The organism is Agromyces sp. SYSU T00194 (genome assembly GCF_040496035.1).
In the GTDB taxonomy this organism is placed as follows: Bacteria; Actinomycetota; Actinomycetes; order Actinomycetales; family Microbacteriaceae; genus Agromyces; species Agromyces chitinivorans.
In genome coordinates, this window is the sequence record NZ_JBEPJZ010000001.1 from 904,772 (window position 1) to 1,817,190 (window position 912,419).

Genomic DNA, 912,419 nt, shown 5'->3' on the forward strand with positions numbered 1-912,419 from the left:
AGTACACCCCGGGCTGCTCCTCCTCGTAGATCGGGAGCACCATCACCATGCCGAGCTCGGCCGCGAGCGCCGCGAAGCGCTGCACGATGGGGCCGTCGGCCGGCTCGGCGAAGTCGTAGTACTTCACGTCCTCGGTGATGCCGAAGTAGGGGCCGTAGAACAGCTCCTGGAAGCAGATCACCTGGGCGCCCTGCTCCTTGGCGTCCCGCGCGAACTGCTCGTGCTTGTCGAGCATCGAGTCCTTGTCGCCGGTCCACGTCGTCTGCGTGATCGCCGCTCGAACGATCGTCATGCTGCCTCCTGAGTCGGTCGGCGTCGTTGCCGCCGCTCGGTGGGCTCTGGTGGGCCTACCGGGCGCTGGGGGAACGCCGAGCTGTGGTGCCGATGGAACGTGTCTGCCCGGGCTCCGCGCCCGTTCTGTTATTCTTCGGCGTGAACATTTCTCTTGTGTTTCACCCTGTGACGTTGTGGTTAATCATCCTGTCCCTCTCTTCGTCAGGAGGCAATGGTCGTGTCGAGTATTCGTGTGGGCGGTGAGGCGGTGCGAGGGGCGACGGATGCCGGTTCTGCGGCGCCTGCCCTCGACACGGCGACGGGCGGGGCGGATGCCGCTTCGCTCGCGGCGCCCGCATCCGGTACGTCGGCGGCCGGATCGTCGGCGGCCGTCTCTGGGCCCGCGTCCGACCTCGGCGCGCTGTTCCCCGGGCTGTCCGTCGCGCCCGAGTTCCCCGACCGCACGCCCCGCGCCATCGCCGGCGTGCTCGCGCGCCTGATCAACGACGGCGACCTCGCAGCGGGCATCCGCCTGCCCACCGTGCGCGAGCTCGGCACCGCGCTCGGCGTGAGCCCGGCGACCATCAGCCAGTCGTGGCAGGCGCTCGCGCGCGCCGGCCTCATCGAGTCGCGGGGCCGCGCGGGCTCGTTCGTGCGCGACACGGCCCCCACCTGGCTCGCCCCCCGCATGCGCGGCATGGCCGCTCCCGACGACCCCGTGCGCCTCGACCTCTCGCGCGGCACGCCCGACCCGCTGCTGCTGCCGCCCCTCGGGCCCGCGCTGTCGCGCGTCTCCGCGCGCGCCGAGACCGGCAGCTACCAGCAGGAGCCGGTGATCCCCGAGCTCGCCGCGGTGCTCGCCGACTCGTGGCCCGCGCAGGCCGAGACGATCATGGTGGTCGACGGCGCGCTCGACGCGATCAGCCGCACCCTCGAGCAGGTGGTGCGCCTGGGCGACCGCGTCGTGGTGGAGCATCCGGGCTTCCCGCCCTTCCTCGACCTGATCGAACTGCTCGGCGCCGAGCCCGTGCCGGTGCGCATGGACGGCTCCGGCATGGTGCCCGAGTCGCTCGCCGCCGCGCTGTTGCGCCGCCCCGCCGCCGTGCTGCTGCAGCCGCGGGCGCAGAACCCGACCGGCGCGTCGATGACGCCTGCTCGGGCCGGGGCGCTGGCGGGGGTCATCCGCTCCGCTCACGACGTGGACGACCTGCTCGTCGTCGAAGACGACCACTCGGGCCTCATCTCGACCGAGGGCGATGTGACGCTGGGCACCTGGCTGCCCGAGCGCGTCGTGCACGTGCGCAGCTTCTCGAAGTCGCACGGGCCCGACCTGCGCATCGCCGCCCTCGGCGGGCCGCGCCACCTCGTCGACCGGGTCATCGCGCGCCGCATGATCGGCCCCGGCTGGACCTCGCGCATGCTCCAGGGGATCCTGCTCGACCTGCTCACCGACGGCGCCTCGATCGACGCCGTCGCCGAGGCCCGCCGCCAGTACTACACGCGCCAGCGCGCGCTGGGCGATGCGCTCCGTTCGCGGGGGGTCGAGGTCGCGCACGCCGACGGCATCAACCTGTGGGTGCCCGTGGTGAGCGAGCGGTCGGCCCTGGTGCAGCTGGCGGCCGGGGGCATCCGCGTGGCGGCGGGCACGCCCTTCCTGGCGGCGGGGGCGGATGCCTCGGGGCCGGGCGGGGCGCTTGCGGGGTCACCCGGGCGGTCGGGCGGGTCTGCATCGCGGACCGGGGGGTCGCCGTCGCGGCGCCCGCGCGACTTCGTGCGCGTCACCGTCGGCGTCGTGCGCGAGGGCATCGACGACGTGGCCGACGCGCTCGCGACCGCGGCCCACCACCACGCGGCCGGCGGCTACTGACGGCGTTCGTGCACCTCGGCTGCGGCGCCCGCGGGCTTCGGCCACGAGGGCTCGCGTTTCAGCCAGGGCTCGCGCTTCAGCCAGGGCTCGCGCTTCGGCCGTGAGGCTCGCGGGCTTCGGCCGTGAGGCTCGCGCGCTTCGGCCGTGAGGCTCGCGCGCTTCGGCCGTGGGGCGCGAACGGTTCGAGCGCGGCGTCCGTCGGCTCCTCCACAGGAGGGTTCCCCCGGGCCACCTGTGGAGAACGAAACCGCTGGTCATGGGCAGGATTCGAATGTCAGTGGCCCCTGTCACCATGAAGACATGGAAGCCCCCGTCGCAGCGCTGTCGAGAGACCTCGATGCGCTTCGCGACGCCTGGAGCGGCGGAGTGTCGGCGTTCGGCGGTGCCACGGCATCCGACGCGGGCGCTGCCACCGCACGCGGCGGAGCCGCCGCAAGCAGCGGAGCCGCAGCCGACCACGGGAGCGATGCGTTCGGCGAGACCGACCCCTCCGCGGGTTTCGATGCGCTGAGCGACGACGGGCTCGTGCGCGTGACGGACGCGCTGTCGCAGGCCCGGCGCGACATCGAGGCGTTGCTCGCGCAGGCGTCGGCGGAGGTCGCCCGGCGATCACGGCGCGAGCTCGGCGCCGAGGGGCTCGCGAAGCAGCGCGGCTTCCACAACCCGGCCCGGCTCATCGCCTCGGCGACGGGCGGCAGCACCGGCGACGCGTCGAAGCTCATCGCCGTCGGCACGGCCACCGCCGACCGCACCTCGTTCGTGGGCGAGCGGCTGCCGGCGCGGCATCCGCATGTCGCAGTGGCCCTGCGGGCAGGCACCATCAGTGTCGATGCCGCCGCGGCGATCACGGGCATGCTGGAGCGCGTGCGGTTGCGGTCCGACCGGGCGCAGGCCGAACAGGCCGAGTCGGTGCTCGCCGTCAACGCCTCGACGCTCACCCTCGAGCAGCTGCACCGCGCCGTGAAGCACGCCGAGGCCTGGCTCGACCCCGACGGCGTCGCGCCGCGAAACGAGGAGCTGCGCGAGGAGCGGTCGCTCACGATCCGCGAGGAGCGCGGCGGCATGGTCGTGCTGCGGGCGCGGCTCGACCCCGTCACCGCCGCACCGGTGAAGGCCGCGATCGACGCGTTCACGACCGACGCGCTGCGCTCGGGCGAACCCGACGGTTCGCGAGGCGCGACGGCGGGAGCGGATGCCACCGAGCGCCGGGCACCCGGCGCACCTCGCTCGCCCGGAGCGACCGTCGGCGGCATCGATCCCCTGAGCGGCACGGTCACGAGCGGGGTCGCCGCGGCGCAGCGCACCATCCCGCAACTCCAGGCCGACGCGCTCGCGGCGCTGGCACGACACGTGATCGGATGCTCCGAGGCATCCGCCCCACTCGCCCGCACCACCGTCGTGGTGCGCGTCGACCTCGCCGACCTGCAGGCGGGCACCGGTGTCGCGACGATCGACGGCATCGACCAGCCGATCCCGGCCGGTGCCGTGCGGCGCATGGCCGCCGATGCGGAGGTGATCCCGGCCGTGATGGGCGGCGACAGCGTGCCGCTCGACCTCGGACGCGCGGCGCGACTGTTCACGCGCGAGCAGCGCCTCGCACTCGCCGAGCGCGACTGCGGCTGCGCCTCGTGCGGCCAGAACGTCACCTGGGCGGAGGCCCACCACATCCGCTGGTGGGAACGCGACGCCGGCCCGACCGACCTCGACAACGGCGTGATGCTGTGCAGCTTCTGCCACCACTCGGTGCACCGGGAAGGGTGGGGCGTCTCGGTGCGCGACGGCACGGTGTGGTTCGTGCCGCCGCCGCACGTCGACGCGGCGCGACGACCGCGGCTCGGCGGCCGCGCGCGATTCGAGGTGCCCGCGCGCGTCGCGTGACGTGCCGCGCCCGCAGCGCCCACGACGCCGACGTGTGCACACCGCGCGGGGCGGGTCGCCGTGCCGACGTATGCACACCGCGCGGGGCGGGTCGCCGCGCCCGTGCTAGGTTCGCCGCGCACGCCGACCGGAGGGAAGCCGATGCCCACGCCAGCCCGCTCCACCCGCACGCCCGTCTCGCACCTGCTCGCGCACGCGGCCGGCGCCGCACTGCTCGTCAACGCCGTGCCGCACGGGGTGCACGGACTCTCGGGCAGGCGCTTCCAGAGTCCGTTCGGGCAGCCGCCCGGCGTGGGCGAGTCGTCCCCCGAGACGAACGTCGTGTGGAGCGGGGCCAACGCGGTCGCCGGCGCAGCACTCCTGTTCGGGGTCGGACGCTTCCGCTTCGGCGCGAACGCCGACACCGTCGTCGCGATCTCGAGCGCGTGGGCGGCGGGCATCGCCATCGCCCGCTACTTCGCCGGCGTGCACGCGGGCGAGCGCGGGCCCGTCACCGCCGACGCCTGAGCCGCCGCGTCACGCAGCGCCCCGCAGCGTCGCGCAGCGCCCCGCAGCGTCGCGCAGCGCCCCGCAGCGTCGCGCAGCGCCGCGCAGCGCCGCGTCGCCCAGCGCCGCGCCACACACCACCGACCCACCGCGCCACGCCCCGGAGCCAGCGCGTCGCACCCCGACCCGCCCCGTCGCACCCGCATGCACCGGGCGGACGTAGGCTGGTCGAATGCGGATCACGGTGCTCGCCGGAGGAGTCGGGGGCGCGAGGTTCACGCGCGGGCTGCGCGAGGAATGCATCCGCCGCTGGCCCGACGGGGAGGGCGGCACGACCGCCGAGATCGACGTCGTCGTGAACACGGGCGACGACCTCTGGCTCGCGGGCCTGCGGCTCATGCCCGACTTCGACTCGCTGCTCTACGCGCTCGCGGGCGTGAACGACGAGATCCGCGGCTGGGGCCGCGCGGGCGAGACCGAGCGCGTGAGCGACGAACTCGCCGCGTGGGGCGCCGGATGGCCGTGGTTCACGCTCGGCGACCTCGACCTGGGCACCCACATCGCGCGCACCTCCTGGCTCCGCGACGGACAGACCCCCACGCAGGTCGCCGAACGCCTGCAGCGGCGGTGGCGCCTCGGCGCGCGCCTGCACCCGGTCACCGACCAGGAGATCGACACGCAGGTGCTGGTCGACGACCCCGAGGCGCCCGCGGGCACCCGCGAGATGCACTTCCAGGAGTGGTGGACGCGTCACCGCGCCACCATGCGCGCGCGCTCGTTCCGGCAGCTCGACATCGAGGTCGCGAGCCCGGCGCCCGGCGTGCTCGAGCGCATCGCCGACGCCGATCTGGTGATGTTCGCGCCGTCGAACCCCGTCGTCTCGATCGGCCCGATCCTCGGCGTGCCGGGCGTGCGCGACGCGGTCGTCGCGGCATCCGCCCCCGTCGTCGGCGTCTCGCCGATCATCGCGGGCTCCGTCGTGCGCGGCATGGCCGACGCGTGCCTCACCGCCATCGGGGTGGCGACGGATGCCGCAGCCGTGGCCCGGCACTACGGCGCGCGGTCGCACGGCGGCGTGCTCGATGCGTGGCTGGTCGACGAGACGGATGCCTCGAGCACGCCGTCGCTCGTCTCGGCCGGCATCCGCACCGCCGCGGTGCCGCTCTGGATGCGCGACCCCGACACGTCGGCGAAGCTCGCCGGCGATGCCATCGACCTCGCCCTGGGCTGACGCTCGACTCGCGGGCGGCGTCCGCCCCGGGCCGATCCGCACCCCGCGGGCGGCGTCGCCACGCGCGCCACGGGCGTCGACGCGGGCACGCACCGGAGGCCGGGCGCGCATCGACGCGGGCAGCATCCGCTCGCCTCCGTCGGACGCGCCGCTAGACTGGCGACGACCGCCGGTCCTGCTCTGACCGGTGCGAAGGCCCGGGCTTGGGCCCCGTCGCCGACGTTCGTCGGATCCGTACACCTGTTGTCTCCAACCGCTGTGCCGACCCGGAAGGCCCCATGCCCGCTGCACGCCCCCGTTCCCGCCGCGCCCTGCGCGCGGCATCCGCCGCCCTGCCCCTCGCCGCGCTGCTCGCCGGCTGCGCGGGCGCCGACGCCCCCGCCGAGACCGCGGCGCCCGACGCCGCCTCCGGCTACCCGCTCACCGTCGACAACTGCGGCACCGAGGTGACCTTCGAGTCCGCGCCCGAGCACGTGGTGACGATCAAGTCGTCGACCTACGAACTGATGCTCGCGCTCGGCCTCGGCGACCGCATCGCCGGCGTCGCGTTCACCGACGGACCCGTGCCCGAGGCGTACTCGGGGCTGGCCGACCAGATCCCGGTGCTCTCCGACAAGGTGCCCTCCCAGGAGGTGACGCTGGCCGCCGAGCCCGACCTCGTCTTCGCCGGCTGGGAGTCGAACTTCTCCGCCGACGGCGCCGGCGAGCGCGACACGCTCGAGCAGCTCGGCGTGCACACCTACGTGGCCCCGGCGGCGTGCAAGGAGGAGGGTTACATGCCCGACCCGCTCACGTTCGACGAGGTGTTCGCCGAGTTCGCCGAGGCCGGCGCGATCTTCGGCGTGCCGGCGGCGGCGGAGGGCCTGATCGCGGGCCAGCAGGCCGCGCTCGACGCGATCGTGCCGAACGACGAGGGCCTCACGGCGCTCTGGTACAGCTCGGGCAGCGACACCCCCTACGTCGGTGCGGGCATCGGCGCGCCGCAGATGATCATGGACGCCGCGGGGCTGACGAACATCGCGGCCGACGTGCACGACACCTGGACCTCGATGGGCTGGGAGGCGATCGTCGACGCCGAGCCCGACGTGATCGTGCTGGTCGACGCCGCCTGGAACACCGCGGCGTCGAAGATCGAGCTGCTCGAGCAGAACCCGGCCACGGCCGCGCTGCCCGCGGTGCAGGAGCAGCGGTACGTCGTCGTCGACTTCCCCGCGACCGAGGCCGGGGTGCGCAACGTCAGCGCGGTCGAGTCGATCGTCGCGCAGCTGGAGGAGCTCGGGTCCAGATGACGCAGCGAACGGATGCCTCGGAGCGCGCGGGCGCGCGCGCCGAGCCGTCCGCGCGCGCGACGGCGGGCGCCGCGCCCGTGCACGGCGATGCTGCGGGGCCCGGGAGGCGCGACGGCGAGGGCCGGGCCGCGAGCGCAGCTCCGGCGAGCACTGCCCCGTCGGGCGCCGCTCGAACGACCGCTGCTCCGGCGACGCCGCGCACCCGTGGCATCCGCACGGCCGGCTGGGCCCTGCTGCTCGGCGTCGCGCTCGTGGCATCCGTCGTCGTGGCCGTCACCATCGGACCGGCCGACCTCAGCCCCGCCGACGTCGGCGCGAGCATCCTCGCCCACCTCGGCATCGGCGACCCGACCCTGTCGCCGTTGCGCGACGGCATCGTCTGGGAGCTGCGCATGCCCCGGGTGCTCACCGCCGCCGCGGTCGGCGCGGGCCTCGCCCTGTGCGGCGCGGTGATGCAGGCGCTCACGCGCAACCCGCTCGCCGACCCGTACCTGCTCGGCCTCTCGTCGGGCGCATCGGTCGGCGCGGTGATCGTGATCGTGCTGGGCGTCGGCCTGCTGCTGCCGGTGGCCGCGTTCGCAGGCGCGCTGCTCGCGCTCGTCGCGACCCTCGGGCTGGCGAGCGCCGCGGGCACCCTGACCCCGACCCGCACGGTGCTCGCCGGGCTCGCGGTGTCGAGCGTGTTCGGCGCGATCACGAGCCTCGTCATCTTCTGGAGCGCGACCGGCGACAGCTACCGCGAGATCCTCAACTGGCTGCTCGGCTCGCTCGCCGGCACCGACTGGACCTCGGTCGCGATCGCCGGCATCGCGGTCGTCGTGATCGGCCTGCCGCTCATCGCCAGCGCGCGCACGCTCGACGCGTTCGCGTTCGGCGACACCGCCGCCGCGGCGCTGGGCGTGCACGTCGGACGCAGCCGGGCGCTGCTGCTGGCCGGCACCGCGCTGCTCACGGGCGCGCTCGTCGCGGTGTCGGGGTCGATCGGGTTCGTCGGACTGATCCTGCCGCACGCGGTGCGCCTGCTCGTCGGCTCGCGGCACCGCGCCCTGCTGCCGCTCTCCGCGCTGGCCGGCGCCCTGTTCCTGGTCTGGGCCGACACCGGCGCGCGCACGCTCTTCGACCCGCGCGAGCTGCCCGTCGGCATCCTCACCGCGCTCATCGGCGGACCGGTGTTCGCGCTCATCATGCTCCGCAACCGGAGGATCTCATGACCACCGAGACCCGCACCGACCTCACCCCTCCCCTCGGGTCGTCACGAGACGTCGCCGCCCGGGTGCCGGAAGCAGCCCTCCATGACGCCTCGGCGACCGACGGGGCGACGCACGGGCGCGGGCTCGCGGCCGAGCGGGTGCGGTTCGCCCGCGGCGAGCGCCTCATCGTCGACGGGGTCGACATCACGGTGCCGGCCGGATCGGTCGGCGCGCTCGTCGGACCCAACGGCGCCGGCAAGTCGACGCTGCTGCACCTGATCGCGGGACTCGAGCGGGCGGATGCGGGTGCCGTGCGCTTCGACGACCGCGACCTGCGGGCCCTGCGGCGTCGCGAGCGCGCGCGGGTCATCGCCCTCGCGGAGCAGGAGGTGCGCGACGAGCCCGGCCTGCGCGTGCACGAGGTCGTGGCACTCGGACGCACGCCGCACCTCGGGGCGTTCCAGGGGCTCGGCGAGTTCGACCGCGCGCTCGTGCAGCGCTGCATCGACGACGCCGGGCTCACCCACCTCGCCGACCGCGAGTACGGCACGCTCTCGGGCGGCGAGCGCCAGCGCGTCAACCTCGCCCGCGCCCTCGCGCAGGAGCCCGCGCTACTGCTGCTCGACGAGCCGACGAACCACCTCGACATCCGGGCGCAGCTCACGACCCTCTCGCTGCTCGGCGAGCTCGCCCGCGGCGGCCTCACGGTGCTGGCCGCCCTGCACGACCTCGGGCTCGCCGCGGCGTACGCCGACCACGTCGTCGTGCTGCACGAGGGCCGCGTCGTCGCCGCCGGCCCCGCGGCCGAGACCCTCACGCCCGCGCTCATCCACGACGTGTGGGGCGTGCGCGCCGACGTGCTGGCGCACCCGCGCACGGGCCGCCCCCTCATCGCCTACCTCGACGACCGCGACTGACGTCTGCGCCCGCACGCGACCCACGAGACCCACGAGACGCACGAGACCCGTCAATCTCCTGCGCTCTCAGCCCCCGGAACGCAGTGAATCGACGGGTCTCGGGTGCACGAGCACGCGCGGGCACCCGGGCAGGGCGTCAGCGGGCGTGCGGCAGCGGCTTCGGGAAGACGAAGCGCACCACGACCAGCGCGATCGCACCGCCGACGAGTTGCGCGCCGATGAAGGGCAGCACGGATGCCGGGGCGATGCCCGCGAAGGTGTCCGAGATCATGCGCCCGACCGTGATCGCCGGGTTCGCGAAGCTCGTCGACGACGTGAAGAAGTACGCCGCCCCGATGTAGGCGCCCACTGCGGGCCCGGCGAGCGCCGCCCGCCCGGTGCGCGCGAGCGCGAAGATCAGCCCGACGAGCCCGGCGGTCGCCACGACCTCGGCGAGCAGGTGCGCGGGCGTCGCGCGGTCGGTCGTGCTCCACGTGGCGGCCGGCAGCGCGAACATGAGGTTCGCGAGCACGGCGCCGGTGAGGCATCCGATCACCTGCGCCGGGAGGTAGCGGGCCACGTCGCCCCAGCCGCGGTACCCGAGCGCGGCGTCGGCGAGCGAGACGACCGGGTTGAAGTGCGCGCCGCTCACGGTCTGGAACGCGAGGATCAGCACGGCGAGGCCGAACGCGGTCGCGATGGCGTTGATGAGCAGCGCCACCCCGGTGTCGGCGGTCAGCGAGGCGCCCATGATGCCCGAGCCGATCACGACGACCGCGAGCCCGGCGCTGCCGACGAACTCCGCGGCGAGACGGCGGGCGGATGCCGCGTTCACGCGTCGCCCAGCACCGAGGCGAGCCCCGCGAGGGCGCCCGGCACGAGCGAGAAGTAGGCCCACGTGCCCCGCTGGGTGCGGGTGAGGAACCCGGCGTCGGTGAGCACCTTGAGGTGGTGCGACACGGTGGACTGGCTGAGGCCGACCGGTTCGGTGAGGTCGCACGCGCAGGCCTCGCCGCCCTCGGCGGCCGCGACGATCGACATGAGCCGGAGGCGGGTCGGGTCGGCGAGCGCCTTGAGGGCGTGCGCGAGGTCCTGCGCCTGGTCGAGGTCGAGGGGCTCGGCGGCGATCGGCGCGCAGCAGGCGGCGGCGGCTGCCGGAGCGGCGACGACCGGGGCGCCGTCGGGGGCGTCGAGGATCGCGATCGGTTGGCGGGTCACCCGGCCATGCTAGCGGATATCGACATTCATCGATATAGTCGCAGTGCACTACATCGATGAACTTCGATATATGACCCGGATGCCTCCCCGCAGGCCCGAAGACAGGAGCAGCCATGACCCTCGTCGACCTCGCACGCCCCGCACCGGCGACGCGCGCGACCGACACCCTGCCGGTCGCGATCATCGGCGCCGGTCCGATCGGACTCGCCGCGGCGGCGCGGCTGCACGCCCGGGGCATCCCCTTCACCGTGCTCGAGGCGGGGCCGGGCGTCGGCGCCGGCATCCGCTCGTGGGGGCATGTGCGGTTCTTCTCGTCGTGGTCGCTGCTCATCGACGCCGCTTCGCGGGCGCTGCTCGACGCCTCGGGGTGGACCGCACCCGACCCCGACCGACTCCCGACCGGTGACGAGTTCCTGGACGGCTATCTCGAGCCGCTCGCCGCAACCGACGCCATCGCGCCGCACGTGCGCACCGGAGTCGAGGTCGTCGCGGTGAGCCGCGAGGGCATGGACCGCACCCGCACCGCCGGTCGTGCGCAGGCGGCGTTCGTGCTGCGCACGCGCGACGCCTCGGGCGCTGTGGAGGAACTGAGCGCCCGCGCGGTCATCGACGCCTCCGGCACCGTCCGCACGCCGAACCGGCTCGGGTCGAACGGGCTCGACCCGCTCGGCGCCGACGAGGTGGCCGACCGCGTCACCCCGCCGATGCCCGACGTGCTGGGCCGCGAGCGCGCCCGCTTCGCCGGCCGGCGCACGCTGGTCGTCGGCTCGGGCCACTCGGCCGCGCACACCCTGCTGCACCTGCTCGAGCTCGCGCGCTCGGCGCCGGGCACCTCGGTCGCCTGGGCGATCCGCGGCGAGCGCGCCGCCCGGCTGACCGCATCCGACGACGACGGCCTGCCCGCACGGGCGACGATCGGCGCGCGCGTCGCCGAGGCCGTGGCGGCCGGCTCGATCGAGCTGCTCGACCGCTTCGAGATCGTGCGCCTCGGGGCATCCGACGGCTCGGTCCGCGTCACCGGCAGCCGTGGCGGCGAGCTCGAGTCGCACGAGTTCGACCTGGTCGTGAACGCGACCGGGTTCCGTCCCGACCTCGAGATGCTCCGCGAGATCCGCCTCGACCTCGACGAGGTCGTCGAGGCGCCCCGCCGGCTCGCCCCGATGATCGACCCGAACGTGCACAGCTGCGGCACGGTCGAACCGCACGGCGTCGCCGAGCTCGAGCACCCCGAGCCCGGCTTCTTCCTCGCCGGCATGAAGAGCTACGGCCGCGCGCCGACCTTCCTCGCCGCGACCGGCTACGAGCAGGTGCGCTCGATCACCGCGTGGCTCGCGGGCGATGCCGCCGGGGCCGCATCGGTCGACCTCGTGCTGCCGGCGACGGGCGCGTGCTCGACCGACGGCACGGCGGGCGGATGCTGCTGAGCACGAGGCATCCGTTGCCCTCACCACACCCGCGTGGGCGTAGCCTGAACCGGTGACCGAGCTCTCCGCGCAGCGCCGGCGGGTGCTCGACGCCCTCGCCGACGAGTTCCTCCTGCTCACGCCCACGGGCCGACGCATGATCGGCGTCGACGGCGCCGACGGCGCGGGCAAGTCGCACTTCGCGCACGACCTCGCGGAGGTGCTGCGCGAACGCGGCGTCGAGGTGGTCGAGGCGTCGCACGACGACTTCGCCCGCCCGCGCGACGAGCGCTGGGCGCGCGGGCGGCACTCCGCCTGGGGCTGCTACCACGACACCTACGACGACGGGGCGTTCCGGCGCGAGCTGATCGAGCCGTTCCGGGTGCGGGCGACGGATGCCTCGCCGCAGCCGCCGTTCCGCACCCGCGTGTTCGACGTGGCGACCGACCTGCCCGTGGACGAGCCCGCGCGCACGGCCGGCCCCGAGGCGGTGCTCGTCGTGGACGGCGTGTTCCTGCACCGCCCCGAGCTGCGGGGCCTCTGGCACTTCTCGGTGTGGCTCGACGTCGACCCCGACGAGCGCACCCGGCGGCTCGCCGCGCGCGACGGGCTCTCGACCGACCCGGCCGATCCCCTCGCCGAGCGCTACGCCGGCGCGCAGCAGCTCTACGCCGACGACGCGCACCCCAACATCGCTGCGACCGCGATCGTCGACAACACCGACCCGGATGCCCCGGCGCGTCGCTTCGCCGACTACTGCGTCGCCCCGCCCCGCGCCCGCTGACCCTGCGCCCTGTTCCAGACCCGTCAATTTGCTGCGCTCTGGCCCGCGAGAGCGCAGTTACTTGACGGGTCTCGAGTTCCCCGCGTTCCAGACCCGTCGATTTCCTGCGGTATCGCGCGCCAGAGCGCAGTTACTTGACGGGTCTCGAGTTCCCCGCGTTCCAGACCCGTCGATTTCCTGCGGTATCGCGCGCCAGAGCGCAGTTTCTTGACGGGTCTCGGGTCAGGAGAGGATGTCGGCGGTGCGGATGCGACCCAGGGCGAACGCGCCGAAGACGGCGATGTAGCCGGCCTGCAGCAGCGCGTTCGCGGCGAAGGTGTCCCAGAACGGCGGCTGCCGCATGAGGTCGGCGAAGTCGAGCCAGTAGTGCGTGAACAGCCACGGGTGCAGCCACTCGAGCTGCGGCAGCGCGTCGAGGATCTGCGCGGTCACCGCGAGGATCGCGGCCGTCGCCATCGCGCCGACCGGCACCCGGGTCATGGTCGACAGGAACAGCCCGATCGCCGACAGGCCCAGCATCGACACGGTCACGTAGCCCGCGATCGCGAGGAAGCGCAGCAGCCCGTCGCCGAGGCTCACGGTGTCGCCCGACAGCAGGGTCACGGGCCCGATCGGGAACAGCACCCCCCCGATGCCGACGCCCGCGACCACCACCGTCAGCGCCGCCGCGAGGCAGAACACCGCAGCGCCCGCGTACTTCACGACGAGCAGGCGCACCCGCCCCGCCGGGGCGAGCAGCAGGTAGCGCAGCGTGCCGTGGCTCGCCTCGCCCGCGATCGTGTCGCCCGAGACCACGGCGATGGTGAGCGGCAGGAACAGCGGGGTCGCCACGACCAGCGCGGTCACGCCGACGAACACGCCGTTCTGCGTGACCTGGTCGAGGAACGGCGGCCCGCCGCCCTCGCCCGAGGTCAACCGCACGGCCACCGCGATCAGGATCGGGATGAGCGCGAGCGCCCCGAGCATCGCCCAGGTGCGCCAGCGCCGGAACATCGTGCGCAGCTCCGAGCCGAACAGCGCGACCCCCGGGCCGCGGGCCGGCCGCGCGGCGCCCGCGTGCACGATCGCATCGCCGACGACGGACGCCCCGGCGACGAACGACTTCCCGACGCGTTCCTCGCGACGCTCCGGCTCATCCGGGCCGGTGAACCGCACGGATGCCTCGCGGCCGGGCTCGTCCTCAGCGCGCAACCTCGAACCCCTCCCCGGTCAGTGCGACGAACCGCTCCTCGAGGCTCGCGTGCCGCACCGCGAAGCCGCGCACGCGCACCCCGTCGGCGACGAGCGCCGCGACGACTTCCTCCGCGCGCACCGCGGCCGGCAGCGTCGCCACGACCTCGGTGCCGTCGGCGTGCACCGCGGGCTCAGCGGCATCCGTCACCGGCTCGAGCCCCAGCCGGTCGAGCACCCGCATCGCCGCACCGGCGTCGGGCGTGCGCAGGTGCACCGTCACCGCACCCCCGTCGCGGAACGCGTCGAGCGACCCCTGCGCGACCAGGCGCCCGGCGCTCATCACGCCGACGTGCGTGCACAGCTGCTCGACCTCGGCGAGCAGGTGGCTCGACACGAACACGGTCGTGCCGTCCTCCGCGAACGAGCGGATCAGCGCGCGCACCTCGCGCGTGCCCTGCGGGTCGAGTCCGTTGGTCGGCTCGTCGAGCACGAGCAGCTCGCGCGGCATGAGCAGGGCGCCGGCCAGGCCGAGGCGCTGCTTCATGCCGAGCGAGTAGGCGTGCGCCTTCTTGCGTGCGGCGTGCGCGAGTCCGACGCGATCGAGGGCGGATGCCACGCGGGCGCGACGCGTCGCACCCGGCGCAGAGCGATCGGCCGCGTCGAGGCGCTCGAGGTTCGCCGCACCCGACAGGAACGGCGCGAACGCCGGCCCCTCCACGAGCGCCCCCACGCGCGGCAGCACGCTCGCGGTCGCGCTCGGCATGTCCTCGCCGAGTACGCGCATGCCGCCGGCGGTCGCGGAGGCGAGGCCCAGCAGCATCCGGATCGTCGTGGTCTTGCCCGACCCGTTCGGCCCGAGGAAGCCGTACACGGCGCCGCGCGGCACGGCGAGGTCGATCCCGTCGACGGCGACCTGGCGGCGGAAGCGCTTCGTGAGACCGCCCGTCTCGATCGCGAGGTCGTCCACGCGTCAGCGGGTTCCGGCTGCGGCGTCGAGCAGGACCTGCGGGGTGACCGCGCCCGCGTAGACGAGCCCGTCGTCGGCGAACAGCACGTTCACGAGCGTCGCCTGGAACAGCAGCCCGCCGTCGACCGGGGTGGCGAGCAGCTCGAGTTGCGACCCGAGCGACCCCGTGCCGTCGGGCGCCTCCGCGTCCGGGACGTCGCCGTCGGGGGCATCCGCTTCGGGGGCATCCACCGCCAGCTCCGCCGGGTCGATCACGACGACCGACGACCAGCCCTCGCCGATGACGGTGGGTCCGTCGCCGGTGCGCTCGCCGGGCACCGACGCCGCGTCGTGACCGTCGGCCATCGCCTGGAGCTCCTCGTCGCTCGGCACCTCGATCGGATGCTCCGTGACGGTCGTGCCGGCCGGCGGCGTGAACTCGAACAGGGACGCGTCGGGGGCGTCGAACGAGATCGCACTGAACGCGACGCGGAACGCGGGGTCGGATGCCCCGCGGGCGACGACCTCGACGGCCAACGGCATGCCGTGCTCGGCGTCGACGGCGATCGCGATGCGGCCGATCGTGGTGTCGGCGTCGGCCGGGGTCACGACGAGCTCGTACGCGTCGCGGCCGGCCACGCGGCCGTCGTCGCCCACCGACACCTCGTCGGAGGCATCGAGCTCGGCGAGCACCTCGTCCGCGAGCTCGTCGGGGGTGGGCAGGTCGGCGGATGCCTCGAACCCGTCGGCGTGCTCGGCCGCCCACGCCTCGGACTGCGCGTCCTTCCACGCCTCGAGGCGCGCCGTTTCCTCCTCGGACGGCGGGGTGACATGCGTCGCCGCCTCGGCCCGGGAGTCGTAGAACCACACCTCGTCGGGCCCGGCGATCACGTCGCGCTCGCCGAACCCGTCGAGCACCTGCAGGCGCGCCAGGTCGCCGTCGGCGAAGACGCGCATCGTGTGCGATCCGCTCGCGAACTCGAGCAGGTCGTCGAGGCCCGGGCCGGTGCCGTCGGTCCCGGGCGGGTCGCCCTCGTCGCTGCCGCGCATGCCGCCGGTCAGGCCCGAGAGGTCGGGGAGCCCGAGGTCGGCGGCCTGCTCCACGGTGCCGGAGAACGCGCGCACGTTACTCGACCGCACCAGCTCGAGGAGCTCCGACGGCTCGAGGTCGGGCAGGTCGATCGCCGCGTTCGCGGAGACCGGCGCGAGCAGCACGCCCGCGGCGATCACCGCGGGCACGGCGACCGCGGGAGTCCACGCGATCAGCCGACGCTTCCGGCGCGAACCGGCGTCGTTCGGGCGCATGCCACAAGGCTACGCCCGGTTCCTGAGAACGGTGCCGCCGTCGCGGCATCCGCTCACTCGCGACCCGGCACGAGGAGCACGACGCCGATGAACACGGTGGCGACGTAGAACAGGAACGGCGGCAGGTCGGCGATGGCGAGCACGAGCACGATCAGGGCGCCCACCCAGCCGAGCACGACCCACCCCGCCCAGGCCGGATACGAGCCGACGAGCAGCACGATGCCCAGCAGGACGATCCCGGCAAGGGTCAGCACGGCGTAGGCCGGGAACGTCCATCGCGGCAGCAGGCCGTCGGCGAACCCGGCCGGGTCGCTCGCGCGCTGCACCAGCTCGATCGCCCAGGGCACGATCCCCGCGAGGAGCACCAGCGCCGCCGCCCACGCCAGCCCGCCGGCGAGCCCGCCGCCCGCGTCCAGCGCGAGCAGCACGACGCCGAGGGCCGTGACCAGGGCACCCGCGCCGAACAGCACGAGCGAAGTCGTCCACGCGACCGGCGCCGCGGTGATCGCCTCGAGCCGTTCGGCGGGCGGCCTCGGATACACCCGCGCCGAGATCGGCAGGAACGCCGCGACGAGGAAGAGCACGGAACCGGCGATCATCACGAGCGCTGCCGACTGCGTCAGGCCGAACCGCATCGGACCCACCTCCACGTGGGGCGCGGCACGCACCGCGTCCGTCGGCGTCACCGTACGCCCGCGCCCGTGCCCCTCCCGGGCCACAAGACCCGTCGATTTCCTGCGTTCCCAGCACGCAGAGCGCAGTTTTCTGACGGGTCTCGCATCACGCGGTGCCGGCACCGCTGAGACCCGTCGATGGGCTGCGGAATGGACGCCCAGAACGCAGGAAATCGACGGGTCTCGGCAACCAGCAGGGTCAGGCGGCGCGGGCGCGCAGGCGCGGGGCGAGGTCGCGCTCGAAGAGCTGCATGAAGCGCGCCTGGTCGTGGCCGGGGGCGTGGAAGACGAGGTGGTTCATGCCCCAGTCGACGTACTGCCAGATCTGGTCGACGACCCGGTCGGGGTCGGTGCCGACGATCCAGCGCTTCGCGATCTGCTCGATCGGCAGCGCGTCGGCGGCGCGCTCCATCTCGACCGGATCGGTGATGTCGTGCTTCTGCTCGGGCGACAGCGACAGCGGCGACCAGAACCGCGTGTTCTCGAGCGCGGCCTCCTCGGTCTCCTCGTACGAGAGCTTGATCTCGATCATGCGGTCGATGTCGTCGAACGACCGGCCACCGGCATCCGCCCCCTCCTTCACCGCGGGGATGAGCTTCTCGGTGTAGAGCTCCTCGCCCTTGCCGGAGGTGCAGATGAAGCCGTCGCCCGCGCGACCGGCGTACTTCGCGACGGTCGGCCCGCCGGCGGCGATGTAGACGGGGATGCCGCCCTCGGGCACGTCGTAGATCGACGCGTCGTGGGTCGAGTAGTACTCGCCCTCGAACGAGACGCGGTCGCCCTTCCAGAGCGCGCGCATGAGCCGCACCGACTCGCGGAGGCGCGCGAACCGCTCGCGGAACTCGGGCCAGTCCTGCTCGCCCGCGCCGCGGAACCCGGTGGCGACCTCGTTCAGCGCCTCGCCGGTGCCGACGCCGAGGAAGATGCGCCCGGGTGCGAGGCAGCCCATGGTCGCGAACGCCTGGGCGATCACGGCGGGGTTGTAGCGGAAGGTCGGCGTCATCACGCTCGTGCCGATGCGGATCGTCGACGTGCGTTCGGCGACGGCGGCCATCCACGCGAGCGAGAACGGCGCGTGCCCGCCCGTGTGGCGCCACGGCTGGAAGTGGTCGCTCACGGCGACCGACTCGAAGCCGTGGCCCTCCGCGGCGACGGCGATCTCGACGAGCTCGCGCGGGCCGAACTGCTCGGCGGAGGCCTTGTATCCGAGGGTGAGTGTCACGTTCTGGTTCCCTTTCCGGTGGTGGTCCTGCGGTGCGGCAGCGCGCCGTCGGTGAACGCGGCGACCGCCTCCGCGGTGTTCGGGCCGACGCCGAGGCGCAGTGCGACCTCGAGCGCCTCGGCCGTGTCGACGTCGCGGCGCAACCCGGCCGCCGGGTCGACCTCGAGCGGCACGAACCCGCGCTCGAGGTGCGCCTCGGCCGACGCGCCGCCGAACGCCGGCGCGAACGGCTCCTCGATGCCCGCCGTCGCGAGCACCGTGCCGTGCGCCTCGGCGTCGGGCACGAAGGCGAGCGGATGCCTCGCGGCGGCGTTCAGCGCACCGTCGAGCTCCTCGGGGCGGAGCGCCGGCAGGTCGCCGAGCAGCACCGCCGTCCAGCCCGCTCCGGTGGCGCGCGCGTGCGCGATGCCGAGGTCGATCGCGGCGGGCAGCCCGTGCGCGCGCCCGTCGTCGACGAGCTGGATGCGCGCCGGCCCCGGCTCGATCGGCAGTTGCGCGTGCGTCACGACGACGACCCGGTCGACCGCGGGCGTGGCCGCGGCCGCGGCGATCGTGTCGAGCGCGAACGCGCGCGCCAGCGCGGCCCGCGCCTCGGGCGGCACGTCGGCCCCCATGCGTGACTTCGCCTTCCCCGGTTCCTTCACCGGGATGACGACCGTCCAGTGCGTCATGCTTCGGCCCTCCCCTCGTCGAAGCCGGCGGCGTACCCATCGTCGTAGGCTCCCCCGTCGCCGTTCGCGGCCGCGGCGACCCCCGCCGCGTACCCCTCGCGCCTGCCCCGCTCGAGCGCCTCCTCGGTGCCGAGGCGGAACATGTCGCGTTCGCTCGGGCGCACGATCGAGCGCGCGCCCGGAAGATCGATCGGGCCGACCAGGCGGCCCATGCCGCGGACGACCGCCACGGGGCATCCGCTCGCCTTGCCCTTGACCAGGTCGCCGGCCGCCGCCAGCTCGTCGGCGACGCACGGCAGGGTGACCATGAGCGGCTTGCCCGCCGCGTCCGTCTGCCCGCGTAGGTCGTCGACCACGTGCACGCCGGCGGCGCCGATGGCGACGTCGGTCTGCCCCTCGCGCCACGGCCGGCCGAGCGTGTCGCTGACGATCACGCCCACCTCGGCACCGAGCCGTTCGCGCAGGCCCGCGGCGAGCGCGCGCGCCGACGCGTCGGGGTCGACGGGCAGCAGCAGCACGGTGCCGTCGTCGGTGTTGCTCGCGTCGACGCCGGCCGCCGCGGCGACCATGCCGAGTCGGTTCTCGACGATGCGCGTGATGCCGCCCGGGTACGCGCGGGTCGCGACGACCCGCACGGTCTCGGCCGTGATGGCGTCCTCCCGATCGGCGGCGGCCACGATGCGCCCCTCGGCCTTCGAGACGATCTTCGACGTCACCACGAGGATGTCGCCGTCCCGGAGCGTGTCGCCCGCGGCATCCGCCACCAGTGCGACCAGGTCGTCGCCCGGCCGCACCTCGGGCACGCCGCCCAGCGCCCAGACCTGCATCGCCGCGCTCATCGGGTCACCTTCGGCAGCACGTCGCGGCCGAACACCTCGAGCCACTCGGCCTGGTTGCGACCGACGTTGTGCAGGTAGATGCGGTCGAAGCCGAGGTCGACCGCGCGCTGGATGGCGGCGCGGTGCACGTCGGGGTCGCTCGAGACGGTCAGGCGGTCGGCGAGGTCCTCGGGGCGCACGCCGCGCGCGAGCTGGTCGAACTCGAACGGCGAGCGGATGTCGCCCTTGCCGAACCGCATGCCGGCGATCGGCCACTCGCGCATCGCGTTGGCGAGGGCCTCCTCGTCGGTCGGCGCCCAGGACAGGTGCAGCTGGAGCACCTTCGGCATGCGCGACGGGTCGCGGCCCGCCTCGCGGGCGCCCTCGGCGAAGCGGGCGAGCAGCAGGGCGAGGCGCTCGGGCGGCGCGTCCATGGTGATGAGCCCGTCGACGGTGCGGCCGGCGCGCTTGGCCGTGACCGGGCCGCCCGCGGCGACGAGGATCTCGGGCGGCGTCTCGGGCATGGTCCAGAGCCGGGTCGACTCGAGCGTGAAGTTCGGGCCGGAGTGGCGCACGTCGCGACCGGCCGCGGAGGCGGCGAACAGCTTCCTGATCACGTCGACCGCCTCGAACATGCGGTTGATGCGCTCGGGCGCCTCGGGCCAGTACTGCCCGACCACGTGCTCGTTGAGCGCCTCGCCCGAGCCGATGCCCAGCCAGTGGCGGCCCGGGTACATCGCGGCGACCGTCGCGCTGGCCTGCGCGACCATCGCCGGGTGCCAGCGGTAGGTCGGCGTCGTGACGCCCGGGCCGATGTCGCCCGTGGTGCGCTCGGCGATGGCCGGCAGCACGCTCCAGGCGAACGCCGCCTGCCCGTGGCGCGGCAGCCACGGCTGGAAGTGATCGGCGGCCATGACGCCGCGGAACCCGTGCGATTCGGCGAGGGCCGACAGCTCGACCGCCTCCGACGGGGCGAATCGCTCGAGCATCGCGGCGTAGCCGATGTGCACTGACACCCCTCCATCCTTCCACCCGCGCCGGTCGGGGGCCCCGGTCGCCGTCGAATCGGCCGGCACGGGGCTTGCCCCGGGCCGGCGTCCGGGCCGCCGGGGACGGTCGTCGCACCTAGGCTGGACGCCATGCGTATCGCCACCTGGAACGTCAACTCGATCCGTGCGCGCTCGGGACGCGTCGTCGACTGGCTGGTCCGGGAGGACGTCGACGTGCTCGCGATGCAGGAGATCAAGTGCAAGCCCGAGCAGTTCCCGATCGAGGCGTTCGAGGCGGCGGGCTACGAGCTGGCGATCCACGGCCTGAACCAGTGGAACGGCGTGGCGATCGCGAGCCGCCTCGGGCTCGACGACATCGAGACCGAGTTCCCCGGCATGCCCGGGTTCCTGAAGGGCCACGAGGGCCCCGACCTCCCGCGCGAGGCGCGCGCGATCGCGGCGACCGTCGACGGCGTGCGCGCCTGGAGCCTGTACGTGCCGAACGGCCGTGGTCTCGCCGACCCGCACTACGCCTACAAGCTCGACTGGCTCGCCTCGCTCACCGCGCACACGCGCGCCGAGACGAGCGCGCACCCCGAGCGGCCGTACGCGCTCATGGGCGACTTCAACATCGCCCCGTTCGACGAGGACAACGGCGACCCCGCCGTGATCGAGGGGGCGACCACCCACGTGTCACCGGCCGAGCGCGCCGCGTTCGCCGCGCTCACCCAGGCCGGCGTGACCGACGTCGTGCGCCCGCTCGTGCCCGAGGGCTACACCTACTGGGACTACAAGCAGCTGAAGTTCCCCCGAAACGAGGGCCTGCGCATCGACTTCGTGCTCGGCTCGCAGGCGTTCGCCGACGCCGTCGCGGGCGCGTCCATCCACCGCAACGAGCGCAAGGGCGACGCCCCGAGCGACCACGTGCCGGTGCTCGTGGAGCTCGACCTCGACTCCGGGGGCGACGACGACGTCCCGATGATCTTCGGCTAGGGGCGGATCGCATGTCGGGGGGCAGGACGATCCGGATCGGCGGGGCGGCGGCGGCCGCCGCGCTGGCGCTGGCGCTGGGCGGATGCACGTGGCCGGTCGGGGAGCCGGATGCCTCGGAGGCGACGCTGCCTCCGGTCGAGGCCGCGACCCCTGCCGACGTCGCCGTCGTCGACGCGGCGGACCCGGCCGCGGCCGCGGCCGCGGCGAGCGCGGCGTTCTTCGCGTCGTCGCCCGTGGTCGTGCTCGCGGGCCCGGACCCGGACGATCGGCTGGCCGCGGCCTCGATCGCGGTCGCGCTGGGGGTGCCGATGCTGCTCGGCGACGCCGCGGGCGGCGGCTCGGCCGGCGGCGGCTCGGCCGGCGGCGGCTCGGCCGGCGGCGGCGCTGCGAGCGACGACGACGGGGCGGATGCCGCGACCGCGAGCAGCGACCCGACCGCCACGGCGCCCGCCTCGCCCACCGCCACGGGGGTGCCCGGCGAGACCGACGCCCCCGCACCCGCGGAGCCGGTGACGACCGCCGACGAACTGGCGCGCCTCGGCGCGACCCACGTCGTGAACGTCGGCGCGGCCGCACCCGCCGATGTCGTCGCCGTCATCGACATCGACCCGTCCGACCCCGCCGGCGCTGCGGCCGCCCTCGGCATCGCGCTCGAGGCGGTCGCCGTCGATGCGGACCCGCTCGACGCCGTGACCGACCTCGAGCCCGGCGACGGCGTACTGCTCGCCGATCCGGCGCCGCCCGAGGCATCCGCTTCGCCCGTACCCACCGCGGGCGACGGCGCGCAGGCCTCGCCCACGCTCCCCGAGGTGACCCGCGCACCGCCGCTCGACACGACCACGCTCGTCGCGGTCCACGACCCGGCGCAGCTCGCGGCGGTCGCGAACGCGCGCGCTGCCGGGGCATCCGTCTCGTTCCTCCCCGCCGACGACCCGCGGCTGCTCGCCGCCCCCGACGTGATCGAGCAGCTCGCCGTCTCCGACGGCCCGGTCGTTCTCGCCGGCGCCGCCTTCGCCGCGCAGCGCTCGCTCGACTGGCAGGTGCGCTCGGCCCGCACCGGCGCGCAGCTGCCCGGCGGCGGCCAGCTGCTCTTCCCGGAGCACATGATCGTGCTCGAGTACGGCCTGCCCGGCGAGCCGATCCTGGGCATCCTCGGCGAGCAGGGCATCGACGAGTCGATCGCGCGCGCCGAGGGCCTCGCCGCAGCCTACGAGCCCCTCACCGACCGCACGGTGCTGCCCGGGTTCGAGATCATCACGACCGTCGCGTCGGGGTCGCCGACCGACGACGGCGACTTCTCCAGCGAGCCCGACGTCGAGACGCTGCGCCCATGGGTCGAGGCCGCGGCGGATGCGGGCCTGTACGTGGTGCTCGACCTGCAGCCCGGGCGCGACTCGTTCCCGACCCAGCTGGCGCAGTACGCCGAGCTGCTCGAGTACCCGTGGGTGGGACTCGCGCTCGACCCCGAGTGGCGCCTCGAGCCCGACCAGCGGCACCTGCGCGACATCGGGCAGGTCGAGGCCGCCGAGGTGAACGAGGTCATCGACGACCTGGCCGCGATCTGCGACGAGCTCGACCTGCCGCCGAAACTGCTCGTGCTGCACCAGTTCCGCACCGACATGCTCCTGCACCGGGGCGACGTCGACGTGGACCGCCCGGAGGTCACCGTGCTGCTGCACGCCGACGGCCAGGGGTCGCAGCCCGCGAAGCAGGCGACCTGGCGCACGCTGCACCGCGACGCCCCCGAGGGGGTCGCGTGGGGCTGGAAGAACTTCATCGACGAGGACGCCCCGATGCTCACGCCCGAGCAGACGATGCAGCAGGTCGACCCGGTGCCCGACCTCGTCTCGTACCAGTAGCGCCCGCTCCCGCGCCGGCAGCGCCGAGACCCGCGGCGACGGTAGTCGGGCGACGGGACGGATGTCCAGCCCCCTGCCCATTCTCGGGAACCGGCGGTAGCGTCGGCTTCGTGACCTCCCCCAGACCCGTGGACACGGCGCCCGACGCCGCCGGTGAGCCACTCCTCGATGATCGCTACCGCGTCGGTGCCCTCATCGGGCGCGGCGGCATGGCCGCGGTGCACCGCGCCGACGACGTCGTGCTCGGCCGGCAGATCGCCGTGAAGCTCTTCGACGCCAGCGCCTCGGGCATCGACGGCGCGCAGCGCCGCGAGTCCGAGATCGCCCTCCTCGCGAGCGTGACGCACGCGAACCTCGTCACCCTGTTCGACGCGGGCACCGACGCGGCGACGGGGCGCGACTACATCGCCATGGAGCTCGTCGACGGGGTCGACCTCGCCGCGGAGCTCCGCGACGGGCCGCTCGCCGCGGAGGACGCCGCCCGCCTCCTCGCCGACCTGGGCGAGGCGCTGCACGTCATCCACGGCCGCGGCATCGTGCACCGCGACATCAAGCCCGCGAACGTGCTGCTCGACCCCACCGCGCTCCCACCCCGGCGCTGGCGCGCGAAGCTCGCCGACTTCGGCATCGCGCGGCTCGCCGACTCGGCCCGGGTCACGAACACCGGCGCGCTCGTCGGCACGGCCGCGTTCCTCAGCCCTGAGCAGGTTCGGGGAGAGGTGCCAGGGCCGTCGAGCGACGTCTACGCGCTCGGACTGGTCGCGCTCGAGGCGCTGACCGGCGTGCGCGCGTACCCCGGCGACGCGCTCGAGTCCGCCGCGGCCCGGCTGAAGGCCGACCCGGTCGTCCCCGACGAGCTCGGCGCGGAGTGGGTCGCGCTGCTGCGCGCGATGACGGCCCGCGACCCCGGCGCCCGGCCCACGGCGGCGGACGTCGCCCGGGCGGGGTCCGACCTCTCGTCGTCGGTCGAACCGAGGGCGGATGCCGCGGGAGACGGCCCCACGGAGACCGTCGTCCTCGCGACGGCGACCCTCGCCGCCGACACCGGGATGCTCGACCCGACGGAGGCGGGCCTGCCCGCGACCGAGGCGACCACGCCCGCCACGCCCGCCGCGACGACGACGGCCGGCGCCCCGGGTGGCGACCCGACCGCGACCCGCCTCCTGCCGCAGCCCGCGCACGACGCGCCTCCGACCGACCCGCCGCGACGCAGGGGCGAACCGCGACGCGCACCGCGACGCGCACCGCTCGTGCTCTGGGGGTCCGTCGCCGCCGCGGTGGTCCTGGTCGGCGTGATCGCGGCGCTCGCCCTCTCGACGCTGCGGGCCGAGACCGCGCCCACCGCGCCCGAGCTCCCGGCCGTCGAAGGCGACCTCGGCGTGCACCTGGAGCACCTGATGGACACGGTGACCCCATGACGACGCCCCACATGCACCGCGCCCCCCGCATCCTCGCGTTGCTCGCCGCCGCCGGGCTGGTCTGGGCGCTCGCGGGCTGCGCGCCCCAGCCGGCGCTCGACGACGCGACCGGCGAGACCCTTCAGGCGGGGGTCGTCGAGATCGCGCAGCGCGTCGACGGGGGAGACGCGTCGGGCGCGCTCGCGCAGCTCGACCTCTTCGAGGAGGAACTCCAGGCCGCGGTCGACGACGGACGCATCAGCGCCGAGCGCGAGGCGGAGGTGCGTGAGGCCATCAGCCTGGTGCGCGCCGACCTCGAGGCGACGATCGCCGCCGAGGAGGAGGCCGCCGCGACGCCGGAGGCCACCACGGAACCCGCTCCGGCCACCGAGGCCGACACGGGCTCCGAGGACTCCAACAGCGGCCCCGGGAACAACAACGGCAACGGCAACGGCAACGGCAACAGCGGCCGAGGCAACAACAACGGCAACGGGGGCGGCAACGACTGAGTGCGGATGCGTGCCGGATGCGCCCGCGCGTGACCCGGTCGTGCGCCTGCGTGCGAACTCGCTGCTGCGGCATCCGCTCGCCCGGGTTAGCCTCGAACGGTGACATCCGAGACCGACGAGCCCGTGGAGCCCGAGGGCGCACCGGACCCGGCGACGATGCCACTCCCCGCGCCGGACGCCGCTGCCGCAACCGCTGCGGCTGACACTGCCGCGGCCGCTGCCGTTGACACGGCCGCTGCCGCTGACGCTGCGAGCGCGGACCCGTTCGACGCCGCGGAGTCCGCCGCGGACGCCCCGACGGCGCTGCTGCCCGGGTTCTGGACCGAGGGCATGGACCTGCCGCACGAGCCCGCGACGGTGCCGATCGCCGCCGCGAGCGACGTGCCCGCCGCGACCCGCCGCGAGGCCCGGGAGGGCGAGCGCCGTCGACGCGCGCTCGTGCTCTGGGGATCGGCCGCGGGCGTGGTGTTGCTGGTCGCGATCGGCTCGATCCTCATGGTGCCGGCCCTGATCGGCTCCGTCGGCACGTCGGAGGCCGAGGGCGTACCGGGCGGCGGCCGCACCGCCCCGGTGACGCCGACGTCGACGCCGATCCCGGCGGGCGACGACGAGACCGCCGCGACCGACGAGGCCCCCGAAGACGCCGCGGCCGAACCGACGCCCTCCCCCGCCGAGGACGCGGCCGACTCCGGCTCGGACGGCACCGGTGGCGACACCGGCACCGGCGACACCGGCACCGAGCCCGACCCGGGCACCGACCCCGGCACCGGCGACGAGGAACCGGTCGAGGACGAGCCCGGCAACAACGGCAACGGCAACGGCTGGGGTCCGGGCGGCAACCCGGACAAAGGCAGCGGCGGCGGCTGACGCCCGCCCCGACGGCGATCGGACGCGTCAGCGACCGGTGAAGCGCTCCATCGACCGGTAGACGCCGAACCAGCCGCCGACGATGCGGTCGAACGCACGCACCGGCAGCACCGCGCGCAGCACGCGCGAGAGGCCCACGCTCCACGGCAGCTGCACGAGCGGCCGGCCCGCGAGCATCGCCCGCCACACCCGGTCGACCACGACGTCGGGCGCCAGGATGGGCGCGAGCACCGGCCCGCGCGCGCCCGCGAACATGCCCGTGGACACGTAGCTCGGCGTGACCGTCGTGACGCGCACGTGCGCGTGACCCGCCTGCTCGAGCTCGACGCGCAGCGAGTCGCTCCAGCCGATGACCGCGGCCTTCGATGCGGCGTAGACGGCCATCCGCGGGTTCGCGAGCGTGCCGGCGGCCGAGGCGACGTTCACGATGCGCGCCGGCCGCGACGACGCGATCATCCCCGGGAGGAACTCGCGCGCGATGTACATCGGCGCCAGCGCGTTCACGCGCATGGTCGCACGGGTGTCGTCGCCGGAGTCGGTCTCCCAGAAGTAGCGGTTGCCGCGCACGATGCCGGCGTTGTTCACGATCACGTCGGGGGTGCCGGTCTCGCGACGCACCTGCTGGGCGGCCTTGGCGATCGCCCCGAGGTCGGAGACGTCGACGACGTACGAGCGCACCTGCGTGCGGCCGCGCGCCACGGCGCCGAGCTCGCGGGCCGCCTGCGCCAGCGCGTTCGCGTCGCGGTCCCACAGGGTGACGGTCGCCGCGCGCTCGGCGATCGCGCGCGCGGCGTACATGCGCCCCATGCCACCGGCCGCTCCGGTGATCAGGACGTGGGCTCCGCGCGCGGTTCTCGACATCCCACCATTCTGCCGCCGGGCGGCACGGGCCGGAGCCGCGGCCGCACGAGGCATCCGCCCCGCCCGCATACCCCCGGCGTGTGTTACGTCGTGTTCCGGCCCGGTCTGACACGAACGCGCGCCGCGTCTACGGTCGAAGACGTCCCCACCGCACACGACCCACGGAGCACGCCATGACCACCTCGACCGTCGCACCCATCGCCGGTCTCGGCGAGGTGCCCAACCACGCGTACGGCGTGTACTTCGACGACCTGGGCCGCGCGTTCACCGGCGCGGGCGGCGAGTCGCGCCAGGTGCTCCGCGACGTCGAGCTCGAGGTCGAGCCGGGCGAGATCCTCGCGATCCTCGGGCCGAGCGGATGCGGCAAGTCGACCCTGCTCCGCATCGCCGGCGGGCTCGACGCGCCGACGTCGGGTGCGGTCACGATCGACGGCGCCCCCGTCGCCCGCTACGACGCGCGCTGCGCGGTCGGCTTCCAGGAGCCCCGCCTGCTGCCCTGGCGCAGCGTCGCCGCGAACATCGCGCTGGGCCTGCCCCGCGGCACCGCGAAGGCCGAGGGCCGCGCGGTCGTCGAGCGCCTCATCGAGCTCGTCGGCCTCGCCGAGTTCGCCGACCACCGCCCCCGCGAGATCTCGGGCGGCATGGCGCAGCGCACGTCGCTGGCCCGCGCCCTCGCGCGCAACCCCGGCGTGCTGCTGCTCGACGAGCCGTTCGGCGCGCTCGACGCGCTCACCCGCCTCAAGATGCAGGACCTCCTGCTCGACGTGCACGCCGCGGCGCCGACCACGGTGCTGCTCGTCACCCACGACGTCGACGAGGCACTCCAGCTGGCCGACCGCATCATCCTGCTCGGCAACGACGGCGGCGCCCCCGGCGCCGACATCCGCCAGACGGTCGTCGTGCCGGGCCAGCGGCCGCGCGACCGCGGATCGGCCGAGCTGGCCGAGCTCCGCGGGCGCCTGCTCGACGGGCTCGGCATCGACCGCCACGGGTCCGCCCGCGGCGTCGAGGTCACGAAGACCATCCCGCACTACCCCTACTGACCCGCACCACCCCACCCCACAGACCGGCGCAGGTGCCGCGGGCGATCCCCGCGGCATCCGGCCGAGACGACCACCACAGCACACCGGCACCCAGAGAAGGAACCACCCCCATGGCACGCACGAGACTCCTGACCATCGCGGCCGCCGCCGCGGCATCCGCCCTGCTCCTCACCGGCTGCGTGGCCGGCGAGAACAGCGGCTCCTCCAGCGAGGGCACCGGCGACGGCTTCGAGGGCCAGAGCCTGAACATCGACTTCGCGACCTACAACCCGCTGAGCCTGATCATCAAGGACCAGGGCTGGCTCGAGGCCGAGGGCCTCGACGTCACCTGGATCCAGTCGGCCGGCTCGAACAAGGCCAACGAGGCGCTGCGCGCCGGGGCCATCGACGTCGGCTCGACCGCGGGCTCGGCCGCGCTGCTGGCCCGCGCGAACGGCTCGACCATCAAGCTCGTCGACATCTACTCGCAGCCCGAGTGGTCGGCCCTCGTGACCCTCCCCGACAACGGCATCTCGAGCGTCGAGGACCTCGTCGGCAAGAAGGTCGCCGCGACCAAGGGCACCGACCCGTACTTCTTCCTGCTCCAGTCGCTCGAGGCCGAGGGCGTCTCGATCGACGACATCACGGTCGAGAACGTGCAGCACGCCGACGGCTGGGCCGCGCTGCAGAACGGCTCCGTCGACGCCTGGGCGGGCCTGGACCCGATCATGGCCGGTGCCGAGGTCGACGGCGCGGAGCTGTTCTACCGCAACGTCGACTTCAACTCCTACGGCGCCCTGAACGCCACCGAGGACTTCATCGAGAACCGTCCCGAGGTGCTGCAGCTCGTGATCGACGCCTACGAGTCGGCACGCGTCTGGGCCGCGGCGAACCCCGAGGAGACCGCCGAGATCCTCGCCGAGGTCGCGAGCCTCGACGTCTCGATCGCGCAGAAGGTCATCGACGAGCGCTCGAACCTCGACGTCTCCGGCATCCCCGGCGACGCGCAGCTCGACCTGTTCGCCAAGATCGGCCCGGTGTTCGTCGAGCTCGGCGACGTCGCCTCGCAGGACCAGGTCGACGAGGCCCTCGCGACGCTGATCGACCCGTCGTTCGCGGAGGCGGCCGACTCCAGCCGCTTCGGCAACTAGCCGAGACGGAACGCGCCGAGCGATGACGACCACGACGACGACCGACCGGGCACGGCCCGGCGACCGCGACGAGGAGCGTCATCGCTCGGCGCATCCGCGCACCACCCCCACGAACGAGACCACGAGGAGCGACGCGATGAGCGAGCAGACGACGGACACCGCAGCGAAGCCGGCGACGGCCACGCGCCCGGGCACCGCCGGCCGCTCCACCGCGCCCGCGCGCACGTCCGCCAGCGCGTCCGGCACGCGCCGCACCGCACCGGCGGGGCCGCGAGGTCGGCTCGTCGACCGCAAGTGGTTCGTGATCGTCGGCGGGGCGATCATCCCCGTCGCGGTGCTGCTCGCCTGGCACCTCGTGTCGGAGAACGGCATCGTCCCGACCTCCCAGCTGCCGAGCCCGACCATGGTCTGGCTCGCGCTCATCGACCTCATCGAGCGCGGCCTGTTCTGGCAGTACGTCGCGATCTCGACCCAGCGCGTGCTGATCGGCTTCGCCGTCGGCGCGACGCTGGGCCTGCTCATCGGCGCGATCGTCGGGCTCTCCAAGCTCGGCGACATCCTGCTCACCCCGACCCTCGGCGCCCTCCGGGCCGTGCCCAGCCTCGCCTGGCTGCCGCTGCTGATCCTCTGGCTGAAGCTCGGCGAGGAGTCGAAGATCACCCTGATCATCATCGGGTCGTTCTTCCCCGTCTACACCGTCGTCGCGAGCGCGCTGCGCCACGTCGACCGCCAGCTCATCGAGGCCGCCCGCGCGTTCGGCCTGCACGGCACGCGCCTCTTCGGCACCGTGCAGCTGCCCGCCGTCATCCCCGAGACCATCGCGGGCCTGCGCCTCGCGCTCGCCCAGGCCTGGCTGTTCCTCGTCGCCGCCGAGCTCCTCGGCGCCTCCATGGGCCTCGGCTTCCTGCTCACCGACTCGACCAACACGGGCCGGCTCGACCGCACGTTCCTCGCCATCATCCTGCTCGCCGTGATCGGCAAGCTGTCCGACTCGGTCATCGGCCTCTTCGAGCGCTGGGCCGTGCGGCGCTGGACCTGATCGGAGCCCCATGACCTTGGACGCCCTGCTCCACGAGGAGCGTCGCTTCGCACCTCCCGCCACGTTCGCCGACGCGGCGAACGTCACCGCCGCGCAGGCCGACGCGCTGCACGCCGCCGCAGCGGCCGACCACGAGGCGTACTGGGCCGAGCAGGCCGCGCGCCTCGACTGGGCGGAGCCCTGGCACACGACGCACACGTGGCATCCGGCCGCCCCGACCGCCGACGGCGGGCTGACCGTGCCGCGCGCCGAATGGTTCGCGGGCGGGCGCCTGAACGTCGCCGTCAACTGCGTCGACCGCCACGTGGCCGCGGGTCGCGGCGAGAAGGTCGCCTTCCACTTCGAGGGTGAGCGCGGCGACCGCCGCACCCTCACCTACGCCGACCTCGAGCGCGAGGTGAAGCGCGCCGCGAACGCGCTCACGGCGCTGGGCGTCGAGCGCGGCGACCGGGTCGTGCTCTACCTGCCCGTCATTCCCGAGACCGTGGTCATCACGCTCGCGATCGCGCGCATCGGCGCGGTGCACTCCCTCGTGTTCGGCGGCTTCTCGGCCGAGGCGCTGCGCTTCCGCGTCGAGGACACGGGCGCGAAGCTCGTCGTCACGACCGACGGGCAGTTCCGCCGCGGGCAGGCCGTTCCCGTGAAGCACGCGGCCGACGAGGCGGTCGCCGGCGTGGCATCCGTCGAGCACCTGCTGGTCGTGCGCCGCACCGGCGACGAGACGCCCGACGTGCCGTGGACCGCAGGTCGCGACGTCTGGTGGCACGACGTGGTCGACACCGCGTCGGCCGAGCACGAGGCCGAGGCGTTCGACGCCGAGACCCCGCTGTTCGTCATCTACACCTCGGGCACGACCGGCAAGCCGAAGGGCCTGGTGCACACCTCGGGCGGGTATCTCACGCACGCGTCGGCGACGCACTGGGCGGTGTTCGACGCCAAGCCCGACGACGTCTACTGGTGCACGGCCGACCTGGCGTGGGTGACCGCGCACTCGTACGTGCTCTACGGCCCGCTGTCGAACGGCATCACGAGCGTCATCTACGAGGGCACGCCGAACACGCCGCATCCGGCCCGCCACTTCGAGATCATCGAGCGCTACGGCGTCACGACGTACTACACGGCCCCCACCCTGGTGCGCTCGCTCATGACCTGGTTCCCCGACGGCGTGCCGGCCGAGCACGACCTGTCGAGCATCCGCCTGCTCGGCTCGGTCGGCGAGGCGATCAACCCCGAGGCGTGGGTGTGGTTCCGCGAGCAGATCGGGGCCGGCACCGCGCCGATCGTCGACACCTGGTGGCAGTCGGAGACCGGCGCGGCCGTGATGGCGCCGCTGCCCGGCGTCTCGACGCTGAAGCCCGGGTCGTCGCTCGGCGCCCTTCCCGGGCTGCGCACCCGCGTCGTCGACGACCGCGGCGACGACGTGCCCCGCGGCTCGGGCGGCTACCTCGTCATCGACGGCACCTGGCCGGGCATGGCCCGCACCGTGTGGGGCGACCCCGAGCGCTACCGCGACTCGTACTGGGCGCGCTTCGCCGACCGCGGCTACTTCTTCTCGGGCGACGGCGCCAAGGTCGACGCCGACGGCGATATCTGGCTGCTCGGCCGGGTCGACGACGTGATCAACGTCTCGGGCCACCGGCTGTCGACCATCGAGATCGAGTCGGCGCTCGTCGCGCACCCGTCGGTCGGCGAGGCCGGCGTGGTCGGGGTGTCCGACGCGACCACCGGCGAGGCGGTCGCCGCCTTCGTCGTGGCCTCCGACGGGCTGGTCGGGGCAGCGGATGCCTCGCCCGAGGCATCCGCTCGCATCACCGCCCTGCGCGCCCACGTGGCCGCCGCGATCGGACCGATCGCCAAGCCCCGCGACGTCGTGCTCGTGCCCGACCTGCCGAAGACGCGCTCGGGCAAGATCATGCGCCGCCTGCTGGTCGACCTCGCGGAGGGCCGCCCGCTCGGCGACACCACGTCCCTGCAGGACGAGGCGGCGCCGGCCCGCATCGCGGAGCTGCTCCGCAGCTGACGCCTGCCGTTCCCGCACAGCGGCCGCAGACCGATCACGGCTCGACGGCGCGGGCGGCGCGGGCGCGCAGCAGCTCCGCCTCCCGGGCGTTCGTCGCGAGGTTCGCCGCGCGCAGGTAGGCGATCGCGGCGTCCGCCGTGCGTCCGGAGCGCTCCAGCAGGTCCCCCTGCACGCTCGGGAGCAGGTGGTACGCGGCGAGTGCCGGATGCTCCGCCAGTTGCTCGACCAGCGCGAGCCCGGCGTCCGGACCGTACGCGCGTCCCACGGCGACGGCGCGGTTCAGTTCCACGACCGGGGAGCCGGTGCGACGCGCGAGCTCGGCGTACAGCTCGACGATGCGCGCCCAGTCGGTCGACGAGGGCGTCGCCCGGGAGTGACACGCCGCGATCGCCGCCTGCAGGTGGTACGGCCCCCGCGCCCCGCCCTGGATCGCGACCAGGCGGTCGGCGCGCGCCAGCGCATCGAGGCCGTGCCGTATCCGCCCGCCGTCCCAGCGCGAGCGGTCCTGGTCGTCCAGCAGCACGGGACGCCCCGCCGCGTCGAGCCGGGCCGCGAGGCGCGACGACTGGAGCTCGAGCAGCGCGGACAGCGCATGCGCCTCGGGGTCGTCGGGAGCCAGCGCGGTGAGGATCCGCGCGAGCCGGGTCGCCTCCTCGCAGAGGGCCGGCCGCATCCAGTCCGTCCCCTCGGTCGCGGTGTAGCCCTCGTTGAACATCAGGTAGACGATGCCGAGCACGGTGGCGAGCCGCGCCGATCGCTCGTCGGCGGGAACCTCCTCGAGCGCCGCCCCGGATCGCGCGAGGGTGCGCTTGGCCCTGCTGATCCGCTGCGCGACGGTCGGCTCGCTCGTGAGGTACGCGCGCGCGATCTCCCGGGCCGACAGGCCCGCGACGAGCCGGAGCGTGAGCGTCGCCTGGGCCTCCGGAGTGAGCGACGGATGGCAGCAGATGAACATCAGCCGCAGCATGTCGTCCTCGACGTGGTCGACACCGGCCGCCGGATCCGCCGCGGTCTCCTCCGCGAGCTCATGGGCGAGCTGCTGCAGCGCCCGGTCGCGGCGGGCGTGCCGACGGTACGTGTCGACCGCCCGCCGCTTCGCCGTGGTCGTGAGCCACGCCGCGGGATTCGCTGGGATCCCGCTCTCGGGCCACTGGGCGAGCGCGGCGACGATCGCGTCCTGCGCGAGGTCCTCGGCGAACCCGACGTCGTGCACCATGCGCACGAGGGCGGCCACGACCTTGGCGGACTCGATCCGCCAGACGCCCTCGATCGCGCGCCTGGTCGCGGCGGCGTCGCCCACGCCGTCCGGCCCCGATGCCGTCGCCTCGGACACGATGGCGGCTACTCCTGCAGGGCCCGCAGCTCGACGGCGCCCTCCCACCCCGGCACGGTGTCGAGGTGGATCTGCATGAGGCGGCGCCCGAGCTCGACCGCCTCGACGCGCGACCGCACGTCGAAGATCGCGTAGCCGCCGACGAGCTCCTTGGCCTCGGTGAACGGCCCGTCGACCGCGGTGATCCGCCCGCCGGCGAGCGAGACGAGGGCACCCTCCGCACTCGGCTGCAGGCCGCCGAGCTCGACCAGCGTGCCGTTCAGGCGCCCCTCCTGCGCGAACTCCGCCATGCGCGCGTAGGTCGCCGGCGTCACCTCCGCACCCTCGTCGTGTCGCAGCATCCCGATGAACCTCACGGTCTCGTCCCCTTCCCGCCGGGCGATCCGCCCGCTCACCAGTACGTCGCCCGCGCGACGCGATTCTCGACACGCGCGTGCGGAACGGACGCCCCCTGCGGATTCTTCCGCGCGATGTCGAGAACCGCCAGTGCCGGGCGACGAAGACGTGACGGGACCGCTCCGGGTTCCGCTCCCGGACACCGGGATGTCAGGAAGGACCTCACCATGGAACCCCGAACCGCATCCGCGAACGATGCCGTCGCGGCTCGCCTCGCGACCCGACGCACCCGATCGCTCCTGCGCTGCGGCGCGCTCGCCGGCCCGATCTTCATCGCGGTCGTCGTGATCCAGATGGCGACGCGGGAGGGATTCGACCTCTCGAGGCATCCGATCAGCCTGCTCGCCGCCGGCCACGGCGGCTGGGTGCAGGCGGCGAACTTCGTGCTCGCGGGCGTGCTGGCCTTCACGAGCGCGTTCGGGGTCGCTCGCGCGATCCCGACTGGACCGGGACGGCGCTGGGCGCCGATCCTGGTCGGCGTCTTCGGCGTGGGGCTCGTGATCGGCGGGGTGTTCCCGGCCGGCGCCGCGCTCGGCTTCCCGCCCGGGACGCCTGACGGCATCCCGACGGAGGTCGAGTTCCCGGCCGTGCTGCACGCCGTCGCACCGCCGATCGCGTTCACCGCCATCGTCATCGCCGCGCTGGTGGTGGCGCGCCGCCTCGCGACGGAGGACCGCAGGATCGCGGCGGGCGTGACGGTCGCGATCGCCGTGATCGGCTACGCGCTGTCGCTGCCGTTCGGCCCCGGCGCCAGCATCCGCCTGTTCATCGGGATCGCACTCGTGTTCGGCTGGCTGACCTGGTGGACGAGCTCGCTCGCCCGGTCGGCAGGGGAGGCCGATCTCTCGCGCTAGCGAGCGGGCACGAACTCCTCGGCGGCATCCGCCTCGGTCGCGTCGGCGTAGGCGGGTGCCGCCGCGTGCTGCCCGTCCGCGGGCCCGGCGGCGTCGTTCGAGCCCGCGGGCTCCTCGTCGTCGTCCCAGACGTAGTCGTCGGCGGGGTCGACCTCGTCCTCGACGGGCTCGGGCTCGACGGCCGCGCGGCGCAGCCCGCCGAAGCCGACCAGCACGGCGAGCGCCGAGGTCGCGACGACGGTGCCGATGATGCCGGCGCCGAGCACGGCCGCCCAGACGACGACCCACGACTGGCCGCCGTACACGTCGGCGGCGGTCGCCGCACCCGAGTCGAGTGCGGTGGTGAGGGCACCCATGGTGCCGGCCGTCTTCGCTGCGCCGAACGCCAGCACGGCGACCGAGCCGACGAGGCCGACCAGGGGCAGCGCGAGCTTCGCGGGCGACACGGGGCGGGCGGGGTGTGCGGACATGTGGAGACCTCGTTCTCTCGTGGGGATGTCCCGGTCACGGTATGGGCGATTCCCATGGGCGGGCTATGTCTCGCATCAGCGGTCGCTGTGAGCCGTTCGCGCCCGAGTTCGGGCTCGACTGCGCAACGCTGCGTGCGGCCGCGATCTGCACCGCCGCCTCCCGAGCACGCGCACGATACTTGCGCCGAGACTCAACCAATCGCCGCGATCTTGCGCCTAGCCTTGCTGCAAGCGGCGAATCGGCGCCGCATGCACCAGGCCGACGACGGCCGCGAGATCGGAGGCTCCCGTGTCGCAGACCCAGCTCGACCCCCGCATCGACGTCGCCGAGGTCCCCGACCCGGCCGCTTCCATCGCCCTCGCGCGCGGCGTGGAGCACGACCCGGCCTGGCTCGATCTGAAGGCCGCCGCCACCGCACTGCAGGCGCTGCAGGCGAAGGACGGCTCGGTGCCCGAGGAGGCCGACCGCCCCGAGGCATCCGCCCTCGTCGACCGCGTGGCGACCGCCGTCGACGCCCTCGCCCCGCGCTTCCCGCACGACGCCGACTACCTCGCGCAGCTGCCCCGCGACCTGCGCCGCTGGCGCGACGAGGGGCTCGGCGTGCCCGACTTCCTCGACGCGCTCGTCGCGTTCCAGCCGCAGCGGCACCGCATCGACGGGCTGCGCCACCTCGTGGTCTTCCCGATGCTCACGCAGAACGGCTCGGCCGACCGGCACCTCGAGGCGCTCGTCGTCGAGACGATCTGGCCCGAGTCGATCGCGCACCTCGAGGCATCCGACTACGGCAACGCCCTGTTCGTGAGCCTGCGCCTGGTCGACTTCACGCCCGGCTACGACACGAACTCGGCCGTGCTGTTCCCCGAGACGGTGGCGATGCGCGAGATCCCGCCGTTCACGTGGGGCGCGATCTTCCAGGACCGCGAGGCCGCCCGCTACCGCCGCGTCGTGCGCGCCGCTGCCGCCATCACGAAGCTCGACCTGCCGGCCGACGCCGAGCGCATGCTCGACGACCAGGCCCTCACCGAGCGCGTGTTCGTCATGTGGGACCTCATCCACGACCGCACCCACATGCGCGGCGACCTGCCGTTCGACCCGTTCATGATCAAGCAGCGCATGCCGTTCTTCCTCTACTCGCTCGAGGAGCTGCGCTGCGACATGACCGCGTTCCGCGAGGCGGTGCGCATCCAGCGCCGGCTCGAGGCGAGGGCGGCGGATGCCTCCGGCGACCCGCTCACCGACGTCGAGGCGTACGTGCTCGACCTCGCCCGCCTCGTGCAGTACGCGGTGATCTTCGACCGCATCTTCCGCTTCGCGATCACGGGCACGCGCGTGCGCAACTACGACGGGCTCGGCGGGCAGCTGCTGTTCGCGTGGCTGCACCAGCGCGGCGTGCTGCACTGGACCGACACGAAGCTCGCGTTCGACTGGGAGGGCGTGCCCGACGCGGTCGTCGCCCTCGGCGACGCGATCGACGAGCTGTACTGGCGCTCGATCGACCGGCCGAAGACCGCACACTGGCTCGCGGCGTACGAGCTCGTCTCGGGCGTGCTCGAGCCGAACCCGGCATCCGCCTGGGCGCGCGGGCTGCCCGACGAGGTGCTCGCGGGCGCGCCGCGCGGCTACACCGACCTCGTCATGGACGACGAGTTCCCCCTGTCGATGTTCTACGAGGCGCTCGAGAAGAAGATGCGCGACGTGATCGCCTCGACCGTGGGCATCACGGGCACGACCCCCGACGCCTGATCAGGGGCTGGCACGATCGGCCCACGATCGGGCAGGCTCGAAGGGCCAGGCCACGCGAGGGGAGACGCACGTGAGCACGGACGGACGCACGGTACTGATCGCGGGGGCGACGAGCGCGTCGGGGCGCGCGGTCGCGCAGGCGCTGCTCGCCGACGGGGCGCGGGTCATCGCGGTCGGCTCGAACCGGGGGCGACTCGACGAGCTCGAGGCATCCGTGCCCGGGGTCATCACCGAACTCGCCGACCTGACCGTCAAATACGACGTGCTCGAACTGTCGATGCGCGTGCACGCCCGCATCGGCGACATCGACGGCGTCGTGCACCTGGTCGGCGGCTGGCGCGGCGGGGGCGGCATCCCGGGGCAGAGCGACGACGACTATCGCGCGCTCGAGGCGGGCTTCACGGCGCTGCGGTTCGTGAGCCGCACGTTCTGGGACGACCTCGTGGCATCGGATGCCGGGCGCATCGCGATCGTCTCCTCCACGACGGTCGAGCAGCCCACGGCCGGCAGCGCGAACTACAGCGCGGTCAAGGCCGCGAGCGAGTCGTGGATGCACTCGCTCGCCGACGGCTTCGCCAAGGCCGGCGACACGGGCGCGGCGACGATCTTCCGCGTGCGCTCGCTCTCGGGGCTCGAGGACGCGCTCGCCGACGCCGTCGTCGGGCTCTGGGCAACGGAGCCAGGCGAGCTGAACGGCCGCACCACCACGCTCGCCTGACCGGGCCGGCGCGCCCACGTCTCCTGCGCGACGATCACGCCTGAGGGCGGAATCTCGCACGGAGGGCCGAAGTTTCAGCCCTCAGGCGAAGAACCAGCCCTCAGGCGGGTCCGGCGGTCTCCTTCGCCGCAGCTGCCTTCCGCTCGCCGGCGCTCCGCGCGCGTCCGTAGCCCCAGATCGACACCACGAGCAGCACCACCCCGGGCGTGACCAGCCACCCCGGACCACCCGCCATGCCGGCGACCACGGCCGCGAAGCCCGCCGAGAACACGACGCCGACCCACCACCACGACGCACCCGCGAGCGTGACGGCGCCGGCGATGGCCGCACCGACGATCGCACCGGCGATGGGCACGAGCCCGCCGATCGAGAGCACCGCCAGCACGATGCCGACGCGATCGGGTCCGTCGGCGAGCACGAGGAACGGCACGGCGCCGATCAGCACGAGCAGCACCCCGAAGCCGAGCGATGCGATGAGCCCCATCTGTGCGAGGTCCCTCGTGCGCATCCGGCCGAGCACGTCGGCCTCGGCGCGCTCGAGGATCCCGGAACAGCTCCCCCAGACCGGCCAGCACGCCGCGACGAGCGCGAGGCCGCCGACCACGATCGCGTACCCGACCACGGGATCGCCGGAGCCGAGCTCGCCGATACCGGCGACGCCCAGGCCGACGACGGAGGCCCCGAGTCCCACCAAGGCCGCGACCCCGATTCCCCGGTTCACGCGACGCAGGAGCGTGATCCTCCGAAGCGATCGCATGCGGTGGATGAATCGGGCGCGGCTCACCCGCACACGCTACCCGCCGGGTCGGCGCGGCGAGCCCGCCTCCACAGCGATCGCGGCGAGCGGATGCGACCGGGGTACGATTTCCCGTCCCCGGCGCGCCGACCCGAAACGACCGCGGCGGGGCATCCGCTCCACCGAACCGAAGGCACCACCCCATGCGCAAGCGCACCGTCGCGCTCATCACCGTCTCCGCCGTCGTCGTCGCCGCCCTGGGCGCCGCGTACTGGGCCGGCCGCGACCTGTTCCACATGCCCACCGCCACCGGCGTCGACTCGGTGATCGGCGAGGTCGGCGGCGAGCGCGTGCTCGGCGTGTTCGCCCACCCCGACGACGAGCAGACCGTGAACGGCCTGTTCTGGCGGGCGAAGGCCGAGGACGGCGCCGAGACCGCGCTGATCACCGCGACCCGCGGCGAGGCCGGCCACCAGGTGCCGACCGTCGCCCGGCAGGACGACCTCGGCATCGTGCGCGAGGCCGAGGCGCTGAAGAACAGCTTTAACCTGGGCATCGACGCGCACGAGGTGTGGCACTACCCCGACGGCGGCGTGCCCGAGGTCGACGAGGACGAACTGGTCGAGCGCATCGCCGACGCCATGGCCGAGTTCCGTCCCGATGTCGTGGTCACGTTCTGGCCCGAGTCGGGCGCGACGGGCCACGCCGACCACATGGAGATCGGGCGGGCGACCGAGCTCGCGATCGGGCGGCTCGAGGCATCCGCCGGCCCCTACACCGGGCCCGACACCATCGTGTACACGATCAGCCCGACGAAGGCGCTGACGATGTTCGGCGGCGAGACCGGCGCGTTCGTCGCCGCGAACCAGCCCGACCCCGACTACGCGATGCCCGCCGAGGTGGGCAAGAAGTTCGAGGGCTGGCAGATCCACGCCTCGCAGCGCGACTTCATGCCGGCGTCGTACATCCTGCCGACGTGGGTCATCTACGCGCTGTGGGACCACGAGTTCTACACGGTGCGCGACCTCGCGGCCGACCCGCTGGGCTGAGTCGGGCGGGCTGAGCCGGGCGGATGCCGGCGCGGGCGGAAACCTCCGTCGCACGGCGGATCCGCCGCCGTGCCGACGCGGCTAGCGTGGACCCGATGAGCACGCCCGCCACCACGACCGCAGCGCCCGCGAGCCAGACCGACGGCGACGACTGGGTGCGCCCGTGGCCGGGGCCGCGCTCGCTGCGCGCCGACGCACTCGGCGCGGCCGTACTCGCCGCCGGCACCGCCGTGAGCCTCGTGCTCTCCTCGGCGAGCGGGGTGTACGAGGACGCGGCCCCGGTCTGGGCGTCCGTGCTCTGGCTCGTGGCCATGACCGCGCCGCTGGTCGTGCGCCGGCTCGTGCCCGAGGTCGCGGCCGTGGTGGTCTCGGCCGCGTACATGGTGGGCATCATCACGCAGGTCGCCGAGCTGCTGTTCAGCCAGATCATCGTGTTCGTCGCGATCTACACGGTGGGCGCGTGGGGGCGTCGGCGCGCCCTGGCGAACCTCACCCGGGGCGTGATCGTCGCGGCGATGTTCGTCTGGCTGTTCTGGAACCTCATCGTCTACTCGAACGTCGCGGACTACCTGCCCGCCCTCTCGCGCGAGTTCGACGGCCTGCTCTCGCCCTACGTCGCGTTCGGGCTCATCCAGATCATCACCAACCTGCTCTACTTCGGCGGCGCATGGTACTTCGGCGACTCGGCCCATCGCGCGGCCCGGGAGCGCGCGGCGCTCGCCCAGCGCACGGAGGAGCTCGCCGCCGAGCGGCAGCGCACGGCGCGGCAGGCGGTCGCGCTCGAGCGCGTGCGCATCGCGCGCGAGCTGCACGACGTGGTCGCGCACCACGTGTCGGTGATGGGCGTGCAGGCGGGGGCGGCGCGACGCGTGCTCGAGCGCGATCCGGCGCTCGCCACGGCGAACCTGCAGTCGGTCGAGGCGAGTGCGCGCGAGGCCGTCGACGAGCTGCACCGGCTGCTCGGCACGCTGCGGGCCGACGAGGTCGACGAGGCATCCGCCGCCGCACCTCCGGCGGAGGGCACCAGCACCCTCGGAGCGGCCCAGCTGCCGCAACTCGCCGCCGAGTCTGCGCGCGCCGGGCTGCCCACCGAGTTCCGCGCCGTCGGCGAGGAGCGGCCGCTGCCGGCCGTGGTCGACCTCACGGTCTACCGCATCGCCCAGGAGGCGCTCACGAACGCCCGCAAGCACGGCGGCGGCGCGGCGCGCGCCGACGTGCGCCTGCGCTACCTCGACGACGCGGTCGAGCTCGAGGTGGTCAACTCCGGGCTCGCGCGCGCGGCCGCCGCGACTCCGGGACGCGGGCTCGGCCAGGTCGGCATGCGCGAGCGCGCGGCGTCGGTCGGCGGCGAGGTCGAGTTCGGGCCGCGCGCCCGCGGGGGCTACCTCGTGCGGGCGCGGCTGCCGTTGCATCCGCCCGCCGTCCCGGCTGCTGCGGAGGACGGCCGATGAGCGGCGTGCGCGTGGTGGTCGTCGACGACCAGGACCTCGTGCGCGCAGGCTTCCGCACGATCCTCGACTCCGAGGACGGCATCGCCGTGGTCGGCGAGGCAGCCGACGGCGCCGCCGCCGTCGAGGTCGCGGCGCGCCTCGCCCCCGACGTGGTGTGCATGGACGTGCAGATGCCCGGCATGGACGGCCTCGAGGCGACCCGGCGCATCACCGCGGCCACGGGCGCGACGGCGGTGCTCATGCTCACGACCTTCAACCGCGAGGACTACCTGTTCGAGGCCCTGCGCGCCGGTGCGAGCGGGTTCCTGCTGAAGAACTCGAGCCCCGAGCAGCTCATCGAGGCGGTGCAGGTGCTCGCCCGCGGCGACGCCCTCCTGTCGCCCGACGTGACGCGCGCGGTGATCGCGGCGTTCGGCGCGCAGCCGGGGGTGCCGGCGGATGCCCCGGAGCCGGCCGAGCCCGCCCCGGCACCGCGTCCCGGTGCGGCCGGCCCGACGCCCGACCCGGGCGACCCGGCGCCCGACCCGCTGCTCGCAGCGCTCACCGATCGCGAGGGCGAGGTGCTCGCGCTCGTCGCGGAGGGCCTGTCGAACGCGGAGATCGCCGCCCGGCTGTTCCTCGGCGAGGCGACCGTGAAGACGCACGTGTCGAAGGTGCTCCAGAAGCTCGGCGTGCGCGACCGCATCCACGCGGTGGTGTACGCCTACGAGCACGGCGTGGTGCGGCCGGCAGCCGACCCGCGGTCCTGACCGGGCCCCCCTCCGCCGCTCGGGGGAACCGGCACGTTCCGCCCCGCGGCGGATGCGCCGCCCGGGTGCGCGTCCGTAGCGTGATGCACATGCTCGCACTCGACCACGTGTCCAAGTCGTACGGGGAGCGCCTCGCCCTCGACGACGTCTCGTTCACCGTCGCTCCCGGTCGCATGACCGGATTCGTCGGCGGCAACGGCGCCGGCAAGACGACCGCCATGCGCATCGTGCTCGGCGTGCTCGAGGCCGACGCCGGCACGGTGTCGCTCGATGGCCGCACGCTCACGCGCGCCGACCGCCAGCGATTCGGCTACATGCCCGAGGAACGCGGACTGTACCCGAAGATGCACGTGCTCGAGCAGCTCGTCCACTTCGCCAGGCTGCACGGCTGGTCGCCGGCACCCGCCCGGCGCAACGCCCTCGACCTGCTGGACCGGCTGTCGCTCGCCGAGCGGCGCGACGACAAGGTCGAGACGCTCTCGCTCGGCAACCAGCAGCGCGCGCAGATCGCCGCGGCGCTCGTGCACCGGCCCGAGGTGCTCATCCTCGACGAGCCCTTCTCGGGCCTCGACCCGATCGCGGTCGAGCAGGTGCAGCAGGTGCTGACCGACTTCGCGGCCGGCGGCGCCCCAGTGCTCTTCTCCTCGCACCAGCTCGACATCGTCGAGCGGCTCTGCGACGACCTCGTCATCATCGCCGGCGGCCGCATCGCCGCCGCCGGTGAGCGCGACGCGCTGCGCGACGAGCACGGTTCGCATCGGTACGAGCTGCTGCTGAACGGCGACGCGGGCTGGCTGCGGGACGTTCCCGGTGTCGACGTCGTCGAGTTCGACGGCGGCTGGGCGCTGTTCGAGGTCGACTCGGATGCCACCCGCCAGGCCGTGCTCTGCCGAGCGGTGGACCACGGCGACGTCGTCAGCTTCACCCGCGAGCAGACCACGCTGGCCCAGATCTTCACGGAGGTCGTCCGATGAGCGCAGGCACCGCTCGCGCAGCCACCGCCGCCCGCCCGGCGGCGCCCGGCTTCGCCACGAGCGCCTGGCTCGTCGCGGCGCGCGAGATCATGGTGCGGCTCCGCAGCGTCGCCTTCGTCGTCTCGACCGGCATCATCCTGCTCGCCGCGCTGGCCGCGGTCGTGATCGGCAGCGTCGTGGGCTCGAACGAGGAGCCGCCCGCCGTCGCCGCCCTGGGTGACGCGCAGGCGGTGGTCGCCGGCACCGACGCGCTGCAGGTCGTCGACGCCGCCGACGTCGGCGAGGCCGAGCAGCTGCTCCGCGACGGCGAGGTCGAGGCGATCGTCGCGCCGGACGCGTTGGTGCCGGAGCTGGCCCCGGAGGGCGCGGCCTCCGGCGAGCCATCCGGCCTCGGCATCACCGTGGTCGGCATGACCGAGGCGCCCTCCTCCGTCATCCGGGCGCTCTCGGTGTCTCCGAACGTGGCGCTGCTCGAGCCGACGAGCCAGGACCCCGCGCTGGTCTACTTCGTCGCACTCGGCTTCGGGCTGGTGTTCTTCATGTCGGCGTTGTCGTTCGGCCAGATCATCGCCCAGAGCGTGGTCGAGGAGAAGCAGACCCGCGTCGTGGAGATCCTGCTGTCGGCGATCCCCGTACGTGCGCTGCTCACCGGCAAGGTGGTGGGCAACAGCCTGCTCGCCTTCGCCCAGATCGTGGTGATCGCGGTGCTGGCGATGCTGGGGCTCATGCTCACGGGCCAGCGCGTGCTGCTCGGGGGCCTCGGCCCGAGCGTCGCGTGGTTCGTCCTGTTCTTCCTCTTCGGGTTCGTGATGCTGGCCGCGCTGTTCGCCGCGGCAGCAGCGCTGGTCTCGCGCTCGGAGGACGTCGGCACGACGACCACGCCGGTGACGATGCTCGTGATGATCCCGTACTTCCTCGTGATCTTCTTCAACAGCGACGAGACGGTGCTCGCGATCATGAGCTACGTGCCGTTCTCGGCGCCGATCGGCATGCCCATGCGCGTGTTCCTCGGCACGGCGGAGTGGTGGGAGCCTCCGCTGTCGCTCGTGATCCTCGTCGCGACCACCGCGCTGGCCATCCTCGTGGGCAGCCGCATCTACGGCAACGCGCTGCTGCGGATGGGCGCCCGGGTGAAGCTGCGCGACGCGCTCGGCGCCTGATCCGGGCCGCGACGGACGGCACCCGGCGGGGCCCGGCTGACGGGCCCCGCCGGGGCGTTCCGGCGCTCGATCAGGCGGAGCTCGCCGAGGCCCCGCGCATCTGGCGGATGACCTCGTCGGTCGGCTGCATCAACGCGATGATGTTGCCCTCGCTGTCGTCGAACCACGCGCCGCGCGAGCCCTCGAAGTCGGCGACGCCGTCGACCGTCGTGAGCCCCTCGGGGAAGTCGTAGTCGTGGAAGACGACCCCGTGCGAGCGGAACTCCGCCATGTCGGCGTCGAGGTTCTCGGTCATGATCGAGAGCACGGTGTTCTTCGCGGTGCCCGAGAAGCTCGTCTCGTACACCAGCACGCTCGTGCCGCCGATCGTGTAGTAGTCGCCCGTGACGTCGGACACCGTCGGCTCGAGGCCGAACACGTCGTGCCAGAACCGGCGGGCGCGCTCGAGGTCGGATGCCGCCAGGACGGCCGTCATGGAGGTGAGATGTGCCATGAGAATTCCTCGCTTTCCTCGGATGTCCGGAGTCTACTCTCGTGCCTGCGGCAGCTGCACCCCTCTTCCGGTCGCGTGGCTCGCGAGGGGCGAGCACCCCGGACGACCGTCCGTCCGAGCCGGTCGGGAAGCGTAGCGGCACCCGCGTCGTTACACCCGATCGGCACCTGCGTCAGGCACATCGCCCAGGCGCCCGACCCCAGGAAGGCACCACATGACCCACCCCGTGATCCCCGACCACCTGACCGACCTGCTCGAGCGCCCGCTGATCGCCTCGCTCGGCACCACCCGTCCCGACGGCAGGGTGCAGGTGCAGCCGATGTGGTTCGAGTTCGACGGCACCGACATCCGCTTCACCCACACCACCACGCGCATCAAGTACCGCAACCTCATGCGCGACCCGGCCATGACGGTCCTGGTCATCGACCCCGACGACACGGGCCGCTACCTCGAGGTGCGCGGGCGCCTGACCGAGGCCATCCCCGACCCGACGGGCTCGTACCTGGTGCACCTGGCCGCGCGGTACGGGCAGCCGGGTGCGCAGCCGCCCGCCGACAAGGCGGATCGGGTGATCCTGCGGATGACCCCGGAGCACGTCACGCATCACTGATGCGCCAGTCGGGTGCGGTGCGCAACGGATGCCCCGCGGGGACGTCCCGATGCATCCGCCGCCGCCCGCCGATGCGAGGATGGACGGGTGACCGCACGACTGCACGACCCCGCCCTGCGCGGCTTCGCCTCCGACAACTACTCCGGCGTGCACCCCGAGGTGCTCCAGGCCATCGCGAACGCGAACGACGGCCACCAGATCGCCTACGGCGAGGACGTCTACACGACGCGCCTGCAGGAGGTCTTCGCGCAGCACTTCGGCGAGGGCGTGCACGCGTTCCCGGTGTTCAACGGCACCGGTGCGAACGTGACCGGACTGCAGGCGATGCTGCCGCGTTGGGGCGCCGTCGTGTGCACGAGCACCGCGCACATCCACACCGACGAGGGCGGTGCGCCCGAGCGCGTGGCCGGCCTCAAGCTGCTGCCCGTTCCGACGCCCGACGGCAAGCTGACCCCCGAGCTCATCGATCGCGAGGCCTGGGGCTGGGGCGACGAGCACCGCGCGCAGCCGCTCGTGGTCTCGATCACGCAGACCACCGAGCTCGGCACCGCCTACACCGTCGACGAGGTGCGCGCGATCGCCGAGCACGTGCACGCGCGCGGCATGAAGCTGCACATGGACGGCGCCCGCATCGCCAACGCCGCGGCGACGCTCGACGTGCCGCTGCGCGCGTTCACGTCCGACGCGGGCGTCGACGTGCTGAGCTTCGGCGGCACCAAGAACGGGCTGCTCTACGGCGAGGCCGTCGTCGTGCTCTCCGATGACGCACTGGAGCTCGCCGGCACCACCGGGCCCGACTCCATCCGCTACCTGCGCAAGCTGAACATGCAGCTGACCTCGAAGATGCGCTTCGTCTCGGCGCAGCTGATCGCCCTGCTCGAGGGCGACCTCTGGCTGCGCAACGCGCGTCACTCGAACACCATGGCCGCGCGACTGCGGAGCCGGCTCGAGGAGGGTGTCGCCGCCGGCGAGCTGCCGGGCCTCGGCTTCAGCCAGGAGACGCAGTCGAACGCGGTCTTCGCGACGTTGCCCGCCGGTGTCGCCGACCGACTCCGCGACGTGTTCCGCTTCTACGACTGGGACGCCGCACGCGGCGAGGTGCGCTGGATGTGCGCATTCGACACGCTCGCCGACGACGTCGACGCCTTCGTCGCTGCCATCCGGTCGGAGCTCGCCCGCGCCTGACCCCCCCCCCCGCCCCCCCCGCCGCCCGCGAGATCGGGATCCGCGGCGGCCGAACGTCCCGGTCCGGACCGGGCAACCGGACCGTACGTCCGGTGCGCTCCTGCGAGCTTCCTGAGAACGCACGCCCACTCGGTGCTGGCACTGGAGCGTCCGGATCGGTGCCGCGCCGATGATAAGACCGTCTGCCGGGGGAGTCTCCGCGGCGGGGGCGCTCGGTGGAACCACCGTGCGGCTGGAGGGGAGCGACGGATGACGACGGGAATCGCACTGGTGAACGCACGCGAAGGAGATCGCGATCCGTTCGACGCGAACCCGTCACCGGAGTCCGCACCCGCGGCAGGACCGGAGGGACGCGAACTGGTCGTCGTCGGCGGCCTGCTGTCGACGTTCGTCACCATCCTGCTCGTGCTCCTCGCCGCGCTCCAACCGGCCGTCGCGACGATCGCCATCATCGGCGTGGTCGCGGTGTTCGCCACCATGCTGGTGGTGCGGTCGACGGTCGAGCGCCCGTACACCCGGGTGCGCGCCCTGGCGACGCTGCTCGTGCTCCTCGGCACGGGCTCCGCCGCCGCGATCATCTGGATCGTCGCCTCCGGCTGGCTCCCCGCCTGACCGCGGAGCCGACCACGACGCGGGGCCGAGGCCGCCGCGTCGCACTCCCATGCGTCGACATGGAATAGCAGCGCCACCCGGTCCGTTGGTCCTCCTCGTGCGCTCCGATGTCGCAGTGCGCGACCCGCACCACGCACCCGGAGGACGCACCATGACGATCGACGACACCGACTTCACCGACGGCTTCACCCGCGCGGCCGAGACCCGCGTGCCCCTGCTCGGCGTACTCGCCGAGCGCTGGAGCCCGCGGTCGTTCGACCCGGACGCCACGATCGACGACCACGCCCTCGACGGCGCGCTCGAGGCCGCCCGCTGGGCGCCGTCCGCCAGCAACTCGCAGCCCTGGCGGTTCATCGTCGGGCGTCGCGGCACCCGCACCTTCGAGCAGATCCACGGCACGCTCGCCGGCGGCAACCAGGGCTGGGCCGACAAGGCCGCCGCGCTCATCGTGAACGTCGCCGAGACCACCGACGTCGACGGCACGCCGCGGCCGTGGGGACACTACGACCTCGGGCAGTCCGTCGCCTACCTCGCCGCCCAGGCGCACCACGACGGCCTGCACGCGCACCAGATGGGCGGATTCGACCGCGACGCCATCCGCAGGGCGTTCGGACTCGACGACCGGCTCGAGCCGGTCTCGGTCATCGCGATCGGCGTGCTCGCGAGCCCCGACGCGCTGCCCGACCGGCTCCGCGAGCGGGAGGTCGCACCGCGCCGTCGCATGCCGCTCGACGAGCTCGTGCTGCAGCGCGACTGACGCGCGGCGTGCGAACGGGCACGCGGGCCTCGCGGCGCGCGTGCCCGTGGCATCCGTCGATCAGGCCGTGGCGGTCTTCCGCGACGGGGCGATCAGCAGCAACGCGATGCCGAACAGCACGAACATGATGCCGACGCCGGCCGCGAAGACGGCGATGCCGAACGAGACGACCGACGTGAACAGCGACGCCCGCAGGAACGACGCGTTCATGACGACCGCGCGCACCGGGTCGTCCTGGTCGAGCTCGGCGTAGGTCGAGCCGCCGCTCGCCTCGAGCGCGTGGTGGTTGATGATGTCGGCCTGCACGAAGGCGGTGAACGGCCCGGTCACCTGTGCGCCCTGGAACGCGATCGCGTCGTCGGGCACGGTGATGTTCTCGGCGCGGAGCTGGCTCGACACCGCCACCCACGCGACGATGCCGACGATGATGAGCAGCGCGCCGCCCACGATGCCGAGCCATCCGAAGACCTTGACCGCGGTGCTCTGCCCCCCGGTAAGTGCGATCGTGCGCATTTCTGTGTCGGCCATGGCGAATCCCCTCGTTCGATGCCGCTGACAGGGCCGACGATAGCGAACCTGAACGTCGCTTGGGAAGGGGCCGGATGCCGCGAAGCGGACTCCGGCCCCCGGTCGCCCTAGGCCGCGGGCGCCGCCGAATCGGCCCGCGCCACCACGAGCCCCTCGCCGTCATCGGCGAGCTCGACCCGCACCGCGTCGCCGTCGCGCACCTCGCCCGAGAGCAGCGCCCGCGCGAGGCGGTCGTCGATCTCGTGCTGCATGAGGCGCCGCAGCGGCCGTGCGCCGTAGATCGGGTCGTACCCGCGCTCGGCCAGCCAGGCGCGCGCGTCGGGCGTGACGCCGAGCTCCAGGCGCCGCTCGTGCAGGCGCCGCTCGAGCCGGTCGACCGACAGGTTCACGATCTCGCCGAGCTCGGCCTCCGACAGCGCCGAGAACACGACGATGTCGTCGAGCCGGTTCACGAACTCGGGCTTGAACGCCTGCCGCACCGCCTCGCGCACCGCGCGCTCCTTGTCGTCCCACGACAGCGCGGGGTCGACCAGGAACTGCGAGCCGAGGTTCGAGGTAAGGATCAGGATCGTGTTGCGGAAGTCGACCGTGCGCCCCTGCCCGTCGGTCAGGCGGCCGTCGTCGAGCACCTGGAGCAGCACGTCGAAGACCTCGGGATGCGCCTTCTCGACCTCGTCGAGCAGGATCACCGAGTACGGCCGGCGCCGGACGGCCTCGGTGAGCTGGCCGCCCTGCTCGTAGCCGACGTACCCGGGGGGCGCGCCGACGAGCCGCGAGACGGAGAACTTCTCGCCGTACTCGGACATGTCGATGCGCACCATGGCGTGCTCGTCGTCGAAGAGGAACTCGGCGAGCGCCTTGGCGAGCTCGGTCTTGCCGACGCCGGTCGGCCCGAGGAACAGGAACGAGCCGGTCGGGCGGTTCGGGTCGCTGATGCCGGCGCGCGAGCGGCGCACCGCGTCGGCGACCGCGGCGACCGCGGTCTTCTGCCCGATCAGGCGCCTGCCGAGCTCGGTCTCGAGCCCGAGCAGCTTCTCGGTCTCGCCCTGCAGCAGTCGGCCGACCGGGATGCCGGTCCAGGCGGCGATGACGGCGGCGATGTCCTCGTCGGTGACCTGCTCGTTGACCATGCGCGGCTCGTCGGGCGCCTCCTCGGCGCGTTCGGCCTCGACCAGGTCGCGCTCGAGCCGTGCGATCGTCTCGTACTCGAGCTTCGACGCCTTCGCGTAGTCGGCCGCGCGCATGGCGAGGTCGCGCTCGGTGCGCGCCTCGTCGAGCGCCTTCTTCAGGTCGCCGACGCGGTTGAGGCTCATGCGCTCGCGATCCCACCGCTCGCGCAGCGTCGCCAGCTCGCGCTCCTGTGCGATCAGGGTCTCGCGCAGCGATGCGAGGCGCTCCTTCGAGGCGTCGTCCTTCTCCTTCTTGAGCGCGAGCTCCTCGAGCTTCATGCGGTCGACCTGGCGCTGCAGCTCGTCGATCTCGACGGGCGACGACTCGATCTCCATCTTCAGCCGGCTCATCGCCTCGTCGACGAGGTCGATGGCCTTGTCGGGCAGCTGGCGTGCCGAGATGTAGCGGTTCGAGAGGGAGGCGGCCGCGACCAGCGCGGCATCCGTGATGGTCACGCCGTGGTGCGCCTCGTACCGGCCCTTCAGCCCGCGCAGGATCGCCACGGTGTCCTCGACGCTGGGCTCGCCGACGTACACCTGCTGGAAGCGGCGCTCGAGGGCGGCGTCCTTCTCGATGTACTCGCGGTACTCGTCGAGGGTCGTCGCGCCGATGAGGCGCAGCTCGCCGCGCGCGAGCATGGGCTTCAGCATGTTCGAGGCCGCGACCGAACCCTCGCCGCCGCCGGCGCCCATCAGCAGGTGCAGCTCGTCGACGAACGTGATGATGCGGCCCTCGGCCTCGTTGATCTCCTTGAGCACGCTCTTCAGGCGCTCCTCGAACTGCCCGCGGTACATCGCGCCGGCGACGAGCGCCGAGATGTCGAGCGAGACGAGCTCCTTGTCCTTGAGGGAGTCGGCGACGTCGCCCGCGACGATGCGCTGGGCGAGGCCCTCGACGACCGCGGTCTTGCCGACGCCGGGCTCGCCGATGAGCACCGGGTTGTTCTTGGTGCGCCGCGTCAGCACCTGGCTGACCCGGCGGATCTCGGCGTCGCGGCCGATCACCGGGTCGAGCTTGCCGCTCTTGGCGATGGCGGTGAGGTTCACGCCGAACTGTTCGAGCGCCGACTGCTGCTCCTCCTGCGAGCTCGGCGCGCCCTGCATGTTCGCCACGGGAGTCCTTTCACTGGTTCCAAACTTGAGTCAAGTGTACTCAACTTTGAATCGGGTTGCACGTCCCGCAGCTGGGAACCCACTGACGGTGAGCGGATGCCTCCGAGCCCCGCGACACGGCCCCGTAACCTCCGGCGTCGTATCGTCGTGCCATGACCGACACCGCAACCGGTGCTGCACCGCAGGCGTTCCTCGCCGACGACCTCCGGCGCCACCTCGTCCGCTTCGGCGGCAGCTTCACCCCCGAGCTCATCGCACGCGCCGAGGGCAGCTTCCTCTACACCGAGTCGGGCCGCCGGGTGCTCGACTTCACGTCCGGCCAGATGAGCGCGATCCTCGGCCATTCCCACCCCGACATCGTCGCCACCGTGCAGCACCAGGTCGCCACGCTCGACCACCTCTTCAGCGGCATGCTCTCGCGCCCCGTGATCGAGCTCTCGGAGCGGATCGCCGCGTCCCTCCCCGACCCGCTCGAGCGCGTGATGCTGCTCACCACCGGTGCCGAGTCGAACGAGGCCGCGGTGCGCATGGCGAAGCTCGTGACCGGCAAGCACGAGATCGTCTCCTTCGCGCGCTCCTGGCACGGCATGACCGGCGCGGCCGCGGCGGCGACCTACAGCTCGGGCCGCAAGGGGTACGGCCCCGTCGCCCCCGGCAACATCGCGATCCCCACGCCCGACTCGTACCGCCCCGACCTGGTCGGCCCCGACGGGCGGCTCGACTGGCGGCGTCAGCTCGACCTCGCCTTCGACCTCGTCGACGCCCAGTCCACCGGCGCGCTCGCGGCCTGCCTCGTCGAGCCCATCCTGAGCTCGGGCGGCGTGATCGAGCCGCCGCCCGGCTACCTCGCGGCGCTGGCGCAGAAGTGCCGCGAGCGCGGCATGCTGGTCATCCTCGACGAGGCGCAGACCGGCCTCTGCCGCACGGGCACCTGGTACGCGTTCGAGCGCGACGGCGTCGTGCCCGACATCATCACCCTGTCGAAGACGCTCGGCGCGGGCCTGCCGCTCGCGGCGATCGTCACGAGCGACGAGATCGAGGCCGCCGCGCACGAGCGCGGCTACCTGTTCTTCACCACGCACGTCAACGACCCGCTCGTCGCAGCGGTCGGCAACACCGTGTTCGACGTGCTCGAGCGCGAGCGCATGGACGAGCGCGCCGCGCACCTCGGCGAGGTGCTGCGCGCGGGCCTGGTCGAGCTGCAGGGCCGGCACGAGGTGATCGGCGACCTCCGCGGACGCGGCCTGCTGCAGGGCCTCGAGCTGGTGGTCGACCGCGAGACGAAGCAGGGCGCCGACGCGCTCGGCGCAGCCGTCACCCGCCGCTGCTTCGAGCTCGGCCTGCACATGAACGTCGTGCAACTGCCGGGCATGGGCGGCACGTTCCGCATCGCGCCCGCGCTCACGAGCAGCGAGGAGGAGCTGGCGCTCGGCCTCGAGATCCTCGACCGTGCGCTCGGCGAGGTCGCCGTGGCAGACTGACCCGCGACGGGCGCGGGTGCCGTGCCCTCCGTGCGAGCGCAGGGAGCAGGCCATGCCGTTGAAGGGCGAGTATGCCGCCGGGACCGTCGACTGGGCCCGCAACCAGGCCGAGCGGTACGAGGCGACCGACGGACGCGAGGCGAACCGCATCCGCGGGGTGCCGGTCGTGGTCGTCACCTCGGTCGGCGCGCGGAGCGGGAAGCTCCGCAAGACCGCGCTCATGCGCGTCGAGCACGACGGCGAGTACGCGGCGGTCGCGTCGTACCTCGGCGCCGAGCGGCATCCGTTCTGGTACGGCAACCTCCGGGCGCATCCGCTCGTCGAGCTGCAGGACGGCGCCGCTCGGGGCGACTACGTCGCCCGCGAGGTGGAGGGCGGGGAACGCGACCGCTGGTGGGCGCGCGCGGCCGCCGTCTGGCCCGCGTACGACGACTACCAGCGGAAGACCCGGCGACGCATCCCGGTCTTCGTGCTCTCGCCCGTGCACGCGTAGCTCCGGCCCGGGCGGGAATGCGGACCGGGTGCGCCGGGTTGGACCCCGTGAACCGACCTCAGGAGGACCGTCGATGCCGTTGACCGGAGAGTACGCACCCAGCACCGCCGACTGGGCCCGCACGCAGGCCGAGACCTACGAGGCGACCGAGGGCCAGGAGGCGAGCACCCTCCGCGGAGTGCCCGTGATCGTCCTCACCTCGAAGGGCGCGAAGACGGGCAAGCTCCGCAAGACCGCGCTCATGCGCGTCGAGCACAACGGCGAGTACGCGGTCGTCGCCTCGAAGGGCGGCGACCCGAAGCACCCCGTCTGGTACTGGAACCTCAAGGCGCACCCGCTCGTCGAGCTGCAGGACGGCGCGACGCGCAAGGACTACACGGCCCGCGAGGTCACCGACGACGAGCGCGAGACCTGGTGGGAGCGCGCGGCCGAGGTGTGGCCCGACTACGACGCGTACCAGACGCGCACCGACCGGCAGATCCCGGTCTTCGTGCTGACGCCCGTCCAGTCGTAGGAGGCCGGCGGCGCGACCGGGCCGCGGCGCGCCTCATCGCGGGGACGCGCGGCGTCAGCCCCCGTGCGCGAGCGTCTGCACGAGGATCACGAGCCCGCCGAACACGACGAACACCGAGAGCGCGACCAGCTTGCCCCAGACCTTCAGCCGCGACCGCCGCACCGCCAGGTAGGCGATCAGGCCGAGGGTGCCGAGGTAGATGAACGAGTCGATCCGCAGCGCGTCGTGCAGCTCGAGCAGGTCGAGCCAGGCGGCGCCGATCAGGAGCAGGGGGAGCACCGCGGTGCCGAGCGCGCCCACGGCGATGCGCACCAGGAGCAGGGACTCGAGCCGGCTCGGCAGCTCGCCGTGCACGGACACGTGCGCGACCATGTCGGCGAGGAAGCCGGCGATCGTGATGCCCAGCACGCCGAGCGCCAACGTGCCGAAGGCGCGGCCCGGGTCGATGTGGTCGGCCTCGCCGAGCAGCACGAGGGTGATCGCGAGGCCGGTGAACGTCGCGTAGACCCGCTCCTTCAGGTACGCGGTGACGGCGCGCTGCTCGTCGGCGTCGAGCTCCTCGATCGCCCGGCGGTTCGGACGCCCGCGACGCGGGCCGCGGGGCAGGTTCCCGCGGGCAGGGCGCTCGGGTTCGCTCCGCGGCTCGGGCTCGCTCCGCGGCTCGGGCTCGCTCATGGCCGGTCCTCCTCGTCGCCCTCCTGCGGCGCTGCGGCCACCACCCCGGCGGGCGAGGACGCCTCGTCCGGCCCGGGCGCGGGGTGCGGCGGGTCCTCGCGGTCCGGATCGCCCGTGGCATCCGCTCGCTCCACCACGTCGCGGTCGCCCGACAACCACCGGGCCCAGGCGTACCGCGGGTCGCCCTCGAACAGCAGCGCCCGCGCCAGTAGCGTCAGCGGGATCGCCAGGATCGCGCCCAGCGGGCCGATGACGAAGGTCCAGAACACGACCGAGAAGAAGCTCAGCGTGAGCGAGAGGCTCACCGCGTCGCTGACGAACTTCGGCTGCACGAGCACCTGCAGCACCACGTTGACCACGCAGTAGATCGCGATCACGACGAGCATGAGGGGCCAGCCGCCCACCACGAGCGCGAGGATCGCCGGCGGCACGAGCCCCAGCACGAAGCCGATGTTCGGGATGAAATTGGTCACGAACGCGAGGATCGCCCAGACCATCGGTGCGGGGACGCCGACCGCCCACAGCGCGAGCCCGTCGATGATCGCCACGACCGCGCCGAAGCTCGCGTTGACCACGAAGTAGCGGCGCACGTTCGAGTTGTAGCGCTCGAACCGGGCGAGCGTCGCGTCGCGGCGACCGCCGAACGCCGCACGGGCGTCGCCGTAGTGGGCGGCGTCGGCGGCCATGAAGATCACGTACGCGAGCACGAAGAAGAACGCGGTGAGGATGCCGAGCACCCAGCCCGACACGGTCTCGGCGACGCCGAACAGGAAGGACGGGTCGAGCACGGATGCCACCGCGTCGGCCGCCTGCGCCTCGAGCCCGAGCCCGGAGAGCCAGTCGATGACCTCCCCCGCGGTGTCGCTGAGCTGGGAGAAGTAGTCGGCGACGAGGGCGCCGAAGCGGATGCCCGCGAAGGCCAGCATCGCGGCGAGCGCGGCGAGGATGAGGTACCCCACCACGATGACCGCGGTCGTCGCGGCCCACCGCGGCCACCCGCGGCGCTCCAGGGGGTGACGCACCGGGTGCACGATGATCACGATCACCGCGGCGAGCGCGAGCGGCGCGACGATCTCCCTGGCGAACGACACGCCGGCCAGCACGACCACCGCCGCAGCGGCGGCCAGGATCGGGCTCGTCGACCGCGTCCGGCCCTGCTCGGCACGGGGCCTGCGCGCTGCGTCATCCATGGGTCGACGATAGCGAACCGGCCGCGGCTGCAGCGGCGCCTCGCGGCGGCTAGAAGCTGGCGATGCCCTTGCCGAGCAGCACGACCGCGAGCACGAGCAGCAGCACCGCCATGATCGACGCGTTGTGCTGCACGAGCCACTCCCGCAGCCGGCCCAGCGGCGCCGCCATGGCATCGGATGCGACGAGGTACGCCACGACCGGGATCGCGACCGAGCACGCGGCCAATGCCGTGAACACGACGACGCAGACCACGACGGCGCCCACGTCGAGCCCGGCCCCGCCGATCTCGAGGCCGCCGCCCGCGGCGAGCAGCAGGTTCTTCGGGTTGACGGCCGACAGCAGCACGCCGAGCACGAACCCGCGCCCCGCGGTCATCGTGTCGATCGCACCCATCCACTTCGGCAGCTCGGGCTCCTCGCCCGGCGCCGGCCGCCCCCGCCACTGACGCAGTGCGAGGAACAGCAGCGCCGCGGCGAGCACGATCTGCACCACGCCGGTGACCGGCCGCGAGGCATCCGGATCACCCTCCGGCAGCACCGACGAGAGCAGCGTGAACACCGTCGTGGCGAGCGCGATGCCCACGATCCAGCCGGCCAGGAAGCCGACGCCCGTGCCCTTCGCCTTCGGCGACAGCAGCATGAGGATCGCCGCGATGATGGGGATCGGGCTGATCGCGATGCCGACCGCCAGCGGAAGGATGGATCCGATCACGGAGCCCATGGCGCGTCCCCTCTCGAGCCGTCACGCCCGTCGCGGCACGTGCACGACCATCGTGTCGTGCACGGCGTGTTCCTGTCGAGGGTCCTTGGTCCGGGGGTCCCGTGACGGGTCGTGGACACCGCCCGTGGTCACCCGCCGCCGAGCCTCAGGGCAGCACGATCTCGAACCCGGGATCGCCCGGGTCGAGCACGCCGAACAGCGATGCGAAGACGGATGCGTCGCCCGCGATGTCGAGCCCCGGCGACTCGCGGTCGCCGCCGAGCATGGTGATCATGCGCGCCTTCGTGGTCGCCAGGTGCGCCTGCGCGTCCTCCGCGGCGTCCCGCTCCACGTACACGAGCACGCCGTTGCGGAGGGTCACGCGGAAGGACCTGGCGAGATCGGTGAAGGTCACGTCGAATGCGAGGTCGAGGTGCCAGGCCCGCGGGCCGTCCACGGTGATCGCGATCGCGTCGAAGAGCTGCTCCGGGGTGAGTTGGGCGATGATCGACGGCGCGGCCGTGGTCGTCGGGGTGCCGAAGTTGCCCTCGCGCAGCTCGGTCGCTCCCGACAGGAAGAAGTTGCGCCAGGTGCCGTTCTCCGACCCGTAGCCGAGCTGCTCGAGCGTGTCCGCGTAGAGGGCGCGCGCGGGCCCGTGCGTCGCATCCGCGAACACCGCGTGGTCGAGCAGCGTCGCGGCCCATCGGTAGTCGCCCCCGTCGAACGCCGCCTGCGCGAGCTCGACCACGCGGTCGAGCCCGCCGAGGGCGTCGACGTAGCGCGTCGCGAGCTCGGCCGGCGGATGCGGCCAGAGTCGCCCCGGGCTCCCGTCGAACCATCCCATGTAGCGCTGGTAGATCGCCTTCACGTCGTGGCTCACGCTGCCGTAGTAGCCCCGCGCGTTCCACGCCCGCTCGAGCGCCGGCGGCAGCTGGATGACCTCGGCGATCTCGGTGCCGGTGAGGCCCTGGTTGAGCATGCGCAGCGTCTGGTCGTGCAGGTACGCGTACAGGTCGCGCTGCGTCGTGAGGAACGCGCGGATCTCGTCTCGGCCCCAGGTCGGCCAGTGGTGGGAGGCGAACGCGACCTCTGCCCGAGCGCCGAACCGCTCGATGGCCTCGGTCAGGTACCGCGACCACACGTGCGGGTCGCGCACGACGGCGCCGCGGAGCGTGAGCAGGTTGTGCAGCGTGTGCGTGGCGTTCTCGGCCATGCACAGGGCCCGGTAGCGCGGGAAGTAGAAGTGCATCTCCGCGGGCGCCTCCGTGCCGGGCGCCATCTGGAACTCGATCGCGAGGCCGTCGACCAGGTGCGTCTCGCCGGTCTCGCGGATCTCGAGCGTCGGCACGATGAGTCCCGCCTCGCCGACCGAGGTCGTCTGGCCGAGGCCGGCGCCGACCTGGCCGCGCGGGCCCTTCGCGAGTGCGGCGCCGTACATGTAGCCGGCCCGCCGCGCCATGGCCGTCCCGGCGTAGACGTTCTCGGCGACGGCGTGGGCGACGAATCCCTCGGGGGCGATCACCTGCACCTCGCCCGCGTCGACCGCGGCCTGGCTCGTGACGCCGAACACGCCGCCGAAGTGGTCGATGTGGCTGTGCGTGTGGATCACGGCGACCACCCGCCGGTCGCCGCGGTGCGCCCGGTAGAGCGCCAGCGCCGCCGCGGCCGGTGCGGGCATGATGAGCGGGTCGATGACGATGACCCCGGAGTCCGCCTCGACGAACGTGATGTTCGAGAGGTCGAATCCGCGCACCTGGTACACGCCCTCGACGACCTCGAAGAGGCCGTGCCTGGCCACGAGGGTGGACTGGCGCCAGAGGCTCGGATGCACCGAGGTCGGCGCCTCGCCGCCGAGGAAGTCGTAGTCGCCGACGTTCCACGACACGTCGCCGCGCTCGTCGCGGATCACGGGGTCGTCGATCGTCCCCAGGAACCCGCGGTCGGCGAGCGTGACGTCCGCGTCGTCGTCGAACGGCAGTTCGGCCAGGTGCGCGGCGTGCGCCGCCTCGATCGCCGCGCTCGGCGGGTGCTGCTCCATCGTCGATCCCCTCCCCCGGGGGCGGATCGGGCCCGCCGACTCCGACGCTGCCCGACCGGACCACCGCGGTCAAGGGCCGTTGGGCACCCGACGACCGCCGTGCCCTTCCCACGCGCGCACCGCGGCGATAGTTTGAGGGCACTCGGCCGCCGACGAAGGGATCGACACATGGACGCGTACGGGTTCTGGGGGTTCGTCAGCTTCCTGCTGGCGGCCTTCGTGTTCGTGGCCTACCTCTTCGTCCTGGTGGCGATCCTGGGCGACCTGTTCACCGACCACTCGCTGAACGGCTGGTGGAAGGCCGTCTGGATGGTGTTCCTGGTGTTCGTGCCGTTCCTCACCGGGCTCGTCTACGTCATCGTGCGGGGGCACGGCATGGCCCAGCGACGCATGGCGGCACGGCGTGCGACCGACCCCCCGGTGGCGGAGTACTCGCCGCACGTGGCGGCGCCGCCGTCGCCCTCCGACGAGATCGCGAAGGCGAAGTCGATGCTCGACGCGGGCACGATCACGCCCGAGGAGTACGAGGCGCTCAAGGTCCGCACGCTCGGCGAGGGCTGATCGCCCGCCCGCGGGAGCTGATCCCCCGCCCGCCGGAGCCGATCCCCCGCCCGCGGGGTATCGGTTTTCAGGAGCGCGTCGCGCACGCGCGACGCATCCAGGCGCCGGCTGGCACCGCAGGGTGGGTTTCGTGCGCGGGGGGACGATTCGACGCAGCATCCCGCCACCGCCCGTCTTCAGTTCCTGAAAAGCGACCACGAACGCCGGGGCGAGGTCGCGCCGAATACCCTCCTGGGGTATATTCGAACGCGTCCGCACCGCGATCCGGAAGGCAGCCATGACCGACACCACCCGCACCGAACTCCCCCTCGTCCAGTCCTCGGGTTCCGGCGGCTGCGGCGACGGCTGCGGATGCGGCCACGGCGCCGGCGCCGCGACGACGACCGCGACCGCCTCGGCGACGACCGCCGAATTCCTCGTCGAGGGCATGACCTGCTCGCACTGCGTCGCCAGCGTCACCGAGGAGCTCTCCGAGATCTCCGGCGTCGAGCAGGTCGCCGTCGACCTCCACCCCGACGGCGCGTCGCGCGTGATCGTGTCGTCCGCGCAGCCACTGGCCGCCCAGGACGTGCGCGCCGCCGTCGAGGACGCCGGCTACCGGCTCGCGACCGTCTCCTGATCGCGGCGCACCGCCGCGACCCGGGTCGCCACGCATGAGCACCACCGCACCCACCCCGGGCTCCGGCCCGACCCTCGTCGACGTCGAGCTCGACATCACCGGCATGACCTGCGCGTCGTGCGCGATGCGAATCGAGCGCAAGCTCGGGAAGCTGCCCGGCGTCGAGGCATCCGTCAACTACGCCACCGAGAAGGCGCACGTGCGCGCGCCGGAGGACGTCGCCACCGACCGGCTCCTCGAGGTCGTGGCCGCGGCGGGCTACGGCGCCACCGTGCCGGCCCCCGAGCCCGAGCCCGTCGACCCCGACGCCGAGCTCGGCCCGCTGCGCCGCCGCCTCATCGCGAGCACCGTGCTGGCCGTGCCGGTCGCGGTGCTGTCGATGGTGCCCGCGCTGCAGTTCCCGTACTGGCAGTGGGTCGCCCTGGCGCTCACGATCCCCGTCGCCACGTGGGGCGCCTGGCCGTTCCACCGCGCCGCCGCGGTGAACGCCCGGCACCGCGCCGTCACGATGGACACGCTCATCAGCATGGGCGTGCTCGCCGCGTTCGGCTGGTCGCTGTACGCGCTGTTCCTCGGTGACGCGGGCCGACCCGGCATGCACATGACCTTCCGCCTGCTCGGCCCGGCGCCCGGCGGCCACGACGAGCTGTACCTCGAGGTCGCCGCCGCGGTCACGGTGTTCCTGCTGGCGGGCCGCTCCATCGAGGCCCGCGCGAAGCGCGCATCGGGTGCCGCCCTGCGGGCGCTGCTCGAGCTGGGGGCGACGGATGCCACGCTGCTGGCCGACGGCGTCGAGCGACGGGTCGCCGTGCGCGACCTCGTGCCGGGCGACCGGGTGCTCGTGCGGCCCGGCGAGCAGGTCGCCTCCGACGGGCTGGTGGTCGAGGGCGCCTCCGCGGTCGATCGCAGCATGCTCACGGGCGAGTCGGTGCCGGTCGAGGTCGGCCCCGGCGATCGCGTCACGGGCGCCACGCTCAACGTCGGCGGGGTGCTCGTCGTCGAGATCACGCGCGTGGGCGCCGACACCGAACTCGCACGACTGGGTCGGCTCGTCGAGGAGGCGCAGACCGGCAAGGCCGCCGTGCAGCGGCTCGCCGACCGCGTCTCGACCGTGTTCGTGCCCGTCGTCATCGGGCTCGCGCTCGTCGCGCTGGCCGGCTGGCTGCTGGTCGGCGGCACGCCCGAGCAGGCGTTCGGCGCCGCCGTCGCGACCCTCATCATCGCCTGCCCCTGCGCGCTCGGGCTCGCGACGCCCACCGCGCTGCTCGTCGGCACCGGCCGCGGCGCGCAGCTCGGCATCCTCATCCGCGGCCCGCAGGTGCTCGAGCAGACCCGCACGGTCGACACCATCGTGCTCGACAAGACCGGAACCGTCACCACGGGCCGGATGCGCGTGGCGCACGTCGTCGCGGCCGACGGCGAGGCGGGCGACGAGGTGCTCGCGGTCGCCGCCGCGGCGGAGGCCGGCTCGGAGCATCCGATCGCCCGCGCCGTCGTCGAGGCCGGCGGCGCGCACGGCACCGCGCCGACCGCCGGCGAGTTCCTCGCCCACGCCGGGCTCGGCGTGCAGGCCGTGATCGACGGCCGCCTCGCGACGGTCGGCCGCGCCGCCTGGCTCGCCGACGCCTGGTCGATCGCGCTCCCGGAGGCGCTCGCCGACGCCGTGCGCGCCGCGGAGGCCGAGGGCGCGACCGCGGTGGTCGTCGCGTGGGACGGCCGTGCGCGCGGCATGGTCGCCGTGACCGACACCGTGAAGCCGCACGCGGACGAGGCGGTGCGCCGGTTCCGGGGCCTCGGGCTGGAGCCGATCCTGCTCACCGGCGACAACGCCGGGGCCGCGGCGTCGGTCGCCCGCACCGTGGGCATCGACGAGGTGCACGCCGGCGTCACCCCGGCCGGCAAGCTCGAGGTCGTGCGCGACCTGCAGGCAGCGGGACGCACCGTCGCCATGGTCGGCGACGGCGTCAACGACCAGGCGGCGCTCGCGGCATCCGACCTCGGCATCGCCATGGGGCAGGGCACGGATGCGGCGATGGCAGCCTCCGACCTCACCGTCGTCACCGGCGACCTGCGGGTCGTCGCCGACGCCGTGCGGCTGTCGCGCCGCACGCTCGGCATCATCCGCGGCAACCTGTTCTGGGCCTTCGCCTACAACGTCGCGGCGATCCCGATCGCGATGCTCGGGCTGCTGAACCCGCTCGTCGCAGGTGCGGCGATGGCGTGCTCCTCGGTCTTCGTGGTGGGCAACAGCCTGCGGCTGCGACGGTTCCGGCCGCTGGGCTGAGCAGGGCGAGCGGATGCCCCGGGGCATCCGACCCCTGCCCGCCGGTGCGGCCGGCCCGCGCTCAGCGCTCGTTCGTCGGGTCGAGCACCTCGAGCATCGACCCCTGCACGAACCCGACCCACTCGTACGCGGCGCGCATGTAGCCGTCGCGCTCGGTGATCGGCTCGGTCACGGGCTCGGCGTCGCCGCGCTCGTCGGCGATGATGCCGGTGCGCTCGGCGAGGATCAGCCGCAGGTCGGTCAGGAACGTCAGCCAGCCCCACGACGCCGCCTGGTCGAGCTCGATGTCGACGATGCCGCGGTCCTCCTCGGTGCGCGTGGCGTCGCGCACCGCGACCGCGGCCGCACGCTTGGACTGCGCCAGGTCGTCGCGGGTGTACCGACGGAACTCGGCCGACGCCCGGTCGTCGTCGACGTACGCGTCGGGGAACAGGCGGTCGAGCGCCGGGTCGGTGTGGGCCTCCTGCTCGAGCACGGTCACGACCTGCCCGGCGAACTCGGCGAGCAGCATCGCCTCCTCGCTCTCGAGCACGATGCGCACCCCGCCCAGCTCCTGCGCCGCCGAGACGATCACTCGTCGGCCCTCCGCAGCGTGGCCTGCAGTCCGTAGCCGTGCATGGCGGCGACGTGGCGCTCCATGGTCTCGCGGTCGCCCGTCGCGACGACGGCGCGACCCTCGGTGTGGACGCGGAGCATGAGCCGCTCCGCCTGCTGCCGCGGGAAGCCGAAGTAGCTGCGGAAGACGTACGAGACGTAGGTCATGAGGTTGACCGGGTCGTCCCAGACGATCGTGACCCACGGCGGTTCGGTGACGGATGCCTCGTCCGTCGCCTCCCGCACGTCGGGTCGCTCGATCGTCTGCGCCATGCCTCCAGCGTCGCACGAATCGGGGGCGCCGGTCACGGCCGGTTGCACACGCAACGGAATTCCGCGTGCGTCGCGCCCGCAGATCACGAGACCCGTCGAAGCACTGCGCTCCGGCGTCTCAGCACGCAGGTTTCTGACGGGTCTTGCATGCGCCCGACACGAGACCCGTCGAAGAACTGCGCTCCGGCGTCTCAGCACGCAGGTTCTCGACGGGTCTGGCGGGGTCGGAGGTCACAGGCCCTGCATCGTGAACGCGCGGGCGAGGCGACGGCGGAACGGACCGAGGGCGAGCAGGCGCACGGCCGCGTTGCGGGCCGCGAGCCGGGCGCCGCGGGCGGGCCCGCCCATCGCCATGTTGAAGCCGGCCCGGCGGATCGCGCGGGACGCCGCCCGCCGCCGCTCGCGGTCGTACGCGGCGAGCGCCCGCCCGGTGGCACCCGGCGCCCGGCCGCCGGCGAACCCGGCCGCGAGTGCCCGGTCGAGGGCCAGCGCGTCGAGCCAGCCGAGGTTCATGCCCTGCCCGCCGATGGGGCTGACCTCGTGGGCGGCGTCGCCGACGAGCACGACACGGCCGGCGACGAAGCGCGCGGCGAGGTGCTGGCGCGCCCCGAACGCCCGCGCGTCCGGGAGCGGGTCGTCGATGCGGGCGCCCGTGCGGGCCGCCACGATGCGGGCGAGCTCGGCGTCGGCCGCCTCCCCCGGGGTCGCGGGCGCCCCGCCGCGGGTGTCCGGCGCGTCGCCCCGCGCCTCATCGGGGCGCCTGCGCCGTCGCATGCGCCCGTCGACCATCGCCACCCACCGGCGCATCCCGCCCGGCAGCGGGAACGACTCGACCACGCCGCCGGGCTCGAAGTGCAGCAGCGCCGATCCGGGGGCATCCGTGCGGTCGGGCACGTCGCCCATGACGTAGTCGGCGCGTCCGGGGCGGCGGCGCCAGCGGATGCCTCCGGCCGACCGCACGGTGCTGCGCACGCCGTCGGCGCCGACCAGGATGCGCGCGGCGCGCGTGACGCTCGCGGGCGGCAGGCCCACGGCGTCGCGCCCCGCCTTCCCGACGTCGAACTCGACGAACCCGTCGCGCTGGCGCACGGCCGTCACCGGGGTCCCGCGGTGCAGCGCGCCCGGTCGCTCGGCGGCGAACCGCTCCGCGAGCAGCCGCTCGGTCACCGCCTGCGGCAGCGCGAGCACGTACGGCAGGTCGGGGTCGGCCTCGGCGAAGTCGAGCGCGCCGAGGACGCGGCCCCGGCACGACACCCGCCCGTCGCGGATCGGCACGCCGGCCGCGCGAGCCGCCGCGCCGACGCCCACGGCGTCGAGCGCCCGCAGCCCGGGCGGGTGCACGCCGATCGCCCGCGACCGCGCGGTCGGCGTCGCGCGGGCCTCGTACACCTCGACGCGCAGTCCCCGCCGGGCGAGCAGGCACGCGAGGAGCAGGCCGACCGGCCCGCCGCCCACCACGGCGACGTCGAGCATGCGCGCGGCGGCCGACGGCGTCAGGGCCGTTCCCACCAGGCCTCCAGGCGCGACGGGAAGCCGGCGCGCACGCGCCAGCCTGCGGGCAGGGCCGGCGCCAGCTCGGCGACCGTGTGGCTGCGGCGGATCGAGGTGAGGCCGTCCTCGCGGATGTACGATCCGGCGAGCAGGTTCGGCTGGAACGGCAGGGTGCAGATGCCGAACCCCGCATATCCCCAGCGCGAACGCGCGATGTCGGCGTGCAGTGCGAGCCCGCCGGGGCGCAGCAGTCGCTCCGAGTCGGCCAGCAGCCCGCCCAGCTCGGCGCCGTCGAGGTGGTGCAGCACGTGGTTCGAGACGACGAGGTCGTACCGCTCGCCGATGCGCACCAGGTCGGAGCTGTGCGCGCGCCGCAGCGCGAGCCCGGGCACGGCGGGCTGCCGGAGGCCCCAGCGGATCGCCCGCACGTCGGGGTCGATCGCCGTGACCGCGAGCGCCAGCCCGTCGCGCCGCGCCCAGGCGAGCAGCGCGCGCGGCAGGTCGCCGCCCCCGGTGCCGACGTCGAGCAGCGTCGTCACGCGGTCGGCGCGCAGGCGCGGCCGCAGGCGCGTCCGGTAGATCGCGCGCCATCCCGAGACGATCGCGTTGACGATCCCGAACCGGCGGTAGGTGCGCTCGAGCGCGACCGGGTCGCCGTCGGGATCCTCCATGCGCTCCGAGGCATCCGTCGCCCGCCATCGGAGGTCGGGCAGCACGCTCACCCCTCGCGCACCGTCATCAGGGCCGTCTCGACCGTGAGGCCTGGCCCGAACGCCATGGCCGCGACCCGGTCGCCGTCGACGGCGGATGCCGCGTCGAGGATGTTCCGCAGCACGAACAGCACGGTCGCGCTCGACATGTTGCCGAAGTCGCGCAGCGTCTCGCGCGCGGGCACGAGCTGCGCCTCGTCGAGCGCGAGCTTCGCCTCCACCTTGTCGAGGATCGCGCGTCCGCCCGGGTGGATCGCCCAGTGCGTGATCGCCTCGCCCGCCGTCTCGGAGGCGAGGGCCGCCGCGAGCGCCTCGTCGTGCGCGAAGAGGGGCTCGAGCGCCCCGACGATGTGGTCGTCGATGATGTTCGGCACGTAGGTGGAGAGCACCATCTCGAAGCCGTGGTCGCCGATCTTCCACGCCATGTCGCCCTCGCCGACCGGCGTGATCACGGTCTCGAAGCGGTCGAGCTCGAACGCCCGCTCGCCCGCGGCGAGCGGACGCTGCGTGACGATGCCGGCCCCCGCGCCGTCGGCGAACAGCGAGCACGCCACGATCGTGTCGGGGTCGGTCGACGACCGCAGGTGCAGCGTGCACAGCTCGACGCTCACGACCAGCACGACCGCGTCGGGGTCGGCCTGGCAGAACTGCCGCGCGGTGCGCAGCGCGGGCATCGACGCGTAGCACCCCATGAACCCGAGGTGCACGCGCTGCACCGAGGTCGGCAGGCCGAGCTCGCGCACGATCATGTAGTCGGGGCCGGGCTGGTAGAAGCCGGTGCACGAGACCGTGACGATGTGGGTGACGTCGGATGCCTCGATGCCCGGCGTCGCCTCGAGCGCGCGCCGCGCGGCCTCGACGTAGAGCAACGTCGCCTGCTCGGCGTACAGCTCGTTGCGGGTCTTGGTGCCCGGCAGCAGCAGCTCGCCGGAGACGTTGTCGAAGAACTCCGGCGTCTCCGGTCGGGAGTCGTTCGTGAGCTCGGCGATGGCGGTGTGCCGGGTCTCGATGCCCGACACGTCGAACGAGGTGCCGACGATGCGCTGGGCGAGCCGGTTGAGTCCGGGCTGCGCGGCGAACACGTCGCGCACCTGGTCCTGGATGAGCACTGTGGGCGGGACCGCCGTCTGCAACCCCCGGAGCGTCACGGTCATGCCCCACTGTAGGCATGCCCGGCGCCTCCCCGATAGGGGGTGCTCAGCGGCGGGTCGACGCCGTGACGGTGAACTTCGGGGTGCGCGCGAGCTGCCGGGTCGGGCCGACCAGGCGCTCGAGGGCGGGACGGTAGCGCAGGTGCGAGTTCCAGACCGCGACGAGGGTGCCGCCGGGGGCGAGCGCGCGCCCGGCGTCGGCGAAGAGCCGCTCGGCGAGCGCCGTCGTGACGGCGGCGCCCGAGTGGAACGGCGGGTTCAGCACGACCAGGCGCGCGCTCGCGTCGGGAACCGCCTCGAGGCCGTCGGCCCGCGCGACGTCGACGCGGTCGGCGACGCCGTTGGCTTGGGCGGTCGCGCGTGTCGACGCCACCGCGGCGGCGGACTGGTCGAATGCGCGCACGCGGGCACCGGGCATCCGCCGTGCCAGCCAGGCCGCGATCACGCCGCTGCCGCACGCGAGGTCGATCGCCTCGTCGGGCGCCGCGGCATCGACGACCGGGGCGAGGTGCTCGAGCAGCGCCCGGGTACCGATGTCGACGGTGCTGCCCGCGAACACCCCGCCGTGGGCGGCGACGTCGAGGTCGAGCGCATCGTCGTGCGCGCGCGCCGGCCACGGCGAGGGCGCGTCGGGGCGGATCGGTTCGCGCGCGAGCAGCACGCGCGACTTCTGCCGGGCGTGCGAGACGTCGAGGCGGGCGACGTGGCGGCGCAGCACGTCGTTCATCGCGACGGACATGTGCTTGATGCGGCCGCCGGCGACGACCACCGCGTCCTCGCGCGCGGAGGCGGCGACGAGCCCGGCGATCTCGTCGAGCTGGTCGAGCGCGCGGGGCAGCCGCAGCAGCACGAGGCGAGCGGATGCCACGAGCCCGGCGTCGAGCGGCAGGCAGCGCACCGCGTCGGCGACGCCCAGCCGCTCGGCGTTGCGCACGATCGCCCGCTCCCCGAGCAGGGCGTCCTGGTGCACCCGGATGCCGCGGAGCCCCCGTTCGGCCACCGCGAGCGCGAGCGCGCCGTGCGTGTCGCCGATCACGACGACCTCGCCGTCGCCCGCCGCGGCCAGCTCGCCCTCCGCCTCGTCGAGGATCAGCCGGTCGGCCGCGTCCCAGGCCCGCAGCCCGTCGGCCTCGGTGTCGGGCGCGCGCCGCAGCGCATCGAAGTCCACGCTGGCAGGCTACCGGCGCGCGGCCGGCGTCAGCTGCGCGGGTCGAGCGGACGCCACACCACGACCTGGTTCTGCCGGCGCACGCGCGTGCCGGTCTTCAGCGAGATGACCTCGCCCTCGGAGCTCGACGCGAACACGCGCGATCCGGGCCGGTTCAGCATCTCGTCGGCCAGCGCGCCCTCGAGCTCGCGCACCCGCTCCTCCAGGTGCGCGACCCGGTTCTCGAGCTGCAGCACGCGCCGGATGCCCTCGAGGCTCACGCCCTCGGCCGACAGCGCGGCGATCTCGCGCAGCTGCACGACGTCGCGCATCGAATAGCGGCGCGACTTGCCCGGCGTGCGCGACGGCGACACGAGGCCGAGCCGGTCGTACTGGCGCAGGGTCTGCGGGTGCATGCCGGCGAGCTCGGCCGCGACGGAGATCACGAACATCGGGCTTCTCTCGTCCATGCCGTCTCCTCTCGTCGAGCGCTCGGATGCAGGTTACTGGCGTGCGCGCTGCAGCAGCTCGGCACGGGGGTTGTCGTCGGGCACCAGGTCGACGAACTGCTTGAGCGCCGCCTCCGCGTCGCCGGACAGGTGCGAGGGCACCGCCACCTGGACCACGGCGAGCAGGTCGCCGGTGCCCTTCCTGGTCTCGACGCCGCGGCCCTTGACCCGCAGCACGCGCCCGCCGGGCGTGCCGGGCGCGACGCGCAGCTTGACCGGGTCGCCGCCGAGGGTGGGCACCTCGATGGTCGCGCCGAGCGCGGCCTCGGCGAACGTGACCGGCACGGTGACCCGCAGGTTGAGCCCGTCCCGCTCGAAGACGGGGTGCTTGCGCACGTGCACGGTGAGCACGATGTCGCCGGCCTCGCCGCCGTCGGGCGACGGCCGGCCCCTGCCGCGGACCTTGATCTTCTGCCCGTCGGCGACTCCCGCGGGGATGCGCACCGTGATCGGCCTGCCGCCGTCGGCCTGCAGGGTGATCTGGTCGCCGCGGGTCGCCGTGACGAAGTCGAGCGTCGTGCTCGCGGTGATGTCCTGCCCGCGGCTCGGGCCGCCGTACCCGCGGTAGCCGCCGGAGGTCTGGCCGAACCGACCCGAGCCGAACATGCCGCCGAGGATGTCCTCGAACCCGCCGCCGGGCCCGCCCTGCGTGTAGGTGTACTGCTGGCCGCGCGCACCGCCGCCGAACATGCCGCCGAAGACGTCCTCGAACCCGCCGGTGCCGCCCGACGCCCCGGGCGCGGTGAAGCGCGCGCCGGACCCCATCGCGCGGATGGCGTCGTACTCCTTGCGCTGCTCCGGGTCGGAGAGCACCGAGTGCGCCTCGCTGATCTCCTTGAACCTCGCCTCGGACGCCGCGTCGCCGGGGTTGGAGTCGGGGTGGTACGTGCGGGCGAGCTTGCGGTAGGCCTTCTTCAGCTCCGCCTCGGAGACGTTCTTGGAGACGCCCAGCACCTTGTAGAAGTCCTTGTCGAACCAGTCCTGGCTTGCCAACGGCGCCTCCCTTCGACGTGTCCGGAGGCCGTCGGCGCTCCGCAAGAAACCTGAGTCAACTGCGCTCAAGTTTATCATGCGCGAACGGTTCGTCCGCACCCGGATCCCGAGCGCCCGCCGGCATCGGCGGAGCCGCGTGCCGGCCGCGCCCACGCGGGCGCCGCGCGCCCCGGCGTCGCGCCACGAGGAGCGTCACCGAGACACCGAGGGCGACGACGGCGGATGCCACGAGCCCGACGATGCCGAGCGCTCCCGCCGCACCGGCGTCGCCACCGCCGACCGCGCCCGTCACGGCGCAGCGCGGCTCGGCCGCGCCCTCCGCGGCGACGTCGAACTCGGGGCGCTCGTAGGTGAAGTCGACCGTGCCGCGGATCACGTGGCCCTCGATCGTCACCGACCGCCAGGAGGCGGTGTACGCGCCCGATTCGCCCAGCGCGACGGGCACGGTGATCCGCGCACCCGTCGTGGTCGCGCACGCGGTCTCGTAGTGCAGGCCGGCCGCGTCGGTCACGAGCACCGACGACGGGTCGACGTCCGGGCCGAAGTCGATCAGGTCCTCGTCGAAGTCGAGCGCGACCTGCGGCACCCGGTCGACCGTCGCGCCGTCGGCGGGCGTGGTGCCGATGAGGAACGCGTGCGCCCACGCGGGCGTCGACGGGACGAGGGCGGCGATGCCGGTGGCGACGAGCAGTCCCACGGCGGCGGCGAGCGGCGGCAGCACCCGCCGCGCGGCGGACATGCGGAAGCGGGAGCCGCGCGCGTCGCGCGGCTCCCGCCGTTCCGTCTGCTCCCCGCCCACGGGCTCCGGGGCTACTGCGGGGTCTTGACGACCACCTTGGCCGCACGCAGCAGCGTGGAGCCGAGGTAGTAGCCGGTCTCGACCACGTCGGCCACCGTGTCGACCTCGACCTCGTCGCTCGGCTGCTGGAAGATCGCCTCGTGCCGCTGCGGGTCGAACGCCTCGCCCGCCTCGCCGAACGGCGAGAGGCCGAGCTTCTCGACGGCGCCGCGCAGCTTCGCGGCGATCGTGGCGAAGGGCGCGTCGCCCTCCAGGTCGCCGTGCTTCTCGGCCCGGTCGAGGTCGTCGAGCACCGGCAGCAGCACGGCCACGGCCTTGCCGACGGCGCGCTCGCGCTCGACCTCGCGGTTCGCCTCGGTGCGCTTGCGGTAGTTCGCGTACTCGGCGGTGACGCGCTTGAGGTCGGCGAGGTGCTCGCTGGTCGGCTCGTCCACCTCCGCCTGCGCGGCGTTCAGGATGTCGTCGACGGTCAGCGGCTCGTCGTCGGCCGGCGTCTCCGCACCGTCGTCGCCCGAGGCATCGGTCGCGTCGGCATCCGCGTCGTCGGCCGGGGGCATCGAGGTCTCGACGTCCGGACCCTCGAGGGGCTCGAAGAAGGCACCGCCCGAGTCGGCCCCGTCCTCCGGGGCCGACTCGGCGGCGGGCTGCCGAACCTCGCCCGTCTCGGGGTCGATCCGCCGCTTGTCGCGGATGATCGGCTCTTCGCGTTCGTGGTTCTCGTCAGCCATGTCCTACTTCTTCTCGTCCTCGTCGTCGATGACCTCGGCGTCGACGACGTCCTCGTCGGACTCGTCGGCCTGGGCACCGCTCGCGTTGGCGTCCTCACCGGGCTCGCCGGCGGCGCCGGCCGCGGCGTCCGCCTGGGCTCCAGCGTAGATCGCCTCGCCGAGCTTCTGCTGCGACTGCGACAGCTTGTCGAACGCGGTCTTCACGGCCTCGTCGTCGTCGCCCGCCAGCGCGGTCTTCAGCGCGTCGACGTCGCCCTGCACCTCGTCCTTGACGTCGGAGGGCAGCTTGTCCTCGTTGTCCGTGATGAGCTTGTCGGTCGAGTAGGCGAGCTGCTCGGCCGAGTTGCGGGTCTCGGCCGACTCGCGGCGCTGCTTGTCCTCGGCCGCGTGCTCCTCGGCCTCGCGCACCATGCGGTCGATGTCCTCCTTGGGGAGGCTCGAGCCGCCGGTGATCGTCATCGACTGCTCCTTGCCGGTGCCCTTGTCCTTGGCGGACACGTGCACGATGCCGTTGGCGTCGATGTCGAAGGTGACCTCGACCTGCGGGATGCCGCGCGGCGCCGGGGCGATACCGGTGAGCTCGAACGTGCCGAGCGGCTTGTTGTCGCGGGTGAACTCGCGCTCGCCCTGGAACACCTGGATCGCGACCGACGGCTGGTTGTCGTCGGCGGTCGTGAACGTCTCGCTCCGCTTGGTCGGGATGGCCGTGTTGCGCTCGATGAGCTTGGTCATGATGCCGCCCTTGGTCTCGATGCCGAGGCTCAGGGGGGTGACGTCGATCAACAGCACGTCCTTGCGCTCGCCCTTGAGGACGCCCGCCTGGAGCGCGGCGCCCACGGCGACGACCTCGTCGGGGTTCACGCCCTTGTTGGGCTCCTTGCCGCCGGTCTCCTGCTTCACGAGCTCCGAGACGGCGGGCATGCGGGTCGAGCCGCCGACCAGCACGACGTGCGCGATGTCGGAGACCTTGATGCCGGCCTCCTTGATGACGTCGTCGAACGGCTTCTTGGTGCGGTCGAGCAGGTCGGAGGTCATGTTCTCGAACTGGGCGCGGGTGAGCGTCTCGTCGAGGTTGGCCGGGCCGTTCTCGGTGAGCGAGAGGTAGGGGAGCTGGATGCTCGTCGACATGCTCGACGAGAGTTCCTTCTTCGCCTGCTCCGCGGCCTCCTTGAGGCGCTGCAGCGCGATCTTGTCCTTCGAGACGTCGACGCCGGTCGACGACTTGAACTGCTTGATCAGGTGCTCGACGACGCGCTGGTCCCAGTCGTCGCCGCCGAGGCGGTTGTCACCGGCGGTCGAGCGCACCTGGATGGTCGAGAAGTCGTCGTCCTTGCCCACCTCGAGGAGGGACACGTCGAACGTGCCGCCGCCGAGGTCGAAGACCAGGATGAGCTCGTCCTCCTTGCCCTTGTCGAGGCCGTAGGCGAGCGCGGCCGCGGTCGGCTCGTTGATGATGCGCAGCACGTTCAGGCCCGCGATCTCGCCGGCCTCCTTGGTCGCCTGGCGCTCGGCGTCGTTGAAGTACGCCGGGACGGTGATGACCGCGTCGGTGACGGTGTCGCCCAGGTACTGCTCGGCGTCGCGCTTGAGCTTCTGCAGGATGCGTGCCGAGATCTCCTGCGGCGTGTACTTCTTGCCGTCGATCTCGGTGGTCCAGTCGGTGCCCATGTGGCGCTTGACCGACGAGATGGTGCGATCGACGTTGGTGACGGCCTGGCGCTTCGCGGTCTCGCCGACGAGCACCTCCCCGTCCTTGGTGAACGCGACCACCGACGGGGTGGTGCGCAGGCCCTCGGCGTTCGCGATGACGGTGGGCTCGCCACCCTCGAGGACGCTGACCACGGAGTTGGTCGTTCCGAGGTCGATTCCGACTGCACGTGACATGTGTTGCATCTCCTTACGTGTCCGATGCGACGGCGCGGATGCCCCGCGACGCGACGCGTCCGGACGTGATCCGGGCGTGGGCCCGGGTCGAAGTCGTGGCGTCGAGGAAGACTTGAGCCTCGACGAATCAAGTTTCACACCGCCCGAATCGGGTGTCAAATCTCGCGGGCCAAAGTTGAGTCGAATCGACTCAACTCACGGCGCGCACTCAGGATTCGCAGCCCACGGCGTGTGGACGGGCGCGCGCGGTCGCTCAGGCGCCGGGGCGGGCCCCGGGCGCCGGCTCCTCCACGACGGGCTCCGCCGCCGGCACCGACCCGGTCGCGTCGTCGAACTGCGCCGACAGCAGTCGGTACGAGCGCGTGGTGAACGCGACCAGCGCGACGGCGACGAGGACGAGCCCGGCGAAGAGGAACACGAGCGCGATGCCGCGCGCGTCGCCCTCGCCGAGGAGCCAGCCCCACGTCGCCCGCCCGGCCGACCCCTCCATGTAGGGGATCACCCAGAACTCGGCGATCGGCGCGACCAGGAATGCGGTCACCGGCGCCGCAGCCGACTCGAGCGCCTGCGCGAACCCGAACACGCGACCCTGCCGCCGGAAGGTGACGACCTTCTGGATGACGGTCTGCTCCGCCGCCTCGACCACCGGGACGATCGCCATGTACACCCAGATGCCGGCCGCGTAGAGCCACCACCACTCGCGCAGCGTGAAGGCCGCGCCGAGCACCCCCATGCCGACCACGACCAGGAGCATGGTGCGGATGGGGTTGCGCCCCAGCCCGAACTTCGCGACCGCCGCCCCGCCGATGATGAAGCCGGTGGAGGTCACGCCCAGCACCACGCCCCAGACCTCGACCGGGAACAGGGTCAGGCCGTACGGGTCCATGAGGGCGATGTACGCGCCGCCGATGAGGTTGTTGAACGTCGTGAAGACGATGAGGGCGAACAGGCCCGGCACGCCGCGGATCGCGGCGATGCTGCCGCGGACGTCGATCGCCGGTGCGCGGCCGTCCTCGGCGACGGGCTGCTCCTCGGGGATCTTCAGGAACAGCAGGTGCACGAGGGCGGCGCCCGTCGCGACGATCGCGACCAGCAGGGTCCACCCCATGCCGAGCAGGCCGACCGAGAGCCCCGAGAACACGCTCGTGACCATGAACGCGATGCCCTGCACCGTGCCGACCATGCCGTTCGCGTTGGCGTGCCGCTCGACCGGCACGAGCAGCGTCACCGTGGTCGAGAGGGCGATGTTGCGCATGTTCTCGATCACCGAGCCGAAGAGGATGATGCCCGCGAACAGCCAGAACCACGGCCCGCCGAGGTCGACGAGCGCCGCCTCGGGCTGCAGCAGGTAGCACACGCCCGCGACGCAGAACGCGACGAGCGTCACGATGCTCGAGAAGACCATGACCGCGTGCTTGCGGTGCCGGTCGACGATCGTGCCGAACACCATCGAGAACACGGCGACGAGCAGCATGTAGACGCCGCCGATGATGCCGGTCGCGAGCACCGACCGCGTCTCGAGGTAGACCCAGAACGTCAGCGCGAACCAGAGGAAGCTCGTCGTGACGTTGGCGACGAGCGTGTTCGCGAGCACCTGCACGAACACGCGCATGCCGCCGGGCGGCGGTTCCGGATGCTCCGCGGGCGCGCCCTGCACGCCCGCGTCGGTCGTCGCGTCGCCCGTCGGCCCGGTCGCATCCGAGCCTGCTCGATCCCCCTGCACCCGGGCATGCTAACCCCCGCCCCCGACACCGCACACCCCGCGCCGCCCCGCCCTGCCCTGCACCGCACGTACGCGACCGGGACTTCCGCTCGCCGAGCGGGAACCGTAGAGTTCGGGAACGCGCGATGCGCGGGGGCAGCACAGCGAGGGGAGCGCACGATGGGGTCGAGCACGAGGCTGGTGGGCGGCATCGCCGTCGCATCGCTGGCACTGGCGGGGTTCGGCGCGGCGGGCGCGGTGGCGGCACCCGGCACGCCGGGGCAGCCGAAGTACACCGCCGGCGACGAGGGCGGCGGCGATCCGTACTTCCCGTACGCGGGCAACGGCGGCTACGACGTGCAGCACTACGACCTGGACCTCACGTACACGCCGCCCGCGGCGAGCCCGGCACCGGTCGAGGGCGACCTGGACGCCGTCGCGACGATCGACCTGGTCGCGACGCAGGACCTCGACCGCTTCAACCTCGACCTGCGCGGACTCGACGTCACGGCCGTCACCGTCGACGGCAGGCCGGCGGCCTCGATCGCCCCGCCGGCAGCCGGGCAGACGGTCGACGGAGCCGCGTTCTGGCAGGTGCAGGACGGCGCCGCGCGTGCCTGGGAGCTGACGATCCAGCCGCGCCCGAAGCTCAAGGCCGGGCAGGAGGTCGAGGTCGTCGTCGAGTACGGCGGCACCACGACCCGTCCGCAGGACATCGAGGGCGCCCTGTACGGCTGGGTCACCACTCGCGACGGCGCGATGGTCGTCAACGAGCCCGAGGGCGCGATGACCTGGTATCCCGTGAGCGACCTCCCGACCGACAAGGCGACCTACGCGTTCGAGATCACCGTCCCCGAGGGCAAGGTCGCCGTCGCGAACGGCATCCAGCCCAAGCCGGCGGAGACCGCCGACGGCTGGACGACGTGGTTCTGGGACGCCCCCGACGCGCAGGCCAGCTACCTGACGACCGCCTCGGTCGGCGACTACGAACTGCGCGAGAGCGAGACCGCGAGCGGCCTGCCGATCATCGACGCGGTCGACGACGGGCTGACGTCGTCCAACCTCGCGACGACGAATGCGAGCCTCGCACTGCAGCCCGCCATGATCGCGTTCTTCGAGTCGCTGTTCGGCGACTACCCCTTCGTCGCCTACGGCTCGATCGTCGAGGACGACTCCGTCGGCTACGCGCTCGAGACCCAGACGCGGCCCGTGTACTCGAGCGTCGCACGCGAGAGCACCGTCGCGCACGAGCTCGCCCACCAGTGGTTCGGCAACGCCGTGAGCCCCGAGGCGTGGCAGTACATCTGGCTGAACGAGGGGTGGGCGACCTACGCCACCTGGCTGTGGGACGAGGAGCAGGGCGGCCCGACCGCGCAGGACGAGTTCGAGAACGTGCTGGCGCTCGCTCCCGGGAACCCCGCCTGGAGCGACGTGATCGGAGACCCGGGGCCGACCGGGCTCTTCGCGGGTGCCGTGTACTTCCGCGGCGCCGCGACCCTGCATGCGCTCCGCCTCGAGGTCGGCGACGACGACTTCTTCGCCGCGACCCGGCTCTGGCTGGAGCGCTACGACGACGGGTCGGCCACGACCGACGACTTCCAGGCGGTGTACGAGGAGGTCTCCGGCCTCGACCTCGACGACCTCTTCGAGACCTGGCTGTACACCCCGGAGAAGCCCGTCCTCTGACCCGAGGGCCCACGACCCCCCGCACGCGCCGAGTCCGGCCGGGTGCGGGCGCTCAGCCCCCGGCGAGCGCCCGCACCGATGCGGGCACCGGCACGCCCGGCGGCGTGCCCTCGGCGGCGACCGGCTCGCCCCACCGTGCGGCCAGCGGCACGACGCCGGTCCACTGCGGCGGCTCGTCCGGTTGCTCCGGCTCGTCGCCCGGCCCGCCCGCTCGCACCTTCATGACCACGTCGTCGAGCGCGAGCCGCAGCACGCGGGTCGCGGCGCGCTCCTTTCGGGTGTTGCCGCGCACCTCGGCGGTGCGACCCGGCAGCAGCCGCTCCGACAGCGCGAGGAGCGCGGCCTCGTCGTCGTCGACCGGCTCGAGGCATCCGTAGACCACCGCGCTGCGGTAGTTCATCGAGTGGTCGAACAGCGTGCGCGCGACGACCATGCCGTCGAGGGCCGTGACCGCGAACGCCACCGGAGACCCGGATGCCGCGGCGCGCAGCGCGAACCCGCCGCCGGTGGAGCCGTGCACGAGCAGCGCCTCGCCGTCGCGGGCGTAGGCCATCGGGATCACCACCGGGGCGCCGTCGACGACCGCCGACAGGTGGCCGACCAGCTGCTCGTCGAGCAGGCGGTGCAGGGCGGGGCGGTCGACGACCTGGCGGTCGCCCAGGCGGCGGATGCGGCGGGGCGGGGCGGTGGCGGGCATGCGACCATCGTGCGGGGCATACTGGTCGCGTCGGCAGTCCAGTCGATGACGATTCGATCAGACCAGTGGGGTGCCATGGACGGACCGCTCCTCACCCTCGTGCCGGACGACGCCCGCCCCATCGGCGTGCAGCTCGTCGCGGGCCTGCGCGCGGGCATCCTGGGCGGCGCGCTGCACGCCGGCGACCCGCTGCCGTCGACGAGGCGGCTCGCGACCGAGCTCGGCGTCTCGCGCAGCTCGGTCGTCGCCGCGTACGAGCAGCTGGCGGGCGAGGGCTACCTCGAGACCCGGCAGGGCGCACCGACGCGGGTGGCCGCCCTCGACGCGCACGCCGCGGCGGACGCGACCGCGCGCCGGCCGCACCACGACGGCGTCGCATGGGCGACCGAGCCCGGCGCACTCCCGGCAGGCACGGTCGAACCCGGTGCCATCGAACCCGGTGCCATCGAACCCGGTGCGATCGACCTCCGGCCCGGGCGCCCGTCGACGGCGCGCGTCGACGCGCGTGCCTGGCGCGCCGCCTGGCGCGCGGCCGCCGCGGCCGGGATCCCCGCCGACCCGTCGCCGCCGTTCGGCGAGCCCGCACTGCGCGCCCAGCTGGCCGACCACCTGCGCCACGCACGGGGCGTCGCGTGCGCGGCCCCGGACGTCGTCGTCACCGCGGGCACCTCCGAGGCCCTCGCGCTGCTCGCGACCGCGCTGCGACGAGCGGGCGGCCCCGGCACGCCGCGCATCGCCGTCGAGGACCCCGGCTACCCCGACGGGGCGGCCGTGCTGCGCGCCCACGGAGCGGACACCGTGCCCGTCGCGACCGGCCCGGACGGCATCGACCTGGTCGCACTCGATGGGCTCGGCGCGGTCGACGCGGTCATGGTCACGCCGAGCCACCAGTACCCGCTCGGCGGGCGGCTGCCCGTGGGCGACCGGCTCGCGCTGCTCGACCTGGCGCGCGAACGCGACGCCGTGGTGATCGAGGACGACTACGACTCCGAGTACCGCCACACCGGCGCCCCGCTGCCGGCCCTCACGTCGCTCGACGCCGACGGCCGGACCGTGCTCGTCGGCAGCCTGTCCAAGGTGCTCACGCCGTGGCTGCGCGTCGGGTACCTGGTGCTGCCGAGCGCCGCATCGAGCTCCCGGGCCGGCGCCGCACTGCGCACCGCCGTCGACGAGGTGCGGGGCGTGACCGAGGGCCCGGTGGCCGGCCCGGTGCAGCTCGCGCTCGCCCACCTGCTCGCAACCGGCGCGCTGCGCCGCCACATCGCCGCCACGCGCCGCGAGTACGGGCACCGACGACGCCTCGTGCTCGCGGCGCTCGGCGACCTCCCCGGTGCGCGGCTGCACGGCCTGGACGGGGGACTCCACGCGGTGCTCGAGGTGGACTCCGCGGCATCCGCCCGCGATCTCGTCGCGCGCCTCGCCCGCGACGGCGTGGTCGTCGCACCGCTCGCCGACTACGCGGCGAGCCGCCCGGCGCGACGGCACGGCATCGTCGTCGGCTACGCCGGCGTGACCGACACCGCGCTCGCGACGGCGCTGGGCCGCATCCGCGAGCACCTCGGCGCCGCGTAGCGCGCAGCGGCCGGCGGGGGCGCCGCTCCGGCGGGAGACCGGGCCTCCCCTGCTGCGACCGGCGGGCGTAGGATGCGAGCATCCCACAGGGATGCCGCGGGCGGGGCGACGCGGCGGGAGGTCGGCGCGGGGCGCCGGCCCGGGTCCGAGGGGGCCACGATGACCATTCCCACGACACCGTCGGCGGCGGCCGCCGCGGCGGCGCAGTACGGGCGCGGCGCACGGCGCGCCGCCGGGCGTTCGGTGCGTGCCGACGTGCCGATCACGGAGCACGCGCGGCTCGCGGCATCCGACCGCGACCCGGTCGCGATCCTCGAGCGCCAGGCGGCCTCGCGCGTCGCCTCGCTCATCGCGATCCGACACGGGCGCATGGCGGCCTCGCCGTTCGCGTTCTACCGCGGGGCTGCGGCGATGATGGCGCACGACCTCCGGCGCGAGCCGGACTCGGGCATCGTCACCTGGCTCTGCGGTGACGCCCACCTGTCGAACGTCGGGCTCTACGCCTCCCCCGAGCGCGCGCTGGTGGTCGACGTGAACGACTTCGACGAGACCGCGCCCGGCCCGTTCGAGTGGGACCTGAAGCGCATGGCGGCGAGCTTCGAGCTCGCGGCACGCGCGCGCGAGTTCGACGACGCGGTGCGCGGAGAGATCGTGGGCGAGGTCGTGCGCGCCTACGCCGACGCGATGGACGGCCTCGCGGGGGCGCCCCGGCTGCACCTGGCGACCGCCACCGTGAGCGCGTCGACGCTGCTGGACACCGCCGGGCGCACCCTCGACGCCGGCAGGACCGATCGGGTCGCGGCGGCGATCGCGAAGGCCCACCGGCGCGACAGCCGCCAGGCGGCGCGCAAGCTCACCGAGGAGGTCGACGGCGAGACGCGCTTCCGGTCGCAGCCGCCCCTGCTCGTCCCGCTGCGCGAGGTCGCCGACCACGCCGCCACCACCGAGCAGGAGGCCCGCGAGCGGGTGGAGGCGCTCCTGGAGCGGTACCGCGACTCGCTCCCGGCGGACCGGCGGCAGGTGATCGACGGGTACGCGTTCGTCGATGCGGCCATGAAGGTCGTGGGCGTCGGCAGCGTCGGCACCCGGGCGTGGGTCGTGCTGCTGCGCGGCAACGGCCGCCGCGACCTCCTGATGCTGCAGGCGAAGGAGGCGCAGCGTTCGGTGCTGGAGTCGACGGCCGGCCCGCACGCGTTCGCGCACGAGGGCGAGCGCGTCGTGCGCGGCCAGCGCATCATGCAGGCGCTGAGCGACCTGCTGCTCGGATGGCTGACCGCGGAGGGCTTCGACGACGTGCCGCGCGCCTTCTACGTGCGCCAGTTCCGCGACTGGAAGGGCTCGGCGGACCCGTCCGTCATGGAGCCGGACACCATGCGCGTCTACGCCCAGTACTGCGGCGTGCTGCTCGCCCGGGCGCACGCACGCGGGGGCGACGCGGCGACGATCGCCGGGTACGTCGGCCGGGGGGAGGCGCTCGCCCGGGCGCTCGTCGCGTTCTCCGGCGCCTACGCCGACCGCACCGACGAGGACCACCGCGCGCTGCTCGACGCGATCGCGAGCGGACGCGTCGAGGCCGCCGAGGGGTGAGGCGGATACCGCGGCGCGACCGCGCCCGGGTCGATCGCGCACCCGCACCCCGCGAGCGGGCCCTGTACACGCCGCCGCGCCGGGCGTAGGATCTGGCGCGGACGCCCGCTTCGGGCATCCGCCACCGGAACGGAAGGAGAGGACTCATGCAGACCGTCGACGTCGCGCGCCTCGCCGACCCCCTTCCCTCGGAGGCCTCCCGCTAGACACCGGCGGCCTCCACGTCCTGGAGACCCCATTGTCAGCAGATGACCTCGCGCCCTCCGGCGCACCCTGGCCCGTGCTCCGGTTCGACACCGTCGAACCGGGCGCCGGGCAACGCTGGTCCACGTGGCCGGCGACCACCCCGTCCGAACGCGGCCCCGAGCCGCGGCCCGACTGGATCGTGACCTCGGCCTCGGCCGTCGACACCGAGCTCGGCATCGTGAAGTCGGGCAAGGAGGCCGACGTGTTCCTGGTCGAGCGCGCCGTGCCCGGCGACGCGCGGCAGCGCTCCGTGCTCGCCGCCAAGCGGTACAAGGCCGCCGACCGCTCCGACTTCCGCCGCTCGGAGGTCTACACGGCCGGCCGCCGTGAGAAGAAGACGCGAGACACCCGCGCACTCGCCCGCGGGTCGACCTACGGGCGCGCCCTGGCCGCAGGCCGCTGGGCGGGCGCGGAGTTCGCCGCGCTGTCCGAGCTCTGGTCGGCCGGCCTGCCCGTGCCGTACCCCGTGCAGGTCGCGGGCACCGAGCTGCTCATGGAGTTCGTCGGCACCGACGGCGCCGCCGCACCCCGGCTCGCCCAGGCACGCGGCGAGCCGGCGGAGCTCGACGACTGGTTCGAGCAGGTGCGCGCGCTGGTGCTCGGCTTCGCGCGCACGGGCTACGCGCACGGCGACCTCTCGCCCTACAACCTGCTCGTGCACGACGGGCGCGTCGTCGCGATCGACCTGCCGCAGATCGTCGACCTCGTCGGCAACCCGAACGGCATCGACCTGCTGCACCGCGACTGCGTGAACGCCTGCGGCTGGTTCGTGCGCCGTGGCGTCGAGGCGGCGGACCCCGAGTTGCTCTTCGCGGACGCGCTCGCCGTCGCGCTGCCCTGACGGGTGCGGGCGCGACGGCGGCCGCCCGGCGCGTGGATGTCGCGGGCCGGGCGGGCCGGGCAGGCGCTACAGTGCAGTCGACACGGTCGATGCCGACTGCGCGGATGCCCCGTCCGTCAGCCCACGGCCACGCGCTGTTCACCCGACGGAACGAGGCTTACGCACATGACGCACCCGACCGAGACCACCACCGGGCCCGCGACCACTCGCGTCGGGCTCTGGCCCGTGACCGCCTGGGCACTCTGGGACTGGGGATCCGCGGCGTTCAACGCCGTCGTCACGACGTTCGTCTTCACCGTCTACATCACCAGCGCCGGGTTCGGCGAGCCCGGCACGGTGGAGGCGCAGCTCGGCTGGGCGCTCGCGGCGGCGGGCCTGCTCATCGCCGTGCTCGCGCCCGTCACGGGCCAGCGCTCGGACACCAGCGGGCGCCGCAAGCTCTGGCTCGCGGTGAACACCTACATCGTCGTCGCGCTCACCGCGGCGATGTTCCTCGTGCAGCCCGCCCCCGAGTACCTGCTGCTCGGGCTGGTGCTGCTCGCGGCCGGCAACGTCTTCTTCGAGTTCGCGGGCGTCAACTACAACGCCATGCTCGCGCAGGTGTCGACGCCCCGGACGATCGGGCGCGTCAGCGGATTCGGCTGGGGCATGGGCTACGTGGGCGGCATCGTGCTGCTGCTCATCGTGTACTTCGGCTTCATCGCGCCCGAGGTCGGGCTGTTCGGCGTGACCGGCGAGCACGGGCTCGACGTGCGCGTCACGGTGCTCGTCTCGGCGATCTGGTTCGCCCTGTTCGCGCTGCCGGTGCTGCTCACGGTGCCCGAGTACCGGCCGCCGGCCGGTGCGGGGCGCGAGCGGATCGGCCTCCTCGCCTCCTACGTGCGCCTCGGCCGCGACATCGCCCGCCTCTGGCGCGAGCGGCGCAACGTGGTGTGGTTCCTGCTCGCCAGCGCGGTGTTCCGCGACGGCCTGGCCGGCGTCTTCACGTTCGGCGGCGTGCTCGCCGCATCCGTCTTCGGCTTCTCCGCGGGCGAGGTCATCGTCTTCGCGATCGCCGCGAACGTCACCGCGGGCGCCTCGACCATCGCGGTCGGCGCGCTCGACGACCGCCTCGGGGCGAAGCCGGTCATCATCACGGCCCTCGCCGGACTCGTCGTCTCGGGCCTCATCGTGTTCTTCCTGCACGACGGCGGGCAACTGGTCTTCTGGACCGCGGGACTCGCGCTCACGCTGTTCGTCGGTCCCGCCCAGTCGGCCAGCCGGAGCTTCCTCGCCCGCATCATCCCCGCCGGCCGCGCGGGCGAGGTGTTCGGACTGTACGCCACGACCGGCCGCGCCGTGAGCTTCCTCGCCCCGACCATGTTCGCGCTCTTCGTCACGATCGGCGGCGAACCGTACTTCGGCATCCTCGGCATCGTGCTGGTGCTCGCCGTCGGGCTGGCGCTGCTGATCCCGGTGCGCGCGGAGGCCCGCTCGCTCGACTGAACGGAACGGCCCCGGGCCCCCGAGGAGGCGGCGGGCGTCATCACAGGTGGAGCGAACAGGGCCCACGGCTTCGGTACTGTGATGTTCCACGCACCTCGCGGCCCCGCCGCACCGACCGAGAGGCCGACGGTCAACTCGTGACGACGACACTCCATGCACGGCGACTCCACCTCCGCCGCATGCGCACGGTCGCCTACCTCGGCGTCATCGCGGCCTGGTCGTTCTCCGTCGGCATGGGCGTGCTGCTCGAGCCGCCGGAGTGGATCCGCCTGCCCGCGCTGTTCATCCACCTCGCCTCGCTGATCGTCGGCCTCGGCGCCGTGGTGATGGTCGAGTGGCACGGCCTCCTGTGGGCGACGGGGTGGAGCACCGTGCGCGAGGTCGTGCAGGCCGACAAGACGCTGATCCTCCCGATCTGGGCGGGACTGATCGGACTGCTCGCGACCGGAGCGGTGCTCGAGCCGAACCTCGAGTCGCCGCTGACGGTCCTGAAGCTCTGCTGCGTGCTCGTGCTCTCGCTGAACGGCGTCGCGCTGACCCGCTGGACGTGGGAACTCGGTCGGCTGCCCGCGAAGGCGCGGTTCCGCTCGCTCCCCGGGCGGCTCCAGGTGTGGTTCATCAGCAGCGGCATCTTCTCGCAGCTCGCCTGGTGGACCGCAGTGGCCATCGGGATGTGGAATTCCGCGGGCTGACGCCGCTCGCGCGCACCCACGCACCTTTTGGGCAGCCGAACTCCTCGATATATGCTCGCTTCCAGCCCCCACCACCGACGTGAGGACGACCCGATGCCCGCAGTCGACGCCCCCTGCGCCCCGACCGCCGCCCGATGGCTGCCGGAGGCGCGGTCGTGAGCGGGCAGATCCCCACCCGCCGCGGCTCGCGGCGCGAGCTGCGCGAGCAGGCGCGCCGACGGCGACGGCGCACGACGTGGATCGTCGTGGCGGCCGTCGCCGTGCTCCTGCTGGTCGGCGGCGGCGTGGTCACCGCGCTCGTGCTGACGGGCGGAGCGGGCGGCAGCGGCCAGGAGCAGGTGCGCGCCGACCCGATCACCTTCCCGCAGGACGAGCCGGCCGCGGCCGACGGCGCCGGCCCCTGCACCACCGTGAACGTGCTCTCGTCGTTCGAGAACGCCGAGATGGTGCAGCAGCTGGCCGACGGCTACAACGCGCAGCCGCGCGACGTCGGCGGTGCGTGCGTCGAGATCGTGGCGACCAAGGACAAGTCGGGCATCTCGGCGGAGGATGCCGCAGAGGGCTTCCCCGACCTCGCAGAGGACGCCCGGCCGACGATGTGGATCCCGGATGCGGCCTCGTGGCTGTCGGTCGCGCGCGACGCCGGCGCGGAGGACATCATCCCCGCGTCGGGCACGACCATCGGCGCATCCGACATCGTGCTCGCCATGCCGGAGCCGCTCGCCGCGGCGATCGGCTGGGACGAGGACGCCCCGACCTGGGACGAGGTGTTCACGGCCTCCGAGGACGTGGAGCTCTGGAGCGACCTCGGGCACCCGGAGTGGGGCGGGTTCCAGCTGGGCAAGACGAGTCCCGTCATCGCCAGCTCGGGCGAGGCCGCGATGCTCGTGTCGTACGGCAGTGCCGCCGGGTCGGTGTCCGACCTGACGGCCGCGGAGGTCGAGGACTCCGGGATCACCGACACGGTGCGCCAGCACGAGCTCGCCACGAGCCACTACATGGCGACCCCCGAGCACTTCCTGTGGCACGCCCGCAAGGCCGAGACCGAGGGCGGATCCGCGGCGGAGTTCCTGTCCGCCGTGATCGTCGACGAGAAGTCGGTCTGGGACTACAACCGCGGCATCGTCAGCCGCGACGGCGTGACGCGCGTCGAGGACGAGCCGCCCGCCGAGAAGCTCGTGGCCATCTACCCGACCGACGGCTTCTACGTCGCGGACAACCCGGCCGTCGTGCTCACCGCGGGTTGGGTCTCCGACGCCCAGGTCGCGGCCGCCGACGACTTCCTCCGCTACGCCGGCACGGAGCAGGGCCAGCAGATCGTGCGGGACTTCGGGTACCGCGACCTCAACGGCGTGCTGAGCGACGAGGTCGCCGAGGTGGGCAACCTCGAGCCCGCCCCCGTCGGCGTGCTGCCCTTCCCCGACCAGGACGTCGTGGTCGCCGTGCACGCGGCCTTCCCCGACGTGCGCAAGCGGGCGAACATCCTCTTCCTGCTCGACGTCTCGGGCTCGATGGGCCGGGAGATCGCGCCCGGGCTGACGAAGCTGCAGGGCGCGAAGGACGCGATCACGAAGGCGCTCGACCACTTCGCGGCGGGGGACAACCTCGGCCTCGCGGCGTTCTCGGCACGCGACAGCACCGAGATCATCCCGGGCACGGTGAGCCCGGTGGCCGACATCGGCGACTCCGAGGAGCAGTTCCTCGCCGCACTGGACGCACTCTCGACCATCGACGACACCCCGCTGTACGCGGCCGTCGACACGTTCGCGCGCCAGCAGGCGGAGCAGTACAGCGCCGACCGGATCAACGCGGTGGTGCTGCTCAGCGATGGCCAGGACGACATGGACGTCCCGTCGACGAGCCGCGACCAGATGCTGGCGACGCTCGAGGAGGTGTCGCACACGCTGCTGGTGTTCACGCTCGCATACGGTGCGGACGCCGACGTCGAGACGCTGCAGGCGATCTCGGGCGCGACCGGAGCGCACTACTACGACGCGACGGACCCGCTCGAGGTGGAGGACGTGCTCGGCGACCTGGTCACCAGCTTCTGAGGCCGGGGGCGCGACCCTCGCCGTGGTGGCCGCCGTGACCGTGGTGGCCAGCGTGTTGGGGCGGCACCCGGTCGTGAGCGCGACCGCCGACCGCACCGCGCTCCTCGTCGCCGCGACCCCGGCGCGGGCCGCCCCGCCCGTGGTGCGCCCGACCGCCGCGCGGTCCGCGGCTCCTCGGCGCCTGCTCGCCCGGCTCCCAGCCGAGTTCGCGCGCGAGCGCCTCGAGGGTCGCGACGGTGCTGCCGAACGCGTCTGCGCCGACGGCGTCGACGAGGCGGGTGCGCACCCCGGTCACGCGCTCGAGCAGTCGGTCGTGGGCCCGCCGTCCGGCATCGGTGAGCGCCGGGACGCCGTCCTCGCCGTCGATGACCCAGCCCCGGGCGCGCAGGGCGCCGGGCGTGCGGGGCGCGTCGCCGCCGCGGGCGATGCCGTGCAGCGCTCGCCACTCGCGGTGGTCGACGCCCTCCTCGGCGAGGGCGGCGTCGACCGCGGCGCGCAGCCGGTGGTCGAGCTCGGTGAGCCAGTACCCGAGCGGCCGACGGTCTTCGGGTCCGGGCGTCGCGGCGCCCTCGAGGTCGCCGGTTGCGGATGCGTCGTGTGATTCGTGGAACTGCATGATGGGACTCCTGTCCGTTCTCGGGGCGCCCGGTGACGGCGCCGGGCCGCGGCGAGCGGAGCTCGTGCATCGCGGCGTGGGTTCCTGCCGGCGGATCGCCGGCTCGGAATTGCATGTCACGTGACATGTGTATGTATAGTGACATACATCATGCGCGGCAGTCAAGGCGAGCCTCCCGAGGCCGGTTCGGAACCGGTCCGCGGCATCGAGGGCGCCCTCGAGGAGATCGGCCTGTTCGGGCGGCGACGCGGGCGGCACGGACCCCACGGCGAGCACCACGCACGGGGCCCCCACGACGACCCGGGCCCCCACGGCGGCGCAGGCCCCCGCGGCGGCGCGGGCCCCCGCGGCTTCGGTCCCATCGGCGGCGGCACCGACGACGCGGCTCGCGGACGCGGACCGCGCGGTCGCCTCGCCGGCATCGCGCGCGGTCGCGTGCTCGACGTGCTGGCCGCGGCCGACGGCTCGCTCTCCATCAGCGAGATCGGCGAGCGCATCGGCGTGGACCAGCCGCGCGCGAGCCGCCTCGTGCAGGCGCTCGTGGACGCCGGCTTCGTGCGCCGGGCGGTGGACCCGGGTGACGCGCGCCGCAGCGCGATCCTGATCACGGATGCCGGCAGGGCAGCGCTCGAGCGCTCGCGCGCCACGCGCCGCGACGCGATCGAGCAGGCGCTCGAGGGGTTCAGCGATGCCGATCGCGCGCAGTTCGCCGAGCTCCTGTGCCGCTTCGCGGCCGCCTGGCCGCGCGACTGACCGCACCGAGCGGGCCCCTCAGTCCTCCACGACGAGCGCGAGCGTGGTGTCGCCGCAGGCGACCACCCGCCCCACGCCCGGGAGGACCACGGCGGCGTCGCGCCCGAGCCCGTCGAGTGCCGCGCGCAGCCCGTCGAGGCGCAGCACGGCGCCCACCGCCCGCTGCGCGTCGGTGGAGGCGACCACGCGCCCGCGGGCGTTGACGACGGTGCACGCGTCCCCGGTCGCCTCGATCACGGGCAGCAGCGTCGACTCCAGCTCGCTCGCGTACAGGTCGGCGCCGACGACGCCGATCATCTCGCCGTCCACGTGCACCGGCTCCGTGATCGTCACGGTGTAGGCGTCGGTGCAGAGGTAGTCGACGTACGGGCCGGTCAGGTGGCGCTGCCCGGTCGCGCGCGGCACGCGCCACCACTCGAGCGTGGTGTAGTCGCGGAAGCTCTCCGCCTCCGGGTCGACGACGGCCTCGAGCCGCCGCAGGTGCGCGGGTCCGCCGTCGAGGCCGAACGTGTTCGCGTCCCCGAGCCACCATGCGAGGTGCCAGGGCGCGTCGGCGAGCAGGCCGGGGGCCGCGACGAAGCCGGCCCCGGTCACGAGCGAGTCGGGGTCGGAGAGGGCCGCCGTCGCGAAGCGCTCGACGACCGCGTCGACGTCACCGGCGAGCGGCGTGACCCGGTCGGCGACGTGCGCGGCGACGGCGTCGCGCCACGACCCGATCAGGGCGAAGAGGTCGTCGACGGTCGCTGCGATGCGCGCCGCGGCGGCATCGGTCGGCAGTGCCGTTCCCGTGCTCATGCGTCGCCTCCGTTCCGCTCCCGGCGCGTCTTCTCGTCGATCAGCCAGGCGATGGCCTGGCCGATCCAGCCGCTCGTCACGTGCCGCGCGCGCTCCGGGTCGAGCGACTCGATCGCGTCGATCGTCTCCTCGCGCACGACGCGGCTGCGCTCACGATAGTCCTCATCGCGCAGGCACATCCACAGCAGGGGCCCGAACTCGGCCTGCAACCGGAGCTCCTCGTGCACGAGCCGCGCCGACTGGCTGAGCGCCGCGACGTCGAGCCGGAACCGGCCGTGGCCGCGACGTGCCCCGCCCGCGGTCGCCCCGTCGACGGATGCGGCCAGTGCGCGCAGGCTCGCCACGTCGTCGTCGGTCGCACGGTCGGCGGCGAGCTCCGCCGCAGTGCCGGCGATCGCCGTGTAGTGCGCGGCGAGGTCGCGGATGTCGATGCGGCTGATCGCGGCGAGCCGCTCGTCGACGACGCGATCGGATGCCGCGGGGTCGAAGGTCACGAAGCTGCCGCCCTCGCGGCCACGGCGGGTCTGCACCAGCCCCCGCGCACGGAGTGCCTCGAGCGCCTCACGCGCGGTCACCACCGCGACGCCGAGGCGCCTGGCGAGCTCGGCCTCGCTCGGCAGCTTCTCGCCGTCGCGCAGCACGCCGAGCACGATGGCGTCGCCGAGCCGCTGCTCCACGCGATCGGCGCGTCCCACGGCGTCGAGCGGCGCGAACACGACCGCGCGCGTCACGTCGGGAAGCCTCGTCAGCTGCGGCATCGGACCCCCGTCCGGGAAGTTGTGACACGACCGTAACACGCAGGCCTCGCGGGTTTACATATGGATCCATAGGATTTCTTCCATCACACCAGAGGAGGCCACGTGGACTCGACCACGCCTGCAATCCGGCTCCGCGCACTCACCAAGGAGTTCGGCGCGCTGACCGCCGTCGACGGCGTCGATCTCGAGATCCAGCCCGGCGAGTTCTTCTCGATGCTGGGGCCGTCCGGTTCGGGCAAGACCACCGTGCTGCGGCTCATCGCCGGCTTCGACCAGCCGACCGACGGCACCATCGAGCTCTTCGGCACGGATGTCACCGACCGCGCCCCGTTCGACCGCGACGTGAACACCGTCTTCCAGGACTACGCGCTCTTCCCGCACATGAGCGTGCTCGAGAACGTCGCCTACGGGCTCCGCGTGCGGGGCGTCGGGCGTCGCGATCGGCTCGCCCGCGCCCGCGACGCGCTCGCCTCGGTGCGCCTCGCCGACTTCGCCGACCGCCGGCCCGCGCAGCTCTCGGGCGGCCAGCGCCAGCGCGTCGCGCTCGCGCGCGCCACGGTCGTGCAGCCGAAGGCGCTGCTGCTCGACGAGCCGCTCGGCGCGCTCGACCTGAAGCTCCGCGAGCAGATGCAGGTCGAGCTCAAGCAGATCCAGCGCGAGCTCGGCATCACCTTCATCTTCGTCACGCACGACCAGGACGAGGCGCTCACGCTCAGCGACCGCATCGCCGTCTTCAACGCCGGGCGCATCGAGCAGCTCGGCACGCCCGCCGAGCTCTACGAGCGGCCCGCATCGCGCTTCGTCGCCGACTTCGTCGGCACCTCGAACCTGTTCGACGCGGAGCTCTCCCGAGCGCTGCTCGGGCGCGACGGCGAGCACTCGGTGCGCCCCGAGAAGGTGCAGATCGCCCGCGGCGACGCCGAGCCGAGCGGCGAGCACCACGCCTGGGGCACCATCACCGAGCTGATCTACACCGGCAGCGCCACCCGCATCGTGGTCGACCTCGACGCGGGCGCGCGCATCACCGTGCTCGAGCAGAACGACCAGCACCGCGGCGACGCCGACGCCCGCGGCGATCGCGTCCTCGCCGCCTGGCGGGACGCCGACGTCGTCACGCTCGCGGGCGCACCGCAGCCCGAGGCATCCGCCCGCCACTGACCCATCGGCCCCCGCAGTACGCACCATCCACCGCATCACACCAAGGAGATTGCAATGACACGCATCACCCGCCGCGCCGCGCGCGTCGGCACCACCGCACTGGCGATCGCCTCGGTCGCCGTGCTCACCGCCTGCGGCACGACCTCCGGGTCGACCGATGGCGGCGAGGCGGCCACCGAGCTGGGCGACTTCGAGGGCCAGGTCTCGCTGCTCGCGTGGCCGGGCTACGTCGAGGACGGCTCGAACGACCCGGCCGTCGACTGGGTGACCCCGTTCGAGGAGGCGACCGGCTGCACGGTCACCTCGAAGACCTACGGCACCTCCGACGAGGCGTTCAACCTCATGAAGACGGGCGAGTACGACGTCGTCGCCGCCTCCGGCGACGCGACGCTGCGCCTCATCGCCGCGGGCGACGTGGCGCCGGTCAACACCGACCTCATCCCGAACTACGCCGGCATCTACGACTTCCTCAAGGAGAAGGAGTGGAACTCGGTCGACGGCGTCGCCTACGGCGTGCCCCACGGCTACGGCGCCAACCTGCTCATGTACAACACGGAGGAGGTGACGCCGGCCCCGACCTCGTGGGACGTCGTCTTCGACGCCGCCGGCGACTACGACGGCAAGGTCACCGCGTACGACTCGCCGATCTACATCGCCGACGCCGCGGTCTACCTCATGGCGCACCAGCCGGAACTCGGCATCGAGAACCCGTACGCGCTCGACGAGGAGCAGTTCGCCGCAGCGGTCGACCTGCTCAAGGAGCAGCGCCAGTACGTCGGCGAGTACTGGAGCGACTACCTGAAGGAGATCCAGGCGTTCGAGACCGGCGACTCGGTCGTCGGCACGACCTGGCAGGTCATCCAGAACGTGCTCGCGGGCTCGGGTGCGACGACCGACGTCGTGCTGCCCGACGAGGGCGCGACCGGCTGGTCGGACACCTGGATGATCGCGTCCGAGGCCGCGAACCCGAACTGCGCCTACGCGTGGCTCGACTACATCGCCAGCCCCGAGGCCAACGCCGCCGCGACCGAGTACTTCGGCGAGGCGCCGTCGAACGAGGCCGCCTGCGAGTTCCGCTCGGAGGGCTCGTGCGAGGCGTACCACGCCGGTGACGAGGAGTACGCCGCGCAGATCTGGTACTGGACCACGCCGATCGCCGAGTGCGTCGACGGCCGCACCGACGTCGAGTGCGTCGACTACGCGGGCTGGACGACGGCCTGGCAGGAGATCAAGGGCTGACGGATGCCCCGGGCGGCCCGTCCCACCGACGGGCCGCCCACCCCGGGGCATCCGCCCCACCACCCCACCGACCCGCTCGAGGACGCCATGACCACGACCGACGCCCCCGCCCCGGCCCCCGGAGCCCCCGGACGCGCACCCGTGCCGACGCCGCGCGACACGCTCGCCCGTCGCGGCTCCGTGTTCCTCAGCGCCCACCCGCGCGCGCGGCTCGCACTGCTGCTCTCGGCCCCGCTGTTCTGGCTCGGCCTCGTCTACATCGTGGCGCTCGCGGCGCTGCTGGTCACCGCGTTCTGGACGGTCGACAGCTTCACCGGGCAGATCTCCACCGAGTTCACGCTCGACAACATCATCACGGTGATCACGGGCTCGCTGTACCAGACGGTCACCCTCCGCACCCTCGGCGTGGCCCTCGCGGTCACGGTGATCGACGTGGCGCTCGCGCTGCCGATCGCCTTCTTCATGGCGAAGGTCGCGTCGCCCCGCCTCCAGCGCGCCCTCGTGGTCGCGGTGCTCACCCCGCTCTGGGCGAGTTACCTCGTGAAGGCCTACGCCTGGCGGTCGGTGCTCTCGCAGGACGGCATCCTCGAGTGGCTCATCTCGCCGCTCGGGCTGCACACGCCGGGCTACGGCCTGCCGGCCACGATCATCACGCTGTCCTACCTCTGGCTGCCGTACGTGATCCTCCCGATCTACGCTGGGCTCGAGCGCGTGCCCGACTCGCTCCTCGAGGCATCCGGCGACCTGGGCGGGAAGACCTGGCAGACCATGCGCCTGGTGGTGCTGCCGATGGCGATGCCCGCCATCATCGCGGGCACCATCTTCAGCTTCTCGCTGTCGCTCGGCGACTACATCACGGTGAACATCGTCGGCGGCGCGAGCCAGATGCTCGGCAACCTCGTCTACACGAACGTCGGCGCGGCGAACAACCTGCCGCTGGCGTCCGCGATCGCGCTCATCCCGATCGTGATCATCTTCGGCTACCTCTTCCTCGTGCGCCGCACCGGCGCGCTCGACAACCTCTAGGAGCGAAACGGATGCGACTCTCCCGCGCCGCCCGCATCACCCTGGGGTCCGTGACGGCCCTGATCCTGGTGATCGTGTACGTGCCGCTGTTCGTCGTGCTCGTGAACTCGTTCTCGACGAGCACGAGCCTCAGCTGGCCGCCGCCCGGCTTCACGCTCGAGTGGTGGGGCCGCGCGTTCCGCAGCGCGGGCGCCCTCGAGGCGGTGCTCACGAGCGTGCAGGTCGCGGTGATCGCCACGATCGTCTCGCTCGTGCTCGGCACGCTGATCTCGCTCGCGCTGCAGCGGTTCTCGTTCTTCGGGCGCGACGCGGTGAGCCTGCTCGTGATCCTGCCCATCGCGCTGCCCGGCATCATCACGGGCATCGCGCTGAACAACTTCTTCCGCACCATCATGGGGGTGCCGCTGTCGATCTGGACGGTCGTCATCGCGCACGCGACGTTCTGCATCGTCACGGTGTTCAACAACGTCATCGCCAGGCTCCGCCGGCAGGGCACGAACCTCGAGGACGCGTCGGCCGACCTCGGCGCGGGCGTGTGGACGACGTTCCGGCTGGTCACGTTCCCGCAGCTGCGCTCGGCGCTGCTCGCGGGCGGCCTGCTCGCGTTCGCGCTCTCGTTCGACGAGATCATCGTCACGACGTTCACCGCGGGGTCGGGCGTGACGACGCTGCCCATCTTCATCCTGAACAACATGTTCCGGCCGAACCAGGCGCCCATCGTGGCGGTCATCGCGGTCGTGCTCGTGCTCGTCTCGATCATCCCGATCGCCATCGCGCAGCGGTTGTCGGGGTCGGAGCAGCAGCGACGCTGAGGGGCGGATGCCACGGGCCTCCGCCCCTCGCGCCCGGCGGCACCCGTCTCCGTCTCGCGCTGCTCAGATGAGCACGGATGTCGCCAGGACTGCGCATCCGCGTGATTCACACAGTGGTAACCCGGAGGGCCTTCCGGACGATATCGACCGCGGCCTAGTCTCTCCCACGTTCGGGGGACACGTGCGCCCACGGACTCGTGAAGCCGTGAGGAGCACTGATGAGACATCCCGTTCGTCGAACCGCACTCGCCGCCGCGGCCGCAGCCTCGCTGCTGGCCGTCGGCGTCGTCGCCCCCGCCCAGGCGGAGGAGGTGGGGCCGAGCGAGCTGATCATCAGCGAGTACGTCGAGGGATCGTCGAACAACAAGGCGGTCGAGCTGTACAACCCGACGTCGGGCACGATCGACCTGACCGAGTACACGTTGGAGGTGTACTCGAACGGCAATACGACCAGAAGCGTGAACGCGACGCTCGAGGGGAGCCTCGCCGCCGGCGACGCGTACGTGTTCGCGGATGACGGAGCCGTACTGCCCGAGCCTGCCGACCAGATCACCAGCTCCGGCCTCTGGAACGGCAACGACGCCATCGTGCTGAAGCATTCAGGAACGGTCGTCGACTCCATCGGCCAGGTCGGCGACGACAGTTCCTGGGGTACGGACGTCACGCTGCGCCGCATGGCATCGGTCTGCATCGGCGACACGATCGTCGACGACGCGTTCGACCCGGCCACCGAGTGGGTGGGGTTCGCGCAGAACACGTTCGACGGGCTCGGCTCGCACACCGTGGACTGCGACGGCACGACCGGCCCGTCCGGGCCCGTGATCAACGAGTTCTCCGCGGACACCACCGGCACCGACCTCGCCGAGTACGTCGAGGTGTACGGCGACCCCGACACCGACCTGTCGGCCTACTCCGTGCTCTCGATCGAGGGCGATGGATCGTCGGCCACGGGCACCGTCGACCGGGTCATCCCCCTCGGCACCACCGACGCCGACGGCCTGTACCTCGCCGACCTTGCGTCGAACTCCCTCGAGAACGGCACGATGTCCCTCCTGCTCGTGGAGGGGTTCACCGGCGCGGCCGGTGACGACCTCGACGCCGACGACGACGGCGAGCTCGACGCCCCGATGCCATGGACGGCCCTCGTCGACGCGGTCGCCGTGCACGACGGCGGCAGCGGCGACCTCGCCTACGGCGGCACCGTGCTCGGCCCGAACTACGACGGGCTCAGCAGCTTCGACCCGGGCGGCGCCTCGCGCATCCCGGACGGCTTCGACACCGACGCCCCCTCCGACTGGGTCCGCAACGCGTTCAACGGCGCCGGCACCGATGCCTACCCCGGCGCGATGCCGGTGGTCGGCGAGGCCTGGAACACCCCGGGCGCACCCAACGAGGTGTACGTCGCCCCGCCGCTCAGCTGCACCGACGAGCCGGTGACCATCGGCTCGGTGCAGGGCACCGAGGACGCGTCCGCCGGCGAGGGCGAGTTCGTCATCGTGCGCGGCGTGGTCGTGGGCGACTTCCAGGACGGCGGCTTCGCCGGCTACTACATCCAGGACGCCGGCGACGGCGACTCCGCCACGAGCGACGGCATCTTCGTCTACGCGCCGGGCGGTGCACCCGTCGACGTGGGCGACGAGGTGATCGTCGCGGGCGCCGTGAGCGAGTACTTCGGCCTCACCGAGATCACGCCCGCCGAGGTCGTCGTCTGCGACACCGGGGTCGAACTGCCCGCCGCGACCGAGCTCACGCTGCCGGCCACCGAGGCCGACCGCGAGGCCGTCGAGGGGATGCTCGTCACGCTCCCGCAGGAGCTCGCGATCCTCGAGTTCTACAACTACGGCCGCTACGGCCTGATCTCGATCGGCACCGAGCGGCAGTACACGCCGACCGCCGTGGTCGAGCCGGGCCAGCCCGCGATCGACCTCGCCGAGCAGAATGCGCTCAACCGCATCGGCATCGACGACGGCCGCAGCACGGAGAATCCCGACCCGGCCATCCACCCGAACGGCGAGGAGTTCACGCTCGACAACACGTTCCGCGGCGGCGACCTGCTGACGAACGTCACCGGCGTGCTCGACTACCGCTTCAGCACGTGGTCGGTGCAGCAGACGCAGGGCGCCGACTACGAGTCGGTCAACCCGCGGCCCGAAGTGCCCGAGGTGGGCGGCACCACGACCGTGTCGAGCTTCAACGTGCTGAACTACTTCACCACCCTGAACTCGCGCGGTGCGAACACGCTCGAGGAGCTCGCACGCCAGGAGGCCAAGATCGTGGCGGCCCTCGCTGAGATCGACGCCGACGTGTTCGGCCTCATCGAGATCGAGAACAACGGCGACGAGGGCGCTGACAGCGCGGTCGCGACGTTGGTCGACGCCCTGAACGACGCGGTCGGTGCAGGAACGTACGCGTACGTCGACACGGGCGTGATCGGCACCGACGAGATCGCCACGGCGTTCATCTTCAAGCCGGCGACGGTCACCCCCGTGGGCGCCTTCGCGCTGCTCGACAGCTCGGTCGACCCGCGGTTCATCGACACCGAGAACCGCCCGGCGCTCGCGCAGACGTTCGCCGACCCGGCGGGCGAGGAGTTCACCGTCGTGGTCAACCACCTGAAGTCGAAGGGCTCCTCGTGCGAGGAGATCGGGGACGCCGACCTCGGGGACGGCGCGGGCAACTGCAACCTGACCCGCACCGCGGCGGCGGCGGCCATGACCGACTGGATCGCCACCGATCCGACCGGCACGGGCACCGCCGACCGGGCGCTCATCATCGGCGACCTCAACTCGTACGACCACGAGGACCCGATCGACGTGTTCACGGGTGCGGGCTACACCGACCTGCTCCTCCAGCAGCAGGGCGAGTACGCGTACTCCTACGTGTTCGACGGCCAGCTCGGCTATCTCGACTACGCGCTGGCGGGTACGGGCCTGGTGGGCGACGTGACGGGCGCGGCGCCGTGGAACATCAACGCCGACGAGCCGAGCCTCATCGATTACGACATGTCGTTCAAGAAGCCCGCCCAGGACGCCCTGTACGCGCCCGACCCGTACCGGTCGAGCGACCACGACCCGGTCATCGTCGGCCTCCAGTTCGACACCACGCCGCCCGAGATCAGCGTCGAGGCCGACCCCGCGACGGTCTTCCCGCCGACCGGAGCCTGGACCACGGTCGACCTCGTGATCGACGCGACCGACGACTCGGGGCTCGCCCCGACCGTCGAGATCGTCGACGCCACGGCCGACGGCAAGAAGTCGGGCATCGAGGTCCTCTCCGACGACCAGGTGCAGGTCATCGCCCGCATCGGCGCGACCTACACGGTGACCGTCGAGGCGACCGACTACGCCGGCAACACGGCATCCGACTCCGTGGTGATCTCGGTCACCGCCCCCCGGGGCCGCTGGATGCAGTGACCTGACCGCGCCCACGACGATGGCCGTCCCCGACCGGGGGCGGCCATCGTCGTGTCCGGGCCATCTGCGCCATCGGGGGATGCTCCGGTCCGGTGACCGTTGCGCGTTCGGGTCAGAAATGGTTACTGTCCTGTAAGTAAGTAGGCGGAGCCGCTTGCTTCACCACCACCACCTCAAGGAAGAGGACACCGGATGAGCACCAACGCACCACCCCGTCGCGGTCGCGCCGCGACCGTACTCCTCGGAGCCGCAGTCCTGGCCGGCACGCTGACGGCCTCCCCGGCACTCGCCGCAGCACCGCAGCAGGTCGATCCGCAGGCGCCCGACTTCGGCCCGAACGTCACGATCTTCGACCCGTCGATGCCGCTGTCGGAGATCTCCGCGGAACTCGACGCGCTCGCCGACCAGCAGCGCGACGCCGAGATGAGCACGGAACGCCGGGCCGTGTACTTCCTCCCCGGCGAGTACGGCACAGCCGAGCAGCCGCTCCAGTTCGAGGTCGGCTACTACACGGAGGTCGCAGGGCTCGGGGCATCCCCCACCGACGTCACCGTGAACGGCGCGGTCGAGGTCTACAACCGATGCCTCGAGGACGACGGCACCTCCAACTGCATCGCGCTGGTGAACTTCTGGCGCACGCTGTCGAACCTGTCCATCGAGGTGAACGGTGCCGGGCAGGACGGATGCCGCGCGAGCGCGAACTTCTGGGCGGTCTCGCAGGCGGTGTCGATGCGCCGCCTCGACATCTCGGGTGCGAACCTGAGCCTCATGGACTACTGCACGGCCGGGCCGCACTTCGCGTCCGGCGGCTTCATCGCCGACTCGCGCCTGCCGTACACGATCAACGGCTCGCAGCAGCAGTGGCTCGTGCGCAACAGCGACGTCACCGCCGGCTGGAGCAACGCGGTCTGGAACCAGGTCTTCGCCGGCACCGAGGGCGCTCCCGACGAATCGACGTTCCCCGAGCAGCCCTACACGACGCTCGACGAGACGCCGGTCAGCCGCGAGAAGCCGTACCTGTTCGTCGACGACGCCGGCGACTACGCCGTGCGCGTGCCGTCTGCACAGCGCGACACCCGCGGCATCACGTGGGGCGAGGGCGAGACCCCCGGCCGCACGGTGCCGATCACGGAGTTCTTCATCGCGACGCCCGACGACTCGGTGCAGGACATCAACGCCGCCCTCGCGCGCGGCAGCAACCTGCTGCTGACACCCGGCGTGTACGACATCGGCAGCACCATCCGGGTCACGCGGCCCGACACGGTGGTGCTCGGCATGGGCCACGCCACGCTCACCGCCACCGGCGGCGCCGTCGCGATGCAGGTCGCCGACGTCCCCGGCGTCGTCATCGCCGGAGTCACCTTCGACGCCGGCACCGAGCTCTCACCGGCGCTCCTGCGCGTCGGCAAGGCGGGCGGCGAGCACGGCGAGGGCAGCGCGGCACGCGCGGCCGAGGCGAACCCGACCACGCTGAGCGACGTGTACGTGCGCGTCGGCGGCCCCCACATCGGCCGGGTCGACACGGCGATCGAGGTGCACAGCGACCACGTGCTCATCGACCACGCGTGGGTCTGGCGCGCCGACCACGGCATCGAGGGCTTCACCGAGGGCGTGAACGGCGACACCGATCGCTGGAACACCAACACGGGGCGCAACGGCATCGTCGTCGAGGGCGACGACGTCACGGCCACCGGGCTCTTCGTCGAGCACTTCCAGCAGTACAACGCGCTCTGGAACGGCGACGGCGGCACGGTCGTGCTGTACCAGAACGAGCTGCCGTACGACCCGCCGACCCAGGCGGACTGGACGCAGCCCGACGGCACGCTCGGCTACGCCGGCTACACCGTGGGCGACGACGTGACGACCCACGAGCTGTTCGGCGCGGGCGTGTACGTCTTCAACCAGAACACCCCGTCGATCGTCACCGAGAACGGCTTCTCGGTGCCCGAGGTCGACGGGGTGCGGTTGCACCACGTCATGACCGTCAACCTCAGCGCCGGGACGATCCGCCACGTCGTGAACGGCGTGGGCGGCCAGGTCGACGACACGAACACCGGCGCGCCGGCCTTCATCGTCGACTACCCGGCGCCGTAGGCCCGCGCACCGTGCGCCCGGCCCGCGGTTGGGGTCGGGCGCACGGCCACGTCCGCATCCACGGGCTGGTCCACGTGCTGGGGTGGTCGCTTTTCAGGAGTGACGGCCCGGTTCCGGGCCGAAATCCGGCGAGTCGCCTCCGTGATGTCAGTTCCGGCCCGCGATCTCCTGAAGAGCGAGCCCCCCACCGCGGGAGGGGTCAGGGGCGGCGGAGCCGGGCCGCCACCGCGGGGTCGGCGCCGAGCGCGACCAGGCGGTCGGCCACCGCGACGGCCGCGCGCCGGTAGGGCTCGTCGGTCTCGCGCAGCAGCGAGCGCGTGTTGGCGGCGTCGAGCAGCGCGGTGATCTCGAACGCGAGTTGGCGGGCGTCGTCGAGCCGGGGCAGTTCGCCGCGTTCCATCGCGTACCCGATCGACACCGCCAGGTAGTCCTCCCAGGTGTCGAGGGCGCCCATCACGCGGTCGCGCACGGCGCCCGGCTTCGAGTCGAACTCGACGGATGCGGCGGCGAAGAAGCATCCCCCGGCGAAGACGCGTCGCGACGAGTAGTCGATCCACCCGCCCACCAGGGCGACCACGCGGGCGAGGCCCCGCTCGGCGGCGTCGCGCGCGGGCTGGATGACCTCCGCGGTGAACTTCACCTGCGCGGCGTCGACGGCGGCGAGCTGGAGCCGCTCCTTCGAGCCGAACAGTGCGGCGACGCCGCTCTTGCTCTGCCCGGCGGCCTCGGCGAGGCGCGCGATCGACAGCCCCTCGAGGCCGTCGACGGACGCGAGGTCGATCGCCTGCGCGAGCACCGCGCGGCGCGACTCGTCGCCGCGCGCGCGACGTCCGTCGATCACCCCTTGCGTCATGCCCTCAGTTTACCGTACGATCGTGCGTATAGTTAGTTGTACGATCGTTCGTATTGTTTGGAGTCACCATGAACGCCCTGCTCGCCACCGTCGCGACCGGCACCCGCACCCTCAGCGCCGTGGCGCCGGCCGCGGGCGCAGCCCTGGCCCTCCGGCTCTTCCTCCACGTCGGGCGCCCCATGCCGCTCGACCCGCGCGACGCCCCGGTCATGGAACAGGCGCGCCGCGCGAGCGTGCGCATCCCCGGCATCGACCACGCCGGCGTCGACGTCGCCACCTACGAGTGGGGCACCGGCGACGACGTGGTGCTCCTCGTGCACGGCTGGCAGGGCCGGGCGAGCCAGTTCGCACCACTCGTGCGCGAACTCCGCTCCGCGGGCTACCGCGTGGTCGCCTTCGATGCTCCGGCGCACGGCGAGTCGGGCGGCCGCCACGCCTACGTGGTCGACTGGGTGGACGCGATCCACGCGCTGCAGCACCGGTACGGGCGGTTCGACGCCGTCGTCGCGCACTCCTTCGGGGCGCTGGGTACGTTCACCGCGATCGCCGAGGGCGTCACGACCCGCAGGGTCATGACGATCGCTGCACCGGCGGACGCCGACGCGGTGTTCGCCGAGTTCGGGGGAGCGCTCGGGCTCGACGCCCGCACCCTCGACGCGATGCGCCGGCGCTTCGTCGCCCGACTCTTCCCGGGCGAGCCCGACCCGTTCGCGCGGGTCTCGGCGCTGCGCCACCCGCTCCCCGACACGGTCGACCTGCTCGTCGTGCACGACGTCGCCGACCGCCGCGTGTCGCCGAAGGAGGCCGACCGGTACCTCGGCGCGCACCCGCAGGCGCACCGGCTCGACACCACGGGCGCCGGGCACACGCGCATCCTGCGCGACGACGCCGTGCTCGACGCCGCGCTCGAGCTGCTCGCAGACGAGCTCACCGGTCAGCCGGAGACGGCGGCGCGCACCTCCGCGTAGAAGCGGGCGTGCGCCGCGGCGACCGCCGCGTCGTCGAGCAGCCCCGGCGTCGCCGCCGCCGCCGTCGCGAGCCGCTCGCGCAAGGCGGCGTCGGCCGCCAGCCGCCCCAGCGCCTCCGCCAGTGCGGGGACGTCGCGCGGCTCCACCACGAGCCCGTTGACGCCGTCCGCGACCCACTCGGCCGGGCCGCCCTCGCCGGCGACGACGACGGCCCTGCCGGCGGCGAGGTACTGCAGCACGTTCTGTCCGAGCGGCTCCGCCCGCACGGACGCCTGCACCGCGACGTCCCACCGCGCGAGCGTGCCGGGCACGTCCTCGACGTGCCCCGGGAACTCCACCCGGTCGGCGACGCCGAGCTCGACGGCGAGCGCCTGCAGCCTCGCCGCGTGCGCCTCGTGGCCGAACGGCGCGTCGCCGGGCAGTTCGAGGCGGGCGTCCGAGTCGGGCAGCGCCGCCGCGAAGGCGCGCAGCAGCAGGTCCTGGCCCTTCCACGGGTCGATGCGTGCGAGCATGCCGATGCGCAGCGGGCCCTCGAGGCGCGGAGCACCCGATGCGGGGCGCAGGCCCGCCGCGCTCGGGATGACCGCCGAACGCGCCCCCGCCCGCAGGTACGGGCGCGCGGACTCGAGCGTCGCGTGCGAGTTCGCGATCACGCCGTCGGCGCGGGGCAGCACGAGCCTCGTCATGAGCGCGTGCCCCGCCGCGCCGATCGCGTCGGGCGCGGTCATGTCGCGCAGGTGCACCACGAACGGCACGCGCGACGTGCGGGCGGCGAGCGCCCCGTACGCCGCAGCGCGCGCGGTGTTCGCGTGCACGACGTCCGCGGAGCGGAACGCGCGGTGCACCCGGGTCGCCACGGCCTGCGCGCCGAGACGCAGCAGCGCGTCGACCTGCCGCAACCGGCCGCCCGCGCTCACCCCGGCGGGCTGGTGCACGCCCGCGACGCGCACCGGCACGTGTGCCGGCAGGTCGCGGTAGACCCCGTGGTCCGGGGCATCCGTCGGCGCCAGCAGCACGACCGGCGACCAGGCCGGATCCGCCCGCAGCATCCGGAGCAGCGCGTACTCCGCGCCGCCGCGCGCCGTCGTGTGGTCGAGGTGGAGCACCCGGAGCGGGCGGCCGGCGTGCGGCCCGCTCATCCGCGGTGCCTGCCCGACCCCGCCGCCTCCCCGCCGTCGCGGCCCGCCAGCAGCTCGGGTCCGTACGACGCGTCGCGGTAGGCCGCGACCTCGGCGGCCGGCATCCCGAACAGCAGCCCCGCCAGCGCGGCGAGCGGCGGGACCTCCTCGGCGGCCATCTCGAGGTAGGCGTCGTCGGCCTTGCCCTGGGGGTCGACGATGTCGTCCCCTCCCGCGCCGAGGGCCCGGTTCGCGGCGAGCGCGGCCACGACGCGGCGCAGTTCGGCCACCGACGCCGGTGCCGCCGGGAGCCGGAAGTTGCCCGCGATGCGGCCGGCCTCGCGAATGGTGAAGGCCGTGCGCAGGGCACCCGGCACCAACTCGATGATGCGCTCCCGGTGCCGGCCGGAGGCGGCGAGCACGAGGTCGGCGGAGCGGATGTCGGCTTCCGTGATCTGGCGCGCACGATGCGGCCGGCCGTCGCCGCCGAGCGCCTCGGCGATGGCACGCGCGCGACGCCCCATCGACGCACCCTCGGGCGCGCGCACGCCGGCGCTGCCGACGCGCACCGAGCCGCGCACCGATGGCGGGAGGTACCAGCCCGCCCAGGTGCCGAGCAGCATCGCGCCGAGGGGCGATCGGTGCACGTTCCCCGTGCAGACGACGAGCACGTCGAACGTGTCTCCGGCCATGCCACCCCCGTCGATCCGGACCGTGCACGGGGACGGTCGTTCCCCCGCGGCCGCGGATATGGTTACGTGCACAGGAGTCTACGAGGAGATGCGGTGCGCGTACTGAGGGTTTCTCACAGCGCCGTCGTCGACGAGTGGCGGGGGCGCGAACGGGCCCTCGTCGAGCTCGGCGTCGACGTCTCGCTGCTCAGCGCCCGCCGCTGGCACGCCGGCGGCACCGAGGTCGCGCTCCGGCCGCGCCCGGGCGAGTCCGCCGGCGGCGTCGCCACGCTCGGACGCCACCCCGCACTCTTCGTCTACGACCCGCGGCCGATCTGGCGCGCGCTCGGCGAACGGTGGGACGTCATCGACCTGCACGAGGAGCCGTTCGCCCTCGCGACCGCCGAGATCCTCCTGCTCCGGATGCTCCGCGGGCAGCGCGCGCCCGTCGTGCTGTACACCGCGCAGAACCTGCGCAAGCGCTACCCGGTGCCGTTCCGCTGGTTCGAGCGGTGGGCGCTCCGTTCGGCCGCCGGCGTCTCGGCGTGCAACGCGGAGGCGGCGCGCATCGTCGAGGAGAAGGGCTTCGCCGGCCACGCCCGGGTCATCCCCCTGGGCGTCGACCTCGACCGCTTCCGGCCCGGGGCGGGAGCGGATGCCTCCGGGCCGGCCGACGCCCCCGAAGTGAACCGTGCCCCCGACGCAGGCGATGCGGACGAGCCGATCACCGTCGGCTTCCTCGGCCGCCTCGTGGCGGAGAAGGGCATCCGCGTGCTCCTCGACGCCGCCGTCGCAGAGCCGCGCCTCCGGCTGCGCATCGGCGGGTCGGGCCCCCTGGCCGACGAGCTCGCCGACCGCGCCGCCGCGGGCACGCTCGCCGGCCGCGTGGAGCTGGCCGGCCCGATCGACCCCGACGCGGTCGTCGACTTCTACACGGGGCTCGACGTCGTCGCGATGCCGTCGCTGCCGACCCCCTCGTGGACCGAGCAGTTCGGGCGCGTGGCCGTCGAGGCGATGGCGTGCGGGGTTCCGGTGGTCTCGAGCGACGCCGGCGCCCTGCCCGACGTGGTCGGCGGTGCGGGCGTCGTCGTGCCGGCGGGCGACGCCCACGCCCTGGCGGATGCGCTCGTCGCGGCCGCGACGACGCGGGCCGCCGAGCTGCGCACGCTCGGGGCCGCCCGCGCCGCCGAGTGCGGCTGGGACGCGGTCGGCCGCGACTACCTCGACCTCTACCGCTCGGTGCGGCACGAGGCATCCGCCCCCGCCCCGCCAGTGGAGGTCGTCGTCGTCGCCTACGGGGCGCCCGACCTGCTGCGCCGCGCGCTCGCGCCGGTGGCGGGGCTGCCGGTCACGGTCGTCGACAACTCCTCGCTGCCGGAGATCGCCGCGCTCTGCGACGAGCTGGGCGTGCGGTACGTCGACCCCGGACGCAACGGCGGGTTCGCCGCGGGCGTGAACGCCGCCCTCGCCGACCGCCTCGTGCCCGGCGCCGACGTGCTGCTGCTGAACCCCGACGCGGTCGTGTCGGCCGACGAGGTCTCGGCGCTCCAGGGTGCGCTGCGTGCGAGCGAGGACCTCGCCAGCGTCGGGCCCGCACAGGTCGACGAGCACGGGCGGCCCGCCCGCATCGAGTGGCCGTATCCGTCGCCCGGCCGCACCTGGCTCGAGGCGCTCGGTCTGGGGAGCCTCGCCGTCGGGCCGACGTTCGTGATCGGGTCGGTGCTGCTGCTGCGCGCGGAGGCGCTCGCCCAGGTCGGCGGCCTCGACGAGCGCTTCTTCCTCTACGCGGAGGAGACCGACTGGGCGTACCGCGCACACCGGCTGGGCTGGCGCCACGCGGCCGTGCCCGACGTGCGGGCCGTCCACGCCGGTGCCGGCACGAGCAGCGACTCGATGCGCCGCGAGGCGCACTTCCACGCCTCCCAGGAGCGCTACCTGCGCAAGCACTTCGGCGCCCTCGGGTGGCAGTGGGCGCGCGCGGGGCAGTGGCTGGGCTCGATGGCCCGTGCGGTCGCGCTCCCCGGCGAGCGCGGACGCGACGCGAGGCGCCGCGCCGCACTGTACCGGCTCGGACCCGTGCGGGTCGAGGCGCGGTACCGGGCGGGCGAGGCCGCAGGCGGCGCCCCGAGCGCAGGGGCTCCCGCGCCCGCACTGGGCGACGGGCGCGCGGCGTGACGCACATCGTCCAGGTGGTGCCCCGCATCGGGCCGGGCGCCGGCATCCCCGGGGTCGCCTGGCACCTCGAACGCGAGCTGCGGGCGCTCGGGGCGGAGGTCGAGCGCTTCACCTACGACGACGCGCGACGCGGTCGGGGGAGGCCCTGGCCGACCTCGACGCTGGCCCGGCGCTTCGCCCACGGCTGGCGCATCGTCTTGTTCAGCACGGTGGGAACGCGCCGTGCGCGCGCCTTCCTCGCCGAGCGTCCCGACGCCGTCGCGATCTGCCACAACAACGCGATGGTCGGCGACGTGTACGTCAACCACGGGCTCGTGCTGACGAACATGCGGGCGCGGGGTCGGTCCGCATGGCGAGTCTTCCGCAACCCGTTCCAGGTCTTCAGCTACGCACGCGACGCGATCCGCTACCGCGGCCGCACGCACCGGGCGGTCGTGGCGCTGTCGGCCGCCGCCGCCGCGGAACTGCGGGCGGTCTACCGTCGCGTCCGGCCCCGGATCGTCGTCATCCCGAACGGCGTCGACCTCGAGCGCTTCCGCCCGCCGACGGCGGAGGAACGTCGCGCGGCCCGCAGCGCGCTCGGGCTGGGCGAGCACGAGCGGGTCGCGGTGTTCGTCGGCCACGAGTTCGCGCGCAAGGGGCTCTCGTTCGCGATCCGCGCCCTCCGGCACGCCCCCGACGTGCTGCTGCTCGTGGTGGGCGGGAATCGCGAACTTATCGCCCACGCCCGGCGCGAAGCGGCTTCCGCCGGGCTCGCCGACCGCGTGCACTTCACCGGTCCGCACCCCGACCCGCTCCGGTTCCTCGCGGCATCCGATATCTTCGTGCTACCGAGCGCATACGAGGCCAACGCCCTGGTCGTGCTCGAGGCGCTCGCCTGCGGCCTCCCGGTGATCGCCACCCGCGTCGGATACGCACCGGAGATCATCATGGACGGCAGCAACGGATTCCTCGTCGCGCGCGACGCGGAGGAGATCGGCGCGCGCCTCGACCAGCTCGCCGCGGTCGACCTCGCACCATGGCGAGTTCGCGCGCGGGCGAGCGTGTCCGAGCACTCGTGGCGTTCCATCGCCGCTCGGTACCTCGCGCTCGCCGACGAGCTGCACGCGCAGCGCGAGGCGGCCCGATGACGCACATCGTGCAGATCGCTCCGTCGATCGAGCCCGGCAGCGGCGTGGCCGGCGTCGCGTACAACCTCGAGCGCGAGTTCCGAGCCGCAGGCGCCCAGGTCGAACGCTTCACCTCCGCCGACGCCGGGCGCCCGCTGCGTGGGGCCGGAGGCGGACCGCAGCTCGTGACGCACCTCGAGCGGGCACGGAACGTGATCTGGTTCAGCACCGTGGGAACACGTCGGGCTCGCAGGTTCCTGGACTCCAGGCCGGACGCGGTCTCGATCTGCCACAACGACGTGATGGCCGGGGACGTCTACGTGAACCACGGGCTGCTGCAGGCCGCGATGCGCGCACGCGGCGACTTCGCCTGGCGGATGCTCCGCAACCCGGTCCACCTCTACACGGCGATGCGCGACCGCATCCGGTACCGCGGACGCACCCACCGGGCGGTGGTCGCGCTCACCACGCACGAGGCCGAGTTGCTGGTCGAGGAGTACGGACGCGTCCGCGCACCGATCCACGTGATCCCCAACGGCGTCGATACGAAACGGTTCCGCCCCCCGACCGAAACCGAGCGTCACGGCGCCCGGCGCGACGCCGGGATCGACGACGACCGGACTGTCGCGGTGTTCATCGGACACGAGTTCGAACGGAAGGGCCTGCCCATCGCGATCGACGCACTCGGCGGTGCCCCCGATGCGACGCTGCTGGTCGTCGGCGGTACGGGGGACATGATCCGCCGTGCGCGTGCACGGACCCGGCGGAACGGCGTCGACGGACGCGTGCGCTTCGTCGGCACCCAGCCGGATCCGGTCCCCTACCTCTGGGCCGCCGACCTGCTGGTGCTGCCGAGCGCCTACGAAGCGAACGCCCTGGTCGTGCTCGAGGCCCTCGCCTGCGGGCTCCCCGTCGTGTCCACCCGGGTCGGATTCGCCCCCGACATCATCGTCGACGGCGAGAACGGCTTCCTGGTCGACCGCGATCCCGCATCGGTCGCGCAACGCCTCGACGAGCTGGATCGGCTCGGTCCACGCATCACCGCGGAGTGGCGGGCCCGCGCTCGCGCCACGTCCGAGCGCTACACGTGGCCGGAGATCGCCCGGCGCTACCTCGCCCTCATCGACGACCTCCGTTCGGGGGGCGCATGACGCCGCCGCTCCGCATCGTGCACGCGATCCGCTCCGACGGCTTCTCAGGGGTCGAGCAGTTCGTCCTGCGGCTGGCCGGCACCCAGGCGGCCGACGGCCACGACGTGCTCGTGATCGGCGGAGCGACCGACCGTATGCGTCCCGTGCTCGACGCCGCAGGCGTTCCGCACCTGCCCGCCGTCCGTACGATCGACGTCACGCGCGCGGTGCGACGGCATGCCCGTCGGGCGGACGTCGTGAACACCCACATGACCGCCGCCGACGTCGGGACGGTCGCCGCGTTCGCGCTGACCCCTCGGTCGCGGCGTCCCGCGATCGTCGCGACCAGGCACTTCGCGAAGGCACGCGGGCGCGTCGGCCCGGTGCCGATCGCCGCCCTCGTCGGCCGGCGCATCGACGCGCAGCTCTCCATCAGCGACGCCGTCGCCGAGGCGGTGGACGGCGCCAGCGTCGTCGTGCACCCGGGCCTCGACCCGCGACCCGACGTCGACCCGGGCACCCGCGGGCGCATCGTGCTCATGGCGCAGCGGCTCCAGCCGGAGAAGCACACTGCCGTCGGCATCCGGGCGTTCGCCGCGTCGGGCGTCGCCGATGCGGGGTGGCGGATGCGGGTGGCCGGCACCGGCCCCGAACGACCGGCGCTCCAGGAGCTCGCCACCGAGCTCGGCGTCGCCGACGCGGTCGACTTCCTCGGCTTCCGCACCGACCTGCCCGACCTGATGGACGGTGCGGGCGTGCTCGTCGCGTCGTGCCCGTTCGAGCACTTCGGCCTCACGGTGCTCGAGGCGATGGCCAGTGGGCTCCCGGTCGTCGGCGCGGGCGCCGCCGGGCACCTCGACATGCTCGACGGGCTCGACGCCCGCGCGCTCTTCCCGCCGGACGACGTCGACGCGGCGGCATCCGCCCTGCACTCCCTGGCGGACGACGCCGACGGCCGCGCGGCGCTCGGCGCGACGGAGCGCGAACGACAGCGGCGCGACTTCTCGCTCCGGGCGCAGGCCGCTGCCACCGAGGCCGTCTACCGGAGCGTGCGATGACCGACCTCGTGGTCATGTCCCTGGAGCGATGGGACGACGTCTGGCGCCGCAACCAGCACCTCGTCGCGGGCCTGCTGCGCGCCGACCCCGACCTGCGGGTGCTCTTCGTCGAACCGCCCGGCGACCCGACGCACGACCTCCGCTCGGGCCGCCGCCCGGACCTGGGGCATGGACCCGTCGCGATGGACGTCCCGGCACCGAGCCGACTCTGGACGTATCGCCCCGTGAAGTGGCTGCCCCGGAAGCTCGATCGCCGGGCCGACGAGCGGATGGCCCGCGCGGTCCGGCGCACCGCACGCCGGCTGGGGATGGAGGCGCCCGTGCTGTGGATCAACGACCCGGGTGCGGTCGCGGTCTCCGACGCATCGGGCTGGCCGACGGTCTACGACATCACGGACGACTGGCTGTCGGCGGACCGCCCGGCGGCAGAACGCGCACGGTCGGCCGCGAACGAGGCCCGCCTGCTCGCCACGGCGGGCGAGGTGGTCGTCTGCTCGGCCGAGCTCGCCCGTCGCAAGGGGCGCGACCGCGACGTCACGCTCATCCCCAACGCGGTCGATGTGGCCGCGTACCGCCGGCCCCGCCCGCGTCCGACGGACCTGCCCGGCGGGCCGACCGCGCTGTACCTGGGCACCGTGCATCCGCACCGCATCGACGTGGACCTGTGCGCCGCCACCGCCGACGCACTGGGCGACCGCGGCACGCTCGTGCTCGTCGGCCCGAACCTCCTGGAGCCCGACGACGCCGAGCGCCTGCGGCGTGCGGGCGCGCTGCTCGTCGGCCCCCGCTCGAGGGACGACGTCGTGGGCTATCTCCAGCACGCGGACGTGCTCGTCGTGCCGCACGTGGTGACCGAGTTCACCGACAGCCTCGACCCGATCAAGCTCTACGAGTACCAGGCGGTCGGCCGGCCGGTGGTCTCGACCCCGGTCGCCGGGTTCCGCGATGCCGACGACCCGCGTGTCGTGCTCGCCGCGGGCGCGGCATTCGCCGACGCCGTGGTCTCGGCCGTCGCATCCGCCCACCCGTTCCCCGACGGCGCGACCGGCGCCGTGGCCGACTGGTCCGACCGGGTCGCCGCGATGGCCGGGGTGCTCGGCCGGCTGTCCGCCGTGAGCTAACCCGCCGCGTGGTCGCGGCGGACGCGCCCCGCGCGGTTCCGGAGCCGCGACGCGATCGTCGACGACCAGCCCGCGACGACGCCGCGCGGGGAGAGCCGGAGCGAGTCGCGGACGTCGAGCATCGCCTGCCGTCGGCGGCCGGCCCTCAGCAGGCCGATCACGCGACCCGCGGACCACGACGCGTACGCGCGATCGAGGAGGCGGGCGTTGCGGCGCAGCGCGTCGACGTGCGCGTCCTCGCCGCGCGACGCGGCGTCCTCGAGGTTGGTCCGCACGGCGCGCGATCCCGCCGCGTGCAGGCGCCGCCAGTCGGCGGCGGTCGCGTTGCGGTCGTGCCGGCGGTACTCGACGACCGGCGCCCCGCAGCCGACGAGCCGCCCATGCCGGAGGAGCCGCAGCGTGAACTCGGTGTCCTGGGAGAGGCCGAAGTCCTCGTCGAAGGTCCCGGCGAGTGCGAACGCATGACGCCGCACCACGAGCGTGGTGATGCGCGGGATCGGCGTCTCGCCGCGGAGGTAGGCGTCGGAGGTGGCACGGGGCGTGTGCCATGCGTCGAACGCGACCCCGTCTCCGTCCACGTCGATGCCGTCGCCGAAGGCGCCGATCGCCTCCGGGTCCGCGCCGAGCGCCGCCACCAGCCGCTCGAGTCGATCGGCCGGCCACCGGTCGTCGTCATCGAGGAAGGCGACGACATCGCCCGACCCGGCGGCGATCGCGGTGTTGCGCGCGGCCGCCGCCCCGCCGTTCTCGCGGTGGATGAGCCGCGCGCCGTCGACGCTGCCGACGATCCGCTCGAGCTCGTCGCCGCGCCCCGAGCCGTCGTCCACGACGATCAGCGACCACCTGCGATAGGTCTGCGCTGCGACCGACGCGAGGGCCGTCTCGAGGTACGGGCTCACCCGGTTCGTGGGGACGACGACGTCGACGAGCGGCCGCGCGCCCGGGGCATCCGTCGTCACGGCTCGATCCCCGCGAACTCGGGCAGTCGGGTGACGCGGAAGCGCCCGAACGGGTTCCGCGCGAAGGGGGCGGCGAGCATCGTGCGCCGGGGATGGGCCGCCCGACGGCGCCAGCGCCGCAGGTCGCGGTCCCAGTCGCGCTCGCCCGCGTAGCCGGAGGTGATGCGCTTCTCCGCCATCTGCCGCTCCGTGCGCACCCAGCTCATGTGGATGATCGCGTCCCGCGGCGGAATCACGGCGTGCACAGGCGTGCCGAACGGGTGCGCCGGGTCGGTGTTGCGGGGGGACATGTCCACCCGGTGCACCGGCGTGTCGGCCGCCTGCCGCGCGAGGGTGAGGCGCGTCCCGGCACGGACCGCCACCGGTCCGGGGAACCCCGCCTGGGCGGTCCAGAACCGGCCGCAGTGCTCGAGGAAGGCCCCGTCGGCCGTCCGGGCGTGGAAGTTGCGCATGGGGAAGGCGAGCGCTTCGGCGGCACGGCGATCCGCCTCGGCCAGGTGATCCAGCAGCACCCCGACGGAGGGGACGATCTCGTCGGTGTCGAGCTGCAGCACCCAGTCGGCACCCTCGGAGGCGGCGTCGAGCGCGGCCTGCCGGTGCTCGGTCTCGACCGCCATGACCTCCCGCGACGCGTCCGAGTGGTCGCCCGGCCTGAAGACCAGCTTGCCGTCGGGGTCGGCAGCGCGCATGCGCCCGAGCGCCTCCTCGACCGAGAGCGGCGCCCCGCCCCAGGCACGGCCGTCGGCGTCGTACGAGACCACGATGCGCTCGACCACGTCGTAGTACGAGCCGATGCTCTGCGCGACCCAGGCCGGATCGCCCGCGAGCACGTAGGCGTGGAGCCTCATCCGGCCGTTCCCTCCGCGGGCTTCGCACGCACGCCCGGCGCAGCGCTCGCTGCGAGGCCCGCCACCGTGCCGACCACGTCGACCGCCGCGCGCCAGCCGCCGCCGACCACGCCCCGCAGCTTCTCGCGCGCGCCGCTCCGCTTCGGGTCGCGCACCGAGCGGAGTCCCGTGACCACCTGGTGGCCGGCCTCCGCCGCGGCGGTGCGCAGGTAGCTGCGGAAGTGCGGGTCGCGGTACCCGAGGGTGCTCGCGAGCAGCACGACGTGGTTGCGGGCGCCGTAGTAGCGGTACCGGGCGTCGAACCGGCGCCCGCGCGCGTAGGTGCCGGCGACGTGAAGCACGACCGCGGTCGGCGTGTAGACGATGCGCCAGCCCGCACGCCGCATGCGCAGCGCGATGTCCGTCTCCTCACGGAGGCACGTGCCGGGATAGAGATCGCGGATGCCCCCGAGCTCGCGCACCACGCTCATGCGCACCGACATGTTGGCGCCCAGCATGTGGTCGACGTCGACGTCGCGCCCGGGGTCGGCCGCGAAGAACCCGGTGAGCCGCCCGTCGGGCAGCAGCAGGCCGATCTCGCCGATGCCCTCCTGCTCCTCCCCCGGCTGCTCGTTGCGCGCCCGGCCGCCGACCGCCGCGACGGCGGGGTCGGCGTAGGGCTTCAGCAGCTCCTCGAGCCACTCGGGCTCGGCGAACGCGTCGTCGTCGATGAAGGCGACCACGTCCTGGCGCACGCCCTCGACGCCGATCGCGCGCGAGGTCGCAGTGGAGCCGATGCCCTTCTCGTTGCGCCGGTATTCCACCTCCGGATGCTCCTGCACGACCGCCCACGTCGCCTCATCGGGCGACGCGTCGACGACCACGGTGCGCTCGGGGCGCACCGTCTGGGCCGCCAGGTGCTCGAGGCACGTGCGCACGTAGTCGGGGCGGTTGTACGTGGCGATCACGACCGCGACGCTGGGGGTGGTCACGTGGTCTGCTCCTTCGTGGGGCGGGCGTGCTGCTCGGCCCGGTACACCTGCTCGTAGTGGTCGGCGACGGCGTGCAGGTCGAACTCGACGGCGCGCGCGAGCGACGCCTCGGCGAGCTCGGCCCGCCGGCCGGCATCCGTCAGCACCCCGACGAGCGCGTCGCCGAGCCCGTCGAGCTCGGCGAGCACGCCGTAGCGGCCCTCGTCGGTCACGTAGCGGGAGCCGACGTTCGGCGTGGCGATCACCGGGAGTCCCGCGGTCATGGCCTCGGCGTAGGGGATGCCGAACCCCTCGTACGTCGAGGGCAGGCTGAAGGCCCAGGCGCTCCGGTACTCCTCCGCGAGCTCCGCGTCGGTCAGGCGCCCGAGCGCGACGACGCCGTCGGGCAGCTCGTCGGGTGCATCCTGGGTGACCATGCGCAGCTCGGCATCGGGCACCCGGGGTCGCACCTCGTCCGCGAAGATCCGGGCGAGCTCGGCGCCTCGCTTGCGGCCGCGCCAGGTGCCGACGAACAGCACGGTCGGCGCCGTGCGCTTCGCGCCTCCGGGCGCGAACGCCGACGCGTCCACCCCGTTCGGGATCACTGTGTCCACCCACGGTGTCCACTTCCGCGTCGCCGGCGAGATGAGCACCGTGCGGTCGGCGACGACGCTCGCGAGCACCTCGGTGCAGCCGAGCAGCACCATGCGCGCGCGCTCCTTCGCGCCCCGGATGCGCAGCGCCTCCTCGAAGCACGACCCGTGCAGGGTGCGCACGTGGGCGGGCACGCGCCGTCGCCACATCCAGTAGTCCTCGCCGTGCGCGTGCAGCACGTCGTACGACGAGAGGTCCATGCGCCGCATCGCGAACGCGAAGCGGAAGGTGCGCATCGATCCTTCGAGGGGCACGTGGACGTGGCCGTACCGCGCCCCCTCGACGGGTGCGCACGGGCTGAAGACGTCGACGTGATGCCCACGGTCGGCCAGCTCGTTGGCCAGCGCGTGCACCTGGTACCCCACGCCGATCTTGCTCTCGCTCGGCAGGTAGTACGAGATCATCGCGATGCGCAGCGGTCGGTCCGTCGAGTCGAGCGGATGCCGCGGGGGAACGGTCACGACAACCCGGCCCGCAGCGCCTCGAGCCAGGCGTGCCCCTCGCGCAGGTCGGGCTCCAGGTGGTTGCCCTCCGCCCACTCGTTCCACGACTTCACCCAGAGCAGCCGCTCCTCGGCGGGTCGGTCGGCGAGGAGCTCCACGGCGTCCGCGACGTTGCGCCGGAAGCGCTCCGGGGTCGCGTCGCGCACGACGAGCCCGCGCCGCCCCGCACGCGGGGTGTTGTCCCAGTTGGGGTACACGCAGGGCTGCACCCGCGGGTCGCGCGGATAGTCGGCGACGATGCGGTCGGAGTACGGCCAGATCTCCGGCCCGCCCATGAGCTTGCGGCCGGCGCGCATGCGGAACCGGGTCGCGGGCGTCACCTCGGCGGGCAGGCGCATGTAGACGCTCGCGTCGAAGCCGTCGGCCTCGGCGTTCGCGTAGCGGGCGCCCGCACCGAGGAGGTCGCTCGCCTCCGCGACGAGGTAGAGCCCCTCGAGGCCCGCCTCCCGGGCCATGGCCTGCCACCGGTCGACGAACTCCGCCGCATCCGGCAGCTCCTCGGGGCGGAACACGTAGAAGAGCGGTCGCCCGTGCACCCGGATGTACCGCTCGTCGCGGAACGCCGGGAGGATCGTTTCGAAGTGGCGCCGGTCGTCCTCGGCGCCGAGGTACCGCTGCTGCTTGAGGATCGTGTCGGCGGCCGCGTGCCAGATGCCGGTCCACGACTGGTTCGCCCATGCGAGCGCGAACCCGACCTCGGGCTCGCCGCGCTCGAGCACCTCCGCGAACGGGCGCTCCAGGATGCGATCCCCGCCGCCGAACCAGTAGTGCCAGTAGACGAACCCCTCCACGCCGTACGCGCGGGCGAGGTCGCTCTGCGCCTGGCGCGTCTCGGGGACGCGGAGGTCGTAGAAGCCGAGGTCGGCCGGCAGCGTCGGCTGCAGGTGACCGGGGTACAGGCGCCGGGCACGCGCGGTATTGGTCCACTCGGTGAATCCCGGGCCCCACCAGCGGTCGTTCTCGGGGATGGGGAAGAACTGCGGCAGGTAGAACGCGAGGGCGCGCGCGCGCAGTCCGGTCGCGGGGGCGCCCTCGGGCCCCCGCTGATCGGTCGCCTCGGGTGGCGTCTCGGTCACGCGTACCGCCAGTCGTCGTCGTTCGGGTTCGAGCACGCAGCATCCTACTGGCTCCCCGTTTCCAGTAGGTTCGACGCATGAAGCCGCCGCCCGCCGGCCGGTTCCTCGCGCTCGACGGCCTGCGAGGAGTCGCCGCACTCGCCGTACTCGTGTTCCACATGTTCTGGAACTCGGCGAGCGCCGACACGCTCGCCGAGTGGATGCCGGCGCCCGTGATCGACGCGACCGGCCTCATGCGCAGCGGCGTGGCGATCTTCTTCGTCATCTCGGGCTTCGTGATCGCCTACACGACGGCGAACATGCGCACGCTGCGCCAGGGCGGCCGCTTCGCCCTGCGCCGCCAGGTGCGCCTCGACCCGCCGTACTACGCCGTGATCGCGGTCGTGCTCGTCATCGAGTTCGCGCAGACCCTCGTGCCCGGACTCGTGGGCCGCGAATTCACCGCCCTCGACGTCCTGCTCAACCTGGTCTACCTCCAGGACATCCTCGGGGTGCCGTCGGTCCTCGCCGTGGCATGGACCCTCTGCCTCGAGGTGCAGTTCTACCTCGTCGTGGTGCTCCTCGCCGTGCTCGCGACACGTGCCACGCGGTCGGAGGCGTGGCGGCGGCGGGTCGTCGTCTGGAGCGCCGGCGCGATCGCGCTGGCGTCGCTGGCGCTCCCGCTGCTGGGCATCGGCAGCGGCCCGTGGGTGCTCGGGGTGTGGTGGATGTTCGCGATCGGCATGGTGCTCGCCTGGCACACGACCGCGACCGTGCGCACCTGGCACGTCGCCGCCGCGTTCGCGGTCCTCGTCGCGTGGGCGGCGCTGCGGCAGTTCGTGCTCGGCCAGGCCGACCCGTGGGGCGGCGAGTGGTTCGCGATCGGCACCGGCCTGCTCATCTGGGCGCTGATCGAGCGCGACCGGCTCGCGCGGTCGCCCGGTCGTGTGCTGCTGTACTTCGGACGGATCTCGTACCCGCTCTACCTCGTGCACCTGCCGGTCATCGCCGTCGTGGCGGGCGCCGGGTTCAAGGCGTTCCCGGATGCCCCGTGGGCCCAGTTGCTCATCGTGCTGGTCTCGGGCGCGCTCGCCATCGGGGCGGCCGACCTCCTGCACCGGTGGGTCGAGCAGCCCGCGATCGGCTGGTCGAAGCGCCTTCGGCGCACCCGGACGGACGCCGGCGCGCCCGTGGCCGAGCGCACCGGGTCGGCCTGACCGTCGCCCGCGGGGCCGGTCAGCGCCGGGCGACCCGCCGCCGCAGGGAGCGCACCGCGTCGCGCAGCCACGGGAGACGCGCCGCGACGGTGGCCCGGCGCAGCTCGCCCCGACGCCCGTGCGGCGGCCAGAGGAGCCCGGCGAGGTGCGCGATCGCCGCGCGGGTGCGCGGGTCGCGGTACTCGGGCGCGCCCAGCAGTTCGCGCAGGAGGTGCCGGTGCAGCGAGCCGTCGAGCCGGCCGGACAGTCCCGTGCCGATGTCGACGAGGCCCCCGCCGAGTCGCAGCGCCACGGCCGATGAGAGGAACGGGAGCCCGAGCTTGGTCGTGCGGGACGTGGCCCCGAGGTGCACGCGGTAGAAGACGGTCGGCTGGTCCACCTGCGGGATCGGCTGGAGGCGGGCGACGTTCACGAGCAGCCAGTAGTCGTCCATCGCCAGCGCGTGGGGCGCGAATCCGCCGGCGAGTCGCAGCAGCAGCGGATCGGCGAGGAAGCTCGTGGTCGTCGAGACCGGCCCGCGGAGCATCGCCTCGAGGTCGTGCACCTCGACGTCGTCCGAGCCCGCATCCGCCGAGCGGTCCAGGAGCTCGGCGAGCGTGTCGTCGCTGCCGACGAGCAGCCCCGCCCATCCGCCGACGCCCTCGTCGAGCCGGCGGAGCCGCTCCTGCTCGTCGGCAGCCGCGAACGTCTGCTCGCGGAGGAAGACGATGCGCTCTCCCGGGTGCGCGTCGAGCCAGCCGAGCGCGCGCGCCAGGTGCTCCGGGTGCCAGAGGTCATCCTGGTCGAGGAACGCGATCCAGTCGCCGCGGGCCTCGGCGAGGCCACGATTGCGGGCCACCGCGACACCGAGGTGCGACTGCTCGAGCACCCGCGGCGAGACCGGATGGGAGCGCGCCCGTTCGCGCCCGTCGTCGTCCGAACCGTCGTCGACGACGATGACCTCGAGGTCGCCAACCGTCTGGCGCGCGATGGAGGTCAGCGTCTCCTCGATCCACGCGGCGCCGTTGTACAGCGGCACGACGATGGAGACGCGCGGCATCGCAGGCGACGGGGCGCCGGCGTCGCGGTCCGCTGGGGCCATCAGGCGGACGACGCGCCGCGCCGACCGCGCCGCGGCGTGGTCTCCGGCTCGCCGAGGTCGCTCAGGTCGGCGGGGACCGGGACCTCCGTCATCGTGGGCTCCGGCGCTGCCGACTCCTGCGAGTGCGCGACGTACTCACGGCGGTACTCGTACGAGTACGGTGTCGCGTCGACGCCGCGCAGCGGCGCCTTGTTGAGCACGACGCCGAGCGCCCGTCCGCGCGCCTTGCGGAGGGTGTCGAGCGCCTTCTCCAGCAGGTCGTACGTCGTCTTGCCGAGGCTGGTCACCACGAGTGCACCATCGGCCTGATGCGTGAGCACCGCACCGTCGGTGACAGGCAGCAGCGGCGGCGCGTCGATGATGACCGTCGCGTGCTTCGCCAGCTCGGCGATGAGCGTGCGCATGCGCTCCGAGCCGAGCACCTCGCTCGGGTTCGGCGGCACGCTGCCGGCCGCGAGCACGATCAGGTTGACCGACTTCGGGGTGCGCTGGAGGACGTCGGTCAGTTCCGCGCGACCCGCGAGTACGTCGCTGAGGCCGGCACCACCAGGAAGGCCCATGGTCTTCGCGACCATGGAGCGCCGCATGTCGCCGTCCACCAGCACCACCGCGGTACCGGCAGCAGCGAGCGTGAGCGCCAGGTTGCAGGCGATGGTCGACTTGCCGTCGCCGGGGAGCGGACTGGTGACGACGATGGTCCGCGGCGGGTGGTCGACGTCCATGAACTGGAGGTTGGTGCGCAGCGAGCGCAGCGCCTCCGCCACGGCGAAGTTGTCGCCCTTGCCCCCGTTCCGCTCGTTGAGCGAGACGAGGCGCTGATCGTCGGTCAGCCCGGGCACCAGTGGGATGGTGCCGACGACCGCGATGCCGGTGCGCTGCTCCACGTCCTCGGCTGCACGGATGCGACGGTCGGAGACCGTACGGATGAGCGCGAACGCGATACCGAACCCGAAGCCGAGAATGGCGCCGACGAGGATCGCCATGCGGACGTCGGGGAACGAGGGCGACGACGGCAGTGAGGCGATGTCTGCGGGGATGACCGTGACCGGCGCCGAACCCTCCGATCCGTCGCCCTCGATGTCGTCGATCTCGATGATCATCGCGTCGATCCACGCCTCGGCCAGCGCCCGCGCCTCCTCGGGCGACGGCCCGGTGGCGCTGATGCGCATGATGACCGTCTCGGCCGGGTTCGTCACCTCCACGCGGTTGACGACGGCCTCGGGCGTCGTCTGGAGGCCGAGCGCATCGATGGCGTTCTGCGCCACGGATCGCCATCCGGCGATCTCGAGGTAGGAGCTGACCTTGCCGCGCGCGAGGTTGTCGCCGATGGTCGAGATGCCGACGTCGCTGTTCTGCGCGGACGCGATGTATCCGCTCGCGTATGCGGTGTACACGGGGGTCTGCAGCTGCGACCAGCCGTACCCGGTCCCCGCGCCGACCAGCGTCATGAGCAGGATGGCCAGCCAGTGCCTGCGCAGGCCTCGGATGTAGTCGCGGAGCTCCATGGCACCTCCGGTCGCGTTCGTGTCACCATCCGCGGCGCGGCGGTACCCGGGACGAGTAGGCTCCATGCTATGCCATCCGAATTCACCGTGCGTGCGCTCGATTCCACGGTGCGGATCGCCGGCGATGCGAGCCTCGCTCCGGAGCAGTTCGCCGAACTCGAGGCACAGTGGCGCGACCTCGTCGCCCCCCACGTCGACTCGGCCGACCGCACGATCCGGGTGGGGCTCGGTGCGGGAATCGGAGCGGCACCTGCCGACGGTGAGGACCGCGTGTTCGTGGACTCCTTCGAGGAGCTCTGCGATCGTCTCGCGACGGAGGTCACGCTCGCAGGCATCCGGGGCCTGCAGGGCCGTGCCCTGATGCTCCACGCGGCAGCGGTCGACGCGGGCGACGGGCGCGTGGTCGGCTTCGTCGGGCCCTCCGGACGAGGCAAGACGACCGTCGCCCAGGCGCTGGGGCACGACTTCGGCTACGTGACGGACGAGACGCTCGCCGTACGGCCGGATGGCACCGTGCTGAGCTACCGCAAGCCGCTCTCGATCGGCTCCCGCCCGGGTCGCAAGCGCACGGCACCGGCGTCGGATCTCGGCCTGCGCTCAGTGGATGCGGATGGACTGGAACTCGCAGCAGTGGTGCTGCTCGACCGTCGTGCGGAGGTCGCGACCCCGTGGGTGGAGTCCGTCCCGCTCGCCGAGGGGCTCCCCGAGCTGGTCAGCCAGTCGAGCTACCTCGCCGTCATGCCGCGTCCGCTGCGCATGCTCGCCGAGGTGGTGCTCGCCGCCGGGGGCATCCGACGAGTGGTCTACGGAGAGGCGACGACGCTCCCCCCGCTGATCGAGGAACTGATCGCCACTCGCGAGGCGGAGCCGCCCATGCTGGTCGACGTCGCGGACTCGACCGAACAGGGCTGCGGGTGCGCCCAGGCCCCGTCCGTCGATGCGGATGCCGCTTCGGTACCGCGCAGCGGCTCCTACCGCCGCGAGGCGCACCGCGATTCGCTCATGCTCGACGAGCGCCTGTACGTGCTCCGCGCGTCGGAGGTGTTCGTGCTGGAGGGCCTGGGTCCCGTGGTCTGGCTCGGCGCAGACGACTCCACCGAGGAGGACCTGCGCGAGGAGGCTCTCCGCCAGCTGCCGGAGCCGCCCGAGGGTGTGGATCCCGGCCTCCTCGTGTCCGCGGCGATCCGCGACCTGCTCGACGCCGGGCTGCTGACGCAGCAGGCGTAGTAGGCGGGCTTCCTCAGCGTCGACCGGCTTGTGCGGGTTCCGCGTCGTCGATCCGCGCGTCCCCGGACCCGGCGGAATCGGCTGCCGCCTCGATATCGTGCGTGCGCTGCATGACGCCCAGGCAGATACCGGCGACCACGAAAGGGATCGAGACGGCCGCGGCAACCCAGAACAGGTCGAACTGGGCCTGCACGATGCGCGAGAACACGATCGCGAAGGCGAGGGTTCCGAACCTCGGGTCGACGCGCCAGAGCACGATGAGGATGCCCAACCACATCACCGCGAACCCGAGCAGGCCGAAGAGCCCGGTACTGGCGACGATCTCCAGCTCCGCCTGGGGCGGCTGGAATGCGCCGGGAATCTGATACCAGTAGCGGAGCCCATGACCGAATGCGGGGGACTCCGCCCAGAGGTGATAGACGTCCCTGAACCAGTTGAGCCGCTGGTAGACCGAATTGAACTGGTTCTGCGATTCCACCTGCTCGACCACCATGGAGATGACCAGCCACGTCGCCGGGATGACAAGAAGGAACACGATGGCCCGCGACCGACCGGTGGTCCGGCGGCGGATGACGCCGACGATGACCGCGGCGATGAGGCCGATCATCGCCTGGCGCGACTGGCTCAGCAGCACCGCGACCGTGAGCAGCAGGAACGTGGAGGTGGCCAGTCGACGCGACCACCCGAGCCAGTCGGGATTGATGTACGCCACGACCGCGACCAGCGCGAGGGTCGTCCCCACGAAGTTCTTGTGCATCGGGAACGGCCACGTCAGGTAGATCGCCCCGAAGTTGCCGGAGGAGTACTGGATAGCCGCGTGCACGATCGTCACGACGGCGATGAATACGGCGACCGCCGCCATCAGCCCGAGCGCGAGCCTCGCATAGCCGGCGTGGCCCACCGCCCAACCGACGATGAGTGCACCGGAGATCAATAGCCACGCGTGGAACCACTCGACGGCGTTGGCGGTGTACGGATTCACGACGACCGTGATCAGCGTCGTGAACTGGTAGAGGAAATTGAGCCAGAGCAGGGCGCGCAGGGGCGGACTGTAGGGGCGGTGGCCGAGGAGCAGTGCGGTGCCGAACGCGGCTGCGAGCGCGACGTCGGAGACGGAGAGGTCGGTGCCGCCGAGGCCGACACGCTGGATGATCAGGAGGCCCGGCATTGCCACGAGCGCGATCGCGAGGGGCACCGCGTTCGTGACGGCGGCCGCGATGACCAGCGCCGCGAGCGCGAATGCCATCATCTCGGGGTTCTGCGCGCGCTGGTCGAGCAGGATGTACACCGCGGTGGCCGCGCCTACAGCCAGCAGTACCCAGCGCCATGCGCCCGCCCACCACTCGACCAGGCGTTCGCGCAGGATGCGCGATGTCGTGCTCGTCGGGCTCATGGCGGATGCTCCTCGGAAGATGCGCTCAAGTATCGCAGGTGCGTTGCACGCCTCACACGGATGCCTCGATCAGAAGTCCACGCTGGAGCAGCTCGCTGAGAAACGTATCGACCTGCTCACGGATCTCATCGAGGTCGGCGCCGGTCACCTCGGCGACGAGCCGCGGCACCTCCGCGCGCGCGCTTCCCTGCGCGAGCGCCCAGATGATCGCCGCGACACCTTCGAGCACCACGATCGGTCCCCAGGGGATCGCTGCGACGTAGGTCGTTGTCTCGTCGTCGTCGACGCCGACCCCCGGAGATTTCGTGAGCATTCCCATCACCGCCTCCTTCGGCGCAGCGTCTCGCCCACTCCGCGCCGTATCCGGCGGACGAACTCGGCCGCCACTTCCGGACGTGTCGGCCTCCTTCCCAACCGGTGGGTGAGCCGGTCGACGTTCACGAGCGGGGCTCGGGCCGTCAGACGTACCGCGGCGCCGAAGCTCGGCGCCGCACGAACCCGCGCGCGCCATTCGGCCGTACGCGACCCACCCTCGGAAGCGATCTTCCAGATCTGGTACTCCCGGCGATCCCGGTACTGCTCGAGCCCGCCGGTGGCCGCGGCGAAGGCGACCTCGGCATCCAATTCCTTCACCAGCTTCATGATCTCGTTCCGGCGCATCGCGTTGGCGTTCTTCCATGACACTGCGGTGTCACTGCGACTTCCACCCGCCGCCCGCGCGTCGTTCAGGACGAGTATCAGCGCTTGGCCAGTGAGATCCGGGACGGCGCAACTCCAGCCACCGAGTTCGATGAACTCGCGGTCGCTCCAGAGTCGCTCGAACGAGCGCGCAGGTGACGCCTCCAGCCCGGGGAAGAATCGGTGCAGGTCGATGTACCCCCACGACTCGTGGCTGTACGTCTGGGCATGGCCGAACGGCGAACCGGACCGGAACGTGCTGTACAGCACCCACCCCGACGCGCGCATTGCGCGGTCCAGCCGCTCGACGTGCGACGGACGCACGATGATGTCGACGTCGCTACCGCGCGTGCCGGAGGGGCGCAGCTCCCGAGCGACGGTCAGCCCCTTGATGTGAAGGACGTCCACCCCCACGCCGTCGGCGACGCGCTGGATGGCTGCATGGCCGAGGCGCAAGCGCACCGGCCACGGAACCTCGCGCACGTCCACGCCCCCTGGGCGCTCGGGCATGCCTGCTGCCTCGTTCACCCTGCGACAGCCGAGTCAGTTGTCGATGCACCCTCGCGGTCTCGACCTCCCACGACACTGGGTAGACCGACGGGGAACGAAGCGACCGACCCCAGCACGCTCGGCAGCCGCATGCGGCGCGCGACGAGGAGCCCGGGATCTCCCAGCGGTACATCATCTGCAGCGCCGATCAGCCGTGCCGTGAGACGTCCCCGAACGGCCAAGACCTTCGCGTCGGGAAGCGGGTGCGGGGTGTCTTCGATCAGCCCGCTTCCCCAGATCGCGCCTCCGTACGTTTCAGGAAGTACTTGCAGATTGCTGCCGATCCCGACCAGACGGGACTCCGCCATCAATCGATGCACCGGAACCACCCCGTACCTCGGAAGAAGCCACGGCATCAACTCGTCACCGAAGTTGGGCGCGCCGACCCACCCGTGCGCGCCGACGACGATTCCATGCCTCCAGACAGCGCCGTGCGTCGCAGCGCCTGCCAAGTGGCGCACCGCGCGCACACGACGGCGGTATGGGTTCATATGGCTCACGCGACAATCCTCCCGCGCATCGCACACGAGCGCATCCCCCGCTTGGATCAGCTCAGGTCGCCGAGCTCGACGAGTCTGGCGAAGTCTGCGCTGGCGGTCCTGAGCTGGTCGAAGGTGCCGGATGCCTCGATGCCGCCCTGCTTCAAGAAGACCAGCCTGTCGGCACGACGCACTGTCGAGAGCCGGTGGGCGACGATGAGGATCGTCATGCTGCCCTGCAGCCGGCCGAGCGTCGACGAGATCTCGTACTCGGTGACGTTGTCGAGCGCGGACGTCGCCTCGTCGAGCACGAGCACCCGGGGCCGGCGGTACAGCGCGCGAGCGAGCCCGATCCGCTGCCGCTGGCCGCCCGAGAGTCGCACGCCGCGCTCGCCCACGACGGTGTCCAGACCCTCCGGCAGGTCGGCGACGAGCGCTCCGAGCTGCGCCATCGCCAGCACCTCGTCGATGCGCGTGCGGTCGATGTCGGCCGCGGGCACGCCGAACGCGATGTTCGCGGCGAGGGTGTCGTTCAGCAGGAAGACGTCCTGCGGCACGACCCCGAGCTCGTCGTACCAGGCGGCCGGGTCGTCGGCGATGGAGCGACCACCGCATTCGATCGACCCCTCGGTCGGCCGCAGCAGGCCGAGCACGAGGTCGACGAGCGTGCTCTTGCCCGCACCGCTCGAACCGACGAAGGCCGTGGTGCGGTTCTCCTCGATGCGGAGGTCGAGGCCCGTCACCACCCGCTGGTCGGAGTCGGGGTAGTGGAAGCCCACGTCGCGCAGGACGATGTCGCCGGCGTATCGGTGCGTGGTGAGGCGCCGCTCGTCGTGGCTCTGCTGCCGGTCGAGGTCGGCCACGGCCTCGTTGAGGATGCGCAGGCCCGCCCGGCCGATCCGCACCGTCGAGATGCTCGCGGAGATGCGGGTCATCGTGGGGATCGCGCGCAGCGAGGCGGCGGCGAACACGCCCAGCACGGTGATGGCGTGCTCGGGCGTACCGGTGGCGAACAGGATCGCCGAGATGCCGAGGATGGCGAGCACGAAGCCGATCTCGAGCAGGTACCTGGGCGCGTCGGACACGATGCCCACGAGACGCGCGGCGCGGGCCTGACGCAGCTTCGCGTCGCGGAAGCCCTCGACGAACGAGCCGGAGCTCGACGTCAGGCGTGCCTCGCGGAAGCCGTCGAGCCCGGGGAGCAGGTACTGCCAGCCCTGCAGGCTCGCCTCGGCGAACTCCTCGCCGAGGCGGTGCTGGGTGCGCTTGAGCAGCACCTGCGAACCGTAGACGAGCGCACCGAACAGCACGACCGCGAATACGGTCACGATCGGCGACGCCACCGCGAGCACGGCCGTGATCGCGACGAGGACGAGGAGGTCGGTGCCGATCGTCACGAGGGCGAGCAGCACGCTCGCCGCCTGCGTGCTCGCCTCGCCGATGCTGCGGTAGATCTCGCTCATCTTGCGGGAGCGGTGCGCGGAGTAGGGCGACAGCATGTACCGACGGGCGAGCTCGGCCGAGGTGAGCGCGGCGACGCGCGTGGTGCGTCCGAGCAGCCACCAGCGGAAGAAGATGGCCCCGACGCTCTTGGCGATGAAGACCAGGGCGACGAACGCGGCGACGATCGGGATGAGCTGCGCGGGATCGCTCGTGCCGAGGAACGAGGAGATCGCTCCGAGCGTGCCGCTGTCGGTGCTGCCGCCGGTGGCCAGCTGGGTGAGCGGCACCATCGCGGCGACGCCCAGCGTGTCCAGGCCCGCGAGCACGATCGAGACGCCGATGGTGCCGAGGAGCCACCGGCTGCCACTGGCGCCGGCCAGCGAGAGCAGCACCCGGATCTGCCCGCTCAGGCCGGGAGCACCTTCCGAACGCGGCATCGTCCTCCTCCGCTTCACGCCCCTCGGGTTCTCCGCACGGCTGCGCGCAATACTAACGGTCGAGCGAACCGCTCGCGGCCCGCTCGAGCAGGGCGGCAAGTCGTTCGGCGTGGCGGTCGAGGGTGAAACGCGCCGCCCAGCGCCGACAGGCGCCGGACTCCGCGTCCCGCGCGTCCCGGATCGCCCGCGCCAGATCCTCGACGGACGCGGATGCCGCGTGCGCGCCGCTGACCCCCGGCGACACCGTCTCGAGGTACCCGCCCTCGGCGATCGTGGCTGCGGGCGTCCCCTCGAGCGCCGCCTCCAGCACGGTCAGCCCGAAGTCCTCGCGGGCCGCGCCGACGACGACCTGCGCGTTGCGGTACGTCCAGCAGAGCTCGGCGTCGCTCACGCGCCCCAGGCCGTGCACGCCCTCCTCCGGGGCATCCAGTTCCGCAGACCCGGCGCCGACCACCACGATCTCGAGTCCCGCCGCACGGGCCGCCTCCACGGCCAGCCGCACGTTCTTGTAGCCGCGGTCGCGTGCGACGACGACGGCGAACTCCTCCGGCAGGCTCCGGGACGGCGCGACCGCCTCGGCGGCGACGGGCGAGACGGGCGGATGCACCACCTCGGCGTCCACCCCGTAGGCGACGCGGATGCGGTCGCGCGTCACGGCCGAGTTCGCGACGATCGCATCGGCCCGGCGCATCGCGTCCACGTCGCCTCGCCGCAGGATCGGCGTGCTCACCGTGAGCCCCGCGCGACGCACGCGGCTCAGGCGCATCCGGTAGTCCTCTGCCGCGTACAGCCAGCGGGCGGGACTGTGCACGTACACGACGTGCGGCAGGTCGTACGCGAAGCGGTGCGCCCAGCCGCTGCTCGAGGCGAGTGCGACGTCGCCGCCCGAGACCCGCGTGCGCGCGGCGATCGCCGGCAGCGCCGGGAGCATCCGCTCGACCTGCCCGGCGAGGGAGCGCGGGATGGAGGCGCGCACGTCGAACGCATCGAACGCATCGAACGTCGTCTCGGGCCGGTACGCGAGCGTGACGAGCCGCTCCGGACGGAACGCCTGGGCCCACCCGGCGACGACCCGCTCGGCCCCGCCCGACTGCACGAGGTAGTCGTGTGCGAGCACGACCCGCGGCCGCGACGCGGACGCGCCGGCCGCCGCCGGATCGGTCATCCCCCGACCGATCCCGCCTCGGTCACGGTGACGTCCGTGCGGTGGAAGTGCTGGAAGGAGCGCGACGCGGTCGGCCCTCGCTGCCCCTGGTAGCGGTTGGCGTACTCGGCCGAGCCGTAGGGCCGCTCGCTCGGCGACGAGAGGCGGAAGAAGCAGAGCTGGCCGATCTTCATGCCGGGCCAGAGCTTGATCGGCAGCGTCGCGACGTTCGACAGCTCGAGCGTCACGTGCCCGCCGAAGCCCGGGTCGATGAAGCCGGCGGTCGAGTGCGTGAGCAGGCCGAGGCGGCCGAGCGAGCTCTTGCCCTCGAGGCGGGCGGCGACGTCGTCGGGAAGGCGCACGGCCTCGAACGTCGAACCGAGCACGAACTCCCCCGGGTGCAGAATGAACGGCTCGTCGGCGTCGACCTCGACGAGGTGGGTGAGGTCGGGCTGGTCCGCAGCCGGGTCGATGAAGGGGTACTTGTGGTTGTCGAACAGCCGGAAGTAGCGGTCGAGGCGCACGTCGATCGACGACGGCTGGATCATGGCCGGCTCGTACGGGTCGAGGCCGATGCGGCCGGCGTCGAGCTCGGCCCGGATGTCGCGATCGGAGAGCAGCACGGTGTCAGCCTAGTGTCGGATGCCCCGGGCCGGACCGCTCGCGCGGGGCCCGATGACGTCACGGGTCCAACCCGTTGCTAGGATGACTGCGTCGCATCCGCGAGCCGCTCCACCGGCCTGCGGATGCCACGTGCCGATGTAGTTCAATGGTAGAACTTCTGCTTCCCAAGCAGACAGCGCGGGTTCGATTCCCGTCATCGGCTCCAACCGGTGCGGTCGGTCAGTAGGATCGCATCGTGCCGACCACCCTCAGCGCCATCCCCGCCCTGATCCTCGCCGCGGTGCTGGTGGCCAGCGCCGTCGGGAAGCTGCGCCACCCGGACGATCTCGCCGGATGGGCCGAGCTGGGCGTCCCCGCCGCACTTCGTCGCTCCTGGCTCCTCCGGGCGCATCCGTGGGGCGAGCTCGTCCTCGGGGTCGCCCTGGCACTGCTCGGCGGTGCGCTCGGGCTCCTGGCGGCACTCGTCGCTGCGGCGCTGATGGCCGTCTACACGTTCCTCGTGGCATCCACATGGAAGCGCGCCCGAGACGCCGGGACCGATCCCTCATGCGCCTGCTTCGGCGCACCAGCGCCCGTCAGCGGCGCGACCGTGGTGCGCAACGTGTGGCTCCTCGTGCTCTCCACCGCGGCGACGGCAACGATCTGGACGACGCCGACGCTCGGCGGCGCACTGGCGACCGGGGTCGCGGACTGGGCCTGGCTCATGGCACTCGCGGCGGCCGCGTTCACCGCAGCGATCATCGCCTGGCGACCGGCGGCGACGAGCGAGACGGACACGACCGTCCCGGCCGCGCCGGCATCCGGCACCGACGACCTCGACTACCTCCGCGCCCGGACGCCGTCGATCCCCGTCACGCTCGGCAACGGACGAGCGGCGAACCTGCGCAGGCTCTCGATGCAGCGGCCGATCCTGCTGCTCGCGGTGTCCGAGACGTGCGGCGGCTGCACGCCCGTGCTGGAGCACGTGCTCGAATGGCGCGAACTGCTGCCCGAGCTCGAGATCCGGCTCCTCGTGACCCAGGAGCCCGAGTCGAGCGGACTGACCGAGGCCGAGCATCCGCAGTCGCTGCACGACCCGGGCGGCAACGTGCGCGCCTCCATCGCCGACTGGGGCGTGCCGACCGCCGTCCTGTTCGGTGCGGACGGGCTGCTCGCCGGGGGGCCGGAGTCCGGGTTCGCCAGCATCCGGCGCTTCATCGGCGACGTCTACGAGAGCCTGCACGACGAGCGTCCGGCGTTCGAGCGCTCGACCGACTGATCCCAGCGACGGGAGCGGCGTGGCCCCTCGCATCGTCGGCCGGGTCCCGCGTCACGAGAACGCCGCAGCGCCGGGGCCCGAAGGCCCCGGCGCTGCGGACTGGTCACGCGTGACGGCCATCAGGCCGCCGGCATGATCAGTTGAGCTCGTAGCACTCGTACTGCGGGTAGGTCGTGTTGCACTGCTGCGCGTTGTCGATCGGAGGCAGGTTGTTCAGGTCGTCGGGGTCGATCGCGCTGATGCTGTTGATCACGGGCTGCGTGACGCCATTGACCGAGTAGGTCAGGTACGCGGTGCCGTTGCCGCTGTCGGGGAACTCGCCCGACAGGATCGTCACGATGCACTCCGTGTACGGGTCCACGTTCGCAATGTTCGGAGTGAAGACAGTGCCCACAACTCCGTTGACCTCCAGGCTGAGCGCTGCAACCACCTTCGCTGTCGGCTCGTTGTTGGTGATCTTGAACTCGAAGTAGTAGAACTTGGTCGTGCCGCCGCCGGGCTCCTTGCAGGCGTTGCCGGTGAAGCTGACGAAGTCGGTGCTGGCGCCCGCGTGGGCGGGGACTGCGGTTGCGACGGCGACCGCGGGCACTGCCCACGCCATCGACTTGGCGACGGTGCGTCGGGTGATGCCGGTCGGCTGGTCGGGCTCGAGCTCGCTCATGGTGCTCTCTTTCTGACGCTGTGGGTTCGGGTAGGTATGCGGGCTAAGTGAGCGCCCCTCGCCTCTCCCACGAGTAGCACATCACAGCGTCATGCTAGCGGAAAACACCCTGTGCGTCGCGGGGTTTTGCCCCCAGTTCGGGTGGCGCTGTGATAGAGATGTTACCCCGTCGTTCCTCGGAGTTCACAGGAGCCCGCCTGCGCAGGTTCGTCCACGTCAGCTGGCTATGCTCGGACGATGGCAGCCTACTTCGACGTGGAGGCGTTCGGCGTCCCGGTCCGCGTCGATGTCGACGACAGTGTTCCCGATGCATCGACCCGAGAGTTGCGGAGCCAATGGCGGCACGCACTCGTGTCGGGACGCGACCCGGAGGTTCGGCTCTACTACGGGGTGAGGCCCGGCACCGGCGACGCGGTGCAGACGGTCGTCACCCGACCCGCACGCTGGCTGGTCGGAGCGACGACGGAACTGGCCGCGCGGGTTGCCACTGACGTGACGCTCGGCGCGCTCGAGGCACGGGCAGGCGACCGACTCCTGTTCCATTCGAGTGCGGTTGCGCTCGACGACGGCGGCGTCATCGGCTTCATCGGCAGGTCGGGCATGGGCAAGACCACCCTCGTTTCGACGCTTGCGCGACGCTACGGGTACGTCACCGACGAGACGCTCTGCGTCGACCGCGACGGTGCAGTCGCTCCGTACCAGAAGCCGCTCTCGATCGGCCGGGCACCGCAGATCAAGACCCAACGGGCCGCCGCCGACCTCGGGATGCGCATCGCACCGAACGCTGGGCTGGCACTTGCGGCCTTGGTGCTGCTCGACCGGCGCGACGACGCGCCCGCCGCTGAGGTGCACGTGGTCCCACTCGCCGAGGCAGTGCCCGCCGTCGCCGCGCACATGAGCTACTTCGGGCGGATGCCACGACCCCTGCGCTCGATCTGCGAGCTCGTCGTCCGCACCGGCGGCGTGCGCAGGGTGTCGTATCGCGAGTCGGAGAGCGTCCTCGATCGGATCGCCGAGATCCTCGCGATCGCACCGCCCCCGACGCCGACGCTGGAGGACGTCGAGCCGTACCCGGGTACGCCCACGCGCGAGGGATACCACCGGGCACCCTATTCCGATGCCCTCCGCATCGGCGACGAGGTGCTCATCCTCCACGGCTCGAGGATCACCCGCCTCAACGACCTCGCCGCGATCCTGTGGAATTCGGCCGCCGGCCTGGACCTCGACGCGCTCGTCGAGCGCGTGTCCGACGGCCTCGGCGAAGCTCCGGAGGGCATCGACGCGCGCGCGGTGGTCGGTCGCAACATCGGTGAGCTCATCGGCGCGGGCCTACTGGTGCACCAGGGCGCCTGAAGCGACCGCCGTGCGGCCGCGCGACTCGCTGTTCACGTCCGTCGCAGGACCATGCGACCATCGATGCAGTACCGCCACGAAGGAGCACCATGGCCGAGCACCGTATCTTCCGGATGAGCTTCGCGAGCATCTACCCGCTCTACGTGCAGAAGGTCGAGCGCAAGGCGCACACGAAGGCCGAGGTCGACCAGGTGATCACCTGGCTGACCGGCTACGACGAGGCGGGCCTCGAGCGCGCCATCGACGACGAGGTCGACCTGCGCACGTTCTTCGCCGACGCGCCGCGCATGCACCCGAACGTCGACCAGATCACGGGCGTGATCTGCGGCATGCGCGTCGAGGAGATCGACGACCCGCTCATGCAGCAGATCCGCTACATGGACAAGCTCGTCGACGAGGTCGCCCGCGGCAAGAAGATGACGTCGATCCTGCGCGGGTCGGCGGTCGACGCGTAGCCCGAGGCGTCACTCCCCGCGCGCGCCGACGGGGCGCCAGACGGGCGGATGCGGCATCCGGTCCTCCCGGTACAGTCGCTCCGCGAACGGCGCCCACACGACGAGGGCGACCCCCGCGCCGACGAGCGCGCCGCCGATCGTGTCGCTCAGCCAGTGCGCGCCGAGGTACATGCGGCTGAGCATCATCAGCACCGTCCAGGTGACGCCGGCGACCCACACCCAGGTGCGCAGGAACACCAGCCCGAGCGCGGTCGCGATGATCGCGGCGGCCGAGCTGTGCCCGGAGGGGAAGGAGCCGAAGTCGGGCTGGACGAGGATGTCCTCGGGGCGGACCCGGCCGACGAGCACCTTCACGAGCCGGGTCACGCCGGAGCTCGCGAGCACCGCGATCCCGAAGTAGAGCGCGGCCCACGGGCGGCGCCAGACGAGCAGCGCCACGCCGATGAGGATCGGGAACACCACGTTCGACAGCAGTCCGCTGCCGAGGACGTCGAGCACCAGCGCGACCTGCGTGATGGCGGGCGTGCGCGCCCCGGCGAGCGCGGACATGAGGCCGACCTCGAACCCGAACGGCTCGCGCGCCTCGGCGAGCACGATGACGATGCCGAGGAGCGCCACGGCGGCCAACGCGAGGAGGCCGGTGATCAGCCACGGGTGGCGGCCGACGCGGACCGGTGCCGGCGCGTGCGATCCGCTCCCACCGTCACCCGTCGCCATCGCGCCCCCAGGCCTCGGGGCGACGGTCGGCCTCGGCGACCTGCTCGGGGGAGCCGATGCGCACCGTGCGGAACGTGTCGACCGCGATCACGATGCCGAGCACGACGAGCGACAGCAGGATCGACGCGAGGGCGTCGGTCGCCCAGTGGTAGCCGAGGTAGATGCGGCACGCCGCGGTGAGGAGCACCACGAAGGTCGCGGCCGCGAACGCCAGCGCCGTGATGAGCGGCCGACGGTGGCGCGAGAACACGAGGTAGGTGCCGATGAAGAGGAAGTCGGCGACGCCCATCACGTGCCCCGAGGGGAACGACGACGTCGGGTCGAACTCGAGCACCATGTCCTCCGCGGGCGGCCGGTCGCGGCCGATGATCGGCGCGAGCACCTGCACGATGATCACGCCGAGGATCATGCCGCCCGCGAGGAGCAGCGGCCGCCAGGCGTGCTTCGCGAGCAGGCCCCACGCCACCGTCGTGACGAGGATCACGATCGGCATCGCGACGGGTCCGAAGACGTATGCCAGCACGATCATGAACGTCGTCAGCCACTGGTCGCGACCGGAGTCGAGCCAGGCCTCCACGGGGGCGTCGATCGCCGAGAGGTCGTCGGACTCGCGCACCGAGTCGAGCACCGCGAGGAACCCTGCGACGCCGACGACGACGAGCACCGCCGCGGTGACGAGCAGACCCAGTCGCCCTCCCGCCGGCAGGTACCGCACCTCGACGATGAACCGCTCGTGGAACCTCGCCCAGCGCCCCGACCCCGATCCGCCCACCGCACGCCCCTTCCCTCGCGCCCCAGCCGGCGAGAACTCTCACCCTACGACGCGCCGCGGCGTCGCCGCCGGGGGTTGCCTTCCCGCCCGAGATGGTGCAGTGCAGGTCCGTGGGCCGTTCGTCCCCCGGCGCCCGGAACGCGCCGGAGACACTGGTGGCAACGCCATGAGAGGAGCCGCCATGCGCACCCGTCGCATCGTCGCGATCGTCCTGGCCGTGATCGCGACCCCGGCGCTCGCGGTCGGCCTGATCGACCCGCTCGAGGGCGGGCTCGCACTGCTCGGCGGCCTCGCGATGTTCGGCGTCGTGTGGGCGCTCGCCCGCGTGTCGCCGCCCCGGCTCTTCTGGATCTCCCTCGTCGCCACCGTGGCGCTCGGCATCGTGACGCTCGCGCTGGTGCTCGGCCTGCGCGTCGAAGACGTCGGCACCGGCACCGGCACCGCGGGGGGCGTGCTCGTGTCCGTGCTGCTCTGGATCTGGCGGGCCGGAGCACTGGTCGTGCTCGCGGGCGGCGTCGTCTACGTCGTCCGCCTGTTCCGGTCGCTCCGGGAACTCCCGACGGAGGTCGGCACCGCATCGTAGTCTGGCGGCATGGTCGCCGCCGACACGGATGCTCCCGCCGACACCGCCGTGCTGATCGTCGGCGCCGGCCCCACGGGCCTCGCCGCCGCACTCGCGCTGCACGCCGCGGGCGTGCCGTTCCGCATCGTCGACCGCGCACCCGACCACGTGCACGAGTCGCGCGCCCTCGCCGTGCAGGCGCGCACGCTCGAGGTGCTCGACGCGTTCGGCGCGGCCGACGCGCTCGTCGGCGCGGGGAACCCGAACGTCATGTTCGAGCTGCACTCCCCCGCGGGCGGCGGCCCGATCGGCATCTTCGAGGCGGGCCCGTCGCTCACCCGGTACCCGTTCATCCTGTTCCTCGCGCAGGGCGACACCGAGCGCCTGCTGCTCGAGCGTCTCGACGCGCTCGGCGTCGCGATCGAACGCGAGACCACCCTCACCGGCCTGCGCGAGACGGGCGACGTGGTCGCGGCGACCCTCCGCACCCCGGGCGGCGACGAGACCGTGCGGGCGAGCTGGGTGATCGGATGCGACGGGTCGCGCAGCGCCGTCCGCCAGGCGACGGGCATCCCGTTCACCGGCAGCCCCTTCCCGCAGGCGTTCGCCCTGGCCGACCTCGAGGTCGACGGGCTCGCGCGAGGCCGCGCCCACCTGTTCCTCGCCGAGGACGGGCTCGCGTTCTTCTTCCCGCTCGAGCACCCCGCGACCTGGCGCATGCTCACCCTGATCCCCGGCGGCGTCGACGCGGGCGGGGTCACGCTCGACACCCTGCAGCGCGTGATCGCCACCTACTCGGACGAACCGCTGGTGCTGCGCGACCCGGTCTGGTTGACCGACTTCTCGATCGCCAACCGCGAGGCGGAGTCGTTCCGCTCGGGGCGCGTGTTCCTCGCCGGCGACGCCGCGCACATCCACACGCCGGCGGGCGGCCAGGGCATGAACACGGGCATCCAGGACGCCGTGAACCTCGCCTGGAAGCTCGGGCTCGTGCACCACGGGGCATCCGGCACCGCCCTGCTCGACTCCTATGCGGCCGAGCGGATGCCGGTGGCCCGCGCCGTGCTCGAGGCCACCGGCCGCGCGTTCGGTGCGGCCACGTCGCAGGCTCCCGTGGCGGGGTTCCTCCGCTCGCGCGTCGTGGGCCGTGTCGGCCCGGTCGTGACCCGCCTGCGGCCGCTCCGCCGCCTGGCGTTCCGCGCGGTGTCGGAGCTCCTGATCGGCTACCCCGACGGTCCCCTCGGCGGAACGGCCGGCGCGCCCATCACCGGCGGGCCCCGGCCTGGTGAGCGCGTCCCCGACCTGCCCGTCGTGGTGGGCGGCGAACCGGTCTCGCTGCACCGGCTGCTCGACCCTGCCCGGTTCCGCCTGCTGCTCGTCGGCGACGCCCCGGCGAGCGCACGCGCCGCGGCGAGCGCGGTCGCCCGGAGGCATCCGCTCGCCCTGCACCCCGACCCGGTCGTCGTGCACCGGGTGGTCGACGGCGTGCGCCGGCCGGGCAGCAGCGGCGCGTTCGGCCGCTCGCGCGGCGGCGCGGTCTACCTGCTGCGCCCCGACGGGTACGTGGCGTTCCGCGCGGGCGGGCACGACGTCGAGTCCGCCGGCCGATACCTCGACCGCGTACTCGCCTGACGCGCAGCGACCCGCCTCAGCCGCCGGCGCCCACCGACTCCAGGTACTCGTCGGCGAAGTCGGTGTCGATGCGGATCCAGAGCGGGCTGTGGTCGGAGAGCTGCCAGGTGCGCCACTGCTGGTAGCGCGACCGTACCTCGTCGGGGTCGTCCGAGTCCCCGTCGCGGCGGGTGACGTCGGCGCCCCACACCGGCTGGTCGTCGTCGCCGAAGACGTCGGCGAACATGTCGACCACGCCGCCCTCGAGCACCCGGAAGCGCTCGTCCTTCGTGCGCACCGCGATCTGGTCGTAGAAGTGGTCGCGGTCGGTGATCGCGTCGCCGCGGATCTGCTCGGGCACCACGAAGCCCCGGCGCTCGAGCGCGTCCATGGTGCGGTGCTCGGGCGAGACGACGTTGAAGTCGCCGAGCAGGATGTAGTTCTCGACATCGAGCCGGGTGTCGTGCCCGGCGGCGCCCGCCGCTTCCGCGCGGCGCTTCCGCTCGCGCGCCTCGTCGTCCTGGCGGTCGGCGAAGAAGTCGACGAGGCCCGCGATCTCGTTCACGCGGTGCTGCAGCTGCGCGCCGGACTCGTCGCCGTAGTAGATGTGCACCGTGCACAGGCTGAACTTGAACCACCCGGCCTGGAACGCCACGAGGAACGGGCTGCGTGCGAACTGCTGGCGCCGCTCGGGCTCCGGCGGCTCGGCCGCCTGCTCCCCGGCCGCAGCTGCTGCCGCGGCGGCCTCGGCCGCCTGCTCCGCCGCCTCGATCTGCTTCGCCCCGACGATCAGCTGCCCGTCGGGCAGCACGATCTCCCCGGCGATGTGCCGGAACGTCACGCGCGACCGCCGGTACAGGAAGGCCATGCGCTCGCCGTTGCCCGCACGACCCTCGGTCACGTCGGTGACGAGCCAGTCCCATTCGCCCGGCCCGAGGATCGCGACGAGCCGTTCGAGCGGTGCGAGGTCGTCGTTCACCTCCTGCACGGCGATGAGGTCGAAGCACGAGCACAGCTCGGCGAGGTAGTAGAAGGTCTCGGGCAGGCGCGGTCCCCATCCGAAGCGGTTGCCGTCGAAGTCGCGGATGTTCCAGGTCGCGAGCATCAGCGAGCCCTCGGTGCGCTTGTCGTGCAGGTCGCGCAGCCGCCGTCGCATGCGGAGCAGCCGCTCGCTCGTGCGCACCGGGTCCGTCGTCGCCGCGACGCCGCTGTAGTCGATGGTCATGTCGCCCGTTCCCCTCGTTCGGACGACTCAGTTCTACACCCGTCGGTCAAGCGGACGCCTCGGTGCCAGCCCCAACCCGGGCCGCGCCGAGCGGCTCGGATCCGCGGGCAGGGGCTCAGCCCTCGTCGGCCGACTCCTCCGCGGCGGCGGGCTCGCAGACGCCGCGCTCGCTCATGGCGGCCTGCATCTGCTCGGCCGACCACGGCAGCTCGACCAGCGGCATCTCGCGGCCATCGGCGGCGTCGGCCTTCGACCCGATCGACGCGAGCATCAGCGCCGCGGAGCGCACGAACTCGGTGCCCGAGGTGGAGTTGTTCAGCGCGATCACGACCGTGAGCCCGGTGTCGGGATCGGCGTACGCGGCGGTCAGCGAGCCGGGGATCTCGGATGCGACGCCGCGCATCGGCCCGTACTCGTCGGCACCGAGGCCGTACGAGACCCACGACTCGGCGTCGGACCCGCGCGGCACCGTCGCCCACTGCGCCGAGGCCGACTGCTCGGAGAGCAGGGACGACGTGGCGAGCGCCCGCGACCACACGCGCAGGTCCTCCAGGTCGGAGATCACGCCGAACGACGCGAATCCCGCCGACGACGACAGGTTGCTCACGTCGACCGCTTCGGTGCACTTCGACTCGGCGCCGCGCGGTGCCACGAGCCCGGCCGCGTGCGCGCCGGGCAGGTCGAGGTCGGAGGCCGCGGGCAGCGCGGTGCCGCCGAGCTCGAGCGGGCCGCTGACGTACCGGGCCACGAGGTCGGCGAAGTCGGTGTGCGTGAGCTCCTCGAGCGCGATGCCGAGCAGCACGGTCGCCGTGCGGGAGTACGCCCACTTCTCGCCCGGCTCGCCGGCCCGGTCGCGGGCGAGCCCGCTCGCGAGCAGCTCCATCGCCGGCCACTCCCGCCCGGGATTCTCGATGAGGTACCGGCGCAGCGGTTCGTAGTAGTCGCCCAGGCCGGAGGTCTGCTGGCACAGCTGTGCGAACGTGATGCCCTCGAGGCCCGGCACCTTCACGACCGGGCCCACCTGCTGGTTGAGCTGGACCTTCCCCTCGTCGACGAGCCGGAGCAGCACCGTGCAGGCCATGCCGGTCGTGATCAGGCCGGCGCGGAACGACATGTCGGTCGTCACGGGCGTGTCGCCGTCGCGCGTGGTGGTGCCGATCGCCGCGGTCCATCCCCCGGCCCACGGCGCCCAGACCCCCGCGATCGCCCCGCTCGAGCCGGATCGCTCCATCGCCTCGGTCAGCGCGGCCTCGAGCTCCTCGGCGACCGGACCCCCGATGGCCGCATCCACCTGGTCGAACGGCGACTCCGCCGCACCCCGCGCACCCGTGCACCCTGCGGTGAGCAGCACCGCGACCGTCGCGACAGATGCCGCGACGGTACGCATCCACTTCGAACGAACAGCCACCAAGCCCCCTCAGACCCGCTCTTGCGGGATTCTAACCCGGGACGCGTGGCCACCACCTGAGAGCCGGCCGTGCGGGAGGGAACCCGGTCGATGGCACGCCCGTCCATCCGATCACATCCGCGATCGGAACCCCAGCCGGGAGGGACGATGCGGTCCGTTTCTCGGTGTGCACCCGGAGGGCCGCGCAGCCCGGCGGCCCCCGCCTGCGCACGACGGCGCGCAGACGTGCGCGCCACCGTGTTCGACGCGAACCGATCCAATCCACCGGGGCCCGCGCGCCGAATCCCCGACGCACCCGGGCACGCCGGGATGCGGAAGAAGGAGGCACTGCTCATGCGTACGTCACCCAACCGACTCGTCGGCACCGTCTTCGGCGCCGTCTACGTGCTCGTCGGACTGCTCGGGTTCGCCGTCACCGGCGGCGTCGGGCTCTTCGCCACCGAGGGCGGGCTGCTGCTCGGCATCTTCGAGGTGAACCCGCTCCACAACATCGCCCACGTGCTGATCGGGGCGGCCCTGCTCATCGCCGGCCTCGCGAACGTGCCGGCCGCGAAGGCGACCAACACCACGGTCGGCGCCGCGTACCTGCTGCTCGGCATCGTCGGGTTCTTCCTCGCCGGCACCGCCGCCAACGTGCTCGCGCTGAACACCGCGGACCACTTCCTCCACCTCGCCAGCGCGATCGTGCTCATCGGCGTGGGGGTCGGCGCAGACCGCACCGCGCGGGTGGCGACCGCGTGACGACCACGACCACATCGACTCCGGGCGCGCCCTCGCGCGCCCGGACGGCCGCCGCGGCGCTGCGCAGCTGGCCCGCCCTCGCCGCGATCGGCGCGGGGCTGGTGCTGCTGGCGCTCGCGGCCGGCGCAGGGGGCGGCACGGGGATCGCCCTGGCCGGGCTCGGCATCGCCGCGCTCGGCCAGGGCGTGGCCGCCCTTCGCGCGGGGCACGTGGTGCTGCCGCGCACGACCCTGATCGTGGTCGTGCTCGCGCTGGTGTCCGCCGCGGCCGTCGCATCGGCCGGCCTGCTGCCGCCGCTCGGGCTCGCCGGCGGACCGCTGCTGGCTGCGTCCACCTTCCTCGTCGTGCCCGCCGTGGCGGCGGCGCTCCGGCTGCGCGCCCCGCTGCGCGTGTCCGAGGCGCCGACCGATGCGCGCGGCGCGATCGACCGCTGGCCGTCGGTGGTGGGCATGCTCGTGGGCGCGCTCCTCACCGCCGCGCTCGCCACGCCCGCACTCGCGAGCACCGCGCCGGGGGAACTCGCGGTGCCGCACGGGCAGCTCCACTCGGAGCACGCGGGCCACTAGGCACGGATGCCGCGGGTCGCCTCCATGGGGATCGACGGCGGCTCGCGGCATCCGTCCACCCGCCCGCCGTCGACGCCGTGGACGACGCGCGTCAGCCCGCGAGCTGCCGGATCGCGCCCGACATGAACCGTTCGACGTGCTCGTCGACCATCACGTCGCCGGGGCGCAGCGGTCGCTGGAGGTAGAGCCCGTCGAGCGCCGTCAGCCGGCTGAGCGCCACGTACGTCTGGCCCGGGCTGAACGCCCGCTGGCCGAGGTCGACGATGGCGGTGTCGTAGCTCGCACCCTGCGACTTGTGGATCGTCACCGCCCAGGCCAGCCGCAGCGGGAACTGGGTGAACTCGGCGACGATCTCCTTCTCGAGGCGCTTGCGCACCGGGTCCCAGCTGTACTTGAACTTCTCCCACGTGGCGGGCTCGACCTCGACCTCGTCGCCGTCGACCTCGACCCGCAGCTCGCGCTTCAGGTTCGTCACGGTGCCGATCGTGCCGTTCACCCAGCGCGGCGGCTCGCCGGCCATCGAGACGTCGTTGCGCAGGAACATGACCTGCGCGCCCACCTTCAGCTCGAGCAGTTCGTCGGCCGGGTACGCGCGCCCGCCGAAGTCGCCGTTCACCTCGGCCGGGTTGCCCTTCGAGGTGCCCGGCAGGCGATGCAGCCTGGCCGCGTTGATGCGGTTGACGGTGTCGTTGCGGGTGGCGAGCGTGATGGCGCCCTCCTCGGGCAGCGGCCTGCGGGCGCCCACGTCGTTCAGCACCCCGGCGATCTCGGCGGTCACCATGCCGTGCCGCACCGCGTTCAGCATGTGCTTGAACTCGTCGTCGTGCTGCCGGTGGATCTCGCCGAGCTCGACGATGCGCAGGTCGGCCTCGTTCCACACCTTCGCGTCGAAGAACCAGATCGAGCGGTAGGTGTCGGCGAAATACGACCGCTCGTCGCGGTCTCCGCCCGGCACCGGCGCGAGCTGGTACGGGTCGCCGAACAGCACGACCTGCACGCCGCCGAACGCCTCGTGCGGGCGCTGGCGCGCCTGCCGCAGCGAACGGTCCATCGCGTCCATCAGGTCGGCGTTGACCATCGACACCTCGTCGATCACGAGCGTGTCCATCGCGTTCAGGAGCTTGCGCACCGTGTCGTTCTGCTCGATCTCGTGGTCGGCGATGACCCCGATCGGCAGGCGGAACAGCGAGTGGATCGTCTGCCCGCCGACGTTCAGCGCCGCCACGCCCGTGGGCGCGCAGATCACGATCTGCTTCGAGGTGTGCCAGTTCAGGTGGTTCAGCAGGGTCGACTTGCCCGTGCCCGCGCGGCCCGTGACGAACACGTGGTCGCGTGTGCCCTCGATGAGCGCGAACACGGCCTGCTGCTCGCGGGTGAGGGTGACGGATGACACGTGCGGCGACTCCGGACGACGGGTGACGGACGCCCCCACTGTAGCCGCGCCGGGCGCCCGCGACGCCGATGCGCCGCCCCGCGGCATCCGCCCGCCTTCTCCACAGGCCGGGCCGTGCGCGGTCGAGGTGCGCCAGCTGCGGCGCGAGCTGGCCCACGCGGGCTCTCAGGAGCGCGTGACCGCCCGACCGTAGACTTGGGGAATGGCGACCGAGACCGACCGACCCCCCGGCGTGTCGGTCTGGGCGGCCGTCGGCTGGTCGCTGCTCGCCGTGCTCCTCGTGGTCGCGTTCGTGTCATCGGTGGGGGCGCTCAATCGCACCGTCTACGGCTCGTCCACGTTCGTCGAGCGCTACCTGCAGGCGATCGCCGACGACGACATCGCGCAGGTCATGGCGACGCCCGGCGTCGAGCTCACGGCCGCCGAGCTCGAGGAGCGCGGCCTCGACGCCGACGTCTCGACCGCGATGCTGCGTTCGGGCGTGCTCGACCACGGCCCCGAGGACGTGCGCATCATCAGCGACGTCGAGGGCGACGAGGACGGCGAGCGCGTCGTGACCGCCAGCTACCGCATCGGCACGACCATCAACGAGTCGACCTACGTGCTGCGCCCGCTCGAGCCGCTCTACGGCGTGCTCGCGCGGTGGGAGTTCGCGGAGAGCCCGCTCGCGGTCACCGACGTCACCGTCGAGAACGGTGCGCTGTTCCAGGTCGGTTCCCTCACCCTCGACACGCGCGTCGGCAAGACGGGCGACGACCTCGCCGCGTTCTCGCAGGAGGCGCCGTACCTGACGATCGCGCCCGCCGCGTACTCGTTCGCCTACGACTCGCAGCTGCTCGCCGCACCCGCCGTGGAGCTGCCCGTGGTGCGCGGGGGCGAGAACGAGGTCGTGCTGGTCACCGCCCCGACCGACGTGTTCGTGCAGCGCGTGCAGGAGGAGGTCGACGGGTACCTGTCCGAGACCTGCGCGACCCAGCAGGTGCTGCAGCCGAGCGGATGCCCCTTCGGCATCGTGATCGACGACCGCGTGCTCTCCACGCCCGAGTGGTCCATCGTCGAGTTCCCGGTCGTGACCCTCACCGCGGGCGACGACGCGTTCGAGATGCCCCGCACCGAGGGCACCGCGCACATCTCCGTCGAGGTGCAGTCGCTGTTCGACGGGAGCGTCTCCCAGCTGGAGGAGGACCGGCCCATCGTGCTGGCGCTGACCACCTGGATCAAGCCCGACGGGTCGCTCGCGATCGAACTGCGCTGAGCCGCGCCGAGCGCGTGCGGCGGCCACGGGCGCTCGGGGTCAGCGGCGCGCGTCGCGCTCCGCGATCGCCGCGAGGCGGGCGTTGTACTCGGCGAGCTCCGCGTCGCCCGTGCGGTCGGCGTGCCGGTCGCGCCGGCGCGACTCGCGCTCGTCGCTGCGCGACCACTGCACCGCGACGGTGATCGCAAGCGCGAGCGTCGGCACCTCGCCGATCGACCAGGCGATGCCGCCGCCGAGGCGCTGGTCGACGAGCGCGTCGGTGCCCCAGCCCATCGCGCCGTACCAGTCGGCGGCGAGCAGTCCGGTGCCCATCATGAGGGCGACGCCGAAGAACGCGTGGAACGCCATGGTCGCCAGCAGCAGCAGGAGGCGGAACGGGTACGGCAGGCGGTACGGCACCGGGTCGATGCCGATGAGCGACTGCACGAACAGGTACCCGGTGATGAGGAAGTGGACGATCATCCACTCGTGACCGATGTGGTCCTCCATCGCCCAGCGCAGCAGGCCCGAGTAGTAGAACACCCAGAGCGAGCCCGCGAACAGCACCGCGGCGACGATCGGGTTCGCGATGATGCCCGCGAACCGCGAGTGCACCGCGAGCAGGATCCACTCGCGGCCGCCGCGGCTGCCGTCCTTCCGGGCGTGGATCGCGCGCGCGGCGAGGGTGACCGGCGCCCCGGGCACCAGCAGCACGGGCACCGCCATCGTGAGGGTCATGTGCGCGAGCATGTGCGCCGAGAAGAGGGTCTCCTGGTAGGCGTTCACGCCGCCGTTCGTGATCCAGAACAGCAGCAGCATGCCCGCCACCCAGAGCACGGCGCGGTAGATGGGCCAGCGGTCGCCGCGGCGGCGCAGGCGCACGACGCCGGCGAGGTAGAAGAACACGCCGAACGCGCAGCCGAGCATCCACAGCGGGTCCCAGTTCCACAGCGTCAGGTAGTGCTCGACCGACGGGGGCGGCGGCAGCAGCTCGCCCGTGAGCAGTTCGGCCGGGGTCGGCTGCGCGAGCTCGGTCGCCGGCACCTGCTCGACCGGCGTCGCGGTGCGCGCGAGCGCCGCGGCGACCCCCGAGGCGATGCCCATGAAGACGAGCTCGCCGACCACGAGGCCCCAGAACGCGCCGGGGGTGCGGGTCGTGCCGCCGGCGGGTGCACCGGCCCGCTGCATCCGCCCGATCAGCCAGCGTCGCTGCAGGGCGCCGAAGCCGCCCAGTGCGAGCAGCGCGACGAGCTTGGCGACGACCAGCGCGCCGTACGGGGTCGCGAGCTCGTCGAGGCTGCCGACCCGCAGCGCGGCGCTGACGTAGCCCGAGAACGCCACGACGATGAACGAGATCAGCGCGACGGTCGAGTACCGGGCGACGATCACCGGCAGGCGCCCGGGCTCGAACGCCCCGCGGAGGAGCACGATCGTGACCAGTCCGCCGATCCAGACGCCCGCGAACACCAGGTGCAGGCCGAGCGCGGTGATCGCCTGGTCGTGGCCCGAGGTGCCTGCGGCGTGCCCCTGCTCCGCCATCGGCACCAGCGCGACCAGCGCGAGCACGGCGACGAAGACGAGGGCGGTGTGGTTGCGCACCGCGAAGCACAGCACCGTCACGGCGGCGGCGACCAGGGTCGTGGCGAGCCACGCCTGCCCCAGCTCGATGCTGGTGAGGAACTGGCCGAGTGCCGCGCCGAACCGGTCGTCGAAGGTGAGCGCGGCACCGCTCACGCTGAGGAACGTGAAGAGCGTGGTCGCGGCGGACGCGACGGTGAAGACGGCTGCGGATGCGGCGGCGACGTCGAGCGCCGCGCCGAACTCCTTCTTCTCGGGCGCGAGGGCCCAGAGGGCCATGACGAGACCGCCGAGGGTGCCCGCCACGCCGAGGTTGACGAACAGCTTCGCGATCGGCAGGCCCCAGCGCACGGTCGGGCCCGCGTCCTGCAGCGGGAGGGGGTCGGCGCCGCCACCGACGACGAGGCCCGCGAGGGTCGCCACGACGGCGGCGAGGAGCAGCACGGCGGGGCCGAACACGCGGGCGGAGCGGGGCACCAGACCAGCCTAAGCGCTGGACAGGGCCGGGTTTCGCGCGGGCGGGTGCCCGGGCACGTGCCCGCCCCCGCGCGCGACGGCCGCGAGGCATCCGCTCGCCCCCGACCCGCAGACACGAGGAGGGCGCCGGCCGGAGCCGACGCCCTCCTCGTGAGGTACGTGTGTCGCTACTTGGCGGCAGCCTTGAGCTTCGAGCCCGCGCTGACCTTGACCGAGTAGCCGGCCGGGATCGTGATCTCGGCGCCCGTCTGCGGGTTGCGGCCGGTGCGCGCAGCGCGGTGCGTGCGCTCGACGGCGAGCCACCCGGGGATCGAGACCTTGGTGTCGGCCGCGACCGACTCCGCGATCACGTCGAAGAGGCTGCCGAGCACCTTGTCGACGGCGGCCTGGCTCAAGTCCGTGTCCGCCGCGATCTTCGCGACGAGGTCGGTCTTGTTCAGCGACTTGTCAGCCATTGGATGTCCTCCTCGGACCTTCACTGTTTCGGTACAGCTGTTTCAGTTGTGTCGGAGGCGCCCTGAAGGGGATCCCCCGTGGCCGATCGGCCGCCTCGAATGTAACAGAGATCCCCGGAAACACGCGGATTTCCGGGGGTTCACAGGATTTTCCCCCGGCGTGTCCCGGGCGTGGAGGGCCCGTGGCCGCCGCACCTCCGGGGCACCCCGGAGACGACGAAGGGCCGCCCCGAGATCGGGACGGCCCTTCGTGGATGCGTGGAGTGGTTACCAGCTCGACTTGGTGATGCCGGGCAGCTCGCCACGGTGCGCCATGTCGCGGAAGCGCACGCGCGAGATGCCGAACTTCGTCAGCACGCCGCGGGGGCGGCCGTCGATGGCGTCACGCGAACGCACGCGCACCGGCGAGGCGTTGCGGGGGAGCTTCTGCAGGCCGACGCGGGCGGCCTCGCGGGCCTCGTCGGTCGCGTTCGGGTCGACGAGCGTCTTCTTCAGCTCGGCGCGCTTCTCGGCGTACCGGTCGACGATCACCTTGCGCTGCTCGTTGCGCGCGATCTTGCTCTTCTTGGCCATTGTCTAGCGCTCCTCTCGGAAGTCGACGTGCTTGCGCACCACGGGGTCGTACTTCTTGAGCACGAGGCGGTCGGGGTTGTTGCGACGGTTCTTGCGGGTCACGTAGGTGTAGCCGGTGCCCGCGGTCGAACGAAGCTTGATGATGGGACGGATGTCCTGCTGCTTGGCCATTAGAGCTTCACCCCACGAGCCTGGATGTCCTTGACGACGGCCTCGATGCCACGAGCGTCGATCACCTTGATGCCCTTGGCGGACACGTTCAGGGTGACGTTACGACGCAGCGACGGCACGTAGTACGTCTTCTTCTGCACGTTCGGGTCGAAGCGGCGCTTCGTCCGGCGGTGCGAGTGCGAGATGTTGTGGCCGAAGCCGGGAACGGCTCCGGTCACCTGGCACACTGCTGCCATTGGTCTTTCCTCCAATACCGAGGGGCGGATGCCCCTCCCAAGGTCTCTTGTCTGCTGACGCACCCCGCCGAACGCACACGACGGATCGCATGGATTCGAGGGGGAGTGTCGCGGTCTGGGCAGTGGAAGTACCCAGCCAACGAGCCAGAATACCAGACCGGCCGGTCACGGCCGAATCGTGGTCCGTCGTCGGGCGACCGAGGGGCTCAGTGGTGGAACGCCGAGCGGTTGCCGGTGTCGGGCATCGGCGTCTGCAGCTGCTCGAGGTACTCGGTCGCCGTGCGGATGTCGTCGAGAAGCTCGTCGGCGAGGTCCATCGTGAGTCCGTTGCGCACGACGATGCGCTGCACCGTGACATCCGCGAGGTCGTCGGGCATCGGGTACGCCGGCACCAACCAGCCCTTCATGCGCAGGCGGTCCTGCAGGTCGTAGAGGGTCCAGTTGTGGCTGGCCTCGTCCTTCAGGCGCCAGGCGAAGACCGGGATGTCGCTGCCGTCGTTCCACAGCGCGAACGGGCCGAGCGCCGCGATGCCCGCCGAGAGGTACTTCGCCACGTTCTGCGAGTCCTGCTGCACGGCGCGGTACCCCTCGCGGCCGAGCCGCAGGAACATGAAGTACTGGAGCAGGATCGGCGCGCCCGGCCGCGAGAAGTTGAGTGCGAGCGTGGGCATCGACCCGCCGAGGTAGCTCACCTCGAAGATGAGCTCCTCGGGCAGCAGGTCGCGGGTGCGCCAGACGACCCAGCCGACTCCGGGGTAGACGAGCCCGTACTTGTGGCCGGACGTGTTGATGGAGTGCACCCGCTCGAGCCGGAAGTCCCACACGATGTCGGGCTGGATGAACGGCGCGACCATGCCGCCCGAGGCCCCGTCGACGTGGATCGGCACGTCGAGGCCGGTCTCGGCCTCCAGCGCGTCGAGCGCCGCCGCGATCTCCTGCACGGGCTCGTACGCACCCGTGTAGGTCACGCCCATGATGGCGACCACGCCGATCGTGTGCTCGTCCACGTAGTCGGCCACCTGGCTGCCGTCGAGGCACGGATGCTCCTCGCTGATCGGCACCAGCCGCATCTCGACCTCGAAGTAGTTGCAGAACTTCTCCCAGCACACCTGCACGGCGCTCGACATGACGAGGTTCGGCCGCTCGGTCGACTTCCCGGCGGCGCGGCGGGCCTGCTGCCAGCGGCGCTTCATCGCCAGCCCGCCGAGCATCGCCCCCTCCGACGACCCGATCGTCGACGTGCCGATCGTGTGCTTCGGGTCGGGCGCGTTCCAGAGCCCGGCGAGCATCTTCCAGCAGTGCTCCTCGATGGCCGCGGTGCGCGGGTACTCGTCCTTGTCGACCATGTTCTTGTCGGCGGCGTCGACGTAGAGCTTGCGCGACTCGTCGTTCATCCAGGTGCCGACGAAGGTCGCGAGGTTCAGCCGCGCGTTGCCGTCGAGCATGATCTCGTCGTGCACGATCTGGTACGCCGTCTGCGGCAGCTCCTCGTGCTGCGGGAAGACGTCGTGGTCGGAGATCGTCGACTCCCCCGGCCGGAGGAACCGCGGCTCCAGCAGTCCGGACGTCTGCTCGGCGGAGCGAGTGGTGCGCTGGTCGGTCATCGGAGTCCCCCCTCCGGCCGTGGGCCCCCGCCCCGGCTCCCGCCGCCGACCCTACTCCCGCCGCCGCCGCGCCCGCACCCCCCGGTCCGGCTGATCGGGTGCCGCCCCGGACGCACGGATGCCGCGGGCAGCACTCGCGGCCCGCGGCATCCGATCAGGTGGTGAACCGGTGCGGCGCATCACGCGCCGTCCGGGTCAGCCGATCCTCACTGGGTGAGGGAGTCGACCCACTCCTGGTTCTCCGACATCCAGTCGGCCACGATGGGGCCGTAGTCGTCGGTGTCGTTCTCGTTGAACATGACGTTCTCGAGGGAGTAGAGCAGCTCGCTGTCCATCGAGAAGTTCGAGAGCCAGCCGGCGACCTCGGGGAACTCGTCCTCGAAGTCGGCCTTGGCGTAGGCGTGGATGCCCTCGGCGGTGCCCAGGGTGCCCTCGGGGTCCTCGAGGTCCTTGATCGGGAACGCGTCGTAGGCCCAGTGCGGACGCCACAGGGTCACGGCGATGTTCTCGCCCGCGTCGGTGGCCGCGGTCAGCTCGGCGAGCATGGCCGGGGTCGACGAGGTCAGGAACTCCATGTCCTCGAGGCCGTAGGTCGGGATGACCGAGTCCTCGGTGGCGGCGGTGAGGCCGGCGCCGGGCTCGATGCCGACGATGCGGTTGCCGAACGCGTCCGCGTTCTCGGCGAGCTCGGCGAGCGAGTCGATCGGGGCGTCCTCGTTCACCGCGATGGTGAGGGCCGCCTCCTCGTTCCAGGCGCCGAGGTCGGCGATGTCGTCGCCGTACTCCTCGATGTACGAGGCGTGCGTCTGCGGCAGCCAGACGTCGAAGGTGGCGTCGTAGTCGCCGGTCGAGAGGCCCGAGAAGACCGGGGCGACGTCGGCGTACTCGAGGGTGACGTCGTAGCCCTGCTCGGTGAGGATCGCGTTCCAGAGCTCGCTGGCCGCGATGCCCTCGTCCCAGCCGTTGAAGACGGCGATGGTGATCTCCTGCGATGCGGCGTCGTCGCTGCCGCTGTCCGCGCTGTCGCCGTCGGAGGCGCAGCCGGCGAGCACGAGGCTCGCGGCGGCACCGAGGGCGAGTGCGCCGGTGAGGTGTCGCTTGTTCATGGTGTTCCTTTCCTCCCGCGTGCTGTGGGTACGCGGGTGTTGGGGATCCGGGCGGGTACGCACGGATGGTGGACGGGCGGCCTCGACGCTCGTGGCGTCGCGGGCCGCCGTCCGGTCCGATCCGGCCGGACGGGTCCGGCCGGTGGTCTCTGTGGGGATGTGAGTGGGGTCAGGCGGGGGCGCCGGCGGTGGCCGGTGCGGGCTCCTCGGATGCTGCGGCGGGCGCCTCGCCGGAGGCATCCGCCTTCGGCTTCGACCGCTTGCGGCGACGCAGGCCGCCGCCGAACGCACCGGTGATGCGGTCGAGGATGACCGCGAGGATCACGACCGACAGGCCCGCCTCGAAGCCGAGCGCCACGTCGATGCGGTTCAGGCTCGCCACGACGTCGCCGCCGAGGCCGCCCGCGCCGACCATGCCCGCGATGACGACCATCGAGAGCGAGAGCATGATGACCTGGTTGACGCCCGCCATGATCGACGGCATCGCCAGCGGCAGCTGGATCTGGCGCAGGATGCGGCCGGGCGACGAGCCGAACGCCTGGCCGGCCTCGACCACCTCGGAGTCGACCCCGCGGATGCCGAGCTCGGTGAGCCGCACGCCGGGCGCCATCGCGAACACGATCGTCGCGACGATGCCGGGCACGACGCCGACGCGGAACAGGATGAGCGCGGGGATCAGGTAGACGAAGGCGGGCATCGTCTGCATGAAGTCGAGGATCGGCTTGATGACCTTCGAGGCGAGGTCGCTGCGCGCCGCGAGGATGCCGACGGGGATCGCGATCACGACGGCGATCGCCGACGCGACGAGCACGAGCGCCAGGGTGTCCATGGCGTTCTCCCACTGGTCGACGCCCAGGATCACGAGGAGGCCGACCGCGGAGCCGACCGCGAGCTTCCAGCCGCGGGCCCACCAGGCGAGCGCCGCGACGAGCACGATGATCGCCCAGAACGGCGGGGTGGAGAGCACCCAGTCGACGCCGTCGTAGAAGCCGAGGAAGACGGCGCGCACGACCGCGAAGAAGCCGGAGAGGGCCTCGGTCAGGACGTCGATGAAGTCCTCGACCCACTGGCCGAGGGGGAGGCGGAACTCGTTCACGCGGGGCTCCTCTCGCTCGCGGCATCCGATTCGTCGATGTCGTCGACGGCGGGGGCGGATGCCTCGTGCGCGCCGCCGTCGCCGTTGCCGTCGGCCGTGCCGTGCAGCGTCTCGGTGAAGACGTCGATCGGGATGGTCGTGTGGGGCAGCTCGATGACCGGCTGGGCACCGGTGTCGCTCGAGACGTTGCCGAGCGCGGCGAGCAGCGTGACCCGGGGCACGACGCCGACCAGGCGCTGCTGGTCGTCGACGACGGCGATCGGCAGGTCGGACTCGACCGACGTGCCGAGCAGCTCGGAGAGCAGCTCGTCGGGGCCGACCACGGGGTAGTCGTCGCTGATGGCCGAGTCGAGGCTGGTGACGCCGTCGCGCACGAGCTTCAGCACCTCGCGGTCGCGGACGATGCCGAGCAGGCGCCGCCCGCCCCCCACGACGTAGACGACCGAGGTCTGCAGGTCGCGCATGATGCGCAGGGCGTGGCGCGGGCCGGCCGACGCGCTCATGACGGCGCGTGCCTGCTCCATGACGTTGGACGCGGTCAGCACGCGGGCCCGGTCGACGTCCTGCACGAACTGCGCGACGTAGTCGTCGGCGGGGTCGGTGAGGATCTCCTCGGCGGTGCCGAGCTGCACGATGCGACCGTCGCGCATGACGGCGATGCGGTCGCCGAGGAACATCGCCTCGTTGAGGTCGTGGGTGATGAAGACGATCGTCTTGCCGAGCTCCTGCTGCAGCTCGATGAGCTGCTCCTGCATCTCGCGGCGGATCAGCGGGTCGAGCGCCGAGAAGGCCTCGTCCATGAGCAGGATGTCGGTGTCGGCGGCGAGGGCGCGGGCGAGGCCGACGCGCTGCTTCATGCCGCCGGAGAGCTCGCCGGGGAGCTTGTCCTCCCAGCCGCCGAGGCCCACGCGCTCGAGCACGGTGCGCGCCCGCTCGGTGCGCTCGGCGAGCGACACGCCCTGCACTTCGAGGGCGTAGGCGGCGTTGTCGAGCACCGTGCGGTGCGGCAGCAGGGCGAAGTGCTGGAAGACCATGGAGATGCGGCGCCGGCGCACGTCGCGGAGGCGCTTCGGCGAGATGCCCGTGATCTCCTCCCCCGACACCGTGATGGTGCCGGCGGTGGGCTCGAGCAGGCCGTTGAGCGTGCGGATCAGGGTGGACTTGCCGGAGCCCGAGAGCCCCATGACCACGAAGATCTCGCCGCGGCGCACGGCGAAGTCGGCGTCGATGACCGCGGCGGTGCCGAGGCCCGCGAGCTCGTCGCGGGTGGCGCCGTCGCGGAGGCGCTGCACGGCCTCGCCGGCGCGGCGGCCGAAGAACTTGTAGAGCCCGCGCACCTCGAGGGCGGGCGCGTCGGGCTCGCCGGGAGGGGTCGCGATCGGGGCAGGGGGTTGCGTCACGTTGCGTCTCCGTGCGCGCCCCTGGCGGCCGGTGATGCTCGTCGGCTTGAGGGCACGCGTCATTGCTTGCGCCCGGGTCGACGACGTGCGCGACGGCGACTCGAGCGAGTGGAACGCAGACCTGTGCTCCGGGAAGGAATCTCGCGAATCTGACGACGTCGCGGACCGCGACCATCTGGGGCGCGGAACGCTGATCGACCGTACGTTCCCGCCGTTCGGTACGGCGGGCCCGCGGGCTGGGCGGGTGGCCGGGGTGGGCCGCCCCAACCTTAGCGATCCTCAGGCTCAGGGCAAGTCCCGGCGGGCCTCAGGGCGCCCGTCACGCGTGGATCGCGATCCCTGAGCCCCGTCCGATCACCACCAGCATGCGGATCGTGGAGCGTTACGGTTTCGTTACCTGATGCTCGCGCCCCTGCGCCCGCCGGGTGCATTCGGCGCACAGGCCGAAGACGTCGACGACGTGCGCGGCCTGGGTGAATCCGTGCTGCGCCGCGACGGACTTCGCCCACTGCTCGACCTCGTCGGCGGCGATCTCCACGGTGCGGCCGCACGAGCGGCAGATGAGGTGGTGGTGGTGCCCGGTGGTGCTGCACGCGCGGTAGAGCGCTTCGCCCTCCGGCGACTGCAGCGAGTCCGCCTCCCCCGTGGTCGCCAGGTCGGCCAGCGCCCGGTACACGGTCGCGAGGCCGATCGGCGAGCCTGCCTCGTGCAGGGCGGTGTGCAGCGCCTGCGCGCTGATGAAGCCGTCGGTGCGGTCGAGCGCCTCGCGCACGGCCTCGCGTTGCCAGGTCTGCCGCTTCATCGCGCGACCACCTCCTCGGCCGTCTCGACCGGCAGGTGCAGCGATCGCGGGTGCAGGCGGCGCGCACCGCGGGCGACCAGGGCGAGCAGGAAGAATGCGCACGCGGCGAGCGCGATCGCCGGCCCCGCTGCGACGCCCCACTCGCGTGACACGAGCAGGCCGATCACCCCCGACGCAGCGCCGATCAGCGGTGCCGTCACCACGATGAGCCCGACCGTCGGCATGAGCAGCCGTGCGGCCGCGGCGGGCGCCGCGATCAGCGCGATCGCGAGGATCGCCCCCACCGCGGGCAGCGACGAGACGACGGTGGCGGCGACGAGGGCGAGCACCAGGAGTTCCATGGGCCAGCCACGGTACCCCGCCGCCCGGTACCCGACGGGGTCGAACGTGGAGAAGACGAGCTCCTTGCCGAACGCGGCGAACGCGGCGACGGCGATCACGAGCACGGTCGCCGACAGCACGAGGTCCGCCTCGCTCACCGTCAGGACCGACCCGATCAGGAACGCCTCCGCGCGCACGGGCAGGTCGGGGAGCACCGCCTGCAGGATCGCGCCGAGCGCGAATCCGGCGGTGAGGACGATGCCCGCGGCGACCTGCGCGCCCTGCGAGCGCATCCGGGAGACGAGCAGCATCACGCCGACGAGGGCGACCGACGCCACGGCCGCGCCGAGCGGTACCGCCACGCCGAGCGCCGCCGCGGCGACGGCCCCCGGGAACGTGCCGTGGGTGAGGGCCTGTGCGAAGAAGACGCGGCGGCGGAGCACGACGACCGACCCGACGAGGCCCGAGACCGCGCCGATGACGACGACGGCGACGAGGGCGCGCTCGAAGTAGCTCATGCCGTCACTCCCCCGGTGCGCTCCCGCCCCGGCGCCGCGACGTCCCGCGTCCGCCGGGCGCGGACGCCGTCGACGGCGAGCCGTCCCACGAGGGCGATCGCGTAGCCCAGTACGAAGACCGCCACCACGGTCGCGCCGCCCGGCAGGTCGACACCGGTGCCGACCGAGATGCCGAAGCCCGCGGAGAGGCCGAGCCACGACGCCAGCGCCGCGAAGGCCCCGGCGATCGGGAAGAGCGCGAGCAGGCTCGTCGTCGCGAGTCGCGCCACCGCGCCGGGGACGATGAGCACGGCCAGCACGAGCAGGCTGCCGACGGTGCTCGACGCGGCGACGACCACGAGTGCGATGGCGACGTTGAGCACGAGGTCGGTGGCCAGCGGACGCACGCCCGCGGCCTCGCTGCCGGCCGGATCGAACGCCCGGAACAGCTGGCGCGACCTGGTGCCCCAGGCCAGCGCGAGCGCGACGGCGCAGATCACGAGCAGCAGCGGCAGCGTCGCCGCGTCGATGGTGAGCAGCCGACCGAACAGCAGCGTCTCGAGCTGGCCGGCGAAGTCGGAGCCGCCCGAGACGACGATGACGCCCACGCTGAACGCGCCCGTGAGCACGATGGCGATCGCCGAGTCGGATGCCACGCCGGCCCGTGCGACGAGGGTGAGCGCGATCGCCGCGACGACCGCGGCGATCGTCGCACCGACGACGAGCCCGGGCTCGCCGCCGGCGACGAAGCCGATCGCGAGCCCCGGGAAGACCGCGTGGGTGAGGCCGTCGCTGATGAATTCCAGCCCCCGCAGGTTCACGAGCACGCCGATGAGGCTCGCCACGAGGGCCAGCGCGAGCATCGCGACCAGTGCCCGCGACATGAACGGGAGCGTATATGCCCCGAACAGCATCTGGTCGATCGTCATGGTGCGCTCCCCCGGGCCCGACGGCCGTCCGAGGTCACTCCCGGCCCTCGTGATCGGGCACCACGAGGGTGTGCTCGTCCACCTCGACGCCGACGTCGCCGAAGCAGCGCTGCACGGTCTTGAGCGTGAGCGTCGCGTCCACCGGCCCGCAGGCCAGCTGCGTGCGGTTCAGGAACAGGGCCGTGTCGCAGGTCTCGCGCGCGAGGTCGAGGTCGTGCGTCGACACGAGCACCGCGATTCCGCGGGACTTCAGGTCGTGGAGGGTCTGCAGCAGGGCATCGCGGTTCGGCTGGTCGAGGCCGTTGAACGGCTCGTCGAGCAGCAGCAGTCCGGGCTCGCTCGCGAGCGCGCGGGCGAGCAGACCGCGTTGCCGCTGGCCGCCGGACAGGTCGCCGAAGCGCGCCTTCGACCGGTCGGCCAGGCCGACCGCGTCGAGGGCGTCGGCGACGGCGGCGCGATCGTGTCGTCCGGGCATCCGCAAGAAGCCCATCGAACGGTACCGGCCCTGCATGACGACCTGTCGCAGGGTGATCGGGAACTCGGGATCGAGGTCCGCCGTCTGGGGCAGCGAGGCGACGGATGCCTCCAGGCGCATGCGTCCGCCGACGAGCGGGATGAGGCCGAGGACGCCCTTGAGGACCGTCGACTTCCCCGCGCCGTTCGGCCCGATCAGCGCGACCGCCTCGCCGGGAGCGACGTCGAGCGTGACGTCGCGCACACCCACGGTGCCGCCGTACGCGAAGGCGGCGTGGTCGAGGTGCAGCACCGGCGAGCTGGTCATGCGCTCATCCTCCCAGCACGGCGGGCGGCTCGGTGACCTCCACGCCCCACGACCCGGCGATCAGCTGCACGTTGTGCACCTGGCTGCCGAGGTACGTCTCGCCGTCGCTGCCCGCCACGCCGAGCGAGTCGCCGTACAGCGCGTCGTCGCCGTCGTACACCTCGACCCCCGCCTCCCGGGCGATGGTGCGCGCGGCGTCCGGGGGGATCGACTGCTCCGAGAACACGGCGCGCGCGCCGGTCGCCCGGATCGCGGCGATGAGCGCGTCGAGCTCCGCGGCGCTGGGCTCCGCGTTGTCGTCGAACCCGGGGATGATGCTGCCGACGTACGTGATCTCGTATGCGTCGACGAAGTACGTGAAGGCGTCGTGGTTGGTGACGAGCAGTCGGTCCGCCACGGGAACGGGGTCCACGTTCTCGTGGATCCAGGCGTCGAGCGCGTCGAGCTGGCCGAGGTACGCGTCCTCGGCGGACTCGAGCGTGGCCGCGTCGATGCCGTCGACCTGCTCCAGGCCCGCTGCGATGTTCTCGACCATGAGGGCCGCGCGTGCGGGGTCGGTCCAGATGTGCGGGTTGCCCGACTCCCCCGCGTCGGCGTCGTCGGCGTGGTCGTCCGTCTCCTCGTCGTGGGCCTCGTCGTCGTGAGCCTCGTCGGCGTGGTCGTGATCGCCGCCGGCCAGCAGCGGCACGCCCGTGCTCGCGTCGATGAGCGTGCCGTCGAACCCCGAGGCGTCGATCACGTCGTCGAGCCACGTCTCGAGGCCCGCACCGTTGACCACCAGGGCGTCGGCGTTCGCGAGGGCGAGCAGCTGCGCCGCCGACGGGTCGAAGTCGTGCGCGCTCCGGTTCGGGCCCACGAGCTGCGTCACCTCGACCTGCTCCCCCACCAGCTCGCGCGTGAAGTCGGCGACCTGGGTGGTCGTGGCGACCACGCTCGGGCCGGAGCCGCCGTCGGCGGTCACGGCCGTGGCGCAGCCGGAGAGCACGAGGGCGCCGGTCGCGAGGAGGGCGAGGGCAGCGGGCACGGTGGATCGCATGCGACGAACCTATCCCTTATTGATAATGATTGTCAACATCGATAGGACCGCGGGGCGTTCGAGCGGCGTGCCGAGCGACGGCCGCACCCCGCGGCGACCGACCTTCCGGTGCACGCGGGGTGACACGTTGTGGAACACTCTGGCGTGTCGACGCCGACCCGTGCGAAGGTGGATGACGTGGATCCGACGACGACCAGCTCCCTGACGTTGCATCCGTTCACCGTTCCCGAAGCCCGTCGCATCCTGGCCGGCGATCGCGCGCCCGGCGAGGGCTGGGAGGGCGGCTACGCCTTCGCCGACGAGATGGAACTCGTCCGCGCGTTCCTCGACATCGTCGAGGAGGAGGGCGATCCGGCACCCTTCGGTCCGTACCTCATCCGTCGCGGCGACGGCGGTCCCGCCGTCGGTGCCGTCACCTTCTACGGCCCGCCCGACGCGACCGGAACGGTCGAGTTCGCGTTCGCACTCGTGCCGGCCGTGCGCGGCCAGGGCCTCGCGCGCGAGGTGGTGCGGCTCGCGCTCGGCGTCGCCGCGGCGAACGGCGCCGCGCGAGCGCGCGCCGACGCGGAGGCGTCGAACGTCGCGGCGGTCCGCGCCATGCGCGCCGCGGGCATGCACGAGATCGCCCGCGACGCGACGATGCGGCGCTACGAACGCCACCTGCCGACGACCGGCCAGCTCGAGGCCATCGTGCTGCGCGACCCGGCGTCCGAGCACCCCGAGGTCGAACGCCCCGAAGGCGAGGGCACTGAAGCCGAGGGCGCTGAAGCCGAGGGCACCTCGGGGGCGCGACCGGCCGCGGAGGACGCGGGGGCCTGACCCCGCCCCGCGCCGGGCGGAACGCCTACGGGCGACTCACTCCAGCAGGAGCGCCGGCTCCTCGATGATCGACGCGACGTCGGCGAGGAATCGCGACGCCACGTCGCCGTCGACCACGCGGTGGTCGAACGACGCCCCGATCGTCGTCACGAAGCGCGGACGCACCTCCCCGTCGACGACCCACGGCTTCTGCTTGATCGTGCCGAGCGCGACGATGGCCACCTCGCCGGGGTTCAGGATCGGGGTGCCGGTGTCCATGCCGAACACGCCGATGTTCGTCACCGTGATGGTGCCGCCCTGCATCTCGGGAGGCTGCGTCTTGCCCTCGCGGGCCGTGAGGGTCAGCTGCTCGAGCGCCGTGGCGAGCTCCACCATGCTCATCGCCTGCGCCTCCTTGACGTTCGGCACGATGAGCCCGCGGGGCGTCGCGGCCGCCACGCCGAGGTTGACGTAGTGCTTGACCACGATCTCCCGGTCGGTCCACTGCGCGTTCACCGTCGGGTTGCGCCGCACGGCCCAGATCATCGCCTTGGCCATGATGAGCAGTGGCGACACCTTGACGCCCGCGAAGTCGGGGGAGGCCTTCAGACGCTTCACGTACTCCATCGTGCGGGTCGCGTCGACGTCGACGAACACGCTCACATGCGGCGCGGAGTATGCACTCTCGACCATCGCCGAGGCGATGGCCTTGCGCACGCCCTTGACGGGCACGCGGTGCTCGCGGTCGGAGGGCGTCTCGGGCGTCTGGATGTTGCGGAAGACGCTCGCCTGGCTCGCCTCGCGGATCACGTCGTCGCGCGTGATCTCGCCGATCGGGCCCGTCGCGGTCACCCGGTTCAGGTCGACCCCGAGGTCCTTGGCGAGCTTGCGGATCGGCGGCTTCGCGATGACCGGCACGTCGGAGTCTGGACGCGGGCCGGCGAGCTTCGTCGGCGCACCCGCCGCGGGTGCGGGGGCGGGCTCGGCGAAGTGCTCGTGCGCCACGGGGGGAGCGGGGTGCCGCTTGCGGCGGCTCGACGCGGGCCCCGAGCTCCCGTGACCGACGAGCACGGCGCCGGATGCCTCGGGCTCGGGCTCCGACGCGACGGTCGACGCGGTGTCCGCGGCGACCTGGGCGGCCTCCGACGGCGCGGGCGCGCTCGCGTCGGACTGCATGCCGCTCGCGGCATCCGTCTGCACCGTCACGATCGGGGTGCCCACGTCGACGGTCTGGCCGACCTCCACGAGCAGCGCGCTGACCACGCCCTCGGTCGGGCTCGGCAACTCGACGAGCGACTTGGCGGTCTCGATCTCGACGAACACCTGGTCGAGCTCGATGCGGTCGCCCGGCGCGACGCGCCACGACACGATCTCGGCCTCGGTGAGCCCCTCGCCGACGTCGGGGAGGGGGAACTGCATCTCGGTCATGGTGCTCCTCGGGCGCTCAGTAGGCGAGTGCGCGGTCGACGGCCTCGAGCACGCGATCGGGGCTCGGCAGGAAGTCCGCCTCCAGGGCGGCGGGCGGGAACGGGGTGTCGAAGCCGGAGACCCGCAGCACGGGCGCCTCGAGCGAGTAGAAGCAGCGCTCGGCGATCGTCGCCGCGACCTCGGAGCCGAGGCTGGTGAACCCGGCGGCCTCCTGTGCGACGACGAGCCGGCCCGTGCGTTGCACGGAGTCGACCAGGGGGCCGTAGTCGATGGGGGAGAGCGAGCGGAGGTCGACGACCTCCAGGCTGCGTCCCTCCTGCTCGGCGATGTCGGCCGCCTGCAGCAGCGTCGCGATCATGGCGCCGTGTCCCACCACCGTGACGTCGGTGCCGCGACGCATGACCCGACTGGCATGCAGCTCGATGCCCGCGTGGTCGAGGTCGACCGGGCCCTTCGGCCAGTACCGGCTCTTCGGCTCGAAGAAGACGACCGGGTCGTTCGAGGCGATCGCCTCCTGGATCATCCAGTAGGCGTCGTGCGGCGACGACGGGCTCACCACGCGCAGGCCCGGCGTGTGCGTGAAGTACGCCTCCGGGCTCTCCTGGTGGTGCTCGATCGAGCCGATGTGGCCGCCGTAGGGGATGCGGATCACGATCGGCATCGGCATCCGGCCGTCGTGGCGCAGGTTCTGGCGGGCGAGCTGGGTGGTGATCTGGTCGAACGCCGGGAAGACGAAGCCGTCGAACTGGATCTCGAGCACCGGCCGGTAGCCGCGCATGGCCAGTCCGATCGCGGTGCCCACGATGCCCGACTCGGCGAGGGGCGAGTCGATGACCCGGTCGGAGCCGAACTCGGCGTGCAGGCCCTCGGTCACGCGGAAGACGCCGCCGAGCGGGCCGATGTCCTCGCCCATGAGCAGCACCTTGGGGTCGCCGGCGAGCGCCTCGCGCAGCCCGGCGTTGATGGCCTTGCCCATCGGCATCGACTGGACGCCGCGGCGGGCGGGCGCCTCGTCGGCGACGGGGGCGGATGCCCCGGGGTCGGGCGCCGAGCCGGACGGCTCCGCTCGCTGCCCACCGGGAGCCGGGGGAGCGGGTGCCACCGGGGGCACCTCGTCGACCGCGTCGCGTTCACGGACCTCGCGGGTCATACCGCACCTCCCTCGAAGCCGGACTCGTAGCGCTCGAGCCACTCCGCCTGCTGCGCCATGAGCGGATGCGGCTCCGCGTACACGTGCGCGAAGATCTGGTCGCGCGACGGTGCGGTCAGCTCGAGCGCGCGGCGCCGCACGTCCGCGGCGTAGTCGTCGGCCTCGGCGGCGACGTCGTCGAAGAACTGCGCGGACGCGCCGCGACCCTCGAGCCACGTGCGGTACCGCGTGATCGGGTCGCGCGCGATCCACGACTCGAGCTCGCCCTCCGGGCGGTACTTGGTGGGGTCGTCGGCGGTCGTGTGCGCGCCCATGCGGTAGGTGAGCGCCTCGATCAGGCTCGGCCCCGAGCCGGATCGCGCCTGCTCCATCGCGGTGCGCGTGACCGCGTAGCTCGCGAGCACGTCGTTGCCGTCGATGCGGATGCCCGGCATGCCGAAGCCGTACCCGCGCCGCGCGAGCGGCACCCGCGACTGGCGCTCGACCGGCACCGAGATGGCCCAGTGGTTGTTCTGGATGAAGAAGACCTCGGGGGTCTGGAAGCTCGACCCGAAGACGAGCGCCTCGTTCGCGTCGCCCTGCGAGGTCGACCCGTCGCCGAAGTAGACGAGCACCGCGGTGTCGACGTCGGGGTCGCCCGTGCCGACGAGCCCGTCGAAGCGCAGGCCCATGGCGTACCCGGTGGCGTGCAGCGTCTGCGACGCCAGCACCAGCGTGTAGAGGTGGAAGTTGCCGTTCTCGGCCGGGTCCCAGCCGCCGAGCGTGGCGCCGCGCAGGAGCGCCATGATGCGCACCGGGTCGAGGCCGCGGATCATGCCGACGGCGTGCTCGCGGTACGCGGGGAAGATGTGGTCCTGCCGACGCGCGGCGTGCGCCGAGCCGACCTGCGCGGCCTCCTGCCCGTTGCTCGGAACCCAGAGCGCGAGCTGGCCCTGGCGCTGCAGGTTGGCGCCCACCACGTCGACGCGGCGCGAGCGCACCATGTCGCGATAGAACTGCTCGAGCATCGCGTCGTCGAGGCCCTCGACGAGCTCCAGGTAGGGCTCGGCGTCGGCGCTCGGGGCGATCACGCCCTCGGGCGTGAGGATCTGCACCATGGGCGCATCGGGGTCGGTGTCGCTCGCTGCCACCGTTCCACGCTACCCGCTAGGTGGAGGGGCCTTCTTGTGGCATGTCGACAAGCTCGTCCAGAACGGCTAGGAGCTTGTCGACACTCTCCTCCTCGCCGACGGAGATGCGGATGCCCTCCGGCGGGAACGCCCGGGTGACGAGACCGGCATCGAACAGGCGCTCGGCGACCGCCGCCGTGGCCTCGCCCGCGGGCAGCCAGACGAAGTTCCCCTGTGCGACGGGCACGTCCCAGCCCTGGGCCCGCAGCGCGGCCCGCAGCGCGTCACGACGCATCGCGATGTGGCGCACCCGCTCGAGCAGCGCGTCCTCCGCGTCGAGCGACGCGAGCGCACCGGCGACCGACTGGGCGGTCACCGACAGGGGGATCGCGGTCGAGCGGGCGGCGTCGAGCACGGCCGCCCCGCCGAGGGCGTAGCCGACCCGGAGCGCGGCGAGGCCGTACGCCTTCGAGAACGTGCGCAGCACGACCAGGTTCGGGTGGCGGTCCAGCAGCGGGATGCCGTCGACGGCGTCGGGGTCGGTCACGAACTCCGCGTACGCCTCGTCGAGCACGACGAGCAGGTCGGACGGCACGGCGGCCATCAGCCGATCGAACTCGTCCGCGGTCACGATCGTGCCGGTGGGGTTGTTGGGGGAGCAGACGATCAGCAGTCGCGTGGCATCCGTCACCGCCGCGATCAGCGCATCGATGTCGTGCCCCGCGTCCGGGCGGTTGGGCACGGCACGGCTCGTCGCACCCGCGACGGTCACGAGGCCCGGGTAGGCCTCGAACGAGCGCCACGAGTAGACGACCTCGTCGCCCGGCCCCGACGTGGCGAGGATGAGCTGGCTGAGGAGCGCGACCGAGCCCGCACCGATGTGCACCTCGTCGACGCTGCGTCCGTACCGGGCGGCGAGCGCCTCGCGCAGCGCCAGGGCCGTGGCGTCGGGGTACCGGTTGTACTCGGCCGCCGCGGCGACGGCGCCGATCACGCCGGGCAGCGGATCGAACGGGTTCTCGTTGCTCGAGAGCTTGTGCCCCGCCGCGGGCGCCGGTCGACCCTGGCGATAGGCGGGGAGCGCGGCGATCTCCGGCCGCAGTCGGACGGGCGCGGCGGGGTCTGGGGCGTCGCTCACGCCCACCACCGTACCCCGCGCGCGTGGCGCGGAACGGACGCGCCTGTCAACACCCCTGCCGCGCGCGGGAGGTCGGTGCCATAGTGGGGGCATGCGCTTCCTGCTGAAGATCATCGTCAACGCGGTCGCCCTCTGGCTCACCACCCTGATCGTCTCGGGCGTGAGCGTCGAGCCGTACGAGGACACGACGCTGGCCTGGGTGCTGACGTACCTGCTCGTCGCCCTCATCTTCGGTCTCGTCAACGGCGTCATCGGCACGGTGCTGCACATCATCGCGTTCCCGCTGTACGTGCTCACCCTCGGGTTGCTCGCCCTGATCGTCAACGGCCTGCTGTTCCTGCTCGTCGGCTGGATCAGCAGCCTGATGGGCTTCGGGCTCGTGGTGGACGGGTTCTGGTGGGGCGTGCTCGGGGCGATCGTCGTCGCGATCATCTCCTGGATCCTCGGGCTGATCCTCCGCCCGGTCACGCGCGACTGATCGCGGCGCCCGGGGCGCCTCAGCCCCGCGTCGCCCGCCAGAGCCCGGTGTCGGCGGGCGGGTCGTCGCCGACGTACGCGCCGAGCCAGGTGCGGAACGCGGCGAGCCGGGGATCACGGTCGGCGTCTGCGAGCGCGGCGGTCTCCCGGTAGCCGTCGAGTGCGTGCGCGGGAAGCGCATCGCTCGTCTCCCGGCCGTCGTACGCCGTGCGCGACACCGTGACCCGATCCGGCTCGTCGCGCGCCGGCCCGCCGAGCGCGGGCACCAGGTCGTCGTCGTGCTCGAGCGCCAGCACGCGCACGCCGTCGGGCAGGTCGACCTGCCCGATCGGCCCGCCCAGGCTCACGACCGCGGGCACCTGCAGGTCGCCCGCCGCCGCGAGGCGGGCCGCCACGATGCCGCCCTGCGAGTAGCCGACGGGCAGCACCGGGTCGTCCGCACCGACCCCCGCATCGGCGAGCGCGGCGCGTACCGCACGCTCGCTCGCCGACTCCCGCGCGGCGACCGCGTGGAGGTTCGACGTCATGTCGAACGGCTCTCCGTCGGGCACGAGTCCGCCGTCGACGGTACCGCCGATGTAGACGACCCATCGCGGCGCCGCCTCGGTGCCGTAGCGCTCGACCCGGATGCGTGCGCCGTCGGCGTCCGCGGGGATGCGCTCGGCCAGCCCCGCGACGCCGGTCGGCACCGTGGCGGGCGCCGGACCCCGCAGCGCCTCGCCGCGGCGCGGATCGGGGGCGCGTCCCTCGGCCGTGAGCCCGCCGGGCGGCGGCGGGAGCCGGTCGACCCGCACCGCGGTCTCGACGAAGGCCCCGGTGCCGAAGCCGCGAGTGAGGGCGAACGCGGTGAGGAGCGCGGCGGCCGTGGGCGCGACGCCGAGGTCGATCGGCGGCACCGTGCCGGCCACCCCCGCCGCCAGTTCGTCGACCGAGCCCACGGCGGCGCGCACGAGCTCCACGAAGCGCGGGTCGGCCAGCCACTCCGGATGCGCGGCGACCGAGGCGGCCAGGCGGTCGAGGGGCGCGGTCGGGTCGAGGCCGAACATCGCGGCCAGCCCCGCCGCCACCCCGACCGTGGGCGCATGCAGCAACGCGAGCCCCGTCGCTGCCGGAAGCGCCCGACCGATGGCGAACGCGGCGAGACGCCCTCCGGCCTCCCAGCTCGCCGCGATCGCCCGCTCGGCGATGCCGTAGCGCTCCGCCGCCTCCACGAGGGCGGCGCGCAGCTCGGCGACGTCGCCGGCGACCGCGCCGAGGCGGCGCTCCGCCTCGACCAGCGCCCAGCCCGCGCCCGCGTCCGCATGCGGTGCCGCCCACGCGTCGTCGAGGGCGCGCAACCGCGCCGACTCGGCCGCCCAGTCCGAGAGGACGCGCTCGGCATGCCCCAGCAGTGCCGCGTCCGCGAGCAGGTCGTCCGTCGACACCGCGATCGTGCCGCCGCCCCCGACGGCGATCCCGCTCATCGGCCGGTGCCCACGCCGAGCGCCGCGAGCACGTCCGCCGCGGCGTCGTCGGCCGCCGCGCGGTCGAGCTCGAGCTCCAGCCGGGCGGCGAGGCGCCCCGCGGCATCCGCCCCGTCCTCCAGCAGCGCACGCACCGCGTGCAGCCGCTGCAGCACGTCCCGCAGCCGCGCGTCGTACCGGTTCCGCGACGCCGAGGCCCAGCACGTGCCGCCCGCGCCGGGCAGCATCGACGGGGCAGTCGCCACCCACCCGGCGAGGTCGGAGATCGCCCGGGACTGCGCATGCAGGGTGGAGATGCGCCGCTCGAGGGCATCCGTTCGCATCGACATGCGACGACGATCCCCGCCCCGCACCCGCCCGCGGGGCCGACGCCGCGTGCCGGCGCACCGCGTCCCCCGAACGGGCGATGTGGAGGAGGCGTTTCCGCGCCAGAATGGGAGTCATGCTGCGTTCGGAGCCGAGCACCCCACCACGGTTCCGTGTCTGCTTCGTCTGCACCGGCAACATCTGCCGCTCGCCCATGGCCGAGGTCGTGCTGCGGAGCCTCGCGGATCGCGCCGGGCTCGGCGACCGCCTCGAGATCGACTCGGCCGCCACCGGCGACTGGCACGTGGGCGAGCAGGCCGACCTGCGCACGATCGCGGCGCTCGAGCGGCACGGCTACGACGGCTCCCAGCACCGGGCCCAGCAGTTCGACGCCACCCGCTTCGCCGAGCTCGACCTGGTCGTGGCGTTCGACCGCTCGCAGGCCCGCATCCTGCGCAACTGGGCGCCCACCGAGCGCGACCACGCGAAGGTGCGCATGATGCTGAGCTTCGACCCCGAGCTGGCCCAGCTGCAGGACGTCCCCGACCCCTACTACTCCGACGATGCGATGTTCGACCGGGTTCTTGGGATGATAGAGCGGTCGTCGCTGGCGCTCTTCCGCCAGCTCGCACCCGCACTCAGACAGGGAACCAGATGAGCAACCTCCCCCCGCAGCCACTCAGCCCGCTCGACGGGCGCTACCGTCCGGCGGTCGTCGAACTGGGGGAGCACCTCTCCGAGGCTGGGCTCAACCGGGCGCGCGTGCACGTCGAGGTCGAGTGGCTGATCGCGCAGACCGACCACGGCTTCTTCGGGGCATCCGCCCTGACCGATTCGCAGAAGGCCGCGCTGCGTGCGGTCGTCGCCGACTTCGGCCAGGCCGACATCGACGAGCTCGCCGAGCTCGAGGCCACCACCCGCCACGACGTGAAGGCCGTCGAGTACTACGTGCGCCGCCGCCTCGCCTCGCTCGGGCTCGACTCGATCGCCGAGCTCACGCACTTCGCCTGCACCAGCGAGGACATCAACAACCTCTCCTACGCGGTCACCGTGCGCGATGCGGTGGCGGATGCCTGGCTGCCGAAGTTCGACGCCGTCATCGACGCACTGGCCGACCTGGCCCGCGCCCACCGCGACGACGCGATGCTCTCGCGCACGCACGGCCAGCCGGCGACCCCGTCGACCATGGGCAAGGAACTCGCGGTGTTCGTGCACCGGCTCCGCCGCATCCGCTCGCAGGTCATCGACACCGAGTACCTGGGCAAGTTCTCGGGCGCGACCGGCACGTTCGCCGCGCACCTGGTTGCGGCACCGGATGCCTCGTGGCCCGAGATCTCGCGCGAGTTCGTCGAGTCGCTCGGGCTGACCTGGAACCCGCTCACCACCCAGATCGAGTCGCACGACTGGCAGGCCGAGCTCTATGCCCGCATCTCGCACGCGAACCGCGTGCTGCACAACCTCGCGACCGACATCTGGACCTACATCTCGCTCGGGTACTTCCGGCAGATCCCCCAAGCGGGCGCGACCGGGTCGTCGACCATGCCGCACAAGATCAACCCGATCCGGTTCGAGAACGCCGAGGCGAACCTCGAGCTGTCGTCGGCCGTGCTCGACTCGCTCGCCGCCACGCTCGTGACCTCGCGCCTGCAGCGCGACCTCACCGACTCGTCGGCGCAGCGCAACATCGGCCTCGGGCTCGGGCACTCGATGCTCGCGCTCGACAACATCCGCCGCGGGCTCGGCGAGATCGACCTCGACCGCGACGCCCTCGCGGCCGACCTCGACGCGAACTGGGAGATCCTCGGCGAGGCGATCCAGACCGTCGTGCGCGCCGAGGTCGTCGCCGGGCGCTCGTCGATCAGCGACCCGTACGCGATGCTCAAGGAGCTCACCCGCGGGCGGCGCGTCGGCGCGGCCGAGCTGGCCGAGTTCGTGTCGGGCCTCGACATCGGCGACGAGGCGAAGCAGCGCCTGCTCGCGCTCACGCCGGGCGGCTACACGGGCCTCGCGGGCGAGCTGGTCGACTTCATCTGACGCTCCCGGCTCCGCGCGCTCAGTGGCCGGGGGGCTCCTCGCCGGGGTCGGGCGATTCGTCGCGCGGGTCGATCGCCTCGTCGTCCTTGAACGTGAGGGCGAACATCGCCAGCACCACGAGCACCACGATGAAGACGATGCCCGCCGAGATGGCGGTCAGCTGCCACTCGCGCGTCGTCATCAGCACGATGACGCCGACGAACACCGCGGCGAGCGCCGAGCCGCCGACCAGCTCGACCGGGCGCAGCACGTCGCGCCGGCTCGGGCCGGGGTGCTGCTGGTCGTCGTCGGATGGGGTGGAGCTCATCAGTCGTCCTTCGTGGCGGCGCCGGGGGACGCGTCCGCCTGGTCGGGGGAGGCGCCGCGGTCGTTCGCGGCCCAGCGCATCGAGAACGCCCCGATCGCGAGGAACACGCCGATCATGGCGAGGTAGGCGCCGAACAGGCCGACGGCGACGACGGAGTTGTCGGGCGGCAGCAGCAGGAAGACGATCGCGAGGATCGCGGTGAACGCGCCGACGGCGACGCGGTCGCGCGCGGCGGCGTGCCACCCGCGGGTGCGCAGGCCGGCGAACAGCTCGAGGAAGCCGGTCACGGCGGCCCAGACGCTGATCACGTAGGAGAGCATCGGCAGCACGGCCGGCACGGTGAGCGCGAGGAGGCCCGAGACGACCGTGGCGACGGATGCGACGGTCAGCAGCGTGCGCGTCGGGCGATCGGCCTCGAGGCGCAGCTGCAGCGCGCCGACCACGAGCCCGGTCGCGATCGCCCAGGCGCCGAAGACGAGCAGCCCGAACGTCGTCGAGTGGTCGGCGGAGAAGGTGATCACCACGGCGCCGACGAGGGCGAGGCCCGCCCGCACGAGGGGTGCGATCCACGAGCGGTCCGCGCCGCGCGCGGCCCCGGCGGCATCCGTCACTCGTGTGCTCCGTCTCTCGTGCTTCCCGACCCTCCGAGTCTACCGGCGCGCCGGGCACGGGCCTGACGATCGGCTGGATGCCGGTCGTCGGCAGGCGCCGATCCCATCGGACCGCGCAGGAACACGGGCCGACGTCACCGGTGCGTGCCGGTGCGCCTTCGGGTACGGCGAGCGGCGGGCGAGCGGATGCCCCGGGTCAGCGTCCGCGGTTGCGGCGGCGCGCCGCACGCGGCGCGCGCCCGCCGACGAACGACGCCCCGGGGTCGACGAGGAACCCCTGGCGGAGCGCCTCGCGGCCCACGAGCATCCGGAAGCCCATCTGGTCGCGGTTGGTGAGCGTGACCTCGGCGGTCATGGTGCGGCCGAGGAGCACGAGGTCCATGAGCACGACGATGCGCTCGTCAACGTGGCCGGAGGAACTGCGCACCGAGCGCCGGTCGTGCACCGGCGACTCGACGACGACGGCGTCGGCGTCGGTCTCCTGCCAGGGGTGCACGCCGAAGCGCACGTGGTCGACGCCGTTCCGCGTGAACTCCTCGACCTCGAACGCGTGCAGGGCGGACGTGCGCGCGCCGGTGTCGAGCTTCGCCTTGATCCATGGCACGCCGATGCCCGGGAGCGCAACCCATTCGCGCCATCCTGCGATGGTGCTTGAATTGGGGGGTTCGTCCATCGCCCCATCCTCGCAGGTGCCTCCCCATGAAACTCGCGATCCTGTCGCGCGCCCCGCACGCGTACTCGACCCAGCGCCTCCGCGCCGCCGCCCAGCAGCGCGGTCACACGGTCAAGGTGCTGAACACGCTCCGCTTCGCCATCGACCTCTCGGGCGACGAACCCGACCTGCAGTTCCGCGGCAAGCGCCTGAGCGACTACGACGCGATCCTGCCCCGCATCGGCAACTCGATCACGTACTTCGGCACGGCCGTGGTGCGCCAGTTCGAGCAGATGGACGTGTACACGCCGAACACCGCGAACGGCATCACGAACTCGCGCGACAAGCTGCGCGCCAGTCAGATCCTCTCGCGGCACGGCATCAGCATGCCGGCCACGACGTTCGTGCGGAACCGCGCCGACGTGCGCCCCGCGATCGAGCGGGTCGGCGGCGCCCCGGTCGTCATCAAGCTGCTCGAGGGCACGCAGGGCATCGGCGTGATCCTCGCGCCCGAGGTGAAGGTCGCCGAGGCGATCATCGAGACGCTGCACTCGACGAAGCAGAACGTGCTGATCCAGCGGTTCGCGGCGGAGAGCCGCGGGCGCGACATCCGCGCGCTCGTCGTGGGCGACCGCGTGGTCGCGGCCATGCGCCGCGTCGCCTCGGGCGACGAGTTCCGCTCCAACGTGCACCGCGGCGGCACGGTCGAGCCGGTCGAGCTGACGCCGGCCTACGAGCAGGCTGCCGTGCGGTCGGCGCAGATCATGGGCCTGCGGGTCGCGGGCGTCGACATGCTCGAGGGCAACGAGGGCCCGCTGGTGATGGAGGTCAACTCGTCGCCCGGGCTCGAGGGCGTCGAGACCGCGACGAAGCTCGACGTCGCGGGAGCGATCATCGACTACATGGCCAACCAGGTCGCCTTCCCCGAGATCGACGTGCGCCAGCGCCTCACCGTCTCGACGGGCTACGGCGTGGCCGAGCTCGTCGTGCACACCGGCGCCGACATCGTCGGGTCGAAGCTCGGCGAGTCGGGCCTGCCGGAGCGCGACATCACGGTGCTGACCCTGCACCGCGGCTCGAACGTGGTGCCGAACCCGAAGCGGAGCACCGTGCTCGAGGCGGGCGACCGGCTGCTCTGCTTCGGCAAGCTCGAGGAGATGCGCTCGATGATCCCCGAGCGACGCCGCCGTCGCACGAAGGTGCGCAAGCTCCCGAAGGAGCCCATCCCCGAGTCGTGAGCAGCGAGCGGATGCCCCGGGCCGGCGCGTCGGCCGGAGGCATCCGCTCGGTTCAGAGCGCCTTGACCGCGGCCAGCAGCTCGGTGAGCGACGCCTTCGCGTCGCCGAACAGCAGCGTGGTCTTCGGGTCGTGGAGCAGCTCGTTCTCGATGCCGGCGAACCCGGGGCGCATCGAGCGCTTGAGGAACACGACCTGCTTGGCGTCGCCGACCTCGAGGATCGGCATGCCGTGGATCGGCGAACCGGGCGTGGTCTTCGCGGCCGGGTTGACCACGTCGTTCGCGCCGACGACGAGGGCCACGTCGGTGGTGCGGAACCCGGGGTTCGCGCGGTCCATCTCGACGAGCGACTCGTAGGGCACGTCGGCCTCGGCGAGCAGCACGTTCATGTGCCCGGGCATGCGGCCGGCGACCGGGTGGATCGCGTAGCTCACCTCGATGCCGCGTGCCTCGAGCGCCGACTGCAGCTCGGCGATCGTGTGCTGGCCCTGCGCGACCGCGAGCCCGTAGCCGGGCACGATCACGACCTTCTGCGCGTATCCGAGGAGCACGGCGATGTCGGCCGCGGTGGAGGAGCGCACCGGGCGGTCGGAGACCGCCGTCGACCCGGCGGTCGAGCCGCCGCGGAAGGCGCCGAAGAGGATGCCCGCGACGGAGCGCCCCATGGCCGCGGCCATCGCCCGGGTGAGGATCGTTCCCGACGCGCCGACCAGGGTGCCCGCGACGACGAGCAGCACGTTGCCGAGCACGAGCCCCGACGCGGCGACCGCGAGGCCCGTGAACGCGTTGAGCAGCGAGATGACGATGGGCACGTCGGCGCCGCCGACCGGCAGCACGAGCAGGATGCCCGAGACCAGGCCGATCACGGCGAGCGCGATCGCCGCCCACGCGGGGCCGGCCGCGACGAGCACCGCGCCGGTGGCGAGCGCGGCCGCCGCGGCGAGGACGGTGAGCACCGCGAGCCCGGGGAACACGATCGGCCGGGTGGTCATGAGCTCCTGCAGCTTCGCGAACGTCACCATGGAGCCCGCGAACGACACCGCTCCGATGAAGAGCGTGAAGGCGATCGCGAGGCGCACCCATGGGCCGTCGGCGTGCGGGAGCTCGAGCAGTGCAACCAGCGCGGCCGCGCCGCCGCCGACGCCGTTGAACAGGGCGACCAGCTGCGGCATCTGGGTCATCTGCACGCGCCGCGCGACCGGCGCGGCGATCGCGGAGCCGACGGCGATCGCAGCGAGGATCCACGGCAGGTTGTCGACGCGCGACGACAGGAACACGGTGACGACGGCGAGCAGTGCGCCCGCCGCGCCGATCAGGTTGCCGCGACGGGCGTGACGGGGGGAGCTCAGGCCCTTCAGGGCGAGGATGAAGCAGACGGCGGCGACCAGGTAGAGCACCGCGGTCCAGGTCGGGTCGAGGAGGATCATCGCTCGGCCCCCGATCGGTCGGAGGACCCGGCCTTGCGGCCGCGGAACATCTCGAGCATGCGGTCGGTCACGACGAACCCGCCGACGAGGTTCGCCGTGGCGAGCACGACCGCGATGAGGGCGACGACGAGCGTCGCGGTGTCGTCGGCCTGGCCGGCGACGATGATCGCGCCGATGAGGATGATGCCGTGGATCGCGTTCGCGCCCGACATGAGCGGGGTGTGCAGGGTGCTCGTCACCTTCGAGACCACCTCGAACCCGACGAACACCGCGAGCACGGTGATGGTGAGCAGGGCGACGCCGTCCATCAGCGGCCTCCTTCCGGTCGCGGCCGTTCGGCCGATGCGGCGAGCGCCTCCGCCGTGGGCGCGTGGCGCACCCGGCCGTCGTGCGTGAGGCAGGCGCCTGCGAGCACCTCGTCGCCGAGGTCGGGGGCGACCGCACCGTCGGCGGTCATGAGTGCCAGCAGGTTGGCGACGTTCGCGGCGTACAGGCGCGACGCGTCGTACGGCATCGTCGATGCGGCATCCGTCAGCCCCACGATCGTGACCGTGCCGTCGCCGGCACTGGTGGGCACCGCGGTGTCGGCGCCGGGCACGGTGCCCTCGACGTTGCCGCCGCTCTCCGCGGCCAGGTCGATGACCACCGAACCCGCGCGCATCGCGGCGACCATCTCGGCGGTCACGAGCCGGGGCGCGCGACGACCCGGCACGGCGGCGGTCGTGATGAGCACGTCGGACTCCGCGACGTGGGGGGCGAGCAGGCGGCGCTGCAGCTCGGCGCGGTCCTCGCCGAGCTCGCGCGCGTAGCCGCCGGCCGCGGCGCCGTCGACGTCGAGCGAGATGAAGGTGCCGCCCATCGAGGCGACCTCGTCGGCGGAGGCCGGGCGGATGTCGTTCGCCGAGACGCGTGCGCCCAGGCGCTTCGCCGTGCCGATCGCCTGGAGGCCGGCGACGCCCGCGCCGAGCACGAGCACCTTCGCCGGCGGCACCGTGCCCGCGGCCGTCATGTACAGGGGGAAGAAGCGGGGGAGCCGGGTCGCGGCCTCGAGCACCGAGCGGTACCCGCTCACGAGCGCCTGGCTGGTCAGCGCGTCCATCGACTGCGCGCGCGAGATTCGGGGGATCAGCTCGAGCGCGAACGCCGTCGCCCCCGCGTCGCGCAGCGCGGCGACGGCCGGGAGGTCGCTGCCGGGAGAGGCGAAGCCGACCGTGACCGTGCCCGGTCGGAGCGCGGCCGCGGCGGCCGCATCGAGCGGCCGCACGTGGGCGAGCACGTCGATCGCCGACGGTTCGACCGTCGGCGCGATCGCGGCGCCGGCCTCCGCGAACGCCGCGTCCGGGTAGCCGGCCTCAGTGCCCGCACCCGCCTCGATCACGACCTCGAGCCCCAGGCCGACCAGCTTGCGCACCGTCTCGGGCGTGGCGGCGACGCGCCGTTCGTGCGGTGCGCGCTCGCGTCGCACCCCGACCCTCACCACGCCGGCCCCCAGGGGCCTCGTGCCGTCGTTCGTCCCACGTCCGTCTCCTTCCGGGGGCGACCGGCGCCTGCGCCGTCGGGGTGCATCGCTGCCGCCCGCACTCAGGCTAGGGGCGGCCGCATCCGGAGGCCGGAATACAGTGCCGGTGGGTGTGGAATGCGTCTCATCCCGACGGCTGCGCGAGGTCGAGGAAGTGCGGGAGCGCGCGCTCGAGCATGTCCATCGTGGCGGTGAGCGAGATGCGGAAGTGGTGCGGCTGGTCGAACTGCGCGCCCGGGAAGACGTAGACGCCGCGCCGGGCCAGGGCGTCGACGAACGCGTCGCCGTCGCCGTCGGGCGCCCTGCCCCAGAGGTAGAACGTGCCCTCGGGCCGGGTGATCGTGTATCCCGCATCGACCAGGGCCCCGTACACGCGGTCGCGGCGTCGGGTCAACTCGGCCAGGTCGATCGAGACGTGCTCGAGCACCGGCACCGCCCGCTGCATGATCGAGTCGGGCCAGCCCCAGCCGATCGCGAGCTGCAGCGCCGCCATCGACTCGCGCAGCTCGACGCGCTCCGGCTCCGGCACGAGCGGCGAGATCGCCAGGTAGCCGAGCCGCTGCCCGGGCGCGAGCAGCACCTTGCCGTAGCTGTAGTCGATGAGGGTCCACGGGTACGACCCCGCGGGACTCGCGAAGCCGATGCCGTCGAAGCGGATGCGACGGTAGGGCTCGTCCGACAGCAGCCAGATGCGGCGCCCGTGCGCGCTCGACGCGGTCTCGAGCACCTCCGCGAGCGCGTCCCACGTCGACTTCGGGTACACCCGCCCGGTCGGGTTCGCGGGGGAGTTCACGACGACGATGCGCGTGCGCGGCGTGATGGCGCGCGCGATCGCGTCGATGTCGAGGTCGAAGGTCTCCGGGTCGAGCGGTGCCTGCACCGGCACGAGGTCGGCCACTCGCAGCATCGGCGCGTAGCAGAACCATCCCGGCATCGGGACGACCACCTCGTCGCCGCCGTCGGCCAGGGCCGCGAAGGCCAGCTCGATCGCCCCGAACGCGCCCTGCGTCATCGCGATGTCGGCCGGCGCGAAGTCGAGACCGAGCTCGGTGCGGAGCCCGGCGGCGACCGCCTCCTGCGCCTCGGGCCGGCTGTTCTGGTAGGCGAACCAGTCGACCGTGCGCGGCTCGAGCTGGTCGCGCATCGCGTCGACGAGGGCCGGCAGCGCCATCTCGTGCGGGTTCCCGAAGGTGAGGTCGATCGCGTCGGGCCGATCGGCGTCGGACATCCGGCCGAAGAACGTGATCATCGCCTCGATGGCGGCACGGGCGTTGTTCGCGCGGTGCGACAGGGCCATGACGATCGCCTCCCCCCGCCGGGGCTCCGGGTGCCCGGCGTCGCTCGCCAGCTTGGCAAGCACGAGGATCCCTCGTCAACGGTTCGTGGTGCGATCGCCCCCGTTCGCGGGGCGCGGCCGGCCCGGGTGGCGGCGAGCGGATGCCCCGTGCGGGCGGGCGCCCCGAGGCATCCGCTCGCTCAGGCCTCGACGTACTCGGCCAGGTGCTCCCCGGTCACGGTGCTGCGGCCCGCGACGAGTTCGGCGGGCGTGCCCTCGAACACGACCGTGCCGCCGTCGTGGCCGGCGCCCGGGCCGAGGTCGATGATCCAGTCGGCGTGCGCCATGACGGCCTGGTGGTGCTCGATCACGATGACCGACTTCCCGCCGTCGACGAGGCGGTCGAGCAGGCCGAGCAGCTGCGCGACATCGGCGAGGTGCAGGCCCGTGGTCGGCTCGTCGAGCACGTAGACATCGCCCGGCTCGCCCATCTGGGTCGCGAGCTTCAGGCGCTGCCGCTCGCCGCCCGAGAGCGTCGTGAGCGGCTGGCCGAGGCTCAGGTAGCCGAGCCCGACGTCGGCGAGCCTGGCGAGGACGGCACGCGCGGCCGGGATGCGCGCCTCGCCCTCGCCGAAGAAGGGGAGCGCCTCGTCGACCGGCATCGCGAGCACCTCGCTGATGTCGCGTCCGCCCAGTCGGTACTCCAGCACCGCGGCCTGGAACCGGCGGCCGTCGCACTCCTCGCACACGGTCTCGACGCCCGCCATCACTCCGAGGTCGGTGTAGATGACTCCCGCGCCCTTGCAGGTCGGGCACGCGCCCTCGGAGTTCGCGCTGAACAGGGCGGGCTTCACGCCGTTGGCCTTCGCGAACGCCTTGCGGATGGGCTCGAGCAGCCCGGTGTAGGTCGCGGGGTTGCTGCGGCGCGACCCGCGGATCGCGGTCTGGTCGATCGAGACCACGCCGTCGCGGCCGCGCACCGAGCCGTGCACGAGCGAGCTCTTGCCCGAACCCGCGACGCCGGTCAGCACGACGAGCACGCCGAGCGGGATGTCGACGTCGACGCCGCGGAGGTTGTGCTCGCTCGCGCCGCGCACCTCCAGCGCGCCGGCGGGGGTGCGCACGGCGTCCTTCACCGAGGCCCGGTCGTCGAGGTGGCGCCCGGTGCGCGTGCCGCTCGTGCGCAGCCCGTCGACCGTGCCCTGGTAGACGACCTCGCCGCCCGCGGCGCCGGCGCCCGGGCCGAGGTCGACCACGTGGTCGGCGATCGCGATCGCCTCGGGCTTGTGCTCGACCACGAGCACGGTGTTGCCCTTGTCGCGCAGGCGCAGGAGCAGCTCGTTCATGCGGCGGATGTCGTGCGGGTGCAGCCCGATCGTCGGCTCGTCGAACACGTAGGTGATGTCGGTGAGCGACGAGCCGAGGTGGCGGATCATCTTGGTGCGCTGCGACTCGCCGCCCGACAGGGTGCCGGTCGGCCGGTCGAGGCTCAGGTACCCGAGCCCGATCTCGACGAAGGAGTCGAGGATGTCGCCGAGCGACGCGAGCAGCGGGCCGGCCGACGGCTCGTCGAGCCCCCGCACCCAGGCCGCGAGGTCGCTGATCTGCATGGCGCACGCGTCGGCGATGCTCACACCGTCGACCTTCGACGACCTGGCCGCCTCGCTGAGCCGGGTACCGCCGCAGTCGGGGCAGGTCGTGAACGTGACCGCGCGGTCGACGAACGCCCGGATGTGCGGTTGCATCGACTCGCGGTCCTTCGACAGGAACGACTTCTGCACGCGGGGGATGAGCCCCTCGTACGTCATGTTGATGTTGGCCAGCTTGACCTTCGTCGGCTCCTTGTGGAGGAAGTCGTGGAGCTCGCGCTCGGTGTAGTCGCGGATCGGCTTGCCGGGGTCGAGGAAGCCCGACTCGGAGTACAGGCGCACGTTCCATCCGTCCGCCTTGTACCCGGGGATCGTGAGCGCGCCGTCGGCGAGCGACTTCGCGTCGTCGTAGAGCTGCGCGAGGTCGATGTCGTTGACCTGCCCCATGCCCTCGCAGCGCGGGCACATCCCGCCCGTGATCGAGAAGCTGCGCCGCTCCTTCGTCGTCTGGCCGCCCTTCTCGAACGTCACGGCGCCGGCTCCGGAGACGGATGCCACGTTGAACGAGAACGCCTGCGGCGACCCGACGTGCGGCTGCCCGAGCCGGCTGAACAGGATGCGGAGCATCGCGTTCGCGTCGGTCGCGGTGCCCACCGTCGAGCGGGCGTTGGCGCCCATGCGCTCCTGGTCGACGATGATCGCGGTCGTGAGCCCCTCGAGCACGTCGACATCGGGCCGGGCGAGCGTCGGCATGAACCCCTGCACGAACGCACTGTAGGTCTCGTTGATCATGCGCTGCGACTCGGCGGCGATGGTGCCGAACACGAGCGAGCTCTTCCCCGATCCGGACACGCCCGTGAAGACGGTGAGCCGACGCTTCGGCAGCGCGACGCTGACGTCCTTCAGGTTGTGCTCGCGCGCGCCCTGCACGCGGATCAGGTCGTGGCTGTCGGCGATGCGCATGCGCCCACGCTAGCCGCACCCTCCGCCTCCAGACCCGTCGATTCCCTGCGTTCCCGGGCGTGGGAGCGCAGGGAATCGACGGGTCTCGGGGGTGCTGGGGCGTGCGGGCCTCGGTATGCTGTGCGCGTCGGCTGGCTCTGGGGGGAGCGATGACCTCGACCGAAGGACGACCCCGGCCTGCGCCCCGCGTCGTGATCGCGGTGGCGCTCGTCGGATTCTGCGGGGCGTGGAACGCGGGCAACGTCGGCCCGGTGGCATCCGTGCTCGCGAAGGACTTCGACGTCTCGCTGGCAGCGGTCGGCGTGCTGTCGGGCTCGCTGTTCCTCGGCTCGATGATCGTCGGGCTGCTGTTCGCCGCGCGGTTCGGCGAGCGGGTGGGCGTGACCCGCGGCCTGCAGATCGGCTGCTGGACGGTCGCGGCCGGCAACCTCATCTTCGCGGTCTCCCCGATCTTCGCCGGGCTCGCGGTCGGCCGCGTGCTCCCCGGGCTCGGGTTCGCGGTCATCAACACGCTCGGCGCGGTCTGGGCGCGCGAGGTCGGCGGCGCGCGCCTCCTCGGGGTCTTCGGCGGCGCGATCCAGGCGGGCATCGCGTGCGCGCTGCTGCTGGGCAGCGGGCTGAACGACCTGGGCGTCGACTGGCGAGTCGGGTTCGTCGTCGCGTCGCTGCTCGCCGTCGCGGGCGCGCTGACGGTGCCCGGCCGCCACGGGGCGCGCGCCGAACGCCCGCCGCACGTCCCCGGGTTCCTCGGTGCGGCGGTGCGGCGCGTCCGGGTCTACCGCCTCGCCATGATGTTCACGGCGCTGTTCGGCGTGCCGCTCATCCTCGGGTCGTGGCTCATCGAGTACCTGACCCGCGACGGCGACGTGCGCAGCGCGATCGCGGGTGCGATCTCGTTCGTGCTGTTCGTGCTCTCGGCGGTCCTGCGGGTCGTGGGCGGGTCGCTCCGGCAGCGCGGCCTGCCGCACGCCTGGCTGACCGGTGCACTGCTGCTCGCCGCCGTCGGCCTCGGCGGCATCGCCTTCGACCCGACGACCGCGGTCGCGTTCGGCGGCGTGGTGCTGCTCGGCACCGGGCTCGGCGTGCCCTACGCCACCGCGCTCTCGGAGGCGGAGGACCTGTTCCCGGATGCCCCGAGCGAACCGCTCGCCCTGCTCACCCTCGTGTCGCTGCTGCTCCCGGTCATCGTGATCCCGTTCATCGGGCAGGCGCTCGAGGCGGGCAGGGGCCAGATCGCGTTCGTGGCCCTCGCGGTCTTCCTGCTGCTCGCGACGCTTGCGAACCTGAAGCGCGCCGGCATTCCGCTGCCGGTGCGTGCCCGCGGCTGACTCCTCGGGACGCACGCCGCTCCGGTCCAGCCCTGATGCCGGCGGACGCCGAGCCGCTAGCGTGTGGGCATGGCCCCTCGCTCGCGAGGTCCACGCCTCGCAGTGATCGCCGCGGCGATCGCCCTGACCGGGATCGCACTCGCCGGATGCGCAGATCCCGTGATCACCGATGTCTTCGAGACCGACACCGCCTCGCCGACCGCGAGCGACCAGCCCACCGAGACGCCGCTCGAGACGGCCGACGCGGGCGTCGTGATCGCCCTGCCCGGGCTGCCGATCGGGTCGAGCGGCATCGCCACCGACGTGGGCGGCGACTGGTGCGTGTCGCTGTTCTGGAACGACCCGCTGCCGGACGGCGTCTCGCTCGCCGTCGACGCGATCGCGATCGACCCCGCGACGCCGGGCGCGGTGGTGCCGGGCGGATGCGAGGGGCAGGACGCCTGCACCGAGACGACGATCACGCGGCCGGGCGACGGCTGCGCCGTCGTGCTCGCCCCCGAGGACCCGGCCGCGGCGCTGCTGCGGTTCCGCCTCGACGGCACGCTCACCTGCCCCGACCAGTCCGCGTGCGACGCCGCTGCGATCGTGCCCGACGAGGAGTGGAACGAGGTCGAACGGCCGGAGGGCACGACCGGGGGCGACGCGTGACCGCGGAGGGCACGTCGTCGACCGCGACGGATGCCGCGCCGACGACGCTGCAGCGCATCTGGAGCGTCGTCGGCAACGTGATCGCCCCGGCCACGCTGATCGGCGCCGTGCTGTTCTACTTCGGGTACGTGTCGTCGCGCGCGCAGTTCCGCTACTTCGGCGTCGACGTCGACGTGCTCGGGTTCAGCACGCAGGAGTTCATCATGCGCAGCCCCCAACCGCTGCTGGTGCCGATGCTCGCCCTGCTGCTGCTCTCGGCGCTGCTGGCGGCGGTGCACGTGCTGCTGCGCCGGCGGTTCGGCGGTCGCGACGACCCCCGGGTGCGCGCGGGCATCCGGGCGCTGCGCATCACCGGCATCGCCTTCCTCGTCGCTGCGGTGCTCCTGCTCGCGGCGTTCCCCCTGATCGGCGCGTGGCCGTACTACCCGCTGGCCACGCCGATCGTGCTGGGCGTCGGCGCGGGACTGCTCGCCTACGCGGTCGCGTGGGGCTCGCGGCATCCGACCACTGCTCCGCCGACGCATGCCTCGGCGACGGATGCCCCGGGGCCTGCCCCGACCGCCCCGCGACCCCGCGGCCGGGCCGTCGTGGTGCTGCTCGGCGCAGTGGTGGTCGTGACGGTGTTCTGGGCGACGGCGACGCTCGCGGAGTGGTCGGGCCGCGGGCAGGCGAAGGCGCTCGCGCGCGACCTGGGGGGCCTGCCCGCCATCGTGCTCGACCTCGGCGAACCCCTCGTTCCGGGCGACCCGGTGGTGCGCGAGGAGGCGCTGCCCGCGGGCGACGGCGACGCCTTCCGTTTCCGCTATCGCGGCCTGCGCCTGCTCGTGGTGGGGGAGGACCGCCTGTTCCTGGTGCCCGCCGAGTGGACGCCGAGCGGGTCGACCTACGTCGTGCCGTTCGACGACTCGGCGCGCGTGCGCTTCCGGTTCGTCAACGACCCGCCCTGACCCGTGCGGCGGTCAGCAGCCGCCCGGCGCCTCCGTGGCGACCACGAGCGTGGCGTCGCCGGCCTCCTGGAGCTCGAATCGCACCGGGCCGACACCGCCGACGCAGCCCAGCACGAGCGACCCGTCTCCCGCCCTCGTGGCGTCCGTTCCGAGTCGGTCGGCCTCGGCCGCGATCAGGTCGGCGACCTCGCCCGCCCCGGACCCGATGGCGAGGCCGGCGCAGCCCTGCCCGGGATCGGCACCGAAGGTCACGCCCGAGAGCGTGAAGTCCGCGGGCATCCATGCCTCGGTGCATCCGCTGCCGACCGTGCCGCCGGAGCCGGTGCCGACCGACGGCCCGGACGCCTCGGAGAGCTCGGGCAGGTCGCTGCGCGCCTCGCCCTGCTCGTCGAGCTCGCTCCAGCCCTCGACCTGCCGCTGGATCGTGCCGTCCTCGAGCACGATCTCGCCGGTGAAGTGCCCGGGCTCGTCGAACACGATCGTGTAGGTCGCCCCCATGAACGACGTCTCGTACGTGCGCTGGTCGGGCGAGGAGTCCGTCAGGGCGAACGTGAGCGCCGCCTCGCCCTCGGCCTCGGGGGTGCCGATGAGCACCGCACCGCCGTCGGCGAGGGTGAAGGTGCCGCGGTCGACCGAGGTGTACCCGGTGCTCGCTCCGCCGACGACCAGGTCGTCGTTGCGGATGCGCCACGGGCCCTCGACGAGGGCGAGGTCCTCCACCGCGGGCGCGGCCGCGACCTGCTCGCCGTCGGTCCTGGGCTGCGCCGAGCCGCCGCCGGCGGCGGCGGTCAGGGAACTCCAGATGAGGTAGCCGATCACCGCGCCGATGATCGCCACGACGAGGCCGACGCCGGCGCAGCCGAGGCACGAGCCCTTCGTGACCGCGACCTGGCCCCACTGGTAGGTGCGATCCGCGGTCGCGCCGACGTCGCCGGGCACGATCGAGTCGGCAGTCACCTCGGCCACGTGGTCGTTGAAGTCGGTCGCGTCGTAGCCCGAGTCGCCCGGCACGCTCCCGTCGACGTCCGCGCCCGCCCACTCCTCTCGGGCGACGAGGTCGTCGACCGCCCCCGGCTCGGCGTTCCACGGCTCCGTCTGCTCGGGCGGCGGCTTGTCGACCCCCGCGTCGCGCAGCTCTTCGAACCGCTCCCGATCCTCACCCATGCGCAGGCCCCATCAGGCGGGACAGTCGACCGTGATGACCGCGTCGATGTCGGGGAGCGACCCGGCGACCAGCGGCACCATGGGCTGCGTGCCGCTGATCACCGCGCCCGACTCGTCGCGGTCGACCGTGAGCGCCATGTCGGGGGTCTCCACGCCGCTGGCGGTCGCGGTGTCCGCGGCGCCGGCGAACCAGTGGCCGTTGCCGTCGACCCGCACCTCGGCGTAGGCCTCGACGACCTCCACGTCGTCCGCGTCGACCGGCACCTCGACGGTGAGCTCGCCCGAGCCCTCGGGCATCTCGACGCCGTTCGCCTCGACGAGCGGCATCGACACCAGCAGCGCGGCGCCCATCAGCACCTCGCAGCGGCCGTCGGCGCCATCGGTGGCGAACCGGTGCTCCACCCCGTCGATCTCGACCACGGCGTCGCCGGTGCCGAGCAGCGCGCCGGTCGATGCCTCGCCGCCGGAGTCCTCCGTCGTGGCGTCCTCGGCCGCGGTGTCGGGCGCCTCGGCGGATGCGTCCTCGGACGCGTCCGCCGAGCAGCCGGCGAGCGCGAGGCCCAGCGCGAGCAGTGCGGCGACCGCTGGCGCGCGGCCCCGGGTGCGGGTGGTGAGCATGCGGACGTCCCCTCGTCTCCGCCCCCGGAACAGGGGCGTCCTCCCCGTGCGATCCGTGCGCCGGGCTCCCGCCCCGTCACGCCCTTCGACGACTGTCGCGGACCTCTGGGCAGGCTAGCGGGACCCTGCGGTCCGCCGGTAGCCGCCCGAACGGGGGGCACGCGCCTATGCTTGCGGGGTGCTCGTCGCGACCGACCTCGACGGCACGCTCGTGCCGAACGGGAGCGACGACGTGCCGGCGTTCACCGCGCGCGTGCTCGGGAGGCTGGATGCCGCCGGCATCCCGGTCGTGTTCGTCACCGGTCGGCCGCTGCGCCGGATGGAGGCGTTCTGGCCGCACGTCGGCGCCCACGGCTTCGCGGTCGTCTCCAACGGCGCGGTGACCTTCGACGTGCCGCGCCGACGCATCGAGACGCTCGCCGGGCTCGAGCCCGAGGCGGGCCTCGCGGTCGCCGACGCCATCGCGGCGGCGGTGCCCGGCGCGCACTTCGCGGTGGAGTGCGACGACGGCATCCGGCTCGACCCCTCGTACCGGCAGACCTACCAGGCCTCCGCGACCGTGCCGCGCGGCCCCCTCCCGGAGGTCTGGGACCGCACGGCGGTGAAGCTGCTGGTGCGCCACCCGGAGGTGCCCTCGGACGAGCTGCGCCGCCGGGTCGTCACCGCGGTCGGCGATCGCGCGACGGTCACCTGGTCGGTGGCCGGGCTCATCGAGGTCAGCGCACCGGGCGTCACCAAGGCGCGTGCCCTCGAGGCGCTGTGCGCCCGGCTCGGGGTGCCCGCCGCCGATGTCGTCGCGTTCGGCGACATGCCGAACGACCTCCCGATGCTCGCCTGGGCGGGCACGGCCTACGCCGTGGAGGACGCGCACGAGAGCGTGCTCGCCCGAGCCGACCGGGTCGCACCCCCGTGCGAGCGGGAGGGCGTCGCCCGGGTGCTCGATGGGCTCCTCGGAAGCGCCTGACCCACCCGCCCGTCAGCCGCTCCGGTCGCCGGCCGCCACCTCCGCCGGAATCGGCGGGGGCTCGCGTGCGAGGTGCGTGCGCGTCGGCCGGCACGGGGGCACGGCGTCACCCGCCGGGAGTATGGTGCCCGCATGACGACGGATGCTGCGCTGCTCGACTGGCTCCTCGACTCCGACCCCGCACTGCGCTGGCAGGTCGAGCGCGACCTCGCGGGCGCGCCGCCGGAGGTCTGGCAGGCGACCCGCGCACGGGTCGCGACCGAGGGCTTCGGGGCGCAGTTGCGGTCGCACCAGGACCCCGACGGCCAGTGGGCGGGCGGTGCGTACTTCCCCGCGGGCTTCTTCGGCAGCCCGGAGGCGGAGGCGCCCGGGCAGCCGTGGCACGCGACGACCTGGTCGCTGAAGGACCTGCGCGAGTTCGGGCTCGAGGCGTCGGAGCTCGACGGCACGGTCGAGCTCCTCGCGGCGAACAGCCGGTGGGAGTACGAGGACCTGCCCTATTGGGACGGCGAGGTCGACGTCTGCATCAACTCGTTCACCCTCGCGAACGGCGCCTGGCTCGGGGCCGACGTGACCGGGCTCGCGCGGTGGTTCGTCGACCACCGGCTCGCCGACGGCGGCTGGAACTGCGAGGCGGAGGAGGGGGACTCGGTGCGCTCGTCGTTCCACTCCACGTTGAATGCCCTGCGCGGCATGCTCGCGTACGAGCGCATCACGGGGGACGATTCGGGGCGCGAGGCGCGGCACGGCGGCGAGGAGTACCTGCTCGAGCGGCGTCTCATGTACCGGGCGACCACGGGGGAGGTCGTCGCGCCGTTCGTGACCGAGTTCCTCTACCCGAATCGGCACCGCTACAGCGCGCTCGCGGCGCTCGACCACTTCCGGGAGGCCGCCGAGCTGGAGGGGCGGACGCCCGACCCGCGCCTGGTGGACGCCGTCGACGCGGTGCGCGCCGCACGGCGGCCCGACGGCACGTGGACCCAGCAGCTGCGCCTGCCCGGTCGCACCTGGTTCGACATGGACGTCCCGGAGGGGCATCCGTCGAAGTGGCTGACGCTAATCGGCACCCGCGTGCTCGCCTGGTGGGACACCGCGGCCGATCGGGCCTGACGAACGATCGGGCGGCCGCGTGGGCGCGCGCGGCATCCGTGCGCGTCCATCCGTGCGCGAACACGGGTGGACGCAGCCTGTAATGACAGCTACACTGCACTTGTCATTACATGTACGTTCGGGATCGTCGAGGAGGACACGTGCCCGAGTTCCACACCCCGCCCATCGCCCCGTTCGCGATCCGGTTCGACGCGGACGCGTGCACCCTCAGCCCCGAGGGCCCCACGCTCACCCGGCGCATGAGCGACCTCGAGGGCCTGTTCCGCGACCACGACGCCTGGGAGTCCGCAGTCGCCGACGACGACCCCGTGGTGTACACCGTCACGAGCTCGCCCGTGCCGGAGGTCGCCCGCGAACTGCCGCAGTCGATCACCACGATCCACCCGGGAACCACCGCCGGCGAGTTCTGGATGACCAAGGGCCACCAGCACCCCGACCACCAGGGTGAGATCTACCTCGCCCTGACCGGAACAGGCGGCCTCCTGATGTTCGACGGCGAGCGGGTCGAGTGGCTCGAGATGCGGCCGGGCACGATCGGCTACATCCCGCCGGGCTGGGCCCACCGCTCGGTCAACGTCGGCGACGAGCCCTACGCCTTCCTCGCGGTCTACCCCGGGGGTGCCGGTCACGACTACGGCTGGGTCCTCGAGCACGGCATGGGCAACCGCGCGTACCGCGCGGCCGACGGATCCCTCGACCTTCGCGCCTACGGCGACTGACCGATGATCATCGCGCACGACCTGGGCACCACCGGCAACAAGGCGTCGCTCCACCACGATGACGGCAGGCTCGTGACCGCCGTAACGGTCGCGTATCCGGCGCACTTCGCCTCCGGCGGCATCGCGGAGCAGGATCCCGAGGACTGGTGGAACGCCGTCGTCGCGGCGACCCGACAGCTCCTCGAGCGTGCGGCCGTCGACCCCGCCGCGATCCGGGGCCTGGTCGTCAGCGGGCAGATGATGGGCGCGGTCCTCCTCGACGGCGACGGCGTGCCGGTGCGTCCCGCGATCATCTGGGCCGACACGCGCGCGGGCGACCAGGAGCGGCGCCTCCGCGACGCGCTCGGCGAGCGGCACGCCTACGAAGTGCTCGGCCACCGGCTCAATCCCACCTACTCGATCGAGAAGGTCATGTGGGTGCGCGACCACGAGCCCGACACCTGGGCCGGCGTGCGCCGCTGGTGCGTGGCGAAGGACTACGTGGTGCTGCGCCTCACCGGCCGGCTCGCGACCGACCGGTCGGATGCGAGCGGCACCAACGCGTACGACCAGGCCACCGGGACCTGGTCCGACGAGGTGCTGTCGGCCGCAGGCCTCGACCGCAGCCTCTTCCCCGAGATCGTCGACTCGGTCACGGTCGTCGGCTCGCTCAGGCCCGACGCGTCCGCCGCGCTCGGCCTGCCGTCGTCGGTGCAGGTCGTGATGGGCGGCGGCGACGGCCCGATGGCCGCGGTCGGATCGGGCATCGTCGCGCCCGAGGACGGCGCCTACGTCTGCCTCGGCACCTCCTCCTGGATCTCGTTCGCGAGCGACGCCCCGCTGCACGACCCCGAGCTGCGCACCTTCACCTTCGACAACGTGGTTCCCGGGTCGTTCGTCCCGACCGCGACGATGCAGGCCGGCGGCGCCTCGGTGCAGTGGATCTCCGAGGCGCTCTCGCCCGACCGCACGCGACCGGACACGTCCCGGCTCGTCGCGGAGGCGGCGGCGGACGCCGACACCGACGACCTCTACTTCCTGCCCTACCTGCTCGGTGAGCGATCCCCCTGGTGGAATCCCGACGCGCGCGGCGCCTTCGTCGGCCTCGCGCGCCACCACGAACGACGTCACCTCGTGCGCGCCGTGCTGGAGGGGGTCGGCTTCAACCTGCTGACCTGCATCCAGGCGTTCCGGGCGGCCGGCGCCCGCATCGACCGCATCGACGCGGTCGGGGGCGGCGCCCAGAGCGATGCGTGGCTCGCGATCCTCGCCGACATCTGGGGCGTCCCGGTGCGCCGGCGCAGCGTCGTCGAGGAGGCCAACAGCCTCGGCGCCGCGGTCACCGCGGCGGTCGGCCTCGGGGTCGCCGACTTCGCCGCGGCGCGCTCGCTGAGCGAGGTCACGGCCGTGTACGAGCCGGATGCGGCGCGGCACGAGGCGTACGCACGCCGCCACGCGCGCTTCACCGCCGCCTACACGGCACTCGAGCCCTGGTTCTCGGGTGCGGGGGAGGCCTGATGGCCGTCATCCTCGCCACCAGCCGCTCGTTCGGCGACGGCGGCTCCGACCTCGTCGGGCGCATCGCCGACGCCGGGCACGAGCTGCTGCGCGGACCGTCGCACCACGACCTGGCCGAACTCGCCGACGTGCTCCCGCGCGTGGACGCCTGGATCGCCGGGACCGGCCCGGTCACCCCGGCGCACCTGGACGCCGCCCCGCACCTGCGCGTGATCGCGCGCTACGGCGTCGGCGTCGAGGCGGTCGACGTCGACGCGGCGACCAGCCGCGGCATCGCCGTCACGAACACCCCCGGCGCCAACGCCGACGCCGTCGCCGACCACGCCGTCGGCCTGATGCTCGCCGCGCTGCGCGGCACCGTCGACGGCGACCGTCGGGTGCGCGACGGCGACTGGGCGGCGCGACGCGGGCGCCAGCTCGGCGACGCCGTGGTCGGCATCGTCGGATTCGGGCGCATCGGCCGAGGGGTCGCGGCACGGCTCGGCGGCTTCGGCTCGCGCGTGCTCGCCGCCGACCCCTACCTGCCGTCGGACGCGATCCGCGCGGCCGGGGCCGAGGCGGCCGGGCTGGACGACCTCTTCGCCGAGGCGGACGTCATCTCCCTGCACGCGCCGGGCGGTCGGCAGGTCGTCGACCCGGTGCGCCTGGGAACGCTTCCCGCCGGCGCCGTGATCGTCAACACCGCCCGCGCGGACCTCGTGGACGAGGCCGCCGTCGCGGACGCGCTGCGCGACGGCGCACTCCGCGCCTACGCGGCCGACATGCTCGCCGGCGACACCGCGGGCGGCGCGAGTCCGCTGCTGGCCCCCGACCTCGCCGACCGCGTGACGATCACGCCGCACCTCGGCGCCCAGACCGCCGAGGCGGTCGACAACATGGGCTCGATGTCCCTCGAGTGCGCGCTGGCCGTGCTCGCGGGCGACCCGCCCCCGTACCCCGTCAACACCCTCGGGAAGCGAGAACGATGACCGACCTCCTCACCCCCGTCCGCGATGCCGGCGTGCTCGCAGTGCTCCGCGCACCCTCGCCGGACTCCGCCCTCGCCGTCGTCGACGCGCTCGTCGCGGGCGGCGTCACCGGCATCGAGGTCACCTTCAGCACGCCGGATGCGCCCGGCGTGATCGCCGCCGTGCGCGAGCGCCACGGCGACGACGTCCTCGTCGGCGCCGGCACCGTCACCACGGTCGAGCACGCCCGCAGCGCGGCAGCGGCGGGAGCGCAGTTCCTGGTCAGCCCGGGCACGCTGCCCGACCTCACCGCGGCGATGCTCGACACGGGACTGGTCACGATGACCGGCGCCCTCACGCCCACCGAGGTGATGGTCGCGCACGGGCTCGGCAGCCACGTCGTCAAGGTGTTCCCCGCCTCGCTCGGCGGCCCCTCGTACCTCTCGGCGCTCCGGGCACCGCTGCCCGACGTGCCGCTGATGCCGACGGGCGGCGTCACGCCCGACAACGTCGCCGCCTGGTACGCGGCGGGAGCGGTCGCCGTCGGCGCCGGGGGCGACCTCGTGCCGGGCTCGGCCCTGGCCGCGGGCGACATGGACGAGATCACGCGGCGGGCGCGGCGCTTCGCCGACGCGCTCCGAGCGGTGCGCGACGAGCAGGGAGCAGCGGCATGAACGCGGACCGGATGGGATTCGTCGGGGTCAGCACCGGCTCGTCCTCGATCAACGCCGTCTTCCCGCTGTGGGCGGGCATCCTCGGGCTCCCGACCGACCGGCTCGTCGGCCACGACCTCCCGATGGACGCCACGCGGGAGGACTACCGCGCCCTGGTCGCCGCCATCCGCGACGACCCGCACCACCGCGGCGCGCTCGTCACGACACACAAGATGAACGTCTTCGCCGCCGCATCCGACATGTTCGACGAACTCGACGACTTCGCCCGCTCCTGCCGCGAGATCTCCAGCATCTCCAAGCGCGGCTCCCGACTGGTCGGTCAGGCCAAGGACCCGATCACGGTCGCGCTCGCGCTGGACGACTTCCTCGGGCGCGACCACTTCTCGCGCACCGGCGGCGAGGTCGTCATCCTCGGCGCGGGCGGATCCGGCACGGCGCTCTCCTGGGCGCTCGCCGAGCGGGAACCGTCGGAGCGGCCGTCGCGCATCACCGTCACGGCCCGCAGCGACGACAAGCTCGCCGAGCTCCGCGGGGTGCACGACCTGCGCGGCACGCCCGAGGGGCTGATCGAGTACCGCCGGGTGGACTCGCTCGCGGAGTCGGCGGCCCTCGTCGCCGCCGCGCCGCGCTCGTCCCTCGTCGTCAACGCCACCGGCCTCGGCAAGGATCGCCCGGGCTCGCCGTTGCCCGACGACGCGGTCTTCCCCGAGGATGCCTGGGTGTGGGAGTTCAACTACCGGGGCACGCTGGAGTTCATGCACCAGGCCGCCGCGCAGGCACCGGAGCGGGGGCTCCACGTCGTCGACGGCTGGCGGTACTTCATCCACGGATGGTCCCAGGTGGTGGCGGACGTCTTCGACCTCGAGCTCACCCCCGAGATCGTGGACGAGCTGGCTGAGGCGGCCGGGACGACGCGATGATCCGCACGGTGCTCGGGGACGTCGCGGCCGACGCGCTCGGCGCGGTGAACACCCACGAGCACCTGTTCCAGGTCTCGCCCCTGCTGCCGGGCGACGAGCTCGACGACGAGGCGGCCTCCGGCGAGGAGGCCGCCTCGCTGCGTGCCAGCGGCTTCGACGCCATGGTCGACGCCACCCCGATGGGGCTGGCCCGCGACGCCGAGGGCCTCGCGCGCATCAGCGCCGCGACCGGCCTGGGCATCGTCGCCACGACCGGCCGGCACCGCGAGGCGCACTACGCCCCGGGGCATCCGCTGCACTCGTGGAGCCGGGAGCAGCTCGCGCGCCGGTTCGCCGCGGACGTGGCCGACGGGATGCTGCGCAGCGACGTGTCGCACGACGGCCCGACCGCCCGGGCGCCCGGCGGCGACGTCGTCCGCGCCGGCATGCTCAAGGGCGGGATCGACTACTGGCGCATCTCGCCCTTCGAGCGGACCACCCTGGACGCCCTCGCCGAGGCGCACCGCGCCACCGGCGCGCCCGTGATGGTGCACCTCGAGTTCTGCACCGCGGCGCACGAGGTGCTCGACCTCCTCGGCGCGGAGGGCGTGCGGGCCGACCGCGTGCTCCTCGCGCATGCCGACCGCGATCCCGATCCGGGACTGCACGCCGATCTCGCGGCACGCGGCGCGTTCCTCGGCTACGACGGCTTCGCCCGCCCCCGGAGCGTCAGCGACGCGGCCCTGCTCGACCTCGCCGAGCGGGTGCTCGACGCCGGTGCGGGCGATCGCGTCGTGCTCGGCGGCGACGTCGCCCGCCGCACCCGGTACCTGGCGTACGGCGGCATGCCGGGCCTGCAGTACCTCGGGCTTCGGTACCTGCCGCGCCTCCGTGCGCGGGTCGGCGATGCCGCGGTCGAGCGGATGCTGGTCGCCAACCCGGCGCGACTGCTCGACCTGTCGCGCTGACCCGGCGCATCCGCCCCGGGTTCGCGCCCGTGCGCGACTCGCGTCGGACACCGCGCGCACGACCCCGGACACGCGAGAGGGCCCCCGCCGACGGCGGGGGCCCTCCACGTGCGAACGACTACTCGTAGAGCACTGCTGCGATCTCGGGGTCGTCGATGTTGTCGGCGTCGTACCAGTACGAGCCGGTGTCGTAGAAGCCCTCGACGCTCTCGCCGTTGGCCACGTCGTAGGCCGCCTGCACGACGGTCTCGCCGATGCCGATCGGGTCCTGCGTGATGGCGCCGGCCATCGTGCCGTCCTTGATCGCGTTGATCTGGGCGGCACCCGAGTCGAAGCCGATGATGGTCAGCTCGCCCTTGGGCAGGCCGAGCTCGTTCACGGCGTTGACCACGCCGATCGCCGAGCCCTCGTTGGTGCCGTAGATGCCCTTGAGGTCGGGGTTGGCCGCGATCATGGCCTTCGCGATGTCGGCCGACTTGAGGTGGTCGCCGTCGCCGTACTGGATGTCGACGATCTCGATGTCGGGGTAGTTCGCCTCGATCTCGTTGACGAAGCCGTCGCGACGCTCGACACCGGTCGAATTGATCTGGCTGTGGCCGACGATCGCGACCTGGCCCTCGCCGCCGATGAGCTCGGCCATGTGCTGTGCGGCCAGCGCGCCGGCGACCAGGCTGTCGGTCGCCGCGAGCGACTGCGAGTACTCGCTGTCGCACGGTGCGTCGAACTCGACGATCGGGATGCCCGCGGCCTCTGCGGACTCGTACAGCGGGATGCAGGCCTCGGGGTCGAGCGCTGCGTAGGCGATCGCCGCCGGGTCCTTGTCGATCGCGGTCTGCAGCATCTGCAGCTGCGCGTCGACCTCGGTCTCCGAGGCGGGGCCGTCGAAGGTGATCTCGACTCCGAGCTCCTCGGCCTTCTGCTCGGCGCCCGTCTTGACGGCCTGCCAGAACTGGTGCTGGAAGCCCTTCGAGACGAGGGCGATGTACATCGTGTCGCCGTCGCCGCCCGAGGAGGCGGTGTCGTCGCCCGAGCTGGAACACCCGGCGACGGCGAGCGCTGCCGCCGCCAGCGTGGCTGCGAAGGCGGTCTTCTTTCCGATCTTCATTGAGACTCCATTGTTCTGTGATGACAAATGACCGGTGGTGCGGACATTCTGGTGTCACGCGCCGATGGGTGCCCCCGGTGCGGGTGGCGGCACCTCGACGGCGGGCGCGCGTCGCCGCCGAGTGCCTAGGTGCCCGAGCGGTTGCGGAGCGAGTCGAAGAACACCGCGATCAGGATCACGATGCCGACGACGACGTTCTGCCACTCGGTCTGGATGGACATGATGCGCAGGCCGTTGATCAGCACGCTCATGATGAGGGCGCCGATCACGGTGCCGAGGATCGAGCCGCGGCCGCCCAGGAGCGACGTGCCGCCGATGATCACCGCGGCGATCGCCTGGAGCTCGTAGCCGACGCCGAGCTGCGGCTGGGCCGAGTCGAGGCGCGAGGCGAGCACCACGCCCGCCACGCCGGTGAAGGCGCCGGCGAACATGTACACGAAGATCTTCCAGCGACGGGTGTTCACGCCCGAGAGGCGCGTGGCCTCCTCGTTCGAGCCGATCGCGAAGGTGAAGCGGCCGAGCAGCGACTTGTTCAGCGCCAGGTAGGCGATGACGGCGAGCACGATCGTGATGAGCACGGCGTTCGGCAGGCCCGGGATCAGGGTGCCGAGGGCGATCTGCTTGAAGTCGGGTGCGGGGCCGGAGAAGTAGATGGGGCGCACGCCGGAGATCACGAGCGCGAGGCCCTGCGCGATCATCATCATCGCGAGCGTCGCGATGAACGGTGGCAGTCGGAAGAACGTGATGTTCACGCCGTTGATCGCCCCCATCAGCACGCCGGTGGCGATGCCGCCGAGCACGCCGACCCAGACCGGCAGGCCCATGTTGGCGATGAAGACGCCGGTCATCACCGCGCTGAGGGTCATGCCGGTGCCGATCGACAGGTCGATGCCGCCGGTGATGATGACGAACGTCGTGCCGAGGGCGAGGATGCCGATGACCGCGGTCGCCAGCAGGATGCCGGAGATGTTGCTCCAGGTGAAGAAGTTGTTCCCGAAGATCGAGAAGAACACCACGAGGACGACGAGGGTGCCGAAGGCGAGCGACTGCTGGAGCTGTCGCTTGAGGAACCCTCCGGCTCCGCCGGAACCCGTGGGTTCGTCCACGGCGGTCTGGATCACCGTCGTCGTCGACGGTCCTGGGGTCTGCTGGGTGCTCATTCTTCCTCCTCCGCGTGCGCGGCGAACTGCATGATCTTTTCCTGGCTGGCTTCCTCGTTCCGGAGCGTCCCCGTGACGCGCCCGTTCGCCATGACGACGATCCGGTTCGCGACCCGCAGGATCTCCGGGAGCTCCGAGGAGATGACGATGATCGACTTCCCGCTCTCGGCGAGCAGTCGCATGACGCGGTAGATCTCCTCCTTGGCGCCGACGTCGATGCCACGCGTCGGCTCGTCGAAGATCAGCACGTCGCAGTCGCGCAGCAGCCACCGCGCGATCACGACCTTCTGCTGGTTGCCGCCGGAGAGCAGCTTGACCATCTGGTTGATCGAGGGCGTCTTCACGCGCAGCGACTGCACGTACTCCTTGGTCTGCGACTTCGCCTTGCCGTCGGACATCCAGCCGATGGAGTTGGCGTAGGTGCCGAGCGAGGCGAGCACGGTGTTGAACGTGACGTCCTGCTCGAGCATGAGGCCGAGGAGCTTGCGGTCCTCGCTGAGGTAGCCCACGCCGAGCTTCACGGCGTCGGCGGGCTGGCGGATGTGCGCCGGCTTGCCGGCGACCTCGATCGTGCCGCTCTCGCGCGGGTCGGCGCCGATGATCGCACGCGCCGTCTCGGTGCGGCCGGCGCCCATCAGCCCGGCGAACCCGAGGATCTCGCCCTTGTGGAGCTGGAACGAGACGTCCTTCAGGAGCGACTTCGTCGAGAGCCCCTTGACGTCGAGCACGATCGGGTCGCCGAGGTGCTCGCGCGCCTCGGGTCGGGTGCCCTCGTCGATGTGGCGGCCGACCATCATCTCGATGATGCGCGGCGCGCTGATCTCGTCCTTGGTGAGGGAGCCGATGTAGGAGCCGTCGCGGAGCACCGTGACGCGGTCGGCGAGGCGGCGCAGCTCGTCCATGCGGTGGGAGATGTAGACGATGCCGGTGCCGTGCGCCTTGAGCTGGTCGATCAGCGTGAAGAGGGTCTCGACCTCGGTGTCGGTCAGGGCCGAGGTCGGCTCGTCCATGATGAGCACCTTGGCGTCGAACGAGAGGGCCTTCGCGATCTCGACCATCTGCTGCTTCGCGACGGTCAGCTCGCCCACCAGCTGCTTCGGGTCGATGGCGATGCCGAGGCGCTCCAGCAGCTCGCTCGCCTTGCGGTTGAGCTGCTTCTCGAGCACGAACGGGCCCGCCATCGGCTCGCGGCCGATGTAGATGTTCTGCGCGACCGTGAGGTCGGGCATCAGGTTCATCTCCTGGTGGATGATCGTGATGCCGAGGTGCTGGGCCTGCAGCGGGCCGGTCAGCTCGACCTCGCGGCCGTCGAAGCGGATGCTCCCGCTGTCCTTCTGGTAGATGCCCGAGAGGATCTTCATGAGCGTCGACTTGCCGGCGCCGTTCTCTCCCACGAGGACCAGGACCTCGCCGGCGTACACGTCGAGGTGCACGTCCTGGAGTGCCTGGACGCCCGGGAATCCCTTGCTGATCCCCTCCACGCTGAGGATGGGTTCGCTCACACTTTCACCTGCTCCATCGGAGGTCGTTCACTGCCGGAGCTCCTCGTCGCCGAGGGGCGGCCGACCGTTTCGGTTCCTGCGCCGCGGGTGCGACGCGCTGGGTTGTATCTAAATGTAACTACATCTGATGACAAAAGGAAGACCTGTAATAACATCTTGGTCACAGCTCCCGCACGACGGCCGTGCGAGAGGGGAAGGAAGCCATGCTCATCGGCGCCCATGCGCTCGTCTTCACCGGCACGTTCGACGCTGCGGGACTGCAGCGCGCCATCGACGGAACGGCCGGTGCCGGCTTCGACCTGCTCGAGATCCCGCTCATGGAACCCGAGTCGTTCGACTCGGGGCTCGCGGCGCGACTGCTCGCCGACAGCGGCCTGCAGGTGACCGCATCGCTCGGACTCACCGAGGCGACCGACCTCAGCAGCGAGGACCCCGCGATCGTCGCCGCCGGCGAGCAGACGCTCGAGCGCTGCCTCGACCACGTCGCCGCGATGGGCGGGGAGGTGCTCTGCGGCGTCATCTACTCCGCGATGCGCAAGTACCCGGCTCCCGCGACCGCACTCGGCGTCGGGCACAGCCAGGAGGCCCTCGCGCGCCTGGCCGAGCGTGCCGCGGAGCGGGGCATCCGCCTGTCGCTCGAGGTCGTCAACCGCTACGAGTCCAACGTGTTCAACACGGCCGGAGAGGGCCTGCGGTTCCTCGGCGGCGTCGGCGCCGGCGATGTCAGCCTGCACCTGGACACGTACCACATGAACATCGAGGAGGCCGACCTCGGCCGCGCCGTCGCGGAGACCGGCGATCACCTGGGGTACGTCCACATCGGCGAGAGCCACCGCGGCTACCTGGGCACCGGCTCCGTCGACTTCCCGGCGTTCTTCCGCGCCCTCGCCGTCTCGGGCTACGACGGCCCGGTGGTCTTCGAGTCGTTCTCGAGCGCGGTCGTGAGCCCGTCGCTGAGCAACACGCTCGCGATCTGGCGCAACCTCTGGGACGACCCGGACCACCTCGCCGCCCACGCGAACGCCTTCATCCGCGAAGGGCTGCAAGCTGCGCACGGTGGCTCCTCGTCGTAGTCCAGGGCCAGAATAGGCTGAAATCGATTTCAATTCCAGCACCGATCGCGGGCGGTCACCGACGCTCATCCGACCACGCCCTTGCGCAGCAGCGCGTTCCCGTAGACGCGGGTCTCGCCCGTGCGCACCACGACGAACGCCGCACGTGCGGCCTCGTAGTAGGCGAAGCGGTCGACGAACCGGGTCGAGCCGACATCGGTGCCGGCAGCCGCCATCAGTTCGCGCTGCACGTCGAGCACGGATCCGTCGGCGGAGGTCATGAGGTCGAGGGCGGGCGCGTCGTCGAGCGGGAGTACCGTCCGCACCGCGGCGAGCACGTCCGGCGTCGTGGTGCCGGGCAGCACGACGAGGCGACCGGCGACCGCCGCGGCGGGGAAGTGGGCGTCCGCGACGACGATCGCGTCGGAGTGGCCCATGTCGTCCAGGTGGTGCAGCAGCTCGCCCGTCAGCAACGGGTGGATTCCCTCGAGCATCGTCGCTCCCATGTCAGGCCGGTGCGCGACCGGCGTCGATCCGTTCGTGGTGGAGTCAGGCCGGTGCGTGGCTGCCCGTCCAGGTGTACGCCGAGACGCTGTCCGCCAGCATCTCCATGCCCGTGCCGGGTGCCAGCGGCGGCCGGTACGCGCCGGCGCGGATGTCGGTGGGGGTGACGAAGTGCTCGTGCAGGTGGTCGACGAACTCGATCATGCGCCCCTCCCGTGAGCCGCTCACGGCGACGAAGTCGAACATCGAGAGGTGCTGGACCGCCTCGCAGAGCCCGACGCCGCCGGCGTGCGGGCAGACCGGCACGCCGAACTTCGCCGCGAGCAGCAGGTTCGCCACGTTCTCGTTGACGCCGGCGACGCGCACGGCGTCGATCTGCATCACCGAGATCGACCCCGCCTGGAGCAGCTGCTTGAAGATCACGCGGTTCTGCGCGTGCTCCCCGGTCGCCACCCGCACGGGCGCGACGCCGCGGGCGATCTCGGCGTGCCCGAGGACGTCGTCGGGGCTCGTCGGCTCCTCGATCCACGCCGGCGAGAACTCCGCGAGGGCGTTCACCCACGCGATGGCCTCCGACACCTCCCAGCGCTGGTTGGCGTCGATCGCGATCGGGAAGTCCGGCCCGCACACCTCGCGCGCGATGCGCATGCGGCGGATGTCGTCGTCGAGGTCGGCGCCGACCTTGAGCTTGATCTGGGGGAATCCGTCGGCGATCGCCTCACGGCAGAGGCGCGCCAGCTTCTCGTCGGAGTAGCCGAGCCAGCCGGGGCTCGTGGTGTATGCCGGGTAGCCCGTGGCGAGCAGCTCGGCCTCCCGGGCCTCGCGGCCGTCGACCGCGGTGCGGACGATCTCGAGGGCTTCGTCGCGCGTGAGCGCATTGGTCAGGTAGCGGAAGTCGACCAGGTCGACGATCTCCTCGGGGGACATCCGTGACAGCAGCTGCCACAGCGGGAGCCCCGCGCGCTTCGCCTTGAGGTCCCAGAGCGCGTTGACCGCCGCCCCGATCGCCATGTGCATGACGCCCTTCTCGGGGCCGAGCCAGCGCAGCTGCGAGTCGCCCACCAGGTCGCGCCAGGTGCCGCCCATGTCGTCCAGCAGCGGCTCGAGCTCGCGTCCGACGAGGTGGCCGGCGAGCGCATCGAGGGCAGCGACCTGCACGTCGTTGCCGCGTCCGATGGTGAAGACGAAGGCGTGGCCGGACTCGCCGCCCGGGGCATCCGTCACCAGACGCAGATAGGCCGCCGAGTAGTCCGGATCGGGATTCATGGCGTCGGACCCGTCGAGGCTCAACGACGTCGGGAAACGCACGTCGGTCGTCTCCAGTGCAACGATGCGGGTCACGGACACACTCCTCTTCGAGCCCGGCGGGCGGAACGAGGGGAAGTCTAAACATCGGATGTCTGTCCTGTCAATCACGCTGATGCGAGCCGGGAACCACGAGACTGCGGCACGACATCGGATGTCACGAGTGGCCGCACCCCGTGACCGCAGGCCCGGAACCACCTACCATGTGGGCATGGCTGTCACGGACGACGCGATCGAGATGATCAAGGCGATGATCGTCAGCGGCGAGCTCGCGCCGGGCGATCGGCTCCCACCCGAGAAGGAGCTCTCCGAACGGCTCGGGCTCTCGCGCAACTCCCTGCGGGAGGCGGTCAAGGCCCTCGAGGTCATCCGCGTGCTCGACGTGCGCCGCGGCGACGGCACCTACGTCACGAGCCTCGAGCCGCGCCTCCTGCTCGAGGCGATCTCGTTCGTGCTCGACGTCCACGACGACCGCTCGCTCCTCGAGGTGTTCGAGGTCCGGCGCATGCTGGAGTCGCAGGCCACGGGCATCGCCGCGCAACGGCGCACCCCCGACGACGTCGAGGCCCTCTCGCGCGAGGTCGACGAGACCGCGCGGAGCGCCGACGTCGAGACCCTGGTCGAGCACGACATCCGCTTCCACCGCGCGATCGTCGACCTCGCCGGCAACCGCACGCTGGCGGGACTCATCGACTCGCTCACGAGCCACACGGTCCGCGCCCGCGTGTGGCGGGGTCTCACCGAGGCCGGCGCCGTGGAGCGGACCCTCGCCGAGCACCGCGCGATCGTCCAGGCGATCGCGGACGGCGACGTGGTGCTCGCCACCGCGCTCGCGACTGCGCACGTCTCGGGCGTGGAGCGATGGCTCCGCCAGGCGGCCCTCGTCGCGGGCTAGGAGATGCGCTCGACCGCCGCGGCGAAGTCCGCGGCGGAACGCTCGCTGATGTCGTCGTGCAGCAGGCCGAGGATGACGTCCGGCGCAGCGGTGAAGAACGGCACGCCGGCCTCGCGGAGCGCGACGATGTCATCGGGCGATCGCAGGCTCGCGGCGAGCACGTCGGTCTGCGAGCCCTCGCACACCGCCTGCATCCGCCGGATCAGCTCCGTGCCGTCGATGCCCGCGTCCCGCAGCCGGCCGTGGTACGGCGCGATGTAGCGTGCGCCGTACGCCGCGCTCGCCAGCGCCTGGGCCACCGAGTAGACCGCGGTGACGAGCACCGTCGCACCGTTGCCGACGAGCGTGCGGGTGGCCGCGAACCCGTCGCGCGTCGCCGGCACCTTCACCGCCACGCGGTCGCCGAGCGCGAGGATCTCGTCGGCGTGCGCGAGCATCTCGGCCGTGCTGTCGCCCCAGGTCTGGAAGAACACCTCGCCGGCGCCCTCCTCGACCCAGCGCGCGTAGAGCTCGGGCAGGTCGCCGATGCGACGGCCGCCGCGCTCGAGGATCGTGGGGTTGGTCGTGACGCCCGCGACGAGGCCGTCGCGCAGGAGCGGACCCACGCGGTCGACGTCGGCGCTGTCGACGTAGAGGACTGGTGCCGCGGGCATCGGGTTCCTTCCGGGGACAACCTGTTGTTACAGGTGAGGACTGGTCTAATGTAATGACAGGCGACATCGAAGTCAATGGACCCCCGGGAGGACGGATGCCGAGGTCGGAACCCACCGCGTCGACGGGGGTGGTCGTGGTCGGAAGCGTCACCGCGGACCTCACGACGTTCTCGCAACGACTGCCCGTGCCGGGGGAGACCATCCTCGGCGACGACTTCACGCTGGTGCTCGGCGGGAAGGGGGCGAACCAGATCGTCGCCGCCGGACGCGCGGGCGCCGATGCGTGCTTCGTCGGCTGCGTCGGCTCCGACCTGTTCCGCGACATGATCGTCGACGGCCTCCGCGACTCGGGCGTGGACATCTCCCACCTGCGCACCGTCCCGGGCCCGACCGGCATCGCGCACATCCGCGTCGATGCATCCGCGCAGAACGACATCGTCATGGTCCCGCTCGCGAACGCGGCCCTCAGCGTGGAGCAGGTCGACGCGGCGCTCGAGGCGCTCGGCACGCGCGCGGGCGTGCTGCTCACCCAGCTGGAGATCCCCGCGGACCTCGCCGCGCACGCCATCCGCACCGGTCACGCCCGCGGCCTCACGGTCGTCCTCGACCCGGCGCCGGCGGCGGCGCTGCCCGAGGAGCTGTGGTCGTCGGTCGACATCGTCACGCCCAACGAGAGCGAGGCGAGCGTCATCACGGGCATCGACGTCGTCGATCCCGCGTCGGCCGTCCGCGCCGCGCACTGGTTCCTCGAGCGCGGGGTCACGGCCGCGGTCGTCACCCTCGCGGGGGCCGGCGCCATGCTCGTCACGGCCGAGGGCGAGCGGCTCATCCCGCCGTTCCCCGTCGAGGCCGTCGACACGACCGCCGCCGGCGACGCCTTCTCGGGCTACCTCGGGGCCGCCCTCGCGGAGGGCCGCTCCCTGGAGGACGCGGTCGTGCGCGCAGCCGCCGCGGGGGCGCTCACCGTCACCGCACGCGGCGCATCGCCCAGCCTGCCGACCCGTGACCGGGTCGAGGAGTTCCTGCGCGAACACGCCCACGCAGCCACGAAGGAGCACTCCGCATGAGGAGGACCGACACCACGATCAATCCCGCGCTCTCGCGCGTGATCAGCGAGACGGGGCACACCGACCTGCTCGTGGTGACCGACGCCGGACTCCCGATCCCCCCAGGCAGCGAGCGCATCGACCTCGCCTACCGTCCCGGCGCGCCCGCATTCCTCGACGTGCTCGACACCGTGCTTGCGGAACTCGTCGTCGAGGGCGCGACGGTGTCCGCCGAGGTCGCGGATCGCAGCCCGGAGGTGCTCGAGGCGATCCGCGAGCGGCTCCCCGGCATCGAGGTCGAACTGGTTCCGCACGTGGAGTTCAAGCGGCGCACGCACGACGCACGCGCCTTCGTGCGGTCGGGCGAGTTCACCCCGTACGCCAACGTGATCCTCCACGCGGGGGTGGCGTACTGAGATGAACCGGCCCACCACCGACGCGGACGCACCGGTCGCCCCCTCGGCGATCGACCGCAAGTCCGCCGCGCCGATGTACGACCAGCTCCGCCGACTCATCATCGACGGGATCGCGGAGCGCAGCCTGCGTCCGGGCGACCTGCTGCCCGGCGAGCTGCGCCTCTGCGAGCAGTACGGCATCTCCCGCACGGTCGTGCGGCAGGCGCTCGCCCAGCTCGAGCACGAGGGCGTGATCGAACGGGTGAAGGGCAAGGGCACCTTCGTCGCGCGGCCGAAGACGAGCGAGACGCTCGTGCACACGCTCATCGGCCTCTACGAGGACGTGGAGCGTCGCGGCGGCCACGTCCACAGCGACGTGCTGCGGCACGAGCGCGAGGCGGCCTCGGCCGAGGTGGCGGAGGCCCTCGAGGTGGAGCCGGGAGACGAGGTCGTCGCCCTCGAGCGGCTCCGCTACGTCGACGGCGAGCCGTGGTCGCTCTCGACCACCTGGATGCCCGGTCGGGTCGGCGAGGTCACCCTCGGACGCGACCTCACCGATGCATCCCTCTACCGCGTGCTCGCCGAGCACGGCATCGAGGCCGTCGAGGGCGTCCGCTCGGCCGAGGCCACGGTCGCCAGCCCCGAGCAGGTGCGCCTGCTCGCCCTCGCGCCCGGCTCCGCCGTGCTGCTGCTGCGGAGCGTGAGCCGGGACGCCGACGGCGTGCCCATCGAGTACTTCATCGCCCACCACCGCGGCGACCGCAGCCGCTTCGAGTTCCAGCTCCGAGCCGACCGGTCGAGCGCCGCGCTGGTCCCGGTCTCGGCGGCGGGCTGAGGCTCGCGGCCGGGCCGACGGACACGACCGGACAGCGGGGGAGCATGGCCACCATCTACGACGTCGCGCGACGTGCAGGGGTCTCGCCGGCGACGGTGTCGCGCGTCTTCAACGGCGTGCCGGTCTCCGAGGCGAAGACCGCGGCGGTGCGCCGTGCCGCCCAGGAGCTGCGCTTCGTGCCGAACCGCACGGCGCGCACGCTGCGCACGCAGAGCGCCCAGGCGATCGCGCTGGTCATCCCCGACATCGAGAACCCGTACTTCACCGAGATGGCGCGCGGCATCGAGGACGCGGCATCCGACGCCGGCTACTCGGTCGTGCTCTGCAACTCCGACGGAGACCCCGTGAAGGAGGCGGCGTACCTCGACATCGCGGCGTCCGCGCACATGGCCGGCCTGATCATCGCGGCTGCGGGGCCGGGCACGGACGTGTCGTCGTTCATCGCAGCGGGCCGCCCCGTGATCGCCGTCGACCGCCGCGGAGGGCTGGACGTCGACTCGGTCGTCATGGCCAATCGTGATGCCGGCGCGCAGGCGACCGCGCACCTGTGGGAGGCCGGCTACCGGCGCATCGCGTGCATCACCGGGCCGGAGGACATCGAGACGGCGCGCGAGCGCGCGCTCGGCTGGGCGGACGCGCTGGAGCAGCGCGGGGCCGCCGCGGACCCCGCGCTGCTGCGGTACTCGACCTTCGGCGTCGACGGCGGGCGCGACGCGCTCGACGGGATCCGGGCCGCCGGCGAGCCGGAGCCCGACGCGTACATCGCGGGCAACAACCTCCTGGGCGTGGGCGTCCTGCAGCGGCTCGCCGAGCGCGACCTGACGCCGCCCCGGGTGGGCGTCGCGGTCATCGGCTCGCTGCCGTATGCGACCCTCCCGCGCGAGACCGCGACCGTGGTGCGCCTGCCCGCGCGCGAGATGGGCACCACCGCGGCGCGGATGCTGCTCGAGCGGCTCGCCGGCGATGTCGAGGCGGCCAGAACCATCACGCTGCGGGGCGAGCTCCTGCCCGGCGCCCGCGCCACCTGACCGCCGGACCTGCGGCCGAGCGACCTCGCGGGCTGGCCTTGAAATCGATTTCAACATAAGCTGTGCGACGACCGACGAGGAGGTACGGATGCTCCGGGCCGGACCTTCGGTGCCGTCGGCCGTCGCACGCGCGCACGCCCGTCGCCGACGAACCACTGAAAGGACACCCGCACTATGAGCACCTACGCCGTACCCGCCCCCGTCACCCGCCCGGCAGCGCCGCCGAAGACGGCCTACCTGATCGCCTCGGGTGATCTCCGGGAGTCGGCGAACGCTGCCGGCTGGCCCACGCAGGCCGCGATGGAGGCGGATGTCACCGCCGCGCTCGAGCAGCTCGGCTGGAGCGTCGTGCGCGCCAACGGGGTCGACCCGGAGACCGGCCACGGCTTCATCTCGAGCCAGCGCATGGGCCTCGAGGTGTTCAAGGGCATTCCCGCGGATGCTCCGCTGATCGTCGCGGAGGCCGTCTGGCAGTACTCGCACCACGTGCTCGCGGGCCTGCGCACGCACCGCGGCCCGATCCTCACCGTCGCGAACTTCGCCGGCGACTGGCCCGGCCTCGTCGGCCTGCTCGGCCTGAACGCCGGGCTCACCAAGATGGGCAAGCCGTACGCGACGATCTGGTCGGTCGACTTCACCGACGACTGGTTCCTCGCGGGCCTCGCCGAGTGGACGGAGACCGGCGCCATCACCCACGACGCCTCGCACGTGCGGCCGCTGCCCGCACTGCCCGACACCCCCGAGGTCGCCCTCGGCCGCGCCCTCGGCGACGAGCTGCTCGCCGACAAGGCCATCATCGGCGTCTTCGACGAGGGCTGCATGGGCATGTACAACGCGATCTTCGACGACGAGCTGCTGAACCGCACCGGCATCTACAAGGAGCGGCTGTCGCAGTCGGCGCTCTACGCCGAGATGCTCGAGGTGACGGATGCGGCCGCCGACGCCGCCCGCGACTGGTTGACCGACCGCGGCATGACCTTCCGCTTCGGCACCGACGAGGCGACCGAGCTGACCGAGGCCCAGGTGCGCTGGCAGATGAAGATGTACATCGCCGCACTGCGCATCGCCGACGACTTCGGACTGGATGCCGTGGGCATCCAGTACCAGCAGGGGCTGAAGGACCTCGTCCCGGCGTCCGACCTCGCCGAGGGCGTGCTGAACTCGACCGAGCGCCCGCCGGTGTTCTCCCGCGACGGGTCCCGCGAGCTGTTCCCGGGTCGCGCCTTCCCGCACTTCAACGAGGCCGACGAGGGCGTCGCGGTCGACGCGCTCATCACCGACCGGGTGTGGCGCGCGATGGGCCTCGTGCCCGACAACACCCTGCACGACGTGCGCTGGGGCGAGGAGTACGACGGCGAGTTCGTCTGGGTCTACGAGATCTCGGGCTCGGTGCCGGCATCGCACCTCGGCGGCTGGGACAAGGCCGAGGGGTGGCGTCAGGGTCCGGTGTTCTTCCCGGCCGGCGGCGCGACCATCAACGGCGTCTCCAAGCCCGGCGAGGTCGTGATCTCCCGCGTGTTCATCGCCGAGGGCATCCTGCAGGCCGACGTCTTCCGCGGCACCGTCGTCTCGCTGCCCGACGAGGAGACCCAGCGCCGCAAGGACGCCACCAACCCGGAGTGGCCGATCGCGCACGTGGTGCTGCACGACGTGACCCGCGACCAGTTCATGGCCCGGCACAAGGCGAACCACGCCCAGCTCGTCTACGCGCCCGACGCCGAGACCGCCGACACGGCGCTCATCGCGAAGGCCGCGCTGTTCGACCGCATCGGCATCCGCGTCAACCTCGTCGGCCGGGTCGCGGGACTCTAGGCGGCAGGGGTCCGGGCGACGGATGCAGCGTCGCCCGGGCCTCACTCGAAGATCGGTCGCCCCTCGGCCATGCGGAGCCTCACGTCGTCGAGGATGTCGGTGAACATCGCGGTGCGTCGCCTCTGGGGCATCCGCCGGACCACCCAGGCGACCGTGCGCGAGAAGCGACGGAACCTGCGCGCGTGCTTCTCGCTCCAGGGAAGCTGCATCTGCTCGCGGAGCTGCGGGGGGAGGCTGCCGGCCGTGGCCAGCTCGCGCAGTCGCACGAGTGCGCGCCGCGGCGGCTTCGGCAGGTACTCGAGGCGCATGACGCTGGTGAGGTAGGCGCGCACCGAGTCGTCGATGTGCGCGCGCTCGAGGCCGTCCTCCCAGTACTCCTGGAAGGCCGCTCGGTCGGCGGGCCACATGTCGGCGGGCATCTGCAGCATGCCGCCGAGCACCACGCCCTCGGCGTACATCGCCTCGCGGGTGCTGTCGTCGAGTTCGCCCCACACGGCCTCATAGGCGTCTTCGAACCCGATGTAGAGGCACGCCGCGACCCAGCGCTGCAATTCGGGGTCGAAGGCGTTGTAGGCCGGCTTCGCGCCCTCGGGCGAACGCACCTGGGCGTGCGAGCGGTTCGTCGCGCGCCGGAACGCGGCGCGCTCCTCGGCGTTGCCGAACACGGCGACCGCGATGAACCCCAGCGTCGTGCGACGGCGGCGCTCGGGGTCGCGGAACAGGGCCGACTCGACGACGCTGTCCTTCACCCCGTAGCCGACCGCGGGCCAGGACAACTGCATGATGATGTTCGCGGCACTGCCGACCGCGATGAACGGCGATGCCGCCTTCTGCAGCGTCGGCGTGGGCAGCGCATCGAGCCGCTCGCGCTCGGCGCGCCGCGTCGGCGCGTTCGTGTCTTCGATCGTCATCAGGTCGCCCTCCGGTGGCGTCGTCGCACGTTCGACGCTAACACCGGATCACCCATAAGTGAATGGGAATTCACGGAGTCTGCGTGCGCAGCGGACTGATCTGGGCGAGGAACTCGAAGTCTCGGTCGCGATGCAGCACGGTCAGCCCTCGCCTGAGCGCGACCGCCGCGATGAGGCAGTCGACGAGACTTCGAATCGGGTGGCCGTTCCGGCGCGATGCGACGGAGAGCTGTGCCGCTGCACGATAGTCGAGCTCGCCGTCCACCGGCACGACGGGCAGTCCGTTCACGAGCGCGCCGATGCTGTGCTCGAGTTGCGGCGAGGTCGCGCCGGCGAGCAACTCCATGATGATCGGCTCGGTGATCGCCACCTCGGTGCCGGACCCGATCGCCTCAGCGAGCTCGGCGACGACGGGGTCGTCGGTATCACGAAGAAACTCGATCCAGGCGGACGTGTCGACGAGGATCACTGCTCGCGCCACGGGTCGTTGTCGTCGCGAATCTCGTCGACGTCCCCGCCCCAACCACTCCCGCGCAGCCCCAGGAGCGCCTCCGTGCTGAGCTGCACCCCGACCAGTCGGCGCAGCGCGAAGTCGACGGCTTCTCGCTTCGTGGACAGATCGAACCGACTCATCGCCTCGGCGATGAGCTCATCATCGATGTCGATGTTTGTGCGCGTCATACACCAACGATACACCTCGGTGCTGAACGCCAGACGTCTCCCGTTCTACCGCGGCGCGCGCGGTGTCAGCACCTCCACGCGGTTGCCGAAGCCGTCCTTCGCGTGGAACCGCTCGTACCCGTCGAACGTCGTGCGTTCTGACCACGAGACCTCGAAGCCCATGCGCGCCACCCGCTCGCCGAGCGCTTCGAGTTCGCGCACCGAGTCGAGCACGAGCGCGGGGTGCGCCTTCTTCGCCGCGATGAACGGGTCGTCGACACCGAGATGGATCTCGGCGACGACGGTCTCTCCGTCGAGCGCGCGGAACCAGCATCCGCCCCGCTTCGCCAGGTCTGCGGGCTTGTCGACCTCGACGAGCCCGAGCGCGTCGGCGTAGAACCGCCGCGCAAGCTCCTCCTCGCCCCGCGGCATCGACACCTGCACGTGATGCAGTCGCATTCCACCCTCCAGGGATATCTCGACGTCGAGATTCTTCCACGAGCCGTCCACGGTCTTCGCGGGCTGGGGAGAGCCGGCCGCGGCGACTGCTATCGTCCCGATCGTGACGTCGACGGATGCCTCCCTGCCACAGGTCGCTCGCGGCGCGGTCCCCTTCTGCACGGTGACCGGCACCTGCTACCGCGCCGTCGACCCCCGCTACCGGTCTGCTGCCCTCGCCGGGTCGCGCGCAGCGGGCCGCTTCTCACCGCCCGGCGCCCCCGCGCTCTACCTCAGTTCGTCTCCCGAGGGCGTCGCCACAGCGATGATCGCGCACCGGTCGGCCCGGTCTGCGGAACTCGACGTGCTCGGGTTCCGCGTGGCGGCGACGCGCATCGTCGACCTGCGCGACCACGCCCTGCTCGCCGGCCTCGACATCGACCCCGCCGACGCGGCGGCACCGTGGCAGGAGATCGTCGCCGACGGCGGCACTCCGCCCTCCTGGCAGGTGCGCGATCGCCTGGTCGAGCTCGGCGCGCACGGGCTGATCGACCCGTCGCGTAAGCGACCCGGACTCTGGCACCTCACGCTGTTCGAGTGGGACGACCGGGTGGTCTCGCCGTTGGCGTAGTGTGCGCTCACCGCACGGGTCAGCCGCGCACCATTCGCAGCAGGTGCTCGTACTCCTCGCGCATGCCCGGGTTGCCGATGCGAGGGTCGTCGGATGCCCCGTGTCGCACCATCTCGTCGAGGTAGCGGCGGTCCGCATCCAGGCGGGCGAGCGCGTCTGCGCCGACGCTCCCGTGCCCGGGCACGACGATGTCGGCGCGGGCCGCGAACGGGGCGAGTCGATCGAGTGCCTCGCGGTACGCCGGCAGGTCGTCCGGGAAGAACGGCAGTGGCAGCTCGACGTCGCTCAGCATGTCTCCGGCCACGAGCACGCGTCGCCGGGGAAGCCACACCGCCGTGTGCCCCGGAGCGTGGCCGTCGTGCACGAGCAGTTCGAGGTCGAGACCGTCGGGCATCGAGGCATCCGGAAGCTGCTCGGCGACGCCCTGCACCCGCCCCATGAGGTCGACGAGCGGCGCCGGGAAGTCGGCGCCGAGGTGCTCGACGAGCACGTTCCGCTCACGAGCGGCGAGGTCCGCGGTCGTGCGCGATGCCCAGCGCGGGGCGTCCCCGAAGCCCGGGTGCCAGAGCAGGTGATCGTGGTGAGCGTGGGTCGCGAACCCGCCGATCACGCGCAGGTCCCGCTGCCGGAGCTCGGCGGCCAGCGCATCGAGCTCGTCGGGCAGCCAGGCGGGGTCGATGAGCAACGACTCGCCTCCACCGGCGAGCACCGTGGAGCTGGTCGCCATCCTGCGGCTCGTGGCGACCAGCACGCCCGGCGCGACCTCGCGAAGCTTCGACACGTGGGAGCTCCTTCGTTTCGACGGGCGAGTGCCCCGACACCATCTTGGTGCGCGCGCGCTCAGTCGGTCACGTCGACGACACGCTCGCCGCCCACGGCAGCCTCGACCGTGCCGCCCGATGCGGAGGCGACTTCATCGCGCACGCGCGTCAGCGACTCGGCGGGCACCCAGAGCTCGAGCGTGGCCTGTGCCGCGTACGTCGTCTCGCCGAGCGTCGCGCCCGTGCGCTGCGCCAGGTCGCGCAGCAGGTGGTCGAACCGACCGGCGTCGGCGTGCGGCACCTCGACGCGCACCTGCGTCAGCGCGAGGCGTCGCACGAGCCGCGCCTCGTCGAGGGCATCCGACACCGCCGTCGAGTAGGCCCGCACCAGCCCGCCGGCCCCGAGCTTCACCCCGCCGAAGTAGCGGGTCACCACGGCGACGAGGTCGGTGAGCTCGCGTCGGCGCAGCACCTCGAGCATCGGGACGCCGGCAGTGCCCGACGGCTCGCCGTCGTCGGACGAGCGCGCCTGGTCGGCGCGCAGGCCGGTGACCATAGCCGTGCAGTTGTGCCCGGCGTCCCAGTACCGCTTGCGCACAGCCGCGATGACGGCAGCGGCCTCGGCGACGGATGCCACGGGCTCGACCCGTGCGATGAAGCGCGATTTCCGCACGACCAGTTCGCGCTCCACGAGGGCCGCGATGGTGGCGGGGTACGCGGTGCTCACCCGTCGACGATACCGACGGCCCGTGCGACGAACACCATGAGGCGGGATGCGTCGGCGAGCGGTTCGCCGATCCATCCGCCGTGCACCGCCTCGACGTCGAAGCCCGCGGCCCCGAGCTGCTGCTCCAGCGTCGCCCTGCTGCGGAAGTGCAGCTCCAGTCGCTCCACCACGGTCTCGCCCATGCGCTCGAACCGATTGTGCGCGCTGATCGCGAGCATGCCCGGGGAGGGCTCGGTCGGGGTTGTCCTCGTCGTAGAGCTCGACGAGCCGCGGGTCGGAGTCGGTCACGGGTCGAGGCTCGCGTCGCCGCTACTGTCGAGGTGCGACGACCGGAGGAGCGAGCGGATGACGGACCCGACCCCTCCCGGTCGCGCGGCGTTCGCCCGGTTCTGGGGCGCGTCGGCGATCAGCTCGTTCGGCACGGCCGTCACCGCGGTCGCCATGCCCGTGCTGGTCGTGCAGGTGCTGGGCGCGACGCCGTTCGAGGTCGGCATCGTGAACGCCGCCCAGTTCGTGCCCTACGCGGTGGTCGGCCTGATCGCGGGCGTGTTCGCCGACCGCTGGCGGCGCCGGCCGCTGCTCGTGTGGGCGAGCATCGGCCGGGCACTCTCGCTGGGCGCGATCGTCGTGCTGTGGCTGCTCGGCGCGCTCGAGATCTGGATGCTGGTCGTCGCGCTGCTCGCGTTCGGCACGTTCGCGGTGTTCGGGTTCGCCGCCACGCAGTCGCTGCTGCCACGGCTCGTGCCGCGCACTCGACTCGTGCACGCCAACGCGAGACTCGACCAGACGGATGCCGCGTCGCAGACGCTCGGCCCCGCGGTCGGCGGTGGCCTCGTCGGCCTCCTCGGCGCGCCCGTGGCGATCGCCGTCGACGCGGTGAGCTACCTCGTCGAGGCTGCGCTGTCCGCGAGCATCCCCGTCGAGGAGCCTCGGCCCGAGCCCCGCCGGCGCCACCTGGGTGCGGAGATCCGCGACGGGCTGCGCTGGACCTACCGGCATCCGACCCTCGGCCCCATGGCGTGGTCGACCCACGTGTGGTTCCTCGCCAACGGCGCCGCGCTGACGCTGCTCTCGCTGATCGCCCTGCGCTCGCTCGGGTTCTCGGCGTTCACGTTCGGCGTGCTGCTCGCGGTGTTCGGCGCCACCAGCCTGCTGGGTGCGACGCTCGCGCCTCGCGCCGGCATCCGACTCGGCACAGGACGCACCGTCGTGCTCGCTCGCGCTGCCTACCCGGCGGCGTGGCTGCTCGTGCTCGCGGCACCCGCCCCGGTCGTCGGCGACGCCCTCGTGTTCGTCGCCCTCGGGCTGCTCGGTCTCGCCGCCGGTGTCGAGAACGCCAACGAGATGGGCATCTGGCAGAGCATCACCCCCGACGAGCTCCTCGGCCGCACCAACGCGACCCGTCGCTCGGTCAACCGCACCGCCGCCGCAGTCGGCGCCGTGCTGGCGGGCCTCGCCGCCGGCCTCGTCGGCGAGTGGCCCGTGCTCGTCGCCGTCATCGTGGTCTTCGCGGCGGCGGCGCTCGTCGCCGGATTCTCGCCGATCTGGACCGAGCGACTCGACGACTGACCCGGCCCCCGAGTACCTCCGCGCAGTGTGGGACTGCGCGGCGAGCGCCCGCACCGGGAGCACGGCGCGGCATACTGGTCGCATGACGTCGAGATGAGCCGCCTCGCTCACTTCACCCACTGCGCTGTCCGCCGCATCCGCCGGCCCCTGCGCGCTCGACGACAAGGATCACTCGCATGACCACGCACTCCGCACCGTTCCGCGTGCGCCCCTACCAACCCTCCGACGAACGCGACTGGGTGCGGTGCCGCGCCCTGGCATTCCTCGACACCCAGTACTACGACGCCGTCAAGCCGCACCGGGTCGTGCTGGCCGAGCCGTCGATCTCGCTCGTGGCGGTCACGCCCGCGGGCGATCTCGTCGGCATCCTCGACATCGAGATCGCGGGTGATGCCGCGACGATCGACACCATCGCCACGCACCCCGATCATCGGGCCCAGGGCATCGCCAGCGCGTTGCTGCACGTCGCCCTGACCGAGCTGCAGCAGACGGATGCCACGTCGCTGGACGCGTGGACGCGGGAGGACGTCGCCGCGAACGGCTGGTACCGACGCAACGGCTTCGTCGAGCAGTATCGCTACCTGCACGTGTACCTGACAGACGGCGAAGACGACACCGGCTTCGCCACGCCCGAGCGCCTGAGCATGCCGGTCTCCGCCTTCGTCCACGGCCGCATCGAGGACGAGGCGGAGCTTCGCACGAGGTACCGGCGCGTGTACCGGTGCACGCAGTACGTGCGACCGGTGCGGCGAACGGCCCGCGACCTCTCGGAGTAGGGTGCCGAATCGCCATACCCGGGCTCGTCAGACGCGAGAGCACAGGTGCCCGACCCGGGGTCGGAGCCGGGCGGCGGCCCGCTGCGCGCCCACTCATCCGAAGCGAGCGCCTCGCCGCTCGACCCGGCAACGCGACGCATCCAATCCCGATCCGTTCGCGCGCCGAACCCCTGTCACGCGCAGATCGCGCAGCCGCCCCGAACCGGGCGGACACGGCCGAGCCCCGCGCTCGACGAATCCCGGAGGACATCATGCCCAGCACCAGGAACACCCTCACCGGCGGCGTCGCCGTCGTCGCGCTCTCCCTGCTCGCGCTCACCGGCTGCTCGGCCGGGTCGAGCACCGACTCGATGGACGACACCGCAGGCGAGAGCGTCGAGTCGTCCGCCCCCGAGATGGAGGAGATGGACCCGGCGGCGAACCTCGTCGGTCCCGGCTGCGCCGCCTACGCCGAGGCGGTGCCCGATGGCGCCGGATCGGTCGCGGGCATGGCCCAGGACCCGGTCGCCACCGCGGCATCCAACAACCCGCTGCTCACGACGCTCGTGGCGGCGGTCAGCGGCCAGCTGAACCCCGACGTGAACCTCGTCGACACGCTCAACGGCGACGAGTTCACCGTCTTCGCGCCCGTCGACGACGCCTTCGCGATGATCGACGAGGACACGATCGCCACCCTGCAGACCGACTCCGAGCTGCTGACGTCGATCCTGACCTACCACGTGGTCGCCGGACAGCTCACCCCCGACGAGGTCGTCGGCACGCAGACGACCGTGCAGGGCTCGGACGTCGAGGTCACCGGCAGCGGCGACGACCTCATGGTCAACGATGCGAGCGTGATCTGCGGCGGCGTGCAGACCGCCAACGCGACCGTGTACCTCATCGACTCGGTGCTCCTGCCGACCTCCTGAGGCACGACGCGCACACCGCGCACGACGCACCACACGGACGACCGCCGGAGCCGGACCACGGCCCGGCGGTCGTTCGCCGAATCGAGGGAGGACGAGATGCGCATGACACCCGCCCGCCGCCGCACGGCATGGGCTGCCACCATCGGCGTGGTGAGCGCGGGGGCGCTGCTGGCTGCCGCCGAGCTCGTCGCGGTGCTCCTCGCACGCAACGCGAGCGTGCTGCTCGCGATCGGCGCGTTCGTGATCGACGTCGTGCCGCGTCCGCTGAAGGAACTCGCGATCACGACGCTCGGCACCGCCGACAAGCCGGTGCTGCTGGTCGGCGTGGCGGTGGCGGCGGGCGTCGCAGCGGCGCTCGCGGGCGTGCTGGAGGTGCGGCGCCCGGGGTGGGGGGCCGCGGCCTTCGTCGTCGGCGCGGCGCTCGCGACGGCCGCCGCCGTCACCCGCGCCGGCACCGGCGCGCTCGCCTGGGTGCCCCCGGTGGTCGGGGGAGCGGTGGGCGTCGGCGTGCTGGTGCTGCTCGCGCGACTGCTGCGCCGAGCGGATGCCCCTGAGCCGGCCGACCCGCCGACGGATGCCTCTCCCGGCATCGCCCGCCGGTCGTTCCTCCGGGCGACGGCGATCGCGTCGGTCTCCGCCGTGCTGGTCGGCGCCGGGGCTGCGGCGGCTCGGCTGGGCAGCAGTGCCGTCGGCGCGGTACGTGAGGCGCTGCGCCTGCCGGCTCCGCGCTCGCGGGTCGCGGTGCCCGGTGCCGCGCAGCTCGACATTCCCGGGCTCAGCCCCCTGATCACCTCGAACGCCGACTTCTACCGCGTCGACACCGCGCTCTCGGTGCCCCGGGTCGATCCGTCGACCTGGCGCCTGACGATCGATGGGCTGGTGGAGCGCCCGGTCGAGCTCGGCTTCGACGAGCTGGTCGCGATGGGCCTCGACGAGTACGCGATCACGCTCACCTGCGTCTCGAACGAGGTCGGCGGCGACCTGGTCGACACGGCGATCTGGCTGGGCGTGCCGGTGCGCGAGGTGCTCCGGCTCGCCGGGCCCCGTGCGGGTGCCGACATGGTGCTCTCGCGCAGCGTCGACGGGTTCACCGCGAGCACGCCGCTGGCATCGCTCACCGACGACGGGCTCGACGCGATCCTCGCGGTCGGCATGAACGGCGAGCCGCTGCCGCTCGAGCACGGCTTCCCGGTGCGCATGGTCGTGCCGGGCCTGTACGGCTACGTGTCGGCGACCAAGTGGCTGACGGAGCTGCGCGTCACGACCTTCGCCGACGACGAGGCGTACTGGACCCCGCGCGGCTACAGCGCCACCGCCCCGATCAAGCTCTCGTCACGGGTCGACACCCCGAAGCTCGGCGCGGCCGTCGCCGCCGGTCGCGTGCCGATCGCCGGCGTCGCGTGGGCGCAGACGGTCGGCATCGCGCGGGTCGAGGTGCGCATCGACGACGGCGACTGGCAGGACGCGACGCTCGCCGAGGCGCTCGCCGACGACACGTGGGTGCAGTGGGTACTGGAGTGGGACGCCGAGCCCGGCACGCACTACCTGACGGTGCGCGCCACCGACCGCGCCGGCACGCTGCAGACCGAGGAGCCGGCGCCGATCGCGCCCGACGGCTCGACGGGCTGGCAGCGCACGCTCGTCACGGTCACCGAGGCCGGCTGAGCAGCGGCATCCGGTGCCACCCGCCCGACGCCGAGCGGCTCACCCGTCCGCGGCCGGTCGCGACCCGCGCAGCTCGCGCGAGACGGCCTCGCCGAGCAACTGGCCTCCGCTCGTGGTGAGCGCTCGTCTCCAGGGGAGCACCCCCTCGATCTCGATCTGGATCGACATCGACAGCACCGTCCGGATGAGCACGATCAGTCCGAGGATCGCCGCGTCCTCGAGCGACGGCTTCGACGTGATCGTGCGGATCAGGTCGGCCGCGACGAGCACCTCGAGGCCCAGCAGGATGGCCGCGCCCAGGGTCGTGCGCAGCACCTGGTACGCCGAGTGCCCACCGGCGCCGCGCCGAAGTGCGCGCATCGCGAGGACCACCGCGATGACCGCGCCCACGATCATCGCGCCCGCACCGGCGGCCTCGAACCCGATGGCGACGGCGGTGAAGACCTCCTCCATGTCCACGGGGTCAGGCTAGCGCCGACTCGGGCTTCTCGACACCGGGATGTCGACGCGACCCGCCTGCATCCGTCAGCGCGCCCGACGACGGCCGACGGGGCGGACCCATCCCGGTCTCCCGGGTGGACCCGCCCCGTTCGGGCGGTGCGGTCGCCTGTCAGCCGAGCAGGTGGTCCAGCGAGCGGGACATCACCTCGTTGCGCTCCGCCTGGGTCGAGATGCCCTCGAAGCCGAAGCCGAACAGCAGCGTGTCGTCCGTGGCGACGATGGCCGCGACCTCGAAGAGCACGCCCACGCGCTTCCAGTCGTTCGCGTTGCCGGCGCTGCCCTCGGGAGCCCCGGGAACCGACCATGCACCCAGGTCGGTCTCGAAGCTCTCGGTCGTCGGGCTGCCGTCGATGTCGACCGTGACGTCGTCGACGAAGATACCGAGGTCGCCCGTCGCCCAGTCGGTCGCGTAGCTGATCGACACCTCGATCTCGCTGCCCGCGTAGGCGGACAGGTCGATCGACCAGGTCTCGACGCCATCGGAGGCGCCGGTCGCCGCGTTCCACTCGCCGGTCGTGCCGACCGGGTTGCAGGCGAGGTCCTGGTAGTGGAACAGGAACGGATGCAGCTCGGTGGCCCAACCCGACGCGCAGGAGTCGCCCGTGCCGGTGCCGGTGTGGCCGTTCGAGTCGGGCAGCGTGGTCCAGTCGTCCTGGCCCACGGTGTGGACCTCGACGAACATGTAGTCCCAGTTCGCCTCGATGCCGTACGAGGTCAGGAACTCGAGGCTCGCCGTGCTCGCTCCCGTGAGATCGATCGTGCGCGAGAGTCGCTTGTACGCGGCATCCGCATGATCGGTCGCCATCTGCCAGTCGCCAGTGACCGGTTCGTACGGGGTGAGGCCCCCGACGTCCCAGCTGGCGAACCGCTCGGAGGCGAACTGCGGGAACTCGCTCTCGGGGAGCACGCTCGACGTGACGATGAACGACGCGGTGCCGGTGGAGACGGCGCCCGGAGCGCCCTGGTTGTCGGCACTGTCGCCGCCGTCGAGCCCGAACGTGTAACCGTCGAAGACGCCTCCGTTGCCGCTGACGTCGAGCGCCGTGCCGTCGGCCGCGAGGCCGCCGCGACGGGCCCGGCTGTTCGCGCCGAACCAGTACTGGTAGACGTCGTCGGTCATCACCAGGCAGTCGCCGCCGTGGCACACCTCGTCGGGTGCCCCGTTGGTGCCGTAGTCCAGCGGGAAGAACTCCTCGAATCCGGCGTTCTTGCCGGTGGCGAGCACCTTGCCGCCCTCGTTGAGGTAGTCGCGCATGACCATGTTCATCTCGTGCGCGAGGAGGGTGGTGTCGAGCCCGCCCTGGTAGTCGGTCACGAGCTTGTCGCCCTCGTACCAGATCACGGCGTCGTAGTGGTTGAGGATGCCCGTGGCGCTCGGCGCCGGACCGGTGACCCCCACGTCGTACACGTCGTAGCTCACGCCGTTGGCGTCGAGCGCATCGGTGTAGTAGTCGAGGTACTGGAGCGGTGCGCTGCCGCCCAGACCGGTGCCCGGGCTGTTGTCGGAGACGATCAGCACGTCGGCGCCGGTCGCTTCAGCCGAGACGTCGAACGTGAAGTGGTCGCTCTCGACCTTGCTCGCATTCGCGGCGCCGCCGCCGGACGGCGTGTCCAGTGCGCTGAACCACACCTCGACGGAATCGCCCGCCGAGAGCCCCGTCACCGTCGCGCGATACTCGCCGTACCAGAGGTTGCCCTCGTCGCCGTAGACCTCGCCGCCGGCCCATTCGCCGGCCGCCTTCGTGGCTACGGGTCCGCCGTTGACGGAACTGTGCATGCGCAGCTGCTTGAACTCGCGCTTGGCCCAGACGGCGACCTCCTGCGAGTCGCCCCAGCTCTCCTCGAACTCCTGCACCTCGAAGTCCGCGGCCACGAGGCCGAGGGACGAGACCGGGTTCGCCGGGTCGGCGGCCGACTCGGCCATCGAGAGGGCGTAGTCGAGGTTGTGCTCGAACTCGACCTGCACGAGGGTCTCGTCGTCGGGGAACTCGAACTGCGAGCGACCGTCGCAATAGTCGTCGGGGAGCGTGCTCTCCTCGTAGCCGAGCGCCGTCTGGCACGTCGCCAGCTCGGGCGTGTAGGCCATGATCCCGTGCGCGTCGCCGGCGTGATCCGTGGTGTCGCCGTTCGTGATGTACAGCTCGGCCGAAAGATCGGGGTCGTAGCCCGGGATCGCCGGGTTCGCGTCGTCACCCGCGAGCGCGATGTTCACGATGTCGTCCGGGCTCGGGCTGTCGACCTGCCAGCCGGTTCCGTAGAGGATCAGCTCCGCTGCGGAGTGGTAGTTGACCATGAACGCGAAGTCGATCGACCCCATCAGGTCGTCCATCGCCTGCGTCTCGGGCTCGGACTGCGGCGCCGTGCCCCGGTAGGTCTGGCCGCTCGGGTTGTCGCTCGACCCCTCGTTGTCGTACCCCCAGTTGGTGGCGAAGTTGCGGTTGAGGTCCACGCCGTCGATCGTCGTGATCTCGCCGTCGCCGTTGTTGTCGGCGAGGTTCTTGCGCCACAGGCGCTGACCCTCCTCGAAGGTCCAGTCGTAGCCGTCGGGGTTGGCCGAGATGACGAACCACAGCTCGGTCGAGTCGAGGATGTCGGTGACCCGCTGGTCGCTCCCGTAGTTCGACAGGACGTAGTTCAGCAGGCGGCTGTTCACCTCGGGGGTGATCCACTCACGCGCGTGCTGGTTCGAGATGTACAGCACCGCCGGGCGCGAGCCCGCCTTCTTGGTGTCGGCCTTCTCGGTCACGCGCATGGCGTAGATGTCCTGGCCCTGCACCGACTGGCCGATGGTGATGAGTTCGGTCAGGTCGTCGTACTGCTGGGCGAGGTGTTCCATCTCGGCCTTGTGTCCGCCCGGGCTGGACCACTTGCGGTAGACCTCGTAGCCGTCGTCGCCTTCCTCGAAGGCGGCGTCGACCGTGGGCACGCCGTCCTTGTTGCGCGTGAGGTCGATCTCGATGTCGTAGGCCTTGTGCGCCTTGTTGGCCTCGGCCGGCGACATGACGGCTGAGACATGCAGGCTGCCGTCGTCGTTCGGCTCGGTCCCGACGATGTCGTAGCCGTCGGCGATCAGCGCGGCGACCACGTCCGCGGGAGCGTCGAACTCGTAGAGGTCCAGGCGGCCACCCGCCTGCGACTGCTCCGGGGGTGAGGACTCCGGGGGATCAGCGAATGCGCTGGTCGGCACGACCGTCAGGCCGAGTACTGCGACTGCTGCGACTGCAAGAAACTTCACCCGCGAACGCGTGTTCATTGGTGCTTCCCCTCCTACACCGCTCCATTGCGGCTACGGACCCCTTGGTTCGGATGTTGCACTTGGGCTTGAACGTACTCCATCGAGGGGTCCCCTGAACAGGGGTCGTCTGCGGCGCAGGACGCTCCGAGCTGCTTCGGCGCCCGGCCACGGCCGGTATCGGCCGTCCGCTACGAGGGTTCGGTCGTACGGATCAGGCCGCAGTCGACGCACGACCACGCGACGAGGAATCGCTCGTCGTCGAGGATCTCGAATCGCATTGGGTCGCCGCACGTCGGGCATGCTCGCATGTCCGCCGCGCGCGCCATCATGCGCTCAGCCTACGACTGAGCGCCGTCACCGAACTCCCGTTCGGCGGACCCGTTCGGCCTACTCCGGCTTGTACTTGAAGGAGAGCTGGATTCGCGTGCGGTACACCAGCGCGCCGTCCTCGCCGATCACCACGTCCTGCTTCGCCACCTCCGCCACGCGCAGGTCATGCAGCGACCCTTCGGCGGTGCTGATGGCCTCCCTGGCCGCTTCCTCCCACGACGTCGCACTCGTACCCACGACATCGATGACTCGATAGACGCTCATCGTGACCCCCTCGTCACTCGATGATGACTTCTCCAGTGTGATCGCCTGCCGCCGTGAATGGAAGGGCGGTCGCCCGGCTATGCCGACAGGTCTGCCCGGTCGAGTGCCCGGATCAGCCGGGTCGCGACCACGGCGCCGGCGAGCGCGACGAGGGACAGCAGCACGGCCGGCACGACGGCCTCGGTCGCCCCGTCTGCGAAGAGGAACAGCGAACCCGCGACGACGCTTGCTGCCATCACCACGGCGAAGACGAGCCATGGCCCGGCGAGGAAGAGCCCCCACGAGCGGTCCTTGAGCGTCAACCACCCCGTCGCGGAGAGTGCGGGCAGCACTACCGCAAGATCGATGACGTGCACGGGGTTGCTGATCAGGCCGGCGTCGGTGATGCTCACCGGGGTCCGTCCCGACAGCAGCGCGGGCACGATCTCGCTGAGCCACAGCAGCGCGAACAGGATGCCGAGGGTGAGGAGCGCCCAGCCTGCGAGCACGCGGGGCCCCTTCGGCACTTTCGGTTGGTTCCGAAGTACGGGGATCGAGAAGACGACCGTGAAGACCGAGATTCCGAGGATCGCCGTGTAGAGCAGGAAGAGCTCGTTGAAGTGCACGCCGAAGGCGTAGATGACGAACGCGTACAGCACGTAGAAGAGCGCGCCGAGCCAGAGCGGCACACCGATCGAACGGCGCGACTGCAACAGTCGCATCCCGACGATCAGGACTACGGCGGAGACCAGGTTCCCGACGTCCTGACCCCACGCCTGGAGCTTCCAGTGCTCGACCTCACGCGCGTAGACGGACGGCAGGAGCAGCCCGAGCAGACTGGACGCCACCACGAGCACGGCGATGGCGATGGTCGACGCACCGATCCACGACGGGATGCGCTTCTCCTCCATGGCGCATGACTGTAGCCCTCCCTCCCGGTTCTTGTCGCCCCGTACCGGGGGACGCCCACCCCTACGATGGGTGCGAGCGCCGGGTTGATGTCGGGGAGGCGGATATGCCGCAGCACGTTCCGTTTCCCAGCGTCGACGCGCTGCTCGACCCGTCGGAGCTGAGTCGGGCGCTCGGGCGGCCGGCGACCTCGGTCGCGACCGTTGCGATAGAGGGTGGGGACACGTCGACGGACGCACGATTCTTCAGCGTCGCGATCGACGACGAGCCGACGCCCAGCCTGTTCCTGAAGATCGTCGACTCGGACCGCGATTGGCTCGCGATGATCACCGCGGACGATCGGCACCGTGCCGTCACGGTGTGGTCCGAGGGTGTGATCGATCGGATGCCTCCGGAGGTCGATGCCGCGGTGATCGCCTGCGCGGACTGGGACGACGGCTACGCGGTGCTGATGCCGAACCTGCATTCGGATCTCCTCGCGCCGGGCGTGCCGATGAGTGTGCGCGGCTTCGACGCTCTGCTCGACGCGATGGCCGCCATGCACGCGACATTCTGGGGGGATCCCGCGCTCCCCGACGAGGCGTTGGGGCTGTGTTCGGCTGAGGCATTCCTGTCCCACACCTCGCCCGGGAGGGCTGCCGAGCACCGGCGTCGATTGGACAGCTGGGTCTTCGATCTCATCGATGAGGGCTGGGATCGCCTCCCCGCGATCATGGATCCTGCGCTGGTGCGCGAGCTGCGCGCGCTCAACGATGACCCGGCACCGATCACCGCCGCCCTGCAGGCCGGCCCCTCGACCCTCGTCCACAGCGACATCCGGCCGGCGAATGTCGCGATCGGACGCCGCGGCGGCGTTCCACGGGTGTCGTTCATCGATTGGGGTCGCCCGCTGGCCACCGTGTCATCGATCGACCTCGGGTACCTCCTCGGCTGGACCGCGCTCGAGCGCCCGTACCCGGTCGAGGAGGCGGTGAGGCGCTACGACGCACGGCTTCGCCAGCGGCTGGGCGAACGAGTCGATGTTTCGAGCTGGGAATCTGTCCGCGACATCGGCATCCTCGGTGGGCTTCTCAACACCATCTGCTTCCAGGCGCTGTCCGCCCACGGGGATGACCGACCGGCAGCGGCTCAGGCCCGCGCGCTCACGGAGTGGGAGCCGTGGTTGCGCCGAGTCGCCGATCGCTTGTGAGGATCACAGCGTCCTCCGAACCGAGACGACGGCCGAAGCACGTGTCGCCCCCGTGCATGACCGTTCCGGGTGCGCGGCCGCGGTGATGCGTGGACGTGAGCCGCAGCACTAGGCTCCGGACATGCCGCTGCTCCGAACCGTCGTGGTGCCGGCGCTCGGTGCGATCGCCGTGCTCGCCGTGACCGGTCGGGCGATTCGGCTCCTCGGCGGTGACGACCCACGTGAGGACCGGGCCGTGCGCTCGCTGCAGGACGCGTTCGGCCACCATCCGCACGACGACGATGCCGCGGCTGGGGCCGGCTCCTCGGGCACGACCGGGTCACGCGAGCCGATCGACCGCGTCACCGGGCCGCTCTCGTGGTACTCCGGCGTGCCCCAGACCATTGCGAACGGGCTGATCTGGTGCGGCCTCACCTGGGTGTCGACGCGCGACTGGCGCTCTACGGTCGCCCCGGCCGCGGTACTCATCCTCGAGACGGCGTGCTTCGTCGCATCCGCCGCGCTCGTGGAACGGCCCAGACCCGAGCGGGTGTGGCGCCCGGAGCAGCCGCACGCGACGTCGTCCTTCCCCTCTGGGCACACGGCGGCGGCATTCGCGCTGCACGGCACGCTCGCCGACCTGATCGATCGCCACGGCGCCCGGGGCGCGCGGCTCCTCGGGCCCCTCCTCCGGTACGGGATTCCCGGAGCGATCGCGTTCTCGCGGGTCTACCGTGGCCAGCACCACATCTCGGACACCGTCGCGGGCGCCGTGCTGGGCCGGTGGAGCGCCGCGATGGTTCGCCGCGAGCTCCTCTCGCCGTAGGGCTGGATGCGTCGCAGCGACCCGCGAAGTCCGGAATCCGGGCTGGCGCGTTCTCGACACCCGCGTCAGACTGGACTCGGCCAGATGGGTCCGTCGTGGCGAGGGGGCCAGTGATGAACATCCACACCCGAATCGCGGCCGTGTCCGCACTCGTACTTGGGCTCGGAGCGTCGGCGATCGCACCGGCGGGGGCGGCGCCGGACGGTGGCGCGATGACCGTCGTCGGCGTCGAGATCCTCGGTGAGTGGATCCTCCCGTCGCGCACGTCCTTCGGCGGAACCGAGATCGGAGGGCTGTCGAGCATCACATACGACGACGGGCGGGGGGTGTACTACGCGCTGTCCGACGACCAGGGCGATCGCGAGACTGGCGATCCGGTGAGGTATTACACCCTGACGATCGAGCCCTCCGATGGCTCCTTCAACGAAGCGGGCCTCACCTTCCTCGGTGTGTCGCAGCTCTGGGATGACGCCAAGTCGGCGTTCGCGCCCGGCGGCGTCGATCCCGAGGGCTTCACCATTTCGCGGGGCGGATCGTTCTTCCTGTCGTCGGAGGGCGACCTCGATGGGGATCCGATCGTCGATCCGTTCATCCGGCGTTACAACCCGAGCGGCACGCCGACGGCGGAGCTCCCCATCCCCGATCACTACATCCCCGACGGCACCGATCGGGGAGTGCGCTTCAACCTGTCATTCGAGAGTCTCAACCTCACGCCCGACGGGCGCCGGCTCGTCACGGCCGCCGAGGGCGCGCTTTCCCAGGACGGACCGGCATCGGCGTTCGGCATCGGCAGCCTCGCGCGGATCCTCGAGTACGACCTGTCGCATCGCTCGCCGGTCGCTGAATACGTGTACGAGGTCGGCCCCTGGGCCGAGCCGTCGGACATCTTCGGGGTGAACGGGATCGTCGAGGTGCTGCCGATCGATAACGTGGGCACGATGCTCGTGATGGAGCGATCCTTCTCGGTCGGAGGTGTCGGCGGCAACGGCACAGGAAACGTCGTCGTACTGAAGCAGATCTCCACGGCCGGCGCCACGAACGTCCTCGATGTCGACGCGCTCTACGACGGGGGCTCGCCGATCGCCTTCACACCGGTGTCGCAGTCCGAGGTGTTCGCGTTCGACGATACGCGCGTCCCGGTGGACAACCTCGAAGGCATGACCTTCGGGCCGATGCTTCCCGACGGGCGGCGAACCCTCGTGATCATCAGCGACAACAACTTCTCCAGCGCGCAGTTCACGCAGTTCTTCGTCCTGGCGGTCGACATCCAGCCCGCATCCTGAGCGCTCGGTCAGCGCGCCGCACGTACTGCTAGCGTGCTCCTGTCCACCGCGCTCAACGAGGAGATTGCAGGGCCCATGCATCCCGCCTCACGCTACGCAGCACTCGGCGTGCGCGTGGCGATCGTCATGGTCATCGTCTCGGGGCTCCTCCTCGGGGAACGGAGATTCCCGTTCTTCACGAGTCAGAGCAGCCTCATCGCGCTCGGGTACTTCATCACCGCACTCGTGCTCATGGTGCAGCGGAAGACTGCCGTCGCGCCGGCACCGCGGCTCCGAGGCGCCGTCACGTTCTGGCTGATGACGACGGCACTCATCTCGCACTTCCTGAACAACCGCGGCGTGAACCCGATCCCCGGCCTCTTCGACCCCGACCCCGTCGTCGCGATCGACAACATCGGGCTGTTCATGCTGCACTACGTGTCGCCGATCCTCGTGCTGCTGGACTGGCTCGCGTTCGGCCCGCACGGCCTCGTCCGCTGGCGCGACACCCTCGTGTGGCTGCTGTACCCGATCGGGTACGCGATCGTCATGATCGCGCGTGGCACCCTGCTTCCGGCGGTGAACGACCGCTACCCGTATCCCTTCCTCGACCCGACCGTGGCCGGCTTCGACGGAATGTTCGCCGCGCTCGGACGCGTCATCCTCATCCTCGCCGTGATCGCGCTCGCCGTCGTCGCTGTCGACCGCCTCGCCTCCGCAGTCGTGCGGCAGGTAGTCGCACGGCAGCGATCACGCATCCCCGTCGCCTAGGCGCCTGCTCTCGACCTGCGAGCGCCTCTCACCCACGAGCTGGTCACGCCGCCGGGTGAGATGCGCCTGCTCAGCGGCGGTGCCGGCGAGCTGGATCGCTCGGTCGTAGGCCGTCCGTGATTCCTCGCTCCGCCCGCCGACCCGGCGGAGGAGCTCGGCGCGCGCGACGTGGAAGGCGTGGTATCCGTCGAGCACGTCGCCGAGCGGTTCGATCTCGGCGAGTGCGACAGCGGGCCCGTCCACCTCGGCGACCGCGATCGCGCGGTTGAGTCGCACGATCGGGGAGGGGTCGAGCGTGACCAGGCGGTCGTACAGGGCGACGATCTGGGACCAGTCGGTGTCGCGGGCGGATGGGGCGTCGGTGTGCACCGCGCTGATCGCGGCCAGGAGCTGATACCGACCCGGCTGCTCCGCGCCGTTGGCGACGGCGGCAATCCGTTCGCGCACCAGCGTGTGTCCCTCGAGGATCTGGGCCCGGCCCCACGCGTCGCGGTCCTGCTCGGCCAAGGTCACCAGTTCACCGGCGCGGGAGAAGCGCGCGTCGCGTCGCGCCTCGGTGAGGAGCATCAGGGCGAGCAGGCCCGTCGCCTCTCCTTCGTCGGGAATGAGCACGCGCACCAGGCGGCACAGGCGAATCGCCTCTTGCGTCAGGTCGGCCCGCACCGGGTTCTCGCCCGAGGTGGCCAGGTAGCCCTCATTGAAGATCAGGTAGATCACCGCGAGCACGCCGTGCAGCCGCTTCCGGATGTCTGCGACCGCGGGAATCCGATAGGGAACCCCCGACGCCTTGATCTTCGCCTTCGCGCGGGTGATCCGTCGCGCCATGGTGGTCTCCGGCACGAGGAACGCGCGGGCGATCTCCGTGACGGTCAGTCCGCCGACGAGGCGGAGCGTCAGAGCCACCCGGGCCTCCATGACGAGTGCGGGGTGGCAGCAGATGAAGATCAGGCGGAGACGGTCGTCCTCGACCGGCCCGGTCGGCTCGGGAGGAGAGTCATCGGAGAGCATGAGCGCGGCTCGGTGCTTGTCGTCGCGGCGCGACTGTCGGCGCAGCCTGTCGATCGCCTTGCGTGTCGCGGTCGTGGTGACCCACGCGCCGGGATTGGGTGGCACCCCATCCCGCGGCCACCTTTCCACCGCCGTGACGAACGCATCGGCCGCCGCGTCCTCGGCGAGGTCGAGATCGCCGAATCGACGGGCGAGGCCGGCCACCACCCGCGCCCACTCCTCGCGGTGGACGCGGGCGATGGTCTCGTCGACAGAACGCGCGGTCACGACTCCATCAGGTCAGCCTGCTGTCGGTCGACGATCTCGGTGACGCCGGAAGGGAACCGGTGCACCTCCTGCGGCCAGTCCAGCGCGACCGCCAGACGCCCTGCCCAGTAGCGAGCCGCCTCGTCGTTCGGCACGTCCACCACGGTGAACCCGCCGAGATGCTCCTTGCTCTCGACGAACGGTCCGTCCGTGAAGATCGGAACGCCGTCCTCGCTCACCACGCTGCACACCGCAGTAGAGGCGTCGATCCCTCCGTCCGCGAAGAGGAAGACACCGGCCGTCTTCATCTCCTCGAGCACGGCCATCGACGCCTCGCTCTTGGCGCGCAGCTGATCGGGGGTCTGCTGCGGCACCCACTCGTCGTTGAATGCGATCAGGTAGTTCGGCAATGTCGTCTCCTTCCCATGGAACGAGAGCCAGGTCGGCTGCTCGGTCGCGACGATCCGGAGGACCGCCTACCCAGTCCACGAACGGCGAAGCTCGGATACGACACTAGTCCCGAGTATTTCGCGATTGTCGGAACGGCGGACTCCGACAACCCAGCTGGCGGTGGTCAGGCAATCTGTTCAGTCACCCGTCAGGTACAACTACGTCTGCACCATGTCCGCGAAGCGCGAGAAGTGGCCGTGGAACGCGACAGTCACGGTGCGGGTCGGGCCGTTGCGGTGCTTGGCGACGATGAGGTCGGCCTCGCCGGCGCGGGGGTTGTCGCGCTCGTAGGCGCTCTCGCGGTGGAGCAGGATCACCATGTCGGCGTCCTGCTCGATCGAGCCCGACTCGCGAAGGTCGCTGATGGCGGGGAGCTTGTCGGCACGCTGCTCCGGGCCACGGTTGAGCTGCGAGAGCGCGATGACCGGCACCTGGAGCTCCTTGGCGAGCAGCTTCAGCGCACGCGAGAACTCCGAGACCTCCTGCTGGCGGCTCTCGACGCGCTTGCCGCTGGTCATGAGCTGCAGGTAGTCGATCACGACCATCTTGAGGCCGACGCGCTGCTTGAGGCGCCGGCACTTCGCGCGAATCTCGACCAGCGTCATGTTGGGGGAGTCGTCGATGTAGAGGGGCGCGTCGTTGATGCGGCCCCGGGTCGAGGCGATGGTCGTCCAGTCGCGGCTGTCGACGGTGCCCTTGCGCATCGACTGCAGGGGCACGGATGCCTCGGCGGACAGCAGTCGCATGGCGATCTCCGACTTGCCCATCTCGAGCGAGAAGAAGATCGTGGGCAGGTCGTTGTGGATCGACGCCGACCGGGCGAAGTCGAGGGCCAGCGTCGACTTTCCGAGCGCGGGACGCGCGGCGACGATGATCATCTGGCCGGGGTGGAAGCCGTTCGTCAGGTCGTCGAGGTCGGCGAAGCCGGTGGGCACGCCGGTCATCTTGCCGTCGGTGTGCTTGGCCGCCTCGATCTCGTCGATCGCCACGGTGACCGCCTCGGTGAGCGGCACGTAGTCCTCGCTCTCGACGCTGCCGGTGACCGAGTAGATCTCCGACTGGGCGACGTTGACCAGGTCGGTGACCTCGCCCTCGCCGGCGTAGCCCAGCTGCACGATGCGGGTGCCCGCCTCGACCAGGCGCCGGAGCATGGCGCGCTCGGCGACGATCTCGGCGTAGAAGCCGGCGTTGGCCGCTGTGGGCACGAGGCTCGTGAGCGTGTGCAGGTACTCGGCGCCGCCCGCGCGGCCGAGTTCGCCGGTCTTGGTCAGTTCGTCGGTGACGGCGATGACGTCGGTGGGCTCGCCGTGCGAGTAGAGGGAGAGGATGGCGTCGAACACGACCTCGTGCTTGGGCACGTAGAAGTCGGGGCCTCGGAGCGTCTCGATGACGTCGGCGACCGCGTCCTTCGAGAGCATCATGCCCCCGAGGGCGCTCTGTTCGGCGAGGAGGTCGTGCGGGGGCGTGCGCTCGGGACCCTGACGTGCGTCGCCCTGCTGCTCGCGGGGTTCGGCGATGCCGAGATGGGCGATCGTCACGCCTGGCCTCCTCGATGTCGTGTTGTGTCCGGCGACGCGATTTCCGCGCTGCTTCCAGTGGTACCAGCGACGACAGACAGAGGGCCCGAGCGTTGCGGCCGGTCCCCCATCCGGCGACGGAGATTCACCCTATGGACGCGCTCCCACGGGGCACAAGCCAGCCTGTGGACAACGCTGTGGGGAACTTGGGCGAAACGCCGGGCGCCATGTGCAAAGAATGTGTGGAAACCTGTGGAGAACGAAGAAAGTTCTCTGCGAAAATGGCATTTGATCGGCTCATATGGTTTCCCACACCTGTGTGGAGAAGAAATGTCTGGACTGTGACTTGAGGGTTACGAACACGGTGTGGGCTGTGCACAAATGCGCACGCGAATCGGGCCGAACCAGCTTGCGGAACGCGGTGTCCGGGTGTAGGAATCCGGGCACGTCGAAGGCCCGCCGCGGACCGGAGACGACGAAGCGGCGGACCGGAGATCCGGCCCGCCGCTTCGTGTACGTGCGTCGCGCTACTTCGCGGCGATCACCTGGAGGGTGATGGTCGCGATGACCTCGTCGCGCAGCTTCACGCCGGCCTCGTACTCGCCGATCGACTTGATCGTCGGGACGGTGACCTTGCGCTTGTCGACCTCGCCGAGGCCGGCGGCCGACACGGCGGCCGCGACGTCCGCGGACTTCACCGAGCCGAACAGGCGACCCTCGGAGCCGGCCTTGACGGCCAGCTTGACCTTGGTGGACTCGAGCGAGGCCTTGAGGGCCCGCGCGTCCTCGAGCGAGTGCAGCTCGCGCGCCGAGCGCGCGGACTTGATCTGCTCGACCTGCTTCTCGCCACCGCGGGTCCACGGCGTCGCGTAGCCCTTCGGGACGAGGTAGTTGCGTGCGTAGCCGTTCTTGACCTCGACCACGTCACCGGCGGTGCCGAGGCCGTTGACCTCGTGCGTCAGGATGACCTTTGCCATTGTTCCGGCCTCCTTCTCAGCGACCCGAGCCCGCGTACGGCAGCAGGGCCATCTCGCGTGCGTTCTTGACGGCACGGGCGATGAGGCGCTGCTCCTGCACGGAGACACCGGTGATACGACGGGCGCGGATCTTGCCGCGCTCCGAGACGAACTTGCGGAGGGTGGCGACATCCTTGTAGTCGATGACGCCGACCTTGATCGACTTCGCGGGGGCCGCGTTCTTCGGGCCCTTCCCGCGCTTGCGGCGGTCGCCGCTGCTCTTTCCAGCCATTGCTGTTCCTTACCTGGGAATGAAATACGTTTCGTTGAGCGGATGCCTCGTGGCGAGGCATCCGTCGGCAGACCTAGAAGGGGGTCTCGTCGCCGTAGTTGGTGCCGGGCGTGTTCCAGACGTCGCCCGACGCCGCAGCCGGTGCGCTCGGCGCCCACGCGTCGTCGGAGGACGAGTTGCCGCCCCCGCCGCCGCCGTAGCTGCCACCGCGTCCGCCGCCGCTCGACTGCGCGCGCGTGACCTGTGCGGTCGCGTAGCGCAGGCTCGGGCCGATCTCGTCGATCTCGAGCTCGATGGCGGTGCGCTTCTCGCCCTCGCGGGTCTCGTACGAGCGCTGCTTGAGACGGCCCTGGGCGATGACCCGGGAACCCTTGGTCAGCGAACCTGCGACGTGCTCGGCGAACTCGCGCCAGCAGCTCGCACGCAGGAACAGTGCTTCACCGTCCTTCCACTCGTTCGCCTGACGGTCGAACGAGCGGGGGGTTGATGCGATGGTGAAGTTGGCGACCGCGAGGCCAGACTGCGTGTAGCGCAGCTCCGGGTCAGCCGTGAGGTTGCCCACAACGGTGATGATCGTGTCGCCTGCCATGGGACTAGGCGTCCTTCTTCGCTGCCCGAGCTGCCTTCTTGGCGGCGCGCTCCTCGTCGGCCTTCTTCGCGGCGGCGACCTGTGCGATCGCCTCCTCCGCGCGGAGGACCTTGGTGCGCATGACGGCCTCGCTGAGGTTCAGCTGGCGGTCGAGCTCGTTGGTCGTGGCCGACTCGGCGGTGAAGTCGACGACGGCGTAGATGCCCTCGGACTTCTTGTCGATCTCGTAGGCCAGGCGACGCTTGCCCCAGATGTCGACGTTGTCGACGGTGCCGCCATCCGTGCGGATGACGTTGAGGAACTTGTCGAGGCTGGGAGCAACGGTGCGCTCGTCGATCGCGGGATCGAGGATCACCATCAACTCGTACTGGTGCATGACAGACCCACCTCCTTCGGACTCGGCGGTCGCAGACGTTCTGCGACAGGAGGGTGTTCATGCGTCGAACTGCGGAGGCCCGGACTCGGGCGCGCAGACAACCTGTCCAGTGTAACGGAAGCCCGATCGGGCCGCCATTCGGGCCGATCCCCCGCGGGGTGCGGTCGCTGTTCAGGAGCGTCGGTGGGCAGATGCGACGGTCGTGCGCCAGCTGACGAGCGGATGCAACGAAGGTGCGTGGCTCGCTCGCATGCGCCGATCTCATGCGGGCCTCTCCGGCCCGTTCCTGAAAACGGCACTCTCCACGCTCGCGCCCGCGGCGTCTCGGGAGATCGCGCTCCTCAGCCCGCGTCGCGGGCGGCCCACCAGGCGAGCAGGCGCTCGCGCGCCGCATCCGGCCCGATCGGCCCCTCGTCGAGCCGCAGCTCGAGCAGGAACCGGTACGCCTCGCCGACCTCGCGGCCCGGACGGATGCCGAGTGCGGCCTGGATCTCGTTGCCGTCGAGCTCGGGGCGCACCGCAGCGAGCTCCTCCTCCTCCGCGAGCACGGCGATGCGCTCCTCGAGGTCGTCGTAGGCGAACCCGAGGCGGTCGGCCTTGCGGCGATTGCGGGTCGTGACGTCGGCGCGGGTGAGGATGTGCAGTCGCTCGAGCTGGTCGCCCGCGTCGCGCACGTAGCGCCGCACGGCCGAGTCGGTCCACGCGGCGTCGGCATAGCCGAAGAAGCGCAGGTGCAGCTCGATTAGCCGGCCCACCGCGGCGATCGTGTCGTTGTCGAACCGCAGGGCGCGCAGCCGCTTGCGGGCGAGCTTGGCGCCCACGACGTCGTGGTGGTGGAACGAGACCGCGCCGCCGGGCTCGAGGCGACGGGTCCTGGGCTTGCCGATGTCGTGGAGCAGCGCGGCGAGGCGCATCACGAGGTCGGGGGAGTCGAGGTTGCCGCGTGAGGCCTCGTAGTCGATCGCCTGGTCGAGCACCGTCAGCGAGTGCTCGTAGACGTCCTTGTGGTGGTGGTGCTCGTCCACCTCCAACCGCAGCGCGGGCACCTCCGGCAGCACCCGGTCGGCGAGCCCGGTGTCGACGAGCAGGCGGATGCCCGGCTGCGGCGCATCCGTCAGCAGCAGCTTCGTGAGCTCGTCGCGCACGCGCTCGGCGGAGATGCGCTCGATGGCCCCGGAGAGTTCGGCCATGGCCGCGAGCGTGCCCGGTTCCACGTGAAACCCGAGCTGCGACGCGAATCGTGCCGCGCGCAGCATCCGCAGCGGGTCGTCGCCGAAGGAGCGCTCGGGTGGCGCGGGCGTGCGCAGCGTACGGGCGAGGAGGTCCTCGACACCGCCCGAGGGGTCGACGAGCTCGAGGCGGGGGAGGCGGAGCGCGAGCGCGTTGACCGTGAAGTCGCGCCGGGTGAGGTCCTCCTCGAGCGAGTCGCCGAAGACGACCTCGGGCTTGCGGCTCTCGCCGTCGTACGCGTCGGTGCGGTAGGTCGTGATCTCGACCTGCTCGCCGGCGATCTTCGCGCCGATCGTGCCGAATCGGCGCCCGATGTCCCAGTGCGCCTGCGCGATGGGCGCGACGATCGCGAGGATCTCGTCCGGCGTGGCATCCGTCGTGAAGTCGAGGTCGTTGGTGCCGCGGTCGAGGAAGGCGTCGCGCACCGGACCGCCGACCAGTGCGAGCTCGTGCCCGGCGGCCTCGAAGGCACCGGCGAGGCGCGACACGGTCGGCGAGGCCGCCAGTTCGCCCAGCCGGGCGAGGGCCGCCGCGACACTCTGCATGGCCACCATCGTACGGCGCTGCGCGGGCGTCGATCGTGCACGGGTGCGACCCCCACCGCGCACGTGGCGGTCGGCGACGACACCGTAGAATCTCGTGCATGGCGGCCGAGGCGATTCCCGTGCGACGCCCGCGCCGACTCCTCGCCGCGGTCGCCGCAGGCGCAACGGCCGCCGGGTTCCTGCTCGGCGCCCCGGCGTCCGTTCCCGCCGCCGCTGCGGAGCTCGACGGGCTCACCCTCGTCGTGGCACCCACCGATGCCCCCGTGATCACGGACGTGTCGGACACCACCTCGTTCACGGTCGAGACCGGCAACGCCACCGGCCGCTTCCTGACCGACGTCGACATCGTGGTGGGCCTCGCCGGACGCGCACTCGGCTCGACCGACGCCCTCGCCGACTGGACCGCCGGCACCGACTCGGCGCCGAGCGGCACCGAGCTCGCGCGCGAGACGCTGTCGGCGGTGCCCAACGGCAGCACCCTCACCACCCGCATCGAGGTGGACACCGGGGACCTCGCGCAGGACGCGACCGCCGCGCTGCCCCTCTTCGTCGCACTCGAGGACGACGGCGAGACCATCGCGTGGTCGACCGGCGTCGCCGTGTGGAGCGCGGGCGACGACATCGGGTCGGTCTCGCTCGCCGTGGCGGCGCCGATCACCGTGCCCGGGCAGGACGAGGGCCTCTACCCGGCCGAGCTGCTCGAGGGGTGGACGAGCCCGCAGGGCATCCTCACCCGACGGCTCGACGCGCTCGCGGACACGCCCGTGGCACTGGCGATCGACCCGGCGATCATCGCCTCCATCCGGGTGCTCGGCGCGGATGCCCCCGAGAGCGCGCTCGCCTGGCTCGACCGGCTCGGCACGGTGACGAACGAGACGTTCCCCCTCGCGTACGCCGATGCCGACCTCGCTGCGCAGGCGCAGGCCGGGCTGGACGCGCCGCTCCAGCCGACGACGTTCGACGACGTCGCCGACCCGGAGGACCTCGTCGTCCCGAGCGCCGAGCCGGAGGCAACCGACCTCCCCGCCTCGCCCGACGCGACCCCCGCGCCGACGACGGAGCCGGGCGCCGACGAGGTCGAGGCGCCCGTGCCGGGCGTGCTCGACTTCGCCTACACGCGCACGGACATCGCCTGGCCGGCCGACGACACCCTCGCCGACGGCGACCTCGCCTTCCTCGACGAGGCCGGCCTCACCACCGCGATCGTCGCGGGGACCAACGTCGAAGCCGTCACCGGTGCCGCGCGCGACGCCGCGGCAACCATCGGCGGCGCGACGGCGGTCGTCTCCGACATCGAGGTCACCGACGCCCTCCGAGCCGCCGAGGCGGCCACGACCACGACGGAGTGGGCGGCGGCGAACGCCGACCTCGCGGCGTCGCTGGCCCTGATCGCCGCGGACGGCGGCTCGTCCGGGCGCACGCTCCTCGCGACGTTCGCCCGCACGCAGCCGGTCTCGACCGAACGCGTCGCCGGGGCGATCGAGACGATCGGCGGGCTCCCCTGGACCGAGGCCGCCTCGCTGTCGCAGGCCATCGGCGCCCCGCCGACCTCGCGAGCACTGCGTTCGTCCCCCGAGGCCGACGATCGCATCGCCCGGATCCGCACGATGGTCGAGTACGACGGGGAGCTCGCCGAGTTCTCGACGATCCTCGACGAGCCCGAGCAGCTGACCGCCGCGTACCGGCGCGACCTGCTCGCGGTGCTCGGCGCCTCCTGGGTGTCCGACACCACCGGATGGGACAGCACCTCGTCCGCGTTCGTGAGCGGCACCCGCGAGGTGCTGGACGCCGTGAGCATCGTGCCGAGCAGCGAGTTCACCGTCATCTCGCGTGAGTCCGGCATCCTCGTCACCGTGCAGAACGACCTGCCCTACCCGGTGAACGTCGTGATCACGGTCGACCCCTCGAACGGGCGCCTCCTCGTCGAGGGGCCCGTCGAGACGACCATCGAGCCCGACTCCCGCGGCACGACGACCGTGCCCGTCCAGGCCGGTGTGGGCAACGGGGCCGTCGCACTCCTGGTCTCGCTCGAGTCGCCGGCGGGCGTCCCGGTCGGGAACACCGTGCGATTCGGCGCGAACGTGCAGGCCGACTGGGAGGGCATCGGGGCCGCGGTCATGGGCGCCGCCCTGGCGATCCTCTTCGGCCTCGGCATCTGGCGCATCATCCGTCGGCGCCGGCAGGAGCGAGCCGACGAGGCCTCGCCCGCGGAGGCGGACGGGGACGACGCCACGGACGACCACGGCGACGATGCGGACTCGGAGGAGCACCGCTCCGATCGCGCGGACGCCGACGAGCAGGACGCCACGAGCGGCGCCGGTGAGCACGAGGAGCCGAATGGCGGGCGGTGACATCGGGCGCGCGAGCGTCTTCCTGGCGTCGGGGACCATCGTCTCGCGCCTCCTCGGGTTCGTGCGGTCGATCGTGCTCGCGGCGGCGATCGGCCTGGTCGGCTCCGCGAGCGCCGACGCGTTCGCGGTGGCGAACCAGCTGCCGAACACCGTCTACACGATCGTCGCGGGCGGCGTGCTCACCGCCGTGCTGGTGCCGCAGATCGTGCGCGCGGGGATGCAGCAGGACGGCGGCGCTGCCTACATCAACAAGCTCCTCACGATCGCGCTCGTCATCCTCGGTGCGGCGACCCTGGTCGCCACCCTCGCGGCGCCGCTCCTCACGCTGCTGTACGGCACGCAACTCGACCCGGACACCCTGGCGCTGGCCACCGCCTTCGCCTGGTGGTGCCTCCCGCAGATCTTCTTCTACGGGCTCTACACGCTGCTCGGCGAGGTGCTGAACGCCCGCAAGAGCTTCGGGCCGTACACCTGGTCGCCGGTCCTGAACAACGTCGTGGCCCTCGCGGGCCTCGCCGCGCTCATGATCGTCTATGGCGCCGACCCCGACGGCACCCGCGACCCCAGCGCCTGGACGCCCGACATGATCGCGGTCCTCGGCGGCACCGCGACGCTCGGCGTGGCCGCGCAGGCGCTGGTGCTGTTCTGGTTCTGGCGCCGCATCGGCCTGCGCTACCGCCCCGACTTCCGGTGGCGCGGCGTCGGCCTCGGCGACGCGGGCCGCATGGCGAGCTGGACGTTCGGGATGCTGCTGCTCACGACGTTCGCCGGCATCGTGCAGACGAACGTCGCGGGCATCGCGTCGGACTCGGCCGCATCGGTGGCGACGCTCGCGCCCGCCTGGCTCATCTTCATGCTGCCGCACTCGGTCATCGCCGTCTCGATCGGCACGGCCTACTTCACCCGCATGAGCGAGCACGCGGCGGCGGGCGACACGGTGCGCCTGCGGGACGACATCGGCAGCGCGATCCGCGGGGTCGGCCTGCTGATGGTGGTGTCGGCCGCGATCATGATCGTGTGCGCCTACCCGATGGCGGCGGTGTTCGCGCCGGGGAACTTCGCCAGCGTGTCCGCGTTCGGCAACGTGATCATCGGCTACCTCATCGGCCTGGTGCCGTTCAGCACCCTGTTCCTCGTGCAGCGGTCGTTCTACGCGCTGGGCGACACCCGCACGCCCTTCTTCTTCACGCTCTTCCAGGTCGTGTTCTTCGTCGGGCTGGCGCTCGCGTGCGCCGCGCTCCCGGTCGACCTGATCGCCGTCGGCATCGCGGTGTCGACCTCGGTCGCAGGCACCGCGCAACTCGGGCTCGCGCTCATCCTCCTGCGCCGACGGTTGGGCCTGCTCGGGTTCCGTGCGGTCATCATCAGCTTCATCCGCGACGCGGTCGCCGTCGTGGCGCCGATGCTCCTCGGCGTCGTGCTGCTGATCGTGCTGGGCGGCACCATGGCGGGCGGCTTCGCGGTCGACACCCGGCTCGGCGCGATCGTGTCGATGCTGGTGATCGGCGCGGCGATGGGACTGCTCTACGTCGGCGGGCTGTGGGTGCTCCGGTCGCCGGAGCTGCGCACCTTCACGGCGCCCGTCGTGGCGCGACTCCGCCGCCGCTGAGCCCTCGTGACGCACCGTCGTCACGTTCACCCGCCGTACAGCGGGCAGGAATACCCTGCACCTACACTGTGTTGACGGTGGAGCGGCCGGACTCCCGGCCGCGAGCAACGCCAGAACGACCACGAGGAGCAACGTGCGCGACGTCATCATCATCGGCTCCGGCCCCGCCGGATTCACCGCGGCCATCTACGCCGCGCGCGCCGAACTGCGTCCCATGCTCGTCGCGAGCTCGGTGGAGGTCGGCGGCGAGCTGATGAACACCACCGAGGTCGAGAACTTCCCCGGCTTCCCCGAGGGCATCATGGGCCCGGAGCTGATGGGCAGGATGCAGGCGCAGGCGGAGCGCTTCGGCACCGAGGTCGTCTACGACGACGTCGTGAAGCTCGAGCTCGACGGCGACGTCAAGCGCGTCACGCTCGGCGGCGGCGAGGTGCACGAGGCCCGCACCGTGATCTACGCCACCGGCTCGGCGTACCGCAAGCTCGGCCTGCCCGAGGAGGATCGCCTCTCGGGGCACGGCCTGTCCTGGTGCGCGACCTGCGACGGCTTCTTCTTCAAGGAGAAGGCGATCGCCGTCGTCGGCGGCGGAGACTCGGCGATGGAGGAGGCGACCTTCCTCACGCGCTTCGCGTCGAAGGTCTACGTCATCCACCGCCGCGAGGAGCTCCGCGCGTCGAAGATCATGCAGCAGCGGGCGTTCGACGACCCGAAGATCGAGTTCGTCTGGAACGCCGAGATCGCCGCCATCCACGGCACCGACGCGGTCACCGGCGTCACGCTGCGCGACACGGTCACCGGCGACGAGCGCGGCCTCGACCTCGACGGCCTGTTCGTCGCGATCGGCAACGACCCGCGCGTGCACCTGGTGCACGGACAGCTCGACCTCACCACCGAGGGCACCGTCGCCGTCCAGGGTCGCTCGTCGAAGACGTCGCTGCCCGGCGTGTTCGCCGCGGGCGACGTGCTCGACCCGACCTACCGGCAGGCCGTCACGGCGGCGGGCTCCGGCACCGTCGCGGCCCTTGACGCCGAGCACTACCTCGCCGCCCTCGCCGACGCGGAGGCCGGCACCCCCGAGACGGAATTCGCCGTCGCGAACTGACCTCGGCCCGGGGCATCCGCCCCGCCGACACCCCACCGAAGGAGATTCCCCCATGACCGCACGCGCCGTCGACCAGTCGACCTTCGAGCAGGAGGTCCTCAACAACTCCAAGACCGTCATGGTCGACTTCTGGGCGGAGTGGTGCGGTCCGTGCCGCGCCGTCAGCCCCATCCTCGACCAGATCGCCACCGAGCACTCCGACAAGCTCGACATCGTCAAGCTCAACGTCGACGAGAACCCGCACCTGGCGATGAAGTACCAGATCACGTCCATCCCCGCGATGAAGGTCTTCCAGGAGGGCGAGGTCGTCAAGACCGTCATCGGCGCCAAGCCGAAGCCCGCCCTCGAGGCCGACCTCGCCGCCTACCTCGCGTAGCCGGCCCGTTCGCGAACCCACGACCCGCCCGGCACCAGCCGGGCGGGTCGTTCGCGTTTCGGGCGCGGTCGATGCCACCGGTCGGCGATCGGCCGTGTCATCCGCCGTCCGGCCCGCAATACGATGAACACGACGACAGGAACGGAACGACAGTGACTCCCGAGGGCCTCCCGCAGCGCACCGGCAACAACCTCGACCCGTGGTACCACCACTACGCGGCCCGAGCCGCCGGGCTGAGCGCCTCCGAGGTGCGCGCCCTCTTCGCCGTCGCCTCCCGACCCGAGGTCGTCTCGCTGGCGGGCGGCATGCCGTTCGTCTCGGCACTGCCCGACGAGTTCGTGATGGGGTCGCTCGAACGCGTGATGCGCGAGCGCGGCCCGGTCGCGCTGCAGTACGGCTCCGGCCAGGGCACCGAGCAGATCCGCGAGCACATCCTCGAGATCATGGCGATCGAGGGGATCGAGGCCACGCTCGACAACCTGGTCGTCACCACCGGCTCGCAGCAGGCGCTCGATCTCGTCGCCAAGCTGTTCCTCGACCCCGGTGACGTGGTGCTCGCCGAAGCGCCGAGCTACGTCGGCGCTCTCGGGGTCTTCCGTTCGTACGAGGCGGAGACCGTGCACATCGCGATGGACGAGCACGGGCTCGTCCCCGCTGCGCTGCAGGAGACGATCGAACGCCTACACGCCGCGGGCCGGCGGATCAAGCTGCTCTACACGATCCCGAACTTCCAGAACCCCGCCGGCGTCACGATGTCCGCCGAGCGCCGGGCCGAGGTACTGGCCATCTGCCGCGCGAACGGCGTGCTGGTGGTCGAGGACAACCCGTACGGGCTGCTCTGGTTCGATGAGCCGGCGCCGAACGCCATCCGCTCCCTCGACGAGGACGGCGTCATCTACCTGGGGTCGTTCTCGAAGACGCTCGCTCCCGGATTCCGCGTGGGCTGGGCGCTCGCACCGCACGCGATCCGGGAGAAGCTCATCCTCGCGAACGAGTCGGCCATCCTGTCGCCCAGCGTCTTCAGCCAGCTCGTCATCGCCGAGTACCTCGAACAGGTCGACTGGCGCACCCAGATCGACACCTTCCGCGGGCTCTACAAGGAGCGGAAGGAGGCGATGCTCGAGGCGCTCGAGGATCACCTGCCCGAGCTGCGGTGGACCAACCCGAACGGCGGGTTCTTCGTCTGGGTCGACCTGCCGCCCGAGCTCGACTCGAAGGCGATGCTGCCCCGCGCGGTGCGCGAGCTGGTCGCGTACACGCCGGGCACCGCGTTCTTCGACGACGGGGGAGGACGGCACAACATCCGGCTGTCGTTCTGCTATCCCACGTCGGAGAGCATCCGGCTCGGCGTGCGTCGCCTCGCCAACGTCGTGGGCGGCGAGCTCGACCTGCTGACGACCTTCGCGGGCACGGGATCGCTGCAACTCGACGACCGCGTGCGCCGCACCACGACCCCGCCGTCAAACCTCGCGTGAGTGAACCGGAGAACCCTCGAACCATGGCAGACGCACCCGCACTCGACATCGTCGTCCTCGCCGGCGGCATCTCCCACGAACGCGACGTGTCGCTCCGTTCCGGACGACGTGTCGCGGACGGACTGACCTCCGAGGGACATCGCGTGACGCTGCGGGAACCGGATGCCACCCTGCTCCCGTTCCTCGAGTCGCACCGCCCCGACGTGGTGTGGCCCGCACTGCACGGCGCGAGCGGTGAGGACGGCGCACTCCGCGGACTCCTCGATGCACTCGCCCTGCCCTACGTCGGCGCGCGCTCGAACGCGTCCGGACTCGCGTGGCAGAAGCCCGTCGCCAAGACGGTCGTGCAATCGGCCGGGATCGCGACCCCGGACTGGATCACCGTGACGCGTGATGCGTTCCGTGAGCTCGGTGCGACGAGCGTGCTCGATGCGATCCTGCACCGGCTCGACACGCCGGTGGTCGTCAAGCCCGCCTCCGGAGGCTCGGCGCAGGGGGTCTCGCTGGTCGACGACCGGGGCGGCCTGCCGCGCGCACTGGTCGACGCGTTCACCTACTCCGAACTCGCCGTCGTGGAGCGCCGGGTGCGCGGTACCGAGGTCTCGGTCGGGGTGATCGACACGGGAGACGGCCCGGTCGCGCTGCCGCTGGTCGAGATCGAGCCGATCTCGGGCGACTACAGCTTCGAGGCCAGGTACAACGCGGGGGAGACCGTGTTCTACGCGCCGGCGCGCCTCGACGAGGCGCTGTCGGCGACGGTCGCCGACGCGGGCCTCGCGGCGCACGCCGTGCTTGGCCTGCGCCACATCTCCCGGGTCGACTTCATCGTCGACGATGCCGGCACGCCGTGGTTCCTCGAGGCGAACGTGCTTCCCGGACTCACCGAGACCTCGCTCGTGCCCCAGGCGATCGAGGCGGCCGGGCTCCGACCGGGACGGGTGTACGCGGACCTCGCCCGCACGGCGATCGCCGACGGCACCGACTGATCCCGAACGGGGCATGTCCGACGGTGCATACACCGTCGGGGTGTGCGCCGGGCGAATCGCGACGGTCTAGTTGGCTGCGCTCTAGTTGGCTGCGCTGAAGCCGTCCTCGTCACCGAGCTCCGCGAGAATCCGGTTGAGATCCTGGATGGTTGCGAAATCGATGCTGATCTGGCCTTTTCTCGAACCGAGCGAGACCTTGACACGGGTGTTCAGGCGGTCACCGAGACGACCGGCGACCTCGTCCAGGTAGTGCTGCCTGCGGCCTGCGGCAGGCTTGGCACGCGCGGGCTTCGGAGCTGCCGACGCCGCCGCCTCGGCGGCGCGCACCGACAGGTCCTCGTTCACGATCTTCTCTGCGAGGCGTTGCATGCCGTCGGGGTCACCTACGGAGAGGATCGCTCGTGCATGCCCTGCCGAGAGCACACCGGATGCCACGCGGACCTGCACCTGCTCGGGCAGCTTGAGCAGCCGGATCGTGTTCGAGATCTGGGGACGCGAGCGGCCGATCCGGCTCGCGAGCTCCTCCTGCGTGATGCCGAAGTCCGCGAGGAGCTGTTGGTAGGCCGAGGCCTCCTCGAGCGGGTTCAGTTCGGATCGATGGAGGTTCTCGAGGAGCGCGTCGCGGAGCATCGCGTCGTTCGCGGTGTCCTTGACCACGGCCGGGATCGTGTCGAGACCGGCCTCCTTCGTCGCCCGGAGCCGTCGCTCGCCCATGACGAGCTCGTAGGTGCCGGGGCGCTCAGGGTGCGGGCGCACCACGATCGGCTGGAGCACGCCGAACTCGCGAACGCTGTGCACGAGCTCGGCGAGGTCGTCCGGATCGAACACGCTGCGGGGCTGGTTCGCGTTCGGCACGATGGTGTTGGGGTCCAGCTGCACCAGTCGCGCGCCGGGCACGGAGACGAGGCCGTCGCCGTTCGAGTCGGCCTCCGTGACACCGGTGGGACGCGGTGGGGCGGAGACGGTCGCCTCACCGGGGAAGAACACGTCGACCGGGCGCTGCTCGCGGGGGGCATCGTCGCCCGTCGGGATGAGTGCGCCGATTCCCCGGCCGAGTCCGGTGCGCTTCGTCGCCACTACTTCGCCTCCTCGATCACGGGCGCCCCGCGGAGTGCCATCTCTGCGGCCGCTTCGCGATACGAGAGCGACCCGGTCGACGCGTAGTCGTACGCGATGACGCTCTGGCCGTAGCTCGGCGCCTCGGAGACGCGGACCGAGCGGGGGATGATCGTCTCCAGCACCTGAGAGGGGAAGTGGTCGCGGACATCCTGGGCCACCTGCTGGGCGAGGTTCGTGCGCGAGTCGAACATGGTGAGCAGGATCGTCGAGACGCGCAGTGCCGGGTTGAGGTGCCGCTCGATCAGCTCGATGTTGCGCAGCAACTGCGAGAGGCCCTCCAGCGCGTAGTACTCGCACTGGATCGGGATGAGCACCTCTCGTGCGGCGACGAACGCATTGATCGTGAGGAGGCCGAGCGAGGGCGGGCAGTCGATGAAGACGTAGTCGTAGGCGGCATCCGCATTCTCGAGGAACGTGTCGAGCGCGCGTCGGAGTCGCTGTTCACGGGCGACGAGCGAGACCAGTTCGATCTCTGCACCGGCGAGGTCGATCGTCGCGGGCACGCACTGCAGGAGCTCGTGCTCGGTCGTCGGCTGCACGACGTCGGAGAGTGCGGCGTCGTTGACCAGTGCGTCGTAGACGCTCGCCGTCCCAGGGCGGTGCTCCACACCGAGTGCCGTGGACGCGTTGCCCTGCGGGTCCAGATCGATCACGAGCACGCGCGCACCCGTTCGCGAAAGCGCGGCCGCCACGTTGACCGTCGTGGTGGTCTTCCCGACGCCGCCCTTCTGGTTCGAGATGGTGATGACCCGCGTACGCTCGGGCTTCGGCAGCACCTGGGAGTCGAGCGCGGTGCGGCGGCGCGTCTCATCTGCGAGCTGCTCGGCCAGCGGCGCACCCGGTGCCGTTCCACGTGAAACGGTCGACGGCTGGTCGGCGCGCGCAGCGGCGTTCCGCTGCTGCAAGTCGTTCGTGCTGATCTCGGCTCCGGTCTCGGGCGGGCGGGCGGGGAAGTTGTCGTGCAGCGTCGGCAGGGGGTCCTCGTGCAGTGCGGCGGCCGTCGCGGCATCCCAGTCGATCACGCGGCGTACGGGCAGCTCTGTCGGCGGGGGAGTGGCGGCGGGCGGCTCGGGGGCCGTGCCGGCATCCGATGCTACCGCGTCCGACCGACCCTCGACGTTCACGGGTGCCGCCTCTGCGGTGGCCTCCACGGTGGGCTCCGCGATGCCCTCCGCGCCGTGGTCTGCCGCATCCGACTGCCCCGCGGGAAGCGAGACCTCCGACTCGGTCTCGGGCGCCGTCATCGGGTCGTGCGCCTCGGAACGGATCGGCTGGGAGCGGGTCGGCTCGGTGGAGGCGGGCTCCGTGGATGCGGACTCGACGGAGGCGGGCTCGGTGGAGGCGGGCTCGACGGAGGCGGGCTCGACGGAGGCGGGCTCGACGGAGTCCGCGCCTCCGTCGCGCCCCTCGTCGGCGTCCCGCACGTCCGGCCCCGATGCCGGGTCGTCCGGGGAGGAGGCGGTCGGCGTGGACCGGGGCGCAGGAGCGTAGCGTGCGTAGTCCTCCGGCTCCACGTCGTGAGACTCCACGGGCAGTGCGTCGCCCGGATCGGGCTCGTTGTCGGCCAGGGCGATCGACGTGGCCGATCGCATCGTCTCCGCGGCCGGCGCCACCTGCGGCGCGCTCGGCGCAGGTGGAGGGGGGACATTGGTCGGTGCGGCGTCCGATGTGGCGGGCCGGGAGGTCGTCTCGGCGGGCTCGCTCTGCCTCTTGCGGAACCAACCCCGACCGGATCCCTGTGCCATTCCGACTCCTACCCCATCTGCGGTGAGCACCGTCGCGGTGCTCGGCATTCAAGGGTAACCGCCGACCCCCACGTCGGACGATGGAAAACCGCACTCCCGATGAAGTCGGTGGGGATCCCTCGTGTGGAGGGTCGAGACCCCACAATCCGTGGCGCCGGCAGAGCCGTTTCACGTGAAACGGACGCCCTCCACGCGCGCGTGCGCGCGTGCGCGCGTGCGCGCGCAGCCCGGGGCGTGGCCCTCGCATCCTCGTCCCGGTCCGAGCGCTCCCGCCTCGTCGACCGCCCACCATCGGCGCCGGCACACTCGGTGCCGGCAGACTCGGTGCCGGCACACCGAAGGGAGTGCAATGAGCCCGATCGGTGATCGAGGGGGCGATGAGGTGACTGATCGGCCGACGACGTGTGGATGTCCCTCAGGCCCCCGTGTCGACGACATCGCCCCGAGCAGAGCATCTCGGCGGCGAGGATGGCGAGAGCGAGAGCGAGCACCTGGGTCTACCGCGCCGTTTCACGTGAAACGGCGCAACGATGTTCCGACGGGTATCGGTCGGTCGTCCGGGACGATGCCCGCCACGACGCTGATCACCTGGGCGATGCCGCGCTCGACGAAGTCCCGACGAGAGACTGCCAACTGCTGGTGAAGGGACCTGGTGGTGACGACGGTCGACTCTCACGATCATCCCGGCACCCGCGTCTCCACCCGGCCACGCGAGATACTCCGTGGCGGCGGTCGGCTCGCAGTCGATCGGGTCACGGGGTGACACGCGCCCTGCGTCTCCCGGTGTCCGCCGCGACGCTTCCGGTCCGTGCACGGCGAGGCTCCGGCATCCCCGAAGCGCGCCCTGCACGTTCGACGGTCCGGTGCCCCGGGCGCACCGCGGACAGGGTCGTCGATCCGTCTCGAGGGAGCATCCGCTGTGCGGCCGGCGCGACGAGCACGCGGGTCTGATCGGGGGACCACGCCGCCCGATCATCACCCTCGGCATCGCGCTCGCGACCGGATTGCGGCACCGGGTCATGCCCGTCCGGCGCGCGGCTTGCACCTGTACCGACCCGACCCGACCCGACAAGAACCCGACGAATCCACCGCGGGCCCCCGGCTCCCCGGCGCCGATCGACTCACTCGGCACCGATGCGGTTCCGATGCGCTTCGCCGGTGCGCTCCCGATTCAACACGGGTCGTCGCCGGGGCATCGCACTCCGGCGCGACGTGAAGTACCGCAGCGCCCAACCGCAGTGCCGCCGCGCCGACGAACGCGCGCCAGAACTCCTGGCCGGACAGCCACACCTCGCGGTCGGGTCGCGTGAACCGTCCGGCAGCGCCCGCACCGCGTGCGTCAGCTCGTCGGATGCACCGGCGCACACGAGCGGTGACCGCCCGGTTGCGGGCGCGGCAGACATCGCGGTTCGCATCCGTCGACCTCGTTGGTCGGAACGCCGACGCGCGTGCCGCCGACACGCATTCCCCGGACGCCCGCGCGACACCAGCCGGACGAGCGCCCTGCTAGGGCAGCAGGAGTTGGCGCAGGCGTGCGCGCGTGCGCGCCCCGACGCCGAGCTGTGCGAGCACTTCCGACGCCCGGCCCGCCACAGCGTGCACGATCGGGGCGGCGCCCACCAGCCATGCCTCCACCTGCGCGGTGGTCCACGACGCCATTCGGTCGTGCGGGCTCGCACCTGTTCCAGCCATGGCGAGGACGCTCGCCGAGTAGTCGTCGACGATCGCCTCGGCTGACACCCCCGCGTTCCCGAGGAGCAGGGTGGTGATCATTCCCGTGCGGTCGCGTCCCGCCGAGCAATGCACCAGCACTCCCGGCTCCGCGGTGGCGATCGCCTCGAGCGCGTTGCGCACCAGACCGGGCTGCAGTTCCCAGTTGTGGGCCCAGTACTCGGGGGAGTCGAGGATCGGCAGGCAGCGGCGTCGGAACTCTGGATCCGTCTGGTCCTCGGTCGGGCGAAGCATCACCGTGGCAGTCGTTCGTGCGGCGTCATCGACGACCGGGTCGCCCGGTCGCACGCCGGTCTCAGAGGAGCTGCGCAGGTCGATGATGCTGCGCACGCCCCACCCGTGCGCCTGCGCCCATCCTGCCGTGGTGAGGCGTTCGCGACGCGGTCCGCGTGCGACCCTGCCGACGACCGTCGTCGTGCCGGGGAACGAGGCGAGCGGCAATCCGCCCAGGTCGCGACAGTTCGGGTAGCCGTCCCACTCGAGCGCACGCATCCGTGCAGCGTACCGGCATCGACTCCCACCGTGTCGAGTGCACCCACGTGCAGCCACGGCGTCGACCGCCACACCAGAGACCGCGACACCCTCGACCGTGGCGAGCGAGTGGGTCCTGCACATCGCGGACCACGAGTGTGCTCGCCCCCAACGTCGGCGGCGTCACGGGGACTGCGCCCGCGCAGCGGGGGAGGAGACGGTGCGGGCAGGCCAGTGCCTGCGAGCCGGTCAGCATGTGGGAGTCGGCCGGTACCGTGAGCTTGGCGGAACGGCGCGTCCGTCGGTGGGCGACTTCACGCACTGCGTGCACGCCACCGGAACACCGGGAGCACGCGATGTTTCACGTGGAACATCCGCTTGACCCATGAGCACCGCGCAGGAGCACCGTACGAGAGGCCTCGCTGCGCTGGTCGATCGGGGGGTCCGCGATCATCGCGATGTGCACGACGGACGATGCAGCGGGTGCCGACGACGTGAGCGACAGAGCATCGGCACGGCACCCGGAACCCGACGACACCACCCACCGGCGTCCTCGGGCGCGACTCCGCCGGGGGCCGGTCGCCGCATCCGATGCATCGGCTCGTCACCGACGCGCCCAGCCCTGCACGTCGGTCCGGGCCAGAAGCGGGAGCGGGGGAGTGGGCACCACCGTGGTTGCCGCGCCCACGTAATCACCGACGAGCGTGCGTGCGCCTCCGCCGGCCGGGCGCCGCGACTGCGGCCAGGTGATCATCCCGATCTGCGGTCGCGTGCGACGCGAGCACACCGACGACGCCGTGCCGGCCGACGCGGCCACGGCAGCGCACGAATCGTCGCCGTCGATCGGCGATCGACGTGCGAACGCAGCGGCTGCGCTGCTCACGGCCTCGTTCACGTACGGGACCCCCACCGAGCGGGGTGCCTCACACTCCGCGGCCACACCGCACATGCGCCGGGACGAGGGCTGGGAGGGCTCAGCCGCGCCGCGCGCGGATGACGCGAGTCGGCTCGGCAACCACGCCCTCGCCGAGCACGACCACCTCGACGTCGACCAGGCCGAACTTCCGGATCGGCTTCGCAGCCGCCTCGATCTCCTTGGCCGCGTTCGCGCCCTTCATGAGCACGAGCTCACCCCCCGCCCGCAGCAGGGGAGCGGTGACCGGGATCAAGGTGCGCAGGGCACTCACCGCACGTGCGGTCACCTGGTCGAGTCGACCGTCGAGCCGAGACTCCTCGGCACGGGCGCGCACCACCTCGACGTTCGACAATCCCAGTGCGTGGACCTGATCGTTCAACCAGGCCACGCGTCGCTCCATCGGCTCGATCAGCACGAAGTCCACATCAGGACGGGCCAGCGCCAATACGATCCCGGGAAGTCCCGCGCCGCTGCCGACGTCGCCGACGCGACCCGGCCGCAGGAGCGGAGCGACCAGACCGCTGTTCACGATGTGGCGCGACCAGAGCCGAGGCAGTTCGAGGGGACCGATCAGGCCCAGCTCCTCGCCACGCTCTGCGAGGTTCCGGGTGAACCCGCGCACCGCATCGAGACGGTCTCCGAAGACCTCGCTGGCGTCCGCCGGTTCTGCTTCGAGCATCATCGTTTCACGTGAAACGTCAGGCGCGCGTGATCACGGTGTGGCGGTCCTTGCCCTCACCGCTCGACTCCGAGTGGAAGCCGCGCTCCGCGACCAGATCGTGCACGAGCTTGCGCTCGTAGGAGGACATCGGCGGCAGCGCAGCATCGCCGGCGCCGCCCTCGATGCGCTCGACCGCACGGTTCACGAGTTCCGACAACTCGGACTTCCGCTGGTCGCGGGACCCGCCGATGTCGAGGATCAGGCGCGAGAACCCGCCGGTCTTCGACTGCACCGCGAGGCGTGCCAACTCCTGGAGGGCCGCGACGACATCCGGCTTGGAGAGCACCGAGAGGTTCGAGCCCTCACTGGCCGTGACCGAGATCATCGCTCGCTGATCGGTCACGTCGATGTCGATGTCGCCGTCGAGGTCGCAGATGTCGAGAAGTTCCTCGATGTAGTCGGCCGCGATGTCGCCCTCGTCGGTGAATGCCTCCGCGGCGGCCGGCCGCTCGTCCTGTACGTCCGTCATGGTCCTACTTCCGGTTTCCGGGCTTCTTCTTCGCACGCGACTTGCTGATCGGCTGCTGGCGCTGGGTCGGCTTCGGTGCCTCCACCTCGGGGGTCTCCGTGGCCTCGGCACCCGGTGCCGGGAGCTTGCCGCGCTTCGCCAGGCGCGCCTCGCGTGCCTTCGCCGCCTCACTGCCCGGCGTGGGCATGTTGCGGATCACGAGGAACTGCTGGCCCATCGTCCAGAAGTTCGAGGTGAGCCAGTAGAACATCACGCCGATGGGGAACGCGACGCCCGAGAAGGCGAACACGAGGGGGAGCAGGTAGAGCAGGATCCGCTGCTGGCGGAACATCGGGCTCGCCTTGGTCTCCGGCGACATGTTCTTCGAGACGATCTGCAGCTGCGTGATGAACTGCGACGCGGTCATGAGCACGATCATGACGACGGCGATGACCATCGTCTGCCACGGGCCACCCGCGTTGACGGCCTCGATGAAGGTCGAGCTCAGTGGAGCGCCGAACAGCTCCGCCTGGTTCAGCGAGTCGGCGAGGTCCTGGTTGAGCAGCCCGACACCTGCGGCGTCATTGCGCGCCGCGTCGTTGAGCACCGAGAACAGGCCGAAGAAGATCGGCATCTGGAGCAGGAGCGGGAGGCACGACGACAGCGGATTCGTACCCGTCCGCTTGTAGAGCTCCATGGTCTCGCGCGACATCGCCTCGCGCGAGTACTGGTCCTTCTTGCCCTTGTACTTGTCCTGGATCTTCTTCAGCTGCGGCGCCACCTCGAGCATGCGGCGCTGGTTCTTGATCTGGCGGACGAAGACCGGGATGAGCGCGGCACGCACGACGACCACGAGGCCGACGATCGAGAGCACCCAGGTGAGTCCCGCATCCGCGTCCATGCCGAAGAACGTGAACAGGCTGTGGAACCCGACGAGGATGAGCTCGATGGCCCACTTGATGGGCCAGAGTATGGTGCCGATGATGTCCATGGGGGTGGATCAGTCCTTTCCGGGGGCTGCGACGACGAAACCGAAACGGGTGGTGCGGTAGCGCTGCCGGCGCGAGTGCGGCACGTCGTCGATGCCGCCCTCCGCCCAGGGGTGACAGCGTGCGAGACGGCGGACCGTGAGCGCAGTGCCCACGACCGCACCGTGTTCCTGCACCGCACCGAGCGAGTAGGCGGAACACGACGGGTAGTACCTGCAGACGTCGCCGTAGAGGGGCGAGATCACCGCGCGATAGATGCGCAGCAGCAGGACGAGGAAGTTGCGGGGGAGGAGCAGGAGCGCCGTCAGGAACGCGCGCATCATCGCCTCCCGGCCGATTGCACGGCAGCGGCGACGTCGCCACGCAGTGCCGGCCAGTCGGCATCGGCGGCGGAGGGAAGGGCGCGGATCACGACATCCATTCCTCGTACCCCCGAGTCCACGAGTTCGCGGCTGGCCGCCTTGAGGCGGCGCCGGACCAGGTTCCGCCGTACGGCGGTGCCGACCTTCTTCGACACGATGAATCCGAAGCGCGGCTGGGCGTCAGCCGGTGTGCGACGCACGTAGCTCACGGTGTGCGCACCGACGGACTTCGCACCGCGACGCACCACGAACCGATAGTCATCGGCGCTCGTGATGCGATGCGCGGAAGCGAGCACCGGTGGTTACGCGGACAGTTCGGTGCGACCCTTGCGGCGACGGGCCGAGATGATCGAACGGCCCGCGCGGGTGCGCATGCGCAGGCGGAAGCCGTGCACCTTGGCGCGGCGGCGGTTGTTGGGCTGGAACGTACGCTTGCTCATTCTGTGCTCCGATTGAAGGGTTCGACTCCGCAGTCGCCGCCCGGAGGGGCGACCGGGAAAGCTGTGGCGGCCCTGGCAGGGCCTCGCGGTCAACTGATTAAAACTACGGCCTCGCGCGCGGCTGGTCAAACCAGAACGCACTGCGAACCGTCGATTATCGCCGATCACTCAGGTTACGGCATGGAACGACACGCCGAGGGCGTCCGCGGCGGGGGAAATCGCATTTGTCGCACCGGGTGCGATTGGGTACCGTAAACAACCAGTTATCCCCAGCCTCCGGCGCATGACCATGGGAATCCGGTCGGATCTGCCCACAGGCTGTGGATGAGACTGTGAGTTGTCCACCTCGCTTCGTTCAGCATGTCGACCGGGGATCGACGAACGACGCCCGAGGCCACCGACCGATTGCGGGGAATTATGACCGAACAGCCCATTGCCGACGTATGGGCCACGGTCATGGACCGACTCGCTGCGGACGAGGCCATCACGCCGATGCTGCAGGGCTTCCTGAACCTGGTCGAGCCGAAGGGCATCGCCGCGGGCACGTTCTACCTCGAGGTGCCCAACGACTTCACCGCGAGCATGCTCAACCAGAGGATGCGGGTCTCCCTCCTCACCGCCATGGGCGCGATCGAGACGCCGTCGCCCGTCACGTCCTTCTACGTGGTGGTGAACCCCGAGCTCGAGCAGGACACGCCCATCACGCCGCAGCCCGTGTTGGCCGGCGCGCATCGCGTGCCCGTCGACGGCCACCAGGCCGTCGTCGGGCAGTCCGGCTCCGACGGCAACGTCGTCGAGCTCCCCGCCGCACCGCAGTCGGTCTTCGACACGACCAGCGAACGCCCTCGCGACGCGCGCCTCAACCCGAAGTACAGCTTCGACAACTTCGTCATCGGACAGTCGAACCGATTCGCGCACGCGGCAGCGGTCGCGGTCGCCGAGGCGCCGGCGAAGGCGTACAACCCGCTGTTCGTGTACGGCGAGTCCGGCCTGGGCAAGACCCACCTCCTCCATGCCATCGGGCACTACGCGCTCAGCCTGTACCCGGGTATCCGCGTGCGCTACGTCTCGAGCGAGGAGTTCACGAACGACTTCATCAACTCGATCGCGAACAACCGCGGGTCGTTGTTCCAGCAGCGCTACCGCAACATCGACATCCTCCTGATCGACGACATCCAGTTCCTGCAGGGCAAGGCGGAGACGCAGGAGGCGTTCTTCCACACGTTCAACACGCTCCACGACCACAACAAGCAGGTCGTGATCACGAGCGACGTCCCGCCGAAGCACCTCACCGGCTTCGAGGACCGCATGCGGAGCCGCTTCGAATGGGGCCTCATCACCGACGTGCAGGCGCCCGACCTCGAGACCCGCATCGCCATCCTGCGCAAGAAGGCCCAGTCCGAGCGTCTGCAGGTCCCCGACGAGATCCTCGAGTACATGGCGTCCAAGGTGTCGAGCAACATCCGCGAGCTCGAGGGCACGCTCATCCGCGTGACGGCCTTCGCGAGCCTCAACCGCACGCCCGTGGACCTGCCGCTCGTGCAGACCGTGCTGAAGGACCTCATCACCGACGACGAGGACAACGTCATCGCGCCGGTCGACATCATCACGAACACCGCGGACTACTTCAAGCTCACCGTCGACGACCTCTACGGGTCGAGCCGCTCGCAGGCGGTCGCGACGGCCCGCCAGATCGCGATGTACCTCTGCCGCGAACTCACCAACCTCTCGTTGCCCAAGATCGGGCAGCTCTTCGGCAACCGCGACCACACGACGGTCATGTACGCCAACAAGAAGATCAGCGAGCTCATGAAGGAGCGTCGTTCGATCTACAACCAGGTGACCGAGCTCACCGCGCGCATCAAGCAGAACAGCCGCTACCGCTGATTCCGGCCTCCCCTCGCCGGCGCCCCCGGGTCGCCGGTGATCCGCCATGCCCGCACGGGGTCGCAGGGCACCGTCAGCGCCGCCCGCGCACGGTGCCCTGCACGCTGTGCACATGTGGATAACCTGTGGAAACCTGCGGATGACACGCAGTGCGACTGTGGACGGCGTCGACGCGCCTGTGGAATGCGAGCGGATGCCGCGATCGAGCGCCACCCCCGGAATCACGCGCCTCGCACACGCCACTCACAAATCACACGAATGTAGTTCCGCGGAATCCCGAGGCTCCCACATGGTTATCCACAGTTTCCACACCGGTTAACGCTGTTAAGAACTCTTCTTCTCCATCCCACTTCCGACAACCTTCACTGCACAGACCGGCCGATCGAGCGCGTGCGGGTTCGGTTCACTCGCCCTCGACGGCTGTCCCACTAGCATTGGAGCCACCAGCGATACGACCACCGACGGGAGAGCGCGTGAAGTTCCAGGTCAACAGAGACGTCTTCAGCGAGGCCGTCTCGTTCGCCGTGAAGCTGTTGCCGCAGCGCACGACGCTCCCCATCCTCAGCGGCGTGCTCATCGAGGCCGGCGAGGACGGGCTCGTGCTCTCCTCGTTCGACTACGAGGTCTCGTCCAAGACGGAGATCGCCGCCGACGTCGAGGAGGCCGGCACGGTCTTGGTCTCCGGACGACTGCTCGCCGAGATCGCCAGCCGCCTGCCCAACGCACCCGTGCGCTTCGTCACCGATGAGGGGCGCATCACCGTCAGCTGCGGCTCCGCCAGCTTCACGCTGCTGTCGATGCCGGTCGAGGAGTACCCCAGCATCCCCGAGGTCGGCGAGCAGTCCGGCCTCGTTCCCGCCGAGGAGTTCGCCGCGGCGGTCGCCCAAGTCGCCGTCGCCGCGTCGCGCGACGACGTCACCCCCGTCATCACCGGCGTGCAGCTCGAGGTCGCCGAGACCAGCCTCGGCCTCGTCGCCACCGACCGCTACCGCGTGGCCGTCCGCCAGGTGGAGTGGGACGGAGGTTCGGTCGCCAGCGGCGGAGACACGCTCACCGCCCTGGTCCCCGCGCGCACCCTGCAGGAGGTCGGCAAGACCTTCGGGCACTCGGGCAACATCTCCGTGTCCATCACCAGCCGCGACGACCGCGAGCTCATCGCCTTCACGGCCGACAAGAAGACCGTGACGTCCCTGCTGATCAAGGGCAACTTCCCTCCCGTCCGTCGCCTGTTCCCCGACGACGTCCAGAACTACGCGGTCATGAACACCGCCGACCTCATCGAGGCCACCCGCCGCGTGGCGCTCGTGCTCGAGCGGGAGGCCGCGCTGCGGTACACGTTCGGCGAGGACGGACTCACCCTCGAGGCGATCGGCAGCGAGCAGGCGCAGGCATCGGAGACGATCGACGCGGTGCTGACGGGCGACCCGACGGTCGTCTCGCTCAAGCCCCAGTTCCTCCTCGACGGACTGGGCGCGGTGCACTCGGAGTTCGTGCGCATCGCGTTCACCAAGACCGACAACCCGAACAAGCCCGGGCCCGTGCTCATCACGAGCCAGACGTCCCGTGAACAGGCGGGCTCCGACAGCTACCGCTACCTCCTGCAGCCGAACCTGCTGCTGCGCTGATCCCGAGCCCCGCGCGGGCCGGGAGGGGGTCGCGGCGGCGCGACCAGGTATCAGGAGCGAACATGCACATCGGAATCATCGGCCTGGGCCGGATGGGCGCGAACATGCGCGCCCGGCTGCGCGAGCACGGCCTGGAGGTCACGGGCTTCGACACGAACCCCGACGTCAGCGACGTGGCGAGCCTCCAGGACCTCGTCGAGGCGGTGCCGGCGCCCAGGGTGATCTGGGTGATGGTGCCGTCGGGGCACGTCACCGACGGGGTCATGGCCGACCTCGCCGACCGGCTCGACGCCGGCGACCTCGTGATCAACGGCGGCAACTCCCGGTACACCGACGACCTGCGCTACGCCGATGCGCTCGCCTCCGAGGGCGTCCGGTTCGTCGACGCCGGCGTCTCCGGCGGCGTGTGGGGCGACCGGTACGGCTACGGGCTCATGGTCGGCGGCGCCGACGACGACGTGGCGCGTGCGATGCCCGTCTTCGACGCGCTGCGTCCGGAGGGTCCGCGGGAGGAGGGCTTCTCCCACGTCGGACCGGTGGCGGCCGGCCACTACGCGAAGATGGTGCACAACGGGGTCGAGTACGCGCTGATGCAGGCCTATGCCGAGGGGTACGAGCTCCTCGCGAAGCGCTCGGATCTCGTGACCGACGTCGAGGCGGTCTTCGCGGGCTGGCAGCGCGGCACGGTGGTGCGCTCCTGGCTGCTCGAGCTCCTGGTGCGTGCGCTCCGCCAGGACCCCGAACTCGACGACATCAAGGGCTACGTGGAGGACTCGGGCGAGGGCCGCTGGACCGTGGACGAGGCCATCGACCAGGCGGTACCGGTGCCCACCATCAGCGCGGCGATCTTCGCACGCTTCGTCTCCCGCCAGGAGGACTCGCCGGCGATGCGCGCCGTCGCGTCGCTGCGCAACCAGTTCGGCGGGCACACCGTGAAGCCGGCAGGGGAGTAGCGCACCACCCCATGCACGTGACCCGCCTGTCCCTCACGGATTTCCGCAACTACGCGCGCGCCGAGCTCGAGCTCGAGCCGGGCGCCACCGTGTTCGCGGGGCGCAACGGGCACGGCAAGACCAACCTGGTCGAGGCGATCGGCTACCTGTCCACGCTCGGCTCGCATCGGGTCGCCACGGACCAGGCGCTCATCCGCGCCGGTGCGGACTCGGCGATCGTGCGCGCGCTGCTCGCGCACGCGGGCCGCGAGGTCCTCGTCGAGGTGCAGCTGAACCGCGGCAGCGCCAACCGGGCGCAGGTCAACCGCAACGGCGTGCGCACCCGGGAGCTCCCGCGGTACACGCACTCGGTGCTGTTCGCCCCGGAGGACCTCGCGATCGTCCGCGGCGATCCGGGTGTGCGTCGCCGCTTCCTCGACGACCTCCTGGTGCAGCGCATGCCCCGGATCGCCGGCGTCATCGCCGACTACGACCGCGTCCTCCGGCAGCGCAACTCCCTGCTCAAGTCGGCGCGCTCCAGCGGGCTGAAGCAGGCCCAGCTCCCGACCCTCGAGATCTGGGACGAGCGACTGGTCGAGCTGGGCACCGAACTCATCGACCGTCGCGTGGAGCTGGTCGCCGAACTCGGCGAGCCGCTGCGGGATGCCTATCGGGCCATCGTCGACGACGACCACGCGCCGCGCCTCGAGCCGCGCCTGTCGATCGACGGTGCCGACGAGGAAGCGGACCTCCTGCGCACGAGTGGCGCCGGCGCGGCCGACCCGCCCGCTCCGGAGGCATCCGACACCGCATCGCGGTTCCGCGCGACCCTCGCGCAGCTGCGCGCGAAGGAGCTCGAACGGGGCATCACCCTCGCCGGGCCGCACCGTGACGATGTCCTGCTCGAACTGAACGGTCTGCCCGCCAAGGGGTACGCCTCGCACGGAGAGTCGTGGTCGTTCGCACTCGGCCTGAAGCTCGCGTCTGCGGAGCTGCTCCGGAGGGATTCGGCGACGGGGGACCCGGTGCTGATCCTCGACGACGTGTTCGCCGAGCTCGATCGCGGCCGCCGCGAGCGACTGGCCGCCGCGATCGCGGGCTTCGAGCAGGTGCTCGTCACGGCAGCGGTCATCGAGGACGTGCCCGACGCGCTCGCCGGCCGGATCGTGCGGATCGAGCGCGGGGCGGTCGTCGGTGGTGCGGCGGAGGATGATGGTGTCACGGACGATGCGAACGCGGAGGTGCACGATGCCTGAGGTGCCGGCCGGTGCTCCGGCGGATGCGACGAGCGAAGCCGTCCGCGTGTACCAGCACTTCCGCGAGGTGTTCGGCGGAGTGCCGCCGTCGCGGCGTCGCCGCCGTGCCGACGAACCGCGTGGTGCGAGCGCCCCGTTCGGCGCCGGGCGCGAGCCCCGGGCACTCGGCGACACGCTCGACGCGCTCACGACCGAGCTCGGCTGGAGCTCGCCGCTGGCCCAGCAGGAGCTCCTCTCGTCGTGGGCCGAGGTCGCCGGGGAGGAGACCGCGAGGCACTCCGAGCCGGTCGGACTCGAGCACGGCGTGCTCACCGTGCGGTGCGATTCGACGGCCTGGGCGACACAGCTCCGCATGATGCGCACGACCATCGCCGCGCGTATCGTCGACCGGTACCCGCAGGCGGGTGTCGAGAGCATCCGCTTTCAGGGGCCGGACGCCCCATCCTGGAAAAAGGGGCCCAGATCGGTTCCAGGCCGGGGTCCACGCGATACCTACGGTTGACACGGCAAATTCGGTCAACCTCCTGTGGAAAGGCCCGCAGAAGGGCACGTCGCGCCTCGTGCCTCGCCGAAGATTGATAGGCTGGAGCGTCGCCAGGACGACGGTCAGGAGCCCCATTCACATATGACAGCCGAACCGAAGAAGGCCCAGCAACTGCCGGAGTACGGCGCAGACGCGATCCAGGTTCTCGAGGGCCTCGAAGCGGTTCGGAAGCGTCCCGGCATGTACATCGGGTCGACCGGTCCGCGGGGACTCCACCACCTGGTCTACGAGATCGTCGACAACTCCGTCGACGAGGCGCTGGCGGGGTACTGCGACGCCATCGAGGTGACCATCCTCGAGGACGGCGGCGTGCGCGTCGTCGACAACGGACGCGGCATCCCCGTCGACCTGCACAAGACCGAGGGTCGTTCCACGGTCGAGGTCGTGCTGACCGTGCTGCACGCGGGCGGCAAGTTCGGCGGCGGCGGGTACGCGGTGTCGGGCGGACTGCACGGCGTCGGCTCGTCGGTCGTCAACGCGCTCTCGAGCCGGCTCGACGTCGAGGTGCGGCGCCAGGGCTCGGTCTGGACCCAGTCGTACACGACCGGTGTGCCGGATGCCCCGCTTGCGCAGGGCGCCGCGAGCGACCAGACCGGCACCACCATCACGTTCTGGCCGAGCGACGAGATCTTCGAGACCGTCGAGTTCGACTACGAGACGCTCCGCACGCGATTCCAGCAGATGGCGTTCCTGAACAAGGGGCTGCGCATCTCGCTCACCGACCTCCGCGCCGACCAGCAGGTCACGCAGGAGGAGGCCGACGACGTCGCCGAACCGGCACGCACCGACTCCTTCCTCTACGAGCGCGGGCTCGTCGACTACGTGGAGTACCTCAACCACGCCAAGAAGTCCGACCTGGTGCACGACGAGATCATCTCGTTCGAGTCGGAGGACACCGAGCGCCACATCGCGCTCGAGGTCGCGATGCAGTGGACCACCGCGTACAACGAGTCGGTGCACACCTACGCGAACACCATCAACACGCACGAGGGCGGCACCCACGAGGAGGGCTTCCGCGCGGCGCTGACCACGCTCGTCAACCGGTACGCCCGTGAGAAGGGCATCCTCAAGGACAAGGACGACAACCTCTCGGGCGAGGACGTGCGCGAGGGGCTCACCGCCGTCATCTCGGTGAAGCTGTCCGAACCGCAGTTCGAGGGCCAGACGAAGACCAAGCTCGGCAACACCGAGGCGAAGTCGTTCGTGCAGCGCGTGACCGCCGAGCAGCTCGGCGACTGGTTCGATCGCAACCCCAACCAGGCGCGCGACGTGATCCGGAAGGCGATCCAGGCGGCATCCGCTCGCATGGCCGCGCGGAAGGCGCGCGAGGCCACGCGCCGCAAGGGCCTCCTCGAGTCGGGCGGCATGCCCGGCAAGCTCAAGGACTGCTCGTCCAAGGACGCCACGGTCTCGGAGATCTTCATCGTCGAGGGCGACTCCGCCGGCGGCTCGGCGGTACAGGGCCGCAATCCCGAGACGCAGGCGATCCTGCCCCTCCGCGGCAAGATCCTGAACGTCGAGAAGGCCCGGCTCGATCGCGCGCTCGCGAACAACGAGGTGCAGGCCATGATCACGGCGTTCGGCGCCGGCATCGGGGAGGACTTCGACCCCGAGAAGGTCAGGTACCACAAGATCGTGCTGATGGCCGATGCCGACGTGGATGGCCAGCACATCACGACGCTGCTGCTGACCCTGCTGTTCCGCTACATGCGCCCGCTCATCGACCTCGGCTACGTGTACCTCGCGCAGCCCCCGCTGTACCGGCTCAAGTGGACCAACTCCGACCACGAGTACGTCTACTCCGACCGCGAGCGCGATGCGCTGCTCGCCGACGGCACGGCGAAGGGGAAGCGGATCCCGAAGGAGAACGGCATCCAGCGCTACAAGGGCCTCGGCGAGATGAACCACCAGGAGCTGTGGGACACGACCATGAACCCGGAGTCGCGCACGCTCCTCCAGGTCACCATGGACGACGCCGCTGCGGCCGACGAGATCTTCTCCACGCTGATGGGCGAGGACGTCGAGTCCCGCCGCAGCTTCATCCAGAAGAACGCGAAGGACGTGCGCTTCCTCGACATCTGATCGAGCGCGACGACGAGGACTGAACGACACATATGGCAGACGTCACCACTCCCGAGGAGAACGCGGGACACGACCCGCACGGCCGCATCGACCAGGTCGACCTGCAGCTCGAGATGCAGCGCTCGTACCTCGACTACGCGATGAGCGTGATCGTCGGGCGCGCGCTGCCCGAGGTGCGCGACGGGCTGAAGCCCGTGCACCGCCGCGTCATCTACGCGATGTACGACGGCGGGTACCGTCCCGACAAGGCGTTCTCGAAGTGCTCGCGCGTCGTCGGCGACGTCATGGGACAGTTCCACCCGCACGGCGACACGGCGATCTACGACGCGCTCGTCCGCCTCGTGCAGCCGTGGTCGATGCGCTACCCGCTCGCGCTCGGCCAGGGAAACTTCGGCTCGCCCGGCAACGACGGCGCGGCCGCCCCGCGGTACACCGAGACCAAGATGCATCCGATCGCGCTCGAGATGGTGCGCGACATCGACGAGGACACCGTCGACTTCCAGGACAACTACGACGGGCACACCCAGGAGCCGTCGATCCTGCCGAGCCGGTTCCCGAACCTGCTCGTCAACGGATCCGTCGGCATCGCGGTCGGCATGGCCACCAACATCCCGCCGCACAACCTCCGCGAGGTCGCCTCGGGCGCGCAGTGGTACCTGGAGCACCCCGACGCCAGTCGTGAGGAGCTCCAGGAAGCCCTGATCCACCGCATCAAGGGGCCCGACTTCCCCACCGGCGCGCAGATCCTCGGCGTGAAGGGCATCCACGACGCGTACCGCACCGGGCGCGGATCGATCACGATGCGCGCGGTCGTCTCGGTCGAGGAGCTCCAGGGCCGCACCTGCCTCGTCGTCACCGAGCTGCCGTACCAGGTCAACCCCGACAACCTGGCGATCAAGATCGCCGACCTCGTCAAGGAAGGCAAGATCGGCGGCATCGCCGACATCCGCGACGAGACCTCCGGGCGCACCGGACAGCGCCTGGTCATCGTGCTGAAGCGCGACGCGGTCGCGAAGGTCGTGCTGAACAACCTCTACAAGCACACCCAGCTGCAGGAGAACTTCGGCGCGAACATGCTCGCGATCGTCGACGGCGTGCCGCGCACCCTCTCGATCGACGGCTTCATCGCCCACTGGGTCGATCACCAGATCGACGTGATCGTGCGCCGCACGCAGTTCCGCCTCGCGAAGGCGGAGGCCGACGCGCACATCCAGCGCGGGTACGTGAAGGCCCTCGACATGCTCGACGAGGTCATCGCGCTGATCCGCCGCTCGCCCGACGTCGACCAGGCGCGCACGGGCCTGATGGAGCTGCTCGACGTCGACCAACTCCAGGCCGACGCGATCCTCACGATGCAGCTGCGCCGCCTGGCCGCCCTCGAGCGCCAGAAGATCATCGACCGCCTCGAGGAGCTCGAGCGCGAGATCGCCGAGTACCGTGCGATCCTCGCCGACGAGGCGCGCCAGCGGTCGATCGTGAGCGAGGAGCTCGCGGCGATCGTCGACAAGTACGGCGACGAGCGACGCACGCACATCATGCCGGGCTTCGACGGCGACATGAGCGTGGAGGACCTGATCCCCGAGGAGGAGATGGTCGTCACGGTCACCCGCGGCGGGTACGTCAAGCGCACGCGCAGCGACAACTACCGTTCGCAGCACCGCGGCGGCAAGGGCGTGAAGGGCGCACAGTTGCGCGCCGATGACGTGGTCGAGCACTTCTTCGTCACCACGACCCATCACTGGCTCCTGTTCTTCACGAACATGGGCCGCGTCTACCGCGCCAAGACGTACGAGATCCTCGAAGCCGGCCGCGACGCGAAGGGCCAGCACGTTGCGAACCTGCTCGAGATGCAGCCCGACGAGCAGATCGCCGAGATCCTGGACATCCGCGACTACGAGGTTGCGAAGTACCTGGTGCTCGCGACCCGCGACGGCCTGGTCAAGAAGACCGAGCTCACGCAGTACGACACGAACCGCTCGCGCGGCATCATCGCGATCAACCTGCGCGACGACGACGAACTCGTCTCGGCGATGCTGGTCGACGAGGGCGACGAGCTGCTGCTGGTCTCCCGCAAGGGCATGTCGCTGCGATTCGCCGCGACCGACGAGGCGCTGCGCCCGATGGGCCGGTCGACATCGGGCGTGAAGGGCATCGCCTTCCGCGAGGGCGACGAGCTGCTCGAGGCATCCGTCGTGCCCCACACCGAGGGACTCGTGGCCGAGGAGGTCGACGGGTCGGATGCCGCGAAGGGCCGGCGCTCGCCCACCGACACGTACGTGTTCGTGGCGACCGAGGGCGGCTGGGCCAAGCGCACCGCCGTCGAGGAGTACCGCATCCAGGGACGCGGCGGACTCGGCATCAAGGTCGCGAAGTTGAACGGCGACCGGGGCGACCTCGTCGGGTCGCTCATCGTCGGCGAGGGCGACGAGGTCCTTGTGGTCCTTGCCAGCGGCAAGGTGGTACGCTCTGACGTCGCGGAGGTCCCGGCCAAGGGTCGGGACACGATGGGCGTCGTGTTCGCGAAGTTCGCGGACGAGGATCGCATCATCGCGATCGCACGGAACACCGAGCGGAACCTCACCGAGCACGAGGGGGAGGGCGTCGAGGGTTCGCCGGACAAGGGAGAGGCAGCAGATGAGTAGCGTCGCGGACAAGCTCGCGAGGAAGTCCTCGCGTCGTACCCCGGCCAAGCAGGTGCGCCTGCGGCTGGTCTACATCGACTTCTGGTCGGCGCTGAAGCTGTCGTTCCTGGTCGCGGTCTGCATCGCGGTGATCAACATCGTCGCCACGTTCCTCGTCTGGACGGTGCTCAACTCGACCGACATCTTCACAATGGTGAACGACCTCGTGCAGGACATCGCCGGCACCGCCGGCGACCTGACCGCCTTCCTGTCGCTCGGGAACATCATGGGCTTCGCCATCATCGTGTCGCTGCTGAACCTCGTCGTGACGACCGCGCTCGGCGCGATCATCGCGGTGCTGTACAACCTCAGCGTCAAGGTGACGGGCGGCATCCTCGTCGGATTCACGAACAACTGACTCGATTCGTGAATCGGACTCCGGTCGGGTAGTCTGTCACTCGGCCAATTTCGGGGCTATAGCTCAGGCGGTTAGAGCGCTTCGCTGATAACGAAGAGGTCCGAGGTTCAAGTCCTCGTAGCCCCACTCCACAATTGCACACCGGGTGCCGCGCTCACGCGGCGCCGCCGGGGGCCTTAGCTCAGTTGGTAGAGCGCCTGCTTTGCAAGCAGGATGTCAGGAGTTCGATTCTCCTAGGCTCCACAGTTCACCTGCACCGGCACCGCCGGGCGAATCAGTACAGCTGCCTCCACGTGATGTCGTTGTCGACGACGGTGTTTCCCGCACCCGGGGCCGCCGGCTGGCTCCCGCTCGACGTGCCGGCGTTGTTCGCGGACAGCCACACCCCGCCGATCGCGACGACGTTGTTCACCGCATAGGCCGTGCTGGACTGCCAGGGGGTGGTGGTGCCCTGGGTCAGCATGCACTGGGTCTCCGCCGCCGGGAAGGCACCGTCCTGCAGCGGCGCCGACGCGTCCGCCGGTGCCAACAACGTCTCGAAGCTGACGCCGCCGTCGATCGTGTAGGTCAGCGCGAGCGTCGCACTCGGGTTGCTGACGGCGTTCTGCGTGAGGAGCGCGACCCGCGGGTAGGTGGTGTTCGCGGCGACACCGAACGGGTTGTTGGAACCGACGCAGCTCGGAAGGTTGACCGCGCGGACCGAGCCGAGGTTCTCGCCGTTCAGCGTCGCCTGGGTGATGTTGACGATGACGGGCACGTTCGAGGCGTTCACCACGCTCAACAGGAAGACGTGACCCCGGTATGCGGCGTTCGCGTTGCCCGGCAGCCTGCAGGCGAGTGCGCCGAAGGTGATGGCCGATGGGCTGCTGCTGGCCGCGACCGCCGGGACGGCGGCGGCGATCGCGATGGCAGGGACCGACCAGGCCATGGCCGTGGTGACGGTGCGTCGGTTCATCGGGGCGTCCCCGGACCGGAGGTTGCTCATGGTGATCGGCCTCTCTGCGCTCGAGCTGTGACGGTTCACCAGCTGCGGCAACGTGCGTACCGAACGACGCGAGACAGCTGTCGGCCACGACAGTCGTGAACATACCTCATCACCCGGGAATCCCACGTGAGGCGCTTCGCTGATAACGAAGAGGTCCGAGGTTCAAGTCCTCGTAGCCCCACTCCACAATTGCACACCGGGTGCCGCGCTCACCCGCCGCCGGGGGGTCTTGGCTCAGTTGGTAGAGCGCCTGCTCTGCAAGCAGGATGTCAGGAGCTCGATTCTCCTAGGCTCCACTCAAGTGTCGCACCGGAACGCGTGATATCCGGTGTTCCAGATCGCATCCTGGTAGGTCAGTGGATCGCTCAGTTCCCGTACCGGGAGCGGCGGTAGCCGAGGTCTTCACCGTCGAGCTCGTTGAGGGATTCGTACGCGCTCGCGATGCGCGCGACGTTGCGCTGGCCGGCCTGGCCGCAGCGGCGAAGCACCGCGTCGGAGAGCAACGCCGAGAAGGCCATCGCCGAAGCGTAGGAGTCGAAGGCGCCGGGTGCGTCGATCGGCAGGTCGATCCAGATATCCGCGTGCACCGCGTGGCGGCGTGCGGTGGCATCGGCGATCAGGATGATCGTGCCTCCCGTCGAGGCAAGGTGACGCATCAGGTCGTCGAACTGCGACAGACGCCGACGGAAGCCGATGACGACGACTACGTCCCCGTTGTCGATCTGGGCGAGCTCCTCACCCATCGACTGACCTTGCTGCGGCACGAGCAGCACGCCGGTGCGGGCCTGCATCAATGACTCGCGCAGGTGCATCGCGATGGGGAAGCTGTTGCGAAAGCCCATCACGATCACAGTGCCGGCCGCGACGATCGCGTCAGCCACGCTGTCGACGGTCCCGTCAGCGCCCGCGCGGAAGGCCGCATGCAGGTTGTCCATCTCGCGACGCAGCTTGTCGGCGCCATCGTCGTCGAGGGCGCTCGCGGGGGAGATCGGGATGCCCTCGCGTCGCAGGGTCCGCACGTGCGCCTTCACCGCCGCGAAGTCCTCGAACCCCACTGAGTTGAACAGGCGGCTGACAGTGGCGGTCGACGTCGCGCTCAGTCGCGCGAGCTCGGCGACGCTGTAGGTGCCCACCTCGCCGAGGTGCTCGAGCACGACGTCGGCGGCGCGCTGGGCGCGGGGCGGGAGGTCCTTGTAGATACGGTCGAGCCGAGCGTAGATCGGCTCGTTCGGCCGAAACTCCAACGGGTCGGTCATCGGATCCTCTCGCGGCGCCGCAGAGTCGACGCTCATGGCACGAATTCAGTCCCACCCTAATGCAGCCGTCACCGCGTCGATTCGCGCCGGAAGGTCGCCCAGGAGCGTCGCAGGAGTCGGCTCGGACTGCCCGGCGGCGGTGCCCAACCAGGTTGCGATCTCGTTGAGCGGTGCGTCTGGATGGGCCGTCATCCAGCCGGCCTGCCGGAACGGCATCGTCAGCTCGGCGCGGTGGATCTCGCCCCACCACATCGCCGTCGGATCGGTCGACGCGACCGCCGCGACGACGGCGGTCCAGTCGACATCGCCGCCGCCGATCGGCACGAGCGCGCGGCCAAGACCGTCGCCCCATGCGACCAGGCGTGCGTCGTCTACATGCACCTGGCCGATGAGACCGGCGAGGCGGGATGCGGCGGTCACCGGGTGCTCCATGCGCACGATCGAGTTGGTCGGGTCGAAGGCGACGCCCGTCACGTCGGACCCGACGGACTCGACGAGCCGTGCCGCCTCGAACGTGGTCAGCTCCTGATGGGTCTTGATGAGCACGCGGGCACCGAGCTCGCGCAGAGCAGGAGCGAGCCGTGTGAGCAGCGCTCCCACGGCGGCGAGCTGATCGGTCCATGGCGTCGGGGAGGCGAAGCGGTCCTCCTCGCGACCGACGACGACCATCGGGGTATGGCAGCCGAGCGAGACCGACGCTGCGACAAGTGCGAAGAACCCTCGGTCGAGGTCGCCACGCCCCGCAGTGAATGCCTCAGGCGACCGGTCGGGGCGAAAGGGGTTGAGTGAGCCGACGCCGACCCCGAGCCGCAGCCCGAGCGCAGCGGCCCGATCAGCGAACGCGGCGAGCGCGCCCGGATCGAGGGCAGGGTCGACCTCCAGGGGCGAGTTCAGGTGCGCTCCCCCGAGGCCGAGCTCTGCTGCACGGTCGATGCCGTCATCGACCGAGTCGCTGAGCTCTTTGACGAAGACGCCCCGCTGGTCGCGGGGGACTCCCGAGAACGAGCGCATCACGTTCGGAGTCTTCCGGGTCTCGACCGGAGTGTCACGCGGGCACATGCTCGGACCGCTCTATTCCAACGCGCTCGAAAGCGTCCTCGATGTGGGCGGTCGCGGTGCGGATCCACTGCACCGACTCGTCGTACTCGAACGGGCGAGCACGGCGCTCGCGCCAGCCTTCGATCTCGCCCGAGGCGATGCGCTCGGTGTAGTCGCGAACGAGTGCGATGTACTCGGCGTACTCGTCGCGCGTGAGGTCGGGGTGGCCGGCCAGCCAGTCGGCGTCGAACAGCTGGATCAGGTGCGGCTCAACAGTGCCGGCCGCGAGACCGTACAGCCTCTGCGCTTCGGAACGCGGCTGATCGTTCTCGAACGTGATGTTCAGGTCGGGTCGGTGCGGCTTCAGCAGTGCGAGGATCGCGTTGTAGTCGATGAGCCCCTCACCGCAGGCACGTGATTCGTGGAGTGCACCGCCGTGCACCAGCTCGACGTAGGCGTCCTTGAAGTGTGTCTGCCGCACGAATGGCGCAATGCGCTCCGCGGCGCGAACCGGGTGCTCGCCACGCATCAGCACGTTCGCCGTGTCGAAGACGACGCCGACGACGTCGTCGCCCGTAGCCTCGATCAGACGCAGCACCTCGAACGTCGTGATCTCCTCGTGCGTTTCGAGGTTGAGGTGCACGCCGTGATCCCGGGCGATCGGACCGAGCTTCGCCAAGAACTTGCGCGTGGCCTCGAGCTGATCGACCCACGACGCGTCTGTCCGGAACCGGTCGGTCGCGAACCGCCCCGGGTAGGGCTTCGCGTTGGCGGTCGAGATCCAGAGTTCAGTCACGTCGATCGACGCGGCGGCCTCGATCATGCGGCGGAATCCGAGCACGATGTCGCCGTCACCGAGTCGACGCAGCTCGGGTGCTTCCGGGGTCGCGTAGGGGTTCACCTTCCCGAGCCCCGCCTCGAGGTAGAGACCGAGTTCGTCGGCGTGCGTCCGCACTTCGCTGAGCACGCCCGGGTCGAGGTTGGGCGTCGTGTCGAGGATGGTGCGGAAGAACACGCCGTCCATGCCGAGCTCGACCGCATGGTCGAGGGTGCGCAGGGGGCCGTACTCCGCCGCGCGGGGGATCTTGCGGCCGTCGATGCCGATTCTCATAGTGGTTCCCTCCATCGGGACTAGCGGGATGCTTGGTGTGGTGTTGTCGGTGAGCCAGTCGGCCGTTCAGGGGAGGCGCAGAATTCCGCGAGGGGTCGTCGACAGCCAGCGGGCACCGTCGTCGGTCACCAGGGCGACGTCACCCGCGCACACGTGCCCGAGTACCGGATGGGTGAAGTTCGGGTGGATCTCGAATACCTGGCCCGGTACCATCACGGGCGCCGCGCCGTCGTTCGCCCGGTCGCGTTCCGCGTCGGTGAACGGAGCCGACCAGGGCTCGCTATAGCTCGCGCCCATCGCGTGATGTGACTGGAAACGGAATGGATCGTCGAGCCGCGCGATCGGCGTCAGGCGGTCTATGCCGGCTTCGAGCACGTCACCGATGGCGGTGATCCGGGTACCCGGTTTCATGGCGGCGAGCGCCGCATCTTGAAGCGCGACCAGCTCGTCGCCCATCGCGACCAGCTCGGGATCGGGCTCGCCGAACACGCCGATGCGCAGTACCTGGCCGAAGACCTGATCGGCCATCACGGTCGCGCCCATCTGCACGCGTGCGGTGCGCGGCACCTCATCCAGAAGCTCGAAGAGGTCGAAGTAGGTCTCGGCGGGGCGGTCGCCGATCGCGAGCCAGACGCTCGCACTGTCGGCGCCAAGCCGACGGCCGAGGTGCTCGGCCTCGACCATGAGCTCGGGCCCGCTCATGCCAGTCGCGCCGGCAATCGACATGAGGTGGGCCACGATTGCGTCGGCGATGCGCGTGGCCTTCGCATGCGCGTCGGGGTCGATCGCGAACCGCTGGGCGCGCAGCTCGACCACAGGCGACTCGTCGTCGATCACGTCGAATCCCTCGAGTGCGGCAGTGAATGCGGCGGAGCGCGCCACGGTCAGGTCGGCGCGGCCCATCACCGTCACACGTGAGCCCGTGGGCAGCACACCGAGCTCGGAGCGCAGCGCTCCGAACGGTTCGACCGCCTTGTGCACTCGAATCAGATCACCCAACCGAGTGCGGAACGCGCGGGAACGGTTGCGGTCGGCCGACACGACGACCGGCGTGCCCTCGACGGGCAGTACGAGGAATGCGTCGGAGTTGGCCGGCATCCAGCCGAGCAGGTACCGCAGGATGCTTCCCGACTCGCCCGTGCCGGTCGCGGCGACGACGAGGGCGACCGAGCCGGTCGCGGCGATCGCCGAGCGGATCGCGTCGAGGCGCTCCGGGATGCGTCCGAGGGCCACCGGGGGTGGAAGCTGCGGTCCGAGTTGGGGCTGCGGCTCGGTCGACTGGGGGATGAGGATGGACATCGGGGGCTCCTTCTTGTTCTGGTCAGGACTCGGTGCGCCGCGTCGCGGCCACACGACGGACGAGAGAATCGGCTACTTGTTGCCGCTCATGACGAGGCCGCGCACGTAGTAGCGCTGCAGCACGATCGCGAGCACGACCAGCGGCACGGTGACCGAGGTCGCAGCGGCGAACATCTCACCGGTCATCGGGTTGTTGGGCACGGACTGGAACATCGCGGCCGCGACTTGCGCCGTCTGCATTGCCGGATCCTGGATGACGAGCAGGGGCCAGATGTAGGCATTCCAGGCCCAGATGAACTGCACGAGCACGACTGTGACGAACGCCGGCCCGACGTTCGGCACCGCGACGCGCAGGAAGGAGGTGAGGTGCCCCGCACCGTCGAGCTTCGCTGCCTCGAACATCTCGTCGGGCAGCTCGGCGAACGCCTGCCGCATGAGGAACACCGCGAACGGGCTGAACATGAACGGCAGGAACACGCCGATCCAGGTGTTGCCGAGCCCGAGCGCGATCGTGAGCCGGTACTCGGGAAGCAGGATCGCCTCCATCGGCACGAAGGCGGCGGCCAGCACCAGCAGGAACAGCACGTTGCGGCCCGGGAAGCGCAGGCGCGCGAACCCGTAGCCGGCGATCGTCGCGGCGAGGATCGCACCGACGACCTGCATCACCGCGATCGCGAGCGAGTTGAGCAGATTGCGTCCGAAACCGTATGTGCCGAACAGGCTGATGAAGTTCTCAACCGTCGGGTTCGCCGGAACGAAGGTGCGCCAGGTCAGCGGCACGGTCTCGGTGATGATGTCCATCGTCGACTTGAGCGACGCGAGCACCATCCAGGCCAGCGGCACCGCGAAGACGAGACCCACGAGCACGAGCGCGATGCTGCGGGCCACGACCGCACGCGGGATGCGGTGCCGTGGTCGCCGGAGCGTGGTCGCGACGGCGGGCGAGGCCGTGGCGGTGGCTGGGTTCGAGGTTGTCATCGCTGCTCCTTGAGTACGACACCTTGCAGCAAAGTCACCGCGGCCAGCAGCACCATCATGCAGACGGTCGCCGCGGAGCCCACCCCGTAGTCGAGGTAGCGAAATCCTTGGTCGTAGGCGTAGTAGATGAGGTTGGTGGAGGAGGCATTCGGGCCACCCGAGGTCATCAGCAGGATCGGTGTGAAGATGCGCGTGGCCCCGATCGTGACCATGAAGACGGCGACGATCGTGCTGCGGCTGAGCAACGGCAGCGTGACATGTACGAACTGCTGCCAAGCGTTCGCCCCGTCGAGCGAGGAGGCGCCGTAGAGGTCTTCGTCGAGTGACTGGAGACCGGCGAGGAAGATGAGCGTCGGCAGGCCGACGTCCTTCCAGATCGACATGATCATGATCGACGGGATCGCGAACTGCTCGCTCGTGAGCCATGGTACGCCGTCGAAACCGATCGCTTCGATGAGCGAGTTGGCGAGGCCGGTGTCACGGTTGTAGATGGTGAACCAGAGCAGCGCCATCACCGATTCGGCGGCGGCGAGTGCGGCGATCACTGCGGAACGGGCGAAGCGGGTGCCCGGCACGACCCGGTGCATCAGCAGTGCGATACCGAGCGCAGCGGCGACCTCGACCACGGTGATGCCGACCCCGTAGATCAGCGTGTTACCGAGAGCCCGCCAGAACACCGGGTCGGCGAACAGGCGGTCGAAGTTGTCGCCGCCGACGAAGCCGATGCTGCGGTGGGTCATCGGGTTGAACGCCTGCACGCTCTCGGTCATCGCCCACACCAGCGGGCTCAGCTGGAAGACCGCGAGCCCCAGCACGACGGGGGCGACCATAGCAAGTCCGACGAGGTGCTCCCGGTCGCGGCGCCGCGAGCGACGCGGCGGCCGCGGGGCCCCGGCCCCCGGGTCGGGGAGCTCGCGCTCCCCGACCCGGCTGATCTCGTCGATGATCGTCACTGCGCGTACCGGCTGAGCGCGTTGTCGATCGAGACGGCGGCCGCATCCAGGGCCGTCTGCGGATCGGCGCCGAGCCCGATGTCCCGCACCGTGGTGTTCATCTGGTTGAAGTACTCGAACCACCCAGGGGTCTGCGGTGCACCGACGGTGGCCGCGGCCATGTTCTGCACCATCTGGTAGCGCTCGGTGCCCGTGGTCTCGGCCGGAAGACCCGCGATCACCGACTGCTGAGCGGGCAGTGAGCCCCACGCGGTGTGCCAGGCGACCTTGGTGTCGGTGCTGGTGAGCGCTCCAAGTAGTGCGGCGGCCTCCGCCGGGTGCTCACTCGTCGACGAGACGATGAAGCTGTCGGAGGCGTTCGACGACACCACCGACTCGTCGCGCGGCAGCGGCGTGAGGCCCCAGTCGAATTCGTCGGTGCCGGCGAAGATGCCGCCGACGTCGACCGCCGCGGTCTGCGCCTTGAACATGTCGGGCACGTAGTCGACCGGCGACCAGTTGTTCGTGAACAGCGACTGGTAGCTCGTCATGCCCTCGACCGCGAGCGGATTGTTGATGTAGCCGTCGACCGAGAGGCCGTCATCGCTCACGCCCACGAACGAGCGGTACTCATCGGAATCGGGATCGGCGTCGGGGCTGCCCTGCATGCGGATCCAGGTGCTCTCGAGCTGGGCGTAGTTGGAGCCGGGACCGCCGTTGCCGAAGCCCGAAGGAGCGAGCGGGTAGAGGTCGCCATTGCCGGACGAGTCCATCCAGGCCCGCAGTTGCGCGAACGCGTCGAACCACTGGTCGACCGTCCAGCCGGCCTCCGGGTCGGTCGACTGCGGGGGCAGCGGTACGCCGGCCTCTTCGAACATGTCGATGTTGTAGGCGAGCAGCTGCAGCTGGTGCTCCCACGGCAGCGCGTACGCGACGCCATCGAGGGTGACGCTGTCGATGATCGACGGCGTGAAGTCGGCCAGGAAGTCGTCGGTGAAGTACTCGCCGACTGGAGCGGCGATGTCGCCGTAGAGGTAGGACGAGACGAAGTCGCTGCGGCCCATCACGATGTCGGGAACGTTTCCCGAGGCGACGTAGGTCTGCAGGTTCGTCGACAGGTCACCGTACGGCACGAGCTGCTGCGAGACGGTGATGTTCGGGTAGGCGGCCTCGAACTCGGCGACGGTTTCATCGAAGACGGCGTTCGAGGCATCGTCCCACGACTGGCGCATGATCGTGATCGTCATGTCGTCGCCGCTCGGTTCGACGCCGGTGTAGCCGCCCAGGTCCATGGCGTAGTTGCCTGGGCCGGGCCCGATCTCGATGTCGCCTCCGCCGCCGGTCGCGTTACCGGCGCATGCGCTGAGGCCGAGCGCGACGACGATCGCCGAGGCAGCGAGTGCGGCCCGTGGGGCGTCGCGGCGCCCGGATGTGAGTCGGTCGGTGCTGTGGAGCATGGTGCTTCCAATCTCGTCGCAACGGGGCGACGGGCTGTCGGGATGGGGGTGGAGCCAGCAAAGAACGGACGAGTGGAGCAGGCAGCGGAGCCGTGGACGGTGCCGATGGTCGGACTGTTCCAGCGGTTCGCCTCATGAACGAACTCGTTCATGAGGCGAACCTACGAACGATTTGTTTCGTTTGCGTTGCGGGTGCGTCACCAGCTCGCAAAACACTCGCCGCCGCCCTTCTCGACCCGCCCTGGGATTTGTAGCGTTGCGCGCGTGCCCTCACTCAGCTGTTTCCACGCGTACCTCGCCTGCGGGATGACCGTCGACCCGATCACCCTGCTCGACGGTCCCGGGTGGTGTTCGCCTCGCCCGGATCGCATCGCGAACGCTGCCGGGGTTGCGGCGTGAGGCGCCGCATCCGAGCGGCCCATGTGCTGGGATTCGATCCCGAGGCCGGCGACCACGTCTGGTATCGCAATGGCGAGGTCGTGATCGATGGGCCGCTGGTCGAGCGGGTGGGCGCAGCCGGTACGGCGAGCGGTCGCGTCGCGACCGTCGATGACGAGATCGATCTCGGCGACGCCGTCGTGATGCCGGGCCTGATCGATCTCGACGCGCTCGGCGACATCGACCACGCGCTGCTCGACACGTGGGCGCCGCCCGAGCTTGCCAGTGGCCAGGAGTGGTCGGCGGCGTACGCGAAGGCTGGCGCCGCCGATGTGCTGAGCGCCGACGAGCGGCGGCTGATGCGACGCTACGCGCTGACCCAGCTGGTGCTGCACGGTGTCACGACCGCGATGCCGATCGCGGCCGAGACCCACAGCTCGTGGGCCGAGACCTTCGACGAATCCGTCGCGCTCGCCGAAGAGGCGGCCTCGCTCGGGCTGCGTGTGTACGTGGGGCCGAGCTACCGCGCCGGCGTCAACACCGTCGCCGCCGACGGCACCACGGACGTGCACTGGGACCTACCCCGCGGTGAGCGCGGGTTCGACGATGCCCTGCGGTTTCTCGACTGGGCGCGCGCACGGAGGATGACGGATGGCAGCGACCTCGTGCAGGGCGCTCTACTGCCGTGCCGAATAGAGACCGTCACAGACGACCTGCTGCGCCGCACCGCGGCGGCCGCTGAGCAGCACGGGGTACCGGTGCGGCTCCACATGCTCCAGAGCCTGCGGGAAATCGAGCACCTGCACCGGGCAGACCGCGGCACCCCCGTGGACACTCTGGAACGTGTTGGTCTGCTCCGAGCCGGCACCCTCGTGCCGCACGCGATCTACCTCGACGATCATCCACTGGTCATTGAGGCACGCCGGGCGGGTGCCGCCGCCGCGTCGGCTTCGCCGGTCGGTGACCTCGAACGGCTGGCGACGGCGGGCGTCGCGGTCGTGCACTGCCCGCTGACATCGCTGCGATACGGCACTGCGCTGCGGTCATTCGGCCGCTATGTCGATGCGGGAGTGCGGATGACGCTTGGTACCGACTCATTCCCGCCCGACCTGATCCGGGGCATCGACGTCGGATCGAGCGTCGCGAGGCTGATCGATGGGCGGGCAGACGCGGCGCCCGTCGCGGACTACCTGCGAGCCGCGACGCTCGGCGCCGCCGACGTGCTCGGCCGCCACGACCTCGGCCGCCTCACCGCCGGAGCAACGGCCGATCTTGTCGCGTTCTCCCTCGATGACCTTCGCGATGGCGCGATCGATGATCCGCTGCGCACCCTCGTCGCATCCGGAACTGCGCGTCAGACGGTGCTCAGCATCATCGCCGGGCGCGTAGTCGTGCGGGGCGGACGGGTGCCCGGGCTCGACGAATGCGAGCTGCGGTCGACCGGTCAACGCCTGTTCATGAAGCTGCGCGCGGCGTACGGGCACCGTGACCACCACGGACGCAGCGCGGACGTGCTCTTCCCGGCGGCCTTCGCGTCGGGGTGAGTCCCATCGAGGCGTAGGTGAGCTTCTGAACCCGAGGTCTCGTGTTCTCGGTGCGCGACCCAGTTCCGGTCGCATCCCGTCGGCCCGGGCAATCACGCAGGAGATAGCCTGTGCAGATGGACATCCGCATCGCGGCGTACGGCGTCATCATCCGCGACGGGCAGGTCCTGCTCGCCCACTGGAACGAGCACGGCCGCAGCGGCTGGACGCTGCCCGGCGGCGGCATCGAGGGCGACGAGCATCCGCATGACGCGGCCGTGCGCGAGATCTTCGAGGAGACGGGCTTCCATGCCCGCATCGATCGGCTCCTGGGCGTCGATCGCATCATGATCGACGCGTCCCGTCGTCACGCGGGCGCGACCGCTCCGCTGTACGCGCTGCGCGTGGTCTATCGGGCGACGGTGACCGGTGGCACGCTCACCAATGAGGTCGACGGCTCGAGCGACGAGGCGCGTTGGTTCCCGCTCGAGGAGGTGCCCGAACTGCACCGCGTCAGCCTGGTCGACGTCGGGCTCCGGCTCGACTCGGCGGAACCGCCGGCCGGCATGATCGGCACCTGACCCCCCGGGTACGCCACGACGGCCCTCCCGTCGGGGAGGACCGTCGTGTGCGGATGAGGCGTGCGCCGGGTTCCGGTGCGCGAGGCGCCCGGGCGTCACAGGTACGGCCTCGAACTGATCGCGGCCAGGATCGCCCGCTGCTCGCGCTGCTCGCGTTCGCGCGCGTTGCGGAACGCCAGCTGCTGCGCGGCGCGGTCCGGCTGGCGCCGGTGCGCACGACGCCGGCTCCAGGCCAGCAGTGCGATGCCGATGCTCCGGGCCGCCCGCTCGGCGGCGTCCTGTGCGCGCAGGCTCCGTCGTGGAGGGTGTGCGATGAGGATCTGCGAATTCATGATCGTTCCTTGGGTGTGATGGTGGTGGTGCGGGTGGTGCGGGTGGAGGTGCACCCGACTGCGGAAGCGGCGCATCGTTCCCGGGTCCGTCGGGACCCGGGAGGGCGTGCGGGCATGCCGAGGCACCGCCGAGGTGGCGGCGTGGGTGCGGTCCGAACGGGTCGCTCCGCCGTGGGCGCGACGTCGGTGACGACGAACCCCGGTCAGGCGTCCCGGTTCAGGACGGATGCGTCGCGGAGGGCGAGTCCGGAAGGACTGCCGGCCGGCGCGGGACGGTGCTGCCTAGTGGGAGCGGACGGCGAAGGAGGCCGTGACGTACGTGGGAATCTTTCCCATGCCGAGCGTGATCGGTGCTCCATCGCAGATTGCGAGATCGATGATCATCATGTTCGGTCACTCCTTCCTGTGCTCTGAGAACCACTGACGGGGTCACACCATAGCGCTGCCGGGAACGTGCGCGCAAGAGCGGATCCGGCATGTCGGTGCGGGCACTGAGCCGATGCGTGTTGGCGACAGTCCGTACGTGGGCCCGCCCGTCGGGCGCGCACCCGCATCGAGGCACGACGAAGGGCCCGAGGTCGCGCAGTGCGTCACTCGGGCCCGATGCCGGCGATCACCGGCGGCGCGTCAGGCTTCCTTGTCGGGGCCCGGCGTCGGCTCGTCCTCCGCGACCCAGAGCTCGTCGTCGGCGCGGAAGGTCTGCCAGACGGCATAGGCGATCGCGCCGGCGGCGACCACGGCCGCTCCGATCGCGATGTACCCACCGACGCCCGGACCGCTCTTCGGCTCCTCGGCCTTGGGGTTCACGCGTGCCAGGGCCGCGCGGACCCGCTTGTCCTTCGCGATGTCGCCGATGGACATCACGGTACCGAGCGCGCTGCCGAGGACCGGCACCATGGTGCGCTCGATCGAACGCCCCGCGTCGCCGGCGAACCTGCCCACCGCGTTCACCCTCGGCTGCAGGTACGTCTCGTATCCCTCTCGCACGCGCGGCGTGACCTCCTCACGGGTCAGTTGCCCGAGCTGGCGGCTCGCCTCGCGCGCGACGGTGTTCGCGCGCTCGAGTACGGCCTGCTGCTCTCCCCAGAGCTGCTCCGCGCTTCCGCGGAGTCGCTTGAGTTCCTTACGGCGCTTGCGTGACAGGCTCATGTCGACCCTCCATCGTCTGCTGCAGCGAACTCTTCCATCTTGCCACCAGAACCGCCCGGATCACGGAGTGAGTGTCGAATCCGGCATATGGGTTGACAGATCCGCCTGTGCGAGAATCGTGGACATGCCACAACACACCGCAGTCGCGACGATCACGACGAACCACGGGCCCATCACGGTCGACCTCTACGGCAACCACGCGCCGAAGACCGTGGCGAACTTCATCGGGCTCGCGACGGGCGAGCGCGAGTGGACGGATCCCGCGTCGGGCCAGAAGCGCACGGACGCCCTCTACGACGGCACGGTCTTCCACCGCATCATCCCCGGCTTCATGATCCAGGGCGGCGACCCGCTCGGCCAGGGCATCGGCGGCCCGGGGTACCAGTTCGACGACGAGATCCACCCCGAACTCGACTTCACCGAGCCCTACGTGCTCGCCATGGCCAACGCCGGCAAGCAGATGGGACGCGGCACCAACGGTTCGCAGTTCTTCATCACCGTCGCCCCGACGACCTGGCTGCAGGGCAAGCACACCATATTCGGCAAGGTGAACGACGAGGCCGGCCGTGCCATCGTCGACAAGCTCGCCGCGGTTCCGACGGACGGGCGCGACCGCCCGCTCGAGGACGTCGTGATCGAGACCATCACCGTCGAATCCGTCTGAGCGGCGTGACCGACGCCGACCCGGGGAGCCGCTGCTACCGGCACCCCGATCGCGTGAGCTACGTGCTCTGCCAGCGGTGCGGTCGCACCATCTGCGGGGAGTGCCAGACCCCCGCCGCGGTCGGCGTGGTGTGCCCGGAGTGCATGCGGGAGCAGCGGCAGTCGGCGCCTCGGACCCGATCGCGGGTGCTCATGCGGGCCGGGAGCGGCACGCCGGTGGTGACGTATACCCTCATCGGCATCACGGTGGCGGTCTTCGTCCTCCAGCTGATCCCCGGACTCGGCGTCACGAACCGCCTGTACTTCACGCCGCTCGCGATGAGCGAGATCGCGTTCGAGCCGTGGCGGATGCTCACGACGATGTTCGTGCACTCCACCAGCCTGATCTTCCACGTGCTGCTCAACATGTACACCCTGTGGATCTTCGGGCAGCTGCTCGAGGGCCTGCTCGGCCGAGGGCGGTTCCTGGCGCTCTACCTGATCTCCGGCTTCGCCGGTTCGGTGGGAGTCATCTGGCTGTCGAACCCGAACACGGCCGTCGTCGGCGCATCCGGTGCGATCTTCGGACTCATGGGGGCGTTCCTCGTGATCCAGCGCCGGCTCGGGCGTCCGTCGACGCAACTGCTGATCCTCGTCGGGATCAACCTGGTGATCGGCTTCATCCCGGGAACGAACATCGCCTGGCAGGCGCACCTCGGCGGTCTCGTCGGCGGCGCGCTCGTCGGGCTCATCTTCACCGAGACCCGCAGACGGTCCCAGCGCGGACTGCAGGTCGGCCTGCTGGTGGCGCTCTCGGCGGTGCTGGTACTGCTGAGCCTGCGCTACTTCGTGTTCCCGCTGATCTGACCGGCTGGCGTACCCCTGCCCGTCGCCGGCGGGTCCGATCACGCTCGTCTCAGTGCGGGCCCTGATGCGGCGTCACGCCCAGCTTTCCAGCGTCGCGAAGGTTATCCACAGGCTTGTCCACATCTGGGGAGAGTTACAGGTGTGTAATTGTCGCCCTTAAGGGGGACCAGTTCTCCGGGCGCGGGCGACCGCATCGAAGCGGGGCGGATGCCCCGTGGCATCCGCCCCGCTTCCGAGGTCGTGTCAGGCGCCGGCGTCAGCGCCAGCGCGTCGTCATGAGGAAGCCGATGAACGCGATGCCGAACCCGACGAGGATGTTCCACGAACCGAGGTCGGGCACCGGCAGCTGGCCCTGGCTGACGTAGAAGACGATGATCCAGGCGAGCCCGATCAGCATGAAGCCGAACATCACGGGCTTGAACCAGACGGGGTTCGGAGCCTCTTCGCCGTTGGGTTGCTCGACGCGCTCGGGCTTCGAGGAGTTCGCACGTGCCATGAGCGCGATTCTACCGTGTACGCGGTGCTCGGCTGGAATCGTGGGGAGGTAAGGTGGTCCGGTGACGCGCGTGCTGGTGATCGACAACTACGACAGTTTCGTGTACACGCTGAACGGCTACCTCCAGGAGCTCGGCGCCGAGACCGTGGTCGTGCGCAACGACGACATCCCCGTCGAGCGGCTCGCCGAGCGGATGTCCGAGTTCGACGCCGTGCTGGTCTCGCCGGGTCCCGGGAAGCCCGCCGATGCGGGCGTGTCCATCCCCGCCGTGGAGGTCGCGGTGTCGACCGGCCAGCCGCTGCTCGGGGTCTGCCTCGGCCATCAGGCCATCGCCGAGGCGTTCGGCGGCGTGGTCACGAACGCCGAGGAGCTCATGCACGGCAAGACCTCGTCGATCCTGCACGACGACAGCCCGTTCTACGACGGCGTGCCGCAGCACTTCACCGCCACCCGATACCACTCGCTGGCGGTCGTCGACGGCACCGTGCCCCCGGAGCTCGTGGTCACCTCGCGCACCGAGGGCGGCGTGATCATGGGGCTGCGCCACGCGACTGCGCCCATCTTCGGCGTGCAGTTCCACCCCGAGTCGGTGCTCACCGAGGGCGGCTACCGCATGCTCGGCAACTGGCTCGAGTCGGCGGGGCTCGCCGGCGCCGCGGATCGCGCGGTCGGCATGAGCCCGCACATGAAGTCCGCCTGAGCGGCTTCGCGCGTCAGCCGTCGCCGCCGCCGTCGTTCGACGCACCCGAGCAGTAGCGCAGCGTCACGTCGGACTTCTGCGGCACGTCGCCCGGCGCCAGCGACTGCTGCACCACCGGGTCGTTCGGCTGCGCCGGGCACGAGTCGTCGGGCTGCGGCACCGGGTTCAGCTGCAGGGTGCCGCCGCGCAGCAGCGAGGACGCCGTCGCCAGCGGCTGGCCGGTGAGGTCGGGCAGCGTGACGAGCCCGCTCGAGACGCGGAAGTTGACGGTCGCGCCGAGAGTGACGGAGGTGCCGCCGGCCGGATCGGTCGCGAGCACGATGTCGGCGGGCACCGTGGGCGAGTTCTCCCGCGTCTCGCTGCCCGCGACCAGGCCACGGCCCTCGAGGGCCTCCTTCGCCTGGTCGAGCGACTGGTTGCGCAGGTCGGGCACGTCGACGACCTCGCGGCCGCTCGACACGTAGACGCGCACGACCACCTGACCCGGCTCGACGATGGTGCCGGCCTCCGGATCGGACCGCGTGACCTGTCCCTCGGGAATGGTGTCGCTGGTCTCGTCGAGCTGCGTGGCCTGCAGGTCGAGGTCCTGGAGGACGCCCGTCGCCTCCTCGTAGGACATGCCCTGGAGCACCGGGATCTCCCGTGCGCTCGACGGGAGGTCGTCGGTGGGAGTGAGGTTGAACGCCCAGTACATGACCGCGAGGACGGTGACCACCACCGCGACGACGCCGGCCCAGATCCAGAGGGCGGGAGGGCGCCGCTGGGTGCGCTCCATCGTCTCGTCCTCGGTGAGCTGGCGCAGGGCGAGCTCGGAACTCGAGAGCGAGGTCGCGGGCGCCCCGAACAGGAGCTCCGTCTGGTCGGGCTGCCGGTGCACGGGCACGCGCCCGGATGCCGCCACCTCGACGTCGGCCCGGAAGTCGGCGGCGGTCTGGTACCGCTGCGTGCGGTCCTTGCCGAGGGCGTGCAGCACGACGGCGTCGAATGCGGGGGAGACCCTCGGGTTGATGACGCTCGGCTTGACCGGACGCTCGCTGACGTGCTGGTAGGCGACGGCCACGGGCGTCTCCCCGCGGAACGGCGGGCGACCGGTGAGCATCTCGAACAGCACGACGCCGGTCGAGTACAGGTCGGTGCGCGCGTCGACCGTCTCGCCCTTCGCCTGCTCGGGGGAGAAGTACGACGCCGTGCCGAGGATCGCGGTCGTCTGCGCGACCGTGGTCGACGAGTCCGAGATCGCCCTGGCGATGCCGAAGTCCATCACCTTCACCTGACCGGCGGAGGTGATCATGATGTTTCCCGGCTTGATGTCGCGATGCACGACGCCCGCCCGGTGCGAGTACTCGAGCGCGGTGAGCACGCCGTCGATGATGCGCGCCGCCTCGGCCGGATCGAGCGGACCCTCGCGGATGATGTCGCGCAGGAGCCGTCCCTCCACGCGCTCCATGACGATGAACGGCAGCTGCACCTCGTGCCCGGACCCGTCGAGGACGGTCTCCTCGCCCGCGTCGAACACGCGCACGATGGTCGGGTGCGCCATCCGCGCCGCGGACTGCGCCTCCTGGCGGAAGCGGGTGCGGAACGCCGGGTCGGTCGCGAGCGACGACTTCAGCAGCTTGATCGCGACACTGCGCCCGAGGCGTGTATCGGTGCCCGCGTGCACGTCGGACATGCCGCCGCGACCGATGAGCTCGCCGACACGGTAGCGACCGGCCAGCAGGCGATCGTTATCGGTCACGTGCACTCGTCTCTCCTCAGCGAACGATCAGTTGGTGCCGCCGCCGCCGTCGCCGGCCGGCTCCTCCACCGTGACCTGGGCGGCCGGCGAGTAGGGCGAGTCCAGCGGGCCGCAGAAGTAGCGATAGGTGACTTCGAAGTTGCTCGTGCCCGCGCGAACCGTGGCCGAGGTGGTGCTGGCGCCGACGACCGCGTTGTTGGGGATCGTCGCGTCGCCGGTCACCGCGATCTCGTACCCGGTGAGGGTCTGCCCGGCCGGGCAGTTCTGCGCGGGCCAGCTGACCTGCACGTCGGTGTCGGGGGCGGTCGTCGCCGGGTTCACGGTGGGCGCCGAGGACGGTGCGGACGGCGCGACCGGGTCGGCGTAGTACGTGATCGTGATCTGCGAGCCCTGCTCGACGGGCCCCGTCGGGTTCACCGCGTAGACGGTGCCGGCGTCGGCCGGATCGGTGGCCGCATTGCCCTCCACCGCGTTCACGGACATGCCGAGTGCCTCGAGGCCGGCACGCGCGTCGTTCACCGAGAGCCCGAGGTAGTCGTCCTGGTTGACCTGCACCGTCGTGTCCGTCGGCGTCGGCGTCGGCGTGTCCGAGGTCGGCGGCGGCGAGCTCGTCGCCGGCGCGCTCGACGAGCTGCTCGGCGGGGCCTGTGCGGTGCCGTTGTTCAGCGCCAGCGCGATGATCGTGCCGATGAGCACGATCGCGAGGATCGCGATGAGGACGATCAGCGGCCACGTCCACGGGCTGCGCTTCTTCTCCTCCTCGGGTGCCCCCTCGCCGTCGGCGGGCACCCCGCCGGACGCCATGAGCACCGTCGTCGCGGCGGTGTCTCCGCTCTGCGGCATCATCATGGTGGCCGCCGCGGCCGCGCCGGCGGCGCCGAGCACCGCGGGGACCGAGGCCGCAGCACCCTGCACGTCGCCCCGGCGCAGCGCCGTCGCGGCGCGGGACAGGTGCGCCGCGGACTGGGGCCGGTCGGCCGGGTTCTTCGCGATGCACGCGAAGACGAGGTTGCGCACGGGCTCGGAGATCGTCTGGGGGAGCTCCGGTGGCGTCTCGTTGATCTGCGCCATCGCGATGGCGACCTGCGACTCGCCGGTGAACGGGCGCCGGCCCGCGAGCGCCTCGTAGGCGACGATGCCGAGCGAGTAGATGTCGGTGGTCGGCGAGGCGGGGTGGCCGGAGGCCTGCTCCGGGGACAGGTACTGGACCGTGCCCATGACCTGGCCGGTCGCGGTGAGCGGGACCTGGTCGGCGATGCGCGCGATGCCGAAGTCGGTGATCTTCACGCGACCGTCGGGGGTGATGAGGAGGTTCCCGGGCTTGATGTCGCGGTGCACGAGGCCCGCGGCGTGCGCGGCGTGGAGCGCCGAGGCGGTCTGCGCGACGATGTCGAGGACCTTGTCGGTGGGGAGGGTCTGCTCGCGCTCGAGGATGGTCGACAGCGCCTCGCCCGGGACGAGCTCCATGACCAGGAAGGCGCTGCCCTCCTCCTCGCCGTAGTCGAAGACGTTCGCGATGCCCTCGTGGTTCACGAGGGCGGCGTGGCGCGCCTCCGCGCGGAAGCGCTCGAGGAATCCGGGATCGCCGAGGTACTCGTCCTTGAGGATCTTGATGGCGACCTGGCGCCCGATCACGAGATCGGTCGCCTGCCAGACCTCGCCCATGCCGCCGATGGCGATCCTGGACTGGAGTTCGTAGCGCCCACCAAAGGTGAGCCCAGCGCTCGGTCTCATTCGTTCAGCACCGCCTCTAGTACCTGCTTCGCGATGGGTGCGGCAATCAGGTTGCCGTACCCGCTCTGTCCCAATCCCCCTCCGTCTTCTACCAGCACCGTGATCGCATACTGAGGGTTGTCAGCAGGGGCGAATCCGGTGAACCAGAGGGTGTACGGGTCGTCCGTGCCGTTCTGGGCTGTGCCCGTCTTCCCCGCCACGCTGACGCCGTCTATTCTTGCATTACTCGCCGCGCCGCTCTCGACGCCGGAGACCATGATGTCAGTAAGTTCACGCGCGGTCTCCTGGCTGATCGCGCGGCCGAGTTCCATCCGCTCGAAGGTCTCGAGGGGGCTCAGGTCGGGGGCGATGACCGCGTCCACGACGTTCGGACGCATCACGATGCCGCCGTTCGCGATGCCCGCGGAGACCATCGCCATCTGCAGCGGCGTCGCACGCACCTCGTACTGCCCGAACGCGCTCAGCGCGGTCTGCGCGTCGTCCAGCCCGCGCGGGTAGACGCTCGCCTCCGACTCCATCGGCACCGCGTGCGTGACGTTGAACCCGTACTTCTCCGCCTGCTCGCGGATGGCCGTGTCGCCGAGCTCGATGCCGAGCTCGGCGAACGGGATGTTGCAGGAGAGCCGGATGGCGTCGGCGATCGTGACCTCGTCGCCCCCGCCGCAGCGCCCGCCGCCGGCGTTGGTGACGACCGCGGTCGAGCCGGGGAGCGTGAACGAGGAGGGGTTCGGGAACGTGGAGTCCGGGGTGTACTCGCCGGACTCGAACGCGGCCGACGCGACGACCAGCTTGAAGACCGAACCCGGGGGGTTCATGTCGCCGCCGATGGCGCGGTTGAAGAGCGGGTCCTGCGGGTCGGCGAGGAGCGCGTCGTACGTCGCCTGCACCTCGGCGCCGTTGTGCACGGCCATCGTGTTCGGGTCGTAGGACGGCTTCGAGACCATGGCGATGATGCGGCCCGTCGCCGGTTCGGTGACGATGACCGCGCCCTGGACGTCTCCGAGCGCATCCCACGCGGCCTGCTGTGCGACCGGGTCGATCGTGACGTCGACGGATGCTCCCTGGGGGTCCTGCCCCGTGATGAGCCGGTTCACCGAGTCGAAGAACTGCGAGCTCGACTGGCCGCTGAGGAACTCGTTCATCGCCCGCTCGATGCCCGTGGCCTCGCCGTTGACGGGGATGAACCCGGTCACCGGCGCATAGAGCGGGCCCTCCGTGTAGACGCGCTGGAACTTGTAGTTGTCGCCCGACGGCTCCGAGTACGCGATGGGTGCGCCGTCCACGAGGATCGGCCCGCGCTCCACCGAGTACGACTCGTACAGCGTGCGCGAGTTCCGCGGGTCCGCGTTGAGCGCGTCGGCCGCGACGTACTGGATGATCGTGGTCGACACGAGCAGCGTGGCGACCATGAGGAGCGTCAGGATGGAGACGCGCTTGAGCTCGCGGTTCATGCGTCGATCACCAGCCGCGGATGGTTGCGGACCGTGTCGGAGAGCCGCAGCAGCAGCGCGACGATGATCCAGTTCGCGACGAGCGATGAACCACCTGCCGCGAGGAACGGGGTGGTCAGGCCGGTGAGCGGGATCACGCGCGTGACGCCGCCGACCACGATGAACACCTGGAGCGCGACGACGAACGCGAGGCCCACGCCGAGGAGCTTGCCGAAGTCGTCCTGCCCGGCGAAGCCGATGCGGAAGCCGCGGGCCACGAGCAGCGCGTACAGCATGAAGATCGCGAACAGGCCGGCGAGCCCGAGCTCCTCGCCGAGGCTCGCGATGATGTAGTCGCTCTGCGGCACGGGGGTGATGTCGGGGCGGCCTTGGCCGAGGCCGGTGCCGATGAGCCCGCCGTTCGCGAGGCCGAACAGCCCCTGCACGAGCTGGAAGCTGCCGCCCACCGAGTCGTAGATCTCCTGGTCGAAGGCGTTGAGCCAGTTGTCGAAGCGCGAGTTGACGTAGCCGAGGGTCTGGCTGGCGATGATCGCGCCGGCGAAGAACAGCCCCAGGCCGAGCAGTACCCAGGAGAGCCGGCTGGTCGCGACGTACAGCATGACGAGGAACAGGCCGAAGTACAGCAGAGCGGTACCGAGGTCGCGCTGGAACACGATGACCGACATCGACAGCGCCCACACCACCAGCAGGGGGCCGAGGTCGCGTGCGCGCGGGAATCGCATGCCGAGGAACGTGCGCCCGACCATCGAAAGGCTGTCGCGGTTGCGCACCAGGTAGCCGGCGAAGAAGACCGCGAGGGCGATCTTCGCGATCTCACCGGGCTGGAACGTCGCGATGTCGCCGATGCCGATCCACACCCGGGCGCCGTTGATCTCGCGGCCGATGCCCGGCAGCAGGGGGAGCAGGAGCAGCAGCACGGCGACGAGCCCTGACAGGTAGGTGTAGCGGAACAGCACCCGGTGGTTGCGCACGATCAGGATCACGGCGATCGCCGCGACGATCGCGATCGCCGACCATGCGATCTGCCGCACCGCGGCGCTGTCCCACCCGGCGTCGCCGAAGGCGATGTCGATGCGGTAGATCTCGGCGATGCCGATGCCGTTCAGCACGGTGGCGATGGGCAGCAGGAAGGGATCCGCGTCGCGGGCCACGAAGCGCATCGCCACGTGCAGGCCGAACACGAGCACCGACAGCCCGACGCCGAGCAGCACGAGCTGGGTGTCGATCGTGCCGAGCGCACCGAGTTGCACCAGCAGGACGGCGCCGGAATTGATGCCGCAGGCGATCAGCAGCAGCGCCAACTCGATGTTGCGCAGCTTCTGCGGGAGGTGGATGCGTCGCACGCCGGCCGTCGGCGGCCCGCCCGAGGGCGGGACCGCGGCGGTCGTGCCGGCCCGATCAGTCAAGGGACTCCTCCAGCCGGTCGACGACGGCCTCCGCGTCCTGCAGCGATCCGGTGCTGATGGTCTCCTCCACGCGCTGCTGGTCGTACAGGCGGAGCTCGGCGATGTCGATGTCCGATTCGCGGTAGAGCTCGCTCAGCACGATGGGGCCGAGGTCCTGCTGGATGCCCTGGTAGATGGCGACCCGCCCATTGGACTCGCCGACGAAGTACCGGGTCTGGGTCCACTGGTAGGCGAGGACCACGAGCCCCACGACCGCGGCGACGATGAGGAGCACGCCGACCGTCCAGGTGACGATCCGCCGGCGGCGGCGCCGGGCGTCCTCCTCGATGATCTCGTCGAAGTACTCGGCCGAGTCCGGCTCGAAGTGCGTCTCCTGCACGGGGTGCACGCGGAACGGCGTGAGCAGCAGCGAACGCTGGCGCACCGGCTCCGGCGTGCCGAACGCGGGCGGGGCGGCGGCGGAGCCGACGATCTGGGGCGTCGTCGCCGGCGCGGCCGGCTCGCCGATGTCGAGCACGACGACGGTCACGTTGTCGGGGGCGCCGCCGTCGAGCGATGCCTTCACGAGGCGGTCGGCCACGGGCTTCGCGCCGGCCTCCGACATCAGGGCCTTGCGGATGTCCTCGAAGGAGACGACCCCCGACAGGCCGTCGGAGCAGATCAGCCAGCGGTCGCCCGAACGCGTGTCGAGGGTCAGGGTGTCGATCTCGGGCGAGGACTCCACGTCGCCCAGCACCCGCATCAGGACGGAACGGCGCGGATGCACCATCGCCTCCTCCTCCGTGATGCGGCCGGCGTCGACGAGCCGCTGCACGAAGGTGTGGTCGGTGGAGATCTGGCTGAGCTCGCCGCCGCGCAGCAGGTAGATGCGGGAGTCGCCGATGTGGGAGATGGCGACCTGGTCGCCGTGCAGCAGCACGGCGCTGACCGTGGTGCCCATTCCCGTCAGCTCGCTGTGCTCGGCGACGGTCTCGGCCAGGCGCTGGTTCGCGCCGATCAGGCTGTCGTGCAGGGCCGCCGAGGCGTCCTGCACCGACGGGTAGAGCTGGTCGGCGTCGCGGATGTACCGGGTCGCGATCGCGCTCGCGACGTCCCCGCCCGCGTGGCCGCCCATGCCGTCGGCGACGAGGAACAGGTGCCGCCCCGCGTAGCCCGAGTCCTGGTTGTTCGACCGGACCCTGCCGACGTGCGAGACCGCGGCACTGCCCTTGACCGTCGCCATGCGGTTACCGTCGCAGCTCGAACGTCGTCGCGCCGACCTTGACCGTCGCGCCGAGCGGCACCGCCGCGGGCACGGTCACGCGGGAGCCGTTCAGGAAGGTGCCGTTCGTCGAGTCGAGGTCCTGGATCATCCACTGGTTGCTCCAGAGCATGAGCCGGGCGTGGTGGTTCGAGGTGTAGTCGTCGCGGATGATGATCGACGAGTCGCTCGAGCGGCCGATCGTGATCTCGTCGCGGCCGAGCGGGAACTCGCTGCCGGCCTTGCCGCCCGACGTGATGACGAGCTTCGACGCGTTGTCGGTGGTGGCGATGTCGCCGTTCCCGGCTGCTGCAGCAGCGGATGCGGCCGCGGCACGCGGCGCGTCGGTGCCGCGCGGGGGCGTGGCGGGCGCGGCCTGGCCGGAGGCATCCGCCGTCTGCATCTTGCGCACGCGCTGGCCGAACAGGTCGCTGCGCAGCGCCCACACGATGGAGAAGACGAATATCCACATCAGCGCGAGGAACGACAGCTGCAGGACGAGGAGGGTGAGTTCGCTCATTCAGCGGGCCCCCAGAACCCGTTCATGTCGTTGCGCCGGGTGGACGGTGCGCCGCCGCCGGAGCCCGGCGCGGCCTGTGCGAGGACGCGGAAGACGATGCGCGTGCGCCCCACGGTGATGACGGAATCGGGCTCGAGGATGGCCTCGCCCACGCGGTCGCCGTTCAACTGCGTGCCGTTGGTCGATCCGAGGTCGCGTACGCGGGCGCGTCGCCCGTCCCACTGCACCTCGACGTGCTTGCGGCTCGCGCCCGAGTCGTCGAGCGTGATGTCGGCCTCGCTGCCGCGACCGATCACGGTGCGGCCCTTGAGGATCGGATGCCGCCGGCCGCCGATGTCGAGCACGGGGGTCCAGGCGATCTCGCCCTTCACGTTGCTCGAGTCGACCTGCACCATGCCCTCGGACAGGCCCTCGTCGGCGTCGAGCGAGATCTGGATGCCGCCGGCGAACTGGAAGCCCTGGCTCGCCGCATGCTGCTGCACGACGTCGGTCAGCTCGTCGACCAGCGCCGGACCGAGGCTCGACATGCGCTGGAGGTCGGGTCGCGACATCCGCACGCGGAAGGTGTTCGGCACGAGCACGCGGTCGCGGGAGACGACCGCGGCCTTCGTGTCGAGCTCGCGCTTCAGGGCGGCCGTGATCTCGACCGGCTGCAGCCCCGAGCGGAAGGTCTTCGCGAAGGCGCCGTTGACGGCGCGCTCGAGACCCTTCTCGAAGTTGTCCAGTAGGCCCACAGGTCTCCCGATCCGGTTGGTTCTCAGTGCATGTTAGTCGCAGCGCCTGCGCGCCCCGGTCGTCAGTCGAAGCCCGTTGTGGAGTCGTTCTCCTCCAGGTCGACCGCGATGGTGGGCATCGATGCGGTCAGCAGCGTGCCGTCGGCACGGCGCGTGCCCTCGACGTCGCGCATGTTCGGCATGCCGTAATGGCGCGGACCCTGGCCGCGCAGGGCGACCGTGACGGGCTCGCCGTCGCGCACCAGCACGTCCTCGCCGCGCACCGAGAGGTGCGCCTCGGCGCCCGCCTCGACGGTGAAGGTCATGGACGCCGGCTCGAGCTCGACGCGCACGCGCGTGTCGCGGATGGTGAGCCGGAACACCAGGCGCTCCCAGTCGTCGGGCAGCCGCGGGTCGAAGGTGAAGACGCCGTTGTGGTCGCGGAACCCGCCGAACCCGTAGACCAGCGAGGCCCACACCCCGCCGGTCGACGCGACGTGCACGCCGTCCTGCGCGTTGTGGTGCAGGTCGGCGAGGTCGACGAACAGCGCGGCCCGGAAGTAGCGCATCGCCAGCTCGTGGTACCCCACCTCGGACGCGATGATCGACTGGACCACCGCCGACAGCGTCGAGTCGCCCGTCGTCAGCGGGTCGTAGTACTCGAAGTTCGCCTGCTTCTGCTCGGTCGTGAACTGGTCGCCCTGCAGCAGCAGCGCGAGCACCACGTCGGCCTGCTTCAGCACCTGGAAGCGGTAGATGACCAGCGGGTGGTAGTGCAGCAGCAGCGGACGACGGCTGGCCGGCGTGTTCTCGAGGTCCCAGAGCTCCTTCTCGAGGAAGGCGGAGTCCTGCGGGTGCACGCCCAGCTGCTCGTCGAACGGGATGAACATGTGCTCGGCCGCGCGACGCCACTCGTCCGCCTCGTCGGGGTGCAGGTTGAGGCGGTCGACCGCTCGGGCGTAGGCCGCGGGCGCGCGGCGCCGCAGTTCGTCGACCGCGTACGCGGCGGCACGGAGGTTCCCCTTGGCCATCACGTTCGTGTACAGGTTGTCGTTCACGACGGTCGTGTACTCGTCGGGGCCGGTCACGCCGTGGATGTGGAAGACGTCCTTGGAGTTGGTGCGCCAGAACCCCAGGTCCTCCCACATGCGGGCCGTCTCGACGAGCACGTCGATCGCGCCGCGCGCGACGAAGTCCTCGTCGCCGGTCGCCGCCACGTACTGCATCAGGGCGTACGAGATGTCGGCGTCGATGTGGTACTGGGCGGTGCCCGCGGCGTAGTAGGCGCTCGACTCGAGTCCGTTGATCGTGCGCCACGGGAAGAGTGCGCCGCGCTGGTTGAGCTCGTTCGCGCGTGCGCGCGCCGGCTCCAGCATCCGCTGCCGGAATCGCAGCACGTTGCGCGCCGTGTTCGGCGCCGTGTACGACAGGAACGGCATGACGTAGACCTCGGAGTCCCAGAAGTAGTGGCCGCCGTAGCCCGAACCGGAGACGCCCTTCGCCGCCACCCCGCCGCCGTCGGTGCGGGCCGTCGCCTGCGCGAGCTGGAAGAGGTTCCAGCGGGTCGCCTGCTGCAGGGTCGGATGCCCCGGGATCTCGACGTCCACGCTCGCCCAATACTCGTCGAGCCAGTCGTGCTGCGCGTCCACCAGCGCCTCGATGCCGATCTCGCCGGCGCGGTCGAGGGTGCGGTCGCAGCGGTCGGCGAGCTCGCGCACCGGCACGGATGCCGCCGTGTGGTACGTGAACAGCTTCGTGATGCGGATCGGGCGGCCCTGCTCGGCGCGGACCCGGTACACGTGCTTCGCGAGGTCGTCCTCGATCGTCGAGGTCTCGTCGAACGGGTTCTCGGTCTCGATGCGGTGCTCGGTGCCGGCGACGACCGTCATGCCCGAGTTCGTGCAGCGGTAGCCGAGCAGGTAGCGACCGTCGCGCTCCCGCTTCAGGCGCGGCTGCAGCACGCGCTCGGTGAACTGCTCCGCCTTGCGCGGGTCGAACGCCTCGATCGTGCCCTGCACGCCCGAGCGGTACTCGTCGCGGCCGTCCTGCCGGTTCAGCATCTGGCTCGAGATGGTCACCGCGGCGTCGGCGTCGAGCAGCTCGACCTCGTAGACGATGACGCCGAGGTGACGGTCGGTGAACGACACCATGCGGTGCGAGGTGATCTGCACGCGCTTGCCCGACGGCGTGCGCCACTCGAGGGAACGGTCGAGGATGCCGGTGCGGAAGTCGAGCCGTCGCTCGTAGCTCATGAGTTCGGCGGTGGTGAGCACGAGCGGCTCGTCGTCGACGTAGAGGCGGATCGTCTTCGCGTCGGGCGCGTTGACGATGGTCTGCCCGACGCGCGCGAACCCGAACGCCTCCTCTGCGTGCCGGATCGGCCAGGTCTCGTGGAAGCCGTTGATGAACGTGCCGTGCACGTGGCCGTCGCGACCCTCGTCGACGTTGCCGCGCAGGCCGAGGTAGCCGTTGCCGACGGCGAACATCGTCTCGGTCGTGCCGATGTCGTCGGCGGAGAACTCGGTCTCGACGAGGGCCCAGTCGTCGATGGGGAACCGGTTGCGGTTCAGCGGGTCGTGGTCGGCGAACCTCATGATCCGGCCTTTCGGTGGTGCTGGGGGAGCAGGGGGATGAGCTCGTCGAGCTCGTACACGACGAGGTCGGCGCCGAGACGGCGCAGGTTCTCGTGCCCGGCGCCGCGGTCGACCCCGACGACGAGCCCGAAGTCGCCGGCGGCCCCGGCCTGCACGCCGGACTCGGCGTCCTCGACCACGACGCAGGCGGTGGTGGGGAGCCCGAGCAGCCGGGCGCCGTACTCGTATGTGTCGGGAGCCGGCTTGCCGGGGATGCCGCGCTCGGCCGCGACGCCGCCGTGCACCACCACCTCGAAGCGGTTGGCGAGCCCCGCCGTCTCGAGCACGGCGGGGGCGTTCTTCGAACTCGACACGACCGCCACCGCGGCATCCGTCGCCGCCAGCGCGTCGAGGAACGCCACCGATGCGGGGTACGCCGTCACGCCGTCCTCCGCGAGCGACTCGTTGAACGCGTCGTTCTTGCGGTTGCCGAGGCCGCACACCGTCTCGGCCGTGGGCGGATCGTCGGGCGTGCCCTCGGGCAGCGTGATGCCACGGCTGGCGAGCAGGGTGCGCACCCCGTCGTAGCGCGGCTTGCCGTCGATGTGGGCGAAGTAGTCGGCGTCCCGGTACGGGGCCGCGCCGCGGGCGGCGAGGAACGGCGTGAACAACCGCGCCCAGGCGTGCATGTGCACCTCGGCCGTCGGCGTCAGCACGCCGTCGAGGTCGAAGAGCCAGCCGCGGATGCCGGCCAGGTCCGGCCGCGCGGTGGAGTCGTCCGTCGTCGCCACGTCGTGTCCTCTCGATGGAAGGCGGGGGTGCGAACGGCGTCGTTCCCGTTCCTCGATGCTAGACGTGCGGGTGGCGCGTGTGTACCGGTTTCTCGACGACCGTCGGGACCCGGAACGGCCCCGGGCCCCCCGTCGGGCCCGATGCATCCGCATGCAGGGCCTCGAATGGCATGTGACGCGGTGAAGTGTTAGTCTCTGTTGGCTGGTGCGCCATGTGCGCGTGCCGGTGGTGAGCGCAAGTGGCGGAATAGGCAGACGCGCACGGTTCAGGTCCGTGTGCCCGAAAGGGCGTGGGGGTTCAACTCCCCCCTTGCGCACCATAGGAGGCTTACTGCAATCGCCCTGAACTTTCAGGGCGGGCAGCAGGTCACCTACGGAAAAATCAGAGAACGGGTCACCCTTTGGGGTGGCCTGTTCTGCATTTACGGGACTCCTGCGGGCAAGCTCAGCTTCAGCCGTGTTCGTAGCCGACTCCAGCGACTGACCAGCCTCCAGTGCGGTCCAGCCGCGTTCGGCGGCGAGGAGTTCCACGAGGGGCGAAGTGAGCTCGTCTCCGACCACCTCGTCATTGACGACGTAGATGCGATTGAAGAGCGCCTGGTTGAGCTGACGGCGCGTGTCGTCCGATGCCTGTCGGTAGAGCTCGTAGGGATCGGCGAGCAGGTCGAGGTGAGCCTCGATGAACGCCAGGGCTCCGCTGAGGTCCTGCTCAACGGCCCCGAGCTGAATCGTGAGCTTGTCGCGGGCTCGTGTGATCTCGTGCAGCTTCACCTTGATACGCGCGGTCGGGAGTTCGCCATCGGCAGCGAGGTCGATGAGGTTCTCTTCCTTCACGGCCAACTGGCGGAGTTGGGTTTCGAGTTGCTGACGGAGGAGCTGCTGCGCCCGGGCCTTGTCGGCGACTGCCTCCTCGAGGCGCGCCCGCACCGCGGCGATGAACGCCTCGCTGAGGCGGATCGACTTGTAGTGGACTTCGATGGCTCGCTCGACGCGCTCCATGTTGGAGTAGGGCGCATCGCAGACGTGATCTTGCACACCCCGGCAGAAGAAGTACGCGTACTCGCCGCCATTCCGGCCGGTGGCGCGCATGATGATCATGCGCTTGATGACCCGATCCTCGAGACGGCAACGGCCGCACCAGATGGTGCCCTTGAGGTAATGATCGTTCTTGATGCGACGCTCACCTGACTTGTTGCGCGCATCGAGGAGCGTCTGGACCTGCTCGAACAGCTCGGGATCGATCAGGGGGTCGTGGCGCCCGTCGTAGGTCTCGCCCTTGTACTCGATCTCGCCGAGGTAGTAGCGGTCGCGAAGCATCCGCTGCACCTTCGACACCGCGATCGGCGCGGCCGGGCGAGCGGCAGTCGGCCGAGAAGTCAGCCCACGATCCGCCAGCTCCGTCGCGATGTCGTCAAGCGTGTGCTTGCCCGCGGCGTACAGCTCAAAGGCGAGCTTGACGAACGGGGCGCGTTCTGGGTCGATGGCGACGGATCGGATCTCGCGTCCGTCGATGCGCTCGAGCGTGTTGAGGTACCCGATTGGCGCCCGTCCGAGCGTGCCACCACTCTTTGCCTTCTGCCCCATCGGGTCTGCCCCGAGTCTGGTTGACGGTCGGGGTTTGCAGTGATTAGGCCGCTTCTGCGGTCACGTAGATCATCTCAAACTCGACGGGGGTGAGCTTGCCGAGGGTGCGTTGACGGCGCCGGCGGTTGTACTTCGTTTCGATCCAGGTCACGATCGCGAGTCGGAGGTTGTCGCGCGTGTCCCACCGCCTGGTGTTCAGGACGTTCTTCTGCAGCAGGCTGAAGAAGGACTCCATGCTTGCGTTGTCCCCGGCCCCGTAGGAGCGACCCATCGATCCGACCAGGCCGTTGTTCTCCAGCAGCCGCTGGGTGCGTTTCGCGCGAAACTGACCGCCCCGGTCGGAATGGCAGATCGTGCCGACCGGTGAGCGCAACGCGATCGCGTTGCGCATCGCGGCCCGCGCCAGGGACGACTTCATCCGGGAGTCGATCGAGTAACCCACGATCTTGTTCGACCAGACATCCTTGATCGCGCAGATGTAGAGCTTGCCCTCCCGTGTGGGGTGCTTGGAGATGTCCCACAACCAGACCCGGTTCGGCCCGTCGGCGACGAACTCGTGCCGGACGACGCCGTGCTCATCGACCACCGCGAGGAGGTCGTCGTGCGGGGCCGGTCCGGTCGAGCCGGGCTTGCTGCGCTTCTTGTGGTGGCTGGCGTGGATGCCCGCGATCCGGCACAGCCGGTGCACCCGGTTCTCACCCACCTGGATGCCGTGCTCGGTGTCGAGCTCGTCGGTGATGAACCGGTACCCGAGGGTCGCGTCATCGGCGTGGATCTCGTGGATCACGTCCAGCAGGTGCGCGTCGTCCCAGTCCCGCCGGCTCACGGGATCCTTGAGCCACTTGTAGTACCCCTGGGGTGTCAGCCCCAGGACCCTGCACGCCACCGCGACCGGCACCCTGATCGGGGCGCCGGCCGCGGCCATCTCACGGACGAGCGGGAAGACTATTTTCCCGGCAGGTTCGCCTGCGACAGGTACGCCGCCGCACGGCGCAGCACCTCGTTCTCCTGCTCGAGCAGCCGGATCCGCTTCTTCGCCTCACGCAGCTCGGCACGATCGGCGTCAGTCACGCCAGGACGGTGACCATCCTCGATGTCGGCCTTCTTCATCCAGTTCGACAACGAGCCCTCGGAGATACCGAAGTCCTTCGCGATCTGCGCCAACGGCGCTTGACCCTTCCGGGCCACGGCCACGACATCGTCGCGGAACTCTTTGGGATACGGCTTTGCCACAGGGACATCCTTCCAGCGAGGACGAATCCTCACACATCAGATGTCAACCAAACCCGGGGCAGACCCCTTCCTCGTCCATGTCGCTCGGCTTCGGCACCCAGAGTTCGCTGAGGGCTGGGAGAGATGAATCGACCTTGGTGTCACGTCGCGGGTACATGCGAGCATTGTCGCGCCCAGCGACGAAGGGTCAGTGCGCCTTGCCGACCTCGGTATGACTTGGCTGGCATGTCGACCGTGAGTTGGTCAGCGGGCGAGCGCCAACTCGCCTCCCGTCGTGGACGGGTCGAGTTCGACCTGATCGACGACGCCGGGCTTGAGCGCGAGTAAGTCGATGACCGCGGTTCCAACTTCTCGCATCAACGCGGGCGGGACGGCGTTGCCGATCATCGTCGCAAGATCAGCGCGCTTCACAGCCGCGCTGAAGGAGAAGTAATCGGGAAAGCCCTGGATCCTGGCGGCCTCGTGGGCGGTAAGCGCCCGCAGTGCGCTCGGGTGCATGTACCGGCCCTGCCCGATGCTGCCGAAGCCGCTCGTGATCGTCTGTGCGGGATCGTTCCAACTCAGCCGCCCATACATCGACTTGTACGAGTGGTTGCCGTCCTGATGACACTTAGGACGCTTTTCGTTCGGAAGATCGAGGTCCCCCGACTCCTGCATGTACTCCATGCGCTCGATGTTCGCGGGGCTCGCCTTCGGCGGGGTGTCATACCCAGCGGGGGTCGCAAGGCTGACTAGGTCGCCAATTGCCCATTCGAGATTGAACGATGAGTCCTCGGCTCGGGATGCGAGGCCTCTGAGCACGAGCTCGGGATCGATGCCCTCGACCTTCGACGCCAGTAGAACGTGGCGGCGACGCTTCTGGGCAACGCCGAGTGAGTGCATCCCTACCGTGGCGGTCGCCACCTCATAGCCGAGCTTCTTGAGGAAGTCGTAGGTGGTTTGCACGACACCGGCGGTGTCAAGACGAACCGTCGGTACGTTCTCGATCAGGACGATTGACGGCTCGAGGACCCGAGCCGCTCGTGCCATCTTCAGGTAGAGCTTGTTCTTCGGATCATCGCGCCGCGTTCGGTTGTTCAGATCGCTGTGCCCTTGGCACGGCGGGCCGCCGAACAGTAGATGCGTGCTCCCAACCGATTTCCGCGTCTTGAGCTCCGTCTCGGTGAGCTCATCAGCCAGTTCACCGTCGAAGTAGTCTTCGACGGACGCCATCATCGCGTTCGCTTTGGGAAAGTTGGCCTTGTACACGTCGACCGCAGCCTGCTCGAAGTCGACCGCGAGGCGCACATCGAGCGCGAGCCCGGCATCGGAGGCTGCCTGGGCAGCTCCCAGCGTGAGCCCTCCGCACCCCGAGAACAGGTCCACGATCCGCAACGCCGGATCGCCCGACTCGAAGGCCGGACGGGCCTTCTCCCTGAGGGGGAAGGCGGGCGCTGGGGTAACGGGCGAGGTTGGCATGTCGCTCGAGTTTAGCTCCGCCCTCGAGAAAACTCGAGCGGGAACCACGGGTGTGAAAATCGCCCGCGCGGAGGGCCTCTGTGGAGGAGGGGCTAGTTCAAGTGCCGGAGCAGATTGGCAATCTCGTGGCGGCTGAACCCTGCGGCTGCTGGACCGATTTGGACCTTGGTCAGGCGTTCAAGGGTCGGGTCGTTGAGCACCTCGTCCATAGCCCGGAGCTTCCGGCGCAGCGCGGCGTCGATCCGCTCGTCGATGGTTTCGATCCCCTGCAAGACGATCGCCCTGGCTGTGGTTCCCTTCGGCATTCCGACGCGGTGTGTCCGGTCGAGTGCCTGGAGGAAGAGCCCGGCGTTGAAGGTGCGGTCGACGTGCAGCTGAGTCTGGCAGGCATGGTGCAGGCTGACCCCTTCACCGAGCGTCTGAGGGGTGGCTAGCAGCACTGTGCAGTCCGAGTCGTGACGGAATCGTCGCAGTTCCCGTTCGCGGTCGGTGGCTGCACCGGGGTCGTGACGCGGGGTCGCTCCGGTGATCACCGCAGGCGAGTAGGGTGCCAACAGCCGCTGAAGCTCGTCGATATTTCCGAGGAAGTTCGTCCATATCAGCAACTTCTCGCCGCGCGAGGCGTAGTCGGCTGCATATCGGGCTGCAGCCAGCAGCTTTCCTGGTCTCGCGACGGCTCGGATATCGGCGATCAGCTCGGAGAGGGGGCGCCCCGCGTCGATGTCACTCGGCCAGGCCAACTCCCCGTCCGCCACCGACTCCAGAAGGGCTGGGTTTGACGCGCACGCAATGAGGCGGGTTACCGCCTGCTGAACATAATCGGGGTGGTCTGCCTGCAACTCCGGATTGTTCTTGAGCCCGCTCGCCAGCGCGTTGTACACGCGCATGTGCGCATCGTCGAGCCGCACCGGCTCGATCTCAATGACAGCCTCTTCGAGCCCCAGGCCGTCCTTGGTGATGCGTACCCACGAGCGGTCGGCATGGGGAGTGTGCGGGCTCGCGAGACGAGCGCCCTGACCGGGCCATGCAAGGTCGAGGATCGCGACGAGGTCCTCGGGTCCGTTCGGCATGGGTGTCCCGGTAAGCACGAGTCGCGCGGCGGCGATCCCCGCCAGGTCCGCAGCGCCGAAACCGTGAAGGCCATCCTTGCCGCGCTTGGCTCGGTGCGCTTCGTCGAAGACGATCATGAAGCGATGCCCGTGCGACCAGGCGTCGATCGCTGCGCGAATGCTGGGCTGCGCGGCTCGTTCGTAGTTGTAGACAAGGACCTCGCTTCGTCGCGAAGGCGAGGTGGGCGCGAGCTCCACAACGGGGATATCGCCGGTCGCGAAGCAGTCCTTCGCCTCGTCCTCCCACGCTTCGTAGGCACTCTGCGGAGCGATCACAAGCATGCGATCCACGAGACCGGCGGCGCGCATCAGCGCATAGACCGCGTAGGTCATGGTGGTCTTCCCGCTCCCGGGCACGGAGAAGTTTCCGCCACCGCCGCTCGAAACGAGCTGGACGACGGCGTCACGCTGGGCTGGAAGCAGTTGACGGGCGAACCCGGCGTCAAGAAGCGCCTGTTCAAGGTCTGCGTCGGCCCGCGCCGCGGGTGCCGCGAGTACTCGATCGACGGCACTCTGCACCGCCGATGCCGATCCCGCGGCCGCGCGAGCATCCGGTGTCCAGCGCCACTCCCACCGTCCGGCGGGCCACGGACGGCCGAGGATGTCCGCCACATCACCGGCCTTGTCCACCGGTACGACAAGACGCCGATCGCCATCGTCGTCTGCGCCGGTCTGGAGCAGGAACTCCTGGGCGAGGGAAAGCCAGGCCGATCGCGGCATCTCGCTCGGGGCGACGACGACGAGATCGCCGCCCCGACGAGACACGTTGCCCGACGCTCCTTCTTCGTGTGCGTCGTTCTCCATGGCGATCAGCGGGACACGCGACTCGCGGCGCGGGCGTACGCCTTGCCTACCTGGAAGAAGTCGACCAGTGACTGCAGGACCGGGATGACCTCATCGACGAGGATCTCGTTGATGCCGATCTCCTCGTACACCGGCTCACCCCAGAGGTCGGGAGCGTAGTCCGTGTCGAGCGGAAGCTCGTCATCGGGAGGGGTCTGGCCCAGCAGTTCCCCCGGGAGGATCTCCTTAAGACGCTCCGATCCGAACTCCCCATCGCGAGCCCGCTTGAGCGAGTCGACCAGTTCCTGGACCAGTCGGGCGAACTCCGTCTGCGGGTTGTCCGACGTGGTGCGGGCACCCAGCCAACGCTGGCGGAGGTACACGTCCGTGAGTTCCTGATCGTCATCTCGATCAAGAGGGATGGTCGGCATTGCTGACGCCGTAAGCGCGGCGATGGCGTCGGACAGCTCCGTGATCCCGACCTCGTGCTGAGCCATCGTGCGCAGCAGAATGCTCGGGTCGCTCGCCGAGATGTCGTTCGACTTACCACCGGCACCGAGGCCCGTGCGTGACAGTGCTGTGCGCTGCGCGATGAGTCCCGGGTTGGCCATCAGGGCGAGGCCTCCGAGCGCCGCGATCGCTCGCTGGGCGGGCCCGGCATTGTCCGGGTCGTCGTCAGCGCTTCGGCTGCTTCGCTCCGCCTGGGCGCGCGCAGTGAGCTCGGCGAGCGACAGCGACAGAAGCGACGGCCAGATCACCTCGTTCTGGTGCTCACTCGTCTTCCAGAACCAGCCGTGTCGGAAGGTCCCGAAGATGGCAGCCTGGATTGTTCCCTCCCAGCCGGAGCCGTTGAGGCCGAGCGCCGCGATCGCCTGAGCGGCAGCCACCTTCGCCCGATCGTCCGAATGCACGCGTGTGCTGTTCAGGCGCAGGCGCTGGTTGACGATCTCGAGCGAGTCGACGGGCGAGCTCTCGTCAGCCGGAGACATTGCTGACTGCGCGGTGAGCGCCGCCAGGAGCTTCGTCGTAGAGACGAGCAGGTTGCCGGGATCGCCGTCGTCGGTCTGCGGCGGACCACTCCATTCTGCGAGTGACTCGCCGAGCCACATCGAGCGTTCCGTCTGGCTGACGCGCGAGTCCGCCGCCAGGTCGTCCACGGCGCCGATCGCGATCAGGCCCAGGACGTCAGCGTCGTTCCATCGCTCCTTTGCCTTGCCAGGCATGTGGTAGCTCCGGATGAGCTCCTGCACCGTGTCCGACACCGGGTGCGCGAGTCCGCGACGTTCGGCGATGACCGGATCGGGGTTGACCGCGACGATCAGGTTGACCTCCATCGTCCGGATGAGCTGGAACGCGACCGCGGCCGGCGTCACGGCAGCGACAGACTCCACCCATCCTTCGATATTGGTCGCGCTAGGGAAGTACCCCGCGGCGGCGGTTGAGGAGAACTTCAGGCTCTCTGAGAGGGTCGAGAGATCCTCGGCGGTGAGATCGCGCAGTCGCGGCTGGGCGCTGCGCAGCCAGCGCTCGGTCGCGACGCTGGCGACGTTCCGATTGGCGAGGACGTCCATCGCCGCGAGAGCGGAGAACAGACGCTGCGCACCCTCGGCTGCCTGAGCGACCCAGGCGCTTCCCGTCGCCGAGTTGAGCTGCGTCAGGACCACATCAGGCGGATCGAGCACACCGAACTGGATGATGCTGTCGATGCGCCCCTTCTTCGGGCCGTCGGCTGCGGTGTAGTTGGAGAGGCCGAGCAGTCGGCGCTGGGCTGAGACGATCTCGAGGACGCTCTGCGGCCCATCGACAGCCATCGTGGGGAGCGACAGCAGCGGGTGGTCCTCCGCGGTGGTAACCAGATGAACCTCGCTGCCTCGCAGCTCGGACCCCATGCGACGGAGCGCGCGGCCATTCAGCATCCAGGGGAAGATCAGCGGAGTGTTCACGGTAAGGCGGACGAAGCGGAGAGTCCCGCTCTCGGTGCGCTTGGTCTGAATCTCACCGAGCGCCTTCATGTTCCGATCGGTGTCGGCGTTCAGCGCTTCGACCTGCCGCACGATGCCGAGGTCGACTTCTTCGACCGCGATGCGGTGCTCTTCGGCGAACACGTCGCGGAATCGTGCGCCCAGCCGGCTCAGCGGGGCGCCGTCGCGTTCGTCAGGGCGGCCTGCCTCCGGGCGGAACGGGATCGGGAGGAGCTTGCGGTCCTCGATGCGCGAGACGGGCGGCGCGGTCTCGGGATCTGCGAGCGGGCGCAGGACCCCCGCGCCGGTCTTGGCATTCTTGTTGGTTGTGGTGCGTGCCACGATCTGACCTCCTCGGGTCATTCGGGCCCGTGCTGGTCGATCGTCAGAAGACACGCATCCAACGTCGGCGTGAAGTGACCACGCCTGTTAAACACGAAACTTCCTCCATTCGAACCGGAACTTCGATCTCGGGCACCGCAACAGCTTCAGTCGCTGCATTGGAACCCGCTCTGACCTCGGTACGGCACGAGCAGGGTTATCTGTTCGCGGTCATAGTAGCAGACGCCATCGCCGAGCCCGTCCGAGACGCATAGGTTGGTTTCATGAGCGGGTCGGAGTCGTGGGCGTCGAGTCCTGGCACCGCGAAGTCCATGCGCGGGAACAAGCGTCGCGACACCTCACTCGAAGTGGCTGTTCGGCGAGAGCTTCATCGCCGCGGATTTCGATACAGAGTCGACGTTGCTCCCCTCGCGACAGTGCGTTCTCGCGCCGACATCGTCTTTCGGGGCGCGCGAGTTGCCGTTTACCTCGACGGCTGCTTCTGGCACGGATGCCCAGTCCACGCCACGTCGCCCAAGAGAAACGCCAGCTACTGGGTTCCGAAGCTCCAGCGCAATCGAGAACGTGACAGCCAGGTCAACGGTGCGCTGCGTGCGGCGGGATGGACGGTTCTGCGCTTCTGGGAGCACGAACCGCCTGGCGACATCGCACAGAGGATCGCGACCGTGGTCAGCGCGCACAGGACCGAAGGCCATGCGAACCCAACCGATCCGAGTGCTCCCTGCTCGACGCATCACCAATAGTTTGAAGAGACCCAGGTCAGAATGCATATTCAAGCTCAATGATTAGATGGCGCTACCATTGGGGTGTCGGCGCCACCGTTCGCCGCGCGATTGGGGGATGTCATGCCTAAGGGTCACAAGTGTCCGGTGTGCGGCAAATTCACGCTGCAGCCGTTTACGACGAACCAGCTCAAGTGCTCAAACTGCTACGCGGTACTCAAGAAAGATCAGATCCTCTAGTCCCGTCGATGCGCCTGAGCGGAACTACGGCTTGAGGCGTTTCAGAACGTTTCGAACTGTGCACTCGGAGAACCCGACTCGCTCCGCGATCCGTGCATACGACAGCCCGTCTGTCCGCAGCCGACGTGTGAGTTCGACCTGCTCCTCGTTCATTGAGTTTGACCGCAACGGAACTCCAGCGCGGTGAAGGCGGTGTCGGACCGTCCATTCGTTGATGCCGTACTTCGTGGCGATCTTGCTCGACTTCATCCCTCCCTGGTAGTCCGCGACGATTCCGGCGTTTGTAGCCTCGCTGAGCCCTGGGTACGGGGGCGGCCTGTTGCGGCCGTAGAACGCCCCCAGCGGCCGCCTGAGCCCGCAACTTCTTGAGGTGGGCCGTCGCCCTCTCTCGATTGCAGTGGGATTGCAGGAGGCGCACCAGAAGAGAACGGCTCGGGGCGGATGCTCCGGGCCGTTCGTCGTTCCCGGTGGCGCGCCGTCGCCTCGCGGCATCCGCTCACCACTGGAAGAAGTAGAGGTGCTGCAGCGCGATCGCGAGGGCGAGCTGCAGGAACAGCACCGGTCGCACGGCGCCACGCGGGAGCAGCGCGGTGCCGACGAGGAGCCACGGCACGAACGGCAGCCAGATGCGCTCCACCTCGGCCTTGCTCATCTGCGACAGGTCGGCGAGGAGCACGGTGGCGGCCGCGGCCAGCGTCAGCACGACGACGACCTCGACCGGGCGCGACCAGCGCCGCCACTCGCGCAGGCGCACGAGGGCGAGGGCGACGGATGCCCCTGCGGCGAGGCCCGCGCTGCAGACCAGCGCGGCGAGGTCGCCCCAGATCCAGTACGCGGCCGGGCGCCTGCTCGCGATGCCGTCCCAGTACCGGTCGACGAGCACCGGGTACGCCTCCCACCAGGCGAACCCGAACGCGGCGAAGACGAGCACGGGCACGAGGGCCGCGCCGGCGGCCCAGGGGAGCGGCCGCCAGTTCCGGCCGATCACGAGCACCGCGACCGCGAGCAGGCCCATGAGGACCAGGCCGTAGGAGAGGAGCACGCCGGAGCCCAGCAGCAGGCCCGCGCCGATCGCCCAGGCGGCCGTGGCGGTGCGCGACGCGGCGCGGGTCGCGAATGCGAGCAGGCACAGCCCCCAGGTCGTGAAGACCGCGAAGAGCGCGTCGCCGGAGACCGCCATCCAGATCGCCGACGGGCCGAGCACGAGGAACGGTGCGGCTCGGCGCGCGGCGTCCTCGGCGCCGAAGCGCCGCATGGCGAGCAGCACGGCGACCGGGATCGTGGCGGCCAGCAGCAGCACGAGCCATCCGGCGGCTGCGCCCGAGCCGAGCCCGATGCGGGTGAGCCCGACGAAGAACGCGAGCGCGCCGGCGGGGTGCCCCGCGACGTGGATCGGCCAGTTGTCGGGGTGATCGCGCGGGATCCGCTCGATGAACTCCTCCAGCGTCGCCGGCAGGTCGGTCACCTCGCGGGCGGTCGGCAGGTACTCGATGTCGGCGTCGAGCACCGCGGCGATGCCGTCGAACCCGTCGACCAGTGCGAGGCTCGCGAGCCAGGCGGCGCCGGTCGCCCAGGCAGCGAGGAGCAGCCATCCCCAGCGGAGTCGCGCGGCGACCGGCGCGGCGAACACCAGCGCGAGCACGGCGATCGCGATCGCCGGCGCGGTGCCGGCGCCGAACCTCGGGTCCCAGAAGCCGTGCAGCGGCGGGCCGCCCTTGACGTGCACGTTCCAGTCGACGGCGAGGGGCACGAGCACGGATGCCGCGACGAGCGCCGCGGCGATCGCGATGCCGATCCGGGTGGCGCGGTGCGCGCGCCGCTCCGGTCCGACGAGCGGGTCGGCGGGAGCATCCGCTCGGCCGCCGGCCCCGGGGCCCGGTGACGTCATGGCTCGACCCTACGGCGGGGTGCGCAGGGCGCGGGAGCACCGTTCGGGTTTCGTCACATCTGCGCCGGTTCCGATGTTCGCGAATGCGGATGCCGCGGACGACACGCCCCGCTGCGCGGGCGACGCGCCGGTGGGCACGGCGGAGCTCCGCATCGTGCATCGGGCTCGGCCGGGCCGAACGTCAGGCGCCGCGACCGAGGCCCGCCTCGCGGGCGGCGACGATCGCCTGCGCGCGGTCGGAGACCCGCAGCTTGGCGAAGATGTTCGAGATGTGGTTGCTGACCGTCTTGGTCGAGACCTGCAGGCGGTGCGCGATGCCGGCGTTGTCGCGGCCCTCGGCGATGAGGGCGAGCACCTCGCGCTCCCGGTCGGTCAGGTCGGGGCGGCGGGGGTGTTCCCGGGCGCATGGGTGCGCGACCCCATCAGACCGGGAGATCGGCGCACGTGGCGTGCCCGGGCGCGGAGATCGTGGGCGACGCGCCGCGCGCAGGGAGCGGCGCGCCGGGTGCGCGCGGACATCTCCGCATCCGCGCGCACAGCGGGGTTCGGTATCGTCGCGGGCACGGCCGAGGCAGCGGATCGGGGGTCGACATGGTCGGGGACGCACGGCGTGACGCGTGGCGCTATCGGGTCGATCGGGCCGCCGAGGAGTTCGTCCGGGAGCGTGACGGCGACCGGGTCGAGGAGCAGGGCGGGCCGGACGCCTCGGGGCCGACCGCCGACTCGGGCGCCCAGGGTGCATCCGACGAGTCCCCACGCGTGCCGACGGCGACCGAGCGCGCGGCCTACGTCGAGACCGCGATCCAGCAGGCGATGCGGCGCGGCGAGTTCGACGACCTGCCCGGCGCCGGCAAGCCGCTCGAGGGGCTCGAGGGGCGGCACGACCCCGACTGGTGGATCCGGCGGAAGATCGAGCGGGAGCAACTCGGCGGCCTCGGCCCGCCCGCGCTCACCCTGCGCGTCGAGCACGCGCAGCTCGAGGATCGCCTCGACGGCATGCAGCGCGAGCAGGCCGTGCGCGAGGCGCTCGAGGACTTCAACCGACGCGTGATCGAGGCGCGGCGGCAGCTGCTCGGGGGCCCGCCGGTCGTGACACCGACCCGCGACGTCGAGGCGGAGGTGCGGGCGTGGCATGCGCGGCGCGACGAGCGTCGCCGGCGGGCGGCGGATGCCGAGGCCGCCGAGGCTGCCCGCGCCGAGCGCGTGCGCCGGGAGCGACGTCCGTCGTGGTGGGGCGCTGTTCTCAGGAGGCCGCGGGGCGGCTCCTGAGTACGGCGCCCGGATCCGGGCACATCGGTGCGTGCGCGGGGCATCCGCGCAACGGATCGCCGACCTCCTCCTGAACACCGCCTCCGGCTCCTGAGAACGGGCAGCCCACGGACGGGGTCAGGGGAGGTGGACGAGCAGCGCGGCATCCGCATGCTCGACCCGGAGCTCCGTGTAGTCGGCGATGCGCGGGAGGCCCATGCGATCGGCGGTCTCGCTCGGCGCGTCGCCCACGACCACGACGTGCGCGCCCGAGGCGGCGCCGGCGCGGATGCCCGCCTCGGCGTCCTCGAAGACCAGGCAGTCGGATGCCGCGACGCCGAGCAGCTCCGCTGCGCGGAGGTAGGGCTCGGGGTCGGGCTTGCCCTGCGAGACCGACTCGGCGGTGATGATCGCGCCGGGGATCGGCAGCCCGACGCCGGCCATGCGCTTCTCGGTGAGCGGCCGCGCCGCGCTCGTGACGAGCGCCCACCGGTCGGCGGCCAGGGAGTCGAGGAATGCGCGGGCGCCCGGGATCGCCGAGACCCCGTCGGTGTCGTCGTACTCGATGCGACTGAGGTCGGCGACCACCGCGTCGATATCGGTGCCGTGCGGGGCGTACTTCCGCGCCGTCTCGACCATGCGCACGCCGTGCGACGTCGCGAGGATCTCGGCGACGTCGAGGTCGAACCGCCGCGCGAACTCCGCCCAGATGCGCTCGACCACCGGGTGCGAGTCGACGAGCGTGCCGTCCATGTCGAAGAGGATCGCGCGTGCGGAGATGGTGCGGGTCACCCGACCAGTCTCTCAGGCGGGCCGCATCAGGCGGACTGCGCGACCGGCAGCACCTCGGCGTTCGGCAGGGCGGCGAGCAGGGCGCCCGGCACGAGCAGCTTGGAGCCGCGGATGCCGCTGCCGATGATCATGCGGTCACCGGCGGCGACGTGCTCGTCGACCAGCACGGGCCAGTCCGCCGGCACGCCGATCGGGGTGATGCCGCCGTACTCCATCGCGGTGAGCTCGACCGCCGCGTCCATCGGGGCGAACGAGAGCTTGCGGGCGCCGAGGTGCCGCCGCACCGCGCCGTTCACGTCGAGGCGGTCGGAACCGCGCACCAGGCACGCGGCGTACCAGGTGCGCTCGCCGCAACGGGCCTGCACGATCACGCAGTTCGCGCCGTCGTGCATGCCGATCTCGTAGTGCGCGCAGAACGCGGCCGTGTCGGCGAGCGTCGGATCGATCTCGGCGACGAGCGCTTCGGCGGCGGTCGCGGAACCCATGGCGGTCAGCGCATCGACCACCGGCGCCGCGAGCAGGTCGGGCGCATCGAGGGCCGGCGTGAAGTCGAGGGTTCCGAAGCGCATCGGCACCAGCGTACGACGACCCGGGGCCGTCAGACCGGAGTCGTGAGCGGCCCGGCGTGAGGTACCCGCCGGGCCGCCCGGCGGCGCCTACTCGGTGCGGTCGGGGGACGCGGCGGACGCGGTCGGCTCGGCGGCATCCGCCTCGCCCTCTCCCCGGTCGTCGTCCGACGGCGACCCGTCGGCGTGGTGCCGGCGCTCGAGCGCGGCGCCCTCGACGTCGACGTTCGGGATGATGCGGTCGAGCCACTTCGGCAGCCACCAGGCCGAGCGGCCGAGCAGGTGCATGACCGCGGGCATCAGGAGCATGCGCACCACGAAGGCGTCGAGCAGGATGCCGACGGCGAGGCCGAACCCGATCGAGCGGATCATGGTCGACTCGGCGAAGATGAAGCCGCCGAACACCGAGATCATGATGAGGCCCGCCGCCGCGACGACCGAGCGGCCGGCGCGGAAGCCCTGCATCACGGCCAGGCGAGCGGGGGCGCCGTGCACGTACGCCTCGCGCATGCCCGAGGCCAGGAACAGCTGGTAGTCCATCGCGAGCCCGAACAGGATGCCGACCAGGATCACCGGCAGGAAGCTCAGGATCGGGCCGGTCGCGTGCAGGCCGATGAGCTCCGCGCCCCAGCCCCACTGGAACACCGCCACGGTCGCACCGTAGGTGGCGAACAGCGACAGGATGAACCCGCCCGTCGCGATGAGCGGCACGAGCAGCGACCGGAACACCACGATCATGATCAGCAGCGACAGGCCGACCACCACCGTGAGGTAGAGCGGCAGCACGTCGTTCAGGTTCTCGGAGATGTCGATGTTGATCGCGGCCTGGCCGGCGACGCCGAGCGCGTACTCGCCGTTCACCGGGGGCAGCTCGCGCAGGTCGCGCACGAGCCGGTCGGTCGAGACCGAGTTCGGGCCCTCCTCGGGCACGACCTGGAACGCGGCGAGCGTGCCGTCGTCGGAGACCGCGATCGGGGCGACGGCGACGACCGAGTCCTGCTCGGAGATGGCGGTGGCGATGTCGAGCTGCGCCTGCAGCTGCTCGGCGTCGTCCTGACCACCCGGGAGCTCGGCCGTGACGAGCAGCGGGCCGTTCGCGCCCTCGCCGAAGGCCTCGGCCGTCAGCACGTGCGCGACGTAGCCGGGCGACCCCTCGGGCTCGCTCGATCCGTCGGGCAGGCCGACCCGCATCGACAGGGACGGGATGGCGACGACGAGCAGCGCGACGATGGTGCCGAGCATGGTGAGCACGGCGCGCCAGGTGTTCATGGGCTTCGCCTTCGTGTCCTCGTGGTGCACGGTGCCGGCGGCCGCACGTGCCTTCCGGTTCAGCACGCGCATGCCGATGAGGCCGAGCAGGGCGGGGATGAGGGACGTGGCGATGAGGACCGCGACGAAGACCGCGAACGCGCCCACCGTGCCCATGAGGCCGAGGAAGGGGATGCCCGTGACGTTCAGCGCGAGCAGCGCGACGATGACCGTCGAGCCCGCGAACACGACCGCGTTGCCCGCGGTGCCGTTCGCCAGGCCGATCGACTCGTGCAGGTCGGCGCCCTCCAGCAGCTGCTTGCGATGGCGGTTGACGATGAACAGCGCGTAGTCGATGCCCACCGCGAGGCCCAGCATGATGCCGAGCACGGGCGTGACCGACGACATGTCGACGACGCCCGAGAACGCCATCGACCCGAGCACCGCGATCGCCACGCCCACGAGCGCGGTGACGATGGGCAGGGATGCGGCGATGGCCGTGCCGAGCATGACGAGCAGCACGATCGCGGCGATGATGAGGCCGGCGATCTCGCCGACGCCGACCAGCGACGGAACGGTCTGCGCGATGGTCGTCGACAGGCCCATCTCGGTGCCGTCGACCGGCGTCGCCTCGAAGTACTCGGCCGTGGCTTCCTTCGAGGCGGACTCGAGCTCGAGCAGCGACACCTCGTAGGAGATGTTGACGAGCGCGGTCGCGCCGTCCTCCGAGACGACGCCGATGCCGTCGGCGAGGGCGAGCAGTTCGGCGCCCTGCTCCAGCAGCTCGGCCTGCTCCTCGAGTTCGACCCGGCCGTCGTCGATCTGCTGCTGCTGGTCGGCGATCTCGTCGCGGCCCGCGTCGAGCTGCGCCTGCTGGGCGTCGAGTTCGGCCTGCTGCGCGTCGAGCTGCGCCTGCTGCGCGTCGAGCGCGGCGAGCTGCTGCGCCGGTGCGCCGGCGGCCTCGGCCTGGGCGCGAGCGGCGTCGAGCTGGGCTTGGCCGTCGTCGAGCTGCGCCTGCCCCGCGTCGAGCTGGTCCTGCCCCGCCTCGAGCTGGTCGAGGGCTGCGTCGAGCTGCTCTTGGCCGTCGTCGAGCTCGGTGCGGGCGTCGGCGATCTGCTCGCGCCCGTCGACGAGCTCCTGCTCGCGGTCGTCGAGCTCCTGCTGCGCGTCGAAGGGGTCGATGACGTCGGCGACCTCGGGCAGGCCGGTCGCGCCGGCGGCAAGCTCGCTGATGGCCTCGCGCTGGGCATCGGTGAACGGTTCGCCGTCGGTGGTGCTGTAGACGACCGTGCCGGACGCGCCCGCGTAGTCGGGGAGCTCCTCTGCGAGGGTGTCCGTAACCTCGCCGGAGGCGGTGCCCGGCACGTCGAAGCTCGTCGCGAGTCCCTTGAAGCCGACCGCGAAACCGACGCCCGCTGCGCCGAGCACGAGCACCCAGGTGAGGATCACCACCCACGCGCGCCGTGCGCTGAGCCTGCCGAGCCTGTACAGCAATTCGGCCATGCCGAGACCTCCCGTGTCGTGGATGCGGAAAAAGAATACGCAACGGTGCGTCTCGTTGACTGAGTATACGATGGGAGCATGACCGAGCGACGCCGCGGAGCCGTTCGCAGCGAGGCCGCACATCGCTCGATCCTGGAGGCGACGGCCGCCCTCTTCGCGGAGAAGGGCTACGACCACCTCACCATCGAGGGCATCGCCGCGCGCGCCCACGTGGGCAAGCAGACGATCTACCGCTGGTGGCCGTCGAAGGCCGAGGTCGTCGCCGAGTGCATGCTCGAGGGCGTGCTGCTGCCCGACCGGTTCACGCCGCCGACCGGTGGCCGCATTCGCGACGACATGATCGCCTGGATGGACGCGCTGATCGGCTTCGTGGGCAGCCAGGAGCAGTCGCCGCTGTTCCGCTCGCTGGTCGCGGCGGCCATGGACAACGCCGAGATCGGGCGGATGCTGCGCACGAAGCTCGGCGACGAGTCGGTGATGGTCCGCCGACTCCAGGCCGGGATCGCCGCCGGCGAGGTCGTTCCGGACGCACCGCTCTGGGACCTCTCCGAGGCGTTCGCCGGAATGATCGCGCTGCGCGTGCTGAGTCGCGCACCGGCCGAGGCGGGCGCGGCGGACCGCATGGTCGACGCGCTGCTCGGCCCCTACCTCACGTAGCCGCGCGCAGCGGGCGCCGCACCGCACGACGACGACGGGCCGGGCGGATGCTGCGTGGCATCCGACCGGCCCGTGGTGGTGCGCCCGTCGACCGGGCGCGGTGATCAGGTCGCCGACCAGCCGCCGTCCGAGGCGAGCACGACGCCGTTGATGTTCACGCCGTCGTCGCTCAGCAGGAAGGTGATCGACGCGGCGAGGGCCTCGGCCTCCGCGGCGTCTGGCAGGATCGCCATCGCCTGGCGCACGCGCTGCGCGCCGAGCGGCGAGGCGAAGGTGGCCTCGATGTTCGTGATCGTCGGGCCGGGTGCCACGGCGTTCACGCGCAGGCCGGAGGGGCCGTACATGAACGCGGTCGACTTGGTGAGGCCGACGACCGCGTGCTTCGACGCGGTGTAGGCGACGCCGGCGGCCGAGCCGCGGAGCGCCGCCTCGGAGGCGGTGTTCACGATGGAGCCCTTGCCCTGGGCGAGCATCGCGGGGATGACGGCGCGCGAGAGCTTCATGGTGCCGTCGACGTTCACCCGCATGACGCGCTCCCAGACCGCGTCGGTGAGCTCGCCGAGCGGGGTCATGTCGTCCATGATCCCGGCGATGTTCGCGAGGCCGTCGATGCGGTCGCCCGCGGCGGCGACGATCTCGGCGACCTTCGCGTCGTCGGTGATGTCGGCCACGAGGGTGACGATGTCGGCGGTGGGGAACTCGGCGGCGAACTCGTCGAGCCGCTCCTGCGACACGTCGACCGCGATCACGCGGCCGCCCTCGCGCGCGATGCGCGACGCGGTGGCCCGGCCGATGCCGGAGCCGGCGCCGGTGACGATGATCGTCTGCCCGCTGAAGCGGCCCTGGTCGATGCGCTCCTCCCACTCGGGCAGCTCGACCACGGGTGCGGCGGATGCCTCGGCCTCGGCCTCCTCGGCGGGTGCCTCGGGCGCGGCGGGGGCGCCCTCCGGCACGTCGCCGGCGGCGGCGCGCGCGACGAGGCCGTCGAGCATCTCCTGGCTGAACGAGCCCTTGCTCAGCTTGATGAGGCGCTTGATCGCGAGTCGCTGCACGGGGCGCATGACGTCGGCGTCCTGGCCCGACTGCGCGAGCATGTCGCGGAGGATCGGGCCGCCGACCGGGTGCTCCAGCCAGGTCTTGATGGAGTCGTTACCGGTGAGGGTCTTCGGAGTGCTCATGTCTGGTGTCCTTCGCTTGCGGTACGTCGATGTCGCATGGGTCGGCATCAGGAGCCGGCATCCGATGGGCGATCCCACCGGACATCGGTGTCCGGTAGTAGTGTAACTCGCATGCCGACCGATCGGAACGAGTTCGCCGAGGGCCGAAAGCCCAACCGCGGGCCGAGTGCCGGTCCGGGCAATCGTCGGGCGCTCGTCGCCGCCGCGCGCGAGGTGTTCGCCGAGCAGGGGCTCGCGGCGCCGCTCAGTGCGGTCGCCAGGCGCGCGGGCGTCGGGCAGGGCAGCCTCTACCGCCACTTCCCCGATCGGGTCTCCCTCGCCCTCGCCGTCTTCGACGAGAACCTCGACGCGCTCGAGGCGGTGGTCGCGCCTCCCGACTCGACCCTCGACGACCTCCTCGACCTCGTGATCGCGCAGGCCATGGTGTCGACGGCGATCATCGAACTGCTGCGCTCGCAGCGCAACGACGAGCGCGTCGCCGAACTGGGCGACCGACTGCACGCGGTCGTCGCCACCGCACTCGACCGCGAGCTCGACGCGGGCCGCATCGGCGCGCACGTCACTGCCGACGACGTCGAGCTCGCGATCAGCATGCTCACGCAGGTGCTGCCGGGCACGGATGCCTCGGAACGGCGCGCGGTCGCCGCCCGTGCGTGGGCGATCTTCCACGCCGCGTTCGCGCCGCGCAGCTGAGACGACGTGCGGGGCGCGGTGCGCCCGACCGGCGCTGCGGTCAGCCGACGGCCGGGGCGCCCTCCGTGCGGGAGCGCCCGCCACGACCGGGCCCGCCGCCGCGCGGCTCGCCCTCGGCCGCCGCGAGCTCGGACTTCCACTTCCGGAATCCGTCCTCGGTGCGGCCGCGACGCCAGTACCCCGAGATCGACACCTGGTCGCGGCCGAGGCCGCGCTCGCGCAGCAGGTACGGGCGCAGCCCGTGCATGACCTCCTGGGCCTCACCGTGCACGAACGCATGGACGCGCCCCTCGGGCCAGTCCAGCCCGCGGACCGCCGCGAGCAGCGCCCCGTCGCCGGTGCCGTGCGCGCGGTGGACGACCGTGAGGGTCGCGCGCGGCGGCAGGTCGATCGCCGGCTCTGCCGCCGGGGAGTCCACCAGCAGCACCACGCGCGCGATCGCGTCGGCCGGGAGCGCGTCGATCGCCGCGAGGATCGCGGGCAGCGCCGACTCGTCGCCGACGAGCAGGTGCCAGTCGGCGTCCGGGTCGGGCGCGTACGCGCCGCCCGGCCCGTTCACGAGGAGCGTGTCGCCCGGCGCGGCCGCGGCGGCCCAGGGACCGGCGACGCCCTCGTCGCCGTGCACCACGAAGTCGATCGCGAGCGTGCCCGCGTCGACATCGGGGAAGAGCGCCGTGTACGTGCGCACGTCGGGCAGTTGCTCGGGCGGCAGGACGCCCCGCAGCGCGCGGACGTCGAGGGGATCGGGGTACTCGACGCCGGGCTTGGGGAAGACGAGCTTGACGTAGCGGTCGGTGAACCGGCTCCCGGCGAACGCCGAGAGGTCGTCGCTGCGGAAGTGCAGCCGGCGCACGTCGGGGGTCACCCAGGTGCTGTCGGTGACGGTCAGGTGCGTGGGCACGGGGACTCCCTCGGTCTCGGTCGCGGGCCGCATCCGACTCTGCCACAGCAGTCGACGGATGCCGCATCCGTCGGTGCACGGAGAGGGTGCACGACGCGCACCGCTGCCGTCAGCTCCCGTCGGGTCGCCGACCCGCCCACGGGTCGTAGTCGACCTCGAGCGGCTCCTGCGCCGGGCGCTCGTGCTCCGGGACGTGCTGCAGGTTCACGCGGATGCGGTACCAGAGCGAGCTCGACCCGCGCATGCCGTCGACCAGCACGTCGGCCGGATGCAGCTGCGCGACGACGCCCGGGTGGCGCGCCTTCCAGCGCTCGAGGCCGTCGAGCGCCTCGTCCTGCGTCTTCGCGCGGGCGATCTCGAGCAACGGCATGGTCGAGGCGCGCCGACCCGATCCGTCGCCCCGCCTCGGCGGCGTCTCTGCGGGCCCGAGGCGCTCGGCCAGCTCGAGCAGGCCGTCCAGGTCTCCGGCGCCGTCGTCTATGCCGGCCCAGGGGTCGCCGCGCTCGGCGAACCGCTCGAGCACGGTCGCCACCGTGAATCGCTCCGGGCGCGAGCCCGGGACCTCGTTCCAGTCGAGCGGCGTCGAGACACGGGCATCCGCCACCGGGCGCACCGAGTACGCCGAGGCGACCGTGCGGTCCTTCGCGTTCTGGTTGAAGTCGACGAAGACGCTCTCGCCGCGCTCCTCCTTCCACCAGCGGGCGGTCGCGAGCCCGGGCGCGCGGTCGGCGATCTCGCGGGCGAGCGCCTCGGCGGCGAGCCGCACGTCGTGGAAGTCCCAGCGGGGCCGGATGCGCGCGTAGACGTGCATGCCGCGCGAGCCCGAGGTCTTCGGCCAACCGGTGAGGCCGTGCTCGGCGAGCACCTCGCGGGCGAGCATCGCGACGTCGACGATCTGGCGCCAGTCGACCCCGGGCATGGGGTCGAGGTCGACCCGCAGCTCGTCGGGGTGGTCGAGGTCGGCGGAGCGCACCGGATGCGGGTTGAGGTCGACGCAGCCGAGGTTCACGGCCCACGCCAGCCCAGCGGCATCCGTCAGCACCGCCTCCTCGGCCGACGTGCCCGACGCGTAGTGCAGCGTCGCCGAGCCGACGAAGTCGGGGCGGTTCTCGGGGACGCGCTTCTGGAAGAACGCCTCGCGGTCGATGCCCTTCACGAAGCGCTTGAGCACCATCGGGCGGTCGCGCACCCCGCGCAGGGCGCCGTCGGCGACCGCGACGTAGTACCTGACGAGGTCGAGCTTGGTCAGCCCGGCGACGGGGAAGACGACGCGGTCGGGGCTCGAGACGCGCACCTCGTGGCCCGCGACCTCGATGAGTTCCTGCTTCCGCGCGGGAGAGGCCACGGGGTCAGCGTATTCCCGGACTCCGCCGCGCGCGAGGGCGGGCGCGGGCCGGTGGCACGCCTTCTGCTCAGGCGCCGCCGGCCGCCGGGCCCGGCTCCGCCTGCACGAAGTCGATGTGCATGGCGGTCTGGGCGAGCGCCGACATGAGGAAGAAGCCCTGCAGGTTGGCCCAGCCCGCCGACCAGGTGAGCTCCGACGCGACCTCCCACACCGTGTGCGCCCGGTCGCGCTGGAGCACACGATGCACCTCGCGGGAGCGCCGCAGGTGGTGCGCTGCCGTGCTCGCGCAGCGCGCGGCCACGCCGCGGAACCGGTACTCGTGACCGGGTGCGGCCTCGTCGTCGTCGAACGCGGTGATGCGGTCGAGCGAGGCCAGGTACTCGGCGAGGGGATTCGCGGCGCCGTGCGCGCCGAGGCCCACCCCGGGGTGGATCGTCGGCAGCAGCAGGTCGCCCGTGAACAGCACGCCCGCGTCCTCGTCGCGCAGGCAGACGTGGCCGGTCGTGTGGCCCGGCGTGTGCACGACCCGTACGGTACGGCCCGGGATCGGCAGCAGGTCGCCGTCGTCGACGGTCGCGTCGGCCTGCGGGCGGTCGACGCGCTCGTCGGCGTGCAGGTCGAGCTCGGGTCGACGGGCCGCGGGCACGCCCCAGCGGTCGATGGCGCGGGATGCCGCGTGGGCCGGCCGCCGGCCGGCCATCTCGCGTACCGCGCGATCCTCCTCGCGGTGCAACACGATGCGCGCGCCCGTGGCGTCGCGGAGGTCGCCGGCGCCGCCGAGATGGTCGGTGTGCAGGTGGGTCGCGGTGATCGTGCGGACGTCTGCGAGGCCGGCCCCCATCGACGCGAGCCCGCGGGCGAGCACGTCGAGGTGGCCGTGCGTCGGCCAGCCGGGGTCGATCAGGTGCACGCCACCGTCGCCGCCGCGGACCGCGTAGCAGAGGTTGTAGGGGAGGTGCCCGCCCGGCATCGGCACCGGGATCGACCACCACCCGCCCGCGAACGCCTCCGTCTCGGGCATCTCGCCCACCGTCGCAGCCGCGTGCTGGGCCGGTGCCGTGGGCGCGAAGGTCGTCATCGTCACGCGCTCCACAGTACGGCACGGGTCTTCGTCGTACACTTCGGGTCCGCTCGGGGTCGCCGCTCCGTGCAGCTGTGTTTCGTGCTCCGCTGCGGCGCCGGCCACGGCGTGGCCGAAGTCGACGGGAACGCGGCGTGTCGCGGCGAGGCTCGGCGCAAAGTGTCCGTGTCCGTGACGTGTGCGCGTCGAACCGCGCGTGGGCGATGAGCGCGGCGCACGATCGCACCGCACGATCGCCGCATGGAAATAGAACGTTTCACGGGTTTCACGTATCCTCGTCCGCACTGACGCGCTCACCCCCGCGACGCAGGTCGCGCTGGGGCCGGCAGGGATGCCGGGTGAGTCGCGAGTGATGACGGGTGCAGCGGATGCCGCGCGGGTCGTCGCCGACTCCGGGGCGCGAACCGGTGGCACCGAGCCGCCGGATGCGGTGGGCTGCGCCCGACGGCCCGCCGGGAGTCCGCATGCGGACACCGCCGCGCTCCGGCTGCGGCGGGAAGGAACATCTCCGATGTCACTCAGCCCGGAGGAACAGCGCCGCACGAGCGCCGAACTGCACGCCAACCTCGACCGCTGCGGGCTCGGCCCCGGCGAGATCCGCGCCGACCTCGGCATGAGCGCGCACCAGCTGAACGAGACCCTCGCGGTCTCGGACGACGCCCGGCCCACGGACGTGTGGCTCGTGCGCGACTACCTCGAGAAGCTCGTCGTCGCGCGCGGCGGCACGCCCGTGCCCTACACCGTGCTGACCGAGCGGATGCGGCAGGTCGCCGCCTCCTGGTACCCGCTGCGCACCGCGCCGACGCCCGTGATCCGGTCGCACGAGGCGGATGCCGCGGGCGGCACGCGCGCCGCGGCGCTCGCGCACTCGGGCTGAGCGTCCACACCCGACCGGGCTCGCCCCGACGCCCCGCTAGCATCGGCGCAGGTCGCCGACCCTCGTCATCCGCGCACCCGAGCCGCACGAGGCCGAGGCGCTCGCCCGCCTGCACGTCGAGACGTGGCGCGAGACGTACACGGGCCAGCTGCCCGACGAGTACTTCGGCGAGCGGATGCTGGAGCAGCGGCGTGGTCTCTGGAACGCGATCGTGTCCGACCACGATCGTGACGACCTGCGCGTCGCGGTCGCGGAGGCCGACGGCACCCTGGTCGGCTTCGCCTGCAGCGGGCGGCCGCAGGACCCGCAGCATCCGCCCCGCCTGCGCCAGCTCTACATGGTCTACGTCTCGCGCTCGCACCACGGCACCGGTGCGGGCCAGGCGTTGATCGACGCGGTGCTCGGCGACGAGCCCGCGTACCTGTGGGTGGCGAAGGAGAACCCGCGGGCGCAGGCGTTCTACGCGCGCAACGGATTCGCGTTCGACGGGGTCGAACACCCCGACGAGCACGTCGAGACCTTCATCGAGGCGCGCATGGTGCGCTGACGCGCCCGCCCACCGGCGTCCGCGCCGCTACGCCTTGAGGAACGCCCAGAGCGAGGCGGCGAGTCCGACGCCGCCGACGAGCGCGATCAGACCGATGACACTCCACAGGATGGTTTCGACCATGCCGTCAGTCTGCCGCCGTCGCGGTCGGGGGTCAACGGTCGAGCGGGCTCACTCGCCGCGGCTCGCCGCGAGTTCGCGCGCGGTGGCGATCGCCCGGCTGAGCGTCTCGGCGTCGCCGCCCGCACGCGCCGCCGCGTAGCCCACGAGGAACGTCGTGAGCGGTGCCGCGGGGCGCACCACCTGATGGGCGGCGTCGCCAGCGAGGGACAGCAGGTCGGCGATGTCGCCCGGTGCGTCGGCGACGCCCAGCGCCGCGGCGAGTTCGGTCCACCACTGGTCGAGGATCTCGGGAGCGTCGTCAGCCATGTGCGCCATTGTCCTCCGGTCGGCCGGTTGCGTCCACGGGAGGGTGGTGGCGGGCCCGGCGGCCCGGCCTCGGTCCCGATCGCTGCGAGCCGATCGTGGGCGACCGCCGGGTCGGTTCAGGCCGGCGGATGCCCCGGGTCGAGGTCCACGCCGAGCTGGGCGGCATCCGCGGCGGTGTCGAGGTCGCGCAGTGCGTCGGCGGGGAGCGGCACCTCGGTGAGGTCGAGGGGGTCGATGAGGCGGCGCAGGGGGAGGCCGTCGAGTGGGCCGAGGGCCGACTGCGCCGTGAGGGCATCGCGGAGTGCGGGGCCGCGGTAGATCGCGAGGAGCGGCTGGCGGCGGCCGTCGGGGTCGACGGCGATGACGCCGTCGGAGGTCGGCCCGCCCTGGGCGGTCCCGGCCGCGGCGTGGGCTTCGGGTCGCACGCTTCCGGGTGCAGCGATGCCTTCGTGTGGGACGGTCTCGGCTGCGGCGGCGCTTGGCGCGACGACGGCCGGGTACGCCGCGACGAGTGCGGCGACCGCGGCGGCCGGGTCGACCAGGTCGGCGGCCAGCAGCACGACGGGGGCGTCGCGCGCGGGCAGGGCCGCGAGTCCGGCGGCGATCGCCGGAACCGGGCCGCCGAGCGGCGGGTCCTCGCGCACGAGCGTGTGCCCGGCGACGTGAGCCGCGAGCGACGGCGGGCCGACGACGACGATGCGGGAGGCATCCGTCACCGCATCGAGCACGCCGTCGAGCAGGGAGCGCCCGCGCCGCCGGAGGAGGGGCTTCTCGACCCCGCCGAGCCGGCTGCCGCGCCCGCCCGCGAGCACGACCGCGTCGTACGTCCCCACCTCGCTCATGTCGCCACCATATTCGCGAGAGTGCGGCACTTTTCAGGAGCGCGCCGGCTGAACAGCGCCGGCGCGCGCAGGGGCTGCGCCGGGTCAGCGCTTCAGCGCAGGATCGACGAGGGCAGACGGCTTGGGTGCAGCTTCTGCGGGTGCGTGCCTGGCCACTCCTGAAAAGCGCCGTCTTCCTCAGGAGACCGGGACGGCCGGGGCCGCCTCGGGGGTGCGGGCGATGAGCTCGGTGATGCGGCCCTTGCAGCTGCCGCAGCCCGTGCCCGCGCGCGTGGAGCGTCCGACGCACTCGACCGTGCGGTCGCCGGCGGCCGCGGCCTCGGTGATGCGCTCGACCGAGACACCGTTGCACCAGCAGACCGTCGCGTCCGGGGCGAACGGATCGCTCGTGGAGACCACGCCGGCGTCGTCCGAGTCGAGCCGCAGCAGCACGCTGCGGTCGGCCGGCAGCTCGCTGCCGCGCTCGAACAGGAGCGTCAGCTCGGCGCCGGTGCGGGGCATGCCGACCGCGACGAAGCCCTCGAGCACGCCGCCGCGGGTGACCATCTTCGCGTAGGCGCCGTGCGCCGGGTCGGCCCAGACGGTGACCTCGCGGCGCTCGGTGCCGTGCACGGCGCAGCCGGGCGCGTGGTCGGCGACCGCATCGGCGACGGATGCCTCGGGCTCGTCGTCGAACGGATCGGCCGACACGTCGCCGCCGGCGACCACGTCGACGCCCTCGGCCTTCAGCATCACGACCGCCGGGCGCTCCTCGGCGAGCGGGGCGAGGGACGTGTCGCCCCCGGTCGCCTCGGCCGCGAGCCGTGCGGCCAGGGCGTCGGCCTGCCGCCAGCCCGGGCCGATGAGCCCGGCCGGCCCGCCGCCGACGCGCCCGTCGGCGTCGGCCGAGCCGCGCGCGGCGACCTGGGCGCAGTCGCCGATCGCGAACACCGCGGGGTCGGTCCAGCTGCGCAGCTCCTCGTCGACGAGCACGCCGCGCTCGATCGCGAGGTCGCACGACGCGGCCAGCTCGACGCGCGGCGCGACGCCGCACGAGAGCACGAGCAGGTCGCCGGGCACCTGCTTGCCGTCGGCGCACTGCAGCGCCTCGAAGATGCGCTCGCCGCGCTCGCCGTGGCGGAACAGCACCTCCTCGGCGCGCGAGTGCGGCAGCGTCGCCGTGCCGCCGGCCCGCGCGGCGCGGGCGAGCAGGCGCCCCGCGCCGTGGTCGAGGTTGCGTTCCATCGGCACGTCGCCGTGGTGCACGACGACGACCTCCGCGCCCTGCTCGCTCGCGGCCAGGGCGGCCTCCATGCCGAGCACGCCCGCCCCGAGCACGACGATGCGGCGGCGGCCGGCGACGGCGGCGCGCACGGTCTCGGCGTCGTCGAGGTCGCGCAGCGCGACGACGCCGGTGGGCAGCGCGCGCTCGCCGCGGTCGAGCTCGGCGGCGGTCGCGGCGCGTGCGAGGCGGTGGCGCGTCGTGCGCTCGAGGCCGGCGAGCGTCGGCACGTTGGCGCGCGCGCCGGTCGCGAAGACGAGCCGGTCGTACGGCACGCGCGTGTCGTGGTGGGTGCGCACGACCTGGCGCGAGCGGTCGATCGCGACGACCGCCTCGCCGAGCCGCACGTCGACGCCGGCCGCGCGCGCCGCCTCCGTGTCGATCACGTCGAGGCGCTCGCGCGACGCGCGGCCGACGGCGTACTCGCCGACCAGCACGCGGTTGTACGCGTCGTGCGCCTCCGCGCCGAGCACGGTCAGGGCGACCGTGCCGGATGCCACGGCGGGCAGCAGTTCCTCCACGAAGCGGGCGCCGACCGGGCCGTAGCCGATCAGCACGACGCGGGTGGGGCCGGCGTGGGACGGTGCGGCGTGGGTGCTCATGCGGGGACCTCCTGCGGGACATCCGCTCGCCTCACGGTGACGAGCGTGCGCTTGAACTCGGGCATGGACGAGACGGGATCGACCGCGCGCTCGGTGAGCAGGTTGGCGCACTGCTCGCCGGCGAAGTGGAACGGGAGGAAGACGGTGTCGATGCGGATGCCGGTGGTGACCTCCGCACGCGCCCGCACGAGGCCGCGGGCATTGGCGACCTCGAGCGGGTCGCCGTCGGCGATGCCGAGCCGCGACGCCGTCGCCGGATGCAGCTGGGCGGTCACGTGCGGCCGGGCGCCCAGCAGCTCGGGCACTCGGCGGGTCTGGGCGCCCGACTGGTAGTGCTCGAGCAGGCGCCCGGTGACGAGGGTGAGCTCGCCGCGGCGCTGGCGGAGCGGCTCGCGCACCCGCGGCGAGACGGCGACCATGCGGGCGAGACCGTCGGGGTGGGCGAACCGGTCGAGGAACATGTGCGGCGTGCCGTCGGAGCCGGCTGGGAACGGCCAGTGCGCGGCGATGCCCGTGTCGAGCAGGGCGTGCGAGAGCCCCGAGTAGTCGGCCTTGCCACCCGCCGATGCACGGGCGAGCTCGTCGAAGACCTCGGCGGGCTCGGTCGACCAGGTTCCGGGGGAGTCGAGCCGGTTCGCGAGCTCCCGCATGATCCAGAGCTCGCTGCGCGCCTCGCCCGGGGCGTCGATCGCGCGCCTGCGGCGGATGACCCGTCCCTCGAGCGAGGTCATCGTGCCCTCCTCCTCGGCCCACTGGGTCACGGGCAGCACGATGTCGGCGAGCCGTGCGGTCTCCGACAGGAAGAAGTCGCTCACGACGAGCAGGTCGAGCGCGGCGAGGCGGGCGCGCACCGCGTCGACGTCGGGTGCCGAGACCACGACGTTCGACCCGTGCACGAACAGGCAGCGGATGCCCCCGGGCCGGCCGAGCTCGTCGAGCAGCGCGACGGCGGGCACGCCCGGGCCCGGGATGATCGCCGGGTCGACGCCCCACACGCCGGCGACGTGCGCGCGGGCGGCGGGGTCGGTGATCATGCGGTACCCGGGGAGCTGGTCGGACTTCTGCCCGTGCTCGCGGCCGCCCTGGCCGTTGCCCTGGCCGGTGAGCGTGCCGTAGCCGGAGCCCCTGCGGCCGACGAGGCCCAGCACGAGCGCGAGGTTGATCGCCGCGGTCGCGGTGTCGGTGCCGTCGACGTGCTGCTCGACGCCGCGGCCCGTGAGGATGTACGTGCCCCGGCCGTCGGCGAGGCGGCGGGCGACCTCGCGCAGTTGCGCGACCGGCACGCCCGTGACCTCCTGCACGCGCTCGGGCCACCAGGCGTTCGCGCTGCGTCGCACCGCGTCGAACCCGGAGGTGCGCGCGGCCACGTAGTCGAGGTCGGCGAGCCCCTCGGTGATGACGATGTGGGTCAGCCCGAGCAGCACGACGAGGTCGGTGCCCGGAGCGGGCGCGAGGTGCACGCCCTGGCCCTCGTCGGTGAGCTTCGCGGTCTCGGAGCGGCGCGGGTCGACCACGACGAGCCCGCCGTCGCCGCGCGCGCCCTGGAGGTGGCCGATGAACGGCGGCATCGTCGCCGCGACGTTCGAGCCGAGCATGAGGATGGTGGACGCGCCGTCGAGGTCCTCGACCGGGAACGGCAGCCCGCGGTCGAGGCCGAAGGCGCGGTTGCCGGCCGCCGCGGCCGACGACATGCAGAACCGGCCGTTGTAGTCGATGCGGCTCGTGCCGAGCGCGATGCGTGCGAACTTGCCGAGCTGGTAGGCCTTCTCGTTGGTGAGGCCGCCGCCGCCGAAGACGCCGACCGAATCGGCGCCGAAGCGCTCCCGGCTGTCGCGCACGGTGTCGGCGATGCGGTCGAGCACCTCGCTCCAGGCGGCGACGGCGAACGAGCCGTCGGCCTGCTTCACGAGGGGCCGGGTGACCCGGTCGTCCGCGCCGAGCAGTTCGGCGGAGGTCCAGCCCTTCTTGCAGAGGCCGCCGCGGTTGGTGGGGAAGTCGCGCCCGGCGACGGTGAGCGGGAGGGTGCGTGCGCCGGCCGGGGCGTGCATCGCGACGGGAGCGGCGCCGCCCGTGGCATCCGTCGGCGTCAGGGTCATCGCGCACTGCAGGGCGCAGTACGGGCAGTGGCTGTCACGCGACGCGTTCACGGCTTCCCCCTTCCGTCGAGTGCTGCGGATGCTACGTGCTGTCGGTTTCGTCGGGGTTTCGGTGGGCCGGGCGGGGGCGGACCGCCCGGCCCACCGGGTCTCAGATGCGGACGCCGCGCTTGCGGGCGCCGTAGACGTAGACCACGGCGGTCAGCACGAGCATCCCGGCGTAGGCCCACACGAACCAGCCGAGGCCGGTCGTGTACTCGCCGAAGTTGACCTTCGACAGGCCGAGCAGCTGCGGGATCGCGAAGCCGCCGTAGGCCCCGATCGACGAGATGATGCCGAGGGCGGCCGCGGCCTTGCGCTGCGAGCTGATGTCGCCCGCGGTGTTGTGGCCGTCCGTCGAGCCCGCCTTGAGGGCGAACACCGTCGGGATGATGCGGTAGGTCGAGCCGTTGCCGACGCCCGACGCGGTGAACAGCACCAGGAACAGCCCGAGGAACAGCCAGAAGTTGTTCAGCGGGAGGGTCCAGATCACCGCGAGCGCGCCGAGGGCCATGACCGCGAACGAGGCGATCGTGATCGATGCGCCACCGAAGCGGTCGGCGAGCTTGCCGCCGTAGGGGCGGGCGAGCGAGCCGACGAGCGCGCCCATGAACGCCAGGTTCAGCGAGACCGCACCGACCGCGAAGCTCGAGAAGTCGGGGAACTGGTCGGCGATGAGCTTCGGGAAGACACCGGCGAAGCCGATGAACGAGCCGAAGGTGCCGATGTAGAGCACCGAGAGGATCCACAGGTGCGGCTCGCGCAGCACGGCGAGGGTCGCCTTCACGTCGGCCTTCGCATCGGAGATGTTGTCCATGCGGTAGTAGGCGCCGGCGACGGCCACCAGGATGAGCGGCACCCAGATCCAGCCCGCGAGCGGGAGGTTCAGCGTGACGCCCGCGCCGATGGTGATGACGATCGGCACGACCAGCTGGGCGACGGCCGCCCCGAGGTTGCCGCCGGCCGCGTTGAGGCCGAGCGCGTACCCCTTCTCCCGCTGCGGGTAGAAGAAGGTGATGTTCGCCATCGAGCTGGCGAAGTTGCCGCCGCCGAACCCGGCGAGGGCTGCGATGGCGAGCATCACGCCGAACGGTGTCTCCGGGTTGCCGACGGCGATGCCGAGGCCGATGGCGGGGATCAGCAGCAGGGCCGCCGACACGATCGTCCAGTTGCGGCCGCCGAACTTCGGCACCATGAAGGTGTACGGGATGCGGAGGGTCGCGCCGACGAGCGCCGGCATCGAGATGAGCCAGAAGATCTGGCCGGTCTCGAAGTCGAAGCCGGCCGCGGGCAGCGACACGACGACGATCGACCAGAGCTGCCAGACGCAGAACCCGAGGAACTCGGCGAAGATCGACCAGCGCAGGTTGCGCGAGGCGATCGGCTTGCCGGTCGCGTTCCACTGGTCGGTGTCCTCGGGGTTCCAGCCGTCGATCCAGCGGCCCGGGCGGTGGGTGAGCGCTGCGCCCGCGGGCGCCTCGGTGACGGGGGCGACGTCGCTCTCCGGTGCGAGCGTGCCCGGTGCGGGTGCGTTCATGATGATCTCTCCTGAGCGGTGTGGTGGTGCCGGTTCGGTGGGTGGTGGTGTGCGGTGCGGTGGTGCCGGTGGAGCGTGGGCGACGGGGGGTAGGGACCCGTCGCCCGGTCAGGCCGGGCTCGTGGCGTCGAAGCGTTCGGCGACGATCGCGACGAGCTCGGCGGGCGGTGCGTCGCCGTCCGCGAGGAGCGGCGCGCTGGTGAGGTCGCCTCCCGCCTCGGCGGCGAGGGTGGCGAAGTATCCGGGGGCGAGCAGGTAGCTCGCGACGACGACGCGGGCGGGGGCGGATGCCCGCACGGACGAGACGGCATCGGCGACGCGAGGGTCCGCGGCCGAGATGAAGGAGACCGTGACCTCGCGCTCCAGGCGGGCCGCGAGCAGCGCGCCGACCGCGTGGCAGTCGTCGACCGCGCGGGCGTCGCTCGAGCCGGCGGCGGCCAGCACGACCCGGTCGTCGTCGGCGAGGCCCGCCTCCTCGAGGCGGCGCGCGAGCACGTCGGCCAGGCGGGGGTCGGGCCCGAGGGCCGCCGCGACCGCGACGTCGGGGGCGCCGGCGGCGCCGGCCACCTCCTCCGCCACGTCGGCGAGGTCGTGGTACACGTGGTAGCCCGCCGAGAGCAGCAGCGGAACGATCGTCACGTCGAGGTCGTCGTGCACCGCCTCGACCACGGCCGGCACGTCGGGCTCCTGCACGTCGACGAATGCGTCGGCGATCACGAGCTCGGGCCGCGCGTCGCGCACGGCGTCGACCAGGGCCGCGACCGCGCGCTGGCCCGCGGCATCCGACGTGCCGTGCGATGCGGCGACGAGCGCGCGGGCCGGGGCGACCGAGATCACGTGCTCGGCGTCCTCGTGCACGCGCCAGGTCGGCAGGCGGAGGTCGGGGTTCGTGAGGCACTCGCCGGTCGCGAGGTCGAAGACGTCCTTGTGCAGCGGCGAGGCGATGGTGGGGCGGCCGCCGCGCGAGCCGACGATGCCGCGCGAGATGACGTGCGAGCCGGTCGCCGGGTCCTGGTTGGACACCGCGAACAGCCGGCCGTCGGGCAGGAGGAACAGCGCGACCTGCCGGCCGTGGACCAGGGCGGCCTCGCCCCAGAGCGGGGTGAGGTCGACGCGCCGGCAGACCGGCGTCCAGGCCGTGGGCGCAGCCGGGCGCGACGGTGCGGCGGTGCTGGCCGAGTCGATGATCGTCACGGTGGTTCCCTCCTGCGTCGTGGGTGGTGCGGTTCCGGCCGGCGGGTGCCGGGGCCGGTGGTGCGATGGGGACCAAGCTACGAACGCCGTGTTTCGCCCGATCGCTCCTCGGCGTGAACGCCTGTGACGAAGCTCTCACCCGGGCCGGGGGGCCGTGAGAGGTCGCCGTCACCGTGTGACATCCGCCTCACACCCGGCCCGTCGCAGCGTGAGGAAACCGTCACAGGTCGTTACGGGAGGGCAACGCAGGGGATACGACCGCTCCGTAGCGTCGGTGACACCGACGCGGCACCGGGCCGCATCCGTCCCACCGATTTCTCGTACCGCACCTTCCCCGCACGTGAGGAGCCACCATGGCGAACGCAGACCCCGCGGCCACCCGCCACGTCGTCGTCGTGGGCGGCGGGCCGGCCGCCCACCGCTTCACCGAGGCACTCGGCGCTCGGCTCGACGCCGCCGCGCCCGAGCTGCGCATCACCGTGCTCGCGGAGGAGGTGCACCGCCCGTACGACCGCGTCGCGCTCTCCAAGCGCCTCGACGACGGCGGCGTGGACCTCACGCTGGGCGACGCCGACTTCTGGGAGCGGCCCGGCGTGACGCTGCGCACCGGCTCGCCGGTGACGGCGATCGACACGGATGCCCGTGAGGTGGCGCTCGCCGACGGGGAGCGCCTCGCGTACGACGAGCTCGTGCTCGCCACCGGCTCCAGCGCCACCGTGCCGCCGATCGAGAACGCGCACGCGGGCCGGGTCTACCGCACGCTCGAGGACGTGGCCGCCCTGGTCGCCGAGATCTCGGAGTTCGCCGAGCGCCGCGGCCGCCCCGCCAACGTCGCGGTCGTCGGCGGCGGACTGCTGGGGCTCGAGGCCGCGGGCGGCGCCGCCCGGCTCGGCGCCCGCGCGTCGGTCGTGCACTCGGGGCGGTGGCTCATGTCGGCGCAGCTCGACGAGGGCGCCGGTCAGGCGCTCGGCCGCATCATCCACGGGTCGGGCATCGAGCTGCACCTCGGCCAGCGGCCGAGCGCCGTGCTCACCTCGCCCACCGGCACCGTGCTCGGGCTCGCGCTGCCCGACGGCAGCGCCGTGAACGCCGACATCGTGGTCTTCTCCATCGGCATCACCGCGCGCGACGAGCTCGCCCGCGCCGCCGGGCTCGACCTGGCGCCGCGCGGCGGCATCACCGTCGACGACACCTGCGCCACGAGCGCCCCGAACGTGTGGGCGATCGGCGAGGTCGCCGCGATCGACGGCCGCTGCGTCGGCCTGGTCGCCCCCGCGAACACGATGGCGGAGGTCGTCGCCGACCGCATCTGGGGCGGCGAGGCGACCTTCCCGGGCGTCGACGACGCCACCAAGCTGAAGCTCGCCGGCGTCGACGTCGCCAGCTTCGGCGACGCGATGGCCCGCAGCGAGGGCGCCCTCGAGGTCGTCTACGCCGACCCGGCGCGCGGGCTCTACCAGAAGCTCGTCGTGAGCGACGACGCCAAGACCCTGCTCGGCGGCATGTTCGTCGGCGACGCCGAGCCGTACACGGCGCTGCGTCCCATGCTCGGACGCGAGCTCGGGGCGGAGCCGGGCGCGTACCTCTCCGCCGCGGGCGCCGAGGCACCCGCATCCGCAGAGCTCCCCGACGACGCCCAGGTGTGCTCGTGCAACAACGTCAGCGCCGGGCACATCCGCGGGGCGATCGCCGGAGAGCAGGGCGAGGCGTGCACCGACCTCGGCTCGCTCAAGGCCTGCTCGCGCGCCGGCACCCAGTGCGGCTCGTGCGTGCCGCTCGTGAAGAAGATCCTCGAGACCGAGCTCGAGAAGGCGGGCATCGAGGTCTCGAAGGCGCTCTGCGAGCACATCGAGCTGAGCCGCGCCGAGCTGTTCGAGTCGGTGCGCGTGCTGGGCCTGCGCACCGCCGACCAGGTCATGGAGCGCTTCGGCTCGGGCCTCGGCTGCGACATCTGCAAGCCCGTCATCGCCTCGGTGCTCGCCTCCCAGACCAACCGGTACATCCTCGACGACGACACCGGGCCGATGCAGGACACGAACGACCGTGCCCTCGCGAACATGCAGAAGGACGGCACGTACTCGGTCGTCCCGCGCATCCCCGGCGGGGAGATCACCCCGGCCAAGCTCAAGGTCATCGCCGAGGTCGCCGAGGAGTTCGGCCTGTACACGAAGATCACCGGCGGCCAGCGCATCGACCTGTTCGGCGCGCGGCTCGACCAGCTGCCCGACATCTGGCGACGGCTCGTCGACGCGGGCATGGAGTCGGGCCAGGCGTACGGCAAGAGCCTGCGCACGGTGAAGAGCTGCGTCGGCTCGACCTGGTGCCGCTACGGCGTGCAGGACTCGGTCGGCATGGCCGTGTTCCTCGAGGAGCGCTACCGCGGCCTCCGCTCGCCGCACAAGTTCAAGCTCGGCGTCTCGGGCTGCGCGCGCGAGTGCGCCGAGGCCCGCTCGAAGGACATCGGCGTCATCGCCACCGAGCTCGGCTGGAACCTCTACGTCGGCGGCAACGGCGGCTACCAGCCCGCACACGCGCAGCTGCTCGCCGGCGACCTCGACGACGAGACCCTCGTGCGCTACATCGACCGGTACGTCATGTACTACGTGCGCACGGCCGACCGCCTGCAGCGCACCGCGCGCTGGCAGGAGGACCTCCCCGGCGGGCTCGACCACGTGCGCGAGGTCGTCTGCGACGACTCGCTGGGCATCGCCGCCGAGCTCGAGGCGGCCATGGCCACGCACGTCGGCACGTACCGCGACGAGTGGGCGGCGACCCTCGCCGACCCCGAGAAGCTCAAGCGCTTCCGCCCGTTCGTGAACGCCCCCGACACCGGCGACCCGTCGGTGCTGCGGGTGCCCGAGCGGGGCCAGTCGCGCCCCGCGACCCCCGAGGAGCGGCGCACGCTCATCGCCGGCACCTCGATCCCCGTGCGACGCAGTGTGACGGACCCGGATGCCGCCGAGGCATCCGCCGTGCCTACCATCGACACCGTTCCCGCGCCGGCCGACGGCGCCATTCGCGAAGGGCGCTGACATGCACGTCGAACTCGACCTGGCCGGACTCACCGTGCTCGTGGTCGGTCGCGCCGACCGCACCCGCCGTGCGCGGGCCCGCTACGCGGCCGCGGGTGCGCAGGTGCTCGAGGTGCTCGGCGCGCACGCCGCCGCCCGCCTCGCCCAGCCGCTCGACGCGGCCCACGTCGACGTGCTCGCGTGGGTCGACGGCACCGACGCCGAGCGCGCGGAGACCCTCGCGCACGCCCGTGCGATGCGCCTGCCGGTGCTGACCGACGCCCCGGTCGAGCCGACGCCGCGCGGCCACGTGTCGCTCGTCGGCGGCGGCCCGGGCGACCCCGAGCTGATGACCCTCGCCGCGCGTCGCGCGCTCGCCGAGGCCGACGTCGTGCTGCACGACCGCCTCGGCCCGACCGACCGGCTCGGCGACTGGGCGCCCGGCGCCGAGCTCATCGACGTCGGCAAGACGCCCGGCCACCACGCCGTGCCGCAGCGCGAGATCGAGCGGCTGCTCGTCGCGCGTGCGCTCGAGGGGCTGCGCGTCGTGCGCCTGAAGGGCGGCGACCCGTTCGTGTTCGGCCGCGGCGGCGAGGAGGTGCGCGCGTGCCGGGAGGCCGGCGTGCCGGTCACCGTCGTCCCGGGCGTGACCAGTGCCGTCTCGGTGCCGGGCGCCGCGGGCATCCCCGTGACGCACCGCGAGGTGAGCCGCGCGTTCACCGTCGCCTCCGGGCACGTGCCGTTCTCCGAGGAGGAGTTGTCGCACCTCGTCGGCCTCGGCGGCACGCTGGTCGTGCTCATGGGCGTCGGCACGCTGCCGCACCTGGTCGCCGGGCTCCGCCGCCACGGCATGGCCGCCGACATGCCGATCGCCATCGTCGAGCGCGGCTTCAGCCCGTCGCAGCGCACCACGGTCTCCGACCTCGGCGGCGTGTTGCACCGGGTCGCCGAGGTGCGCCCCGCGTCGCCCGCCGTGATCGTGGTCGGCGAGGTCGTGCGAGTCCCCGAAACATTCGCGTGCGAGGATGGGCGCCCTGCGGACACCGATGCCATCGCGAGCGTGATCGCACAGCTCGGCACCTGACACGGGAGGGGCGCCCATGACCGACGCACCTGACACGGCCGACGCGCCCAGCTGGGAGGATTCCCACGGTCGGTCTCGGGCGGATGCACCCGACGCAGCGCCCGAGCCCGGCACCGCGCCCGGCTTCCGCTCCGACCAGCTCGACGGGTTCCGCATCGGCGTGACGAGCGACCGCCGGTCGGCCGAGCTCGTGGCGGCCCTCGAGCGTCGCGGGGCATCCGTGCTCCACGCACCGACCATCCGCATGACCGGAGCGCGCGACGACGCCGTCGTCGTGGAGGAGACGCGGGCGATCATCGCCGCGCAGCCGGCCGTGCTGCTCGCGACCACGTCGTACGGCATGCGCCGCTGGTTCGAGGCGGCCGACGCCGTGGGGCTCGGCGAGGACCTGCTCGACGTGCTGGGTTCCGCCCGCATCCTGGTCCGCGGGCCCAAGGCGCGCGGCGCGATCCGCGCGGCGGAACTCGACGACCACGGCATGAGCGAGCGCGAGACGACCGCGTCGCTCGTCGACCTCGTGCTGCGCGACGACGTCGACGGACAGGCGATCGCCGTGCAGCTGCACGGCTACACCGACAAGTCGCAGCTCGAGCGGCTGACCGCGGCGGGCGCGACCGTGTACCCGGTCGCCCCGTACCGCTGGCGGGCCCACGAGGACCAGGCGCGCGTGGCGAAGCTCGTCGACGCGATCTGCACCGAGTCGCTCGACGCGGTGACCTTCACCAGCGCGCCCGCCGTGGAGGCGCTGTTCGAGGCGGCCGACGGACTCGGCCGGCTCGACGCGCTGCTCGCGGGCTTCCGCGAGGCCGTGGTGGCGGCGGCCGTCGGGCCGGTGACCGCGCAGCCGCTCGTCGAGGCGGGCATCCTGCCGATCGCGCCCGACCGGTTCCGCATGGGCGCGCTGATCCGCCTCGTCTGCGAGCACCTCGAGCAGAAGAACGTGCTGCGGCTGTCGAGCGAGGCGGGCCCGGTCGAGCTGCGCGGGCGGCTGGTGGTCGTGGACGGCGAGCGGATCGAGCTGAGTCCCGTGGGCCTCGCGCTGTTCCGCACCCTCATGCAGGCGGAGGGGCGCACCGTCTCGCGCGCCGACCTCGCGCGCTCCACGCCCGAGCCGCTCGACGACCACGCGGTCGACGTCGCGCTCAGCCGCCTGCGCCAGGCGCTGCCCCGCCCCGGTGTCGTGGCGACCGTGATCAAGCGCGGCTACCGCATCTCCGTGCCCGTCTGACCCCTGGGGTTGTCGCTTTTCAGGAAGGTGCCGGCCCGCCGGTGAGACCGGGGCGTTCGTTCCTCAGGAAGCCCCCGAGCCGGCGGGCGCGGCGGGCGCAGCATCCTCGGTCGCGTGCGCTTCGGTCGCAGCAGCCGTGACCGACGCCTGCGCATCCGCGCATGCTGCGATCGCGTCGCGACGGCTTCCTGAAAAGCGACCCGCCCGTGGGAGGCGCCGGCGCCGAACTCCTGAGCAGCGAACCGAGGCGACGGGCGCGGGGCGCCTCAGACGGCCTGGGCGATGCGGATGGTGTTGCCCGACGGGTCGCGGAACGCGCAGTCGCGCGGCCCCCAGCCCTGGTCCATCGGCTCCTGCAGCACCTCGGCGCCCGATGCCCTGACGCGCTCGAACGCGGCATCCACGTCGTCGTCGGCCAGCACGATGCCGTGCAGCACGCCCTTCGTCAGCAGCATCTGGAGCGCGTCGCCGTCGGCCCGCGAGCGGCCCGCGTGGGGGTCCGAGAGCACGATCTCGAGCCCCGGCTGCTTCGGCGAGCCGAGCGTGATCCAGTGGTGGCCGCCCGACTCGACGTCGTTGCGCACCTCGAACCCGAGCGCGTCGCGGTAGAACGACAGCGACTCGACGGGGTCGTTCACGGTGATGTCCACGTACTTGACTGCGATGCCCATGCCGTCACGGTACGCCCGCAGCCGTCGCGGCGCCTTCTCCGATCGTGCTCGGATCGGCGGGGGCGGCGGATGCCTCGCGGGAACGCGGAGCGGATGCCCCGGCCGGCCGTGGCCCCGCCCGCTGCGGCCGGGTCGTGAACATCGCCACGCACGCGGGCATCGACTGCTCGGCGGGATGGTCGCGCCGACGGTAGGCGCTCGGCGTCTCGCCCACGATCTCGGTGAACCGGCTGCTGAAGGAGCCGAGCGACGTGGCGCCGACCGCCATGCAGGCGTCCGTCACGGTGGCGCCGTCGCGGAGCAGCGCCATGGCGCGCTCGATGCGGCGCGTCATGAGGTACGCGTACGGCGTCTCGCCGTAGGTCGCGCGGAACCGGCGCGAGAAGTGCGCCGGCGACATGAGCGCGGCCGCCGCCATCGACGGCACGTCGAGCGGCCGATCGTACTCGCGGTCGATGAGGTCGCGTGCCCGGCGGAGGTACGCGAGCTCGGCGAGCTCCTCCGGTGACATGGTTCCGACGCTAGCCGGTCAGCAGGCAGACCGCGACGAACGCGAGCACGTTGACCACGACCGTGATCCAGAACGGCACCCGGAACGCCCGCTTCACCGTCTTGTGCCGGAGCACCTGCTGGGCGACGATCGCGCCGGGCCAGCCGCCGACCAGTCCCGCGGTGAGCAGGGTGGACTCGGGGATGCGGCGGCGCTCGGCCCGCGCGGCCGACTTGTCGACCGCGTACAGGACGAATGCGACGATCGACGCGATCGCGTAGACGACGAGGAGCCACGTCGGCGCGCCGACGGTGAGTGCGAGCGCGATCCAGAGCACCGCGAACGCCAGCACGGGCACGAACGCGGCGGGCTGCACGCCGTTGCGGCGGCGCGGGGCACGGGTCGGAGTCGGCACCCGAGCATCGTATCGGCGGGGGAGTGCGACCGTTTTCAGGAACCGGGCGAGGAGCCGGCCCGCACGTCCGCAGGACCTGCGGCAGCCCACCTCCGTCCCACAGCATCTGCGGGAACGGGCGATGCCGCCGCGCATGCTGCACCGCCGGCCGCCGCCAGGCGGGCGGGCTCCTGAAAACCGACCTACGCCGCCGCGCGTCCCGCGTCGCCCGCACCCGCCAGGCGTGCCGGCTCCTGAGAAGCGACCAGCGCCGCGCGCGCGGCGTATCGTCGATCCGTGAGCACGGGGGAGATGACGGATGCCGCGCTGCGGCGCAGGCGCCTCGCGGGGGCGGGCACGCAGCTCGGCACCGAGGTCTCGATCAACTTCGGGTCGTCGCTCGCGGGGCTCGTGATCCCCGTGGTCGGCTCGTTCGTGGTCGTCGCGGTGCGCCAGCTCGTCATGGTCGCCGTCGTGCTGCCGTTCTACCGGCCGCGTCGTGCGCTGCTCACCTGGCGCCGGCTCCGCCCCGCGATCGCGCTCGGCGTCGTGCTCGCCGTCATGAACCTCGCGTTCTACGAGTCCGTGCACCTGCTCGGCCTCGGCGTCGCGGCGACCATCGAGTTCCTCGGCCCGCTGGGGCTCGCGCTCGTCACCTCGCGCCGCTGGCTCGACGTCGGCTGCGCGCTCGCCGCGGGCGCCGGCGTCGTGCTGCTCGTCGGCCCGGGGGCATCCGGAGCCGCCGCCATCGACCCGTGGGGCGTCGCCCTGGCGCTGACGGCCGCCGTGAGCTGGGCGCTCTACATCGTGCTCACGCGGCGCGTCGCGGTCGGCCTGCCGGGCCTCGAGGGGCTCACGGTCGCGAGCATCGTGAGCCTCGTGCTGCTGCTGCCGTTCGCCGTCGCCACGTTCGACGCGGGCGCGATCGACTGGCGCGTGCTGGGCCTGCTGCTCGGCGTCGGCGTGCTGTCGTCGGCGCTGCCGTACAGCCTCGACACCTACATCCTGCGCCGCATCACGCCCCGCCTGTACGCGATCATCACGAGCTTCGGCCCCGTGATCGCGGCCGGATTCGGATGGCTCGTGCTGTCGGAGACGTTCACGCCGCTCGAGGTCGTGGCGATCGTCGTGGTGTGCGGCGCGGCCGGCACCGCGATCGCGACCCAGCGCGACCGGCCGAAGTCCGCGCTCGAGCGCACCGCCGAGACGATCCCCTGACGTGGGCGATCCCCCGACCGGGGCGCGGAGTCCGCGGGATCCACAGCGCCGGGCGCGCCGACGGGTGCTCCGAACCCGGCGCGGCATGATGGAGGCATGATCGGCCACGCCCCGGACTGGCGTCGCATCGTCGCGATGCTCGTGGAGGACGACCGTCGCGCCGCGTTCGCGATGGCCGTGCTCGGCACGACGCGCGCCGACGTGGAGGCCCGGCTCGGCGAGCGGCGCGCGACCCGGGCGCTGCACGCGCTCCTCGAGGTCGACCTCGTCGCCGAGGACGCGGAGGGCGCGCTCACCGCCGACGGCGCGATCTTCCACGACCTGCTGCACGGTTCCGCGACCGCACGCGCGCGGCGCGGCCCCGAGCGGTTCCTCCGCGGCGGGCGGCTGGAGCAGTACCCGGCGAACGCCTCCGATCGGCGGGCCGTGCTCGCGCTGCTGCTCGACCGCACGATACGGCCCGGCGAGGTGCTCGACGAGCACGCGGTGAACGAGCGGCTCGCCCAGGTCGTCGACGACGTGGCGCTGCTGCGCCGTTCGCTCGTCGACGCCGGGCTCCTCGAGCGCACGCGATCGGGGTCGGAGTACGCGCGACCGGCCGACGAGGTGCCGGTCGACGCGCGCGGTGCGGGCGCACCGGCCGCCGACTCCCCGGCACCCGACCACCGCACCGGGGTGCGCAGCGCATGAGCGGAATCCTCCGGCTCGCGATCGAGCCCGACGCCGCTCCCGCGTTCGCGCGCGCCGTGCGCACCATGTCCGAGGAGTTCGCCGCCGAGGCCGGCGCGATCGACCCCACCGCCGGGGTCGCCTCGGCGACGTGGCCGACCGCCGCGTCGATGGTCGACCACCTCGGCCAGATCCAGCGGTGGGCGGCCGAGGTCGTCCGCACCGGACGGCAGGCCGATCGGGCGGCGCACGCCCGCCCCGAGGCATCCGACCCGATCGCGTGGTTCGCCGAGGGCGCGACCGCGCTCGCCGACACGCTCGACGCGACCGACCCCGCGCGGCCCTGCTGGACCTTCCGCGGCGAGGGGCCCACGGCGTTCTGGAGCCGCCGCATGGCGCACGAGGCGCGCAAGCACCTCTGGGACCTGCGCACGGCGGGCACTGCCTCGCCACCGGCCCCCGACGTCGGCGGCCCCGCGATGCTCGCCGACGGCATCGACGAGCTCTACGCGGTGTTCCTCGCCCGCACCCTCGCCTCGACCGGGCTCGACCCGCTGCCCGGCACGCTCGTGCTGCGCTCGACCGACGTGCCGGCCGCCTGGACCATCGCGCCCGACTGGTCGGTCACCCGGCACCCCACCGCGGACGCGACCGCGATCGGCGAGCCGGTCGACGATGCGCCCGACGATCCCACCGTGCTCCGCGCGGCCCTCGGCGACCTGCTGCTGTTCGTGTGGGAGCGGGCGAAGCCGAGCTCGCTGCCCGGCCGCTTCCGCGTGCTCGGCGACCCCGCCACGATCGACGCGTACGCCGCGAGCCCCGTCCACCCGTGAGCGGCGCCCGCCCGGTGACGGGCGCCTGCACGCAGCACGATGCCCCGGGGCGGTGCGACCGCGCCCGGGGCATCCGCTCGGCTACTTCGCGGGCGCCGTGAACCTGCGCGCGACCTCGACCAGCGTGCGCGTGCCGAAGCCCGTCGCACCCTTCGAGCGCCAGCCCTCGTCGGAGTCGCTCGTCATGGTGCCGGCGATGTCGAGGTGCGCCCACGGCGTCTCGCCGGTGAACTCGGCCAGGAACAGCGCCGCGGTGGTCGCGCCGGCGTAGCGGTTCGCGCCGACGTTCGAGAGGTCCGCGATGTCGGAGTCGAGCAGCTTGCGGTACTTCTGCTCGAGCGGCAGCTGCCAGAGGGGCTCGTCGGTGGAGCCGGATGCCTCGAGCAGCGTGTCGACCACGGCCTGCGAGGTGCCGAGCACGGCGGCCCGCGACTGGCCGAGCGCCATGAGCGCGGCGCCCGTGAGCGTCGCGATGTCGATGACGGCGTCGACGCCCTCCTCGACGGCCAGGGCGAGCGCGTCCATCATGACCAGGCGGCCCTCGGCGTCGGTGTTCTTCACCTCGACCGTCTTCCCGCCGCGGGCCGTGAGCACGTCGCCGAGCTTCGTCGCCGAGCCCGACGGCATGTTGTCGGTGCACATCATCCAGCCCGTGACGGTGGCGGATGCACCGAGGTCGCCGAGCGCGGTGAACGTCGCGAGCACGTTGGCGGCGCCGCCCATGTCCATCTTCATGAGGGCGTGCATGCCGTCGGACGGCTTCAGGCTGATGCCGCCCGAGTCGTAGGTGATGCCCTTGCCGACGAGGCCGAGGTGGCCGGTCGACTCGCCCTCCGGCGTGTAGGTGAGCTTCACCATGCGCGGCTCGACACTCGAGCCGGCGTTCACGCCGAGGAGCCCGCCGCAGCCGAGCTCGACGAGCGCGGCCTTGTCGAAGACCTCGACCCCGAAGCCGAAGCGCTCGCCCAGTTCGACGGCGACGTCGGCGAGGTCGGGCGCGGTCAGGTGCGCGGGCGGGGCGTTGGTGAGGTCGCGCGCGATCGACGCGGCGCGGGCGGCGGCGATGCCGGCGGCCACACCGGCGGCGCCGGCGTCGAGGCCCTCGGCGGCGAGCTGGAGGCGCTCGATCGCGACCTCCTTCGGCGTCGCCTTCAGCGCGGCGAAGCGGTAGCGGGCGAGCAGCGCGCCCTCGGTGAGCACGCGGGCGGCGGTCTCGGCGTCGACCGGGCCGAGCGACGCGACGCGGATGCCGAGGGCGGCCTGCTTGGGCACGGCGCGCACGAACGCGGCGGCGGCGTCGCGCAGCGAGGCATCCGTCTGCTGGTCGGCATCGCCCGCGCCGACCACGACGATCGTCGGGCCCGCGGGCTGGGGCAGCAGCAGCGTCTGGCCGGGCTTGCCCTCGAAGCCGACGCGCGCGAGCGCCTCGCGGTCGAGCGCCACCTCGGGCACGTCGCCCTCGGCGTGCACGACGATGCCGATCGCGTCGAGCGAGGGGTCGAGCTCGTCGACGACGGTGACGTCGACGGCCTCGAGGCGCGCGAGCGAGGGAACGGGGGTGAAATCGGCGGGGATGAGCCGAATCGGGTCACGGGTCATGTGCGAGTCCTCCATCGCGCCCGTCGCGGCGGTTCCACGCGGGCGACCCTGACACCATAATCCGGGCGGGCGCCAGGGGCGGCATCCGGATGCTCCGGGGCATCCGCCCGCTCCTGCACCCGGCGCGCGGGTGACCGGATCGCGATCGACGGGTTCCTGAGAAGTGCGGGCGGGCCCCTCGTGCGCGCGTGCCGCCGCTCGCTACGCTCTGACCATGGACCCGGTCGCATGGACCATGATCATCCTGGCCGCCGCGGTGGTCGCCTTCGTCACGAACCGGGTGCCCATCGTCGTCGTCGCGTTCGGCGTCGCGCTCTCGCTCTGGGCGACGGGGGTGCTGACCCTGAACCAGTCGCTCGCCGGGTTCGGCGACCCGACGGTGCTGTTCATCGCCTCGCTGTTCGTGGTGGGCGAGGCCCTCGACACGACCGGCGTCACGGCCTGGGCCGGCCAGCAGGTGATCGGCCGGGCCGGCCGCAGCCCCGTGCGCCTCCTGGTGGTGGTGTCGGCGCTCGCGGCGGTCATGTCGGCACTGATCAGCGTGAACGGCGCGACCGCGGCGCTGCTGCCGCTCGTGGTGGTCGTCGCCGCGCGTGCGGGGCTCGTCTCGTCGAAGATGCTCATCCCGCTCGCGTTCGCCGCGAGCGCGGGCTCGATGCTCGCCCTCACGGGCACGCCGGTCAACATCATCGTCTCCGACGCCGCCGAGGCGGCGGGGGAGCGGCCGTTCGGGTACTTCGAGTTCGCACTCGTCGGCATCCCGCTCGTGGCCGGCACGATCCTCATCATGGTGCTGTTGCGGAACGTGCTGCCCGAGCGGCATCCGCAGTCGATGGCCCGCGACCTCGGCGACTACGCAGCGACCATCAAGCGGCACTACGACCTGCGCACCGAGGCGATCGAGCTGCCGCTCATCGGCGCCGCGCACGGCGCCATGGAGGTCATCGTCTCCCCGCGGTCGTCGCTGATCGGCGCGCGGGTCTTCCCGGGCATGACGATGCCCGACGGCGACCTCGTCGTGCTGGCCGTGCGCCGCGGGGCCGACGACCTCGGCACGACCGAGGAGACGCTGCGCGCCGGCGACACCCTCCTGCTGCGCGGCGGCTGGCGCGAGCTCCGCGACCTCAGCCGCGGACCCGACCTCGTGGTCGTCGACGCGCCCGACCTGATCCGTCGCACCGTCGCGCTCGGCACCGGCGCCAAGCGGGCGATCGGCATCCTCGCCGGCATGGTGCTCGTGCTCGCGACGGGGCTCATCCCGGCGGCGGCCGCCGGCCTGCTCGCGGCCGGGGCGGCGATCCTGCTCAAGGTGGTGAGCGTGCCGCAGGCGTTCCGCAGCATCTCGTGGACCACGGTCGTGCTCGTGGCGGGCATGATCCCGCTCGCCACCGCCTTCACCGAGACCGGCGCGGCCGACATGGTGGCGAACGGGGTGCTCGCGCTCGTCGGCGACTCGGGGCCACAGCTGGCGCTGCTCGTGCTGTGCGTGCTGACCTTCGTGATGAGCCAGCTCATCAGCAACGCGGCGACCGTCCTGGTGGTGATCCCGATCGCCACCTCGATCGCCACGACCTACGACGTGTCGGTGCTGCCGTTCATGATGGCGCTGACCGTCGCGGGCGCCGCCGCGTTCCTCACGCCGGTCGCCACCCCGGCCAACGCGATGGTGCTGGAGCCCGGCGGCTACAAGTTCGGGGATTACTGGAGACTCGGACTCCCGCTGTCGGTATTCTTCGTCGCGATGGCCGTGCTGTACGTGCCCCTGATCTGGAGGTTCTAGCCCGTGAGCGAGCCGACCCGCACCCTGCCCAAGCCCGGCTGGTACCCCGACCCGGCCGGCAGCGGCCGCAGGCGCTGGTGGACCGGGCTCGGCTGGAGCGACCGGTTCGCCGAGCCCGGGCAGATCGGCGGGCTGTCGCGCAACGGCTCGACCTCGTCGGAGTCGGTGTACGGCGAGTGGATCTGGCTCGTCGTGGTGCTGCCGTACGTGCCGTCGCTCGGGCTGTTCTTCATCGACTGGGACCGGTTCATCGCGATGCTGACCTCGCCGAACCCGGACGTCGCGACCCTCGCGGGCGTCCAGCTGATCCTCGACCCCGCCTACCTCTTCCTCATCATCGGTGCCTGGGTGGCGTACTTCCTGGTGATCGCGTTCGCGGCGGCCGACCGGGCACGGTTGCGCCGACTGGGCGTGGAGCGCCCCTTCCACTGGTCGGTGGCGATCTTCTCGGCGACCATCTACGTCGTCGGCCGCAGCATCGTCGTGAACCGCCGTGCGGGTGGCGGCGGCCTCGCCCCCATCTGGCTGCTGCTCGCGCTGCTGGTCGCATCCTCGATCGCGGGCGCGCTCTTCGGACTGTGGTTCGGGCGGGAGCTGTTCGAGACCGTCTCCGCCGTCTACGGCTGATCGCGTCGGCTGATCGCACCGGCGGGCCCCGGAGCGCACCGTACCGGGGTACCGTCAGATATGGCCGGTCGCGACGGGCACGACGCATCCGGCGGGTCCGAGCGCTGGCGCCCCGGTCGTCGGGGCCGGCGCAACCCGCCGGCGTGGACCCGTGCGCTCGCGGAGGGCGACGACGCGGGCTTCTTCGGACCGGGCAGCGCCGTGTGGGCGGTGAACGGCGCACTGCCCACGCTCGTCGCGGGCATCCGGGCCCTGCTGCTGCAGACCCTGCACCCGGGGGCGATGGCCGGCGTGCACGACTGGTCGCGCTACCACGAGGACCCGCTCGGCCGCCTCGACGGCACGGTGCGCTGGATCGCGGTCACGACCTTCGGCGACCGGCGGGCGGCGACGGATGCCTCCGCCTTCGTCTCGCGCCTGCACGAGCACGTCCGCGGCACGTACGTCGACGCGGCCGGCGCCGAGCGCGACTACTCGGCCGGCGACGAGCACCTGCTGCGGTGGGTGCACGACGCCTTCGCCGAGGCCTTCATCGGTGCGCACCTCACGTGGGGCGGGCGCATCCCCGGCGGGCCCGACGCCTACGTGCGCGAGTGGGCGACCGCCGGCCGGCTCATGGGCGTGACCGACCCGCCCGAGTCGCTCGCCGCACTGCGCGCCGAGCTCCACGCCTTCGCCGCCGAGGCCAAGTACGACGAGCGGGTCGCGCACGCGGTCGCCTGGCTCCGACGACCGCGGTTGCCGGGACTCACCGGCGCGCTCTACCCGATCTTCTTCGGCGGCGCCGTGGCCTCCCTCACACCCGAGCAGCGGCGGATGCTGCGCCTGCGACGCCCGCGCTGGCCCGCGATCACCGCGACGCGGATGCTGCTCATCGCGCTCCGCGTGGTGGCCGGCCCCTCACCGAGCGAGCAGGCGGCGCGCCGCCGCATCGCCCGCCTCGCGGCCGCCGATGCTGTGCGCGCGCCGGGTTCCTGACGCCGCCCCGCGCCGCCGCCCCGCGCCGCCGCCGCCCGCGGGTCAGGCGAGCGACTCGACGTGCGCCAGCGCCGTCGCCGCGCCGTGCTCGGACGCGAGGGCCGCGGCGAGCGGCCGGTTGGCGTCGGCGAACGCGGGGATCGCGTCGAGCGCGGTCGCCAGCCGGCGCGCGGTGAGGTGCTTCGCCGGCACCGGCTCGGGGGAGAGGCCGCGCTCGGCGAGGAGGTGCCCCCACCACGGCTGGTCGGCGATGAACGGCACCACGATCGAGGGGATGCCCGCCGCGGCGGCCGCATGCACGGTACCGGCGCCGCCGTGGTGCACCGCCGCCTCGGCGTGCGGGAGCAGCGACGCGTGCGGGGCGTCGCGCACCACCAGCAGGTCGCCGCCGCGCACCGCGGCGGGCACGTCGAGCCCGCCCCACCCCGTCGCGAGCACGCCGCGGCGGCCCGTGCGGCGGAGCGCCGCGGCGACCGCCTCGGCGCGGGCCACGGGGTCGCCCGCCGCCATCGAGCCGAAGCCCACGTAGGTGAACGGCCCGTCGTGGGCGAACGCGCGCAGGTCGCCGGTGAGCTCCGGGGCGGGACGCCCGTCGAGCCACGGTCCCGTCAGCACGGTCGTCTCGGGCCAGTCCGCCGGGCGCGGCAGCAGCGCGGGACTCACCGGCACGAGCGAGGCCGCCGCGGGCGCGAGCGACCCGGTCACCCCGGCCCGCTTCGCGGCGGCCCGCACGTCGCCGCCGAACATCGCCCCGGCGCTCGCCGTCGCCCGGAACGTCAGCCGGTTGAACGGGCCCAGGTCGCGCGCCGCGACCCCCGCCGCCGGGAACGCGCGGGTCGGCGTGAGCGCCGGCACGATCTCGCCGACCACGAGCGGCACGCCGAGTGCCGTGGCCGCGACCTGCGCGGTGAGCACCTTCGGGTGGGCGACGATCACGTCGGGGCGGGTCTCGAGCGCCACCTCGAGCGCTGCGGCGAGCAGCGCCGACATGGTCGGCCTGATGACGCTGCGGAAGTTGCGCCAGGCCGCCACCGGCGAGACCCCCTGCGCATCGATCAGCGCGGCGAAGTCGGCGTGCAGGCTCCGCACCTCGAGGTCGTCGGTGTCGGCGCCTGCGTGGTCGGGCAGCCCGAGCACGACCTCGTGGCCGTGGCGCGTCGCCTCGCGGGCGAGGTGCACGAACGGCACCACGTCGCCGCGGGATCCCGCGGTGAGCAGCAGCAGACGGGTCATGCCCCCATCATGCCGATCCGTCGGCCGCGCGCGGGGCCACCTCGCGCAGGTCGATCGACCAGGCGTGCACGCGCACCGTGCCGCCCCGGCGCCCCGGGAAGTCCTGCTCGCCCTCGTGCCGGAAGCCGAGCCTGCGGCAGAGCGCGTTCGACGGCAGGTTGTCGACCATCGGGAAGGCGAGGAGCAGCGCGCGCTCGGGCGTGCGGTGCGCCGCGGCATCCGCGATCAGCAGTCGCATCGCGCGGGTGGCGTAGCCGCGGTCCTGGTACGGGGTGTGCACGCTCCAGCCCGACTCGAACACCGGGCGGCCGTGCCACTCGTACTCCCAGTAGCCGACCGAGCCGACCGGGTCGGCGACCCCCTCGACCTCGATGCGGTACATCCGGGCGTCGCCGGTCTCCCAGGACCGCAGGTAGCGGGCGTGCCGCTTCAGCAGCGCGGCGTGCGACTCGGGGCCGCCGAGGTACTGCGTCATGCGCCGGGTGTTGCTGTGCACGAGCACGGCGAGGTCGTCGGTCGACCACCGCTCGAGGCTGAGGGCCGGCACGTGTTCCGACGACGCGGGCATGTCAGGCCGCCTCGGCGTCCGCCCCGTCGGGTGCGGGGCCGGATTCCCCGTCGGGCCCGGGGTCGCCGGGTGGCGCGGGCTCGTTCCACGCCTTCAGGATCGCCCAGGAGACCGCCGCGATCGGCACCGACAGGATCGCGCCGACGATGCCGCCGAGGATCGTGCCCGCGGTCAGCGCGACCAGGATGACGAGCGGATGCAGCTTCAGCGACTGCGCCATCACGACCGGCTGGAGGAAGTTGCCCTCGAGCTGGTTGACGCCGATCACGATGGCGATCACGATGAGCGCCGCGACGGGTCCGTTCGCGACCAGGGCGATGAGCGCGGCGAGGGTTCCCGCGACGGTCGCGCCGACCAGGGGCACGAACGCGCCGATGAACACGATCACCGACAGCGGCAGCCAGAGCGGCACCTGCAGGATCGCGAGGCCCACGCCGATGCCGATCGCGTCGACCGCGGCGATGATCGCCGTGCCGCGCACGTACCCGCCGAGCACGGTGACGCCCGTGCGGCCCACGCGCCGCCCGCGCTCCAGCGCCCGGCCGCGGAAGGGCCGCAGGAAGAACGACCAGATGACGTCGCCGTCCTTCAGGAAGAAGAACAGGATCACGACGCCGAGGAACAGCCCCGTGACCACCTGCGCAGCCGCCGAGACGCCGGCGATCGCGCCCGACCCGAACTGCGCGCTCGTCAGGAAGTCGACCACCCAGTCGAACGCGTCGTCGATGACGGACTGGTCGATCGGGAACGGCCCGTCGACGATGAACAGCCGCAGCTGCTCGAACCCGTCGAGGGCGGAGTCGTAGAGCTCGTCCCACTGGTCGCGCACCGCGAAGACGATGCCCGTGATGATGCCGCCGAAGACGAGGATGCCGCCGAGCAGCGTGACCCACGCCGCGAGGATGGGCGAGAGCCCGTGCCGCCGGAGCCAGCCGACGAGCGGCGCGGCCGCCGCGGCGAGGATGAGCGCCAGCAGCACCGGGATGACCACGAGCTTCAGCTGCACGAGGCCGAACACGACGATCGACACGATCGCGACGAGCGCGAGCAGCTGCACCGCGCGCGTCGACCAGCGGCCGAGCGGATCGGTCCAGAGCGCGCGCAGGCTCGGGCGCGGGTGCTCGGACGCGCCCGTCGCGAGCGCGTGACCGAGGCCCGGCCGGTCGTCGTCGCGCCCCGTGCCCGCGGTCGTCCCGCCGGTCGTGGTCTCGTCGTCGCTCATCGGGCCTCCTCGGGTCGCTGCGTCGCCCTCACCCCATCACAGCGGTTCGCGGCCGTCGAGGGAAGGGGGTGGTGCGGGTCGAGCGGATGCGGCGCGCGGACGCGCGCGCTCGCGCGGCGCTCGCCGGAGGCATCCGCTCGCCGCCTACTCGCCCGAGGGGTGCGCCCCCGCCGCGTCGATCACCCACGCGTAGGAGAACGCGCGCTCCCGCCAGGCCCGGTATCGGCCGGAGACGCCGCCGTGCCCAGCGGCCATCTCGATCTTCAGCTGCGCGTCGGCGCCGACCTCGCGGAGCCTGGCGACCCACTTCGCCGGCTCGACGTAGAGCACGCGCGTGTCGTTGAGGCTGGTGACGGCGAGGATCGGCGGGTAGTGCGTCTCGTGCACGTTCTCGTACGGGGTGTACGACTTCATGTACGCGTACACCTCGGGGTCGTGCAGCGGGTCGCCCCACTCGTCCCACTCGATGACCGTGAGCGGCAGGTCGGGGTCGAGGATCGAGGTGAGCGCGTCGACGAACGGGACCTCCGCGAGGATGCCGGAGAAGTGCCGCGGTGCGAGGTTCGCGACTGCGCCCATCAGCAGCCCGCCGGCGCTGCCGCCCTGGGCGACGAGGCGGTCGGGCGCGGTCCAGTCGTCGTCGATGAGCTGCTCGGCGCACGCGACGAAGTCGGTGAACGTGTTGCGCTTGTGCAGCTGCTTGCCGTGCTCGTACCAGAGCCGGCCCATCTCGCCGCCGCCGCGCACGTGCGCGACCGCGAAGATCATGCCGCGGTCGAGCAGGCTGAGCCGCGGGATGCCGAAGCCCGGGTCGATCGAGTGCTCGTACGAGCCGTAGCCGTAGAGCAGCGTGGGGGCCGGGGTGCCGGGAGTCACGAGGTCGCGCCGGTAGACCAGGGAGATCGGGATGCGCGTGCCGTCCTCCGCCGTCGCCCACTCGCGGCGCTGCACGTAGTCGGCGGGGTCGTAGCCGCCGAGCACGGGCTGCTGCTTGCGCAGTCGCAGCTTGCCGGTGTCGACGACGTAGTCGGAGACGGTCGTCGGCGTGACGAAGCTCGTGTACCCGATGCGCAGGGTCGGCTGCGTCCACTCGGGGTTGCCGCCGAGGCCGACCGAGCAGAGCTCCTCGTCGAAGGCCAGCTCGTGCGGGGTGTCGTCGTGGTTCGCGCCGTTCGGCACGCGCGCGACGGCGAGGCGCGGGAGCCCCTCGCGCCGGTACTCGACGGCGACGAAGTCGCGGAACGCGTCGACGCCCTCGAGGCGGATGCGGTCGCTGTGCGGCACCAGCATGCGCCGCTCGCCCTGCGGGTCGTCGGCCGCGACGCTCACCAGCTCGAAGTTCACGGCGCCGTCGTTGTGCAGGATCAGCAGGCGGTCGTGCCCGCGGGCGATCGCGTGCTCGACGTCGTACTCGACGCCGCGCACGCGCGGCCAGACGACGCGGAACTCGCCAGTGGGGTCGTCGGCGTCGAGCAGGTGCGCCTCGCTCGTGATGTTCGAGCCGGCCTCGATGATCAGGTACTTCCGGCTCCGGGTGAGGCCGATGCCGATCCAGAACTGCTCGTCGGGCTCGTGGAAGACCCGCACGTCGTCGGCCGCGGGCGTGCCGACCTCGTGCCGCCAGATCGTGTCGGGCCGCCACGACTCGTCGACGGTCGCGTAGAACACGTACCGGCCGCTGGGGTCGAAGAGGGCGCCGTGCGCGGTGTTCGGGATCTCGTCGGCGAACTCGTCGCCCGTGGCATCCGTCGCCAGCGACCGCAGCCGGATCGTGTAGCGCTCGTCGCCCTCGACGTCGGTCGCGTAGAGGAGCGTGCCGCCGTCCTCCGAGACGTCGAAGCTGCCGAGCGAGAAGAACTCGTGGCCGCGGGCCTCGACGTTCGCGTCGAGCAGCACCTGCTCGCCGGGCAGGGCGCCGCCGTCCTCGGGCAGCTGCGGCGGGTCCCAGTCGTCGGGGCCCGCGACCGGCACGCGGCAGTGGATGCCGTACTGCTGGCCCTCGACCGTGCGCGAGTAGTACCACCACGCACCCTCGCGGGTGGGTACCGACAGGTCGGTCTCCTTGGTGCGGTCGCGGATCTCCTCGAAGAGCTGCTCCTGCAGGAGGGTCAGGTGCTCGTTGCGCGCCTTCGTGTAGGCGTTCTCCTCGTGCAGGTGGGCGAGCACCTCGGGGGAGTCCTTGTCGCGGAGCCACTCGTAGGGATCGTGGAACGTGTCGCCGTGGTGCGTGCGTTCGGTGGGGCGCTTCGGTGTGACGGGAGGAGTGAGCACGGGTTCAGCGTACGTCGTGGGGGTGGTCGTTTTTCAGGAAGGGTTCAGGCCGAGGCGACCGCGTACGCAACGATGCGGCAGATCAGCGGATGCCACGCAGCATCCCACGGCCCTGTGCCGGATCGTTGCGCGGGGTTCCTGAGAACGGCAGCCGTTGCCGCGTGTGACGTCACGGACGGTCGCGGGGTGTACGTCCGACCGAGGTTAGGCTAACCTAAGCACGTCGGACGAGTTCCGGCGCATCCGTCCGCACCACGTCGAGGAGCACCATGCTCGCGAACTACCTGATCGGCCTCCGCGAGGGCCTCGAGGCCGGCCTCATCGTCGGCATCCTCGTCGCCTACCTCGGCAAGATCGGCCGGCGCGACCTCCTCGGCCGGCTCTGGGTCGGCATCGCCGCGGCCGTCGCGATCTCGCTCGGCGTCGGCGCGATCCTCACCTGGGGCCCGTACGGGCTGAGCTTCCAGGCGCAGGAGCTGCTCGGGGGCATCCTCTCGCTCGTCGCCGTCGGCATGGTCACCTGGATGATCTTCTGGATGGGCCGCCACGGCGCCACCCTCGCCGCACAGCTGCGCGAGCAGGTCGACGCGGTGCTCGTGGGCGGCTCGGCCGCGGCGATCATCGGGCTCGGCGTCGTGAGCGTCGGCCGCGAGGGCATCGAGACGGCGCTGTTCGTCTGGGCCAGCGTGTCCGGCGGCGCCGACGCGGCGCTGGGCGTCACGGGCGCGGTGCTCGGCATCCTCACCGCGGTGGCCCTGTCGTGGGCGCTCTCGCGCGGCCTCGTGCGCATCAACCTGTCGCGCTTCTTCACCTGGACCGGCTTCTTCCTCATCGTCGTCGTCGCGGGCGTGCTCGCCTACGCGATCGGCGACCTGCAGGAGGCCGGCGTGATCCCCGGCGCCGGCGTCGCCGCCTTCAGCATCGCGACCGTCGTCTCGCCGTCGAGCTGGTACGGCGCGCTGCTCGCGGGCGTCTTCAACTTCACGCCCGAGCCGACGTGGGCGCAGCTCATCGGCTGGGCCGCCTACCTCGTCATCGCCTCGGCGCTGTACCTGCGGCTGCTGCGGCGCCGCGGCGTGCCCGCCGCATCCGCGCCCGCAGCGCCCGCAGCGCCCGCGACGATCGCCGTCGACGACGGGCGAGCGGATGCCGCTGCGCCCGCGGCACCCGTCGACCTCGACCGCGTCCCCGCGCGCGCCCGCCGGGACCACCAACCCGCCTGACCCCCGGCCGACCGGCCGCGTTCCCCCGCCCACAGCACCGCACCACCGCACCCCACCCACAGGAGTACCCCCATGCCTCGTCGCGCCCGCGCCCTCGCCCCGATCGCCGGAGCCGCCACCCTCGCCCTCGCGCTCACCGGCTGCGTCGCCAACGCCCCCGCGGGCTCGGGCGTCGCCGTCGACATCCGCGACGACGCCTGCGACGTCGCCGTCGACACCGCCGAGGCCGGCACCGTGACCTTCGCGCTCGCGAACAACGGCACCGACGTGAACGAGTTCGAGATCCTCGCCGACGACAAGCTGCGCATCGTGGGGGAGAAGGAGAACATCACCCCGGGCCAGCAGGTCTCGTACGTCGCCCAGCTCCAGCCGGGCACCTACTACACGGCGTGCAAGTTCCAGCAGGTCGGCGCCCCGGTCGGGCTCGCCGAGTTCACCGTCACCGGCGAGGCGACCGAGATCTCCGCCAGCGCCCAGGAACTCGTCGACACGGCCGTCGAGGAGTACACGGCCTACGTCCGGTCGCAGGCCGCCGAGCTCATCCCCGCGGTCGAGGCGTTCGCCGAGGCGTACGCCGCCGGCGACGACGACACGGCCCGCTCGCTCTACGCCTCGACCCGGGTGTTCTACGAGCGCATCGAGCCGACCGCCGAGGCGTTCGGCGACCTCGACCCGAAGATCGACTTCCGCGAGGTCGACGCCGTCGCCGACGGCCTCGACTGGACGGGGTTCCACCGCATGGAGAAGGACCTCTGGGCGCCCGAGGCGGGCGACCTCAACTCCGACGGCCAGGACGCCCTCCTCGACTGGGCGCCCTCGACCCCGCAGGAGCGGCAGGCGTTCGCCGACGGGCTCGTCGCCGACATCACCGAGCTGCACGCGCTCGTGACCGCCGACGACTTCTCGCTCTCGCTCGCCGACATCTCCAACGGCGCCATCGCCCTCCTCGACGAGGTCGCCGCCGGCAAGATCACCGGCGAGGAGGACTGGTGGTCGGGCACCGACCTCAGCGACTTCGCCGCCAACGTGCAGGGGGCGGGCGTCGCCTTCGGGGCCGTGCGCGACATCGCCGAGTCGACCGGCGACGATGGCGCAGCCCTCGCCGAGGAGATCGACGGGCAGTTCACCGCGCTCGAGGCGGCCCTCGCCGAGTACGGCTCGCTCGAGGACGGCTTCGTCGACTACGCGACGCTGACGGATGCCGACAAGCGCACGCTCTCCGACGCGGTCAACGCGCTCGCCGAGCCGCTGTCGCAGCTGACGGCCACCGTGCTGGAGGTCTCGTGACCGGACCGGACGACTCCGTGGGCGCTCCCGAGGCGCCCGAGCCGCGAGGCGCCGGCGCGGCGCCCGAGGCGGCGGCGCCCGGGGCGGCCGCGTCGCCGCACGCCGGCGTGAGCCGCCGCCACCTCCTGGGCCTGTTCGGCGCGGGCGCGGCCGGCGCTGCGGCGGGCGCCGTCGGCGGGGCATCCGTCGCCCTTGCCGCCACCGGCGGCGACGCGGTCGAGCCCGGCGCCCGCACCTACCCGTTCCACGGCGCGCACCAGGCCGGCATCACGACGCCCGCGCAGGACCGCCTGCACTTCGCCGCGTTCGACGTGAGCGACGCGCTCGACCGCGCCGGGCTCATCGAGCTGCTCACCGAGTGGACCGCCGCCGCCGCCCGCCTCACGCAGGGCCTCGAGGTCGCCGAGGGCGGTGCGGTCGGCGGGTCCGACGTCGCGCCCCCGGTCGACACCGGGGAGGCGCTCGGACTGCCCGCGGCCGGCCTCACCATCACCTTCGGGTTCGGCCCCGGGCTGTTCGAGGACGCCGACGGCGTCGACCGGTTCGGCCTCGCCGCCCGCCGCCCGACCGAGCTCGCCGACCTGCCGCGGTTCCAGGGCGACGCGCTCGTGCCGCAGTACACCGGGGGCGACCTGTGCATCCAGGCCTGCGCCGACGACCCGCAGGTCGCGGTGCACGCCATTCGCAACCTGAGCCGCATCGCGTTCGGACGTGCGAGCCTGCGCTGGTCGCAGCTCGGGTTCGGTCGCACGTCGTCGACGTCGACCGCGCAGGCGACCCCGCGCAACCTGTTCGGGTTCAAGGACGGCACCGCCAACATCAAGGCCGAGGAGCGCGACGCGCTCGGCGAGCACGTCTGGGTCGCGCCCGGCGACGGCCCGGCGTGGATGGCCGGCGGCTCGTACCTGGTCGCCCGCCGCATCCGCATGATCATCGAGAACTGGGACCGCGTGCAGCTCGGCGAGCAGGAGATGCTCGTCGGCCGGTCGAAGGGCGAGGGTGCGCCGCTCTCGGGCGGCACGGAGTTCACCGAGCCCGACTTCGACGCGACGGGCGCGGCCGGGCAGCCGCTCATCGACGGCGCGGCGCACGTGGCGCTCGCCCACCCCACCCGCAACGGCGGGGCGCGCATGCTCCGCCGCGGCTACAACTTCGTCGACGGCAACGACGCGCTCGGCCGGCTCGACGCCGGGCTGTTCTTCCTGTCGTTCCAGCGCTCGCCGCAGCAGTTCATCGACGTGCAGCGCAGCCTCGCGGCCGACGGGCTGAACGAGTACCTCAAGCACGTGGGCTCGGCGATCTTCGCGGTGCCGGGCGGCGTGGCCGAGGGCGAGTTCGTGGGGCAGCGGCTCTTCGCCTGACCCCCGCGCGCCGGTGGTCGACGCTGTTCAGGAACGGGATGGCCGAATCGGCCGGAATGCGCAACGATCTGGCGCGGATGCGGTGAGGGCGCAGCATCCGCTCGCGTTGCGCAGGAATCGTGCTCGGGGGTCCTGAGAAGCGACCGCACCACGGGAGTAGCGTCGGGCCCATGGATGCGACGGGGGACGGCACGGGGCGGGTGCGGCAGCTGCGGCTGGTCGTCGAGGCCGAGGACTTCGAGGCGGCGCTCGCGTTCTACCGCGACGTGCTCGGCATGCCCGAGCAGGAGGCGTACGAGGCCGACGGCGGTGCGAGGGTGGTGATCCTCGACGCCGGGCGCGCGACGCTCGAGCTCGCGAACCCCGCCCAGAAGCGCATGATCGACGACGTCGAGGTCGGCCGGCAGGTCGCCGGGCACCTGCGGGTCGCCTTCGAGGTGACGGATGCCGCCGGCGTCGCCGCCGACCTCGCCGACGCGGGCGCGAGGGTCGTCGCCCCGCCCACCGAGACGCCGTGGCGTTCGCTCAACGCGCGCTTCGACGGCCCCGCCGGACTGCACCTCACGGTGTTCCAGGAGCTCGACGCCGACGGGTAGGACCTCAGCCGAGCAGCAGGCCGCGGAGCTGGTCGATCGAGTGCACGACCGACATCGCCTCGCCCGCCTCGAGCGGCGAGCCGTAGCCCCACTCGACCATGATCGTCGGCACGTCGTTGACCGCCGCCCCGATCGCGTCGTAGCCGCGGTCGCCGACCATCACGGGCCGGGAGAGGTCGACGCCCCGCTCGCGCAGGCGACGCAGCGCCTCCGCGACGATGTCGCTCTTGGCCGAGCGCGTCTCGTCCTCGCTCGCGCCGCAGATCACGTCGAAGTGCTGGGCGAGGCCGTGGTGCTCGAGGATCTTCGCGGCCAGCGACTCGGGCTTGCTCGTCGCCAGCGACAGCGGCACGCCGGCCGCGTCGATCGCGGCGATGAGGCCCGCCATGCCGGGGAACACGGGGGCGTGCAGCGCGTGGTTCGCGTAGTGCTCGCGATAGACGTCGATCGCGTGCATGGTCTCGTCCTCGTTGAAGCCGCCGTGCATGCGCATGGTGTCGGTCAGGGGCGGACCGACGAAGAGCGTCAGCTCCTCGTCGTTCGGCACCGGGAGGCCGAGCGTGGTGAAGGTGTGCTTCAGCGAGTCGATGATGCCCGGCGCCGAGTCGGTGACGGTGCCGTCGAGGTCGAGGAGCACGGCCGACCAGCTTCGGGTCACGGTCGGCGTGGGGGGAACGGTATCTGACACGCGCGCCATGGTACGCCCCTTCCGTGTGAACGCTCACGCCGTGTTCGGGGGGTACCCCGGACCGTATCCGGGCGATCGGTCGGGACCTGCGGCGGGCGGAACGCAGGAGATTCCCGGTCGGGAGGCGCTCCGCGCGCCTAGAACAGCGTCGGGCGCCCGCTGTCGACGCCCTTCATCTGGTCGTAGTCGAGCACGACGCAGCGGATGCCGCGGTCCTCGGCGAGGGTGCGGGCCTGCGGCTTGATCTCCTGGGCGGCGAACACGCCCTGCACGGGTGCGAGCAGCGGGTCGCGGTTCATCAGCTCGAGGTAGCGGGTGAGCTGCTCGACGCCGTCGATGTCGCCGCGGCGCTTCAGCTCGACGGCGACGGATGCGCCCGAGGCATCCGTCGCCAGGATGTCGACCGGCCCGATCGCGGTCATGTACTCGCGGCGCACGAGGCGGTAGCCGTCGCCGAGCAGCTCGATCTGCTCGGCGAGCAGCGCCTGGAGGTGCGACTCGACGCCGTCCTTCTGCAGGCCGGGGTCGACGCCGAGCTCGTGCTCGGAGTCGTGCAGCACCTCGTGCACCGACACGATGAGCTGGTCGTCGGTCTTCGCGTGCGTGACGCGCCAGCGCTCGGTGATGCCGGCGGCGGCCTGCTCCTCGTCGGGCGCCTCGACCGCGAGCGCGCAGGGCGGGCTCATCCAGTTCAGCGGCTTGTAGCTGCCGCCGTCGGAGTGCACGAGCACGCTGCCGTCGGACTTCAGCAGCAGCAGCCGCGTGGCGAGCGGCAGGTGCGCCGAGAGGCGGCCGGCGTAGTCGACGGAGCAGCGGGCGATGACGAGGCGCACCGTGCGATTCTACGTGCCGGTGGCGGATGCCCCTGACGGCGGCACGGCCCGCGAACGCTCGCGCGCGGCCGGCGCCGCGAGGCCCGACAGCACCATGAGGCCGAGCACCACGAGCAGCCCGTTCAGGATGCCGAAGTGCTCGCCGAGGAAGCCGATCAGCGGCGGGCCGACGAGGAACGCCATGTAGCCGATGATCGCCACCGCGCTCACGCGTGCGGCCGACTGGGTCGGGTGGTCGGCGGCGGCCGACATGCCGACGGGGAAGCCGAGCGAGGCGCCGAGGCCCCAGAGCACGGCGCCGAGCACGAGCAGCCAGGTCTGCGTGCCGAAGATGAACAGTGCGAGGCCGACGACGGCGATGACCGCGAGCGCGCGGAGCACGGGCACGCGGCCGAACCGGTCGAGCACCGGCCCGCCGAGGACGCGCCCGGTGGTCATCGCGACCATGAACGCGGTGAGCATGAGCGCGCCGGCGGTCTCGTCGAAGCCGTGGCCGTCGACGGTCGCGATGGCGATCCAGTCGTTCGCCGACCCCTCGGCGAAGGCCATGCCGAGGATCACCACGCCGATCAGGAGCAGGCGCGGGTCGCCCCAGACCGAGAGGCCCGCGCGCAGCCGCGCCGACCACGGCTCGCGGGCGTCGGCGGGGGCGTCGGCGGGCGCGGGTGCCGGGTCGCCGACCTCGTCGCGGCGGGGCACGTAGCGCACCGCGATCACGACGCCGGTGGCGACGACGACCGCGATGATGCCGAGGTGCAGGGCGACCGGCGTGCCCAACGCGGCGAACACGGCCGCGAGGCCGGCGCCGGCGACCGTGCCGAAGCTGAAGAACGCGTGCATGAGCGGCATGATCGTGCGGCCGATCTCGCGCTCGGCCTCGGCGGCGTCGACGTTCATCATCACGTCGACCGTGCCGTTGCCGAACCCGAACAGCGCGAGCCCGACGACGACCAGCGGCAGCGCGCCGAACACGGTCGCGCCGAGGCCGATCGAGACCAGGCCGAGTGCGGCGGTCGACAGGGCGGCGATCATGCCGGCGCGGGCGCCGAGGCGGGCCAGCACGGGCGGTGCCGAGATGAGGCCGACGACGGATGCCCCCGAGCCGGCGAGCAGCACGAGGCCGACGGAGGCCGTCGAGAGCCCGACGTCGTCGCGCACCGCGGGGAGGCGGGCCACCCAGGCCGCCAGCGCGAAGCCGGAGAGGAAGAAGACCGCGAACAGGGCATTGCGCCAGGCGGTCAGCTCGCGCCGGTCCCGCGTGCCCCGGAAGGGCACGTGGGTCGGCTGCGTGTGCGGGGCGGGGGTGGACATCGTCGGCTCGCTGATTCGTGGTGGTGGTGCTCGCCCCGAGCGGGGTCGAATCGATTCGACTAGACTACCTGTGGACGGAGACGGCAGCAACCGGCCCGGATGCCGCAGCATGGGGCCGTGCGTCGCCGCGGCGTCGGTCGGGCGCCGTTCGCATCGAGGCTCCGCCCCGTGGCATCCGTCGATGCCATGGAACTTCACAGGGCAGCACCGCCCGGACGCCCTCCCGCACACGTACACTCGCACCACCCACCGCATCCACCGAGGACCACATGCCCACCGACGCACCTCCAGCCGAACCGGCGCAGCGCTGCACGCTCGCCGACGTCGCGGCACGTGCCGGGGTCTCGCCGTCGACCGCGTCGCTGGCGTTCTCGGGGTCGGGCCCGGTGTCGGATGCGACGAAGGAGCGCGTGCTCGCCGCCGCATCCGAGCTCGGCTACGCGGGCCCCGACCCGCGCGCCCGGTCGCTGCGCCGCGGCCGGTCGGGCATCGTCGGTGTCGTGCTCGAGGAACGGGTGCGGTCGGCCTTCCTCGACCCCGTCAAGATCCAGATGCTCGACGGCATCTCCGACGCGATCGCGCCGCTCGGCGCGGGCGTGCTGCTGCTCACCGAGACCGGTCGCGGCGAGAACGCCGTGTCGATCGAGGACGCCCCCCTCGACGCGGTCGTGCTCGTCGGCTGCAGCCCGAGGCTCGGCGAGTCGATCGAGGTGCTGCGCCGCCGCGGCATCCCGACGGTCGCCATCGAGGGCGACCCCGGCGAGGACATCGTCGAGATCGGCATCGACAACCGCGAGGCGACGCGCGCCGGCGCCGAGTACCTGCGCTCGCTCGGCCACACGGACGTCGCGACGGTGACCCTCCCGTTCGACGCGGCGCGCACCCGCGGGCCGATCACCCCCGATCTCGAGCACGTCAGCACGGCCGACACCGCGAGCGAGCGCCTGCGCGGCGCACGCGACGTCTACCCCGGCATCGGCGGCCGCGTCGCCGGCGGATCCTCGATCGAGGAGGGGCTCGAGGCCGCGCGCGAGCTGCTGCGCGAGCCCGCGACCCGCCCGACCGCCGTGATCGCCCAGAGCGACCTGCTCGCGGCGGGCGTGATCCGCGCGGCCGAGGAGCTCGGCATCCGCGTGCCCGAGGAGCTCAGCGTGATCGGGTTCGACGGCATCCGCCCCGACGGCCTCCAGGCCGACCTCACCACGCTCGTGCAGCCCTCGGTCGCCAAGGGCCGCGCCGCGGGGGAGGCCGTCGTGCGCATGCTCGGGGGCGAGCGCCCCGAGTCGCTGCGCTTCACCAGTGAGCTCCACGTCGGCGACACGACGGCGCCGCCCGCACGCTGACGCCGACCGTCGCCCGCCCCCGCGATCCCGCGCCCGGCCTGTCGCGAGAACACTGTGCCCGCGCGGCCGCCGCAGCCTAGGCTGACGAGCATGGCGATCGACCTCGAGGCGTTGTACTTCGACCTGCACGAGCACCCGGAACTGTCGTTCGCGGAGCATCGCACCGCCGCGGTGGTCGCCGAGCACCTGACCGACCTCGGGCTCGAGGTGTTCGCGGGCATCGCCGGCACGGGCGTCGCCGCGGTGCTGCGCAACGGCGACGGCCCGACCGTGCTGCTGCGCGCCGACATGGACGGCCTGCCCGTGCAGGAGGAGACCGGCCTGCCCTACGCGAGCGTCGCGCGCGGCACCGACCCGATGGGCCGCGACGTGCCGGTGATGCACGCGTGCGGGCACGACGTGCACATGACCTGCCTCGTCGGGGCGGTCGAGCGGCTGGTCGCGCAGCGCGCCGACTGGCGCGGCACGCTCGTCGCGGTGTTCCAGCCCGCCGAGGAGCGCGACGGCGGCGCGAAGGCCATGGTCGAGGACGGCCTCTACGACCGGGTGCCGCTGCCCGACGTGGTGCTCGGCCAGCACATCTCCGGGCACCCGGCGGGCACGGTCGTCGTGCATGCCGGACCGGCGATGGCGGCGGTGAACGCCGTCACGGCGCGCATGTTCGGCCAGGGCGGTCACGGGTCGCGCCCCGAGACCGCCATCGACCCGGTCGTCATGGCCGCCGCGGCCGTGATGCGCCTGCAGACGATCGTCTCGCGCGAGGTCTCGCCCAAGCAGACGGCGGTCGTCACGGTCGGCGCGATCCACGCCGGCACCAAGAGCAACATCATCGCCGCCGAGGCCACCCTCGAGATCTCGCTGCGCAGCTTCGATCCCGAGGTGCGCACGCGCATGCTCGCATCGGTCGAGCGGATCATCCGGGCCGAGTCGGATGCCTCCGCCGCGCCCCGCCCGCCGGAGTTCACGTACGGCGAGGACTACCCCGTCACCTACAACGATCCCGAGGCGACCGAGCGCACGCGCGCCGCGCTGCAGGCGGCGCTGGGCGAGTCGCACGTCGGCGACCCCGGTCCGGTCACCGGCAGCGAGGACGTCGGCGTGCTCGCCACGTCGGCCGGCGCGCCGCTCGTGTACTGGTTCCTCGGCGGCTTCGCGCCCGAGCTGTTCACGGTGCCGCTCGGCACCATCGAGCCCAGCCTCCCGGCGAACCACTCGCCCCTGTTCGCGCCGCTGCCGCAGCCGACCCTCGACACGGGCGTCGCCGCGATGACCGCCGCCGCGCTGGAGTGGCTCGGCGCGCCCGATGGCGTCTGACCGCGTCGCGGCCCGCGGCCGCGTCAGCCGTCGGGGAGCTCGCGCACCCAGGTGACCCGCCGCCCGCCGCCGGGCGGGCGCATGTCGATCAGCGCGAGCTGGCGCAGCACGAGCTCGTCGCCGGCCTCGGTGCGGGCGTCGGGCTGGTGCGTGACGTGCGGGCGGTGCCCCGCGCCGACGTGGTCGATCGCGTCGTGCTGCGCGGCGACCCGCACGAGCGCGTCGAGCAGGCGCTCGTGCAGTGCCATCTCGGTGCCGTCGGGGTCCTCGACGAGTCGCACCGGCACGTCGTGCTTCCGGCCGAACATGGCGTCCGTCCCGAGGCGCACCCGCAGCGCGGGCGCGCCCTCCGAGGCATCCGCCAGCACCGCCGCGACCCCGTCGGCGTCGGCGGGCGTCCGGAACGGCGGCACCGCGGTCAGGTGCAGCGGCCAACTGCCCACCGGGAACTCGTCACCCACCTGCATCCGCTCGACCGGCAGCACCACCACGAAGTACCCCATGCGCCCACGCTAGCCCGCGCCGGCGGGCTCGACGCTGGTGCGCGAACCGTGGTGTCGCGGCTCCCGACCCACCGTTCGCGCACCAGCAGGACGCGGCGCGAATCGCTGCTGGTGCGCATGGTGCGGCGAACGGGCGCGTTCGCCACGAGTTGCGCACCTGCGGGAGGCGGAGGAGACGGAGCCTGGGGCGGAGTCGCGTGCCAGGTGCGGAGGTGCCAGGTGCGGACGTGCGGAGGTGCGGACGTGCGGACGTGGGGAGGTGGAGGTGCGGAGGTGCCAGGTGCGGAGATGGAGGTGCGGAGGTGCGGGCGGCCGGACCCGGGACGGCGCGGGGTCAGCGGGCGCCGAGCACCATCCAGCGGGTGCCGCGGGCGCGCAGCGACAGCGTGAGACCGCGCGCGGCGAGGTAGCCGATCGCGAAGGCGGCCATGAGCAGGGCGAGCGTCACCGCGCCGGGGAGGCCGGCCGAGGCATCCGCCCACCACACGACCGCGAGGGCGAGCGGCACGAACGCGGCGAGGTTCACCAGGCCCGTCCAGGCGAGGTAGCGCGCGTCGCCGGCGCCGATCAGCACACCGTCGAGCACGAAGACGAGCCCCGCGAGCGGGGTCGAGACCCCGAGCACGACGAGGGTCCACGGCAGCAGCGCGATGACGGCCTCCGACGACGTGAACAGGGCGGGCAGCGCCCACGCCGTCCCGACGACCGCGGCGCCGAGCACGACCCCGGCGCCGATGCCCCACTCGAGGCAGCGCCGCAGCACGGCCCGCACCCCGGCGGCGTCGCCCGCGCCGAGCCCCTTGCCGACGAGCGCCTGCGCCGCGATCGCGAGTGCGTCGAGCGCGAACGCGAGCGTCGCGTACAGCGTCATCGCGACCTGGAACGCCGCCAGCTCGTCCGACCCGAGCGACGTCGCCGCCCACGTCGCCAGCAGCATCGCCGCCCGCAGGCTCGCCGTGCGCAGGAACAGCCAGCCGCCCGACGCGGCCCCCTGCAGCACGCCGACGTGATGCGGCAGCCAGCTCGCGCCCACTCGGCGGGCGTGCCGCGCGATCACCACGAGGTAGACGACGACCATGCCCCACTGCGCCACGACCGTGCCGATCGCCGACCCGGCGATGCCCCAGCCGGCGACGTAGATGAAGCCGTAGTTCAGCAGGATGTTCGCCCCGAACCCGAGGCCGGCCACCCACAGCGGGGTGCGGGTGTCCTGCAGGCCGCGCAGCAGCCCGGTCGCGGCGAAGACCAGCAGCATGGCGGGCAGTCCGGCCATGGAGATCGAGAGGTACGCGGATGCCTCCGCCGAGACCGCCCCCGAGGCCCCGAACGCCCCGACGAGCAGCGGGGTCGCGAGCCACCCGGCGACTGCGATCACCACGCCGAGGCCTGTCGCGAGCCAGAGCCCGTCGACGCCCGAGGCGACCGCGCCGCGCAGGTCGCCCGCACCGAGCCGGCGCGCGACGGCCGGCGTCGTCGCGTAGGCGAGGAACACCATCAGGCCGATGATCGTCTGCAGCAGGGCGCTCGCCAGCCCGAGGCCCGCGAGCGGCGTCGCGCCGAGGTGCCCGACCATGGCGGTGTCGGCGAGGAGGAAGAGCGGCTCGGCGATGAGGGCGCCGAGCGCGGGCACCGCGAGTCGCAGGATGTCGCGGTCGACGGCGCGACGGCCCGCGGGGGCCGGGCTGCGTGGCGATGCGTCGTCCCGCGGGTCGAGGGAGGGAGCCCCGGGGGCGGTCCCGGCAGCGGGCGTGCGCGGGGGCTCGTCGCTGCGGGCCTCGGAACCGCCGCCGCGGGAGGCGTCGGGCAGGTCGTCCGGGTCGCCGGTCATGACGAGCTCGGGCGGCGGCTCGGGGGCATCCGCTCGCTCACCGGATGTCGACGATGTCCTTGCCCAACGGCATCAGCGAGATCGGCACGAGCTTGAAGTTCGCGATGCCCAGCGGGATGCCGATGATCGTGATGCACAGCGCCAGGCCCGAGAGGATGTGGCTGATCGCGAGCCACCAGCCGGCGAGGATCACCCAGACGACGTTGCCGAGGAACGAGCCGACGCCCGCGCCCGGCTTGTCGACGATCGTCTTGCCGAACGGCCACAGCGCGTAGACGCCGACGCGCCAGGCGGCGATGCCCCACGGGATCGTGAGGATCAGCACGAACATGACGAGTGCCGCCAGCGCGTAGCCGAGGAAGAGCCAGAAGCCCGCGAGCACGAGCCAGATGATGTTGAGCAGCGTGTTCATGTCGTCTCCGTCGGGGTGGGGCCGTCTGTCGTCGGGGCGGATGCGCCCAGGTGGCATCCGCGCATCGGGACAGGACTACAGTATGCGCGTGGCCACCCGTGCACCGGTCACCCGCAGTGGTGCCGCACGACGCGTCAGGCGGATCGATCTCCACCCGGCGCAGGCGGTCGTACTCGGATTCGCCGGGGTGATCGCCGTGGGCACCGCGGTGCTGCTGCTGCCGATCTCGACCGTGCACGACGGCGGGCCGACGTTCGTGCAGGCGCTGTTCACCGCGGTCTCGGCGGTGTGCGTGACGGGCCTCACCGTCGTGGACACGCCGACGTTCTGGAGCCCCTTCGGGCAGGTCGTGATCATGCTGCTCATCCAGGCCGGGGGCCTCGGCATCATGGTGTTCGCGTCGCTGGTCGGGCTGACGCTCGCGCGGCGCTTCTCGGTGCGGGCGCGCCTGAACGCGGCGACCGAGGCCAAGTCGATCGGGCTGCACGACGTGAAGGGGCTGATCCGGCGCATCGCGCTCATCTCGTTCGCGATCGAGGGGGTCGTGTTCGTCGCCCTGTTCCTGCGGTTCCTGCTGGGCTACGGCTACGGCGTCGGCGAGGCCGCCTGGCACGGCCTCTTCCACGCCGTGTCGTCGTTCAACAACGCGGGCTTCGCGCTCTACTCCGACAACCTCGAGCGCTTCGTCTCCGACCCGATGATCTGCCTGCCGATCTGCCTGGCGATCATCCTGGGCGGGCTGGGCTTCCCCGTGCTCATGCAGCTGCGCCGCGAGTTCCGCCGGCCCCTGCACTGGAGCATGAACACGAACATCGTGATCTGGGCGACCCTCGTGCTGCTCGGCGCCGGCACCGCGTACATCACCATCGCCGAGTGGAACAACCCCGACACGTTCGGCGCCTACGACCCGGGCACGCGGCTGCTCGCGGGGTTCTTCCACGCCGTGCAGACCCGCACCGCGGGCTTCAACACGGTCGACGTCGGTGCGATGCGCGACGAGACCTGGCTCGGCATGGACCTGCTGATGTTCATCGGCGGCGGGCCGGCCGGCACCGCGGGCGGCATCAAGGTGACCACGTTCGCGGTGCTGTTCTTCATCATCGTCACCGAGTTCCGCGGCGAGGGCGCGGTGAACATCTTCGGCAAGCGGCTCTCGCGCGCCGTGCACCGCCAGGCGATCACCGTGGCGCTCGTCGCGGTCGGCGCCGTCTTCGCCTCCACGCTGCTGCTCATGCTCGTCACCGGTCGCGGACTCGACCGGATGCTCTTCGAGTCGATCTCCGCGATCTCGACGGTGGGGCTGTCGACCGGCATCACGGCCGACCTGCCGCCGGGCGGCGAGGTGATCCTCGTCGTGCTGATGTTCCTCGGACGTCTCGGCCCGCTCACGCTCGGCTCGGCACTGGCGCTGCGCGAGCGCCGCATCCTCTACGAACTCCCGAAGGAGAGGCCCGCAATTGGCTAGGTTCCCACTGCTCGGCGGCGACACGCGCCGCATCGCCGAGGCCGACTCGGTCGCGGTCATCGGCCTCGGCCGGTTCGGGCGCGCACTCGCGCTCGAGCTCATGGAGTCGGGCACCGAGGTGCTCGGCATCGACGTCGACGAGGAGATCGTGCAGGCGCTGAACGGCGAGCTCACCCAGGTCGTGCGCGCCGACTCGACCAAGCCCGAGGTGCTCCGCCAGCTCGCGGTCGACGAGTTCGACCGCGTCGTCGTCGCGATCGGCAGCGACCTGCAGTCGTCGATCATCACCGCCTCGGTGCTCGTCGGCATGGGCATCCCGTCGGTGTGGGCGAAGGCGACGAACGACCAGCACGCGCAGATCCTCGAGCAGCTCGGCGTGCACAAGGTGATCTCGCCGGAGAAGGACATGGGCAAGCGCGTGGCGCACCTGGTGCGCGGCGCGGCGCTCGACTTCATCGAGGTCGGCCACGGGTACGCCCTCGTGAAGACCGGGGTGCCGGCACGGCTGCTCGGCGTGCGGCTCGGCGACACCGCCCTGCGCACGAAGTACGGCGTCACGATCGCGGCGTTCGCGCGGCCCGACGGCGCCTGGCAGAACGCCGACCAGGACACGGTGCTGGCCGAGGGCGACACGGTGCTCGCGGTGGGTGCGACGCGCGCGGCTGAGAACTTCGCGCAACTGCGCTGAGCAGGTGGGATGCGCCCCGCCGAACCGGCTTCCGAGCGCATAGGCTGGAGCCCATGACCCAGGCCCCCATCGCAGACGACACCCCCGACGCGATCCTCGGCTCCGGCATCATCCTCGACGAACTCGACGATGCCGTGCGCCCGCAGGACGACCTGTTCGCACACGTGAACGGCAAGTGGATCGCGCGCACCGAGATCCCCGGCGACAAGGCGCGCTACGGCTCGTTCCACGTCCTCAACGACGAGGCGGAGCAGGCCGTGCGCGCGATCATCGAGGAGGCGCAGGGCGCCGAGCCCGGCACCGAGGAGCGCAAGATCGGCGACCTCTACGCGAGCTTCATGGACGAGGCGCGCGTCGAGCAGCTCGGCGCGGCCCCGATCGCGGGGCTCCTGGAGGAGGCGGCAGCGGTCGCATCCGTCGCCGACCTGCTCACGACCATCGGCAGCCTCGAGCGCCGCGGCATGGGCGGGTTCTACCAGCTGTTCGTGGACAACGATCCGGGCAACCCCGAGCGCTACCTCGTGCTCGTCGAGCAGGGCGGCATCGGCCTGCCCGACGAGAGCTACTACCGCGAGGAGCGCTTCGCGGGCGTGCGCGACGCGTACCGGGCCCACCTCGAGCGCATGTTCGCCCTCGCCGGGCTCGACGACGCTGCCGGCCGCGCGACCCGCGTGTTCGAACTCGAGACCGCGATCGCCGCCGCGCACTGGGACAACGTCGCCACGCGCGACAGCCAGAAGACCTACAACCTGCGCACCTGGGCCGACGTCGCCGGCGTGTTCGCGGCTGCGGTGGCAGATGCTCCGCTGGAGCTGTGGCGCGACGGCATGGGCGTTCCCGAGGGAGCGTTCGACGAGCTCGTGCTGCGCCAGCCCTCGTTCACCGAGGGCCTGGTGACGCTGCTCACCGCCGACCGCCTGCCCGCATGGCGCGACTGGCTGGCCTGGCAGGTCATCCGTGCGAACGCCGCCTACCTGTCGGACGCGTTCGTCGAGGCGAACTTCGACTTCTACGGCCGCACGCTCACCGGCACCCCGCAGATGCGCGAGCGCTGGAAGCGCGGTGTCTCGCTGGTCGAGCGGGTCATGGGCGAGGCGGTCGGCCGCATCTACGTGGAGCGGCACTTCCCGCCCGCGGCGAAGGTCGCGATGGACGCCCTCGTCGCGAACCTCGTCGAGGCGTACCGGCAGTCGATCGGCGGGCTCGAGTGGATGGGCGAGGAGACCCGCGCCCGGGCCATCGAGAAGCTCGAGAAGTTCACGCCGAAGATCGGCTACCCGGTGAAGTGGCGCGATTACTCCAGCCTCGAGATCTCCGCCGACGACCTCGCCGGCAACGTGGCGGCCGGCACGGAGTTCGAGTTCCAGCGCGAGCTCGGCAAGATCGGGTCGCCCATCGACCGCGACGAGTGGTTCATGACGCCGCAGACGATCAACGCCTACTACAACCCGGGCATGAACGAGATCGTGTTCCCGGCCGCCATCCTGCAGTTCCCGTTCTTCGACGAGACCCGCGACCCGGCCGCGAACTACGGGGCGATCGGCGCCGTGATCGGGCACGAGATCGGCCACGGGTTCGACGACCAGGGCTCGCGCTACGACGGCGACGGCCGCCTCACCGACTGGTGGACCGAGGCCGACCGCGCCGCGTTCGAGGAGCGCACCTCGGCGCTCATCGCCCAGTACGAGGCGCTCGTGCCCGCGCAGCTCACCGGCGGGGAGCACCACGTCAACGGCGCGCTCACCATCGGCGAGAACATCGGCGACCTCGGTGGTCTCGCGATCGCCTGGAAGGCCTACGTGCTCTCGCTCGAAGGTGCCGAGCCGCCCGTCATCGACGGCCTCACGGGCGCGGAGCGGTTCTTCCTCTCGTGGGCGCAGGCCTGGCAGCAGAAGGGCCGCGACGAGGAGGTCATCCGCCTGCTGGCGATCGACCCCCACTCGCCGAACGAGTTCCGCTGCAACCAGATCGTCCGCAACATCGACGAGTACTACGCGACGTTCGGGGTCACCTCCGACGACGCCGCGTGGCTCGACCCCGCGGAGCGCGTCGCCATCTGGTGACCCGCCCCGACGTCCACCCGACCGAACCAGATCGTGCGCGCCGCTGACGCGGTGGGGGAGCGCCGAGACACCGAGAGAGCAGCAAGCACCCGTGGTCACCTCGCAGGAGTCGGAGCGCCGTTCGCGGCGCGCCGAACGCCGGCAGGGGCGTCGACGCGCCGGTGAGCCGAACGACAACTTCACCCGCGGGTTCGCGGCGCTCGGCGAGCTCTCGCTCGCGGGCGTGCAGGTGTCGGCGCGCGCGACCGACCTCGCCTCGGGCCGAGTGCTGTTCTCGGTCGACGACGACGTGATCATGCCGACCGCGTCGATCGGCAAGGTGCTGCTGCTGGTCGAGGTCGCGTCGCAGCTGGCCGGCCCGGGCATGGACGGCTTCCGCATCCTCGACCGCGAGCCGCTCGACGCGGTCGCCGACTCGGGCATCTGGCAGCACCTGCAGGCGCCGGCGCTGCCGGTGGCCGACCTCGCCGCGCTGGTCGGCGCCTCCAGCGACAACCTCGCGACGAACGTGCTGCTGCGCGAGATCGGCCTCGAGGCGGTGCGCGCCCGCACCGAGGCGCTCGGCCTCACCCGCACCGCGCTGCTCGACCTGGTGCGCGACCACCGCGGGCCCGACGACGCGCCGCAGCTGTCGATCGGCTCGGCGAAGGAGCTGACCTGGCTGTTCGCGGCGCTCGCGCGCGGCGAGATCGTGACCCCCGAGGTGTCGCGCCGGGTCGTCGGCTGGCTGTCGCTGAACGCCGACCTCTCGCTCGTCGCCTCGGCGTACGGGCTCGACCCGCTCGCGCACCGCGAGCCCGACCACGGCATCCTGCTGATGAACAAGACCGGCACCGACCGGGGCGTGCGCTCCGAGGTCGGGGTGCTGCGCGGCCCGCGCGCGGGCGTCGCCTACGCGGTCTCGATGTACTTCGCCGACACCGGGCTGCCGGCCCGTCTCTCGGTGCTCGACGGCATGCGCGCGATGGGCGTCGACCTGCTCGAGTACGTGCACTGACGCCCCACCGGCCCAGCGCGTCGCGCGGGTCGTGGTGGTCGCTTTTCAGGAGGCGGATGCAACGGTGTTGCGTGGCCCGCAGCATCCTGCCGCCCTCGCCCCGGTGACGCCGGATCGTTGCGGATCTCCGACGGGTGTGCCGACCGGCTCCTGAGAAGCGACCACCACGACCGCGACCACCACGCGGGTGCCGGGGGTGAGGGGTCAGGCGGATGCCGCGAGCCGGCCGATCGCGTCGCGCACGGCGCCGACCGTGGCGGGGTGGCGCATGACCAGGAAGTGGCCGACGACCGGGACCTCGACGTTGTGCGCGCCGGCGAGCACGCTGCCGTTGGGCACGTGCGGGTCCCAGACCGGGTGCACCGACGCGATGCGGGCGTTGGCGGATGCCGCGGAGCGGAGCGCCGCGATGATCGGGTCGTCGGGCCGCAGCGCCCGGATGCTCGGGTCCTGCTGCAGCAGCCACGCCCGGGTCGACCCGCCGAACGGGGTCGCGATGCCCACGACGCCGATGATGCCGAGCGGGCCGCGCGGGGCATGCGTCTCGCCGGAGGCATCCGTCGCCGCCGTGCCCGTGGTCGCCGCGCTCGTCGGCGCCGTGCCCGCCGCCGCGAGGTCGGCCACGAGCAGGTGCTTGCCGATCAGCCCGCCCTTGCTGTGCCCGACGATCACGCGCCCGGCCGCGGGCGCGCGTCGGCGCGCGAGCGCACGCCCGAGCGACGCCGATGTCTCGGCGATGTCGGCGCGGTTCGCGCCGAGTCCGTGCACCGCGAGCACGCGGTACCCCGCACGGTTGAGCGCGTCGCCCATCGGGCGGATGAACGACCAGTGCTCGTAGATGCCGGGCAGCAGCACGACCTCCGGCAGCGTGGCGTCGCCCCGCAGCCACCGGCGCGGCGCACGCGGGCCGTCCCACAGCAGTGCGGCCTGCCGCCAGCCCGCGTAGAGGTAGTCGAGCCACCACCACCAGGCCTTGGCGACGGGTCCGAGTCGGCGCGACGCGGCCATCAGCCCCGGCTCCAGACGGCGACGGCGATGAAGGCGAACGGCGCGACCCAGTTCGTGACGCGGATCACCGTCTCGCAGATCACGAGCACCCGGCCGGTCGTGCCCGCGCGCCGCTCGGCGGCGTCGCGCACGGCCCAGGTCCAGCGGATCGCGCGGTATGCGCTCGTCACGTGCAGCACGTCCCGCAGTCGCCGCCAGCGCGACTCGGCGGAGGTGCCCGGCGTCCAGGCGCGCCCGCTGAGCGGCAGTGCGACGACCAGCGCCGCCCAGCCGACGAGGAAGCGGATCGCGATGGCCGCGACGATACCGACGAGCGGCGTGAGCGCCGCGCGCAGGAACTCGCCGGGGCTCGTCAGCCGCACGAGGGCCTCCTCGGTGAGGCTGCCGCTGACGAAGGCCAGTGCCGCCCCGGCGAACAGCAGCGTGACGAAGCTCGCGCGCAGGCAGCGCAGCACGAGCAGCGTGATCGCGTCGACGCGGCCGGGGCGCAGGAACCGGTCCGGATGCAGCGCGCCCCACGGGCGCGTGTCGTCCGCATCGGTTCCCGTCACGCGCCGCCTCCCGTCCCCGCTCGCCGGTTCCGCACAGGCTACCGGAGGCCGCCCCGCGAGCCGGGCGATCGCGAGTCGCGGGCGGGCAGCGAGCGGATGCCCCGGGCCGTCGCCGCGCGGCGGGCGCGCGCCTCAGTCGATCAGCCCGAGCGCGCCGAGCCGCCGCAGCACCTCCGCGCCCGCGGGCGGGCACCGCCCCACGTCGCCGGAGACGGCCCAGTGCACCGCGTCGATCTCGGCCGCGGGCTCGGGGGAGGCATCCGTCACCGCCCGGAACACCCGCATGCGCACCAGCCGCCCGTCGGGCTCGCCGTGCGCCTGCGTGGCGACCTCGAACAACTCCTGCAGCGCGCCCGGGTCGAGGTGCAGCGACACCTCCTCGCGCGCCTCCCGCGCGGCGGCCTCCGCCCCCGACTCGCCGGGGTCGAGCTTGCCGCCCGGCATGAACCACACGTCGCGCCCCCGCGCCGTGACCATGAGCACGCGGCGCTCGCGCACCAGGGCGATCGCGGCGACCGCGATGTCGTCGAGGGTCATCGCACGACGGTCCGGGTGAGCGCGACCGCCTGCTTCGGCGTGACCCGCGGCAGGTACGCGCGCGAGAGCGCGATGCCGATGGCGGGCAGCGCCGAGGTGTCGGCGTACGACATCCAGAGCGTCTCGTAGCGCGGGTTGAACTTCGCCTTGAACCGGAACAGCGACGCGAACCCGTAGGCGGGCTCGAGGGTGCGGGCGAGGAACGCGAGCACCTGGTCGACGCCCGTCGGCTCGGGCGGCTCCTCGCCGTCGGCGAGCGGCTTCGACACGAGCGGTGCGCCCGACAGGCTCAGCACCGTGAGGCCCTCCTCCTTCATGTGGAGGGCCGCCGACGCGATGAGGTACTCCATGACCCCGGGCATCGACTCGTCCGCGCGGCGCATGAAGTCGATGGTCCAGCCGACGAGCCGGCCGTCGTGGTGCACGGGCAGCCAGCTGGTCACGCCGTGCACGTGCTCCTCGGCGTCGACGGCGAGCATCAGCCGCACGCTCGGGTCGCGCAGCTCGTCCATGCCGCCCAGCGTGAAGCCCATCTCGGGCAGCGCCTTCTCGGAGACCCACGCCTCGGAGATCGCGGCGACGCGTGCCTGCACCGGCAGCGGCAGGTCGCGCCACGAGCTCCACACGGTGGTGAGCCCCTCGCGGATGCCGCGGTTCAGCGGCTGGCGCACCTTCTGCCAGTCCTTGCCGCGGAACGCCACGATGGTCGGGTCGATGACGGTCTCCTCGCCGACCGAGACCGAGTGCCAGCCGAGGCGGTCGAGCGCGTCGCGCGTCTCACCGTGCGCGGCGTAGAAGACGGGCGTGAAGCCCTCCTCGTCGCAGTGCGCGATGAAGCCCGCGACGGTCTCGTCGAGCCGCTCGGTCGCGCAGGCCGGGTCGGAGATCGCGAGGGCCACGCCGTTCTCGAGGCGGTAGGCGACGCCCGCGTCGAGGTCGTCGGCGAACCAGTACGAGGTGCCGCGCCAGGTGCCGAGGTAGCCGAGCGTGCCGCCGCCGTGCCGCTCGAGGAGCGTGTGCATGAGGCGTGCGGCGCTGAGCGAGGTGCGCGACTCCGAGCGGCGGAGCAGCGCGACGGATGCCGCGGCGAACACCGCCCAGAACACGGGCCCGACCCACTGGTGGAGGAAGAAGGCGAGGTCGCCCGCGGGCACCTGCAGCGGATCGATCGTCGCGACGACGTGCGGCGGGAGGAAGCGCTTGACCGTGTCGACGGCGAGGTCGCCCACGGATGCATCCGGCACGAACCCGCTCAGCCCCGTCCAGCCGACCATGAAGTACAGGGCCGACAGCACGCCCGCGGCGAGGATCACGACGGTCGTGAACTGCACCATCGCACTGCGCGGGCTCGGCAGCGCCACACGCCGCTGCATGGCGATCAGCAGCACCGCGATCGCGACCGGCAGCCCGCACGCCGTGACCACCCAGACCAGCAGTTCCCCGATGCCGAGCTCGGCGTCCTGGAACTCGGCCACCGCCTCCGCGACGTCGAACGCCAGCAGCGCGGACAGGGCGATGCTGACGTTCACGAGGACCGCGAGCCACAGGCCGAACCGACGGCCCTTGAGGATGCCCCACGCGGCGATCAGCAGCAGCACCACGGGGACGAACGTCATGAGCAGCGGCCCGAGGCCCTGCGTGCTGGCCAGGATGATGGCCTCGTCGCACGCGGCCGAGGAGAAGCGGTCGCACCGCGCGACGATGCGGTCGGCGTCGATGCCCGGGTCGAGGTTCGCCGAGAGCAGCGCGAACGGCGTGAACGCCTCGGGGTGCATGAGCGCGACGACCGGGCCGAGCGCGCTCGCCGCGACGATGGTCGCGAGCAGGCCGCGCACGCCGCGGTACGACGCCCGGCGCGGCCGCAGCGACGACGGGTTGCCCTGGAACGCGGCGCCGAGCACGAGCCCCGCCAGCGCGGCGAAGAGTCGGTACAGGTGCTGCGGATCGCCCGCGTAGAGCAGGAACACGAGCACCACGGCGAGCACGGCGACCCGGGTGCGCGTCGCCCACAGGGTCGACATGTAGGCGGATGCCGCCATGAGCGCGCCCAGGATGCCGGGGAGCGGGTCCACGGTGACGGTCGTCGCGGAGAGCGCCGCCCACCACTCGCCCGCCCACGCGCCGACCGCCTGCACCGAGATGCCCACCAGGTACCCGAGCGACCCCGTGACGAGCGCCGCCACCAGCGTGCGGAACGACCCCATCAGGCGCTCGGCGATGCCGAGCAGCACGACCGCGGCGGCGACCGCCACGAGCGATGCGATCGGCCCGGCCGCGAACCCGGACGCCGTGAGCACCGTCCACCAGCGACCCTCCTGGATGGTCGGGACGACGCCCGCGCCGAACCGCGCGAGCACGTCGTCGGTGACGGGTGCGACCGGCCCGCCGTGCTGGAACGTCGTGACGATGAGCAGGGCGGCGACGATGACGCTGATCGGCGTGCGGAGCAGGAAGCGCACGCCGCGAACGACGCCGTTGCCGAACCGCGACTCGGTGCGGCGGGAGAGTTCGGCGTCGGTGGCCTCGTCGGGCGGGGGCATCCGATACTTCGTCGCCCTGCCGACCCGATCCGCCATCGCGGCCCCCCTTCGTGCCTGCCTCCACCGTAGGGGCAGGATGCCACGCCCGCCGCCCGTAGGATAGGGAGTCGTACGTTTCCGGGCGCATCCGCCCGACCCTCTCCCGAAGGACCATTGGAGCCACCGTGGCCGCACCCAGCCGACTCGATTCCGTCATCACCCTCGCCCAGCACCGGGGCTTCGTCTTCCAGGCGGGCGAGATCTACGGCGGATCCCGATCGGCGTGGGACTACGGTCCCCTCGGCGTGGAGCTGAAGGAGAACATCAAGCGCCAGTGGTGGAAGACCATGGTGCAGGGCCGCGACGACGTCGTCGGCCTGGACTCGTCGGTGATCCTGCCGAAGCAGGTGTGGGAGGCATCCGGCCACGTCGAGGTGTTCTCCGACCCGCTCGTCGAGTGCCAGCAGTGCCACAAGCGCTACCGCGAGGACCACCTCATCGAGGAGTTCGAGGCCAAGAAGGGCCGTGCACCCGTCGGCGGCCTCGACGAGGTCGTCTGCGCCAACTGCGGCACCCGAGGCCGCTGGACCGAGCCGCGCGCGTTCTCCGGCCTGCTGAAGACCTTCCTCGGCCCGGTCGACGACGAGGCCGGCCTGCACTACCTGCGCCCCGAGACCGCGCAGGGCATCTTCGTGAACTTCGCCAACGTGCTGCAGGCGGCGCGCATGAAGCCGCCGTTCGGCATCGGCCAGATCGGCAAGTCGTTCCGCAACGAGATCACGCCCGGCAACTTCATCTTCCGCACCCGCGAGTTCGAGCAGATGGAGATGGAGTTCTTCGTCGAGCCCGGCACCGACGACGAGTGGTTCGAGTACTGGCTCGACACCCGCTGGAACTGGTACACCGACCTCGGCATCGACCCCGAGAACCTGCGCCGCTACGAGCACGCGCAGGAGAAGCTGTCGCACTACTCCAAGCGCACCGTCGACATCGAGTACCGCTTCGGCTTCGCCGGCGGCGACTGGGGCGAGCTCGAGGGTGTGGCCAACCGCACCGACTTCGACCTCGGCACGCACACCAAGCACTCGGGCAAGGACCTGTCGTACTTCGACCAGTCGAAGAACGAGCGGTGGACCCCGTACGTCATCGAGCCCGCGGCGGGCCTGACCCGCTCGCTCATGGCGTTCCTGGTGGACGCGTACCACCAGGAGGAGGTGCAGAACGCCAAGGGCGGCACCGACACCCGCACCGTGCTGAAGCTCGACCCGCGCCTCGCGCCGGTCAAGGCCGCCGTGCTGCCGCTGTCGCGCAACGAGAAGCTCTCGCCGATCGCCCGCGAGGTCGCCTCCTCGCTGCGCGAGCAGTGGAACGTCGACTTCGACGACGCCGGCGCGATCGGCCGCCGCTACCGCCGCCAGGACGAGATCGGCACGCCGTTCTGCATCACGGTCGACTTCGACTCGCTCGACGACAACGCCGTGACCGTGCGCGACCGCGACACCATGGGCCAGGAGCGCGTCTCGCTCGACCGCCTGTTCGGGTACCTGGCGGAGCGGCTCAAGGGGGCCTGAGGCCGGTCGGAAGGTTCATGACCTCCGACCCCGCCGCACCTTGCGGAGCGCGCTCAGGGCAGGATCAGGACGATCGTCGCGACCAGGCCGACGACGTAGACGAGCCCGACGGCGAGCCCCGCGGCGACGGGGATCTTCGTTCCCCGTGCCTGGTGCGCCAGTGCGCCGAAGTCCCAGAGCGCGTGGATGAGGATGCCTGGGATCAGGCTCCCGGTCGCCATGAGCGTGACGAACAGCGCCGACCCGCCGACGAACGAGACGCCGAGCTGCGCGAGCGTCTGCTTCCAGGACAGTCCGAACAGCCCGTTGATCGCGTGCAGTACCGCGAAGAGTGCGGTCGAGTACGCCCACACCCCCGCGAGGGGCCAGCCCGCCTCCTGCGCGCCGACGACGAGCATGCCTCGGGCGAGGAGCTCCTCGGCCCCGCCCACCAGCAGGCAGGCGACCGCGAGGATCGCCACGCTGCGCAGCCCGAGCCCGTGCAGGTCGGCGCGGACCGCGCTCACGAGGCCGGCGACCAGCCACAGGAGCGGCACCGCCAGCATCCACACCGCGCCGCTCCTCGGCTGCGTGAGGACGTCGGGCCACCAGCCGAGGGCCGTGGTGGCCGCTGCGAGTCCGACGAGGGCGATGCCGATGGGGACGACGATGCCGCGGGTCACGGCCCGGTCGCTCTCGGCGATGCGCGGGTAGTCGACGCGGTTTGCCCTCCAGAGGGCGGCGACGACGGCGACGTAGGCGACGAAGACGCCTGCCGCGAGGAGCACGGGCACGGAGTCGGTCAACGGCGAGCCCGGGACCGTCAGCCGGCGGTGCCCACCGTGTAGGTGAGCGTCGCGGGGTCGCCGTCCGTGAGCGTGAGCGTGATGTCGTAGTCCGAATCGGCGAAGGTCCAGACCGTCGACCCTCCAGCGGTGGTCTCGTCAGGGGTGCCGAACGTCGACTCCAGCTCCTGGGCGACCCGCTCGCCCTCCGCGGCGTCCGTGAGGTTGTAGACCAGCTCGTAGTCGCCGTTGAGGTCGATCGAGACCACCAGTTCGGCGTCTTCCGGCAGTGCCACGTCGGAGGGGAATCCCTCCGGCACCGACGTGCCGCTCGCCGACTCCTCCGAGGCCGGCGAGGAGTCCGGATCGAAGCTGATGGTGCAGCCGGTCAGCAGCGATGCGGCGATGACCAGTGCTCCCAGGGACAGGGCGATTCTGCGGGACATGTGCACCTCCTGGCAGGGCACCGGGGTGCCGGATGAGTGACTGCTGCACACCCTAGCCCGCCACGGCTCCGGACCGCTGGATTCCGGCGCGCGGGTGCGGTTCGCGGCGGAATCGGGCGGGGCGAGGCATCCATCCACTACGCTCATGCCACGCGCGATGAGGGGGAGCCGATGATCGAGATCTCCGGACTGTCGAAGTCCTACGGCGACAAGCGCGCGGTGGACGACGTCTCCTTCACCGCGCCGGCCGGTTCCGTCACCGGCTTCCTGGGCCCGAACGGCGCGGGCAAGTCGACGACGATGCGCATGATCATGGGGCTGGATCGGCCCGACGCGGGCACCGCCTTCATCGACGGCAAGCCGTTGCGGGAGCACGCAGCGCCGATGCGGGCCGCCGGTGGGCTCCTGGATGCGAAGTCCGTGGTGCCGGGCCGGACGGCCCGCAATCACCTGCGCGTCCTCGCCGCGACTCATGGGATCTCGGATGCGCGGGTCGACGAGCTCATCCACCGCACCGGCCTGGACGCGGTCGCGCACAGGCGGGTCAAGGGGTTCTCGCTCGGCATGGGGCAGCGCCTGGGCATCGCCACGGCGATGCTGGGGGACCCGTCGACGCTGATCCTGGACGAGCCGGTGAACGGGCTGGATCCCGACGGGGTGCTGTGGGTCCGCAACCTCGCGAAGCAGTTCGCCGCGGAGGGCCGCACGGTGCTGCTGTCGAGCCACCTGATGAGTGAGGTCGAGATGACCGCGGACCGGGTGGTCGTGATCGGTCGGGGCCGGATCCTCGCCGACACCTCGGTCGCGGAGTTCACCGCGGACGCGGCCTCCGGTGCCGTCACGGTCAAGTCGAGCGACGACGAGCAGTTGATGCGGCTCCTCGCCGCACAGGGCGCGGGGGCGACGCGCACGAGCGAGGCGGTGATCGTCGAGGGCATGCCGGCCGCGCGGATCGCGCAGCTCACCGTCGGTGCCGGCCTCGACCTGTTCGAGCTGGTCTCGTCGGCCGCGACGCTCGAGGAGGCATACCTCCGCCTGACCGCCGACGCCGTCGAGTACCACGCCTCTGAAGATCCCACGGTGCAGGAAGGTGCGCGAGCATGACCGCCACGGCCGTCGCCCCCAGTGCGGGCCTCTCCGACGCCCGCCTCACGTTCGGCGGTGCGGTTCGCTCCGAAGTGCTGAAGCTCTCGACGATGCGCGGCATGTGGTGGGTCGCCGCCACGTGCGTGGTCATCGCCGTCTTCATGCACGCGACCACCAGCGCCCAGCCTCCCGCCGATGGCCTGAGCGCCTGGACCATCAGCGCGATCAGCGACGAGATTGCGGTCACCTGGGTGATCGTCGCCGTGTTCAACGCGCTGCAGACGACCGGGGAGTGGAGTTCGGGGCAGTTCCGGGTCACGTTCGCGGCGGTTCCGCGACGGGCGCTGTGGCTCACCGCCAAGGCGACTGCGCAGGGCGTGTTCGCTGCGGCGGTGTCACTCGTCGTGCTGATCGGCACCACGCCCGTGGTGCTCCTGCGCTTTCCCGGCGCTGCGACCATCGACTGGGCCCTGCCGCACACCTGGCAGGTGATCATCGGAGTACCCGTGGTGCTCTTCGCGACCGCGTTCATCGCCGTCGGAATCGGTGCGCTCGTACGTTCGGGCGGAGGCGCGGTCACGATCGTGATCGCGCTGCTCGTGGTGCTGCCCTTCGCCGGGGCGTTCGGCATGGAGTGGCTCGCCCACGCCATCTCGTTCCTTCCGGCGGGCGCAGCCGACTCGATCATCGGTGCCGGCGCGTTCGGCCCCACCGTGGACGACCTTGGCGTGTTCGGTGGATCGCTCGTGCTGCTCGCATGGGCCGCGGTCGCGTTCGGCGGCGCGGTCTTCGTGATGAAGCACCGCGACGCCTGACCGGCCTGCGGTCGCCGGCCACCTCAGGATCACCGGCGGATCGATCGTCGATGTCGACTTCGACTCGCTCGACGACCGCGCCGTCACCGTGCGCGACCGCGACACCATGGGCCAGGAGCGCGTCTCGCTCGACCGCCCGTTCGGGTACCTGGCGGAGCGGCTCAGGGGGCGTAGGGGGCGCGGGCGTGAACCCAACCGTTTGACGGCCTCGCTCGGTACCCTTGGGGCATGAGCAGCACCAGCCCGGCGAGCCTCGCACTGCGCGAGGTCCTCGACGCGCGCCGCGGTGAGCTCGACACACTGCTTGCGAAGTACGTTGCTACGAACCCCAAGCTGTTCGGTTCGGTTGCCCGCGGGGATGCCATCGCCGGCAGCGACATCGACATCCTGGTCGAGATGGACCCCGCCGACGGCAACCTGCTCATGCGTGCCAGCGGGCTCATGGAGGAGGTTCGGCAGCTCTACGGGCGCGATGACATCGACATCTTCCCCGTACAACTGCTCAAGCGGCCGGTCTCGGACTCCGCGCTCGTCGACGCGGTCGCGTTGTGACGCGCACGGCTGCCCAGCGGGTCGACGACATCTTGGTCTCGATCGAACGGTGCCGCCGGTATGTCGACGCGTTGTCGGCCGGGGACGCGAGCTTGGTCCAGATGGCCGAAGATGCCATCGAACGGAACCTGCAGATCATCGGTGAGGCAGCGGGGCACCTTCCGGCTGAGATCACTGACGCCCGCCCCGAGATCGCGTGGCCGCAGATTCGCGGATTCCGCAACATCCTCGTGCACCGGTACTTCGGAGTGGATGTCGACACCGTTCGCGACGTCGTCGAGTCGTATCTCCCGTCGCTGGAAGCGTCGCTTCGGGAGCATCCGCTGGAGTGAGGGTGCGGCGGCGGTCCTGTCGCTGACGCGCAGGGAGAGTGTCCCTGCAAGACCCGAAGCGCCGAGTCTTCGCGGCGGCGCCAAGGTCGCGGCATAGGAGGCGCATAGGAACTGGATAGGCGCGGGTGCTGCAGTAGGAGCCAGACCACGAGACTCCGACCCGAGGACCCATCATGAGACGACTCACCCTCACCGCCGCAGCCCTGCTCACCTCTGCACTGCTCTTCACCGGCTGCACGACGACACTCGCCGACTCGACTGCGGACACCTCCGCGACGACGTCGAGTTCCGCGTCGGCCGAGACGACCACCGTCGAGACGAGCACGGTCAGCGGCGACATCGACTGGAGCGGGCTGCCGACGACGGAGGTCGAGCTCACCGATGACGGGCTCACCATCACCGAGGCGGGCACCTACGTGCTCAGCGGCTCGACGACCGGGCAGGTCGTCGTCGACACCGACGGGGACGTGCGCATCATCCTCAACGGCGTGACCATTGACAGCGCGGACGGCGCTGCCATCCAGGTCGACAACGCCGAGACGACCGTGATCGAGCTTGCCGATGGCACGACCAACACCGTCTCCGACTCGTCCACCCGCAGCGACGAGGAGATCGATGGGGCCATCTACTCTGCCGACGACCTGATCATCACCGGCACCGGGACGCTGGACGTCACGGCCTCGTTCGCCGACGGGATCGTCGGCAAGGACGACCTGTCGATCGAATCGGGCACGATCACGGTCACGAGCGTCGACGACGGCATCCGCGGCACGGACTCGCTGACCATCACCGGCGGCACGATCACGATCGACGCGGCAGGCGACGGCCTCAAGTCCAGCAACGACACCGACGCCGGCGAGGGTCAGCTCGTCATCTCCGACGGCGACATCACGATCACCTCGGGCGACGACGCGGTGAAGGCCGAGCAGCAGGTGACGATCACGGGAGGCACGATCGACATCATCTCCTCGGTCGAGGGCATCGAAGCGCCCGTGATCGTGATCGACGACGGCGACATCACCGTGAACGCATCCGACGACGGCATCAACGCGGCAGCATCCGCCATCGTGACGAGCGGGCTGAGCATCACGGTCAACGGCGGCGAGATCACCGTGGTGATGGGCTCGGGCGACACCGACGCGTTCGACAGCAACGGCGACCTCACGATCACCGGCGGATCGATCGACGTCACCGCGCAGTCCGCGTTCGACTTCGACGGCACCGGCACCCTCACCGGAGGCACCGTCGTCGTCAACGGCGAGCAGATCACCACCCTGACCAACCAGATGATGGGCGGTGGCGGAGGCGGTCGGCCCTGAGGGTCGGCCTCGCACGTGGTGTGTGCCCTCGCGGGTCGAGCATGTCGTCGACGGCGCTCGGCAGCTCGCACCGCCCAGCGCACGATCGCGTCGACCTCGCGACCGGTGGAGTCCCGCGCGTGGAAGACCGCGCCGCCGAGCGGCTGGGAGAGCACCCGCAGATCGTGCACCGCGAGCGACTCGAACAGCTGCCCCGCGTAGCGTAGGTCGCCTCTCAGGGCGGTCGCGTCGCCGCCGACGAGCGAGAGCGCGAGCGAGGGATCGCAGAAGTGTCGCTTGGGCTCCTGTCGGAGCGTGGCCGAGGAGCGCAGGTGTGCCGACCAGGCGGGCTGGTCCTCGATGACGAAGATGCGGGACAGGGCATCGAGGTACTCGCGAACCGCATCACGAGACAGCGTCGCCTCATCGCGCGCGAGGGTCGAGATTGTCACCTCGGTGGCGACGTTGCGCGCGAGGGCGACCATGAGCCTGTGCACCCGTGCGGGGTCGCGCACCTTCCCCGCTGAGTCCACGTCGACGTTCGCGACGGTGTCCGCGTAGTCCTGGATGCTCTCGACGGTCTCGTGCTCATCGAGGCCGACGAAGCCGGGCCAGCCGCCGCTGGCGATGCGTCGCAGCAGACGACTCATGAGTCGTCAGTTTGTAAGAGATCTAGTCGTCAGATTGTAAAAGATTCAGTCGTCAGATGGTGTGCGCGTGAGTCGTCGATCTGCAGGCTCGATCGTTGCGCGATCCACCTGACGCCGGTTCGGCTCTCCGGGATGCATGCAGTCGCACGGGTCGCGCGCTCGCCGGAGCGGTTAGGGTCGACGGGTGTCCGACAACGTCCTCGTCACCGCACCGCCGTGGGCGGTGGCGGTGGTCATCCTCGCCGCGGTGCTCGTTGCGCTCCTGTTCTCCGGGATCGCACGACTCATCCTCCGGCGCCGGGCGAAGCTGCGGGCGTCGACGGCGATCCTGCTGTCGTTGTCCGGCATCGTCGTGGGTCTGCTCCTCACACAGCTGATCGGCTCCGATCCGAACCTGGGCAGCCCGCTCGTGCTGGTCACCACGCTCGGCATGGCCGTGCTGTTCATCGGCGTGTACGGCGCGGTCGCCGCGCACCTGCAGCGCCCCACCCGGGCCGACATCGCACAGCTCATGCGCGACGGCGAGTCCGACGGGGTCGAGTTCAAGTCCACCGCGCGCATCAACCTGCACACGGGGAAGAAGGACGACCGGATGGAGCAGGTCATCGCGAAGACGGTGGCCGCCTTCCTGAACGGCGACGGCGGGGCGCTGCTCATCGGCGTCGACGACGCCGGCAATGCGCTCGGGCTGGACGCCGACCTCGCGACGTTGCGCACTCCCGACCTCGACCGCTACGAGCTCTGGCTGCGCGACCTCATGACGACGTCGCTCGGTACCAACGCCGCCTCACTCGTGCGGGTGGACTTCGCGGAGGTGGCGACCGATGACGGCCGGGCCACCGTCTGCCGCCTCGAGACGACCGCGTCGCCCCGCCCGGTCTACCTCCGTGCGGGGAAGTCGGCCGACCCCGAGCTCTGGGTGCGCGCGGGCAACTCCACGCGGAAGCTCGCCGTCGACGAGGCGGCGAACTACGTCATGCAGCGCTGGCCCATGGGCGTCGGATCGAACGTCGCCGCGCAGTTCCGCGCGGCGGTGCGGTTCTCCGAGGACCGGTAGCGGCTACACGGTCCCGGCGACCTGCGCCCGCACCGCCGCGGAGACCGCGGCCTCGTCGCGGATCGGGGTCGATCTCGGGTAGTTCGTCGTCAGGAAGTGCTGCGCGTAGGGGAAGCAGGCGGCCTCGAACGGGGCATCCGCTCGCCAGCCCGCCCCGAAGGTGTTCGCCTCCACCGCGACCGCGTCGAGCGGGATGCGCAGCGCCTGCGCCATCTCGGCCGGGTCGAAGACGAGCCCGAACGGTTCCGACCCGTCGTGGGCGAGCCGCCCGCCGTAGTCGACCGAGAGGTTGCCCTCCACCCACAGCCGCTGGTCGAGCGGATGCATCGTGCCGGCCGGCACCGACGCCGTGGCGGTGAGCGTGTTGGCCCGCTCGGCGCTCTGCACATCGACGATCACGTCGCCGGTGTGCGCGGTGGTGACGATCGCGCGCTCGGTCGACGCCGCCTGGAACCCCTCGCCCGGGTCGTAGTTGATCGTGTTCGACTCGACGTCGCAGATGACCCAGGTGAGCATGCCGGTACGGATGCTCTCGGCGATCACGTACAGCTCGACGCGCGCGCCCTGGAACACCGACGCCCGCACGTTGAACGCCCCGAGGATCGCGCAGGAGCGCGGGGCTTCGTCGGCGAACATCGCCGTCGGCACGAGCCGGTAGCCGTCGGGCAGCATGCGCTCCGCGGCATCCGTGTCGGTGATCTCGTAGGCGAGGAAGAACGCGTACGGCTCGACGATGAAGCCCATGTACTCGTCGGCGCTGCTGCCGGCGCGCGCGACGACCCAGCGCTGCAGCGACTGCGGCAGGCGTGCCAGCATCTCGGCGCGGCCGTAGAGGCCGGAGACCGCCTTGGGCGAGATGGTTCCCTCGCTGTGCGCGATGAAGCGTCGCAGTTCGGAGGGGGAGATGCCGGATGCCATGGAGCCAGTCTAAACTTCATACGTCTGCATGGTTCTCCCGAGTCCACAGCCGCCGTGCCTACGATGGTGGTGGCGGTTGCGGCAGGCGCCGATCGGAGGATTCCATCCATGGCGGACCTCCCCGGGGCCGATCTCGACCTCGCCGAGCACTACCCCTGGGCCGTGGACGCCCGCGCGTGCGTGCTCACCGCAGCGCGGGAGTGGCCCGTTCGCCCCGAGCGGGGATGCGGCATGGGCGCGGCGAGGGTGGCCGATGCCCTGACCGTCGACGAGTTCCTCGAGCGCGAGGGAGCGGCCCCGATCGCCGACCGAACGCTCGTGGTCGCCATCGGGTCGAACGCCTCGCCCGCGGTGATCGCGCGCAAGTACGCGTCGGGCGGATGCGGGTGGGCGACGCCGTTCGCGACCGGCACGTTGCACGGCGTCGCCGTCGGGCACTCCGCCCACGTCGCGCCGCGCGGCTACATCCCGGCCGCGCCGTTCGCGAGAGCGACCGCGGTCACGCGCGTCGTGGCCTCGTGGTTCGACGAGGAGCAGCTCGCCGTCGTGGACGCGACCGAGCGGAACTACGCGCGGCGGGAGCTCGATGCGCAGCGGCATCCGCTCGTGCTGGAGTCGGGCGAGCGACCGCCCTACTCGGTCTACGTGTCGCGCCACGGGCTCATCGGCGACCGGCTGCGCAGCGCGCCGGTCGGGCTGGGCACCCAATCGGCGATCCTGGCCCACCTGTCGGCCGCCACGAGCGAGGCGGACTTCGCGGGCGATGCCGCCGACGTGTGCCGACGGCTCGCCGAACCCGGCGCGGCGGTGCGGGCGACCGCGGCCCTGCAGGAGGGGCCGACCGTGGCGCACGGCCTCACCTGAGGGGGCGGTCCGTCGCGGACCACTCCCTCCGGAGGATGCCGAACGTGGCGAGGTCGTCCCACGCGCCGTCGTGGTACTCGCGCTCGCGCTCGGTGCCCTCGTGGCGCATCCCCAGGCGACGGCATATCGCGGCCGACGCGAGGTTTCGGGGATCGAGCACGGCGTGCACGCGGTGCGCACCCAGCTCCTCGAAGCAGAGCCGCAGGGCGGCGGCCGTGCCTTCGGCGGCGAGCCCGCGTCGCTGGAACGACGGGTGCACCAGCCAACCGAGCTCGACCTGTGCGTTCGCGACGGACGTCACCCGGACCATGACCTCGGCGACGACCCGATCGCCGCCCTGCGCGAGCGACGGCTCGCCGAGCAGTTCGCCGACGAGCAGTATCGCGTCGCCGTCGGCGGCCAGCAGTCGCATGCCCGAGCGCCACGCCGTGTGCTCGTGCCCCTCCTCGCGCGTGCGCCGAGGCCAGGGGATGTACGTGCGCACCTCCTCGCGGCGCTGGTAGTCCCACACGTCGTCGCTGTCGTCGAGCGTGATCGGGCGCAGGCGCAGGCGCTCGGTCAGGATCGGCTGCTCCTCCATGCGCTCAGCGGGGTAGGGCAGTCGCATCGCGGGGGCGTCGGCCATGGCGCGAGACTAGCTCAGCACGGCAGAACCCGAACTCTGCGTCCCGTTGGTCGGGTCATGGCCCACCACCCGAAACAGCGCCGGAGCAGGTTCGGCGTGCGGAGGGTTGCGATCTATTTCACTCCGGATAATACTTGCGTCGAGATGCCGGCACCCGACCGGCCGATGCGACCACGTTCGAAGGAGAACCATGTCCGCCGCGTTCGACGCCCACCGCGAGCCGCTCGCGCATCCGCCCATCGAGTACCGGCCCGAGCAGCGCTGGTGGCTCGCCGAGGGGCTGCACACCGACGAGACGATCCGCCGTGAGATCGATGCGGCGCACCGCTTGGGCTTCGGCGGCATGGAGTTCCTCGCCATGGACGAGCGGGCCATCGACCACTCGCGGTACGGCTGGGGCGCGGAGGAGTGGGTGCACGACTCGCAGGTCGTCGTCGAGGAGACGACGGCGCGCGGCATGTCGTTCAGCTTCACGTCGGGCACCAACTGGTCGAATGCGAACCTGCCGACGATCGACCCCGACCACCCCGCAGCCGCGCAGGAGCTGAACTACGTGGTCGAGACCGTCGGCGCGGGCGGCCGCACCGGCGCGCTCCCGCGTATCGACCTCCACGAGGAGCGCGGCGGGCACATCCTGCCGGGCGCCCGGGTCGCCCCGACCCTGCAGCCCGTCGTCGCGGTGGTCGCCGTGCCGAGCGCAGGCGACGGCGACGCGCTCGACATCGACCGCGTGCAGGACCTGACCGCGCAGGTCGTCGACGAGGCGCTCGACTGGACGCCGCCGACGGACGACGGCTGGCGGCTCTTCACGTTCCGGGCGCACGGCACCGGCCAGACGGCATCCCCTTCCGCCACCGTCAACTACACGGTGAACTACCTCGAGCGCGCAGGCGTCGACGCGGTCATCGACTACTGGCGCGACGTGGTGCTCACGCCGGAGCTGCGCGAGCAGATCGCCCGCAACCCGCGCGCCCAGATGTACATGGACTCCCTCGAGCTGAACGTCTGGGGCGCCGGCGGCATGTTCTGGGGGCCGAACGTGGCCGCCGAGTTCGCCGCCCGCCGCGGGTACGAGATCACCCCGTGGCTGCCGGTGCTCGTGCGCCAGTCGGAGCTCATGGCCTCGTCGACGACGTACACCTACGAGGCCGACGACGCCCACCGCATCGAGGTCGAGAAGGTGCGGCACGACTACGTCGAGACCCTCACCGACCTCTACATCGAGCACATGCTGCACCCGTTCGCCGAGTTCCTGCACGACAACGGCATCCTGCTGCGCTCCGAGATCAGCTACGGCCTGCCGTTCGAACTCACCCGGCCCGGCCCCGAGGTCGACGGCATCGAGACCGAGTCGCTCGAGTTCGGCTCGCAGATCGACGCCTACCGCCTGCTCGCCGGCCCGGCCCATCTCTTCGGCAAGCAGTACTCGTCGGAGACGGGCGCGACCACGCGCAACCACATGCTCGACCACCGCTTCTATGACCAGATCATCGCGACCCAGCTCGCCGCGGGCGTCACGAAGACCGTGCTGCACGGCTGGGCGAGCGTCGCCGGCGCGGAGGGCGCGACCGAGTGGCCGGGCCACGAGGGCATGTGGTCGATGTTCTCCGAGCGGTTCGACCTGCGCCAGCCGGCATCCGAGTTCTACCCGCTCTGGAACGCTCGCCTCGGCCGGGTGCAGTACCTGCTGCGCCAGGGCCGTCCGCGGATCGACGTCGGCATCCTGCGCACCGACCACTTCGTCGACAACACGTCGGGCATGATCTTCACCACGCCCGACGGCGAGCGCATCCCCGACGAGGTCGCGTACGGCCGCATGTGGATGCGCGACCGGCAGAACCACTGGTGGCGCGACCTCGGCATGCAGGATGCCGGGTGGAGCTACGAGTTCCTCGACGGGTCGCTGCTCCGGCACGACGACGTCGAGTTCGCCGGCGGGCTCGTGCAGCCCGACGGGCCCGGCTACCAGGCGCTGATCGTCTACCAGCAGGCGCTCGACGCCGACGTCGCGGCGCTGCTGCGCGACTGGGCGCGGCAGGGGCTGCGCGTCCTCCTCGTGAACGGCGCGAGCGACCTCAAGCTGCTCGCCACGGGCGAGTACACGCACCACGAGCGCGCCGCCGCCCGCACGCCCGGGCGCGACGGGCGCGACGACGAGCTCGCCGCCACGCTCGCGGAGCTGCGCACCCTGCCGACCGTCGCCGAGGTCGACGACCCGGCGCAGACGGTGGCCGCACTGCGCGGCCTCGGCGTCGCCGGTCGCGCGGAGTTCACGGCGGAGAACCGCGACGTGCTCGGGTACCTCCGAGAGGACGGCGACCTGCTGCACGTCTACGCCTACCACTTCCGCTACGAGACCGGCGAGGAGACCACCGTCGAGATCGCGCTGCCCGGCACGGGGCGGATGCACCGCATCGACGTCTGGACCGGATCGGCGCACGACCACCGCGGCGTGCGCGTCGAGGGCGACCGCACCGTCGTGACGCTGCGCCTGGCCCCCGGTGAGATCGCGTTGCTGAGCCTCGACCGTTCCGAGCCCGCGACCGAGACGGCCGTGGCCGGGCGCGAGGTGCTGGCGGATGCCGGGGAGTTCTCGATCGCGGTCGAGAGCTGGGATGCGGGCGGGACGACCGTCATCGAGGAGGACCGCGGCCTCGGCTACGTGACCCGCGAGGTGCGTCCCGAGACGGAGGTCACCCGCCTCGAGTCGCCGGCCACCCGGCTGGCGCCCTGGTCCGAGCTGCCCGGCGTCGGGCCCGAGGTGTCCGGCGTGGGGGAGTACCGCACGTCGATCGCACTCGACCGCCTGCCCGCCGACGGCGAGCGGTTCGTGCTCGAGCTCGGTTCCACCAACGGCGGGCTGGGATCGGTGTCGGTGAACGGCGCGGCGCCGGTCGGGTTCGACACGTCGCATCCGACCGTCGACGTGACCGACGCCGTGGTCGCCGGCGCGAACGAGATCGTCGTGCGCACCGCGAGCTCGCTCAACAACCGGCTCATCGCGCGCGGGTACTACGACGCCCTGCCCGACATCGCCCTGCTCATCGCCGGTCGCGAGGGGACGCACTCCACCGAGGTGCGGCCCTACGGCATCGTCGGGCCGGTGTGCATCGTCGCGGTCGGATAACCTGCCCGGGACGAGAGGACGACGGATGCCACGGCCGCATGCCACGCAGCTGGCCTCGATCGACGCCGTCGACCGCTCGCCCGTCGCGCCGACCGACCCCGACGACCTGCTCGGCATCCTGGAGCGGATGATCCGGCAGGCGAACAGCAGTCGGCTGCGGCGCGCGATCATGGCCGAGGTGGGCTTCCCGGTCGACGACATCCCGACGTTCCTCGCGCTGAACCAGCTCTCGCTGCACGGGGCGATGCGTCCGACCGACCTCGCCGAGGGCCTCGAGACCGGACGCGCGAACGTCACCAAGATCGTCGCCCGCCTGGCCGGGGTGGGCCTGGTCGAGCGGGTCGCCGACCCGGCCGACGCCCGAGGGGTCATCATCGCCCTCACGCCCGCGGGGCGGGCCCTGGCCGCACGTGTCGTGGCGGTGCAGGAACGCACCATCGCCGAGACCCTCGCCGGCTGGCCCGCGGCCGACGTCGACGCGTTCCGTGCGCTCACCCGCCGCTGGGTCGAGGGCTGGGGGGCCTAGGTCGCCCAGGCGGCCCGGAGGAACAGCGCCGCGCCCGACGCGAGCGAGAGCACGAGCGTCGCGACGCGGACCGTCGGGGCGGGCATCCGGCGCACGAGCGGGATCGCGACGACGAGGCCGACGGCGACCGCCGGGGCAAGCGCCGCCGCGCGCAGCAGCTCGCCCGGGGCATCCGTCGCCCCCGCGACCAGCAGCGCGCCCACCGAGACCACCGCGCCGAACGCGAAGAACGCCGACAGGGTCGTGCGCATGCGCCGCACGTCGTCGGGTCGGTAGGCGAGCGCGATCGGCGGGCCCGGCAGGGCGGCGACGGGGGTGAGGACGCCCGCCGCCAGTGCGCCGGCGACGAGCGAGGCGCGCCCGGCGGGCGCACGCCATCCGGCCAGCGCGATGATCGATCCGGCGACGACGATCGCGCCGATCGCCAGGTGCGTGGCGCGCAACGGCAGGTGGGCGGCGAGCCAGGTGCCGACGGCGATGCCGGGAAGGGACGCCGCCGACGCGACGAGCAGCGCCGGGCGATCGAGGGCATCGCGCTCGATCCAGGTCACCGCGGCCATCACCAGCACCGTGACCAGCAGGATCGCCAGGATGCCGACGTCGGGGGCGACGAGCGCGAGCAGGGGCACGGCGACGATCCCGAACCCCATCCCGGTGAGCCGCTGCACGACGGTCGCGACGGCCACGACGAGACCGGCGACGACGACGACGCTCACGCGGGGCGGCGAGCGCCCGGAAGGCGCGCGGATGCACTGGTCATGGCCCCAATTCTCGCCTGCATCGCGGCCACCGATTTCCCGGGAGCCGCCGGTGGGGCGACGATGGTACCCCGGGACGTCGAACGCAGCGCCCGGAGGAGGAGAACCACATGGCACGCACCGCTGTCGTCACCGGAGCGTCGAGCGGAATCGGCGCGGCGACCGCCCGCCAGCTCGCCGAGCAGGGGTGGGACGTCGTCATCGGCGCCCGGCGCGTCGACCGCCTGCAGGCGCTCGCCGACGAGATCGGCGCGCGCGCGCTGCCGCTGGACGTCACCGACCAGGCATCCGTCGACGCCTTCTGCGCCGAGGTCTCGCGCTGCGACCTCCTCGTGAACAACGCCGGCGGCGCGCTCGGCGCCGCCTCGATCGCCGAGTCCGACGACGCCGAGTGGCAGGCCATGTTCGACAGCAACGTGATGGGCACGCTGCGCATGACCCGCGCGCTGCTGCCCGCGCTCATCGCCTCGGGCGACGGCATCGTGATCAACATCGGCTCCGTCGCCGCGCGCGAGCCGTACCGCGGCGGGGGCGGCTACAACGCCGCCAAGCACGCGGTCGCGGCGCTGACCCGGGTGCTCCGCATCGAGCTGCTCGGCCAGCCCGTGCGCGTCACCGAGATCGACCCCGGCCTCGTGCAGACCGAGTTCGCCACGGTGCGCTTCGGGGGCGACGAGGAGCAGGCCGCGAAGGTCTACGAGGGCATGACCCCGATGCGCGGCGAGGACATCGCCGAGGCGATCGCCTGGGTGGCATCCCGCCCCGCGCACGTGAACATCGACACGATGCTCATGCTGGCCCGCGACCAGACGTCGGCGCAGGTCGTGCACCGCCGCGGTTGACCCCGGCCCGCCGGCCGACGACGCGATCGATCACTGCGTCGAACAGGTCGGGGTTGATGCCGTCCATCCCGAGGTCGAGCGAGACCCGGCCCGCCCGGCTGCGCAGCGACTGGGCACGGGCGACGCCCGCCCGGCATGTCGCGTTGCCGCCGGGGCCTCCGCTCCGCCAAGCTGGCGGCACACGCCGGGATCCCGCACCCCAGCGGCGGGGCGATGGCGCACACTCCCAGGAGGCACGGCATGTCCGCAGCTCGTCCGTTCGGCGTCACCCTCGTCGCGATCATCGCGTGGATCACGGGGCTCTTCCAGATCATCCCCGCGGTCTTCGCCCTCATCGCGGGCGACCTCACCTACGGCATCGTGGGCATCCTCATCGGCCTCATCACGATCTTCGTGAGCCTCGGCCTCTTCCGCGGCAGCAACGGCGCCCGCATCGTCGTCACGATCGTGTTCGTGCTGAACATCGCGGCGTCGTTGTACGTTGTGTTCGCCATCGACGGCGGCTTCTGGACCGCGGTCTGGAGCATCCTGTTCCCCGCGATCGGCATCATCCTGCTCTACACGAGCAAGGCCAACGCCTTCTTCCGCTGATCAGTCGCCGGTCGATGCCGGGGTGCGCGCACGGCTCGCCCCGGCATCGTCGTGTCCGAGCGTCTCGACGCTGCGGATGAAGAGGATGATCCAGGTGAACACGAGGATGCCGGCGACCAGCTCGACCGCGGTCAGGGTGTACAGGCCGAGCCCGTAGTACACGGCGAGCAGCACGATGACCGCCATGAAGGTCCAGCCGATGACGAGGAACGTGCGCGAGAGCCCGGGCACCCACCGACGCAGCGCGACCACGAGCACGAAGAAGCTCACCGCCATGCCGGATGCGGCGGCGGTGTGCAGCCAGAAGCTCACGTCGACGGGGATGATGCCGACGCACGCGAGCAGCACGCCGACGAGCACGAGGCAGGTGCGCACGTTGCGCCGGCCGTGGGGCAGCTGCGAGGGGAGGTCGAGCGTCACGCGACGCACCAGGGTCGTGACGAGGAAGCCCGCGACGATGAGCGTGAGGTTGAAGGCGCGTGCCGAGACGCTGTCGGTCATGCCGAGCGCGCTCAGGTGCTCCTGCCACCAGTAGGGGTCGGATGCGGTGAGCATGCTCGCGAGCATCCCCTCGACGAGGAAGACGGCGAGCACGATGGCGAGCAGGTTCAGGTCCATGATCACCGCGGACGAGAACGCGACGTAGCCCGTCAGCGCCCCCGCGGCCCCGGCGATGACCAGCAGCGGCACGGCGAACACCGGGGCCCCGATGAAGGCGTCGCTCAGCAGCACCGAGGCGAGCGTCCAGGTGAGCAGCGCGATCGCGCCGTGCGCGATGGCGACCGCGACGATGTCGAGCGCGTCGAGGACGCGCATCCGCAGCCCGTCGGTGCGTGCCGCGACGATGAGCCGCCCGGCCGCGAAGGCGAGCATCGCCACGACGCCGCAGGAGATCGCCGCGTACTCGCCGATCGACCCGGGCCCCGAGATGGGCGCGTCGCCCAGGCCGAACACCGGGATCGCCACGGCGCCCACGACCCAGAACGACAGGATGCCCGCGGTCAGCGCGAGCGACTCGAGCCGGCGGCCCCGCGACCCGATGATCCGCTCGAACGTCTCGGACACCGGGGCGGTCATCGTCTGCCTCAGGCGGTCGCGGTGTCCGCGTCGGTGGCGGCCGATCCGGCGTCGGCGGCCGGTGCGGCGGCGGCCTCGGGCACGATGCCGAACAGCGCCTCGAGCCCCTCGATCCACGCGCGCTGGTCGCCGGCGCGGGCGTAGGCACGCGAGCGCACCATCGGGGTGTGCAGCAGCACGCCGGCCATGTGGCGCAGGGCCTGCTCGGTGCGGCCGTCCTCGTCGCCGCGGGCGCGCGCCCGCTCGATCTCGTCGTCGAGCACGTCGAACACGTGGGAGCGCAGGGCGACGACGGCGGGTGCCAGGTCGAGCTCCTCGCCGTGCGCCGAGAACTCGCGCGCGGCCCGGCTCACGAGCGTGCGCGCCGCGTCGGTGGCGGTGAGCTCCTCGATCGGGGCGTGGATGCGGATCGTCTCGAGGTCGAGCAGCTCCACGCCGTCGACCGACACCACGTCGGGGTCGATGTTGCGCGGCAGGCCGAGGTCGATGAGCAGCTGGCGGGCGGACGGCGCGTGCGCGTCGTCGGCGGGCACGGCGGCCAGGTGCGCGCGGGTGGGCGCCGGCTCGGGGGCATCCGCTCGCCCCGCGGCGAGCAGCGCCGCGTCGATCACGTGGTGGTCGACCGTGGTGCAGGTGATCACGACGTCGGCGGCGGCGGCCTCGGCGGCGAGGTCGGCGCGGGCGACGGCGGCGATGCCGTGGTTGCGCGCGAAGCGGGTGGCGCGGCCCGACGGGGAGAACACGCGCACGTCGGCTGCCCCCCGGTCGCGCACGGCCGCGAGCGACGCGCCCGCGTACTGGCCGGTGCCGACGAGCAGGATGCGGGTCGCGGCCCAGTCGGTGATGCGACTCTCGGCCAGGTCGAGGGCGAGGCGCACGAGCGAGCGGCCGGCCGAGCCGACGCCCGTCTGGTTCTTGACGGTGCGGGAGACGCGCGAGGCCCGCTGGAAGAGCCGCTCGATCTCGGGCGTGGTGGTGCCGCCCTGCCTGGCCTCCTCGAGCGAGCGCTTCACCTGGCCGGCGATCTCGCCCTCGCCGACGACGACCGACTCGAGTCCGGATGCCACGGCGAAGAGGTGCTCCGCGACGGCGTTGCCGTGCACCAGCTCGACCGTGGAGCGCAGTTCACGGGCGTCGACGTCGGTCGCGCCGCCCACCGCGCGCAGGGCCGCCTGGATGGCGGGCACGGGGGAGGCGCCGTAGGGCTCGTCGAGGTCGAGGTAGGCCTCGAACCGGTTGCAGGTCGCGACGATCACCGAGCCGCTGAACGACTCGTGGCTGCCGACGATGCGTGCTCCGAGGTCGCCGGGAGCCACCGACAGCTTCTCCAGGAGATCGAAGTCGGCGTTCTTGTGACTCGCGGACAGGCAGATGAGCACCCGACGATTGTACTGGAGGGCACCTGAACGTCCGTCAGGGTGACTGCTGATGACGGATGCGGCCGCCTGCGTCAGTTGGTGGCGGCGAGGGTCTCGGGCCGGATGATCGGGATGGAGCCCGTCGTCGCGGCGATCTCGGCCCGGTGCCACGACTTGATGCCGCGCAGCGCGGCGTAGAAGTCGCCACCGCCGAGCGCGAACGCGGCGGCCCGACCGGTGCCGAGGGCGATCGGCAGCTCGGCGCTGGCGCCGTCGCGTCGGATGCGGAGCACCATGACGGACACCTCGTGGTCGCCGACGACCATCGAGTCCGCCCGGATGGTGCGCACCTCGCCCCACGGGGCGCTCGCGATGAGGCGGGGGCGCCCGCCGCCGCCCCAGATGCTGATGCCCTCGAGGTCGGCGAGCACCGCGATGCGCGAGCCGATGCGGCCGAGCCCGGTGCCGAAGAGCGTGCGCAGGCCCTGGACGAGGAGGGGGTTGCGCAGTGCGGGGGCGACGACGCCGTCGGTCGCGCGCTGGAGGGCGCGCACGCGGCGGGCGCTGCGCAGCATCGACGCGAGCCGCGTGGCCAGGACGGTCGCGATGAGCAGGCCGGCGGCGATGAGGATCGCGAGGACGACGCGCTCGTCGAACGCCACCTCGGGCAGGCGCGGAATGATGCGGGCGATGGTGCCGTCGCCCACGACCGCGGCGGCGACCGCGACGAGTGCGGCGAAGACCAGGAGCCACTTGACGATCCGGGTCGCGGTCGATGGTGGTGCCATGCGTCGATTCGCCTCCGGGGGTGCGTGGTCGGTCACGGCGTTCCCCCGGTCCGCCGCGCCACAGGATACGCGAGGTCGCTCCGGTTCGCACCCGTCCTCCACAGTTCGAGACGCCGCCACCCTGCGGGCACCCAGCCGCCGTGGGCGAGAATGGTCCGCGTGATCCTCCCCGACCGGCACCCGCTCACCGCCGCCCGCACCAGCCGATCCCGGCTGATCCGCGCCTACCGCGGGGAGCGTCCCGACGCGACCCCCGTCTGGTTCATGCGGCAGGCGGGCCGGTCGCTGCCCGAGTACCGCGCCCTGCGGGTCGGCACGCGCATGCTCGACGCGTGCCTCGACCCGGCGCTGGCGAGTGAGATCACGCTGCAGCCGGTGCGCCGCCACGGCGTCGACGCGGGCATCTTCTTCAGCGACATCGTGGTGCCGCTGCGCCTGGTCGGCGTCGACGTGGAGATCGAGCCCGGCCGCGGCCCCGTCTTCGGCCGCGCCTACGGCGACGCCGCCGCGGTCGCGGAGCTCACCGCGATCGACCCGGCCTCGCTCGACGCCGCCGCCGGCCCGATCACCGAGGCCGTGCGCCGCACGGTGGAGGAGCTCGGCGACACCCCGCTCATCGGCTTCGCCGGTGCCCCGTTCACCCTCGCCGCCTACCTCGCCGAGGGCGGTCCGTCGAAGGACCACCTCGCCGCGCGAACCCTCATGCACGCCGACCCGGGCGCCTGGGCCGACCTCATGGCCTGGTCGGCCGACGTGACCGGCCGGTTCCTGCGCACGCAGGTGCTCGCGGGGGCATCCGCCGCCCAGCTCTTCGACTCCTGGGCCGGCGCGCTCTCGCTCGCCGACTACGAGACGCACGTGGCACCGGCGTCCGCGCGGGCGCTCGAGTTCGTGCACGACCTCGCCTACCCCCTCGACGGCGGCCAGGCCCGCGTGCCGGTCGTGCACTTCGGCGTCGGCACCGGCGAGCTGCTGCGCGCCATGCGCGAGGTCGGGGCCGACACCGTGGGCGTCGACTACCGGGTGCCGCTCGACGTCGCCGCCGGGCGCGTGGGCGACGGCGTGCCGCTGCAGGGCAACCTCGACCCCGCCCTGCTCGCCGCCCCCGCCCCGGTGCTCGAGCGCGCGGTGACCGACGTGCTCGAGCGCGGCCGCAGCGCCCCCGGCCACGTCTTCAACCTCGGCCACGGCGTGCCGCCCTCGGCCGACCCCGACGCGCTCACCCGCATCGTCGGGCTCGTGCACGACTGGGAGGCCTGAGCCGATGCCGGCGGCGGATGCGACGGGCGGAGCGCCCGAGCCCGAGCGGCTCGACGTCGACGTGGTGGTCGTCGGCGGCGGCGTCGCCGGCCTCGTCGCGGCGCGCCAGTGCCTGCACGTCGGCCTGTCGGTGCTGGTGCTCGAGGCGCGGGAGACCGTGGGCGGCTGCGTCGGGAGCGCCGTCGTGGGCGCGGACGCGGGGGAGGGCGCGGATGCGGCCGAGACCGCCGCTCCCGGTCTCCGGATCGACACCGGGGCCGAGTCGTTCGCGATCCGCAACGACTCGGTCGAGACGCTCCTGGGCGAGCTCGGACTCGCCGACGCCGTCGTGTCGCCGAACCCCGCAGGCGCCTGGCTCGCGCTGCCCGACCGCGGGGGCGACGCCGACCCGGTCATCGTGCCCATGCCCAGGACCGGCGTGCTCGGCATCCCCGCGAACCCCTTCGCCGAGGACGTGCGCGCCGTGATCGGCTGGCGCGGCGCCTGGCGGGCGTACCGCGACCGCCTGCAGCCGATCCTCCGCATCGGCCGCGCCCACAGCCTCGGGCAGCTCGTCCGCAGCCGCATGGGCGACGCGGTGCTCGACCGGCTCGTGACCCCGATCTCCGCCGGGGTGTACTCGGCCGATCCCGAGCAGCTCGACGTCGACCGCGTCGCGCCCGGGCTGAACCAGGCGATGACGCGCACCGGATCGCTCTCCGGCGGCGTCGCGCAGCTGGCGGCCGGGCGGCGGCCGGGCGGTGCGGTGCGGGGCGTCCGCGGCGGCATGCGCGCCCTCGTCGACGCGCTCGTCGCCGACCTCGCCCACTTCTCGGGCGACGTCCGCACCGGGCAGCGGGCGACGGCGCTCGCCGAGGAGGGCGACGGCTGGATCGTGCGTGCGGAGGCCGCTGCTCCGGTCGAGGTCGCCGACGCCGACGCGCCGGCGGGCGTCGAGGCGCACGCGCGCTACGTGGTGCTGGCCGCGCCCTCCGCGGCATCCGTGCCCCTGCTCGCCGGCGCACGCGACGACTGGGCCGGCCTCGCCGGCCTCGACTGGCCCGACGGCACCGCGCTCGACATCGCGACCCTGCTGCTCGACGCGCCCGAGCTCGACGCCGCGCCGCGCGGCACCGGCATGCTCATCGCCCCCGGCACGCCCGGGATCACCGCGAAGGCCCTCACCCACTCGACCGCCAAATGGGCCTGGCTCGCGGATGCGGCGGGGCCGGGGCGTCACGTGGTGCGGCTGTCCTACGGGCGGGCCGGTTCGGCCGGGGTCGCCGACCTCGACGACGAGGCGCTGACCGACCTCGCGCTCGCCGACGCCGCGGCGCTGCTCGGCGTGCAGCTCGACCGCGCCCGCCTGGTCGACGCCGCCCGCGCGAGCTGGCGCGATGCCCCGTCGCACGCGCTGCTCGGCCGCGACGACCGCGTCGGACGCCTCGACGACGCCCTCGCGGGCACCTCGACCCTGGTGGTCACCGGATCCTGGGTCTCGGGCACCGGGCTGGCCTCCGTCGTGCCGCACGCGATCGATGCCGCCGCACGCATCCGTCGCGACGCGATCGACGCATCCGCCGAGGCGCCAACGGGGTCCTGAATGTATGGCGAATCCGGTATGGATCGCCGTACGCCCCTTGCGCCCGTGGACGCGGGGTCTACGCTGGGTTGAGACGCGCTCATTGCAGAAGGGGAACGCATGAAGGGCAAGCTCCTGTTCGTCGTCGGACTCGCGACCGGATACGTGCTCGGCACTCGCGCGGGGCGCGAACGCTACGAGCAGATCCGCTCCGCAGCCGAGAGGGTGTGGAACCAGCCGACCGTGCAACAGGGCGTCGACACCGTGAAGGACTTCGCGTTGTCCCGTGTGGGCGACGTGAGCGAGAAGGTGCTCGACGGCACCAAGAAGCTCGTCCGCCAGGCGACCAAGGCCGCCTCGAGCGTGCAGGAGGCCGCGAGCGAGGGCGCCGCCGAGGCGAAGGCGCCGGCATCGACCACGTCGAAGCCGGCGGCCAAGAAGCCCGCGGCGAAGGCGTCCACCGCGAAGTCGTCCACTGCCAAGTCGTCGAGCGCGAAGGCGGGCTCGAAGTCATCCACGTCGAAGGCATCGTCGGCCGGTTCCGACGACTGACGGGAGGAGGGCCCGCATGGCCGCACCCACGGACAAGGACCGCTCGCTCTTCACCCTCATCGGCGACGTGCCGGCGCAGGTGCAGGCACTCGTCCAGGCCGAGATCGAGCACTTCAAGGCCGAGCTCGCCTACAAGGCGAAGCACTTCGGCGCCGGCGCGGGGCTGGTCGCCGCTGCGGCGTTCGTCGCGATCTTCCTGCTCGGCACGCTCATCGCGACGGGCATCCTCGCCCTCTCGCTGGTGCTCCCGGGCTGGGCCGCCGCGCTCATCGTCTCGGGCATCCTGCTGCTGCTCATCGTCGTGCTGGTCGGCATCGCGCTCGTGATGTTCCGTCGCGGCGCGGAGCCCCCGGGCGACGACGCGTCCGACAGTGTGAAGAAGGACATCGACGCCCTGAAGGGAGTGGGCGACTATGAGCGCTGAGACCCGTGACGCCGCCAAGGCGAAGCGCAACCTGTCCCGTGTCGAGGCGCGCGCCGAGGCCGCGATGGCGCGCGCCGAGCTCGCCGACACGCTCGACCTGCTCGAGGACAAGCTCAACGTGCCCAAGCAGGCGGCGATCGCGCGCCGACGTGCCGCGGCCCGCTTCCGGCGCATGCGCATGGAGTCGCCCGGCACGCTGATCGGCATCGGCCTCGGCGCCGTTGCCGTCGTCGCGGCCGGGGTGCTGCTGGTGGTGCGCGCACTCGGCGACGACGACTGACCCGAACCGGCACGGTGCCGGCGGGAGGTCCGGGGGAGACGACGATGTCGACTGGGGAAGCACCGGGGCCGAAGGCCCCGCAGGGCGGGGCCGACGCGTTCGCGGAGCGCGTCTTCGGATCGGTGCTCGGCGCGTTCGAGACGCTGAGCATCCACGTCGGCGACCGGCTGGGCTGGTACCGGGCGCTGCGGTTCGGGCCGATGAACGCGGAGGAACTCGCAGCGACGACCGGCACCGACCGGCGCTACGCGCGCGAGTGGCTCGAGCAGCAGGCCGCCTACGGCGTCCTCGAGGCGAGCGCGGAGACCGGCCCAGGGGCATCCGAACGCCGTCGCTTCACCCTGCCGCCCGCGCACGCCGAGGTGCTGACCGACGTGCACTCGCTCGCCTACGCCGCACCGCTCGCGCGCATGTTCGCCGCTGCGGCGCGCGCCATCGACCCGCTGCTCGACGCCTATCGCGGCGGGGGCGGAGTCTCCTGGGCCGAGCTCGGCGAGGACGCGCGCGACGCCCAGGGCGACGTGAACCGGCCGTGGTTCGAGCAGCGGCTCGGGCCGGCGCTCGCCGGCGTGCCGTGGCTGCACGAGCTGCTCTCCCGGCCCGGCGTGCGCATCGCCGACGTCGGCTGCGGCCACGGCTGGTCGTCGATCGCACTCGCGCAGGCGTACCCGGCCGCCCGCGTCGACGGGCACGACATCGACGTGCCGTCGCTCGAGGCGGCCGAGGTGCACGCCCGCGAGGCGGGCGTCGACGACCGGGTCGCGTTCTTCCGCGCGGGTGGCGAGGAGCTCGCCGGCGCCGGCACCTACGACGCGGCGTTCATCTTCGAGGCGCTGCACGACATGCCGTTCCCGGTCGACGTGCTGCGCGCGACGCGCGACGCGCTCACCCCCGGCGGCGTCGTCGTGGTGATGGACGAGGCCGTCGGCGAGGAGTTCACCGCACCGGCTGACGAGATCGATCGCATCATGTACGGCTACAGCCTCTTCGTCTGCCTGCCCGACGGGCTGTCGACGCCCGGCTCGGCGGGCACCGGCACGGTCATGCGCCCGTCGACGCTGGAGGCGTACGCCCGCGAGGCCGGATTCGGCGAGGTCGAGGTGCTGCCGATCGAGGGGTTCGCCGCGTTCCGGTTCACCGCACTGCGCCGGTAACGCTTTCCCGGCCGCCGGGCATAACGCTCGGGTAACGGTCGTGCGGTGAGGTGCGCTCTCACGCGACACGGCTTTTGGCGGTTCGCCCGGTCGGGGGGAGGATAGTGCTATGTCAGACCCCGCTGCCGCAGAGGCAGTCGACGCGAACCAGACCGACACCGCCGCACCCGAGGGCTACGCCCTGTTCGCGGTCCTCCGCACCGACCCCGCACGGCCCGACGACTTCGACGGGCACGACGTGCCGCGGGTCGTGGGCCAACTCGACGACGTCATCGCCGTCATCGAGGCCGAGGGCGTCACCGTTCGCGGTTTCTACGACGTGTCCGGACTGCGCGCCGACGCCGACATCATGATCTGGCTCCACGGACCCGAGGCCGAGGGCCTCCAGTGGGCACTCCGCGAACTGCGCCGGTCGCGGCTGCTGAAGGCGCTCCTGCCGACGTGGAACGCGATGGGCGTGCACCGCGACGCGGAGTTCAACCGCGCGCACGTGCCCGGCTTCCTCCGCGGCGAGGAGCCGCGCTCGTGGCTGACCGTCTACCCCTTCGTGCGCAGCTACGACTGGTACCTGCTCGACCCCGCCGAGCGCGGGCGCATGCTCGCCGAGCACGGGCGCAAGGGCGCCGCATACCGCGGCGTCGTCGCGAACACGATCGCCGCGTTCGCGCTGGGCGACTACGAGTGGCTGCTGCCCATGGAGGCCGACGAGCTGAACGACCTCGTCGACATGATGCGCGACCTGCGCGCGACCGACGCCCGGCGCCACGTGCGCGAGGAGGTGCCCTTCTACACGGGTCGACGGATCACCACCGCCGAGATCGTCGAGGTGCTCCAGTAATGGCCGCCGCGAACCTCGGCTCGACGGGCGCCGACGACCCCGCCCGGGAGACGGTCGCGCACGGCCGGAAGCCCGCCCCCGCGGCATCCGCCCCCTGCGCCCCCGGTGCGGTCGTGCCGGGAGCGACCCCGGCCGCCCAGCAGGGCCCCGAGCACGTCACCGAGCCGGTCGCCTACGACGCCATCCTGCTCGCGGGCTTCGGCGGCCCCGAGGGCCAGGACGACGTCATCCCGTTCCTGCGGAACGTCACCAGCGGGCGCGGCATCCCCGACGAGCGCCTGGAGGAGGTGGCGCACCACTACCGCCACTTCGGCGGCGTCAGCCCGATCAACCAGCAGAACCGCGACCTGAAGGCCGCGCTCGAGGCCGAGCTCGCGCGGCGCGGCGTCGACCTGCCGGTGATCTGGGGCAACCGCAACTGGGACCCGTACCTGAACGACGCGCTCCGCGAGGCGCGCGCGGGCGGCGCGCAGCGGCTCATCGCGATCGCGACCAGCGCCTACAGCTCGTACTCGAGCTGCCGCCAGTACCGCGAGGACTTCGCCGACGCGCTTGCCGACACCGGACTCGGCGACGAGCTCCAGATCGACAAGGTCGGGCAGTTCTTCGACCACCCCGGCTTCGTGCGGCCGTTCATCGAGGGCGTCCGCGACGGGCTCGCCGAGCTGCTGGCCGCCCACCCCGACATCTCGCGCGACCAGGTCGAGGTGCTGTTCGCCACGCACTCCATCCCGTCGACCGACGCCGCGAAGTCGGGCCCCGCCGAGCGCGGCTTCGGCGAGGGCGGCGCGTACGCGGCCCAGCACCGCGCCGTCGCCGAGGTCGTGATGCGCGAGGCCGGGGCATCCGACGTGCCCTGGCAGCTCGTCTACCAGTCCCGCTCGGGCCCCCCGTCGATGCCGTGGCTCGAGCCCGACATCAACGACGCGATCCTCGAGCTTCCGGCGGCCGGTCGTCGCGCCATCGTGATCGTGCCGCTCGGGTTCGTGAGCGACCACATGGAGGTGCTCTGGGACCTCGACAACGAGGCGCTCGAGACCGCCGAGGGGCAGGGCCTCGCCGCCGTGCGCGTGCCGACGCCCGGCACTCATCCGGCGTACGTCGCCGGCCTCGTCGACCTCGTGCTCGAGCGCGTCCACGGCACGCCCGCCGCCGAGCGCCCCCGGGTGACGGAGCTCGGCCCCTGGTACGACGTGTGCCGTCCCGGCTGCTGCGAGAACGTCCGGCTCGGGTTCCGGCCGGCGCTGGCGGGGATCGCGCCGTGACCGTCATCCGCGTCGGCACCCGTGGCAGCGCGCTCGCGCTGGCGCAGACGCGTCAGGTCGCCGAGCGGCTGGCGAAGGCGGCCGGTGCGGAGATCGAGTACGTGACGGTGACCACCGAGGGCGACGTCTCGCGCGCCTCCCTCGCGTCGCTCGGCGGCACCGGGGTCTTCGCCACGGCCCTGCGCGAGTCGCTGCTCGCCGGCGAGTGCGACGTGGTCGTGCACTCGCTGAAGGACCTCCCCACGGCCGAGCACGAGGGCCTGCGGCTCGGCGCGGTGCCGAAGCGGGCCGATGCCCGTGACGCGCTGTGCGCCGCCGGGGGCCGCACGCTCGCGACGCTCCCCGAGGGCGCGCGCATCGGCACCGGTTCCCCCCGCCGCATCGCGCAGCTCGCCGAAGCGCGCCCCGACGTGGTCGCCGTCGACATCCGCGGCAACATCGACACCCGCCTGGGCAAGGTCGCCGACGGCGAGCTCGACGCGGTGCTGCTGGCCGCAGCCGGCCTCGGCCGGCTCGGGCGGTCGGATGCCGCGACCGACCTCCTCCCGATCGACGAGTGGCCCACCGCTCCGGGTCAGGGCGCGCTCGCGCTCGAGGTGCGCGCCGAGCGCGCGTCACGCGAACTGGAGCGCGGCCTCGGCGCCGTCGACCACGGCACCACCCGCGCCACGGTGCTCGCGGAGCGGCTCGTGCTCGCGGGCCTCGAGGCCGGATGCTCCGCACCGATCGCGGCCCATTCCTTTGTGGACGACGACCTGCTGTTCCTGACGGCCACTGTGTACAGTGGCGATGGAACGCAGCGGGTGACCAGCTCGCACGCGGCCACCCCCGAGAGCCGACGGGCCCCCCACCTGGCCGATGCCGCTCGCGAGGTCGCCGCGCGTGCGGTCGAAGAGCTCCTCGGCAACGGCGCCGCCGAACTCGCACCGAAGGAGGAGGAGGCGCCGTGAGCGAATACGAGCCGGTCACCGGCGCCATCAACCTCCCCAATCCGCGCCACGACAAGCCCCTCAGCGGCTGGCGGGTGCTCGTGCCGCGCGGCGGCCCCTGGGGCGACAGCGTCGCCGCGAGCCTGCGCATGCGCGGCGCCTCGCCGATCATCGCGCCCATGATCAACTTCGCCGCGACCGACGACGCCCCCGCCCTCGAGGCGGCGCTCGGCCGGCTCGCCGCGGGCGCCTTCGACTGGGTGACCGTGACCAGCGCGACCACCGTCGACGTGCTGAGCTCGCACCGCGCGGTCATCCCGCCCACGACCAAGGTCGCCGCCGTCGGCGAGTCCACGGCCGCGGCCCTCATCGCCGCCGGCTACCGCGCCGACATCGTGCCCTCCGAGGACAACTCGGCCAAGGGCCTCCTCGACGAGTGGACCGCCGCAACCGACGGGGCGTTCCCGCTCCGCGTCCTCGCGCTGCGCTCGGCGATCGCCAAGCAGGTGCTGAGCGTCGGCCTCGCCCGCATCGGGCACCACGTCGAGGCCGTCGTCGCGTACCGCACCGTCGGCGTGCCGGTCGCGCAGAAGGTCGTCGACGACGTGCGGGCCGGCAAGGTGCAGGCGCTGCTGGTCACCTCGGGCAGCGTCGCCGAGCAGGTCCAGCAGCAGTTCGGGTCGATCCCGGAGGAGACGCTCGTCGCCGCGATCGGCCCGCAGACGATGCACGACGCGCAGGACCACGGGCTGCGCATCGACGTGGTCGCCGCGGAGCGCAGCGCCGAGTCGCTGATCGAGGCGGTCGTGCAGGCGGCGCGCCAGCAGGTCTAGCGCGCCGGCAGGTGCGACGCGCGCCGGCAGGGCTGGCCCGCGCCGGCATGGCTGGCCCGTGCAGCCGGGTATGACGCGCGCCGGGAGGCCTGACCCGCGCCGGGAGGGCCGACCCGCGCCGGCGGGGCCGACCCGCGCCGGCGGGTATGACGCGCGCCGGCAGGGCGCACGCCCACCCGGAGGCATCCGTCACCCGCATCGGGGCGAGCGGATGCCGCCGGCGAACGGTCAGCGCGCCGCGGCCTGCTCCGCGGGCGACGTGTCGCCGGCCTTCGCGACGATGCCGCGCATGATCGACCAGTACCCGACCGGCGCGATGCGCGTGACGAGGTCGCTGAGGCGCGCGTCGCGGCCGATGAAGATGCGGGGGCGGCGGCGCTCGATGCCTGCGACGATCCGCTCCGCGGCCTGCGCGGCGGTGGTCCGGTAGAGCGCGGCCTGCGCGTCGGCGGCGCGCGCGGCGACCCCGGCGTCGACCATGGCGGCGACGCGCGCGTGGTGGATGATGCCCGTCTGCACCCCGCCCGGGTAGATGGCGGAGACGGTCACGTCGGTGCGCTCGAGCTCGTGGCGCAGCGCGTCGGTGAAGCCGCGTACCGCGAACTTCGAGGTGACGTAGGGCACGCGGCCGGCGGGCGCGGCCAGGCCGTACAGGCTGGACACGTTCGCGAGGTGCGCAGCGGGTCGCTCCCGCAGCAGGGGCAGGAACGCCTTCGCCAGCGCGACCGTGCCCCAGAGGTTCACGTCGACGACCCAGCGGAACTCCTCGATGCTGAGCTGCTCGAACGTGCCCAGCATCGACACGCCCGCGCAGTGCAGCAGCACGTCGACGCGGCCGTGCGCCGCGCGCACGGCGTCGGGCAGCGCCGCGACCGCGTCGAGGTCGGTCAGGTCGACGACGTGGGCGGATGCCTCGGTGCCCGCATCGTGGAATTCGGCGACCAGGGTCGCGAGCACGTCGGCGTTGCGGTCGACGAGGGCGAGGCGCGCACCACGGCGGGCGAGCAGGCGGGCCGACTCGAGGCCCATGCCGCTCGCGGCGCCGGTGACGACGCAGACCGCGTCGTCGAGTCGCAGGCGGCGGCGCCGGCGTCGTGCGACCGGGAGGGGGGCGGTCTCGGGGGCGGGGTCGGGCTGGGGGGCGGTGCGCATGGTGTCCTCGGGTTCCGCAGGCGGCAGCTTCGCCGCCCTGACGGTGCAGGACGCTAGCACGCCGCGCCCGTCCCCCCGAATCCCCTGTGGGTGGGCGGCGCTTTTCAGGAGCGGCGGAGGCCTGATGGCGAATGTGTGCGCGGGCGGTGGCCGATGCGGTGGCGTTGCGCGCCGCCGGGCGCGCTCGCGCACGATCGGGTCGCGGGGCTCGGGCGAGCTCCTGAAAAGCGGGCCCGGGGTGGGGTCGAGGTCGGCCGATGCGCATCGCCGAGTCCACCGAACGCGCCGCCGAGTCCGACGAATGCCCCGCCGAGTTTCCCCGATGCGCACCGCGCCCGCCCCACGCGCCCGCCCCACGCGGATGCGATGGGGCGGGCGCGACGCGTACGAGCGGCGGGTCAGGCGCGCTCGGCGTCAGACGACTTCGCGAGCTGCCCGCCCGCGAGCCCGGCGAGGATCGCCGAGACGTCGAGGCCGGTCAGCGACTTCACGACCTCGGTGCCCTCGCCGAGCACCTGCCCGACCGACTTCGTGACGGCGCTGGCGCCGTCGGTGGAGACGACCGTGAAGGTGTCGATCGCGCTGATCGGCTTGGCCGCCGCGCGGATGATCTCGGGCAGGCGGGAGATGATCTCCTGCGCGAGCGCCGCCTCGCCGTACTTCTCGAGTGCGAGCGCCTTGGCGTCCGTGGCATCCGCCTCGGCCAGGCCCTCGGCGCGGATCGCGGCCGCGCGCGCCTCGCCGTCGGCCTGCACGCCTGCCGCGAGCGCCACCTGGCGGTCGCGCTCCGCCTCGCCGGCCCGGCGCACCGCGGTCGCGGCCGCCTCGGCATCCTGCACGGCGGCGACCTTGTTCGCCTCGGCGATCTTCGTGCGCTTGTAGGCCTCGGCCTCGGTCGCGGCGTTCGCCGCGTCGCGCTGGGCCGTCGCGCGCTGCACCGACGCGTAGGCGTCGGCCTCGGCCGGCTTGCGCACCTCGATGTCGAGGCGCTCCTGGGTGACGCGCGCCTGCTCGGCGAGGGCCTCGCGCTCCTCGACGGCGACGATGCGGTCCTGCTCGGCCTTGGCGAGTTCGCCAGCGGCGTCGGCCTCGGCGTTGGCACGGTCGGTCTCGGCCTTGATCTGCGCCTGCTTGAGGCTGAGCGCCTTCTGGCGCTCGGCGATCTGCTCCGCCGCCTCGATGCGCGCGAACTCGCTGGCGCGCGCGGCCTCCGACTCGCTGACCTCGGCGACCTGGCGGGCCCGGGCGGCCTCGGCGCGGCCGAGGTTGTCGAGGTAGTCGCTGCCCGGCGTGGAGATGTCGGAGATGTTCAGCAGGTCGACCTGGAGGCCCTGCTCGATGAGGTCGGCCTTCGTCTCGGCGACGACCCGCTCCGACAGGCTCTTGCGGTCGGAGATGATCTGCTCGATCGTCATGTCGCCGACGATCGAGCGCAGCGACCCCTCGAGCGACTCGCTGATGATGTCGGTGAGGGCCTCCTGCTGCGAGAGGAAGCGCTGGCCGGCGCGACGCACGCCCTCCTCGGTACCGCTGACCTTGAAGTTGATCGACGCCTTGATGGCGATCTTCACGCGGTTCTTGTCGACGCCCTCGACGGTGATGCCGATCTGGCGCTGCTCGAGCGAGATCGCGAAGCCCTGCTGCAGGATCGGCCAGACGAAGGTGCGCCCGCCGATGATCACGCGGGGGCCCGCGGCGGCGTCCCCCATCGACGACCGGCCGGCGCGGCCGACGATGATGAGCGCCTCGTTCGGGGGCACGCGACGGATGCGCCGCGCGATGAAGACGAACAGCGAGACCACCGCGATCGCGAGTGCTGCGACGGCGATGACCTGGATCAGGGGGTCGACGAACATGGGTGCCTCTCTGGGACGTGCGGGTGCGGGTTGTCTCGGGGGAGCGGGGGGCGAGCGGATGCGCCGTGCGCGCGGCCTACTCGGGTGCGACCTTCACGCGGGCGCCGACGTGGTCGACCACGCGGATGCGCACGCCCGCCGCGATGTCCTCGTCGGCGAAGGCGAGGCGGCGCTCGATCTCGCCGGGGCCGTCGAGGCTGACCTCGCCGCCCGTGAGGCCGACGGGTGCGGTGGTGTAGCCCGCGAGGCCGACCGCGCTGGCGGGGGCGCCGTCGGAGCTCGCCGCGAGCCGGCGCACGAGGAGCACGCTGAGCACGTAGGCGACGAGGGCGAGCACGACGGCGAGCACGTACGCCCAGCCGACGTCGAGGCCCCAGCTCAGCGTGAGCGCACCGGCCGCGCCGAACACGACGCCGCCGACGCCGAGCGCCGTCGCGGAGATGAACCCGTCGCCGAAGTCGAGGTGGTCGAACAGGTCGCCGAGCAGCAGCGAGATCACGAGCAGCAGCAGGCCGGCGCCGCCGACGAGCAGGAACGGCAGCAGCATCCATCGCCCTTTCGCGCAGGTCGCGGAGCACGGAACGCCCCCGCCCGGTCACCCTAACCGGACCCCGCCGTCAGCGTCCGCCGGATGTGGAGAACGCGCATCGTCCGGTCGGCCGAGGCGGCGGAGTCGACGTGGCGAGCACCCGTTCTCAGGAACCCCGCGCGCGGCGCGGTGGAATCCGGCGCCGGCGCGGCGGGATCCGGCACATTCCAGCCGTGATCGGAGCGGAGGTGCCGGATTCCACCGCCGGCCGCGCGGGTATTCCTGAAAAGCGCCACCCCCCCCCGCGGGCGGACGGGGGCGCGCGGGCTCCCGGCGGACGTGGAGCGGCGCCCGCGTAGGCTGGTCGGGTGAGTGCTGCGCCCGCCCCCCGCATCCGTCCCCGGCGCCTCCGCCAGAGCCCGGCCTTCCGCCGGCTCGTCGCGGAGACCCGCCTGCACCCGGCCGACCTCGTGCTGCCGCTGTTCGTGCGCGAGGGGCTCGCCGAGCCGATGCCGATCGCCTCGATGCCGGGCGTCATGCAGCACAGCCTCGACTCGGTGCGCGGGGTCGTGGCGGATGCCGCGGCGGCCGGCGTCGGCGGCGTGATGCTGTTCGGCGTGCCGGAGGTGCGCGACGCGCGCGGCTCGGGCGCGACCGACCCCGACGGCATCCTGAACGTCGCCACCCGCGTCGTGCGCGAGGAGGCCGGCGACGCGCTCGTCGTGCAGACCGACCTGTGCCTCGACGAGTTCACCGATCACGGTCACTGCGGCCTGCTCGACGATCGCGGCGTCGTCGACAACGACGCCACCCTCGAGCGCTACGCCGAGATGGGCGTGGAGCAGGCGCGCGCCGGATCCCAGCTGCTCGGCCTCTCCGGCATGATGGACGGCCAGGTCGCCGCGGTGCGCGAGGCGCTCGACGCCGAGGGCCACACCGACACGGCGCTGCTCGCGTACTCGGGCAAGTACGCGTCGGCGTTCTACGGCCCGTTCCGCGATGCGGTCGAGTCGACGCTCGACGGCGACCGACGCACCTACCAGCTCGACCCCGCGAACCGCCGCGAGGGCGCGCGCGAGGCCGCGCTCGACATCGACGAGGGCGCCGACATCGTCATGGTCAAGCCCGCCGGCACCTACCTCGACGTGCTCGCCGACGTCGCCGCGACCAGCGAGGTGCCCGTCTGGGCGTACCAGGTGTCGGGCGAGTACGCGATGATCGAGGCGGCTGCGGCCCACGGCTGGATCGACCGGCGCCGCGCCGTCGCGGAGTCGGTGCTCGGCATCCGCCGCGCCGGCGCCGACGCCGTGCTCACCTACTGGGCGACCGAGCTCGCCGCATGGATCACCGCAGGAGACACCGCATGACCGACCTCACCACCGACCCGGCCGCCGTTGCCGCGCCCGACGTCAACGCCGAGCTGTTCGACCGCGCCCGCCGGGCGATCCCGGGCGGCGTGAACTCGCCCGTGCGCGCGTACGGCTCCGTCGGCGGCACCCCGCGCTTCCTCGTCGCGGCGCGCGGCGCGACCGTGACCGACGTCGAGGGCCGCGAGTACGTCGACCTGGTCGCCGGGTGGGGGCCCGCGATCCTCGGCCACGCCGACCCGCGGGTGATCGAGGCGGTGCAGGATGCCGCGAGCCGCGGCCTCTCGTTCGGTGCATCCACCCCCGTGGAGACCGAGCTGGCCGAGCTCGTCGAGGAGCGCGTGTCGCCCGTCGAGCGCCTGCGCCTGGTCTCGACCGGCACCGAGGCGACCATGAGCGCCATCCGCCTCGCGCGCGGATTCACCGGTCGCGACGTGATCGTGAAGTTCGCCGGCCACTACCACGGCCACTCCGACGGGCTGCTCGCAGAGGCCGGCTCGGGCCTCGCGACCTTCGCGCTGCCCGCCTCCGCCGGCGTGCCCGCCGATATCACGGCGCTCACCCTCGTGCTGCCCTACAACGACCTCGAGGCCGTGCGCGCGGCGTTCGCCGCGCACGGCGACCGCATCGCCGCGGTCATCACCGAGGCCGCCGCCGCCAACATGGGCGTCGTGCCGCCCGACCCGGGCTTCAACGCGGCGCTCATCGAGCTGGCGCACCGGCACGGCGCGCTCGTCATCTCCGACGAGGTGCTCACCGGGTTCCGCGTCTCGCCCGCCGGCTGGTGGGGGCTCGAGAACGCCACCGACGGGCAGTCGGTCTTCGCCCCCGCATCCGACCAGTACCTGCCCGACCTCATGACCTTCGGCAAGGTCATCGGCGGCGGCATGCCGGTCGCCGCGCTCGGCGGCCGCGCCGACGTCATGGAGCTGCTCGCGCCGACCGGCCCGGTCTACCAGGCCGGCACGCTGTCGGGGAACCCGGTCGCGGTCGCCGCCGGCCTCGCCACGCTGCGCGCCGCCGACGACGACGTGTACGCGCGGCTCGACGAGGCGGCATCCGTCATCTCGAGCGAGGTCTCGCGGCACCTCGCCGCCGAGGGCGTCGCCCACGCGGTGCAGCGCGCGGGCAACCTCTTCAGCTTCGCCTTCGGGTCGGAGGTCGCCGACGGCGTGCGCGACTACGCGGGCGTGCAGCGTCAGGAGGCGTGGCGGTACGCCCCGTTCTTCCACGCCATGCTCGACGCGGGCGTCTCGCTGCCGCCGTCGGTCTTCGAGGCGTGGTTCGTCACCGCAGCGCACGACGAGCGCGTGATCGACCGCATCGTCCAGGCGCTGCCCGCCGCGGCGAAGGCGGCTGCTGCCGCGACCCCCGCCGGCTGACCCCCGCCGGCTGACCGCGCGGAGGGCGGGGCCGGGCGTCCGCCCTCCGCGAGCGGCCGCGCTCGTGGATTCGTCCAGTCCGCGCATCCGTGGTTTGTGCGCGTCCGATACCCTGCCCGGCATACGTGTCGGGCACACTGGATGCATGGCCAACCTCCGCGTCCACTCCGATCGGCTCGAGCTGCAGCTCACCGCCGCGGAGAAGTCGCTCGCCTTCCGGCGGTCCGACGTGGTGGTCCAGCGCGAGGACATCCGCTCGGCGATCATCACCGACGACCCCTGGATCTGGGTGCGCGGCATCCGCCACCGCGGCTCGGTCGTGCCGCTCGTCGTCGCGGTCGGGGAGTGGAAGTCGCACGGCGGCATCGACTTCGTGCTGGTCAAGGGCAAGCGCCAGGCCGTGGTGCTCGACGTCGACGGCGAGGACTACTCGCGGCTCGTCGTCAGCACGAACCGCGCGGCCGAGCTCATCGAGTCGCTGAAGCTCGCCGACGCGGCGACGCCCGAGGAGTAGCCCGCTCCGCCCCGGCGGGGCATCCGCTCGCCCGTCAGGCGAACAGGAACAGCACGAACCCGATCAGCGGCAGCGTGCCCTGCACCAGCGCGGGCCGCACGTAGCCGCGCCCCGAGGTCACCAGCACGGTCGCCGCGAGCACCATGCATGCGGTCGTGAACAGCGCGAGCGCGACCCCCGCCTCGACGAGCCCGACCCAGTAGAGGACGAGGCCGAGCCCCGCGCCCATGCCCAGGAAGAGGTTGTAGAAGCCCTGGTTGTAGGCCATCGGGCGCAGCGTGTCGGCATCCTCCTGGCTGCGCACGCCGAAGATGCGCCAGGTCGACGGCTTCGACCAGCGCACGCTCTCGAGCACGAAGATGTACCCGTGCAGCAGGGCGGCGAGGGCGACGACGATGCTCGCGATGACGGCCATGGCGCCAGCGTAGTCCCGGACCTCCCCGTCGGGGGGTGAGCGGCCCGCACGTGAATTCCCGGCAAGCAATGCGTGCGCGTCGGTGCATTGTCGTCGTCGCGGGCGGACCTCATGCTGGTGGGGTGCACGTGCCCGCGCGCGCACGCCCGAGCACCAGGAGGTCATCGATGACGACGAGCACGCTGCCGAATCTGATCGGGGGTGAGTTCGTCGATGCGGCGCCCGGTGCCTCGATCGACGTCACGAATCCCGCCGACGGCGCCATCGTGGGCGCGGTGCCCGCGCTGACGGCGGAGGACCTCGGCGCGGTGTTCGACGCCGCCGAGGCGGGTGCGCGCACGTGGCGCGCCGCGGGGCCGCTCGCGCGAGGTCGCATCCTGCTCGACGCGGCCGGCCTGATCCGCGCGGAGGCCGCCGACCTCGCGGAGCTGATCGTCGCAGAGATGGGCAAGACCCGCGCCGAGGCCACCATCGAGGTGGCGAAGTCGGCGGAGTTCTTCGAGTACTACGGCGGGCTCGGCCGCCAGCCGTTCGGCGAGCTCGTGCCCGACGCCCGCCCCGGCACCTTCGCCATGCAGACCCGGGAGCCGGTCGGCGTGGTCGTGCTGATCACGCCGTGGAACGACCCGCTGCTGACCCCGGCGCGCAAGCTCGCACCGGCGCTCATCTCCGGCAACGCCGTGGTCATCAAGCCCGCGACCGAGACGCCGTTGATCACGCTGCGCCTCGCCGAGATCCTGCACCGCGCGGGCCTGCCCGCCGGTGCGCTCGGCACGGTCACCGGCCGCGGCTCGCAGATCGGCGACGCGCTCGTCGCCGACCCGCGGATCGCCGCCGTGTCGTTCACCGGGTCGACCGAGGTGGGGCTGGCGCTCCAGCGCTCGATGGCCGGTCGCGGCGTGCGCGTGCAGACCGAGATGGGCGGCAAGAACGCGGCCGTCGTGCTCGCCGACGCCGACCTCGACCTCGCGGTGCCCGTGCTCGTCGCCGGCAGCTTCGGCCAGGCCGGCCAGCGCTGCACCGCGACGAGCCGCCTCATCGTCGAACGCCCGGTCGCCGACGAGGTGCGTACGCGCCTCGCCGAGGCGATCGAGCGGCTGCGGGTGGGCGCGGGCGGGGCCGACGGCACCGACATGGGCCCGGTCGTGAGTCGCACCGCCCAGGAGGACATCCGCCGGCGGGTCGCCGCCGGGCTCGACGAGGGTGCCGAGGTGGTCGGGCGGGCACCGGTCGACCCGGGGCTGCTCGAATCGGGATGCTTCGTCGAGCCCCTGCTCGTCACCGCGGAGCGCGGCAACAGCCTGTGGCGCGAGGAGGTCTTCGGTCCGGTGCTCACCATGCTCGTCGTCGACTCGATCGACGAGGCCGTCGCCGCGGTCAACGACTCCGCCTACGGTCTATCGAGCGCCGTCTTCACGCGCAGCCTCGACGCCGCGTTCCGGTTCGTCGACGCGGTCGACACGGGGCAGGTCTCGGTCAACCAGCCGACGAGCGGCTGGGACATCCATCACGCCTTCGGCGGCTTCAAGGAGTCGGGCTCGCCGTTCAAGGAGCAGGGCACCGAGGCGCTCCGGTTCTACACGCGGGTGAAGACCGCTGCCGTGCGGACCCACTGATGGCGGGCAGCACCGGCATCGTCGGCGGCGGCATCGTCGGCATCGCCCTCGCGCGCGCCCTCGCGCAGCGCGGCGACGAGGTGACGGTGTTCGAGAAGGAGGCCCGCCTCGCCGAGCATCAGACGGGCCACAACTCCGGCGTCGTGCACGCCGGCCTGTACTACAAGCCGGGTTCCCTGAAGGCCACGCTCTGCGCCGCGGGGCGCGCGTCGATGCGTGACTTCTGCCTCGAGAAGGGCCTGCCCTACCGCGAGGTCGGCAAGCTCGTGGTCGCCGTCGACGAGACCGAGCTCGACGCACTCGCCGAGATCGAGCGACGCTCGATCGAGAACGGCGTGCCCGACCTCACCCGCATCGACGACGTGGCACGCCTCCGCGAGATCGAGCCGCACGTCGCCGGCGTCGCGGCCGTGCACTCGCCGCACACCGCGGTCGTCGACTACGCGTCGATCACGGAGGCCATGGCGCAGGACGTGCGGGCGGCGGGCGGCAGCATCCGCCTCGGTCACGAGGTCACCGACCTCGCCGTCGAGCAGGGTCGCGTGCGCGTCGTCACCCCGGTCTCCGAGGACGTCTTCGACCGCCTGATCGTGTGTGCGGGCCTGCAGTCCGACGTCGTCGCCAAGCTCGTCGGCGGCGACCCGTCGCCGAAGATCCTGCCGTTCCGCGGGGAGTACTGGGAGCTCGCGTCCGAGCGCACCGACCTCGTGAACGGCATGATCTACCCCGTGCCCGACCCGCGCTTCCCGTTCCTCGGCGTGCACTTCACGCGCGGCGTGTACGACAACGTGCACGTCGGCCCGAACGCCGTGCCGGCGCTGCGCCGCGAGGGCTACAACTGGCTGCAGTGGTCGGCGAAGGACACCTGGGAGTCGCTGCGCTGGCCCGGTGCCTGGCCGCTCGCGAAGCAGCACTGGCGCATGGGCGTCGACGAGATCTCGAGTTCGCTCATCAAGCCGTTGTGGTTCCGCAAGGCCCGTCGGTTCGTGCCCGAGCTCACCATGGGCGACCTCACGCACAAGTCGGGTGCCGGTGTGCGTGCGCAGGCGTGGGGGCGTGCGGGCGAGCTGCTCGACGACTTCGCGGTCGATCGGGTGGGCCCGGTGACCCTGCTCCGCAACGCGCCGTCGCCCGCAGCGACGAGTTCGATCGCGATCGCCGAGTACGTCGTCGAGCACTACCTGGGCGAGCACGCGGTCGCAGACTAGACGCATGAAGATCACCGCGCTGTTCGGGACCGAGTCGGGCCATGCCGAGGAGGTCGCCTTCGCGATCCGGACGGCGCTCGACGGCCATGAGGTCGAGGCGGTCAACATGGCGGATGCGGGGACCGACGTGTTCGCACCCGACACGCTGTACCTCATCGCGTGCGCGACGCACGGCGGGGGCGAACTGCCCGGGTTCGCGCAGTTCCTGCACGACGACCTGCTCGACCTGCGGCCCGACCTGTCGGGCGTTCGCTACGCGATGTTCGGACTCGGGGACTCGTCGTACGGCGAACGCTACAACCGCGGCGCGAAGCAGTTCGACGAGCTGCTCGCCGGTCTGGGCGCGGAGCGCGTCGGGCCGTTCGGTGCGCACGACGAGCTGTCGCGCAAGGATCCGGGCCCGCTGGGCGTCGAGTGGGCGCACGACGTGCTCGCCGCGCTCGACGCCTGAGCGTCACCGCCGGGCACGCACCGGCCGGATGATGCACGGTCCGGGGCAGGCGGAAGCCCGGCGCCGTGATCCCCTCGTGGGCGGCGCCGGGCTTCGGTGCGGGTGGACCTCGCGGTCAGAGCGCTTCGGCGATCGTCACGTCGGCCGGCGCGGTCGTGAGGCCGGCGAGCCCGTCGCGCAGCACCTGCACGGGCGCGCCGGTGTTGTGCGCCGCGAGTGCCTCCCGCGACGCCCAGCGCTCGACGATGACGAACGAGCCGTCGTCGGCGAGGTGCGGGTCGTACTGGAGGCATCCGTCCTCGGCGCGGATGCCGGCGAGGGCCGTCCGCACGGCCGCGGTGGCCTGCTCGAGGGACTCGGCGGCGGGGTGCAGGCGTGCCACCACGGTGACCGGTGCGCTCATGCCTCGTTCCCCCAGATCATGGTGGCGAAGGTCTCGACGTGCTCGAGCTTCTTGCGCTGCTGCTCGATCGTCAGCGCCGCGGGCAGGTAGTGCGCCTGCTGGAAGCCCTTCTGGGGCAGCAGCCCGATGCGGTCGTAGTCGTGCACGTCGACGACGCCCTCGATGCGACGGACCACCGTGTCGATGTCCTCGAGCTCGGCGACGGTGCTGTCGACGATGCCGATGCCGACCTGCTTGCCCTCGGGCACGTGGCGCGGGAGGTCCTGCGCCACGGCCGCCTCGTTGTGGTACGGCACGGTGAACTTGTCGTAGTCGGTGCCGAACAGGCGCTGCACGCGGTCGAGGTCGACCGTTCCGTCGAGGTCGTCGCCCCAGCCGATCGTGAGTCCGACCTTCTGGTCCTCCTCGCGCTCCAGCCCTGCGACCACGGCCTGGTCGATGCCCACGGCTTCGTCGAAGGTCAGCAGGTCGCTGCCGCCACCGACGAGGTACGCCGAGTAGTCGGGGTTGTCGAGCTGCACGAACTTCACGCCGAGCTCGAACAGGTGCTCGATCTCGTCGTGCAGCAGCTCGGCGATGGCGTCGCCCAGGGCGGCCGCGCCCGGGTATGCCCGCACCGTCTTCACCTCGTCGTAGCACTGCGCGGCGAGGTGGGCGGCCGAGGGCAGCTTCACCTTCACCGGGAACCCGGTCTGCTCGAGCATGAAGGTCGCATCGTCGGCGGCGATCGGCTTCGTCAGCTTGAGCGGCGCCTCGACGTACCAGCTGCCGAAGCCACCGGGACCCATGCGGTCGGGGTCGCGCGTGAAGCCCGACACCGAGTGCAGCACCGGGCTGCGGTAGTCGCCGTTGCGGAAGCCGCCGTCGGTGAGGCACGAGAGGGTGAGGTGGCGCTGGGCCTTCACCCAGCCGATGATCGCCTCGTCCTCCGCCTGGCGCAGCTCATCGGCGGAGATCTCGCCGGCTCGCTGCGCCTTCCGTGCACGCTGGAGGTCGTTGGGCCGGATGTCGTCGCCGTGGTTGTCGATCCGGTACGCGTAGTAGTTCGCCATCGTCGGCGCCTCTCTCAGTCGGTGCCGGGGGCGGCCTGCTTGGCGCCCGCCCACTCGGCGAAGTCGGTGTCGTACTCGAGCTCGGCCAGGATGGCCTGGGCGAGCTGCTCGTCCTCCTGCGGAGTGCCGCCCGAGACGCCCACGCCGCCGAGGAACTCGCCGTCGCGCTTCAGGGTGACGCCGCCTCCGGTCGCGACGATCGGGAAGTGGCCCATGGTCGAGACCTGGCTGAAGAACGCCGGGTCGGAGTTCGACCACGGCTTCAGCATGGCGCTGGGGCGCTGCATCACGGCCGACGTGTAGGCCTTCGACAGCGCGATCATGGGGGTCATCGGGCGTGCGCCGTCGAAGCGGCGGATGCTCACGATGAACCCGCCCGAGTCCACGACCGCGATCGAGAGCCCCTTGCCGAGGCGCAACGCCTCGCGCTCGGCGATCGCCATGATCGCCTCTGCGCCTTCCTGCATGACGTCGGCCATCAGGCCACCTCCTCCTTCTGACGCGCGAGGGCGTCGACCAGTTGTTCGACTGCGGTGTTGAACAGCTCGGGGGCCTCCCAGTACATGGAGTGCGGCGCACCCGGCACGACCTCGAGCAGCGAGCCCGGCAGGAGCTCGTGCGCCGCGGTCACCGTCGCGGGGCTGATCACGGCGTCCCGCTCGCCGGCGAGGAAGGCCACGCGGATGCCGGCGGCCGTGATGTCGGCGACGGTCGGGCCGTCGGTCGCGAGGTTCCGCAGGTCCTGCATGCGCGCCCGGTTGAAGGTGCCCTGCTGCGTGAACAGGAACGTCTTCGCGGGCTGCTCCGCCCGGAACGCCGGCGTGAGGAGCCGGTCGATCACCGGGAGCTTCTCGGCCTCGGCCCGGTCGGCGCGCACCAGCGGCGTGACCTCCGGCGCGTCGATGCCGCCGAGCGAGTGGGCGAGCACCACGCCGCGGACGCGCTCGGGCACCCGCAGCGCGGCCTTCAGCGCGGCGGCCGCGCCGATCGACTGGCCCACGAGCACGGCGTCGGTGAGGTCCGCGTCCTCGAGCACCGCGACGATGTCGCCGGGGAAGTTCCGGCTGTCGTAGGTCTCGTCGGAGTCGGAGTTGCCGAACCCGCGCAGGTCGAGGGTGACGACCGCGTGCGTGTCGCGCAGCGCGACGACCTGCTGCCACCACGCCGCGTGGTGGCCGCCGGAACCGTGCACGAACACGATGGGCGAGCCCTCGCCGTGCACCTCGTAGTAAATGGATGTGCCGTCGTTGTCGACTCTGGGCATGAAGCGTCCTTGCTGTGCTTCGGGCGCGCCGGGGCGCACCCGTGGTCGGGTGGGGTCGTGGCGGCGCGGGCTACGCCGGGCGCTTGCCGTGGAAGACGAGCTCGATCATCGTGTGGTCGGGGTCGTGGATGTAGCAGAACTTCGACTGGTTCTCGGGGCGCTCGACCTCGCGCGTGTGGCGGATGCCGAGGCTGTCGAGGTGGCCCATGAAGCCCTCCCAGTCCTCGACCTCGACCGCGAAGTGGTACGGCGCCATGCGGTCCATCTCCTCGACCGGCGTGAAGTGCAGGTCGAAGCGTCCCTTGGTCATGAGGACGACGCGGGTGTTGGACTTCGGCATGACGCGCTTGAGTCCGAACACCTTCGAGTACCACTCGACGGTGCGGTCGACGTTGGTCGTCGGGAAGTTCACGTGGTGGATGTACTTGGGCTCGATGCTGCGGCCCTGGTCGTCGAACTTCGGCTCGGGGAGCGCGAAGCCCTGCTCGACGTGCTTCGGAGCGCTGTCGGTGATGCTCATGCTGCTGGTCCTTCCTGGTCGGTGCCGTCGGGGGCGCCGACGACGGTGTTGGTGAGTGTGCCGATGCCCGTGATCTCGATGTCGATGACATCGCCCACGGACATCTGGGTGTTGCCGTCCGCGCCCATCCACAGCACGTCGCCGGGATGGAGCGTGATGGTCCTCGTCATCTCGACGATGAAGTCGTACGGGTCGAAGATCATGTCGCCGGTCGCGAACGACGCGTCGACCTCGCCGTTGCGGCGCACGGTCGTGGTCGACGCGAGCGGGTCGACCTCGGTCTCGATCCACGGACCCATGGGCTTGAACGTGTCGGAGTTCTTCGCCCGGTAGAACGTGCGGTCGCCGTGCTGCCACTGGCGGGCGCTCACGTCGTTGCCGATCGTCCACCCGAAGACCGCGTCCGCCGCCTGCGCCCGGGTCGCCCGCGTGAGCGTGCGCCCGATCACGGCGACGACCTCGGCCTCGGTCTCGAACCGGCCCTCGATGCCCGCGTGCTTGACGATGTCGTCGCCGTGCGCCGCGAGGGCGCTCTGCGCGCGATAGCCCACCTGCGGGCGGTCGCCGACCTGCACCGGGTCGTACCCGAGCTCGGCGTGGTGGCGGTTGTGCGCCCGGTAGTTGAACCCGGCGGCGTAGAAGGTCGGCGGCACCACGGGCGGCAGCAGGCGAACCGAGGCGAGCGGATGCCGCGCTCCGCGCAGGTGCGTGCGCCACGGGGCATCCGAGATCTCGACGACCTCGTCGCCGACGACCTGCACGAACGTCTCGCGCTCGTCGATCGCGCACCGTGCGTACCGCATGTGTTCGTCGACCCTCCCGCTCAGCGCAGCCTGTGGCTGACGCGCTTGGTCTGGAGGTACGCCTGCACGCCCTCGGGGCCCGACTCGCGGCCGATGCCGCTCTCCTTGAACCCGCCCGACGGCGCCTCGGTGACCGAGCCGCCGCAGTGGTTGATGGAGAGGATGCCGGCCTCGAACCCGCGTGCGAGGATGTCGGCGGTCGACGCCGACTCGGTGAAGCCGTAGGCGGCCAGGCCGAACGGCAGCGAGTTCGCGATGCGGATCGCCTCCTCGACGTCGGTGAAGGTCGTGATCGGCGCGATCGGGCCGAACGGCTCCTCGCGCATGACCTCGGCGTCGAGCGGCACGTTCGTCAGCACCGTGGGCGCGTAGAACTGGCCGCGCTCGCCGAGGCGGGTGCCGCCGAACGCGACGGTCGCGCCGTGCGCGACGGCGTCCTGCACGAGGTGCTCGGTCGACTCGACGCGCTTGGCGTTGATGAGCGAGCCCATCGTGGTCTCGGCCTCGAGCGGGTCGCCGACCACGAGCTCGGAGGCGAGGCGCACCATCTCGGCGATGAACGGCTCGGCGATCGACTCGTGCACGAAGATGCGGCTCGGGGAGGTGCAGACCTGGCCCGCGTTCGCCCACTTCGCGGCGGAGGTGCGGCGGGCGGCCTGCACCGGGTCGGCGTCGGCCGCGATGATCACGGGGGCGTGGCCGCCGAGCTCCATGATCGTCGGCTTCATGAGGGCGCCGGCGCGCGCGTTCAGCTCCTTGCCGACGGGCACCGAGCCGGTGAAGGCGATGAGGCGCGTCTGCGGGGCGTCGATGAGGCGCTCGGCGGTCTCGGCGCCGCGGCCGAAGACGAGGTTGAGCACGCCCTTCGGGAGTCCGGCGTCGTGGAAGACCTCCGCGAGCGCGCAGGCGGTCGCGGGCACCTCCTGCGAGGCCTTGATGACCAGGGCGCAGCCGGCGGCGATCGCGGCCGACATCTTGCGCATGGGCGAGCCGGCGGGGAAGTTCCACGGCACGATCGCGCCGACGACGCCCACCGGCTCGTAGCGCACCGTGAGGTCGGTGTCGATGTCGGCGGGGATGACCCGGCCGTAGATGCGGCGGGTCTCCTGCGCGCACCACTCGAGCGTGCCCGAGACGCGGCGCACCTCGGTGACGGCGGCCTCGAGCGGCTTGCCCTGCTCGATCGCCATGAGCTCGCCGATGCGCTCGGCGCGCTCGCGCAGCAGCGCGACGGCCCGCATGAGGATGCGGCTCTTCTCGAACGGGGAGGTGTCGCGCCAGAGCGGGAAGGCCCGCTCGGCGGCGGCCAGCGCGTCGTCGATGTCGCTCGCCTCGGCGCGCGCCACGTGCCCGACGACCTCGTCGGTCGCGGGGTTCAGCACCTCGAAGCTGCGGCCGGCGGCGCCCTCGCGCCACTCGCCGTCGATGTAGAGGCCCAGTCTGGCGGCCGAGTAGGCCTCGGCGGCGCGGCTGCGGGTGGTGGGCTCGATGAGCGTCATGTCAGTGTCCTCGCGTAGTGGCTGTCTCGGGTGCCGAGGGCTCGTGCACGCCCTCTCGGCCGGGGAAGGTGCCGCGCTCGGCGTCGCGGTTGGTCTCGAGCACCCAGATGTGGTGCGGCGGGGTGGTCTCGTGCACGTTGGGGCCGTAGCTGTCGTCGACCCGGTCCATGTCGGCGGCGTACTCGACGCGGCCGCCGGCGGGGCAGTGCACGAAGCGGAAGACGTTGGACCCGACCGTGTGGCGTCCCAGGCGCCGGGCCTCCCGCCAGCCCTTCTCGATCATGTGGTTGCCGCCCTCGATCACGTCGTCGAAGCCCGAGACCTCGTACGACGTGTGGTTGGTGCCGGCGCGGTCGGGCCGGTGGCAGAGCAGGAAGTTGTGCTGGTCGTCGTCGCCCTCGATCTGCATGAACACGCCCATGGGCTTGACGATGTCGGTGGCGCGGAAGTTCAGGCGGTCGGTGTAGAAGTGCGTCGCTTCCCAGCGACCCTCCTTGGGGATGTTCAGCGCGACGTGGCAGATGCGGATCGGGCGGACGCGGGGGATGGCCGTGTGCGACGCGTTCCAGCGCTCCACGCGGCCGCGGCTGTTGTACTTCCGCACGTCGAAGTCGAGGTGCTCGGGCTCGGTCACCGCGAGGCCCACGCCGTAGCCGGTCTCGTCGACGGTGTGCGCGATGCCGTCGGCGTCGACCGTGACGTCGCGATCGGTGCGCAGGTCGGCCACGAGTGCGTCCAGGGCCTCCTGCGAGTCGACGCCCCAGACGACCTCGCGGATGCCGGGGTTGCCCGGCTCGACCGACGCGGGCAGGTCGGGGTCGTCCATGGGCCGCAGCACCACGGTCTGCCCGACCTGGGTGGTGAGCACCGCCCGCTGGGCGGACTGCTCGCGGAGGGCGAGCCCGAAGTCGATGAAGAAGCGCACGCACTCGTCGATGTCGTCGACGCCGTACGTGACGGACTCGATGCGCTCGATCGCCATGGTGGGCTGCCTTTCAGCGGGTGGGGAGGGGGAGGTCGGCGCCGGCGGTCAGCCGGTCGCGCAGGGCGGTGAGGGTGCGGGTCGCGCGGGCGAGCGCGTCGGGGTCGCCGTCCCACGCCTCGGCGAGCACTCCGGCCCAGCCGGCGCGGAGCGAGGCGAGGGTGTCGTCGGCGGCGCGGGTCGAGAAGATGCGCACGACGCGGCGGTCGTGCTCGTCGGGCACGGACTCGACGAAGCCGCGCTCGCGCAGCTCCTTGAGGGCGGTGCTGACGTTGGCGCGCTGGAGGCCCGTGCGGGTGGCGATCTGCGACGGCGTGCTGCCGGGCGCGCCGTGCACGCAGCTCATGATCTGGCTGAGGTTCTGCGTGAGCGGGGCATCCGAGCCGGCCGCGGCACTGCGCACGCGCATCTCGCGGACGATGTCGTTGGCGACCGCCGCGAGTTCGACGAACGTCGCGTCGACACCGGTGTCGTCCATGGGGCCTCCTCGCCGAGATGGTTATCGATTCATAATCGTATGTCGCGATCGCGACCTCGGCAAGCGGCACGGCGGACGCCGGGCGTCGGCAATGCTTGCGCCGCATGCACTCTCGCCCGACCGACACTGGGACGGACTGCAACGCCCGAAGGAGTGCCGTGCCCGAACCGACCACCCGCCCCGACGTCATCGTGATCCTCGCCGACGACCTCGGGTTCTCCGACCTCGCGTCCTACGGCGGGGAGATCCCCACCCCGCACCTCGACCGGCTCGCGGAGCGGGGCGTGCGGATGACGAGCTTCACCACGACCCCGCGGTGCAGCCCCACGCGCGCGTCGCTGCTCACCGGCCGACACTCGCACGAGGTCGGCATCGGCGTGCTCACGCGCACGGTCGGGTACCGCGGTTCGCTCGACCCCGGCGTGCCCACCCTCGCCACCGTGCTCGCCGATGCCGGCTACCTCACGAGCCTCACCGGCAAGTGGCACCTCTCCGCCGACGTGCGCGAACCGAACGAGACCTGGCCGACCCGACGCGGGTTCGAGGACGTCTTCGCCATCATGGGCGGTGCCACCAGCTACTTCGGCCCGAAGGCGTTCATCCGCGGCGAGGAACCGTTCGACGTGCCGGCCGACGACGCCTTCTACCTCACCGACGCGCTCACCGACCACGCGCTCGAGGTCGTCGACCGCGCCGCGCGCGAGCAGCGGCCCTACTTCCTGTACCTCGCGTACACCGCGCCGCACTGGCCGCTGCAGGCGCCCGAGGCCGACATCGCCGCGCACCGGGGCCGCTACGCCGCGGGGTGGGATGCCGCGCGCGAGGCGCGCGAGCGCCGCCAGGCCGAGCTCGGGTTGTTCCCCGCCCCGTTCCCCGCGTCGCCGCGCGACCCCGAGGAGCCTGCGTGGGACGACGCCGACGACCGCGAGTGGCAGCAGCGCCGCATGGAGGTCTTCGCCGCCCAGGTGACGGCGATGGATCGCGGCATCGGGCGGCTGCTCGACGACCTCGAGGCCCGCGGCGCGCTCGACGACACCCTCGTGCTGTTCCTCTCCGACAACGGGGCGGAGGCCGAGGAGCTGCGGGTGGGGCGGTTCCTCTCCCCGCACGTCACGCCGGCCACCACCCGCGACGGACGCGACGTCTCGATCGGCAACGCCCCGTCGATCGAGCCCGGTCGCGATGACACCTTCACGAGCTACGGGCGCCCGTGGGCGAACCTGTCGAACACGCCGTTCCGGCGGTACAAGAAGTGGGTGCACGAGGGGGGCATCGCGGCGCCGCTGATCGCGTCGTGGCCGGCCGGCGGCATCCCGGAGGGCTCGCTCGTGCACGCGCCGACCCATGTGATCGACCTGCTCCCGACCATCGCCACGGCGACGGGCGCGGATGCCCCCGAGGAGGTCGCGGGCACGGACGTGCTCGACGTGCTGCGCGGCGGCGAGGCATCCGACCGCCCCCTGTTCTGGGAGCACATCGGCAATGCGGCGATCCGCGTCGGCCGCCACAAGCTCGCCCGCGAGTACGGCTCGCCGTGGGAGCTCTACGACCTCGAGGTCGATCGCGCGGAGCTGGACGACCTGGCCGCCCGGAATCCGGAGCTCGTCGCCTCGCTCGCCGCGCAGTGGCAGGAGTGGGCCGACACCCACGGGGTCGTCCCGTTCTCCGAGCTCCAGGACCTCTACGAGGCGCGCGGCCTCCCGCGCTGGCAGGCGCAGAGCTGATCGGATGCCCCCGGGCGCCGCCGCTCTCGTCGGGCCGCACACCCGTGCAGACGCGAGGGCGCCCGTGCCGGATCGACACGGGCGCCCTCGCGTGCGTCAGGCGAGTTGCGTCTCCGCCTCGTGGATCTGGCGGAACGCCTCGCGACGCGCACGCCGCTCGTCGCGGCCCTCGGGCTTCGACGCCGGGCTCGCGCCCAGGAGCTTGCGCGTGTACGGGTGCTGCGGGTTCGTGAACAGCTCCTCGGCCTCGCCGATCTCGACCAGGTGCCCGCGCTGCATGACGGCGATGCGGTCGGAGATGTGGCGCACGATGCCGAGGTCGTGCGCGATGAACAGGTAGCTCACGCCCGTGATCGCCTGGAGGTCGGCGAGCAGGTTGATGATCTGGCCCTGCGTGGAGAGGTCGAGCGCGCTCACCGCCTCGTCGCAGACGACCAGCTTCGGCTCGAGCACCAGCGCCCGGGCGATCGCCACGCGCTGCTGCTGGCCGCCCGAGAGCTCGGCGGGGAACCGGTGCATGTGGTCGGTCGAGAGGCCGACCTGGTCGAACGCCCGCTCGGCTCGCGCGCGGCGCTCGCCGGGGTCGGTCACGCCGTGGGTGCGCAGCGTGTCGTCGACGCACCGGCCCACCACGTGGCGCGGGTTCAGCGACGAGTTCGGGTCCTGGAAGATCGCCTGCACGTCGCGGCGGTACGACAGCGGCGTGCGCCGACCCATCGTCGTCACCTCGGTGCCGGCGAACCGGATGGACCCGGCGGCCGCGTCGTTCAGGCGCAGGATCGCCCGCCCGGTGGTGCTCTTGCCCGAGCCGGACTCGCCGACGAGCCCGAGCGTCTCGCCGGGGCGGATCTCGAAGCTCACGCCGTCGATCGCCCGTGAGACCTTGCGGCGCCACGGCACGGCGCCGGCGGACTCGTACTCGACGGCCAGGTCCTCGACGACGAGCAGGGGCTCGGCGGCGGTGGTCGTCGGCTGCGGGGTGGTCGTGGTCATCGGGGCACCGCCTCGAGGGTCAGCTCGTCGGCCCGGACGCAGCGCACGTCGTCGACGAGGGGGACGGGAGCGGACGTGCACTGCTCGGTCGCGAACGCGCAGCGGTTGGCGAAGTGGCATCCGGTCGGCCACTCGCCCGCGAGCGGCACGCGGCCGGAGATCGTCGGCAGCCGGTCGACCTGCGCGTCCGAGGCGGGGTTCGCCGCCAGGAGCGCCGACGTGTACGGGTGCCGGGGAGCGTGGAAGAGGTCGGTCGTGGTGCCGACCTCGACGATCTCGCCGGCGTACATGATCGCCGCCCGGTCGCAGGTCTCGGCGACCACGCCGAGGTCGTGCGTGATGAGCAGCACGCCCATGCCGTACTCGTCGCGGAGGTCGAGGATGAGGTCGAGCACCTGCGCCTGCGTGGTGACGTCGAGCGCCGACGTCGCCTCGTCGGCGATGAGCAGCTTCGGGTCGGCGGCCAGCGCCATCGCGATCGCGACGCGCTGCGCCATGCCTCCCGAGAACTGGTGCGGGTAGTGGTCCAGCCGCGAGCGCGGCTCGGTCACGCCGACCCGGTCGAGCAGCTCGACCGCGCGCTCGCGCGCCTCGGAGACCGACATGCCCTTGTGCTCGCGCAGCGGCTCGATGAGCTGCTTGCCGACCGTGTGCACGGGCGACAGCGCCGACAGCGGGTCCTGGAAGACGACGCCGATGCCCGCGCCGCGCACGGCGCGCAGCGCCTTCTGCGATCGGAACGCGATCTGGTCGCCGTCGAACATGATCGACCCGGCCGCCAGGCGCGTCCGCGGCGGGAGGAGGCCCATGACGGCCTTCGCGAACATCGACTTGCCCGAGCCCGACTCGCCGAGCAGGCCGACGATCTCGCCGGGCCCGATCGACAGGTTGGCGCCCGAGACCAGCGGCACGACATCGCCCTCGGGGCGCTCGAGCGAGACCGAGAGGCCGCGGACGTCGAGCACCGCGCCCTCGACCGGGTCGGGGAGCGTCTCGGTCGCGCCGGTGGGCGTGCGGAACTCGTCGGCCGAGGCGTCCCACGGGCCACGTGCATCGGGGGCGGCGTCGTCGGCGCTCTGCGCGCCCATCGAGTACGTCTGGCCGGGCAGCGTCGCGGCCGACGCGGTCGGGGCGTTGCTCATGGAGGGGAGTTCGCCCGTGGTCAGCCTCTTCCGCGGCGACTTCCGCACGCCGCCGGTGATGGCGTCGTTCAGCCCGTCGCCGAACAGGTTGAAGGCGAGCACCGTGACGATGATGGCGATGCCGGGCGGGAACGCGAGGAAGGGCTGCTGGGCCTGGTGCTCGACCGCGCCGCTCAGCATGCCGCCCCACGTGGGGGTGTCGCGGTCGAGGCCGACGCCGAGGAAGCTGAGGCCCGACTCGATCATGATCGCCGAGCCGAAGAACACGGCCGCCTGGATGATGATCGGGCCGACGAGGTTCGGGAGCACCTGGCGGAAGATGATCACCCGCTCCTTCATGCCCACCACGTGCGCCGACTCGACGTAGAGCTTGTGGCGCTCGGTCAACGTGACCGCACGGGTCAGTCGCGCGAAGCCCATCGTGAAGATGAGGCCGATCGCGAACATCAGCGTCCAGAGGCTGCGCCCGAGGATCGCGATGACGGCGAGGGCGACCAGGATGCCCGGCAGCGCCTGGGCGACGTCGACGAGACGCGAGCCGAGCCGGTCGGTCCAGCCGCCGCGGTACCCGAGCAGGAGTCCGATCGGCACGCCCAGGAGCGCGGCGATGACGACCGAGCCCAGCGCGACCACGAGCGCCACACGCGTGCCGTAGAGGAGCCGGCTGAACTCGTCCTGCCCGAGGTCGTTCGTGCCGAGCCAGTGTGCGGCCGTCGGCCCCGACAGGAGCGTCGAGTAGTCCGACTGGTTCGGGTCGTACGGTGCGATGAGCGGCGCGAAGATCGCGACCAGCGCGAGGAAGACGATCACGAAGAACGCCGTGACCGTCAGCGGCTGGCGCCGCACCCGGTCGTAGATGCGCTTGGTGCTCGACGGGGACTTCGTCCCCTTCGCCGGCTTCGGCGCGCGCGCGAGGTTGATGCTGTACGTGTCGGTCATTCGGGGCGCGCCTTCGGGTTGAGCAGGCCGTAGCAGATGTCGAGCACGAGGTTCACGAGGATCACGATCACGGCGATCATGAGCACGCCGCCCTGCACGACCGGGAAGTCCTTGCCGATGACGCTGCGGAGCATGAGGTCGCCGATGCCCGGGAACGCGAACACCTGGCCGACGACGAAGCTCGCGCCGATCAGGATGCTCACGGTGAGTCCCGTCGAGGCGAGCACGGGGATGAGCGCGTTCTTCAGGCCGTAGCGGAAGATCACGCGGCGACGCGACATGCCGGTCGCTGTGAGCGTGTCGACCCAGCGGGCCGAGAGCGTCTCGGCCATCGACGTGCGCATCGATCGTGCGATGAGCGCGGCCGAGCCGACGCCGAGCGCGATCGACGGCAGGATGAGGCCCTGCGCCCACTTGAGCGGATCGACCTCGATGGGCGTGTACGCGAGTACCGGCACCCAGCCGAGCTGCACCGAGAACACGAGCAGCAGGATGATGCCGAGCCAGAACTCCGGGATCGCGACCGTGATCGCGGTGACGGTGGTCGTCACCCGGTCGGTGGTCGAGCCGGGGCGGGTGCCGCCGAGCAGGCCGAGCGTGAGGCCGATCAGGACGGCGACGACGAGGCCGCCGAAGACGAGCGACAGTGTCGCCGGCATCCGCTCGAGCAGCATGTCGGTGACCGGTCGGCCGACGGCGTACGAGTTGCCGAGGTCGCCCTGGAACGCGGCGCCGAACCACGTGAACATCCGCGACCAGAACGGCTGGTCGAGGCCGAGTTGCGCCTCGACGGCGGCGATGCGTTCGGGGTTCGCCGATGTGCCGAGGATCGCAGCTGCTGGGCTGCCGGGCACCAGGTAGGTCATCAGGAAGACGACCAGGGCGACCAGGATGAGCTGGGGGACCGCAAGGGCGAGGCGGAAGGAGATGAGCTTGCCCATCAGTCCTCCCACCTCGCCGTGTACTGCATGTGTGTCACTTGAATCCGTGTGTCGAATCAGCCCGCGGGAGTGATCTCACGAAGGTTGAGGTTGTTCGCCTCGAACGGGTAGGCCGGGGCCTCGACGTTCGCGACGGTGTCGGAATTGTAGGCGATGACCTCGAAGCCGCGAGCGTGTGCACAGGTGAGCGCCTCGTCCGCGATGATCTTCGTCACGTCGGCCCACAGCGCGTCGGCCTCCTCGGAGTCGCCGGCGGCGATGGCCGCATCGGCGGCCGACTTCAGCTCGTCGCTCTCCTCGCCCGACGGGTTGCCGCCGGCGTCGGCCGCGAACCACGCCTTGTACCACTCGAACGGCGTCAGCTCGTCGTTGGAGCCCAGTCCGATCGGGTAGGTGCCGCTGTTCCAGCCCTGGAACCACTCGGGCGGCGGAACGGTCGAGACCGAGATGCCGAACCCGTCGAGCTGGCTCGCCTGGTCCATGTAGATGGTCGACTGCGTCGTGGTGAACGGCGCGGCGATCATCTCGCCGTCGATCGTCGGGCTGCCGGCCGAGCTCCAGAGCGCGTTCGCCTCGTCGAGGTCGGTCGGGTACCCGGTGATGTCGGGGTTGTAGCCCTGGGTGCCCTCGAGGAAGTGCTGCGTCGCGGTCTCGCCGCCGTTCACGTCGACCATCTGCTGCACGTCGAACGTGTAGCAGATCGCCTGCCGCACCTCGACGTCCTCGAACAGTCCGCCGGGGCCGCGGTCGAAGAACATCACGTTGTTGCGGATGGCGGGGTACTCGAACGTGTCGACGGTGGTGCCGTCGTAGCGGGGGAGCACCTCATCCTCGGTGTCGGTCACGTCGATCTCGCCGTTGATCACGGCGGCCGCGGCGGCCTCGTCGTCGGGGATCGCGTAGAGCTCGACGTTCGCGAACCCGGGGGCGTCGCCCCAGTAGTCGTCGAACTCGGTGAAGCTCATGACGGTGCCGGTGGTCGAGCCGTCCGCGTCGTACGCCCAGGGCGACGTGCCGACCGGGTCGGTGGCGATGCTGCCGTCCTCGATGGCGGCGGGGCTGCCGATCGGCAGCACGCGCGTCGACAGGGTCGTCGGCATCGAGGGGGTCGGGCCGGAGAAGTTCAGCACGACCGTTGCGTCGTCCGGCGTGTCGACCGAGTCGATGACCGCGAGCTGCGCACCGAACGGGCCGGGGGTGTTCTTGACCGTGTCGATGTTCACCGCCACGGCCTCGGCATCGAACGGCTCGCCGTCGTGGAACACGACGCCCTGACGGAGGTTGAGGGTCAGCGACGTCGAGTCGTCGCTCAGCTCCCAGCTCTCCGCGAGGCCCGGGGCGAGCTCGCCCGCGTCGTCCCGGGTGATGAGGTTCTCGTAGACGATCCGCATCGGGCCGCCCTCGAACTCGTACCCGGGGGTCCAGGTCTCGGGGAACGCGCCGAAGTTCAGGCGCAGGGTTCCGGATGCCTCTGCTGCGGTCTCTTCCGGGGTCTCATCGGTCGACGTGCAACCGGTGAGGAGGAGCGCGGCGATTCCCAGCGGGATCGTCGCCCTCAGTGCGATGGACTTCATGATGCTCTGACGCCTCCTTGCGTAGTGACCCGTGGACACGGGCCGAGCGTGGTCATGCGATGGCCCCCCGCGGTTCGTCGGGGTTCACCGGTGGTGCTGTGCCCACACGCTACATATCGGGAACGGAGCCAGATATGCCCAGAGGCGCAAGCTAATGGTGCATGCTCGTGCGGCTGGTCCATCCTCGCATCGGACGGGCGCGGGACCGGCCGGGGGTCGGGCGGTTACGCTGTTCACCGGTGCCGGCGCCGTTCACGTCGGCGTGGAGGAGGCAGCACATGGACCGCCTGGTCGTCATGCGGACGTTCGTCACAGTCGCCCGGTCGTCGAGCTTCAGCGGCGCTGCGCGCGAACTGGGCATCTCCGGCTCGCTCGTGTCGCGCCACGTCGCAGACCTCGAGCGACAGGTCGGCGTGCGCCTCGTGAACCGCACCGCCCGTTCGGTCAGCCTCACGGAGGCCGGGCAGCAGTACGCCGAGTTCGCGGAGCGCATCCTCGACGAGATCGACTCGGAGGACCACAAGCTCTCCCACTCGCAGGACGCCCCCGAGGGGCCGATCTCCGTGATCTGCCCGAAGTGGATCGGCACGCTCGACCTCGGCACCGCGATCGCGGCCTTCGTGCGGGAGCATCCGAAGATCAGCGTGCGGTTCGAGCTCGGCGGCATGTCCGATCGCAACTACGACTTCCTCGACCGCGGCTACGACGTGGCGTTCCACACGCGCGACCTGCGCGACTCGAACGTGCTCATCCGGCGCGTCTCCGAGCTGCCGTTCCTGCTCGTCGCGTCGGAGGACTACGTGCGGCGCAAGGGCCGGCCGACGACGGTGGCCGAGCTCGCGGACCTCGACTGCATCCTGCACCCGAACGACCCGGTGTGGCGCCTCGGGTCCGGGTCCGAGACCATCCACCACAAGGTGCAGCACCCGGCCGTCGTCGCGAACTCCTACCTCGTCATCGAGAAGCTCGTCGAGGCGGGCTGCGGCATCGCGCTCATCCCGCGGCGGCCCGCGGTGCAGCGGCTCGAGGAGGGCTCGCTCGTGGAGCTGCTGCCGGAGCACGCACCGCCGGCGCGGTCGCTCTACGCCGTGCACGGCCCGGGCGGTCGCACGCCCGAGCGGGTGAAGGTGTTCCTGGACTTCATGACCGACTGGTTCCGCCGGCAGCCCGCCGCCTGACGGTCCGGCGCACGGCACGCGCCGGACCGCCGGCGGACGTCACGCGTCGGCGGGTGCGACCTTCGCGTAGCCGCGCACGTCGGGGAACGGCGGCGTGCGGTCGGCCTGCAGGTCGACCTGGAACGTGTTCAGGCACATCGACAGCATGGTGAAGTTGCCGAGCAGGCCGATGGCGTCGACGAGCTGCTGGTCGGTGAACAGCTCCTTCAGGCGGGCGAACGTCTCGTCGGAGACGAAGTGCGTCGTGAGCAGCTCGACCGCGAAGTCGTGGAAGGCCGACAGTTCGGCGTCGTCGCCGAAGTCGGGCTCGCCCCAGGTCGCGAGGGCCTCGATGGCACCCGCAGGCACGCCCGTCTCGACGGCCTTGTCGACGTGCGCGTTCCAGGAGAACTGCGCATCGAAGTAGCGGGCCGCGACGAGCAGGCTGTACTCGCGGATGCGCTCGGGCATGCTGCAGTCGAAGCGCACGAACGCGCCGAGCGACTCGGTGCGGTCGCAGAGCTCCGGGCTGTGCAGCCAGACCTTGAACGGCCCGCCGATCTTGCCCCGCTTGGCGATGATGCGATCGGCGAGCTCGCGCTGCCGGTCGGTCATGTCGTCGTAGGGCGTGACGTCGAGTCGCATGGGTCCTCCTGGGGTGCGGGCGCGCGTCGGCGCGCGTGATGACGGGGCCGAGCGTAGGCGGCCGCGCGTGGCGCCGGGAGGGCCGCACGGGCAACCTCAGCGTGCATCGCGCGAACCGTGCGCGCCCGTAGCGTGAGGTGGTGCCCGACCTGATCTCCGCACTCACCGCCGAGCTGCGATCCGACTCGTCCGCGGTGGCGACGCCGGAGCCGCGTCTGTCGTGGACCGTCGCGGCCGCGCCGCCCGGATGGCTCCAGGCATGGGCCGAGCTGCGTCGCGGCGACCAGGTGCACCGCGTCGAGGGCCGTGACAGCGTGCTCGTCGCCTGGCCGTTCGCGGCGCTCGCGCCCGGCGAGCACGCCGAGGTCTCGGTACGTGCCGCGTCGACCGCGGGCGCCGTCACCGCGTGGAGCGCACCGCTCGATGTCTGGGCGGCCTTCACCGAGACGTGGACCGCGGCGCCGATCGCGCTGGCCGACCCCGTCGAGCCGGGCGAGCCGTCACTGCTGCGCCGCACGTTCGAGGTCGACGGTGAACTCGAGCGGGCGACCCTGTACTGGACCGCACTCGGCGTGGTCGACGTCGTGCTGAACGGCGCGGAGGTCGGCGACGCGGTGCTGACGCCCGGATGGACGAGCTATCGCGACCGCGTGGTGCACGAGACGACGGATGTCACGGGGGAGGTGCGCGCCGGTGCCAACGTGCTCGGTGCGATGCTCGGCGGCGGCTGGTACACCGAGGAGTACCACGTGCTGACCACGCCGAAGCGGTTCCACGGCGACCAGCCGCGCTTCGCCGCGCAGCTCGAGCTCGAGTACCGCGACGGGCGCCGCGAGGTGATCGCGACCGACGGGGACTGGCGTGCGAGCCGCGGACCGGTCCTGTCGAGCAGCCTGTACGACGGCGAGCACGTCGATGCACGGCGCCTGCCCGCAGGGTGGGACCGTCCCGGCTTCGACGACTCCGCGTGGCCCGCTGCCGTGGTGACCGACGACCCGCTCGACGGGGTCGAGGCGCGCATGGCGCCGCCGGTGCGTCGCATCGAGACCCGCGTGCCGGTCGCGGTCACGCGCACGCCGAGCGGTCGCATCCTGCTCGACTTCGGCCAGAACCTCGTCGGCCGCCTGCGCCTCCGAGTGACCGGCCCCGAGGGCACGACCATCACCGCACGCCACGCCGAGGTGCTCGACGAGGGCGAACTCGCGCTGCGCCCGTTGCGTCGCGCGAAGGCGACCGACTCGTTCACCCTCGCGGGCACCGGCGAGGAGGTGTTCGAGCCGCGCTTCACCTTCCACGGCTTCCGCTACGCCGACCTCGACGGCTGGCCGGGCGAGTTCGACGCGTCGGCGGTCGAGGCGGTGGTGCTCGGCAGCGACCTGCCGCGCACGGGGTGGTTCGAGAGCTCGGATGCGGTGCTCGACCGCTTCCACGAGAACGTCGTCTGGACGGTGCGCGGCAACTACCTCGCCGTGCCGCAGGACTGCCCGCAGCGCGACGAGCGACTCGGCTGGACCGGCGACACGCAGCTCTTCGCCCCGACCGCCACGTTCCTGGTCGACTGCCACGCGTTCCTGCGCTCCTGGCTGCGCGACCTGGCGATCGAGCAGCGTCGCCTCGGCGGGCTCGTGCCGCTGTTCGCGCCCGACGTCGTGCCCGGCTTCACCGACCGCGGGCCCGTCGCGGCCTGGGGCGACGCGATCACGATCGTGCCGCGCGTGCTCGCCGACAGCTCGGGCGACCCGACGATCCTCGAGGAGTTCTACCCGGGGATGCGCGCCTGGCTCGAGCTCGTGCTCGACCGGCGCGACGAGGAGGGGCTCTGGACCAGCGGTCGCCAGCTCGCCGATTGGCTCGACCCGAACGCGCCGCCGAACGCGCCTGCGCGCGGCCGCACCGACACCGACATCGTCGCGACCGCGTACCTGGCCCGCACCGCGCAGCTCACCGCCGAGATCGCGGCGACGCTCGGCGAGATGGAGGACGCGACGCGGTACGCCGACGCGGCCGCTGCCGCGCGTCGGGCCTTCGTCGCGGCGTTCGTCGCACCGTCCGGTCGCATGATGTGCGACACGCAGACCGCGTACGCGCTCGCGATCGCCTTCGACCTGGTCGAGGACCCCGCGCTCCGCACGCGCGTCGGCGACCGGCTCGCGTTCGTGGTTCGCCGGGACGGCTACCGCATCGCCACGGGGCTGGTCGGCACCGCGGTCATCGCGCAGGCCCTCACTGCGGCCGGGCACGTCGACGCCGCCGAGCGGCTGCTCTTCCAGACCGAGACGCCGTCGTGGCTGTACCCGGTGACGGTGGGCGCGACCACCGTCTGGGAGCGGTGGGACGGGCTCCGCCATGACGGCTCGCTGAACCCCGGCGCCATGGTCAGTTTCAACCACGTCGCCCTCGGCTCCGTCGCCGAGTGGCTGCACACCACGGTGGCCGGGCTCGCGCCCGACGAGCCCGGCTACCGTCGGCTGCGCATCGCGCCGCAGCCGCTCGGCCGGCTGACCCGCGCGCACGCGCGCCACCTCACCCCGTACGGCCCGGCCGCCTCGGGATGGGAGCGGGACGGCGATCGCCTGCGCGTGTTCGCCGAGGTGCCCGCGAACACGACCGCCCGCGTCGAACTGCCCGACGGCACCCGGCACGAGGTCGCCGCGGGCAGCCACGAGTGGTGGTGCGAAGCGGATGCCCCGCCGCAGTCGCCGCCCGTCGACCTCGACGCCTCGCTCGCCGACCTGGCCGACGCCCCCGGTGCGTTCCGTGCGTTCCACGCAGCGCTGGCCGAGCGACCGAACCGGTTCCTCGCCACGGCGGTGCGGGCCAACGCCCTGTACACGCCGGGCCGAAGCATCCGCGATGCCCTCGTCTTCGCCGACGAGGCGACCCTCACCGCAGTGTCCGATGCGCTGCGGGACGCCCAGCCAGACCTTGGAGGTACCACATGACCACGATCCGCATCTTCTCCGAGATCGAGGTGCTCGACCGCGGCGGCGCCGTCAGGACGTGGCCCCTGATCACGAAGGACACCGCGGGCGGCGACAACGACGTGACCACCGGCATCAGCGTCTACCCCGTCGGGGCCGGGGCGCCGCTGCACTCGCACAACTGCGGCGAGCAGGTGCTCATCCTCGACGGGGAGGGCTTCGTGGAGGTGCACGACCCCGACCAGGGGCTGATCCGCCGCGACCTCGTGAAGGACGACACTGCGTACGTGCCGGCCGACGTCTTCCACCGCTACCAGAACACCGGTGACGTGCCGATGCGCATCCTGTGGATCTACCCGGGCGCCTACGTCACGCGCACCTTCGCCGACACCGGCAAGACCGTCGAGCACCTCACCGCGGAGGACCAGATGGGCGGTCGCTGACCCGCGACCCCCGGCACGCCAGTCGCCCCCCGAAGCCTCGACGGGCTGCGGGGGGCGACTGTCAGGGGGAGTGCGCAGGCGGGCGCGCACGAGGCCGTGCACTCAGGGGGTGAGCACGACCTTGCCGCCCGGGTGGCCGGATGCGACGAGCCGCAGCGCGTCCTTGGCCTCGACGAGCGGGTACGTGGCCGCGATCGGGAGCTCGAGCGCTCCCTCGGCGGCGAGCCCGAGGATCGTGGCTCGGAGAGGGCCGCGTCGGGCGATGGAGTCGGGGCGCATGCCTGCGGAGATGTGCACGCCCGCCTCCTGTGCGGGCTTCCCGGGCGCGAGCGTCGCGATCCGCTCCGGGCTGTGCACCAGGGCGAGCGACACCTCGAGTGCCTCGGCCGTGCCCGCCGCGTCGATCGCGGCATCGACGCCTCCGGGCGCGAGCGCGCGCACGCGGTCGGCCAGCCCGTCGCCGTAGACGACGTGCTCGGCGCCGACGCCGGACACCTTCTCGGCATTCGCCGCGGAGGCCGTGCCGATCACGCGGACCCCAGCGCGCCGGGCGAGCTGCACGACGAGCACGCCCACCGAGCCCGACGCGCCGTGCACCAGCAGGGTCTCGCCGCTGGTCGCTCCCGAGAGCGCGAGCAGCTCGGCGGCGACGACGCCGACGTGGAGCAGGCCCGCGGCGGTCGTGTCGTCGACCGAGTCCGGCACGACGAACACGTCCTTCGCGGCGACCGTGACCTCGTCGGCGAACCCTCCGGCGATCTTGAACGCGACCACGCGGTCGCCGACCGACACCGGGCCGGTCGCGATCTCCGTGTCCCGCCCGACCGCGGCAACCACTCCGGCGACCTCTTGGCCGACCGGGAGCGGCAGCTTCGACGGGTCGGCGTTCCAGCCGCCCGAGAGCGACTTCGCGTCCGACGGGTTCACGCCGGCGGCGGTGACGCGGATCGCCACCTGGCCCGTCGCGGGCGCCGAGTCCTCGACCTCCACGTACTCGAGCGCGTCGATGCCCCCGTACTCGGGCAGCTGCCAGCGGTGCGCCATGGCCTCAGCCCACCTCGGGCACGGCGACGCCGAGCGAGCCGGCGACCTCGACGAGCTCGGTCCAGAGCTTGTCGCCCACGGGGATGCCGTCGGCCGACCGCTTCGCCGCCGTGGCGGCGCTGCGCTCGCCGGGCACGAGGATGCGCTCGACGCACTCGGCCTTCGGCAGGTCGTGGATCGTGTCGACCGTCGCGTCGACCCCCTCGGCGAACGCCTCCGCACCGCCGAACGCGGCGGGGTCGAGCACGATGAGCGTCGCGTTCTGGCGGTGCTTCTTCGTGCCGCCGTGGTACGGCGTGAGGATCGGCGCGGCGACCAGCACGCTGGTCAGCAGCTCGAACATGAGCGACAGGCCCGAGCCCTTCGCGCCGCCGAGCGGCGTGGGCACCTTCGCGAGCTCGGGGTCGGTCGTCGGCGTGCCGTCCGCGGTCGTGGCCGCGCCCTCGGGCAGCGGCGTGCCGGTGCGCTTGGCCTGGGCGATCTTCCCCATCGCGATGAGCGAGCTCGCCATGTCGAGTACGACCGGCGGCTTCGCGCCGGTGCCCGGCACGGCGATCGCGAGCGGGCTGGTGGCGACCGATGCGCCGACCGCGCCCTCGTACGACATCATCGGCGAGCCGGCGGCGATGCCGACGCCCACGAGCCCGTGCTCGGCGACGAGCGAGACGTAGTAGCCGATCGCGCCGGTGTGCACGGTGTTGCGCACCGACACGACCGCGGCCCCCTGGGTCTTCGCCTTCTCGACCCCGATGCCGACGGCGCGCGTCAGCGCCACGGGGCCCGGTGCGAAGTCGGCGTCGATCACCGAGACCGCGGGGGCGGAGTCGTCGACGGTGAGGTTCGGCGTCGGGTTGGCGACGCCGTTGCCGAACATCTCCACGTACCGCGGGACGCGCGAGACCCCGTGCGAGTCGACGCCGCGCAGGCTCGCCCACACGAACGACGGCGCGGCGGCCGCGGCGTCCTCGGCGGAAACGCCGACGGCCTCGAAGATGTCGCGGATGAATCCCTCGAAGGTCGAGGGGGAGACAGTGACGGGCATGGTGATCTGAAGCCTTTCGATGGGCGCGGGTCTCAGCGCGAGACCGCGACGTTGACGACCGCGGTCGTCCCGGAGGTCACCGCGTCGGTCGCCTCGCGGAGCACGCGGCTGAGCTCTGCGGGGTCGTCGACGGCGGCGTGGTACATGTCGAACGGCGCGGCGAACGCGCTCAGTTCGGGCTGGGTGGACAGGTCGACGCCGAGGTGGTCGTCCTCCTGCACGGCGGAGCCCTCGGGGTAGAAGCGCAGGTGGTTCATCTTCATCGACAGGTACTTCCTGTTGTTGAAGATGACGATCAGCACCGGCAGCCCGAGGTCCTTCGCCGCCATGAGCGACTGCACGACCGGGTTGTAGAGGAACGCGCCGTCGCCGACCGTGAAGATCACGACGCCGTCGGCCACCGCGAGCTTCACGCCGAGCGCGACCGCGATGCCCTGGCCGAGGCCGCCCTGCACGTAGAAGTACGAGTCGGGGCGTTCCCAGCCGACGTGCCGCTGCACGACCCGGCTGTGCGTGATCGTCTCGTCGACGACGGTCGCGCCGGTCTCGCGCACGATCGCACGCAATTCGGTCGCCAGCAGTGCGGGCTCGATCACGGCGGATGCCTCGGCCCGGCGCTCGGCTGCCTCGGTTCCCGCCGTCCAGGCCTCGTGCCCGGCGGCGAACGCCGCGCCCCGCGCCCGGTACCGTTCGGCGTCGCCGGCGGCGAGAGCCGCTTCGCGCAGCTGCGCGAGCGTCTCGGGCAGCGCACCCTCGAGGTAGTGGTCGGCGTTGAGCACCTGGTAGACGATGTGCGGGCGCTGCGGCACCTCGTCGATGACGACGGTCTTGGCCTTCGCGGGCCTGCGGCTGGGTGGGTAGTAGGGCGCCCGGCAGTTCACCAGCAGGATCAGGTCGGCCTCGTCGACGTAGGGGTCGAGCTCGCCCCCGAGGTGCAGCGGATGCTGCTTCGGGAAGTTCGCGCACACCGCGGAGCTCGGCTCGATGACGCCCACGCCGAGCGCCTCGCAGAGCTCGAGCAGCGCGTCGAACCCGCCCTCCTCACGGCCGGCGGTCTCGGTGATGACGATCGGGCGCTCGGCGGCGGCGAGCAGCTCGGCCACCTCGGCGATGTCCTCGGGCGCGCTGACACGGCGACCGCGACGCACGACCTCCTTCCGTCGCACCGGGGGCTCGGTGTGCTCGAGCAGGATCTCGAGCGGCACGTTGAGGTACGCCGGGCCGGCGGGCTGGCGTGCGGAGAGCTCGCCGGCGCGCTTCACGAGCTCGTAGAGCACGCTCACCGAGCCGACCTGCTGCGACCACTTCGTCCACGACTGCGCGACGGGGTGGGTGCCGCCGACGATCGACAGGTTGCGGTACCACTGCCCGCCGGGGTCCTGCCCGGGGCCGTCGCCGTAGGTGGTCGACTCCGAGGAGGCGACCACCATCGGCACGCCCGCGAGGAGCGCCCCGTGCACCGCCATCGAGCCCTGGAGCAGGCCGGGGGTCGCGTGCAGCAGCACCGCCTGGGTGCGGCGGGTCACGAGCCCGTAGCCGGTGGCCATGCCGACGGCAACGGTCTCGTGGGTGAGGTCGAGGTAGCGGGGCGCGGGCTCACCGGCGCTGCGGCGACGAGCGAACGCCTCCCACGCCGGGGCCCATTCGGACCCCGACGAGCAGAAGACGACGTCGACGCCGAGGTCGGTGAGCGCATCGATGAGCAGCTCACCGCCGTCGTACGTCTGCGTCATGTGCGTCAGTTCCCCGCCGTCGCCGCGGCGACGCCGACCTTCTCCGTCTCCGGGATGTCCCAGTCGAGCACCTTGCAGATGCCCTTGCCCATGATCCACTCGAGTTCCTCGGCCGTGAAGCTGAAGTACTTGGTGAACTGCTCGATCGTGTCGGTCCAGGTGAGGCCGTGACCGAGCAGGCGCGTGATGTCGGTACCCCAGTGTGCGCGCTCCGGGCCCATCTTGTCGACGACCTCGCGCACGTACTTCTCGATGTTGAGGTTCGGGAACGGCGCGGTCGAGTAGCCCGGGATGGCCGACACCTTGACCGAGATGTTCGGGTAGACGTGCAGGTCGGCGGTCTCCTGCACCCAGTAGCCGATCGCGTCGTCGACGCAGCGGGCCATGATGCCCATGTGGTCGATGATGATCTTCAGGTCGGGGTGCTTCTCCGCGATCTGGCCGAGCTCGCGCTTCCAGATGGGCGCGTGCACCATCGTGGGGATGCCGAGCTTCTCGGCGATCGGCCAGTACCAGTCGTTGGTGCCGTCGATCATCCAGTTGCGGTCCTGCGGGCGGTGGAAGGTCAGGCGCGTGCCGAGGATGTGCGGGTTGTCCTTGATCTCGTGCAGCAGCCGCTCGCCCTCCTCGGGGTCGTTCTGCGGGATGCGCGCCATGATGCCGAACCGGCCCGGGTACTGCTCCGACGCCTCGAGCGCGTAGTCGATGCGGTCGCCCTCCCACGACGGGGGCAGGATGAGCGCACGGTTGACACCGGCCTCGTCCATGAGCGAGACGGCTTCCTCGGCCAGGAAGGCCTCCTCGCGGTGCCCGTTGAGCCGGATGCGCTCGCGTGCGCCGGGGACCCAGGGACGGTCGGGGGTCTCTTCCTTCCAGAGGTGGATCTGTGAATCGACGATGAACAACGGCTTACCTCACGTTCGTCTGCTGCGTGCCGGCGGCGGTCGTCGGCGACCGGTGCCCGGCGAGCCACGGCGGCTCCAGTGCAAGCGACGCTAACCCCGCGCCCGGATCGGGTGCCAGCCGCACGGGCGCACGTTTAGGTTGACGGATCGTGCACGGTTCCGCTCCGACCTCGTGGTTGGCTGGGATCGGGTCCCGCGGAGCGGGTCCCGGAAGGACGACATGACCGACCGAGCAGCACGCGCCGACGCGACGAGGGCGGGAACCGACCCGTTCCACCGCGAGGGCGTGCGCCATCGGTTCACCGCGCGACGCGTGCACGCCCTCGACATCGCGCAGGTCGCTCCCGAGATGCTGCGCGTGCGGCTGACCGGCGCCGACCTCGCGGACTTCGCCAGCTTCGGTCCGACCGACCACATGCGCGTGTTCTTCCCCGACCCCGAGACGGGCGAGCTCGTCGCCCCCGAGCCCGTCGGGCCCGGCGAGGACGGCATCGTCCGCCCCGAGGCTCCGGCGCACGCACGCGACTTCACCCCGCTGCCCGCGACCGGGTGGGCCGGCGGCGGTCGTGCCGTCGACGTGGACTTCTACCTGCATCCGTCGCCCGGGCCCGCCTCACGCTGGGCCGCCGGAGCGCGCCCGGGCGACGAACTGGTCGTCGTGGGGCCACGCGGCTCGAAGGGCGCGCCGCAGGGTGCCTCGCGGGTGCTCCTGGTGTGCGACGAGACCGCCCTGCCCGCGGCGACCAGGTGGGCCGCCGAGGTGCCCGCGACCACCGCCGTGCACGTGATCGCCGTCGCGAACGACGACGGCGCGTGGATCGCGGAGTACCTCGCCGAGACGTCCGGCCGCAGCGACATCGCGATCGCTCACGTGCCCGCCGGCGATGCCGACGCGGTCGTGGCCGCAGTCGACGCGGCCGGCGTCGACGACGGCACCTTCGTCTTCGCCGCAGGCGAGGCATCCGCCCTGGTGCCCCTGCGCCGCCACCTCCGACGCGAGCTCGGCCTGCCCGCCGCCCGGGTCGCGCTGAGCGGCTACTGGAAGCGCGGGGCCAGCGCGTTCGACCACCATTCACCCGTCGACCCGTCCGACCCGGACTGACGACGCCGACCCCACCCAGGAGGAACCATGCCGCTCATCCAGATCTCCATCGGCGAGGGCCGCACCGACGAGCAGGTGCGCACGCTCGTCACCGAGCTGACCGACGCGACCGTGCGCGCGATCGGCGCTCGCCGCGAGGCCGTCAGCGTGATCGTGACCCCCGTGCCGGCGACCCACTGGGCCAACGGCGGCACGACCATCGCCGACAAGCGCGCTGCGCGCGAGGCCGCGGCGTCGAGCTGACCCCGCTCGGCGCCCGCGTCAGGTGACGTCGCGGCGCCAGCTCGTGAAGTACCCGACGAGCGTGGTCGCCACGGCGATGCCGGCGAGCACGAGCCCGCCCTGCCACCACTCGAGGATCTCGCCCGACCCCATCGCGGCCATGGAGTAGAAGGACGCCCCGACCAGCGCGTCGCTCGCCGCACCGGGCAGGTACTTGCCGATCTCGGCGGTCACGTCGTTGAGCGTCGCGACGAGCCGCAGCACGGGCTCGACGAACTGGGTGAACGCGATCACGATCACGATCGCCGCCACCTGGTTGGGCACGAGCGCGCCGAGGCCGACGCCGACGGCGGCCCAGAGGGCCATGGCGAGGACGCCGCGAGCCACCATCGCCCAGGTCTCGGGATCGTCGAGGCCGGGGTCGAGGTCCCACAGCGCGAGGGCGCCGGCGGCGGGTCCGACCGATGCCGCCCACGCGAGCACGCCGAAGACGACGCCGCCCACCGCGAACAGCGCCGCGAACTTGGCCCACAGCACGATCGCGCGGTGCGGGTTGGCGAGGAAGGTGGGCGTGAGCGTCTGGTGGCGGAACTCGCTCGTGACCGCCAGCGCGCCGAGCAGCACCGGGAAGACGTAGCCGACCGACGAGGCGAAGCTGTAGACGAGCCCGGCGAGGTCTGCCTCGGCCGGAATGGCGGTCGCACCGCCGGCGCCTGACGCATCGGGGTTGGCGATCGACCAGCCGAAGAACGCCGCCATGCCGCCGGCGAGCAGGCCGATGTAGAGCACGAGGATGAGCGCGAGCACCCACCACATGCGGGTGGTGAAGAGCTTGGCGAACTCGGCGCCGATGGCGGGGAACACGCGCATCATCGGGCCTCCGTCCCGGTCGACGGGTCGGGCTCGTCGGGCGGTGACGGATGCGCCGCCGCGGCGTCGTCCGGAGCTTCCTCGGCATCCGCGGAGCCGCTCGCCTCCGGGGCATCCGCCGCCTCCGGGGCATCCGCCGCCCGCGCCTCGTCGCCCGCCTCGCCGACGAGGTGCAGGAACGAGTCCTCCAGCGCCGACTTCTGCCGCGACAGTGCATGCAGCTCGACGCCGGCGACGAACGCGAGGTGGCCGATGCGCGCCGGGTCGGGGGCGTCGACGATGAGGCCCTGGCGCCCGATCGTGTAGGCGAGCCCCTCCGCCTCGATCGCCGCGGCCAGCGCGTCCCGGTCGGGCGAGTCGACGACGACGCGCGGCAGCGAGTCGGTCTCGAGCTCGGCGAGCGTGCCCTCGTGCACGAGTCGTCCCTTCGCGATGATCACCACGCGGTCGACGCTCTGCTGCACCTCGCTCAGCAGGTGCGAGCTGACCAGCACCGTGCGGCCCTCGGCGGCGAGCTGCTGCAGGAACCCGCGGATCCAGCGGATGCCCTCGGGGTCGAGCCCGTTGATCGGCTCGTCGAGCACGAGCACCCCTGGGTCGCCGAGCAGCGTGTTGGCCAGGCCGAGCCGCTGCCGCATGCCCATCGAGAAGCCGCCGACGCGCCGGTCGGCGTACGGCGTCATGCCGACCAGGTCGAGCACCTCCGCGACGCGCGTGCGCGGGATGCCGGCCGCGACCGCCGTGATGCCGAGGTGGCGCCGCGCCGTGCGGCCGGGGTGGAAGCTCGCGGCCTCCAGCGCCGCGCCCACGGTCGCGAGCGGGTGCTCCAGCTCGCGGTAGCGCTTCCCCCCGAACGTGGCGGTGCCCTGCGACGGGCGCACGAGGCCGAGCAGCACGCGCAGCGTCGTGGTCTTGCCGGCGCCGTTCGGGCCGAGGAAGCCGGTCACCCGGCCGGGCTGCACGGTGAAGCTCAGGTCCTCGACGGCGGTCACCCCGCCGAAGTGCTTGGACAGCCCGTCGATCTCGATCGGCACACCGGTCGGCATCTGACGCCCCTCTCGTCGGGATCAGACTAGCGAGCGGATGCCCCGGCGCGGGGTGCCGCGCCCGTGCGGCGTGCGTGGCCGCACCCTCGCGCCCACGTCGCGCGCGGTGCTAGCGTGCCGAGTGTGTCGCCGCGACGCTGCGGCGGCGAGGCATCCGTCGGCTCCGGAGGGGGACGCATGACGACGCAGGCGCAGCAGGGGGCGAGCCGCCCGCGCGAGCAGTGGACCGGACAGGTCGGGTTCATCCTCGCCGCGATCGGCTCGGCCGTCGGGCTCGGCAACATCTGGCGCTTCCCGGGCGTGGCGTACGAGAACGGCGGCGGCGCGTTCCTCGTGCCGTACCTCGTGGCGCTCATCACCGCGGGCATCCCCATCCTCTTCCTCGACTACGCGGTCGGGCACCGGTTCCGCGGCGCCGCGCCCACGGCGTTCCGCCGGCTGGGCGGCCGGTGGCTGGAGGGCCTCGGCTGGTTCCAGGTCATGATCGCCTTCGTGATCGGCCTCTACTACACGGCTGTCATCGCGTGGGCGCTCAGCTACTTCGTCTTCTCGTTCGACCTGCGCTGGGGCGACGACCCGGCCGCGTTCTTCGTGGGCGACTACCTGCAGGTCAGCGATCCGGGCTTCAGCCTCGAGTTCGTGCCCGCGGTGCTGATCCCGCTCGTGATCGTCTGGCTGCTCGCGCTCGTCGTGCTCGGCGCGGGCGTCGCGAAGGGCGTGCAGCGCGCGAACGTCATCTTCCTGCCGCTGCTCGTCGTCGCCTTCCTCGTGCTCGTGGTGCGCGCCCTCTTCCTCGACGGGGCGGCCGACGGGCTGAACGCGTTCTTCACGCCCGAGTGGTCGGCGCTCGCCGACCCGAACGTGTGGATCGCCGCGTACAGCCAGATCTTCTTCTCCCTGTCGATCGCGTTCGGCATCATGATCACCTACGCGTCGTATCGCGCCCGCCGCTCCAACCTCACGACGCCGGGGCTCGTCGTGGCGTTCTCGAACTCGTCGTTCGAGATCCTCGCGGGCATCGGGGTGTTCGCGACGCTCGGCTTCTTCGCCTTCCAGCAGGGGGTCGCGGTCGACGAGCTCGAGGGGCTCACGGGCGTCGGGCTGTCGTTCATCACGTTCCCGGCGATCGTGTCGCAGATGCCCGGCGGGCCGATCTTCGGCGTCCTCTTCTTCGGGTCGCTCACGATGGCCGGGTTCACCTCGCTGCTGTCGGTGCTGCAGGTCGTGTCGGCGGGCTTCCAGGAGAAGTTCGGCCTGAACCCGCGCCAGGCCGCCGTGCGGGTCGGGGCCGTCTCGGCCGTGCTGTCGGTGCTGCTCTTCTCCACGACGACCGGGCTGCTCGCCCTCGACGTGGCCGACCAGTGGGCGAACAACGTCGGCATCGTGGCATCCGCCGTGCTGACGACGGTGCTCGTCATCTGGGTGCTGCGCAAGGGGCCGGAGCTGCGGTACCACCTGAACGCGGTGTCGACCTTCAAGCTGGGCGGGCTCTGGATCGTGCTGGTCGGCGTGCTCGCCCCCGCCGTGCTCGGCTACATGCTCGTCTCGCGCATCGTGACGCTCATCGTCGACGGCTACGGCGACCTGCCGAGCTGGTACCTGGTCGTCTTCGGCTGGGGCACCATCGCGGTGATCCTGCTGGGCGCGGTCGTGCTGACCGTGGTGCGCTGGGGCTTCGACCCCGATCGGTTCCGCGTGTGGCCGCCGTACCCCGTGCCGGGGGCGGGTGAGCGGATGCCTCGGGCGGGCGTCGCCGATCCGGTGCAGCCGCCGACGGAAGGAGGCCGCTCATGAGCGGCGTGGCCATCGCGTTCCTGGTGATCGCGCTCCTGGTCGTCTGGGGCGGGCTCACGGCGAGCATCGTGTACCTCCGGCACCGACCGGAGGCGCACGCGTACCCGCCCGGCGGCGAGGACGACCACCGCGAGGACGAGGCGCCGATCGAGCACGACACCTGATCGGGCGCGACACCTGATCGGGCACGACACCTGATCGGGAGCGGTGCCGTGGGGGCATCCGCTCGGTAGGGTGAGCCCATGGCGGGGCCGACCGACGACGAGGGGGCGCTCCCGGCGAAGCGCTTCTCGATCAACGCGCTGCTCGACGGGTTCTTCTTCGTGTTCGCAGGGCTGGCGGCGGTGTGGCTGGCGTGGCTGCTGCTCGACGAGTCGCTCCACTGGGGCTGGTGGGGGCTCGCGTTCGCGGTCGTCTTCTGGGTCGTGCTCGCGTACCTCGTGCTGCCGCGGCTGCACCGCATCCTCACGACGATCTACGTGCCCGACTACTTCATCGGGCGGGCCCGCACGAGCGACGGACTGCTCGGCGACCCCGTGAACCTCGCGCTCCTCGGCGGCGAGGACCAGCTGCACGCGGCGATGGCGGCTGCGCGCTGGACCCGGGCCGACGACATCACGGCGCGCTCCACCTGGCGCATCATCACCTCGACGCTCACGCGCCGCTCCTACGACGAGGCGCCGGTGAGCCCGTTGTTCCTGTTCGGGCGCATGCAGGACGTCGCGTACCAGCAGGAGGTCGAGGGCAACCCGGCCAAGCGCCATCACGTGCGGTTCTGGCGCTGCCCCGACGGGTGGCTGCTGCCCGGCGGCTACCGCGTCGACTGGCTGGCCGCGGGCACGTTCGACCGGGCGGTCGGCTTCTCGCTGTTCACGCTGCAGGTCACGCACAAGATCGACGCCGACACCGACATCGAGCGCGACCACATCGTGTCGACGCTCACGGCGGCCGACCCCGCGGTGCGGGTCACCGTCATCCGCGACTTCGCCACCGGCTACCACTCGCGCAACGGCGGCGGCGACTCGATCCATACCGACGGCGACCTGCCGGTCATCGACGTGCGCCGCCTGCTGCGCGACGGCGAGCCGCTGCCCGCCGACGAGGTCGACCGGTCGGTGCCGGTCACCGAACTGCCGGACGGCGTCTCGTGACGGCCGCGCACGAACCCGGCAAGCGCGCCGCGTTCGAGTCGGGCCTCGACCTCGCGCGCCCGCTCGAGGGGCCGCGACCGATGAAGCGCCCGCTGGCGACGACCATGGGCGCGGTGCTCGTCGGCCTGCGCGTGATCGCGGGGTTCGCCTGGCTCGGTGCGCTCGCGCTCGTCTGGGAGGGCCTCGTCGCGGACGCCGAGCTCGTCCAGGTCGACGACCCGGCCGTGGCCGGGTGGGTGCTGGTCGCCATCGTCGGTGTCGGCTCGCTGTTCCTCCTCGCCCAGTTCGCCGTCGCCTGGTTCGTCTACCGCGGCGCGAACTGGGCGCGCATCCTCGTCATGTCGATCGCCACGCTCAGCGTGCTCTCCTCCGGGGTCGAGTACTTCGCCGGCGGCAACGACATCACCTTCGAGACGACGCTCGTCACCCTCGCGCTCGACATCCTCGTGCTGCTCGCCCTCTCGAGCCGTGCGGCCCGCGACTACGCCCGCCGCGGGCGTGGCACCGTCGCCGGATGACCCGCGGCTCAGACCTCGATCGACTCGCCCGGCACCGGCACGCGCCAGTCGATGTCGTCCTGGCCGAGTCGCTTCAGGTGCCCGACGTGCATCTCCGGGCGGGTGAGGCCGGCGCCGTGGATGGGGATCGCGACGCTCGGGTGCACCTCGCGCACGTAGTCGATCGCCTCGGAGAGCTTGAGCCATGGCCCGCCGATCGGCACCGCGAGGATCTCGACCCGGTCGTCCGGGACGACGAGCGAGTCGCCGGGATGCAGCAGGCGGCCGCCGAGCAGCACGCCGATGTTGTCGAGCTCGCCGAGGTCCGGGTGGATCGGCACGTGGAGGCCGCCGACCGCCGCGATCGCCATGCCGACGTCGGCCGTGTCGCCGGGCCGGAGCACCGTCGGCCGCGCGATGGCGCGCTCGGTGAGCTGTGCCGCGGTGGTCGCGTCGCTCAGCACCTGCGCGTCGGGATTCGCGGCGAGCAGTGCCGGCAGCCGGTCCACGTCCGCATGGTCGGGGTGGCTGTGGGTCAGGACCACGGCGTCGAGGTCGCGGAGGCCCTCGAAGCCGTTCGAGTAGATGCCGGGGTCGAGGAGGACGCGAGTCCCCCCGTCCTCCACGAGCAGGCAGGCGTGGCCGTAGGTGTCGATGCGCATGTCGGTGTCCTTCCGTGCGGGCTCAGAGCCGGTGGGCGAGGTCGAATCCCTCGCGGATGGCGTTCCGGATGCGGCGAGGCGCCTGCGCGTCGCCGATCACGTCGACGTCGACGCCGGCCGAGCGCAACTGCTCGACCATCGCGTCGTTGGGTGACTGCGGGCCGATCCAGAGCGCCCGCGAGACCCCCTCGATACGACGGATGCGTCCGGAGTCGTAGTGGCGCAGCACGGCGTCGCCCCCGGCGAACTCGACGAGCTCGTGCACCGGGACGATCTCGGCCTCGTGCTCGTCGAGGCGCCGCAGCGACGCGATGCGCGAGACGATCGGCAGCTCGCGGAACGGCTCGAAGAACCGGGTCGCCAGCACCACCTGCGCACCGCGCCGGGCCAGTTCCTCCGCGGCCTGGGCCGCCCAGTAGTGGCCGTCCTCATCGAAGACGAGGACGCGTTCGCCTGCCAGCGACTCCGGAACCGAGGCGACGTCCGCGTGCAGCGCGACGCTGTCGTCGGTGCGCACGGCGGGCAGTTCGGGTGTGGCGCCGGTCGCGATGACCACCCGGTCGGGTGCGAGCCCGAGCACGAGGTCGACGTCCGCCGGGGTGCCGGTGCGGAGGTCGACCCCGAGCCGACGGACGTCGGCGTCGAGCCACTCCGCGGCCCGGGCGTAGCCGTCGTGGCCGCCGATGTCGCCGACGCCCGGTCGGGCCTTCCCGCCGGGCGCGTCCGCGGCCTCCAGCACGACGACGTCGTGGCCGCGTCCGGCGGCGACGCGTGCGAACTCCAGCCCGGCCGGACCGGCACCGACGACGACGACCCGTCGTCGCACCTCGGGCATCGGGACCCGCGTCAGCTCGAGCTCGCGCCCGACCGCGGCGTTCTGGACGCAGGCGAGGGTGCTCAGGCCCTCGTGGAGCCCCGACCAGCAGTAGTTGCACTGGATGCACGGTCGGATCGCGCCGAGCGCGCCGACTCCGCCCTGCTCGGCCTTCCGCGGCCAGTCCGGGTCGACCGTGAGGGCGCGCCCGAGCGCGATGCCGTCGGCCCACCCGGCGTCGAGGATCGCGACCGCGTCCGAGGGGTCCACGACGCCGGTGCAGGCGATGCGCGTGGTGTCGGCGAGCTCCCTCCCGACGGCGGCCTGCACGTCGGCGAACGGCGTGTGCGGGAAGTGGCGGTCGGGCAGGTGGGCGTCGATCGAGTTGAAGTTGCCCTGGGAGAACGAGACGTAGTCGACGAGGCCCTCGTCCACGAGCATCCGCGCGAAGCTGGTCGTCAGCTCGGTCGTCAGCCCGCCGTCGCTGAACTCGTCGACGCCGAGCCGGTAGCCGACCACGAAGTCGTCCGGGGCCCCGGAGCGGATGGCGTCGAGGATCCGCCGCGCGAGTTCGGCCCGTCGTTCCGGGCTGCCGCCGAACTCGTCGTCACGGCGGTTCGAGAACGGGGACAGGAACTGCTGCAGGAGATGGCCCTGCGCGCCGTTGAGCTCGACGCCGTCGAATCCCGCGCGCGCGAGGTTCAGCCCGGACCTCGCGTAGCCGTCCGCGAGGGCGTGCACCTCGTCGCGACGGAGCGGGTGGGGCACGCCGCCGCTGCGCGGGCACGCGATCGCCGAGGGGCCGACGAGACGGGGTGGCACGCTGCTCGCGGTGTGCTGGCGACCGCTGTGGTTCACCTGGCCGATCAGCAGTGCGCCCTCGGCGTGCACGCCGTCGGCCCATTGCGTCAGTCCCGGGATCGATGCCGGGTCGTAGGCGGCGATGCCGAACGGCCCGTGCAGCGTCGACGGGTGCACGCGCAGCGCCTCCGTCACGATCGCGCCGACGCCGCCGATCGCCAGCCGGACGTAGTGCGCGACGAGGCGATCGGTGACCGCGTTCGCACTGCTGAGGTTGGTCGTGGTCGCGGCACGGGTCAGGCGGTTGCGCGCGGTCCTGGCGCCGAGGGTCAGGGGAGTGAACAGCACGTCGACGTCGGCGCCCATCACGCCTCCTTCGGGACGATCGAGATCGCGTCCGCCGGCACCTGCACCGTCACGGGAGTGCCCTGGGCGAACGAGATCGACGGGTTCACCCGGGCCCGCAACTCGCGCCCCGCCACGTCGACGATGTGGTCGACCGCCTCGCCGAGGTAGCTGCGTGCGGCCACCGTGCCGTGGGCCGTGTTCGGCCCGGCCGCCCCGCCGCGCTCGTGCAGGTGGATGGATTCGGGCCGGATGCCGATGAGGACCTCGGCGCCGAGGTCGAGTCGCGCCTCGGCCTCGACGTCGAGCGGGCCGATCGGGGTGTCGAGCGTGACGCCCGTCGCCGTCGAGGTCGTCACCGTGCCGTCGAGGAAGTTCGAGTTGCCGATGAACTCCGCGACGAACTTCGACTCGGGCCGCGTGTAGATCTCCCGGGGCGTCCCCACCTGCTGCACGCGGCCGCCCGACATCACGGCGATGCGCGACGACAGCGCGAGCGCCTCCACCTGGTCGTGCGTGACGTAGACGCTCGTGATGCCGAGCTCGCGCTGCAGTCGCTTGAGCTCGAAGCGGAGGTTCTCGCGCAGCCTGGCGTCGAGGTTCGACAGCGGCTCGTCCAGCAGGAGGAGCTTCGGCTCGATCACGAGCGCCCGCGCGAGGGCGAGACGCTGCTGCTGCCCGCCCGACAGCTTCGTGGCGGTGCGGCCAGCGAGGTGGTCGAGCTCCATGAGCGCGAGCACGCGCATGACGCGTTCCTCGATCTGCGCCCGGGACGGTCGCGCCGCGCGTCGCCCGACCTTGAGGGGGAAGGCCGTGTTGTCGAACACCGACATGTGCGGCCAGATCGCGTACGACTGGAAGACCATGCCGAGGCCGCGCCGGTTGACGGGCACCTCCTGCGCGTGCCCCTCGCCCTTGGCGAACAGCACGCGGCCTCCGACGCGGATCTCACCGGCATCCGGCCGTTCGAGCCCGGCGACCGAGCGCAGCGTCGTGGTCTTGCCGCAGCCCGAGGGGCCGAGCAGGGTGAACAGCTCGCCCTCCTCGATGGTGAGCGAGACGTCGTCGATCGCGGCGACGACGGTGTTCGCCTTGATCCTCCGCCCCCGGTCGTCACGCCGATCGCTCGCCGTGGTGAAGGTCTTGGTCAGGTTCTCGATGGTGAGCATGCTGCGTCCTCTCCCGCGATCGGCGGCTCAGAGTCGGATGCCGACGCGACTGCCGAAGCGGTAGACGACGCCGACGATGATGGTGAGCACCGCGACGAGCACGATGCCGAGGGCGGAGATGGTCACGAGCTCGCCCTCTTCGTAGAGCTGGAAGATGAGCACCGCGATCACCTCGTTGCCCGGGCTGTAGAGCAGGATCGAGGACCCGAGCTCCCGGACCGAGATGATGAGCAGGTAGATCCAGCCGGCCATCAGGCCGGGGAAGACGAGCGGGATCAGCACGTGCCGTGCGGTCTGCCACCAGGTGGCTCCGGACACCTGGGCGGACTCCTCCAGCTCGACCGACACCTGCTCGAGCGAGGAGACGGCGTAGCGCATGCCGTAGGGCATGAAGTTCGTGGCGTAGGCGATCAGGAGGATCAACAGCGTGCCGTAGACCGCGAACGGCAGCGGATTCCGCAGGTACACGAAGCTCACCGCGATGCCGATGACGAGGCCCGGCACCACCATGGGCAGGAAGGTCAGGTGGTCCACGAGGCTGCGGCCGCGCACCCGCGAGCGCAGCACGACCCACGCGGCGATGGCCACGAGCACCATCACCAGCGTCGCGGTGCCGACCGCGAGGAGCACCGAGTTGCCCACGGACTGCAGGAAGATCGGGTTCTGCAGGAGGTCCACGTAGTTGTCGAGCGTGAAGTCGCCCAACGCGTCCAGGCTGAACCGCCGGTAGAACGGCAGCAGCGAATTGAACGCCAGGATGAGCAGCGGCAGCGCCACGGTCGCGAACAGGTAGACGGCGACGCCCGCGGCGACGACCGGCCGGAACCGCCCGAGGTCGATCACGTTGGGCCGGAACCCCTTGCCGGTGACCGTGGCGAACTCCTTGCTGTCGCCGCGGAACTTCGCCAGCAGCCAGGTGCCGAGCAGGGCGAACAGGATCAGGCCCACCGAGAGCGCGCCGGCGGCGGCGGTGTCGTACGGGAAGTCCTGCATCACGTAGTAGATGCGCGAGACGAAGACGAAGATGCCGCTGGGGACGCCGAGCAGCGTGGGCACCTCGAAGGACCCGAGGATCTTGACCGCGACCAGCAGTGCCGCGCCCGCCAGGGCGGGCCGGATCAGCGGCAGCGTCACGGTGAAGAACATCCGCGTGCGACTGGCGCCGCTGACGAGCGCGGACTCCTCGAGCGAGGGATCCATCGCGCGGAACGCCACGTACATGAAGAGGTACACCATCGGCGCGCTGTGGGTGCCCTCGACCCAGATCATGCCGCCCATGGAGAAGATGTCGATCAGCGGCACGCCCCACAGCTGCTGCGTCGGCTGGTTGAGCAGGCCGATCGACGGGCTCGCGAGCATGACCCACGAGATCGTGTAGAGCAGGCCGGGGACGATCAGGGGCACCAGCGACGACGCGACGATGAGCGACTTGAACGGCACGTTGGTGCGGACCGTCACGTGCGCGAGCGCGGTGCCGAGGACCATGGCGAGCGCCGTGGAGGCGACGGTGAAGACGATCGAGTTCAGCACCATGTCGTCCAGGCCGGTGGTGCCGTACGCCCGCGCGAACGAGTCGAGCGAGAACGAGCCGTCCCCGAAGAAGGTGGCGCCGAGCAGGTACGCGATGGGCGTGAGCACCAGGTACCCGATCACGAGCAGCGCGAGGAAGATGACGATGTTCCGCACGGCGTTGCCGCCGCCGAGGATCCGTCGCTCGCGCACGGCGGGCGTCCCGCCCGACGGGCCCGCGGTCGCGGTCGGGGGAGCGGTGGGCTGTTGCGGACGCTGACCGAGCTGGGTCATGGAGAACCTTTCGACGGGAGGGGATGCCCGCACGCGGGCGGACATCCCCTCATGGCGCCTGGATCGGCGATTACTGCTGGCGGATCAGCGCGTCGTACTCGTCCGCCCACTCCTCGTACTGGGTGGTGATGTACTCGGGGTTGATCAGGCGGAGGTCCTCCTCGGCGACGTGCTCGAGCGGGCCGCCCGGCAGCTGCACCGCGGTCGGGACGAAGGTGCCGCCGTCGAGGAGCACCTGGGCGCCCTCGCTGAGGATGAAGTCGATCAGGAGCACCGCCGCGGCCGGGTGCGGGGCGTTCGCCATGAGCACGCCGCCTTCCGGCTGCACGATGAGGGGCTTCATGTAGCGGCCGTCCTCCGTGGTCCAGGTGATGGGGGCGTCCCGGGCGGTCGTGCGGTCCACGACCTGCGAGAGCACCGAGGTGCCCGCGTCGTACTCGCCGGCGACGATCAGCTCGGTCATGGTGATGGACGAACCCTGCGGGGACGAGTAGTCGACGAGCGTCGTGAAGAACTCCTCGATCTCGTCGTCGCTCCAGCCCTCCTCCTCCGACAGGTAGTCGTGCATGCCCGCGTACCACGGCCATGCACCCGCGTCCATGGTCAGCAGCCCGTCCCACTTGGGGTCGGCGAGGTCCGTGATGGTCTCGGGGATGTCGTCGTCGTCGACCAGGTCCGTGTTCCAGGCGAAGGTCGGCACGGACAGGCGGAACGGCACGAAGCCGAGCGAGTCGTCGTACCCCGGGATCTGCGACGTGAGCTCGTCGTTGACGTAGGTCGTCGTCATGCCGTCCTCCTTCGCGAGGAGCTGGGACGCCTCGTCCTCGAAGACGTCGACGGCGTGGAGGCCCGCCTGGTACTCCTGCACGACGCGCTGGAGGATCGTCTCGGACCGACCGTTGAACACCTCGACCTCGATGTCGTAGGTGTCGCTGAACGCATCGAGCACGGGCTGCCAGCCCGGGGCGGTGGAGTAGAAGACGACGGCCCCCTCCTCCTGCGCGGCGGCGACGAGTGCGTCGTGGCGCGCATCGCCCGACATCGCGTTGAACTCCTCGACCGTGGCGACGGCGCTGCCGTCGCCCCCGGACGCGTCGTCGGTGGTGTCGTCGGCACTGGTGCATCCGGCGAGTACGAGCGCGGCGAGCCCGACCGCTCCGATGAGGGAGAGTCGCCGCATGCTGTGTGGCGGGAAGACGTGACTGCTCATCAAACTCCAGACCTCTCTGTCTGTGTCGGGCGGGCATCGGCGCACGCCCTCGATGCGCTGAATGAAAGCAGAGATTGTTGCAACTGACAATAGACGCGGGCAATATTGTTGCTGATTTGGGTGCCGACGGCGTGTCCGCACCCCGGTCCGGGCGGTTGCGCCCGCGCGCGACCGACCTAGGCTGGTCGATGAACGCGCCCGACTCGCAGAGGAGTCCACGATGCTCGACTACGACCCGTACGCCGCCCTCCAGGGCTTCGCCCCGCTGCCGTCGTTCGACGTGCGCAGCGATGACATCGCGCCCGGCGGCGAGATCCCGCTGCGGAACCAGGCGGCCGGATGCGGCGGCGACGACGTGTCGCCCCACCTCGCATGGTCGGGCTTCCCGCCCGAGACCCGCGGGTTCGTCGTGACCTGCCTCGACCCCGACGCGCCGACCGGCGCGGGCTGGTGGCACTGGGCCGTGAACGGGCTCGGCATGACGACCGAGCTGCCGGCCGATGCCGGCGCGTACGGCGGTGCCGGGCTCCCCGACGGGGCGTTCATGGTCTGCAACGAGGACCGCGAGCCCGCCTACGCAGGGCCGAACCCGCCCGACGGCACGGGCCTGCACCGCTACATGTTCCTCGTCACCGCGCTCGACCAGGAGCGCCTGCACACGAAGGCCGACGAGACGCCGAGCGCGCTGGCCTTCCAGGCGTACTTCCACGGCATCGCGCGCGGCGTGCTCGTCGGCACGGTCATCGCCGACTGAGCGCGGGCCGGAATCGGCCTACAGCGCGAGACGGTACCCGTACACGTGCAGGGTGCCGGGCGTGAAGTCGAGGTCGGCGGATGCGACGAAGCCGACCCGCTCGTACATGGCACGCGCGGCGCGCATCGGCTCGGTCGAGTGCAGCACCACCTGCGCGAGCCCCGCGGCGCGTGCGCGCGCGACGCACGCCTCGATCAGCATGCGGCCGAGCCCGAGGCCCTGCGCGTCGGGCGAGACGCCGAGGAACCGGATGCCCCCGGCGCCGTCGAGGTCGGGCCAGCCGGCCCGCACCCCGTACTCGGCGAGGTGGGCGAACCAGACCACGCCGCCCCGCACGTGCTCGTCCGCGTCGACGGCGACGAGCACCGTCACGCCCGGGCGGCCGGCGTACGCGCCGACGTTCGCGAGCATCGCGTAGTACTCCGGCGACTCCTCGGGCGATGCGAACCCGTCGAGGCTCGAGTACGCCGCGACGAGGATGCGGCCGAGCACGGGCAGCTCCCCCGGCTGCGCCTCACGCACCGTGAGACCCTCGCGGGGCGCGGTCACCCGTGCGTCGGCCAGCACGCCGGTCATCGGGCGACCTCCGCCACGGCGTGCGCGGCGCACGACACCGCGTCGCACGACTCGCAGGCGACGAGGCGCGCCCGGCAGGAGGCATCCGTGCAGTTGCCGACCCGGCTGCTCGGGGCACCGCAGCCGGCGCAGCGGCCGAGCACGGCGGCGCGGTCGCTGAACGAGACCTGGCCGCGCCCGTCGAAGACGTGGAGCGCGCCCTCCCAGAGGCCGTCGTCGCCGTAGCGCTCGCCGTAGCGGACGATGCCGCCGTCGAGCTGGTACACCTCGCCGAACCCGCGCGCGGTCATGAGGCTCGAGAGCACCTCGCAGCGGATGCCGCCGGTGCAGTAGGTCACGACGGGCCGGCCCTTCAGGTGGTCGTAGGCGCCCGAGTCGAGCAGGTCGACGAAGTCGCGGGTCGTGTCGGCGGCGGGCACGACGGCGCCGCGGAATCGCCCGACCTCGGCCTCGAACGCGTTGCGGCCGTCGAAGAACGCGACCTCGTCGCCGCGTTCCGCGACCAGCGCGTGCAGCGCCTCCGGGTCGAGGCGCGTGCCGCCGCCGATGACGCCGCCGTCGTCGACCTGCAGCTCGCCGGGGGCGCCGAAGCTCACGATCTCGTCGCGCACCTTCACGCTGAGCTTGGGGAAGTCGAGGCTCCGGCCGTCGGCGTCGAGGCCCGTGCCGTCGCTCCACTTGAGGTCGGCGTCGCGGAACGGCGCGTAGTCGCGGAACTTCCGGCGCCAGCGCTTCAGCGCGTCCATCTCGCCGCCGAGGGTGCCGTTGATGCCGTGCTCCGAGACGAGGATGCGCCCGCGCAGGCCGAGCGACTCGCACAGGTCGCGCTGCCAGAGGCGCACGGCCTCGGGGTCGGCGACCGGCGCGAACCGGTAGAAGAGGAGGATCTTGGCGACGGGCACCGGGCGATGCTACCGGCCGTGGCTGGGCGAGTGCCGAGCAGGGGTGCGCGCTAGCGTGGCATCCGTGACCCTCGCCACGCACGCCGACCACGTCCGCATCCACGTCGCCGACGGGCTCGGGCACGTGACGCTCGACCGGCCCGAGGCGCTGAATGCGCTGAACCACCGGATGCTCCTGCGGCTGACCGAGATCTTCGAGGCGTGGCGCGACGACACCGAGGTGTCGATCGTGCTGCTCGACGGGGCGGGGGAGCGCGGGTTCTGCGCGGGCGGCGACATCCGCGAGATGTACGCAGGGATCACCGCCGACCGCCGCGACGACGTGCGCGCGTTCTTCTGGCACGAGTACCGGCTCGACGCCATGATCGCCGAGTACCCGAAGCCCGTCGTCTCGATCCTCGACGGCATCGCCATGGGCGGCGGCATCGGCATCGGCGGGCACGCGTCGATCCGCATCGTGACCGAGCGCTCGCGCCTGGCGATGCCGGAGACGCGCATCGGCTTCACGCCCGACGTCGGCGGCGCGCTGCTGCTCGGCCGTGCGCCCGGGCGGCTCGGCGAGTACCTCGCGCTCACCTCCGAGTCGATGTCGGATGCCGCGGCCATCGATGCCGGCTTCGCCGACTTCCTCGTGCCGAGCGCCTCCCTGCCCGCGCTGGCCCAGGCGCTCGAGGAGCGCGCCGACCCGGGCACCCCCAGCGAGATCGTGATGCTCTTCGACGAGACGCCAGAGCCGTCGCCGCTGCAGGCGAAGCGGCACTGGATCGACGACGCCTTCGCCGCCGACGACGTGCCCGGCATCATCGAGCGACTGCGCGAGCTCGCCGACGGCCGGCGCCCGGCCCGCACCGGCGCGGGGGCGCCCGAGTTCCCGGTGGTGCCGCTCGATGCCTCCTCGCGCGCGGAGGCGGCGGCCACCGCCGAGGCGCTCCTCGAGCGTGCGCCGACGGCGCTCGCCGTGACGCTGCACGCCGTGCGTTCGGCGCGGGCGCTGAACGCACTGCGACCCGTGCTCGAGCAGGACCTGCGCCTGGTCTCCTGGTTCCTCGACCACCCCGACCTCGCGGAGGGCATCCGCGCCCAGGTCGTCGACAAGGACCGGTCGCCCCGCTGGAGCCCGGCCGGGCTGGACGAGCTCGACGAGGACGTGGTCGCGCAGGCCTTCGCGCAGCCACTGCCCTTCCCGCTCTGGGACGACTGACCGACTGGCCGACTGGCCGACTGGCCGACTGGCCGACTGGCCGACTGACCGACCGGCCGCCGGTACGCCGATGGCGGCGCCTCCGGGCCAGTCGTGGGTGCCGCGGGTACGGTGGAGCACGTGAAGATCCACCACCTGCGCACCCATCGAAGCGACGAGCACCTGACCCGCGAGGGCCAGCTCGCCTGGCAGTTCGCGGGCCTCGCGATCGACCCCGTCGAGGTCGAATCCGATGTCGTCGACATGGTCGTCAACCGCGTCATCGACAACGCGGCGGTCGCCGCCGCGTCGCTCACGCGCGCCCCCGTCGTCTCGGCGCGCAGCCAGGCGCTCGCGCACCCCGTCTCCATCGGCGGCGACGGCGCGACCGTGTTCGGCGTCGACGCGGCCCGCCGCACCTCGCCCGAGTGGGCGGCCTGGGCGAACGGCGTCGCCGTGCGCGAGCTCGACTTCCACGACACGTTCCTCGCCGCCGACTACTCGCACCCGGGCGACAACATCCCGCCGATCCTCGCGGTCGCCCAGCACCTCGCCGCGCACCGCGGCATCACCGGCCGTGACGTCGTGCGGGCCATCGCCACGGCCTACGAGGTGCAGATCGACCTGGTGAAGGCGATCTCGCTGCACGCGCACAAGATCGACCACGTCGCCCACCTCGGCCCGTCGGCGGCCGCAGGCATCGGCACCCTGCTCGGCCTCGACCAGGAGACGATCTTCCAGGCCATCGGCCAGGCGCTGCACACGACCACCGCGACGCGGCAGTCGCGCAAGGGCGAGATCTCGACCTGGAAGGCGCACGCGCCGGCGTTCGCCGGGAAGATGGCGATCGAGGCCGTCGACCGCGCGATGCGGGGCCAGACCAGCCCGGTGCCGATCTGGGAGGGTGAGGACGGCGTCATCGCCTGGCTCCTCGACGGGCCGGACGCCTCGTACGAGGTGCCGCTGCCCGAGCTCGGCGAGCCCAAGCGCGCGATCCTCGACTCGTACACCAAGGAGCACTCGGCCGAGTACCAGGCGCAGGCGTGGATCGACCTCGCCCGCAAGCTGCACGACGAGTACCCGCTGCTGCTCGACGACCCCGCCCGGGTCGAGTCGATCGTGCTGGAGACCAGCCACCACACGCACTACGTGATCGGCTCGGGCGCGAACGACCCGCAGAAGTACGACCCGACCGCGTCACGCGAGACGCTCGACCACTCGATCCCGTACATCTTCACGGTCGCGCTGCAGGACGGCAGCTGGCACCACGTCGACTCGTATGCGCCCGAGCGCGCCGCCCGCCCCGACACGGTCGAGCTCTGGCGCAAGGTCACCACGGTCGAGGACCCGGAGTGGACCCGCCGCTACCACTCGCTCGACATCTCCGAGAAGGCGTTCGGCGGCCGCGTGGTCATCCGCCTCGCCGACGGCGGCGAGATCACCGACGAGATCGCGGTCGCCGACGCGCACCCGCTCGGCGCCCGCCCGTTCGCGCGCGAGCAGTACGTGCAGAAGTTCCGCACCCTCGCCGAGCGCTCGCTCGAGGCGCCCGAGATCGACCGCTTCCTCGACGTGGCGGCGCGCCTGCCCGAGCTCGGCCCCGACGAGCTCGGCGGCCTGACCTTCACGGCGGCGCCCGGCCTGCTCACGACGGTCGAGAACCCGGAGGGCCTCTTCTAGGACGCGCCCGAGCCGGGGTGGTCGCTTCTCCGGAGCCTGCGGTGGCGGGTGGGACTCGCCCGGCCGCCGCTCCCGCCGTCGACTGACGTTCGGGGTAGCCTCCGAGCATGACAACTCCTTCCACCGCTCCCGCGACCGACCGCTGGAATGTCTGGGCGATCGTCGCGTTCATCACCGTCTGGTTCACCGGGATCCTCGGCCTCGTGTTCGGCTACATCGCCCTCTCGCAGATCAAGCGAACCGGCGAGCGGGGCCACGGCCTTGCTCTCGCCGCGGTGATCCTCGGCTGGATCGGCCTGCTGATCGGGCTGGCGATCCTCGTCCTCGTCATCGTCTCCGGCGGCCTCTACGTCGCGAACACCCAGAGCTGAACCGCCGGCGACGTGCTCGCCGTGATCGTCGGCGCGATCTCGCTCGCGCTCCTGAACGGGTACGCGCTGCTGCTCATCGTGTTGCGCGCCCGGGTCTACAAGGTCCCGCTCTACCGGCCGATGATCCTGAACATCGGGTTGTCGATCCTGCCCGTCGCGGTCGCGCTCCTGGCGGTCTCGCTGCTGCTGCTGCTCGTGCCACTGCTCGTGGCGCTCCCGCCGGTCGCGGCCGGCGCTGCGCCACTGCTCGAGTGGGTCTACCTCGTCGTGACGACCGCGCTGTGGGTGCTGCTCTTCCCGAACTCGGTCTACCTGATCACCGAGCTGAACTTCAGCCATCGCTCCTCGAACGACCCGGTGCCGCTGTGGTACGACATCGTGCACACCCTGACTCTGACCCTGTCCGGAATCGCGAACGCCGTCTTCAGCCTCGCACTCGTGCAGACCGCCTTCACCGTGATCGTGATCGACCCGCCCGGCTCCCCATCGGTGCCGCCCCCGGCCAGTTGGTGGTTCGCCGCGGCGGTGATCGTGCTCGGCGCCGTCGGCGTCTACCTCGGGCGATATCTCCGCTTCAACAGCTGGGACGTGCGTCACCCGGGTTCCATGCTCGACAAGGGGCGCGTGCACTTCGCGTCACCCGGCCGCTGGACCGAGGCGGCCGCGTTCGTCGTGTCCCATTCGACCCTGCTCGCACTCGTGTACGCACCCGTCTATCTCGCCGCGTACGTCGCGTTCGGAAGTGGCTGATCGGTTCCCCAGACGTACGGGCGGTGTCCGACCGACGCAAGTCGGAGATCTGGCACCGTCGCGGGGGCCGTCCGCGGCGCGGCCGGAGCGTTCACGACGCGCTCCCATCACGCCTTCGCCGGGGCGTGGCGGTGGAGCAACGCGGCGTCCGTCGTGCTTCGAGGCCCGCTCTCGGCGAGCACCCGGCGGTAGAGGTGCTCGTACCCACGGGCCATCACGGGCAGGTCGAAGTTGCGTTCCACATGGCGTCGCGCGTCAGCGGGATCGAGGCGCATTGCTGCGTCGATCGCGTCCGGGAACTCCTCGATGCGGTCGAGCACGAACCCGGTGCGCCCGTGGTCGATCACCTCCGGCACGCTCCCACGCCGGAGTGCGACGACCGGGGTGCCCGTCGCCATGGCCTCCACCATGACGAGCCCGAACGGCTCGGACCACTGGATCGGGAAGAGCAGTGCCGCAGCCCCGGCCAGCAGCGCCCGCTTCTGGGCGCCGTCGACCTCGCCGATCAGATCGGTGTCGCCACCCAGCCGCGGCGAGATGACCTCCTCGAAGTACCGCCGTTCCGACGGTTCCCGGAGCTTGCCGGCCAGGACGATCCGCCGGCCCGCCGCCCGGGCCGCATCGATGGCGAGGTGCGGTGCCTTCTCCGGCCCGTACCGTCCGAGCCACAGCAGGTAGTCGTCCTTGTCTGCCCGGAACGGGAACGTCGACACGTCGATGGCGTTGTGGACGACGCCCGCCCACGGCAGTGCCGGTCGCTGGGCCCGTTGCGCATCGGAGATCGCGACCAGGCCGATCGTGCCGGCCAGCAGTTCGAAGTAGTCGCCGGTCGGGCCCTCCAAGGTGCCGTGCATCGTGGCGAGTGTCGGCGTCCGCCTGCCACGAGCCAGCAGGGGTCCGGCGAGCGAGTGGTCGTGCACCAGGTCGACGTCGAGGTGCTCCAGCTCGCGGCCCGCATCGGCGGCGAGGATCACCTCGGGCAGCGGTGAGCCGAGCTCGGCACTCGGCGGCCGGGCGAACACCCCGTGGTACGAGTCGGCACGGGTGCGCGACGGGCCCGAAGCGATCAGCACGACGCGATGGCCGAGCGCGACGAGCCCGTCGACGAGTGAGGCCACCACGGCCTCGGTGCCCCCGTAGCCGACCGGGGGCACCTCGAACCAGGGTGGCGCGATCATGGCGATGCGCAGCGGCGAGCGGCGTCGGGCGTCGCCGTCGACGGGTGCGGTGCCGCCCGCCGCCGGCGGCGGGACCTGTTCGCGATCGAGTCGCGCGGGTTCGAGCGTCGTGCTCACGACTCGCTCCTTCCGTCGCCCGCGGCGTCCGTCCGCCGCGGGCCCTCCGACCCGTCCCCGCCGCGACCGCCGACGTATCCTGCACTGGTCGATCGAGGAGGTGCTCGATGGCTTCCGCCGTACCCGGTTCGTCGGTGACCGTCGTCGAAGGTTCGTCCTTCTGCCTGAGCAGTTTCAACGGAGACGTGCGGCCGAACAGGGTCGAAGGTCTCTTCGTCCGCGACACGAGGCTGCTGTCGAGGTGGGAGCTGCTCGTCGACGGGTCGCGCGTGCACGGCCTCGCCGCCGTCTCCGCGGACCCGTACGAGGTGCGCTTCACCGGGCGCGCGGCGACCCGCCCCGGCCAGGTCGAGCCGACGCTCATCGTCGAACGTCATCGGCTGGTCGGCAACGGCCTGCGCGAGGACATCCGGGTGCGCAACTTCGCGTCGGAGGCGGCGGCGATCGACTTGCAGCTCATGGTCGACGCCGACTTCGCCGACGTGTTCGAGGTGAAGGAGAACCGTCCCCGACGCCGTCGCACGGTCTCGCACAGCACTGACGGGGGGCGGCTCGCCTTCGACGTCGACGAGCTCGGGATGCACCGCGGCGTGCGGATCACGGCATCCGACGCGCGGGTGGCCGAGCGGATGCTCACGATCGCCGCCGTGGTGCCGCCGCGTGGCGAGTGGTCGACCTCCATCGAGGTCGCCGGGGTGACCGGCGGCACGGAGTCGGCGCAGTCCTTCCCGATCGGTGCCGCGCTGAACCACGCGGAACCCGCCCGGCGCATGCGGAGCTGGCGCGATTCGGTGCCGAACATCACCGTGGCCGACCCGTCGCTCGCGCACGCGCTCGAGCGCAGCGAGGAGGACCTCGGCGCGCTGCGGATCGTGGACGCAGAGCATCCGGACGACTCGGTCGTCGCCGCGGGCGCACCCTGGTTCATGGCGCTGTTCGGCAGGGACTCGCTGCTGACCGCCTGGATGACCCTGCCGTTCGCGCCGGACCTCGCGATGGGAACGCTGCGCACGCTGGCACGACTGCAGGGCCGGCGGGTCGACGCGCGCACGGAGGAACAGCCGGGTCGCATCCTGCACGAGGTGCGCCTCGGCATCAACCTCGCGCTCGCGCCCGGGGGCGAGAGCGCCTACTACGGTTCGATCGACGCGACCCCCCTGTTCGTGATGCTGGTGGGGGAAGCGCTGCGCTGGGGCGTGCCGCTGCCCGAGATCGAGCCGCTGCTGCCGGCGGTCGACGCTGCCGTGCGCTGGATCGTCGAGTACGGCGATCGCGACGGCGACGGGCTCGTCGAGTACGAGCGCTCCTCCGACCGCGGACTGCTCAACCAGGGCTGGAAGGACAGCCAGGATGCGATCGCGGGCCGTGACGGCGAGTTCGCGCAGGGGCCGATCGCGCTCGCCGAGGTGCAGGGCTACTGCTACGCCGCGTTCGAGGCGAAGGCGGAGATCGACGCGCGCCTCGGCCACGCCGCGGATGCCGCGCAGTGGCGTCGCCGTGCGCGCGCGCTCAAGCGGCGGTTCCACGAGCGGTTCTGGATGCCCGAGGAGCAGTTCTACGCACTCGCCCTCGACGGGCGGAAGCGGCAGGTCGATGCGATCGCGTCGAACGCCGGCCAGTGCCTGTGGACCGGGATCGTCGACGAGGGCGTGGCCGAGCCGGTGGTCGACCGGCTCCTCTCGCCCGAGCTGTTCTCGGGGTTCGGCATCCGGACGCTCGGCACGGGCAACGTGCGCTACAACCCGGTGAGCTACCACAACGGATCGGTGTGGCCGCACGATACGGTGCTCGCCGCCGCCGGGATCGCCACCTACGGGTTCGACGAGCGGGCGCGTGCCGTCGTCGATGGCCTCATCGACGCATCCGCGGCATTCGACGGCCGGCTCCCGGAGCTCTTCTGCGGGTTCGATCGTGGCGAGAAGGCGGAGCCGGTGCCGTATCCCGCCTCGTGCTCGCCCCAGGCGTGGGCGTCGGCGACGCCCATCGAGATCCTGCGCATCGCGTTGGGTCTGCGTCCGTCGAAGGAGCGACGCGAACTGGTGGTCAAGCCCGCCGCGGCGCGGCTCGGCGCCGTCCGCATCAACAACCTCCCCTTCGATCGGCGACAGTTCCTGCTCACGGCGGACCGGGGCGGCATCGCGGTGATCCGCGAGAAGGCGGCGACGCTCGCGGCGGTGGGATCGGCTGCGCCGGGCGGGCCGACGTCGTCGCCGACCGCGTGATCAGCGTCAGCGGCGTTGCGGCGACGCGGCCGCGACGAGGGGAGCCGACGGGTGGGAGGAGCGGCGGCGCACGGCCTTCGCCGCCGCGTCGGCCAGCACCACGGCGGGGATCGCCGCCGCGGCGAGCAGCCAGCCCGCCGGGTGCGGCCACGCACCGCCGAGCAGTTCGGACAGCAGCGGGATCGCGAGGAACGCCACGAGCAGCGCGGCCTGGATGCCGACCGCCCCGACGATGAACGGGTTGCCGCGCGGATCGAGCCGCCAGACCGGCCGCGACGCGCTGCGGCAGGCGAACGCGTTCGCGATCTGGCCCAGGGCGATCGCGGCGAAGGTCGTGCCCGACGCCGTCGCCAGCAGCGCGGCCGACGGCGTCTGCCCCCACGACCACCCGCCGGCCAGGAGCACCGCGAGGAACGCGCCGAGCGCGATCACGGCCTCCGTCGGCCCGAGCACGCCGAACGCCCGGCCGAGCAGTGCCGGGTCGACGATGCGTCGGCGCCGGCGCCCGTGCATCACGTTGTCGCGCGGCGGCTCGGCGCCGAGCGCGAGTGCGGGCAGCATGTCGCTGCCGATGTCGAGCGCCAGCACCTGCAGCACGCCGATCGCGAGCGGCACCTGCCCGCCGGTGAGCGCCCAGAGCACGAACGGCGCGAGTTCGGCGACGTTGTCGGTGAGGTGGTAGGTGAGGAACCGGCGCACGTTGGCGAACGTCGCCCGGCCGAGCTCGACCGCGGCGACGATCGTCGCGAAGTGGTCGTCGAGCAGCACGAGGTCCGCCGCCTCGCGGGCGACGTCGCTGCCGCTCGCGCCCATCGCGACGCCGACGTCGGCCTCGCGCAGCGCCGGGGCGTCGTTGACCCCGTCGCCCGTCATCGCGACGACGTGGCCGTGGCCGCGCAGTGCACGCGCGATGCGCAGCTTGTCGGCCGGGGTGGCGCGGGCGACCACCACGCCGTCGGCGTGGTCGACCGCGTCGGCGAGCTCGGCGTCGGTCCCGGGGAGCCCGGGTGCGTCGAGCACGACGCCGTCGGGGCCGAGGAGGCCGATCTCGCGCGCGATGGCCGCGCCGGTGCGCGGATGGTCGCCGGTGATCATCGCGATGCGGATCCCCGCGGTGCGACAGCTCCGCAGCGCCTCGCCCACCCCGTCGCGCGGCGGGTCCTCGAGGGCGAGCACGCCGACCAGGTCGAGGTCGTGCTCCATCGACGGCGCGGGGGCGCCGCTCCAGGCGCGGCTCGCGACCGCGAGTACGCGCCGCCCGGTTCCGGTCAGCTCGTGCACGGCGTCCGTGATGCGCTCGGGCACCTCGCGGCAGCGCGCGAACACCGCCTCCGGCGCACCGAGCACCGACACGCGTCCGCCGTCGAGTGATGAACTGAGCATGCGGTCGGCCGTGTACGGCAGGCGCTGCCCCTCGGGCTCCGCGGCGAGACCGGCGCGCAGCGCGAGGCAGTGGAACGCCGCCTCCATCGGGTCGCCGGTCGCCGTCCAGCCCTCCGCGCGTTCGACGACCCGACCCGTGACGCAGCGCAGCGCCGCGCGTGCGATGTCGGGCACGACCGCCACCGCGGCATCCGCTCCGCGGAACTCGGCGTCGGGCTCGTACCCGGACCCGTGCACGGTGACGCGTCCCGCTGCGGTGACGACGGCGACGACGTTCATGCGGTTCTGCGTGATCGTGCCGGTCTTGTCGGCGCAGATGAACGTCGTCGCGCCGAGCGTCTCGACCGCGTCGAGGCGGCGCACGAGCGCGTGCCGCTTCGCCATCTGCTCGGCGCCGCGCGCGAGTGAGAGGGTGACCGTCGGCAGCAGGCCCTCCGGCACCAGGGCGACCGCGACGCCGATCGCGAAGATGAACGCGTCCGTGAGGTCGAGGCCGAGCGCCAGCATCACCGCGCCGAGGCCGATGCCCGCGCCGGCCGCGATCAGGGCGACGACGCGCACCACCCGCCGCAGCTCGATCGTGAGCGGGCTCGGCGGACGGGTCGCGCCGGCGGCGAGCCGGTCGATGCCCGCGAGCGCGGTACGCGCGCCCGTCGCGGCCACGGTGCCGCGCGCCTCGCCCTCCACGACGAACGTCCCGGCCAGCAGGAGGTCGCCCGCCTCGTGCGGCACGGTCACGCTCTCGCCGGTCAGGAGCGACTCGTCGAGCGTGAGGGCGTCGCTCGCGAGCACCGTGACGTCGGCCCCGACGCGGTCGCCCGCGGCGAGCAGCAGGAGGTCGCCGGGCACGAGGTCGGCCGCGGGCACGTCGATCGCCTCGCCGTCGCGCACGACGCGCGCCGACGACGGCAGGAGTTCGCCGAGGCGTTGGGCCGAGCGGTCGGCGCGGTACTCCTGGAAGAACGCGAAGGCGGCGTTGAGCAGCACGATCGCGACGATCGCGACCGCGAGCGCCGGGGTGCCGGCGAGCAGGGCGAGGCCCGCTGCCGCCCAGAGCAGCAGCGCGAGCAGGTGGGTCAGCTCGCCGACGAGCATCCGCCAGGCCGGCCTGCGGCGCTTCCGGACGACGAGGTTCGGCCCGACCGCGTCGCGGCGGGCGGTCGCCTCCCGGGTGCTCAGGCCCGACGCGGGCATCGTCACGAGACCATGCTGCGCCCGCACGGCTCGCAGCGCCCCGTCCGAAGGTCCCATCCCCTCGGGCGGGCGACGCGGGCCGCCGCCGTAGGCTGGGCCCATGCTCTACGCCCAGACCCCGCCGGCCGAGAAGCGCCGGCTCTTCCGCGAACGCCTCGCCTCGGGCGAGTTGCTCCGCTTCCCCGGTGCGTTCAACCCGCTGAGCGCCCGACTCATCGAGCGCAAGGGCTTCGACGGCGTCTACATCTCGGGCGCCGTGCTCTCCGCCGACCTCGGGCTGCCCGACATCGGGCTCACCACCCTCAGCGAGGTCGCCGGCCGCGCGAAGCAGATCGCGCGCATGACGGAGCTGCCCGCGATCGTCGACGCCGACACCGGCTTCGGCGAGCCGATGAACGTCGCCCGCACCGTGCAGGAGATGGAGGACGCGGGCCTCGCGGGCCTGCACATCGAGGACCAGGTCAACCCGAAGCGCTGCGGGCACCTCGACGGCAAGCAGGTCGTCGACGAGCAGACCGCCCTGCAGCGCATCCGCGCCGCCGCCGACGCGCGGCGCGATGCGAACTTCCTGATCATGGCGCGCACCGACATCCGTGCGGTCGAGGGGCTCGAGGCATCCGTCGACCGGGCGAAGGCACTCGTCGACGCCGGCGCCGACGCGATCTTCCCCGAGGCGATGGCCTCGCTCGAGGAGTTCGCCGCCATGCGCGCGGCGGTCGACGTGCCGCTGCTGGCGAACATGACCGAGTTCGGCAAGAGCGAGCTGTTCACGTCGCAGCAGCTCGCCGACGTCGGCATGAACATCGTGATCTGGCCGGTGTCGCTGCTGCGCCTCGCGATGGGCGCCGCCGTGGCGGGACTCGACGAGCTCGAGGCATCGGGCAACCTCGTCGGCAAGCTCGACGACATGCAGCATCGCGCCGAGCTCTACGACCTCATCGACTACGAGGGGTACAACCGGTTCGACTCCTCGATCTTCAACTTCCGCGTCTCGCGCGAGGGATGAGGGGCGGGGCGAACGGATGCCCCGGAGCCGCCCCACCCGTAGGCTGGAGCTCCGAGCCGACTCGACGGGGAGCACCATGACGGATCAGCAGACCGAGCCCGAGATCCACAAGGGCCTCGCCGGCGTGTACGTGGACACGACGGCCATCTCGAAGGTGAACCCCGAGACCAACTCGCTGCTGTACCGCGGCTACCCGGTGCAGGAGCTCGCCGCGTCGGTGACGTTCGAGGAGGTCGCGTACCTGCTCTGGAACGGCGAGCTGCCCGACGAGCGCCAGCTCGCCGCGTTCGAGCAGCGCGAGCGGTCGTTGCGCGGGCTCGACCACACCGTCAAGCGCGTCATCGACGAGCTGCCGCTCACCGCGCACCCGATGGACGTCGTGCGCACCGCGGTCAGCGTCATCGGCGCCCGCGACCCGAAGGCCCGGGAGTCGTCGCCCGACGTCAACCTCGACATCGCGATGCGCCTGTTCGCCCAGCTGCCGTCGATCGTCGCGTACGACCAGCGCCGCCGGCACGAGCTCGACATGGTCGAGCCGCGCGACGACCTCGGCTACTCGGCGAACTTCCTCTTCATGACGTTCGGCGAGCTGCCCGAGCTGCCCGTCGTGAACGCGTTCGACGTGTCGATGATCCTGTACGCGGAGCACTCGTTCAACGCCTCGACGTTCACGGCGCGCGTGATCACCAGCACGCTCTCCGACCTGTACTCGGCCGTCGTCGGGGCGATCGGCGCGCTCAAGGGGCCGCTGCACGGCGGCGCGAACGAGGCGGTCATGCACGCGTTCGACGAGATCGGGTCGGCAGACCGCGCCGAGGCCTGGCTCGACGAGGCCCTCGCCGCCAAGCGCAAGGTCATGGGCTTCGGGCACCGCGTCTACAAGCACGGCGACTCGCGCGTGCCCACCATGCGCGACGCGATGGAGCGCATGCTCGAGTACTACGACCGCCCCGACCTGTTCGAGCTCTACGTCACGCTCGAGCGCGCGATGGACGAGCGCAAGGGCATCAAGCCGAACCTCGACTACCCCGCGGGCCCGACGTACCACGTCATGGGCTTCGACACCGAGACGTTCACGCCGCTGTTCGTCGCGAGCCGCGTGGTCGGCTGGACCGCGCACATCATGGAACAGCTCGACGGCAACTCGCTCATCCGCCCGCTGTCGGTCTACGACGGCGCCGGCGAGCGGCACGTCCCCGTGCGCTGAGGCCCGCGCGGCTGGGGGAATCGCACAAGCGCGGCGCCCCGCGCGAGCGGGCCCGGTTGTCCGAGTCGGCCAACGGATGCCCCGGGGCATCCGCCCTGCCCTACAGTGCACCCGTGCACATGTTCTTCCGGACCCTCCTCCACCTCGCCTGGTTCTCCCGCCGCAAGCAGGGCCTCGGGCACTACGACGTCGCCCGCACGAACTTCATCACGCTGCCGACCGACCTCGACGTCAACTGGCACATGAACAACGGCGTGTACTTCTCGATCATGGACGTCGCGCGCTTCGACATGCTCGTGCGCAACGGCGTCTGGAAGATCTTCCGCGACCGCGGCTGGTACCCGGTGGTCGTCGCCGAGACGCTGTCGTTCCGCAAGTCGTTGAACCTCTGGCAGCGGTTCACGATCGAGTCGCGCATCCTCGGCTTCGACGACAAGGCCGTGTACGTCGAGCAGCGCTTCGTGCGCCCCGGCCCCGACGGCGAGCCCGAGGTGTACGCGAAGGGCTACATCCGCGGCCGGTTCCTGAAGAAGGGCGGCGGCACCGTCTCGGTCGCCGAGCTGATCGAGGCGATCGGCGAGGTGCCCGAGGAGATGGTCGTGCCCGAGCGCCTGCTCGAGTGGGGCCAGGGCGTGTCGCTGCCGGCCACGCGCGCGGCGGCGCCGTCGGTCTGGAGCTGACGCGGCCCGGAGCTGACGCGGCCCGGAGCTGACGCGGCCCGGCCGAGCGGATGCCCCGGGGCATCCGCTCGCGGCTAGCTGAGCTCCTTCTTCGGCACGACCACCTCGCGGATGATGAGGAGGATGCCCGCCGCGATCGGGATGGCGACCAGCGCACCCGGCAGGCCGGCCAGCGTGCCGCCGGCGAGGGCCGCGATCAGCACGAGCGAGCCCGGGATCGACACGGCCTTGCTCATCACGCGCGGGGTGAGGATGTAGGCCTCGACCTGCATGTAGATGAGCATGAAGATCAGCACGATGATCGCGGCGGTCGGCGAGACGAACAGCGCGACGATCGTCATGGCGATGGTCGTCAGGATCGTACCGATCAGCGGGATGAGCGTGATCAGGAACGCGACCGACGCGATGACGATGGCGTACGGCACGCCGACGATGATCAGCAGGATGAGGCTGTAGGTCGCGTTGAAGAACGCGAGCACGACCATGCCGCTGAGGTAGCGGCCGATCGAGTCCATGATCCGCTCGGCGTAGCCGACGACCGTCTCGCGGTGCGACTTGGAGATCAGCGAGTAGCAGGCCTGCTTCATCGTGTCGAGCGTCGCGATGAAGTAGATCGACAGGATGAAGATGAAGAATCCGGTCGAGATCGCGTTCACGACCGTGCCCGCCACCTGGAGTGCGCCGCCGCCGACGGTCGCCCAGGTGTTGGGATCGGTGATGATGCCCAGGAGCCAGTCGTAGGCGCCCGAGATCGCGCCGCCGGTGAAGTCCTCCACCGCCAGGTACCAGTCCTGCTGCTGCACGTCCTCGACTGCCTGCGGCAGCCCCTGGATGAACTCGACCGACTGCGTGACGATGATCGGGATGAGCAGGAGCAGCATGCCCGCGACGACGCCGACGAACAGCAGGATGACCGTGACGATCGCCCAGCCCCGCTTCATGCCGCGTCGCTGGAACCAGCGGATGAGCGGGTCGAGCCCGAGCGCGACGAAGATCGCCGCGAAGACCGAGAAGATCACCGACGACAGCCCGAGGGCGGCCTGGGCGAGGAAGAGCGCCAGCAGCACGCCGAGGGTCGCGACGAACGCCCACCGGAACGGATGGTTGCTCATCACGCTCACGACGGGACGCGCGCGCGACATCACCTCGGGCTCGGTCACTTCACTGGCGTCGGTGCTGCGACGAGGCTTCCTCATGGCGCCAGTCTAGGGGTGGGTCACACCGATTCCGCGGGAACCACCAGCCCCTTGTAGTAGTCGACGTAGCTGTCGCCGTAGTGGTCCCAGCCGGGGGCCTCGCCGCCCGTGACCGCGGCCCGCAGGGCGTCGAGGTAGTGGTCCCACACAGGACCGATGCGCGCGGCCTCACCGGGGTCGCGCAGCCGCTGGCCGAGGGTCAGCGCCGTGCGGCCGCCCTTCTCGGTGAGGTGGCAGTAGACGCGCACCTCGTCGGCGCCCATCCCCACGTCGGCGGTGAACCGGTGCGGCGCCTCGAACTCGAGGACGCTGGCGTACTCCCAGTCGGAGTTCGCGCCCGAGGTCAGCACGAACCGCACGCCGCCGGTGCGTGGATTGCCGGTGTACGTGCCGATCCACTTCTTCATCTCGCTGGGCTCGGTGAGCGTGAACCAGACCTTCTCGATCGGCGCTGCGAAGAGCCGGTCGAACAGCAGGTACAGGCCGTCGGGCCGGTTCGCGAAGTGGCCGGTGGGGTTCGTCATGATGACCTCCAAACGAGACCTCGTCGTCGATTCCAGCCTATTGCGGCGGGGCCCGCGGGGCCAGAGATTCCGCGGCGAGTACGGCCGCCGATCGTGCGCCCGGAGCGAACGGACGCCGCCGCGTCGCGGGGTCGCGGCCGGGGCGCCCGTGCCCGCTAGGATCGGGGGCATGAGCCAGCGCAACCAGTCCGACGAGCACGCCCTCGACATCACGAGCGGCCGCTCCGGCTGGTGGGGTGCCTTCGCCGGAGTCATCGCCATGGTGTTCGTCGCGGTGCCGCTGTCGGCCGCGATCGGCCTCGCCACGCACCCCGCGACGCAGACCCTGTTCAGCGGCGAGCGCATCACCGGCGCCTCGCAGGCGGGCTACTCGGCGTTCTGGTGGATCGTCGCGATCGTGCTGCTCGCGCTCCCGTTCGGCATCGGCTTCCTCATCGCCAGGGCGTCGTCCCGCGCCCTCGCCGTCGTCGGCGCGATCGTCGTGCTCTTCGTCATCGCCGTCATCGTGCTGGGGCAGCTCTTCGTCTTCTAGGTTCCGACGGGCCGAGCGGATGCCCCCGGGCCGACCGCTCGCGCTCGCTGTCGGTTCAGCCCGCGAGCGCCTCGACCACGGCCATCGCGGCGTTGTGCCCGCCGATGCCGGAGACTGCGCCGCCGCGCACGGCGCCTGATCCGCACATGAGGATGCGCGGATGCGCGGTGGCCACGCCCCAGCGCTCCGCCGGGGTCGACGCCGGGTCGCCGTCCTCCCGCCACGGCCACGAGAGCGGCCCGTGGAAGATGTTGCCGCCGGGCATCGCGAGGGCGCGCTCGAGGTCGCGCGTGGTCTTCGTCTCGATGCACGGCCGGCCCGAGGCATCCGTCGCCAGCAGCGACTCGATCGGCTCGGCGAGCACCGAGTCGAGCGAGTCGAGCACGGCCCGCTCGGCGGTGCGGCGCAGCTCGTCGTCGCCGAGCGCGTCGACCAGGCGGTCGGGCACGTGCAGGGCGAAGACGGTGAGCGTGTGCGCGCCCGACGCGGTGAGCTCGGGCGAGAGGATGCTCGGGTCGCTCAGGGTGTGGCAGTAGACCTCGCACGGCATCGGGTCGGGCAGGCGGCCGGCGGATGCGGCGGCGTAGGCGGCCTCGAGCTGGGTGGCGGTCTCGTTGACGTGGAGCGTGCCGCCGAACGCGGCCTCGGGGGACACCGACGTGTCGCGCAGGCGCGGCAGACGGGTGAGCAGCAGGTTGACCTTGAGCTGGGCGCCCTCCGGGCGCGGGGCGGAGTCGGGCTCGCCGAGCAGGCGGGCGAGCACGTGCGGGGCCACGCCGGAGAGCACGGTGCCCGCGGTGACGGTGTGTTCGACGCCGGCCTGGGTGTAGCGCACGTCGCCGTCGGGCGTGATCACCGTGGCATCCGCCCCCGTCACCAGCGTCGCGCCGGCCGTGCGCGCGGCCCTCGCGAGCTCGCCGCTCACCGCGCCCATGCCGCCGACCGGTACGTCCCAGTCGCCGGTGCCGCCGCCGATCACGTGGTACAGGAAGCAGCGGTTCGCCTCGAGCGCCGGATCGCTCGTGCGCGTGAACGTGCCGATCAGCCCGTCGGTCTCGACGACGCCGCGCACGAGGTCGTTCGAGAAGCGCGACGCGACGGCCTCGCCGAGCGGGCGGCGCACGAACTCGTCCCAGACGCGGGCGTCGTCGACCATTCGGCGCACCTCGTCGCGCGTCGGCAGCGGCTCGGTGAGCGTCGGGAAGATCGCCTCGGCGAGGCGCGCGGTGTCGTCGCCGAAGCTGCCCCAGGCGAGGGCGTCGGATGCCGCGCCGATGCGGTCGAACGCGCCGTAGCCGGCGCCGTCGCGCTCGATCAACAGGCCGCGGGTCGGGTCGTGCGGGTCGGGCGTGTACGAGGAGTGGGCGCGTCTGACCAGGCGGAGGTCGAGCCCGAGGTCGTCGATGATGCGCTTCGGGAGCAGGCTCACGAGGTAGGAGTAGCGGCTGAGCCGCGCGTCGACGCCCTCGAACGCCGGGGCGGAGATCGCCGCGCCGCCGAGGTGGTCGTCGCGCTCGAGCAGCAGCACGTCGAGGCCCGCGCGGGCCAGGTAGGCGGCGGCGGTCAGCCCGTTGTGTCCGCCGCCGACGATCACGACATCGTGTTCCACAGGCATGGGTCGAGGGTACCCGGGGGCGATCGTTCCGCCGCTGAGTGTGCTCGTTCTCGCGCTCGTAGCCCCGATTCGAGGGTCCGATCGAGTCGTTTCGAGCACACTCGAGGGCGGATGGCTACGGTGAGGTCATGGGTTGGCGGAGGAACCGGGTGCCACTGATGCTCGCCCTGCCGGTCGGGTCCGCGGGGGGAGTGGTCCTCGCTGTCGCCGTGTACCTGTCGTCGAATGCCGACTACCGTGCGCTGGGCGGCTGGGGTGCGTTCGGATATCTCGTCGGAGTCGGCGCAGTGCTCGGCGGGGTGACCGCGATCGGGGCGGTCGCCGGCGCGGTGCTCGCACTCCTCATCGCAGGCCGGGCCGCACGATCCGCGGGGTCGATCCTCGCCGGTTCGATCGGAGCCGGAGTCGGCGCGGCCACGTTGTGGCTCGGCATCGGCGTGGCCAGCGCGTTCGCGTCGAGCGCGGGCTCCTGGTTCGGTGTCTCCCTAGCCTTCGCGGCTGTCGCTGCACTCGTCGCGACCGCGCTCGCGGCACTGCTGCTGCGCTCGGCGACGAAGCGTCGGCGTTCACCGATCTCCGAGGCACCCGGCGGGACGCGGACCGACTGATCGTTCGACTTGCAGCCAACACGGTTGTCGTGTGCGACGACGCGGAATCCTCCTCGACTTCTACGGCACGATCGTCGACGAGGAAGACGATGTCAGGCGAGTGATCTGCGAGGCGCGACGGGTCGCTCGAGTTCCTCGGGGAGTGCGACGTCCCGATCTGCGTCGTGTCGAACATCGACCGTGATGACATCGAGGCCGCGATCGCTCACCACCGCCTGCCGCTCGACACCATCGTGACGAGCGAGGATGTCGGCGCGTACAAGCCGGACGGGGCGCCTTTTCGCGCCGGACTCGCAGCGCTCGGAATCGACACGGCGGAGGCCCTGCACGTGGGCGACTCCCTCTCCTCCGACGTTGCGGGGGCCAACGCCCTGGGCATCCGGGTCGCTTGGATCAACCCGGCCGGGCGAACTCCGCCCGAGTCCGCCCGCATCGACTACGAGCTCGCCGACTTGCGCGAGCTGCTCCCGCTGGTGTCGACACGCGCGGGGCGGGACTGACGGCATGGGATCTTCGCAGGCGCTGAGCCTGGAGGATCGCAGCAGGTGTCGCCCACATGGGCGCGCATGCGCTCGGTGCCGCAGCGTACGCCGTGCGCGCGGTGGGTCTCGCCGAGCCCGATGGCGACGCGCGTGCCGCGGAGCTCTCCTGGCAGGTGGGGCACCTCTCGGAGCCGGCGCGGTGCGCGCTGCTGCTGCTCCCGCCCGTCGGTTCGGATCGGTCCGGCCCGCTCGGGGCCGGGCTGCTGGCGACCGGCGAGCTGGGCTCGATCATCCGAGACCTGCAGGCGGCGATCGCAACCTCGTGAGACTGTTCAATTAAGTGGTCAGTTTGCTAGACTGTTCAGAATAGTGAACAGGGGGCGGTGACCGAGATCATGAGCCGCATCACCCTGCGCGACGCGGTCGCCGGCATGCCGTTCAGCAGGAGCGAGCTCGCTCGCCGGGCCGGCGTGTCTCGCACGACCGCGCTCACCGCGAGCGAGGACACCTCGCGTGCGCGTGTCGACACGCTCCGCGAACTCGCCCTCGCGCTCGGCTACGACGTGGCGATCGAACTCGACCGCGCGAGCGACCCGTTGGCGGCCGCCGCGGCGCGAGTGCTGCTCGGCGATCTCGATCCGGACGAGCGGGCACAGGACCGCCGCGACCTCGACATGTGGATCGAGCGGCTGCGACGCTATACAGGCGGGGAGCGCCTCGACCTCATCACGGAGGCGGCTCGCGTCTCCGGGCCTCGGAACCGGGCAGGCAGCATCCTGATGCAGGGCAGGGTCGACGCAGACCGGCTCGTCTCGGTCGGTCGTGCGTCCGGCGCACGCTGGGTGCTCTCCGGTGCGGCGACGCTCGACGCGCTCGGCGCCGATGAGGCGACCACGGTCGTGCTCTGGTCCGAGGATGCTGCGGGTGTGGCGGCGCTGCTCGCGGCAACCCACCGGCGCGTACGCGTCGAGACCGCGGCGAACCTGATCATCGCGCCCGCGCATCCGACGGTCTTCGTCGGATCGACGACGGTCGAGGACGTCGAGCTGGTGAGCCCGTTGCAGGGGATCATCGACGCCGTCGCGACTGGCGGGGTCGACCGCGAGATCGCCGAGGCGATCGCGAGGAGCTGGTGAACGATGGCTGACGCAGCGGGTCGCGACCCGAAGCAGCCGGTGTACGTGCGTCGGCCGGGCTCCGGTCGGTCGAGCGAGGAGGATGCCTCGTCGAGGCATCCGTCTGCTGACGAGCGCCTCGCGGCGGCGGAGCGGCTCGGTCTCGTCGGCATCGATTGGGACTGGTCGGGCATCGACCTGAGCGTCATGGGCGGCAATGGCGACGTCGAGCGGGCTCGCGCGCGGTTCCGGGCGAACCTGCCCGTCATCATCTGGGACGCCGCGAAGCTGGAGGGCAACACCTTCACGCTGCCTGAGGTGCGGACGCTGCTCGACGGAGTGACGGTCGAGGGGAAGCGGCTCGAGGACCAGCAGCAGGTGCTCGCGCTGAGCGACGCTTACAACGAGCTCGATCGGATGATCGCGGGAAGGAAGTTCACCGTAGACAAGGCGATCTCCGACCGACTGCACGGGCTCGTTGCGCGGCACGAGGCGATCGAGGCGGGCGGGTTCCGCGGCGAGGGCTCTGCGCGCGGGGGCGGCTCGGTGCGGCTCTCATCGGGCGGAGTCGTCGAAGGGCGCGAGCACGGCGACGGCGGAGCCCTGCTCATCCAGGCCTTCGACGACCTGCGGGACTTCATCGCCGGGGTCGACGATCCGCGTCGGCGGGCGCTCGTCTACGCCGCCGCGGCCACGCGCCACCAGTTCTACTTCGACGGCAACAAGCGCACCGCGAAGCTCATGGCCTCGGGCATGCTCATGTCTGCGGGCTTCGACGCGATCTCGGTGCCCTACTCGCGGCTCTACGAGCAGAATGTGTCGCTCGACCGGATGTTCGCGAGCGACGACGCGACCGCGTACATGCGTCTCCTCGCCGACTGCGCCCGCTGAGGCGTCACGTCTCCGTCGCCGGCTCGGTGGTGTTCGCGGGTTGCTCGACTGCCGCGTCGGCGTCGGCGTCGTCGCGGCGCGGGCGCAGGGTCGCCGACGCGGCCAGCGCGATCGCGAGGAACCCGGCTGCGGTGTACGCGGCGTACGAGCTGGCCGCGGTGAGGCTCTCGGCCGCGAGGTCGCCGGCGTCGGCCGTCGAGGCATCCGCTCGCAGTGCTGGAATGGCGGCGCCGGCGCTGCCGGTGACGATGTCGACGACCTGCTCGCGCTGCGCGTCGGGGAGGTCGCCCAGGCGCTGCTCGAGGTCGGTGCCGAGGGTGCCGAACAGCACCGTGCCGAGCACCGCGACGCCGAGCGCCGACCCGATCTGCCGGGCGGTGCTCTGCGTGCCCGAGGCCTGTCCGCTCCGGTCGACGGGCACGTCGACGAGCACCACGTTCGTGACCTGCGAGCTGGCGAGACCGATGCCGAGCCCGTAGACGAAGAGGAGCCCCGCGATCACCGGCCAGCCGGTGTCGGTCGCGAGCAGGATGCCCAACACGAGCACGCCCACGAGTTCGAGCGCGACGCCCAGGCGCAGCATCCCGACCGGGGTCATGCGGCGGGCGAGGCCGCTGACCATGCCTGTCGCGAGGAACGAGCCGACCGCGAGGGCGACCAACGCGAAGCCGGCCTGCAGCGGGGTGTAGCCGAGCACGTTCTGCATCCAGATCGGCAGCACGAAGAGCAGCCCGAGCTCGCCGAGGCTCACGATCAGCGCCACGAGGTTGCCGTTGCGGAAGGTCTGGAGCGAGAACAGCTGGAGCGGGAACAGGGTGGGGGCGCCGCGACGCTCGCGGGCGCGCTCCCAGATGAGGAAGCCCACGAGCGCGAGCACGGCGACGCCGATGAGCACGGGCGTGGGGGAGAGGTCCCACGGCCAGCTCCAGCCACCGATCGTGACGCGCTCGTTCACCGTGAGCCAGCCGAGCGTGCGGCCCTCGATGAGGCTGAAGACGAGCACGCCGGCCGCGACGACGCCGAGCAGCGCGCCCACGGGATCGAAGCGCTCGGGGTGCTCGGACTTCGACTCGGGGATGGTGAAGACCGCGGCGGCGAGCACGAAGAGGCCGAACGGCACGTTCACGCCGAAGGCCCATCGCCACGAGAAGTCGGTGATCAGCCAGCCGCCGAGCAGCGGGCCGAGCGCGGCCATGCCGCCGATGATCGAGCCCCAGACGGCGAACGCGATGGTGCGGTCGCGGCCGCGGAAGCCGGTGTTGATGAGGGACATCGTGCCGGGGAGCACCATGGCGCCGCCGACGCCCTGGGCGACCCGCGCGGCGATGAGGGTCGCGCCGTCGGGCGCGAGGCCGGCGGCGACCGATGCCGCGGTGAAGATCGCGACGCCGATCAGGAGGAGCCGGCGGCGGCCGATGCGGTCACCGAGGGTGCCGAACGCGATGAGCAGCGCGGCGAAGACGAGGGCATACGACTCCTGCACCCACTGGACCTGGGTCGACGAGATGCCGAGGTCGTCGACGATCGCCGGGATCGCGACGTTGACGACGGTCGTGTCGACGATGATGAGCGAGACGGCGATGCCGATGACGACGAGGCCGAGCCAACGACGAGTGGAGGTCATGCACGGCATCATACCGACACTGTGTCGGGAAGTTGCCCCGGGATGGCTGCGGCGCGTGCGTGGCATGATGACGGCATGCCGAGGATCTCCGAGCCTACGGTTGCCGAACACCGTGCCGCCAAGCGCGCCGCGCTCCTGCGCGCGGCCGCCCACCTCGTCGACGCCGAGGGGGTGGAGGCGGTGAAGCCGGGCACGGTCACCGCCCGGGCGGGCCTCGCCCGGTCGAGTTTCTACGAGTACTTCTCGTCGCGCGAGGAGATCCTCGTCGCGCTCACCGTCGACGCGCTCGAGGAGTGGGCACGCGACCTCGATCGCGAACTGGCCGGCGTCGAGCCGGGCCTGCCTCGGCTGCGCCGCTATGTCGAGGTGACCATGGAGATGAGCGCCGACGGGTCGCACCACCTCGCGACGGCGCTGCAGCAGGCGGATGTCTCGCCGCAGCGCATGGAGGACATCATGGCGGTGCACGACGCCCTGCTGGTGCCGCTCATCGGCGTGCTGCGCGACGTCGGGGTGACCGACTTGCACGTGACCGTGCCGCTCGTGAACGGGTTGCTCGGCGAGGCGGTGCGCCAGGTCACGGAGGGCGCGGATCCCGAGCGCGTGGGCGCCGAGGCGTACCGCATCCTCACCTCGGGAGTGCTCCCCGCCTGACGATTCGGTTTGCCGACACTGTGTCGGTATGATCTCCGCCATGGAGATTCTCAAGTACGTCGTCCTCGCCATCCACATCATCGGAGTCGCGAGCCTGCTCGGCGGTGCCCTGGTCGAGATGACGTCGAGACGCGAGGGTGGCAAGCGCGTCATCCCCGCGATCCTCCACGGCGCCTGGACCATGCTGGTCACCGGCGTCATCCTGGTCGGCCTGAACTACGCCGTCGGCGACCCGGTGAACAACGCCAAGATCACCGTGAAGCTCGGCGTGCTCGTCGTGATCCTCGTGATCGCCCTGGTCAACCGCAAGAAGGAGGCCGTCGCGGCCTGGGTGCTGCCCACCCTCGCGTCGCTGACGGTCGTGAACATCTTCCTCGCGACCGTCTGGCGCTCCTACAACTGACCCTCATCCACCGGCCGCGCCGTGCTCGCACCCAAGTGCGGCGCGGCGCGGCGTCGTTCTCACCGGACGAGCGCCTGGCCGAGTAGGCGCCGTCACTCCGACGGCGCCGCGATCACGGATGCTGCCTCGCGGAGCGCCTCGCGCACGGCGATGACGCCCGGGCGGTCGGCGGCGGCGAACCGCGTCGCCGTGAAGATCTCGCGCGAGGGGCGGCCGGGCAACTCGTGCAGGCGAACCGACGGGGCGTCGCCCGCCCAGACGAGGTCGGGCAGCAGCGCGGCGGCGTTGCCGGTGCGCACGAGGCGGATGTGCGCGACCAGGTCGGTCGTCACGTAGCGCACGTCGGGCTCGAACCCGGCCGCGCGGCACTGCTGCAGCGCCCACTGTCGGGCGGCGCTGCCCTCGGGCTCCATCACCCAGGGCAGCGCGGCGGCGCTGCGCAGGCGCGCGAGCGCGTCGCGGTCGGCGTCGATCGCCGAGAGCGGCTGCGGGTCGGCGTCGACCACGGCGGGCAGGGCGGCGGATGCCTCCGAGCCGCGCGCGCCCGGGGCATCCGTCGCCGGTGGCAGCGCCAGTCGGATCGGGTCGCTCGCGAGCCGCACCCGGTCGAGGCCCTCGTGGTGCGGGCGGGTGTGGCCGGGGTACTGTTCGGCGATCACGAGGTCGGCGTCGCGCGCGACGGTGTCGAACAGGCCCTGCTCGGGCGGGCGCTCGACGAGCTCGACCCGCAGGTCGGGGTGGGTGCGCGCGAGGCGGGTGAGGGCGTCGGGCATGAGCGCGTGGGCGGCCGACTGGAACACCGCCACGCGCACGGTGCCGGCGATCGTGGTGAGCGACGCGGCGACGTCGGACTCCGCGCGCTCGAGGCGGTCGAGCACCACGCGCGCGTGCTCGACGAGCAGCAGCGCCTGCGGGGTGAGACGCACGCGGCGTCCGGCCGGCTCGAGCAGCGGCACGCCCGCCTCGCGCTCCAGTTGGTCGAGCTGCTGCGACACCGACGACGGGCTGTACGAGAGCGCGTCGGCCACCGCGGCGAGCGTGCCGCGCTGGGAGAGCTCGACCAGCAGGCGCAGGCGTCGCACGTCGAGCATCGGTCCTCCTCGGGGCATCCGCTCATTCGTCGGCAGACATGATCAGTATCCGTCAGAATCATTCGCTGTACCGAATGGATGCGACAACGCAGACTGGAGACGCACGGCGCCCCTGCGCCCGATCCCGACCGCCCGGAAGGACACTGACCGTATGGCCACCTCGATCGAGACCACCCGCGCGACCCACGGCGACCTCGCGAACCGGGCGGTGTCGCTCGTGCAACGGTGGCTGGCCGAGAGCGCGAACGTCCCGGTCGAGCCGGCCGCGCGCAACCTCGCCGGCGTGCTGGAGGACCCGAAGGGCCTCGACTTCACGGTCGGCTTCGTCGACGGCGTCATGCGCCCGGAAGACCTGCGGGTCGCGGCGCGCGCCCTGCAGCAGGTGTCGGAGCTCACGCCGAGGTTCCTGCCCTGGTACCTCCGCTGGGCGGTGCAGGTCGGCGGCGCGCTCGCCCCGGCCTTCCCGTGGCCGATCGTGCCGATCGCGCGGAAGGTGCTGCGCGACATGGTGGGTCACCTCGTGCTCGACGCCACCCCCGACAAGCTCGGTCCCGCGATCGCGCACCTGCGCGAGTCGGGAAACCGCCTGAACCTCAACCTCCTCGGCGAGGCCGTGCTCGGCGAGCAGGAGGCCGCCCGGCGCCTCGCGGGCACGACAGAGTTCCTCGCCCGCCCCGACGTCGACTACGTCTCGATCAAGGTGTCGAGCGTCGTCAGCCAGCTCTCGATGTGGTCGTTCGACGAGGCGGTGCAGCGCGTCGTCGAACGCCTGACCCCGCTCTACGAGCTCGCCGCGTCGAGCCCCACGCCGAAGTTCATCAACCTCGACATGGAGGAGTACCACGACCTCGACCTGACGATCGCGGTCTTCACGACCCTGCTCGACCAGCACCGGCTGCGCCGGCTCGAGGCCGGCATCGTGCTGCAGGCCTACCTGCCCGACGCGCTCGGCGCCCTCCAGGAGCTCACCGCCTGGTCGAAGCGTCGCCGCGCCGCGGGCGGCGCCCCGATCAAGGTGCGCGTCGTCAAGGGCGCGAACCTCGCCATGGAGCGCGTCGACGCCGCCGTGCACGGCTGGCCGCTCGCCACCTACGGCAGCAAGCAGGACTCCGACACCAACTACAAGCGCGTGCTCGACTGGGCCTTCACGCCCGAGCACGCCGACGCCGTGAAGATCGGCGTCGCCGGCCACAACCTCTTCGACCTGGCCTACGCGTGGCTGCTCGCGAACGACCGCGGCGTCGCCGACCGCATCGACATCGAGATGCTGCTCGGCATGGCGACCGGCCAGGCCGCCGCGATCACGCGCGACGTCGGGCGCCTGCTGCTCTACACGCCCGTCGTGAACCCCGCCGAGTTCGACGTGGCCATCGCCTACCTCGTGCGCCGCCTCGAGGAGAACGCGAGTTCTGAGAACTTCATGTCGGCGGTCTTCGACCTCGCCTCGAACCGCAGCCTGTTCGAGCGCGAGCGCGACCGCTTCCTCCGCTCGCTCGCCGCGCTCGACCAGACCGTTCCGCAGCCGAACCGCACCCAGGACCGGCACACCGAGTGGGAGCGCATGTCCGCGCCGCCGGCATCGGTGCCCACGGTCGGGGGCGAGGCGGATGCCCCGGAGCAGGACGCCTCCCTCACCGCCGAGGTGCTCGGGCTGACCCGCGGGTCGGCGGGTGACGGCGCACCCGTTGCACCCGTCGCGGGTGACGACCGCGCCCCGCTCACCGCCGCGCTGCAGGTGCCGGACGCCGCCTCGGGAGCATCCGACGGCTTCTCGAACGAGCCTGACACCGACCCGTCGCTGCCGGCGAACCGGCTCTGGGGCCGGCGCATCCTCGAGCGCGTGCCCGACTCGCGCCTCGGCATCCAGGCCATCGAGGCCTCGCGCATCGGCGACGCCGACACCCTCGAGCGCGTGATCGCGACCGTGACGGCCGCCGGCCGCGCCTGGGGCGAACTGCCCGGCGCCGAGCGCGCCGCCGTGCTGCACCGCGCCGGACTCGCGCTCGCAGCCAACCGTGACCGCCTCATCGAGGTCATGGCCGCCGAGACCGGCAAGACCATCGCCGAGGCCGACCCCGAGGTCAGCGAGGCGATCGACTTCGCCCACTACTACGCCGAGCGCGCCCGCGAGCTCGACCACGTGCAGGGCGCGATCTTCGTGCCGTCGAAGCTCACGGTGGTGACGCCGCCGTGGAACTTCCCGGTCGCGATTCCCGCGGGCGGGGTGCTCGCCGCGCTCGCCGCGGGCTCGGGCGTCATCATCAAGCCCGCCGCGCTCGCCCGCCGCAGCGGGGCGATCATGGTCGAGGCGCTCTGGGAGGCCGGCGTGCCGCGAGAACTGCTCGCACTCGTGCAGCTCGACGACCGCGACCTCGGGCGGCAGCTCGTCGCCCATCCGTCGGTCGACCGGGTCATCCTCACCGGCGCGTACGAGACCGCGAAGCTGTTCCGCTCGTTCCGCCCCGACCTGCCGCTGCTCGCCGAGACGAGCGGCAAGAACGCCATCATCGTCACGCCGAGCGCCGACCTCGACCTCGCCGCATCCGATGTCGCGAAGAGCGCGTTCGGGCACGCCGGCCAGAAGTGCTCGGCCGCGTCGCTCGTGATCCTCGTCGGATCGGTGGGGCACTCGAAGCGCTTCCTGGGGCAGCTCGTCGACGCCACCCGGTCGATGCGCGTCGGCTACCCCGACGACCCCGCGACCCAGATCGGCCCGGTGGTCGAGCCCGTGCACGGCAAGCTGCTGCACGCGCTCACCCAGCTCGACCCGGGCGAGCAGTGGCTCGTCGAGCCGAAGCGCCTCGATGACACCGGGCGGCTGTGGTCGCCCGGCATCCGCGACCACGTGAAGGCCGGATCGTACGTGCACCTCACCGAGTTCTTCGGACCGATGCTGGGGATCATGCGGGCGCGCACGCTCGAGGAGGCCATCGAGATGCAGAACGCGGTCGACTACGGGTTGACCGCCGGCATCCACACCCTCGACTCCGACGAGCTCGCGACCTGGCTCGACACGGTCGAAGCCGGCAACCTCTACGTCAACCGCGGCATCACCGGCGCGATCGTGCGGCGCCAGCCGTTCGGCGGATGGAAGCGCTCGGCGGTCGGCGCCGGCGCGAAGGCGGGCGGCCCGAACTACCTGTTCGGCCTCGGTGACTGGATGCCCGCGCGGGCGAGCGAGCAGAGCTCGACGCTGCACCTGCGCGGCCTCGATTCGCGCGTGACGACGCTGATCGAGCACGCCCAGTCCGAGCTGTCGTTCGAGGAGTTCGAGCTGCTGCGCCGCTCGGCGCTCTCCGACGCGATCGCCCACCGCGACGAGTTCGGCGCGGTGCGCGACGTCTCCGGCCTCGGGGTCGAGCGCAACGTGTTCCGCTACCGCCCGACCGCGGTGACGGTGCGCATCTCCGGCGGCGCGGGCCTCGGCGAGGGGCTGCGCGTGCTCGCCGCCGCGGTGCTGTCGCGCTCGCCGATCCAGGTGTCGTCGGCGCTCGAGCTGCCCGCGGGCGTCGTGACGGTGCTGCGTGCGAACGACGCGTCGGTCGTGGTCGAATCGGATGCCGCGTGGCTCGAGCGCGCCCACCGGGGCGGCATCGAGACCGCGCGCGTGCGCCTCGTCGGCGGCGACGCATCGGCGCTCGCCGGCGCGCTCGCCGGCACCCCCGACGTGGCGGTCTGGTCGCACCCCGTGACGCCCTCGGGCCGCGTCGAGCTGCTGCCGTTCCACCACGAGCAGGCCGTGTCGATCACGAACCACCGCTTCGGCAACCCGACGACGATCTCCGACGGCGTGATCTAGCGTTTCCGCCCGCGCGCGCCGCCGTGCTCGCGCCCCGGACCCGTCCCGCGGCCGGTCCGCGCGTCCGCCCGACGCCCGGTTGCGCGTGAGGGCCGTTTCTCTCGCTGAGGGCCGAAGCTTCGGCCCTCAGACGAAGATCTGGCCCTCAGCGTGCGAAGGATCGGGGCGGACGACGTGGGCGAGCGGGCGGGCGGTCGACGTGCCGCGGCGTCAGCGGTCGGCGCGGAGCGCGGCCCGGGCGTAGTCGAGGGCCGCGCCCTCGCCGACGCCGAGCTGGGCCATGCGGTCGGCGAAGGCGGATGCCGCGAGCTGCGCCTGCTGCGCGGTCGGATCGCCCGTCGCCGAGACGAAGGTGCCGTTGCGGCCGCGCGTCTCGATGACCGCGTCGGTCTCGAGCGCGCGGTACGCCTTCGCGACCGTGTTCACCGCGAGGCCGAGGTCTGCGGCCAGCGCGCGGACGGTCGGGAGCTTCGTGCCCGCGGCGAGGTCACCGGCGCGGACGGCGTCGCGCACCTGCATCCGGATCTGCTCGAAGGGCGGGGTGGACGCGTCGGGATCGACGGTGACGGCCAGCACGGGCATCCGCCCACTCAGTCGCGGGGCCGGTTGACCAGCCGCGAGAAGACGATCGCGCTGCGCGTGTGGTCGACGTTCGGGGCGACACGCAGGCGCTCGAGCGCGTCCTCGAGGCTCGTGATGTCGCGGGCGCGCATCTGCACGATCGCGTCGGCGCTGCCGGTGACCGTGCCGGCGTAGACCACCTCCGGAACGTTCTGCAGGATGCGCTGGAGCTCCTCGGGCGCGACCGTGCCGCGGCAGAACAGCTCGACGTACGCCTCGGTGCTCATGCCGTCGACCGTCGGGTCGACCTGGATCGTGAACGCCCGGATGACGCCGTCTGCGACGAGGCGGTCGACGCGGCGCTTCACCGCGGATGCGGACAGTCCGACGGTCGACCCGATGTCGCCGTAGCTCGCACGTGCGTTCTGACGCAGGAGGTCGAGGATGCTGCGATCGAGGTTGTCCATGCGGGGGAGTGTAGGCGGGATCGTTGCGTCATGGGACCCCGCGACGCAGCATCTCGCGCGCTCGTGATCGAATCGATGCAGAGTCGGGCGTCCGGCGGCACGGATCGCCCAGGTACCGCGACGCGTCGGCCGGAGGCATCCGGTCATCGGTGCCCGTCGATTGTGCACGAATCGATTCGACGCCGGCCCGAATTCGCCTAGCGTGGAACCCATGCTGACTGACACCCCCGTACGCCTCGGCGTCCAGCTCCACCCGCAGCACACGACCGCCCAGCAGATGCGGGACGCGGTGCTGCGCTCGGAGGAGCTCGGCGTCGACATCGTCTTCAACTGGGACCACTTCTACCCGCTCTACGGCGAGGCCGACGGCCCGCACTTCGAGTCGTGGACCCTGCTCGCCGCCTGGGCCGAGCAGACCGAGCGCGTCGAGCTCGGCGCGCTCGTGAACTGCAACAGCTACCGCAACCCCGACCTGCAGGCCGACATGGCCCGCACGATCGACCACATCAGCGCCAAGGGCGGCGAGGGCCGCTTCATCTTCGGCACCGGCTCGGGCTGGTTCGAGCGCGACTACGACGAGTACGGCTACGACTTCGGCAGCGTCGGTTCGCGCCTCGACGACCTCACCGACGCGCTGCCGCGCATCGAGGCCCGCTGGGCGAAGCTCAACCCTGCGCCGACGCGCGACATCCCGGTGCTCATCGGCGGCAAGGGCGAGCAGAAGACGCTGAAGCTCGTGGCCAAGCACGCCGACGTCTGGCACAGCTTCGTCAAGCCCGACGAGATCGCGCACAAGGTCTCGGTCATCGACGCGTGGGGCGAGAAGGTCGGGCGCGACACGTCGGGCATCGTGGTCTCGAACGAGCTCGCGCGCGCCGACGACGAGAAGGCCGACGCGTACTACGACGCGGGCGTGCGCATGTTCACGCTCGGCCTCAACGGGCCCGACTACGACGTGACCGAGGTCAAGCGCTGGCTCGCCTGGCGCGACGCCAAGAACGCCTGACCCGGGGTCGAGAGGCGCACGGATGCTGCGTGCCGACGCTGAGCACGCAGCATCCGTGCGCCTCGATCGCTGTCGTGCAGCGCTCGGGCGTGTGACACTGGAAACGGCGTCCCGCACCGTCTGCGGGGCTCGAGGAGAGTGACCTGGTCCGCCGACACCCTGCGGCGTCGCCGCGGCTGCCGGTCCTCGCCGGCACCGTTGCACCGCCGCCGACGAGTGAAGGAGGCGCGATGTCGATCGCCACAGACAACCCCACCGACGAGCAGGCCCTGACCACCGGCCCGGCCGGTTCCGGCGCCCTGGCCCGCACGACCGCCGCCCGCCCCGAGCGCAGGGCGGTGCGGAAGACGGTGCTGATGTGCCGCCCCGAGCACTTCACGGTGGTCTACCGCATCAACCCGTGGATGAACCCCGCCCTGCCGACCGACACGAGCCTCGCGGTGCAGCAGTGGCAGGCCCTGTACGACACGTACGTGCAGCTCGGCTACGACGTGCAGCTCATCGACCCGATCGCCGGGCTGCCCGACATGGTCTACGCGGCCAACGGCGGATTCGTGCTCGACGGCATCGCCTACGGCGCGAGCTTCACCCACCCCGAGCGGCAGGCCGAGGGCCCCGCCTACATGGACTGGTTCGATGCGGCCGGGTTCCGCGTGCACCGCCCGGTCGAGATCAACGAGGGGGAGGGCGACTTCCTGCTCGTCGGCGACGCGATCCTCGCCGGCACCGGCTTCCGCAGCGACTCCCGTTCGCACGAGGAGATCGGCCGGGTGTTCGGTCGCGAGGTCGTGACCCTGCGCCTGGTGAACCCGAGCTACTACCACCTCGACACCGCGCTCGCGGTGCTCGACCCCACGCCCGGCCGCGAGCACATCGCCTACCTGCCGACTGCGTTCGACGAGGCGTCCCGCGCCGTGCTCGAGGCCCGCTACCCCGACGCGATCATCGTGTCGGAGGAGGACGCCGCGATCCTCGGCCTCAACTCGTTCAGCGACAACCGCAACGTCGTCATCGCCGCCCGCGCGGAAGGCTTCGCCGAGCAGCTGCGCGCCCACGGCTACACCCCGATCGGCGTCGACCTCTCCGAGCTGCTGCTCGGCGGCGGCGGCGTGAAGTGCTGCACCCTGGAGCTGCGCCGATGATCCACACCGCCGAGAACGCCACCGAAGCCGCGATCGCCCTCGAGGAGGCGCACGCGGCGCACAACTACCACCCGCTGCCCGTGGTCGTCGCCTCGGGCGAGGGCGCCTGGGTGACGGATGTCGAGGGGCGACGCTACCTCGACTGCCTCGCCGCCTACTCGGCGGTGAACTTCGGGCACGGGCATCCGCAGCTCGTCGCCGCCGCGCACGCGCAGCTCGACCGCATCACGCTCACCAGCCGCGCGTTCCACAACGACCGGCTCGGGCCGTTCGTGACCGAGCTCGCCGAACTCGTCGGCATGGACATGGTGCTGCCGATGAACACGGGCGCCGAGGCGGTCGAGTCGGCGATCAAGGTCGCGCGCGCCTGGGGGTACCGGGTCAAGGGCGTGCCGACGGATGCCGCGAACATCGTCGTCATGGCCGGCAACTTCCACGGCCGCACCACCACGATCGTCTCGTTCAGCGACGACCCCGACGCGCGCGCCGACTTCGGCCCGTTCACGCCGGGCTTCCGGGCGGTGCCCTACGGCGACGCCGACGCGGCGGCCGACGCGATCGACGCGAACACCGTTGCGGTGCTCGTCGAGCCGATCCAGGGCGAGGCGGGCATCGTCGTGCCGCCGGCCGACTTCCTGCCGCGGGTGCGCGAGCTGTGCGACGCGAACGGCGTGCTGCTCATCGCCGACGAGATCCAGTCGGGGCTCGGCCGCACCGGCTCGACGCTCGCGTGCGACCTGGTCGGCGTGCGCCCCGACCTCGTGACGCTCGGCAAGGCGCTCGGCGGCGGCATCGTGCCGGTGTCGGCCGTCGTCGGCAGCGCCGACGTGCTCGGCGTGCTGCGGCCCGGCGAGCACGGCTCGACGTTCGGCGGCAACCCGCTGGCCGCCGCGGTTGGCCTCGAGGTCGTGCGGCTGCTCGCGAGCGGCGAGCCCCAGGCCCGCGCGCGCGACCTCGGGGCGCGGCTGCGCGCCCGGCTCGACGCGCTCGTCGGGCGCGGCGTCGTCGCCGTGCGCGGCGCCGGGCTCTGGGCGGGCATCGACATCGACCCCGCGCTCGGCACGGGCCGCGAGGTCTGCGAGGCGCTCATGCGCCGCGGAGTGCTGGCGAAGGACACCCACGGGTCGACGATCCGGCTCGCGCCGCCGATCGTCGTCGAGGCATCCGACCTCGACTGGGCCGTCGACCAGCTCGAGGCCGTGCTCGCGGAGCTCGCCGGCTGAGCCGGTGGGCTGCGCTGCTCAGGAACCTGGGCCGGATCCCAGGAGCCACGGCGGGCGACACGCCGTGTGAGGCGGTTGCTCGGGCGCCGAGGTCCTGAGAAGCGACCTCCTCAGGGCCGGCGCTCGGCGACGCGCGTCGACGTGAGGGCGAGCACGAGGAACGCGACGGTGCTGCCGACGAGCACCGCGAGCGGCAGCGCCCACCCCGAGGTCGCCTCGTGCAGCGCGCCGAGCAGCGGCGGGCTGAGGGCCGCCACGAGGTAGCCGCCGCCCTGCACGATCGCGGACATGCCGGCCGCCTCGCGGTCGCTGCGCGCGCGCCGCACCATGACCGTGAAGATGACGACGAACCCGCCGCCCTGCGCGACCCCGCCGATGACCTCCCACAGCACGTACGCCTCGGGCGCGACGAGCAGGCCCACCGGCAGGCTCACCCAGAGCGCGCCGACCAGGGCCGCGGGCACCCACTGCGGGGCACGCGCGCCGACCAGCGGCACGCCCAGCGCGCCGACGATCGCCGCGACCTGGAACACCGACGATGCGACGCCGGCTCCGACCGCGTCGATCCCGTGCAGGTCCGACAGCATCGACGGCAGCCACGACGTGAAGCCGTAGTACGACCACGCCTGCGCCGCGAAGGCGAGGGTCAGCAGCCACGTGAGCGGGTTGCGCCATGCGGAGTCCTGCGCGCCCGAGCGGTCGCTGCGCCGGTGGTCCACGATCGTGATGCCGCCCGTGAGGGCCTCCGGCGGTGCCGGCGCCGCCGACTCGGTGTGCGGCGGTGCCTGCGGGACGTGCGGCGACCGGCGGGCGCTGGCGTTCCGGCGACGCAGGTACGCGCTCCACACGACGAGCGCGGCGATCACGAGCACGCCCCAGGCGGTCGTCGCCGCGCGCCAGCCCACGAGATCGGCGAGCGGGGCCGTCGCGAGGGTGGTGAGCATCGTGCCGACGTTGAACATCGCGGCGTAGCCGCCGGTGACGAGTGTCGCGCGCTCGGGTGGCACGTCGCGTCGGATGACCACGGGCATGACCACGTTGCCGATGGTGATGGCGACCCCGATCACGACCATGCCGGCGAACGCCAAGGCGGTGCCGGCGCTCGCGCGGATGATCGTGCCGGCGAGGACCCCGACGAGGGCGATGAGCACGGCACGCTCGGCCCCGCTCAGCCGGATCACGAGCGCCGCGATCGGCGTGGCCAGCGCGAAGCAGAGCACGGCGAGCGTCGTCAGGAGCCCCGCGGTGGCGGGGGTCAGGCCGAGGTCGTCCTCGATGCGCTCGATCACCGGTGCGAGTGCGACGATGGGCGCACGCAGGTTCAGGGCGACGAGCATGATGCCCGCCGTGAGCAGCCACGGGAACGCGCGGCCGGCTGCGTCCCGGTCTGGAGGTGTCACTGCGTCCGATCGTACGCGGTGACCGGTGGGGGCCCCGGTCCGGCCGGGGCATCCGTCGTCGACCGCACTCGACCCGCGGGCGCCACGGGCATAGCATGACGCCATGAGCGACGATGTCGCCGAGCCCGCGCCGGGGGACGCGAGCCCTTCGGAGGGCGAGCCCCGCCTGCCGGGTGTCGGCACGACGGACGACCACGGGTTCTTCGGGCAGCCGCGCGCGCTCGCCAACATCTTCGGCGTGGAGATGTGGGAGCGGTTCAGCTTCTACGGCATGCAGGGCATCCTGCTGCTGTACCTGTACTACTCCGCGTCCGAGGGCGGCCTCGGCATGGAGCAGTCGACGGCGGCCGGCATCGTCGGCGCCTACGGGGGAGCGGTCTACCTGTCGACCGTGCTCGGCGCCTGGATCGCCGACCGGCTGTTCGGCTCGGAACGGGTGCTGTTCTGGAGCGCCGTCGTCATCATGTTCGGGCACATCGCGCTCGCGCTGCTGCCGGGGTTCTGGGGCGTCGGCGTCGGGTTGATCCTGGTGGCGCTCGGCAGCGGTGGGCTGAAGGCGAACGCCACCGCCGTCGTGGGCACGCTCTACCGCCCGGAGGACCCGCGGCGCGACGCCGGCTTCTCGCTGTTCTACCTCGGCATCAACCTCGGGGCGTTCCTGGGGCCGCTGCTGACCGGGCTGCTGCAGTCGACCATGGGGTTCCACTGGGGCTTCGGCCTGGCCGCGGTCGGCATGGCGATCGGCCTCATCCAGTACTCGTTCGGCCGCCGGCGCATCCCCGACGTCGCTCGCGAGGTCCCCAACCCGCTGCCCGCCGATCGCCGGGTGATCGCGGCGGTGATCGCGGCCGTCGCGATCGTGCTGGTCCTGGTCGGCGTGCTGCTCGGACTCGTGAACGCCAACAACCTCGTGACCCTCGTGATCGCGGGCACCGTCATCGCGGCGATCGCGTACTTCGCCGTCATCCTGACGTCGCAGCGCATCGACGCGACCGAGCGGTCGCGCGTCTACGCGTTCATCCCCCTGTTCATCACGAGCGTCGGCTTCTGGTCGCTGTACCAGCAGCAGTTCACCGTGCTCACGATCTACTCCGACGAGCAGCTCGACCGGTCGATCCTCGGCTGGGAGATGCCCGTGCCGTGGGTGCAGTCGATCAACCCGATCTTCATCATCATCCTGTCGGGCGTCTTCGCCGCGCTCTGGACCAAGCTCGGCACCAGGCAGCCGTCGACCCCCGTGAAGTTCGCGCTCGGGACCGTGGTGATGGGGGTCGCGTTCCTGCTGTTCCTCCCGTTCGCCGACGGCGGCAAGAACTCCACGCCGCTGCTGTGGATGGTGCTCATCCTCTTCACGTTCACCGTCGCCGAGCTGCTGCTGTCGCCCGTGGGGCTCTCGGTCGCGACGAAGCTCGCCCCCGCCATCTTCCGCACGCAGATGGTCGCGCTGTTCTTCCTGTCGATCGCGCTCGGCACGTCGATCGCCGGGCTCCTCGCCGAGTTCTACACGCGGGTCAACGAGGCCACGTACTTCGGGGTGCTGGGCGCGATCGCCATCGTGATCGGCGCGTGCCTGTTCCTCGCCGTGCGCCCGGTGCTGCGGCTCATGCGGGGTGTGCGCTGACCCGACGCGCGGCATGCCGTTCGCGCTAGGCTGCGCGCATGTCGAACACGCTCGTGGTCATTCCCACGTACGACGAGCGGGAGAACCTCGGGCCGATCGTCGCCCGCGTCCGCGCGGCCGTTCCCGACGCCTCGGTGCTGGTCGTCGACGACAGCTCGCCCGACGGCACGGGTGAGCTCGCCGACGAGATGGCGACGCGTGACGCGGCCCTGCACGTGCTGCATCGCGCCGGCAAGGAGGGACTCGGAGCGGCCTACCTCCACGCGTTCGACTGGGCCCTCGAGCGCGGGTACGACCCGGTCGTGCAGATGGACGCCGACGGCTCGCACCTGCCCGAGGAGCTGCCGCGACTGCTGGCACGGCTCGAGGCGGCGGATGCCTCCGGCACGACGCCCGACGTCGTCGTGGGCTCGCGCTGGGTCGACGGGGGGTCGGTGGAGAACTGGCCCACGCACCGGCGGCTGGTGTCCCGCATGGGGAGCGCCTACGCGCACCTGGTGCTGCGCCTTCCGGCGCGCGACGCGACGGCGGGCTACCGGGTGTTCCGCGCCGACGCGCTGCGCCGGATCGACCTCGCCGACGTGCACTCGCGCGGGTACGGGTTCCAGGTGGACGTGCTCTGGCATGCGCACCGCGCCGGGCTCGTGGTGGCCGAGGAGCCCGTGCGATTCGTCGACCGCGAGCACGGGGCGAGCAAGATGAGCGTCGGCATCGCGGTCGAGGCCGCGCTGCGCGTGACGGGCTGGGGCCTGCGCGGGTGGTGGGACGCGCTCCGCGGGCGTGGTCGCCCGTCGCGGCGCGACGCGGTCGGCTCCGTCGCGGGCGGTTCCGCCGGCGACGCCTGAGGCGCCCGGGTCAGACGGCCAGCTGCAGCGGGTCGGCGAGCAGGCGCGACCGTGCGCTGGCGAACCCGCCGAGCAGCGCGGCGTCGGTTCCGGCGGCGGCGGCGAGCACCAGCGGCACCTGCTCGGGATCGTCGCTGAGGAACCCGTCGGTCGCGACCGCGTCGGCGATGTCGCCGACGAGCTCGGCCCAGTAGCCGCCGACCACGATCGCCGACGGGTCGAGGGCGGTGTCGAGCGCGCGCAGCGCGCGCCCGATCCAGAGCACCGCGTCGTTCCACGACCAGACCGCGTGCTGGTCGTTGGCGTCGATGCGGTCGCGCAGCTCCTCGAGCGCGGCGGCCAGGCCGTGCTCGCGTCGCAGCTCGGTCAGGCCCGCGCGCTCGAGCACGATCTCGGGACCGGCGATCGTGACGAGGCAGCCGTGCTGTCCGCAGCGGCAGGGCACCCCGGTGGGATCGATCGCGAGGTGCCCGAGCGCCCCGGCGGATCCGAAGGCGCCCGGCAGGACCGCGCCGTCGACGACGACCGCGCCGCCGAGGCCGCTCTGGCCGGAGACGTACACGAACCCGCGCGGGGCGTCGGGCGCGTCGAGTTCGGCGTGCGCCGCCGCGGTGCCCTCGCCGAGCAGCGTCACCGCCTGGGGCAGGCCGGGCTCGAGCGCGAGCAGGCGCGGCATCCGCTCCCGCAGGCCCCCGATGACGTCGACGTCGCGCCAGCCCAGCTCGTGGTCGACGCGCACGATGGCGGGCTCGCCGCCGACGACGCCCGAGGCGACCAGGGTGACGGCGCCGACCCGGCGGTCGCGCTGGTCGGCGGCGCCGATCGCCGCGTCGAGCACCTGCGCGAGGACGTCGAGCACGGTGCCCGGGTCCTCGACGGGGCCGCCGTGGCGGGCGGTGAATCGTGCGAGCTCGTCGCCGGAGATCGCGTGCAGCACGGCGACGGCCGCGTCGGCGTCGATGCGCGCCGTGATGAGGGCGAGGTCGTCGGTGGCCAGGCGCAGCACCGTGCGCGGCCGGCCGCCGCCGTTCCCACCGCCGACGGTCGCCTCGCGCACGACGCCGGCGTCGATGAGGGTGGACGCGAGCGTGCGGATGGATCCCCGTGCGAGGCCCGTCGCGTCGGCGAGCTCGGTCCGCGAGACCGGCCCCTCGGCGGCGAGCCGCCCGACGACCAGCGCGAGGTTCCGCGTGCGTGCGTCGGGATCCGCCATCGGTGCGCGCGCCATGGCGTCCCCCATCCGTTCCCCTCGGATCATGTCGCCAGCATGGCACACGCCGGGCGCGCGGGGGAGTCCCCTAGGGGGTGTCGTCGCGGGCGGTTCCCGGGGCGTCGAGGGCGTCGATGAGCACCCGGAGGTGCGCGGCCATGTCGATGTCCGGGTCCAGCATCCACTGGGTCTGGAGCCCGTCGGCCGCGGCGGCGAGCACCGCCGCGAGCGCGTCGGGGTCGAGGTCGGCGCGCACGACGCCGGCGTCCTGCTGCGTGCGGAGGTGGTCGGCCATGCCGGCACGGAAGGTGCGGTAGCGCTCGACGAAGTACTCGTGCGCGGGGTGCGCGGGGTCGGATGCCTCGACCGACAGCTGCGCGTAGAGCTGCACGAGCCCGGGGACCCCCGTGTTCCCGCGCACGACGTCGACGAAGGCGTCGAGCGACCGGCCGGTCGTCCGGTCGATGCTCCGGGCGTCGCGCTCGTCGCGCATGCGGAGCACCTCGGCGAAGAGCTCCTCCTTGCTGCCGAAGTAGTGGAGCAGGCCCGCCTGGCTGAGTCCGACCGCGTCGGCGAGCTCCTTGACGGACGCGCCCCGGTAGCCGTTGCGCGCGATGACGTCGAGCGCGGTGGAGAGGATCTCCTCGCGCTTGGCGATGCCCTTCGCGTACGAGCCCCTGCGTGCCATGCGGACGATGCTAGCGGCTCGGCAGGTCGGCCAGTGAAAACCAAGTGACCACTTGAAATACAAAACCGTGCGAGCTATGGTTTCCTCACCGCGCCGGTGCGTTCCCCTCGTCCGGCGGCCCGGTGCCAGAACGAAGGAGCGATGATGACCGACACGATGACGCCCCCCGAGGCGACGGCCGGGGCGACCGGCCGCGTGGTGGAGCCGGCCGACCTCACCCTCGAGGAGAAGGCGTCGCTGACCAGCGGTGCGAGCTTCTGGACCACGAAGCCGATCGAGCGCGTGGGGCTCCCGGCCATCATGCTGACGGACGGCCCGCACGGCGTGCGCAAGCAGCGCGCGAGCGCCGATCACCTGGGCATCGCCGACAGCGTGCCGGCCACCTGCTTCCCGCCGGCCGTCGCGCTGGGCTCGTCGTTCGACCCCGCGCTCCTCGAGCGCGTCGGCGTCGCGCTGGGCGAGGAATCGCTGGCCGAGGACGTGGGCGTGCTGCTCGGCCCGGGCATCAACATCAAGCGCTCGCCGCTGTGCGGCCGCAACTTCGAGTACCTCTCCGAGGACCCGATCGTCTCGGGCGTCATGGGCGCCGCGCTGGTGCGCGGCCTCCAGTCGCAGGGCGTCGGCGCGTCGCTGAAGCACTTCGCCGCGAACAACCAGGAGACCGACCGCATGCGGGTCTCGGCCGACATCGACGAGCGTCCGCTGCGAGAGATCTACCTCCGCGGGTTCCAGCGGGTCGTGCAGGACGCCCAGCCGTGGACCGTCATGTGCTCGTACAACCGGCTCAACGGGGTCCACACGTCGGAGGACCCGTGGCTGCTCACGACGGTCCTTCGCGACGAGTGGGGCTTCGAGGGCCTCGTGGTCTCCGACTGGGGCGCCGTGAACGACCGCGTGACGGGCCTCGTCGCCGGGCTCGACCTCGAGATGCCGTCGAGCGGGGGGCGCACCGACGCCCAGCTGGTCGCCGCGGTCCGGGCGGGGGAGCTCGACGAGGCCGCGCTCGACCGCGCGGTGCAGCGCAACCTCGACCTCGTCCGCAAGGCCGTGGCCGGTGCGCGGCCGGATGCGGCGTACGACGTCGACGCCCACCACGCGCTCGCCCGCGAGGTCGCCGCGGCGAGCATCGTGCTGCTCCGCAACGAGGGCGGCGTGCTCCCGCTCGACCCGGCGGCGTCCGTCGCCGTCATCGGCGAGCTCGCCCGCACCCCGCGCTACCAGGGCGCCGGTTCGTCGCTCATCAACCCGACCCGCCTGGACGACGCGCTCACCCAGATCCGCCGGGTCGCCGGCGACGACGTCCCGTTCGCCGCGGGCTACACCGCCGACGGCTCCGTCGACGCCTCGCTCGCCGAGGAGGCGGTGGCCGCCGCATCCGCGGCCGGCACGGTGCTGCTGTTCCTCGGCGTCCCGGCCGAGCTCGAGTCCGAGGGATTCGACCGCGACGACATCGAGCTGCCGACCGCCCAGCTCGAGCTCGCCGAGCGCGTCGTCGCCGCCAACCCGAACACGGTCGTCGTGCTCTCGAACGGCGGCGTGGTGCGCCTGCCGTTCGCCGAGCGCGTGCCGGCGATCCTCGAGGGCTGGCTGCTCGGCCAGGCCGGCGGCGGCGCGGTCGCCGACGTGCTCTACGGCCGCGTGAACCCGTCGGGCCGCCTCGCCGAGACCATCCCGCACCGCCTCGAGGACAGCCCCGCGTTCCTCGACTTCCCGGGCGAGCACTCGCACGTGCGCTACGGCGAGGGGCTGTTCGTGGGCTATCGCTGGTACGACGCCCGCGCCATCGACGTGGCGTTCCCCTTCGGCCACGGCCTGTCGTACACGACCTTCGGGTACGCGGATGCCTCGGCCGAGGCCACCGCGGACGGCGTCGTCGTGCGCGTGACCGTGGCCAACACGGGCGATCGCGACGGCGCCGAGGTCGTGCAGGTCTACTCGGCGCTGCCCGGCTCGAACGTCGTCCGCGCGCCGCGCGAGCTCAAGGGCTTCGCCAAGGTGTTCGTGCCGGCAGGAGAATCGCGCGTCGCCGAGGTGCACCTGCGTCGCGACGACCTCGCGTACTGGGACACGCGCGCCGGCGCCTGGATCGTGGAGGGCGGCGCGTACGAGCTGTCCATCGGGGCGTCGAGCCGCGACCTGCGGGCGACCGCGACCGTCGAGGTGGCGGGCGACGACGTGCGGGCGCCGCTGACCATGGACTCGACCATCGGCGAGGTCGTGGCCCACCCGGTCGCAGGTCCGGTGCTGCTGCAGGCGCTTGCGGGCGAGGGCTCCGTGCTGGCCGACCCCGCGATGTTCAAGATGCTGGCCTCGTTCCCGATCGGCAGGCTCACGTCGTTCCCGGGGATGCCGATCACCCGCGACGACGTCGAGCAGCTCCTCGCGACGGGCAACGCCGCGTCGTAGCATCCGCACCCACGCGGGGTCGACGCACCTGCGTCGGCCCCGCGTCGTGCGTCGCCCGGGTGCCCGCCTGTCGGCGCTCAGTCGGAGAGGTCGACCACCTCGTCGAGGAACGCGCGCAGTTCCGCCGCCATGTCGACCCCGTCGGGGTCGAGCAGCCACTGCACCTGCAGTCCGTCCATGACGGCGACGACCTGGCGGGCCGCCGACGCGGGCGACGTGCCCGACCGCAGGCGGCCCAGCTCGCGGCATCCGTCGAATGCGCGCTCGAGCCGACCCACGGTGTCGGCGTACCGCGTGACGAAGTACTCGTGCGCCGGATGGCCGGGATCGGTGGCCTCCGCCGAGAGCGTGCAGTACAGCGCGACCACGCCCGGTACCGACGCGTTGTAGCGGGCGAGCTCGACGAGCCCGCGGAGCGAGGCACGCGGATCCGCGTCGTCCTCGCCGAGCACCTCGAGCGACCGCTCGTCGCGGTGCTCGAGCACGGCCGCCAGCAGCGCGCTCTTGTTCGGGAAGTGGTGCAGCAGGCCCGCCTCGCTCATGCCGACGGCGGCGGCGATGTCGCGGATCGACCCCGAGCGGAAGCCGCCCCGCGCGAACACGTCGAGCGCCGCGTCGAGGATCGCGGCGCGCGTCGCCTTCGTCTTCGCGTACGGGCCGCGCCTGCGGCTCGTCGCCGCGACCTGGTCCGCCATATGCCCGTGCCTCCCGCCCCGTCGCAGTCGAGCGTACCCGTGCGGCGCCGGGGAACGGGATCAGTCGCGCGGCTCGACGCGGAGGGTCGTCGCGGCCGCGGCCGGCGCGACCATCGCGCGGGTCGGCCCGGTGTCGCCGTACTTGGCGAAGTACGCGTCGTCGACGGCGTCGTCTCGGGTGTCGTCCGGGATGAAGGCGACCCTGCGGGTCACGTCGTTCCAGCTGATCGCGCCCTCGAGGTGGCGCAGGGCGCCGCGGTACCACTGGCCCTCGGCGCCCTTGTAGGAGCGGACGTAGAGCGCGCCGTCCACGACGACCTGCCACACGATCGTGAGGGTCCGCAGCGACCCGTCCGCCCGTCGGCCGGCGACGCGGATCTCGTGGTCGCGCTCGAGCTCGGCGAGGTCATCGGGGGTCCACGTGGGCATGGTGCTTCCTCTCGTCATGGACGTTCCCCACCACTCTGCCGTGCTGCGGCACGGGATGACAGGTCCTGGCGGTACCTGTCACGATGGGGCCTCCCGCGCACGCTCGCGACGGGATGGACTGGTCTCGCCGCGCCGTCCACGCAGGTGCGCGGCGAACCATCGCGAAGGAGATCCGAGACCCCATGAAGGCCACCCTGATGTACGGTGCCGGCGACGTGCGCGTCGAGACGGTGCCCGACCCGAGCATCCGCCGGCCCACCGACGCGATCGTGCGCACGGTCCGCACGTGCGTGTGCGGCAGCGACCTGCACCCGTTCCACTCGATGCCGCATGCGGAGCACGGCCGGCCCATGGGTCACGAGCTCATCGGCGTCGTGGAGGAGATCGGCGAGGCGGTCACCACCCTGCAGCGCGGCGACTTCGTCATCGCCTCGTTCGCGTTCCAGGACAACACGTGCGTGTTCTGCGGCGAGGGCGTGCACACGTCCTGCGTCAACGGCGGCTTCTACGGCAATGCCCACGTCGGCGGCCTCCAGGCCGAGCTCGCCCGCATCCCGCAGGCCGACGGCTCGCTCGTGAAGGTGCCGGGGGTCGACCCCGCCGGTGCCGATCCGGGCCTGCTCGCGTCGCTCCTGACCCTGTCGGACGTGTACCTCACCGGCTACCACGCCGCGCACACGGGGCGCGTGGAGCCGGGCAAGACCGTCACCGTGATCGGGGATGGCGCGGTCGGGCTCTCGGCCGTGCTCGCGTCGCGCACGCTGGGCGCCGAGCGCATCATCCTGATGGGCCGCCACCGCTCCCGCACCGACCTGGGCGTCGAGTGGGGTGCGACGGACGTCGTCGCCGAGCGCGGCGCGGAGGGCATCGCGAAGGTCATGGACCTGACCGGCGGCGAGGGCAGCCACGTCGTGCTCGAGGCCGTCGGCCACATGCCCGCGTACGAGCAGTCGGTCGGCGTGGTGCGCCCGGGCGGCGTCATCTCGCGGGTCGGCGTGCCGCAGTACGAGGAGGCCCCGGTCGGCTTCGGCTCGCTGTTCGGCAAGAACGTCACCCTGACGGGCGGCCCGGCGCCCGTGCGCGCCTACCTCGAGCCGGCGATCCGGCAGGTGCTCGACGGCGAGATCGACCCGGGCCGCGTGTTCGACCGCACGGTCGGCATCGACGACGTGCCCGCCGCGTACGCCGCGATGGACGCCCGCGAGGCGCTCAAGGTCATGGTGGGGTTCTGAGGGCCGCCCGCCGGCACGAGGCCCCGGACAGGGGAGGGGCACGATGAGCACCGAACTGCAACCCACGGGAGCCACCGTGCAGGGACCCCGAGGAGTGGTTCACCGGTCCTGACCCCCTTCGCCGAGTGCGCTCGAACCGACGCGAACGACCCCGATCCGGGGCATCCGGCGTCGGATCGAGCACCCTCGACGTTCGGAGGGCGGGATTGCGTGGGGGCGGGGTCGGGGTCGGGGCCGGGTGGGGGCGGCGCTGGGCGGGTTCGGGGGCGTCCTCAGACGGGCGTGAACTCGTCCTCGTGGGTGGCCGCCCACGACGCGAGCACCCGCAGCGCGTCGGCCGACGGCGAGCCCGCCGGCGCGGTGTAGACGTTCAGCACGAGCCCCGGCTCGCTCGGCAGCTCCATCGACTCGTAGTCGAGGTCGAGGTCGCCGACCACGGGGTGGTGCAGGCGCTTTCGGCCGCTGCGGTGGAACTTCACGTCGCGCGAGGCCCAGCGCTCGCGGAAGAGCTCGCTCTGCGTCGACAGCTCGCCGACGAGCCGGATGAGGTCGGGGTCGTGCGGGGTGCGGCCGGCCTCCAGCCGCAGCATGGCCGCCGCGTCGTGCGTGATCTGGTCGTAGTCGCGCCAGAACTCGCGCGCCGCCGGGTTCAGGTAGGCGAAGCGCGTGGTGTTCACCGGGCGGTGCGGGTCGTCGAAGACGGGCGAGTAGAGCGCCCGGCCGAGCAGGTTCGCCGCGAGGATGTCGTGCCGTGCGTTGCGCACCCACGCGGGGGCATCCGTCACCGCATCGAGCACCTGCTGCACCGCCGGTCGCACGAACGGCGCCTGCCGGGCCGAGCCCACGGGCCGCGCGCGGCCGGGGCCCTGGGCGCGGGCGAGGTCGAACAGGTACTGCCGCTCGGCCTCGTCGAGCCCGAGGGTCGTCGCGAGCGCGTCGAGCACCCCGTCGGACGCCCCCGCGAGGTTGCCGCGCTCGAGGCGCACGTAGTAGTCGACGGAGACGCCCGCGAGCATCGCGACCTCCTCGCGCCGCAGGCCGGTCACGCGGCGGTTGCCGCCGTACGCGGGCAGGCCCGCCTGGTCCGGCGTGATGCGGGCGCGCCGGGAACTCAGGAACTCCCGGATCTCGTCGCGCAGCTCGGCCATGCCTCCACGGTATGCCCCTGCCCGCGCCGCTGGGAGGCCCTGCGAGTGCCCGTCTCGCGGCATGCGCGTTCCGAGACCCGTCGAACCGCTGCGCTCTGGGCGCCGGGAGTGCAGGGCATCGACGGGTCCGGATGGGCGCCGCCCGAGACCCGTCGAACAGCTGCGTGCTGAGGGCCGGGAGCGCAGGGAATCGACGGGTCTCAGTGCGCCGGGTCGCGCGAGGCGCGCAGCGCGTCGACGAGGGTCGCCGCGTCGTACGGGCCCTTGTGGCGCTTGTCGCCGATGAAGAAGGTCGGCGTCGAGTGCAGGTCCATCACCTCGGCGTCGAGCGCGTCGTCGGTCACCCGGTTGGCGACCTCGGTCGAGTTGAAGTCCTCCAGGAACCGGTCGGCGTCGAGGCCGAGCTGGTTCGCGTACGTGCACAGGTCGTCGACGTCGAGCCGGTCCTGGTTGGCGAACAGCAGCTGGCCCATGTCGAAGAACGCCCCCTGCTTCGCGGCGGCCTCCGCGGCGCGGGCCGCGTCGACGGCGTGCTCGTGCACCTCGGTCAGCGGCAGGTGGCGCCAGACGTAGCGCAGTTCGTCGCCCAGCACCGAGCGCACGTGGTCGATCGAGCCCGTGGCGCGGCTGCAGAACGGGCACTCGAAGTCGCCGTACTCGACCAGCGTCAGCGGCGCGTCGACGGGGCCGCGGATGTGGTCGCGCTCGGGGTCGACGGGCCGCGCCAGCGTGCCGCCCACCGGGACGGGCGGCTGGAACCGGTCTCCGAGGCGGAAGATCGCCCACGCCAGCAGGAAGGCGACGACGGATGCCACGAGCACGCCGAACCGCGCCTCCGACTGGGCGAGCGGGTCCTCGATGGCGATGTCGACGATGAAGAGCGAGATGGTGAAGCCGATGCCCGACAGTGCCGCGCCGCCGGCGACGCGCACCAGGGTCAGTCCCGGCGCGAGCGTGCCGATGCCGGTGGCGCGCACGATCGCGGTGGTCGCCGTGATACCGACGAACTTGCCGATCACGAGCCCGGCGACGATGCCCCAGAAGAGCATCGAGCCGAGCGCCGCGCCGACGGTCTCGGCGTCGAGGCGCACGCCCGCGTTCGCGAGCGCGAACAGCGGCAGCACGAGGTACGTCACGTACGGCGAGTACGCCGTCTGGAGACGCTCGTTCACCGAGATCGACTCGCGCAGGCCCCGCGTCGCGGCGGCCGCGTACTCGGAGCTCGGAGACTGGCGGAACGCCGTCGTGAGTTCCATCGCGCGCTCGACGTCGCGGCGTCGCGGCGGGAAGACCGGGATCAGCAGCGCGATGGCCACGCCGGCGAGGGTCGGATGCACGCCGGACGAGTACATCGCCGCCCAGGCCGCGATCGAGAGCACGACGTACGCGGGGCCGCGACCGACCGGCAGGTAGCGCACGAGGAAGATGCCGGCGAGGAACACGACGCAGAGCAGGAGCGGGAAGAGCTGGATGTCGGAGCTGTAGAAGATCGCGATCGCCCCGAGCGCGCCGACGTCGTCGACCACGGCCAGGGTGAGCAGGAAGATGCGCAGCCGCGCGGGGAACCTCGGGCCGATCACGGCCAGCGCGCCGACCAGGAACGCCGTGTCGGTCGAGATGACGACACCCCAGGCGGATGCCTCGTCGGTGCGCCCGGCGAGGGCCAGGAAGACCAGCGCGGGTACGACCAGGCCCGCGACCGCCGCGATCATCGGCACCATCGCACGCGAACGGTCGGTGAGCTCGCCGATCGTGATCTCTCGCTTGACCTCCAGCCCGATGGCGAAGAAGAACAGCGTCATGATGCCGTCGTTGACGAGGTGGCGCAGGCTGATGTGGAAGTCGAAGCCGCCGACCGCGAGCTCGATCTCGGTCGACCAGAACTCGTCGTAGGTCGCGTTCCACGGCGAGTTCGCCCAGAGGATCGCGGCGAGCGTCGCGAGCAGGAGGAGGCCCGCCGCGGTGCGCTCCGTCGAGCCGCCGCTGAAGCGCGGACGGCGCGAGCGGGTGGGCCGGGCGCGTCCCGGGGGTCCCGCCGGGGCGGTCGTGAGTTCGATCCGTTCCGCCATGCCGTCCCGTCCGTCGCGTGCCTGACGCTCACGGTAGCGTCGCGGAGACCCCGTGAGCCAGTCGCATCCACACTCCGAGCCCAGGGAAGCGGCGCAACCCCTCGTCGTGACCGCGCGTCGGTGACAGACTGGGACGGCGTGGGCGGGGCCACCGGCGCACCGCCCGGGGAGGGAGCACGATGGCACGCTCGGATCGAGCCCGGTCGCGGGTGTCGAAGCGCGCGAAGGCGGTGCGGGCGAAGTCGGTGCGCAAGGCGAGGCGCGCCGCGGACGAGGCGGCCCGGGCGTCGGTGCGAGCGCGGCGAGAGGCGCGTGAGGCGGCCGACCAGGCGCTGCAGGCCGCCCGCCGTGCATCGGTTGCGGCCGCCGCGCTGCCGGGGAAGGCGCGCCGGAAGGTCGACGAGGCGGTCGTGCGGGCCACTGACTCGGCGCGTGCCTCGCGCCGGTCGGCCAGGTCTGCGCCCGACCGGGCGGCGGCCTCGGCCCGTGCCGCGAAGCGCGACGTCGAACGCGCCGCGGACCGCGCCGAGGCGAGCAGCACGCGCGAGGCGCGGCGCGCCGCGAAGCGCACCTACAAGGTCAAGCGGAAGGCGTTGAAGCAGCGGCGCAAGCAGCTCAAGGCCGTGCAGAAGATGGCCAGCGCGGCGTCGCTGTCGGTCACGACCGCGTCGCTCGCGAACCGGTCGAGCTCGCGGGCGGGCTGACGCCCGGAGGCATCCGCCCGACCCGCGAGCCGTCGTCGACTAGGAGGCCTTCGGGCCGGTCGACTTCGCTGCGGTGCTCGGCTTCGACGCCGACTTCGCGGCGGTGGACTTCGCCGCTGCGGTCTTCGTGCCGGTCGTCTTCGCCGCTGCGGTCTTCGTGCCGGTCGTCTTCGCCGCTGCGGTCTTCGTGCCGGTCGACTTCGCCGCGCCCGTCTTCGGGCCCGTCGACTTCGACGCAGCGGCCTTCGTGCCGGTCGACGCGGTCGACCGGTTCGCCCGCACGGTCGCGGGCTTCGATGCGGCGGCCTGCCCGGCGGCATCCGCCACCGGCTTGGCGACCGGCACCATGCGCGACAGCTGCGTGACGTGCTGCGGGCCGAGCTCGTCCAGCGACGAGACCTCGAGCAGCTTCATCGTGCGTTCGATCTCGGTGCGGAGGATCGAGATGGTCTTGTCGACGCCGCGGCGGCCGCCGGCCATGAGGCCGTAGAGGTACGCGCGGCCGATGAGCGTGAAGCGCGCGCCGAGCGCGATCGACGCGACGATGTCGGCGCCGTTCATGATGCCGGTGTCGACGTGCACCTCCATGTCGCCGCCGACCTCGCGCACGACGTGCGGGAGCAGGTGGAACGGGATGGGCGCGCGGTCGAGCTGGCGGCCGCCGTGGTTCGAGAGCACGACGCCGTCGACGCCGCGGTCGGCGAGCAGCTTCGCGTCCTCGACGGTCTGCACGCCCTTCACGACGATCTTGCCCGGCCACATCTCGCGGATCACGTCGAGGTCGTCGAACGAGATCGTCGGGTCCATGGCGGAGTCGAGCAGCTCGCCCACGGTGCCGCCGGTCGACGACAGCGAGGCGAACTCGAGCGGCGGGGTGGTGAGGAAGTTGATCCACCAGGCCGGGCGGGGGATGGCGTTGATCACGGTGCCGAGCGTGAGCTGCGGCGGGATCGAGAAGCCGTTGCGCTTGTCGCGCAGGCGGGCGCCGGCGACCGGGGTGTCGACCGTGAAGAAGAGCGTGTCGAAGCCCGCGGCGGCGGCACGGTGCACGAGGCCGTAGGAGATCTCGCGCTGGCGCATGACGTAGAGCTGGAACCAGTTGCGGCCGTTCGGGTTGGCGGCCTTCACGCCCTCGATCGAGGTGGTGCCGAGGGTCGACAGCGTGAACGGGATGCCCGCGGCGCCGGCCGCTCCGGCACCGGCCTCCTCGCCCTCGGTCTGCATGAGGCGGGTGAAGCCCGTCGGCGCGATGCCGAACGGCAGCGCGCTGCGCTCGCCCAGCACCTCGCGGCTGGTGTCGACGACGGGCACGTTGCGCAGGATCGACGGGTGGAACTCGACGTCCTGGAATGCCTGGCGTGCGCGGGCCAGCGAGAGCTCGCCCTCTGCGGCGCCCTCGGTGTAGTCGAACGGCGCCTTCGGGGTGCGGCGCTTCGCGATGTCGCGGAGGTCCCAGATCGTGAGGGCCGACTCGAGCCGACGGTCGGTGGGGTTCAGGGTCGGGGTCTTGAACCGCATGAGCTGTGCGAGCTCCTTGGGGTTCGGCATCTGTCGCTGCACCATGGTGGATCTTCCTATCGCGGGGTCGGGGTCTGGGTCTGGGTCGTGGTCTGGGTCTGGGTGGGGGAGGTCGCGGGGGCCCGCGGGTCGAGCAGCGACTCGGCGTAGTACCCGGCGATGTGGTCGCGGATGCGCGCGGCGGCGGCGTCGGGGTCGCCGGCGTCGATCGCGCGCACGATCTCGCGGTGCTCGGCGCGCAGCCGGTCGGCGGTCTCGCCCCAGTGGGGGATGTGCGGCACGCCGGCGAGCACGTAGCCCTCGATCGCGCTGCGGAGGCCGGCCATCATCGCGGTGATGACCTGGTTGCCCGATGCCTCGGCCAGCGCGACGTGGAACTGCGCGTCGAGCGCGAGGAACTCCTCGGGGTCGAGCCCGGGCGGTTCCATCGCCTCGAGGAGCTGGAGCGCGTCGGCGAGGTCGTGCTCGTGGGCGGCGGCGGCGAGCTCGCCGACGACGGATGCCTCGAGCAGGAGGCGCGTGCGCACCACGTCGTCGACCGGGAAGCCCTGGGCCGCGACCTGCAGGCGCATGAGCGCCGACATGCCGCCGCGCGGGGTCGCCACGATGATCGCGCCGGCGTTCGGACCGGAGCCCGACCGGGTGCGGATGAGCCCCAGCACCTCGAGCACGCGGATCGCCTCGCGCACGCTCGAGCGGCCCACGCCGAGGTCGGTCGAGAGCTGGCGCTCGCCGGGAAGGCGGTCGCCGGGCCGGAGCGTGCCGTCGAGCAGCGCCTGCTCGACGTGCTCGAGCACGGTCTTCCACGCGCGGGGGGCGTCGGATGCCGCGGGGCCGGGCGTCGTCGTCACGGGCATGCTCCTCCTGTGTGGTCCGACCATGGTACATCGAGGTCTGACCACATGCCACCCCTCCCGCCGGCGGGCGGAGGCGCCGCCATCCGGCAGCGGGCAGGCGTGGGTGGCGCTGTCTGGTTGCCGGGGGGCGTGGGTGGCGCTGTCTGGTTGCCGGGGGGCGTTGGTGGCGCTGGCTATTGCCGGGGGGCGTGGGTGGCGCTGTCTGGTTGCCGGGGGGCGTGGGTGGCGCTGGCTATTGCCGGGGGGCGTGGGTGGCGCTGTCCGGCGCCGGTCGGGCGTAGGGGCAGGCGTCGGGCGGCGCGCACGACCGACGCCGGCCCCGGGCGTGCGATCAGAACGGCGGGTCGTTCGCGTCCGCGAGTGGCGGGCGTCGGCGGCGCGCTCGTTCGAGCATCGGGCGATCCGGGTTGCAGCGGTCGAGCGGGTGCCGGTCGGCCGGGTCGACATCGGGTGCGCAGCGGTCCGGCGGGCCGCGATGCTCCGAACGTGGACACTCCGAACGTGGGCCGTGCGCGGGTGTCTCCTGTGTCGGGCGGCCCTGCGCGGGCGTGCCCGGTGTCGGTCTGCCCGGTGTCGGTCTGCCCTGTGCCGGTCCGCCCTGTGCCGGTCCGCCCTGTGCCGATGGTCCCTGCGCCGGTGGGTCTTGCGCGGGTGGGAGCTGCGTGGGCGGGTCGCTGGTGTAGTGGCGCCCGGTGGGGGAGCGCCACTGGATGGTGCCGGGGTCGGGCCCCGTTCGGGTGCTCCAGGCGGTCTCGTGCCTGAGGTGGTGGTGCTTCGGGCAGAGCATGGCGAGGTTGCCGGCGTCGGTGGGTCCGCCGCGTGCCCAGTCGGTGACGTGGTCGACCTCGCACTGTTCGGCGGCTCGGCCGCAGCCGGGGAAGCGGCAGGTCTGGTCGCGGGTGATGAGCGCGGCACGGAGGTCGGACGGGACGGCGTACCGGTCGCGGCCGATGGAGAGGCGGGCGCCGGTCTCGGGGTGCGTGAGGATGCGGATGAAGCTCGGCGCCCGGCCCGCGAGCTCGCGGGCGGTGTCGGCGTCGATCGGGCCCACGCCGTGCAGTTCGCCGGGTTCGTCGGTCGTGCCCAGGAGGGTCATGACCGGAACGGTCACGAACACCGTGGGACGGGTGCGCGCGAACCGCCCGGCACCCGTCGAGGGTGCGGTGCCCGGCCGGCTCGACGCCTCGTCGGTTGTCGTGCGGTCGGTTGTCGTGCGGCCGGTGGTGGCATGGTCGGGCGGGGCCTGGTCGGGCGGGGCCTGGTCGGGCGGGGTGCGGCCGGTGGTGGCATGGTCGGGCGTGGTGCACCCGGTGGCGTCGGCGGGAGCATCCGCGCGACCGGTGAGGAGGTCGGACAGGACGTCGGCGCGCAGTTGCGTCTCGGTGCGGGTCTCGCCGTCGATGCGCGACAGGCTCGCGGCGGCCGCGCGCACGCGGGCGAAGGCCTCGGCGGCGGGCGCGGCGGGCAGGAGGGCGTGCAGCCACGCCATGCCGTCGCGGGCGGGTTCGAGCGAGACCGTACGGTCTTCGGCGGCGCGGCGTGCCCGCTCGGCGATGGTGTCGGGATGCATCCGCTCGCGCAGCCGCCGGGCCCGGGCATCGAACCGGGCCGGGGTCAGCCGGGCGGCGAGCGGCAACGCTGCCGCCTCGAACGCCGGCCGCGCCCGAGGAGGCAGGCTCAGCGCGTGGTCCACCAGGCGCTGCGCGTGCCGGTACGAGATGTGCCCGGTCGCGAGGTCGTCGAGCGTGGTGGGCAGGTCGTGCACGAGCGACTCGGCCTCGTCGACCAGCCGCTCCGTCGAGCGCTCCGGCATGCGCAGCGCGCACGCGACCTCGGCCACGAGGGAGCGACGCTCGAGTTCGCGCACGCGCTGCTCGGGGCGCAGGGAGTGTTCCGCCGCGGAAGCGGTGACGGCGGCCCGCTCGTCGGCGTGGGTAGCGAGGTCTGCGAGCACGCGCGCGCGAGCGGCCTGGAGCGCCGCGATCTCCGCCTCGATCGCGACGAGGCGATCGAGTGAGGCGTCAGCACGCGCCTGGCTGTCGGGGGTTGCCTGGCCCGTGGCGGGCGCGGCGCCGACCCGCGACGTGATCGAGGGCCGTGCGGGAAGCGGGAGCTCGGTCTGGACCGGGAGCGCTGTGCGCGGTGCGGCGGGCGTGGGCTCGGGGGCATCCGCTCGCCCGCTCGACCACCCGGGTTCGTAGGCCAGGCCCACCGTACGTTCGACGAGCGCGGTGCGGGAGCGCACGATCGCTGCGGCGAGCAGCATCTCCAAGGCGGACGCCGAGCCCGCGGCGAGTGGCACGTGCCGCCGCTCGCGACCGGGACCGTCCGCTTCCTTCATGCCATCAGTCAAGTGGTTGCCACCGACATCCGGACGAGAGCGACCGCTGGCCTCCATGCGGCCGTGCGGCCGTGCGGCCGTGCGGCAGGACGGCAGGACGCAGGACGCCCGATCACCCCGTCGGCCACGACCCCGTCGCGAGCCCCGTCTCGTACGCGATGATCACCGCCTGCACGCGGTCGCGGGCGCCGAGCTTCGCGAGCAGCCGCCCGACGTGCGTCTTCACGGTGGTCTCCGACACGTAGAGCTCCCGGGCGATCTCGCCGTTGGTGCGCCCGCGTGCCAGGAGTGCGAGCACCTCGCGCTCGCGGTCGGTGAGCGCGGCCAGCACGTCGGGCGACGCCGTCGCGCGCGGGCGGGCCACGAAGGTCTCGATCATGCGGCGCGTGACGGCCGGCGCGAGCAGCGAGTCGCCCGCGTGCACGGCGCGGATGCCGGCGACGAGCAGTTCGGGCGGCACGTCCTTGAGCAGGAATCCGCTCGCCCCGGCCTGCAGCGCGTCGTAGACGTACTCGTCGAGGTCGAAGGTGGTGAGCATCACCACGCGCGCGGTCGCGTCGGGGTCGGCGAGGATGCGCCGGGTCGCCTCGATGCCGTCCATGCGCGGCATCCGCACGTCCATCAGCAGGACGTCCGGCGCGAGGGTGCGCGCGGCCTCGACCGCCTGCTCGCCGTCGGCGATCTCGCCGACCACCTCGAGATCGGGCTCGATCTCGAGGATCATGCGGAAACCGGTGCGGACGAGCGCCTGGTCGTCGACGATCAGCACCCGGATGCGCCCGACTCCCTCGGCGCCCGGGCCCGCGTCCGCGCCCGTCACGGCTCCGCCCACGGCAGCTCGGCGCGCAGCTCGCACCCGCCGCCCTCCGCCGGGCCGAATCGGAGCGCGCCCCCGTGCACCGCCGCGCGTTCGCGGAGTCCCGTCAACCCCGCGCCGAACGCGTCCGCATCGACCGGCGCCGTGCCGTCGTCGCGCACCCGAAGCCCGAGCACCCGCTCGCCGAAGTCGATGTCGACCCGGGCGCCGGTCGCCCCCTGCGCGTGGCGCATCGCGTTCGTGAGCCCCTCCTGCACGATCCGGTACGCAGCGATGTCGAGTGCCACCGGAACCTCGCGCACGGTGCCCGACGTGGTGACCGTGACGGGCAGGCCCGCGTCGGTCACCCGCTCGGCGAGCCGGTCGATCGCGTCGACGCCGGGTGGCGGCTCGCGGCTGGCCGCCTCGTCGGTGCGCAGCACGCCCACGAGCCGCCGCATCTCGGCCAGCGACTCCCGCCCCACCGCCTCGACCGACTCCAGTGCGCTGCGCTCCGTCGCCTGCGACGGGTCGAGCCTGCGGCGCACGGCGGCCGCCTGCACGGTCATCACCGACAGGCCGTGCCCGACCACGTCGTGCAGCTCGCGTGCGATGCGGTTGCGTTCCTCGGCGATCGCCCGCGACTCGTGTGCGGCGCGCTCGGTGCGCCGTTGCTCGCGCACCGTGACCCTCGTGCGCACGAGCGCGCCGACCAGCCAGGCGATGACCCAGGGCGCGAGCCAGACCAGCGCGGAGACCCGGTCGTCGAGCGTGGCGTTCAGCGGGTCGGTCCACGCCCACCCCGCCCAGAACCCGGCGCCGACGGCGAGGCCCCACAGCGACGCGGGCATCGGCGTGAGCCGCCCGACGGTGAAGATCGCGATGACCGGTGCCAGCAGGATCGCGTACCCCTCGGGTGCGCCGAACGCCGCGAACTCGACCAGCAGCACGCCGGAGACGGCGGCCAGCACGGCGAGCGGATGCCTCCTGCGGAGGACCAGCGCCGCCGCCGCGAGCCCGAACGCGAGCGCGCGCGCCCAGTCCGGCCCGGGCGCGCTGATCGCGCCGACGCCCGCCCACGCCTCCAGCTGGCCCAGCACCAGCACGAGCGCGGCGATCGCGACGTCCACGGGGCGGATGCGCGGCCTCACGTGGGGATGCTACGCCCGGCCCGGCGCGTGCCACATCCTCCCGTGGGAGGACACGCCGGGTCGTTCCGGGGGCCACGGGTTCGGTCCCGCCGCACGACGAGCGCGCAGGGCACCCGTCCCTAGCGTCGGGGACGACACCGCGGCGCCCACCACGGCCGCCGGGGTCGCACCGGCCGGCGCCGTGCCGGTCGAGACTCACGGAGAAGGAGCAACGCCATGACCACCCGGACACCCACCGACACGGGCACGGACGACACCGGCCGCGACCGCCGCCCCGTCGGCCCAGAGGCATCCGCCGCGACCGCCGCCCGCGCCCGCCTGATCGCGACCCTCGCCTGGGTCCTCGCCGCCTTCGGCACGGTCGCGGGCCAACTCCACGCCGTGAGCCGTGCGGCCGCGCACCCCGAGGACCTCGCCTCGCCGCTGCTGGCCGCGTGGGTCGTGCCCGCGATGGACGCGCTCCGGCCGCTCCTCGACTGGGGCGACCCGGTGCTCGTCTACTGGACCTACGGGAAGATCTGGCTGCCCGTGTGCCTGGCCTTCCTCGCCGCAGCGGTGCTCGTGTATCGCGCCCGCCGGCCGATCGGAGCCGAGCGCGTGCTCTGGCGCGTGCAGCTCGGCGCATACGGCCTGCTCACCGTGGCGCTGACCGGCGACTACTACACCCCGTGGACGGACGTGTTCTTCCTCGTCGGCCTCGCGGCCGCGCTCGTGATCGGCCTCGGCGGCGCCGCCCTCGGCGTCGTGCTGCTGCGTCGCGGCTTCCGGCCGCGGACGACCGCCTGGCTGCTCATCGCATTCCTGCCCGGGTTCTTCGTGATCACCGAGCTCACCTCGATGGGCAGCGTCATGCTGCCGCTCATGTGGGGCTGGGCGCTCGCCGCGGAGTCGGTCGCCCGTCGGTCGCGGGCATCCGCCCGGGCGGCGATCGGGTCTGGTCGTCGCACCCCGGCGGTCGTACGCTGAGCGCAGGATCGTAGCCCGCCCGCGGCGGGCAGGGCGAGAGGGGCGCCGTGGGCGACACGACGTCCACACTGGCCGAGTGGGAGCGGGCGGAGGTCGATCGTGCCAACGCGTCCGGCCGCCAGCCCGTCGTCTTCGTCCACGGCCTCTGGCTGCTCTCGAGCAGCTGGGGGCCGTGGCGCGAGCGGTTCGATGAGAGCGGGGTCGTCGCGCTCGCACCCGGCTGGGCGGACGACCCGGCCAGCGTGGAGGAGGCCCGCGCGCATCCCGAGGCGCTCGCGTTCATCCGTCGCTTCGTCGCCGTCGCCTGACCGGCACCCGCTCAGGTGCGCAGCACCACGTTCTCGGGCGCCTCGCCCGCGAGCAGGTGCGCGACCTGGCGGCGCACGAGCGCGGCCATCCGGGGCAGCATCGCGCTCGAGGCGCCCCCGACGTGCGGGGTGATGAGCACGTTCGGCTCGGCGAAGAGCGGATGCCCGTCGGGCAGCGGCTCGGGGTCCACGACGTCGAGCGCGAAGCGCAGCCGGCCCGCGTGCGCCAGGATCGCGTCGGTGTCGATGATCGGGCCGCGCCCGACGTTCACGACGAGCGCGTCGTCGGGCAGGGCGGCCAGGAACGCGTCGTCGACCAGGCCGGCCGTGGCGTCCGACAGCGGCAGGCCGACGATCACGATCTCGGCCTCCGGCAGCAGGGCGGGGAGCTCGTCGATGCCGTGCACGCGACCGCGGTCGGTCTCGCGCGCGCGGCTCGCCACCCGGGTCACCTCGACCTCGAACGGCACGAGCCGGTCCTCGACGGCCCGGCCGACGCCGCCGTACCCGAGGATGAGCACCCGGCGATCGGCAAGGCTGCGCAGGGGGAGGGGCGCCCAGCGTCCCGCCGCCGCGTCGTGCACGAAGCGCGGGATGCCGCGCTGCGACGCCAGCACCAGCGCCAGGGCGAGCTCGGCGGTCGAGGTCTCGTGCACGCTGGTCGCGTTGGCGAACACGTGCCCCGCGGGCAGCAGGGCGGCCACCCCGTCGTAGCCGATGGACTGGCTCTGCACGAGCCCCACGGGCACGCCGTCGAGCGCGCCCAGCACCGCGTTGCCGCCCATGTACGGCGGTACGGCGAGGTCGATCCGCTCGGCCGGCGGCTTCCCGCGGAAGTCCCACTCGAGCACGCGCACCCCCTCGGGCAGCGGGCCCAGCGCGTCGCGCAGGGTGGCATCGGGCACGGTCACGGTGAGTGCGGCGTCGGTCACCCCGCCATTCTCCCCGGCACGCGCCCCGCGGGGCGAACCGGGCGTCAGCCCTTGCGCGGCCGGATGCGCACGCGGTTCTGCCCGGTCGTCTCGTCGAGCTCCACGACCCCGCCGCGCGACTTCAGGAAGTCGGTGAACGAGCCGAATCCGAGCCGGCGCTCCTGGAAGCCGGGGTCCATGCGCAGCATCTGGTTCTTCACCGAGCCCGACGGCTGCCACTCCTCGTCGTTCTTCGCGCGCAGCAGCTCGAGCGCCTTGATCAGCAGGCGCCCGGGGTTGCGGGTCGAGGGCGTGGCCTCGGCATCGGATGCGGTGGCCCCGTCGTCCTCCGTCGACGATCCATTGGCCTTCCTGCGCCCGTTCGCGCCGCCGCCCGAGGCATCCTTCGCGCCCTTCGCCGTCTTCGACGCCGCGGCGTCCTCCTCGGCGGCGCGTTCGTCCTCGTCGACGTCGGCGTCGGTCTGCAGCAGCGCGTCGTAGTCGGCGAACTCGTCGCACGCGGCGGTGAGCGCCCGGCTGGTGCCGCCGGCGACGCCGATGCCGACGACGTACCGGCTGAGGCGCTTGCACCGCTGCGCGAGCGCGACGTAGTCGGAGTCACCGGCGACGATCACCACGTGGGTGAGGTCGTCGAGGCGGAACAGGTCCTCCACGGCGTCGACCGCGAGGCGGATGTCGGCGCCGTTCTTGGTGGCCGAGAGCGGGAACAGCTGCACGAGGTCGACCGCGCGGTCGATGAGCTGGCCGCGGTAGCTGGCGTTGACGGGGTTCGACCAGTCGGCGTAGGCGCGTGCGACGGCGATCGTGCCGAAGGTCGCGGCGAAGTCGAGCACGGCGTCGACGTCGACCGTCGCGGCCTGGAGCTTCGTCGCGGTCTCCGCCTTCGCGGTCGACGAGCGCTTGCCGGTGTCGCGCCGGTACGACAGGTCGCCGTGCAGCTGGTCGTACCGCGAGATCACGATGTTGTCGAAGTCGAGGTAGATGGCGACGCGGGGTTCCGCGGTGGTGGGCATGGAGGCCTTTCGTCGCGAGCGGGACCGCTCGCCACGAGCCTACGCGGGGAATACGCGCGCCGCGCGGATGTTGGGCTGAAGACGACCGCCGAACGACACGAGGGAGTTCCATGACCGAGACCGCGCAGGCCGCCCGCATCCGCATCGCCGACTCCGACCTCGAGGTGTTCGGGCTGAACCTCGGCGGCAACGTGTTCGGGTGGACGGCCGACGCCGAGGCGTCCGCCGCGGTGCTCGACGGCTACGTCGCCGCGGGCGGCAACTTCGTCGACACCGCCGACGCCTACTCGGCGTGGGCGCCCGGGCACACGGGGGGCGAGAGCGAGACCGTCATCGGCGACTGGATGCGCTCGCGGGGCAACCGCGACGAGATCGTCGTGGCGACCAAGGTGAGCCAGCACCCGGAGTTCCGCGGGCTCGCCGCCGACACCGTGCGCGCTGCCGCCGACGCGTCGCTGCAGCGGCTCGGCACCGACCGGATCGACCTCTACTACGCCCACTTGGACGACCCGTCGGTGCCGCTCGAGGAGACGGTCGGCGCCCTCTCGGCGCTCGTCGATGCGGGCAAGGTGCGCGCGATCGGCATCTCGAACTACGCCCCCGAGCGCATCGACGAGTGGTTCGAGGTGACCGCGGCGAACGCGTTCCACCGCGCCGTCGCGCTGCAGCCCCACTACAACCTCCTCGAGCGCGACTTCGAGCACGGGCTGCGCGAGCGGGCCGAGCGCGAGGGGCTCGCGGTGTTCCCGTACTTCTCCCTCGCGAAGGGGTTCCTCGCGGGCAAGTACCGTGACGGGGCGGATGCCTCGGGGTCGGCCAGTCCCCGGGCCGCCGCTGCGTCGGCCTACCTCGACGACCGCGGTCGGGGCGTGCTCGCGGTGCTCGACCGCATCGCCGCGGCGCACGGCGTGCCCGTGGCATCCGTCGCCCTCGCCTGGCTGCGTGCGCAGCCGACGGTGGTCGCGCCGATCGCGAGCGCGCGCGACACGGCCCAGCTGCCCGCGCTCGTCGCATCGGCGACGCTCGAGCTCGCCGGCGACGAGCTGGCCGAACTCTCGGCGGCGTCCGCGTAGCCGCGGCGCATCCGGGTGCGCCCCGTCTCGCGGCGCATCCGGACCGTGACCCCCGGCTTGGGGCCACGCGCGACACCTGTCGGGTAATACACTGAGGATGTGTCAGCACCGACCCGACCGCTGCGACGCGACGCCGCCCTGAATCGCGAGCGCCTCCTCGACGAGGCGGAACGCTACTTCGCCGAGGCCGGAATCGACGCCTCGCTCCACGAACTCGCCGAACGCACCGGCGTGGGCATCGGCACGCTCTACCGCCGGTTCCCCACGTATCCCGACCTGATCCGCGCGCTCTACGACCGCGCCGTCGAGCGCATCGACGTGATCATGGGCCGCATCGCCGACCTCGACTCGGGGTGGGAGCAGGTCGTCGGCTACCTCGACGGCAACCTCGCGATCCTCGTCGACTACCCCGCGACGCCCGCCGTGCTGCACCGCATGTCGGAGTTCGACCCGGACTACCGGCCCGGCGGGCGCTGGGAGGAGGCGGTCACGGCGTTCGTGCGGCGAGCGCACGACGAGGGCACCCTGCGCACCGACGTCACGGCGACCGACATCGGCATGCTGCCGCTCGCCATGGCCAGCGTGCTGCGGTTCCCGCAGGCGGTGCGCGGCGTCGCCCTCGCGCGCTTCCGCACGATCACGCTCGACGGGCTGCGCGCGGTCGACGGCACGCACGCGATGCCGACCGAGCCGCTCACGGCCGAGGAGCTGAACTCGGCGATCCACGAACGGCGGGCCGACCCGCCGATGCGCGCCGAGCGCACCTGACGCGACCGGCCGGCCCTGCCCGGCCCTACCTGACCCTGCCCGGGGCGAGCGCGCACGGCGTCGCTCAGCGCGCGGTGACCACCGCGTTGTCGAGCTCGTCGAGGCTGAGACCCAGCCGGCCCGACGACGCCACGTTCGTCAGCAGCACGAACGCCACGTCGTGCTCGGGGTGCATCCAGAAGTCGGTGCCGGCCCAGCCGCCGTGGCCGAAGCCGTCGCGTGCGAGCGCGGCGGGCGCGGCGTCGCGCAGGCACCAGGTGACGCCCCAGTGGGTGCCGCGCTCGGGTGGGTAGGGGTCGATGGTGGGCACGTCCTCCGTGTGCGAGCGACGCATCAGGGCGTTGGTGAGCGGATGCACCAGCCGGCCGTCGTCGCGCAGCAGCGAGGTCGCGACCGCGAGCAGGTCCTCGGCCCGTGCGAAGGCCCCCGCGCCGGGGTTGCGGTGCGACGCGAACAGGTCCCAGTCCACCCCCTGCTCGGCGCACTCGACCGGCGCGTGGCGCGTCGACTCGACGTCGAACGTGACGCCCGTGGCATCCGCTCCCGCAAGGGTCTCGAGCATCTGCTGCTCCCACGGGGCGCCGCCCGCGTGCGCGATGAGCGCGGCGATGCCCTCGTAGGCGATCGTCGAGTAGCGGGAGATCGCCCCCGCGGCGAAGTCGCGCCCCGGGGCGAGGAGGGCGGGACGCAGCCCGGCCGGCACGTCGAGGGCCGGCTCCGGGATGCCGGACGTGTGGGTCACGAGGTGCCGCAGGCGCACGACATCGGCTCGGTCGGCCCCGAACTCCGGCACCGCGTCCGCCAGGGGCGTCTCGAGCGTGAGCCGCCCCTGCTCGATCAGGCGCAGCGCGGTGAGCCCCACGAGCGGCTTCGTGATCGAGAACAGCGGGTAGTGGTCGCCGGTGCCGGCGTCGCCGAACGCGTCGAGCGCGACGACGCCGTCGCTCGTCGCGATGCCGAGCACGGCGCCGGGCAGCGTGCCCGCCGCCACGTGGCGGCGCGCCCAGTCGAAGGCGTGGTCGTACGTCGTCACGTCGTCGGTTCCTCCCGTCGGGGCCGGCCGGGTGCCGGTCAGCCCTTCGGATCGTAGCGGCGCGGGGCGAACGCCGTGGCGACGAGGTCGCGCAGCGACTCGAGGTCGCCGCCCGCGAAGCCCTGCGCGCGCGCCTGCACGAGCACGTTGCCGATCGCGGTCGCCTCGACCGGGCCGGCGAGCACCGGAAGGCCCGACCGGTCGGCCGTGCGCTGGCAGAGCAGCTCGTTGAGCGCGCCGCCGCCGACCATGTGGATCGTCTCGACGGTGCGGCCCGACAGCTCGGCGGCCGTGCGCACCGCGACGGCGAACGCCTCGGCGAGGCTCTCGACGATGCTGCGCGCGAACTCGGCGGGCGTCGACGGCACGGGTGCGTCGTGCTCGCGGCACCAGTCGGCGATGCGCGCGGGCATGTCGCCGGGCGCGAGGAACCGCGGGTCGTTCGCGTCGAACACCGCGACGGGGGCGGTGACGGCGGCCGCGGCGGCCAGCAGGTCGGTGAGCACGACGGTCGCTCCGGCGCGCTCCCACTCGCGGATCGACTCGCTCAGCAGCCACAGCCCCATCACGTTGTGCAGGAAGCGCACGCGCGAGTCGACGCCGCCCTCGTTCGTGAAGTTCGCCTGCCGCGCGGCATCCGTCAGCACCGGCTGCTCGAGCTCGAGGCCGACGAGGCCCCAGGTGCCGCAGGAGATGTACGCGGCGGTCTCGGCGCGCATGGGCACCGCGACGACGGCCGAGGCCGTGTCGTGCGAGCCGACCGCGACGACGTCGATCGGCGAGGTCGCGCCGATCCCGTCGTTCACGTAGCCGAGGGTCGCGCCGATCCGCTCGCCGGGCTCGACGAGGCGGGGCAGCACGGATGCCGGCAGCGCCAGCCGCTCGGCGAGCTCGGTGTCCCACGCGTGCGTGATCACGTCGACGAGTCCCGTGGTCGAGGCGTTCGTGCGTTCGGCCACCGCCTCGCCGGTGAGGAAGTAGGCGATGAGGTCGGGCACGAGCAGCATCGTGTCGGCGAGCGACAGCAGGCCGCCGTCGCGCTCGGCGGCGAGCTGGTACACCGTGTTGAACGGCAGGAACTGCAGGCCGTTGCGTCGGTAGAGCTCCTCGAACGGCGTGACCGCGTGCACGGCCTCCACGCCCGCCGCGGTGCGCTCGTCGCGGTAGTGGAACGGCGTGCCGAGCATGCGGCCGTCGCGCAGCAGCGCATAGTCGACCGCCCAGGAGTCGACGCCGATGCTCGCCACGTCGGGCGCCTCGGCGACCGCGGCGCGCAGGCCGTCGACCGCCCCGCGGTAGAGCGCGAGCAGGTCCCAGTGCAGCCCGTTGATCGTGCGCACGGGCTGGTTCGGGAACCGGCCGACCGCGTGCAGCTCGAGTGCGTTCGGCCCGACCGAGCCGAGCATCACCCGCCCGCTGGTCGCGCCGAGGTCGATCGCGGCGACGTGGCCCGATGCGCTCATCGCAGGAACGCGGCGGCGACGCCGGAGTCGACCGGCACGTGCAGGCCGGTGGTGCGGCTGAGCTCGGGCCCGGTGAGCACGAACACCGCGTCGGCGACGTTCTCGGGCACGACCTCGCGCTTGAGGATGGTGCGCTGGGCGTAGAACTTGCCCAGGTCCTTCTCCTCGACGCCGTACGTCTTCGCGCGGTTCGCGCCCCAGCCCGCGGCGAAGATGCCCGAGCCGCGCACGACGCCGTCGGGGTTGATGCCGTTCACGCGGATGCCGAACTCGCCGAGCTCGACCGCGAGCAGGCGCACCTGGTGGGCCTGGTCGGCCTTGGTCGCCGAGTAGGCGATGTTGTTCGGGCCGGCGAACACCGAGTTCTTCGACGAGATGTAGATGACGTCGCCGCCCATGTCCTGCTCGATGAGCGCCTTCGCGGCCGCCTTCGAGACGAGGAACGAGCCCTTCGCCATGACGTCGTGCTGCAGGTCCCAGTCCTTCTCGGTGGTCTCGAGCAGCGGCTTCGACAGCGACAGGCCGGCGTTGTTGACGACCAGGTCGATGCCGCCGAACGCGAGCACGGTCGCGTCGATCGCGGCCTGCACGCCCTCGGCATCGGCGACGTTCGCGGCGACGCCGATCGCGACGTCGGTGCCGCCGAGCTCGGCCGCGGCGGCCTGCGCCTTCTCGAGGTCGAGGTCGGCGACCACCACGCACGCGCCCTCGGCGGCGAGGCGGGTCGCGATGGCCTTGCCGATGCCCGAGGCGGCGCCGGTCACGAACGCGATGCGGCCCTGGTGGGTCTTGGGCGCCGGCTGTCGCTGGAGCTTGGCCTCCTCGAGCGCCCAGTACTCGATGCGGAACTTCTCCGCGTCGGAGATGGGGGCGTAGGTCGAGAGCGCCTCCGCGCCGCGCATGACGTTGATCGCGTTGACGTAGAACTCGCCGGCCACGCGCGCGGTCTGCTTGTTGGCGCCGTAGCTGAACATGCCGACGCCCGGCACGAGCACGATGAGCGGGTCGGCGCCGCGGATCGCGGGGCTCTCCGCGGTCGCGTGGGCGTCGTAGTACGCCTGGTAGTCGGCGCGGTAGGTCTCGTGCAGCTCCTTCAGGCGGGCGATCGAGTCCTCGACCGAGGCGCTCGCGGGTAGGTCGAGCACCATGGGCTTCACCTTGGTGCGCAGGAAGTGGTCGGGGCAGCTCGTGCCGAGCTCGGCGAGCGGCGCGAGCTTCTCCGAGGCGAGGAAGTCGAGCACGACGTCGGCGTCGGTGTAGTGGCCGACCATGGGCTTGTCGTGGCTTGCGAGGCCGCGGATGGTCGGGGCGAGCGCGGCGGCCTTCGCACGGCGCTCGGCCTCGGGCAGGGCCTCGAAGCCGGCGACGACGCCGCCGAACGGGTCGGCCTTCCCGTGCTCGGCGATGTACGCGGCCGCGGTGTCGATGATCCAGAGCGAATTCTGCTCGGTCTCCTCGCTCGTGTCGCCCCACGCGGTGATGCCGTGGCCACCGAGGATGCAGCCGACCGCCTGCGGGTTGGCGTCCTTGATCGCGGCGATGTCGAGGCCGAGCTGGAAGCCGGGGCGGCGCCACGGCACCCAGACGACCTTGTCGCCGAAGATCTTCGCGGTGAGCTCCTCGCCGTCGGCCGAGGTGGCGATGGCGATGCCGGAGTCGGGGTGCAGGTGGTCGACGTGCGCGGCGTCGACCAGGCCGTGCATGGCCGTGTCGATCGACGGCGCGGCGCCGCCCTTGCCGTGCAGCGCGTAGTCGAACGCCGCGACCATCTCGTCTTCGCGGTCGACGCCGGGGTAGACGCCGACGAGCGCGCGCATGCGGTCCATGCGCAGCACCGCGAGGCCCCGCTCCTGCAGGGTGCCGAGGTCGCCGCCCGAGCCCTTGACCCAGAGCAGCTCGACCGGCTCGCCCGTGACCGGGTCGGTCTCGGTGCCCTTGGCGGACGTGTTGCCGCCGGCGTAGTTGGTGTTCTTGGGGTCGGCGCCGAGGCGGTTCGACCGCGCGATGAGGTCGGCGGCAGCGGGGTTCGTCATCTGGGTGGCTCCTTACGTGAGCGTCGGGGTCGGGTGGTCGCCGGCGGCGGGCGGATCCGCCGGCGGCCGGGCCGTGATGGGGGTGGTCGGGGTCTGGTCGTGGGTCGTGGTGGCGTCGGGGGCTGATGCCTCCGTCGCGGCGTCGGCGGTTGCGCGGTGTGCGCTCGCGGCGAGGTCGTCGATCCAGTCGGCGACGCGTGCGACCGTGCGCGCGGCGGCGGGCTGATCGGGACGGTTCAGGTGCCCGTGGTCGGTGCCGGGCTCGGTCTCGCAGGTGACGTCGGTGCCGGCGTCGGCGAGCATCGCCGCGAACGCCTCGCCCGAGACCCGCAGTTCGTCGACCTCGTCGTTGACGATCAGCGTGGCCGGGAAGCCCACGAGCGCCGAGCGCGGGGCCGTGCCGGGGACGGCCGCGACGGGGGCGCCCTCGACCGGGCCGCCGAGGTAGCGTTCGTACATCGCCCGCACCGCATCGGGGCCGAACCGATCGGCGTCGGGGTTCGCGTCGAGCGCCGCGCGCAGGTCGGCGGCCGGCGCGGGCTGCACCGCGTGCAGCGTCGGGTAGGCGAGGAACACCGCGTCCGGCATCCGCTCGCGCAGGCCGCCGGTGGCCGCGGCGAGCATGCGCAGCACCGCGCCGGTCACGATGTTGGCGCCCGCACTCGCCCCGCCGATGGCGATGCGGTCGGCGCCGAGGTTCGCGGCGTTGGCGACCGCCCAGCGCCAGGCGACCAGCACGTCGTCGGATGCCGCGGGGAACGTCGACCCGGGACGGTCCGGATGCGCGAGCCGGTAGTCGACCGACACGACCGGGATGCCGCGGTCGGCGAAGCGCGACGCGACCCAGTCGGCCTCGGGCATGTCGAGGTCGCCGAAGGCGAAGCCGCCGCCGTGCGCCCAGACGAGCAGCGTGCGGTCGGCGCGCGCGGGCGACTCGTGCTCCGGGCGCGTCTCACCGGCGGCATCCGTCGCCTCGTAGACGCGGAGCAGGTGCGCGATGCTCATGCCCTGGCGCCCCATCGTTCCCCCCGGTCGGATGTGTCGAGCATCCCGCGGCGCGCCACCACCACGCAACGCGCCGCGGGAAGTGTCGTCCGCCCGTCGCGCGCGCCGACGGTGCGCGACGCGCGGACATCCCCCCGGATGTCCGCGGTGCGCACACCGGCGCGGGCGGCGGGCGTCATCTCAGGCGCCCCAGCCCGCCTGCACGCCGCCGACGCGCTCCTCGGCGATCTTCGCGAGGTAGCCCGACGCGGCGAAGGCGGCCATCGGGTCGGCCGGCAGCCCGCGGCTCTCGCGCCACTCGGCGAGGGCGGGGCGCACGTCGGTGTAGAAGGCGTCCATGAAGACCGCGTTCGCGGCGAGCACGTCGCCCGAGACCTGCGCGGCGCGCAGCGCCTCGTGGTCGATGAGCAGCGCGCGGGCGGTCATCTCCTGCACGTTCAGCACCGAGCGGATCTGGCCGGGGATCTTGTCCTCGACGTTGTGGCACTGGTCGAGCATGAACGCCACGTCGGGGTCGCCGTAGCCGCCGCCGCGGATGACCTCGACGAGGATGCGGAACAGCTGGAACGGGTCGGCCGCGCCGACGATCAGGTCGTCGTCGGCGTAGAAGCGGGAGTTGAAGTCGAACGAGCCGAGCTTGCCGAGGCGCAGCAGCTGCATGACGATGAACTCGATGTTGGTGCCGGGCGCGTGGTGGCCGGTGTCGAGGCAGACCATCGCCCGTTCGCCGAGCGAGGCGACCTGCGCGTAGCTGGTGCCCCAGTCGGGGACGTCGGTGTGGTAGAACGACGGCTCGAAGAACTTGTACTCGAGCACGAGGCGCTGGTCGTCGCCGATCCGGTCGTAGATCGTGTGCAGCGACTCGTTCAGGCGGTCCTGGCGGCCGCGCATGTCGGCCTGCCCGGGGTAGTTCGAGCCCTCGGCGAGCCAGATCTTGAGGTCGCGCGACCCGGTCTCGTCCATGATGTCGATGCACTCGAGGTGGTGGTCGATCGCCTTCTGCCGTACGGCCGCGTCCTCGTGGGTCAGGGCGCCGAACTTGTAGTCGTCGTCCTGGAAGGTGTTCGAGTTCACGGTGCCGAGCGCGACGCCGAGGTCCTCGGCGTACGTTCGGAGGTCGGCCCACGAGTCGACCTTGTCCCACGGGATGTGCAGCGCCACCGAGGGCGAGAGCGCGGTGTACGCGTTGACCTGCGCGGCGTCCGCGATCTTCTCGTAGGGGTCGCGCGGGGTGCCGGGGGTGCCGAACACCTTGAAACGGGTGCCCGAGTTGCCGAAGGCCCAGCTGGGCAGCTCGATCGCCTGCTTGGCGAGTTCGGCCTGGATGTCTGGCGTCAGGATGCTCACTGGTCGTCGCTTTCTGTGTCGGTGCCGGCTTCCGCCTGCGGGGTCGGGCCGGGCTCGGCGTCGAGCGCGGCGAGTTGGTCCTCGAGATGGAAGACCTCGGTCAATTGGGGCGCGCCCTGGTCGGGGCGGGCGCCGTCGAGTGCGATGAAGAAGGGGGCCATCTCGGCCTCCCATGCGGCCGTGCGCGGGTCGGCGGCGAGCGCCCGCTGGGCGGCCGCGTCGTCGTCGGTCTCGTAGTAGCCGATGAGGAGGCCGTCCTCGCGGAGGAAGAGGGAGTAGTTGCGGCGGCCCGCATCGGCGATCGCCTGCAGCATCTCCGGCCAGACGGCCGCGTGGCGTCGGGTGTACTCGTCGAGCCGGTCGGGGTGCACCTGCAGCTGGAAGCAGACGCGCTGCGGCGGCTGGGTGCTGCTGCTCATCGTCGAGCTCCGTTCGGGTTGGTGATGAATCGTTTCAACGATAGCCTTCCCCTGTCGAGCTCGCAACTCGCGCCGGAGCGCCGGACCTCGTCGGCGCGGGGAGTGCGCCACTCGGAGGGCAAGCGCTTTCCCAACGGTACCGCCTGCGACCGTCCCGCGGCTAGGCTCGACCGCGAACCACTCGATGCGGAGGAGCCCGGCACATGGAACACCAGGAACGGGCGCTCGCCGCCTTCGTGGCCGACCAGCGGGCGGCGGGGGACGCGACCGGCGTGATCGTCGTGGGTTCGGTCGCCCGGGGCACGGAGCGCGAGGACTCCGACGTGGACGTCTACCTCGTCGTGCCCGACCAGGCGTTCCGCGCCGCACTCGCCGACAACCGCGTCGCATGGACCGAGCGCGACGACGTCGACTACCCGGGCGGGTACGTCGACGTCAAGCTCACCTGCCCGTGGTACCTGGCCGAGGCCGCCCGCCACGGCGACGACCCGACGCGCGCCTCGTTCGAGGGCGCGCGCGTGGCGTGGTCGCGCGACCCCGGCCTGGCGCGCGCGATCGAGGCGGTCACCCGCCTCGACGAGGCGGAGTGGGACCGGCGCGCGGCCTCCCACCTCGCCCAGGTGCGTCTCCACGGCGGCTACTTCCTCGAACAGGCCGACGCGTTCGGCGACGACTTCCTGCGCGTCCATGCGACCACCCACCTCGCGCTTGCGGTCGGGCGGCTCGCCCTCGCGACGTCGCGACGGTTCCTGCGCGGCCCGAAGTACGTCTCCGCCGCGATGGCGGAACTGCCGGTGCCGCCCGACGTCGCCGCAGCGTGGCACGAGACGGTGGCGGATGCCTCGCCCGAGGCATCCCGCCGCCTGGTCGCGGCCGTCGAGGCATGGACCGGCGACGTGCTGCCGGCCGAGTCCACGCTCTCGACGTTCATCCGTGACAACGAGCTGGCGTGGCTCCGGGGCACGCTGCCCGCCGAGTACGCCTGACCCACTGCGATCTCACCCCTTGACGGCGCCGCTCGTCATGCCCGCCACGATCTGCCGGTTGAAGAAGACGTAGAGGATCAGCGGCGGGATCGTGATGATCAGGATGTTCATGAACAGCAGGTTCCACTGGTTGCCCGACTGCGCCTGGAAGTTGTACAGCGTCAGCTGCACGGTCGGCTCGCCCGGCAGGAAGTACAGGGCGTTCACGAAGGTGTTGAACACCGCGACCGCCTGCACGACGATGACCGTCACGATCACGCCCCGCAGCAACGGGAAGATCACCGTGAAGAACAGTCGCATCGAACCCGCGCCGTCGATGATCGCGGCCTCGTCGAGTTCCTTGGGGATCGACGCGACGAACGCGCGGATCAGCAGCACCGTGAACGCGAGGCCGAACGTGATCTCGATGAGGATCAGTCCGATCAGCGTGCCGTAGAGCTCCAGCGACTGCATCACCCACACGGTCGGCACGACGGCCGGCGGGATGATGAGGCCGGCGAGGACGAGCAGCATCACCACACCGTTCCAGCGCGACTGCCGGCGCTGGAGCACGTAGCCGACCATCGAGCCGAGCACGACCATGACGGCGACCGACGCCACGGTCAGCACGATCGAGTTCCAGAACGCGGTGACCACCATGTAGTTGCGGGTCTCGAGCACCGCGATGAAGTTCTCCCAGAGCTGCCACTCGGTGGGCGGTGTGAACTCCAGCAGCGCGGACTCCTGGGGGTTCTTGGCCGCCGTGAACAGGATGAACAGGAACGGCAGCAGGAAGATGACCACCGACGCGAGGATCGCGAGGGTGCCCACGCCGTAGCGCTGCAGCTTGCCGCGCCACGTCAGCGGACGGCGCTTGCGGACCTTGAGGGGCTTCTGCCCCTCGGCAACCTGGGTCGTGACGACTCGCGTCTCGCTCACTGCTCGACCTCCCTCTTGCGGAGCCACATGGACAACGGCACCACGATGGCCGTCACGACGAGGAACAGGATGACGTTGCCCGCGGTGGAGAGGCCGTAGAAGCCGGCTTGGTACTGCTTGTAGATGACGGATGCGATGACGTCGCTCGTGAAGCCCGGCCCGCCTCGGGTCATGGCCCAGATCAGGTCGAACGAGCGCAGGCCGCCGATGAGCGAGAGCAGCACCACGGTGCTGGTCGCCGGCCACGAGAGCGGCAGCGTGATGTGCCAGAAGCTGCGCCACGGGCTCGCGCCGTCGACACGGGCGGCCTCGTAGTACTCCTGGGGGATGCCGACGATGCCGGCGATGTAGATGAGCGTGGCCAGTCCCACGCCGCGCCAGACGTCGACGAACGCGACCGAGTACAGCGCCCACGCGGGGTCGGTGAGCCAGCCGGGACCGGCGATGCCGAACCACGAGAGCACCTCGTTGATGGCGCCGTCGAAGGGGTCCATGAGGGCACGGAAGGTGAAGCCGACGCCGATCACGGACACGAGCACGGGGAAGAAGACCACCGAGCGCAGGTAGCCGCGGCCGATGACGCTCGAGGTGAGGAGCACGCCGAGCAGCAGGCCGAGGATGACCTTGAGGGCCGACGTGAGGAAGCCGTAGATGAAGGTGTTGACGAAGCCCTGCACCAGCGCCGGCTCGCGGAAGAACTGCACGTAGTTCTCGAAGCCGATGAACTCGACGTCGAAGATCGACCATCGGGTCAGGCTGAAGTAGAAGGACGAGACGGTCGGCACCAGGAACAGCACGGTGAAGAGGACGCCGGCCGGGAGGTAGAACCAGAGCGGGTACGGACTCTTCATGGTCCGTCGCTTGGGCTTTCCCGCGGGCGATGGGGGCGGTGCGGTCTTCGCCGTCGGGGGCGTGGCGGTCGCGGTCATCGAATCTCCATTGATCAGTGGTCCGCCGATGAGCGAGGGGCCGGCAGCCGGGCGGCTGCCGGCCCCTCGTCGTCGATGGATGACACGTTACGCGTCGGGCGCGCCTACCAGTCGAGTCCGAGCTGGGCGGCCTGCTTCTCCACGTCCTCGTCGTAGAGCGCGGCGCCGTCCTCGGCCGAGCGGATGCCCGAGCCGACCTCGACCGTGATCTGCTCGAGGGCCGGTCCCTTGATGGGGGAGAGGAACTCGAGCGCCGGAGCGGTGCGGCCCTCGTCGAAGTAGGGCTGCATGTCCTTCACCAGCTGGGGCACGTCGTCGGGCAGCGTGCAGTTGGTCATCGAGAACGGGCCGTTCGCGCCGCCCGCGGTGACCTGGATCTCGCAGCCCTCGGGGGTGACCGTCCACGCCATGAAGTCCTTCACGGCATCGAGCGTCGCACCCTCCGTGGTGTTCGGGATGTAGAGGCCGCCCGGCTGCCACATGGTGAGCGTCGTGTCCGCGGCATCCTGCGCCGGCAGGGCGAAGACGCCCACGTCGTTCAGGTTGTCGGGGTAGACGTTCTGCAGCACGCCGACCGCGAAGCTCAGCATCGGGTAGACCGCGGCCTCGCCGGTCGCGACCATGCGCACGCCGTCGTCGTAGAGCGCCGAGGCGAAGTCCTCGTTGAACAGGTCGGCCTCGTAGGCATCCTGCTGGTTGAGGAAGCCCTGCAGCGCCGGCTGGTCGACGTACTTGGCGTTGCCCGCGGTGTACTCCTCCGCCCAGCTCGGGTCCTGCGTGTCCACGTTGCCGAAGTCGCCGAGCACGAAGAGCTGGCTGGTCCAGGTGTCGCCGTAGGTCTGGGCGATCGGCACGTAGCCGGCGTCCTTGACTGCCTCGCTGTTCGAGATGAACGTGTCCCAGTCCTCGGGGACCTCGAGGCCGAGCTCCTCGTAGATCGGGATGTTGTAGAGCGCGGCGCCGGCCATCGACGTGCCGATCGGCGTGCCGTACACGCCGTTGTCGGTGGAGACGACGGTCTTGAAGTCGTCGGTGAGGTCGCCGACCCAGGGCTGGTCGTCAAGGTTGGTGAGCGTCTGGTCCGGCCCGAGCGCCTGGAAGAGCGAGCCCGAGTTGTACAGGAACAGGTCGTTCATCTCGCCGGTCGCGAGACGGGTCTTGACGATGTTGTCGCCCTCGCCGCCGCCCGGGCGCTGCTCGATGTCGAACGTGATGTTCGGGTTCGCCGCGGTGTAGGCCTCGGTCAGCGCCTCGACCATCGAGACGGTCTGCTCGCCGTTGTCGATCAGGAACGAGAGCTCGATGTTCTCGTCGCCCGACGAGTCGTCTCCGCCGGCGGAACAGGCGGCCAGCGGAAGGGCCAGCAGGGCCGCTCCCGCCACCGCCACGGCGCGGGTGCGCCGGTTGCGTGCGATCTGCATCTTTACCTCCTTGTAAAGAGAGCGGACAGCGTCGGGAGTGCTGCCCCGCCTCTGCTTTGAAACGGTTCAGTGGTGACTGTAGGCCTGCCCCGCCCTGCTCGTCAAATGTTTCCCGGTAACGATCCTGCAACGCATTGATTCGTTTCATTCCACGGCGGCCCGTGGATCGGTCACGCCGACCCCCAGTCGGTTGACATTGTCTGTGAATCGATTCACGATTACCAGAGCCCGGGCGACGATGCCCGTGCGGAAGGATCACGATGACCGACTCCCGAACCGTGCGCGTCGACGCAGGGGCCCCGCACGGCAGTGACCTGGTCGCCTCCCCGACCCCCCGGATCAGCTGGGCGACCGAGTCGGACGCCCCCGACTGGCTGCAGGCCGGCGCCGAGCTCGAGCTGCGTCGGGGCGACGCGATCGAGACCGCGGTGCTGACCGGCCGCGACGCGGTCGACGTTCCCTGGCCCTTCGGCCCGCTGGGCCCGCGGGAGCGCGTCGAGCTCCGGGTCCGGACGACCGGCGCCGACGGCGTCGCCGTCGACTGGAGTGCGCCGCGCGTCATCCGGGCGGGCTTCCTCGCCGACGGCGAGTGGGACGCCGCATCGATCGCCCACGCCGACCCCGCCGAGGCCGCCCAGCCGGTGCTGCTGCGGGCGGAGTTCACCGTGGACCGGCCCGTCGCCGCCGCGACCCTCTACGCGACCGCCATCGGCGCGTACCAGGTCGCGATCAACGGCGCCGACGTCGACGACCAGGTCCTGAAGCCCGGCTGGACGCCGTACCGTGAGCGTCTCATCCACGAGACGACGGACGTCACCGACCTCGTGCGCGCGGGCGCCAACGCGGTCGGCATCCGGCTCGCCGGGGCATGGGCGACCGAGCGCTACGGGTTCCGCGAGCACGCGCGGGTCGTCTACGACGAGCAGCCCTCGGTCGCGGCCCTGCTGGTGCTCGAGTACGCCGACGGCACGGTCGAGCGCGTGCGCACCGAGCCGGGCGCCTGGCGGACGCATCCGTCGCCCGTCACCGCCAGCGGCATCTACGCGGGGGAGTCGTTCGACGCGCGCCTGGTGCAGCGGGGCTGGTCGGAACCCGGCTTCGCGGCATCCGGATGGACCCCCGCCGTGGCCGGCGCCGACCTCGTGGTGCCCGAGGCGCGGACCTCGCCCTTCGTGCGCCGCATCGAGGAGCGCGCGGTCGCGCAGGTCATCACCTCGCCGTCGGGCGCCACCGTCGTCGACTTCGGCCAGAACCTCGTCGGGCGACTGCGCATCACGGTGCGCGGCGCGGCGGGCGACACCGTCGTGCTCCGCCACGCGGAGGTGCTGGAGCACGGCGAGCTGGGCGTGCGGCCGCTGCGGGCCGCCGAGGCGACCGACCGCTACACGCTCGCCGGCGACGGCGAGGAGACCTGGGAGCCGGAGTTCACCTTCCACGGGTTCCGATACGCCGAGGTGTCCGGCTGGCCCGGGGAGTTCGACCCCGCCGACGTGACCGCGGTCGTGATCCACAGCGACATGGAGCGCATCGGCTGGTTCGACACCTCCCACGACCTGGTGCGGCAGTTGCACGAGAACGTCGTCTGGGGGCTGCGCGGCAACTTCCTCTCCGTGCCCACCGACTGCCCGCAGCGCGACGAGCGCCTCGGCTGGACCGGTGACATCCAGGTGTTCGCGCCGACCGCGAGCTTCCTCTACGACGTGCGCGGGTTCCTCGACTCGTGGCTCGTCGACCTCGCCCTCGAGCAGGTCGACGGCGTGGTCCCGTTCGTGGTGCCGAACGTGCTCGACCCCGACCCGCGACCCGCCGCGGCGTGGGGCGACGCGGCGACGGTCGTGCCCTGGGTGCTCGCGGAGCGCTTCGGGGACGAGCACGTGCTCGCGCGCCAGTACCCGAGCATGGTGGCCTGGACCGACGCGATCCTCGCGATCGCGGGGGAGCGCCGGCTCTGGGAGGGACGCTTCCAGTTCGGCGACTGGCTCGACCCGGATGCCCCGCCGGAGAACCCGTTCGCGGCCAAGACCGACGCCGACGTCGTCGCGAGCGCGTACCTGTTCCGATCGGTCGACCTGGTCGCGCGCGCGGCAGACCGGCTCGGCCGCACCGAGGACGCCGAGCGCTACGGCAGGCTGCGGGAGGAGGTCCGCGCGGCCTTCCTCGCGGAGTACCTCACGCCGTCGGGTCGCATGGTCTCCGACGCCCAGACCGGCTACGCGGTCGCGATCGAGTTCGGCATCGCGCCGGTCGAGCAGCACGCCGCCCTCGGCGCCCGCCTCGCGGAGCTCTCGCGCCGCGGCGGCTACCACATCGGCACCGGCTTCGTCGGCACGCCGATCATCGCCGACGCGCTCACCCGCACCGGACACGTCGACACCGCGCGCCGCCTGCTCACCGCGACCGGCAACCCCTCGTGGTTGTACCCGGTCACGATGGGCGCGACCACGATCTGGGAGCGCTGGGACTCGATGCTGCCCGACGGCTCGATCAACCCCGGCGAGATGACGAGCTTCAACCACTACGCGCTCGGCGCCATCGCCGACTGGATGCATCGGGTGCTCGCCGGCCTCGCGCCCGCCGCCGACGGGTACCGGGAGCTGCGCATCGCGCCGACGCCGCTCGCGGGCTTCGACCACGCGTCGGCCGAGCACCGCACGCCGTACGGCGTCGCTCGCGTGGCCTGGCGCCGCGACGGCGACGAGATCGCCATCGAGGCCACGGTGCCGCCGAACGCGACGGCCCGCGTGCGGCTGCCCGGCACGGACGACGAGGTCGAGGTCGGCTCGGGCGCGCACGCGTGGCGCGTCGCCGCGCCGCCCCTCGCCGAGGCCGTCGCGGCCGTCTCGCTCGCGTCGCCGCTGTCCGCGATCGTCGACGATCCCGAGGCCTACGCGGCGGTCGCCGACGCCCTCGACGGCGACGACCCCGGCAGCTCCGGGCCCGTGCTGCGCAGCATCAGCTGGGTGCCGGCTCGCGAGCTCGGCGAGTCGATCATGATGCGCACGACGGCGGAGCAGGTCGCCGCGGTGACCGAGGCGCTCGACGCCCTCAACCGCGAACGGGGGCTGGTCGGGTGAACGGACCCGCGCGGCGCGGCGGCATCGGGCTCGCCGCGCTCGCCGCCTACCTCGACGGCCGCCCGACGCGCGCCGGAGGGCCCGACGGGCTCGCGGACGTGCTCGGCGTGCCGGCGCATGACCCGCCGGCCCCCCGCGACACCGGCGCATGGCGCACCGACGGGCTGCACGGCGGGTCCATCGACTGGAGCGCCGGCTACGGGCCGCGCACCGAGGGGTGGTGGGTCGCGCCGGAGGGCGGCGGGCCGTTCCCGACCGTCGTGCTGCTGCACTGCCACGGGGGCGTGACCCACGTCGGCGGGCAGCCGATGATCGCCGTGCCGGGCGACGACGCCCGCGTGCGCGCCGCGCGCGAGCGGCTCTACGCCGGGCTCGCCGTCGGCAACGCGTTCGCCCGCGCGGGCGTCGCCGCGGTCGCGTTCGACACGTTCGGCTGGGGGTCGCGCCGGGTGGGCCTGCACCCCGGGTCGTCGACCGCGCCCCTGCTCGCCGCGCTCGAGGCGACGGATGCCGCGGGCGGCATGCAGCTCGACCAGGCCGCGCTCGCCGACCGGGAGGCATCCGTGCTCGAACCGAGCCTCGCCCGTGCCGCCTCGCTGCTCGGCACGAGCTTCGCCGGGCTCGCGGCCCACGACGACCTCGTCGCGCTCGACGTCGTGCGCGGCCTCCCGATGGTCGACGCCGACCGCGTCTCGCTGTTCGGCTACTCCGGGGGCGGCGCGCGCGCGTCGTTCCTCGCCGCGCTCGACGGCGGGTTCGCGTCGATCGTCGTCGCCTGCATGATGTCGACCTGGCGGGCCATGGTGCCCGACCACGTCGAGGCGCACTCGTGGCTCGTCAACAGCCCGGGACTGCCGCGCCACGCCGAGCTGCACGAGCTGCTCGCGACGCCCGCCGGCCCGCGACGCCTCGTGCAGTACGGCCGGCGCGACGAACTGTTCCCGCCCGCGGGCATGGCCGCGGCGCACGCGGCGCTCGAGGCGTCGGGCATCGACTACCGGGGCAGCTTCCACGACTCCGGGCACGAGTTCACGGCGGCGATCCTCGATGAGGCGGTCGCGTTCGTCGCCGACGGGGAGGCGCGGCGATGATCGCGCTCCCATGCCCTACACTCGCCGACAGGTCGACGGGGCAGGACGGAGGGCGGACGCCATGGCGGTGAGCGTGCGCGACGTCGCCCAGGCGGCATCGGTCTCGGTGGGCACCGTGTCGAACGTGCTGAACCGACCCGAGAAGGTCGCGCCGGCGACGGTCGAGCGGGTGCTCGCGGCGATCGAGGAGCTCGGGTTCGTGCGCAACGACGCCGCCCGGCAGCTGCGCGCGGGCCGCAGTCGCAGCATCGGGCTCGTGGTGCTCGACGTGCGCAACCCGTTCTTCACCGACATCGCGCGCGGTGCCGAGGATCGCGCGGCCGAGGACGGCATGAACGTGCTGCTCGGCAACTCCGACGAGAACCGCGGGCGCGAGGCGGGCTACCTCGACTCGTTCGAGGAGCAGCGCGTGCACGGCCTCGTCGTCTCCCCGCTCGACGAGGACCTCACCCGCTTCACGCGGCTGCGCGAGCGCGGCACTCCCGTGGTGCTCGTCGACCGCGAGTCGCCCGAGGGCTCGATCTCGTCGGTCGCGGTCGACGACGTCGAGGGCGGTGCGCTCGCCGTCGAGCACCTGCTGTCGATCGGCCGGCGACGCATCGCGTTCGTCGGCGGGCCGCAGGAGATCCGCCAGGTCGCCGACCGCCTCGCGGGCGCGCGCAAGGCGATCGAGCAGGTGCCGGATGCCTCGCTCGAGGTCGTCCCGACGACGTCGCTGTCGGTGCTGGAGGGTCGCCGCGCGGGCGAGGTGCTGCGTGAGCGGGCACCCGCCGACCGCCCCGACGCGGTGTTCGCCGCGAACGACCTGCTCGCCACCGGGGTGCTCCAGGCGCTCGTGATGATGGGCGGCATCGGCGTGCCCGACGACATCGCGCTGATCGGGTACGACGACATCGACTTCGCGCAGGCGGCGGTGGTGCCGCTGAGCTCGATCCGGCAGCCGGCCGAGCTGATGGGCTACACCGCGGTCGACCTGCTCATGAACGAGACGTCGGGCGCCAAGGCGTCCGCTGCCGACGTCGAGCGCCAGCACGTGGTCTTCCGGCCGGAGCTCGTGGTGCGCGAGTCCACCGGCGGTCGTTCCTGACCCGGCCTCAGGCCGGCGTGGACCGCAGGCGCGCCGAGGCGGTGGCCATGTGCGCGGCCATGGCGGATGCCGCGGCGTCGGCGTCGCGCGCGGCGAGCGCATCGTGCACGGCCCGGTGCTCGGCCAGTGCGACGACCGCGTGGTCGGGGTCCTGCACGGCGCGGTCGACCCAGACGCGCAGCAGCGAGCGGACGATCTGCAGCAGGTCGAGCAGCACCGTGTTGTCGGCGGCGCGCGCGAGGTCCTGGTGGAAGGCCAGGTCCGCGGCGACGAACCGAGGCAGGTCGTCGACCGCGGCGGCCATCTCGTCGAGGTGGGCGCGGAGCCCGGCGAGCTCCGCGTCGGTCAGGCGCTCGGCTGCGAGCCGCGCCACGTAGATCTCGAGCCCAGATCGCACCTCGAGCAGCTCGGCGGTGCGGTGCTCGCCGATGAGCATGCCCCAGCTGAGCGTCTGGGGCAGCAGTTCGCTGGCGGTGCCGCGCAGGTAGGTGCCCGACCCGGGGCGCACGTCGACGATGCCGAGGATCTCGAGCGCGGCCAGCGCCTCGCGCACGGCCGATCGGCCGACCTCCAGGGTCGCGGCGAGCTGCCGCTCGGGGGGAAGGCGGGTGCCCGCGGGGAAGGTGCCGCTCGTGAACAGCTCGAGCAGGCGCTCGGCGACGACCGACACGGCCGAGCGTGCGGGCAGGGCCTGCAGCGCGGCGGTGATCTCCGCCGGCGAGTCGTCGCGGAACACGGGCATGCGCACAACCTATCAACCGGTTTGCGCACGGCGACGGCGGCGCGCTTGAAATTGGTCAACCGGTTTGCTTGAATAGAGCGACGCCCGAGACGATTCCGGGCGCGCACCGACCAGGAGGCAGCGTTGACTCGACTCTTCAACGAGCCCGACGCGTTCGCCGACGAGATGATCGCCGGGTTCGCAGCGGCCAACCGCAGGTACGTCCGGCCCGTTCCCGGCGGGGTGGTGCGTGCCACGACGTCGCCGGCCGGCCAGGTGGCCGTCGTCATCGGCGGCGGGTCGGGCCACTACCCGGCCTTCGGCGGGCTCGTCGGACAGGGCCTCGCGCACGGCGCCGCGATGGGCAACCTCTTCGCCTCGCCCGCCACCCAGCAGGTGCGGTCGGTCGCCGAGGCCGCCCAGCGCGGCGGCGGCGTGCTGCTCAGCTACGGCAACTACGCGGGCGACGTGCTGAACTTCGACGCCGCGCAGGAGCAGTTGCGGGCCGCGGGCATCCCCTGCGAGACGGTCACGGTGACCGACGACATCTCCAGCGCGCCGGTCTCCGAGCAGCACCGGCGCCGCGGCATCGCCGGCGACCTCACCGTCTTCCGCGCGGCCGCCGCGGCGGCCGAGGCGGGCGCCGACCTCGCCGACGTGGCCCGCGTCGCGCGCCTGGCGAACGAGCGCACGCGGTCGTTCGGCGTCGCCTTCACCGGATGCACCCTGCCGGGCGCGGACGCCCCGCTGTTCACCGTGCCCGAGGGGCGCATGGCAGTCGGCCTCGGCATCCACGGCGAGCCGGGCATCGACGAGACCGAGATCCCGACCGCCGACGAACTCGCCGAACGGCTGGTCGGCGATCTCCTCGCCGACGCCGAGCTGCCCGACGGCGTCGACGCACCGCGCGGCGTGCGCGTCGTGCCGATCCTCAACGGCCTCGGCGCGGTGAAGTACGAGGAGCTGTTCGTCGTCTACCGGCGCGTGGCCGAGCTGCTCGAGGAGGCCGGCGCGGAGATCGTCGACCCGCACGTCGGCGAGTACTGCACGAGCTTCGACATGGCCGGCTGCTCCCTCACGCTGTTCTGGCTCGACGACGAGCTCGCCGAGCTCTGGGAGACCCCGGTCGACACGCCCGCCTACCGGCGCGGCTCGGTCGTCGCGGCCCCGCTCGAGGACGTCGTCGAGGTGGCGGATGCCGCCGCCGACGCGATCCCCGACGCCACCGACGCGTCGCGCGACGGCGCCCGCCTCGTGCACCGGGCCGTCGCCGCCGTGTCGGCGACGATCGACGCCCACGTCGACGAACTGGGTCGCATGGACGCGATCGCCGGCGACGGCGACCACGGCATCGGGATGCAGCGCGGCGCGCACGCCGCCCTCGCGGCGGCGAGCGTCGCGCTCGACGCCGGGGCCGGCGCGGGCACCACGCTCGCCCGGGCCGGCGACGCCTGGTCGCATCGCGCAGGAGGCACGTCGGGAGCGCTCTGGGGCCTCGCCCTGCGCGAGGTCGGCGCAGCCCTCGGCGACGAGGCCGCCCCGACCCGCGACACGGTCGCCACCGGCATCAACGCGGCCGTCGCGGGCATCCGCGCATACGGCAGGGCCGAGGTCGGCGACAAGACCATGGTCGACGCGCTCGTCCCGTTCGCGGACGCGCTCCGGCGCGAGGTCGATGCGGGGGCGCGACTCGCCGTCGCCTGGGCCGCGGCCGCCGACGAGGCATCCGCCGCCGCCGCCGCGACCGCCGAGCTGCTGCCCCGCATGGGCCGCGCCCGCCCGCACGCCGAGCGGAGCCTCGGCACGCCCGACCCCGGCGCCCACTCGTTCGCACTCATCGCGCGCGCCGTGGCCCACGTCCTCGCCGGCGAAGCCGGCGCCACCGCCGCGGCACCCGCCGCGGACACGAAGGGAACCCCCGCATGACCCAGCCCCTCCGCATCGTCATCGGCAGCGATGACGCCGGCTTCGACTACAAGGAGATCCTGAAGCGCGACCTCGAGGCGAGCGACGGCGTCGCGTCCGTCGTCGACGTCGGGGTCGACGCCGACGGCCGCACCCCGTACCCGAAGGTCGCCGTGACCGCCGCCGAGCTGGTGCGCGCCGGCGAGGCAGACCGTGCGCTGCTCATCTGCGGTACCGGCCTCGGCGTGGCGATCTCCGCGAACAAGGTGCCGGGCATCCGCGCGGTGACGGCGCACGACAGCTTCTCGGTCGAGCGCGGCGTGCTCTCGAACAACGCGCAGGTGCTGACCATGGGCCAGCGCGTCGTCGGCGTCGAGCTCGCCCGCCGCCTGGTGCGCGAGTGGCTCACCTACCGCTTCGACCCGTCGTCGGCGTCGGCCGAGAAGGTCGCCGTGCTCGACGCGTACGAGACGTCCGGCAGCTGCTGATGGCCGCACCCGTCTCGGTCGGCATCAGCCTGAAGATGTACTTCGGGCACGCCGACGGCGTGCGCTGGCTGCGCGAGGTGGCCGCGCGCGTGCCCGCGCACCCGGCGGTGGCCGACGGACGGGTCGAGTGCTTCGTCATCCCCACCTACCTCCAGGTGCCGGCCGCCGTCGCCGCGTTCGCCGGCACGCGGGTGCGCGTCGGCGCGCAGGACCTCGCGACCGAGGATCGTGGGGCGTTCACGGGCGAGGTCTCCGGCGCCGAACTCGCCGAGGTCGGCGCCACGCACGTCGAGGTCGGCCACGCCGAGCGCCGGCGCCTCTACGGCGAGACCGAGGACGTCGTGGCGGCGAAGGCCCGGGCGGCGCTGCGCAACGGGCTGGTGCCGGTGCTCTGCGTGGGCGAGGGTGAGCGGATGCCTCCGGCCGACGCCGTCGCCGAGGTCGTCGGCCAGGTGCACCGGGCGCTCGACGGCGCCCCCGCGGGTCGCGTGATCGTCGCCTACGAGCCGGTCTGGGCGATCGGCGCCCCCGAGCCCGCGCCCGCCGCGCACATCACCGAGGTCGCGCTCGGCCTGCGCGCCGCGGTCGCCGAGCTCGAGGGCCGCGACGGCTCGGCCGTGATCTACGGCGGATCGGCCGGGCCCGGGCTGCTCACCGCGCTCGACGGCGCGGTCGACGGGCTGTTCGTCGGCCGGTTCGGCCACGACCCCGATGCGTTCCTCGCCGTGCTCGACGAGGCCGCGGCGCTCGCCGACGCCCGGGGGGTCGTCTCGTGATCGGCCTCGGCACCTATGCGTTCTTCTGGCAGCACTCCGACCGGGTGCCCGAGCCGCTCTCCCTGGTGGGCGCGTTCGAGGCGACCCGCGCGCTCGGCGTCGAGCTGTTCCAGGTCTGCGACTACGCGCCGCTGCTCGAGCTCTCCGACCGCGAGATCGGCGATGCCGCCCGCGCGGCATCCGACCTCGGGCTCACCGTTGAACTCGGCACCAAGGGCATCGCGGCCGACCACCTCGCGCGCTTCCTGCGCCTCGCCGACGCGTTCGGCGCGACGCTCGTGCGCAGCATGGTGTTCGCCCCCGACTTCCGCCCGACGCTCGCCGAGGCCGAGGAGCTGCTCGCGCGGAGCATCCGCGACTACGAGGCCGCCGGCGTCACCCTCGCACTCGAGACCTACGAGCAGCTGCCCACCGCCGCGCTCGTCGGCCTCGTCGAGCGCGTCGGCAGCGACCGCCTCGGCATCTGCCTCGACCCGGCCAACGTCGTCGCCGCGCTCGAGCTGCCGCGCGACACGATCGACGCCTGCGCGGCGCTCACCCGCAACGTGCACGCCAAGGACTCGGCCTTCGCCCGCCAGGACGGCTGGGTCGGCTTCACCTACACGGGCACGCCCATGGGCGAGGGCCTGGGCGAGTACCCGTACCTGTTCGAGCAGATCCGCCCGCGCGAGCGTGGCATCAACGAGATCGTCGAGCACTGGCTGCCCTGGCAGGGCGACCCCGAGACCACCGTCCGCACCGAACGGGAGTGGACGGCCACCGCACTGGAGTACCTGAGGAGCATGTCATGACCGACACCGTGCACAACCCCCCGCAGACCGACACCCACACCATCGCCGTGCTCGGCGCCGGCGGCAAGATGGGCATGCGCGTCTCCGACAACCTCGTCCGGACCGACCACGCGGTCTTCTACGTCGAGGTCGCTCCGGCCGGGCGCGAGCGCGTCGAGGCCGCGGGCCGCACGCTCACCGACCTGTCCGACGCCGTGCGCGAGGCCGACATCGTGGTGTTCGCGGTGCCCGACCTGGCGCTCGCCCCGGTGACGGCCGAGGTGGTGCCGCAGATGAAGCCGGGCGCGATCGTGCTCACGCTCGACCCCGCCGCCGCCTACGCGGGGCTGCTCACGACGCGCGACGACGTGATCCAGGCCGTCGCGCACCCGTGCCACCCGTCGATCTTCCTGCAGCGCACCACGCCCGAGGAGTACGCCGACACCTTCGGCGGCATCGCCGCCCCGCAGGACGCCATCGCGGCGATCGAGTCGGACGACCCCGCCAAGCAGGCCATCGTCGAGGCGACCGTGCGGGCGATCTACGCGCCCGTGGTCGACGTGCACTGGGTCACGATCAAGCAGCTCGCGCAGCTCGAGCCGACCCTGGTCGAGACGATCGCGTGCATGATCGGGGCCCTGCTCAAGGAGTCGCTCGACGAGGCCGTCAACACGATGGGCGTGCCCGAGGCGGCGGCCCGCAGCATCCTGCTCGGCCACACCCAGGTCGCCCTCGCGAACGGCCTGCGCGGCGACAACCCGTTCAGCGACGCGTGCCTGATCGCGATGGACTACGGCAAGGAGTCGATCATCAAGGACGACTGGAAGAAGGTCTTCCGCGACGACGAGCTCGACAGGAACCTGGCGCGGATGCTCCACCTGGACCGCATCGAGCGCTGACGCGCGCCACCGAGTACGCGAAGTGCGGGAATCCTTCGCGGATTCCCGCACTTCGCGTACTCGGCCAGGCGGGGCGCGTCCCTCCGAGTACACGACGTGCGGGAACGCGGTGCGCATTCCCGCACTTCGCGTACTCGGCCAGGCGGGGATGCAGGGCCGCGCCGTCGCGCGTCAGGCCGCGACGTCGAACTCGTGCGTGCCGCTGCCGACCGCAACGGGCTCCGCGCCGGGCAGCTCCACGGTCGCGGTCGCGCCCGTCGGCACGACGACCTGCACGTGCATCCGTCCGTCGTCGATGCGCCAGCCGATCGCCGCGCGCCCGTAGGGCGTCTCGTGCGCGGCCGACGCGTGGGTGAACCCGCCGCCCGGCTGCGGGGCGAAGCGGATGCGCCGGTAGCCCGGCTCGGCGGCCGCGAGGCCGGCGACCACGCGGTGCATCCAGTCCGCCACGGCGCCGAGCGCGTAGTGGTTGAACGAGGTCATCGAGCCGGGGTTCACCGTGCCGTCGGGGCGCAGGCTGTCCCAACGCTCCCAGATCGTGGTGCCGCCCTGGCGCACCGCGTACAGCCACGACGGCGCGCCCTCCTCGAGGAGGAGGTCGTACGCGGCATCCGCGTGCCCTGTCTCGGTGAGCGCGTCGGAGACGATGGGCGTGCCGACGAAGCCGGTGGCGATGCGGTGGTCGGCCTCCTCGACCAGCTCGGCGAGGCGTGCGCCCGCGGCATCCCGCAGCGACTCCGGCACGAGGTCGAACGCGATCGCGAGCGCGTACGCCGTCTGGGCGTCGCTGGTCATGCGGCCGTCGTCGCCGACGTAGGCGGCGGTGAACGCGGCGCGCACCGAGGCCGCGAGCGCGTCGAACCGCGCCGCGTCGTCGGCCAGCCCGAGCACCTCGGCGGTGCGCGCGAGCCGCTCCGCCGAGCGGGCGAAGTACGCCGTCGCGACGAGGTAGCGGTCGGTGCGGGCATCGGCCGGGTCGTGCGGGGGAGCGGCCGGGTCGAGCCAGTCGCCCAGCTGGAAGCCGCCCTCCCAGAGGCGGTTCTCGCCGGCGAGCCGCTCCTGCAGCTCGACCCACGCCTTCGCACTCTCGTACTGGCGGCGGAGGATTCCGGCGTCGGCGAACCGCTCGTAGAGCGTCCACGGCGTGATGGCCGCGACGTCGCCCCAGGCGGCGCCGGGCTGGATGGGCGTCCACATGCGCTGCGCGGGGATGACCGGCACGTACCAGGGCACGGTGCCGTCGGGCAGCTGCTCGAGCGCGACGTCCTTCAGCCAGCCCGAGAGCATGCCCGACACGTCGTAGAGGAACGACGCGGTCGGCGCGAAGACCTGGATGTCGCCGGTCCAGCCGACCCGCTCGTCGCGCTGCGGGCAGTCGGTGGGGATGTCGAGGAAGTTGCCGCGCATGCTCCACACGACGTTCTCGTGCAGCCGGTTCACGAGCGGGTTCGACGAGTCGAACCAGCCGGTGCGCTCCATGTCGGTGTGGTAGACCCGGGCGACGATGTCGCCGTTCGCGACGGCCGCGTCGAGGTCGCCGGGCCAGCCCGACACCTCGGCGTAGCGGAACCCGTGGAACGTGAACCGCGGCTCCCACTCCTCGGCCTCGCGACCGGCGAGCACGTACTCGTCGGTCGACTTCGCCGAGCGCAGCGGCCGGGTGTAGATCTCGCCCTCCTGCAGCACCTCCGCGGTGCGCAGCGCGACCCGGTCGCCGGATGCCCCGCGCACGCGGATCCGCATGCGCCCGACGAGGTTCTGGCCGAAGTCGAGCACCCGGGCGCCCGACGGGGTCGTGAGCACCTCGACCGGGGCGACCTCCTCGGTGCAGCGCACGGGCGGGCCGTCGGGCGCGACGAGCGTCGCCGGGTCGCGGCGGGCGGCGACCACGTGGCCCCAGGCGGAGTCGTCGAAGCCCGGGCTCGACCAGCCGGCCTCCTCGAGCCGGGCGTCGTGCAACTCTCCGTCGTAGTTGCCGGTGCGCACGATGGGGCTCGGCGCGGCGCGCCACGAGTCGTCGGTGGCGACGGTCTCGGTGCTGCCGTCGGCGTAGCGCAGCTCGAGCTGGGCGAGCAGCGACAGGTCGCTGCCGTAGAGGTTGCGGAAGCCGGTGTCCCACCCGATGCGGCCGCGGTACCAGCCGTCGCCGAGCCAGGAGCCGATGGCGTTCTCGCCCTCGGCGACGAGGCCGGTCACGTCGTAGGTGAGGTAGCGGAGGCGCTCGCGGTAGGGGGTCCAGCCGGGCGACATCGCGTCGTCGCCCACGCGTCGGCCGTTCAGCTCGACCTCGTACAGGCCGTGCGCGGTCACGTAGAGGCGCGCGGCCACGAGACCGGGGCGTGCGGTGAACGCGCGACGCACGATCGACGGGCGGCGCTCCTCGGCGAGCGGGTCCTCCTGCCGGGCAGAGCCCACGGGGTAGGCGATCCAGTCGGATGCCTCGAGCAGGCCGGCCTCGACGATGCCGGGCTCGCTCCACCCGGAGCGGCTGCCGTCGGTGCCGGTGACGCGCACGCGCACCCTCGCGCGCTCGCGCGAGGCGAGCGCGGCGACCGGCCAGGGCACGAGCACCTGCGCGTCGCCGGGGATGGGGTCGGAGGTCCACCCGGCGGCGTGGTCGGCGTGCGCGACGGCGCCCGCCGTGCCGGCGCCCGCCGTGCCGGCGACGCCGTCGGCCCCGTCGCGTTCGACGTGCAGTTCGTAGGCGGCCTGGGTCCACCCGTCGGGGGCCTGCGTCTTCCACGACAGGCGCGGTTCGGGGGTGCCGATCCCGAGCGCCTCGCGGTGGTGCTCGAAGGTGGGGGCAGCGACGTCGATGCTCATGGAGTCTCCTGGTGCGGGGCGTTCCGCGTCGGTGCGGAGCCGGGTCGAGCCCATCATGCCAGTGAATTGACACGTTTCAAAACGTACGGGAGGATTGATGCGATCAATCGACGAGGGAGTCACGATGCGCATCGCCGTCACGGGCAGTTCCGGCAAGCTCGGACGGGCGACCGTCGAGCGCCTCCGCGCCGACGGGCACCAGGTCCTCGGGCTCGACATCGTGGGCGCCCCGGGCTTCGGATTCACGCGCGTCGACCTCCAGGACTACGGGCAGGTGCTCGACGCCCTCCTCGGCGTGACCGCCCGGCACGAGGGCCTCGATGCGCTGGTGCACCTCGCGGCGCTGCCGGTCAACGGGCTGGTGCCGGATGCCGCGACCTTCACCAACAACGTCACCGCGACCTTCCACGTGCTGCACGGCGCCGTGCGTGCCGGCATCGACACGATCGTCACCGCATCGAGCATCACCGCGATGGGCTTCCCCGACTTCGCGCACCTCGAGTCGCTCCCGGTCGACGAGACGACCACCGAGGCGAACAACACCTACGCCCTCGGCAAGGTCGCCGAGGAGGCGATCTCCGCGCAGCTCGTGGGCTGGCGCGCGGGCCTCAGCATCACCGCGCTGCGCTTCACGAACGTGGTCGACCCCGACGAGTACGGCTCGTTCGAGCGGGCGGGCGACCCCGAGTACCGTCGCGACCTCCTGCACAGCTACGTCGACTCGCGCGACGGCGCGACCGCCGTCGCCCTGGCGCTGCGCCATGCGGAGCCCGGCTTCGAGGTCTACAACGTCGCCGCCCCGGACACAGGCATGACGGTGCCGACCGCCGAGCTGGTCGCGCGCCACTACCCCGACGTGCCCCTCGCGAAGGAGCTCGGCGAGTTCGAGACGCTCATGTGCATCGACAAGGCGCGCGACCGGCTCGGCTTCGCGCCCGCCTACCTCTGGCGCGACGAGTACGCCCGCTGGCGGGCCGAGCAGGCGCGTTCATGAGACCCGCTCCGCGAACGCGGGCGTCAGCGCGCGGCGGTCGTGAGCGTCGCGACCCGGTACAGGCTCGACGTCGCGGTGATGAACAGGTCGCGGCCGTCGTCGCCGCCGAAGGTCACGTTCGAGACCACCTCCGGCACCTTGACGTGGTGCAGGTGGCGGCCGCCCGGGGTGTAGACGTGCACGCCGTCCGCGGCCGACGTCCAGACGCGGCCCTCGACATCGATGGCGAACCCGTCGGAGACGCCCGCCGGCACCCGCGTGAACGGTGCGCCGGGGCCGGTGACCCGAACGCCGTCCGTCGGGTACGCGTGGATGTGCGCCTCGGCCTCGTGCCCCTGCAGCGCGCCGGTGTCCGACACGTAGAGCACCGACTCGTCGGGCGAGAAGCCGATGCCGTTCGGGTGCACGAGGTCGGTCACGACCGCCTCGGCGACGCCCGTCGCCGGGTCGACGCGGAAGACGAAGCATCCGTCGTACTCCTGGGGGGCCGGGTGCCCCTCGCGACCGCTCGGGTCGAGTCCGTACGGCGGGTCGGTGAACCAGATCGCCCCGTCGGATGCCACCGCCACGTCGTTCGGGGAGTTGAAGCGCCCCTGCGCCCAGCGCCCGACGACCGTCTCGGGGCCGTTCGCCCCCTCGCGCTCGATCGCGCGCCGGCCGTGGCTGCACTGCACCACCCGACCCTCGAGGTCGAGGGTCCGCCCGTTCGTGTACTCCGCACCGTCGCGGAACACGCTCATCTCGCCGGTCGCGGCGTCCCACTCGACGATGCGGTCGTTGGGGATGTCGCTCCAGCGCAGGCGCCGTCGGTCGGGCAGCCACAGCGGGCCCTCGCTCCAGACGCAGCCCGTCGCGAGCTGCTCCGGCTTCGCGCCGCCGGCGATGAGTCCGATTCCGGTCATGGCCGTTCCCTCCGACCCCGTTGCCTGCCGATCCGCCGCCGTCGGCGGACCGCGAGCCCGTCCGGCATCCCCGTCGGTTCGCGCTCGATGTCAGCGTAGCCCCGCGTGCCGCACCCCCGCCCGCCCGACCACCTCATCGACGAGAGGACCCGCATGCACCCCCGCTTCGCCCCCCTGGAACTCGCCTTCACCGGTCCCGCAGTGCCGATCCCCGCCGACGTCGAGCCGCTGCGCGTGCGCTTCGCCCACGCCGACGGCGGCACGGTCGACGTGCCCGGCTTCTGGGACGGCGGCGACCGCTACGTCGTGCGCTTCGCGCCCGGGCTCGAGGGTGGATGGAGCTGGCGGAGCACGTCGGACGCGCCGGCACTGCACGATCGCGAGGGCGCGTTCGAGGTCGGCCCCGCGGCATCCGGCGAGCACGGCCCGGTGCGCATCGCCGGCCGGTACCACTTCGCCCACGCCGACGGCACGCCGTTCCGCCCGGTCGGCGCCACCGTCTACAACTGGCTCCACCAGGAGGAGCCGCTGTTCACGCAGACCGTCGAGGCGGTCGCCGCTGCCGGCATGAACAAGCTGCGGTTCATGGTCTTCCCGCAGGCGGGCGGGTACGTCGAGCACTTCCCCGAACTGCTGCCGTTCGAGCGCGACGCCGACGGCGCCTGGGACGTCGCCCGGCCGGTGCCGCAGTTCTTCCGACGCCTCGAGGGCGCCGTCCGCACGCTCGGCGCCGCGGGCATCCAGGCCGAGGTGCTCGTGTACAACGCGTACGACTACGGCCGGTTCGGACTCGACGGGCTGACCGAGGAGCAGGACGCCGCCTACCTCCGGTACCTCGTGGCGCGCCTGTCGGCGTTCCCGAACGTGTGGTGGTCGCTGTGCAACGAGTTCGACCAGATCGACCGGCCCGACGAGCGGTGGGATGCGGCGGGGGTGCGCCTCGCCGGGCTCGACCCGTACGACCACCCGCGGTCCATCCACAACCTCGTGCGGCTGTTCGACCACAACCGGCCGTGGGTGACCCACGCCTCGCTGCAGCTCGGTCAGGCGACCGAGGACTTCGGGCGCGCCTCGCTGTTCCGCGACGCCTACCGCAAGCCGGTCGTGCTCGACGAGATCAAGTACGAGGGCGACGTGCCCGACCGCTGGGGGCACCTGGGCGCCGAGGAACTCGTCCACCAGTTCTGGATCACGACGGTCTCGGGCTGCTACGCGTCCCACGGCGAGAGCTTCGTGATCCCGTCGGGCAGCCTGCACATCGTCGAGGGCGGTCCGTTCGTCGGGCAGAGCCCCGCCCGACTCGGCTTCCTGCGCGGCATCCTCGACGACGTGGACGGGGCCGGCCTCGACCCGATCGACAACTGGTGGGACGACGCATTCGTCGCGGGCGTCGACGGGCGCACCTACCTGCAGTACCTCGGGCGCAGCGCGCCCGAGGAGTGGGCCTTCCGCCTGCCGATCGGGTGGCGCGGCGTGCAGCTGGCGGTCGGCGACCGGTTCGAGGTCGACGTGATCGACACCTGGAACATGACCGTGACGCCGGTGGGACGCGTCTTCGAGCTCGACGAGGTGGCGAAGAACGACGCCTACGCGCGGGGCGCCCGACCGGTCGCGTTGCCGGCGGGCGAGGCGCTCGCGCTGCGGGTGCGCCGCGTCGGCTGACCGGCGCCGCCGGGCGGCACGTGGCAGCCCTCGCCGTGCGGCCTGGGGGCCGGCGGCTCGTCGCGGCCGAGCTTCGGCAGCGGGATCGGCGAGGTGAGCGCGACCTCCTCGGAGAACTCCTCGGGGGCCGGCGGGTTGGCCGCCACGACCGCGACCGGGCTGGTGATCGCGGGCACCGGCTGGCGCACGCCGTCGACCAGGCCCGGGGCATCCGGCAGCCGTCGACCGGCGTGGGTCACGGCCACCCCCCAGCGCGCCTCGGGGTGGCGCACGACCCGCAGGCCCCGCGCGACGATCATCCAGCCGAGGCCGATGCCGCACGCGACGACCGCGGCGACGGATGCGGCGCCCAGCGCCCAGCGCGGGCCGAGCTCGTTCGCGATCCAGCCCACGATGGGCGCACCCACGGGCGTGCCGCCCATCAGGATCGCCATGTAGAGGGCCATGACCCGACCGCGCACGTCGGGGTCGGTGGTGGTCTGCACGAAGCCGTTGGCCGTCGTGAGCAGCGTCACCGCGGTGAAGCCGATGAGGATCGTGGACGCCGCGAAGCTCCAGTACGTCGGCATGACCGCCGAGACGAGCGCAGCGACGGCGAAGAGCCCGGTCGCGGCGATGATGACCCGCAGCCGGGCGCGGTCGCGCCGGGCGGCGAGGAGCGCGCCCGTCAGCGAGCCGATCGCGAGGATCGACGAGAGCACCCCGTACTCGCCGGCGCCGCGGCCGAACTCCACGGCCATCGTCGACGAGAAGATCGGGAAGTTCATGCCGAACGCGCCCATGATGAACACCATCGTGAACACCACGACCAGGTCGGGGCGTCCGCGCACGTAGCGGAATCCCGCGGCGAGGTCGCCGCGTCCCCGCGCGCGCCGGAGGCGGGGCCGGAGCTGGTCGGTCCGCAGCGCGGCCAGCGCGCCCAGCACGGCGAGGAAGGTGACGGCGTTCACCACGAACACCCACCCCGAGCCGATCAGCACGATGAGGAAGCCCGCGAGGGCGGGCCCGATGAGGCGCGCCGCGTTGAACGACGCCGAGTTCAGCGCGACCGCGTTGGACATGTTGTGCTCGGCGACGAGGTCGGCGACGAAGGTCTGCCGCGCCGGCGCGTCGATCGCGTTGATGATGCCGAGGCCGAGCGCGAATGCGTAGAGGTGCCAGATCGAGGCGTGGCCGAAGATGAGCAGCAGGCCGAGCGCCAGGCCGAGCAGCATGAGCGCGGTCTGGGTGAGCATGAGGATCTTCCGCCGGTCGAACCGGTCGGCGATGAGGCCCGTGATCGGCACCAGCACGAGCTGCGGGCCGAACTGCAGCGCCATGGTGACGCCCACGGCGACCGCGTCGTTGTCGGTCAGCTCGGTGAGGACGACCCAGTTCTGGGTGGTGGCCTGCATCCAGCTGCCGATGTTCGACACGAGTGCTCCGATGAACCAGAGCCGGTAGTTGACGCTCGAGAGCGATCGGAACATGGCACTCAACGGGTGACGATCTCCTCCATCAGTTCGACGGCCCGCGCGAGTACCGCGCGGTCCTCCTTCGGCAGTTCCTTCACGCGGGCGGCGAGCCACGCGTCGCGCTTGCTCACCGTCTCGCTCACCACGGTCGTGCCGGCGTCGGTCAGCGCGATGTTCGTCTTGCGCCCGTCGTCGGGGTCCGCCGACCGCTCGACGTAGCCGGAGTCCTGCAGGCAGTTCACGGTGCGGTTCATCGACGGCGCCGAGACGCGCTCGCGATCGGCCAGCTCGGTGAGCGTGTGCGCACCGTTCAGGTACAGGCCCGCGAGCACGGCGAACTGGCCGTCGCTCATGCCATCGTCGGCCTTCTGGGCCCGCAGCCGACGGGCGAGCCGGAACACCGCCAGCCGCAGGTCCGAGCCCTGTTCCGCGATGGTCTTCTGCACGAACGCTTAGCCTAGCTCATTAGGCTTGCTAAGGAAACCCGGCGTGCGGGCGCCAAGGGTACCGGGCCGGGTCAACCCCCGGCGCGCAACCTGCGACCATCGGTAACATCGCCGTAACCACTCCCTGAGAGGCTGCACCAATGGCGACACTCTTCGACGACTACGCCGCGACCCGCAAGGGGCGGCGCAGGCGCAAGGGCGCGGCGCCGTGGGACGAGATGTTCCCCTCGGACGCGGTCGGGGTCCGCACCCCGTACCGCGAGATCCACACCGCGCTCGCCCGCATGACACAGGACGAACTGCGCGGACGGACCGAGGCGCTCGCGAGCTCCTACCTCGCGCAGGGCGTCACGTTCGACTTCGCGGGGGAGGAGCGGCCGTTCCCGCTCGATGCCGTTCCGAGAGTCATCTCCGCCGGCGACTGGGCCCAGGTCGAGGCCGGCGTGCGGCAGCGCGTCACCGCGCTCGAGCGCTTCCTCGCCGACGTGTACGGGCCGCAGGCGTGCGTGCGCGACGGCGTGATCCCGGCTTCCCTGATCTCGACCTCCAAGCACTTCCACCGGCAGGCCGTGGGCATCGAGACCCCCAACAACGTGCGGGTGCACGTCTCGGGCATCGACCTGATCCGCGACGAGGTCGGCGCCTGGCGCGTGCTCGAGGACAACGTGCGCGTGCCGAGCGGCGTCTCCTACGTCATCTCGAACCGGCGCGTCATGGCGCAGACGCTGCCCGAGCTGTTCGTCTCGATGCGCGTCAAGCCCGTCGGCGACTACCCGAACCGGCTGCTCCAGTCGCTGCGCGCGAGCGCGCCCGAGGGCGTCGAGGACCCGAACATCGTGGTGCTCACGCCCGGCGTCTACAACTCCGCGTACTTCGAGCACACCCTGCTCGCCCGCCTCATGGGCGTCGAGCTCGTCGAGGGTCGCGACCTGTTCTGCTCGGGCGGCCGGGTCTGGATGCGCACGACGGCCGGCCCCACCCGCGTCGACGTCATCTACCGGCGCGTCGACGACGAGTTCATCGACCCGCAGCAGTTCCGGCACGACTCGGTGCTCGGCGCCCCGGGCCTCCTGCTCGCCGCGCGCCTCGGCAACGTGACGATCGCCAACGGCGTCGGCAACGGCGTCGCCGACGACAAGCTGACCTACACCTACCTGCCCGACCTCATCCGCTACTACCTGGGCGAGCAGCCGATCCTGCCGAACGTCGACACCTGGCGGCTCGAGGAGCCCGGCGCGCTCGAGGAGGTGCTCGACCGCCTCGACGAGCTCGTCGTGAAGCCCGTCGACGGTTCGGGCGGGAAGGGCCTGGTGGTGGGGCCGGATGCCTCGCGGCAGGAGCTCGCGACGCTGCGGGCCCAGCTCCAGGCCGACCCCCGCGGCTGGATCGCCCAGCCCGTCGTGCAGCTGTCGACCATCCCCACGCTCGTGGACGACGGCATGCGACCGCGGCACGCCGACCTGCGCCCGTTCGCGGTCAACGACGGCGACGACGTCTGGGTGCTGCCGGGCGGGCTCACCCGCGTCGCCCTCCCCGAGGGGCAGCTCGTGGTGAACTCCTCCCAGGGCGGCGGCTCGAAGGACACCTGGATCGTCGGCGACGGGCCGGCCTCGCCGGTGACCGCGACGCCGGTGCATCGCGATGCGGGCACGCTCGTGGGCGAGCAGGCCTCAGGGCCCGCGACGGGCGTGCTCAACATCCTCGACCTCGAGGGCGAGGAGATGGAGGCGCCGATCGGCGGCAACGGTCCGTCGATCCAGACCCCGCACGTGGCCCCGCCGCTCTCGAGCGCCCCCGAGGACGAGGACGCCGACGTGCGGCTGCAGCAGCAGCAGCAACAACAGCAGCAATCGCGGGACGGGGGTACGTCATGCTGAGCCGCATCGCCGAGTCGCTGTTCTGGATCGGGCGCTATGTCGAGCGCAGCGACGGCACCGCGCGCATCCTCGACGTCCACCTCCAGCTCCTGCTCGAGGACCCGTGGATCGACGAGGACACCGCGTGCCGGTCGCTCATGTCGGTCATGGGCTCCGAGCCCAACGACGACGTCGAGCTGAACCGTGCCGACGTGATGGACCTGCTGGCCGTGAACCGCGATCACGCGGCATCCATCGCCTACTCGATCGCGAACGCCCGCGAGAACGCCCGCCGCGCCCGCGAGATCGTCTCGACCGAGCTCTGGGAGTGCCTCAACACCACCAACGCGCGCATGCCCCGGCTCGTCGCGAGCGACAAGACGCACGAGTTCTTCCGCTGGGTGCGCGACCGCGCCGCCCTCGCGATCGGCATCGCCAACACCGGCCACAGCCGCGACGAGGCGTGGCAGTTCTTCTCCCTCGGGCGGGCCATCGAACAGGCCGACATGACCGCGCGCCTGCTCGCGACGCGCTCGCTGACCGAGGCGTCCGGCCCGTCGTGGACCACTCTGCTGCGCAGCTGCGGCGCCTACGAGGCGTACCTCCGCAGCTACCGCGGCATGCCGTCGTCGGAGTCCGCGGCCGAGTTCCTCATCCTCGATCGGCTGTTCCCGCGCTCGATCCTCTACTCGGTGAGCCGGGCCGAGGAGTCGCTGCGCGAGATCGACCCGCGCTCCGGCCGCGTCGGCGTCGAGGACCAGGCTCGGCGCCTGCTCGGGCAGATCCGCTCCGAGTTGGAGTACCGGCCGATCTCGGACATCACGGTCGACCTCTCGGGCAAGATGGAGCACATCCAGGAGGTCACCTCGGCGGCGAGCGAGGCCATCAGGAGGCGGTACTTCCCGACGAGCGGAATGCCGGTATGGACGGGGGAGGTCACATGAGCAGGCTCCGCATCGTCCACCGCACCGGCTTCACCTACGATGAGCCGGCGTCGGCGTCGTACAACGAGGCCCGGCTGCTGCCGCACTCGGGCGGCGAGCAGTTCGTGCTGTCGTCGAACCTCGACATCCGCCCCGCGGCCACCCAGCACGCGTACCTCGACTACTGGGGCACCCGCGTGTCGACCTTCGAGGTGCTGACGCCGCACCGCGAGCTGTCGGTGACCGCGTCGAGCCTCGTCGAGGTGCGTCCGCTCCCGCAGGAGCCCGTCGACATCGCGTGGGACGACCTGCACGCACTGTCCGCCTCGACCACCGAGTTCGTCGAGCAGATCACCCAGACGGATGCGACGCGGCCGCCGGCCGAGGTCGTGGAACTCGCCCGGTCGATCGCCGACCGCGGCGGGTCCGTCGCGGAGACGGCGCTCGCCGTGTCCCGTGCCGTCGGCGAGGCGCTCGAGTACATGCCCGGCGTGACCGGCGTGCACTCGACCGCGCACGAGGCCTGGGAGCACCGCAAGGGCGTCTGCCAGGACATCGCGCACGTGACCCTCGGCGCGCTGCGGTCGATCGGCATCCCGGCGCGGTACGTCTCGGGGTACCTGCACCCGAACCACGACACCCCGCTCGGGCTGACCGTCACCGGCGAGTCGCACGCGTGGGTCGAGTGGTACGCGGGCGACTGGCGGGGCTACGACCCGACGAACCTCATCGAGATCGGCGAGCGGCACGTGCTCGTCGCCCGCGGCCGCGACTACCACGACGTCGCCCCGTTGCGCGGCGTGTACGCGAGTCCCGGTGCCTCCTCGATGTTCGTCACGGTGGAGATCACGCGCGAGGCCTGACCGCGTTCTGCCCGGCCGCTCTGCGAGGATGAGCGCATGCGGCAGTTCACCGACGAGCACGGCGTGCACATCCACTACGTGCGGCGCGAGGCGGAGCATCCGCGCGCCGTCGTGCAGTTCGCGCACGGGGTGGGGGAGCACACGGGACGCTACGGGCCGCTCTTCGATGCCCTGGTGGAGGCGGGCTACACCGTCTACGCCGACGACCACCGCGGGCACGGGCAGACCGGGTTCGAGCAGCACGGCGGCGACCTCACGCGCCTGGGCCGGCCGGGGCCGGGTGGCCTGCGCGCCCTGATCGACGCCGTGCACCGGCTGACCGGCATCGCGCGGGCCGACCACCCCGACCTCCCGCTGATCCTGATCGGGCACTCGCTCGGGTCGCTGGTCGTGCAGATCCTGCTGAACCGGTACCCGCACGACCACGACGCGATCGTGCTCACGGGCACCGCGTACCGCACGGTGTTCGGCATGGAGTCGGGCGACCTGAACAAGCGGTTCCGGCACCTGGGCCCGACGCCCGTCGAGTGGCTGACCCGCGACCGTGCGGTCGCCGAGGCGTTCATGGCCGATCCCTACTGCACGCCGGAGCCCACGCAGAAGCTCTTCGGGCTGGTCGACTCGGCGCGACTGCTCGGCCGCCCGGCGAAGCACCTGCCGCCGGGGCTCCCGCTGCTCATCATGGTCGGCGAGGAGGACTCGCTCGGCGGGGAGGCGAGCTGCGTGCGGCTGGCCGAGGCGTACGCGAGCCGGTCGGGCCTGACCGACGTCGAGCTCATCGTCTACCCGGGCGCGCGCCACGAGATCTTCAACGAGACCAACCAGGCCGAGGTGCGCGCCGACCTGCTCGCGTGGCTCGACGCGCGGTTCCCGGTGCGCACCTGACCCGTCGCCCGATGCGCCGCCGCCCTCGTCGGGCGGGCGAGCGGATGCCCCGGGCCGCACGCAGCGCCCGGGGCATCCGTGTCGGGTGTCAGCGCGAGCCGTGCACCGCGACCTTGTGCAGGTTGCCGGGGTCGACGGTGACGGTCGTCCCCGCCTGTCCGCCGGAGTCGAGGTGGAACCCGATCGACGTGACGGTCGCCTCCTCGCCACTCGAGGCGGCCGACACGGCGGTCAGCACCTGGGTGAGCGGGTAGGTCTTGCCGTGGACCGGCGTGCCCCACGGCATGGTGCAGCCGGGGGCGTGCACGTAGACCCGCGAGGCGAGGGTGACCGGCTCGTTGACCTCGTCGGCCACGACCGAGAGGCTGAGGTAGTCGTTGCGCCAGTCGGAGCACCCGTCGCCGACCAGCACGGTCCCCGGCAGGTCAACGACGAGGCGCACGTGGAACCGGTTCAGGGCGTAGTCGGAGCCGACGGCCTCGTACTCGATGGGCTCGAGCTCGCTGAGCGGGAAGTCGGACCCGACTCGGATGCCGGTTGCCCGCACCCCGTCGGCCACGAACAGGTAGTCGCCCTCGTCGGTGACGGTCGGCGCCGTGTCGTCCTCCTCGGTGTACCACCCGAAGTTCAGCTTGGGCTTCTTCGGGTCGGCCCCGTCCGCGGGCGGTGCGGCCTGCGCGGGCAGCGCTGCCCCGAGGGTGAGTGCGGCGGCGGCGCCGACTGCGGCGAGTGCCTTGGTGAGCGTGTGCACGTGGTTCTCCTTGGTCGTGGTGCGGGTCGGCATGCCAGACCGTCCACGAGCGGGCGCTCGTGGACGAGCCGAACAGATCAGTCCGCTTGCAACGGTTCACTCGACGCTCTCGCAGGACGCCGGGGTCCGGAACCCCCAGTGCTGGTGCCCCCAGTGCGGGGGCCGTACCGGTGCCGCTCCGCCCGAATAGGCTGGGGCCATGCACGGTGAGTACAAGGTGCCCGGGGGCAAGCTCGTGGTCGCGGACTTCGACGTCGAGGGCGACGTCATCGCGAACGCACGCATCTCGGGCGACTTCTTCCTCGAGCCCGACACCGCCCTGGACGACATCGACGGCGCCCTGAACGGCCTCCCCGCGGCATCCGACGCCCGCCATATCGCCGCGGCCATCACCGGCGCGCTGCCCGAGGGCGCCGCCCTGCTGGGGTTCAGCCCCGAGGGCGTGGCGGTCGCCGTGCGACGGGCGCTGACGGATGCCACGAGCTGGCAGGACTACGAGTGGGAGATCGTGCACGATGCGGCCGTGCCGCCGCGCCTGCACCTCGCGCTCGACGAGGTGCTCGCGAACCGCGTGGGGGAGGGGCGACGCAAGCCGACGCTCCGCTTCTGGGAGTGGGACGAGTCGGCGGTCGTGATCGGCAGCTTCCAGTCGGTGCGCAACGAGGTCGACCCCGAGGGCGCGGCGAAGTACGGCTTCGAGGTCGTGCGGCGCATCTCGGGCGGCGGCGCGATGATGATGGAGCGCGGCAACGTCGTCACCTACTCGCTGTACGTGCCCGGCGAACTCGTGCAGGGCATGAGCTTCGCCGACTCGTACGCGTTCCTCGACGACTGGGTGCTGCAGGGGCTGCACGCGATCGGCGTCGAGGCGACCTACCAGCCGCTGAACGACATCGCGAGCCCGCTCGGGAAGATCGGCGGGGCGGCGCAGAAGCGCCTGGGCGGCGGCGGGGTGCTGCACCACGTGACCATGGCGTACGACCTCGACAACGCGAAGATGCTCGAGGTGCTGCGCATCGGCCGCGAGAAGATCAGCGACAAGGGCATCACGTCGGCCGACAAGCGCGTCGACCCGTTGCGCAGCCAGTCGGGCCTCAGTCGCGGCGCGATCATCGACGCGCTGAAGGGCACGTTCGCCCAGCTCTACGGGGCGACCCCCGGCACGGTCGCACCCGACGAGCTGGCCGAGGCGGAGGAGCTCGTCGCCTCGAAGTTCGCCACCGAGGAGTGGGTCAACCGCGTGCCGTAAGATGCCCGCGTGGACTGGTGGGTGCTTCCCGCGATCATCGCGGGCGTCGTGGTGGCGGTGATCGTCGCGACCCGGCTGGGGTGGATCGACTTCTCGAACAAGTCCGGCCGCACCTCCGGCAGCGCCGGGCTCGTCGGCATCGGCGACGAGGTGTTCGCGCCGCGCAAGCACGAGGCACAGGTCGAGCTCGACCGGCAGACCCTCCTGCCCGCACCGGCGCCGCTCCCGGGCGACGGCGACCAGGGCATCGTCGAGGCGGCGGATGCCGCCGGGCCGGCTGCGGCCGACGACGACGCGCTCCCGCAGCTGCTGCCCGACCCGGAGCCGCAGCGGCGCGCACCCGACCGCTTCGCCGGCCGCATCCGCCTCGACGTCGACTGACGCGGGCTCAGACCGCCGCGACGGTCTCGGCCAGCCGGGCGCCCCAGTCGGTCGCGCGCCCGAGCTCGCCGTCGGCGAGCGGACCCTCGTAGCCGTGCACGCCGAACGTCTCGGCCTTCGCGGCAGGCTCGAACCCGAGCCCCACGAGCTGCTTGAGCGCCTTCTTCGCCGCCGACCCCGGCAGCCGCGGTGCGACCGTGCGCGTGTCGAACGTCGCGACCCGGATGCGGTGCGGCGGCGCATCGACGGCGTCGATCCACTCGCGGATGCCGCGCTCGGGCACCTGCGTCGCCCCGCGCTCGCGGGCCGACCGGCGGGTCGCCGGCGTGGACATGCCGAAGGCGTGCGTGGGGCCGCCGACCACCAGCAGGTCGAGGTCGGCGGGCAGCGTCGCGTCCGCCGCATCCGTCGACCGCACCTCGATGTCGGCGGGCCGCAGCCCGTCGGCGATCGCCTCCGCGACGGCCGCCGTGTTCCCCCACGCCGATTCCACGATCACCAGTACCCGCATCGCTCCGCCCTCCCGTGCCGAGCCTAGGGACGGGCGCGGCGACCTGTGCGGGACCTTCGGCCCGCACGCCGCGAACTGCGGCAGACTGGGCGGGTGCCGCCGCTCGCCGGGCCCGACCGGATCATCCACGCCGACAACCTCGACGTGCTCCCGGGCCTGCCCGACGGTGCGTTCACGCTCATCTACCTCGACCCACCGTTCAACTCGGGCCGCGCCCAGGAGCGGCGCCCGACGACGAGCGTGCGCAGCGAGACCGGGTCGGTGATCGGCTTCCAAGGGCAGCGCTACGAGCGCATCCGCGGCGACCTGCTGCGCTACGACGACCGCTTCGACGACTACTGGGCGTTCCTCGAACCGCGCCTGGTCGAGGCGTGGCGGCTGCTCGCCGACGACGGCACGCTCTACCTGCACCTCGACTACCGCGAGGCGCACTACGCGAAGGTGCTGCTCGACGCGCTGTTCGGCCGCGAGTGCTTCCTCAACGAGCTCATCTGGGCCTACGACTACGGCGGCAAGGCGAAGCGGCGCTGGCCGACCAAGCACGACACGATCCTCGTCTACGTGAAGGACCCGAAGCGCTACTTCTTCGACTCCTCGGCCGTCGACCGCGAGCCGTACATGGCCCCCGGTCTCGTGACCCCCGAGAAGGCGCTGCTCGGCAAGCTGCCGACGGACGTCTGGTGGCACACGATCGTCTCGCCCACGGGCAAGGAGAAGACGGGGTATCCGACGCAGAAGCCCGAGGGCGTCATCCGCCGCATGATCCAGGCCTCGAGCCGCGAGGGCGACTGGGTGCTCGACTTCTTCGCGGGCAGCGGCACGACGGGTGCGGTCGCGGCGGCGCTCGGTCGGCGGTTCGTGCTGGTCGACGAGAACCCCGCGGCGATCGAGGTCATGCGCGGTCGCTTCGGCGAGATCAGCGGCGTGGCGTTCGAGGAGGCCCCGGCGGCCGGGTGAGCGACGCGCGCGCCGGTGCGCGGCCCCGCGCGTCCGGGCGACCCTTGCCCGACGGGCGGATGCCTCGCTAGCGTGTGTCGCGAAGTCCGACCTGGCGCCGCCGGTACGTACCTGCCCCTTCCCCCGGCCCAGGCACGACGAGGGAGAGGCACCATGTCCGTGCAGCTCGATGCCCTGCGGGCCGAGGTTGACGGGCCGGTGGTCGCCCCCGGCGACGACGGCTACGACGACGCCCGCGCCGTCTACAACGGCATGATCGACCGCCGGCCCGCCGCCGTCGTGCGCTGCGCGAGCGTCGACGACGTGCGCACGGTCGTGCGCGCCGCAGCGGCGAGCGGCGACGGCCTGGTCGTGCGCGGCGGGGCGCACAATGTGGCCGGCTTCGGCACTGCCGACGGCGTGCTCGTCGCCGACCTCGGCGACCTGCACGACGTGCGGGTCGACGTCGCCGCACGCACCGCGGTCGTCGGCGGCGGCGCGCGCTGGCGGCACGTGATGGACGCGACCGAACCGCATCGACTCGCCACGACCGGTGGGCTCATCTCGACCACCGGGGTCGGCGGGCTGACGCTCGGCGGCGGCATCGGGTTCCTGTCGCGCCGGTTCGGGCTCGCCTGCGACAACCTGCTCTCGGCCGAGGTCGTGCTCGCCGACGGCAGCGTCGTGACGGCGAGCGAGACGAGCGAGCCCGAGCTGTACTGGGCGATCCGCGGCGGGGGCGGCAGTTTCGGGGTGGTGACCTCGTTCACGTTCCAGCTGCACGAGGTGCCGTCGGTCGTCGGCGGCCCGATGCTCTTCTCGCTCGACGACGCCCCGGCGGTGCTCGACCGGTTCGCCGAGTTCATCCGCACCGCCCCGCGCGCGTACGGCGGGTTCCCGGCGCTCGATGTCGCCGCCCCGGCGCCGTTCATGCCGCCCGAGCGCGTGGGCGAGCCGTTGCTGGCCGTGGTCTCGTGCTGGACCGGCGATCCCGACGAGGGGCTGGCGCGTATCGGCACCTTCCGAGAGGTGGCCGAGCCGGTCGCGGAGCACGTCGGCCCGGTGTCGTACGCGTTCCTGAACTCGGCGAGCGACGCGTCCACGCCCGCCGGCAACCGACAGTACTGGCGGCCGCTCTACCTCGACGACATCGGTCCGTCGATCGGCGAGGCCGTGCAGCGGTTCGGGCCGCTCGTGCCAGGGGCGGGTTCGGCGATGCACCTGTATCCGTTCGACGGCGCGGTGCAGGACGTGCCGGCCGAGGCCACGGCCTTCGGTGCGCGCGACGCCGGGTACCTCGGCATCGTCGCGGGCACCTGGACGGATGCGGCCGACGATGACCGCGCGATCGCGTGGGTGCGCGACTTCCACGCCGCGATCGCGGACGACGCCCGGCCCGGCCGCTACTCCAACTTCAGCATGGGCGACGGCGGCGGCAACGAGCACGCCGGGCTCGACGTCGCGCGCCTGCGCGCGGCGAAGCACCGGTACGACCCCGACAACGTCTTCCGGTTCAACCGCAACGTCGAGTCGTGAACCACAGCGGGAGCTCGCGGGCGCGCGGCGCGTCTAGGCTCGTCGGGTGACCGCCGCGACGACGCCCGTGCCCGCATCCGCCCCGCTGCCCGCCGAGGGAGGTGCCGTCGCCTCCCCGCATGCGGGTGCGAGCGAGGTCGGCGCGGAGGTGCTGCGCGCGGGCGGGAACGCGATCGACGCGGCGATCGCGACCGCGGCGGCGCTCTGCGTCGCATACCCGAGCATGGTGCACCTGGGCGGCGACCTGGTCGCCCTCGTGCGCACGCCCGACGGCGTCATCCGCTGCGTGAACGCGACCGGTACCGCGCCGCGCGGGCAGACGCGCGAGCGGCTCGCCGAGCGCCACGGCGACGCACTGCCGCTGCGCGGCATCGACACGATCACGGTGCCCGGCGCGGTGCGCGGCTGGGAGGCGCTCGCCGCGTTCGGCGGTCGCCTCGGCTGGGCCGACCGGCTCGCCCCGGCAGAGCGGATGGCCCGCGAGGGCGTGCCGCTGGCCCCCGCGATCGCGCGCGGCATCGAGCGCGGCCGCCCGCTGCTCGAGCAGGACGCCGGATTCCGCGAGGTCTTCCTCTCGCACCCCGAGCCGGCCCGCGTCGGTCGTCCGCTCGTGCAGCCGGCGCTCGCCGACACGCTCGCGCGCATCGCCGCGGGTGGCGCCGACGAGTTCTACTCGGGCGACGTGGCGCGGCGCTGGGTCGCGGGCCTGGAGGCGCTCGGCTCGGCGATCGCCCCCTACGACGCCGCGGCCTTCGCGCCCGAGGTGGTCGACGCGCTCTCGGCCCCGTACGGCGACCGTCGCATCCACACCAGCCCTCCCAACACGCAGGGCTTCGCGCTGCTGCGCGCCCTGCGGGCGGTGGCGGATGCCGCGTGGCCCGACCCGCTCGGCGCCGACGCCGGCGCGCTGGTCGACGCCTTCCTCGCGAGCAACGACGTGCGCGCCCGGCTGCTCGGCGACCCGCGCTTCGGCGCGCCCGACGGCGAGGCGCTCGTCGCGGCGACCGCGCCGGCGCGCGACGCCGACACCGACCGCAACGCCGACGGCGACACCGTGGGCGTCGCCGTGGCGAGCGCCGACGGCACGTCGGTGTCGCTCATCCAGTCGCTGTACTACGGCTTCGGCTCGGGCGTCCTCGAGCCCTCGACGGGCGTGATCTTCCAGAACCGCGGTGCGAGCTTCTCGCTCGACCCGGCGTCGCCGAACGTCGTCGCTCCCGGGAAGCGCCCGCGCCACACGCTGATGCCGGTGCTCGTCACGCGCGGCGACGCGGTCGAGTACGTCTCGTCGACGATGGGCGGGCAGGGCCAGCCGCAGATCCACGCCCAGGTGCTGCTGCGGGCGTTCGGCGGCGCCGAGCCGGCCGAGGCGGTCGCCGCACCGCGGTGCATCGCGGGGGCCGACGGCGACGACGACGGGCGGACCGTCTCGGTCGAGGCGGACCTCGACCCGACCGCACGCGACGCGATCGCGGCAGCGGGGCATCCGCTCGTCGAGGTGCCCGCGCGCTCCGACGGCCACGGGCACGCGCATCTGGTGCGCGTCGATCCCGACGGCTTCACCGCGGGCACCGATCCGCGCGCCGACGGCGCGGCGATCGTCGTCTGAACCCGAGGCCACCGCACTGCGGCGACGGGGCGGCTCAGGCCGACGCGCGCAGCACCAGCTCGGTGTGGAGCAGGGTCGAGGGCTCGACGTCTTCGCCCTCGATGAGCCGCACGAGCGTGCGCGCCATCGTCGCGCCCATCTCGAGCGACGGCTGGTGCACGGTGGTGAGCGGCGGCACCGCGGTGGCGGCGTAGTTGTCGTCGTCGAAGCCGACGACCGCGATGTCGTCGGGGATCGACAGGCCCGCCTCGCGGATCGCCGAGTACGCGCCGATCGCCATCTGGTCGTTCGCGGCGAAGAGGCCGTCGATCGGCTCGCCGCGCTCCAGCAGCCGTCGCATCGCGGCCGCGCCGGTGGTGGGGGAGAAGTCGCCGTACTCGACGAGGTCCTCGGCGAGGCCCGCCTCCTGCACCACCCGGCGCCAGCCGGTGAGGCGGTCGACCCCCGGGGGCATGTCCTGCGGCCCGGCGATGGTGGCGATGCGACGGCAGCCGCGGGCGACCAGGTGCCGGGTGGCCAGCTCCGCGCCGTGCGCGTTGTCGACGTCGACGGTGTGGGTGACCCGCTCCTCGGGGTCGAGCGGGCGGCCGCCGAACACGACCGGCAGCGACCGGCTGACGTGCGCGTACGAGTGGTCGCCGGTGTGGTGCGAGACCACGAGGGCGCCGTCGACGTTGCCGCCGAGCAGGTAGCGGCGGGTCTTGTCGACCGCGCGCTCCGACTCCATGAGCATCGACAGCGTGTACTCGGTGTCGGCGAGGGCCATCGCGACCCCCTGCACGAGGGTCGCGAAGAACGGGTCGTTGAAGACCTTGACGGTCGACTCGGGCACGACGAGGGCGATGGCCTGGGTGCGACGGCTCGCGAGCGAGCGTGCGGCGCGGTTGGGCACGTAGTTCAGCTCGGCGATCGCCGCCTGCACCGCCTCGACGATCTCGGGCGTGACCTTGGGGGAGCCGTTCACGACCCGCGACACGGTCGCGCGCGAGACGCCGGCGCGGGCGGCGACCATCTCGAGCGTGGGGGCCGCGCCCGCGGCATCCGCCTGGCTCATCGTCCGCTCCCGCCTCCGGGCCCGGCCGCGCTCGCCGGGTTGGAGTCCACGCTACTCGCCGCGGGCGCAGCGGGGCGGGAACGGGCGATGAGGTCCGCGTAGGCGAGCGCCGAGTCCTTCGGGGTGCGCACCATCGTGTCGTAGTCGACGTGCACGATGCCGAAGCGCTTGTCGTAGCCCCAGGCCCACTCGAAGTTGTCCAGGAGCGACCAGACGAAGTACCCGCGCACGTCGGCGCCGTCGGCGATCGCGTCGGCGACCGCGTCGACGTGCGCCGCGATGTAGGCCGTGCGCTCGGGGTCGTGCACCGCGCCGTCGGCCGAGACCTCGTCGTCGTACGCGGCGCCGTTCTCGGTGACGTAGAGCGGCGGCAGGTTCGGGTACTCCTCGCCGAGCCGCACCAGCAGCGTGCGCAGCCCCGCGGGGTGCACCTCCCAGTCCATGGCCGTGCGCGGCAGGCCGCGCCACGGCATCGTCACGTACTCGCTGCCCACGAAGGGGGAGCGGCCGGGCTTCGCGGTGGGCTTCGCGCCGGGCACGTGGTCGGCGGGCAGCGCACGACCGCTCACGCAGTCGTCGTGGTAGTGGTTCACGCCGAGGAAGTCGATCGGCGCGGCGATCACCTCGAGGTCGCCCGGCTCGATGACCTCCTCGAGGCCCTGGCCGCGCACGTCCTCGAGCAGGTCGGCGGGGTACGCACCGCGCAGCATCGGGTCGAGGTACATCCGGTTCCAGATCGCGTCGATGCGCCGGGCCGCCTCGACGTCGGCGAGGTCGTGCGGGTTCAGCGGCACCGCGTTGGTGAGGTTCAGCGTGATGCCGAGCCGGATCTCGCGCCCCGCGGCATCCGCCCGCTCCCGCAGCAGGGACACGGCCGTGCCGTGCGCGAGGTGCTGGTGGTGCACTGCTGCGAGGCCCGCGGCCGGGTCGTTGAGGCCCGGCGCGTGCTCCCCGCCGACGTGGCCGATCAGCGACGAGCAGAACGGCTCGTTGAACGTCGTCCAGTGCGTCACCCGGTCGCCCAGCACCGCGTAGGTCGCCTCGGCGTAGTCGGCGAAGCGGCCCACGACGTCGCGATTCGTCCAGCCGCCCTGCTCCTGCAGCGCCTGCGGCAGGTCCCAGTGGTAGAGGGTGAGCCAGGGCAGGATGCCCGCGTCGAGCAGTTCGTCCACGAGCCGCGAGTAGAAGTCGAGGCCGGCGGGGTTCGGCGTGCGCCCGTCGGGCATCACCCGTGCCCAGCTCGTCGAGAACCGGTACGAGTCGAGGCCGAGGCGGCGCATGATCGCCACGTCCTCGCGGTATCGGTGGTAGTGGTCGACGGCCCGCTCGGGGGTGTCGCCGTTCGCGACGGCGCCGGGCACGCGCGCGTAGGCGTCCCAGATCGAGTCGAGCTTGCCGTCCTCGTGGGCGGCGCCCTCGATCTGCGCGGCGGCGGTGGCCGAGCCCCAGAGGAACCCTGCGGGGAAGGTGCGTGCCATCAGCCCTTCACCGCCCCGGCCATGATGCCCGAGATGAGCTGCTTGCCGGCGACCACGAACAGGATCAGCAGCGGGATGGTCGCCATGACGGCGCCCGCGAGCACGATCGAGTAGTCGATGTAGTAGCCCGACTGCAGCTGGCTGAGGGCCGTCTGGAGCGTCGGGTTGGTGGGGCTCAGCACGATCAGCGGCCACAGGTAGTCGGTCCACGCCATCATGAACGTGAACAGCCCGAGGATCGCCATCGCCGGCCGGGCGGCCGGCAGCGCCACGTGGAAGAAGGTGCGGATCTGGTTCGCACCGTCGACCCGCGCCGCCTCGATGAGCTCGTCGGGGATCACGTCGACCAGGTACTGCCGCATGAAGAACACGCCGAACGCGGTGACCAGCGTCGGCACGATGACCGCGCCGATCTCGCCGGTCCAGCCGAGCTCGCGCATCACCATGAACAGGGGGATGATGCCGAGCTGGGTCGGGATCGCCATGGTCGCGATCACGAAGATCATCAGCCCGTCGCGGCCGCGGAAGCGGAGCTTCGCGAAGGCGTAGCCCGCGAGCGTCGAGAACGTCACGACCGAGATCGTGATGACCGACGAGATGACGATCGAGTTCCAGAGCGCGAGCCAGAACGGGATGGCGTCGAGCACCTGCACGGCGTTGGCGAGGAAGTTGCCGCCCGGGATGAGCGGGAGGGTCTCGCCGCGCGTGGCGTTGGTGCCGCTCGCCACGACGAACGACCACCAGAGCGGGTAGGCGCCGCCGATGACGAACGCGGCGAGCAGCCCGTAGGTGAGGAAGCCGGGGCGGCTGCCGAGGCCGGCGTTGCCGGAGCCGCGGCGGGGGCGCGTGCGGCCGTACCTGTCGACGCGCTCGGTGCGCTCCGGCCGGTCGGGCGAGACCACGTCCACCTCGACGGCGGGCACGGGCTCGGGGGTTGCGGTGGTCATGCGTCGGCTCCCTTCCGGGCCGCGCGGCGCGCAGCGCGCCGCCCCCCTCGCGCATCGCCGGTGGCGACCCGGCGCGAGAGGAGGAAGTTGACGAGGCCGAAGGCCACGATGAGCAGGAACAGCAGCCAGGCCACGGCGGACGCCTCGCCGAAGTCGCGCCGGAAGAACGCGAGCTCCCACATGAACAGCACGGTGGTCTGGAACTGCCGGTCGGCGCCGCCGATGCCGCCGGCGTTCGACACGTCGAACAGGCGCGGCTCGGTGAAGATCTGCAGGCCGCCGATGGTGGCCGTGATCACGACGAAGATGAGGGTGGGGCGGATGCTCGGGATGGTGACCGAGAAGAACCGGCGGGCCGCGCCCGCGCCGTCGATGGCGGCGGACTCGTAGAGGTCGCGCGGCACGGCCTGCATCGCGGCGAGCAGGATGAGCGTGTTGTAGCCCGTCCAGCGCCAGTTCACCATCGAGGCGATCGCGATGTGGCTGAGGAACGTGTCGTGCTTCCACTGCTGGTCGGGGATGCCGATGAGGTTCAGCAGGTTGTTCACGAGCCCGTCGGCCTCGTTGAACACGCTCGAGAAGATGATCGCGACGGCGACCGGCGTGACGATGTAGGGGAGCAGCACGCTCATGCGCCAGAACGTCTTGGCGCGCAGCCCCTGGTCGAGGAGGTACGCCAGCAGCAGCGCCATCGCGAGCTGCGGAACGGCGCTCAGCAGGAAGATGCTGATGGTGTTCCGGATCGAGTTCCAGAAGAACCGGTCGTTCAGGATCGCCCAGAAGTTGTCCAGCCCGACGAAGTCGCCCTGGCCCTTGAGCAGGTCCCAGTCGAACAGCGACACCCAGAACGTGTAGGCGAGCGGGAAGAGCCCGACGAGCCCGAACAGCAGGAAGAAGGGGGCGACGTAGGCGTAGGGGCTGGCCTTGACGTCGAAGACGCTCAGGCGCTGGCGCCAGGTCAGGCGGGGCGCGCGGTCGCGGCGCGGCTCGTCGTCGGGGGAGCCGGTGCCGGTCGGCGGTGTGAGGGTGGAGGTCATCGCGGGTCCTGTCGTGCGGTGCGTGCGATTCGTGGGGCGGGGTCCCCGGGAGCGTGCGTCCCGGGGACCCCGCCGTGGTGGTGCCGAGTCGGTGCGGCTAGCCGACCAGCTCGTTCAGCAGCACGAGCGCCTCGTCCCAGGCCTCCTGCGTGGAGACCTCGCCGCGGTCGAGCTTCTGCAGCGGCGGGCCGAAGACGTTCTCCTGGATGACGGAGTCGTCCGGACCCTTGAACTGCGCGACCACGCCGACCGAGCGACCCGCGAGGATCTCGCCGACGGGTGCGTCGTTGAAGAACTCGTTCGGCGTCGGGTTCGCCGCGAGCTCGTCCTGTGCCGCGACGGTGCTCGGGAACGTGCCCGCCGCCTCGAACTGCGCGACCTGCTGCTCCGGCTGGGTCAGCCAGTCGGCGAGGGCCGCTGCGGCCTCCTGGTGCTCGCTGGTCTCGGGCACGGAGAGGAACGCGCCGCCCCAGTTCGCCGCGCCGCCGGGGAAGACGTCGGCGAAGTCCCAGCCGGTCGAGGCGTCGCCGCCGCCGGCCTCGGTGTTGCCCTGCACGACGCCGAGCATCCAGCCCGGGCAGACGAACGTGGCGAAGGTGCCGTCGACGAACGACTTGCCGCCGTTCCAGTCCCAGGCCGCCTGGGCGGCCGACAGGCCGTCCTCGGTCGCCGCGCCGAGCAGCTCGAAGCGCTCCTGCAGTTCGGCGTTGCCGTCGACGTTCAGCTCGCCGTCGGCGGTGTAGTAGCCCTCGTCGAGCTGGTTCACCATGGCGTTCCACACGAAGCCGGAGTGGTCGTACCAGGCCTTGCCGGTGGCCTCCTGGTAGTCGCGGCCGACGTCGAAGAAGTGCTCCCAGTCGCCGTCGATGAGTGCGGCGACCTCGTCGCGGTCGCTCGGCAGGCCGGCCTCCTCGAAGAGGGCGCCGTTGTAGCAGAGGCCCTCGGGGCCGATGTCGGTGCCGTAGCCGATCACGCGGCCGTCGGCGTCGGTGGCCTGGGCGTACTTCCAGTCGACCCAGTCGCTCGAGCGGTCCTCGATGCCGAAGTCGCGCAGGTCGACGAACGTGTCGGAGACCTCCATGATCGAGCCGAGCCAGCCCTCCTCGATCGCGACGATGTCGGACAGGCCCGAGCCGGCAGCGATCTTCGTGAAGGCGTCGGTGCGGGCGTTGCCGCCGGTGTCGATGTTGGTCGCCTCGATCGTGACGTTCGGGTGCTCCTCCATGTACTGCTCGTAGAGGTCGTCGTAGCCGAACGTGCCGAACGTGGTGATCGTCAGCGTGATGGGCTCGTCGCCGGATCCCTCGTCGTTGCCGTCTCCGGTGGAGCAGGCGCTGGCGAGGAGGGCGACGGATGCCGCGCCGGCGAGTGCCGCCGCGACCTTCGTGTGGCGTGAGAGCTTCACGGTCACTCCTTTGTGTGTGCGTGGGGTCGGAATGCTGCTCGCCTGAGAGCGCTCTCTTCCACAGTGTGAGAGCGCTCTCACGCTTGCGGGGTCGATGGTTGCACCCCGAGCGGAGCCTGTCAAGAGAGCGCTCTCACGAAGTCGTCCGATCAGGACGATCGTGACCGTTCCGTGACCTCCTCCCTGCGCCGGCGGGCGGGCGGATGTCTCCCGCGACCCGTTCGCCCAGAGCGAACGCCCGCACCCGGCTAGGCTCGTCGCATGGCCGCCGCTTCCCGATCCCGGGCCGCCCGCCCGGGGCGCCGCACCACCACCACGATCGTCGTCTCCCTCGTGGTCGCGCTCGTGGCCGCGCTCGGCGCCGGAGCGCTGTTCGGGGCCTTCGGGGGCGCCATCGGCACCGCCGCGACGCCGACGCCCACGCCCACCCCGACGCCGCGCCCCGAGCCCGCCTCCACGCCCGATCCCGCGCCGGTCGACACCTTCGACCGGTCCGCGAACTCGCTCGACGACCCGACCAGCATCTGGGTGGTCGTCAACAAGCTGAACCCGCTCGAGCCGGCGGACTTCGTGCCGCCCGACCTCGTGCAGGTGCCCGTGGCCCACACCTGGGTGCCCGAGATGCGGCAGGAGGCATCCGATGCCATCGTCGCGATGTTCACCGCCGCCTCTGAGGAGGCCGGCCTCGCGCTCGCCTCGAACTCGGCCTACCGCAGCTACGACTCGCAGGTGTCGATCTACACCGGCAACGACCTGCTCACCGCGCGTCCCGGGTACAGCGAGCACCAGACCGGGCTCACGATGGACATCGGCGCCGCCTCGGGCGTCTGCTCGCTCGACGTGTGCCTCGCCGACACCCCGGAGGGTGTCTGGCTGCGCGACAACGCGTGGCGGTTCGGCTTCATCCTGCGCTACCCGGCCGACAAGACCGAGGTCACCGGGTACCAGTTCGAGCCGTGGCACTTCCGCTACGTCGGCACCGACCTCGCGACCGAGATGCACGACACCGGCGTGACCACGCTCGAGGAGTTCTTCGGGCTGCCGGCCGCTCCCGAGTACCCCGCCGACCAGGGCTGAACGACCCTGACGCCGGTCGGTCCGACGGGGGTAGCCTGACGATCGGGCGCTGATCGGAGGCCGTCATGCTCGACGAACCGGCACGGTCCGACGAACCGGCACGGACCGACGAACCGGCACGGACCGACGGGGTCGCGCGCGCCGACGAGTGGGCGCGGCCGGACGGCACGGCCCGCCGGAGCTCCACCGGCCTCGCGATGGGCGTGCTCATCACGAGCCAGCTCCTCGCCGGCCTCGGCGTCGCCACCGGCATCGCGGTCGGCGGCATCCTGGTCGAGGACATGACCGGGGCGGTCGCCCTCGCGGGCCTCGCGCAGACCGCGATCGTGCTCGGCGCAGGCCTGCTGGCCGTGCCGATGGCGCGCCTCGCCGTCGCCCGCGGGCGGCACGTCGCGCTCGGTGCGGGCTACGTCGCGTCGGCCGTCGGGGCGGTGCTCGTCGTGCTCGCCGCGGTGACGGGCATGGTCTGGCTGATCATCCCGGGCTTCGCCGGAGTGGGGGCCGCGACGGCGGCGGGCCTGCAGGCGCGGTTCGCCGCGCCCGAGGTGGTGCGTCCCGAGTTCCAGGCCCGCGCGATGTCGATCGTGCTGTGGGCCACCACGATCGGCGCGGTCGCCGGGCCGAACCTGTCGCAGTGGGGCGACGAGGTCGGCCGGTCGTTCGGGCTGCCCGCGTTCGTCGGCCCGTTCGCGTTCTCGTTCGTCGCCTTCGCGGCGAGCGCGGTGCTGGTGGGTGCGCTGCTGCGCACCCCGCCCGCCGGCACGCTGCAGGGCGAGGCACCCGAGCCGGTCGCCGACGACGCGCCCCCGCCCAGCGCGTTCCGTGCGCTCCGCACCGCCGTGCGCGAGCCCCGGGCGCTGCTCGCGATCCTCGCGATCGTCTGCGCGCACACCGTCATGGTGGGCGTCATGGTCATGACCCCCGTGCACCTGCACGTGCACGGCCTCGGCATCTCGCTCATCGGCCTGGTCGTGTCGATCCACATCCTCGGCATGTACGGCGCGAGCCCGCTCATGGGCTGGCTCGTCGACCGCATCGGAGCGGTGCGCGTCATCGGCATCAGCGTCGCCGTGCTCGCCGCCGCGGTGACCGTCGGCGGGCTCTGGGGCAGCGCCTTCGTCGGCGCATCCCTCGCCCTCGGGCTGCTCGGCCTCGGCTGGTCGGCGGGCCTGATCGGGGGGTCGGCGCTGCTCACCCACGCGGTCGACCGGCGGCTGCGCGTGCCCCTGCAGGGGGCGACGGATGCGGCCATGAACCTCGCCGCGGCCGCCTCGGCGGCGTTCTCGGGGCTGATCCTCAGCCTCGGTGGCTACGGCGCGGTGAATGCCGTCGCGGCGGTGATCCTGTTGCCGGTGGTGGTCGCCGCGATCCGCGTCGTGGTGCGGAAGTCGCCGGTCACCGGCTGATTTCGCGAGGGGCTGATCGGATGCCTCCGAGGCATCCGATTCTCGAATGCCGCTCATGTTTCACTCAGGAAACGTGACGGATTCGTCCAGAACCGGCTGGAACCGTGTCCGGCGGCCCGACTCCCCGCGCACCGTGGCGCCCCCCTTCCCGATCGCCCCGGGCCCCCGAACCCCCCTGGATCCTCCGTGCCCTACACCCCCTTCCACCGTGCCCGCGCGCGCATCGACGGCGGCCGCGCCGCCGGAACCGACGCCCGCCACGGCCGCCACCTCGCCCCCGCAGCCCGCCGTGCGACGGCCATCGCCCTGCCGTCCACCGCGATCCGGCGCGTCCTGCTCGCGACCGCTGCCTTCGGCACCGTCGCGGCCTGCGCCATCGGCGCGACCGTCACCGGCGCCTGGGCGGCGCCCGAGTCGGGCCGCACGCTGACCGCCGCCGCGCAGGCCTCGCTGCAGCACGCCGAGATCGCGGCATCCGTGACCCCCGCCCCGTCGGAGCCGGTCGTCTTCGCGGCTGCGTCGGTCGACGAGGTCCCCGTGACCGGCGGCACCGAGGTCGAGGTCACCGGCACCGACCTGTCGAGCGTCGCCGCGGTCGCGGTCGACGGCGACGAGGTCTCCATCACCGACCACGCCGACGACGCCATCACGTTCGAGATGCCGGCCTCCGACGCGGGTCGCACCGGCGACGTCGACGTGACCTTCCTCGACGCCGACGGCGACGAGATCCCCGTGGTCGACCCGGTGGCCGCGGCCGACCACCTCGCCTCGGTCGCCGGCACCGACCTGGTCGCGACCATCATCGGCGACGACGGCGTGCTCACGACCCCCGCCGACACCGGCTCGGGCGCCGCCTCGGCCGACGCGAGTGCTGCCGACGCGGGCGACGCGGATGCATCCGCTGCCCTCGTGCTCACCTACGTGCCCGACCCCGGCATCGAGCGGCAGATGGCGTACGTCATGAAGCACTGGAACTCGTACAACAGCGCGGAGTACATCGTCATCTCGGGCGCCGACTGCGCGAACTTCGCCAGCCAGTCGCTCGCCGCCCGCGGGTGGACGATGGACAAGGGCTGGGGCTACTCGTCCGCCGGCTACACGCCGAGCTGGATCAGCTCGACGGCGTTGCGCGACTACCTCGCCTCGAAGCCCGACCGCGCGACCGACCTCGGCTCCGACCGCTCCGAGGTCAAGGTCGGCGACATCGCCCAGTTCGACTGGGACAACTCGGGCGACCGCGACCACACCACGATCGTCAGCCGTGTCGAGCACACGAGCTCGGGCACGAAGATCTGGGTCGCCGGCCACACCAAGGACTCCGACTACTGGAGCGTCGACGAGGCGCTCGCGAACTCCGGCGGCTCGGTCCAGTTCTGGAGCATCCACTAGCCCACCGCGTCCGTCGCGCCGCTCGCGCCCGTCGCGCCGCCCGCTCGCCCGGTTCGCCCACCCGAGATTCGCGCCCGAGGGCCATTTCCTCGTCTGAGGGCCGAAGCGTTCGCCCTCAGCCCGGGAAACGGCCCTCAGGCGGAGGGGTCGACCGGGTCAGGCGGTCTCGAGCACGGCACCGGATGCCGCGGGCAGCACCAGGCCCTCGGGCGACGGCGAGGCACCGGCATCCGTCGCCAGGAGCACGCGGCCGGAGGCCGGCACGGTGACGGGCGCGTCGCCGAGGTTCGCGGCGACGGCGAGCGCGCCGCGGTGCAGCACGAGCCAGCGGTCGTCCTCGGAGTACTCGACGCGCACGGTGCCGAAGCGCGGGTCGGTGAGCTCTGGCCGCGCGCGGCGCAGCGCGATGAGCTCGCGGTAGAGCGCGTGCGTGCGGGCGTGCAGGTCGCCGCCGTCGTCGCGGTCGCCGTAGGGCTCGGTCCAGTCGAGCTTCGAGCGCGTGAACGTCTCGGGGTCCTGCGGGTCGGGCACGATGGACGGGTCCCAGCCCATGCGCGCGAACTCGGCGATGCGCCCTTCGGCGGTGGCGCGGCCGAGTTCGGGCTCCGGATGCGACGTGAAGAACTGCCACGGCGTCGACGCCGCCCACTCCTCGCCCATGAAGAGCATCGGCGTGTTCGGGGCGGTGAGCATCAGCAGCGCCGCGAGCCGCAGCCGGCCCTCGTCGAGCGTCGCGGTGAGGCGGTCGCCGGTGGCGCGGTTGCCGATCTGGTCGTGATCCTGCGCGAACACCACGAGCGCCGACGTGGGCGTGCGCTCGCGGTCGATCGGGCGGCCGTGCGTGCGCCCGCGGAAGCTCGAGAACGTGCCGTCGTGGAAGAACCCGCGCTCGAGCACCTTCGCCAGCGCGCCCACCGAGTCGAAGTCGGCGTAGTAGCCGACGGTCTCGCCGGTGAGGTTCACGTGCAGCGCGTGGTGGAAGTCGTCGCTCCACTGCGCGGTCATGCCGAGCCCGTGGTCGGCCCGCGGGCGGATCATGCGCGGGTCGTTGAGGTCGCTCTCGGCGATGAGCGTCAGGGGGCGGCCGAGCTCTGCCTGTGCGGCATCCGTCTCGATCGCGATCTCCTCGAGCAGGTGCGTGGCGCGGTGGTCGACGAGCGCGTGCACGGCATCGAGCCGCAACCCGTCGACGTGGTGGTCGCGGAACCACATCTGCACGTTGTCGAGGATGAACCGGCGCACCTCGTCGGAGCCCTGCCCGTCGAGGTTGACCGACAGCCCCCAGGTGTTGGCCGCCGCCTGGTGCAGGTACGGCCCGAACTCGGGCAGGTAGTTGCCGCTCGGGCCGAGGTGGTTGTAGACCACGTCCTGGATCACCGCCAGCCCGCGCCGGTGGCACGCGTCGACGAACCGCTGGTACGCGGCGGGCCCGCCGTAGGTCTCCTGCACCGCGAACCAGGCGACGCCGTCGTAGCCCCAGTTGTGCGTGCCGTTGAACGCGTTGACCGGCAGCACCTCGACGAAGTCGACGCCGAGGTCGACGAGGTGGTCGAGCCGGTCGATCGCCGAGTCGAGCGTGCCCTCGGGCGTGAACGTGCCGATGTGCAGCTCGTAGATCACGCCGCCGGCGAGCGGCCGCCCGGTCCAGTCGCCGTCGCCCCAGTGGTGCGCGCCCGGGTCGAACACGCGGCTGAGGCCGTGTACCCCGTCGGGCTGCCGGCGCGAGCGCGGGTCGGGCCGCGGGGTGTCGCCGTCGCCCAGGAGAAAGCCGTAGTCGGTGCCGGGGGCGGCGGATGCCTCGGCCGACCACCACCCGTCGGCCCCGCCGGTCATCGGCACGCGCTCGTCGCCGACCACCAGGGTGACCCGCTCGGGCGTCGGCGCCCACACGCGGAACTCGGTCATGTCGTTCCTCTCCGGTCTTCGTGTCGTCGCGCCGACTGCGGGGCGAGCGGATGCCTCGCGGCGGCGCCCGCCCGGCTCGCGCCGAACACGCCGGCCCGGCTCGCGCGTGCCGGCGCCCGACTCGCGCCCATCACGCCGGCCCCAGCAGCGCCACCGGGTAGGTCGCCAGCAGCTCGCCCATCGGCACCACGCCGCCCTCGAACCGGCGCCCGGTGAACACGTCGACCGTCGGGCCGGAGTGCCGCAGCAGCACGGTGCCCGCCCACGGGTCGTCGCCGCGCGCGGCGAGCCCGACCGGCAGGCGGGTCGCCACCGCCAGCGCTCCGCCGCGGTCGAACGCGATCGCGTGCGCGGCGGCGGGCCCGGTCACGGCCATCGGCGTGTACCGCGTGAACAGCTCCGGCCGGTCGCGCCGCAGCCGCAGCGCCCGCGAGGTCACGAGCAGCTTCGCCGCGCCGGTCTCGTCGACGGGCGGCAGCGCGCCCGCGTCGATCTCGGCGAGCAGGCGCCGGCGCTCGCCGAAGTCGACCGGTCGCCGGTTGTCCGGATCGACGAGGCTCGTCTCCCACAGCTCGCTGCCCTGGTACACGTCGGGCACGCCGGGCCCGGCGAGCTGCACGAGCTTCGCCGACAGCGAGTTCGACCACCCCGGCGCCGAGAGCTCCGCCACGAGACCCTCGACGATCGCGCGCGCCCGGTCGTCGTCGAAGGCGGCGTCGACGGCACGGTGCATCCGCTCCTCGAAGGCCTCGTCGGGCGCGGTCCAGGTGGTCGAGACGGATGCCTCGCGCGACGCCTTCTCGGCGTAGGCGTGCAGTCGCTCGCGCGACGCCGGCCACGACCCGACGATCGCCTGCCAGAGCAGCGCGTCGAACGGCCCGTCGCCCGTCGGCGGGATCTCCCGCAGCTCGCCGAGCGCCGCCGCCCACCGCTCCGGCACCTCGGCGAGCACCGACAGGCGGGCGCGCACGTCCTCGCCGCGCTTGGTGTCATGCGTCGAGAGCGTCGTCATCGAGTGCGGCCACTCGGCCTGCCGCCTGGCGAACCGCTCGTGCAGCGTGGGTACGTCGATCGCGAACTCCGACGGGTCGGCGCCCACCTCGGTGAGCGTGCCGAGCCTGGTCGCCCGGTAGAACGCCGTGTCCTCGACGCCCTTGGCCATGACCATGCCGCTCGTCTGCTGGAACCGCAGGGCGGCCGGATGCCCCGGGTCGCCCAGCACCGCCGCGACGGCGTCGATCGTGGCGGCCAGCTCGGGCCGGCGTTCGCGCGCCTCGGCGACCGCGCGCTCCAAGTGCTCGCGCCCGTACGGCAGGTACGACCGGTACACGGGGAAGCACGCCAGCACCTCCGCGACCGCGTCCGCCACCTCCTCCGCCGAGGTCGCGCCGATCGCACGCACCGCCACGACCGCGTCCGCAGTCTCGGCCGTCGCCGTCGCCGTCGCCGTCGCCGTCGTCGTCGCCGCCGTCGCCGCCGCACGCACCGCTTCCTCGTCGCTGGTGCGCAACCCGTGGTCATCCGCCCCGGTCGCCGCCGTTTCCGCACCCGCGCCGGATTCGCGATCGCCGCCCATCTCGTCGCTGGTGCGCAACCCATGGTCATCGGCGCCGGTTGCCACGGTGTGCGCACCAGCGGTGGCGGGCGACGGGGAGACGTCGGCAGCGGCGCGCAGCTCGCGCGTCAGGCGCAGCACCTCGGAGCGGAGGATGCCGTCGGCGATCGCGCGCTTCGTGCCGTGGATGAGGTCGGGCCAGGCCGGCCCCGGCACGCCGCCGCGCAGCTCGGTGTCGAGCGCGTCGAGCGCCGCCTCGCCGGCCGGGTCGACGAACACGCGGTCGAGGTCGTCGAGCGCGTCGTAGCCGCTCGTGCCGTCGGCTTCCCAGTGCGGCGGCAGCGGCTCGTCGCCCTCGAGGATCTTCTCGACCAGCACGTACGCGTGCCCGGTCGCCGCGGCGAGCCGGTCGAGGTACCCGCCGGGGTCGCGCAGCCCGTCGGGGTGGTCGACCCGCAGCCCGTCGGCGAGACCCTCGCGCAGCCAGCGCACGATCTCGGCGTGCGACTCGTCGAACACCCACGGCACCTCGACCCGGATCGCCGCCAGCGTGTTCACCGCGAAGAACCGCCGGTAGTTCAGGTCGACGTCGGCGCGCCGCCAGTCGATCAGCTCGTAGTGCTGCCGGTCGTGCACGGCCACCGGATCGTCGCCCGCGGCGGCGGTGCCGGATGCCACGGGGAACCGGTGGTCCCAGTAGTGCAGCTCCAACCGTGGCGCGCCCGACGGGTCGCTCCGCCCGGACGCCCCGTCGGCGGTGGTCGGCACCGTGGCATCCGCCCCGGCCACATCGACCACCTCGACCAGCCGCAGCGCGGCGTGGTCGTCGGTGCCGGCCGCGCCGGTGGCATCCGCCCCGGCCCCGTCGACCACCTCGACCAGCCGCAGCGACGCGAGGTCGTCGGCCGACCCGAGCACGGGCAGCCGCAGCCGGCCGCCGCCGAAGTCCCAGTCGATGTCGAACGCCTCGGCGAAGCGCGAGGCGCGACCGTGCTCCAGCACGTCCCACCACCACCGCATCGCCGCCGGTGTCGCGACGCCGACGTGGTTGGGCACCGTGTCGACGAGCACCCCCAGCCCCTGCGCCCGGGCCGCTGCCGCGGCACGCGCCAGCCCCGACGCGCCGCCGCGGGCCGGGTCGACGCGCGCGTGGTCGACCACGTCGTAGCCGTGGTCGCTGCCGGCCTCCGACTCCAGCAGCGGCGACAGGTACAGCCAGTCCGCGCCGAGCGCGCGCACGTAGTCGGCGACCTCGGCGACCCGGTCGAGGTCGAAGCCCGTCCGCACCTGCAGGCGGTAGGTGGAGACCGGTCGGCGCATCAGTCCTCCGCGGACCCGCCCGGCGCATCGGCCACGGCATCGGCGCCCGCCGCCGCATCGGCCTCGGGCCCCTCGTCGGCCGGCGACGGGAACGGCTTCGTCGGCGTGCGCCGCTCGGTGGAGGCATCGGTCACGTCGATCGCCGCCGAGGCGGGCATCGGCCGCGCCGCCTTCGCCGCGGCGCGCGCCTCGGCCGCGGTCGCGGCCTCGGCGACGGCCTCCGCCTCGGCGGCCTCCTCGCGCTCCGTCGCGGCCTCGACCGCGGCCCGGCGCGCCGCCGCATCGGCCTCGGCGACGGCCGCCTCGGCCGCCGCCTCGCGCGCGGCCTGCCCGGCGTCGGCCTCCTCGGTCTCGATGTCGCCGCGCCTGCCGGCGAGCACCGCGTCGTAGGCGGCACTCGCCTGCACCGGGATCGTGCCGGTCTGGGCGCTCCGCACCGCGAGCGACGCGGCGACCGAGTGATCGGGCTCGGTCTCCTCGACCGCGTGGGCGCGCATGACGAGCAGCGACTTGCCGACGAGCGTCAGCCGCTGGCCGGCGCGCTTGGGCGGGGCATCCGCCGACATTCCCGACGTGTCGAGGATGATGTCCCACTGCCGCCTCGTGCGCGAGGGGATCGTGAACTTCGCCGGCTCGGGGTCGGCGTTGAAGAAGAGCAGGAAGTCGACGTCGGTGATCGGCTCGCCGCGCGCGTCGCGCTCCTTGATGCCGTCGCCGTTCAGGAACGCGCCGACGGTGCGTGCGAGCGGGCGGTCCCAGTCGGCGGGCTGCATGCGGGTGCCGTCGCGGCGCAGCCACACGATGTCGGGCAGCTCGGCGCCCTCCTCGCTCGCGACCGGGCGCCCGTCGAAGAACTTGCGCCGACGGAACGTCGGGTGGTCCTTCCGCAGGCGGGCGACCGCCGCGGTGAACTCGATGAGCGGCTCGTCGGCGGTCGACCAGTCGACCCAGCTCAGCTCGTTGTCCTGCGCGTAGACGTTGTTGTTGCCCTGCTGGGTGCGCCCCAGCTCGTCGCCGTGCAGCAGCATCGGCACGCCCTGCGAGAGCAGCAGCGTGGCGAGGAAGTTGCGCTGCTGGCGGGCGCGCAGCGTGAGCACCTCGGGGTCGGTGGTCTCGCCCTCGACGCCGGAGTTCCAGGAGCGGTTGTGCGACTCCCCGTCGTTGCCGCCTTCACCGTTCGCGTCGTTGTGCTTCTCGTTGTACGAGACGAGGTCGCGCAGCGTGAAGCCGTCGTGGGCGGTCACGAAGTTGATCGAGGCGAACGGCAGGCGCCCGCTGTTCTCGTACAGGTCGGCCGACCCCGTGATGCGCCCCGCGAACTCGCCGAGGCTCGACGGCTCGCCCCGCCAGAAGTCGCGCACCTCGTCGCGGTACTTCCCGTTCCACTCGGTCCACTGCGGCGGGAAGTTGCCGACCTGGTAGCCGCCGGGACCGACGTCCCACGGCTCGGCGATGAGCTTCACCTGCGACACGACCGGGTCCTGCTGCACCAGGTCGAAGAAGCTCGACAGGCGGTCGACGTCGTAGAACTCGCGGGCGAGGGTCGCCGCCAGGTCGAAGCGGAAGCCGTCGACGTGCATCTCGAGCACCCAGTACCGCAGGCTGTCCATGATGAGCTGCAGGGCGTGCGGATGCCGCACGTTCAGCGAGTTCCCGGTGCCGGTGTAGTCGGTGTAGTACCGCTTGTCGGCGTCTTCGAGCCTGTAGTACGCGGCGTTGTCGATGCCGCGGAACCCGATGGTGGGCCCGAGGTGGTTGCCCTCGGCGGTGTGGTTGTAGACCACGTCGATGATGACCTCGATGCCCGCGTCGTGCAGCGCGCGCACCATCGACTTGAACTCCTGCGCCTGCTGCCCCAGCTCGCCGGTGGAGGAGTACTCGTTGTGCGGCGCGAGGAACCCGATCGTGTTGTAGCCCCAGTAGTTGCGCAGGCCCTTCTCGATCAGCGTCGAGTCCTGCACGAACTGGTGCACGGGCATGAGCTCGATCGCGGTGACGCCGAGGCGCTGGAGGTGCTCGATCACCGCGGGGTGCGCGACGCCCGAGTAGGTGCCGCGCTGCTCCTCGGGGATGTCGGGGTGCAACTGCGTGAGGCCCTTCACGTGGGCCTCGTAGATCACGGTCTCGTTGTACGGCGTGTTCGGCGGCCGGTCGCCGGCCCAGTCGAAGAACGGGTTGATGACGACCGAGTGCATGACGTGGGGGGCCGAGTCGTCGTCGTTGCGCGAGTCGGGGTCGCCGAAGTCGTAGGAGAAGAGCGCCTGGTCCCAGTCGAACGCACCGGCCATGGCCTTCGCGTAGGGGTCGAGCAGCACCTTGTTCGGGTTGGCACGCAGCCCGCGCTTCGGGTCGTACGTGCCGTGCACGCGGTAGCCGTAGCGCTGCCCGGGCTGCACGTGCGGCAGGTAGGCGTGCCAGACGAACGCGTCGACCTCCTGCAGCTCGACGCGGGTCTCGGTGCCGTCAGCGTCGAAGAGGCAGAGCTCGACGCGCTCCGCGGCCTCGCTGAACAGGGCGAAGTTGGTGCCGCTGCCGTCGAATGTCGCGCCGAGCGGATATGCGGTTCCGGGCCACGCCTGCATGCAGTCCCCTTCCGAAGCAATGCGTCATCATCGCACCCCCGTGTTACGGGGATGTGCAGCGCGTCGGTGTCAGCCGAGCGCCGCGTCGACGATGCGCTTCGCCTCCGCCTGCACCTGGGCGAGGTGCTCGGGGCCGCGGAACGACTCGGCGTAGATCTTGTAGACGTCCTCGGTGCCGCTGGGGCGCGCCGCGAACCAGGCGTCCGCGCTGGTGACCTTCACGCCACCGATCGCGGCGTCGTTGCCCGGCGCCTTCGAGAGCTTCGCGGTGATCGGCTGCCCGGCGAGCTCGGTCGCCGTGATGGAGTCGCCGTCGAGCTTGCCGAGGGCGGCCTTCTGCGCGGGGCTGGCCGGCGCATCGACGCGCTGGTACGCGGGGTCGCCGTAGCGCGCGACGAGCTCGGCGTACAGCTCGGACGGGCTCTTCCCGGTCACCGCGCGGATCTCCGACGCGAGCAGGCAGAGCAGGATGCCGTCCTTGTCGGTCGTCCAGACCGTGCCGTCCTTCCGCAGGAACGAGGCGCCGGCGCTCTCCTCGCCGCCGAACGCGACCGACCCGTCGATGAGGCCCGGCACGAACCACTTGAACCCGACCGGCACCTCCCACAGGCGACGGCCGAGGGCGGATGCCACGCGGTCGATCATGGAGCTCGACACGAGCGTCTTGCCGATGGCGGCGTCGTCGCGCCAGTCGGGGCGGTGTGCGTAGAGGTACTCGATCGCGACCGCGAGGTAGTGGTTGGGGTTCATGAGCCCCGCGTCGGGGGTGACGATGCCGTGCCGGTCGGCGTCGGCGTCGTTGCCGGTGACGATGTCGTACTCCGACGCGTGCGCGAGCACCGACGCCATGGCCGACGGGCTGGACGGGTCCATGCGGATCTTGCCGTCCCAGTCGAGCGTCATGAACGACCAGGTGGCGTCGACCACGGGGTTCACGACGGTGAGGTCGAGCCCGTACCGCTCCGCGATGGCCTCCCAGTAGTGCACGGATGCCCCGCCGAGCGGGTCCGCCCCGATGCGGATGCCGGACTCGCGGATGGCGTCGACGTCGATGATCGACGCGAGGTCGTCGACGTAGTTGCCGCGGAAGTCGTAGGTCTCCACCGCGCTCGCCTCGCGCATGTTCACGTCCCGCAGTCCATCGGCGATGATCGCGTTGGCGCGGTCGGCGATCCACGTCGTGGCATCCGAGTCGGCCGGGCCGCCGTGCGGCGGGTTGTACTTGAAGCCGCCGTCGGCCGGCGGGTTGTGGCTCGGGGTGATGACGATGCCGTCGGCCTCGCCCTCGGCGCGGCGCTCGGGGTCGTTGTTCCACTTCAGGATCGCGTGCGACAGGGCCGGCGTCGGCACGTAGTCGCCGAACTCGTCGACGAGCACGCGCACGTCGTTCGCGACGAGCACCTCGAGGGCGCTGGTCTGGGCGGGGGCGCTGAGCGCGTGCGTGTCGGCGCCGATGAACAACGGACCGGTGGTGCCCTGCGCGGCGCGGTACTCGACGATCGCCTGCGTGATCGCGAGGATGTGGTGCTCGTTGAACGCCGTCTTCAGGCTCGACCCACGATGCCCGGAGGTGCCGAACGCGACCCGCTGCTCGGGCACCGAGACATCGGGCTGCAGCTCGTGGTACGCGTGGATGAGGGCATCGACGTCGATGAGGTCGGATGCCAGGGCCGGGGTTCCCGCTCGCTCGTGCATGTGCTCATCCTTCCACCGGGGCGGGCGGGCGTCACGCCCTTGCGACCCATCCGTCCCGCCCGTACCCTCGGCCGTCGCGCAGCCCGGAGGCTCACCCGAGCAGGCCGTGGAGGAGCGTCGCGACCGTGAAGATCGCCAGCCCCGCCAGCGCCCCGACGACGGTGCCGTTGATGCGGATGAACTGGAGGTCGCGCCCCACCTGCAGTTCGAGCTTCTCGCTCGTCTCGCGCGGGTCCCAGCGCTCGACGGTCTCGGTGATGACCGCGGCCATCTCGTGCCGGTACGTGCGCACGACGTACGCGGCGGCATCCGTGGCCCAGCCGTCGACCTTCGCCTGCAGCGTCGCGTCGTCGGCGAGGCGCGCGCCGACCTCGCGCACGGCGGAGCGGAGGCCCTCGCGGAGCTCGCTCGTGGGGTCGGCCAGCGCGGCGTCGAGCGACTCGCGCACCGACGCCCACGCCTCCGCAGCGAACTCGCGCACCCGCGGACTCTCGAGCAGGTCGCGCTTCAGCTCCTCGACGCGGCCGATCATGGCCGGATCGTGCTGGAACCGGTCGGCCAGCTCCGCGAGGGCCCGGTCGACGGCCCCGCGGAACGGGTGGTCGCGGTCGTCGCGGATCGCCCGCAGCAGGCCGAGCGCCTCGCGCTGCGCGCGGTCGTCCACCAGGCGGTCGACGAACCCGGGCAGCCAGCGCGGCAGGCGGTCGGAGACGGTCGAGCCGAAGGCGTCGGGGTGGGCCTCGAGCCACGCGGTCGCGTGCTCGATCAGGGCGTCGACCGCGTGCCGCTGCTGGTCGGCCGCGACCAGGCGTGCGCCGACGCGGCCGATGGCGGGCGCCCACTCGGGCCCGAACAGGTGCCGCCGGGCGAGCTGCTCGATGACGTCCTCGACGTCGTCGTCGGCGAGCAGCGTCAGCACGCCGCGGGCGACGACGGCCGCCTCGTCGGCGACGCGGCCCGCGTTCGCGGGCTCCCGCAGCCACTCGCCGAGCCGGCGGGCGAGGTCGATCGAGCGCACCTTCCCGAGCACGACCTCGTCGGAGAGGAACTCGAGCTCGACGAAGTCGCCGAGGGTGCGGCCGATCTCGTCCTTCCGTCGCGGGATGATCGCCGTGTGCGGAATCCGCAGCCCGAGCGGATGCCGGAACAGCGCCGTCACCGCGAACCAGTCGGCCACCGCGCCCACCATCGCCCCCTCGGCCGCGGCGCGCACGTAGCCCAGCCACGGCACCTCGTCCTGCAGCGCGAACGCGAACGCGAACACCACGGCCGCGAGCACCAGCAGGCTCGTGGCGAGCCGCTGCATGCGCCGGAGCGCGGCCCGCCGCTCGGCATCGGTGGGCGGCCTCCTCGCGGCATCCGCCCGTGCACCGTCGACGGCGACCATCGGCGCCTCCCTCCCGCCGGGCCGCTCGCGCGGGCCCGGCCGTCACCCGTCACGCTAGCCCGGGCTCGGTGCTTCGCCACCCGCGAACGCGCCAGCGACCGCACCGGCTCGGGCACCGCCGCTGGCTAGGCTGACCTGCATGACGGATGCCGCTGCCGACGCCCCCGACGCCTACTCGTACCTCGGGCCGGCCGGCACCTTCACCGAGGCGGCGCTGAAGCAGGTGTCGGATGCCGCGGGCAAGCCCTGGCGCTCGGTCAACAACGTGGGCGAGGCGCTCGCCGACGTCACCGAGGGCCGCGCGGTCGCGGCGATGATCGCGATCGAGAACTCGATCGAGGGCGGCGTCTCGGCGACGCAGGACGCGCTGGCCACCGTGCCGGGCCTGCGCATCGTCGGCGAGTACCTCGTGCCGGTGAACTTCGTGCTCGTCGCGCGCCCGGGCACGGCGCTCGCCGACGTGCGCACCGTGAACGCCCACCCCGTCGCGTACGCACAGTGCCACGGCTGGCTCGAGCGCGAGCTGCCGGGCCACGCGCACGTGCCGAGTTCGAGCAACGTGCAGGCGGCGGCATCCCTCTTCGACAACGACGTGGCCGACGCGGCGGTCGCGCCGCCCGGCATCGACGCGCACCACCCGGTGGAGGTGCTCGCGACGGGCATCGGCGACAACCCGAACGCGGTGACCCGGTTCGTGCTCGTCAGCCGCTCGCGCGCCATCCCGCCGCGCACCGGCGCCGACAAGACGAGCCTCATCGTCGAGCTGCCCGACGACGAGCCCGGCTCGCTGCTGGCCATGCTCGAGCAGTTCTCCACGCGTGGCGTCAACATGAGCCTGCTCGAGTCGCGGCCCATCGGCGACGCGCTGGGCCGGTACCGCTTCGTGGTCGACCTCGACGGGCACATCGAGGACGAGCGCGTGGCCGACGCACTGCTGGGCCTGCGCCGCTTCAGCCCGAACGTGATCTTCCTCGGCTCGTACCCGCGCGCCGACAAGCAGCCCAACGAGTACCACTCGAAGTACGAGGACGCGGTGTACGTGGAGGCACGCGACTGGTTGCGGGGCCTCCTGAGCGGCGAGCCCGAGGCGTAGGCGCCGACGGATCGTCGGCGACGCGCGCTAGTCGAGCTGCGACGGGTCGACGCGGATGATCACCGCAGCGGCATCCGTGGTCGCCGAGATCTTCAGCACCTTGCCGAACTCGTCGCCGTCGACCTCGAGCTCCCGCGCCTCGTCATCGAGCTCGAGGCTGAAGGCGCGGCCGCGCAGGTAGGCGATGTCGGAGCGCCCGCCGTCCTCGCCCGACGCGTCGCGCATGCGGATCACCTGGCGGCCGACGGCCGTGCGGCGCAGCACCCGGTTCTCCCAGGTGACCCGTCGCCAGACCTGCAGCCAGCCGAGGAACCCCTTCGGCTGGAGCACGGCGACGTCGAGCCGTCCGTCGTCGACCGAGGCATCCGGGATCAGCTCGACGTTGCCGGGCAGGTCGCCGAGGTTCGCGACCAGTACCGAGCTGACGCGCGCGCGGTGGATGCGGGCGCGGTCGAGCCGGTAGTACACGCGGAACGGCGAGGACTGCGGAATCGCGCGGAGCCCGCCCTCGACGTACGCGAGCCACCCGACGCGCTTCTTCAGGTCGTCGTTGGTCTTGGCGATCATCTCGGCGTCGATGCCGATGCCGGCCATGACGAGCGACGCGAACGACTCGACCTCGCCGTCGGGGCGGGTCACCTCGAGCATGATGACGTCGATCGCCTTCGGCACGCCGTGCAGCGCGGTGCGCACGGCCGCCTTCGCGTCGTTCACGGGGATGCCGAGCGTGCGGGCGAGCAGGTTGCCCGTGCCGAGCGGCACGGCGGCCATCTCGACGCCCGTGCCGCGCAGGCCCTCGGCGACCGCGCGGACCGTGCCGTCGCCGCCTGCGGCGATCACGAGGTCGACGCCCTTCGCGACGGCGTCCTCGGCCATGCCCTTGCCGGGGTCGTCGGCCTCGGTCTCGATCCAGACCGGCTCGGCCCAGCCGGCCTCCTCGATGGCGGCTGCCACGTCGCGGCGCAGCCCGTCGACGCCCTTCTTCGTGGGGTTGTAGATCACCGCCGCGCGTCGCGCACCGTTCGACGCCGCGTCCGACCCACCACCCATGCCTCAACGCTACGGCATGCCGCACCGGACATGCGCCCGCCGTGCCCCGCGCGACGGGGCGCGTCGCGGGCCGCCGTTAGACTGGCTCGCGTGATCGACCCCGTGCTGCTCCGCGAGAGTCCCGACGTCGTCAAGCGCTCGCAGGAGGCGCGCGGCGAGTCCGGCGACCTCGTCGACGCCGCCCTCGAGGCGGATGCGGCTCGCCGTGCCGCGATCAGCGCGTTCGAGTCGCTCCGCGCCGAGCAGAACGCGTTCGGCAAGACGGTGGCGAAGGCGCCCAAGGAGGACAAGCCCGCCCTGGTCGCCCAGGCGCAGGAGCTGGCGGCCCGCGTGAAGGCCGCGAACGCCGAGTCCGGCGCCGCCGAGGAGCGGTTCGCCGCCGCGATCGGCGCGATCGGCAACGTCGTGATCGACGGCGTGCCCGCCGGCGGCGAGGACGACTTCGTGCTGCTGCGCGAGGTGGGGGAGCGCCCCACCTTCGACTTCGAGCCGCGCGACCACCTCGAGCTCGGTGAGCTGCTCGACGCGATCGACATGGCCCGCGGCGCGAAGGTCTCGGGCGCGCGCTTCCACTTCCTCAAGGGCGTCGGCGCCCGCCTCGAGCTCGGCATCATGAACATGGGCCTCGCCCGCGCGATCGACGCGGGCTTCACGCCGCTGATCACCCCCACGCTCGTGCGCCCCGAGATCATGCAGGGCACCGGGTTCCTCGGCGCCCACGCCGAGGAGGTCTACCACCTCCCCGCCGACGACCTCTACCTCACGGGCACGAGCGAGGTCGCGCTCGCCGGGTACCACTCCGACGAGATCATCGACCTCGCAGGCGGCCCGCTCCGCTACGCGGGCTGGTCGACCTGCTACCGCCGCGAGGCGGGCTCGCACGGCAAGGACACCCGGGGCATCATCCGCGTGCACCAGTTCGACAAGCTCGAGATGTTCTCCTACGTCGACCCGGCCGACGCCGAGGCCGAACACGAGCGCCTGCTCGCCTGGCAGGAGGGCATGCTGCAGGACCTCGGCCTCAGCTACCGCGTCATCGACGTCGCCGCGGGCGACCTCGGCTCGAGCGCCGCGCGCAAGTTCGACGTCGAGGCGTGGGTGCCCACGCAGGGCGCCTACCGCGAGCTCACGTCGACCTCGAACTGCACCACGTACCAGGCCCGGCGGCTCGACATCCGCCACCGCACGGAGAGCGGGAAGACGGCGCCGGTCGCCACGCTGAACGGCACGCTTGCGACCACCCGCTGGATCGTCGCCATCCTCGAGACCCACCAGCAGGCCGACGGCTCCGTCGTCGTGCCCGAGGCGCTCCGGCCGTACGTCGGCGGCCTCGAGGTGCTGACCCCGGTGGGGCGGTAGGCGAGCGGATGCAGCAGGACGACCACGTGCAGCACGCCGACGCGACCGCCGGCGCCCCGGTGGCGGGTGTCGTCGCCCCGGCGCATCCGTCGCCCTGGTTCGTCGCGCTCGACGTCGACGGCACGATCCTGCACGAGGACGAGACGCTCGACCTGAAGGTGACCGAGGCCGTGCTGCGGGCCCGCGACGACGGCCACGTCGTCACCCTCGCGACCGGGCGCTCGTGGGAGACCACGCGACCCATCCTCGAGCGCCTCGGCATCGCGCCCGAGTACGTGGTCTGCGCGAACGGCGCGCTCATCATGCGCCGTGACGATGGCCCCGAGGGGGAGCGCGACGGCGGCTGGCGACGCGAGCACATCGAGACGTTCGACCCGGCCGACGTGCTGCGGCGCATCCGCGAGTACCTCCCGCAGGGCAGCTTCATGGTCGAGGACCCGACCGGCTTCCGCCTCTACACCGCGGGCATGGACGACTGGAACCTCGACAACGCACGCGAGGTCGACTTCGACGACCTGCTGCACACGCCCGCGACGCGCGTCGTCGTGATCTCACCGGGGCACGACCTCGACGAGTTCCTCGCGATCGTCGAGCAGATGGGACTGCACCAGGTGAGCTACGCCATCGGCTGGACGGCCTGGCTCGACATCGCGCCCGAGGGCGTGAACAAGGCGACCGCCCTCGAGCGCGTGCGGCAGTGGATCGGCGTGCCGAGCGACCGGTTGCTCGCCGTGGGCGACGGGCGCAACGACATCGAGATGTTCGAGTGGGCGGGCGCCGCGGGCCGTGCCGTGGCCATGGGCCAGGCCCCCGACGAGGTCAAGGCGGCGGCCACCGAGGTCACCGACGACATCGACCACGACGGGGTCGTCGCCGCGCTCGACGCGCTGCCCTGAGCGCTCGGCGAGGTTCCCCCGGCGCGACGGCGGCGCTCCCGGTGCACATGCCGTTCGAGGCATCCGACCGCCCTTCCCCCACAGCACCCGTTCAGCGCTCTCCCAGAGCGTGCTGACAGGCTCGCAACCTGCGTTCGAGTAGAATCGGGCCGTTCGGGAGCGACGATGCCGCCGAGTGCGGCCGCGTCAGCGTGCCCGGCCGGGAGGGCTGTCCGAGCGGCCGATGGAGCTGGTCTTGAAAACCAGTGGGCAGCAATGCCTCGTGGGTTCGAATCCCACGCCCTCCGCCACGAGCAACGCGAACCGAGACAGGAGACCAGGAAGGAGTCGGGTGAACGAGGAGACCCACCCCAGCTCGCGCCGAGCTGCGAAGCACCCCACCGTCGCCCGCCACGGCCGCCTGAAGAAGTCGACCGCGTGGCGCACGGTGCTGAAGTTCACCGCGTCCGCGGCCGCCGTGCTCATGGTCTCGGGCGTCTCCGTCGCGGCCTACGCCGCCTGGGACCTCGCCGACACCGTGCAGCCGTCGGTGACCCTCGGCAACGAGGAGGTGCTCGAGGGCGTGCCCGACGTGGGCGCGATCGACGGCGGCGTGAACTTCCTGCTCGTCGGCAGCGACAGTCGCCAGGGCCAGGGCAACGGGTTCGGCGACCCGACCCTCGAGACCGCCGTGCTGAACGACGTCACGATGCTTCTCCACATCGCCGAGGACCACACGCACGCCTCGGTCATCAGCTTCCCCCGCGACATGCTCGTCGACCTCGTCGGGTGCACGAACCCCGAGACCGGTGAGGACCTCTGGGACCAGTACAACGTCAAGATCAACACCGCGCTCGCCTACGGCGGCATGGCCTGCGTCGTGAGCACGGTCGAGAACCTCACCGGCGTGACCATCCCGTTCGCGGGCGTCGTGCAGTTCCTCGGCGTCGCCGGGCTCTCCGAGGCCGTCGGCGGCGTGGAGGTCTGCGTCGCCGAGGCGATCGAGGACAACTACACGGGCATCTTCCTCGAGCCCGGCCTGCACACGCTGGAGGGCATCGAGGCGCTCCAGTTCCTCCGCACCCGTCACGGCGTCGGCGACGGCAGCGACCTCGGCCGCATCTCGAACCAGCAGGTCTTCCTCTCCGCGCTCGCGCGCACCCTCCAGAGCGACGGCACCTTCAACGACCCGGTCAAGCTGTTCAAGATCGCCAAGGCGGCGCTCGCCAACATGCAGCTCTCCGACAGCCTCACCGACCCCGTGCGCATGGTCTCCATCGCGAAGGCGATGAAGGACATCGACTTGGCGCAGCTCGCGTTCATCCAGTACCCGACGGGCTACACGGCCGACGGCGGTGCAGTCGTGCCGACCTCGTCGGCCGACATCGTGAACCTCGCGCTGCAGGAGGACCGGCCGGTCTCGTTCGACGAGAACCAGAACGAGGCGAGCTTCGCGTCGGCGAAGGACGACGCCGAGGAGACCGCGTCGCCTTCGCCGAGCGCCGAGGCCACCGAGGAGCCGGCCGAGACGTCGGCGCCCGAGGAGACGGCGGATGCCGGTGGCGACACCGCGACCGCGTCGCCCGAGCCGACCGCCGAGGCGCTGCCGAGCGACGTCTACGGCCAGACGGCGGCCGACACGCGCTGCTCCGCGGGCCGCACGCTCGCCGACCAGTAGCATCCGCCCGCCCTCGTCCGGGGTGCCGGTGGCCTCGAATCGTCGCCCGGGGGCATGTGCGGTTATGATGTCAGGCGTGCGTCGCGCGAGCGGCGCACGAGGAGACGTCGCATAGTCCGGTCGAGTGCACCACCCTGCTAAGGTGGAGTCCCCGTATGGGGACCGCGGGTTCAAATCCCGCCGTCTCCGCGCAACTCGAAGCCCCTCCTCGGAGGGGCTTCGCGCATGTGCGGGGGAGGATGGACGCATGCGGAAGCGGCGTAGCGGAGACGTGGGTGGCCGGTCCGCCGCCGTGATCCTGCTCGCCGTGGGGCTGGTGAGCGGATGCTCCGCCGAACCGGCGACCGCACCCGACGGCGGCTCCACGCCCGTGCCAGGTCCGGCCGTCGGTCGGCCGACGGACGTCGTCACGGGCCTGGCCGCGCCCTGGTCGGTCGCGTTCCTCGCCGACGGGACACCGCTCGTCAGCGAGCGCGACTCGGGCCGCATCCTCGAACTCGATGCCGAGGGGGCCGCGCGCGAGGTCGGCGTCGTCGCCGGCATCCGCTCGTCCGGCGAGGCGGGCCTGCTCGGGCTCGCGGTCGACAGGGCCGGTCGCCTCTACGCGTACTCGACCGGGCCGTCGGGCAACCGCATCCAGCGGTACCTGCTCGCAGGTGCTCCGGGCGCGCTGTCCTTGGGCGCACCCGAGACGATCCTCGACGGCATCCCCGCTGCGGGATTCCATGACGGCGGACGCATCGCATTCGGCCCCGACGGCATGCTCTACGCGACCACCGGCGACGCGGGTGATCGCCCCGCCGCCCAGGACCTCGGCTCGCTGGCGGGCAAGATCCTGCGGATGACCCCGGACGGCGCGGTGCCCGACGACAACCCGTTCGACGGCTCGCTCGTCTACAGCCTCGGGCACCGCAACGTGCAGGGCCTCGCGTGGGCCGAGGACGGCACGATGTTCGCGTCGGAGTTCGGGCAGGACACGTGGGACGAGCTGAACGTGATCGTGCCGGGCGGGAACTACGGCTGGCCCGAGGTCGAGGGCGCGGGCGGCGGCGACGGGTTCATCGACCCCGTGCAGCAGTGGAACCCCGACGACGCGAGCCCGAGCGGCATCGCTCGCGTGGGCGACATGCTGTACGTCGCCAACCTGCGCGGGCAGGTGCTGCGGGCCGTTCCCGTCCCCACCCCCTCGGCCCGCACAGACCTCCTGGCCGGGGAGTACGGTCGCCTCCGCGACGCCGTGGCGGCGCCCGACGGGTCGCTGTGGGTGCTGACCAACAACACCGACGGTCGCGGTTCCCCGCGCGAGGGCGACGACCGCATCCTGCGCATCGACGTCGGGCCCTGACCCGATCGGCACCGGCCCGGCCGCCGGATCCGCCGTGCTCAGCCGTCCGTGCCCGCGCTGCCTGCCCGACCGGCTGCTCGCGCGCGCGTCGGGCTGAGGCGCCGAGCGGCGGTCACGGCTCCACGGTGCGCGTCACGATCTCGCGCACCGCGGCGGCCGCGTCGCCGGGGCGCCCGGCGGCGACCGCACGTGCGGCGGCCGCGTGCAGGGCGACGTCGTGGGGGTCGGGGTGCGCCACGTGACCGGCACGGTCCTCGAGCGCCTCGTCGACGACCGCGCCGAGCCGCTGGAACATGCGGTTGCCCGACAGGCGCAGCAGCGCGCGGTGGAAGGCGAGGTCGACGTCGAGGAACTCGGCCGGGTGCTCCGCCACGGCGAGGCGGTCCGCCAGGTGCAGGAGCGCGGATGCCTCGGGGCCGGCCGCGCGCCGAGCTGCAGCTTCCGCCGCCGAGGGCTCGACCGAGAGCCGCACGGCGACCAGTTCCGACCGCTGCGCCGCTCGCCCTGCGGCGCCGGACGCGAGCCGCCAGCGGATGACCCGCGCATCCAGCACGTTCCAACGCGGAGACGGCAGCACCCGCAGCCCGACCCGCTGCCGGGCCTCGAGCAGATCGAGCGAGACCAGCACCCGCACGGCCTCGCGCACGATGCTGCGCGACACGTCGTGCTCGGCCACGAGGGTCTCTACGGTCAGCACCGACCCGGCCGCCAGTCGCCCGTCGACGATGCGTCGGCCGGTGTCGTCGAGCACCCGGTCGAAGGCGGTCACCGTGTCCTGCTCATGCGGCCGCCGCGTTCGGGCTGATCACGAGCTCGTCGATGCGCACGTGCGCGGGGGAGTCGAGCACGAACATGACGGCGCGGGCGATGTCGCCGGGCGTGAGCATGCGGGTGCGCGCGTCGGCGTCGGGCACGATCGGGCGCTGGTCGAGGAAGTCGGTCGCGACGTCGCCCGGGCAGAGGTGGCACGCCTGCACGCCGTGCTCGGCCTCCTCCGAGTTGAGCGTGCGGCAGAGCGATCCGACGGCGGTCTTGCTCGCGCTGTACGCGACGCCGGCGAGCGGCGCGTGCTGCCAGCCGGCGACGGACGAGATCGCGACGATCCGGCCCCTGCTGCTGCGCAGCGACGGCAGGGCGGCGTCGACGACGGATGCGACGCCGGTGAGGTTCGTCGCGACGACGGACTCGAACTCGGCGATCGACTGGTCGCCCCAGGCGCGCTGCGGCACGTTGCGTCCGGCCGACAGGACGAGCCCGTCGATGCGACCGAAGCGTTCGAGCACGGCGTCGCGTGCGGCGCCGACGCCCGCGGCGTCGGTCACGTCGAGCGGCAGCGCGACCGCCGCCGCCCCCGTGGCCGAGAGCGCCGCTGCGGCCGTCTCGAGCTCGTCGATGCGCCGCCCGCTGATCGCCACCGACCACCCGGCCGCCGCCGCGCGCTCCGCCGTCGCGCGGCCCATGCCGCTGCCGCCGCCCGTGATCCAGAGCACCTTCGCCGAGTCCATGGCTCAATAGTATGCTTTTTATGACGTGGCCGCAGCCCGCAGCCCGCCGTTCGAGGAGGAACCGCATGCACCTGGACCTGACCGACCGCGTCGTCCTGGTCACCGGGGGAGGTCGCGGCATCGGCCGCGTGATCGCCGAGACGTTCGCGGGCGAGGGGGCACGGGTCGTCGTCGTCGACCTCGCGAAGGTGCCCGGCGAGCCCGCGTTCGACTCCATCGCCGCCGACATCACCGACACCGCCCAGGTCCGCTCCGCCGTCGCGGAGGTCGTGCGCCGCCACGGTCGCATCGACGTGCTCGTGAACAACGCCGGCATCAACGTCGAGGGCCGTGTGGAGGAGCTCGACGACGACGCCTGGCAGCGCTGCATGGACGTGAACGTCGGCGGCACGTTCCGCATGTCCCGCGAGGTGGCGCCGGTCATGCGGGCGCAGGGCAGTGGTCGCATCCTGAACGCCGCGTCCTTCGCGGCGATCATCCCGAGCGTCGGCAGCGCCGCGTACGCGGCCTCGAAGGCAGCCGTCGTGCAGTTCACCCGGGTGCTCGCCAGCGAGCTCGGGCCGTGGAACGTGACGGTGAACGCGTACGCCCCCGGCATGATCCCGACCGCGATGAACGGGTTCGCCGCCCTCGACGGCGACGCTCGCGAGCGCACGCTCGACCAGCTCTCGATCCGCCGCTGGGGCGAGCCGGAGGACATCGCGCGCCTGCTCGTCTTCCTCGCGAGCGACGAGGCCGGCTACATCACGGGCACGCTGGTCGACACGAGCGGCGGCAAGTTCGCGACCCAGTCGCCCGGTCGCGCGTACGATGCGGCAGCGGGGGGCTCGCACGACGCGCACGCACCACGGAAGGACTGACCTCATGGATCTCGGACTCGCGGGGCGCGTCGCGCTCATCTCCGGCGGCAGCGGCTACGTCGGGCGCGCGGTCGCCGCGGCGCTCCGCGACGAGGGAGCGGTGGTCGTGCTCGCCGGTCGCGACGAGGACCGCCTCGAGCGCGCGGTCGGCGACCTCGACGCCGGCACCGACCGGGTCAGCGCCGTCACCATGGACACCCGCGACGAGGCATCCGTCGCCGCCGCCATCGCCGTCGTCGTCGGCGAGCACGGCCGCCTCGACATCCTCGTGAACACCGCCGCGCCGCCCGCCGGCACGCTCGACCCCGCGCGCGACCACGACGCCGCGCAGGTGCTCGACGCGATCGACGGCAAGGCGATGGGGTACCTGCGCACGACGGATGCCGCGCTGCCGCACCTGCGCGCCGCCGGCTGGGGGCGCGTCGTGCAGGTGAGCGGCCAGAACGCGCAGTTCACGGCATCCGTCACCTCGAGCGCACGCAACGCGGTGGTCTCGGTCGCGTCGAAGTCGATCGCCGACGAGCTCGTCGGCACCGGGGTCACCGTGAACGTCATCGACCCGGGGGCGATCACGGACACGCCGTCGAGTGAGGTGCGTCCGGCGCGAGCGGGCGAGTCGACCCCGCAGCAGGTCGCGGCCGCGGTCGTGTTCCTCGCGTCGGAGCAGGCGGCGGCGATCTCCGGGGTCTCGCTCGCGGTGGGGCACCGGGCGCTGGGCGTGCAGTAGGTCGCAGGACCCACTCGCCTCCGGCAGGCGCAGTACGCTCAGAGCCATGGAACCCCGGGGGGAGTTCGATGCGGCCGGTGAGGCCGCCGAGGCGGTCGAGCCCGCCGGGCCCATCGCGCCGGTGCGACCAGCGCCCGGACGGCTCGCCGTCGCGGCGCCGTACCTCCGCCTCGCCGCGTGGTTCCAGTTCGCATGGCTCGCCTGCGCGCTCGCCGCCTCGTGGGCGGGTGCGCCCGTCCACCTCGGCCTCATCGCGCTGCTCATCCCGGTGCTCTGGGTGCCCGCGGCGCTCGCCGCGTTCGCGGACTTCCCGCTGCCGACCGCGGTGCAGGTGCATTACGGGGTGTTCCTGACCGCCGCGCCCGTGCTCGGCAGCGCCCTCCTCGTCTACGGGCTCGTCCCGGGCTGGGACAAGCTCACGCACCTCGACTCGGGCGTGCTGCTCGCGTGGCTCGGCCTGTTCGCCGTGGCGCGCGCCGAAGCGCAGATGGATGCGGCCGCGCCGCGCTGGGTCGTGTACGCGGCGGCGATCGTGACGCCGCTCGCATTCGCCGCGACCTGGGAGATCGGCGAGTTCCTGACCGACGCGCTGCTCGGCACGCAGTCGCAGCTCGGGCTGTCGGACACCGTTGAGGACATGCTCGCTGCGGGCATCGGCGCGCTGCTCGGCATCCTGCTCGTGCTGCTCACGAAATGGCCCCGCAGCGTCCTGCCGCGCACCCTCGCCGCCGAGGCGCGCCGCGGGTCCGCCCGGCGACGCGCCCGCGCCCGCCTGCTGCGTCGCTGACGCGCGCGCCGCCTGCCCCGGCCCCTCCCGCCGCCCCGCCGCCCCGCCGCGGCGGAGCGCGCGGTCAGCCCGCCGCGCCCGCGGGGTCGCCGAGCACCGTCTCGAACGCGATCTCGGCCGCGCCGATGGCGAGGATGTCGACGCCGAGCGCCGGCCGGTCGAGGCGCACGGCGTCCGCAGACGCGGCGAGCGCGGTCCGCGCGAGTGCCCCGCGCAGTTCGTCGGCCGCCGCGTCCAGCAGCACGCCGAGGAACCCGCCGAGCAGCACCAGGCTCGGGTCGAAGAGGTTGACGGCGTTGCCGAGCGCGGTGCCGAGCGCCTCGGCCTGGGCGCGCAGTTCGCCCGCGAGTGCCGTCGAGGGGCCGGCGGCCACCGCCGCCTCGAGGCGAGCCAGCGGGGTGTGGCGCGAGTCGTCGTCGCGCGAGGCGTGGGCCCCGAGGTGCGCGAGCAGCGCGTCCCGGCGCACGAGCGCCTCCAGCGTGCCGGCGAGCCCGGCCGAGTCGCGGGCCGGCGCGTCGCCGATGCGCATGTGCCCCAGCTCGCCCGCGTAGCCGATCGCGCCGCCGAGCGGGCGCCCGCCCGAGACCACGCCGGCGCCGATGCCGCTCGCACCGCCGTTCACGTACACGAGGTCGTCGACCCCGCGACCGGCGCCGAACACGCGCTCGGCCTGCGCCCCGAGGCGGGCGTCGTTGGCGGCCGACGCGGGCAGCCCGGTCGCAGCGCCGAGCATCTCGGCGAGCGGTGCGTCGCGCCAGCCGAGGTGCGGGGCGTGCCGCACGAGTCCGTCGTCCCGGCGCACCAGCCCGGGCACGGCAGCGCCGATCGCCGTCACCCGCGTGCCCGCGAACCCCCGGCCCCAGTCGTCCAGCTGCAACCGCACCACCGCTGCGACGTCCTCCGGGGTCGGCAGGGCGATCGGATGCCGCGCGCGGCCGAGCACCGCGCCACCGAGCCCGACCAGCGCGAGCTCGACGGCGTCGATCTCGGGGTTCACGGCGAGCGCGGCCACGTCCTCGCGCGGCACGACCGTGGGGGAGGGGCGGCCCACGCGGGCGGTGGCGGCGGGCTCGCGTTCGGTCACGAGCCCGAGCTCGACGAGCTCGCCCACCAGGGCGGCGACCGTCGAGCGGTTGAGGCCGGTGTCGCGCGTGAGCTGCGAGCGCGGCAGGCCGCCGCCGTGGTGCACCAGCCGCAGCACGGTCGCGAGGTTGTGCCGACGCACCGCCTCGAGGTTGTTGCCGCGCACCGTCATCCCGCCATTCTGGCCGCCGCCGATCCGGCGCCCTTGCACCACGACCCTATCCAGGTTATGTTGTGCACGCCAACAAACTCACCGATGACGCTGGAAGGCGGCACCACCATGGCCCTCGCGCCCACCCGCGACGACAAGTTCTCCTTCGGCCTCTGGACGATCGGCTACAACGGCACCGATCCGTTCGGCGGGCCCACGAGGCATCCGCTCGATGTCGTGCACGCCGTCGAGCAGCTCTCCGAGCTCGGCGCCTACGGCCTGACCTTCCACGACGACGACCTGTTCGCGTTCGGCTCGACCGACGCCGAGCGCCAGACCCGGATCGACCGGCTGAAGGGTGCGCTGGCCGACACCGGCATCGTGGTGCCGATGGTGACCACGAACCTCTTCAGCGCGCCGGTGTTCAAGGACGGCGGCTTCACTTCGAACGACCGGCAGGTGCGCCGGTTCGCGCTGCGCAAGGTGCTGCGCAACCTCGACCTCGCCGCCGAGCTCGGCGCGAAGACCTTCGTGATGTGGGGCGGCCGCGAGGGCGCCGAGTACGACTCCGCGAAGGACATCCGCCAGGCCCTCGAGCGGTACCGCGAGGCCGTGAACCTCCTCGGCGACTACGTGACCGATCGGGGCTACGACATCCGCTTCGCGATCGAGCCGAAGCCGAACGAGCCGCGCGGCGACATCCTGCTGCCGACGCTCGGGCACGCGATCGCGTTCATCGACTCGCTCGAGCGGCCCGAGCTCGTGGGCCTGAACCCCGAGGTCGGGCACGAGCAGATGGCGGGCCTGAACTTCACCGCCGGCATCGCCCAGGCGCTCTACCACGGCAAGCTCTTCCACATCGACCTGAACGGCCAGCGCGGCATCAAGTACGACCAGGACCTCGTCTTCGGCCACGGCGACCTGCACAACGCGTTCTCGCTCGTCGACCTCCTGGAGCACGGCGGCCCCGGCGGCGTGCCGGCCTACGACGGCCCGCGGCACTTCGACTACAAGCCGAGCCGCACCGAGGACGAGACCGGCGTCTGGGACTCGGCCGCTGCGAACATGCGAACCTACCTGCTGCTGAAGGAGCGCGCCGCGGCCTTCCGCGCCGACCCCGAGGTGCAGGAGGCCCTCGCGGCCGCGAAGGTGCCCGAGCTCGCGCAGCCCACCCTCGGCGAGGGTGAGGGCTACGACGACCTGCTCGCCGACCGCTCGGCGTTCGAGGACTTCGACCCGAGCGCCTACCTCGGCGGCAGGGGCTTCGGGTTCGTGCGGCTGCAGCAGCTCGCGACCGAGCACCTGCTCGGCGCGCGCTGAGGTGCGCGGGCGGGAGGAGCAGGGCATGACGCTGGTCGCCGGGGTCGACTCGTCGACCCAGAGCTGCAAGGTCGTGGTGGCGGATGCCGCGACGGGTCGCATCGCGCGCACCGGTCGCGCGACGCATCCCGACGGCACCGAGGTCGACCCCGCTGCGTGGTGGGAGGCCCTGCAGGCGGCGATCGCCGACGCGGGCGGGCTCGACGACGTCGACGCGATCTCGATCGGCGGCCAGCAGCACGGCATGGTCGTGCTCGACGACGCCGGTCGGGTCATCCGCCCCGCCCTGCTCTGGAACGACACGCGCAGCGCGGGAGCCGCGACCGACCTGATCGCCGAGGTCGGCGCGGCGGAGTACGCCCGGCGCGCGGGCCTCGTGCCGGTGGCGTCGTTCACCGCCACCAAGCTGCGCTGGCTGCGCGACGCGGAGCCGGCGAACGCCGCCCGGGTCGCCGCGGTCGCCCTGCCCCACGACTGGCTCACCTGGCGGCTGCGCGGCTACGGGCCGGCCGGCGAGTCCGCGCTCGGGCCCGACCTGCACGCGCTCACGACCGACCGATCCGACGCCTCGGGCACCGGCTACTGGTCGCCCGCGACGGGCGAGTACGACCGCGACCTGCTCGTGCGCGCGCTCGGCCATGATGCGATCCTGCCCCGGGTCCTGGGGGCGGCGGATGCTTCGGGCCGCACGCCGTCCGGCGTGCTCGTGGGCCCCGGCTGCGGCGACAACGCGGGGGCCGCCCTCGGGCTCGGCGCCCGCGCCGGCGACGCGGTCGTCTCGCTCGGCACGAGCGGCACCGTCTTCGCGGTGACCTCCGTGCCCGTCACCGACCCGACGGGCACGATCGCCGGCTTCGCCGACGCGGGCGGTGCCTTCCTGCCGCTCATCGCCACGCTGAACGCCGCGCGCGTGCTCGACTCGACCGCCGCCCTGCTCGGCGTCGACCACGACGAGCTCGGGCGGCTGGCCCTCGCGTCCGAGCCCGGCGCCGGCGGGGTCGTGCTCGTGCCCTGGTTCGAGGGCGAGCGCACGCCCGACCTGCCGACGGCCCGCGCCAGCGTGCATGGGCTGTCGATCGCCTCGACGACCCGCGAGCATCTGGCCCGCGCCGCGGTCGAGGGCATGCTCTGCGGCCTCGGTGAGGGGCTCGATGCGATCCTCGCCGGCGGCGTGGAGGTGTCGCGCGTGCTGCTCGTCGGCGGCGCCGCCGCGAACCCCGCGGTGCGGGAGGTCGCGGCGACGGTGTTCGGCGTGCCCGTGGACGTTCCGGAACCCGGCGAGTACGTGGCGCTCGGCGCCGCCGTGCAGGCGGCCTGGGCGCTCACGGGCGAGCGGCCCGACTGGACCACCCCGGTCGCGGCATCCGCCGCCGCGGCCGGGGTTCCCGCAGTGCGCGAGCGCTACCGCGAGGTCGCCGCCGGCGCTGCGGCGCTCGTGCGCCCCTGACCCGCGCTCAGCCCTCCACGGCGGGCTCGGTCGGGGCGGGCTCCTCGAGCGGTGCCGGCCGCACCGGCCACATGACCGCCGTGTAGAGCGCCGCGCCGATGATCGCGCCGATGACCCAGGCGAACCCGCTCAGCACCGCGAGTGCGGGCAGCCAGACCGTGAGCACCGAGAACACCGCCGCGACGGCGAACGCGATGAGCGCGCGGGCGTTCCAGCCCTTCTGGTAGTGGTACCGCGCGACGGGGTTCATCGTGTAGAGGTCCTCGACCTTCAGCATGCGCCGCTGGATCAGGTAGTAGTCGGCGACGAGGATGCCGTAGAGCGGCGCGAGCACGGCGCCGAGCGTGTCGACGAAGGTCGGCAGGCCGATGTTCGAGATGACCGCGACCCAGAGGGCGCCGACCACGAACCCGATGATCGCCGTGAGGTAGCCGCCCGACGTGAAGCTGATGCGCTGCGGCGCCAGGTTCGACAGGTCGTACGCCGGCGGGATGAAGTTCGCCACGAGGTTGATGCCGATGGTGGCGAGCAGGAACGTGATCGCCGCGACGATCGAGAGGAACACGTTGCCGACGACCCCGACGATGTCGGCCGGGTTCGTGAGCGGCTCGCCCTGGCCGTCCTGCAGCACGATGTAGGCGCCGGCGGTGATGAACAGGCTGAGGAAGGTGAAGAACGTCAGGCTCACCGGCAGCCCGGTGAAGTTGCCGAGCCGCATGCTCTTCTCGCTCTTGGAGAACCGCGCGAAGTCGCCGAAGTTGATGATGACCGCCGAGAAGTAGGCGATCATCGTGCCGATCACGCTGAAGAACGCCGCGACCGCCGCCCAGCCCTCGACGCTGGAGTTGTTGAAGATCGACCCGACCGCGGGCAGCAGCGCGTCGCCGGCCTGCACCCAGATCGCCACGAGCAGCGCGAGCATGACCACGTAGACCGCCGGCCCGGCGAAGTTCAGGAACCGCTCGATCCACGTGATGCCGCGGATGAACAGGAGCACCTGGATGCCGGCGACGATCAGGTACGAGACCCAGTCGACGAGGTTCATGCCGAGGAAGGTGGCCCCGCCCGTCGCCTCGCCCGTCGCACCGATGATCGCGTTGATCGCGAGCGCCACCGCGGTCGACGCGAAGTAGGTCTGCGCGCCGTACCAGAAGATCGCCACGATGCCGCGTACCAGGGCCGGGAACTGCGCACCGCGCACGCCCATGCTCGCGCGGGCCATGACCGCGTACGGGATGCCGTACCTGACGCTCGGCTTGCCGGTCAGGTTCACGAGGAAGTTCACGAACAGGCCGGCCAGGATGATCGCCGCGAAGACGTACCAGCCGTTGATGCCGGCGGTGATGAAGAGGGATGCCGCGAGGGTGTAGCCCGCGAGGCTCTGGACGTCGTTGGTCCAGACGTTGAAGATCTCGAATGCGCCCCATCGCCGCTTGTCCTTCGCGAGCGGGGCGAGGTCCTCGTTGAACAGGCCGGGATCCGGTGCGGTGCCGGCATCGGTGTCGGTGTCGACGACGGTCTCGCTCATCTCGTGCTCCTTCGACGTGCGTTCCTGCAGGGTGGTCGGTGGCGCGTGAGGCCCGCTTCGTCGCGGCCGTTTCCGGCGAACGTACTCCGCATCGAATCGGTTCGGGTTTCGGCCGGGTAACGGCTCCGTGGCGTTCCGTTTCGGATGCCCGCGCGTCACCCCCGACCCCTACGATGAGCCCATGACGCAGCCGTCTTCGCGGGACGACCTCCTCGCCCAGTCCGAACTCCGACTCTGGGAGTTGCTGCACCACGTCGACACGATGAGCGCCTACCAGCGGCGCGTGCCGCTGCCCGGCGACGGGCGCGACCGCAGCGTCGCCGACGTGCTGGCCCACCTGCGCGCCTGGCACGCGCTCTTCGTGGGGTGGGTCGAGGCGGATGCCGCGGGAGAGGTGCCCGCATTCCCGGCCGACGGCTACACCTGGGACGAGCTCGACGAGCTCAACGTCGAGCTGCGCGAGCGCTTCCGGCTCGACGACCTCGACCGGGCGATCGAGGCGCTCCACGCGAGCCACGCCGCCGCCGAGGCGGCGCTCGATGGGCTCGACGACGAGGTATTGGCCGATCCGGCACGGTATCCGTGGCTGGGTGGCCAGACCCTGCTCGAGGTGGCGCACGAGTGCCTCGGGGGGCACTACGTGTGGGCGCGCGACGAGCTCCGGGCGCGCTACGACGGCTCCGCGGGCACCCTCGTCGGCGACATGGACGCCGGGCCGTTCGTGGGCCAGGAGGGCGAGTCCGATGCCGCCGCGCCGGGGCCAAGGCGCCAGGAGCCCGCGCGCGACGCCTGAGCGCGCGCCTCGTGTACGCGCTTACACCCGGGGCATCCGATCGGTCAATCCCCTATCGAGGGGCCATGGTCGCGCCTACCGTTCTCATGTGGCCCGAGCTCGGATGCTCGGGCCGAACTACGGAAGGAGCACCTCCCAATGAACATCCTGCTCATCATCGTCGGGATCATCGCCATCGTCCTGCTGCTCACCGGCGGACTGGTCGAGTCGCTGCAGTTCCTGCTCTGGGTCGGCATCGTGCTCGCCGTGATCGCGCTGATCGTCTGGCTCGTCCGGTCGCTGGGGGGACGCAACACCGTGTGACCGCGACGACTCCGTGCGACCGATGAGGTCCACGGCGCGCCCGTTCGCGGGCGGTGCGAGGGGCGGCCAACTGGGGAGGGCCGCCCTTCGTCATGTCCGGACGGGGTGCGGGTCGGTCGGTTCGTTCGGTTCGGCCGGCCGGTCGCCGGCGGGTCGGCTGCGGCCGGCGGGGGGTCACTCGCCCGGGAAGGGCTCGTCCTCGCTGGGCTCCGGGACGAGCTGCAGCCCGTTCGTGCTGTTCGCGGTGACCATGAGCTGTTCGAGCCACACGCGGTTGAGCGTCGGACGGCGGCTGCCGTCGAACACGAACTGCAGGGGGATCGACTCGTGGATCCAGATCGTGCTGCGACCGCTGCCGTTCTCGGCGCCGTGGTCCCACGACATGGTGAAGCTCTCGGAGCGCCGGAGCTTGTTCGTGATGGCGACCTTCAGGTGCGCCAGGGTGCGGTCGTCGATCTCGATCTCTCGCGTCGACGATCCGTAGATCAGCTTGCCCATGAGGAGACTCTAGTGTCCCCCGGGGGTATTCGATGACACGAGTTCCGGCGGCTCCGATCGGGCTCGGGGGGCAGCACTGATGACGCCCCGATCCGCCGGGAGGATGCTCGGCCCGAGGGCGCAACGGAGCGCCCGGAACGGAGTTCGACATGATCACCCGGACGATGCGGAACGTGGGGGCCGGCGTCGGCCTCGGCGCCGCGATGGTACTCGGGTCGGGGGCGGCCGCGTTCGCCTTCGACTGCTTCAACGACAGCAGGTCGGCGCAGGGCAACGCCAAGGCGGGCGAGCACTCGCAGGTCTGGTTCACGGCGAGTGTCGAGGACTTCCTGACCTTCGAGCTCGGCCTCGGGGCCGAGGAGGTCGATTGCGTGCTCGAGGCGTGGACCGGCGCCGGCTACCCGACCTCGGTGACCATCATGGCCGGCGGTGCGCGCGGATCGGGCGGCGTGATCGCCGGCAACAACCCGGTCGACGCGGTGCTGTCCGACGGGCACGGCATCGATCACCTCGAGGACTCATACCTCCCCGTCCTCTTCCCGATGATCGAGGCCTGCACCAGCTGAGCACCCGGCACCGGGACCCGATGCGCCGCGCGCCCCTGGCCGCGCGGCGCATCCGCGTGCCGGCAGGGCACCGGCGCGCATAGACTGTCCGCCATGTCGAGACGGCTGGCCGATGTCGCCCGCAAGGTCGGGGTCAGCGAGGCGACCGTCAGCCGCGTGCTGAACGACAAGCCGGGGGTGTCGGATGCCACTCGGCAGGCCGTGCTCACGGCCCTCGACGTCCTCGGCTACGAACGTCCCACCAAGCTCCGCGGGGAGCGCGCGCGGCTCGTCGGCCTGGTCATGCCCGAGCTGCAGAACCCGATCTTCCCGGCGCTCGCCGAGGTGCTGAGCGGCGGGCTGGCGCAGAACGGCTACACGCCCGTGCTGTGCACCCAGACGGCCGGCGGCATCAGCGAGGCCGACTACGTCGAGCTCCTGCTGCACCAGCAGGTGTCGGGAGTGATCTTCGCCGGCGGCGCCTACGCCCAGGACGAGGCCAATCGCGACCACTACGACCGGCTGCGCGAGCTCCGCCTGCCGACGGTGCTCGTGAACGCGCCCGTCGAGGGGATGGGCTTCGCGACCGTCTCCTGCGACGATGCGGAGTCGATGGAGCAGGCGTTCGGCCACCTCCTGCAGCTCGGCCACGAGCGCGTCGGCATCCTGCTCGGGCCGCGCGACCACATCCCCAGCCGGCGCAAGCTCGAGGCGGCGGAGCGCATGGCCCGTCGACGGGGCATCGAGCTCGGCCCCGACCGCATCGCGCACGCGCTCTACTCGCTCGAGTCGGGCCAGACCGCCGCCGCGAAGCTGCTCGAGGCGGGCGTCACGGGCATCGTGTGCGCGAGCGACCCGATGGCGCTCGGCGCGGTGCGCGCGGTGCGACGCGCGGGCCTGCGGGTTCCCGAGGACGTGTCGGTGATCGGGTACGACGACTCCGCGCTGATGAACTGCACCGAGCCGCCGCTCACGACGGTGCGCCAGCCCATCGAGTCGATGGGGCGCATGATCATCGAACTGCTCATGCGGCAGATGTCGACCGATCGCGAGATCTCCGACGAGCTCTTCTTCGCGCCCGAGCTGGTGGTGCGACGCTCCACCGCCCCGCCCGCCCGCACCTGACCCCAGTGGCCCGGGCGCTCGGCTCGTGCCAGTCGCCCTGCAAGAAATTGACGTAATTCAACGCAAGTTGCTTACGTACAGTTTCAAAGTTGCGCAACCTTGTTGCTATCCCTACGTTCGGGGGCACGACGTCGGCGTCACTCGATTCGAGGCCCGGCACCGCCGCCCGAACCGAGGAGCACCGCAGCGTGACGATCCCCGCAGTCGATGCCGCGCCCGACGCGCCGCACCCCGTCGGCGACGACCTCTGGTGGCGCAGCGCCGTCATCTACCAGGTCTACGTGCGCAGCTTCGCCGACGCGAACGGCGACGGCACGGGCGACCTCGCCGGGGTCCGCGAGCGGCTGCCGTACCTCGCCGAGCTGGGCGTCGACGCGATCTGGTTCAACCCCTGGTACCCGTCGCCCCTCGCCGACGGCGGCTACGACGTCTCCGACTACCGCGACATCCACCCCGCCTTCGGCACCCTCCGCGACGCCGAGCTGCTCATCGCCGACGCGCTGCGCCTCGGCATCCGCACGATCGTCGACATCGTCCCCAACCACGTCTCGAGCGAGCACCCGTGGTTCCGCGAGGCGCTCGCCGCCGGCCCGGGCTCGCCCGAGCGCGAGCGCTTCTGGTTCCACCCCGGCAAGGGGCCGGGCGGCGACGGCATGCCCACCGGCTGGGTCTCGAACTTCCAGGGCGAGACGTGGACCCGCACGACGAACCCCGACGGCACGCCGGGGGAGTGGTACCTGCACCTGTTCACGCCCGAGCAGCCCGACCTGAACTGGAACCACCCCGACGTGCGCCGCGAGCACGAGGACATCCTGCGCTTCTGGTTCGACCGCGGCGTCGCGGGCGTGCGCATCGACTCGGCGGGCCTGCTGATCAAGGATCCGACGCTGCCCGAGGTGCCCGAGCGCCCCGCGCCCGGCCAGCACCCCACCGAGGACCGCGACGAGGTGCACGAGGTGTACCGCACCTGGCGGCGCATCGCCGACTCCTACGACGGTGCCCGCGTGCTCGTCGGCGAGGTCTGGGTGCCCGACCCGAAGCGGTTCGCCGACTACCTGCGTCCCGACGAGATGCACACCGCCTTCAACTTCGACTTCATGTCGCGGGCCTGGGATGCATCGGAGCTGCGCGCCTCGATCGACCTCATGCTCGACGCGCACGCGCCTGTGGGGGCGCCGAGCACGTGGGTGCTCTCGAACCACGACGTGACCCGGCCGGTGACCCGCTACGGCCGCGAGGACTCGACGTTCGCCTTCGCGAAGAAGCGGTTCGGCACCCCGACCGACCTCGAGCTCGGCACCCGGCGGGCCCGCGCCGCCGCGCTCCTGACCGCCGCCCTTCCCGGAAGCCTCTACCTCTACCAGGGCGACGAGCTCGGGCTGCCCGAGGTCGAGCTGCCCCGGGAGGTGCTGCAGGATCCGATGCACTTCCGGTCCGAGGGCGTCGATCCCGGGCGCGACGGATGCCGCGTGCCGATCCCCTGGCGCGGAACGCAGGCGCCGTTCGGGTTCAGCCCCGACGACGCATCGGCCGGCACCTGGCTGCCCCAGCCGGCCGACTGGGCCGACCGCACGGTCGAGGCGCAGGAGGCCGACCCCGGCTCCATGCTCCGCCTCTACCGGGAGGCGCTGCGCATCCGCCGCGCGGAGCCGGCGCTCGGCGACGGGCACCTGCGCTGGCTCGACGCGCCGCCCGGCGTGCTCGCCTTCGCCCGCGGCGACGTCGTGAACGTCACCAACCTGTCGGATGCCCCGGCCGACCTGCCGCCGCACGACGACGTCCTCCTCGCCAGCGCGCCCCTCGCGGGCGACCGGCTCCCACCAGACTCCACGGCCTGGCTGCGTGTGCGGCCCGAGCCGTCGAGGTCGCGGCCCGAAGCGCCGTGACGCACCCTCCCTCACCCACATCCCGCACACAGCACCGAAAGGACCGACAATGAAGTCACCAGCCAAGGCCGCGATCGCCGGCGTCGCCGCGCTCGCCGTGGCCGGCGCGCTCGCCGGCTGCAGCGCCGACAGCGGCTCGTCCGCGGACGGCACCGTCGAACTCCGCGTCGCCACCTTCCCGCCCGGCGCCGACGCCGCCGCCTACGAGGCGTTCGAGTCGCAGGAGGCGCAGTTCGAGGAGGAGCACCCCGACATCGACGTCATCGGCGTCGAGTACGAGTGGGAGGGCCCGACCTTCGCGGCCCAGCTCGCGGGCGGCAGCCTGCCCGACGTCTTCACGGTGCCGTTCACCGACTCGAAGACGCTGCTCGAGAACGGCCAGCTCACCGACGTGACCGCCGAGGTCGAGGAGCTCGGCTACACCGACAAGTTCAACCCGATCATCCTCGCCGAGGTGCAGGACGCCGACGGGAACATCTTCGGCTTCCCGCGCCAGGCCTACGCGATGGGCCTGCACTACAACCGCGCGCTGTTCGCGCAGGCAGGCCTCGACCCCGACAGCCCGCCGACCACGTGGGACGAGGTGCGCGAGGCGGCGAAGGCCATCTCGGATGCCACGGGCAAGGCCGGGTTCATGGAGATGTCGACCAACAACACCGGCGGCTGGCAGCTCACCGCGGCGACCGTCGCACGCGGCGGCGCGACGCAGGAGGCGAACGGCGACGGCACCTACACGTCGACGATCGCGAACGACGCCACGAAGGCGCAGCTGCAGTTCCTGCACGACCTGCGCTGGGAGGACGACTCGCTCGGCGACAACTACCTCCTCGACTGGGGCAGCATCAACCAGGAGTTCGCCGCCGGCAACATCGGCATGTACTCGTCGGGCTCCGACGTCTACACCGCCCTCGTGCGCGACTTCGGGCTGTCCAGCGACGACTACGGCCTGACCGTGCTCCCCACGGAGAACGGCGGCGGCACGCTCGGCGGCGGCGACATCGCGGTCGTGAGCCCGACCGTGGACGACGCGACCAAGGCCGCGGCCGTGCAGTGGATCGACTGGTACTACATGCAGAAGCTCCTCGACGAGGACGCCGCCGTGCTCGACGCGAAGACGCTCGCCGACTCGGGCCAGGCCGTGGGCACCCCGGTGCTCCCGGTGCTCGACCGTGCGACCTACGAGGAGTCGCTCACCTGGATCGAGCCGTACGTGAACGTGCCGCTCGACCAGATGGCCCCGTTCACCGAGCACATCTTCGAGCAGACCCCGGTGGGCGAGCCGAAGGGCAGCACGCAGGAGATCTACGCCCTGCTCGACCCGCTCGTGCAGGCCGTGCTCACCGACGAGAACGCCGACATCGACGCGCTCGTCGAGCAGGCCGACGCCGACGCCCAGGCGATCCTCGACCAGGGCTGAGCACCGAGGCGGATGCCGCGGCGGGGCCCCTCACCTCCGCGGCATCCGCCCGCACCACCCGGCGCGCGGGCACCCCTGGCCCGCGCGCCGCACCCCCGCAGCGCAGCGGAAGGAGAGATGGGGATGACGATGACCGAACAGGCGCCGCCCGACGAGGCGGGCGCCGTCGCGGCGCCGCCGCCCCCGCGCGCCGGCCGCACGCCACGGCGGGGCATCCGCTCCTGGGTGCGCGGCGGCGGGCTGTCGACGCTGGTCTTCCTGCTGCCGATGCTGTTCGTGTTCGGCGTGTTCAGCTGGTCGCCGATCGTGCAGTCGGTGGTCATGAGCCTGCAGCAGACGAACCTGCTCGACCCGCCGGTGTGGGTCGGGCTCGACAACTACCTCGCCGTGCTGAACGACCCCCTGCTCGGCAAGGCGGTGCTGAACACCCTGTACTTCGCGGCCCTCGCGCTGCTGTTCGGCTTCCCGCTGCCGCTGTTCATGGCGGTGCTCATGAGCGAGGTGCGACGCGGCAAGGGGTTCTACTCGGCGCTCGCCTACCTGCCGGTGGTGGTGCCGCCGGTCGTGGCCGTGCTGCTCTGGAAGTTCTTCTACGCGGGCGGCGAGAACGGCGTGTTCAACTCGGTGCTCGGCTGGGTGGGCATCCCGCCCCAGCCCTGGCTGCAGGATGCCGCGACGGCCATGCCGTCCCTCGTCATCGAGGCGACGTGGGCGGCTGCGGGCGGGGCGATCATCATCTACCTCGCGGCGCTGCTCGGCGTGCCGCCCGAGCTCTACGACGCGGCCGAGGTCGACGGCGCCGGCATCTGGAAGAAGGTGTGGCACGTCACGCTCCCGCAGCTGCGGGGCATCCTCTTCATCATGCTGATCCTGCAGGTCATCGCGACCGCGCAGGTCTTCCTCGAGCCGTACCTGTTCACGGGCGGCGGTCCGAACAACGCGACCATCACGGTGCTGCTGCTCATCTACAAGTACGCCTTCCAGAACAGCCTGGGCGGCGACTACGGCGAGGCGACCGCGTTGTCGGTGATGCTCGCGGTGGTGCTCGCGCTCTTCTCGTGGCTGTACTTCAAGCTGACCGACCGCTGGAGCACCTCGTGACGACGACGCAGACCCCCGCGACGAAGCGGTACCTCTCCTTCCGGCGTCGCCGACACGGCCGCGGCCTCGACGACACGGGCGACCGCGGCATCGTCTCGGCGTTCGATCGGCGCAAGCCGGGTGTCCGCGCAGGGCTCGGCGGGGTGCACGCCTTCCTCGTCCTCGGCCTCGTGATCGCGGGGCTCGGGCCGATCCTCTGGCTGGCGAAGTCGGCGGTCACGCCCACGCAGGACACGCTCACCCAGCCGATGGCGCTCTGGCCGAACGGCATCGACTGGGCGAACCTGTCGACGGCGTGGAACGACATCCACATCGACCAGTACTTCTTCAACACCGTGGTGATCGCGCTCGGCGCGTGGTTCTTCCAACTGTTCGTCGCGACGACGGCCGGGTACGCGCTCTCGGTGCTGCGGCCGAGGTACGCGCCGATCCTGAACGGGCTGGTGCTCGCGACGCTGTTCATCCCGGCGGTCGTGCTGCTCGTGCCGCTGTACCTGACGATCGTGAACCCGCCGCTGTTCGGCCGCGACTTCTCACTGCTGAACAACTACCTCGCGGTCTGGCTGCCGATGGCCGCGAACGCGTTCAACATCCTGATCGTGAAGCGGTTCTTCGACAACCTGCCGCGCGAGGTGTTCGAGGCGGCGCGCACCGACGGGGCAGGCCCGTTCCGCATGTTCGTCTCGATCGTGCTGCCGATGTCGAAGCCCATCCTCGGGGTCGTCTCGGTGTTCGCCGTGATCGCCGCGTGGAAGGACTTCCTCTGGCCGCTGCTCGTGCTGCCGAACCCCGCGGTGCAGCCGCTGTCGGTGCGCCTGCCGGCGGTGCAGTCGCAGACCGAGCTCGACGTGTTCCTCGCGGCGCTCGCGATCTCGACCATCATCCCCATCGCGATGTTCCTCGTCTTCCAGGGCGTGTTCCTGCGCAGCGCGGGCCTCGGTGGGGCGGTGAAGGGGTGAGCGGCGGATGACACGCGCGGGCGCGCGCGCTCGATTGGCGCGCCGCGCGTTCCTCGGATAGACTCTCCGGGTTGCCTGCACAGATCTGCGCAGGCGGCGGTACCAGCGCCCGTAGCTCAATGGATAGAGCATCTGACTACGGATCAGAAGGTTGGGGGTTCGAGTCCCTCCGGGCGCGCACTGTGTTGAGACAGTAGACGAGGGCCCGCGCATCGCGCGGGCCCTCGTCGTCTCCCGCCCGTTTCCGTGCGCCGAACCTGCGGATTCCCCGTCGATTCCGACGGATTCCCCGTCATTCCGGGGATCCGGGCATTCATGTGACATCCGCTCGGGTTAGGCTTCCTGCACGCATCAGGCTCGCACCCGCCCCGGCGGGTGCCCGATCGCACCGGTCCGGGGGGATCTGGGTGGAACTGCGGCAGTACGGGGAGACGGGGATCGCGTCCCCGCTCCCACGGGTGACCCCGCCCCCGCAGGCGGGGCCGGCGGCGCGCCCGTCGCCGACCGTCACGGCGGCGATGCGCCGGGTCTTCGCCGCGCTCACGGCCCTCATGGTGGGCATCGCGGTCGACCACCTCGTCGCCGGGCACGAGGCGCTGCAGACCGTCTACGGGCTGATGTGCGGCGCGGCCGCGGCCGCGCTCGCATTCATCGCCCTGCTGGTCGCGTCGGCCTCCGACGAGGGGCTCGAGGTGCTGCGCCGCGTCGGTCTCGGTCGCCCGTCGCGCGGCGGCCGCGCCGCCATCGTGGCATCCGTCTGGTTCGTCGTGGTCGGGCTCTGCGTGCACTTCGCGGGGGAGGCGTTCGAGCCCCTGCCGGGCGGCGCCTGGATCGCGGGCATGGTGCTCGCGACCGCCCTCGCGGCGATGACGTTCCACGTGCACCACCGTGCGCTCGACCACGACGGGTACCGCACGTTCAACCTCGTCGCCATGGTGCTGGCCGCGGGCAGCCTCGCCGCCATGAGCGGCACGAGCCACACCGACTGGTGGACGCTCAACTTCTCCACGCTCGGCACCGGCGACGACCTGGCCGCGTTCTGCTTCAACGCCTGCATCGTCGTCGCGGGCACGGGAATGGCCGGGCTCGCCCGGGTGCTCACGCAGACCCTCGGTGAGCCGCGGTATCGGGCCAGGCGGGGCGGCGTGCTCTTCGTGCGGGTCTGCATCGTGCTGCTGGGCGCCTCGCTCGCAGGCGTCGGCCTCGTGCCCATCGACACGGCGACCGACCTGCACAACGCCTTCGCGCTCGGTGCGGCCGTGTGCTTCGCGGTGCCGGCCGTCGGCCTGAAGTTCGCCGTGCCCGGGGTCTCGGGCCGGCTGGTGGCGGTGTCGCTCGCACTGTTCGCGGTGGAGGTCGCCGCGATGTTCCTCTACGACGGGGTCGGACTGCTCAACCTGACGGTGTTCGAGCTGGTGGCGTTCACGCTGGTCTTCGTCTGGCTGATCGCGATCGCGGTGCTGACCATGGCGACGGTCGACGCGACCCGGTCGGTGCCGGTCGTCGCCCCGCGACCGCACGTGCACGGCCGCACGCGCCGCCACACGCTGCGGGTGCTTCGGGCCGCCCGTCGCCGCGGGGATCACGAGCTGGCGCGGCGCCGGGTGCGCGTCCCCGCGGGCACGCCGGCGCGACGAGCCGCTCGGCCCGCCGTCGGGTTCGCCGAGGGCGGACGCCCGAGGCTTAGCACTCGGAGGTCGAGAGTGCTAATCTCGTCGTAGTTGAGTCAAGCCGACTCAACTCTTCGAATCATCACGATGCAGAGGAGACTCGAGATGGCAACCACCTATGACGCGTTCCGCGACCTCGACCGTGTCGCATCCGCGCTCTTCGACCCCCGGCGCGGCCCGCGGCGCATGCCGATGGACCTCTACCGCGACGGCGACCACTACGTGCTCACCGCCGACCTGCCCGGCATCGACCCGGGCTCGGTCGATATCGACGTCGACGGCCAGCTGCTGACCATCCGCGCCGAGCGCACCCTCAGCACGGGCGAGGGCGTGAAGTGGATCACGCGCGAGCGGGAGGCGGCGTCGTTCCTGCGCCAGCTGAACCTCGGCCAGGGCATCGACACCGACCGCATCTCGGCGCGCTACGACAACGGCGTGCTGAACGTGCAGATCCCCGTCAGCGAGAAGGCCAAGCCGCGCAAGATCATGGTCGAGTCGGCGGACGCTTCCGCGCAGGAGGTCGCGCCGGTAGAGTCGTGACCCTCATGGGTGACGACGAGGGTACGGGCGACGAGCTCACCTACGCGCGCAACGACGCCGAGAGCCGCTTCGAGATCTACCTCGGGGCGGCTCTCGCCGGTTTCTCCGAGTTCAAGGAGCGCGGCGATCGCATCACGTTCCTGCACACCGAGGTGTTCGACCGGTACGAGGGTCGGGGCATCGGCAGCCGGCTCGCCCGGTTCGTGCTCGACGACGCGGTGGCGCGGGGCCTGTTGATCGTTCCCCGGTGCCCGTTCATCGCCGCCTTCCTGCGGCGCCACGAGGAGTACGAGGACCACGTGCGCTGGCCGCCGCGCGCGCCGTGAGTGCTCGCCCGACCTCGTGACCCGACACCGGGCGTTCCGCCCCCGTACGGGGACTGTCGGCACCCGGGCCGCGGTCGTATCCTGACGGGGCCGAACCCGGACGGGCGAGGTGTGACCCGAGCAGCGACGGTGGCGGGCGTACGCCCGTTGACAGTCGCCACCGGACGAGAGCCGGGCGGGTGCGGGCGTTCCCGCGCGCGGCCTGCGGTTCCGGGTTCGCGTCGGCCCACGGGCCCGCGCGATGCGCTGCGACTCCACGGGTCCTCGCCCGAACGGCCAGGCGGCCATCGGTTCGGGCTGGCCTCCTGGGACGGATCCGGGGGGCGTCGAGGAGGGGTGAGGGGGTAGGGCTCTCGCCCCTCCATCGATGCCGGAAGCCGGCATCGACGCGTCACGCGCCGGGCGTCAGGCCGTGCCGGCCACGCCGTGGCGCAGCTTGTCGCAGAGCGCCGTGAGCTGCGCGAGTTCGGCGGAGTCGAGTCCGTCCGCCATGTGGCGGGAGATGCCGTCCATGTGCACGAGCGCCACGCGCCGGAAGACGTCGAAGCCCTCGTCGGTGAGCGTGACGATGGTGCCGCGACCGTCCATGGGGTCGTCGCTCTTGGCCAGGTAGCCGCGCGCCACGAGTCGGTCCACGAGGCGGCTGACACTCGGCTGCGTGATCAGCACGTGGGTGTTGAGGTCCTTGAGCCGCAGTCGACGACCCGGCTCGCGCGAGAGGTTGAACATCACGTCGTACTCGTTGAGCGAGATGATGTCCGACGGGAACTCCGCGGCCAGCGATCGCATGACGGTGACCTGCGCCCGGAACAGCGACTCCCATGCGGCAACGGCCGTCGTGCGCTTCGACACGGATGCTCCCCTCGTTGCTCCCACAATAGGCAACGGCGGGCTGATCGCGCTCTCACCTGAACGGGTGGCATCCGGCGCGTCGCGCCGGGCCCCGGACGCGGGTGAGGGCCGGTCGTAGAGGCTGACGACCGGCCCTCTCCCTTGCACCAAGAGTGTCCTGCAATCACATTCCGCGCCGCCTGCCACAGCAAACAGGTGGCGCACAACGAATATATAACGGAACGATAACGGGCGCTAGTTATCATTCTGAGATTTTTCTGCGAGTGTGCGATCCGCTGGTCGGACGCGGCGGTCACGATGTGATTTCCGATTAACTTTTTCCTTGCGTTCCCGCGCGCCTGCGGGGCATGCTTGCCGCAGCAATGACGCGAACCCCTGTGGAGACCCCCGTGGAACTGAGCGCAACGCAGCGTGCGGCCCTGACGACCATCTGCGACACCTTCGCCCCCGGCGACGGCAACGGCATCCCGCCGGCCAGCGCCCTCGGCGCGGTCGCCCTCGCGGAGGGCATGGCGGGGTCCAATCCCCGACAGGCCGAGATCGACCAGCTCGGCCAGATCCTCTCCCTCTGGAACACCCGGCTGTTCGGGGTGCTGCTCGGCATCGGCCCGCGCCGCTTCGCCGACCTGTCGGCCGAGCAGAAGGAGTCCGCGATGATCGCGCTGGGCGACTCGCGCCTGCCGCTCAAGCGCGTGCTGTTCCAGAACCTGAAGTCTGCTGCCACGCTCTCCTACTACCTGTCTCCGGGTGCGAACGGCACGTCGCCGCTCTGGGAGGCGATGGGCTACCCCGGTCCGCTGGGGGTGCTGCCGGATGCCCCGGAGCGACCGCTCTCGCCGGTCGCGCCCGCCGCCGACACCGACCTCTCGTGCGACGTGGTCGTCGTCGGCTCGGGCGCCGGCGGCGGTACGGCCGCGGCCGTGCTCGCCCAGGCGGGCTACGACGTGATCGTGCTCGAGAAGGGCGGGTACTTCGACGACCGCGACTTCGACGGCGGCGAGCTGACCGGCCTCACCACGCTCTACGCGCCGGGCCCGAGCGCCACCGCCGAGGGCCAGCTCAGCCTGCTGCACGCGCAGTGCCTCGGCGGTGGGACGGTCGTCAACTACTCGACCTCGTTCCGCACGCCCGACCACGTGCGCGCCGAGTGGGCGTCGCTCGGCGCGACCCAGTTCGCGACCGAGGAGTTCGACCGGTCCCTCGACGCGGTCTGGGCGCGCATCGGCGCGAACGGCGACTACAGCCGCCCGTCGAACCGCGACCGCATCCTCGAGCGCGGCCTCACGAAGCTCGGCTGGCACGTCGGCTCCCTCGAGCGCAACGTGCGGGCGTGCGACATGGGCATCGAGTGCGGCCGCTGCGGGTCGGGCTGCCGCATCGGGGCCAAGCAGTCGACCACGAAGACGTGGCTGCTCGACGCCGAGCGCGCGGGTGCGCGCCTGTTCACCGGGGTCGACGTGCGCGAGGTCACGACGGCGGGCGGGAAGGCGACGGGCGTCGTGGGCCGCACGGCCGCCGGTCACCGCGTCACGGTGCGGGCGAAGGCGGTCGTCGCGGCCGCCGGCGCGGTGCAGACGCCGGCGCTCCTGCGGCGCTCGGGCCTGTCGAACCCGAACATCGGCAAGCACCTGCGGCTCCACCCGGCCACGGCGGTGTGGGCGGAGTTCGACGAGGAGGTGCGGCCGTGGGAGGGCGGCATGCAGACCCGCTACTCCTCCCAGTTCTCCGACATCGACGGCTCGGGCTACGGCGTGGTCTTCGAGACGGCGTCCGCGAACCCGGCGATCTCGGTCGCGTTCCTCCCGTGGCGCGGGGCGGACACGCACCTGGACCGGATGCGGCGCCTGTCGCACATGTCGAGCGTCGGCGTCATCACGCGCGACCAGGACTCGGGCGAGGTGAAGGTCGGCAAGGACGGCGAGCCGGTGCTGCACTACACGCTCTCGGAACGCGACGCCGGGCGCATGCGCGCCGGCATCGACGGTGCGGCGAAGGTGCTCGAGGCGGCCGGTGCCACGATGATGTTCTCCGGTCACCAGGCGGGCGTCACGTGGGAGCGGGCGTCGGGCGAATCGGTGGAGGAGTTCACCGCGCGTTGCCACGCGGCGGGCTACGGGCCCGGGCAGTGCACCATGGCGGCGCTGCACATCATGGGGTCCGCCCGCATGGGCGGCTCCGCGGCGGAGACTGCGCTCGACCCGGACGGCGCCACCTGGGAGGTGCCGAACCTCGTCGTCGCCGATGCCTCCTGCTTCCCGACGAGCTCCGGAGTGAACCCGATGGTCACGATCGAGGCGATCGGCCACATGAACGCCACGCGCCTGGCGGGGAGGCTCTAGGCCTCCGGGGGCGCCGCCGGCGCGGCATCCGCTCGCTCCTGCGGTGTACCGCGAGTTCTTTTGAATCATTCAAAAGAACCCGCTATGCTGGGGCGCGATGGAACGGCACGGCGAGGCACTGCGCGAGGCGGGACTGCGGGTCACCGCGGGGCGTCTGGCGGTGCTCGACGGGCTCGACGCCCTGCCGCACGTCGACGCCGACCGGCTGCTGCCGTTCGTCGCCGCGCGCGTGCCGACCACCTCGATCCAGTCGGTGCACAACATCCTGTCCGACCTGACCGAGGCCCGGCTCATCCGCCGCATCGTGCCCGCGGGGTCCTCCGCGCTGTACGAACGGCGCATCGGCGACAACCACCACCACCTCGTCTGCCGCAACTGCGGCCGGGTGACCGACGTCGACTGCGCCGTCGGCGCGCCGCCCTGCCTCGAGCCGTCGTCGACCCAGGGGTACGAGATCGAAGCCGCCGAGGTCACGTTCTGGGGCACCTGCCCGACGTGCCGGGCGGATGCCGCGGGCTCGCCGAGCTCGTAGCCGCAGACGTCCGGCCGCGCCGCGGTCGGGAACATGGGCAACCGCACATATTGGAGGAACCATGACCACGCATCCCACCACCACGCAGACCGGCGCGCCGGTCCCGAGCGACGACCACTCGCTCACCGTCGGCAACGACGGCACGACCGCGCTGCACGACCGCTACCTGGTCGAGAAGCTCGCGCAGTTCAACCGCGAGCGCATTCCGGAGCGGATCGTGCACGCCAAGGGCGGCGGCGCGTTCGGCACCTTCGTTGCGACCGGCGACGTCTCGCAGTACACGACCGCTGCGGTCTTCCAGCCGGGCGCCGAGTCGGAGACGCTGCTGCGCTTCTCCAGCGTCGCCGGCGAGCAGGGCTCGCCCGACACCTGGCGCGACGTGCGCGGCTTCTCGGTGAAGTTCTACACGACCGAGGGCAACTACGACATCGTCGGCAACAACACCCCGGTGTTCTTCATCCGCGACGCCATCAAGTTCCCCGACTTCATCCACTCGCAGAAGCGCCTGCCGGGCTCGGGCCTGCGCGACGCCGACATGCAGTGGGACTTCTGGACCCTCTCGCCCGAGTCGGCCCACCAGGTCACCTACCTCATGGGCGACCGCGGCCTGCCGAAGAGCTGGCGTCACCTGCAGGGCTACGGCTCGCACACGTACCAGTGGATCAACGCCGCGGGCGAGCGCTTCTGGGTGAAGTACCACTTCCACTCCAACCAGGGCGTGGAGCGCCTCGACAACGCGGAGGCCGAGGCCATCGCCGGTGCCGACGCCGACCACTACCGCCGCGACCTCTACGAGGCGATCGCGCGCGAGGAGTTCCCGTCGTGGGACGTCAAGGTGCAGGTCATGCCGTACGACGACGCGAAGGACTACCGGTTCAACCCGTTCGACCTCACGAAGATCTGGCCGCACGAGGACTACCCGCTGATCCCGGTGGGCCGCCTCGAGCTGAACCGCAACCCGGAGAACTTCTTCGCCGAGATCGAGCAGGCTGCGTTCTCGCCGGCCAACGTCGTGCCGGGCATCGACATCAGCCCCGACAAGATGCTCATGGCCCGCGTGTTCTCGTACCCCGACGCGCAGCGCTACCGCGTCGGCACGAACTACCAGCAGATCCCGGTGAACGCGCCCCACGCCGCCGAGGTGCACTCGTACACGCGCGACGGCGCCCAGCGCCACCAGTTCCCGCCGGCGACGGCACCGAACTACGCGCCGAACTCGTTCGGCGGCCCGGTCGCCGACCCCGAGCTCGCCCGTGCCGGCTCGTGGGAGTCCGACGGCGCCCTCGTGCGCACCGCCGCGACGCTGCACGCGGAGGACGACGACTTCGGCCAGCCCGGCTCGCTCTACCGCGACGTCTTCGACGCCGAGGCCAAGGCGCGGTTCCTCGAGACGCTGACCGGCCAGGCGCAGGCGATCACGGTCGACGAGATCCGCGAGCGGTTCTTCGTGTACTGGACGAACGTCGACGCCGACCTCGGTGCCTCGCTCCGCTCGGCGCACGCCGGCGACGCGTCCGCCGCGGCGTAGTCCGCGCGAACGATCAGCCCCGTGCGGCCGCCCCCAGGGCGGCGGCTGCACGGGGCATCGCCGTCCCCAGGCCCCAGCGCTCGCCGAGCGACTCGAGGGCGTCCGCGTCCGGTGCCGTGATCCGCGCGTCCTCGGGGTCGAGCCCGAGCGACAGGTCGCGCACGACCTCGACGACCCTCGGGGCCACATCGAGGTAGTCGGATGCCTCGCCGAGCTTCGCGCGCAGCCGGGCAGACATCGACGAGGAGGCATCCGCTGCCGCCTGCCGCACCCCGTCGAGGTCGCCGAACTCGCCGAGCAGGCTCGCCGCGGTCTTCTCGCCGATGCCGGCGACCCCCGGCAGCCCGTCGGAGGTGTCGCCGCGCAGGGCAGCGAAGTCGGCGTACTGCTCGGGCAGCACCCGGTACTTCTCGACGACGGATGCGGCGGTGAGCACCTCGAGCCGGCTCATGCCGCGCGCCGTGTAGACCACCCGCACGTCTCGCGCGTCGTCGACGAGCTGGAACAGGTCGCGGTCTCCGGTCACCACGTCGACCGGCATGATCGCCTGCGACGCGAGGCTGCCGATCACGTCGTCGGCCTCGTGGTCGGGAGCGCCCACGACCGGCACGCCGAGCGCGGCGAGCACCTCGCGGATCACCGGCACCTGCACCTCGAGCGGGTCGGGCACCTCCTCGACCGACGCGCCCGTCTCGACGACCCCGGCGACGCGGTGCGCCTTGTAGCTCGGGATCAGGTCGACCCGCCACTGCGGCCGCCAGTCGTCGTCCCAGCACGCCACGAGGTGGCTCGGGTCGTAGTCGCCGACCAGCTTCGCGATGAACTCGAGCAGCCCGCGCACCGCGTTCACGGGGGTGCCGTCGGGTGCCCGGAGCGTGTCGGGCAGGCCGTAGAACGCCCGGAAGTAGAGCGACGCGGTGTCCAGCAACATGAGTCGGTCGGTCACGACGACAGTCTCGCAGGTCGGTCGGCGGCGGGCGCGACGGCCTCGTGGCGCCCCGATCCGCGACCGCGCTCTCCACACCTGCACGGCTGCGGCCCGGAGCCGCGCGCGCGACTGGTTGGATCGGTGACATGTTCCCCGAGGACTGGTCGTCGCGCTCGCTCATCGTCGCAGGGTCGGCCTTCGTGGTCGTCGCGGCCGGGTTCATCGCGATGGGGGTCGTCTCGGGAGACTTCTTCGCCTGGTTCGTCGGCCTGACCTCGGTGCTGCCCGCCCTCGCGATGCTGGTCAGCGGATCCCGTCGTCGCAGGCGCGACCGCGCGGACACCACGCCCCCGGACGACCGATAGGCAGACCTCCGTCGTGTGCCCTCCGCCCGCTCGGCGACCGGCGGGCTGCACGCCCATGGCGGGGGTCGGGTGCACACTTGAGGGGTGCGGGCGGATGCGACGGTGAGCTGGATCCCGCGGCATTCGACCGATGTCGTGGCGACGCTGTCGCCGTTGCGGCGCAGGCCGGGCGATCCGACGCAGTTCGTCGACGCGGGCGCCGTGTGGCGCACGACGCTCACCGACGAGGGCGCCGCGACCCTGCGGGTGACGCGGCGGGGCGACGCGCTGCACTGCGACGCGTGGGGGCCGGGCGCACGCGCAGCCGTGGCATCCGCACCCGAGCTCGTCGGGGGCGCCGATGACCCGACCGGGTTCGACCCGATCACGCCGCTCGTCGCCGAGGCGCACCGCCGCAACCCCGGGCTGCGGATGCCCCGCACCGGCCGCGTCTTCGAGGCACTCGTGCCCGCGGTGCTCGAGCAGCGGGTCATCTCGGCGCAGGCGCATGCCTCGTGGCGGCACCTGCTGCGCCGGTTCGGCGCGCCCGCACCCGGCCCCGTGCCCCGCCCGATGCGCGTGGTGCCGGCGCCGGGGGAGTGGGCGCGCGTGCCGTCGTGGGAGTGGCACCGCGCGGGCGTCGACCCGGCCAGGTCGCGCACGATCGTGGTGGCCGCCCGCTACGCCGACCGCCTCGAGGAGGCTGCGGCCATGGCGCCCGCCGACGCCATCGCCCGACTCCGCTACGTGCCCGGCATCGGCGAGTGGACCGCCGCCGAGATCGCGCAGCGCGCCTTCGGCGACCCCGACGCACTGTCGGTCGGCGACTACCACCTCTCGAACTACGTCGGCCACGCCATGTTCGGTCGCGACATGACCGACGACGAGATGCTCGAGGCGCTCGAGCCGTGGCGCGGGCACCGTCAGCGGGTCGTGCGGCTGCTGGGTGCGACCGGGGTCCCGGGCAAGCCGCGCCGCGCGCCGCGGGCGGCGTTCGTCGACCACCGCGCGCGCTGAGGTGGCCTACGTCTCCGGGTCGTTGATCCAGTTCGTGAGGAGGTCGGAGACCTCGTCGTAGACGATGCTGTTGGCGTCGTTGTATTCACGGATCTTTGCATTCCACGACTTGATGGCCTCCTCCATCGCCTCCTGCTCCGCCTCCGTGACCTCCGCCCCGCCCGGTGACCCGGATGCGTACGCGTCGTCGGTGACGTCGAACCAGTGCTCGAGTTCGGGGAGGGTGCCCGCGAGTCGTTCCATCTGATCCTCGAACATGTCCTCGAGGTCGCCCAGCTCAGCGGTCCGCTCGTCCTTGGAGATGTTCGCGAACAGGCGCCGACCGTGGTCCACTCCGGCGCGCGCGTTCTCGACAGCGGTCTCGGCGGCCTCGACATCCCCTTGGTTCATCGCCGAGACCGAGTCGTTGATCGGGTCGATGGCCGTTCCGAGGAACGACTGGAGGCGCTCGATGCCGGCGCGCACCCGCTGGGTGAACAGGTAGTCCTCAAGAGCGGCGTCGAGTTCCTCCTGTGTGTCGGCGAACGCGACCTCGCCGAGCGACGCGTCCGTTGCGTCCTCCTTCTCGCTTTCCGACAGCCCGAGACCGATGAGATCGAACTTGATCGGGACTTCGTCCAGGTTCGCGCGCTCCTTGAGATCTTCGAGGTTGCGTCCGCACCCGTCCTCCACGCTGCCAGCGAGCAGCAGGACCTGGCGGTCGCCGGTGAAGCCCTTGAGTGCGTTGATGGCCTGGATTCCCGCGGTGACGACGTTCGACGCGCCGGACGCCTCCAGTGCGGAACTGGCCGACTTGATCGCATCGCTCCGCCCTGACGCGATCGGTACGTCGAAGGAGAGCTGCTCCTCCGCATCGCACTCCTCGACCCCGTACGTGGAGAGGCCGAGCTGTTCTTCGCCGAAGTCGAACAGGTGCTCGGCGACGTTGCCCTGAGCCGCCTCGAGCTTGCTCCCTGCGCCATCGAACGACTCGCCCATCGCCGCAGAGGAGTCGAGCACGATCAGGTAGGCGGGATTCGCCAGGACCACCTGCGCCTGATGGACGAGTGCGCCGGTCGTCAGAAGGCCCCCGGAGACGAGCAACGGCACCGCGATGATCGAGATCCGTCTGGTCGCGTACCGCTTCCAGACCGGCAGCGGATCGCGGATCCAGACGACCAGGGCGACGAGGGAGACGCCGGCAAGGAGTGCCGCGGGGATCTTGAACCAATTCGAGATCGGGAAGATCAGCGTGACGAGCGCGCCGACGATGAACGCGATGATGCCCGTGATCAGTTTCGTGATGTTCGACTCGGCGAGCTCCGCGAGTCGGTTGCGCTTGCCCATGGTGAACCCCTCCCAGCAGTCAGGGGTTCGTGTATTCAGGTGTGTGCGCCACTCCCATAGTGTCCGACGCGGACGCGCGGTGTCCAGCCTGCGGCTCAGGCGCTGTCGCGCGGGAGCATCCTGCCCACCGCCGCGACGGCGTCATGCACCTCGGACACCTCGGCGTGCGCCTCCAACCCGACCGCTGACAGCAGGGCGACGGATGCCTCGGCCTGGCGCGCGCTCGTCTCGATCAGCACGACCCCGCCGGCCGCCAGCCAGCGCGGCGCGGCCTCGGCGATCCGACGGTGCAGCGCGAGGCCGTCGGCACCCCCGTCGAGCGCGACGAGCGGCTCGGCCTCGCGCGCCTCGCGCGGCATGTGGGCGACCTCGTCGGTCGGCACGTAGGGCGCGTTCGCGACGAGGCAGTCGACGCGGCCGAGCAGGTCGCGCGGCAGCGGGGCGTCGAGGTCGCCGACCCCGACGAAGCCCTCGAACTCCGCGAGGTTGCGCCGTGCGTAGCCGGCTGCGACCGGGTCGAGGTCCGCGGCGTGCACGCGCACCGCGACCCCCGCATGCTGCAGTTCCGCGGCCGCCGCCGCGGCGATCGCCGCGACCCCGCAGCACAGCTCGACGAGCACCGCCGGACGCCCGGCGACCCCACGGCACGCTGCCGCCGCGAGCTGCGCGAGGAACTCCGACCGCCGCCGCGGCACGAACACGCCCGGCCCCACGGCCATGTGCCGCCCGCGGAACTCCGCCCACCCGAGCAGGTGCTCGAGGGGTTCGCCGTCGACGCGTCGCCGCACGAGTTCCTCGAGCTCGGAGGCATCCGTCGCCGCCTCGACCAGCAGGGCGGCCTCCTCCTCGGCGAACACGCATCCGGCGGCGCGCAGTCGCGCGACGAGCGCTGTCGGCGTGCCGCCCGGCGCGTCGGACGTCGTCACCCGCTCGTGTCGATCACGTCGAAGTGGTTGCCCTCGGTGTCCTCGAGCACGATCCAGTCGGCGCCCGGTGGGTAGCGGTCCCAGTCGATGTGGCGCGCGCCGAGCCCGACGAGGCGGTCGATCTCCGCACGTTGGTCGTCGGCGTAGAGGTCGAAGTGCATGCGCGGCGGCAGGCTCACGCGCGAGCGATCCTGCGAAAGCGCGATCGACGTGCCGGTGTCCGCGCCCGCCCGCGGATCGAGGATCACCCAGTCCTCGCCGGGCTCGCGCCGCGGCACGTAGTCGAGCGCCGCGCACCAGAACGCCATCGCGCGCCGCAGGTCGTCGACTCCGAGCACGACGGTCCCGATGGTCAGCATGCGGTCACCCTACGCGCGGTCGGTCGACCGGACAACGACCTGCTCGCCGGCCCGCCGGGCGTCCTGCGCGGCGATCCACGCGGCGACCTCGGTGCGCCGGGCCATGCCGAGCTTGGCGAGGATGTGCTCGACGTGCGTCGACACCGTGCTCGGCGAGATCACCAGGGTGCGCGCGATCTCGCGGTTCGTCGCGCCGGTGCCGACCAGGCGCGCGACGTCGACCTCGCGCGCGCTGAGCGGGCCGATGCCGCCCGCGGGGGCATCCGTCGCCGCCTCCGATGCCAGGCGCTCGAGCAGCGGGCTGCCGGCCTTCCGTGCCCACTGCAGGGCGGATGCCGCGTGCGCGGCCGCCTCCGCCGGCCTGCGCGTGCGCGCGCAGGCGTGCGCCAGGTCGACCTCCGCCTGCACGCCCTCCCAGCAGCGGTCGCGTTGGCGCCACCCCGCGGCGGCCCGCTCCAGCAGCTCGCGCGCCCGGCCGGTGCGTCCCTCCGCGAGCAGCAGCACGCCGTCGGCGTGGTCGAGCACGGGCAGGGTGCCCGGAATGCTGCGCCGGCGCACGAGGTCGCCCGTCTCCTCGACCCACGCGCGAGCGACGGCACGATCGCCGAGCCGGGCCCGCAGCCCCGTGAGCACGTGCGGGAAGAGGTACGCGGCGTCGGCCACCTCGCGCGACGCGGCCAGCGCCTCACCGGTGCGGCGGCGCGCCTCGTCGGCGCGGCCGTCGTGCAGGGCGACCTCGGCGAGGCCCCAGAGCGCGGGGGAGAGCCGCTGGAGCTCGCCCATCCGCTCGCCGATCTCGCGCGCCTCGTCGAGGTGCGTCGTCGCGTGCGCGAACCGCGCGCGCCCGAGTTCGAGGTAGCCGAGCACGTGCAGCGCCGTGACGCGCGTCGTGATGCCGCCCTGCCCGTCGGCGAGCACCCGTCGCGCGGCCGTGTCGGCACCGGCCCAGTCGCCGGTCGCCCAGCGCACGTGGGCCTCGTGGGCAGCCAGGTAGTGGTGGTCGTTCCAGCGCTCCGTGCGGGCGGTGTAGTCGACGCCCGCCGCGATGCGGTCCGCGGCGCGCGCGTACTCGACGAGCACCGACGCCGACGAGCCCACCATGCGGAACCCGCGGGACGCCTCGGCCTCCTGCCCGTCGGCGGCGGCCTCCGCGAGTGCCTGCTCGAGCAGCGCCCAGCCCTCGTCCATGCGCCCCGCGAACACGAGATCGCTGCCGAGGGTGGTCGCGATGTTGCGTCGCAGGGCCGGCGCCTCACCGTCGGCGAGACCGGAGCGCGCCGACTCCGCGTAGGCGATGGACTCGTCCAGCCGGCGGTCGAGCATCGTAGCGGCCGCGAGCGACGCGAGCAGGCCGGCGCGCACCTCGGCCGGCACGTCCGCCCGTCCGTCCAGCCGCGCGAGGGCGTCCTCGGCGAGTGCGCGCCTGGTCTCGAGGTCGTCGCCGAGGAGGTGCCGCGCCGCGACGAGGGCGGGTACCAGGCGTGCCGCGGACACCTCGTCGCCCGCGTCGCGGTGCAGCGCCACCGCGCTGCGCAGCTGTGCGGCGGCGGCCGCATTGTCGTCGATCGCGGCGAGCTCCGCCGCGAGGCGCGCACGCAGCGCCGCCCGTTCGCCCGTCGGCGCCGACGACGACATCGTGCGCTCCGCCCGCCGGTAGAGGTCGACGGCCTCGCGGTGCGCGGAGACCCGCACGGCGTCGGCCGCCGCGGCCAGGGCGTGCCGGTGCGCCTCGGCGGCGCGGCCCGCGTGCTCGAACTGGTCGGACACGAGCGCGTCGGAGAATCCCGCCGCGACGGCGGCGTCGGCGACCGCGCCGTGCAGGCGGCGCCGGTGCAGGGGAGGGATGGCGCCGTACACCGCGTCGCGGATGAGCGCGTGCCGGAAGTCGAACCGCCGCCCGTCGGTACCCGGCACCACCAGCAGCGCCGTGCGGAGCGCGAGGATCGCATCGTCGACGGCATCGTGGTCGCGGTCGGTCGCGGCCGCCAGCAGGTCGACGTCGAACGAACGCCCGACCACGGCGGCGACCTCGAGCAGGTCGCGCGCGCCGGGGTCGAGGCACTCGACCCGCACGAGCACCGCATCGCCGACGGTGTCGGGCACGGCGTCGTCGCCGTCCCCGTCGGCCGAGGCGGCGAGCAGTTCCTCCACGTGCAGCGGGATGCCGTCGCCACGCTGGGCGAGCCGGCGCACGGTCTCGGTCGAGGCCACGCGTCCGGTGATCGACTCGATCATCGCGCGCGTGCCGTCCGGGTCGAGTCGCGCCAGTCGGGCCTCCTCGGCGGCGCGCCGGGCGACCAGCCGGCCACGCCAGGCGCGCAGCGACGAGCGGGGGTACAGCTCGTCGCTGCGATACGTGGCGATGACCATGGCCCCCGGCGGCACGCCGTCGACCACGCGCTCGAGCACGTCGAGGCTGAGGTCGTCGGCCCAGTGCAGGTCCTCGATCGCGAGCACGGCAGGAGCCGGGCGGAGCAGCTCGAGGCAGGTGGCGGCGAGGTCGCCGACGAGGATGCGACGACGGCGCGCGGCATCCGCGCCGCTCGCGTCCGGCTCGCCGGCGAGCAGCCCGCGCAGGCGTCGACCCGCCGCGTGGGCCCGCACCGAGCGGGCGGCGGTGTCCTCTGCGGCGGTGTCCTCCGCACCGGCGTCCTCCGCGCCGATCCGCTCGGCGAGGAGCGCCTCCGCGAGGGCGAGCAGCAGGCTCCCCGCGACCTCGGAGTCGCGCGGGTACGCTCCCGCCGCGTGGAGCGCCGTGCCGTGCGGCAGCCGCTCGCCGATCTCGCCCAGCAACCGGGTCTTGCCGATGCCCGCCTCTCCGGCCAGGAGCAGCACCTCGCCGCGTTCGCGGGATGCGGCCAGGCGCCGCTCCGCGAGGGCGAGAAGGTCGGCCCTGCCGACCAGCAGCGGGCAGACCCGGGACGGGGCGTCCGGCATCGACGGGTCCGCGGGCGGCATGCGGCCAGTGTATTGACCCTGCGGGACGCGACCGACCGCCGCCGGCCGGCTCCGGGACATGATCGGTCGCACGACCGATGCCCGGCGCGGGCGCGACCGCCATCGTGGAGGTCCTACGGAAGGAGCCAGCGATGGCACAGTTCATGGATGTCCACGAGGGATTCGTCGGCGTGACGACGGACCAGCTCTCGGCGGCGCACGACGCCGACCTCGCGATCGAGTCGGAGGAGGGCGTGCACTTCGAGCACGCGTGGATCGACTCGGCCAGCGGCAAGGTGTGGTGCCTGTCGACCGGCCCCTCGAAGGAGGCGGTCATGCGCGTCCACGAGCGCGCCGGTCACCCGACGGCCGAGGTCTACGAGCTCACCGGCGAGGTCTGAGCGCGCGGTGCCCGGGCGGAACGGGACCCGAACCCGGTCCGCCCGGGCACGCGTCGGCGGCGCGGTTCAGAACACGTCGGGGCTGGGCGTCGATGCCTGGCGGATCGACACGTCGGCGTGGCGGTCGAACCGGTAGCCGACGCCGCGGACCGTGCGCACGATGTCCTCGTAGTGGGCGAGCTTCGAGCGCAGCCGCCGCACGTGCACGTCGATGGTGCGCTCGTTCGGCGCGTCGTCGGCGTCGCCCCAGAGCCCGTCGATGAGCTCGTGGCGGTCGATCGTGCGACCCTCGCGGAGCACGAGGTACTGCAGGAGCTCGAACTCCTTGTAGGTGAGGCCGGCGGGATCGCCGTCGAGCAGCACGCGCTTGCGCGAGATGTCGATGATGACCCCGTCGGGGTGCCGGTCGGCGTCGGGCTCGTCGCCGCGCTGCTGGGCGAGTGCGGTCGGCTCCTGGAGCGCGAGGCGCACGACGTCGACGTCGCGGCCGCCGGCGCCCTCGGGGGCCAGCGCGACCGCGGCGTACGTCTCGGCCGACGGTGCCAGCTCGGCGGTCAGGCGGCGCAGCTCGGCGACGATGGCGTGCAGGCTCGTGCCGTCTGCGGCGGCCTTCGCCTCGTCGATGCCGACGTAGAAGACGAAGCCGCGGGCCTCGGAACCCTCGGGCACGGCGCGGATGCGCGGAGCGGGCTCGGCCGCAGGTGCTGCGGCGGGCTGCCGGTCGGCGAGGCGCACCGCGGGGCGGACGACGGGAGCGGGCGAGGAGAGCTGGGCCAGAGACATCGTGGGTTCCTTCGTGATGATGCGGATCGACCCGGCGCGGCGGAGGGCGCTGGAGCGGGTCGGTGTTGCGCGGGCCCCATGGGCGGGGCGGGGCGGACGTGCCGATCGGGCGTGTCCGGGAGCGGCGCCGCCGGGATCTCGGCGGACTGGACTGCTCGACGTGGACCTGGGGTCAGCGGCACATTCGACAGCACATGCGCGCGCGGCCGGGCATCATCATGCCGGCATGCCCGATCGCCTCGATGGAGGTCGGGGTGCGCGTGGTGTCGGTCATGCGGGCAAGTAAAGCGGAGCCGTCGGGAGCGTGTCAATTCGCTTCGGGACGTCCGGCACTCCGCCCGGCGCAGTGGGTGCGCGTGCATCGGCACGGCGTGGGAGGAAGCCCCGTCATTCGACGTAACCGTGAAGAAGATTCGACGAAGCGAGATTCTGCAAAATCTTCAGCGATCGAATCGCGCCCTGCGCCGATCCAGCCGAAGAACCTGCACATCAGGGCCGATCCGCCGCAGGGCGTGCGATCCGCACCGACCCGGAGTTCGAGCTCAGACGGTGCCGTAGAGGCGATCCCCGGCGTCGCCCAGGCCGGGCACGATGAAGCCGTGCTCGTTCAGGTGGTCGTCGAGGGCGCCGAGCACGACGGTGACGTCCCGGCCCTGCATGGCCTCCTCGACGGCGCGCAGGCCCTCGGGCGCGGCGAGGATGCACACGGCCGTCACGTCCTGCGCGCCGCGGGCGAGCAGGTAGTCGATCGCCGCGATGAGCGAGCCCCCGGTCGCGAGCATCGGGTCGAGCACGAAGCACTGCCGGTCGGAGAGGTCGTCGGGCAGTCGCTCGGCGTAGGTCGTCGGCTGGAGGGTCTCCTCGTCGCGCGCCATGCCGAGGAAGCCCACCTCGGCGCTCGGCAGCAGCGTCGTCATGCCGTCGAGCATGCCGAGGCCCGCACGCAGGATCGGCACGATGATGGGTCGCGGCTCGGCGAGGCGCACGCCGGTCGTCGGCGCCACCGGGGTCACGATGTCGACCGGCTCGACGCGCACGTTGCGCGTGCCCTCGTAGGCGAGGAGGGTCATGAGCTCGGAGACCAGCGACCGGAAGACCGGCGACGGCGTGTCCTGGTCGCGGAGCACCGTGAGCTTGTGCGTGATGAGCGGGTGGTCGGCGACGTGGACTCGCATGCCCGCCAGTCTAGGCCGCGCCGCCCCGCGCGCGCATGCCGCGGATAGGCTCGGGAGCGACCCGGAACGTGAGGGGGAGCGGATGCCGCACGACGCGCGCCACGAGGCGTGGATGCGCCGCGCGCTCGCCGAGGCCGCGGCCGCCCCCGGGCTGTCGGGCGACGTGCCGGTGGGGGCCGTCGTGGTGGCCGCCGACGGCCGCGTGATCGCCGCCGCCCGCAACGAGCGCGAGGCGGTCGGCGACCCCACCGCCCACGCCGAGGTGCTGGCGATCCGCCGGGCCGCCGAGGCCACGGGCGACTGGCACCTGACGGGCTGCACCCTGGTGGTCACGCTCGAGCCGTGCGTCATGTGCGCGGGGGCGATCGTCTCCGCGCGCGTGCCCACCGTCGTGTTCGGCGCCTGGGACGACAAGGCGGGCGCCGCGGGCTCGCTCTACGACGTGCTGCGCGACCGCCGCCTGAACCACCGCGCGGAGGTCTTCGCGGGCGTGCTCGAGGCCGAGTCGGCGGCGCTGCTGCGCGGGTTCTTCGACGACCCGTCCCGTCGCGGCGACCGCTGAGCGGGCCCGGCGACCCGCGGGTCAGGCCGCGGTGCTGCGCGCCGGCTGCTCGATGCCGTCGAGGTACGCCTCGAGCAGGGCGGCGGATGCCTCCTGCATCCGCTCGCCGTACCGGCCGCGCTCCTCGCGCAGCCGCCCGACGCTGAGCCCGTACCCGGGCAGGTCGTCGCCCCAGAGCGCGATCCAGTCCTCGTGGATCTGCTCGGTGACCTCGGGGTGGAACTGCACGGCGAGCAGCCAGTCGCCGCGGCCGAACGCCTGGTTCGGGTACTGCGCCGAACCGGCGAGCCGCGTCACCCCGTCGGGCAGGTCGAACGAGTCGTGGTGCCACTGCACGACGGGCACGCCGGAGACGTGGCGCACGGGCGAGCGCGCACCCGCGGGGGTCGGCACGACGTCGATCCAGCCGACCTCGGGCGCCGGTCCGGTGTAGACCCGGGCGCCGAGCGCACGTGCGAGCAGCTGCGCACCGAGGCAGACCCCGAGCACGGGGGCCTCGGCGGCGATGCGCGCGCGCAGCAGTTCGAGCTCGTCGGCGAGGTACGGGTACCGGCCGAGGTCGGTCGCCGACTCGTCGCCGCCCAGCACGAGCACGAGGTCGTGCGCGAGCGGCTCGACGGCCGGGACCTCGCCGGCGGGGGCGTCGGCGAACACGATGCGGTACCCGCGGCGTTCGAGCACGGGCCCGAGGTTGCCGAGCCCGATGGCCGTGTCGTGGCGCACGACGAGCACCGTGCGCACGGGCGTCAGTCCAGCCCCTTGATGACGATCACGTCGGTCGCCGGCGTGGCCTTCGGGTCGATCCACACGTCGGGCTCGAAGTAGAGCACGCGCGCCACCGGCACCGCCTCGCGCACGCGCCGCTCGATCGCGTTCGTCGCCACTGCGACCTCGAGCAGCCGCTGGTCGGCGCGGAACGCGACCTTCGCCGCCACCATCAGCTCGTCGGGCCCGAGGTAGAGCGTCTTCATGTGGATGATCCGCTCGATCTCGCCGCCCGCGAGGATCGCCTGCTCGATCGCGCGCACGTCGGAGGGGTTCGCGCCCTCGCCCACCAGCAGGCTCTTGGTCTCGATGCCGAGCACGATCGCGACGACGATGAGCAGCGTGCCGATGCACAGGGTGCCGATCGCGTCCCAGACGCCGTCGCCCGTGATGACGGTGAGCCCGACGCCGATGAACGCCAGCACCAGGCCGATGAGCGCGGCGACGTCCTCGAGCAGCACCACGGGCAGCTCGGGCGCCTTCGCCCGGCGCACGAACTGGAACCACGACCGGTCGCCACGGGTCTTGTTCGACTCGATGATCGCGGTGCGCAGCGAGAAGCCCTCGAGCACCATGGCGATCGCGAGCACCAGCAGCGGCAGCCACCAGACCTCGAGCGGGTGCGGGTCTGCGAGCTTCTCGATGCCCTCGTAGATGGAGAACACGCCGCCGACGGAGAACAGGATGATCGCGACGACGAAGGCGTACACGTAGCGCTCGCGGCCGTAGCCGAACGGATGCTCCTGGTCGGCCTCGCGCTTGGCCTGCCGCCCGCCCCAGATGAGCAGGAGCTGGTTGCCCGAGTCCGCGAGCGAGTGCACGCCCTCCGCGAGCATCGACGACGAGCCGGAGAAGAACCACGCGACGAACTTGGTGATCGCGATGCCGAGGTTCGCGAGGAAGGCCGCGATGATGGCTCTGGTTCCGCCGGACGCACTCATGGGGCAATCCTAGGATGGAGCCGTGACCACCTCCGTCGTTCTGCCCACAATCGCATTCCTGGGCGCGGGCTCGATGGCGCGCGCCGTCCTCGCCGGCCTGCTGCAGCCCGGCGTGGAGGTCGAGGGCGGGGTGCGGGCGACCAACCGCAGCGCGGCCCGGGCCGCCGAGCTCGACGAGCACGAGACGGTCACGTCGTATGCGACCGAGACGGATGCGGCCGCCAACCGCACCGCGGTGGCGGGCGCGCGCATCGTGGTCGTCGCGGTCAAGCCCGGCATGGTGCCCGACCTCCTCGACGAGATCGCGGACGCCCTCGAGCCGGGCGCGCTCGTGGTCAGCGTGGCCGCGGGCGTCACGATCGCCACGTTCGAGGCGCACCTGCCCGAGCACGTGCGCGTGATCCGCTCGATGCCGAACACCCCCGCGGTGGTCGGTCGGGCGGTGACCGGGCTCTCGGCCGGCACGCGCTCCACCGACGAGGACCTCGAGCTGGCCGTGTCCCTGTTCGAGACCGTCGGCCGGGTGCTGGTGGTTCCGGAGTCGCAGCTCGACGCGCTGTCGACGATCTCCGGCTCCGGCCCCGCCTACGTCTTCTACCTGATCGAGCAGCTCACCGCGACGGCGATCGCGAAGGGCTTCACCCCCGAGCAGGCCGCGCTCATGGTGGAGGGCACGTTCCGCGGTGCGAGCGAGCTGCTCGCGGCATCCGACGACCCGCCCGCGGAGCTCCGCCGGCGGGTCACCAGCCCGAACGGCACCACCGAGCGCGCCATCGCCGTGCTCGAGGCATCCGGCCTCCAGGACGTGTTCGACCGCGCCACCGACGCGGCGCTCGCGCGCGCCCGGGAACTCGCCGCCGGCGCCTGAACCGCGCGCGGGACGCGGCGGTCGCGCGACGCCAGCGCCGCGCTACTCGAGTGGGGCGCTACTCGAGTGCGGCGAACTTCTCGATGTCGCCCTCGGTGCCCGACACGATGATGAGGTCGTGGTTCGAGACCACCGTCTGCTCGGTCGCGTAGGTGAACGGCTTGCCCGGGCTCTTCACGCCGACGACGGTGACGTTGTGCTTGGTGCGCACGCCCGACTCGGTGAGGTTCTTGCCGCGGATCGGCCGGGGCGGGTACATCTTCACGAGCGCGAAGTCGTCGTCGAACTCGATGAAGTCGAGCATGCGGCCGCTCACGAGGTGCGCGGTGCGCTCACCGGCCTCGGCCTCGGGGTAGATGACGTGGTTCGCGCCGATGCGCTCGAGGATCTTGCCGTGCGACTGGCTGATCGCCTTCGCCCAGATCTGGGGGATCTTGAGGTCGACCAGGTTGGCGGTGATGAGCACGGACGCCTCCACCGACGAGCCCACCGCGCAGACGGCGATCGAGAAGTCCTGCGCGCCGATCTGCCGCAGCGCGTCGATCGACTTGGCGTCGGCGACGACGGCGTGGGTGACGCGCTCCGACCACTTCTGCACGAGCGACTCGCTCGCGTCGATGGCGAGCACCTCGCGGCCGAGGCGGTCGAGCTGCCCGGCGGTCGCGGCGCCGAACCGGCCGAGGCCGATCACGAGCACCGGTGCGTCGTGTCTGATGCGGTCAACCAACGATGGGCCTCTCTTCCGGCCGCCTGAACAACTGCCTGCGCTGGCTCGCGGCGAGGGCCGCGGCCAGCGTCACTGTACCAACGCGACCGGCCCACATCGTGGCCGACAGGATGTACTTCACCGAATCGGGGGACCTCGCGGGCAGGTCGGTGCTGAGTCCGCAGGTCGCGAACGCCGAGATCGTGTCGAACAGCACGACGTCCAGCGGCTCCTTGGTGATGTGCAGCACCGCGATCGCGGCGGTCGCGACGATCGTCGCGCCCCACAGCACGACGCTCACCGAGAGGCGGAGCACGTCGTTCGGGATGCGGCGCTCGAAGACGTTCATCGACTGGTCGCCGCGCGCCTCCGCGAACGCCGCGAGGAAGAGCACCGCGAGCGTGGTGACCTTGATGCCGCCGGCGGTCGACGCCGAGCCGCCGCCGACGAACATGAGCATGTCCATGCCGAGCAGGGTCGACCCGTTCATCTGCGCCACGTCGACGGTCGAGAAGCCGCCCGACCTCGTCATCATCGACAGGAACGTCGCGGTGATGGGGCGGAACCACGGATCCTGGGAGCCGAGCGTCGGCTGGTGGTTCCACTCCAGGGTGCCGATGAACGCCGCGCCCACGACCAGCAGTCCGAGGGTGGTGACCAGGGTGAGCTTCACGTGCACCGACAGTCGTGCGCGGAAGCGCGCCTTGCGGGCGAGGGCGAAGATCACGGGGAAGCCGACGCTGCCGAGGAGGACGCCGAAGCCGATGACCGTCAGCATCCACACGTCCTCGGCGAACGGCGCCATGCCCTCGACCGTCGGCACGAAGCCCGTGTTGGTGAAGGCCGACGCCGCGAAGTAGAAGCCCTTCCAGATCGCCGGCCACGGCTCCCAGCCGAGGATCAGCAGGTGCGGCACGATCAGGGCGGTGAGCACGAGCTCGATCGCCAGCACGCTCACGGCGACCGTGGTGAGCAGCCCGCCGATCTCCCCGAGCCGCACGGCCTGGCTCTCCGCGATGGGACCGGCGTGGGTGCGCATCGGGTTCGTGTCGCTGGCCGCGATGAGCTTCTGGCGCAGGCCGAGCCGGCGCGACACGACGAGGCCGAGGATCGACGCGAGCGTCAGCACGCCGATGCCGCCGACCTGGAGGCCGAGCAGGATGGCCACATTGCCGAACGTCGACCAGTGCGTCGCCATGTCGACCGTGACCAGGCCGGTCACGCAGATGGCGCTGACCGCCGTGAAGAGCGCGTCGGCGAGCGGGGTGGCCGAGCGGTCGGCGGCGGAGATCGGCAGGGCGAGCACCGCGGTGAGGATGAGGATCAGCGCCGTGAAGATGAGGATGGCGAATCGCGCGGGCGAGCTCTCCGCGAGTCCCGAGGCGAAGTTGCGCGCGCGGCGCAGGCCCGTGGCGCGCTCCCCGACCTCCGTGCGCATCATGTCCTTCCGCGTATCCGCGTCGAGGCCGAACCCCCCGGCGGCCTCACCGGTGAGTCATGGTACTCCTGAACGGGAATGACTAGCCTTGACCCATGGCGGACATCTTCGACGTGGTGGCGGATTCGACCAGGCGAGAGATTCTCGGCGTGCTCCGTGAACGGGCCGAGACCGCGGGAGACGGGGTCGGCGAGCTCAGCGTCTCCGACATCGTCGCCGCGCTCGGACTCAGCCAGCCGACGGTCTCCAAGCACCTGAAGGTGCTGCGCGAGGCAGGTCTGGTGCTGGTGCGCGAGGAGGGCCAGCACCGCTACTACCACCTCGTCGCCGAGCCGCTGGAGGCGATCGAAGACTGGCTCTACCCCTTCGTGTCGGGCGAGGACGCGGGTCGCGTGGCCGAACTGGCGGTCGAGACCCTGCGCACCGAGCAGCGCGCGTTCGCCGAGGCGCTCGGCAAGGCGTGGGCTGAGACCGCCCACCAGGTCACGTCGACGACGCAGCGCGCCAGCACCGCCGTGAAGGGCGCCACGCAGAAGCTCAAGTCCTGAGGGAGACGATCGGCGATGTCGGGTGGACTGGCGGACGTGCGGTTCCTCACCGTGGCGGAGGTCGCTGCCATCATGCGAGTGTCGCGCATGACCGTATACCGCCTGGTGCATGCGGGTGAGCTGCCGGCGATCCGGTTCGGGCGGTCGTTCCGCGTACCGGAGTCCGCGGTCGTCGACGCGGTGCACCACGGCGTCGCCGACCGCGCCTGAGCGCCCGTCTCGGGCGGAATCGGCTAGACTATCCCGAGGCATCTCGCCCGAGGCCGCGGCACGCCCGGCCGACCCCGAACGTTCTGTGAGGTAATCCGTGGGTTCTGTGATCAAGAAGCGTCGCAAGCGCATGGCGAAGAAGAAGCACCGCAAGCTCCTTCGCAAGACGCGCCACCAGCGCCGCAACAAGAAGTAGTCGCCCGCGACTGCGCCCGAGCCCCGAGCCGAACGGCCCGGGGCTTCGTGCTGTCTAAGGTGGGTTCCATGAGCACCGACGCGCCCGCCACGGGCATCCGCATCACCCTGCTGGGCAAGCCCGGCTGCCACCTCTGCGACGACGCGCGCGAGGTCGTGCAGGCGGTGCGCGACGAGGTCGCGGCACTGCCCGACGGGCCGGCCCTCGCCTACGAGGAGTCGTCCATCCTTGACGACGAGGCGCTCCGCGAGCGGTACTGGGAGCAGATCCCGGTGCTCCTCATCGACGGCGAGGAGCACGCGCACTGGCGCGTCGACCCGGTGCGGCTGAAGGCCGCCCTGCTCGAGCGCGCGTAGCCGGGCGTCCGGGTCGCCGCGGGGGAACGCGACGAGGGGCGGTGCCGACGTCGGCACCGCCCCTCGTGGTTCGCGCGGCCGGGTCAGGCCACGTTGTTCGAATCCGGCTTGAGGGCCTTCTCCTTGAGGAGCGCGAACTCGGCGTCGGAGATGGTGCCGGCCTCGTGCAGCGCCTTCGCCTTCGCGATCTCGTCCGCGGCGCTCGTCGGCGTCACGACCTGGCGGATGTAGGACTCCTGCGCGTCCTGCGCGGCCTTGACCTGCGCGGCCTGCCGCTTCGCCATGCTCGGGCCGCGGGCGATCAGGTAGACGAGCGCGGTGAGGAGGGGAACGAAGATCAGGAAGATGATCCAGAGGGCCTTCCACCAGCCGCTGAGCTCGTGGTCGCGGAAGATGTCGACCAGGATGGTGAAGAGCACCATCAGGTAGGCGATCCAGATGAAGATCACGAACGACACCCAGATGATGTCCCAGAACGATTCCCAGAAGCTCATTACGAACCTTTCACGGAGTATGCGTCGGGGGTGGGGTCCCCCGCCCAGACCCGACCGTAGCGCGGTTGGCGGCGCCGCGTCTACGACCGCGGGGCGGTGTCGTCGGATGCATCGCCCGGCGGTTCCGCCGCGTCCTGATGCGGATCCGCCGTGGTCGCCGGCTCGCGTGACTCCTCGCGGTACCGGCGGGCGAAGTAGCCCGCGATCGGCACGTCCGTCGAGGAGTGCGCGACGATCGAGATGACGATGGCGACGACGATGATGTGGAACATCGCGTCGGCGTCGGGCGCGCCCGACTGCAGCACCAGGATGCCGTAGAGCACCGACGCGAACCCCTTGGGCCCGAACCACGCGGCGGTGAGCCGCTCCTGCCACGGCATGCCGCTGCCGATGAGCGAGACCTCGACGGCGACCGGCCGCGCGACGATCAGCAGGAGGATCGCGAACACGTACCCGCCGAGCGGCACGTCCGCGAGGAACGCGGGCGAGATGAGCGCGCCGAACATGAGCACCGCGAGCAGCTTGATGAGCTCGGTGAACTGCTCGCCGAACTCGCGGTACGCCTCGCGCATCTCGGGTGCGGCGGTGGCGATCGTGATGCCCGCGGCGAAGGCGGCGAGGTAGAGGTTCGCGTGGGTGAGCTCGCAGATGCCCAGCACCAGCAGCCCGACCGCGACCGGCGTGAGCGATGCGTAGAGCGGGGTGCGCGAGAACATCCGCCGGCGCACGAGCCAGCTGACGACGAGCGGCACGACGATGCCCACGACGATGCCGAGCGAGAGCTCCTCGAGGAGCTGGAGCGGCTCGGCGTCGGGCCCGCCGACCGCGGCGATGAGGAACAGCACGACCGGCAGCGCGAGGCCGTCGTTCAGCCCGGACTCCACGCCGAGCAGGTGCCGCACCCGGTACGGGATCTCGCCGCGCCCGACGATCGCCGACGCGAACACCGGGTCGGTCGGCGCGAGCACCGCGGCGACGAGCAGCGCCTGCGTCCAGTCCAGGCCGACCAGCCAGACGCCGAGCAGCGCCGAGATGACGAAGGTCAGGGGCATCCCGAGCAGCAGCGCACGACCCGGCAGCCGCCACGCCTCGCGCAGCTCGCGGAGGCCGACCTGCTGGCCGTCGGTGAACAGCACGACGAACAGCGCGAGGGAGGAGATGATCTCCACGGTCGGGTCGTCCGTGTCGAAGTGCACGAACCCGGCCATGCCGTCGCCGACCAGGAACCCCGCGACGAGGAACAGCACGGTCGTCGACAGCACGGTGCGGTGCGCGAGTCCCGAGATCAGGATCGCGACCAGCAGGACGACGGCGAAGACGAGGAGGAGTTCCACCCTCGCTACTCTGCCGGAGCGGCGGCGGTCGTGTCGATGGCGCGCGCGTCGCGACCCGCGAGCGGATGCCGCCTCAGCCCGCCGGTTCCTCCTCGACCCGCATCTCGGGCAGGCGCGCGACGAGCAGCCAGCCGGGGAGGATCAGCACGCACAGCATGGGCAGCAGGGCGATGTCGCCGACGACCACGATCGCGATGAACAGCGACAGCCAGCCGTCGCGCACCACCACGAGGCAGACGCCGAGCACGGCCGCGGCCATCGCGACCGGCAGCGGGATCGCGGGCACGAGCGCGACCGCGAGGATGCCGATCGCGCCGCCGATGAAGATGGTCGGGAAGATGCGTCCGCCGCGGAATCCCGCTGCGGCGGCGATGAGCAGCGCGACGATCTTGACGAGCACGATGCCCGCGAGTTGCCAGCCGTCGTATTCGGCGGCGTCCTTCGTGAGCTCCTGCAGTTCCTCGAGCCCCTTGAAGAGCGTGATGGGGCCGCCGATCGCGCCGAGCAGCCCGAGGACGAGCCCGCCGATCGTGAGCGGGATGATCGGGTTCCGCAGCGCGTGGAACATGCGGTGCAGTGGCCGCAGGCCGTAGACGAGGGCGAGTCCGGCCGCGATTGCGGCGAGCAGCACGAGCACGCCCCACAGGAAGTCGATCGCCGCCGGCGCATCGTACGAGGGCGTGCCGGCCGAGAGCCCGTAGGAGCCGAGGAAGTGCATCGTGATCGATCCGGCGGCCGCGGCCATGAGCGGTGCGAACATGCGGTCCCACAGCGGGCGCTTCGAGGGCACCGCGATCGCGACGCTCGTGACCAGCAGCGCCGCGCCGACCGGCGAGCCGAACAGCGCGCCCACGGTGCCGGCGACGACGATCACGGTGAGCGGTCCGATGGGCAGCTGCGGCAGGAACCGCTTGGCCGCCCAGGCCGCGAGCGCGATGTTGATGGCGAGGGTCGGCCCCTCGGGGCCGAGGCTCACGCCCATCGACAGCGTGATGATCGCCGCGAGGGCCACTCCGGGAACCGCGGACATCGCCATCGGCGACGGGAACAGCGACTCGGCCGCCGGGTCCTCTCCGCCGTGCCCCGGCATGAAGCGCACGATCAGCCCGGTGAGCAGGCCGGCGAGCGTGAGCACGCCGATGATCCAGAGCGGATCGTCGCCCGAGACGCCCGCCCAGCCGGGCACGAGGTCCCAGAAGAACCGGTCGACCCACTCGGAGACGAGGTCGAGGGCCGCCAGTACCAGCGCGGAGCCGATGCCGATGACGATCGCCGGGATCGACAGCTGCAGCAGCAGCTTCGGGTCGGACCTCCCGGTACCGTCGGGCACCTCGGCAGCCGCCGTCTCCTCGGCCATGCGTCCTCCCCGCAGGTTCGCCCTCGGGGGTCAGACTAGCGGCTAGGGCAGCAGGCGCGTCGGGCCGCGGAAGAGGTAGGTGACCTCGCGGATCGACGCCTCGTGCAGCATGAGCATCAGCACGCGCGCGAGCCCCATGCCGAACCCGCCGTGGGTCGGGGCGCCGTAGCGGAAGAAGTCGAGGTAGAACTCGAGCTCCTCGGGCTCGAGGCCCTTCTCCTTCGCCTGGGCGACGAGCACGTCGACGCGGTGCTCGCGCTGGGCGCCGGTCGAGATCTCCACGCCGTTGAACAGCAGGTCGTAGCTGTTCGTGAGCGTCGGGTCGCCCTCGTGGCGCATGTGGTAGAACGGCCGGATGTTCGAGGCGTAGTCGGTGAGGAACACGAACTCGTGGCCGAACTCCTCCTTCACGTACGCCGCGATCTGCCGCTCGCCCTCGGGGTCCATGTCCTCGTCCTCGCGGGGCACGACGTACCCGCGCTCGGCGACGATCTCCTTGGCGCGCGCGAGCGGGATGCGCGGGAACGGCGTGGCCGGCACCGTGACCTCGACGTCGAACAGCTCGGCGATCTCGTCGCCGTGGCGCTCCTTGACCGCGCTGAACCCGGCGACGAGGAGCTCCTCGTGCATCTGCATCACGTCTTCGTGCGAGTCGATCCAGCTCATCTCGGCGTCGACCGAGGTGAACTCGGTGGCGTGCCGCGAGGTGAACGAGGGGTCGGCGCGGAAGGCGGGGCCGACCTCGAAGACCTTGCCGAAGCCGGCGACCTGCGCCATCTGCTTGAAGAACTGCGGGCTCTGCGCCAGGTACGCCTTGCCGTCGAAGTACTCGATCTCGAACAGCTCGGCGCGCGACTCCGAGGCGGAGGCCATGAGCTTCGGGGTCTGGATCTCGACGAAGCCGCGCTCGACCCAGTAGCTGCGCCAGGCGTGCAGCAGCGTCGTCTGGATCTTGAAGATGAGGGCCTGCTTCGGGTTGCGCAGGTCGAGGAAGCGCCAGTCGAGGCGCTTGTCGAGGCTCGAGTCGGCGGCGATCGGCGTCTCGGGCAGCGCCTCGGTGACGACCTCGAGCGTGCCGATCTTCACCTCGAGCCCGCCGAGCTTGACGCGCTCGTCGTGCTTCAGGTCGCCGGTCACGGTCACGAACGAGCCGTGGGCGAGCGCCGAGATCTGCTCGGTGATGGCCAGGCGGGCGGATGCCTCGGGCGCGGCGTCCTCCGCGAGCTCGCGCACGGCCGGGTTCACGAGCTGCACGGCACCCGACTCGTCGCGCAGGATGACGAACTGCACCTTCTTCTGGTCGCGGACGGTCTCGACCCATCCGGAGACGCTGACGGGGCCGTCCTCGAGGGCGGCGAGGTGCTTGACGAGGGTGCGGGTGCTCACGGCCGACCATCCTACCCGCGCGCGCCTGTGCGCCGAACGGGTGCGCCCGCCGCCTGCTGCCCGCGCATTCTCGGCGTTCTCATGGGAACGCGCTGCCTAGACTGGGTGCCGTGCCGGCCGACCAGATCCATCTCGTGCGCCACGGCGAGGTCTTCAACCCCCAGGGCGTGCTCTACGGCCGTCTCCCCGGCTACGGCCTCTCGTCGCTGGGCCGCCAGATGGCGCAGGCCGCCGCCGACGACCTCCTCGCCCGCGGACGCACGACGACCGCCCTCTACGCGTCCCCACTCCAGCGCACCCAGCAGTCGGCGGAGCCGATCTCGGCGGCGTTCGGCCTGGAGCCCGTGCTCGAGGAGCGCGTGATCGAGCCCGCCAACCGCTTCGAGGGCAAGCGCATGACGGGCGCGGGCGGTGCGCTGCGCGACGTGCGCAACTGGCCGTTCCTCGTCAACCCGTGGGAGCCGAGCTGGGGCGAGCCGTTCGGCTCGATCGCCGACCGCATGGTCGCCGCGATGGCCGATGCCGCCGACGCCGCCGAGTCCGGCGACGTCGTCTTCGTCTCCCACCAGCTCCCGATCTGGATGGTGCACCGTCGCGTCACGGGCAGCCGCCTGTCGCACGACCCGCGGCGCCGCCGGTGCGCGCTGTCGAGCATCACGACGTTCGAGCGTCGGGGCGGCCGCTTCGTCGAGGTCGGCTACCGCGACCCGGCCGCACCGCTGGCCGTCGCCGCGACCGACGTGGGGGCCGTGTGATGCGCCGTCTCGCGGCCGTGGCGCTCGCCGCGGCATCCGTCGTCGTGCTGGCCGGCTGCGGCTCCGACCCGCTCGCGGAGCAGTACCGCGACGGCAGCGGCAAGAACTACATCGCCGGCGACGGCACGATCTCCGAGATCGCGCCCGGCGAGCGCGGCGAGCCGGTCGCGTTCGCGGGCGAGTCGATCGAGGGAGAGCCGGTCTCCTCCGACGACTACGCGGGCGAGGTCGTCATCGTGAACTTCTGGTACGCCGGCTGCGCCCCGTGCCGGGCGGAGGCGCCCGACCTGCAGGCGATCAGCGAGCAGTACGCCGGCGAGGGCGCCAGCGTGCTCGGCGTCAACGTGCGCGACCAGGCGCCGACCGCGGCGAGCTTCGAGTCGGACTACGGCATCACCTACCCGTCGATCGTCGACGCGAACGACGGCGCCGTGCAGCTCGCGTTCGCGGGAGACGTGCCCCCGAACGCGGTGCCGACCACGCTCGTGCTCGACGCGGAGGGCCGCATCGCCGCGCGCATCCTGGGCCAGCTCAACCGGTCGAACCTGCAGACGATCGTCGACGACGTGCTCGACGAGGGCGCCTGACGTGGGCGGCATCGGCGAGGTCGTCCTCAACGGCCAGCTGCTCGTCGCGATCCCGATCGCCGTGGCCGCCGGGCTCGTCTCGTTCCTCTCGCCGTGCGTGCTGCCGCTCGTGCCCGGGTACCTCGGCTACGTCGGCGGGTTCGCGGATGCCTCGGCCGACGCCTCGACCGAGCGCGCCAACCGTCGCCGGCTCGTGCTCGGCGTGCTCCTGTTCATCGCCGGGTTCACGCTCGTGTTCCTCCTCTTCAACGCCGTCGCGGGTGCGTTCGGCGTGTGGTTGAAGGTCTGGTCCGACCTGATCATCCGCATCGCGGGGGTGGTGCTGATCGTCATGGGGCTCGTCTTCATCGGGCAGTTCACGTTCCTGCAGCGCACGTTGCGCCCGTCGTGGCGACCCGCGACCGGACTCGCCGGGGCACCGCTGCTCGGCATCGTGTTCGGCCTCGGCTGGACGCCCTGCATCGGCCCGACCCTCGCCGTCGTGCTGACGCTGAGCGCAGACTCCGCGTCGGTCGGGCGGGGCGCACTGCTCGGGCTCGCCTACTGCATCGGCCTCGGCATCCCGTTCCTGCTCGTGGCACTCGGCTTCGGCTGGGTGACCGGGTCGCTGGCGTTCCTGCGCCGGCACATCCGGGTCGTGAACATCATCGGAGGGGCGCTGCTGATCGTGATCGGCCTGCTCATGGTCACCGGCGTCTGGAACGCGTGGATGTACGACCTCCAGGCGGTGATCACCGGCTATGACCTCCCGATCTGACGACGTGCGCGGCGGGGGAGCCGCGACCGACGCGCCCGACGTGGCGCGGCCCAGCGACCACGTCGACCAGCCCGCGCCCCGCCCCGGGGCATCCGTCACCCAGCCCCGCCTGGGGCCCGTCGGCTGGCTGCGCTTCGCCTGGCGCCAGCTCACGAGCATGCGCACCGCGCTGCTGCTCCTGCTGCTGCTCGCGATCGCCGCGGTGCCCGGCTCGCTCGTGCCGCAGCGCTCGAGCGATCCGAACGGCGTCACCCAGTACTTCGTCGAGAACCCCGACCTCGCGCCCGTGCTCGATTCGTTCCAGATGTTCGACGTCTACTCGTCGGTCTGGTTCTCGGCCATCTACCTGCTGCTGTTCACGTCGCTCATCGGCTGCGTGATCCCGCGCACGAAGCACCACCTCGACGCGCTGCGCGCCCGCCCGCCGAAGACCCCGGTGCGGCTGTCGCGCCTCGCCGGTTTCACCGAGCGCCGGGCGTCGGGCACCGCGGCCGACGCGGTCGATGCGGCCGAGCGGATGCTGCGCCAGTCGGGCTACCGGGTCGAGCGGTACGACGCTGGCCCCGTCGCATCCGTCTCCGCCGAGCGCGGGTACCTGCGCGAGACGGGCAACCTGGTGTTCCACTCGGCCCTCGTCGGCATCCTCGTGACGGTGGCCGTCGGCGGCGGGTTCGGATTCGCCGGCCAGCGCGTGCTCGTCGAGGGGCAGTCGTTCGTGAACACGCTCGCCTCGTACGACTCGTTCAACCCGGGACGCTTCTTCGACGACACGACCCTCGACCCGTACCGCCTCGGGCTCGACGACCTCGAGGCCGTGTACGAGACCGAGAACGTCGACGCGCTCGGGCAGCCGATCGACTTCACCGCGTCGGTGAGCGTGCAGGCCCGCGACGGCGAGCCCGAGACCGGCGAGGTGAAGGTCAACGCGCCGCTGCGCGCGCACGGCACCGACATCTACCTGCTCGGCAACGGCTACGCGCCGACCATCACGGTGCGCGACGCCGACGGCGAGGAGGTGTTCACCGACGCCGTGCCCTTCCTGCCGCAGGACGCGAACCTCACCTCGCTCGGCGTCATCAAGGTGCCCGACGGCCTCGACGAGCAACTCGGCATGATCGGGTTCTTCTACCCGACGCAGGACGTGCTGACGACGGGCGCCTACACGTCGACCTATCCCGACCTCTTCTACCCGGTGCTCACGCTGAACGTGTACGCGGGCGACCTCGGCATCGACGACGGCGTGCCGACCTCGGTCTACGCGCTCGACACCGACGACATGACCCAGCTCACCGGCGGCGACACGGGCGTCGACTCGATCGAGCTCGCACCCGGCGAGTCGGCCGACCTGCCCGACGGGCTCGGCACGGTCGAGTTCGTCGACGCCTCGCCCGCCGGAACGCCCTCCGGCGACACCTCGCAGAGCGTGCTCCGCTTCGCGTCGTTCGACATCCACCACGACCCGACGCAGGGCTGGGTGCTCGTCTTCGCGCTGCTCGCCCTGGCGGGGCTCATGACGTCGCTGTTCATCCCGCGCCGTCGCGTGTGGGTCAAGGCGACGGATGCCTCGGGCGGCACGCCCGGCGCCGGCGCCGGCGCCGACGCCGGTGCCGGCGGCACTGGCACTGGCACTGGCGCCGGCACTGGCGCCGGCGGCGACGCCTCAGCCGGCACCGTGCGCCTCGAGTACGCCGGCCTCGCCCGCGGCGACGACCCGGGCCTCGCCGACGCGGTCGCCGACCTCGCCGATCGCCATGCCGGCGCCCTCGGCGCAGCCCCCCGCTCGTGACGCCCCCTGCGCGCCGCTCCGCCCTGCGGCTCGTCGTCCTCCCCGCGCGTCGCTCCGGCCCGCCGGCCCGCCACCGGGAAACCTGCCTGAGGGCCGTTTCTTCGTCTGAGGGCCATTTTCTTCGCCCTCAGGCGAAGAAACGGCCCTCAGACGCGATCGGGGGGCGCGAGCGAGGCGCCCGCGGCCGACTCCGACAGGGCGCGCACAGACGCGCAGACGTAAGGTGGTTGCCGTGACGCTCGACCAGTACTCCGTGCTCTCCCTCTCCTCGGCCATGGCCGTGTACGCGCTCGCGTTCATCGCGTACGCGCTCGACCTCGCGCGTCGCTCGGCCGCGGCCGGCACGGCGACCACCACGGCGGCGACCGCGGGCACCGCGTCCGAGCGCCGCGAGCGGGCGCTCGCGGGCCGTGCGAGCGCCGCGACCGCGGCGGGAGCGGGCGATGCTGCCGCACCATCCGTCGGCTCCGCGGCATCGACCGGCGTGGCGGCATCGACCGGCGCGGCGGCATCGACTCCCACCGCGGCATCCACCGACTCCGACGTACCGGCCGGCTCCGCGGCATCCGTGGCCTACGGCCGCTCGCCGTCGCTGCGCGTGGCCGTCGCCCTCACCGTCATCGGCTGGGCGCTGCACCTGGCCGCGACCGTGCTGCGCGGCATCGCCGCCGAGCGCGTGCCGTGGGCCAACATGTACGAGTTCGCGATGACCGGCACGCTGGTGATCGTCACGGTGTACCTCGGCGTGCTGCTGTTCTCGAAGTTCGACCTGCGCTTCCTCGGCACGTTCGTCGTGGGACTCGTGCTCGTGCTGCTCGGCCTCGCGTCCGTGAACTTCTACGTGAGCGTCGTGCCGCTGCCGCCGGCGCTGCAGTCGGCGTGGCTGGTCATCCACGTGTTCGTGGCGACGACCGGCGTCGGGTTCTTCGCGCTCGGCTTCGCGCTCTCGGTGGTGCAGCTCATGCAGTCGCGCCGCGAGGCCCTGCTCGAGACGGCGACGTCGGTGAAGCGATCGTTCCTCGCGACGCTGCCCGACGCCGACCAGCTCGAGCGCCTGGCGTACCGGGTGAACATCATCGGCTTCATCCTCTGGACGTTCACGCTCATGGCGGGCGCGATCTGGGCCGAGGCCGCATGGGGCCGCTACTGGGGCTGGGACACCAAGGAGGTGTGGACCTTCATCATCTGGGTGGTCTACGCCGGGTACATCCACGCGCGCGCGACGCGCGGCTGGCGCGGGTCGCGATCGGCGTGGCTGGCGATCATCGGCTTCTCCGCGGTGCTGTTCAACTTCACCGTCGTGAACCTGTTCTTCAAGGGCCTGCACGCCTACTCGGGCCTGTGACCCGCGGATGCCGCTGAGCGGGCGTCAGCCCGCGGGCAGCAGCGCCACGGGCACGCGCCCGTCGACGCCCGTGTCGAACTCGATCACGGGGCTCGCGCCCGAGCAGTCGTAGGGCGCGTTGCTCACGGGCGACGAGGCGAGCAGTTCGTTCGCCAGCGACGAGTCGCCGATGGGGGTGCCGTCGACGGTCACGTCGGCGATGAGGTCGTGCACCTCGCTCGTGGTCGTGATGACGCCGTCGACGGTGGCGTAGTCGCCGCTGAGGCTCCCGCCGATCGTGCCGACCGCGGTCGCGCCGTCGAACGAGAGCGTGAGCACCATGTCGGGCGTGTACGTGAACTCGTCGGCCGTGAGGCGCAGCCCCGACGTGCCGTCGACGGTGATGTCCATGCCGCTCGCGGCGCCCACGACCGAGTAGTACGCCTGCAGGTCGGACTCCGAGAGCACCCAGTCGCCCACCAGGCAGTCGCCGCCGAGGTCGCCCTCGGCCTCGCCGGACGCGTCCCCGTCGCCGTCGGCCGGCGCGTCGGCGGCACTCGCCCCGCTGCCATCGACGGTGGCCGAGACGTCCTCCTCGGGGGCATCCGCTCCGCCGCCCGTGCAGCCGGTGAGCAGCAGCGCGGCGACCGCGAGCGCGGGGATGAGCGGCGATGGGTTGCGCACGGTGGCTCCTCTCGACGCGTGACAGCGTACCGGCAGGGTGTCGCGCCCGCGCCGACTGCCCACACCCGCGCCGCCGCGGGCGGAGACCCGTCGAACTCCTGCGTTCCCAGCGCCCGGAGTGCAGCTTCTTGACGGGTCTCGGACGCGCGGGTGGTCACGGGCACGAGCTGATCGCAAGCGCTTGCGAGGCATTCTCACCTTGGGAGCGCCATCTTTCTGCACCGTGTTGCACCTTGATCACGAAGCGGGCCATGAAAAGTGGAAGCGCTTGCATTAACTGCCGCACCCGCGCTAGCGTCCCTCCCAATGTCGTCGGCACGTCGTGAGTGCCGGGAATCGGGAGTCGAAGATGACGCAACGGGCACGCGCTCGCAGATGGTTCGCCGCAGGCATCACGGGGGCCCTCGCGGCATCCGTGCTCGCCGTCGTTCCCCTGACCGCGGCGAGTTCCGCCGAGGGCGACACGTTCGCCCTCGTCGGCTCGCTCCAGAGCGAGCTCGGCTGCCCCGGCGACTGGCAGCCCGAGTGCGACGCGACCGAGCTCGCCGCCACCGACACCCCCGGCGTGTACGCGGCCGAGTTCACCGTGCCCGCCGGCACCTGGGAGGTCAAGGTCGCCGCGAACGACGACTGGGCCGACTCGTGGGGCCTGGACGGCGGCGGCGACAACATCCCGCTCACGGTCGCGGGCGACACCGACGTGCGCGTGCTGTTCGACGACGAGGCCAAGCGCGTGGGCCTCGAGCTGCTGAGCACGCGGGCCGGCTACGACGAGGCGACGGATGCGGCCCTCGTCGCCGCACCCGCGCGCCAGCCCGGCAGCGACGAGACCTTCTACTTCGTCATGACCGACCGTTTCGCCAACGGCGACGCGACGAACGACACCGCCGGCATCGCGGGCGACCGCCTCGACCACGGCTTCGACCCCACCGACAAGGGCTTCTACCACGGCGGCGACATCCAGGGCATCCGCGACCGGCTCGACTACATCGCCGACCTCGGCACGACCGCCATCTGGTTCACGCCGAGCTTCACGAACAAGCCCGTGCAGGGCGAGGGCGCGAACGCGAGCGCCGGGTACCACGGGTACTGGATCACCGACTTCACGCAGATCGATCCGCACCTCGGCAGCAACGCCGAGCTCGAGGCGCTCATCGACGAGGCCCATGCCAAGGGCATCAAGATCTACTTCGACATCATCACGAACCACACCGCTGACGTGATCTCGTACGCGGAAGGCCAGTACTCCTACGTCGACAAGTCCACGAGCCCCTACACGGATGCCTCGGGCGCCCCGTTCGACCCGAGCGCCATCGCCGGCAGCGCGGACTTCCCCGACCTCGACCCGGCCACGAGCTTCCCGTACACCCCGGTCATCGCGCCGGAGGAGGCCGACCTCAAGGTGCCGGCGTGGCTCAACGACCCGACGGTGTACCACAACCGCGGCGACTCGACGTGGGAGGGCGAGTCGGTCACGTTCGGCGACTTCGTCGGCCTCGACGACCTCATGACCGAGGACCCCACCGTCGTGAACGGCTTCGTCGAGGTGTACCAGGACTGGGTCGACCTCGGCATCGACGGCTTCCGCATCGACACCGCCAAGCACGTGAACTTCGAGTTCTGGGAGACCTGGACCACCGAGGTGCTCGACTACGCGCACGCGGCGGGCAAGCCCGACTTCTTCATGTTCGGCGAGGTCTACGACGCCGACCCGGCCAAGCTCGCCCCGTACATCCGCGACACCGACATGAACTCGGTGCTCGACTTCACCTTCCAGCAGCAGGCGGTGAGCTTCGCCGCGGGCAGCTCGGCGGGCAACCTGCAGTCGCTGTTCGCGGGCGACGACCGGTACACGACCCCCGACTCGTCGTCGACGGCGCTGCCGACCTTCCTCGGCAACCACGACATGGGTCGCGTCGGGTACTTCCTCGCGAACTCCGGTGCGGCGCTCGAACGCGACGAGCTCGCGCACGACCTCATGTTCCTGACCCGCGGCCAGCCGGTCGTCTACTCCGGTGACGAGCAGGGCTTCGCGGGCACCGGCGGCGACAAGGACGCCCGCCAGACCCTCTTCGCCACGCAGGTCGACGAGTACGCGAACCAGACGCTCGTGACCGGCGAGCAGGCGGGCAGCGTCGACCGGTACGACACGGATGCTCCGCTGTACGCGCACATCGCAGCGCTCGCCGCACTGCGCGACGCCCACCCCGCGCTCGACCAGGGCGCGCAGATCGAGCGCTACGTGGCCGACGGCCAGGGCGTCTACGCGTTCAGCCGCGTCGACCGCGACGAGCAGGTCGAGTACCTCGTCGCCGTGAACAACGCAGACACCGACCAGTCCGTCGAGATCCCGACGCTCACCCACGGCGGCGAGTTCTCGGTGCTCTACGGCGACGGCGCGGCCGTGACGGCGGACGCCGCCGGCGTGGCATCCGTCACCGTGCCCGCCCTCGGCGCAGTGGTGTGGGCGGCGGACCGACAGGTCACCGCGCCCGACGCGGCGGCCGCCATCTCGGTCGACGTGCCGTCGGCGGGCGCCGGCGTCACGGGCAGCACGCCGGTCGCGGCGACCGTCGCCGACGTCTGGCAGGAGACGAGCTTCTCCTGGCGCGTGGCCGGCTCCGACGAGTGGACCGCACTCGGTACGGCCGAGGACACCACGCCCCGCGTGTTCCACGACACCGACGGGCTCGCGAACGGCACGCTCGTCGAGTACCGCGCGGTGTCGACGGATGCCGCGGGCAACCGCGCGGCCGCTTCGACCTACGCCTCGGTCGGCAACGCCGTCTCGCTCGTCGTCGAGGAGGAGCCCGAGACCGGCATCGACCTCGTCACCATCCCCGGCGACCACAACTCCGAGATGGGCTGCCCGGGCGACTGGCAGCCGGGCTGCGAGATCGCCGCGCTGACCGAGCGCGCCGACGGCGTCTACGAGGGCACGTTCGAGATCCCCGCCGGCACCTGGCAGTACAAGGTCGCCATCAACGGCGGGTGGGACCTCAACTACGGCGCGAACGGCGAGCAGAACGGGCCGAACGTGGTCTACACGACCGAGGGCGGGCCGGTGACGTTCTACTTCGACCCGCGCACCAACGTGTTCTCGTCGACCGCCGAGGGTCCGATCGTGACGCTGCCCGGCGACTTGCAGAGCGCGCTCGGCTGCCCGGGCGACTGGCAGCCCCAGTGCATGGTCACGTTCGTACAGGACGGCGACAAGGACGGCGTCTACGAGTTCTCGACCGACCAGCTGCCGACCGGCACCTACCAGGTCAAGGTCGCGCACGGCCTCGGCTGGGACGTGAACTACGGCGCCGACGGCGTGCAGAACGGACCGAACATCACCTTCAGCGCGACCACCGGCAAGCTCGTGGTCTTCCGCTACACGCTCGAGACCCACGTGCTCGAGATCGTCGTCGAGGACCCGCCGCTCCAGGGCGTCGGTGCCGAGCGCGCGTACTGGCTCGACGCCGAGACGCTCGCATGGCCGCAGTCGCTGCTCGGCGGTGCCGACGCGGCCGACCTGGCCTGGACCCTCGAGCACGCGCCGGGTGCCGGCCTCGCGGTCGACGGTTCCGCCGTCACGGGCGGCGGCGAGCCGGTCGCGCTCGAGGTCGACCCCGCAGGCATCGGCGACGAGCTCGCCGCGGCATTCCCGCACCTCGCGAGCCACCTTGCGTTGCGCCCGGTCGGCCTCGACCGCGCCGACGTCGCAGCGCTCGTGACCGAGCAGCTGCAGGTCGCCCAGCGCGACGGCGATGCGCTCACCGCGTTCACCGGCGTGCAGCTGCCGGGCGTGCTCGACGACCTGTACGCCGACGCAGTGGCATCCGCCCCGCTCGGTGCCGTGGTCGACGGCGGCGACGTCACCCTCTCGGTGTGGGCGCCGACCGCGCAGCAGGTGTCGGCCCAGGTCTGGGCGTCGGGTGCCGGGGGCGAGCCCACCGTGGTGCCCGCGACCTTCGACGACGCCACCGGCGTCTGGTCGGCGACCGGCTCGCCGATCGCGACGGGCAGCGAGTACCGCTGGCTCGTCGACGTCTACGCACCGACCACCGGTGCGATCGAGCAGAACTCGGTGACCGACCCGTACTCGGCCGCGCTCACGGTGAACTCGGCCCGTACGGTCGTCGTCGACCTCGACGACCCGTCGCTCGAGCCCGCCCTCTGGGCCGACACCCCGGCGCCGGTCGTGGAGCGGGCGGTCGACCGCGCCATCACCGAGTTGCACGTGCGCGACTTCTCGATCACCGACGAGACGGTGCCCGAGGACGAGCGCGGCACCTACCGCGCCTTCACGCGCAACAGCGCGGGCACCGAGCAGCTCCGGCAGCTCGCCGGCGCGGGCATCACCACCGTGCACCTGCTGCCGACGTTCGACATCGCGACCATCGAGGAACGCCGCGACCAGCAGGCGACCCCCGACTGCGACCTCGAGTCGTTCGGCCCGGCCTCGCCGGAGCAGCAGGCGTGCATCGCCGCGATCCGCGACCTCGACGGCTTCAACTGGGGCTACGACCCGTACCACTTCATGGCGCCCGAGGGCTCCTACGCGGTCGACCCCGACGGCGGCGCGCGCGTCGCGGAGTTCCGCGAGATGGTCGGCGCCCTGCACGCCACGGGCCTGCAGGTCGTGCTCGACGAGGTGTACAACCACACCGCCGAGTCGGGCCAGGGCGAGCGCTCGGTGCTCGACAGGGTCGTGCCCGGCTACTACCAGCGCCTGAACGCGACCGGCGACGTCGAGACCTCGACCTGCTGCCAGAACGTCGCGACCGAGCACGCCGTGGCCCAGAAGCTCATGGTCGACTCGGTCGTGCTGTGGGCGAGCGAGTACAGGGTCGACGGGTTCCGGTTCGACCTGATGGGCCACCACTCGACCGCGAACATGGCGGCGATCCGCGCGGCCCTCGACGAGCTGACGCTCGCGGAGGACGGCGTCGACGGCTCGGCCGTGTTCCTCTACGGCGAGGGCTGGAACTTCGGCGAGGTCGCAGACAACGCCCGGTTCGAGCAGGCCACGCAGGGCCAGCTCGGCGGCACCGGCATCGCCACCTTCAACGACCGCCTGCGCGACGGCGTGCACGGCGGCAGCCCGGTCGCGGGCGACTCGAAGTACGAGCAGGGCTTCGGCACCGGTCTCGCAGGCGAGCCGAACGGCCTGCCCGTGCGCGACGGCATCCGAGACCTCGGGCAGCAGACCGACCTCGTGAAGGTCGGCCTCGCCGGCAACCTGCGCGGCATCGAGCTCGTCGGCTCCGACGGGGTCCTCAAGACGGGCGCCGAGGTCGACTACAACGGCTCGCCGGCCGGCTACGCCGACCAGCCCGACGAGACCATCAACTACGTCGACGCGCACGACAACGAGACGCTGTTCGACCTCGGCGTGCTGAAGCTGCCGCAGGAGACCTCGATGGCCGACCGCATCCGCATGAACACCCTGTCGCTCGCGACGGTGGCGTACTCGCAGAGCCCGTCGTTCTGGCACGCCGGCACCGAGCTGCTGCGTTCGAAGTCGCTCGACCGCAACAGCTACGACTCGGGCGACTGGTTCAACCGCATCGACTGGACCGGCCAGGAGTCGACCTTCGGGTCGGGCCTGCCGATGGAGGCCGACAACGCCGACCACTGGGAGGTCATGGAGGGGCTGCTCGCCGACCCGGCGCTGAAGCCGACGGCCGACGACATCGCGGCAGCGGAGGCATCCGCCCTCGACCTGCTGCGCGTGCGCTCCGAGGTCGGCCTGCTGCGCCTCGGCTCGGCCGAGCTCATCGAGCAGAAGGTGTCGTTCCCGAACAGCGGGGCGGATGCCACGCCGGGGCTCATCGTGATGCTCATCGACGACCTGGTGGGCGACGATGTCGACCCCGCGGCGAAGGGCGCGCTGGTCGTGTTCAACGCCTCGGCCGAGGCGATCACCGAGCAGGTCGACGGGCTCGCGGGCCGCGACTTCAAGCTCGCGAAGGCGCTGCGCAACGGCGCCGACGAGGTCGTGCTCGACACCAAGTGGAAGGCGAAGAGCGGCACGCTGACGCTCCCGGCGCGCACCGCCGCGGTGCTCGTCGAGGCGCAGCAGCCGACCGGCCCCGGCGCGAGTGCCGGGAACGGCGGCGCGGGTGCGACCGGTGGTTCGACCGCGGCGAACGGCGCGACCGGCCCGACCGTGCAGTCTCCCTCGGCGCGGATCGGCGCGGCGGCCGTGCAGCCCGGCGACGGCCTGGCCGTGACCGGCTCGGGCTTCGCGCCCGGCGAACTCGTGCAGGTGTGGGTCGAGTCGACCCCGCAGCTGGTCGCCGCGAGGGTCGCCGACGCGCAGGGCACGGTCGCCGCGCACATCGCGATCCCGGCCGACCTGCCGGCGGGCGAGCACCACGTGCGCCTGGTCGGCGTGGGCTCGGGCATCGAGGCGGTGTCCGCGCTCGAGGTGCTCGGCCCACTCGGCCTCACGCCGACCCAGGCCGCCCTCGCGGCGCTCCTCGCGCTCGCGGCGCTCGCCGGTGCCGCGCTCGTCGTCGCCCCGCGCCTCCGCGCCCACCGCGCGTCACGCGGAGCCGCTCGCCCCTGACCCCCCCCGCACGCCGTGCACCCCGGCGAGACCCGTCAAAAGGCTGCACTCTCGCACCTGAGAACGCAGTCTTCTGACGGGTCTCCCACCTTCCAGGGCCGAGACCCGTCGAAATGCTGCGGTATCCCACCTGGGAACGCAGCCTTCTGACGGGTCTCGCACGCACTCACGCGACGCGGCCGGCGAGCACGGCGTGGCAGCGCTCGAGGCGGGCGATCCACCAGGCGGTGCGGTCGGCGTCGGCGGCGTGACGGTCGAGCATCGCGGCATCCGCCTCGACCCGCCGCACCGGGATCGACCCGTCTTCGGGCATGAGCGGATGCCCCGTGACATCCGCCGCCAGCAGCGAGGCGGTGCCGAGCCCGCAGTCGTAGTCGAGGTCGGGCACCGATGCCGCGAGGTGCGCGCCCATCGCCAGCCCGACGCTCGTGTCGAGGGCGCTCGACACCACGACCGGCAGCCCCGCCTGCGCGACGATGTCGAGCGCGCGCCGGATGCCGCCGAGCGGCGCCGCCTTGATCACGAGCAGGTCCGCCGCCCCGGCCGACGCGACCGCGAGCGGATCCTCGGCCCGCCGCACGCTCTCGTCGGCCGCGACGGGGATGCCCATGTACTTCGTGCGTCGCCGGATCTCGGCGAGCTCCTCGACGGTGGCGCACGGCTGCTCGACGTACTCGAGGTCGAACTCCGCGAGCGCGTGGATCGCGTGCTCGGCCTCGTCGACGTTCCAGCCGCCGTTGGCGTCGAGCCGCACCCGACCCTCCGGCCCGAGCGCCTCGCGCACGGCGCGCACGCGCGCGACGTCGTGGGCGAGCGTCTGGTCGCCGGCGGCGACCTTCACCTTGGCGGTGCGGCAGCCCGGGAAGCGGTCGAGCACGGCGGGCACCTCGTCGGCGTCGACCGCCGGCACGGTCGCGTTGACGACGATGCGGTTGCGGTGCGCCGGCGGCGTCTCGCGCCAGCCGAAGTCGATCGCGGCGGCGAGCCAGGCGGATGCCTCGTCGTCGTCGTACTCCGCGAACGGCGCGAACTCGGTCCAGCCCTCGGGGCCCTCCATGAGCAGCGCCTCGCGCACGTCGATGCCGCGGAACCGGGTCACGAGCGGCAGCGCCACCACCCGCGCCGTCGCGAGCAGGTCGTGCAGGGTCGGCAGTGCGTCGGCGCTCATGCCCCCAGTCTGGCACCGCGCCCGCCTGCCGCCCCTGCCTGCCGCCCGGAACTAGGCTGGAGGCATGGGCGAGCAGGTCTCCGAACTCTTCGACGCGGGCGAATGGGCGGATGCCTCGGCATCCGTCACCGGCGGCGCAGCCTTCACCGACATCACGTACCACCACTCGCGCGACGGCCGCATCGCCCGGGTCGCGTTCGACCGGCCGGAGGTGCGCAACGCCTTCCGCCCGCACACGGTCGACGAGCTCTACGCGGCCCTGGAGGACGCCCGCACGAACCCGCGCGTCGGCGTCGTGCTGCTCACGGGCAACGGGCCGAGTCCGCGCGACGGCGGCTGGGCGTTCTGCTCGGGAGGCGACCAGCGCATCCGCGGCCGCGACGGGTACAGGTACGCCGACGGCGAGGAGGCATCCGGCATCGACGCGGCCCGCTCGGGCCGCCTGCACATCCTCGAGGTGCAGCGCCTCATCCGCTTCATGCCGAAGGTCGTGATCGCGGTGGTGCCCGGCTGGGCGGCCGGCGGCGGGCACTCGCTGCACGTGGTGTGCGACCTGACCGTCGCATCCGCCGAGCACGGCCGGTTCAAGCAGACGGATGCCGACGTCGGCAGCTTCGACGCCGGCTACGGTTCGGCCTACTTCGCCCGTCAGATCGGGCAGAAGTTCGCCCGCGAGGTGTTCTTCCTCGCCGAGGAGTACTCGGCCGAGCGCGCCTACGAGATGGGCGCCGTGAACCGGGTCGTGCCGCACGCCGACCTCGAGCGCGAGGCCGTCTCGATGGCGCGCACCATCCTCACCAAGTCGCCGACGGCGATCCGCATGCTGAAGTTCGCGTTCAACGCGGTCGACGACGGAATGGTCGGCCAGCAGGTCTTCGCGGGCGAGGCGACCCGTCTCGCGTACGGCACCGACGAGGCCGTCGAGGGCCGCGACGCGTTCCTGCAGAAGCGCGACCCCGACTGGGGCCCGTACCCGTGGCACTTCTGACGCGGCCGTACGGCCGGCGACCGCGGGAGCGAGCATGAGCCGCCCACTGGTGGCGGTCGCGGCGGCGGATGTCCCCGGGCTGGTCGCCGCGCTGCGCGCCGCGCTCCACGGTGGCGGCGCGGCCGTGTTCCCCGTGCCGGCGGGGCATCCGATGCATCCCGGCGCGGACGCGCCCGCCTCCGGGACGCTGGTCGGCGAGGTCGACGACCGCATCGCCGTGGTCGTCGAGACGAGCGGATCGACCGCTGCGCCGAAGCGCGTCGCGCTGAGTGCCGACGCGCTGCGCGCGAGCGCCGCCGCGACCGAGCACGCCCTCGGCGGAGCCGGCCGCTGGGTGCTCGCACTGCCCGGCCACTACATCGCCGGCCTGCAGGTGATCGTGCGCGCGCTCGCCGGGGGCACGGAGCCGCTCGTCGCACCGATCGACGGGTTCGACCCGGCAGGCTTCGCCGCCGTCGCGGCACCGTTGCGCCGTGCGCACGACCGCGCGTACACCTCGCTGGTGCCGGTGCAGCTCGCGCGCCTCGTCGAGGCCGCCGAGCACGACCGCGGCGTGCGCGAGGCGCTCGCGCGCTTCGACCGCGTGCTCCTCGGCGGCCAGGCCGCGCCGTCGGGCCTCGTCGAACGCGCCGCAGCCCTCGGCGCCCGCGTGACGCGCACCTACGGCTCGAGCGAGACCGCGGGCGGCTGCGTCTACGACGGGCGCCCGCTGGACAGCGTGTGCGTTCGGGTGGTCGACGACCTGGTCGAGCTGTCTGCGCCGAGCCTCGCCGAGGGCTACCTGGCGGCCCCGGTCGGCTCGCCCGCGCGCGTGGACCTCGACCGTGCCCGCACCGCGATCGCGTTCGCCACCGACCCCGACGGCACCCGCTGGTACCGCACGGGCGACCTCGGCTCGGTCGACGACGAGGGTCGCCTGCGCATCCGCGGCCGTGCGGACGACGTCATCATCTCGGGCGGCGTGAAGGTCGCGCTCGGCGAGGTCGAGCGTGCGGTGCGGGCCGTCGACGGGCTGGGCGATGCGGTGGTCGTCGCCGTGCCCGACCCGGAGTGGGGCGAGCGCCCGGCCGTCGTCACGACTGGCTCCGCCGTCGCCGCGGCGCGGCTCGCGGCCGCCACCGACGAGGCCGGCCTCCCGCCCGCCGCGCGCCCGGTGCGTCAGCGCACCCTCGACGAGCTGCCCATGCTGGCGAGCGGCAAGCCCGATCGCCGCGCCATCGCCGCACTCATGGCCGATGCATCGGAAGCCCCCAGCAGGGCCACGGACGACGAGCACGGTCGCCGCGATCCCTCCTGACTAGCATGGTCGGGTGGCACGTCAGACCCCCGACCGATCCGCCCCCCAGCCCGCGAAGCGCACGAAGACGTACGGCCGCTCCGGCAACCCCGCGCGCAACGGTCGCACGAACCAGCCCGCCGCACCGCGGCGCCGGGCGACCCTCGGCGACTGGATCTCGGGTGCGCGCCTGCGCACCCTGCCGCTCGCGATCGCGCCGGTCGTGGCGGGCACGGGCGCGGGTGTCGTGGCGATCCCCGACGGCCCGTGGCATCCGTACCGCGCCCTGCTCGCCCTGATCGTCGCGCTCGCGCTGCAGATCGGCGTGAACTACGCGAACGACTACTCCGACGGCATCCGCGGCACCGACCAGCACCGCGTCGGTCCCGCCCGCCTCACCGGCTCGGGTCTCGCGAAGCCCCGCCACGTGCTCATCGCGGCGCTCGCGAGCTTCGCGGTCGCCGCGGTCGCGGGCCTCGCGCTGGTCGTGATCACGCAGCAGTGGTGGCTGCTCGCCGTCGGCGCGGTCGCGATCGTCGCCGCCTGGTTCTACACCGGCGGGAAGCATCCGTACGGCTACTACGGCCTCGGCGAGCTGTTCGTGTTCGTCTTCTTCGGCGTCGTCGCGACGGCCGGCTCCGCGTACGTGCAGGCGCTCACCGTCAACCTCGAGGCGTGGGTCACGGGCGCAGGCCTCGGCCTCATCGCCTGCGCGGTGCTCATGGCGAACAACCTGCGCGACGTGGGGCCCGACCGCGCGGCGGGCAAGCGCACCCTGGCGGTGCTCGTCGGCAAGGCCGTCGGCCGCGTGCTCTTCGCCGTGTTCCTGCTGGTGCCGTTCTTCGCCGTGGCGTTCTTCGCGCTGCTCTACCCGACGGCGTGGCTGGTGTTCTTCGCGCTGCTCGCCGCTCTGCCCGCGGTGCTCATCGTCGCGACGGCGCGCACCTCGCGCGAGCTGATCACCGCGCTGCAGCTCGCGAGCGCGACGTCGCTGCTCTACGGCATCGGCCTCGGGCTGGCGTTCGCGCTCTAGAGATCGACCGGGTTCAGCGCTCGGAGTCGGTCGGCTGCTGCTTGGCGGATGCGCCGGAGTCGACCACTGCGCCGGAGTCGACGGGTGCCCCCGTGTCGGCGGATGCCTCGGGCTCGCCGGGCCCCGCCGCGTCACCGGATGCCGCGTCGACCGCCGCGTCCTCGGCGGCGTCGTCCTCGTGCACGACGGGCGTCTCGCGGTGGCGTGCGGCGTAGAGCTGCTCCGACATCGTGTCGCGCGAGCGGCGCAGGAAGATCACCGAGACGCTGAGACCGAACAGGGCGGCGACGAGCGCGGAGATCCAGGGGCTCACGCCGGCGAGGAGCAGTACGGTGAGCGGCACGGCGAACGCCAGGAGGCGCAGGGCCGTGTAGGTCACCCAGGTCGGGACGGATCGCACGCCCAACAGTGTAGATCGGCGCGGCTGCGCGCTCGCTGGGCGACGACGCTGCCGGCGGACTTCCGCGGATCCGCGCGCATCCGCCGGGAACCCGCCGTTCCCAGCCCACCCGCAGCGCTGGCACCTAGACTGTGGGAATGGCCCGGCTGCTCTTCGGACTCGGCATCGTCGCCGTCATCTTCACGGTGTACGCGATCGTCGACTGCGCGATGTTCGACCGCTCGCGCATCCGCGGCATCGGGCGCATCTGGTGGCTGCTGGTGATCCTGTTCGTGCCGATCATCGGCGCCGTGCTCTGGTTCCTCATCGGGCGCGGCCGTCCGGGCCGCCCGCCCCGTCGATCGCAGCGCACGGTCGCCCCCGACGACGACGCCGACTTCCTGCGCAGCCTCGATCGCGACGCGGCCCAGGAGGAGCGCATCCGCCGCCTCGAGGAGGAACTCGCCGAGCTCGACGACCGCGACGAGCCGGGCGAGCGCACCGAGCAGCGGCGTCGCGACGACGACGGCGACACGCCCCCGAGCAGCCGCCCGAATGCCTGACGCGTCGCCCGCGCCGAGCCCGGCGAGCGACGTCGCCCACGCCTTCCTCGAGGGCGCCGTGGCCGCCGGGGTCACCGACCTGGTCGTCTGCCCCGGATCCCGCTCCCAGGCGCTCGCGCTCGCCGCAGCCGAGCTCGAGCGCACCGGTCGCGTGCGCCTGCACGTGCGCATCGACGAGCGCGGCGCGGGCTTCCTCGCGATCGGCCTCGCCCGCGAGTCGGGACGCCCGGCCGTCGTGGTGACGACCTCGGGCACGGCCGTCGCGAACCTGCACCCGGCAGTGCTGGAGGCGCACCACTCCGGGGTGCCGCTCGTGGTCCTCACCGCCGACCGCCCCGCGGAGCTGCAGGGCATCCGCGCCAACCAGACCACGGTGCAGCCCGGCATCTTCGGCGTCGCGGTGCACTTCGAGCACGACGTCGCCGCCCCCGAGGGCCTCGACGGCGAGACGGATGCCGCGGCCGCCGTGGCCCGCGACGCGGTCGCCGCGTCGATGGGCCTGGATGCCGACGGCGGCTTCCGCCCCGAGCCCGGCCCGGGGCCGGTGCACGTGAACCTCGCGATGCGCGAGCCACTGTCGGGAGCGCGCACGCGCCCGGCGCCCGGTGCCGGCCGACCCGACGCGGAGGCGTCACCGCGCACGAGCGACCGGTCGGGTGCGCAGGGTGCGCTCGTGGCATCCGTCGTCGACACCGCCCCGCACGCCCGCGCCGCGGTCGGCGCGCACGGCACGCGCATCGCGCACGGCCCGCGCACCGTCGTGGTCGCGGGCGCGGGTGCGGGCCCCGAGGCCGAGCGGTTCGCCCGCGACGGCGACTGGCCGCTCTTCGCCGAGGTGGTGAGCGGCGCGCACTTCGGCCCGAACCTCGTGGTCGCCTACCGCGCGCTGCTGCGCGAGCCCGAGTTCGCCGACGGCATCGAGCGCGTGGTCGTGTTCGGGCATCCGACGCTCAGCCGCGAGGTGCCCGCGCTGGTCGCGCGCGAAGACGTCGAGTCGATCGTCGTCGCGCCGTCGGGCAGCGAGTGGTACGACCCGGGCCACGGCGTCGATCGCTTCGAGCGCGCCGTGCGCGTCGAGGCCCGCCGCGCGGTGGGCGAGGACCGCGCGTGGGTCGGTCGCTGGGTCTTCACGAGCCGGCGGATGCTGGAGCCGGCGCCGTCCGAGTCGTACGTGCCGTCGGTCGAGCCGACCCCGCACGAGCACGACCTCGACCTGGCCGAGATGGACGCACGCCGCGCGTACGTGCGTGCGAGCGTCGACGCGATGCGCGAGCCGGTGACCCGCCGCCGACTCGTCGAGGCCGTCTGGAATGCGACCTGGCCGCACGACCGCCTGCTGTTCGGCGCGTCCCGCCTCGTGCGCGATGCCGACCGCGCCGTCGGCGGTCGCCGCGTCACGGTGCACGCGAACCGTGGCCTGTCGGGCATCGACGGCACGGTCGCCACGGCCCTCGGCATCGCGATCGCGAGCCAGTCGCCGCTGCCCGGCGCCCCGGCCGAGGAGGCCGAGGCCGCGGCGCACGGCGTCACGCGCGCCCTGGTCGGCGACCTCACGCTGCTGCACGACGTCGGCTCGCTGCTCGCGGGCGCGGGGGAGCGGATGCCCCGCCTGCAGGTCGTCGTCGGCAACGACGGCGGCGGCTCGATCTTCGACGCCCTCGAGGTGGCCGGCACCGCCGACCCCGCCGACTTCGACCGCGTGCAGTTCACCCCGCAGTCGGTCGACCTGTCGGCGCTCGCCCGCGCCTACGGCTGGGAGCACCGCCTGGTCGACACGGCGGGTGCCCTCGACGCCGCACTCACCTCCGCATACGAGCGCCCGGTCCTCATCGAGGTGCCGCTCGCCCGCTGACGGGCGGACGACGGCCTCCGCAAACCCCCCGAACGGGGGGAGCGGAAAAAGGTGAGGAAGAGTAGCTTTCGAGCCATGACACTGCTGTCGCACTCCCGTCGTCCTGCAGTCTCCGCCGTCACGGCCGTCCTCGCGGCCGCGGCACTGCTGTTCGGCGCGGCAGCGCCGGCCATGGCGGCCCCGCCGAGTCCGCCGCCCGTCGAGAAGCTCGTCGCCCTCGGCGACTCCTACGCGGCGGGCCAGGGTGCCGGCACGCCGCTCGACGGGTGCCTCCGCAGCACCGCCGCGTACCCGTACCTGCTCGACGCGCAGGAGGCCGACCCCAAGATCAACCTGCTGCGCCTCGCCGCCTGCTCGGGCGCGACCATCGAGGACGTGATGGACACGCAGCTCTCCCAGGTGAACAAGGGCACCACGCTCGTCACCGTCACGGTCGGCGGCAACGACCTCGGCGTCGGCGTGATCTTCGACATCTGCGCGCCCGCCCCGGAGTCGCTCGCGTGTCTCACCGCGATCGGCGAGGCGGAGCAGCTGCTCGCCTCCGGGGTCATCGGCCAAGAGCTCACCCAACTCCTGGTCGCCATCTCCGAACGCGCACCCAGGGCTCGCATCGTCGTCACCGACTATCCGGTCCCGTTCGTCGCCGGACTGAGTTCGCTGACCGACCAGGTCAACGCGGCGACGCTCGCGCTCGACGGCCAGATCGCCTTCGCGGCGGGAACGGCCGCCGGTTCGGGCGCGAACGTCACGTACACGAGCCTCGACCTCGCCTTCCTCGGCCACCAGGTCGGCGACGTCGAACCGTGGCTCGGTGCAGACCAGTTCGACCCGCTCACGTTCCTGCACCCCACGGCACAGGGCCAGGCCGTCTACGCGGCCGCCGTGCTCGGCGCCCTCTGACCGACGCGGACCCGCGCCGGCCGGTCCACCGAGTACGCAGAGTGCGGAAACCTGCAGGGGGTTTCCGCACTCTGCGTACTCGGTGCGGGCGTCGCGGCCGTCGGCGGGATGCACCGCGAGTACGTCGCGGCCCGCGAGGGCGGCGCTCGGCGACTCAGCCGATCGCGTCGACGACGGCCTGGAACTTGATCGTCGACTCGGCGAGCTCCTCGCCGGGGTCGGAGTCGCGCACGATGCCGGCGCCGGCGTGTGCGCGCACGGTGCCGTCCGCGCCGATCTGCGCGCAGCGCAGCGCGATGGCCCACTCGCCGTCGCCATCGGCGCCGATCCACCCGACCGGCCCCGCGTAGCGCCCGCGGTCGAAGCGCTCGAGTTCCGCGATCGCGGCCGTCGCGGCATCCGTGGGTACCCCGGCGACCGCGGCGGTCGGGTGCATCGCGGCGACCAGGTCGAGTGAGGTCGACCCGTCACCGAGGGTGCCGTCGAGGTCGGTCGCGAGGTGCCACAGGTTCGGCAGGCGCACGGTGAAGGGCTCGGCGGATGCCTCGAGCCGCGACGTGTGCGGACGCAGCGCGTCGATGGCGCTGCGCACCGCGAACGCGTGCTCGGCGCGGTCCTTGGTCGAGGTCGCGAGCCGCAGCTCGGCGTCGTGGTCGCCGTCGGTGTCGACGCCCCGCGAGGCCGTGCCGGCGAGCACGCGGGCGCTCACGCCGCCGCGGTCGACGCGCACGAGCGTCTCGGGGCTCGCCCCCACGAGGCCGTCGACCGCGAAGGTCCAGGTGTCGGGGTAGTCCTCGGCGAGTCGGGAGACGAGTCGTCGCACGTCGGCACCGCGGGGCATACGCCCGCGCAGCTCGCGCGCGAGCACCACCTTCTCGAACTCGCCGTCGCCGATGCGGCGCACGGCCTCGGCGACGGCCCGCTCGTAGGCCTCCGACGGCAGCGCGCCGTCGCGCAGCCGCACGTGGAACGGGGCGCCGTAGGCGGTCGGGTGGGGGAGCGGCGGTGCAGCGCCGTCGGCGTCGACGACGCGGATGCGGGTGATCCACGCCCGCCCGTTGCGGCGACCGGCGACGATCGCCGGCACCACGAGCGCGCTGCGCGCGGCCGAGGCGTCGGCGAACGTGAACGAGGCGAATGCGACGAGGCCCGAGCCGGGCACCTCGACGGCGTCGGCGATCTCGGCGTCGGCCGCGACGGCCCGCCACGCGTCTGCCGCATCGGCGAACCGGGAGGCGCCGCGGAACTCGAGCCGCAGGGCCTCGCCCACGCCCACGATGCCCTCGCCCTCGCGCAGCCAGGCGAGCGGTGCGGACGCGTCGGCGAGCGGAAGCAGCTCACCCGGGTCGACGACGCCACGGGTCTCGACGTGGAGCCGTGTTCGTGCCGCCGGGTGCGCCGCACCCGCCGTCGACATGGGGCCCGTGAACGTCACGGCACCAGCCTACGCCGCGGAACCGGGAGCAACCTCCGAGTGCGTGCCGCCCGGGGTATCCGCCCGCCTGGGCCCCGGAATCGTGCGTCGCAGCCCATCGATCGTCAGCTCGCGACGACCTCGACGCCGCGCCAGAAGGCGACGTGGTCGGCCAGGTGGCGCGCTTCCGGGAGCGGCTGCGCGTAGGTCCATGCCGCGTCGGGGTTGTTCGACCCGTCGACGCTCACGTGGAAGTAGTTCGCGGTGCCCTTCCAGTGGCAGACGGTGCGGTTGCGGCTCTCGGTGAAGTACTCCGCGTTGATCGAGCCGCGCGGGAAGTAGTGGTTGCCGTCGACGACGACCGTCTCGTCGGACTCGGCGAGCACGGCGCCGTTCCAGATCGCCTTCATGGGTGTTCCTTCCACCAGGGGGACGTGGAAGGGCGCCGCCGGCGAGGCGTCGCCCCGAGGCCGTCGGCCTCGTTGCATGACAACGCATGGGCCCTCGCACGCATTCCGCCCACTCTGGGATTCTCCCGGACGCCCGCTGCGAGCCCGCCGAATCGCAATAGGCTGGTGGCGTGATGCGCGCAGACCTCTCCAAGCGGCCCGAGCAGGTGTCGGCCATGTTCGACCAGGTCGCCGAGCGCTACGACCTCACCAACGACCTGCTGTCGCTCGGCAACGCGCCGCTCTGGCGCATCGCGACGACCCGTGCGATCGACCCGCGACCCGGCCAGAAGGTGCTCGACGTCGCCGCCGGCACGGGCACCTCGAGCGCGAGCATCGCCCGCACCGGGGCGACCGTGGTCGCCGCGGACTTCTCGCCGGGCATGATCGACGTCGGCATGCACCGGCAGTGGCGGCACCGCAACCTCTCGTTCGTCGAGGCGGATGCCACGAACCTGCCCTTCGCCGACGACGAGTTCGACGCGGTGACCATCTCGTTCGGGCTCCGCAACATCGTCGACCCGAAGGCGGCGCTGCGGGAGTTCCTGCGCGTCACGCGTCCCGGCGGGCGCCTCGTGGTGTGCGAGTTCTCGCACCCGCCGATCGGGGTCGTGCGCACCGGCTACCGCTTCTACCAGCGCACCGTGATGCCCGCGCTGGTGCGGCTCGCGAGCTCGAACGACGACGCCTACGAGTACCTGAACGAGTCGATCGCGAACTGGCCGTCGCAGCGGGCGCTCGCCGGGTGGATGCGGGAGGCCGGGTTCGAGCGCGTGCAGTGGCGCAACCTGACCATGGGCGTGGTGGCGCTGCACCGCGGGTTCGTGCCCGCGTCGGCGTAGCATCCGTCACCCGGCGTCTCCCGGCGCCCCCGTGGCGGCTCGCGCATGGCGCGGTCGGTAGGCTGGTGGGGTGAATCCGAGCGTGCAGGTGCCGCGACGCGGCTCGAAGCTGGCGTCGAGCCTCGGGATCAGCGAACGGATCTTCAGCTCGAGTGAGGACCGTGCGATGGCCCGTGCGATCGACGCGGGGCTCGAGCAGGTCGAGGCCGGTCTCGAGCGAGAGGCGCGCTTCGCCGACCCGATCGCCGACGTCTCCGGCCGCTACCTCCTGGAGGCCGGCGGCAAGCGGGTGCGCCCGCTGCTCACCCTGCTCATCGCGCGGCTCGGCAACGGAACGACCGACGAGGTGCTCCTCGCGTCGCAGGCCATCGAGCTCACCCACCTCGCCTCGCTCTACCACGACGACGTCATGGACGAGGCCGACAAGCGCCGCGGCGTGCCCACCGCGCAGAACGTGTGGGGCAACTCGGTCGCGATCCTCACCGGCGACCTGCTCTTCGCCCGCGCCAGCCAGCTCATGGCCGAGCTCGGCGATCGCGCGCTGAAGCTCCAGGCGGCCACGTTCGAACGGCTGGTGCTCGGCCAGCTGCACGAGACGGTCGGCCCCGCCGAGGGCGAGGACGAGATCGACCACTACATCCAGGTGCTCGCCGACAAGACCGGTGCGCTCATCGCCGCGGCCGCGCGTGCCGGCATCGCGTTCTCGGGGGCGGACCCGGCCCTCGAGCAGCCCGTCGTCGACTTCGGCGAGCGCATCGGCGTCGCCTTCCAGCTGGTCGACGACGTCATCGACCTCGCGCCGACCGGCGACGACACGGGCAAGATCCCCGGCACCGACCTGCGGGCGGGCGTCGTGACGCTGCCCCTGCTGAAGCTGCGTCGCCTCGCGGCGACCGATGCCGACGCGGCATCCCTCCTCGACCGCATCGAGCGCGACGTCGTCGGGGCACCGGCATCCGCCGACGCACTCGAGGCGGATGCATCCGTCATCGCACGTGCCGAACTGACCATCGCCGAACTGGGCGACCACCCCGTCACGCGGGAGACGATCGACGAGGCGCAGCGCTGGGCGCGCTGGGCCGTCGAGGCGATCGCCCCGCTTCCCGAGGGCAGCGTGAAGAAGGCGCTGACCAAGTTCGCAGACACCATCGTGGAGAGAACGAGTTGACTCGCAGCAAGTTGCGCCTGGCCATCGTCGGAGCAGGCCCCGCCGGCATCTACGCCGCCGACATCCTCCTGAAGTCGGAGCGGAACTTCGACGTCTCGATCGACCTGTTCGATCACCTCCCGGCGCCCTACGGCCTGGTCCGCTACGGCGTCGCTCCCGACCACCCGCGCATCAAGGGCATCATCACCGCGCTGCGGGACGTGCTCGACCGCGGTGACATCCGCATCTTCGGCAACGTGCGCTTCGGCGAGGACATCACGCTCGACGACCTCAAGCACCACTACAACGCGGTGATCTTCGCGACCGGTGCGGTGCAGGATGCCCCGCTGCGCATCCCGGGCATCGAGCTCGAGGGCTCGTACGGCGCGGCCGACTTCGTGAGCTGGTACGACGGGCACCCCGACTACCCGCGCGAGTGGCCGCTCGAGGCGCAGTCGGTCGCGGTGATCGGCAACGGCAACGTGGCGCTCGACGTGTCGCGCATCCTCGCGAAGCATGCCGACGACCTGCTGCCGACCGAGATCCCGGCGAACGTCTACGACGGGCTGAAGGCCTCGCCGGTGACCGACGTGCACGTGTTCGGCCGCCGCGGACCGACCTCGGTGAAGTTCACCCCGCTCGAGCTGCGCGAGCTCGGCGAGCTGAACGACGTCGACATGATCGTCTACGACGAGGACTTCGACTACGACGACGCCGCGCGCGCGGCCGTCGCCGGCAACAAGCAGGTCTTCGTGATCGACAAGGTGCTGAACCAGTGGCGCCAGCGCGAGACCGGCCAGGCGTCGCGCCGGCTGCACCTGCACTTCTTCGCCAAGCCGCTCGAGGTCGTCGACGACGGCACGGGCCGCGTCGGCGCGTTCCGCTACGAGCGCACCCGCTCCGACGGCGAGGGCGGCGTGGTCGGCACGGGGGAGATCCGCGAGCTGCCGGTGCAGGCCGTCTACCGCGCCATCGGCTACTTCGGCTCCGAGCTGCCGGGCATCCCGTTCGACCACGACTACGGCGTCATTCCGAACCACGAGGGCCAGGTGCTGCGCCACGACCCCGAGACCGGTGAGTCGGGCCGCATGTACGGCGTCTACGCCACCGGCTGGATCAAGCGCGGCCCGGTCGGCCTCATCGGCCATACCAAGTCGGATGCCATGGAGACCATCCGCCACCTCATCAACGACGTGGGCAACTGGTGGTCGCCCGCCTCGCCCTCCGAGCAGTCGGTCACCGACCTGCTCGACGAGCGCGGCGTGCGCTACACCGACCTCGCCGGCTGGCACCGCCTCGACGAGCACGAGCTCGCCCTCGGCGCCGCCGACGGCCGCACCCGCATCAAGGTCGTGCCGCGCGACGAGATGGTCGACATCTCGCGGGGCGAGCTCACAGCGTAGGCCCGGCCCGGCGCGGCTGCCGCTACGCTGCACGTCAGAACTGCGGCATCCGCTCACGTCGGATCACCTGCGCCGCACCCGTACGACGACATGAGGTGCCCGTGAGCCAGCCGATCCCGGAGGCAGCCGCGCGGTTCCGCTCGCTCGTGAGTCGGGGTCGGGTCGCGTCAGCGGTCGCCGCGTTGCCCGACGTCGGCCTGGTCCCGTTCCTCTGGCTGTGCGTCACGGTCACGGCGGCGATCGCGCTTCACGTGTTCCACCCGCTCCTGCTCGTCGTGGTCGTCGTCGCCAGCGTGCTGACGTGGCGCTGGCGGCTGCCGGCGTACACCGCGCGATTCGCGGCACGCTCCGCAGGCGCGGCAGTGCTGCTGGTGGTGGCGTGGGTGGCGATCAACCTCCCGTTCGCCGGCGAATGGATCGACCTCCCGCGCGACCCGGCCTTCCTCGCGCAGGCCGGTATCTGGTTGACGGAGCACTTGTCGCCCAGCCTTCCGGTCGGGTCATCCGCCGACGTCGTCGCCGCCGTGCCGGGGGCCATGATCGAGTCCAACGCGTACACCCTGCAGGGTGACGTGCTGCAGATCCAGGGTGCGAAGCTGCTTCCGGGGCTGCTGGCGATTCCCGGCTGGATCGGGGGTGTTCCGGCGGTGCTCGCGGGGAACGTCGTCATCGGCGGATTCGCCCTGCTGTGCTTCTACGGTTTCGCTCGGCGGCTGCTCGGACCCCTGTGGGGGCTGGTGGCGCTCTCGGGGATGGCGATCACCGTGCCGATGGCGTACTTCAGCCGCTCCGCGTTCACCGAGCCGCTCATGATGGCGATGGTCTTCGGCGGGCTCACGACCCTCTGGGTCGCGTTCTCGACGGGCGACCGCCGCCACTACTTCGTGGGTGGCGCGTTGATCGGTGCCGCAGGGTTGGCCCGCGTCGACGGCGCCCTGCTCGTCATCGGACTGGTGGTGGCGTTGGCCGCGGCCGTGGCAACGCGCGCGGACGCGGACGCTCGGGCGGCGTTGCGGCGCGGCGCCTCCGCCGCCCGCATCGGCGCATTCCTCGTGCTCATCCTCGGCTTCGCCGAGATGGCCGCCAACAGCATCGTCTACGTCGCAGGGCGAATCGACGTGGTGCGCCCGATGCTGATCGGCCTCGCGGTCGTCTTCGTCGTCGGTGAGATCGTGTCATCCGAACCGGTTTCGGGGCCGCCGCGCCGCTGGGTGTCGCGGCACCGCAAGGGCATCGCGCTCAGCCTCTTCGCCGCGGTGGCCGCCGTGGGGGCGGTGCTGGTGAGCCGCCCGCTGTGGATGGTGTCTCGGCAGTCGGGCGAGAGCCCGTACATCGAGTTCCTCCAGTCGTACCTCGGTCTCCCGGTCGAGCCGGATCGCAATTACGTCGAGTACACGGTGCACTGGCTGTCGCTGTATCTCGGTTGGGGTCTCGTCGCGTGCGGACTGCTCGGCCTCGGGGCGGCGCTCACGCGCGCCGTCCTCGACTCCGACCGCAGGCTCTTCCTCGCGCTGTGCATACTCGGCGTGCCGACGCTGCTCTATCTGGTCCGGCCCAGCATCGTCGCAGATCAGGTGTGGGCGCAACGACGGTTCCTTGCGGCGGCGATCCCAGCGCTGGTGCTCTTCACGATCTGGCTCGTGCGCCTGCTGGCGCAGCGCGCCGCCCGATCCGCTCGGGTTCGGACAGGTGTCGTGCATGCGACCGTTGCGGTGATGCTGACAGCGCTGCTCGTCGTGCCGCTGCTGGCATGGGGGCCGATGTTCCCGGTGCGCGAGCACGGCGGGCGGCTCGCACAGGCTCGCGAGGTCTGCGCAGCACTCGACGGGCGGCCGACAGTCGTACTCGATCGGGGGATCGACGGCTACGTCCCCACGCTCCGCACCGTGTGCGGCGTCGACGCGGTGTCGTTCCCGGGCGACGTCGACGACCGCGACCTCGCGTCGGCGGTCGAGGTGTTCGGAGAGGGCGCCGTCATGCTCGTCGCGTTCGACCCGGAGCGTGTCCCGTGGAGTTCGTCGCCGCCGCCGGCGACGCTCAGCACGACGATCACCGCGTGGCCGATCGCGCTCAACCACCGCGCCGAGCCGGGGGTGGGCGGGAAGTCGCCGATCTGGATCGGCAGGATCGGTACCGACGGCACCGTCGTGCCCGTGGAGTGACGGCGGTCGCACGATACGCTGCACGGCATGCCGGATGCGATCACTCCCCAAGTGGACGGATGGCTGTTCGTCATCTGCGTGGGTCTGGCCGGCGCCTTGATCGGAGGGTTGCTGCTGGCCCCTTGGGCGTCACGCAACCGGATCGGCGGCACGGACGAGGAGGACGATACTTCCGGCACGGGCCTCCGGGTCGTGGCGAGCCCGCATTCCATGCCGACGTGGTACCGACCGGTCGCGACGCTGGCCGGCCTCCTCGCATTCGGTGCGCTGGCCTGGGCGTACGGGCCGTCGTGGCTGCTCCCCGGGCTCCTCGCGTTCGCCGCGGCGGGGATCGCCATGTCGTTGGTCGATCTCGAGGAACAGCGCCTGCCCAACCGCATGCTCCTCCCCTCGATGGCAGCGGTGGCGACGTTGCTGGTGCTCGCGGCCACCGTGAATGGAACATGGTGGTCCCTGCTCGGTGCACTGGCAGGTGGTGCGGCGATGTTCGCGCTGTACTTCCTCGTCGCGATCGTCGCCCCCGGGGGGATGGGATTCGGGGACGTGAAGCTCGCCGCCATGATCGGGTTGGTGCTGGGGTGTCTCGGCTGGGTGTTCTGGGCCGCGGGACTCGTCATCGCGTTCTTCATCGGCGGCGTGATCGCGGTGGTGGCGATCCTCCTGCGCATGGTCACGCTGCGTGGTCACGTACCGTTCGGCCCGTCGATGGTCGCCGGGGCCGTCATTGCTGCGTCCCTGCCCCTGCTCGCCGAAATCTGAGGGGCGGCACCCGATGTGGGGGCGGTACGGACGGCGACGGCGAGCTAGCGTGGACGCGTCCCGCCGATGCGCGTGTCCATGAGGCGCCACTGGCCAGTTCGAACAGTAAGGTGACCGATGGGCAGTCCGCGCGCCGACGTGCTCGCTCGCACCAGACGTGATCGGTACCTCATGTCGGAGCGTGTTCGCTGGGGCCTGGTCGCCGCGCTGCTCGTGATGTTCGCCGCGTTCCGTGCGGCGAACCCGACTGAGCAGGATCAGTTCTGGTCGGCCCGTGCTGGTCTGGACTCCATCGCAGGGGCGCCTCTCGCACGTGCCGACACCTGGAGCTGGGCGGCGGACGGCATCTGGTATCCGAACTCGCCCGCATGGAACCTCGTGCTCGCCGTCGGGTGGGACTGGCTGGGGTTCCGGGGACTGCTCCTGGTGGCCTTCGTCGCGATCTGCGGGTACTTCGCCCTCGGCATCACCGCAGCTCGGGCGCTCGGCGCCCGAGCGCTGCCGTCGCTGCTGGCATGGGTGCCGGTGATCGCGGCCTCGTCGGCGATGCTGTCGGCTCGAGCGCCGATCGCCGCGCAGATCCTGATGCTCGGTGCGGTGCTGCTGGCGTGGTGGTGGGCTGCGCGACCCGCGATGGCATCGCGCATTCGCGAGGCGATCCTCGTCGCCCTGGCGGGTCTTGTTCTCTCGCTCATCGGCAACTGGGTGCACCTGTCGTTCATGCTGTGGGCGGCAGTCATCGCGATGGTCTGGTCAGTGGTCTGGGCCCTGTCCCCGGGCGTCGATCTGCGCCGCTGGGTATCCGTGTCATGCGGCGGCGCTGTCGGGCTCTTCCTGGGGTGCGTCCTGTCGCCGTACGGGATCCCGTTGACCCTCGAACGGTCGCGCGTGGTCGCCGGTGTCGGCCGTGGCCTGATCACCGAGTGGCAGCCCGTCTGGGAGATCGGCGCGGTCGACTGGCGAGGTTTCGTCCTCGCGGGCATCGCGGTCTCGAGCGCATCGGTCTCGACGTGGTGGACGATAGGCGTCGTGCGTTCGGGCGGCTGGCGATCTCGCCGAGCGGCACTCGCCGTGCCGATCGCGCTCATCGCCGTCCCGGCGACGATCGCCGGAATCGGTACCTTCAGGTTCCTCTTCGTGGGCATGCTGATGTCACTCCCGTTGGTGGCCGCCGCCGCGTCCGACGCCGTGCGGCGCCTGCGGCGGTCGCGCGGGGGCAGCCGCCTGCTCTCGAATCCCAGGATGATCGAGTACACATCCGGTCGGTTCTGGGCGGTCATCGTCACCGGTGTGTGCATCGTGCTGCTGCTTCCCGTCCTGGTCGCCCTGCGCAATGACGGGCGTCCCGATCAGGCGGTACTGGTGGCAGACCTTCCGATGGGGTGCAGGTCGTTCACAGACGATCGGGTCGCGGCGCTCATCATCATCACGCGTCCGGACGTCAAGGTCTGGATCGACGGGCGTGCAGACTTCTACGGGCGCGACCACATCATCGACACGGTCCAGATCTACAACGGAGGGCAGATCCCATCGGGTGCGGACTGCGCGATCCTTCCGGCCGTGTATCCGCTCGCCGACAAGCTCGATCGCAGTGCGGACTGGGAGCGGTTCGGAACCAGCGCCGGGTACTCGGCCTGGGTTCGGCACTCCGAGAACGCTGCGAACGACACCCGCGATTGACGGCGTGCACCCCCGAACTGGGGCGTAGGCCCGAAACAGGCTCTTCGCATAGCCTGCCGAAGTCGCGGTAAACGCGATCCCCGTACGAGCGAGAACAGGACCCTACCCATGCTCATGTTTCTGACCCACCTGAAGGCCCTTGCCAACTCCGTCCGCTCGGAGGAGCGCGGTGCGACCGCCGTCGAGTACGCGCTGGTGCTGGGCCTCGTGGCGATCGCCCTCGTCGTCGCGGCGCTCGCGCTGACGCCGATCCTGAGCGACTTCGTCGCGGAGATCGGCACCTGGATGGACGCGCAGGGCGTCCAGTAGGGTTCGACGTGGGTTCAGGGGCTCGGGCGGTTCTCGCCCGGGCCCCTGAATCGCCGGGACAGGTCGGTCTCAGCCTCCGAGGAGAAGGCACGGAGTGATCAAGCGAAGAGCAGCTCGATCGAGCGAACGCGGTGCCGCCGCGGTGGAACTCGCGATGACGTTCCCGATCGTGGTCATCATCCTCATCGTCATCATCGAGTTCGCTCGGCTATGGAGCATGCAGGCGACCATCTCCGATGCTGCCCGGATATCCGCGCGCTACGCCTCCATCCACTCGGAGGACGCCACCGTGGTCGCCGATGCACAGGCGGAGGCGACCGCCGTCCCCGGGCTGGTCGACTGGTCGACCGCTACGGTGGGCGTGACCGTCGATTGCGACGGTACCGGCTCAGCACTATCCGTCATCAGCGTGGACCCCGGTTCGATCACGACGTGGTTCGCGAATGCGATCGGTTCGTCCTTCTCACTCACGGCGACAGGAGAGATGCCATGCGGTGGTTGAAAGCCCGGCTCCACGACCTGCGACGTGAGCGAGGTGCGAACGCGGTGCTCATCGCGCTGCTGTTCGTGCCGCTGATGGGTGCGGGAGCGATCGCGGTCGACGTCGGTGCGCTGCACGCGGAGCGAGCGCAGCTCCAGCATGGTGCGGACGCGGCGGCGCTGGCGATCGCGAAGTCATGCGGAGCGAGCGAGGCCGTGTGCTCGGTCGACGGGCCGGGCATCGCGGAGTCATTCGTGGACGGCAACGCCGGCACGCCGGTCGATGGCACGGCCACCATCGACACCATCAACTACTCGCAGAACTTCGTCCGCGTCTCCGCGTCGGGCGAGTTCCCGCACCTGCTCGCCGGCTTCCTCTTCGGGGGCGGCGCGGGCACTACGACCGTCAGTGCCGGTGCGGCGTCCCTCTGGGGCTCGCCGATCAAGGGTGGGACGATTCCGCTTGCGGTCGCCGAGTGCGAACTGACGCGCAACTTCGATCCCGGCACCGAGGAGACCGGCGATCCGTTCATCCTGATGCTCATCGGACCCGGCAACGGCGCGAAGAACCCGGAGGAATGCGGGCCGAACTACCCGGGCGGATTCGGGTGGCTCGAGGGTGACGACATCGACGGCGACGGGTCGCCGGACTGCGTCGTCGAGGTCGAGGTGGGCGTGCCGGAGCAGGGCGTGCCCGGCAGCTCGGACACGAAGGCGGGCGGCTGCCCCGACGACTACCTTGCCGACGTGATCGGCCAGACCGTGCTCGTTCCCATCTACGACTCGTTCACGCCCGACGCCACCGGCAACCATGGCAGCTACAACATCGCACGCTTCGCCGCCTTCGAGGTGACCGGCTACCACATCGCGAGCGGCAGCTGCCAGGCACCCGGCCAGAAGACCGGCAACAGCTGCTACCTGCCTGGCGAGTCGAACTCGCCGGGGTTCGCCGGCGGTGAGTTCGGGCTGCAGGGGTACTTCGTCCGCTACGTCGAGATCGGCGAGGACTTCGAGCTCGGCGACTCCGGCACTCCCGACGGCGGGCTGACGGTGATCCGGCTGCTCGACTACGACGACCCGATCAACTAGCCGTCCGATCGCCCACCAACCCGAATCGAACGAGGACCCAAGAGCTGACGCATGAGAATCCGTATCATCGGCGCGATCGCCGCCATCGTACTCGCCGCCGCCGGCGCCTTCCTCGTCGTGAACTACGTGAACGGCGCCGATGAGCGCGCCGCAGCCGGTGCCGAGTTGGTCGATGTCTACGTCGTCGAGGAGGACGTCCCGCGCGGCACCAGCGGGGAGGCGATCGCCGACTTCGTCGTGGAGCGGCGGATCACTGCCAACGCCGTCCAGCCGGGCGTCGTCGAGGACCTCGCCGAGCTCGCGGGACTGGTGACGACGACGGACCTGCTCATCGGCGAGCAGCTGGTCGAGGGCCGGTTCGCGTCGCCGCTCGAAGTCGCGGCGTCCGGTGACGTCCCGCTTCCCGACGGTGCGCAGGAGGTCACGATCGCGCTCTCGGTGGATCGCGTCGCGGGAGGCACGGTTCGGCCGGGCAGCACCGTGGGTGTCGTCGGGACGGTCGAGCAGGAGACGGAGCAGCCGGACGGAACGATCGAGACCGAGTCGACCACGCAGTTCGTCTATCACAAGATGCTCGTGACCCGCATTCAGGGAGGGACGGCCCTCGTCAGCGAGGACTCCGAGTCGACCGGTGACGGAGCCACCACGATCATGGTGACGTTCGCGGCCACGACTCCGCAGGTCGAACGCCTGGTGTGGGCTGCCGAGGGCAACGCGGGAATCTGGCTGACGCTCGAGCCCGAGAGCGCGAGCGAGTCGGGTTCGAGCCAGGTGACTGGGGAAAACTTCTGGGAGTGAGCAGATACACGCTGGTCAGTCGAAGCGCGGAGTACGAGACCCGACTCCGTCGCCTCTTCCGAGCGCGCGTCACCCCGGTTCCGGGGGAGTACCTCGCGTTCGGTGCGCAGCAGGTCGTCGCGCAGATGACCAGCGCGCCGCGCATCGTGCTGCTCGGACCACTCCTGAGCTTCGATGAGACGAAGTCCGTCGCCGCCGAGTTGTCGGAGCGCTACCCCGGGATCGGCATCGTCGTGGTGCGCGAACAGCGGAGCGACCTCGAGGACTGGATCGACGCGATGGACATCCACGCGGTGCTCAGCCCCGATGCGTCCGACCAGACGATCACGAGCCTGATCGAGCGCCTCGACGATTGGCTGGTCGCGTATGGGCGGCTCCCGGCCGCACCGGCGGAAGTCGACGACGAGGACGACTCGACCGAGACCGCGGACACCTCGTTCCTGATGGTCGCGGAGCAGCAGGCCGAGCCCGAGCCGGAACCCGAGCCCGAGCCGCCCGCGGAGGAAGCCGAGCCCGAAGAGGAGTGGATCCTCCCGCCGCCGCTCGAGGAGGGCGTGCGGAGCGAGATCATCGTCGTGACGGCGCCCAAGGGCGGCCAGGGGAAGACGACGACCTCGATCAACCTCGCTGTCGGCCTGGCGGAGGTGCATCCGAACTCGGTGGTGCTCGTCGACGCCGACCTGCAGTTCGGCGACATCGCGAATGCACTCTCGCTCACGCCGCGCACCGCGCTCGCCGACCTGATCGCGTCGATGAGCGATGAGCTCGCACTGAAGACCCAGCTCACGCGCCACGAGGACGATTTCTTCGTCGCCGCGGCCCCGGACTCTCCCGAACTCGCAGACGAAGTCTCGCCGCAGAACCTCGGCGCGCTCATCCAGAACCTCTCCACGCAGTTCCGCTACGTGGTCGTGGACACGAGTCCCGGCCTCGGCGAGCACACCCTCGCCGCCATCGAACAATCGACGGACGCCGTCTTCGTCACCAACATGACCGTGCCGAGCCTCCGAGCGCTCCGCAAGGAACTCAAGCTGCTCGTCGACATCGAGTTGCTGCCGTCGAACCGCCACGTGGTCCTGAACTTCGTGGATAAGAAGAGCGGGATCACGGTGGGTGATGCAGAGCACATCATCGGCGCTGACATCGGCACCGTGGTGCCGCGGTCGGGCGCCGTGGTGTTCGCGAGCAACCAGGGCGAGCCGCTGATCCACTTCGACGTGCGCGACCCCGCAGCGGGTGCGCTTCGCGAGCTGGTCCAGAAGATCGAGCCGTCCGCCGTCCCGACCAGGCGACGAATCCACAGGAAGTCGAGAGCATCATGAGACTGAGTGATCGACTGGAGCGCGCCCGTGGTGCGCATGCGGCAGGCGAGCCCGAGGTCGAGCCCGCCGAGGCGCTGGCGCCGCTCGCACCGGCGGGCGCTGTGAGCGACGCGCCCGTCGACGAGTCCGCGCCCGCTGCGGCGCTCCCCTCGCCGCTCGAGCACGACGAGCCGGTGCCGTCTCCCGGTGCCGACGGCGATTCGCCCGAGCACTCCTCCACGTGGGAGGCGATCGCCGGCGAGGAGCACCACGAACGTCGGGACAGCGCCCAGGACGCGCTCGCCGAGCTCAAGGAGCGCGCGGCCCAGGAGCTGTTCCGACGGATCGGTGCGCGCCTGAACGATTCGAGCCTCTCCGAGCAGCAGCTCCACGCCCTCGCACGCGAGGAGCTCACCCGGATCGTCGGGGCTGAGCAGGTCGCCCTGACCACGGTGGAGCGCAACCGGTTGATCCAGGAGATCGGTGCGGACGTGCTCGGGTTCGGACCGCTCGAGCCGATGCTCGACGACCCGGAGATCACCGAGATCATGGTGAACCGCCGCGACCAGGTGTTCGTCGAGCGGAACGGTCGCCTCTACGAGTCGCGCCAGGTCTTCACGAGCGAGGGCCAGCTGCGACGCGTGATCGAGCGCATCGTGTCGCGCGTCGGACGTCGCATCGACGAGTCGTCGCCGCTTGTGGACGCCCGCCTCGAAGACGGTTCACGTGTCAACGCCGTCATCCCGCCGCTCGCGGTCGACGGCTCCTCGCTGACGATTCGAAAGTTCGCGAAGACGCCGCTGACCGTCGAGGACCTCGTACGCTTCGACACGATGTCGAGCCAGATGGTCGAGCTCCTGCGCGCGGCAGTGCGCGGCAGGCTGACGATCCTCGTCTCGGGCGGTACCGGCACCGGTAAGACCACCCTCCTGAACGTGCTGTCGCACTTCATCTCGAATGACGAGCGCATCATCACCATCGAGGATGCGGTCGAACTCCAGCTGCAGCAGGATCACGTCGTTCGGCTCGAGTCCCGCCCGCCCAATATCGAGGGCCGCGGCGAGGTAACGATCCGCGACCTCGTACGGAACTCGCTGCGCATGCGCCCCGACCGCATCGTCATCGGCGAGGTGCGTGGGGCCGAGGCGCTCGACATGCTGCAGGCGATGAACACCGGTCACGAGGGCTCGATCTCGACGATCCACGCGAACTCGCCCCGAGACGCGCTCTCGCGTCTCGAGACCCTGGTGCTCATGGCGGGCATGGACCTGCCGCTCCGAGCGATCCGCGAGCAGATCGCCTCGGCGATCGACATCGTGGTCCAGATCGGCCGCCTCCGCGACGGCACGCGTCGCGTCGTGAGCGTCACCGAGGTCCAGGGGATGGAAGGCGACATCATCACGCTCGAGGATGCCTTCAAGTTCGACTACGCTGCGGGCGTCGACGAGAACGGCCGGTTCCTGGGGCATGCCGTCGCCACCGGCGTGCGTCCGCGATTCGTCGACCACCTGGCGGACTACGGCATCACGGTGCCGAACTCGATGTTCATGGCCCAGGCGCCGCGTATGGGTGATCGTCTGTGACTCCCGCGTTCCTGCTCCTCGGGACGCTGCTCGTCCTCTTCGCCCTCCTGGCGCTCGTGCTGTTCGTCATCGCCCCGCCCGCGCCGCGAGTGTCCCTCGAACGCCGGCTGGCTCCCGGCGAACAGCATGTCTCCTCGCTGTCGAAGGCCACCGACCGCACCGTGGCGGGGATCGAGACGATCCTGCAGCGACGGCGTGCCGGGATGTTCAGCGAGGAGGTCCTCGAGCTGGCCGGCGTGCGCATGCAGCCGTCCGCCTTCCTGCTGATGGTCTTCTCGTTCTCGATGGTGCTCGCGGCGCTCGGGGTGCTGCTCGGCCTCGGATCGATCGCCGCCCTGCTGTTCGCGATCCTGTTCGGGCTCATGGGCCCGCTTCTTGCGAAGCTGTGGCTGTCGCTGCGCACGTCGCGGCGCCGTGCGAAGTTCGCCGACCAGCTGGACGACACCCTCCAGCTGCTCGCCGGCAACCTCCGTGCCGGTCACGGGCTCACCCAGGCCATGTCCTCCGTCGCCCGGGACGCGGACTCGCCGACCTCGGAGGAGTTCTCCCGGGTGGTGAACGAGACCCGCCTGGGTCGCGACCTGAACATCGCGCTGGAGGCGACGAGCGCCCGCATGCAGTCGGACGACTTCGACTGGGTCACGCAGGCGATCGCGATCAACCGCGAGACCGGTGGAAACCTGGCCGAGACGTTGCTGCGCGCGTCGGCGACGATCCGTGAGCGCAACCAGATCAAGCGCCAGGTCTCGGCACTCAGCGCGGAGGGACGTCTCTCCGCAGTCGTGCTGGTGCTGCTCCCGATCGGCGTGTTCGGGTTCCTCGCGATCACGAGCCCGGGCTACGTGGCTCCGTTCGTCCAGTCGGTGTTCGGGATCGCGGCCCTCGTCCTCGCAGTCCTCCTGTTGATCGCCGGAACGGTCTGGATGATCTTCGCGGTGAGGGTGAAGTTCTAGGGATGTTCATGGTCGACTACATCGGGTACATCGGGGCGGCGGCGATCGCCGTGGGCGTCGGGCTGCTGCTGTTCGTGATCATCGCCTCGATCCCGTCGAGCAAGGCGGTCGCGGAGGTCGTCTCCGCCGACGCTGCCGGCTCGCGCGTGCGTGACCCGGGCGAACGGCGCACGTTCGCCGAACTGCTGGCAGACGTGATGCCGTCGGGGTACACCGGGTGGATCCAGCGCAAGATCCTCTACGCCGGCCGAGGCGGTGACTGGACCGTCGGAGGGTTCCTCCTCCTCAAGACCGTCCTCACAGCGTTCGGGCTCCTCATCGTGATCTGGGCCATCGCAGCCAGCGGCTCCGGGGTGCTGGTCTTCCTCTCGATCCTGCTCACCATCCTGCTCTTCGTCGTCCCCGACGGGTTCCTCGCCGGGCGCGCATCGGAGCGGCAGAAGTCGATCGAGCTCGCGCTTCCCGACATCCTCGACCAGATGACCATCGCGGTGGAGGCCGGTCTCGGGTTCGAAGCGGCAATGACCAAGACCGCGCAGGCGGGGGCGACGCCGCTCAACGACGAACTCATCCGCACCCTCCAGGACATGAGCATCGGGCGTTCCCGCGCCGACGCGTACGAGGCACTGCTCGCCCGGACCGACTGCGAAGACCTGCGCCGATTCATCCGAGCCATCCTGCAGGCCGACCGCTACGGCATCTCCGTCGCCGACGTGCTGCGCGTGCAGGCGGGGGAGATGCGCCTCCGTCGTCGCCAGCGCGCCGAGGAGCAGGCGATGAAGGTGCCGGTGAAGGTGATCTTCCCGCTGGTCTTCTGCATCCTTCCGGTGCTCTTCATCGTGCTCCTGTACCCGGCCGCGGTCAGCATCGTCGGCGTGTTCGCGCGGTAGGGCCCTCGGAGATCGGTCGTGGTCGAAGCACCGAACCGCGAGCCGATCCCCAGCGAGCCATCCTCGGGTTCGTCACGGGGCCCGGACGCGCTAACGTGAATGCGTTCGCGCCCGTCCCCCCGCGGGTGCGCTGGGCTTCGCGACGCTGCGGCCCGACCGATCCCGAGCCGAGGACGAGCATCCCCCCATGCGCATCCGAATGGGCGGCGCTGACGACGTCGCCAGACCCGCAGACGAGGCATCGCATCGCGCCCGGCCGAGCCTGGCAGGGGGCGATCGGGCATGAAGCCGTACATCCTCGTCAGCCGGAACACGGCCTACGACCTGCGCATGCGGCGGCTCCTCGGCACGAACCTGCGCTCCATCCCGGGCGAGTTCCTCGGCATCGGCACCTCGCTCGTGCTCGACCGGGTGGGCACCTCGCCGCGCATCGCGATCCTCGGGCCGGAGCTGCGCTTCCCGGAGACGGTCGCGCTGACGGAGGCGCTCATCGCCCGGCACCCGAACATCGGGCTGGTGATCGTCGAATCGGAGCCGGGCGACCCGGAGACCTGGATCGGCCGCGGCATCCACGCCGTGGTCCCCGCTCAGGCGACCGACGCTGAGACGCTCGACCTGGTCAACCGGCTCGACACCTGGCTCGCCGAGTACGGCGAGGACATGGAGGCGGGCGAGTTCGGCGGCGTCGACGCCGTGAACGAGCCCGAACCCGAGCCGGCCGCCCCGAAGCGCGACCTGCCCGATTTCGACGACGAGGTGGTCTGGGTGGCGGATGCCACCGAGCCGCCCCCGACCCCGCAGCCCACGTCCGCCGCAGTCTCGCCCGACCCCGCGGCGTCGCGGGTACCCGCTGCCCTGCCCGACCTCGTGAGCGCCCCGACCGCCGTCCCGCGCCCGGGCCCCACTCCGCCGCCCCCGCCGCCGCCGGTGCGTCGGGCGCCCGCCGCGGCGTCCCAAGCCACGCCTGAGCCGCCGCCGTCGACCGTCGAGCCGCCGACCCGGACGGCGACCCTGCCGGTACAGGATGCCGGGCGCGCCACCACTGCCGAGCTCGCCGGGCCCGCCGACGACGCGCCCACCGGGGTCCGCAGCGAGATCATCGTCGTCGCCGCGCCGAAGGGCGGCCAAGGCAAGACGACCGCGGCGATCAACATCGCGGTCGGCCTCGCGGAGGTCGTGCCGGGCGAGGTCGTGCTCGTCGACGCCGACCTCCAGTTCGGCGACATCGCCTTCGCGCTGGGGCTGCCGGAGTCGCGCACGGTCGTCGGTGCGCTCGAGACACGCGACGACGACGACCTCGTCTCGGGGCTGCTGCGCCACGAGGACGACTTCTTCGTCATGCAGGCGCCGCCGACGCCGGAGGATGCGGAGCACGTGACGCCCGAGGACCTCGTCGCGGTGGTCCGACGCCTCTCGGGCCGCTTCCGGTACGTGGTGGTCGACACGACCCCCGGTGTCGGCCCGCACAGCCTCGCGCTCATCGCGGCCGCGACCGACGGCGTCTTCATCGCGAACATCAACACGCCGAGCCTGCACGCGATGCGCAAGGAGCTCGAGCTGCTCGAGGCATCCGACGGCATGCCCCCGAACCGGCATGTCGTGCTGAACTTCAGCAACCGGCGCGCGGGCATCACGCCGGCCCAGGCGGCGGAGGTCGTGGGCGTCCCGTTCGACATCGACGTGCCGCGCTCGCCCGCGGTGCTCTTCGCGAGCAACGAGGGCGTCCCGCTCATCCACCACGACGTGCGCGATGCGGCGGCGAAGGCGTTCCGGCGCCTGGTGCAGCGCATCGACCCGGCCGCGGTGCCGACGCGTCGCCGCATCCACCGCCGCTGGCGCGCGTCGTGACGACCGGGGCCGGTTCTCCACAGGGTTCGCGCCGCACCGGCCCGCCCGCGAGCGCGCCCGGGCTACCCTTCCTCGCGTGACGGCGATACTCCTGGGCGGCGGTGCGGTCTTCGGCGCCGTCGCGGGCTGGTGGCCGATCGCGGGGTCCGCGCGCAGCGGCACCCACGGCACGCGGCTGTGGAGCCGGCGTTCGCGCATCGTCGTCACCGTCTTCGCCGCACTCGGCGGCATCGCGATCTGCTGGGGCATCGGCGTGTCGCCGGTACTGCTGCCGGCACTGGTCTTCCTCATCACCGGCGCGGCGCTCGCGACGATGGATGCCGCGGAGCGGCGCGTCCCCGCCGGCACCGTGACCAGCGCCGGCGTGCTCGTCGCCGGCATGCTGGTGGTCGCCGCCGCGATCGACGACGCCTGGTGGTCGCTGCTCTGGGCCGGGCTCGGCGCCATCGGCATGTCCGCCATCGCCGCCGCCGGTGCGCGCTGGCTCCCGCGCGTGGTGGCCTGGCGGGACCTCGGCCTCCCGGTGCTCGCCGGCCTGATGCTCGGGTACCTGGGGTGGGAGGCGTGGCTGGCGGGCCTCGCCGGCATGCTTGTGATCGGGTTCCTCGCCGCATCCGTCGCCGTGCTGCGCGGCGACGCCACGCGACTGGCCGGCGCCCTGCCGCTCGGCCCGTCGATCATGGCGGGCGCGGTGCTCGCGATCGTCCTGGTCTAGCGGCCCGCCCGCCCGCGCCGGCCGTAGGCTGAGGGTGGGGAGGCCGACGTGAGCAGGGGGAGCGAGCCCGACTGGCAGCCGGACGTGCTCGGCGAGCGGTACGAGCAGCTGACGCTGCCGTTGGCGGAGGACGACGAGGGCGAGGTCGTCGCGACGCTCGTGCGCCACCGCCCGCGCTTCCGCTGGCGGCTGACGCCGGGGGCTGCGGCCGACTGCGACGTGCTCTACGTGCACGGCTGGAGCGACTACTTCTTCCAGACCGAGCTCGCCGAGTTCTGGGCGGATGCCGGTGCGCGGTTCTTCGCCCTCGACCTGCGCAAGTACGGGCGGAGCCTCCGCGGCGGGCAGACCCCGGGCTTCGTGAACGCCCTCGCCGCCTACGACGAGGACATCGAGGCCGCGCTCGCCGCCATGGGGCACCCGATCGACGGGCCGGTCTCGGCACGCCCGCTCATCCTGCTCGGGCACTCGACCGGCGGGCTCACGCTGGCGCTGTGGGCCGCGCGACACCCCGGCGTCGCATCCGCCCTGATTCTGAACAGCCCGTGGCTGGAGTTCCAGGCCAGCCGCATCGGGCGCGAGGCGATGACGCCGCTCATCGACCTCTCGGCCCGGGTCGACCCGCGCGGCGGCCTGCCGAACGTCGACCTCGGGTTCTACACGCGCGCGGTCGCGGAGGAGCAGGGCGGCGAGTGGACGTACGACCACGCCTGGCGCCCCGACCGCGGGTTCCCGGCGCCCGCCGGCTGGCTCTCGGCGGTGCTCGCCGGGCATGCGCGAGTCGCCGCCGGCATCGACGTCGGCGCGCCCGTGCTCACCCTGCTGTCGAAGCGCACGACGATCCAGGCACGCTGGAGCGAGGAGATGCGTTCGAGCGACAGCGTGCTCGTCGTCGACGAGATGGCCGAGCGTGCGCTCCGGCTCGGCCCGTCGGTGACGGTCGAGCGCATCGACGGCGCCCTGCACGACGTGTTCCTCTCGCGCCCGGAGGTGCGCCAGGACGCCTACGCGCGCGTGACGCGGTGGTTGCGCGGCTTCTCGCCCGTCTGACGGTGTGACGGATGCCTCGCCGGCGACGAGTCGGCCGGGCCGCATCGATGCCCCGCGAACGGGGCGATGACCCGGATGCCTCGCGCGAATAGGCTCCATGTCATGCCCCGGCTCCGACTCGCGATCGTCGTCACCGCGCTCGCCGCGATGGTGATCGTGCCAGGCATCGCGAGCCTGTCGGAGACGCCCACGTTCCTGGGCTGGCACATGTACTCGGGCTACCAGACGGGGCTCGTCTTCGAGGTCGAGCACGACGACGGTTCGACCGAGGCCGTGCCCATCGCCGAGATCGCCGCTGGCAACCGCATCGAGGTCGACTACGCCGAACCGGGGAGCCGGTTCCTCTGCGCCCGCGACGCGACGCTCGTGCGCGTGCGCGCCGTGCGGGAGCATCCGGCCCTCGACGAGGAGTTCGCATGCGCGGACTTCTGACCCGCACGGTGGACGCCAGGCCGCTCGCGCTCTCGCGCATCCTCATCGGCCTGGCGGCGCTCGGCGTCTCGTTCGAGTGGACCCTGCCGCTCCTCCGCGCGGCCGACGGCGAATATCTCGCCCTTCCGGTGATCCCCGGGGCGCCGGTGGTCGCCGCCCCGGTCGTCGTGTGGCTGTACCTCGTCGCGGTGCTCGGCGCCGTCGGCATGGTGCTCGGCGTGTTCGGCCCGGTCGCGCCGACGCTGGTCGCGGCATCCGGCGCCGTCGCCCTCCTCGCCGACCAGCAGGCCTACAGCAACCACGCGCTCCTGCTCGTGCTGCTGGCCGCACTGCTCGCTCCGAGCGGCGCGCACCGGGCGTTCTCCGTGCGCCGCCGTGGTCGCCCGCCCGCACAGGTGCCGTACTGGCCCGCGTTCCTCATCCGCGCGCTGCTCTCGTCGGTCTACCTCTGGACCGCCATCGCGAAGGTGAACCGCGACTACCTCGCCGGCGACGTGTTCGCGAACTTCGGCAACGGCCTCATGGACGCGCTCACGCCGGTGCTGCCGGTGCTCGCGATCGCGAGCATCGCCACCGAGCTCTTCCTCGGCATCGGGCTCTGGGTGCGCCCGCTGTTCCCGCTCGTGCTCCTCGCGGGCGCCGGCCTGCACGTCGGCATCCTCGCGACCCTGCAGGACCCGTTCCCGCTGGTGCTGTTCGCCCTGCTCATGGCGCCGGCCTACGTGCTCGCCGGCGCCGAGTGGCTCCGTGGCGGCGGGGCGCTCGCCGAGCGCACGCACGACGCCTGGCGCAGGTTCAGGCGACGGATGCGTCGCCGGCGGCCCGCACCGACGGCGTGACGCCCGCGTCGAGCGGCGCGACCGCTCCTGCGGCCTCCGACGCTGCGACGTCCGGCCCTGCGGCATCCGCCCCCGCGGAATCCGACCCTGCGATCTCCGGCCCCGCGGCATCCGCTCCCCGAATCGCCCCCGGCCCCGGCGGCAGGCGACGGATGCCCGTGACCAGCGCATGCTCGTCGACCGCGAGGCAGAGGCGGATCCACCCCTCGCCGGTGCGGCCGAACGCCGAGCCCGGTGCGATCGCGACGCGCTCCTGCAGCAGGAAGCGCTCGGCCCAGCCCGCCACGTCGCCGTCGGTCGCGTGCGAGACGTCGGCCCAGAGGTAGAACGCCCCGTTGGGGCGCAGGTAGCGGATGCCCCGGGCCTCGAGCTCCGTCGCGGCGACCTCGAAGTTCGCGCGGTAGTGCGCGCCGGCCGCCGCGACGTGGGACTGGTCGCCCTCGAGCGCGGCGAGGGCGGCGTACTGCGCCGGCATGCCGACGCATCCGATCGTCGCCTCCTGCATGGTGCGCATGGTGGCGGCGAGGCCCGGCGGCGTCACGAGTGAGCCGACGCGGATGCCCGTCATCGCGTAGGTCTTCGAGAACGAGTGCACCGTGAAGACGCGGTCGTCGGTGTCGAGGCTCGCGATGCTCACGTGCGGCTCGCCCCAGGTGAAGCGCTCGTAGACCTCGTCGGAGAGCACCCACAGGTCGTGCCGCTGCGCGAACGCGAGCAGTTCGGCGAGCACCTCGCGGCCGAAGACCGCGCCGAGCGGGTTCGACGGGGAGTTCACGATGAGCAGGCGCGTGCGCGGCGTGACCATGCGCTCGAGCTCGGCGATGTCGGGTGTGAATCCGCGCTCGGGCGAGAGCGGGTACGGCACCGGCACCGCGTCGAGCATGCGCGCGTTCATGGTGAACGTGGTGTAGCCGGGGTCGGGCACGAGCACCTCGTCGCCCGCGGCGAGGATGAGGTGCATCGCGAGGTTGAGCGCCTGCGTGCCGCCGATCGTGACCCACACCTGCTCGACCGACACGTGCACGTCGTTGTCGCGGGCGAGCTTGTCGACCAGCGCCCGGCGCAGCGGCAGGATGCCGCCGTTCGGCGAGTAGTCGGTGTCGTCGCGCTCCCACGCGGCACGCGCCGCGGCGGCGATGTGCGGCGCGACCGGCACGTCGGGCTCGCCGACGCCGAGCGAGACGATGCCGTCGAGCTCGGCCGCGATCTCGTAGATGCGGCGGATGCCGGATCCCGGCACGGCCGGGATATGGGGTGCGAGCGTTGCCATGACCGCAACCTAGACCCGGCCGGTTTCGGCCGCGTTGCCGGATGCTGCGAAGCAGCCCGCGTGCCCTCCGCCGGAGCTCGCGGGCGCCGCCCCGCTCAGGGCCACCACGGTGCGGTCCGATGGGCCACCCCGGTGCCGGCGGCGCGCCGTATCGGGTTGCATCGGGTGCACGTCCTCCTGCGCCTCATCGCACGCCACCACGCAACCGCAACCACGATGTCGGAGGACACCATGCTGCAGAACCTCAGTCACGCCGGTGCGAGCACCGCGGTGGAGGAGATCCTCTTCTCCACCCCGTTCGGGTACATGTTCCCGGAGCTCGCGTCGAACCCCGATCACTGCCTGCCCACCGGGCAGGACACCACCCGGGCGCTGCTCGCGCTCGGCACCGCGATGGCCACCGACGAGCTCACGACCGGGAGCCCGAGCGACACCGACACGTCGTCGTTCTTCACCTACTTCGGCCAGTTCATCGACCACGACCTGACCGCGCGCACCGACCGCGAGACCGAGACCTCGGAGATCTTCGCGCCCGACGGCGGTGCACTGCCGATCGTGCCGCGCGCGGCCGCCGAGGTCGCGGCGACGCTCCGCAACGGCCGTCGCCCGCAGTTCGACCTCGACAGCGTGTACGGCGACGGGCCCGCGATGCTGGTCGACGGGTCCGGCGCCGCGGGCCCCGGCGCCGACACGAACGCGCACGCGCTCTACGACAGCACGTTCCGGTTCCGGCTGCAGGACGTCGGGCCGACGGTCGACCTGCCCCGGCCCGATGGGCGCACGGCGCTCGTCGCCGACGCCCGCAACGACGAGAACGTCAACGTCAGCCAGCTCCACGCGGCGTTCCTCTCGCTGCACAACGCCGTCATGGACGGTCTGGCCGCCGAGGGCGTCACCGGGCCGACCGCCTACGCCCGAGCGCGCCAGTACGTGCGCTGGGTCTACCAGTACCTCGTGATCGAGGAGTACCTGAAGGCGGTCTGCCTCGAGCAGGTCGTCGAGGACTGCCTGCGCAACGGCCCGGTCTTCTACGGTCCGGTCGCGGGCGGCGAGCCGTTGTTCATGCCCCTCGAGTTCTCGGTCGCGGCGTTTCGCTTCGGGCACTCGATGATCCGGCCGAGCTATCGGATGCGGGGCGGGACGCTGACGATCATGGAGATCCTCGGCGTGAGCGCGGCGGACCGCCACGGCGGACCCGACCTGCTCCAGCCGGTGCCCGGCGCGAACCCCGCGCACGCGTTCCGGCTCGCGGTGCCGAACACCGTCGACTGGGGCCAGTTCTTCGGCACCAACGCACCGAACAAGGCGCGCCGCATCGACACGAGCATCGCCGGCGGGCTCGGGCAGCTCACGTTCGTCGCCGGGGGCCCGTCAGTCATGGCGCACCTCGCGCAGCGCAACCTGCTCCGCGGGTTCTCGCTGTCGATGCCGACCGGCCAGGCCGTCGCGCGCGCCTGCGGCGTGCAGCCGTTGACCCCGGTGGAGCTCACGTCCGGCGAGACGCCCGCGATCGTGGACGCGCTCGCCGCGGGGCTCACCGGGCGCACCCCGCTCTGGTACTACGTGCTGCGCGAGGCGGCCGTGCAGGCCAGCGGCGTCACGCTCGGGGTGGTCGGCAGCCGCATCGTCGCCGAGTGCCTGATCGGGCTGCTGCGGAAGGACCCGAACAGCGTGCTCAACCAGTACGGCATCGCACGCAACGTCACCAAGGAGGGCATCGTCGTGCCGACCGCAGGCGGGCGTCGCGCGATCGGGGGCGTGGAGGACTTCCTGCGGGTCGCGGGCGTGCACGTCGGGAAGCTGCCGGACGTCGTCGGCCCGATGGACCGCCTCACCGGTGGCGGTGCCGACGGGAACGGCGGCAACGGCAACGGTCGCGCCGCCGCGGGCGGCAAGCGCTCCCGCGGTCGCCGGAACGACTGAGCTCGGGGAGGGGCCCCGCCGTTCGGCCGGCGGGCCCTCAGGGTGGGGGCTGCCGCGTGCGGCCCCCACCGCCTCAGCGGAAGTTCACGAACTGCAGGTCGACGTCGAGGTCGGCGCCCTTCAGCAGCGCGATCGTCGCCTGCAGGTCGTCGCGGCTCTTCGACGAGACGCGCAGCTCGTCGCCCTGGATCTGCGACTTCACCGACTTCGGCGCCTCGTCGCGGATCAGCTTGCCGATCTTCTTCGCGTGCTCCTGGTCGATGCCCTGCTTGAGTGCCACCTCGAGTCGGTACTCCTTGCCCGACGCGTACGGCTCGCCGGCGTCGAGGCTCTTCAGTGAGATGCCCCGCTTGACGAACTTCGACTGCAGCACGTCGAGCACGGCCTTGACGCGCTCCTCCGAGTTCGCCTTCAGCAGCATCTTCTCGCCGGAAAACTCGACGGATGCCCCCACGCCGCGGAAGTCGTAGCGCTGGTCGATCTCCTTGCGGGCCTGGTTGACCGCGTTGTCGGCCTCCATCTTGTCGACCTTGCTGACCACGTCGAACGTCGAATCTGCCATGCCGCCAGTGTAGCCAGCGGGTGCGATCCTGATGGCAGGGCCGAGCACCGACCGAGGGCCATTCCCTCGCCTGAGGGCCAGATTTTCAGCCCTCAGACGAAGAACCGGCCCTCGAGCGCGAGCAGGCCCGGGTGCAGGGCGGGCGTCGCCACCCACGTGCGCAGCGCCTCCTGCACAGACGGCGAAGCGCGCCGATCGGGCGCACACGCGAGTCATGCGTTCGCGCGGGGACGTCATCCGCGAGGGTCGACGCATGGCGGATGCGGGAACGCGTGGCACCAACGGCTTCCCGGCCGACGGCGCAGGCATCGTGCTCGCACGTTCCATGCGCGCGGCGGGGCAGGAAGCAGCGCTGTACGCCGCCGTGCGGCGTGGCGACCTCGTCCGCGTCCGGCCAGGTGCCTACCGCGCACCTGCTCCCGCATCCGCGACCATGTCCGGTCCGGAACGCGACGCCCAACGCCACCTGTCGCTCGTCCACGCGGCCGCGGCGACGCTGCGCACTCCCGTCTTCACGGGGTACTCCGCGGTCGCGCTCCACGGGCTCCCCATCGTCGGGCGCTGGCCCGACGTGGTCGAGGTCGTCGTGGCGAGGCCGACCGGCAGTCGTCGACCGGGCATCCGCTACGTGGCGACGAAGACGCCCCCGTCGACCGTGACGCGGGGCGGTCTCAGCGTCGTTGCGCTCGACCACGCGCTCCTGCGGTTGGCCCGCACTGCACCCCTGATCGCTGCGCTCGCAGCGACGGATGCCGCGTTGTGGCGCCCGCGAGAGCACGGTGTCCAGCCGAAGACCACGATCGAGCACCTCCGCGCGATCCACCAGGCGATGCTGCCGTACCCGGGCAGCCGGCGCGTCGAGGCAGTGCTCTCGCGCGCGTCCGACGGAGCGGAGTCACCGCTCGAGACCGTGAGCCGGCTGGACTTCGAGGAGTTCGACCTCCCGCAACCCGAGCTGCAGCACCGCTTCGAGCTGGCCGAGCTCGGCCAGGACGCTGACGTGGACTTCTGGTGGCCCGCATACGGCGTCGCAGGCGAGGCGGACGGCGCCGGGAAGTACCGCCGCGAACCGGGCGTGGACGCCACGATCGAGACGGTGCTCGCCGAGAAGGCGCGGGAAGACGCGATTCGTCGCCGGGTGGACGCGTTCGTGCGCTGGACGTGGTCGGATGCGTGGTCGCGCGACCCGCTCCGCGCGAAGCTCGAGGAGGCCGGCCTGCCGTTCGTGCGCCGGTCGTCGCGGTTCATCCGGCTGCGGTGACGGCGTGCGCTCTCCGAGTGCCGAATCTTCGCCTGAGGGCCAGATCTTCAGCCCTCAGACGAAGAAATGGCCCTCAGACAAGGTTGGGACGAGCCGAACGCGCGCGCGCATGCCGCGGGCGAACGCATGCGGCGGGCGAACGCATGCCTCGGGCCCTCGGGGCAGCAGGGGCGAGCGGATGCCACGGAGTCGCCTCCGCGCTCAGCGCATCCACACCGTGGTCTCGCCCGGCACGACCGCGGCCTCGGGCAGCGGGCCGCTCGCGAGCAGCACCTCCGCGCCGGCGAGTTCCGCCGGCAACGACGCCGGCGAGGCGCCGAAGTTCGACACCACGGTCCACCCGTCCGGCCGCCGGAACGCGAGCACGTCGTCGCTCCCGCCCGGCACCCACTCCAGTTCCTCGGCACCCTGCAACTCGGCGCGCAGCGCGAGCGCGCGCCGGTAGAGCGAGAGCGTCGAGCCCGGGGCATCCGCCTGCGCATCGACCGCGAACGACCCGAACCACGCCGGCTGCGGCAGGTGCGACGCGGTCGAACCCTCGGGGCCGAATCCGAACGCACCTCCCGATGCGGTCCACGGCAGCGGCACGCGGCATCCGTCGCGCCCGACGTCGACGCCGGCGTTGCGGAAGAACGTCGGGTCCTGCCGGTCCTCGTCGGGGATCTCCGCGACCTCCGGCAGGCCGAGCTCCTCGCCCTGGTAGAGGTAGGCGCTCCCCGGCAGCGCGAGCAGGAACAGCGTCGCCGCGCGCGCTCGCCGCAGCCCGCGGCCGGCGTCGAGGGCCGCCGGATCCCCGCCCGCGAGCAGCCAGTCACGGGCGACCGCGCCCTCGCCCGTCGGGTCGTCGGGCAGGGCGTAGCGGGTCGGATGCCGCACCACGTCGTGGTTCGAGAGCACCCACGTGTTCGATGACCCGGTGCCGTGCGTCAGTTCGAGGTTGCGGGCCACGACGGCGCGGAACTCCGCGGCGTCGAAGTTCGCCCGCAGCAGGTCGAAGTTGAACGCCTGCCCCAGGCTCGTCGGCGCCGCGTAACGCGCACGGCGGTCGGGCTCGACCCACGCCTCGGCCACGGCCGTGCGCGGCGGGTCGTACTCGTCGAACACCGCCCGCCACTCGGCGTAGATCTCATCGAGCTCCTCGCGGTCCCAGAGCGGGTGCGACCCGTCGCCCGCCACGCTCGACGCCTCGAGCTCGGCGTGCGAGCGCAGCGGGTACGTGAGGTCCTTCGCCAGCGCATGGGCCACGTCGACGCGGAACCCGTCGACGCCGCGGTCGGCCCAGAAGCGCAGGGTGCGCAGGAAGTCGTCGCGCACCTCGCGGTTGGCCCAGTTCAGGTCGGGCTGCTCGCTGGCGAACAGGTGCAGGTAGAACTGGCCGTCGCCCACGGGCTCCCACGCCGACCCGCCGAACATCGAGCGCCAGTCGCTCGGTGGCTCGGAGGCATCCGCCCCCTCACCGTCGCGGAAGACGTAGCGGTCGCGGGCGGGCGAGCCGGGCGGCGACGCCAGCGCCTCGCGGAACCACTCGTGCCGGTTCGACGAGTGGTTGGGCACGATGTCGACGACGAGCCGGATGCCCGCGTCGTGGAGCGCCTGCGCCAGGTCATCGAAGTCGTCGAGGGTGCCGAGCCGGGGGTCGACGGCGCGGTAGTCGTCGACGTCGTACCCGCCGTCGGCGAGTGCGGACGGGTAGAAGGGCGAGAGCCAGACCGCGTCGACGCCGAGCTCGGCGAGGTACGGCACGCGCGAGACGATGCCCCGCAGGTCTCCGATGCCGTCGCCGTCGGAGTCGGCGAAGCTGCGCGGGTACACCTGGTAGACGACGGCCTGCCGCCACCAGTCGCGGTCGGGTGCGAGCACTTCGGTCTCCTTCACTTGATCGAGCCTCGGGTGACGCCGGAGATGACCCAGCGCTGCGAGAAGATGTAGACGATGAGCAGCGGCGCCATCGCCATGAGGTACGACGCGAACGCCACCGTGTAGTCGGTGTTGAACTGCCCCTGGAAGACGTACTGCGCGAGCGGCAGCGTGCGGGCCGCCGGGTCGGTGAGCACGACGAGCGGCATGATGAAGTCGTTCCACGCCCACACGCAGGTGAGGATGCCCACCGTCGCATTCATCGGCGTCAGCAGCGGGAAGATCACCTGCCAGAACACGCGCCAGGTTGACGCGCCGTCCACCCGGGCCGCCTCCTCGAGCTCGATCGGGATCGAGCGGATGTACGCCGTGTAGATGAACACGTTGAGCGACAGCCCGAAGATCGTGTAGAGCACGATCATGCCGACCTGGTTGTCGAGGCCGAGGACGGCGGTCTGCTTCACGAGCGGCAGCATGATGATCGGGAACGGGATGAACAGTGCTGCCAGCAGGTAGAAGAACACGCCCTTGAAGAAGGGCCGGTGGATGTTGCGGGCCAGCGCGTAGGCGACGATCGAGCTGGTCACCAGCGTGAAGGCGACCGAGCCGACCGTGATGAACGCGGTGTTCGCGAGCGCCTGCGGGAAGCTCGTGCGCTGCCAGGCCTCGGCGAAGTTCTCCCACCGGATCGGGTTCGGCCATTCGAAGCCGGTGCCGGCGACGAGCTGGTCGGGCGTCTTCAGCGCGACCACGACGGCGAGGTAGAGCGGCACGAGCACGGTGAGGGAGCAGACGGCGATGAGCGCGGTCGCCCACCAGTTGATGCGGCGCGTGTCGTCGTCGGACTCGCGGACACGACGGGTGCGGCGACGGCCGCCGCTGCCGTCGATGGGAAGGGCCTGTTCGGCCTGAGCGAGGTTGGTGGTTGCGGTGGTCATCAGAAATCGGCCTCTCTGCGCTGAAGGACCCGGAACTGGAAGAGGGAGACGAGCGTGATGACGATGAAGAAGATCACCGCGTTGGCCGTCTGGTAGGCGAACTCGCCGCCGGAGAAGCCGCCTCGGAAGATGAGGAGGGTCACCGACTCGGTGGACGTGCCGGGCCCGCCGTTCGTGAGTGCGACGATCGGGTCGAAGACCTGCAGGAAGCCCTTCAGGCTGAGCACGACGTTGATGGTGAAGAAGGCGCCGATCAGCGGGAAGGTGATCGACCGGAACTGGCGCCAGGCGCCGGCCCCGTCGAGCGACGCCGCCTCGTAGAGCTCGCTCGGAATGGTCTGCAGGCCCGACAGGTAGATGATGATCGCGAAGGCGCACGCCTGCCAGACCGCGAGCACCACGATCGCCGTCCACGCCCAGTCGGGGTTGGTGAGGATGTTGTCGCGGAACAGCGGGATGCCCGACAGGATCTTCGGCAGCGAGTTCGAGAAGAAGAACTGGAACACGTAGCCGATGACCAGGATCGCGAGGACGTAGGGCACGAAGAAGACGCCGCGGAAGGTGTTCCGCCCCACGATCTTCGCGTTCAGACCGAGCGCGATGGCGAGCGAGATGGCGTTCGTCAGCAGCGTGGCGACGATCGCGAACAGGAACGAGAATCCGTAGGCCTGCAGCGCGCGGTCGTCGCGGAACAGGTTCAGGTAGTTCGACACCCCGACGAAGTTCCATGCGCCGTATCCGGCGTAGTTCGTGAAGCTGAAGAAGATGCCGATGAGCACCGGCAGGGTGTGGAAGGCGGCGAAGGCGATCACGGCCGGCCAGACCATCCAGTAGTAGGCGGGCATGGCGCGCCGCCGCTCGGTTCGGGTGCGCGCGGCGCGGGTGCGGCGCTCGGCGGTCGTCGATGACCGCACGGCCTGGGTCAGGGTGGACATGGTCACTCTCCCGTCACGGGGATCGTGCGAGCGGCGACCTTCGCCCACTCGCGGTCGAGGGTGGCGAGCGCGGACGCCGCGTCGCCGGTGAAGAGGGCCTGCTGCACGGTGGCGTCCAGCGGGATGCCGGGCGGCACCTGGTGGTCGATGAAGCCGGTGATCCGGCCCTGCTCGAACCAGGGCGCGACCGACTGGATCGCGGCGGAGTCGCTGAGCTCTGCGCCCCCGACCGACGGCACCATGTTCTGCGATGCTGCGAACGCCTCGATCACGTCGGGCCGGAAGAGGTAGTCGATGAACCGCTGCGCCTCCGCCTGGTGCGGCCCGTCCTTGCCCATGGTCACGACGACGTCGACGCCGGAGACGAGCAGTCGATCGTCGGGGTCGTCGGTGCCCGGGTAGGGGAAGATGCCGAGGTTCACGTCGGGGTCGATGCCGAGGATCGGGTTGACGGCCCAGATGCCCTGCATGAGCATCGCCGCCTCGCCGTTCGCGAACGCGGCGTTGCCGTCGTCGTAGGTGCGGCCGCGGTAGCCCTCCTGGGCGTAGGAGTAGAGCTCGGCCTGCTGCTCCATGACCTCGGGGAAGTCCCGCTCGAAGGACACCGGGGAGTCCGGTCCGACGCTGGCGCCCTCCTCGCGCATCTGCGGGAAGAAGTCGTCCTGCGCGGGATACGCGCCGAGTGCGTTCCACGACGGCAGCACGGTCCACGAGTCGGCGAGGGTGCCGTAGAACGGCGTGATCCCGGCGTCCTGCAGCTGCTCGCACACCGCGATGAGCTCGTCGAACGTCTCGGGCACCTCGAGTCCCTGCGCGTCGAAGATGTCGCGGTTGTAGATGATGCCGTTGGCGTTGTTCACGTAGCCCAGGCCGTTGACCTCGTCGCCGAAGGTGCCCAGGTCGGCGAGGATCTGCTGCACGGCCGGGTTGATGGTCTCCAGCAGCGGGTCGTCCGTGAAGTCGTGGAACACGCCCGCCTGCGCGAGCCGGCCGAAGTTGCCGTTCGCGTTGAGGGTGATCACGTCGGGCGTGCGGTCCTTGACCAGGAGGGTGCGGATCAGCGTGTCGGCGTCCGCCACCTGGTTCTGCACGACGTCGATGTCGGGGTTCTCGGCCTCGAAGTCGGCGATGATCTGCTCGAAGTCGGCGAGCGCCTCGCCCTTGAACTGGAAGAAGTCGAGCTGGACGGGCTGGTCGCCGCCTGCGGGAGCGCAGCCCGAGAGCAGCAGCCCGGCGAGCGCGGCGGCCGAGGCGGTCGCGAGCGCGGCGCGCCGGCGTGCGCGCCTCCGCCGTCCCGGGGCGTGTCGGGTGGTCTGTTCGATCATGCTGCGCCTCCTCGCGCGTGCGGATGGTGGTGTGTCGGGGTCGCCGTCAGGCGGGCGCGAGTTCGAGCAGCACGAGCTGCTCCGGGTACAGCACCGGGGCCTGCAGGCCAACGGTGCCGAGGGCGGCACCGCTCATCACGAGCGGGTGCTCGGTCCAGGCCAGCGGCGACTGGCCGGGACCGTCGGCGACGCTGCCGCCGGCGATGCGCACGGCGAAGCGACGTTCGGGGTCGAGGCCGGGCAGGGTCAACCGTCCGGCCGGCAGGGTCACGCTCGTCGTGACCTGCGTGAAGGCGAAGAGGGCGGATGCCCCGTCGCGCGCCACGACCCCGCGCACGTCGGTCGAGGCATCCGCCGTGTCGCCGTGCACCAGCCGGCCGGTGTGGATGAGCTCGCGGTGGCGTGCGTGCAGGGCCACCCACGACGCGACGGCGTCGAGGCCGGCGTCGTCGAGTTCGGTGAGGTCCCACTCGATGCCGAGGTGTCCGAAGCAGGCCACGCCCGCGCTGAGGTCGAGGGACGCGTGGCGTCCGGTCGAGTGCACCCGAGGGCTCGTCAGGTGGGCGCCCATGAGCTCCGGCGCCACCAGCAGTCCCGTGTACTTCTGGATGCGCAGGCGCTCGATCGGGTCGAGCGTGTCGGAGGTCCAGATGCGGTCGGTGCGCTCGAGGATGCCGAGGTCGACCCGCGCGCCGCCCGACGCGCAGGACTCGATCTCGAGGCCCGGGTGGCGGCGCTTCAGCGCGTCGAGCAGTCGGTACAGCGCCGCGACGTTCTCGTGGACCCGTGCCCGACCGGTGTCGGAAGCCGCAGCCTCGAGCAGGTCGCGGTTGTGGTCCCACTTCAGGTAGGCGATGTCGTACTCGCCCAGCAGCGCGTCGAGCCGATCGAGCAGGTACTGCCATGCATCGGGGTGCGACAGGTCGAGCACCTGCTGCTGGCGGGCCGACACGGGGAACTCGTCTCGGGCGCGGAGGATCCAGTCTGGGTGCGCCCGTGCGAGGTCGCTGTCGAGGTTGACCATCTCGGGCTCCACCCAGAGGCCGAACTCCATGCCGAGTGCGTGCACGCGGTCGATGAGCGGCTGGAGCCCGTCGGGCCAGACGGTCCGGTCGACGGTCCAGTCGCCGAGCCCTGCCGTGTCGTCCCGGCGCCCACGGAACCAGCCGTCATCGAGCACGAAGCGCTCCACGCCGACGCGCGCGGCGCGCTCGGCGAGCGCGGCCAGCGTGTCGAGGTCGTGGTCGAAGTAGACGGCTTCCCAGGTGTTGAGGGTCACCGGCCGGGGGCGGCGCGGATGCTGCGGACGGGCGCGCAACTCGTCGTGGAAGCGCTGCGAGAGGGCGTTGAGCCCGTCGCCCCAGGCGCCGATCGCCCACGGCGTCGTGTAGCGCTCGCCCTCGGCCAGCTCGATCTCCCCGGGCGCGAGCAGCTCGCCCGCGGCGAGGAACGCGATCGCCTCGGGCGTGCGCTCGGCGAGCAGGCGGTGGTTCCCGCTCCAGGCCGTGTGCACGGCGTGCGCCCGGCCGCGCTCGAACCCGAAGCCGGCACGGCCGGCGGCGAGCAGGAGGCTCGCGTCGGAGCCGGGGCGTCCGCGGCGGCTCTCGCGCAGGTGGGTGCCGATCGTGAACGCGTGCCGCTGCGGCGATCGCTCGCGGAGGTGGCGGCCGGTCGTGTCGAGGAGCTCGTCGGCGTCGTGGGGGAGCGGGAACGTCGCCGCGAGGGCGGTGAGCGAGTACGGCTCCGGCGCGAGGTTCTCGAGCGTGATGCGCTGGCGGAGGAGCCCGGCGGCGGTCACGCGGAGCTCGATGGTCGCCGCGAGGCCGGCCGCGACGTCGACGCACTTCACGACGGCGTCGGGGCCGTCGACGTCGATGGCCTCCGCGACCAGCTTCGTCGAGACGAAGCGACCCGAGCGATGGCCGGCGAGGCCCGGTGTGCCGAGCCACCCCGACGACTCCTGGGGGAGCAGGGTGAGCGGTGCCGGGACGTCGAGGCCCCCCGAGACCCGCTGGGGCAGGGCGGCGGTGCACAGGGAGACCAGCTCGGTCGCGTCGACGTCACCGAGGTCGGCGCCCCAGTGCACGATCACGGGCAGGGCCGCACGCGTGACGTCGAGTACGACGCTGGTGCCGCCGTTGCGGAGGTGGATCGGCGCTGATCGGTGCATGGGTTATTTCTACGCCAGAAATAACCCAGTGTCAAGAGTTCAGCGAATCGCGGCCCAGGGCCACACGCGCGAGCGACTTCATGTCATGATGGAATCAACGGGAGGTGCAGCCGACGATGACGCAGCCGGAGCTCAGCGAGTCCGCCCACGACCTCGCCCGGCAGGTCCTCATCCACGGGCCGATCTCGCGCGGCGAGCTCGGTCGCCGGCTCGGCCTGTCGCCCGCGAGCCTCACGCGCCTCTCCAAGCCGTTCCTCGACCGGGGCCTGTTCGTCGAGGCGCCGGAGGTGGTGCAGGGCGCGACGGGCCGGCCGGCCAAGCCGCTCGACGTGCAGGTCGACGCCGCCCGCGTCATCGGCGTCAAGCTGAGCGGCGAGGCGGCGTACGGCGTGCTCACCGACCTGCGCGCGGGCGCCCTCGCGCAGGCCGTCCGTCCGTTCGGCACCCACGACGTGGGCGCCGTGGTCGACGCGGTCGTGCGCTTGGTCGCCGAACTGCGTCCGCCGGAGGGCGACGTCGCCGGGGTCGGCGTGAGCATCGGCGGCAACGTCGCCGGGCAGCGCACGGTCACCCGCGCGCCGTTCCTCGGCTGGCGCGACGTGCCGCTCGCCGACCTGCTCGAGGAGCGGCTCGGCGTCCCCGTCGACGTCGAGAACGACGTGACGGCTCTTACGACCGCCGAGCAGTGGTTCGGGCCGGCGCGCGCCGAGGACTCGTTCGCGGTGGTCACGATCGGCGCGGGCGTGGGCTACGGGCTGGTGATGCACGACCGCGTGATCACCACCCCCGACACCGGGCTCGGGCTCGGCGGGCACTTGCCGCTCGATCCCAGCGGGCCGCGCTGCATGGACGGGCATCCGGGCTGCTCGACCGCGATGCTGTCGATCCCGAGCATCCGCGCGCAGGTCGGCATCGCGCTGGGCCACGAGGTCGAGTACGACGAGGTGCTCGCGCTCGCGGCCGACGGGCAGCCGACGGCGCGCTCGGTGACGGATGCCGCGGGCCGCGCGCTCGGCCGCATGATGGGCCTCATCGCGAACCTCACGATGGTCGACACGATCGTGCTCTCGGGGGAGGGGGTGCGCCTCTGGGACGTGGCCGGCGACGCGGCTCGCGCGGTGCTCGCGGTGGACCGCGACCCCGAGGCGGCCCCGGTCGTCGTGCACGTCGACGCGACGGGCTTCGACTCATGGGCCCGCGGCGCGGCGGCGGTGGCGATCCAGGGCGGCCTGGCCCGCTTCCGGCTCGGCTCCTGATCGGCGACCGGCCCGAGTCATCCGCCCTGAGGGCCGGATCCTCGGCCGAGGGCGAGACCTTCAGCCCTCACGCGAGCAGATGGTCCTCGACCTGGATCGGGGCGGGCGGCTCAGGAGGTCGGCCGCGCGGTGCTCGAGCGCACGATGAGCTCGTACGGCAGCAGGGTGTCGGAGCGCGCCGGCGGGGCATCCGTCGGCTGCAGCTGCTCGAGCAGGATGTCGACCGCCCGCTCGCCCTGCTGGCGCGGGAACTGCGCGACCGTGGTGAGCCCGAAGAACTCCGCGAGGTCGTGGTCGTCGATGCCCGCGATCGACACGTCGCCCGGCACGTGCAGCCCGAGGTCGCGCGCGGCGAGGATGGAGCCCATCGCCATCTCGTCGGACGCCGCGAAGATCGCGGTCGGCCGGTCGCGCGGCACCCCGAGCAGCTGCTTCGCCGCGTGGTACCCGCCCTGGATGCTGAAGTCGGCCGGGGCGAACAGCGACGGGTCGACGGCGTAGCCCGCGTCGACGATCGCGGCCTCGTACCCGAGGCGGCGGTTGGTCGGCAGGTGGAAGTCGAGGTCGAACTCGTGCGTGCCGCCGATGTGCGCGATGCGGGTGTGGCCGAGGCCGAGCAGGTGCTCGGTGGCCAGGCGCGAGATCGCCACGTCGTCGACGGTGAGCGTGCGCACGCCCGGGATGGGGCCGCCGACGCCGACCAGCGGCTTGTCGAGCGACTGCAGCCGGGCCACCTCCGCCTCGGTGAGCTCGAGGGAGACGGCGATGACGGCGTCGACGCGCTGGCGCAGCAGGAAGTGCTCGAACACGCTCGCACGCTCGGCGCCCTCGCCCGACAGGTTGTAGAGCGTGAGGTCGTAGCCGTTGCGCAGCAGCGCGTGCTGCGCGCCCTCGAGCACCGACGAGAAGAACCACCGGTTGAGGAACGGGATCACCACGCCGATGTTGCGCATGCGGCCGGATGCCAGGCTGGACGCGTTCGACGACACGACGTAGCCGAGCTCCGCTGCGGCCGCCTCGACGCGCTCCTTGGTGGCGGCCGACACGGGTCCGCGCCCGCTGAGGGCGCGCGACACGGTCGCGGTCGAGACGCCCGCGAGCTTCGCGACCTCCTCGATCCCGGCCATGGCCCCTCCTGACGGCGACAGATGCGGCGAAGCGGGCGTCTCCCCGGTCGCGCAGCACCACGGCAATCCTATCGACGCCGCGCTCGCGCGACCGACGCGCCGGCCCGGGGCATCCGCCCGCTCGGGCCTGCCCGATGTGCCCATTTCGGGGTGCAGGGCGTTGCGCGTTGCCGATGGGGGAGGCGGTGGGGTAGACAGTACGCAGTCGGGGCCTGCCCACCGGGGGCGGCTGGGCCCACCGCCGTACTCGAAGGGAACACGTGTGAAGTGGGTCAAGCGCATCGTCGTCACGCTGGTGGTGGTCTTCGCTCTGTTCTACCTCGTGAGCAGGCCGGAGGATGCCGCAGCGGCGGTGCAGGGCGCGTTCGACGCGGTCTGGGGCGCGGTCGAGTCGGTGGGGACCTTCTTCACGTCGCTGGTCGACTGAGGCGGGCCGGCTGAGCCCATGGAGCCGTTCGAGCTCGACCCGAAGGTCGAACGCCACCTGATCTCCGACGAGGGCGAGATCGTCATCGACGAGGTGCGCAAGCACTGGGCGGCGTTCCTCGGGCCCTCGATCGAGGTCGTCGCGAGCCTGCTCATCCTGATCCTGCTGATCTGGACGCCGCGTCCGATCGACTGGCTGATCTCGCTCATCAGCGCCGGCCTGCTCATCCACGGCATCTGGCGCGCGGCGGCCGTGCACATGGACCGGTTCGTCATCAGCAACATGCGCGTGTTCCGCGTGCACGGCATCTTCACGCGCAACATCGCGACCATGCCGATCCAGCGAATCCTCGACATCTCGGTGCACAAGCCGTTCATCGGCCGCATCATGGGCTACGGCCACTTCATCTTCGAGTCGGCGGCGCAGGACCAGGGCCTGCGCGAGATCCGCTTCGTCGGCCACCCCGACGAGCGCGGGCTGACGATCCAGCGCGTCATCGCGCGGTCGGGCCTGCGCGGTCGGCCCACGCAGTGGAACACCTGAGCGGCACGTCGCGCGCGGGCGCGGTTCGCCCGGGGGAGGTCGGCCCAGGCGCATCCGCCTCCGATTTCACGCATCGCCACGCGCCGAGTATGCTTGTCTGGCCCCGGTCGCATGCTGATGAGGCTGGGCGCACTGGCGAGTTACCCTAGCGGCCAAAGGGATCTGACTGTAAATCAGACGGCTCAGCCTTCGGGGGTTCGAATCCCTCACTCGCCACCATGCGGATTTCCGCTCACATCAGCACGGATGCCCCTCCCGACTCGCGTCGCGGAGGGGTTCGCCGTTTCCGCCGCTAGCGTTGCCTCCATGGCCTCACACATCGAACTGCTCGAGATCGCCGCGACCGTGGCGCGGCGCGCGGGCGCATTCGCCGTCGACCGCCGCAGCCACGGGGTGAGCGTCGCAGAGACCAAGTCGTCGCCCATCGACATCGTCACGCAGGTCGACCGCGACACCGAGACGTTCATCCGCAGCGCGCTCGCCGAGTACCGTCCGGCCGACGGGTTCTTCGGCGAGGAGGGCGACGCGGACGCCGGGAGCTCCGGCCTCACGTGGGTCGTGGACCCGATCGACGGCACGGTGAACTTCCTCTACGACATCCCGGCGTGGGCGGTGAGCGTCGCCGTGGTCGAGGGCGACGTCGACCCCGCGACCTGGAACGTGCTCGCCGGTGCCGTCATGAACCCGGTGACGGGGGAGGTCTACACCGCCGCCGCGGGGGAGGGCGCCTGGCTGGGCGACCGGCCCCTGCGCGTGAACGACGGCGTGCGGCTCGATCGCGCCCTGGTCGCGACGGGATTCTCGTACCTGCGCGAGCGGAAGGAGCGCCAGGGGCGCGTCGTCGCCGGGTTGGTGCCGCGCATCCGCGACCTGCGGCGCATCGGCTCGGCGGCGCTGGACCTGTCGACCGTGGGCTCGGGCCGGCTGGACGCGTTCTACGAGGCGGGCCTCAACCCGTGGGACCACGCAGCGGGCGGGCTCGTCGCCCGCGAGGCGGGCGCTCGGATGGGCGGGCTCGGCGGTGCGCCGGCCGGCGCCGACATGCTGATCGCGGCGCCGCCGTCGTTGTTCGACGACCTCGCGCGAGCGATCGACGAGCTCTGGGAGGCCTGATCGCGACCGCGCCGGGCGAGCCCGGCGGCGACCCGGCGCCGCTGTTCGACACCTGACCTGGCTCCGGATCCCCGATTCCGTCGAATGTCCGCATTAAGGGGGACGGAATCGCTCCACACGCATGGAATCCGCGACCGATTCCGGTTACCCTTTACCAACCCGTTATTTTGGCGCAGGCCAGAATGAGCACCTCCCCATTGACCTGACCCGACGCCGAAAGGCACACGTGCCCGAGTCCCCCCTCGTGCCGGACGGTCCTGAGACCGGCACCACCCACGCTGCGCAGCGCGAGCGACCGCTGACGCGTCGGGAGATCCGGGAGCAGCAGCGTCTCGAGCGCGAGGCGGCCGAGGCAGCGGCGTACGGGTACGGCACGCCCGCGCTCGATCCGTCGCGACCCGCGGCGGGCGACGAGGCGCCGGTCATCCGGGCCACCGGACGTGGCTGGAGCCTCGGCGACCCCGAGCCCGTTGCGCCGGCCCCGACGCAGCCCTCCCCGGCATCGCAGGCGCCGGCACCCGCGCCGGAACCGCGCCCCTCGTGGAGTGCACCCGCGCAGGATGCGCCTGTGCCTGAGCAGCGCTCCACGTGGAGTGCGCCCGAGCAGGGTACGCAGGCCCCCGAGCAGCGCCCCACGTGGGCGGCGCCCGCACAGGATGCGCCTGCGCCTGAGCAGCGCCCCACGTGGGCCGACTCCGCGCCGGACGCGTCCGCAGTCGAGCAGCCGCTGCGGCGTCGTCGCGACGCCCGGCCGCCGGCCGCCGATGCGGAGCCCGTCGTCGGGCCCGTGTCGCCGGCCCCGCTCGCGTTCGACCCGTCGGCCTCGTTCGACCCGTCCCCCTCGTTCGACCCGTCGGCCGCCGCATGGCCGGGGGCGCCAGCAGCCGCCGACCCGGCTCCCGCGACGGGCGGTCGTCGTGCGCGCCGCGCGGCGGAGGAGGCAGCTCCGGCGCCACAGGAGGAGCCGTTCGCCGCGTCGCCTCGTCGAGAGCGGCGGGCCGCAGAGCCGCGATGGTCCGAGGCGCCGGCCGTCGAGGCGCCGGCCGTCGAGGCGCCGGGCGCCGCGTGGAGCCTGGGCGCCACCGAACCGCGGTCCACCGAACCGCGGTCCACCGAGCCGCGGTCCACCGAGCCGCGGGCCGCCGAACCGCGGGCCGCCGAACTGCCCGCTACCGAACCATCGGCCGCCGCCCCGCATCCGACCGATGCGTTCCCGCAGACATCGGCGCCCGCCGCATTCGACCCCGCCGCCACGGCCCCCGGTGCTGCCGCGGGTGCCGCTGCCGCCGCCGGCGCGTCCCTCTTCGGTGACCTGGTCTTCGACGCCGCGCCGGTTCCCGAGCGCCCGTCGCGCACGGGCGGCCTGGGTGGACTCTGGTCGCGGCTCCGCGGCCGCGGGGCAGGCGCCGAGGACACGCGTGGATCGCGACCGGCCCGCCGCGGCGCCGCGGCCTCCGGCACGAACGAGTTCGGCGCTGACGACTTCGGCGCTGACGATTTCGAGACCGACCTGTTCGGCAGCGACGCGTCCGGCACCGTGTCGTTCGACGCCGCCCCCGATGCGGACGATCTCACCGCCCAGTGGTTCGGAGCCGATGGGTTCGAAGCCGATGGGTTCGGGGCCGATGAGGATGCGTCGGCACACGACGTGGCCGCCTCCGACACCCCGCGCTTCGACGCGCCCGCGCATGACGCACCGCGCTTCGGCGAGCCCGCCGGTGCGTCGGCGCTGGATGCGCTCCCGGCCGCCGCCACGCGCACCGACGTCACGCGCACCGACGTCACTGGCACCGACGTCACTGCCACCGACATCGCCGGCACCGACATCGCCGACCCGTTCGGCCTCGACGTCTTCGACGCCGACGATGCCCCCGACGAGCACGCCTTCGCGCGGAACGCCACCGACGACGCGCACGATGGCGCGACCGAAGATGCGACCGACGACGCGGTCGACGCGCTCGGAGCAGTCTTCGCGTTCGAGTCCCTCGACGCCCCGGGGCCCGCCGATCGCCGGTACGGCGCGTCGGACTCCGGCTCGGGCGACGCGCCCGTCGCATCCGTGCTCGGCTTCGACTTCGGGCCGGATGCGTCGGCCGTCGCCGTGCCCTCGGCCACCGCGCGCTCGACCCGTGGCGCGGGCCGGTCGTCGACCGCGTCGGCCGCCCGGGCAGGCGCGGCGCGCAGCACCCGCGGACCCGCGGCCGGCACGCGTCCCGCGGCGAAGGCGCCCCGCGACGTGCGTCGTGCCGCCCGTCGCCGCGCGGCGACGGCGAGGGGGCTCTCGGTCGTCGCGATGGGCTTCGTCGCGATGATCACGGTCGCCACCTCGCTACCCGCCGACTCGCTGCTCAGCGCCGAGGAGGTCGCTGCGGCGCAGGTCGCGATCCAGCACGAGGCCGCACTCGAGCCGCAGGTCGTGGAGATGACCGGCGAGGGCGACGCCACCGACTTCACGGTCGACACCGAGAACTACCAGGTCGCGACGATCGCCGAGTACGCGGCTGCCTCGGGCATCCGGGTCGAGAACACCTTCACGAACAACCCGTTCGGCACGATCCAGTGGCCGTTCCCGGTGGGCGTGCACATCGGCAGCTTCTACGGCTACCGCACCTGCGCGGGCTGCACGGCGAACCACCACGGCATCGACTTCAATCCCGGCTACGGCGCCGAGATCCAGGCGATCGCCGACGGCACCGTGAGCGTCGCCCAGAACGGCGGCGGCTCGCTCGGCGTCGTCATGATGATCGACCACGTCATCGACGGGCAGGTCGTCACGAGCGTCTACGCGCACATGAAGTACGACTCGATGCGCTTCCAGGTCGGCGACACGGTCAAGGTGGGCGACATCGTCGGCAACGTCGGCTCGACCGGCCTGTCGACCGGTCCGCACCTGCATTTCGAGATCCGCATCGGCGGCGTCGAGGGCTACTGGGTCGATCCGCTGCAGTGGCTCTACGACAACACCGACTGAGCATCGACCGCAGCCGTTCCGCGGTCGCGCCGGTCGCATCCGCCGGCACGAGAAACGCCCGGGGCCTTCAGGCCACCGGGCGTTCGTCGTCTCGGGTCGCGGATGCCGCGGCTACTCCGCCCGGAGCCAGACCGTCGTGTCGCCGGGCAGGATGCCACCGCCGAGCTCGCCCGACGCGAGCAGCACGGCGCCCGCCGGGAGCGCGACCGGCTCGTCGCCCGTGTTCGCCACGACCGTGACGTCGCCGTTGCGGAAGGCCAGCACGGTGGGGGCGGATGCCTCGAGCCACCCGACGCCCCCGGCGCCGAGTCCGTGCGACCGGCGCAGCGACAGCGCCGAACGGTAGAGCTCGAGCGTCGATCCGGCGACGCCGGCCTGGCGGTCGCGCGCGTAGTCGGCCCACAGGTCGGGCTGGGGCAGCCACGAGGCATCCGTCGGCCCGAAGCCGTAGGACGGCGCCTGAGACTCCCAGGGGATCGGCACGCGGCATCCGTCGCGCCCGTACCGCTCGCCCTCGGTGCGGAACCAGGTCGGGTCCTGACGGGCCTCGTCGGGCAGGTGGATGACCTCGGGCAGGCCGAGCTCCTCGCCCTGGTAGACGTAGGCCGAGCCGGGCAGCGCGAGCATGACGGCCGTCGCGGCGCGGGCGCGGCGCAGGCCGAGTTCGCGGTCGGGCAGGCCGGGCGACTTCGGCCCGATGCCGTGGCCCTGGGGGTTGTCGGCGCCGAGTGCGTGCCGGGAGGCATGGCGCACGACGTCGTGGTTCGAGAGCACCCAGGTGCTCGGGGCGCCGACCCCGCCGAACGCGGCGAGCGAGGCGTCGATGACGGTGCGCAGGTCTGCCGCGTCCCAGCCGGTCTCGAGGTAGGCGAAGTTGAAGGCCTGGTGCATCTCGTCGGGGCGCACCCAGTTCGCGATGCGCGTGAGCGGGTCGACCCAGGCCTCGGCGGCGAGGATGCGCTCGCCCGGGTACTCGTCGAGCAGCAGGCGCCAGTCGCGGTAGACCTCGTGCACCCCCTCCTGGCCCCAGTAGGGGGCGGAGCCGGCGTGGTGGTCGGCGACGACGTCATCCGAGTCGTGCTCGCCGGCACCGGTCGCGGCTGCCACGGCGTCGCCGCCGCCCATGCTGCCGCCCTCCGCGGGCGGCGTGTAGTCGGGCAGGCCGTCGGCCTTGATCAGCCCGTGCGCCACATCGACCCGGAACCCGTCGACGCCACGATCGAGCCAGAACCGCAGGATGCGCCGGAACTCCTCGCGCACCTCGGGGTTGGTCCAGTCGAAGTCGGGCTGGCTGGCGTCGAAGAGGTGGAGGTACCACTGGCCGGGCGTGCCGTCGGGCTCGGTGACCCGGGTCCACGCGGGGCCGCCGAAGACCGACTGCCAGTTGTTCGGCGGCTCGGCACCGTTCGCCCCGCGGCCGTCGCGGAACATGTACCGCGCCCGCTCGGGGCTGCCGGCGGGGGCGGCGAGCGCGGCCCGGAACCACTCGTGCTGGTCGGACGAGTGGTTGGGCACGAGGTCGACGATGAGCCGGATGCCGAGGCGGTGCGCCTCGGCCCGCATCGCGTCGAAGTCGGCGAGAGTGCCGAAGATCGGGTCGACGTCGCAGTAGTCGGCGACGTCGTAGCCGGCGTCCTTCTGGGGCGACGTGAAGAACGGCGACAGCCAGATCGCGTCGATGCCGAGGTCGGCGAGCTCGGGCAGGCGCGACGTGATGCCGCGCAGGTCGCCGATGCCGTCGCCGTTCGCGTCGGCGAAGGAGCGCGGGTAGATCTGGTAGATCACCGCGGTGCGCCACCACTCGGGGGTCGGGTCGGATGCCTCGTGGTCGGCGCGCGCCGAACGTGCGGCATCGGTGAGCTGGATCATGGCGCCCACTGTACGGCATGCACCTTTGACCGCAAGCGTTTCCAAGATTCCCTCACCTCCCTTCGGTAACGAACGCGTATCGAAGCGGGAATCACGATTTGCTGGGGAGCGCAACGCGGGTTATAACTGGAAGCGCTTGCATTTCGCGGGCGTTTCCAACGGAAGAACGGCCTTTCGGCACGGTGGACTCGACAGCGGCGGAACCCTGGTTCCGCCACCACCAGGCGACGAGGCCGGATCGAGACGACACCTTGAGAAAGGGACACCGATGAAGGTGAACAAGAAGGGCCTCCTGGCCGGTGGCGCGTTCGCGATCGGCGCGACGCTCGTGCTCGCCGGCTGCGCGGGCGGCGACACCGAGACCGACGACAGCGGCGCGGCCGCCGAGGGCGGTTCGCTGACCGTCTGGGTCGACTCCGAGCGGGTCGACGCCCTGCAGGGCGCAGCAGACGCCTACTCCGAGGAGACCGGCATCACGGTCGAGCTCGTCGGCAAGGACAACAACACCATCAAGGACGACTTCATCCAGCAGGTGCCGACGGGCGAGGGCCCCGACATCACCATGGGTGCGCACGACTGGCTGGGCGAGCTCTCGACCAACGGCGTCGTGGCCCCGCTCGAGCTGGGCGACAGCGCCGCGGGCTACCTGCCCGTCGCGATCGACGCGGCCACCTACGACGGCACCGTCTACATGCTCCCGTACGCGGTCGAGAACATCGCCGTGCTGCGCAACGCCGACATCGTCCCCGAGGCGGTCGGCAGCTTCGACGAGATGATCGCCGCCGGCACGGACGCCGGCCTCGACCAGCCCTTCGTCGTCGAGCAGGGTGCCGAGGGCAACCCGTACCACCTCTACCCGTTCCAGACCGCGTTCGGCGCCCCGGTGTTCGGCAGCGACGAGAACGGCTACGACGCCGACGACCTCCAGCTCGGCAACGCCGGCGGCGAGGAGTTCGCCGCCTGGCTCGCGAGCGAGGGCAAGACCGGCACCGGTGTCTTCAACACCGACATCGACGGCGAGATCGCCAAGCAGTCGTTCCTCGACGGCGAGTCGGCCTTCTGGCTGACCGGCCCGTGGAACGTCGGCAGCGCGCTCGACGCCGGCATCAACGTGGCGATCGACCCGATCCCGAGCCCGACCTCCGACGCGGCCCAGCCGTTCGCGGGCGTCAAGGGCTTCTTCCTCTCCTCGGAGAGCGAGAACAAGGTCGCGGCGAACGACTTCCTCGTGAACTACCTCGGCTCGGAGGACGTGCAGCTCGCGCTGTTCGAGGCCGGCAACATCCTGCCCGCACTGTCGGCCGCCGCCGAGACCGCCTCGAGCGACCCGATCATCGAGGGCTTCGCGACGGTCGGCCAGGACGCCGTGCCGATGCCGGCCATCCCCGCGATGGGCTCGGTCTGGCAGTACTGGGGCATCGCCGAGGCGAGCATCATCAACGGCGAGGACGCGTCCGCGACCTGGACGAAGCTCGCCGAGGACGTGCAGTCGGCGATCGACGGCTAGTTCCGATCCCGCCCGACCGGGGGCGGATGCCACGCGGCATCCGCCCCCGTTCGGGCACCAGACCCACACCGGCATCCGGGGAGATCAGCCACCATGACCATCACGACCGACGAGGGCGTCGACGGCGCACAGCGCGCGTCCGGCACGCCGCCGAAGAAGCCCACGAAGCGGCAGCGACAGGCGGCGAGCATCGCCGACGCGGCATCCGGCGGCATCGGCATGATGCTCGTGAAGATCGTCGCGCTCGGCCTGGTCGACGCGATCGCGCTCTACGCGCTGTTCGTGCTCGCCGTCAACGCCGAGTGGCTGATCGCCGCGATCGTCGCCGTCGTCACGGTGTTCGTGAACTGGGTCTACTTCTCCCGCACGCGCCTCCCGGCGAAGTACCTCACGCCGGGCGTGATCTTCCTCGTCATCTTCCAGATCTTCGTGCTGGTGTACACCAGCTACGTCGGCTTCACGAACTACGGCACGGGCCACAACGGGTCGAAGGACCAGGCCGTGGGCGCCCTCATGAGCTCGGCCCTCGAGCGCGTGCCCGACTCGCCGACCTACCCGGTCACGGTCGTCGACCGGCTGGGCGAGCTCTCGCTCGTCGTCACGGGCCCCAACGGCGGGGTCTTCATCGGCGGCGAGGAGCGCCCGCTCGAGCCGGCCTCGGGTGCGCAGCTGGAGGACGGGGTCGCGGTCGGCGTCGACGGATACACCACCCTCAGCTTCCAGGAGATCGTCGCGCGCACCGCGGAGATCACCGAGCTCGCGGTGCCGTTCTCCGACGACCCGAACGAGGGCGCCCTGCGCACCCCCGACGGGCGCAGCGCCTACCTCTATACCTCCTCGCTCGAGTACGACGAGGTCGCCGGCACCATGACCGACCTCGAGACCGGCACGGTCTACACCGACATCGGCACCGGCGCCTTCACCTCCGATGCGGGGGAGGAGCTGCTGCCGGGCTGGCAGATCACGGTCGGCTTCGACAACTACCTGCGGGCCCTCACCGACACCCGCCTCTCGGGCCCGCTCGCCTACGTCACGACGTGGACGTTCGCGTTCGCGCTCATCTCGGTGGCATCCACCTTCTTCCTGGGCCTGTTCCTCGCGATCGTCTTCAACGACATGCGGATGCGGGGGCGGAAGTTCTACCGCACGGTGCTGATCCTCCCGTACGCGGTGCCGTCGTTCCTGTCGGCGCTGGTGTGGGCCGGAATGATGAACGAGAGCTTCGGCTTCATCAACCAGGTGCTGCTCGGCGGGGCATCCGTGCCCTGGCTGACCGACCCGGTCATGGCCAAGGTGAGCGTGCTGCTGGTGAACCTGTGGCTCGGGTTCCCCTACATGTTCCTCGTCTGCACGGGCGCGCTGCAGTCCATTCCCGACGACGTGGTCGAGGCCGCGACCGTCGACGGCGCGAGGCCGTGGGGCATCTTCCGGCTCATCAAGCTGCCGCTGCTGCTGGTGACGGTCGCGCCGCTGCTGATCGCGTCGTTCGCCTTCAACTTCAACAACTTCAACATCATCTACATGCTGACCAACGGCGGGCCGCGGGACACCGGCGCGCCGATCCCGGTCGGGTACACCGACATCCTCATCACGATGGTCTACAAGGTGGCGTTCACCGGGCAGACGCGTGACTACGGATTGGCGAGCGCGTACTCGATCCTCATCTTCATCGTGGTCGCGGTCATCTCGATCATCGCGTTCCGACGCACCAAGGCACTCGAGGAGCTGAACTGATGAGCGCGCAGCAGACGAGCACGGCGACCCGGGCGATGACGACGCAGACGGGCGGGTCGGATGCCTCCGGCGGTGGCCCGCGCGACACCTCGAGCATCCCGCGGCGGCGCCCCTTCCGCTTCGGCAGGTGGTTCTTCGCGACCGGGTGGCGGCACGTCGTGGGCGTCATCGTCACGGCGTTCGCGCTGCTGCCGCTGCTGTTCGTGTTCTCGGCGTCGCTCAACCCGAAGGGCACGCTGACCGGCTCGAATGCGCTGTTCTCGGCGATCGGGCTCGACAGCTACGCGCGCATCCTCACCGACCCGCAGGTGCCGTACGCGGCCTGGTTCGGCAACACGCTCATCATCGCGAGCATCACGGCGGTGTCGACCGTGTTCCTGGGGGCGCTCGCGGCGTATTCCTTCTCGCGCATGCGGTTCACCGGGCGCCGGTTCGGGCTGATCACGATCGTGGTGATCCAGATGTTCCCCCAGCTGCTCGCGGTGGTCGCGATCTTCCTGCTGATGAGCTGGATCGGCGACCTGTTCCCCGGCATCGGCCTGAACACGCGCATCGGCCTGATCATGGTCTACCTCGGCGGCGCGCTGGGCGTGAACACGTACCTCATGTACGGGTTCTTCAACACGGTGCCGGCCTCGATCGACGAGGCCGCGAAGATCGACGGGGCGGGGCACGCGCGCATCTTCTTCACGATGATCCTGCGGCTGGCCGCGCCCATCCTCGCCGTGGTCGCGCTGCTGTCGTTCATCACCTCGGTCAACGAGTTCGTGGTCGCGAGCGTGCTGCTCATCGACACCGAGAAGCAGACCCTCGCGGTGGGCCTCACGAAGCTCGTGTCGAACCCGCGCTACGCCGACTGGAGCGCGTTCTCGGCCGGTGCCGTGATGGCCGCGCTGCCGGTCGTGGCGCTGTTCCTGTTCCTGCAGAAGTACATCGTGAGCGGGCTGACGGCGGGCAGCGTCAAGTAGCGGGCGCGCCGTCTTCGAGCGCGGGTCGGGGGCACATCGCCTCGGGTCGGCCGCGTCCCGTCGTCAGTCGGAATCGAGTTCCGCGAGCACGCCGGCGAGTCGCTCGGGGAAATCGTGCGGCGTCTGGGCGGGGAGGGCGTCGACGGGCCACCAGCGCACGTCGTCGCTCTCGTCGCTGACGATCGGCGTGGCGTCGCCTGCGGTCGTGAACGCGTAGCCGACGTCCCAGTGCGCCGTGCAGTGGCCGAACCTCGAGCTGAGCTCGTGGCGGTGCAGGTCGACCGGTGACTCGCGCAGGGGCTGGAGCGCGTGGATGCCGCTCTCCTCGCGCGCCTCGCGGAGCGCACCCGCCGCGACGGTGGCGTCCTCGGCTTCGACATGCCCGCCGACCTGCACCCAGAACTGCCCCTTGCGGTGGAAGCAGAGGAGTACGGCGGCGAGGTCGGGCGAGAACACGAACGCGCTCGCGGTGACGTGCTCGCGTCCGCCCTCGCGGCGCACCGCGTCGGCGCCGCCGTCGACGACGAACGCCAGGTAGCGCTCGCGCAGTGCGGCCTGGCCGGGGTCGAGCGGATGCCACGCTGCGAGCGTGCGTTCGAGGTCGTCGGCGAGCCGCGCGAAGTCGTGGTCGGTCACCCCGTGAGCGTACTGGGACTCCGCGTCTGCGAGGGCCCGCCTGTGCGGGCGCCGACCGCGCGAGCGCTCAGAACTGCGGTGCGTTCGGGAGCCGCGATCGTTCCGGCCGCTGCGGCACGGGTGCGCCCTGCTCCGGCGGATCGCTCGTATGGCGGCGCCCGGTGGGGGAGCGCCACTCGATGGAGCCGGGGTCCGGCCCCGGAGCGGAACTCCAGCCGGTTTCGTGTTTCAGGTGGTGGTGCTTCGGGCAGAGCATCGCGAGGTTCGTCGCATCGGTGCGCCCGCCGTGCGCCCAGTCGGCGACGTGGTCGACCTCGCACTGCTCGGCGGCGCGGCCGCACCCGGGGAAGCGGCAGGTCTCGTCGCGCGTGACGAGCGCGGCGCGCAGGTCTGACGGCACCGCGTAGCGGTCGCGGCCGATCGAGAGGCGCGCGCCCGTCTCGGGGTGGGTGAGGATGCGGATGAAGCTCGGCGCCCGCGCGGCGAGCTCGCGTGCGGTGTCCGCGTCGATCGGTCCGGCGCCGTGCAGCTCGCCCGGCTCATCGCCCGCGCCGAGCAGCGTCATGACCGGAACGGTCACGAACACCGTCGGTCGGGTGCGAGCGAACCGGCCGGTGCCGGTGGCGACAGATGTGCCCCGGGCCGCGTCGCCGCGGAGGGCGGCTTCGCCTGGCTGCGCGGATTCACCGGGCTCCGGGGCCTCCGCGCGACCGGTCAGCAGGTCGCTCAGCACGTCGGCGCGCAGCTGCGCCTCGGTGCGCTGCTCGCCCTCGATGCGGGCGAGGCCGGCGGCCGCGGCGCGCACGCGGGCGAACGCCTCGGCCGCCGGCGCCGCGGGCAGTAGCGCGTGCAGCCACGCCATGCCGTCGCGGGCGGGTTCGAGCGACACCGTGCGCTCGTCGGCCGCGCGGCAGGCGCGCTCGGCGATCGAGTCGGGATGCATGCGCTCGCGCAGGCGGCGCGCGCGGGCGTCGAAACGCGCGGGCGTGAGCCGGGCCGCGAGGGGGAGCGCCACCGACTCGAACGCCGGACGGGTCTCGGCGGGCAGGCTCAGTGCGTGGTCGATCAGGCGCTGCGCGTGGCGGTAGGAGATGGTGCCGGAGCCGAGCGATTCGAGCGTCGCGGGCAGGTCGCACACGAGCGACTCGGCCTCGTCGATGAGGCACTCGGCGGTGCGCTCGGGCAGACGCAGCGCACAGGCGACCTCGGCCACGAGCGAACGCCGCTCGAGCTCGCGCACGCGCTGTGCGGGATGCGGAGACCGGCCCGCTGCAGTGGCGGTGGCGTCCGCACACTCCTCGGCGTCGACCGCGAGGTTCGCGAGCACCTGTGCACGCTCCGCCTGCAGCGCGGCGATCTCCGCCTCGATGGCGACGAGCCGGTCGAGCGAACGATCTGCGGTCGGAGCGTCGAACGTGGCGGAGTCGAGAGTGTCGGTTTCGGCACCGGTGGCGGCCCCGGTGTCGGTGTTCGAGTCCGGCGCGTCACCGGCGACGTGCGGCGCCGCCCACGGGAACGGCAGGTCGGGCTGGACCGAGACCGGCGCGCGGTGTGGAGCGGCCGGCTCAGTGGCATCCGCCCGCCCACTCGACGACCAGCCGCACCGGCAGCTCGTAGTGCTCGGCGCGTGAGCGCCTGAGCGACTCCGCAAGCAGCAGCTCGAGCACGGAAACCGTGCGCGCGGCGAACGGCTGGTGCCCTTCGCACCCGGGGCCGCTCGCTTCCTTCATGCCTTCAGTCAAGTGGCACCCACCGACATTCGGACTGTGGCGACCGGTGGCAGTCCCGCCGGCCCGCGACGGCGTCGTGGCCGTGCTCGGGGCAGCACTCAGGGGCATCCGTCGCACCATGCCGACCCCGGTTCGGAGCACGCCTCGAGAGGTGATATCCTCTTCTGGTTGCCGACATCCGGCAGCGCGCCCCGATAGCTCAGTGGTAGAGCACTTCCATGGTAAGGAAGGGGTCGTCAGTTCAATCCTGACTCGGGGCTCGGTTCATTCGCCAGGCGGCGGATGCATCGCGGCGGGGTAGCTCAGGTGGTTAGAGCACACGGCTCATAATCGTGGTGTCGCGGGTTCGAGTCCCGCCCTCGCTACCACAGCAGAATCTCGCGGATCTGCGGCCGTTCAGGCCGAACGCAGACTGCCCTCGAGCGTGATCGTCTCTCCTCACCTCCGGCACGACATCGACCGGCTCGGCGACGCTGGCGACGCGTCCGCCGCGCAGTCTTGGGAGCATCTGAATATCCATGCGTTGCGGATGATCCGCCACGCCGCTTCCAGCCGACGCGACGGAGCGGGTGGCGGTGCTTCTCGTCGGGGCGAGTGGAATCGCATGATCGTCTATCTAGACCATACGATCGTGCTTGGATGCGGCGGCAGGGTCTCGTAGCGTCGATGCCGTGAATCACCAGTTCGAAGGCGAACAGCCTGCCCACGGCGCCCCCAAGCTCGCGACCACCGCCCCTTCGGCGAACCGAGTGCGCATCTCCGCGCCCGGTCCCGTCGGCCGAGCACCTCTGGAGATGGGCGACGCCGACGACGTCGGACAGCGCATCCAGCTCACGACGCGCTACGTCACGATCGACGGGGAACCCTGGGTGCCTGTCATGGGCGAATACCACTTCAGCCGCGATCTCCCCGAGCGCTGGGAGACCGAACTGCGCAAGATGAAGTCCGGCGGCATCAACGTCGTGGCGACCTACCTCATCTGGATCCTCCACGAGGAGATCGAGGGGAGGATCCGCTGGGACGGCCATCGTGACGTGCGCCGTTTCATCGAGACCGCCGATCGCGTGGGCCTCAAGGTCATGCTCCGGATCGGACCGTGGGCGCACGGCGAGGCACGCAACGGCGGCTTCCCCGACTGGCTTCAGGCGCTGCCGATCGCGCACCGGTCGAACGACCCCGCGTACCTGGACCTCGCCCGCCGCTGGTACTCGGCGATCGAGGAGCAGGTCCGAGGCCTGTTCCACAACGCGTCGCACCCCGCCGGCCCGATCGTCGGCGTGCAGGTCGATAACGAGCTCTACGACAACGGGCCGCACCTCGCGACCCTGCGCGACATCGCCGAGGCGACCGGGATGCGCGCCAGCCTCTGGACCGCCACCGGCTGGGGCGGCGCCGAGCTTCCGCGCGGGCGCGTGCTGCCCGTCTACGCGGGGTACTCCGACGGCTTCTGGGAGGAGTCCGACACGGGGTGGCCGGCATTCGGCGTGATGCACTTCACGTACAACACCGTTCGCGACGACCTCACCGTCGGCGCCGACCTGCGCGACGCCCCCGCGGACCTCGACGCCGTCGAGAGCCTCGGCGACGACGACCCGTGGCCGTTCGTGACCTGCGAGCTCGGCGGCGGCATGGCGATCGCGTACCACCGTCGCCCGCTGGTCGACTCGGACGACGTCGCGGCGCTCGCCCTGACGAAGGTGGGCAGCGGCTCCGCCTGGCAGGGCTACTACATGTACCACGGCGGCCACCAGGTGATCGGCGAGCTGTCGGGCACCCAGGAGTCGCACGCGACGGGCTACCCGAACGACATGCCGCGACGCGATTACGACTTCTTCGCTCCGCTGGGAGCCGAGGGGACCGAACGGACGCACTTCCACAAGCTCCGCCAGCAGCACCTGATGCTCGACGCCTTCGGGCGCACGCTCGCGACGGTGCCGGCGACGATCCCCGAGCCGGTCGAGGGCGCTCCGCGCTGGGCCGTGCGCGGCGACGGCGAGCGCGGGTTCCTCTTCGCGAACAACCACCAGCCCGCGCTCGCGGCGCTCCCGGCGCTCGAGGACGTGCAGTTCACGGTCGACTTCGACGAGACGAGTGTCACGATTCCGTGCGCGCCGTTCACCCTGGAGTCGGGCACGTACTTCGCGTGGCCGCTCCGGCAGCGTCTCGGTGCGGTCGACGCCGTCTCCGCGACCGCGCAGCTCGTCACCGAGATCGACGCGGCCGACGGGCGGGTCGTCCTGCTCGCCGAGAGCCCCGGCGCTCCCGTCGAGCTGCAGTTCGAGGGCGTCGACGCGCAGGAGGTCGGCGGCGCCCGGACCTCGCTCGTCGGGGACCTCGTCGTGGCCACGCCACTGGTCGCGCCGGGCCTCGACTGCCGGGTCACGGTGCGCGACACGACGTTCGTGATCCTCGACCCCGCTACGGCGCAGTCCGCCTGGCGCGGCGATGTCGGTGGGCGCGACACGGTCGTGCTGTGGTCCGGGAGCGGCTGGTTCGACGCGGAGGGCTTCGTGCTCGAGTCGCCGCAGGCGGCGACCGCACTCGCGACGATCCCTGCGCTCGCGGAGGGCGCCGACGGCGTAGTCGACGGCGTGTTCACGCGATACGAAGTGCCCGCCTCGGGCGTCGTCGAGCTGGAGGTGCCGCGGTTCGCGGACCCGGTTGTCGCGCCGGTACGGCGCGCCGGTTCGTCCCGGCGGCTCTCGGCCCCGACCGACGAGGACTTCGCCGGCCTCGCCGCGGTCGCGGTGGACGTCCCGTCCGAGGCGCTCGACCGGGTGGACCGGGCCGTGCTGAGCCTCGACTGGACGGGCGACGTGATCCGCGCCTACATCGGCGACACGCTCGTCGCCGACCAGTACTGGTACGGCCGTCCGCTCGAGATCGACCTCGCCCCGTATCGGTCCGAGCTGGCCGAGCACCCGCTGGAACTCAAGGCCTTCGCGTGGTCCCCCGAGGTCGGCGTCTACGTCGACCCGCGCGTTCGGCCGGCCTCGAGCGGACCGACCCTGGAGGTCCGTTCCGCGACGCTGCGCCCCATACGCACGCAGCGCTTCGCCTGACGATCCGACGGGTCCGCGTCATCCCTGCCGATGCGGACCCGTCGGGTCACCCCTTGTGGTGGGCGCGGTACGTCGTCGGGTTCACGCCGTGCACCCGACGGAAGTGCCGTGAGAAGTAGAGCGGATCGACGTACCCGACGGCCGCCGCGATCTCGGTGACCGTGAGCGAGGTCGTGTCGAGCAGCGACCGCGCGCGGGCCATCTTCAGCGACGTGTGGAACGCCCCCGGGCCGCCCCCGGTCGCCTGCCGGAACAGCGCGCTGAGGTGCGACGGGGACATCCCGACGATGGCCGCGAGCTCCGCGACCTGGATGTTGCCGTCGACGCGCGCCTCGAGGTAGCGCATCGCACGCTCGAGCGGTGAACCGTCTGCGGGCAGCACGCTGTCGGCGGCGATGCGGGTGAGCAGGTTCCAGGCGACCCCGGATGCCGCGAGCATCTGCGCCGGCGACAGGCGGCGCTCCAGCAGCGACACCAGTTCGTCGAAGAGCGCGACCACCCGGTCCAGCGACTTCAGCCGGATCACCGGCTGCGACGCGCTGAGGATGGGGCCGGTGAGCTCGGCGGCATCCGTGCCGCGCACATGCAACCACCAGATAGTCCATGGGTCGACGCCTGAGGCCTGATACTCGTGCGGTCGGTGCGCCGGGATCACGATGCTCGCCCCGGGAGCGAGCGAGTAGGTCTCCGCCCCCATCCGGACGACGCCCGCGCCGGCCACGCACAGGATGACGATCGTCTCGTTCGCGCCCGTCGCCCGTATCCGACGATGGCCACCGGCCGCAGGGAAGTAGCCCGCGTCCGTGACCGTCAGGCGACGGGTTCCCGGTCGGTCGAGCGCCGCCTCCACCTGCGGGCGGGGAATGACGCAGAGCCGCTGGTGCTCGAATCCGTCCATTCGGTAGTGCGGCGGCGCTTCGATCAGTGTTTCGTCCATAACCTTCCTCGATCTCACCATACCGCCGTGTCGGCGCTCCTTCTAGCGTCGAGTGATGAGCGTTGCCGCTCGCGAAGTACGCACCCCCGCGCCCGCGCGCGGCCGATCCCATGGAGGTCAGCGATGACCGCTGAACGGACCGACCCCGGTACCGTCATCGACGACGAGACGGACGCTTCCGTCGTCCCCCACGCGAAGTTCGAGCTTCCGGACGCACCCGCCGACCTGCAGGCGGTGATCGCGACGGGCGGAGCCGTCGCCTGGAGCTCGCCCCTGACGGTCCGTACCTACGAGGCGGGCGAGCCGAGTCCGTATCCGATGTACCTCGACCACCGCGTGTACCAGGGGTCCAGCGGCAAGGTCTACCCGATCCCGTTCACGGAGAGCGTCGCCGACGACGCCGTGGATCGCGACTGGCGGGCGATCCACCTCGAGAACGCCTATGTTCGGGTCGTCGTGCTGCCCGAGCTGGGTGGGCGCATCCACGTCGGCTACGACAAGACCACCGGGTACGACTTCTTCTACCGGAACAACGTCATCAAGCCCGCGCTCGTCGGGCTCGCCGGACCGTGGATCAGCGGCGGCGTGGAATTCAACTGGCCCCAGCACCACCGCCCGGCGACCTACCTCCCGGTCGAGACCTCGATCGAGCACGGCGACGACGGCTCGGTCACCGTCTGGTGCCACGACCACGACCCGTTCGCGCGCATGTCCGCGCAGCACGGCGTCCGGCTCCGTCCGAACAGCTCGGTCGTGGAGCTCGCCGTGCGCCTCCACAACCGCACCGAGGACCGCCAGACGTTCCTCTGGTGGGCGAACGTCGCCGCGCGCGTGCACGACGACTACCAGTCGTTCTTCCCCGAGGACGTGCGCTACGTGGCCGATCACGCGCGCCGTGCCCTGACCGCGTTCCCCGAGGCCGATCGCCCGTACTACGGCGTCGACTACCCGGCGCTCGCGGCCGAGGCGCCCGGAGCGAACCGCATCGACTACTACCGGAACATCCCGGTGCCCACCTCGTACATGATCGTGGACTCGCAGGAGGACTTCTTCGGCGGCTACGACCACGCCGCGGGCGCTGGCTTCGTGCACTGGGCCGAGCGTCGCGTCTCGCCCGGCAAGAAGCAGTGGACCTGGGGCGACGCGCCGTTCGGTCATGCCTGGGACGCGCAGCTCACCGACGCCGACGGCCCCTACGTCGAGCTCATGGCAGGCGTCTACACCGACAACCAGCCCGACTTCACCTGGCTCCTGCCCGGCGAGACCAAGGTCTTCACGCAGTACTGGTATCCGATCCCGGCGATGGGCGCGGCGCACCAGGCGACCCCGGACGCCGCGGTGCACGTCGAACGCGACGGCCGCATCTCCGCCACTTTCGCCGTGACCGCGCCCCGGCCCGGCGCCGTGCTGCGCATCCTGCGCGACGAGGACGTCATCGCGACCCGCACCGAGGACCTGGTGCCCGGCGTGCCCGTCGAGCTGGCCGCCGACGGCGTCGAGCACGGGACGCTCGCGGCCGAGCTCCTCGACGACACGGGGCGCGTCCTCGTGCGCTGGGTGCCCAGCGAGGTCGACGACGAGGAGCCCTGGGTCGCCGACGAGCCCCCGCGGCCCGAGGACATCACCTCGGTGGAGGAGCTCTACCTCACCGGGCTGCACCTCAGCCAGTACCGTCACCCGACGCGCTCGCCGCTGCCCTACTGGAACGCCGCCATCGAACGCGACCCGAGCGACGTGCGCACGAACCTCGCGCTGGCCGACCACGCCTACCGCGCGGGCCGTTACCAGGAGACGCTCGATCTCGTGCGGGTCGCCCTGGCGCGCCTGACCCGACGCAACGCCAACCCGCAGGACGCGGAGGCGTTCTACCTGCTCGGTCTCGCCCTGCGGCGGCTGGGCCGGGACGACGAGGCCGAGCAGGCGTTCGGCAAGGCGGGCTGGGACGCCACGTGGGCTCCGGCAGCGGGGCTCGCGCTCGCGCAGTCGCTGAGCGCACGCGACCGCAACCGGGCGGCGCTGCGCGTGCTCGACTCCCTCGACGGCGTCGTCGGGCACGACACGCGGCGCACCGCGCTCCGGGCGATCGTGCTCACGCGGCTCGATCGAGCGGACGAGGCGAACGCGCTCGTGCGGGCGGCGCTGCAGGCCGATCCGCTCGACGCGACGCTGCGCGAGCTCGCCGGCGTCGACGTCGTGACCGACGCCGGGCTGCTGGTCGACGTGGCGCTGGACCTCCGCGCGGCGGGCGACTCCGACGGCGCACTCGCGCTGCTCGCACGCGCCCAGGAGGCGCCCGTGACACCGTCGGGCAACCTCCGTCCGATCGCGCACTACCTCGCCGCGCAGATCCTCGACCGGCTCGGGCGTTCGGCGGATGCCGCCGGGCAGCGTGCCAGGGCTCGCAGCGTCGATCGGACGTGGGCGTTCCCGCATGGCCTCGATGCGCTCGACGCGCTCACGGCTGCGTTGGATGCCGAGCCCGACGACGCGATCGCGCACTCGCTCCTCGGGATGCTGCTCTACGCGCACGGTCGACGCATCGAGGCGAGCCGTCACTGGCGGTCGGCCATCGATGCGGGGTACCGCGACCCGGTGCTGCTGCGCAACGCCGCGCTCGCCGCGTACAACATCGACCACGACGATGCTGCCGCATGGGAGCGCTACGAGCAGGCGGTCGCCTTGGCTCCCGACGACGCCCGCATCCGCTACGAGCAGGACCAGCTCGCCGCGCGACTGGACCACAGCCCGGCGGAGCGCCTGGCTCGCCTGCGCCCGGTCGAGCAGCTCGTCCTGACCCGTGACGACTTCACCATCGCGTACGTGCGACTGCTCGTCGCCGAGGGCGATGCCGCGCGGGCGTACGAGATCCTCGTCGGCCGATCCTTCCACCCGTGGGAGGGCGGCGAGGGCCAGGCGATCGCCGCGTGGGACGAGACGCTGGAGGCGATCGGCCTGCCGCTCAGCGACCCGCCCGCGACGCTCGGCGAGGCGCGCGCGGAGTACGTGCCGCCGGTCGCCCGACGCGACGACGGCGTGACGGACTACTTCGCGACCAGCCTGCCCGAACTGCTGCTGTTCTCGCGCGAGAGCGGCGACGCCTGACGACGATGCCGACGGACCCGATCTCCGGTGCGCAGTGCACCCTGCGCACCGGTGACTACGTCGCGGAGATCGCTGCGATCGGCGCATCGCTCCGCACCCTCCGGTACCGCGGTCGTGACGTCGTCGTACCCTTCGACGCCGATGCGATCCGTCCCGCCATGCGCGGGGCGATCCTCGCACCCTGGCCGAACCGGACCGCCGACGGGCGGTATCGCTTCGGGGAAGTGGAGCACCGGCTCCCCGTCAACGAGATCGAGACGAACACCGCCACGCACGGACTCGTCGCGTGGCAGCGATTCGAGGCGGTCGGCCGCACCTCCGGCAGCGTGAGCCTGCGCAGCTGGATCGAGCCGCAGCCCGGCTACCCGTGGCGCGTGATGCTGGACGTCGAGTACCGGTTGGGGTCCGACGGGCTGGCGATCGTGGTGTGTGCGACGAACGAGAGTGCGACACCGGCGCCGTTCGGCATCGGCATCCACCCGTACCTCGTCGCGGGCGACCTGCAGGCGTGTGCGGTGGACGACTGGTCGCTCGAGGTGCCCGCCACCGAAGTGCTGTTCACCGACGCACGGATGCTCCCGACCGAGATCGTCCCGTTGGGCAGTGAGGAGGCGAGCGGCTTCGACTTCCGCAGCACGAGGCGAATCGGCGCCGCCGTACTGAACCATGCGTTCACCGGTCTGCGCCGAGGTGAGGACGGCCGGGCTCGGGTGCGCGTCACCGACCCGTCGGGGGGTGGCGCAGAGATCTCCTGGGATGCCGCGAGCGAGTGGGTGCAGCTCTACACGAGCGACGAGGCGACCGGTCCGGAACGTCGCCACGCGATCGCCGTCGAACCGCAGAGCTGCGCGCCGGATGCGCTCAATTCCGGGCGCGGCCTCCTGACGCTGCTGCCTGGCGGCTCGGCCCGGTTCGGGTGGTGGATCCGGGCGCTCGACGCACCCGAACCGTCTCATCAGCGCGACGGATAGGTACCGGGCATCGTCCATGTCATCGTGCGTGAGGCATCGTCGGATCGGCCGCATCTCGCAGCCCAGTACGCCATCGAGTGGCGTTATCATCCTGTTATCCGCCGTGGGGGCAGGGAAGGCTCGGTACCGGACCGGCAGGACCACCGCATCGTTTCGTCCATGTTTCTCGTTCGATCGCCCATCGTTCCGAGGCCGGGGGCCGACATAGGTTTGACACACGCTCGGCGCGGAGTACCGGTTCGCACGGTAGCCCGACGTCGAGATCCGCATATCGACCCGGACCGCAGTGGGCTCGGGCACAGCACGATACAAAGGAGATAATCGTGAAGCGATCCGCAATCGCACTCGTGGCAGGAGCGGGGCTCGTCCTCTCGCTCGCCGCGTGCAGCAACGGCGACTCGGGCGACACCGGTGGCGATGAGCAGATCGAGCTCGTCGTGTGGGAGTCCCTCGAGGGTCGCTCGGACTTCATCGAGCAGGCCGGCGAGGCGTACACGGCCGAGCACCCGAACGTGACGATCGTCTACAAGAACGTGGAACTCGGCGACGCTCTCGGGCAGATCGCGCTCGACGGCCCCGCCGGGGTCGGCGCCGACGTCTTCGCGGCGCCCAGCAACGTGACGGGCGACCTGGTGACGGGCGGGCACATCCTGCCCGTCGCGGATCCGGAGGCGCTCGAGGGCGCGCTCGTTCCCGGCGCGATCGCGGGCGTCACCTACCAGGAGCAGATCTGGGGTGTGCCGGTCACCATCGACACCTACGGGCTCTTCTACAACAAGGAGTACGTCACCGACGTGCCCACCACCTGGGCCGACGTGATCGGGTTCTCGGAGGAGTTCAACGCCGACAACCCGGGCAAGTACGGCTTCGCCTTCAACCCGAGCATCTACTACAGCGCCCCGTGGCTCTTCTCAGCGCCGGACAACCTGCTGTTCGGCCCGGCCGGCGACGACCCGGAGACGCCGAACACGAACACCCCCGCGACCGTGGCGGGTGCCGAGCAGCTGGTCGAGCTGCGCAGCGTGCTCGACGTGCCGGCGGAGGACCTCGACGCGGCCAGCGTCGACTCGCTGTTCGAGGGCGGTCAGTCGGCCATGTCGATCACCGGTTCGTGGAACATCCCGGTGTTCGACGCCGCGGGCCTCGACTACGGCGTCGCCACCCTGCCCGCGCTGGAGGGCTCGGACACCCCCGCCGGGTCGTTCTCCAACTCCCGCACGATGTTCACGTCGGCGTACACCGACTACCCGGAGGCCGCGCAGGACTTCGCCGCGTTCCTCGCCAGCCCCGAGATGCTGAAGCTCGCCTACGACCTCACCGGCAGCATCCCGCCTGCCGAGATCGACGGCATCGACAACGAGGCGACCCTCGGCCTGGCCGCACAGGGTGCGTACGCCTTCCCGACCCCGTCGATACCGGAGATGACCCTCTTCTGGACCGCGATGGACTCCGCCATCATCAACATCTGGAACGGTGCCGACATCCAGACCGAGCTGGACACGGCCACCGAGGTCATCCTCAACCAGTAGCACTCGTTCGGCGCAGTGGCGTCCCGGCCGGCTCCATCGGCCGGGACGCCACGGCAGACGAAAGGAACCACCATGAGCATCCCTCCCACCTTCGTCGCGGAGGAGGTGCGCACCCCGCAACCCGACGACTCGCCGGTCCGTATTCCTGAGCGGATCGCAGGAGTCGAACGGAGGCAGGTCGTCGCGCGCGCATCGCTGTTCATGGGCCTGGCCCACCTGACCGTGCTCGGCCTGCGCTGGAAGGGCGCCGCCTTCGCGCTGGTCGAGGTCGCGTTCCTCGCGTCGCTTCCGGTGATCATCGACCGCATCGTTGGCCTGGTCACGCTGGGCACCCCGCAGCCCACCGTCCCCATCAAGGAGCGGGACAACTCGCTGTTCATGATGGTCGACGGCGTCCTCGTGCTGGCCGTGGTCGCCGTGTTCGCCGCCGTCTACGCGATCTCCATCCGCAGCGCACTCGCCGACTACCGCGTCGGCGCCCGTCGCGCCAACACGAGCGCGCGCCACCAGCTCTCGGCGATCGGGTCGCGCGCCTTCCCGGTGCTCGGGCTCACGCCGATGGTGGTGCTCATCCTCTTCTTCGTCATCGTGCCGCTGGTCTTCTCGGCGCTGGTGGCGTTCACCAACTACTCGTCCCCCCAGCACATCCCGCCGGGCAACACGGTCGACTGGGTCGGGTTCGACAACTTCGGCAGCATGCTCGGCGGCGACCAGACCTGGACCCAGGCGCTCGTCCGGGTGTTCATCTGGACGACCGTGTGGGCGATCCTGGCCGTCGCGACCTGCTACTTCGGCGGGATGATCCTCGCGGTCGTGCTGCACGAGTCGAAGATCGTGATCAAGCCGGTCTTCCAGGCCATCTTCATCCTGCCGTACGCGATCCCGGCCGTCGTCTCGCTGCTCGTCTGGCGCAACATGCTCAACGGGGCCTTCGGCGCGGTGAACAAGACGCTGCTGGAACTCGGGATCATCGACACCGCGATCCCGTGGCTGACCGAGCCCAACCTGGCGCGGTTCATGGTCGTCCTCATCAACCTCTGGTGCGGGTTCCCGTACTTCATGCTGCTCACGATGAGCGCGATGACCGCGATCCCGCAGGACGTGCGCGAGGCGGCGGCCCTCGACGGGGCGACGGGCGTGCAGCGGTTCCGGTACGTCACGCTCCCGCTGGTGCTTTACCAGACGGCGCCGCTGATCATCATGTCGTTCGCGATGAACTTCAACAACTTCGGTGCGATCTTCTTCCTCACCAACGGCGGGCCGACCGTCGCGGACACCACCGTCACCGGTGCGGGCGCGACCGACATCCTGGTCAGCTGGTTGTACGAGATCACGATCGGCCTCATGAGGTACAACTACGGGTCGGTCGTCGCGGTGATGATCTTCCTGGTCCTGGCACCGTTCGCGATCATGCAGTTCCGGCGCACCCGTTCGTTCAAGGGAGAGATGTGATGCGCCTCGACAGGTTCGGTTCGGTCGTCTGGAGCACGATCGTCTTCTTCGGATGCCTGCTGCTGACGTTCGTGGTCCTCTGGCCGATCACGTACACCCTGAGCTCGGCGTTCTCGCCCGGGCGCTCGGCCGCGGCGCTGTCCCCGGTGCCGTTCGCGAGCGGATTCACCTTCGCGAACTTCGAGTACCTGTTCACCGAGACCCTGTACCCGCGTTGGTTCATGAACTCGTTCATCATCGCGCTCAGCGTCTCGCTCGGCACGTTGCTGATCGCGTCGCTCGCGGCGTACGTGTTCTCGCGGTTCGACTTCACGTTCAAGGGTTCGATCCTGACCAGCATGATCGTGCTGCAGATCTTCCCGTCGTTCGTGGGCATGATCGCGATCTACGTGATCCTGTCGCGGATCGGTGCGCTCGACACCCTGTGGGGCCTCGTCCTCGTCTACCTCGCGGGAAACTTGCCGTACTCGATCTGGCTCGTGAAGAGCTACCTCGACACGATCCCGCAGGGGCTCGACGAGGCCGCGCGCATCGACGGCGCCTCCCATCTGCGCATCTTCGCAACGATCATCCTGCCGATCTCGAAGCCGATCCTCGTCTTCCTCGCGGTGACGACGTTCGCGGCGCCGTGGATGGACTTCATCTTCCCGAAGCTCATCCTCCGCAGCCCCGAGCAGCAGACCCTCGCGCTGGGCCTGATCAGCTTCGTCTCGGAGAAGAACCAGGACTTCACGACGTTCGCGGCCGGCGCGATCATCGTGGCGATCCCGTTCATGATCTTCTTCCTCGCGACCCAGCGGACGCTCATCACGTCACTGGCCACGGGAGCGCTCAAGGAGTAGCGGAGCACCGCGGTACGCGACGGACCGGGAGTGATCTGACGATCCTCCCGGCCGTCGCTGTGCTGTGCCCGCAAGGCGGGATGAGCGCGGCATGGATGATCCGCTGGACCCGATGGAGAATGCGGTTGCCCTCGGATGCAGGCGGCGAGCCCGTCCCTAGCATTCGAGCGTCGGTCCGCGGCGAGGTCGAGCTTCGACCCGCCGGTGGTGACGCATCCCCCCGAGCACGACAGCGACGTCGGGGCGAACGATTGGAGCATCCATGGGATGGGGTAGGGGCGCACGAGCGTGGTGCGCGACAGCAGCCGCGGCGGGGATCATCGCCACCGGCCTGACCGCCGCACCGGCGGCTGCGGAGGTGCCGGGCGAGATCGCGGTGCCGAACGCCAGCTTCGAGGAGTGGACGGCTCCGGACAGCTGGGTCGCTTCGGAGTGGTCGATGACCTCGACCGTCTGGGTCTCGGATGCGGCTGCGCGCACGGGCACGTACTCGCAGGCGCTCAGCCAGTGGAATGGGGCGTCCACGCTCTCGCAGTCGCTGACGGCACCCGAGGGCAGCTACGACGTGTCGCTCTTCGTCTGGGCGAACGAGGGCCTCGGGTCGAGCGCGCTCGTTGCGAACGGTGCATCCGCGCCCATCGCGAGCGGTGGCGCCACGCAGATCGACGGATCGCTGACCTGGGACGAGGTCGTGGTCGAGGACGTCCCGGTCGGGGCCGACGGCGTGCTCGACATCGAGATCGTGCTCGACACGTTCACCTCGACCACCCTGGTGGGATACATCGACGATGTGACGGTGGTGCCGGCCGGCGGCGACGGCGGAGAGCCCGAGCCGACCGACTCGTTCGTGACGGAGCCGGGCTTCGAGGACGAGGGCGTCGCCTGGGACGTCGGCGGGGAGCTGATCGCCGGCGGCCGGAGCGACTCGGCCTCCTCCGTGCGCCACGACGCCACCGGTACGCAGGAGACGTCGCAGGTCATCGAGGGCCTGGAGGACGGCTACTACCGGCTGACGGCGTGGATCCAGAACGACGGCGGGTACGACGAGGCGTTCGTGTTCGCCTCGGGTGGCGGCGAGTCCGAGGCGCGCACGGCCGTGCCCCGCACGAACTTCCCCTACGACGCGGCCGATGCCTGGAAGCGGACGACCCTCCGTGGCGTCCACGTGACCAGCGGGCAGCTCGAGGTGGGTCTCCGCACCACCGGTGACACCGCCGGCACCGTGCGCATCGACGACGTCCACCTCGTGCAGGACGACGGCCCGTACGAGATGCTCATCGGCGGCGACATCTCGCTGCTGACGTACACCGAGGACTTCGGCGGACGGTACTCCGACGCCGACGGGCAGGTGCGCGACCCGCTCGAGATCCTGGCCGACAACGGCTGGAACGTCGTGCGCATCCGCGTCTACAACGACCCCGGCAAGGGTCGTGGCGACGGTACCTACTACGTGCCCGAGGGGTATTCCGACGTGGCGGACGCGCTCGAGCTCTCGCGGCGCGCCGCTGCCGCGGGCCTGCAGATCCAGCTGTCGTTCCACTACAGCGACTACTGGACCAACCCGGGCATCCAGATGATCCCGAGTGCCTGGCAGGAACTGATCGACGGGGCGAGCGACGCCGATGCAGTGGACATCCTCGAGGGTGAGGTCCACGACTTCACCGAGGGCGTCCTCGTGCAGATGGCTGCCCAGGGCACGCCGCCCCAGTACGTGTCGATCGGCAACGAGACCCGTTCGGGGATGCTCTTCCCGTATGGCTCGACGGGGAACTGGCCGAACCTGGTCCGCTTCCACAACGCCGGTGCCGAGGCGGTGCGCGCGGTCGTGCCGGACGCCCAGGTGATCATCCACCTCGACGACGGCGGCAACACGAGCACCTACCAGACGTACTTCACGAACGCCGACGGCCAGGGTGCGGACTACGACATCATCGGTACGTCGTACTACCCGTACTGGACCAACAAGTCCGCAGCGCAGTTCGCGTCGTTCGCGACGACGATCTCGCAGCAGTTCGACAAGCCGATCCTCGTGATGGAGACCGGCTTCAACTGGCACCCGGAGACGGGTGCGGGCGACGAGGGCCAGCTCCGGCACAACGGACCGTACGGCACGCTCGAGGACAGCACGCCGGAGCTCCAGCGCGACTTCATGATCGAGCTGTTCAACGAGCTCCAGAACGTGCCCGGCGGCATGGCGATCGGCGACCTGTACTGGGACCCGATGGAGATCTACGCCGGAGGACAGACCGGCTGGGCCTACCTGGAGTCGACCGACACGGTCGACGTCAACGTCATCGACAACACGACGCTGTTCGACTTCGAGGGCGGCGCGCTGCCGGTGCTCGACGCGTATCGCCTGAACACGCGCGGTTCCGCCACCGGCACCGTCGCGGGTTCGGTGGTGGACGCCGCCGGACAGCCCGTCGCCGGAGCGACGGTGACCCTGGGTTCCGACGGAGCGGATGACCGCACGGTCGCGACGAACGAGTACGGCGACTACTACTTCGCGCGGATGTCGCCCGGCGACCACACGGTCGAGGCGGCGGAGGCCGGACTCGGCGGCACGTCGCCGGTCCCGGTCTCGGTCAGCGCGGGAAGCCGCACCGACGCCGACCTGGAGCTCTCCGGCGAGCAGGCGCTCAGCTCGGTCACCGGCACGGTCCACGACGTGGACGGTGCGCCGATCGCGGGTGCGCTGGTGCGGATCGCGGGCGACGAGTACGCCTCGCCGCGCCTCGCGGGCGCCGACGGCGGCTACGCCTTCCCGGCGGTTCCCGACGGCGAGTACACGCTCACGGTGATCCAGGACGGCTACGTTACGCGTTCGCTCGACATCGTGAGCGGTGCGGATGTCGCGCAGTCGATCGAGCTCATCGAGGACGTCGGATCGGTGAGCGGCCAGGTCGTCGCGCCGGACGGCGCGCCGCTCGGCGGCGCGACGGTGCGGGTCGGCGGCCGGGAGGCGACCGTGCAGGTCGACGGGTCGTTCCTCGTCGAGCAGGTCGCGTCCGGCACCGGAATCGTCGCCACGGCGACGCTGGACGGGTACCTCGACACGATATCGGCGCCGTTCACGGTCGAGCACAGCCAGACCACGTCGGGCGTGCGGATCGTGCTGCCGCTCGAGCTCGACGTCGTCAACGGCAGCTTCGAGACGGCCGGTGCGGGCGGCGAGGCGACCGCGGACGGCTGGACGTTCACGAGCGAGCCCGCGGGCGCCGGGATCCGCCAGGACCGCACGCACTTCGGCGGCACCATCGACGGCACCTATGCGGCGACCTTCTGGCTCGACGCCGCCTACGCGGCAGGGTTGGAGCAGACGGTCCCCGTCGATGAGACCGGCGTGTACACCGCACGCGCGTACGTGTACTCGGGCGTCAACGGCACGTTGACGATGTACCTGAAGAACGCCGCCGGCGAGGTCGTGGCCGAGCAGCAGGTTCCGCGCAACTCGGGCCCGCAGCCGGTCGAGGTCGTCGCGGAGGTCGGCGGGTCCGAGTTCACCATCGGGTTCGGCGTCGACGGCGAGTCGGGCGACTGGGCGGTCATCGACCTGGTCACCGCGGGGTACCTCGGCACCGAGGTGCCCGGCACCGACGACCCGCCGAGCTGGGACGAGGAGGCGTTCTACCAGCCGGGTGACCGCATCACCTACGACGGGAGCGTCTACGAGGCGTTCCGGCCCGCGCGCACGGAGGTCCCCGGGGCCAACCCGTACGGCGCGTGGCAGGAGATCGTGAGCGATGGCGACACCGCGGTGTGGACGCCGTCGCGGATCTTCCACGCCGGCGACGTGGTGTCCCACGAGGGCGCGCTCTACGAGGCACGGCACTACAGCCGCAACCAGGAGCCCGGCACGGGCGCGGGCAACGCCTGGGTGCCGAGCTCGTAGGTCGATCGTGACCCCGCGCGGGGCGTCGGGCACCACCTGCCCGGCGCCCCGCGCGGTCTCGGCCCTCCGTGGGCCATCTCGAAGACGCCCGACACGCGGGCGTCGCGTTCAAAGGAGAACCGCATGAGATTCATCCCTCGTCGAGCTCAGGCACGCGAGCACGACCCCGTACGGCAACGGCGCATCAGGCTGGTCGTCGGCCTCGCCCTGTCCGCGCTGCTCGGAGGCGTCATGGTGGCCGCGCCGCCGCAGTCGCAGCCGGCGGAGGCCGTCGGCCCGAACCTGCTCGTCAATCCAGGATTCGAGAGCGGAATCACCGGCTGGACGAACATCGGGCAGACGCAGGCCGTCTCGTCGCCCACCGGCGATGCGCACTCGGGTACGCGAAGCCTGCGGCACGGCGCGAACGGCAAGTGGAAGGTGAACACGGTCCAGACACTCACCGGACTCACGACCGGGACCTACGCCCTGACGGCCTGGGTGCGCAATCCGCAGGGCGCGCAGGCGGGGCTCCAGGCCTACTCCTGCGGCGACCCCGCGGCGCAGTCGCTCGAACTGCCCACGACCTCGTCCTGGACCCGGGTCACGCTGGTGGTGTCCGTGCTCACGTCGTCGTGCACCGTGGGCATCTGGAGCAACGATCGCCGCACCGAGCTGTTCGCCGACGACTTCCACTTCAGCGTGCTCGATCACACCGAGGCGCGCACGATGGCGGTCGGCGGGGACATCACCTACCGCAGGCTCACCGCGGACGCCGGCGGCGTGTGGTCGACCTCGAACGGCGTCCCGCAGGACGTGCTCGACGTGCTCGCCGCCGACTCGTTTAACCTCGCGCGCATCCGCATCTACAACGAGCCCGGCAACTTCGTCACCGTCGACGGGGACTCGGTGCAGTTGCAGCCCGGATGGCAGGACCTCGATGACGCCGTGCTGAACGCGCAGGCGGCCGAGGCGCGGGGCATGGAGCTCTTCATCTCGCTCCACTACAGCGACTTCTGGACCAATCCGGGCCTCCAGATCGTTCCCGAGGCATGGCAGGGGTACAGCCAGGCGCAGCTGGAGGATGCCGCGTACGACTACACGCGCGAGGTGATGCAGACCCTGCAGGCGGCAGGAGTCACTCCCGAGTACATCTCGATCGGGAACGAGATCAACAACGCCGTGGCAGGCATCGACCGGTACGCAAATCCCGCCGGCTACTACGCCTTCCTGGCTGCCGCATCCGCCGGTGTCCGGTCGGTGTCGTCGTCGACACAGATCGTGATCCACCTCACGACGCCGGGTGAGTGGCTGTACAACGACTGGATCACCCTCGCCGACACCTACGGCCTCGACTACGACATCATGGGCCTGTCGCTCTACCCGTTCTGGACCGACATGTCGATCGCCTCGCTCGCGAACTTCGCGACCTGGGTCAGCGACCTTGCCGACCGGCAGACCATGGTGGTCGAGGTCGGCTACCCGTGGACGACGAGTGCGTACGACCCCGGCGGCACGACCCTGATCGAGGGGAACGGCCTCGACCCCGACGGTCCGGAGAACTACGGGGCGACGCAGGCGGGTCAGCTGCGGTACCTGAAGGAGTACTTCCGGGCCATGCAGGTGACCGGGAGCGTCGACGGGATCGCCTACTGGGATCCGATCGCGATCGATCTCGGCGACCCCGACCCGAACGGCTGGATCGTCGGCGGCGACAACGCGGTCGAGGACACCACGCTGTTCGACTACTCCAGCGAGCACCGGGCGACGAGCGGCCTCGAGGCCTTCTCGACCTGGTGATCGATCGGGGCCCCGGGGAGCGCTTCGCCTCCCGGGGACCCGCCCCCGTCGGGCGTCGGGCGTCAGCTGAACTGCAGGTCCCAGAGTCGCCGATAGCGCCCACCGAGCTCCAGCAGTTCCTCGTGGGTGCCGGTCTCCACGATCCGCCCGCGCTCCAGCACCACTATGCGGTCGGCGTGCCGGACGGTCGAGAGGCGGTGGGCGACGATCAGGGTGGTGCGGCCCCGCATGAGGCGGTCGAGGGCTACCTGCACCTTCCGCTCGGACTGCGAGTCGAGGGCGCTCGTCGCCTCGTCGAGGATCAGCACCCGAGGGTCGCGGATGAGGGCGCGGGCGATGGAGATCCGCTGGCGCTGCCCGCCGGAGAGCCGTGCGCCGCGTTCCCCGACGAGCGTGTCCAGCCCCTCGGGCAGCGCGTCCACGATCTCGAGCGCGTTCGCCTCGCGTAGGGCCGCGGCGAGCCGCGACTCGCTGACGTCGCCGAGGCCGTACGTCACGTTCTCGCGGATCGATCCCTCGAAGAGCACCGACTCCTGGGGGACGACCGAGACGTGCCGTCGGACGGTTCGGAGGTCGACCGTCTCCATGTCGCGACCATCGAGGAGGATCCGCCCCGAGGTCGGCCGCACGAATCCCAGCACCGAGTTGACGAGGGTGGACTTCCCCGACCCCGACGCCCCGACGAGCGCGACGGTCTGCCCGGGCGGGATCGCGAGATCGATCGAGTCCAGCGCAGGCTCCGATTCGGGTGGAAAGACGACGGTGAGGTCCTCGATGCGGAATCCGCCGACCACCTCGTCGACGGCCTCCTTGCCCTCGTTGCGCTCGAGGTCGGGCTCGTGGAGCACCTCGCCGAGCGAGCGGATCGACTCCCTTCCGCGAGCGATGATGGGCATCAGGTTCAGCACCATCATCACCGTGTTCGTCAGCATGGTGAAGTAGGTGCCGAGCAGCACCACCTGGCCCGGCGTGATCGCGACGAGTCCCGAGACGGAGACGGCTGCCGCGCCGAGGAAGCACGACATCGCGAGGACCTGCATCGTGATCCAGCTTGCGGCACCGAAGTGGCCGTTGATCATGTCGAGCCGCAGGCCGCGGTCGCGCACGCCCTCGGCGTCATGCGCGACCCGGTCGAACGAGATCTGCTCGAGCCCGTGCGCCCGCGTGATCGGCATCAGGGCGGTCATCTCCCCGACGCGCCTCGCATACTGCTCCATCTGCAGGCGGAACGCCTCGTTCCGGCGATGCGCCTTCCGGCGCATCGCCCACCAGACGCCGATACCCAGAGGGAGCGTGAGCGCGTACACGGGGAGGAACTGCGGCACATTGATCGCCGTCATGACGATCGCACCGATGAAGATCATCGTCGCGGAGCCGACCGGATTGCCGATCTGCCCGAACATCAACTCCACGTTCTCGACGTCGCGCACCACCTTGCTCTGCATGAGCGCGGCGCTGGTGCGGGCGTAGTAGCCGATCGAGAGCGCCTGGAGCCGGGAGGTCACCGTGCTCCGCAGCGTCACCGCGATGCTGCGGACCATGCTCATGTACAGGCGGGTGAACAGCAGGTGCGTCGGGTAGACCTGGCCGAGCAGCACCAGCGCGATGAGCGCGAGCACGCCGATCGAGTCGAGCGGGCCGCCTGCGACGACGACGTCGATCGCGGCCGCGGTGATGAGGGGGATGCCCCAGTTGGCGCTGTCCTTGACTGCGAAGATGACCGTGATGCCGGCGAGGCGCGCGCGGTACGGCCGGAGCAGGTTGATCAGGGAGCGGCCGGGTCGGTCGGGATCGACGCCGAGGTCGTCAGCGAGCCCGTCGGGTGCGCCGTCGCGGGGGCGCGAGCGATGTGACATGGGTGGCGGGGAGGTTCCTCTCGGCGAGCCTGATCACGCTATGCACCCGCGTCCCGACCGACCATGGGTGATCCGACGGTGGACATGGACGGCTCACCGCTGCTCGGGCCGTCACGCTCCTCGCACTGCGAGCACCCGCGCGAGCCACTCGGCCTGCCGGGGCCACGACGACGGGCCACCGCCCTCGTGGCCGTTGAACGGGAACACGTCGATCTCGGCGGTGCCGGCGTACCAGTTCTTCGCGGCGAACACGGTCGACGGCGGGCAGACCACATCCATCAGGGCGGTGGAGAACAGCGCCGGCGCCGTCGCGCGCTTGGCGAAGTTCACGCCGTCGAAGTACGAGAGCGTCGTGAAGGCGCGCTCGACCGCATCCCGGTGCGCCCGCAGGTAGATCGCGACCTCCTCGTACGGGGTCGACTCGGTGAAGCCCACCGCGCGTTCGAAGTGCGTGAGGAACGGGATGTCGGGCAACGCTGCGGCGAGACCACCCGCGAGCCCGGCTGCCGCGAGCGTGATGCCACCGCCCTGGCTCGCGCCGGCGACGACGACCTGCTCCGGGTCGACGAAGTCGATCGCGCGTGCGGCGTCGACCGCGCGCACCGCGTCCGTGAAGACCCTGCGGTAGTAGTACGTCTCGGGGCTCTCGATGCCGCGCGTCACGAAGCCCGACACCGCGGGTCCCGACCCGACCGGATCCGGAGTGATGCCCATCGAGCCCTGGCTTCCCTGCCCCCGCGTGTCCATGATCACGTGGACGTATCCCGACGACGCCCAGCGGAGGTGTTCGTGGGGGAAGCTCCGGCCGCCCGTGTAGCCGATGTACTCGACGATCGCCGGCAGGCGCCCGCTGCGGTCGCGGGGCGCGACCACCCAACCGGCGATGGGGTGTCCGCCGAAGCCGGGGAACCGGAGGTCGAACACGTCGACGGTCTCGAGCGGCGATTCGACCCGGTCGAGTCGGATGCCCTCGCCTGCCGCGCGTGCCTCGGAGATCGTGTCCGCCCAGAAGGCGTCGAAGTCCGCCGGTTCGCGTACGTCGGGTCGGTAGGCGTGGAGCTCGTTCTCGGGCAGGTCGAAGCGCGGCATGACGGGAATCGTAGGGGACGCTCGGGTCGTCATCCAGAGGGTGCGAGCGAGAGCAGTGTTTCGTCCTCGAGGTTCAGACGTTTGTCCTTGGATTGCAGGCCGAGAGCGCCGAGAGCGGACCGGTTCGGCCCCGTGCCCGGAGCAACGCTTTCCCCGTGAATCGCTCGACGATCAGAGGATCGTCTAGGTACGCCGTCGGATTGTTCTTGGGGTGGCTGCGTGCACGTTCTAGCGTCGGTGCCGTGAATCCCGCGATCAAGGGCGAAGGCGCGACTCCCGACCTGCGTCGATCGCGCCAGCTCCCGACCGCTGGGTTCGAGCCCGTATCCACCACACCCGAGTGACTGCACCACCACACGCGCACCATCACCGACACAGGAAGAAGGACGAAGATGTCCAGGATTCAGACCACACGCTCCCGGCTCGTGGCCGGCGTGGCCGCCCTCGGCGCCGCCTCGCTCGCGCTCACCGGCTGCACCGCCGGTGGCGGCGGCGGTGGCGATGACAGCACGATCACCGTCATGTGGGCGTCGAACGAGCTCTCCGAAGAGCAGATCGCCGCGTTCGAGGAGGAGAACCCCGACCTTACCGTTGAGTTCATCGAGTTCGACTTCACGCGACTGAACGCGATGATCACCGCGGGCGACGCGCCCGACGTCGTGCGCGGCAACCCGTCTGCGAACCTGTTCGCCCGCGGCCTCGCGACGAACCTCGACGACTTCGTCGCCGGCAGCGAGGCCATCCAGGAGGACGACCTCCTCCCCGTGAACGACGCGTGGCGCTGGGACGGCACCACGCGCGGCCAGGGCAACCTGTACGGCATCGTGAAGGACTGGTCGCCCGACACGACCATCTGGCAGAACTCCGCACTGTTCGACTCCGCCGGCGTCGAGCCGCTCAGCCTGACCGAGGCATCGGATTGGGATGAGGTGCTCGCCAAGGCGACGGAGCTCAAGGACGCCGGAGTCGAGTACCCGCTCGGCATCGAGTGGCAGTGGGGCGTGATCAACGTCGTGCAGAACATGGTCGCCCAGCAGGGCGGTGACTTCTTCAACGAGGACTTCACCGAGATCGACCTCGGCTCGCCCGAGGCGCAGCGCGCGATCCAGTGGCTGATCGACTTCGGGGACTCGGGCGTCGGTCCGACCTCGCTGAACCCGCTGACCGACGGCTACGACCTGCCGGTCTTCGCGTCGGGCCGCATGGCCACGACCGTCACCGGGTACTGGATGGGCGGAGGCCTCCAGGGCCAGGATGCCGCGGCGGTCGCCGAGACGTCGACCCTCGCGCCCGCACCGACGTACGGAGAGCGCATCAGCCCGGTCGCCGGAGGCGTCGGCGGCTGGATCCCCGAGGGCTCCGACAACAAGGACGGCGCGTGGCGCTTCATGGAGTACTACATGGCGGGCGCCCCCGCCGAGGAGCGCGCCGCGACCGGGTGGGGGCTTCCCTCGCTCCAGTCGCTCTGGGACCTGCTGCCCGCGGATGAGCCGTACCAGCAGCAGGCGATCGAGACCGCGACCGCGGAGATCCCGTACGTCACGGTCCTGCCGGACTCGCCGTACGCCACCTTCGAGCAGCTCAACGAGGTCGTCGACCGGCACCTCCAGCAGGCGCTCCAGGGTGAGATGGATGCCGCCGAGGTCGGCGCGGCGGCCGAGGAGGAGATCAACACGCTTCTCGCGCAGGGCAAAGACCAGCTCGGATGACCTCCACGCTCCAGCAGCCGGCTGCGGCCGCGGGCACCCCTGCCCGCGGCCGCGGCTGGCGGCGCTATCGCACCTCCACGTTCTACCTGTTCGCGTCGCCCTGGATCATCGGGTTCGTCCTGCTGACCCTCGCTCCGATCCTCTACGCCTTCGTGGTGAGCCTCACCAACTACGACGGCGCATCGCCGATCTGGCGGTTCATCGGGTTCCGCAACTACGTCGAGATCTTCACGAACGACCCGGGCGCGTGGGCGAGCCTGCTGCGGACGCTCGGCTACACGATCATCGTCGTGCCGTTGAGCGTCGCGGGCGGCCTCGCCCTGGCACTCATGGTCAACCGCCGCCTGCGCGCCCGAGGGCTCGTGCGCGCCATCTTCTTCCTCCCGTCGGTGGTGCCGGTCGTCGCCGCGGCGATCATGTGGCGGCTTATCTTCAACCGTGACGCCGGCCTCCTGAACGGAATCCTCGGATTCTTCGGGGCGGACCCCGTCACCTGGCTCGTCGACCCCTACGCGTTCTACGCGCTGATCGTGCTCGCGCTCTGGGGCCTTGGCGGCGGGATGATCATCATCCTCGCCGCGTTGCAGGACGTGCCCGTCGAGCTCGACGAGGCCGCGCGAATCGATGGTGCCAGCAACCTGCGGATCACGTGGAGCATCGTGGTTCCGCTCATCTCGCCGGTGCTCTACTTCCAGGTCATCACCGGCGTCATCCTCTCGCTCCAGATGCTCGTCCAGCCGCTGCTGCTCGCCGAGACGAGTCGCATCGCGACCGGTCGAACGGTGCCGACGGGGACCACGCTCTACATGGTCGACGTCTACAACGAGTTCTTCCTCAACAACCGGTTCGGGTACGGCTCGGCGATGCTCTGGGTCTTCTTCGTCTTCATCCTGCTGCTCACGCTGTTCCTGCAGCGTCTGAGCCGGCGGTTCGTGTTCTACCAGGTCGCCGTCGACGACCAGAAGGAATGATCGGGTTCCCCCATGACCAATCTCGCTGAGGACCTCCGCACCTCCGCCATGCCCGAGGTGCGCCCGCCGCGCCGCCGGTCGCGCCGCTCGTCCGACGGCCAGCCGGGGCAGAAGGCGACGGCGTACACGTACGTCGGCGTCATCATCGCCATCGCGCTGTTCGGCATCCCCTTCATCTGGATCGTACTCACGGCGCTCGCCTCGCCGGCGAAGCTGACCGAGGGGCCGGCTGCGCTGCTCGACGTCGAGCCGTACTGGCAGAACTTCGTCGATGCCGTGACGATGATCGACTTCGCCGCCTACGCGATGAACTCGCTGTTCATCTCGTCGGTGTTCGCGGTACTGACGACGGCGACGAGCGCGACGGTCGGATTCGCCTTCGCCCGCCTTCGGGGGCGTGGCCGCAACCTGCTGTTCGGCATCGTGCTCTCGACGATGCTGATCCCGTCGATCGCGACCCTGATCCCGACCTACGTGCTGTTCGCGCGTGTCGGGCTCGTCGGCACCTACTGGCCGTGGGTGCTCTGGGGCCTCGCGGGCACGCCGTACCTGATCTTCCTGTTCCGTCAGTACTTCTCGTCGATCCCGTTGGAGCTCGAGGATGCGGCGATCATCGACGGGGCCGGATGGATCCGCACGTACGTGCTGATCTTCCTCCCGCTCTCACGGCCGATCCTGCTCACTTCGCTGATCCTGTCGTTCACCTGGACGTGGGGCGACTACCTCGCCCCGGCGCTCCTGCTGGACTACAACAACACGACGCTGTCGGTCGCGACTGCGGCGGGGTATCTCGACCCCCGGGGCAACGGGCTCATCACCGTGCAGGCGGCGGGTGCGCTGCTCTACCTCGTTCCGATCGTCGTGGTGTTCCTCGTCGCCCAGCGCTACTTCATGGGCTCCGCGCTCAGCTCCGGCGTCAAGGGCTGAGGTGATCCGAGGTCCGCGAATCTCAGGTCGTTCGGCCAAGCCGGGTCATCGGTCGCAGCGATCCGCGTGCGCGCGGGCCGTGGAACGGCGTACGCCGAGTTCGGCGTGCAGCGTGGGCTCGTGCTCGGTGTATCCACACCTCATGAAACCACTCGCCCGCGTGACTAGGCTTGCCGGATGCAGCGCACCGGAGCACCGCGAAGAAGCCGAGCATGAGCGACGAGTGGCCGCCGCCCCCGTACCTGCCGCCCACGGGGGGCGAGCAGCCGCTGCGCCCGACCGGCGTCCGCAGCTGGGACGGGCTCACGTACTCGACGATCCCCGGCTATCGGCCGCTGCTGCTGGACCTGCACGTGCCCGAGGCATCCGCCCGACCGCCCGTCGTGCTCTGGATCCACGGCGGTGCCTGGCTGCTCGGCGACCGGCGGCTCCCGCCCGAGGTCTGGCCGCCCGGAGCGCTGTTCCAGCGCATCGTCGACGCGGGGTTCGCCGTCGCCACGATCGATTACCGGCACTCGCTCGAGGCGCCCTTCCCGGCGCAGCTGCACGACGCGAAGGCGGCGATCCGCTACCTCCGGCGATTCGCCGACGACCTCGGCATCGACGCCTCGCGCATGGTCGCGTGGGGCGAGTCGGCAGGCGGCCACCTCGCCGCGCTCGTCGGCCTCACCGGCGGCCGGGCGGAGTGGGCGGGCGAGGAGGGCGTGCCCGACGGCGACACGTCGGTGCTCGGCGTCGTCGACTGGTACGGAGTGCACGACGGCGAGCGGATGCCGCAGGAGGGCCTCGCCCCCGAAACGGATCGCCTGCCCCGCGGCCACCTCGAGACGCTCGCGCGCGAGCCGTTCTCCGTGCTCGTCGACGCCTCGCCGCTCGGCCCGCGCGCGGCGCGGGACTGCTCGCCCGTCGTGCAGGTGCACCCGGACGCCCCGCCGTTCCTCCTCGCGCACGGCGACGCCGACTCGCTGGTGCCCTACGAGCAGAGCGAGCTGTTCGCCGCGGCGCTCGCCGACGCCGGCGTGCCGGTCGAGCTGCGCCGCGTGCCGGGCGCCGACCACGTGTTCCTCGGGGAGGACCCGCTGCCGCTCATGGACGAGGCGCTCGTCTGGATCGCCGGGCGCCTGGGCTGACCGGGCGGAACCGGGCGGCGCCCGACGCGCCTCAGGCCGGGCGGAAGCCCGACGTCTCGGGCGGGGCCGCGTGCCGGATCATCAGGTGCCGCGTGACCGAGTAGTCGAGCAGCGGCTCCATCGACATGTCCTTGCCGAAGCCCGAGCCCTTGACGCCGCCGTGCGGCGCCTCGGACGCGATCGGCAGGTGGTCGTTCACCCAGGTGACGCCCACGTCGAGCTGCTGGCTGACGCGCATCGCGCGGCCGACGTCGGAGGTCCACACCGACGAGGCGAGGCCGTAGGCGCTGTCGTTCGCCAGTGCGACGCCCTCGGCCTCGCCGTCGAACGGCAACGCGACGAGCACGGGGCCGAAGACCTCGCCCTGCACGATCTCCGACGACTGGGCCGCACCGACCAGCAGCGTGGGGGCGTAGTACGAACCCGTGCGGTCGATGGCGTGCCCGCCGACGAGCGCCTCGGCGCCCTCGGCGACGGCGCGCGAGACGAAGCCGTCGACCCGGTCGCGGTGGCCGCGCGAGATGAGCGGTCCGATGTGGGTGTCGGCATCCATCGGGTCGCCCGCGACGACTGCGCCGAGCGCGGCCCGCAGCGCGGCCACGCCGTCGTCGAACACCGAGCGCTCGAGGTAGACGCGCGTCGCCGCGGTGCAGTCCTGGCCCGTGTTGTACGTGGCGCCGAGCGCGACCGCGTGCGCCATCGCGTTCAGGTCGGCGTCGCGGTAGACGATCACCGGGGCCTTGCCGCCGAGCTCGAGGTGCACGCGCTTCACGCCCTCGACCGCGCCGCGCATCACGGCCTTGCCGGTCTGGGTCGACCCGGTGACGCTCACCATGTCGACCTCGCGGTGCGCGACGAGCGCCTGGCCGACCTCGGCGTCGCCGGTCACGACGTTGAACAGCCCCGACGGCAGGCCCGACCGGGCCGCGAGCTCGGCCAGCCGCAGGGTCGTGCGCGGCGTGGCCGGCGCGGGCTTCACGATCACCGCGTTGCCGGCCGCGAGCGCCGGGCCCGCCTTCCAGATCGCCATGATGAGCGGGAAGTTCCACGGCGTGATGCCCGCGACCACGCCCACCGGGCGCCTGGTCAGGATCGACGTGTACCCGGTCGACAGGGTGCCCGCGCCGGTGCCCTCGAGCGACCTGGCGGCCCCCGCGAAGAAGCGCAGGTTGTCGATCGAGAACGGCAGCTCGCCGTCGAACGCGGTCGTCCAGGGCTTGCCCGAGTCCTCGACCTCGAGCCGTGCGAGGTGCTCGGCGTCGGCCTCGATCGCGTCGGCGAGCTTCAGCAGCGCGAGCGAGCGCTCGCCGGGGGTCTTCGCGGCCCACTCGGGCTGTGCGGCGCGCGCCGCGGCGGCGGCCTCGTCGACCTCGGCGACGCCGGACTCGCGGAGCGTCGCGACCTCCTGCTCCGTCGCCGGGTTGGTGATGACGGTCTCGCCGCCCGAGCCGGGGCGGTAGCCGCCGATGAACGTTCCGGTGGTCATGGTCTGGGTCCTTTCTGCGGCCGGGCGGCAGATGCCGCGGGGCCGGGGTGGTGCGTCGTGCCGGCGCCGCCGGCTCAGGAGTTGAAGCCGAGACCGAACCGGTCGAGCGTGCGCAGCCAGAGGTTGCGCCGGCCCCGGTGGGCGTCGGCCGCGAGGATCGAGTGGCGGGTGTACTGGATGATCGGGTTGCGGAACGGCTCGGGCGGAATGGGGAACGGGCGCCGACGCACGATGTCGTAGCGCAGGCGCGAGGTGGGCTCGCCCGACAGCAGGTCGAGCGCGACGTCGGCGGAGAACCGCGAGGCGCCCACGCCGAGGCCGGTGTGCCCGACCGCGTAGGCGACGCGCCCGCCGCGGGCGGTGCCGTAGGCGGCGGTGAAGCGCGTTGTCGAGTCGATCGGCCCGGCCCAGCGGTGCGTGAACCGCAGCCCCTCGAGCTGCGGGAAGGTCTCGAGGAAGTGCCGGGCGAGCAGCTCGTGCGACGAGTCGCGCTGCTCGAGGCTCGGGTCGACCCTGCCGCCGCGGTAGTACACCGCGTCCCACCCGCCGAACAGCACGCGCCCGTCGGCGGTCGGGCGGTAGTAGTGGAACTGGTTGCCCGCGTCGGTGAGGCCCTGGCCCTCGGCCCAGCCGATCGACTCGCGCTGCGCGGCGGTCAGCGGCTCGGTCATGAGCACGTGGTCGTAGAGCGGCATGATGTACGACCCGAGGCGCTTGAGCGGACCCGGGTAGGCGGCCGTCGCGACCACCGCGTGGCGGGCGTCGACGTGGCCCGCGGGGGTGGTGACCCGCACGCCGGCACCGTGCGTCTCGATGCCCGTCGCCGGCGACGCGTCGAAGATGCGCACGCCGCGCCGCTCGAGGTCGGCGGCCATGCCCCAGGCGAGGCGCGCGGGGTCGACGAGCACCGTGCCGGTGCGGTCGCGCAGGCCGCCGAGGTAGGTCGGCGAGTGCACGTCGGCCTGCACCTCGTCGCGCGACTGCAGCTCCAGCTCGACGCCGTGCCGGGCCCCGAGCTCGTGCGCCTCGCGCAGCCCGGCGAGCTGCCAGTCCTCGACGGCGAGGGTCGTCTTGCCCGAGCGCCGCAGGTCGCAGTCGATGCCCGCGCCCTCGATCGTCTCGACGAGCTCGGCGAGGTTGCGGTCGCCCTCCTCGGCGAGCGCGCCGACCTGGTCGGGCCAGATCGCCGTGCCGTGGGTGAGGCCGTGCGTGAGCGAGGCCGCGACGAACCCGCCGTTGCGGCCGGTCGCACCGTACGCGACCGACTCGGCGTCGATGACGACGACGGATGCCGCGGGGTCGCGCTCGAGCGCGCGCCACGCCGTCCACAGCCCCGTGAACCCGGCGCCGATGACCACCAGGTCGGCCTCCGCGCCGCCCGCGAGCGGCGCACGCGCGGCCGGCGCGTCGTCACGATCGAGCCAGTACGGGCGCGGTGCGGCGTCGCGCAGGGCGTCGGCCGCGGCATCCGTCGTCGTGCTCACGCGTGTTCCCGTACCGAGGCGCGTTCGATCACGTCGGCGGCGGCGGAGAGGCCGCCGCGCGAGCGGATGGACTCGCCGACGGCGACGATACGCGCGCGCAGTTCGGCGTCGTCGAGCAGGCGCCGCACCGTGCCCTGCAGCTCCTCCGGGGTGAAGCGGTACGGGTCGAGGCGCACGCCGTAGCCCTGCTCGTCGACGCGCTGCGCGTTGTCGTACTGGTCCCAGAACAGCGGCAGCACGATCATCGGCTTGCCGAAGTGCAGCGACTCGGTCGTGGTGTTGTTGCCGCCGTGGGTGATCACGAGGTCGGCGAGCGGCAGCAGCTTCGTCTGCGGCAGGAACTCGGCGCCCCACATGTTGTCGGCGAGCTCGAGCTCGTCGTGCAGCGGGCCCTTCGACACGATGACGTTGACCGGCATGTCGGCGAGCGCGGCGATCACGCGGCGCATGAGGCCCACGTCGGCCGAGCCGAGCGACCCGAGGCTGAAGTAGATGAGCGGGCGGGTGCCGTCGGTGAACGAGGCGGGCAGGTCGACCGGCGCCTGCTCGGTCTCGCGCACCGAGGAGTCGAGGCGGTGCCAGTGGTCGCCGAGCGGGCGCACGTCGGTGTAGTCGAGCTCCTCGGGGTAGACGTAGAGGTTCTCGTCGCCGTCGTGGATGAACTCGAGGTCGGGCAGCGGGGGAGCGCCCTGCTCCTGCACCCAGGCGTCGAACTCCTGCCACAGGGGGCGGTGGGTGCGCTCGTACTCGGCGCGGAACGCGGCCCAGCCCTCGGCGTCGTCCTTCGCGAGGCCCGAGAACACCGGTGCGATGCCCTCGCCCGGCACCTCGAGCGGGTTGCACGAGACGATGCGCACGAACGGCACGCCCGCCGTGACGAGCGCCGGGAAGGCGAGCACGTTGTCCTCGATGATGACGTCGGGCTGCACGCGCGCGATGATGTCCTTCAGCTGCGGCTCGCAGAACTTCGCGCCGCCCACGAGCTCCTCCCAGATGGGCAGGGTCACGGTCTCGAGCTGCTCGGTGGTGGTCTTCCGGAACTCGGGGGAGACCTCCTTGATGTAGTCCTTCCAGAACTGGCCGGCGTCCTGCTCGGCAGCCTCCTCGCCCTCGGCCGGCTCCTCGACCGGGGCGAGGTCGACGAGGTCCTCCTCGAAGCCCAGCGCGGTGAGCTTGCCCTCCCACGAGCGCTCGGCGGCGAACACCACGCGGTGCCCCCGCTTCAGCAGCTCATTGCCGATGCCGATGCAGTTGTTCGTGGGGCCGTAGGCACTCTCGGGCATGAACAGGAAGGTGCGGCGTGCGTCGGTCATGGCGACTCCGTTCGTGGATTTACTGAATGCGGATGGAGGGATCTTGGTTCCGAGGAAGTCTCGTGAATTATGGCCACAGGGCCGGAGAACTGTGACACGATGCAGGGAATCTGTTCCAGCGGGAGGGAGCCCCATGGCGAGGCCGAAGCGTCAGGAGGAGCGGCGCAGCCAGTTGGTCGCCGCGGCCCAGCGGGCGATCGCGGCGCACGGCCCCGACGGCGCGCGACTGAACCGCGTGGCGGAGGAGGCGGGGCTCACGTCGGGCGCGGTGCTCTACTACTACCCCGACGTCGACGAGCTCATGTTCGAGGCGAACCGCGCCGGCATGGAGCGCTTCTACGAGGGCCGCGTCCGCATGCTCGAGCAGCTCGACGACGACCCCGTGGTGCGCCTGCTCGCCCTGGCGAAGTCCGGACTGCCGAGCGGACCCGACGACACCGAGGTGCGCCTGCTCTGCGAGCTCGGCGGCTCGGCCGGCCGCAACCCGCTCATGGCCTCGCTGCTGACCACCCTCTACGACCGGCAGGTCGGCATGTACCAGGTCGTGCTCGAGCAGGGGTCCGCGCGCGGCATCTTCACCCTCGGGCAGCCGTCGCTCACGATCGCACGCAACCTGGTCGCCCTCGAGGACGCCTACGGCTACCGCATCAATGCGAAGCATCCGACCATCGACCACGACGCCGCACTCGAGCTCATCGTGTCGTACGCCAGGCTCGCCACGGGTCATGCGCTGACCTCGGCCTGAGCGCCGGACGCGCCGGCGTCGTCGGCAGGGGCGGTGGCGGATGCCGCTGCGTCGCCGGCCTCGGAGCCCGAACCCTCCGAGCCGTCGCGCGCGACCGCGGTCGCCCGGGCGAACCGGATGCCCACCTCGTCGCCGCGCGCGAGTCGGCTCGCCCCGTGCACGGATGCGAGGATCGGCGCGTCGAGCCCGGCCACCTCGACCGAGATGGTGGAGGCGCCGCCGAGGAAGTACGTGTCGACGATCGTGCCGCGCAGGGTCGCCGTGGCGGCATCCGTCGTCAACTCGACGTCCTCGGGGCGCACCACCGCGGTCGCGGCCGCGCCGTGCGCGAGACCGTGCGTGTCGACCGGCACGACGCCGACGCCGGGTACGTCGACGCCGCCTGCGACGGCGATGCCGTCGAACAGGTTCGTGCTGCCGATGAACGACGCGACGAACCGGGTCGCGGGCGCCGAGTAGAGCTCCTGCGGCGTGGCGAGCTGCTCGAGCCGCCCATCGCGCAGCACCGCGATGCGGTCGGCCATCGACATGGCCTCCTCCTGGTCGTGGGTCACGACCACGAAGGTGAGGCCCACCTCGTGCTGCAGGCGCTTCAGCTCGAGCTGCATCGACGCGCGCACCTGGCGGTCGAGCGCCGAGAGCGGCTCGTCGAGCAGCAGCAGACGGGGGCGCTTCACGATCGCGCGCGCGAGGGCCACGCGCTGGCGCTGGCCGCCCGAGAGCTGCGAGGGCCGGCGCTTCGCGAGCGCCTGCAGCCCGACGACCTCCATGACCTCGCCGACGCGGGTGCGCACTTCGTCGCGCCCGAGCCCCTCCGACTCGAGGCCGTAGGCGATGTTCTTCTCCACGCTCAGGTGGGGGAAGAGCGCGTAGCTCTGGAACATCATGTTGACCGGTCGCCGGTGCGCCGGCATGCCGAGCAGGTCGTCGCCGTCGAGTTCGATGCGTCCCGACTGCGGGGTCTCGAACCCGGCGATCGAACGCAGCAGGGTCGTCTTGCCGCAGCCCGACGGGCCGAGCAGTGCGAAGAACTCGTTGTCGGCGATGTCGAGCGAGATGTCGTGCAGGGCGACGGTGTCGCCGTAGACGGCGTGCACGCCGTCGATGCGGAGCAGGGGGGACTGGCTCATCGTGCGGATCCTGTCAGTCGGGTCAGGCGCTGCGCCGCGATCACCGTGACGATGCTCACGAGCAGCAGGATGCTGGCGAGGGCGTTCACCTCGGGCGTGACCCCGAAGCGCACCATGGAGTAGATGACGATCGGCAGCGTGGGCTGGGTCGGCGCCGTGGTGAAGAACGCGATCACGAACTCGTCGAGCGAGAGCGTGAACGCGAGCAGGGCGCCCGCGACGATGCCGGGGGCGAGCTGCGGCAGGGTGACCCGCACGAAGGTGCGCACCGGGCCCGCGCCGAGGTCGCGCGACGCCTCCTCGAGGCTCGGGTCGAGGTTCGCCATGCGCGCGAGCACGATCGCCGTGACGAACGCGGTCGCGAACACGCCGTGCGCGATGACCACCGAGTGCAGGCCGAGCGTGAACGAGATCAGCGAGAAGAAGGTCAGCAGGCCGATGCCGAGCAGCAGGTCGGGCATGATCGCCGGGGCGATCGCGAACGCCCGCACGAGGCCGCCGCGCGTGTAGTGCTGGATGCCGTACGCGAGCAGCGTGCCGAGCACGGTCGCGATGGCGGTCGCGCCGGTGGCCACGATGAGCGTGTTCACGAGCCCCTGCATGAGCGCCTCGTTCGCGAACAGCTCGGGGTACCAGCGCAGCGAGAACCCGCGCCAGACGAACAGGTTCGACGAGTCGTTGAAGCTCATGACCACGACGACGAGGATCGGCAGGTAGAGGAAGACGTAGCCGAGCCACAGGGGCACGAGGATGCCGCGGGGCCGACGTGCAACCGATGCACTGCGCTCAGCCACGGCGCGGTCCTTCCGTGATGCGGCGCGAGACGGCGGCCTGCGCGACGATGACGAGCACGAGCAGGAAGGTGAGCAGCAGCGCGAGCGTGGCGCCGAACGGCCAGTCGCGGGCCTCGAAGAACTGGTCGCGCACGAGGTTGCCGATCATGATCGTCTTGCCGCCGCCGATGAGCTCGGGGATCACGAAGTTCGACATGGCCGGCACGAAGACGAAGATGCTCCCGGTGAGTGCGCCGGGGATCGACAGCGGCAGGGTGATGGTGCGGAACGCCCGCCACGGGCTCGCGCCGAGGTTGGTCGCGGCCTCGCGCAGCGACGGGTCGAGCTGCTGGAGCGAGGCGTAGAGCGGCAGCACCATGAGCGGCAGGTACATGTAGAGGAGGCCGACCACGATCGCCTGCGGCGTGTACAGCATGCGGATCGGCTCGTCGATGAAACCGAGGCCCTGCAGCCACTGGTTGACCCAGCCGGCGCTGTTGAGCAGCAGGATCCAGGCGTAGGTGCGGATCAGGAAGTTGGTCCAGAACGGCAGCACGACCGCGATGAGGGCGACCGTGCGCCACTTCGGCGAGAGCCCGGCGATGGCGTATGCCATCGGGTAGCCGATGAGCAGCGCCAGCACGGTGACGATGAGCGCGAGGCCGATCGACTGCGCGATGACCCCGACGTAGAGCGGCTCGAACAGCTTCGCCCAGTTGTCGAGCGTGGGCTCGAAGACGACGCCGCCGAAGCGGCCGCGCTTGAAGAAGGTGTAGAAGGCGAGCAGCCCGACCGGCACCGCCATGAAGACGATGAGGAAGAGCATGCCCGGCGCCAGGAACGGCGCCGGGGCGAGCCCCCGCCGCACGCGCGAGGCGCGTGCGGCGGGGGCTGCCCGGTGGAGCTGGTCCGTCACGCTGGTCAGTTCGTGGCGAGCACTTCGGCGTTCAGGTCGACGTACTTGACGGTGTCGTCGCCGAGGTCGACGATCACCTCCTGCTCCGTGAGCTCGTCGACGGTGATGCCGAGGGTGGGGTAGGCCTCGACGAGCGACGGGTCGAGCGCGTCCATCGCTGCCTGATTCGGCACCTTGTAGAGGATGTTCTCGGCGACCCAGGTCTGCACCTCGGGGTCGAGGATGTAGTTGATGAAGGCCATGGCGGCCTCCTTGTTCTCCGAGCTCTCGAGCACGGTCATGGTGTCGACCCAGAGGTCGGCGCCCTCGTCGGGCACGACGAACGCGATGTCGGGGTTCTCGGCGATGCCGTAGTTGCACCAGCCGTCCCACGCCTCGACCATCGCGGCCTCACCCGAGACGAGCTTCGAGTAGAAGGTCGTGTCGTCGTAGGCGAGCAGGGTGCCCTTCGTCTCGATGAGCTGCGCCTTCGCCTCCTCGAGCTCGGCGTCGTCGGTCGAGTTGAGCGAGTAGCCGAGCGCCTTCATCGCGGGCATCGAGAGCCAGCGGTCGGTCGAGAGCATCGTGGTCTTGCCGACCAGGTCCTCCGTCGGGTTCAGCAGGTCGTTCCACGAGGTCGGGTCGAAGCCGGTGAGGTCGGGGCGGTAGCAGAGGCCCGTGGTGCCCCAGGCGTAGGGCTCGGAGTAGACGTTGCCCGGGTCGTAGGCGAGCTCGAGCGCCTCGGGGTAGAGGTTCGACTCGTTCGGGATGAGCGACTTGTCGAGCTCGGCCAGGAGGCCCTGCTCACCCAACGCCTGCGCGTACTGGCCCGACATGAACGCCACGTCGATGCCGGGGTCGGAGCTCGCGGTGAGCTTTGCCACGATGTCCTCGTTCGTGGTGTGGTTCACGATCGTGATCTGCACCCCGGTCGCCTCCTCGAACCGCTCGGCGAGGTCCTCCGGGTAGTAGTCGGCCCAGTTCGACACCGTGAGGGTCTGCTGGGTGATGTCGGCGTCGGGGTCGAGCGCCTCCGACTCGCCACCGTCGCTGGAGCACGAGGTGACGGCGAGGGCGAGTGCGAATGATCCGGCTGCTGCGGCCGCGATGCGTCGCGTGGTGCGCATGGGTACCTCCTGGGGCGTGGGAACGGTTGATCGGAATGTTGCACCACGACTGAAGGAACCGCAATGGATCACTGGACACAGTGGAGGAGAGTTTGCGTAATAGTTACAATCGCAATTCAATGAACTCGATGCTCGACGGGGAATCGCCGGCCATCGCCGACCGTGTGCTGACCGTCGGCGAGGGCGGTCGGGTGCGCGTCGACGGGCTTCCGCCGGCGGCCGGCGACGGCGTCGGGCGGGCGCTCGCACGCCTGGTCGTCCCCGAGCTTGCGGCGGATGCCCCGGAGCGGGGCATCGACGTCGACCAGACCAACACCTCGGTCATCGTCGGCGATCGCGTGATCGTGAAGATCGTGGGCGAGTGGGCCGCCGCCGACCGCTCCGCGGTGCTGCTCGAGCGTCTCGCCGCCGCGGACGTCGCCGGCGTCGACCGGCTCCGTGGTCGCGTGCAGTGGCGGCATCCGCAGTTCGGCACCTCGACCCTCGCGATCGTCACCGATTTCCAGGACGGCGTGACCGATGGCTGGACCTGGGCGGTCGGCGACGTGCAGGCCTGCATCGACGGGGGAGTGGAGCCGACCTGGCCCGCGGTGCTCGGCGCGCACACGGCCCGCCTGCACGACGTGCTCGGGGCCGACGCGGCGCCCGCGGAGCGCGATGCGCCCGCCCGCCGCGCCGCCCGTGCGTCGGACGCCCTCGACCGGGCCCTCGCGGCGACGGCCGGCGACGCCGGCGCGCGCCTGTCGAACCGGCGTGAGGCGCTCGCCGGAGGCATCCGCTCGCTCGAGCACACCGCGCCCGGCCGGGAGTTCCCGATCCACGGCGACCTGCATGTCGGGCAAGTGCTCGCCTCGCCCCGCGACGACGGCGATCGCCGGTACACGATCATCGACTTCGACGGCGACCCGCAGCTGAGCGTCGAGGAGCGGGGGCGAGCGGATGCCGCTGCCCGCGACGTGGCCCACCTGCTCGTCTCGCTCGACCTCGTGGCCGCCGTCGCGCAGAAGTACGCGCGCAGGGTCGACGAGGCCGCGTGGGCGTGGGCCGACCGCGCGCGGGCCGCGTTGCTCGACGCGTACCGCGAGACACTGGAGCGGGCGGAGCTGTTCGACGAGGCGCTGCTGCCCGGCTTCGAGGCCGAGCAGCTCGCCGCCGAGCTGCACTACGCCGACCGCTTCCTGCCCGCCTGGCGATACGCGCCGGACGCGGCGATCACCCACCGCTACCCGTCATCGCACGCACACCCGGAGGTCCCGTGGACACCGCCGCCTTTCGCTCCGACCTCGAGCTGATCCCCGAGACGCTCGGCGCGCTCGCCGACGCCGTGGACGCGGGGCTGGACGGGCTCGAGCGCCTGCCGATGCTCGGCGCGTCGCGCGTGCTCGTGCTCGGAATGGGGTCGAGCCGGTACGCCGCCGACGTGGTCGCCCGGCGCTACCGCGCGGTCGGCGCGACCGTGCTGGTCGAGCTCGCGAGCGTCGCGCTGCTGCCGCCGGCCGCGCCGGACCTCGCGGTGGTCGCGGTGTCGGCGACGGGCGGCAGCGTCGAGGTGCTGCGCGCGATCGAGCGGTATCGCGGCACCGGGCGACTCGTCGCCGTCACGAACCGCGGGGACTCCGAGCTCGCCCGCGCGGCCGACGTCGTGGTGCCGCTGCACGCCGGCGTCGAGGCATCCGGTGTCGCCTGCCGCACCTTCCGCGCCACGTTCGCGGTGCTCGACCAGGTGCTCGCCGAGCTGCTCGGCACGTCGCCCGAGGCGCGGTTCGACCCGGCCGCCCTGCGCACCGCCGCGGCGACGAGCGCGCACCTGCTCGAGGCATCCGCCGACTGGCTCGCACCCATGGCCGACCTGCTCGCCGGGCCCATGGGCACGTGGGCCCTCGCGCCCGCCGAGCGCGCGTCGAGCGCCCAGCAGTCCGCGCTCATGCTGCGCGAGGTGCCGCGCCGCGCGGCCTTCGCCTCGGAGACCGGCGACTGGTCGCACGTCGACGTCTACCTCACGAAGACGCAGGACTACCGGGCGCTCGTGTTCGCCGGCTCCGCGTGGGACGCGCAGGCCCTCGAGTGGATGGCCATGCGCGGCTCGCGGTTCGCGTCGATCGGCCGCGACCTGCCGGGTGCCGAGGCGACGCTGCGCTTCCCGGGCGATGAGGATGACACCGTCGCCGCCCTGTCCGAGGTGCTCGTCGGCGAGCTGGTCGCCGACCACTGGCTGCGACAGGGCTGAGCGACCGGAGCCTGCGGGCTCAGTCGGCGGACGCCTCCGGCGGGGTCAGCCCGACCGCCGGCAGGACGATGCGGTCGATCACGTCGAGCATGAACTCGCGGGTCATCGGCTGCTGGAGCATGAGCACGCGATAGGTGACGAGCGCGGGGCCCAGGATGCTGAGCGTCTCGACGTCGGTGTCGGCCGGGATCTCGCCGCGCTCGATCGCCCGACCGAAGACGATGCGGTTCGCGCCGGCGCGCGGCTCGACCAGGGCGGCGCGGGCGGCCTCGCCGAGCTCGGGCGCCCGGGCGATCATCGACGCGATGCCGGCCATGACCTTGAGCTTCCGCTCGCTGTCCTTGATGGACGGGGTGCGGACCATCGCGACGAGGTCGCCGCGCAGCGTGCCCGTGTCGGGCGGCGACGCGTAGTCGATGTCGGTGGCCTTCATGCATGCCACGGCGTCGATCACGAGTTCGGGCTTCGACGCCCAGCGCCGGTAGAGGGTCGCCTTCCCCGCCTTCGCGCGGGCGGCGACCATGTCGATGGTCATGCCCTCGTAGCCGGTCTCGGCGAGCACGTCGAGCGCCGCCTCGAGGATCTCCGGGTCGCGGGAGTGGTCGCGCTTGCGGCCGAGCTTCGGCTTCGCGGAGGTGTCGGTCGTGGACTCGACCGCGTCGGTCTGCGTCATCGCAGCCGCCTCCCTCCGAGTGCCGTGGTGCGCGTCACCGACGATCCTACGTTCCCGGGACGTGTCGCGCAGGTGAATTCCTGAACCGAGTATATCCGGAACTCCTCAGTACCGTATAGAGTGGCCCGCATGACCTCGAATGCCACAACGCAGGCGCCCGATCGGCGCCGCTGGATCACGCTCGTCGTGGTCGGACTCGCCCAGCTCATGGTCGTGCTCGACGCGACCGTCGTGAACATCGCACTCCCCTCGGCCCAGGCCGACCTCGGCTTCACCGACGGCCAGCGCCAGTGGATCATCACCGCCTACTCGCTCGCCTTCGGCAGCCTGCTGCTGCTCGGCGGCCGGCTCTCCGACCTCATGGGCCGCAAGCTCACTTTCGTCATCGGACTCCTCGGGTTCGCCGCGGCCTCCGCCTTCGGCGGGGCGGCCGACACCTTCGAGCTCCTCGTCGCCGCGCGCGCGCTGCAGGGTGCGTTCGGCGCACTCCTCGCGCCCACCGCGCTCGCGGTGCTCACGACCACCTTCGTCATCCCGCGCGAGCGCGCGCGTGCGTTCGGCGTCTTCGGCGCGATCGCAGGTGCCGGCGGCGCGGTCGGGCTGCTCCTCGGCGGCGTGCTCACCGAGTGGCTCGACTGGCGCTGGAACCTGTACATCAACGTGGTGATCGCCGCGTTCGCCCTGGTCGGCGCCCTCGCCTTCATCCCGCGCGTCGCCCGCACGGGCCCGCGCCCGCAGCTCGACGTGCCCGGCACGCTGCTCGTCTCCTCGGCGCTGTTCGCGCTCGTCTACGGCTTCTCGCACGCCGAGACCGACGGGTGGGACGCGCCGCTGACCTGGGGGATGCTCGGCGCATCCGTCGTGCTGCTCGTCGCGTTCGTGCTCTGGCAGCGTCGCGCGACGCATCCGCTGCTGCCGCTGCCGATCGTGCTCGACCGCAACCGCGGCGCGGCCTACCTCTCGGTGCTGATCGCCGGTGCCGGCATGTTCGGCATCTTCCTGTTCGTCACGTACTACCTGCAGGCGACGCTGGGGTACTCGCCGATCCAGACGGGGCTCGCGTTCCTGCCGATGATCGCGATGCTCGTGCTCGCCGCGCAGCTCGGCACGAACCTCTTCGTCCCGAGGTTCGGCCCGAAGGTGCTGGTGCCGATCGGCATGGCGCTCGGTGCGATCGGCATGTCGGGCCTCACGCTGCTCGACGCCTCGAGCACGTACGCGGCGCACGTGCTGCCGCCGCTCATGGTGATCGGGTTCGCGATGGGCACGATCATGCCCGCCTCCATGCAGACCGCCACCCTGGGGGTCGACCGTCGATTCGCCGGCGTCGCCTCCGCGATGGTGAACACGAGCCAGCAGGTCGGCGGCTCCATCGGCACGGCGCTGCTGAACACGCTCGCCGCGACCGCAACGGCCGACTTCTTGGTCGCGAACGGCCCGGCGACCCCGGAGGTGGGCGTCGACGCGGCACTCGCGGGCTACGCGACGGCGTACTGGTGGGGTGCGGCGTTCTTCGCCGCCGGCGCCGTGATGTCGGCGCTGCTCTTCCGCCGTCGCGGCAGCGGGGCATCGCCCGCGCACCCGGGCGGCGATCCGGACGCACGGGCCGCCGAGCCCGAGCCTGTCGCGGTCGGCTGACCTCCGTCACCTCGCTCGGGTCGTCACGAGCGGTCGCTTCGCCGGTAGTGCGAGCGGCCGTTCGTGACGACTCGCGAGGTCGGTGGCGTCAGGTCAGGTGAGTGCGGCGATCCAGTCGTCGAGGGCCGATCGGGTGATGCCGAATCGGACGTGTCCCTTGCCGAGACCCGCGGCATCGATGATCTGTGTCGCGGAGCAGCCGCCGGTTTCCGAAAGGGTGATGCCGGTGCTGACGCCCTCGGCGTCGACGAAGGTGCCGGTCGCGTCGGCGTAGTAGCGGTTGGGCTTGAGCTGGTCGGGTCGGTCGGCGTCGTCGGCGAGCATCGTGCCGGGGCAGGCGTCCTCGGCGTCGACCACGCCGTCGCCGTCGTCGTCGGCGCTGGGGAGGAGTCCGTACGGGCCGGGCTGGTCGGTGGCCTGCCCGACGCTGTCCCAGCCCCAGCAGTCGGCGGCGCCGGCGGGGGTGAGTCCGCAGGTGTGGAGGCCGCCGGCGGTGAGTTGGGTGTAGGGGCCGGGCTGGTCGTCGGATTGCCCGAAGGAGTTGGAGCCCCAGCATTCGGCGACGCCACCGGGGGTGAGTCCGCAGGTGTGGAGGCCGCCGGCGGTGAGTTGGGTGTACGGGCCGGGCTGGTCGTCGGCCTGCCCGTAGGAGTTGTCGCCCCAGCAGTCAGCGGCACCGTCGGGGGTGAGTCCGCAGGTGTGGAAATCGCCTGCGGTGAGTTGGGTGTAGGGCCCGGTCTGGTCGGTGGCCTGCCCGCTGCTGTCCTGGCCCCAGCAGTCGGCGGCGCCGTCGGGGGTGCGTCCGCAGGTGTGGAGGTAGCCTGCGGTGAGTTGGGTGTAGGGGCCGGTCTGGTCGGTGGCCTGCCCTTCGATGTTGCGGCCCCAGCAGTCGGCGGCGCCGTCGGGGGTGAGTCCGCAGGTGTGGAGTCCACTTGCGGTGAGTTGGGTGTAGGGGCCGGTCTGGTCGGTGGCTCGCCCATCGCCGTTGTAGCCCCAGCAGTCGGCGGCGCCGTCGAGGGTGAGTCCGCAGGTGTGGGCACTGGCTGTGGTGAGTTGGGTGTAGGGGCCGGTCTGGTCGGTGGCCTGCCCTTCGCCGTTGGAGCCCCAGCAGTCGGCGGCGCCGTCGGGGGTGAGGCCGCAGGTGTGGCCGTCGCTCGCAGTGAGCGGGACATCGTCGGTCATCGCGGGCGTCGCCGCGGTCGCGGGTGCCGGTGCCAGCAGCATCAGCAGGACCAGCGCGGCGGCGGCGAGTGCGGCGGGGAGCAGGCGGAGCGAACGGAGCACGGGCATGACGACCTCCACGTCGAGGGCGACGCCGCGGCAGGACGCCGACACGTCACCCTGTCTACTCCCTGGCCGCACCCGCGGGTACCCCCAGAGGTGGTGACGGGCGTCCGGTATGCGGTGCCGGGCGCCCGTGTCCTACGCTCGCGGGTCGCCGTGCGTCTCGACGCCGCCGGTCGCGGCGGACGCCAGCTCGGGGGCATCCGTCTCGCTGCCGTCGACCGCCGCACCGCGGCCGGATGCGCGCGCGGCGCGCTGCTCGGCCTCGAGGCGCTCGGCCTCCTCGCCGCCGATCGCCTCGCCGCGGGCCACCAGGCCGGCGACGTCCGACAGCGGGATCTCCTTGAGGAACAGCGACAGCACGAACGCGATGCCGATGAACGGCAGCACGTACCAGAACACCGGTGCGAGCGCGTCGGCGTAGGCGTTCACGATGCCGTCGCGCACGACCTCCGGCACCTGGTCGAGGGCCTGCGGGTCGAGGGTCGCGGTGGCGTTCGCCGCGTCGGCGCCGGATGCCCCGGCCGACGTGAACACGCCGGTGAGCCCCTCGGTGAGGCGCGTGGTGAAGATCGTGCCGAACACGGCCGTGCCGAGCGCCGCGCCCACCTCGCGGAAGTAGTTGTTCGTGCTGGTCGCCGTGCCGATCTGCGCGGCGGGCACCGCGTTCTGCACGACCAGGATGACGACCTGCATGATGAGGCCGAGCCCCGCGCCGAACACGAACAGGAACACGCAGATGAGCCACACCGGGGTCTCGGCCGTGAGTGTGGTCATCATGGCCAGCGCGAGACCCGTGACGAGCGTGCCGAGGATCGGGTAGAGGCGGTACCTGCCGGTCTTCGTGATGAGCAGGCCCGACGCGATCGACGTGCCCATGAGGCCCGCCATCATCGGCAGCAGGAGCAGGCCCGAGACGGCCGCCGAGGTGCCGGTCGACATCTGCAGGAAGGTCGGGATGAACGCGATCGCCGCGAACATCGCGATGCCGAGCGCCATGCCGATGGCGGTGGCGTTGACGAAGATCGGGTTGCGGAACAGGCCGAGCGGGATGATCGGGTCGGCCGCGCGCGCCTCGGTGAGGATGAACGCGCCGATCGCCAGGAGCATCCCGAGCCCCCAGGCCCAGGTCGCCAGCGAGTCCCAGCCGTGTTCGCCGTCGCCGCCGAACTCGGTGAAGAAGATGAGGCAGGTCGTCGCGGCCGAGAGGAACAGCACGCCGAGGATGTCGATCGGGGCGGTCGCCTGCTTGGCGGGCAGCTTCAGCGCCACGAGCGCGATGACGAACGCCGCGACGCCGATCGGGATGTTGATGGTGAAGGCCCACTGCCAGGTGAGGTGGTCGACGAAGAAGCCGCCGAGCAGCGGACCGGCGACGGCCGAGATGCCGAAGATCGCGCCGAGCGGGCCGAGGTACTTGCCGCGCTCGTTGGCCGGCACGATGTCGGCGATGATCGCCTGCGAGAGGATCATGAGCCCGCCCGCGCCGAGGCCCTGCATGGCGCGGAAGACGACGAACGTCCAGAAGTCGCCCGCGAAGGCGCAGGCGGCGGATGCCACGGTGAACAGCGCGATCGCGACGAGGAACAGGGTGCGCCGTCCGAGCACGTCGCCGAACTTGCCGTAGATCGGCATCACGATCGTGGTCGCGAGCAGGTAGGCCGTGGTGATCCAGACCTGGTGCTCGACGCCGCCGAGTTCGCCGACGATCGTCGGCATCGCGGTCGAGACGATCGTCTGGTCGAGGCTCGCGAGGAACATGCCGGCGATGAGGGCGCCGAAGATGATCCAGATGCGTCGCTGCGTGAGCAGGAACGGGGCGTCGGCGGTGCGGCGGGGTTCCCGCGGGGCGAGGGCGCGATCGGACATGGGGGAAGTGTCGCATTTTCTTGCACTGAGTGCAAATCTGTACCGGATGCACTCACGCGGGCCGGTGCGTCGGAGGCCCGCCCTAGGCTCGGGGCATGCCGGAGACGCTCAGCAGGCAGGAGGCACGGCGCATCGCCGTGCGCGCCCAGTTGCTCGACGAGCCGCGGCCGACCGACCTGCTCGAGACCGTGCGGCACCTCACGCTGCTGCAGGCCGACATGACGGCGGCGATCGCGCCCGCACCCGACCTCATGCTCGGGAGCAGGCTCGGCGGGTACGAGCCCGACGACCTGATCACCGCGCTCGAGGTCGAGCGCGTGCTGGTCGAGCTCGAGGGCATGATCCGCCCGGCGGACGACCTGCGGCTGTACCTCGATCGCATGCGCGCGGCACCCCGCAGCGTGCAGGCGCGCGACTGGATCGAGGACAACGCCGGGTTCCGCGACGACGTGCTCGCGCTGCTCGCCGACGAGGGGCCCCTGACCGCCCGCGAGGTGCCCGACACGAGCGTCGTCGACTGGCCGTCGTCGGGGTGGAACGCGAACCGCAACGCGACCATGATGCTCGAGCTCCTGGAGCGACGCGGCGAGGTCGCCGTGTCGAGCCGCCGCGGCGCGACCCGCGTCTGGGACCTCGCCGAGCGCGTGCACCCGGCGGGCATCGAGCCGCTGCCCGAGGCCGAGGCGTTCGCCGAGCGCAACCGACGTCGGCTGCGCTCGCTCGGCGTGATGCGGGTCGGGGCGTACGGGTCCCCCGGCGAGCCGCTCGACGTGGGCGACGAAGGCGAGGAGGTGCGCATCGAGGGCGTGCGCGGCAGGTGGCGGGTCGATCCCATCGTGCGGGCGTCGCTCGCGGAGCATCCGCTCGCCGCACGCACCGTGCTGTTGTCACCGTTCGACCGCCTCGTGCAGGACCGCAAGCGGGCCGAGGCGCTGTTCGGATTCGAGTTCGCGCTCGGCATGTACACGCCGAAGCACAAGCGGCGCTGGGGGTACTTCCCGCTGCCGATCCTGCACGGCGACCGCCTCGTCGGGAAGCTCGACGCGACGGCCGACCGCGCCGCGGGGGTGCTGCGCGTGCACGCCGTGCACGAGGACGAGCCGTTCGACCGCGGGCTCGCGGCCGCCGTCGACGCCGAGGTCGACGCCCTCGCCGCCTGGCTCGAGCTCCGTCGGGCCTGAGCCGACGACGCCCGGGCGGCCCGCGCCGCCGGGTCGGCCGTCAGGGCGACGGGATCGGCACCGCCGCGCCGGTCACCGTGATGCCGCCGCGGTGCGGCACGTGCACCCGCAGCAGGCTCGGCCGGCCGACGTGACGTCCCTGGTGCACGCGCAGGTCGGCGGGCGGCGCCACCGCGTCCGTCTCGCGCAGGTACGCGCCGAGTGCCGCGGCCGCGGCGCCGGTCGCCGGGTCCTCGACGATCGCGCCGACCGGGAACGGGTTGCGCACCTCGAAGGCGTCGGGCGTGCGCCGGTGCACCACGGTCACGGTCGCGGGCCAGCCCTGCGCGTCCATCAGCCGCCGCAGCGCCGCCGGGTCGAACGCGACCCGGTCGAGCGCGGCCACGTCGGCGACTGCGACGATCGGGTGCCGGTTGCCCGCGAACGCGATGCGCGGCGGCAGTGCGTCGTCCAGGTCTGCGGCGTCGAGGCCGAGCACCGCGAGCAGCTCCCGCAGCACCTCCGGGTCGAGCGGTTCGACGGCGGGCTCCACGCTCGTGAACGACGCCTCGACCCCGTGCGCGCCGGCAGCGGTGTCGATCACGACGTCGCCGACGGGGGTCGCGAAGGTGAGCCGCCCCGGTCCGCGGCGCTCGGCGAGGGCGACGGCCGTGGCGACCGTCGCATGCCCGCAGAACGGCACCTCGGCCAGGGGCGAGAAGTAGCGGATGCCGCAGGCCAGCCCGGCGCCGTCGGCGCGCGCGTCCGTGACGAACGCGGTCTCCGCGTAGCCGACCTCGGCGGCGATGCGCTGCATCGCGTCGTCGTCCAGCCCGCCGGCGTCGAGCACCACGCCCGCGGGGTTGCCGCCCGCCGGGTCGGTCGTGAACGCGGACAGGCGCAGGACCTCGGTCATGCGCCGAGCGTAGCCCCGCCCGAGCCCGCCGACACCGGGCCAATCGTCGACGACTGGCCCGCGCGCGGCCGAGGCGGCGTAGCGTGGCGGCATGGCCGCCGACGACGACGCACGACTCGCCGCACTGCGGGAGGCGGTCTACGGGCGGCGCGGCAGCACGGTCGGCCCCGCCGCCGAGGAGCTCGCAGCCCTCGAGCGCGCCCGTGCGTTCGCCGCGGCCCGCGCGGAGGCCTCCGGCGCGTCCGAGCAGGGTGCGGGCCCCGACCTCGGCGCATCCGTCGCCGTCGCCGAGCAGGCCGCGTCTCCGGCCGACGGTGCCGGCGGCGCGGCGAGCGGGGCGCCCCGGCCCGCGGGGGTGCCCGGGGGCGATGCGCGGTCGCGCGGGCGACTCGGCCGTGCGCTCCGCCGCCATCCGCAGGCCCTGGCGCTCGCCGGTGCGGCCGCCCTCGTGCTCGCCGTCGCCGTCGTCGCGTGGGCGGCCGGCGTGCGCACCGTCACCGCCCAGCCCACGGGCCTCGACGTGTTCGAGCGCCCCCAGGAGCCCGCGGACCTCGCGGGCGCCCACCCCGCGTACGCCGACCCCGCCGACGAGTCGTTCCGGCTGCTCGACGACGTGCTCGGGTGGTCGTTCTTCGCCGCACGCACCGACGAGGGCGCCGTCTGCCTCGCCCGCTCCGCCCCCGACCAGGCGGTGCCGTACGCCATCCGCTGCACCGACGAGGCGGCGTTCCGCGCCGAGGGCGTCGTCGACTGGCTCCGGGTCGACGAGGTGCCGCCCGCGGAGCGCCCGGAGGGCATGACGTACCGCGACGCCGTCGAGGTGCGCTGGGCACCCGGCACGACGCTCACGTGGACGCTCGTGCCGGCGACCGAGGCCGAGCGCCGCCAGCGCATCGGGGTCGGCGTGATCCCGGTGCCCTGAGCACCTGGTCGCCCCACCGCATCCGCATCGTGACGCCCGATGACGCGCCACGCCGGCCGCCACGCGTTCACCTCGCGTTCGGGTCGGTGTGATGCGCTAGAGTCCCTGTCCGGCGGCGACGGTGCCGCAACCACTTGATCGATGGGACGAATCGTGACCACCCGCACGGCCGAGTACCCGCGGCCGGATCACTTCCTGCTCCACATCTCCGACACCCACCTCCTGGCCGGTGGCGGAAGCCTCTACGACCGCGTGCCGAGCGAACGGCACCTGCGGCAGCTCTTCGACGAGTTCGAGGCGTCCGGTGCCCGCCCCGAGGCCATCGTGTTCACGGGCGACCTCGCCGACCGCGGCGAGCCCGACGCCTACGCGCGCCTGCGCCGCATCGTGGAGCCCGCCGCCGAGCGCGTCGGCGCCGAGGTGATCTGGGTGATGGGCAACCACGACGAGCGGCGGGCCTTCCGCCGCGGCCTGTTCGACGAGGTGGGCAGCGAGCGCCCGGTCGATCGCGCCTACGACGTCAACGGGCTGCGCGTCATCACGCTCGACTCGACCGTGCCCGGCCACCACCACGGCGAGGTCGCCGAGGAGCAGCTCGACTGGCTCGCCGAGGAGCTGTCGACGGATGCCCCGCACGGCACGATCCTCGCCATGCACCACCCGCCCGTGCCCAGCGTGCTCGACCTCGCGGTGAGCGTCGAGCTGCGCGACCAGGCCGCGCTCGCCGAGGTCGTCGAGGGCAGCGACATCCGCTCGATCATCGCCGGGCACCTGCACTACTCGTCGACGGCGACCTTCGCGGGCGTGCCGGTGTCCGTGGCGTCCGCCACCTGCTACACGCAGGACCTCAACGTGCCGGTCGGCGGCACCCGCGGCCGCGACGGTGCGCGCGCGTTCAACCTCGTGCACGTGTACCCGTCGACCGTGCTGCACTCGGTCGTGCCGCTGGGCGAGTTCCCGGCGCTCGACTGGATCGACGCCGACGAGTCGGCCGCGCGCCTCGCAGGCGACGGCATCGTCATCGCCGACGCGGAGACGCCTCCGGCGCCGGCAGAGGCGCCGCTGACGCTGCCGCAGACGGTGCTGGCCGACCTGCGCTGACGCCCGGCGCGCGTCGGGAGCCGTCAGCCGATGCCGGGGTGCTCCGCCGCGGTGCGGGGGATGGTCACGTGCACCGCGACGTCGGCGCCGTCGCGCCCGCCGGGGGCCTCGGGAACGGCCGTTCGGCGCACGATGCCCTGGAGTGGCCAGACCTGGATGGACGGGTGCGGACGAGGGGCGTCCTCGTGTACGCGCGCGCGGCCGAACCTCGGGACGCGCGCCCAGCCGGCCTGCCGTTCGATGCCCATGGTGCTCCTCGTATCGTGCGCATGCTCGCGCACCTCCATGGTGCGCCCCTGCCGGGCGAGCGGAGGGGCCGTTGGTCCCGTGCGCGTGCGCGTTCGGGGCAGACGCTGGTCGCATGGACACGATGCATGCGCCCAACGGCGCGACCGTCCTCCCGGAGGCGGCCGCGGACGGCCGTGTCGCGCGGTTCCTGCTCCTGGTGCTCCTCGCATTCACGGCCGTGACCGCTGCGGCGGGCGGGATCGCCCTCGTCGTCGGGAGCCTCGTGCAGGTCGCGCTCATCCCGTTCAGTGCGCTGCAGGCCCTGTACTTCGCGATCGGGCTCGCCGAGGTGGGCCTCGTGCTGCTCACGCTGGGTGTCTTCCGCGGCTGGGGCGGCGACGGTGCCCTGCGGCCGGGGAGTCCTGAGTCCTGAGTCCTGAGTCCTGAGTCCTGAGTCCTGAGCCCTGAGCCCTGAGCCCTGAGCCCTACTTGGGTGGCAGCGTCACCGACTGCTCGAGCGCGGTGACCTCGAGCGGCTCCGTCGTGGTCACGTACGTCGGCGTCCAGAACACGGTGGTGTGCGGCGCGTAGTCCATGGTGCAGGCGACGTTGTCGGGCAGCGGCGGGATCTCGATCGACACCGCGTTGCCCTCGCCGGCCTCGGCGGTGACGGCGATGTCGGTGCCGACCCACGGGCAGCTCGAGCTGCCCCAGAGTGTGACGGCCAGCTTGGTGCCCTCCTCGAGCCAGGCGGCCTGCATGCCGAGCTCGTCGGCGTCGGGGCTGGCCTGGTCGTACTCCTCCGGCTCGCCCGCGTAGTCCTCGACGGGACTCGTCCCGGGGTTGCACGCGGCGAGCAGGAGGAGGGCGCTCGCCGAGACGGCGAGCGCGACGGTGGTGCGGCGGAGCATCCGTCGGTCCATGCCGCTCAGCGTAGCGTCGCGCGCGGCTGGGCGACAGGGTCGTACGACCTGCCCGCCTCGGCGACCTCCCGCTCCCACGGCGCGGGGATCGGGAAGTAGCGCTCGAGGAAGTCGATCACGGCGCGCGTGCGCTGCTCGACCGGGATCTCCGGGAAGCTGCCGTCGTTCAGGCAGAACATGTCGTGGTCGCGACGCTTCAGCAGGCGGCGCATGGCGGGCAGCGCCTTCCGCAGCGTCGTCTCGACGTACTTCACGGTGACGTCGGTCTGCGTGACCGCGCGCCCCGTCATCAGTGCGTAGTAGTGGTAGAGCGAGTTGGTCACCGAGATGTCGGTCGCCGACCGGAAGCGACTGGCCGCGGTGCGCCGGAAGTCCTCGGGGAACTCGGCCTCGAGCTCGGCCATGACGCTCTTGCGCAGCGGGGCGGCGCAGTGCTCGAGGTGCCGGGTGGTGACCTTGCCGAAGCGCTCGCGCAGCAGGGCGCGGTTCACGCGGGCGGCGTTCTCGAAGCCGCTGCGGCTCGGGTCGGACTCGCCGAGGCCGATGCGGGTGGTGGCCTCGACGAACTTCGTGATGCCGCCGGGGGAGAAGAACACGTCGGGCCGGAGCGGGCGGCCGAAGAACATGTCGTCGTTGGAATACAGGAAGTGCTCGCTGATGCCGGGGATGTGGTGCAGCAGGCTCTCGACCGCGTGCGAGTTGTGCGTCGGCAGCACCGACGGGTCGGGGAACATGTCCTCGCTCGGCACGATGGTGACGCGCGGATGCTCGGCGAGCCAGTGCGGCGCGCCGGAGTCGGTGGCGATGTAGATGTGCCGCACCCACGGGGCGTACAGGTACACCGAGCGCAGCGCGTACTTCAGCTCGTCGATCTGGCGGAACCTGGCTTCGGAGTCGTCGCCCGCGCCGACCACGTACTGCTGCATGCGCTTGGCGCGCTCGCGCTGGAACTCGTCGCTCGAGCCGTCGACCCACGAGAAGACGATGTCGATCTCGAAGTTCACGTCGCTCGCGAGGGGGGTGAACATGTGCTCGAGCGTGGGCCAGTCGCGGCCGAACAGGTGCACCGTGTCCTGCACGGCCTCGGCGCGGGGGAGCGTGCGGCGCATGAGCGCGTTCTCGAGCGGCGCGGTGATCTGGTCGTCGCCGAAGTGCCAGAGCTCGAGCTGCAGGGCGGTCTCGGCGCCGTAGCGCAGCCTGCCGACCGGCTCGATGCGCGGGCGGTACAGGCGCATCGCCGTCGCCTTGCGGTGCGCGGCCAGGTGCCCGTCGGCGAGCAGCACGGGCTCGGCGCCGGCCAGCTTGCGGGGCTCGACCACCTCGGAGGTGAACGGCTCGTCCCAGAACGCCTCCGCGAAGGCGGCCGCGAGCTCCCGGCGCCGGGCACGGTCGACCGCGACGATCATGCGGTCGTCGTCGCCGCGCACGAGCAGGAACGGGATCGATGCCGCGTCGAGCACGCGCCCGACCTCGAGCAGGTCCTCGACCATCGACTCGTGGGGCGTCATGTGCCCGTTCCGCAGCGCGTACACGCCCTTGCGCACGACCACGTCGTCGCGCTCGAAGCGCGGGCGGCGGTGGCCGGAGGCGACGAGCACCAACTCCGGGGCATCCGACAGCTGCGGCACGGGTGCGGTCACCGGTTCCCGGCGCGCGAACGCCTCGCCGTCGTCGTGGGCGGGGCCTGCCGGGAAATCGGGATCGCTCGTCACTGCACCTCTGCTCTGCGGGGCCGGTCACGCGCGGTCGCGCGGAACGGGAAGATTCTATGTCGGCGCCGTGCGCCCGCCCGCCCCCTGTGCGGGGCCGCGCGTTCGGCGTAGGCTCGGCGGCGGAGCCTCCGATGCCACCCGACGACGACCTCGACGCGCTGCGTGCACGTCGGCGCGCGCTCGAGGCGGTGGTCTACGGCACGCCCGACGGGCACGCGTCCCGGGCCGCCGACGAGCTGGCCGAGGTGCTCGGGCGCATCGCCGCCCTCGAGCGACAGGCGGACGCCGCGACGGCGACGGCCCCGGCACCACCCGGCGCAGGGCGAGCGGATGCATCCGAGCCGGAGAAGTTCGATGCGCTGATCGCCGGGCTCGGCGACGACATCGACGACACCGACGCCTCGGCAGCGGCCGGGACTGACGCGGCCGGGGCGGCCGGGGCGGTCGACGAGGCCGCCGCGGACGACGCGCCGTCGGCACCCGGGCGCCGGCGGGGCATCCGCCGCCTCCTCCTCGCCGGGGCGGCGGTGGTCGCGCTCGTCGCGTGGTTCGCCGTCACGATCACGCCTCCGACGGGCCCGGGCCTGGCGATCTTCGAGCGCGAGCAGGCGGAGGCCGACGTGCTGCCGATGGCCGCGTTCCTCGCGCCGAGCGAGCGGGAGACGACCCGGCTCGTCCATGAGGAGTTCGGCTACGGGTTCTGGGCGTTCCGCGACCGCTCGGGGCGGGTGTGCCTGATCATGCTGCAGCCGGGCACCATCGACGGGGCGGACGCGGACTGCGCCCAGGAGCCGACGTTCCTCGCCGGCGGGCTCTCGCTCGTGCTCGCCTACGAGGACATCCCCGACGGGCTCCGTCCGGCGGACATGCGGATGGGCGAGGTGCTCCGCCTCATCTGGACCGCCGACGCGGCCGGGGTCGCGTGGACCATGGACGCCGACGCCTGAGGCAGACTGGAGACGTCGACCCGGGGAGGAATCGCGTGCGACCACTGACCGATGCGGAGATCCGGGCCTCGCTCGTGAACGCCGTGGACGACGAGGCCGAGCAGCTGTCGCTGCCGCTCGACTACCCGCTCACCGAGTGGGGGGCGATCGAGTTCCTCGGCTGGCGCGACCCGAGGGCCCGGCAGCGCGCCTACCTCGTGACCCTGCGCGACGACCGGCCCGTCGGCATCGTGCTGCGCGCCGCCTCGACCACCATGTCGCGTCGCCACTCGGCGATCTGCAACCTCTGCCACACCATGCAGCCGGCCGACCAGATCTCGCTGTTCTCGGCGCTGCGGGCGGGCGACTCCGGCCAGCAGGGCAACTCGATCGGCACCTACATCTGCGCCGACCTGTCGTGCGCGGGCAACGTGCGCCTGGGCGCGCCGCTCGCGCCCCACGAGGTGCGCGCGCCCGGGCAGATGGAGCGGCGGATCGCGGAGACGGTGCGACGCACCGAGTCGTTCGTCGACGAGGTGCTGGGGGTGGCCGCGGGCGGACGCTAGCGTGACCGGTGTGAGCATCGCGACGCGCAGGCCCGGCTTCCTCGACTCCTGGCGCGCGCCGACCGCCGAGACGGTCGAGGCGAGCGCGATCGTCGCGGCGGCGGTCGCCTTCGTCGTCGCGGCCGTGTCGATGCTCCTCGTCGGCGGCCTCGAGTCGATCCCGATCACGGGCTGGGGCTCGGTCGCCGAGGTCTCGGCGTTCGCGGCCGCGATCTCGGCGGCGATCGCCTTCGGCGTCGGCTACCTCGTGCAGGGACTGCCGCTGAACGCGGCCTACGCCGAGCGCACGCCGACCTGGGCGCGCTGGATCGACGGGGTCGCGCTCGCGCTCACCGCCGCCGTGCTCGTGCTGCTGTTCGTCGTCGGGCTCGGGTCGCTGCTCGGCGACGCGTTCCTCGGCGCGAGCCTCTACGGCCTGACCGCGGCGCTGCTGGCGGGCGCCATCGCCGCCGTGGCCGCGTACTTCACGTACCTCGTCGCGGCCGGGGTGTCGGCGACCTCGATCGCGACGCTGCTCGCGTTCTTCCTCGTGAGCGGATGCCTCGGCAGCATGCTGACCGCGTCCGACCCGCTCTGGTGGCAGAAGAACCTCTCCGCCCTCGGCACCGTGCGCGACCTGTCGGGCTACGCGTTCGGCATCACGCTCATCCTCGGCGGGCTCGTGGTGGTCGCCCTCGCACGCTACATCGGCGGCGAGCTGCGACAGTGGGCCTCCGAGCGCGGGCTCGTCGCGGAGCGGGGCATCCGCATCATCACCGCCGGCCTGGTGCTGCTCGGGGCCTTCCTCGCCTGCGTCGGCCTCTTCCCGGTCGACCTGCACTTCGCGCTGCACAACTCGGTCGCGTCGGGCATGGCGGTCGTCTACCTGGTGCTCGTGGTCGGCCTGCGCTGGTTCCTGCCCGGCTTCCCGAACGCGTTCCTCGTGCTGGGCTACGCCTTCCTCGGCACCATCCTCGTGAGCGTGCTCATGTTCTTCCCATTCGGGTACTACAACCTCACGGCCGTCGAGCTGGTCGCGGCGGGGCTCATCTTCAGCTGGCTGATCATCTTCATCCGCAACATCACCGCATCGACGACCGATCGGCGCGTGCAGCAGGTCAGCGCCCGCATGACGGGCGACCCGGCCGCGCCCGTGCGCGAGCCGGGCTACTAGGCGGTCGGGGCCGCACGCGATCAGCGCGAGGTCGTGAGCGGCACCGGGGCGAGCGCGGGGCGCTTCGCGGTGCGCCCGTCGCCGGAGGAGCGCCCCGTGAGCCGACGACCGATCCACGGCATCACGAACTCCCGGTAGTAGGCGGCGGTGTTGCGGCTGCGGCCCGTCGCGGGCGCGGCGGCGACCTCGGCGACACCCCATTCCGGGGGCGTGGGCACGTCGAGCGCAGTGAGCACGTTGCTCGCCACGCGCGCGTGGCCGAGCGAGTTGAGGTGGAGCTTGTCCGCCGACCAGTAGCGGATGTCGCGCAGCCCGGCATCCGACCAGTTGTCGACCCGGGTGACCCCGTCGAGGGCGCCCCAGCCGAAGACCTCCTCGGCCAGCGCATCGCCGCGTCGGCCGAAGACGCCACCCATGGGCAGGTGGTCGGTCGGGTTCGCGCCCGACAGCAGGAGCACGTGGATGCCCGCGTCGCGGATGCGGTCGACCGCCCCGCGCAGCCGGTCGGCGACCTCGGGCACCGTGATGCGCGGGCGGAGGATGTCGTTGCCGCCGCCGTTCAGGCTGATCAGCTCCGGCCGGAGCGCGATCGCCGGCTCGAGCTGCTCGTCGATGATCGGGCCGAGCTTGCGGCCGCGGATCGCGAGGTTGGCGTAGCGGACGGTGGCTGCGGTGCCGGATGCCTCGGTGCCGGGTGCCGCGGTGCCGGATGCCTCGGCCTGCGCCGCCGCGTGCCGGGCCAGCCCGAGCGCGACGAAGTCGGCCCACCCGCGCACCGTGCCGTCGGGGAGCTCGTCGCCGACACCCTCCGTGAAGCTGTCGCCGATCGCCGCGTAGCTGTGGAACACCGGCCCAGACTAGCCGGACCGCGCGCCCCGCCAGGGGCTACCCGGTCTGCGCGTGCTCCACCTCGCAGTCGGAGCCGGGGAAGATGAGGCTCTCGTGGCCGTCGTCGAACCGCACGAGGTAGGGCGGTGCGCCGTCCTCGCCGCGGACGTCGATGATCTCGCCGTGCCGTTCCGCCTGGCCGACCTGCTTGCCGTGGATGATGAGGCGCTCGCCCGTGACCGCATGCATCGTGATCCCTCCGCCTCTCAGGGTACGCCGGGCGCTCCGTCGCGGCCAGACCCGTCCGCGTCCGCGTCGGGGCCGTCGTCCGCGCCGGCATCCGCAGCCAGCAGCGCGGCCCACAGGTCCGCCCGGGCGTGGAACGTGGAGAGGTCGCGCCCGAGCAGGCGCTCCGCGTGCTGCACGCGGGCGCGCACCGTGTGGCGGTGCACGCCGAGCGCGCGCGCCGCCGCGTCGAACTGCCCGTTGCGCTCGAGCCAGGCGCGCAGGGTCTCGACGAGCGCGGTGCCCTCCGCGGCATCGTGGGCGACGAGCGGATCGAGCGCGGCCCGCGCGACGTCGCGCGCATCGGTGCGTGCGAGGTAGGCGAGCACGCCCTGGCGCGCGACGTCGTCGAACTCGACCACGCTCGCGGTGCGCGCCTCGGCCGCGCGGTCCAGGGCGCGGCGCGCCTCGGCGTGTCCGCGGGCGAGGTCGTGCCAGGCGACCGGCCCGGCGACGCCGACCGCGACGCCGAACGCCCGTGCGAGCTCGTCCACGAGCGCGCGGTCGGCGGGGTCGAGGCAGATCGCCACGCGGTCGTCGTCGCAGGCGAAGAACAGGGCGCCCTCGCGGGTGTCGACCTGCAGCTCGAGCCACTCGACGAGCCCGCCCACCGGCTCCGGGGCCGCCGCGACGGCCACCTGGACGGGCCCGGCGGGCAGCGCGCCCCACATCTCGCGCGCGATGCGGTCGGGCAGCGCGACGTCGCCGGCCAGCATCGCGTGCAGGAGCCCGGTGCGCAGCAGTCCCGTGGCGCGGTCGAGGTGGCGGTGCTGCTCGAGTGCCAGGCCGGCCATGGCGATGACCGCGGTCATGACGCCCCGCCCCGCCTGGTCGAGCCGGTCGGCACCGCCGACGGCGAGCACGCCGCGGAGCGCCCCGCCGATGCCGAGCGTGTGCAGGCTCACCCGGTCGGTGCCGACCGGCACGATCACGCTCGCCCGCTGCCCGCGGCGGAGCAGCTCGCGCGCGCCGTCGCGCACGACCTCGATGCCCGCGGCGTCGAGCCCGCCCGCGGGGTACTCGCGGTCGACCCTGCCGCCCGCGCCGACGAGCGCGACCCACTGGCCGAGTTGGCGGGAGAGCTCGGCGAGCGTGGCGCTCAGGCCGTCGGGCCGGAGGGCCGCGAGGGCGAGCGCGCGCTGCGCCCCGAGCGCCCAGGTGCGCCGTGCGTACGCCTCCTCGGCGATGCCGGCGGCGACCGTGCGCGCGATCGCGATGAACGGGGTCGGGTAGGGCACCTCGACGAGCGGGAGACGGCGCGACGCGCACGCCGCGACGAGCGTGTCGGGCGTGCCGTCGCGCAGCACCTCGGTGCCGAAGCCCAGTCCCGCCACCCCGCGGTCGACGAGCCGGGCGACGTACGCGTCGGCGAACCCCGCGTCGGCGCCCTCGAACTGGCGGCCGGTCGTCAGCAGCAGCCCGCTCGCGTCGAGGAACGGCGTCGGGTCGGCGAGGTCGGACGCATGCGCCCATTCCACCGGGGCGTCGAGCGCCCCGGTCCGCAGGGCCGCCTCGTCGCCCACGAGGCGCAGGTCGAGTTCGCGATGGTCGAGCAGGGTGCGCAGGGTGGGATGCATCGCAGGTCCGATCGCTCGCGTGGCAGGGGGCATCCGTACTGTACATCGCGGCCAGCTTCATCGGGCGGATTGGACGCTGCGTACACCGCAGACGACGCGTTGCGGAACCTACGATCGGACCAGCGCACCCGCCCCGTCGACCCGACGGCCGTCCGTGCGCGCTCGCCCGCCACCCGAAGGAGTCCGCCATGACCCTCGCCGAACCCCGCTCCACCGAGGTCGCCGCCGCCGTCGGCGGCCCGGCCCTGCCGCAGCAGCGGCGCCTGGCCACGTCGATCCCCGGGCCCCGCTCGTCGGAGCTGCTCGCCCGCAAGGCCGCGGCGGTCGCACGCGGCGTCGGCCACGCGGCCCCCGTGCACGTGGTGGCCGCGGGCGGCGGCGTGCTGGTCGACGCCGACGGCAACTCCTTGATCGACCTGGGCTCGGGCATCGCCGTCACGAGCGTGGGCAACAGCAACCCTCGGGTGGTCGACGCGGTCTCCCGACAGCTCGAGGCGTTCACGCACACCTGCTTCACCATCGCCCCCTACGACGGCTACGTGTCGGTCGCCGAGGCGCTGAACCGCCTGACCCCGGGCGACCACGCCAAGCGCAGCGCGCTGTTCAACTCGGGCGCCGAGGCCGTCGAGAACGCGGTGAAGATCGCCCGCCGGGCCACCCGCAAGCAGGCCGTCGTCGCGTTCGACCACGCCTACCACGGACGCACCAACCTCACCATGGGCCTCACCGCCAAGAACATCCCGTACAAGCACGGGTTCGGCCCGTTCGCCCCCGAGGTGTACCGGGCGCCGCTGTCGTACCCGTTCCGCGACGGCGGGCTGAGCGGGGCGGATGCGGCGGCACGGGCCATCCTCCAGATCGAGAAGCAGATCGGGGCCGAGAACCTCGCCGCGCTCATCATCGAGCCGATCCAGGGCGAGGGCGGGTTCATCGTGCCGGCCGAGGGCTTCCTGCCGGCGCTCGCCGACTGGGCGCGCGCCAACGACGTGGTCTTCATCGCCGACGAGGTGCAGACCGGGTTCGGCCGCACCGGCGCGATGTTCGCGATGGAGCACGAGGGCGTCGTGCCCGACCTCGTCGTGACCGCGAAGGGCATCGCGGGCGGCCTGCCGCTCGCCGCCGTCACCGGCCGCGCCGAGATCATGGACGCGTCCGACCCGGGCGGACTCGGCGGCACCTACGGCGGCAACCCGCTCGCCTGCGCCGCCGCGCTCGCCGCGATCGAGGCGTACGAGCAGGACGGCCTCGTCGAGCGCGCCGCCGCCATCGGCGAGGTGCTGCTCGGTCGCCTCGCCGAGCTGCAGGCCGCCGACCCGCGCGTCGGCGACGTGCGCGGACGCGGCGCGATGGTCGCGATGGAACTCGTCGACCCGGTGACGGGCGCCCCCGACGCGGCGCTGACGTCGCGCATCGCCGCCTCGGCGGTCGCGCAGGGCGTGGTCGTGCTCACCTGCGGGACGTACGGGAACGTCATCCGCTTCCTCCCGCCGCTGACGATCTCCGACGCGCTCCTGCTCGAAGGGCTGGGCGTGGTCGCCGACGCCCTGGCCGCCGCGACCGAGGAGGTGCAGGCATGAGCGCCACCGCCACGCGCGAGGCCGCACTGCTCGCCGGCATCCCGACCCGCCTGTCGATCGGCGGCGAGTGGGTCGAGGCGTCGGGCGGCGCCACGCTGCCCGTGCACGACCCGTCGACCGGCGAGGTGCTCGTGCACATCGCCGACGCGAGCGTCGAGGACGGCGCACGCGCGCTCGACGCGGCCGTCGCCGCGCAGGATTCGTGGGCGGCGACCGCCCCGCGGCAGCGCGCCGAGATCCTGCGCCGGGCGTTCGACCTGCTGCAGGAGCGCGCCGACGACTTCGCGCTGCTGATGACCCTCGAGATGGGCAAGCCGCTCGCCGAGGCGCGCGGCGAGGTGACCTACGGCGGCGAGTTCCTGCGCTGGTTCAGCGAGGAGGCCGTGCGCATCCACGGCCGCTACGGGCTGAACCCCGAGGGCACCGGCCACATGGTCGTCTCGCAGCGGCCCGTCGGCCCCTGCTTCCTGATCACCCCGTGGAACTTCCCGCTCGCCATGGCGACCCGCAAGATCGCGCCCGCGCTGGCGGCCGGCTGCACCGTGGTCGTGAAGCCCGCCGCGCTCACCCCGCTCACGACGCTCGCGTTCGTCGCCCTGCTCGAGGAGGCGGGCCTGCCCGGCGGCGTGGTGAACGTCATCACGACCTCGCGCTCGTCGGCGGTGTCGTCGCCGATCATCGCCGACCCGCGCCTGCGCAAGCTCTCCTTCACCGGCTCGACGCCCGTCGGGCAGGCGCTGCTGCGCGAGGCCGCGAACGGTGTGCTGCGGGTGTCGATGGAGCTCGGCGGCAACGCCCCGTTCGTGGTCTTCGAGGACGCCGACCTCGACAAGGCCGTCGACGGCGCGATGCTCGCGAAGTTCCGCAACATCGGGCAGGCCTGCACGGCCGCCAACCGGTTCATCGTGCACGAGTCGGTCGCCGACGTGTTCGCGGCCCGGGTCGCCGAGCGGGTGCGCGCGATGCGCGTCGGCCGCGGCACCGAGGACGGCGTGCAGATCGGGCCGCTCATCGACGAGCGCGCCGTCGCCACGACGGGCGAGCTGGTGGCCGACGCGGTCGGGCGCGGCGCGACGGTGCTCGCCGGCGGCGAGGCATCCGGCGGCCCCGGCTCGTTCTTCGCGCCGACCGTGCTCGCGGGCGTCGCACCCGGCTCGCGGTTGCTGGCGGAGGAGATCTTCGGGCCGGTGCTCGGCATCACGACCTTCGCCGACGAGGACGAGGCCGTGCGGCTCGCCAACGCGACCGAGTACGGCCTGGTGTCGTACGTGTTCACGCAGGACCTCGCGCGCGGGCACCGCATGATCGACCGGCTCGACACCGGCATGATGGGCCTGAACGCGGGCGTCGTGTCGAACGCGGCGGCGCCGTTCGGCGGCGTCAAGGCGTCGGGCCTCGGCCGCGAGGGCGGGTTCGAGGGCATCCACGAGTACCTCTCGACGAAGTACACGCTGATCCCCGCCTGACCCGGGGGCGCGCGAACCTCCACCCGTAGACTGTCGGGGTGTCAGTGAACCCCGAGCTGCTGGGCCGCGAGTTCGCGCCCACCGAGCCCTACCTCGTCGGTCGCGAGAAGGTGCGCGAGTTCGCGCGCGCCGTGTTCGCGACGAACCCGATCCACTTCGACCCCGAGGCCGCGCGCGCGGCCGGCCACGCCGACGTGGTCGCCCCGCCGACGTTCCCGGTCGTCGTGCAGGAGCACACGCTCGCGCAGCTGCTCGCCGAGCCCGACGCCGGCATCGACTTCAGCCGAGTCGTGCACGGCGACCAGCGCTTCAGCTACTCGCGCCCGGTCGTCGCGGGCGACGAGCTGACCGCGCAGCTCGCGGTCACGAGCGTGAAGACGCTCGGCGGCAACGCCATGGTCACCGCCGAGTCGACGATGACGGATGCCGCGGGCGCGCACGTCGTCACGGCGATCTCGTCGCTCGTCGTGCGGGGAGGGGACGCATGACCGCCGCATCCGCCGCCGCACCCGCGACGCCCGACCTCGCCGCGCTCGCCGTGGGCGACGTGGTCGCCGAGCGCACCGTGCCGATCACGCGCGACGCGCTCGTGCGCTACGCCGGGGCGTCCGGCGACTTCAACCCCATCCACTACCGCGACGACGTCGCCGCATCGGTCGGGCTGCCGGGCGTGCTCGCCCACGGCATGCTCACCATGGGCATCGCCGTGCAGCCGGTCGTCGACTGGGCGGGCGACCCCGGCCGCGTGGCCGACTACCAGGTGCGCTTCACGCGCCCCGTCGTGGTCGACCCCGCCGACGGCGCCGAGCTGTCGATCGTCGCGAAGGTCGGCCAGCTCGACGCCGAGGCGGGCACTGCGCGCATCGACCTCACGGTGAGCGCCGCCGGGTCCACCGTGCTCGGCAAGGCCCAGGTGCAGGTGCGGCTGGCGTGACGGATGCCGCGACGTCATCGCCCGCGCAGGGCGGCGACGCCCTGCCGCTCAGCGAGCTGACGACGCTGCGCGTCGGCGGGCCGGCGGCGCGCATGGTGACCGCGACGACCGAGGACGAGCTCGTCGCGCTCGCCCGCGAGACGTGGGAGGCGGGCGGGCCGTGGCTCGCGCTCGGCGGCGGGTCGAACCTGCTCGTCGGCGACGACGGCGTGCCGGGCACGGTCATCCGCGTTGCGACCACGGGCATCGCGACCCGCGCCGGCGGCGAGCCGAACACCGTGCACCTGCGGGTGCAGGCCGGCGAGCGGTGGGACGACCTCGTCGCGTACACGGTCTCCCGCGGCTGGTCGGGCATCGAGGCGCTGTCGGGCATCCCGGGCAGCGTCGGCGCGGCGCCCGTGCAGAACATCGGGGCGTACGGGCAGGAGCTCGTCTCCGTGCTCGTCGCGATCGACTTCCTCGAGGAGGACGCCGACGCGCCCCGTCGCATGACCGCCGACGAGCTCGAGCTCGGCTACCGCACGTCGGTGCTGAAGCAGGGCCTCCGCGGCATCGTCACCGCGGTCGAGCTCGAGCTGCACGACACGGCGCCCGAGCGCGACGTGCTGGGCGGCGCGCTCGGCGTGCCGATCGCCTACGCGCAGCTCGCGAACGCCCTCGGCGTGCAGCTCGGCGACCGCGTGCCGGTCGAGCAGGTGCGCTCCGCCGTGCTGGCACTGCGCGCCTCGAAGGGCATGGTGCTCGACCCCGACGACCACGACTCCTGGAGCGCCGGGTCGTTCTTCACCAACCCCATCGTCACCGAGCACGTCGCCCGCACGATGCCGTCGGACGCCCCGCGCTGGTACGTCGAGCCCGAGACGCCGCCCGAGGTGGTGCCGCTCACGGGCCTCGACGAGAGCCCGCTCGACCAGTTCCTCGCGCACCAGGCCGAGGCCGAGGCATCCGCCGCCGAACCCGACGCCGCCGAGCCCGCCGGCGAGGTGCAGGTGAAGCTCTCGGCCGCGTGGCTCATCGAGCACAGCGGCATCCACCGCGGGTTCGCGCTGCCGGGCTCGCATGCGGCGGTCTCGAGCAGGCACACGCTGGCGCTGACCAACCGCGGCGGGGCGAGCGCCGACGAGCTCGTGCAGCTCGCGAGGTTCGTGCGCAGCCGCGTGCAGGCCGAGTTCGGCATCCTCCTGGAGCCGGAGCCCGTGCTCGTGGGCACCGAGCTCTGAGCCCCGCGCGTGACGTCTCGCGTCCGGCCGGTAACGTGCCGGTCACACTCCGCCGGTAGCGTCGAAGGGTGAGCACCATGGACACCGATACCCTGCAGTCCGGCCGCGCCCAGGCGACCGAGGCGGTCGATCGCGCGCTGCGCGCCGACGTCAGCCTCCTCGGGGAGCTGCTCGGACGCGTGCTGCGCGAGGCCGGCGGCGAAGCGCTGCTGGCCGACGTCGAGCACCTGCGCGGCCTCGTTATCCGCGCCTACGACGGCGACGCGACCGCCCTGGCCGACGCGGAGGCGTTCGTCGCCGGGCTCGAGATGGAGCGTGCCGAACAGGTCGCCCGCGCGTTCACCGTGTACTTCCACCTCGCGAACCTCGCCGAGGAGCACCACCGTGTGCGCGTGCTGCGCGAGCGCCAGGCGGGTGGGGCGGATGCCGCGGCCGACTCGATCCCCGGCGCCCTGTCGCTGCTCGCGGAGGAGGTCGGCGACGACGAGGCGAACCGCCGGCTGCGCGAGCTGCGCTTCCACCCCGTCTTCACCGCGCACCCGACGGAGGCCCGGCGACGGGCGGTCGCCTCGGGCATCCGTCGCGTCGCCGACCAGCTCTCGAAGCTGCACCTCGCCGTCGACGGCACCCCGGCCCACGCCGAGTCCGAGCGGCGGATGCTGGAGGAGATCGACATCCTCTGGCGCACGTCGCCGCTGCGCATGACGCGGCCCACCCCGCTCGACGAGGTGCGCACGGTCATGAACGTGTTCGACCAGACGCTGTTCGAGGCCGTGCCGCGCGTCTACCGCCTGCTCGACGACGCGCTGCTCGGCCCCGACGCCGGCGCGCGCCCCGTGGCGGCCGTGCCGTTCCTGCGCCTGGGCACGTGGATCGCCGGCGACCGCGACGGCAACCCCTACGTCACCGCGTCGACCACCAAGGCCGCCGCCGCGATCGCGTCGGAGCACGTGCTGCTGGGCCTCGAGCGCGCCGCGACGCGCATCGGCCGCTCGCTCACGCTCGACTCCGGCGACACCCCGCCCGATGCCGCGCTCGCCGAGCTGTCGCGCCGGCAGCAGTCGCTCGCCGACGAGCTCGCCACCCAGATCGGCACCCGTGCCCCGAACGAGCCGCACCGCAAGGCGCTGCTCGTCGTGGCCGAGCGCATCGCCGGCACGCGCCAGCGCGACGCCGACCTCGCGTACGGCGCGCCCGACGAGCTGCTCGCCGACCTCCGGGTCATCCAGGACTCGCTGGTCGCCGCCGGCGCCGCACGCAGCGCGAACGGCGAGCTGCAGCACCTCATCTGGCAGGTCGAGACGTTCGGTTTCCACCTCGCCGAGCTCGAGGTGCGCCAGCACTCGAAGGTGCACCGCGACGCGCTCGCCGACGTGCGATCGGGTGGCGGCCTGGCCGAGATGACCGAGGAGGTGCTGTCGGTCTACCGCACGATCGCCTCGCTGCAGCGCCGCTACGGCGTGAACGCCGCCCGCCGCTACATCGTGTCGTTCACGCAGTCGGCCGATGACATCGCCAACGTCTTCGCGCTCGCCGAGGCCGCGCTCGGGCCCGACGAGCAGCCGGTGATCGACGCGATCCCGCTGTTCGAGACGTTCGCCGACCTCGACGCGTCGACCGACATCCTCGACGCGATGATCGAGATCCCGCAGGTGCGGGCGCGCCTCGAGGCGACCGGTCGGCAGCTCGAGGTCATGCTCGGGTACTCCGACTCGTCGAAGGACGTCGGCCCGGTCTCGGCGACCCTCGCCCTGCACGACGCGCAGGCGCGCATCGCGGCCTGGGCCGAGCGCAACGACATCGAGCTCACCCTGTTCCACGGTCGCGGCGGTGCGCTCGGCCGCGGCGGCGGTCCGGCCAACGAGGCCGTGCTCGCCCAGCCGCCCGGCTCGGTGCAGGGCCGCTTCAAGCTCACCGAGCAGGGCGAGGTCATCTTCGCCCACTACGGCGACCCGACCATCGCGGTGCGGCACATCGAGCAGATGGCCGCGGCTACGCTGCTCGCGTCGAGCCCCGCGAACGAGCGGCGGAACGCCACCGCGAAGGCCGACTTCGAGCCGCTCGCCGCCGACCTCGACCGGGTCTCGCGCAAGCGCTTCTTCGACCTGGTGAAGGCCGAGGGCTTCGCCCCGTGGTTCGCGCAGGTCACGCCGATGGAGGAGGTCGGCCTGCTCGCGCTCGGCTCGCGGCCCGCACGCCGCGGCCTGTCGGTCGAGTCGCTCGAGGACCTGCGGGCCATCCCGTGGGTGTTCTCGTGGACGCAGGCGCGCATCAACCTCACGGGCTGGTTCGGGCTCGGCGCGGCGCTCGCCGCGATCGAGGACGACGCCGTGCTCCGCGACGCGTACGAGCGCTGGCCGCTGTTCCACTCGATGATCTCGAACGTGGAGATGTCGCTCGCGAAGACCGACCGGCGCCTCGCCGAGCGCTACCTCGCCCTGGGCGATCGCGACGACCTCGCCGCGCTCGTGCTCGACGAGATGGATCTCACCCGCGCGCAGGTGCTGCGCGTGAGCGGCAACGATGCGCTGCTCGAGGACCGCCCCGTGCTCGGTCGCGCGGTGCGCCTGCGCAGTCCCTACGTCGACGCCCTCTCGCTGCTGCAGCTGCGCGCATTGCGCGCGGTGCGCCAGGAGGAGGAGCGCGACCCGACCGACGAGCACCACCGCCTGCTGCTGCTCGCCGTGAACGGCATCGCGGCGGGCCTGCAGAACACGGGCTGAGCCGCGCCGAGGGACCGACCACGGGGTCGACCACGGGCCGATCCGCCCGCCGTGGCTCGACGACGGGCCGATCCGGTGTGGACAGTCCCGTTCCTGTCACCCGAATGGGGGAGGATGGCCGGGTGCCCGTGACACTCCGCCTGCCCCTGCTCCGCTCGCCGATGGTCTGGTTCGCCGCGATCCTGCTCGGGTTCGTCCTGGGCCTGCTCGTTCCGGGCAATCGGTTCATCGTCGTGCCGCTCCTCGTCGCCGCCGTGCTCGCCGCCGCCGCGCTCGTCGTGCGCGTGCTGTTCCCGCCGGTCGTGATCGACCTGGAGCGTCACCTGGTGCGACTGGGCAGCGCCGAGGTGTCGATCGCCACGATCGATCGGGTGACCCGGCGCGCGGAGATCTCACCGAGCGCGGCGTACCTCACCTATCGCCTCCACTCCTCCGACGGCCCGTCCGCCCGCGTGCTGGTGGCCGGGCGACCGCTCCGCGGCCTCGACGAGTCGGGTGCCCGCGCCCTTCGCGAGGTGATCGCGCTCGCGCCGATCGCCGTGCCCGACGACGGCGGGCTCACCGACCGGCAGGCCGCGATCGCCGCGAACCTCCAGGGCGACCGTGGTGCGCACCCCGCGGGTCGCGAGCTCCTCCTCGCCGAGCTGGACGAGCTGATCGGCACCGCCGACGACGCGGGCGATCCCGGTGCGCCCGTCCCGGACGCGCGGAGGGAGCCCGCTGCGGCGCCGACGGTGGACCCGGCCGAGGCCCGACGCGCCGTCACCGAACCGGGACCCGTGCCGGAGCCCGATCCCGAGCCCGTGCCCGAGGAGCACCTCGCCGACCTCGACGCCGACGAGGCCGATGCGCGGAGCACCATCGCGGCGCTGTCGCCCGCGCCGACCCGCGCCCTGGTGGTCGGCGTGCTCGTCGTCGTGCTGGGGGCGCTCGCCTTCGCGGGCGGGCTGATCGCGGGGGTCGTCGTCGAGACCACGACGGGAGCGCGCACCGAGGGCGGCACCCACGCGGCGGTCGTCGGCTGGGTGCTCGCCGGGCTCGTCGCGGGGCTCGCGGGAACGCTGTCGTGGAGCATCGGCGCCGACCTCCGCGCCGTGCAGCGTCGTCGCGCGGCGGCCGCGTGGCTGGCGGCGGCCGACCCCGCACGTCGCGAACGGGGCCTCGCGCGCGCGTTCTGGCCGGCCGAGGCGGATGCCGCCAACCGCACCATCGCGATCGGCTGGTTCAGCGGCCTCGTCATCGCGCTGCTCGCCGCGCTCGCGCTCATCGTCCTCCTGATCGAGGGCGAGTACCCCGGCATCGCGTTCGGCGCGTTCGCCGTCGCCGTCGTCGCCGGGGTCGCCGGCGTCGGCGGCTGGATCATCGCGCGCCGGCGGAGGTCGGCCGCAGCGGCGCGGCTCGCGGTGCTCATCGACCGGCGCATCCGGCTCGAGCAGTCGCTGGTCGAGCAGGCGTCGGGCGCCGACGGCGCGTAGCCCTCGCTGGCTCGTGCCGCGGTCGTGGCGCGGGCGCGTCCCGGGGTCGGCACGCGCACGTTCCGGACGGAGCATGCGTGGGCATCGATGTGCGCTCATGTGAGCAGCCGGGTAGGGTGCCTCGGGTGATCCCCCAGCACTGGCAGCCCCACCACCGTTCCAACGACGACGAACTCGTCGGCTACCTCGCACCCGTCGACGGTGTCTCCCGCATGACGAGCGTCGACGAGGAGGGGCCGGTCGTCGCGATGACACTCGTGGGCACCGCGCTCGGCGAGGTCACGGGGCCGGGGGTGGCGCGCATGGCGCTCGATGCGCACGGCCTCGACGTGCTCGACGCGCGCTGGTGGTGCCGACTGCCCGAGTCGCTCGACCGGGAGCGCCTCGACGCCGCGGAGCCCGAGGACGCCTGGGAGTGGCGACCGGTCGTCATCGCCGAGTCGGGCACCGAGGAGTGCGTCGTTCGGCTCGCCTATCCCGGTGACGACGAGGCCGAGGCGTCCGCGGTGCTGCCCGTGCCTGCAGCGGGCCTGCTGCGGGCCGACCAGCCCGACCCCGAGTACGCCTGACCCGGATTCGGTACGCCGAGCCACTACCGTGGTCGCATGACCCACGAGGCATGGCCCACCGAACATGCGACCCTCGAGTGGGCCGATCCCGCGATCGGCCTCGCGTCGCTGCCCGAGCTGAGCGGGTTCGACTACCTCGAGGGCATCCGGGCCGGGCGCATTCCGCCGCCGCCCATGGCCGCGACGATGGCCATGGACCTCCGCCTGGTGGGGGAGGGCACCGTGGAGTTCGACGTGACCCCGCACGCGCGGCACCTGAACCCGCTTGGCGTGGTGCACGGCGGCCTGGCCTGCACCGTGCTCGACACGGTCGCCGGATGCGCGGGCCAGACCACGCTCCCCGCAGGCGTCGGCTACACCTCGATCGACCTGCAGGTCGGCTACCTGCGCCCGATCATGCCGACGACCGAGCCGTTGCGCGCGGTGGGCCGCGTGGTCAAGGGCGGCCGCCGCGTCATCTTCACCGAGGCCGAGCTGTTCGACCCCGCCGGCGACGCCCTCGCCACGGCGACGAGCAGCCTGCTGGTCATCGACCGCCGCGGGAACTGACGGCGGAGCCGTCGGCCTGGCGGGTGCGCGCGTACACCCGCAGTTCCCCCGGCAGCACGCGGATGCGCGTGCGGTACGACCGCGGCGCGGGCAGCAGGTCGGCGCCGGGCAGCGCCGCGCCCGGGTCCTCGGCGACCTCGCCGTCGTGCGCGAAGCCGTGCGGTCGGCCGGGCGCCGGGAAGACGTCGACCACGAGCTCGCGCGCGTCGAACGCCTCGATCTGCTCGGGCAGCAGGCGGAGGGTGCGCAGCACCGCGCTCGTGCGCCGGCCGAAGGAGAGCGACGCGACCGCGCCGGTGCGCGTGCCGGCGCGCAGGATGCGCACGCCGAGCGCGCCGTCGGCGAGGCGGTGTCGCGCGAGCGGCGCCAGCGTGACGGGGTCGCTGCCGCCCACGCTCGTGAAGAGCGTCCAGACCCGCATCGGCCGCCCGTCGACCTCGAGCGCGATCGGCTCGGCGCGGCCGAGCACCTTCCATGCGGCGACCAGGGCCGCCGGCCACTTGCCGATCGCCGGCTCCCGCCGCTCGCGCTCGAGCACGAAGCCCGGGTAGATGCCGACCGAGGCGGAGTTCAGCACCGTGACGGGTGACTCGTCGGCAAACGTCAGCTCGGCGGCATCCGTGCGCACCCCCGTGCCGGCCTGCACCGCGTCGATCGCGTCGGCCGCCGAGTCGAGCCCGGCCGCGCGGGCGAAGTGGTTGAACGTGCCGCCGGGCACGACGAGCAGCGGCAGGCCGGTGCGCCGGGCGATGCCCGCGACGCGCGCGACCGTGCCGTCGCCGCCGACCACGCCGAGGATGCGCGGCGGGGCGTCGCCCGCGAGGGCCGCGTCGACGGCGGGGTCGAGGTCGTCCACCCGGTCGAGCTCGAGCAGCGTCGCGTCGGGCAGCCGCCGGGTCAGCGCCCGCACCGGGTCGGCGCGGACGACCGCCCGCCCCGACGACGGGTTCACGACGACCAGCACGCCCTCGCCCGTGGGCGACGCGGGCAGGTCGACGCGCGGGCCGTGCGCCACGGGCGGCGCGGGCGCCGGTCGCGGTGGCACGACGAGCCCGCCGATCAGCGCGAGCCCCGCCCCGATGCCGACGCCCGCGACCACGTCGGAGAGCCAGTGGGCGCCGGTGTGCAGCCGCGAGTAGGCGACGGATGCCGCGACCGGCGCGATGGCGAGCCCCGCGCGCGGCGCCTCCAGTGCGACGCCCGTCGCGAACGCCGCGGCGCTCGCCGAGTGCCCCGACGGGAACGACGCCGACGTGGGTTGCGCGGCCAGCCGCCGCCCGACCGGGATGTCCTTCAGCAGCTGCCGCTCGCCGCCGAACACCTGCTTGCCGACGAGGTTCGCGACCGTGCTCGCCGCCGCGAGCGAGAGCACCCCGCGCAGGGCCGCCCGGCGGCGCCCGAAGATCGCGAGCCCCGCCGCGATCGCGAACCACAGCCGCCCGCGATCGGCCGCGTGCGACAGCCGCACCCAGGCCCGGTCGGCCGCCGGGTGCGCATGGCTGCGGTTCAGCCGCGCGGCGAACCGCGAGTCGGCCCGGCGGATCGACCGCGGGATGAGCCGCACGCGGCGGATCTCCGAGCGCAGGGACCCGCTCACAGGAGGCCCAGCTCCATGGCGCGCGTGACCGCGCGGGTGCGGTCGGAGACGTCGAGCTTCTCGAAGACGTGCTGCAGGTGGGTCTTCACGGTGGCCTCGCCGATGAACAGCTCGGCGGCGATCGCGGGGTTGCTGCGGCCGTCCGCGACGAGGCGCAGCACCTCGAGCTCGCGCGGTGAGAGCGCGGGCGGGTCGGATGCCGCGGGGCCGGCGCCCGTGCGCACGCGGGCCACGAGCTTGGCGGCGATCGAGGGTGCCAGCACGGTCTCGCCGGCGGCGACGGCGCGCACGCCCGCGACGATCTCGTCCTGCGGGGCGGCCTTCAGCAGGTAGCCCGAGGCGCCGGCCTCGATCGCGCCGATGATGTGATCGTCGGTCTCGTAGGTCGTGAGCACGAGCACCCGGGTCGCCGCGCCCGTGTCGGCCGCTGCCGCGAGGATGCGCTCGGTCGCCCCGGCGCCGTCGAGGCCGGGCATGCGCAGGTCCATGAGCACGAGATCGGGGGCGTGCTCCGCCGCGAGGCGCACCGCCTCGAGCCCGTCCGACGCCTCGCCGACGACCTCGACGTCGTCGAGTGCGGCGAGCATGCCGGCGAGTCCGCCGCGCACGATGGGGTGGTCGTCGGCCACCAGGATGCGGATCACCGGGCCGCCTCCGGGTCGTGTGCCGCCTCCGGCGTCGCGGCCCCGAGCGGCACGGTCACCGTGAGCGCGGTGCCGCCCGCCGGACCGGGCTCGATCTGCAGGGTGCCGCCGACGAGCGCCACCCGGTCGCGCATGCCGGCGACCCCGAAACCGCCCGCGGCACCGGGATCCTCGCCCGGGCCGACGCCGTCGTCGAGCACCGTGAGCACGACCTCGCGCGCGCTCGCGGCGACCTCGATCGACGCCCGCGTGGCGCGTGCGTGCTTGCGCACGTTGGCCAGCCCCTCCTGCGCGCAGCGCAGCAGCACGACCTCGAGCTCGCGGTCGAGGCCCGGGGCATCCGCCGCCGTCTGCACCGCGACGCCGGTCTCGCGGCCGAAGCGCTGCCCGAGTCGTTCCAGGGCCTCGGCGAACGTCGACTCGACCCGCACGGGCGCCATCGACGCGACGAGCGACCGGGCCTCGGTGAGCGCGTCGCGTGCCATCTGCTCGATGAGCTCCGCATCGGATGCCGCCGTCGCGACGCCGTCCGCCGACCCGCGCGCGAGCTGCCCCCGCGTGCGCTGCGCGACCATGACCAGGCCCGTCAGCGACTGCGCGATGGTGTCGTGGATCTCGCGGGCCAGTCGCTCGCGCTCCGCAGAGACGCCCGCGTCGCGGTGCATCGCGGCCAGCTCGCCCTGCGCGGCCTGCAGCTCGTCGAGGAGTCGCGCGCGCTCGGCGCCGTACGCGGCGATGCGCGAGATCCAGAAGCCCAGCGCGAGGCTGCCGGTGAGCGAGATCACCGCGATGCCGAGGCCCGAGAGCAGGCCGTCGAGGCCGGCGCGGATCGCGTAGCCGACGACGACGGCGATCGCCGGGAGGATGTTGCTGACGACCGCGAGGCGCACGGTCGCGGCGGTCCACCACGCGAACGGGTAGATGAACGCCTGCATCACGGCGAACGACGGCTCGAACGAGACGCCCACCGCGAGCACCACCGAGAACGCGGCCGTCGGGCCGGCGTGGCCCAGCATCGAGGGGCCGGCGAGGTATCGCCGGGCCCACGCGAGGTAGATCACCAGGAAGGCGCCGATCGCCGCCAGTGCGACCCCGTCGCCCGTGCCGTACGGCGGGTCGACGAGCGCGAAGACCGCCGCGGCGACGGCCGTGGCCGCCGCCGCGAGGTCCCACCAGCGCTGTCCGCCCATGTGCTCAGCCTGTCACGCGTCGCGGCGGATCCAGCGGAACGTCACCCGCGAGATCACGAGTCCGACGACCAGCCAGATGAGCAGCGCGATCGCCACGCCGCCGAGGTCCCAGACGCCGTTCTGCTCGAGTACCTCGAAGTCCTCGGGGAGGAACACGGCGCGCATGCCCTGGGCCATCCACTTCAGCGGGAAGATGCTCGCGATGTTCTGCATCCACTCGGGCAGTTGGTAGAACTGCAGGTACACGCCCGAGATGAACTGCAGCACCAGCACGATCGGGATGACGACCGCGGTCGCGGACTTGGCCGAGCGTGGCACCGACGAGAGGGCCACGCCGAGCAGCGCCGAGGTGGCGATGCCGAGCACGAACACCCAGGCGAAGGTGGCCCACTTCGCGGGCTCGGTGGGCAGTTGCACGCCGAAGACGAGCGCCGACACCGACAGCAGCAGGGCGGCCTGCAGCACGCCGGTCACGAAGACCTGGCCCATCTTGCCGATGAAGAAGGCGATCGGCGACAGCGGGGTGCCCCCGAGGCGCTTGAGGGTGCCGTCGCCCTTCTCGCCCGCGATGTCGACCGCCAGGTTCTGCACGCCCGAGAGCAGCAGGCCCGCGGCGAGCAGGCCGGGCAGGTAGTAGGCCGCGAAGCTCACGCCCTCCGCGCCGGGGCCGGGGGTGATGTCGCCCATGGAGCTGAAGGCGGTCGCGAAGATCGCCAGCATCACCACCGGGAACAGGAAGGTGAAGAACACGGCGTCGGGGGTGCGGAAGTACCCCTTGGTCTCGTAGCCGACGCGCGACGCGCCGGTGGTCATGATGCTCATGCCGCGACCTCCTCGGTCTGGTCGTGCGAGTGCTCGGCGGCCTCGCCGACGAGCTCCAGGTAGATGTCCTCGAGGCTCGGGCGCACGACCTCGAGCCCGACGGGCTCGCGTCCCATGCGCTGCACCATCTCGGCCACGAGCGCGCCCGGTCGGTCGGTGCGCTCCTCGCGCGCCGTGCCGTCGGCCTCGCGCCAGCGCACGATCGGCACGCGCGCCTCGGCGCCGCCGATCTCGTCGATGGCCCCGATGTCGACCAGCTTCCCGCCGGCGATGACGCCCGCCCGGTCGCTCAGCTGCGCCGCCTCGTCGAGGTAGTGCGTGGTGAGCAGGATGGTCGTGCCCTCGCGCTTCAGGTCGCGGATGAGGGTCCAGAAGTCGCGCCGGGCCTGCGGGTCGAAGCCCGTGGTCGGCTCGTCGAGGAAGAGCAGCTCGGGCCGCCCGACGATGCCGAGCGCCACGTCGACGCGCCGTCGCTGCCCGCCGGAGAGCTTCGCGATGCGGGTCTTGGCCTTGTGCTCGAGCCCGACGGCGGCGATCACCTCGTCGACGTCGCGCGGGTTCGGGTAGAACCCGGCGAAGTGGGCGAGCTGCTCGCGCACGGTGTAGGCGCCGGCCTCGCCGGTCGACTGCAGCACGATGCCGAGCCGGGCCTTCCAGTCGAGCCTGCCGTGCGCCGGGTCGACCCCCAGCACGGATGCCTCGCCGCCGGTGCGCCTGCGGTACCCCTCGAGGATCTCGATGGTGGTGGACTTGCCCGCGCCGTTGGGCCCGAGCAGCGCGAAGGTCTCGCCGCGCGCGATCTCGAAGCTGATGTCGTCGACCGCGGCGACGGACCCGTAGTGCTTGGTGAGGCCCCGCACGTACAGCGCGGGTCCTGCGTCTCGGCCGCGTCCCGCGGCATCCGTCTCGTTCATGCTTCCACGGTGGCAGCGCCGGGACGACCCCGGTAGCGCCCGGGAGCGGGATTTCCGGCATCCACCGATCGGGGGATGCGGCTCCGCCGGTCGGGCTCGACGCCATGGCTGCGGATGCCTCATGCGCACCGCATCGCGGACTCACAGCCGATACTCACCTGACGCGGGCAGCATCGCCCCATGGCAGCCATCGAGCGCAATCGCGACGAGTACGCCGAGGTCGAACAGGTCGTCGACCGCCTGGGGGAGAAGTTCGAGGAGCTTCCGCGCGCAGTCGTCGCGGACGTGGTCCATCACGTGCACCTCGGACTGCAGGGCAACCCGATCCGCGAGTACGTCCCCGTGCTCGTCGAACACGGAGCCAAGGAGCAGCTGCGGGCGATCCGCCGCGGCCTCGCGGATCAGCCGGGAGCGGGTGCCGACGAGCGCCGCGTCGCCGCGCCCTGAGCCTCGGGAGGTTCCGGGCGAACGGCGCCCGGAACCGCAGCGGCGCGCCGCCGGGCGCGCCGAGACCGCAGGTCGACGAGCGTCGGCACGGCCACGCCCGCGACGAGCAGCACGCTGCCCGCGAGCTCGAGCGCGTTCGGCGACTCGCCGAGCACGAGCCACGCGGCGGCCATGCCCACGGGCGGCACGAGGAGCGTGAACGGCACGACGTCGGCGGCCGGGTAGCGGCTGAGCAGCGCGTTCCAGATGCTGTAGCCGACGAGGGATGCCGCCCCGGCGGTGTAGGCGACCGACACGGCCGTCTCCCAGCCGAGCGTCGTGAACGCCTCGCCGACGGCGGCGGGCCCGTCGACGACGAGGCTCGCCGCGAGCGCCGGCACGGGCACCACGAGCGCCGACCAGACGACGAGGCCGAGTCCGTTCGACGGCGGGGCGCTGCGGGCGACCACGTTGCCGATGCCCCAGCTGAGCGCCGCGGCCAGGCAGAGCGCGAGGGGCACCAGCGCCGCGGCCCCGGCGCCGTCCACGCGACCGGCGCCGACGACGGCGAGGCCGGCGAGGCCGACCGCGGCACCGAGCAGCTGCACCCGCGAGGGCCGCTCGCGCAGCACGATCGCGGCGATCGCGATCGTGAAGATCATCTGGCTCTGCAGCACGATCGGGGCGAGGCCGGTCGGCAGGCCGAGGTGCATGGCGGTGAACAGGAGTGCGAACTGCCCGACGCTCATGAAGCCGCCGAGGGCGAGGAGGGTGCGCCAGGGCACGTCCGGCCGCGGCACGACGAACACGAGCGGCACCGCGACGAGGGCGAACCGCAGCGCGAGGAGCACGAGCGGCGGGCTGTCGCGGAGGCCGAGGTCGATGGCGAGGAAGTTGACGCCCCAGATGACCGCGACGAGCGCGGCGAGGAGGGAATGCCGGGTGGACATGGATCCATCGTCGCCCGACCGATCGTCCAGCACCAGTTCCGATTCGTGCCGTGTACCACGTAGCATCGCTGCATGATCGATCCGCAGGGGCTGCGCGCACTCGTCGGCGTTGCCCAGCACGGCAGCGTTGCGGCCGCTGCCACGGCGCTCGGCTACACGCCCTCCGCGGTCTCGCAGCAGGTCAAGCGGCTCGAGGGCGAGCTCGGCGACGCGCTGCTCGAGCGCCGCGGTCGCGGGGTGCTGCTCACCGAGCGGGGCCGCGTGGTCGCGCACGAGGGGCGGGCGCTGCTCGATGCCATGCAGCAGCTCGTCGCCGGCGGCACGGGCGCCGGCGCCGCGTCTGCGCCCGTGCGCATCGCGTCCTTCTCCACGGCCACCCGCGGCCTCGTCGGACCCGCGGTGCAGGCGATGCGGCGGGCGGCGGCGGACGCCGGCCCGGGGGCATCCGCCCCCCTCGACCTGCGGGTCTCGAGCGTCGACCCGTTCGAGGCGGTCGTGCTGGTCGACCGCGGCGACGTCGACCTCGCGATCGTGCACGACTGGGACTCGGTGCCGCTCGTCGTGCCCGAGGGGCTCGTGCGCGAACCGGTCTGCCGCGACGAGGCCGACGTGGTGCTGTGGGCCGACCACCCGCTCGCGACCGGCCCGGCCGTCGACCGCCACGCGCTCGTCGACGAGGCCTGGGGGTCGACCCCGCGCGGCGCGATCTGCCACGAGGCGCTGCTGCGGCTGTTCACCGACCTCGGGCGCGTGCCGCGGATCGTCGCGGAGGACCCCGACTTCGCCTCGCTCACGGCGCTCGCGGCCAGCCGGGTCGCCGTCTGCCTCGTGCCGCGCCTCGGCCGGGTGCCGCTGCCCGAGGGCACCGTGGCGCTGCCGCTCGCCGACCGCAGCCAGGTGCGCCAGGTCTCGGTCGTGACGCGCGCCGCGCGGGCCGGCAGCCCGGCGATCCGTGCGGTCGTCGACGCCCTGCGGGTCGCCGCGGCGGATGCCCCGGGCGCGCGGGCCGCCTGAGCCGCCGCGCCCGCCCGGAGCATCCGGAACCTACGCCCCGACCAGCAGGTGCGGGTGCTGGGCCTCGACCACGTTCGGGTGCGCGCGCAGCCGGCTCTTCAGCCAGTTCTCGCCGAACACCGCGTGCAGCGGGTTCGCCGGGTCGTCGGTGGCGCCCGCGGCGTCGGCCGCGAGGGCCGGCGGCAGCTCGATCGACGGGATGCGCGCATCGAGCGACGGGCCGTGGAAGTAGGGGATCGAGATGCGCTCGGTGCCGGGCTCGGGCGAGACCACGCGGTGCAGGGTCGCCTTGAGGTACCCGTCGGTGGCGATCTCGAGCAGCTCGCCGATGTTCACCACGAACGACCCGGGCGGCGGGGTCACGTCGATCCACTCGCCCTCGTGCTCGACCTGCAGGCCCGCCTTGCCCTCCTCGACCGACAGCAGCGTCAGCACGCCGAGGTCCTTGTGCGCCCCGACGCCCTGCGCGGGCTGCTCGGCCTCCACGCCGGGGTAGCGCACGATCTTCATGTAGGGCGACGGGGTCGCGAACGCGGCGTCGAACGCGTCGGCGGGGGCGCCGAGCGCCTCGGCCCAGGCGCGCAGCAGGCGCGTGCCGACCTCGTCGAGGCGGGCGATCCACTCCTCGGCGACCTCGCGCAGCTCGGGCAGCGCCTCGGGCCACAGGTTCGGGCCCTGCAGCGCCCAGTAGTCGGGGGTGTGCTCGCCCGCGGGCACCTCGGGGCGCTCGGCGCCGATGTCGATCTGCTCGCGGATGTCGACGCGGCCCTGCGTGCGCTCGCCGCCCATGCGGGTGTAGCCGCGGAAGTGCGGGCTGTGCACGTTCTCGATCGCGAGCTTGTGCGACTCGGGCAGCGCGAAGAACGCGCGGGCCACGTCGTACGCGCGGTCGATGAGCTCGGCGGGCACGCCGTGCCCGATGAGCGAGAAGAAGCCGACCTCGTGGGTCGCGCGTCGCAGGTCGTCGCGGAACGCGGCCTGCTGCTCGGGCGTGCCGTTCAGCAGGGAGAGGTCGAGGACGGGGATGCCGGTCATGATGACGGTCCTTTCAGGGGTGCCGGGAGAGGGTGCGCCGTCGATGCGGCCCCGGCATCCTGCTGGGTCGGCCCGTGGCATCCGTCCCGGTGAACCGGGTGAGCGGATGCCGCTGGGCTGACGCGGGCGCGTCGGATGCGGCGTGAGCGGGCTGCGGTCGGCGGCGCGGAGATTCGCGCCCTGGGGTCGTCGGGGAGACGACCGCCTAGCGGCGACAGCAGCGACAGGAGTTGGTGCTCACGATGGCAGTCAGGCTACCACCAGCGAGACCGCGATCGCGACCATGACCACCGCGATCACCCCGTCGAGCACGCGCCAGGCGGTCGGCCCCGCGAGCACGCGCCCGAGCAGCCGCGCGCCGTATCCGAGCGCCGTGAACCAGGCCAGGCTGCCGAGCGCCGCGCCGAGCGCGAAGGTCCACCGGGCGTCGCCGTAGGTGGCGCCGATGGAGCCCAGCAGCACGACCGTGTCGAGGTACACGTGCGGGTTCAGCCAGGTGAGCGCGAGGCAGGTGAGCACCACCGGCACGAGGCCGGTGCCGGCGCGGGCGGCGACGGCGACGGATGCCACGGGCCCGGCGCCGCCGTCTGCTGCGCGCTCGCCGGAGGCATCCGTCGCGCCCGCTCCCGCGGGGTCGGTCCCGACCACGAGCCCGGTCTCGCCGCCGCGCAGCGCGCGCCGCGCGGCGAGCACGCCGTAGCCGAACACGAACAGCGCGCCCGCCCACCGGGCCACGTCGACCAGCCACGGCACCCTGCCGATCGCCGCGCCCATGCCGCCGACGCCCGCGGCGATGAGCAGCGCGTCGGACGCCGTGCAGATCGCGACGACCGCGAGCACGTGCTCGCGTCGGATGCCCTGGCGCAGCACGAAGACGTTCTGCGCGCCGATGGCGACGATGAGCGAGAGGCCGAGGCCGAGGCCGGCGGCGAGCACGGTGGGGTCCACGGATGCGACGCTAGGCGTGCCGCCCGATGAAAGCCAGCTCAGGTTTCTACGCAGTCATTAGCATTGCTTCATGCAGATTCCGCTCGACCTGGCCCGCACCCTCGCCGCGGTCGTCGACGCGGGCACCTTCGAGGCGGCGGCGGCCGAGCTCTCCGTCACGCCGTCCGCCGTCTCGCAGCGCGTGAAGCAGCTCGAGCAGCGGCTCGGGCGCGTGCTGGTCGTGCGCGCCAAGCCCGTGCGTCCGACCGAGGCCGGCGCGGCCGTGGTGCGCCTCGCCCGCCAGCTGGCGCTCCTCGAGCACGACGCGCTCGCGGCGTTCGGCGGCGACCCCGGGGCATCCGACCGCCGCGCCACCGTGCCGCTCGCCGTCAACGCCGACTCGCTCGCCACCTGGTTCCTGCCCGCGCTCGCCGCGGTGGAGCGCGAGCACGCGGTCGTGTTCGACCTGCACCGCGACGACCAGGACTTCACCGCGGGGCTCCTCGAGTCGGGCACCGTGATGGGTGCCGTCACCTCGCGCGCCGAGCCCGTCGCCGGATGCCTCGTGCGGCCGCTCGGCGTCATGCGCTACACCGCCGTGGCCACGCCGGCGTACGTCGCCAGGCACCGGCGGGAGGCGGCGGACGCCGCGTGGCTGGCCCGTGCGCCGCGCATCGACCTCGACCGGCGCGACGACCTCCAGGCGCAGTACCTGCACGCCCGGGGCGTCGACGACGCCGGCGCCCCGCGCCATTACGTGCCCGCCTCGAACGACTTCGCGGCGGCGGTCAAGCTCGGGCTCGGCTGGGGGCTGCTGCCGGGCTTCCAGTCGGACGCCGAGCTCGCCGACGGCAGCCTGGTCGCCCTCGGCGGGCCGCCCGTCGACGTGCCGCTGCACTGGCAGCAGTGGAACCTCGGCTCGCCGCTGCTGGACGCGGTGGCCGACGGCCTCCTGCGCGCCGCGCGCCACGAGCTCCTGGCGGCCTAGCGGCTCAGAGGTTGTGCCCCACGTCCCACAGCCGGTCGGGGCGCCCGTCGATCGCCTCGGAGACGGCGAACGCCTGGTCGTCGGACAGCGACGCTACGTAGTCGACCACGCCGCGGCCGATGCCGAGCGCCCGCACCGCCGACGGCTCGGGCAGCGGCACGCCCTCCGGGCGGTCGACGCGGATCGCCGCGTAGCCGTCGGTGGCGATCTCGACGAGCTCGCGCAGGCGCTGCGGCACGCGGTCGCGGTCGTCCTCGTCGTGGATCCACGCGGTGAGGCCCTTCACCGCACGGGTGAGCACCCGGCTGAGGCCCCGCTGGTACATCACGATGTCGGAGCGGTCGAGGATGAAGTGCCGGTGCACGAACTTCAGGATCTCGACCTCGTGCCAGGCGCGGGTGTCGAGGGTCACGGGGCCGGCGCGCACGACGTCGGGCGGGGCCGGCACGACCGAGGACCGCAGGTGGCCGATCCAGCGGTTGGTGAACGACGACAGGGCGCGCTCCGACGCGATCGACCCGTCGAACGGGCTCGCGAGCAGGCCGTCGACGAGGTCGTCGGCGACGACCCCGACGGCCTCGCGGAACGCGTCGTCGTCGGCGATCCAGTCGTCGCCGCGGCGGAGCTTGCGGCGAAGGCCCTCGAGCGCCGCGCCGGCAGGTGCCCCGCGGCCCCGCAGCTCCTCGTCGTCGAGGCGGCCCAGCGCTGCGCCGTCCTCGATCCAGCCGCGGAACTCGCGCGCCACCGCGCCCTGGCCGAGCAGGCCCGCCCGGTGGAAGTCGTCGACGTCGTGGATCGAGTAGGCGATGTCGTCGGCGATGTCCATGATCGCGCACTCGAGCGTCTGCTTCAGGGCCGGATGCCCCTCGCGGGCCTCCTGCAGGTCGGCCGCGTCGATGCCGTAGGCGGAGTACTTCGCCACCCGCGGCCCGCGCGGCGTGCGGGTGAGCCCGCGGGGGAGCGGGCCGTCGCCGAGCGCGGCGGCATCCAGGTGCCCGGTCCACGGGTACTTCGCGACGGCGCTGCGCACCGCGGCGGTGAGGTTCAGCCCGAGCGGCGCCGTCTCGCTCACGTCGAGGGTCGCCAGGATGCGGTAGGTCTGCGCGTTGCCCTCGAAGCCGTCGGGCAGGCCGAGGGCGTCGCGCGCGAGCCGGTCGAGCACGCGCTCGCCGAGGTGCCCGAACGGCGGGTGCCCGAGGTCGTGCGCGCTCGCCGCGGCCTGCACGACGACCGCGTCGCACCCGTGCTCGCGGGCGAACGCGTGCGTCGGGGCATCCGGGTCGACCAGCGTCACCGCGATCGCGCGCGCGACCGCGGTCACCTTGATCGAGTGGCTCAGCCGGTTGTGGATGAGCGGGCCCGCCCCCGGCTGCCCGATCACCTGCGTCACCGCCGACAGGCGCGAGAAGTAGGGCGAGAAGCGCACCCGCTCGAGGTCGAGGCGGAACTGCGAGTGCTCGCCGACGACGTCCGCGCTGCTGCGCGGTTCCTCCACGTGCCGGGTCGCGCGGGCCATCGGCGCCCCGCTACCCGAACAGGCGCTGCAGTCGCTGCACGCCCTCGAGGAGCGCGTCGTCGCCCAGCGCGTAGCTGAGGCGCAGGTACCCGCTCGGGCCGAACGCCTCGCCGGGCACGGCGGCCACCTCGGCGCGCTCGAGGATGAGGTCGGCGAGCTCGAGCGACGTCGTCGGCGTGACGCCGCCCCACTCGCGGCCGAGCAGGCCCGAGACGTCGGGGTAGACGTAGAACGCCCCCTCGGGCACGGGCACGTGCACGCCGTCGATCTTCGACAGCTCGGCGACGATCGTGCGGCGGCGGCGGTCGAACGCGCGGCGCATCTGCTCGACGGGCTCCTGGGGGCCGGTGAGCGCGGCGATCGCGGCGCGCTGCGAGATGTTCGACACGTTCGAGGTGAGGTGCGACTGCAGGTTCGCCGCGCCCTTGATGACGTCGGCGGGGCCGACCATCCAGCCGAGGCGCCAGCCGGTCATCGCGTAGGTCTTGGCGACGCCGTTCACCAGGATCGTGGTGTCGGCCAGCTCGGGCACCGCCTCGACGATCGAGGTCGCCCGCGGCGGCGCGGCATCCGGGTCGCCGTCGAGCGGCCCGTAGGTGAGGTTCTGGTAGATCTCGTCGGTGATCACCCAGATGCCGTGCTCGAGGGCCCACTCGCCGATCTCGCGCACCTGCTCGGCCGAGTAGACCGCGCCGGTCGGGTTCGACGGCGAGACGAACAGCAGCACCTTCGTGCGCGGCGTGCGCGCGGCCTCGAGCTGGTCGACCGTGACCCGGTAGCCCTGCTCGGCCCCCGCGAAGACGTCGACCTGACGTCCGCCGGCGAGGCCGATCGCCTCGGGGTAGGTGGTCCAGTACGGGGTCGGCACGAGCACCTCGTCGCCCGGGTCGACGAGCACCTGGAAGGCCTGGTAGACGGCCTGCTTGCCGCCGTTGGTCACGACGACCTGGCTCGGCGCCACGGCGAGGCCCGAGTCGCGCAGCGTCTTGGCCGCGACGGCCTCGCGCAGCTCGGGCAGGCCCGCGGCCGGCGTGTAGCGGTGGTTGCGCGGGTCGCGCACGGCCTCGAGCGCGGCCTCCACGATGTGCTCGGGGGTCGCGAAGTCGGGCTCGCCCGCCGCGTACGAGATGACGGGCCTGCCCTCGGCCTTCAGGGCCTTGGCCTTGGCGTCGACCTTGAGGGTCGCGGACTCGGCGATGGCGGCGATTCGGGCGGAGAGACGGTGCTGCGCGGTCACCCCTCCAGCCTACCGAGGAGCGGATGCCGCGGGCAGGTCGGGGAGTCTGGATGACGCATCGCGTCCGGACGGTTCGCCGGGGTGCCCGCGCATTGCCAGAATGGACTCCCGATGCACACCACGACGACACCGGATGCCACGGGCAGCCGCCGCCCCCGATGGCGGTCGGTGCTGCTGTGGTCGCTCGTCGCGCTCGCGGCGCTGGTCGTCGTCGTGCTCGTCGCGCGCTGGCTGCGCACGCTGCCCGACGTCGAGGGGTTCATCGCCGAGTACCCGGGCACCTCGCCGCTGCCCGAGGGCGCGCCGGTCGGCATCCCGGCGTGGCTGGCGTGGCAGCACTTCCTGAACGCGTTCTTCCTCGTGCTGCTGGTCAAGACGGGTCTCGTGCTGCGGGCGAAGCAGCGGCCGAAGGTCTTCTGGCGGCGCGACAACACCCGCGGCATCCGCACCGCCGGCGCTCCGCGGCGCATCGGCATCGACCTCTGGCTGCACCTCTGGGTCGACGCGCTCTGGATGCTGAACGGCGTCGTCTACGTCGTGCTGCTGTTCGCGACCGGCGCCTGGATGCGCATCGTGCCGACGAGTTGGGACATCGTGCCGAATGCCGTGTCGGCAGGCCTCCAGTACGCGTCGCTCGCCTGGCCCGTGCACGACGGGTGGGCGACGTACAACGCGCTGCAGCTGCTGTCGTACTTCGCGACCGTCTTCGTCGCGGCGCCGCTGGCGTTCCTCACCGGCCTGCGGCTGTCGTCGGTGTGGCCGCAGCAGGCGGCCCGCCTGAACCGGGCGTTCCCGGAGCGACTCGCGCGGGCGGTGCACTACCCGGTGATGCTCTACTTCCTGGGCTTCACGGCCGTGCACGTGACGCTCGTGCTCACGACCGGCATCCTGCGCAACCTCGACCACATGTACCTGGCCCGCGACACCGAGACGTGGATCGGGCTCGTGATCTTCGCCGCCTCGCTCGTCGCCATGGTCGCGGCCTGGGTGCTCGCGCGGCCCGCGCTGCTGAAGCGCATCGCCGCGCGCAGCGGGCAGGTGTGGGGGTGAGGTGCGGGTTCCGGCCTCGGTTGGACTGGCCGCGCGGCATCACCTAGACTGTCTGAGGTTGTGAACTCAGCCAAGCTTCTCCGTGCCCGCGAACGGGCAGAATCCCAGCACTGACGGGCACGAGGAAGCCGCACGTTCACGACACCGTCGGCCGCGATGTGCGCGGTCGAAGGGCGGTGGCTCAATTGGTAGAGCAGCGGTCTCCAAAACCGCAGGTTGCAGGTTCGAGTCCTGTCCGCCCTGCGAGTCGGCAGTGAATGCCGGCCCATGAAAGGTGTACGAGGTGGCCCGAAGAGTAACCGACGAACCCAGCGAGGACGTCGTCGCCAAGGCGAAGCAGGATCGCGCCGAGCGGCGCAATCCCTTCGCCCGGATCGCCCTGTTCATCCGACAGGTCATCGCAGAACTGAAGAAGGTCGTCACCCCGACCCGGCGCGAGCTGGTGAGCTTCACCATCGTCGTGCTGGTGTTCGTGCTCATCATGATGGGCATCGTGTGGGCGCTCGACCAGGTCTTCAGCTGGCTCGTGATCTACGTCTTCGGTACGCCGGGCGTCTAGATCCCGGGCACGGCCTGGACGACGGCGGTGCGATCCGCCCCCCGAACCGAAATCGAAGGACTGAGACACGTGGCAAAGACCGAGCGCGAGGACGTCGACTGGGCGACCGCTGCCGAGCAGTCGTCCGAGGACGACGAGGCCCAGGAGGGCAACTCGCTGCAGCGCGACGAGCAGTCCGTGGAGCCCGCCGAGCACCGCGCCGTGCACATCGTCGACGACGAGGGCAACGACGTCGACCTCGACGCCGTGCTCGACTCGCTCGCCGAGGCGAGCGACCCCGAGGCCGACAAGGTCGTCGACGACGCCCTCGACGTCGACAGCGCCGACGAGGCCGAGGCCGCGGCAGAGGCCACCGAGGAGGAGGAAGAGGAGGCCCACGACCCCTACGAGGAGTTCCGTCGCGAGCTGCGCTTCCTCCCGGGCAAGTGGTACGTCATCCACTCCTACGCCGGCTTCGAGCGCCGCGTGAAGGCGAACATCGAGCAGCGCCGCGAGACCATGGCGATGGCCGACTACGTCTACCAGGTCGAGGTCCCGATGGAGGACGTCGTCGAGATCAAGAACGGCCAGCGCAAGATGGTCAACCGCGTGCGCATCCCGGGCTACGTGCTCGTGCGCATGGAGCTCAACGAGGAGAGCTGGTCGGTGATCCGCCACACGCCGGGCGTCACCGGCTTCGTGGGCAACGCGCACAACCCGACCCCGCTCCGCTTCGAGGAGGCCTTCGGCATGCTGAAGAGCCTCGTCGAGCCCAAGGAGGCCCCCGTCAAGGCCGGCAAGGCCGGCGGCGGCGCCCAGGCTGCGCGTCCGATCCCCGCCGAGGTCGACTTCGAGGTCGGCGAGACGATCACCATCAAGGACGGCTCGTTCGCGGGCCTGCCCGGTTCGATCAGCGAGATCAAGCCCGAGAGCGGCAAGCTCACGGTGCTGGTCTCCCTCTTCGAGCGCGAGACCCCGGTCGAGCTCAGCTTCGACCAGGTCACCAAGCTCTAGCCGGCGTCCGCCGCCAGGGCTCACCGAGACCCCAGACCACCGCCGCCCGGACAGGCCGGGCGCGCGGGAGAGTGCCCCGCCAGGGGCGTTCGAACAGGAAGAGAGAAAACTATGGCACCGAAGAAGAAGGTCACTGGTCTGATCAAGCTTCAGATCAACGCCGGCGCCGCGAACCCCGCCCCGCCGATCGGCCCCGCACTGGGCCAGCACGGCGTGAACATCATGGAGTTCTGCAAGGCGTACAACGCCGCGACCGAGTCGCAGCGCGGCAACGTGATCCCCGTCGAGATCACCGTGTACGAGGACCGCTCGTTCACGTTCGTGCTCAAGACCCCGCCCGCCGCGGAGCTCATCAAGAAGGCCGCCGGCGTCGCCAAGGGCTCGGGCGTCCCGCACACCACCAAGGTCGGCAAGATCTCGTCCGACCAGGTCCGTGAGATCGCCCAGCAGAAGATGGCCGACCTCAACGCGAACGACCTCGACGCCGCGTCGAAGATCATCGCGGGCACCGCTCGTTCGATGGGCATCACGGTCGAGTAAGCCTCGATCGGCGGATGCATCCGGCCAGGAGGCATCCGCTCGTCACCAGACATCTCGTGGCAGCGCCGGCCAGGCGCGATGACCACACACTCTTCAAGGAGAACCAACATGGCACAGAAGTCCAAGGCCTACCGGGCCGCGGCCGAGAAGATCGAGGCCGGCAAGTACTACACCCCGACCGAGGCCGTCGCCCTCGCGAAGGAGACCGGCTCGGCGAAGTTCGACTCGACCGTCGAGGTCGCGCTGAAGCTCAACGTCGACCCCCGCAAGGCCGACCAGATGGTGCGCGGCACCGTCATCCTCCCGCACGGCACCGGCAAGACCGCCCGCGTGATCGTGTTCGCGACCGGTGACGCGGCCGAGGCCGCCATCGCCGCGGGTGCGGACGAGGTCGGCGGCTCCGACCTGATCGCCAAGGTCGCCGACGGCTACACCGCCTTCGACGCCGCCGTCGCGACCCCCGAGCTCATGGGCCAGGTCGGTCGTCTCGGCAAGGTGCTCGGCCCGCGCGGCCTCATGCCGAACCCCAAGACCGGCACCGTCACCCCGAACCCGGCCAAGGCCGTGTCCGACATCAAGGGCGGCAAGATCGAGTTCCGCGTCGACAAGCACGCCAACGTGCACTTCGTCGTCGGCAAGGCCGGCTTCACCGCCGACCAGCTGAACGAGAACATCGCGACCGCCCTCGAGGAGGTCGTGCGCCTCAAGCCGTCGAGCGCCAAGGGCCGCTACATCCAGAAGGGCTCGGTCTCGACCACCTTCGGCCCCGGCATCCCGCTGGACGTCAACAGCATCTAGTCGATCCGTCGACCACGCGAAGGGCTCGCCTCATGGCGGGCCCTTCGTCGTCGTCCCCCACGGGCGGATGGGGGGTTCCCCCGATGCGCCGCCCGCGCGGCCCGCGTAGCGTCGTCGGCATGGACCTGGCAGTCCTCGCGGGAGTCGTCGCCACGGCGATGTTCGCGATCAGCCACTTCCCGATGCTGCGGAAGGCGATCGCGACGCGGGACCTGCACTCCTACAGCCTCGGCAACCTCGTCATCCTGAACGCCGCCAACCTCATCTACTCGGCCTACGTCTTCACGCTGCCGCTCGGTCCGATCTGGATCCTGCACAGCTTCTACGTGGCCGTCGCCGCGACGATGCTGGGCCTCTACGTCGGCACCGGCGCGCACCGGTCGGGCGGCGGGGCCACGCGGGCGCGCCGGGCCCGTCGGGACGCGACGCCCGCCATGCGGGCGCATCGGGAGCCCCCGAGGATTCGAGCCCGGCGCAGCCCCGGGCCGCCGGCCGGCGCCGCGCCCGAGGACGCCCACCCGACCGGCGGCCTCATCCCGGTGTGAGGCGCGCCCGCCCGGGGGTGCGGATGCGCGTGCCGCGCGAGCGATGGGAGGATGCGCGTATGGGTGAGATCGCCGACTACCTCGACACGCTCGACGGCGCCGAGCGGGACGCCGTCGCACACGTCTACGAACGGGCCCGCGCCGTGGTGCCCGAGGCGGAGGAGGGCACCGGCTACGGCATGCCCGCGCTCCGCCTGCGCGGCAAGCCGCTGCTGGCCGTGCAGGTCGCGCGGGCGCACGTCGCGCTGTATCCGTTCAGCCCGGAGGCCGTCGCCGCGGTCGCCGACGAGCTCGCCGCCTTCTCCCTGTCGAAGGGAACCATCCGCTTCCAGGTCGACCACCCCGTGCCCGACCCCGTGCTCGATCTGCTCGTGTCGGCGCGGCGCGACCAGATCCTCGGCGCGTGAGCACGACGCCGGAGCCCGACGAGGGCGGTCCCGCCCTCCGCATCACCGAGGGGCGGCGCGCCGGCGACCGGATCGCCCTGCCCGAGGGGCGCGCCACGCTCGGGCGCGGCGAGGATGTCGACATCCGCCTCGACGACGGCGGCGTCAGCCGCATCCACGCATACCTCGATCGAGCGGGCGAGTCGGTGCGGATCACCGATGTCGGGTCGACCAACGGCACCACCGTGAACGGCCTGCCCGCGCGCGGTGCGCACCCGCTCGTGGCCGGGGACGAGGTCGGCATCGGGGAGGTGCGGCTCGTGCTGGAGCTCGCGCCCGCCCGGGTCCCCGAGGCGGCGCCCGTGCCGACACCGGTGCCCGCGCGAGCGACCCCGCGACGCGGGGTCCGCCTCGGGCGGGTGCTCGTGATCGGCGGGAGCGTGGAGGCCGCCGTGGCCGCGGTCGGGTGGATCGGAGCCGCGGTCGCGGGCTGGGCGATCGGCGCACTGTGGATCGTGGCACCGCTCGTCGGCGTCGCGGCGGCAGGCGCGGCGATCTGGGCGGATGCCCGGCACTCGCGCCATGAGGCGCCGGGTGGACGCACGAGCGCGCCCCAGCCGCCCGCAGGGGCGGCACCGGACGCCGCGGACGCCGCGGCCCGGCCGCCCATGTACACGCCGCCGCCGACCGAGCCGCATGCGGTCACGACCGAGGCGCCACGTCTCGACGGCGGCGGGCATCGACCCACCCGGGTCTCGGCGGCCGTCGCCGCGGTGGTCGCGGTCGCCGCCGTCGGCATCGGCGGCGCCGCGCTCATTCTCGTGGTCACGGCCGTCGCGAACGCCGTCGTGGCGGGGTTCGCCTGAGCCCGATCGGGTCTGCCTTCCGCAGCCCCGGCCGGCGCCCGGCTCAGCCGACGCGGATGAGCTTCTTGTTGACGAACTCCTCGGCGGCGAAGCGGCCGAGCTCGCGGCCCGAGCCGGAGCGCTTGATGCCGCCGAACGGCAGCTCCACGCCGTCGGCGAGCACCAGGTTCACGAAGACCATGCCGGCCTCGATGCGGTCGGCGACGCGCGCGGCCTGCTCGGGGTCGGTGGAGTAGACGTAGGAGCCGAGCCCGTACGGGGTGTCGTTCGCGATGGCGACGGCCTCCGCCTCGTCGGCGGCGCGGTAGACCTGTGCGATCGGCCCGAAGAACTCCTCGTGACGCGCGTCGGCGCCGGCGGGCACGTCGCTCAGCACGCCGGGCTGCACGAACGCGCCGGCGCGGGCGCCGCCGGTGAGGGTCGCGCCCTGGGCGACGGCGCGATCGAGCTGCTCCTGCAGGCGGTCGGCCGCAGTGGCGGACGACAGCGGGCCGACGGCCGCGTCGGGGGCGTTGGGGTCGGTCGCCTCGACGGCGGTGACCGCGGCCGTGAACTTCTCCGCGAAGGCGTCGTAGAGCTCGTCGAGCACGATGAACCGCTTGGCGGCGTTGCACGACTGGCCGGAGTTGTCGAGGCGCGCGTCGACCGCGGCCTGCACGGTGGCGTCGAGGTCGTCGGTCGAGAGCAGGATGAACGGGTCGGAGCCGCCGAGCTCGAGCACGACCTTCTTGAGGTTGCGGCCGGCGATCTCGGCGACCGCGGCGCCCGCGCGCTCGGAGCCGGTCAGCGACACGCCCTGCACGCGCGGGTCGGCGATGACGGTCTCGATCTGGGCGTTGGTGGCGTAGATGTTCACGTAGGCGCCGTCGGGGAGCCCGGCGTCGCGCATGATCTGCTCGATCGCCGCAGCCGACTCGGGGCACTGCGGGGCGTGCTTCAGCAGGATCGTGTTGCCGACCACGAGGTTCGGGCCGGCGAAGCGGGCCACCTGGTAGTAGGGGAAGTTCCACGGCATGATGCCGAGCAGCACGCCGAGCGGGCTGCGGCGCACGACGGCCGTGCCCTCGCCGGCGAGCAGGTCGATCGGCTCGTCCTTGGTGAACTCCTCGGCGTGGTCGGCGTAATAGCCGTAGATCTCGGCGGCGAAGTCGACCTCGCCGAGCGCGTGCTCGAGGGGCTTGCCCATCTCGCGCACGATGATCGCGGCGAGCTCGTCACGGCGCTCCGTGTGCAGCTCGGCGACGCGGCGCACGAGCGCGGCGCGCTCGGCCGGCGTCGCGCTGCGCGCCCAGCCGGTGAACGCGGCCTGCGCGCGGTCGATCGCACCGGCCAGCTCGGCGTCGGTGATGGTCGGGTAGGTTGCGACGGTCTCGCCGGTCGCCGGGTTGACCACTGCGTATTCGCTCATGCGAACAGCCTAGGTCGGCGGGCGGATGCCGCGGCCCGACGTGTTGGCGGAATCCGGCGCCGGACCATACAACGTGTACAGGTCGCCCGGGTGAACGTGCCGGATAGTCTGCACGCATGAGCGAGGCGACGGCGGCGGACCGGTGACGGGCCACGGCCCGCTCCACGGCGTTCGCGTTGCGGACTTCTCGCGCGTGCTCGCGGGTCCGTACGCGACCATGCTGCTCGCCGACTTCGGCGCCGACGTGGTGAAGATCGAGTCGCCCGAGGGCGACGGCACCCGCCAGTGGGCGCCCCCGGTCGACGCGCGCGGCGATGCGACCTACTTCGCGGCCGTGAATCGCAACAAGCGCTCGGTCGTGTGCGACCTCGCGACGCCCGGGGGGCTCGCCCGGGCGCGCGGGCTCGCCACGACCGCCGATGTCGTGGTCGAGAACCTGCGGCCCGGAACGATGGCGCGCTTCGGGCTCGCCCCCGACGACCTGCGCGCCGCGAACCCGCGCCTCGTCACGTGCTCCATCACCGGGTTCGGCAGCGGCGCGGGCGCCGCGCTGCCCGGCTACGACCTGCTCGCGCAGGCGATGGGCGGGCTCATGAGCATCACCGGCCCGGCGGACGGCGCACCCGCGAAGGCGGGCGTGGCCCTGGTCGACGTGCTGGCCGGCATGAACGCCGTCACGGGCATCCTGCTCGCCCTGCGCGCCCGCGACGACCCCGACGGCGACGGGCTCGGCCGCCACGTCGAGGTCGACCTGCTGACCGGCCTGCTCTCGGCGCTCACCAACCAGGCCGCCGGCACGCTCGCGACCGGGCAGCCGCCGGCGCGCACCGGCAACGCGCACCCGAGCATCGCCCCGTACGCCCTGTTCCGCACCGCCGACCGTGCCCTCGTGCTCGCCGTGGGCACCGACCGCCAGTTCCGCACGCTCGTGGGGCTGCTCGGCGCCCCAGAACTCGCTGACGACCCGCGCTTCGCGACGAACCCCGACCGGGTCGCGCATCGCGACCTGCTGACGGCCGCGCTCGAGGTGCGGCTGGCCGGGGCATCCGCCGCCCACTGGGCCGACGTGCTCACCGACGCGGGCGTGCCCGCCGGGCCCGTGCACGACATCGCCGAGGCGTTCGCCCTGGCCGAGCGGCTCGGGCTGGGGTCGGTCGTCGAGCTGGGCGGCGACGACGGTTCGGCACCGAGCCGGTCGGTCGCGAACCCGATCCGCCTCGACCGCGGCGGGGCCGAGTACCGGCTGCCGCCGCCCCGGCTCGGCGAGCACCCCGACGCCGCCTGGCGGGACACCCGCACCGAACCGGAAGGACCCACCCCATGACCGACCCCGTCGACGCCGTCTTCGACCTGGACGCGCTGCTCACCGAGGAGGAGCTCGCGTGGCGCGATCGCGCGCGGGAGTTCGCCCGCACGCGGCTCGCGCCCGTGGTGGAGGCCGACTTCGACGCCGCGCACTTCCGCGGCGAGCTGGTGCCCGAGCTCGGCGCAGCGGGCCTGCTCGGCATGCACCTCACGGGGTACGGCTGCGCGGGCGCGGGGCCGGTCGCGTACGGCCTCGCCTGCCACGAGCTCGAGTACGTCGACTCGGGCTGGCGCACGCTCGTCTCGGTGCAGGGCTCGCTCGCGATGACCGCGATCGCGAGGTTCGGCAGCGACGCGCAGCGCGAGGCGTGGCTGCCGCGCATGGCGACGGGCGAGGCGATCGGATGCTTCGCGCTGACCGAGCCCACCGGCGGCAGCGACCCCGCGGCGATGACGACCGGGGCGCGGTTCGTCGACGGCGAGTGGGTGCTCGACGGGGCGAAGCGGTGGATCGGGCTGGCCAGCGAGGCATCCGTCGCCGTGGTCTGGGCGCGCACCGACGCCGCCGGCGAGGAGGCCCTCGGCGACGCCGACGGGGCGGCCGCGGGCGGCCGGGTGCGCGGGTTCGTGGTGCCGACCGACACCGCGGGGTTCACCGCGACGCCCATCGCGGGCAAGCGCTCGATGCGCACGAGCATCCAGTGCGACGTCGTGCTCGACGGCGTGCGGCTGCCCGCCGACGCGGTGCTGCCCGGCGCGCGCGGGCTGTCGGCACCGTTCACCTGCCTCGGCGAGGCGCGCTACGGCATCACCTGGGGCGCGATGGGCGCGGCGCGCGCCTGCCTCGACGCGGCGGTCGCCCGCTCGCGCTCGCGCGAGGTGTTCGGCCGGCCGATCGGGGCCATGCAGCTCACGCAGGCCAAGCTCGCCGACATGCTCGTCGAGTACGAGAAGGGCATGCTGCTGGCGCTCCACCTCGGCCGGGCGAAGGAGCGCGGCGCGCTCACGCCCGAGCAGGTCTCGGTCGGCAAGCTGAACGCCGTGCGCGAGGCGATCTCGATCGCGTCGCAGGCGCGCACCATCCTCGGCGGCGACGGCGTGACCGATGAGTTCCCGGTCATGCGCCACCTCGCGAACCTCGAGTCGGTGCGCACCTACGAGGGCACCGACGAGATCCACCAGCTCGTGCTGGGGCGGGCGCTGACCGGGCTCGCGGCGTTCTAGCCTGCCGAGGCGCGTGCACGACACGCGGAAGCGGAGGGTAGGGTCCCCCGAAGTGGGGAGCGCCGTCCGGATGCAGCGGTCGGTACAGTCCGATTCGGACCGCCGTTGGCGTGCGCATCTGGTCCATCATCCCGTTCGGAGACATGGGCGGGGCGACGCGCCCAATCACCGTTCGAGGAGCATCGTGACCGCAGCATCCACCCCCGACGACCCGGCCGGCGCGCGCTCCGGCATGGACCGCCGCAGCGTCGTCAAGGCCGCCGCCTGGACGGTGCCGGCCGTCGCCGTCGCCGCGTCCGTGCCGGCCCATGCCGCGTCGACGCCCGACGACCCCTGCATCCCGACGACGTTCCTCGACGGCCTGCAGCCGGGTACCTCGCCGAGCAGCATCACGTTCTTCCCGTCCACCGTGTTCGCGTCGCTCTCGTACGCGTCCAGCGGGCAGGGCGGCGACAGCACGCCGGGCGACACCGGTCAGGTCGCAGCGACGAGCACCACGCCGTCGTGGAACTACATCGAGATCGAGATGGTCTCCCAGCTCAACGCGGGCGACTGGGTGGAGCTGACGATCAACCTGAGCGTGCCGGTCGTGGGCCTGTCGTTCACGCTCCACGACATCGACTGGGTCGACGACGCGTGGTACGACACCGTCAGCGTGACGCCCGCCGGTTACACTTCGACGCCCGGCGCCAACGTCCTGGGTTCGGGGGCCTCCGGTGATCCGTTCCGGCCGATCATCGAGGGCGACACGCCGATCGACAGCGGCCAGGGCGATGTGCGCATCGAGTACCCGCTCTCGGGCCCGGTCTCGCAGGTCGTGATCCACTACCAGGCGGGCATCACCGGCAACTCGGGCAACCAGCACATCGGGCTCGGCGACCTCAGCTTCGAGAACTGCCCGGAAGGGGCGACCCTGGCTCCCTCGACCCAGACCCTCCAGGGCACGGCACTCCGCAGCGCCCCGTCGGAGCCGCGGTCGCGGCACCAGATCACGACGGGTGAGACGACGTTCGTGCCCTGCGACGGCAGCGAGGACACCTGATCGCAGGTCTCGACACGGTCGAAGCGCCGGGCGGCATCGCCGCCCGGCGCTTCGCCGTGCGAGGGGCGGGTGCGAACCGCTAGTTGAGCCCGGGGATGACCAGCCAGCCCTGCTCGAGCACGATCCAGAGCGCGATCAGCACGAGGGCGATGATGGTGAGCGTCATGCCGAGGCGGCCCCGGGTGACGAGGGCGACGACCAGCACCACGAGCAGCGCGATGCCGAGCACGAGCGAGCCGAAGGGGATGCCCGTGACGAACAGCGACAGCACGAACAGCGCGGCGACGACGATCTCGATGATGCCGACGATCGCCGAGCCGCGGGCGCGGACCCGCCAGATGCCGTCGACGAGGGCGAGCACGCCGCCGACGAGTGCGATGAGCAGGAGCCAGGACAGGGTGATCACGGTGGTTCCTTCCGGTCAGGGGCGCAGGCGAGGATGACGGCCTGAGCCCGTGATGCATCCGGCCGGGGGTGCTCCGGATGCGGTGCCCGCGAACGGGCCGGAGCCAGCATAGGGATCTCCCCGACGTCCGTCGATTTCGTCCCGGGGGCTTGTGCGGCCCCCGGGACATCCGCTATTTCACGCGGGAGTCGCCGTCAGGCCACCATCGCGTCGGCGCGGTCGAGCGCGCGGTCGATCACGTCGAGGCCGCGACGCAGCTCCGCCTCGGAGATGACCAGCGGCGGCGCGACGTGCAGGCGGTTGAAGTGCGTGAACGGCCAGACGCCGCCCTCCTTGCACGCGGCCGCGACGGCGGCCATCGGCGCGGCATCCGCCCCGCTCGCGTTGAACGGCACGAGCGGCTCGCGGGTCGCGGGGTCGCGCACGAGCTCGATCGCCCAGAACAGGCCGAGCCCGCGCACCTCGCCCACCGACGGGTGGTGGTCGGCGATCTCGGCCAGACGCGGGCCGACGACCCGCTCGCCGAGGTCGCGCACCCGCTCGAGGATGCCATCGCGCTCGAACACCTCGAACGTCGCGACGCCGGCGGCGCAGGCGAGCGGATGCCCCGAGTAGGTGAGCCCGCCCGCGAACGGCACGGTGTCGAAGTGCGACGCGATGCGCTGCGAGATGACCACGCCGCCGAGCGGCACGTAGCCCGAGTTCACGCCCTTCGCGAAGGTGATCAGGTCGGGGGTGACGCCGAAGTGGTTCACGGCGAACCACTCGCCGACACGGCCGAAGCCGACCATGACCTCGTCGGCGATGTAGACGATGCCGTAGCGGTCGGCGAGCTCGCGCACGCCCTGCAGGTAGCCGGGCGGCGGAACCAGCACGCCGTTGGTGCCGACGATCGTCTCGATGATGATCGCCGCGATGGTCTGCGGCCCCTCGAGCGTGATGACCTGCTCGAGGTGCGCGAGGGCGCGCTCGGTCTCCTGCTCGGGCGTGGTGGCGTGGAACGACGAGCGGTACGGGTACGGCCCGAGGAAGTGCGCGACCGAGCCGTCGGAGGGCTCGTTCGGCCAGCGCCGCGGGTCGCCCGTGAGCGAGATCGCGGTCGCGGTGCCGCCGTGGTAGCTGCGGTACATCGACAGCACCTTGCGCCGCCCCGTGACCTGGCGCGCCATGCGCACCGCGTACTCGTTCGCATCCGCCCCGCCGTTGGTGAAGAACACCTTGTCGAGGTCGCTCGGCGCCACCTCGGCGATGCGCCGGGCGAGCTCGCCGCGCACGTCGTTCGCCATCGACGGCTGGATCGTCGCGAGCCGGCCCGCCTGCTGCTGGATCGCGACGACGAGGTCGGGGTGCTGGTGCCCGAGGTTCAGGTTCACCAGCTGGCTCGAGAAGTCGAGGTACGCGTTGCCCGCGTAGTCGCGGAACGTCGACCCCTCGCCCGACGCGATGGGCAGCGGGTCGATCAGCGCCTGCGCGCTCCAGGAGTGGAACACGTGCCCGCGGTCGTCGGCGCGCACGCGCGCGTCGGCCTCGCGGTCGGGCAGCGGATGCACAGAGCCGTCGCGCCGGGTGTAGGTCGCGCCCGGGGCATCCGTCGTCTCAGGGGCATCCGTCGCCGTCATCGTGTCGGTCATGTGGGTCTCCGTCCATGGAGTGCGGTCACTTTTCAGGAGTGCCCGGGGAGGTGGTGGTGAGATGTTGCTGGTGGGGCGATCGAGTGCAGCAATGGTGCAGGTTCCGGATGCTCCGTGCAGCAACTCGCCACGCAGCCCGGCCCGGCTCCTGAAAAGCGCCGCCCTCGTGAGCGTCAGTGGTTGCTGGGGAAGCCCAGGTCGACCTGCGAGGGGGTGTGGTCGGGCCAGCGCGTGGTCACGACCTTGGAGCGGGTGTAGAAGTGCACCGACTCGGGGCCGTAGATGTGGGCGTCGCCGAACAGCGAGTCCTTCCAGCCGCCGAACGAGTACGCGCCGATCGGCACCGGGATCGGCACGTTCACGCCGACCATGCCGACCTCGATGTCGAACTCGAACTGGCGCGAGGTGCCGCCGTCGCGGGTGAAGATCGCGACGCCGTTGCCGTAGCGGTTGGCGTTCACGAGCGCGACGGCCTCGTCGTAGGTGTCGACGCGCACGACCGACAGCACCGGGCCGAAGATCTCGTCGTCGTAGGCCTTCATGCCGGGCCGCACGTGGTCGAGCAGGCTCACGCCGATGAAGAACCCGTCGCCGTCGAAGGCCTTCGTGGTGCCATCGACGACGACGGTCGCGCCCTCGGCGGTTGCGCCGGTGACGTAGGAGGCGACACGGTCGCGGTGCTCGCGCGTGATGAGGGGGCCCATCTCGCTCGCGGCATCCGTGCCGGCGCCGATCGTGAGGTCGTCGATGCGGCGGGCGATGCCGGCGACCAGCTCGTCGGCGACGTCGCCGACCGCGACGAGCACCGAGACGGCCATGCACCGCTCGCCGGCCGAGCCGTACGCGGCCGAGACGGCGGCGTCGGCCGCCGCGTCGACGTCGGCGTCGGGCATGACGACCATGTGGTTCTTCGCGCCGCCGAGGGCCTGCACGCGCTTGCCGGCGGCGGATGCCCGCTGGTAGATCGTGCGCGCGATCGGCGTCGAGCCGACGAAGCTGACCGCGTCGACGTCGGGGGAGTCGAGGATCGCGTCGACCGCGACCTTGTCGCCGTGCACGACGTTCAGCACGCCGGCAGGCAGTCCCGCCTCCTCGAACAGCTCGGCGAGCAGCATCGACGCGCTCGGGTCCTTCTCGCTCGGCTTCAGCACGACCGTGTTGCCGCAGGCGATGGCGGATGCCACCATCCACAGCGGCACCATGACGGGGAAGTTGAACGGGGTGATCGCGCCGACCACGCCCACGGGCTGCTTCACCGAGTGCACGTCGACACCGCCCGCGACCTGCTCGCTGCGCTCGCCCTTCAGCAGGTGCACGAGGCCGGCCGCGAACTCCACGTTCTCGATGCCGCGGCTGATCTCGCCCGCGGCATCCGACAGCACCTTGCCGTGCTCGCTCGTGACGACGGCGGCGATCTCGGGCGTGCGCTCCTTGAGCAGCTGGCGCAGGCGGAAGAACACGTCGGCGCGCTTGATCAGGCTCGTCGCGCGCCACGCGGGCAGGGCTGCACGGGCGGCGGCGATCGCGCCTGCGACCTCGGCATCGCTCGCGAGCGCGACCTCGTGCTGCACCTGGCCGGTGGCCGGGTCGTAGACGGGTGCGCGGCGCTCGGCTGCGCCGGTCTCGGTGCCGTTGATGCGGTGTCGGATGAGGCTCACGGATGCTCCTGGCTGGTGTTCACGCGCCGGCGCCCGGACATTCTGCCCGGGCGCCGTCTAAGCTGGTTCATCAATACTTACAGAGCCGGAGCGTGGTTCAGGATGCCAGAACGTCGGGAAGATCCGAGGTCCCGCACAGAACGTCCGGGCCCGGCGGCGGTCGGTCACGGGGTGCTGCCGACCGTCGGCGAGCTGCTCGCGCTGCCCGCCCTCGTGGAGGGCATGCCGGAGGTGCTCGTCGGCGAGCAGGCGCTCGAGGCGCCCGTGCGCTGGGTGCACGTGTCCGACTCGGCCGGCGTCGCCCGGCTGCTGGAGGGCGGCGAGCTGCTGCTGTCGACCGGTTCGGGCTGGCCCGAGGAGCCGATCGAGCTGTCGACGTTCATCGCGGGGCTGGTCGAGGCCGGGCTCTCGGGCCTCGTGCTCGAGCTCGGCAGCCACTTCCACTACGTGCCGGCGGTCGTCGTGCAGGCGGCCGCCACCCACGGGCTCGCGCTCGTCGCGCTGCACCGCGAGGTGAAGTTCGTCGCGGTCACGCAGGCGGTGCACAGCCGCATCATCTCGGAGCAGACCAGCGCGCTGCGCGCGCTCGACGAGCTGCACGAGCTGTTCACGTCGCTGAGCCTGCGCGGCTCGCCCGCCGACTACATCGTGCGCCAGCTCGGGCACGCGCTGCGCTCGACCGTGGTGCTGGAGAACCTCGCGCACGAGGTCGTCGCGCTCGAGCTCGGCGGCGAGTCGGAGGAGGACGTGCTCACCCGGTGGGAGCCGCGGTCGCGGCTCGCGCACCGCGCGACCGAGCAGCGCTCGGCGCTCGGGCAGGCGGCGCGCTCGCCGGAGGACTGGCTCATCGTGCCGGTCGAGGCGCGCGGCATCCGCTGGGGCTCGCTCGTGGCGCTGCCGGGGCCGCCGCATCCCGCGGGGCGTGCGAACGTGCTCGAGCAGGGGGCGATCGCGCTCGCGTTCGGGCGGCTCGGCGACGCGGCCCGCGACACCGACGAATGGACCCGGCTCGGCCAGCAGCGCCTCGTCGACGAACTGCTGGAGGGGCGGTTCGGCGGGCAGGGCGCCGCGTCGGCGCGGGTCGATGCCGCGGGGCTCCCCGTCGAGGGGCGCACGCTGGTGGGGCTCGCCGTGACGGGGGCCGGCCGGGCGGCGCCCGCGGTCGTGGCGGCCGCCCGCGAGCAGGGCGCGGCGGCGATCGGCGCCGTGCGCGGTGACACGACGATCGCGATGCTCTCGCTCCCCGGTGCGACCCGGTTCGACGACCAGGTGGCGGGCCGGTTCGCCCGTGACCTGGCCCGCCTCGCGGGCGCCGAGCCCGAGCGCGTGGTCGTGCACGTCGGCGGCGCGGCGCACGACCTGCCGTCGCTGCTCACGGCCGTGCAGGAGGCGATCGAGCTCTCCCGCTCGCGCCCGACCCGCCAGCGCGGCCCGCTCGTCAAGCGCGTCGACGACCGACCGCTCGCGCGCCTCGTGACGGCGCTGCGCGACGACCATCGGCTGCAGGAGCACTCCGAGCGCATGCTCGCGCCGCTCATCGAGTACGACCTGCAGCGCGGCGGCGACCTGCTGGCGGTGCTCGGCGCGGCGCTGGCGCATCCGGGCAACCGCACCGCCGCGGCATCCGCCTCGCACCTGTCGCGCTCGGTGTTCTACCAGCGCATCGCGCTGATCTCCGACCTGCTGGGCGCCGACCTCGACGACGGCGAGACGCTGACGGCGCTGCACCTCGCCCTGCTCGCGCGGCAGGCCGGCACGGGTCGCTGAGCGCCGCGCCCGCCGTTCCGGTTACTTGCTATTGACAAGCGTGCTTGCGAAGAGCAAGCCGTGCGTGTCGGCGATCCGGCCGACCGGTCCACGGGACCGATCCACTCAGGGGGACCCCATGACGCACATCTTCGTGAACCTCGCGACCGCCGACCTCGACGGCGCGAAGGAGTTCTACACCGCGCTCGGCTTCGAGCTGAACCCGCTCTTCACCGACGAGAACGCCGCGTGCGTGGTCGTCGACGAGAACATCTACTTCATGGTGCTGACCCGGGAGTTCTTCCAGGGCTTCACCGACAAGCAGGTCACCGAGCCGACCACGCACGCGCAGGTGCTCACCGCGCTCAGCCGGGAGTCGCGGGAGGAGGTCGACGCGATCATCGAGCGCGGCCTCGCCGCGGGCGGCACGGAGCCGCGCCCGGCCGTCGACCTCGGCTTCATGTACTCGCGCGACCTCGAGGACCGCGACGGCAACATCCTCGAGTTCCTCTACATGCTCCCCGAGGCGGTCGAGATCGGCCCGCTCGCCTACGCGGCCGAGCACGGCGTGCAGGAACCGGCCTGATCGGGCGGGGCTGAGGGGGGCGCCGCATGGCGGTGCGCACGGCTCGCGGATTCGGGCAGTACGACGGCGTCGCCCGCGCGCTCGAGCGCGTCGGCGAACGCTGGGCGCTGCTCGTCGTGCGCGACCTGCTCGCCGGCCCGCGCCGGTACACCGACCTGAAGGCCGGGCTGCCGCGCATCCCGACGAACATCCTGAGCGACCGGCTGAAGGAGCTGCAGGAGGCCGGCGTCGTGCGCCGGGTGCCGATCGCGCGGTGCGGGCTCGTCTACGAGCTGACGGATGCCGGCCGCGACCTCGCCCCGGTCGTCGCGGCGCTCGAGCGCTGGGGATGGTCGCAGCTCGGCGACCCCGGTGACGATGAGACCGTGACGCGCGACGCCCTGGCGGCGGCCCTGCGGGCGGCATTCCGGGCGGATGCCTCGGAACCGGCGCCCGCGCGCACCGTGCTGCGCGTCGGCGAGGTCGCCGTCGCCGTCACGACCGCGGGGGACGGGCTCGACGTCGTGCCGATCGGCGACGACGCGCTGCCGCAGCCCCTCCGACCGGACGCGCCGGACGTCGAGACCACGCTGGAGCTCGACCTCGACCCGTCGGGCCTGCGGGCGCTGCTGGCGGGGGAGGCGGATGCCCCGGGCATCCGTGTCAGCTCGGGCGGCCCCGGCGCGTTGGCGGCGTTCCGCGCGCGGTTCCGGATGCGTGTGCCGGCAGCGGACGACGAGACCGTGTCGATCTGAGACGAACCTGGCGGGAGGTACATCTACAGAGTGAAGAGGCTGTGAAGGGACCACACCGGTGAGCGATCGAGATCTCATGCAGAGGCTGCAAGGTGGCGATGCGTCGGCGCTGGCTGACCTGTTCGACCGGCATAGTCGGCCCGTCTACGCGCGATCGTTCGTTGAGCTCGGGTCTCGCCCGGACGCCGAGGAGATCACGCAGGATGCGTTCATGCTGCTCTGGAAGAAGCGCAAGCGCATCGAAGTCGTCGGTGAGTCGGTCCTGCCGTGGCTTCTCGTTACGGTCGGGTATCTCTCGGCGAACATGCGCAGGCATCGACAGCGCCGCATGACGGAAGTTCTCGAGGAGCCACATCCAGCGAGCCAGGTCCTCGATCCCGCGCTGATTGTGGCGCGTGGCGAGCTCCAACAGGTAGTTGAGCGCGCCTTGGAGCGGCTCGCGCCGCCGGACCGAAGGATCTTCCAGCTCTGCGTTGTGGAAGGGATGAGCTACAAGGAGGCCGCTCGCCACCTCAACACGTCGCACGCAGTTGTTCGCAATCGCTTGAGTCGGAGTCGACGATCCGTTCGGGCCGACCTCAACGCGTACTTGATGGAGGACGAACGATGACGAAGTACTTGCCGACGGACCAGGAGTTCGCAGCCATGCGCGAGTCCGTGGTGAACGGTGTCTCGGCTTGGGAGCGAACACGCACACGCCATCGGAAGGTGGGAGTGGTCTGCGCCGTTTCGATAGCGGCGGTCGCCACGGCTGGCGCAGCCTGGGCCGCGCTCGCCAGCCCGCAACTCCGCGATGACGCGGTGTATTGCTACTCGGAAGCCAACCAGTCATCCGTGTTCGCCACGGTTGTCAACCCGGAGGCCGAGTCGCCCGACGGCCCAGAGGAACTGGATGCATCCGCAATCGAGCTCTGCGAAGCCGCGTGGCGCGCTGGAGTGGTTGGTCAGCCCGCGCAATCATCCGAAGGTGTGCAGTTCCCGGTGCCGGAACTTCAGGCCTGTGTACGACTCGACGGAGTCACCGCAGTCTTCCCGTCCGATGATCGCCCGGAAGAAGAGTTCTGCCGCGAACTTGGCCTAAGGGCACCGTGAGGGTGAGCGACTTGCGCCGCTCACCCTCGATGATTCGGTCGTGCCTACGGGGCGAGACGCCAGGAACTCGCCTCGTCGTTCATCACCCCTAGGAAGTAGTTGCCTGGTGTGTAGCCGAACTGAGAGCCTACGTAGTTCTCGTTCTCGAACACGGCGGTGCGACAACCCTGATACCCGCGCATCGAGGATGCCCGGTCGTTCCAGCCAACGCTCGATAGCGATGTGTACCCGTACGCCCATCCGGTGGTACAACCCTCGGGAATCCCAGTGAACACGAGGGTACCGCCGCCGTAGTTGATGTCGTCGTACAGGACTCCCACCACTGTTGCCAGCATGGCGGTCGATCCGCGTGACACCGCGGGCTGCTCAAACTCTCGATCACCGATGATGGTGCCCGTGGGTGCCGAGAGCTCTACGCCTGCCTCGTCGCGGACTGCTGCCACCAGGTCCTCGCCTTCGCCCACGCAGAGGCTCTCGTCCGTGGCGAAGTCAATCCAGCACGACCAGTTGTCTTCGGCAGTTCCGGAATCATCGGCGGCGTGCGCTGGCGCCTGTCCCGCGAGAGCAAGCGCTCCTGCGGCTAGTGCCGTCATCAGCACCCGTGTCCGCTTACGCACCATGTTGGAATCCTCTCTTCTGTCGTTCCGAGCGGACGAGCGAGTCCGCGTGCCGATACAATCGCTGAGCACTCACCTAACGCAAGAGATGAGCCAAGGTTGAGACGGAACGCTAGGGAGCGACATAGAGGAGAGGGTGCTGTCACGCACTACGGTCGACGCGGGAGAACGCCCTAGACCGGCCCGAGCGCCCGATGCGGGGCATCCGGCAGCTCGATCTCGATGGCGTCGCCCGCGCGCACCACGCCGCCGGCGGCGACGACGCCCATCACGCCCGAGAGTCGGTGCACGGTGCCGTCGTCGTCGACCTCGATGAGGCGCTTCATGAGGCCGTCCTGCACGCCGTTGATCTGGTTGCACGGGGTGCGCAGGCCGGTGAGCTCGACCACCGCATCGGAACCGAGCCGGATGCGGGTGCCCTCGGGCAGCCCGAGCAGGTCGACGCCGCGCGTGGTGACGTTCTCGCCGAGCGTGCCCGGGTCGACCGCGAAGCCGTCGGCCGCGACCTGGTCGAACAGCTCGGCGTGCATGAGGTGCACCTGGCGGAGGTTCGGGCGGGCGGCGTCCTTGCGCACGTCGTGCAGGTGCCGCACGGTCGCGCCCGCGTGCGCGTCGCCCTCGACGCCGTGGTTCTCGACGAGGGTGATCTCGTCGCGCACGGGCTTGGAGAAGTGGTGCCCGGAGTCACGGGCGACGGCGACGACGGTGGGCGCGGCTTCGGTCATGGAGTCAGTCTGCCCGAAACGCCCGGCGCACCTCGTCGTGCGGCAGCGCGGGGCTCACATGCCCGTCGCGGCCGACCAGGTCGCGCGCGGCGACGAGCACGTTCGCGACGGCCTCCTCGGACGCCTGCACCACCGCCTCGTACAGCGGGTCGATGTGGCCCCACGGCACGAAGCGCGCGGTCTCGTAGTCGCCGGGCGCGGGGTCGGCGGTCGGCATCGACGACGTGAACGCGCCCGCGTTGGCCGTCGAGCAGGCGAGGAAGATGTCGCCCGAGAAGTGGCTGCCGCTCGTGCCGGTGCGGGCGAGGCCGAGCGGCACCCGGCGCGCGAGCGCCGCGCACTGACCGGGCAGCAGCGGGGCATCCGTCACCACCACTCCGATCACGCTGCCCGCCCCGGCACGTGCCCGGGCGCGCTCGCCGTCGCGCACGAACCACTCGACCTCCTCGTACGGGTTCGGCGCCGCCGACTCCCGCCCGAGCGGCCGGCCGACGAGGCGCAGTTCGGCGCGCGTGCCGAAGTTCGCCTGCAGGAACACGCCGACCGTGTAGCGGTCGCCGCCGTGGTCGACCACGCGCGACGCGGTGCCCGAGCCGCCCTTGAAGCCGTAGCAGTTCATGCCCGTGCCGCCGCCGACGTTGCCCTCGGCGATCGGGCCCGACGCGGCCGCGTCGATCGCGGCGATCGCGTGCTCGGGGCGCACGTGGCCCGCGTTGATCTGGTTCAGGTAGCCGTCCCAGGTCTCGCCGACGACGGGCAGCATCCACTCGGCGCTGAGCTCTGGGTGGGTGCGGTCGACCCAGGCGTCGACGCCCGAGTGCACGGCGCCGACGGCGTGGCTGTTCGTGAGCGCGATCGGCAGCGCGAGCGTGCCCGACTCCTCGATCCAGCTGCGTCCGGTGAGCTCGCCGTTGCCGTTCATGGAGTGCACGCCGGCCGCGCAGGGCAGCCCCGCGTCGTCGCGCCCGCGCGGCAGGATCGCGGTCACCCCGGTGCGGGCGACGGACGCCTCGTGCGGCTCGCCCGCGATCAGCGTCTCGTAGCCCACGAGCACACCCGGCACGTCGGTGATCGCGTTCCACGGGCCGGGGACGCCGTCGAACGGCACGCCCAGGTCGCGGGCGCGCGGCTGCGAGCCGGCCGCTCCCGCCGCGCCGGTCATGCCAGGTAGACCTTGCGCAGCGGCTCGCGCACGGTCCACACGGTCTCCATGCCCGCGACGAGCCGCACGACCGACCCGGCCTGCAGCTCGATCGAGTCGAGCCCGTTGTCGTCGTGCCCGGGGCCGCCCGTGAACTCGACGGTCGCGTCGCCCGCGAGCACGACGAAGACCTCGTCGGCCTCGACGTCGCTCATCGCGCCGACCGACATCTCCCACACGCCGATCGTCGCCGCGCCGGAGTCGTCGAGCACGAGGTGCCCGGTCGTCGGCGCGCCCGCGACGACCTGCTCGGCCGGCACCGGCTCGTGGTCGAGGGCGACGGATGCGGCGAAGACGACGAGTCCGGGATCCAGTCGCGCGGTCACGAGTCGAACCCCAGGCCGAGGGCGTCGAGGGTCTTCAGCAGCACGTTGCGCTTCCCGTCGTTGTGGTCGGCGCGGTCGAGCGACCAGCGCGTGGCGTTGATGCCGATGGCCGCCGCGGGCTCGGGCGGGAACGGCAGCGGGCGCTCGCGCACCATGCGCAGCTCGGTGCGCTCGGTCTGCACGCCGGCGAGCCGGTCGAGCATGACCTCGGCGCCGAAGCGGGTGGAGGCGACGCCGAGGCCCGTGAACCCGGCGGCGTAGGCGACCCGCCCCTGCCGTGCGGTGCCGAAGAACGCGCAGAACCGGGTCGACGTGTCGATCGCGCCGGCCCACCGGTGCGAGAAGCGCAGGCCCGCGAGCTGCGGGAACGTCGTGAAGAAGTGGCTCGCGAGCCGCTCGTACGTCTCGGGGCGCTGCTCGTATCCCGAGCGCACGCGCCTTCCGTAGTGGTAGATCGCGTCGTAGCCGCCGAACAGGATGCGGTTGTCGCGGCTCAGCCGGTAGTAGTGGAACTGGTTGGCCATGTCGCCGAGGCCCTGCCGGTTCGCCCAGCCGATCGCGGCGAGCTGGTCGTCGGTCAGCGGCTCGGTCATGAGCGCGTAGTCGTACACGGGCACGGTCATGAGCCGGTTGCGCTTCAGCAGGCTCGGGAACACGTTGGTCGCGAGCGCGACCTGCCGGGCCGTGACGCGCCCCCGCTCGGTGCGCAGGGTCACGGATGCCGCGTCGCTGTCGAGTCCCGACACCGGAGCGTCCTCGAAGATCTCCACGCCGAGGTCGGCGGCGACGCGGGCGAGCTCTGCGGCCAGCTTCGCCGGGTGCAGGGTCGCGGAGGTGCGACGGTGCCAGACGCCGGCGAGGTAGGTGGGGGAGTCGACCTCGGCGCGCACCGCGTCGGCGTCGAGGTAGGTGACGTCGTCGATGCCGTGCTCGGCCGCATCCTCCATCGACTCGCGCAGCCACTCGACCTGGTGCGGCTCGACGGCGAGGTCGAGCGAGCCGTTGCGCTCGAAGTCGAAGTCCATGCCGAGCTCGGCGCCCGACGCCTCGATCGCATCGAGGTTCGCCAGGCCCAGGCGGTCGAGCTCGTCGAGCTCCTCCGGCCAGCGTGAGAGGCCGTTCTCGCGACCGTGGGTGAGGCTCGCCTCGCAGAAGCCGCCGTTGCGGCCGGACGCCGCCCAGCCGATGCGCTTGGCCTCCACCAGCACGACCCTGCGGCCGGGGTCGCGGCGCTTGGCCTCGACGGCGGTCCAGAGGCCGGTGTAGCCGCCCCCGACGATCGCGAGGTCGGCGTCGACGGTGCCGACGAGCGCCGGGTAGCGCACCTGCGGCGCGATGTCGTCGATCCAGAAGGTGCGATGCGCGGTGGTCTCCAGGCTGTGCGCCACGACGGATGCCTCGGCCGGCCGTCGCTCGAATACGGTCGTTCCCACGGGGTTCGCCTCCAGCGGATGTCTCGGGGTGACTCCATCCTCCCCCGGGTCGGCCCGCTCGCGCGCGTCGCGAGTGTCGGGACCTCCGCCGGGGTCCGCACAGGCCGTCCGGACGGTGCAGCGCTGCGCTCAGGTGCGCGGCGCGTGGGCCTCGAGGAACTCGTAGACCTCGGTCTGGTCGACGCCGGGGAACGTGCCGGTCGGCAGCGCCGCGAGCAGGCTCGTGGGCGTGCGGGCGGCGGGCCAGGAGGCATCCGCCCACTGCTCCGCGAGCGCGTCGGGCGCGCGGCGGCAGCACGTCTCGTCGGGGCAGCGGCTCACCGACCGGTGCGCGGTCTCCCGGCCGCGGAACCACTTCACGTGGCCGAACGGCACGCCGACCGACACGGAGTACTCGCCCTCCTTGGCCTTCTCGATGCGCGAGGTGCACCAGAACGTGCCCGACGGGGTGTCGGTGTACTGGTACCAGGGGCTGAACCGGTCGGTCGCGTCGAAGACCGTACGGGCGGTCCAGTTGCGGCAGACCGTGGTGCCCTCGACCGCGCCGAGCGCGTCGGAGGGGAAGCGCACCGCGTCGTTCTCGTACGCCTTGATGATGGTGCCCGACTCGTGCACCTTCATGAAGTGCACGGGGATGTCCAGGCGCGCGGTGGCGAGGTTCGTGAAGCGGTGCGCGGCGGTCTCGTAGGAGACGGCGAAGTGGTCGCGCAGCTCCTCCATCGAGATGCGGCGGAGCTGCTTGGCCTCGGTGAGGAAGCGCACGGCGGCCTGCTCGGGCAGCAGGATCGCCGCGGTGAGGTAGTTCGTCTCGACGCGCTGGCGCAGAAACTCGCCGTAGTTTCTCGGCTCGGCGTGGGCGAGCACGTGGCTCGCGAGGGCCTGGAGGATGGGCGAGCGCGAGTCGCGCGAGGGTGACTGCGAGGTCGGCAGGTAGATGCGCCCGTTGCGCTTGTCGGTGACCGAGCGCGTCGAGTGCGGCAGGTCGCCCACGTAGTGCAGCGAGTAGCCGAGGTGGCTGGCCATGTCGGCGACGAGCTGGTGCGAGACGGGACCGCCGGCGTGGCCGACCGCCTGGAGGAGCTCGGCCGCCCGGGCCTCCAGCTCGGGGAAGAAGTTGTCCCGGGCGCGCATCTCCTGGCGCAGCTCGGCGTTGGTGCGGCGGGCCTCCTCGGGCGTCGCCGCGCGCTCGCGGTGCAGCCGGTCGATCTCGTGATGCAGGGCGAGGATCGTCTGGAGGGTCTGGTCGTTCATGCCCTTGGACACGCGGAACGCGGGCAGGCCGAGCGCCTCGAACACCGGGCCGCGTTGGGCGCGCTCGACGGCGATCTCGAGGGCGTCGCGCGGGTTGGGTGCTTCGTCGCGGAGGAGCTCGTCGACCGTGGTGCCGAGCGCGAGGGCGATGGTGCGCAGCATCGAGAGCTTCGGCTCGCGGCGGCCGTTCTCGATCATCGAGACCTGGCTCGGCGCGCGGTCGACCGCCTGGGCGAGTTGCTCGAGGGTCATGCCTCGGGCGGTGCGGGCCTCGCGGATGCGGCGGCCGAGCGTCAGCGCGTCGATCTCGCCGTCCTGCTCGCCGTCCTGGCCGTCGGCCTCGGGGCGCGCCGCCTGACCCGCGATGCGGGTCGGTCGGGAGGCGCGATCGGCGATGACCATGCATCGATGCTCACACGGGCATGCGGGGAACGCAAACAGAAGAATGGCGGATCTTCTGCGTTTCGTCCACACCTGCGAGGCTTCCCGGGCGCCCTCTGGTTGACTGGGTCGCTCCGCACGTCTCGTTGCGGACCCGCCCCGACGACCGGAAGACCTCCATGCGCCGCTCCAGCCTGTTCGCCCCCCTCGCCCTCTCCGCACTCCTGCTCGCCGGCTGCAGCGCGGGGCCGGCCGACCAGACGACCGAGGAGGCCTGCGGTGACCTGAACCGGGCGATGTCGGACCTCGCGGAGGGCATGGGCATCGAGGACGCGTTCGCCGAGGCATCCGCCGACCCGGCCCAGGCCGCGGAGCGGCTCGAGTCGTTCGCCGACACGCTGGCGCAGACCGCCGAGGACGAGATCGGCAATGCCGAGGTGCGCGACGCCGCGCTCGCGTTCTCGACCCAGGTCGGTGCGTTCGCCGACGTGCTCGGCGACGCCGCCGCCGACCCCGAGAACGTCGACCTCGACGCCCTGACGAACACGGTGCAGGAGTTCACGGCGGCGTCGGAGGCGTTCGACGCGCTCTGCCCGGCGGCCTGAACCGTCCGGCTGCGGTGCTCGCCCGGGCCTGAGGCGCAGCGCTCGGCGGCGCAGCGCTCGGCGGCGCAGCGCTCGGCCACTCAGCGCTCGGCCAGGAGTGCTGCGAGCACGTGCCCGGCGCTCGCCGCGATCGCCGGGTTCCGTTCGGCGACGTGGGCGAGTTGGGCGAGCGCCTGCAGCAGGGCCCAGCCCCGACCCCGGGACCACTCGGCGTCGTCGGCGCCGACGGCCTCGCGGTAGGCTGCGCGCTCGGCGGGGTCGAGCAGGTTCCACGCGACGCGGTGCTCGCTCGCCGGGTCGCCGAGCCCCATCGTGCCGAAGTCGAGCACGCCGGCGAGGCGGTCGCCGCGTCCTGCGGCTACGTGGGCCGCGGGGAGAGCGGCTCCGGGGGGACCTGCCGCGGGGAGTGCAGGTGCAGGGGCACCTGCCGCGGGGAGGCCGCCGACGAGCACGTTGCCGGGGGAGAGGTCGCCGTGGATCCACGTGCGCCGGGCCGGACGCGGCGCGGTGCGGGCGTCGTGCCAGACGGCTCGGAGGGCGCGGGCGTCGACGGGGCGTTCCCGTTCGAGCCGGCCGAGCCGGTCGCGCGCGAACGCGTCCTCCTCGTCGAGCGGATGCGGCCAGGCGGTCGTCGGCGCGCCGGTCGGATCGAGTGCGCGCATGGCGCGGGCGAAGGTCGCCAGGTCGCGCGCGAGGGCCAGGCGGGGAGCCGGCACGGGGCCCGGGACGTCCGTCGTACCCGGGGCATCCGTCGCGCCCCTCACCACGGGGTGCGTGCCCGCGAGCCAGCGGCAGACGGTCCAGTGCCACGGGTAGCCCTCGGCGGGCGCGCCGAGCGCGAGCGGCACCGGCACCGCGACCGGCAGGCGCGGCGCGATGCGGGGCAGCCAGCGGAACTCGCGCTCGAGCGGCGCGGCCGCCCAGGCGACGCGCGGCATGCGCACGGCCAGGTGGTCGCCCAGGCGGTACATGGCGTTGTCGGTGCCGTGCGAGGGCGCCGGATGCACCGGGAGGTGCGCCCAGGCGGGGAACCGCCCGGCGACGAGGCGCTGTGCGAGCGCGGCGTCGGTGTGCATGTCGGGGGTGCCGCGCACCTCGGCGGCGCCGGGCATCGCCGGGTCGCCTGGCGTCTCGTCGGTGCTGGGCGTCTCGTCGGTGCTGGGCGTTCCGTCGGCGCTGCCCGCCCCGTCGCAGCGATGCGCCCCGTCGTCGTGCGCGCGCGTCATCGGGCCACGGTAGCGCGGGTCCGTGCAGCCCGGGTCGCACGGGCCGGCCGTGGCGCGTCGGGTCCACGGAAGCGACGGCCACGCCGGCATCCATGCCAGCGACGGAATGCCATCGACGGAATGTCAGTGGCGCCTGATCGAATGGAGTCATGGCAGAGGTGGGCGCACGCGGAGCGAACGGGCGGGTCGACGACCCGTTCGAGGCCCCGGCGCGCCTGCCCGCCCTCGACGAGATCGACATCGAGTGGCAGCGCTTCGACGACGACGTCGCGGACTGGGCCGAAGCGGTCGCATCCGGGGAGGGCGCGCGGGCGCTGCTCCCGGAGGGCTCGCAGCGTGACGCGCTGGGTGGCGACGGGTACGGGTTCGGCGGGTCCATCGGCGTCGACGATCCCGATGCGCAGGTGGTGCGGCCCGAGCACCTGCTCGACCTCCTCGTCTCCGAGGTCGCCTCGCTCACCGCGCAACTCGAGCGCACCGCCGCGCGGCGGGCCCGCCTGATCGAGCGCGCACGGGTGCGGGCCGCCGATCTCGAGGAGGCCCGGGCCGCCGAGCGCGCGGCGATGGGCCTGCGGGTCGAACCGCCGTCGCGGCGGGCCGAGTTGGCGCATCGGTCGGTGACCGCGGAGGTGGCGTGCGCGACGCGTTCGCCCGAGGCGACCGTCGCGCGATGGCTGGCGGATGCATCGCGGCTGGCCGACGGTGCGGATGCGACGCTGCGCGCGGCGGAGTCCGGGCGCATCTCGTTCGGGCATGCGCGCACGATCGCCGACGAGCTGTCGTCGCTGCCGGTCGCGGCGCGCGCGGCGTACGAGTCGGCGGTGCTGCCGGTCGCCGAGCGTACGACGCACGCGCAGTTTCGTCGCCGGGCGCGCCGGCTGCGGGAGCGGATGCATCCCGACACCATCGATGTGCGCTGCGCGGCGGCGACCGCGGAACGCCACGTCCGGGTGGCTGGCGACCGCGACGGCATGGCCTGGCTCACCGCGTTCCTTCCGGCGGCGACCGCGCACCGCATCGATGCGCGGCTGACCGAGTTCGCGGGCACGATGGGCACGGGTGGCACGGGTGGCACGGGTGGCACGGGTGGCACGGGTGGCGGCGACGGCTCGGGTGGCTTCGGAGATGCGGCGTCCGATGCGCGCACGATCACCCAGCTGCGCGCCGATGTGCTCGCCGACCTGCTGCTCGAGGGCGAGGCGGCCGGAGTTCGGAACGACGGTGGCGTCGGCGGCGATCGCGACGATGGCGCGTGCACGTGCCGGCACCGCGCGCACGGCGGTGCAGGCGTCGACGAGGAGTCCCGCGGTACCGAGGGGCGAGCGGCGCGCAGGGGCATCCGCCCGACCGTGTCGGTGACCGTGCCGGCGCTCACCCTGCTCGGGCGGGGCGACGAGCCCGCCGAACTCGAGGGATACGGGCCGATCCCGGTCGAGGCGGCCCGCGAGCTCGCCGGTGATGCCGCGAGCTGGACGCGGCTGCTCACGCACCCGGAGCGGGGCGCGATCCTCTCCGTGGGCCGCGACCGCTACGCGGTGCCTCCCGACCTCCGCGCCTGGCTGCGGGTTCGCGACGGCACCTGCCGGTTCCCCGGGTGCACGGCCCGCGCGGAGCGCTGCGAGGTCGACCACACGCGCGACTGGGCCGACGGCGGCGAGACGCGTCACGACAACCTGGCGCACCTCTGCGCGCGGCACCACCACCTGAGACACGAGGGCGGGTGGCGCGTCGAGGCGCTGCCCGGCGGCCTCCTGCGCTGGCGGAGCCCCACAGGACGCGACTACGAGACCGGTCCCGAACACTCCATCGGTGGAGGCCAGGCGGGTGCGGCTCCGCCGGGTGCGGCTCCGCCGGGTGCGGCTCGGCCGGGTGCGGCTCGGCCGGGTGCGCCGCCGCAGCGCGTCGATCCGTGGAACGTGCGGGACGCGGAGCCCGACGACGTCGTCCCGTTCTGAGCGCGCCGCGACGTGCGTGCGTGGGGGCCCGACCGTCGCGGGTGCCTGACCGTCGCGGGTGCCTGACCGTCGCGGGTGCCCGACTGTCGCGGGTGCCTGACTGTCGCGGGTGCCTGACTGTCGCGGGTGCCTGACCGTCGCGGGTGCCTGACCGTCGCGGGTGCCCGACTGTCGCGGGTGCCTGACCGTCGCGGGTGCTACGCCCGATCCGCCGCGTAGACGCGCTCGCCCTCCACGAAGGTCTGCTCGACCTGCGTCAGGCCGATCTCCTCGTCGGGCCCGGCGAACGGGTCGCGGTCGAGCACCGCCAGGTCGGCGTACTTGCCGACCTCGACCGTGCCGGTCACGGTGTCGAGGTGGTTCACGTAGGCCGATCCCGCGGTGTACGCCGTGAGGGCGGTGCCGAGGTCGAGGCGCTGGCCGATGTAGAACGGGTCGTACTCGCCCTCCTCCAGACCGGGGGCCGACTTCCGGTTCACCGCGACGTGGATCGCCGACATCGGGTTCGGCGAGGTCACCGACCAGTCGCTGCCGGCCGCGAGCACCGCGCCCGCACGCTGCAGGTCGGCGAACGGGTACTGCCACGCCGCACGCTCCTCGCCGATGAACGGCAGCGTGAGGTTCACCATCTGCGGCTCGTACGCCGCCCACAGCATCTGCATGTTCGCCACCACGTCGAGCTCGCGGAACCGCGCCACGTCGTCGGGGTGCACGATCTGGATGTGGGAGATGTGGTGCCGGTGGTCGCTGCGGCCGTTGCGGGCGATCGCCTGCTCCACCGCGTCGAGGCACTCGCGCACCGCACGGTCGCCGATCGCGTGGAAGTGCGCCTGGAAGCCCAGCGCGTCGAGCCGCGGCACGGCCTCGTTCAGCACCTCCGGGTCGATGAACGAGATGCCGGAGTTGTCCGACGGATGCCCGTGGCCGTCGCAGTAGGGCTCGAGCATCGAGGCCGTGAAGTTCTCCGGCACGCCGTCCTGCATGAGCTTGATGCTCGTCGACGCGAAGCGGCCGCCGCGGTAGGCGTCGCGCTTGGCGACCAGGTCGTCGATCTGCTCGATGCCGCGCGTGCGATCCCACCAGATCGCTCCGACCACCCGCCCCGTCAGCAGGCCCCGCTCGGCGGCGTGCACGTACGCGGGCCCGGCATCGCCGGCGTCGCCGTACGACCCGACGATCGCGTCCTGCCAGCCCGTCACGCCGAAGCCGTGCAGGTACTCCTGCCCCAGCAGCACCGCCTGCAGCAGCTCCTCGTCGGTCGTGCGCGGCAGCAACCGGTTCACGAGCGACATCGCCCCCTCGTGCAGCGTGCCCGACGGGTTGCCGTCGGCGTCGCGCTCGATGCGGCCGTCGGCCGGGTCGGGGGTGTGCCGGTCGATGCCCGCCAGGCGCAGCGCCGCCGAGTTCACCCACGCGCCGTGTCCGTCGCGGTTCGGCAGGAACGCGGGGCGGTCGGGCACCACGCGGTCGAGGTCGGCTGCGAGCGGCGTGCCGCCCGGGAACGCGCTCATCGTCCAGCCGCCGCCGAGCACCCACTCGTCGTCCGGACGCGCTGCCGCGTACTCGGCGATCATGTCCAGGTACAGCTGCGGCGTGCCGAACACGTCCGCGAGGTTGCAGCGCATCAGGTCGAGCCCGCCCCACACGGGGTGCGCGTGCGCGTCCTGGAACCCCGGCACGAGCATCCGCCCGGCCAGGTCGACCTGCTCGGTGCGCGGGCCGATCAGCTCTCGCACCTCGTCGTGACCGACGGCGACGATGCGACCGCCGGTCACGGCGACCGCGGTCGCCCGCGTGCGCTGGGTGGTGGCCGTGAAGACCGGGCCGCCCGAGAAGACGAGGTCGGCGTGCTGCATGGTGGTGCTCCGTGTTCCGGGGTGATGCGTGGTGCGGCGGGGCGGATGCGGCTAGCTGCCGGTCATCGTCCGCGCGATCTGCGTCGCCGAGTCGCCCGCGCGACGCAGCACGAACGCGACGAACGCGAGCGCGACCAGCGTCAGCAGCAGCATCAGCGTCGAGACGGCGGCGATCTCGGGCCGCAGGCCCGTGCGCACCGCGCTCAGCACGTACACCGGCCACGGCGTCGCGCCCGAGACCTGCACGAACGCCGAGACGATCGTGTTGTCCAGGCTCAGCGTGAACGACAGCAGGAAGCCGGCGAGCACGGCGGGCATGGCGAGCGGCAGCGTCACCTTGAAGAACGTCTTCAGGGGCGTCGCGTACAGGTCGGCGGATGCCTCCTGCAGCTGCGCGTCCAGGCCCGCGAGGCGGGCGCGCACGATGTAGGACACCACGGCGGTCGCGAACAGCGTGTGGCCGACGACCAGGCGCGCGATGCCGTTGTTGAACAGCGTCAGCCCGAAGTCCTGGCCGAGCGTCACCATCCAGGGCAGCAGCGCCACGGCGTCGACGATCTCGGGGGTGACCGACACGAGCAGCAGGAGCACGAGGAACCAGCCGACCCACTTGCCTGGCCGGCTCGCCATGGCGATGCCCGCGAGCGTGCCGAGCGTCGTGGCGATGAACGCCGCGATGATGCCCGACTGGATCGAGACCATGACCGCGTTCTGGATCGCCGGCTTCTGGAAGATCGTGAGGAAGGCGTCGATGCCGAAGCCGTCCCACGCGACCAGCAGGCGGCCCGTGTTGAACGAGTAGATGACGATCACGATGATCGGCACGAAGAGGAACCCGAAGACGAGGATGCTCCACACCGTCAGCGCGATGTCGGACGCCGATTTCCGGGCCGGCCGGATCTCGGGAGCGGATGCCTCGGGGGCATCCGTCGTGCCGACCGCGGGTCGTTCGTTCAGGGCGGTCATCGTTCTTCCTCCGTGGTGGCCGCAGCCGTGGCGGTTGCCGTGGCGGCGGTCGGGACGCTGCGGGTGCTCGGCGCGGTCGCCTCCGCATCGCCGATCACGAGCCGACGTCGCATGCGCGACGGCATCGTCGCCAGCCACACGATGAGGCCGGCGACGGCGACGGTCACCATGATCACGAGGATCAGCAGCACCGCCATGGCCGAGCCGAGCGCCCAGTTCTGCGCCGTCTGGAACTGGCTGGCCACGAGCTGGCCGACCATGTTGCCCTGGGCGCCGCCGAGCACGGTCGCCGTGATGTAGTCGCCCATCAGCGGGATGAACACCAGCAGCACGCCGGCGATGATGCCCGGTCGCGCGAGCGGCACCGTCACCGAGAGGAAGGTGCGGATGCGCCCGGCGCCGAGGTCCTTCGCGGCCTCGCGCATCGGGTCGCCGACGCGGTCGAACGCGACGAACAGCGGCAGGATCATCAGCGGCAGGTAGTTGTACACGACGCCGAGCAGCACGCCGCCGCGGGTGTACAGCAGGTCGAGCCCGCCGAGCAGGCCCTGCGGTGCCAGCAGGATCTGCCAGCCGATGGTGCGGACCAGGAAGTTCGTCCAGAACGGCACCATCACCAGCGCGAGCAGCAGCCCGCGGCGGTTCGGCGGCGCCTTGACGGCCATCCAGTAGGCGACCGGCGCGCCGATCGCGAGGCACAGCAGGGTGCCGATCACGCCCACCCAGAGGGTGTTCATGAAGGTGGCGAAGAACACCGGCGAGAACGCCTCGACGTACCGGTCGAACGACAGGACGTCGGTGGCGTGGGTGCCGAAGATGCCCGGCTTGTAGCCGAACGAGAAGTAGATCACCATCCCGACCGGGATGATGAAGAACGCGACCAGCCACGCCCATGCGGGCGTGGCCAGCGCGAACTTCGGACTACGCACCAGCGGCGACCTTCGTCTTGTTCCAGATGTCGACGATCGTCTGCTGGGCCTCGTTGATGGTGGTCTCCTGCATCGTCGCGAGCTGGTCGGACGTGAAGAAGATGAGCTCGGGGAGCTCGACGCCGTACTCCTCGGCCGCGGCCTCGATGCCCGCGCCACCGGTGTTGTAGCCGATGTAGTCGAGCTCGAGCAGCGAGTTCTCCGGGGTGAGCACGTAGTTGATGAACGCGTGCGCCGCCTCGGGGTGCGGGGCGCCGGCCGCGATGGCCCAGTTGTCCATCCAGATCTCGGTGGTCGGAGCGGGGAGGACCCACTTCCAGTTCTCCGGAGTCGACGACTCGAGGATGCCGAGGCGCGCGTCGCCGTTCCAGGTCTGGACGAGGGCGGCGGCGTTGGTCGGGATGATCGTGCCGCCGGGGTACGACTCGAAGGTCGAGATGTGCGGCGCGATGTTGTTGACCATGTAGTCCTCGGTCTCGGCGAGGAGCGCCTCGTCGGTCGTGGACTGCGACTCGCCCTTCGACCAGAGGTACGCGCCGGCGATCGCCACCGGGTCGTCGAGCATCGAGACGCTGCCGCTGGCCTCGTTCTGCGCGGCGTCGAGGAAGTCGGCCCACGTGGTGAGCTCGCGGTCGATGACCGTGGTGTCGTAGACGTAGCCCGTGGTGCCCCACGCCTTGCAGATCGAGTACTCGTTCTCCGGGTCCCAGGCGAGGCCGAGGAACTCGGGGTCGACGTGCTCGATGTTCGGGATGAGGTCGAGGTTCAGCGGCGTGAACAGGCCGTTCTCGATCATCTGCGGGATGAACGGGCCGGTCGGGACGATGATGTCGTAGCCCGAGGTGCCGTTCGCGGCGATGAGCTTCGAGACGAGCTCCTCGTTCGAGTTGTACGAGTCGAGCGTGATCGTCGGGCCGAACTCGGTCGTGAACGTCTCGATCACGCCCGGGTCGTCGTAGTCGCCCCAGGTGTAGATCGAGAGCGAGTCCTCGAGCTCGCCGCCCGTGGCCTCGGGGGCCGAGGACGAGCTCGCACCGCCGGGCGTGCACGCGGCGAGGACGCCGGCGCCGCCGGCCGCTGCCGCGAAGCTGAGGAAGCGGCGACGGTTGAGGTTGCGCGCGATCGTGGGGACCTGGCTCGCCGGGGCGAGGATCTTGAGGGGCTCGTTGTCGGCCATGGGGGACTCCTGGTCGGTCGGGAACTTGCAGGGGGACGGGTGGTGCGGTGCGGGTCGGGGTCTGGCTCAGGTGGTCGGGAGCTCCACGTGGCCGCCGGCGTGGGCGGCCTCGTCGAGGGGGAACAGGTGCACGCTCGCCGGCGCCCAGCTGCACCAGACGGTGCTGCCGGTCGCGAGGCGCGGTGCCTCCGGGCTCGGGCGGCGGGCGATGATGCTCAGGTCGTGCCCGAGCTGCACGAGGTACTGCATCGTCTCGCCGAGGTGCGAGACGCCGATGAGCGTGCCCTCCACCGCGTTGGCGCCGGGCGAGGCGGGCGCGTCGGCCGAGACCGAGACGAACTCGGGGCGCACCGCGGCCTGCGCGGGCGCGCCGCCCGCGACCTGGTCGAACGAGCGGTCGCTGCGGATGACCCCGTGCGGGGTGTCGACCGCGTCGGCGTCGGCGGTGGCGGTGCCGGGGAAGAAGTTCTGCTGGCCGACGAACGCCGCCACGTACGCCGACGCGGGCGCGCCGTAGACGGTGTCGGCGTCGGCGAGCTGCTCGATGCGGCCGTCGCGCATGATCGCGATGCGGTCGCTCATCGACAGCGCCTCGCCCTGGTCGTGGGTGACGAAGACGAAGCTGATGCCGAGCTTCGACTGGAGGATCTTCAGCTCGAGCTGCATCTCCTCACGGAGCTGCCGGTCGAGCGCGCCGAGCGGTTCGTCGAGCAGGAGCACGCTCGGGCGGTTGACGAGCGCGCGGGCGAGCGCGATGCGCTGCTGCTGGCCGCCGGACAGCTGGGTCGGCTTGCGGTCGGCGAACTTGCGCATCTGCACCATGTCGAGCGCCTCGATCACGCGCTCGCGGATCTCCGACTTGGGGGTGCGGGTCTGCTGCATGCCGTAGGCGACGTTCTCGGCCACCGACATGTGCGGGAAGAGCGCGTACGCCTGGAACACCGTGTTGACGTGGCGCTTGTAGGGCGGCACGCCGAGCACCGATGCGCCGGAGATGCGGATGTCACCGGCATCCGGCTGCTCGAACCCGGCGATCATGCGGAGGGTCGTGGTCTTGCCGCAGCCCGAGGGGCCGAGCAGCGAGATGAACTCGCCCGCCTCGACGCGCAGGCTCAGGTCGTCGACGGCCGTGTTGTGGCCGTACAGCTTGGTCACGCGGTCGATGACGACCGTGCCCGTGGCATCCGTGCCGCTCTCGTCGGGCCGGGACGCAGGCGCGGCCTGCTCCGACGTCTCTGCCACTGTCACGTGGGGGGTCCTCCTTGCATACCGCCACCCCTGCTGGGGTGTACCGGGTATTCAATGTCACGCCCGGCGACCGGGCAATCGCCCGCGGGGCGAATGCGACACATCATCCCACCGGGATGCCGCGTCGGACGAACCGTCCGGAAGAGCTTTACCGAGGTGTTACACAACGCTGCGGTTTCGGTAGTCGAATCGCGCTAGGGCAGTCGAGTTCGTCTGTGTATGCCCCTGCGGGCGACGGATGCAGCGGTGGATCGCGGGAACGGCGACGGCAGACAGAGTGGCGCGGGTCGTGCGCGCCGTGGGTCCTCCATGGCCCCCGATGCCCTGCGGGGCCGTCTCCGCCGCACGAGATCGATGCGAAACGGGAATCTTCCGCCGCGCGGAAGAACGCACGGATTTCTGTCGGGGATTCTCGGACGGGCGGTTGCGCGGGCCCGCATCGTGGATGGCACGCAACGAACTTCGCGGCATCCGGCACCCGCCCGACACCGCCGTCACCGATGGAGGAGACCATGACCACCGCACCCCAGGCCGGCCGACCCGGCGACCAGACGCAGACCGCCGACGAGCTCCGCCTCGAGTGGGACGCCGACCCCCGCTGGGAGGGCGTCCGCCGCGACTACACCGCCGAGGACGTCGTGTCGCTCCGCGGCCCGGTGCGCGAGGAGCGCACGCTCGCGCGCCGCGGCGCCGAGCGGCTGTGGGACGACATCCAGCAGAACACCGGCAACGCGTTCTCGCGCATGGAGGACCCGCAGTGGTCGGCGGCGCTCGGCGCGCTCACCGGCAACCAGGCCGTGCAGCAGGTGCGGGCCGGCCTCAAGGCCATCTACCTCTCGGGCTGGCAGGTCGCGGCCGACGCGAACCTGTCGGGCCAGACCTACCCCGACCAGTCGCTCTACCCCGCGAACTCGGTGCCGGCGGTCGTGCGCCGCATCAACAACGCGCTGCTGCGCGCCGGGCAGATCGAGGACGACGGCCGCGACTGGATGGCGCCGATCGTCGCCGACGCGGAGGCCGGCTTCGGCGGACCGCTGAACGCCTACGAGCTCATGCAGGGCATGATCGAGGCCGGCGCCGCGGGCGTGCACTGGGAGGACCAGCTCGCCAGCGAGAAGAAGTGCGGGCACATGGGCGGCAAGGTGCTCATCCCCACCTCGCAGCACATCCGCACCCTGAACGCCGCGCGCCTGGCGGCCGACGTCTCGGGCGTGCCGTCGATCATCATCGCCCGCACCGACGCGCTCGCCGCGACGCTGCTGACCAGCGACCACGACGAGCGGGACGCGCGGTTCGTGACCGGCGAGCGCACGGCCGAGGGCTTCTACGAGGTGCAGAACGGCATCGAGCCGGTCATCGCCCGTGGCCTCGCCTACGCCGAGTACGCGGACATGCTCTGGGTCGAGTCGGCCGAGCCCGACCTCGACCTGGCGCGCCGGTTCGCCGAGGCCGTGCACGCGAAGTTCCCGGGCAAGCGCCTCAGCTACAACTGCTCGCCGAGCTTCAACTGGAAGAGCCACCTCGACGACGACCAGATCGCGAAGTTCCAGCGCGAGCTCGCGTCGATGGGGTACGCCTTCCAGTTCATCACCCTCGCGGGCTTCCACGCCCTCAACCACTCCATGTTCACGCTCGCCAAGGACTACGGCGAGCGGCACATGAGCGCCTACGTCGAGCTCCAGGAGGCGGAATTCGCCTCGGAGGCGGACGGCTACACGGCCACGCGCCACCAGCGCGAGGTCGGGACCGGCTACTTCGACCGCATCGCGACCGCGCTGAACCCCTCCAGCGCCACCCTGGCCCTCGTCGGATCGACCGAGGAAGCGCAGTTCACCGGCAGCCACTAGGCACCGGTCACCACTCGAGGAGAAGAGACCATGAACACCACGCCCACGTCGACCCTGGAGCGCACGGATGCCTCGCAGGCACCGGTCAGCTCGGAGGCATCCGCTCAGCCCACCCCCGAGCCCCGCCCGGTCACCGGTTCGAGCTTCCAGATCAGCCAGCCGCGCATCGAGGTCACGGCCGAGGTCTTCCCGGAGGACGCGGAGATCCTCACGCCCGAGGCGCTGCGGTTCCTCGCCGAGCTGCACGACCGGTTCGCCGGCACCCGGCACGACCTGCTCGCCGCACGCCTGCAGGGGCGGGTCGACGTGGCCAACGGGCGCGACCCGAAGTTCCTGCCCGAGACCGCGTTCATCCGCGACGACGCGTCGTGGCGGGTGGCCGGTCCCGGGCCGGGCCTGGAGGACCGCCGGGTGGAGATCACCGGGCCGACCGATCGCAAGATGGCGATCAACGCGCTGAACTCGGGCGCGAAGGTCTGGCTCGCCGACCAGGAGGACGCGACCAGCCCCACCTGGGAGAACGTGATCGGCGGGCAGCGCTCGCTGTACGACTTCCTGCACGGCGAGCTCACCTACACCTCGCCCGAGGGCAAGCACTACGCGGTCACCGCGTCGGAGACCCCGACGATCGTGATGCGGCCGCGTGGCTGGCACCTGGTGGAGAAGCACATGCGCTTCCACGACCGGTCGGGGCGCGACATGAACGCGTCCGGCTCGCTGGTGGACTTCGGGCTGTACTTCTTCCACAACGCGAAGGCGCTCATCGCCGCCGGCCGCGGCCCGTACTTCTACCTGCCGAAGCTCGAGTCGCACCGCGAGGCGAAGCTCTGGAACGACATCTTCACCTTCGCCGAGGAGTACGTCGGCATCGGGCACGGCACGATCCGCGCGACGGTGCTGATCGAGACGATCCAGGCCGCGTTCGAGATGGACGAGATCCTGTTCGAGCTGCGCGACCACTGCGCCGGGCTGAACGCCGGTCGCTGGGACTACATCTTCTCCATCGTGAAGACGTTCCGCTCGCGCGGCCGTCGCTGGGTCACGCCCGACCGCAAGACGATCACCATGACGGTGCCGTTCATGCGGGCCTACACCGAGCTGCTCGTGCAGACCTGCCACAAGCGAGGCGCGCACGCGATCGGCGGCATGAGCGCGTTCATCCCCAACCGACGCGACCCCGAGGTCACCGAGGCGGCGCTCGCCGCGGTGAGCGCGGACAAGCGGCGCGAGGCGACCGACGGGTTCGACGGCACGTGGGTGGCGCACCCCGACCTGATCCCGACGGCGCGCGCGGAGTTCGACGCGGTGCTCGGCGACCGGCCGAACCAGGTCGACCGCCAGCGCGACGACGTCGAGGTGACGGCGGCCGACCTGCTCGACATCCCGTCGGCCGGCGGCGAGGTCACCGAGCAGGGCGTGCGCGACAACATCTCGATCGGCATCCGGTACATCGAGTCGTGGCTGCGGGGCACCGGTGCCGCGGCGATCGACAACCTGATGGAGGACGCCGCGACGGCCGAGATCTCGCGCTCGCAGATCTGGCAGTGGCTGCACGACAACACCGTCACCGCCGAGGGCACCCGCATCGACCAGACGTTCATCGTCGGCGCCATGGGCGACGCGGTGCGCGGCCTGCCGCGCTTCGAGGGCGACCGGTTCGACGACGCGATCCAGGTGTTCCGCACCGTCGCGCTCGAGCCCGAGTTCCCGACGTTCCTGACGGTGGGGGCGTACGCGAGGTTCCTGTAGCAGGGGAGCGCAGCGGCGGGCCCGCCGTCCGGGAGGGAGGCGGGCCCGCTCGTGCGTGCACGATCAGGGGAGCGAGTCGGATTCGCCGTCGGATCGGCAGCATCCGTCGCCGACCCGTCGCGGCGCACGTGCCGATCAGCCGGCCGGGATCACCGTCACCTCGACCGGCACCACGGTCAGCGTGAGGCCGATCGAGCCGGTGAAGTCGTCCTGGATCGCATCGTGCAGGTCGGATGCATCGGGGGCGTCGCCCGAACCGGTGATCGTGACCGAGACGTCCGTGCCCGAGACCGACACGTCGGTGACCTCGAAACCGCTGTCGTCGCCGAGCCACACCTCGACCGTGGCCTGCACGTCGCGCTCGCGGTTCTGGGTCTGCAGCAGGCCCTCCGACGTGAGCATCAGCGGCAGCAGGATGATGCCGGCGAGGATCACGAACGGCGCGACCGTCTGGAGGATCTGCCCGGGGCGGTTGCGCAGGGCGTAGGGACGCGCCCACCCGGTGATCACGAACACGCCCGCCGCGGCGAGCACGATCGCGACGAAGTTGGTGAGGAACAGCAGTGCGGCGCCGCCCGCGTCGTCGAGGCGTCCGCCGTTCAGGCTCACCCCGACGACGGCAAGCGGCGGCACGAGCGCGACGGCGATCGCCACGCCCGCGATGCCGGCGGCGACGCGGGAGTTCACGGTAGCGAAGGCGCCCGCGGCGCCGGCGGCGAGCGCGATCATCATGTCGACCGTGTTCGGCGAGACCCGCGACACGATCTGCGAGTTGGTCGCGAACGAGACGGCCACCGGTGCCCACGCGGTGATGCCGTAGGCCAGCACGACCGACACGATCGCGCCCGAGGTCACGAGCGTCGCCGACTGGAACGCCCGCCGCGACCACCCGTTGACGAGCGCCCCCGCGAGTCCGAGGATCGGCGTCATCAGCGGCGCGACGAGCATGGCGCCGATGACCACGGCCGTGGAGTCCTGCAGCACCGCGAAAGTCGCGATCGCGACCGAGAGCACCAGCATGACCCACCAGGTGCCGAGCTTGGTCAGGCGCTCCGGACGCTCGAAGTAGAGGCCGGCCGCCTGCTCCGCGCGCGTCCTGCGGCCGACGTCCGACCCCTCGATCCAGTCCCAGAGCACGTCGGGGATCGAGGCGGTCGCCGGGTCGAGGCCCGTTCCGCGCGCCGCACGGCGGATGCTCCAGGAGATGAGGACGAACCCGACGACGAGGGAGGCGGCCGCGGCCGCGACGATCACCGTCGTGGTCAGCGACGCGGGCACCATGAACGCCAGCACGCCGCCCACGACCGCGATCGATCCGCCCGCCACCCGCGGGAGCGGACTCCGCTCCTTGCGCTTCACGAGCGCGCCGATCACGGCGACCAGCCCGCGGATGCCGACGTACACCCCCAGGATCACCACGATGAGCGGCAGCGAGACCTCGCCGGCCCCCGCGATCGCGAGCAGCACCATGAGCACCGCCAGGCCGAGCGCGGCGAGCCCGCGGGGCGCCGCGAGCCAGCGGTTGACGCGCCGTGCGAACCAGCGCGCGCCGGCCACCGCGTAGACGAGGTCGGCGAGGCCGCTGAGCACGAGCACGGCGATGACGAGGACGGTCGCGACGGTCGTGGTGATGTCGGGCAGCAGCAGCACCACGAGGCCGGCGAACACGCAGGCGAGCCCGCGGAGCGCGACGGTGTTCGACAGCGCGGCCGCCATCGACCTGAGCTGGTCGCGGAGCCGGTCGTTCGCGCTCGGATTGACCCAGTCGGTCCTGTCGTCGACCTCCACGTGCCCGCCCCTCCTGAGAAGCCTGTCGCCGTGCGCTCAGCATAGGGCGGGCGGATGCCCCGCAGGGGCGACTCGCACACCCGGGGCCGCCCGGCGTGCGGGGCGCGGGGCGGAATCGTCAGAGCAGGCGGTCGACGTGCAGGTCGCCGCTCGCGGCGCGGTACGCGAGCATGCCCTCGCCGTCCTCGAACTGGTTCGTCAGGAACGTCGGCAGGAAGTGCGACCAGCCGGGTGCGAAGGACATCTCCGTCGCCTGCGTGATCTCGTCGTCCGCGAGGTGGTGGAACGTCGCGGCCCCGCTGGTGGGGCGGTAGACGAGCATGCGCCCGCGTCGATGCTCGGCGAACTGCGAGGTCGGGTACGCCATCGCGCGCACCGACCCCGTGTCCCACGTCTCCTCGTGGATCGTGCGCGGGCGCTCGGCCGGGTCCTCGATCGCATCGAGGTGCACCACCCCGGTGTCGCCGCGGTGCAGGAACAGCCTCCAGCGGTCCATGCCCAGCTGGTACGGCTCGATCGTGGTCCATCCCGGCGACCACGAACCGTCCCATCGATTGCGGCTGCCGCCGCCGTCGGACAACGCGTCGATCCGCACCTGGCCGGTCTGCGCGTCGTACACGAGCAGGTGGTCGCGGTTCCAGCCACGGCTGCCCAGTGCGACCACGCGGGTCCAGCCCGCCTGCCAGGCGGCGGTGCCCCGGTGGTCGATGCCCGTGCCGTCGCGGTGGAGGGTGGAGAAGCGCGCGGCCCCGGTGTCGGCGTGGTAGGCCAGCAGGTAGCGATCGAGCCCGAGGTCGTAGCCGGCCACGTGCGTCCAGTCCCCGAAGTCGAATGCGGCCGTCTCGGTGAGCTCCCGGCCCTCGAGTCGATGCACGGCCAGGCGTCCGGTCTGCCGCGAGTAGGCGCTCACGAGCGTCGGCTCACCCAGCACCGTGGTGGCGACGACGTGGGTGATCAGGGTGGGCCAGCTCGTCTCGCGCAGGATGTGCAGGGGGACGCGCGGGATGTGGTCGCGCAGCTGGAGGTGCGACCGGCTCGTGCCGAGCGCCCAGTGGATGCGGTCGCGCTGGTCCTCGGTGTACCCCTTCGGCGTGAGGGAGTTGCGGAAGTAGTAGCTCATGACATTGTGCCGATCCGGGCTGAGCACCAGAGACTGGTGCCCGGCCGAGTCGAGCGGGATCTCGACACTGTCGTCGTCGTCGGCGTGGCCGAGGGCGGTCATCAGCTGGGGTCCCGGGTCGGCGGGCGTGTCGAGCAGGGCGGGCCCCGGGTCGGCGAGCGTGGTCCTGCGGTCGTAGTCGAGGGCCTGCCATGCGGTCGAGAGGGGGTTCCCGGCGGCGACCCACGCGGCGACGACCCCGCGCAACCGCGGGATGAGGATGTCGGCCACCGCCTGTCGCGCGGCGGCATCCAGGTCCCAGTGGGCGGGCAACGACCCCTTCTCGTCCTCGGTCAGGGTGACCTCGCTCCCGGCGGTGTGGGGCAGGTGCAGGAAGTGCCCGACCTCGTGGGCGAACAGGTTCGGTTCCGACAGGCCGTGCGGGAAGGCCACGAACTCGTGCTCGGCACCCGAGAACGCCCCCTGCCACGGCGCGAGCGACCAGGCGCCGGGCCCGCCCGCGAGGCGCGTGCCGGACCGGAAGAAGACGACGAGCCGGCCCCGCCGACGGGCGGCGTAGTCGCTGCGCGCGGTGTCGTGACGGACCGCCCAGGCCTCCTGGTCGGCCACCGGGAACGGACGGTCCTGACGAGTGAAGTCCACCCTCAGGCGAGGCGGGATCGTCCAATCCTGATTGAGCAGCGTCGACTCGCGTCGCACCACGTCGAGTGCGCCGTTGCACCGGAACCGGATGCCCGCGGAGCCGGCGTACGGGTCGGTCCGCTCGAAGAACTGCGCGATGTCGGCGTCGGCGAGGGCGTGCGCGCCGCCGTGCGCGCCGTCGTCGTCGGCGCAGAGCACCGCGAGGACTCGGATCGTGATCATGCTCCGACGCTAGGGAGCCCGGGCATCTGCCGGCACCGGGCAGGCCCCAACCCCGCCGGGGGCTGTCCCGGGCCGGGATGGCAGACTGGCCCCGCCGGAGTACCGGTGCAGGTCCGGAGGGAGCGACGTGGAGCAGGTGGGGTGGAGCGACCGGCTCGGACGGGTCGGCGCGTGGGCAGGGGTGACCGCGATCGACGCGGCCGCGGCCGTCGAGATCGAGGCGCTCGGGTACGGCACGGTCTGGCAGGGCGGGTCGCCCCGGGCCGACCTGCGGCGGGCCGAGGAACTCCTCGACGCGACCGAGTCGCTGCACGTCGCCACCGGGGTCGTGAACATCTGGAAGGCAGACGCCGGCGAGCTCGCCGACGCGTACCATCGCGTGGCCGACCGCCACCCGGGCCGGCTGCTGCTCGGCATCGGGTCGGGGCACCGCGAGGCCACGCCGCACCGGGAGCGGCCGCTGCGGGCGATGCAGCGGTACCTCGACGTGCTCGATGCCCGCGGCGTGCCGGTCGGCGACCGCCTCGTCTCGGCGCTCGGGCCGAAGATGCTCGCCATCGCGGCCGAGCGCAGCGCGGGGACGCACCCCTACCTCACGGTGCCGTCGCAGACCGCCGGCATGCGCGCCGTGCTCGGTGCGGGAGTGCTCGTCGCGCCCGAGCAGACGGTCGTGCTCGACGAGGACGACGACGGGGCGCGGTCGGCGGCGCGCGCCTTCCTGCACCGCTACCTGCAGCTGTCGAACTACGCCGACACCATGCGTCGGGCGGGATTCGGCGACGCCGACCTCGCCGACGGCGGCAGCGACGCGCTCGTCGACCGGATCATCGTGCACGGCTCGGCCGCGGCGGTGGCCCGGGGCATCCGCGCCCACCTCGAGGCGGGGGCCGATCACGTGTGCGTGCAGGTCGTGCCGGGCGACGGCGCGCTCGCCGGGCTCGCCGTGCTCGCCGGGGAGCTGGAGGACGAGCTCCGGACGGCGGGCGCCGTGGACCATTGATGAGCCTAGAGCTCTTGGTCCCGCCAGAAGACGATGCGGCGGTCGATCCACTCCATTAGCCCATACAGCAGGAGCCCGATGACCATCAACACGAAGATGGTTGCGAACCCCTCAGCGACGTTCAGCTGGAAGTTGTAGGTCTTGATCAGGACGCCCATTCCGTCGTTCGCGCCGACGAACTCCGCGACGATCGCGCCCGTGAGGGCGAGTGTCATCGCGGTCTTGAGCCCGGCGAAGAAGTACGGGAGCGATGCCGGCAGGCTCAGCGTTCGGTACAGCTGCCAGCGGGTCGCCCCCATGCTTCGCATCAGGAGTCTCGCATCCCGATCCACGGTCTCCATACCGACGACGATCGAGATGAGCAGCGGGAAGAAGCAGATGGTCGCCGCCATTATCACCTTCGACATCATCCCAAACCCGAACCACACGAGGAACAGCGGCGCCAGCGCGACCCGCGGCGTGTTCTGGAACGCCACGACGATCGGATAGAGCATGCGTCGAATCGTGACCGAGAGGCTCATCGCCATGCCGAGCAGCCAGGCGATGCCGCACCCGATGAGGAAGCCGTAGACCGTCTCCAGCACGGTGACCGACGTCGCTTCCCAGAAGTAGGCCTCCTGCATGATGTCGAACAGCGCGATCGCGATCGCGCTCGGGGCGGGGAGGATGATCTCGCTGACGAGGCCGGCGGCGCTCGCTGCTTCCCAGGCGGCGAGCACGGTGGCGACGACCACGCTGGGCAGCACGATCGAGGCGAATGCGGCTCGTCGCCTCCTGCGTGCCTGGTTCGCCCCGAGCGACGCAGGGGGCCCCTCGGGGGCACTCGTGCCCGTGGGCGAGGTGAGGTCAGCGGAGGTCATCGGGTCGCCCCTTCGTGTGAGAACAGCAGATCGCGGATCGACGCGGTGAGCTCCGATGCCCGGCGGAGCTCGAGCGTCTCCCGCGTGCGGGGGCGGGGAAGGTCGATGTCCACGACGTCGAGCACCTCACCGGGGTGCGGCTTCAGCACGACGACCCGGTCGCTCAGCAGCACCGACTCGGCGATGTTGTGGGTGACGTAGACGGCCGTCCTGCCCATGCGGGCATGGATCTCGGACAGTTCGAGCGTCAGCTTCTCGCGATTGAACTCGTCGAGTGCCGAGAAGGGTTCGTCGAGCAGCATGATGTCCGGGTCGAGCACGAGGAGCCGGGCGAGGCTCGCACGCTGCTGCATCCCGCCTGAGAGCTCCCACCCGTACTTGTCGGTGAACGCGCCCAGGCCGACGAGCTGGAGCACCTCGTCCGCGCGCCGCCGGGCAGTCCGCATGTCGCCACCCATGATCTGGATCGGCATCAGGACGTTGGAGCGCACCGTCCGCCAGGGGAGCAGCACCGGCGACTGGAGCATGATGCCCACGTCCTTGCGCCCGGGATGCGGGGGAGTACCTCCGACCGAGACCGTGCCCAGCTCGTAGTCCTCCAGGCCCGCGATGATCTTGAGCAGCGTCGACTTCCCGCATCCGCTCGGTCCCACGAACGAGACGAACTCACCGGGTCGGATGTCGACATCGATCGATCGGAGCGCCTCGATCGGGCCCTTGCGCGTCGTGTACCACTTGCCGACGTCGTGAATCGAAATTGTGGAATCCATGAACACGGCTCCTCTCCGGTTGTCGGCGGGGGCCGCCGCGGGAAGCGGCGGCCCCCGGTCTGGTGCTAGTTCTGCTCCGCGAGGCGGATGCGCGCGTCGGTCGACAGGGTCGGCGTCGAGAAGTCGTTGATCGCCTCGATCGCGTCGTTCGGGAAGATCGCGTCGAAGTCGATCGCCTCGTCACCCAGCGCGCTCCCTGCCAGAACCGAGGCCTGCAGCTCGAGCACGTCGTGGTCGAATTCGCCCATCGCCAGGCCCTCCCGCGGCTGGACGCCATCCAGGGTCGCGTCCAGGTACGCCCGAGCCGTCGCCATGTCCTCGCACTCCTCCGGCACGTAGCTGCAACCGATCTCGAGCGCGAGTTCGGGGTCGTTCAGTGCGTCGATCGTCCCACGCGTCCAGGCGCGGACGATTTTGATGAACGTGGCCTTGTCCTCGTCGGTCGCGTCGGTGGCGAGGACGAAGGAGTTGGCGGGGAGGCCGCGGAACTCGTCGGGAAGGATGTTCGCGAAGGTCAGCCCGGATGCCTCGACAGCCGCGAGGTCGTTGGTGAATCCCGCGTATGCGGCGATCTGTCCGGTCTCCAGCGCGTTGTACACGGCGGGACCGCCCGGGCCGACGGCCGGGGTGTCGACGCCCGAAAGGCCCGCGGCCTCGAGGACCGCGTTCACGAGGGCGACCTCGCCGCCGCCGGGATCGGTGATGCCCAGCGCCTTGCCCTCGAGGTCCTCGACCGACTCGACGCCTCCACCGACCGGCGCGCCGATGAGGATGATGTCGCGATCGTGCTCGGCGAGCGCCTCGAGCTCATATCCCTGGGACGCTGCGATCTCGGTCGCCTCGGTGTTGGCGAGGCCGAACGGGATGTTCCCTGCAATCAGCTGCTGGACGACGAACGTGCCGCCCTCGCTGGCGATCGGCTCGAGCTCGATACCCTCCTCTGCGAAGTAGCCGTTCTCCTGCGCCATGATCTCGCCGATGAACGCGAGCGAACGCTGGTAGCTCAGCATGAGTTCGACGCTCTGCAACTCCTCGCCGTCAGCGGCGGTGTCGGCCGTCGTGCCGGCGCAGCCGCTGAGTGCGACGACGACTGCGGCCGTCCCGAGTGCCGCGGAACCGAGCCTTGCGGAATGTGTCTTGCGCATCTTGCCTCCGAGTCGTTGAAAGTGAGATTTCAGATCTCAGATCAAAATACGCATCTCGAGGACGCGCTCGGTGGGAGTTCACGAGACCGTTACACAGCTGGCGTGCTTGTTTCCCGGCGCGAAACACGCGCTGCCCGATACGTCTCAGAAGCCCATGCTGGCGAAGGTGTGCGCGCTGACGTCCGCCAGGTGCTCGCGGAGTCGCGCGACAGCGGCCTCCGGCTGCTGGTCCCGGATCGCATCGATGATCGGCTCATGCTGAGCGAGGGAGGCGAGGATCACGGACTCCGTGAGCTCGATGCGCCCGACGCGGGCCAGGTGCGCCATGACGCGCCGGAGCACGTCTGCGAGCAGCACGTTCCCCTCGATCTGCCGGAGCAGGATCTCGTCGAACGCGTCCAGCTGGGCCGCTGCCGCGCCGATGTCCCCGTCGCCGAGCGCCTTCCGCGCGCGATAGACCGTCTCGGTGAGCTCCGCGGCAATGGAGCGCGCAGCTCCCTTGCGGCCGGATGCGGCGCGCCGGACGCACTCGGCCTCGAGGATCTCGCGGGCCTCGTGGATGGCGTGCAGGGACGCGGCGTCGTAGACGCTCGCGCGAGCACCCCGGTACGGGGCCATCTCGACCAGTCCGTCCTGCTGGAGTCGGACCAGCGCCTCACGAATCGGCGTCTTGCTGACGCCGAACATCTCCGTGAGGCGCGCCTCGCGGAGCGGCTCTCCGGGTGCGAACTCCTGGGTGATCAGCGCGCTGCGCAGGCGCTCGTACACGAGGTCCTTCACCTGTTGCGGCGCGACCGGGTCGACGATGTGCATGCTGCTCCGTCCTGGGTCTCAGTGGAGTTGCGATCAGATCGCAGATATTCCCTATCTCATCGTGCTGTGCGCGATGGGCTGCGCGCCCGATACGGCTGCCGCTGCCTCGTAACAAGGAGTTTACGTGGGGGAGGGTCCATCGCAAGCGGTGATGAATAAGATCTCAGATATCAAGTCGAACGAAGGACGATTCATGGGCACTGTACTCGACGCAGACATCACCGAGCGGGTCTCGGCGCACATCGACACCGATCGACTGGTGCGGCTCGTGCGGGAGGTCTGTCGCATCCCGAGCGTGCTCGGTGACGAGGGCCCGCTCGCCGCGTACCTCGCCGACGTGATGCGCGAGTCGGGGTTCGCCGGTGTGGAATTGCAGCCCGTCCTCCCCGATCGTCCCAACGCGATCGGGCACCTCGACTTGGGAGACGGCGAGCCCGGTCGGACCGTCGTGCTCACGGGCCACATGGACACCAAGCCCGTCTCGCACGGGTGGACGCGTACCGACCCGTTCTCGGGCGAGGTGATCGATGGTGCGGTCTATGGACACGGGATCATGGACATGAAGGCGGCGCTGGTCTGCCAGATCGTGGCCGCCGAGGCGGTTCGCGCGGCGGGACTTGCGGTGCGCGGACGCGTCGCGATCGCCGCGGTCTCCGACCACATGGGCGATCAGCTCGGCTCGATCGAGTACTTCAAGTCGCACTCGGCAGACCTCTGCGTGCTCGGCGAGCTCTCCGACAACGAGATCTTCCTAGGCCACCGCGGCCGCTACTACTTCGACATCATCGTGCGGGGGGTCTCCGCGCACACCTGTCACAAGCCGCTCGCCGTCAATGCCAACATGCTGGCCGCCCACGCGATCATCGAGCTCGACCGATCGCGGCTCACGCCGGTGCTCGAGGACTGGGTCGTCCAGCTGTTCGGCCCGGAGACGTACATGGCCCCGGGACGCGTCTACGGCGGCCTGCCGCCGGGCGGACCGTCGATGATCCCGGACGAGTGCGTCATCCGGGTCGATTGCCGCCCCCAACCCGGCGTGACGACCGACCAGGTGCGCGCAGAGATCGAGGAGTGCCTCGCCCGAGCGAAGGCGAACGAGCCCCGCTTCGAGGCCGAGGTCGTGCTCGCCGACGTCAAGTCCGGGTACCTCGCCGGTCCCGACGACGAGGTCACGGGGCTCATGCGGCGCGCCCTGGGCTCGGTTCGCGGGGAGGAACCGGAACTGCAGGCCGCGGGATGGCTCGGGGACACCGCGAGCTTCGGTGCCGATGTCCCGACGATCATCTTCGGGCCGGGGGGCGAGCCCGTGTACTGTCCCGACGAGCACCTCTCCATCGAGGACATCGTCGAGGCGACACGCGTGTACGCGACGTTCACCGCGCTGGCACTCGCCGATCGCTGAGTGCACGGACGCAATGAGGGAGTGAGCATATGCGAACCGGAGTAGCCCTGCAGCCGGTCTATCCGTCCGCCGAGTTCGGCGACATGGTCGAACGCATCGAAGGCCTGGGATTCGACGAGTTCTGGTTGACGGACTCGTCGCTGCACTCGCGGTACAGCTACATGTACCTCACGATCGCCGCGCTGAGGTCGAGTCGGATGTCGGTCGGCACCGCGGTCACCAACCCGGTGACGCGGCACCCTGCACTGGGTGCGGTCGCAGCGGCGACGCTCTCGGAGATCTCGGTGGGCCGGGCGATCCACGGGATCGGTGCGGGCGACCGTCCGCTGCATGCCCTCGGGGCATCGCCCGCGCGGCTCGGCGAGCTCGAGGACGCGATCATCGCAGCGCGACGGCTCTGGACCGGTGAACCCGTGACCTGGGAGGCTCGTGGATTCACGCTGGACGACGCGCACCTTCGCTATGACGTGCCCGCCTCGATTCCCGTCTATGTCTCTGCGAGCGGCCCGAAGACGCTGGAGATGGCCGGACGTCTGGCCGACGGGGTGATCCTGCTGGCGGGACTGCATCCGGACGGCATCGAGTACGCCCTCCGTCACATCGATCGGGGGGCCGAGCTCGCCGGTCGTGAGTCACGTCCGAGGATCTCGGTGTTCGCCTACGGCGCGATCGACGAAGACGAGGACACCGCCCTGGAGGCCGCCCGGACGATCGCGGCGTGGTTCCCGCAGACCGCACCGGTGTACTGCGAACTCGCGGGCCTCGCGCCCGAGCTGATCGCACGGGTGCGTTCGATGTACGCCGGCGGCGAGTTCCAGGAGGCCGCTGCTGCCGCTCGGCTGCTCCCGGACGAGTTCGTGCACCGGATGGCGCTGGCAGGTGGGCGGTCGCGGGCTCGCGAACACGTCGAGACGCTCGCCGGCGTCGGCGTCGACAGCATGACGGTCTTCCCGATCGGTGGCGACGCGGACTCCCGCATGCACACCGTCGCCGAGTTCGCCGACGTTGTCCGCCAGGTGCGGGGAGGTGGCGAGTGATCGCGAGCACGCTCCCGGATCGAACGGTCGCCCGGGCGCTCGACACGTGCCTCGGCCTCCGCCGCGGCGAACGGGTGATGCTGCTCACGGACGCGCTCACCGATGTCGTCGTCGTCGCTGGACTCGTCTCCGGAATCGAGGAGCGCGGAGCGATCCCGCTGGTGCGCACGCTTCCGGTCTTCCCGGTGCCCGGGAGCGAGCCCGCCCCCGTGATCGCCGAGGAGTTGGCCGCGGTGGACTGCGGCATCGAACTGACCTCGACGTTCATCGGCTCGAGCGAGGCGCGTCGTCACGCCTCGGCTGCAGGGACGCGCTACCTGTGCATGCCGGCGGTGATCGCGGACACGTTCCGCCTGGGCGGACCCTTCGACGTCGATTTCGACGCCCTTGCGGAGACGACGCGGCAGCTTGCGCGCGCGTGGGAGGAGGCGTCCACCTATCGCATCCAGACGCCGGCCGGGACCGACCTCTCGGGCTCGGTCCAAGGTCGTGCCGGACGAGCGCTGACGGGCGTCGCCCGGAATCCGGGCGACTACATGGCTCCCCCCGACATCGAGTCGGGCACCGCGCCGGTCGAGGGATCCAGTTCGGGCCTCGTGGTCATCGACGCCGACTTCCTGTTCATGGGGCCGGGTCCGGTCCGGTCGCCGGCGGCCCTCCACCTTCGCGACGGCGTACTCGTCTCGACCGACGGCGACGAGGCCGAGCGCCTGACGGAGATGATCGCTCGTTGCGACGATCCGCGGATGACCAACCTCGCGGAGGTATCCGTCGGGTTGAACCCGCAGGGGTCGGTCTGCGGCGTGCCCATGGAGACCGAATCCAGCCTCGGCAGTGCCCACATCGCGTTCGGCAATTCACTCGCGTACGGAGGCACGGTCGGAGCGGTCGCGCACCTGGACTGCGTGATGAAGGACGCCACGATCTCGCTCGACGGCGTGCCGCGGATCGTCGGTGGGCGACTGATCGACGACAGTGCGCGCACGCGCAAGTAGGAGGAACGCCATGGCAGCCGACTTCGAGGGACTCCTCGCCCGGACGGGCCTCGCCTGGATGGGGCAGAACACGACGCATCTGGAGTCGCCCGCGGTAGTGGTCGAGGCGATCGAGAGGTCCGTGCGCGATCGGGAATATCAGGTCTATGCTCCCCCGAGCGGTTTCGGCGAGCTCCGGGACCTGATCATCGAGGATCTCGGCCTCACCGGTACCGGGCACGGGGCCTGGATCACCGACGGGGCCGTCGCGGGCCTGCACCAGATCTGCGCAGTGCTCGCACCCGAACTCGACCGGCTGGTCACGACGGATCCCGGCTGGCCGTGGCCGGGTCGGTTCGTCGGTCGCACCGGGGTACCCGTCGCCGCACTCGATGTCTACGAGAATCCATCGCGGACGCTCGACGTGGCGCAGCTCGCTGCAGCGATCGGCCCCGCTTCGCTCATCTACCTCGTGGACCCGCTCAATCCACTCGGCAGTCGATACACGCGCGAGGAGCTCGAGCAGATTGTGGCCGTCGTCCGGAAAGCGGGGGCGTACATCGTGCACGACTGCACCTACCGCCACTTCGCTGAGGGGCACTCGCTGGTCGCGGAGCTGTATCCGGAGCGGACGTTCACGACGTACAGCTTCTCGAAGTGGCTCGGCCTCGCCGGGATGCGACTGGGCGCGGTCGTCGCGCAGACCGATCTACTGGCACGCATCATGCGCGTCCCCGCCAACCCGTTGGGTTCCTCGATCGTCGGCCAGCGCGCCGCGATCGCCGGACTCCGGGAGCGCGGTCCCTGGCTCGACGAACTGCGGGCGGTGAACGCGTCGAACCGTCGCCTCGTCGAGGACGTGGTCGCGGAGTCGGCATTCGGTACCGTGGTCGTCGCTCCGTCGCACGGCAACTTCGTCGCCGTCGATGTGCGCGAAACCGGCCTGCACAGCGAGGCCGTCTGCGACGCGCTCCTCGAGCGCGACGTGTTCATCCGACCCGGCACCTACCAGTCCGCGCACTTCGGGGAGCGTTTCGTCAAGGTCAGCACGTCGGTACCGATCGAGTGGGGCGACCGCTTCGCGGACGCCTGGCGGGATCTCGCGGAGCGGACGCAACGATGAACCTCGGCGGACGCTACCGGCAGCTGGACGAGCCCGCATACTGCGACTCGACCGGGCTCGACCTGGGGCGCGGTGTCGCCGACGGTTCGCTGTCGCCGGTCCAACTCGCAGAACTCGCGCTGGACGTCGCGCGGCGGCAGGAGGCATTCGTCAACGCATACGCGGGCTTCCGAGCCGAGGCTGCGATCGCCGAAGCGACGCGCCTCGAGTCCGAGGCGCGCAGCGGCTTCCTGCGCAGCGCGCTCCACGGCGTGCCGATCGCGTCGAAGGACAACATGTACATCGTCGGCGAGCCGGCACGGAAAGGGTCGCGGACCACGACGTCGCAGCTTGCGACGACGGCCTCGCCGATGGTGGATCGCCTGGTCGAGGCCGGAGCGGTGATCATCGGCCGGACCACGACACCCGAGTTCGGATGGAAGGGGACCGGAACCTCGCCGCTCACCGGTGTGACTCGGAACCCGTGGGACCCGTCGCGCACGAGTGGAGGATCATCGGCCGGGTCCGGGGCCACGGTCGGCGCCGGCGCCGTGCCGATCGCCACAGGCTCCGACGCAGGAGGTTCCGTGCGCATCCCTGCCGCGTTCTGCGGCGTCGTCGGCCTGAAACCCACGCTCAGTGCGATTCCGGTGTGGCCCGGAACCGTCAACGAGTCCTTGTCGCACGCGGGCGTGTTGAGCCGCTCGATCCGGGACGCGCGCGAAGTCCTCCGGATCACCCGCGGTCCGGATGATCGTGATCCACAGTCGGCGTTCTGCGCACCGGTTCCGCTTCCCGGCGGACGGGCGTGGCGCATCGGAGTCGTGCGCGAACCCTGGGGCATCGCTCCGGACGCCGACGTGGCGACGCGGCTGGCACCGGTGTTCGATGCGTTGCCGGACGCCGGTATCGGGGTCGTCGAAGAGGTCGCACTCGACATGCCCGTGCCGCGAGCGATCTTCGAGGCGCTCTGGGTGACGGGTCGAGGACTCGGCTTCGCCGATCTCGTGCGGGCGCGATCGGAGGAGATGGACCCCGGGCTCGCCAGGCTCACCGGACTCGCCGAGCAGTACGCGCTGTCGGAGTTCCTCGGTGCGCTCTCGGCGCGGCGCGAGTTCAACGCCTCCATCTTCGAGATGTTCTCCACGTACGACGTACTGGTGATGCCGACCATGCCGCTGACCCCGTTCGATGCCGATGCCGAGGTTCCACCCGGCGGCGAGGTGGAGGCCCCGCTGCCCTGGGTCACCTGGACCCCGTACACCTACCCGTTCAACATCTCCGGCCAGCCCGCGGTCAGTGTTCCGGTCGACTTGGCGGAGGATCGGCTACCCGTTGCGTTGCAGGTGGTCGGGCCGTGGGCGGCGGACGAGCTCGTGCTCGCCGTGGCCGAACGACTGGAACGGATCGTCGCCCCGACCATCCGGAGGCGGACCGGGGCGGGCGCCGCTCGGTAGCATGAGCCCGACGGCGCGTTCGAGCGGGCGGGGGTCGAGATGATCGCGGTGATCGTCGTGCTGGTGGCCATCATCGCCTGGAGCGCCCTGTCGAAGGTGCTCGATCGGCGCGGCGTGACGCCCGCGCTGTTCCTCGCGGCCGTGGGGCTCGCCGTCGGGCTGTTCGGTCCGGGGGTCTCCGACATCCGGCTCGAGGTCGCCGTGGCCGAGCGCGTCGCCGAGATCGCGCTCGTGCTGCTGCTGTTCAGCGACGCCACGCGCCTCGACCTGCATGCGCTGCGCCACCAGCTCAACTGGCCGAGCCGCCTGCTGCTCATCGGGCTGCCGCTCACCATGCTGGCCGGGGTCGGCGTGGGCGTGCTCGTCTTCCCGGGCATGGCCCTCGCCTCGGTCGTGCTGCTGGCGGTGATGCTCGCGCCGACCGACGCCGCGCTCGGCCAGAAGGTGGTGACGGATGCCTCGGTGCCGCCGCGCGTGCGGCAGGCGCTCGACGTCGAGAGCGGCCTGAACGACGGGCTCGCGGTGCCGTTCTTCCTCGTCGCGCTGTCGATCGCGAACGCCGAGATCGACTCGGGCGTCGCGGGCGCGATCGTCGGCAGCATGGGAGCGCAGATCGGCTGGGGCCTCGCCGCGGGCCTCGCGGCCGGGCTGGGCGGTGGCGCGCTGTTCCGCATCGCCGACGATCGCGGATGGATCACGAAGGACTGGCGACAGGTGCTGCCGCTGGCATCCGCCCTGCTCGCCTTCGCGGTCGCCGACGTGCTCGGCGGCAGCGGCTTCATCGCCGCGTTCGTCGGCGGGATCGTCTTCGGGCGCATCGCGGGACCCGCGCGCTCGGTCGTCAGCCTGTTCACCGAGGAGGCCGGCGAGCTCGCCGCCGCGGTCACCTGGATCGCCTTCGGTGCGCTGGCGCTCACCGCCGCGCTGCCGTTCGTGACCTGGCAGGTGATGCTCTACGCGGTGCTGAGCCTCACCATCGTGCGGATGCTCCCGGTCGCCATCGCGCTCGCGGGACGGCGGATCCGGCGCCCGACCGTCTGGTTCATCGGCTGGTTCGGGCCGCGCGGCCTCGCGTCGCTGGTGTTCGTGCTGATCGCCGTCGAGGAGGGGGTGCCCGACCAGGAGGTCGTGCTCACGACCGTGCTCGTCACGGTCGCGCTGAGCATCCTGCTGCACGGGCTGAGCTCCGTGCCGCTGGTCGCGCGGTACCAGAGCTGGTGGGAGGCGCACCGCGCCGGGGACCCGAACGCCGGCGAGTCGGTCGACACGGCGATGCCGCGCGCGCGGCGCGAACTGCCCCCTCAGGAGTGAGCGAACCCACGGTCCGCGGGTGAAGGCGCGACGGCGCGCCGGGCGAGCACGCCGAGCGCTGCGACCCAGAGCGCGCCGGCGATCCACGGCGACGCCGGGCCGATCGCGTCGGCGGCCGCGCCGACGAGGTTCGGGACGCCGGCGCGATCGAGGAGCCAGCCCGCCGCGGCGGCGACGGCTGCGGCTGCGGCACCCACACGCAGTGGCGCGTAGGCGCGCGTGCCCGCCAGCACCACGAGGGGAGGGAGGACCACGACGACCACGACGAGCTGCATCAGCTCGATGCCGAGGTTGAAGCCCGCGAGGCTCAGCGCGAGCTGCCCGCCGGAGAGGTCGAGGGCGGCCAGCGTCGCCGAGAACGCCATGCCGTGGACGAGTCCGAAGCTGCCGGCGACCACGACCTCCCGGCCGGGGAAGAGCGGGCGGATCGCGTGGACGGCGGCGACCAGGATGCTCGCGGCGATGAGCACCTCGACCGGCTGCTGCGCCACCGCGAGCCCCAGCGCGCCGAGCGCGAGCGTGATCGAGTGCCCGATCGTGAAGGCCAGCGTGATCGCCGCGATGCGGCGCACCGCGGTGCGCGTCGGCGCAGTCCGGCGCCAGCGCCCGCCCGCGGCCAGCAGTGGGGCGGGCAGCAGCAGGGTGAGGAGGAACAGCTGGTGGTCGGTGCCCTTCGCGATGTGCGAGACGCCCAGCCCGAGCATCCCCGCGAACCCCTGCCACCAGCTGCCGTCGTCCAGGTCGATCGCCAGCGGCGAGACGCCGCCGGTCACCGTGTCCGCCGAGATCGTGCCGAGGTCGCGCGCGGACTCCAGCTCGCCGGCGGCCCAGTCGCTGTGCAGGATCACCGAGACGTCGGCGGTCACGACCTGGTGGACGATCGCGTCGTACTCGAGGGTGAACGCGCGCACCTCCGAGGCATCCGCCGGTGTCAGCAGCACCGTCGCGGTGACCGTGTCGAATGCGCCCGTGCCCCACTGCTCGGTGCTGCCCAGTTCGACGGCCGTGGCGTCGACCGTCCACGCGCCGTCGTCGGAGGCGACGGCGAAGTGGTCCTCGAGGTACGCCTCGAGTGCGGCTGCCTCGGAGTCGTCGAGCACGTCGCCCACGTCGACGCCGCTCGCGGTGGCGAGGTCGGACTCGGGCAGCGTCACGGTCGCGGTGATGTCGGAGTCGTGGACGTCGAGCGCGATGACGGTCGACGGCACCACGTGCGCCGACGCCGCCGGGGCGGGGAGCAGGGCCGCCGCGCCCGCAGCGAGGACTGCGAGCGCGGCGACGACGGATCGGCGCATCAGGAGGTGGTGCCGCCGTAGTCGTTCTGCTTGTCGCGCCAGACCGCGTGCGGGTGCGCACCCGAGAGCACGATGCCGTTCTGCATCGAGAACTCGATCCAGACCGACGGGCCGTCGATGCGGATGTAGTCGCCCTGCTGGTCGACGCCCGTCGTGCCGGAGAACGCGAGGTACGTCTCGTCGAGCTCGCTCTCGTACTCCGCGAGGATGGTGGCGGCATCCGCGTCGTCGACGTCGTCGACGTAGGTCGCGATGGCGGCGAGCAGGAGGTCCTGCTGCTCGTCGGTCAGCTCGGACCCCACCAGCCCCTCGGAGGTCTCCGGGAACGCCCAGTCGTTGCCCGGGCCGAGCAGGATGTCGTTGTACGACGTCGAGAGCTCGGCAGCGGCCAGCTGGTCGTCGTTCAGCGACGCGAGCAGCGCCGCGAACGCCGCCTGCTCCTGCTGCTCCGGCTGGACGGTCTCGCCGTCCTGCTCCACCGTCTGGAAGGGCTCGATGCCGCGGAAGGACGGGGTCGCGCCGGCCAGTGCGCCGTCGACGTACGTGTTCGCGACCGCGAGGTGGTGGCCGCCGAACTGCAGCTCCCAGGTGCCGGAGTCGGACGGGGTGCCGAGGAACGCGATGAAGTAGTTCCCGGCCCCGTAGTCGCTGCCGCCGCCGTTGTCGCCGAGGTAGTCGTCGGCCGCGAGGTGCTGCAGGATCTCGTCGAACCCCTCGTCCTCGCCCGAGCCGGTGACCGCGGCGAGGAGGTCCTCGAGCGCGGCCCACTGCTCGTCGCTCAGGGAGTCGGTCTGGAGGCCGACGCGGCCGCCGCCGGAGCCGCCGCCCGGCCCACCGCTCAGCAGGGCGTCGGGGAGGTTCGACCAGTTGGCCGCGTTCTCGAAGGTGTACTCCTGGAACAGCTCGGCCTGCTGGTCGTCGGAGAGCGTCGCGGCGAAGGCCTCCGCGAGTGCGACCACGTCGCTGCTCGATGCCGTGGACGACGAACTCGAGGAGGAGCTCTCGGATGCGGTCGACTCGGAGGTGGTCTCGTCCGTGCTCGAGCACGCGGCGAGCGTGACGGCGAGCACGAGGGCGCTGGATGCTCCGATCCAGCGCCGCAGGGGCGTTGCGGGCCGCGCGGCGGCCGGTGACGTGTTCATGGCGGGGACGCTACGGGCCGAGTTCAGGCGTCGGCACGGTGTCGCCTATGAGGTTCCTGTGCACCCACGCCGCGCCGGCCGTGACAGGCTGGGCGAGGACCCGTACGACCAGCTCGCCGAGGAGTCGCCATGCAGTACCGCAGCATCGGACCGTTCACCGTCTCGTCGATCGGACTCGGCGCCATGCCGGTGTCGATGAACGAGGACCAGCGGTACCCCACGCGGGAGGAGGCGATCGCCACGGTGCACGCCGCGCTCGACGCCGGCGTCACGTTCATCGACACCGCGGACGTCTACGCCCCCGCCTGGAACGAGATGGGGCACAACGAGCGGATCGTGCGCGACGCGCTGCGCTCTTGGGACGGCGACGCGTCGGGCGTGCTCGTCGCCACGAAGGGCGGCATCACCCGCAGCGCGGGGGAGGTCCGCGGCCGCGACGGCTCGCTCGACTACCTCCGCGGGGCAGTGCATCGGTCGATGGAGGCGCTCGGCGTCGACGTCATCGACCTCTACCAGTACCACCGGCCCGATCGGTGGATGGTCTACGGGGACATCATGCGCAACCTCCTGACGTTGCACGAGGAGGGGCTGATCCGTGCCATCGGCATCTCGAACGCGAGCGTCGAGGAGATCGAGATCGCACAGCAGGTGCTCGGCGACCGTCTCGTGAGCGTGCAGAACGAGTTCTCGCCGAAGCACCCGGGCAGCTACGGCGAGCTGCGCCACTGCGAGCAGGAGGGCATCGCCTTCCTGCCGTGGAGCCCGCTCGGCGGCACCGGCGGCGGGGGTCGCGGCGTGGGGGAGCGGTTCGGCGTGTTCCGCGAGATCGGCGACGCCCACGGGGTGAGCCCGCAGCAGGTCGTGCTGGCGTGGGAGCTCGCGCTCACCCCGGTGCTCGTGCCGATCCCCGGGGCCCGCCGCCCCGAGTCGATCACCGACTCGGCACGCGCCGCGGATCTGCGGCTCACCGGCGACGAGGTCGCCCGCTGCTCCGCGGCGGTCGGCATCGTGGATTGACGGACGGCGTACGTTCCCTCGTCACTCGAGCCGCTCGAACAGCACGCCGTCCGCGATCACGAACCCGTCGGTTCCTTCGGTTCCCAGCGTCACGCCCTCGTCAGCGCTCCCCGTGAAGTCGAACACTCCGAGCACGTTCCACGCGCGACCGTCGTGCTTTTGGTCGACCAGGAGGGTCGACTGCCCACCCGCGTGACGGATGGTGACCGGGGCGTTCGTCGCCCGGTTCACGTCCGCGACCCATGCGAGCGAGACACGATACGTGCCCGCGTCGAGTGACGGGGCGAACCGGACGGACTTCTCGCCCTTCCCGGTGTTCCGGTCGTGCAGGTACCTGCCGCCCAGGAAGCCCGGATTCGCTCCCGCGATCCAGTCTCCGATCACGGTCACGGCGTCCGCATCGCCGTCGTCGACCGCGAGGACCGACAGCGGCGCCGCGGTACTCAACTGCTCGAACCTGACCCCGTCCGCGACGACGTAGCCGTCGGTGCCCGCGTTCGAGATCGTCACCGACTCGCCCGCCGCCCCCGTGAACGTGAACGTGCCGAGCTCGTTCCACACGCCGCCCCCCGACCGCTGGCTGACCACGAGCGTGTTGTCGATGCCGGCGTGCGAGACGGTCACGGGCACGGCGGTGGCGCGATTGGGGGCGGACACCCACGCGATCGAGACGCGGTAGCTTCCCGTCGGGAGGTCTGCGGGGAAGGTCACCGACTTGGTTCCCTTGTCCGCGTCCCCGTCGTGGCGGTAGTGCGCGCCGACCGTTCCCGCTGCGCCACCGAGCGGCCAGTCGCCCACGATCTGCACCCCGGGATCCTCCTCGTCGACGACCAGGTCGAGGAGCGGGTCGACCGACTCGAGCTGCCGGAAGCGCATGCCGTCGACGATGACGTAGCCGGACGTCCCTGCGTTCGACACCGTCACGCCCTCGCCGGCGGCGCCCGTGAACGTGAACGTGCCGAGGCTGTTCCAGCGCGACCCGTTCCGGGTCTGGTCGACGGAGACCGAGTCCTCGGCGCCGTCGTGCGCGATGGTCACGGGCACCGCGGTCGAGCGGTTCGCGTGCTGGATCCACGCCATCGAGACCTCGTACGTGCCCGGCGGCAGTTCCGGAGCGAACGTCACCGACTTGGCGCCCTTGCCCGCGTTGCCGTCGTGGAGGTACGTGCTCCCGACGAAGCCTGAGGCGCCGCCCACCGACCAGTCGCCCACCACGGTCACCGATGCGTCGTCCTGGTCGAGGATCGCGGAGAAGTAGGACGTCGCTGTGCCCTCGGCCGACCACGGGCCGGACCCGAGCCCGTTGAGCCCGGCGACCTGGTAGAAGTACGTGCGCCCGATCTCGACGTCGGGGATCTCGAACGAGTTCTCGGGTCCCAGCTCGACGGTGTGCGCGTACTCGCCGGCAGCGGTGCCGTATCGCACCACGTAGCTCGTGGCTCCCGGTGCAGGATCCCAGGACACCACGGCCGACGCGTCCTCGACCGAGGGATCGCGGAGGACGGGGGCGGGCGGCACGTCGCTCGGGGGCGTGAAGCTGAACTCGGCGTGCAGGGTCTCCCCGTGCTCGGGGTCGACCTCGAGCACGATGCGCGGCGCGAGCTGCGTCACGGTGACCCCGGGGTCGAGCGAGACGACCGATGCCGCGGCACGATCGATCTCGACCACGATCGGCTCTTCGGCGGCCTGCGACGGATCGCTGACCGAGACGTCGAGGCGCGATGGGGACTCCGCGGTCATCACCGCGCTCCGCGCCGAGCTGGTGATGCCCGCCACCGGCGCCGAGGTCGCGGTCCAGAACTGCGCGGCGGTCACGCCGAGTTCGTCGTCGCGGACCGCCTGGACGGTGGGGCCGTTGGCGAGGATGTCGATCCCGGGCTCGGCGGCGTACTCGGACAACTCCTCGTCGCTCGCTCCGGGCAGCAGCACGTACTCGTAGCCGGCGTCGTCCGGGTTGGCGCCGTGGTCGATCCAGAGCGTCGCGTAGTCCGCCGTGATCGCCTCGGTGGGCGTGCCCGCCCGCGAGTCGATGTCGCTCCAGGAGCCGGTGCGGGACTCGCGAAGCGCCTGCACGGTGGCCCCACCGGGGAAGTAGTACCCGATGTCGGACCGGGGCGACGCGCCCGTGAGGCGGGCGGTCGTCACGTCGGTCATCGTGGCAGACCAGTCCGTCGACGTCGGCACCGGCGTGCCGTCGAAGCTGAGCACCTGCGCTGATGCGTCCTCGAGCTTGCGGTTCTCGATGGTCGTCTCGATCGTCGCGCCGGAACTGCTGGTGATGCCGGCGCCCAGCGCCACGATCTCGTCGTCGAACGCGAACCAGGACTTCTTGCCGACCAGGCCGTCCGTCCGTCCGCCGATCTTCTGCGCTGACGTCCCGTATCGTCCGAGGATCTCAGTTCCGCCGGCTTCGCGTGAGCTCTTCCTCAGGCCGGAGCTGCTTCCGTTGGAGCGTGGCGTGGTGTCGATCGTGATGCCGGGCAGTCGGTAGGGGTCGACCGTCGGCCAGAAGTCGTCCGTGTACTGCCCCTGATCGCCGTTGTAGAGGTAGGTCATGCCCTCGCCGGTGTACCAGCCGTGCAGGTTCTCGCCGTTGATCGACTCGAAGGTCGCGATGCGGTCGGAGGACATCGCGAGGCCGAAGGTGTAGTTCGGCCGGATCTGCACGGCGCGGTCCATTCCGGCGAACTGGAAGTAGGCGTTCTCGGGTCGCCACGCATCTACCGATGGGTCATCGAGGATGGCGGTGGCGCGTGCCGCGCTCGCGAGGTCGGCGGTTTCGAAGTAGTCGTCGTAGTCGTCGTTCTCGATCCACGCGCGCACCATGCCGCGGAACTCGTCCGCATCCGCGGGCGGAGCGAAGTCGATCACATCGAGCAGCGCCGTGATCAGCGTGCGTCCGCGCAGGTGGTCGGTCGCGTACCACCGGGAGATCTCGCGGCCCCGGACCATGTCCATGACGAGCCCGTCGACCATGACGGGGGCGAAGGAATCGTGCACCCAGGCGGTGATGTTCGCGACGTCCGGATCGGTGACCGTCCACGGCGACCCGTCCAGCCATCCGACCAGATCGGAGAGCTCGAGGAGGACCGCCATGCCGTACCCGCCCGTGTACGCCAGATCCTCGTGCTGGAGGAACGAGCCATCCTCGTAGAATCCGTCGCGCTCGGTGACGTAGTCGAGCACGGGACTGATGCCCTCGCTCGCCTCTGCGAGGTCGTCCTGGTCCTCGAGCAGCGCGCCGCGCTGGGCGATGATCTGCGCGGCCCAGACCAGGTTGGCGCCCGTCAGGGTGCCGATCCGAGAGAACTTCTGCACCGGCTCCAGGTACTCGGCGATCTGCGCGGAGTTGAGTGCGGTGTCGAGGAGCACCATGGTGGCGAGGAGTTCGCGGGGCGAGCCGATCTCCCAGTCCCACCAATTGCCCTGGCGGGTGCTCGACCGGTTGTAGACGTGGTCCGACATCCACTGGAGCCCGTCGACGATGTCGGCCCGGAGTGCGGGATCCCCTGCGAGCTCGGACGAATCGGTCGCGTAGGCCAGAGCCATGTCCGCCAGTCGGGAGTAGCTGGCCGTCATCTGCGCCGACGCGGTCGTCACGGACGCGAGGTCGTCCCACAGCGCCGTGCGGCCCGCCGACGTGTCGAGCGTCTCCCACGCCGACTCGCCTTCGGCGTCGACGGTTTCCAGCGCGGTCGCGACGCGCGGGTCCGCGGGATCGACCCCGGCGCCGCCGGTGAGGCGGACCCGCCACTCGTCGCGGAGGTGGGCGTAGTCCTCGCTCCCGACCGCCTGCGGGGGATCGGCCGCCAGCGCCGAGGGTGGCGCGCCGAGTCCGCCGGCGAGTACGAGTGCAGTCGTGAGCCCGAGGGTCGTGATGATCCGGTACACCGTCGTCCGTCTTCCTGTCGGTGGGCATCGGCTGCGCTGCCGATGCGCCCGCGAGCGCTTCGAGTCGGGGGAGTCGGACTCCGCCGGGCCCGAACTTCGCCCGCTGGCATCTGCGACCATACCGAGTGAAGTGAACTTTCGCCACCGATTCGCGCGAATACGCTTCTTGATTTGCGGAAATAAGCGCCGAAACTTGGGGAACTCGTGAGCTGCAAATTACTTGCACTTGAGATCATCGATGGGTACCATCACGTCAAATAATCAGCGAAAGGCGCAGCTCGATGACCAGCACCGAACCCCTTCAGATCTCCGGCGTATTCCCCTCCCTGGCGCAGGTGGGTGACTTCGGCCCCCCGCGCACCGAGATCGGCATCGGCTCGCTGATGCCGTGGAACGGCGAGCTCTACGTGCAGAACTACAACTCGCACAAGACCGACGGCGCGGGCGTCAGCCTGCGACGCGTGCACCGCGACTTCACGATGGAGCTCGTCCCGGAGGCGATCGGCGTCGACGGCACGTACACGAACCGCTTCGTGCACTACGCGACCAGCAGCCTCGTCATCGGGCCGCACGTCATCACCGCGGACCACTCGCTCCGCACGGTTCCGGAGCTCGCGCCGCATCGGCTGTGCGGCACGGCCGCCCACCTCACCAAGCCCGACACGCACGTGTACGTGCTGACGATGGAGGGCGAGGTCTTCGAGCTCGACCTGCGGACCCTCGAGTGCGTGCAGCTGTGGGACCTGAACCACGAGCTCGCCACCGAGGGCGAGCTCAAGGTGCATTACAAGGACTGCTACTCGGCATTCGGCCGCCTCGTGGTGTGCTCGAACGAGTACGGCGAAGACGACTGGGCCGGCCGTCAGGCCCGCGGGCGGCTCGCCGAGTTCGACGGGGAGTCGTGGCGGGTGCTGGAACGCAAGCCGTTCACGGCGATCGCCGGCCGCAGCGAGTTCGGCGGGACCATCTTCGCCTCCGGCTGGGACCAGGCGTCGGCGATCCTCGAGGTCTACACCGAGGCCGACGACACCTGGACGCGGTACCGGCTCCCCAAGGCATCCCACACGTTCGACCACAAGTGGCAGACGGAGTGGCCGCGGATCCGCGAGGTCGAGCACGAGCGATTCATGATGGATCACCACGGGATGTTCTACGAGCTGTCGCCGTGGGCGTACGGCGGGAGGATCTGGGGCGTCCGTCCGATCTCGACGCACCTGTGGGTGCTGGGGGACTTCTGCTCCTGGCAGGGACTGTTCGTCGCGGGCGCTGACAACGCGTCCCCGAGCGCGGGTCAGAACGTCACGACGGCGGAACCGCAGTCCGGCATGTGGTTCGGGAAGACCGACGACCTCTGGGGCTTCGGGAAGCCGACGGGCTGGGGCGGTCCGTGGTGGGAAGCAGACGTGATCGCCGGCGAGCCGTCGGACCCCTACCTCATGACCGGCTTCGACCAGAAGTGCCTCCACGTCGAGAACTTCGGTGGGCAGGATGCCGTCGTCACGGTGGAGATCGACTTCCACGGTCATGGGCGGTTCGCCGCCGCAGTCGAACTGGAGGTTCCGGCCGGCCGGGTCGCCACCCACGTCTTCCCGTCCGGATTCAGTGCGCACTGGGTTCGTCTGGTCAGCGATGTCGACGGCACGCTCAGCGGCCAGTTCATGTACACCTGAGGCACCTGAGCCGGGCCCGAGCCCGGCCGCAGCGGGTGGTTTCTCTCTAGATTGGGTGAGGTGGGATCCGACATGACGCACGACGAGGCCGTGGTCGCGCTCCAGACCGAGCGCGGGGCCCTTGCCGCCCTCCGCGACCTGCTTCCGTCCCTGACGCAGGCGCGGCGCCGCGTCGCGGAGGTGGTGCTCGCCGACCCGTGGGCGGCGGGCGACGCGACCATCACCGCGCTCGCGACCAGCGCGGGGACCGATGCCGCCACCGTGACTCGCCTCGCCGTGAGCATGGGCTACCCGGGCTTCCCCGCGTTGCGCGCCGCCGTCGCTCGCGACGCCGGACGTGGCGAGCAGGCCGCCTGGTCGGACGACATCGGAAGCGAGATCGGAGAAGACGACCCGCCCGCACGCGTCCTCGAGGTGCTCGCGCGGGACCGCTACCAGGCGCTCCGCAACACCCGGGCGCTGCTCGACGTGGACGCGGTCCAACGACTGGCGACCGCCGTGGTCGACGCGACCCACGTGCGGATCTACGGCGAGTGGGGAGACGGCGTCGTCGCCCGGGAACTCCACCAGCGACTCATCCGATCCGGCGTGTCGTCCTGGCACCTCGAGGGGGCGAAGTCCGCCGAGGCCGCCGTGCTCGCGACCGGTGCGGGGGACGTCGCGCTCGTCGTCTCCCGCACCGGCGACGATCCGGCGGCCGTGCACTTCCTCGCGGCGTCCGGGACCAGGGGGGCGGTGACCGCCTGCCTGACCGGGGCGCCCGCGAGCGAGCTCGCCCGCGCAGCCGACATCGGGGTGTTCACCGGCACGGAGGCCGGGCCGTACTGGACCGACTACGCGGGCGGCCGGGAGTCGGACTCCCTCACCGCTAGCCTCCTCTGGGTGCTGGTGATGCAGCACCGGACGTTTCCGGGCACCGGCTGAGGCGAGGCCTCCGTCACTGGCGGCGGTCGATGCTCGCCCTCAGGCGAGCGTCCCGGCGACGGGGACCACCCGGACCTGCACGGCGTCGAGGTGGGGAAGATGGGCGCGGAGCTCGCCCTCGGCCTCGGCGACGAGGAGTTCCGCGTCGGCCAGTGGGCGGTCGGTCGTCTCGACGACCGCGTCGCCCTGCAGCCGGTGGCCGACCCAGCGGAGGCGCACCTGCCGCACGCCCGTGATGCCGTCGACGTGGTGCAGCGCGTGCTCGGCGCGGTCGACCAGGTCGGGGTCGATGCGGTCCATGAGGCGCGCGCCGACGCTGCGGACGGTGCCCCAGAGGAGCACGAGGATCGCCGCCGAGATCGCCAGCCCCACGATCGGGTCGGCGAGCGGGAAGCCGAGCAGTACGCCGATGCCGCCGAGCACCACCGCGAGCGACGTGAAGCCGTCGGTGCGTGCGTGCACGCCGTCGGCGACGAGCGCGGCGGAGCCGATGCGGCGGCCCACGCGGATGCGGTAGACGGCGACCGCCTCGTTGCCCGCGAAGCCGATCACGCCGGCGGCGATGACCCAGCCGAGGTGGTCGATCGGACGGGGGTCGACCAGTCGGTCGATCGACTGCCACGCGGCGACGACCGCGGAGAGGGCCACGACCAGCACGATGAAGAGGCCCGCGAGGTCTTCGGCGCGGCCGTAGCCGTACGGCTGCCGGCGGGTCGCCATGCGCCGGCCGAGCACGAACGCGATCCAGAGCGGCACCGCGGTGAGGGCGTCGGCGAAATTGTGCACGGTGTCGGCCAGCAGGGCGACGGAGCCGCTGATCACGACCACGACGAGCTGCAGCACGGTCGTCGCCAGCAGCAGCAGGAGGCTGATCTTCACGGCGCGGATGCCCCGGTCGGACGCCTCGAGCGCGTCGTCGACCGAGTCGGCGGCGTCGTGGGTGTGCGGCACGAAGATCTCGCGCAGGGCGCCGCGGATGCCGCCGTGATGGTGATGGTCGTGGTCGTGGTCGTGGTCGTGGTCGTGGTCGTGGTCGTGCGGGTGCGAGTGCTCGTGGGTGCGGGTCATGTCAGGCCCCCGCGCGGTGGTGCCGCGGCGTGCCGCCGAGGGCGTGCTCCGCCTGGTGGATGGCGTCGGTGACCAGCAGCGCGGCATGTTCGTCGACCAGCCGGTAGTAGACCCGCGTGCCCTCGTGCCGCGTCGTGACCATGCGGGCCAGGCGCAGCTTCGCGAGGTGCTGCGAGACGGCGGCGGGCGATTTGTCGGCGAGCTCCGCGAGCGCGTTGACGGGCAGTTCGCCGTGCTCGCGCAGCGCGAGGATGAGGCGCACGCGCGTGGCATCCGCCAGCATCGCGAACACCTCGACGGCCAGTTCGACGTACTCGCCGTCGAGCGTGCGCTGGCTCGGGGCATCCGTCACCTGCATATCTGCATTCATACGCAGATACTTTCAGATCCCCGGCACGATCGCCATGCCAGGTCGGACGACTCTGGCGCACCCGGGGCATCCGGGTGAAGACTGAGCGCATGCGCGCCGTCTTCCTCAAGGAGTTCCAGGAACTGCGGCGTGATCGCCGCACGCTCGGGATGCTCGTCGTCATGCCGCTGCTGCTGCTCGTCATCTTCGGCTACGCGGCAAACTTCACCGTGGACGAGTTCGACACGGTCATCGTCGGCAGCGACGCCGAGCAGATCGAGACGCTCATCGACGACAACGCCGAACTCGCCGACCACCTGAACGTCGTCGACGTCGACGCCTCGGGTGACGCCACGGACGCCGAGGACGCGCTGCGCGACGGCGTGGCCGACGTGGCGATCGACGTCGACATGGCGGCGGGCACCGCCGAGGTGTACCTCGACGGATCGAACCTGTTCGCGGCGCAGTCGGCGCTCGTGCTGTTCTCGCAGCTGCAGCAGCAGCTCGCGCAGAACCCGCAGGCGCCCGCGCTCAGCACCGAGGTGCTCTTCAACCCCGACCTGAAGACCTCGTGGGTCATGATCCCGGCGATCATCGGCCTCATCCTGACCTTCATCGGCACGATCATCACGAGCATCGGGCTCGTGCGCGAACGCGAGGCCGGCACGCTCGAGCAGCTCGCGGTCATGCCGCTGAAGGCGTCGTCGGTGATCCTCGGCAAGATCATGCCGTACTTCCTGCTCGCGTCCTTCGACATGGTGCTCATCGCCGTGCTCGGCATCTGGCTCTTCGGCGTGCCGTTCGTCGGCAGCGTCTGGATCTTCATCCTCGGCGCGGCCCTGTTCCTGTTCGCCGTGCTCGGCATCGGCGTGCTCATCTCGTCGGTGTCGCAGACCTCGGGCCAGGCGATCCAGCTCGCCATGATGACGCTGCTGCCGCAGATCCTGCTGTCGGGCATGATCTTCCCGCTCGACGCGATGGCCGCGGGCGTGCGCTGGATCGGCTACCTGCTGCCGCTGACCTACTTCACGATGATCTCGCAGGGCGTCATGCTGCGTGGGGCGCCGATCGACGCGCTCTGGGTGCCGCTCACCGTGCTCGCGGTCATGGCGGTCGTGATCTTCGGGCTCGCCGTGGTGCGGCTGCGGCGGAGCATCTCGCCGGCGAAGCCGCCGAAGGCGAAGGCGTCGAAGTGAACGCCGGGCTCGCGGGTGTCCGCGTGGCGTTCGGCCACGAGGTCGCGCTCGACGACGTCTCGATCGACGTGCCGTCGGGGGAGGTCACCGCGGTGGTCGGCGGCGACGGCGCGGGCAAGTCGACGCTGCTGCGGGTGCTCGCCGGGCGCGTGCGGGCGCACGCGGGCGAGGTGCGCACCCTCGACCAGGCCGACATCGGCTACCAGCCGGCCACCTCGGGCGTGTGGGGCAACCTGAGCGTCGTCGAGAACCTCGAGTTCGTCGGCGGCTCGTACGGCATGTCGTCGAAGGCGATCCGGTCGCGGGGCGACGAACTGCTCGAGCGGGCCGGGCTCGCCGGTGCGCGGAGACGACTCGGCTCCCAGCTCTCCGGCGGCATGCGTCAGAAGCTCGGATTCGTCCTCGCGATCCTGCACGAGCCGCAGCTGGTGCTGCTCGACGAGCCGTCGACGGGCGTCGACCCCGTCTCTCGCGTGGAGCTCTGGCGCCTGATCTCGGCCGCCGCCGCGGGCGACACGGGCGTGCTGATGGCCACGACCTACCTCGACGAGGCGCAGCGCGCGGCATCCGTCACCGCCCTCGACCGCGGCGTCGTGATCGCCGCCGGGCTGCCCGACGACATCATCGCGGCGGTGCCCGGGCGCATCGGCGTGCTCTCCGACGGCCTCGCACCCGACGGATCCTGGCGACGCGGCGTCGAGCGTCACGCCTGGCTGGCGCCGGGGCGTGCGGCGGATGCTCCCACCGACGTGCGCTGGGTCGCGCACCCCGACCTGGAGGACGCGCTCATCGCGCTCACCCTCGCGCGTCGCGCGGCCGAGGCCGACGCCGGCACGGTCGAGACGGGCGATGCGCACGGTGCGGCGGTCACCGGGCCGGCGCGCCACCACCGGCATCGGGCGCCGGCGCGCACGCACGCCCGCGGGCACGACGGGCGCGGCCCCGCCGCATCCGGCCACCCCGGCGACGCCGGCACCGGCGCCGTGCCGCCCGGCACCGTCGTCGCGGAGGGTCGATCGGTGACCCGGCGCTTCGGCGGCCAGGTCGCGGTCGACGACGTGAGCCTCGACGTGCGCGCGGGGGAGGTCGTCGGGCTGATCGGGGCGAACGGCGCCGGGAAGACCACGTTCCTGCGCGCGCTCATCGGCCTGGACCGCCCCGACGACGGGGAGGCGCTGCTGTTCGGAGCGCCGCCCGACCCGGCGTCGCGCCGGAGGCTCGGCTACCTGCCGCAGGGCCTCGGGCTGTACCGCACGATCAGCGCCCTGCAGAACGCGGAGTTCTTCGCCCGGGCCTACGACACCCCCGAGGCCGTGCTGCCCGAGTCGCTGGCCGGCGTCTCGCGCGAGGCGGTGAACGCCATCGGGCTCGGCCGTCAGCGCCAGCTCGCGTTCGCGCTCGCGCTGTCGCACGACCCCGAGCTGCTCGTGCTCGACGAGCCGACCTCGGGCGTCGACCCCCTCTCGCGGGCGCGGCTGTGGGACATCATCCACGCGCAGGCCGACGCCGGGCGCGGCGTGCTCGTGACCACGCACTACCTGCAGGAGGCCGAGCAGTGCACGCGACTCGCGCTCATGTCGCAGGGGCGCCTGCTCGGCATGGGGTCGGTCGACGACCTCACCGCCGGGGTCGAGGCCGTGCTCGTGCGCTCGCCGCGGTGGCAGGACGCCTTCGCCGCGCTCGGCGAGGCCGGCCTGCCGACGATGCTGTCGGGGCGCGCGGTGCGCGTCGCCGGCGTCGAGGCCGATCGCGTGCGCGCGGCGCTCGGCGGCATCGACGCGGAGGTCGCCCAGGTGCCGCCGACGCTCGAGGAGGCGATGGTGCTGCTCGAGACCTGAGGCGCCCACCGCGCGGATAGGGTTGCCGCGTGACCATCGAGATCCGACGGGCGGGGCGTGCGGATGCCGCGAGCCTCGCCGCGCTCGCCGCCGAGACGTTCCCGCTGGCGTGCCCGCCGCACACGACGCGGGCGGCGATCGACGCGTTCATCGCCGAGCACTTCACCCCCGCGCGGTTCGCGGAGTACCTCGCCGACGACCGCCGGGTGCTGCTGGTCGCGGACGACGTCGCGGACGCACCCGCCGGGGACCCGCTCGCGCCCCGCGTATTCCCGGTCGGGTATGCGATGCTCGTCGCCGGCGAACCCGCCGACGACGACGTACGCGCGGTCGTGACCGCTCGCCCGACGATCGAGCTCAGCAAGTTCTACACGCGCCGCACGGTGCACGGCGGCGGCGTCGCCGGGCCGCTCATGGCCGCGACGCTCGACGCGGCGGAGGCGTCGGGCGCCCGGACGGTCTGGCTCGGCGTCAACGAGGAGAACGCTCGGGCCATCGGCTTCTACGGCAAGCACGGGTTCGCGCGCGTCGGCACGAAGCGGTTCCGCGTGGGCGACCGGCTGGAGCACGACTACGTGCTGGAGCGGGGGCTCGGCGGCGCGTGACGCCGTGGGCGGGCGGTCGGGGACCCGAGAACCCGGCGGATCAGTTCGCCGCCCGATCGATCGTCCCGACCAGGTCGCTCGTGCTCCGGAGCGCGCTGCTCGCGACCACGTCGTCCGCCGTCGGCCGGGCACACGTCGTCACGAGGAACGTGTGGCTCTCCCCGGGCAACAGCGTGACCATTCCCGAGTCCACTCGCGCCCCGGGATCGAACCGGTCGGCCAGGCAGCAGAGGTCCAGCAGGACGGACCGGGCGAGTACGACGATCGCGATGCCGTCGTCGAGTTCCGCCACGCCGACCTCGAAGCTCGGTGCGGCCAGCGGGAGCCGGTTCGGCTCGACATCCGGGCGGACGCGGCGCAGCTCATCGGCGGTCGCGATCACCAGGCCGTCCCCCGTCGGGTCCGTGCGGAAGGCCGACGGCAGTGCGTGCCGCCGCGTCGACCTCGGTGGCACGACGACGAGGATGCGGTCGCGAGCCTGCAGGGTGCCGGTCGCGCTCACGCGCCGCAGCGACCACTCGGACTCCCAGGTGGAGTCCGTGTCGTTGGAGACGACGAGTTCCGCATCGGTGAGGATTCCCGTGCGGTCGGCGAACGCGTCCCGTACCGAGAACCACGCCGGCTTGCGCACGCCCGCGGCATCGACGAGGGACCAGGAGACGGCGGGCCAGACGTCGTTGAGCTGCCAGACGATGAGCCCCGTCGAGCGCGGCTCGCGGCCCTGGAAGTGATCCATGCCGAAGCGCAGCCCGCGCGCCTGGTTGAGCTGCGTGGTCCAGACCCAGTCGTCGAACCCGCGGGGCTCGGGCAGGTGCGCGGCGTACGAGGCCTCCAGCTTGCGGACGCCGTCGATGCCCTTCTGGCGCCGCCGCAGCTGCCCGGTGCGCGGGTGGTCCAGGGAGCCGTCGGCGATCGCCGACCGGAGCGTCGAGGCGGACGCTGCGGACTGGAGGCCGAACTCCGACACGAAGCGCGCGGGGAGCTTCGCGTAGGCGGTGTAGTCGTCGCGGTTCCAGACGTCCCAAGCGTGCGTCAGGGCGTCCCTCGGGTCGTTCTGGTCGGCCGAGATGCGCGAGAACGGGCTGCTCGGGATGTACACGCGTTCGGGATCCATCCGGGCGAGGGTGCCGGGGATCATCGTGTCGTAGTACTCGCGTCCCCACGTCCGGTCCCCGAGCTCGGAGGCCCAGCCCCATTCGGTGACGCCCCACAGGTTCTCGTTGCTGCCGTTCCAGACGGCCAGCGAGGGGTGCGAGGCCAGTCGGTCGACCGCGTCGGCGATCTCGGAAGCGACCTCGGAGCGCAGCGGCTCCTCCTCGGGGTAGGCCGCGCACGAGAACATGAAGTCCTGCCAGACGAGCAGCCCCTCCGCGTCGCACCGGTCGTAGAACGCATCGGACTCGTAGACGCCCCCGCCCCAGACGCGCACGGTGTTGGCGTTCAGGTCGATCGCATCCCCGAGGCGCCGCCGATACCGTTCTGAGGTCGTCTCGGAGGGGAACAGGCTCTCCGGGATCCAGTTCACCCCGCGCGTCGTCATCGGCTCCCCGTTCACGACCACCGAGAAGGGGACGCCCTCCGCGTCCGGCGTGGAGTCGATCGCGATCGTCCGGAACCCGATGCGCTGCCGTCGGATGTCGCCGCCCGTGCGCACCTCGAGGTCGTACCGCGGCTGCTCGCCCATGCCCCGCGGCCACCACAGTTCCGGTGACGGCACACGCAGTTCGAGTTCGCCCGACCGACCGATCTCCGCCACCGCGTCGACGACCGAGCCCCATCCGGCGATGGTGCACTCGACGTGCGACGCCTCGCCCGGGCGTTCGTGCTCCAGGTCGACCCGCACCAGGGCGCGCCCGCTCGCGCCCGCGTGGGCGCGTACGGCCGCGATGCGGACGTCGCTCCAGGACTCGAGGCGGACCTCGCGCCAGATCCCGGCGGTGATCGCCTCGGGCCCCCAGTCCCAGCCGAAGTTGCATGCCGCCTTTCGGATGAAGGCGAACGGATGCGGGTACAGCATCGGCAACGGGCCCAGCCGCCGCGCCTCTGCCCGGGCGTGGTCCAGCGCGGGGAGGAACTCGACCGCCAAGGTGTTCGTCCCCTGCACGAGCGCGTCGGCGACATCGAGGCGGTACGACCGATGCTGGTTGGCGGTTCGGGCGAGGAGGCGACCGTTGAGCGAGACCCGCGCGATCGTGTCCAGGCCGTCGAACACGAGGTCGTGGCGTCGATGGTCGTCGCGCCGCCACTCGAAGTCGAGCTCGTACGTCCAGGACGAGCGGCCGATCCAGGCCAGGCCCACCTCGTTGTCGCCGTCGCGCACGTCGGGCACGAGTCCGTGCCGCAGCAGGTCGGTGTGGACCACGCCGGGGACCGTGGCGTCGACGACGCGCCCCTCGAGGTACCCGGGTACCGGCCCGCCGCTCGCCCGGAGCGTCCAACCGTCGTCGAGGCGTCGCGTTCGCATCGCCGTCGTCGCGCCCGGCCGGCGGACCGCACTTCGGTGTGATGTCATCCTCATCCCTTCCTGGGGCGAAGGGCCCGCGAAAGGCGGGCCCCGCCGGCCGCCGCGTCGCAGTGCGCACGCACCGGTCGGGATGAGCGTACCGATGCACTCGAAAATTCTCTAGAGAATTTTCGAAGTCACCGTGACGGAGCGGCGGTCGAGGCGCGCACGATGAGCCGGGTCGCGAGTTCCGTCCGAGGCGGCACGGTGTCCCTGTCGCCGGAGAGGAGTGCGAGCACCTGCTGCACCGCCTGCGACCCCATCAGGAAGATCGGCTGGTGGACGGTCGTCAGGGGCGGCGAGGACATCTGCGCGACGATCAGGTCGTCGAATCCGATCACGGAGAGCTGGTCCGGCACGCGGACGCCCACGCGTCGCGCCGCCTCCACGACACCGAGTGCCTGGAAGTCGCTGGCCGCGATGATGCCCGTCGGGGGCTCCGGGAGCGCGAGCAGGCGCGACCCGAGCTCGATCCCGGAGTCGAACGTGAAGTCCTGGTCGAGGTGGTACTCCGGGTCGAGGTCGACGCCGGCCGCGCGGATCGCCGCCTCGAAGCCCGAGATCCGCGCCTGGCCGGCGAGGATGTCCGGGAGGCCTCCGAGCAGCGCGATGCGACGGTGGCCGAGTTCGAGCAGGTGCTGGGTGGCCGTGTAGGCGCCCGACCAGTTCGTCGAGCCGATGCTCACCAGCTTGTCGTCCGGCTGGTCGACGGGATCCACGGCGACCAGCTCGATCCCGCGATCCGCGAGCATCGCGCGATGCTCGCGGTCCAGGCGCGACGTCACGGCGAGGAGCCCGTTCGTGCCGGCCGCGGCGAGTTCGTCCACCCACCGAGCCGTCGGGCGTGGCTCCGGGTACGGGGCGATCATCAGGCGGGCCCCGGCGGCAGCGCTGGTCTCCATCGCACCGCGGATGACCTCGAGGGTGAACGGGGAGTGCATGTCGCGGGCGATCAGCGTGATCACGGTCGACAGGGAACGGCGCTTCCGCGTCGAGACGTAGCCGTTCTCGTCCAGTACCCGCTGCACGCGTTCGCGCGTGGCGTCCGAGACATCCGCCCCGCCGTTGGCGACCTTGGACACCGTGGAGATCGAGACGCCCGCGATGGTCGCGACGTCCGCCAGTGAGAGGCGCTTCGCTCGTGGCATCCGTGCCCACCTCGCATTTCCTGGATCGGGTGCGGCGGTCCGCACGTTTTCCCGGGAGATTTTCGGAGCCAGTATAGGGTGCGGGGTCCCGCGCATTGCGGGCAGCTCAGCGCCCCGTCCCTGGGCGTCGCGACGAGCGATGGTGTCTGGGTTCCGTTTGGGGACTCGACGTGCGTCTTGCAATTCTCGAAAATTCTGTGAGAATTTCCACGAACTTTGCGAATCGAGGACGAGGAGCCGCCATGGCCGAGAACGACATCCGAGCCGACCTGGTCGTCGTGGGGGGCGGACTCGGTGGCATCGCCGCCGCGCTGGCCGCGCTCGAGCTCGGCCTTCGAGTGGTGATGACCGCGCCGGGCGAGTGGCTCGGCGGGCAGCTCACCGCCCAGGGCGTCCCGCCGGACGAGCCGAGGTGGATCGAGGAGATCGCCCCCACCTCCAGCTATGCGCGGATGCGCGAGCTGACCCGGCGCGCCTATCTCGAGGACTACCCCCTGGCCGCGGACGTGCGTGCGGCCGCCCACCTCAACCCCGGCGCGGCCCGCGTCTCCCGCATCTGCGCGGAGCCGCGCGTGTCGGCGCAGGTGATCGAGCGGATGCTCTCACCCCACCTGGCGGACGGGACGCTCACCGTGCTCCGCCACCGCGTGCCGGTCGCGGTCGACCGAGCGGGCGACACGCTCACCGCGGTCACCGTCCGCGACACACGGGACGGACGCGAGACGTGTCTGCCCGGCCGGTACTTCGCCGATGCCACGGAGTTGGGCGACCTGCTGCCCCTGGCGGAGGTCGCGCACGTGATCGGCGCGGAAGCCCGTGGCGAGACCGGGGAGCTGCACGCACCGGAGATCGCCGATCCCCTCGACCAGCAGGCCGTCACCTGGTGTGCAGCACTCGAGTTCGACCCCGACGGCGAGCACGTCATCGATCGGCCGGCCGGGTACGAGGCCTGGAGGACGCGCCGGGCGCCGTTCTGGCCGGGTCCCCAGCTGTCGTGGCGCGCGTTGAACGTGCGAACGCTCGACCCGGTCGACATGCCGCTGTTCCCGACCCCCGGGAGCGAGCTCGATCTGTGGCAGGACACCGACCTGTGGCGATACCGGCGCGTGCTCGCGTCGGAGTCGTTCGACCGCGGATGGCGGGGAAACGAGGTCACCATCGTGAACTGGCCGCACAACGACTACTGGGATGAGCCATTGCTCGACGCCCACGGCACCTACGACGACGCTGCGGCCGAGCGCGCCCGCGGACTGACGCTCGCCCTGGTGCACTGGATGCAGACGGAGGCGCCGAGGCACGACGGGGGCGTCGGGTACCCGGAACTGCGGCTCCGCGGCGACGTCCTCGGCACCGACGACGGATTGGCGCAGGAACCCTACATCCGCGAGTCCCGCCGCATCCGGGCGCTCTTCACGGTGACCGAGGAGCACATCGGCGAGGAGATGCGCGGCGGCGGCGCGGGCGCCGCGGTGTTCGCCGATACCGTGGGCATCGGCTCGTATCGCATCGACCTGCACCCGAGCACGGCGGGTCGCAGCTACGTCGACATCGGATGCTTCCCGTTCCAGATCCCCCTCGGAGCCCTGCTCCCCGCCGACACGGGCAACCTGCTCGCAGCGAACAAGAACATCGGCACCACCCACATCAGCAACGGCGCCTACCGGCTGCACCCGGTCGAATGGTCGATCGGCGTCGCCGTCGGCGCCGTCGCGGCGCTCTGCATCGCCGAGCGACGTCTCCCGCGCGACCTCCTCGCGGATGAGGCGCTCCTCGAGACGCTGCAGCAGCAGGTACTGGCGCGCCGGCTGGGGGTCGAGCTGGAGTGGCCGGAGCGGCTGCGGGCGCTCGACGGCTAGCGCGGGCCGTGCGCGGTGCGCGGCCCGCGGGCTTCCGTCTGCTCGGGCCCGCGCGTCGCGCCGCGGCTCATGCGGCGGATGCGCCTGCGCGAGCGTCGGTCGCGAAGACCTCGTGGAGTCGTCGAACCGCGCGCGCGGTCGAGTCGGGTCCGCCGCCCTCGTGACCGTTGAAGGGCCACACGTCGATCTCCTTCGGCCCCGCGTATGCGTTGAACGCTCCGAAGACCGTGGAGGGCTTGCAGGTGGCATCCATGAGCGCCGCGGAGAACCAGGCGGGAACCGTCGCGCGCCGCGCGAAGTTGACCCCGTCGAAGTAGGCCAGTGTGCGCAGCGTCGCTTCGACCCGGTCGCGATGGGTGCGCAGGTATCTCACCACCTCGTGGTACGGGTCGGTGTCGTGGATCGTCAGTGCGCGTGGGAAGTCGCACAGGAACGGTACGAGCGGGACCGCCGCGACGAGGCCGTCCGACAGCGCCGCGGCGGCGAGCGTGATGCCGCCGCCCTGACTCCCGCCGAAGGCGGCGATGCGGTGCGGGTCGATCGCCTCGATCGCGCGTGCCGCATCGATCGCCCGCACCGCGTCGGTGTAGACGCGCCGGTAGTAGAACGTCTCCGGCGACTCGATGCCGCGCGTCAGGAATCCCGGGACCTGCGGGCCGGCCGTGCCGGAGTCGGGAGTCGCTCCCGGTGACCAGGCCGCGCCCTGGCCGCGGGTGTCCATGTGCAGGTGCGCGAACCCGGCGGCGGCCCAGAGCAGGCCCTCGGTCGGACGCCCGCGACCACCGCCGTAGCCGACGAACTCGACCACCGCCGGGAGTGGACCCGGCCGGTCGTGGGGGAGGCGCAGCCACGCCTTCACCCGTTCGCCACCGAAGCCGGGGAACGTGACGTCGAACACGTCCACCAGGCGCAGTCCCGTATCGACCGGCTCCAACTCGACCGTGCCGCCGGCAGCGCGGGACTCGGCGATGGTGTCCGACCAGAACGCGTCGAAGTCGTCGGGATCGATCTGGGAGCTGCGATAGTCGCGGAGCTCGAGCTCCGGGAGGTCGAGGTGCATGCGGGCCCTTCCGCCGGTCAGTCCGTCGGCGGCGCCGTCGAGCCGCGTTCGATCAACGTGGTCGCCAGTTCCGTGTGGTGGGAGCGGGGATCGCGGCGTTCGATGAGGTCGAGCGCCATGCCGATCGCGGCGACGCCCATCTGCTCGAGCGGCTGGCGCACCGAGGTCAGGGGCGGCGAGGTCATCGAGGCGACCGCGAGGTCGTCGAAGCCCACGATGCTGACGTCCTCGGGCACCCGGGCACCCTCCAGCCGTGCGGCCTCGATGGCGCCCATCGCCTGCTCGTCGCTGCCCGCGACGATCGCGGTCGGGCGCGGCGTGCATCGCAGCACCGTGCGCGCCTGCTCCAGCCCCGACTCGAACGTGAAGTGGCCAGGGACCACCAGGTCGGCGTCGATGCGCAGGCCGGCGGCCTCGAGCGCCTCGCGGTAGCCGGACAACCTCGCGCGCGAGATCATCGAGTCGTCGTCCCCGCAGAGCATGGCGATGCGCCGGTGTCCGAGGCCGATGAGGTGCTGCGCGGCCGTGAGGCCACCCGCCCAGTTCGTGGCGCCGATGCTGTAGGCGCCGAGGTTCGGTGCGTCCTTCGGGTTGACCACGACGAGCTGGATGCCCTGCGATTCGAGTCGCTGCTGCTGCTCGGAGTCGAGCACCGAGTGGATCGCGATCACCGCGCTCGTGGTCCGCGGGGTGAACTGGTCGATCCACCCCTCGTCGGGCTCGTCGTCGCCGTGCTGCACCAGTGCGATGCGGGCGCCTCGCTGCTGGGCCTCGGCGAGTGCGCCGCGCATGATCTCCGCCGTGCTCGGGATCGTCATGGAGCGCACGAGCAGGGTGATCGTGGGGGTCGTCGAGCGCTTGCGCTTGGAGACGTACTGCTGCCCCTTGAGGATCTCGGTCACGCGGGCACGAGTGTCCTCCCCGACGTCGGCACTCCCGTTGGCGACCTTCGACACCGTGGAGATCGACACGCCCGCGAGCGCGGCCACGTCGGCCAGGCTCGGCCCCTTCGCCGAACTGCTCATGCGACACCCCTCTCGTCGGCGACTCCGCCGACGTCCCCATGCAGGCGCTTGGTCCGCGCGAATGCGGAGTACCAGTCGAAGCTGCGCTTCGCGATCCGCGCCAGCGAACCATCCTCCACACGCATGATGCCAAACTTCGGCACGAATCCGTGGCCCCACTCGAAGTTGTCGATCCATGTCCACAGGTAGAACCCTCGAACGTCGACCCCATCGCGCAGGCAGTCGTGGATCGCGGTCAGGTGCGCGCCGATGTGATCGATGCGGTCCGCGTCGTCGACGGTCCCGTCCGGGCGCACGACATCGTCGAAGGCGGCGCCGTTCTCGGTCACGGCGAGCGGCAGGTCGGGGAACTCCGCCGACAGGCCGCGCAGGATGCCCGCGAGCGCCTCCGGTGCGATGTTCCATCCCATCGCCGTGTACGGGGGATCCTGCGGGAGGAACTCGACGTCCTCCGCGCCGACCCAGGGCGATGCTCCCGGCATGTGGCCGTCGGCCGTCGACCGCTCCGTCACGCCGTCCCACAGGCGGACGCGGAGCGTCGAGTAGTAGTTGACGCCGAGGAAGTCCAGCGGCTGCCGGATCTGGTCGAGGTCCCCGTCACGGACGAACGACCAGTCGGTGAGCTCGGTCGTGCGTTCACGGAGCCCGGCCGGATACGCGCCGCGGAGCATCGGACCGAGGAAGGACTGGTTGGCCGTGTCGTCGATGCGCTGCTCGGCCGTGCCGGCGTCGTCGCCCACCCCTCGCGGCACCTGGATGTTGAGCGCGACGCCGAGCTGCGCCCCGTCATGGGCGTGCGGTCGCAGGGCCTGCATCCCGAGCCCGTGCGCCAGGTTCAGGTGGTGCGCGGCGCGGAGCGCCGCGACCGGGTCGGTCCGGCCGGGCGCCATGACCCCGGAGGCGTGTCCCAGGAATGCCGCGCACCAGGGCTCGTTGAGGGTCATCCAGGTGTCCACCCGGTCGCCGAGTGCGCGCCCGACGAGATCGGCGTACTCGCCGAAGCGGAACGCGGTCTCGCGGCTCGTCCAGCCGCCCTCGTACTCGAGCGCCTGCGGCAGATCCCAGTGGTACAGGGTGAGGGCGGGGCGGATGCCACGTGCGAGCAGTCCGTCGACCAGGCGCTCGTAGAAGTCCAGGCCGGCCCGGTTCGCGCGACCTGCTCCCGTCGGGAGGACGCGCGACCACGACACCGAGAACCGGTAGGCGTCGACGCCGAGCCTGGCGAGGTCGTCCAGGTCGGACTCGAGCCGATGGTAGTGGTCGATCGCGACGTCCCCCGTGGACCCGTCACGGATGCGTCCGGGCGTGTGCGAGAACGTGTCCCAGATGCTCGGGCCCCGTCCGTCGTCCCGGGCACCGCCCTCGATCTGGTACGCGGCGGTCGCCACCCCCACCGTGAAGTCGTCGGGGAACACGAGCGCGGGCGCCGCGGCCGGGCGCGTACCCATCAGCTGGCCACCGCGGGCACGCCCGCCTCGTCGTTCGCGGACCAGAGCATTCCCTCCGGCCAGCGCAACTGCACCCCGCGGCGCGTGAGGTGCCGCTGGAAGTCTGCGGTGCGGTCGGTCGAGTCGAGCACGGCGTGCGGTTCGGTCGATTCGGCGATCGCGTACGCGGCGAGGCTGCCCGCCGCCTCGCCGATGCTCCATTCGACCGGGTGCAACCGGTAGCACCCGTTCGTGATCTGGGTCGTGCCGATGTTCTTGCACGCCGGCAGCAGGTTCCGGACCCGCCGGGGGATGAGCGAGCCGAGCGGAATCTCGAACGGGTGCGGCACGTCGCCGTTCCAGATCGTGCCCGCCGTGCTCGGGTGGCGATCGATCCAGTAGTAGTGGCCGGTCCCGACGGTGTCGTCGTAGCGTCGTGCGCCGCGATCTCCGCGAAGCGTCAACGACACGTCCTGCTCGACGATCGTGCGACGTGCGAGGATGCGGCGCGACTCGCGGACGTAGGGCATCATGGCGAACCCGTCCTCGGTGCCGGCGATGTCGGCGCGCAGGCGGAGGCCGGGCCATCCGGTCCCCCCGTCGGGCCGGGGCGCCTCGGTCTGGAGCCAGTACAGCAGGGATGCGGACAGGGCCTTCGCGCCCCGCCAGTGGTCCGCGGCGTCGTCGACCCCGAAGAGGGGGCCGCCGACGTAGTCGTTCATGGGCCAGTTCACCACCGTGATGTCGCTGGGGATGAAGCCGGGGCGGAACTGCCGGCGCGCGGCGATCCGCCGGTACGTCCAGAGGTCGGGCGTGCGGCCGATGTGACGGTGATCGAGGTCGATCGCGAACGGGTCGTCGTCGGGATTGACGTTCAGGTGATGGAGCTTGCGCGCCGACCCGTCCTCGTTGATGCCCGCCCGGAAATCGAGCATCGGCAGGCCGCGGCGGTGCACCGGCGACCAGTCGCGGATGCCCTCGTAGCCGTCGGGCCGGTCGATCGTGAAGTCCGCCCCATCGATGTGGTCGATCGCGAAGCACCACGTCACGCTCTGCATGTCGGTCGGGTCGGCCGTCTCAGCCGCGCTCGGTTCACCGGTGTCCGCCTGCGCCTCGCGTCCGCTCACGTGCTCGACGTCGGCGAGCACCAGCAGGTCGCCCAACTCGGTCGCGTCGAGGAAGTACCGGCCGCGGAGGACGCTCTCGTCGCCGGTCCGGGTGGAGCGGACCGTCACCGCGCGGACCTCGTCACCCTCGGTCTCGGCCGAGACCGGCTCGTGCTCCATGAGTACCGTGAGCGCGCCAGAGTTGCGGTAGGGCAGCAGGGCGCCCTCGATCACATGAACGGCCACGCGCGGGTCCACGGACACCGGCGAGACCCAGGCGGCGCCGGGATTGAGGTTCGGGTCGGCGGCCGCCTCCGCGGTGAGCGGGTAGTTCCGACGGTAGAAGTCCCGAAGCTCCGACCGGAAGTCGCGGTAGCTGCGGTTGGCCCCCGTCGTCTCGATGAAGAAGTGGTCGTCGGTGGGCACGAGCTGACTGGTCAGCTGGCCGCCGAGCCATCGCGTCGGCTCGGTCATCACGACGGACCGACCTTCGTCGAGCGCGGCCAACGCGGCGGACACTCCGCCGAAGCCTCCTCCGACGATGACGATATCGGTGTGCAACTCTCTCATTCCTGCGGGACTCTCTTCCTCGAGACACATGCGACCCAGATTGCTGATCTGCGACCACCCTAGCGCGGGTTCGCGAAAACTAGGCAATCCATTTTCGAGAAAGATATTGCTATTCCCGCGAATCACGCTACTGTTCTCAATGGTCGGGCCGTGTGAGGATCGAACAGCGACGACAGCCTCGCGGCCGCAGACCACCGCAGAAGAGTCAGTCCGAAGGAGCACTGTGAATAAGAAACTGATCGCGCTGGCCGTATCGGCCGGCACCGTCGCCGCCCTGGCGGGATGCTCGTCAGGGACCGCGTCCGAATCCTCGGGTCCGGTCGACCTCACGATGGCCATCTGGTCCGCCAACGAGGGCCACCTGGCCCTGTTCGACAGCATCGCCGACGAGTACGTGGCTGCGCACCCCGACGAGGTGGCCTCGGTGACGTTCGAGACCCTCAGCAGCCCGTTCCTCACCACGCTCACCACGCAGATCGCGGGCGGATCCACGCCCGACATGGCGTGGATCCCCGAGTCGAGCGGCAAGGAGTTCGTCGAGAGCGGCGTGCTCTACAACCTCAGCCCGACGCTCGAGGAGGCCGAAGGCTACGACGTCGACGACATCATCCCCGCGTCGCTCGAGCGATGGAGCGACAGCGCCGGTGACGTCTACGGGTACCCGTTCTCCAACAGCCCGTTCGGCATCTACGTCAATCGTGGCCTCGTCGAGGCTGCGGGCGAAGACCAGCCGGCCGACCTCGTGGCGTCGGGCGAGTGGACCTGGGACGTGGCCGCCGAGATCGCCGCCGCCGCGTCGGCCGAGGCCGGTGACTCGGTCGGGCCGATCACCTGGAGTGCGCCTCCCGAGCGCGTCTGGGACAACCTGGTCGCGGTCTGGGCCACCTACGCTGCGGAGCCCTGGAGTGCGGACGGGACCAGTTGCGAGTTCACCTCGCCGGAGATGACCGACGCGCTCACCTGGTTCAATGAGGCCATGTTCGACCAGGACGCCTTCGTCAAGCCCGGTGAGGCATTCGACTTCAACTCGGGCAGCGCCGCGATGATGATCGCCCAGCTGAGCTCGTCCGGGTCGATCGACGAGTCCATCGACTGGGACTTCCTCCCTCTTCCCGCAGGCCCGGAGGGTGCGCAGCCCGTGGTCGGGCAGGCCGGCATCGGTGTCGTCGCCAAGAGCGACAACCCCGATGCCGCCGCGGACTTCCTCGCCTTCTTCACCAACCCGGAGAACTCGGCCAAGCTGGCGCAGTTCTTCCCGCCGCCCCGCGAGTCGCTCCTGACGGTCGAGACCATCCAGGAGGCCGCCCCGGCGCTGTCCGCGGAGGACATCCAGCGCACCATCATCGACGCGGTCCCGGACGCGATCATCAAGCCGACGAGCGTGCACTACAGCCAGATCTCGCCGATGATCCAGACGGCATTCGACGGCCTCTGGCAGCCCGACGCGGACGTGGCCGGCGTGACGCAGGGCATCTGCGACCAGATCTCGCCGATCATCGGCGGCTGAGCGGAGCATATGTCCGTCTCGACCGCGCCGCGCGCCACGGGGGCCGCCCCCCGTGGCGCGCGGCCACCCGGATTCCGCTCCCCGCTCGCCCGTGCCGATGCGGCCATCGGACTCGCGTTCGTCGCCCCGATGGTAATCGGCGTCCTCGCCCTGTGCCTGATCCCGTTCCTCTACGTGATCTGGTACAGCCTGCACGACTGGAACGTGCTCACCGGAGAGTTCACCTTCATCGGGCTCGCCAACTACGAGCGGCTCGCCGGCGACGTCGTCGCCTGGAAGTCGCTCGGTACGACCGCCGTCTTCACCATCGGCCTGATGCTCATGAACATCTCGCTCGCGATGGTGCTGGCGCTCCTGCTGAACCAGCGGCTCCGTGGCGTCACGGCCATCCGTGCGGTGTTCTTCTCGCCCGTCGTGGTCGCGATCGTCGCGTGGGTCATCATCTGGCAGTTCCTGCTGTCGGCCAACGGCGGGATCAACGGATTCCTCCAGACGCTCGGGATCGACGGGCCGAACTGGCTCCACGACACGAGCACGGCGCTGCTGTCGATCATCGTGGTGCAGGTCTTCAAGGGCGTCGGAATGAACATGGTGCTCTTCCTGGCCGCGCTGCAGGGGGTGCCGCCCGAGTTCCGGGAAGCTGCGCGCATCGACGGTGCGAGCCCCTGGCGCGCATTCTGGTCGATCGTGGTCCCGCTGATCAGCCCGACCATCCTGCTGGTGATGATCCTCACCTCGATCGGTGCGCTGGACATCTTCGCGCCGATCCAGGTGCTCACGCAGGGAGGCCCCAGCAACTCGACCCTCGTGTTCTCGTACTACATGTACCAGATGGCGTTCGAGCGCCAGCAGTTCGGCTACGGCAGCACGATCGGCGTGGTCCTGTTCCTGATCGTGCTCGGCATGACCGCGCTGCAGTGGCGCGTACGGAAGGTGTGGGTCCATGACGAGGTCTGACATCCTGGTGCCGCCGCCTCCGACGACCGAGGCGGTCACGACGGGCCGCTCGCGCCCCGGGCCCCGGCCGGCGCCGCGGCACTCCGCATCCGCCCGGCTCCGCGGCCGCGTGAGCAAGGGCGTGCTGTACGTGCTCCTGGCCGTCCTGTCGATCCCGTTCCTCTACCCGACGTTGTGGATGCTGTTCTCGTCGTTCAAGCCGGCGAGCGAGATCTTCGCGGTCCCGCCCAGCCTGTTCCCCCAGGACTGGACGCTCGAGGCCTGGCCGAAGGTGTTCTCGGAGAACCCGTTCCTGCAGCAGTACTTCAACTCGATCTACATCGCCGTGATCGTGACCGCACTGACGATCGTGGTCAGTGCGCTCGCGGGGTACGCCTTCGCGCGCATCCGGTTCCCGTTCGCCGGGGCGATGTTCCTGCTCCTGCTCTCCGGCATCATGCTGCCCAGCGAGGTCACCGTGATCCCGCTGTTCCAGTGGGCGAATTCGCTCGGGCTGATCGACACGCACTGGCCCTTGATCGTGCTGCCCGTGTTCGGCTCGGGCGGCATCGTCGCGACGTTCATCTTCCGGCAGTTCTTCCTCTCGCTGCCGGTGGAGCTCGAGGAGGCGGGTCGCCTGGACGGCCTGGGCCGGATGGGCATCTTCCTGCGGATCGCACTGCCGCTCGCGGGGCCGGCGGTGGCGACGGTGACGATCCTGCAGTTCCTCAAGTCGTTCAACCTCTACTTCGAGGCGGTGATCTTCCTGAAGACGCCGGAGATGTTCACCGTCGGCCTCGGGTTGACGAGGTACCAGGACACCTACGGCGAGCCCCTGTGGAACGCGCAGCTGGCCGCCACCACCCTCACCGTCATCCCGGTGCTCGTCGTGTTCCTGTTCGCGCAGCGGCAGTTCGTGGAGAGCCTGTCGCAGACCGGGCTGAAGTGATCGCGCGACCGGCCGAGGCGCGGGTCGGCGGTGGGTCGCGGCGACGCACCGTCGAGTCCGACCTCACCGTCCTCGGGGGCGGCCTGGCCGGGGTGTGCGCCGCGATCGCCGCCGCGCGGGCGGGCCTGCGCGTCGCGCTGGTCAACAACCGGCCGGTGGTGGGCGGCAACGCGAGCAGCGAGGTGCGGGTCTGGGTCTGCGGCGCCACCTCCCACGGCGCCCAGAAGTTCGCGCGCGAGACCGGCATCATGGGCGAGCTGTTCCTCGAGAACCAGTACCGCAACCCGGAGGGCAACCCGGTGCTCTGGGACCACGTGGTCCTGGATGCGGTGCGGGCCGAGCCGGGCATCGACCTGTTCCTGAACACCGACGTGCACGACGTCGAGGCGACCGGCGACGACCACGACCGTGCCATCACCGCGGTGCATGCTCGGCAGTCGGGCACCGAGACCGAGCTCGCGTTCGTCAGCGCGCTCTACGCCGATTGCACCGGCGACGGCTTCGTCGGGGCACGCGCGGGCGCGTGGTTCCGCGAGGGCCGCGAGGCCCGGAGCGTGTTCGGCGAGGAGTGGGCTCCCGACGTCGCCGACTCGGACATGCTCGGCAGCACGATCCTCTTCTACACCAAGGACGTCGGGCGCCCCGTGCGGTTCGTGCCGCCCGCCGTCGCGAAGGACGTCTCCGCCACGTCGATCCTCGACCATCGCCGATTCGGCGCGACCGACAACGGGTGCGACTACTGGTGGATCGAGTGGGGCGGGGAGCTCGACGCGGTCGCCGACAACGAGGCGATCCGCGACGAGCTCTGGTCGGTGGTGTTCGGCATCTGGGACCACATCAAGAACTCCGGGCGGTTCGATGCGGAGACGCTCACCCTGGAATGGGTCGGGTCCGTGCCGGGGAAGCGCGAGTACCGGCGCTTCGTCGGCGACCACACCCTCACCCAGCAGGACGTGATGGACCAGACGCGGTTCCACGACCGCGTCGCGTTCGGCGGCTGGTCGATCGACCTGCATCCGCCCGGCGGCATGTACTCGGACGGAGCGGGATCCAAGCACCTGTTCACCTCCGGCGTCTACCACCTCCCCTGGCGCAGCCTGTACTCCGCCAACGTGCGGAACATGCTCATGGCCGGGCGGAACATCTCGGCCAGCCACGTCGCGTTCGGCACCACGCGGGTCATGGCCACGTGCGCCGCGATGGGCGAGGCGGTGGGCGTCGGCGCGGCACTCGCGGTCCGGCGGGGCGTGACGCCGCGCGAGGTCGGTGCCTCCCACCTCGAGGAGCTGCAGCGCGACCTCCTGCGGACCGACGCCCCCGTGCTGGGCCTGCAGTGGACGGACGAAGCCGACCTGGCGATGCGTGCGACCGCGACCGCCTCGAGCGAGCTCCCCACGTTCGGGAACGAACCGGGTCAGGGGGCGGGCACGTCGACCGTGGAACTCGGCGAGGTCGACCTCGGCGTCCACCTGCCGGTCGATCCCGACCTCGGTCGGGTCGAGCTCCTCGTGGAGGCCGCGTCGCCGCTGGTCGCCGAGGTCGAGCTGTGGTCCACCGCGGGCGGCGAGAACCACATTCCGGTGCGCAGGGTCGACGGGTGGTCGCTCCCCGTCGCCGAGGGACGGCAGTGGCTCGCCGTCGACATCGCGCATCGCCCGGCAGCGCCGGAGGACGTCGTCGTGGTCGTGCGGCGGGCTGCGGGCCTCGCGGTCGTGGTGTCCGAATCGCCGGCGCCGTACGGCGTCCTGGGGCTGCTCAGCCGCACCCCCCGGAACACGCCCGGGTCGGGGCATCCGCCCACCAACGCGTGGTCGGCTCGGGAGCTCCGCAGGCGGGGGATCGTGCTGCGGACGTCGCGGCCGACGGACGCCTACCGCGCCGAACAGGTGCGAGGCGGCTACCTGCGGCCGTTCGGTGGTCCGCGGCTCTGGTCGTCGCAGCGCATGACGCCCGGACGGGACGAGTGGGTCGCGCTCGAGTGGGACGCCCCGGTCCGTGCGAGCGCAGTCGACCTGGTCTTCAACGACGACGTCGACGAGGACATCGTCAACCTCCACCACCACACGACGCCGTTCCCGGTGATGCCGGAGCTCGTGCGGGACTACGCCCTGCAGGTGCGAGCCGACGACGCATGGACCACGGTGGCCGAGGTCACCGGCAACCGGCGTCGGCTGCGGCGCCACGACCTCGCGGACGTGCCCGGGTTCACCGCGCTCCGCGTGCTGGTGCACGCCACCAACGGATCGCCGTGGGCGATGCTGCACGGCGTGCGCGTGCACGCTGCGGCGACGGTGCCGCCTACGACCGCTTGACCCGCTCGTAGGCCGCCAGCGCCGCGGCGCGGGTCTCCTTCAGGTCGACGATCGGCTCGGGGTACCCGAACGCGCCGGCCTCGGGCGCCCAACGCCCGACGTACGCGCCGTCGGGGTCGAACTTCTGCGCCTGCAGCTCGGGGTTGAACACCCGGAAGTACGGTGCGGCGTCGGCGCCGGACCCCGCCACCCACTGCCAGTTGAACGGGTTGGCCGCGGCATCCGCATCGACCAGCGTGTCCCAGAACCACTCCTCGCCGTGCCGCCAGTGGATCAGCAGGTTCTTCGTGAGGAACGACGCGACCACCATGCGCACGCGGTTGTGCATGGTGCCGGTCTCCCAGAGCTCGTGCATGCCCGCGTCGACGACCGGGATGCCGGTGCGGCCGTGCTGCCAGGCGTCGAGCGCGTCGGTGTCGAGGTCGGGCCACGGGAACGCGTCGAAGCGGCGCCGCCAGTTCTCGGTCGCGAGGTCGGGCGCGTGGAACAGCACGTGCCAGGCGAACTCGCGCCAGCCGAGCTCCGAGAGGAACGTCTCGACGCCCTGCGCGGCGGAGGGCCGTTCGCGACGCGTCTCGACGGCCGCATGCCAGACCTGGAACGGACTCAGCTCGCCCCAGCGCAGGTGCGGCGAGAGGCGCGAGGTGCCGTCGGCGTCGAGGCGGTCGCGGGCGTCGGCGTAGTCGTCGAGGTCGCCGGCGAGGAAGGCGCGCAGGCGACGGCGGGCGGATGCCTCGCCCGGCGTCCACGCGTCGCGCAGGCCGCCCGCCCAGTCGGGCGTGGTCGGCAGCAGGCCCCAGTCGGCGAGGTCGTCCGAGTCGGGATGCGCGCGGGGGCCCGACAGCCCGCGCGGGGCGGGGAACGGCTCGCGCGGTGCGGGGGCCCGCCGGCACGCCTTCCAGAACGGGGTGTAGACCGAGAACGGCTCGTCCTGCCCGGTGCGGATCGTCCACGGCTCGAACAGCAGCGACCCCGCGAAGCTCTCGGCGCGGCGTCCCGCCTCGCGGAGCATCCGCTTCACCGTCGTGTCGACCTCGCGCTCGGGGCCGCCGTAGCGGCGGTTCCAGACCACGCCCGCTGCGTCGACCTCGTCGGCGAACGCCGGCACCACGTCGGCCGCCGCACCGCGGCGCAGCACCAGCGGCACCCGGTGCGCGCGCAGGTCGTCGGCGAGCGCGGCGAGGCTGCCGTGCAGCCACCAGCGGGCGGCCCCGCCGAGGGAGCGGATGCCGGGCGAGGCCTCGTCGAGCACGAACAGCGCGATGACCGGCCCGTCGGCCGCGGCGGCCTCGCGCAGCGCAGGATGGTCGGCGAGCCGCAGGTCGTCGCGGAACCAGACGATGCTCGGCTGCGTCATGCGGGCGACGATACCGGGCGCCGGGCGCGCTGCGGCGCGCCGCGGGCATGCCCGGCGGATGCTCAGTCGAGCTCGGCGACCTTCAGGACGAGCTTGCCGCGCACGTGCCCGGCCTCGACCAGCCGGTGCGCCTCCGCGCCCTCGGCGAGGTCGAGCACGCGATCCACGTGCACGCGCACCGAGCCGTCGTCGATGAGGCGCGTGATGACGGCGAGCGTGCGGGCGTCGGGGGCGACCGACAACCCCGTGGCGAGCACGCCGCGCGCGGCCGCATCCGCCTCGAGCGTCGGCCAGCTCTTCGTCGGCACGTTCACGACGAGGCCGCCCGGGCGCACGACGTCGAGCGAGCGGGTGCCGACCTCGTCGACGACGTTGCCCATCAGGTCGATGACCGCGTCCTGCTGGCCGGCGACCTCCTCGAAGCGCTCCGCGCGGTAGTCGATGACGTGGTGCGCACCCAGCGAACGCACGAAGTCGACGTTGTCGGCCGAGCAGGTGGCGGTCACCCGCACACCGAAGTACGCGGCGAACTGCACGGCGAAGTGGCCGACGCCGCCGGCCGCCGCGTGGATGAGCATGCGCTGCCCGTCGTGCGCCTTCGCGGTCTCGACCACCGCCGACCACGCGGTGAGCGCCGCCGTCGGGACCGCGGCGGCCTGCTCCAGCGACAGCGTGGCGGGCGCCGTGGTGACGCTCAGCGAGGAGACCGCGGCGAGCTCGGCGTAGCTGCCGGTCGTGCGGGGCACCCGCGTCATGCCGTAGACGCGCGTGCCCGGCTGGAGCGGGTGCATCGCGTTCGGCGTGGCCTCGACCACGCCGGCGAAGTCGAGCCCGAGCACGCACGGCCACGCGTCGATCGCCGCCGACACCCCGCGCCCGGCGCGCGTCTTCGCGTCGATCGGGTTGACCCCGGCCGCGGCGACGCGCACGAGCACCTCGTCGGCGACGCGCACCGGATCGGGTGCCTCGCCGAGCCTCAGCTGTTCGGGATCTCCGGTCTCGTCGATCACCAGTGCCTTCATCGGCGGTTCCTCCGTGCGTTGCGTGCGGTGTGCTCGTGGCAACATAACCGGCGCTCGTTACGATCGGTCGCGTGCGGCGTTTCGCCCATGAGTCATGACTGCTGCGGGCGCGACGCCCCCCCTGCACCGTACCGCGCCCACGCCGGCCGCCTACCCGGCGAGGAACCGCGCGACCGCCGCGCGCAGCGCGTCGGTGTGCGGCGCCTGGCCCTCGTCGCGGGCGGGCAGGCGCTCGAGCGGGGCGCCGAGGGCGCCGGCCCAGCGCTCGGCGAGGGCGAGCGGATGCACCGGGTCGCGCGGTGCGCCCACGACGAGCGACTCGACGCCGGACGCGGTCAGCCCGGCGAGCTCGGCGTCGTCGCGGAACGCGCGGTTGCGGGGGATCTCGGTGAGGCGGATGGCCCGGCCGACGGCGTCGCTCACGCGGAACTGGTGCAGCAGCCCCACCCCGCCCGCGTGCGACACGACGTCGACCCGCTGGAACGCCCCGGTGCGGCGGAAGTAGCGCATGCCCTGGTCGGGCCCGTAGGTGCGCAGCAGGTCGGCGATCACCGGGAACGCCTGCAGGTTGTCGGGCAGCGGGCGGTCGGTGAACGACGGGCGCACGAGCACGAGCCGCCCGACCGGCAGCAGGCCGTCGAGCGCGATGCGCACCGCGAGCGCCGCGCCCATCGAGATGCCGATGATCGTGATCGGCTCGGGTGCGGGCCGTTCGAGTGCGGCCCGGACCCCGGATGCGACCTCGCCGGCGAGGGAGTCGAGCTGGAAGCGGTCGGCGGTGCCGATGCGGTCGGATGCCCCATGGGCGCGCACGTCCGGGGCGAGGATGCGCTCGTCCGGGCCGGACGCCTCCTCGACGACGGCCGCGAACAGGTCGAGCGGGGTGCGCCGATCGGACCCGAGCCCGTGCAGGAGGAGCGTCGGCATCCGACTCAGGCGGTGCGGCCGGAGCGGAGCATGGCCAGCAGGTCGTCGGCGCGCGCGACGAGCATCGCGATCTGGTCCTCGTCGCGGTCGACCCAGCGGCACTGCGGGTCGCCGACCGGCACGTAGTCCTCGTGCCGCTCCCAGACGACGAGCGTGCGCTCGGCGCCGAGCACGTACTGCTGCCACCACACCTGCCGCAGGTAGTTGCGGGGGATGCCGCGCCAGGCCTTGCCGGTCGTCTTGATCTCCGCGAGCTCGAGCACGCCGTCGTCGGTGACGCGGAGCCCGTCGGGCGTCGCGAGGTGCCGGCGGTCGCCCGCCGCGTGGAACAGCAGCGAGCTCGCCGCGATGCCGTGGTGCCGCAGCATCCACCGGGCGATGACCGGCTCGCGCACCCGGCCGTGCTCGATCGCCCGGTTGCCGGTGAACCCGGTGCCGTGCAGCTTCTCCCATGCGACCTGGCGCACGGCGGTGTGCGACGCCAGCCGTGCGGCATCCGTCGCCGTGATGCCCGTCGAGCGGGCCCGCAGCCAGGCCACCCGATCGCGCGAGTCTGCGACGACGCGTGCCTCGTGCGGGTGGCGCACCGGTGCCCGGTCGATCGGGCGAGCGGATGCCGCGGGCAGCGTGTCGGTCACGGCATCGAGGCTACCCGGGCCCGCCGTCGGTCGTCCGGGCGACGCGCGCACGCGTGGCGAGCCGCCGCCCGCCGCCCTCCGCCCGGGAACTCGACCCCGCCATGTGGCGCGTCGCGTGCGCAGGGGGAACTCCGTTTTCAGGAGCTCGACCCCATCGCGTTTCAGGAGCTCGACCCCCATCATTCGCGCGCCCCCCGCGCGATCGGCGGCAGTGTCGCGCCGCAACCGAAGGGTGTGCGGTCACGGCGCCCGGTGCCGCACACCGTGCGGGGCCCCGGGCGGGGGCTCCTGAAAAGCGACGCCCGAACGGGACGGGCGTGACCCCTTGACGGGGGACACGGCCGCAGGGAAGACTGTTGAAACGTGCCAACGGGAAAGCCTTTTCCCGCACGCATCGCACGCCGACCGTCCGAGGGGGGATGCCGAGCCGATCGCGCTCACCGCACCACATCAGTCGGCCTCCGATCGACGCGCGCCCTACCCGTGTCGAGTGGGTCGACCCATGCCGAAACACGCCAGATCAAGGGAGATCCAGTGAGCTCACACACGCCACGACGCCGGTTGCGACCGGCCGTCGCCGCACTCGCGGGCACCGCGCTCGTCGCCGGCGGCGTCCTCATGCCCGCCGCCGCCAACGCCGCAGAGGAGGTCGACCTGCGGTTCGACTTCGGCGGGTCGTCCAGCCCCGTCGCCGATGGCTGGGTCGGCATCGACCGGTCCGACGCGTACGACCATGCCGCGGGCTACGGCTTCACCACCGCGCCGAGCTCGTTCCGCGACCGCGGCGGCGACGACCTCGTTGCCCGCGACTTCACGATCGGCGCATCGAGCGCGTTCGCCGTCGACGTGCCGAACGGCACCTACGAGGTCACGACCTGGGCCGGAGACCTCATCGCCGGCAACCGCACGAACCTCGACATCGAGGGCACCGCCTTCACCGGGCCGCGCACCAGCTCGGGCCAGGTGCACGAGGAGTTCTTCCCCGCGATCGAGGTGGCCGACGGGCAGCTGAACGTCACCGTCACCGGCGGCGACGGGCGCATCAACGGCATCACGGTCCAAACGCCGCTGCCCGCGCCGGCGAACCTCGCCGCCACCGAAATCGACGCCGACGGCGACCTCTCGGTCACGCTCGGCTGGGACGAGGTGGCGGATGCCACGGGCTACACCGTCTACCGCGCCGCGCCCGGCGGCGAGCTCGCCGAGCTCGGCACCGCCGAGGGACCGACGTTCACCGACGCGACCGTGGCGCTGGGGGAGTCGTACGAGTACGCGGTCGCGACCGCGAAGGCCGAGCGCACGTCGCGGCCGTCCGAGCCGATCGAGGTCGCAGTCGTCGATCCCTCGGTCGCCCCGCCCGCGCAGCCGCAGGGCCTCGCGGTCGCCGACATCGACCGGAACACGATCGCGCTCGAGTGGGACGACGCCGACGACGTGGTGCTCTGGAAGGTCTTCCGCAGCACCCGGGAGGACATCCCGTTCGCGCAGGTGGCCGAGGTCGACGAACCGACCTGGACGGACGACGACGTACTCACCACGCGGCCGTACCTCTACCGGCTCGTGGCGCTGAACGCGGGCGGCCGCTCCGAGGCATCCGACACCCTCTCGACCCCGATCGCCACGACCCTCGTGCGCGACGCGGAGTACCTCGACCGTGCGCCCGTCGCAGTGGCCCTCGACGAGGGCACCTACGTCGGCTGGCGCCTGCTCGGGCTGGACGACCGCGACCTCGCATTCAACGTCTACCGCGACGACGTGCGCGTCAACGCCGAGCCGATCACCGGTGCCACCAACCTGGTCGACCCCGACGGCGCTGCCGACTCGCGCTACCGCGTGACGGCCCTGGTCGACGGCGACGAGGTGAAGGTCACCGACGTGTTCGGCACGTGGGACGAGCAGTACCTCGACATCCCGCTCGATCGCCCCGCCGGCGGCACCACGCCCGACGGGAACGACTACACCTACGCCCCCGGCGACGCGAGCGTCGGCGACCTCGACGGCGACGGCCAGTACGAGCTCGTCATGGCCTGGAACCCGTCGATCAGCAAGGACAACTCGCAGTCGGGCTACACCGGGAAGGTCCTCCTCGACGCGTTCGAGTTCGACGGCACCCGGCTGTGGCGCATGGACCTCGGCGTGAACATCCGCGCCGGTGCCCACTACACGCAGTTCCAGGTGTTCGACCTCGACGGCGACGGGCGTGCGGAGGTCTCGTTCAAGACCGCCGACGGCGTGGTCGACGGCACGGGCGCGGTCATCGGCGACGCCGATGCCGACCACCGCAACTCCGCCGGCTACGTGCTGAGCGGCCCCGAGTACCTCACGGTGTTCGACGGTGCGACCGGCGCCGCCCTCGACACGACCGACTACCTGCCCGCGCGCGGCAGCGTCGGTTCCTGGGGCGACACCTACGGCAACCGCGTCGACCGGTTCCTCGCGGGCACCGGCTACTTCGACGGGGAGCACCCGAGCCTGCTGTTCAGCCGCGGGTACTACACCCGCACCGTGCTGGTCGCGTGGGACTTCCGCGACGGCGAGCTGGTCGAGCGCTGGAGCTTCGACTCCGACGAGTGGGGCGACGAGTACGAGGGCCAGGGCAACCACCAGCTCGCGACGGCCGACGTCGACCGCGACGGACTCGACGAGGTCGTGTTCGGTGCCATGACGATCGACGACGACGGCACGCCGCTGTACAACTCGGAGCTCTACCACGGCGATGCGATGCACGTCGCGGACCACGTCGTCGACCGGCCCGGGCTCGAGATCTACGGCGTGTTCGAGGACCAGGGGTCCAACGGCGACATCGCCGCCGCCATGCGCGACGCGGAGACCGGCGAGGTGATCTGGGCGACCGAGGGCACCCGCGACACCGGTCGCGGCGCCGCCGCGGACCTCGACCCCGCGCACCCCGGCTCGGAGGCGTGGTCGGTCGGCGGCGACTACGCGTGGAACTCGCCGACGGGCTTCCTCAAGTCGGCCGATGGCGAGGTGCTCTCGACCGACATCCCGGCTGCGAACTTCGTGACCTGGTGGGACGGCGACCTCCTGCGGGAGATCACCGACCACGACTACGACGAGGAGGTGAGCGCGGGCGTGCCCACCATCTCGAAGTGGGACCCGGACACGCAGACCGAGGTCGAGGTGCTGCGCGCCGAGGGCACGTACTCGAACAACACGACCAAGGGCACCCCGGTGCTCCAGGCCGACCTGTTCGGGGACTGGCGCGAGGAGCTGGTGGTGCGCCACCAGGACGGCGAGGGCATCCGCATCTACACGACGACGGATGTCACGGATGCGCGCATCCCGACGCTCATGCACGACTCGCAGTACCGCATGGCCGTCGCGTGGCAGAACACCTCCTACAACCAGCCGCCGCACCCGAGCTTCCACCTCGGCGTCGGCATGGAGGAGCCGCCCATGGCGAGCATCGCGTACGTGAATGCGCCCGCTCCGGGCTCGTCCGCGCCGAAGCGCGGCACGCTGACCGACACGGACAGCGAGGTCGGCGCGAACAAGGACGGCGACTACGACGTGGTCGTGGGGCTGTCGGCGGGGTCGCCGGCGACCATGTTCCGCCTGTACGAGAACGGCGAGCTCGTCGCGACCGTGCTGCTCGACGACGCGGAGACCCCGCAGTCGGCCAGCGTGTCCTTCCGCGACCGCGACGCCGGCACGTACGAGTACGCCGGCGAACTGCTGAACGCCAACGGCACCACGGCGACCACCACCGCGAAGGTGAAGGTCGACTGACCCGGGGCGAGTGAGGCGGATGCCGCGGGGCCGATCGGCCCCGCGGCATCCGTCGTCTCCGCACGCCGGCCGATGGCCGATTCGGGCCATGCGGAATGGCCCGAACGCGGGATGCCGCCACGGCGGCAGGGGAGTGGAATCGAGGTATCGCCGCCGCACGAGGTCCGGGCGGAGCGCACCAGGGGAGCTGAGCACGATGACCACCACCATCACCCACGAGGGTCGCCGGGACGCGGCCCGTTCCGTCGCGATGACCGCCGAGGTGCGGGTCGTCGCCTCCATCGCCCGCGGCATGCGCTGCGGCTGGTACCGCACGCTGTTCGACCTCGGCCCCGTCACCGTCGACGGCTTCGCCGCCGCGGTCGGCACGGGCCGGGCCGCCGCGGCCGGCTGGATCGACCGGCAGGTCGACGCCGGGGTGCTCCGCGTGGCGGGCACGGATGCCACCGGCGAGGCGCTCGTGCTGCTGCCGGGCGAGCACGTCACGGCGCTGCTGGGCGACCGCGGCGACGACGAGCTGTCGGGCGCGCGCGCCATGGCGCAGCACTACCGGGAGCGCATGGCGCCGGTCGTCCGCGCGATCGGGGACTTCGGCATGCGCTCGGTCGCCGTGCCCGTGCGCGACGCCTGAACGTCCCGGCCTTCCCCGGGCCTCCGCAGCACTCCTACACTGGGGCCGTGGAGCCCGGGGATCAGCTGGTCCGCTACGCCGTCGTCGGCGGCCGCCAGGTCGCCTGGTCGGCGATCGGGTCCGGGCCGCCCCTCGTGCTCGGCGGTTGGTGGTGCAGCCACCTCGTGCTCGACTGGGAGCACGCCGAGTTCCGCAGCCTCGTCTCCGAGCTCGCCGCGCACCGCACGGTGATCCGCTACGACCGCCCGGGCGGCGGCGCCTCGGGGCACGACGACCCGCCGCCGGCGGACCTCGACGCGGAGCTGGCGCTGCTCGAGGGCGTGGTCGATCTCGCGGTCGGCGCGGGCCCGGTGACGATGTTCGGCGTGTCCTCCGGAGGAGCCGTGTCGTCGCTGTTCGCCGCGCGGCATCCCGACCGGGTCGACGCGCTGGTCATGTACGGCGCGTTCGCGAACGGCCACGACATCGCGCCGCCGCACGCACGGCAGGGGCTGCTCGACGTGATCGGCACGCACTGGGGGTTCGGGTCGCGCGTGCTCGCCGACCTGTTCCTGCCCGAGGCGAGCGCCGAGGAGCGGGATGCGTTCGTCGCCTACCAGCGGCGGTCGGCGTCGCGCGAGTCGGCGGCCGCGTCGATGTCCGAGCTCTACGACTTCGACTCGACCGGGCACCTGGGGCGGGTGCAGGCGCCGACGCTCGTGCTGCACCGACGCGAGGACCGCGCCATCCCGTTCGCGCTCGGCGCCGATGTCGCCTCGCGCATCCCGCGCGCGCGCTTCGTCGAGCTGCACGGACTCGACCACTTCCCGTGGCGCGGCGACCGTCGCGCGGTGACCGCCGCCGCCCTGCGCTTCCTCGGCGTCGACGTGCCGGAGGTGCGCCCCGAGGCATCCGCCGGCCCCGCCGCCACCAGCACGCTCAGCCCGCGCGAGCAGGAGGTGCTGCGGCTGGTGGCCCGCGGCCGCACCGACCAGCAGATCGCCGAGGCGCTCGTGCTGAGCCCGCACACCGTGCACCGCCACCTGGCGAACATCCGCACCAAGCTCGGCGTGCCCTCGCGCGCCGCGGCTGCGGCCTGGGCGCTGCGCCACGACCTGATCTGACCGCACGGGCATGACGGTGGCGGATGCGACGGGGGAGCCGCACCCGCCACCGGGGGCGCGGGTCAGATCTCCTGCACCGATCCGCCCGCGATCCGCAGCCGCCGTTCGGCGCGCTTGGCGACCGCGGAGTCGTGGGTCACGATCACGAGCGTCAGCCCGCGATCGCGCCAGAGGCCCTCGAGGAGGTCCATGATCTCGTCGCGCGTCTGCTCGTCGAGGTTGCCCGTGGGCTCGTCGGCCAGCAGCACGTCGGGCTCCTTCACCAGCGCCCGCGCGATCGCGACGCGCTGCTGCTGCCCGCCCGAGAGCTCGCTCGGCACGTGGCCCGCGCGCTCGGCGAGCCCGACCGACGCGAGGGCCTCGGATGCCCGACGGCGGCGCTCGTCGGCGGGCACGCCGTGCGGCTCGAGCGCCGTCTCGACGTTCTCCTGCGCCGTGAGCGTCGGAATCAGGTTGAAGCCCTGGAAGACGAACCCGATCTCCTTCGCCCGGAGCTTCGCGAGCCGTCGGTCGGGCAGCTTCGACAGCAGGTCGTCGCCCAGCCGCACGTCGCCCGAGGTCGGGCGGTCGAGGGCGCCGAGCATCTGCAGCAGCGTCGACTTGCCGCCGCCGGTCGGGCCCTGGATCGCGACCATCTGGCCGGAGGGGATGGTGAGCGAGACGTCCTTCAGCGCGGTGACGGTGCGCGACGACTGCTTGTAGGTCTTGCCGACCTTGTCGAGCGTGTACATGGCGGTTCCCTTCGGGGTTGCCGGCTCGGCCGGGGTGGGGAGGGTGATCGAGGTCGTGGCCGCGGCGCTCATGCGACGCTCCGGAGGGCCTCGGCCGGGCGCAGCCGGGAGGCGCGCCAGCCGCCGATCGCGCCGGCGACGAGGCCGCCGAGCACCGCGAGGCCGACCGCGACCAGCACGACCGAGACGGTCACGGGTGCGGTGAGCACGATGTCGGAGGTCGTGGTCGTGGCCGCGCCGAACGCCCCGCCGCCCCCGGTGAGGCCCATGCGATCACCGCCGTCGGCGGCCGCGGCGGCCATGCCGCCGCCGTCGCCGCCGAACGCCTGCACCGACCCGGCCGAGCCCGACAGCGTGGGCTGGACGAGCGTGACGACGCCGATGCCGACGAGGCCGATGACGATGCCGAGCGCGCCGCCGATGAGGCCCTGCACGAGCGACTCGCCCGCGACCTGGCCGACCACGCGGCGATTCGACCAGCCGATCGCCTTGAGCGTGCCGAACTCGCGCGTGCGGCGGGTGACGCCCGACACGGTGAAGAGCACGGCGATGAGGAACGCCGCGGCGAGCACCGCGACCGAGAGCCAGAGGCCCAGCGACGACACGAGCGTCGACGCCGAGGCGAGCGAGCCCGAGACCGACGACGCGAGGTCCTCCTGCGTGTTCACGGTCGCGTCGGGCAGCGCCTCCTCGAGGCTCGCCTGCACTGCGGCGATGTCGGTCGACGACGCGGCCTGCACGTACACCGTGGAGACCTGGCCCTCGAGTCCCGCGAGCGCCTGGGCGGTGTCGAGCGGCAGGTAGACGTTCGCGCCGGTCGACGCGTCCGCGGTGTCGGCCGTCACGAGGCCGACGATCTCCATGCTCGTGCCGCCCACGTCGATGGTGTCGCCCACCGCGAGCTCCGCGGTCGTGGCGTACGCCGAGTCGACGAGTGCGACGTCGGCGCCGGCATCCGCCGCCTCGAGCCCGCGCCCATCGGTCACGGCCGCCGAGGACAGCGGGCCGAGGGCGGATGCCGCGGGGTCGATGCCCAGCACCGTGAACGAGTCGACGTCGAAGGCGCTGCCGCCGGCGCCGTCCGCGCCCCCGGTCGGCGGCTGCTGGCCGCCGTCCTCGCCCGGTGCCCCGCCGCCCTGCATCTGCGAGAAGTCGGGCAGCTCGCCCGAGAAGGTCGTGTTGGTGAGCGACAGCGCCGCGGCGGCATCCGCCACGCCGTCGGTCGACAGCGCCGTGTCGAGCGCGGTGGCGTCGAAGGTCGCGGTGCCCATGCCGGCCGTCAGGCGCGAGTCGGAGACCGTGGTCGAGCCCTCGGCGTCGTCGGTCTCGCCGTCGTCGGCGCCGAACTCGAAGCGGCCGCCCCCGGGGCCGCCCTCGCCGGGGCCGGTGGGCGCCTGGGTGATCGTGACGTCGGTGCCGACGCCGTAGACCGACTCGAGCACGGATGCCTGTGCGTCGCGCACGCCCCCCGAGAGCGCGTTGACGATCATGACGAGGGCGATGGCCAGCGCCATGCCGATCGCCACGATGAGGGTCTGTCTGCGTCGTCCCGCGAGCTCGCGGCGCAGGTAGGTGAGGAACATCGGTCTCCTTCGGTGGTCGGGGTGCCGGCCGGAGAGGGGCGCCCGGCCGGCAGCAGCGACGGTAGGAGGCGGTGCTATGGCGGTGCTCGGCCGCACCTGTGGGGACCCTATGGATGCCTCACGCAACTCCACAGCCCGCCCATAGGCGCCGCATAGGAAGATGCGGATACTGGAGTCATGCCCTCTTCACTGAGCCGCGAGCAGCCGCACGCCGAACACCGCAGCCCCGCCATCGCCAAGCCCGACGGCAGCCCGGTGCGCGTGCTCGTCGTCGACGACGAGGCGCAGCTGGCCGACCTGCTGAAGATGGCCCTCCGCTACGAGGGCTGGGAGGTGCGCACCGCCGCCGACGGCCACGCCGCCATGCGCGTCGCCCGCGAGTTCCGCCCCGACGCGATCGTGCTCGACGTGATGCTGCCCGACATCGACGGGCTGGAGGTGCTGCAGCGACTGCGCACCGAGGGCGACGAGACGCCCGTGCTCTTCCTCACCGCGAAGGACTCGCTCGACGACCGGCTCGCGGGGCTCACCGCCGGCGGCGACGACTACGTGACCAAGCCGTTCAGCCTCGAGGAGGTCGTGGCCCGGCTCCGGGGACTCATCCGCCGGTTCGTGCGCTCGACCGCCGCGACCGACCCCGTGCTCGCGGTCGGCGACCTCACGCTCGACGAGGACTCGTACGAGGTGGCGCGCGCGGGCGAGGCCATCGAGCTGACCGCCACCGAGTTCGAGCTGCTGCGGTTCCTCATGCGCAACCCGCGCCGCGTGCTCTCGAAGGCGCAGATCCTCGACCGGGTCTGGTCGTACGACTTCGGCGGCAAGGCCAGCGTGGTCGAGCTCTACATCTCCTACCTCCGCAAGAAGATCGACGCGGGTCGCGAGCCGATGATCCACACGGTGCGCGGCGCCGGCTACATGATCAAGGCCACGACGTGACGGATGCCTCACGCGCACGCGCGCCCTGGACGCTCGAGCGGCGCCTCATCGTCGCGCTGGTGGCGCTGCTCGCCGCCGTGAGCGCGATCGTCGGCACCGTGAGCGTCGTCGTCGTGCACGCGAACCTCGTCGACCGCGTCGACAGCCAGCTCGTCTCGGCGACCGAGCGCGGGCGGGTGGCCGTCATCGAGCCGCCCCCCGGCGGCGACTACGACGACGACGGCCGGGTGCTCGCGGCCCGCGGCCAGTCGGTCGGCACGATCGCGGGCATCATGATCGACGGCGAGGTGCGCCAGGCGGCCGTGCTCGAGGAGGACGGCGAGATCGAGCAGCTCGACGCCGGCCAGCTCGCGGTGCTGTCGGACGTTCCGGCCGACTTCGCGCCGCACTCGGTCAACCTCGGCGGCGAGCTCGGCGCCTATCGTGCGATGGTCGTCGGCACCCCCGGCGGCGACCGCTTCGTGATCGCCCTCCCGCTCGCGATCGTCGAGGCGACCACCGCGCAGCTCGCGACCGTCATCTCGCTGGTCGCGATCGCCGGGCTGGTGCTGGCCGCGTTCATCGGCAGCCTCGTGATCCGGCGGCAGCTGGCGCCGCTGCAGCGCGTGGCGGCGACCGCCGAGCGGGTCTCCACGCTCCCGCTCGAGCGCGGCGAGGTCGAGCTCGCCGAGCGGGTGCCCGACGGCGACACCGACGCGCGCACCGAGGTCGGCCGCGTCGGGGCGTCCTTCAACCGCATGCTCGACCACGTCGGCGCCGCGCTCACCGCGCGCGCCGAGAGCGAGGCCAAGGTGCGCCGGTTCGTCGGCGACGCGAGCCACGAGCTGCGCACGCCGATCGCGTCGATCCGCGGCTACGCCGAGCTGACCCGGCGCAGCACCGAGGAGGTGCCGCCCGACGCGGCGCACGCCCTCGACCGCATCGAGTCGGAGTCGCTGCGCATGTCGGCCCTGGTCGACGACCTGCTGCTGCTCGCCCGCCTCGACGAGGGCCGGGAGCTCCGCCATGACGACGTCGACCTCTCGTCGCTCGTGGTCGACGTGGTCGGCGACGCGCACGTCGCGGGGCCGAGCCACCGCTGGGAGCTCGAGGTGCCGGAGGAGCCGGTCGTCGTCTCGGGCGACCTGTCGCGACTGCACCAGGTGCTCGCCAACCTGCTCGCGAACGCACGCGTGCACACGCCGGAGGGCACCACCGTGTCGGTGACCCTCACGACGACCGAGGGCGATGCGGTGGTGACCGTGACCGACGACGGTCCGGGCATCGACCCCGAGCTGCAGCGCACGCTGTTCGAGCGCTTCGCGCGCGGCGACGCCTCGCGCTCGCGCGCGACCGGCAGCACGGGCCTCGGACTCGCGATCGCGCGGGCCGTCGTCGTGGCGCACGGCGGCGAGATCGCGGTCGAGAGCGCGCCGGGCCGCACCGTGTTCACCGTGCGGTTGCCGCTGGCCTGAGCGACGGCCCGGCAGGAGCCGTGGCGTCGGCCGCGAGGCATCCGCTCGCCTCGGCCCGAAGAAAGTTGACAGCGGTCAACCATAGGCATATGGTTGACCGTCATCAACTTTCAGCGAAGGGATCCCGTGACCGCCACCGCATCCACGCCGGTCGTTCCGGACGCCGCGCCCGCGCCCATGTCGCGCCGCGCCACGCTCAACGCCATCTCCGGGCTCATCCTCGGCATGTTCGTCGCCATCCTGTCCGGCACGGTCGTCTCGACCTCGCTGCCGCGGATCATCTCCGACCTGGGCGGCGACCAGTCGAGCTACACGTGGGTGGTGACCGCGGCGCTGCTCGCGACCACCGTCTCCACACCCATCTGGGGCAAGCTCTCCGACCTGGTGAACCGCAAGCTGCTCGTGCAGCTCGCGCTCGTCCTGTTCGTGATCGGCTCGGTGCTCGGCGGGTTCGCGCAGGACGCGTCGATGCTGATCGGCTTCCGGGTCGTGCAGGGGCTCGGGGCGGGCGGCCTCATGGCGCTCGTGCAGATCGTGATCGCCGACATCATCTCCCCGCGCGAGCGCGGTCGGTGGATGGGCCTCATCGGCTCGGTCATGGCCGTCGCCACCATCGGCGGCCCGCTCGTCGGCGGGCTCATCACCGACGGCATCGGCTGGCGTGCGAACTTCTTCGTCGCCGTGCCGTTCGCGATCGCCGCGGTGCTGCTCATCCAGGCTACCCTCCACCTGCCGCCGCGACCGAAGCGGAAGGTGAAGATCGACTACCTCGGCGCCGCGCTGATCGCCGCCGGCATCAGCCTGCTGCTCGTCTGGGTCACCATGGGCGGCAGCCAGTTCGAGTGGAACTCGCTGGAGTCGTTCCTGATGGTCGGCGGGGCGGTGCTGGCGCTCGTGGCGGCGGTCATCGTCGAGCTGGTCGTCGAGGAGCCGATGGTGCCGCTGTCGCTGTTCCGCAACCGCACGTACTCGCTCGCGGTCGTCGCGAGCCTCTCGGTCGGCGTCGCCATGTTCGGCACGACCATCTTCCTCGCGCAGTACATGCAGCTCGCGCGCGGCGCGACCCCGACCGAGTCGGGCCTGCTCACCATCCCCCTGATCGTCGGCCAGATGGGCTCCTCGATCGTGGCCGGGCAGCTGATCAGCCGGTTCGGGAAGTGGAAGCGCTACATGGTCACGGGCTCGGTGCTCGCGATCGCCGGCCTGCTGCTCATGAGCACGCTGCACTACGACACCCCCTACGGCTGGGTCGCGCTGTTCATGTTCGTGCTCGGTGCGGGCCTCGGCATGGTCATGCAGAACCTCGTGCTGGTCGTGCAGAACGACACGCCCGTGCAGCAGCTCGGCGCCGCGAGTGCCGGCGTGACGTTCTTCCGCAGCCTCGGCGGCACCGTGGGCGTCTCGGTCATGGGCGCCGTGCTCGGCACCCGCATCGCCGACCTGATCCGCGACGGCCTGGGCGACCTCGACCCGAGCGAGCTCGCGGGCGCGCAGGCGCTCGCCGACGGGACGATCCCGAACGTGTCCGAGCTGCCCGGCCCGGTGCGCACGGTCGTCGAGTCGGCCTACGGGCTCGGCGTCGCGGAGGTCTTCCTCATCGCGGTGCCGCTCGCCGTGATCAGCCTCATCGCGATCTGCTTCCTGCCGAACCGTCCGCTCCAGACGGTGAACGCCGCGCAGCGCCTCGCCGCCGAGGCCGAGGAGGCCGCGGTCGAGCTGGCCGACGCCGAGCTCGGCATGGGCGCGGTCGAGCCGCTCGAGTCGGCCCCGCGCGGTGCGGGCGGCGCCGATGACGCGGGGCGTCACGTTCCGCGTGGGCGCGACGGTCGCTGATCTAGGATGCCTGCCATGACGCTCGAGCAGACTCCCGCCGACGCACCCGTCGACGGCACCGAACGCGCCATCGGCGCGGTCGAGGTGCAGCTCGGCGTGCTCTTCAACCGGGTACGTGCCATCTGGAAGGCGCAGGCTGCGAGCGTGCACCCCGACCTCCAGCCGGTCGGCTACAAGCTGCTCGGCCTGCTCGTGCGCAGCGGTCCCGCCCACGCCGGCGCGCTGGCCGAACGACTGGCGACCGACAAGTCGGTGGTCAGTCGCCAGATGCGCATCCTGGTCGACCTGGGGCTCGTCGTGAGCCGTGTCGACGAGCACGATGCGCGGGCGCGCCTGCTGGAGGCGACGCCGCTCGGCATCGAGCGCGTCAGCCAGGTGCGCTCGGGTGCCCAGGCGGAGTTGCGCGAGCGCCTCGGCGCCTGGCCCGAGCGCGACGTCGAGCAGTTCGCGACGCTGCTCGCGCGCCTGAACGAGGACTGACGAACGCCCTCGGGCCCGGCCGATCCGAGCGGATTTGGCCGGGCCCGTCGCATCCGCTAGCATGATCTGAGCCAAAGACCGTCGGTCGTCGGTGCGCGGAAACGCGAGCCGATCGAAGCAGTGCGAGAGCACGGGCCCACGCAGGTGACACGAACAGACGTCCGGGACGCGATTCCCGAATCTCCAGCTCCGTGCGCTTGCGCCGGAGCTTTTCTCATGCCGCCGGTCGGAAGCCGCGTCCCACAGCCCGTGTGACGCGAAGAAGACATAAGGAGTGGCCATGGCGAACAAGGAAGCCTCGGTTGCCGAACTCACGGAGAAGTTCGAGGGTTCGACCGCCGTTCTGCTGACTGAATACCGCGGCCTCACGGTTGCCCAGCTCAAGGAGCTGCGCAACGCCATCCGTGAGGACGCGAGCTACGCCGTGGTGAAGAACACGCTCACGAAGATCGCTGCCAACAAGGCCGGGATCTCCGCGTTCGACGACGACCTCCAGGGTCCGTCGGCGATCGCGTTCGTGCACGGCGACCCCGTCGCCGTCGCGAAGTCGCTGCGTGACTTCGCCAAGGCGAACCCCCTCCTCGTGGTCAAGGGCGGCTACTTCGATGGCAAGCCCCTGACCGCCGAAGAGGTAGGCAAGCTCGCCGACCTCGAGTCCCGCGAAGTGCTGCTCGGCAAGCTCGCCGGCGCCTTCAAGGCCTCGCTGTTCGGAGCCGCATATCTGTTCAACGCACCGCTGTCGCAGGCCGTTCGCACGGTCGACGCGCTGCGTCAGAAGCAGGAGTCCGCAGCGTAGGCGCGAGCCTCGCATGCGGTGAGTACACCAACAAAGGAGATTAGAAATGGCAAAGCTGTCCACTGAGGAGCTGCTCGAGCAGTTCAAGGGCCTGACCCTCATCGAGCTCTCGGAGTTCGTCAAGGCGTTCGAGGAGACCTTCGAGGTCACCGCGGCCGCCCCCGTCGCCGTTGCCGCTGCCGGTGCTCCGGCCGCGGGTGGCGAGGCCGCCGCCGAGGAGGAGAAGACCGAGTTCGACGTCATCCTCGAGGCCGCCGGCGACAAGAAGATCCAGGTCATCAAGGTCGTCCGCGAGCTGACCTCGCTCGGCCTCGGCGAGGCCAAGGCCGTCGTCGACGGTGCCCCCAAGGCCGTCCTCGAGGCTGCCGCCAAGGACGCCGCTGACAAGGCGAAGGAGGCCCTCGAGGCCGCCGGCGCCACCGTCACGCTCAAGTAGTACGCGCCCCCGCTCGGGGGCTCGCACGACGCCGAGGGCGTCGCTTCCGGATTCGTCCGGAGGCGGCGCCCTCGTTCGCGTCTCCGGGCCGATCCGGAACGGGCGCCGAGTTCCCGCCGTCGTTCTCCGCATGGCCCCCAGATTCTCCGACACGCGTCGGAGAGCGCTTCCTGAGCTCGTTCTCAGAAAGCCATTTCTGGGTCACGAACGCGTCACGACCCCGCATGAATTCTGGGAAAGCGCTTGCGCGAGGCGTCCGCTGCTGTTAGAAATGTGCATCAAGTGAGATAGCGCTTTCTCACCGATGATCAACGACGATGATCGGAGGCCGATGTTGGCATCAGCACCACCCCGGACGGCTCGGCCGTCCGGACCGACCCGCCCTCGGGGCCGCGACCGGGGAGTGCTCGCATGAGCGCGCTCGGCGAGCTGCGGCGCATGAAGGGCACGGGCGACGGCCCCGCGCCCGCCACGTCACGCGGGCGGAAGCAGAACCGGGCGGCGTTCCTGTTCCTCGCTCCGTGGTTCCTCGGGCTCTTCCTGATCACCGTCGGGCCGATGGCCGCATCGCTCGTGCTCTCGTTCACCCGCTACAACCTGTTGAGCCCGCCGCGGTTCAACGGCATCGACAACATCGTCCGCATGTTCGAGGACGACCGGCTGCACACGTCGATCGAGGTCACGTTCTCGTACGTGTTCATCTCGGTGCCGCTGCAGCTCGCCCTCGCGCTGCTGCTGGCCGTGGTGCTCGACCGCGGCCTGCGCGGGCTGTCGTTCTACCGCTCGGCGTTCTACCTGCCGTCGCTGCTCGGCGCGAGCGTCGCGATCGCGATGCTCTGGCGGCAGATCTTCGGCGTCGACGGCCTGGTCAACCAAGTGCTCGCCGTCTTCGGCATCGAGGGGCAGGGCTGGATCTCGAGCCCCGACACGGCACTCGGCACGCTCATGATCCTGAACGTCTGGACCTTCGGTTCGCCCATGGTGATCTTCCTCGCCGGGCTCCGGCAGATCCCGGTCATGTACTACGAGGCGGCTTCCGTCGACGGGGCCGGACGCTGGCAGCAGTTCTGGCGCATCACGATGCCGATGCTCACGCCGATCATCTTCTTCAACCTGATCCTCCAGATCATCGGCGCGTTCCAGTCGTTCACCCAGGCGTACATCGTCTCGGGCGGCACCGGCGGCCCGATCGACTCGACGCTCTTCTACACGCTGTACCTCTACGACCGCGGCTTCGCGAACCTCGACATGGGGTACGCGTCCGCGATGGCCTGGCTGCTGCTGGTCATCATCGCCGCATTCACCGCGCTCAACTTCTGGGCCTCGAAGTATTGGGTCTTCTACGATGACCAGGACTGACACCGTGACCGATCCCGAACCCCTGACCGAGTCGGTCGTGACGGCGCTGCCGGCGGACGACGTGCGGGAGGCGAGACGCCGCCGACGAGTGTTCCGACGCCCCCTGCTCAGCCTGCTGCGCCACGCGCTGCTCATCATCGCCGCGGTGCTCATGCTCTACCCGGTGATCTGGATGGTCGTGAGCTCGCTCCGGCCGACCGAGGTGATCTTCCGGGAGCCGGGCATCATCCTTGACAGCTTCGAGGTGTCGAACTACGTCGACGGGTGGAACGCGCTGTCGTACCCGTTCAACGTGTACCTGCTGAACTCGTCGCTGGTCGTGCTCGGATGCATCGTCGGCAACCTGGTCTCGTGCTCGCTGGCGGCCTACGCGTTCGCCCGCCTCGAGTTCACGGCGAAGCGGCTCTGGTTCGCGATCATGCTCGTGTCGATCATGCTCCCGATCCACGTGATCATCGTGCCGCAGTACGTGATGTTCTCCCAGGTCGGCTGGGTCAACACGTTCCTGCCGCTGATCGTGCCGAAGCTGCTCGCGACCGACGCGTTCTTCGTCTTCCTGATGGTGCAGTTCATCCGCGGCATCCCGCGCGAGCTCGACGAGGCCGCCCGCATCGACGGCGCCGGCCACTTCCGCATCTACGCGCAGGTGATCCTGCCGCTCATGGTGCCGGCCCTCGCGACGGCCGCGATCTTCACCTTCATCTGGACCTGGAACGACTTCTTCAGCCAGCTCATCTACCTGACGAAGCCCGACCTGTACACCGTCCCGCTCGCGCTGCGCGCGTTCGTGGACGCGGACAGCGCGACGAACTTCGGCGAGATGTTCGCCATGAGCGTCGTGGCGCTGCTGCCGATCTTCCTGATCTTCCTCTTCGGCCAGCGATTCCTGATCAAGGGCATCGCGACGACGGGGATCAAGTGACCGGGCCCGCCGGTCACGACGGCCGGGCGCCCGGACGCGCCCGCCGCTCCACCCGCACCGCACCATCCGCACACACCGAAAGGACGCATCACATGCGAGGCATCACACGCCGCACCACCGTTGCCGCGGCGGCCCTGGGGGCAGCAGCGACGCTCGCCCTCACCGCCTGCGCCGGCGGCGGCTCGACCGGGGAGCAGGAGCTCTCCGACGAGCCGGTCACCCTCACCTTCACCTGGTGGGGCAACGACACCCGTCACGAGATCACGGAGCAGCTCATCGAGGTGTTCGAGGAGCAGAACCCGAACATCACGGTCGAGCCGCAGTACACCGACTGGTCGGGCTACTGGGACAAGCTGTCGACCTCGGTCGCCGCCGGCGACATCCCCGACATCATCCAGATGGACGAGAAGCAGCTCTCGACGTACGCTGCCAACGGCGTGCTGCTCGACCTCGGCTCGCTCGAGTCGCTGGACACCGGCGACTTCCCGGCGGCGGTGCTCGGCACGGGCGCGCTCGACGGCACCCAGTACGGCATCCCGGTGGGCATCAACTCCTACACCTACATGGCGAACCTCGACCTGCTCGACGAGTACGGCATCGAGCTGCCCGACGACACCACGTGGACGTGGGACGAGTTCGTCGCGACCGCCCAGGCCGTCAGCGACGCGAGCGGCGGCGACGTCGTGGGCTCGCAGTCGTGGGGCTTCGAGGACGGCGGCCTCAAGAACTGGCTGCGCCAGCAGGGCAGCGACCTCTACTCGGCCGACGGCGGCATCGCCGCGACCGAGGAGGACCTCGCCTCGTGGTGGCAGTTCCTGCTCGACTCGACCGACGCGGGCGCGCTGCCCGACCCGTCGGCGACCATCGAGCGCGAGGCCGGCGGCCTGGCGGAGTCGTTCACGGCGACCAACGAGTCGGCCTTCGGCCCGTGGTGGTCGAACCAGGTGCAGGCGCTGCGCGACGCGAGCGGCCAGAACCTCGTCGCCCTGCGCGTGCCGGGCTCGGCCGACGGCTCGCCGTACTACAAGCCGTCCATGTTCTGGTCGGCCTCATCGAAGACCGAGCACCCCGCGGAGGTCGCGCTGTTCCTCGACTTCCTCGCCAACAGCGAGGACGCCGCGGACCTGCTGCTGACCGAGCGCGGCGTCCCCGCGAACGAGGCGATCCGCGCCTACGTGACCCCGCAGCTGGACGAGGTCAACAAGTCGGTCGTCGAGTACCTCGACGCGCTGGCTCCCGAGGTCGGCGACGCGCCGCCCGCCACGCCCCCGGGTGGCGGCGCGATCGAGGACGTCATCGACCAGAACACCCAGAAGGTGCTGTTCGGCGAGCTGACCCCGGAGGAGGCGGCCGCCGCCTTCATCGAGGAACTGCAGCGCGCGCTCGACGACGCGATGTGACGACCTCCCACTGACGACGGTTCCTCCCGGGCCGTCTCGGAGCGGCTGCCGCGATGCCTGACGCGGCAGCCGCTCGCCTTCCTCGGCGGAAATCGCTTTCACCTGCGATTTCGCGCCCAGAGGCGCCGCTCGGCGCTAGAATCCGGTAAACGATTTCTGATCCCCAGCGGAGGAAACCCGTGACGCACACCTCGCCCCGACCGGTCACGATCGCGCAGGTGGCCGCCTTCGCGGGCGTGTCCCAAGCATCGGTCTCGCGAGTGCTCAACCGCAACCAGACCGTCGACCCCGCCATCGCCGCGAAGGTGCGCGACGCGGTCGAGAAGCTCAACTACTCGCCCAGCCCCGCGGCACGCAACCTCGTGCGCGGACGCAGCAACACCATCGCCCTGGTCGTGCCCGACCTCGAGAACCCGATGTTCCAGGGCGTGCTCAAGGGGCTCAGTCGCGCGGCCTACGCCGACGGCTACCGCGTCCTCGTCGCCGACACCGCAGAACGGGTGGGCGACGAGGAGGAGGTCGTGCTGGAGGCCCGGTCGCGCTGCGACGCGCTCGTGCTCGTCGCCCCGCGCATGTCGGACGAGCGGCTCGAGACGCTGGTCGGCCGCGTCGGCCCCGTGGTGGTCGTGAACCGCCCGGTCGCCGGGGACCCCGCGGCGGAGCTCTCGGTCGACTACGAGAGCGGCATCCGCGCCCTGGGGGAGCACCTCATCTCGCTGGGGCACGTGCGCATCGCCTACCTCTCCGGCCCGCCCCAGTCGTACGCCGACGTGCTCCGCCGCCGCGGGCTCGCCGAGCTGGTCGCCAGGCACCCGGGCTTCGAGGTCATCGACGTCGCCGCCGGCTCGCAGGTCGAGGACGGATACCGGGCGGCCGACGCCGTGCTCGCGTCCGGCGCGACCGGCGCGATCGCGTTCAACGACCTCGCGGCGCTCGGCCTGCTCGCCCGCCTTCGCGAGGTCGGCGTCGACGTCCCCGGCGAGATCTCGGTCGCCGGCATCGACGACATCCCACTCTCGCGCTTCTCCGCACCGTCGCTCACGACCATGTCGGTGCCCCGCGTCGAGATCGGCGAACAGGCCTGGCAACGGCTCAAGGGCGCGATCGCGGGCGCCGTGGCGACGCATCCGCTCTCCTATCGTCCCATCCTCGAGGTGCGCGGCAGCACCGGGCCCGCCCCCGAGGCGACCGGCTGGCTGAGCCCCGGCCGACCGCTGCTGCGCATCGGCGACGGCGTGGTCGCGCGATACGAGGAGGGCACGACGATCGACTCCGTGCTCTCGCCACGCCCGTTCCTGCACCCGGTCGAGACGCTCGGCGGCGTGCGCGTCACCGACAGCCACCCGACCGACCACCTGCACCACTTCGGCATCGGGGTGGCGCTGCCCGACATCAACGGCACGTCGTACTGGGGCGGGCGCACCTACATGCCCGAGGTCGGCTCGGTCATGCTCGAGAACCAGGGACGCCAGCGGCGCGACGAACTACACGTCGACGGCGAGACGCTCACCGAGCGCCTCACCTGGATCGACGAGCGCAACGTCGCGCAGCTCAGCGAGGTGCGCACCCTCACCGGATCGCCTGTGCGCGTGGGCGAGGGAGACGCCTGGGTGCTGCGCTGGCGCACCGTGCTCACGGCGAACTTCGGCGCGCTCGACTTCGGTTCGCCCGCCACCAACGGGCGCGAGGGTGCCGGGTACGGCGGCATCTTCTGGCGCTTCCCCGAGTGGAGGGCGATCGTGGTCACCGCCGACGGCATCGGCGAGGAGCTCGGCCACGGCTCGCGCTCGCCCTGGTTCGCCGTCGTCGACCCCGAGCGGAAGGCGACCGTGCTCATGCTCCAGCCGGGAGGCGCCCCGCTGCCCTGGTTCGCCAGGGTCGCCGAGTACGTCGGCATCGGGCCGGCGCTCGCGTGGGACGAGGTGCTGCACGTGCCCGAGGGCGGCACCGTCGAGCTGGGCCTCGACGCGCTGCTGATCGACCGGGTCATCACCGACCCCGACGAGCTCGCGGGGCTCGCCGGGCGCCTCGCCGCCGATGACTGAGCGGATGCCGCCGGCCCACGCGCCGGGCGAGCCGACGCGCATCGGGGTCGCCGGCATCCACGGACACGGCGCGACCCACGTCGCCGAGGCGCTGCGGCTCGAGCGCGCCGGGCGCGCACGCCTGGTCGCGGTCGCCGACCACCGGGCGCCCGACGTCGCGGTCGGCGACGCCGCCCTCTTCGCGGACGCTGCCGCGATGATCGCCGACGCAGACCTCGACGTGGTCGTGCTGTCGACGCCCATCCACACACACGTGCCGCTCGCGCGCGCCGCGCTCGCCGGGGGCGCGCACGTGCTGCTCGAGAAGCCGCCCGCGCCGTCGCTCGTCGAGCTCGAGGAGCTCGCCGCCGCCGCCCGCGCCGCCGAACGCGCGGTGCAGGTCGGGTTCCAGAGCCTCGGCTCGGCGGGGGTCGACGCCGTTCGCGCGCTCGCCGCGGGCGGGGCAGTCGGCGAGGTGCGCGCGTACGGGGCGCTCGGCACCTGGGTGCGCGCGGTCGACTACTGGACCCGCAGCGACTGGGCGGGCCGCCGCGAACTCGACGGGGTGCCCGTCGTGGACGGCGCGGTCACGAACCCGCTCGCGCACGCGGTCGCGACGGCGCTCGCCGTGGCGGGCGCCACCGGCGCCGAGGACATCGCGTCCGTCGAGCTCGACCTGCTGCGCGCCAACGACATCGACGCCGACGACACGTCGTCGCTCGTCGTGCGGCTCGCCGACGGACGCTCGCTCGCCGGCGCGCTCGCCCTCACGGCGTCGCGGCGCAGCGAGCCCTGCGTCACCGTCGAGGGCGAGCTCGGGCGCATCGTGTTCTGGTACACGCTCGACGTGGTGCAGGTCGTGCGCCCGGGCGAGCCGTTCCCGGAGACCACGCGGCACGAGCGCCGATCGCTGCTCGAGAACCTGGTCGACCACGCGGTCGACGGCGCGGAGCTGCTCGTGCCGCTCGCCGCGACCGGCGCGTTCACCCGCGTGCTCGATGCCGTGCGCACCGGAGCCGACGCGCGACCGATCGCGTCGGAGCACGTCGAGCGCGTGCGCGACGGCGACGGCGAGCACCTCGTCGTGCGCGGCCTCGAGCACTGGGCCGCCAGGGTCGTGGCCGAGCAGTCGACGTTCAGCGGGGTCGGGGCGCCGTTCGCGGGCTGACCGTCGGAGTCCGGCGGCCGTAGGCATCCGGATTACATAGATAGCCGCGCTATGTTGTAGCCTCGTGGCATGCAGGTACCCCAGCAGACCCCGCGCGAGGTCGAGATCGCGCAGGTCCTCGTCGAGGTCGTGAGCGCCGCGACCCGCCTCACCCGGGTCGCCGCCAAGGCGGCCGGCGGCACCGAGTCGCCCGCCGTGTGGCGCACCCTGTCGGTGCTGCGCAGCTCCGGGCCGATGCGCCTCGGGGAGCTCGCCGAGGAGAGCCGGGTCTCCCAGCCGACCATGACCAAGCTCATCCGCAACCTCGCCGACGCCGAGTGGGTGCGGCGCATCGCCGACCGCGACGACGCGCGCGCCTGGCAGATCGCCATCACGTCGAAGGGGGAGGCGGCGCTCGAGGAGTGGCGCGAGCGCCTCGGCACCGCCATGCTCCCGCTCTTCACCGACCTCGACCGCGGGCAGGTCGACGCGCTCGCGACCGCGGCGGCCACCATCAACGCCCATGTGGCCGGGCGCATCGCGCCCCGGGCCGACGTCGACGACGAGGCATCCGCACCCGACGCGGCGGCCCGCAGGTGAGCGGGCACGGCACCGCATCCGCTGGAGCCGTGCTCCGCCAGCCGAAGGCCGTGTGGGCCGTCGCCTTCGCCTGCGTGATCGCGTTCATGGGCATCGGGCTCGTCGACCCGATCCTGCCGGCCATCGCCGACGGGCTCGACGCGACCCCGACCGAGGCCGAGCTGCTGTTCACCAGCTACCTGCTCGTGACGGGGCTCGCGATGCTCGGCACGAGCTGGATCTCCAGTCGCATCGGCGCCAAGCGCACGCTGCTCATCGGCCTCGTGCTCGTCGTGGTCTTCGCGGCCGCCGCCGGCCTCTCGCAGGACGTCGAGTCGATCATCGGGTTCCGCGCCGGCTGGGGGCTCGGCAACGCGCTCTTCATCTCGACGGCGCTCGCCACGATCGTCGGCGCCGCCTCGGGCGGCTCCGCGTCGGCCATCATCCTGTACGAGGCGGCGCTCGGCCTCGGCATCGCCATCGGGCCGCTGCTCGGCGGGCTGCTCGGCAGCGTCAGCTGGCGCGGTCCGTTCTTCGGCACGGCCGCCCTCATGGCGATCGGCGTGATCGCACTGCTGGTGTTCCTCCGCGAGGACCCGGCCGCGCCCCGCGAGCCCACCCGGCTCTCGGCGCCGATCCGCGCCCTGCGCCAGCCGGCGCTCGCCGTGCTCGCGGCCGCCGCGCTCTGCTACAACATCGGCTTCTTCGTGCTGCTGGCGTACTCGCCGTTCCCGCTGGGGTTCGGTGCGCTGGGTCTCGGCCTCACGTTCTTCGGCTGGGGACTCGGGCTCGCGCTGACCTCGGTGCTCGTCGCCCCGCTGCTGACCGCTCGCCTGCGCCGGACCACGGTGCTGCGGCTCGCGCTGCCCCTGCTCGCGCTCGACCTGGTGGCCGCCGGCGTGCTCATCGACGACCCGGCCGCGCTGGTCGCGTGCATCGTGATCGGCGGGCTCGTCCTCGGCATCGTCAACACCGTGCTGACCGAGTGCGTGATGGAGGCGACCGACCTGCCGCGTTCGGTCGCGTCGAGCGCGTACTCGGCGGTGCGCTTCCTGGGCGGGGCCGTCGCGCCGCCCGCGGCCGCGGAGCTCGCGCGCGCCTTCGCTCCCGACGTGCCCTACTACGCGGCGGCGGGCGCCGTGCTCGCCGCCGTGGTGATCGTCGTCGCCGGCGCGCGCGTGCTGCGCCGGGTGGACGGCGAGGGGCCGGCCGCGGAGTCCGCGCTCGAGGAGGCGCAGGCGATCACCGCCGGCGACGCCACCTGAACGCGCCGCACGAGGTGCGCCCGGCTCACCGCGACGGCGCGGTCGTGCTCGAACGCACCACCAGCCTGACCGGCAGGTCGATGTCGTGCGGCGCCGGCCCCGCGTCCTCCTCGCCGAGGAGCGTCATCGCCAGGCGCACCGCCAGCTCGCCCTGCGCACCCGGTCGCTGCTCGATCGTGGTCAGCCCGAACATCTCCGCGTTGTCGTGGCCGTCGATGCCGATGATCGAGAGGTCGGCGGGGATGCGCAGGCCCAGCCTGCGGGCGGCGATGTGCGTGCCGAAGGCGATCTCGTCGCACGCGGCGAACACCGCGGTCGGCCGGTGCGACGGGTCGCCGAGCAGCTGCAGCGCGGCCTCGAACCCGCCCGACATCGAGTACTCGGTGGGCACGTACGGCGCGTCCGGGATGCCCGCCGCGGCCATCGCGTCGCGGTAGCCCTCCACGCGGCTGCCCTGCACGCCCTCGCGATCGGCCTCGGCCTCCGCGCCGCCCAGCAGCACGATCTCGCGGTGCCCGAGGTGCAGTAGGTGCTGGGTCGCCAGCCGGGCCGTGGCGCGGTGGTCCACGGCCAGGCGCACCGCTGCCGAGTGCATCTGGCCGCCGATGGAGACGACCGGGCGCCCGGTGCGTGCGAGCCGGTCGGACTCCTCGAACGAGAGGTCGACGTCGACGCCGATCACGGCGTCGACGCGCCGGCGCTGCAGGTAGTAGTCGAAGATGCGCTCGCGCGCCTCCGGCGCGACCGCGAGGTTGTAGAGCACCAGGTCGTAGCCGCGGTCGAGCAGCGCGCGCTCGAGCCCCTCCAGCACCTCGCCGAAGTACCACCGGTTCACGAACCGGATGATCACCCCGATGGACTTGCTGCGGCCCGTCACGAGGCTCGCCGCATTGGGCGAGGCGATGTAGCCGATCTCCGACGCGGTGGCCAGCACGCGGTCGCGCGTCGCGGCCGAGACAGCCCCGCGGCCGCTCAACGCGCGCGAGGCCGTGGCCTTCGAGACGCCCGCGAGGCGCGCGACATCCGCGATGGACGGCACCGTCGCCTCCCTCCGTCGGGACATGCAGGGCCGAGTGTAGCCTCCGGGCCGCTCGGGCGGAACCGGTTCCAATTCTGCACCGCCGACGTGACCGATTCGTGACATACCACTCCTTGTGCCTCCATGCCGGCGGTGCATAGCGTAGGGCTGGAACCGGTTCCGCCGAAGCGGTTCCCAGGAACTCCAACTCAACGAGGAGAAGAGAGATGAGCACCATTCGGAAGCGCCGACTGCTCCTGCCGCTCGCTGCGGTGGCCACCGTCGGCTTCGCGCTCACCGCCTGTACGGGGGACATCGCCAATGAGGACGCCGGCGAGGTCGACTGCTCGGACTACGAGGAGTACGGCACCTACGACGGCGCGAGCGTCACGATCGGCGGCACCATCGTCGACATCGAGGCGGACCGGCTCGTCGAGTCGTGGTCCGACTTCTCGACCTGCACCGGCATCGAGATCGACTACCAGGGCTCGCAGGAGTTCGAGGCGCAGATCGCGGTGCTCGCCGAAGGTGGCAACGCGCCCGACATCGGGTTCGTCCCGCAGCCCGGCCTCGTGGCACGGCTCGCCGACGGCGGGTGGCTGATCCCGGCATCCGAGTCGGTCGAGGCGAACGTCGACGAGTGGTGGACCGCGGACTGGAAGGCCTACGGCACGGTCGACGACACCTTCTACGGTGCGCCGCTGATGTCGAGCATCAAGGGCTACATCTGGTACTCGCCGAGCGAGTTCGAGGACAACGGCTGGGAGATCCCGGCCACGCTCGACGAGCTGAAGGACCTGTCCGACGAGATCGCGGCCGCGGGCGACCACAAGCCGTGGTGCGTCGGTCTCGAGTCCGGCGTCGCGACCGGCTGGCCCGGCACCGACTGGATCGAGGACTACGTGCTGCGCCTGCAGGGCGCCGACTACTACGACCAGTGGGTGACGCACGAGATCCCGTTCAACGATCAGGGCATCATCGACGCGTTCGACGAGGTGGGCTACTACCTCAAGAACGAGGACATGGTCAACGGCGGCATCGGCGACGTCTCGACGCTGGTCACCGAGGCGTTCGGTACGGCCGGACTCCCGATCCTCGACGGCGAGTGCTCGCTGCACCACCAGGCCTCGTTCTACGAGACCTTCTGGAACCCGGAGGGCGGCGATGCCGCCACGGTCGCGTCCAACGGCGACGTGTTCGGCTTCCTGCTCCCGCCGGAGAACGCCGATGACCCGCAGGCCGTCACGGGCGGTGGCGAGATCGTGACCGCGTTCACCGACGCCGAGGAGGTCGAGGTGGTCCGCACCTTCCTCTCGAGCGATACCTGGGCGAACAACCGCGTCAGCCTCGGCGGCGTGATCAGCGCCAACCTCGGCGTCGACCCGCAGAACGCGTCGAGCGAGCTGCTCGTGCAGTCGATCGAGATCCTCCAGGACCCGGAGACCACGTTCCGGTTCGACGGATCCGACCTGATGCCCGGTGCCGTCGGCGCCGACTCCTTCTGGAGCGGCATCGTCGACTGGGTGACGGGCGCCGACACGCAGTCGGTCGTCGACGCGATCGAGGCGAGCTGGCCCAGCAGCTAGCGCACCCCGCCGCGAACGCGGCATGATCGGAGGGGGCGGGCTCGACCCGCCCCCTCCGCACCCCCAGCTTCAATGACGAAACGGGAGACACGGTGACGACCGAAGACCTCATCGGCAAGATCCTGCAGGTGGTGATGGGACTCGTCGTGTTCGCGGCGATCGTCGGCCTCATCATCTTCTTCATCGACAAGGCCCCGAAGAAGGGCCGCGACTACTGGCAACTCGCGGGATTCCTGGCCCCGGCCCTGATCCTGGTCGCCATCGGCCTCGTCTGGCCGGCCATCCGCACGACGTTCCTGGCGTTCCAGGACAACTCCGGCGCGTGGTCGCTCGACAACTTCATCTGGATGTTCACGCAGCCCGCAGCCATCCGCACCCTCATCAACACCGTGATCTGGGTGCTCCTCGTCCCGACCTTCGCGACCGTGGTGGGCCTCGCCTATGCGATCTTCATCGACCGGTCGCGCGGCGAGCGGTACTTCAAGGCCCTGGTGTTCATGCCGATGGCGATCTCGTTCGTCGGCGCGGGCATCATCTGGCGGTTCGTGTACGAGTACCGCTCGGGCGATCGCGAGCAGATCGGCCTGCTGAACGCCATCGTCGTGGCGTTCGGCGGTGAACCCGTGCAGTGGCTGCAGACCGACCCGATCAACACGATCCTGTTGATCGTGGTGATGATCTGGATCCAGACCGGGTTCGCGATGGTCGTGCTCAGCGCCGCGATCAAGGGCATCCCGACCGAGCAGATCGAGGCGGCGCAACTGGACGGCACCAACGCCTGGCAGCGGTTCCGCAACGTCACGGTCCCGGGCATCCGCGGTTCGATCGTGGTGGTGCTGACCACGATCTCGATCGCCACGCTGAAGGTCTTCGACATCGTGCGCACGATGACCGCCGGTAACTTCAACACCTCGGTCGTCGCGAACGAGATGTACACGCAGGCGTTCCGCGCGAGCGAGGTCGGCCGCGGCTCGGCGCTCGCACTCATCCTGTTCGTGATGGTGATGCCGATCATCATCTACAACATCAGAATCCTGCGCCAGCAGAGGGAGATCCGATGAGCACCACCGGAACGTCGGAGGTCCTGCCCCCCGACCGCGAGACCGAGCAGGACATCGAGCGGGGGCTCGAGCGCGAGGAGTCCAAGCCCGCCCGCGTGAAGAAGCGACTCACGTCGCGCACCGCGACGATCGCCGCACTGATCATCGCGGTGCTCTGGACCATCCCGACCTTCGGGCTGTTCCTGTCGTCGTTCCGGCCGGCGGAACTCATCCGCACGACCGGATGGTGGACGATCTTCCAGAACCCCGGCTTCACGCTGGACAACTACCAGGACGTGCTGCTGTCGCCGTCGCTGTCGTCGCCGCAGCTGGGCGCGTACTTCGTGAACTCGATCGCGATCGCGATCCCCGCCACGATCTTCCCGCTCGTGTTCGCATCGATGGCCGCGTACGCGTTCGCCTGGATCAAGTTCCGTGGCGTGCACGTGCTCTTCATCGTGGTGTTCGCGCTGCAGATCGTGCCGCTGCAGATGGCGCTGGTGCCGCTGCTGCAGTTCTTCTCGACGTACCTGCGCCCCATGCAGGCATGGCTGCACGACGTGGTGCCGATCATCCCCGAGCAGAACTACCTGCCCGTGTGGATCGCGCACACGATCTTCGCGCTGCCGCTCGCGATCTTCCTGCTGCACAACTTCATCGCGGAGATCCCCAGCGACGTCATCGAGGCGGCGCGCGTCGACGGAGCATCCCACGGCCAGATCTTCTTCCGGATCGTGCTGCCGCTGGCGATGCCGGCGATCGCGTCGTTCGCGATCTTCCAGTTCCTCTGGGTCTGGAACGACCTGCTCGTCGCGCTGATCTTCTCCGGCGGCACGCAGGACGTCGCGCCGCTCACCCAGCGATTGGCGGAGCTCACCGGAAGTCGTGGGCAGGACTGGCAACGATTGACGGCCGCCGCGTTCGTCTCACTGGTCGTGCCGCTGATCGTGTTCTTCAGCCTGCAACGGTACTTCGTGCGCGGGCTGCTCGCCGGATCGACGAAGGGCTGACGCCGGGCGCGGGACCGCGGGCGCGGACGCTCGGTCGCGGTGGGGAGCCGCGACCGGGCGACGCTGTGCGTCGACGGAAAATCCCCGATCATTCAAGAGTTCAACGCATCTGAAATGTTGACCTCTCCTCGGTTCCGCACTAGCGTCGAGGGCAGGGACACCTTCCAGGACTCGCCGGCATCAGGGGGCCGGCACCGGGGGAAACAGGGGCCCGGCCGACGCAGGGACGCGACGGCCGGGCCCATCCCGTGCGTCCGGGTCGTCCCGTGACAGGGGGATGGAACGCATGATCGGGAACATCGTGATCGGGGCCGCAGCCGCCGGCCTGCTCGCCGTCGGGCTCGCCGCGCCGGCGCACGCCGCGCCGCCGGACTGCAACTGGGGGCAGCTGACCAAGTACGCGATCTCCGAGGTGCCCGGCTACTCGCAGGGCGAGCACTCGTCGGCGTTCGCCGGTTCGCCGCGGGTCGGCCTGCCGAACGTGCCGAACGAACTCCTCGGCGCCGACGTGAGCGGGCGCGACAAGCTCCAGGCGACCTGCGAGTTCATCGCGGGCGAGCTGCCGTAGGCCGCCCGGCGCCCGATCGCACTGCGCGGGCCCGGCGCATCGCGCGGCGGGCCCGCTGCCGTGCGTGGCCGAGTCCTGAAACGGCGATGACCTCAGGCGGTGCGCTGGCGGCGAAATTGCATGTCTAGGTGCATGCATCGTCTAGGGTGGGGTGCATGACACTCCACGGCCAGAGCGGACCGCCCGGCGGCGGGCCCGGCGGACAGGTCGGACGCATGGGCAAGCCGCGCACGCGGATCTCCGCCGCCGACGAGGACGCCCAGCGCGCCGAGAACGCCGCCGCGCCGACGATCCCGCACCTCGGACGCCGCATCGCCGCACTGTTCCGGCCCTACCGCGCCGGCCTCGCGGTCGTCGTCGCGCTCGTGCTCGTCGGCGCCGCGCTCACCGTCGTGCCGCCGCTGCTCACCGAGCGCGCCTTCGACGACGGCCTCTTCCCGACCGGCGGCGGCGGCCCGGCCCTCGGCGTGCTCGCCGAGATCGTGGGCCTCATGATCGCCATCTTCATCGTCTCCGCCATGCTCGGCGTCTGGCAGACCTGGCTCACCGCGAACATCGGCAACAAGGTCATGGGCGACCTGCGCGTGCAGCTGTTCGAGCGCCTGCAGTCGATGGAACTCGCGTTCTTCACGCGCACGAAGACCGGCGTGATCCAGTCGCGCCTGCAGAACGACGTCGGCGGCGTGGCATCCGTGCTCACCAACACCGTCTCGAGCGTGCTCGGCAACACCGTCACGGTCATCGCCGCGTTCGTCGCCATGCTCCTGCTCAGCTGGCAGCTCACGCTGATCGCGCTCGTGCTCATGCCGTTCATGGCGCTCGCGCAGCGGCGCGTCGGCCGCGTGCGCGCGAAGATCGCCGCGAAGACGCAGGAGTCGCTGTCGGAGATGACCGCGATCACCCAGGAGACCCTGTCGGTGTCGGGCATCCTGCTGTCGAAGTCGTTCACCCGGCAGGCCGCCGAGACCGCTCGCTACTCCGAGGAGAACCGCAACCAGATCGGCCTGCAGGTGCGTCAGGTGATGTCGGGGCAGTGGTTCTTCGCGCTCGTGAACATCTTCCTGTCGTCGATCCCCGCCATCGTCTACCTCGTGTCGGGGTGGCTGATCACGGGCGGCGACGCCGACATCACGGCCGGCACCATCGTCGCGTTCACGACCGTGCAGGCGCGGCTGCTCTTCCCGATGCTCGGCATCATGCGGGTGGCGCTCGACGTGCAGACCTCATCGGCGCTGTTCGCGCGCATCTTCGAGTACCTCGACCTGCAGCCGGCGATCACGGATGCCCCGGACGCGCGCGAGGTGCCCGCCGGCGGCGCCGTGGGCAGCGTCGAGTTCGACCACGTGTCCTTCGCGTACCCGGATGCCCCGGAGAGCGCGCCGCCCACGATCGACGACGTGTCGTTCCGCATCGAGCCGGGGCAGTTCGCGGCGTTCGTCGGGCCCTCGGGGGCGGGCAAGACCACGATCTCCTACCTCGTGCCGCGCCTCTACGACGCGGCCGGAGGCGCCGTGCGCTTCGCCGGCGAGGACGTGCGCGACCTGCGCGCGGGCTCCCTGCTGTCGCACATCGGCATCGTCAGCCAGGAGACCTACCTGTTCCACGCGTCGATCGCCGACAACCTGCGGTACGCGAAGCCGGATGCGACGGACGCCGAGCTCGAGCGCGCGGCACGCGCCGCGAACATGCACGAGACGATCACGTCGTTCCCCGACGGGTACGACACGCTCGTGGGGGAGCGCGGCTATCGGCTCTCCGGCGGCGAGAAGCAGCGCATCGCGATCGCGCGCGTGCTGCTGAAGGACCCCGAGGTGCTCGTGCTCGACGAGGCCACGAGCGCGCTCGACACGATCTCGGAACGCGTCGTGCAGGACGCGCTCGACGATGCCGCCCGGGGGAGGACCACCATCGCGATCGCGCACCGGCTCTCGACGATCGTCGCCGCCGACGTGATCTTCGTGATCGTGGGCGGGCGCATCGTGGAGCGGGGCACCCACGCCGACCTGCTCGCGGCGGACGGGGTCTACGCGCGGCTGTACGCGCAGCAGGCCGAGCGCGCGCCGGTCGCCGACTGAGCCCGACACGCCCCGCCGGTCGCGGGATGATCGCGTCGGCCTCTCTGCCGGAGTAGCGTGCACCCGAGCGCGCACGCGCGCGCGAGGAGAAGGGGGACTCCATGTCAGATCCACGACCCGAGCAGCCGGTCGCGTCCACGCCGCTCGAGCACACGCCGAGCGAGGCACCCGCCGGTCCGTCGACGTTCGCGACGCTCGCCGCCGAGTTCTTCGGCACGTTCGTGCTGGTGCTCGGCCTCATCAGCGCGGCGCTGTTCGCCTCGGACTTCGGCGTCGGCGACAACGGCAGCTCGCTCGGCGTCGGCTTCGTCGGCGTGGCGTTCGCGGTCGGGCTCGCCATCATGGCGGGTGCCTACACGTTCGGCCCGATCTCGGGCGGGCACTTCAACCCCGCCGTGACGCTCGGGCTGGCGGCAGCGGGCCGCTTCCCGTGGCGCGACACCGGCGGCTACGTCGTCGCGCAGGTGCTGGGCGGCGCGGCCGCGACGAGCATCATCGCCCTCATCGGCTCGTCGCAGGGCGGCTGGTTCGAGGCAGCCCGTGAGGGCGGGTTCGCGAGCAACGGCTGGGACGCGCTCTCGCCGGGCGGGTTCGGCATCGCCGGGGCGATCGTCGTCGAGATCGTGTTCACCGCCCTGCTCGTCGCGGTCGTGATCGGGGTCACCCACCCCAGCCGCGGCAATCCCGCGTTCGCGGGGCTCGTGATCGGCCTCACGGTCACGCTCATCCACCTCGCGACCATCCCGATCGACAACACGTCGGTGAACCCGGCCCGCTCGATCGCGACCGCGATCTACGGCGGCGGCGACGCGCTCGCGATGCTCTGGGCGTTCATCGTGTTCCCGATCGTGGGCGCACTGCTCGCGGGCTTCACCTTCCGGGCGCTCTTCGACGGCACCCGGCGCTAAGACCCGGCATCGCCGCGCGGCGGACCCGTCAGACCTCGACGGGGCCGCCGCGCGCGTCGAGCAACTCCGTCATCAGCGCGATCTCGGCCGACTGGCTGTCGATGATCGCCTGCGCGAGGCTCGTGACGACCGGGTGGGTCGAGCGCGCGAGCAGCGCCTCCGACATCTCCAGCGCGCCCTCGTGATGGCGGATCATCAGGGTGAGGAACATCCGCTCGGCCTCGACGCCCTCGGCGGCGCGCAGCGCCTCGACCTGTGCGTAGGTCGCGAGCCCGGGCATCGGGTCGCCCGGGGTGTGCGCGCTCGCGTCGTGGTCGGCGTGCTCGCCCCCGGCGCCCGCGAGCGCGGGCCGGGTCATCCAGGTCATCTGCGGCTCGCTGCCGGCCTGCGGCAGCCCCCACTCCTCGAGCCAGCCGTACATCTGGCCGGCCTGCTGGGCCTGCGCGGTCGCCATGTCGTAGCCCAGGCGACGGATGTCGGGATCGTCGCTGCCGTCGCGGATGATCATCGCGAGTTCGACGCCCTGCAGGTGGTGCACCTGCATGTCGCGGGCGAACCCGGCCTCCGCGCTGACCGTCGTCGGGTCGGCCTGTCCGAGCGTCGAGAGGCGCCCGAGCGAGAACGCGACCGCCACGAGGGCGATCACCGCGAGCGCGCCGATGAGCAGGGCGCCGACGCGTCCGGCGGGTCCGCGTCGGGCGGGCGCCGGGGGCTCGCCGGGCACCGCGCCGGCGGGCGCCGGGTCGGCGTCGGGAGCCTGCCCGGCGGCATCCGCCGCCATCAGGACTCGCGACCGGGGGCGTCCACGCCGCCGGTGCAGAGCGCGCCCGGCTCGGGCACGAGGTCGCTGCGCCAGTACTCCTCGAGGTACTGCGCGATGCGCTCGTCGTCGGCGGACTCGACCTGCAGCTGCGAGTTCCAGCCGCTCAGCACGATGGGGGAGGGCAGCCCCTCGAACGGCGACAGGATGACGTAGCTCGACGGCAGCAGCGACCGGAGGGTCGCGAGCTCGTCGTCGGCCAGCGACGGGTCGTAGGTGACCCAGACCGCGCCGTGCTCCATCGAGTGCACGGCGTTCTCGCTCGGCACCTGCTCGGAGTAGACGCCGCAGTTCAGCCAGGCGGGGTTGTGCTCGCCCCCGGCGGGCGGCGTCTGCGGGTAGTCGACGACGCCGTCGACGTGCAGCGACGTGTTGTCGAAGGTCTCGACGCCGTCGACCTCGGCGCCGGAGCCCCCGACCGAGTAGTTCGCCGGCTGCGGTGCGAGCACGATCGAGGTCACGACGACGCCCGCGATCGCGAGCGCCCCCACGATCGCGGCGCCGATGCCGAGTCGCCGGTTGCGCTTCGCGCGCGCCTGCTGGCGCTTGTACTCCTCGAGCTTCTTCGCCCGCTGGGCGGCGCGCTGCTGCTTGACGGTCGGCTTCTTGCCGGGCGGGGTCGCACTCACGGGTGTGCCTCTCTCGAACCTGGGGGTTGCTCCATTCGAACGTATCGGACCGGCGGAAATCTTCCCATGGGTCGCATCCGCAGCCCATTCACAGGCCGCGGGGCCGCTCGGATGGCACGCCGGCCGCGCGTCCGGCTAGAGTGGCTTCCGTGATCTCTTCGCTGTGTTGTCGCTGACGTCGCTCATCCCGCCGACCTCGGCATGACCCGACTGCTCGCCGCATCCGGCCCGCGCATCCGCAGCGCCCGGCGAGCCGACGTGAAGGACAGCACATGAAGTACGCAGAGACCATCGTCGACCTCGTCGGCGACACCCCGCTGGTGAAGCTCCAGCACGTCACCGACGGCATCGCCGCCACGGTGCTCGTGAAGCTGGAGTACTTCAACCCCGGCGGCTCGTCGAAGGACCGCATCGCGACCCGCATCATCGACGCGGCCGAGCGCGAGGGCAAGCTCGGCCCGGGCGGCACGATCGTCGAGCCCACGTCGGGCAACACGGGCGTGGGCCTGGCCCTGGTCGCCCAGCAGCGCGGCTACCGCTGCGTCTTCGTGCTGCCCGACAAGGTCGGCGAGGACAAGCGCAACGTGCTCACGGCGTACGGCGCGGAGGTGGTCGTGACCCCGACGGCGGTCGCGCCCGACAGCCCGGAGTCGTACTACTCGGTGAGCGATCGGCTCGCCCGCGAGATCCCCGGCGCGTTCAAGCCCAACCAGTACGCCAACCCGAACGGCCCGCGCTCGCACTACGAGACCACGGGCCCCGAGATCTGGCGCGACACCGACGGCGGCATCACCCACTTCGTCGCGGGCGTCGGCACCGGCGGCACGATCACCGGCACCGGGCGCTACCTGCGCGAGGTGTCGGGCGACACGGTGCGCATCATCGGCGCGGACCCCGAGGGATCGGTCTACTCGGGCGGCACCGGCCGGCCGTACCTGGTCGAGGGCGTCGGCGAGGACTTCTGGCCCGACGCGTACGACCCGTCGGTGCCGCACGAGATCATCGCGGTCTCCGACGCCGAGGCGTTCGACATGACCCGTCGGCTCGCGCGCGAGGAGGGCATCCTCGTCGGCGGGTCGAGCGGCATGGCGGTCGTGGCGGCGCTGAAGGCCGCGGCATCCGCCCCGCCCGAGTCGGTGTTCGTCGTGCTGCTGCCCGACGGCGGCCGCGGCTACCTCGGCAAGATCTTCAACGACAAGTGGCTGCGCGCGTACGGCTTCTCGAACGCGCCCGCCGGCCACACCGTCGCCAACGTGCTCGCCGCCAAGTCGGGACACACGCCCGACCTGGTGTTCTCGGCGCCGGACGACACGATCAAGGAGGCGATCGACCGGATGAACCGGACCGGCGTCTCGCAGCTGCTCGTGCTCACCGCCGAGCCGCCGGTCGTGCTCGGCGAGGTGGCCGGGGCGATCCACGACGACGAGCTGCTGGAGCTCGTCTTCTCGGGGCGCGCGAAGCTCACCGACAAGGTGTCGAGCGTGATCGGCCCGGCCCTGCCCCTGATCGGCGTGAACGAGCCGGTCGCCACCGCGCGGCACGCCTTCGGCGAGGCCCCCGCGATGCTCGTGACCGACGGCGGGCGCGTGCTCGGCGTGATCACGCGCTCCGACCTGCTGACCTACCTCAGCGCATGACCCCCCGCGCCCTGGCGCTCACCCCGCGATGTCGACCGTTTTCAGGAACGCGGCGGCCCGGGCATCCGATCTGCGCCTGAGATTCAGCCCACAGACTTGATTTCACGACCTCACAAGGACAATTGCCATGACTACTCCTGAAAACGGACACGCACCCCACGACATCAGCGAGCTCGGCTTCGCCACGCGCGCCGTGCACGCCGGCCAGGCCTTCGACCCCACGACCGGCGCGGTGATCCCGCCCGTGCACCTGACCACCACCTACGTGCAGGACGGCATCGGTGGCCTCCGCGGCGGCTACGAGTACTCGCGCGGCGGCAACCCGACGCGCACCGCGCTCGAGACCCAGCTCGCGGCCCTCGAGGGCGGCACGCACGGCCTGAGCTTCGCGTCCGGCCTCGCCGCGGAGGACGCCCTGCTGCGCGCCGTGCTCGCACCCGGCGACCACGTCGTGATCGGCAACGACGTCTACGGCGGCACGCACCGGCTCATCAACCGCATCCACGGCGCCTGGGGCATCCGCCACTCGACCATCGACACCAGCGACCTCGACGCCGTGCGCGCCGCGATCGAGCCGGCCACCAAGGTGCTCTGGATCGAGACCCCGTCGAACCCGCTCATGAAGATCTCGGACGTCGCCGCGCTCGCCGCGATCGGCCACGAGGCCGGCGCGCTGGTCGTCGTCGACAACACGTTCGCCTCGCCCGCGCTGCAGCAGCCGCTCGCGCTCGGCGCCGACGTCGTCGTGTACTCGACCACCAAGTACCTCGGCGGCCACTCCGACGTCGTCGGCGGCGCGCTCATCACGAGCGACGACGAGCTCGAGGCGAAGGTGCGGTTCATCCAGTTCGCCGCCGGCGCGGTCTCCGCCCCGTTCGATGCATTCCTCACCAGCCGCGGCATCAAGACGCTGGCGCTGCGGATGCGGCAGCACTCCGCGACCGCCCAGCAGATCGCCGAGACCGTGCTCGGCCACCCAGCGCTCACGCGCGTGCTCTACCCGGGCCTGCCGTCGCACCCGGGCCACGCGCTCGCCGCGTCGCAGATGTCGGGCTTCGGCGGCATGCTGACGCTCGACTTCGCGGGCGGGGCCGCCGCGGCGCGGTCGTTCGCCGAGTCGACCACCCTGTTCCAGCTGGCCGAGTCGCTCGGCGGCGTGGAGTCGCTCGTGAACTACCCGTCGGAGATGACCCACGCGTCGGTCAAGGGCACGCCCGCCGAGGTGCCCGAGTCCATCGTGCGGCTGTCGGTCGGCGTCGAGGAGACGGCCGACCTCGTCGCCGACGTCGTCGGCGCGCTCGATCGGCTGTAGCGGGCGAGCGGATGCCCCGAGCGACGAACGTCCCGGGGCATCCGCCCACCGGCCGACGCCCGTCCACCACGTCGGCCCGGATCGCCCGCGTCTCTGGCGGGTCGCGGGCCGGTGCGGTATGACGGTCACATGAGGGAAGATGCGGTCACGCGCTGGGTCGAGCGGTATCGCCGTGCGTGGATCTCGAACGACCCGGGTGACATCCGCTCGCTCTTCACCGAGCACGCGGAGTACACCAGCACGCCCGGCACCGAGCCGTACCGTGGTCACGAGGAGATCGTGTCGTGGTGGCTCGAGAACGCCGACGGCCCCGACGAGACGACCTTCACCTGGGAGCCGCTGCTGGTCGGCGACACCCGGGCGGTCATCGAGGGCCGCACCGTCTACCTGGGCGCGACCGCGTACCGCAACCTGTGGGTGATCGACCTCGCCCCCGACGGCCGGGCCACCGCGTTCACCGAGTGGTGGGTCGAGGAGGAGGACGTCGACCTCGACGAGGAGGACGGGCCGGGCGACCTCGGCGACGAGGACCTCGGCGACGAAAGCGACGACGACGACGAGTACGACGAGGACGACCTCGACGACCGGGACGACCTCGACGAGGACGAGGGCGAAGACGAGGACGACGAGTACGACGACTGGGACGACGACGAGGAGGAGGAGTCGGAGACGGAGGCCGACGACGACGTCGACGACGTCGACGACCTCGACGACGACTACGACTACGACGACGACGTGGACGTGGACGTCGACGGCGAGGACGCGCCCGACCTGCCGCCCGCCCGTTGACCGCGCCCGCTGACCGCGCACGGAGCGACGGGAGCGCGAGTCGTCATGAACCGTCGGATTGTGCGCGCGGGAAGCGACGTTTCGCGACGACTCGGGGAGGATGGACGCATGACCGTTCCCTCCCGCGTGCTCAACGACGGCAATTCGCTCCCGCAGCTCGGCCTCGGCACGTACAAGCTCGATGACGGCGAGGGCGTCGCGGCCATGGTGTCCGCGCTCGAGTCGGGGTACCGGCTGCTCGACACCGCCGTGAACTACGGCAACGAGGAGGCGGTCGGCGAGGCGCTGCGCCGGTCGGGGGTCGACCGCAGCGACGTCGTCGTCGCGACCAAGGTGCCCGGGCGCGACCACGGCTTCGACGAGACGCTCGCCAGCCTCGAGGGGTCGCTCGAGCGGCTCGGCCTGGACTGGGTCGACCTCTACCTGATCCACTGGCCGAACCCGAGCGTCGACCGGTACGTCGACGCCTGGCGGGCGATGATCAAGGCGCGCGAGCGCGGCATGGTGCGCTCCATCGGCGTCTCGAACTTCACGGTCGGGCACCTCGCCCGCATCATCGACGAGACCGGCGTGGTGCCCGCGGTCAACCAGGTCGAACTGCACCCGTACTTCGCGCAGCGCGCGCAGCGGGAGTTCCACGCCGAGCACGGCATCGCGACCGAGAGCTGGAGCCCGTTGGCCCGGCGCTCCGAGCTGCTGTCGGAGCCGGTCGTGCAGGAGGCCGCCGCCGCCCACGGCCGCACGCCGACGCAGGCGGTGCTGCGCTGGCACGTGCAGCTGGGCACCGTGCCCATCCCGAAGTCGTCGGACGCGGCGCGCCAGCGCGAGAACCTCGACGTGTTCGGCTTCGAGCTGACCCCCGGCGAGATGGAGGCGATCTCGGCGCTCGAGCGCGGGCGGCTCTGGGACGGCGATCCGGACACGCACGAGGAGATGTAGCCCGAGCGGCGCGGCGACGCGCTCGCCGGAGGCATCCGACTGCTTGCAGGCAGCGACCGTGAGCGCTAACGTGGGGTTCCGTTAGCGCTCACGGAGCGCGCGCCGCACCCGCCGACCGTCGAAGGAGACCGCATGGCCGCCGACCCCGCGCACGCGCGCACCGAGTTCGCACCGGAGGTCGAGGCATCCATCGCCCGGGTCCGGGAGGACGTCGCCCGGCTGCACGGGGAGCTCACGCGCTACGGCCTGGTCGTCTGGACCGGCGGCAACGTCTCGGGCCGCGTGCCGGGCGCCGACCTCTTCGTGATCAAGCCCTCCGGCGTCTCCTACGACGACCTGGCGCCCGAGAACATGGTCCTCTGCGACCTCGACGGCAACGTGCTCCCTGGCACTCCCGGCTCCGAGCGCAACGCGTCGAGCGACACCGCCGCGCACGCCTACGTCTACCGGCACATGCCCGAGGTCGGCGGCGTGGTGCACACGCACTCCACGTTCGCCGTCGCGTGGGCCGCGCGGGCAGAGGAGATCCCGTGCGTGATCACCGGCATGGCCGACGAGTTCGGCGGGCCGATCCCGGTCGGCCCGTTCGCGGTCATCGGCGACGACTCGATCGGCCGCGGCATCGTCGAGACGCTCTCCGGCCACCGCTCGCGCGCCGTGCTGATGCAGAACCACGGCCCGTTCACGATCGGCGTCGACGCGAAGGACGCCGTCAAGGCGGCGGTGATGGTGGAGGACGCCGCGCGCAGCGTGCACTACGCGCGCGAGGCGGGCCCGCTCGTCCCGATCCCGCAGGAGCAGATCGACGCGCTCTACGCGCGGTACCAGCACGTCTACGGCCAGGGAGAGGATGCACGCCGATGAGCACGACGCAGCCCGCAGCGCAGATCACCGAGGGTCGCGCCGTGCTCGGCATCGAGCTCGGCTCCACCCGCATCAAGGCCTGCCTCGTCGGCGAGGACCCCACCGAGGTGCTCGCCGTCGGCGGCCACGAGTGGGAGAACGACTTCGTCGACCGCACCTGGACCTACGCGCTCGACGACGTGTGGTCGGGGCTGCGGGCCGCATACGCCGAGCTCGTCGCCGACGCGGAGCGCCGCCACGGCGTCGCCCCGACCACGTTCCGCGCGATCGGCGTCTCGGCCATGATGCACGGCTACCTCGCCTTCGACGCCGACGGCGAACTGCTCGTGCCGTTCCGCACCTGGCGCAACACCTCGACCGGGCCCGCCGCCGCGGAGCTCAGCGCGCGGTTCGGCCTGAACATCCCGCTGCGCTGGTCGATCGCGCACCTCCACCAGGCGGTGCTCGACGAGGAGCCGCACGTGCCCCGGCTCGCGTCGATCACCACGCTCGCGGGATACGTCCACCGCCGGCTCACCGGTCGCGACGTGCTCGGGGTGGGGGATGCCTCGGGCATGTTCCCGATCGACTCCGCGACCTGCGACTACGACGCCGGTCTCGTCGCGAGCTACGACGCGCTCGTCGCCGACCGCGCGCCCGGGCTGGCCGTCGCCGACCTCCTGCCCGAGGTGCTGCCCGCCGGTGCCGAGGCCGGCTCGCTCACCGCCCAGGGGGCCGCGCTGCTCGACCCGACCGGCGCGCTGCGGCCCGGCATCCCGCTCTGCCCGCCCGAGGGCGACGCCGGCACCGGCATGGTCGCGACGAACGCCGTCGCCCCCCGCACCGGCAACGTCAGCGCGGGCACCAGCATCTTCGCGATGGTCGTGCTGGAGCATCCGCTCGCCGCCGCGCACGAGGAGCTCGACCTCGTGACCACGCCCGCCGGCGACCCGGTCGCCATGGTGCACTGCAACAACGGCGCGAGCGAGCTGGCGGCATGGGTCGGCGTGTTCGGGCGGTTCGCCGAGGCGGCCGGCACGCCGGTGTCGACGGATGCCGCGTTCGGCGCCCTGTTCCGCGAGGCGCTCGACGGCGAGCCCGATGCGGGCGGGCTCCTCGCGTACAACCAGCTGGCCGGCGAGCCGATCGCCGGCATCGCCGAGGGGCGGCCGATGGTCGTGCGCACCCCCGACAGCCGCTTCACGCTCGCGAACCTCATGCGCGCCCAGATCTACGGCGTGTACGGTGCGCTCGCGCTCGGCATGCGGGTGCTCACCGCCGAGGGCGTCGCGATCGACCGCATGTTCGGCCACGGCGGCATCTTCCGTACTGCGGGCGTCGCGCAGCGCTTCCTCGCGGGGGCGCTGAACGCGCCCGTCGCCGTCGGCGAGACCGCCTCTGAGGGCGGCGCGTGGGGCATCGCCGTGCTGGCCGGCTACCGTGTCGCGGTCGCCGGTTCGCCCAAGGCATCCGCCCCCGACCTCGCCTCGTACCTGGACGCGCAGGTCTTCGCCGGCGCCGACGTCGACGAGGTCGCGCCCGACCCCGCCGACGTCGCCGGGTTCGCCGCGTACCTCGACCGCTACCGGGCGGGCCTCGCCGCCGAGGCCGCCGCCGTGGAGGCGCTCTGACCCGGGGCGGATGCTCCGGGGCATCCGCACGCCCCGTCGCATCCGCCCCGACCTCCCCGCACCACCCACCCAGGAGACATCGATGACCCGCACCCCGCTCACCACCTCGCTCGACGCGTACGAGGTCTGGTTCCTCACCGGCAGCCAGCACCTCTACGGGCCCGAGACCCTCCAGCAGGTCGCCGAGCAGTCGCGACAGGTGGCCGAGACGCTGGGCGCCGCATCCGACGTGCCCGTGAAGGTCACCTGGCTGCCCGTGCTCACCGACGCCGACGCCATCAGGCGGGTCGCGCTCGAGGCCAACGCCGCGCCGAACGTCATCGGCGTCGTCGCCTGGATGCACACGTTCAGCCCCGCCAAGATGTGGATCGCGGGCCTCGACGCGCTGCGGAAGCCGCTCGCGCACCTGCACACGCAGGCCAACGTCGCGCTGCCGTGGAGCGAGATCGACTTCGACTTCATGAACCTGAACCAGGCCGCGCACGGCGACCGCGAGTTCGGGTACATCCAGACCCGGCTCGGCGTGCCGCGCACGACCATCGTCGGCCACGCGAGCGACCCGCGCGTGCAGCAGCGGTTCGGCACCTGGCAGCGGGCGGCGGCCGGGCTCGCGGCATCCCGCTCGCTGAAGCTCGCGCGGTTCGGCGACAACATGCGCTACGTCGCGGTGACCGAGGGCGACAAGACCGAGGCCGAGCTGCGGCTCGGCGTGCAGGTGAACACGTGGGGCGTCAACGAGCTGGCGGATGCGGTGGCGGCTGTGTCGTCCGCCGAGGTCGACGTGCTCGTGGCCGAGTACGAGGACCTCTACGACGTGGTGCCCGAGCTGCGGCGCGGCGGCGAGCGGCACGAGTCGCTGCGCGACGGCGCGGCGATCGAGCTCGGGCTGCGGGCGTTCCTCGAGGAGGGAGGGTTCGGCGCGTTCACCACGTCGTTCGAAGACCTCGGCGCGCTGAAGCAGCTGCCCGGACTCGCGGTGCAGCGCCTCATGGCCGATGGCTACGGGTTCGGCGCCGAGGGCGACTGGAAGACGGCGATCCTCGTGCGCGTGGCGAACGTGATGGGCGCGGGGCTGCCCGGCGGCGCGTCGCTCATGGAGGACTACACCTACGACCTCACGCCCGGGAACGAGCTCATCCTCGGCGCGCACATGCTCGAGGTGTCGCCGTCGCTCACCACGGCGAAGCCCACGCTCGAGATCCACCCGCTCGGCATCGGCGGCAAGGACGACCCGGTGCGCCTGGTCTTCACCGCCGACCCCGGCCCGGCCGTCGTCGTCGCGATGAGCGACATGCGCGACCGCTTCCGCCTCACGGCGAACGTGGTCGAGAACGTGCCGCTGCCCGAGCCGCTGCCGAAGCTGCCCGTCGGCCGCGCCGTCTGGAGGCCCGCCCCCGACTTCGCCACGAGCGCCGCCGCGTGGCTCGCCGCCGGAGCCGCGCACCACACGGTCATGTCCACCGCCGTGGGCGTCGACGTGTTCCGCGACTTCGCGACCATGGCGGGCCTCGAGCTGCTGGTCATCGACGAGGAGACCACGCAGCGCGGCTTCGAGCAGGAGGTGCGCTGGAACCAGGCGTACTTCCGGCTCGCGCAGGGGCTGTAGGGCCGTCGGGCATGGCGGACGCGGGGGAGCGGGCCGGGCGGACGACCGCCGCCGGCGTGCCGACGATGTTCGACGTCGCGCGGCTCGCGGGCGTCTCGCACCAGACCGTGTCGCGGGTGCTGAACGGGCGGTCGGATGTCGCCGACGCGACCCGCGCACGCGTGCAGGACGCGATCGCCGAGCTGCACTACACCCCGTCTCCCGCTGCCCGGGCCATGGCGAGCCGGCGATCGCGCTCGCTCGGCCTCGTGCTCGCCGGTCGCCCCGACTACGGCCCGTCGAGCGCCGCGCTCGAGTGCAACCAGGCGGCCTACGCCGCCGGGTACGCCGTCAGCCAGGTGAGCATGCGCTCGCTCGAGGCATCCGCCCTGCGCGAGGCCGTGCGGCGGCTCGTCGCGCAACGGGTCGAGGCGCTCGTGCTGATCTCGGGAGAGCGCGAGGCGGTCGAGGTCGTCGCGTCGCTCGACGCGCCGGTGCCGGTCGTGGCGGTCGCGGCAGAGGATCTCGCCGGCGTGCGCCGCGTGGCGATCGACCAGGCCGCCGGCGCGCGTGCCGCGGTCGAGCACCTCGTGGCGCTCGGGCACCGGGAGATCCGGCACGTCGCCGGGCCCGGCACGTGGATGGACGCGAGCGAGCGGGTGCGCGGCTGGCGCACCGCGATGGCGGCGCACGGCCTCGACTGCCGCGAGCCGTTCGCGGGCGAGTGGCTGCCCGACTCGGGGTACGCCGCCGGCGTCGCGCTCGCCGCGGACCCGAGCGCGACGGCCGTGTTCGTCGGCAACGACCAGATGGCGCTCGGCCTGCTGCACGCGTTGCGCGACGCGGGGCGCCGGGTGCCCGAGGACGTCAGCGTGGTCGGGTTCGACGACGCGCCGCAGGCCGCGCACTTCGCCCCGCCGCTGACCACGCTCCGCCAGGACTTCGACGCGCTCGGACGCGACACGATGTCGCTGGTCGCCGCCCTGCTCGACGGCGGCGACGCGGCCCCGGACCCCGCGCCCCGCGTGCCCGAGCTCGTGGTGCGGGCCAGCACGGCGCCGCCGCGCGCCGGCGGCTGAGCCCGGCGAGGCGCGGGGCGGGCGCAGGAGCGCACCCGCCCCGCTGCGCTAGGCCCTGCCGGACGCGGTGCGCGACCGGCGCGACAGCGCGTCGACGATGACCGCGAGCAGCAGCACGGCGCCGGTGACCATGAACCGCACCGACGAGTCGAGGTTCAGCAGCGTCAGGCCCGAGGCGATCGAGGCGATCACCAGGATGCCGAGCAGCGCCGAGAACGCCGAACCGCGGCCGCCGAAGAGGCTCGTGCCGCCGATGACCGCCGCGGCGATCGCGTTCAGGTTGATGTCGCCGCCGCCCGAGCTCTGGTTCGACGCCGCGAGGCGCGCCGCCGCCATGAGGCCGCCGACCGCCGCGAAGGTCGAGCAGAGCATGAACACGGTGAGGTAGATGCGCTTGACCCGGATGCCCGCGCGACGCGCCGCCTCGACGTTGCCGCCGACCGCGTACACCGAGCGGCCCCAGCTCGTGCGGGTGAGGAAGAAGTTCATGATCACCACGAGGGCGAGGAAGAACACGAACATCACGCTCACGCCACGGCCGGTGTTGAGGTAGTACACCGCGGCGCCCAGCAGCACCAGGATCGCTCCCGCGCGCAGCAGGATCGACACGGCCGACGCGCTCGACAGGTTCGCCGCGGCGCGCCGCCGCCCCGTGAGGAACAGCTGCAGCGCATAGGCCGCCGCCGTGAGCACGACGAGCAGGTACGCGAGCCAGTCGGGCAGGAACATCTGCTGCGCGAACTGCACGATCCACGAGTCGAACGGGATGTTGATCGACCCGGTGCGGCCGAGCACCCAGAGCTGGAGCCCGAGGAAGCCCAGCAGGCCGGCGAGCGTGATCACGAAGCTCGGCACGCCGAAGCGGTTGTACAGCAACCCGTAGAACAGACCGATGACGAGGCCGGCGAGGATCGACGCGAGGATCGACACCGCGAGCGGCCAGTCCATCTGCACGAACGTCACGGCGAGGATCGCCGCCGAGAGACCCGACACCGAGCCGATCGACAGGTCGATCTCGCCGAGCAGCAGCACGAGCACCACGCCGAGCGCCAGGGTGCCGGTGGCGGCCATCTGGAGCGTGAGGTTGACGAGGTTGGTCGGCGAGAGGAACACCGGGTTGAGCGCCTGGAAGACGCCCCAGATGATGATCAGGCCGATGACCACCGGCAGGGAGCCGAGGTCGCCGCCGCGCACGCGGCTGCCGAACTCGCGCAGCGCCCCGCCGACGCCCTTGTGCTGGATCAGCCGCTCGTCGTGGAGGTCGGCGAACTCGGTCTGGAGGACCTGCGCCTGCTCGCCCGTCACTGCGGGGGGTTCGTTGGTGGCGGGGCCGGAGCCCGGCTTGTCGGTGGTGCTCATGCCTCAGGCTCCTCGTCGAGGTCGTCCCCGGGGAGGGGGGTGGCTGCGGTCTTGGCGGCGGCGCGACGGGTGACGGCGTTGTCGGTCGCACCGGTGATCGCCGAGATGATCGTCTCGCTCGAGACATCCGACACCCGGAAGGTGCCGTTGTTGCGCCCGAGGCGGAGCACGACGACGCGGTCGGCGACCGCCATGACGTCGGCCATGTTGTGGCTGATCAGGATGACGCCGTGGCCGCGGTCGCGGAGGCGCTCGACGAGGTTCAGCACCTCGGCGGTCTGGGCGACGCCGAGGGCTGCGGTCGGCTCGTCGAGGATCACGATGCTGGGCTCGCCGATGAGCGAGCGTGCGATCGCGACGGTCTGCCGCTGGCCGCCGGAGAGGGATGCCACGGCGATCCGCACCGACGGGATCTTGGCGCTCAGCTCGCGGAGGAGGCTCCACGAGCGCTGCTCCATCTCGACCTCGTCGAGCGTGCCGCCGTGCTTGAGCTCCTGGCCGAGCCAGAGGTTGGAGACCACGTCGAGGTTGTCGCAGAGCGCGAGGTCCTGGTAGACGGTCGCGATGCCGAGGTCGCGCGAGTCGGTCGGGCTCTGGATGGAGACCGCGCGGCCCTCGAACTCGATCTCGCCGGAGTCGGGCGGATGCACTCCGGCCAGCACCTTCACGAGGGTGGACTTGCCGGCGCCGTTGTCGCCGACGAGGGCGACGACCTCGCCCTGGTGGACATCGAGCTCGATGTCCTTCAGCGCCTGCACGGCGCCGAATCGCTTGCTGACGCCGCGGAGCCGCAGTACCTGCTCGTGCGGCCGTCCGCCGGCCTGCTTGGTGGGTGACGTCACTGTCATGTGTTCATCCTCGTGACTCGGGTCCCGGAAGGGAAGGGGTGTCGGATGCCCCGCCGGGGGCGGTGCGCGCGACGGGCCGGGAGGTGGTGACCTCCCGGCCCGTCGCCATGGCGGTGTTACTCGATGCCGGCAGCGGCGCAGGCGTCCGCGTACTCGGCGGTGCAGATGTCCTCGACGGTGTAGAACCCGTCGGCGACGACCGTGTCCATGATGTTGTCCACGGTCACGACGACCGGCTCGAGCAGGGTCGACGGCGTGCCGTCCACGTCCACGTCACCGGTGACCTCCTCGCCGTTGGCGAGCTGCACGGCGATCTCCGCAGCGAGCTCGGCCTCGGCCTTGATCGCCTTGTAGATCGTCATGTACTGGTCACCCGCGACGATGCGCTGGATGGCGGTGATCTCCGCGTCCTGGCCCGTCACGACGGGCAGCGGGTCGAGGTTGGCGGCGCGCATGGCGGCGATGGCGCCACCGGCGGTGCCGTCGTTGGCGGCGTAGACGGCGACGAGGTCGTCACCGAACTGCGTCAGCTGGCCGGCGACCCACTCCTGTGCCTGGTCGGGGCTCCAGTCCGGCGTGTCGAACTCGGCGACCACGTTCAGGTCGCTCGCGTCGATCACCGAGTGGGCGCCCGCCTTGAACAGCGTCGCGTTGCCGTCGGTCGGCGACCCGTTGACCATCAGGATGTCGCCGTCGCCGTTGCCGTCCGCGTCGAGCTTCTCGACGAGCGCGGTGCCCTGCAGCTCGCCGACCTTCTCGTTGTCGAACGAGATGTAGTAGGCGAGGTCGCCGCCGGCGATGAGGCGGTCGTACGAGACGACCGGCACGCCCTGGGCGGATGCCGCGTTCACGATGCTGACGGCAGCCTCGGCGTCGACCGGGTCGAGCACCATGACCGACACGCCCTGCGCCAGGGCCGACTCGGCCTGCTGCTGCTGCTTGGCCGCGTCCTGGTCGGCGTTCGAGTAGACGATCTCGTAGTCGCCGAGCTCGGCGACCTTCGCCTCGAACAGCGGGCGGTCGAACGCCTCGTAGCGCGTGGTCTTCGACTCCGGCAGGAGGAGTGCGATCGATGCGCCCTCACCCGATGCCGAGTCGCCGCCGTCGCTGCTGCCGCCGTCGCTGGCGCACGCGGACAGTGCACCGACCGCGAGCACCGCACCGGCGGCGAGTGATGCGAGTCTCTTGATGGACTTCCTCATTGAAATACCTCTCACTAGGCCGCCCTCGTCGGCGGTGTTCCCCATGTTCGTCCGATCGCCGCGTTGGCGTCAAGTCTTGAACTCATGACTTTGGTAACGGGATGGTCACGGTCCAGTTGTCGAATCCAATCGACTCCCGGCAGTCGCTCAGGCCGGGGTCTTGTCGGCGATCTCGATGGGCATCGGGGCGTGCTCGAGGGCCAGTGCGATCGCGCCCTGCAGGGCGGCGCGATCGGCCCAGGAGGCCGTCACCACCTCGGGCATCCCATCGGCCGACGGGAGCGCGGATCGCTCGAGGGCGTGCCGGAGCGGGGCGAGCAGCGTCTCGCCGGCGAGGCCGAGGTCGCCGCCGACGACGATGCGCTCCGGGTCGAAGAGGTTGCTGAGGTTCGCCGCGGCGATGCCGATGTGCCGCCCCGCGTCGGCGATCACCCGCTGCGAGCTCGCGTCGCCCTGCTCGGCCGCGTGGACGAGGTCGCTCACCCGGTGCATCCCCGCATCCTCGCGGAACAGCGCGAGCAGCGCCGGGCCCGCGGCCAGCGTCTCCAGGCACCCGCGGTTGCCGCAGCGGCAGATCGGCCCGTTCTCGTCGATCGTCACGTGCCCGATCTGGCCGGCCTTGCCCGTGACGCCGTGGAACGGCGTGCCGTCGATCATGATCGCCGCGCTGATGTGGTGCCCGACATGGAGGAACGCCGCCGCCGTCGAGTCGCGCGCCGCTCCGCTGCGCACCTCGGCCAGACCGCCGAGGTTGGCCTCGCTGTCGACGAAGACCGGTCGGTCCAGTCGTGCCGAGAGCGCCTCGCCCACGTCGATGCCCTCCCAGCCGCGGAGGAGCCCGGGCGTGGACACCATGCCGGTGCGGTGGTCGACCGGTGCGGGGATGCCGAGGCCGATGGCGAGCAGCTCGGGGATGCCCGTGCCGAGCGACTCGCACATGTCACCGAGCAGCAGGCCGACCCGGTCGAGTTCCGCGTCGTGGCGGTGGTCGAGCGAGAGCGGCACGTGGGTCTCGGCGACGATCGCGGTGCTGGCATCGGCGATGGCGATGCGCAGGTGGCGGGAGGAGAAGTGGACGCCCGCGACGAGTCCGATCTCGTGCGAGAGCGTGACCATGGTGGCGCGCCGGCCGCTGCGCGAGGTGATCGACGTGTGCAGCACGCCGGAGGCCGAGAGCTCCTTGACGATGTTCGACACCGTGGCGGGCGAGAGTCCCGTCGTTCCGGCGAGCTCGACCTGCGTGAGTCGCCCGTGATGCCGGAGCGATTCGACGATTCTCGCCCGGTTGGCTTCACGAAGTGAAGTCTGCGAACCCGGCGTCGGGTTTCTGCGCGCCACACGCACACCCTACACACAGTGCATGCACCGCGTGCATCACGCGATGCACGCGGCTCGAACGCCGAGCTGCTGCCCGCCATGTCGGAGCCGCCGACCGCGATCTTCGCCGGCAGCGACCTGCAGGCGCTCGGGGTACTCGAATCGGCGCGCACGCTCGGCATCCTGGTGCCCGAGCGCCTCTCGCTCGTCGGCTACGACGACATCCCGCTGTCGCGATGGGTGAGCCCGGCGCCCACGACATGCGCCTCGCCGCCCGCGTGGTGGTGCGCGCGAGCACCGCACCGCCGCACGCCTGCGCCGGGGCGGGTGGGAGGATGGGGGTCATGGCACTGCACATCACGGGCGACGACGCCGCCGACGAGCTGCTCACGACCGACCCCTTCGCGCTCCTGGTGGGCATGCTGCTCGACCAGCAGGTCGCCATGGAGACCGCGTTCGCCGGCCCGGCGAAGATCAGCGACCGGCTCGGCACGACGGATGCCACCGAGATCGCCGCGATTGACCCCGACGCGTTCGCGGCGGCGTTCAAGCAGCCGCCCGCCGTCCACCGCTTCCCGGGATCGATGGCGGGGCGCGTGCAGGCGCTCGCCGCGGCCGTGCGCGACGACTGGGGCGGCGACGCCGCCGCGATCTGGACCTCCGGGGCGCCCGCGGGCGCCGAGGTGCTGCGGCGGCTGAAGGCCCTGCCCGGGTTCGGCGACCAGAAGGCGCGCATCTTCCTGGCCCTGCTCGGCAAGCAGTGCGGGCTCGAGGCCGACGGCTGGCGGGAGGCCGCGGGCGCGTACGGCGAGGAGGGCTCGTTCCGCTCGGTGGCCGACATCACGTCACCCGAGTCGCTCGCGAAGGTGCGCGAGACCAAGCGCGCGGCCAAGGCCGCTGCGAAGGGGAAGTAGGCGCCGGCGCAGGCGAGCGCCTGCGGCACGGCGCGTCGGCCCAGGGGCATCCGCTCGCCCTCGGGTTCGGAGCGTGTCGGTGGGTGGTGGCAGCATTGCCGACGCACCACAAGATGTAGTGGTGCGACCGAGCATCGGAACCCGGTGCGCGACACGCCGGGGGAGATTCCACACCGAGAATTTCCGGCGGTGTGCACAGGTGTGGATAACCGCGCGGATGCCCCGGAAATCCGCCGATCGTGCACTCAGCGCTTGTGCAGAACCGGTGGATAAGTTGGTGGAAAACTACATCCGTGTAACTACATCATCTTGTGGTCGTTCCCCGGGGCGAACACTAGATGTAGTATCGGTCAGGCAGTTGAGGTACCAGGGGCCGGAGCCCCCTCCGGGGCCCGGAAATCAGAGGGGAAATCAGATGTCGGTGACGGTCTACACCAAGCCTTCGTGCGTCCAGTGCAACGCGACCTATCGCGCGCTCGACAGCAAGGGCATCGAGTACGACGTGCTCGATCTCTCGACCGACGAGCAGGCGCTCGCACAGGTGAAGGAGCTCGGCTACCTGCAGGCTCCGGTCGTCATCGCCGATGAGGACCACTGGTCCGGGTTCCGTCCCGACAAGATCGCCGAACTCGCCTCCCGGCTCGCGTAAGGCCCCACGGGTCGGGAGCCGGATCGGCTCCGCCTCGTCGGTGCCGCTTCCCCTCCCTCCCGGAGGAGCGATCGCACCACACCCTCGACCCACCAGGGCCATCCACGTACGGAGGCGGACATGACGGACCTCGTCTACTTCTCCAGCGTCTCGGGCAACACGCATCGGTTCATCGAGAAGCTCGGCCGCGAGGCCGCGCGCATCCCGCTGTACCCCTCGGACGAGCCGCTCGTCGCCGACGAGCCCTACGTGCTCGTGCTCCCCACCTACGGCGGCGGCAACGGTGCCGGCGCCGTGCCCAAGCAGGTCATCAGGTTCCTGAACGACCCGCACAACCGCTCGCTCATCCGCGGCGTCATCGCCGCGGGCAACACCAACTTCGGATCGGGCTACTGCATCGCCGGCGACATCATCGCCGAGAAGTGCGGCGTGCCCTTCCTGTACAAGCTCGAACTCTTCGGAACGCCAGACGACGTCAGCGCCGTCAATGAGGGATTGGACGCATTTTGGACAATGCAGCTGCAACCGCAGTGATCGACGCGCCTCGCGCATCGAGTGGCATGGACTACCACTCGCTGAACGCGATGCTGAACCTGTACGGCCCCAACGGCGAGATCCAGTTCGACAAGGACCGCGAGGCCGCACGCGAGTACTTCCTCCAGCACGTCAACCAGAACACCGTGTTCTTCCACTCCCTCAAGGAGCGGCTCGACTACCTGGTCGAGAAGGAGTACTACGAGGGCGCCGTACTCGAGCAGTACTCGTTCGAGTTCATCGAGCGCCTCAACACCCTCGCCTACTCGAAGAAGTTCCGCTTCGACACCTTCCTCGGCGCGTTCAAGTACTACACGAGCTACACGCTGAAGACATTCGACGGCAAGCGCTACCTCGAGCGCTTCGAGGACCGCGTCGTGATGACCGCGCTCGGCCTCGCGCAGGGCGACGAGGACCTCGCGACCCACCTCGTCGAGGAGATCATCGCCGGCCGCTTCCAGCCCGCGACCCCGACCTTCCTCAACACGGGCAAGGCGCAGCGCGGCGAGCTCGTCTCCTGCTTCCTCCTCCGCATCGAGGACAACATGGAGTCGATCTCGCGCGGCATCAACTCCGCGCTGCAGCTCTCCAAGCGCGGCGGCGGCGTGGCGCTCCTGCTCAGCAACATCCGCGAGGCCGGCGCCCCGATCAAGCAGATCGAGAACCAGTCGTCGGGCGTCATCCCGGTGATGAAGCTGCTGGAGGACTCGTTCTCCTACGCCAACCAGCTCGGGGCCCGCCAGGGCGCCGGCGCCGTGTACCTGAGCGCCCACCACCCCGACATCATGCGGTTCCTCGACACCAAGCGCGAGAACGCTGACGAGAAGATCCGCATCAAGACCCTGTCGCTCGGCGTGGTGATCCCCGACATCACCTTCGAGCTGGCGAAGAACAACGAGGACATGTACCTCTTCTCGCCGTACGACGTCGAGCGCGTCTACGGCAAGCCGTTCGGCGACGTGGCCATCTCCGAGCACTACCGCGAGATGGTGAACGACCCGCGCATCAAGAAGACGAAGATCAACGCGCGCCAGTTCTTCCAGACCCTCGCCGAGATCCAGTTCGAGTCGGGCTACCCCTACATCGTGTTCGAGGACACGGTCAACAAGGCCAACCCGATCAAGGGCCGCATCAACATGTCGAACCTGTGCTCGGAGATCCTCCAGGTCAACACGCCGACCACCTACCACGAAGACCTCAGCTACGCCGAGATCGGCAAGGACATCTCCTGCAACCTGGGGTCGCTGAACATCGCCCTCACCATGGACTCGCCGAACTTCGGCAAGACGGTCGAGACCGCCATCCGCGGCCTCACCTCGGTGTCGAACCAGAGCCACATCTCGTCGGTGCGCTCGGTGGAGGACGGCAACGACAAGTCGCACGCCATCGGCCTCGGCCAGATGAACCTGCACGGCTACCTCGCCCGCGAGCACATCCACTACGGGTCCGCCGAGGGCATCGACTTCACGAACATCTACTTCTACACGGTGCTGTTCCACGCGCTGAACACGTCGAACCTCATCGCCAAGGAGCGCGGCGAGGCCTTCGACGGCTTCGCCGACTCGAAGTACGCGTCGGGCGAGTTCTTCCGCAAGTACACGGATGCCCCGTGGGCGCCCGAGACCGAGCGGGTCGCGCAGCTCTTCGCCGACGCCGACGTGCACATCCCCACCCAGGAGGACTGGCGCGAGCTCGAGGCATCGGTCAAGGAGCACGGCATCTACAACCAGAACCTGCAGGCCGTGCCGCCCACCGGGTCGATCTCCTACATCAACAACTCGACCTCGTCGATCCACCCGATCGCCTCGAAGATCGAGATCCGCAAGGAGGGCAAGCTCGGGCGCGTGTACTACCCGGCGCCCTTCATGACGAACGAGAACCTCGAGTACTACGAGGACGCGTACGAGATCGGCTACGAGAAGGTCATCGACACGTACGCCGCGGCGACGCAGCACGTCGACCAGGGCCTGTCGCTCACGCTGTTCTTCAAGGACACCGCGACCACCCGCGACATCAACCGGGCCCAGATCTACGCATGGCGCAAGGGCATCAAGACCATCTACTACATCCGCCTGCGGCAGCTGGCGCTCGAGGGCACGGACATGTCCGAGTGCGTCTCGTGCATGCTGTGACCGTCTGATCAGGGATTTCTAGGAACGGGACGCGAACGATGACACTCACCGACAAGGTCAACGCGGCAGCGCACGACCCGGCGCACCAGGGCGGCGTGAAGCTGGTCAGCCAGGTCAACGCGATCAACTGGAACCGCATCCAGGACGACAAGGACCTCGAGGTGTGGAACCGCCTCGTGAACAACTTCTGGCTGCCCGAGAAGGTACCGCTGTCGAACGACGTGCAGTCGTGGAACACCCTGACGCCCGAGGAGCAGACGCTCACCATGCGGGTGTTCACGGGACTCACCCTGCTCGACACCATCCAGGGCACGGTCGGCGCGGTCTCGCTCATCCCCGACTCGCTCACGCCCCATGAGGAAGCGGTGTACACGAACATCGCGTTCATGGAATCGGTGCACGCGAAGAGCTACTCGTCGATCTTCTCGACGCTGTGCTCGACCCGCGAGATCGACGACGCGTTCCGCTGGTCGGTCGAGAACCCGAACCTGCAGCGCAAGGCCGAGATCGTCATGGAGTACTACCGCGGCGACGAGCCCCTGAAGCGCAAGGTCGCCTCGACGCTGCTCGAGTCGTTCCTGTTCTACTCGGGCTTCTACCTGCCGATGTACTGGTCGAGCCGGGCGAAGCTCACTAACACCGCCGACCTCATCCGCCTCATCATCCGCGACGAGGCCGTGCACGGGTACTACATCGGCTACAAGTACCAGAAGGGGCTCGAGCGGGTCGACCAGGCCAAGCGCGACGAGCTCAAGGACTACACGTTCTCGCTGCTCTACGAGCTCTACGACAACGAGGTGCAGTACACGCAGGACCTCTACGACGGCGTCGGCCTGACGGAGGACGTCAAGAAGTTCCTGCACTACAACGCCAACAAGGCGCTGATGAACCTCGGCTACGAGGCGATGTTCCCGAAGGAGACGACGGACGTGAACCCGGCGATCCTGTCGGCGCTCTCGCCCAACGCCGACGAGAACCACGACTTCTTCTCGGGGTCGGGCTCGTCGTACGTCATCGGTAAGGCGGTCAACACCGAAGACGAGGACTGGGACTTCTAGTCCCTCCCACAGATGTCCCGGGCGGGGTCCGGGCTCGCACAGAGAGGGGGCGGATGCGGCCGGCATCCGCCCCTTCGCGTGCGTGGTGTGCACGCACGCAACGGCGGCCGAAGCGGCGGGGCTAGGGTGGCCGCGTGACCCGGTTCGCCCTCGCCGTTCCCCACTGGGGGCCGTTCGGCGACCCGCGCGAGGCGGCTCGCCTGGCCGCGCGGGCGGAGCAGGCGGGTTGGGACGGCTACTTCACGTGGGGCGGGTTCACCTCCGGAGACGCGCCACCGAAGACGTACGACCCGTGGGTCGTGCTCGCCGCCGTCGCGTCGACGACCTCGCGCGTGCGGATCGGCACGTGCATCGCACCGCTCCCGGCGTTCCCGCCGCAGGTCGTCGCGTCGATCGTGGCGAGCCTCGACGTGCTGTCGGGCGGCCGAATGACCCTCGGCGTCGGCATCGGCGACGTGGCGCGCAGCTTCGAGATGTTCGGCCAGCCCGGCGACGCCCGCACCCGTGCCGCGCAGCTCGACGAGGCGCTCGAGCTGATCGTCCGGCTCTGGAGCGGCGAGCGGGTCGTGCACCACGGCGAGCACTACGTCGTCGACGGGTTCACCCTCGCCGCGGTGCCGGTGCAGCACCCGCGCGTGCCGATCTGGGTCGGCGGCGACAGCGCCCCGGCGAAGCGTCGCGCCGCGCGGTGGGACGGGTGGATCGGCCCCGACAACGACCCCACCGAAGCGACGGTCGCCGACCTGCGTCGGATGCGCAGCGAGTTCTCCGACGCGGAGCACCCGGTGGAGCTCGTCTGGGCCGGCGAGCTCGACGACGCCGGCACCGCCGACTGGGCGATGATCCCGCTCGTGGGCTCCCGCGAGGAGTGCCTCGCCCTCGTCGATGCAGGCCCGGCTCGCGTCTGAGGGACAGTTCTGAGCGTGAGGGCTGAAGATGTCGCCCTCAGGCCAAGGGATGGCCCTCAGACGGTGGAGGGACGGGTGGCCGCGCGGCGGTGGAGGGGCGGACGGGCGCGCAGCGTACGAGCGGTCGGCGGGCGAGCGCGCCGTGGGCGGGCGCGCGGGCGGGCGATGCCCACGTGCGAGACTCGACCGGTGACCGACATCGAGCTGGCCCGCATCGCGGGCGGCACCGTACGGCTGCACGACGCGAGGCGGAAGGTGCGCTGGAGCGTCGAGCTCGAGCCGTTCGAGATCGGCGTGTTCCCGGTGACGCAGGAGCAGCTGGCCGAGCTGCTGGGGGAGACCGCGCACCACCCGCGGCGGCCGGCGACGGATGTCAGCTGGCTGCGCGCGATCCGGTTCTGCAACGCGGCATCCGAGTGGGAGGGCCTCGACCCCGCGTACGCGTTCGACGGCGAGGAGGTCACCTGGCACGTCGACGCCGACGGGTACCGACTGCCGACCGAGGCCGAGTGGGAGTTCGCCTGCCGGGCCGGCTCGACCCAGCCGCAGTACGGCCCGCTGGCCGAGGTCGCGTGGACGAGCGCCGACGGCGTCACCGCGCCGCAGTCGATCGGCGGCAAGCTGCCGAACCTGAACGGCTTGTTCGACACCCTCGGCAACGTGTGGGAGTGGTGCTGGGACCTGCTCGACCCCGCCCGGTACGACGACTACCGCGTGTTCCGCGGCGGTGGGTTCGCCGATGACGCCTGGAGCGTGCGCGCCTCGACCCGGCGCGGGGGAGCGCCGCGCATGCATCACGAGGACGTCGGGTTCCGCGTGGCCCGCGGCGGGTTCGACGGCACGGATGCCGCGCAGGGATGGTCGGCGCAGGCCGACCTCGAGCGTGCCGACGTCGACGGGCCGCTCCCGTCGGGGTGGACGCCGCGGCGCTGAGCGCGCGCGTGGTCGCGAGGCATCCGCTCGCCCCTCGCGAGGTCTCCGCTCAGTTCGCGGCGGCGACCTCGCGCGGCGGGTCATCCGCACAGCGTAGTGAGCGCCGGGTCAGGCGCGCATGCCCGCCGAGCCGAGCACGCGCTCGACGGTCAGCTCGAGCACGATGCGCTCGGGATTCTCGCGCGGCTGCCGGTAACGGGCCGCATAGAGCTCCACGGCGAGGGCGACCGATTCGGGGTCGGTGGCGAGGCGCACCGGGCCCTCGAAGCTGATCCAGCGCGCGCCGTCGACCGTGGCGACGGTGGCGCGACCGCTCCGCTCGGCGTTCCGGAACTTCTGCGAGCCGCGACTGCCGATGACGCGCACGACGCCGTCGAGGTAGGTGATGCCGACGGGTACCGCGTGGATGCGGCCGTCGCGGCCGATCGTGGACAGTACGGCGAGGTGGCGCTCTGCGAGGAACTCGCGGGCGGTGTCGGTGATCATCGACCGGCTCCGTATCGCTCGATCGCACCGAGCAGTGCGACGAGCAGCTCGTTCCGCGGCGTCGGGATGCCGTGCCGGGCGCCGGCGCGCACGATCGCGCCGTTGCGTGCGTCGATCTCCATCGGCCGCCCCGCGAGCCGGTCGGCGTGCAGCGAGTTGATGCCGTCGCCCGGGCCGGCCCGGTACGCGGCGACGATCTCGTCGGCGAGGTCGTCGGGCAGCTCGGCGCCCTCGGCACGACCAACGGCGACGGCCTCGTGGACGATCTCGCGCATCAGCTCGGCGACGGCGTCGTCGCGGGCGATGCGCGGCGGCGCCAGGGTCACGGCGTTCAGTGCGCCGACCGAGTTGATGCAGAGCTTCCGCCAGAGCGCGGTCGTCATGTCGTCGGTGGTGCGCACGTCGAGCCCGGACCCGGCGAAGACCCGGACGAACGCGACGCCCGCCGGCGAGTCGGGCACGGTCAGCACCCCCGCCCCGCGCTGGCGCACGACCCCCGGTGCGGAACGCTCGGCCGGGAGGTCGATCATGACCGGCAGCAGGCGGTCGGAGTCGACCCAGGGTGCGAACCGCTCGACGTGCTCCACGCCGTTCTGCACGATCGCGACGCGCGTGGTCTCGTGCATGAGCCCGGGCAGCCACCGCGCGGCACCCTCGGCGTCGTACGCCTTCGTGGTGACGAGCACCCAGTCGACGGGCGTCGCCTGCGCCGGGTCGGTGATGACGGATGCCTCGGCGCGCACCACGTGCTCCCCGTCGTGCAGCTCGAGCCCGCGGAACGGCGTGCGTACCGCGACCGTCACGTCGTGGCCGGCGCCCGACGCGAGCCGCGCTGCGAGCGCCGTGCCGATGGCACCCGGTCCGATGACGGCGATCGTGGATGTCGTGGTGCGCACCGCACCACGCTAGCGGGTCAGGCGGAGCGCAGGCCGGAGATGCGGATGACGCCGGCGCGAAGACCGTCGCCGGTGAGCTCGGACGTGCGCGTCAGCTCCGCATCCGACAGGTCGTACTCCGAGGAGAGGCGATGTCGGATCGCCGCCTCCTCGCCGTCGGGTCCGATCTCCTTGGCGTGCACGACCACGATGTCGAGCACGGTGCCGTCACCGTCGAGGACGGAGACCGCCCAGCCGGAGTTCTGTCCGAAGTCGTTCAGGTGCGGTCTGGCGAGACCGCTCAGCGTGTCTTCCCCCATGGGCACACTCTACGACTCCGCCCGCGCGGGCGCACCAGTGGGCGCGGACGTGCGCGAGCGGCGTAGCCTGAGGCCATGGGCGCTCGTGTCCATCCCGACAGCGCGATCGCGGCGGTGGACGCCGCGAACTTCGCGCTGGAGGGGAGCCAGCCGAACGTCGTGACCCTCGTCGCGCTGTTCGCGCCGGGCGGGTGGGTCGACCGGGAGGGTGACGCGGACGTCGGTCGCCTGCGGCGCGCCCTCGACGCCCGCGTGCGCGGCATCGAGGCGCTGTGCCGGCGTCCGGTGGAGCGGCACGGCGACTGGCGATGGGAGGCGGCCACGCCCGACCTCGCGCACCACGTGCGGGTCCTCGACGGTCCCGGCCGGGCCGGAGTGGCGGATGCGCCCGAGTCGCTCGAGGCCGTGTGCGCACGCGTGGTCATGCAGCCGCTCGCGGCGGACCGCCCGCCGTGGGAGCTGCTGCTGGTGCCGCGGGCGCGGCCCGGGCGCTGCGCCCTGCTGATCCGGCTGCACCATGCCGTGGCCGACGGGCTCGCGGCCGAGGCGCTCGTCGGCGCGCTGGCCGATCCCGATGCGCCGGTCGACGGCGCCGCCGAGGGTGCCACGGTCGGGAAGCCGCGCTCCGGGGAGCCGCGATCAGGGGAGCCGCGATCAGGGGAGCCGCGCGCTGCGGAGCCCGGGCCCCGCGGCATCCGGAGCATCGCGTCGCGCGGCGCCCGCATCGTGGTGCAGGTCGCGGCGGTGTTCCGGCGGTCCGTCCGGTCGCGTACCCTCCTCGGCCCGCTCGGTGCGACGCGGGACGTCGCGTTCGGGGAGGTCGACCTGCGCGCCCTGCACGACGGCGCCCGGCGCCTCGGCGGCACCGTCAACGACGCGTTCCTCGCCGCGTACGGGCAGGGCATCCGCGCGGTGCTGCTCGCCGCGGGCGAGCCGCTTCCGGAGCGCGTGCCGATCTCGAACCCGGTGCGCCTCGACCGCCGCGCGGGGGAGGGGAACGCCACGGGGGTGATGCTCGTCGGCGTGCCGGTCGACCCCGACGACGTGCGCCCGGTCGTCGCCCGCGTGGCCGCGACCACGCGGTCCGCTGCGGCGCGCGCGCGTCGCGAGGGCACGTTCGAGCTCATGCGCGGCCCGCGCGTCGCCGCCCTGCTGATGCGGTTCGCGACCACGCAGCGGGCCGTCGGGGCGATCGCGTCGAACCTGCCGGGCCCCGGGCGCGCGCTGCGCATCGACGGCGCGGAGCTCGAGGCCGCGTGGCCGCTCTCCCTGCTCTCGGGGAACGTGCGCCTCGGCGTGGTCGGGCTCTCCTACGCCGGATGCTTCCGGTTCGGCGTGCAGACCGACGCCGACCACCTGCCGCCGGCGCGCATGGTCGCCGAGGCGATCACGTCGTCGCTGCGGCGCATCGCCGCGGCGTGAGCGTTCCGCCGCTCAGCCGTTCGCCGGGCCGTCCGCATCGGCGGCCCGCGCGGCCTCGGCGGCCCTCGCGACCCACTTCGGCTCGTCGCCGTAGCGTTGCGACGGGATCATGCGCCCGGCGGCGCTCTCGTCGATGAGCTGCTGGAGCCGGCGGTCGCGGGTCGCCTGCTGCTTCGCGGTGAGCACCCAGTTGGTCACGATGCGGCGGTAGCCGGCGGTGGCGGCGTTCCAGAAGGCGCCGGCAGGGGCGGAGGCCGCGAGTCGCTCGGCGTACTCGGGCGGGAGGTCCTGCGGCATCGTCTCGAACGAGTACCCGGTCGCCTGGTCGGCGCGTCGCCCCTCGAACGCCGCGATGCCGGCAGGGTGCATCCGTCCCTCGGCCGTCAGCCGCTCGACGTGCGCGATGTTCACGGCCGACCACACGCTCGTCGACTTGCGCGGGGTCCAGCGCTGGCGCCTCGAGTCGTCGTCGATGCGCTGCGCCACGGAGTCGATCCAGCCGAAGCAGAGCGCCTCGGGCACCGCGTCCTCCCAGGTGAGGCCGCGGTCGGGCACGTGCTTCTTGTACAGGCCCATCCAGAGCTCGGTCGCGGTGTCGTGGTGCACCACGAGCCAGGCGCGGAACTCCTCGGGCCCGGAGAAGAAGACGGCCGGGCGCTCGTCGGAGCCGCCGGGGGTGCCGATGGTGCCGGTCATGCGTCGAGTCTGGCACCGGCCGCCGACGGCGGCTCAGTCGAGCCGGCGCGTCGACTCGCGGACCACGAGCTCGGGCTCGAGCACGAAATGGTGCGGTGCCACCCCGGTCATGATCTCCTCGTGCAGCATACGGAAGGTGTTCGCCCCGAGACTGCGGAAGTCGAGCCGCATGGTCGTCAGGGGCGGGGAGAAGTACGCGGCCGACGGCATGTCGTCGATGCCGACGATCGAGTAGTCGTCGGGTGCGCGCAGCCCGCGGCGGTCCATCGCGCTCATGAAGCCGAGTGCGAGCTCGTCGTTCGCGGCCAGGACCGCGGTGAAGGCGGCGGGGTCGACCGTCGCTCCGGCGCGGTGGCCCGAGCCTGCGTTCCAGTCGGTGGCGTCGCCGGCGACCTGCGGGGTGAGGCCGGCTTCGGAGAGCGCGTCGCGGTAGCCCTCCTCACGAGCCTGCGCCTCGTTGCGCGTGCCGGGGCCCGCGACGTGCAGGATGTCGCGGTGGCCGAGCTCGACGAGGTGGCGCGTCGCCTGGTAGCCGGCGGTGTACGAGTGCATGGTCGCCGCATGCTCGGGCAGGATGGGACGCTCCGAGACGACGAGCACCGGCGTGGTCCGCTCGATCTCGCGCAGGATCGCGTCGGCATCGCGGATCGGGGTGGACACGATGATGCCGTCGACCGGGATCGACACGAAGTGGTCGAGCGCCCGCCGCGCCTCGGCCTCCCAGCCGATCGCCTCGAAGTCGAGGTCGAGCTGGCTGATCGAGAGCGTGTACTCGGCCTCCCTCGCGGCCAGGCTGAGGCCCGTGAGCACGCTCGCGGAGCCGTAGTTCAGGGCGCCCATGGTCAGCACGCCGACCGTGTTCGTGTGCGCGGAGCGGAGGTTGCGCGCCGAGAGGTTGCGCCGGTACCCGAGTTCGTCGATGGCGGACGCGACGCGCTCGCGGGTGTCGTCGCCGACGTAGCCGGTGCCGGTGAAGTAGCGCGACACGGTCTGCGTGGACACCCCGGCGAGCCGGGCCACGTCGGCCATGCTCGGTCGACGGCCGGTGGGGGTGGTGGTGGGGCGGGACATGTCGGTGCGGGCTCCGGTCCGATGCGACTCTGCGTGTTCGACGAATGTAGCGCAATGTAACGATGAGGTAACGCTCATCCACAGTCTATAGGTTATCGATCACCTACCGAATAGGTTATCGATGACTTACGGACCGGTTGACCGGTTTGGAGTCCGATTCCGATCACCGCGTCACACGAGAAGGTCAACGATGACATTGGTCCCCACCCGCGAGGTCCGCGAGCACGACTACGGCGTCCCGAACTGGCGGCTGGGGGAGGCGCCCTGGCAGGCGATCCCCCCGATCGCGACGGCGCGGGCGCGGGTGATCATCGACAACGACTTCTCGGGCGACCCGGACGACCTCTACCAGCTGGTCCACCACCTGCTCTCCCCGAACGTGGACATCCGCGCGGTCGTCGGCTCGCACCTGCGCGACGGCGACCCGTTCGATCCCGGTCCCGGGACCGCGGCGAACGCCGTCGCGGTCGTCGAGCACGTCTTCGCGCGCATGGGCCTCGCCTCCACCGAGCGCATCCACCGTGGAGCGGACGCGCCGCTCGCCGACCGATCGACCCCGCAGCCGTCTGCGGCGGCGCGCGCGATCATCGACGAGGCGCTGCGCGACGACGACCGCCCGCTGTTCTTCGTCGCCGGGGGCGGGCTGACCGACCTCGCATCCGCCTACCTGCTCGAGCCGCGCATCGCCGAGCGGATGACGGTGGTCTGGATCGGCGGCCGGGAGCACGACGGGCTCGCCTACCCGCCCCCGAACGCCATGCCGATCGAGTACAACCTGCTCATCGACCTCGTCGCCGGGCAGGTGGTCTTCAACGACTCCGACCTGACCGTCTGGCAGGTGCCGCGCGACGTCTACCGCCAGTGCCTCGTGTCCGACGCGGAGCTGCGGCTCCGCGTCGCGGCGGCCGGGCCGGTCGGCCGGTACCTCTACGACGAGGTCGCCGAGGTGGTCGTGCGCGCGTCCGGTCAGGGTCGGGGTCCCGCCGAGACCTACGCGCTCGGCGACTCGCCCCTCGTGCTGCTGACCGCGCTGCAGTCGCTGTTCGAGGCCGACTCCTCCTCGAGCCGGCATGTCGTGCGCGCGACGCCCGCGCTCGCCGACGACGGCACGTACGTCGAGGTCCCCGGCGCGCGGGAGATGCGGGTCTACACGTGGGTCGACGTGCGACTCATGTTCGAGGACTTCTACCTCAAGCTCGACGAGTTCAGCCGCTGGCAGGCGGCCCACTCGTGAGGCGGCGCACCCGACGCGCCGCGACAGGCCCGGCAACGCCCGGCCTGCACTCTGCACATCACAAGGGAACGGAAGCAATGATGCAACTGAATCGATCGTGGAGCGCCGTCGCGCTCGGGGCCGTCGCCGTCACGGTGCTCGCCGGCTGCACCGCCGGTGGATCCGACGACGGAAGCACCGAGCTGAGCGTCTGGGTGCCCACGCTGGAGGAGACCCAGGCGGCCGCCATGGACGAGCTCGTCTCGACCTTCGAGGAAGCGAACCCGGGCATCACCGTCAACGTCGAGGAGCGCTCGGTCGACGACCACAAGACCGCGCTCCGACAGTCCGCGGGCACCGGCACCGGCCCCGACGTCTACTGGTACTGGGAGGGCTCGGGCCTGGGCGGCGAGCTCGTCGACGTAGGCATGAGCCTCGACCTCAGCGACTACTACGCCGAGTACGGCTGGGAGGATCGCTTCACGCCCGCATCGCTCGGCGGCATCACGCAGTACGGCGGGTTCGACGGCGTGCCGTGGACGCAGCAGGGTGAGGGCCTCTACTACAGCAAGTCCCTGTTCGCCGAGGCGGGCATCGACGAGCCGCCGACGACCTACGACGAGCTGGTCGACGCCGCCGACGCGCTCGTCGAGGCGGGCGTCGTGCCGATGAGCCTCGGCGGCACCGTGAACTGGCACGTCATGCGCCTGCTCGACGCCCTCATCGAGACGAAGTGCGGCGCCGATGTGGCCGACGAGCTGAACACCGGCGACGGCGACTGGGGCGCCGAGGCGTGCGTCACCGAGGCCTTCACCGAGCTCACGACCTGGGGAGACCAGTACCTCAGCGACGGCTTCATGGGCATCAGCAACGACGATGCCAGCCAGCTCTTCTACACCGGAGAGTCGGCCATGCAGTTCGAGGGCACCTGGTTCAACTCCAACGTGGTCGAGAACGGCATGGACGCCGAGGACATCGGCATCATCATGTTCCCGACCGGCACCGGCCGTCTCTACGGCTTCGGCGAGGCGTACTACATCAGCGCCGAGTCGGAGCACCCCGACGAGGCCGCGCAGTTCCTCGACTTCATCACCTCCACTGAGGGGCAGGAGATCGCCGGTTCCGCCTGGGCGGCACTGTCGGTCAACGCCGAGGTGCCCGTCTCCACGGAGAACCCGCTGAACGAGGTCTGGGCCGGCCTGTTCAACGAGGCGACGGGCATCTACACGAACAACGACCAGAACTTCTCGACCGCCGAGACGACCGAGTACTGGCGCATCCAGAACTCGGTGCTGACCGGCGACCTCGACCCGGCCGACGCCGGGGCGGAGTTCCAGGCCTACCGGGACGCCAACGGATAGTCCCCATCGGTTCGGCGGGGGTCGTTCGCGACCCTCGCCGGGCCTCCCGAACCACGCGGGCGCGGCCCGCATCCGGTCGAAGGAAGCAACACCCATGTCAACTGTCGCGATCGTCACGCGCGGGCGTTCCGCGCGGCGCGGTGATCCGCGTGCGAGCCGTCGCACGCCGAAGCATCACCGGTTCACCCTGGCGCTGCCATACCTCATCCCGACCCTCGTGCTCTACGGGTGGTTCCTCGTCTACCCGATGCTCGACGCCGTGCGGCTGTCGTTCTTCGAGTGGTCGGGGTTCCGCACCCAGGAGCAGACCTGGGTCGGCGTGGACAACTACGTGCGCCTGTTCACCCAGGACGCCGTGTTCTGGACCGCGCTCGGCAACTCGGTGATCTGGGTCGTGCTGTCGCTGCTGCTGCCGACGGTGATCGCGCTGCTCCTCGCGCTCGGCCTGAACCGCAAGATGGTGGGCCGCAACCTGATGCGCGCGGTGTTCTACATTCCGGCGGTGTTCGCGTCGATCACGGTCGCGGCGATGTGGCGCTGGATCTACAACCCGACGCTCGGGTTCGTGAACCAGTTCCTGACCGCCGTCGGGCTCGAGGAGTGGGCCCAGTCGTGGCTCGGCGACCCGCAGTTCGCGCTCGGGTCCATCTTCGTCGCGAGCATCTGGCAGGCGGTCGGGTTCAGCATGGTGCTGTTCCTCGCGGGCCTGCAGACCGTGCCGGTGGAGTTGATCGAGGCCTCCAAGCTCGACGGTGCGAACGCGTGGCAGCGGTTCTGGGCGGTCACGGTCCCCGCGTTGCGGCCGACCACCGTGGTCGTGGTCATCCTCACGATCATCAACGCGCTGAAGGTCTTCGACCTCGTCGTCGGCATGACCGGGGGCGGCCCTGCGCAGTCGACCCAGGTGCTCGCGCTCTGGTCGTACACGCAGTCATTCACCAACCACCAGTTCGGCATGGGCGGCGCCGTCGCCACCGTGCTGCTGATCGTCACGCTCGCCCTGGTCATCCCGTACATGGCCTGGTCGATGAAGGGAGAGGAGCGATGACCGCCACGCTCCCCGCGAAGACCGCGCACGCCGTGCGCCCCGATGCTCCGGAGCGCCGCCGCCCGCCGCGCGACTACGTCGGCATCGGGCTCTGGGTCGCGCTCGCCGTCACGGCGCTGCTGTGGTTCCTGCCGCTCTACCTGATGTTCATGACCTCGGTGAAGTCCAAGCCCGAGCTGAACGCCCTGCCGCAATGGGCGCTGCCGCAGACGTGGGAGTGGGCGAACTACGCCTCAGCGATCGAGATCGGCGACTTCTGGGTCACCGCGGGCAACAGCCTGTTGATCGCCGCGATCAAGGTGCCGATCGGGCTCGCGATCGCCGCCGCCACCGCGTTCGCACTCGCGCGCATCCGGTTCCGGGGAGGCCGCATCGTGCTGATGGTGATCGCGATCGGCTCGATGATCCCGATCCAGATCGGTCTCGGCCCGTTGTTCAGCACGATGCTGAACCTCGGACTCCTCGACTCGCGGATGGGATTGATCCTGCCGTACCTCGCGTTCGGCATCCCGTACCAGGTGTTCGTGCTCTACGGGTTCTTCCGCGGCGTGCCCGACGAATTGGAGGAGTCGGCCCGCATCGACGGGGCGTCGACGTTCCGCATCTTCTGGCAGATCATCCTGCCGCTGGCGAAGCCGGCGCTCGCCGCCCTCTTCGTGCTCGACTTCGTCGCGACCTGGAACGAGTACGCGATGGCGACGACGCTGCTGCGGTCGCAGGACAACTGGACGATCCCGCTCGCCGTGCAGAGCTTCTCGACGCAGCACGGCACGGACTACGGGCCCATGAACGCCTTCATCTTCATGTCGGCGATCCCGGTGCTCATCGTGTACCTGCTGTTCCAGCGGTACTTCGTGCAGGGCGCGCTCGCCGGCGCGGTGAAGGGCTAGGCGCATGCACTGGTCAACCGGTTATGGTGCTGGGGGACGCGAACGAAGGGATCGACGATGACCGAACGTCTCCAGGGCAAGACCGCGATGGTGACCGGGGCCGCCTCGGGGATCGGCCGACAGGTGGCGCTGCGCTTCCTGCGGGAGGGCGCCCGGGTCGCGTTCGCCGACCGTGACGCGGCGGCGGTCGCGGCGGTCGTCGACGGGCTCGGGGAGGGCGCACGTGCCGTGGTGATGGACGTGTCCGACGAGGCATCCGTCGCCGCCGGGGTGGAGGGGCTCGTCGCCGACGGCTGGCGGCCCGAGACGGTGGTCGTGAACGCGGGCGTGCAGCTGTTCGGCCAGGACGCGAAGGTCGCCGACCTCGACCTCGACGTCTGGCGCCGCACGGTCGACGTGAACCTCACCGGCGCGTTCCTCACCATCAAGCACTCGGTGCGCGCGCTGCTCGGCGGCGGGGGCGGGTCGATCATCCTCACCGGCAGTCCCACGGCCGTGCGCGGCGAGGGTGCCGACTTCACCGCCTACAGCTCCTCCAAGGCCGGCATGCACGGGCTCGGACGCACGGTCGCTGCGGCGTATGCCCGCGACGGCATCCGCGTGAACACCGTGATCCCGGCCTACACGGAGACGCCGCTGGTCTCGACGCTCACCGGCGACGACGAGGCGCGCACGGCGATCGTCGGGCGCATCCCCATGGGCCGCGCCGGCAGCGCCGAGGATCTCGAGGGCATCATGGTCTACCTCGCGAGCGACGACAGCGCCTTCGCGACCGGCGCGGCGTTCGCCGTCGACGGAGGGATGTCGACGCTGTGAGCGACCGGGCGGTCGACGACGCCGCATGGGGCGACCGCGAGCCGGAGCCCGTGACGATCGACCTCGGCCCGTGGAGCCTGGAGCTGCGCGGCGACGAGCTCGCCGACATCCGCTTCGACGGCACCGGGGTGCTGCGGAGCATCCGCGCCGTCGCCCGCGACCGCGACTGGTCGACCGTGCCGGTGACGGTCGAGTCGATCGCGACGCGCGACGACGGCTGCGACCTCGAGCTCGCGATGCGCGGTCTCGGCGCCGACATCGCCGCGCGCCTCGAGCTGCGGTGCGACGAGCGGATGCTGCGCGTGCGCCTGGTCGCACGATCGCTGACCGAGTTCGCCCGCAACCGCCTCGGGCTCGTGGTGCTGCACCCGCCCGGCCTCGCCGGCACCCCGCTCGAGGTCGGCACCGCGGACGGCGGGTCCGTTCGCACCGCCTACCCCGAGGCGATCGCCCCGCACCAGCCCGCGATCGACATCCGCTCGCTCGCCTGGGCGCACGACGGCGTCGAGCTGCGCGTCGCATTCGACGGCGACGTCTTCGAGACGGAGGACCAGCGCAACTGGACCGACGCATCGTACAAGACCTACAGCACGCCGCTGGCGCTGCCCTTCCCCGTGACCCTGGCTGCCGGCACCCTCGTCGAGCAGGCCGTCACGGTCGAGGCACGTCGCGTCCGCGCAGGCGAGGGGCCGGCGGATGCCTCGGGGCCGCACCTGTTCGCAACCGGTCGTGCGGTGCCCGACCTGACGCTCGGCGCGTCGACCGCGCCCGACGCGGCGCTCGGCGACCTCGCGCTGCCGGCGGGGCTCGCCGGCGTGCTCGTCGAACCCGACGCCCGCACCCCGCACTGGCGCGCGGCGCTCGCGCGCGCCGCGCGCGAGGCGGGGGAGCTGCCGCTGGACGTGCGGATCGTCGCCGACGAAGCCGCGGACATCGCGCCGATCGTGCGGTACGCGGCGGCGTCGGCGGCGGTGGCACGCCTGGGCGTGTACTCGGGCTCGACGCACGTCACCGAGCCGGCGCTCTGGAACGCGCTGGCTGCGGCCGCGGCCGCGCACGCGCCGAACGCCGAGCTCGTCGGGGGCGCACGCTCGCACTTCACCGAGCTCAACCGGGAGCACGACCGGGTGCCGGGCGAGGTGCCCGCGATCGGGTTCGCGCTCACACCGCAGATGCACGCGACCGAGCGCGCCCAGGTCGTCGAGTCGGTGCCGATGCAGGCCCTCGTCGTGCGCGACGCGGCGCGCATCGCCGACGGGCGGCCGTTGCACGTCGGCCCGATCACGCTGCGATCGCGGTTCAACGCGGTGGCGACGAGCGCGCCGGGCGCGACGAGCGCGCCGGGCGCGGCGGGGGCGCGCGACGCGGCCGGCACCGAGGCGCCGCTGGACCTCCCCGACGGCTACGGCGCCGAGCACGTGCACGCCGCCACCGACCCGCGCCAGTCGTCGCGCGCGCTCGCGGCCTGGGCGGTCGCGAGCTTCGCGTCGATCTGCGCCGCGGGCGCGGCGAGCGGCGGCACCGTGGCGAGCGTCGACCTCTTCGAGACGCAGGGGCCTCGCGGCATCCGCGACCGCGACGGCGCGTTCCCGGTCGCCGACGCGGTGGCCGCGATCGCGTCGCTGCGCGGCGGCGAACTGCTCGCGGGCGAGCCGGTCGGCGACGTCTGGTCGGTCGGGGCGCGCTTCGACGACGGGCGCGTGCGCGTCCTGCTGGCCGACCTCGGCCCCGACCCCGCCACGGGCGAGGCGATGGTCGGAGATCGCGTGCTCCCGTACGCCCTCGAGCCCTGGTCGTTCGCGGCGTTCGACGCCTGAGGGCCGTCCGTCCCGACAGGGCGCTGCACGAGCGTGGGACCATGGAGGGGACGGTCCGACACGCCGCGGGGAGGTCGTGATGATCCGGGTCCGAGTCATGGGCGTCGCGCTCGACGCGTCGGGCCAGCACATCGTGCTGCTCGAGCCGCTGGCGGGCGAGACGGGGGAGGGGCGCGTGCTGCCGATCTGGATCGGCGCGCAGGAGGCGACGTCGATCATGATCGCCGTGGAGGGCGCCGAGCCGCCGCGTCCGCTGTCGCACGACCTCATCACCACGCTGTTCGGCGCGGTCGACGCGCGGCTCGAGCGGGTCGACGTGACGCGGCTCGACGAGGGCACGTTCTACGCCGAGCTCTCGCTGGCGACGCCGACCGGCACGCAGGTGCTCGACTCGCGGCCCTCCGACGCGATCGGCCTCGCACTGCGCTCCGACGCCGAGATCCGCATCGCCGAGGACGTGCTCGAGGAGGCCGGCGTGCCCGCCGACATGGTCGACATGCATCGCGACGAGGACCGGGTCGAGGAGTTCCGTCGCTTCCTCGACACCGTCGACCCGGAGGACTTCCAGGGCTGAGGACGACTCCGGCGCGCCGCATCCGCTCACGAATACCATCGGAGGATGCGACGGGACGACGTGGTGCGCTCACTGTTCGACGACGGCTGGAACCGCGGCGACTTCACGCCCACCGCCGACTGGCTCGGTGACTTCCGGGTGCACGTCGGCGGCCGCACGATGGAGCTCGACGCACCCGCGACGCACGCCCTGGTCGCGCGCTGGCGCACCGCGTTCCCCGACCTGCGCTTCGACGTGCACCGGGTCGTCGACGGCGGCGACGAATTCGCGGTGCACCTCACGCTCACGGGCACGCACCGGGGAGAGTGGAACGGCCACCCTGCCACGGGCAATCGCATGTCGGTGCCGCACGCGATGTTCATCCGCTTCGACGGCGACCGCATCACCGACATCTGGGAGGTGCTCGATTCCGGCGCGATGGACGCGCAGCTCGCTTCGGGCTGAGCGACGGAGCCCGGGCCGGTCAGTCGGCCCGCGCCGCCTCGAGCGCGGACTCGCCCGATCGCCGTCGCACGATGCCGGCCAGCGCGAGCCCGGCGCCCACGAGCGCCCACACGAGCAGTGCGACGATCGGGCCCCATCCGGAGCCCACGTCGATCGCGGCGAGCAGCAGCGCGTCGGCCGGGCCGGTCGGCAGGAACGCCGCGAGCGCCTCCAGCGGGTCGGGCACCGTCGACGACGTGCCGACGACGAGCGCGACCACCGCCACGAGTGCGGCGAGGGTGCGCCCCACGCCGTCGAACGCCGCCGCCAGCCCGTGGTTGACGAGGGCGAACACCACGCCGAGGTACGTGCACGCCGCCACGAACAGCAGCCAGAACGCCGGGTCGACCGAGAGGAAGCCCATGAGCGTCACGCCCACGACGGCGCCCTGCGCGGCGCCCAGCCCGACGACCGGCCGCGCGCCGCGCACGAGCAGCCGGAACGACGAGTCGGGCCCGAGCAGCGCCCGGCCGGGCACCGCCCGTGCCGCGAGCGCGAGCACGAGCCCGCCGACCCACAGCGCGACGACCGCGAACAGGGGCACCGACTGCGTGCCCGATGCGGGCAGGTCGAGCGAGGCCGTCACGGGCTGGGCGACGACCGCCGACAGCGTCGAGATGTCGTCGTCGGTGTAGGTCGGGATCTGCTCGACCGCCTCGGCGAGCCCGTCGGCGAGCTGCGCCGCACCCGAATCGAGCTCCCCGGCGCCGGATGCCACGCCCTCCGCGCCGCTCGCGACCGACGCTCCGCCCTCGGCCGACTCGCCGGCGCCCGCCGCGACCTCGTTCGCGCCGGCCGAGGCGGAGTCGACGCCCGCGACGAGCCCCGGGATGCCGTTCGCGAGCTGCTGGTTGCCGGCCGCGACCTGGTCGGCCCCGGCGGCGAGCGCGGCGACGTCCTGGTTCGCCGCCTGCAACCGCCCGAGCGCGGCGGTCGCCCGGCTGCAGACCGTTCCGGGCCCGGGCAGCGCGCACACGTCCGACACGATGGTCGCGAACTCGTCCGTGGCCCGGGCGAGCGCCGCCGAGCCCGCGTCGACCGCGGCCGCGACCTGCGCCGATCCGGCGGCGAGCTGGGCGGTCTCGGCGGGCAGCGGCTGCACGGATGCATCGAGCTGCGCGAGCCCCGCCGACAACGACTCGGCGCCCGCGTCGAGCGCGTCGAGCCCGGATGCGAGCTGCTCGGCGCCCGCCGCCAGTTCGTCGCTGCCCGATGCGAGGCTCGCCGCGCCGTCCGCGAGCTGTGCGGCGCCGTCGGCGGCCTGGCCGATCGACGCGTTGAGCTGGTTGAACCCCTCGTACACGTTCGAGAGGTACCGCTGGGTGAGCTCGCGGTTCAGGGTCGCGACCGCCTCCTGCACGAGCACCGCCGTGAGCGCGGGGTCGAGGTACGCGGTCGCCGGGGTGGTCTCCACGGTGAGGCTCGCCTGCACCGCGTCGGACGCCGGCCCCGAGATCGACGTCGCGTCGGCCGAGAACGACGGGGGGATCGTCACGACCGCCGCGTAGGTGCCCTCGGCCAGCCCGGTCGCGGCGTCGGTGTCGTTGGTGAGCACCCAGCCGAAGTTCGGGCCGGTCGGCGCGGGCGTCGCCGTGGCGTCCGCCCCCGGATCGTCGGGCGCGCCCTCGCCCGCGTCGCCGCCGATGAGGTTGGCCGCGAACTCGCGACCGAGCGGCACCGTCTGCCCGTTCACGGTCACGGGGTCGTCGTCGTTCACGATCGCGGCGGTCACCCGGTCGAGGTGCTTCGCGGGCGC

At 72.1% G+C, this 912,419-nt stretch carries 818 protein-coding genes, 12 tRNA genes and 6 pseudogenes (2 of these 836 running past the window's edge); 441 read left to right on the forward strand and 395 right to left on the reverse strand.

Annotated elements, in window-relative coordinates; translation table 11 throughout:
- A protein-coding gene (locus tag ABZK10_RS04175; RefSeq protein ID WP_353807932.1) for a nitrilase-related carbon-nitrogen hydrolase crosses the window boundary here: on the reverse strand, window positions 1–292 show its start. The gene continues 557 nt to the left of window position 1, outside the view; the window shows 292 of its 849 coding nt (coding positions 1–292); the start codon lies at window positions 290–292; the stop codon falls past the left edge of the window.
- A 219-nt stretch (window positions 293–511) separates the two neighbouring features.
- Between ABZK10_RS04175 and ABZK10_RS04180 the strand changes: the two genes are divergently transcribed.
- The 7 genes from ABZK10_RS04180 to ABZK10_RS04210 all read left to right on the forward strand — a co-directional run bounded on the left by ABZK10_RS04180 (window position 512) and on the right by ABZK10_RS04210 (window position 9,131).
- A complete protein-coding gene (locus ABZK10_RS04180; RefSeq protein ID WP_353807933.1) occupies window positions 512–2,140 on the forward strand; it encodes an aminotransferase-like domain-containing protein in 1,629 nt (542 codons plus the stop codon).
- A gap of 300 nt (window positions 2,141–2,440) precedes the next feature.
- Entirely contained in the window at window positions 2,441–4,018 is a 1,578-nt protein-coding gene (locus tag ABZK10_RS04185; protein WP_353807934.1) for an HNH endonuclease signature motif containing protein, read from the forward strand.
- 141 nt (window positions 4,019–4,159) lie between these two features.
- A complete protein-coding gene (locus ABZK10_RS04190; RefSeq protein ID WP_353807935.1) occupies window positions 4,160–4,525 on the forward strand; it encodes a hypothetical protein in 366 nt (121 codons plus the stop codon).
- 211 nt (window positions 4,526–4,736) lie between these two features.
- Window positions 4,737–5,735 carry a 2-phospho-L-lactate transferase gene (gene cofD / locus ABZK10_RS04195; protein ID WP_353807936.1) on the forward strand — a complete coding sequence of 333 codons (999 nt, stop codon included), beginning with the start codon at window positions 4,737–4,739 and terminating at the stop codon, window positions 5,733–5,735.
- Between the two features lie 278 nt (window positions 5,736–6,013).
- On the forward strand, window positions 6,014–7,024 hold the full coding sequence (locus ABZK10_RS04200) for a putative F420-0 ABC transporter substrate-binding protein (protein ID WP_353807937.1): 1,011 nt from the start codon (window positions 6,014–6,016) through the stop codon (window positions 7,022–7,024).
- On the forward strand, window positions 7,021–8,235 hold the full coding sequence (locus ABZK10_RS04205; RefSeq protein ID WP_353807938.1) for a putative F420-0 ABC transporter permease subunit: 1,215 nt from the start codon (window positions 7,021–7,023) through the stop codon (window positions 8,233–8,235). Before ABZK10_RS04200 ends, ABZK10_RS04205 begins: the two co-directional genes overlap by 4 nt.
- A complete protein-coding gene (locus ABZK10_RS04210) occupies window positions 8,232–9,131 on the forward strand; it encodes an ABC transporter ATP-binding protein (RefSeq protein WP_353807939.1) in 900 nt (299 codons plus the stop codon). The genes ABZK10_RS04205 and ABZK10_RS04210 overlap by 4 nt, the downstream gene beginning before the upstream one ends.
- Window positions 9,132–9,267: 136 nt before the next feature.
- Here the strand turns inward: ABZK10_RS04210 and ABZK10_RS04215 are convergent, their stop codons facing one another.
- Window positions 9,268–9,945 (reverse strand): aquaporin, encoded by a 678-nt coding sequence (locus ABZK10_RS04215; RefSeq protein WP_353807940.1) that lies wholly within the window; start codon window positions 9,943–9,945, stop codon window positions 9,268–9,270.
- Complete coding sequence (locus ABZK10_RS04220; RefSeq protein WP_436408522.1) at window positions 9,942–10,307, reverse strand: ArsR/SmtB family transcription factor; 366 nt, start codon at window positions 10,305–10,307, stop codon at window positions 9,942–9,944. The genes ABZK10_RS04215 and ABZK10_RS04220 overlap by 4 nt, the downstream gene beginning before the upstream one ends.
- 134 nt (window positions 10,308–10,441) lie before the next feature.
- On the opposite strand from ABZK10_RS04220, the gene ABZK10_RS04225 reads away from it, so the two are divergent.
- Window positions 10,442–11,752 (forward strand): FAD-dependent oxidoreductase, encoded by a 1,311-nt coding sequence (locus ABZK10_RS04225; protein ID WP_353807941.1) that lies wholly within the window; start codon window positions 10,442–10,444, stop codon window positions 11,750–11,752.
- Window positions 11,753–11,804: 52 nt separating this feature from the next.
- Complete coding sequence (locus tag ABZK10_RS04230; protein WP_353807942.1) at window positions 11,805–12,515, forward strand: nucleoside/nucleotide kinase family protein; 711 nt, start codon at window positions 11,805–11,807, stop codon at window positions 12,513–12,515.
- Window positions 12,516–12,737: 222 nt separating this feature from the next.
- Here the strand turns inward: ABZK10_RS04230 and ABZK10_RS04235 are convergent, their stop codons facing one another.
- The 8 genes from ABZK10_RS04235 to ABZK10_RS04270 all read right to left on the reverse strand — a co-directional run bounded on the left by ABZK10_RS04235 (window position 12,738) and on the right by ABZK10_RS04270 (window position 20,340).
- Window positions 12,738–13,706 (reverse strand): ABC transporter permease, encoded by a 969-nt coding sequence (locus ABZK10_RS04235; protein ID WP_436408483.1) that lies wholly within the window; start codon window positions 13,704–13,706, stop codon window positions 12,738–12,740.
- Window positions 13,696–14,655 carry an ABC transporter ATP-binding protein gene (locus ABZK10_RS04240; RefSeq protein WP_353807943.1) on the reverse strand — a complete coding sequence of 320 codons (960 nt, stop codon included), beginning with the start codon at window positions 14,653–14,655 and terminating at the stop codon, window positions 13,696–13,698. The genes ABZK10_RS04235 and ABZK10_RS04240 overlap by 11 nt, the downstream gene beginning before the upstream one ends.
- A gap of 3 nt (window positions 14,656–14,658) precedes the next feature.
- Window positions 14,659–15,939: a LolA family protein gene (locus ABZK10_RS04245; RefSeq protein ID WP_353807944.1), complete on the reverse strand. Its 1,281-nt coding sequence runs from the start codon at window positions 15,937–15,939 to the stop codon at window positions 14,659–14,661.
- Window positions 15,940–15,992: 53 nt separating this feature from the next.
- Complete coding sequence (locus tag ABZK10_RS04250) at window positions 15,993–16,574, reverse strand: hypothetical protein (RefSeq protein ID WP_353807945.1); 582 nt, start codon at window positions 16,572–16,574, stop codon at window positions 15,993–15,995.
- A gap of 238 nt (window positions 16,575–16,812) precedes the next feature.
- Window positions 16,813–17,835 (reverse strand): glucose-6-phosphate dehydrogenase (coenzyme-F420), encoded by a 1,023-nt coding sequence (gene fgd, locus ABZK10_RS04255; protein WP_353807946.1) that lies wholly within the window; start codon window positions 17,833–17,835, stop codon window positions 16,813–16,815.
- Window positions 17,832–18,506 (reverse strand): 2-phospho-L-lactate guanylyltransferase, encoded by a 675-nt coding sequence (gene cofC, locus ABZK10_RS04260; protein WP_353807947.1) that lies wholly within the window; start codon window positions 18,504–18,506, stop codon window positions 17,832–17,834. The genes fgd and cofC overlap by 4 nt, the downstream gene beginning before the upstream one ends.
- Window positions 18,503–19,345 (reverse strand): coenzyme F420-0:L-glutamate ligase, encoded by an 843-nt coding sequence (locus ABZK10_RS04265; RefSeq protein WP_353807948.1) that lies wholly within the window; start codon window positions 19,343–19,345, stop codon window positions 18,503–18,505. The genes cofC and ABZK10_RS04265 overlap by 4 nt, the downstream gene beginning before the upstream one ends.
- Window positions 19,342–20,340 carry a TIGR03557 family F420-dependent LLM class oxidoreductase gene (locus ABZK10_RS04270; RefSeq protein ID WP_353807949.1) on the reverse strand — a complete coding sequence of 333 codons (999 nt, stop codon included), beginning with the start codon at window positions 20,338–20,340 and terminating at the stop codon, window positions 19,342–19,344. Before ABZK10_RS04270 ends, ABZK10_RS04265 begins: the two co-directional genes overlap by 4 nt.
- Window positions 20,341–20,463: 123 nt before the next feature.
- On the opposite strand from ABZK10_RS04270, the gene ABZK10_RS04275 reads away from it, so the two are divergent.
- The 5 genes from ABZK10_RS04275 to ABZK10_RS04295 all read left to right on the forward strand — a co-directional run bounded on the left by ABZK10_RS04275 (window position 20,464) and on the right by ABZK10_RS04295 (window position 25,938).
- Window positions 20,464–21,306 carry an exodeoxyribonuclease III gene (locus ABZK10_RS04275; protein WP_353807950.1) on the forward strand — a complete coding sequence of 281 codons (843 nt, stop codon included), beginning with the start codon at window positions 20,464–20,466 and terminating at the stop codon, window positions 21,304–21,306.
- An 11-nt stretch (window positions 21,307–21,317) separates the two neighbouring features.
- On the forward strand, window positions 21,318–23,165 hold the full coding sequence (locus ABZK10_RS04280; RefSeq protein WP_353807951.1) for a hypothetical protein: 1,848 nt from the start codon (window positions 21,318–21,320) through the stop codon (window positions 23,163–23,165).
- Window positions 23,166–23,275: 110 nt separating this feature from the next.
- Window positions 23,276–24,583 carry a serine/threonine-protein kinase gene (locus tag ABZK10_RS04285; protein ID WP_353807952.1) on the forward strand — a complete coding sequence of 436 codons (1,308 nt, stop codon included), beginning with the start codon at window positions 23,276–23,278 and terminating at the stop codon, window positions 24,581–24,583.
- Window positions 24,580–25,071, forward strand: a complete 492-nt coding sequence (locus ABZK10_RS04290; protein WP_353807953.1) for a hypothetical protein — start codon at window positions 24,580–24,582, stop codon at window positions 25,069–25,071. Before ABZK10_RS04285 ends, ABZK10_RS04290 begins: the two co-directional genes overlap by 4 nt.
- A gap of 99 nt (window positions 25,072–25,170) precedes the next feature.
- Complete coding sequence (locus ABZK10_RS04295; RefSeq protein ID WP_353807954.1) at window positions 25,171–25,938, forward strand: hypothetical protein; 768 nt, start codon at window positions 25,171–25,173, stop codon at window positions 25,936–25,938.
- A 27-nt stretch (window positions 25,939–25,965) separates the two neighbouring features.
- Here the strand turns inward: ABZK10_RS04295 and ABZK10_RS04300 are convergent, their stop codons facing one another.
- Window positions 25,966–26,799 carry an SDR family NAD(P)-dependent oxidoreductase gene (locus ABZK10_RS04300; protein ID WP_353807955.1) on the reverse strand — a complete coding sequence of 278 codons (834 nt, stop codon included), beginning with the start codon at window positions 26,797–26,799 and terminating at the stop codon, window positions 25,966–25,968.
- Window positions 26,800–26,972: 173 nt separating this feature from the next.
- Here ABZK10_RS04300 and ABZK10_RS04305 point away from each other — a divergent pair, with 173 nt between their 5' ends.
- From ABZK10_RS04305 to acs, 4 genes are all read left to right on the forward strand, one after another.
- The gene (locus tag ABZK10_RS04305) at window positions 26,973–27,842 is read left to right on the forward strand and encodes an ABC transporter ATP-binding protein (RefSeq protein ID WP_353807956.1); all 870 of its coding nucleotides are present in this window, start codon (window positions 26,973–26,975) and stop codon (window positions 27,840–27,842) included.
- 110 nt (window positions 27,843–27,952) lie between these two features.
- Entirely contained in the window at window positions 27,953–28,972 is a 1,020-nt protein-coding gene (locus ABZK10_RS04310) for an aliphatic sulfonate ABC transporter substrate-binding protein (RefSeq protein ID WP_353807957.1), read from the forward strand.
- A 136-nt stretch (window positions 28,973–29,108) separates the two neighbouring features.
- On the forward strand, window positions 29,109–30,011 hold the full coding sequence (locus ABZK10_RS04315; protein WP_436408523.1) for an ABC transporter permease: 903 nt from the start codon (window positions 29,109–29,111) through the stop codon (window positions 30,009–30,011).
- 10 nt (window positions 30,012–30,021) lie between these two features.
- A complete protein-coding gene (gene acs, locus ABZK10_RS04320) occupies window positions 30,022–32,031 on the forward strand; it encodes an acetate--CoA ligase (RefSeq protein ID WP_353807959.1) in 2,010 nt (669 codons plus the stop codon).
- A gap of 34 nt (window positions 32,032–32,065) precedes the next feature.
- On the opposite strand, the gene ABZK10_RS04325 is transcribed toward acs, so the two are convergent.
- Window positions 32,066–33,364 (reverse strand): RNA polymerase sigma factor, encoded by a 1,299-nt coding sequence (locus ABZK10_RS04325; protein ID WP_353807960.1) that lies wholly within the window; start codon window positions 33,362–33,364, stop codon window positions 32,066–32,068.
- Window positions 33,365–33,372: 8 nt separating this feature from the next.
- A complete protein-coding gene (locus ABZK10_RS04330) occupies window positions 33,373–33,720 on the reverse strand; it encodes a YciI family protein (protein ID WP_353807961.1) in 348 nt (115 codons plus the stop codon).
- Window positions 33,721–33,927: 207 nt separating this feature from the next.
- On the opposite strand from ABZK10_RS04330, the gene ABZK10_RS04335 reads away from it, so the two are divergent.
- Window positions 33,928–34,614 carry a DUF998 domain-containing protein gene (locus ABZK10_RS04335; RefSeq protein ID WP_353807962.1) on the forward strand — a complete coding sequence of 229 codons (687 nt, stop codon included), beginning with the start codon at window positions 33,928–33,930 and terminating at the stop codon, window positions 34,612–34,614.
- Here ABZK10_RS04335 and ABZK10_RS04340 read toward each other — a convergent pair.
- A complete protein-coding gene (locus tag ABZK10_RS04340) occupies window positions 34,611–35,084 on the reverse strand; it encodes a hypothetical protein (protein ID WP_353807963.1) in 474 nt (157 codons plus the stop codon). The genes ABZK10_RS04335 and ABZK10_RS04340 overlap by 4 nt on opposite strands.
- Before the next feature lie 289 nt (window positions 35,085–35,373).
- Here ABZK10_RS04340 and ABZK10_RS04345 point away from each other — a divergent pair, with 289 nt between their 5' ends.
- Window positions 35,374–36,828, forward strand: a complete 1,455-nt coding sequence (locus ABZK10_RS04345; protein ID WP_436408484.1) for a DUF6421 family protein — start codon at window positions 35,374–35,376, stop codon at window positions 36,826–36,828.
- A gap of 70 nt (window positions 36,829–36,898) precedes the next feature.
- A complete protein-coding gene (locus ABZK10_RS04350; protein WP_353807964.1) occupies window positions 36,899–37,546 on the forward strand; it encodes an SDR family NAD(P)-dependent oxidoreductase in 648 nt (215 codons plus the stop codon).
- A gap of 100 nt (window positions 37,547–37,646) precedes the next feature.
- Here the strand turns inward: ABZK10_RS04350 and ABZK10_RS04355 are convergent, their stop codons facing one another.
- Complete coding sequence (locus tag ABZK10_RS04355) at window positions 37,647–38,330, reverse strand: hypothetical protein (protein WP_353807965.1); 684 nt, start codon at window positions 38,328–38,330, stop codon at window positions 37,647–37,649.
- 155 nt (window positions 38,331–38,485) lie between these two features.
- On the opposite strand from ABZK10_RS04355, the gene ABZK10_RS04360 reads away from it, so the two are divergent.
- From ABZK10_RS04360 to ABZK10_RS04380, 5 genes are all read left to right on the forward strand, one after another.
- Window positions 38,486–39,331: a PIG-L family deacetylase gene (locus tag ABZK10_RS04360; RefSeq protein ID WP_353807966.1), complete on the forward strand. Its 846-nt coding sequence runs from the start codon at window positions 38,486–38,488 to the stop codon at window positions 39,329–39,331.
- Between the two features lie 95 nt (window positions 39,332–39,426).
- The gene (locus ABZK10_RS04365) at window positions 39,427–40,782 is read left to right on the forward strand and encodes a sensor histidine kinase (RefSeq protein ID WP_353807967.1); all 1,356 of its coding nucleotides are present in this window, start codon (window positions 39,427–39,429) and stop codon (window positions 40,780–40,782) included.
- Window positions 40,779–41,531 carry a response regulator gene (locus tag ABZK10_RS04370; RefSeq protein WP_353807968.1) on the forward strand — a complete coding sequence of 251 codons (753 nt, stop codon included), beginning with the start codon at window positions 40,779–40,781 and terminating at the stop codon, window positions 41,529–41,531. The genes ABZK10_RS04365 and ABZK10_RS04370 overlap by 4 nt, the downstream gene beginning before the upstream one ends.
- A gap of 89 nt (window positions 41,532–41,620) precedes the next feature.
- Window positions 41,621–42,505, forward strand: a complete 885-nt coding sequence (locus ABZK10_RS04375) for an ABC transporter ATP-binding protein (protein WP_353807969.1) — start codon at window positions 41,621–41,623, stop codon at window positions 42,503–42,505.
- The gene (locus ABZK10_RS04380; protein WP_353807970.1) at window positions 42,502–43,665 is read left to right on the forward strand and encodes an ABC transporter permease; all 1,164 of its coding nucleotides are present in this window, start codon (window positions 42,502–42,504) and stop codon (window positions 43,663–43,665) included. The genes ABZK10_RS04375 and ABZK10_RS04380 overlap by 4 nt, the downstream gene beginning before the upstream one ends.
- A gap of 70 nt (window positions 43,666–43,735) precedes the next feature.
- Here ABZK10_RS04380 and ABZK10_RS04385 read toward each other — a convergent pair whose 3' ends face one another.
- Entirely contained in the window at window positions 43,736–44,158 is a 423-nt protein-coding gene (locus ABZK10_RS04385) for a VOC family protein (RefSeq protein ID WP_353807971.1), read from the reverse strand.
- Between the two features lie 214 nt (window positions 44,159–44,372).
- Here ABZK10_RS04385 and ABZK10_RS04390 point away from each other — a divergent pair, with 214 nt between their 5' ends.
- From ABZK10_RS04390 to ABZK10_RS04405, 4 genes are all read left to right on the forward strand, one after another.
- Entirely contained in the window at window positions 44,373–44,768 is a 396-nt protein-coding gene (locus tag ABZK10_RS04390) for a PPOX class F420-dependent oxidoreductase (protein ID WP_353807972.1), read from the forward strand.
- Between the two features lie 87 nt (window positions 44,769–44,855).
- Window positions 44,856–45,953, forward strand: coding sequence for a threonine aldolase family protein (locus ABZK10_RS04395; protein WP_353807973.1), 1,098 nt, complete (start codon window positions 44,856–44,858; stop codon window positions 45,951–45,953).
- A 249-nt stretch (window positions 45,954–46,202) separates the two neighbouring features.
- Entirely contained in the window at window positions 46,203–46,565 is a 363-nt protein-coding gene (locus ABZK10_RS04400) for a hypothetical protein (RefSeq protein WP_353807974.1), read from the forward strand.
- A 151-nt stretch (window positions 46,566–46,716) separates the two neighbouring features.
- Window positions 46,717–47,322: a nitroreductase family protein gene (locus ABZK10_RS04405; RefSeq protein ID WP_353807975.1), complete on the forward strand. Its 606-nt coding sequence runs from the start codon at window positions 46,717–46,719 to the stop codon at window positions 47,320–47,322.
- A gap of 60 nt (window positions 47,323–47,382) precedes the next feature.
- Here ABZK10_RS04405 and ABZK10_RS04410 read toward each other — a convergent pair whose 3' ends face one another.
- Together ABZK10_RS04410 and ABZK10_RS04415 are read right to left on the reverse strand one after the other, a co-directional pair.
- The gene (locus tag ABZK10_RS04410) at window positions 47,383–47,850 is read right to left on the reverse strand and encodes an aromatic ring-opening dioxygenase LigA (protein ID WP_353807976.1); all 468 of its coding nucleotides are present in this window, start codon (window positions 47,848–47,850) and stop codon (window positions 47,383–47,385) included.
- 107 nt (window positions 47,851–47,957) lie between these two features.
- A complete protein-coding gene (locus ABZK10_RS04415) occupies window positions 47,958–50,123 on the reverse strand; it encodes an ATP-dependent Clp protease ATP-binding subunit (protein ID WP_353809600.1) in 2,166 nt (721 codons plus the stop codon).
- 161 nt (window positions 50,124–50,284) lie between these two features.
- Between ABZK10_RS04415 and ABZK10_RS04420 the strand changes: the two genes are divergently transcribed.
- The 3 genes from ABZK10_RS04420 (at window position 50,285) to ABZK10_RS04430 (ending at window position 52,620) form a co-directional block, all read left to right on the forward strand.
- Window positions 50,285–51,613, forward strand: a complete 1,329-nt coding sequence (locus ABZK10_RS04420) for an aspartate aminotransferase family protein (protein WP_353807977.1) — start codon at window positions 50,285–50,287, stop codon at window positions 51,611–51,613.
- A gap of 52 nt (window positions 51,614–51,665) precedes the next feature.
- Window positions 51,666–52,106, forward strand: coding sequence for a nitroreductase family deazaflavin-dependent oxidoreductase (locus ABZK10_RS04425; protein WP_353807978.1), 441 nt, complete (start codon window positions 51,666–51,668; stop codon window positions 52,104–52,106).
- A gap of 73 nt (window positions 52,107–52,179) precedes the next feature.
- Window positions 52,180–52,620: a nitroreductase family deazaflavin-dependent oxidoreductase gene (locus ABZK10_RS04430; protein WP_353807979.1), complete on the forward strand. Its 441-nt coding sequence runs from the start codon at window positions 52,180–52,182 to the stop codon at window positions 52,618–52,620.
- A gap of 54 nt (window positions 52,621–52,674) precedes the next feature.
- Here the strand turns inward: ABZK10_RS04430 and ABZK10_RS04435 are convergent, their stop codons facing one another.
- From ABZK10_RS04435 to ABZK10_RS04450, 4 genes are all read right to left on the reverse strand, one after another.
- Entirely contained in the window at window positions 52,675–53,295 is a 621-nt protein-coding gene (locus ABZK10_RS04435; protein WP_353807980.1) for a hypothetical protein, read from the reverse strand.
- Window positions 53,292–54,485 (reverse strand): AI-2E family transporter, encoded by a 1,194-nt coding sequence (locus ABZK10_RS04440; protein WP_353807981.1) that lies wholly within the window; start codon window positions 54,483–54,485, stop codon window positions 53,292–53,294. Before ABZK10_RS04440 ends, ABZK10_RS04435 begins: the two co-directional genes overlap by 4 nt.
- A gap of 49 nt (window positions 54,486–54,534) precedes the next feature.
- A complete protein-coding gene (locus tag ABZK10_RS04445; protein ID WP_353807982.1) occupies window positions 54,535–55,206 on the reverse strand; it encodes a GAP family protein in 672 nt (223 codons plus the stop codon).
- 145 nt (window positions 55,207–55,351) lie between these two features.
- On the reverse strand, window positions 55,352–57,223 hold the full coding sequence (locus tag ABZK10_RS04450) for an alkyl/aryl-sulfatase (protein WP_353807983.1): 1,872 nt from the start codon (window positions 57,221–57,223) through the stop codon (window positions 55,352–55,354).
- A 168-nt stretch (window positions 57,224–57,391) separates the two neighbouring features.
- On the opposite strand from ABZK10_RS04450, the gene ABZK10_RS04455 reads away from it, so the two are divergent.
- The 3 genes from ABZK10_RS04455 (at window position 57,392) to ABZK10_RS04465 (ending at window position 60,687) form a co-directional block, all read left to right on the forward strand.
- A complete protein-coding gene (locus ABZK10_RS04455; protein ID WP_353807984.1) occupies window positions 57,392–57,784 on the forward strand; it encodes an SHOCT domain-containing protein in 393 nt (130 codons plus the stop codon).
- Window positions 57,785–58,061: 277 nt separating this feature from the next.
- On the forward strand, window positions 58,062–58,403 hold the full coding sequence (locus ABZK10_RS04460) for a heavy-metal-associated domain-containing protein (protein WP_353807985.1): 342 nt from the start codon (window positions 58,062–58,064) through the stop codon (window positions 58,401–58,403).
- Window positions 58,404–58,437: 34 nt separating this feature from the next.
- The gene (locus ABZK10_RS04465) at window positions 58,438–60,687 is read left to right on the forward strand and encodes a heavy metal translocating P-type ATPase (protein WP_353807986.1); all 2,250 of its coding nucleotides are present in this window, start codon (window positions 58,438–58,440) and stop codon (window positions 60,685–60,687) included.
- Window positions 60,688–60,748: 61 nt separating this feature from the next.
- Here ABZK10_RS04465 and ABZK10_RS04470 read toward each other — a convergent pair whose 3' ends face one another.
- The 12 genes from ABZK10_RS04470 to ABZK10_RS04525 form a co-directional block, all read right to left on the reverse strand.
- A complete protein-coding gene (locus ABZK10_RS04470; protein ID WP_353807987.1) occupies window positions 60,749–61,261 on the reverse strand; it encodes a DUF2017 family protein in 513 nt (170 codons plus the stop codon).
- Entirely contained in the window at window positions 61,258–61,554 is a 297-nt protein-coding gene (gene clpS, locus ABZK10_RS04475) for an ATP-dependent Clp protease adapter ClpS (RefSeq protein ID WP_353807988.1), read from the reverse strand. Before clpS ends, ABZK10_RS04470 begins: the two co-directional genes overlap by 4 nt.
- Window positions 61,555–61,785: 231 nt before the next feature.
- Entirely contained in the window at window positions 61,786–63,063 is a 1,278-nt protein-coding gene (locus ABZK10_RS04480; RefSeq protein WP_353807989.1) for an FAD-dependent oxidoreductase, read from the reverse strand.
- Window positions 63,048–63,761: a class I SAM-dependent methyltransferase gene (locus ABZK10_RS04485; protein WP_353807990.1), complete on the reverse strand. Its 714-nt coding sequence runs from the start codon at window positions 63,759–63,761 to the stop codon at window positions 63,048–63,050. Before ABZK10_RS04485 ends, ABZK10_RS04480 begins: the two co-directional genes overlap by 16 nt.
- Window positions 63,762–63,763: 2 nt before the next feature.
- Window positions 63,764–64,909, reverse strand: a complete 1,146-nt coding sequence (locus ABZK10_RS04490) for a type III polyketide synthase (protein WP_353807991.1) — start codon at window positions 64,907–64,909, stop codon at window positions 63,764–63,766.
- A 43-nt stretch (window positions 64,910–64,952) separates the two neighbouring features.
- On the reverse strand, window positions 64,953–66,074 hold the full coding sequence (locus tag ABZK10_RS04495; RefSeq protein ID WP_353807992.1) for a methyltransferase: 1,122 nt from the start codon (window positions 66,072–66,074) through the stop codon (window positions 64,953–64,955).
- Window positions 66,075–66,103: 29 nt separating this feature from the next.
- Window positions 66,104–66,523: a heat shock protein transcriptional repressor HspR gene (locus ABZK10_RS04500; RefSeq protein ID WP_353807993.1), complete on the reverse strand. Its 420-nt coding sequence runs from the start codon at window positions 66,521–66,523 to the stop codon at window positions 66,104–66,106.
- A 33-nt stretch (window positions 66,524–66,556) separates the two neighbouring features.
- Complete coding sequence (locus tag ABZK10_RS04505; protein WP_353807994.1) at window positions 66,557–67,555, reverse strand: DnaJ C-terminal domain-containing protein; 999 nt, start codon at window positions 67,553–67,555, stop codon at window positions 66,557–66,559.
- Window positions 67,556–67,610: 55 nt separating this feature from the next.
- Window positions 67,611–68,354 (reverse strand): copper resistance CopC family protein, encoded by a 744-nt coding sequence (locus tag ABZK10_RS04510; RefSeq protein WP_353807995.1) that lies wholly within the window; start codon window positions 68,352–68,354, stop codon window positions 67,611–67,613.
- An 11-nt stretch (window positions 68,355–68,365) separates the two neighbouring features.
- Window positions 68,366–69,082: a nucleotide exchange factor GrpE gene (locus tag ABZK10_RS04515; protein WP_353807996.1), complete on the reverse strand. Its 717-nt coding sequence runs from the start codon at window positions 69,080–69,082 to the stop codon at window positions 68,366–68,368.
- Between the two features lie 3 nt (window positions 69,083–69,085).
- Complete coding sequence (gene dnaK, locus ABZK10_RS04520; protein WP_353807997.1) at window positions 69,086–70,966, reverse strand: molecular chaperone DnaK; 1,881 nt, start codon at window positions 70,964–70,966, stop codon at window positions 69,086–69,088.
- A gap of 253 nt (window positions 70,967–71,219) precedes the next feature.
- The gene (locus ABZK10_RS04525) at window positions 71,220–72,578 is read right to left on the reverse strand and encodes an MFS transporter (RefSeq protein WP_353809601.1); all 1,359 of its coding nucleotides are present in this window, start codon (window positions 72,576–72,578) and stop codon (window positions 71,220–71,222) included.
- A 270-nt stretch (window positions 72,579–72,848) separates the two neighbouring features.
- On the opposite strand from ABZK10_RS04525, the gene ABZK10_RS04530 reads away from it, so the two are divergent.
- A complete protein-coding gene (locus ABZK10_RS04530; protein WP_353807998.1) occupies window positions 72,849–74,354 on the forward strand; it encodes a M1 family metallopeptidase in 1,506 nt (501 codons plus the stop codon).
- Window positions 74,355–74,406: 52 nt separating this feature from the next.
- On the opposite strand, the gene ABZK10_RS04535 is transcribed toward ABZK10_RS04530, so the two are convergent.
- Window positions 74,407–75,051 carry a pyridoxamine 5'-phosphate oxidase family protein gene (locus ABZK10_RS04535; protein WP_353807999.1) on the reverse strand — a complete coding sequence of 215 codons (645 nt, stop codon included), beginning with the start codon at window positions 75,049–75,051 and terminating at the stop codon, window positions 74,407–74,409.
- Window positions 75,052–75,126: 75 nt separating this feature from the next.
- On the opposite strand from ABZK10_RS04535, the gene pdxR reads away from it, so the two are divergent.
- The 6 genes from pdxR (at window position 75,127) to ABZK10_RS04565 (ending at window position 83,525) form a co-directional block, all read left to right on the forward strand.
- Window positions 75,127–76,623 (forward strand): MocR-like pyridoxine biosynthesis transcription factor PdxR, encoded by a 1,497-nt coding sequence (gene pdxR, locus ABZK10_RS04540; RefSeq protein WP_353808000.1) that lies wholly within the window; start codon window positions 75,127–75,129, stop codon window positions 76,621–76,623.
- 159 nt (window positions 76,624–76,782) lie between these two features.
- Complete coding sequence (locus tag ABZK10_RS04545; RefSeq protein ID WP_353808001.1) at window positions 76,783–78,210, forward strand: DUF2252 domain-containing protein; 1,428 nt, start codon at window positions 76,783–76,785, stop codon at window positions 78,208–78,210.
- 238 nt (window positions 78,211–78,448) lie between these two features.
- Entirely contained in the window at window positions 78,449–79,297 is an 849-nt protein-coding gene (locus tag ABZK10_RS04550) for a serine protein kinase RIO (RefSeq protein WP_353808002.1), read from the forward strand.
- 165 nt (window positions 79,298–79,462) lie between these two features.
- Entirely contained in the window at window positions 79,463–80,782 is a 1,320-nt protein-coding gene (locus ABZK10_RS04555; protein WP_353808003.1) for an MFS transporter, read from the forward strand.
- 137 nt (window positions 80,783–80,919) lie between these two features.
- Window positions 80,920–81,474, forward strand: a complete 555-nt coding sequence (locus ABZK10_RS04560; protein ID WP_353808004.1) for a hypothetical protein — start codon at window positions 80,920–80,922, stop codon at window positions 81,472–81,474.
- Window positions 81,475–81,629: 155 nt separating this feature from the next.
- The gene (locus tag ABZK10_RS04565) at window positions 81,630–83,525 is read left to right on the forward strand and encodes a vWA domain-containing protein (protein ID WP_353808005.1); all 1,896 of its coding nucleotides are present in this window, start codon (window positions 81,630–81,632) and stop codon (window positions 83,523–83,525) included.
- On the opposite strand, the gene ABZK10_RS04570 is transcribed toward ABZK10_RS04565, so the two are convergent.
- Entirely contained in the window at window positions 83,512–84,141 is a 630-nt protein-coding gene (locus ABZK10_RS04570) for a winged helix DNA-binding protein (protein ID WP_353808006.1), read from the reverse strand. The two genes, ABZK10_RS04565 and ABZK10_RS04570, sit on opposite strands and share 14 nt — an antisense overlap.
- 150 nt (window positions 84,142–84,291) lie before the next feature.
- On the opposite strand from ABZK10_RS04570, the gene ABZK10_RS04575 reads away from it, so the two are divergent.
- Window positions 84,292–84,894 carry a MarR family winged helix-turn-helix transcriptional regulator gene (locus tag ABZK10_RS04575; protein WP_353808007.1) on the forward strand — a complete coding sequence of 201 codons (603 nt, stop codon included), beginning with the start codon at window positions 84,292–84,294 and terminating at the stop codon, window positions 84,892–84,894.
- A gap of 18 nt (window positions 84,895–84,912) precedes the next feature.
- Here the strand turns inward: ABZK10_RS04575 and ABZK10_RS04580 are convergent, their stop codons facing one another.
- Window positions 84,913–85,689, reverse strand: a complete 777-nt coding sequence (locus ABZK10_RS04580) for a PDC sensor domain-containing protein (protein WP_353808008.1) — start codon at window positions 85,687–85,689, stop codon at window positions 84,913–84,915.
- Window positions 85,686–86,447, reverse strand: a complete 762-nt coding sequence (locus ABZK10_RS04585) for a FadR/GntR family transcriptional regulator (protein ID WP_353808009.1) — start codon at window positions 86,445–86,447, stop codon at window positions 85,686–85,688. Before ABZK10_RS04585 ends, ABZK10_RS04580 begins: the two co-directional genes overlap by 4 nt.
- A gap of 102 nt (window positions 86,448–86,549) precedes the next feature.
- On the opposite strand from ABZK10_RS04585, the gene ABZK10_RS04590 reads away from it, so the two are divergent.
- The 6 genes from ABZK10_RS04590 (at window position 86,550) to ABZK10_RS04615 (ending at window position 96,189) form a co-directional block, all read left to right on the forward strand.
- Window positions 86,550–87,605 carry an ABC transporter ATP-binding protein gene (locus ABZK10_RS04590; protein WP_353808010.1) on the forward strand — a complete coding sequence of 352 codons (1,056 nt, stop codon included), beginning with the start codon at window positions 86,550–86,552 and terminating at the stop codon, window positions 87,603–87,605.
- A gap of 54 nt (window positions 87,606–87,659) precedes the next feature.
- Window positions 87,660–88,844: an ABC transporter substrate-binding protein gene (locus ABZK10_RS04595; RefSeq protein ID WP_353808011.1), complete on the forward strand. Its 1,185-nt coding sequence runs from the start codon at window positions 87,660–87,662 to the stop codon at window positions 88,842–88,844.
- A gap of 3 nt (window positions 88,845–88,847) precedes the next feature.
- On the forward strand, window positions 88,848–89,870 hold the full coding sequence (locus ABZK10_RS04600) for an ABC transporter permease (RefSeq protein WP_353808012.1): 1,023 nt from the start codon (window positions 88,848–88,850) through the stop codon (window positions 89,868–89,870).
- Window positions 89,871–89,881: 11 nt separating this feature from the next.
- Window positions 89,882–90,682 carry an ABC transporter permease gene (locus tag ABZK10_RS04605; RefSeq protein WP_353808013.1) on the forward strand — a complete coding sequence of 267 codons (801 nt, stop codon included), beginning with the start codon at window positions 89,882–89,884 and terminating at the stop codon, window positions 90,680–90,682.
- A 218-nt stretch (window positions 90,683–90,900) separates the two neighbouring features.
- On the forward strand, window positions 90,901–94,095 hold the full coding sequence (locus ABZK10_RS04610) for an ExeM/NucH family extracellular endonuclease (RefSeq protein WP_353808014.1): 3,195 nt from the start codon (window positions 90,901–90,903) through the stop codon (window positions 94,093–94,095).
- A 192-nt stretch (window positions 94,096–94,287) separates the two neighbouring features.
- Window positions 94,288–96,189: a pectate lyase-like domain-containing protein gene (locus ABZK10_RS04615; RefSeq protein ID WP_353808015.1), complete on the forward strand. Its 1,902-nt coding sequence runs from the start codon at window positions 94,288–94,290 to the stop codon at window positions 96,187–96,189.
- Window positions 96,190–96,388: 199 nt separating this feature from the next.
- Here ABZK10_RS04615 and ABZK10_RS04620 read toward each other — a convergent pair whose 3' ends face one another.
- Complete coding sequence (locus ABZK10_RS04620; RefSeq protein WP_353808016.1) at window positions 96,389–97,042, reverse strand: TetR/AcrR family transcriptional regulator; 654 nt, start codon at window positions 97,040–97,042, stop codon at window positions 96,389–96,391.
- A gap of 68 nt (window positions 97,043–97,110) precedes the next feature.
- On the opposite strand from ABZK10_RS04620, the gene ABZK10_RS04625 reads away from it, so the two are divergent.
- On the forward strand, window positions 97,111–98,010 hold the full coding sequence (locus ABZK10_RS04625; RefSeq protein ID WP_353808017.1) for an alpha/beta fold hydrolase: 900 nt from the start codon (window positions 97,111–97,113) through the stop codon (window positions 98,008–98,010).
- Here ABZK10_RS04625 and ABZK10_RS04630 read toward each other — a convergent pair.
- Complete coding sequence (locus tag ABZK10_RS04630) at window positions 97,977–99,149, reverse strand: glycosyltransferase (RefSeq protein ID WP_353808018.1); 1,173 nt, start codon at window positions 99,147–99,149, stop codon at window positions 97,977–97,979. The two genes, ABZK10_RS04625 and ABZK10_RS04630, sit on opposite strands and share 34 nt — an antisense overlap.
- Window positions 99,146–99,820 carry an arsenate-mycothiol transferase ArsC gene (locus ABZK10_RS04635; protein ID WP_353808020.1) on the reverse strand — a complete coding sequence of 225 codons (675 nt, stop codon included), beginning with the start codon at window positions 99,818–99,820 and terminating at the stop codon, window positions 99,146–99,148. The genes ABZK10_RS04630 and ABZK10_RS04635 overlap by 4 nt, the downstream gene beginning before the upstream one ends.
- Window positions 99,821–99,913: 93 nt before the next feature.
- Here ABZK10_RS04635 and ABZK10_RS04640 point away from each other — a divergent pair, with 93 nt between their 5' ends.
- The 5 genes from ABZK10_RS04640 to ABZK10_RS04660 are packed head-to-tail and all read left to right on the forward strand — an operon-like array spanning window position 99,914 to window position 106,392.
- Window positions 99,914–101,974, forward strand: coding sequence for a glycosyltransferase (locus ABZK10_RS04640; RefSeq protein WP_353808022.1), 2,061 nt, complete (start codon window positions 99,914–99,916; stop codon window positions 101,972–101,974).
- A complete protein-coding gene (locus tag ABZK10_RS04645) occupies window positions 101,971–103,104 on the forward strand; it encodes a glycosyltransferase (RefSeq protein WP_353808023.1) in 1,134 nt (377 codons plus the stop codon). Before ABZK10_RS04640 ends, ABZK10_RS04645 begins: the two co-directional genes overlap by 4 nt.
- Entirely contained in the window at window positions 103,101–104,234 is a 1,134-nt protein-coding gene (locus ABZK10_RS04650; RefSeq protein WP_353808024.1) for a glycosyltransferase family 4 protein, read from the forward strand. The genes ABZK10_RS04645 and ABZK10_RS04650 overlap by 4 nt, the downstream gene beginning before the upstream one ends.
- Window positions 104,231–105,271, forward strand: a complete 1,041-nt coding sequence (locus ABZK10_RS04655; RefSeq protein WP_353808025.1) for a glycosyltransferase family 4 protein — start codon at window positions 104,231–104,233, stop codon at window positions 105,269–105,271. Before ABZK10_RS04650 ends, ABZK10_RS04655 begins: the two co-directional genes overlap by 4 nt.
- Window positions 105,268–106,392 carry a glycosyltransferase gene (locus ABZK10_RS04660; protein ID WP_353808026.1) on the forward strand — a complete coding sequence of 375 codons (1,125 nt, stop codon included), beginning with the start codon at window positions 105,268–105,270 and terminating at the stop codon, window positions 106,390–106,392. The genes ABZK10_RS04655 and ABZK10_RS04660 overlap by 4 nt, the downstream gene beginning before the upstream one ends.
- On the opposite strand, the gene ABZK10_RS04665 is transcribed toward ABZK10_RS04660, so the two are convergent.
- Genes ABZK10_RS04665 through ABZK10_RS04685 form a run of 5 tightly spaced genes read right to left on the reverse strand, consistent with a single transcriptional unit; the run spans window position 106,389 to window position 111,418 of the window.
- Window positions 106,389–107,351, reverse strand: a complete 963-nt coding sequence (locus ABZK10_RS04665) for a glycosyltransferase family 2 protein (RefSeq protein WP_353808027.1) — start codon at window positions 107,349–107,351, stop codon at window positions 106,389–106,391. The two genes, ABZK10_RS04660 and ABZK10_RS04665, sit on opposite strands and share 4 nt — an antisense overlap.
- Complete coding sequence (locus tag ABZK10_RS04670; RefSeq protein ID WP_353808028.1) at window positions 107,348–108,199, reverse strand: hypothetical protein; 852 nt, start codon at window positions 108,197–108,199, stop codon at window positions 107,348–107,350. Before ABZK10_RS04670 ends, ABZK10_RS04665 begins: the two co-directional genes overlap by 4 nt.
- A complete protein-coding gene (locus tag ABZK10_RS04675; RefSeq protein WP_353808029.1) occupies window positions 108,196–109,170 on the reverse strand; it encodes a glycosyltransferase family 2 protein in 975 nt (324 codons plus the stop codon). Before ABZK10_RS04675 ends, ABZK10_RS04670 begins: the two co-directional genes overlap by 4 nt.
- Window positions 109,167–110,264: a glycosyltransferase family 4 protein gene (locus ABZK10_RS04680; protein ID WP_353808030.1), complete on the reverse strand. Its 1,098-nt coding sequence runs from the start codon at window positions 110,262–110,264 to the stop codon at window positions 109,167–109,169. Before ABZK10_RS04680 ends, ABZK10_RS04675 begins: the two co-directional genes overlap by 4 nt.
- On the reverse strand, window positions 110,261–111,418 hold the full coding sequence (locus ABZK10_RS04685; RefSeq protein WP_353808031.1) for a glycosyltransferase WbsX family protein: 1,158 nt from the start codon (window positions 111,416–111,418) through the stop codon (window positions 110,261–110,263). The genes ABZK10_RS04680 and ABZK10_RS04685 overlap by 4 nt, the downstream gene beginning before the upstream one ends.
- A 41-nt stretch (window positions 111,419–111,459) precedes the next feature.
- Here ABZK10_RS04685 and ABZK10_RS04690 point away from each other — a divergent pair, with 41 nt between their 5' ends.
- The gene (locus ABZK10_RS04690) at window positions 111,460–112,578 is read left to right on the forward strand and encodes an acyltransferase family protein (RefSeq protein ID WP_353808032.1); all 1,119 of its coding nucleotides are present in this window, start codon (window positions 111,460–111,462) and stop codon (window positions 112,576–112,578) included.
- A 19-nt stretch (window positions 112,579–112,597) separates the two neighbouring features.
- Here the strand turns inward: ABZK10_RS04690 and ABZK10_RS04695 are convergent, their stop codons facing one another.
- Window positions 112,598–113,617: a glycosyltransferase family 2 protein gene (locus tag ABZK10_RS04695; protein WP_353808033.1), complete on the reverse strand. Its 1,020-nt coding sequence runs from the start codon at window positions 113,615–113,617 to the stop codon at window positions 112,598–112,600.
- Between the two features lie 41 nt (window positions 113,618–113,658).
- A complete protein-coding gene (locus tag ABZK10_RS04700) occupies window positions 113,659–115,230 on the reverse strand; it encodes a tyrosine-protein kinase domain-containing protein (protein WP_353808034.1) in 1,572 nt (523 codons plus the stop codon).
- A gap of 3 nt (window positions 115,231–115,233) precedes the next feature.
- Here ABZK10_RS04700 and ABZK10_RS04705 point away from each other — a divergent pair, with 3 nt between their 5' ends.
- Entirely contained in the window at window positions 115,234–116,391 is a 1,158-nt protein-coding gene (locus ABZK10_RS04705) for a hypothetical protein (protein WP_353808035.1), read from the forward strand.
- A gap of 13 nt (window positions 116,392–116,404) precedes the next feature.
- Here the strand turns inward: ABZK10_RS04705 and ABZK10_RS04710 are convergent, their stop codons facing one another.
- The 7 genes from ABZK10_RS04710 to dcd are packed head-to-tail and all read right to left on the reverse strand — an operon-like array spanning window position 116,405 to window position 123,137.
- Entirely contained in the window at window positions 116,405–117,784 is a 1,380-nt protein-coding gene (locus ABZK10_RS04710; RefSeq protein ID WP_353808036.1) for an O-antigen ligase family protein, read from the reverse strand.
- Window positions 117,785–117,836: 52 nt separating this feature from the next.
- Window positions 117,837–118,103, reverse strand: coding sequence for a PqqD family protein (locus tag ABZK10_RS04715; RefSeq protein WP_353808037.1), 267 nt, complete (start codon window positions 118,101–118,103; stop codon window positions 117,837–117,839).
- Window positions 118,103–118,972, reverse strand: a complete 870-nt coding sequence (locus tag ABZK10_RS04720) for a nucleotidyltransferase family protein (protein ID WP_353808038.1) — start codon at window positions 118,970–118,972, stop codon at window positions 118,103–118,105. The genes ABZK10_RS04715 and ABZK10_RS04720 overlap by 1 nt, the downstream gene beginning before the upstream one ends.
- 14 nt (window positions 118,973–118,986) lie before the next feature.
- A complete protein-coding gene (locus tag ABZK10_RS04725) occupies window positions 118,987–119,511 on the reverse strand; it encodes a hypothetical protein (RefSeq protein WP_353808039.1) in 525 nt (174 codons plus the stop codon).
- 47 nt (window positions 119,512–119,558) lie between these two features.
- Window positions 119,559–121,370 carry an ABC transporter ATP-binding protein gene (locus ABZK10_RS04730; RefSeq protein WP_353808040.1) on the reverse strand — a complete coding sequence of 604 codons (1,812 nt, stop codon included), beginning with the start codon at window positions 121,368–121,370 and terminating at the stop codon, window positions 119,559–119,561.
- A gap of 52 nt (window positions 121,371–121,422) precedes the next feature.
- Window positions 121,423–122,535 carry a glycosyltransferase gene (locus ABZK10_RS04735; RefSeq protein ID WP_353808041.1) on the reverse strand — a complete coding sequence of 371 codons (1,113 nt, stop codon included), beginning with the start codon at window positions 122,533–122,535 and terminating at the stop codon, window positions 121,423–121,425.
- The gene (dcd, locus tag ABZK10_RS04740; RefSeq protein ID WP_353808042.1) at window positions 122,532–123,137 is read right to left on the reverse strand and encodes a dCTP deaminase; all 606 of its coding nucleotides are present in this window, start codon (window positions 123,135–123,137) and stop codon (window positions 122,532–122,534) included. The genes ABZK10_RS04735 and dcd overlap by 4 nt, the downstream gene beginning before the upstream one ends.
- Window positions 123,138–123,269: 132 nt before the next feature.
- Here dcd and ABZK10_RS04745 point away from each other — a divergent pair.
- Together ABZK10_RS04745 and ABZK10_RS04750 are read left to right on the forward strand one after the other, a co-directional pair.
- A tRNA-Gly gene (locus ABZK10_RS04745) sits at window positions 123,270–123,343 on the forward strand.
- 30 nt (window positions 123,344–123,373) lie between these two features.
- Complete coding sequence (locus tag ABZK10_RS04750; RefSeq protein ID WP_353808043.1) at window positions 123,374–124,396, forward strand: MauE/DoxX family redox-associated membrane protein; 1,023 nt, start codon at window positions 123,374–123,376, stop codon at window positions 124,394–124,396.
- A gap of 136 nt (window positions 124,397–124,532) precedes the next feature.
- Here the strand turns inward: ABZK10_RS04750 and ABZK10_RS04755 are convergent, their stop codons facing one another.
- Window positions 124,533–125,057, reverse strand: coding sequence for a hypothetical protein (locus ABZK10_RS04755; RefSeq protein ID WP_353808044.1), 525 nt, complete (start codon window positions 125,055–125,057; stop codon window positions 124,533–124,535).
- Between the two features lie 237 nt (window positions 125,058–125,294).
- Here ABZK10_RS04755 and ABZK10_RS04760 point away from each other — a divergent pair, with 237 nt between their 5' ends.
- Window positions 125,295–126,410 carry an ATP-binding protein gene (locus tag ABZK10_RS04760; RefSeq protein ID WP_353808045.1) on the forward strand — a complete coding sequence of 372 codons (1,116 nt, stop codon included), beginning with the start codon at window positions 125,295–125,297 and terminating at the stop codon, window positions 126,408–126,410.
- An 89-nt stretch (window positions 126,411–126,499) separates the two neighbouring features.
- The gene (locus ABZK10_RS04765; protein ID WP_353808046.1) at window positions 126,500–126,865 is read left to right on the forward strand and encodes a DUF2200 domain-containing protein; all 366 of its coding nucleotides are present in this window, start codon (window positions 126,500–126,502) and stop codon (window positions 126,863–126,865) included.
- Between the two features lie 9 nt (window positions 126,866–126,874).
- Here the strand turns inward: ABZK10_RS04765 and ABZK10_RS04770 are convergent, their stop codons facing one another.
- A complete protein-coding gene (locus ABZK10_RS04770) occupies window positions 126,875–127,582 on the reverse strand; it encodes a phosphatase PAP2 family protein (protein ID WP_353808047.1) in 708 nt (235 codons plus the stop codon).
- Window positions 127,569–128,354: a phosphatase PAP2 family protein gene (locus ABZK10_RS04775; RefSeq protein WP_353808048.1), complete on the reverse strand. Its 786-nt coding sequence runs from the start codon at window positions 128,352–128,354 to the stop codon at window positions 127,569–127,571. Before ABZK10_RS04775 ends, ABZK10_RS04770 begins: the two co-directional genes overlap by 14 nt.
- 181 nt (window positions 128,355–128,535) lie before the next feature.
- Between ABZK10_RS04775 and ABZK10_RS04780 the strand changes: the two genes are divergently transcribed.
- Both ABZK10_RS04780 and ABZK10_RS04785 read left to right on the forward strand, forming a co-directional pair.
- Window positions 128,536–128,937 carry a hypothetical protein gene (locus ABZK10_RS04780; protein WP_353808049.1) on the forward strand — a complete coding sequence of 134 codons (402 nt, stop codon included), beginning with the start codon at window positions 128,536–128,538 and terminating at the stop codon, window positions 128,935–128,937.
- A gap of 9 nt (window positions 128,938–128,946) precedes the next feature.
- On the forward strand, window positions 128,947–130,548 hold the full coding sequence (locus ABZK10_RS04785) for an FAD-dependent monooxygenase (RefSeq protein WP_353808050.1): 1,602 nt from the start codon (window positions 128,947–128,949) through the stop codon (window positions 130,546–130,548).
- A 16-nt stretch (window positions 130,549–130,564) separates the two neighbouring features.
- Here ABZK10_RS04785 and ABZK10_RS04790 read toward each other — a convergent pair whose 3' ends face one another.
- Complete coding sequence (locus tag ABZK10_RS04790) at window positions 130,565–131,752, reverse strand: endonuclease/exonuclease/phosphatase family protein (protein ID WP_353808051.1); 1,188 nt, start codon at window positions 131,750–131,752, stop codon at window positions 130,565–130,567.
- Window positions 131,753–131,867: 115 nt separating this feature from the next.
- Entirely contained in the window at window positions 131,868–133,160 is a 1,293-nt protein-coding gene (locus tag ABZK10_RS04795) for a serine hydrolase domain-containing protein (protein ID WP_353808052.1), read from the reverse strand.
- Window positions 133,161–133,493: 333 nt separating this feature from the next.
- Here ABZK10_RS04795 and ABZK10_RS04800 point away from each other — a divergent pair, with 333 nt between their 5' ends.
- Both ABZK10_RS04800 and ABZK10_RS04805 read left to right on the forward strand, forming a co-directional pair.
- Window positions 133,494–133,901 (forward strand): DUF4383 domain-containing protein, encoded by a 408-nt coding sequence (locus tag ABZK10_RS04800; protein ID WP_353808053.1) that lies wholly within the window; start codon window positions 133,494–133,496, stop codon window positions 133,899–133,901.
- On the forward strand, window positions 133,898–134,467 hold the full coding sequence (locus ABZK10_RS04805) for a hypothetical protein (RefSeq protein WP_353808054.1): 570 nt from the start codon (window positions 133,898–133,900) through the stop codon (window positions 134,465–134,467). Before ABZK10_RS04800 ends, ABZK10_RS04805 begins: the two co-directional genes overlap by 4 nt.
- Window positions 134,468–134,558: 91 nt before the next feature.
- Here ABZK10_RS04805 and ABZK10_RS04810 read toward each other — a convergent pair whose 3' ends face one another.
- Complete coding sequence (locus tag ABZK10_RS04810) at window positions 134,559–135,860, reverse strand: ATP-dependent DNA helicase (RefSeq protein WP_353808055.1); 1,302 nt, start codon at window positions 135,858–135,860, stop codon at window positions 134,559–134,561.
- 202 nt (window positions 135,861–136,062) lie between these two features.
- Between ABZK10_RS04810 and ABZK10_RS04815 the strand changes: the two genes are divergently transcribed.
- Window positions 136,063–137,115: a hypothetical protein gene (locus ABZK10_RS04815; RefSeq protein WP_353808056.1), complete on the forward strand. Its 1,053-nt coding sequence runs from the start codon at window positions 136,063–136,065 to the stop codon at window positions 137,113–137,115.
- A gap of 39 nt (window positions 137,116–137,154) precedes the next feature.
- Here ABZK10_RS04815 and ABZK10_RS04820 read toward each other — a convergent pair whose 3' ends face one another.
- The 14 genes from ABZK10_RS04820 to ABZK10_RS04885 form a co-directional block, all read right to left on the reverse strand.
- Entirely contained in the window at window positions 137,155–139,149 is a 1,995-nt protein-coding gene (locus ABZK10_RS04820) for a bifunctional copper resistance protein CopD/cytochrome c oxidase assembly protein (protein WP_353808057.1), read from the reverse strand.
- Between the two features lie 167 nt (window positions 139,150–139,316).
- Entirely contained in the window at window positions 139,317–139,604 is a 288-nt protein-coding gene (locus ABZK10_RS04825) for an HU family DNA-binding protein (protein ID WP_353808058.1), read from the reverse strand.
- 267 nt (window positions 139,605–139,871) lie between these two features.
- Window positions 139,872–140,177 (reverse strand): 30S ribosomal protein S14, encoded by a 306-nt coding sequence (rpsN, locus tag ABZK10_RS04830; protein WP_281883778.1) that lies wholly within the window; start codon window positions 140,175–140,177, stop codon window positions 139,872–139,874.
- 3 nt (window positions 140,178–140,180) lie between these two features.
- Complete coding sequence (rpmG, locus tag ABZK10_RS04835) at window positions 140,181–140,348, reverse strand: 50S ribosomal protein L33 (RefSeq protein ID WP_021760158.1); 168 nt, start codon at window positions 140,346–140,348, stop codon at window positions 140,181–140,183.
- Window positions 140,348–140,584 carry a 50S ribosomal protein L28 gene (gene rpmB, locus ABZK10_RS04840; protein WP_136708936.1) on the reverse strand — a complete coding sequence of 79 codons (237 nt, stop codon included), beginning with the start codon at window positions 140,582–140,584 and terminating at the stop codon, window positions 140,348–140,350. The genes rpmG and rpmB overlap by 1 nt, the downstream gene beginning before the upstream one ends.
- 206 nt (window positions 140,585–140,790) lie before the next feature.
- The gene (gad, locus tag ABZK10_RS04845) at window positions 140,791–142,188 is read right to left on the reverse strand and encodes a glutamate decarboxylase (protein ID WP_353808059.1); all 1,398 of its coding nucleotides are present in this window, start codon (window positions 142,186–142,188) and stop codon (window positions 140,791–140,793) included.
- A gap of 206 nt (window positions 142,189–142,394) precedes the next feature.
- Window positions 142,395–143,294 (reverse strand): glycine betaine ABC transporter substrate-binding protein, encoded by a 900-nt coding sequence (locus ABZK10_RS04850; protein ID WP_353808060.1) that lies wholly within the window; start codon window positions 143,292–143,294, stop codon window positions 142,395–142,397.
- A 169-nt stretch (window positions 143,295–143,463) separates the two neighbouring features.
- Window positions 143,464–144,390 carry an ABC transporter permease gene (locus ABZK10_RS04855; RefSeq protein ID WP_353808061.1) on the reverse strand — a complete coding sequence of 309 codons (927 nt, stop codon included), beginning with the start codon at window positions 144,388–144,390 and terminating at the stop codon, window positions 143,464–143,466.
- Window positions 144,387–145,790 (reverse strand): quaternary amine ABC transporter ATP-binding protein, encoded by a 1,404-nt coding sequence (locus tag ABZK10_RS04860; protein WP_353808062.1) that lies wholly within the window; start codon window positions 145,788–145,790, stop codon window positions 144,387–144,389. The genes ABZK10_RS04855 and ABZK10_RS04860 overlap by 4 nt, the downstream gene beginning before the upstream one ends.
- A gap of 382 nt (window positions 145,791–146,172) precedes the next feature.
- On the reverse strand, window positions 146,173–146,592 hold the full coding sequence (locus ABZK10_RS04865; protein ID WP_353808063.1) for a Fur family transcriptional regulator: 420 nt from the start codon (window positions 146,590–146,592) through the stop codon (window positions 146,173–146,175).
- A complete protein-coding gene (locus tag ABZK10_RS04870) occupies window positions 146,589–147,431 on the reverse strand; it encodes a metal ABC transporter permease (protein WP_353808064.1) in 843 nt (280 codons plus the stop codon). Before ABZK10_RS04870 ends, ABZK10_RS04865 begins: the two co-directional genes overlap by 4 nt.
- On the reverse strand, window positions 147,428–148,339 hold the full coding sequence (locus ABZK10_RS04875; protein WP_353808065.1) for a metal ABC transporter permease: 912 nt from the start codon (window positions 148,337–148,339) through the stop codon (window positions 147,428–147,430). Before ABZK10_RS04875 ends, ABZK10_RS04870 begins: the two co-directional genes overlap by 4 nt.
- A gap of 34 nt (window positions 148,340–148,373) precedes the next feature.
- Window positions 148,374–149,120 (reverse strand): metal ABC transporter ATP-binding protein, encoded by a 747-nt coding sequence (locus tag ABZK10_RS04880; protein ID WP_353808066.1) that lies wholly within the window; start codon window positions 149,118–149,120, stop codon window positions 148,374–148,376.
- 4 nt (window positions 149,121–149,124) lie between these two features.
- Window positions 149,125–150,156, reverse strand: coding sequence for a metal ABC transporter substrate-binding protein (locus ABZK10_RS04885; protein WP_353808067.1), 1,032 nt, complete (start codon window positions 150,154–150,156; stop codon window positions 149,125–149,127).
- Window positions 150,157–150,333: 177 nt separating this feature from the next.
- Here ABZK10_RS04885 and ABZK10_RS04890 point away from each other — a divergent pair, with 177 nt between their 5' ends.
- The gene (locus ABZK10_RS04890) at window positions 150,334–150,975 is read left to right on the forward strand and encodes a GNAT family N-acetyltransferase (RefSeq protein ID WP_353808068.1); all 642 of its coding nucleotides are present in this window, start codon (window positions 150,334–150,336) and stop codon (window positions 150,973–150,975) included.
- Window positions 150,976–151,011: 36 nt separating this feature from the next.
- Here the strand turns inward: ABZK10_RS04890 and ABZK10_RS04895 are convergent, their stop codons facing one another.
- The 4 genes from ABZK10_RS04895 to ABZK10_RS04910 form a co-directional block, all read right to left on the reverse strand.
- Entirely contained in the window at window positions 151,012–152,382 is a 1,371-nt protein-coding gene (locus ABZK10_RS04895; RefSeq protein ID WP_353808069.1) for a dihydrolipoamide acetyltransferase family protein, read from the reverse strand.
- 16 nt (window positions 152,383–152,398) lie between these two features.
- A complete protein-coding gene (locus tag ABZK10_RS04900; protein ID WP_353809602.1) occupies window positions 152,399–153,364 on the reverse strand; it encodes an alpha-ketoacid dehydrogenase subunit beta in 966 nt (321 codons plus the stop codon).
- A gap of 164 nt (window positions 153,365–153,528) precedes the next feature.
- On the reverse strand, window positions 153,529–154,629 hold the full coding sequence (locus ABZK10_RS04905; protein WP_353809603.1) for a thiamine pyrophosphate-dependent dehydrogenase E1 component subunit alpha: 1,101 nt from the start codon (window positions 154,627–154,629) through the stop codon (window positions 153,529–153,531).
- A gap of 49 nt (window positions 154,630–154,678) precedes the next feature.
- Entirely contained in the window at window positions 154,679–155,779 is a 1,101-nt protein-coding gene (locus ABZK10_RS04910) for a histidinol-phosphate transaminase (RefSeq protein WP_353808070.1), read from the reverse strand.
- Window positions 155,780–155,870: 91 nt separating this feature from the next.
- Here ABZK10_RS04910 and ABZK10_RS04915 point away from each other — a divergent pair, with 91 nt between their 5' ends.
- A complete protein-coding gene (locus tag ABZK10_RS04915; RefSeq protein ID WP_353808071.1) occupies window positions 155,871–156,257 on the forward strand; it encodes a phage holin family protein in 387 nt (128 codons plus the stop codon).
- Window positions 156,258–156,276: 19 nt separating this feature from the next.
- Here the strand turns inward: ABZK10_RS04915 and ABZK10_RS04920 are convergent, their stop codons facing one another.
- On the reverse strand, window positions 156,277–157,719 hold the full coding sequence (locus ABZK10_RS04920; RefSeq protein ID WP_353808072.1) for a proline dehydrogenase family protein: 1,443 nt from the start codon (window positions 157,717–157,719) through the stop codon (window positions 156,277–156,279).
- A complete protein-coding gene (locus tag ABZK10_RS04925; RefSeq protein WP_353808073.1) occupies window positions 157,716–158,048 on the reverse strand; it encodes a hypothetical protein in 333 nt (110 codons plus the stop codon). The genes ABZK10_RS04920 and ABZK10_RS04925 overlap by 4 nt, the downstream gene beginning before the upstream one ends.
- A 104-nt stretch (window positions 158,049–158,152) precedes the next feature.
- Here ABZK10_RS04925 and ABZK10_RS04930 point away from each other — a divergent pair, with 104 nt between their 5' ends.
- Window positions 158,153–158,683 carry a low molecular weight protein-tyrosine-phosphatase gene (locus tag ABZK10_RS04930; protein WP_436408485.1) on the forward strand — a complete coding sequence of 177 codons (531 nt, stop codon included), beginning with the start codon at window positions 158,153–158,155 and terminating at the stop codon, window positions 158,681–158,683.
- Complete coding sequence (gene purB, locus ABZK10_RS04935) at window positions 158,680–160,059, forward strand: adenylosuccinate lyase (RefSeq protein WP_353808075.1); 1,380 nt, start codon at window positions 158,680–158,682, stop codon at window positions 160,057–160,059. The genes ABZK10_RS04930 and purB overlap by 4 nt, the downstream gene beginning before the upstream one ends.
- Before the next feature lie 19 nt (window positions 160,060–160,078).
- Here purB and ABZK10_RS04940 read toward each other — a convergent pair whose 3' ends face one another.
- The 3 genes from ABZK10_RS04940 to ABZK10_RS04950 all read right to left on the reverse strand — a co-directional run bounded on the left by ABZK10_RS04940 (window position 160,079) and on the right by ABZK10_RS04950 (window position 161,650).
- Window positions 160,079–160,366, reverse strand: coding sequence for an ABC transporter ATP-binding protein (locus tag ABZK10_RS04940; RefSeq protein WP_353808076.1), 288 nt, complete (start codon window positions 160,364–160,366; stop codon window positions 160,079–160,081).
- Entirely contained in the window at window positions 160,366–160,977 is a 612-nt protein-coding gene (locus ABZK10_RS04945; protein WP_353808077.1) for a DUF308 domain-containing protein, read from the reverse strand. Before ABZK10_RS04945 ends, ABZK10_RS04940 begins: the two co-directional genes overlap by 1 nt.
- A 196-nt stretch (window positions 160,978–161,173) precedes the next feature.
- The gene (locus ABZK10_RS04950) at window positions 161,174–161,650 is read right to left on the reverse strand and encodes an ATP-dependent zinc protease family protein (protein ID WP_353808078.1); all 477 of its coding nucleotides are present in this window, start codon (window positions 161,648–161,650) and stop codon (window positions 161,174–161,176) included.
- 26 nt (window positions 161,651–161,676) lie between these two features.
- On the opposite strand from ABZK10_RS04950, the gene ABZK10_RS04955 reads away from it, so the two are divergent.
- Window positions 161,677–162,867, forward strand: coding sequence for a RimK family alpha-L-glutamate ligase (locus ABZK10_RS04955; RefSeq protein WP_353808079.1), 1,191 nt, complete (start codon window positions 161,677–161,679; stop codon window positions 162,865–162,867).
- Window positions 162,868–162,919: 52 nt separating this feature from the next.
- Here the strand turns inward: ABZK10_RS04955 and ABZK10_RS04960 are convergent, their stop codons facing one another.
- The 5 genes from ABZK10_RS04960 to ABZK10_RS04980 all read right to left on the reverse strand — a co-directional run bounded on the left by ABZK10_RS04960 (window position 162,920) and on the right by ABZK10_RS04980 (window position 169,640).
- Window positions 162,920–164,293 (reverse strand): NAD(P)(+) transhydrogenase (Re/Si-specific) subunit beta, encoded by a 1,374-nt coding sequence (locus tag ABZK10_RS04960; RefSeq protein WP_353808080.1) that lies wholly within the window; start codon window positions 164,291–164,293, stop codon window positions 162,920–162,922.
- Complete coding sequence (locus tag ABZK10_RS04965) at window positions 164,290–164,601, reverse strand: NAD(P) transhydrogenase subunit alpha part 2 (protein WP_353808081.1); 312 nt, start codon at window positions 164,599–164,601, stop codon at window positions 164,290–164,292. The genes ABZK10_RS04960 and ABZK10_RS04965 overlap by 4 nt, the downstream gene beginning before the upstream one ends.
- Window positions 164,601–165,770 carry a Re/Si-specific NAD(P)(+) transhydrogenase subunit alpha gene (locus tag ABZK10_RS04970; RefSeq protein WP_353809604.1) on the reverse strand — a complete coding sequence of 390 codons (1,170 nt, stop codon included), beginning with the start codon at window positions 165,768–165,770 and terminating at the stop codon, window positions 164,601–164,603. The genes ABZK10_RS04965 and ABZK10_RS04970 overlap by 1 nt, the downstream gene beginning before the upstream one ends.
- Window positions 165,771–165,936: 166 nt before the next feature.
- Window positions 165,937–167,172 (reverse strand): aminotransferase class I/II-fold pyridoxal phosphate-dependent enzyme, encoded by a 1,236-nt coding sequence (locus tag ABZK10_RS04975; RefSeq protein ID WP_353808082.1) that lies wholly within the window; start codon window positions 167,170–167,172, stop codon window positions 165,937–165,939.
- Window positions 167,173–167,288: 116 nt separating this feature from the next.
- Complete coding sequence (locus ABZK10_RS04980) at window positions 167,289–169,640, reverse strand: ATP-binding cassette domain-containing protein (protein WP_353808083.1); 2,352 nt, start codon at window positions 169,638–169,640, stop codon at window positions 167,289–167,291.
- Window positions 169,641–169,789: 149 nt separating this feature from the next.
- Between ABZK10_RS04980 and ABZK10_RS04985 the strand changes: the two genes are divergently transcribed.
- The 3 genes from ABZK10_RS04985 (at window position 169,790) to ABZK10_RS04995 (ending at window position 172,563) form a co-directional block, all read left to right on the forward strand.
- Window positions 169,790–170,968: an MFS transporter gene (locus ABZK10_RS04985; RefSeq protein ID WP_353808084.1), complete on the forward strand. Its 1,179-nt coding sequence runs from the start codon at window positions 169,790–169,792 to the stop codon at window positions 170,966–170,968.
- A 69-nt stretch (window positions 170,969–171,037) separates the two neighbouring features.
- The gene (locus ABZK10_RS04990; RefSeq protein ID WP_353808085.1) at window positions 171,038–171,616 is read left to right on the forward strand and encodes a hypothetical protein; all 579 of its coding nucleotides are present in this window, start codon (window positions 171,038–171,040) and stop codon (window positions 171,614–171,616) included.
- A complete protein-coding gene (locus tag ABZK10_RS04995; RefSeq protein ID WP_353808086.1) occupies window positions 171,613–172,563 on the forward strand; it encodes a hypothetical protein in 951 nt (316 codons plus the stop codon). The genes ABZK10_RS04990 and ABZK10_RS04995 overlap by 4 nt, the downstream gene beginning before the upstream one ends.
- 12 nt (window positions 172,564–172,575) lie before the next feature.
- Here ABZK10_RS04995 and ABZK10_RS05000 read toward each other — a convergent pair whose 3' ends face one another.
- Window positions 172,576–173,727, reverse strand: a complete 1,152-nt coding sequence (locus ABZK10_RS05000) for a hypothetical protein (protein WP_353808087.1) — start codon at window positions 173,725–173,727, stop codon at window positions 172,576–172,578.
- 12 nt (window positions 173,728–173,739) lie between these two features.
- Complete coding sequence (locus ABZK10_RS05005) at window positions 173,740–174,345, reverse strand: hypothetical protein (protein ID WP_353808088.1); 606 nt, start codon at window positions 174,343–174,345, stop codon at window positions 173,740–173,742.
- A gap of 178 nt (window positions 174,346–174,523) precedes the next feature.
- Here ABZK10_RS05005 and ABZK10_RS05010 point away from each other — a divergent pair, with 178 nt between their 5' ends.
- From ABZK10_RS05010 to ABZK10_RS05045, 8 genes are all read left to right on the forward strand, one after another.
- On the forward strand, window positions 174,524–175,309 hold the full coding sequence (locus tag ABZK10_RS05010; RefSeq protein ID WP_353808089.1) for an HAD family hydrolase: 786 nt from the start codon (window positions 174,524–174,526) through the stop codon (window positions 175,307–175,309).
- Window positions 175,310–175,441: 132 nt separating this feature from the next.
- Window positions 175,442–176,419: a squalene cyclase gene (locus tag ABZK10_RS05015; protein ID WP_353808090.1), complete on the forward strand. Its 978-nt coding sequence runs from the start codon at window positions 175,442–175,444 to the stop codon at window positions 176,417–176,419.
- Window positions 176,420–176,559: 140 nt separating this feature from the next.
- A complete protein-coding gene (locus tag ABZK10_RS05020) occupies window positions 176,560–177,138 on the forward strand; it encodes a glucose-6-phosphate isomerase family protein (RefSeq protein ID WP_353808091.1) in 579 nt (192 codons plus the stop codon).
- Window positions 177,139–177,141: 3 nt separating this feature from the next.
- Window positions 177,142–178,635 (forward strand): xylulokinase, encoded by a 1,494-nt coding sequence (xylB, locus tag ABZK10_RS05025; protein ID WP_353808092.1) that lies wholly within the window; start codon window positions 177,142–177,144, stop codon window positions 178,633–178,635.
- Window positions 178,635–179,603: an NAD(P)-dependent oxidoreductase gene (locus ABZK10_RS05030; protein ID WP_353808093.1), complete on the forward strand. Its 969-nt coding sequence runs from the start codon at window positions 178,635–178,637 to the stop codon at window positions 179,601–179,603. Before xylB (ABZK10_RS05025) ends, ABZK10_RS05030 begins: the two co-directional genes overlap by 1 nt.
- Complete coding sequence (locus ABZK10_RS05035; protein WP_353808094.1) at window positions 179,600–180,256, forward strand: bifunctional 4-hydroxy-2-oxoglutarate aldolase/2-dehydro-3-deoxy-phosphogluconate aldolase; 657 nt, start codon at window positions 179,600–179,602, stop codon at window positions 180,254–180,256. Before ABZK10_RS05030 ends, ABZK10_RS05035 begins: the two co-directional genes overlap by 4 nt.
- On the forward strand, window positions 180,253–181,176 hold the full coding sequence (locus ABZK10_RS05040) for a shikimate dehydrogenase family protein (RefSeq protein WP_353808095.1): 924 nt from the start codon (window positions 180,253–180,255) through the stop codon (window positions 181,174–181,176). Before ABZK10_RS05035 ends, ABZK10_RS05040 begins: the two co-directional genes overlap by 4 nt.
- A gap of 8 nt (window positions 181,177–181,184) precedes the next feature.
- A complete protein-coding gene (locus tag ABZK10_RS05045; protein ID WP_353808096.1) occupies window positions 181,185–182,123 on the forward strand; it encodes a phosphotriesterase family protein in 939 nt (312 codons plus the stop codon).
- 118 nt (window positions 182,124–182,241) lie between these two features.
- Here ABZK10_RS05045 and ABZK10_RS05050 read toward each other — a convergent pair whose 3' ends face one another.
- The 3 genes from ABZK10_RS05050 to ABZK10_RS05060 form a co-directional block, all read right to left on the reverse strand.
- The gene (locus ABZK10_RS05050; RefSeq protein ID WP_353808097.1) at window positions 182,242–183,228 is read right to left on the reverse strand and encodes an ABC transporter substrate-binding protein; all 987 of its coding nucleotides are present in this window, start codon (window positions 183,226–183,228) and stop codon (window positions 182,242–182,244) included.
- 125 nt (window positions 183,229–183,353) lie between these two features.
- Complete coding sequence (locus ABZK10_RS05055; RefSeq protein WP_353808098.1) at window positions 183,354–184,388, reverse strand: ABC transporter permease; 1,035 nt, start codon at window positions 184,386–184,388, stop codon at window positions 183,354–183,356.
- Window positions 184,385–185,890, reverse strand: a complete 1,506-nt coding sequence (locus ABZK10_RS05060; protein WP_353808099.1) for a sugar ABC transporter ATP-binding protein — start codon at window positions 185,888–185,890, stop codon at window positions 184,385–184,387. The genes ABZK10_RS05055 and ABZK10_RS05060 overlap by 4 nt, the downstream gene beginning before the upstream one ends.
- A gap of 203 nt (window positions 185,891–186,093) precedes the next feature.
- Here ABZK10_RS05060 and ABZK10_RS05065 point away from each other — a divergent pair, with 203 nt between their 5' ends.
- Complete coding sequence (locus ABZK10_RS05065; RefSeq protein ID WP_353808100.1) at window positions 186,094–186,963, forward strand: sugar phosphate isomerase/epimerase family protein; 870 nt, start codon at window positions 186,094–186,096, stop codon at window positions 186,961–186,963.
- Between the two features lie 65 nt (window positions 186,964–187,028).
- Here ABZK10_RS05065 and ABZK10_RS05070 read toward each other — a convergent pair whose 3' ends face one another.
- Complete coding sequence (locus tag ABZK10_RS05070; protein WP_353808101.1) at window positions 187,029–187,436, reverse strand: RbsD/FucU family protein; 408 nt, start codon at window positions 187,434–187,436, stop codon at window positions 187,029–187,031.
- 55 nt (window positions 187,437–187,491) lie between these two features.
- On the reverse strand, window positions 187,492–188,787 hold the full coding sequence (locus ABZK10_RS05075; protein WP_353808102.1) for an L-fuconate dehydratase: 1,296 nt from the start codon (window positions 188,785–188,787) through the stop codon (window positions 187,492–187,494).
- A gap of 175 nt (window positions 188,788–188,962) precedes the next feature.
- On the opposite strand from ABZK10_RS05075, the gene ABZK10_RS05080 reads away from it, so the two are divergent.
- A complete protein-coding gene (locus ABZK10_RS05080; protein WP_353808103.1) occupies window positions 188,963–189,646 on the forward strand; it encodes a FadR/GntR family transcriptional regulator in 684 nt (227 codons plus the stop codon).
- Here the strand turns inward: ABZK10_RS05080 and ABZK10_RS05085 are convergent.
- Complete coding sequence (locus ABZK10_RS05085; RefSeq protein WP_353808104.1) at window positions 189,643–190,299, reverse strand: transaldolase family protein; 657 nt, start codon at window positions 190,297–190,299, stop codon at window positions 189,643–189,645. The two genes, ABZK10_RS05080 and ABZK10_RS05085, sit on opposite strands and share 4 nt — an antisense overlap.
- Window positions 190,300–190,394: 95 nt before the next feature.
- Here ABZK10_RS05085 and ABZK10_RS05090 point away from each other — a divergent pair, with 95 nt between their 5' ends.
- The 5 genes from ABZK10_RS05090 to ABZK10_RS05110 all read left to right on the forward strand — a co-directional run bounded on the left by ABZK10_RS05090 (window position 190,395) and on the right by ABZK10_RS05110 (window position 195,415).
- Entirely contained in the window at window positions 190,395–191,366 is a 972-nt protein-coding gene (locus ABZK10_RS05090; RefSeq protein ID WP_353808105.1) for a ribokinase, read from the forward strand.
- Window positions 191,363–191,761: a D-ribose pyranase gene (gene rbsD / locus ABZK10_RS05095; RefSeq protein ID WP_353808106.1), complete on the forward strand. Its 399-nt coding sequence runs from the start codon at window positions 191,363–191,365 to the stop codon at window positions 191,759–191,761. Before ABZK10_RS05090 ends, rbsD begins: the two co-directional genes overlap by 4 nt.
- A gap of 1 nt (window position 191,762) precedes the next feature.
- Window positions 191,763–192,575, forward strand: a complete 813-nt coding sequence (locus ABZK10_RS05100; RefSeq protein ID WP_353808107.1) for a GntR family transcriptional regulator — start codon at window positions 191,763–191,765, stop codon at window positions 192,573–192,575.
- Between the two features lie 44 nt (window positions 192,576–192,619).
- Window positions 192,620–193,603 (forward strand): LacI family DNA-binding transcriptional regulator, encoded by a 984-nt coding sequence (locus ABZK10_RS05105; RefSeq protein ID WP_353808108.1) that lies wholly within the window; start codon window positions 192,620–192,622, stop codon window positions 193,601–193,603.
- 174 nt (window positions 193,604–193,777) lie between these two features.
- Window positions 193,778–195,415, forward strand: a complete 1,638-nt coding sequence (locus ABZK10_RS05110; protein WP_353808109.1) for a fucose isomerase — start codon at window positions 193,778–193,780, stop codon at window positions 195,413–195,415.
- Window positions 195,416–195,456: 41 nt separating this feature from the next.
- On the opposite strand, the gene ABZK10_RS05115 is transcribed toward ABZK10_RS05110, so the two are convergent.
- From ABZK10_RS05115 to ABZK10_RS05130, 4 genes are all read right to left on the reverse strand, one after another.
- Window positions 195,457–196,326, reverse strand: coding sequence for an oxygenase MpaB family protein (locus tag ABZK10_RS05115; protein WP_353808110.1), 870 nt, complete (start codon window positions 196,324–196,326; stop codon window positions 195,457–195,459).
- A gap of 70 nt (window positions 196,327–196,396) precedes the next feature.
- Complete coding sequence (gene vapC, locus ABZK10_RS05120; protein ID WP_353808111.1) at window positions 196,397–196,807, reverse strand: type II toxin-antitoxin system VapC family toxin; 411 nt, start codon at window positions 196,805–196,807, stop codon at window positions 196,397–196,399.
- Complete coding sequence (locus ABZK10_RS05125) at window positions 196,792–197,007, reverse strand: type II toxin-antitoxin system VapB family antitoxin (protein ID WP_353808112.1); 216 nt, start codon at window positions 197,005–197,007, stop codon at window positions 196,792–196,794. The genes vapC and ABZK10_RS05125 overlap by 16 nt, the downstream gene beginning before the upstream one ends.
- 45 nt (window positions 197,008–197,052) lie before the next feature.
- Window positions 197,053–197,445 carry a VOC family protein gene (locus tag ABZK10_RS05130; protein ID WP_353808113.1) on the reverse strand — a complete coding sequence of 131 codons (393 nt, stop codon included), beginning with the start codon at window positions 197,443–197,445 and terminating at the stop codon, window positions 197,053–197,055.
- A 103-nt stretch (window positions 197,446–197,548) separates the two neighbouring features.
- Between ABZK10_RS05130 and ABZK10_RS05135 the strand changes: the two genes are divergently transcribed.
- The gene (locus tag ABZK10_RS05135) at window positions 197,549–198,055 is read left to right on the forward strand and encodes an RES domain-containing protein (RefSeq protein WP_353808114.1); all 507 of its coding nucleotides are present in this window, start codon (window positions 197,549–197,551) and stop codon (window positions 198,053–198,055) included.
- Between the two features lie 19 nt (window positions 198,056–198,074).
- On the opposite strand, the gene ABZK10_RS05140 is transcribed toward ABZK10_RS05135, so the two are convergent.
- The 3 genes from ABZK10_RS05140 to ABZK10_RS05150 are packed head-to-tail and all read right to left on the reverse strand — an operon-like array spanning window position 198,075 to window position 199,725.
- Window positions 198,075–198,836, reverse strand: coding sequence for an MBL fold metallo-hydrolase (locus ABZK10_RS05140; RefSeq protein WP_353808115.1), 762 nt, complete (start codon window positions 198,834–198,836; stop codon window positions 198,075–198,077).
- Between the two features lie 59 nt (window positions 198,837–198,895).
- Window positions 198,896–199,543, reverse strand: coding sequence for an IMPACT family protein (locus tag ABZK10_RS05145; RefSeq protein WP_353808116.1), 648 nt, complete (start codon window positions 199,541–199,543; stop codon window positions 198,896–198,898).
- Complete coding sequence (locus ABZK10_RS05150) at window positions 199,540–199,725, reverse strand: hypothetical protein (RefSeq protein WP_353808117.1); 186 nt, start codon at window positions 199,723–199,725, stop codon at window positions 199,540–199,542. The genes ABZK10_RS05145 and ABZK10_RS05150 overlap by 4 nt, the downstream gene beginning before the upstream one ends.
- A gap of 163 nt (window positions 199,726–199,888) precedes the next feature.
- On the opposite strand from ABZK10_RS05150, the gene ABZK10_RS05155 reads away from it, so the two are divergent.
- The 4 genes from ABZK10_RS05155 (at window position 199,889) to ABZK10_RS05170 (ending at window position 204,461) form a co-directional block, all read left to right on the forward strand.
- Window positions 199,889–201,112, forward strand: a complete 1,224-nt coding sequence (locus ABZK10_RS05155; RefSeq protein WP_353808118.1) for an MFS transporter — start codon at window positions 199,889–199,891, stop codon at window positions 201,110–201,112.
- Between the two features lie 176 nt (window positions 201,113–201,288).
- On the forward strand, window positions 201,289–201,888 hold the full coding sequence (locus ABZK10_RS05160) for a GNAT family N-acetyltransferase (protein ID WP_353808119.1): 600 nt from the start codon (window positions 201,289–201,291) through the stop codon (window positions 201,886–201,888).
- A gap of 251 nt (window positions 201,889–202,139) precedes the next feature.
- Window positions 202,140–202,796 (forward strand): fasciclin domain-containing protein, encoded by a 657-nt coding sequence (locus ABZK10_RS05165; RefSeq protein ID WP_353808120.1) that lies wholly within the window; start codon window positions 202,140–202,142, stop codon window positions 202,794–202,796.
- 96 nt (window positions 202,797–202,892) lie between these two features.
- Window positions 202,893–204,461: a molybdopterin-dependent oxidoreductase gene (locus ABZK10_RS05170; protein WP_436408486.1), complete on the forward strand. Its 1,569-nt coding sequence runs from the start codon at window positions 202,893–202,895 to the stop codon at window positions 204,459–204,461.
- 39 nt (window positions 204,462–204,500) lie between these two features.
- Here the strand turns inward: ABZK10_RS05170 and ABZK10_RS05175 are convergent, their stop codons facing one another.
- The 4 genes from ABZK10_RS05175 to ABZK10_RS05190 form a co-directional block, all read right to left on the reverse strand.
- Window positions 204,501–204,914: a DUF1622 domain-containing protein gene (locus tag ABZK10_RS05175; protein WP_353809607.1), complete on the reverse strand. Its 414-nt coding sequence runs from the start codon at window positions 204,912–204,914 to the stop codon at window positions 204,501–204,503.
- A gap of 157 nt (window positions 204,915–205,071) precedes the next feature.
- Window positions 205,072–208,215: a M14 family metallopeptidase gene (locus tag ABZK10_RS05180; protein ID WP_353808121.1), complete on the reverse strand. Its 3,144-nt coding sequence runs from the start codon at window positions 208,213–208,215 to the stop codon at window positions 205,072–205,074.
- A 369-nt stretch (window positions 208,216–208,584) separates the two neighbouring features.
- Window positions 208,585–208,791 carry a dodecin family protein gene (locus ABZK10_RS05185; RefSeq protein ID WP_353808122.1) on the reverse strand — a complete coding sequence of 69 codons (207 nt, stop codon included), beginning with the start codon at window positions 208,789–208,791 and terminating at the stop codon, window positions 208,585–208,587.
- Window positions 208,792–208,868: 77 nt separating this feature from the next.
- Window positions 208,869–209,681, reverse strand: coding sequence for a hypothetical protein (locus ABZK10_RS05190; RefSeq protein ID WP_353808123.1), 813 nt, complete (start codon window positions 209,679–209,681; stop codon window positions 208,869–208,871).
- A gap of 104 nt (window positions 209,682–209,785) precedes the next feature.
- On the opposite strand from ABZK10_RS05190, the gene ABZK10_RS05195 reads away from it, so the two are divergent.
- From ABZK10_RS05195 to ABZK10_RS05210, 4 genes are all read left to right on the forward strand, one after another.
- A complete protein-coding gene (locus ABZK10_RS05195) occupies window positions 209,786–210,868 on the forward strand; it encodes a phosphotransferase (protein WP_353808124.1) in 1,083 nt (360 codons plus the stop codon).
- Between the two features lie 121 nt (window positions 210,869–210,989).
- Entirely contained in the window at window positions 210,990–211,673 is a 684-nt protein-coding gene (locus ABZK10_RS05200; protein WP_353808125.1) for a phosphatase PAP2 family protein, read from the forward strand.
- Window positions 211,674–211,885: 212 nt separating this feature from the next.
- Window positions 211,886–212,956 (forward strand): esterase-like activity of phytase family protein, encoded by a 1,071-nt coding sequence (locus tag ABZK10_RS05205; RefSeq protein WP_353809608.1) that lies wholly within the window; start codon window positions 211,886–211,888, stop codon window positions 212,954–212,956.
- Between the two features lie 75 nt (window positions 212,957–213,031).
- Window positions 213,032–213,706 (forward strand): Pr6Pr family membrane protein, encoded by a 675-nt coding sequence (locus ABZK10_RS05210; protein WP_353808126.1) that lies wholly within the window; start codon window positions 213,032–213,034, stop codon window positions 213,704–213,706.
- Here the strand turns inward: ABZK10_RS05210 and ABZK10_RS05215 are convergent.
- From ABZK10_RS05215 to ABZK10_RS05250, 8 genes are all read right to left on the reverse strand, one after another.
- Window positions 213,686–214,921: an RNA polymerase sigma factor gene (locus ABZK10_RS05215; RefSeq protein ID WP_436408487.1), complete on the reverse strand. Its 1,236-nt coding sequence runs from the start codon at window positions 214,919–214,921 to the stop codon at window positions 213,686–213,688. The two genes, ABZK10_RS05210 and ABZK10_RS05215, sit on opposite strands and share 21 nt — an antisense overlap.
- Before the next feature lie 56 nt (window positions 214,922–214,977).
- Window positions 214,978–215,370 carry a YciI family protein gene (locus ABZK10_RS05220; protein WP_353808128.1) on the reverse strand — a complete coding sequence of 131 codons (393 nt, stop codon included), beginning with the start codon at window positions 215,368–215,370 and terminating at the stop codon, window positions 214,978–214,980.
- Between the two features lie 198 nt (window positions 215,371–215,568).
- Window positions 215,569–216,948, reverse strand: coding sequence for a replicative DNA helicase (gene dnaB / locus ABZK10_RS05225; protein WP_353808129.1), 1,380 nt, complete (start codon window positions 216,946–216,948; stop codon window positions 215,569–215,571).
- A gap of 506 nt (window positions 216,949–217,454) precedes the next feature.
- Window positions 217,455–217,904 carry a 50S ribosomal protein L9 gene (rplI, locus tag ABZK10_RS05230; protein ID WP_353808130.1) on the reverse strand — a complete coding sequence of 150 codons (450 nt, stop codon included), beginning with the start codon at window positions 217,902–217,904 and terminating at the stop codon, window positions 217,455–217,457.
- Between the two features lie 16 nt (window positions 217,905–217,920).
- Window positions 217,921–218,175: a 30S ribosomal protein S18 gene (gene rpsR, locus ABZK10_RS05235; protein ID WP_281883648.1), complete on the reverse strand. Its 255-nt coding sequence runs from the start codon at window positions 218,173–218,175 to the stop codon at window positions 217,921–217,923.
- A gap of 73 nt (window positions 218,176–218,248) precedes the next feature.
- Window positions 218,249–218,764 carry a single-stranded DNA-binding protein gene (locus ABZK10_RS05240; protein WP_353808131.1) on the reverse strand — a complete coding sequence of 172 codons (516 nt, stop codon included), beginning with the start codon at window positions 218,762–218,764 and terminating at the stop codon, window positions 218,249–218,251.
- Between the two features lie 4 nt (window positions 218,765–218,768).
- Window positions 218,769–219,140 (reverse strand): 30S ribosomal protein S6, encoded by a 372-nt coding sequence (gene rpsF / locus ABZK10_RS05245; RefSeq protein ID WP_353808132.1) that lies wholly within the window; start codon window positions 219,138–219,140, stop codon window positions 218,769–218,771.
- 341 nt (window positions 219,141–219,481) lie between these two features.
- Window positions 219,482–220,915: a CCA tRNA nucleotidyltransferase gene (locus tag ABZK10_RS05250; protein WP_353808133.1), complete on the reverse strand. Its 1,434-nt coding sequence runs from the start codon at window positions 220,913–220,915 to the stop codon at window positions 219,482–219,484.
- Between the two features lie 98 nt (window positions 220,916–221,013).
- On the opposite strand from ABZK10_RS05250, the gene ABZK10_RS05255 reads away from it, so the two are divergent.
- From ABZK10_RS05255 to ABZK10_RS05280, 6 genes are all read left to right on the forward strand, one after another.
- On the forward strand, window positions 221,014–223,266 hold the full coding sequence (locus ABZK10_RS05255; RefSeq protein WP_353808134.1) for a DUF6049 family protein: 2,253 nt from the start codon (window positions 221,014–221,016) through the stop codon (window positions 223,264–223,266).
- Window positions 223,253–224,875 (forward strand): murein biosynthesis integral membrane protein MurJ, encoded by a 1,623-nt coding sequence (gene murJ / locus ABZK10_RS05260; protein WP_353808135.1) that lies wholly within the window; start codon window positions 223,253–223,255, stop codon window positions 224,873–224,875. Before ABZK10_RS05255 ends, murJ begins: the two co-directional genes overlap by 14 nt.
- A 133-nt stretch (window positions 224,876–225,008) precedes the next feature.
- Window positions 225,009–225,977, forward strand: coding sequence for a thioredoxin-disulfide reductase (trxB, locus tag ABZK10_RS05265; protein WP_353808136.1), 969 nt, complete (start codon window positions 225,009–225,011; stop codon window positions 225,975–225,977).
- Window positions 225,978–226,029: 52 nt separating this feature from the next.
- The gene (trxA, locus tag ABZK10_RS05270) at window positions 226,030–226,353 is read left to right on the forward strand and encodes a thioredoxin (RefSeq protein ID WP_353808137.1); all 324 of its coding nucleotides are present in this window, start codon (window positions 226,030–226,032) and stop codon (window positions 226,351–226,353) included.
- 152 nt (window positions 226,354–226,505) lie between these two features.
- Window positions 226,506–227,828, forward strand: a complete 1,323-nt coding sequence (locus ABZK10_RS05275; RefSeq protein WP_353808138.1) for an aminotransferase-like domain-containing protein — start codon at window positions 226,506–226,508, stop codon at window positions 227,826–227,828.
- Window positions 227,829–227,851: 23 nt separating this feature from the next.
- Window positions 227,852–228,814 carry a D-alanine--D-alanine ligase family protein gene (locus ABZK10_RS05280; RefSeq protein ID WP_353808139.1) on the forward strand — a complete coding sequence of 321 codons (963 nt, stop codon included), beginning with the start codon at window positions 227,852–227,854 and terminating at the stop codon, window positions 228,812–228,814.
- 81 nt (window positions 228,815–228,895) lie between these two features.
- Here the strand turns inward: ABZK10_RS05280 and ABZK10_RS05285 are convergent, their stop codons facing one another.
- The 10 genes from ABZK10_RS05285 to rpmH all read right to left on the reverse strand — a co-directional run bounded on the left by ABZK10_RS05285 (window position 228,896) and on the right by rpmH (window position 237,756).
- A complete protein-coding gene (locus tag ABZK10_RS05285; protein ID WP_353808140.1) occupies window positions 228,896–229,891 on the reverse strand; it encodes a ParB/RepB/Spo0J family partition protein in 996 nt (331 codons plus the stop codon).
- Window positions 229,891–230,763 (reverse strand): ParA family protein, encoded by an 873-nt coding sequence (locus ABZK10_RS05290; protein ID WP_353809610.1) that lies wholly within the window; start codon window positions 230,761–230,763, stop codon window positions 229,891–229,893. Before ABZK10_RS05290 ends, ABZK10_RS05285 begins: the two co-directional genes overlap by 1 nt.
- Window positions 230,741–231,970 (reverse strand): pentapeptide repeat-containing protein, encoded by a 1,230-nt coding sequence (locus tag ABZK10_RS05295; RefSeq protein WP_353809611.1) that lies wholly within the window; start codon window positions 231,968–231,970, stop codon window positions 230,741–230,743. The genes ABZK10_RS05290 and ABZK10_RS05295 overlap by 23 nt, the downstream gene beginning before the upstream one ends.
- Before the next feature lie 1,214 nt (window positions 231,971–233,184).
- Window positions 233,185–233,901 (reverse strand): tyrosine-protein phosphatase, encoded by a 717-nt coding sequence (locus tag ABZK10_RS05300; RefSeq protein ID WP_353808141.1) that lies wholly within the window; start codon window positions 233,899–233,901, stop codon window positions 233,185–233,187.
- Window positions 233,902–234,854: 953 nt separating this feature from the next.
- Window positions 234,855–235,478 carry a 16S rRNA (guanine(527)-N(7))-methyltransferase RsmG gene (rsmG, locus tag ABZK10_RS05305; RefSeq protein ID WP_353808142.1) on the reverse strand — a complete coding sequence of 208 codons (624 nt, stop codon included), beginning with the start codon at window positions 235,476–235,478 and terminating at the stop codon, window positions 234,855–234,857.
- A gap of 16 nt (window positions 235,479–235,494) precedes the next feature.
- A complete protein-coding gene (locus tag ABZK10_RS05310; RefSeq protein ID WP_353808143.1) occupies window positions 235,495–235,986 on the reverse strand; it encodes a Jag family protein in 492 nt (163 codons plus the stop codon).
- 4 nt (window positions 235,987–235,990) lie between these two features.
- Entirely contained in the window at window positions 235,991–236,956 is a 966-nt protein-coding gene (yidC, locus tag ABZK10_RS05315; RefSeq protein ID WP_353808144.1) for a membrane protein insertase YidC, read from the reverse strand.
- Window positions 236,957–236,965: 9 nt separating this feature from the next.
- The gene (yidD, locus tag ABZK10_RS05320) at window positions 236,966–237,274 is read right to left on the reverse strand and encodes a membrane protein insertion efficiency factor YidD (protein WP_353808145.1); all 309 of its coding nucleotides are present in this window, start codon (window positions 237,272–237,274) and stop codon (window positions 236,966–236,968) included.
- Window positions 237,274–237,612, reverse strand: coding sequence for a ribonuclease P protein component (rnpA, locus tag ABZK10_RS05325; RefSeq protein ID WP_353808146.1), 339 nt, complete (start codon window positions 237,610–237,612; stop codon window positions 237,274–237,276). The genes yidD and rnpA overlap by 1 nt, the downstream gene beginning before the upstream one ends.
- A gap of 6 nt (window positions 237,613–237,618) precedes the next feature.
- The gene (rpmH, locus tag ABZK10_RS05330) at window positions 237,619–237,756 is read right to left on the reverse strand and encodes a 50S ribosomal protein L34 (RefSeq protein ID WP_281883616.1); all 138 of its coding nucleotides are present in this window, start codon (window positions 237,754–237,756) and stop codon (window positions 237,619–237,621) included.
- Between the two features lie 492 nt (window positions 237,757–238,248).
- Between rpmH and dnaA the strand changes: the two genes are divergently transcribed.
- From dnaA to ABZK10_RS05380, 10 genes are all read left to right on the forward strand, one after another.
- The gene (dnaA, locus tag ABZK10_RS05335; RefSeq protein WP_436408524.1) at window positions 238,249–239,643 is read left to right on the forward strand and encodes a chromosomal replication initiator protein DnaA; all 1,395 of its coding nucleotides are present in this window, start codon (window positions 238,249–238,251) and stop codon (window positions 239,641–239,643) included.
- A gap of 473 nt (window positions 239,644–240,116) precedes the next feature.
- A complete protein-coding gene (gene dnaN / locus ABZK10_RS05340; RefSeq protein WP_353808148.1) occupies window positions 240,117–241,268 on the forward strand; it encodes a DNA polymerase III subunit beta in 1,152 nt (383 codons plus the stop codon).
- Window positions 241,268–242,221 (forward strand): phosphogluconate dehydrogenase (NAD(+)-dependent, decarboxylating), encoded by a 954-nt coding sequence (gene gnd, locus ABZK10_RS05345; RefSeq protein WP_353809612.1) that lies wholly within the window; start codon window positions 241,268–241,270, stop codon window positions 242,219–242,221. Before dnaN ends, gnd begins: the two co-directional genes overlap by 1 nt.
- A gap of 11 nt (window positions 242,222–242,232) precedes the next feature.
- On the forward strand, window positions 242,233–243,456 hold the full coding sequence (recF, locus tag ABZK10_RS05350; RefSeq protein WP_353808149.1) for a DNA replication/repair protein RecF: 1,224 nt from the start codon (window positions 242,233–242,235) through the stop codon (window positions 243,454–243,456).
- Window positions 243,449–243,958 carry a DciA family protein gene (locus tag ABZK10_RS05355; protein ID WP_353808150.1) on the forward strand — a complete coding sequence of 170 codons (510 nt, stop codon included), beginning with the start codon at window positions 243,449–243,451 and terminating at the stop codon, window positions 243,956–243,958. The genes recF and ABZK10_RS05355 overlap by 8 nt, the downstream gene beginning before the upstream one ends.
- A gap of 123 nt (window positions 243,959–244,081) precedes the next feature.
- On the forward strand, window positions 244,082–246,082 hold the full coding sequence (gyrB, locus tag ABZK10_RS05360; RefSeq protein ID WP_353808151.1) for a DNA topoisomerase (ATP-hydrolyzing) subunit B: 2,001 nt from the start codon (window positions 244,082–244,084) through the stop codon (window positions 246,080–246,082).
- Between the two features lie 32 nt (window positions 246,083–246,114).
- Window positions 246,115–248,724: a DNA gyrase subunit A gene (gyrA, locus tag ABZK10_RS05365; RefSeq protein ID WP_353808152.1), complete on the forward strand. Its 2,610-nt coding sequence runs from the start codon at window positions 246,115–246,117 to the stop codon at window positions 248,722–248,724.
- On the forward strand, window positions 248,717–249,121 hold the full coding sequence (locus ABZK10_RS05370) for a DUF3566 domain-containing protein (RefSeq protein WP_353808153.1): 405 nt from the start codon (window positions 248,717–248,719) through the stop codon (window positions 249,119–249,121). The genes gyrA and ABZK10_RS05370 overlap by 8 nt, the downstream gene beginning before the upstream one ends.
- A 52-nt stretch (window positions 249,122–249,173) precedes the next feature.
- Window positions 249,174–249,247 (forward strand) — tRNA-Ile (locus ABZK10_RS05375).
- Window positions 249,248–249,291: 44 nt separating this feature from the next.
- Window positions 249,292–249,364 (forward strand) — tRNA-Ala (locus ABZK10_RS05380).
- Between the two features lie 31 nt (window positions 249,365–249,395).
- Here the strand turns inward: ABZK10_RS05380 and ABZK10_RS05385 are convergent.
- Window positions 249,396–250,076: a hypothetical protein gene (locus tag ABZK10_RS05385; RefSeq protein WP_353808154.1), complete on the reverse strand. Its 681-nt coding sequence runs from the start codon at window positions 250,074–250,076 to the stop codon at window positions 249,396–249,398.
- A gap of 253 nt (window positions 250,077–250,329) precedes the next feature.
- Here ABZK10_RS05385 and ABZK10_RS05390 point away from each other — a divergent pair.
- Window positions 250,330–250,402 (forward strand) — tRNA-Ala (locus tag ABZK10_RS05390).
- A gap of 69 nt (window positions 250,403–250,471) precedes the next feature.
- On the opposite strand, the gene ABZK10_RS05395 is transcribed toward ABZK10_RS05390, so the two are convergent.
- From ABZK10_RS05395 to ABZK10_RS05425, 7 genes are all read right to left on the reverse strand, one after another.
- Window positions 250,472–251,362, reverse strand: coding sequence for a MurR/RpiR family transcriptional regulator (locus ABZK10_RS05395; protein ID WP_353808155.1), 891 nt, complete (start codon window positions 251,360–251,362; stop codon window positions 250,472–250,474).
- 45 nt (window positions 251,363–251,407) lie between these two features.
- Window positions 251,408–252,373, reverse strand: coding sequence for a sugar phosphate isomerase/epimerase family protein (locus ABZK10_RS05400; RefSeq protein WP_353809613.1), 966 nt, complete (start codon window positions 252,371–252,373; stop codon window positions 251,408–251,410).
- Window positions 252,374–252,407: 34 nt separating this feature from the next.
- Complete coding sequence (locus ABZK10_RS05405) at window positions 252,408–253,511, reverse strand: sugar phosphate isomerase/epimerase family protein (protein WP_353808156.1); 1,104 nt, start codon at window positions 253,509–253,511, stop codon at window positions 252,408–252,410.
- A 66-nt stretch (window positions 253,512–253,577) separates the two neighbouring features.
- Window positions 253,578–254,609, reverse strand: a complete 1,032-nt coding sequence (locus ABZK10_RS05410) for a M24 family metallopeptidase (RefSeq protein WP_353808157.1) — start codon at window positions 254,607–254,609, stop codon at window positions 253,578–253,580.
- Between the two features lie 273 nt (window positions 254,610–254,882).
- The gene (locus ABZK10_RS05415; protein WP_353808158.1) at window positions 254,883–255,788 is read right to left on the reverse strand and encodes a carbohydrate ABC transporter permease; all 906 of its coding nucleotides are present in this window, start codon (window positions 255,786–255,788) and stop codon (window positions 254,883–254,885) included.
- A complete protein-coding gene (locus ABZK10_RS05420) occupies window positions 255,785–256,741 on the reverse strand; it encodes a carbohydrate ABC transporter permease (RefSeq protein WP_353808159.1) in 957 nt (318 codons plus the stop codon). Before ABZK10_RS05420 ends, ABZK10_RS05415 begins: the two co-directional genes overlap by 4 nt.
- A complete protein-coding gene (locus ABZK10_RS05425; RefSeq protein ID WP_353808160.1) occupies window positions 256,738–258,177 on the reverse strand; it encodes an extracellular solute-binding protein in 1,440 nt (479 codons plus the stop codon). The genes ABZK10_RS05420 and ABZK10_RS05425 overlap by 4 nt, the downstream gene beginning before the upstream one ends.
- A 395-nt stretch (window positions 258,178–258,572) precedes the next feature.
- On the opposite strand from ABZK10_RS05425, the gene ABZK10_RS05430 reads away from it, so the two are divergent.
- Window positions 258,573–260,099 carry a chlorohydrolase family protein gene (locus ABZK10_RS05430; RefSeq protein WP_353808161.1) on the forward strand — a complete coding sequence of 509 codons (1,527 nt, stop codon included), beginning with the start codon at window positions 258,573–258,575 and terminating at the stop codon, window positions 260,097–260,099.
- A 116-nt stretch (window positions 260,100–260,215) separates the two neighbouring features.
- On the forward strand, window positions 260,216–260,659 hold the full coding sequence (locus ABZK10_RS05435) for an NUDIX hydrolase (RefSeq protein WP_353808162.1): 444 nt from the start codon (window positions 260,216–260,218) through the stop codon (window positions 260,657–260,659).
- Between the two features lie 95 nt (window positions 260,660–260,754).
- On the opposite strand, the gene ABZK10_RS05440 is transcribed toward ABZK10_RS05435, so the two are convergent.
- On the reverse strand, window positions 260,755–260,991 hold the full coding sequence (locus ABZK10_RS05440) for a hypothetical protein (RefSeq protein ID WP_353808163.1): 237 nt from the start codon (window positions 260,989–260,991) through the stop codon (window positions 260,755–260,757).
- A 627-nt stretch (window positions 260,992–261,618) separates the two neighbouring features.
- Window positions 261,619–262,140 carry a hypothetical protein gene (locus ABZK10_RS05445; RefSeq protein WP_353808164.1) on the reverse strand — a complete coding sequence of 174 codons (522 nt, stop codon included), beginning with the start codon at window positions 262,138–262,140 and terminating at the stop codon, window positions 261,619–261,621.
- Between the two features lie 124 nt (window positions 262,141–262,264).
- Between ABZK10_RS05445 and ABZK10_RS05450 the strand changes: the two genes are divergently transcribed.
- Together ABZK10_RS05450 and ABZK10_RS05455 are read left to right on the forward strand one after the other, a co-directional pair.
- Window positions 262,265–262,804 carry a peptidylprolyl isomerase gene (locus ABZK10_RS05450; RefSeq protein WP_353808166.1) on the forward strand — a complete coding sequence of 180 codons (540 nt, stop codon included), beginning with the start codon at window positions 262,265–262,267 and terminating at the stop codon, window positions 262,802–262,804.
- A gap of 5 nt (window positions 262,805–262,809) precedes the next feature.
- Complete coding sequence (locus ABZK10_RS05455) at window positions 262,810–263,649, forward strand: rhomboid family intramembrane serine protease (RefSeq protein ID WP_353808167.1); 840 nt, start codon at window positions 262,810–262,812, stop codon at window positions 263,647–263,649.
- A 256-nt stretch (window positions 263,650–263,905) separates the two neighbouring features.
- Here the strand turns inward: ABZK10_RS05455 and ABZK10_RS05460 are convergent, their stop codons facing one another.
- A complete protein-coding gene (locus tag ABZK10_RS05460; protein WP_353808168.1) occupies window positions 263,906–264,145 on the reverse strand; it encodes a cell division protein CrgA in 240 nt (79 codons plus the stop codon).
- Between the two features lie 61 nt (window positions 264,146–264,206).
- On the opposite strand from ABZK10_RS05460, the gene ABZK10_RS05465 reads away from it, so the two are divergent.
- Window positions 264,207–264,845 carry an anthranilate synthase component II gene (locus tag ABZK10_RS05465; protein WP_353808169.1) on the forward strand — a complete coding sequence of 213 codons (639 nt, stop codon included), beginning with the start codon at window positions 264,207–264,209 and terminating at the stop codon, window positions 264,843–264,845.
- 13 nt (window positions 264,846–264,858) lie between these two features.
- Here ABZK10_RS05465 and pknB read toward each other — a convergent pair whose 3' ends face one another.
- The 9 genes from pknB to ABZK10_RS05510 all read right to left on the reverse strand — a co-directional run bounded on the left by pknB (window position 264,859) and on the right by ABZK10_RS05510 (window position 277,011).
- Complete coding sequence (pknB, locus tag ABZK10_RS05470) at window positions 264,859–266,583, reverse strand: Stk1 family PASTA domain-containing Ser/Thr kinase (protein WP_353808170.1); 1,725 nt, start codon at window positions 266,581–266,583, stop codon at window positions 264,859–264,861.
- A gap of 27 nt (window positions 266,584–266,610) precedes the next feature.
- On the reverse strand, window positions 266,611–268,317 hold the full coding sequence (locus tag ABZK10_RS05475; protein WP_353808171.1) for a protein kinase domain-containing protein: 1,707 nt from the start codon (window positions 268,315–268,317) through the stop codon (window positions 266,611–266,613).
- On the reverse strand, window positions 268,314–269,768 hold the full coding sequence (locus tag ABZK10_RS05480; protein WP_353808172.1) for a peptidoglycan D,D-transpeptidase FtsI family protein: 1,455 nt from the start codon (window positions 269,766–269,768) through the stop codon (window positions 268,314–268,316). Before ABZK10_RS05480 ends, ABZK10_RS05475 begins: the two co-directional genes overlap by 4 nt.
- Complete coding sequence (locus ABZK10_RS05485; RefSeq protein WP_436408488.1) at window positions 269,765–271,174, reverse strand: FtsW/RodA/SpoVE family cell cycle protein; 1,410 nt, start codon at window positions 271,172–271,174, stop codon at window positions 269,765–269,767. Before ABZK10_RS05485 ends, ABZK10_RS05480 begins: the two co-directional genes overlap by 4 nt.
- Window positions 271,167–272,396 (reverse strand): PP2C family protein-serine/threonine phosphatase, encoded by a 1,230-nt coding sequence (locus ABZK10_RS05490; RefSeq protein ID WP_353808173.1) that lies wholly within the window; start codon window positions 272,394–272,396, stop codon window positions 271,167–271,169. Before ABZK10_RS05490 ends, ABZK10_RS05485 begins: the two co-directional genes overlap by 8 nt.
- Before the next feature lie 4 nt (window positions 272,397–272,400).
- On the reverse strand, window positions 272,401–272,934 hold the full coding sequence (locus ABZK10_RS05495; RefSeq protein WP_353808174.1) for an FHA domain-containing protein FhaB/FipA: 534 nt from the start codon (window positions 272,932–272,934) through the stop codon (window positions 272,401–272,403).
- Window positions 272,931–273,668 (reverse strand): FHA domain-containing protein, encoded by a 738-nt coding sequence (locus ABZK10_RS05500; RefSeq protein WP_353808175.1) that lies wholly within the window; start codon window positions 273,666–273,668, stop codon window positions 272,931–272,933. The genes ABZK10_RS05495 and ABZK10_RS05500 overlap by 4 nt, the downstream gene beginning before the upstream one ends.
- A 62-nt stretch (window positions 273,669–273,730) precedes the next feature.
- Complete coding sequence (locus tag ABZK10_RS05505) at window positions 273,731–276,241, reverse strand: glycoside hydrolase family 65 protein (protein ID WP_353808176.1); 2,511 nt, start codon at window positions 276,239–276,241, stop codon at window positions 273,731–273,733.
- A complete protein-coding gene (locus ABZK10_RS05510; protein WP_353808177.1) occupies window positions 276,238–277,011 on the reverse strand; it encodes an HAD family hydrolase in 774 nt (257 codons plus the stop codon). The genes ABZK10_RS05505 and ABZK10_RS05510 overlap by 4 nt, the downstream gene beginning before the upstream one ends.
- Window positions 277,012–277,244: 233 nt before the next feature.
- On the opposite strand from ABZK10_RS05510, the gene ABZK10_RS05515 reads away from it, so the two are divergent.
- Window positions 277,245–277,331: transfer RNA gene (locus ABZK10_RS05515), tRNA-Leu, on the forward strand.
- Window positions 277,332–277,680: 349 nt separating this feature from the next.
- Complete coding sequence (locus ABZK10_RS05520; protein ID WP_353808178.1) at window positions 277,681–278,199, forward strand: hypothetical protein; 519 nt, start codon at window positions 277,681–277,683, stop codon at window positions 278,197–278,199.
- Between the two features lie 21 nt (window positions 278,200–278,220).
- Here ABZK10_RS05520 and ABZK10_RS05525 read toward each other — a convergent pair.
- From ABZK10_RS05525 to ABZK10_RS05545, 5 genes and pseudogenes are all read right to left on the reverse strand, one after another.
- A pseudogene (locus ABZK10_RS05525) lies at window positions 278,221–278,595 on the reverse strand (recombinase family protein); the annotation flags it as partial.
- A 43-nt stretch (window positions 278,596–278,638) separates the two neighbouring features.
- A protein-coding gene (locus tag ABZK10_RS05530; RefSeq protein ID WP_353808179.1) for an IS3 family transposase occupies window positions 278,639–279,828 on the reverse strand; the annotation gives its coding sequence in 2 pieces (ribosomal slippage) (window positions 278,639–279,547 and window positions 279,550–279,828; 1,188 coding nt in all).
- Window positions 279,829–280,071: 243 nt separating this feature from the next.
- Window positions 280,072–281,286, reverse strand: a complete 1,215-nt coding sequence (locus ABZK10_RS05535; RefSeq protein ID WP_353808180.1) for a DNA cytosine methyltransferase — start codon at window positions 281,284–281,286, stop codon at window positions 280,072–280,074.
- 92 nt (window positions 281,287–281,378) lie between these two features.
- Entirely contained in the window at window positions 281,379–283,199 is a 1,821-nt protein-coding gene (locus ABZK10_RS05540) for an SNF2-related protein (RefSeq protein ID WP_353808181.1), read from the reverse strand.
- 5 nt (window positions 283,200–283,204) lie between these two features.
- The gene (locus ABZK10_RS05545; RefSeq protein WP_353808182.1) at window positions 283,205–285,481 is read right to left on the reverse strand and encodes a hypothetical protein; all 2,277 of its coding nucleotides are present in this window, start codon (window positions 285,479–285,481) and stop codon (window positions 283,205–283,207) included.
- 311 nt (window positions 285,482–285,792) lie between these two features.
- On the opposite strand from ABZK10_RS05545, the gene ABZK10_RS05550 reads away from it, so the two are divergent.
- Entirely contained in the window at window positions 285,793–286,224 is a 432-nt protein-coding gene (locus ABZK10_RS05550) for a very short patch repair endonuclease (RefSeq protein WP_353809615.1), read from the forward strand.
- Between the two features lie 715 nt (window positions 286,225–286,939).
- On the opposite strand, the gene ABZK10_RS05555 is transcribed toward ABZK10_RS05550, so the two are convergent.
- Window positions 286,940–288,331: a hypothetical protein gene (locus ABZK10_RS05555; protein WP_353808183.1), complete on the reverse strand. Its 1,392-nt coding sequence runs from the start codon at window positions 288,329–288,331 to the stop codon at window positions 286,940–286,942.
- Between the two features lie 181 nt (window positions 288,332–288,512).
- Complete coding sequence (locus tag ABZK10_RS05560; protein ID WP_353808184.1) at window positions 288,513–288,938, reverse strand: helix-turn-helix transcriptional regulator; 426 nt, start codon at window positions 288,936–288,938, stop codon at window positions 288,513–288,515.
- On the opposite strand from ABZK10_RS05560, the gene ABZK10_RS05565 reads away from it, so the two are divergent.
- Window positions 288,923–289,600 carry a DnaJ family domain-containing protein gene (locus ABZK10_RS05565; RefSeq protein ID WP_353808185.1) on the forward strand — a complete coding sequence of 226 codons (678 nt, stop codon included), beginning with the start codon at window positions 288,923–288,925 and terminating at the stop codon, window positions 289,598–289,600. The genes ABZK10_RS05560 and ABZK10_RS05565 overlap by 16 nt on opposite strands.
- 117 nt (window positions 289,601–289,717) lie before the next feature.
- Here ABZK10_RS05565 and ABZK10_RS05570 read toward each other — a convergent pair whose 3' ends face one another.
- The 3 genes from ABZK10_RS05570 to ABZK10_RS05580 form a co-directional block, all read right to left on the reverse strand.
- The gene (locus ABZK10_RS05570; RefSeq protein ID WP_353808186.1) at window positions 289,718–290,371 is read right to left on the reverse strand and encodes an HAD-IA family hydrolase; all 654 of its coding nucleotides are present in this window, start codon (window positions 290,369–290,371) and stop codon (window positions 289,718–289,720) included.
- Between the two features lie 26 nt (window positions 290,372–290,397).
- Entirely contained in the window at window positions 290,398–290,940 is a 543-nt protein-coding gene (locus ABZK10_RS05575; RefSeq protein ID WP_353808187.1) for a YbaK/EbsC family protein, read from the reverse strand.
- Window positions 290,941–291,027: 87 nt separating this feature from the next.
- Window positions 291,028–293,688 carry an MMPL family transporter gene (locus tag ABZK10_RS05580; RefSeq protein WP_353808188.1) on the reverse strand — a complete coding sequence of 887 codons (2,661 nt, stop codon included), beginning with the start codon at window positions 293,686–293,688 and terminating at the stop codon, window positions 291,028–291,030.
- Between the two features lie 78 nt (window positions 293,689–293,766).
- Between ABZK10_RS05580 and ABZK10_RS05585 the strand changes: the two genes are divergently transcribed.
- Window positions 293,767–294,345 carry a TetR/AcrR family transcriptional regulator gene (locus ABZK10_RS05585; RefSeq protein WP_353808189.1) on the forward strand — a complete coding sequence of 193 codons (579 nt, stop codon included), beginning with the start codon at window positions 293,767–293,769 and terminating at the stop codon, window positions 294,343–294,345.
- A gap of 104 nt (window positions 294,346–294,449) precedes the next feature.
- Here the strand turns inward: ABZK10_RS05585 and ABZK10_RS05590 are convergent, their stop codons facing one another.
- Window positions 294,450–295,523, reverse strand: coding sequence for an SDR family NAD(P)-dependent oxidoreductase (locus ABZK10_RS05590; protein ID WP_353808190.1), 1,074 nt, complete (start codon window positions 295,521–295,523; stop codon window positions 294,450–294,452).
- Window positions 295,524–295,634: 111 nt separating this feature from the next.
- Between ABZK10_RS05590 and ABZK10_RS05595 the strand changes: the two genes are divergently transcribed.
- Window positions 295,635–296,216, forward strand: coding sequence for a TetR family transcriptional regulator (locus ABZK10_RS05595; protein ID WP_353808191.1), 582 nt, complete (start codon window positions 295,635–295,637; stop codon window positions 296,214–296,216).
- Between the two features lie 40 nt (window positions 296,217–296,256).
- On the opposite strand, the gene ABZK10_RS05600 is transcribed toward ABZK10_RS05595, so the two are convergent.
- The 3 genes from ABZK10_RS05600 to ABZK10_RS05610 form a co-directional block, all read right to left on the reverse strand.
- Window positions 296,257–297,117 carry a siderophore-interacting protein gene (locus ABZK10_RS05600; RefSeq protein ID WP_353808192.1) on the reverse strand — a complete coding sequence of 287 codons (861 nt, stop codon included), beginning with the start codon at window positions 297,115–297,117 and terminating at the stop codon, window positions 296,257–296,259.
- A gap of 109 nt (window positions 297,118–297,226) precedes the next feature.
- Window positions 297,227–298,462 carry a non-homologous end-joining DNA ligase gene (gene ligD, locus ABZK10_RS05605; protein ID WP_353808193.1) on the reverse strand — a complete coding sequence of 412 codons (1,236 nt, stop codon included), beginning with the start codon at window positions 298,460–298,462 and terminating at the stop codon, window positions 297,227–297,229.
- A gap of 67 nt (window positions 298,463–298,529) precedes the next feature.
- Window positions 298,530–299,540 carry an MBL fold metallo-hydrolase gene (locus ABZK10_RS05610; protein ID WP_353809616.1) on the reverse strand — a complete coding sequence of 337 codons (1,011 nt, stop codon included), beginning with the start codon at window positions 299,538–299,540 and terminating at the stop codon, window positions 298,530–298,532.
- A gap of 514 nt (window positions 299,541–300,054) precedes the next feature.
- Here ABZK10_RS05610 and ABZK10_RS05615 point away from each other — a divergent pair.
- Both ABZK10_RS05615 and ABZK10_RS05620 read left to right on the forward strand, forming a co-directional pair.
- Window positions 300,055–300,420 carry a DUF2316 family protein gene (locus ABZK10_RS05615; RefSeq protein ID WP_353808194.1) on the forward strand — a complete coding sequence of 122 codons (366 nt, stop codon included), beginning with the start codon at window positions 300,055–300,057 and terminating at the stop codon, window positions 300,418–300,420.
- A 148-nt stretch (window positions 300,421–300,568) separates the two neighbouring features.
- Window positions 300,569–300,967 (forward strand): GNAT family N-acetyltransferase, encoded by a 399-nt coding sequence (locus tag ABZK10_RS05620; RefSeq protein WP_353809617.1) that lies wholly within the window; start codon window positions 300,569–300,571, stop codon window positions 300,965–300,967.
- Window positions 300,968–301,138: 171 nt separating this feature from the next.
- Here ABZK10_RS05620 and ABZK10_RS05625 read toward each other — a convergent pair whose 3' ends face one another.
- The 6 genes from ABZK10_RS05625 to nirD form a co-directional block, all read right to left on the reverse strand.
- Window positions 301,139–301,396 (reverse strand): DUF6457 domain-containing protein, encoded by a 258-nt coding sequence (locus ABZK10_RS05625; protein ID WP_353808195.1) that lies wholly within the window; start codon window positions 301,394–301,396, stop codon window positions 301,139–301,141.
- Between the two features lie 116 nt (window positions 301,397–301,512).
- On the reverse strand, window positions 301,513–302,238 hold the full coding sequence (gene mobA / locus ABZK10_RS05630; RefSeq protein WP_353808196.1) for a molybdenum cofactor guanylyltransferase: 726 nt from the start codon (window positions 302,236–302,238) through the stop codon (window positions 301,513–301,515).
- 177 nt (window positions 302,239–302,415) lie between these two features.
- Entirely contained in the window at window positions 302,416–304,101 is a 1,686-nt protein-coding gene (locus ABZK10_RS05635; protein ID WP_353808197.1) for an FAD-dependent oxidoreductase, read from the reverse strand.
- Window positions 304,098–306,197 carry a molybdopterin oxidoreductase family protein gene (locus ABZK10_RS05640; protein ID WP_436408525.1) on the reverse strand — a complete coding sequence of 700 codons (2,100 nt, stop codon included), beginning with the start codon at window positions 306,195–306,197 and terminating at the stop codon, window positions 304,098–304,100. Before ABZK10_RS05640 ends, ABZK10_RS05635 begins: the two co-directional genes overlap by 4 nt.
- A gap of 151 nt (window positions 306,198–306,348) precedes the next feature.
- Entirely contained in the window at window positions 306,349–307,773 is a 1,425-nt protein-coding gene (locus ABZK10_RS05645) for an MFS transporter (RefSeq protein WP_353808199.1), read from the reverse strand.
- 108 nt (window positions 307,774–307,881) lie between these two features.
- Complete coding sequence (gene nirD / locus ABZK10_RS05650; protein ID WP_353808200.1) at window positions 307,882–308,967, reverse strand: nitrite reductase small subunit NirD; 1,086 nt, start codon at window positions 308,965–308,967, stop codon at window positions 307,882–307,884.
- A gap of 353 nt (window positions 308,968–309,320) precedes the next feature.
- On the opposite strand from nirD, the gene nirB reads away from it, so the two are divergent.
- Genes nirB through ABZK10_RS05665 form a run of 3 tightly spaced genes read left to right on the forward strand, consistent with a single transcriptional unit; the run spans window position 309,321 to window position 314,290 of the window.
- Window positions 309,321–311,999 (forward strand): nitrite reductase large subunit NirB, encoded by a 2,679-nt coding sequence (gene nirB / locus ABZK10_RS05655; RefSeq protein ID WP_353808201.1) that lies wholly within the window; start codon window positions 309,321–309,323, stop codon window positions 311,997–311,999.
- Window position 312,000: 1 nt separating this feature from the next.
- Window positions 312,001–313,062: a uroporphyrinogen-III C-methyltransferase gene (gene cobA / locus ABZK10_RS05660; RefSeq protein ID WP_353808202.1), complete on the forward strand. Its 1,062-nt coding sequence runs from the start codon at window positions 312,001–312,003 to the stop codon at window positions 313,060–313,062.
- Between the two features lie 16 nt (window positions 313,063–313,078).
- Window positions 313,079–314,290 carry a uroporphyrinogen-III synthase gene (locus ABZK10_RS05665; protein ID WP_353808203.1) on the forward strand — a complete coding sequence of 404 codons (1,212 nt, stop codon included), beginning with the start codon at window positions 313,079–313,081 and terminating at the stop codon, window positions 314,288–314,290.
- 266 nt (window positions 314,291–314,556) lie between these two features.
- On the opposite strand, the gene ABZK10_RS05670 is transcribed toward ABZK10_RS05665, so the two are convergent.
- From ABZK10_RS05670 to ABZK10_RS05680, 3 genes are read right to left on the reverse strand one after another with little or no spacing between them, the layout of a single operon-like run.
- Entirely contained in the window at window positions 314,557–314,961 is a 405-nt protein-coding gene (locus ABZK10_RS05670) for a VOC family protein (protein WP_353808204.1), read from the reverse strand.
- Window positions 314,962–314,965: 4 nt separating this feature from the next.
- Window positions 314,966–315,472 carry a helix-turn-helix transcriptional regulator gene (locus ABZK10_RS05675; protein ID WP_353808205.1) on the reverse strand — a complete coding sequence of 169 codons (507 nt, stop codon included), beginning with the start codon at window positions 315,470–315,472 and terminating at the stop codon, window positions 314,966–314,968.
- 10 nt (window positions 315,473–315,482) lie between these two features.
- Window positions 315,483–315,866 carry a DUF1294 domain-containing protein gene (locus ABZK10_RS05680; protein ID WP_353808206.1) on the reverse strand — a complete coding sequence of 128 codons (384 nt, stop codon included), beginning with the start codon at window positions 315,864–315,866 and terminating at the stop codon, window positions 315,483–315,485.
- A 276-nt stretch (window positions 315,867–316,142) separates the two neighbouring features.
- Between ABZK10_RS05680 and ABZK10_RS05685 the strand changes: the two genes are divergently transcribed.
- The 3 genes from ABZK10_RS05685 (at window position 316,143) to ABZK10_RS05695 (ending at window position 318,565) form a co-directional block, all read left to right on the forward strand.
- On the forward strand, window positions 316,143–317,063 hold the full coding sequence (locus ABZK10_RS05685) for an EamA family transporter (protein WP_353808207.1): 921 nt from the start codon (window positions 316,143–316,145) through the stop codon (window positions 317,061–317,063).
- Between the two features lie 96 nt (window positions 317,064–317,159).
- Entirely contained in the window at window positions 317,160–317,753 is a 594-nt protein-coding gene (locus ABZK10_RS05690; RefSeq protein WP_353808208.1) for a DUF2087 domain-containing protein, read from the forward strand.
- On the forward strand, window positions 317,750–318,565 hold the full coding sequence (locus ABZK10_RS05695) for a maleylpyruvate isomerase N-terminal domain-containing protein (protein ID WP_353808209.1): 816 nt from the start codon (window positions 317,750–317,752) through the stop codon (window positions 318,563–318,565). The genes ABZK10_RS05690 and ABZK10_RS05695 overlap by 4 nt, the downstream gene beginning before the upstream one ends.
- Before the next feature lie 81 nt (window positions 318,566–318,646).
- Here ABZK10_RS05695 and ABZK10_RS05700 read toward each other — a convergent pair whose 3' ends face one another.
- The gene (locus ABZK10_RS05700; RefSeq protein WP_353808210.1) at window positions 318,647–320,164 is read right to left on the reverse strand and encodes a leucyl aminopeptidase; all 1,518 of its coding nucleotides are present in this window, start codon (window positions 320,162–320,164) and stop codon (window positions 318,647–318,649) included.
- A 214-nt stretch (window positions 320,165–320,378) separates the two neighbouring features.
- Between ABZK10_RS05700 and ABZK10_RS05705 the strand changes: the two genes are divergently transcribed.
- From ABZK10_RS05705 to ABZK10_RS05715, 3 genes are read left to right on the forward strand one after another with little or no spacing between them, the layout of a single operon-like run.
- The gene (locus tag ABZK10_RS05705; RefSeq protein WP_353808211.1) at window positions 320,379–321,944 is read left to right on the forward strand and encodes an SLC13 family permease; all 1,566 of its coding nucleotides are present in this window, start codon (window positions 320,379–320,381) and stop codon (window positions 321,942–321,944) included.
- Window positions 321,945–321,947: 3 nt separating this feature from the next.
- Window positions 321,948–322,571: a DUF2510 domain-containing protein gene (locus ABZK10_RS05710; RefSeq protein WP_353808212.1), complete on the forward strand. Its 624-nt coding sequence runs from the start codon at window positions 321,948–321,950 to the stop codon at window positions 322,569–322,571.
- 60 nt (window positions 322,572–322,631) lie between these two features.
- On the forward strand, window positions 322,632–323,549 hold the full coding sequence (locus ABZK10_RS05715) for an oxygenase MpaB family protein (protein WP_353808213.1): 918 nt from the start codon (window positions 322,632–322,634) through the stop codon (window positions 323,547–323,549).
- 42 nt (window positions 323,550–323,591) lie between these two features.
- On the opposite strand, the gene ABZK10_RS05720 is transcribed toward ABZK10_RS05715, so the two are convergent.
- The 4 genes from ABZK10_RS05720 to ABZK10_RS05735 all read right to left on the reverse strand — a co-directional run bounded on the left by ABZK10_RS05720 (window position 323,592) and on the right by ABZK10_RS05735 (window position 328,843).
- A complete protein-coding gene (locus ABZK10_RS05720) occupies window positions 323,592–324,782 on the reverse strand; it encodes a nucleotide disphospho-sugar-binding domain-containing protein (protein ID WP_353808214.1) in 1,191 nt (396 codons plus the stop codon).
- Window positions 324,783–324,789: 7 nt separating this feature from the next.
- Window positions 324,790–325,350, reverse strand: a complete 561-nt coding sequence (locus ABZK10_RS05725) for a GNAT family N-acetyltransferase (RefSeq protein WP_353808215.1) — start codon at window positions 325,348–325,350, stop codon at window positions 324,790–324,792.
- A 1-nt stretch (window position 325,351) separates the two neighbouring features.
- Window positions 325,352–326,572, reverse strand: a complete 1,221-nt coding sequence (locus ABZK10_RS05730) for an AI-2E family transporter (RefSeq protein WP_353808216.1) — start codon at window positions 326,570–326,572, stop codon at window positions 325,352–325,354.
- A 144-nt stretch (window positions 326,573–326,716) separates the two neighbouring features.
- Window positions 326,717–328,843: a S9 family peptidase gene (locus tag ABZK10_RS05735; RefSeq protein WP_353808217.1), complete on the reverse strand. Its 2,127-nt coding sequence runs from the start codon at window positions 328,841–328,843 to the stop codon at window positions 326,717–326,719.
- A 269-nt stretch (window positions 328,844–329,112) separates the two neighbouring features.
- Between ABZK10_RS05735 and efeU the strand changes: the two genes are divergently transcribed.
- The 4 genes from efeU to ABZK10_RS05755 all read left to right on the forward strand — a co-directional run bounded on the left by efeU (window position 329,113) and on the right by ABZK10_RS05755 (window position 333,310).
- Window positions 329,113–330,066, forward strand: a complete 954-nt coding sequence (efeU, locus tag ABZK10_RS05740; protein ID WP_353808218.1) for an iron uptake transporter permease EfeU — start codon at window positions 329,113–329,115, stop codon at window positions 330,064–330,066.
- 72 nt (window positions 330,067–330,138) lie between these two features.
- On the forward strand, window positions 330,139–331,353 hold the full coding sequence (gene efeO, locus ABZK10_RS05745) for an iron uptake system protein EfeO (RefSeq protein WP_353808219.1): 1,215 nt from the start codon (window positions 330,139–330,141) through the stop codon (window positions 331,351–331,353).
- Complete coding sequence (gene efeB / locus ABZK10_RS05750) at window positions 331,350–332,714, forward strand: iron uptake transporter deferrochelatase/peroxidase subunit (RefSeq protein WP_436408489.1); 1,365 nt, start codon at window positions 331,350–331,352, stop codon at window positions 332,712–332,714. The genes efeO and efeB overlap by 4 nt, the downstream gene beginning before the upstream one ends.
- Before the next feature lie 170 nt (window positions 332,715–332,884).
- A complete protein-coding gene (locus ABZK10_RS05755) occupies window positions 332,885–333,310 on the forward strand; it encodes a VOC family protein (RefSeq protein WP_353808220.1) in 426 nt (141 codons plus the stop codon).
- Between the two features lie 4 nt (window positions 333,311–333,314).
- On the opposite strand, the gene ABZK10_RS05760 is transcribed toward ABZK10_RS05755, so the two are convergent.
- From ABZK10_RS05760 to ABZK10_RS05770, 3 genes are all read right to left on the reverse strand, one after another.
- Entirely contained in the window at window positions 333,315–333,998 is a 684-nt protein-coding gene (locus tag ABZK10_RS05760) for an HAD hydrolase-like protein (protein ID WP_353808221.1), read from the reverse strand.
- A 137-nt stretch (window positions 333,999–334,135) separates the two neighbouring features.
- Window positions 334,136–334,831, reverse strand: a complete 696-nt coding sequence (gene nucS / locus ABZK10_RS05765) for an endonuclease NucS (protein WP_353808222.1) — start codon at window positions 334,829–334,831, stop codon at window positions 334,136–334,138.
- Window positions 334,832–334,840: 9 nt separating this feature from the next.
- On the reverse strand, window positions 334,841–336,142 hold the full coding sequence (locus ABZK10_RS05770; RefSeq protein WP_353808223.1) for an MFS transporter: 1,302 nt from the start codon (window positions 336,140–336,142) through the stop codon (window positions 334,841–334,843).
- A gap of 269 nt (window positions 336,143–336,411) precedes the next feature.
- Between ABZK10_RS05770 and ABZK10_RS05775 the strand changes: the two genes are divergently transcribed.
- Both ABZK10_RS05775 and ABZK10_RS05780 read left to right on the forward strand, forming a co-directional pair.
- Window positions 336,412–337,485, forward strand: coding sequence for a LacI family DNA-binding transcriptional regulator (locus ABZK10_RS05775; protein WP_353808224.1), 1,074 nt, complete (start codon window positions 336,412–336,414; stop codon window positions 337,483–337,485).
- A gap of 90 nt (window positions 337,486–337,575) precedes the next feature.
- Entirely contained in the window at window positions 337,576–338,799 is a 1,224-nt protein-coding gene (locus tag ABZK10_RS05780; protein ID WP_353808225.1) for an amidohydrolase, read from the forward strand.
- A 23-nt stretch (window positions 338,800–338,822) separates the two neighbouring features.
- Here the strand turns inward: ABZK10_RS05780 and ABZK10_RS05785 are convergent, their stop codons facing one another.
- The 3 genes from ABZK10_RS05785 to ABZK10_RS05795 form a co-directional block, all read right to left on the reverse strand.
- Window positions 338,823–339,302 carry a 2'-5' RNA ligase family protein gene (locus tag ABZK10_RS05785; RefSeq protein ID WP_353808226.1) on the reverse strand — a complete coding sequence of 160 codons (480 nt, stop codon included), beginning with the start codon at window positions 339,300–339,302 and terminating at the stop codon, window positions 338,823–338,825.
- A gap of 334 nt (window positions 339,303–339,636) precedes the next feature.
- Entirely contained in the window at window positions 339,637–341,130 is a 1,494-nt protein-coding gene (locus tag ABZK10_RS05790; protein ID WP_353808227.1) for an MATE family efflux transporter, read from the reverse strand.
- Window positions 341,131–341,167: 37 nt separating this feature from the next.
- Window positions 341,168–341,542, reverse strand: coding sequence for a YccF domain-containing protein (locus ABZK10_RS05795; protein ID WP_353808228.1), 375 nt, complete (start codon window positions 341,540–341,542; stop codon window positions 341,168–341,170).
- A gap of 82 nt (window positions 341,543–341,624) precedes the next feature.
- Here ABZK10_RS05795 and ABZK10_RS05800 point away from each other — a divergent pair, with 82 nt between their 5' ends.
- From ABZK10_RS05800 to ABZK10_RS05815, 4 genes are all read left to right on the forward strand, one after another.
- A complete protein-coding gene (locus ABZK10_RS05800) occupies window positions 341,625–343,007 on the forward strand; it encodes a TrkH family potassium uptake protein (protein WP_436408490.1) in 1,383 nt (460 codons plus the stop codon).
- Window positions 343,000–343,695 carry a potassium channel family protein gene (locus tag ABZK10_RS05805; RefSeq protein WP_353808230.1) on the forward strand — a complete coding sequence of 232 codons (696 nt, stop codon included), beginning with the start codon at window positions 343,000–343,002 and terminating at the stop codon, window positions 343,693–343,695. Before ABZK10_RS05800 ends, ABZK10_RS05805 begins: the two co-directional genes overlap by 8 nt.
- A gap of 53 nt (window positions 343,696–343,748) precedes the next feature.
- A complete protein-coding gene (locus tag ABZK10_RS05810; protein WP_353808231.1) occupies window positions 343,749–345,758 on the forward strand; it encodes a M13 family metallopeptidase in 2,010 nt (669 codons plus the stop codon).
- A 91-nt stretch (window positions 345,759–345,849) separates the two neighbouring features.
- Complete coding sequence (locus ABZK10_RS05815; protein ID WP_353808232.1) at window positions 345,850–346,755, forward strand: serine hydrolase; 906 nt, start codon at window positions 345,850–345,852, stop codon at window positions 346,753–346,755.
- A gap of 204 nt (window positions 346,756–346,959) precedes the next feature.
- On the opposite strand, the gene ABZK10_RS05820 is transcribed toward ABZK10_RS05815, so the two are convergent.
- The 4 genes from ABZK10_RS05820 to ABZK10_RS05835 form a co-directional block, all read right to left on the reverse strand.
- On the reverse strand, window positions 346,960–347,763 hold the full coding sequence (locus ABZK10_RS05820; RefSeq protein ID WP_353808233.1) for a lipase family protein: 804 nt from the start codon (window positions 347,761–347,763) through the stop codon (window positions 346,960–346,962).
- Window positions 347,763–348,314 carry a hypothetical protein gene (locus ABZK10_RS05825; protein WP_353808234.1) on the reverse strand — a complete coding sequence of 184 codons (552 nt, stop codon included), beginning with the start codon at window positions 348,312–348,314 and terminating at the stop codon, window positions 347,763–347,765. The genes ABZK10_RS05820 and ABZK10_RS05825 overlap by 1 nt, the downstream gene beginning before the upstream one ends.
- Before the next feature lie 132 nt (window positions 348,315–348,446).
- Window positions 348,447–348,851 (reverse strand): NUDIX hydrolase, encoded by a 405-nt coding sequence (locus ABZK10_RS05830; RefSeq protein ID WP_353808235.1) that lies wholly within the window; start codon window positions 348,849–348,851, stop codon window positions 348,447–348,449.
- The gene (locus ABZK10_RS05835; protein ID WP_353808236.1) at window positions 348,848–351,427 is read right to left on the reverse strand and encodes a bifunctional lysylphosphatidylglycerol flippase/synthetase MprF; all 2,580 of its coding nucleotides are present in this window, start codon (window positions 351,425–351,427) and stop codon (window positions 348,848–348,850) included. The genes ABZK10_RS05830 and ABZK10_RS05835 overlap by 4 nt, the downstream gene beginning before the upstream one ends.
- A gap of 128 nt (window positions 351,428–351,555) precedes the next feature.
- On the opposite strand from ABZK10_RS05835, the gene ABZK10_RS05840 reads away from it, so the two are divergent.
- A complete protein-coding gene (locus ABZK10_RS05840; RefSeq protein ID WP_353808237.1) occupies window positions 351,556–352,941 on the forward strand; it encodes a glycine--tRNA ligase in 1,386 nt (461 codons plus the stop codon).
- A gap of 53 nt (window positions 352,942–352,994) precedes the next feature.
- Here the strand turns inward: ABZK10_RS05840 and ABZK10_RS05845 are convergent, their stop codons facing one another.
- Window positions 352,995–353,726 (reverse strand): CPBP family intramembrane glutamic endopeptidase, encoded by a 732-nt coding sequence (locus tag ABZK10_RS05845; RefSeq protein WP_353808238.1) that lies wholly within the window; start codon window positions 353,724–353,726, stop codon window positions 352,995–352,997.
- Between the two features lie 17 nt (window positions 353,727–353,743).
- Window positions 353,744–354,151 carry a hypothetical protein gene (locus ABZK10_RS05850; protein WP_353808239.1) on the reverse strand — a complete coding sequence of 136 codons (408 nt, stop codon included), beginning with the start codon at window positions 354,149–354,151 and terminating at the stop codon, window positions 353,744–353,746.
- A 171-nt stretch (window positions 354,152–354,322) separates the two neighbouring features.
- On the opposite strand from ABZK10_RS05850, the gene ABZK10_RS05855 reads away from it, so the two are divergent.
- The 6 genes and pseudogenes from ABZK10_RS05855 (at window position 354,323) to ABZK10_RS05880 (ending at window position 358,255) form a co-directional block, all read left to right on the forward strand.
- A complete protein-coding gene (locus tag ABZK10_RS05855; protein WP_353808240.1) occupies window positions 354,323–355,255 on the forward strand; it encodes an ABC transporter ATP-binding protein in 933 nt (310 codons plus the stop codon).
- A complete protein-coding gene (locus tag ABZK10_RS05860; protein ID WP_353808241.1) occupies window positions 355,252–356,052 on the forward strand; it encodes a hypothetical protein in 801 nt (266 codons plus the stop codon). Before ABZK10_RS05855 ends, ABZK10_RS05860 begins: the two co-directional genes overlap by 4 nt.
- Window positions 356,053–356,098: 46 nt before the next feature.
- A pseudogene (locus ABZK10_RS05865) lies at window positions 356,099–356,221 on the forward strand (His/Gly/Thr/Pro-type tRNA ligase C-terminal domain-containing protein); the annotation flags it as partial.
- A 59-nt stretch (window positions 356,222–356,280) separates the two neighbouring features.
- Window positions 356,281–356,604, forward strand: coding sequence for a nucleotidyltransferase family protein (locus tag ABZK10_RS05870; RefSeq protein ID WP_353808242.1), 324 nt, complete (start codon window positions 356,281–356,283; stop codon window positions 356,602–356,604).
- Window positions 356,601–356,936 carry a HepT-like ribonuclease domain-containing protein gene (locus ABZK10_RS05875; RefSeq protein ID WP_353808243.1) on the forward strand — a complete coding sequence of 112 codons (336 nt, stop codon included), beginning with the start codon at window positions 356,601–356,603 and terminating at the stop codon, window positions 356,934–356,936. The genes ABZK10_RS05870 and ABZK10_RS05875 overlap by 4 nt, the downstream gene beginning before the upstream one ends.
- A gap of 173 nt (window positions 356,937–357,109) precedes the next feature.
- Window positions 357,110–358,255, forward strand: coding sequence for a carbohydrate-binding domain-containing protein (locus ABZK10_RS05880; RefSeq protein ID WP_353808244.1), 1,146 nt, complete (start codon window positions 357,110–357,112; stop codon window positions 358,253–358,255).
- Window positions 358,256–358,494: 239 nt separating this feature from the next.
- Here ABZK10_RS05880 and ABZK10_RS05885 read toward each other — a convergent pair.
- A pseudogene (locus ABZK10_RS05885) lies at window positions 358,495–358,884 on the reverse strand (DUF8612 domain-containing protein); the annotation flags it as partial.
- A 184-nt stretch (window positions 358,885–359,068) separates the two neighbouring features.
- Between ABZK10_RS05885 and ABZK10_RS05890 the strand changes: the two are divergent.
- Window positions 359,069–359,941: an AlbA family DNA-binding domain-containing protein gene (locus ABZK10_RS05890; RefSeq protein WP_353808245.1), complete on the forward strand. Its 873-nt coding sequence runs from the start codon at window positions 359,069–359,071 to the stop codon at window positions 359,939–359,941.
- Window positions 359,942–359,944: 3 nt separating this feature from the next.
- On the opposite strand, the gene ABZK10_RS05895 is transcribed toward ABZK10_RS05890, so the two are convergent.
- Window positions 359,945–360,859: a hypothetical protein gene (locus ABZK10_RS05895; RefSeq protein WP_353808246.1), complete on the reverse strand. Its 915-nt coding sequence runs from the start codon at window positions 360,857–360,859 to the stop codon at window positions 359,945–359,947.
- 108 nt (window positions 360,860–360,967) lie between these two features.
- Between ABZK10_RS05895 and ABZK10_RS05900 the strand changes: the two genes are divergently transcribed.
- Complete coding sequence (locus ABZK10_RS05900; RefSeq protein WP_353808247.1) at window positions 360,968–361,723, forward strand: hypothetical protein; 756 nt, start codon at window positions 360,968–360,970, stop codon at window positions 361,721–361,723.
- Here ABZK10_RS05900 and ABZK10_RS05905 read toward each other — a convergent pair.
- Complete coding sequence (locus tag ABZK10_RS05905; RefSeq protein ID WP_353808248.1) at window positions 361,716–362,348, reverse strand: GNAT family N-acetyltransferase; 633 nt, start codon at window positions 362,346–362,348, stop codon at window positions 361,716–361,718. The genes ABZK10_RS05900 and ABZK10_RS05905 overlap by 8 nt on opposite strands.
- Before the next feature lie 190 nt (window positions 362,349–362,538).
- On the opposite strand from ABZK10_RS05905, the gene ABZK10_RS05910 reads away from it, so the two are divergent.
- Together ABZK10_RS05910 and ABZK10_RS05915 are read left to right on the forward strand one after the other, a co-directional pair.
- The gene (locus tag ABZK10_RS05910; RefSeq protein WP_353808249.1) at window positions 362,539–365,475 is read left to right on the forward strand and encodes a glycosyl hydrolase; all 2,937 of its coding nucleotides are present in this window, start codon (window positions 362,539–362,541) and stop codon (window positions 365,473–365,475) included.
- A gap of 25 nt (window positions 365,476–365,500) precedes the next feature.
- Complete coding sequence (locus tag ABZK10_RS05915) at window positions 365,501–366,001, forward strand: MarR family winged helix-turn-helix transcriptional regulator (RefSeq protein WP_353808250.1); 501 nt, start codon at window positions 365,501–365,503, stop codon at window positions 365,999–366,001.
- Here the strand turns inward: ABZK10_RS05915 and ABZK10_RS05920 are convergent.
- Entirely contained in the window at window positions 365,998–366,717 is a 720-nt protein-coding gene (locus tag ABZK10_RS05920; RefSeq protein ID WP_353808251.1) for a sulfite exporter TauE/SafE family protein, read from the reverse strand. The two genes, ABZK10_RS05915 and ABZK10_RS05920, sit on opposite strands and share 4 nt — an antisense overlap.
- Window positions 366,718–366,869: 152 nt before the next feature.
- On the opposite strand from ABZK10_RS05920, the gene ABZK10_RS05925 reads away from it, so the two are divergent.
- Window positions 366,870–367,601 (forward strand): SDR family NAD(P)-dependent oxidoreductase, encoded by a 732-nt coding sequence (locus ABZK10_RS05925; RefSeq protein WP_353808252.1) that lies wholly within the window; start codon window positions 366,870–366,872, stop codon window positions 367,599–367,601.
- A 240-nt stretch (window positions 367,602–367,841) separates the two neighbouring features.
- Complete coding sequence (locus ABZK10_RS05930; protein ID WP_353808253.1) at window positions 367,842–368,192, forward strand: hypothetical protein; 351 nt, start codon at window positions 367,842–367,844, stop codon at window positions 368,190–368,192.
- Here ABZK10_RS05930 and ABZK10_RS05935 read toward each other — a convergent pair whose 3' ends face one another.
- From ABZK10_RS05935 to ABZK10_RS05945, 3 genes are all read right to left on the reverse strand, one after another.
- A complete protein-coding gene (locus tag ABZK10_RS05935; protein WP_353808254.1) occupies window positions 368,193–369,269 on the reverse strand; it encodes a hypothetical protein in 1,077 nt (358 codons plus the stop codon). It lies immediately after the preceding gene.
- Between the two features lie 8 nt (window positions 369,270–369,277).
- Window positions 369,278–370,648, reverse strand: a complete 1,371-nt coding sequence (locus ABZK10_RS05940; protein WP_353808255.1) for a glutamyl-tRNA reductase — start codon at window positions 370,646–370,648, stop codon at window positions 369,278–369,280.
- 71 nt (window positions 370,649–370,719) lie between these two features.
- Window positions 370,720–371,415: a hypothetical protein gene (locus tag ABZK10_RS05945; protein ID WP_353808256.1), complete on the reverse strand. Its 696-nt coding sequence runs from the start codon at window positions 371,413–371,415 to the stop codon at window positions 370,720–370,722.
- A 150-nt stretch (window positions 371,416–371,565) separates the two neighbouring features.
- On the opposite strand from ABZK10_RS05945, the gene hemE reads away from it, so the two are divergent.
- The 10 genes from hemE to ABZK10_RS05995 all read left to right on the forward strand — a co-directional run bounded on the left by hemE (window position 371,566) and on the right by ABZK10_RS05995 (window position 380,511).
- Entirely contained in the window at window positions 371,566–372,675 is a 1,110-nt protein-coding gene (gene hemE, locus ABZK10_RS05950; RefSeq protein WP_436408491.1) for a uroporphyrinogen decarboxylase, read from the forward strand.
- A 4-nt stretch (window positions 372,676–372,679) separates the two neighbouring features.
- A complete protein-coding gene (locus tag ABZK10_RS05955; protein ID WP_353808258.1) occupies window positions 372,680–374,257 on the forward strand; it encodes a protoporphyrinogen/coproporphyrinogen oxidase in 1,578 nt (525 codons plus the stop codon).
- Between the two features lie 99 nt (window positions 374,258–374,356).
- Window positions 374,357–374,788, forward strand: coding sequence for a YtxH domain-containing protein (locus ABZK10_RS05960; protein ID WP_353808259.1), 432 nt, complete (start codon window positions 374,357–374,359; stop codon window positions 374,786–374,788).
- 16 nt (window positions 374,789–374,804) lie between these two features.
- Window positions 374,805–375,212 carry a phage holin family protein gene (locus ABZK10_RS05965; protein ID WP_353808260.1) on the forward strand — a complete coding sequence of 136 codons (408 nt, stop codon included), beginning with the start codon at window positions 374,805–374,807 and terminating at the stop codon, window positions 375,210–375,212.
- Window positions 375,202–375,492: a hypothetical protein gene (locus ABZK10_RS05970; protein ID WP_353808261.1), complete on the forward strand. Its 291-nt coding sequence runs from the start codon at window positions 375,202–375,204 to the stop codon at window positions 375,490–375,492. The genes ABZK10_RS05965 and ABZK10_RS05970 overlap by 11 nt, the downstream gene beginning before the upstream one ends.
- Before the next feature lie 44 nt (window positions 375,493–375,536).
- Complete coding sequence (locus tag ABZK10_RS05975; RefSeq protein WP_353808262.1) at window positions 375,537–376,646, forward strand: class I SAM-dependent methyltransferase; 1,110 nt, start codon at window positions 375,537–375,539, stop codon at window positions 376,644–376,646.
- Window positions 376,647–376,755: 109 nt separating this feature from the next.
- Window positions 376,756–377,484, forward strand: coding sequence for a hydrogen peroxide-dependent heme synthase (gene hemQ, locus ABZK10_RS05980; RefSeq protein WP_353808263.1), 729 nt, complete (start codon window positions 376,756–376,758; stop codon window positions 377,482–377,484).
- Window positions 377,484–378,749, forward strand: coding sequence for a ferrochelatase (locus ABZK10_RS05985; RefSeq protein ID WP_353808264.1), 1,266 nt, complete (start codon window positions 377,484–377,486; stop codon window positions 378,747–378,749). The genes hemQ and ABZK10_RS05985 overlap by 1 nt, the downstream gene beginning before the upstream one ends.
- The gene (gene hemC, locus ABZK10_RS05990; RefSeq protein WP_353808265.1) at window positions 378,746–379,699 is read left to right on the forward strand and encodes a hydroxymethylbilane synthase; all 954 of its coding nucleotides are present in this window, start codon (window positions 378,746–378,748) and stop codon (window positions 379,697–379,699) included. The genes ABZK10_RS05985 and hemC overlap by 4 nt, the downstream gene beginning before the upstream one ends.
- Window positions 379,696–380,511, forward strand: a complete 816-nt coding sequence (locus ABZK10_RS05995) for a uroporphyrinogen-III synthase (protein ID WP_353808266.1) — start codon at window positions 379,696–379,698, stop codon at window positions 380,509–380,511. Before hemC ends, ABZK10_RS05995 begins: the two co-directional genes overlap by 4 nt.
- Before the next feature lie 228 nt (window positions 380,512–380,739).
- On the opposite strand, the gene ABZK10_RS06000 is transcribed toward ABZK10_RS05995, so the two are convergent.
- The 3 genes from ABZK10_RS06000 to ABZK10_RS06010 all read right to left on the reverse strand — a co-directional run bounded on the left by ABZK10_RS06000 (window position 380,740) and on the right by ABZK10_RS06010 (window position 384,066).
- Window positions 380,740–381,663 carry an SDR family NAD(P)-dependent oxidoreductase gene (locus ABZK10_RS06000; RefSeq protein ID WP_353808267.1) on the reverse strand — a complete coding sequence of 308 codons (924 nt, stop codon included), beginning with the start codon at window positions 381,661–381,663 and terminating at the stop codon, window positions 380,740–380,742.
- A gap of 398 nt (window positions 381,664–382,061) precedes the next feature.
- On the reverse strand, window positions 382,062–383,519 hold the full coding sequence (locus tag ABZK10_RS06005) for a flotillin family protein (RefSeq protein ID WP_353808268.1): 1,458 nt from the start codon (window positions 383,517–383,519) through the stop codon (window positions 382,062–382,064).
- Window positions 383,520–383,595: 76 nt separating this feature from the next.
- On the reverse strand, window positions 383,596–384,066 hold the full coding sequence (locus tag ABZK10_RS06010; RefSeq protein ID WP_353808269.1) for a hypothetical protein: 471 nt from the start codon (window positions 384,064–384,066) through the stop codon (window positions 383,596–383,598).
- Window positions 384,067–384,416: 350 nt separating this feature from the next.
- Between ABZK10_RS06010 and hemB the strand changes: the two genes are divergently transcribed.
- From hemB to ABZK10_RS06025, 3 genes are all read left to right on the forward strand, one after another.
- Window positions 384,417–385,415, forward strand: coding sequence for a porphobilinogen synthase (gene hemB, locus ABZK10_RS06015; RefSeq protein ID WP_353808270.1), 999 nt, complete (start codon window positions 384,417–384,419; stop codon window positions 385,413–385,415).
- Complete coding sequence (hemL, locus tag ABZK10_RS06020) at window positions 385,412–386,797, forward strand: glutamate-1-semialdehyde 2,1-aminomutase (protein ID WP_353808271.1); 1,386 nt, start codon at window positions 385,412–385,414, stop codon at window positions 386,795–386,797. The genes hemB and hemL overlap by 4 nt, the downstream gene beginning before the upstream one ends.
- Window positions 386,798–386,942: 145 nt before the next feature.
- Window positions 386,943–387,311, forward strand: a complete 369-nt coding sequence (locus tag ABZK10_RS06025) for a hypothetical protein (RefSeq protein WP_353808273.1) — start codon at window positions 386,943–386,945, stop codon at window positions 387,309–387,311.
- A 34-nt stretch (window positions 387,312–387,345) separates the two neighbouring features.
- Here ABZK10_RS06025 and ABZK10_RS06030 read toward each other — a convergent pair whose 3' ends face one another.
- Window positions 387,346–387,726, reverse strand: coding sequence for a DUF1304 domain-containing protein (locus tag ABZK10_RS06030; RefSeq protein ID WP_353808274.1), 381 nt, complete (start codon window positions 387,724–387,726; stop codon window positions 387,346–387,348).
- Window positions 387,727–387,893: 167 nt separating this feature from the next.
- Between ABZK10_RS06030 and ABZK10_RS06035 the strand changes: the two genes are divergently transcribed.
- From ABZK10_RS06035 to ABZK10_RS06045, 3 genes are read left to right on the forward strand one after another with little or no spacing between them, the layout of a single operon-like run.
- Entirely contained in the window at window positions 387,894–389,342 is a 1,449-nt protein-coding gene (locus ABZK10_RS06035; protein ID WP_353808275.1) for an aldehyde dehydrogenase family protein, read from the forward strand.
- Window positions 389,342–390,550 (forward strand): L-2-hydroxyglutarate oxidase, encoded by a 1,209-nt coding sequence (gene lhgO / locus ABZK10_RS06040; RefSeq protein WP_353808276.1) that lies wholly within the window; start codon window positions 389,342–389,344, stop codon window positions 390,548–390,550. Before ABZK10_RS06035 ends, lhgO begins: the two co-directional genes overlap by 1 nt.
- A 4-nt stretch (window positions 390,551–390,554) precedes the next feature.
- A complete protein-coding gene (locus tag ABZK10_RS06045; protein WP_353808277.1) occupies window positions 390,555–391,001 on the forward strand; it encodes a flavodoxin domain-containing protein in 447 nt (148 codons plus the stop codon).
- A 115-nt stretch (window positions 391,002–391,116) separates the two neighbouring features.
- On the opposite strand, the gene ABZK10_RS06050 is transcribed toward ABZK10_RS06045, so the two are convergent.
- The 9 genes from ABZK10_RS06050 to ABZK10_RS06090 form a co-directional block, all read right to left on the reverse strand.
- The gene (locus ABZK10_RS06050) at window positions 391,117–391,404 is read right to left on the reverse strand and encodes a putative quinol monooxygenase (RefSeq protein WP_353808278.1); all 288 of its coding nucleotides are present in this window, start codon (window positions 391,402–391,404) and stop codon (window positions 391,117–391,119) included.
- Window positions 391,401–392,456: a hypothetical protein gene (locus ABZK10_RS06055; RefSeq protein ID WP_353808279.1), complete on the reverse strand. Its 1,056-nt coding sequence runs from the start codon at window positions 392,454–392,456 to the stop codon at window positions 391,401–391,403. Before ABZK10_RS06055 ends, ABZK10_RS06050 begins: the two co-directional genes overlap by 4 nt.
- Before the next feature lie 14 nt (window positions 392,457–392,470).
- Window positions 392,471–392,935: a GlcG/HbpS family heme-binding protein gene (locus ABZK10_RS06060; RefSeq protein ID WP_353808280.1), complete on the reverse strand. Its 465-nt coding sequence runs from the start codon at window positions 392,933–392,935 to the stop codon at window positions 392,471–392,473.
- A complete protein-coding gene (locus tag ABZK10_RS06065; RefSeq protein ID WP_353808281.1) occupies window positions 392,935–393,720 on the reverse strand; it encodes an alpha/beta fold hydrolase in 786 nt (261 codons plus the stop codon). Before ABZK10_RS06065 ends, ABZK10_RS06060 begins: the two co-directional genes overlap by 1 nt.
- A gap of 70 nt (window positions 393,721–393,790) precedes the next feature.
- Window positions 393,791–394,240 carry a VOC family protein gene (locus ABZK10_RS06070; protein WP_353808282.1) on the reverse strand — a complete coding sequence of 150 codons (450 nt, stop codon included), beginning with the start codon at window positions 394,238–394,240 and terminating at the stop codon, window positions 393,791–393,793.
- Window positions 394,237–395,043, reverse strand: coding sequence for a fumarylacetoacetate hydrolase family protein (locus ABZK10_RS06075; protein ID WP_353808283.1), 807 nt, complete (start codon window positions 395,041–395,043; stop codon window positions 394,237–394,239). The genes ABZK10_RS06070 and ABZK10_RS06075 overlap by 4 nt, the downstream gene beginning before the upstream one ends.
- Before the next feature lie 20 nt (window positions 395,044–395,063).
- On the reverse strand, window positions 395,064–396,542 hold the full coding sequence (locus tag ABZK10_RS06080) for an NAD-dependent succinate-semialdehyde dehydrogenase (RefSeq protein ID WP_353808284.1): 1,479 nt from the start codon (window positions 396,540–396,542) through the stop codon (window positions 395,064–395,066).
- A 1-nt stretch (window position 396,543) separates the two neighbouring features.
- Complete coding sequence (locus tag ABZK10_RS06085; protein ID WP_353808285.1) at window positions 396,544–397,524, reverse strand: VOC family protein; 981 nt, start codon at window positions 397,522–397,524, stop codon at window positions 396,544–396,546.
- A 13-nt stretch (window positions 397,525–397,537) separates the two neighbouring features.
- The gene (locus tag ABZK10_RS06090) at window positions 397,538–398,002 is read right to left on the reverse strand and encodes a MarR family winged helix-turn-helix transcriptional regulator (protein ID WP_353808287.1); all 465 of its coding nucleotides are present in this window, start codon (window positions 398,000–398,002) and stop codon (window positions 397,538–397,540) included.
- A 158-nt stretch (window positions 398,003–398,160) separates the two neighbouring features.
- Here ABZK10_RS06090 and ABZK10_RS06095 point away from each other — a divergent pair, with 158 nt between their 5' ends.
- Window positions 398,161–399,726, forward strand: a complete 1,566-nt coding sequence (locus ABZK10_RS06095) for an arylsulfatase (RefSeq protein ID WP_353808288.1) — start codon at window positions 398,161–398,163, stop codon at window positions 399,724–399,726.
- A 96-nt stretch (window positions 399,727–399,822) separates the two neighbouring features.
- On the opposite strand, the gene ABZK10_RS06100 is transcribed toward ABZK10_RS06095, so the two are convergent.
- The 4 genes from ABZK10_RS06100 to ABZK10_RS06115 are packed head-to-tail and all read right to left on the reverse strand — an operon-like array spanning window position 399,823 to window position 405,315.
- A complete protein-coding gene (locus tag ABZK10_RS06100; protein WP_353808289.1) occupies window positions 399,823–400,719 on the reverse strand; it encodes an ATP-binding cassette domain-containing protein in 897 nt (298 codons plus the stop codon).
- Entirely contained in the window at window positions 400,716–402,800 is a 2,085-nt protein-coding gene (locus ABZK10_RS06105) for a dipeptide/oligopeptide/nickel ABC transporter permease/ATP-binding protein (RefSeq protein WP_353808290.1), read from the reverse strand. The genes ABZK10_RS06100 and ABZK10_RS06105 overlap by 4 nt, the downstream gene beginning before the upstream one ends.
- Window positions 402,797–403,741: an ABC transporter permease gene (locus ABZK10_RS06110; protein WP_353808291.1), complete on the reverse strand. Its 945-nt coding sequence runs from the start codon at window positions 403,739–403,741 to the stop codon at window positions 402,797–402,799. Before ABZK10_RS06110 ends, ABZK10_RS06105 begins: the two co-directional genes overlap by 4 nt.
- Before the next feature lie 56 nt (window positions 403,742–403,797).
- Window positions 403,798–405,315: an ABC transporter substrate-binding protein gene (locus ABZK10_RS06115; protein WP_353808292.1), complete on the reverse strand. Its 1,518-nt coding sequence runs from the start codon at window positions 405,313–405,315 to the stop codon at window positions 403,798–403,800.
- A gap of 278 nt (window positions 405,316–405,593) precedes the next feature.
- On the opposite strand from ABZK10_RS06115, the gene ABZK10_RS06120 reads away from it, so the two are divergent.
- Window positions 405,594–406,493: a LysR family transcriptional regulator gene (locus tag ABZK10_RS06120; protein ID WP_353808293.1), complete on the forward strand. Its 900-nt coding sequence runs from the start codon at window positions 405,594–405,596 to the stop codon at window positions 406,491–406,493.
- Window positions 406,494–406,532: 39 nt separating this feature from the next.
- On the opposite strand, the gene ABZK10_RS06125 is transcribed toward ABZK10_RS06120, so the two are convergent.
- On the reverse strand, window positions 406,533–407,117 hold the full coding sequence (locus ABZK10_RS06125) for a carboxymuconolactone decarboxylase family protein (protein ID WP_353808294.1): 585 nt from the start codon (window positions 407,115–407,117) through the stop codon (window positions 406,533–406,535).
- A gap of 140 nt (window positions 407,118–407,257) precedes the next feature.
- On the opposite strand from ABZK10_RS06125, the gene ABZK10_RS06130 reads away from it, so the two are divergent.
- Entirely contained in the window at window positions 407,258–410,059 is a 2,802-nt protein-coding gene (locus ABZK10_RS06130; RefSeq protein WP_353808295.1) for a family 78 glycoside hydrolase catalytic domain, read from the forward strand.
- Window positions 410,056–410,481 (forward strand): cupin domain-containing protein, encoded by a 426-nt coding sequence (locus tag ABZK10_RS06135; protein WP_353808296.1) that lies wholly within the window; start codon window positions 410,056–410,058, stop codon window positions 410,479–410,481. Before ABZK10_RS06130 ends, ABZK10_RS06135 begins: the two co-directional genes overlap by 4 nt.
- Window positions 410,482–410,583: 102 nt before the next feature.
- Here the strand turns inward: ABZK10_RS06135 and ABZK10_RS06140 are convergent, their stop codons facing one another.
- Genes ABZK10_RS06140 through ABZK10_RS06155 form a run of 4 tightly spaced genes read right to left on the reverse strand, consistent with a single transcriptional unit; the run spans window position 410,584 to window position 415,205 of the window.
- A complete protein-coding gene (locus ABZK10_RS06140) occupies window positions 410,584–411,525 on the reverse strand; it encodes an NADP-dependent oxidoreductase (RefSeq protein ID WP_353808297.1) in 942 nt (313 codons plus the stop codon).
- 4 nt (window positions 411,526–411,529) lie between these two features.
- Window positions 411,530–412,567, reverse strand: coding sequence for an Ldh family oxidoreductase (locus ABZK10_RS06145; RefSeq protein ID WP_353808298.1), 1,038 nt, complete (start codon window positions 412,565–412,567; stop codon window positions 411,530–411,532).
- Window positions 412,568–412,599: 32 nt separating this feature from the next.
- On the reverse strand, window positions 412,600–414,300 hold the full coding sequence (locus ABZK10_RS06150) for a thiamine pyrophosphate-binding protein (RefSeq protein ID WP_353808299.1): 1,701 nt from the start codon (window positions 414,298–414,300) through the stop codon (window positions 412,600–412,602).
- A gap of 5 nt (window positions 414,301–414,305) precedes the next feature.
- Complete coding sequence (locus tag ABZK10_RS06155; RefSeq protein ID WP_353808300.1) at window positions 414,306–415,205, reverse strand: amidohydrolase family protein; 900 nt, start codon at window positions 415,203–415,205, stop codon at window positions 414,306–414,308.
- A gap of 220 nt (window positions 415,206–415,425) precedes the next feature.
- Here ABZK10_RS06155 and ABZK10_RS06160 point away from each other — a divergent pair, with 220 nt between their 5' ends.
- The gene (locus ABZK10_RS06160) at window positions 415,426–416,307 is read left to right on the forward strand and encodes a siderophore-interacting protein (protein ID WP_353808301.1); all 882 of its coding nucleotides are present in this window, start codon (window positions 415,426–415,428) and stop codon (window positions 416,305–416,307) included.
- A gap of 27 nt (window positions 416,308–416,334) precedes the next feature.
- A complete protein-coding gene (locus ABZK10_RS06165) occupies window positions 416,335–416,550 on the forward strand; it encodes a tautomerase family protein (RefSeq protein ID WP_353808302.1) in 216 nt (71 codons plus the stop codon).
- A gap of 18 nt (window positions 416,551–416,568) precedes the next feature.
- Here the strand turns inward: ABZK10_RS06165 and ABZK10_RS06170 are convergent, their stop codons facing one another.
- Window positions 416,569–417,402: an ABC transporter permease gene (locus tag ABZK10_RS06170; protein WP_353808303.1), complete on the reverse strand. Its 834-nt coding sequence runs from the start codon at window positions 417,400–417,402 to the stop codon at window positions 416,569–416,571.
- Window positions 417,399–418,445, reverse strand: coding sequence for an ABC transporter ATP-binding protein (locus tag ABZK10_RS06175; RefSeq protein ID WP_353808304.1), 1,047 nt, complete (start codon window positions 418,443–418,445; stop codon window positions 417,399–417,401). Before ABZK10_RS06175 ends, ABZK10_RS06170 begins: the two co-directional genes overlap by 4 nt.
- A gap of 177 nt (window positions 418,446–418,622) precedes the next feature.
- Between ABZK10_RS06175 and ABZK10_RS06180 the strand changes: the two genes are divergently transcribed.
- From ABZK10_RS06180 to ABZK10_RS06195, 4 genes are all read left to right on the forward strand, one after another.
- The gene (locus tag ABZK10_RS06180; protein WP_353808305.1) at window positions 418,623–420,239 is read left to right on the forward strand and encodes a sodium-dependent transporter; all 1,617 of its coding nucleotides are present in this window, start codon (window positions 418,623–418,625) and stop codon (window positions 420,237–420,239) included.
- The gene (locus ABZK10_RS06185) at window positions 420,236–420,403 is read left to right on the forward strand and encodes a methionine/alanine import family NSS transporter small subunit (RefSeq protein WP_353808306.1); all 168 of its coding nucleotides are present in this window, start codon (window positions 420,236–420,238) and stop codon (window positions 420,401–420,403) included. The genes ABZK10_RS06180 and ABZK10_RS06185 overlap by 4 nt, the downstream gene beginning before the upstream one ends.
- A gap of 78 nt (window positions 420,404–420,481) precedes the next feature.
- Complete coding sequence (locus ABZK10_RS06190; protein WP_353808307.1) at window positions 420,482–421,390, forward strand: LssY C-terminal domain-containing protein; 909 nt, start codon at window positions 420,482–420,484, stop codon at window positions 421,388–421,390.
- Window positions 421,387–421,908, forward strand: a complete 522-nt coding sequence (locus ABZK10_RS06195; RefSeq protein WP_353808308.1) for a hypothetical protein — start codon at window positions 421,387–421,389, stop codon at window positions 421,906–421,908. Before ABZK10_RS06190 ends, ABZK10_RS06195 begins: the two co-directional genes overlap by 4 nt.
- Before the next feature lie 8 nt (window positions 421,909–421,916).
- On the opposite strand, the gene ABZK10_RS06200 is transcribed toward ABZK10_RS06195, so the two are convergent.
- The 5 genes from ABZK10_RS06200 to ABZK10_RS06220 all read right to left on the reverse strand — a co-directional run bounded on the left by ABZK10_RS06200 (window position 421,917) and on the right by ABZK10_RS06220 (window position 428,661).
- The gene (locus tag ABZK10_RS06200) at window positions 421,917–422,549 is read right to left on the reverse strand and encodes an MBL fold metallo-hydrolase (RefSeq protein WP_353808309.1); all 633 of its coding nucleotides are present in this window, start codon (window positions 422,547–422,549) and stop codon (window positions 421,917–421,919) included.
- Between the two features lie 22 nt (window positions 422,550–422,571).
- The gene (locus ABZK10_RS06205; RefSeq protein ID WP_353808310.1) at window positions 422,572–424,530 is read right to left on the reverse strand and encodes an oxidoreductase; all 1,959 of its coding nucleotides are present in this window, start codon (window positions 424,528–424,530) and stop codon (window positions 422,572–422,574) included.
- Window positions 424,530–425,678: an ABC transporter ATP-binding protein gene (locus ABZK10_RS06210; RefSeq protein ID WP_353808311.1), complete on the reverse strand. Its 1,149-nt coding sequence runs from the start codon at window positions 425,676–425,678 to the stop codon at window positions 424,530–424,532. Before ABZK10_RS06210 ends, ABZK10_RS06205 begins: the two co-directional genes overlap by 1 nt.
- A gap of 27 nt (window positions 425,679–425,705) precedes the next feature.
- Complete coding sequence (locus ABZK10_RS06215) at window positions 425,706–427,481, reverse strand: ABC transporter permease (protein WP_353808313.1); 1,776 nt, start codon at window positions 427,479–427,481, stop codon at window positions 425,706–425,708.
- A gap of 70 nt (window positions 427,482–427,551) precedes the next feature.
- On the reverse strand, window positions 427,552–428,661 hold the full coding sequence (locus ABZK10_RS06220) for an ABC transporter substrate-binding protein (RefSeq protein ID WP_353808314.1): 1,110 nt from the start codon (window positions 428,659–428,661) through the stop codon (window positions 427,552–427,554).
- Window positions 428,662–428,911: 250 nt separating this feature from the next.
- On the opposite strand from ABZK10_RS06220, the gene ABZK10_RS06225 reads away from it, so the two are divergent.
- Window positions 428,912–429,445: a YbhB/YbcL family Raf kinase inhibitor-like protein gene (locus tag ABZK10_RS06225; RefSeq protein ID WP_353808315.1), complete on the forward strand. Its 534-nt coding sequence runs from the start codon at window positions 428,912–428,914 to the stop codon at window positions 429,443–429,445.
- A gap of 18 nt (window positions 429,446–429,463) precedes the next feature.
- Here the strand turns inward: ABZK10_RS06225 and ABZK10_RS06230 are convergent, their stop codons facing one another.
- Both ABZK10_RS06230 and trhO read right to left on the reverse strand, forming a co-directional pair.
- Window positions 429,464–430,021, reverse strand: coding sequence for a GNAT family N-acetyltransferase (locus ABZK10_RS06230; protein ID WP_353808316.1), 558 nt, complete (start codon window positions 430,019–430,021; stop codon window positions 429,464–429,466).
- Window positions 430,018–430,923, reverse strand: coding sequence for an oxygen-dependent tRNA uridine(34) hydroxylase TrhO (gene trhO, locus ABZK10_RS06235; RefSeq protein WP_353808317.1), 906 nt, complete (start codon window positions 430,921–430,923; stop codon window positions 430,018–430,020). The genes ABZK10_RS06230 and trhO overlap by 4 nt, the downstream gene beginning before the upstream one ends.
- A gap of 64 nt (window positions 430,924–430,987) precedes the next feature.
- Here trhO and ABZK10_RS06240 point away from each other — a divergent pair, with 64 nt between their 5' ends.
- From ABZK10_RS06240 to ABZK10_RS06255, 4 genes are all read left to right on the forward strand, one after another.
- On the forward strand, window positions 430,988–432,124 hold the full coding sequence (locus ABZK10_RS06240; RefSeq protein ID WP_353808318.1) for an enoyl-CoA hydratase/isomerase family protein: 1,137 nt from the start codon (window positions 430,988–430,990) through the stop codon (window positions 432,122–432,124).
- A gap of 120 nt (window positions 432,125–432,244) precedes the next feature.
- Window positions 432,245–433,783, forward strand: coding sequence for an MmgE/PrpD family protein (locus ABZK10_RS06245; RefSeq protein ID WP_353808319.1), 1,539 nt, complete (start codon window positions 432,245–432,247; stop codon window positions 433,781–433,783).
- Between the two features lie 107 nt (window positions 433,784–433,890).
- Complete coding sequence (locus ABZK10_RS06250) at window positions 433,891–434,154, forward strand: DUF4190 domain-containing protein (RefSeq protein WP_353808320.1); 264 nt, start codon at window positions 433,891–433,893, stop codon at window positions 434,152–434,154.
- 12 nt (window positions 434,155–434,166) lie between these two features.
- Window positions 434,167–434,904 carry a DUF1361 domain-containing protein gene (locus tag ABZK10_RS06255; protein WP_353808321.1) on the forward strand — a complete coding sequence of 246 codons (738 nt, stop codon included), beginning with the start codon at window positions 434,167–434,169 and terminating at the stop codon, window positions 434,902–434,904.
- A gap of 107 nt (window positions 434,905–435,011) precedes the next feature.
- Here ABZK10_RS06255 and ABZK10_RS06260 read toward each other — a convergent pair whose 3' ends face one another.
- Complete coding sequence (locus tag ABZK10_RS06260; protein ID WP_353808322.1) at window positions 435,012–436,199, reverse strand: glycosyltransferase family 4 protein; 1,188 nt, start codon at window positions 436,197–436,199, stop codon at window positions 435,012–435,014.
- 107 nt (window positions 436,200–436,306) lie between these two features.
- Between ABZK10_RS06260 and ABZK10_RS06265 the strand changes: the two genes are divergently transcribed.
- Window positions 436,307–438,421 carry an amylo-alpha-1,6-glucosidase gene (locus ABZK10_RS06265; protein WP_353808323.1) on the forward strand — a complete coding sequence of 705 codons (2,115 nt, stop codon included), beginning with the start codon at window positions 436,307–436,309 and terminating at the stop codon, window positions 438,419–438,421.
- Between the two features lie 6 nt (window positions 438,422–438,427).
- Here the strand turns inward: ABZK10_RS06265 and ABZK10_RS06270 are convergent, their stop codons facing one another.
- The gene (locus ABZK10_RS06270) at window positions 438,428–440,998 is read right to left on the reverse strand and encodes a cation-translocating P-type ATPase (RefSeq protein ID WP_353809619.1); all 2,571 of its coding nucleotides are present in this window, start codon (window positions 440,996–440,998) and stop codon (window positions 438,428–438,430) included.
- 100 nt (window positions 440,999–441,098) lie between these two features.
- Between ABZK10_RS06270 and prpB the strand changes: the two genes are divergently transcribed.
- The 3 genes from prpB (at window position 441,099) to ABZK10_RS06285 (ending at window position 443,891) form a co-directional block, all read left to right on the forward strand.
- Window positions 441,099–442,004, forward strand: a complete 906-nt coding sequence (gene prpB / locus ABZK10_RS06275) for a methylisocitrate lyase (protein WP_353808324.1) — start codon at window positions 441,099–441,101, stop codon at window positions 442,002–442,004.
- Window positions 442,005–442,080: 76 nt separating this feature from the next.
- Window positions 442,081–443,211, forward strand: a complete 1,131-nt coding sequence (locus ABZK10_RS06280; protein ID WP_353808325.1) for a bifunctional 2-methylcitrate synthase/citrate synthase — start codon at window positions 442,081–442,083, stop codon at window positions 443,209–443,211.
- Window positions 443,212–443,330: 119 nt separating this feature from the next.
- On the forward strand, window positions 443,331–443,891 hold the full coding sequence (locus ABZK10_RS06285) for an acyl-CoA thioesterase (protein ID WP_353809620.1): 561 nt from the start codon (window positions 443,331–443,333) through the stop codon (window positions 443,889–443,891).
- Between the two features lie 74 nt (window positions 443,892–443,965).
- On the opposite strand, the gene ABZK10_RS06290 is transcribed toward ABZK10_RS06285, so the two are convergent.
- Entirely contained in the window at window positions 443,966–445,087 is a 1,122-nt protein-coding gene (locus ABZK10_RS06290) for an AI-2E family transporter (protein WP_353808326.1), read from the reverse strand.
- 20 nt (window positions 445,088–445,107) lie between these two features.
- On the reverse strand, window positions 445,108–445,611 hold the full coding sequence (locus ABZK10_RS06295; RefSeq protein WP_353808327.1) for an SRPBCC domain-containing protein: 504 nt from the start codon (window positions 445,609–445,611) through the stop codon (window positions 445,108–445,110).
- A 169-nt stretch (window positions 445,612–445,780) separates the two neighbouring features.
- Between ABZK10_RS06295 and ABZK10_RS06300 the strand changes: the two genes are divergently transcribed.
- The gene (locus ABZK10_RS06300) at window positions 445,781–446,143 is read left to right on the forward strand and encodes a hypothetical protein (RefSeq protein ID WP_353808328.1); all 363 of its coding nucleotides are present in this window, start codon (window positions 445,781–445,783) and stop codon (window positions 446,141–446,143) included.
- Window positions 446,144–446,198: 55 nt separating this feature from the next.
- On the opposite strand, the gene ABZK10_RS06305 is transcribed toward ABZK10_RS06300, so the two are convergent.
- Complete coding sequence (locus ABZK10_RS06305) at window positions 446,199–447,758, reverse strand: phytoene desaturase family protein (RefSeq protein WP_353808329.1); 1,560 nt, start codon at window positions 447,756–447,758, stop codon at window positions 446,199–446,201.
- A 128-nt stretch (window positions 447,759–447,886) separates the two neighbouring features.
- Between ABZK10_RS06305 and ABZK10_RS06310 the strand changes: the two genes are divergently transcribed.
- From ABZK10_RS06310 to ABZK10_RS06330, 5 genes and pseudogenes are all read left to right on the forward strand, one after another.
- Complete coding sequence (locus ABZK10_RS06310) at window positions 447,887–448,366, forward strand: hypothetical protein (RefSeq protein WP_353808330.1); 480 nt, start codon at window positions 447,887–447,889, stop codon at window positions 448,364–448,366.
- A gap of 137 nt (window positions 448,367–448,503) precedes the next feature.
- Window positions 448,504–448,866, forward strand: a pseudogene (locus ABZK10_RS06315) (HAD family hydrolase); the annotation flags it as partial.
- Between the two features lie 35 nt (window positions 448,867–448,901).
- The gene (locus tag ABZK10_RS06320) at window positions 448,902–449,174 is read left to right on the forward strand and encodes a putative immunity protein (protein WP_353809621.1); all 273 of its coding nucleotides are present in this window, start codon (window positions 448,902–448,904) and stop codon (window positions 449,172–449,174) included.
- A gap of 57 nt (window positions 449,175–449,231) precedes the next feature.
- Window positions 449,232–449,984: a hypothetical protein gene (locus tag ABZK10_RS06325; RefSeq protein ID WP_353808331.1), complete on the forward strand. Its 753-nt coding sequence runs from the start codon at window positions 449,232–449,234 to the stop codon at window positions 449,982–449,984.
- A gap of 3 nt (window positions 449,985–449,987) precedes the next feature.
- Window positions 449,988–450,854: a Fic family protein gene (locus ABZK10_RS06330; RefSeq protein WP_353808332.1), complete on the forward strand. Its 867-nt coding sequence runs from the start codon at window positions 449,988–449,990 to the stop codon at window positions 450,852–450,854.
- Window positions 450,855–450,858: 4 nt separating this feature from the next.
- On the opposite strand, the gene ABZK10_RS06335 is transcribed toward ABZK10_RS06330, so the two are convergent.
- Window positions 450,859–452,478: an MFS transporter gene (locus tag ABZK10_RS06335; protein ID WP_353808333.1), complete on the reverse strand. Its 1,620-nt coding sequence runs from the start codon at window positions 452,476–452,478 to the stop codon at window positions 450,859–450,861.
- A 75-nt stretch (window positions 452,479–452,553) separates the two neighbouring features.
- On the opposite strand from ABZK10_RS06335, the gene ABZK10_RS06340 reads away from it, so the two are divergent.
- A complete protein-coding gene (locus ABZK10_RS06340) occupies window positions 452,554–453,132 on the forward strand; it encodes a TetR/AcrR family transcriptional regulator (RefSeq protein ID WP_353808334.1) in 579 nt (192 codons plus the stop codon).
- Between the two features lie 40 nt (window positions 453,133–453,172).
- Complete coding sequence (locus tag ABZK10_RS06345) at window positions 453,173–453,535, forward strand: hypothetical protein (protein ID WP_353808335.1); 363 nt, start codon at window positions 453,173–453,175, stop codon at window positions 453,533–453,535.
- 92 nt (window positions 453,536–453,627) lie between these two features.
- On the opposite strand, the gene ABZK10_RS06350 is transcribed toward ABZK10_RS06345, so the two are convergent.
- Window positions 453,628–454,626, reverse strand: a complete 999-nt coding sequence (locus ABZK10_RS06350) for a LysR family transcriptional regulator (protein WP_353808336.1) — start codon at window positions 454,624–454,626, stop codon at window positions 453,628–453,630.
- 151 nt (window positions 454,627–454,777) lie between these two features.
- Here ABZK10_RS06350 and ABZK10_RS06355 point away from each other — a divergent pair, with 151 nt between their 5' ends.
- A complete protein-coding gene (locus tag ABZK10_RS06355) occupies window positions 454,778–458,425 on the forward strand; it encodes a proline dehydrogenase family protein (protein ID WP_353808337.1) in 3,648 nt (1,215 codons plus the stop codon).
- A 210-nt stretch (window positions 458,426–458,635) separates the two neighbouring features.
- On the opposite strand, the gene ABZK10_RS06360 is transcribed toward ABZK10_RS06355, so the two are convergent.
- Complete coding sequence (locus tag ABZK10_RS06360; RefSeq protein ID WP_353808338.1) at window positions 458,636–459,007, reverse strand: GntR family transcriptional regulator; 372 nt, start codon at window positions 459,005–459,007, stop codon at window positions 458,636–458,638.
- Between the two features lie 8 nt (window positions 459,008–459,015).
- Window positions 459,016–459,453 carry an Lrp/AsnC family transcriptional regulator gene (locus ABZK10_RS06365; protein ID WP_353808339.1) on the reverse strand — a complete coding sequence of 146 codons (438 nt, stop codon included), beginning with the start codon at window positions 459,451–459,453 and terminating at the stop codon, window positions 459,016–459,018.
- Between the two features lie 211 nt (window positions 459,454–459,664).
- Between ABZK10_RS06365 and ABZK10_RS06370 the strand changes: the two genes are divergently transcribed.
- The 3 genes from ABZK10_RS06370 (at window position 459,665) to rocD (ending at window position 462,824) form a co-directional block, all read left to right on the forward strand.
- Window positions 459,665–460,459 (forward strand): LLM class F420-dependent oxidoreductase, encoded by a 795-nt coding sequence (locus tag ABZK10_RS06370; RefSeq protein WP_353808340.1) that lies wholly within the window; start codon window positions 459,665–459,667, stop codon window positions 460,457–460,459.
- A gap of 230 nt (window positions 460,460–460,689) precedes the next feature.
- Entirely contained in the window at window positions 460,690–461,601 is a 912-nt protein-coding gene (ddaH, locus tag ABZK10_RS06375) for a dimethylargininase (protein WP_353808341.1), read from the forward strand.
- Window positions 461,598–462,824, forward strand: a complete 1,227-nt coding sequence (rocD, locus tag ABZK10_RS06380; protein WP_353808342.1) for an ornithine--oxo-acid transaminase — start codon at window positions 461,598–461,600, stop codon at window positions 462,822–462,824. Before ddaH ends, rocD begins: the two co-directional genes overlap by 4 nt.
- Before the next feature lie 110 nt (window positions 462,825–462,934).
- Here the strand turns inward: rocD and ABZK10_RS06385 are convergent, their stop codons facing one another.
- Window positions 462,935–464,224, reverse strand: a complete 1,290-nt coding sequence (locus tag ABZK10_RS06385; RefSeq protein ID WP_353808343.1) for an MFS transporter — start codon at window positions 464,222–464,224, stop codon at window positions 462,935–462,937.
- A 103-nt stretch (window positions 464,225–464,327) separates the two neighbouring features.
- Between ABZK10_RS06385 and ABZK10_RS06390 the strand changes: the two genes are divergently transcribed.
- Window positions 464,328–465,845, forward strand: coding sequence for a peptide MFS transporter (locus ABZK10_RS06390; protein WP_353808345.1), 1,518 nt, complete (start codon window positions 464,328–464,330; stop codon window positions 465,843–465,845).
- Between the two features lie 38 nt (window positions 465,846–465,883).
- Window positions 465,884–466,690, forward strand: a complete 807-nt coding sequence (locus ABZK10_RS06395) for a polyprenol monophosphomannose synthase (protein ID WP_353808346.1) — start codon at window positions 465,884–465,886, stop codon at window positions 466,688–466,690.
- Window positions 466,691–466,700: 10 nt separating this feature from the next.
- On the opposite strand, the gene ABZK10_RS06400 is transcribed toward ABZK10_RS06395, so the two are convergent.
- On the reverse strand, window positions 466,701–467,918 hold the full coding sequence (locus ABZK10_RS06400; protein ID WP_353808347.1) for an ROK family protein: 1,218 nt from the start codon (window positions 467,916–467,918) through the stop codon (window positions 466,701–466,703).
- A 70-nt stretch (window positions 467,919–467,988) separates the two neighbouring features.
- Window positions 467,989–468,588, reverse strand: coding sequence for a TetR/AcrR family transcriptional regulator (locus ABZK10_RS06405; RefSeq protein WP_353808348.1), 600 nt, complete (start codon window positions 468,586–468,588; stop codon window positions 467,989–467,991).
- A gap of 144 nt (window positions 468,589–468,732) precedes the next feature.
- Between ABZK10_RS06405 and ABZK10_RS06410 the strand changes: the two genes are divergently transcribed.
- Entirely contained in the window at window positions 468,733–470,994 is a 2,262-nt protein-coding gene (locus ABZK10_RS06410) for a glycoside hydrolase family 3 C-terminal domain-containing protein (protein ID WP_353808349.1), read from the forward strand.
- Between the two features lie 77 nt (window positions 470,995–471,071).
- Here the strand turns inward: ABZK10_RS06410 and ABZK10_RS06415 are convergent, their stop codons facing one another.
- Together ABZK10_RS06415 and ABZK10_RS06420 are read right to left on the reverse strand one after the other, a co-directional pair.
- Window positions 471,072–471,689, reverse strand: coding sequence for a TetR/AcrR family transcriptional regulator (locus ABZK10_RS06415; RefSeq protein WP_353808350.1), 618 nt, complete (start codon window positions 471,687–471,689; stop codon window positions 471,072–471,074).
- A 60-nt stretch (window positions 471,690–471,749) separates the two neighbouring features.
- On the reverse strand, window positions 471,750–472,118 hold the full coding sequence (locus ABZK10_RS06420) for a DUF2255 family protein (RefSeq protein WP_353808351.1): 369 nt from the start codon (window positions 472,116–472,118) through the stop codon (window positions 471,750–471,752).
- Window positions 472,119–472,300: 182 nt separating this feature from the next.
- Between ABZK10_RS06420 and ABZK10_RS06425 the strand changes: the two genes are divergently transcribed.
- Entirely contained in the window at window positions 472,301–473,350 is a 1,050-nt protein-coding gene (locus ABZK10_RS06425) for a zinc-binding dehydrogenase (protein ID WP_353808352.1), read from the forward strand.
- Window positions 473,351–473,622: 272 nt separating this feature from the next.
- Here ABZK10_RS06425 and ABZK10_RS06430 read toward each other — a convergent pair whose 3' ends face one another.
- Together ABZK10_RS06430 and nhaA are read right to left on the reverse strand one after the other, a co-directional pair.
- Window positions 473,623–474,498 carry a helix-turn-helix transcriptional regulator gene (locus ABZK10_RS06430; RefSeq protein WP_353808353.1) on the reverse strand — a complete coding sequence of 292 codons (876 nt, stop codon included), beginning with the start codon at window positions 474,496–474,498 and terminating at the stop codon, window positions 473,623–473,625.
- Window positions 474,499–474,698: 200 nt separating this feature from the next.
- Complete coding sequence (gene nhaA / locus ABZK10_RS06435; RefSeq protein ID WP_353808354.1) at window positions 474,699–476,567, reverse strand: Na+/H+ antiporter NhaA; 1,869 nt, start codon at window positions 476,565–476,567, stop codon at window positions 474,699–474,701.
- A 179-nt stretch (window positions 476,568–476,746) separates the two neighbouring features.
- Between nhaA and ABZK10_RS06440 the strand changes: the two genes are divergently transcribed.
- Window positions 476,747–477,271, forward strand: coding sequence for a hypothetical protein (locus tag ABZK10_RS06440; RefSeq protein WP_353808355.1), 525 nt, complete (start codon window positions 476,747–476,749; stop codon window positions 477,269–477,271).
- A gap of 330 nt (window positions 477,272–477,601) precedes the next feature.
- Here the strand turns inward: ABZK10_RS06440 and ABZK10_RS06445 are convergent.
- The 5 genes and pseudogenes from ABZK10_RS06445 to ABZK10_RS06465 form a co-directional block, all read right to left on the reverse strand.
- Window positions 477,602–478,834, reverse strand: a pseudogene (locus ABZK10_RS06445) (alpha-hydroxy acid oxidase); the annotation flags it as partial.
- A gap of 11 nt (window positions 478,835–478,845) precedes the next feature.
- Window positions 478,846–479,640: a FadR/GntR family transcriptional regulator gene (locus tag ABZK10_RS06450; RefSeq protein WP_353808356.1), complete on the reverse strand. Its 795-nt coding sequence runs from the start codon at window positions 479,638–479,640 to the stop codon at window positions 478,846–478,848.
- Between the two features lie 337 nt (window positions 479,641–479,977).
- Window positions 479,978–481,987 (reverse strand): DUF222 domain-containing protein, encoded by a 2,010-nt coding sequence (locus ABZK10_RS06455; protein ID WP_353808357.1) that lies wholly within the window; start codon window positions 481,985–481,987, stop codon window positions 479,978–479,980.
- A gap of 112 nt (window positions 481,988–482,099) precedes the next feature.
- On the reverse strand, window positions 482,100–482,807 hold the full coding sequence (locus tag ABZK10_RS06460; RefSeq protein ID WP_353808358.1) for a response regulator: 708 nt from the start codon (window positions 482,805–482,807) through the stop codon (window positions 482,100–482,102).
- Entirely contained in the window at window positions 482,804–483,934 is a 1,131-nt protein-coding gene (locus tag ABZK10_RS06465; protein ID WP_353808359.1) for a sensor histidine kinase, read from the reverse strand. Before ABZK10_RS06465 ends, ABZK10_RS06460 begins: the two co-directional genes overlap by 4 nt.
- A gap of 216 nt (window positions 483,935–484,150) precedes the next feature.
- Between ABZK10_RS06465 and ABZK10_RS06470 the strand changes: the two genes are divergently transcribed.
- The gene (locus ABZK10_RS06470; protein ID WP_353808360.1) at window positions 484,151–484,900 is read left to right on the forward strand and encodes a hypothetical protein; all 750 of its coding nucleotides are present in this window, start codon (window positions 484,151–484,153) and stop codon (window positions 484,898–484,900) included.
- 47 nt (window positions 484,901–484,947) lie between these two features.
- Complete coding sequence (locus ABZK10_RS06475; protein ID WP_353808361.1) at window positions 484,948–485,208, forward strand: lipase family protein; 261 nt, start codon at window positions 484,948–484,950, stop codon at window positions 485,206–485,208.
- A gap of 11 nt (window positions 485,209–485,219) precedes the next feature.
- Here the strand turns inward: ABZK10_RS06475 and ABZK10_RS06480 are convergent, their stop codons facing one another.
- Both ABZK10_RS06480 and ABZK10_RS06485 read right to left on the reverse strand, forming a co-directional pair.
- On the reverse strand, window positions 485,220–486,140 hold the full coding sequence (locus tag ABZK10_RS06480; protein ID WP_353808362.1) for a 2-hydroxyacid dehydrogenase: 921 nt from the start codon (window positions 486,138–486,140) through the stop codon (window positions 485,220–485,222).
- Window positions 486,141–486,184: 44 nt separating this feature from the next.
- Entirely contained in the window at window positions 486,185–487,153 is a 969-nt protein-coding gene (locus tag ABZK10_RS06485) for an NYN domain-containing protein (protein WP_353808363.1), read from the reverse strand.
- 110 nt (window positions 487,154–487,263) lie between these two features.
- Here ABZK10_RS06485 and ABZK10_RS06490 point away from each other — a divergent pair, with 110 nt between their 5' ends.
- Window positions 487,264–488,226 carry an aldo/keto reductase gene (locus ABZK10_RS06490; protein ID WP_353808364.1) on the forward strand — a complete coding sequence of 321 codons (963 nt, stop codon included), beginning with the start codon at window positions 487,264–487,266 and terminating at the stop codon, window positions 488,224–488,226.
- Window positions 488,227–488,325: 99 nt separating this feature from the next.
- Window positions 488,326–488,994 carry a TetR/AcrR family transcriptional regulator gene (locus tag ABZK10_RS06495; protein ID WP_353808365.1) on the forward strand — a complete coding sequence of 223 codons (669 nt, stop codon included), beginning with the start codon at window positions 488,326–488,328 and terminating at the stop codon, window positions 488,992–488,994.
- A gap of 64 nt (window positions 488,995–489,058) precedes the next feature.
- On the opposite strand, the gene ABZK10_RS06500 is transcribed toward ABZK10_RS06495, so the two are convergent.
- The 6 genes from ABZK10_RS06500 to ABZK10_RS06525 all read right to left on the reverse strand — a co-directional run bounded on the left by ABZK10_RS06500 (window position 489,059) and on the right by ABZK10_RS06525 (window position 496,294).
- Window positions 489,059–490,027, reverse strand: coding sequence for a serine hydrolase domain-containing protein (locus ABZK10_RS06500; protein ID WP_353808366.1), 969 nt, complete (start codon window positions 490,025–490,027; stop codon window positions 489,059–489,061).
- Window positions 490,028–490,065: 38 nt separating this feature from the next.
- On the reverse strand, window positions 490,066–491,490 hold the full coding sequence (locus ABZK10_RS06505) for a rhamnulokinase (protein ID WP_353808367.1): 1,425 nt from the start codon (window positions 491,488–491,490) through the stop codon (window positions 490,066–490,068).
- Complete coding sequence (locus ABZK10_RS06510) at window positions 491,487–493,523, reverse strand: bifunctional aldolase/short-chain dehydrogenase (protein WP_353808368.1); 2,037 nt, start codon at window positions 493,521–493,523, stop codon at window positions 491,487–491,489. The genes ABZK10_RS06505 and ABZK10_RS06510 overlap by 4 nt, the downstream gene beginning before the upstream one ends.
- 12 nt (window positions 493,524–493,535) lie before the next feature.
- Complete coding sequence (locus ABZK10_RS06515; RefSeq protein WP_353808369.1) at window positions 493,536–494,528, reverse strand: alpha/beta hydrolase fold domain-containing protein; 993 nt, start codon at window positions 494,526–494,528, stop codon at window positions 493,536–493,538.
- 180 nt (window positions 494,529–494,708) lie between these two features.
- Window positions 494,709–495,875, reverse strand: a complete 1,167-nt coding sequence (gene rhaI, locus ABZK10_RS06520; protein ID WP_353808370.1) for an L-rhamnose isomerase — start codon at window positions 495,873–495,875, stop codon at window positions 494,709–494,711.
- Window positions 495,872–496,294 carry an L-rhamnose mutarotase gene (locus ABZK10_RS06525; RefSeq protein ID WP_353808371.1) on the reverse strand — a complete coding sequence of 141 codons (423 nt, stop codon included), beginning with the start codon at window positions 496,292–496,294 and terminating at the stop codon, window positions 495,872–495,874. The genes rhaI and ABZK10_RS06525 overlap by 4 nt, the downstream gene beginning before the upstream one ends.
- 203 nt (window positions 496,295–496,497) lie before the next feature.
- Here ABZK10_RS06525 and ABZK10_RS06530 point away from each other — a divergent pair, with 203 nt between their 5' ends.
- Window positions 496,498–497,280 (forward strand): nucleotidyltransferase domain-containing protein, encoded by a 783-nt coding sequence (locus tag ABZK10_RS06530; RefSeq protein ID WP_353808372.1) that lies wholly within the window; start codon window positions 496,498–496,500, stop codon window positions 497,278–497,280.
- Between the two features lie 12 nt (window positions 497,281–497,292).
- Here the strand turns inward: ABZK10_RS06530 and ABZK10_RS06535 are convergent, their stop codons facing one another.
- From ABZK10_RS06535 to ABZK10_RS06545, 3 genes are all read right to left on the reverse strand, one after another.
- Complete coding sequence (locus ABZK10_RS06535) at window positions 497,293–498,198, reverse strand: carbohydrate ABC transporter permease (protein ID WP_353808373.1); 906 nt, start codon at window positions 498,196–498,198, stop codon at window positions 497,293–497,295.
- Entirely contained in the window at window positions 498,195–499,049 is an 855-nt protein-coding gene (locus tag ABZK10_RS06540; RefSeq protein ID WP_353808374.1) for a carbohydrate ABC transporter permease, read from the reverse strand. The genes ABZK10_RS06535 and ABZK10_RS06540 overlap by 4 nt, the downstream gene beginning before the upstream one ends.
- 182 nt (window positions 499,050–499,231) lie before the next feature.
- Window positions 499,232–500,548 (reverse strand): ABC transporter substrate-binding protein, encoded by a 1,317-nt coding sequence (locus tag ABZK10_RS06545; protein ID WP_353808375.1) that lies wholly within the window; start codon window positions 500,546–500,548, stop codon window positions 499,232–499,234.
- 260 nt (window positions 500,549–500,808) lie between these two features.
- On the opposite strand from ABZK10_RS06545, the gene ABZK10_RS06550 reads away from it, so the two are divergent.
- The 3 genes from ABZK10_RS06550 (at window position 500,809) to ABZK10_RS06560 (ending at window position 505,800) form a co-directional block, all read left to right on the forward strand.
- Complete coding sequence (locus ABZK10_RS06550; protein WP_353808376.1) at window positions 500,809–503,622, forward strand: alpha-L-rhamnosidase; 2,814 nt, start codon at window positions 500,809–500,811, stop codon at window positions 503,620–503,622.
- A complete protein-coding gene (locus ABZK10_RS06555) occupies window positions 503,619–504,713 on the forward strand; it encodes a dienelactone hydrolase family protein (RefSeq protein WP_353808377.1) in 1,095 nt (364 codons plus the stop codon). The genes ABZK10_RS06550 and ABZK10_RS06555 overlap by 4 nt, the downstream gene beginning before the upstream one ends.
- A gap of 61 nt (window positions 504,714–504,774) precedes the next feature.
- Window positions 504,775–505,800: a LacI family DNA-binding transcriptional regulator gene (locus tag ABZK10_RS06560; protein WP_353809622.1), complete on the forward strand. Its 1,026-nt coding sequence runs from the start codon at window positions 504,775–504,777 to the stop codon at window positions 505,798–505,800.
- 7 nt (window positions 505,801–505,807) lie between these two features.
- Here the strand turns inward: ABZK10_RS06560 and ABZK10_RS06565 are convergent, their stop codons facing one another.
- Window positions 505,808–506,542 carry a FadR/GntR family transcriptional regulator gene (locus ABZK10_RS06565; protein WP_353808378.1) on the reverse strand — a complete coding sequence of 245 codons (735 nt, stop codon included), beginning with the start codon at window positions 506,540–506,542 and terminating at the stop codon, window positions 505,808–505,810.
- Window positions 506,543–506,665: 123 nt separating this feature from the next.
- Here ABZK10_RS06565 and ABZK10_RS06570 point away from each other — a divergent pair, with 123 nt between their 5' ends.
- Genes ABZK10_RS06570 through ABZK10_RS06590 form a run of 5 tightly spaced genes read left to right on the forward strand, consistent with a single transcriptional unit; the run spans window position 506,666 to window position 511,359 of the window.
- Complete coding sequence (locus tag ABZK10_RS06570) at window positions 506,666–508,447, forward strand: dihydroxyacetone kinase family protein (RefSeq protein ID WP_353808379.1); 1,782 nt, start codon at window positions 506,666–506,668, stop codon at window positions 508,445–508,447.
- Window positions 508,444–508,914, forward strand: coding sequence for a ribose-5-phosphate isomerase (locus ABZK10_RS06575; protein WP_353808380.1), 471 nt, complete (start codon window positions 508,444–508,446; stop codon window positions 508,912–508,914). Before ABZK10_RS06570 ends, ABZK10_RS06575 begins: the two co-directional genes overlap by 4 nt.
- Window positions 508,914–509,690 (forward strand): triose-phosphate isomerase family protein, encoded by a 777-nt coding sequence (locus ABZK10_RS06580; RefSeq protein ID WP_353808381.1) that lies wholly within the window; start codon window positions 508,914–508,916, stop codon window positions 509,688–509,690. The genes ABZK10_RS06575 and ABZK10_RS06580 overlap by 1 nt, the downstream gene beginning before the upstream one ends.
- Window positions 509,687–510,481 carry a sugar phosphate isomerase/epimerase family protein gene (locus tag ABZK10_RS06585; protein ID WP_353808382.1) on the forward strand — a complete coding sequence of 265 codons (795 nt, stop codon included), beginning with the start codon at window positions 509,687–509,689 and terminating at the stop codon, window positions 510,479–510,481. The genes ABZK10_RS06580 and ABZK10_RS06585 overlap by 4 nt, the downstream gene beginning before the upstream one ends.
- Entirely contained in the window at window positions 510,478–511,359 is an 882-nt protein-coding gene (locus ABZK10_RS06590; protein ID WP_353808383.1) for a phosphogluconate dehydrogenase C-terminal domain-containing protein, read from the forward strand. The genes ABZK10_RS06585 and ABZK10_RS06590 overlap by 4 nt, the downstream gene beginning before the upstream one ends.
- A gap of 171 nt (window positions 511,360–511,530) precedes the next feature.
- On the opposite strand, the gene ABZK10_RS06595 is transcribed toward ABZK10_RS06590, so the two are convergent.
- Complete coding sequence (locus ABZK10_RS06595; RefSeq protein WP_353808384.1) at window positions 511,531–514,182, reverse strand: family 78 glycoside hydrolase catalytic domain; 2,652 nt, start codon at window positions 514,180–514,182, stop codon at window positions 511,531–511,533.
- A 124-nt stretch (window positions 514,183–514,306) separates the two neighbouring features.
- On the opposite strand from ABZK10_RS06595, the gene ABZK10_RS06600 reads away from it, so the two are divergent.
- On the forward strand, window positions 514,307–515,176 hold the full coding sequence (locus tag ABZK10_RS06600) for an NAD-dependent epimerase/dehydratase family protein (protein WP_353809623.1): 870 nt from the start codon (window positions 514,307–514,309) through the stop codon (window positions 515,174–515,176).
- Between the two features lie 23 nt (window positions 515,177–515,199).
- Here the strand turns inward: ABZK10_RS06600 and ABZK10_RS06605 are convergent, their stop codons facing one another.
- Window positions 515,200–516,078, reverse strand: a complete 879-nt coding sequence (locus tag ABZK10_RS06605) for an SMP-30/gluconolactonase/LRE family protein (RefSeq protein WP_353808385.1) — start codon at window positions 516,076–516,078, stop codon at window positions 515,200–515,202.
- A gap of 153 nt (window positions 516,079–516,231) precedes the next feature.
- Here ABZK10_RS06605 and ABZK10_RS06610 point away from each other — a divergent pair, with 153 nt between their 5' ends.
- Window positions 516,232–517,740: an apiosidase-like domain-containing protein gene (locus ABZK10_RS06610; RefSeq protein ID WP_353808386.1), complete on the forward strand. Its 1,509-nt coding sequence runs from the start codon at window positions 516,232–516,234 to the stop codon at window positions 517,738–517,740.
- Here ABZK10_RS06610 and ABZK10_RS06615 read toward each other — a convergent pair.
- On the reverse strand, window positions 517,665–519,209 hold the full coding sequence (locus ABZK10_RS06615; protein ID WP_353808387.1) for an MFS transporter: 1,545 nt from the start codon (window positions 519,207–519,209) through the stop codon (window positions 517,665–517,667). The genes ABZK10_RS06610 and ABZK10_RS06615 overlap by 76 nt on opposite strands.
- A 5-nt stretch (window positions 519,210–519,214) precedes the next feature.
- A complete protein-coding gene (locus tag ABZK10_RS06620; RefSeq protein WP_353808388.1) occupies window positions 519,215–519,640 on the reverse strand; it encodes a MarR family winged helix-turn-helix transcriptional regulator in 426 nt (141 codons plus the stop codon).
- Between the two features lie 140 nt (window positions 519,641–519,780).
- Between ABZK10_RS06620 and ABZK10_RS06625 the strand changes: the two genes are divergently transcribed.
- From ABZK10_RS06625 to ABZK10_RS06640, 4 genes are read left to right on the forward strand one after another with little or no spacing between them, the layout of a single operon-like run.
- A complete protein-coding gene (locus tag ABZK10_RS06625) occupies window positions 519,781–521,517 on the forward strand; it encodes a circularly permuted type 2 ATP-grasp protein (protein ID WP_353808389.1) in 1,737 nt (578 codons plus the stop codon).
- The gene (locus tag ABZK10_RS06630; RefSeq protein ID WP_353808390.1) at window positions 521,511–522,440 is read left to right on the forward strand and encodes an alpha-E domain-containing protein; all 930 of its coding nucleotides are present in this window, start codon (window positions 521,511–521,513) and stop codon (window positions 522,438–522,440) included. The genes ABZK10_RS06625 and ABZK10_RS06630 overlap by 7 nt, the downstream gene beginning before the upstream one ends.
- Window positions 522,437–523,282: a transglutaminase family protein gene (locus ABZK10_RS06635; RefSeq protein ID WP_353808391.1), complete on the forward strand. Its 846-nt coding sequence runs from the start codon at window positions 522,437–522,439 to the stop codon at window positions 523,280–523,282. The genes ABZK10_RS06630 and ABZK10_RS06635 overlap by 4 nt, the downstream gene beginning before the upstream one ends.
- Window positions 523,283–523,318: 36 nt before the next feature.
- Window positions 523,319–524,167, forward strand: a complete 849-nt coding sequence (locus ABZK10_RS06640; protein ID WP_353808392.1) for an alpha/beta fold hydrolase — start codon at window positions 523,319–523,321, stop codon at window positions 524,165–524,167.
- 88 nt (window positions 524,168–524,255) lie between these two features.
- On the opposite strand, the gene ABZK10_RS06645 is transcribed toward ABZK10_RS06640, so the two are convergent.
- Window positions 524,256–524,951, reverse strand: coding sequence for a hypothetical protein (locus ABZK10_RS06645; protein WP_353808393.1), 696 nt, complete (start codon window positions 524,949–524,951; stop codon window positions 524,256–524,258).
- A 166-nt stretch (window positions 524,952–525,117) separates the two neighbouring features.
- On the opposite strand from ABZK10_RS06645, the gene lplAB reads away from it, so the two are divergent.
- On the forward strand, window positions 525,118–526,167 hold the full coding sequence (gene lplAB, locus ABZK10_RS06650; RefSeq protein WP_353808394.1) for a lipoate-protein ligase LplAB: 1,050 nt from the start codon (window positions 525,118–525,120) through the stop codon (window positions 526,165–526,167).
- Between the two features lie 9 nt (window positions 526,168–526,176).
- Entirely contained in the window at window positions 526,177–526,548 is a 372-nt protein-coding gene (locus ABZK10_RS06655) for a hypothetical protein (protein ID WP_353808395.1), read from the forward strand.
- Window positions 526,549–526,555: 7 nt separating this feature from the next.
- Here ABZK10_RS06655 and ABZK10_RS06660 read toward each other — a convergent pair whose 3' ends face one another.
- Window positions 526,556–527,059 carry a flavodoxin family protein gene (locus tag ABZK10_RS06660; protein ID WP_353808396.1) on the reverse strand — a complete coding sequence of 168 codons (504 nt, stop codon included), beginning with the start codon at window positions 527,057–527,059 and terminating at the stop codon, window positions 526,556–526,558.
- Between the two features lie 93 nt (window positions 527,060–527,152).
- Here ABZK10_RS06660 and ABZK10_RS06665 point away from each other — a divergent pair, with 93 nt between their 5' ends.
- The 3 genes from ABZK10_RS06665 (at window position 527,153) to ABZK10_RS06675 (ending at window position 531,140) form a co-directional block, all read left to right on the forward strand.
- The gene (locus ABZK10_RS06665) at window positions 527,153–528,016 is read left to right on the forward strand and encodes a DNA-methyltransferase (RefSeq protein ID WP_353808397.1); all 864 of its coding nucleotides are present in this window, start codon (window positions 527,153–527,155) and stop codon (window positions 528,014–528,016) included.
- 153 nt (window positions 528,017–528,169) lie between these two features.
- Entirely contained in the window at window positions 528,170–529,531 is a 1,362-nt protein-coding gene (locus ABZK10_RS06670; RefSeq protein WP_353808398.1) for an FAD-binding oxidoreductase, read from the forward strand.
- 46 nt (window positions 529,532–529,577) lie between these two features.
- Entirely contained in the window at window positions 529,578–531,140 is a 1,563-nt protein-coding gene (locus ABZK10_RS06675) for a gamma-glutamyltransferase family protein (protein ID WP_353808399.1), read from the forward strand.
- A 34-nt stretch (window positions 531,141–531,174) separates the two neighbouring features.
- Here the strand turns inward: ABZK10_RS06675 and ABZK10_RS06680 are convergent, their stop codons facing one another.
- From ABZK10_RS06680 to ABZK10_RS06700, 5 genes are all read right to left on the reverse strand, one after another.
- The gene (locus ABZK10_RS06680; RefSeq protein ID WP_353808400.1) at window positions 531,175–532,194 is read right to left on the reverse strand and encodes a LacI family DNA-binding transcriptional regulator; all 1,020 of its coding nucleotides are present in this window, start codon (window positions 532,192–532,194) and stop codon (window positions 531,175–531,177) included.
- On the reverse strand, window positions 532,191–533,672 hold the full coding sequence (locus ABZK10_RS06685) for a GH1 family beta-glucosidase (RefSeq protein WP_353808401.1): 1,482 nt from the start codon (window positions 533,670–533,672) through the stop codon (window positions 532,191–532,193). The genes ABZK10_RS06680 and ABZK10_RS06685 overlap by 4 nt, the downstream gene beginning before the upstream one ends.
- On the reverse strand, window positions 533,672–534,619 hold the full coding sequence (locus tag ABZK10_RS06690) for a carbohydrate ABC transporter permease (RefSeq protein ID WP_353808402.1): 948 nt from the start codon (window positions 534,617–534,619) through the stop codon (window positions 533,672–533,674). Before ABZK10_RS06690 ends, ABZK10_RS06685 begins: the two co-directional genes overlap by 1 nt.
- Window positions 534,616–535,656 carry a carbohydrate ABC transporter permease gene (locus tag ABZK10_RS06695; protein WP_353808403.1) on the reverse strand — a complete coding sequence of 347 codons (1,041 nt, stop codon included), beginning with the start codon at window positions 535,654–535,656 and terminating at the stop codon, window positions 534,616–534,618. The genes ABZK10_RS06690 and ABZK10_RS06695 overlap by 4 nt, the downstream gene beginning before the upstream one ends.
- Before the next feature lie 97 nt (window positions 535,657–535,753).
- Window positions 535,754–537,061 (reverse strand): ABC transporter substrate-binding protein, encoded by a 1,308-nt coding sequence (locus tag ABZK10_RS06700; RefSeq protein WP_353808404.1) that lies wholly within the window; start codon window positions 537,059–537,061, stop codon window positions 535,754–535,756.
- Between the two features lie 261 nt (window positions 537,062–537,322).
- On the opposite strand from ABZK10_RS06700, the gene ABZK10_RS06705 reads away from it, so the two are divergent.
- From ABZK10_RS06705 to ABZK10_RS06715, 3 genes are all read left to right on the forward strand, one after another.
- A complete protein-coding gene (locus tag ABZK10_RS06705) occupies window positions 537,323–538,138 on the forward strand; it encodes a M15 family metallopeptidase (protein WP_353808405.1) in 816 nt (271 codons plus the stop codon).
- Between the two features lie 65 nt (window positions 538,139–538,203).
- Entirely contained in the window at window positions 538,204–539,544 is a 1,341-nt protein-coding gene (locus tag ABZK10_RS06710; RefSeq protein WP_353808406.1) for an MFS transporter, read from the forward strand.
- A gap of 186 nt (window positions 539,545–539,730) precedes the next feature.
- Window positions 539,731–540,933: an amidase domain-containing protein gene (locus ABZK10_RS06715; RefSeq protein ID WP_353808407.1), complete on the forward strand. Its 1,203-nt coding sequence runs from the start codon at window positions 539,731–539,733 to the stop codon at window positions 540,931–540,933.
- Between the two features lie 156 nt (window positions 540,934–541,089).
- Here ABZK10_RS06715 and treZ read toward each other — a convergent pair whose 3' ends face one another.
- The 5 genes from treZ to ABZK10_RS06740 all read right to left on the reverse strand — a co-directional run bounded on the left by treZ (window position 541,090) and on the right by ABZK10_RS06740 (window position 551,377).
- On the reverse strand, window positions 541,090–542,838 hold the full coding sequence (gene treZ, locus ABZK10_RS06720; RefSeq protein ID WP_353808408.1) for a malto-oligosyltrehalose trehalohydrolase: 1,749 nt from the start codon (window positions 542,836–542,838) through the stop codon (window positions 541,090–541,092).
- 130 nt (window positions 542,839–542,968) lie between these two features.
- Entirely contained in the window at window positions 542,969–545,713 is a 2,745-nt protein-coding gene (locus ABZK10_RS06725; RefSeq protein WP_353808409.1) for a malto-oligosyltrehalose synthase, read from the reverse strand.
- Window positions 545,713–548,295: a glycogen debranching protein GlgX gene (gene glgX / locus ABZK10_RS06730; protein ID WP_353808410.1), complete on the reverse strand. Its 2,583-nt coding sequence runs from the start codon at window positions 548,293–548,295 to the stop codon at window positions 545,713–545,715. Before glgX ends, ABZK10_RS06725 begins: the two co-directional genes overlap by 1 nt.
- 69 nt (window positions 548,296–548,364) lie before the next feature.
- Window positions 548,365–549,990, reverse strand: coding sequence for a phosphoglucomutase (alpha-D-glucose-1,6-bisphosphate-dependent) (pgm, locus tag ABZK10_RS06735; protein ID WP_353808412.1), 1,626 nt, complete (start codon window positions 549,988–549,990; stop codon window positions 548,365–548,367).
- A gap of 91 nt (window positions 549,991–550,081) precedes the next feature.
- Window positions 550,082–551,377, reverse strand: coding sequence for a DUF445 domain-containing protein (locus ABZK10_RS06740; protein ID WP_353808413.1), 1,296 nt, complete (start codon window positions 551,375–551,377; stop codon window positions 550,082–550,084).
- Between the two features lie 139 nt (window positions 551,378–551,516).
- Between ABZK10_RS06740 and pheA the strand changes: the two genes are divergently transcribed.
- Window positions 551,517–552,470: a prephenate dehydratase gene (pheA, locus tag ABZK10_RS06745; protein WP_353808414.1), complete on the forward strand. Its 954-nt coding sequence runs from the start codon at window positions 551,517–551,519 to the stop codon at window positions 552,468–552,470.
- A gap of 27 nt (window positions 552,471–552,497) precedes the next feature.
- On the opposite strand, the gene ABZK10_RS06750 is transcribed toward pheA, so the two are convergent.
- A complete protein-coding gene (locus tag ABZK10_RS06750; RefSeq protein ID WP_353808415.1) occupies window positions 552,498–553,520 on the reverse strand; it encodes a diacylglycerol/lipid kinase family protein in 1,023 nt (340 codons plus the stop codon).
- Between the two features lie 90 nt (window positions 553,521–553,610).
- Between ABZK10_RS06750 and serS the strand changes: the two genes are divergently transcribed.
- The 6 genes from serS (at window position 553,611) to ABZK10_RS06780 (ending at window position 558,777) form a co-directional block, all read left to right on the forward strand.
- A complete protein-coding gene (gene serS / locus ABZK10_RS06755) occupies window positions 553,611–554,879 on the forward strand; it encodes a serine--tRNA ligase (protein WP_353808416.1) in 1,269 nt (422 codons plus the stop codon).
- Window positions 554,880–554,887: 8 nt separating this feature from the next.
- On the forward strand, window positions 554,888–555,775 hold the full coding sequence (locus ABZK10_RS06760; RefSeq protein WP_353808417.1) for an HAD hydrolase family protein: 888 nt from the start codon (window positions 554,888–554,890) through the stop codon (window positions 555,773–555,775).
- A gap of 202 nt (window positions 555,776–555,977) precedes the next feature.
- Window positions 555,978–556,065: transfer RNA gene (locus ABZK10_RS06765), tRNA-Ser, on the forward strand.
- 41 nt (window positions 556,066–556,106) lie between these two features.
- Window positions 556,107–557,432 carry an LCP family glycopolymer transferase gene (locus ABZK10_RS06770; RefSeq protein ID WP_353808418.1) on the forward strand — a complete coding sequence of 442 codons (1,326 nt, stop codon included), beginning with the start codon at window positions 556,107–556,109 and terminating at the stop codon, window positions 557,430–557,432.
- Window positions 557,433–557,532: 100 nt separating this feature from the next.
- Window positions 557,533–557,621 (forward strand) — tRNA-Ser (locus ABZK10_RS06775).
- Between the two features lie 58 nt (window positions 557,622–557,679).
- Entirely contained in the window at window positions 557,680–558,777 is a 1,098-nt protein-coding gene (locus ABZK10_RS06780) for a PQQ-dependent sugar dehydrogenase (RefSeq protein ID WP_353808419.1), read from the forward strand.
- Window positions 558,778–558,889: 112 nt separating this feature from the next.
- On the opposite strand, the gene ABZK10_RS06785 is transcribed toward ABZK10_RS06780, so the two are convergent.
- Together ABZK10_RS06785 and ABZK10_RS06790 are read right to left on the reverse strand one after the other, a co-directional pair.
- Complete coding sequence (locus ABZK10_RS06785) at window positions 558,890–559,546, reverse strand: FadR/GntR family transcriptional regulator (protein WP_353808420.1); 657 nt, start codon at window positions 559,544–559,546, stop codon at window positions 558,890–558,892.
- A gap of 10 nt (window positions 559,547–559,556) precedes the next feature.
- On the reverse strand, window positions 559,557–560,282 hold the full coding sequence (locus ABZK10_RS06790; RefSeq protein WP_353808421.1) for an SDR family oxidoreductase: 726 nt from the start codon (window positions 560,280–560,282) through the stop codon (window positions 559,557–559,559).
- A 65-nt stretch (window positions 560,283–560,347) separates the two neighbouring features.
- Here ABZK10_RS06790 and ABZK10_RS06795 point away from each other — a divergent pair, with 65 nt between their 5' ends.
- The 3 genes from ABZK10_RS06795 to ABZK10_RS06805 are packed head-to-tail and all read left to right on the forward strand — an operon-like array spanning window position 560,348 to window position 562,656.
- The gene (locus tag ABZK10_RS06795; RefSeq protein ID WP_353808422.1) at window positions 560,348–561,142 is read left to right on the forward strand and encodes an SDR family NAD(P)-dependent oxidoreductase; all 795 of its coding nucleotides are present in this window, start codon (window positions 560,348–560,350) and stop codon (window positions 561,140–561,142) included.
- Window positions 561,143–561,146: 4 nt separating this feature from the next.
- Window positions 561,147–561,869 (forward strand): SDR family NAD(P)-dependent oxidoreductase, encoded by a 723-nt coding sequence (locus ABZK10_RS06800; protein WP_353808424.1) that lies wholly within the window; start codon window positions 561,147–561,149, stop codon window positions 561,867–561,869.
- Between the two features lie 46 nt (window positions 561,870–561,915).
- Complete coding sequence (locus tag ABZK10_RS06805) at window positions 561,916–562,656, forward strand: DUF2238 domain-containing protein (protein ID WP_353808425.1); 741 nt, start codon at window positions 561,916–561,918, stop codon at window positions 562,654–562,656.
- Window positions 562,657–562,720: 64 nt separating this feature from the next.
- Here ABZK10_RS06805 and ABZK10_RS06810 read toward each other — a convergent pair whose 3' ends face one another.
- Window positions 562,721–563,911 (reverse strand): ROK family protein, encoded by a 1,191-nt coding sequence (locus ABZK10_RS06810; RefSeq protein ID WP_353808426.1) that lies wholly within the window; start codon window positions 563,909–563,911, stop codon window positions 562,721–562,723.
- Window positions 563,912–564,019: 108 nt separating this feature from the next.
- On the opposite strand from ABZK10_RS06810, the gene xylA reads away from it, so the two are divergent.
- Both xylA and xylB (ABZK10_RS06820) read left to right on the forward strand, forming a co-directional pair.
- Entirely contained in the window at window positions 564,020–565,210 is a 1,191-nt protein-coding gene (xylA, locus tag ABZK10_RS06815) for a xylose isomerase (protein WP_353809624.1), read from the forward strand.
- 25 nt (window positions 565,211–565,235) lie between these two features.
- Window positions 565,236–566,657 (forward strand): xylulokinase, encoded by a 1,422-nt coding sequence (gene xylB / locus ABZK10_RS06820; RefSeq protein ID WP_353808427.1) that lies wholly within the window; start codon window positions 565,236–565,238, stop codon window positions 566,655–566,657.
- A gap of 7 nt (window positions 566,658–566,664) precedes the next feature.
- On the opposite strand, the gene ABZK10_RS06825 is transcribed toward xylB (ABZK10_RS06820), so the two are convergent.
- Entirely contained in the window at window positions 566,665–568,185 is a 1,521-nt protein-coding gene (locus ABZK10_RS06825; RefSeq protein WP_353808428.1) for an NCS1 family nucleobase:cation symporter-1, read from the reverse strand.
- A gap of 181 nt (window positions 568,186–568,366) precedes the next feature.
- Here ABZK10_RS06825 and ABZK10_RS06830 point away from each other — a divergent pair, with 181 nt between their 5' ends.
- On the forward strand, window positions 568,367–568,978 hold the full coding sequence (locus tag ABZK10_RS06830) for a ClbS/DfsB family four-helix bundle protein (protein ID WP_353808429.1): 612 nt from the start codon (window positions 568,367–568,369) through the stop codon (window positions 568,976–568,978).
- A 138-nt stretch (window positions 568,979–569,116) separates the two neighbouring features.
- On the forward strand, window positions 569,117–569,281 hold the full coding sequence (locus tag ABZK10_RS06835) for a hypothetical protein (RefSeq protein WP_281882987.1): 165 nt from the start codon (window positions 569,117–569,119) through the stop codon (window positions 569,279–569,281).
- Between the two features lie 174 nt (window positions 569,282–569,455).
- Here the strand turns inward: ABZK10_RS06835 and ABZK10_RS06840 are convergent, their stop codons facing one another.
- Window positions 569,456–569,779, reverse strand: coding sequence for a DUF7882 family protein (locus ABZK10_RS06840; RefSeq protein WP_353808430.1), 324 nt, complete (start codon window positions 569,777–569,779; stop codon window positions 569,456–569,458).
- A 149-nt stretch (window positions 569,780–569,928) separates the two neighbouring features.
- On the opposite strand from ABZK10_RS06840, the gene ABZK10_RS06845 reads away from it, so the two are divergent.
- The 10 genes from ABZK10_RS06845 (at window position 569,929) to ABZK10_RS06890 (ending at window position 579,348) form a co-directional block, all read left to right on the forward strand.
- Window positions 569,929–570,345, forward strand: coding sequence for a hypothetical protein (locus ABZK10_RS06845; protein ID WP_353808431.1), 417 nt, complete (start codon window positions 569,929–569,931; stop codon window positions 570,343–570,345).
- Window positions 570,346–570,438: 93 nt separating this feature from the next.
- A complete protein-coding gene (locus tag ABZK10_RS06850; RefSeq protein WP_353808432.1) occupies window positions 570,439–571,449 on the forward strand; it encodes a LacI family DNA-binding transcriptional regulator in 1,011 nt (336 codons plus the stop codon).
- A 188-nt stretch (window positions 571,450–571,637) separates the two neighbouring features.
- Entirely contained in the window at window positions 571,638–573,335 is a 1,698-nt protein-coding gene (locus ABZK10_RS06855; RefSeq protein WP_353808433.1) for a glycoside hydrolase family 13 protein, read from the forward strand.
- Window positions 573,336–573,384: 49 nt separating this feature from the next.
- Window positions 573,385–574,752, forward strand: coding sequence for an ABC transporter substrate-binding protein (locus tag ABZK10_RS06860; protein ID WP_353808434.1), 1,368 nt, complete (start codon window positions 573,385–573,387; stop codon window positions 574,750–574,752).
- A gap of 123 nt (window positions 574,753–574,875) precedes the next feature.
- Window positions 574,876–575,853 (forward strand): carbohydrate ABC transporter permease, encoded by a 978-nt coding sequence (locus ABZK10_RS06865; protein WP_353808435.1) that lies wholly within the window; start codon window positions 574,876–574,878, stop codon window positions 575,851–575,853.
- Entirely contained in the window at window positions 575,850–576,812 is a 963-nt protein-coding gene (locus ABZK10_RS06870; RefSeq protein ID WP_436408492.1) for a carbohydrate ABC transporter permease, read from the forward strand. Before ABZK10_RS06865 ends, ABZK10_RS06870 begins: the two co-directional genes overlap by 4 nt.
- 105 nt (window positions 576,813–576,917) lie before the next feature.
- Window positions 576,918–576,990 (forward strand) — tRNA-Arg (locus ABZK10_RS06875).
- A gap of 280 nt (window positions 576,991–577,270) precedes the next feature.
- Entirely contained in the window at window positions 577,271–578,533 is a 1,263-nt protein-coding gene (locus ABZK10_RS06880; RefSeq protein WP_353808436.1) for a hypothetical protein, read from the forward strand.
- 54 nt (window positions 578,534–578,587) lie between these two features.
- Entirely contained in the window at window positions 578,588–579,022 is a 435-nt protein-coding gene (locus tag ABZK10_RS06885) for an Hsp20/alpha crystallin family protein (protein ID WP_353808437.1), read from the forward strand.
- 5 nt (window positions 579,023–579,027) lie between these two features.
- Entirely contained in the window at window positions 579,028–579,348 is a 321-nt protein-coding gene (locus tag ABZK10_RS06890) for a GNAT family N-acetyltransferase (protein ID WP_353808438.1), read from the forward strand.
- 405 nt (window positions 579,349–579,753) lie between these two features.
- On the opposite strand, the gene ABZK10_RS06895 is transcribed toward ABZK10_RS06890, so the two are convergent.
- Entirely contained in the window at window positions 579,754–580,200 is a 447-nt protein-coding gene (locus tag ABZK10_RS06895; protein ID WP_436408493.1) for a MarR family winged helix-turn-helix transcriptional regulator, read from the reverse strand.
- Between the two features lie 389 nt (window positions 580,201–580,589).
- Between ABZK10_RS06895 and ABZK10_RS06900 the strand changes: the two genes are divergently transcribed.
- The 3 genes from ABZK10_RS06900 to ABZK10_RS06910 all read left to right on the forward strand — a co-directional run bounded on the left by ABZK10_RS06900 (window position 580,590) and on the right by ABZK10_RS06910 (window position 584,599).
- The gene (locus ABZK10_RS06900) at window positions 580,590–582,539 is read left to right on the forward strand and encodes a GMC family oxidoreductase N-terminal domain-containing protein (protein WP_353808439.1); all 1,950 of its coding nucleotides are present in this window, start codon (window positions 580,590–580,592) and stop codon (window positions 582,537–582,539) included.
- 97 nt (window positions 582,540–582,636) lie between these two features.
- Window positions 582,637–583,071, forward strand: a complete 435-nt coding sequence (locus tag ABZK10_RS06905) for a Fur family transcriptional regulator (protein ID WP_353808440.1) — start codon at window positions 582,637–582,639, stop codon at window positions 583,069–583,071.
- 61 nt (window positions 583,072–583,132) lie between these two features.
- Window positions 583,133–584,599, forward strand: a complete 1,467-nt coding sequence (locus ABZK10_RS06910; protein ID WP_353808441.1) for a catalase — start codon at window positions 583,133–583,135, stop codon at window positions 584,597–584,599.
- Window positions 584,600–584,612: 13 nt separating this feature from the next.
- On the opposite strand, the gene ABZK10_RS06915 is transcribed toward ABZK10_RS06910, so the two are convergent.
- Window positions 584,613–585,545, reverse strand: a complete 933-nt coding sequence (locus tag ABZK10_RS06915) for a 5'-3' exonuclease (protein WP_353808442.1) — start codon at window positions 585,543–585,545, stop codon at window positions 584,613–584,615.
- 128 nt (window positions 585,546–585,673) lie between these two features.
- On the opposite strand from ABZK10_RS06915, the gene ABZK10_RS06920 reads away from it, so the two are divergent.
- Entirely contained in the window at window positions 585,674–585,892 is a 219-nt protein-coding gene (locus tag ABZK10_RS06920; protein ID WP_353808443.1) for a hypothetical protein, read from the forward strand.
- A 102-nt stretch (window positions 585,893–585,994) separates the two neighbouring features.
- Window positions 585,995–586,888, forward strand: coding sequence for a DNA-3-methyladenine glycosylase family protein (locus ABZK10_RS06925; RefSeq protein WP_353808444.1), 894 nt, complete (start codon window positions 585,995–585,997; stop codon window positions 586,886–586,888).
- Between the two features lie 6 nt (window positions 586,889–586,894).
- Here the strand turns inward: ABZK10_RS06925 and ABZK10_RS06930 are convergent, their stop codons facing one another.
- The 4 genes from ABZK10_RS06930 to ABZK10_RS06945 form a co-directional block, all read right to left on the reverse strand.
- Entirely contained in the window at window positions 586,895–588,214 is a 1,320-nt protein-coding gene (locus tag ABZK10_RS06930) for a hypothetical protein (protein WP_353808445.1), read from the reverse strand.
- Window positions 588,215–588,309: 95 nt separating this feature from the next.
- Window positions 588,310–589,140 carry a putative protein N(5)-glutamine methyltransferase gene (locus tag ABZK10_RS06935; protein WP_353808446.1) on the reverse strand — a complete coding sequence of 277 codons (831 nt, stop codon included), beginning with the start codon at window positions 589,138–589,140 and terminating at the stop codon, window positions 588,310–588,312.
- Window positions 589,137–589,499, reverse strand: a complete 363-nt coding sequence (locus ABZK10_RS06940; protein ID WP_353808447.1) for a VOC family protein — start codon at window positions 589,497–589,499, stop codon at window positions 589,137–589,139. Before ABZK10_RS06940 ends, ABZK10_RS06935 begins: the two co-directional genes overlap by 4 nt.
- Before the next feature lie 9 nt (window positions 589,500–589,508).
- A complete protein-coding gene (locus ABZK10_RS06945) occupies window positions 589,509–592,457 on the reverse strand; it encodes a helix-turn-helix transcriptional regulator (protein ID WP_353808448.1) in 2,949 nt (982 codons plus the stop codon).
- 131 nt (window positions 592,458–592,588) lie between these two features.
- Between ABZK10_RS06945 and ABZK10_RS06950 the strand changes: the two genes are divergently transcribed.
- A complete protein-coding gene (locus ABZK10_RS06950) occupies window positions 592,589–592,837 on the forward strand; it encodes an SCO4226 family nickel-binding protein (protein WP_353808449.1) in 249 nt (82 codons plus the stop codon).
- Window positions 592,838–592,903: 66 nt separating this feature from the next.
- On the opposite strand, the gene ABZK10_RS06955 is transcribed toward ABZK10_RS06950, so the two are convergent.
- Both ABZK10_RS06955 and upp read right to left on the reverse strand, forming a co-directional pair.
- Window positions 592,904–593,620, reverse strand: coding sequence for a winged helix-turn-helix domain-containing protein (locus ABZK10_RS06955; RefSeq protein ID WP_353808450.1), 717 nt, complete (start codon window positions 593,618–593,620; stop codon window positions 592,904–592,906).
- A gap of 542 nt (window positions 593,621–594,162) precedes the next feature.
- Entirely contained in the window at window positions 594,163–594,795 is a 633-nt protein-coding gene (gene upp / locus ABZK10_RS06960; RefSeq protein ID WP_353808451.1) for a uracil phosphoribosyltransferase, read from the reverse strand.
- A gap of 82 nt (window positions 594,796–594,877) precedes the next feature.
- Between upp and tadA the strand changes: the two genes are divergently transcribed.
- Complete coding sequence (tadA, locus tag ABZK10_RS06965; RefSeq protein WP_353808452.1) at window positions 594,878–595,357, forward strand: tRNA adenosine(34) deaminase TadA; 480 nt, start codon at window positions 594,878–594,880, stop codon at window positions 595,355–595,357.
- Between the two features lie 21 nt (window positions 595,358–595,378).
- Here tadA and ABZK10_RS06970 read toward each other — a convergent pair whose 3' ends face one another.
- Together ABZK10_RS06970 and ABZK10_RS06975 are read right to left on the reverse strand one after the other, a co-directional pair.
- A complete protein-coding gene (locus ABZK10_RS06970) occupies window positions 595,379–596,098 on the reverse strand; it encodes a glutamine amidotransferase-related protein (RefSeq protein ID WP_353808453.1) in 720 nt (239 codons plus the stop codon).
- 5 nt (window positions 596,099–596,103) lie between these two features.
- The gene (locus tag ABZK10_RS06975) at window positions 596,104–597,063 is read right to left on the reverse strand and encodes a cation diffusion facilitator family transporter (protein WP_353808454.1); all 960 of its coding nucleotides are present in this window, start codon (window positions 597,061–597,063) and stop codon (window positions 596,104–596,106) included.
- Between the two features lie 22 nt (window positions 597,064–597,085).
- Between ABZK10_RS06975 and proC the strand changes: the two genes are divergently transcribed.
- Window positions 597,086–597,931, forward strand: a complete 846-nt coding sequence (proC, locus tag ABZK10_RS06980; protein WP_353808455.1) for a pyrroline-5-carboxylate reductase — start codon at window positions 597,086–597,088, stop codon at window positions 597,929–597,931.
- Window positions 597,932–597,989: 58 nt separating this feature from the next.
- On the opposite strand, the gene ABZK10_RS06985 is transcribed toward proC, so the two are convergent.
- Window positions 597,990–598,658, reverse strand: coding sequence for a potassium channel family protein (locus ABZK10_RS06985; RefSeq protein ID WP_286307765.1), 669 nt, complete (start codon window positions 598,656–598,658; stop codon window positions 597,990–597,992).
- Window positions 598,651–600,075: a TrkH family potassium uptake protein gene (locus tag ABZK10_RS06990; RefSeq protein WP_436408526.1), complete on the reverse strand. Its 1,425-nt coding sequence runs from the start codon at window positions 600,073–600,075 to the stop codon at window positions 598,651–598,653. Before ABZK10_RS06990 ends, ABZK10_RS06985 begins: the two co-directional genes overlap by 8 nt.
- Window positions 600,076–600,170: 95 nt before the next feature.
- Between ABZK10_RS06990 and ABZK10_RS06995 the strand changes: the two genes are divergently transcribed.
- The 4 genes from ABZK10_RS06995 to ABZK10_RS07010 all read left to right on the forward strand — a co-directional run bounded on the left by ABZK10_RS06995 (window position 600,171) and on the right by ABZK10_RS07010 (window position 601,385).
- Complete coding sequence (locus ABZK10_RS06995) at window positions 600,171–600,623, forward strand: ArsR/SmtB family transcription factor (protein ID WP_353808457.1); 453 nt, start codon at window positions 600,171–600,173, stop codon at window positions 600,621–600,623.
- A 15-nt stretch (window positions 600,624–600,638) separates the two neighbouring features.
- A complete protein-coding gene (locus ABZK10_RS07000) occupies window positions 600,639–600,833 on the forward strand; it encodes a helix-turn-helix domain-containing protein (protein WP_353808458.1) in 195 nt (64 codons plus the stop codon).
- A 97-nt stretch (window positions 600,834–600,930) separates the two neighbouring features.
- Entirely contained in the window at window positions 600,931–601,029 is a 99-nt protein-coding gene (locus tag ABZK10_RS07005; RefSeq protein WP_003792170.1) for a 30S ribosomal protein bS22, read from the forward strand.
- 68 nt (window positions 601,030–601,097) lie between these two features.
- The gene (locus ABZK10_RS07010; protein ID WP_353808459.1) at window positions 601,098–601,385 is read left to right on the forward strand and encodes a glutaredoxin family protein; all 288 of its coding nucleotides are present in this window, start codon (window positions 601,098–601,100) and stop codon (window positions 601,383–601,385) included.
- An 83-nt stretch (window positions 601,386–601,468) separates the two neighbouring features.
- On the opposite strand, the gene ABZK10_RS07015 is transcribed toward ABZK10_RS07010, so the two are convergent.
- The 4 genes from ABZK10_RS07015 to aspS all read right to left on the reverse strand — a co-directional run bounded on the left by ABZK10_RS07015 (window position 601,469) and on the right by aspS (window position 605,956).
- The gene (locus ABZK10_RS07015; protein WP_353808460.1) at window positions 601,469–601,879 is read right to left on the reverse strand and encodes a PLDc N-terminal domain-containing protein; all 411 of its coding nucleotides are present in this window, start codon (window positions 601,877–601,879) and stop codon (window positions 601,469–601,471) included.
- Between the two features lie 80 nt (window positions 601,880–601,959).
- Window positions 601,960–603,213: a cation:proton antiporter gene (locus tag ABZK10_RS07020; RefSeq protein WP_353808461.1), complete on the reverse strand. Its 1,254-nt coding sequence runs from the start codon at window positions 603,211–603,213 to the stop codon at window positions 601,960–601,962.
- Window positions 603,214–603,286: 73 nt separating this feature from the next.
- Window positions 603,287–604,570: an ion channel protein gene (locus ABZK10_RS07025; RefSeq protein WP_353808462.1), complete on the reverse strand. Its 1,284-nt coding sequence runs from the start codon at window positions 604,568–604,570 to the stop codon at window positions 603,287–603,289.
- A 42-nt stretch (window positions 604,571–604,612) separates the two neighbouring features.
- Complete coding sequence (gene aspS / locus ABZK10_RS07030) at window positions 604,613–605,956, reverse strand: aspartate--tRNA(Asn) ligase (protein WP_353808463.1); 1,344 nt, start codon at window positions 605,954–605,956, stop codon at window positions 604,613–604,615.
- A gap of 110 nt (window positions 605,957–606,066) precedes the next feature.
- Here aspS and ABZK10_RS07035 point away from each other — a divergent pair, with 110 nt between their 5' ends.
- The 5 genes from ABZK10_RS07035 (at window position 606,067) to ccsB (ending at window position 611,186) form a co-directional block, all read left to right on the forward strand.
- Entirely contained in the window at window positions 606,067–606,711 is a 645-nt protein-coding gene (locus ABZK10_RS07035) for a histidine phosphatase family protein (RefSeq protein ID WP_353808464.1), read from the forward strand.
- Window positions 606,711–607,298, forward strand: a complete 588-nt coding sequence (locus ABZK10_RS07040) for a TlpA family protein disulfide reductase (RefSeq protein WP_353808465.1) — start codon at window positions 606,711–606,713, stop codon at window positions 607,296–607,298. Before ABZK10_RS07035 ends, ABZK10_RS07040 begins: the two co-directional genes overlap by 1 nt.
- 1 nt (window position 607,299) lies before the next feature.
- Window positions 607,300–608,055, forward strand: a complete 756-nt coding sequence (locus tag ABZK10_RS07045) for a cytochrome c biogenesis CcdA family protein (RefSeq protein ID WP_436408494.1) — start codon at window positions 607,300–607,302, stop codon at window positions 608,053–608,055.
- On the forward strand, window positions 608,039–609,841 hold the full coding sequence (gene resB / locus ABZK10_RS07050; RefSeq protein WP_353808466.1) for a cytochrome c biogenesis protein ResB: 1,803 nt from the start codon (window positions 608,039–608,041) through the stop codon (window positions 609,839–609,841). The genes ABZK10_RS07045 and resB overlap by 17 nt, the downstream gene beginning before the upstream one ends.
- 223 nt (window positions 609,842–610,064) lie before the next feature.
- Window positions 610,065–611,186, forward strand: coding sequence for a c-type cytochrome biogenesis protein CcsB (gene ccsB / locus ABZK10_RS07055; RefSeq protein WP_436408495.1), 1,122 nt, complete (start codon window positions 610,065–610,067; stop codon window positions 611,184–611,186).
- A 24-nt stretch (window positions 611,187–611,210) separates the two neighbouring features.
- Here the strand turns inward: ccsB and ABZK10_RS07060 are convergent, their stop codons facing one another.
- On the reverse strand, window positions 611,211–611,849 hold the full coding sequence (locus ABZK10_RS07060; RefSeq protein ID WP_353808467.1) for a hypothetical protein: 639 nt from the start codon (window positions 611,847–611,849) through the stop codon (window positions 611,211–611,213).
- A gap of 349 nt (window positions 611,850–612,198) precedes the next feature.
- On the opposite strand from ABZK10_RS07060, the gene pulA reads away from it, so the two are divergent.
- A complete protein-coding gene (gene pulA / locus ABZK10_RS07065) occupies window positions 612,199–618,411 on the forward strand; it encodes a pullulanase-type alpha-1,6-glucosidase (protein WP_353808468.1) in 6,213 nt (2,070 codons plus the stop codon).
- Between the two features lie 166 nt (window positions 618,412–618,577).
- Here pulA and ABZK10_RS07070 read toward each other — a convergent pair whose 3' ends face one another.
- On the reverse strand, window positions 618,578–619,579 hold the full coding sequence (locus ABZK10_RS07070; protein WP_353808469.1) for an o-succinylbenzoate synthase: 1,002 nt from the start codon (window positions 619,577–619,579) through the stop codon (window positions 618,578–618,580).
- Between the two features lie 64 nt (window positions 619,580–619,643).
- On the opposite strand from ABZK10_RS07070, the gene ABZK10_RS07075 reads away from it, so the two are divergent.
- Genes ABZK10_RS07075 through ABZK10_RS07085 form a run of 3 tightly spaced genes read left to right on the forward strand, consistent with a single transcriptional unit; the run spans window position 619,644 to window position 622,876 of the window.
- On the forward strand, window positions 619,644–620,567 hold the full coding sequence (locus ABZK10_RS07075) for a 1,4-dihydroxy-2-naphthoyl-CoA synthase (protein ID WP_353808470.1): 924 nt from the start codon (window positions 619,644–619,646) through the stop codon (window positions 620,565–620,567).
- A 34-nt stretch (window positions 620,568–620,601) separates the two neighbouring features.
- Window positions 620,602–621,864, forward strand: coding sequence for an AMP-binding protein (locus ABZK10_RS07080; protein WP_353808471.1), 1,263 nt, complete (start codon window positions 620,602–620,604; stop codon window positions 621,862–621,864).
- Window positions 621,865–621,877: 13 nt separating this feature from the next.
- Complete coding sequence (locus ABZK10_RS07085) at window positions 621,878–622,876, forward strand: 1,4-dihydroxy-2-naphthoate polyprenyltransferase (protein WP_353808472.1); 999 nt, start codon at window positions 621,878–621,880, stop codon at window positions 622,874–622,876.
- 13 nt (window positions 622,877–622,889) lie between these two features.
- Here ABZK10_RS07085 and ABZK10_RS07090 read toward each other — a convergent pair whose 3' ends face one another.
- Window positions 622,890–623,276 carry a DUF4229 domain-containing protein gene (locus tag ABZK10_RS07090; RefSeq protein ID WP_353808473.1) on the reverse strand — a complete coding sequence of 129 codons (387 nt, stop codon included), beginning with the start codon at window positions 623,274–623,276 and terminating at the stop codon, window positions 622,890–622,892.
- Window positions 623,277–623,413: 137 nt separating this feature from the next.
- Here ABZK10_RS07090 and ABZK10_RS07095 point away from each other — a divergent pair, with 137 nt between their 5' ends.
- The 3 genes from ABZK10_RS07095 to ABZK10_RS07105 all read left to right on the forward strand — a co-directional run bounded on the left by ABZK10_RS07095 (window position 623,414) and on the right by ABZK10_RS07105 (window position 626,570).
- Window positions 623,414–623,818, forward strand: a complete 405-nt coding sequence (locus ABZK10_RS07095) for a PLD nuclease N-terminal domain-containing protein (RefSeq protein ID WP_353808474.1) — start codon at window positions 623,414–623,416, stop codon at window positions 623,816–623,818.
- Window positions 623,811–625,670, forward strand: coding sequence for a 2-succinyl-5-enolpyruvyl-6-hydroxy-3-cyclohexene-1-carboxylic-acid synthase (gene menD, locus ABZK10_RS07100; RefSeq protein WP_353808475.1), 1,860 nt, complete (start codon window positions 623,811–623,813; stop codon window positions 625,668–625,670). The genes ABZK10_RS07095 and menD overlap by 8 nt, the downstream gene beginning before the upstream one ends.
- Before the next feature lie 75 nt (window positions 625,671–625,745).
- A complete protein-coding gene (locus ABZK10_RS07105; protein WP_353808476.1) occupies window positions 625,746–626,570 on the forward strand; it encodes an SGNH/GDSL hydrolase family protein in 825 nt (274 codons plus the stop codon).
- Window positions 626,571–626,724: 154 nt separating this feature from the next.
- Here ABZK10_RS07105 and ABZK10_RS07110 read toward each other — a convergent pair whose 3' ends face one another.
- Both ABZK10_RS07110 and ABZK10_RS07115 read right to left on the reverse strand, forming a co-directional pair.
- Window positions 626,725–627,987 carry an isochorismate synthase gene (locus tag ABZK10_RS07110; RefSeq protein ID WP_436408527.1) on the reverse strand — a complete coding sequence of 421 codons (1,263 nt, stop codon included), beginning with the start codon at window positions 627,985–627,987 and terminating at the stop codon, window positions 626,725–626,727.
- A 122-nt stretch (window positions 627,988–628,109) separates the two neighbouring features.
- Window positions 628,110–628,394, reverse strand: coding sequence for a DUF427 domain-containing protein (locus ABZK10_RS07115; RefSeq protein WP_353808478.1), 285 nt, complete (start codon window positions 628,392–628,394; stop codon window positions 628,110–628,112).
- 173 nt (window positions 628,395–628,567) lie between these two features.
- Here ABZK10_RS07115 and ABZK10_RS07120 point away from each other — a divergent pair, with 173 nt between their 5' ends.
- The 19 genes from ABZK10_RS07120 (at window position 628,568) to ABZK10_RS07210 (ending at window position 648,713) form a co-directional block, all read left to right on the forward strand.
- Window positions 628,568–629,275 (forward strand): demethylmenaquinone methyltransferase, encoded by a 708-nt coding sequence (locus ABZK10_RS07120; protein WP_353809630.1) that lies wholly within the window; start codon window positions 628,568–628,570, stop codon window positions 629,273–629,275.
- A 70-nt stretch (window positions 629,276–629,345) separates the two neighbouring features.
- The gene (locus ABZK10_RS07125) at window positions 629,346–630,443 is read left to right on the forward strand and encodes a polyprenyl synthetase family protein (protein ID WP_353808479.1); all 1,098 of its coding nucleotides are present in this window, start codon (window positions 629,346–629,348) and stop codon (window positions 630,441–630,443) included.
- On the forward strand, window positions 630,440–631,825 hold the full coding sequence (locus ABZK10_RS07130) for an FAD-dependent oxidoreductase (RefSeq protein WP_353808480.1): 1,386 nt from the start codon (window positions 630,440–630,442) through the stop codon (window positions 631,823–631,825). The genes ABZK10_RS07125 and ABZK10_RS07130 overlap by 4 nt, the downstream gene beginning before the upstream one ends.
- A gap of 101 nt (window positions 631,826–631,926) precedes the next feature.
- Window positions 631,927–633,987, forward strand: a complete 2,061-nt coding sequence (locus ABZK10_RS07135; RefSeq protein WP_353808481.1) for a hypothetical protein — start codon at window positions 631,927–631,929, stop codon at window positions 633,985–633,987.
- 27 nt (window positions 633,988–634,014) lie between these two features.
- Window positions 634,015–634,746, forward strand: coding sequence for a prepilin peptidase (locus ABZK10_RS07140; protein WP_353808482.1), 732 nt, complete (start codon window positions 634,015–634,017; stop codon window positions 634,744–634,746).
- Window positions 634,747–634,962: 216 nt separating this feature from the next.
- Complete coding sequence (locus tag ABZK10_RS07145) at window positions 634,963–636,426, forward strand: hypothetical protein (RefSeq protein ID WP_353808483.1); 1,464 nt, start codon at window positions 634,963–634,965, stop codon at window positions 636,424–636,426.
- 108 nt (window positions 636,427–636,534) lie between these two features.
- Window positions 636,535–636,735: a Flp family type IVb pilin gene (locus ABZK10_RS07150; RefSeq protein WP_353808484.1), complete on the forward strand. Its 201-nt coding sequence runs from the start codon at window positions 636,535–636,537 to the stop codon at window positions 636,733–636,735.
- 94 nt (window positions 636,736–636,829) lie between these two features.
- Window positions 636,830–637,237 (forward strand): TadE/TadG family type IV pilus assembly protein, encoded by a 408-nt coding sequence (locus ABZK10_RS07155; RefSeq protein ID WP_353808485.1) that lies wholly within the window; start codon window positions 636,830–636,832, stop codon window positions 637,235–637,237.
- Window positions 637,225–638,304, forward strand: a complete 1,080-nt coding sequence (locus ABZK10_RS07160) for a Tad domain-containing protein (RefSeq protein ID WP_353808486.1) — start codon at window positions 637,225–637,227, stop codon at window positions 638,302–638,304. Before ABZK10_RS07155 ends, ABZK10_RS07160 begins: the two co-directional genes overlap by 13 nt.
- A gap of 51 nt (window positions 638,305–638,355) precedes the next feature.
- Entirely contained in the window at window positions 638,356–639,102 is a 747-nt protein-coding gene (locus ABZK10_RS07165; RefSeq protein WP_353808487.1) for an RcpC/CpaB family pilus assembly protein, read from the forward strand.
- On the forward strand, window positions 639,099–640,424 hold the full coding sequence (locus ABZK10_RS07170; RefSeq protein ID WP_353808488.1) for a CpaE/TadZ family protein: 1,326 nt from the start codon (window positions 639,099–639,101) through the stop codon (window positions 640,422–640,424). The genes ABZK10_RS07165 and ABZK10_RS07170 overlap by 4 nt, the downstream gene beginning before the upstream one ends.
- Window positions 640,421–641,986, forward strand: a complete 1,566-nt coding sequence (locus ABZK10_RS07175; RefSeq protein WP_353808489.1) for a TadA family conjugal transfer-associated ATPase — start codon at window positions 640,421–640,423, stop codon at window positions 641,984–641,986. Before ABZK10_RS07170 ends, ABZK10_RS07175 begins: the two co-directional genes overlap by 4 nt.
- Entirely contained in the window at window positions 641,983–642,939 is a 957-nt protein-coding gene (locus ABZK10_RS07180; protein WP_353808490.1) for a type II secretion system F family protein, read from the forward strand. The genes ABZK10_RS07175 and ABZK10_RS07180 overlap by 4 nt, the downstream gene beginning before the upstream one ends.
- A gap of 8 nt (window positions 642,940–642,947) precedes the next feature.
- Complete coding sequence (locus ABZK10_RS07185) at window positions 642,948–643,829, forward strand: type II secretion system F family protein (RefSeq protein WP_353808491.1); 882 nt, start codon at window positions 642,948–642,950, stop codon at window positions 643,827–643,829.
- Window positions 643,830–644,111: 282 nt separating this feature from the next.
- Window positions 644,112–645,677 (forward strand): CpaE/TadZ family protein, encoded by a 1,566-nt coding sequence (locus ABZK10_RS07190; protein WP_353808493.1) that lies wholly within the window; start codon window positions 644,112–644,114, stop codon window positions 645,675–645,677.
- A gap of 76 nt (window positions 645,678–645,753) precedes the next feature.
- A complete protein-coding gene (locus ABZK10_RS07195; protein ID WP_353808494.1) occupies window positions 645,754–646,392 on the forward strand; it encodes a hypothetical protein in 639 nt (212 codons plus the stop codon).
- Window positions 646,393–646,440: 48 nt separating this feature from the next.
- A complete protein-coding gene (locus ABZK10_RS07200; RefSeq protein ID WP_353808495.1) occupies window positions 646,441–647,442 on the forward strand; it encodes an alpha/beta hydrolase in 1,002 nt (333 codons plus the stop codon).
- A gap of 102 nt (window positions 647,443–647,544) precedes the next feature.
- The gene (locus ABZK10_RS07205; RefSeq protein ID WP_353808496.1) at window positions 647,545–647,874 is read left to right on the forward strand and encodes a hypothetical protein; all 330 of its coding nucleotides are present in this window, start codon (window positions 647,545–647,547) and stop codon (window positions 647,872–647,874) included.
- On the forward strand, window positions 647,859–648,713 hold the full coding sequence (locus tag ABZK10_RS07210) for an HTTM domain-containing protein (protein ID WP_353808497.1): 855 nt from the start codon (window positions 647,859–647,861) through the stop codon (window positions 648,711–648,713). The genes ABZK10_RS07205 and ABZK10_RS07210 overlap by 16 nt, the downstream gene beginning before the upstream one ends.
- On the opposite strand, the gene ABZK10_RS07215 is transcribed toward ABZK10_RS07210, so the two are convergent.
- On the reverse strand, window positions 648,670–649,983 hold the full coding sequence (locus ABZK10_RS07215; protein WP_353808498.1) for a pyridoxal phosphate-dependent aminotransferase: 1,314 nt from the start codon (window positions 649,981–649,983) through the stop codon (window positions 648,670–648,672). The genes ABZK10_RS07210 and ABZK10_RS07215 overlap by 44 nt on opposite strands.
- Window positions 649,984–650,214: 231 nt before the next feature.
- On the opposite strand from ABZK10_RS07215, the gene ABZK10_RS07220 reads away from it, so the two are divergent.
- A complete protein-coding gene (locus ABZK10_RS07220; RefSeq protein ID WP_353808499.1) occupies window positions 650,215–651,906 on the forward strand; it encodes a peroxidase family protein in 1,692 nt (563 codons plus the stop codon).
- Between the two features lie 73 nt (window positions 651,907–651,979).
- Here ABZK10_RS07220 and ABZK10_RS07225 read toward each other — a convergent pair whose 3' ends face one another.
- Window positions 651,980–652,468, reverse strand: a complete 489-nt coding sequence (locus ABZK10_RS07225) for a YajQ family cyclic di-GMP-binding protein (protein ID WP_353808500.1) — start codon at window positions 652,466–652,468, stop codon at window positions 651,980–651,982.
- Between the two features lie 253 nt (window positions 652,469–652,721).
- Here ABZK10_RS07225 and ABZK10_RS07230 point away from each other — a divergent pair, with 253 nt between their 5' ends.
- Complete coding sequence (locus tag ABZK10_RS07230; protein WP_353808501.1) at window positions 652,722–653,729, forward strand: hypothetical protein; 1,008 nt, start codon at window positions 652,722–652,724, stop codon at window positions 653,727–653,729.
- Window positions 653,730–653,930: 201 nt separating this feature from the next.
- Here the strand turns inward: ABZK10_RS07230 and ABZK10_RS07235 are convergent, their stop codons facing one another.
- The 5 genes from ABZK10_RS07235 to ABZK10_RS07255 are packed head-to-tail and all read right to left on the reverse strand — an operon-like array spanning window position 653,931 to window position 660,954.
- On the reverse strand, window positions 653,931–655,604 hold the full coding sequence (locus tag ABZK10_RS07235) for a glycoside hydrolase family 13 protein (RefSeq protein ID WP_353808502.1): 1,674 nt from the start codon (window positions 655,602–655,604) through the stop codon (window positions 653,931–653,933).
- Window positions 655,601–656,524: a carbohydrate ABC transporter permease gene (locus ABZK10_RS07240; protein ID WP_353808503.1), complete on the reverse strand. Its 924-nt coding sequence runs from the start codon at window positions 656,522–656,524 to the stop codon at window positions 655,601–655,603. Before ABZK10_RS07240 ends, ABZK10_RS07235 begins: the two co-directional genes overlap by 4 nt.
- Entirely contained in the window at window positions 656,524–657,459 is a 936-nt protein-coding gene (locus ABZK10_RS07245) for a carbohydrate ABC transporter permease (protein ID WP_353808504.1), read from the reverse strand. The genes ABZK10_RS07240 and ABZK10_RS07245 overlap by 1 nt, the downstream gene beginning before the upstream one ends.
- A 2-nt stretch (window positions 657,460–657,461) precedes the next feature.
- The gene (locus ABZK10_RS07250; protein ID WP_353808505.1) at window positions 657,462–658,784 is read right to left on the reverse strand and encodes an ABC transporter substrate-binding protein; all 1,323 of its coding nucleotides are present in this window, start codon (window positions 658,782–658,784) and stop codon (window positions 657,462–657,464) included.
- A gap of 46 nt (window positions 658,785–658,830) precedes the next feature.
- The gene (locus tag ABZK10_RS07255) at window positions 658,831–660,954 is read right to left on the reverse strand and encodes an alpha-galactosidase (protein ID WP_353808506.1); all 2,124 of its coding nucleotides are present in this window, start codon (window positions 660,952–660,954) and stop codon (window positions 658,831–658,833) included.
- A 116-nt stretch (window positions 660,955–661,070) separates the two neighbouring features.
- Here ABZK10_RS07255 and ABZK10_RS07260 point away from each other — a divergent pair, with 116 nt between their 5' ends.
- Window positions 661,071–662,210, forward strand: a complete 1,140-nt coding sequence (locus tag ABZK10_RS07260; protein WP_353808507.1) for an ROK family protein — start codon at window positions 661,071–661,073, stop codon at window positions 662,208–662,210.
- A 110-nt stretch (window positions 662,211–662,320) separates the two neighbouring features.
- Here the strand turns inward: ABZK10_RS07260 and ABZK10_RS07265 are convergent, their stop codons facing one another.
- Complete coding sequence (locus tag ABZK10_RS07265) at window positions 662,321–663,337, reverse strand: LacI family DNA-binding transcriptional regulator (protein WP_353808508.1); 1,017 nt, start codon at window positions 663,335–663,337, stop codon at window positions 662,321–662,323.
- Window positions 663,338–663,599: 262 nt separating this feature from the next.
- Here ABZK10_RS07265 and ABZK10_RS07270 point away from each other — a divergent pair, with 262 nt between their 5' ends.
- From ABZK10_RS07270 to ABZK10_RS07290, 5 genes are all read left to right on the forward strand, one after another.
- Window positions 663,600–663,764, forward strand: a complete 165-nt coding sequence (locus tag ABZK10_RS07270; RefSeq protein WP_353808509.1) for a hypothetical protein — start codon at window positions 663,600–663,602, stop codon at window positions 663,762–663,764.
- Window positions 663,765–663,782: 18 nt separating this feature from the next.
- Window positions 663,783–664,307: a PH domain-containing protein gene (locus ABZK10_RS07275; protein ID WP_353808510.1), complete on the forward strand. Its 525-nt coding sequence runs from the start codon at window positions 663,783–663,785 to the stop codon at window positions 664,305–664,307.
- A 134-nt stretch (window positions 664,308–664,441) separates the two neighbouring features.
- A tRNA-Tyr gene (locus ABZK10_RS07280) sits at window positions 664,442–664,526 on the forward strand.
- Window positions 664,527–664,613: 87 nt separating this feature from the next.
- On the forward strand, window positions 664,614–665,420 hold the full coding sequence (locus ABZK10_RS07285; RefSeq protein WP_353808511.1) for an inositol monophosphatase family protein: 807 nt from the start codon (window positions 664,614–664,616) through the stop codon (window positions 665,418–665,420).
- A gap of 226 nt (window positions 665,421–665,646) precedes the next feature.
- Complete coding sequence (locus tag ABZK10_RS07290; protein ID WP_353808512.1) at window positions 665,647–668,391, forward strand: peptidoglycan DD-metalloendopeptidase family protein; 2,745 nt, start codon at window positions 665,647–665,649, stop codon at window positions 668,389–668,391.
- A 111-nt stretch (window positions 668,392–668,502) separates the two neighbouring features.
- Here ABZK10_RS07290 and ABZK10_RS07295 read toward each other — a convergent pair whose 3' ends face one another.
- Window positions 668,503–670,260 carry a glycoside hydrolase family 13 protein gene (locus ABZK10_RS07295; RefSeq protein WP_353808513.1) on the reverse strand — a complete coding sequence of 586 codons (1,758 nt, stop codon included), beginning with the start codon at window positions 670,258–670,260 and terminating at the stop codon, window positions 668,503–668,505.
- Between the two features lie 268 nt (window positions 670,261–670,528).
- Between ABZK10_RS07295 and ABZK10_RS07300 the strand changes: the two genes are divergently transcribed.
- From ABZK10_RS07300 to ABZK10_RS07310, 3 genes are all read left to right on the forward strand, one after another.
- Window positions 670,529–671,767: a sugar ABC transporter substrate-binding protein gene (locus ABZK10_RS07300; protein ID WP_353808514.1), complete on the forward strand. Its 1,239-nt coding sequence runs from the start codon at window positions 670,529–670,531 to the stop codon at window positions 671,765–671,767.
- A 93-nt stretch (window positions 671,768–671,860) separates the two neighbouring features.
- Complete coding sequence (locus tag ABZK10_RS07305) at window positions 671,861–673,501, forward strand: ABC transporter permease subunit (RefSeq protein WP_353808515.1); 1,641 nt, start codon at window positions 671,861–671,863, stop codon at window positions 673,499–673,501.
- A 35-nt stretch (window positions 673,502–673,536) separates the two neighbouring features.
- Window positions 673,537–674,469: a sugar ABC transporter permease gene (locus ABZK10_RS07310; RefSeq protein ID WP_436408528.1), complete on the forward strand. Its 933-nt coding sequence runs from the start codon at window positions 673,537–673,539 to the stop codon at window positions 674,467–674,469.
- Between the two features lie 63 nt (window positions 674,470–674,532).
- Here the strand turns inward: ABZK10_RS07310 and ABZK10_RS07315 are convergent, their stop codons facing one another.
- From ABZK10_RS07315 to ABZK10_RS07325, 3 genes are all read right to left on the reverse strand, one after another.
- A complete protein-coding gene (locus tag ABZK10_RS07315; RefSeq protein ID WP_353808517.1) occupies window positions 674,533–675,105 on the reverse strand; it encodes an NUDIX hydrolase in 573 nt (190 codons plus the stop codon).
- A gap of 67 nt (window positions 675,106–675,172) precedes the next feature.
- Entirely contained in the window at window positions 675,173–676,432 is a 1,260-nt protein-coding gene (locus ABZK10_RS07320; RefSeq protein ID WP_353808518.1) for an HNH endonuclease signature motif containing protein, read from the reverse strand.
- Between the two features lie 238 nt (window positions 676,433–676,670).
- The gene (locus ABZK10_RS07325; RefSeq protein WP_353808519.1) at window positions 676,671–676,835 is read right to left on the reverse strand and encodes a hypothetical protein; all 165 of its coding nucleotides are present in this window, start codon (window positions 676,833–676,835) and stop codon (window positions 676,671–676,673) included.
- 188 nt (window positions 676,836–677,023) lie between these two features.
- Here ABZK10_RS07325 and ABZK10_RS07330 point away from each other — a divergent pair.
- From ABZK10_RS07330 to ABZK10_RS07340, 3 genes are all read left to right on the forward strand, one after another.
- Window positions 677,024–677,095, forward strand: a tRNA-Thr gene (locus tag ABZK10_RS07330).
- Between the two features lie 31 nt (window positions 677,096–677,126).
- Window positions 677,127–677,203 (forward strand) — tRNA-Met (locus tag ABZK10_RS07335).
- 426 nt (window positions 677,204–677,629) lie between these two features.
- Window positions 677,630–679,897, forward strand: a complete 2,268-nt coding sequence (locus tag ABZK10_RS07340; protein ID WP_353808520.1) for a beta-galactosidase — start codon at window positions 677,630–677,632, stop codon at window positions 679,895–679,897.
- Between the two features lie 46 nt (window positions 679,898–679,943).
- On the opposite strand, the gene ABZK10_RS07345 is transcribed toward ABZK10_RS07340, so the two are convergent.
- Window positions 679,944–680,834, reverse strand: a complete 891-nt coding sequence (locus ABZK10_RS07345; protein ID WP_353808521.1) for a helix-turn-helix domain-containing protein — start codon at window positions 680,832–680,834, stop codon at window positions 679,944–679,946.
- A gap of 123 nt (window positions 680,835–680,957) precedes the next feature.
- Between ABZK10_RS07345 and ABZK10_RS07350 the strand changes: the two genes are divergently transcribed.
- From ABZK10_RS07350 to ABZK10_RS07380, 7 genes are all read left to right on the forward strand, one after another.
- Window positions 680,958–683,936: a DUF5107 domain-containing protein gene (locus ABZK10_RS07350; protein ID WP_353808522.1), complete on the forward strand. Its 2,979-nt coding sequence runs from the start codon at window positions 680,958–680,960 to the stop codon at window positions 683,934–683,936.
- 5 nt (window positions 683,937–683,941) lie between these two features.
- Window positions 683,942–684,907 (forward strand): aldose 1-epimerase family protein, encoded by a 966-nt coding sequence (locus ABZK10_RS07355; protein WP_353808523.1) that lies wholly within the window; start codon window positions 683,942–683,944, stop codon window positions 684,905–684,907.
- A gap of 323 nt (window positions 684,908–685,230) precedes the next feature.
- Entirely contained in the window at window positions 685,231–686,436 is a 1,206-nt protein-coding gene (locus ABZK10_RS07360; RefSeq protein WP_353808525.1) for a sugar ABC transporter substrate-binding protein, read from the forward strand.
- 72 nt (window positions 686,437–686,508) lie between these two features.
- Window positions 686,509–687,888 (forward strand): carbohydrate ABC transporter permease, encoded by a 1,380-nt coding sequence (locus ABZK10_RS07365; protein WP_353808526.1) that lies wholly within the window; start codon window positions 686,509–686,511, stop codon window positions 687,886–687,888.
- Window positions 687,888–688,730, forward strand: coding sequence for a sugar ABC transporter permease (locus ABZK10_RS07370; protein WP_353808527.1), 843 nt, complete (start codon window positions 687,888–687,890; stop codon window positions 688,728–688,730). The genes ABZK10_RS07365 and ABZK10_RS07370 overlap by 1 nt, the downstream gene beginning before the upstream one ends.
- 262 nt (window positions 688,731–688,992) lie before the next feature.
- The gene (locus ABZK10_RS07375; RefSeq protein ID WP_353808528.1) at window positions 688,993–692,622 is read left to right on the forward strand and encodes a glycosyl hydrolase 53 family protein; all 3,630 of its coding nucleotides are present in this window, start codon (window positions 688,993–688,995) and stop codon (window positions 692,620–692,622) included.
- A gap of 123 nt (window positions 692,623–692,745) precedes the next feature.
- A complete protein-coding gene (locus ABZK10_RS07380) occupies window positions 692,746–694,401 on the forward strand; it encodes a glycosyl hydrolase 53 family protein (protein ID WP_353808529.1) in 1,656 nt (551 codons plus the stop codon).
- A 62-nt stretch (window positions 694,402–694,463) separates the two neighbouring features.
- Here the strand turns inward: ABZK10_RS07380 and ABZK10_RS07385 are convergent, their stop codons facing one another.
- Complete coding sequence (locus ABZK10_RS07385) at window positions 694,464–696,257, reverse strand: ABC transporter ATP-binding protein (protein ID WP_353808530.1); 1,794 nt, start codon at window positions 696,255–696,257, stop codon at window positions 694,464–694,466.
- A gap of 111 nt (window positions 696,258–696,368) precedes the next feature.
- The gene (locus ABZK10_RS07390; RefSeq protein ID WP_353808531.1) at window positions 696,369–697,346 is read right to left on the reverse strand and encodes an acetylxylan esterase; all 978 of its coding nucleotides are present in this window, start codon (window positions 697,344–697,346) and stop codon (window positions 696,369–696,371) included.
- Between the two features lie 392 nt (window positions 697,347–697,738).
- Between ABZK10_RS07390 and ABZK10_RS07395 the strand changes: the two genes are divergently transcribed.
- From ABZK10_RS07395 to ABZK10_RS07410, 4 genes are all read left to right on the forward strand, one after another.
- Complete coding sequence (locus ABZK10_RS07395) at window positions 697,739–699,055, forward strand: extracellular solute-binding protein (protein ID WP_353808532.1); 1,317 nt, start codon at window positions 697,739–697,741, stop codon at window positions 699,053–699,055.
- Window positions 699,052–700,026: a carbohydrate ABC transporter permease gene (locus ABZK10_RS07400; RefSeq protein WP_353808533.1), complete on the forward strand. Its 975-nt coding sequence runs from the start codon at window positions 699,052–699,054 to the stop codon at window positions 700,024–700,026. The genes ABZK10_RS07395 and ABZK10_RS07400 overlap by 4 nt, the downstream gene beginning before the upstream one ends.
- 12 nt (window positions 700,027–700,038) lie before the next feature.
- Window positions 700,039–700,953: a carbohydrate ABC transporter permease gene (locus tag ABZK10_RS07405; RefSeq protein WP_353808534.1), complete on the forward strand. Its 915-nt coding sequence runs from the start codon at window positions 700,039–700,041 to the stop codon at window positions 700,951–700,953.
- A gap of 212 nt (window positions 700,954–701,165) precedes the next feature.
- The gene (locus ABZK10_RS07410) at window positions 701,166–702,083 is read left to right on the forward strand and encodes an alpha/beta hydrolase fold domain-containing protein (RefSeq protein WP_353808535.1); all 918 of its coding nucleotides are present in this window, start codon (window positions 701,166–701,168) and stop codon (window positions 702,081–702,083) included.
- A 31-nt stretch (window positions 702,084–702,114) separates the two neighbouring features.
- On the opposite strand, the gene ABZK10_RS07415 is transcribed toward ABZK10_RS07410, so the two are convergent.
- The 3 genes from ABZK10_RS07415 to ABZK10_RS07425 all read right to left on the reverse strand — a co-directional run bounded on the left by ABZK10_RS07415 (window position 702,115) and on the right by ABZK10_RS07425 (window position 706,366).
- Window positions 702,115–703,569: an aminobutyraldehyde dehydrogenase gene (locus ABZK10_RS07415; RefSeq protein WP_353808536.1), complete on the reverse strand. Its 1,455-nt coding sequence runs from the start codon at window positions 703,567–703,569 to the stop codon at window positions 702,115–702,117.
- A gap of 74 nt (window positions 703,570–703,643) precedes the next feature.
- Window positions 703,644–705,053 carry an NAD(P)/FAD-dependent oxidoreductase gene (locus tag ABZK10_RS07420; protein ID WP_353808537.1) on the reverse strand — a complete coding sequence of 470 codons (1,410 nt, stop codon included), beginning with the start codon at window positions 705,051–705,053 and terminating at the stop codon, window positions 703,644–703,646.
- Window positions 705,050–706,366 (reverse strand): glycosyltransferase, encoded by a 1,317-nt coding sequence (locus ABZK10_RS07425; RefSeq protein ID WP_353808538.1) that lies wholly within the window; start codon window positions 706,364–706,366, stop codon window positions 705,050–705,052. Before ABZK10_RS07425 ends, ABZK10_RS07420 begins: the two co-directional genes overlap by 4 nt.
- A 133-nt stretch (window positions 706,367–706,499) precedes the next feature.
- On the opposite strand from ABZK10_RS07425, the gene ABZK10_RS07430 reads away from it, so the two are divergent.
- Complete coding sequence (locus ABZK10_RS07430; protein WP_353808539.1) at window positions 706,500–707,111, forward strand: TetR/AcrR family transcriptional regulator; 612 nt, start codon at window positions 706,500–706,502, stop codon at window positions 707,109–707,111.
- On the opposite strand, the gene ABZK10_RS07435 is transcribed toward ABZK10_RS07430, so the two are convergent.
- Genes ABZK10_RS07435 through ABZK10_RS07450 form a run of 4 tightly spaced genes read right to left on the reverse strand, consistent with a single transcriptional unit; the run spans window position 707,090 to window position 711,036 of the window.
- Window positions 707,090–708,241 carry an ABC transporter ATP-binding protein gene (locus ABZK10_RS07435; RefSeq protein ID WP_353808540.1) on the reverse strand — a complete coding sequence of 384 codons (1,152 nt, stop codon included), beginning with the start codon at window positions 708,239–708,241 and terminating at the stop codon, window positions 707,090–707,092. The genes ABZK10_RS07430 and ABZK10_RS07435 overlap by 22 nt on opposite strands.
- Complete coding sequence (locus tag ABZK10_RS07440; RefSeq protein WP_353808541.1) at window positions 708,238–709,035, reverse strand: ABC transporter permease; 798 nt, start codon at window positions 709,033–709,035, stop codon at window positions 708,238–708,240. Before ABZK10_RS07440 ends, ABZK10_RS07435 begins: the two co-directional genes overlap by 4 nt.
- Entirely contained in the window at window positions 709,028–709,930 is a 903-nt protein-coding gene (locus tag ABZK10_RS07445; protein ID WP_353808542.1) for an ABC transporter permease, read from the reverse strand. Before ABZK10_RS07445 ends, ABZK10_RS07440 begins: the two co-directional genes overlap by 8 nt.
- 5 nt (window positions 709,931–709,935) lie before the next feature.
- Window positions 709,936–711,036, reverse strand: coding sequence for a polyamine ABC transporter substrate-binding protein (locus ABZK10_RS07450; RefSeq protein WP_353808543.1), 1,101 nt, complete (start codon window positions 711,034–711,036; stop codon window positions 709,936–709,938).
- 119 nt (window positions 711,037–711,155) lie between these two features.
- Here ABZK10_RS07450 and ABZK10_RS07455 point away from each other — a divergent pair, with 119 nt between their 5' ends.
- Window positions 711,156–712,328, forward strand: coding sequence for a hypothetical protein (locus ABZK10_RS07455; RefSeq protein WP_353808544.1), 1,173 nt, complete (start codon window positions 711,156–711,158; stop codon window positions 712,326–712,328).
- Window positions 712,292–713,263, forward strand: coding sequence for an SIS domain-containing protein (locus tag ABZK10_RS07460; RefSeq protein WP_353808545.1), 972 nt, complete (start codon window positions 712,292–712,294; stop codon window positions 713,261–713,263). The genes ABZK10_RS07455 and ABZK10_RS07460 overlap by 37 nt, the downstream gene beginning before the upstream one ends.
- Before the next feature lie 19 nt (window positions 713,264–713,282).
- Here the strand turns inward: ABZK10_RS07460 and ABZK10_RS07465 are convergent, their stop codons facing one another.
- Window positions 713,283–713,936 carry a TetR/AcrR family transcriptional regulator gene (locus tag ABZK10_RS07465; protein WP_353808546.1) on the reverse strand — a complete coding sequence of 218 codons (654 nt, stop codon included), beginning with the start codon at window positions 713,934–713,936 and terminating at the stop codon, window positions 713,283–713,285.
- Between the two features lie 129 nt (window positions 713,937–714,065).
- Between ABZK10_RS07465 and ABZK10_RS07470 the strand changes: the two genes are divergently transcribed.
- Entirely contained in the window at window positions 714,066–715,574 is a 1,509-nt protein-coding gene (locus tag ABZK10_RS07470) for an MFS transporter (RefSeq protein WP_353808547.1), read from the forward strand.
- 93 nt (window positions 715,575–715,667) lie between these two features.
- Here ABZK10_RS07470 and ABZK10_RS07475 read toward each other — a convergent pair whose 3' ends face one another.
- On the reverse strand, window positions 715,668–716,909 hold the full coding sequence (locus ABZK10_RS07475) for an RCC1 domain-containing protein (protein ID WP_353808548.1): 1,242 nt from the start codon (window positions 716,907–716,909) through the stop codon (window positions 715,668–715,670).
- Window positions 716,910–716,996: 87 nt separating this feature from the next.
- A complete protein-coding gene (locus tag ABZK10_RS07480) occupies window positions 716,997–718,727 on the reverse strand; it encodes an MDR family MFS transporter (protein ID WP_353808549.1) in 1,731 nt (576 codons plus the stop codon).
- A 95-nt stretch (window positions 718,728–718,822) separates the two neighbouring features.
- Here ABZK10_RS07480 and ABZK10_RS07485 point away from each other — a divergent pair, with 95 nt between their 5' ends.
- Window positions 718,823–719,908, forward strand: a complete 1,086-nt coding sequence (locus tag ABZK10_RS07485) for a DNA glycosylase AlkZ-like family protein (RefSeq protein ID WP_353808550.1) — start codon at window positions 718,823–718,825, stop codon at window positions 719,906–719,908.
- Window positions 719,909–719,948: 40 nt separating this feature from the next.
- On the opposite strand, the gene ABZK10_RS07490 is transcribed toward ABZK10_RS07485, so the two are convergent.
- Window positions 719,949–720,803 (reverse strand): PhzF family phenazine biosynthesis protein, encoded by an 855-nt coding sequence (locus tag ABZK10_RS07490; RefSeq protein WP_353808551.1) that lies wholly within the window; start codon window positions 720,801–720,803, stop codon window positions 719,949–719,951.
- A gap of 91 nt (window positions 720,804–720,894) precedes the next feature.
- Between ABZK10_RS07490 and ABZK10_RS07495 the strand changes: the two genes are divergently transcribed.
- Entirely contained in the window at window positions 720,895–721,725 is an 831-nt protein-coding gene (locus ABZK10_RS07495; RefSeq protein WP_353808552.1) for a hypothetical protein, read from the forward strand.
- A gap of 153 nt (window positions 721,726–721,878) precedes the next feature.
- Complete coding sequence (locus tag ABZK10_RS07500; RefSeq protein WP_353808553.1) at window positions 721,879–722,826, forward strand: phosphodiesterase; 948 nt, start codon at window positions 721,879–721,881, stop codon at window positions 722,824–722,826.
- A gap of 23 nt (window positions 722,827–722,849) precedes the next feature.
- On the opposite strand, the gene ABZK10_RS07505 is transcribed toward ABZK10_RS07500, so the two are convergent.
- Window positions 722,850–723,074, reverse strand: a complete 225-nt coding sequence (locus tag ABZK10_RS07505; protein WP_353808554.1) for a hypothetical protein — start codon at window positions 723,072–723,074, stop codon at window positions 722,850–722,852.
- A gap of 113 nt (window positions 723,075–723,187) precedes the next feature.
- Here ABZK10_RS07505 and ABZK10_RS07510 point away from each other — a divergent pair, with 113 nt between their 5' ends.
- Window positions 723,188–723,487, forward strand: coding sequence for a hypothetical protein (locus tag ABZK10_RS07510; RefSeq protein WP_353808555.1), 300 nt, complete (start codon window positions 723,188–723,190; stop codon window positions 723,485–723,487).
- 52 nt (window positions 723,488–723,539) lie between these two features.
- On the opposite strand, the gene ABZK10_RS07515 is transcribed toward ABZK10_RS07510, so the two are convergent.
- Both ABZK10_RS07515 and ABZK10_RS07520 read right to left on the reverse strand, forming a co-directional pair.
- Complete coding sequence (locus ABZK10_RS07515) at window positions 723,540–723,977, reverse strand: hypothetical protein (RefSeq protein WP_353808556.1); 438 nt, start codon at window positions 723,975–723,977, stop codon at window positions 723,540–723,542.
- A gap of 5 nt (window positions 723,978–723,982) precedes the next feature.
- Window positions 723,983–725,596: a stealth family protein gene (locus ABZK10_RS07520; protein WP_436408529.1), complete on the reverse strand. Its 1,614-nt coding sequence runs from the start codon at window positions 725,594–725,596 to the stop codon at window positions 723,983–723,985.
- A 224-nt stretch (window positions 725,597–725,820) separates the two neighbouring features.
- Between ABZK10_RS07520 and ABZK10_RS07525 the strand changes: the two genes are divergently transcribed.
- The 3 genes from ABZK10_RS07525 to ABZK10_RS07535 are packed head-to-tail and all read left to right on the forward strand — an operon-like array spanning window position 725,821 to window position 728,334.
- Complete coding sequence (locus tag ABZK10_RS07525; RefSeq protein ID WP_353808557.1) at window positions 725,821–726,636, forward strand: hypothetical protein; 816 nt, start codon at window positions 725,821–725,823, stop codon at window positions 726,634–726,636.
- A 35-nt stretch (window positions 726,637–726,671) separates the two neighbouring features.
- Complete coding sequence (locus ABZK10_RS07530; RefSeq protein WP_353808558.1) at window positions 726,672–727,181, forward strand: FBP domain-containing protein; 510 nt, start codon at window positions 726,672–726,674, stop codon at window positions 727,179–727,181.
- 10 nt (window positions 727,182–727,191) lie between these two features.
- Complete coding sequence (locus ABZK10_RS07535) at window positions 727,192–728,334, forward strand: DUF443 domain-containing protein (protein WP_353808559.1); 1,143 nt, start codon at window positions 727,192–727,194, stop codon at window positions 728,332–728,334.
- A gap of 20 nt (window positions 728,335–728,354) precedes the next feature.
- On the opposite strand, the gene ABZK10_RS07540 is transcribed toward ABZK10_RS07535, so the two are convergent.
- The 3 genes from ABZK10_RS07540 to ABZK10_RS07550 are packed head-to-tail and all read right to left on the reverse strand — an operon-like array spanning window position 728,355 to window position 731,024.
- The gene (locus ABZK10_RS07540; RefSeq protein ID WP_353808560.1) at window positions 728,355–729,182 is read right to left on the reverse strand and encodes an SGNH/GDSL hydrolase family protein; all 828 of its coding nucleotides are present in this window, start codon (window positions 729,180–729,182) and stop codon (window positions 728,355–728,357) included.
- Window positions 729,183–729,219: 37 nt separating this feature from the next.
- Window positions 729,220–729,411 (reverse strand): DUF1918 domain-containing protein, encoded by a 192-nt coding sequence (locus ABZK10_RS07545; protein WP_353808561.1) that lies wholly within the window; start codon window positions 729,409–729,411, stop codon window positions 729,220–729,222.
- 17 nt (window positions 729,412–729,428) lie between these two features.
- The gene (locus tag ABZK10_RS07550; RefSeq protein WP_353808562.1) at window positions 729,429–731,024 is read right to left on the reverse strand and encodes a PucR family transcriptional regulator; all 1,596 of its coding nucleotides are present in this window, start codon (window positions 731,022–731,024) and stop codon (window positions 729,429–729,431) included.
- A gap of 188 nt (window positions 731,025–731,212) precedes the next feature.
- On the opposite strand from ABZK10_RS07550, the gene gabT reads away from it, so the two are divergent.
- The 9 genes from gabT to ABZK10_RS07595 all read left to right on the forward strand — a co-directional run bounded on the left by gabT (window position 731,213) and on the right by ABZK10_RS07595 (window position 741,537).
- Entirely contained in the window at window positions 731,213–732,601 is a 1,389-nt protein-coding gene (gene gabT / locus ABZK10_RS07555; RefSeq protein WP_353808563.1) for a 4-aminobutyrate--2-oxoglutarate transaminase, read from the forward strand.
- On the forward strand, window positions 732,598–734,067 hold the full coding sequence (locus ABZK10_RS07560; protein WP_353808564.1) for an NAD-dependent succinate-semialdehyde dehydrogenase: 1,470 nt from the start codon (window positions 732,598–732,600) through the stop codon (window positions 734,065–734,067). Before gabT ends, ABZK10_RS07560 begins: the two co-directional genes overlap by 4 nt.
- Before the next feature lie 38 nt (window positions 734,068–734,105).
- Window positions 734,106–734,555 carry an FAS1-like dehydratase domain-containing protein gene (locus ABZK10_RS07565; protein WP_436408496.1) on the forward strand — a complete coding sequence of 150 codons (450 nt, stop codon included), beginning with the start codon at window positions 734,106–734,108 and terminating at the stop codon, window positions 734,553–734,555.
- A complete protein-coding gene (locus ABZK10_RS07570; RefSeq protein WP_353808566.1) occupies window positions 734,552–735,001 on the forward strand; it encodes a MaoC family dehydratase in 450 nt (149 codons plus the stop codon). The genes ABZK10_RS07565 and ABZK10_RS07570 overlap by 4 nt, the downstream gene beginning before the upstream one ends.
- Complete coding sequence (locus tag ABZK10_RS07575; RefSeq protein ID WP_353808568.1) at window positions 734,998–736,221, forward strand: UDP-N-acetylmuramate dehydrogenase; 1,224 nt, start codon at window positions 734,998–735,000, stop codon at window positions 736,219–736,221. Before ABZK10_RS07570 ends, ABZK10_RS07575 begins: the two co-directional genes overlap by 4 nt.
- Before the next feature lie 77 nt (window positions 736,222–736,298).
- Window positions 736,299–738,944, forward strand: coding sequence for a phosphoenolpyruvate carboxylase (locus ABZK10_RS07580; protein WP_353808569.1), 2,646 nt, complete (start codon window positions 736,299–736,301; stop codon window positions 738,942–738,944).
- Window positions 738,945–739,066: 122 nt separating this feature from the next.
- Entirely contained in the window at window positions 739,067–740,419 is a 1,353-nt protein-coding gene (locus ABZK10_RS07585) for a hypothetical protein (RefSeq protein ID WP_353808570.1), read from the forward strand.
- Between the two features lie 125 nt (window positions 740,420–740,544).
- A complete protein-coding gene (locus ABZK10_RS07590; protein WP_353808571.1) occupies window positions 740,545–740,988 on the forward strand; it encodes a hypothetical protein in 444 nt (147 codons plus the stop codon).
- Between the two features lie 36 nt (window positions 740,989–741,024).
- Window positions 741,025–741,537 carry a PaaI family thioesterase gene (locus ABZK10_RS07595; RefSeq protein WP_353808572.1) on the forward strand — a complete coding sequence of 171 codons (513 nt, stop codon included), beginning with the start codon at window positions 741,025–741,027 and terminating at the stop codon, window positions 741,535–741,537.
- On the opposite strand, the gene ABZK10_RS07600 is transcribed toward ABZK10_RS07595, so the two are convergent.
- The 5 genes from ABZK10_RS07600 to ABZK10_RS07620 are packed head-to-tail and all read right to left on the reverse strand — an operon-like array spanning window position 741,515 to window position 746,704.
- A complete protein-coding gene (locus tag ABZK10_RS07600) occupies window positions 741,515–743,134 on the reverse strand; it encodes a bifunctional phosphatase PAP2/diacylglycerol kinase family protein (RefSeq protein ID WP_353808573.1) in 1,620 nt (539 codons plus the stop codon). The genes ABZK10_RS07595 and ABZK10_RS07600 overlap by 23 nt on opposite strands.
- Complete coding sequence (locus ABZK10_RS07605; protein WP_353808575.1) at window positions 743,131–743,778, reverse strand: response regulator; 648 nt, start codon at window positions 743,776–743,778, stop codon at window positions 743,131–743,133. Before ABZK10_RS07605 ends, ABZK10_RS07600 begins: the two co-directional genes overlap by 4 nt.
- On the reverse strand, window positions 743,775–744,968 hold the full coding sequence (locus ABZK10_RS07610; protein WP_353808576.1) for a sensor histidine kinase: 1,194 nt from the start codon (window positions 744,966–744,968) through the stop codon (window positions 743,775–743,777). Before ABZK10_RS07610 ends, ABZK10_RS07605 begins: the two co-directional genes overlap by 4 nt.
- Before the next feature lie 12 nt (window positions 744,969–744,980).
- Window positions 744,981–745,790, reverse strand: coding sequence for an ABC transporter permease (locus tag ABZK10_RS07615; protein ID WP_353808577.1), 810 nt, complete (start codon window positions 745,788–745,790; stop codon window positions 744,981–744,983).
- Window positions 745,787–746,704 carry an ABC transporter ATP-binding protein gene (locus tag ABZK10_RS07620; RefSeq protein ID WP_353808578.1) on the reverse strand — a complete coding sequence of 306 codons (918 nt, stop codon included), beginning with the start codon at window positions 746,702–746,704 and terminating at the stop codon, window positions 745,787–745,789. Before ABZK10_RS07620 ends, ABZK10_RS07615 begins: the two co-directional genes overlap by 4 nt.
- 180 nt (window positions 746,705–746,884) lie before the next feature.
- On the opposite strand from ABZK10_RS07620, the gene ABZK10_RS07625 reads away from it, so the two are divergent.
- Window positions 746,885–747,151, forward strand: coding sequence for a three-helix bundle dimerization domain-containing protein (locus tag ABZK10_RS07625; protein WP_353808579.1), 267 nt, complete (start codon window positions 746,885–746,887; stop codon window positions 747,149–747,151).
- Here ABZK10_RS07625 and ABZK10_RS07630 read toward each other — a convergent pair.
- Entirely contained in the window at window positions 747,106–748,080 is a 975-nt protein-coding gene (locus ABZK10_RS07630) for an EamA family transporter (protein WP_353808580.1), read from the reverse strand. The genes ABZK10_RS07625 and ABZK10_RS07630 overlap by 46 nt on opposite strands.
- 72 nt (window positions 748,081–748,152) lie before the next feature.
- On the opposite strand from ABZK10_RS07630, the gene ABZK10_RS07635 reads away from it, so the two are divergent.
- Window positions 748,153–749,094 carry a LysR family transcriptional regulator gene (locus ABZK10_RS07635; protein WP_353808581.1) on the forward strand — a complete coding sequence of 314 codons (942 nt, stop codon included), beginning with the start codon at window positions 748,153–748,155 and terminating at the stop codon, window positions 749,092–749,094.
- A gap of 30 nt (window positions 749,095–749,124) precedes the next feature.
- On the opposite strand, the gene ABZK10_RS07640 is transcribed toward ABZK10_RS07635, so the two are convergent.
- Together ABZK10_RS07640 and ABZK10_RS07645 are read right to left on the reverse strand one after the other, a co-directional pair.
- Window positions 749,125–750,129 carry an isopenicillin N synthase family dioxygenase gene (locus ABZK10_RS07640; protein ID WP_353808582.1) on the reverse strand — a complete coding sequence of 335 codons (1,005 nt, stop codon included), beginning with the start codon at window positions 750,127–750,129 and terminating at the stop codon, window positions 749,125–749,127.
- A gap of 249 nt (window positions 750,130–750,378) precedes the next feature.
- Window positions 750,379–751,077 carry a LysE/ArgO family amino acid transporter gene (locus ABZK10_RS07645; RefSeq protein WP_353808583.1) on the reverse strand — a complete coding sequence of 233 codons (699 nt, stop codon included), beginning with the start codon at window positions 751,075–751,077 and terminating at the stop codon, window positions 750,379–750,381.
- 70 nt (window positions 751,078–751,147) lie between these two features.
- Between ABZK10_RS07645 and ABZK10_RS07650 the strand changes: the two genes are divergently transcribed.
- Complete coding sequence (locus ABZK10_RS07650; protein ID WP_353808584.1) at window positions 751,148–752,044, forward strand: LysR family transcriptional regulator ArgP; 897 nt, start codon at window positions 751,148–751,150, stop codon at window positions 752,042–752,044.
- A 4-nt stretch (window positions 752,045–752,048) separates the two neighbouring features.
- Here ABZK10_RS07650 and dgt read toward each other — a convergent pair whose 3' ends face one another.
- Together dgt and ABZK10_RS07660 are read right to left on the reverse strand one after the other, a co-directional pair.
- Window positions 752,049–753,560 (reverse strand): dGTP triphosphohydrolase, encoded by a 1,512-nt coding sequence (gene dgt, locus ABZK10_RS07655; RefSeq protein ID WP_353808585.1) that lies wholly within the window; start codon window positions 753,558–753,560, stop codon window positions 752,049–752,051.
- A 10-nt stretch (window positions 753,561–753,570) separates the two neighbouring features.
- The gene (locus tag ABZK10_RS07660; RefSeq protein ID WP_353808586.1) at window positions 753,571–754,797 is read right to left on the reverse strand and encodes a pyridoxal phosphate-dependent aminotransferase; all 1,227 of its coding nucleotides are present in this window, start codon (window positions 754,795–754,797) and stop codon (window positions 753,571–753,573) included.
- A gap of 111 nt (window positions 754,798–754,908) precedes the next feature.
- Here ABZK10_RS07660 and ABZK10_RS07665 point away from each other — a divergent pair, with 111 nt between their 5' ends.
- The 9 genes from ABZK10_RS07665 (at window position 754,909) to ABZK10_RS07705 (ending at window position 760,534) form a co-directional block, all read left to right on the forward strand.
- The gene (locus ABZK10_RS07665; protein WP_353808587.1) at window positions 754,909–755,847 is read left to right on the forward strand and encodes a cytochrome b/b6 domain-containing protein; all 939 of its coding nucleotides are present in this window, start codon (window positions 754,909–754,911) and stop codon (window positions 755,845–755,847) included.
- 170 nt (window positions 755,848–756,017) lie between these two features.
- Window positions 756,018–756,090 (forward strand) — tRNA-Trp (locus ABZK10_RS07670).
- A 40-nt stretch (window positions 756,091–756,130) separates the two neighbouring features.
- On the forward strand, window positions 756,131–756,406 hold the full coding sequence (secE, locus tag ABZK10_RS07675; protein WP_353808588.1) for a preprotein translocase subunit SecE: 276 nt from the start codon (window positions 756,131–756,133) through the stop codon (window positions 756,404–756,406).
- A gap of 69 nt (window positions 756,407–756,475) precedes the next feature.
- Entirely contained in the window at window positions 756,476–757,399 is a 924-nt protein-coding gene (gene nusG / locus ABZK10_RS07680) for a transcription termination/antitermination protein NusG (protein ID WP_353808589.1), read from the forward strand.
- Between the two features lie 111 nt (window positions 757,400–757,510).
- A complete protein-coding gene (gene rplK, locus ABZK10_RS07685; RefSeq protein ID WP_353808590.1) occupies window positions 757,511–757,939 on the forward strand; it encodes a 50S ribosomal protein L11 in 429 nt (142 codons plus the stop codon).
- Window positions 757,940–758,047: 108 nt separating this feature from the next.
- Complete coding sequence (gene rplA, locus ABZK10_RS07690; RefSeq protein ID WP_353808591.1) at window positions 758,048–758,737, forward strand: 50S ribosomal protein L1; 690 nt, start codon at window positions 758,048–758,050, stop codon at window positions 758,735–758,737.
- 119 nt (window positions 758,738–758,856) lie between these two features.
- Complete coding sequence (locus tag ABZK10_RS07695) at window positions 758,857–759,282, forward strand: hypothetical protein (protein WP_353808592.1); 426 nt, start codon at window positions 758,857–758,859, stop codon at window positions 759,280–759,282.
- Between the two features lie 59 nt (window positions 759,283–759,341).
- Window positions 759,342–759,689 carry an iron chaperone gene (locus tag ABZK10_RS07700; RefSeq protein ID WP_353808593.1) on the forward strand — a complete coding sequence of 116 codons (348 nt, stop codon included), beginning with the start codon at window positions 759,342–759,344 and terminating at the stop codon, window positions 759,687–759,689.
- Complete coding sequence (locus tag ABZK10_RS07705) at window positions 759,686–760,534, forward strand: FHA domain-containing protein (RefSeq protein ID WP_353808594.1); 849 nt, start codon at window positions 759,686–759,688, stop codon at window positions 760,532–760,534. The genes ABZK10_RS07700 and ABZK10_RS07705 overlap by 4 nt, the downstream gene beginning before the upstream one ends.
- A gap of 43 nt (window positions 760,535–760,577) precedes the next feature.
- Here the strand turns inward: ABZK10_RS07705 and ABZK10_RS07710 are convergent, their stop codons facing one another.
- Window positions 760,578–761,942 (reverse strand): NAD-dependent succinate-semialdehyde dehydrogenase, encoded by a 1,365-nt coding sequence (locus ABZK10_RS07710; protein WP_353808595.1) that lies wholly within the window; start codon window positions 761,940–761,942, stop codon window positions 760,578–760,580.
- Window positions 761,943–762,084: 142 nt separating this feature from the next.
- Between ABZK10_RS07710 and ABZK10_RS07715 the strand changes: the two genes are divergently transcribed.
- From ABZK10_RS07715 to ABZK10_RS07725, 3 genes are all read left to right on the forward strand, one after another.
- Window positions 762,085–763,266, forward strand: a complete 1,182-nt coding sequence (locus ABZK10_RS07715) for a CaiB/BaiF CoA transferase family protein (protein ID WP_353808596.1) — start codon at window positions 762,085–762,087, stop codon at window positions 763,264–763,266.
- Window positions 763,263–764,471: an acyl-CoA dehydrogenase family protein gene (locus tag ABZK10_RS07720; protein WP_353808597.1), complete on the forward strand. Its 1,209-nt coding sequence runs from the start codon at window positions 763,263–763,265 to the stop codon at window positions 764,469–764,471. Before ABZK10_RS07715 ends, ABZK10_RS07720 begins: the two co-directional genes overlap by 4 nt.
- Before the next feature lie 184 nt (window positions 764,472–764,655).
- Window positions 764,656–765,513 (forward strand): hypothetical protein, encoded by an 858-nt coding sequence (locus ABZK10_RS07725; protein ID WP_353808598.1) that lies wholly within the window; start codon window positions 764,656–764,658, stop codon window positions 765,511–765,513.
- Window positions 765,514–765,592: 79 nt separating this feature from the next.
- On the opposite strand, the gene ABZK10_RS07730 is transcribed toward ABZK10_RS07725, so the two are convergent.
- From ABZK10_RS07730 to ABZK10_RS07740, 3 genes are all read right to left on the reverse strand, one after another.
- The gene (locus tag ABZK10_RS07730; RefSeq protein WP_353808599.1) at window positions 765,593–765,919 is read right to left on the reverse strand and encodes a hypothetical protein; all 327 of its coding nucleotides are present in this window, start codon (window positions 765,917–765,919) and stop codon (window positions 765,593–765,595) included.
- A gap of 194 nt (window positions 765,920–766,113) precedes the next feature.
- Window positions 766,114–767,550 (reverse strand): aspartate aminotransferase family protein, encoded by a 1,437-nt coding sequence (locus ABZK10_RS07735; protein ID WP_353808600.1) that lies wholly within the window; start codon window positions 767,548–767,550, stop codon window positions 766,114–766,116.
- A 173-nt stretch (window positions 767,551–767,723) separates the two neighbouring features.
- Window positions 767,724–769,208: a CoA-acylating methylmalonate-semialdehyde dehydrogenase gene (locus ABZK10_RS07740; protein ID WP_353808601.1), complete on the reverse strand. Its 1,485-nt coding sequence runs from the start codon at window positions 769,206–769,208 to the stop codon at window positions 767,724–767,726.
- A 171-nt stretch (window positions 769,209–769,379) separates the two neighbouring features.
- Between ABZK10_RS07740 and ABZK10_RS07745 the strand changes: the two genes are divergently transcribed.
- The 5 genes from ABZK10_RS07745 (at window position 769,380) to ABZK10_RS07765 (ending at window position 773,366) form a co-directional block, all read left to right on the forward strand.
- Entirely contained in the window at window positions 769,380–770,975 is a 1,596-nt protein-coding gene (locus ABZK10_RS07745) for a PucR family transcriptional regulator (RefSeq protein ID WP_353808602.1), read from the forward strand.
- Window positions 770,976–771,093: 118 nt separating this feature from the next.
- The gene (locus ABZK10_RS07750) at window positions 771,094–771,540 is read left to right on the forward strand and encodes a VOC family protein (RefSeq protein WP_353808603.1); all 447 of its coding nucleotides are present in this window, start codon (window positions 771,094–771,096) and stop codon (window positions 771,538–771,540) included.
- Between the two features lie 26 nt (window positions 771,541–771,566).
- Window positions 771,567–772,274, forward strand: a complete 708-nt coding sequence (locus ABZK10_RS07755) for a winged helix-turn-helix transcriptional regulator (RefSeq protein ID WP_353808604.1) — start codon at window positions 771,567–771,569, stop codon at window positions 772,272–772,274.
- Between the two features lie 58 nt (window positions 772,275–772,332).
- Complete coding sequence (locus ABZK10_RS07760) at window positions 772,333–772,884, forward strand: RNA polymerase sigma factor (RefSeq protein WP_353808605.1); 552 nt, start codon at window positions 772,333–772,335, stop codon at window positions 772,882–772,884.
- Window positions 772,881–773,366 carry a hypothetical protein gene (locus ABZK10_RS07765; RefSeq protein WP_353808606.1) on the forward strand — a complete coding sequence of 162 codons (486 nt, stop codon included), beginning with the start codon at window positions 772,881–772,883 and terminating at the stop codon, window positions 773,364–773,366. Before ABZK10_RS07760 ends, ABZK10_RS07765 begins: the two co-directional genes overlap by 4 nt.
- Before the next feature lie 44 nt (window positions 773,367–773,410).
- Here ABZK10_RS07765 and ABZK10_RS07770 read toward each other — a convergent pair whose 3' ends face one another.
- The 6 genes from ABZK10_RS07770 to ABZK10_RS07795 all read right to left on the reverse strand — a co-directional run bounded on the left by ABZK10_RS07770 (window position 773,411) and on the right by ABZK10_RS07795 (window position 779,321).
- On the reverse strand, window positions 773,411–773,986 hold the full coding sequence (locus ABZK10_RS07770; protein WP_353808607.1) for a beta/gamma crystallin family protein: 576 nt from the start codon (window positions 773,984–773,986) through the stop codon (window positions 773,411–773,413).
- A gap of 170 nt (window positions 773,987–774,156) precedes the next feature.
- Window positions 774,157–774,708: an MOSC domain-containing protein gene (locus ABZK10_RS07775; RefSeq protein WP_353808608.1), complete on the reverse strand. Its 552-nt coding sequence runs from the start codon at window positions 774,706–774,708 to the stop codon at window positions 774,157–774,159.
- Between the two features lie 4 nt (window positions 774,709–774,712).
- Entirely contained in the window at window positions 774,713–775,870 is a 1,158-nt protein-coding gene (locus tag ABZK10_RS07780) for a DmpA family aminopeptidase (protein ID WP_353808609.1), read from the reverse strand.
- Window positions 775,867–776,235, reverse strand: coding sequence for a cupin domain-containing protein (locus ABZK10_RS07785; protein WP_353808610.1), 369 nt, complete (start codon window positions 776,233–776,235; stop codon window positions 775,867–775,869). The genes ABZK10_RS07780 and ABZK10_RS07785 overlap by 4 nt, the downstream gene beginning before the upstream one ends.
- Window positions 776,232–777,668 (reverse strand): NAD(P)/FAD-dependent oxidoreductase, encoded by a 1,437-nt coding sequence (locus ABZK10_RS07790; RefSeq protein ID WP_353808611.1) that lies wholly within the window; start codon window positions 777,666–777,668, stop codon window positions 776,232–776,234. Before ABZK10_RS07790 ends, ABZK10_RS07785 begins: the two co-directional genes overlap by 4 nt.
- 129 nt (window positions 777,669–777,797) lie before the next feature.
- A complete protein-coding gene (locus tag ABZK10_RS07795) occupies window positions 777,798–779,321 on the reverse strand; it encodes a helix-turn-helix domain-containing protein (RefSeq protein ID WP_353808612.1) in 1,524 nt (507 codons plus the stop codon).
- Between the two features lie 158 nt (window positions 779,322–779,479).
- Here ABZK10_RS07795 and ABZK10_RS07800 point away from each other — a divergent pair, with 158 nt between their 5' ends.
- Window positions 779,480–779,905: a hypothetical protein gene (locus ABZK10_RS07800; protein ID WP_353808614.1), complete on the forward strand. Its 426-nt coding sequence runs from the start codon at window positions 779,480–779,482 to the stop codon at window positions 779,903–779,905.
- A gap of 80 nt (window positions 779,906–779,985) precedes the next feature.
- Here ABZK10_RS07800 and ABZK10_RS07805 read toward each other — a convergent pair whose 3' ends face one another.
- Window positions 779,986–781,131 carry an aminoglycoside phosphotransferase family protein gene (locus tag ABZK10_RS07805; protein ID WP_353808615.1) on the reverse strand — a complete coding sequence of 382 codons (1,146 nt, stop codon included), beginning with the start codon at window positions 781,129–781,131 and terminating at the stop codon, window positions 779,986–779,988.
- A gap of 149 nt (window positions 781,132–781,280) precedes the next feature.
- On the opposite strand from ABZK10_RS07805, the gene ABZK10_RS07810 reads away from it, so the two are divergent.
- On the forward strand, window positions 781,281–783,086 hold the full coding sequence (locus ABZK10_RS07810) for an HNH endonuclease signature motif containing protein (RefSeq protein WP_353808616.1): 1,806 nt from the start codon (window positions 781,281–781,283) through the stop codon (window positions 783,084–783,086).
- Window positions 783,087–783,283: 197 nt separating this feature from the next.
- On the opposite strand, the gene ABZK10_RS07815 is transcribed toward ABZK10_RS07810, so the two are convergent.
- From ABZK10_RS07815 to ABZK10_RS07835, 5 genes are all read right to left on the reverse strand, one after another.
- Complete coding sequence (locus tag ABZK10_RS07815) at window positions 783,284–784,942, reverse strand: amidohydrolase (protein WP_353808617.1); 1,659 nt, start codon at window positions 784,940–784,942, stop codon at window positions 783,284–783,286.
- A 51-nt stretch (window positions 784,943–784,993) separates the two neighbouring features.
- Window positions 784,994–785,908: an ABC transporter permease gene (locus tag ABZK10_RS07820; RefSeq protein ID WP_353808618.1), complete on the reverse strand. Its 915-nt coding sequence runs from the start codon at window positions 785,906–785,908 to the stop codon at window positions 784,994–784,996.
- On the reverse strand, window positions 785,905–786,837 hold the full coding sequence (locus tag ABZK10_RS07825) for an ABC transporter permease (RefSeq protein WP_353808619.1): 933 nt from the start codon (window positions 786,835–786,837) through the stop codon (window positions 785,905–785,907). The genes ABZK10_RS07820 and ABZK10_RS07825 overlap by 4 nt, the downstream gene beginning before the upstream one ends.
- Complete coding sequence (locus tag ABZK10_RS07830) at window positions 786,830–788,014, reverse strand: polyamine ABC transporter substrate-binding protein (RefSeq protein ID WP_353808621.1); 1,185 nt, start codon at window positions 788,012–788,014, stop codon at window positions 786,830–786,832. The genes ABZK10_RS07825 and ABZK10_RS07830 overlap by 8 nt, the downstream gene beginning before the upstream one ends.
- 66 nt (window positions 788,015–788,080) lie before the next feature.
- Window positions 788,081–789,262, reverse strand: coding sequence for an ABC transporter ATP-binding protein (locus tag ABZK10_RS07835; RefSeq protein WP_353808622.1), 1,182 nt, complete (start codon window positions 789,260–789,262; stop codon window positions 788,081–788,083).
- 512 nt (window positions 789,263–789,774) lie between these two features.
- Here ABZK10_RS07835 and aceA point away from each other — a divergent pair.
- A complete protein-coding gene (gene aceA / locus ABZK10_RS07840) occupies window positions 789,775–791,109 on the forward strand; it encodes an isocitrate lyase (protein WP_353808624.1) in 1,335 nt (444 codons plus the stop codon).
- Window positions 791,110–791,139: 30 nt separating this feature from the next.
- A complete protein-coding gene (gene aceB / locus ABZK10_RS07845) occupies window positions 791,140–792,858 on the forward strand; it encodes a malate synthase A (RefSeq protein ID WP_353808625.1) in 1,719 nt (572 codons plus the stop codon).
- Between the two features lie 135 nt (window positions 792,859–792,993).
- On the opposite strand, the gene ABZK10_RS07850 is transcribed toward aceB, so the two are convergent.
- Window positions 792,994–794,646, reverse strand: a complete 1,653-nt coding sequence (locus ABZK10_RS07850) for a DUF389 domain-containing protein (protein WP_353808626.1) — start codon at window positions 794,644–794,646, stop codon at window positions 792,994–792,996.
- A 118-nt stretch (window positions 794,647–794,764) separates the two neighbouring features.
- Window positions 794,765–796,630, reverse strand: a complete 1,866-nt coding sequence (locus tag ABZK10_RS07855; RefSeq protein WP_353808627.1) for a hypothetical protein — start codon at window positions 796,628–796,630, stop codon at window positions 794,765–794,767.
- 127 nt (window positions 796,631–796,757) lie between these two features.
- Here ABZK10_RS07855 and ABZK10_RS07860 point away from each other — a divergent pair, with 127 nt between their 5' ends.
- Window positions 796,758–797,630, forward strand: coding sequence for a TIGR03620 family F420-dependent LLM class oxidoreductase (locus tag ABZK10_RS07860; protein ID WP_353808628.1), 873 nt, complete (start codon window positions 796,758–796,760; stop codon window positions 797,628–797,630).
- 5 nt (window positions 797,631–797,635) lie between these two features.
- Here the strand turns inward: ABZK10_RS07860 and ABZK10_RS07865 are convergent, their stop codons facing one another.
- From ABZK10_RS07865 to ABZK10_RS07880, 4 genes are all read right to left on the reverse strand, one after another.
- On the reverse strand, window positions 797,636–798,490 hold the full coding sequence (locus ABZK10_RS07865) for an ABC transporter permease (protein ID WP_353808629.1): 855 nt from the start codon (window positions 798,488–798,490) through the stop codon (window positions 797,636–797,638).
- Entirely contained in the window at window positions 798,487–799,260 is a 774-nt protein-coding gene (locus tag ABZK10_RS07870) for an ABC transporter ATP-binding protein (protein WP_353808630.1), read from the reverse strand. The genes ABZK10_RS07865 and ABZK10_RS07870 overlap by 4 nt, the downstream gene beginning before the upstream one ends.
- Window positions 799,261–799,325: 65 nt before the next feature.
- Window positions 799,326–800,405, reverse strand: coding sequence for an ABC transporter substrate-binding protein (locus tag ABZK10_RS07875; protein ID WP_353808631.1), 1,080 nt, complete (start codon window positions 800,403–800,405; stop codon window positions 799,326–799,328).
- 144 nt (window positions 800,406–800,549) lie between these two features.
- Window positions 800,550–801,218, reverse strand: coding sequence for a GntR family transcriptional regulator (locus tag ABZK10_RS07880; protein ID WP_353808632.1), 669 nt, complete (start codon window positions 801,216–801,218; stop codon window positions 800,550–800,552).
- A 193-nt stretch (window positions 801,219–801,411) separates the two neighbouring features.
- Here ABZK10_RS07880 and ABZK10_RS07885 point away from each other — a divergent pair, with 193 nt between their 5' ends.
- Genes ABZK10_RS07885 through ABZK10_RS07910 form a run of 6 tightly spaced genes read left to right on the forward strand, consistent with a single transcriptional unit; the run spans window position 801,412 to window position 808,501 of the window.
- Window positions 801,412–802,620, forward strand: coding sequence for a M20 family metallopeptidase (locus ABZK10_RS07885; RefSeq protein ID WP_353808633.1), 1,209 nt, complete (start codon window positions 801,412–801,414; stop codon window positions 802,618–802,620).
- Between the two features lie 29 nt (window positions 802,621–802,649).
- On the forward strand, window positions 802,650–803,657 hold the full coding sequence (locus ABZK10_RS07890; protein WP_353808634.1) for an LLM class flavin-dependent oxidoreductase: 1,008 nt from the start codon (window positions 802,650–802,652) through the stop codon (window positions 803,655–803,657).
- Window positions 803,654–804,652 (forward strand): 2,5-dihydroxypyridine 5,6-dioxygenase NicX family protein, encoded by a 999-nt coding sequence (locus ABZK10_RS07895; protein WP_495525222.1) that lies wholly within the window; start codon window positions 803,654–803,656, stop codon window positions 804,650–804,652. Before ABZK10_RS07890 ends, ABZK10_RS07895 begins: the two co-directional genes overlap by 4 nt.
- 10 nt (window positions 804,653–804,662) lie before the next feature.
- Window positions 804,663–805,754 (forward strand): pyridoxal phosphate-dependent aminotransferase, encoded by a 1,092-nt coding sequence (locus ABZK10_RS07900; protein WP_353808636.1) that lies wholly within the window; start codon window positions 804,663–804,665, stop codon window positions 805,752–805,754.
- Entirely contained in the window at window positions 805,751–807,190 is a 1,440-nt protein-coding gene (locus ABZK10_RS07905) for an amidase (RefSeq protein WP_353808637.1), read from the forward strand. Before ABZK10_RS07900 ends, ABZK10_RS07905 begins: the two co-directional genes overlap by 4 nt.
- A 39-nt stretch (window positions 807,191–807,229) precedes the next feature.
- Window positions 807,230–808,501 carry a cation:proton antiporter gene (locus ABZK10_RS07910; RefSeq protein ID WP_353808638.1) on the forward strand — a complete coding sequence of 424 codons (1,272 nt, stop codon included), beginning with the start codon at window positions 807,230–807,232 and terminating at the stop codon, window positions 808,499–808,501.
- Here ABZK10_RS07910 and ABZK10_RS07915 read toward each other — a convergent pair.
- Window positions 808,492–809,796: a HupE/UreJ family protein gene (locus ABZK10_RS07915; RefSeq protein ID WP_353808639.1), complete on the reverse strand. Its 1,305-nt coding sequence runs from the start codon at window positions 809,794–809,796 to the stop codon at window positions 808,492–808,494. The genes ABZK10_RS07910 and ABZK10_RS07915 overlap by 10 nt on opposite strands.
- Complete coding sequence (locus ABZK10_RS07920; protein WP_353808640.1) at window positions 809,796–810,938, reverse strand: DUF3500 domain-containing protein; 1,143 nt, start codon at window positions 810,936–810,938, stop codon at window positions 809,796–809,798. Before ABZK10_RS07920 ends, ABZK10_RS07915 begins: the two co-directional genes overlap by 1 nt.
- Before the next feature lie 129 nt (window positions 810,939–811,067).
- Between ABZK10_RS07920 and ABZK10_RS07925 the strand changes: the two genes are divergently transcribed.
- Window positions 811,068–811,955 (forward strand): aldo/keto reductase, encoded by an 888-nt coding sequence (locus tag ABZK10_RS07925; protein WP_353808641.1) that lies wholly within the window; start codon window positions 811,068–811,070, stop codon window positions 811,953–811,955.
- 21 nt (window positions 811,956–811,976) lie between these two features.
- Here ABZK10_RS07925 and ABZK10_RS07930 read toward each other — a convergent pair whose 3' ends face one another.
- Window positions 811,977–815,846: a polysaccharide lyase family 8 super-sandwich domain-containing protein gene (locus ABZK10_RS07930; protein WP_353808642.1), complete on the reverse strand. Its 3,870-nt coding sequence runs from the start codon at window positions 815,844–815,846 to the stop codon at window positions 811,977–811,979.
- 281 nt (window positions 815,847–816,127) lie between these two features.
- Between ABZK10_RS07930 and ABZK10_RS07935 the strand changes: the two genes are divergently transcribed.
- Both ABZK10_RS07935 and ABZK10_RS07940 read left to right on the forward strand, forming a co-directional pair.
- Entirely contained in the window at window positions 816,128–817,516 is a 1,389-nt protein-coding gene (locus ABZK10_RS07935; RefSeq protein WP_353808643.1) for a hypothetical protein, read from the forward strand.
- A 72-nt stretch (window positions 817,517–817,588) separates the two neighbouring features.
- Window positions 817,589–818,440 (forward strand): MurR/RpiR family transcriptional regulator, encoded by an 852-nt coding sequence (locus ABZK10_RS07940; protein ID WP_353808644.1) that lies wholly within the window; start codon window positions 817,589–817,591, stop codon window positions 818,438–818,440.
- 39 nt (window positions 818,441–818,479) lie between these two features.
- Here the strand turns inward: ABZK10_RS07940 and ABZK10_RS07945 are convergent, their stop codons facing one another.
- Complete coding sequence (locus ABZK10_RS07945; protein ID WP_353808645.1) at window positions 818,480–819,508, reverse strand: cation diffusion facilitator family transporter; 1,029 nt, start codon at window positions 819,506–819,508, stop codon at window positions 818,480–818,482.
- A gap of 1 nt (window position 819,509) precedes the next feature.
- Window positions 819,510–819,878, reverse strand: coding sequence for an ArsR/SmtB family transcription factor (locus ABZK10_RS07950; protein ID WP_353808646.1), 369 nt, complete (start codon window positions 819,876–819,878; stop codon window positions 819,510–819,512).
- 89 nt (window positions 819,879–819,967) lie between these two features.
- Here ABZK10_RS07950 and ABZK10_RS07955 point away from each other — a divergent pair, with 89 nt between their 5' ends.
- The 3 genes from ABZK10_RS07955 to ABZK10_RS07965 are packed head-to-tail and all read left to right on the forward strand — an operon-like array spanning window position 819,968 to window position 823,496.
- A complete protein-coding gene (locus tag ABZK10_RS07955; RefSeq protein ID WP_353808647.1) occupies window positions 819,968–821,053 on the forward strand; it encodes an ABC transporter permease in 1,086 nt (361 codons plus the stop codon).
- The gene (locus ABZK10_RS07960; protein ID WP_353808648.1) at window positions 821,050–822,891 is read left to right on the forward strand and encodes an ATP-binding cassette domain-containing protein; all 1,842 of its coding nucleotides are present in this window, start codon (window positions 821,050–821,052) and stop codon (window positions 822,889–822,891) included. The genes ABZK10_RS07955 and ABZK10_RS07960 overlap by 4 nt, the downstream gene beginning before the upstream one ends.
- Window positions 822,892–822,920: 29 nt before the next feature.
- Window positions 822,921–823,496 (forward strand): GNAT family N-acetyltransferase, encoded by a 576-nt coding sequence (locus tag ABZK10_RS07965; protein WP_353808649.1) that lies wholly within the window; start codon window positions 822,921–822,923, stop codon window positions 823,494–823,496.
- Window positions 823,497–823,536: 40 nt separating this feature from the next.
- On the opposite strand, the gene ABZK10_RS07970 is transcribed toward ABZK10_RS07965, so the two are convergent.
- Together ABZK10_RS07970 and ABZK10_RS07975 are read right to left on the reverse strand one after the other, a co-directional pair.
- Window positions 823,537–825,960, reverse strand: coding sequence for a glycoside hydrolase family 2 protein (locus ABZK10_RS07970; protein WP_353808650.1), 2,424 nt, complete (start codon window positions 825,958–825,960; stop codon window positions 823,537–823,539).
- 176 nt (window positions 825,961–826,136) lie between these two features.
- A complete protein-coding gene (locus tag ABZK10_RS07975) occupies window positions 826,137–827,147 on the reverse strand; it encodes a LacI family DNA-binding transcriptional regulator (RefSeq protein WP_353808651.1) in 1,011 nt (336 codons plus the stop codon).
- 242 nt (window positions 827,148–827,389) lie between these two features.
- Here ABZK10_RS07975 and ABZK10_RS07980 point away from each other — a divergent pair, with 242 nt between their 5' ends.
- Window positions 827,390–829,003: an FAD-dependent oxidoreductase gene (locus ABZK10_RS07980; protein ID WP_353808652.1), complete on the forward strand. Its 1,614-nt coding sequence runs from the start codon at window positions 827,390–827,392 to the stop codon at window positions 829,001–829,003.
- A 67-nt stretch (window positions 829,004–829,070) separates the two neighbouring features.
- Here ABZK10_RS07980 and ABZK10_RS07985 read toward each other — a convergent pair whose 3' ends face one another.
- The 4 genes from ABZK10_RS07985 to ABZK10_RS08000 are packed head-to-tail and all read right to left on the reverse strand — an operon-like array spanning window position 829,071 to window position 834,221.
- Entirely contained in the window at window positions 829,071–830,063 is a 993-nt protein-coding gene (locus tag ABZK10_RS07985; protein ID WP_353808653.1) for an acetylxylan esterase, read from the reverse strand.
- Between the two features lie 17 nt (window positions 830,064–830,080).
- Window positions 830,081–831,088, reverse strand: coding sequence for a LacI family DNA-binding transcriptional regulator (locus ABZK10_RS07990; RefSeq protein WP_353808654.1), 1,008 nt, complete (start codon window positions 831,086–831,088; stop codon window positions 830,081–830,083).
- The gene (locus ABZK10_RS07995; protein ID WP_353808655.1) at window positions 831,085–832,536 is read right to left on the reverse strand and encodes a GH1 family beta-glucosidase; all 1,452 of its coding nucleotides are present in this window, start codon (window positions 832,534–832,536) and stop codon (window positions 831,085–831,087) included. Before ABZK10_RS07995 ends, ABZK10_RS07990 begins: the two co-directional genes overlap by 4 nt.
- Complete coding sequence (locus ABZK10_RS08000) at window positions 832,536–834,221, reverse strand: FAD-dependent oxidoreductase (protein ID WP_353808656.1); 1,686 nt, start codon at window positions 834,219–834,221, stop codon at window positions 832,536–832,538. The genes ABZK10_RS07995 and ABZK10_RS08000 overlap by 1 nt, the downstream gene beginning before the upstream one ends.
- Window positions 834,222–834,414: 193 nt before the next feature.
- Here ABZK10_RS08000 and ABZK10_RS08005 point away from each other — a divergent pair, with 193 nt between their 5' ends.
- The 4 genes from ABZK10_RS08005 to ABZK10_RS08020 all read left to right on the forward strand — a co-directional run bounded on the left by ABZK10_RS08005 (window position 834,415) and on the right by ABZK10_RS08020 (window position 839,895).
- Entirely contained in the window at window positions 834,415–835,698 is a 1,284-nt protein-coding gene (locus ABZK10_RS08005; RefSeq protein ID WP_353808657.1) for an ABC transporter substrate-binding protein, read from the forward strand.
- A 129-nt stretch (window positions 835,699–835,827) separates the two neighbouring features.
- Window positions 835,828–836,655: a carbohydrate ABC transporter permease gene (locus ABZK10_RS08010; protein ID WP_353808658.1), complete on the forward strand. Its 828-nt coding sequence runs from the start codon at window positions 835,828–835,830 to the stop codon at window positions 836,653–836,655.
- Window positions 836,642–837,583: a carbohydrate ABC transporter permease gene (locus ABZK10_RS08015; protein WP_353808659.1), complete on the forward strand. Its 942-nt coding sequence runs from the start codon at window positions 836,642–836,644 to the stop codon at window positions 837,581–837,583. The genes ABZK10_RS08010 and ABZK10_RS08015 overlap by 14 nt, the downstream gene beginning before the upstream one ends.
- Entirely contained in the window at window positions 837,580–839,895 is a 2,316-nt protein-coding gene (locus ABZK10_RS08020; RefSeq protein ID WP_353808660.1) for an FAD-dependent oxidoreductase, read from the forward strand. Before ABZK10_RS08015 ends, ABZK10_RS08020 begins: the two co-directional genes overlap by 4 nt.
- Here the strand turns inward: ABZK10_RS08020 and ABZK10_RS08025 are convergent.
- From ABZK10_RS08025 to ABZK10_RS08040, 4 genes are all read right to left on the reverse strand, one after another.
- On the reverse strand, window positions 839,882–841,252 hold the full coding sequence (locus tag ABZK10_RS08025) for a cryptochrome/photolyase family protein (protein WP_353808661.1): 1,371 nt from the start codon (window positions 841,250–841,252) through the stop codon (window positions 839,882–839,884). The two genes, ABZK10_RS08020 and ABZK10_RS08025, sit on opposite strands and share 14 nt — an antisense overlap.
- Before the next feature lie 62 nt (window positions 841,253–841,314).
- Window positions 841,315–842,274 (reverse strand): NADP-dependent oxidoreductase, encoded by a 960-nt coding sequence (locus ABZK10_RS08030; RefSeq protein WP_353808662.1) that lies wholly within the window; start codon window positions 842,272–842,274, stop codon window positions 841,315–841,317.
- Between the two features lie 150 nt (window positions 842,275–842,424).
- Window positions 842,425–843,201, reverse strand: coding sequence for an alpha/beta fold hydrolase (locus ABZK10_RS08035; RefSeq protein ID WP_353808663.1), 777 nt, complete (start codon window positions 843,199–843,201; stop codon window positions 842,425–842,427).
- A 5-nt stretch (window positions 843,202–843,206) separates the two neighbouring features.
- The gene (locus ABZK10_RS08040; protein ID WP_436408497.1) at window positions 843,207–843,839 is read right to left on the reverse strand and encodes a YqaJ viral recombinase family protein; all 633 of its coding nucleotides are present in this window, start codon (window positions 843,837–843,839) and stop codon (window positions 843,207–843,209) included.
- Window positions 843,840–844,373: 534 nt separating this feature from the next.
- Here ABZK10_RS08040 and ABZK10_RS08045 point away from each other — a divergent pair.
- The 3 genes from ABZK10_RS08045 to ABZK10_RS08055 all read left to right on the forward strand — a co-directional run bounded on the left by ABZK10_RS08045 (window position 844,374) and on the right by ABZK10_RS08055 (window position 849,323).
- On the forward strand, window positions 844,374–847,589 hold the full coding sequence (locus tag ABZK10_RS08045) for a rhamnogalacturonan lyase family protein (RefSeq protein WP_353808664.1): 3,216 nt from the start codon (window positions 844,374–844,376) through the stop codon (window positions 847,587–847,589).
- Between the two features lie 196 nt (window positions 847,590–847,785).
- On the forward strand, window positions 847,786–848,220 hold the full coding sequence (locus ABZK10_RS08050; RefSeq protein WP_353808665.1) for a hypothetical protein: 435 nt from the start codon (window positions 847,786–847,788) through the stop codon (window positions 848,218–848,220).
- Window positions 848,221–848,267: 47 nt separating this feature from the next.
- Window positions 848,268–849,323, forward strand: a complete 1,056-nt coding sequence (locus tag ABZK10_RS08055; RefSeq protein WP_353808666.1) for an alpha/beta fold hydrolase — start codon at window positions 848,268–848,270, stop codon at window positions 849,321–849,323.
- Between the two features lie 62 nt (window positions 849,324–849,385).
- Here the strand turns inward: ABZK10_RS08055 and ABZK10_RS08060 are convergent, their stop codons facing one another.
- On the reverse strand, window positions 849,386–850,054 hold the full coding sequence (locus tag ABZK10_RS08060) for an ABC transporter ATP-binding protein (protein ID WP_353809634.1): 669 nt from the start codon (window positions 850,052–850,054) through the stop codon (window positions 849,386–849,388).
- 68 nt (window positions 850,055–850,122) lie between these two features.
- The gene (locus tag ABZK10_RS08065) at window positions 850,123–851,637 is read right to left on the reverse strand and encodes an ABC transporter permease (protein WP_353808667.1); all 1,515 of its coding nucleotides are present in this window, start codon (window positions 851,635–851,637) and stop codon (window positions 850,123–850,125) included.
- Between the two features lie 177 nt (window positions 851,638–851,814).
- On the opposite strand from ABZK10_RS08065, the gene ABZK10_RS08070 reads away from it, so the two are divergent.
- From ABZK10_RS08070 to ABZK10_RS08130, 13 genes are all read left to right on the forward strand, one after another.
- Window positions 851,815–852,573, forward strand: coding sequence for a response regulator transcription factor (locus tag ABZK10_RS08070; protein WP_353808668.1), 759 nt, complete (start codon window positions 851,815–851,817; stop codon window positions 852,571–852,573).
- Window positions 852,570–854,027 carry a sensor histidine kinase gene (locus ABZK10_RS08075; RefSeq protein ID WP_353808669.1) on the forward strand — a complete coding sequence of 486 codons (1,458 nt, stop codon included), beginning with the start codon at window positions 852,570–852,572 and terminating at the stop codon, window positions 854,025–854,027. The genes ABZK10_RS08070 and ABZK10_RS08075 overlap by 4 nt, the downstream gene beginning before the upstream one ends.
- A gap of 177 nt (window positions 854,028–854,204) precedes the next feature.
- The gene (locus ABZK10_RS08080) at window positions 854,205–855,860 is read left to right on the forward strand and encodes an MDR family MFS transporter (protein WP_353809635.1); all 1,656 of its coding nucleotides are present in this window, start codon (window positions 854,205–854,207) and stop codon (window positions 855,858–855,860) included.
- Window positions 855,861–855,875: 15 nt separating this feature from the next.
- Entirely contained in the window at window positions 855,876–856,340 is a 465-nt protein-coding gene (locus ABZK10_RS08085) for a MarR family winged helix-turn-helix transcriptional regulator (protein ID WP_353808670.1), read from the forward strand.
- 280 nt (window positions 856,341–856,620) lie between these two features.
- On the forward strand, window positions 856,621–857,136 hold the full coding sequence (gene rplJ / locus ABZK10_RS08090; protein WP_353808672.1) for a 50S ribosomal protein L10: 516 nt from the start codon (window positions 856,621–856,623) through the stop codon (window positions 857,134–857,136).
- A gap of 46 nt (window positions 857,137–857,182) precedes the next feature.
- Window positions 857,183–857,572 (forward strand): 50S ribosomal protein L7/L12, encoded by a 390-nt coding sequence (gene rplL / locus ABZK10_RS08095; RefSeq protein WP_353808673.1) that lies wholly within the window; start codon window positions 857,183–857,185, stop codon window positions 857,570–857,572.
- 411 nt (window positions 857,573–857,983) lie between these two features.
- A complete protein-coding gene (locus tag ABZK10_RS08100) occupies window positions 857,984–858,931 on the forward strand; it encodes a carbohydrate ABC transporter permease (protein WP_436408498.1) in 948 nt (315 codons plus the stop codon).
- A gap of 151 nt (window positions 858,932–859,082) precedes the next feature.
- Window positions 859,083–859,853, forward strand: coding sequence for a carbohydrate ABC transporter permease (locus ABZK10_RS08105; RefSeq protein WP_353809637.1), 771 nt, complete (start codon window positions 859,083–859,085; stop codon window positions 859,851–859,853).
- A gap of 92 nt (window positions 859,854–859,945) precedes the next feature.
- A complete protein-coding gene (locus ABZK10_RS08110; RefSeq protein ID WP_353808674.1) occupies window positions 859,946–861,253 on the forward strand; it encodes an ABC transporter substrate-binding protein in 1,308 nt (435 codons plus the stop codon).
- A 179-nt stretch (window positions 861,254–861,432) separates the two neighbouring features.
- On the forward strand, window positions 861,433–863,298 hold the full coding sequence (locus ABZK10_RS08115; RefSeq protein ID WP_353808675.1) for a DUF6807 family protein: 1,866 nt from the start codon (window positions 861,433–861,435) through the stop codon (window positions 863,296–863,298).
- 4 nt (window positions 863,299–863,302) lie between these two features.
- Complete coding sequence (locus tag ABZK10_RS08120) at window positions 863,303–864,445, forward strand: Gfo/Idh/MocA family oxidoreductase (RefSeq protein WP_353808676.1); 1,143 nt, start codon at window positions 863,303–863,305, stop codon at window positions 864,443–864,445.
- A 69-nt stretch (window positions 864,446–864,514) separates the two neighbouring features.
- The gene (locus ABZK10_RS08125; RefSeq protein WP_353808677.1) at window positions 864,515–865,024 is read left to right on the forward strand and encodes a MarR family winged helix-turn-helix transcriptional regulator; all 510 of its coding nucleotides are present in this window, start codon (window positions 864,515–864,517) and stop codon (window positions 865,022–865,024) included.
- A complete protein-coding gene (locus ABZK10_RS08130) occupies window positions 865,021–866,268 on the forward strand; it encodes an MFS transporter (RefSeq protein ID WP_353808678.1) in 1,248 nt (415 codons plus the stop codon). The genes ABZK10_RS08125 and ABZK10_RS08130 overlap by 4 nt, the downstream gene beginning before the upstream one ends.
- A 25-nt stretch (window positions 866,269–866,293) precedes the next feature.
- Here the strand turns inward: ABZK10_RS08130 and ABZK10_RS08135 are convergent, their stop codons facing one another.
- A complete protein-coding gene (locus ABZK10_RS08135; protein WP_353808679.1) occupies window positions 866,294–867,331 on the reverse strand; it encodes a LacI family DNA-binding transcriptional regulator in 1,038 nt (345 codons plus the stop codon).
- 182 nt (window positions 867,332–867,513) lie between these two features.
- Here ABZK10_RS08135 and ABZK10_RS08140 point away from each other — a divergent pair, with 182 nt between their 5' ends.
- The 6 genes from ABZK10_RS08140 (at window position 867,514) to ABZK10_RS08165 (ending at window position 874,473) form a co-directional block, all read left to right on the forward strand.
- Entirely contained in the window at window positions 867,514–868,872 is a 1,359-nt protein-coding gene (locus ABZK10_RS08140; RefSeq protein WP_353808680.1) for an ABC transporter substrate-binding protein, read from the forward strand.
- 92 nt (window positions 868,873–868,964) lie between these two features.
- The gene (locus tag ABZK10_RS08145) at window positions 868,965–869,933 is read left to right on the forward strand and encodes a carbohydrate ABC transporter permease (RefSeq protein WP_353808681.1); all 969 of its coding nucleotides are present in this window, start codon (window positions 868,965–868,967) and stop codon (window positions 869,931–869,933) included.
- The gene (locus tag ABZK10_RS08150; protein WP_353808682.1) at window positions 869,930–870,922 is read left to right on the forward strand and encodes a carbohydrate ABC transporter permease; all 993 of its coding nucleotides are present in this window, start codon (window positions 869,930–869,932) and stop codon (window positions 870,920–870,922) included. The genes ABZK10_RS08145 and ABZK10_RS08150 overlap by 4 nt, the downstream gene beginning before the upstream one ends.
- Before the next feature lie 286 nt (window positions 870,923–871,208).
- Window positions 871,209–871,490: a hypothetical protein gene (locus ABZK10_RS08155; protein ID WP_353808684.1), complete on the forward strand. Its 282-nt coding sequence runs from the start codon at window positions 871,209–871,211 to the stop codon at window positions 871,488–871,490.
- Window positions 871,491–871,645: 155 nt separating this feature from the next.
- A complete protein-coding gene (locus ABZK10_RS08160; protein WP_436408499.1) occupies window positions 871,646–873,565 on the forward strand; it encodes an ABC transporter ATP-binding protein in 1,920 nt (639 codons plus the stop codon).
- 101 nt (window positions 873,566–873,666) lie between these two features.
- Complete coding sequence (locus ABZK10_RS08165) at window positions 873,667–874,473, forward strand: aquaporin (protein WP_353808685.1); 807 nt, start codon at window positions 873,667–873,669, stop codon at window positions 874,471–874,473.
- Between the two features lie 28 nt (window positions 874,474–874,501).
- On the opposite strand, the gene ABZK10_RS08170 is transcribed toward ABZK10_RS08165, so the two are convergent.
- Window positions 874,502–875,254 carry a DUF305 domain-containing protein gene (locus tag ABZK10_RS08170; RefSeq protein ID WP_353808686.1) on the reverse strand — a complete coding sequence of 251 codons (753 nt, stop codon included), beginning with the start codon at window positions 875,252–875,254 and terminating at the stop codon, window positions 874,502–874,504.
- Window positions 875,254–875,922 (reverse strand): thioredoxin-like domain-containing protein, encoded by a 669-nt coding sequence (locus tag ABZK10_RS08175; RefSeq protein ID WP_353808687.1) that lies wholly within the window; start codon window positions 875,920–875,922, stop codon window positions 875,254–875,256. The genes ABZK10_RS08170 and ABZK10_RS08175 overlap by 1 nt, the downstream gene beginning before the upstream one ends.
- 272 nt (window positions 875,923–876,194) lie before the next feature.
- Between ABZK10_RS08175 and ABZK10_RS08180 the strand changes: the two genes are divergently transcribed.
- The 8 genes from ABZK10_RS08180 (at window position 876,195) to ABZK10_RS08215 (ending at window position 885,737) form a co-directional block, all read left to right on the forward strand.
- Complete coding sequence (locus ABZK10_RS08180; RefSeq protein WP_353808688.1) at window positions 876,195–877,559, forward strand: cystathionine beta-synthase; 1,365 nt, start codon at window positions 876,195–876,197, stop codon at window positions 877,557–877,559.
- Window positions 877,560–877,686: 127 nt separating this feature from the next.
- Window positions 877,687–878,871 (forward strand): cystathionine gamma-synthase, encoded by a 1,185-nt coding sequence (locus ABZK10_RS08185; RefSeq protein ID WP_353808689.1) that lies wholly within the window; start codon window positions 877,687–877,689, stop codon window positions 878,869–878,871.
- 129 nt (window positions 878,872–879,000) lie between these two features.
- The gene (locus ABZK10_RS08190) at window positions 879,001–879,660 is read left to right on the forward strand and encodes a nuclear transport factor 2 family protein (RefSeq protein WP_353808690.1); all 660 of its coding nucleotides are present in this window, start codon (window positions 879,001–879,003) and stop codon (window positions 879,658–879,660) included.
- A 108-nt stretch (window positions 879,661–879,768) separates the two neighbouring features.
- Window positions 879,769–880,599: an aldo/keto reductase gene (locus ABZK10_RS08195; protein ID WP_353808691.1), complete on the forward strand. Its 831-nt coding sequence runs from the start codon at window positions 879,769–879,771 to the stop codon at window positions 880,597–880,599.
- A gap of 132 nt (window positions 880,600–880,731) precedes the next feature.
- Complete coding sequence (locus tag ABZK10_RS08200; protein WP_353808692.1) at window positions 880,732–881,463, forward strand: L-ribulose-5-phosphate 4-epimerase; 732 nt, start codon at window positions 880,732–880,734, stop codon at window positions 881,461–881,463.
- Window positions 881,460–883,073: a xylulokinase gene (locus ABZK10_RS08205; protein WP_353808693.1), complete on the forward strand. Its 1,614-nt coding sequence runs from the start codon at window positions 881,460–881,462 to the stop codon at window positions 883,071–883,073. The genes ABZK10_RS08200 and ABZK10_RS08205 overlap by 4 nt, the downstream gene beginning before the upstream one ends.
- 82 nt (window positions 883,074–883,155) lie before the next feature.
- Complete coding sequence (gene araA / locus ABZK10_RS08210; RefSeq protein WP_353808694.1) at window positions 883,156–884,679, forward strand: L-arabinose isomerase; 1,524 nt, start codon at window positions 883,156–883,158, stop codon at window positions 884,677–884,679.
- Window positions 884,680–884,690: 11 nt separating this feature from the next.
- Window positions 884,691–885,737: a LacI family DNA-binding transcriptional regulator gene (locus ABZK10_RS08215; protein ID WP_353808695.1), complete on the forward strand. Its 1,047-nt coding sequence runs from the start codon at window positions 884,691–884,693 to the stop codon at window positions 885,735–885,737.
- A 48-nt stretch (window positions 885,738–885,785) separates the two neighbouring features.
- Here ABZK10_RS08215 and ABZK10_RS08220 read toward each other — a convergent pair whose 3' ends face one another.
- The 4 genes from ABZK10_RS08220 to ABZK10_RS08235 all read right to left on the reverse strand — a co-directional run bounded on the left by ABZK10_RS08220 (window position 885,786) and on the right by ABZK10_RS08235 (window position 890,490).
- Window positions 885,786–887,096, reverse strand: coding sequence for a sugar ABC transporter permease (locus ABZK10_RS08220; protein ID WP_353808696.1), 1,311 nt, complete (start codon window positions 887,094–887,096; stop codon window positions 885,786–885,788).
- Entirely contained in the window at window positions 887,093–887,944 is an 852-nt protein-coding gene (locus ABZK10_RS08225) for an ATP-binding cassette domain-containing protein (RefSeq protein ID WP_353808697.1), read from the reverse strand. Before ABZK10_RS08225 ends, ABZK10_RS08220 begins: the two co-directional genes overlap by 4 nt.
- 116 nt (window positions 887,945–888,060) lie before the next feature.
- The gene (locus ABZK10_RS08230; RefSeq protein ID WP_353808698.1) at window positions 888,061–889,146 is read right to left on the reverse strand and encodes a sugar ABC transporter substrate-binding protein; all 1,086 of its coding nucleotides are present in this window, start codon (window positions 889,144–889,146) and stop codon (window positions 888,061–888,063) included.
- Window positions 889,147–889,293: 147 nt separating this feature from the next.
- Complete coding sequence (locus tag ABZK10_RS08235; protein ID WP_353808699.1) at window positions 889,294–890,490, reverse strand: ROK family transcriptional regulator; 1,197 nt, start codon at window positions 890,488–890,490, stop codon at window positions 889,294–889,296.
- A 12-nt stretch (window positions 890,491–890,502) separates the two neighbouring features.
- Between ABZK10_RS08235 and ABZK10_RS08240 the strand changes: the two are divergent.
- The 8 genes and pseudogenes from ABZK10_RS08240 to ABZK10_RS08275 form a co-directional block, all read left to right on the forward strand.
- A pseudogene (locus ABZK10_RS08240) lies at window positions 890,503–890,691 on the forward strand (substrate-binding domain-containing protein); the annotation flags it as partial.
- Window positions 890,692–890,807: 116 nt separating this feature from the next.
- A complete protein-coding gene (locus ABZK10_RS08245) occupies window positions 890,808–891,377 on the forward strand; it encodes an HhH-GPD-type base excision DNA repair protein (RefSeq protein ID WP_353808700.1) in 570 nt (189 codons plus the stop codon).
- A gap of 415 nt (window positions 891,378–891,792) precedes the next feature.
- Complete coding sequence (gene nrdH, locus ABZK10_RS08250) at window positions 891,793–892,026, forward strand: glutaredoxin-like protein NrdH (RefSeq protein WP_281882691.1); 234 nt, start codon at window positions 891,793–891,795, stop codon at window positions 892,024–892,026.
- A 120-nt stretch (window positions 892,027–892,146) separates the two neighbouring features.
- A complete protein-coding gene (gene nrdI / locus ABZK10_RS08255) occupies window positions 892,147–892,560 on the forward strand; it encodes a class Ib ribonucleoside-diphosphate reductase assembly flavoprotein NrdI (RefSeq protein WP_353808701.1) in 414 nt (137 codons plus the stop codon).
- Window positions 892,561–892,586: 26 nt separating this feature from the next.
- Complete coding sequence (gene nrdE, locus ABZK10_RS08260; protein WP_353808702.1) at window positions 892,587–894,692, forward strand: class 1b ribonucleoside-diphosphate reductase subunit alpha; 2,106 nt, start codon at window positions 892,587–892,589, stop codon at window positions 894,690–894,692.
- 38 nt (window positions 894,693–894,730) lie between these two features.
- Window positions 894,731–895,750, forward strand: coding sequence for a class 1b ribonucleoside-diphosphate reductase subunit beta (nrdF, locus tag ABZK10_RS08265; protein WP_353808703.1), 1,020 nt, complete (start codon window positions 894,731–894,733; stop codon window positions 895,748–895,750).
- A 134-nt stretch (window positions 895,751–895,884) separates the two neighbouring features.
- Window positions 895,885–896,658 carry an LLM class flavin-dependent oxidoreductase gene (locus ABZK10_RS08270; RefSeq protein WP_353808704.1) on the forward strand — a complete coding sequence of 258 codons (774 nt, stop codon included), beginning with the start codon at window positions 895,885–895,887 and terminating at the stop codon, window positions 896,656–896,658.
- Between the two features lie 189 nt (window positions 896,659–896,847).
- Window positions 896,848–897,591 carry a formylglycine-generating enzyme family protein gene (locus ABZK10_RS08275; protein WP_353808705.1) on the forward strand — a complete coding sequence of 248 codons (744 nt, stop codon included), beginning with the start codon at window positions 896,848–896,850 and terminating at the stop codon, window positions 897,589–897,591.
- 108 nt (window positions 897,592–897,699) lie between these two features.
- Here ABZK10_RS08275 and ABZK10_RS08280 read toward each other — a convergent pair whose 3' ends face one another.
- Genes ABZK10_RS08280 through ABZK10_RS08290 form a run of 3 tightly spaced genes read right to left on the reverse strand, consistent with a single transcriptional unit; the run spans window position 897,700 to window position 899,272 of the window.
- Window positions 897,700–898,077 (reverse strand): PPOX class F420-dependent oxidoreductase, encoded by a 378-nt coding sequence (locus tag ABZK10_RS08280; RefSeq protein ID WP_353808706.1) that lies wholly within the window; start codon window positions 898,075–898,077, stop codon window positions 897,700–897,702.
- The gene (locus tag ABZK10_RS08285; protein WP_353808707.1) at window positions 898,074–898,973 is read right to left on the reverse strand and encodes a 2-dehydropantoate 2-reductase; all 900 of its coding nucleotides are present in this window, start codon (window positions 898,971–898,973) and stop codon (window positions 898,074–898,076) included. The genes ABZK10_RS08280 and ABZK10_RS08285 overlap by 4 nt, the downstream gene beginning before the upstream one ends.
- A 17-nt stretch (window positions 898,974–898,990) precedes the next feature.
- Window positions 898,991–899,272: a hypothetical protein gene (locus ABZK10_RS08290; protein WP_353808708.1), complete on the reverse strand. Its 282-nt coding sequence runs from the start codon at window positions 899,270–899,272 to the stop codon at window positions 898,991–898,993.
- 75 nt (window positions 899,273–899,347) lie between these two features.
- On the opposite strand from ABZK10_RS08290, the gene ABZK10_RS08295 reads away from it, so the two are divergent.
- Window positions 899,348–900,694 (forward strand): wax ester/triacylglycerol synthase domain-containing protein, encoded by a 1,347-nt coding sequence (locus tag ABZK10_RS08295; protein ID WP_353808709.1) that lies wholly within the window; start codon window positions 899,348–899,350, stop codon window positions 900,692–900,694.
- Between the two features lie 12 nt (window positions 900,695–900,706).
- Here ABZK10_RS08295 and ABZK10_RS08300 read toward each other — a convergent pair whose 3' ends face one another.
- Both ABZK10_RS08300 and ABZK10_RS08305 read right to left on the reverse strand, forming a co-directional pair.
- Complete coding sequence (locus tag ABZK10_RS08300) at window positions 900,707–901,390, reverse strand: YdeI/OmpD-associated family protein (RefSeq protein ID WP_353808710.1); 684 nt, start codon at window positions 901,388–901,390, stop codon at window positions 900,707–900,709.
- Window positions 901,391–901,423: 33 nt separating this feature from the next.
- The gene (locus ABZK10_RS08305; protein ID WP_353808711.1) at window positions 901,424–902,461 is read right to left on the reverse strand and encodes a LacI family DNA-binding transcriptional regulator; all 1,038 of its coding nucleotides are present in this window, start codon (window positions 902,459–902,461) and stop codon (window positions 901,424–901,426) included.
- A gap of 190 nt (window positions 902,462–902,651) precedes the next feature.
- On the opposite strand from ABZK10_RS08305, the gene ABZK10_RS08310 reads away from it, so the two are divergent.
- The 8 genes from ABZK10_RS08310 to ABZK10_RS08345 all read left to right on the forward strand — a co-directional run bounded on the left by ABZK10_RS08310 (window position 902,652) and on the right by ABZK10_RS08345 (window position 910,624).
- Window positions 902,652–903,695, forward strand: a complete 1,044-nt coding sequence (locus ABZK10_RS08310) for a nucleoside hydrolase (RefSeq protein WP_353808712.1) — start codon at window positions 902,652–902,654, stop codon at window positions 903,693–903,695.
- 80 nt (window positions 903,696–903,775) lie between these two features.
- Complete coding sequence (locus tag ABZK10_RS08315) at window positions 903,776–905,035, forward strand: ABC transporter substrate-binding protein (RefSeq protein WP_353808713.1); 1,260 nt, start codon at window positions 903,776–903,778, stop codon at window positions 905,033–905,035.
- A gap of 94 nt (window positions 905,036–905,129) precedes the next feature.
- Window positions 905,130–906,083: a carbohydrate ABC transporter permease gene (locus tag ABZK10_RS08320; protein ID WP_353808714.1), complete on the forward strand. Its 954-nt coding sequence runs from the start codon at window positions 905,130–905,132 to the stop codon at window positions 906,081–906,083.
- A complete protein-coding gene (locus ABZK10_RS08325) occupies window positions 906,080–906,973 on the forward strand; it encodes a carbohydrate ABC transporter permease (RefSeq protein WP_353808715.1) in 894 nt (297 codons plus the stop codon). Before ABZK10_RS08320 ends, ABZK10_RS08325 begins: the two co-directional genes overlap by 4 nt.
- A 57-nt stretch (window positions 906,974–907,030) precedes the next feature.
- Complete coding sequence (locus tag ABZK10_RS08330; RefSeq protein WP_353808716.1) at window positions 907,031–907,789, forward strand: SDR family NAD(P)-dependent oxidoreductase; 759 nt, start codon at window positions 907,031–907,033, stop codon at window positions 907,787–907,789.
- Window positions 907,786–909,606 (forward strand): D-apionate lactonase family protein, encoded by a 1,821-nt coding sequence (locus ABZK10_RS08335; protein ID WP_353808717.1) that lies wholly within the window; start codon window positions 907,786–907,788, stop codon window positions 909,604–909,606. The genes ABZK10_RS08330 and ABZK10_RS08335 overlap by 4 nt, the downstream gene beginning before the upstream one ends.
- A 79-nt stretch (window positions 909,607–909,685) precedes the next feature.
- Window positions 909,686–910,180, forward strand: a complete 495-nt coding sequence (locus ABZK10_RS08340; RefSeq protein ID WP_353808718.1) for a bifunctional nuclease domain-containing protein — start codon at window positions 909,686–909,688, stop codon at window positions 910,178–910,180.
- Window positions 910,181–910,225: 45 nt separating this feature from the next.
- Window positions 910,226–910,624: an ester cyclase gene (locus ABZK10_RS08345; protein ID WP_353808719.1), complete on the forward strand. Its 399-nt coding sequence runs from the start codon at window positions 910,226–910,228 to the stop codon at window positions 910,622–910,624.
- 19 nt (window positions 910,625–910,643) lie between these two features.
- On the opposite strand, the gene ABZK10_RS08350 is transcribed toward ABZK10_RS08345, so the two are convergent.
- A protein-coding gene (locus ABZK10_RS08350) for a hypothetical protein (protein WP_353808720.1) crosses the window boundary here: on the reverse strand, window positions 910,644–912,419 show its 3' portion. It continues 114 nt past the right edge of the window; only the last 1,776 of its 1,890 coding nucleotides appear in the window; the start codon falls outside the window, past its right edge — the gene reads right to left on this strand; its stop codon occupies window positions 910,644–910,646.

Coding starts and splice junctions, on each gene's coding strand:
- ABZK10_RS04185 (WP_353807934.1), top strand. CDS start 2,441: ATGGAAGCCCCCGTCGCAGCGCTGTCGAGAGACCTCGATGCGCTTCGC.
- ABZK10_RS04190 (WP_353807935.1), top strand. CDS start 4,160: ATGCCCACGCCAGCCCGCTCCACCCGCACGCCCGTCTCGCACCTGCTC.
- cofD (WP_353807936.1), top strand. CDS start 4,737: ATGCGGATCACGGTGCTCGCCGGAGGAGTCGGGGGCGCGAGGTTCACG.
- ABZK10_RS04200 (WP_353807937.1), top strand. CDS start 6,014: ATGCCCGCTGCACGCCCCCGTTCCCGCCGCGCCCTGCGCGCGGCATCC.
- ABZK10_RS04205 (WP_353807938.1), top strand. CDS start 7,021: ATGACGCAGCGAACGGATGCCTCGGAGCGCGCGGGCGCGCGCGCCGAG.
- ABZK10_RS04210 (WP_353807939.1), top strand. CDS start 8,232: ATGACCACCGAGACCCGCACCGACCTCACCCCTCCCCTCGGGTCGTCA.
- ABZK10_RS04225 (WP_353807941.1), top strand. CDS start 10,442: ATGACCCTCGTCGACCTCGCACGCCCCGCACCGGCGACGCGCGCGACC.
- ABZK10_RS04245 (WP_353807944.1), bottom strand. CDS start 15,939: ATGCGCCCGAACGACGCCGGTTCGCGCCGGAAGCGTCGGCTGATCGCG.
- ABZK10_RS04250 (WP_353807945.1), bottom strand. CDS start 16,574: ATGCGGTTCGGCCTGACGCAGTCGGCAGCGCTCGTGATGATCGCCGGT.
- cofC (WP_353807947.1), bottom strand. CDS start 18,506: ATGACGCACTGGACGGTCGTCATCCCGGTGAAGGAACCGGGGAAGGCG.
- ABZK10_RS04265 (WP_353807948.1), bottom strand. CDS start 19,345: ATGAGCGCGGCGATGCAGGTCTGGGCGCTGGGCGGCGTGCCCGAGGTG.
- ABZK10_RS04275 (WP_353807950.1), top strand. CDS start 20,464: ATGCGTATCGCCACCTGGAACGTCAACTCGATCCGTGCGCGCTCGGGA.
- ABZK10_RS04280 (WP_353807951.1), top strand. CDS start 21,318: ATGTCGGGGGGCAGGACGATCCGGATCGGCGGGGCGGCGGCGGCCGCC.
- ABZK10_RS04290 (WP_353807953.1), top strand. CDS start 24,580: ATGACGACGCCCCACATGCACCGCGCCCCCCGCATCCTCGCGTTGCTC.
- ABZK10_RS04300 (WP_353807955.1), bottom strand. CDS start 26,799: ATGTCGAGAACCGCGCGCGGAGCCCACGTCCTGATCACCGGAGCGGCC.
- ABZK10_RS04305 (WP_353807956.1), top strand. CDS start 26,973: ATGACCACCTCGACCGTCGCACCCATCGCCGGTCTCGGCGAGGTGCCC.
- ABZK10_RS04310 (WP_353807957.1), top strand. CDS start 27,953: ATGGCACGCACGAGACTCCTGACCATCGCGGCCGCCGCCGCGGCATCC.
- ABZK10_RS04315 (WP_436408523.1), top strand. CDS start 29,109: ATGAGCGAGCAGACGACGGACACCGCAGCGAAGCCGGCGACGGCCACG.
- acs (WP_353807959.1), top strand. CDS start 30,022: ATGACCTTGGACGCCCTGCTCCACGAGGAGCGTCGCTTCGCACCTCCC.
- ABZK10_RS04335 (WP_353807962.1), top strand. CDS start 33,928: ATGGAACCCCGAACCGCATCCGCGAACGATGCCGTCGCGGCTCGCCTC.
- ABZK10_RS04340 (WP_353807963.1), bottom strand. CDS start 35,084: ATGTCCGCACACCCCGCCCGCCCCGTGTCGCCCGCGAAGCTCGCGCTG.
- ABZK10_RS04360 (WP_353807966.1), top strand. CDS start 38,486: ATGCGCAAGCGCACCGTCGCGCTCATCACCGTCTCCGCCGTCGTCGTC.
- ABZK10_RS04365 (WP_353807967.1), top strand. CDS start 39,427: ATGAGCACGCCCGCCACCACGACCGCAGCGCCCGCGAGCCAGACCGAC.
- ABZK10_RS04370 (WP_353807968.1), top strand. CDS start 40,779: ATGAGCGGCGTGCGCGTGGTGGTCGTCGACGACCAGGACCTCGTGCGC.
- ABZK10_RS04375 (WP_353807969.1), top strand. CDS start 41,621: ATGCTCGCACTCGACCACGTGTCCAAGTCGTACGGGGAGCGCCTCGCC.
- ABZK10_RS04380 (WP_353807970.1), top strand. CDS start 42,502: ATGAGCGCAGGCACCGCTCGCGCAGCCACCGCCGCCCGCCCGGCGGCG.
- ABZK10_RS04385 (WP_353807971.1), bottom strand. CDS start 44,158: ATGGCACATCTCACCTCCATGACGGCCGTCCTGGCGGCATCCGACCTC.
- ABZK10_RS04390 (WP_353807972.1), top strand. CDS start 44,373: ATGACCCACCCCGTGATCCCCGACCACCTGACCGACCTGCTCGAGCGC.
- ABZK10_RS04400 (WP_353807974.1), top strand. CDS start 46,203: ATGACGACGGGAATCGCACTGGTGAACGCACGCGAAGGAGATCGCGAT.
- ABZK10_RS04405 (WP_353807975.1), top strand. CDS start 46,717: ATGACGATCGACGACACCGACTTCACCGACGGCTTCACCCGCGCGGCC.
- ABZK10_RS04410 (WP_353807976.1), bottom strand. CDS start 47,850: ATGGCCGACACAGAAATGCGCACGATCGCACTTACCGGGGGGCAGAGC.
- ABZK10_RS04415 (WP_353809600.1), bottom strand. CDS start 50,123: ATGCAGGGCGCGCCGAGCTCGCAGGAGGAGCAGCAGTCGGCGCTCGAA.
- ABZK10_RS04420 (WP_353807977.1), top strand. CDS start 50,285: ATGACCGACACCGCAACCGGTGCTGCACCGCAGGCGTTCCTCGCCGAC.
- ABZK10_RS04425 (WP_353807978.1), top strand. CDS start 51,666: ATGCCGTTGAAGGGCGAGTATGCCGCCGGGACCGTCGACTGGGCCCGC.
- ABZK10_RS04430 (WP_353807979.1), top strand. CDS start 52,180: ATGCCGTTGACCGGAGAGTACGCACCCAGCACCGCCGACTGGGCCCGC.
- ABZK10_RS04435 (WP_353807980.1), bottom strand. CDS start 53,295: ATGAGCGAGCCCGAGCCGCGGAGCGAGCCCGAGCCGCGGAGCGAACCC.
- ABZK10_RS04440 (WP_353807981.1), bottom strand. CDS start 54,485: ATGGATGACGCAGCGCGCAGGCCCCGTGCCGAGCAGGGCCGGACGCGG.
- ABZK10_RS04445 (WP_353807982.1), bottom strand. CDS start 55,206: ATGGGCTCCGTGATCGGATCCATCCTTCCGCTGGCGGTCGGCATCGCG.
- ABZK10_RS04450 (WP_353807983.1), bottom strand. CDS start 57,223: ATGGAGCAGCACCCGCCGAGCGCGGCGATCGAGGCGGCGCACGCCGCG.
- ABZK10_RS04455 (WP_353807984.1), top strand. CDS start 57,392: ATGGACGCGTACGGGTTCTGGGGGTTCGTCAGCTTCCTGCTGGCGGCC.
- ABZK10_RS04460 (WP_353807985.1), top strand. CDS start 58,062: ATGACCGACACCACCCGCACCGAACTCCCCCTCGTCCAGTCCTCGGGT.
- ABZK10_RS04465 (WP_353807986.1), top strand. CDS start 58,438: ATGAGCACCACCGCACCCACCCCGGGCTCCGGCCCGACCCTCGTCGAC.
- clpS (WP_353807988.1), bottom strand. CDS start 61,554: ATGGCGCAGACGATCGAGCGACCCGACGTGCGGGAGGCGACGGACGAG.
- ABZK10_RS04490 (WP_353807991.1), bottom strand. CDS start 64,909: ATGACCGTGACGCTCCGGGGGTTGCAGACGGCGGTCCCGCCCACAGTG.
- ABZK10_RS04500 (WP_353807993.1), bottom strand. CDS start 66,523: ATGGACGAGAGAAGCCCGATGTTCGTGATCTCCGTCGCGGCCGAGCTC.
- ABZK10_RS04515 (WP_353807996.1), bottom strand. CDS start 69,082: ATGGCTGACGAGAACCACGAACGCGAAGAGCCGATCATCCGCGACAAG.
- dnaK (WP_353807997.1), bottom strand. CDS start 70,966: ATGTCACGTGCAGTCGGAATCGACCTCGGAACGACCAACTCCGTGGTC.
- ABZK10_RS04525 (WP_353809601.1), bottom strand. CDS start 72,578: ATGCGCGTGTTCGTGCAGGTGCTCGCGAACACGCTCGTCGCCAACGTC.
- ABZK10_RS04530 (WP_353807998.1), top strand. CDS start 72,849: ATGGGGTCGAGCACGAGGCTGGTGGGCGGCATCGCCGTCGCATCGCTG.
- ABZK10_RS04535 (WP_353807999.1), bottom strand. CDS start 75,051: ATGCCCGCCACCGCCCCGCCCCGCCGCATCCGCCGCCTGGGCGACCGC.
- pdxR (WP_353808000.1), top strand. CDS start 75,127: ATGGACGGACCGCTCCTCACCCTCGTGCCGGACGACGCCCGCCCCATC.
- ABZK10_RS04545 (WP_353808001.1), top strand. CDS start 76,783: ATGACCATTCCCACGACACCGTCGGCGGCGGCCGCCGCGGCGGCGCAG.
- ABZK10_RS04555 (WP_353808003.1), top strand. CDS start 79,463: ATGACGCACCCGACCGAGACCACCACCGGGCCCGCGACCACTCGCGTC.
- ABZK10_RS04570 (WP_353808006.1), bottom strand. CDS start 84,141: ATGCAGTTCCACGAATCACACGACGCATCCGCAACCGGCGACCTCGAG.
- ABZK10_RS04575 (WP_353808007.1), top strand. CDS start 84,292: ATGCGCGGCAGTCAAGGCGAGCCTCCCGAGGCCGGTTCGGAACCGGTC.
- ABZK10_RS04580 (WP_353808008.1), bottom strand. CDS start 85,689: ATGAGCACGGGAACGGCACTGCCGACCGATGCCGCCGCGGCGCGCATC.
- ABZK10_RS04585 (WP_353808009.1), bottom strand. CDS start 86,447: ATGCCGCAGCTGACGAGGCTTCCCGACGTGACGCGCGCGGTCGTGTTC.
- ABZK10_RS04595 (WP_353808011.1), top strand. CDS start 87,660: ATGACACGCATCACCCGCCGCGCCGCGCGCGTCGGCACCACCGCACTG.
- ABZK10_RS04600 (WP_353808012.1), top strand. CDS start 88,848: ATGCCCCGGGCGGCCCGTCCCACCGACGGGCCGCCCACCCCGGGGCAT.
- ABZK10_RS04605 (WP_353808013.1), top strand. CDS start 89,882: ATGCGACTCTCCCGCGCCGCCCGCATCACCCTGGGGTCCGTGACGGCC.
- ABZK10_RS04610 (WP_353808014.1), top strand. CDS start 90,901: ATGAGACATCCCGTTCGTCGAACCGCACTCGCCGCCGCGGCCGCAGCC.
- ABZK10_RS04615 (WP_353808015.1), top strand. CDS start 94,288: ATGAGCACCAACGCACCACCCCGTCGCGGTCGCGCCGCGACCGTACTC.
- ABZK10_RS04620 (WP_353808016.1), bottom strand. CDS start 97,042: ATGACGCAAGGGGTGATCGACGGACGTCGCGCGCGCGGCGACGAGTCG.
- ABZK10_RS04625 (WP_353808017.1), top strand. CDS start 97,111: ATGAACGCCCTGCTCGCCACCGTCGCGACCGGCACCCGCACCCTCAGC.
- ABZK10_RS04630 (WP_353808018.1), bottom strand. CDS start 99,149: ATGAGCGGGCCGCACGCCGGCCGCCCGCTCCGGGTGCTCCACCTCGAC.
- ABZK10_RS04635 (WP_353808020.1), bottom strand. CDS start 99,820: ATGGCCGGAGACACGTTCGACGTGCTCGTCGTCTGCACGGGGAACGTG.
- ABZK10_RS04650 (WP_353808024.1), top strand. CDS start 103,101: ATGACGCACATCGTGCAGATCGCTCCGTCGATCGAGCCCGGCAGCGGC.
- ABZK10_RS04655 (WP_353808025.1), top strand. CDS start 104,231: ATGACGCCGCCGCTCCGCATCGTGCACGCGATCCGCTCCGACGGCTTC.
- ABZK10_RS04660 (WP_353808026.1), top strand. CDS start 105,268: ATGACCGACCTCGTGGTCATGTCCCTGGAGCGATGGGACGACGTCTGG.
- ABZK10_RS04670 (WP_353808028.1), bottom strand. CDS start 108,199: ATGAGGCTCCACGCCTACGTGCTCGCGGGCGATCCGGCCTGGGTCGCG.
- ABZK10_RS04690 (WP_353808032.1), top strand. CDS start 111,460: ATGAAGCCGCCGCCCGCCGGCCGGTTCCTCGCGCTCGACGGCCTGCGA.
- ABZK10_RS04695 (WP_353808033.1), bottom strand. CDS start 113,617: ATGCCGCGCGTCTCCATCGTCGTGCCGCTGTACAACGGCGCCGCGTGG.
- ABZK10_RS04700 (WP_353808034.1), bottom strand. CDS start 115,230: ATGGAGCCTACTCGTCCCGGGTACCGCCGCGCCGCGGATGGTGACACG.
- ABZK10_RS04705 (WP_353808035.1), top strand. CDS start 115,234: ATGCCATCCGAATTCACCGTGCGTGCGCTCGATTCCACGGTGCGGATC.
- ABZK10_RS04710 (WP_353808036.1), bottom strand. CDS start 117,784: ATGAGCCCGACGAGCACGACATCGCGCATCCTGCGCGAACGCCTGGTC.
- ABZK10_RS04715 (WP_353808037.1), bottom strand. CDS start 118,103: ATGGGAATGCTCACGAAATCTCCGGGGGTCGGCGTCGACGACGACGAG.
- ABZK10_RS04720 (WP_353808038.1), bottom strand. CDS start 118,972: ATGCCCGAGCGCCCAGGGGGCGTGGACGTGCGCGAGGTTCCGTGGCCG.
- ABZK10_RS04730 (WP_353808040.1), bottom strand. CDS start 121,370: ATGCCGCGTTCGGAAGGTGCTCCCGGCCTGAGCGGGCAGATCCGGGTG.
- ABZK10_RS04735 (WP_353808041.1), bottom strand. CDS start 122,535: ATGACCGATCCGGCGGCGGCCGGCGCGTCCGCGTCGCGGCCGCGGGTC.
- ABZK10_RS04755 (WP_353808044.1), bottom strand. CDS start 125,057: ATGAGCGAGCTCGAGCCCGACCAGCCGACCGGCATCACCCGACGCACC.
- ABZK10_RS04760 (WP_353808045.1), top strand. CDS start 125,295: ATGGCAGCCTACTTCGACGTGGAGGCGTTCGGCGTCCCGGTCCGCGTC.
- ABZK10_RS04765 (WP_353808046.1), top strand. CDS start 126,500: ATGGCCGAGCACCGTATCTTCCGGATGAGCTTCGCGAGCATCTACCCG.
- ABZK10_RS04770 (WP_353808047.1), bottom strand. CDS start 127,582: ATGGCGACGGGTGACGGTGGGAGCGGATCGCACGCGCCGGCACCGGTC.
- ABZK10_RS04780 (WP_353808049.1), top strand. CDS start 128,536: ATGCGCACCCGTCGCATCGTCGCGATCGTCCTGGCCGTGATCGCGACC.
- ABZK10_RS04785 (WP_353808050.1), top strand. CDS start 128,947: ATGGTCGCCGCCGACACGGATGCTCCCGCCGACACCGCCGTGCTGATC.
- ABZK10_RS04790 (WP_353808051.1), bottom strand. CDS start 131,752: ATGACCATCGACTACAGCGGCGTCGCGGCGACGACGGACCCGGTGCGC.
- ABZK10_RS04800 (WP_353808053.1), top strand. CDS start 133,494: ATGCGTACGTCACCCAACCGACTCGTCGGCACCGTCTTCGGCGCCGTC.
- ABZK10_RS04815 (WP_353808056.1), top strand. CDS start 136,063: ATGGCGACCGAGACCGACCGACCCCCCGGCGTGTCGGTCTGGGCGGCC.
- ABZK10_RS04825 (WP_353808058.1), bottom strand. CDS start 139,604: ATGGCTGACAAGTCGCTGAACAAGACCGACCTCGTCGCGAAGATCGCG.
- rpsN (WP_281883778.1), bottom strand. CDS start 140,177: ATGGCCAAGAAGAGCAAGATCGCGCGCAACGAGCAGCGCAAGGTGATC.
- rpmG (WP_021760158.1), bottom strand. CDS start 140,348: ATGGCCAAGCAGCAGGACATCCGTCCCATCATCAAGCTTCGTTCGACC.
- rpmB (WP_136708936.1), bottom strand. CDS start 140,584: ATGGCAGCAGTGTGCCAGGTGACCGGAGCCGTTCCCGGCTTCGGCCAC.
- gad (WP_353808059.1), bottom strand. CDS start 142,188: ATGACCGACCAGCGCACCACTCGCTCCGCCGAGCAGACGTCCGGACTG.
- ABZK10_RS04850 (WP_353808060.1), bottom strand. CDS start 143,294: ATGAACAAGCGACACCTCACCGGCGCACTCGCCCTCGGTGCCGCCGCG.
- ABZK10_RS04865 (WP_353808063.1), bottom strand. CDS start 146,592: ATGAAGCGGCAGACCTGGCAACGCGAGGCCGTGCGCGAGGCGCTCGAC.
- ABZK10_RS04870 (WP_353808064.1), bottom strand. CDS start 147,431: ATGAGCTACTTCGAGCGCGCCCTCGTCGCCGTCGTCGTCATCGGCGCG.
- ABZK10_RS04875 (WP_353808065.1), bottom strand. CDS start 148,339: ATGACGATCGACCAGATGCTGTTCGGGGCATATACGCTCCCGTTCATG.
- ABZK10_RS04880 (WP_353808066.1), bottom strand. CDS start 149,120: ATGACCAGCTCGCCGGTGCTGCACCTCGACCACGCCGCCTTCGCGTAC.
- ABZK10_RS04885 (WP_353808067.1), bottom strand. CDS start 150,156: ATGCGATCCACCGTGCCCGCTGCCCTCGCCCTCCTCGCGACCGGCGCC.
- ABZK10_RS04895 (WP_353808069.1), bottom strand. CDS start 152,382: ATGACCGAGATGCAGTTCCCCCTCCCCGACGTCGGCGAGGGGCTCACC.
- ABZK10_RS04900 (WP_353809602.1), bottom strand. CDS start 153,364: ATGCCGATGGGCAAGGCCATCAACGCCGGGCTGCGCGAGGCGCTCGCC.
- ABZK10_RS04905 (WP_353809603.1), bottom strand. CDS start 154,629: ATGGTGCAGATCCTCACGCCCGAGGGCGTGATCGCCCCGAGCGCCGAC.
- ABZK10_RS04915 (WP_353808071.1), top strand. CDS start 155,871: ATGCGCTTCCTGCTGAAGATCATCGTCAACGCGGTCGCCCTCTGGCTC.
- ABZK10_RS04920 (WP_353808072.1), bottom strand. CDS start 157,719: ATGAGCGGGATCGCCGTCGGGGGCGGCGGCACGATCGCGGTGTCGACG.
- ABZK10_RS04925 (WP_353808073.1), bottom strand. CDS start 158,048: ATGTCGATGCGAACGGATGCCCTCGAGCGGCGCATCTCCACCCTGCAT.
- ABZK10_RS04930 (WP_436408485.1), top strand. CDS start 158,153: ATGGGAGTCATGCTGCGTTCGGAGCCGAGCACCCCACCACGGTTCCGT.
- purB (WP_353808075.1), top strand. CDS start 158,680: ATGAGCAACCTCCCCCCGCAGCCACTCAGCCCGCTCGACGGGCGCTAC.
- ABZK10_RS04940 (WP_353808076.1), bottom strand. CDS start 160,366: ATGAGCTCCACCCCATCCGACGACGACCAGCAGCACCCCGGCCCGAGC.
- ABZK10_RS04950 (WP_353808078.1), bottom strand. CDS start 161,650: ATGGACGAACCCCCCAATTCAAGCACCATCGCAGGATGGCGCGAATGG.
- ABZK10_RS04955 (WP_353808079.1), top strand. CDS start 161,677: ATGAAACTCGCGATCCTGTCGCGCGCCCCGCACGCGTACTCGACCCAG.
- ABZK10_RS04960 (WP_353808080.1), bottom strand. CDS start 164,293: ATGATCCTCCTCGACCCGACCTGGACCGCGGTGCTCTACCTGGTCGCC.
- ABZK10_RS04965 (WP_353808081.1), bottom strand. CDS start 164,601: ATGGACGGCGTCGCCCTGCTCACCATCACCGTGCTCGCGGTGTTCGTC.
- ABZK10_RS04980 (WP_353808083.1), bottom strand. CDS start 169,640: ATGCGCATCGCCGACAGCCACGACCTGATCCGCGTGCAGGGCGCGCGC.
- ABZK10_RS04985 (WP_353808084.1), top strand. CDS start 169,790: ATGACCTCGACCGAAGGACGACCCCGGCCTGCGCCCCGCGTCGTGATC.
- ABZK10_RS04990 (WP_353808085.1), top strand. CDS start 171,038: ATGGCCCCTCGCTCGCGAGGTCCACGCCTCGCAGTGATCGCCGCGGCG.
- ABZK10_RS05000 (WP_353808087.1), bottom strand. CDS start 173,727: ATGGGTGAGGATCGGGAGCGGTTCGAAGAGCTGCGCGACGCGGGGGTC.
- ABZK10_RS05005 (WP_353808088.1), bottom strand. CDS start 174,345: ATGCTCACCACCCGCACCCGGGGCCGCGCGCCAGCGGTCGCCGCACTG.
- ABZK10_RS05015 (WP_353808090.1), top strand. CDS start 175,442: ATGACGACGGATGCTGCGCTGCTCGACTGGCTCCTCGACTCCGACCCC.
- xylB (WP_353808092.1), top strand. CDS start 177,142: ATGATCATCGCGCACGACCTGGGCACCACCGGCAACAAGGCGTCGCTC.
- ABZK10_RS05030 (WP_353808093.1), top strand. CDS start 178,635: ATGGCCGTCATCCTCGCCACCAGCCGCTCGTTCGGCGACGGCGGCTCC.
- ABZK10_RS05035 (WP_353808094.1), top strand. CDS start 179,600: ATGACCGACCTCCTCACCCCCGTCCGCGATGCCGGCGTGCTCGCAGTG.
- ABZK10_RS05040 (WP_353808095.1), top strand. CDS start 180,253: ATGAACGCGGACCGGATGGGATTCGTCGGGGTCAGCACCGGCTCGTCC.
- ABZK10_RS05050 (WP_353808097.1), bottom strand. CDS start 183,228: ATGAAGATCGGAAAGAAGACCGCCTTCGCAGCCACGCTGGCGGCGGCA.
- ABZK10_RS05055 (WP_353808098.1), bottom strand. CDS start 184,388: ATGAGCACCCAGCAGACCCCAGGACCGTCGACGACGACGGTGATCCAG.
- ABZK10_RS05065 (WP_353808100.1), top strand. CDS start 186,094: ATGCTCATCGGCGCCCATGCGCTCGTCTTCACCGGCACGTTCGACGCT.
- ABZK10_RS05070 (WP_353808101.1), bottom strand. CDS start 187,436: ATGCTCGAGGGAATCCACCCGTTGCTGACGGGCGAGCTGCTGCACCAC.
- ABZK10_RS05080 (WP_353808103.1), top strand. CDS start 188,963: ATGGCTGTCACGGACGACGCGATCGAGATGATCAAGGCGATGATCGTC.
- ABZK10_RS05085 (WP_353808104.1), bottom strand. CDS start 190,299: ATGCCCGCGGCACCAGTCCTCTACGTCGACAGCGCCGACGTCGACCGC.
- ABZK10_RS05090 (WP_353808105.1), top strand. CDS start 190,395: ATGCCGAGGTCGGAACCCACCGCGTCGACGGGGGTGGTCGTGGTCGGA.
- rbsD (WP_353808106.1), top strand. CDS start 191,363: ATGAGGAGGACCGACACCACGATCAATCCCGCGCTCTCGCGCGTGATC.
- ABZK10_RS05100 (WP_353808107.1), top strand. CDS start 191,763: ATGAACCGGCCCACCACCGACGCGGACGCACCGGTCGCCCCCTCGGCG.
- ABZK10_RS05105 (WP_353808108.1), top strand. CDS start 192,620: ATGGCCACCATCTACGACGTCGCGCGACGTGCAGGGGTCTCGCCGGCG.
- ABZK10_RS05110 (WP_353808109.1), top strand. CDS start 193,778: ATGAGCACCTACGCCGTACCCGCCCCCGTCACCCGCCCGGCAGCGCCG.
- ABZK10_RS05115 (WP_353808110.1), bottom strand. CDS start 196,326: ATGACGATCGAAGACACGAACGCGCCGACGCGGCGCGCCGAGCGCGAG.
- ABZK10_RS05125 (WP_353808112.1), bottom strand. CDS start 197,007: ATGACGCGCACAAACATCGACATCGATGATGAGCTCATCGCCGAGGCG.
- ABZK10_RS05130 (WP_353808113.1), bottom strand. CDS start 197,445: ATGCGACTGCATCACGTGCAGGTGTCGATGCCGCGGGGCGAGGAGGAG.
- ABZK10_RS05150 (WP_353808117.1), bottom strand. CDS start 199,725: ATGGGCGAGACCGTGGTGGAGCGACTGGAGCTGCACTTCCGCAGCAGG.
- ABZK10_RS05155 (WP_353808118.1), top strand. CDS start 199,889: ATGACGGACCCGACCCCTCCCGGTCGCGCGGCGTTCGCCCGGTTCTGG.
- ABZK10_RS05160 (WP_353808119.1), top strand. CDS start 201,289: ATGACCACGCACTCCGCACCGTTCCGCGTGCGCCCCTACCAACCCTCC.
- ABZK10_RS05165 (WP_353808120.1), top strand. CDS start 202,140: ATGCCCAGCACCAGGAACACCCTCACCGGCGGCGTCGCCGTCGTCGCG.
- ABZK10_RS05170 (WP_436408486.1), top strand. CDS start 202,893: ATGCGCATGACACCCGCCCGCCGCCGCACGGCATGGGCTGCCACCATC.
- ABZK10_RS05175 (WP_353809607.1), bottom strand. CDS start 204,914: ATGGAGGAGGTCTTCACCGCCGTCGCCATCGGGTTCGAGGCCGCCGGT.
- ABZK10_RS05180 (WP_353808121.1), bottom strand. CDS start 208,215: ATGAACACGCGTTCGCGGGTGAAGTTTCTTGCAGTCGCAGCAGTCGCA.
- ABZK10_RS05185 (WP_353808122.1), bottom strand. CDS start 208,791: ATGAGCGTCTATCGAGTCATCGATGTCGTGGGTACGAGTGCGACGTCG.
- ABZK10_RS05190 (WP_353808123.1), bottom strand. CDS start 209,681: ATGGAGGAGAAGCGCATCCCGTCGTGGATCGGTGCGTCGACCATCGCC.
- ABZK10_RS05195 (WP_353808124.1), top strand. CDS start 209,786: ATGCCGCAGCACGTTCCGTTTCCCAGCGTCGACGCGCTGCTCGACCCG.
- ABZK10_RS05200 (WP_353808125.1), top strand. CDS start 210,990: ATGCCGCTGCTCCGAACCGTCGTGGTGCCGGCGCTCGGTGCGATCGCC.
- ABZK10_RS05205 (WP_353809608.1), top strand. CDS start 211,886: ATGACCGTCGTCGGCGTCGAGATCCTCGGTGAGTGGATCCTCCCGTCG.
- ABZK10_RS05210 (WP_353808126.1), top strand. CDS start 213,032: ATGCATCCCGCCTCACGCTACGCAGCACTCGGCGTGCGCGTGGCGATC.
- rplI (WP_353808130.1), bottom strand. CDS start 217,904: ATGGCAAAGGTCATCCTGACGCACGAGGTCAACGGCCTCGGCACCGCC.
- rpsR (WP_281883648.1), bottom strand. CDS start 218,175: ATGGCTGGAAAGAGCAGCGGCGACCGCCGCAAGCGCGGGAAGGGCCCG.
- ABZK10_RS05240 (WP_353808131.1), bottom strand. CDS start 218,764: ATGGCAGGCGACACGATCATCACCGTTGTGGGCAACCTCACGGCTGAC.
- rpsF (WP_353808132.1), bottom strand. CDS start 219,140: ATGCACCAGTACGAGTTGATGGTGATCCTCGATCCCGCGATCGACGAG.
- ABZK10_RS05250 (WP_353808133.1), bottom strand. CDS start 220,915: ATGCAGAGTGTCGCGGCGGCCCTCGCCCGGCTGGGCGAACTGGCGGCC.
- ABZK10_RS05255 (WP_353808134.1), top strand. CDS start 221,014: ATGGCGGCCGAGGCGATTCCCGTGCGACGCCCGCGCCGACTCCTCGCC.
- murJ (WP_353808135.1), top strand. CDS start 223,253: ATGGCGGGCGGTGACATCGGGCGCGCGAGCGTCTTCCTGGCGTCGGGG.
- trxA (WP_353808137.1), top strand. CDS start 226,030: ATGACCGCACGCGCCGTCGACCAGTCGACCTTCGAGCAGGAGGTCCTC.
- ABZK10_RS05280 (WP_353808139.1), top strand. CDS start 227,852: ATGGCAGACGCACCCGCACTCGACATCGTCGTCCTCGCCGGCGGCATC.
- ABZK10_RS05295 (WP_353809611.1), bottom strand. CDS start 231,970: ATGGTGGGCGGTCGACGAGGCGGGAGCGCTCGGACCGGGACGAGGATG.
- ABZK10_RS05300 (WP_353808141.1), bottom strand. CDS start 233,901: ATGCGTGCGCTCGAGTGGGACGGCTACCCGAACTGTCGCGACCTGGGC.
- rsmG (WP_353808142.1), bottom strand. CDS start 235,478: ATGATGCTCGAAGCAGAACCGGCGGACGCCAGCGAGGTCTTCGGAGAC.
- ABZK10_RS05310 (WP_353808143.1), bottom strand. CDS start 235,986: ATGACGGACGTACAGGACGAGCGGCCGGCCGCCGCGGAGGCATTCACC.
- yidC (WP_353808144.1), bottom strand. CDS start 236,956: ATGGACATCATCGGCACCATACTCTGGCCCATCAAGTGGGCCATCGAG.
- yidD (WP_353808145.1), bottom strand. CDS start 237,274: ATGCGCGCGTTCCTGACGGCGCTCCTGCTCCTCCCCCGCAACTTCCTC.
- rpmH (WP_281883616.1), bottom strand. CDS start 237,756: ATGAGCAAGCGTACGTTCCAGCCCAACAACCGCCGCCGCGCCAAGGTG.
- dnaA (WP_436408524.1), top strand. CDS start 238,249: ATGCTGCAGGGCTTCCTGAACCTGGTCGAGCCGAAGGGCATCGCCGCG.
- recF (WP_353808149.1), top strand. CDS start 242,233: ATGCACGTGACCCGCCTGTCCCTCACGGATTTCCGCAACTACGCGCGC.
- ABZK10_RS05355 (WP_353808150.1), top strand. CDS start 243,449: ATGCCTGAGGTGCCGGCCGGTGCTCCGGCGGATGCGACGAGCGAAGCC.
- gyrB (WP_353808151.1), top strand. CDS start 244,082: ATGACAGCCGAACCGAAGAAGGCCCAGCAACTGCCGGAGTACGGCGCA.
- gyrA (WP_353808152.1), top strand. CDS start 246,115: ATGGCAGACGTCACCACTCCCGAGGAGAACGCGGGACACGACCCGCAC.
- ABZK10_RS05370 (WP_353808153.1), top strand. CDS start 248,717: ATGAGTAGCGTCGCGGACAAGCTCGCGAGGAAGTCCTCGCGTCGTACC.
- ABZK10_RS05385 (WP_353808154.1), bottom strand. CDS start 250,076: ATGAACCGACGCACCGTCACCACGGCCATGGCCTGGTCGGTCCCTGCC.
- ABZK10_RS05395 (WP_353808155.1), bottom strand. CDS start 251,362: ATGACCGACCCGTTGGAGTTTCGGCCGAACGAGCCGATCTACGCTCGG.
- ABZK10_RS05400 (WP_353809613.1), bottom strand. CDS start 252,373: ATGCGCTCGTTCTCGGGAGTCCCCCGCGACCAGCGGGGCGTCTTCGTC.
- ABZK10_RS05405 (WP_353808156.1), bottom strand. CDS start 253,511: ATGAGAATCGGCATCGACGGCCGCAAGATCCCCCGCGCGGCGGAGTAC.
- ABZK10_RS05410 (WP_353808157.1), bottom strand. CDS start 254,609: ATGCCGGCCAACTCCGACGCATTCCTCGTACTGCCCGTCGAGGGCACG.
- ABZK10_RS05415 (WP_353808158.1), bottom strand. CDS start 255,788: ATGACAACCTCGAACCCAGCCACCGCCACGGCCTCGCCCGCCGTCGCG.
- ABZK10_RS05425 (WP_353808160.1), bottom strand. CDS start 258,177: ATGCTCCACAGCACCGACCGACTCACATCCGGGCGCCGCGACGCCCCA.
- ABZK10_RS05435 (WP_353808162.1), top strand. CDS start 260,216: ATGGACATCCGCATCGCGGCGTACGGCGTCATCATCCGCGACGGGCAG.
- ABZK10_RS05440 (WP_353808163.1), bottom strand. CDS start 260,991: ATGAATTCGCAGATCCTCATCGCACACCCTCCACGACGGAGCCTGCGC.
- ABZK10_RS05445 (WP_353808164.1), bottom strand. CDS start 262,140: ATGAGCCTGTCACGCAAGCGCCGTAAGGAACTCAAGCGACTCCGCGGA.
- ABZK10_RS05450 (WP_353808166.1), top strand. CDS start 262,265: ATGCCACAACACACCGCAGTCGCGACGATCACGACGAACCACGGGCCC.
- ABZK10_RS05460 (WP_353808168.1), bottom strand. CDS start 264,145: ATGGCACGTGCGAACTCCTCGAAGCCCGAGCGCGTCGAGCAACCCAAC.
- ABZK10_RS05475 (WP_353808171.1), bottom strand. CDS start 268,317: ATGAGACCGAGCGCTGGGCTCACCTTTGGTGGGCGCTACGAACTCCAG.
- ABZK10_RS05480 (WP_353808172.1), bottom strand. CDS start 269,768: ATGAACCGCGAGCTCAAGCGCGTCTCCATCCTGACGCTCCTCATGGTC.
- ABZK10_RS05490 (WP_353808173.1), bottom strand. CDS start 272,396: ATGGCGACGGTCAAGGGCAGTGCCGCGGTCTCGCACGTCGGCAGGGTC.
- ABZK10_RS05495 (WP_353808174.1), bottom strand. CDS start 272,934: ATGAGCGAACTCACCCTCCTCGTCCTGCAGCTGTCGTTCCTCGCGCTG.
- ABZK10_RS05505 (WP_353808176.1), bottom strand. CDS start 276,241: ATGAGGTTCGCCGACCACGACCCGCTGAACCGCAACCGGTTCCCCATC.
- ABZK10_RS05535 (WP_353808180.1), bottom strand. CDS start 281,286: ATGCCAACCTCGCCCGTTACCCCAGCGCCCGCCTTCCCCCTCAGGGAG.
- ABZK10_RS05540 (WP_353808181.1), bottom strand. CDS start 283,199: ATGGAGAACGACGCACACGAAGAAGGAGCGTCGGGCAACGTGTCTCGT.
- ABZK10_RS05550 (WP_353809615.1), top strand. CDS start 285,793: ATGCGCGGGAACAAGCGTCGCGACACCTCACTCGAAGTGGCTGTTCGG.
- ABZK10_RS05555 (WP_353808183.1), bottom strand. CDS start 288,331: ATGACGTCACCGGGCCCCGGGGCCGGCGGCCGAGCGGATGCTCCCGCC.
- ABZK10_RS05565 (WP_353808185.1), top strand. CDS start 288,923: ATGGTCGGGGACGCACGGCGTGACGCGTGGCGCTATCGGGTCGATCGG.
- ABZK10_RS05575 (WP_353808187.1), bottom strand. CDS start 290,940: ATGCGCTTCGGAACCCTCGACTTCACGCCGGCCCTCGATGCGCCCGAC.
- ABZK10_RS05580 (WP_353808188.1), bottom strand. CDS start 293,688: ATGGCCGAATTGCTGTACAGGCTCGGCAGGCTCAGCGCACGGCGCGCG.
- ABZK10_RS05585 (WP_353808189.1), top strand. CDS start 293,767: ATGACCGAGCGACGCCGCGGAGCCGTTCGCAGCGAGGCCGCACATCGC.
- ABZK10_RS05590 (WP_353808190.1), bottom strand. CDS start 295,523: ATGAGCACTCCGAAGACCCTCACCGGTAACGACTCCATCAAGACCTGG.
- ABZK10_RS05595 (WP_353808191.1), top strand. CDS start 295,635: ATGCCGACCGATCGGAACGAGTTCGCCGAGGGCCGAAAGCCCAACCGC.
- ABZK10_RS05610 (WP_353809616.1), bottom strand. CDS start 299,540: ATGACGACCTTCGCGCCCACGGCACCGGCCCAGCACGCGGCTGCGACG.
- ABZK10_RS05615 (WP_353808194.1), top strand. CDS start 300,055: ATGTCACTCAGCCCGGAGGAACAGCGCCGCACGAGCGCCGAACTGCAC.
- ABZK10_RS05625 (WP_353808195.1), bottom strand. CDS start 301,396: ATGGCTGACGACGCTCCCGAGATCCTCGACCAGTGGTGGACCGAACTC.
- mobA (WP_353808196.1), bottom strand. CDS start 302,238: ATGAGCGAGGTGGGGACGTACGACGCGGTCGTGCTCGCGGGCGGGCGC.
- ABZK10_RS05635 (WP_353808197.1), bottom strand. CDS start 304,101: ATGAGCACCCACGCCGCACCGTCCCACGCCGGCCCCACCCGCGTCGTG.
- ABZK10_RS05640 (WP_436408525.1), bottom strand. CDS start 306,197: ATGACCCTGACGCCGACGGATGCCACGGGCGGCGCCGCTCCCGTCGCG.
- ABZK10_RS05645 (WP_353808199.1), bottom strand. CDS start 307,773: ATGAACGCACCCGCACCGGGCACGCTCGCACCGGAGAGCGACGTCGCC.
- nirB (WP_353808201.1), top strand. CDS start 309,321: ATGGCGAACGCAGACCCCGCGGCCACCCGCCACGTCGTCGTCGTGGGC.
- cobA (WP_353808202.1), top strand. CDS start 312,001: ATGCACGTCGAACTCGACCTGGCCGGACTCACCGTGCTCGTGGTCGGT.
- ABZK10_RS05665 (WP_353808203.1), top strand. CDS start 313,079: ATGACCGACGCACCTGACACGGCCGACGCGCCCAGCTGGGAGGATTCC.
- ABZK10_RS05670 (WP_353808204.1), bottom strand. CDS start 314,961: ATGGGCATCGCAGTCAAGTACGTGGACATCACCGTGAACGACCCCGTC.
- ABZK10_RS05675 (WP_353808205.1), bottom strand. CDS start 315,472: ATGTCACCGGAGGAGCTCGCCGAGCTCGCGTACCTCCGCCGGGCACGC.
- ABZK10_RS05690 (WP_353808208.1), top strand. CDS start 317,160: ATGATCGGCCACGCCCCGGACTGGCGTCGCATCGTCGCGATGCTCGTG.
- ABZK10_RS05695 (WP_353808209.1), top strand. CDS start 317,750: ATGAGCGGAATCCTCCGGCTCGCGATCGAGCCCGACGCCGCTCCCGCG.
- ABZK10_RS05700 (WP_353808210.1), bottom strand. CDS start 320,164: ATGACCCGTGACCCGATTCGGCTCATCCCCGCCGATTTCACCCCCGTT.
- ABZK10_RS05705 (WP_353808211.1), top strand. CDS start 320,379: ATGGACCCGGTCGCATGGACCATGATCATCCTGGCCGCCGCGGTGGTC.
- ABZK10_RS05715 (WP_353808213.1), top strand. CDS start 322,632: ATGGCCGGTCGCGACGGGCACGACGCATCCGGCGGGTCCGAGCGCTGG.
- ABZK10_RS05720 (WP_353808214.1), bottom strand. CDS start 324,782: ATGACCCGTCTGCTGCTGCTCACCGCGGGATCCCGCGGCGACGTGGTG.
- ABZK10_RS05725 (WP_353808215.1), bottom strand. CDS start 325,350: ATGCCCGCGTCGTCGGAACACGTGCCGGCCCTCAGCCTCGAGCGGTGG.
- ABZK10_RS05730 (WP_353808216.1), bottom strand. CDS start 326,572: ATGAGCGACGACGAGACCACGACCGGCGGGACGACCGCGGGCACGGGG.
- efeU (WP_353808218.1), top strand. CDS start 329,113: ATGCTCGCGAACTACCTGATCGGCCTCCGCGAGGGCCTCGAGGCCGGC.
- efeO (WP_353808219.1), top strand. CDS start 330,139: ATGCCTCGTCGCGCCCGCGCCCTCGCCCCGATCGCCGGAGCCGCCACC.
- ABZK10_RS05755 (WP_353808220.1), top strand. CDS start 332,885: ATGGATGCGACGGGGGACGGCACGGGGCGGGTGCGGCAGCTGCGGCTG.
- ABZK10_RS05770 (WP_353808223.1), bottom strand. CDS start 336,142: ATGTCCACCCCCGCCCCGCACACGCAGCCGACCCACGTGCCCTTCCGG.
- ABZK10_RS05775 (WP_353808224.1), top strand. CDS start 336,412: ATGCCCACCGACGCACCTCCAGCCGAACCGGCGCAGCGCTGCACGCTC.
- ABZK10_RS05780 (WP_353808225.1), top strand. CDS start 337,576: ATGGCGATCGACCTCGAGGCGTTGTACTTCGACCTGCACGAGCACCCG.
- ABZK10_RS05785 (WP_353808226.1), bottom strand. CDS start 339,302: ATGGGGTACTTCGTGGTGGTGCTGCCGGTCGAGCGGATGCAGGTGGGT.
- ABZK10_RS05790 (WP_353808227.1), bottom strand. CDS start 341,130: ATGACCGGCGACCCGGACGACCTGCCCGACGCCTCCCGCGGCGGCGGT.
- ABZK10_RS05795 (WP_353808228.1), bottom strand. CDS start 341,542: ATGAACACGCTGCTCAACATCATCTGGCTCGTGCTCGCGGGCTTCTGG.
- ABZK10_RS05800 (WP_436408490.1), top strand. CDS start 341,625: ATGCGCGTGGCCACCCGTGCACCGGTCACCCGCAGTGGTGCCGCACGA.
- ABZK10_RS05810 (WP_353808231.1), top strand. CDS start 343,749: ATGACCCAGGCCCCCATCGCAGACGACACCCCCGACGCGATCCTCGGC.
- ABZK10_RS05820 (WP_353808233.1), bottom strand. CDS start 347,763: ATGGCCGCGTCGCGCCGACTCGGACCCGTCGCCAAGGCCTGGTGGTGG.
- ABZK10_RS05830 (WP_353808235.1), bottom strand. CDS start 348,851: ATGACCCTCGACGACATCGCGGTCGCCGCGATCGCCCTGGTGCGCGAG.
- ABZK10_RS05835 (WP_353808236.1), bottom strand. CDS start 351,427: ATGGCGGATCGGGTCGGCAGGGCGACGAAGTATCGGATGCCCCCGCCC.
- ABZK10_RS05850 (WP_353808239.1), bottom strand. CDS start 354,151: ATGTCCCGCAGAATCGCCCTGTCCCTGGGAGCACTGGTCATCGCCGCA.
- ABZK10_RS05855 (WP_353808240.1), top strand. CDS start 354,323: ATGATCGAGATCTCCGGACTGTCGAAGTCCTACGGCGACAAGCGCGCG.
- ABZK10_RS05860 (WP_353808241.1), top strand. CDS start 355,252: ATGACCGCCACGGCCGTCGCCCCCAGTGCGGGCCTCTCCGACGCCCGC.
- ABZK10_RS05870 (WP_353808242.1), top strand. CDS start 356,281: ATGAGCAGCACCAGCCCGGCGAGCCTCGCACTGCGCGAGGTCCTCGAC.
- ABZK10_RS05880 (WP_353808244.1), top strand. CDS start 357,110: ATGAGACGACTCACCCTCACCGCCGCAGCCCTGCTCACCTCTGCACTG.
- ABZK10_RS05895 (WP_353808246.1), bottom strand. CDS start 360,859: ATGGCATCCGGCATCTCCCCCTCCGAACTGCGACGCTTCATCGCGCAC.
- ABZK10_RS05900 (WP_353808247.1), top strand. CDS start 360,968: ATGGCGGACCTCCCCGGGGCCGATCTCGACCTCGCCGAGCACTACCCC.
- ABZK10_RS05905 (WP_353808248.1), bottom strand. CDS start 362,348: ATGGCCGACGCCCCCGCGATGCGACTGCCCTACCCCGCTGAGCGCATG.
- ABZK10_RS05910 (WP_353808249.1), top strand. CDS start 362,539: ATGTCCGCCGCGTTCGACGCCCACCGCGAGCCGCTCGCGCATCCGCCC.
- ABZK10_RS05915 (WP_353808250.1), top strand. CDS start 365,501: ATGCCACGGCCGCATGCCACGCAGCTGGCCTCGATCGACGCCGTCGAC.
- ABZK10_RS05925 (WP_353808252.1), top strand. CDS start 366,870: ATGGCACGCACCGCTGTCGTCACCGGAGCGTCGAGCGGAATCGGCGCG.
- ABZK10_RS05930 (WP_353808253.1), top strand. CDS start 367,842: ATGTCCGCAGCTCGTCCGTTCGGCGTCACCCTCGTCGCGATCATCGCG.
- ABZK10_RS05935 (WP_353808254.1), bottom strand. CDS start 369,269: ATGACCGCCCCGGTGTCCGAGACGTTCGAGCGGATCATCGGGTCGCGG.
- ABZK10_RS05945 (WP_353808256.1), bottom strand. CDS start 371,415: ATGGCACCACCATCGACCGCGACCCGGATCGTCAAGTGGCTCCTGGTC.
- hemE (WP_436408491.1), top strand. CDS start 371,566: ATGGTCCGCGTGATCCTCCCCGACCGGCACCCGCTCACCGCCGCCCGC.
- ABZK10_RS05955 (WP_353808258.1), top strand. CDS start 372,680: ATGCCGGCGGCGGATGCGACGGGCGGAGCGCCCGAGCCCGAGCGGCTC.
- ABZK10_RS05960 (WP_353808259.1), top strand. CDS start 374,357: ATGAAGGGCAAGCTCCTGTTCGTCGTCGGACTCGCGACCGGATACGTG.
- ABZK10_RS05965 (WP_353808260.1), top strand. CDS start 374,805: ATGGCCGCACCCACGGACAAGGACCGCTCGCTCTTCACCCTCATCGGC.
- ABZK10_RS05970 (WP_353808261.1), top strand. CDS start 375,202: ATGAGCGCTGAGACCCGTGACGCCGCCAAGGCGAAGCGCAACCTGTCC.
- ABZK10_RS05975 (WP_353808262.1), top strand. CDS start 375,537: ATGTCGACTGGGGAAGCACCGGGGCCGAAGGCCCCGCAGGGCGGGGCC.
- hemQ (WP_353808263.1), top strand. CDS start 376,756: ATGTCAGACCCCGCTGCCGCAGAGGCAGTCGACGCGAACCAGACCGAC.
- ABZK10_RS05985 (WP_353808264.1), top strand. CDS start 377,484: ATGGCCGCCGCGAACCTCGGCTCGACGGGCGCCGACGACCCCGCCCGG.
- ABZK10_RS06000 (WP_353808267.1), bottom strand. CDS start 381,663: ATGCGCACCGCCCCCCAGCCCGACCCCGCCCCCGAGACCGCCCCCCTC.
- ABZK10_RS06005 (WP_353808268.1), bottom strand. CDS start 383,519: ATGTTCGTCGACCCCCTGATCCAGGTCATCGCCGTCGCAGCACTCGCG.
- ABZK10_RS06010 (WP_353808269.1), bottom strand. CDS start 384,066: ATGCTGCTGCCGTTCCTGCTCGTCGGCGGCGCCGGCCTGCTGCTGCTC.
- hemL (WP_353808271.1), top strand. CDS start 385,412: ATGACCGACCTCACCACCGACCCGGCCGCCGTTGCCGCGCCCGACGTC.
- ABZK10_RS06025 (WP_353808273.1), top strand. CDS start 386,943: ATGGCCAACCTCCGCGTCCACTCCGATCGGCTCGAGCTGCAGCTCACC.
- ABZK10_RS06030 (WP_353808274.1), bottom strand. CDS start 387,726: ATGGCCGTCATCGCGAGCATCGTCGTCGCCCTCGCCGCCCTGCTGCAC.
- ABZK10_RS06035 (WP_353808275.1), top strand. CDS start 387,894: ATGACGACGAGCACGCTGCCGAATCTGATCGGGGGTGAGTTCGTCGAT.
- lhgO (WP_353808276.1), top strand. CDS start 389,342: ATGGCGGGCAGCACCGGCATCGTCGGCGGCGGCATCGTCGGCATCGCC.
- ABZK10_RS06045 (WP_353808277.1), top strand. CDS start 390,555: ATGAAGATCACCGCGCTGTTCGGGACCGAGTCGGGCCATGCCGAGGAG.
- ABZK10_RS06050 (WP_353808278.1), bottom strand. CDS start 391,404: ATGAGCGCACCGGTCACCGTGGTGGCACGCCTGCACCCCGCCGCCGAG.
- ABZK10_RS06055 (WP_353808279.1), bottom strand. CDS start 392,456: ATGGCGAACTACTACGCGTACCGGATCGACAACCACGGCGACGACATC.
- ABZK10_RS06060 (WP_353808280.1), bottom strand. CDS start 392,935: ATGGCCGACGTCATGCAGGAAGGCGCAGAGGCGATCATGGCGATCGCC.
- ABZK10_RS06065 (WP_353808281.1), bottom strand. CDS start 393,720: ATGCCCAGAGTCGACAACGACGGCACATCCATTTACTACGAGGTGCAC.
- ABZK10_RS06070 (WP_353808282.1), bottom strand. CDS start 394,240: ATGAGCATCACCGACAGCGCTCCGAAGCACGTCGAGCAGGGCTTCGCG.
- ABZK10_RS06075 (WP_353808283.1), bottom strand. CDS start 395,043: ATGCGGTACGCACGGTGCGCGATCGACGAGCGCGAGACGTTCGTGCAG.
- ABZK10_RS06080 (WP_353808284.1), bottom strand. CDS start 396,542: ATGACGCTCATCGAGCCCACCACCCGCAGCCGCGCCGCCGAGGCCTAC.
- ABZK10_RS06085 (WP_353808285.1), bottom strand. CDS start 397,524: ATGGCGATCGAGCGCATCGAGTCCGTCACGTACGGCGTCGACGACATC.
- ABZK10_RS06090 (WP_353808287.1), bottom strand. CDS start 398,002: ATGGACGACACCGGTGTCGACGCGACGTTCGTCGAACTCGCGGCGGTC.
- ABZK10_RS06100 (WP_353808289.1), bottom strand. CDS start 400,719: ATGACCACGACCACCCCGCAGCCGACGACCACCGCCGCCGAGCCCCTG.
- ABZK10_RS06105 (WP_353808290.1), bottom strand. CDS start 402,800: ATGACCGACACGTACAGCATCAACCTCGCGCGCGCGCCGAAGCCGGCG.
- ABZK10_RS06110 (WP_353808291.1), bottom strand. CDS start 403,741: ATGGGCAAGCTCATCTCCTTCCGCCTCGCCCTTGCGGTCCCCCAGCTC.
- ABZK10_RS06115 (WP_353808292.1), bottom strand. CDS start 405,315: ATGAAGTCCATCGCACTGAGGGCGACGATCCCGCTGGGAATCGCCGCG.
- ABZK10_RS06120 (WP_353808293.1), top strand. CDS start 405,594: ATGGACCGCCTGGTCGTCATGCGGACGTTCGTCACAGTCGCCCGGTCG.
- ABZK10_RS06125 (WP_353808294.1), bottom strand. CDS start 407,117: ATGCGACTCGACGTCACGCCCTACGACGACATGACCGACCGGCAGCGC.
- ABZK10_RS06135 (WP_353808296.1), top strand. CDS start 410,056: ATGACCACGATCCGCATCTTCTCCGAGATCGAGGTGCTCGACCGCGGC.
- ABZK10_RS06140 (WP_353808297.1), bottom strand. CDS start 411,525: ATGGCGCACCGCTGGCAGCTGCCCGAGTACGGGGGCATCGACGCGCTC.
- ABZK10_RS06145 (WP_353808298.1), bottom strand. CDS start 412,567: ATGCCCGTCACTGTCTCCCCCTCGACCTTCGAGGGATTCATCCGCGAC.
- ABZK10_RS06150 (WP_353808299.1), bottom strand. CDS start 414,300: ATGACGCAGACGTACGACGGCGGTGAGCTGCTCATCGATGCGCTCACC.
- ABZK10_RS06160 (WP_353808301.1), top strand. CDS start 415,426: ATGACCGACCGAGCAGCACGCGCCGACGCGACGAGGGCGGGAACCGAC.
- ABZK10_RS06165 (WP_353808302.1), top strand. CDS start 416,335: ATGCCGCTCATCCAGATCTCCATCGGCGAGGGCCGCACCGACGAGCAG.
- ABZK10_RS06170 (WP_353808303.1), bottom strand. CDS start 417,402: ATGATGCGCGTGTTCCCCGCCATCGGCGCCGAGTTCGCCAAGCTCTTC.
- ABZK10_RS06175 (WP_353808304.1), bottom strand. CDS start 418,445: ATGCCGACCGGTGTGCCGATCGAGATCGACGGGCTGTCCAAGCACTTC.
- ABZK10_RS06180 (WP_353808305.1), top strand. CDS start 418,623: ATGACGACGCAGGCGCAGCAGGGGGCGAGCCGCCCGCGCGAGCAGTGG.
- ABZK10_RS06185 (WP_353808306.1), top strand. CDS start 420,236: ATGAGCGGCGTGGCCATCGCGTTCCTGGTGATCGCGCTCCTGGTCGTC.
- ABZK10_RS06190 (WP_353808307.1), top strand. CDS start 420,482: ATGGCGGGGCCGACCGACGACGAGGGGGCGCTCCCGGCGAAGCGCTTC.
- ABZK10_RS06200 (WP_353808309.1), bottom strand. CDS start 422,549: ATGCGCATCGACACCTACGGCCACGCCTGCCTGCTCGTGGAGGACGGG.
- ABZK10_RS06205 (WP_353808310.1), bottom strand. CDS start 424,530: ATGGGCGCCGACGTCGACGTGCTGTTCACTCCCCTGACCCTCGGCGCC.
- ABZK10_RS06210 (WP_353808311.1), bottom strand. CDS start 425,678: ATGCTCACCATCGAGAACCTGACCAAGACCTTCACCACGGCGAGCGAT.
- ABZK10_RS06215 (WP_353808313.1), bottom strand. CDS start 427,481: ATGACCCAGCTCGGTCAGCGTCCGCAACAGCCCACCGCTCCCCCGACC.
- ABZK10_RS06220 (WP_353808314.1), bottom strand. CDS start 428,661: ATGCGGCGACTCTCCCTCATCGGAGCGGTCGGGCTCGCCGCGCTCGTA.
- ABZK10_RS06225 (WP_353808315.1), top strand. CDS start 428,912: ATGCTCGACTACGACCCGTACGCCGCCCTCCAGGGCTTCGCCCCGCTG.
- ABZK10_RS06230 (WP_353808316.1), bottom strand. CDS start 430,021: ATGACCGGCGTGCTGGCCGACGCACGGGTGACCGCGCCCCGCGAGGGT.
- ABZK10_RS06250 (WP_353808320.1), top strand. CDS start 433,891: ATGACAACTCCTTCCACCGCTCCCGCGACCGACCGCTGGAATGTCTGG.
- ABZK10_RS06265 (WP_353808323.1), top strand. CDS start 436,307: ATGGCTTCCGCCGTACCCGGTTCGTCGGTGACCGTCGTCGAAGGTTCG.
- ABZK10_RS06270 (WP_353809619.1), bottom strand. CDS start 440,998: ATGCCCGCGTCGGGCCTGAGCACCCGGGAGGCGACCGCCCGCCGCGAC.
- prpB (WP_353808324.1), top strand. CDS start 441,099: ATGCTCTACGCCCAGACCCCGCCGGCCGAGAAGCGCCGGCTCTTCCGC.
- ABZK10_RS06280 (WP_353808325.1), top strand. CDS start 442,081: ATGACGGATCAGCAGACCGAGCCCGAGATCCACAAGGGCCTCGCCGGC.
- ABZK10_RS06285 (WP_353809620.1), top strand. CDS start 443,331: ATGTTCTTCCGGACCCTCCTCCACCTCGCCTGGTTCTCCCGCCGCAAG.
- ABZK10_RS06290 (WP_353808326.1), bottom strand. CDS start 445,087: ATGAGGAAGCCTCGTCGCAGCACCGACGCCAGTGAAGTGACCGAGCCC.
- ABZK10_RS06295 (WP_353808327.1), bottom strand. CDS start 445,611: ATGACGAACCCCACCGGCCACTTCGCGAACCGGCCCGACGGCCTGTAC.
- ABZK10_RS06300 (WP_353808328.1), top strand. CDS start 445,781: ATGAGCCAGCGCAACCAGTCCGACGAGCACGCCCTCGACATCACGAGC.
- ABZK10_RS06305 (WP_353808329.1), bottom strand. CDS start 447,758: ATGCCTGTGGAACACGATGTCGTGATCGTCGGCGGCGGACACAACGGG.
- ABZK10_RS06310 (WP_353808330.1), top strand. CDS start 447,887: ATGGGTTGGCGGAGGAACCGGGTGCCACTGATGCTCGCCCTGCCGGTC.
- ABZK10_RS06330 (WP_353808332.1), top strand. CDS start 449,988: ATGGCTGACGCAGCGGGTCGCGACCCGAAGCAGCCGGTGTACGTGCGT.
- ABZK10_RS06335 (WP_353808333.1), bottom strand. CDS start 452,478: ATGACCTCCACTCGTCGTTGGCTCGGCCTCGTCGTCATCGGCATCGCC.
- ABZK10_RS06340 (WP_353808334.1), top strand. CDS start 452,554: ATGCCGAGGATCTCCGAGCCTACGGTTGCCGAACACCGTGCCGCCAAG.
- ABZK10_RS06345 (WP_353808335.1), top strand. CDS start 453,173: ATGGAGATTCTCAAGTACGTCGTCCTCGCCATCCACATCATCGGAGTC.
- ABZK10_RS06350 (WP_353808336.1), bottom strand. CDS start 454,626: ATGCTCGACGTGCGACGCCTGCGCCTGCTGGTCGAGCTCTCCCAGCGC.
- ABZK10_RS06355 (WP_353808337.1), top strand. CDS start 454,778: ATGGCCACCTCGATCGAGACCACCCGCGCGACCCACGGCGACCTCGCG.
- ABZK10_RS06360 (WP_353808338.1), bottom strand. CDS start 459,007: ATGCCCGTGCTGGCCGTCACCGTCGATCCCGACGCGTCCACCCCGCCC.
- ABZK10_RS06365 (WP_353808339.1), bottom strand. CDS start 459,453: ATGGACAACCTCGATCGCAGCATCCTCGACCTCCTGCGTCAGAACGCA.
- ABZK10_RS06370 (WP_353808340.1), top strand. CDS start 459,665: ATGCTGACTGACACCCCCGTACGCCTCGGCGTCCAGCTCCACCCGCAG.
- ddaH (WP_353808341.1), top strand. CDS start 460,690: ATGTCGATCGCCACAGACAACCCCACCGACGAGCAGGCCCTGACCACC.
- rocD (WP_353808342.1), top strand. CDS start 461,598: ATGATCCACACCGCCGAGAACGCCACCGAAGCCGCGATCGCCCTCGAG.
- ABZK10_RS06390 (WP_353808345.1), top strand. CDS start 464,328: ATGAGCGACGATGTCGCCGAGCCCGCGCCGGGGGACGCGAGCCCTTCG.
- ABZK10_RS06395 (WP_353808346.1), top strand. CDS start 465,884: ATGTCGAACACGCTCGTGGTCATTCCCACGTACGACGAGCGGGAGAAC.
- ABZK10_RS06400 (WP_353808347.1), bottom strand. CDS start 467,918: ATGGCGCGCGCACCGATGGCGGATCCCGACGCACGCACGCGGAACCTC.
- ABZK10_RS06405 (WP_353808348.1), bottom strand. CDS start 468,588: ATGGCACGCAGGGGCTCGTACGCGAAGGGCATCGCCAAGCGCGAGGAG.
- ABZK10_RS06410 (WP_353808349.1), top strand. CDS start 468,733: ATGACCGACACGATGACGCCCCCCGAGGCGACGGCCGGGGCGACCGGC.
- ABZK10_RS06415 (WP_353808350.1), bottom strand. CDS start 471,689: ATGGCGGACCAGGTCGCGGCGACGAGCCGCAGGCGCGGCCCGTACGCG.
- ABZK10_RS06420 (WP_353808351.1), bottom strand. CDS start 472,118: ATGCCCACGTGGACCCCCGATGACCTCGCCGAGCTCGAGCGCGACCAC.
- ABZK10_RS06425 (WP_353808352.1), top strand. CDS start 472,301: ATGAAGGCCACCCTGATGTACGGTGCCGGCGACGTGCGCGTCGAGACG.
- ABZK10_RS06430 (WP_353808353.1), bottom strand. CDS start 474,498: ATGGCCGAGCTGCGCGACGAGATCCGGGAGTTCCTGAGTTCCCGGCGC.
- nhaA (WP_353808354.1), bottom strand. CDS start 476,567: ATGGCGGAACGGATCGAACTCACGACCGCCCCGGCGGGACCCCCGGGA.
- ABZK10_RS06440 (WP_353808355.1), top strand. CDS start 476,747: ATGGCACGCTCGGATCGAGCCCGGTCGCGGGTGTCGAAGCGCGCGAAG.
- ABZK10_RS06455 (WP_353808357.1), bottom strand. CDS start 481,987: ATGAAGGAAGCGGACGGTCCCGGTCGCGAGCGGCGGCACGTGCCACTC.
- ABZK10_RS06470 (WP_353808360.1), top strand. CDS start 484,151: ATGACCACCCGGACACCCACCGACACGGGCACGGACGACACCGGCCGC.
- ABZK10_RS06485 (WP_353808363.1), bottom strand. CDS start 487,153: ATGCCCACCACCGCGGAACCCCGCGTCGCCATCTACCTCGACTTCGAC.
- ABZK10_RS06490 (WP_353808364.1), top strand. CDS start 487,264: ATGACCGAGACCGCGCAGGCCGCCCGCATCCGCATCGCCGACTCCGAC.
- ABZK10_RS06505 (WP_353808367.1), bottom strand. CDS start 491,490: ATGAGCGCATCGGGCCACGTCGCCGCGATCGACCTCGGCGCGACCAGC.
- ABZK10_RS06510 (WP_353808368.1), bottom strand. CDS start 493,523: ATGACGAACCCCGCTGCCGCCGACCTCATCGCGCGGTCGAACCGCCTC.
- ABZK10_RS06515 (WP_353808369.1), bottom strand. CDS start 494,528: ATGAGCATCGCGCACCTGCTCCGCGTCTACGAGGCGACGGATGCCGCC.
- ABZK10_RS06525 (WP_353808371.1), bottom strand. CDS start 496,294: ATGAGCAGCAGCACCCAGCCGCCGCAGCGCGTCTGCTTCCAGCTGCAG.
- ABZK10_RS06530 (WP_353808372.1), top strand. CDS start 496,498: ATGGAACACCAGGAACGGGCGCTCGCCGCCTTCGTGGCCGACCAGCGG.
- ABZK10_RS06540 (WP_353808374.1), bottom strand. CDS start 499,049: ATGAAGAGTCCGTACCCGCTCTGGTTCTACCTCCCGGCCGGCGTCCTC.
- ABZK10_RS06545 (WP_353808375.1), bottom strand. CDS start 500,548: ATGCAGATCGCACGCAACCGGCGCACCCGCGCCGTGGCGGTGGCGGGA.
- ABZK10_RS06550 (WP_353808376.1), top strand. CDS start 500,809: ATGACCGACTCCCGAACCGTGCGCGTCGACGCAGGGGCCCCGCACGGC.
- ABZK10_RS06560 (WP_353809622.1), top strand. CDS start 504,775: ATGGCGGTGAGCGTGCGCGACGTCGCCCAGGCGGCATCGGTCTCGGTG.
- ABZK10_RS06565 (WP_353808378.1), bottom strand. CDS start 506,542: ATGCCCGTGTTCCGCGACGACTCGCCGGCGGAGATCACCGCCGCGCTG.
- ABZK10_RS06575 (WP_353808380.1), top strand. CDS start 508,444: ATGACCCAGCCCCTCCGCATCGTCATCGGCAGCGATGACGCCGGCTTC.
- ABZK10_RS06580 (WP_353808381.1), top strand. CDS start 508,914: ATGGCCGCACCCGTCTCGGTCGGCATCAGCCTGAAGATGTACTTCGGG.
- ABZK10_RS06590 (WP_353808383.1), top strand. CDS start 510,478: ATGACCGACACCGTGCACAACCCCCCGCAGACCGACACCCACACCATC.
- ABZK10_RS06595 (WP_353808384.1), bottom strand. CDS start 514,182: ATGAGCATCGACGTCGCTGCCCCCACCTTCGAGCACCACCGCGAGGCG.
- ABZK10_RS06600 (WP_353809623.1), top strand. CDS start 514,307: ATGCGCATCGCCGTCACGGGCAGTTCCGGCAAGCTCGGACGGGCGACC.
- ABZK10_RS06605 (WP_353808385.1), bottom strand. CDS start 516,078: ATGACCGGAATCGGACTCATCGCCGGCGGCGCGAAGCCGGAGCAGCTC.
- ABZK10_RS06610 (WP_353808386.1), top strand. CDS start 516,232: ATGCACCCCCGCTTCGCCCCCCTGGAACTCGCCTTCACCGGTCCCGCA.
- ABZK10_RS06615 (WP_353808387.1), bottom strand. CDS start 519,209: ATGTTCCGATCGCTCTCGAGCGTCAACTACCGGCTCTGGTTCATCGGA.
- ABZK10_RS06625 (WP_353808389.1), top strand. CDS start 519,781: ATGGCGACACTCTTCGACGACTACGCCGCGACCCGCAAGGGGCGGCGC.
- ABZK10_RS06630 (WP_353808390.1), top strand. CDS start 521,511: ATGCTGAGCCGCATCGCCGAGTCGCTGTTCTGGATCGGGCGCTATGTC.
- ABZK10_RS06635 (WP_353808391.1), top strand. CDS start 522,437: ATGAGCAGGCTCCGCATCGTCCACCGCACCGGCTTCACCTACGATGAG.
- ABZK10_RS06640 (WP_353808392.1), top strand. CDS start 523,319: ATGCGGCAGTTCACCGACGAGCACGGCGTGCACATCCACTACGTGCGG.
- ABZK10_RS06645 (WP_353808393.1), bottom strand. CDS start 524,951: ATGCCGACCCGCACCACGACCAAGGAGAACCACGTGCACACGCTCACC.
- lplAB (WP_353808394.1), top strand. CDS start 525,118: ATGCACGGTGAGTACAAGGTGCCCGGGGGCAAGCTCGTGGTCGCGGAC.
- ABZK10_RS06660 (WP_353808396.1), bottom strand. CDS start 527,059: ATGCGGGTACTGGTGATCGTGGAATCGGCGTGGGGGAACACGGCGGCC.
- ABZK10_RS06670 (WP_353808398.1), top strand. CDS start 528,170: ATGTCCGTGCAGCTCGATGCCCTGCGGGCCGAGGTTGACGGGCCGGTG.
- ABZK10_RS06680 (WP_353808400.1), bottom strand. CDS start 532,194: ATGAGCCAGGCGGATGCCGCGGGCGCGGCCCCCACGCTCGAGATGGTC.
- ABZK10_RS06685 (WP_353808401.1), bottom strand. CDS start 533,672: ATGGCACGCACCTTCCCCGCAGGGTTCCTCTGGGGCTCGGCCACCGCC.
- ABZK10_RS06690 (WP_353808402.1), bottom strand. CDS start 534,619: ATGACCACCGCAACCCCCGAGCCCGTGCCCGCCGTCGAGGTGGACGTG.
- ABZK10_RS06695 (WP_353808403.1), bottom strand. CDS start 535,656: ATGACCTCCACCCTCACACCGCCGACCGGCACCGGCTCCCCCGACGAC.
- ABZK10_RS06705 (WP_353808405.1), top strand. CDS start 537,323: ATGGCCGCCGCTTCCCGATCCCGGGCCGCCCGCCCGGGGCGCCGCACC.
- ABZK10_RS06710 (WP_353808406.1), top strand. CDS start 538,204: ATGCTCGACGAACCGGCACGGTCCGACGAACCGGCACGGACCGACGAA.
- treZ (WP_353808408.1), bottom strand. CDS start 542,838: ATGACCGAGTTCCGCGTGTGGGCGCCGACGCCCGAGCGGGTCACCCTG.
- ABZK10_RS06725 (WP_353808409.1), bottom strand. CDS start 545,713: ATGCGCCGACCGGTCTCCACCTACCGCCTGCAGGTGCGGACGGGCTTC.
- glgX (WP_353808410.1), bottom strand. CDS start 548,295: ATGCAGGCGTGGCCCGGAACCGCATATCCGCTCGGCGCGACATTCGAC.
- pgm (WP_353808412.1), bottom strand. CDS start 549,990: ATGCACGAGCGAGCGGGAACCCCGGCCCTGGCATCCGACCTCATCGAC.
- ABZK10_RS06740 (WP_353808413.1), bottom strand. CDS start 551,377: ATGGTCGCCGTCGACGGTGCACGGGCGGATGCCGCGAGGAGGCCGCCC.
- pheA (WP_353808414.1), top strand. CDS start 551,517: ATGACGGATGCCGCTGCCGACGCCCCCGACGCCTACTCGTACCTCGGG.
- ABZK10_RS06750 (WP_353808415.1), bottom strand. CDS start 553,520: ATGGGTGGTGGGTCGGACGCGGCGTCGAACGGTGCGCGACGCGCGGCG.
- ABZK10_RS06760 (WP_353808417.1), top strand. CDS start 554,888: ATGCAGCAGGACGACCACGTGCAGCACGCCGACGCGACCGCCGGCGCC.
- ABZK10_RS06780 (WP_353808419.1), top strand. CDS start 557,680: ATGCGGAAGCGGCGTAGCGGAGACGTGGGTGGCCGGTCCGCCGCCGTG.
- ABZK10_RS06790 (WP_353808421.1), bottom strand. CDS start 560,282: ATGGACTCGGCGAAGGTGCTCTGGATCACGGGCGGCGGCAGCGGCATG.
- ABZK10_RS06795 (WP_353808422.1), top strand. CDS start 560,348: ATGCACCTGGACCTGACCGACCGCGTCGTCCTGGTCACCGGGGGAGGT.
- ABZK10_RS06800 (WP_353808424.1), top strand. CDS start 561,147: ATGGATCTCGGACTCGCGGGGCGCGTCGCGCTCATCTCCGGCGGCAGC.
- ABZK10_RS06805 (WP_353808425.1), top strand. CDS start 561,916: ATGGAACCCCGGGGGGAGTTCGATGCGGCCGGTGAGGCCGCCGAGGCG.
- ABZK10_RS06810 (WP_353808426.1), bottom strand. CDS start 563,911: ATGACGGTGCGCGGCAACAACCTCGAGGCGGTGCGTCGGCACAACCTC.
- xylA (WP_353809624.1), top strand. CDS start 564,020: ATGGCCCTCGCGCCCACCCGCGACGACAAGTTCTCCTTCGGCCTCTGG.
- xylB (WP_353808427.1), top strand. CDS start 565,236: ATGACGCTGGTCGCCGGGGTCGACTCGTCGACCCAGAGCTGCAAGGTC.
- ABZK10_RS06825 (WP_353808428.1), bottom strand. CDS start 568,185: ATGAGCGAGACCGTCGTCGACACCGACACCGATGCCGGCACCGCACCG.
- ABZK10_RS06830 (WP_353808429.1), top strand. CDS start 568,367: ATGACGCAGCCGTCTTCGCGGGACGACCTCCTCGCCCAGTCCGAACTC.
- ABZK10_RS06835 (WP_281882987.1), top strand. CDS start 569,117: ATGAACATCCTGCTCATCATCGTCGGGATCATCGCCATCGTCCTGCTG.
- ABZK10_RS06840 (WP_353808430.1), bottom strand. CDS start 569,779: ATGGGCAAGCTGATCTACGGATCGTCGACGCGAGAGATCGAGATCGAC.
- ABZK10_RS06845 (WP_353808431.1), top strand. CDS start 569,929: ATGATCACCCGGACGATGCGGAACGTGGGGGCCGGCGTCGGCCTCGGC.
- ABZK10_RS06850 (WP_353808432.1), top strand. CDS start 570,439: ATGTCGAGACGGCTGGCCGATGTCGCCCGCAAGGTCGGGGTCAGCGAG.
- ABZK10_RS06860 (WP_353808434.1), top strand. CDS start 573,385: ATGAAGTCACCAGCCAAGGCCGCGATCGCCGGCGTCGCCGCGCTCGCC.
- ABZK10_RS06865 (WP_353808435.1), top strand. CDS start 574,876: ATGACGATGACCGAACAGGCGCCGCCCGACGAGGCGGGCGCCGTCGCG.
- ABZK10_RS06885 (WP_353808437.1), top strand. CDS start 578,588: ATGGCAACCACCTATGACGCGTTCCGCGACCTCGACCGTGTCGCATCC.
- ABZK10_RS06890 (WP_353808438.1), top strand. CDS start 579,028: ATGGGTGACGACGAGGGTACGGGCGACGAGCTCACCTACGCGCGCAAC.
- ABZK10_RS06905 (WP_353808440.1), top strand. CDS start 582,637: ATGGAACGGCACGGCGAGGCACTGCGCGAGGCGGGACTGCGGGTCACC.
- ABZK10_RS06910 (WP_353808441.1), top strand. CDS start 583,133: ATGACCACGCATCCCACCACCACGCAGACCGGCGCGCCGGTCCCGAGC.
- ABZK10_RS06920 (WP_353808443.1), top strand. CDS start 585,674: ATGTTCCCCGAGGACTGGTCGTCGCGCTCGCTCATCGTCGCAGGGTCG.
- ABZK10_RS06930 (WP_353808445.1), bottom strand. CDS start 588,214: ATGGGCAAGCGCAACCGACTCGCGGAGCTCGCCGAGTCGAACATCACG.
- ABZK10_RS06940 (WP_353808447.1), bottom strand. CDS start 589,499: ATGCTGACCATCGGGACCGTCGTGCTCGGAGTCGACGACCTGCGGCGC.
- ABZK10_RS06945 (WP_353808448.1), bottom strand. CDS start 592,457: ATGCCGCCCGCGGACCCGTCGATGCCGGACGCCCCGTCCCGGGTCTGC.
- ABZK10_RS06950 (WP_353808449.1), top strand. CDS start 592,589: ATGGCACAGTTCATGGATGTCCACGAGGGATTCGTCGGCGTGACGACG.
- ABZK10_RS06955 (WP_353808450.1), bottom strand. CDS start 593,620: ATGTCTCTGGCCCAGCTCTCCTCGCCCGCTCCCGTCGTCCGCCCCGCG.
- upp (WP_353808451.1), bottom strand. CDS start 594,795: ATGCGAGTCCACGTCGCCGACCACCCGCTCATCACGCACAAGCTCACG.
- tadA (WP_353808452.1), top strand. CDS start 594,878: ATGCCGCACGACGCGCGCCACGAGGCGTGGATGCGCCGCGCGCTCGCC.
- ABZK10_RS06975 (WP_353808454.1), bottom strand. CDS start 597,063: ATGAGTGCGTCCGGCGGAACCAGAGCCATCATCGCGGCCTTCCTCGCG.
- ABZK10_RS06990 (WP_436408526.1), bottom strand. CDS start 600,075: ATGCGCACGGAGGTCGGGGAGCGCGCCACGGGCCTGCGCCGCGCGCGC.
- ABZK10_RS06995 (WP_353808457.1), top strand. CDS start 600,171: ATGGCGGACATCTTCGACGTGGTGGCGGATTCGACCAGGCGAGAGATT.
- ABZK10_RS07000 (WP_353808458.1), top strand. CDS start 600,639: ATGTCGGGTGGACTGGCGGACGTGCGGTTCCTCACCGTGGCGGAGGTC.
- ABZK10_RS07010 (WP_353808459.1), top strand. CDS start 601,098: ATGAGCACCGACGCGCCCGCCACGGGCATCCGCATCACCCTGCTGGGC.
- ABZK10_RS07015 (WP_353808460.1), bottom strand. CDS start 601,879: ATGAGCTTCTGGGAATCGTTCTGGGACATCATCTGGGTGTCGTTCGTG.
- ABZK10_RS07025 (WP_353808462.1), bottom strand. CDS start 604,570: ATGGCCGAGGAGACGGCGGCTGCCGAGGTGCCCGACGGTACCGGGAGG.
- ABZK10_RS07040 (WP_353808465.1), top strand. CDS start 606,711: ATGCGCCGTCTCGCGGCCGTGGCGCTCGCCGCGGCATCCGTCGTCGTG.
- resB (WP_353808466.1), top strand. CDS start 608,039: ATGACCTCCCGATCTGACGACGTGCGCGGCGGGGGAGCCGCGACCGAC.
- pulA (WP_353808468.1), top strand. CDS start 612,199: ATGACGCAACGGGCACGCGCTCGCAGATGGTTCGCCGCAGGCATCACG.
- ABZK10_RS07070 (WP_353808469.1), bottom strand. CDS start 619,579: ATGAGCGCCGACGCACTGCCGACCCTGCACGACCTGCTCGCGACGGCG.
- ABZK10_RS07075 (WP_353808470.1), top strand. CDS start 619,644: ATGGGCGAGCAGGTCTCCGAACTCTTCGACGCGGGCGAATGGGCGGAT.
- ABZK10_RS07080 (WP_353808471.1), top strand. CDS start 620,602: ATGAGCCGCCCACTGGTGGCGGTCGCGGCGGCGGATGTCCCCGGGCTG.
- ABZK10_RS07095 (WP_353808474.1), top strand. CDS start 623,414: ATGGCCCGGCTGCTCTTCGGACTCGGCATCGTCGCCGTCATCTTCACG.
- menD (WP_353808475.1), top strand. CDS start 623,811: ATGCCTGACGCGTCGCCCGCGCCGAGCCCGGCGAGCGACGTCGCCCAC.
- ABZK10_RS07105 (WP_353808476.1), top strand. CDS start 625,746: ATGACACTGCTGTCGCACTCCCGTCGTCCTGCAGTCTCCGCCGTCACG.
- ABZK10_RS07110 (WP_436408527.1), bottom strand. CDS start 627,987: ATGTCGACGGCGGGTGCGGCGCACCCGGCGGCACGAACACGGCTCCAC.
- ABZK10_RS07115 (WP_353808478.1), bottom strand. CDS start 628,394: ATGAAGGCGATCTGGAACGGCGCCGTGCTCGCCGAGTCCGACGAGACG.
- ABZK10_RS07120 (WP_353809630.1), top strand. CDS start 628,568: ATGCGCGCAGACCTCTCCAAGCGGCCCGAGCAGGTGTCGGCCATGTTC.
- ABZK10_RS07140 (WP_353808482.1), top strand. CDS start 634,015: ATGCCGGATGCGATCACTCCCCAAGTGGACGGATGGCTGTTCGTCATC.
- ABZK10_RS07145 (WP_353808483.1), top strand. CDS start 634,963: ATGTTCGCCGCGTTCCGTGCGGCGAACCCGACTGAGCAGGATCAGTTC.
- ABZK10_RS07150 (WP_353808484.1), top strand. CDS start 636,535: ATGCTCATGTTTCTGACCCACCTGAAGGCCCTTGCCAACTCCGTCCGC.
- ABZK10_RS07160 (WP_353808486.1), top strand. CDS start 637,225: ATGCGGTGGTTGAAAGCCCGGCTCCACGACCTGCGACGTGAGCGAGGT.
- ABZK10_RS07165 (WP_353808487.1), top strand. CDS start 638,356: ATGAGAATCCGTATCATCGGCGCGATCGCCGCCATCGTACTCGCCGCC.
- ABZK10_RS07175 (WP_353808489.1), top strand. CDS start 640,421: ATGAGACTGAGTGATCGACTGGAGCGCGCCCGTGGTGCGCATGCGGCA.
- ABZK10_RS07185 (WP_353808491.1), top strand. CDS start 642,948: ATGGTCGACTACATCGGGTACATCGGGGCGGCGGCGATCGCCGTGGGC.
- ABZK10_RS07190 (WP_353808493.1), top strand. CDS start 644,112: ATGAAGCCGTACATCCTCGTCAGCCGGAACACGGCCTACGACCTGCGC.
- ABZK10_RS07205 (WP_353808496.1), top strand. CDS start 647,545: ATGCCCCGGCTCCGACTCGCGATCGTCGTCACCGCGCTCGCCGCGATG.
- ABZK10_RS07210 (WP_353808497.1), top strand. CDS start 647,859: ATGCGCGGACTTCTGACCCGCACGGTGGACGCCAGGCCGCTCGCGCTC.
- ABZK10_RS07215 (WP_353808498.1), bottom strand. CDS start 649,983: ATGGCAACGCTCGCACCCCATATCCCGGCCGTGCCGGGATCCGGCATC.
- ABZK10_RS07220 (WP_353808499.1), top strand. CDS start 650,215: ATGCTGCAGAACCTCAGTCACGCCGGTGCGAGCACCGCGGTGGAGGAG.
- ABZK10_RS07225 (WP_353808500.1), bottom strand. CDS start 652,468: ATGGCAGATTCGACGTTCGACGTGGTCAGCAAGGTCGACAAGATGGAG.
- ABZK10_RS07230 (WP_353808501.1), top strand. CDS start 652,722: ATGGCGGATGCGGGAACGCGTGGCACCAACGGCTTCCCGGCCGACGGC.
- ABZK10_RS07240 (WP_353808503.1), bottom strand. CDS start 656,524: ATGACCACCGCAACCACCAACCTCGCTCAGGCCGAACAGGCCCTTCCC.
- ABZK10_RS07245 (WP_353808504.1), bottom strand. CDS start 657,459: ATGTCCACCCTGACCCAGGCCGTGCGGTCATCGACGACCGCCGAGCGC.
- ABZK10_RS07250 (WP_353808505.1), bottom strand. CDS start 658,784: ATGATCGAACAGACCACCCGACACGCCCCGGGACGGCGGAGGCGCGCA.
- ABZK10_RS07255 (WP_353808506.1), bottom strand. CDS start 660,954: ATGCACCGATCAGCGCCGATCCACCTCCGCAACGGCGGCACCAGCGTC.
- ABZK10_RS07260 (WP_353808507.1), top strand. CDS start 661,071: ATGACGCAGCCGGAGCTCAGCGAGTCCGCCCACGACCTCGCCCGGCAG.
- ABZK10_RS07265 (WP_353808508.1), bottom strand. CDS start 663,337: ATGGCCGGGATCGAGGAGGTCGCGAAGCTCGCGGGCGTCTCGACCGCG.
- ABZK10_RS07275 (WP_353808510.1), top strand. CDS start 663,783: ATGGAGCCGTTCGAGCTCGACCCGAAGGTCGAACGCCACCTGATCTCC.
- ABZK10_RS07285 (WP_353808511.1), top strand. CDS start 664,614: ATGGCCTCACACATCGAACTGCTCGAGATCGCCGCGACCGTGGCGCGG.
- ABZK10_RS07295 (WP_353808513.1), bottom strand. CDS start 670,260: ATGATCCAGCTCACCGATGCCGCACGTTCGGCGCGCGCCGACCACGAG.
- ABZK10_RS07300 (WP_353808514.1), top strand. CDS start 670,529: ATGAAGGTGAACAAGAAGGGCCTCCTGGCCGGTGGCGCGTTCGCGATC.
- ABZK10_RS07305 (WP_353808515.1), top strand. CDS start 671,861: ATGACCATCACGACCGACGAGGGCGTCGACGGCGCACAGCGCGCGTCC.
- ABZK10_RS07310 (WP_436408528.1), top strand. CDS start 673,537: ATGACGACGCAGACGGGCGGGTCGGATGCCTCCGGCGGTGGCCCGCGC.
- ABZK10_RS07325 (WP_353808519.1), bottom strand. CDS start 676,835: ATGAAGGAAGCGAGCGGCCCCGGGTGCGAAGGGCACCAGCCGTTCGCC.
- ABZK10_RS07340 (WP_353808520.1), top strand. CDS start 677,630: ATGGGCGACGCCGACGACGTCGGACAGCGCATCCAGCTCACGACGCGC.
- ABZK10_RS07345 (WP_353808521.1), bottom strand. CDS start 680,834: ATGGACGAAACACTGATCGAAGCGCCGCCGCACTACCGAATGGACGGA.
- ABZK10_RS07350 (WP_353808522.1), top strand. CDS start 680,958: ATGACCGCTGAACGGACCGACCCCGGTACCGTCATCGACGACGAGACG.
- ABZK10_RS07355 (WP_353808523.1), top strand. CDS start 683,942: ATGCCGACGGACCCGATCTCCGGTGCGCAGTGCACCCTGCGCACCGGT.
- ABZK10_RS07365 (WP_353808526.1), top strand. CDS start 686,509: ATGAGCATCCCTCCCACCTTCGTCGCGGAGGAGGTGCGCACCCCGCAA.
- ABZK10_RS07370 (WP_353808527.1), top strand. CDS start 687,888: ATGCGCCTCGACAGGTTCGGTTCGGTCGTCTGGAGCACGATCGTCTTC.
- ABZK10_RS07375 (WP_353808528.1), top strand. CDS start 688,993: ATGGGATGGGGTAGGGGCGCACGAGCGTGGTGCGCGACAGCAGCCGCG.
- ABZK10_RS07380 (WP_353808529.1), top strand. CDS start 692,746: ATGAGATTCATCCCTCGTCGAGCTCAGGCACGCGAGCACGACCCCGTA.
- ABZK10_RS07385 (WP_353808530.1), bottom strand. CDS start 696,257: ATGTCACATCGCTCGCGCCCCCGCGACGGCGCACCCGACGGGCTCGCT.
- ABZK10_RS07390 (WP_353808531.1), bottom strand. CDS start 697,346: ATGCCGCGCTTCGACCTGCCCGAGAACGAGCTCCACGCCTACCGACCC.
- ABZK10_RS07395 (WP_353808532.1), top strand. CDS start 697,739: ATGTCCAGGATTCAGACCACACGCTCCCGGCTCGTGGCCGGCGTGGCC.
- ABZK10_RS07400 (WP_353808533.1), top strand. CDS start 699,052: ATGACCTCCACGCTCCAGCAGCCGGCTGCGGCCGCGGGCACCCCTGCC.
- ABZK10_RS07405 (WP_353808534.1), top strand. CDS start 700,039: ATGACCAATCTCGCTGAGGACCTCCGCACCTCCGCCATGCCCGAGGTG.
- ABZK10_RS07410 (WP_353808535.1), top strand. CDS start 701,166: ATGAGCGACGAGTGGCCGCCGCCCCCGTACCTGCCGCCCACGGGGGGC.
- ABZK10_RS07415 (WP_353808536.1), bottom strand. CDS start 703,569: ATGACCACCGGAACGTTCATCGGCGGCTACCGCCCCGGCTCGGGCGGC.
- ABZK10_RS07425 (WP_353808538.1), bottom strand. CDS start 706,366: ATGACCGACGCACGCCGCACCTTCCTGTTCATGCCCGAGAGTGCCTAC.
- ABZK10_RS07430 (WP_353808539.1), top strand. CDS start 706,500: ATGGCGAGGCCGAAGCGTCAGGAGGAGCGGCGCAGCCAGTTGGTCGCC.
- ABZK10_RS07435 (WP_353808540.1), bottom strand. CDS start 708,241: ATGAGCCAGTCCCCCCTGCTCCGCATCGACGGCGTGCACGCCGTCTAC.
- ABZK10_RS07450 (WP_353808543.1), bottom strand. CDS start 711,036: ATGCGCACCACGCGACGCATCGCGGCCGCAGCAGCCGGATCATTCGCA.
- ABZK10_RS07455 (WP_353808544.1), top strand. CDS start 711,156: ATGAACTCGATGCTCGACGGGGAATCGCCGGCCATCGCCGACCGTGTG.
- ABZK10_RS07465 (WP_353808546.1), bottom strand. CDS start 713,936: ATGACGCAGACCGACGCGGTCGAGTCCACGACCGACACCTCCGCGAAG.
- ABZK10_RS07470 (WP_353808547.1), top strand. CDS start 714,066: ATGACCTCGAATGCCACAACGCAGGCGCCCGATCGGCGCCGCTGGATC.
- ABZK10_RS07480 (WP_353808549.1), bottom strand. CDS start 718,727: ATGTCCGATCGCGCCCTCGCCCCGCGGGAACCCCGCCGCACCGCCGAC.
- ABZK10_RS07485 (WP_353808550.1), top strand. CDS start 718,823: ATGCCGGAGACGCTCAGCAGGCAGGAGGCACGGCGCATCGCCGTGCGC.
- ABZK10_RS07490 (WP_353808551.1), bottom strand. CDS start 720,803: ATGACCGAGGTCCTGCGCCTGTCCGCGTTCACGACCGACCCGGCGGGC.
- ABZK10_RS07495 (WP_353808552.1), top strand. CDS start 720,895: ATGGCCGCCGACGACGACGCACGACTCGCCGCACTGCGGGAGGCGGTC.
- ABZK10_RS07505 (WP_353808554.1), bottom strand. CDS start 723,074: ATGGGCATCGAACGGCAGGCCGGCTGGGCGCGCGTCCCGAGGTTCGGC.
- ABZK10_RS07510 (WP_353808555.1), top strand. CDS start 723,188: ATGGACACGATGCATGCGCCCAACGGCGCGACCGTCCTCCCGGAGGCG.
- ABZK10_RS07515 (WP_353808556.1), bottom strand. CDS start 723,977: ATGGACCGACGGATGCTCCGCCGCACCACCGTCGCGCTCGCCGTCTCG.
- ABZK10_RS07525 (WP_353808557.1), top strand. CDS start 725,821: ATGCCACCCGACGACGACCTCGACGCGCTGCGTGCACGTCGGCGCGCG.
- ABZK10_RS07545 (WP_353808561.1), bottom strand. CDS start 729,411: ATGCATGCGGTCACGGGCGAGCGCCTCATCATCCACGGCAAGCAGGTC.
- ABZK10_RS07550 (WP_353808562.1), bottom strand. CDS start 731,024: ATGCATCCCACCCTGCGCACCCTGCTCGACCATCGCGAACTCGACCTG.
- gabT (WP_353808563.1), top strand. CDS start 731,213: ATGACCCTCGCCGAACCCCGCTCCACCGAGGTCGCCGCCGCCGTCGGC.
- ABZK10_RS07560 (WP_353808564.1), top strand. CDS start 732,598: ATGAGCGCCACCGCCACGCGCGAGGCCGCACTGCTCGCCGGCATCCCG.
- ABZK10_RS07570 (WP_353808566.1), top strand. CDS start 734,552: ATGACCGCCGCATCCGCCGCCGCACCCGCGACGCCCGACCTCGCCGCG.
- ABZK10_RS07580 (WP_353808569.1), top strand. CDS start 736,299: ATGGACACCGATACCCTGCAGTCCGGCCGCGCCCAGGCGACCGAGGCG.
- ABZK10_RS07595 (WP_353808572.1), top strand. CDS start 741,025: ATGACCCACGAGGCATGGCCCACCGAACATGCGACCCTCGAGTGGGCC.
- ABZK10_RS07610 (WP_353808576.1), bottom strand. CDS start 744,968: ATGGGCGGACAGCGCTGGTGGGACCTCGCGGCGGCGGCCACGGCCGTC.
- ABZK10_RS07615 (WP_353808577.1), bottom strand. CDS start 745,790: ATGAGCATCATGACCACCGGCGCGTCGCGCGTCGGCTACGAGACCAAG.
- ABZK10_RS07620 (WP_353808578.1), bottom strand. CDS start 746,704: ATGAACGAGACGGATGCCGCGGGACGCGGCCGAGACGCAGGACCCGCG.
- ABZK10_RS07625 (WP_353808579.1), top strand. CDS start 746,885: ATGGCAGCCATCGAGCGCAATCGCGACGAGTACGCCGAGGTCGAACAG.
- ABZK10_RS07630 (WP_353808580.1), bottom strand. CDS start 748,080: ATGTCCACCCGGCATTCCCTCCTCGCCGCGCTCGTCGCGGTCATCTGG.
- ABZK10_RS07635 (WP_353808581.1), top strand. CDS start 748,153: ATGATCGATCCGCAGGGGCTGCGCGCACTCGTCGGCGTTGCCCAGCAC.
- ABZK10_RS07640 (WP_353808582.1), bottom strand. CDS start 750,129: ATGACCGGCATCCCCGTCCTCGACCTCTCCCTGCTGAACGGCACGCCC.
- ABZK10_RS07650 (WP_353808584.1), top strand. CDS start 751,148: ATGCAGATTCCGCTCGACCTGGCCCGCACCCTCGCCGCGGTCGTCGAC.
- dgt (WP_353808585.1), bottom strand. CDS start 753,560: ATGGCCCGCGCGACCCGGCACGTGGAGGAACCGCGCAGCAGCGCGGAC.
- ABZK10_RS07665 (WP_353808587.1), top strand. CDS start 754,909: ATGCACACCACGACGACACCGGATGCCACGGGCAGCCGCCGCCCCCGA.
- rplK (WP_353808590.1), top strand. CDS start 757,511: ATGGCACCGAAGAAGAAGGTCACTGGTCTGATCAAGCTTCAGATCAAC.
- rplA (WP_353808591.1), top strand. CDS start 758,048: ATGGCACAGAAGTCCAAGGCCTACCGGGCCGCGGCCGAGAAGATCGAG.
- ABZK10_RS07695 (WP_353808592.1), top strand. CDS start 758,857: ATGGACCTGGCAGTCCTCGCGGGAGTCGTCGCCACGGCGATGTTCGCG.
- ABZK10_RS07700 (WP_353808593.1), top strand. CDS start 759,342: ATGGGTGAGATCGCCGACTACCTCGACACGCTCGACGGCGCCGAGCGG.
- ABZK10_RS07710 (WP_353808595.1), bottom strand. CDS start 761,942: ATGAGCGAATACGCAGTGGTCAACCCGGCGACCGGCGAGACCGTCGCA.
- ABZK10_RS07720 (WP_353808597.1), top strand. CDS start 763,263: ATGACCGACCCCGTCGACGCCGTCTTCGACCTGGACGCGCTGCTCACC.
- ABZK10_RS07735 (WP_353808600.1), bottom strand. CDS start 767,550: ATGACCGACACGATGACGGCGACGGATGCCCCTGAGACGACGGATGCC.
- ABZK10_RS07750 (WP_353808603.1), top strand. CDS start 771,094: ATGACGCACATCTTCGTGAACCTCGCGACCGCCGACCTCGACGGCGCG.
- ABZK10_RS07755 (WP_353808604.1), top strand. CDS start 771,567: ATGGCGGTGCGCACGGCTCGCGGATTCGGGCAGTACGACGGCGTCGCC.
- ABZK10_RS07765 (WP_353808606.1), top strand. CDS start 772,881: ATGACGAAGTACTTGCCGACGGACCAGGAGTTCGCAGCCATGCGCGAG.
- ABZK10_RS07770 (WP_353808607.1), bottom strand. CDS start 773,986: ATGGTGCGTAAGCGGACACGGGTGCTGATGACGGCACTAGCCGCAGGA.
- ABZK10_RS07775 (WP_353808608.1), bottom strand. CDS start 774,708: ATGACCGAAGCCGCGCCCACCGTCGTCGCCGTCGCCCGTGACTCCGGG.
- ABZK10_RS07780 (WP_353808609.1), bottom strand. CDS start 775,870: ATGACCGGCGCGGCGGGAGCGGCCGGCTCGCAGCCGCGCGCCCGCGAC.
- ABZK10_RS07795 (WP_353808612.1), bottom strand. CDS start 779,321: ATGGTCATCGCCGATCGCGCCTCCCGACCGACCCGCATCGCGGGTCAG.
- ABZK10_RS07800 (WP_353808614.1), top strand. CDS start 779,480: ATGCGCCGCTCCAGCCTGTTCGCCCCCCTCGCCCTCTCCGCACTCCTG.
- ABZK10_RS07805 (WP_353808615.1), bottom strand. CDS start 781,131: ATGACGCGCGCGCACGACGACGGGGCGCATCGCTGCGACGGGGCGGGC.
- ABZK10_RS07810 (WP_353808616.1), top strand. CDS start 781,281: ATGGCAGAGGTGGGCGCACGCGGAGCGAACGGGCGGGTCGACGACCCG.
- ABZK10_RS07815 (WP_353808617.1), bottom strand. CDS start 784,942: ATGCAGCACGCCGACCTCGTCTTCTCGGGCGGCCCGGTCTTCACGGCC.
- ABZK10_RS07820 (WP_353808618.1), bottom strand. CDS start 785,908: ATGACCGCCCTGAACGAACGACCCGCGGTCGGCACGACGGATGCCCCC.
- ABZK10_RS07830 (WP_353808621.1), bottom strand. CDS start 788,014: ATGGCCGACAACGAGCCCCTCAAGATCCTCGCCCCGGCGAGCCAGGTC.
- aceA (WP_353808624.1), top strand. CDS start 789,775: ATGACCACCGCACCCCAGGCCGGCCGACCCGGCGACCAGACGCAGACC.
- aceB (WP_353808625.1), top strand. CDS start 791,140: ATGAACACCACGCCCACGTCGACCCTGGAGCGCACGGATGCCTCGCAG.
- ABZK10_RS07855 (WP_353808627.1), bottom strand. CDS start 796,630: ATGATCACGATCCGAGTCCTCGCGGTGCTCTGCGCCGACGACGACGGC.
- ABZK10_RS07865 (WP_353808629.1), bottom strand. CDS start 798,490: ATGACCTCCGCTGACCTCACCTCGCCCACGGGCACGAGTGCCCCCGAG.
- ABZK10_RS07870 (WP_353808630.1), bottom strand. CDS start 799,260: ATGGATTCCACAATTTCGATTCACGACGTCGGCAAGTGGTACACGACG.
- ABZK10_RS07875 (WP_353808631.1), bottom strand. CDS start 800,405: ATGCGCAAGACACATTCCGCAAGGCTCGGTTCCGCGGCACTCGGGACG.
- ABZK10_RS07880 (WP_353808632.1), bottom strand. CDS start 801,218: ATGCACATCGTCGACCCGGTCGCGCCGCAACAGGTGAAGGACCTCGTG.
- ABZK10_RS07885 (WP_353808633.1), top strand. CDS start 801,412: ATGGGCACTGTACTCGACGCAGACATCACCGAGCGGGTCTCGGCGCAC.
- ABZK10_RS07890 (WP_353808634.1), top strand. CDS start 802,650: ATGCGAACCGGAGTAGCCCTGCAGCCGGTCTATCCGTCCGCCGAGTTC.
- ABZK10_RS07900 (WP_353808636.1), top strand. CDS start 804,663: ATGGCAGCCGACTTCGAGGGACTCCTCGCCCGGACGGGCCTCGCCTGG.
- ABZK10_RS07905 (WP_353808637.1), top strand. CDS start 805,751: ATGAACCTCGGCGGACGCTACCGGCAGCTGGACGAGCCCGCATACTGC.
- ABZK10_RS07910 (WP_353808638.1), top strand. CDS start 807,230: ATGATCGCGGTGATCGTCGTGCTGGTGGCCATCATCGCCTGGAGCGCC.
- ABZK10_RS07915 (WP_353808639.1), bottom strand. CDS start 809,796: ATGCGCCGATCCGTCGTCGCCGCGCTCGCAGTCCTCGCTGCGGGCGCG.
- ABZK10_RS07920 (WP_353808640.1), bottom strand. CDS start 810,938: ATGAACACGTCACCGGCCGCCGCGCGGCCCGCAACGCCCCTGCGGCGC.
- ABZK10_RS07925 (WP_353808641.1), top strand. CDS start 811,068: ATGCAGTACCGCAGCATCGGACCGTTCACCGTCTCGTCGATCGGACTC.
- ABZK10_RS07935 (WP_353808643.1), top strand. CDS start 816,128: ATGACCAGCACCGAACCCCTTCAGATCTCCGGCGTATTCCCCTCCCTG.
- ABZK10_RS07940 (WP_353808644.1), top strand. CDS start 817,589: ATGACGCACGACGAGGCCGTGGTCGCGCTCCAGACCGAGCGCGGGGCC.
- ABZK10_RS07945 (WP_353808645.1), bottom strand. CDS start 819,508: ATGACCCGCACCCACGAGCACTCGCACCCGCACGACCACGACCACGAC.
- ABZK10_RS07950 (WP_353808646.1), bottom strand. CDS start 819,878: ATGAATGCAGATATGCAGGTGACGGATGCCCCGAGCCAGCGCACGCTC.
- ABZK10_RS07955 (WP_353808647.1), top strand. CDS start 819,968: ATGCGCGCCGTCTTCCTCAAGGAGTTCCAGGAACTGCGGCGTGATCGC.
- ABZK10_RS07970 (WP_353808650.1), bottom strand. CDS start 825,960: ATGCGAACGCGACGCCTCGACGACGGTTGGACGCTCCGGGCGAGCGGC.
- ABZK10_RS07975 (WP_353808651.1), bottom strand. CDS start 827,147: ATGCCACGAGCGAAGCGCCTCTCACTGGCGGACGTCGCGACCATCGCG.
- ABZK10_RS07980 (WP_353808652.1), top strand. CDS start 827,390: ATGGCCGAGAACGACATCCGAGCCGACCTGGTCGTCGTGGGGGGCGGA.
- ABZK10_RS07985 (WP_353808653.1), bottom strand. CDS start 830,063: ATGCACCTCGACCTCCCGGAGCTCGAGCTCCGCGACTATCGCAGCTCC.
- ABZK10_RS07990 (WP_353808654.1), bottom strand. CDS start 831,088: ATGAGCAGTTCGGCGAAGGGGCCGAGCCTGGCCGACGTGGCCGCGCTC.
- ABZK10_RS07995 (WP_353808655.1), bottom strand. CDS start 832,536: ATGGGTACGCGCCCGGCCGCGGCGCCCGCGCTCGTGTTCCCCGACGAC.
- ABZK10_RS08000 (WP_353808656.1), bottom strand. CDS start 834,221: ATGTGTCTCGAGGAAGAGAGTCCCGCAGGAATGAGAGAGTTGCACACC.
- ABZK10_RS08010 (WP_353808658.1), top strand. CDS start 835,828: ATGGTAATCGGCGTCCTCGCCCTGTGCCTGATCCCGTTCCTCTACGTG.
- ABZK10_RS08015 (WP_353808659.1), top strand. CDS start 836,642: ATGACGAGGTCTGACATCCTGGTGCCGCCGCCTCCGACGACCGAGGCG.
- ABZK10_RS08025 (WP_353808661.1), bottom strand. CDS start 841,252: ATGACGCAGCCGAGCATCGTCTGGTTCCGCGACGACCTGCGGCTCGCC.
- ABZK10_RS08030 (WP_353808662.1), bottom strand. CDS start 842,274: ATGAAGGCACTGGTGATCGACGAGACCGGAGATCCCGAACAGCTGAGG.
- ABZK10_RS08035 (WP_353808663.1), bottom strand. CDS start 843,201: ATGCCGACGCTCCTCCTGCACGGGCTCGGGTCCGATCGGCGCACCCCG.
- ABZK10_RS08050 (WP_353808665.1), top strand. CDS start 847,786: ATGACCACCACCATCACCCACGAGGGTCGCCGGGACGCGGCCCGTTCC.
- ABZK10_RS08060 (WP_353809634.1), bottom strand. CDS start 850,054: ATGTACACGCTCGACAAGGTCGGCAAGACCTACAAGCAGTCGTCGCGC.
- ABZK10_RS08065 (WP_353808667.1), bottom strand. CDS start 851,637: ATGTTCCTCACCTACCTGCGCCGCGAGCTCGCGGGACGACGCAGACAG.
- ABZK10_RS08070 (WP_353808668.1), top strand. CDS start 851,815: ATGCCCTCTTCACTGAGCCGCGAGCAGCCGCACGCCGAACACCGCAGC.
- ABZK10_RS08080 (WP_353809635.1), top strand. CDS start 854,205: ATGTCGCGCCGCGCCACGCTCAACGCCATCTCCGGGCTCATCCTCGGC.
- ABZK10_RS08085 (WP_353808670.1), top strand. CDS start 855,876: ATGACGCTCGAGCAGACTCCCGCCGACGCACCCGTCGACGGCACCGAA.
- rplJ (WP_353808672.1), top strand. CDS start 856,621: ATGGCGAACAAGGAAGCCTCGGTTGCCGAACTCACGGAGAAGTTCGAG.
- rplL (WP_353808673.1), top strand. CDS start 857,183: ATGGCAAAGCTGTCCACTGAGGAGCTGCTCGAGCAGTTCAAGGGCCTG.
- ABZK10_RS08100 (WP_436408498.1), top strand. CDS start 857,984: ATGAGCGCGCTCGGCGAGCTGCGGCGCATGAAGGGCACGGGCGACGGC.
- ABZK10_RS08105 (WP_353809637.1), top strand. CDS start 859,083: ATGCTCTACCCGGTGATCTGGATGGTCGTGAGCTCGCTCCGGCCGACC.
- ABZK10_RS08110 (WP_353808674.1), top strand. CDS start 859,946: ATGCGAGGCATCACACGCCGCACCACCGTTGCCGCGGCGGCCCTGGGG.
- ABZK10_RS08120 (WP_353808676.1), top strand. CDS start 863,303: ATGCCGCCGGCCCACGCGCCGGGCGAGCCGACGCGCATCGGGGTCGCC.
- ABZK10_RS08125 (WP_353808677.1), top strand. CDS start 864,515: ATGCAGGTACCCCAGCAGACCCCGCGCGAGGTCGAGATCGCGCAGGTC.
- ABZK10_RS08135 (WP_353808679.1), bottom strand. CDS start 867,331: ATGTCCCGACGGAGGGAGGCGACGGTGCCGTCCATCGCGGATGTCGCG.
- ABZK10_RS08140 (WP_353808680.1), top strand. CDS start 867,514: ATGAGCACCATTCGGAAGCGCCGACTGCTCCTGCCGCTCGCTGCGGTG.
- ABZK10_RS08150 (WP_353808682.1), top strand. CDS start 869,930: ATGAGCACCACCGGAACGTCGGAGGTCCTGCCCCCCGACCGCGAGACC.
- ABZK10_RS08155 (WP_353808684.1), top strand. CDS start 871,209: ATGATCGGGAACATCGTGATCGGGGCCGCAGCCGCCGGCCTGCTCGCC.
- ABZK10_RS08160 (WP_436408499.1), top strand. CDS start 871,646: ATGACACTCCACGGCCAGAGCGGACCGCCCGGCGGCGGGCCCGGCGGA.
- ABZK10_RS08165 (WP_353808685.1), top strand. CDS start 873,667: ATGTCAGATCCACGACCCGAGCAGCCGGTCGCGTCCACGCCGCTCGAG.
- ABZK10_RS08170 (WP_353808686.1), bottom strand. CDS start 875,254: ATGGCGGCGGATGCCGCCGGGCAGGCTCCCGACGCCGACCCGGCGCCC.
- ABZK10_RS08180 (WP_353808688.1), top strand. CDS start 876,195: ATGAAGTACGCAGAGACCATCGTCGACCTCGTCGGCGACACCCCGCTG.
- ABZK10_RS08185 (WP_353808689.1), top strand. CDS start 877,687: ATGACTACTCCTGAAAACGGACACGCACCCCACGACATCAGCGAGCTC.
- ABZK10_RS08190 (WP_353808690.1), top strand. CDS start 879,001: ATGAGGGAAGATGCGGTCACGCGCTGGGTCGAGCGGTATCGCCGTGCG.
- ABZK10_RS08195 (WP_353808691.1), top strand. CDS start 879,769: ATGACCGTTCCCTCCCGCGTGCTCAACGACGGCAATTCGCTCCCGCAG.
- ABZK10_RS08200 (WP_353808692.1), top strand. CDS start 880,732: ATGGCCGCCGACCCCGCGCACGCGCGCACCGAGTTCGCACCGGAGGTC.
- ABZK10_RS08205 (WP_353808693.1), top strand. CDS start 881,460: ATGAGCACGACGCAGCCCGCAGCGCAGATCACCGAGGGTCGCGCCGTG.
- araA (WP_353808694.1), top strand. CDS start 883,156: ATGACCCGCACCCCGCTCACCACCTCGCTCGACGCGTACGAGGTCTGG.
- ABZK10_RS08215 (WP_353808695.1), top strand. CDS start 884,691: ATGGCGGACGCGGGGGAGCGGGCCGGGCGGACGACCGCCGCCGGCGTG.
- ABZK10_RS08220 (WP_353808696.1), bottom strand. CDS start 887,096: ATGAGCACCACCGACAAGCCGGGCTCCGGCCCCGCCACCAACGAACCC.
- ABZK10_RS08225 (WP_353808697.1), bottom strand. CDS start 887,944: ATGACAGTGACGTCACCCACCAAGCAGGCCGGCGGACGGCCGCACGAG.
- ABZK10_RS08230 (WP_353808698.1), bottom strand. CDS start 889,146: ATGAGGAAGTCCATCAAGAGACTCGCATCACTCGCCGCCGGTGCGGTG.
- ABZK10_RS08245 (WP_353808700.1), top strand. CDS start 890,808: ATGGCACTGCACATCACGGGCGACGACGCCGCCGACGAGCTGCTCACG.
- nrdH (WP_281882691.1), top strand. CDS start 891,793: ATGTCGGTGACGGTCTACACCAAGCCTTCGTGCGTCCAGTGCAACGCG.
- nrdI (WP_353808701.1), top strand. CDS start 892,147: ATGACGGACCTCGTCTACTTCTCCAGCGTCTCGGGCAACACGCATCGG.
- nrdE (WP_353808702.1), top strand. CDS start 892,587: ATGGACTACCACTCGCTGAACGCGATGCTGAACCTGTACGGCCCCAAC.
- nrdF (WP_353808703.1), top strand. CDS start 894,731: ATGACACTCACCGACAAGGTCAACGCGGCAGCGCACGACCCGGCGCAC.
- ABZK10_RS08280 (WP_353808706.1), bottom strand. CDS start 898,077: ATGATCACCGACACCGCCCGCGAGTTCCTCGCAGAGCGCCACCTCGCC.
- ABZK10_RS08290 (WP_353808708.1), bottom strand. CDS start 899,272: ATGGGGGAAGACACGCTGAGCGGTCTCGCCAGACCGCACCTGAACGAC.
- ABZK10_RS08295 (WP_353808709.1), top strand. CDS start 899,348: ATGGGCGCTCGTGTCCATCCCGACAGCGCGATCGCGGCGGTGGACGCC.
- ABZK10_RS08300 (WP_353808710.1), bottom strand. CDS start 901,390: ATGACCGGCACCATCGGCACCCCCGGCGGCTCCGACGAGCGCCCGGCC.
- ABZK10_RS08305 (WP_353808711.1), bottom strand. CDS start 902,461: ATGTCCCGCCCCACCACCACCCCCACCGGCCGTCGACCGAGCATGGCC.
- ABZK10_RS08310 (WP_353808712.1), top strand. CDS start 902,652: ATGACATTGGTCCCCACCCGCGAGGTCCGCGAGCACGACTACGGCGTC.
- ABZK10_RS08315 (WP_353808713.1), top strand. CDS start 903,776: ATGCAACTGAATCGATCGTGGAGCGCCGTCGCGCTCGGGGCCGTCGCC.
- ABZK10_RS08320 (WP_353808714.1), top strand. CDS start 905,130: ATGTCAACTGTCGCGATCGTCACGCGCGGGCGTTCCGCGCGGCGCGGT.
- ABZK10_RS08325 (WP_353808715.1), top strand. CDS start 906,080: ATGACCGCCACGCTCCCCGCGAAGACCGCGCACGCCGTGCGCCCCGAT.
- ABZK10_RS08330 (WP_353808716.1), top strand. CDS start 907,031: ATGACCGAACGTCTCCAGGGCAAGACCGCGATGGTGACCGGGGCCGCC.
- ABZK10_RS08340 (WP_353808718.1), top strand. CDS start 909,686: ATGATCCGGGTCCGAGTCATGGGCGTCGCGCTCGACGCGTCGGGCCAG.
- ABZK10_RS08345 (WP_353808719.1), top strand. CDS start 910,226: ATGCGACGGGACGACGTGGTGCGCTCACTGTTCGACGACGGCTGGAAC.